This is a genomic window from Ramlibacter ginsenosidimutans (assembly GCF_016654015.1).
Taxonomy (GTDB): Bacteria; Pseudomonadota; Gammaproteobacteria; order Burkholderiales; family Burkholderiaceae_C; genus Ramlibacter; species Ramlibacter ginsenosidimutans.
Window position 1 is genome coordinate 222109 of sequence record NZ_JAEPWM010000001.1, and the last position, 882526, is coordinate 1104634.

Below are 882526 nucleotides of genomic sequence, written 5' to 3' on the forward strand. Positions count from 1 at the left end.
GGCCCGGTGGTGGAACGCCAGCAGGGAGCCTTCGCGGATGTTCTCCTTGTACGTCTTCAGGTCCGCCAGGATCTTGGGCGCATTGCGCGCGATGCACAGCGAGGTGCTGACGACCAGGAACGCGAGGATCAGCAGGAACCACCAGGCGCTGTAGACGGCGTCGAGGTGGACCGCCAGGAACAGCTGGGCCCAGAACGGACCGAACTGGTTGACGTAGTTCGGCATCGGCTCGTGCTGCTTGAGCACGGTGCCGATGACCGACGCGATGCAGATCACCGTCAGCAGGGCGATCGCGAACCGCATCGACGAGAGGAGCTCGACCAGTTCCTGGGGCCGGCGCGGCGCGCGCTCGGCGGGCGGGTCGGCGGTGATGGTGCTCATGACTTCCGGACGAAAAAAGGCGGGCGCTCTAGGAGCTGCCCGCCCGTGATTGGTGCCGCCCCGCGGCGTTTAGTTCAACAGACGACTTGATCTAGCGCAAGCCGGCGACATAGTCGGCGACGGCACGGATCTCGCGGTCGTTGAGCTTGGCCGCGATCGCGGCCATCTGCGGGCTGTTCTTGCGGATGCCGTCGCGGAAGGCGACGAGCTGGCTGGCCACATAGTCGGCGTGCTGTCCGGCCAGGCGCGGGTACTGGGAGGGGATGCCGGCGCCGTTCGGGCTGTGGCAGCCGGCGCAGGCGGGCGCCTCGCGGTTCTGGATGCCGCCGCGGTAGATCTTCTCGCCCAGCGTGACCAGTTCCTTGTCCTTGGCGAAGCCGGGCTTGGCCTGCTGCGCACCGAGGTAGGCCGCGATGTTGCGCATGTCCTGGTCGGTGAGCTGGGCGGCGAAGCCCTGCATGATCGGGTTCTGGCGCCTGCCGGCCTTGAACTCCTCGAGCTGCTTGACGATGTATTCGGGATGCTGCTGCGAGAGCTTCGGGTTGGCGGGCGTGCCGGAGTTGCCGCCCGCGCCGTGGCAGGCCACGCACACTGTGCCGAACTTCGCCTCGCCCGCGGCGGGGTCGGGCTTGATGGCAGCGGTCTTGGGTGCCTCCGCGTTCGGCGCGGCTGGCGCAGGCGTGGCCGCCTGCGGGCCAGGCGCCGGCATCGAACTCGCAGCCTGCGGGGGCGCAGCCGAGAGCCCCGATGCGCCCGCGGCAGGCATGCTGGCTGCGGGCGCAGCGGCGGATGCGGCGGGCTGTTGGGCCCAGTTCGGGAGCGCGGACGCAGCGAGCACGGCGGCCAGCAGCAGGTAGGCAGGCGTCTTTTTCACGTTTCTTTCGTTATGAGGCGCAAAACCGCCGGATTCTACAATGCCGCACTCCGCCCTCTTCCGCCCCCCAATGACCTCCCCTCCGGCCCCGCGTGGCCCCGCCTCCCCTGCCCCGTCCCCGGAGGCCGCGCAAGCGGTGGCCTGGCTGCACACGGCCAGGTTCCTCACCACCGCTCCCCGCCTGGAGCACCTGCCGCCCCTGGACGTGCCGGAAATCGCCTTCGTCGGCCGCTCCAATGCCGGCAAGTCCACCTGCATCAACATGCTCACGCAGCAGAAGCGCCTGGCCTTCGCCTCGAAGACGCCGGGCCGCACGCAGGCGATCAACCTGTTCGCGCTGGGCAAGCAGGGGGCCACCGATGCGGTGCTCGCCGACCTGCCCGGCTACGGCTATGCCGCCGTGCCCAAGGCGGACAAGATCCGCTGGCAGCAGGTGATGGCCAATTACCTGGTCACCCGCGAGAGCCTCACCGGCGTCGTGATGCTGGTGGACCCGCGCCACGGCCTCACCGAGCTCGACGACATCCTGCTGGAAGTGATCCGCCCGCGCGTCGAGGCAGGCATGAAGTTCCTCGTGCTCCTCACCAAGGCGGACAAGCTGAACCGGTCGGATGCCAACAAGGCCTTGTCCATCGCGCGACTGCAAACGGCCGGCGGCGAGGTCAAACTGTTCTCGGCCCTGAAACGCCAGGGCGTGGAGGAGACCTCGCTCCTCCTGTGGCAGTGGGCCCATCCCGACGCGACCTGAGCGCCGGCCGCGCCGCTGCCGCCGCGGCCACGGAGGTTCCCGCATGAAGATCGAGACCTGGCAGCAGCCGCTGCCGCACGGCATCAACCTCAGCTGCCGCGGCGCCGGGGACCGCGGCCGCCCCGTCCTGCTGTTCCTGCACGGCTTCCCCGAAGCCGCATTCATCTGGGACGAGGTGCTGCTGCACTTCGCGCGCCCTGAGCACGGCGGCTACCGCTGCGTGGCGCCGAACCTGCGCGGCTACGAGCAGTCCTCGCAGCCCGCGGACGTCGCGGCCTACCGGCCCAAGCACCTGGTGCAGGACATCGCGGCGCTGGCGCAGATCGAAGGCGCGCCGCTCGCCTGCCTGGTCGCGCACGACTGGGGCGGCGCGGTCGCCTGGAACTTCGCCAACCAGCTGCCGCAGCTCACGCGCAAGCTGGCCATCGTCAACTCGCCGCACCCCGGCACTTTCCTGCGCGCGCTGCAGGAGAGCCCCAAGCAGCGCGAGGCGAGCGCGTACATGAATTTCCTGGCGCGTCCGGACGCGGAGCAGCTGCTGCGCGCGGACGGCTACCGCCGGCTGCTGGGATTCTTCACGAACTGGGGCCCCGCGCCCTGGCTGACCGAGGAAGTGAAGGCGCAGTACCGCGCGATCTGGGACGCGAGCCTCACCGGCGGCCTCAACTACTACCGCGCCTCACCGCTGCGTCCGCCGCGCGAGGGCGACCCCGCGGCGGCCGCCGTCACGCTGCCGCGCGAGATGCTCACCGTGGACCTGCCCACGCTCGTCATCTGGGGCATGCAGGACGCGGCGCTGCTGCCGGAACTGGTCGAGGGCCTGGAGGAATACGTCCCGCATCTCACGCTGGAAAGGGTGCCCGAGGCGTCGCACTGGATCATCCACGAGCAGCCCCAGCGCGTGATCGCCTCGCTCGAAGCCTTCCTGCGTCAGTAGACGCCCGGCTCGCCGGGCGGGCGCGTCTTGAAGCGCTTGTGCACCCAGTAGTACTGCGACGGCATCTCGTCGATGTACTCCTGCAGCCGGCGGTTCATCAACGCGGTGTCGGCCTCCGCATCGCGTGTCGGGAAGCCGGCCCAGGCTTCCATCACGCGCACCTCGTAGCCGGTCGGCGTGAGCCGCGTGATGAGGGGCACGACCTTGGCGCGGCCAAGCCGGGCAAAGCGCGACAGCGAAGGCACGGTCGCCGCCGGCACGCCGTAGAAGGGCACGAAGATCGAATCCTGCGCACCGAAGTTCATGTCCGGCAGCAGGTACAGCACGCCTCCTTCGCGCAGCACGGAGACGATGTCGCGCACGCCTTCGGAGCGGTTCATGGGACGCGAGTCGCCGAAGCGGTAGCGGCCCTTCAGCGCCCAGGCGTCGACCACGGGATTGCTCTGGCGCGTGTAGATGCCCACGAAGCGGCGGGCCACCTGCTGCGACAAGGCGGTGACGCCGGCGTCGAGTCCGACGAAGTGGGGGCAGAACACGATGGTGCCTTCGTGCCCGGCGAGCTCGCGCACGGCGCCCGTGAGCACCAGCCGCCGCAGCAGCACGTCCGGGTCGCCGTGCCACAGCCACGCGCGATCGAGGAAGGACTGCGCCACGTGGATGAAGACCTCGCGCGCGACCTGCCGGCGCTGCGCTTCGCTCCAGTGCGGAAAGCACAGGCGCAAGTTGACGTCGACCACCGTGCGGCGCGAGCGCACCACCAGGAACAGCAACACGCCGACGGCCCACCCGAGTCCGCGGATCCAGCGCAGCGGCAGCGGCGCGAGCGCGCGCATCAGGAGAATGCCCAGGCGGCTGATCATGCGGGCGCCTCGGTGCGCGGCTGCTTGTAGCGCGCGTAGCCCCAGAGGTATTGCTGCGCGCCGGCGCGCACGAGGCGTTCCATGGCGGCGTTCACCTGCGCCGCAGCCTGCACCGGATCCTCCGCGAGCGCGCCTTCCCAGGGCTGCAGGTGCACGACATAGCCGCGGCCGCGCGGCAGGCGCTCGCCCCAGGCCAGCAGCAGCGCCGCGCCGGTCTGCTGCGCGAGCCGGGCCGGCAAGGTCATGGTGTAGGCGTCGCGTCCGAAGAACGGCGCCCACACGCCGAGGCCGCGCGGCGGCACCTGGTCCGGCAACAGGCCGACCGCCTCGCCGGCCCGCAGCGCGCGCAGCATCTGGCGCACGCCGGCCAGCGTGGTGGGGACGGCTTGCATGTTGTCCCGCGTGCGCGAGTTCGCCACCAGCTCCCGCAGCCACGCCTTGCGCGCGGGGCGGTAGAGGACCGTGATGCGGCCGAAGCGGGCCGCATACGCCTGGGCCGTCACTTCGAAGCAGCCGAGGTGGGGCGTGAGGAAGACGATGCCGCGGCCCTGGGCCCGCAGCGCCTCGATGCGCTCGGCTCCGTCCCAGTGGATGGGGGCCGGCGCGCCGAACCAGAGCCGCGGCGTCTCCGCCAGCAGCTTGCCGGCCTCGGCGACGGCGCGGCGCACCTGCGCGAAGCCGTACCCCGCCTGCCGGGCGTTGTCGAGGAAGCGGCGCCGGTAGGTCGGGGAACACACGAAGGTGAGCCAGCCCAGCCCCGCGCCGGCAAAGTGCAACAGCGGCAAGGGCCATCGGGAAAACAGTTGGAAGAGCGGTTTCACGCGGTTTAGAATTCTGGCGTCGCCGAGTTATGGAACTACTTGCAGGGCGACGTTAAAGAATTCTGCTAAAGCGTTCGCCCAAGCTCCGGCAGAAGGCAACGCGCCTTCCCAAGCCAACCAACGGAGTTTATTCAAGTGGCGAACGATTTCCTCTTCACGTCCGAATCCGTGTCCGAAGGCCACCCCGACAAGGTGGCGGACCAGATCTCCGACGCCATCCTCGACGCGATCTTTACCCAGGACCCGCGCAGCCGCGTGGCCGCCGAGACGCTGACCAACACCGGCCTCGTGGTGCTGGCCGGCGAGATCACGACCAACGCGCACGTGGACTACATCCAGGTGGCGCGCGACACGATCAAGCGCATCGGCTACGACAACACCGAATACGGCATCGACTACAAGGGTTGCGCGGTGCTGGTCGGGTACGACAAGCAGTCGAACGACATCGCCCAGGGCGTGGACCACGCCTCCGACGACCACCTGAACACCGGCGCCGGCGACCAGGGCCTGATGTTCGGCTATGCCTGCGACGAGACGCCGGTGCTGATGCCCGCGCCGATCTACTACGCGCACCGCCTGGTGGAGCGCCAGGCGCAACTGCGCAAGGACGGCCGCCTGCCCTTCCTGCGCCCCGACGCCAAGAGCCAGGTGACGATGCGCTACGTGGACGGCAAGCCCCACAGCATCGACACGGTGGTGCTGTCGACGCAGCACAGCCCCGAGCAGAGCGACGGCAAGCACATGAAGCCCTCCTTCGTCGAGGCCGTGATCGAGGAGATCATCAAGCCCGTGCTGCCGAAGGAGTGGCTGAAGGACACGCGTTACCTGATCAACCCCACGGGCCGTTTCGTCATCGGCGGGCCGCAGGGCGACTGCGGTCTGACCGGCCGCAAGATCATCGTCGACACGTATGGCGGCGCCTGCCCCCATGGCGGCGGTGCCTTCTCCGGCAAGGACCCGTCCAAGGTAGACCGCTCTGCGGCCTACGCTGCGCGCTATGTGGCGAAAAACATCGTGGCCGCCGGCCTGGCGAAGCAGTGCCAGATCCAGGTGGCGTACGCGATCGGCGTGGCCAAGCCGATGAACGTGACGGTGTACACGGAAGGCACCGGCGTCATCCCCGACGACCAGATCGCCTCGCTGGTGCACGACCACTTCGACCTGCGCCCGAAGGGAATCATCCAGATGCTCGACCTGCTGCGCCCGATCTACCAGAAGACGGCCGCGTACGGCCACTTCGGCCGCGAAGAGCCGGAGTTCACCTGGGAGCGGACTGACAAGGCCGCGGCGCTGCGGGCGGCGGCGGGTCTGAAGTAATCATCAAACCCAGCAACCGGACGCAGAGGACGCAAAGGTTTCGCAGAGGACGCAAAAGAAAACCCTAGAAGGTTTTTTCTGCGCGCTTCTGACTTTTGCGACCTCTGCATCCGGTTGTCGGCTCCCGCATTCGGGACGCAAAGGTTCGCAGAGGACGCAGAAGAAATCCCTTAAAGGTTTTTTCTGCGTCCTTCCTGCTTTTGCGGCCTCTGCGTCCGGCTGTCCGCTCCCGCCTTCGGAAGTCCGCTTTACTGCGTGCTCGCCGTCGTCTGCAGGCCGTAGTCCTGGCGCTTGAGCGCCACGTAGGTGCTGCGGTCCATTTCGTGCAGCTGGCGCGGGTAGTGTTCTGTCGCGGCGAACCACTGGTTGATGCGCTTGTCCGTGCGCTGGGCCTGGGGCAGGTCCATCGTGTTCAGGTACGCGTCGATCGCGAGGTAATAGCGCATCGCATTGCGCTCCACCGCGCCCCGCACGCCGTTCGTGGTGAAGCCGACCTTGCTCGCGCCCGCGGTGGCCATGTAGGCGTTCATGGCGAAGCGACCCATGCCGCCGAAGCCGTAGCCGTAGTTCATGTGCATGAACGTGTGGCCGTTGTCCAGCGGCACCGCTTCCACGTTGACGCGGTAGTCGTGCGTGCTGAACGGACCCTGCGCCGCGTTCAGGCGCGTGTCGAGATAGTCGTCCGACGCGGCCACCGGAGAGAACCCGAAGTCGATCCGGTACGCCTGGTCGGCGGGCTGGTCCGGCTTGCGCGCGATCAGCACGGTGAGGTGATTGCCGCTGGCCTGGCAGCCCTTGGTGTTGAAGGGCAGCAGCATGATGTCGCACCAGGCCGCGGGATCCTGCAGCGCCTCCTTCACCTTGTCATAGGGGTGGTCCAGCACCGCATACACGTCGCCTTGCAGCGTGTTGCCGTGCTCGGCCGAGTCGATCACCATCGGCCGCCCGTACGAGTTGTGCTGCAGCTGCGGCTTGAGTTCCGTGTAGCGGCTGCGCAGGCTGCCGGCGTCGGCGTGCGCGGCGACGCTGGAGAGGGCCAGCAGGCTGGCGGCGGCCACGCCCGCAAGGCGGGCCAGCATGGGTGTCCGGATCATGCGTGTTTCCTGTGGGGGTCGGCTTCCTCGGTGTGCGAAGCCTCGGTGTTGTCGGTGCTGGTGCCGGTGGTCTCGGACTCTTCTTCCAGGAAGGCCTGGACATCGAGCTGGATGCCGCCCATGAACAGCGAATGCGGCGCCACCTCGTACAGGTAGCGACCGCGCGGATTGAGCACCAGCCGCATGCGCAGGCGCGGCGACTCGATGCCTTCCCACGCGCGGATCAGGCGCGTGCGGACCAGGTTGTCCCCGCACTGCAGCGACTTCAGCTTGTGGTAGTTGGTCGAGAGGTCGACCGCATCCAGGTACCACGCCGACTGCTTGTTGCGAGCCAGCAGGTTGGCGGAGAGGTCGATCTCGAGGGTGAGCAGGTTGCCTTCCACTTCCAGGAAGAGATTGCGGCCGAGGAGTCCGCCATTCGTCTCGCCGTACTTGTACGTGAGATGCAGGTGCGAGGGCGTCTTGCGCAGTGAGTATTTCATGGGGGTTCACCCGATGGGCACAGCGTGAGGGCGAGGCCGGCGCGCCCACGTAGGACGTTCTTGCGTCTCCCTGTGGGTGCGCTCAGCCACGTGCGCACCGCAGCGCCACGACCGACGTTTCCTACACGGGATGGCGTGCTTTGGCCCACGGCGCGGTTGGCCCATCGGCCCAAGATGGCAGTTATCCCCTCGAAACAGACAAAAGGAGCAAGCAATGGCTGCTGAAGAACGCGAAGACCGCGACATGAACCGCGACCCCATCACCGACGAACCGGGCGCGCACCCGATCGGCACCGGCATCGGCGCCACCGGCGGCGCCGTGGCGGGCGCGGCGGCAGGTTCCGTCGCGGGCCCCATCGGGGCGGCCGTGGGCGGCGTCATCGGTGCGGTGGTCGGCGGACTGGCCGGCAAGGCAGCGGGCGAGGCGGTGAACCCGACCGCGGAAGAAGCCTACTGGCGCGACAACTACAGCAAGGAGCCGTACTACGAGCAGGGCCGCAGCTTCGACGACTACAGTCCCGCGTACCGCCTGGGGCTGTCCGGCCGCGAACGCTACCCGGACCAGTGGACGGGCGTCGAACCGCGCCTCGCTTCCGAATGGGAAAGCCAGCGCGGCAGCTCCAGCCTCGACTGGGACCGTGCCCGGCCGGCCTCGCAGGCCGCGTGGACGCGCGCCGACACGCAGTACCGCAACTACCAGTCGCAGGGTGCCGGCACGCAGGCGCAGGGCGGCAACTACCAATCGCAGGGCAGCAACTACCAGTCCCAGGGCAGCAGCACGGCCGCCATGGGGACGGCCGGCGCGGTGGGCGCCATGCAGCAGGCGGGCAACAACGACGGTGACCGCGGCGACGTGGCCGACGTGCTGAAGGACCTGGTGGAATGCTGCAAGGACGGCGAGTACGGCTTCCGCGAATGCGCCGACCAGGCCAAGGACCAGAGCCTGAAGTCCACGTTCCTGCAACGCGCGGACGACTGCCGCCGGGGCGCCCAGGAGCTCAACGAGTGCCTGCGCCGCTACGGCAAGGACACCGAGGACAGCGGCAGCACGATGGGGGCCATGCACCGAGGCTGGGTCTCCATCAAGTCGAAGCTCACGACCTACGACGACAAGGCGGTGCTGGAAGAGGCCGAGCGCGGCGAGGACAACGCCAAGGCGCGCTACATGAAGGCCTTGCAGAAGAACCTGCCCGACGACGTGCGCCAGGTGGTGGAGCGCCAGTACCAGGGCGTGCAGCGCAACCATGACCAGGTGAAGATGCTGCGCGACCAGTTCCGCACCGCTTCCTGAACGGAGTACAACGAGGGGCTTCTGCCCCTCGTTTCTTGCCTGGATGGCCGACCGCAACGCCCTCAAGACCTACCGCGACAAGCGCGACTTCGACGCCACGCCGGAACCGGCGGAGGGCGGCGAAGCGAACGAGCACGCGCGCAGCTTCGTGGTCCAGAAGCACTGGGCCACGCGGCTGCACTACGACTTCCGCCTCGAGCTCGAGGGCACGATGAAGAGCTGGGCCGTTCCCAAGGGCCCGAGCTACGATCCGCACGACAAGCGCATGGCGATGCCCACCGAGGACCATCCCATCGCGTACAACCGCTTCGAAGGCACCATCCCGCGCGGCAACTACGGCGCGGGCAAGGTGATCATCTGGGACAAGGGCACCTGGATCCCGCTGGAAGACCCGCACAAGGGCTACCGCGACGGCAAGCTCAAGTTCGAACTGCGCGGGCACAAGCTGCATGGGCACTGGACGCTGGTTCGCATGAAGGGGCGGGGCAAGGGCCGCGAGGACCCGTGGCTGTTGATCAAGGAACGCGACGAGTTCGCGCGGCCGGTGGGCGAATTCAGCCTGGTCGACGAGATGCCCGATTCCGTGCAGGAGCTGGCGGACCGGCCCGCGGCCGTGGCAGCGCCGGGCGCAGACGCGGACGCGGACCCGCCTGCGACGCCGTCGGCTTCGGGGCCGCCCGAGGGGTCACGGCCGTCCGCCTTGCCGCAGACGCTGCAGCCGGAGCTCGCCGTGCTGGTGGACGAGCCGCCCCAGGATCCGGAGAACTGGGTGTTCGAGATCAAGTTCGACGGCTACCGCATGCTCGCGCGCGTCGAAGCCGGTGCGATCCGCCTGCTCACCCGCAACGGCAACGACTGGACCGATCGCCTGCCCGGCCTCGCCAAGGCGCTGCACAGCATGGAGTTGCCGGACGGCTGGTACGACGGCGAGATCATCATGCCGGGCCAGGACGTGCCGGCCGACTTCCAGGCCCTGCAGGGCGCGTTCGACAGCAAGCGCACCGACCAGATCGTCTATTACCTGTTCGACCTGCCCTACTGCGCCGGGCAGGACCTGCGCGACGTGCCGCTCGTGGAACGGCGCGCCGTGCTGCAGCGCATCTGCGAGCGCAAGCCGCACCCCAATGTGCGCTTCAGCGCGGTGTTCGACGTGCAGCCGCAGCAGATGCTGGAGTCCGCCTGCCGCCTCGGCCTGGAGGGCGTGATCGCGAAGCGGCGCGACTCGGCCTATGTCGGCCGGCGTTCCAGCGACTGGATCAAGCTCAAGTGCAAGCTGCGCCAGGAGTTCGTGATCGGCGGCTGGACCGACCCGAAGGGCTCGCGCACCGGCATCGGTTCGCTGCTGCTCGGGGTGCACGCGCAGGACGGCAAACTGCGCTACGCCGGCAACGTGGGCACGGGCTTCAACGAGGAGACGCTGCGCGCGCTGCGCAAGGCGCTCGACGCGCTGCCCGCGCCGCGCAAGCCGTTCGAAGCCGGCACCGGGCTGCCCCGCGATGCGCACTGGGTCCGGCCGGAGCTGGTCTGCGAGGTGTCGTTCGGCGAGTGGACGCGCGACGGCAAGATCCGCCACTCGGTGTTCCACGGCCTGCGCAGCGACAAGCCGGCCGCCGCGGTGGGCGAAGAGCCCGTGCTGCATGCGCCGCCCCTGGACCGTCCCGCGAGCACGGGGCGCAAGTCCGCGCCGCGCAAGAAGCCAACGCCAGCACCGGCACCCGCGGCCGCGCCGACGCCAGCCGCAGCCGCCGTCGCGAGCACGCTGCCGCCGACCTTGCGCATCAGCAATCCCGATCGCGTCGTGGATCCCTCCACCGGCATCACCAAGCTGGAGCTGGTGCGCTACTACGCGCTGGTGGCTCCGGTGATGATGCCGCACCTGGAGGACCGCCCCATCGCGATGGTGCGCGCGCCCGACGGCATCGAGGGCCAGCTGTTCTTCCAGAAGCACCTCGATCGCTACAAGATGGCCGGCGTGGTGCCGCTCGATCCCGCGATCTTCCCGGGTCACCCGCCGATGGTGAAGATCGCCGGCCCGGAAGGCATTCTCTCGGCCGCGCAGATGAACGTGGTGGAGATCCACACCTGGAACGGCGTGGTGAAGCACATCGACCAGCCCGACCGCATGACCTTCGACATCGACCCGGGCGAAGGCGTGAGCTGGGCGCAGATCCAGGAGGCTGCGCAACTGGTGCGCACCATGCTCGACGAGCTGGAGCTGCCCTGCTTCCTGAAGACCAGCGGCGGCAAGGGGCTGCACCTGGTAGTGCCGCTGAAGCCCCAGCGCGACTGGGACACGGTCAAGGACTTCTCGCAGGCCGTGGTGCAGCACCTCGCGCGCACGCTGCCCGACCGCTTCGTGGCCAAGAGCGGTGGGAAGAACCGCGTGGGCCGCATCTTCATCGACTACCTGCGCAACGGCTATGGCGCCACGACGGCGTGCGCGTGGTCGGCGCGCGCCCGGCCTGGGCTCGGCATCTCGGTGCCGGTGCTGTGGGACGAGTTGCCCGCCCTGAAGAGCGGCGCGCACTGGACCGTCGCCACGGCGCACAGCCGGCTCGACCAGGGCAACGCACCCTGGGCCGACTACGAGGCGAGCCGCACCACGCTGGCGGCGGCGATGAAGAAGCTGGGCTTCGAGCCCCGCTAGCAGCGCGCACGGCGCCGCCTGCTAGGGACGCGCGCTCCAGGCGAAGCGCAGCACGATGCGCTCGCCTTCGCGCGCGATTGGCACGCCCTCGGCCGCGGCCAGGGCTTCCAGGTCTTCCCACGCAATGGCTCGGTAATTGAGCTCGGCCGGCATGTGCGGCCGGTCCGCGGGCACCGCCTGGAAGCCGAACGTGATGCGCACTGCGTCGGCCTCCGCGGCGGCCTGCAAGGTGAGCTCCCCCGGGGCCGGGCGGCTGTCGGCCAGGTGCAGCAAGGCCGCGCTGAGCAACGTGCGCATGGCGGCGCGTCGCACAGTGCCGCCCGTTTCGGGCACTTCGTTGCGCAGCGCATAGCCACGGAAGCTCAGGCTGGTCGCGAGCAGCGCACAGCACTCGCGCACCGCGTCTCCGGGCGCCACCATCGCAGCGTCGTCGGGCGCGAGCCAGCCGATCACGTCGATGCAGGACGCGAGCGCCGCCTTGGCGAAGCCGTTGATCTTGCCCGCGCTCTCCTGCACCTGCGCGAGGTTCGGCTCCGCTGCGCGCAGCCTGCGGTCCATCACTTCGTAGATCATCCCGATCGGCTGCAGGTTGACGACCAGGTGGTGGCGCATCGAAGGCGCCAGCCGGCGCAGCAGTGCATAACGCGCCGCTTCGGCGGCCGGCGGCAGGAGAGCGGGTGTGCCCATGGGCCGGTTATAGCAGTCCTGGGCGGCGCGGTGAGACCTTGGTCCGATGGAAGCGCAGGGGCGGCCCGGGGAAGCTGGCGGCCGCGCAGTGGCCGACAGCTAGTCCACGTTCACGACCAGACGGCCGCTCACCTTGCCGCCAAGCAGGTCGTCCGCGGCGCGGATGGCCCGCTCCAGCGGCACGGCTTCGGCCATCGCACCGATCACCTCCGGCGCCAGGCTGCGCGCCAGGCGCTCCCAGACCGCGGCGCGCTTCGCCGCGGGATAGGAGACACTGTCGACACCCACGAGCGTGATACCGCGCAGGATGAACGGCGCGACCGTGGCGGGGAAGTCCATGCCCTGCGCAAGACCGCAGGCGGCGACCACACCCCCGTAACGCGTGGCCGCGCAAGCATTCGCGAGGGTGTGGCTGCCGACGCTGTCCACCACGCCCGCCCAACGCTCCTTGGCAAGAGGCCGTCCGGGCTGCGAGAATTGGTCGCGCTGCAGGATTTCGCCCGCCCCGAGTTGGCGCAGACGATCGCCCTCCGGCGCGCGACCCGTGACCGCGGCCACCTTGAAACCGGCGCTGGCGAGCAGTGCCACCGCGAACCCCCCGACGCCACCGCCGGCACCCGTGACCAGCACCTCGCCCGCATCGGGCGTGACGCCGTGCGCCTCGAGGGCCATCACGCACAGCATCGCGGTGAAGCCCGCGGTCCCGATGGACATGGCTGCGCGCGCATCGAGGCCTGGCGGCAAGCGCACCAGCTTGCCGCCGTCCACGCGCGCCATCTGCGCGAGACCGCCGAAGGTCGCTTCGCCATGGCCCCAGCCGGTGAGAACGACCTGGTCGCCCGGGCGCCAGGCACCGCTCGTGCAGCTCTCGACTTCACCCGCGAAATCGATACCGGGGATCATCGGGAACTTGCGGACCACGGGCGACTTGCCGGTGATGGCGAGGCCATCCTTGTAGTTGAGGGACGACCAGCGCACGCGCACCAGCGTGTCACCTTCGGGCAATGCCGCGGTGTCGATTTCCTTGAGGGTGGCCTCGGTTCGGCCAGCGGACTGCTCCAGCCAGATTGCCTTGAACAACATTGACTCCAGTACGGTGAAAAAGGAAAGAGGGAGAAACGGATCCACTGCAGCAAGCGGCGCTCGCCGGCGGCCCGCACTCGCGGATCGCCGTGCTGCAGGATCAGGGTGACGACATTGGCGAGCACGAGCCCTGACCTGGCTGCAGCGAGTCCTCTCCCAGGTTGCGGATGTCCGCGATGCCCAGCAGCGCGAGGTTGCGCTGGATCTCTGCCTGCAGGATGTCGATGACGCGGCCCACGCCACCCTGGCCCGCGATGGTCGCGCCATAAAGCATCGGCCGGCCCAGGAAGACGATGCGGGCGCCGAGCGCCACCGCCTTGAGGACGTCCGCGCCGCGGCGAAAGCCCCCGTCGATCATCAAGGGGAAGTCGGCCGGCACCGCGGCCTTGATGGCCGGCAGGGCGAGCAGCGGCGCCATCGCGCCATCGAGCTGGCGCCCGCCATGGTTGGAGACGATCACGCCATCGAGCTTGCGGGCCGCCGCCTCCCGTGCGTCCGCGGGATGGAGGATGCCTTTGACGACCAGCCGTCCGGGCCAGCGTTCCCGCAGCCAGCTCAGGTGCTCCCAGGTCAGCAGCTCGCGGCCGCCGCGAAAGCCTTGTGCCGGCTCCTCGGTGATCGGGGGGCCGATCTCTTCGTACAGGTTGGAGAAGCGCGGCACGCCGGATGTGAGCAGCGTGCGGGCGAGGACATCGACCAGCCAGCGTGGGTGCAGCATGCCGTCCCAGGCCAGCCTGGCACTGGGACGAAACGGAATCAGGAAGCCGTTGCGAAGGTTGTTCTCGCGGTTGCCCGCCACCGGCGTATCGCTGGTCACGACCAGCACGTCGATGGCGGCGCGTTCCAGCCGCTGCAGGATGCGGCCCAGGCGAGCGGTGTCGCCCGGGAAGTAGCCCTGGTACCAGATGCCGGGCGTTTCGCGCTGCAACTGCTCCATCGGCATGGTCGACGCGCCACTCAGGATGAAGGGCAGGTCCGCCGCCCGCGCCGCGCGCGCCAGAGCCAGTTCGCACTCATGGCGGCAGATCGCCGTGACGCCCATGGGCGCGACGCCGATCGGCGACGCGTAGCGCCGGCCCCAGAGCTCCACGGACTGCGAGATGCCGGCCACGCCGCTCAGGCCGCGCGGCCGGAACATCAATGCCTCGAAAGCCTCGCGGTTCGCCCGCAGCGACACGCTGTCTTCGGCGCCGCCGGCTACGAACGCATGGACGAGGCGCGGCAGGCGGCGGCGCGCCGCCCGCTCGAAATCCGCGACGCTGAGGAATCGGTCGAGGTTGATGGTCAGGCTCCCGCTCGCGTCGCGCTCATTGGGCGGTCACGCCGGCGGTCTTGACGATCTTCGCGTAGGTGGCGATCTCGGAGCGGATGAACTGCCCGAACTCCGCGCCGCTCGTTCCCGACGCATCGAGTCCCAGGGCCATGAGCCTCTCCTTCACGTCCGGCATGGCCAGGATGTGCTGCAGCTCCTGACTGAGCTTGGCGACGATGGGAGCCGGCGTGCTGGCGGGCGCCACCAGGCCGTACCAGGTGCCGGTCTCGAACCCGGGCAGCACGGTTTCGCTCAGCGTCGGCACGTCCGGGAAGGCGGCGGAACGCTGCTTCGACGACACGGCCAGCGCCTTCAGCTTGCCGGCTTTCACGTAGGGAAGGAGGGTGACCATGTTGTCGAACTGCGCGTCGACGACGCCGCCCAGGAGGTCCGTCGTCGCCGGCGCGCTGCCCTTGTACGGCACGTGCACGATGTTCACCTTCGCTTCGCTGCTCATGTACACGCCGCCCAGGTGCTGCGCCGTGCCGGTGCCGCCGTTGCCCAGCGTCACCTTGCCCGGATTCGCCTTCGCATACGCCATGAACTCGGCGATGTTGTGGACCGGCATCTTGGGATTGACCACCAACAGCAGCGGCGCCTTCACCAGCAGTGTGAGCGGAGCGAAGTCCTTGACCGGGTCGTAGGCGAGCTTCGGATAGATGGAGGGATTGACCGCCATGAACCCCGCCGCCGCCAGCGTCAGCGTGTAGCCGTCGCCGGCCGCCCTGGCACCCGCCTCGGCGCCGATGTTGCCGCCGGCGCCGGGCTTGTTGTCGATCACCACCGGCTGGCCCCACGCTTCCGTGAGTTTCTGGCCCACGATGCGCGCCAGCGTATCGGTGGCCCCGCCCGGCGAGAACGGCACGATGATGCGCAGCGGCCGGTTCGGATAGGCCGCTTGCGCCGATGCCGGCGCGTGCGCGAACGCGGTCGCGGCGAGCACGGCGGCGAGCAGCACGGACGCCCTGCGGCGGCCCTGGCGGGCAACGGAATGGGAAGTGGTGGTCATGTCTGTCTCCTTGTTGATTTATGGGAAAGGCGTGCCTGTCAGGCCACTGCGTAGCGGTCGACGAAGTCCTGGTTGATGGTGATGCCCAGGCCCGGCCGCTCGGGGATCTCCACCATGCCGTCCTTGACCGGGAACTTTTCCTGGGCGAGTTCGTGCAGCAGCGGATTGGCGCCCAGCGAGTACTCCAGGATCCAGCCGCCGGGCGACGCAGCCGCGACGTGCATGCCGGCCGCGAAGGCGAGGGCGCCGGTCCAGAGGTGCGGCGCCAGGCGCAGGTTCCAGGCGGCGGCGATCGCGCCGATGCGCATCGCCTCGGTGATGCCGCCGCAGATGGCCAGGTCGGGCTGGAAGATGTCGGCCGCGCGCAGCTCGGCGAGGTCGCGGAAGTCGAAGCGGTTGAACTCGCTCTCGCCGGCGGCGATGGGAATGCCGGTCGCCGCGCGCACTTCCGCCATGCCGCGCTTGTCGTCGGCCGTCACCGGTTCCTCGAACCACATCAGGTTGTCGTCTTCCACCAGGCGGCAGAAGCGCTTGGCCTCGGCCACGTTGTACGTGCCGTGCGCGTCGCAGGCGAGGCCGATGTCGGGGCCGAGCGCCTTGCGCGCCGCGTGCACCCGGCGCGCGGAGTGGATGGGATCGCCGTCGATGACGCCGACGCGCATCTTCACGGACTTGAATCCGCCCCGCTCTATGTAGCCGAGCAACTGCTCGCCGATGCGGTCGGCGTCGGCCCAGCCGCCGGAGGCGTAGGCCGGCATGTGCGTCGCCTTGCGGCCGCCGAGCAGGCGCCAGACCGGGGCGTCCAGGTGCTTGCCGACCAGGTCCCACAGGGCCATGTCGATGCCGCTGATGGCGGACACGGTGACGCCGCGGCGGCCCAGGATGGGGAACACGTGCCCTTGCGACAAGGCGTAGTGCCCGCGGCAGCCGCTGTACATCAGGTCCCACAGCCGGCTGGTGTCGCGCGGATCTTCCCCGACGAGGGCCGGGCCGAGCTTCTGGTTGATCAGCGCCACCAGCCCGTGGCTGTTGCCCTCGCTCCCCACTTCCTCCTTGGCTTCACCGTAGCCGACCAGCCCGCACTCGGACTCGATGCGCACCAGCACGCAGTCGAAGGAGGCAACGCGGCCGAAATCGGAGACGTGCTGCTGCGCGTAGGGAATGGGCACGTGCAGCCAGCGCGCCTCGACGGACTTGATCTTCATGCGTTCTCCAGGGATGCAAGGCGCGCGCGCACGGCCGCGGCGGCGTCGGTGTTGACGAAATGTTCGGGCAGTTGTCCCCGCAGCAGCGCCAGGGTCTGCCGCACGGCGATCTCGCCCATGCGGCGCATGCTGTCTTCGGTGATGCCGGCCAGGTGCGTCGAGAGGATGACGTTGGGCAGCGAGAACAGCGGCGAGGATGTGGGCAGCGGCTGCTGCTCGAACACGTCGAGCGCCGCCCCGGCGAGCCGTCCGTCCTGCAATGCGGCAGCGAGCGCGGCTTCATCCACCACCGGCCCGCGCGACACGTTCACCAGGAAGGCGCTGCGCTTCATGCGCGCGAGGCGATCGGCACTGAGCAGGCCGCGCGTGCTGTCGTTGAGGGGGCACGCCAGCACGACGACATCGGAGCGTGCCAGGAGTTCGTCCAGTCCGCTGGGCGTGACGAAAGCCGGCATGGGCGCGGTGCTGCGGCGCAGGCCGAGCACGTTCATGCGCAGGCCGTCGGCGCAGATGCGCGCCACTTCCAGGCCGATGGCTCCGAGGCCGACGATGCCCACGGTGCGACCCCTCGCCTCGATGCTGTCGTCCGCCAGCGCGCGCGCGGGGCTCCAGCCCTGCGTACGCAGCGTCTTGTCGATGCGGTTCAGCCGGTGGGTCAAGGCGAGCATCTGGCCGACGACGTATTCGGCGACCGAGACGGCATTCGTCCCCGGCACGTTGGCCACCGCGATGCCCAGCTCCGATGCGGCTTCCACCGGGATCATGTCCACGCCCGCGCCATGGCGCACTACACCGCGCAGGCGGGGCGCGCCGGCCATCGCCGCGGCCGGCAGCGGGGCCCGCACGATGATGACCTCGGCCTCCGCCGCGCAGCGGATCAGCGCGTCCGCATCGGTGGCCGGCGCCACGCGCACTTCCGCGTGCGCGGCGAGCAGCGCGTGCGGCTCAGGGCGGATGGCATTGGTCAGCATCACCACGGGCCGCTTGCCATGGCCCGTCATTGCGTGGCTCCGGTGAGTTCGCGCCGGATCACCTTGCCCGACGCCGTCTTGGGCAGGTGCGGGCGGAACTCGATGCGACGCGGCACCTTGTAGGTGGACATGTTGTCCCGGCACCAGGCGATCAGCGCTTCCTCGGTCAGCGCGCCGGCAGCGCCGGCCTTCAGCACGACGAAGGCGTGGACGACCTCGCCCTTCGTCGCGTCGCTCACGCCAGCGGCGGCCACCTGTTCGACCTGCGGGTGCTTCATGAGGATCGCCTCGACGTCCTCGGGGAAGACGCTGTAGCCGGAAACCTTGATCAGCTCCTTGATGCGCCCCAGCCAGGTGAGATAACCATCCGCGTCCAGCGTGCCGATGTCGCCGGTGTGCACCCAACCGTCGCGCAATGTCTCCAGGGTCTTTTCGGGCTGCCGCCAGTAGCCGCGGAAATTCCCCGGGCTGCGCAGGAGGATCTCGCCCTGCGCACCGGGCGGCTGCTCACGGCCGCTGGCGGGGTCCACGATCCGGCAATCGACACCCGGCACGATCTTGCCGGCGGCGCCCCAGCGCACGGCGTCGCGCGGCATCATGGCGTCGAAGGTGTGCGTCTCGGTCAGGCCGTAGCCGGACTCGCTCACCTCGCAGCCGCCGCTGAACGCGGCCCAGTCGCGCGACATCTGCGGCGTCGCGCGGACGCCGAAGCTGGTCGCCGTCGTGATGCGCAGCGAGGAGAGGTCGAAGCGGCGCGCCGTCTCGAGCTTCATCGCCGCCACCAGCATGGGGGCGATGCTTTTCCAGTAGGTCACGCGGTGGCGCTCGATCGACGCCAGCGCCGAGAGCGCGTCGAACCGGTAGTGCAGCACCAGCGTGCCGCCCGAGAACAGCGGCATGTCGAAGCCGCAGAGCATCCCGGAGATGTGGTACAGCGGCGGGATAGCCAGATGCACGTCGCCGGCGGTGATGCCCATGAAGCGGACGCTGCCGGCGGTCTTGAACAGCACGTTGCCGTGGGTCAGCATCGCGCCCTTGGGCCGGCCGGTCGTCCCGGAGGTGTAGATCAGCATCGCGACGTCGTCGCTCCCGATCGCGGGCGGGGCGGGGCGCGGCAGGGCGTCGGCAGCGGCGATGCGCGCGAGGAAATCCATTTTGCCGTCGGCGATGCCGCGCGCCGTGCGCATCTCGTCGGGCACGGGGTAAGTGGGCGCGGGCGGCAGCAGGTCCTGGTAGTGCACCAGCAGCACGTCGCCGATGGGAGCCTGTGCCCGGACGGATTCGACGACCGGGGAGAGGACGTCGGCGGCAATGACCACCTTGGGTTCCAGGTCGCCGAGCTGGTAGGCCAGTTCGTGCGACTTGAAGAGGGGGCTGCAGGGGCAGGCGATCGCCCCGAGCTTCTGGATGCCGAAGTGGGCAATGATGTACTGCGGGCAGTTCTGCATGAAGAGCGCCACGCGGTCGCCCGCTTGCACGCCCATGTCCGCCAGCACCGCGGCGCAGCCGTCGATCAGCCGGGCCAGTTCGCCGTAGCCGATCTCGCGGCCGTACCAGACGATCGCCGTCTTGTCCGGCGTAGCGCGCGCGTGCGCCGCAATGACGTCGTGCAGCGGCTGCGACATCACCGGTTTCCCTTCAGGCGGGCCGCGAGCACGCGCTGCGGCTCCCCCGCGGCGTAGCACTCGGCCTGGTAGCGCGCCCCAGCGGCGCAGGCGGCGTCGAAGCCGGCCTGCGTCATCTCGCGGAAGTGCTGCTTGGTCAGGCGAAAAGCGGTCGGCGGAAGCGCGGCCAGCGCGCGCGCTATCGCTCGCGCCCGCGGCAGCACTTCGGCCTCGTCCACCAGATGCTGGATCACGCCCAACGCGTGCGCCTGCTCCGCGCCGATCAGGTCGCCACCCAGGGACAGCTCGATGTTCTTCGACAGTCCGAGGTGCAACGTCATCAGGTAGGAGCCGACGATGCTGGCGATGCCCGCCTTGACTTCAGGCTGTCCGACCTTCACGGCCGGGTGCGCCACGCGGATGTCCGCGCAGAGGGCAAGTTGCCAGCCGGCCCCAGCGGCGGCGCCGTTGATGGCCGCGACGCAGGGCTTGTCGAGATCGCGCAGGGACTGGTACATGGCGCGCTGGTCCGCCTGCCAGGCAGCCACCTCGTGGACCTGCATGGCGGCAGCTTCCCGCAGGTCCTGGCCGGCGCAGAAGCTGCGTCCCTGGCCGGTGAGCACGATCGCGCGGACGGCCCCGGACCGGTTGAGGGCCCGCAGCGCCTCGGTGAGGTCCGCGCGCAGGGCGCCGTTGACGGCATTGCTGGCTTCCGGGCGGTTCAGCGTGACGGTGGCGACATCCTCGTGGATGCTCGTGATGACGGTGGTACCCAATTCAACCCCTGGCCGGCGGCGCTATGCAGGGGGCCAGTGTAGGAAGCGGCGGCCACATCGAGAAGTGCGACACTTCGGATTTCAGATTTCCACAAATTCGAATTCCGGAGCTTCATGGACCTGCGCAAATGGCATTGCTTCTGCATGGCGGCCGACCTGGGCAGCCTCTCGCGGGCCGCGCAGGTCCTGGAACTGGCGCAGTCGGCGCTCAGCCGGCAGATCACGCTGCTGGAGGCGGAGTGCGGCGGGCCCTTGTTCCACCGCACCGGGCGGGGCGTGGTCCTGACGGAACTCGGAAGGATGGTGCAGCCGCGGGCGCGCTCGCTGCTGGAGCAATCCGCTCGCCTCGCGGACGACATCCGCGAATCGGCAGGCGTGCCCTCCGGGGTGGTGAAGCTGGGGGTGCTGCCATCGACCGCGGGCGTTCTCGTCAGCACGGTGTTCGAGCACCTGCGCGGCCGGTTTCCAGGGATCCGGCTGCACGTCACCGAGGCGTTCACGGGTCAGCTCGATGAGTACCGCAACGCCGGGCGCATCGACGTCTCGGTCGTCAACCGCTACGGTCCACTGGAGCGGCTGGAGGAGCCGCTCGGAACCTTCGACAACTACCTGGTGGGTCCGGCAGGCGACGCCGTGACGTCCCAGGAAACCATCGACTTCAAGAAGCTCAGCGGCCTGCCACTCGTGCTGCCGGGCCTGCCGAGCGGCCTGCGCGTGCGCCTGGAGCAGAACGGCCGGAAGGCCGGCATCTCCCTGAACATCGCGCTCGAGGTCGAGGCATTGAACGTGATGAAGGAAGTCGTCGCCCGCAGCAAGATCTACACGGTGCTGCCGTATTACGCCGTGGCGCAGGAGGTCCAGGGCGGCTCGCTGTCGGTCGCGCGGATCGTCAGGCCGGTGATGCCGCGCGTGATGTGCCTCGGAGTGACGTCGGCCCGGCCGCTGAGCCTCGCGGGCAAGGAGGTGGTGGCCGCAATCCGCGCCACGAGCCAGGACCTGATCGCGCAGGGGATCTGGGCGCGGTCGTGCGGCGAAGCTGCTTGAGCGTCGGGCCGCTGCCCGCAGCGGCCGGGCGCCCCCGGCATGGCCGCCCATGAACCTCTTGACTCTCCACAGCTAGCGCAGCCTCGCGAGCACCCGGTCCACCATCACACCGCTCTGGCCCAGGTAGTTGTCGGGGTCGCAGAAGCGCTCAGCGCCGCGCGGTCCACGTGCTTGCGGATCTCCGGGTGCGCGGCCAGCAACTCGATCAGCGGACGCTGCTCGGTCACGGCCTGCCGGCACAGGTCGGGCAAGCTGAGCATGGACGTCGAGCTGATGATGCAGACGGAGGCTGGCGCACGCGATGCGGGCACGCCGCCTGTGGTGCGCCTGCCTCGTGACGTGTGTCGGGCCGCAACAGGGCGGCACAAGTCGCGCCTTTCGGGGCCGCCAATCGACCGTTCACGCCGCACGCGCCCGTTTCCGTAACGCTTCGACACCCGCGCACTCGCCAGGCTCTACACCATCGCGCGTGTCTTTCACCACGAGGAACCCGATGGACAAGAAGTTGATGAACCGCGGCATTCGTCGCTGGATGCTGGCGCTGACCGGTGTCGGCGCGGCGGTGCTGCTGGCCGCCTGCGGTGGCGGGGGGAGCAGCAGCAGCGGGCCCACCCCGATGGGCGCACTGCAGATGTCGGTGACCGATGCACCTGCGTGCTATGACCACGTGATCGTCAACGTCGCCAAGCTGCGGGTGCACATGAGCGACGACACGAAGACGGGCGATGGGGACCCCGAGTGGCGCGACATCGTCCCCGCGAATGCGCCGGTGCAGATCGACCTGGTGAACCTCACCAACGGCGAGCTCAAGGACCTGGGCAACGCCAGCATCCCGGCCGGAACCTATCGGCAGATCCGGCTGGTGCTCGCCAGCACGGGCAACACCGTCACGCCGGTGGGCGGCACAGCGCAGCCCCTGACCACGCCGAGCGGCCAGGAGAGCGGCCTGAAGATCAAGGCAGACTTCAGCGTGCTCGCCGACCAGGTCAATGACGTGCTGATGGACTTCGATGCCTGCAAGTCCATCGTGCTGACGGGCAGCGGCAAGTACCTGCTCAAGCCGGTGGTGCGCCTGGGCGCGAAGCCCGCGGGTGCGATCCAGGGCTTCGTCACCGGCACGGTGACGTCCAGCACCGTGAACGGCACGACCACCACCACGACGACTGGCACGCTGCGCAGCATCAGCGTGTCCGCCCAGCAGAACGGCACCGTGGTCCGCTCCACGATCCCGGATCCGACCGGCAAGTTCCTGCTGTCCTACCTGCCGGCCGGCACGTACACGGTCGTGGTCACCGGCAGCGGCGTCACCACCTCCGGTACGCTCGACACCACGCGAGGCGCCGCCACGCGGGTGATCGACAGCGTGCCGGTGGCGGCTTCGACGGTGAGCCTGAATACGAGCACCACCTCGCTCGTGCTCAGCCCGTCGGCTATGAGTACGGTGACTGGCACCATCACCGCCACCACGAAGGGCGGCAACGACGACCTCGGCGACGATGCCAGGGTCTCGGCGATGCAGACGGTGGGCACGCGCCTGGTGGAAGTGAACGGGACGCGCCAGGACGACGACAAGCAGCAGTACAAGCTGAGCCTGCCGCTGGCCGCGCCCGAACTGCAGCTGTTCTCCGCGTCCGGGCTGCCCGCCCCGACCGCGGACAGCGCCAACGCGGCGAAGTACACCATCCGCGCGTGGGGCCCCGGCCTCGCGACCAAGGAAACCCCCACGGACCTGAGCGCCGGGCCGCAGGTGGTCAACTTCAGCTACTGACGCGCGGCTTCCCGCGCAAGAAGGGCCTGCCGGCTGGCAGGCCCTTTTTCATTGGGCGCCTGCGGTTTCCCGCCAGCGCCGGCCGGCCCGGACTACGCCTTCTTCGTCCAGGCGCTGCACCAGCCCTCGCCCGCCACCAGCTTGCCCGCGAACAGGGTGCAGGGCGCTGCCGCATCGGTGGCCTTGCCCTGGTACAGCTGGCAGCCCGAGCACTTCTGGTCGACCGAGTGCTTCGGGAACTTGGCCTTGTCGGCGCGCTTGGTGTCCTCCACGTAGCCCAGCGCCACGGCTTGCGGGTCCTTTTCGCTGACCTTGGCGGGCTGCGCGTGGGCAGCCCAGGCGCCCAGCGCGGAGCCCGCAGCCGCAACCTGGAGCATGAACACGCGACGATTTCCATTCATGGGAGTTCTCCTTGCAATCGAAGCAGGAATGCTAACGCGCGCAGGCTGCGGATCCGGGCGCATGCGGCGCGGGCACTTGCGCCGCGTCAAAGCAATGTCACTCGACGGATCATCGCGTTCGCAAGCTGCCGCGGCTGCGGACTTCAGGCGTCTTCGGCGCGGGCGGCGTGCGAGCGTCGCAACCACGTGTGTCGAGTGCAAGCACAGGTCGGCGCGCCGGTCAATCGGTGCAACGGCGCTGTTGCGGGGATGCGCGGCAGGCGCCAGGCTAGCCGTCCCCCCTTGCACAACCGCTTTCTATTTGTAAACTCGGTCAAGGCCGGGCTGCCTCCCCTCGCCCGGCGACCACCGGATCACCCATGTTCAACTGGTCCCCCCTTTTCGGCCGCAGTGCAGCCCGCCCCCACCCGCGCCGCACGGCTGCAGTGATGAAGCGGCTTCGTACGGAATACGGCGCCCTCGCCGCGAGGCACCTCCAGCAGATCGGCATCCCCCCGGACTGCGTCGACCTCGACGTGGGCATCACGTCGCACGGCGACGGACGCACCGTGTGCAACGTGAAGATCCGCGTGATCCGCTGGGACCGCAACACGGGCATCCGCCTGCTGGTCAGCCTGCCGGCGCTGGAAGCCCGGATGCGCAAGGCCGTCGCGAACAGCTCGCTCGCCAGCGCCAGTGATTTCGGCGGCATCTGGGTGCATGCCTCGTCCCAGCTGCCGGCGGTGGAGGTCGAACGCGATTCGGAGTGGGCCATCTCCGAACTGCAGGCCTTCGAGACGCAATCGGCAACGGCGGCCGACCGGCTGCGGCGCGAGATGCGCGCGCCGGCCCGGGCTGCGGCCTGAGTCCCGACACGCATCGGTTTCACTCCCTCCCCTTTGCGATCCGCCGATCCCGAGACTTGAAGATGTAAGGATGGACCCCGTCCGGCCCTGGCCGCCCACCTGAGGAGCCCCGCATGTCCGAGTTCACGCACGTCGCCGAGGTCCTTGCCCACTGGGAAGCACGGCGCCCCGACGCCCTCGCCCTGCGTTATGCCGGCGTCGACCGGAGCTGGGCGCAACTCGCGCAACGCGTGCGCCGCAACGCCGCGGCCCAGCGCGCGGCAGGCCTGCAGCCGGGAGACCGCATCGCGGTGCTGGACCTGAACCACCCTTCCTGCCTCGAGCTGACCCTCGCCTGCGCCCAGGCGGGCACCGCCAACGCCGTGGTCAACTTCCGGCTCGCGCCCGCCGAGATCGCCTACGTGATCAACGACGCGAAGGTGCGGGTCCTGTTCGTCGGGCCCGAATTCGCGGCAGCCGTCGAAGCGCTGCGCCCCACCCTTCCCACGCTCGAGCGGGTGATCCGTGTCGGCGGCCCCGACGACGAGTACGAAGGCTGGCTGGCCGCAAGCGAACCCGACCCGGCGATCTACCCCGCAGCACCGGACCATTGCTTCCTGCAGCTGTACACGTCGGGGACCACGGGCTTTCCGAAGGGCGCGATGCTCACGCACCGCGGCATGCTCGCGCATTCGCGCAACCTGGCCGCCACGCAGGACTACGGACCGGATTCGCGGGTGCAGGTCGCCATGCCCTTGTTCCACGTCGGCGGCACGAGCACGGCACTGGTGGCGCTGACCTCGGGCGCGAGTGTCTTCCTGATGCGCACACCGGACCCGGCGGCCGCGCTGGCGATGCTGGAGTCCGAGCGCATCACGCACACCTTCTACGTGCCGGCGCTGATGGCGGTCATGAACGACGTGCCCGGTGCCGGAGCACGCGACTATTCGAGCCTGCAGGCGCTTTGCTACGGCGCGTCGCCCATGCCCATGCCGGTGCTGCGCAGGGCGCTGGCGATGTTTCCCGGCGTGCTGTACCAGGTGTACGGAATGACGGAGCAGTCCGGCGCCGTGAGCCTGCTGCCGCCCGCGGACCACGCCGATCCGGCGGTCGCCCATCGCCTGCTGTCCGCCGGCAAGCCGATCACCGGCGTCGAGATCGAGATCCGCGCTCCCGCGACGGGCGAGCGCGTGCCGACCGGCCAGCCGGGCGAGCTCTGGGTGCGCAGCGAGCAACGCATGGGCGGCTACTGGGGCAAGCCGGAAGCGACCGCGGCGGCCTTCACGCCGGACGGCTGGCTGCGCTCCGGTGACGGCGGGCACATGGACGCCGACGGCTACATCTACATCACGGACCGCATCAAGGACCTGATCATCAGCGGCGGCGAGAACATCTACCCCGCCGAGATCGAGCGTGTGCTGGCCGAGCACCCCGCCATCCTGGACGTCGCCGTCATCGGGGTGCCGGACGAGCGTTGGGGCGAAGTGCCCAAGGCGGTCGTGGTCGCGCGACCGGGCGCAAGCATCGACGCACACGAGGTGGTGGCGTGGTGCCGCGAGCGCATCGCCGCGTTCAAGTGCCCCAAGACCATCGACGTGGTCGCAGCACTCCCGCGCAATCCCACGGGCAAGATCCTGAAGAAGGACTTGCGCAAGCCCTACTGGGAAGGGCGCGAGCGGCAGGTCGTGTAAGCGGAAGCTCGCACAGCCCGGTGCTGCTCGCCGGAGCAGGCATGATGGCGGCAAAGGACGTGCCGCCGAATGACCGTATCCAGCGCCATCCCCGCCTACACCCGCATCGACCAGCTGCTGCCCTACGGACAGGAGCTGGTGGCCATCCGGCGCCACCTGCACCAGCACCCCGAGCTCGCCTTCGCGGAACACGGCACCTCGGACTTCGTGGCAGGCAAGCTCCAGGAGTGGGGCTACGAAGTCACCCGCGGCATCGCCGGCACCGGCCTGGTGGGCAGCTTGCGCGTGGGACAGGGAGCGCGTCGCCTGGGGCTGCGTGCCGACATGGACGCATTGCCCATCCAGGAAGCCACCGGCGCAGCGCACGCCAGCCAGGCACCCGGCCGCATGCACGCCTGCGGGCACGACGGGCACATGACGATGCTGCTGGGTGCCGCCAAGTACCTGGCGCGGCACCGCAGCTTCTCCGGAACGCTGCACCTGGTCTTCCAGCCGGCGGAGGAGCGCGGCTTCGACAGCGGCGGCAAGGCGATGGTGGAGGCGGGCCTGTTCGAGCGCTTTCCGTGCGATGTGATCTACGCGATGCACAACCATCCTGGCCTGCCGCAGGGGCGGTTCGCGATGCGCAGCGGCCCCTTCACCGCAGCGGGTGACCGCGTCTTCGTGAAGATCGTCGGCGTCGGCGGCCATGCGGCACGCCCGCACCTGGCGAAGGATCCATTGGTGGCCGCGGCCGCCATCGTCACCGGCCTGCAGACCGTGGTGGCGCGCAACGTGGACCCGGCCGAGTCGGCCGTCGTCACGGTCGGTCGCCTGCGCTCAGGCGATGCGCTGAACGTGATCCCGGGCGAGGCCGACATCGGCATCAGCGTCCGCTCGTACTCGCCGCAGGTGCGCGCGCTGCTGAAGGAGCGCATCACCGCGCTGATCTCCGGCATCGCCGAGGCCCACGGCACGCAGGCGCAGATCGATTACATCGAGGGCTATCCCGTGGTGGTCAACGCGCCGGAAGCCGTTGCGCTCGCGGCCGAAGTGGCGAGGGACCTCGTCGGGCCCGACGCGGTGGACGTGAACTTCCCGCCCTCGATGGGCAGTGAAGACTTCGCCTACATGCTGCAACGCTGTCCTGGCGCGCTCGTGCGCATCGGCAACGGGCCGTCCGAGGGCGGACGCGGCCTGCACAACGCGCACTACGACTTCGACGATCGCAACCTGCCCTACGGTGCGGCGTTCTGGAGCCAGCTGGCGGAGCGGTTCCTGCGCGAATAGCCCGCGGCTTCAGAAGACGTCGATGCGGTGGTCCTCGCCTTCCCAGCTGCCGCTGTCCAACCAGAAGCAGGTGAAGTCGATCCGCATTCCGGCCGCCAGGCTGCTCGCCGGCAGCGCCAGCACGTGCTGGCCGAGTCCGTTTTCGGCGGTGTCGCTGTCGGTCACTCCCTGCCAGCCGTTCATGCCGTAGTGCACCCGCGCTGCGCGCGGCAGGCAAAGCCACAGCGCCTGTCCGGCGCGCATCTGCGAGATCGGAGCGCGCGGGGACCACAGCGCTTCGGCAGGCGCGGGGCGGCGCCCGCCATAACGCCGCCACAGGGCCTCGGGACGATCGAACGGACGCCCCAGGCCGCGGCTCGCGGCGAGTTTGACGAATTCCGCATGGGCCCACACGAGCGGCATCGCCGAACCGGTGGGCTTGCCCAGCGCCAGCCAGGGACGCGGTGAGGTCGGCTCGTCCCAGACCTGCTCGGGAATGAGCCCGCAGCGCCCGACCATCGAAGCCATGGCCTGCAGGTAAGGCAGTGGATCGTGTCCCGCAGCGAGCTCGTAGTGCCCCCGCTCACCGCTCAGGAGCGGCCAGGCGCGCCCGCGGCCGGCGCCGTCGAAGGGGCTGCCGTCGTCGTGTTCGCCATAACCGTCGCCGACGTAGCGATGCCATGCCGGACCGGCCGGCGTCTCCACCCGCAGCAGCGCGTCGGCCACCTTGAGCGTGTCGACCACCAGCGGATCGCCTGGGTCGCGCAAGCCCATGCGCACCAGGTGGAGGAAGTCGGTCGCCACCTGGTCCTCGGCCGGCAGGCCGGGATCCCGGATCTGGTTCTTGATGGCCAGCACCCGCTCGAGATGGCGCAGGCCGTCGGTGTCCACCGGCGGCGCGATGCGCACGTAGTAGCCGGCGACACCATGGGCGCGAGCGAGTGCCGTGTCCTGCACCGCGGTCCACTCTTCGATGCGCGAATTCCAGTCGTCGGCGATCCGCAGCGCCCAGCTGCTGGCGGGCTCGGCCAGCCACGGCGCGCCGCAGACGAACGCGGCGATGCACGTTGCGAGCGTGAATGCATTGATCCCGGCGTCCTCTTCCCAGCGGTCCTGCTGCGAGGCGGGGCCGTTGCTGGCGATGAAGGCGAGCGCGCGCTGGATCATGGCGGCCACCTCGATGCCGTCCAGCGCGTCGCGCTCGGCCAGGGCGGCGGCCAGCAGCACCGGGAACGCCGCTTCGTCGAGCTGGCAACCCTGCCAGAAGGGCTTGCCGCCCAGCCACTGGTTCTGCGACCAGTTGCCGGCGGCGAGCTGGGTGGCCACCAGGTAGCGCAGGACGTCGCGTGCTTCCGGCACCGCACCCAGCGCCAGCAGCGCGCCGGCGCTTTCGACCAGGTCGCGCGGCCACACCAGGTGGTAGCCGCCGATGTTGTCGTTGCTGTTGCCCCAGGGCACGCTCAGGCTCGCGACCATCGCGCCCACGAAGTTCTTGTCCTGGTGCACCCGCAGCACCATCGCCGAAGTCGCCAGTTGTTCGGCGAGCGCGGGCGGCAGTCCCGCCGGCTGTTGCACCTGCTGGTGCCACGCCTGCCAGGCGCCGACGTGGGCGGCCCACGCGGCATCGAAAGGTTGGCACAAGGCGGCCACCGCCAGCGTGGCGGCGGATTCGCGGCTGGCCGCCAGCCCGAGCGCGAGCGTCGCCGCACGCGGCAGCGCACCGATCAACGCCACGGTCCCCGGCCCCGCCGTGTCGAACTCCCACGTGAGCCGGCCATGGCGGTCGAAGTCCTGCCAGCCATCGCTGGCGCCGACGTAGCCGGCGCTCGCGGCGCCCCATGCATCGCACTGGCTGCGATCGACTGCGGCGAGGGCCAGCCCGAACGGGCCCTGCTCGGCCCACAACATGCGCCGGCCGCCATGCGTGCCGACCTCCGCGAGATTGTCGTACCCGGTGCCACCGAGGTGCGGCGCGAGCAGCGCGTACGGACGCAGCGTGTCATCGCCCTGCAACGACACGTCGATCAGGAGCACCTCGCGCTGCGGATCCGGCGCGATCCGCAAACGCAGTTCGAAGCGCGGGTGCGCATGGACGATCTCGATCGCCGGCACGCCCACCTGCGGCACGAGGGTGCGGTACGACTCCAGGCGCTTGACCTCGACCCAGAAGCCCTGCCCATCGGCGACGATGAAGCCGAGGTCGCGGATCTGGGGCAGGTCGATGCGTGGGGAGTAGACCTCGTTGAGGATGCCGAAGGCCGTGGTGAACCACAGGCGGCCGGCGGCTAGCGAGCAGCCGACGAGATCCTTGTCGCTGCTCGTCCAGGTGGGATGGGTTCCGGGTGCTCCGGATGCTTGCATGCAAATGGCTCCGCTGTCGTGGGCAAGCCCGAGCATCGCAGATGCGGCCACTCCGGGGGGCAGCGCCGCCGCTGCGCTGGATCACCCGCCCGCCCCACCTCTGCCCGGCGTCTCGTTCCCCTCGCGCCAGGCGCTGGCCTTCTCCGGCTCGATCGGCCGGATCTCGAAGGCCAGGCCGCATGCGAGGGTCGGGTTGTCCGCGACGATGCGGGCGGCCTCTTCGAGGCTCGCGGCCAGGACGAACCAGTAGCCGCCGATCACTTCCTTCGCTTCGGTGTACGGACCGTCCATGACGCCGTTGCGCGTGACCAGCTTCGCGTCCGGAGTCAGGCGTTGGCCCGGCTTGAAGCGGCCCTGCGCAACCAGCCGCGCGTGCCATGCATAGAACGCGTCGATCGCCGCCTGGATCTCCTGCGGCGACTTGTCGGCGTCCCACCGGCCGCGCGAGAGCAGCAGGTACTCGTTCACGAAAGAAGTCTTCGCCATCTTCGCATCGTCTCCTGGTTGCGCCTCACGCGGACTCCACGCCTGGCTGCCGGAACTGCGTCCCGCCGGTACGCAGCGCGAACCACCCCAGCACGCCCGTCCCCGCGGCGAACAGCGCGCCGACCAGGAAGGCGAGACGGTAGCCAGCGTTGAGCGCGATCGCCTGCGCGGCGCCATCGGCTTCGACCTGGGCCGTGCGTGCCGCCGCGACGCTGGCGAGCACCGCGAGTCCCAGCGCGCCTCCCATCATGAACGAGGTATTCACCACGCCCGAGGCCAGGCCCGCATCCTCCGGCGCCACGTCGTTCATCGCGGCCAGCAGCATCGGATTAAACGCGATGCCCGCACCGATGCCGAGCAGCACCATGGCGGGCAGCACGTCGACCAGGAAGTGTCCGTCCACCGGCGCCCGCGCGAAGAGCGCCAGCCCCGAGGCGGCGATCAGCAGCCCCGCCGCGAACGGGCCGCGTATGCCCCAGCGCACGACGATGCGCGCCGATGCGCCCAGCGACATGAAGGCCATGATCAGGTTGCCGGGCAGGAACGACAGGCCCACCTGCATGGGCGTGTAGCCCAGCACCAGCTGCAGGTAGAGCGCCGACATGAAGAACCAGGCGAACATGGCCGCCGCCCACAGCACGCCGGAAACGTTGGCGATGGCCAGGTTGCGATGCGCGAACAGGCCCGGCGGCATGAGCGGCTGCGCCACCCAGCGTTCGGCCGCGATGAAGAGCGCACCCAGGGCCACCGCTGCCGCGAGCAGTACGAGGGTGCGCATCGATGTCCAGCCCGCCTCGTTCGCGTTCACCACGGCGTACACCGCCACGAGCAGCGCGCTGGTGACGAGGATCGCGCCGGCGCCGTCGAGGCGGCGCGTGGCATCGCGCTGTCCCGGCGCGATCAGCGCGCGGCACAACACGGCGACGGCGATGCCGATCGGCAGGTTCACCAGGAAGATCCAGCGCCAGTTCAGCAGCGTGGTGAGCACGCCCCCGAGCAGCACGCCGACGCTGCCGCCGCCGGCGCAGACGAAGCCGTAGACGCCCATGGCGCGCGCACGCTCGCCCGCGTCGGTGAACAGGGTCATGATCAGCGACAGGCCGACGGCCGACACCACGGCGCCGCCGACGCCCTGCACGGCGCGCGCCGCGATCAATGCGAACTGCGTCGGCGCCACGCCGCAGGCGAGCGATGCGAGCGTGAACAGGGCCACGCCCGCGAGAAACATCCGCCGGTGGCCGAGCAAGTCACCGAGCCTGCCGCCCAGCAGCAGGAAGCCGCCGAACGTGAGCATGTAGGCGTTGACGACCCACACCAGCGAAGTCTCGGTGAACTTCAGGTCCGTGCGGATCGACGGCAGGGCGACGTTCACGATGGTCGTGTCCAGCACGATCATCAGCACGCCCAGGCACAGCACGTACAGCGCCCACCAGCGCCTGTGCGCGCCGTGGGCTTGGGAAGCTTCCTGCATGCTTGCCCTTCAGCCCCTGCGGGCGGCCTCGCTGCTGGCGCTGTCGATCTCGTTCCTGCTTGTCATTGCGTTCTCCTGGGGTCGCGGGCCCATCCATGTCCGGCGTGCGGGGCTGGCCGAACGGCCCGCGCTCCGGAACACGACGAAGCATGCCTTCGGAAATCGACAAGGGTGGGTCGAGGGTTTTCGCGGCCGACGGGCGGAGCGGCTCAGCGGCTGGCGATGCTCCGCTGCACGAGACCCACTGCGCGCGCGTCGATGCCATGTCCCAGGCCCGGCAGCAGGTCCAGCGTGACCTGCGCACCGTGCGCCTGCAGCGCGGCGGCCGCTTCGACGGAGAACCGCGCGGGCACGACGTTGTCGGCCTCGCCATGAATCAGGTGGAACTGCACGCCCGCCGGCGCACGCCGCACCGGCTGCGCGAACCGTCCAGCCAGCGCGATCACGCGTCCCGCCGCGAGCGGGCCCTGCACTTGCGTGGATTCCAGCGCCAGGATGGCGCCTTGCGAGAAGCCGACCAGCACGGTCTGCTCCGGCGCGATGCCGGCGGCCTGCTGCCAGTGTGCGATGGCTTGCAGGAACGAAGGCATCGCCCGCTCGATGCGCGCGGGCCGGTTCTGCTCGGTGACACCGAGCACGGAGAACCACTCGCGGCCGCTGCCCAGCGTCGACGCCTGCGGCGCGTCGACGCTGGCCACCATCGCGTCGGGACGCGCCTGCGCGATCGCCTCGCCCAGCGGCACCAGGTTCGCGGCCGACGAGCCGACGCCGTGGAACAGCAGCACCAGCAGGTTCGCGGCGGCCGGGCGCGCGACGACGATGGAAGCGTCATGCATGCGCAGGCTCCCGCACGTCCAGTGCCACGCGCTGGCCGAACATGTACGACTCCATCGCCAGCACGCCGTGGCGGATGCCGCCATCCAGCACCGTGGCCGGGGAGAGCGATCCGGCGGCGCCCGCGGCGACCAGCAGCGGCAGGAAGTGCTCGCTGGTCGGATGCGCACGCGCCGCATGCGGTGCGCGCTCCAGCGCGTGCTGCAAGCGCTCGACGTCACCGTGTTCCACCGCATCGCGGATCCAGGCGGAGAACTCGCGCGCATACGCAGCCTCGTGGTCGTCGCCCATGCGGAACTCGTACAGGTTGTGCGTGAGGCTGCCCGAGCCGATGACCAGCACGCCTTCGCGGGCGAGCGGCGCGAGCGCGCGACCCAGCTCCAGTGCACCCGAGGCATCCGTGCCGACCGGCAAGGACACCTGCACGACCGGCACGTCCGCCTCGGGGTACAGGTGCAGCAGCGGCACCCAGGCACCGTGGTCCAGGCCGCGCTGCGCGTCCAGCGACGCCGCAACGCCGGCGAGCCGCAGCACCTCCTGCACGCGAGCGGCCAGCGCCGGCGCGCCGGGCGCCGGGTAGTCGATGGCATAGAGCGCGCGCGGGAAGCCGCCGAAGTCGTGCACTGTCTCCGGGCGGGCTGCAGCCGTGACTTGCACGCCCCGCGTCATCCAGTGCGGCGACACGACCACCACGGCGGCAGGCTTGCCAATCGCCTTGCCCAGGGCGCGCAGTTGCGCGCCGGCGAGCCCCGGGTCGATTGCGAAGGTGGGAGCCCCGTGCGAGAGGAAGAGGGAGGGAAGCGTCGTCACTGTCATGTCCGGTTCTTTCGAGGAGGGCTGGACCCGCCATGCGGGCATGCACCCACTGTATTGGCGCGGGATGAAGAGATAAAGTGGGTCCGCCGGGACACATCGGCCAGGAAACCGGAACAATGGACAAGTACCAGGAGATGCGCGTCTTCGCCGCCGTGGTCGACGCGGGCAGCTTCGTCGCCGCCGCGGATGCGCTCGGGATGTCGAAGGCGGCCGTGTCGCGCTACGTTTCCGAGCTGGAGCAGCGGCTGGACGTGCGGCTGATGCATCGCACCACCCGCAGGCTGTCGCTGACGCAGGAAGGCGAGGTCTTCCTCGCGCGCTGCCGTGAGATCCTGGCCGGCATCGAGGAGTCCGAGGCCGAGATCTCCACGCGCAAGGGCACGGCCAGCGGCCTGCTGAAGGTGAGCGTGCCCGTCAGCTTCGGCATCCAGCACCTGGCGCCGCTGTGGGGCGAGTTCCTGGCGAAGCATCCGCGCGTGTCCCTGGACGTGCAGCTTGCCGATCGCGTGGTCGACCTGGTGGAGGAAGGCATCGACCTCGCCGTGCGCATCGCGCGGCTGCCCGACTCGTCGCTCGTGTCGCGCCAGCTCGCAGCGACGCGCCTCGTGCTGTGCGCTTCGCCGCAGTACCTGAAGCGCCGCGGCGTTCCCCGGCATCCTTCGGAGCTCGCCGGGCACGACATCGTGGGCTACAGCCTGCTCGCGATGGGAGACCAGTGGCACTTCACCGGGCCGGAGGGACCGGTGCAGGTAAAGGTGCGCCCGCGGCTGTGGACCAACAACGGCGACACGTGCGTGGGTGCCTGTCTGCACGGCGCCGGCATCCAGCTGCAGCCGACGTTCCTGGTAGCGCAAGCGCTGGCGGCAAAACGGCTCGTCGAGGTGCTGCCCCGCTACCGGTCGATCGAGCTGGGCATCTACGCGGTGTATCCCACGCGCAAGTTCGTCCTGCCCAAGGTGCGCGCCTTGCTCGATTTCCTGTCCGCGCAGCTGGCGGATGCACCGTGGAGCAAGCTGGCTTGAGCCGCGGTCAGCGGTACCGCTGCTCCAGCGCGTCCCACTCCGGCTTGCCCACCAGCCGCTGCCGCTCCGCGAACGGTGCGACCAGGGTCGGGTCTTCATCGACCCGCTTCGTGTCGCGCAGCACCGTGAGCACGCGGCTCATGCCCGCCAGCGCCCCTTGCAACGCCGCGTTCGCATAGAGGACGAACGCGAACCCGGACGACGCGAGTTCGTCCGCGCCGAAGATCGGCGTCTTGCCGCCGATCACCATGTTCATCAGCTGCGGCTTCGCCAGGCGCTGCGGCAGCGCACGCACTTCCTCCGGCCGCGTCACCGCTTCGACGAACAGCACATCGGCGCCGGCCTCGGCCATCTTCTGCGCGCGCTCGATCGCGGCCTCGAAGCCATGGGTGGCGCAGGCGTCGGTGCGCGCCAGGATCATCAGGTCGGCGTCACGACGCGTGTCGACCGCCGCCTTGATCTTGCTGACCGCCTCCTCGGTGGAGATCACCTCCTTGCCGCTGAAGTGGCCGCAGCGCTTGGGCGCCACCTGGTCCTCGAACTGGATGCAGTCCGCGCCCGCGCGCTCCAGGGTGCGCACCGTGTGCACGACGTTCAAGGCATTGCCGAAGCCGGTGTCGGCATCGACGATCAGGGGCAGGTCCACCGCGTCGCGGATGCGCGCGGTGTGGTCCGCGATCTCCGCGAGGCCCATGAAGCCCTGGTCCGGCATGCCGAACCACATGTTGGTGACCCCGGCGCCGGTGACGTAGATGGCCTCGAAGCCCGTGTCGGCGATGACGCGGGCCGACAGCGCGTTGAACGCGCCGGGCACGATCACGCCGCGGCGGGCTTCGGCCAGCGCGCGCAGCTGCTTGCGCGGGCTAGTCGACGGCATCACTCGTCCTTCATGCCGGTGGCCTTGACCACCTTGCCGAGGCGCGCATGTTCTTCCTCGGTGAACTTGATGAAGGAAGCGCGCGTGCCGCCGATGGGCTCGATGCCCAGGCCACGCAGCTTCTCGACCACCGCCGGGTCCTTCATCGCCTTGTCGACGGCGGCTGCCATCTTGTCCTGGATGTCCACGGGCGTTCCCGCGGGCGCGTGCACGCCGGCCCAGTGGGCGATGTTCACTTCCTTGAAGCCCTGCTCGATGGCGGTGGGCAGGCTCGGGTAAGCAGGGATGCGCCTGGTCCACGTCGTGGCCAGCGCCTTGAGCTTGCCCCCCTTGATCTGCGGCAGCACGACGATGCTCGCTTCCGAGGTCGCGTCGACCTGGTTGCCCAGCACGGCGGCCACGCCTTCGTTGCCGCTCTTGTAGGGCACGATGTCCAGCTTGGCGCCGTACTCGCTGGTGAGCATGCCCGCGACGAAGTGCGGCGTGCTGCCGACACCCGCGGTGCTCCAGTGCAGGCCCTGGCCCTTCTTCGAGGCCTCGACGAATTCCTTCAGGTCCTTGTACGGCGAATTGGCCGGCACGATGATCACCGACGGCGCCAGGCCGATCATGGCCACCGGCACGAGGTCGCTGTCCTTGTACGTCACCTTGCGGATCATGCTGTTCGACACCACGCCTGCGGAGCTGATCAGGAAGGTGTAGCCGTCCGGAGCGGCCTTCGCGACGATGTCGGTGCCGACGATGGTGCCGGCGCCCGGCTTGTTGTCCACCACGATCGGCTGGCCCAGCACCTTGGACGCGCCTTCGGCGGCCGCGCGTGCCAGCAGGTCGTTCGCGCCACCGGGACCGAAGGGGACCACGAAGTGAATGGGGCGCGACGGCCACGCATCGGCGGCATTGGCCGCGAAGGAGGCGAGGGAGAGGAGCGAGGCGGCGCAGAGGAGCGTGGTGCGGCGGGTGTAATGCATATGGGTTCGTGCGGGCCCTACGGCCTGTTGCTCAGGAGAAGAGAGTCCGGGATTTTCGCACGACGCATGTCGAAGGCTGGCGGTGAACGCCGGCCCAGCTCACGCCTTGGGCACCGCGCCCTTCTTCACCGGCGCGGCGAGGAAGTCGAAGTCGACGCCCTTGTCTGCCTGCGTCACCGTTTCCAGGAACAGCTTGCGGTAACCGCGCTCGGCACGCGGTTCGTGCACCGGCTGCTCCTGCGCACGGCGCGCGAGTTCCGCGTCGGACACGAGCAAGGCGATCTCGCGCTTGCTCACGGACAAGCGGATGCGATCGCCATTGCGCACGTGCGCCAGCGGGCCGCCAATGGCGGATTCCGGCGTCACGTGCAGCACGATCGTGCCGAACGCCGTGCCGCTCATGCGGCCATCCGAGATGCGCACCATGTCCTTCACGCCTTGCCGCGCGAGCTTGCGCGGCAGCGGGATGTAGCCGGCTTCCGGCATGCCGGGCGCGCCCTTGGGGCCGATGTTCTTCAGCACCAGGATGTCCTCCCGCTGCACGTCGAGGTCGTCGCTGTCGATGCGGTCCGCGAGGTCCTGCAGCCCCTCGAACACGACCGCCCGGCCTTCATGCTCCATCAGCTTGGGATCGGCCGCCGACTGCTTGATGATCGCGCCCCCCGGTGCGAGGTTGCCGCGCAGCACCGCGATGCCGCCTTCCCGGTAGATGGGGTTGGTGCGCGGTCGCACGACGTCCTGCTTGAACGGTGGCGCGGCGCGCTCCAGTTCCTCGCCCAGGGTGCGGCCAGTGACCGTCAAGGCATCGAGGTGCAGCAAGGGCTTGAGCTCCCGCAGCAGCGTGGCCATGCCGCCCGCCGCGTGGAAGTGCTCCATGTAGTGCTGGCCGGAGGGCTTCAGGTCCACCAGCACCGGCGTTTCGCGGCCCATGCGGTCCAGCGCCTGCAGGTCGACCTCCAGGCCCATGCGGCCCGCGATCGCCGTGATGTGCACGATGGCATTGGTCGAGCCGCCGATCGCGAGCAGCACGCGCATCGCGTTCTCGAAAGCCTTCTCTGTCAGCACCTTGTCGATCGTGAGCCGCGACCTGGCGATCTCCACGGCGACGGTGCCCGTGTGCTCCGCCACGCGCATGCGGTCCGACGTGACCGCGGGCGGCGTCGCGCCGCCCGGCACCGTCATTCCCAGCGCCTCGGCGACACACGCCATCGTGCTCGCGGTCCCCATCACCGAGCAGGTGCCCACGCTGGGCACCAGCTGGTTGTTGACGTCGTTGATTTCCTGCTCGTCGATCTCGTCGGCCCGGAACTTCGCCCAGTAGCGGCGGCAGTCGGTGCAGGCCCCGACGACTTCGCCGCGATGCGTGCCGGTGAGCATGGATCCCGTGATCAGCTGCACCGCCGGCAAGCCCGCCGACGCGGCTCCCATGAGCTGGGCCGGCACGGTCTTGTCGCAGCCGCCGATCAGCACCACCGCATCCATCGGCTGGGCCCGCAGCATCTCCTCGGTGTCCATGGACATGAGGTTGCGCAGGTACATGCTGGTGGGCGCCGCGAAACTCTCGCCGATGGAAATCGTCGGGAACTTCACCGGCAGGCCTCCGGCGAGCATGATGCCGCGCTGCACCGCCTCGATCAGCTGCGGCATGTTGCCATGGCACGGGTTGTAGCCGCTGCCGGTGTCGGCGATACCGATCACCGGCCGGTCGAGGGCGTGGTCGGTGAGTCCCGCGCCCTTGATGAACGCCTTGCGCAGGAACAGGGAGAAACCGGCATCACCGTAGTTGGTGAGGCCCTTGCGCATGCCGCTCGGATCCTTGGAGTCGCTCATTGCTTCATTCCTCGGCCTTCACGCCGGTCTCGTCGATCACTTTCGCCCACTTGGCCACTTCGGCCTTCAGCCGCACCGAAGCTTCGGCGGGCGTCTGCGGCGGCAGGGCGTACACGCCCTGGCTGAGGAATTGCTCCTTCGCCACCGGGTCCTGCATGATTTTGCCGATTTCGGCATTGAGGCGCGCCAGCACTTCGGGCGGCGTGCCCGCCGGCGCCATGACGCCGAACGTGGACACGACCTCGAAGTCCTTCCAGCCTGATTCGTTCACGGTCGGCACGTCCGGCAGCATCGAGATGCGTTGCGGGGTGGTCACCGCCAGCGCGCGCACCTTGCCTGCACGAATCTGCTGCAGAGCCGCCGGCACCGTCTCGGCGGCCATCAGCACCTGGCCGCCGACCAGGTCCATCATCGCGGGGCCGCTGCCCTTGTAGGGCACGTGGATCATGTCCGCGCCGCTTTGCAGCCGGAACATCTCCACCGCCATGCGCTGCGGCGCGCCGGCACCGGACGATGCGTACGTCAGCTTGTTCGGGTTGGCCTTGGCAAAGCTCACCAGTTGCTGGAAGCTGGTGGCGGGCACCGAGGGATGGACGATGAACACCAGCGGCACGTAGCCCACCACCTGGATGGCCGTGAGGTCCTTCTGCAGGTCGTAGCTGATCCTGCCGCGCTCCAGCCGCGCCATCGTCGAATGCGAGGTCATGGCCGCCATCAGCAGCGTGTAGCCATCGGGCCTGGACTTCGCGACCACGTCGGCGCCGATGTTGCCGCCGGCGCCACCGCGGTTGTCGACCACCACCTGCTGGCCGAGCGCCGTGGACAGGCGCTGCGCGACGATGCGCCCGATCACGTCGGTCGCGCCGCCGGGCGGATACGGCACCACCAGCCTGAGTGGCTTGTCGGGCCAGGCGGCCAACGCGGCGGCGGGCAGCAGCGCGGCAGCGCAAAGCGCGGCGAGAAGGCCGCGGCGGAACAGGGTGGGCATGCTTGTCTCCTTGTATTCTCTGGGAATGCTCCAGCTGCGAGTGTGCGCAGGACGCCACGGCGGGGGAACACGCTTGCGCTATCTTCAGACGCAAAATACTTTGCGTTCCCACCCTCCACAATCCCGCGCCATGACCGCATCCACTCCACGCATCCAGGGCGTCCTGTCGCCCGTCCTGACGCCGTTCAACGCCGACTACAGTCCCGACGCCGACCGCTTCATCCGGCATTGCCGCTGGCTGCTGGACCAGGAAGTGGGGCTCGCGATCTTCGGCACCAACTCCGAAGCCAACTCGATGTCCGTGGTGGAGAAGCGGCGCCTGTTCGACGCGCTGCTGGAAGCCGGCCTGCCGCCCTCGCGCATGATGCCGGGCACCGGGTGCTGCGCCATCTCCGATTCGATCGAGCTCACCCGGCGCGCGGTGCAAGCGGGCGTGGGCGGCGTGCTCATGCTGCCGCCCTTCTACTACAAGGGCGTGAGCGAGGAAGGCCTGTACCGCAACTTCGCGACGATCATCGATGCGGTCGCCGACGAGCGCCTGCGCATCTACCTGTACCACATTCCGCCGGTGTCGAACACGCCGATCCCGCGCGGCGTGGTCGCGCGGCTGCTGAAGTCCTATCCGGGCATCGTGGCCGGCATGAAGGACAGCGGCGGTGACTGGAACCACACCAAGGCGATGATCGAGGAGTTCGGGCCGCAGGGCTTCGACGTGTTCGCGGGCAGCGAGAACTTCCTGCTGGCCGACCTGCGCGCCGGCGGTCCCGGCTGCATCACGGCGACCGCCAACGTGAATCCGACGGCGATCATGCGCCTGTACAAGACCTGGAAGCAGGCGGATGCGGACCAGCAGCAGAAGGACCTCGACGGCACGCGCGCGGCGTTCGCGCAGTTCCCGATGATTCCCGCGATGAAGGCGGCCATCGCATGGAAGACCGGCCGCGAAGACTGGATCCACGTGCGCCCGCCGCTGGTGAACCTGGACGCGCAACAGCGCCAGGGCCTGCAGGCGGCGCTGGACAAGGTGGGGTTCACGATGCCGAACGCGGGGGCGTTGGCGTAAGGCGTGCTGGGGTTCGCTGCGCTCACCACCAGCCTACGGGGTGAGCGCGAATTTCGACGTAGGCTGGCGGTGAGCCGCAGGCGAACCCCAGCTCCTAACTCACCACCCCGATATTCCACGGCACGAACTCGTGGTCGCCGAGACCGAGGAGTTCGCTCTTGCTGCGCTCGCCCGAAGCGATCTTCAGCGTCAGCCGGAAGATCTCTTCGGCCGTTTCCGCCATCGTCCTGGTGCCGTCCAGGATCTCGCCGCAGTTGTAGTCCATGTCCTCGGTGAGCCGCGAGTACATGGGCGTGTTGGTGGCCAGCTTGATCGAGGGCACCGGCTTGGCGCCGAACATCGAGCCGCGGCCGGTCGTGAACAGGATCATGTTCGCGCCGCCGGCGATCTGGCCGGTCGCGGAGCACGGGTCGAAGCCCGGCGTGTCCATGAAGACGAAGCCGTTCTGCTTGACCGGCTCGGCGTAGCGATAGACCTCCATCAGGCCCGTGGTGCCGCCTTTCATGGAGGAGCCCAGCGACTTTTCGAAGATGTTCGCGAGGCCGCCCACCTGGTTGCCCGGGCTCACGGCGCCGTTGATCTGCACGTCGCGGCCGGGGGAGTATTCCTCCTTCCACCAGCGGATCCGGTCGATCAGCTTCTTGCCGACGGACTCGTTCACTGCACGACGTGTGAGCGTGTGCTCCACGCCATAGATCTCCGGGGTCTCCGACAGGATCGCCGTGCCGCCGTGGCGCACGAGGATGTCCATCGCTGCGCCCAGCGCAGGATTGGCGGTGATCGACGAGAACCCATCGGACCCGCCGCATTGCAGGCCCACCTTGAGGTGCTTCGCCGACACGGGCACGCGCGCCACGTCGTTGGCACGCGGCAGCATCTTCTTCACCGCCTCGACTGCGGCTTCCACGGTCTTGCGCGTGCCGCCCGACTCCTGCATCACGAAGGTCGCCAGGCGCGGGTTGGCTTCGAGCTTCTCCTGCGCGAGCAGGCCGGAGAGCTGGTTGCGCTCGCAGCCCAGCCCGATGATCAGCACGCCGGCGAAGTTGGGGTGCTTCGCGTAGCCGCCGATGGTCCGGCGCAGCAGGTCCATGGGCTCGCCGCTCATTTCCATGCCGCAGCCCAGGCCATGCGTGAGGCCGACGACGCCATCGATGTGGGGAAAGGCCGCCAGCCGCTCCTCCGTGAACCACTCCGCCACCTTGTGCACGACGGTCGCCGAGCAGTTCACGGTGGACAGGATGCCGATGTAGTTGCGCGTGCCGACCTGGCCGTCCGGGCGCACGTAGCCCATGAACGTGGCCTGCTCGCTGTCGGGAAGCACCGGGGTGGCCACGTACTCGCTTGCGTACGCGTAGTCACGATCGAACTCGCGGAAGCTCACGTTGTGCGAGTGCACGTAGGTGCCCGGTGCGATGTCCACGGCCGCGAAGCCGATGCACACGTTGTACTTCAGGATCGCCTCGCCCGCCTTGATCGCGCGCGCGGCGATCTTGTGGCCCGCGGGCACCTGGCTGCGGCTGGTGAAGCCTTCGCTGGGCACCGGCGTGCCGATGCCCACGTCCACCCGCGCCACCACGACGTTGTCGTTGGGGTGCAGGCGGATGATGGGTCCGTGCACCTTCTTGCCTGATAGTTCGATCATGCGGGCGCAATCACTCGACGGAGATGTGGGCGGCCTTGATCAGCTTGGCCATGCGGGGCACCTGCTCCTTCATCAGCTCGGAGAACTGCTGGCTGGTGCTGGCCACGATCGTGAAGCCCTGGTCCGTCACCTTGCCGGAAAGCTCCTTCGACTTCAGCGCCGCGATCGCCTCGCTCTCGAGCTTCTGCACGACGGGCGCCGGCGTGCCGGCCGGGGCGAACAGGCCGTACCAGGTCAGCACTTCGAAATCGGGCAGCTTCGCGGCTTCGGCGATGGTGGGCACATCCGGAAAGGCGGGGTGGCGCTTGAGGCCGGTCTGCGCGATGGCGCGCAGCTTGCCGGATTGCACGTAGGGCTGGATCGCGGGCACGTTGGAGAAGATGACGGGCACCTGGCCGCCGACGGCGTCGGTGAGAGCGGGCGCTTCGCCCTTGTACGGGACGTGCGTCATGTCTATGCCCAGCTCCGTCTTGAACAGCTCGCCCGCCACGTGCTGCGGACCGCCGGCGCCGGCAGAGGCGTACGAAAGTTTCCCCTTCTTCGCCAGTGCGATCAGCTCCTGCATGTTCCTGGCCGGCACGCTGGGGTGCACGGCCAGGATCATGGGCATGGAGACCAGCATGCTGATGGGGGTGAAATCCTTGACCGGGTCGAACTGCAGCTTGGGATAGATGTTGGGGGCCACCAGCATCGTCGACTGCGAGCCGAGGAAGATGGTGTAGCCGTCGGCGGCCGACCTGGCCACGTAGGTGGCGGCGATGGTGCCCGTGGCACCCGGCTTGTCGTCCACCAGGAAGGACTGGCCCGTCTGTGCTCCCATCTGGGTGCCCACCATGCGGGCGATGATGTCGGCGCCGCCGCCGGCGGCAAAGCCCACGGCGATCTTCACCGGCTTGTCCGGGTAGCCGGCCGCGCGGGCGGGCAGGATGGCGGCGGCCAGGGTGGCGGCGGTGGCGCCCAGGGCGGCGCGGCGGGTGACGGTCATCTTGTCTCCTTCGGATTGTGCGCGCGCATGATGGCGCACCCGGCGGCGTCCGGAACCAAGCGCCGCCACATTCATTCGATAATGTTCTTTTGCTCCGGATGGACACCGAGTTCCTGCAAAGCTTCGTGATGGTGATCGACTGCGGCTCGATGGCCGAGGCTGCGCGTCGCCTGGACCTCACGCCCGCTGCCGTCGCAGCGCGGGTGAAGTCGCTCGAAGAAGCGATGGGGACGGCGCTCGTGAAGCGGGCGGGCCGCACCGTCAAGGCCACGGAGTCCGGCTTGCGCATCCTCACCCACGCGCGCGCCGTGCTGCGCGACGTGCGCAACCTGCAGGCCCTGGCCAACGACGACGCGCCGCTGGGCGAATGGCGCCTGGGCGTGTCCGCCTCCTCGCTCACGGGCCTGCTGCCGCCGCTGCTGCGCGGCCTGTACCGCAAGCACCCCAAGCTGGCCGTGTACATGGAGCCGGGCAACTCGGGGACGCTGTACCAGCGCGTGACCGCCGGCATGCTCGACGCCGCCATCATCGTGGAGCCCCAGTTCACGCTGCCCAAGTCCTGTGGATGGCAGGTGCTGGTGGAGGAACCCTTGTGCCTGCTGGCGCCCCGCGCGCTGGCCGGGCGCGATCCGCTGGACCTGCTCGCGAGCGAACCCTTCCTGCGCTATGACCGCAGCATGTGGGGCGGCCGGATGGCGGACGCATGGCTGCGCGAGCACCAGATCCAGCCGCAGGAACGCATCGAGATCGACGCGCTGAATGCGATCGCCGTGTTCGTGCACCATGGTCTCGGCGTGTCGCTGATCCCGGACTGGTCCCCGCCCTGGCCCGAGGGGCTCGACGTGGTCCGGCTGCCGCTGCCCGGGACGGCACCGGTGCGGCGCATGGGGCTGCTGTGGACCGAGGGGCCGAAAGCGGCGCTCGCCCGCGCGCTGCTCGCCGAGGCCGACGCGGCAACCCGCGCACCGGCCGTCAATCCAGCTTGATGTTCCCCGCCTTGATCACCTTCGCCCACTTCGCCACTTCGGACTTCTGGAAAGCGGCGAGTTCGGCGGGTGTCATTCCGCCCGGCTCGATGCCTTGCGCCACCAGCTTGGACTTCACTTCGGGATCGTTGATCGCCTTGATCATCTCCGCCGCGAGCCGGTCCACGATGGGCTTGGGCACGCCGGCGGGCGCGAAGACCGCCTGCCACGACGAGATGTCGAAGCCCGGCAGCACTTCGGAAATCGCCGGCACGTCCGGCAGGATCGACGATCGCCTGGCGGACGTGACGCCCAGCGCGCGGATCTTGCCGCCCTGGATCTGCGGCAGCGCCGGCGCCAGGTTCTCGAAGATGATGTCCGCGCCTTGCCCCGACAGCAGCGCATTGAGCGATTCGGCACTGCTCTTGTAGGGTACGTGCACCATCTTGCCGCCCGTCATCTGCTCGAAGAAGACGCCGGACAGGTGCTGCGAGGTACCGCTGCCCGAAGACGCGTAGTTGATCGAGCCGGGCTTGTTCTTCGCCGCGGCGATCACGTCCTGCACGGTCTTGTACGGGCTGTCCGCGCGCACCACCAGCACGTTGGGCATCGAGCCGATCATGGTGATCGGCGTGAAGTTCCTGACGGGGTCGTACGGCAGCCTGGAATACAGGCTCACGTTGATGGCGTGCGAGCTGATGGTGCCGCCCTGGATGGTGTAGCCGTCCGGCGGCGCCTTGGCTGTGAAGTCCGATCCCATCCCGCCGCCCGCGCCCGGCTTGTTCTCGATGACGAAAGTGGTACCCAGCGCTGCGCCCGCCTTCGGTGTCACCAGCCGGGCCAGTACATCGGTGGTGCCGCCTGCGCCGAACGGCACGACGTAAGTGATTGGTTTGCTTGGCCACTTATCCTGGGCTTGCGCCGCGACGGCGGCGAGCAACAGCGTGGCGATGGCGAGGCGTCTTTGCATGCGAGGGTCTCCTTTGTTGTTGCGCGATGCTAACGACGCAAGCCCCCGCAGTCAGTGCTGGTTAGCCCGTGTCGCGTTGCGCACGCAACACCGGCTCAGCGCTCTTCGTACGTTGACCACACGCGCCTAGCGCGCCTTCGGCCTCGGCCGCGGAGCGCCTGCCCCGAGCGACGCACGCCGTCGCATCGCCACCCAGCTTTCCCCGGTGTAGATCACCAGCGCCAGCCAGATCAACGCAAACCCGACGAGACGCGGCCCGGCGAACGGCTCGTGGAACAACCACACGCCGAGCGCCAGCTGGATCGTCGGGCCGATGTATTGCAGGACCCCCAGCGTGGTCATCGGGATGCGCCTGGCGCCCGCGGCAAACAGCAGCAGTGGCAGCGCGGTGAGCGGACCGCCCAACGCGAGCAGTGCCAGCAGCGTCGCGTCGCCGCCGAAGGCGCTGCCGGCGTGCGCCGTCCTCCAGGCGAGCAGGCCGATCGCGAGCGGTGCGAGCAGCAAGGTCTCCAGCGCAAGCCCTTCGAGGGCGCCGAGCGGCGCGGTCTTGCGCATCAGTCCGTAGACCCCGAAAGTCCCGGCCAGGACGAGCCCGACCCACGGCAGCGAGCCGGCGACGACGGCCAGCCACACCACGCCCGCTGCCGCGATCGCGAGGGCGCACCACTGCGCGCGGCGTGGCCGCTCTCCCAGCACGGAATAACCGAGCAGCACGTTCAGCAGCGGCGTGATGAAGTAGCCCAGGCTCGCATCCACGACGCGGCCGTGGTTCACCGCCCAGACGTAGACCAGCCAGTTGCCCGACAACAGCAGCGCGCTGAACGCGAAGATGGCCAGCGTGCGCGGACGGCGTACGACGTCGCGCAGCCACGACCAGCGGCGCAGCACGGACAGCAGCACCAGCACGAAGGCCAGGGACCACAGCGAGCGATGGAGCACGATGTCCACCGCGTCGACGGCGGACAGGAGATGGAAATACAGGGGGAACAGGCCCCACATCGCGTACGCGAGGGCCGCTTGCAGTACACCGGAAGACATGCGGCGATTGTCGCTGCTGGGCGAGGTGCGCCCGGCGCCTGGAACCCTTCGTGGCGCCGCGAAGGGGCTCAGGTCGCGTAGACCTTGCCCAGGTCCGCGAACGCTTTCACCTCGATCGGGTTGCCGCTCGGGTCGCGGAAGAACATCGTCGCCTGCTCGCCGGGCTCGCCCCGGAAACGCACGCTGGGCGGGATGACGAAGTCGACCTCCTGTCCCTTCAGGCGTTCTGCCAGGGCGGTCCAGTCGTCCATCGCCATCACCAGTCCCAGATGCGGCATCGGCACCATGTGCTCGCCGACGCGCCCGGTGTTCGACACCGGAAAGGGCTCGCCGAGATGCAGCGAGATCTGGTGACCGAAGAAGTCGAAGTCGACCCAGGTCTCCGTGCTGCGGCCTTCGCGGCAGCCGAGGACCTTGCCATAGAAGGCCCGCGATGCGTCCAGGTCACGGACGTGGTAGGCCAGGTGGAAACACGTTTGCATGGTGAGATCGTAGCCGGACGCGCGCATCGGCCCGCCACTGGCCCATGCGAGACGAGCGCACGAGCTTCCTGGTGATCACAGGCACGACGTACGGCAGCTAACGACCCGACGCCGTTTTCCGTCGGAAGTGCCGGGCCCCCTCTCGAAGTAGGGGCCCGCGGGGCTTCGTCCCTGCGACGATTCCGGCCGACCACCCTGCCGCTCCGACCGCCGCAGCGCGCCCGGCGCAGGCGGACGCCCATGAACCGCGACACCTCCCCGCTCGCCAAAGCCTGCGAGCCCCTCTCCCCGCCCGACCCGGCACCGCCCGTAGCGCGAGCGACGGACCTGCCCCTGGTGCATCCGGCCTACCTGCGACTGCTGCTCGCCGCCGCGAAGGCCGAAGGCATCGATCTCACCGCGCGCCTGGCCGCCCTGGGACTCGACGCGCAGGCCCTGCAGGAACGGGAGGAACCCGTGCCCCTGGTGGCTTGGCGCCACCTCTTGCGCGACCTGCAGGGGCCTTCGCGCTACGCGGGCCTGGCCGTGCGGGTGGGCTACAAGGTACCGATGCTGGCCCACGGCCCGCTCGCCTACCTGATGGCGTGTGCTCGCGACCTGCGCCAGGCGCTCGAGGCGCTGGTGCGATTCGCGCCGCTGCGGCTGGCCGTGCTCGAGTTCCGCCTGCGCGAGCACGCCCGGGGCCTCGACCTCCGCGCCGTGCCCCGCGTGGCGCTGGGCGACTGCGAGCGCTTCACGCTCGATTTCCTGTGGGCGATGCTGTGCCGCACGCTGGAAGACCTGTGCCGCGGCGCGACTCGCGTGGTGACGCTGCACCTTCCCGGACCGCGAGCCGACGTGGCGGCGGAGTGGGCGGAACTGGGAGTCGAAGTAGGGCGTAGCACCCACGCCGCCTTCCTGCAGTTTCCGCGCAAGCTGGCCGACACCGTGCTGCCCACCGCGTCAGCCAGCGAGTACCAGCGGGCGTGGCGCGCCTGCGAGGAGGCGGAGCGCGAGCAAGGCTGGGCCAAGTCGCTCTCGGCCCAGATCGAGCAGTTGTTCCGCACCGACTCGGCCGACAGCTATCACCTCGCGTGGGTCGCGTCGCGGCTCGGCATGTCCCGCCGCACCGTCATGCGAAAGCTGGACGCCGAGGGCACGCGATTCAGCACCCTCGTCGAAGCGAGTCGGCGGCAGCGCCTGCTGCGCCGGCTCGCGGAGCGGCAGCTCACGCTCGGCGAGATCGCGATCGACCTGGGCTACGCGGACGGCTCGGCTTTCCACCGCGCAGTCCGGCGCTGGTTCGGCGTCGGGCCGCAGGCGCTGCAGCGTTCGATCGCCGCGGGCATCCCGCAGCGCAGCCTGTCGCCAAAGGACAAGACGCCGGCACCCAAGGACTAGGGCCCTGAGGACTGGCGGCCGCACGATGCACCGGGCTGCGGGCCGGTGCGCGGGGCGCGCCGACAGCATCCCCCACATGGCCGTGCCCCTGCGCCTTGCAGGAGCCGAGGCCGACCACTGATGCATTCGGAGACTCGAACCATGAAGAGATTGGCAGTTTGGATGGGTTGCATGCTGCTCGCCCTCGGCGGCTGCGGCGGCGGACACGACGCGCCCACTGCGCCCCCGCAGCAGACCCCTCAAGGGGTCAGCGACACACCCAACGCGCTGTTCCAGGTCGGGGCCGCGGTCGTCGACATTTCGCCCACGACGGCAGTGACGGTCGGCGGCTATTCCGACCCGAGCAAGCAGGCGATCACGGTGACCAACGACCCGCTGCAGGTGCGCGCTTTCGTGGTCGCCAACGGCACCAGGGCGGTCGCCTTCGCCGTCGTCGACAGCACCGGCTGGTTCGCCGACTACCAGGGTTCCGAGGCGGGCTACGGCCAGGTGGGCGCCCGCGTCGACGCGGCGACGGCGCTCGCGGCCCACGGCTTCACGGTGGACCGCTCGGGCGTGATGGTCTCGACGACCCACTCGCACGCGACGCCGACGCTGGTCGGCATCTGGGGCAGCATGACCCCCGCCAACCGCGCCTACGTGAAGACGGTGCACGACGCGGTCGTGCGGGCCGTCGACCAGGCGGCGGCGAACCTGAAGACCTCGGAGCTGTGGACCGCCAACGGCGACATCAGCTCCATCATCTGGCAGAACGGCCAGGGCACCGACCACGTGGACGGCTTCACCGTGGACGCGCGCATGCCGGTTCTGTGGGCTCGGGACCCCCAGACGGGAGCCACCAACGCGCTGTACGTGAACATCCCGAACCACCCCGACGAGTTCCGCCCGTTCAACGGCAGCACCGTGCAGGGCTTCTCGGCGGACGTGCCGGGCTATGTGCGCAAGAACATGGACGACACCGTGGGCGGCATCGCCGTGGTGGGCTCCGGCACGCTGGGACGCCAGGAATCGCCCGGCACGAACGCCGATTACGCCGAGGTGTCGTACCAGGGCGAGTACGTGGCGAATGCGCTGCGCCTCGCGATGGCGAAGGCCGCGCCCCTGAAGAGCAACACGCTGGCCAGCGCCGAGACCCTCACGACGACGATCACCGTCGGCAACTCCCCGTACAACCAGGGCCTGCTTCGCCTGATGGCGGCCAACGGCGCGTACGGTGCGATCTGCCTGGACGCGAGCGGAAATCCCTCGACGAGCTCCAGCGCCAGCTGCTCCATCCCGCGCGCACTGGCGCAGCCCTGGTGCAACGGAGCGTGCAGCGGTTCGGGCGCGACCACGCTGGGCACCTACATCACGGCGCTGCGCATCGGCCCGCTGATGTACGTGAGCAACCCGGGCGAGGCGTTCGCCGAAGTCAACGACGCGATCCGCGCCGGTGTCGTCGACGCGCAGTCCGTCAACGTGGTCGGGCTGGCGGGCGACTTCCTCGGCTACGCATGGAACCCGAGCGACTACACGGTCACGCAGTTCGGCTCCAGCGACTTCGCCAAGTACAACGTCGGCCCGGACCTCGCGCAGAAGATCGCCGATGCCGGCTACGCCAACGCGGCGACCCTGGGCTTCCAGGTGCAGTCCGCCGCCGTTCCCGTGCACGCGCCCGCAGACACCTCGGTCGCCGTGCTTCCGGGCATCCAGTTCTACCCCACGCGAATCGCGACGACTCCGGGCACCAGCATCAGCTTCTACGGCTCGACCGCGCAGCCCCAGGTCAACTACAACCAGCCGAACGACGTGCTGAGCGCACTCGCCTGGGACTTCGGCGACGGCACCGCGCCGGTCGCCTCCAACAGCCAGGATCGGCTGACGCACGCCTACGGCGCGCCCGGTACGTACAACGTGAAGGCCACTGTCACGGACAGCACGACCGGCAAGACGCGTTCCTGGAAGCAGACGCTGACGATCCTGCCGCCGCTCGCGCTGACGATCTCGGTCGCGACGGCAGCGGATCCGAACTACAACAAGCTGACCGTGAGCGCCAACGGCGGCCAGGGCACGCTGCTGGCGGCGCGCTGGACCTGCCCGGGCGGCGCCACGCCGGTCGGCCTGAGCGTCACCTGCCGCAAGGTCGTGGGCGCGTCGACGGTGAGCGTGCAGGCCTCGGACGGGGCGGGCACCACGGCCACGGGGCAGCAGGCCCTGCCCTAGTCGCGATGCGATGAAGCGGGGACGGCGCAGGCCGGCTTCGCGGACCGGCCGGTCGGGCCGGCCGTGCAATCGTTCGTCAGGCGGCCCGCGCTCTGCTCTCCCGGAGCGCGAGCGCCGCCCAGACAAACGCCACCGCAAGCACGCCGTAGAGCGCAACCACGCCCCAGAGCAGAGGACTGCCAAGTCCTCGCGCCGCGGCCCATGCAGTGACCAGCGCCCCGATGGTCTCGGACACGACATGGCCCCACACCACCGCGCGCGGGGTGCTGTCGGAAGGATGCGGATCAGCGCTGCGGGCGATCCAGCCTACCAGGTTGTAGCCAATGAGCTCCACTCCGAAAAGACGTGCAAGGAGCAAGCCGGTGTCATCCGTGTTCAGCCCGTACAGCTGCAAGAGCGGTGCGGGCGCCAGCAGGAGCCCGAGACCGAAGATCAGGCCGATGACGGCGCTGACAGTGAGCAGCACTCGAATCTTCTGGCGCATGTTTCAGGCCTGCCCGGTTAGGCGGAAGGTGGACGAGGGATGCGCATTTTAGGGCATGGATTTCCGATCCAGGCCCCCGTTCGACGCGAGTGGCGCCCGGCCGCGTCCCTTCACTTTTGCGCCGCCGGCGTATCCCCCGATCCCAGGTCCCAGTAGAGCCCGGTCATCACCTCCAGCCCTTCGCGCAGCAGCTCGGGCGGCAGGTGCTCGTTGGGCGCATGCTGCGAACAGCCCGCGTACGAATGCGGGACCCAGATGGTGCGCAGGCCGAGCAGGTCGGTGAAGATGTCATTGGGCAGCGAGCCGCCCAGGTTCGGCAGGATCGCGGGCTTCTTGCCGGTGGTGCGCGCGAGCGAAGCGACGGCCCATTGCACCCACGCGTCGTCGGGGTCGATCCGGGTGGCGTTGAAGAAGGTCTCGCGCGTCGTGGCGATCTGCACCATGCCGAAGCCGTGCCGATCCAGATGGCGACGCAGCGCCGGCAGCACCTGCTCCGGATCGACGCCGACCACGAAGCGCAGCTGGCAGCGCGCCCAGGCGCGCGGCGGGATCGCGTTCACCGGCGTGTCGGGGTTGCCGGTCTTGAACGCCAGCACTTCGAAGCTGCTCCAGCCGAACACACGCTCGGCGGGCGAGAGCCCCGGCTCGCCCCACCACGCCTCGATCTCCGGGCCGTCCGTGCCGCCATCCACTTCGCAATCGGCGAGCACGCGACGGACCGACGCGGGCAGTTCCGCCGGCACCCATTCGGGGATGCGGATCTGGCCGGTGGGCGACACGATGGATGCGATCGCGTGCGCCAGCTGGATGCCCGGATTCGAGATCAGGCCGCCCCAGTTGCCGGAGTGATGGCCACCCGCGCGCGCCTCGATCGTCAGGTCGAAGTTCATGCTGCCGCGCGAGCCGAGGAAGACCGTCGGCCGCTCGGCACGCAGGCGCGGACCGTCGGAGGCGATCAGCAGGTCGGCCTGCATCGCGTCGCGGTGCTCGGTGCACAGCTCGCGCAGACCCGGCGAGCCGGTCTCCTCGCCCATCTCGACCAGGAACTTCGCATTGAATCCCAGCTTGCCGCGCGTGGCGATCACGTGCCGCATGGCTTCCATGTTGACCGTGTGCTGCCCCTTGTTGTCGGCGATGCCGCGGCCGTACCAGCGGCCCTCGCGCTCCTTCAGCTGCCAGGGCGACAGGCCCTCCTGCCATTCGCGGTCCAGCCCGCGGATCACGTCGCCGTGGCCGTAGCCGAACACGGTGGTCGCATCGGGCGCCTCGATGCGCTCGGCCAGCAGGAACGGCGCCTTCGCGTTCGCGTGTTCGAGAATGCGGCAGGTAAACCCCATCGCCTCGAACGCAGGCCCGACCTCCTGCTCGAGGTACTGGCGCAGCACCGGGCCGCGCTCGGGGTTCTGGCTCTCGGTGGGAAGCGCCACGCGGCGCGCCAGCAGTTCGCGGAACTCACCGGTATCGAAGCTGTTGCGGGCGTGGGCGATGGCGGCGTCGCGGCTGTTCATGGCGTCCTTTGCAGGGGAGATACAAGATTGCATGCGACCTGCGCGGTCCCCGTCTCTACCAGGGCGGGCAGCTCGTGCTCGCAGGCGGCGTGGCGGCGCGGGCAGCGCGGGTGGAAGGCGCAGCCGGCGGGCGGGTGCAGCGGATCGGGAAACGCGAGGCCCAGGCCGGTGTCCGGCAGGCCCAGGCTGGGGTCGGGCGTCAGCACCGAAGACAGCAGCGCCTGCGTGTAGGGATGCTGCGGCTTGGCGAACAGCGTGCGCGTGTCGGCGAACTCCACCACGCGACCGAGGTACATGACGGCGACCTGCGTCGCGATGTGTTCCACCACCGCCAGGTTGTGGCTGATGACGACGTACGTGAGGCGGAACTCGTCGCGCAGGTCCAGCAGCAGGTTGAGGATTTGCGCCTGCACGGAAACGTCCAGCGCCGAGGTCGGCTCGTCGCACACGACGATCTCCGGCTTCATCACCAGCGCGCGCGCGATCGCCACGCGCTGCCGCTGGCCGCCGGAAAGCTGTCCCGGCGTGAGGTCCGCATACCGCCCGGGCAGGCCCACGCGTTCGAGCATCTCGAGCGCCTGCGCACGCCGTTGCGCCCGGGTGCCGATGCCGTGCACCTCCAGCGGAAAGGCGACGATCGCGCCGATGGTGCGGCGCGGATTGAGCGAGGAATACGGGTCCTGGAACACCGGCTGGATGCGCCGCGCCAGCGCCTTGCGGTCCATCGCCGCGACGTCCTGGCCCTCCAGGAAGATGCTGCCCGCCGTCGGCGGCGTCAGCCCGAGCAGCATGCGCGCGAGCGTCGACTTGCCGCAGCCGGATTCGCCGACGATGCCCAGCACGCTGCCGCGCTCCACCGCGATGTCCACTCCGTTGACGGCATGCAGCAGCTGGTGCGGGCGGAACGGCCCCGCCTTGACGCTGAACGTGCGTTGCAGCCCCTCCCCGCGCAGCAAGGCAGTCATGCGGCCACCGCCTCCAGGTCGACGATGCAGCGCCAGCGGCGTCCCGCGCCCTCGTCGCGCAACGGGATCGGCTGGCTGCACTCGGCGCGCGCATGGGGGCAACGCTCGCGGAAGGCGCAGCCGCGCAGTTCGCCCGCGAGCGAGGGCACGACGCCCGGGATGCTGCCCAGCCGGCTGCCCGGGGCGGTGCGGCCCGGCACCGGGATGCAATCGAGCAGCCCGCGCGTGTACGGGTGGCGGGGCCGCGCGAAGATCTCAGCTGCCGTGCCCTCCTCCACCACCTGGCCGGCGTACATCACGGCGACGCGATCGGCGATGCGTGCCACGACGCCGAGATCGTGCGTGATCAGCACCATGGCAATCCCGAGTTCCTTCTGCAGGTCCGCCAGCAGCCGCAGGATCTGCGCCTGGATGGTGACGTCCAGCGCCGTGCTGGGCTCGTCGGCGACCAGCAGTTCGGGCGCGCACATCAGCGCCATCGCGATCATCACGCGCTGGCGCAACCCGCCGGAGAGCTGGTGCGGATACTGCTGCAACCGGTCGCCGGCCGCGGCGATACCCACCTTCTGCAGCAGTTCGATGGCGCGCTCGCGCGCCTGCGCGCCGCTCGCGCCGCGGTGGTGCCGGTAGTGCTCCATCAGCTGCTCGCCGATCGTGTAGGCGGGATTGAGCGCGGTCATCGGCTCCTGGAACACCATGGCGAGGCGGTCGCCGCGCAGGGCATTCATGCGCTGCTCGCCGAGCTTGGTGAGGTCCTCGCCGAGGAAGCTCATGGCGCGCGCGCGCCTGTGCGTCGCGCGCGGCAACAGGCCCATGATGGCCAGCGACGTCATCGACTTGCCGCAGCCGGACTCGCCCACGATGCACAGGGTCTCGCCGCGGCGCACCTGGAACGACACGTCGCGCACCGGGTGCACCACGCCCGACGCCGTGCGGATGTCCACGTGCAGTCCCTGCACGTCGAGGACGACGGGCGACTCAGCTGCGCTCATTCGGCATGAACACCTGGTGCAGGCCGTCGCCGGCCAGGTTGATGGAGAAGATCAGCAGCGCCAGCGCGGCGCCGGGCAGCGCAATGAGCCAGAAGGAGAAGAACATGTAGGCCTTGGCTTCGGAGATCATCAGGCCCCACGAGGGCAGCGGCGGCTGCACGCCGAGGCCCAGGAACGACAGCGAAGCCTCCAGCAGGATGGCGCTGGCCGCTTCGAGCGAGGCCACCACGATCAGGTGCGGCAGCACGTTGGGCAGCACTTCGCCGAGGATGATGCGCAGCGTCGACGCCCCGGCTGCCTGCGCGGCGGCGACGTATTCGAGCGAGCGCACCTGCTGTGTCGCGCTGCGCATGACGACGGCGAAGCGGTCCCACTTCAGCAGGCCCAGCACGAGGATCACGACCCACAGCGACGTGCCGACCAGGGCCACGGTCGCCAGTGCCACCAGGATCACCGGCATCGCGAGGCGCGTCGTGACGATGAAGGACACGGCCATGTCGGTGCGCCCGCCGAAGTACCCGGCCGCGAGGCCCATGGTGGTGCCGATCACGCCGGAGAGCAACGCGACGCTCGCGCCGATCAGCAGGGAAATGCGCCCGCCATAGATCAGGCGCGAGAGATAGTCGCGCCCGAGCGGATCGGTACCGAGCAGGTGGGCCCACGTGCCGTGCGCGTACCAGACCGGCGGCACCGTGCGGTGGCCGAGGTCCTGCACGTAGGGATCGTAGGGAGCGAACATGGGCGCGAACGCCGCCAGCACGACGATCGCCAGCAGCAGGCCGCCGCCGATCATCAGCGCCTTGTTGGCGCGCAGCCGGCGCAGCGTGGTGGGCGGTGCCGGCGCGAGGACGACCTCGGGCAGTTCGGCGACGGCGGGCAAGCGGGCCGACATCACGCGACCCGGATGCGCGGATCGAGCCACGCGTTGGCGATGTCGGCCGCGAGCGTCAGCGCGACGTAGATGACGGACAGCAGCAGCACGATCACCTGCATCACCGGGAAGTCCTTGTTGCTGATGCTCTGGTACGCGAGGTAGCCCAGGCCGTCCAGCGCGAAGATGGCCTCCACGACCACCGAGCCTCCGAGCAGGAAGCCGAGCTGCACGGCGGACAGGGCCACCACGGGCACGATCGCGTTGCGCAGCGCATGCTTGAAGATCACGGTGCGTGCCGGCAGGCCCTTGGCGCGCGCAGTGCGGATGTAGTCCGCATCCAGCACCTCGATCATGCCGGCGCGGATCAGGCGCATGAACGCCGGCGCCGCGTAGTAGCCGAGCGCCAGCGCCGGCATCACGAAGTGCTGCCACGTGCCGCTGCCGGACACCGGCAGCAGGTGCCACGTGATCGAGAACAGCATGATCAGCAGCAGCGCGAAGAAGAAGTTGGGCAGCGCCTGGCCCAGCACCGCGACACCCAGGCACAGTCGGTCGATCCAGCTGTGGCGATGGAGCGCGGCGAGCACGCCGAGCGGCACCGAGATCAGAAGCGCCACGCCTATCGACGCCGCACCCAGGATCAGCGTCGTCGGCAGCTTGTCGGCGATCAGGGGCGCAACGTCGGTCTTGAAGTACACCGACGTTCCCAGCTGCCCGTGCAGCAGGTTCAGCAACCAGTCGGCGTACTGCACCGGGATCGGCCGGTCGAAGCCGTAGGTATGCCGGATCAGGGCGATGTCGGCGGCACGCGCGCCCTCTCCGGCCAGCGCCACGGCGGGATCGCCGGACACGAACACCAGCAGGTACGCGACGAACGACACCGTCAGCGCCACCAGCACGGCCAGCGCCAGGCGCCTGGCGATATAGAACAGCATCAGCCGTCCTCCCGCGTTACTTCCAGCTCATCTCCCAGAAGCGCGGCACTTCGTCCGAATAGGCCCGGAACTTCAGGTCCTTGCTCGCCACGTAGTACACGGGCAGGGTCCACAGCGGCACCGCGTAGGCCTTCTCGGCGATGATCTCCAGCGCCTTGCGGTAGTACTCGGTGCGGGCCTTGGTGTCGACCGTGTGGTCGCCCTTGTCCAGGAGCTCCTTGACCTGCGGATCGTGCGAGAGATCGTCGGCGCCGCCGCCGAAGTACACCGGCGTCGACGCGGACGCGTCGTTGACCAGGTTGGAGCCCCAGGTCCAGTGCACCAGGGCCGCCTTGTTGGCGCGCTCCTGGTCACGCATGGCGGCGTACTGCATGAAGTTCAGCTTCGCCCGGATGCCGACCGCCTGCAGGTAGTTGATGATCGCCTCGGTCTGGTCGCGCTCGCGGTAGGCGTGGATGGGGATCTCGAAGCCGTTGGGGTAGCCCGCTTCGGCCAGCAGCTTCTTCGCCAGTGCCGGATCGTACTTGTAGACCGGCACCCCCTCGTGCGTGCAGCCCACCTGCGACGGCGTGCAGATGGTGGACAGCAGCTCGCCACCGCCCACGATGTTCTTCAGGATGGACTCGCGGTCGATCGCGTGCTCGATGGCCTTGCGCACGCGCACGTCCTTCAGTTGCGGCGCCGGCGTGCCGTCGCGCGTGTTCATCTGCAGGAACACGATGCGCATGGTGTTGCCACTGACCACCTGCAGGTCGGGCACGGCCTGCAGCTTCTCGGCCTGGTCCTTCGGCACGTTCATGATCAGGTCTTCGCCGCCGGACATCACTTCGGCCATCCGCGTCTGGCCGTCGGGGATGAATCGGATGCGGACCTTGCTGATCTTCGCCGCCGGGCGCGGAGAATCCTTGAAGTAGCCGTCGAACTTCTCCAGCGTGATCGACTTGCCGGGAATGTTCTCCACCACCTTGTACGGGCCCGAGCCGACCGGCTTGGCATTCATGCCCTTGGGGCCGACTTCCTTGTAGTACTTGGCGGGGTAGATCGGCAGGGTGGTCGCCAGGTAGTCCTTGGCGGCGGGGAACGGCTCCTTGCTGATGACGCGGACCTTGTACTTGTCGACCTTCTCCACTTTCTGGATCCAGCGGACGTTCTCCTGCGTCACCGCCTTGTTGGCGGGGTCGGCCACGTAGTTCAGCGTGTAGACCACCGAGTCGGCGTCGAAGTCCTCCCCGTTCTGGAACTTGACGCCCTGGCGCAGCTCGAATTCGAGCGTGCGGTCGTCGACCTGCTTCCAGCTCTTGGCCAGCTGGCCCTTGTATTCATGGGTGACGGGATCGCGATAGAGCAGCGTGTCCCACACCGTCTGGCCCAGGATCACGCCGATGCGGACGTTGTTGTAGTAGACGTCGACGTTTTCCGGTGCCTGGTCGTAGGCCATCTCCAGCGTGTCGGTCTTCTTGCCGGCCCAGGCCGGCGCGGACGCCACGACCACTGCCGCGGCCGTTGCGGCCACCGCGAACTTGAGGACTCCCTGCATGCGCTGCTCCTGCATCACTCTCAACGAAGCGAGGAGGATACCGAAGGACACGGGCGCATCGAGAGCCTGCTAACCCTTAGACGAAAGGGATCGCGGCGCCGGCAGTACCCAGAATGGCCTCGCCGGGCGTCGAAAGTGGAGGGATCGTCCGCAGGCGTGCCCGGCCGATCGGAAACCCGGACGCAAGCAGGTTGCCGGCAAGGAAATCTGCCGGATCTCAAGCGCGGCGAGGGACCGGCATCAACCCGAGTTGCTGCAGCACCGCGAGGCGGTCGACCACGCCCCATTGCTCCGCCATGCGTGCGTCCTCGAAGCGCATGATGTGCACCTCGCGCCACTGCGCCACGCGCCCGCTTGGCGCCGCACCGGCGAACTCGCCGAGGTGCGTGCCTTGCGCCTGCAGGTGGTGGACCACGAAGTCGCCCTCCGCGACCTCGTGGAGCAGCTCGTAGCGCAGGTCCGGGAAACCGCCGCGCACGCGCGCCACGGCGTTCGCCAGGCTGGCGCGGCCGTCCGCGTCCGGCACGCCGCCGGTTTGGCCGTGGTTGACGAAATCCGGCGTCGTGAGTTCGTCCAGCAGCGCCAGCTGGCCCCCGGCGAACAGCTCGAAGCTGATGCGCCGGGCGGCTGCGCGATTGCGGTCCGCGGGCGCCGAGGGCATCTCAGTTGGGCGCGCCGCCTCCGGCGACGCCGGCGCCTTCCGGGATGTGCGCGCGCTGCTCGCGGGCGGCGGGCGCCGTCTGCTGCCAGACCAGCACGGCGAAGCACACCACGCCGAGCGCCACGACGATGGAGGCGACGGCGGCCAGGGGCTCGATCGCGCTCACGCCGCGATAGAGGAGCGCCAGCGCCACCATCATCACGAAGTGCGCCGGCACGTACAGCCAGAAATGCCAGCGGGCGAGCGTCGCCGCGGCCGCCTTGGGCCAGGCGCGGTAGAACGCCGCGAAGATGGACATCGAGACCCAGCCGAGCAGGTTGATGTGCGCGTGCACCGGGAACATGCCGTGGTCGTGCGACGCAGCCATTCCGATGCCGAATGCCACGCCGGCCAGGAACCAGATCGCCGCCAGGCGCATGAAGAGGCCGTCGATGTTCTTCATTGGGTACCTCCGACTTGCTGCGAGCGGCTTTCAGTCTAGGACGCCGTTCGCGCCTGTCGCTCCGGGACTTCCCGAGGCGCAGGGCTGCCGAGGCAGCCGCATGCGTCCAGGATTTAGAACGATGGTCTTCCTGCGGGCCCTGGGGGACCGTGACAGATCCGGGTCTTTGTGCGTTTCGTTCCTGCTTCGTTCAGGGTCCGGGTGGCATTCTCGATGCCAACGTGATCCAAGGAGCCCTCATGTCGCGCATCGTCCTGACCCGCCTCGCAGCCATCGTCGCGCTGGCCGTCATGCTGCCGTCTGCGTGGGCCGCGGTGAGCCGCGACGAAGCCGCCACGCTGGCGCAGCACATCGTCCCCGGCCGCGTGCTCGCAGTGGAGCGCGGCGTGCACGTCGACAACAGCGTCGTGTGGCGCGTGCGGGTGCTCAGCGCCACGGGCGAGCTGCGAGTGCTCGTCATCGACGCCGAGACGGGGCGGTCCCGCTAGCGCTCGCTACAGGTCCTCGCGCGGCGACTAGGCCGGACCGGGTGAACGTCGCCGCCGCTGCCCCGGGCTAACCCGCCTGCGCGCGCCGATGCGGCGTGCTAGCGTGCCCTTCCGCCCGCACCCGGAGGACCGCATGCCCGACTCTCCCGCCCACCTGGCCGACGCGCCTGCGCACCGGCTCGCCCGCCTGTTCGCTTCCGGCGAGGCCTCTCCCGTCGAAGCCTGCCGTGCAGTGCTGCAGCGCATCGAGCGGCTCAACCCCGAGTACCGGGCCTTCGTGTGCGTCGATGCGGAAGGCGCACTGGCCGCCGCGCGCGCAAGCGAGGCACGGTGGCGCGCCGGCTCCGCGCTCGGGCCGCTGGACGGCGTGCCGGTGTCCATCAAGGATCTCATCCTCACGAAAGGGCTCCCCACCCTGCGCGGCAGCTTCACGGTCGATGAGCACCAACCGTGGGACGTCGATGCGCCGGTCACGGCGCGCTTGCGCGAAGCGGGCGCCGTGATCCTCGGGAAGACGGCGACGCCGGAGTTCGGCTGCAAGGCCGAGACCAATTCGCCCCGCTCCGGCTTCACGCGCAACCCGTGGAATCCGGCGCGCACACCCGGCGGCTCTTCCGGCGGCGCGGCGACCGCCGTGGCGCTGGGCATGGGGCCCATTGCGGTGGGCACGGACGGCGCAGGCTCGGTACGCATCCCCGCCGCGTTCTGCGGCAACTTCGGCCTGAAGCCCAGCTTCGGGCGCGTGCCTGCGTATCCGCTGTCGCCCATGGGCACGGTGGCGCACATCGGCCCGCACACGATGGACGTGCGCGACGCCGCGCTGGCCATGAACGTGATGAAGCGTCCGGACGCGCGCGACTGGACCTCGCTGCCGCCCAACGACGACGACTACACCGCCACGCTCGGACAAGGCTTCGCGGGCCTGCGCGTCGCGTGGTCGCCGCGCCTGGGCTACGCGCAGGTGCACCCGGAGGTGGCGGCCGGCGTGCGGGCTGCGGTCCGTGCCATCGAGTCGGCGGGTGCGCAGGTCGAGGAAGTGGATCCGGGCTTCGCAGATCCGTTGGAGATCAGCACCGGGCTGTGGTTCGCCGGCTCCTGGATGGTGTGGAACTCGCTCACGCCCGAGCAGCAGGCGTGCACCGACCCGGACTTTCGCGCGCAGGCGGAACTGGGCAGCCGCCTCTCCGCGCTGCATGTGCAGCAGTGCCAGGCACGTCGCGTGGACCTGGGCTCGCACATGCGGCAGTTCATGGAGCGCTACGACCTGCTCGCGACCCCTTCCGTGGCCGTGCCCGCCTTCGAGATCCGTCCGCCCGGGAGCGTGCCGATGTCGCCCGAGGCGATGCTCTCGTGGACGCCGTTCAGCTATCCCTTCAACCTCACGCAGCAGCCGGCGTGCACGGTCCCGTGCGGCCTCACTGCCGACGGATTGCCGATCGGCATCCAGTTCGTCGGCCCGATGTTCCGCGACGAACTCGTGTTGCGCGCGGCTACGGCGTACGAGGCGATCCGGCCCATCCCGCGGCCGGGAACGTTGTCGGGGGGCGGCTCGGGTCGGTGATGCCGCGGGCATGAGCTCCGGCGCAGCCGCGCGATGACGACGGGCGCAGCGATTCACGATCCGTTCATGCACCGCGGCGCATGCTGCCTGCACCTCTTCAACAGGAGTGCCGCATGCAACTGCCTTCCCTCTCCCGTCCGCTGTCGGCTGCTGCCGTCGCCGCCCTTCTCCTCGGCCTCGGCTCCGCTGCACAGGCCGCCGACGTGTACTTCTCCGCCGGCGGTCCCGCCTGGTCCCCACAGGGGCCGGCCTTCGTCCAGGCGCCGCCGGTGTATGCACAGCCCGACACGGTGTATGTGCAGCCCGCGATCGTCGCGCGCGACCCGGTCTATGCCGCGCCCGCACCGGTGTACGCTGCTCCCAGCCCCTACTGGGCCGACCGCGACGCGCGCCGCGCCTACTGGGAGCACCGGCGCTGGGAGCACGAGCGCTGGGAACACCGCAGGTGGGAGCACCGCCACCACCGCGACCGGGACCGCGATGACGATTGAACGGGCCCGTTCACGACTGCGCTGATCGACCGTCTACCAGGAGCGCTAGTCGATGGCGAACACGAGCAGCGCCGCCTCGCGCCCTGCGCGTGCGGGTGCTGCCACGAACAGCCTCCCGAGCTCCGGCACCAGGAGGCCTGTTCGCGCGCCCTGCGACGTTTCCACCCGCTGCTCGATCGGGTACGGACCTGAACCGGAGACCCGGATCACGTTGACGTGGCCATCGCCACAGATGGCGTACAGCCGCTGGCCGGACGGCTCGAAGAAGAGGTCGTCGGCATCGCCGCAGATCGGCAACTGCGATTCGAGCTGGCCTGTCACGGAATCCAACACGCGAATGGTGGGTGGCCGACGGGTCGCCACGAACAGCCTGTGCCCGTTCGCGTCCAGCGCCAGCGGATAGTTCGCCGCTGCCGGTGCGACGCTCCACGTACCCAGCGTCTTTCCGGAGTCACGATCCACCACGATGACGGCGCCCGCCTCGGGCACGTTCACGTAGAGCCTGTCGCGCGCGAGCGAGAACGCTTCCGGGTGTCCCGGGAGTTCGTAGCGCCGCAGCACTGCAAGCGAACGCGTGTCGAGCACGGCGATGCCGTGGCCAAAACCAACGTACAACCGTCCGGACGCATCGTCGAGGCGCAGGTTGTCCGCATCCGGGAGACCGCGTGCGGTGGCGACGGCCGTCACGCCCTCCAGGGCCTGAACGGTGCCTGCGTCGCCGTTCGCGACATAAGCGCGGGCCAGGGCCGTCGACCATGCGGTCCCTTGCGGCTCGCGCATCCCGCGCACTTGCGCAATGCGTCGCCCTGCCGCCACGTCGACCACTTCCAGCGTGTTCGCCCCCAGCCCTGCGATGAACAGCAACTGCCGGTCCGGCGCATAGGCGAGATGGTCGATGCGCCCGGGTGTGCCGGGCAGCGCTATCGTGCCCAGCAGGTGCAGCCCGCCGGCGATGGCGCAACCCTGCAGGAGCGCCCAGCAAGCTGCGGCCGCGAGCGCCCTGGCGACCGCACCGAGAACCTGCGAGATGCTCATGGTGGAACTTTGTAGCCGTCTCTACTTTGACTTTAATATCAAAGTCGTGTCGAGTCGGCGCTCGGCTTCGACTACGACGATGGATGAGGCACTCTCGTGCCTGCGGCCTTCATGACGCGCACTTCGCGCGAGCGACCTCCCGCACCACGGAACGAGGAGAGCCGAAATGAGCGATGCGATCCCAGCGGCTGCGGCGGAGGCGCCGGCCCTGCGCTACACGCTGTGGCAGATGGTGAAGTACATGCTGGGCCTGGGCACCTGGGGCTTCGGCGGCCCGGTGGCGCTGGTGGGCTACATGTACCGCGATCTCGTGGAGAAGCGCGGCTGGATCTCGGAGAGCGACTACAAGGAAGGGCTCACGCTTGCGCAGCTGATGCCCGGCCCCATGGCGGCGCAGCTGGCGATGTATCTCGGGTTCGTGCATTTCCGGGTCCTCGGCGCCGCGCTGGTCGGGCTCGCGTTCGTCCTGCCGTCCTTCTTCATGGTCGTGGCCCTCGGTGCCCTGTACGTCACGTACGGCGGCCTCGGATGGATGCAGGCGGTCTTCTATGGCGTGGGCGCGGCGGTGATCGGGATCATCGCGATGAGCGCCTGGAAGCTGACGACGAAGAACATCGGCCGGGACAAGCTGCTGTGGGCCGTGTTCCTGGTGAACGCGGCGCTCACGATCGTGCTGCAGGCGGAGATGGTGTGGCTGGTGATCGGCGCCGGCATCCTGGTGTGGTTGTTGCGCGCGCCGCCGAAGCAGTGGCTGCGCGGCGGCACGCTGCATGCGGCAGCCGCGCCCATCGCGGCCGCGTTCGCCCTGGGCAACGCGGACTTGCACAAGCTCGCACAGATCGCCACCTACTTCGCGTACGCCGGCACCTTCGTCTTCGGCAGCGGCCTGGCCATCGTTCCCTTTCTCTATGGCGGCGTCGTCAAGGAGTACGGCTGGCTCACCGACCGGCAGTTCGTCGACGCAGTCGCCGTGGCGATGATCACGCCCGGCCCGGTCGTGATCACCACCGGCTTCATCGGCTTTCTCGTCCAGGGCTTCTGGGGCGCCGTCGCGGCCGCTGCTGCGACGTTCCTGCCGTGCTACCTGCTCACGATCCTGCCGGCGCCCTACTTCAGGAAGCACGGCAAGCGGCCGGGCCTGGTCGCCTTCATCGACGGCGCGACGGCGGCGGCCATCGGCGCCATCGCCGGCTCGGTGGTGGTGATCGGCCAGCGCTCCGTCACCGACTGGGTCACCGCGCTGCTCGCGCTCGCGACGGCTGCCATCCTCTGGCGTTTCAAGAAGGTGCAGGAGCCCGTCATCGTGCTGGCTGCGGCCCTGATCGGACTGGCCGCGTACCCGTTGATGCACGGCTGACCTGCCCAGGAGCTCCTGCCATGTACCAGCACCACGAGGCAGATCGGAAGCGGAGCAGTCATGCAGCGTCCGGCGACGTGCTCGACAAGATCCTGCCCGTCCTCTCCATCGTCACCATGGCCCTGACGGTCCCCCAGGTGTGGGCCGTGTGGGTGGAAGGGAATGTCGGCGGAGTCTCGCTGCTGTCGTGGGGTGCTTACTTCGTGGGGGCCTGCCTGTGGCTCGTCGATGGCCTGCGCAAGGGAGACAAGAGGATCTGGGTGGCGTGCATCGGCTGGGTGCTGCTCGACGGAGCAGTGTTCGTCGGCGTGCTCGTGCGGCACTGACCGCGCCGGTGCGCCCAGGCCCCAAAGCTCCATGAACCCGCGTGCTAGACTCCGCGCCGTCATTGGGGAGTAGCCGCCCTGCGCCACGCAGGGGCTCGCGTCAACACACTTGGCCGTCCGGCCATGGCGCGAGCAGCTCCGCAGCCTGGCAAGACCTTTGACCGCTACGCCTCCGGAAGGGCCGGGGATGCGTGCGGTCTTTGGTGTGTCCGGCCCGGAGAACTCAATGGAAGCCTTCCTGGTTTCAACCGGTGTCGTCGCCCTCGGGGAGATGGGCGACAAGACGCAACTCCTCGCCTTCCTGCTCGCCGCCAGGTTCAAGCGGCCGCTTCCCATCGTCCTGGGCGTCCTCACCGCGACGCTGGTGAATCACACCGCGGCGGGCGCGCTCGGCGCCTGGATCGCACGGGCGCTCGGTCCGGACATCCTGCGCTGGGTCATCAGCCTCGGCTTCCTGGCCATGGCAGGCTGGATGCTCATCCCGGACAAGGTGGATGAAGAGAGCGCCGGCGAAGGCATGGGCCGCTTCGGGGTCTTCGGTACGACGGTCATCACCTTCTTCCTGGCCGAGATGGGCGACAAGACGCAGATTGCCACGGTGGCGCTCGCCGCACGCTACGACACGCTCGTTCCAGTGGTGGCCGGCACGACGCTGGGGATGATGCTGGCCGACGTGCCCGCCGTGTTCCTTGGCGACAGGATTGCCAAGAAGGTGAACATGCGGCTGGTGCACGGCATCTCGGCGCTCATCTTCGCGGTGCTGGGCGTCCTGACGCTCCTGAACGTCGGCAAGCTGTTCTGACGCAGGCGCGGATGGTGCGCTGCGCTTCGCACCACGGGCATCGGCCTACTTCACCTGGAAGCTCATGTGGCCCGTCACCGGATGCGTATCGGAGGAGACAGCCCGCCAATCGAGCCGGTACGTGCCGGGTGGCAAGGGCTGGGTGGGCGTGATCACCATGGTCTTGCCGTCGGGTCCGGCGGTGACCTTGAAGGCCATCTTCATCGGGCTGTCCATTGCCATGCCCGGCATCTCGGTCATCACCAGCCTGGCGGCGGAGGACTCGGGCAGCAGGTGCTCCGAGAAGACCAGCTCGATCCTGGGCGGTGCAGCGACTTCCGCGTTGTCCGCGGGAGTGGACGACAGCAGTTGGGGATGCGCGAGCGCGGCCGAACTCGCCACGATCGCAAGAGCAGCCAGCAGGCCACGAAGGAGTGGGGTACTACGCATGAACTCCCTTTCGAGTGCGATCGAAGAATGAAACATGGATCAGAACCACACGCGCACGCCGGCGACCCACTTGCGTTCGGTGACGGGTTCGCCCGTCGCGCGAGCCTGGTCCGCCGTTCCGCCGAAGCGATGGTTCCAGACCACGCCCACGTACGGCGCGAATTCGCGACGGAACTCGTGGCGCAGCCGCAGGCCGAAGTTGACGTCCGAAAGCCCGGCGCCCAGCCCGCGTTCCGCATCGGCCCGCGAATACACGTTGGCTTCGAGCCGGGGCGTGAGCCGGGTGCGCTGTGTCAACGCCAGGTCGTACTTGCCGTCGAGGCGCAGCGCTGCCCCGGCGCTGCCTGCATACGCCGTGGCTTCGACGTCGAACAGGTAGGGCGCGATGCCCCGGACGCCAAGCGCGAGCCAGTTGCGCGTCGGACCGCCGCCGAAGTCGTGCCGCACGCCGGCCTGGATGTCCCAGAACGCAGCGACCGGCCTGGCCCAAAGCAGTTCGAGGCGCCCGTCCTCGGTGTGGCCACCCTGGCGGGCGCCTTCCGACTTCAGCCACAGCCGGTCGTAGTCGCGGCCCACCCAGCCCTGCAGGTCCCACGCCATGCCGCTGCCCTGGTCCGAGTGGGTGTATTCCAGCTGGTCCAGCAGCACCTGGTAGTGGATCGGGTCGTCCGACATCGCCATGCTCATGGCGTGCGCAGGCTCTTGCGCCATCAAGGGAAGGCACGCCGCCGCCGCGAGGAGCGCGCAGATGGAATAGAGAACGGTGCGCAGGCTGCTCTTCATGCGACCACCACCTCGCGGAACATGCCCGCTTCCATGTGGTACAGCAGGTGGCAGTGGAACGCCCATCGGCCGCGCGCATCGGCGGTGACGCGGAACTTGATGTACTTGCCCGGGTGCACGATCACCGTGTGCTTGCGCACGAGGAAGGAGCCGTCCTCGCCTTCGACTTCGCTCCACATGCCGTGCAGGTGGATCGGGTGGGTCATCATCGTGTCGTTGATCAGGACGAAGCGCACGCGCTCCCCATAGGCCAGGCGGATCGGCTCGGCTTGCGAATACTTCCTGCCGTCGAAGCCCCAGATGAACCGGTTCATGTTCCCGGTGAGGCGCAGCACGATGTCCCGCACGGGCGGCCGGGGATCGATGGAACCGCCCACGGTGCGCAGGTCGTTGTAGACCAGGGCCCGCCGGCCATTCCCGCGCAGGCGGGGGCCTGGATCCGACACCACCGCACCGGGCGAGATCGAACGGCTGTCCACGGAAGGGCCCGTGCCCAGCGCCGTGCCATCCATGGAGGCCGGGGCCGGCGCTGCAGGCGCACCTTGCGTGTCGTCACCGGCCTGCATGCCTTGCATCCCCTGCATGTCATCGCCGGACTGCATGCCTTGCATTCCTTCCATGCCCGACATGTTGCCCATGCCCATGTCCTCCATCGACAGCCACGTGGCGGGATCCAGCGGCGGAACGGCGGCGGTCATGCCTGCGCGAGGCGCCAGCGTCGCACGTGCGTAGCCCATGCGATCGATCGACTGCGCGAAGAGCGTGTACGCGCGGTCTTCGGGCGAGACGAGCACGTCGTACGTCTCCGCGGTCGCGATCCGCAGTTCGTCGACGGCGACGGGAGCGACCGACTGGCCGTCGGCGGCGACGACGGTCAGCTTGAGGCCGGGGATGCGCACGTCGAAGATGCTGGAGGCCGACGCATTGATGATGCGCAGCAGCTTGCGCTCGCCGGGCTTCACCACGATCGCGTGGTTCGCCGCCGGAGGCATCCCGTTGACGAGGTACGTGTAGGCCGCGCCACTGACGTCGGAGAAGTCCGTCGGGTTCATCCGCATCTGGCCCCACTCCTTGCGACGCGCCCAGGCCGCCGCGAACCCCTTGTTCGACGCGTCCCGGAAGAAGTCGCCCAGGGTCGGGACCTGCTCGTTGTAGTAGGCGCTGTCCGCCTTCAGCGTGTGCATCACGCGGTCCGGATCGTCGTCGGTCCAGTCCGAGAGCATCACCACGCTTTCGCTGTCGTGCGTGGCCGGCGGGGCGTGCTGCGGATCGATGACCAGAGCCCCCAGCAGTCCCGTCTGCTCCTGGAAGCCGCTGTGGCTGTGATACCAGTACGTCCCCGACTGGCGAACGGGGAAGCGGTACACGAAGGTTTCGCCCGGCTGGATGCCGTCGAAGCTGAATCCCGGCACGCCGTCCATGGCCGCAGGAAGCAGGATGCCGTGCCAGTGGATCGAGCTCGTGACCGGCAAGGTGTTGGTCACGCGCAGGGTGACCGTGCTGCCTTCCTTCCAGCGCAGCAGGGGCCCGGGCAAGGAACCGTTGACGGTCGTCGCCATGCGGGGCTTGCCGGTGATGTTGATCGGCGTCGCGCCGATGCGCAGGTCGAACTCGGTGCCGGTGAGCTCCGGCGGCGCGCCGGTGCGGGTGGGCAGCACCTCGGCGCCGGCCCACCGCACCGGGGCCGCCACGCCCAATGCGCCGAGCGAAAGGCCTTGCACGAAAGTGCGCCGCCGCAGTCGGGCCGCAAGGGTGTCGGCGCCATGAAGAAGTTGAGCCATGAATGGATCTCGATGCTGGCGTGGCGCGCGCGTGCCACCCATGCGAATGTGAAAAGAAACAGCGCTGTGTGCGCCCCGCTTTACTGGGGCGCCCCGCTCGGAGGCGCCGGACTCAGAGGACCCGGGGCGCGATGCTAAAGCTTGCCCCCGTGGGAAGGTCAAGTGCCCCTGGATCTCCGACCCACGCCGGCCCGCGGGCAGGCACACTCACGCTGGCCATCCGTCAGGAAGGAGCACACCTTGGAACGTGAAGTCACTGCACCGCGGAACGACAGCCACGAAGGTCTGCATCGCCCCGCCGGAGACGGCCACGCCTCAGCATCGGCCGCTGCGGAATACACCTGCCCCATGCATCCCCAGGTCCGGCAGATGGGGCCGGGCAACTGTCCCATCTGCGGCATGGCGCTCGAGCCGGTGATCGCCAGCGCCGAGGCCGGCGAAAGCCCCGAACTGCGGGACATGACGCGGCGGTTCTGGATCGGACTTGCGTTGAGCGTGCCCGTGTTCCTGCTGGAAATGGGCGGCCACCTCTTCGACATCGACCACCTCGTGGACGCGCGAACTTCCAACTGGATCCAGATGCTCCTCGGCACGCCGGTCGTGCTGTGGGCCGGCGGCCCGTTCTTCGTGCGCGGCTGGCAGTCCCTGAGGAACCGCAGCCTCAACATGTTCACCCTCATTGCGCTCGGAACCGGCGCCGCGTGGCTCTACAGCATGGTGGCAACGCTCGCGCCGGCGCTGTTCCCGCCGGAATTGCGCGCGCATGACGGCACGGTCGCCGTGTACTTCGAGGCCGCCGCGGTGATCACCGTGCTCGTGCTGCTGGGCCAGGTGCTGGAGCTGCGGGCGCGCGAGAAGACCTCGGGCGCGATCAAGGCGCTGCTGGACCTCGCACCCAGGACGGCCGTGCGCGTGAAAGCCGACGGTTCGGACGAGACCGTGCCGATCGAATCCATCCAGGTCGGGGAGGCGCTGCGCGTGCGGCCGGGGGAAAAGGTGCCGGTCGACGGTGAGGTCACGCAAGGCAAGGGCACGGTGGACGAGTCGATGGTTACCGGCGAACCCATGCCCGTGACCAAGGCACCCGGCGCCAAGGTGACCGCCGCCACTCTCAACCAGACCGGCAGCTTCGTCATGCGCGCCGAGAAGGTCGGCGCGGACACCCTGCTGTCCCAGATCGTGCACATGGTGGCGGCCGCGCAGCGCAGCCGCGCGCCGATCCAGCGGATGGCGGACCAGGTGGCTGGTTGGTTCGTGCCGGCGGTCGTGCTGGTGGCCGCCGTCACCTTCGTGGCCTGGATGGCATGGGGACCGCAGCCGGCGTTCTCGCATGCCTTGATCGCGGCCGTGGCCGTGCTGATCATCGCCTGTCCCTGCGCGCTGGGACTGGCGACTCCCATGTCCATCATGGTGGGCGTCGGACGCGGTGCGCAGCAGGGCGTGCTGATCCGCGATGCCGAAGCACTCGAGCGCATGGAGAAGGTCGACACGCTGGTCGTCGACAAGACCGGCACGCTCACCGAGGGCCGGCCGAGGGTCGTCCATGTCGAACCGGCCCCGGGCTTCGCGGCGGACGAGGTTCTGCAGAAGCTCGCGAGCGTCGAGCGCGCCAGCGAACATCCGCTGGCCATGGCCGTCGTGACCGCGGCGAAGGAACGCAAGCTGCCGCTGTCCGACGTCACCGATTTCGATTCGCCCGTGGGAAAGGGCGTGGTGGGCAAGCTCGATGGCCTGGAACTGGCCAGCGGCGCCGCGAAATTCCTGGCGGAGAGAGGGATCGATGCGTCGTCGCTGGACACCGCGGCGGAACAGCAACGCGCGCGCTCAGCCACCGTGATCTACGTGGCCATGGACGGCAGGCTCGCCGGTTTCGTGGCCATCGCCGATCCGATCAAGCAGACCACGCCCGACGCGCTGAGGCAGTTGCGCGAGGCGGGTGTGAGGATCGTCATGCTCACCGGCGACGGCAGGACGACGGCACAGGCGGTGGGCCGCGAACTGGGAATCGACGAGGTGGTCGCCGAAGTCTTCCCCGAAGACAAGGCGAGCATCGTGCAGCAGATGCGCAGGGAGGGCCGCGTGGTCGCCATGGCCGGCGACGGAGTCAACGACGCGCCGGCGCTCGCTGCCGCCGACGTCGGCATCGCGATGGGCACCGGCACCGACGTGGCGATGGAGAGCTCCGGCATCACCTTGCTGAAGGGGGACCTGCTGGGCATCGTGCGCGCGCGCAAGCTGTCGCAGGCCACGATGCGCAACATCCGGCAGAACCTGTTCCTCAGCTTCGTCTACAACGTGGCGGGGATTCCGCTCGCTGCGGGTGTGCTCTACCCGTTCTCCGGCCTGCTGCTGTCGCCGGTCGTGGCCGCCGCGGCCATGGCGCTGTCCTCGGTCAGCGTCATCACCAATGCCCTGCGCTTGCGCGCGGTCCATGTCGACTGAAAGCGCGCGCCGTGGGGGCTGCGGGCGCGCCCGCCAGCATGCGCAGGCCGCAGCTCGTGGAAGTACGGTTGCCGGGCTCAGGCCGGCCAGGGGGTGTGCCGGAATTCGTAGCGACCCACTTCGCGCGTGCCCTGGTCGTCCGTGGCGATCAGCGTCAGCCACTTGGTGTGCGCCGGTAGGGGCCGCACGCGCGCGACGCTGACCACAAACACGAGTTCGTCGTGGGCGGCATCGAACGGGACGTCCTGCACTTGCCGGCGTTCGCCGGGCGCCAGCGAGACCTCCTGCACGAGATCCAGCCGGCGGACCCCGCGCAGTGGCGCCTGCAGGCGCGCTGCGAGGACCTGGTCGTCCGGCGACACGGTGCAGTTGATGGTGCCGTTGTGCGCCAGATCGTAGAGGCGAACGCGCAGGCCCAGTGCGCGCAGGCGTTCCACGAACGCACCGCTTGCAACCGCGAAGACCAGCCCCGCGCGCAGGGCTCGCCGGACCGCTTCTCCCAGCGCCACGATCTCGTCGAACAGCACGCCACAGGCATCGCAGGCCATGAGGTGCTCGTCGATGGTTTCGCGGGTCGCCGCATCGGCCTCGCCGAGCCAGTCCTGCAGCAGCAGGTCCGGCGCGATGTGGGAACGGGCCGGGCTCATGCGCGGCTCTTTCCCGCGTCGACGCAGCGCCGCAGCTTGTCCAGCCCGCGGTGGCGGATCACCCGGACGTTTCCGGGCGACAGCCCGAGCTGCGCACCCACCGTGTCGGAAGGCTGATCTTCGTAGAAGGTGAGCACCAGGACGGAGCGTTCGCGCTCGGGCAGGCGCTCCAGGCAATCGGCCACGCGGCGTTCGTCGAGTCGCGGCGCCACATGCGCGTCGGCCTGCGGCACCGCTTCGGCATAGCGCTCCAGCAGGTCCGCGCGCCGCAGTTCCGCACGGCGCTCGTCCATGATCGTCATCCGGCAAGTGCCCAGCACGAAGGACAACACCCTTTCGGGTTCGCGCAAGGCGCCGGCACGCAGCCGCTCGATCGCGAAGGTCAGCACCTGCTGGACGAGGTCGGCTGCCGCGTGCGCGTCCCGCAAGTGCCGCAGCCCGTAGCGTCGCACACGCGGCGCAAGCAGCCGGTAGAGCTCGGCCTCGGCTTCGCAGGCGTCCGGCGCCGCGGACGCGATGCGGCGTGCGAGCTCAACCTCGGGGCCGTCGGCGCTGACCTTGGCGGAGGAATCCACACTAAAAAGCATAGCAGAAGCGGGTCGCCAAAAATTCCTGTAACGCCCGCGGGACTCGCGCCACAACCTGCCGTCACCCACCCGCCCTTCAGGAGACAACCGCATGATCACGGACGCCACCTCACGCACCAACATCCACGAGATCGCCGACGGCATCTACCGCATCAACACGCCCATCGACCTGCCGAACGGAGCCGGCTTCAGCTTCAACCAGTACCTCCTGGTCGACGACGAGCCGCTGCTGTTCCACACCGGTCCGCGCAAGCTCTTTGGCGCCGTGCGCGACGCGATGGCGGCCGTGATGCCGGTGCGCCGCCTGCGCTATGTCGGCTTCTCCCATTTCGAGGCCGACGAATGCGGCTCGCTCAACGAGTGGCTCGCCATCGCGCCCGAGGCCGTCCCGCTGTGCGGGCGCGTGGGCGCGTTGATCTCCATTACCGACGTGGCCGACCGGCCCCCACGCGTGCTCGCCGATGGCGAGCAGCTCCCCGTGGGCCGGCACACCTTGCGATGGATGGACACTCCGCAGGTGCCGCACGGCTGGGACTGCGGGCTGCTCATGGATTCGCTGACTGGCACCTTCTTCTGCGGCGACCTGTTCACCCAGCCCGGACACGGTGACCAGCCGCTGACCGAAGGCGACATCCTCGGCCCGAGCGAGGGCTTTCGACAGGCCATGGATTACTTCGCGCACGCTCCCCAGACCCCGGCGACCATCGAGCGCCTCGCGGACCTGCAACCGCGCACGCTCGCTTGCATGCATGGGAGCGCCTGGCGAGGCGACGGCGCAGCGCTGTTGCGCCAGTTGGCGCACGCGCTCGCCGGAAAGGAGTAGCGGCTGCGGCGCGCCTCGGTTCGTGCGCGCGCCTCGCGAGCACCTTCCGTGCTCCGGCAGCTCGGCGGGATTTCGGGGTTTACCCATCTTGCCGCGTCGAGCCAGCCCGACGAAGATCGCCGCTTCCCCAATCGACAGAGCGCCCTGAGAAGCGAAAGCGTTCAGCCGCAATTTCGCTCCCGGCCAGCAGTCTGAATGCTCAACGACAACAACAACGAGGTGGAAGTCCGGTCCGTTTGCGTCTCGATCGGCCGTCCCGGAACTGTTGCATTGAGCGGCCTGTCCCCTCTGGCACGACACCTTGGCTGATTCGCTCACACAGCCGCACGCGAAGATCGCGTCCGGCTCTCGCCGCTTTCCCCAGGCGGACCGGAACCGGGCCGCGCGAGGCCGAGGCTTCGCCTGGCGGCGCCTCCTTCATCGCATCTTCGTTGCGTTGATGTACTTCCTGATGCTGTGCCCGCTGATCGTGGTGGTCTGGCTCAGCTTCTTCAAGGACGCGATCCTCTACTTCCCGCCGAGCGGCTACACGCTCGCCTGGTACACGAAAGCGTGGGACAACCAGGCTTTCGCCAGCGGCTTCGTGATCAGCCTGCAGATCGCGCTGCTCGCGGCCGCGTGCGGCGTGGTGCTCGGCGTGCTCGCCACGCTGGGCATCGTGCGCCACCGCTTCCGCGGCGAGCGCGTCGTGAACACGCTGCTGCTCTCGCCGCTGCTCGTACCGGGCATCGTCGCCGGCATCGCGATCTACCTGTTCTACCTGGCCGCGGAGAACTGGCTCAACCGCGATATCGTCGGCACGTACGGCGGACTGGTCATCGCGCACGTGTGCCTGACCATTCCCTGGACCGTCCGGCTGGTCTCCGCCAACATGGTGGGCCTGGACCCGTCCATCGAGGAAGCCGCGCGCAACCTGGGCGCCAGCGGGCCGGTTGCATTCCTGCGGGTCACCCTGCCGATGTTGCGTCCCGCGATCGTGGCGGCCACGCTCTTCAGCTTCATCGTCTCCTTCGAGAACCTGGAGCTGTCGCTGTCCCTGGTCGGCCCGGGACGCACGACCCTGCCGATAGCGATCATGCAATACCTCGAATTCAACCTGGATCCCACGATCGCCGCAGTCGCGTCGGTGCAGATCCTCCTGCTGGGCATCCTGATGCTGGTGACGGATCGCTTCGTGAAACTCAGTCGCGTGGTGTAGGCACATGGCCAAGGTCTCCATCCAGGCGCTCGGAAAGCAGTTCGGCAACGCGGTGGCCGTGGCCGATTTCTCCCTGGACATCGCCGACGGCGAGCTGATCACGCTGCTCGGTCCCAGCGGTTGCGGGAAGACCACCACGCTGCGCATGGTCGCCGGCTTCGTCGAGCCGACCGCCGGCTCCATCCTGGTCGGCGACCGCGACATCACGCGCCTGCCCGCGCACCGGCGCAACACCGGCATGGTGTTCCAGCGCTACGCACTCTTTCCGCACATGACGGTGGCCGAGAACGTTTCGTTCGGCCTCGAGATGCACAAGGTGCCGGTGGGCGAGCGCGAGGGGCGCATCCGCGCAGCGCTGGACATGGTGCGCATGACGCAGTTGCGCGACCGCTATCCACGGCAGTTGTCCGGGGGACAGCAGCAGCGCATTGCGGTGGCGCGCGCCCTGGCGATCCAGCCGGACGTGTTCCTGCTCGACGAGCCGCTGTCGAACCTCGATGCCAAGCTGCGCGTGGAAGTCCGCGACGAAATCCGCAGCCTGCAGCGCCGGCTCGGGCTGACCACCATTTTCGTCACCCACGACCAGGAGGAGGCGCTCGCGGTATCCGACCGCATGGCGGTCATGCACGACGGCAAGGTGCAGCAGGTGGGCACGCCCGAGTCGCTGTACGAAAGCCCGGCGAACCTGTTCGTGGCGGACTTCCTGGGCAAGATGAATTTCTTCCCGGGACGGCTCGAGTCGACCAACCGCTTCCTCACCGACAAGGGCCACTCGCTCGTGGTGGACCGCTCGATCACCGGCGGCACGCGCGTCGGCGTGCGGCCCGAGCGCATCAGCCTGCTCGCCCAACCGGCCACGGACAATGCCCTGGCGGGGGTTGTCGAATCGACGGTGTACCTGGGCTTCCAGATCGATGCACGCGTGCGGCTGCGCACCGGCGAGTTGCTCAGTTGCCAGGTTCCGAACAGCCCCACCGCCGCGAGCGCACCAGTGGCCGTGGGCAGCGAGGTGTATGCGTGCTTCCGCCCCGCGGACTGCGTCCTCTTCACCGAGTAGCGCGATGGCAGGGAACAACGCCAACCCGAACTCCCGCGGCCAGGGCTGGGCGGCCGGCGCCGGCATGGCGTTTCCGGCTTCGATCGTCGTCCTCCTCGTCGTGGTCGTCCCCATCCTCATGCTGTTCCGCTACAGCTTCAACCGCTTCGACGCGGCGCAGATGACGGCGGCGTTCACGTTCGAGAACTACGTCAAGTTCTTCGCCGATCCGTATTACCGCCACGTGTTCTTCACCACGTTCGGCATCGCCGCACTGTGCACCGTGCTGGCGCTCGTCCTCGGTTTTCCCGTCGCCTACTTCCTCGCCCGGACCCAGAGCCGCTTCAAGAGCCTGCTGATCATCCTGCTGGTGTTTCCACTGCTCGTGGGCAACGTGGTGCGCGCCGCAGGCTGGATGGTGATCCTCGGCAACGCAGGCGTCGTGAATTCGATCCTGCGCGGCCTGCACCTCATTCACGATCCCATCCGGCTGTTGTACACGCCGAGCGCGGTCGTCGTGGGCACCACGGCCGTCGTGCTGCCCTACTTCGTCCTGAGCCTGCAAAGCGTGCTCGAAGGCATCGACTTCTCCGTCGAGGAGGCTGCCCAGAACCTGGGAGCGGGGTTCTTCACGAGTTTCCGCCGCATCGTCCTGCCGATTGCCGCTCCAGGCGTGGCGGCCGGAACGGTGCTGGTGTTCATCCTGTGCATGAACGCCTATGCCACGCCCGTGCTGCTCGGCGGCACCGGGCTCACGATGATGGCGCCGGCCCTCTACGACCAGATCACCAAGGGCTCGAACTGGCCGTTCGGTTCAGCGATCGCGCTGGTGCTCGTCTGCGCGACGCTGGTCATGGCGCTGCTGTCGAACTGGCTGATCCATCGCCGCTACATCAGGACCATGGCTTCATGAAGTCCTGCCTTTCCCCACCCGTGCTTCCCCGGAGATTCCTTCCATGACTGCCGTGTTGTTCAAGAATGGCGCCCTGCTCGACCCGCGCGAGCGCGAACTGCGCGAGGGCTATCACGTCCTGGTGGAGGACGGGCGCGTGAAGGAGGTCTCCGACCGCCCGTTGCGCAGCGAAGGCGCGCAGGTGATCGACGCCGCCGGGCTGACGATCATGCCGGGCCTCATCGACCTGCACGGGCACGTCATGGCCACGCAGTTGAACCTGCACACGCAGGGCCTGCTGCCCGATGCGCTGGTGACCATCCGGGCGCTGCCGATCATGGCGGGCATGCTGCGGCGCGGCTTCACCAGCTTGCGCGACGCCGGCGGCGCCGGGTGGGGCCTCAAGAGCGCCGTCGAGGACGGCAGCACGCCGGGTCCGCGCCTGTTCATCTCCGGGCGCGCGCTGAGCCAGACCGGCGGCCACGGCGACGGCCGCCCGCGTTCGGACTACCTGCGGCCCACGAGCCTGTGCGGCTGCTGCTTCCGCGCAGGCGACATCTCACGGGTCGTGGACGGCGTGGACGCGCTGCGCAGGGCCGTGCGCGAGGAACTGCAGATGGGTGCCGACCAGATCAAGATCATGGGCTCCGGCGGCGTGGCCTCGCCCACCGATCCCATCGGTGCGTTCGGCTACTCGGAGGACGAAATCCGCGCGGTGGTGGCCGAGGCAGCCGGTCGCCAGACCTACGTCATGGCCCACTGCTACACGGCGGAGGCGATCGAGCGCGCCGTGCGGCTCGGCGTTCGCACGATCGAACACGCGAACCTGATCGACGAGCCCGTCGCGCAACTCATGGCCGAGAAAGGGGCGTATGCGGTGCCCACCCTGGTCACGTACGAAGCGCTGGCCAACGAAGGCGCGCAGTACGGGCTGCCGCTCGAAAGCGTCGAGAAGATCGCATCGGTGCGCACGGCGGGCCTGCACGCGCTGGAAATCCTCAAGCGCGCCGGCGTGAAGATCGGTTTCGGCACCGACCTCCTCGGGCCGTCGCAGCGCCTGCAAAGCGACGAATTCCGCATCCGCTCCGAAGTGCAGTCGCCGTTCGAGGTGATCCAGAGCGCCACCCTGATCGGCGCCGAGGTCCTGAACCGGACCGGGCAGCTCGGCGAACTGGTGCCGGGCGCGCATGCCGACGTGCTGCTCGTCGACGGCAACCCGTACCGGGACCTGGGCTGCCTGCTTGGACAGGGTGAGCACATCCCGCTCGTGATGAAGGGCGGGCGCATCTACCACGACGAGACCGGAAGGAAGTAGCGCCATGGCGATGTCCAGCGACCACCCGTTCGCCCACGCCGAGGTTGGCGAAGAGTCGCGTGAACTGAACGCGGCGAAGGGCTGGCATCCGGCCGTTGCGGCAACCGGGCGCGACCGTGGCGCGGGCCCGTTCGAGCGACTGGTACTGCGCGGAGCGACGGTCATCGACGGCACCGGCGCGCCGCCCTGGGGTCCGGTCGACATCGTGGTGCAAGGCAACCGCATCACGGCGATCGTGTCCGTCGGGACTCCGCACAAGCCCATCCACCCGGACCGCCGGCCGGCCGCGGGTGACCACGAGATCGATTGCCACGGCAAATTCGTCACGCCCGGCTTCATCGACTCGCACGCGCACATCGGAACGCCGTATCACTCGATGGCCGGCACCGTGCCTCCGGCCGACTACATCTACAAGCTGTGGCTGGCGCATGGCGTGACCACGGTGCGCGAGATGGGCTCCATCAACGGGCTCGGCTGGAACCTGCAGCAGAAGGACGCGGCCGCGCGCAACGCGATCGCGGCGCCCCACATCCTGGCGTACGCCTACTTTCCCGCGGTCAACGACCGCGTGAAGACGATCCACACGCCGGAGCAGGCGCGCGAGTGGGTGCGCAAGATCAAGGCGCGCGGCGCGGACGGCATCAAGTTCTTCGGCGCGCCGCCGGCCATCATGCAGGCCGCGCTGGACGAAGCGCGCGAGCAGGGCCTGCGCTCGGGATGCCACCACGCGCAGATGGGCGTGTCGCGCGTCAACGCGCTGAAGTCGGCGACCTGGGGACTGACCAGCTCCGAGCACTACTACGGGCTGCCGGAGGCGCTGTTCGAGAACCGCGTCGTCCAGGACTATCCGGCCGACTACAACTACAACGACGAATACTTCCGCTTCTCGGTCGCCGGGCAGACCTTCATGCAGGCGGCGCAGCCCGGCAGCGCGAAGTGGCGCGAGGTGATGGACCGGTTCCTGGAGCTGGGCCACACGTTCGTGCCGACCTTCAACATCTACGACGCCAATCGCGACCTGATGCGCGCGCGCCGCGCGGACTGGCACGACGACTACACCTGGAAGGCGATCTGGAAGTACTTCCAGCCGCAGCGCGGCGGACACGGCGCGTACTGGTACCGCTGGAGCACCACCAACGAGATCGAGTGGAAGCAGAACTACCGGCTGTGGATGCAGTTCATCAACGAGTACAAGAACCTCGGCGGCCGCGTGTGCGCCGGCAGCGACTCGGGCTTCATCTTCCAGATCTACGGCTTCGGCTTCGTGCGCGAGCTGGAGTTGCTGCAGGAAGCGGGATTCCACCCGCTCGAGGTGCTGCGCGCGGCCACCTCGCAAGGCGCTGCGCTGCTCGGCATCGAGGAGGAAGCCGGCACTGTGGACGTGGGCAAGCGCGCCGACCTGCTGGTGCACGACCACAATCCGCTGGAGGACTTCAAGCTGCTGTTCGGCACCGGGGCGATGCGCCTGGACGACGAGACCGGCCAGGTGGAGTGGCGCCGCTCTCTCAAATGGACCGTCAAGGGCGGCGTCGTGTACGACGCGGAACAACTGCTGGCCGACGTGCGCGAACTGGTCAAGGCCAGTTGGGACGGGGACCCGGAGGGACCGCCGCATGCCCGTTGACCTCATCCTGCTGTCCGGCTTCCTCGGCAGCGGCAAGACCACGCTGCTGGTGGAGTTCCTGCGGCACGAGGGCGCCGGGGACACCGGCGTCATCGTCAACGAAGCGGGCGAGATCGGCGTCGACGGCGCGATCGTCGCCGAAAGCGACGTGCCGATGCTGGAACTGGCGAACGGGTGCGTCTGCTGTTCGCTGCGCAGCAGCCTCGTGCACACGGTCAGCGCCCTGCTCGATGCGCCGCGCGCCGGCGACCGGCCGCCGCTGCGTCGCATCGTGCTCGAAACGAGCGGGCTCTCGCGTCCGGGCCCGATCATCGCCTCGCTCGCCGACCCCGAACTGGCGGCGCGCGACCTGCGCGTGAGCGTCGTCAGCACCTACGACTGCGAAACCGGCCTCGCCCACACGGAGCAGTTCGAAGAGGCCGCCGCGCAACTCGCCGCGGCGCAGCGCATCGTCCTGACCAAGCTGGACCGCGTGCGGCCGGATTCGATTGCGATGCACCGCGATGCCGCGGCCGGCATCAATCCGTTCGCGGAGATCATCGCCGAGCCGGATCGAACGCGCGCCGTGGCGAGGGCTCTCGCCTGCGCCCCGCAAGCGGGCGACGCGACCGGCGCGGCGCGCTTTCCCATCGACGACAGCGTATCGGCCGCAGCGTTGCCGCATCCGCGCATCCACGTCATGAAAGGCGAGGCACGGTCCGCCATGCAGTGGCCCGAACTGGCCCTGTGGCTCGACGACCTCGCAGGCTTCTGCGGAGAGCGCCTGTTGCGGTTCAAGGCGATCGTGCACGTCACCGATTGCGCCGATCCGATCCTGATCCAGAGCGTGGGCACCACGTTCGGCGCGCCGCGGCCGCTGCGCTCGTACGGCGCGGACCGCGACGTTTTCGTGGTGATCACCCGGGACATCGATGCCGAGGAAATCAACACCCTGTGCGCAGGCGGTCCCGTGCGCCTGGTGAACCAGTTGCGCCGCCCCCCGCGCGAGCAGCCCGGGCTCCTGTCCCGGCTGGTCGCGACGCATGCTGCGTGACGCGCCGCACCTCCAAGCACATCCAACCACCACCAGGAGCAACACGATGAACAACCCCAAGCACACCACTTCCCTGAAGCGCCGCGACCTGCTCAAGATCGGCTCCGGCCTGGCTGTGGTGCCGGGCTTGCCCTTCCTTTCGCTGCCCGCGCACGCGGCGGACGACGAGGTGGTCGTCGGCACCTGGGGCGGGGATTACCAGAACCTGCTGCAGCAGTTCATCGCCCCGTCGATGACGAAGGCCGGCGTCAACGTGGTGTACGACACCGGCAATGCCGTCGCGCGCACGACCAAGCTGAAAGCCGAGCACGGATCGCGCCGCGGCTCCATGGACGTGGCGCTGCTGGGCGACCTGGACATGTACGAGGCGTTCCGCAGCGATGCGCTCGCCACGCCGGACGCCAAGCTGGTGCCGAACCTGGCCAATGTGTACGACCAGTTCCGCACGCCCTATTCCATCCCGCACATCTTCAGCGCGATGGTGATCGTCTACAACAAGGAGAAGTTCCAGACCAAGCCCGACTCCTTCCGCATCGCGCTGGAGCCGGCTTACAAGGGCCGCGTCGGCTTTTCCGACATCCTGTTCAACTTCAACACCTTGTTCGTCGGCCTCGCGGGCGGCGGGGCCGCCAACAGCTTCGAACCGGGGGAGAAGTTCCTGATGGAACTGAAGAAGAACCAGCCCAAGGTGTACCCGTCCAACGAGGCGGTGGCCGCAGCGTTCAAGTCCGGCGAGATCTGGATGGCCTGCATGTGGAAGGCCCGCGCGCTGCAGTGGCGCGACGCGGGACTGCCGGTCGAGTACGTCATCCCCAAGGAAGGCGCGATCCCGGTCACGTTCGAAGGCGCCGTGCCGAAGAACAGCCGACATCCGAAGGCAGCCTGGACGTACGCCAACGCCTTGCTGGATCCGGAGGGCCAGCGCCACTTCGCGCAGGCGATGGGCTACGCGCCGACCGTGCGTAACGCCAATCTGCCGCCCGAGCTGCAGGCCCGGGTCGGCTTCACCGACGACGAGATCAAGCGCATCCACAAGTACGACCTGAAGGTGCTGTACGAGACGAAGAACGCCTGCCTCGATTTCTGGAACAAGGAATTCAAGACCGGCCTGTAAGGCCGACGAGGCGCGGGGGCGGCTCCGGCGCGCATGGCGCGCCGGCCGACGCCCGCGGCGCGGCGCTCAGCCCGCGAGCGCCTTCATTTCGCGGAACAGGTCGGCCTTGCCTTCGAAGCCGATGCCGGGCAGGTCCGGCAGCGTGACGTAGCTGTTCTCCACCTTCACGCCATCGGGGAAGCCGCCGAAGGGCTGGAACAGGTCGGGGTACGACTCGTTGCCGCCCAGGCCCAGGCCGGCCGCGATGTTCAGCGACATCTGGTGGCCGCCGTGCGGGATGCAGCGGCTGGCGGACCAACCGTGCTCCTTGAGCATGTCGAGGGTCCGCAGGTATTCGACGAGGCCGTAGCTGAGGGCGCAGTCGAACTGCAGCCAGTCGCGGTCCGGGCGCATGCCGCCGTAGCGGATCAGGTTGCGCGCGTCCTGCATGGAGAACAGGTTCTCGCCCGTGGCCATCGGGTTCCTGTAGTAGTTGCGCAGCGTGCCCTGCAGTTCGAAGTCCAGCGGGTCGCCCGGCTCCTCGTACCAGAACAGGTCGTACTGCGACAGGGCCTTGGCGTAGGCGATTGCGGTGTCCAGGTCGAAGCGGCCGTTGGCGTCCACGCACAGCTTCTGGCCGTCCTGCAGCACCTCCATGATTGCGTCGATGCGCCGCAGGTCCTCGTCGAGCGAACCGCCGCCGATCTTCTTCTTCACCACCGTGTAGCCGCGGTCGATGTAGCTGCGCATCTCGTCCTGCAGCTTCCGGTAGTCCTGGCCCGGGTAGTAGTAGCCGCCGGCGGCGTAGACGAAGATCTTGCGATTGGGCCTGCCGTCGCCGTAGCGGTCGGCCAGCAGCTGGAACAGCGGCTTGCCTTCGATCTTGGCCACCGCGTCCCAGATGGCCATGTCCATCGTCCCGATGGCGACGGAACGCTCGCCGTGGCCGCCGGGCTTCTCGTTCTTGAACATCGTCGCCCAGATCTTGTGCGGATCCAGGTTGTCACCGGTCGCGTCGACCAGGGAGGCGGGATCGGCTTCGAGGATGCGCGGGATGAACCGCTCGCGCATCATGCTGCCCTGGCCGTAGCGGCCGTTGGAGTTGAACCCGTAGCCGATCACCGGCTTGCCGTTGCGGACCACGTCAGTGACGACGGCCACGAGGCTGAGGTTCATCTTGCTAAAGTCGATGTAGGCGTTCCGGATGGACGAGCTGATCGGAATGGTCTTCTCGCGGATTTCGACGATCTTCATGGCGTGCTGGCCTGGTGCAGGTTGGGAGGACTGAATGTTCGTCGTTTGTCCCGGCTGCGGCCAATGCTCGTTTTGGCTCCTTTGATGCGCTGCGCGAACCGACCATGAACTTCAATTTCGTCTGGCTCGAGGATTTCCTGTCCTTGGCAGCGACGGGCAACTTCTCGCGCTCTGCGGAGGACAGGCACAGCTCGCAGCCGGCCTTCAGCCGCCGCATCCGGGCCCTGGAAGAGTGGATTGGCGCTGCGCTGGTGGACCGGACGACGCAGCCTGCGCAGTTGACGGAGGTGGGCGCATGGTTCAAGGGGATCGCCGAGGAGCTGGTCGCAAGAGCAGCCCGTTTGCCTGGCGAGGCCAAGCAGGTTGCGGAGGCGAGCTCCGTCACCCTGCGCATTGCCAGCACGCACGCCCTCTCGTTCACTTTCCTGCCGCGATGGCTGCGAAGCGTCGAATCATCGCTCACGCTGGGCCCGGTCGAACTGACGTCGGACGTGCTCGCCCGCTGCGAAGCGCAGATGCAGGAAGGCAAGGTGCACTTCGTGCTGGCGCATGCGCACCCACGGATGCACGGGACTCTCGAGTCGGAGCTCTACCTCTCGACGAAGATCGGGAGTGACCAGCTGGTGCCCGTCTCCAGGCCTGGCGAAGGCCGCCAGCCGCTGCATCGCCTGGAGAAGGCCGCGGCGAAGGAGCCGGTCCCGCTGCTCGAGTACACGGATGCGTCGGGCATGGGCAGGATCGTCCGAGCTGTGCTCGGGCGGAAACTGGAGGAGATTCCGCACCAGGTCGTCTTCACCGCGCATCTCGCATCGGTGCTTCGGTCGATGGTGCTGGACGGGCGAGGCATTGCGTGGCTGCCCCGGACGCTGGTCGAGGAGGATCTCGATGCGAGGCGACTGGTGGTCGCGGCCGAGCCGCGCTGGAGCGTGGACCTGGAGATTCGCCTGTACCGGCAACAAGCGGAAGTCGGCCGCGCCGCAGAAGCATTCTGGCGGGCGGCCACGGAATCGGGCGCGGTGCCGTAAGCTGGCGGCTCGCAAGCGATGCACACGTCCCCAATCACGCGAGCACGGAAGGGCACGCCCCGGCCGGTACGGGTCGCTGCGTGCGTCGCGCTTCTCGTGTTGTCGCCCTTGCTTCCTGCGCAGGTCGAAAAGCCGGGCATCGCTTTTTCTGCGGCGGAGCCCGGCGCACCGCTGCCCGCGGGCTGGAAGAACCTGCCGGTCGTCAAGGGCAAGGCGATGACGCAATACACACTGGTCCGCGACGGCCAGACAACGGTGCTGCAGGCCGACGCCGAACATTCCGCGTCGGCGCTGATGCACGAGGGCAATATCGACCTCGCCCGCACACCGGTGGTGGCCTGGCGCTGGAAAGCGGCCGCTCCCATCAAGGGCGCCGACAACAGCGTCGCGGCCAAGGAGGACGCGCCGGCGCGGCTGGTGTTCCTGTTCGACGGGGACAAGAGCAAGCTGTCGCTGCGGGACCGCGCTGGCATGGGCCTCGCGAAGATCGCGGGCGGTGAGGACATCCCGTATGCCACGCTCATGTACATCTGGTCGACCACTGCTCCCCCGGGCAGCGTCATCCCCAACCCGCGCACGGGCCGCGTGCAGATGATCGTGGTCTCCGGCCAGCCCGGTGATTCGGGGGAATGGCAAAGCCTTCGTCGCAACATTGCGCAGGATTACGAGATGGTGTTCCACGAGAAGCCCGGGCGCATCACGGCCTGGGGCCTGCTGACCGACACCGACAACACGGGCTCCGTGGCTCGTGCGTGGTACGGAGACATACAGTTCCTGGGCGGCCCGTGAGCGCGGCTGGCTGGTTGCTCACGAAGCCACGTGAGCGGCCCGTACAGAATCCAGATCGATTAACCTTCCGACCCCGGACTTCCTGCATTCAGCGGTACAGCGAATGTGGGCAGGTCCCATGCACCGTGCACCAGGACCCATGTCGTCATCTCAAGTTCCTCCCATGCCAACCGTTTTGTTCACTGCCCGCCTGGAAAGCAATCGACTCGGCGAAGACTGCCATGGGGGGCGGTCATGAGCGGAACGACGAGCCTCCTTGCGCGCAGCGTCGCGCTGGTCGGCGCCGCGGCCGTGGCGTGGCGACGCCGGACGCAGGGAGCCGCACCGCCCCCGGCCGTGGGCGACGTTCCCCAGATACCACCTGGGCGGCCGCAGGGTGCGGTGCCCACCCTCAAGATGCCCACCGCGCGCGGCTGGGCGCATGGACAGACGCCCACGGCGGCACCGGGCTTGACGGTGAACGCATTCGCCACCGGCCTGAAGCACCCGCGCTGGATCCACGTGCTGCCCAATGGCGACGTCACCGTGGCGGAGGCGATGCAGGTGCTCCGGACCCCCAAGAGCATGTTCGACCACGCGATGGTGGCGACCATGCAGCGGGCGGCCGCCATCGGCCAGAGCGCGAACCGGATCACGCTGCTGCGCGACGCTGACGGCGACGGTGTCGCAGAGACCCGCGAGACGCTGCTGGAAGGCCTGAGCCAGCCGTTCGGCATGGTGCTGATCGCCGACACTTTCTATGTCGGCAACACCGACGGCGTGGTCGCATTTCCGTACACGACCGGCGCGACGCGGATCGATGCGCCCGGGCGCCCGCTCGCGAGCTTCAAGCCCGGCGGACACTGGACGCGCAGCCTGCTTGCCAGTCCCGACGGTCGCCGGCTCTATGCCGGCGTGGGCTCGCTTACCAACATCGCCGAACTCGGCGTCGAAATCGAGCAGGGTCGCGCCTGCATCTATGAGCTGGACCTGGAAACCGGCCGCAACCGCATCTTCGCCGAGGGCCTGCGCAACGCGGTGGGCCTGGCGTGGGAACCAGGCAGCGGCGTGCTGTGGACGGTGGTGAACGAACGCGACGGCCTGGGCGACGAAACGCCGCCGGACTACCTGACCTCGGTGCGGGAAGGCGGCTTCTATGGCTGGCCGTACTGCTACTGGGGCCAGACCGTCGACGACCGCGTGCAGCCGCAGGACGCCGCGCGGGTCGCAAGTGCGATCACGCCCGACTACGCGCTGGGCGGCCATACCGCGTCGCTGGGCCTGTGCTGGATGCCGCGCGGTACGCTGCCCGGCTTCGACGAGGATGGCATGGTGATCGGCCAGCACGGCTCGTGGAACCGCAGCACCTTGAGCGGCTACCGTGTCGTCTTCGTGCCGTTCGCGAACGGCCGCCCGACCGGACAGCCGCCACGCGACATCCTGAGCGGCTTCCTGAGTCCGGACGAACGCGAGTCCTATGGGCGCCCGGTGGGCGTCGAGATCGGACCCGACAAACGATCCCTGCTGATCGCCGACGACGTGGGTGACGTCATCTGGCGCGTCACGGGCAGCGCCGCCTGAACCCGCAGGAGCCGAGCTCCGCAGTTCCGATGCCTTGAAGCGTCACGCGCTCTTTGCGGCGAGACGGATCGGCGGCCTGTCCTGCTCGGACGAGGTGGCGGCGGCCTCGATCGGTCGCAGCTGCCCCGAGATGGTGGCCCCTTGGTGGATCTCCAGCGCCACGTATTGCACGTCGCCCTCGATGCGGGCCCGAGGCTGCAACTCCAGCGATTCGCGCGCGTGCACGGGCCCCTTGACCGTCCCGGCGATGATCACGCGGTCGGCGGTGAGACCCCCTTCGGCCACCGCACCCTCGGAGATGACCAGGAGGCTTCCTGCGGACGCCGCCTCGATCGCGCCGTACACCTCGCCGTCGACCCTCAGCCCCTCCTCGAACTTCAGGGCGCCGTCGATGCGCGTGCCCTGGGCGATCAGGGTCTTGATTTCCGCGTGGTCTTTCTTGCCGAACATGGATGCTCCTCAATCCTCAACGATGTGCAGTACAGGGAGGTGAGCATGCTGCGGAAGCGGTCGGTGCAGGGGGCGAACGTCGTGCCACTTTCGTGTCGGACGGCTGCTTGCCTGGTTGCAGGGATGGGAGGCTCGGCCGCAGCGGCGGCGGCGGCGGCGGTCATGAACTTGCTGCCGCCTCTCCCTCGGGTCCTGCGATGGGGCCCTCATCGACATGGCAGGTGCTGCGCTTCATGCAGTCGCGCAGGCCGCGCGGACGCTTGACGGCGCCGCTGCGCTCGTCGAATTCCGCCACTGCCAGGTCCAGCGCGCCGCGGCGCTCATGCTCTTCGACGGGAAGCCACGGGGCACCCAGCGCGGCCCACTGTGCGTCGGTCAGCAGCAGTTCGCCCGTCAGGAACACCTGGCGGCAGTGCTCGCCCGCGAGGAAGGACGCCTCTACCGCCTGCCCGCCATCGCCCGGACGAGACAGGCCGTGCGCCATGGTCTGGTCGAAGACGACCAGGTCGCCGGTTGCCAGTGCCAGCTGGACGCCCGCGTGGGGCATCACGAAATCCAGCTCCGATACCTCGAGCGCAAGAATCCAGAACAGGCAGCGTGACCAGTGGCGCCTGACGTCGTTGTGAAAGCCCGCCCCCCGCGTGGCCAGATAGTCGATCCGTTCGGCCACGCTGCTGCGGTACGCGGCGAGGCCCTCCCCCAGGACGCCCGTCAACTGCAACGCGGACGCTATGCCTCCGACCAGGTCGGCCACCCCGGGTGCGACGGCGGCCAGGTCCTCCGGTGTGGTGGTCGCATAGTCGATCTCCGAGAACGCCTCGGTCCTGGTCCGCGCATGGCCCTGCGCTGCCATGCGCGCGAGGGAATCGGGATCGAGAAACTCAGTGCGAATGACATGCACGCGGTCGTAAGGCGCGCGCGCGTCGAAGGCATGGCCGGGCTCTTCGCTGCGGACAGCGAACGCCGCAAAGGGGTGGGGCACACGATAGGCATTGGCGGCGACGACGCGATGGACAGCGACCGGACGCATCACCGCACGCCTCGCATGTTCACCGCACCGCCTGGGTGCTGAACCCGGCCTCGGCCCAGGCCTCCGCACTGGCTCGCGTCAGGCGAAAGCCAGGCGAGACGCGCGCTTCACCCAGCACCTCGCCCGACGCATCGGTGGCACGCAGCACGGCCGATGGGTTCTCTTCGTCCGGCTCGATGTCCAGCGTGACGCTCACGCGGCCGCGATCGCAGGAGATGTCGACCTGCCGATGGAGCGCCGCCTGCAGTTGCTGCTCGTGCCGCCGCACGAATTCGGCCGCGGTCTTCACCAGGGTGTTGAACGCGGAAGTGTCCAGGGCCTTGGGGTTCTTCTTGTCGCGGCCCATGGTCCATGGGCCGACCAGGGCCGGCTCGACCTGCCCGTCGGGTGTCATCGCAACGGCCCAGCCGTCGTCGTCCTCGTTCTTGATCACGCGGGCCGTCCAGCCGTTGTCGCGCCACACGCGCGCTTCGTGGATCACCTGGGTATCGGCGCCGATTTCCGGTTCGTTCATGCTGCGATTGTCGCGCCTTGGCGTGGCATGGCCATCGCGCGATGGCTCCACCCCATCGCAGAGAACGACGCTGCGACGACGCTTACCTTCGTGAGGTAGGTGTAGTTGCTCGTCCAAGGCGGGGTGAACCCGCTTCTGCACTCACCAGTGGAACACCGCCGAGACCATCGGCCCGCTGAAGCTCAGGTCTTTCAGGACCTGCCCGGACTTCATGTTGTAGCCGAGGTAGCGCCACGAACCGACCACGTCGCCCCACCCGAACGAACGGCCGACGCCGATCATGGCCTGGGTCGTCAGGTCTGAATTGCCAGTGCCCACATCGAGGTAGTAAGGCATGAACCAACTGCTGTTCTGGCCAAGGGCATAGCGACCCTTCACGCCGATGATCGCATCCCAATTGCGCAGGCGCGATTCGCGCGCGCCGGTGCGATCAGGCAGGGCCACCGAACCGATGTTGCCGGTCAGCGTCCAGTCGAGACTCTGCTGAATATCGAGAAGCCGCGCGCCGGCAATGACGTCCAGGACATACTCCGGCTTCGCTACAGCCCGCCACGCGCCGCCCAGCGTCCACGACCAGCCGCGGAGGTCATAGCGCGCGTCGGCAGCGACGCCGGCGGGCAAGTCGGCACCGCCCAAGGAGAGCGCCCGCGTACCGCTCTTGCTCGACCCGACATCCAGGTAGACGAGATCGGTGAACGCGCCCCACTGCCCCTTGCGCGCCTCCAGCGAGCCCATGAAAGTGAACTTCAGGTTCTCGAGGATCTTCCCGACATCGACACTCGCCGAGCTGCTGCCCGCTGGCGGCGGGAACGCAGTGGTGCCGCTTAGCGTGGGCAGGAAGAGGTTCAGGCTGCCTGTGAATTGCCAACGATCGGCGTCCTGGGCGTGGGCCGTGATCGGCAACAACATGGCCGTTGCACAAAGACCGGCCATGGCGCGACAGGTGAACGGATTCATGGTGTTCGAGCTCCTTCCGGCATGGGCCGCCTGTGATCGCCTCGAGATGTAGCTGGAAATGGCACGTCCGGATCATCCTTGGCGCCGCGTCGACCCGGTTGCGCTGGATCAACAGGTGGGCGCTGCGGCGGCGATACCGTGTCCGACACTACGCATTCCATGCCCGAGCGAGGCATTGGATATTTCCCGCACGCGATCCGCCATGGAGAATGTGATCCACGAAGTTTCGCCAACCCTGAGACTGCGGCAGTGGGCCCTTGGCAGTCTCGCCGTGCTGGCGTTGACTGGTTGCGCAAGCGTGTCGCCTGCATTCGTCAAGACCGAACGCATCGACTACGGCCAGGTAGTGGCCGAATCCTGGAAGCGCCAGACCCTTCTCAACGTGGTGCGGCTTCGATACGCCGATGCGCCGACCTTCCTCGACGTCGCTTCGATCATCAACAGCCATACCGTCGGCGGCAATGCGACCGGGAAGGCGACCTTGCCGAGCCGGACCGACCCGAACGTGCTGGAGTTCGGCGGCACGGGGAACTGGTCCAACACACCGACCGTTACCTACCAGCCCTTGATGGGCGACCGGTTCACGAAGTCGCTCCTGCAACCCGTTCCTCCAGTTGCCATCTTCCAGTTGCTTCAGGGCGGCTGGCCGGCAACGCTGGTTTTTCGCACCGTGGTCGGCTCGGTCAACGGCCTGCGCAACGTCTCCGCCGGCGCTGCCTCCGATCCTGGCTTCGACGAGCTGGGCGAAGCCCTGGCCAGAATCCAGCGTGCCGGCAACATCGGAATCAAGGTGGAGGCACGCAAGGACGCCGGCAGCGCCCGGGTCGTGATCCGGCGGGCCGAACGAGGTACTGCGTCGGACGCGGACGGTCGTCGCGTCCGGGAGTTGCTGGGGTTGGCGGAAGGCATCACGGAATTCGAGATCACCTACGGCGTGGTTCCGGACAATGCGAACGAGGTGGCGATCCTCACCCGTTCGATGATGGAAATCATGCTGCAACTCGGCTTCGGCATCGACCTGCCACCCGCGCACGCGGCGAGTGGGCGAGCGCTGGCAGGGCAGCAGCAGGCCGGCGACCAGCAAGCCAGGCCGCTCGTGCACATCCGGTCGGGGCCCGAAGAGCCCCCCGATGCCTATGCGGCGGTGCCCTACAAGGGATACTGGTACTGGATCGAAGACACGGACGTCGACAGCAAGCGCACCTTCACGTTTCTCATGATCCTGTTTTCGCTCGCCGAGACGGGCCAGGCCACGGCAGCCCCGATCGTGACGGTGCCGTCGCGCTGAACGCCGGCGCTGCGCAGCCGCGCGAACGATCAAGCACGCCCGGCGAGCGACCATCCCAGGAGGAGGAGCCCCGTCGCGGCCGTCCAGCTCCCTGCGACACGGACGACGATGCGAGCCCACGGCACGCGCAGCGAGATGACCCCTGCCGCGACGAGGGAGCTCACCACGAAGATCGCGCCGATGATGCCGACCACGCCACTGGCCTCGCGGCCCGCGGACGCGATGTCCGCGCCGTTCGAGTTGCCGTGCAGCAAACCGAGCATCGCCGCGAGGGTCGCCACCAGGTACGCTCCGAGCTTGACGTCGGTGGCTACCAGCAGGCCAAGCAACAGCAGGGGAAGCCACAGCGACGTGATGGCGTTCGGCAGGCTCGTCGGGCCGCCGAGAAAGCCCGCCATGCCGCCGGCAAACCAGGCCGCGGGCAATGCGAAGACGGTCCAGCGTGCGGCCGTGGGTCCGTTCAATCCGGCGAGCAGGGCCAGCGCGAACACCGGCAGCAGATCGTCGAGGCTGAGGAACAGATGCAGGATGCCGTCGTAGACCGGGCCCAGCCCGGTTGTCGCGAGATGCGCACTCGCCTGTGCGGGCACAAGCAGCAGTGCGGCGACGATGCAGTGCGTCAGCATGGCGCGTCGTCGCATCACCAGGCCCGCCACAGGAAAAGGAGGCCCGCCATCGCGATGCCTGCGCCGGCCGCGCTCAACGCCGTACGACCCCACTGCCAGCGATGCACGAGCCCGATCAGCACGCCGGCCGCATGCAGGCAACCGGTCGCCACGACGAATCCGACGCTATAGAGCAGGCCGCTCTCGCCGGGCGGCAGTTCGGTGCCGTGGGCGTGGCCGTGGAACACCGCGAAGACACCGACGATGGTCGCCGCCAGCCACAGCGGCGGTCGCCACCGGGTCGCCACCGATGCGCCGAGCAGCAGCCCGGAGGCAGCGACCCCGATTTCGACGCCGGGCAATGGCATGCCGACGAGACCGAGAAAGCCACCCAGCGCCATCACCAAGGGGAACGTCACGGGCAGGAGCCAGATCGCCGGCATTCCGAGCTGCGCACCCCACAGGCCGACGGCCACCATCGCCAGCACATGGTCCAGGCCGGACACCGGGTGCAGCAAGCCGGCGACAAAGCCTGCGGCCTGTCCCTGCTGCACATGCGCCAGCGCGGGCATCGCGAGCATGGCACCGGCCATCAGAACGGTCGTCCTGGCAGCGGTGGTCCTCACAGCAGCACCATGCGCTGCATCGTCCAGTACGCACCGAGCGACCCGACGACATAGCCAGGCAGCAACTGCACCCAGCGGGGCCAGACGATCTGGAGCTGGGAGAACGCGCGCTCCAGCAGCAGCACCAGGAGGACGAAAGCGAGCTGTCCGGCCTCGACGCCCACATTGAACAGCAGCAGGGCGAGCGGAATTTCGGAGTGCGGCAACCCCATCGCCGTCAGCCCGCTGGCAAAGCCGAAACCGTGCAGCAGGCCGAAGGCGAACGCCACGACCCAGGGATGGCGGATCGTGAAGCTGCTTTCGCCGCGCCACACCCGGGCGATCTCCGGACCGAGGAACAGGATCGACAGCGCGATGGCGGCGTTGAGCGGCACCAGCGGTGCACTCGCGTAGCCGAGGGTCGCTATCGCCAGCGTGATGCTGTGGGCCACCGTGAACGCGGAGATGGTCTTCACCAGCATCCAGCGCTCACGCACGATCAGCAGCAGCCCCAGGACGAACAGCAGGTGATCGACGCCGAGCAGGATGTGCTGCACGCCCAGCTGCAGGTAGGACAGCGCGCGTGAGCTGCCGCTCGTTGCCGCCCCAAGCGTGAAGGCAGGATCGGGCGGACGCAGCAGGCGGCTCTCCACCCGGCCATCCGCGTGCTGCACTCGCACGAGCACGTCGGTCATCGTGGTTTCGAGCCCCGCGATCCGGATCGTCTTGCCTGCCAGTCCACCCGGACAGCGCAGGGTGCCACGGACGACGATGGCGCCCGGCGTGAGCTGCTGCTGGTCCGGCGTCACCAGTCGGCAGCCATCGGGCACCACCGGCGCGATGCGGATTTCGACCTCGCCTCCGGTGGGCCGCTTCCACAGCAGCGCGTAGGTCGTGGCGTCGCTCTCGCGCAGCTCGAGGAATCCGGGTCGCATCTCGTGCGCAATCGCCGCGCCGGCGGCGCCGAGCGCCAACGCGCTCACCAGCATGCGGTGCCAGAAAGCGCGCAGCATCACGGACGGCCTTGGTCCGCGGCGGCGGGTGCGTGCGGCTCGATGACCACCTTGTACTTCGCCAGCAGCTGCTCGTACATCGCGTCGAGTTGCCGATTGCGCCGCTCGGCCAGCACCTCGCGCTCCACCAGCGGACGCACCGCCGCAAGTTGCGGCAGCGCCCCCTCGGTGCGCGCGCGCACCTGCACCAGGTGCAGCCCGTAGCTCGATTTCACCGGCCCCACCCAGGCGCCCGGCGCCAACGTCTCGATCCGCTGCGCAAAGCCAGGGCCGAACAGGCGATCGATGTCGCGCGTCGAAGTGAGTTCGATGTCCGAGGGCAGCATCGTCGGGTCGCCCAGCGCGTCGACCGGAGCAGCCGGGCCGATGGCGTTGAGCCGCGCCAGGATCGCGGCAGCGTCGCGCTCCGCGGCGGCGCCGCGTCGCTCGCGGCTGACAAAGACCTGGCGAAAGGCCACGCGAGGCTCGATCCGCAGGGCGTCGCCATGCGACGTGAGCCATGCCTCGAGCTCCTGGTCGGTGGGTGGCGCGGCCTGCGCGGCCTCCTCGGCCAGGAACTCGAGCTTCTGCCGCAGTCGGCGGCGGACGATCGTGTCGTCCCGGTCGAGCCCCGCGGCAACGGCCTCCCGCACCGCGATTTCCTCGCGGACCCAGTCGTCGATCAGCCCCTTGAGTTCCGTGTCGGTCGGCGGGTGTTGCCACGCCTTGGTGTAGCTGGCCGCGAGGTGCTGGATCTGTCCGCTGGTGATCGCAATGCGCGTCGAACCCGGGCCAGCCCCGCCGCCGCTCCACTGGAACCAGACAAACAGCGCCGCGCCGATCGCGACGAAGTGCAGCAGCGGTTCCCCCAGGATCGACTTCAACCGCATGGTGGCCGCCACCGAATCACGGCGTGTACCAGATCGGCGCGGTATAGGCGCGCTCCTGCAGCACCATCGCAGTTCCCGGCAGCGGCTTGATGGCGAAGCGCTTGGCATCGTAGGCGGTCCAGCGCGGCGTCGGGATCTCGATCACGCGGGCGTAGTAGAAGGCGCGCTGCTTCGCGTCGAACTGCGGATCCTTCCAGACGGTGATCAGCTCGGGGGCCCCGATGCTGTTCATCCAGGTTGCGTTCTCGACATCCACTGTGTTGCCCACGGGCGTCTTGCAGCGGCCGTCGGCGTCGATCTTGCGCCCGCCGGAAACTGCCACGTCGTAGACGCGCTCCTGCGTCTTGCCGTCCGGGCCGACCCAGCCCTTCACGATCTGGATGCGATCGAGATTGGCGCCGATGGCATCCTTCAGCGCGGCCACCAGGAAGGTGGGCGACTTGCCCTGGGGTGCATTGCTCAGGTCGCCGCCCATCGGCACGCCCTTGGCGTATCCGATCGCGGCCGGCATGCGGTTGTTCGCGTCAGCCGCTGCGTAATCCCAGCCGCCGAAGAAGCGCACGATCATGCGCGGGCCCGTCGTCGCGTAGGTCTCGCGCCGCTTCATCGCGTCGAAGATCGCTTCGCGTGTGTTCTCGGTCGCCCACACGGCGGCGAAACCCGAGGCGCTGACCTCCCAGTCCATGATCTTCACGCCGGTCTTCGGGTTGTCGACGAAGGCCTTGGTCATTCGCTCAGGACTCGGCTCCTGGGGCGCGGTCTTGCCGAAGAAGTTGTCCTCCTCCATCGCCGCCAGCCCCGTGTGCGCGTCGCTGCTGCCGATCATGCCGAACTTGTAGGGATTGGTCCCCAGTTTGGCTTCGAGAACCAGTCCGTTCTTCAGCGCCGCGCGCGCGTATTCGAACTCCAGCATGTCCTTCGTCTTGGTGGCCGTCCCATCGAGGTTGCCCTTGTCCCATAGCTCGAAATTCGCGAACTCGTCGTTGGGCGAGAGGAAGGGATGCGCCTCGCCGGTGCCCTTGGTCTGCGTCACTTCGTACAGCGGCTCCCACCTGGCGCGCGTCTGCACGTAGTCGCGATCGAGCCTCTTGCCGAAGGCTTCGACGACCGGGAACATGATCCCGTTGCTCAGGTTCCCGTTATGGGCAATGGCCAGCACTTCGCTGCCGGTCTTCTGCTCCGTGGCCGCCATCCACTTCCACAGGTCCGTCGGGTTGGGGCTGCCGAGCGGCGGCAGCGTGGTGAAGGGTTCGACCAGGCCGGCCTGGGCGCCGTTGCCGCGAAAGACGACATTGCGGTGCAGGTTGCTGGAGCCGCCCGCGGTCCACTCATAACCGATGAACGCGGTGAAGCGCCCGGGTTCGTTGTAGGTCTCCGCCGCCTTGATCGTCTGCTGCCAGGCGTTGCGGTACGACGTCGTGCCCGGCGTCGGGAAACCCTTGGGCATCTTGTTGCCGCTGAAGCTGGCGATGATGTCCATCGCCGCGTCCGCGCCCTGGCCGCCCTTGATCTGGTCGTACCACTTGCGCCCCTGGGGCGTCGCCAGCAGGTCCGGATCGCCGCCCATCAACTGCGGGAAGAAGCCCATGCCGTCGGAGTGATCGGCGACCACCAGGAAGTCCAGCGGCCGCGACAGCTTGACCGGCTGCCCGGAGTTGGAGGCGATTTCCTCGCCGCGCGCAAAACGGTATGCGTCCTTGGGCGCCAGCCGGGCACCGAAGGCTCCGGCGTCCATCGAGAACGAGGTGTGCAGGTGGGTGTCGCCGAACAGCGGCTGCGTGGGAAACGTGCGTCCCGCGTAGGGCGAATAGTTCGGCTTGGACGGGTACGCCTTCTCGAGCGTGCTCTTGTCCGCCGTGCCGATGTCGGCCTGTTCCGCAGCCAGCAACGGAAGCGCCAGGCCTGCAGCGAGTGCGATCAGGCTCCAGTTACGGAATGTCGGCTTGTGCATGGCTGCGTCCTTTGTGCTGAGCTCGGTGCTCATTCTGGAGGGCCACCTTCGCCGGCAGTTGACGCGCGTCAATCGCTAAGCCGGCCCACCCTGCTTCCGGGGGCAGGGACGCCCGCCTTCCTGAGCTTCTGCGCTGACGCGAGCATCAGGTCCGCCACATCCGGCAGCCTACGTTCGGGTTCACGTTGGAACAGAAGCCGTACTCCATTTGTGCCGCGAGCTCAACGGGGCCGCTCTCAACGTCCCGGACAAGGACTTTCGACAAGTCAGACCTTCGAGCGCACGCGCGTAGCTTTCAGGTACGCAGCCTGGAGCTCGTTGAGCACCGAGCGTGCCGGCCGGGCGGCGCCGAGGTGCAGGTGGCGCAGTTCATCCATGAATGCGTCCCACAGGGCCGGGCCGCCCTTCTCCAGGATCTCGGCGCGTACGGAGAGCTCCCGACTCGGTCGCGTATGCCGCCGTCCCCAGGCTCCCATGTGCGCGAGAAGCGGCACGAGCTGGATGGATGCCTCCGTCAGGCTGTACACGCCCTTCTGCCGGTGACTCGGGTCATCCCGCCGACTGAGCAGCCCGGCGGCCGTGAGTCGCTTCAACCGGTCGGCGAGGATGTTCGATGCGATGCCTTCCTGGCTGTTCGCCAGCAATTCGCCATAGCTGCGCCGGTTCCCGAACATCACATCGCGGATCACGATCAGGCTCCAGCGATCGCCCAGCTGTTCCAGCGTGAGATTGATCGGGCACCCGGACCGACCTGACTGTTTCACTCACCCTCCTCCGACACAGCTTGCATTGTGCAAGTGGTTTGGGCTAGAGTCAAACGAGCACTTCGCGAACATTCAAGAAGGACCGCTCATGCCGCTCGCGCTCTATGGCCATCCGTTCTCTTCGTACACGCAGAAAGCGCTGATCGCGCTCTACGAGAACGACCTCCCGTTCGAGTTCCGCTGCATCGATGCGGACCATCCGGAACATGCGCAGGAGTGGCTGCGGCGCTGGCCGATGGCCAAGTTCCCGATGCTCCTGGATGGCACCCGTGCGATCCTCGAAACCAGCATCATCATCGAGTACCTGCAGCTCACCCATCCCGGCCCGGTGCGCCTGCTGCCTGCGGATCCCATGGCCGCTCTCGACGTGCGCTTTCTCGACCGGTTCTTCGACCTGCACGTGATGTCGCCCGTGCAAAGCGCGGTGAGCGCGGTACTGACTGGCGATCCGGACCAGCGCGAATACTTCCATGCCCGCGCGCGGGAAGTTCTCGAGCGCTCCTACGCCTGGCTCGAAGCGCATCTCTCCGAGGGAAGCCAATGGGCGGCCGGCGCGCCGTTCTCGCTTGCGGACTGCGCGGCCGGGCCTGGGCTGTTCTATGCGGACTGGACACACCCGATCTCTCCGGCATTCCCACGCGTGCGCGCCTACCGGGCGCGATTGCTCGGTCGCCCCTCGTTCGCGCGGGCAGTGGAGGAAGCACGGCCCTACCGCCATCTGTTCCCCCTGGGCGCACCCGACCGCGACTGAGGTGATGCGAAGCCAGGCGCATCAATCCCCTGCTGTTTTCGCATCAATCGCTGGTGGTTTCGTTCCTACCATCCCGTCTCATGCCGGATCAGATCACGCCGCCGCGCCACTGGGGACAGGTACTCACGGCGATGGTCACGCCGTTCGACGCCCAGGGTGCCCTCGACCTCGATGCCGCGCGCACGCTTGCCCGCTGGCTGGCGGATCACGGCAGCGATGGGCTTGTCATCGCCGCCACGACTGGCGAAGCGACGGTCCTCGCCGATTCGGAGCGGCTCGACTTGATCCGCGCTGTGTCCGAGGCGGTCACGATCCCGGTGATCGCAGGCACCGGCAGCAACGACACCCAGCACAGCGTCGCACTGACACGCCAGGCGCAGGCGCTTGGGGCTGCCGGCGTGATTGCCGTGAGCCCGTACTACAGCCGCCCACCTCAAGCCGGCATCGAAGAGCACTTCCGCGCGATCGCGCGTGCAACAGCACTGCCGGTGATGCTTTATGACGTGCCGCTGCGCACGGGTCGCCGCGTTGCGAAAGACGTGTTGCTGCGCCTCTTCCGCGAAGAGGCGAACATCGTTGCCTTCAAGGATGCAACGGGTGACGCAGCCGCCTCCGCTGCCCTGCTCGCCGAGGCGGATTTCGATCTCTATTCCGGAGACGACGCATGGACGCTGCCGTTGCTCGCCGTGGGCGCCGTCGGTGTCGTGGGAACCACCACGCATTGGACCGGGCCTTTGTTCGGCTCCATGATCTCGGCCGTCATGCGGGGAGATCTCGTTGAAGCCCGCGCCATCAACGCACGACTTCAGCCTTCCTTCGCCTATGTCAACAACGAGGAATGCGTCTATCCGATGGCGATCAAGGCGCTGCTGCCGCTCCTGGGGATCGAGGCCGGTGGATGCCGCCTCCCATTACCTCGAGCGCCCGCAAACACCGCGGATCGCGCCTACGCCGTGTGCGCTGGACTCGGACTGATCTGATCGTGGACTTGCATGGCGCGTCGTGGCGGACTTCAACGGTCATGACGTCATGGCTTCAGGGCGCGGAGATCACCGTGATGGCACGCTGGGCCACGATTGCGTGCATGGCGCTGGTGGGATGCACGCCGTCCCAGAAGACGTACTGGCCGGGTCGCGCACAGCGGAACGGCGGCACGTTCGGCGTGACGCACGGATCAGTCGTGTTCGTGAAGCCGTAGCTCCCCGGGCTGGCGATCACTTCGTCGAGCAGGGCGAACAGATCCAGGACCCGCACGTCCGTGCCACCCAGGCCTTGCGCATACTGCACGACATTGGCCAGGCCGGCATCGAACGCCAGGGACAGTTGCGTGGCGGCTGCGCTTGCCGCCGGCACCTGCTGCGCGAGCATGCGCACGGACGGCGCCTTCGCGAGGTCGGGGACGTTGACCAGCAGGAACTTGCGCGCGCCGCTGGCGTAGAGCGCCGCGACGGTGTTGGCCAGGCTGGCCAAGGCGTTCTGGATGTACGGAGCGGGATTGCCCCCGAGAGCGGCGGCGACCAATGCGTCGCGCACGTCGTTGCCGCCCATTTCGATGACCACCAAGGTGTTGGCCGCAGTCTGCGGATGCGCGGCCAGATAGGCAGCCAGCTGCTCCGGCAGGTTGAAGCGGCAGGGATAGCTGACAGCCCGTGCCCCGCCGACGGCGTAGTTGCTCGCCTGCGAGGCCGGCGCCGCGCGGAGTGCCGGACGGGCGTTGCCCTGGAGTCCCAGGTGATTCGCCAGACCTTCCACCCACGTCGCGCCATCGGTGAAGTGATGGCCGCCGCGGGCATACGGGCCGTCGGGCACGACGAGATCGTCCAGCGTGTCGTACGGCGGCACGCTCAAGGGAACGCCGCAGCCCTGGTTGGCGGGATCCGAGAGGAAGACGAACGCGTTGCCCGAGTCGCTCAGGCTCGTGCCGAACGTCACCAGGCGGTCGATGCCGGCGCCAGCTACTGCGAGGCCGCATTGCAAGGCAAAGACGATGGAAACTGCGATGAGCCGCGCCAGGCGAGGCAGGATGCGCACACAAAGCATGGAATACCTCCTGCTGCAGAATCCGTTGCCGCATTGGATGCCGACGCCGCGGGTTGCGCAAGGGGCTGCGGGAGCCCATCCCGTCGCAGATACAACGATCCGTTACGAGCAGCACCACGCAGGCCGGATCGCAGATGTTCATGTAGAGGATCCGCCGCTGGCCGCCACCGGACAGCGTGATCTTGCCCGCCGTCGATGACGATCTTCGGGCCCGTGTCATTGAAGATCTTCGCGGTTTCAGAGAGCGCGTAGAGCGGCTGGGCCGCCTGGTGCGGGATGCCCTCACGTCGGCAGCGTGAAGCTGAATGTCTCGCCGCCGCCCGGGTTCGGCGTGCACCACAGGCGCCCGCCGTGCGCGTCGATGATCGAGCGGCTGATCGCCAGCCCCAGGCCCATGCCGGCGGGTTTGGTGGTGTGGAAGGCATCGAAGATGCGCTCGCGCTCCAGGGGCGGCACGCCGTGCCCGGAGTCGCACACGTCCACGCGCACCGTGCGCGAATCGTCGGCCTCGGCCTCGGCCTCGGCCTCGAACTCGACCGCGATCCGCAGGCAGCGTTGCGCCTGGGCTCTCGAGGCCATCGCGTCGAAGCCGTTCATGGCGAGGTTGAGGATCACCTGCTGCAGTTGCACCCGGTTGCCGTCCACAGGGATCGCCTCACCGCGGAAGGGTTCGATCTGCAGCCGCACCCCGCGCGTGCGCGCCTCCGGCTCCAGCATCCGGGCGACCTCGTACACCAGCGCGTGCAGGTCCACCGGCGCGCGCTGCGCTTCGCTGCGCCGCACGAACCGGCGGATGCCGACCACGAACTCGCTCACGCGGTGGGCATCGGCCACGATGCGCTGCACCGCCGCCTCCGCCTCGCCGTGGTTCGGCGGCTGCGCCGCCAGCCAGCGTGCGGTGGCGTGGCCGTTGGCAACGATCGCCGCCAGCGGCTGGTTGATCTCGTGGGCGATCGAAGCCACCAGTTCCCCCATCGCCGCCACCCGGGCGACATGCGTCAGCTGCTCGCGCGCGCCCCGCAGCGCCTCGTCGGATTGCAGCCGCTCGGTCATGTCCTGCACCAGCGCCACCAGGAACTCCACCGACCCGTCGGCGGCTCGCACGCACTGCGCCGCCATGGTGCACCAGACCAGCTGGCCGTCCTTGCGGATGAACCGCTTCTCCAGGACGTAGCCGTCCTGCTCGCCCGCGATCACCCGCCCGAACTGCACTTCGTCGGCCGCCAGGTCGTCGGGGTGCGTCAGCTCCGGCCACCGCAGGCGCATCAGCTCCTCGCGCGGGTAGCCGAAGATCCGGCACAACTCGTCGTTCACCTCGAGGCAGCCCTTGCCGGGCGAGGTCAGGGCCATCCCGATGAGCCCGAGGTCGAAGTAGCGCCGGAACCGCTCCTCGCTCGCACGCAGCGCCTCCTCGGCCCGGCTGCGTTCGACGATGTCCGCCGCGTGGCGCGCATAGAGATCGGTGAACCGCAGCTCCGTGACGCTGAAGCGGCGTGGCTGGCGGAACTGCGTGGAGATCACGCCCAACAGCTCCCCCTTGCGGCTGACCAGCGGCGTGGACTGCACGCCGCGGACGCCGGCGGTTTCGGCGATCGCGCGGTGGCGCGCGAACGGCGGGTCGGCCAGCACGTCCTCGACGATCACTCGCTCCAGCCGCCGCATCGCGCGGCCGGAGACGGTACTGTCGTCGTGCACGCGAGCGAAGTGGGTCAGGAAGGCTTGCGGCAGGTTGCGCTGGGCGACGATCACCAGGCCTCCGCTGGCCACGTCGACCTGCTGCACCACCCCGAAATCCGCGCCATGCAGCGCCATGGTGGCGTCCAGCACCTCCTCCAGCAGCGGCTGCAGGCCGTTGATGGTCAGCAGCCGCGAGGAGAACTCGTGCAGCCGCTTCATGCCCTCGGCCTCCTCGGAGGTCGCGCTCAGTGCCTGTTCACGCGCCGCGGCCTCACGCTGCATCCGCGCCAGCTCCAGGCGCGCCCTGACGCGCGCGAGCAATTCCTGTGCGGTGAAAGGCTTCACCAGCCGGTCCTCGGCGCCGTTGTCGCCGGATGCCGCGTTGCGGCGCATGGGCGCGGTGAGCTGGATCACCGGCACCCCCCGCGTGCGCGGGTCGGCGCGCAGCACGCGCGCGAACGCCGCCCCATCGAGGTCCGGCAGCAGGGCATCCACGAGCACCAGGTCGGGCACCATCGCTCGCGCCGCCGCCAGCGCCGCGGTGGCGACCGCAAAGGCCTGCACGTGGTAGTGCGTGCCGAGCAGGCGGTGCAGGTAACGCCGCATGTCGGGATCGTCGTCGGCGACCAGGATGCGCGCCGCCGCAGCCGGTGGCCGCGACGGCGCGCCGCGGGCGGCCGCGCCGCCGGCGGGGATGCGATCGGCCGGCAGGACGACGGTGAAGCTGCTCCCACGGCCTTCGCCGCTGTCCACCCGCACGGTGGCGCCCAGCAGCCGCGCGAGCTCCTGGAGCGGCGGGACCTTGCGGGCCGGCACGCCGCTGCCGGTATCGGCGACCGTGAGCTCGATCGCACGGCCCACGCGGCGCAGGCCCAGCGTGATGGCGCCGGCGGAAGTCACCTCCCTGGCATTCGACAGCAGTTGCAGCACCAGCTTTTCCCACAGCGCGGGGTCGACGTCGACCGGCTCGGCCAACGGCGGGCAATCGACGACCAGGCGGAGCTCGGCGCTTTCGATGGTGTCGCGGAACAGGCTCGCGAGTTCGGTGGTGTACGCGGACAGCGTGACGGTCTCCTTCGCCGCGTCGCCCCGGTCCTCGCCGGGCGGGGAGAAGTCCGCCAGGGTGTGCGCCAGCTCGCGCAGCCGCTCCATGCTGCGCCGCATCTGGGCGACCTCGGCGCGCGCGCCCCGCAGCGCGCGTCGCTGGTGCCCCCGCCCCGATCGCCCCGCCGCGACGGCCGGCGCAGCTGCTTTCGCGTCCACATTCCCGTTCGCGTGCGAGCGCGCGACCGAAAGCCCGGCGCAGACCCGGTCGGCCAGCTGCTGCACGAACTCCTGGTACGACGTGTCCCAGGGCTGGTAGGGCTGGAGCCCCACCACCATGAAGCCCGCGGCCTGCTGCTGCCAGGACGGCGTGTAGGAGACGAGCGCGGCCGCGGCGGGCGGGCGATCCCAGGCGCCGCGCGGCAGCTCGCCGAGGCCCGCCAGGTCGTCCAGCACCAGCGTGCCGCCGTGGCGGACGGCGGCAGCGGGCCAAGGCACGGCGTCGCTGGCCGCAATGCACTCCGGCGCGCCCGGGTGGCCTCGCGCGATGCCGCTGGTGCACGCCAGCCGCGCTTCGCCGCCGCCGTCGAACAGGTAGGCGAGGGTGAAGGGCAGGTCCCGCGCGCAGCGGCCCAGCGCCTGCTGCAGGGTCGCCGCCATGGCGTCCTCCGGCTGCGGGCTCGCCACGATCGCTGCCGTTTCCCGCAGGCAGTGCAAGCGCCTTTCCTGCAGTACGCGGGCCGTGTCGTCGACCCCGATGCACAGCAGGCCAGCGATGTGGCCGTCGTCATCCGGCAGCGGGCAATAGGACACCGTGTGATAGGTCTCCTCCAGGCGATCGCCGCGCTGCATCAGCAGCATCAGCTCGTAGTCGGAGCCGGCGTCGCCCGTGGCCAGCAACGGCGCGATCCGCTCCTGGACGGCGGGCCACACATCCGACCAGACCTCCGCCGCCGGACGGCCCAGTGCCCAGGGATGTCGTTCCGCCATCGTCATGTTGCGCCAGGCGTCGTTGTAGAGGAAGACCTGCTCCGGCCCCCAGATCAGCCACATGCCCTGGCGCGAGCCGAGCAGGATGCGCACCGCCGTGCACAGGCTGTGCGGCCATCCTTCCACCGCCCCGAGCGCAGTCGCGCCCCAGTCGAAGCTCCGCATGATGGCCGCCATCTCGCCCGCCCCGCGCAGGCACGCCGCCCGCCGCGGGACGGAGGCGGCGGCGGGGTTGGACGTCATGCGCTTTCCCGGCAGGGGACTACCAGCCTAACCGGCCCCCCCGTCGCAGCGCAAGGGGCCGGCCGCGCAAGCTGCAAGGCATCCAAGCCTACACAGTCGCGGCCTCGGCAGCTGGCGTCTCCCCGGCAGCGGTTTCCGGCACGCTTTCCTTTTCCTGCCCCCGCGGCTCGCCGATGCGCAGGGCCTTGCGCACCGCGTCGTAGCCGAGCTTCACGCGCTGACCCGCCGCCACCTCGTCCTTGAGCATCGCGCTGGCCAGCGGCGATTCGACCTCGCTGCGGATGCGACGCTTCAACATGCGGGCGCCGAACTCGGGGTCGTAGCCGACCTCCGCCAGGTGGTCTACCAGGTCGCGGTCGAACTCCAGCTGGATGTCCTGCTGCGCGGCGGTGCGCGCCACCCGTTGCAACTGCAGTTCCACGATCTGGCGGATCTGCGCGCGGCCGAGCGCATGGAAGACGACGACTTCGTCGACGCGATTGAGGAACTCGGGACGGAAGTGGCGCTTGAGCATTTCCATCAGCCGGTCCCTGAGCGTCGGGTAGTCCAGCTGTTCCTTGTCGGCGGCCGACAGGTTGCGCTGGATCACGTCGGAGCCCAGGTTGCTGGTGGCGATGATGATGGTGTTGGTGAAGTCCACCACCCGCCCGCGCCCGTCCGTCAGCCGCCCCTCGTCGAACAGCTGCAGCAGGATGTTGTGCACCTCGGCATGCGCCTTCTCGATCTCGTCGAGCAGCACCACGCAATAGGGGCGTCGCCGCACCCGCTCGGTGAGCTGGCCGCCTTCCTCGTAGCCGACGTAGCCGGGCGGCGCGCCGACCAGCCGGGCCACCGTGTGCCGCTCGGCGTACTCGCTCATGTCGATGCGCACGAGCGCGTCGTCGCTGCCGAACACGTTGGCGGCCAGCGCCTTGGCCAGCTCGGTCTTGCCGACACCCGTGGGCCCGAGGAACAGGAAGGTGGCGGTCGGCTTGCCTGCTTCCTTGAGGCCGGCGCGTGCCAGCCGCACCGCCTCGGCCACCGCGTGCACCGCCTCTTCCTGGCCGACCACGCGCTCGCGCAAGCGGTCTTCCAGCGCCAGCAGCTTCTGGCGCTCCTCGGTCGTCAGCTCGTTGACGGGGATGCCGGTGAGCGAGGCGACGATCTGCGCCACGTGTTCGGCGTTGACCTGGTGCGAACTGGTGCCGCGCTCCTTCTTCCACTTCTCGGTGGCCTCGGAGAGCTTCTTCTCCTCGGCGGCGATGCGCTCGCCGAGCTGCTTGGCCTTGTCGTACTGCTTGGCGGTGCCGGCGGCGTCCTGTTCCTGGCGCAGCCGCCGAAGATTCGCCTCGATGTCGTGCAGTTCGGGCGGCCGCGAGCTGGCCTGGATGCGCACCCGCGCCGCCGCCTGGTCGATCAGGTCGATCGCCTTGTCCGGCTGGAAGCGTCCGGTGATGTAGCGGTCCGCCAGCCGGGCCGCCGCGACGATCGCGTCGTCGCTGATCTTCACCTTGTGGTGCGCCTCGAAGCGGTCGCGCAGGCCCCGCAGGATCTCGATGGTGTCGTCGATGCCCGGCTCGGGCACCGTCACCGGCTGGAAGCGCCGCTCCAGCGCGGCATCCTTCTCGATGTACTTCTGGTATTCGTTGAGCGTGGTGGCGCCGATCAGGTGCAGCTCGCCGCGCGCCAGCGCCGGCTTGAAGGTGTTGGCGATGTCCAGCCCGCCCTCGCCGCCGCCCTGGCCGGCGCCCACGATGGTGTGCAGTTCGTCGATGAAGAGGATCATGTCGTCCTGGTTGGCGATGATCTCGTCGAGAACCGACTTGACGCGTTCCTCGAACTCGCCGCGGTACTTCGACCCGGCCACCAGGCTGTTGATGTTCAGCTCCACCAACCGCTTGTTGCGCAGTACCTCGGGCACCTGGTCCTGCACGATGCGCTGGGCCAGGCCCTCGACGATCGCCGTCTTGCCGACGCCGGGCTCGCCGATCAGCACCGGGTTGTTCTTCTTGCGCCGCGCCAGCACTTCGATCGTGGTCTCGATCTCCTTGGCGCGGCCGATCACCGGGTCCAGCTTGCCCTGGCGCGCCAGCTGGCTCAGGTCGCGCGCGTACTTGTCGAGCGTGGGCGTCTGGCTGCGCTTTTGCAGCTTGCCCTCTTCCGCACCCTGCCCCACCACCTTCACCGTCTTCTGCCGCAAGGCCTGGGCCGACAGCCCCAGCTTGCGCAGCAATTCGCCGGCGAAGCCGTCCTCTTCCTCGACCAGGCCGATCAGGATGTGTTCCGGGCCGACGTAGCTGTGCTCCAGCTCGCGCGAGGCGACGAGGGCGTGATCCAGCGCGCTCTTCGCGCGCGGCGACACGCCGACCCGCGGCGTCTCCCCTTCCTTCACCTGGTGCTCGCCCCGCGGCGCATTCTCCTGCAGGGTCTGCTTCAGGTCCGCGGCCGAGAGCTTGAATTCCTTCAGGATTTCCTGCACCACTTCGTTGTCGACCAGCGCCATCAGCAGGTGCTCGGTGTCGACCTCGTCCTTGCCGTACTCCACCGCCTTCTCGGCTGCCGCCTGCAGCCGGTCCATCGCCGCCTCGTTCAGGAAGCTGCGCAGGTCCACCGACTCGCGCGAGCGCTGGCGGCGCGGCCCGCCTCCGGCTGCCGGCCGCGCGCCGCCGCTGACGGGGACGTTGCCGCCGCCACCGCGTGCACCGCCGCCGCCCCGGTCGCCGAAGATCGAACCGCGGTCGCCGAAGAAGTCCTTGAACTCGTCGAACATGCCGCCATGGAACAGCGACTCCAGCGGCGACGAGGGCGAGCGGCCGAAGCCACCGCCCTCCATCAGCTCTGCGTAATGCTCGTCGCACAGGGCGATCTGGCGCGTGCGGCCGTTTTCACGGACGGTCAGCTGGGTGGTGGCGGGGCGCCCGCACACTTCGCATTTGGCCATGGCAGGTCTCCTGTGCGCGCTTCACGCGTATTCGAACTTCGGAAGGGCCTTCAGCTGTTCCTTGCTCGCGTTCGGCAGGACGGCCTTGGGTGCGACGTGGGCGAAGTTGCGCACCGGGATCGCGACCAGGTGCTTGCCGAGCCCGAGGAATCCGCCGACGTTCACGATCGCCGTGGACAGGGTGCCGTCCGGCGACACCACGAGATCGTCGACGGTGCCGATCTTCTGGCCCTTGTCGTTGTAGACGTCCTGGTGCAGCAGCTTGGAGGCGCGGTAGCCGGTGGCGACCAGCAGGGTCTCGGCGACCGTCACGCCCAGCGTGGCCTTGGCAGCCACCGGAACCTTCTCCGTCGCGGCCGGCGCCGAGGCGGCCTGGGCCCGGGCCGCGTTCACCGCGAAGAGGCTGGAAAGCGCGCACGCCACGCTGGAGGCGAGGAGGAATTTCGTGATCATGGTGTCATCCTTTTCGGTTTCGAAGAAAACTTCTCACTTGATTTCGAGCTTGCGGGAGGCCTTGGCGGCGCCGGCCTTTTTCGGCAGCGTCAGCGTCAGCACCCCGTTGGCAAAGCGCGCTTCGGCCCGGTCCGCGTCCACGCCGTCCGGCAGCGGCAGCACGCGCTGGAATTGGCCGAAGGCGCGTTCGAGCCGGTAGCAGCCTTTTTCATCCTGCGCCGCGTCCACCCGTTTTTCGCCGCGCAGCACCAGGAAGCCGTCTTCGACGATCACCTCCAGGTCCGGCGGCGCCAGGCCCGGCAGTTCCGCCGTGATGCGCAGGGCCTCCCCATCCTCGACCACGTCGATGCGGGGTTCGAACAACGGAGGAGCGAAGTCGCCGAACCAGCCCCCGCCGCCACCCCCTGCGGCGAGCGGGCTGCGGAACATGGGCGGCAGCAGCGCAAATGGGTCGACGGCGCGCAGCAGGCGCACGGGGTCGAAGGCGTCGGCGCCCGCCTGCTGCTGCGGCGACACGGCCGCCGCGCTGCCGGCGGGCTGCGCTCGCCCCGGGGTCCCGCCGCGCGAAAACTTGAAGGGAAGCCATTTCTGCAGATCGAATGCCATCTGAAGTCTCCTGTTGGGAAACACGGCGGAGCGGCCGTTCAGTGGCCGTTCGCGGTCGCGCGGCGCATGGGCAGCTCGCGCGAGGCGCGCCGCGTGCGCAGGCCCAGGGCGAACAGCAGCGCCCCCGAGAGCACGGCGTACACGCTGATCATCCAGACCAGTGCCAGCGCGCCGGCCGGCGGGAACGCGATTACCAGCACGCCGAACACGACCGAAACGATCCCGCCCAGCACCAGCAGCCATTCGCCGCGCACCACCTTGCGCAGGCGCACCGCCATCGCGATGTCGAGCGCGCCGGTGACGATCGCATTGGCGCCCATGACCAGCACCAGCACGAGCATCGTCACGACCGGGGCGACCAGCGCATAGATGCCGGCGACGACGCTGACGATGCCCAGCAGCAGCGGCAGCCACCACTTGCTCTCGGCCCGGCGAATCTGGAAGGCGGCCACGATCGACACGGCCCCGGCCAGCAGCGCATAGACGGCGAACATCGCCACCAGCAGCAGCAGCGTGAGGTCGGGCCAGGCGAGCGCCAGCACGCCGAACACGATCGCCACGGCGCCGCGCAGCATCAGCATCCGCGCCGAGCGGTCCATCTGCACATCCGCCGACAGCGGCGCGCTGTCGTTGGCGGAACCGTTCCTGGAAGTAGAAGCAGTGGCCATGGCTCAGAGACCGATGGTGATGCGGTTGTCGACCGTCGTGACGCCCGGCGCCTTCCACGCCGCGCGAGCGGCCTCCTCGCGCTCGGCCCAGGAGCGCACCGTGCCGCGCAGGATGACCTTGTTGCCCTCGACTTCGACCGTGATGCGTTGCGCATCGGTCTGCGCGCTGCGCACCAGGGCCTGCTCGACTTCCTTCTTGATGTCCGAGGGCTGGACCTTGGGCTTCACATCGATCAGGTTGCTGACGCCCTTGACCCCGGCCAGATTGCGCACGACGCGCTCGGCCTCGCGTTTCTTGTATTCCCAGTCGACCGTGCCCTTGAGCGTCACCCAGCCCTTGGATACGGTCACCTCGATCTTCTCCGGCACCAGTACGGCGTCCCACTCGAGCGCGCGCACGGCAGCCGCGGCGATCTCCACGTCGGCGCGCTCGCCGCTGGCGCCCAGCCGCACTTCGATGTCATTGGCGACCGCCTTGACGCCGCGCACGCGGTGCGCCGCCTCTTCCGCAGCCCAGCGCTTGGTATAGGAATCGACCCAGCCGGTCAGCGTGACGACGCCGTCCTTCACGCTCACGCCGATCTCGGGCGCCTGCACCCGCGGTTCCCACTTCAATTCGGCGATCACGTCGGCCTGGATTTCGGCATCGGTTCTGGATGCGGTGGCGATGGTCATTGGAAAGTCCCTTCTGTTCACATGCAGGCGCCCGCGTCGTCGGGGAGCCGCAGCTGAGGCGGGCGATCGCTGCAGGCTCTGGGTCCAGACTAAGGCAGCCCCCCGGGCCGGTGTTGCGTGGACCTGCGCTTCTGTGTTCCAGGATTGCGAGGGGCTGCTGCGCCGGGCTGCGCCAAATTCGCGCAGCAATCAGGAACACCGCAGGGCCACGCGCCGTTACGCTGGTTTGCACCTGCCGCCCCGAAGCGACGAGCCCGGAGAAACGCATGCCCAAAGTCCAGCCACCCAGCCCCGTGAATCCCAGCTCCGACAGCGACACGCTGGTCGACGAAGCGCTGGCCGAGAGCTTTCCCGCCAGCGATCCGCCGTCGTGGACGCTGGGGATGGAGGCGCATCACGCCGCGCCCGGGCCGCGACCCGCTCGCGCTCCGGTGCGGATCTACGGGCCGGTCGGCAACGCCGCGACCCACGCGATCCGCGAATTCCTGCACCGGTGCGAAGTGCCCTTCGAGTTCGTGCCGCTCGAGTGCGTGCCGGCCTGCGAGTTCCCCGACGGCACCCGCATGGAGAGGCCGACGATCCGCCAGATCACCGAGAAGCTCGGCTGGTTCAGGAATCCATCGCGCACCGAGTACGACCTGGCGATCTACGGCGCCGGTCCGGCCGGCCTGAGCGCGGCGGTCTACGCCGCGGCTGACGGCCTTTCCACCGTGCTGGTGGAGCGCTGGGCCCTGGGCGGCCAGGCCGGCAGCAGCTCGAGGATCGAGAACTACCTGGGCTTTCCCGAGGGCGTCAGCGGCACCGACCTGGCCGACCGCGCCCGCCGGCAGGCCGAGAAGTTCGGCGTCGAGATCCTGCTCGCGCGCGCCGGCGAGAAGGCGGAGCTGGAGCCCGGGCACGGCGTGGGCGTGCTCGAGGACGGCACGCGGATCGTCGCGCGCGCTTCCATCTGCGCAACGGGCGTGGCCTACCGCTGCCTGGGCTTGCCCGACGAAGCCAGGTTCCTGGGCGCGGGTCTCTACTACGGCGCCGGCGCCAGCGAGGCGTCGCTGACGGCCGGCGAGCACGTGTTCGTCGTCGGCGGCGGCAATTCGGCCGGCCAGGCCGCACTGCACTTCTCCAGCTACGCCCGGCAGGTCAGCATCGTGATTCGCGCCGATTCGCTGAAGGAGACCCTGTCGGCCTACCTGCTGCAGCGCATCCGGTCGGCCGCCAACATCGACGTGCTGACCCGCACCGAGGTCACGGCGCTGCACGGCGATGCAACACTGCGCGAGATCACGCTGCGCGACGGCAGTGGCCGCGAGCGCCGCGTGCCGACGCGCTGGCTGTTCGTCTGCATCGGCGGCGAGCCCCACACCCAGTGGGCGGAAGCCATCGGCATGGCCCGCGACGAGGGCGGCTATCTCGTCACCGGGCCCGACCTGCCGCGCGCCGGCCAGCGGCCGCAGGGCTGGCCCCTGGACCGCGAGCCCTACTTCCTGGAAAGCAACATCCCCGGCGTGTTCGCCGCCGGCGACGTCCGCCACAACGCGGTGCGCCGCGTGGCGTCGGCGGTGGGCGAGGGTGCGATGGCGGTGGGCTTCGTGCACCGCGTGCTCGATGGACACTGAGGCGGCCGGTCGCGGGACAGTCTCGTCACGGCGCTCCCGCTGCGCCCCCTGCCTCGACAGGCACCACGTTCAGCTCGCGCCATTCCAGCACGGCGCGATGCAGGTCGAGGTGCTTGTCGATCTCCTTGCGCAGCGCGCCCAGCAGGCGCGGCTCGGCCGCGATGCGAAGGTATTCGAAGCGGGCATCGGCGTACGCCTGCTTCAGCCGCGCCACCACCTGGCGCGCGAATCGCTCCAGTTCCTCCGCGGTCCGGGCCTGGCCGGGCACCGGCGCGGCGTGCGCATCCGCCAGTTCCTCCACCAGGCGCGGCGGCTCGCCTTGCCTGCCGGATTCCACGGGGGTTTCCAGGATGCGCGCGCGCCCGGCCTCGACGAGGACGGTCCATTCTGGGTCAGGCATGGTGTGCTTCCGGTCAAAGATCCATGCTCGCGCACACCGCCGGCCGAAGGCTGCGCTCCTTTGCCGATTCCTGCGCATGCTGCCGCCAGCGTCGCGCGTCCCGCACTCACCGCTGTCGCGCGCCATGAAGCGCAGGCGGCTGGAAGAACCAGGCGCGCGCGGCGCCTATCGTGCTGTCATGGCGAAGAAATTCGAGAGGAAGACCCCATGAGCGACTTCTCATCCATCCTCGTCCACATGGACGCGTCGCCCCGGTGCGCGGAGCGGCTAGCCCTGGCGATCAGGCTGGCCCAGGAGCACGGCGCGGCGACACTGGTGGCGCTGCTGGCCCTGCAGCCACCTGCTACGGTCACCACCGCATCCGCGAGCTGCTGCTCGGCGGCACCACGCGCAGCATCCTGAAGACGATGACGCTGCCCGTGCTGATGTCGCACTGACGCGCCTGCCACAGACAAGGAGCAAGAACCATGTCCGCAGTCATCGAAGCCGGCGAACGCGATTTCGATTCGGCCCTGGCCGGCCCCCGCCCCTTCCTGGTCGATTTCTCGGCCTCCTGGTGCGGCCCGTGCAAGGCCATGGCGCCCGCGCTGGAAGCCTTCGCGCAGCGCCGCGGCAACGAGCTTCCCGTGCTCAAGGTCGACATCGACGCGGCGCCCGGTCTCGCCAACCGCTACGGGATCCGCTCGGTGCCGACGCTGATGCTGTTCCGGGACGGCAAGCCGCTGGCCACCCAGGCCGGGATGATGAGCGAGCGCCAGCTGGCCAGCTTCGTCGAGCAGCACCTGCCGCCCAGGGAACGGACCCCCGTGGAGCAGGACCCGCGGCGGCCGCAGATCGAACTGGATTGGTGAGACAACACCCTGCTGCCACCATGAAACGCATCACCCTCCCCGGCGGCGCAGCCGTCCCCGCACTTGGCCAGGGCGCCTGGCACCTGGGCGAAGACCCGGTACAGCGCGACGAGGAAATCGCCGCCATCCGCCGCGGCATCGACCTCGGCATGACGCTGATCGACACCGCCGAGATGTATGGCGACGGCAAGTCGGAGCTGCTGGTCGGCGAGGCCATCCAGGGCCGGCGCGACCAGGTCTTCGTCGTCACCAAGGTCTACCCGCACAACGCGTCGCGGCGCGCGATGCGCACCGCCTGCGACGGCAGCCTGCAGCGCCTGCGCATCGACGTCATCGACCTGTACCTGCTGCATTGGCCGGGCGCAGTGCCGCTGGACGAGACCGTGGAGGCCTTCGAAGCGCTGCGGCAGAACGGCAAGATCCGCCATTGGGGCGTAAGCAACCTGGACCCGCAGCTGATGCGCTCGCTGCTGGCGGTGCCCGGTGGCAAGGCGGTGCAGACCGACCAGGTGCTCTACAACCTCGCCCACCGCGGCGTCGAATGGGACCTGCTGCCCCTGTTGCGCCGCCACCGCATTCCCGCGATGGCGTACTCGCCGCTGGAGCAGGGCAGGCTGCTGAGGACGCGGGCATTGACGGTGTTCGCGAAGAAGCACGGGATGACGCCGGCGCAGGTGGCCATTGCGTGGCTGCTGGCACAGGAAGACGTGATCGCCATCCCCAAGACCGGCAACCGCCAGAGGCTGGAGGAGAACGCCGGCGCGCTCGCCCACCAGCTGGCACCGGATCACCTGCGCGAACTCGACGACCTGTTCCCGCCGCCGACAGGCCCCACGCCGCTCGAGATGATCTGATTCGAAGACGTCAGCGCAGCTTCGCCGCCAGCACTTGCGGCATCTCGACATCGGGCAGGCCGTGCAGCAGCTTCAGCGCATGCGTGGCCAGGTCCGCCGGCAGGCGGCCGGTCAGGTGGCGGAAGCGCGCGGCCTGGTCCGGAAAGACCGCGAGGCTGCCGTGCCGGTCGCTGTCGACGCGCAGCGCGAACCAGGCCACGGTGCCCTCCTCGCGCTGGATCGCCGCGCCCGCGTCGCCCAGCAGTTGCCGCACGTCCAGCTCCCGCTCCCGCCTGATCTCGAACTCCAGTTGCAGGCCCAGCGTGACCGGCCCGAACAGCGCGTCGGGCGGCAGCTTCTCGGCGATCACGTCGAGATCGACAACGCGCCGCGGACCGTCGAACACCACCGGCGCCTTGTCCTTCAGCAGGTCGTGTGCCGCGCCGCCCAGGTGGGCCTGCCGTCCCGCCAGGCTGGGGAAGCAGGCGAAGGTGCCGAAGGAGGAGGCGTCGTAGCGCAGCGCCAGCCAGGCCAGCGTGCCGGACTCGAGCATCACCAGCGGCAACGCGTCGCGCAGCAGGTCGCTGGCCTGCGTGTCCTGCCCGGGCCGGGCGGCCCAGCGGGTCAGCGTCGCAATGGCAGACATGAGTCAGGCGTACTCGAACTTCGGCAAGGCCTTGAGCTGGTCCTTGTTGGCATTCGGCAGGACCGCCCTGGGCGCGAGGTGCTCGAACTGGCGCACCGGCACCGCGACGCGGTGGTCGGCCAAGCCGAGGAAGCCGCCGACGTTGATCACCGCGATCGACAGCGTGCCGTCGGGCGCGACGACCAAGTCGTCGATCTTGCCGATCTTCTCGCCCTTGTCGTTGTAGACATCCTGCTTCAGCAGCCTGGAGGCGCGGAACCCGGTGGCGACCAGCCGCTGCTCCTCGATCGTCACGCCAAGCACGGCGTGGCCCGCCACCGGCACGTGCACGACAGCCGCGGAAGCAGCGGGCGCCGCCGGCGCTGCCTTGTCGGCCTGGGCATGGGCGCCTTTCACGGAGTACAGCCCACCAATCGCGCAGAGAAGGGCCGTGCCAAGCAGGTATCTGGTGTTCATGATGTGCCCTCTGACTCCGGGTCGAATGGCTTGGGCTTTGACGGCTCAGAGACCGATCGTGATGCGGTTGTCGACCGTCGTGACGCCCGGCGCCTTCCACGCCGCGCGACCCGCCTCCTCGCGCTCGGCCCAGGAGCGCACCATGCCGCGCAGGATGACCTTGTTGCCCTCGACTTCGACCGTGATGCGTTGCGCATCGGTCTGCGCGCTGCGCACCAGGGCCTGCTCGACTTCCTTCTTGATGTCCGAGGGCTGGACCTTGGGCTTCACATCGATCAGGTTGCTGACGCCCTTGACCCCGGCCAGGTTGCGCACGACGCGCTCGGCCTCGCGTTTCTTGTATTCCCAGTCGACCGTGCCCTTGAGCGTCACCCAGCCCTTGGATACAGTCACTTCGATCTTCTCCGGCACCAGCACGGCGTCCCACTCGAGCGCGCGCACGGCAGCCGCGGCGATCTCCACGTCGTTGCGCTCGCCGCCGGCGCCCAGCCGCACTTCGATGTCATTGGCGACGGCCTTGACGCCGCGCACGCGGTGCGCCGCCTCTTCCGCAGCCCAGCGCTTGGTATAGGAATCGACCCAGCCGGTCAGCGTGACGACGCCGTCCTTCGCTATGACGCCGATCTCGGGTGCCTGCACCCGCGGCTCCCACTTCAATTCGGCGATCACGTCGGCCTGGATTTCGGCATCGGTTCTGGATGCGGTGGCGATGGTCATTGCAGATCCCTTCTGACATCAGGAAAAAGCGCCCGCGGGAGGAGGGCCGCTGCTGCGGCGGGCGATCGCGGCGGGCTCTGGTTGGAGACTAGGGCTTGGCCACGCGCCGATCTTGCGAAGACCTGCGCACCTGTGTCGGGGGCCTGCGAAAGGCCGCTGCGGCGTTGCCCGGTTCAGGCAACGCGGACGCCGGGCAACGCCGCACGGCAGGCGACGCGGAACGTGCGCGGCGTCATGCCCGCATAGCGGCCGAAGACCCCGGTGAAATGGCCTTGCGTGCGGAACCCCGACTGCTCGGCGACTTCGAGCAGCGGCAGTTCGGTGTCCTGCAGCAGCGCCTTGGCGTGGCTCACCCTCTGCATCACGATGTAGAGGTGCGGCGGCAGCCCTGTCGCATGCTTGAACATGCGGGCGAAGTGGTACTGGCTCATGTGGACTTCGGCCGCCAGGCGCTCGACGTGGAGCTCCTCCGAGATGTTGTCCCTGACGAAGGCCTGCACGCGCACGAGGCGGTGCGGCGGCAGCCCGCACCGGCCGCTGTTCGGTTCCGGCGCCGCGGCGCCGTAGTGCCGCGCCAGGTGCACGGCGAGCACGGCTCCCAGCGGCTCGAGATAGGCGGCGGCGGGCCGGCGGCCGCCACGCAGTTCGTCCAGCAGGCCGTTGGTGATCGCGCGGACGAACGGATCGAAAACGGCGAAGCGCCCCGCTGGCAAGCTCACCTCACCGAGCGCGGCGCGCACCCGATCCGCGTAGAAATGCGGCGCCAGCCGCAGCACCAGCGTGTCGCCCCGGTGCGCGCAGTGCATGCTGCAGTGCTGGCCCGGCGGGACCACCGACACCAGCGGCGCCCGCACGAACGCGCGGCGTGCGAGCCCGGCCTCGGTGCGGTAGACGATGCTGATCGCCGCGGTCTCGTCCGGCACCAGCAGCTCGATGACCTCGCGTGCGCGCTCGCTGCCGGGGAACTGCAACATCCCGCACTCCACGGCCGGGAAAGCATCAGCGGATGCGGTGCCTGGCTGGATTGCTTCCTTTAGTTCTTCGCGTGCTCCCATGGCTGGAATCTAGGCTCCGGCATCGGAATGCGCCATGCCACTTTGGTGGAACGCCCCGGGGCGACCTCGCAGCCCTGCAGGGACAGTCTCCTAGCCCGTCGGCTGCACCCGCTCCACCATGCGCACCAGCTCGGGCAGCGACTTCGCAGCCATCTTCTCCATCACGTGCCGGCGGTGCACCTTGACGGTGCCTTCGGTGATGCCGAGGGCCGCCGCCGCCTGCTTGTTGAGAAGGCCCTGCAGGATCAGCCGCATCACCTCGTGCTCCCGCGTCGACAGGGAATCGATGCGCTGGCGCAGATTGGCAAGCTCGGCACGCTCGGCGCGCGCGGCGGCGTCGCGCTCGATGGCCGCGTCGACCACTGCAAGCAGGTCCTCCTCCCGGAACGGCTTGGACAGGAATTCGACCGCGCCGGCCTTCATCGCCTGCACCGTCATTGGAATGTCGCCGTGGCTGGTCATGAAAATGATGGGTGGCGTGTCGACGCGCCCGGCCAGGCGCCGTTGCGGTCCAGCCCGCTGAGCCCCGGGAGGCGGACGTCGAGCATGAGGCAGGCCGGGAGGTCGGGCCGGCGGAACTCGAGGAAGGCCGCGGCGGAGGCGAAGGTCCGGACCTGCCAGCCGACCGAGCGCAGCAGGCTGCTGAGCGACTCGCGCAAGGATGCATCGTCGTCCACGACGAATACGATCCCGTCACCGCGTTTGCGGTTGCCGCCTTCCATGGCTCTGTTCTCCGGCGGCGAGTGTAGCCCCCGGCCCGAGCGGCGCCGGAGTTGGACAAGGTCCGCAGCAATCCGCAAGATTCGCAGGCGCCTGCGCCGCTACCCTGTTCCACGAGTGCTGCGAAGCGCAAAGGGAGAATGCATGTTCAAGGTCGACGCCACCGCTCGCGTGGAAGATGCCCCGGGGTTCCACCGCATGTTCGCGGCCGGCCGCCTGACGCTGGGGCTGTTCTTTCCCATCGAAGCCTTCCCGCGCGACCAGCCGACCATGCGCGATCAGGAACGGCTGGCGCTGCGCGCGCAGGCGCTGGACTTCGCGGCGCTGTGGTTCCGCGACGTGCCGCTGCGCGACCCGAGCTTCGGTGACGTCGGCCAGGTGTACGACCCCTGGGTGTACCTCGGGTGGATCGCCGCCCTCACGCGCGACATCGCGCTGGCGACCGGCTCCATCGTGCTGCCGCTGCGCCACCCGCTGCACGTGGCCAAGGCCGCAGCCTCGGTGGACCAGCTGTCGCGCGGGCGGCTGGTGCTGGGCGTGGCCTCGGGCGACCGTCCGGTGGAGTTCCCGGCATTCGGCGTCGACATCGAACGCCGCGCCGCCCTGTTCCGGGAAGACTTCGAGACGATCCGGCGCGTGCTCGAGACCGAGTTCCCGGTGCTGAAGACCTCACGCGGCGTCCTCACCGGCGCGGCCGACCTCGTGCCCAAGCCGGTGGGGCGGCTGCCCCTGCTGGTGACCGGAAACAGCGGGCAGCCGTTGCCGTGGATCGCCGCGCACTCGGACGGCTGGATCACCTACCCGCGCCCGATCGAACGCCAGGCCGAGACGGTAGCGCGCTGGCGCGCCCACGTAGGGGAGGCGGCACCGGGACGCTTCAAGCCGTTCGCCCAGTCTCTCTACGTCGACCTCGATGCCGACCCGCAATTGCCGCCCACGCCGATCCATCTTGGCTTCAAGTCCGGCCGGGAATTCCTGCTGCGCTTCCTGCAAACCTCGCGCGGCATCGGCGTCAACCACGTGATCCTGAACCTGAAGTACGGTGCGCGGCCTGCCGCCGAAGTGCTCGAAGAGATCGGAGTCGAAGTGCTGCCAGCGCTCGCGGCCGCAGGCAACGAAACCAGCACGGCCACCGCGGACGGCACCCTCGCCTGAGCCCTCGCGTGGAGTTTCGTGCACTTCGTGAGCTCCGGCGGCCTGGACTTCGGTCGAGTGTGAGCCCGGATATGCATTCCAGCAGTCGGAGAGAAACAAATGGCTGCTCTGCGACAAGAACGGTTCTGTGCTCACGGCACCATGTCCCCGAAAGAGGTACAGAGATGCCAGTGACGATCGAGACGAAGGAACGGGAGATTGCCTGCCAGCTCGCTCGCGCCCTGGAGCGGTATGACGAGCAAAGCGCAGAGATGGTGCGCACCTGGCTGGACATGGAGCTGTACGCGGAGGTGAGCAAGGGGGTGGATGAGATGCGGGGCTATTGCGCTTCCCTTCCCCGCCTGTCGGTCGCCTGGGTGGAATTCCTGATCGCGCATTCCGAGCTTGTCTTCTCGCTATGGCGGTCGGGTAGCCGGCCTTCCCGCAGCTGTCCGGAGCTCGAGGCTTGCGTCGGCAAGCACACGGCGGCACTAGGCCATCTGCGGCAAGGTTGCGCTCGCTTGCTCAGAGGAGGTTGACGGGCCGGCCGTTCGTGCAGCGGGTGCTGGACGGGTTGAGCATCGTCCGCACGCGCGCCGGCCTACTGCACGGGGGCCGACAAGCGGGCGAGACGCACGGCGAAACGGAACCAGAGCGGCCGCGCGCGCAGCTCGGACGCGCGCATGCGCCGCGCCCGCCCGAAATCGCGTTGGAGCATGGCGCGCACCTGCGCCGCGAGCCGCCGGTCCAGCACGGCCATCGTCAGTTCGAAGTTGAGGCGGAACGAGCGGTTGTCGAAGTTCGCCGTGCCCACGGTGCACCAGTCGTCGTCGATCAGCGTGACCTTCTGGTGCATGAAGCCGTCCTGGTAGCGGTACATCGCCACTCCGGCCTGCTCCAGCGCCTCGACATAGGACCAGCCTGACAGGCCCACCAGCGGATTGTCCGAGCGCTCCGGCAGCAGCACGCGCACGTCCACGCCGCGCAGGGCGGCGAGCTGCAGCGCCGTGACGAACTGTTCGTCGGGCACGAAGTACGGGCTCGCCACCCACAGGCGCGAGCGCGCATGGCCGATCGCGGCGATGAAGAACAGCGTGCAGGTCTCCAGTTCGTCGGCCGGGCCGCTGGGCAGGCACAGCACCGAATGGCCGCCGCCGGCCGCTTCCACCGGGTCCCATTGCAGCCGCAAGGGACGACCCGCCGCCCAGTGCCAGTCCTCGCAGAACGACACCTGCACGCACTGCACCGCCGGTCCCTCGATGCACAGGTGAGTGTCGCGCCAGGGGCCGATGCGCGGGTCGCGACCGAGATATTCGTCGCCCACGTTGAGGCCCCCGACCCAGGCGCGGCGGCCGTCGACGATCACGATCTTGCGGTGGTTGCGGAAGTTCAGGTGCAGCCGGCCGGCTCCGCGGCCGACCGCGTGGAAGGCATGCACTTCCACCCCGCCGGCGCGCAGTGCCCCGACATAGGCGCGCGGCAGGCGGAAGCTGCCGACCTCGTCGTACAGCAGGTGCACGCGCACGCCGGCCGCCGCGCGTTCGAGCAGCCGCGCCAGCAGTTCGCGCCCGATGCGGTCGTCACGCAGGATGTAGAACTGCACCAGCACGTAGTCGCGCGCGGCGGCGATGCCCGCGAAGATCGAGTCGAAGGTGGCCGCGCCGTCGACCAGCAGCGTCGCCGCGTTCCCGCCGGTGAACGGCAGTTTGGCCAGCCGCTCGAACGGCACATCGCGGGTATAGCGGGTGGCGGTGAGCAGGCGGCGGCGCCGCAACGCCGCCTGCATGCGCTGCTGCATCGCCCGGAACTCGGCCAGCGCCGCCCGCCGCGCAGCCAGATAGTCGGCGAACCGGCTCTGCCCGAACACCAGGAACAGCGGCAGAGCCAGCAGCGGGAAGGCGACCAGCGCCACCGCCCAGGCGGCGGCGCCCTGGGCGGTGCGGGCTTCCATCACCGCCCGGCCGGCGGCCAGCACACCGAACGCCTGCAACAGTGCGTACGCCGCCCCGAGGATGGCCGCTTCCGGCCCGGTCATTCGATCGCGCCGCTCTGGCGGCGACCTGGCCCGACGCGATCGTCGCGCTCGCGCAGCAACCAGTACACCAGACCCAGGACCAGCGTGGCGCTGGCCAGCGCGGCCACCATCGCGGGCTCGGTGCTGGTGATCTCGAGCACGATGAACTTGCGGCTCAGTGCCAGCAGGGCGACGAGCAGCACGGTCTTGATCTGCACGACACTGTCGCGCCGCACGGCGACCCGCACGATGGAATGCCTGAACTCGAGCGCGATCAGCACGGTCATGATGCTGCCGAACACTCCCTGGAACACCTGGTGGTCGAGGGGGTCGAGCGCGCCGGTGAGCAACAGCGGCACCAGGCGCACCAGCAGCTGGATCAAGGCCAACGTGATGAGCACGGCGATCACGAGCGACAGCAGGGAAGCGACGCCATGTTCGAAGCGCTCGTACGCCGACATCGCACCCCAGTAGCGGCGCGTTTCGCGCAACAGCCAGGGGTGGCGCGGCGATGCCATGGCGACCTCCGATGAGGGGAAAGCGCCATTGTCTCGCCGCCGCGCCGTGATCGAAGAACGGCCGCTGCGGCACCGCCGCCCTGCGCCATGGAACGCAAGCGCAGGGAAGAAAGCTGCGCGGCGGTTCCCTATCCTCCAATGGACAAGGAGTGCCCATGAAGATCCCGCCGGTGCTCCTGACCTGTTGAAAGGAAGGGCCATGCCCGCAGTGATCGAAGCAGGCGAGCGCGAGTTCGACGACGCCATCGCCGGCCGCCACCCCGTCCTGGTGGATTTTTCCGCCTCCTGGTGCGGCCCCTGCCGGGCCATGGCGCCGGCGCTGGAAGCATTCGCCGCCCACCGCACCGACGACCTGGCCGTGCTCAAGGTGGACATCGACGCGGCGCCGGCAGTCGCGTCGCGCCTGGGCATCCGCTCGGTGCCGACGCTGGTGCTGTTCCAGGACGGCAAGCCGGTCGCCGTCCAGGCCGGCATGCTGAGCGAAAAGCAACTCGGTGCGTTCGTCGACCAGAACCTGCCGGCGCGCGAGAAGCGAGTGGTGGAGCAGGACCCGAACCGGCCGCAGGTCAACCTGGACTGGTGACGCCGCGATGCCGTGACTACGCCACGACGACCGTCTTCACGTCGACGAATTCGCGGATGCCCCAGGTGGATTGCTCGCGGCCGTAGCCGGAATCCTTGACGCCGCCGAAGGGCAGGCGCGGGTCCTCCCGGACACACCCATTGACCCATGCCATGCCGCAATCGAGCAGGTCGGCGGCAATGCGTTCGCCACGCTGCACGTCCCGCGTGAGCACGCAGGCGCCGAGGCCGTAGGCGGAATCGTTGGCGGCCGCAATCGCGGCGCGTTCGTCCGCCACCGGCACGATGGCCGCGACCGGGCCGAACAGCTCCTCGTCGAAGGCCGGCATGCCGCGCCGCACGTCGGTCAGCACCGTGCTCGGGTAGAACGCCCCTGCGCCTTCGGGCAGCACGCCCCCGAGCAGCAGGCGTGCGCCGGCCGCGACGCTGGCCTGCACCTGCGCATGCAGCGCGTCGCGCAGGTCGCGGCGCGCGATCGGGCCGACGTCGGTGGCGTCCAGCAACGGGTCGCCGACCCGCGCCGCGGCCATCAGCGCGACGAAGCGCGCCTCGAAGGCGGCACGCACTTCCTCCACGACGATCATCCGCTTGGCCGCGATGCAGCTCTGGCCGCTGTTGCTCAGGCGGCCTTCCGTGCACACCCGCGCGGCAAGCTCGATGTCCGCATCGGCGAGCACCAGGTAAGGGTCGCTGCCCCCGAGTTCCAGCACCGACTTCTTCAGCTTGCCGCCGGCTGCGCGCGCGACGGCGGCGCCGGCCGGCCCGCTGCCTGTCAGGCTGACGCCGCGCACCAGCGGATGCGAGATCAGCGCTTCGACGTCCTGGCTGGCGAGCAGCAGCACCCGCAGCAGGTCGCGCGGCAGCTCGGCGCGCACGAACACGTCCTCGATGGCGAGGGCGCAGCCCGGCACGTTGGAAGCGTGCTTGACCACCACGGCATTGCCCGCCATGAGCGCCGGCACGACCATCCGGAACACCTGGTGGAACGGCCAGTTCCAGGGCTGGACGCCGAGCACCACGCCAAGCGGCCGGTACACGACGCGGCTGCGGCTCCACTCCGTGGCGACGGGCTGGTCGGCCAGCATCGCGGCTGCGTGCTCGGCGTAGTGCCTGCAGAGGGTCGCGCAGGCGCGCACCTCCTCCAGCCCGTTGCGCACCGGCTTGCCCATTTCCTCGGCCATCAGCTGCGCGTACTCGCGCTGGTTGCGCAGCAGGATGCCGGCGGCACGCTCCATCGCGGCCGCGCGGTCGGCGAAGGCGGCGCGCCGCCAGCCAAGGAAGGCTGCGTGCGCGCGCTCGACGATGCCGGGCAGCGCGGAGGCGGGTGTCAGCTCGTAGGAGGCGATGGCCCGGCCGGTGGCGGGATTGACGGATTCGATGGTCATCGGACCATCCTCGGACAATGCATGCGCCGCATGTTCTCCGCGCTTGCTGCCGATGCCCGGATCGTGCGGACCTCGCGCGCGAGCTGCCTGGCGGCGCGAGGCGCAGTCCTGCGGTCCTTGTCGGATCCCTGCGCTTCCGCGCTGGTGCCGCCGCGCGGCCACGCCGCTTCGCGTAGCCTCTCTCCCACGCCCACGACACGGAGCGAACCATGACAGTCATTGCAGGCATTCCCCGGATCGAGCGCCTCCTGCGCGAGGCCGCCGGGATCCACATCGACAAGAACGACCTGCGGCGTCACGAAGAGTTCGTCAACCGCAAGATCCACGACCTGCTGCAGCGCGGCTGCGCGATCGCCAAGGCCAACGGGCGCGACGTGGTGCAGCCGTGGGACGTGCCGCTCAGCGGCGGCCTGCAGCAATGCATGCACGAGTTCCGCGCGCTCGACCAGGCGATCGAGGTGCGGCCCATCCTCGACCGCCTGGCGAAGCTGCCGCCGCTCGAGCTCGATTTCAGCGAGGCGGTGACCGAGAGCCTGCCGGATCTCGCCGGCGGACTCACCATCGCGCTGGCGCGCAGCTTCAAGATCCTCGATCCTGGCCTCAAGAATCCCGACACGCGCGATTGGGACCGGGCGTTCGCGCTGTTCGACCTGCTGCTCTGAAGCGCTTCGGGCAACCCGCGGCGGTGTGCCGCCGTGGCCCCGGTCTTCGCTCGATGATTGTTCCCTCCGTCCTCGACATCGAAGCGTCCGGGTTCGGACGCGGCAGCTATCCCGTCGAAGTCGGCTACGTGCTGGACGACGGCAATTCGCAATGCATGCTGGTGCACCCCGCGCCGGACTGGGACCACTGGAGCCCGGCCGCCGAGCGGCTGCACCGCATCACGCGCGCGGACCTGCTGGAGCACGGCCTGCCGATCGTCGTGGTGGCGCAGGAGCTGAATCACCACCTGTGCGGCCGCACGCTCTACACCGACGCCTGGGGGCACGACTATTCCTGGCTGGCCAGGCTGTACGACGCCGCCCGGCGCGCGCCGACCTTCCGGCTGGAAAGCCTGCACTCGCTGCTGACGGAGAGCGAGAGGGCGCGCTGGTCGGCACTGAAGGCGCAGGTGGCGACCGCACTGGGACTGCCGCGCCATCGCGCCTGTGCCGACGCGCGCCTGCTGCAGGCGACATTCGGCGAGCTGCGCGCCCGCAGGCACGGCGATTGCGACCGCACCCGCTGCCGGCCGGCGCAGGCGGGCCTATAGCCGGTGCAGCGGAATCATCACTTCGCCAGCACGCCGACGATGGTCTCGTCGGCATAGCACCAGACCCAGCGCTCGCCCGGTTCGATGGATCGGATCAGCGGGTGCGCCGTCTGCCGGTAGTGCCGCGTGGCGTGGCGGTTCTTCGAGGCGTCGCAGCAGCCGACGTGGCCGCAGACCAGGCACAGCCGAAGGTGCACCCAGGGATCGCCGAGTTGCACGCACTCCTCGCACACGTTCGTGCGCGTGCCGGTCACGGCGATCTGGTCCAGGTGGCTGCAGGGGCTTGCCCCTGGGGTGACGGCACTGGAGCCCACGGTTCAGTGGTGCTTGTCGGAAGACTTGCCGTCGGCGCCGCCCTCGGCGGACTGCGTTCCCTGCTGCCCCGCGTCCGCGGCCTGGCCGCCGCTGCCGCTGCGCACCTGCACGCGGCGCGCACGCGCCTGGCCGGCGTCCTTCGGGATCGTGACAGTGAGCACCCCGTTGTCGATGGTCGCCTGCACCTTGCCGGGATCGACCGGCGCCGGCAGCCGCAGCGAGCGCTGGAACACGCCCACCGAACGCTCCAGCAGGTGGTAGTCGCGGCGATTGGTCTCGCGCTCCTGCGTCCGCTCGGCGCGGATGGTGAGCATGTCGTCCTCGACGAGCACCTCGACGTCCTCGGGCCTGGCGCCCGGCATCTCGGCGACGACCTTGAACGCCTGGTCGTCTTCACTGATGTCCATGCGCGGCGCGACGATGTTGCCGCGGCCGGCCGATGCCTCGCCCTCGGTGCCGCCGACGTTGTCGAACAGTTGCTCCATCTCGCGCCGCAGCAGCTGGAATGGGTCGCCGCGCTGGCTGCCGAACCCGAAAGGCGTCAGGTGTCCTCGTGCCATGAAATGCTCCTCGTGCCGGTGGAAAGAAGGGCCATCGTGCCCTTCGCGGCGGAGCGGCGTTTCCCCAATTCTGCGTCTCGCGCCTCAGAGCTGCGGCGTGTCCCGTCGCTGCCAACCTAGCGGGCCTGCGCCTGGACCTCCTGGCGCCCGTGCAGCTCCCGCAGGAACTGATCGACCGGCAGGTAGAACGGGTTCTCGTGCAGCAGTCCGCCCAGGATCACGACCGGGTGCGTGCGCAGCACGTCGGCGATCAGTGCGGCCGAGGTTTTCGAGAGGTCGTAGAGGCAGACCACCGTATCGCGGCCCTCCGGCACCACATCGTTCAGGCGGGCCTCGTATTCGAGGAAGGTCTGCATGCCCGGCCAGTCCGCGCCGGCCCATTCGGCATGGCCGGTGATGCGCGAGATCGACGGCTCGTCGTCGGCCGACAGGCGTTGCCGGATGGCGGTGAGCATGCGCTCGACATCGATATGGCCGTCACGCACGTAGTGGTCGTGCACCGACAGGATCTCCAGCTGGCCGCTGCGCTCGTCTGCCTCGACGTCCACGCCGCCCGCCTGCAGATGCCGCCGCAGCGCCGGGCGCTGCCCGCTCTCCACGATCTGGCAGATGCGGTCGCCGCGCCCGAGGCCGTCCTTGATGAAGGGAACCATGACGCGGTACTCCTCCTCCGCATCGCGGAAGAAGGCGCAGATGTGGCGGTGCCTGCCGAGCGTGGTGCCGGCGATTTCGATGGGCACCGGGCAGCCGCAGGCTGTGGCGGAGGCGTTCATGGCTTCTCCTGATTGCGCAAGGGCGGGGGCCGCCGCGTGCAGCCGATGATGACCACCCTATCCCCCCGCGTGCGCCCTGTCCACTCCCCGGCAGCCATGGCGCAGATTTCAGCAGGAATCGGCAACCGGAAGGGCCGGTTGCCAGCCGCGACACGCTCATCCGGAGCATCATGGGACCCTCGCCATGGCCGAACCGTCCGCCGAAATCCGCTGCCTGCAGGACTGCATCAACGGCCTGGTCGGGCTGCTGGCGCTGCCCGCCCTGTGGGAAGGCGCGGCACCGGCGTTGGTGCTGCGCACCGTGCTGGAGGTGCTGGCCCGCCTGCTGGACCTGGAGCTGGCCTACGCCCGCTGGAACGACGGCCCGTTGCCGCTGGAGCTGGCGCGCAGCGAACGCGATCCGGAGGTCACGACCCGGGCACGAGAGATCGGCGGCCGGCTGGCTCCGGCTCTGAAACAGCAATGGCCCGGGCTGGCGTACAGCGTGCCCCACCCCTTTGGCGCCGGCGATCTGCGCGTCACCCATCTCTGGCTCGGCATGGACAAGGAGAGCGGATTCCTGCTCGCAGGTTCGCGGCGACCCGGCTTCCCGACGACCACCGAGATGCTGCTGCTGCGCGTGGCGGCCAACCAGGTCGCGGCGGAGTTCCAGCGGGTCCAGTTGTCGGCGGCGCGGCAGCGCGCCGACTCCGCGGAACGGCTCAACGACGAGATACAGGCGCGCAACGCCTACCTGCACCAGGAGACCGAACGCTTCTGGGGCGACCTGGTCGGCGGCAGCAAGGCACTGGAGGCGACGCAGGCGCTGGCGGAGCGCGTGGCCCCGACCAATGCCTGCGTGCTGGTCCAGGGCGAGACCGGCACCGGCAAGGAGCTGGTCGCGCGCGCGGTGCACGAGCTGAGTCCGCGCCGGGAGCATCCCTTCGTGCGCCTCAACTGCGCGGCGATTCCGGCCAGCCTGCTGGAAGCGGAGCTGTTCGGGCACGAGAAGGGCGCCTTCACCGGCGCCGTGGCGCGGCGCATCGGCCGCTTCGAGCTGGCCGATGGCGGCACCCTGTTCCTCGACGAGGTCGGCGAGATCCCGCTGGAGCTGCAGGCGAAGCTGCTGCGGGTCATCCAGGAGCGGGAGTTCGAGCGCCTCGGCAGCAACCGCACGCTGCGAGTGGACGTACGCCTGGTGGCAGCCACCAACCGCGACCTGGAGCAGATGGTGGCGGACCGTGTTTTCCGCGACGACCTGTACTACCGGCTGAAGGTGTTCCCGATCAGGGTGCCGGCGCTTCGCGAACGGGTCGAGGACATCCCGGTGCTGGCGCGCCATTTCATGCGGCTGCATGCACGCGCCCATGAGCGGGCGGTGCGCGCGATCGCCCCGGAGGCGCTGGCCGTGCTGTGCCGCTATCCCTGGCCCGGCAACGTGCGCGAGCTGTCGCACTTCATCGAGCGCTGCGTGATCCTCTCGCGCGGCGAAACGCTGGAGATCCCGGACGGCGAACTGCGGTCGCGGGCCGTGCACGACGCCTCGGACGCCAGCCTGGAGGCGGTCGCGCGCGAACACATCCTGCGTGCGCTGGACGAGTGCAACTGGGTGCTCGGCGGTCCCGGGGGGGCGGCCGCGCGGCTCGGCATGAAGCGCACTTCCTTGCAGTACAAGATGCAGCGGCTCGGCGTCACCCGCCGCTAGGCAAATGCCGGAGGGCCGGCGCGGTCGCCGGCCCTCCGGCGGCGAGGTCCCCGGTGTGGCTGGGCCACCATTCGCAACTCCTTGATTCCAGCCGCAATCCGGACGCCGCCCGACCGGGCCTGCGCGGGCACGCCGCATGCGATGCCAGTGGCTGCTGCCGTCGTCTTGATGGCCGCAGCCACCCAAAAGGACGCCATCGCCATGCTGGAAACCACGCTCACCTGTTCACCCGGCCCGACCATTCCCAACCAGGATGCGCGCTGGCCGGCCCCCTCCATCCATGTCGCCTACCTGGGCCCTGACGACATCGGCGCGCTGCGAGTGCGCGACTCGCTCGACATCCTGGTGCCCACCGTGCAGGCTCGCCTGTTCGCCACCTTCCGCGACGACGCCGGCCGGGAGCGGACCGCGTTCGTGCGCGCTCCGCTGGTATCGGTGGTGCCGCCCGGGCTGCCGCATGCGCTGGTCGACGAGCCGGGACCCCGCACGCTGGTCCTCAGCATCGCGGCGCCGCTGTTCACCGGGCTGGCGCGGGCCGCGCTGGAAGGCGCGGAGCCGCCTGTGCTGGAACCCCACGCCGCGGCCGACCCGCTGCTGCGCGAGATCGGCAACGCCGTCGAGGACGACCTGCGGCGGCAGCGCACGCCGGGCGCCGCCTACCTGGAGTCGCTGGCCATGGTGCTGGCGGCGCACGTCGCCCGCCTCCACGCGGCGGTCGCCGGTAGACGACCCGGCATCGCCGGCGGGCTGGCGCCGCACAAGCTGCGGCGCGTGCACGAGTTCATCGCCGACCACCTGGCTGAGCCGATCCGCGTGGAGGAACTGGCACGCACGGTCCACCTCAGCCCGTTCCATTTCGCCCGCATGTTCAAACAGTCCACCGGCCGGTCGCCCCACCTGCACATCCTGATGCAGCGCGTCGAGCGGGCCAAGCATCTGCTGGCCGACAGCGACGCCGCGCTGGTGGACGTGGCCGCTGAAGCCGGCTTCCGCACCCAGGGCCACTTCACCGGCGTGTTCCACCATTACACCGGTTGGACGCCGCGGATGTTCCGGCTGAACTCGCGCGATTCGTCGCGCACCGACGGCCCCGTAGCGCCGCCCATGCATCCGCGCGTGCGGGGCCCTGAAACGATGGAATGGGGGCAACCATGACGAACATGCCCTTGCCGCTGCCAGGCAGCCGCTTCGAGCTGCGCTTCGAGTCGCTGTTCCAGCCGGGCTACGCCCTTGCCTTTCCCTGCGACAGCGAGGGCCATGTCGACGACGAGCACCTCGGCGCCAACATCCGGCACAGCTACCTGTTCGCCCGGGCCATGGTGGGGCGTGAGTACAAGTGGCCGCGCATCACGCCGTGCACCTTGACCGCCGAGGTCGGCGGGTAGCCGCGCAGCCGCGGCCCAGGCTGCCACTGAAGGGACGCGGGCAGCGCGCGTCCCCTTCGAAGGCGATCTCGCCGGGGCGTCGGTTACGCTGCGCGGTCCTCCAGCCAGCCGAGAGCTGCCGCGAGGTCGTTATAGAAAACTCGGTAGTTCGCCTCTCCTGCGTGTCCGAACGCGATGCGCGCCAGGTACGCGATCCGGGAGTTGGGGACCAGAATGGCGGTGCGCAAGGACGCTGTGCCGAGGTTGTTCTTCTTCTCGGAGTCGAGCTGCTTTTGCAGAAGCACGAGCTCCATGTCGGGCGGCTCCAGCTCCAGCGCGTCGTAAAGCACCCGGATCTGCTGCGTGTCGCGAGCGAGCTCGAGTACACGGTGCTCGCACTCTCGCAGCATCTCCGCCGTCGGCCTTCCGCGGATGCGTGCCACGATGACCGTGCCGACAGGCTCCACCCAGATCTGTTCGTTTCTCATGCCCTCATGCTACTGCGGGCACCGTGGGAGTCCCACGCTGGTCCATCTGATCGGGTCATTCCTGCAGGATGTGCACCGTCCGATGTGGAGTCTCCGAGAGGCGCGCGCCTGCGCGCCCTGCATGCATGGGGCGTCAGGCCTTCACCAGTCCCCTGCGCACTGCATAACGGGTCAGGCTCGCCACGTCCCTCAGGTCGAGCCGCTCCATGATGCGGGCGCGGTGCACATCGATCGTCTTCGGACTGAGCTTCAGCTGGAACGCGATCTCCTTGGAGGAAAGCCCGGAGGCGAGGAGGGAAAGCACTTCCTGCTGGCGATCCGTGAGACCGTCGTCCGCCAGCGCATCGACGCGATGCATCAGCAGCCGGGCGACGGCGGCATTGAAGTAGCTGCCGGTTGTCAGCATCACGCCAATGGCATGCTGCAATTCATGGGGCGCCGCGCTCTTGGTCAAGTACCCGTTGGCGCCGCTCGCCACCGCGCGCTGGACCATCTCGGCGCTGTCAAACATGGAGAGAACCAGGATCGGTAGCGAAGGATGTCGCGCACGGATCCTCGTCACTGCTTCCACGCCGTCGATCCCGGGCATGCCGATGTCGGTGACCACCAGGTCCGGCCGCACGCGCTCGAGAAGGGCAAGGAGTTCCTCACCGGAGCGTGCTTGCGCGATCACCTCGACATCCGGGAGCAATTCGATCAAGCCCTGGATGCCGGCGCGAACCAGGTCGTGATCGTCCGCCAGCACCACGCTTTTGACGGAACGCGCCATGGCCCGCGCCGGCAAGGCGGCCTGGCGCGTCGCGGGAAAAAGATTGGGTGCGATCATCCTTGTAGCTCCGTGTCTGGATCCGATCGTACGCGCGCAACCGCGGCTTCCCGGCTTGCGAAGGAATTCCGCCATCGCGCCGGCAAGGGCACGTGACAAATTGCCTCCGCGCTCACGCTGCATGCGACGCGCTGCAGCAGGTTCGCCTCACGGCAGCGTGAAGCAGAAGGCTGCTCCGCGACCCGGCTGGCCCGTTGCCCAGACGCGCCCACCGTGCCTCGCGACGATGCGTTGGACGTTTGCAAGGCCAATACCGGTGCCTGGAAATTCAGCCTGCGTATGCAGCCGCTGGAATGCGCCGAACAGCTTGTCCGCGTACTCCATGTCGAACCCTGCGCCGTTATCGGCGACGCAGAACGTGGTGGATCCATCTGCCTGGCGCTCCCCGCTGAAGCGGATCTCCGCGTCGCCGCGGTTTCCCGTGAATTTCCAGGCGTTCTCCAGCAGGTTCTGGAGCGCCATGCGCAGGAGCGTCGGGTCAGCCAGGGCGCACAATCCTGGCTGGACCTCCACGGTCACGACGCGGTCCGGGTCGCGCACACGCAAGTCGTCCAGGATGGCTTCCGCTGTCGCACTCAGGTCGACGCGCGCCGGACTAAGCGACACCTGGGACAGCCGTGCGTGCGAGAGCAGCGCCTCCACGTAATCATCGAGTTGCTGCGCGGCCTGCCGGACGCGGCTGGCGTACTGTCGGTCCTTTTCCGCAGCGGCCTGCATCCGTTGTTCCAGGACATGCGCCAGCGCACGGATGGCGGCGATCGGCGCGCGCAGGTCGTGCGCGAGCGAGTGCGCGAACGCGCGGAGTTCCGAGTTGGCCACCTCCAATTCCGCTGTTCTTTCGCGGACCTTCTCGGCCAATCCCTCGTTCAAGGCGAGGATCTCTGCCTCGTGCCTCAGGCGCTCGCTCACGTCGCGGATCGCCACGCTTGCATACGTCACGCCATCGCTGCCCCTGAAGAGCGCGCCCGAGAGTTCCGCCTGGAACCGGGTCCCGTCGCCGCGAACGAGGCTCACATGGCCTCGCGCCCTTCCTGCCGCGTCCAATTCGGCAAGCAGCTGCTGCAGCCCGGCCTCGTGCGGTGCGCTGAGCGCGCTAGTGCAGCGCTGGCAAATCTGCGCCTCCGACAGCGCGAACATCTCGCAGGCCGCTGGATTGGCGGCCAGGATCCTCCCGGATTGCCGTTCGAGCTGCAGCAGCGCGTCCAGGCTGACCTCGAAGAGCAGCCGATGGCGTTCCTCGCTGGCGCGCAGCGCGTCCTGCGCGAGCTTGCGATCGGTGATGTCCTGGAAGTACACCGCCAGGCCCTGGGCCGACGGATATGCGTGCACTTCCCCCCACACTCCGAGCGCGTCCAGGAACACCTGGAAATGCGCGGGTCCACCCCCTGAAACCGCGCGCTCGTACTCCTGGTGCAGGGGGCTGCCGGCAAACCATGGAAACAATTCCATGATCGAACGACCCAGGAGCTCACTGCGGGGCCGCTGCGCCACCCTTTCCGTCTCGTGGTTCGCGTACGTGAACCGCCAGTCGCGATCCAGCGTGTAGAAGCCGCTGGCGATGCTCTCGAAGGTCGTGACCAGCTGCTGGTTGAGTTCGTGCAGCCGGCGAGCGGCCATCTTCCTGTCCGTCACGTCCTCCACCGCGCCGATCACGCGACGACGCGGCCCCGTGACGGAAGGTTCCGGCTCGCCGATGATTTCGAGCCACCTCTCCTGGCCGTCCTGCAGCAGCAGGCGTGCCTCCATCCTGAATGCCTGGTTGTGCGCGACGCAGGCACCCACGCGTTCTCGAAGTTCGCGGCGATGCGGCTCTTCCAGGGCGGCGAAAGCCTGCTCCCAGGCGAGCGGTCCATCGCTCGCACCGCCCAGGAGCTGCGCTCCTTCGGGCGTCCATTCGACTTCCATGCCGGGGACACGCAGGGCCCACCCTCCAATGCGGGCGAGTCGCGACGCCTGCTGTAGCAGGAGTCGGGCCTGCCGCGCTTCTTCTTCCGCGCGCACCCGGCGCGTGATGTCGTGCGAAGTCCCCCTGTAGCCGCGAAATCGACCCGCCCCATCGAACACCGGGTCTCCGCTGACCGAGAAGCACGCTGCGTCAGGCCCATCGCCGATGCGGTACTCGAACTCGCGAAAGGGCAAACGCGATTCAAGCGCGGCGATGTGTTCATCCCAGGACGAGGCTAGCGGCACCGCGTGCGCAAGCTCCCACCGCGCGCGGCCCAGGGCGACGTCCAGGTCGGGGATGCGCCTCTGCTCGCCACCTTCCACGAGAGTGAAGCGGTAGTCCGCGTCCTGCTCCCAAAGCCATGAGGAGGCGCGATCCGCATGAAACGAGCCAGGGTGCGCCGTGCGCGCCTCCGATGTGGAGTCTCCGAGATCGAGGACCGTGCCGGCAACGACGGCCGGCGCGCCGCGCTCGTCCAGCGAAACCACTTCACCGTCGCCCTTCAACCTTCTGCGCGCACCACCCGGGTTCGTGAAGAAGTATTCGAAGCTGAAGGTACGCTGCCCGCCACGGAGCGCTTCCTCCAGAGCGGGCAGTCTCCCCGCATCTGCAGGATCGACGCAACGCAGCCAGGACTCGAACGTAAGCTGCGGCCCGGCTTCTCCGAAGATTCTCTCAGCCTCCGCAGAGAGTGCTATCTCCCCGGTCGACAGGTTCCAGGTCCAGCAGCCGAGCCCCGCGATCCGCAGCGCGCTTTTCAGAAAGGTGTGGGTTGTGGGATCGCCCGGCGCCTGCGGAGTGGCGTCCGGCTCAGGTGTCATGTTGTTGCGCATCATTGCCCTGATTCTGATTGCCTGGGCACCGAAGGTTTAAGTGCTTCAACGCGGCCTGCAGTTCTGGTTCTTGTGCGATGGCCGTGACGGCCATTTCCAAGGCGGGACCGTTGTTGAGGCGCCGCACTCCCGAACGAGGTCCACTTCGTCACCAACGGCAGCGAATTCGTGGACTGGGGGCGACGTCGCGTCGGCGGTTCTCAGTACGTGTTCCTGCCCGAAGCCTGCCCATGCAATGACGGCAGTGTGCCCCGCACGACCGGATGCCACGCGCCGAGCTCGTCCAGTGTGTTGATCCCGAGCAGGCCCATGTTCGTGTCGATCTCGGCCGCCAGGATCTTTGCCGCATGCGCGACGCCCGCGGCTCCTGCGATTGTCGCGGCGTAGTTGAAGGGACGGCCGACGAATACGAAGTCGGCGCCGAGTGCCAGGGCCTTGGGTACGTCCGAGCCGCGGCGGAAGCCGCTGTCCACCATCGCTCGCCCCCGTCTCGCTCCAGATCTTGAACGCTTGCGCCCCGGCGTCAACCGCCCGACCCGGTTTCGTGCACGCTTCTAAGCGCTCACCCGGGCACTCCGAACACCCACCCGACGGATTGCTTCCGCGAACGCTTGCACCAGCGGCGGCGCCCCCTCGGCCCCGCGCCGGGTGTACAAGCCCAGCGACGGCAGCGGCACCACCGGTGTGACGCTCAGGCGGCGCACGCCGCCGCGGGCCAGTTCATCCCTCGCATGTTCGAACCGCACCGCGCCCAGGAGTGCCGCGTCCATGCGCAGGACGCTGCCCACGGTCACGGAAGAAAGCACTTCGATGGCCGGCTCCGGCGGATCCAGCCCTTCATTCAGGAACGCCGTCATCAGGGCCTGACGGACCAGCGTGTCCTTGGGAGGTGCCACCCAGGAGCTCGCATGGAGATCGGCCCAGCGCAGCCGGCGGCTGCGGGCCAGCGGATGTGCGTCCGCGCAGAGCACGCACAGTTCGTCTTCCAGCAGTACCTCCGGCTTGAGCAGCGGCAGCAGGTCGCTGGTGAGCAACTCCGGGGTGATGGCGCCGAACACGCAATCCAGTTCCCCATCCAGCAGTCGCTGGATCAGCTCGCGCACGCGGCCTTCCTGGATCTGGACCCGGGTGCCCGGCAGGCGGCGGCGCAAATGCACCACCGCTTGCGGAACCGCGGCGGTGACCGACAGGGTGCCCACGCGCAAGACGCCCTTGGCGCCGGTGCGCAAGGCATCGACTTCGTCCTTGCCACGGGCCAACTCACCGAGCATCACGCGTGCCCGGTAGACCACGGCCTGTCCCAGCGCGTTGGCCGTGAGGCCTTGCGGGCTGCGCTCGAACAGGCGGGCACCGAATCCCGCCTCCGTCTCGGCCAGCATCTTGCTGAGCGCGGGCTGGCTCAGGTGCAGCCGGACGGCGGCCGCGCGCATGGTTCCGGCATCGCCCAATGCCACGAGCAGTTGCAGGTGGCGCAGGCGCAGCCGGCGCACGAGGTAATCGGTGCTTGCGTTCATGGAGCGGTTCTGTCTTTCGTGCCGCCTTGCGAGTGATCACTGTGAGTGATCGCGGCATCAGGATTATTGAATTTCCAGGAATCGCCTGGGTCCCTATCGTTCGCTCCATGTCCCCTGCTGCCTCCAACCCCACCCGCTCGCCCGCGGCGCCGCTCCAGGGCGTGCGGGTGCTCGATCTTGGCCAGTACATCGCCGGCCCCGGTGCGGCGATGGTGCTGGGCGAACTGGGCGCCGACGTCGTGAAGGTCGAGCCGCTGGCCGGCGACCAGGCGCGCCATATCGGCCGCTACGGGGAGTCGATGGTCAATGCGCACAACCGTGGCAAGCGCTCGATCGCGCTGGACCTGAAGAGCGAAGCCGGGCGGGAGATCGCGCTGCGCCTGATCGCAGACAGCGACGTGGTCATCCAGAACCTTCGGCCGGGCGTGGTGGAGAAGCTCGGAATCGGTCCTGCCGAAGTTCGGGCGAGGCACCCGCGAGTCATCTACCTTTCCATTTCTGGCTTCGGCAGCAACACCCCCTCGGCCGAGCGGCCGGGCTATGACATCGCGGCGCAGGCGGAAAGCGGATTGATGTCTGTGACCGGCGAGCCGGACGGGTTGCCGCAGAAAGTGGGGGTGCCTGTCGTCGATGCGGCGGCCGCGCACCTGGGCGCGCAGGCCGTGCTGGCGGCGCTGTACGGGCGCGAGCGCAGCGGCGTCGGCGAGACGCTGGAGGTTTCGTTGCTCGAGACGGCCTTGCACCTGCAGGGGGCGACGTGGTGCGAATACCTCGCCGGCGGGCCGGAGCCCACCCGCATCGGCAATGGCCAGCCCCACAATGCGCCGGCGGCCGACGTGGTGGCCACCCGAGACGGCCACATCGTGCTGTCCGCCTACGCCGAGGACCACTGGCGACGCTTCTGCCGTGCGATCGGCCGCGAGGCATTGGCCAGCGACCCGCGCTTTTGCAGCAACGCGCGCCGCGTGGCGCACCGATCCGAGCTGCGCGCCGTGCTGAGCGATTGCCTTTCCGCATACAGCACCGAGGAGTGCGTGGAGCTCCTCAGCCGACACCAGATCGTCGTTGGTGCCGTGCGCCGCTACCGTGACGTGCTCGCGGGCGCCGACCTGGCGGCCAGTGGCATCCTGGTGGATGCCGCGTCGCCGGACGGGCGCTCTTACCGTGCCCTGGGCCTTCCGTACCGGCTGGGAGATGCTCCGCGCGCCGCGCCGGCAGCCGCTCCGACGTGTGGCGCCGATAGCATCGCCCTCCTGAGCGAGGCTGGCTACTCCGAAGCAGACATCGCGGCGCTGCGCGACAACCGCGTGATCGCCTGAACACCATGACGACATCGAAAGCATCCATGCAGGTGAGAGGCGACGCGCCCGCCCGCGCCGCCATCGTCCACACCCTGCCGCTGTTCGAGATGATGCGCATGCGCGCTGCGACAACGGCACGGCGCCATCCGACGCTGGGCTTCGCCGCCGACGACCCCGGTTCGCGGATGCGCTGGGTGAACCAGTTCACCCACACGCACCGCCGGCTCGGCCCCGACGATCGCGAGGTGGTGAGCCCGAACAATGACACCGTGTACAGCAACGCGTGGCTGGACCTCTCGCAAGGACCGGTGCTGATCGACACCCCGGAGATGGGCGACCGGTACTGGACGCTGGGGCTGCTTGACGCCTGGACCAACCCCTTTGCCTATATCGGCCGCCGCACGACGGGCAACCGGCGCCAGCGCACGCTGGTGCACGCACCGGGCTGGCGGGGAGAGGTGCCGGCCGGGGTCTCGCAGGTGATCACCGCGCCCGGGCAGGACGTCTGGATCATCGGCCGCATCCTCGTGGACGACTCCCCCGCCGACCTGGAGCAGGTACGCGCCCTGCAGGCGCAGATCGCGGCGCGCCGGGTGGACGGCAGCGAAGCGGGCATGCGGGTGGACACGCGGCTGGACGGTCGCTCCGTCACCGTTCCGCCAGCATCGCTCTATCGCGCCATCGTGGACGAGGCACTGGCGCGCAATCCCGTTCCGCAAGGAGAGACCCTGCACTGGCCGCTCGACGCCGACGCGCTGGCGGCGGAGCTCCCGAATGTGTTCCACCTCCTGCGCGAGAAGCAGCAGCCACACGCCCTCGGCGGCGGTTGGGCGCTGGCTCTGTCAGTGCGCACGCATTGGGGCCAGGACGTCATGACGCGTGCGCGCGTGGCGCGCAACTTCATCGGTGCGCTCGGCATCGACGAGGCGATGTATCCCACGGCGGAGATGGATGCCGACGGCCAGCCCCTGCACGGATCGAACGCATACGAGCTGCGGTTTCCGCCTGGCGCGGGGCCGCGCGTAGGCGCCTTCTGGTCGCTGACCATGTACCGTCGCAGCGACTGCCTGTTCGTCGCCAACCCGATCAACCGCTACTCGATCGGCGACCGCACGCCGGGGCTGCGTCTCGAGGCCGATGGCAGCTTGGCAATCCGCCTGCAGGCGGACGACCCTGGACCAGGGTGCAATTGGCTGCCCGCTCCCGACGGGGAGCCGTTCTACGTGGTGCTTCGGCTCTATCAACCGCAGGCCGAACACCTGGAATTCCGCTATTCCTATCCGTCGCTGCGCCGCATCTGAGGCCCCGTACGCATTCCAACCAGAGCAAAAGGAGACAAGCATGAACCTCACCCGCCGCCAACTGCTTGGCGTTGCTGCCGCAGGCCTCGCACCCGTCGGCTTGCCCGCGGCCGCCCAGTCGTGGCCCAGCCGGTCCATCCGTCTTGTCTCGCCCTACAGCGCGGGCGGCTCCAACGACATCCTGACCCGTGTGCTCGGAAACTTCCTCGGCGCCAAGCTGGGACAGCCGGTCGTGGTCGAAAACAAGGCCGGTGCCGGCACGCGCATTGCCAACGACTACGTGGCGAAGGCGGCACCCGACGGGTACACGCTGCTCCACGCGGCGGCGCCGATCGCCATCGGCGAGGCGCTCTACACGAACCTGCCCTACGACGTTCACAAGAGCTTCGAGCCGATCGTCAGCACCGCCATCGCGCCGCTTTTCCTGGTCGTCAATGCCGACGCGCCGTACAAGACCGTCGCCGAATTCGTGAAGTGGGGCAAGGCGAATCCCAAGGGCTTCACCTTCGGCTCGCCCGGCGCGGGGTCGGCGCCGCACCTGACCGCCGAATTGTTCATTCGCGCAGCCGGCGCCAAGGGACTGGTCGTGCAGTTCAAGGGCGATGCGCCGGCGTACACCGAACTGCTCGCCGGTCGGATCGATGCCACGCTGACGGCCGTCTCCACGGCGGTGCCGTACGTGCAGGCGGGCAAGCTGCGCATCCTGGCAGTCGCCAACGAGAAGCGGACGCCCTTGCAGCCCGAGACGCCGACCTTCGTCGAATCGGGGCTACCCAACGTGGTGGGTTATGGCTGGTACGGCCTGATGGCACCCGCTGGTACGCCGGCCCCGATCCTCCAGCGGCTGAATGCGGAGACCAACGTCGCTCTCAACGACCCCGAGGTGCGGAAGAAGGCGGAGGCCGTCGGGCTGCAACTGCGCGGCGGGACGGCAGCGGAGTTCCGCGCCTTCCTGGACAGCGAGACAAGGAAGTGGTCGCAGATCATCAAGGCTGCAAACATCAAGCCCGAGTAGCCTCGGCCCCCACGGGCTCGAAGCCTCTTGCAGCGACACGGCGGAGTCGATACGTCGGCAGGATTGGGGGCTTGCGACCCGAAGCAGCCGCCGCCCGCCTCATCTCACCCGCGCAGCGCGTCCACCACCGCGTCGCCCATCTGCCGCGTTCCCACGCGCTCCCTCCCGGCCTGGTGGATGTCCGCGGTGCGCAGGCCCCGGGCCAGCACGGCGCGCACGGCATCTTCCACCCGGCGCGCTTCCGCCTGCAGGCCGAAGCTCTGGCGCAGCATCATGGCCACGGAAAGGATCGCGGCCAGCGGGTTCGCGATGTCCTTGCCGGCGATGTCCGGCGCGGTGCCGTGCACCGGTTCGTACAGGCCCCGCGCGCCCTGCCCGAGCGAGGCCGAGGGCAGCATGCCGATCGACCCCGTGAGCATGGCGGCCGCGTCGGAGAGGATGTCGCCGAAGATGTTGCCGGTGACGATCACGTCGAACGCCAGCGGCGCGCGCATCAACTGCATCGCCGCGGCGTCGACGAACAGGTGCGTGAGCTCCACATCCGGATAGTCGCGCCCGACACGGGTCATGACTTCGCGCCACAGCTGCCCGACCTCCAGCACGTTGGCCTTGTCGACCGAGCAGACCTTGCGCCTGCGGCTGCGCGCGGCGCGGAAGGCGACGTGGGCGATGCGCTCCACCTCGCCTTCGCTGTAGCGCATCGTGTTGAACGCGACGCGCTCGCCGGCCTCGGTCGCGAAGCCACGCGGCTCGCCGAAGTACACGTCGCCGGTCAGCTCGCGCAGGATCAGCAGGTCCAGTCCTCGCACGACCTCCGGCCTGAGCGTCGACGCGCCTATCAGCTCCTCGAACAGCAGCGCCGGACGGAAGTTGGCGAACAGGCCCAGTTCCTTGCGCAGGCGCAGCAGGCTCGCGCCCGGCCGCATCGCATAGGGGATCGCCTCGTCGCCCGGCATGCCCGCGGCCCCGAACAGGATGGCGTCGGCGTTGCGCGCGACCTCGCTGGTGCGCACCGGCAAGGGATCGCCGTCGGCGTCGATGCCTGCCTGGCCGATGAACGCCTCGACCACTTCCAGCCGGTGGGTGCGCCCCAGTACCGCGTCCAGAACCTTCACCGCCTCGGCCGTCACCTCCGGGCCGATTCCGTCGCCCGCCAGCACTGCGATCTTCATGCTTCCAGTCCTCGTTCGTATTGCTCGATGAGGGGCACCAGCCCCAGCGTGTAGCCGATCTCGTCCAGCCCCTCCAGCAGGCAGCGGCGGGCGAAGGCGTCGATGGCGAATGACTGCGGCGCCAGGCCCGGGCCCCGCACCACCTGTTCGACCAGGTCCACGCGCACATGGGCGCCCGGCTCGGCGCGCAAGGCGGCCTGCAGCTCCTGGACCCCGGCAGCGGGGATCACCACCGGCAGCAAGCCGTTCTTCAGCGCGTTGCCGAAGAAGATGTCGCCGAAGCTGGGCGCGATGACGGCGCGGATGCCGCCGTCGGCCAGCGCCCACACGGCGTGCTCGCGCGATGACCCGCAGCCGAAGTTGGGGCCGGCCACCAGGATGCGCGCCGCCGCGTAGGCCGGGTCGTTCAGCACGAACCCGGGAAGCGGACGGCCCTGCGCATCGCGCCGGACATCCAGGAACATCCATTGCCCGAAATCGTTGGCGCGTGGCTTCTGGATGAAGCGCGCGGGGATCACCTGGTCGGTGTCGATGTTGGCGGCCTCCATGGGCGCGGCACCGGCGTCGACGATGCGGAAGGCTTGCATGTCAGGCGGCTCCCAGTTCGCGGACGTCGACGAGGCAGCCGCGCACCGCCGCGGCTGCGGCCATCGCCGGGCTCATGAGATGCGTACGCGAGCCCGGGCCCTGGCGGCCTCGGAAGTTGCGGTTGGAGGTGGAGGCACAGCGCTGTCCTGCGCCGACCTGGTCGCCGTTGGTTCCCAGGCACATCGAGCAACCCGCTTCGCGCCACTGGAAGCCGGCGGTGCGGAAGATGTCGTCCAGGCCTTCCTCTTCTGCCTGCCGCTTCACGAGGCCGGAGCCCGGCACCACCCAGGCCTGCACGCCCGGCGCGACGCGGCGGCCGCGCACGACCTGCGCAGCGCTGCGCAGGTCCTCGATGCGGCCATTGGTGCACGAGCCGATGAACACATGGTCCACGGGCACGCCGGCCAGGGACTGGCCGGCCTTCAGGCCCATGTAGTCCAGCGCGCGCTCCAGCGCATCGCGCCGTTCCGCCGGCACGCTGGCCGGCGACGGCACGGCACCGGTGATGGGCGCCACGTCCTCGGGACTGTTGCCCCAGGTGACCATGGGCGCGATCGCCGATGCGTCCAGGCGGACCTCGCGGTCGAAGGCGGCCTGCGGGTCGGAAGCCAGCGAGCGCCAGCCTTGCACGGCCTGGTCCCAGGCCGCATCCTGCGGCGCATGCGGCCGGCCCCGCAACCAGGCGAAAGTGGTCTCGTCCGGCGCGATCATGCCGGCGCGAGCGCCGGCCTCGATGCTCATGTTGCAGACCGTCATGCGGCCTTCCATCGACAGCGCGCGGATCGCTTCGCCCGCGTACTCGATAGCGTGGCCAGTGGCGCCGGCCGCGCCTATGCGGCCGATGATGGCCAGGATGAGGTCCTTGGCCGTGACGCCTTGGCCCAGGCGGCCGTCCACCGTGATGCGCATCGTGCGGGGCATGCGCTGCCACAGCGTCTGCGTGGCAAGCACGTGGCCGACTTCCGAGGCGCCGATGCCGAATGCCAGCGCCCCGAGGGCGCCATGCGTGGAGGTGTGGCTGTCACCGCAGACCAGCAGCATGCCCGGCAGGGTCAGCCCCTGCTCCGGGCCGACCACGTGCACGATGCCCTGGCGCGGATCCTCCAGCCCGAAGACGCGGATTCCGGCGCGCGTGCAGTCGTCCTGCAGCGCCTGCGCCATCGCGCGCTTCTCGGGGTCCGCCACGTCGGCCAGGCGGCGCGAGTGCGTCGGCACGTAGTGGTCGGGCGTGGCGAAGGCGCGCTGCGGCGCGCGCACCGGCAGCCCGCGCTGGCGCAGCATCTCGAAGGCCGGAGCGGAGCCGTCCTGCACGAGGTGGCGGTCGACGTACAGCAGGGCCTGGCCGTCGTCGCGCACCGTGACGACGTGCCGCGACCAGATCTTCTCGAACAGGGTGGATGCGGTCATTCCAGCTTGGCGCCCGAGGCCTTCACGATGCCGTCGTAGCGCTTGGTTTCGGAGACGATGAAGTTGCCGAAGTCCTCGGGCGTGCCGCCGCCGATCTCCGCGCCGAAGTCCGCCATCCGCTTCTGGAACTCGGGCGTCTTGAGCACCGCATTCGCGTCGGCGTTGAGCTTGTCGATGATGGGCCGCGGCGTGCCCGCAGGCGCCATCAGCCCGTACCACGAAGAGGCGTAGATGCCCGGCAGGCCGACTTCGTCGAACGTCGGCACGTTGGGCAGCGCGGGATTGCGCGCCTTCGAGGCCACGGCCAGCGCGCGCATCTTGCCGCTCGCGATGAAGGGCAGGCAGGTGGTGGTGTCCAGCATCAGCGACACGTGGCCGGAAGCGAGGTCGGCTTCGGCCGGCGACGTGCCCTTGTACGGCACGTGCGTCAGTTCCACCTTGGCCACCTGCATGAACTGCACCGCGGCCAGGTGCTGCGAGGACCCGACGCCGCCTGACGCGTAATTCAGCTTGGACGGATTGGCGCGCGCGAACTCCACCAGGTCCGCCACCGTCTTGAACGGCGAACTCGCGGGGACGACCAGGATGTTCGGCACCGAGGACACGTAGATGATGGGCGCGAAGTCCTTGATGGGATCGAAGCCGAGACGGCTGTAGAGGTGCACGTTGATGGCATTCGGGCTGATCGATGCCATGAGCAGGCCGTAGCCGTCGGGCTTCATGTGCGCGGCCAGTTCCGTGCCGATGTTGCCGCCGGCGCCGCCGCGGTTGTCGATCACGAAAGGCTGGCCGAGGCGCCGGCTCAGCGGCTCGGTCAGCAGGCGCGCGGTGGTGTCCACGCCGCCGCCCGGTGGCCAGGGCACCATGAGCCGGATGGGCTGGTGCGGATAGTTGTCCTGCGCCAGCGCGGGAAGCGCCGCGGCGAGCAGCAGTGCCACCAGGCAGGCATGCAGTTTTCTCAGCATCGATTTGTCTCCTGTCGTGGTCTGACGCCACGGGGAGATCCTAGGGAGGGACGCGGCCCCGATCAACGACAATTAAGGCATGGAGGCCATGCGAAAAGCTCATGGCCTTCGTCCTGTCCTCCTGTCCATGAGCCGCCGCCTGCCCCCGCTGAACGCCGTCCGCGCTTTCGAGGCCGCGGCGCGCTGCGGCAACTTCACGCGTGCCGCGCAGGAACTATGCGTGACGCAGGGCGCGGTCAGCCGCCACGTCGGGGCACTGGAGGACTGGCTGAAGGTTCGCCTGTTCGAGAGAACCGCCCGCGGCATCGCGCTCACTCCGCAGGGACAGGTCTACTACGCGGCCGTCCGTGGAGGGCTGGAGCAAATCGAACACGGCACGCTGCAGGTCCAGCGCAGCCCCGACGAGAGGCGGCTGCGCATCAAGCTGCCGCCCACCTTCGCGATCCGGTGGCTCATGCCGCGGCTGGCGCGCTTCCATGCGAAGCACCCCGACATCGACGTGCAGATCACCACCAGCCACCAGCGCGCCGACTTCGACCGCGACGACGTGGACGTAAGCATCCATTCGGAGTCCGTGCCGCCGCAAGGCGCGGCGTGTCGCAGGCTGTTCGGCGAGACGCTGCTGCCCGTCTGCGCGCCTGGCCTGCTGGAGACGGGGCCGCGCCTGCGCGTGCCGGATGACCTGGCGCAGCATGTGCTCCTGTGCTCCATGAACCGCCCCAAGGACTGGCCTGCGTGGCTGAAGGCGGCCGGTGCGCGCGGCGTGGACGGCAACAGCGGTCTCAAGTTCGAGAACGCCGCGCTCGCCTACCAGGCCGCGGCAGACCAGTTGGGCGTGATCGTTGCCCTGCTGCCCTTCGTGCGTGACGACCTGGCCGCCGGCCGCCTCATCGAACCTTTCGGCGTGCGCGTCCGCACACCGGGGGCGTACTGGATCGCCACCCGCGCAGCCGGCACGGAGCAGCCGCAACGCGTCCAGGCTTTCGAAGAATGGATCCTGGCCGAAGCGGCCCAGGACGGCGGCGACTGAGCGGGACGGACCACCTCCTCTCCATGGCGCCGGAACCGAACGTCCAGGGAGTCCAGGTACGTCTCGTGTTGGTGCGGGGATGAGAGTGCGAGGTACCTACGGTCAGGGAAAGTCATCGATGGTGGGTCGCTGCCCGTTCGATCGCAGGTGTGGACCGCAAGCAGTCGTTCCTCGCTGAACTTCAAGGGTTCGTACGGGTTAATCGCCGCACGGTCTTCGTAGCGACCCAATCTCGCGTTGCGCTGTCCATCGACAGGAAGTGCGGCGATTGCAGGTGCGCCTGGATCGCCGCCTCGTCGTCGTACAGCTCGTAGAGATAAAAGAGCGACGGATCCGCGGCGTCGCGGCACACGTCGAACTGACGGCAGCCGGGTTCGCGCCGCGAGGCGCGGGCATTCTCGGCGATCGCCGCCTCGAAGGCTGGCACAAACGACGCATGGATGCAGAACTCGACGAGAAGGACTTGCATGGCAACCCTGTGCGGTTACGAATGGAGAAGGGCCGGCAGCCAGCCAGTCAGGGACGGAATGAAGGTAATCAGGAGCACAGTGACGATCGCTGCACCGAGCAGCTTCCACAGGTTGGGCAGGATGTCGCCCATGCTCGCGTTCGCGAGCCTGGCCGAGACGAACAGCGTCGCGCCGACGGGCGGATGGGCCAGTGCGATCGCCAGGTTCGCGGTCATGATCACGCCGAAGTGAACCATGTTGATGCCGAACGACTGCGCGAGTGGCATGAACAGCGGCGCCGACAAGAGCATCGCGGGCAGCGGCTCGATGAAGATGCCCAGCAACAGCATGGCGGCGTTGAACAGCAGGAGGAACTCCCATTGCTGGCTCGCCACCGAACGCACCCACTCGGCCATCTGCGAGGCCACCTGTTCTGCCGTCACCAGCCAGCCCATGCCGCCGGTGGCACCGATCACGAGCAGCACGACGGCGCTGGTGACGAATGCCTGGAGAATCAGCTGCGGAATGTGCCGCCAGGTGAGATCCTTGTAGTAGTAGATCGAGATGATCAAGCCGTAGACGACCGCGCACGAGGCCGACTCGCTGGGCGTGAAGAAGCCGCTCCAGACACCGCCGACGATGATCAGCGGCATCAGCAGCGCCGGACCGGAATCGAGGATGGCGAGCCGCACTTCGCGCCACGTCGCGCGTTCGTCGCCGGTGTCGCAACCCGTCCGCTTGCCGTGCCAGATGCACACCGCGACCAGCGTCACTGCCAGCACTGCCGCCGGCACCAATCCGGCCATTGACATCGAGCGCATCGACGCGCCCGAGATGAACGCGAAAACGAGGAACGGGATCGAGAGCGGCATCAGCAGGGCCAGTGTGCCCGCCACGCTCAGCAGCACGGCCGCGAAGCCGCGCGAATAGCCGCGCTCGAGCATCGCGGGGATGATCAGCGAGCCGATGGCGGCCGTGTCGGCGATCGCCGAGCCGGAAATGCCGCCGAAGATCATGCAGCTGAACACCGTGACCACACCCAGGCCGCCTGGCAGCCAGCCGAGCAACACGCGTGCCAGATGGACGATGCGACGGCCGACGCCTCCCACGGCGAGCAAGGCGCCGGCGAGAATGAACATCGGTACCGCGGTCAGTATGAAGGGCTCGACGCCGGAGATGAACGACAGGTAGACGACCTCCAGCGGGTGCTGCAGGCCGAGCACGAGGATCGTGCCCACGGTCGCCGCGAGCAAGGCGAACAGCATTGGCACGCCGAGCAGTGCGATCGCGAAGAAGGAGCCGAAGAGCACCAGGGGCAGCATCGCTCAGCTCTCCGCGGGATATCGCTCGTCGCGCGGCACGCCACGCGCGATCTGCACCAGGTCGAAGCCCAGGAAGACGGCCATCGCCGTGCTGCCCAGCGCCATGCCCATGTACTGGTAGGCCATCGGCCATTCGAGCACGGTGAGCTCGTTGCCCCAGTTACCCTGCACGAGGCGCCAGCCGTAGAACATGAGCGATCCGACGACCACGAGGCTGAAAGCCTGCAGCACGAAATCGGCCCGCAGGCGGGCGCGGGGCGACAGCTTATTGACGAATTCGGTGATGGCCATGTGGCCGCCACGCTGTGTGGCCGCCGCGCCGCCGAAGAACGAGACCCACACCATCAGGAACTCGCCCAGCTCGGTGGTCCAGGCCATGTCGCGGTCCACGACGTGCAGCAGGACGTTGCTGAACACCAGCACGACCATAACGGCGCCCATGCCGATCACCGCCCAATCGACGACGCGCCCCAGCATGCGGATCGGCAGCGGCCCGGGCATGCGCCCGGGCAGGAGCGGCACACGAGGCGTTGGCGCTGCGTGCCGCGCCTGCATGGGGGCCAGCGACTCGCTCATTACTTCACCTGTTTGCGGATCGCCTCGGCATCGGCGAGTGCCGCATCGACGTCGGCGCCGTATTTCTCGCGCGCCTTGGCGTACACGGGCTGCACCGCGGCGCGGAACGGCGCCAGCGGCGGCCGGCTGACCTTGGCGCCATGCGCCTGCATGTCGGCCAGCAGCTTTTCCTCGTTCGCCTGCACGACCTTGCGGCTGTAGGCGGCCGCGATCTGCGCGGCCTCGGTCACCGCCTTGCGGTCGGCCGGCGACAGCTTCTGCCACGTGCGCTCCGAGATCGCCAGCGGGATCGGGCTGTAGACATGCTGGGTCAGCGTGATGTAGGGGGCAACCTCGTAGAACTTGTTGGAGGCGATGGTGTCGATCGGGTTCTCCTGGCCTTGCACCACGCCCTGCTGGATCGCCAGGTACACCTCGGGCAGCGGCATGATCTGGATGTTGAACCCCATCGCCTCCAGCACCCAGCGCATCATCTCGTTCGGGAAGGTACGCAGCTTCATGCCCTTGGCGTCCGCCGGCGAGGCCAGCGGCGTCTTCGTCGTCATGTCCCGGAAGCCCGCTTCCCAGGTCGCGAGGAAGCGGAAGCCCTTGGCTGGCGCCTTGGCGAATTGCGCCTGCAGCCACTTCGACCGGTCGTAGAAGGCCTGTCCCTGGGCGAAGTTGTCGACGAGGTACGGAAGCGCCGTCACGTTCAGCGTCGGCAGGTGCGGCGCGTACGACCCCGTGCCCGACACCGTGAAGTCGATGCCTCCGAAGCCCAGTTGCTCGATGTTCTTGGGATCGTTACCGAGCTGGCTGCAGCAGAACACCTGCACCTTGTAGCGGCCCTGGGTCAGTTCCTCGACCTTCTTGGCGAACAGCTCGGCCGCCTCCTGGCGCGCGCCGTGTTGCTGGTCGGTGTGGCTGAATCTGAGCACGGTCTGCGCTGCTGCCGGGAGGGCAAACGCCACCGCGATCGCGGTCGCGGCCATGAATCGGAAGCCTCTCATCGTCATCTCCTGGTGGAAGTGTTATGCGGGTCGAAGTTCGCCAGGGCGACCCGCGCCCCGCTGGCATGGGAGTGGTAGATCGCCTCTTGCACGCGCAGGTTGGCCAGGTAGTCGGCGGCCGCGTTCTCCAGCGGCGTGCCCTCGCGCAGGTGGGCCAGCACGTGCGCTTGCAGCGCCGTGCTGGCGCCGCCGAAGACACCGCGCCCGACGCCATCGTCGTAGGCGTGTTGCCGTTCGGCCCCCTGGTGTGGTTTCCACCACAGCCGCGCGTCCCCGTCCAGGCGCATCACGCCGCGCTCGCCTTCGAGCCACATCTCGCCCATCGTGCGGCGCAGGTTCTCGGCCGGGTGTTCGTTGAGCCGGTTGCCGTCGAACAGCCCGGTGCGCTCGTCGTCGAACTCGAAGATCAGCAGGCCCGAGTCCTCGCCGGCAATCGCTGGATTCAGCCGGCGCAGCCGCGCCGTGACTGCGCGAACCTCGCCCATCAGGAAGCGGAAGGTGTCGATGAAGTGCACCGCCGTCTCGCGCACCAGGAACTGCGGCATCTGCTGGAAGTAGGGCTGGCGGTCCAGGTAGGCGTCTGGCCCCTGGCCGTCGCCCGGGCGCAGCCGGAAGGCGATGCCGTGCACCCGGCCGAAGAACCCTTGATTGATGCACCGGCGCAGCTCGCGGAACCACGGCGAAAAGCGGAAGTTCTCGTGGACCACCAGCGGCACACCGGCAGCCTCGGCCATCCGCGTCATCGCCTCGGCCTGCGCCAGGTCGACGCCGAAGGGCTTCTGGCAGATGGTGGGGATGCCGCGTTCGATCGCCGAGCGCACCGCCTGCTCCTGCGCAACCGGCGGCAGCACCACGTCGACCAGCGTCGGCCGCTCGGCGTCGAGCATCGCGGCGACGTCGCCATAGCACTTGGGAATGCCGTAGCGCCGCGCGAGTGCCTCGGCGTTCTCGAGGTGGCGGTTGGCGATGGCGCGCAGCGGCGCCCCCGCGTCGCGCCAGCCTTCAACCTGAAACTGCGCCCAGTAGCCGGCGCCGATCATGACGATGCGTTCGGTCATCTCACAGGCCATCCACCACCGCGCGGACGATGTCGGCGGTGCTGCTCTTGCCGCCGAATTCGCGCGGGCGCACGAGCTCCTTGGCAAACGCGGTGGCCAGGGCATCCTCGATGGCGCGAGCGCCGTCGCCCAGTGCGGCATCGCCATGGCGGTGCGCCAGCCAGTCGAGCATCATCGCGGCCGACAGGATGGTCGCGCTCGGATTGGCCACGCCCAGTCCGGCGATGTCCGGCGCAGTGCCGTGGGCCGGCTGGAACAGCGCATAGTCGTCGCCGATGTCGGCCGAAGGCGCCATGCCCATGCCGCCCGCCAATGCCGCGATGAGGTCGGACAGGATGTCGCCGAACATGTTCTCGGTGACCAGCACGTCGTAGGCCCACGGTTTCATGACCAGGTTCAGCGCCATCGCGTCGACATAGGCGTGTTCGGTGGGCACGTCCGGGAAGGCCTTGGCGCGCTCGTCGAACACCTGGCGCCAGAAGGCCATCGACTGAAACACATTGGCCTTGTCGACGTTGGTCACCCGGCCGGGCTTGCCCCGCGCCTTGCGCTGCTGCGCAAGCTTGAGCGCGAAGTCGCACACCCGCGCCGTGCCCTTGTGCGTGATCTTCATCGTGTCGAACGCCTCGGCCGCGTCCCCTGCGCCTTCGATGCGGCCGCGGCCACGCGCGTAGAACAGTCCCTCGGTGCTTTCGCGCACCAGCACCAGGTCGATCTGCGCGGCACGCGGGTCGGCGAGCGGGCCAGGCAGGCCGGCAAAGGTGCGGATCGGACGCACGCCGGCGTACAGGTCGAGGGCGAAGCGAAGGTCCAGTTGCGGAATGATCTCGGTGCCGTCCTTCTGCCGCACGTCTGGCAGCCCCATCGCACCGAAGAGGATCGCGTCGGCGGCGCGGCAGGCAGCCAAGGTGCTGTCGGGCAGCGAGTCACCACCATTCAGGTAGTGCTGCGCACCTGCCGGATGCTTGACACATTCGAAGCGGCGACCGATGCGCCCTTCGAGCGCGCGCAGCACGGCCAGGGTGGCATCGATCACCTCGACGCCAATGCCATCTCCGGGCAGCACGGCAATTGAATACGACGTCTTACTCATGAGGTCTCTCACATTTGGGCGAGCTTGAAGCGCTCGAAGATGGCGACGAGTTCGTGGCGTGCGCGCTCGCGATGTGCGCGCGTGACGCGAGCCGCGCCTTCGGCGTCGCCGGCAAGCAGACGCTCGACCATCTGCATGTGTTCCTTGGTCGAGTTCACCGGTTTGGGCCGCAAACGCAGCGAGAACATGCGCGCGCGGTGCGTGCGGTCCCAATAGTTCAGGACCGTGGCCCGAAGATGGCGGTTGCCAGCCAAGTCCAACAGATCCTGATGAAAGCGTTCATCGGCAACCGCCCAGGCGTCCAGATCGTCGGCCTTGAGCGCCTTGCCCATCGCCTTGGTCGCGTCGACCAGCGGCGCGAGCTCCTTGACACCCGGCTTGCGAGCGGCCAGCAATTCGGCGGCCATGCATTCCAGCGCGGTGAGGACCTGGTAGATCTCCTGCATGTCGACGCCGGAGACTGGCAGCACGCGCACGCCGTGGCGCGGGATCACCTCGAGCAAGCCCTCGTTCTGCAAGCGCATCAACGCCTCGCGTACCGGGGTGCGGCTCATGCCCAGATCCGCCGCCACCTCGTGCTCGAGCGCGTTATGACCTGGCGGCCAGACGTTATCCAGGATGCGGCGGCGGATTTGCTCGTAGGCCGACTCCACGAGCGATGTCGCGGATTGGTTCACCGGCGGCCTCATGCAAAGTTCCAATGCACAGGCGCGACGCCCTGCGCTGGCATGTCGAGCGTGGCCAGCCGGTCGCCGAGCAGACATCCAAGCACCGCACGGCGTCGATCGGGGCCGCAAAAGGCGATGCTGGAGATGTTGCGCAGACAGCGGCTCCTGATGCCATCGAGCTCGGGCCGGCCCATCGTGCCGGCTTCGAAGGCCGCTTCCACTTGCGCCAGATGCTGCGCATCGGCGTCCTCGAGCCAGACCTTTGTCGTTCCGTCAGGCGCGACGCGAATCAATCGGTTGCTCACGATGCTCACCACCCAGGCGTGGCCCTCGACGTCCAGGGCCAGGCCGTCGGGAAACGTGCCCGGGCCAAACTCCGTGACGATCTGCTTGGGCCCGAGCGAGCCGTCGGCACGCAGTGCATAGCGCGAAAGGCGACGCCCGAAAGTCTCGTTCACGTACAACCAATTGCCGCTCGGGTCGATGGCAACCTCGTTTGTGTAGCCGAGGCCATCCGCGACGATGGTCGCGCCCCGGGCATCGACGCGCACGATGAAGCCGTCATCGCAGCTGCGCCTGTAGCCGAGCGCGCGAGGGATCAGCCGCGTGCTGACGGTGATCCAGAAGCGGCCTTGGCGATCTTCGACGACGAAGTTGGTGGGCGGCAGGTCGAGACCTTCGACGCGTTGCAGCCAAGGCTCGACTTGACCGTTGCGCTGCACGCGGAACACGCCCCCGTCCTCCGCACCGAGATGCGTGACCAGGAAGCTGCCGTCGCGCAGCAGTGCCACGCCATTTGGCTTGAGCGCCAGTCCGTCGGGCGCCGCGCCGGCGTACAGCGTCTGGCTGCCGTCCGGCCGGGTGTGCGCCACGCCGCCGCGCCAGTCGGCCGTATACAGGTCGCCGCTAGCGGTCGCCAGCACGCATTCGGGCCGCACCAGCCCGCTGCCGACAAAACGCAATGCATCCAGACGCCGCGCCGGCACCCCCTCGCCGCCCGATGCGGACTCGTCCTCGATCTTTCGCGACGCGTTCATTAACGTATACGTTAGCGAATGTCTCGCTGGCCGACATCAGGGATAACCCATGACCGGCAAGACAGATCGACGCGAGATGGAGAGCGGCAGTGCGGGTGGCGCGCCGCCGCAGGTGCGCGCTGAGGCTCACGCATGCGACCGAGGGGTACCTTCGAGAGCCCGCGTCATTCAGCGGGCCGAGTCGAATCGAGCAACCCGTTGCAAGCCGTCGCTCGGCACGGGCCGCGCACGACTGCTTTTGGCCGATTCCGTTGAAACGACCTTTCGATCGGCACGTGGGCGCGGATTCTTCCCGGTGCGCCGCAACACCCGGTCAGAGCATACCGAGGACCTTCGGCACCACGAGACTGAACCAGGGCACGAACGCGACGAGTAGTAGGCCGACGATCAGCACGGCCAGGTACGGCGCCATGTGCTTCGCCGCATTCTCCATGGTCGTCTCGCAGATGGAGCACGTCACGAACATGCCCACGCCGATGGGCGGCGAAAACGCTCCGAAGCCCATCGCGATGATCATCACGATTCCGTACTGCAGCGGATCGATGCCGAAGGCGGACGTGAGCGGTAGCAGCAGCGGACCGAAGATCAGCAGGGCAGGCAAGCCTTCCAGCAGGGCCCCCATGACAATCAAGGTCACCAGCGTGGCCAGCATGAACGCCGTCGAAGAGCCGTTCATTCTCGCGAACAGGGCAGCAATCTGCTGCGGCATCTTGGCCAGCGTCAGCGACCAGGAGAAGGTGCTGGCGGTGCTGGTGATGAACAGCACCATTCCGGCCTGGGCTGCGGTGTTGACCAGCGTGTGCCACAGCGCCTTGGGCGACAGGGCACGGTAGACGACGATGGCCAGGAGCAACGCATACACCACCGCCGTCGACGACACCTCGGTGGGCGTGGCAATCCCGCTGACGATGCCGCCGATCAGGATCACCGGTGCGACCAACGCGGGGATCGCGACGACACCGGAGCGCCAGATTTCGCGCATCGTCGCTGCGTGGGTGGTACCTGCCCGGTCGCGCGAGCGCAGATAGATGAGCACCATGAGGCACGCTGCGATCACGGCGGCCGGCAGCAGGCCGGCGACGAACAGCGTACCGATCGACAAGGAGGTGACCGACGCCAGCACGAGCATGGCAATGCTGGGAGGAACCGTCTCGCCCATGATCGCGCAGGACGCCAGGACGGCGGCTGTCTCGCCGGCGTCATAGCGCTCCTTGCGCATCACGTCCTTCATCGTCGTGCCAACGGCCGCCACGTCGGCGACCTTGGATCCCGAGATGCCGGACATGATGTACATGCAGACGACGATCACCTGCAGCATGCCGCCGCGGAAGCGCCCCACCAGCGTCGTCACGAATTCGGTCATGCGCCGGCTGAGGCCCCCTTCCGTCATCACGTAGCCGGCGAGAATGAAGAACGGGATGGACAGCATCACGAAGCTGCTGATGCCTGCCTGCAGGTTGATCGGCACGACGGACAGGGGAACCATGTTGGCCGTGGACAGGTACAGCAGCGTGACCATCAGCAGCGCGAAGCCGATCGGCACCCCCAGTACCAGCTGGACGGCGAACACCGCGAACGCCGCGGGCAGCGCGTATGCGCGAGCATCGGCTCCGAGCACGTGGGCGAGACCCAGCAAGATCGCCAGGGGAATCGCGGTCGCGATTGCGCCTGTCACCACGGCGCGACGAGGAAGCAGCCCCAGCCGCTTCAGGGCGAACCAGGCCAGCAGCGCCATTCCCGCAATCATGGGCAGCGCGAACCAGATGGCGCGCAACTCCAGGTACGGCGTGCGCTCATCCCACCGGGAGAGCATCATCTGCCAAGCGAGCACGCAGCCCGCGAGCGCCATCGCGAACACCTGGCAAGTGGCGAACGCCTCCACCGCGGGATGCCACCGCCCCGGCAGCCGCTGAACGACCGCGTGGAGCGCCATGTGCTCGTTGCGCGGATAAGCGATCGCTCCGCCGATGAACGTCATCACCACGAGCGCGAGTTCGCCGACCTCCAGGCTCCAGACCAGGGACGTATTGAAGAAACTCCGCGCGATCACGTTGCCGAACATGGCAACGAGTTCGCCCGCGAGTGCGCAGACCACCACGATTTCGGCGGTCCGCTCGATCCAGTCAGTCCCGTGCGCCCGGCGATGCGAGCGGTCGACGGCGCTTTTGCGCGCCTGGACTGGCGCGGGGTGTTGGCTTGTGACGTCCATGGGGGAAGAGCCGGGCGACATGCGTCCACCCGGCATCCGGTCAGCCGCTTACTTGACCGCTTCGAGGCTGTTCAGCAGGTCGGACAGGCCCATGCCGCGCGCGAACTCGGCGATCACGGGCTGGGTGGCCTGCTTGAAGGGAGCCTTGTCGATCGCATTGAACTTCACGTGGAATTTGGACTGCATCTCGTTGTCCGCCGTCTTGTTCGCCTCGGCTTCCACCTTCCGCTCGTACACGGTCGCCTCCTGGGCGTCCTTCAGGACAACCTGCTGCAGGTCGGGCGGCAGCTTGTCGAACGACTTCTTCGACATGAAGAGCGGGCGCACGGTGAACTCGTGCTCGGTGCGGGCAATGTACGGCGCCGGCTCGTAGAACTTCATGTCACGCACCGACACGGACTCGTTTTCCATGCCGTCGACCACGCCGGATTTCATGGCGAGATAGGTTTCCATGAAGGCAATGGGCGTGGGCGAAGCACCGACCGCCTTCCACACGTTCACCTTCAACGGGCTGGAGATCAGGCGCAGGCGGAATCCCTTCATGTCCGTCATGCCCGTCACCGGTTTCTTCGTGGACAGCACGTTGCGGCTCGACCCGCCCCAGTAGCCCAGGATCTTGATGCCGGTCTTGTCTTCGATCAGCTTTGCGTACTGCTTGCCGGGCGCGCCGTCGAGCGCCTTCTGCCAATGGTCGTAATCGCGGAAGAGGAAAGGCAGCGCAAAGAAGTCCAGTTCCTTGGCAAAGGTCGAACCCGCGGAAGGATCGGCCACGGTGAAGTCCAGCGAGCCATCCTTGACGAACTGCATCGTCTGCGCTTCGCTGCCCAGGACGCCGCCGTTGAAGATGTCGACCTGGATGCGACCCTTGCTGTCTTCACTCACCTTCCTGGCGAAGAACTCCAGGCCCTTGTTCCAGGGATGATCTTCCTTGAAGTAGTGCGCGGCACGGAAGGTGAATTGGGGGGCGGCGGCGGCGGGCGCAGGCGCGGCGAACAGGACGGCGGTCGTGGCCACGGCGGCGAGCGCCAGGATGCTTCTTCGAACTTGCATTTCTTGTGTCTTCGGGTTGATGACGGGTTCAGTACCGGCGCTCAGTGCACCGCGTATTTCTCGATGATTTCCCGGTTGATCTCGACGCCGATGCCGGGCGCATCAGGGATGTCGACCATGCCGTCGCGCATGGTGATCGCGCCGTGGATCAGGTCTTGCCGGAACGGGTGCGACGACTGGTCGTATTCGAGCATCGGCTCGATCGGCTTGAGCGCAAGGGGCGAAGGCGGAATCGTGGCCAGGAACTGCAACGAGGCTGCAAGCCCGATGCCCGAAGCCCACACATGCGGGATCACAGGCATGTGCCAGGCCTGCGCCAGCGCGCTGATCTTGCGGCACTCGGTGAATCCGCCCGCCGAACACAGGTCGGGCTGCAGGATGTCCACCGCGCGGCGCGCAATCCATTCGCGGAAGCCGATCTTCGTGAACTCGTTCTCTCCGGCCGCCAGGTAGATGTTCGTGAGCGTCTTCAGCTCGCGATAGCCATCGATGTCCTCGGGCGAGATCGGCTCCTCGAACCAGTGGATGCCGGCGCCTTCGATGGCCTTGAGGATGCGCCGTGCCGAGCCGACGTTGTACGCATGGTTGGCATCGACCATCAGCTTGGGCCCGTCACCGATGCCCTCGCGCACGCCGAGGATGTAGCGAATGTCGTCCTCGACGCCGAAGCCGGTCTTGAGCTTCATTGCGGTGAAGCCCTTGGCCATGTGGCGCTTGGCTTCGGCAATCGCATCGGCGGGATAGGACTTGCCCTCGACGCGATAGAAACCTGTCGCATAGGGCTGGACCTTGGTGCGGTACGCGCCGCCCAGCAGCTTGTACACGGGCTTGCCTGCGGCCCGTCCGAGGCAATCCCACAGCGCGATGTCGACGGCGCTGATGGCATTGGGGACAGCGCCCTTCTGGCCAAACGGACGCGTGAGGTTATACATGCGCTCCCAGAGCACGTCGACGTCCTCCGGGTCCTGGCCGATCAAGTGAGGCTTGAGCGCGACCTCCACGATCGTCTGCGCGATCTCCGGCGGCTGCAGGCCATGGCACAGGGACTCGCCCCAGCCGCTGACGCCGTCATCCGTCAGCACTTCGACGATCATGGTGCTGCGCTTGGTGACCCATCCCATCGAGAAGGAGAACGGCTCCTCCAGCGGAGTGGACAGCACGTAGGTCTTGACGTCGACGATCTTCATGGGTGCAATACGGGCAGGTTTTCGGGGCTTGGCAGATTTATATTACTTATTCGCCGGACATGTCAAACCGTATTTCCACCAGCCGCCACAGCTACCTGGCGACCGAGATCGGCCACCGCATCGTCAGCGGCGTCTACGCGAGCGGCACCTTGTTGCCACCCGAGGCGCAGGTGCTGGCGGAGTTCGGGGTGAGTCGACCCGTGCTGCGCGAGGCAATCAAGCTGCTCGAATCCAAGGGCATGCTGGAGGCGCGGCAGCGCCGCGGGACGGTGATCACCGAGCGGAATCGCTGGAACCTGCTGGATCGCGACGTGCTGGGATGGATCGCCGAATCAGGCGCCGATCCGGAAATGCTGTTCCGGCTCACCGAGGTGCGCATGATCGTGGAGCCTGGCGCCTGCCTTCTCGCGGCCCAGAACACCGACAAGGACGCGTTGCGCGGGATGGAGGATGCGTGGCAGCGGATGGTCGCCCATGTCGAACATCCACAGCTTTATGTCGAGGCGGATCGGGACTTTCACCTTGCGCTGTTGATGGCCAGCGGCAACGAGTACCTGGCTGCCGTGGGGACCGCGATCTCGGCGGCACTCAAGGTGAGCGTGCAACGAACCAATCCGACGATCGAGAGCAATCAGGCATCCCTTGCCGTGCACGAGCGCATCCTTGCGGCGTTGCGGCGCGGGGACGGAGTTCGCGCCGCAAATGCGAGCCGGCGGCAACTGGAAACGGCCGTGCAATGGCTGCGTGACGAAGGACCGAAGCAGGCGCCAAGGAGGGCGGTCGATGGTGGCGCGAAGCGGACTCGCCGGTGACACGCTTCAGCACCACAAGATCTGACGCTCAATGCTGCTGCCCCGTCATGGCGCGCAATTCCTCGAGAAGCTTGATCGAAGGACCTGGCAGCATGCCGGCCCTTCGGCGGAAGGCAGTGAGCGTTCTCTTGTCGCTTGCGCCAGGGATCTCCAAAGCGTCGATGAGGCCGGCCTTTCGCTCGGCGTCATACATGGGCTCGGGCATCCAGCCAAGGAAGCCCGAGTGGCCGATCAAGCTCTTGAGCGCGGTCACGGAGCGTGTCTCGACCACGACGTTGGGCAGTGCCAGGCTGTGTCGCGCAAACACCTTCTTCATGTGCTCGAACGGCCCGGTTCCCTTCGGCAGGATGGCCCAACGCTCTTGCAGCGTATCCGCGAGCTTGAGCTTTGCCTTCTTGCGCAGCGGATGGCGGCGACCCGCGACCACGTGGCTCGTGTCCTCCCAACGGCAATCCTTGACGGCAACGATCTCGTCCGTGTCCTCGGTGTCGACACCCAGCGCCAGATCGATTTCGCGCGAGACGAGCGCATCGGCAAGGCGGTCCCAGACGCCTTCGATGACCTGGACCTGAAGATTCGGCCACTTCTTGCAGGTGCTGCCAATCGCCAATGGAAGCACCAGGCAGGCGATGCTGCCGACTGCCCCCACCCGGATGGTGCCCTTTGCCAGGCCGAGCATCGCCTTGATCTCCTCGTTCGCGTGCTCTGACTCGCGTTGCAGGAGGAGCGCGTGCGGTTGCAACGCCCTCCCGACATCCGTCAACTGCATTCCCTTCGAGTGACGCTCGAACACAGGCGCCCCCACCTCCTCCTCTAGCCTGCGAATCGTGCGACTGAGCGCCGGTTGCGTCACGTTCAAAGCCTCGGCCGCCCGCCCGAGGCTCCCCGAGGAAACGATGGCATTGAAGGCGACGAGAGACCGGAGATCGAAAGTCATGCGCAACGCTAATGACTTTCTCTCAAAAAAGCAATTCTCTGGAAGGCGATGAACTTTCAAACTCACGCCATCGAGACAAGGGCTCGGACTCATTCCGGGCGCCATATAGGAAATGCACGACATGACCGGACCTGTGCCGCGCGCCGTCATCGAGACGGCCAGGGAACCCTCCACCGTGACCGTTCGCCACGCTGTCGTCGACCTCATGCGCCGCTTCGGCATGACGTCCGTGTTCGCAAATCCAGGCTCGACCGAGCTGCCAATGTTCCGGGACTTTCCCAGCGACTTCCGCTATGTGCTGGGTTTGCAGGAGGCCACCGTGGTCGGCATGGCGGATGGCTTCGCCCAGGCGACGCACAACGCCTCATTCGTCAACCTGCATTCGGCAGCAGGCGTGGGCAATGCGATGGGCAACATCTTTACCGCGCACAAGAACCGCACGCCGATGGTCATCACCGCGGGGCAGCAGGCGCGCTCGATCCTTCCGTTCGACCCGTTCCTGTCATCCGCCCAGGCAACGGAGCTCCCCAAGCCCTACATCAAATGGAGCATCGAGCCAGCGCGCGCTCAGGACGTGCCTCAGGCCATCGCCCGCGCGTACTACATCGCGATGATGCCGCCGCGCGGCCCCGTGCTCGTGTCGGTGCCCGTTGACGACTGGGACCAGCCGGCAGAGTACGTGCCCGCGAGGATTGTCAGTACGGAACTTCGCCCGCAACCCGCCGTTCTGGCACAGATCGGCGAAGCGCTGGATGCTTGCCATCGACCGGCCATCGTCGCGGGCGCCGCAATCGATCGGGACAACGCCTGGAACGAGGTCGTGGCTCTTGCCGAGGCGCACAACGCCCGAGTGTGGGGAGCGCCGATGTCAGGCCGTTGCAGCTTCCCTGAAGATCACCGGTTGTTCGCCGGCTTCCTGCCTGCCATGCGCGAACGGATCGTCGAACTGCTCGCTGGCCATGACCTGATCCTGGCGATTGGCGCGCCCGCATTCGCCTACCACGTCGAAGGCGCAGGACCACACATCCCGATGGGTGCCACCTTGTGCCAGCTGACGGAGGACCCGGATACCGCGGCCTGGACGCCCGTCGGAATATCGGCGGTCGGCAGCATTCGCCTGGGAGTGCTCGATCTCCTCGCCCGCCCGGCGCCGAAAGCGCGGGCTGTTCCGCCGGCCAGGACCAGGGCGCGAAGGGCGGAGCCTACGCCCGTGATGTCAACCGCCTATGTCCTGCAGACCCTGGCAGGCGTGAAAGCGCCCGAGGACATCGTGGTCGAGGAAGCCCCAAGCGCGCGCCCGGTGATGCAGGCCTATCTGCCGATCACGCGCAGCGAGACCTTCTACACGATGGACAGCGGTGGACTCGGCTACGGCATGCCCGCGGCAGTGGGCGTGGCGCTCGGCAAACCGGGCAGGCGCGTCATCTGCCTGATGGGCGACGGCTCCAGCATGTATTCGATCCAAGCGCTCTGGAGTGCCGCACAACTCAAGCTGCCGATCACCTTCGTGATCCTGAACAACCGGCGCTACGCCGCGCTACAGGATTTCGCGCCCGTGTTCGGGTTCTCTGCGACCGATGTCGTGCAGGGTACCGAACTGCCCGACATCGACTTCCTGTCGCTGGCCAAGGGCATGGGGTGCGATGGCACCCTCGTCAGCAATTCCGGGGATCTGAGGGCAGCGCTCGATCGCGCCCTCGCCAGTCCGACGCCAACCGTCGTGGAGGTTCAGGTCGCCTGAACCCCACCGCGCACTCCGCGCACCCGCTTCCATCCAAACCCGAGGAGACAAACCCGATGAAGATTTCGATGTTGATCAACGGCGAGCGGACCCAGGCTCGCAATGGCGCCACCTTCGAGCGGCGCAATCCGCTCGACGGCAGCGTGGCCACTGTCGCCCCCGCGGCAACCGCGGAGGACGCCGTCGCGGCGGTCGAGGCTGCTGCGGAAGCGTTCAAGACCTGGTCGCGCACCGGCCCGAGCGAGCGTCGCATGATGCTGATGAAAGCGTCCCAGGCCCTCGAAGCAAAAGGCGAGGCATTCGCAACTGCCGTCGCGTCCGAAACGGGTGCGTCGGCGATCTGGGCGGGGTTCAACGTTCACCTCGCGGCGGGCATGCTGCTCGAGGCCGCATCGTTGACGACGCAGATCAGCGGCGAAATCATCCCCTCCGACGTGCCCGGCAGCCTCGCCATGGGGGTGCGGCAGCCTGCAGGCGTCGTTCTGGGGATCGCACCCTGGAATGCGCCCGTGATCCTGGCCGTGCGGGCCATCGCGACGCCCCTGGCATGCGGCAATACGGTGGTGCTGAAGGGCAGCGAGATCTGTCCGGCGACCCACGGCCTGATCATCGAAGCACTGCAAGAGGCCGGCCTGCCCAAGGGCGTGGTGAACTTTGTCACCAATGCGCCTGCCGACGCAGCTGCCGTGGTCGAAGCCATGATTGCGCACCCGGCTGTACGGCGCGTGAACTTCACGGGCTCCACCCACGTCGGCAAGCTCATTGCCGCTACCTGTGCGAAGTACCTGAAGCCGGTGATTCTCGAACTCGGCGGCAAGGCGCCGCTGGTCGTCCTCGACGACGCCGATGTCGATGCCGCCGTCGATGCGGCCGTATTCGGTGCGTTCGCCAATTCGGGACAGATCTGCATGTCGACAGAGCGGATCGTTGTTGATTCGGCCGTCGCAGACGAATTCGTTGCCAAATTGAGCGCACGCGCTTCGAGTCTTCCGCTCGGCGATCCGCGCCTCGGCCCGGTGGTCCTCGGCTCTGTCGTGGACATGAGCACGGCAAGACGCTGCAATGAACTGATCGATGATGCGCTCGCCAAGGGCGCGAAGCTCGTGACGGGCGCCAAGGCCACGGACACGCTGATGCCCGCGACCCTGCTCGACCACGTGACTTCGGACATGCGCATCTTCCGCGAGGAGGCTTTCGGCCCCGTGAAGGGAATCGTGCGTGTCAGTGGCGTCGAAGCGGCGGTCGCTTGTGCCAACGACAACGAGTACGGGCTCGCAGCGGCAGTCTTCGGGCGTGACGTGGCGCGCGCCATCCAGGTGGCGGGACGTATCGAATCGGGCATCTGTCACGTGAACGGGCCCACGGTGCACGACGAAGCGCAGATGCCGTTTGGCGGGGTCAAGGGCAGCGGCATTGGCCACTTCGGTGGCAAGGCCGGCGTCGATGCCTTCACCGAACTGCGATGGGTGACCGTTCAGACGACGCCGCGCCACTATCCCTTCTGAGCCGGCCTGGTTTCGTGGCGGCGGCAACTTGGATGCACGTTCCCGCCGCTCACCACACATGCGTTCTTTCCGTGCAGTGGGCGAAGGCTCCGCTGCGTCCTTCATCCTGGAACCTGGAGCTTTTCATGAACATCTTTGAATCGAGTCGCCGCGCCTTGGGCCTGGCTTTGCTCGCAGTCGCCCTGGCACCTGCGGTCGCAACGGCGCAGGACGCCAAACCCCTGGAATGGGTGGTCGGCTACGCAGCCGGAGGCGGATCGGACACCGTCGCACGCACGATCGCCGAGGAGATGAGCAAGTCTTTGAAGCGAGCCATCATCGTCAACAACAAACCGGGTGCTGCGACCAACATTGCCGCAGACTACGCGGCCAAGTCGAAGGACTACGGCAACATCATGTTGACGGCAGATTTTGCGACCCTGGCGGCCAACCCTGCGTTGTTCGCAAAGCTGCCCTACAACGCGGAGGCAGACTTTGTTCCCGTAGGCTTGCTCGCGCGCTTCCCCCTTCTGCTGGTAGTGCATCCGAGCAATCCCGCGAAGAACTTCAAGGAGTTCGCGGCCTGGGTCAAGTCGAATCCGGGTGGGGCGAACTATGCGTCCTCGGGACCGGGCAGCCCTCAACACCTGGCTGCAGAGATGCTGAAGCAGCGCACGGGCCTGCCGCTGCAACACGTCGCTTATCGCGGCGGCGCGCCGGCAGTCATCGACCTGGTCGGCGGCCAGGTGCCTTTCGCGCTGATGGACACGGCGACCGTACAGCAGTACGTGACCTCCGGAAAGTTGCGCGCCATCGGCGTGGCAAGCAAGGAACGCCTGAAAAACTTCCCGGATGTACCCACGTTGTCCGAGCAGGGCCTCACCGGCTTCGAGGCATCGGCCTGGCAAGGCCTGGTGGTTCCCAAGGGGACGTCTCCCGATACGGTGCTCGCGTTGAACAAGGCATTGCAAGCTGCGTTGTCCTCCACCGCGGTCAAGGCCCGGCTTGAGGTCCTGTCCCTGGAGCCGCTTCCTGGTACGCCGGAACAGATGGCCTCCTATGTGCGGTCCGAACGCGATCGCTGGGGAACGCTCATTCGCAAGAATCAAATCCGACTCGATTGACGGGTCCTGGCGGTCTTCCACTGGACCGCACCGGACGGCTGAGTTCGCAAGCGGGGCCTTTCGACAAGAGGCGCAGGGCTTCAGAAGCCATGCCGGCGAGGCATGGCTCCCACTCGGAAAGAGAGATCTTCCGGCAGGCGTCAATCCTTGACAGCACTGCCTCACCGCCAAGGCGCGAGGACATCAGAGCGCTGCTCCCCTGGAGACCAAAGTCATGGCCGAACGAATCCCGTCAGCGTTTGTCGCGCAATCTTTGCGAGCAAACAGCCAGCTTCAGAGTTTGCTGCGCGCGACCTGTACCCAGGGAGCACGCGCATGAACGCCCAAGCAGTTCCTTTCAAAGGGAATGCCGACATCGGTCGTTTGCTCGACGACGGAGCCTACACGACGATGCAAAAGCTCGTGGTGTTCCTGGCAGCCTTGTCCATCGTGATGGATGGCTTTGATGGGCAACTCATAGGCTTCGCGATCCCGCTGATGATCAAGGAATGGGGAATCACGCGCAGCGCTTTCGCGCCCGCCGTGGCCTCCGGCCTCATAGGCATGGGAATCGGAAGCGCCTGCGCGGGGCTGTTCGCAGACCGCTTCGGGCGTCGAATGGCGGTGATCCTTAGCGTCTTTGTCTTCGGCACGGCGACCTGCGCCATCGGCCTTGCTCCCGACGTCTTGACCGTGGCCGCACTTCGCTTCGTCGCCGGCCTGGGCATCGGTGGTGCTCTGCCGAGTTCGACCACGGTTACGGCCGAGTTCACGCCGGCACGCCGCAGGACGCTCGCAGTCACGGCGACGATCGTCTGCGTGCCGCTCGGCGGCATGCTCGCGGGCCTCTTTGCGGGGGAAATCCTGCCCGCCTTCGGCTGGCGCGGTCTGTTCTTCATCGGCGGAACTTTCCCGATTGTGCTGGCCGCCGTTCTTCTGTTCACGCTGCCGGAATCGCCCCGTTTCCTCGCACGCCATCCGCAACGCTGGGATGAGTTGGGGAAGCTGCTAGGCCGCATGGGCCGTCCGATGGCTGCCAACGTGACCTACACCGACGCTGCAGAACAGGTCGTGGAGAAGCGTGCCGGCTTTGGCGCACTCTTCTCGGAGGGTCTGGCGCGCGACACGCTAGGTACCTGGGCGGCGTTCTTCATGTGTCTCACCGCCGTCTACAGCGCCTTCAGCTGGCTGCCGACCATGCTGGCGTCCGAAGGACTGTCGATCGCGGTCGCCGGCTCGGGCTTGACCGCCTACAACCTCGGAGGGGTGATTGGCGCCTTGCTCTGTGCCGTTGCGATCACGCGCTTCGGGTCACGTTGGCCATTGGTGCTGTGCTGCGCCGGCGCAGCCGCCAGCGCGTTTGCCATGCAGGCGCTGAATGTCGGGCGCGACACGAATCTGTTGATTTTCGGATTCGGTGTACACGGCATGTTCGTGAACGCAGTGCAATCCACCATGTACGCGCTGTGTGCATTCATGTACCCGACCAGCGTCAGGGCGACCGGCACAGCCTCGGCGCTCGCCTTCGGACGGCTCGGCGCGATTCTGAGCGCCTTCGCAGGTGCAGCGGTCATCACGGCCGGTGGTGCTATGGCCTATCTCACACTACTTGGTACGGCGATGATTTTCGCGATGACCGCTCTCCTGGTCGTCAGGCGCCACATTCCGAAGCGCAACATCGTGCTGCCGCCGGGTGCCGTGGCAGCAGCCGCCCACTCATAGGCCACTTCCGCATGCACGGTTTGATCTAACAACAATGCTGCTCAACACAGAAGATTTCCGTGGCCGGGCGCGAAGGAATCTTCCGCGCTTCGTCTTCGACTACATCGAAGGAGCCGCCGACGACGGCCATTGCCTTCGTCGCAACCAGAGCGATCTGGCGGCCGTGGAGCTTACGCCGCGCGTTCTGCGCGATACCACGACCGTCGACACTTCGATCGAGGTGTTCGGCCGCAAGTGGGCGCTGCCATTCGGCATTGCCCCGACCGGCCTGAATGGCCTGGTTCGGCCGCGGGGCGACAGTCTCCTTGCCACCGCCGCTTCGCGCGGCGGCATTCCCTTTGCGCTGTCGACTGCGTCCAACATGCGTCTGGAGGACGTGCGTGCTGCCGCCCCGGAGAGCGTGCAATGGATGCAGCTCTACGTGATGCATCGTGACATGGCAGGACAGATTGTGGAGCGCGCGGCGCGCGCGAAGTATGAAGCCTTGGTGCTGACGGTCGATGTCCCGGTCAGTGGCAATCGGGAAGCGGACTTGCGAAACGGATTTCGCATCCCCTTCAAACCGACCGCAAAGCTCGCCTGGGATGTGATCACGCACCCGCGTTGGTCGATGCGCATGGTGCCGGGTGGTGCGACGGACTTCGCCAACTTGACAGCCACAGGCGGCAGCGGTGGGTCGGCGAATATGCAGGCTGCGCTCCTCGCACGCGCGATGGATCGCTCACTCGTCTGGGAAACGCTCGCGTGGTTGCGCGGGCTGTGGAAGGGCCCACTCTTGCTGAAAGGCATTCTTCACCCGGACGATGCACGACTGGCGGTTGACCACGGCGTCGACGGACTGATCGTTTCCAATCACGGCGGACGTCAGAACGACAGCTCACCTTCAGCCATTTCGGCATTGCCTCGCATCGTCGCGGCAATCAACGGCCGCATCCCGGTCTTCATGGATGGAGGAATCCGGCGCGGCGGCGACATTGCGAAAGCCCTGGCGCTCGGCGCGAAGGCGGCCTTCGTCGGTCGTCCGGCGCTCTACGGCCTGGCGGTCGGCGGCGCCGAGGGCGCCGAGGCTGTGATCAGACTGCTTGCGGCCGAACTGGTGCGCAGCATGACCTTGCTTGGCGCGACCTCGGCATCTGCTTTGCCCGGCACTCTTGAGAGAGCGAACCGCTCCCTCGCCTAGCCCTCAGGCGACCCGCTCTGCGCCGCCTCCGAGCCGATAGGCGCGCGGCGACATCTCGAACCTTTGCCGAAACGCACGACTGAAGTGGCTCAGGTCATTGAATCCGTGAGCCATCGCGATCGCCGAGATGCCCAGCGATTCTCGCGCAGGATCGCGCAGGTCGATCGCGGCGCGCTCCAGCCGCCGGCGCCAGATGTAGCGCGCAAGCGATGTGTTCTCCGCCTCGAACAGCTTGTTGATGTACCGCGGCGAAAGGTTGAGCGCGGCGCTGACCATGGTCGCGTCCAACTCGCAAGCGTCCAGGTTGCGTTCCAGGAAATCCTTGACCCGGACCAGGGCGGCCGCGCGGTACTCGGACAAAGGCAAAGGTGAACTGAGAATCGCCTCGTCGAGCGCCGATGCGAGCAACTCCGTGAAATTGCGCGCGACCCTCTCGGAAGCAACTGCGTCCATGGACGGCAGTTGCTGACTCAATCCCACCAGGTAGCCAAACAGGATCGGGCACATCTGGCCTGCTTCCGTCAGGCTGCGCGCAGTGATGCGGTGGATGCCGGCGGACCGATGGGACAGCGAACCGAACGGCAGCTTGACGGTGATGAGCTTGAACGCGTCGTCGAAGCGCAGGCTGTAGGGACGCTGTGCGTCGCATACGGCACCGTCACCCGGCTTGAGCAGCACCGATCGTCCGTCCTGCTCCGCGAGCGCCCAGCCGGAAAGAATGAAGTTGAAGATCAGGGATTCGTCGCCCGCGCGCGCGATCCCCGCAGGCAAGCGCGCGACCCGGTGCGGCGAGGCTTCAATGCGCGCAACGCTCAACTTGCTGAGGCGGGTGCCGCTGACGGACGCTTCAAAAGGGTTCTTGCCATCGGGTCGACATTCGAGGTCGACGACCGCCTTGCACACCACCTCCTGCCAGAACCCGAATTTGTCCCGTTGGGCCAGACCGGCGGTGGAAGCGTCGATGACTCGCGAGGAGGGTTCGGCTGTGAGAGGTTGCATGGCGCACGACCGCGGCGTTGGCATGCCCGTTGATGGTGCAGAGCCCGGTCAAGACAGCTCGACCCGGGGATTGCGGCTATTTTCGTCCATTCAGACGCAAAGTTGATGCCAAGAAAACCCTCGGGTGGGCGTCCGCCCAGGGGCCGTTTCAACCAAGTTTCCTGGCTGATGCAGCAAAGTTTGTCGCTGCCGGGAAGCGGACCATTGCTCTCCAGGGCCTCGTGAAGGCCTCCCTCTCACCGGAGACCAATGTGACCACTTCAACCGACTTTCAAACGACCTTGGATGCAGGCCTCGTATCCACACGGCGGGATGTCCTGCGCGGCGCCGCTGCGCTGACCGCCGTCGCGGCGCTGGGGCCCGCCAGCCGGTCCTGGGCAGCCGACAAGGACACGATCAGGATCGGCTACATCAGCCCGAGGACCGGGCCGTTCTCGCCGTTTGCCGAAGCGGACGACTTCATCCTGGAGCAGGTCCGCAAGACGCTGGCCGACGGGTTGATCGTCGGCGGCCGGAAGTACAAGGTCGAGATCCTTGCGCGGGACGACCAGAGCAGCCCGGACCGGCAATCCAACCTCGCTGCAGAACTCATCAACAAGGAGAACATTGACCTGATGCTGGCACAGGTCGCGATCGGACCGAACGCCTCCCAGCAGTGCGAGCTCAATGGCGTGCCGTGCCTTTCGACCGTCGGTCCCTGGCAAGCCTGGATGTTTCCGCTGAAAGGCGACCCCGCGAAGGGCTTCAAGAGCGTCTTTCATTTTTTCTGGGGTCTGGAAGACATCGCCGACGTGTACCTGGACATCTGGCAAGGCGTCCCCTCGAACAAGGCGATCGGGTCGGCATTCAGCAACGACGTGCCCGGCAACGCGATGGGCGACCTGAAGCTCGGCATGCCTGCAGCCTTTGCGAAGGCAGGCTACAAGATCGTCGACATCGGGCGCTTCCCGGTGGGCGCCGATGATTTTTCCTCGTACATCCAGGCGTTCAAGAAGGAGAACGTCGAGATCGTGACCGGCCTGTTCAATCCTCCCGAGTGGGCCTCGTTCGTCAAGCAGTCGGCGCAGATGGGATTCAGGCCGAAGGCGGCCACAGTGGCCAAGGCGCTGCTGTTTCCCGGGGGCGTCGCCGCTCTGGGTCCCCGTGCAGATGGCATGTCCACCGAGATCTGGTGGACCCCGGCCTACCCCTTCAAGTCAAGCCTGACAGGCCAGACTGCGAGGCAGTTTGCCGACGCCTACAAGGCCGCAACCAAGCGCGAATGGACGCAACCCATGGGCGTGGTGCACGCACTGTTCGAGACGGGCATCCAGGCTCTCAAGTCGAGTGGAGACCCCAAGGACCCCGTCAAGGTTGCCAATGCCTTGCGCGTGATGAAGCACGACACGATCATCGGCAAGCTCGACTTCACGTCCAGCGGAATCAAGAACGTCTCGAAGATGCGTGTCGTTGGCGGCCAGTGGCGCATCCTCAATGGCGCCAAGGCGGAACTCTTCATCACCAACAACAAGACGGCACCGGAAATCCCGATCCAGCGCAAGTTCGAACTGCTGTCGCTTGGCTGACGGATTCAGACATGTTGCTCGAACTGCGTGAGACCACCAAGCGCTACGGGGACATGGTGGTCATCCCCAAGCTGTCGCTGTCCGTGGAGGACGGGGAATTCATCGGCGTCATCGGCCCGAACGGGGCGGGAAAAAGCACCATGTTCGGCCTGATTTCGGGCAGCGCGCGATGCGACAGCGGCAGCGTCTTCCTGGACGGCAGGGACGTCACCACCTACGACGCGGCCGAGCGCTGCAGGGCCGGCATCGGTCGCACCTTCCAGATTCCGCAGCCTTTCGACGGCATGACGGCATACGAGAACGCGCTCGTAGCGGCAACGTTCGGCAGCGGACTGCATGGGCATGCGGCGCAGCAGGCCGCGGTCGACGCCATCCAGCGCTGCGGACTCGAGGGTGCGGCGGACAAGCTGGCAGGCACGTTGACCTTGCTACAGCGCAAACGGCTTGAACTGGCAAGAGCGATCGCCACGCGTCCGCGCTTGTTGCTGCTCGACGAAGTGGCCGGGGGGCTGACCGATGCTGAAATGCAGCAGCTTCTTCGGCTCATCGTGACGATCCACCAAGCCGGAGTGACCGTCCTGTGGATCGAACATCTCGTCCACGCGCTTGTATCCGCCGCCGATCGGCTTGTCGTCTTGGCAAGCGGTGCGGTGATTTGCGATGGCGATCCGAAGTCGGTGATGGCCGATCGCACAGTGCGTGACACCTACCTGGGTTCGGACATCGAGGAAGGGCTTGTCCATGCTGCGCACTGACCGCCTGGATGCGTACTACGGCCTATTCCAGGCGCTGTTCGGGTTGAGCTTTCAGGTTGGGCGTGGCGAAACCGTGGCTCTCATCGGCTCCAACGGCGCGGGCAAATCCACCTTGTTGCGCTCGATCGTCGGCTCCGTGCGGACCCGACGCGACGGTGTGTTTCTGGACGATCAGGCCATCGGGGGTGACTCCGAACGCACGCAACTGAATCGCGGCATCGCGCTTGTGCCCGAAGGTCGACGACTGTTCCCCAGCCTGACCGTCTTGGAGAATCTGCAGCTCGCCGCACGCAATGGCCGCTCCGGCCCGTGGTCCGTCGAGCGCCTCATGCGCGAGTTCCCGGTCATGGAGGCGTTCCAGCATCGTCCCGCAACAGCGCTGTCAGGCGGGCAGCAGCAGTTGGTTGCGCTTTCGCGCGCGCTGGTGTGCAACCCCAGGTACTTGCTATGCGACGAGATCTCGCTGGGCCTGTCGCCGGTAGCGGTCAACGAGGTCTACGACCTGCTGGGCCGGGCCCGCAACGACGGGCTCGCCGTGGTACTGGTCGAGCAAAACGTCAAGCGTGCGCTGGCGGAGTCTGATCGCTACTACTGCATTCAAAAAGGCCGCGTGGTCCTCGAGGGAGCATCCGAATCGGCCGACCAGGCGCAAGTCGCGCAAGCTTACTTCGGGGTCTGACATGGCAACACTGATTGAAACGCTGCTGGGCGGCCTGATGCTCGGCGCGCTGTATGCCCTTTTCGGGCTTGGCCTGAGTCTGAGCCTCGGCGTGATGAAGATGATCAACATCGCGCATGGTGACCTCATCGTCCTTGGCGCGTATCTGTGCTCGACGGTGATGCAACTGGCGGGCGTCGGACCTTTTGTCTCACTGGTCGCAGTGGTGCCGTTGATGTTCGTCATCGGCTATGTCCTCCAGCGGGTGCTTCTCAATCGCGTCGTCGGCAAGGGCGCGTTGACACCGCTCCTTCTTACTTTCGGACTGTCCATCGTGCTGCAGAACGTGCTGCAGGAAACGTTCACCGCCGATACCCGCAGCCTCCAGGCGGGCGATCTCTCCCTTCGGGGGTTCGACATCGTGGGGGTCTCGGTCGGACTGCTGCCGCTGGTCTCGACGCTGATCAGCGCAGCGATCTTCGCCGGCACCAGTTGGCTGATCGGCCATTCGCACCTGGGCCGCCAGGCCCGAGCAGTAGCAGACGATCCCGGCACGGCGCGCCTGGTCGGGGTCAACGACGGGAACTTCTTCGCGCTCGTCACCGGGTCCGTGCTGGCCGTAATTGCACTCGCGGCCGTGATGTACGGAATTCGCACGCCTTTCTCTCCGACATCCGGACCAGAGCGCTTGCTCTACTCGTTCGAGGCAGTCGTTCTCGGAGGGTTGGGCAATGTCTGGGGCACCTTCGTTGGCGGCCTGGTCATCGGCGTCGCCCAGCTCTTTGGCGCCAAGGTCTCCTCGGGCCTCGGCCCATTCTTTGGCCACCTCGTTTTCCTGGTGGCCCTGCTTGCGCGCCCGCAAGGCCTCCTTGGAAAGGTACAGCGATGAACACCGTCACCACGCTGCGAGCTCCCATATCCGTGCTCGGAAAGGGCAAAGGACTGGGAGTTGCTGCTGCATTGCTGTTGTGCGGGGCGCTGGCGGCCGTGCCCTGGTTCAGCAACTTCGGGACCCAGCGCCTGATGGTTGAAATCTTCACCGTGTTTTCCATCGCTCTGGCGTGGAACCTGTTGGCAGGTTACGGCGGCCTCGTCGTTGTCGGCCACCAGATGTTCGTCGGCGTGGGAGCCTATGCGCTGTTCGCGTTATCCAACAAGCTGCAGCTCAATCCTTGGATGATGCTGCCCCTGGCTGGCATCGCTACGGGCCTCTTCGGCGCGGTCAGCGCTTATCCGATGTTCCGCCTCCGCGGCGCGCACTTTGCTGTTGGCACCTGGGTTGTCGCAGAAATGCTGCGAATCCTGACATTGAACAACGAATGGCTGGGAGCCGGCGGGGGCATGCCTCTGGAAGCCCTGAGCACCTTCGACCGGTGGACGCGCAACGCAGGTGTCTACTGGGCTGCCCTGGTCGTCGGCGCCGGAACGCTCGTCGTGGCCCGCACGATCCTTCGCGGCAGGCTCGGCCTCGCGCTCATGAGCGTGCGCGACTCGGAGGCGGCCGCGGAAGCTTCGGGAGTGTCGGTCCGCAGAGCGAAGCTGATGCTTTGGATCATCGCGGGCTCGCTGACTGGATTGGCGGGCGCAGTGGCCTACATGAATACGTTGCAGGTCACACCAGATGCCACGTTTTCGTTGAACTGGTCGGCGGCAGCGATCTTCATCGCCGTGCTCGGCGGCATCGGGACGCTGGAGGGTCCGACCCTCGGCACGCTCGTCTACTTCCTGCTGCGCGAGAGCTTCGCCTCCTACGGCTCCTGGTATTTCATCGGCCTCGGTTCTCTGGCGATCGTCACGATGGTCTTCGCGCCCGGTGGCGCCCGGAGCCTGATCACGCGCAAGTGGCCGGTGGATCCGTTTGGCGTGCGACGCGACATGCCGCGCCCGTAGTCCCACACTCAACACCCCAAGGAAAGCCCATGTCTGAAACTGCCTTCAAGATCGCGGTCGTGCAGGCTGCCCCCGTTTTCATGGACGCCGCAGCCTCCACACAAAAGGCCATTCGGCTGATTTCCGAAGCAGGCGCGAAGGGAGCCAAGCTCCTGGCCTTCCCGGAAGTGTTCATTCCCGGCTACCCGTGGTGGCTTTGGCTCGGCACGCCCGCCTGGGGCATGCAGTTCGTGTCGCGCTACCACGCCAATTCCTTGCGCGCGGATGGTCCGGAACTCGCATCTATCGCCGCGGCCGCCGCCGAGGCGAATGTCAATGTGGTGATCGGCTTCTCGGAGATCGATGGCGGATCGCTCTACATCAGCCAAGCCCTGATCAGCGACAAGGGCGAGATGGCCTTCAAGCGCCGGAAGCTCAAGCCAACCCACGTTGAGCGCACCCTGTTCGGGGAAGGCGACGGTTCCGATTTCCGGGTGGTCGACACCACCGTGGGGCGTTTGGGTGCTCTCTGCTGCGCCGAACACATCCAGCCGCTATCGAAGTACGCCATGTATTCGATGCACGAGCAGGTCCATGTCGCCTCGTGGCCTTCGTTCACGCTGTACCGGGGCACAGCTTACGCGCTGGGTCACGAGGTGAATCTCTCGGCGAGCCAGATCTATGCGCTGGAAGGCGGATGCTTCGTCTTGCATGCGACTGCCATCACGGGGCAGGACATGTTCGACGTCTTGTGTGATACACCCGAGAAGGCGCTGTTGCTGAACTCCGACGGCGGCAAGCCTGGCGGAGGGTATTCCATGATTTTCGGCCCCGATGGACAACCCTTGGTCAGGCACATGCCGCAAGATCAGGAAGGAATCCTGTACGCGGACATTGATCTCTCCACCATCGCCGTCGCCAAGGCTGCCTACGATCCTTCCGGGCACTACGCCCGGGGCGACGTCGTCAGGTTGATGGTCAATCGCCATCCGCGCCGGACCAGCATCAACTTCGGAGAAGGCTCGACAGAAGGCACGCAGTGGAGTGAGGCGAAAGTCGAATAGTCGATTCGAATGACGTCGCTGGCCACGCGGGGAGGAACGGCATGCTTCCCGCGTGAAATGTATATCCTGCTTGGGGGAGAGCCGCGACAGCTCGCTGTGCTTCTTCGCAGGCGCGCCTTCTTAGACCGGCGCAGGCTGCACGGGGTATTGAGCGAACGGACCGTAGGTGGGAACTGGCGACACCACGGCGCCGGATGTGGCCGAATCCGGCCTATCAAATTGGCGCGGTAACCCACAGCTTAGTGAAAAGAGTTGTGGACAGGTCATCCCGAAGCTCCGTTAAGGGAGTGGTGATGCCGGTGCCACCGCCCCGCCGCGTTTGTGAGCACCCCGCCCACGGCGAAGCCGCACTGCGGCCGCCTCACCGCGCCGCAGTGCACGGGTGTTCTCACGGGAGTCGGAGTCCGGTGGTGGCTGTCGTAGCGTCAGGACACCACCGGCAAGGGCACCAGCAACCACCGGATCGGGGTTGGCGAGCTCGTTCATGGACACGGGACTTTCCTGCACGGCCGACTATCATGAGACTCCGGCCAGGATCCAGCCACGGACCTGCGGCAACTCTCCATGGGTCGTCGGGTGCTCGCGTTACCCTTGGCCGTAAGCTGCGCGAAAGCCGCCACCACCGCACAAGTCGGGATGGCACCACGACTTGCCGAACCGAATCGCCTTCCTGGCCGACGAGACGAAAGGTCTGATCGGAACGGCGTCTGACATCATCTTCGGGCATACCCTTCTCGGATTCTTCAAGTCATTTCTGAATCCGGAAGCGCTCGACAATTCACTTGCCTGCATGTGTGGCGAGAATATCCGCCACGTCAAGTACAAGATGGGCCTGCTAACCAGCCGCTTCGGGGCCAATCACCCGCTGAAGTGCTGCCCCACGTGTATCGGACAGGATGTCAGATCGACAGGTTGGCCGTACCGGCACTTGGCCCACCAGGCACCCGGAGTCTGGTTCTGCGCGAAGCATGGTGATCGGCTCAGATGCTCGCTGCTGAAGTCCACCGGTGTGCAGCGCTTCGACTGGGTGCTGCCGGATACGAGGTACCTTGCGACTGCCAGGGAATTTCCTGATTCCGCGCTTGCTCGGGATTTCAGCGCCTTTTGTGCTGCGCGTGTGGCGCGCAGACGCTGTAATCGAGCGACACGACGCTGATTCAGCGTGTCCACGAACATACCGGCATCAGGACATCATCGCAAGCTCGCTGGGCGCGCCGCCTGGCGCCGCAACAGAGCTTGCGTTTACGACTCTATTTTCCAGTTTGCGACTGTCTTTGCCTGTTTTCGACTTTATTTGGAAGGAACAACGCTCACGCTGCAAAGCGTGCGTCATTCGACTGTCACGCTCTTTGCAAGGTTTCGCGGCTTGTCCACGTCGGTCCCGCGCGCCAGCGCCGTGTGATACGCCAGCAGCTGCAGCGGCACGACGTGCAGCAGCGGGCTGAGCACGCCGTAGTGCTCCGGCATGCGGATCACGTGCACGCCTTCGCTGCTTTCGATGCGGCTGTCGGCGTCGGCGAGGACGTAGAGCACGCCGCCGCGCGCGCGCACTTCCTGCATGTTGGACTTGAGTTTCTCCAGCAGCGCGTCGTTCGGCGCGACGGTGACCACCGGCATCTCGCTGGTGACCAGCGCCAGCGGACCGTGCTTCAGCTCGCCGGCCGGATAGGCCTCGGCGTGGATGTAGCTGATCTCCTTGAGCTTGAGCGCGCCTTCCAGCGCGATCGGGTAGTGCATGCCGCGGCCCAGGAACAGCGCGTTCTCCTTGCCCGCGAAGTCTTCGGCCCAGGCGATGACCTGCGGCTCCAGCGCGAGCACGGCCTGCAGCGCCGTCGGCAGGTGGCGCATGTCCTTGAGGTGCTGCGCTTCCTGCGTCTCCGTGAGCTTGCCGCGGACCTGCGCGAGCGACAGCGTCAGCAGGAACAGGCCCGCGAGCTGCGTCGTGAAGGCCTTGGTCGACGCGACGCCGATCTCCACGCCGGCGCGCGTGATGTACGCGAGCTTGCATTCACGCACCATCGCTGATGTGGAGACGTTGCACACCGTCAACGTGTTCTCCATGCCCAGCGAGCGCGCGTGCTTCAGCGCCGCCAGCGTGTCTGCGGTTTCGCCGGACTGGCTGATCGTCACCACCAGCGTGCGCGGGTTGGGAACGCTCTCGCGGTAGCGGTACTCGCTCGCGATCTCCACCTGCGTCGGGATCTTCGCGATCGACTCGAGCCAGTATTTGGCCGTGCAGCCGCTGTAGTAGCTGGTGCCGCAGGCGAGGATCAGCACCGAGTCCACCTCCTTGAACACGCGGTAGGCGCCGTCGCCGAACAGCTCGGGCGTCGCGCTCTGCACGCCCTGCAGCGTGTCGGCGATCGCGCGCGGCTGCTCGAAGATTTCCTTCTGCATGTAGTGGCGGTACGGCCCGAGTTCGGCCGCGCCGCTGTGCGCCTGGACTGTCTTGACCGGCCGCGTCACCGGCTTGTGATTGCGGTCCACGATCCAGTAGCGTCCGAGCTGCAGGTCAGCCAGGTCGCCCTCTTCCAGGTACACGATCTGGTCGGTCACGCCGGCGAGCGCCATCGCATCGCTGGCGAGGAAGTTCTCCTCCTTGCCGACACCCAGCACCAGCGGCGAGCCTTCCCGCGCGCCGACCACGCGATGCGGTTCGTCCTTGCAGAACACCGCGATCGCATACGCGCCGTGCAGCTGGCGCGTGGCCGTCTTCACGGCCTCGAACAGGTCGCCTTCGTAGACGCTGTCGACCAGGTGCGCGATGACCTCGGTGTCGGTCTGGCTGGTGAAGCGGTAACCCTTGGCCTTCAGCGCGGCGCGCAGCTCGTCGTGGTTCTCGATGATTCCGTTGTGGACGAGCGCGATGCGGCCGGGGCCCGTCGGTGCCGCTTCGCCGGGCCCGTGGCTGAAGTGCGGATGCGCGTTGTGCACGGCGGGCGCGCCGTGCGTGGCCCAGCGCGTGTGGGCGATGCCGGTGCCGCCCTGGATCTTCTCGCTTTCGACCTGCGCCATCAGCTCGGCGACGCGCTCGGTGCTGCGGGCGCGCTTCAGGCCGTCGGCGTATACCGCGACGCCGCAGGAGTCATAGCCGCGGTACTCCAGGCGCTGCAAGCCCTGGACGAGGATGGGGACGATGTTGCGGGTGGAGACCGCGCCGACGATGCCGCACATGGCTGGACCTTTCAGGTGATGCGTCGACTGTAGGCAGCCCCAGATGGAATATGTTTGCTAAATCTGAGGATCCATGGAATCTTATTGCGCGGGCTCGCAGTCACGCAATAAAATTGCAGAATGCCCGCCGATATTGACCTGGATTCCACCGACTGCGCCCTGCTCACCCAGCTTCAGGACGACAGCTCGCTCAGCAACCAGGACTTGGCGGCCGCCGTCCACATCTCCCCGGCCACCTGCCTGCGCCGCGTGAAACGCCTGCGCGACGCGGGGCTGATCGAGCGCGAAGTCGCGCTGCTGAATCCGCAGCGCCTCTCTGCCGCGCTGGGAGTCGGGCTCGAGGCCGTCGTGGAGGTGTCGCTGGACCGCCAGGGCAACGAGGAGCAGGAGGCGTTCGAGGAGCGGGTGAGTGCGGACGAGGCGGTGCAGCAGTGCTACCGGGTTTCGCCGGGCCCCGACTTCGTCCTGATCGTCTATGCGCGCGACATGCAGGATTACCTCGCGCTTGCGCAGCGCCTGTTCACGAGCGACGCGAACGTGCGCAACGTGAAGGCGTTCTTCTCGGTGAAGCGCGCGAAGTTCCGCCCGCGCATCCCGCTGCCCGCGCGCGGCGAGCGGGCTACTTCTTCGCCGCCTTCTTCGGGCGCTGCCAGTTCGTGATGCTCACCTGCTTCGCGCGCGCCACCGTGAGCGCGCCGGGCTCGGTGTTCTTGTTGACGACGGAACCGGCGCCAATGGTGCCGCCCTTCGCCACCGTCACGGGCGCCACCAGCACGCAATTGCTGCCGACGTGCACGTCCGCTTCGATCACCGTGCGGTTCTTGTTGGCGCCGTCGTAGTTGGCGGTGATGCTGCCCGCGCCGTAGTTGACGCGCTCGCCGACGGTGGTGTCGCCGAGGTAGGCCAGGTGGTTGGCCTTGGCGCCGCGGGCGAGCGTCGAGTTCTTCACCTCGACGAAGTTGCCGATGTGGACCTCGGGGCCCAGCTGCGCGCCGGGCCGCAACCGGGCGAAGGGGCCGATCAAGGCGCCCTCGCCGATCTCGACGCCGGCTTCTTCGCCTTCGATGTGCGTGTAGGCCTGCAGCACGACATTGGCCGCGATCTTCGCGTTGGAGATCACGCAGTTGGGCCCGATGCGCACGTTGTCGCCGAGGCTCACTTCGCCCTGGAACACGCAGTTGACGTCGATCTCCACGTCCTGCCCGCAGGACAGGCGTCCGCGCAGGTCGAAGCGCGCCGGATCGGCGAGCCGCACGCCCTGCTCCATGAGCGCATTCGCCTGGCGCGACTGGAAGGCACGCTCCAGCGCGGCAAGCTGCAGCGGGCTGTTCACGCCATCCACCTCGACCTGCTCAGCCGCCGGCGAGGCCACGACCTCGCAGCCGTCCGCCACCGCAAACTGCACGATGTCCGTCAGGTAGTACTCGCGCTGGGCGTTGTCGTTGGAGAGCCGCGCCAGCCAGGTCTTGAGCTTGCGCTCCGGCACCGCCATGAAGCCGGTATAGACCTCGCGGATGCCGCGCTGCGCGGCGCTCGCGTCCTTGTGCTCCACGATCGCCTGCACCGCATCGCCCCGGCGCAGGATGCGGCCGTAGCCGGTCGGGTCCGCCATCTCCACGGTGAGCAGCGCCAGGCGCTCGCCGCCGCACTTGTCCACCAGCGCCTGCAGGGTTTCCGGCCGGATCAGGGGCACGTCGCCGTTGAGGATCAGGGCAATGCCGTCATCGGGCAGCACCGGGACCGCCTGCTGCACCGCGTGGCCCGTGCCCAGTTGCGGCTCCTGGCGCACGAAGTCGGGCGAGGGGCGTCCCTGCGCGGCCGCAGCGGAACGCAGCCAGCCTTCAACGTCCTCGGCGCCGTGGCCGGTGATGACGATGGTCCGGCGCGCAGCCAGCGCGTGCGCGGTGTCCATCACATGCGCGATGAGGGGCCGTCCGCCCAGCCGGTGCAGGACCTTCGCCGTCCGGCTCTTCATGCGCGTGCCCTTGCCGGCCGCCATCACCACGACATCGACTGCTGTCATTCACGTACCCTTCGCCACCATGGAGTTGCTCAACTTTCGCCGTCTCCCCGGCATTATCCTTGCGATGGCCCTGCTGCTGGGCCTGTCGGGGTGCAGTGCGATCCGACTGGGCTACCGCACGCTGCCCGAGGTCGCGTACTGGTGGCTCGACAGCTACGCCGATTTCACGCAGGCGCAGGCGCCGCACGTCCGCACAGAACTGCATCGCCTGCGCGAGTGGCACCGCCAGCAGTTGCCCGCGCTCGCGGACCTGCTCCAGCGCATCGAGCAGATGGCCCCCGGTGACATCACGCCGCAGCAGGCCTGCACGGTGGTGGCGGAAGTGCAGGAGCACCTCCACCTGGTAGCGGACGCGGCAGGGCCGGCGGCTGCAGCCATCGCGGCGACCTTGAGCCCCGGGCAGCTGCGCCACATCGAGCGCAAGTTCCGCAGCAACGACGAGCGCTTCCGCGAGGAATGGGTGGATGTCCCGCCGGCGGAGCGGCAGTCCAAGCGTTACCACCAGATGCTGGACCGGCTCGAATCCATCTACGGTTCACTGGATGCGCCCCAGCGCGCCGTGCTGCGCCAGGGCATCGCCCAATCGAACTACGACCCGGAGCGCATCCTCCGCGACCGCGAACGGCGCCAGCAGGACCTGCTGCACGTGCTCAGGAAGTTGTCGCAGGGCAGCGTGAAGCCAGAGAACGCGCCCACGCAGTTGCACGACTGGCTCGACCGCGCGCAGCACGCGCCGGATCCCGCCTACCGCGCGTGGCAGGAAGGACTGGTGCAGGAAGGCTGCCGGGTGTTCTCGGCGGTCCACCACAGCACGACGCCGGAACAGCGCGAGCACGCGATCCGGCGTCTGCGGGCCTACCAGCGCGACCTGCGCGAACTGGCCGCGGACGACCGGTGAGCGACCGTTCCGGGCTGGCCCTCATCTGGCGACTGGGGGCCGCCACCACGCTGATCGTCACCGCCTCGGCCATGGCCGGCCCGGTGCTCGCCGTGCTGCTGCAGCGCGAGGGGCACGGCACGGCCTTCGTGGGCGGCTTCGCCATGCTGCAGTTCCTGATGGTGGGCCTGCTGATCCCGGTCATGCCGCGCGTGCTGAAGCGCTGGGGCGCGGTACGCACGTACCGCACGGGCGCGTGCCTGCAACTCGTGGGCGTGCTCGGCTACGCAGTGGCGGACCACGTGGCCGTGTGGGCGCCCTCGTCGATCGTCGCCGGCTGCGGTGCGGCGGCCCTGTGGAACACGACCGAAGCCCTGCTCGCCGAAGAGGCGCCGCCCGAGATGCGCGGACGCGTCATGGGCCTGTACCAGACCGCGCTGGGCGCCGCGCTCGCGGTGGGGCCCTTCCTGCCGGGCCTGTTCCGGCTCGAGGCACGCACGGCCTTGTGGCTCGCGGTGGCGATGGTCGCGGGCTGCCTCCTGCTCGCCATCACGGCGCGGCCTCACGTGTCGCTCAGCGCGACGCGCGCGCACACCGGCACCTGGGAAGCCCTGCGGGGCGTGCCCTGGCTGGCGTGGCTTGCCTTTTGCGGCGGCGTGTTCGAGGCGGGACTGGGCGCGGTCGAGGCGGCGAACGCTTCCGCGTCCGGGCTGAGCCTGCGCGCGGCAGCGAGCGTCGCCGGCGCGATCGGCGTCGGCAGCTTCCTGCTGCAGTACCCGGCCGGGTGGGCTGCGGACCGCTTCTCGCTGCGCCGCGTATTCACGGGCGCCGCCGTCGCCTTGCTGGTGGCGAGTGCGGCCATCGGCTGGTCCGTCCATGCGCCCTGGTTGATGTGGGCGTGCGGCCTGGTGTGGGGCGGCGTGGGCGGCGCGCTGTATACGCTGGCTATGGTGCAGGTGGCGCATGCCTTCGCGGGACGCGCCACCGCCGGCGGCACGGCCGCCATGATCACGGGCTATACGTGGGGCGGCACGCTCGGGCCGCTGGCCAGCGGCTCGGTGCTGCAGTTCGGGGGCGCGCCGGGACTGGCGCTCACGCTGTCGCTACTCGCCCTGGGCGCGCTCATCGCGGCGCGCCGGGCGGTGGACTGATCAGCGCTCGCCCTTGGAGTGCGAGCGGCCTTCGCGCTCCGCCTGTTCGAGTTCGCGCGCTTCCGACTCGGAGCGCGGCTTGGACTCCTCCGCATTCTTCGCGATGTCCGCCTTCTCCATGTACTCCTTGATGTTCTTCTGGTAGTCGCGCGTCGCCGTGTAGCTGCCTTCGCCCTCCACCCCGTCCTGCTGCCCTTCAGGACGCGGCTGGAAATCGGTGTCGCCCGAACGCTGCTGCTGCGGATCGCTTTCGCGCGGGGGCTGCTGCTGCAGGTTGCGCTGCGTGGACTTGTCGTCGTTCATGGTCGTTTTCCTCGTGGATGGCCGCGCCCGGCAGGCGCAACCCGTCCAGCCTAGGAAGCCCGCACCGGCTTGCCTGTCGTCCGGCAGCAGGCGGCCCTGTCGGCGACCGCCTACGACGTACCAGCCGCTCAGTCCTGCAGGGACGCCCACATTTCCTTGTCGCGCTCGGCCGTCCACACGCGCGGGATCGCCACGCCGCGGGCTTCGTCGAACGCGCGGCTCACGTCGAAGGGCAGGCAGTGCTCGTAGATGAAGACGTGGCCGAAGATCGGATCCATGGCCTTGCGCGTGTGCTTCATCGCCGCCTTGAGATCCATGTTGGCGGCGGCCGCTTCCTTCGCGCAGCGGAACAGCGTCTCCACCCAACGCTGCGTGTAGCCGATGCCGGCGGCAACCTGCTCCTCGCCCTTCAGCGCTTCGCCGCGGCCGGGCACCAGCGCCTTCGCCTTCAGCGACTTCAGCGTCTCCAGCGTGGCCGGCCACTCGGCCAGGTGCGCATCACCGGTGTACACGCCGGCGTTGAACTCGACCAGGTCGCCGGAGAACAGGACCTTCTCCTCCTCGACCCACGCCACCGTGTCGCCGCGCGTGTGCCCGTTGCCGGGCGACCAGATCTGCACGCGCACGCCACCGAGATCGACCGTCAGGCGGCCCGGCACTTCGCCCTTGCCGGGGACGCCGCCGCCGATCACGAGCGTGGGCCAGGTGAGGCCCGGGATCTCTTCGGCATTGCGGAACAGGCGTGGGAAGCGGTCCATCTCGGACTGCATGTCCTCCTTGCCGCGCTCCGCGATCAGCTCGTAGGTGCCCTGGCTGGCGATGATCTCGGTTGCGCCTTCCTTGAAGTACGCGCTGGCGCCCAGCACGCGCACGGCGTGGTAGTGCGTCAGCAGCACGTACTTGATCGGCTTGTCGGTGATCTTGCGGATGTGGGCGATCAGGTCGCGCGCCATCGAGGGCGTCGCCGTGCAGTCGCTCACCATCACGTACTTGTCGCCGATGATCACGCCGGAATTGGGATCGCCCTCGGCGGTGTAGGCCCAGCAATGGGCGGACAGTTGTTCGAAGGTGATCTTCTTGTCGGCCAGGTCGGCCTGGCTGGCAAAGGCTTTGCTCATGGAGTCTCCTGCTGGGGGGCGTGCGGTCGGCCCTCATTCTACTTAGCGTAACGCGTTACGCATTGTTGAACGAGAGCCGCGCTCCCGGCATTCGACTCAGGCCGTGTGCGAGCAGGCGGACATGCGCCGCCCGCCGCGCGCCGCATCCCAGGCGAGCCGCGTCAGGCCTGTCGCCAGTTGCCCCGCCGCACGCAGCGCGATGGCGAACGCCATGCGCAGGTCGGCCAGCGGCTGCAGCACGCCTGCGAAGTTCAGGCGCGGACGCGCCGCCGCTTCCGCCACGGGCGCCGGATCCCACGTGAAGTAGGACGCGCCACTCGCGTTCCAGGCTTCCATCACGACGTTCTGGCCGGCCCGCACGGGCATCGCCTCGCCCACTTCCAGGATGTGGTCGCCGGCGTCGTCGGGCGTGCGACCGTGCGGCCCTTCCACCGTAGCCCACACGCGCCCGTGCGCGACACGGACGATGCCGTCGGCGGTCGGGCGCAGCGTGATGGCCCGGCCGCGCGCCAGCTTCCAACTGCCCGGCAGGGCGGACGCGGGCGCGGATGCGAGGAAAGCGGGCAGGCTGCGGCTGTTCATGATGGACTCCGGCAATGGCTTTTCGGAATGGAATGATCTGTCACGCCCGTTTGGTGGTCCAATGAAATCCCGCTACGCTATTGATTCCGCTTCCGCATCAATCGCCGCTCCGCCCATGCAGCATTCGCAAACCCATTTGCGCACCCGGCCGATCGCCGCCGGCCACCTCCGCGCCTTCGAGGCCGTCGCCCGCCACCTGAACTTCCGCGCGGCCGCGGAGGAGATGGCGCTGACGCAGTCCGCCGTGAGCCGCCAGATCCAGTCGCTGGAAGAAGAAGTGGGCGTGAGCCTGTTCCTGCGGCACACGCGCGCCGTGGAGCTCACGAGCGCCGGCGCGCAGTTGCTGATGGCCGTGTCGCAATCGCTGCCGCGCATCGACAACGCCGTGCGCCAGATCCGCCAGAGTGCGGGCCGCCGCTCGGTCGCGCTCACCACCTTCGCGTCCTTCGCCTCGATGTGGCTGATCCCGCGCCTGGAGCAGTTCCAGCGCGACAACCCGGACATCGACATCCGCATCGACGCCACCGACACGCCGCTCGACCTGGAGATCGCGGATGTCGACCTCGCCCTGCGCTACGGGCCGATGGCGACGATGCCGGCGCAGGCGGTGCGGCTGTTCGGCGAGCAGCTCACGCCGGTCGCGAGCCCCTGGCTGTTGAAGGAGCGCCCCCTCGCGCGGCCCGCCGACGTCGCCCAGTTCACGTTGATCGAAGCCGGCGACGCGCACCAGACGCACCTGGAGTGGCTGACCTGGCGGCGCTGGTTCGACGAGCACGGGCTGGCCAAGCTGCAGCCCAAGCGCTGGCTCTACTTCAACTATGCGTACCAGATGGTGCAGGCGGCGCTGGCGGGCCAGGGGGTCGTGCTGGCGCGCCTGCCCCTGGTGGCGGAGAGCCTCGCCAACGGCGACCTGATCGAGCCGCTGCCCCGCTTGCGCATGGACTCTCCCATGGCCTACTGGCTGCTGGTCGGGCCGCGCAGCGCGCAGCGGCCGGAGATCCGCGCCTTCTGCGAATGGCTGATGGGGCAAAGCCGGATCACGCGCGAGACCATCGGCGAAGTGCCGGACCCCGACACCATCGACAACATCGACTGAGCCCGGTCAGTCGCCCTCGTCCAGCGACATGGGCCAGACCACGCCCAGCTCGTTCAGGATGGCGTCGAGCGGCACGTCGTGCGGCTCGGGCTCCATGCGCGGCACGAAGCCGGCGGCGAATCCGAGGCCCGCGGTGTAGGGACGCGGCTGCAGCTGGGCCAGCGTGCGGTCGTAGAAGCCGCCGCCGTAGCCCAGCCGGTAGCCGCCGACGCCATAGCCCACGAGGGGCACGAACAGCAGCGTGGGCACGATCACCTCGGTGTCCTTCGGCTTCGGGATGCCGAACGCGTCCTCTTCCATCGGGCAGCCGGGGAACCATGCATGGAACTTCAGCGTCTGATTCACCTTGTCGACCACTGGCAGCCCGATGCGGCGGGGCTGCGGTTCGTCGAGCAGCTCGCCGTCTTCCTTCCAGCGATGCAGGGCAGGCAGCGGATCGAATTCCCCCTTGATCGGCCAGTACGCGCCAATGACCGTGTCGGAGCGTCGCACCAGCCAGATGCGCATGACCTGCTGCAGCATGTCCGCACGGCGTAGGCGGTCCGGCATGTTCAGGCGTTGAGATATGAGCCTTTGGCGCAATACCTTCTTTTCTTCCGACCTGTCCATAATTCCCCGATGAAGTTGAGAACGATTCTGGCATCCCTGGTGATCGTCCTCGCCGGATGCGTCCAGGCGCAGCCCCGTGACGACGTCATCCTCGACATGCAGAGGGCGTTCGCGGCCGGCAACCGGGCGCGTCTCACCCAGCTGCTGCCGCTTGCCCAGGGCCATGTGCTCGAACCCTGGGCCGCCTACTGGGAGCTGCGGGCGCGCCTCGATACGGCCGGCCCGTCCGAAATCCAGCAGTTCCTCGCACGGTACGCCGGAACCTATCAGGAAGACCGGCTGCGTAACGACTGGCTGCAACTACTGGGCGAACGGCGCGACTGGGACACCTTCGCGCAGGAATATCCCAAGTTCCGCATGAAGGACGACCGGGAAGTCCGCTGCTACGCCCTGCTCGTGCAGGCGCAGCGGGATGCGAGCACGATCCCCGCCGTGTCGGAGGACGTGCGCCGCAACTGGCTGGCGCAGCGCGAGGCCGACGACGGCTGCACGCTCGCGGCCGCCACGCTGCTGGACAAGCCGGGCTCGCACGTGACCTCCTCCGACGCGTGGCGCAAAGTGCGGCAGGCGGTGGAAACCGGCCGCGTCCGCGCTGCCACCGCCGCCTTGCAGATGGTCAAGCCCGATGCCCTGCCCCTGCTGGCGGAGCTCAATGCCCATCCGACCAAGTTCCTGACCAGCAAGGTGTTCGCCGCTTCGCGCATGCGCCGCGAAGTCGTGGGCCTGGCGCTGATCAAGCTGGCCACGACCGACGTGGAGAACGCGGCGAACCAGCTGGAGAGCAAATGGGGCCCGCAGATCCACCCCGAGGAGCGCGACTGGGTGTGGGGCGTGATCGGCCGGCAGGCGGCGTACCGCATGCTGCCGGCAGCCGACGGCTACTTCTCGAAGGTGCAGCATGACCGCTACCTGAGCGACGAGCTGCTGGGCTGGAAGGTGCGCGCCGCGCTGCGCGCCCCGGGCGGTCCCGACTGGCGCAACGTGCAGGAGGCGATCGGCGCCATGAGCGAGGACGCCAAGGCGGACCCCGCCTGGACCTACTGGCGGGCCCGCGCCCTGCTCGCGGCCAGCAAGCCCTCCGAAGCCCAGCGGGGCGAGGCCGAAAGGCTGCTGGACTCCATCGCTTCGCCGCGCGGCTTCTACGAACAGCTCGCGCTGGAGGAGCTCGGCCGCCCGATCACCGTGCCGCCCAAGCCGGCGCCGCTGACCGACGACGAGAAGAAGGCCGCGCGCCAGGAGCCCGGGCTCACCCGCGCCCTGTACGCGATCTCGATCGGCCTGCGCCCGGAAGGCACCCGGGAGTGGAACTACACCACCAACCTGCACCGCAGCGGCGGCTACACCGACCGCGAGCTGCTGGCTGCGGCGCAGTACGCCTGCGAGCGCGAAGTCTGGGACCGTTGCATCAACACGAGCGAGCGCACCCGGACCGAGTTCGATTTCGAACAGCGCTTCCCGATGCCGTTCCGCGACGCGGTGGTCCAGCGCGCGAAGGAAATCGATCTCGACCCGGCCTATGTGTACGGCCTGATCCGGCAGGAAAGCCGCTTCGTGACCGAGGCGCGCTCGGGCGTGGGCGCGCACGGCCTGATGCAGGTGATGCCCGCGACGGCGCGCTGGACCGCCCGCAAGCTGGGCTTGAGCGGCTTCACGGTGGACCAGCTGGGGGAGAAGGACACCAACATCGCCATCGGCACCGGCTACCTCAAGCTCGTGCTGGACGATTTCGGCGGATCCATGCCCATGGCCGCGGCGGCGTACAACGCGGGCCCGAGCCGGTCGCGCGCCTGGCGCAACGGGCCGGTGCTGGAGGGTGCGGCCTGGGCGGAGACCGTGCCGTTCCAGGAGACTCGCGATTACGTGAAGAAGGTGCTGGCCAACACCACGCTCTACGCGGCGATGCTCACCGGACAGCCGCAGTCGCTGAAGGCGCGGCTGGGCATGATCGGCCCGCGCGACGTCACGCTGCCGACGCCCAACATCGACCTGCCGTAGCGGCCCGGTCAGGCGGGTCGCGTGGCCCCATTGTGCGAACCTCGGCTTGCTGCCGCGCTGGATCGCTGGGGTTCGCGGTGCTCACCGCCAGCCTACGCAGTTCCCGGGTAAAGCGCAGACCATGGGCCACGGGTGAAGCGCAGACCGTAGGCTGGCGGTGAGCCGCAGGCGAACCCCAGCTTCCCGCGTGATGCCGGATTGCCTGGGTTCGCTGCGCGACCCTCGGCGGCTCATCAATCCCTGCCGGCTTTCGCATCAATCGCCGCCGCGAGGACCGCTAGCATGGCGGCCATCACAAGGAGGCCGTCATGCTGACGCTGTACATCGGCAACAAGAACTACTCGTCCTGGTCCATGCGCCCGTGGGTGCTCATGAAGCAGGCGGGGATCGCTTTCGAGGAACGGATGGTCCGCTTCGAGGCGCTCGAAGGCGACTCCGGATTCAAGCGCACCGTGCTCAAGGTGAACCCGGCGGGGCGCGTCCCCGTGCTGGTGGACGACGGCTTCGCCATCTGGGACACGATGGCCATCGCCGAGTACTTGGCCGAGCGCTTTCCCGAGCGGCAGTTGTGGCCCGCGGACGTGCGGGCCCGGGCACGCGCGCGCAGCGTCTGCGCCGAGATGCACTCCGGCTTCACCGCGCTGCGCACGCATTGCCCGATGAACATCGAGGCGTCGCTGCCGCAGGCAGGCGCCCTTGCCTGGCGCGACCAGCCGGGGCTGCGCGCCGACGTGCAGCGCCTCGTGGGCATGTGGACGGACCTGCTGCAGGAACACCGCGGGCCGATGCTGTTCGGCGACTTCAGCATCGCCGACGCCTTCTTCGCCCCCGTGTGCATGCGCCTGCGCACCTACCAGCTGCCGGTGCCCGGTCCCGTCACCGACTACGTGCGGCGCGTGTGCGCGCTGCCGGGGGTGAAGGCCTGGATCGACGAGGCGCTGGCCGAACAGGACTTCCTCGACTTCGAGGAGCCGTACCGCACCGGGCGCGGCTAGCACGGCGCAGCGGGGTGGGCCCGGCGCCCGCCCTTACACTGCGCCCATGCGAAGCTTCCGCGTGGGGGGTGCGGTCCGGGATGCGCTGCTGGGCCTGCCGGTCAACGACACCGACTGGGTGGTGGTGGGCGCCACGCCCGATGCCATGATCGACGCCGGCTACCTGCCGGTCGGCAAGGACTTCCCGGTGTTCCTGCATCCCGAGACGCGCGAGGAATACGCGCTCGCGCGCACCGAGCGGAAGACCGGCCGCGGCTACCACGGCTTCAGCTTCCAGGCCGCCCCGGACGTCACGCTGGAGCAGGACCTGGCCCGGCGCGACCTCACCATCAATGCGATCGCGCAGGCCGAGGACGGATCGCTGATCGATCCCTACGGCGGCCAGCAGGACCTGCGCCGCAAGCTGCTGCGCCACGTCACCGACGCCTTCCGCGAAGACCCGGTGCGCATCCTGCGGGTCGCGCGCTTCTCTGCGCGCTTCCATGACTTCAGCCTCGCGCCGGAGACGCTGGAGCTCATGCGCGCCATGGTGGCGGACGGCGAGGCGGACCACCTGGTGCCCGAGCGGGTCTGGCAGGAGCTCGCGCGCGGCCTGATGGAGGAGAGGCCTTCGCGCATGTTCGAGGTGCTGCGGGACTGCGGCGCGCTGGCGCGCATCCTGCCCGAGGTCGATCGGCTCTGGGGCGTTCCACAGCGCGCCGACTACCACCCCGAGGTGGACACCGGCGTGCACAACATGATGGTGCTCGACATGAGCGCGCGCCTGGATGCGCCGCTGGCCGTGCGCTTCGCCTGCCTCACGCACGACCTGGGCAAGGGGACCACGCCGGCCGACGTGCTGCCGCGGCACATCGGGCACGAACAGCGCAGCGCGAAGCTGCTGCAAGGCCTGTGCAACCGCCTGCGCGTGCCCAACGACTGCCGCGAGCTGGCCGACGTGGTTGCGCGAGAGCACGGCAACATCCATCGCAGCGGGGAGTTCGGCGCGGCCGCCATCGTGCGGCTGCTGGAGCGCTGCGATGCCTTCCGCAAGCCGCAACGATTTGAGCAGGTGCTGCTGGCCTGCGAGTGCGATGCGCGCGGCCGGCTGGGACTCGAGGAGCAGGCCTATCCGCAGCGCGAGCGCCTGCTTGCGGCGCTGACCGCCGCACGCGCGGTGGACACCGCCACGCTGGCCGCGCAGGCGCGCGATCAGGGCCTCTCAGGCGAGGCGATCGGCGAGCGCATCCAGCACGCCCGCGTGCAGGTCGTGCACGACCTTCAGACGAGCAGGGCCAGCGCCGCGTAGTCGCCCACGCGATCGCCGAGGCCGGCCGCGACCAGCTCGCACCCGGCCGTGAGCGCAGGCAGCTTGCCGCGCAACTGGTCCTGCAGGCGCGGCAGCAGATAGTCCTTGTTGTTGGTGAACACGCTGCCGCCCAGGCTGATGCGCTGCAGGTCCAGCATCACCGCGATGTTGTACAGCGCGCGCCCCATCACGCGGCACAGCTCGTCGACCACGGCGATCGCCGAAGCCTCGCCGGCACGCACCCGGTGCATGAGCGTGGCGGCGTCGGCGCCGAGGCGCCGCGCCACCGCGTTGCCCCCGACCAGCGCCTCGACGTCGCCGATGTTGCCGCAGCCGCACAGAGCATCGTCGTTGTCGCTGACGAACATGTGGCCGCCGTGGCCGGCGTTGCCGTTCTTGCCGCGCAGCACCTGGCCGTCCACGCACAGGCCCATCCCGACGCCCGTGCTCCAAGTGACGAAGGCGCAGTGGTCGAAGCCCTGCAGTGCACCCCAGCGGCGCTCGGCCTCCAGGGCCGACACCGCATCGTTCTCGACGCGCACGCCTTCCTTGAAGCGCTGCCGCAGCGGCGCTTCGAGCGTGGCAGTCATCCAGTCGTTCGGCAGGCCGCGCGCCGGGCCGGCGAGGCCGCCGCAGATGTTGGGACTCGCGAGTTCGACCAGCCCGGCATTCAGCACGAACGGTCCGGCGGAGGCCACGCCCGCGCGCTGCACGCGCGAAGGATCGATGCCGACGTCGGCACAGGCTTCGTCCACCATGCGGATGATCTGGCGCGCCACCGCGTCGTGGCTGCCGGTCTTGGCCGTGGGCTCGCTGCGGCTGCCCACCAGCTCGAGCCCGGCGCCGCTGTTGAGGCTGACGGCGAGCTTCGTGCCGCCGATGTCGATGCAGGCTTTCATGGATTCAGAGGTACTTCGCGATCACCGACGCAATCATGCTCAGGAGAATGGTCGAGGTCAGCGGCACGAACATCTCGCGCCCGAACAGGCGGAAGCGCAGGTCCCCCGGCAGGCGCCCGAACCCGAACTTCTGCAGCACGGGCGAGAACCAGCTGATGAAAATCAGCGCGAGGAAGATGACGAACATCCAGCGGATCATGGGTGCAGTGTAGGGCCAGGAACGGCCGCGCGGGCCTGCGGCAGCAGGGGACCCGCCGGCGCGCAGGGCACCGCCGGTTCACAGCGTGTGGGTGCGGTCGCCGAAGCGGAAGCCGATCGCGTTCCAGAAGGGCCCGCGCTGGAAGGCGATCACCTTGAACAGCTCGCCCATCTCGTGCTCCGCGACCAGGCGCTGGGCTGCGGCCTGCTGCGCGATAGGCAGCGCCGCCATGCGTTCGACGATGCCGCAATTGATGAGGAAGCGGCCCTGCGTCGCATAGCCCAGGGTCGGCAAGCCGACCTCCTGCGCCGCGACCGCGACGCCGGTGAAATCGACGTGGCTGGTGATGTCCTTCTCGCCCGGTGCGTCCAGCGGATCGGGATCGGCCAGGTGCCCGCGGTGGCACATCAGCGTGCCCATGTGGCGTTGCGGGTGGTAGTACTCCGCTTCGGGGAATCCGTAATCGAAGAAGAAGGCGGCGCCCTGCGCCAGCCGCTCGCCCAGCGTGCGCACGAAGGCCTGCGCGTGATGGTGCAGTTCGGTGAGGTAGTCGTGCGTGCCGGCGGGCTCCACCGGGGGCCGCAGGTGCGTGAGCACGTCGGACCAGGCGAGGCGGCCGTCCTGGAGCGTGACGCCGCGCTCGTGCCACAGGAGGTTCTTGCGGGCGAGCAGCTTCACCGGCATCGCGTCGAGCACCTCGTTGCCGATCACCACGCCGTCCATGGACTGGGGCAGCTCCGACACCCACTGCACCCGATCGCCGAAGGCGGCCAGCGCCTCACGCTGCCGTTCGCGCAGGGACGCCGACAACTCCACGATCGTGTAGCGCTGCACCCGGGGTCCCAGCGCCTGCAGCAGTTCCCGCGCCAACGCGCCGGAGCCGGCCCCGAACTCCCACAGCTCGGTGGTCGCGGTGCGCTGCAGGGCTTCTTCCACCTGCACCGCCAGGCACTGGCCGAACAGCGGGCTCATCTCGGGCGCCGTCACGAAATCGCTGCCCGATGCCGGCATGGTGCCGAACTTGCGCGAGGTGTTCGCGTAGTAACCCAGCCCGGGCGCGTACAGCGCCAGGGCCATGTAGCGATCGAAAGGAAGCCAGCCGCCCGCCCGGGCGACCTGCTCGGCGATGAGCTTCTGCAGCCCGGTCGTTACACTCATTGCATGGGAATTCACCAGGGCATTGTCCGCCAATGAGTGCCGCCGCAGGCCGCTGCGTGCTGGTCACCGGCGCCTCGCGCCGGCTCGGCCGCGCCATTGCCCTCGACCTGGCCCAGGCCGGCTGGCGCGTCGCCGTGCACTACCGCAGCTCCGAGCAGGAGGCGCGGCAGACGGCGGCAGAGTGCGCGCGTCACGCGCCGGCCGAGGTGTTCCAGGCCGACCTGCAGGACGAGGCGCAGGTGCGGGCGCTGGTCCCCGCCGCCGTGCGCCACTTCGGGCAACTGGATGCGGTCGTGAACAACGCCTCGCGCTTCGAGCACGACGACGCGCGCAGCTTCACCGCGGCATCGCTCGCCGCACATATCGCCTCCAACACCGCCGCGCCCGTGCTGCTCGCGCAAGGGCTGGCGCAGCACGTCGATGAGCGCAACTCGGAAGGCGCGGTCGTGAACCTGCTGGACCAGAAGCTGTGGAACCCCAATCCGGACTTCTTCAGCTACACGCTGTCGAAGGCGGCGCTGGAAGCCGCAACCACCTTGCTGGCCCAGGCGCTGGCGCCGCGCCTGCGCGTGGTGGGCGTCGCGCCCGGGCTCACCTTGACCAGCCACATGCTCTCGCAGGAACGCTTCGAGCAGTTGCACAAGCTCTCGCCCCTCGGCCGCTCGTCCACGCCGGAGGACGTCGCGCATGCCGTGCGTTTCGCACTGGAGAACCGCGCCATCACCGGCACCACCTTGCTGGTGGATGGCGGGCAGCACCTGATGAAGTTCGACCGCGACTTCTCCCTGATGCCATGAGCGTGAGCAAGACCGGCACCCGCATCCTGACGCTCGAGGGCCTGCGCTTCGACGCGAACCTCGGCATCCTCGACCACGAGAAGACCGCGCCGCAGCCGATCCGCGTCGACGCGGAACTGAACCTCGGCACCCAGCCCCTGCTGCCCAGCGACGACGACATCATGCACGTGCTGGACTACCGCAAGGTGCGCCGCATCATCATCGAGGAGTGCACCGCGGTGCATGTCAACCTGCTCGAGACGCTGATCGGCAAGCTCGCGCACCGGCTCCTGCAGTTGCCCGGCGTGCTGGGCGTGCGGGTGCGCATCGCCAAGCTGGAGATCTTCGACGACTGCGAAGTGGCCATCCGCATCGAGACCGGGCACTGGTGATCAGTGTCGCCAAGAATTCTCTTTGAAAGAGGATAGATTAGGTCTCGCTGCAAATGCGAGCCCCCAGAAATCGATGACTTAGAGCTCTTCCAGGTCTCGCATCGCGAGCTGGCGTCGCACAAAGCTCTGGGGCGTTCTGCGGGTGGCATGAACAATGAACGCTGCCGCCGCAGGCATGGGGCAACCGGGATAGGTGACGGTCAGATCCGATTCCGCCGCGACGCGACGATCCCGTCGAACTCCTGTGCCTCCAGCCCCATGGCATCCGAGAACGCTTTGCGCACGGACTCGGGCTGGCCAGCCTGGAAGATGTAGGTCCGGTAGAGTACCTTCATGCGCGGGTGCTGCATGATCTCGTCCACCGTGAATCCCTCCACCACCTGGGCACGGTCCATCATCGGCAACTGCACCTTCACGTTGCGAGCGGGGTCGCGGATGATGCCTTTCGGATCTCCCCCGGCGGCCACCTTCTCCAGCTCGTCGAAGAAGCGGCGCCGGATGGCCACGATGCCCCGGTCGCTCGCGCCCAGGTGTTCCTGCGTGCGGTCGGCAATGACGCCCTGCCCTACCCAGGCCAGGAAGTCCTGGTTCATCACGTGCGTGTCGATCCAGTTGCCGCGCTCGTCCTTCAGCGGCCCGTACCAGGTGGGGATCGAGCCCTGCACGTACGGCTCGCGGCCCTTGGGCACGCGCGTGTACTTCCAGGTCACGCTCAGCGTGTTCTCGTCGTCGATCGGCACGCGCCACTCGAAGTGCTCGCCCAGGAAGAAGCCGTTGGGCCACAGGCAGACTCGGCCGATCGTCCAGGCGTCGTCGTTCTCGCCGCTGTCCTCGCGGGTGCGGCGGTAGACGAAGCCGTACTCGAACTCGTCGAAGTCCAGCTTCAGGTGCTTGGGCCCGTGGGACAGATCGCCCGTTCGCAGCCGCCTGCCCCAGTTCTCGTGCATCCACTCGAAGTGCACGGGGTCGATGGAGTTCTCCTGGCACTGGAACCAGTTGCAGGGAACCTCGGAGATGACGACCTGGGAAAAGCCGTTGTCCCACGAGAAGGCTTCCCAGTCCGGCAACAGCGGTGCCGGCTGCGGTCCCATGTAGGTCCACAGCATCCCGCCCTTGGCCTGCACCGGGTACGACTTGATGCTGATGCGGGCCTTGGTGTCGCGCTCGGGGAAGCAGGTGTCCTCGAACGGCTGGGAGATGCACTGCCCCGTGTGGTCGAACGCCCAGCCGTGATAGTTGCAGCGCAAACCGCTCTGCTCCACCATGCCGTAGGAGAGATCGGCACGGCGGTGAGCGCAGCGCCGATCGACGAGGCCGAAGTTGCCGCCCAGGTCCTTGTACAACACCAGGTCCTCACCCATCAACCGGATCGGCTTGGTGCTGCGCGAGTCGAATTCGGAGACCCCGGCGACCGGCATCCAGTAGCGGCGCAGGAGATTGCCCATGGGAGTGCCCGGGCCCACCTGTGTCAGCAGCCGGTTCTTTTCCTCAGTCAACATACGTTGCTCCTTTTCTCGGTGCAAATCGTTTTCTTCAGGCCGGCTTCCATGCCGCGAAGCCGGCGCCGACGCCCGTTCCCGCGGGAGTGCGGAACAACGGCTGGTACTCGCTCCAGGCCAGCGGCAACCCGCCGGCGGCGCCGGCCGCCACGATCCAGTTCAGGATCTCGGAGGAGCCGGAGTTGAGGGCGCTGCGCGGAATCGAGCGCAGCGCCGCGTGGTCGCCCGAGGCGATGGCGCTCAGCACGAGGTGGTCGAGCTCCTCGTCCACCACGAAGTGGCTCAGCCCCCCCGAGCCCACCACCGCGATGCGTTGCGTTCCCGGCATGGCCTCGATGACCCGCCGCATCGCCAGCCCCAGGTCGTGGCAGCGTTCGGCGCTCGGGACGTTCGGGCCGTAGTAGGTGTTCAGCAGCACGGGAACGACCGGGATCGCGCGGCCGCGGAACAGCCGCCTGACGATGAAGCCGTACGCGTGCCCGAAGCCGGACTTGCCGCGCTCCTCCATCCGCGCGCAAGCGCCGACGTCGAAGTGCTCGTCCACCAGCCCGCGGATCAGTTCCAGCGCCAACTGCGGCGCGCACGGTAGCGTGTGCCGCGCGTCCATCATGTAGCCGCGGCCCATTTGCTGCACCCAGGCCGCGCTCTCCTCATCGCCGTACTGGTTGCTCGTGACCATCTCCTCGCCGTGGTAGATGGCGATGGCGGGCTGGTTGGCGGGCGTGAACAGCTCGCGGTGATCGTCGCCGACGATCACCACCACGTCCGGCGCCGCACGCTCCAGTTCGTCGGCGAGGCGGTCGAGCGCAGCGTGGCACGCGCGCTCCTTGGCCGAGAGGATCTCGGGCGTGATGACGTCCGCGCAGCGCGGGCCGAGTTCGGCCAGCACCTCTGCGTACGGCATGAGCCGTCCGTCCGAGAGGTTCAGCTGCGTGTTGGCGTAGTCCGCCGCGGCGCGGTGCCGCCACTGCTCCGCCGTGAGGGTCAGCAAAGGCGTGTGCGAGGCGCCGATGGCCAGGACGATCTGTGCCATCCGCCCCTCACTCGTCCTTGCGGAAGCGCGTGTACAGGCGGGTGCAGTTGCACTCGAACACGTTGCGGCGGTCCTGCTCGCTGAGGAACGACATTGCCTCGATGTCGGGCTTCAGGTCGTCGTACGCGCGGCCGGTCTTCGGGTTGATCGCGCTGCCGGTGCCCGGGTTCTCGGTGGCGAACAGCACGCGGTCGGGGCCGACCACCTTGAACAGCAGTTCGAGCGCGTCCTTGTCGTAGGTGCAGGTGTCGAAGTGCAGGCGCTTCAGCTTGTCGTCGAAGAACTCGCCGCCCTTGCGCACCGACCAGGCCCGGAATCGTCCCATGTGGTAGGGAATGGCGCCGCCGCCGTGCGGCACGATCAGTTTCAGGTTGGGGAACTTCTCGAAGACGCGCGAGTTCATCAGCGAGATGATCGAGATGCTCTCCTCATTGATGAACTTGAGCGTGTAGCTCTCGCGCGGACTGCAGCTGCCCGCCGAGTGGATCAGCGCGGGCACGTCGAGCTCGCACAGCTTCTCGTACAGCGGGTACCAGAACTCATCCCCCAGTCCCGGGGGCGGCGCGGCGTCACCCTCGGTCGGGTCGGGGTTGAGCAGGCAGCCGATGAAGCCCTGCTCCTTGACGCGGAACTCCAGTTCCTTGAAGCAGTTGACCGGGCTCTCGTCGCGGTACTGGGGCAGTCCGGCCACGGCGCGGAAGCGCTTGGGGAACATCTGCACCGTGCGGTAGATCAGGTCGTTCATGTGCTGCGTCCATAGCGCCGTCACCGCAGCGGGCTTGACCGAGTGCATCTGCATGTACGGGCGCGGCGACAGGAACTGGATGTCGGTGCCGACCTCGTCCATGATGTCCAGGATCACCTTGGCGGCGGCACGCACGGCGTCGTCCGCCAGCTTGGGCACCGCGTATGGGTTGGCCCGGTTGGCGACCAGTTCGGCCATGAACTTGTAGCTTTCCGGCGGGATGACGACGTGGGCGTGGGAGTCGATGATCATTCGGGAGTCCTGGGTGGTTGGGATGAGTTGCTGAGGAAGGGAGCTCAGAGGTCGAGGACCAGTTCGGCGCCGGCGCACCGTGACACGCACAACATGAGCCGGTCCGCCGGAGGATGGACGCGGCCCGCGTAGATCGGGTCGCGGTGGTCGGGGATGCCGGCCAGCACCCGCGTCTCGCAGGTCCCGCACAGGCCCTCGCGGCAGGAGTAGTCGACGTCGACGCCGCCCTCGAGGAGCACGTCGAGGATGCTGCGCCCGGGCGGCACGTCGAGCGTGCGCGCCGAGCGTTCGAGCCGCACCCGGAAACTTTCTTCGGGCGCCGTGGTCGCGGGTACGGCAGGCGCCGAGAACCATTCGACGTGCACGCGCCCGGGCGCGACACCGGCGGTGGCGCGCACGAAGGCCTTCAGCATCGGCGCCGGGCCGCAGCAGTAGAAATGCGCATCCGCCGGCGCGGCGCGGACGACGCCCTCGAGGTCCAGCATCGCATTGCCGGGCAGCCGGTCGAACACGATGACGACGCGCCCGCGTCCATCCTGCGCCGCCAGCGCCAGCAGTTCCTCGAGGAACGCCGCGCGCGCCGGCGTGCGCACGCAGTAATGCAGCGTCCAGGGCCGGCCCCCGGCGGCAAGGCGCCGCGCCATCGACAGCAGGGGCGTGATGCCGATGCCGCCGGCGATGAGGATCGCATGTCCCCCGCCTGCGTGCAGCGCGAAGTTGTTGCGCGGACTGCCGATGCGCAGCACGTCGCCGGCTCGGATGCGCGCGTGCAGTGCGGCCGAGCCGCCGCGGCTCGCCGGATCGCGACCGACCCCGATCACGTAGCGATGCCGCTCGGTGCAGTCGTTGGCCAGCGAGTACTGGCGCTGGAGCGCCGGCCATCCGCGGAGAGCAGGGATCTCGACGTCGATGTGGCTGCCGGGCTCGAAGGGCGGCAGCGGCGCGCCATCGTGCGCGCGCAGATCCAGGGAGAGCACGTCCTGCGCCTCGGCGCGCACCGCGTGCACGCGCACAGGCCTGAGGGCGGCGGAGGTGCTGTCGCTCATGACGTCGCTCAGAAGTTGTAGAGCTCGAGGGTGCGCTCGCCGGCGCGGACGCGGTCGATGATCCCGGCCTCCTTGGCCTCGCGCGCCTGCGAGCTGGCCACCAGCTCCGCAGCCCGGTCGCGCGGCAGGGCGACGACTCCGTCGCCGTCGCCGACGATCAGGTCGCCGGCGCGGACGGTGACCTCGTCGAACAACACGGGATGGTTGATCCAGCCCCGCGCGCCGAAGTCCTTGCCCGTGCCGCGGATGCACAGCCCGCGCGCGAAGACCGGAAAGCCGAGTTGCGCGAGCAGCGCGCCGTCGCGCACGCAGCCGTCGATAACCAGGCCACCCAGCTTGCGGGCCTGCGCGGCGGTGGACATGATCTCGCCCCAGTAGCCGTAGTCGTGGGCGCCGCCCACGTGCACCACCAGCACGTCGCCCGGCTGGGCGACGTAGAGGGCGCGGTGCAGCCACAGGTTGTCGCCCCCCGGGGACTGCACGGTGATGGCCGGGCCGCACACGCGCATCGAAGGCACGACGGGCTTGATCGCGCAGGGCAAGGCGCCGATGCGGCCGCCGGCTTCGTGCAGCGTGGCCGTCGGCAGCGTACGGGCCGCTTCCAGCGTGGCCGCGTCGGGCCGCTCGACGGCTTCGCGGATGGTGGGACCCGCCGGGGCGGGCAGCGTCGCCGCCGTCATTGGGCCGCCCTCGTTTGCAGTTGGTGGTAGCGGTGCTTCTCGCGCGCCTCGCGCAGCGTCATGCCGCCGCGCACGGATTCGCGGATCGCGTCCTCGGCGCGCTGGATCTCTTCGGCGGTGGCGAGCACCTTGTCCTCGTGCTCCTTCGGGATCACGACCACCCCGTCGGCGTCCCCTCGCAGCAGGTCGCCGGGGCAGACGCGCACGTCGCCGATGTTCACCGGCACGCCGGTCGCCTCGACCTGCACCCGGTCCTTGCCGGTACGCATCCAGTTGTCGCGGCTATAGATGGGATATCCCAGCTTCAAGCTGAGCGCCACGTCGCGGTTGATGCCGTCGATCACGGTGCCCGCAATGCCCTTGGCGTGCGCGATCTCGGTGAGGATGTCGCCCCAGACGGTGGCGTTGTCGCGCCCGCCGTTGTCCAGCACGACCACGCTCCCGGGTGCGACGTCGTCGATGTAGTCGCCCACCGTGCCGGCGGGCGAACCGGCCGGTCCGTACAGGAGGGTCCAGGCGCGGCCCGTCATGCGGAAATCGGTGGAGCGCGGCTTGATGCGGTAACACTGGCCGTTCAGGCCATGGCGGTCGAGCGCGTCGCTCAGGGTGGCGGTGTCCAGTTCGCTGGCGCGCTGGATGTTGCGGTCGGTCATTGGCAAGTTCCTTCGGTGCGCGGCGGCTCAGCGCAGCATGTGTTCGTAGTCCGCGCCCATCACCTCGCTGATGGGCCTTCCAGCCATGAGGGCGCGTGCCATGGCGGCCTCGCGCCCGCTGATGGCCTCGGCCGCATCGAGCACGCGTGCGACGTCGCCAGCCCGGATGAACGCGACACCGCTGGCATCGGCGAGCACGTAGTCGCCGGGGTGCACGGTCACATCGCCGATGCGCACTGGCTCGTTGGTGAAGGCTTCGGCGACCCGGCTGCGCGCGGTGCGCGCCGTCAGACTGCGGCAATACACCGGGAAGTCGTAGGTGCGCGCTTCGTCGATGTCGCGCACCGGGCCGTCGACCACCACGCCGGCCACCTGGCGCAGCTTGGCCCCGAGCGAAAGGATCCCGCCCCACGAGCCTGCTTCGATGCCGGTGCGCTGCTCCACGACGATCACCTCGCCGGGGCGGGCAGCCTCCACGGCGGTGGTGCCCAGGTGCCGCGGCGGACCATCGCGCGCGGGCGCCTCGGCGGCGGGCACCAGCTTGTAGGTGACCACGCGGCCGGCGATGCGCCGCGTGGTGGAACGCTGCTCGAGTCCGCTGGCCACGCCCGCGATGCCGAGCTTGTCCATTGCGTCCGAGACGGCGCAGCAGTCCAGGCGCGAGAGGCGCCGCACCGGGTCCAGATCGTCCTGCGCGGCCACGTCAGCGGTCCTGGATCACGGCGACGACCTCGATCTGCACCAGCATGCCGCCGGGCAGGTCCACCACCTGCGTGTGGCGCGCGGGCCGGTCGTGCGGGTCGGGAAAGCACTTGAGCCACTCCGCGTTGAGGGCCTCGCGCTGCCCGTTGTCCTTGACGTAGGCCGTCACGCGCACCACGTCGTCGAGCGTCGCGCCGCCGTTGGCCAGCAGCGTCCGCAGGTTCTGGAACATGTACCGCGCCTGCGAGGGGCCGTCCGGCGGCAGCGTGTCGGTGGCCGGATCCTTGCCCATGATCCCGGAGGAATAGAGGATGTTGCCGACGCGCGCGCCCATGGGGATCGGCGCGTTGCCGTGGGAGACGCCCTCGACCTCGATCGAGCGCGGCCGGGTGGGGTTGGTGGTGGTGCTCAAGGTTCGTCCTGCGTAAGGGTTGGAAGTTCGTCGGGTCAGTGCGACAGACCCAGCAACCGCTCGACGAGGGCTTCGTCGGCCAGCATGTCGCGGCTCGCGCCCTCGTGGACCACGGCGCCGTGGTCGATGACGACGCAGCGTTCCGAATGAGCCAGCGCCTGTTCGTATTTCTGTTCGACCAGCAGGATGCTCATGCGGCCGGAGCCGCGCATGCGGTCGATGGCCGCCAGCATTTCCTGCACGACCAGCGGCGCGAGGCCCTCCACGGGTTCGTCCAGCAGAAGCACCTGCGGGTTGGTCATCAGCGCGCGGCCCAGGGCCAGCATCTGCTGCTCGCCCCCGGAGAGCTGGTCTCCGTAGTTGCTGCGCCGCTCGCGAAGGCGCGGGAAGAGTCCGTACACGCGTTCGAGCGTCCACTCCCCTCCGCGGGCGACGACCAGCAGGTTCTCTTCGACGGTGAGGGAGGGGAACACCTCGCGCTCCTGCGGAACCCAGGCGATGCCGGCGCGGTTGCGCTCGTGCGCCTGCAGGCGCTCGACCGGCTTGCCGCGCAGCAGGATGCGGCCGGCGTGGTGCTGGGTCAGGCCCATGATGGTCTCCACCAGCGTGGTCTTGCCCACGCCGTTGCGGCCCATCACCACGAGTGTCTCGGATTCGCGCAGGTCCAGCGTGAGTTCGTGCAGCACGCGCGAGGCGCCGTAGCCCGCGCACACGCCCTGGAGTTGCAGCACGCAATCGGCCGCCGGCGCGCGCGCCGTGGAGGTGTCAATGTCCAAGGTAGGCCCCTTTCACGCCGTCGTGGCTCCGGATCTCCTCCGGCGTGCCGGTGGCCAGCACCGAGCCGCCGGCCAGCACCGACACGCGCTGCGCGTAGCGGAACACGATGTTCATGTCGTGTTCCACGAACAGCATGGTCGTGCCGTCGGTGAGCGTGGCCAGCTGTTCGAACAGCTCCTGGCCCTGGTGCGTGGACAAACCGGCGGCCGGTTCGTCGAGCAGCAGCACGCGGGGCCGCAGTGCGAACGCCAGCACCACCTCGAGCAGACGCTGCTTGCCGTACGGCAGTGCCTGCGTCAGGGCCGTCGCGTCGTCGGCGAGGCCGAACTTGTGCAGGAGCGCGTCCGCCTCCTCGATCTGGGGCTTGAGCGACTTGAGCGGGCGCAACGAGGGCCGCGCCACACCGTCACGCTGCGACAGGGCGATCAGTACCGACTCGAGCGGCGTGAGGCTGGCGAACAGGGTGTTGATCTGGAAAGTCCGGACGATGCCCGCCTTGACGCGGTCGCGGGCGCTGGTGCGCGTGACGTCGCGTCCGTCCAGGAACACCTTTCCGGCCGTGGGTGAGAGCAGCCCGGTCACCACGGCGACGAAGGTGCTCTTGCCCGCGCCGTTGGGGCCGATCACTGCGTGACGCTCGCCGCGCTGAAGCGCGAACTCGAGCCCGTTGAACACTTTCAGGCCGCCGAAGGCCATGGACAGCCCGCGGGTCTGCAGGACGACGTCGCTCACGAGGGTTCCCCTTGTGCGGTGACTTCGGAGCCGGAGGCCGGGGATGGCGCCGCGCCGCGCCGCGGCCGCCAGCGCGCCAGCTGGTCGCGCACGGTCGGCAGGATGCCCTTGCGGAAGAAGGAGACGATCAGCACCAGCAACAGGCCGATCCAGAAGTACCAGTAGATCGGATTCATCGCCGCCAGCTGGTCGCGCATCAGCAGGAACACGATCGCTCCGATGAAGCCGCCGTACAGCACCGCCGTGCCGCCGATCACCAGGATGACCAGCACGTCGGCCGAGCGCTGGAAGGACAGCACTTCGGGCGAGACGAACTGGGTCGTCTGCGTCAGCAGCGCCCCGGCGACGCCGGCCACAGCGGCCGAGATCGCGAAGGTCCAGGTCAGGTCGGCATCCAGAGGCGCGCCGAGCATGGTCATCCGCCGCGGCTTGTCGCGCGCGCCGAGCAGGGAGAGGCCCCAGCTGGAATTCACGAGCGCGCGCGTCAGCAGGAACAGCAGGAAAACCACGACCAGCGTATAGACGTAGGCCGTGCGGCCGAACATGTCGAAGCGGAACAGGCCGAGCACCGGTGCGATCGAGATCCCCTGCACGCCGTCGTCGCCACCCGTGAGCTCAGTGGAGCGGTGTACGAAGTCATAGAGCAGCAGGTTCAGCCCCAGGGTCACCATCAGCAGGCCCACGCCATGCAGGCCGCGCACGATGCGGCCGGTGGCCAGGCCCGCCACTCCGGCCAGCAGGCCGGCGACGAACAGGCCCGAGATGGGCTCGCTCCAGCCGTACTTGCCCAGGAAGCCCGCGGTGTACGCGCCGATCCCGAAGAAGGTTGCGTGGCCCAACGAGGGGATGCCGCGGTAGCCGAGGACGAGGTCGAGCGAGAGCGCGAACAGGCCCCACGCCAGCACTTGCCCGAACAGCGCCAGGTTGGCGCCGGGCACGAAGAACAGCACCACCCACGCCATCCAGAAGGCGACTTCCCACCCGCTCCAGCGGGAACGCGCATGGAAGTACTGCAAAGCTGCCTCACGCATGGGCGGTCTTCCTTCCAAGCAGGCCTTGCGGGCGCCAGAGCATCACGGCGATGGTGACGAGATAGATGATCGAGCCGCCCGCAGCGGGCACGTAGTACTTGGAGGCCACGTCGGCGATGCCCAGGCCCAGCGCTGCGGCGAGCGTGCCGAAGATGGTTCCCATCCCGCCGACCGACACCACGATCAGTACGTAGACCAGGTAGCGGAAGGGGAAGTTGGGATCGAGGCCCAGGAGGCTGGCGGACATGGCGCCGCCCAAGCCGGCGAGACCGCCGCCGATTGCGAAGGTGAGCGCGAAGACGACATGCGTGTTGAGCCCGCAGCCCGCCGCGGCCCGGCGGTTGTCGACGCAGGCGCGGATCATGGCGCCAAAGCGGGTGCGCTCGATTCCGAGCCAGATGGCCAGCGTGAGGGCCGCCCCGACCACCACCAGGAACAGGCGGTAGCGCTCGAGGTTCAGTCCGAGCACCACCTGCTGGCCGGTGAGCCAGGCCGGTACGCTGACCGGCTTGAACTCGGGGCCCCAGACGTACGCCACGCTGGACACCGACATGAAAACCAGACCGATGGTCAGCAGCACCTGGGTGAGGTCGTCCGTGCCGTAGAAATGGCGCAGGACCAGGCGCTCGACCGCGAGCGAGAAGATGGCGGTGGCGACGAAGGCCAGGGGCAGCGCCGCGAGGAACGGCAGGCCCCACGCACTCATCGCCGTGACCGCCACGTACCCGCCCAGCATGCAGAGGCTGACGTGCGCGAGGTTGACGAAGCGCATCATCCCCATCGTCACGGACAGGCCGACGGCCATCACGAACAGCAGGAAGCCGTACGCGATCCCGTTGAACAGGGTTGTCAGGATGATCATCGCCATCGACGCCGGGGGCGCTCTCCAGGACTAGCGGAAGGGAGGGGGCGGAACGGGGGCCGACGCGTGGCCGGCCCCGGCGGATCACTTGGGGGAAACGTCCGGCATCGTCTCGATTTCGACGTTCTGCAGTTCGCCGTCGCGGCGCTCCACCCTGCGCACGTAGACGTTCTGGACGATGTCGCCAGTGGTCTTGTCGAGCGTGAACGGGCCGCGCGGACTCTCGAACTTGCTGCCCTTGACGGTGGCCATGAACTTTTCCGCATCGAACTTCTGGCCGCGCTGCGCCTCCAGGCCGGAATACAGCACGGTGAGCGCATCCCACACCGCCACGTTGCCGAGCGAGATCCGCGGCTTCTTGCCAAAGGCCTTCTGGTAGTCGGCGACGAACTTCTTGTTCAGCGCGCTGTCGTGCACTTCGGAGTACATGCCCGTGCTGATGACGCCGAGCGCGGAATCACCGGCCGCGTCGAGCGTGCTCTCGTCCGTCACGTCGCCCGTGGTCACCAGCTTGAGCTTGCCGTTCTTCAGGCCGGCGTCGGAATAGGCCTTGAGGAAGCCCAGCGACAGCTCGCCGATCGGCATGAAGGCGAACACCGCGTCGGCGTTGGCATCCTTGATGCGCTGCATGTAGCCGGAGAACTCGGGGTTGCGCACCGGCACCTTGATGGTGGTGACGACCTGGCCGCCCAGTTCCTTGAAGGTCGTCGTGAACGTTGCCTCGGCGTCGTGGCCGGGCGCGTAGTCGGCGATCACGACGACCATCTTCTTCAGGCCGTTTTTCGCGGCCCACTGCGCCGCCGGGCGCACGGACTGCGGGATCGAATAGAAGGTCCGCGTGTAGTACGGCGACTTCTCGCCCACGATGCCCTGGGTGGCGGCGCCCATGATGATCGCGGGCACCTTGGCTTCTGTCAGCAGCGGGGCCATGGCAAGCACGTTCGGCGTGAAGTCCGGCCCGATGATGACCTGCGCCTTCTCGCGAACGATCAACTCCTGCGCCATGCGGCGGGCCACCTCGGGATTGGGGCCGGTCGTATCGCGGCGGATGAACTCCAGCTTCTTGCCGCCCGGCTCGGAGCCGTGCGTTTTCTGGAACTGCTTGATCAGGTTGTCGGCCGCCTGCCCGGCCATGCCGCTGATTCCGGAATAACTCAGCAGCACGCCGACCCGGACGGTTTCCTGGGCCATCGCCGTGGTCGCCACGGCGACGCCCAGCAGGCCAGCGGCAAGACCACGAAGTGTTCTGGATGCGTTCACGAAACTGTCTCCTGTTCGCGTGGCGCTTGGCCACGTTCTGTTGTTGGATGCGGGAACACGGGCAGGGTCGAATTCAGAAGTGAACTCTAAATTGAATTCAATCCTGAATGTTCAGGACAAACCCGAGAGCGATTGGTACTAACATCCGCGTCCAGAAACGACGTTCACCGCGGAAATCAAGGGAGAAGTGATGGAGCAGCCGGAGACGGACAGGGCGAGCGGCGCAATGAACCGTGCGCTGCAGGGGCTCAAGCGACTCATCATTGGTGGGGAGCTCATGCCGGGCGAACAGGTGCGGCAGGAGGAGATGGCCGAGCAGCTGCGCGTCAGCCGCGTGCCGCTGCGCGAGGCCATGAACGTGCTGGCCGACCAGGGCCTGCTGTTCCACCGCCCGCATCAGGGCTACTTCGTAACCAAGCGGGCGCCCAACGAGCACGCGCAGATCCGCCGCATGCTCCACCTGCTCGAGAACGAGCTGATGACGACCGTGCGGTGGCCCGATGCCGAGCGCCTGCAGGAGCTGCGCGACCTGAACGCGCAGATGCGCGAAGCCGTGCGGCAGAGCGACATCCGCACGCTCATCGACGTGAACCGCCGCTTTCACTTCCGCATCTTTTCGCTCTCGCCAAACGGGTTGATCCTGGAGGAAGTGCGGCGGCTGTGGTCGATGATCGAGCCGTCGATGTGGACCAAGTACAACCGAGCCGACGACCGGGAGAAGACGCTCGAGGAGCACGACCGGTTGATCGCCGCCATGGAGGCGCGCGATCGGAGCCGCTGCGTGAGCGAGATGGAGCGCCATCGCTATAGCGCCGAGTTCGGGCTTCCGATCGAACTGCCTGGCGTGGATGCCGACCTTGCGATGCCGGTCGATCACACGTCCGGAAACGGCTCGTGACGGCGACGAGGCAACGATAGCCTCGCAGCGGTGAAAACAGTCGCCCCTTCCTTCGCGCAGGTCGCCGGTTCGCGCGACTCGACGCCCGCGCTCTTCCTCGCATTCGCCTGCGGTTTGATCGCGGCCAACCTGTACTACGCGCAACCGCTTGCCGGCCCCCTCGCGGCGTCGCTGGGCCTGCCGCCCGGTGCCGCCGGACTGCTGGTGGCAATGACGCAGGCCGGCTACGGCACCGGACTGTTGCTCGCGGCTCCGCTCGGCGACGTGGTGGAGAACCGGCGTCTGGTGCTCGCGCTGCTCGCCGCATCCTTCTGCGGACTGTGCGGCCTCGCCTCGGCCTCCGGCCCGGCGCTGTTCCTGGCGTGCGCCTTCCTCACGGGCGTAGGCTCCGTGGCGGTGCAGGTGTTGATCCCGTACTCGGCCCACTTGGCGCCCGAACCACAGCGCGGGCGGGTCGTGGGCACCGTCATGGCAGGCATGACGCTCGGCATCATGCTCGCGCGGCCAGTTTCCAGCGCGCTGGCGGGGCTGGGCTGGGACCGCGCCGCATTCGCGCTGTCGGCCCTGGCCATGGCAGCGCTGGCCCTGGTGCTTCGCCGCGCGCTGCCGGCGCGCCAGCCGGCGGCTGCGGGCAGGTATTCCGACCTCCTGGTGAGCATGCTCCGCCTCGTGGGCCGGGAGCCGGTGCTGCGCGAACGCGCGTTGCAGCACCTGTTCATGTTCGGTTCCTTCAGCCTGTTCTGGACGACGGTACCGCTGCAGCTCGCGCAGGGCTACGGCCTTTCGCGCTCGGGCATCGCCTGGTTCGCACTGGCGGGCGTCGCGGGCGTCGTCTCGGCACCGGTGGCGGGACGCCTCGCCGACCAAGGCAAGAGCGGGCCGGCCACGGCGCTGGCGATGGCGAGTGCGCTCGTCGCCCTCCTCGTCGCGCATCTCGCGCCTGGGGGCACCACGCTTGGCCTGGGCCTGCTGGTATTCGCCGCGATCCTGCTGGACTTTGGCATCGTGGCCAATCTGTCGCTGGGCAAGCAGGCTATCTTCGCGCTCGACCCTGCCCTGCGCTCCCGCCTGAACGCGGTCTACACCGCCTTGTTCTTCACCGGGGGCGCGGCCGGCTCCTTCATCGGAAGCTGGGCACAGGCCAACGGCGGCTGGACGCTCGCGTCCCGGATCGGGATGGCCCTGCCCGCGTGTGCGCTGGCCTTGCTCGCCTGGGGGAACAGGCCGCGCTGATCACTCCCCGCCTGCGGTGGCGCCGACCCCGGCCGGGCCGCCGCTGTTCACCACAGTCATGGAAAGGGGCAGGCGCGCTGCCCCTGCTACGGATGCTGCATCCGGGCGAGCGGCAGAAACTGGCCGCATGAAACCGACATCCCGCCTCTGTCGCGCCCTGTGCCTCGCCGCCTGCCTGTCGCCCCTGCTCCTGGCCGCATGCACCGTGGACTTCACCCCCGGCGACGCCAAGCCGGCCGTCTATACGCCCTACCCGGCCCGAGCGGCGAGCAGCGGCATGCCGTGAGGGAAGCGGCCTGCTGGAAGGCGGACATCCGGAAGCGGACATCCGGAAGGCGGACAACCGGACGCAGAGGTCGCAAAGGTTACGCAGAGGTCGCAAAAGGACTTCCAATGAAGGACGGGGCGTCCATTCGACTTGGATCTCCTTCCGATCTGTATTTTTTGCGAGCTTGGCTGTTTACTTTTGCGACCTCCGCGTCCGGCTGTCCGTATCCGCTTTCAGCTCGACACGATTGGAATGACCGCCCGCGGACGCCGGATGTCGCCCGTGATGCGTTGCAGGCGCAGGCCGGTCACCTGGCGCAGGATGCCGGCCAGGATCGCCTGGTTGTAGCGGTACTCGTTCTCGCACGACTGCGCGAACGACGCATCCTGCAGGAACATGCAGCCGCCCTGGCACAACTGCACGACGGGGCAGTGCCAGCAGCACTCGCGACCCGACCAGTGCGTGGCGGTATCGAGTCGCACGTCTTCCATCTGTCCGACGTGACCGAGCTTGTGCTGCCCGCGGGCGCCGGTGGTCTGGCAGGTCATCACGTTGCCTTGCAGGTCGACGGCGAGGTGACCCGGATCGTCCATGCTGCATTTCTGGCCCAGCGCGGATGCGGGCCGCGCGCTTCGTAGCGAGCCGATGAAATCGCGCGCCTTCTGCCGGATGCTGGCGTAGCGCAGGGCCTCGCCGCTGACGAAGCCCTCGGCGATGCTCTCGTGCAAGCGCGCGTAGTCGCTCGGCGTCCAGCGCGCCGGCCCGGCCAGGGCGGTTTCGTCGTAGGCGCCCACGGCGCCTTCGGTCTCCAGCGCGAGATCGGGGTGCCCGAACCGGTCGCGCAACCACTGTGCCGTCTGCGCGATGTCGGCGTTGGCCGCCGTGAGCACCACATTGACCATGACCCGCCGCCGCGCGCCGCCGCGCCGGCGCACCAGCGCGCGGATCCAGTGGCCGCTGCGCGGCGCATCCAGCGGATCGGGCCCGCGCAGCGATTGCCCCGGTCCGTCGTGCGAGATCGCCACGTGGAGATCCCAGCGCTCGATGAACTCCAGGATCTCCTCGTCGAGCAGGCTGCCGTTGCTGATCATGCTGAAGTGCGCGTCCGGGAAGCGGGCGCGCAGCTGCGGCACGAGCACCTTCAGTTTCGCGAAATACAGCAGGGGCTCGCCACCCCAGAACTCGATGCGCCCCGGCGCACCTTGCAGCCAGGTATCCAGGGTGGCGAGGAACGCCGCGGCGTCCGCGGTGCGCGTCACCGCCGCATCCCCGACCGAGGACGCCTGGTTGCAATAGCTGCACGCGTAGTTGCAGCGCATCCCCAGCTGGATCTTCAGCGTGCCGGCCTCGCGTGACTTCCAGCCCGGAGACTGCGGCGAGACGCGCTCGACCTCGTCGTACGCCTGGGGCTCGACGTCCGCGAACAGCGGCGCGCCTTCGTCATCGAGGAGCTCGCTGCGGTGCGGGCGGTAGTGCAGGCGGACGGGCGAGCCGTCCGGGGCGACGCAGTGAAGCACGTACGCCGGGTCCGGCGCCCAGGCCATGGGCTCACGCGCCGCTGGCGGGATTCGGCTTCTTGCGGCGGCGCTGATCCGGGGGCGCGATGGCGATGCAGTCGGACGCGGTGCCCTCCAGCAGCGGGCCTTCGCCGGTCTTCAGCCAGCCGATCTCGTGCGCCTGCACGCCCCAGGTGAACGCGCGCTTGCCGCTGCGGGGCACGGGCTTCTTCGAACGATCGCTCTGCATGGTGCTGTCCTTTCAGGTGAACGGGTGGAGGAAGAAAGACGGGCCGCGGCGCCGGCCCTGCGCCGCGGCCTGGCGAAACGCGGCCAGGCCGGCCGGCTGCATGCCGTACTGGAACCAGATCGGGATGAGGCCGGTCACGACGGCGCGCACGACGCGGATCGGCGTGCGCCCCTGGTCGAGCGCCGCGCCCGCCGGCGTGAGGTCGAACGCATGCAGCTCGTGGCCCCGCGCGGCCAGCAGCGAGCACAGCGCAGGCCAGTGCTTGCAGGCACCCGTGAACGCGCCGGCCCATGCCAGCGCAGCGGCGGTGGCAGCGTAGAAATCGGAACGGCGGAAGCTGCGTGCCGCCTGGTAGTACCGGTGCACATCCGAGGGGGAACGCACCTGCGAGGCCGGCATCGCCGCCGGCCTGTGCGCACCGGCGTGGGCTGCGCGGCCTTCGGCCTCGTCCAGCGCCTTGTGGAGCGCCGCTTCGGCGCAGAAATCGGCCGCCGCCGTGATGGCGGTCAGCGGCGGGTTCATGCGCTGCAGGAACACCGAGCAGATCGGCACCCAGCCCGCGCCGATCGCCGCCACCGAAACGCGGAAGCCGGCGCTTTGGAGGTCCGCGATGCGCCGCTGCGCCGCCTCGGGCAGGCTGGTGATGGTGAGGGCAGGCGCCGACTGGCCGGAGAGCCAGTGGCGCAGGAAGGCATCGCGCTCGAGCAACTCCAGCGTGCCGCGCGCCAGCGCGCCCTCTGCATCCGGCCAGGCGGCCACGCCGGAGGTGCTCGCGTTCGCGCAGGCCTGCTGCCGTGCCCATTGCGGCAGGCTGGCGGCCGGGTGCAGGCACTCCGCCGGGAGATGGACCGCGCGCCCGCTGTCGGCGTGCACGCCCGCGCGCCAGAGATAGTCCCTTGCCGGCGAGAACGCTTGCAGGCCGAAGCCGGGCTGCGCGTACTGCCGCTGCGAGTACGCGCAGAACGCCTGCGGGTCGAGCGCGCCCGGGACATCGACCAGGGCCGCGCGCCGGCACGCCCCCAGCGTGCGCCAGCCCAGTCGCTCCCACGCTTCGGCTTCGGCCTTGCGCATCGCGAGCACCGGGTCGGCGGCGCGACCGAGCCCCGCCGTACCCGGTTGCTCGATCCACGATGCCGTGAACGCGAACGTGGGTGCCGCTTCGTGTGCACGCGGCAGCGGCGCGCGCCCGATTCGCAGCGCGGTGGCCCCCGCCGCGGCATCGAGATCGCGTGGATCCGGCGGCATGCCCAGCAGCAGCGAGGGCATCACCAGCCAGAGCGGTCGCCGGACGGCTGGCGCATCGTCCGGTGCGCGCAGCGTCTGCGCCAGTGCGGCCAGCGCCGGCCGCGCGGCCGTGTCGCCGCGCACCACCATGGCAACGCCCTGGGCCGCGGCCATCAGTTGCGCGTTCTGCAAGGCCTGTCCGGCCTCGACGTGCGCGAAGATCGTCGCGCGGTCGCCGTACTTGCGCGCGGGCACGGCGACGTCGTGCACCGGCACGACCAGCGCGGAGGCGAACTGCAGCGCGCGCGGGTCGCCGAGCAGGCGCCATGCGTCCTGCCACGCACCGGGCTGCGCTTCGAAGCTGGCGCCGCCTTCCTCGTGGAAGCGCGCTTCATGCACGCCGGCGGCGAGCGGCGGTGACTCGCCCTCCCCCGGCAATGCACGCAGCACGAACACGAACCAGCGCACGCTGTGCATGTTGCCGCCCGAGGCGATCGTGCGGTGCCATCGCACCGCATCGCCGGCCGCGCGCCGGGAGACGCCGTGCGCAGCCCACAGGATGGCCGCGAGGACAGCGGACGAAAACGGCGCGTCCGCGAAGGTGCGGACGCTCTCGCGCCCGGCCAGCAGTTGCGCCAGCGCACGGGATGCAGGCGAGTGCGCCGCATGACCGCGCCCGGGCCGCAGGCGCGCATGGGCAAGCGCGGGCAGGCGCGCCAATTCCCCGGTCGCCGTGATCGGCACGTGCAGGCCCGGCAGGTCGCCGAGTTCCGACCAGTTCGCCAGCGCCTCGCCGGCCTCGACGATCGCGCCCTCGGCGCACAGGTCCGAAAGGAAACCTTCGATGGCCACCGGCTCCCACTGGCGACCGAGCTGCGCGGCCACTTCCTTCCAGCGCAGGCGGCCGTCGCACAGTTCCAGCACGCGCGCCAGCAAACCGGCGGGTGCCGTCACGCGCAATTCGCGCCTCGGCAACTCGCACACGAGTCCGTCGCGCCGGACCAGCCAACGGCCGAAGGCCAGCGGAAATTCCGCGCTGCGGGGCACCGGTGCCGTGCGCATGGCCTCAGGCCCTGGGGGGGCCGAACAGGGTGGAGAAGATGTGCGCATAGCCGTCCGGCGGCAGCGTGGGATTGCTGTTCACCTCCAGCCACCAGACCTGGCCTTGCGCATCCAGCACGCCATCCACGGCGAACAGCACCGGCGCCGGGAAGCGCTTCTGCAATTCCTGCGCCACGGCCGCGCCGACCCGGTCGACGTCGGCACGCGCGCGCGTCGGCAGGGCATCGAGGATGCTGTCGGAGTGCGGATTGAGGCTGTCTCCCGCATAAGTGCGCCCATAACGGAAATCGAGCCACACCGCCCGCTCCGCGGCCGGCACCGCGTCGAGCGACAAGTGCTGGAACGCGAGCGCATCTTCGAGGAAGGGCTGCTCGGGCGAGCCGAGCCAATCGGCTGCAGCCGGCCCGAGACGCTCGTGCAGCAGCGCGCGGACGGACGACGTGCCATCGCCGCGCAGGCAGGGCCAGGCCTGGCGGTGCGCGAAGAAGGCTTCGCTGCCCCAGAACCATGCCTTCAGCGCGTCGCCTTCCACGAACTCCTCGGCGAACACCGGCGTGGCCGCACCCGGCCCTGCCGCAGGCGCCGGCGGCATCCGGCCGGGGGCGGAGCCGGATCGATACGGACCGGTGATCTCGTAGCCGAACGAGCCGGTCGCGGACTTCAGGATGTAGTCGCCGCGCGGCGCATCGGCCGGCCAGCGGGCGGGCACCTTGAGGCCCGCTGCCGCGGCGAAGGACTTGAACGCCAGCTTGTCGTCCGAGAGCTCGTAGCGCACGATGCCGTAGGGCAACCAGCCGATGAAGCCCATGGCGTAGTCCACGAGTTCGTGCGTGTGGAACAGGCGTCCTTCGCGGCGGGCGAGGAAACGCGGGTGGAAGCGGAAGAAGCGATTGCGGCAACGCACCTCGAGCTCGCAGTTGCGCAGGTCCAGGCTCGCCTCGGCGCCTTCGGCGTCGGCCCAGGCCTTGACCGCGCGCATGTGGTTCAGCGTGATGGCGATATACGACATGGCGGCGGGCGGCGCACGACTCCAGCGGGAACGGGCGCCGATCTTCATCCGGCGTGCTGCGGGCGTCATCGGAAAAAAGGCACGCCGTTTCTGTGCGCCCCCCGCGAATGGCGGATCGCCACCCGGTCGGGACGCGAAACCGCCGTGGTGCGAAAATGCGGCCATGAGCGCCGTCTGGATCGAGCAGGACCCCACCCCCGCGAGCAGCGATCGCCGCATCGAGCGTGAGAACCACAAGCTCGAGAAGCGGCTGTGCCGCCTCGTCGGCCAGGCGATCGGCGACTACAACATGATCGAGCAGGGCGACAAGGTGATGGTCTGCCTGTCCGGCGGCAAGGACAGCTACGCCTTGCTCGACGTCCTGCTGAAGCTGCAGCGGCGGGCGCCGGTCGATTTCGAGATCGTCGCCGTGAACCTGGACCAGAAGCAGCCGGGCTTTCCGGCGCACGTGCTGCCCGACTACCTGAAGGCGCTGGGCGTGTCCTTCCACATCGAGGAGCAGGACACCTACTCCATCGTCAAGGACAAGATCCCCGAAGGCAAGACGATGTGCAGCCTGTGCAGCCGGCTGCGCCGCGGCATCCTCTATCGGGTGGCCGACGAACTCGGCGCCACGAAGATCGCCCTGGGCCACCACCGCGACGACATGCTGCAGACGCTGTTCCTCAACATGTTCTTCGGCGGCAAGCTCAAGGGCATGCCGCCCAAGCTGGTGTCCGACGACGGCAGGCACATGGTGATCCGCCCGCTCGCCTACGTGAACGAGACGGACCTGGTGCGCTGGGCCGAGGTGCAGGCCTTTCCCATCATCCCGTGCACGCTGTGCGGCAGCCAGGAAAACCTGCAGCGCAAGCAGGTCGGCGCGATGCTGAAGGACTGGGAGCGCCGGTTCCCCGGGCGACTCGACAACATGCTGCATGCGTTACAGAACGTCGTGCCGTCCCACCTGGCGGATGCATCCTTGTACGATTTCAAGGGACTGGCCGCGCACGGGGAGCCCGATCCGCAAGGCGACCGGGCCTTCGATCCCGAGGACCTCCCCGCCGATGCCGCGCTGCCGGCCCTGCAAATCATCCGCATGTGACGGCAGGCGCAGCGCGCCTGGTTGGGAGCTTGTTCGATGCCGCGTCCGATCCGCTACCTGTTCGCCGCAGTGGCCGCCGTGCTCCTGCTCTCCGGTTGCGCGAACACCTACCTGCTGGAAAACCAGGTCCAGTCCTTCTCCCAGATCGCCACGCTGCCGGCGCAGCCCACCTACCGGTTCGAGCGCTCGCTGTCACAGCAGGCCGACCCCACCCAGCAAGCCCTGGAAGCACTGGCCGACACCGCGCTGCACGCGGCCGGCCTGCGGCGTGACGACGCCGCCCCGCACTTCGCCGTGCAGGTGGGCGCGCATACGGAGCAGGTGCTCTCGCCCTATGCCGATCCCTACTGGGGGCCGGGCGGCTGGAGCCTGGGCTTCGGCGGCCATCATGGCGCCATCGGCTTCGGCGGTCCCTGGCCGATGATGGACTCGTACTGGTTCCGCCGCGAGGTGAGCGTGCTGATCCGGGAGCTGCCTTCCAACCGGCTGGTCTACGAGACGCATGCCGTCAGCGACGGGCCGCTCCTGGACAACCGCGTCGTGCTGCCCGCCATGTTCGACGCCGCGCTGCAGGGCTTCCCGCATCCGCCGCCCGGCCCGCGCCGCGTCGACATCCAGCTGGGTGCGCGCTAGCAGTCTGCGGCGGCCTCGATTTGGGTCCCGGCCGGGCCGTCCCTACAATGAGCCGCATGGAAGCCACGCGCATCATCGCCGTACGGCACGGAGAGACGTCCTGGAACGTGGACTCCCGCATCCAGGGCCAGCTCGATGTGCAGCTCAACGACACCGGGCGGTGGCAGGCGCGCCGCGTGGGCCATGCCCTGGCGACGGAGCAGCTGGGCGCCGTCTACTCCAGTGACCTGCGCCGGGCGCACGAGACGGCGCGGGCCATCGCCGATGCCGCCGGCATCCCGGTGGTCGCCCACCCGGGCCTGCGCGAGCGGCGCTTCGGCATGTTCGAGGGCAGGACCTTCGACGAGATCCAGCGCAACTGGCCCGACCACGCGCAGAACTGGAAGAAACGCATTCCCGAATGGCAGCCGCCCGACGGCGGCGAATCGCTGCTGGAACTGCGCGAGCGCGTGCACCGTACCGTGCAGGACCTGGCGTCGCGCCACTGCGGCGAGCAGATCGCCGTGGTCGCGCACGGCGGCGTGCTCGACACCCTGTACCGCATCGCCACCGGCCAGGAAGTGAACTCGCCGCGCACCTGGCAGCTGCCCAATGGCGCGATCAACCGGTTGCTGTGGACGCCCGAGGGCTTCACGCTCGTGGGCTGGTCGGACACACAGCACCTGGAACATGCACCCTTCGACGAAAACACCTCTTTCTGAAGACCTGAAGCGGCTGGTCGGCCAGCCAGTCGCGGCGATCGATACGCCTTCGCTGGTGATCGACCTCGACGCCATGCAGCGCAACCTCAGCCGCATGGCGGAGTTCGCGCGCAAGCACGACATCCGCTGGCGTCCGCACGCCAAGATGCACAAGAGCGCCGCCATCGCGCGCCTGCAGCAGCAGGCGGGCGCCACCGGCGTGTGCGTGCAGAAGACCAGCGAGGCCGAGGCCATGGCGGCCGGCGGCGTGCTCGACATCTACATCAGCAACGAGGTGGTCGCGCCGGCGAAGCTCGCGCGCGTGGCCGACCTCGCGCACCGGCTGGCGGGCGAAGGCGGCCAGCTCGCCATCGCGGTGGACAGCGCGGAAGGGGTGCGGCGGCTGGCGGACGCCATGAACGACCGGCGCCGCGGCGGCCCCGCGGCCGTGATCGACGTGTTCGTGGAGATCGACGTCGGCCAGGGCCGCTGCGGTGTGCGTCCGGGGCGCGCGGCGGTGGAGCTCGCGCACGAGATCCGCAAGCACCCGGCCCTGCGCTTCGCCGGCCTGCAGGCCTATCACGGCAAGGCGCAACACCTGCGCTCGCCGCAGGCGCGACGCGAGGCCATCGCCACGGTGCTGCAGGACGTGCAGTTCACGCGCAAGCTGATGGAGCAGGACGGGCTGCAGGTGCCCCTCGTCACCGGGGCAGGCACCGGCACCATGCTGTACGAGGCCGCCAGCGGCGTCTACGGCGAACTGCAGGCCGGCTCCTTCCTGTTCATGGACGCGGACTACGCGGCCAACGAGCGCGACGCGGCGCAGCCGCAGTTCGAGCACGCCCTGTTCGTGAAGTCGCAGGTCATGAGCTCCGGCCTGCTGCACGCGGTGTGCGACGCGGGCCACAAGAGCCACGCCATCGACTCGGGCCTGCCGCGCGTGCTGGCGCTGGAGCCCACCGGCGAGCTGGACTACCTCAATGGCGGCGACGAGCACGGCATCCTGAAGCCCGCGGGCGGCAACCAGCGCGTGCCGCACCTCGACGACACGGTCTGGCTCATCCCCGGCCACTGCGATCCGACCGTGAACCTGCACCAGCACATGATCGGCGTCACCGGAGGATTGGAAAAAGGCCGCGTGGACAAGATCATCCGGGTCGATGCGAGGGGCGCGCTGACCTGAGCTGCGCCAGAATCGGGGCATGCAGCTGAGCCCCAGCCAGGTCATCGTCCTCGCCACGCCCGTCTTCCTGCTGTCCATAGGCATCGAGGCGGCGTGGGGCCGTTGGCGTGGCCGCAATACGTACCGCCTGAACGACGCGATCAACAGCCTCTCGCTCGGCGTGCTGAGCCAGGTGAGCGCCGTGCTGACGCGCCTGTTCCGCATCGGCATCTACACCGCGGTGTTCTCGTGGGTCTCGCTCTGGCACGCCGACGCGTTCTGGACTTCGCTGCCCGGCTGGCTGCTGGCTCTGCTGTTCTACGACTTCTGCTACTACTGGCTGCACCGTGCGGGGCACGAAGTCGCGGTGTTCTGGGCGGCCCACGTCGTGCACCACCAGAGCCAGGACTACAACCTCTCCACCGCCTTGCGCCAGACCAGTACGGGCGCGCTGCTCGGATGGATCTTCTACCTGCCCATGGCCGTCGCGGGCGTGCCGCCGCTGGTGTTCGGCGTGGTGGCGCTGGTGGACCTGCTGTACCAGTTCTGGGTGCACACCGAGCACGTGGGCAAGCTGGGCTGGTTCGACCGCTGGTTCTGTTCGCCTTCGAACCACCGCGTGCACCACGCCGTGAACGACGGCTACCTCGATCGCAACTACGGCGGCGTGCTGATCGTCTGGGACCGCCTGTTCGGCAGCTTCACCGAAGAGGGTGAGCCCTGCGTCTACGGGACGCGCGCGCCGCTGGAGAGCTGGGACCCGCTCTGGTCGAACTTCGAGGTGTACTGGGCGCTCGCCAGGGACAGCTGGCACGCGCGCTCCTGGGCCGACAAGCTGCGGGTGTGGTTCAAGCCGCCGGGTTGGCGGCCGGCCGACGTCGCGCAGCGCTTTCCCAAGCCCGCCTTTTCCATGGCAGCGGTCCGCCGCTACCACCCGCCGATGACGCCGGCGCTGGCGTGGTTCGCGTGCGTGCAGTTCGTCGTGCTGCTGGCCGCTGCACTGGTGTTCCTCTGGCAGGCGGACCAGGCGCCGGTCGCCGATCTCGCGGTGTGGCTCGCGGTGCTCGCCGCATCGCTGTGGGCGGTCGGTGCGTCCATGCAGGGACGCATGGGGATGCTCGACGTGCTGCTGGTGGAAGCCGCCGCGCTCGCCACGGCCACCTCCGTCCAGGGTTGGGTGGCGGCGCACCAGGTGTTCAAGCCGCTGGCGCTGCTGCTCGCGATCGCGGTGGTGGCCACGCGCAGCGGCTGGATGCGGCAGCAGCGCGCCTTCGACCTCAAGCTGTCGGCGGCGCTGCTGCTTTGCCTGACGGGTGATGTGCTGCTGATGCGGCCCGGGCTCTTCATCCCGGGCCTGGTCGCCTTCCTGCTCGCGCACCTGTGCTACCTGGCCTTGTTCCGTCAGGGCGTGCGGTGGTTCGCCAGCCGCACCGCGCTGGCCTGCACCCTGGGCGCGGCGGTCGCGATGTACGCGGCGCTGTTCCCCTTCCTCGGGCCCGTGCTGAAGGGCGCGGTGGCGGCGTATGCGCTGGTCATCGCGCTGATGGCGGCGCAGGCCATCGGGCGCGCGACGCTGCTGCGCGATGCGGCGTCGACGGCCGTCGCGATCGGCGCCGTGTTCTTCATGCTGAGCGACGGCCTGCTCGCCATCAACCGCTTCGCGCACCCGCTGCCGATGGCGCAGTTCTGGGTGCTCGCCACCTATTACGCCGCGCAGGTGCTGATCGTGCGCAACGCGCGCCCCGTCGGCCCGGTCGCTCTCTCCGGCTTGCGTTCCATGCCCGAGGCTGCGGCGGTGGCTTCATGACAGCGGGCCGCTCCGGGGACCCGGATCCGACGGCTGCGCTGTTGCGCGTCGCCGCCTGGCTGCAGCAGAAGGACTACGCCTTCACCACGGTCACGCCGGCGACGCATGCGCGCGTGAACGCACGGCCTGCGGCGCAGGTGGCGCGCACGCTGCGTGACGTGTTCGGCTGGAGCCGCCCCTTCGCGCCCGCGCTGCTGCCGTCCGACGTGCTCGATGTTCTGCGCGACGCGGGGCTCGTGCAGACCGCGGCCGACGGCTTGCTGCGCAGTGCCGTGCGGTTCTCCACGTTGTCCGGCCGGCTCTTCGCGCACTCGGCCTACCCGACCGAGCAGGAGGACGCCGTCTTCTTCGGGCCGGACACTTACCGGTTCGCGCAACTGATCGAAGACGAACTCGCGCGCTCGACCCTGCCGCCGCACGCGCGCATCCTGGACCTCGGTTGCGGAAGCGGCGCGGGCGGTATCGTGGCGGCGCGGGCCGTGCCGGACGTCCAGCCCGAGCTGGTGCTGTCCGACATCAATCCGCGGGCGCTGCGGTTCGCGGCCGCGAACGCCGCCCTGGCCGGCTGCGGCCAGGCGCAGCTGGTGCAAAGCGACCTGTATGCCGCGACACCGGGCACGTTCGACCTGGTGCTGGCCAATCCTCCCTACCTGAACGACGCCGCCGAACGCACGTACCGCCACGGCGGCGGCCGCTTCGGCGAGGCACTGTCCGCACGCATCGTGCGCGAGGGCCTGCCACGGCTGGCTGCAGGCGGCCGGCTGGTCCTCTACACCGGCGCCGCGATGGTGGACGGCGACGATCCGCTGCTGGCCTTGCTGCGCCCGGACCTCGAGGCTGCGGGCTGGCCGTGGCGCTATCGCGAGCTCGACCCCGACGTGTTCGGGGAGGAACTGGAGCAGCCCGCCTACGGCGACGCCGAACGCATCGCCGTGGTGGCGCTGGTCGTGCGCAGGCCGGGTCTCGCCGCAGCGGCATCGTCGTAGCCCAGCCGCGGCGTAGGAGCGCGCGCACGCAGATGCGCGGGCCGCCCCGATGGGCAGGCGGAACGTGTCACAGCACAGTGGCCGGATGCACATCGGAGAACAAGAATGGCGTCAGTTGCGGGCCCTGCCCGGCGCCGCCGACGCGAGCGCAGGCAGCGCTGATTTCCACAAGGACCTGTACCACCGGCTGGCGGACCGCGAGCCCGACGAGGGCGCCCGGCGCGAAGCCGCCGATTTCCTGCGCGCCAAGCTGATGGAACTGCAATCCGAGCCCGCGCATCTCCCGGCATCGCCCTCTGACCTGCTGGCCTGGATGGAGGAGAACACCCGCAACGTGCACGCGCGCTATGCGGCCTACCTGCAGGATCGCAAGGCCGGCGCTCCGCGCCGCTACTTCAGCAATCGCGCGCATGCGCTGTACGTGCTGCGCGGCGTCGCACCGACCAAGCTGGTCGACGGCGCATGGCTCTACGGCTTGCTGCCGCACTGGCGCAACCCCCGCCTCGCGGACCTGGTGCGCACCTACGTCGAGGAACTCGGCGAGGGCGCGGTCGACAAGAACCACGTCGTCCTCTATCGCAAGCTGCTGGCCTCCCATGCGCTGGATCCGCTCGACGACCTGGACGATGCGCTGTACGAACAGGGCCTGATCCAGCTCGCGCTGGCGTGGAATGCGCAGGCCTTCCTGCCGGAGGTGGTCGGCTTCAACCTCGGGTACGAGCAGTTGCCGCTGCACCTGTTGATCACGTCGTACGAGCTCAATGAGCTGGGGCTGGATCCCTACTACTTCACCCTGCATGTGACGGTGGACAACGCGGACACCGGCCATGCCCGCCGCGCGTGCCAGGCGGTGATGGACATGCTCCCGCGCCTGGACGATGGCGGCGCGTTCTGGCAGCGCGTGCACGCGGGGGCGAAACTCGCGAGCGCAGGACTGGGGACCAGCGACGTCATCAAAGGCTTCGACATCGGGCGCGAGGCGCTGCGCATCCTCGCGCGCAAGGCGACCACGGGCCAGGGCGCGCATTCGGAGTATTGCCGGATCGCCGGCCGCGGCATCAATGACTGGCTGGCTGCGCCGGAACAGATGCCCGGTTTTGTCACCGCGCTGGAGCAAGCCGGCTGGATCCGCTTCGGCGAGCCGGCGGAGGCGAGCCGCTTCTGGCGCCTGCTGCAAGGCGAGCGCGCCGAGATGTTCGGTGTGTCCTCCACTTACGAACTGCAGGTGCTGCACGACTGGATGCGCGGCGCCGCCAGCGCCGACGGCCGCCCGTTCACCGAAGCCGCGCCGACCGGCGGGACGCCGAAGCGCCGGGCCACGTTCCGGGCCGGCGTGCGCGGCCGCGGAGTGCCGGCGGAGGCGGCCGGCGACCCGTTGGACCCCGACCTCACCTTGCTGCGGGAGCAGATGCGCACGGCGGACGATGGCACGCGCACCGCCCTGTTGCTGCGCGCGATGTCGCCCGCGCAGCACTGGACGCCGGCAGGACTGGAAGCGACGCGGGTCTTCTGGGGCGAGCTGACGTCCCTGCCGGCACGCGTCCCGTGCGCGGCGTGACGCGCGCGATCGTCGCTCAGCCCTCGAACAGGCCGCCCTCGCGCTGCGGCGGCACGACGCCGAGGTGCCGGTACGCCGCCATCGTGGCGACGCGTCCGCGCGGGGTGCGCTGCAGGTAGCCTTGCTGGATCAGGTAGGGCTCGATCACGTCCTCGATGGTGTCGCGCTCCTCGCCGATCGAGGCGGCGACGTTGTCCAGCCCCACTGGGCCGCCGTCGAAGCGATGGATCACCGCTTCCAGCAGCTTGCGGTCCATCACGTCGAAGCCGAGCGGATCGACGTCGAGCATGGTCAGCGCCTTCTGCGCCGTCGCCTGGTCGATGCTGCCGCTGCCCTTGACCTCGGCGTAGTCGCGCACCCGGCGCAGCAGGCGGTTGGCGATGCGCGGCGTGCCGCGCGAGCGGCGCGCGATTTCCGAGGCGCCCTCCTGGTCGATCGGCGCCTTCAGCAGTCCGGCGCTGCGATGCACGATGCGCGTGAGCTCCTCCGCCGTGTAGAACTCCAGCCGCGCGACGATGCCGAAGCGGTCGCGCAGCGGATTGGTCAGCATGCCGGCACGCGTGGTCGCGCCCACCAGCGTGAAGGGCTGCAGGTCCAGCTTGATCGAGCGGGCCGCGGGGCCTTCGCCGATCATGATGTCGATCTGGTAGTCCTCCAGCGCGGGATAGAGGATTTCCTCCACCACGGGCGAGAGGCGATGGATCTCGTCGATGAACAGGACGTCGTTGCGTTCGAGGTTGGTGAGCAGCGCGGCCAGGTCCTTGGGCTTCTCCAGTACCGGGCCCGAGGTGGAGCGCAGGTTCACGCCCAGTTCGTTGGCGATGATGTGCGACAGCGTCGTCTTGCCGAGGCCGGGTGGTCCGAACAGCAGCACGTGGTCCAGCGCCTCGCCGCGCTTGCGCGCCGCGCCGATGAAGATCTCCAGCTGTTCGCGGGTCTTCGCCTGCCCGACGTATTCGGCCAGGCCCTTGGGACGCAGTGCGCGTTCGAGGGCTTCTTCCTGCGGCGAGGCGGGCGCGGCGGACACGACGCGCTTGGAAGGCGCCGGCGCGAAATCGTCGGTGGAAATGGTCATCGGGCGAGTGCCTTCAACGCCAGCTTGATGCCGTCACTCACGCCCACCTCCTTGGGCAGCGACTTCAGCGAAGCCTGCGCTTCCTTGTCGCTGTAGCCCAGGGCGACCAGCGCCTGCAGGATATCGGCCTGGGCATCATCGACGACATGGCCGGCAGGCAGGCCGAGGTCGGCGCCGACCTTGCCCTTCAACTCCAGCAGCAGCCGTTCCGCCGTCTTCTTGCCGATGCCGGGGATCTTCACCAGCCGGCTCGCGTCCTGCTGCGTGACGGCCTGGCCGATGTCGCCCACGCTCATGCCACTGAGCACCGCGAGCGCGGTGCGCGGGCCCACGCCGGAAATCTTGATCAGCTGGCGGAACGCTTCGCGCTCGCCGGGCGTGCCGAACCCGAACAGGATCTGCGCGTCCTCGCGGACCACGAAGTGCGTGAGCAGCGAGACCTTCTCGCCCAGCGCGGGCAGGTTGTAGAACGTGCTCATGGGCACGTCCACCTCGTAGCCCACGCCATGGCAGTCCACCAGGACTTGCGGCGGGTTCTTTTCGGACAACGTCCCCGTCAATCTGCCTATCATTGCGGTCCCTCTGCCGGGATTATCAGCTTGATTCTCCGCCACGCCTTCAGCCCCCTGAACAACACCCGCCTCATGCACCTGTGCGGGCCCATGGACGAACACCTGCGCACCATCGAGACGGCACTGCAGGTCCGCGTCTCGCACCGGCAGGAACATTTCCGGGTGGAAGGACCCAAGGCGAAGGCGGAACGCGCGCTGGACCTGCTGCAGGCCTTGTACGAGATCGCCGGCCGCACGATCTCGAAGGAGAAGGTGCAGCTGATGCTCGCCTCCGAAACGGCGATCGAGCAGGACGAGGACGGTGCGCTGGTGCTGCACACGCGGCGCACCGACCTGAAGGCGCGCACGCCCAACCAGAGCGTGTACCTCGACAACATCGCCGGCCACGACATCACCTTCGGCATCGGGCCAGCGGGCACGGGCAAGACCTATCTCGCCGTCGCCTGCGCGGTGGACGCGCTGGAGCGCAGCGCCGTGCAGCGCATCGTGCTGACCCGGCCTGCGGTGGAAGCGGGCGAGAAGCTCGGTTTCCTGCCCGGCGACCTCACGCAGAAGGTCGATCCCTACCTGCGTCCGCTGTACGACGCGCTCTACGACCTCATGGGGTTCGAGCGCGTCACCAAGGCCTTCGAGCGCAATGCGCTGGAGATCGCGCCGCTCGCCTTCATGCGCGGCCGCACCCTGAACAACGCCTTCGTCATCCTCGACGAGGCGCAGAACACCACGCCGGAACAGATGAAGATGTTCCTCACGCGCATCGGCTTCGGCAGCAAGTGCGTGGTCACGGGCGACGTCAGCCAGATCGACCTGCCCAAGGGCTCGCTGTCCGGACTGGTCGACGCCGAGCGGGTGCTGCGGCTCGTGAAGGGCATCGCCCACACGCGCTTCACCAGTGCGGACGTGGTGCGCCATCCGCTGGTCGCACGCATCGTGGACGCCTACGATGCGTCCCGCAAGACGCAGGCATGAGCCGCCGGGCCGCCCCAAGGCGAATCCCGCAGTCCGCAGGACGGAGGGTCGTCCAGTGAACGCGGCGCTGGAACTGTCCCTGCAGTTCGCCGCCTTCCCGGGCGCGGCCGCCCACCGGGCCGTGCTGCGTCCGGCGCGCGTGCGCCGCTGGGTGGCGATGGCGCTGGACGCACCCGCGGAGATCGCGGTGCGCGTCGTCGGCGCCGCCGAAGGCCAGGCGCTGAACCGGCAGTTCCGCGGCAAGGACTACGCGACCAACGTGCTCACCTTCGACTACGCGCGCGCGCCGGTCGTGGCGGCCGACCTGGTGCTGTGCGCGCCGGTGGTGGAGCGGGAAGCGAATGAACAGGGCAAGACCCTGGAGGCGCACTACGCGCACCTGCTGGTGCACGGCACCTTGCACGCGCAGGGCTACGACCACGAGACCGGCGAGCGCGACGCGCTGGAGATGGAAGCGCTGGAGATCCTGCTGCTGGGGGCGCTGGGGTTTTCGAATCCGTATTGAGCGGGGTGCTGGGGTTCGCTGGCGCTCACCGCCAGCCTACCGGTGGCGCTTCCGTTCTGGATTTCGTAGGCTGGCGGTGAGCGCAGCGAACCCCAGCGCTACCGCACCGTCACCGGAATCGTCACCGGCCCGTCGTTGACCAGGTGCACCTGCATGTCCGCCGCGAACTCGCCGGTCTGCACCACGGGATGCCCGGTCCGCGCCTGCTGCACGAGGTAGTCGTAGAGCCGGCGGCCCTCGTCGGGCGGCGCCGCGTTGGTGAAACTGGGACGGTTGCCGCCGCTCGTGTCGGCCGCCAGCGTGAACTGGCTGACCAGCAGCAGCCCGCCGGCGACGTCCTGCACGCTGCGGTTCATCTTGCCGGCCTCGTCGCTGAAGATGCGCAGCTTCAGCAGCTTGGCCAGCAGCTTGTCGGCCTGCACCTCCGTGTCGCCTCGCTCCGCGCAGACCAGCACCAGCAGCCCCTGCGCGATGGCGCCGACGGTACGCCCGTCGATGACGACACTGGCCTCGCGCACGCGCTGCACCACGGCCAGCATCAGATCAGGTCCTTCTCGTCGTCGAAGTGCGCTTCCACGTCGCTCGGAAGCAGCTGGATCGAGGCGCGCAGGCCGGGCACCGCGCTCATGAGCGCCTGCTCCACCGAGCCGCGCAAGGCGGCAGCGCGGCCGAGCGTCCAGTTTGCGGGCATGTGCATGTGCATGTCGACGAAGCGCCGCTGGCCCGAGCGGCGCGTGGACAAGTGGTCGAAGCGGATCGTATGGTGCTCGAACTGCTCCAGCGTCTGGTGGATCACGTCCATGACCTCGGGCTCCAGCGCACGGTCCATCAGTCCCTCGGAAGACTTCCACACCAGGTGCACGCCCTCGCGCAGGATGTTGATGGCCACCGCGATGGCGACGATCGGATCCAGCCAGAGCCAGTGTGTGAAGGCCGCGAGCGCAACCCCGGCGATGACGCCGACCGAGGTCCAGACGTCGGTGACCAGGTGGCGCGCATCGCCTTCCAGCGCCATGGACCGATGGGTGCGCGCCGACTGCAGCATCAGCCAGGCCAGGCCGCCATTGATCGCGGCGCTTGCGGCGGAGACCAGCAGGCCGACGCCCAGCTGCTCCAGCGGTTGCGGCGCCATCAGCCGCAGCACCGCCGTCCACAGGATGCCCGCGGCCGCCACCATGATCATCAGCCCCTCGAAGCCGGCGGAGAAATACTCCGCCTTGTGGTGCCCATAGGGATGGTCTTCGTCGGCCGGTCGCGCCGCGATGCTCACCATCAGCAAAGCGAAAGCGGCGCCCGCCAGGTTGACGATGGACTCCATCGCATCGGACAGCAGGCCCACCGAACCGGTGAGCCGCCAGGCGAAGAACTTGAGGGCGATGGTCAGCAGCGCGACGGCGATGGACCAGCGAAGCAGCGCGTTCGGAGGCAGGCGCTGCGCAACGGAAACCAGGGACATGCGGTGATTGTGCGGCACGCCGTGGCGCCGCCGCTTCAGTGCGGGCGCCCGGGAAAGATCATCAATGCGGGCTCGACTTGCGCGAGGGCGAAGAAGTCCCGGTCGTTGTGCAGCAGGAGCGCCCCGTGTTCCAGCGCGAGCGCCGCGATGAGGCAGTCGTTGGGCTTGCGCACGGTGAACCCTGAGGCGCGCGCGGCGCGATGGAGCTGCGCGGCGACTTCATAAGTGGAGAGTTCGCGTGGCTGCAGGATCAGGGTCGACCAGAGCACCTGCCGCATGTAATCGTATTCGGCGTCGTCGCGGATGCCCTGCAGGACCTCCTGGAAGACGATGCCGGTGGTGGCGATTTCCTCGCTCTCCTCGCGGGCTTCCACGTAGCGGGTAGCGGCCGTCGCGCGCGCGCGGTGGATGTCGATCCAGACACTCGAATCGAGCAGCAGCATCACTTCTTCTTTGACGGCTTCGCGGCTTTCGCCGGTGTGACGCGGTAGCTGGCGACGCCCTGTTCGACGCGGTACTTCCCCGCGGGCTCGCCCGGGTCTGCCTTGGGGTCGTAGTCCGGCCAGTACGTGTCGTCCGTCGCGCGCCCCCAGACCTCCCGCAAGCGCGGCCGCTTGGCCCGCGCCACCAGGTCGCGCAACGCGCGATCCACCACTTCGCGCTTGGTCCGCGCGCCAGAGACCTTCATGGCCTCCGCGACGAGCTCCTCGTCGATGTCGATGTTGGTGATCACGGGGTCATTGTACAAACGACCCACATGAATGCCACACCGCCTATCCGAGCGTCACCCGCGCGAACTTGCGCTTGCCCACCTGCACGACGTACGTGCCGGCGGCGAGCTTGAGCGCCTTGTCGCTCACGGTCGCGGAGTCCACGCGCACGCCACCGCCTTCGATCAGCCGGTTCGCCTCGCTGGTCGAAGGCGCGAGCCCCGCCTGCTTCAGCAACTGCGCGATCCCGAGCGGCGCCCCGGCGAGCGAGAGCTCGGGGATGTCGTCGGGCACGCCGCCCTTGCTGCGGTTCACGAAGTCCTGCTCCGCCGCTTCGGCGGCGGCGGCGTCGTGGAAGCGCGCCGTGATCTCCTTGGCGAGCATCACCTTCGCGTCGCGCGGGTTGCGGCCGCCCTCGGTCTCCGACTTCAGCCTGGCGATCTCCGCCGCGCTGCGGAAGCTGAGCAGCGTGTACCAGCGCCACATCAGCGTGTCCGAGATCGACATCACCTTGGCGAACATCGTGTTCGCGTCCTCGGTCACGCCGATGTAGTTGTTCTTGCTCTTGGACATCTTCTCGATGCCGTCGAGGCCCTCCAGCAAGGGCATGGTCAGGATGCACTGCGGCTCCTGGCCGTACTCCGCCTGCAGGTGGCGGCCCATGAGGAGATTGAACTTCTGGTCGGTGCCCCCGAGCTCCAGGTCCGAACGCAGCGCCACCGAGTCGTAGCCCTGCATCAGCGGATACAGGAATTCGTGGATGCTGATCGGCGTGCCCGCCTTGAAGCGCTCGTGGAAGTCGTTGCGCTCCATCATGCGGGCCACGGTGTACTTCGCCGCCAGTTGGATCATGCCGCGGGCGCCCAGCGGATCGCTCCATTCGCTGTTGTAGCGAAGCTCGGTGCGCGCCGGGTCGAGGATCTTGTCGGCCTGCGCGCGGTAGGTCTCGGCATTGCGCTTGATCTGCTCCGCCGTCAGCGGCGGCCGCGTGGTGTTGCGCCCCGACGGATCGCCGATCATGGAGGTGAAGTCGCCGATCAGGAAGATCACCTGGTGGCCGAGGTCCTGCAACTGGCGCATCTTGTTCAGCACCACGGTGTGGCCGATATGGATGTCCGGAGCGGTCGGGTCCAGGCCCAGCTTGATGCGCAACGGCACGCCCGTGGCCTCGGAACGGGCGAGCTTCTGTTCCCAGTCTTCCGCGGGAATGAGTTCCTCCGCGCCCCGCAGGCTGACGGCCATCGCTTCCCGCACACGATCGGTCACCGGGAATTTTTTTGTTACAAGCTCTTGATTCATAAGGGGATTTGCGGTCGACCTGGCAGCCCGGGCTGGCTATACTGCGGCTCGTTTTGTGGCTGTCGATTCTAGATGCGGCAGTCTTTCCTGCCCTCACGCCATCGGCGCACCACGCGTCATCGTGCAGGGCGAAACCCCGCAGGCTCGTAGGACGAGACCGGCAGGGCGACACAAGGACAGTGAGTGAAGCAAACTTGGTGGACCCTCGGGGAAGAGCTTGTGTCCCGCGCAGCCCATGCGCTCGAACACCATCCCCGCCAGGTCACCGCGCTGGTTGCAGCCCTGCTGCTCACCGGCGGTGGTGGCGCGTACGCGGTGGCCTCCTTCGCGCCCGACCCGTCCCTGCTGCCCGTGCGCGAGGTGCTCGAGAACGTGCAGCCGCTGCCGCTCGCGGAGCAGGCGGAAGCGCTGGACACGCACCGGTTCAGCCTCTATTCGAACGAACAGGTCCGCCCGAGCGACACGGCCGAATCCCTGCTGTCCCGCCTCGGGGTGAATGACGCCGGAGCCGCCGCCTTCCTGCGGCAGGACCCGCTTGCGCGTGCGCAGGTGCTCGGCGCGGCCGGCCGCTTCGTCAGCGTGGAGGCCACCGACAGCCACGACCTGCTGCGCCTGAAGGCGCGCTGGGCGGTGGACGACCGCACGTTCCAGCGCCTGGTCGTCGAGCGCCAGGCCGATGGCCATTTCAGCAGCCACGTCGAAACGGCGCCGCTGGTCGCATCGCTGCGCATCGGCAGCGGCACCGTCCGCACCACCCTCATGGCCGCCGTCGACGACGCCGGCATCCCCGAAGCGGTCACCAGCCAGCTGGTGGACATCTACTCCAGCGAGATCGACTTCCGCCGCGCGCTGCGCGCGGGCGATCGCTTCTCCGTGGTGTACGAAACCCTCGAAGCCGATGGCGAGCCGATGCGCACGGGCCGCGTGGTGTCGTCGCAGTTCACCAACGCGGGCCGCGTGCTCGAAGCGCTGTGGTACCAGCAACCCGGGCGGCCGGGCGGCTACTTCGACTTCCAGGGCCACAGCCTGGAGCACCAGTTCCTCGCCTGGCCGGTCGCCTTCACGCGCATCAGCAGCAACTTCGCGATGCGCTTCCATCCCCTGCTGCATCGCTGGATCAAGCACGAGGGGACCGACTTCGCCGCGCCCACGGGCACGCCCGTGCGCAGCGTCGGCAGCGGCCGCGTGGAATTCGCCGGCTGGCAGAACGGCTACGGCAACGTCGTCCACGTGGACCACGGCAATGGCGAGTCGAGCGTGTACGCGCACCTGAGCCGCATCGGCGTGCGCGTGCACGAAATGGTCCAGCGCGGCGAGGTGATCGGCAACGTCGGCATGACCGGCTGGGCGACGGGGCCCCACCTGCACTTCGAGTTCCGCGAGAACGGGCAGCTGCGCGATCCGGTGGAAATGGCCCACCAGAGCAAGTCGGTCGAACTCACGCCGCAGGCGCGCGCCGACTTCGACAAGCTGGCGCACACCATGCGCACGCAGCTGGCGCTCTCGGCCAGCAGCAGCCAGGTCGCCAGCCTCCGCTGATGGCGGGGCGCTAGGATGCGCCCCATGGCGGAACTCTTCATCGGCCTGATGTCGGGCACCTCGATGGACGGGGTGGACGGCGTCGTCGCCGATTTCTCTTCCGGTGTACGCGTGCTGCGCCACGCGAGCACGGGCTTCAGCGACGCCTTGCGCGCCGAGCTCATGGCGCTGAACGCGAGCGGTCCCGATGAATTGCACCGCGGCTGGCTCGCGGGCAACGCGCTGATGCGCGTCTATGCCGACGTGGTGCGCCAGTTGCTCGCCGACGCCGGCATCGTGCCCGCGGCGGTCAGCGCGATCGGGGCGCACGGCCAGACCGTGCGGCACCGCCCGCAGCAGTTCGACGGCACGGGCTACACGATCCAGCTGGCGCAGCCCGCGCTGCTGGCGGAGCTCACGGGCATCCGCGTCGTCGCCGACTTCCGCAGCCGCGACGTCGCCGCCGGCGGCCAGGGCGCACCGCTCGCGCCGTTCTTCCACCAGTCCGTGTTCGCCCAACCGGGGGAGACCGTGGGCGTGCTGAACATCGGCGGCATTTCCAACCTCACGGTGCTGCGCGCGGACGGCAGCATGCAGGGCTTCGACTGCGGGCCCGGCAACGCGCTGATGGACGCGTGGTGCGAACAGCACACGGGCCGCCCCTACGACGATAACGGCGCCTGGGCAGCCACGGGCCGCGTGCTGCCCGACCTGCTGGCCTTGCTGCTCGGTGAGCCCTACCTGTCCATGCCGCCGCCCAAGAGCACGGGCCGCGATCTCTTCAACCGCCCCTGGCTCGCCGCTCACCTGCGCGGGTTCGCCGGCGCTGCTGCGGCCGACGTGCAGGCGACGCTCACGGAATTCACCGCGCGCGCGTGCGCCGATGACGTGCACCGTCATGCGGACGCACTGCGCAAGCTGGTGGTATGCGGCGGCGGCGCTCTCAACGGCTTCCTGACGCGCCGGCTGCAGGCGCTGCTGCCCCGGACCCAGGTGGTGTCCAGCGCTGCGGAAGGACTGCCGCCGCTGCAGGTGGAAGCCGCCGCCTTCGCCTGGCTGGCGATGAAGTGCGTGCGGGGCGAAAAGCTGGCGCTGCAAAGCACGACGGGCGCCCGAGGCGCCCGCGTGTTGGGTGGGATCTACCCGGCCTAGACGGTGAAGCTGGAGCCGCAGCCGCAGGTGGTGGTCGCGTTCGGGTTCTTGATCACGAACTGCGCTCCCTGCAGGTCTTCCTTGTAGTCGATCTCGGCGCCGACCAGGTACTGGTAGCTCATCGCGTCGATCAGCAGCGAGACCCCGTTCTTGGTCATGACGGTATCGTCGTCGTTGGCGATCTCGTCGAAGGTGAAGCCGTACTGGAAGCCCGAGCAGCCGCCGCCCTGCACGAACACGCGCAGCTTCAGGTCGGGATTGCCCTCTTCCGCGATCAGGTCGGCGACCTTGGCCGCTGCGCTGTCGGTGAACAGCAGCGGGGCGGGCATCTCGGCGGACACATTTTCGGCAACAGCACTCATGATTCTTCCTCAGGTGGTTCGCGATGGTAGCGCGGCCCGGCCGGGCCGCACCGCTCAGGCGCTCTTTGCCGCCAGCTTCAGTAAGGGCTTTTCGTCCTCGCCGGCGGCGCCGCCGGCCACCAGCGGCTTCAACTGACCGGAGATGGTGGCGCCCTGGTGCATTTCCAGGGCGACGTACGAGACATCGCCCTCGATCTTGGCCTTGGGCTGCAGTTCCAGCAGTTCGCGGGCATGGACCGGGCCCCGGACGGTGCCGTTGATGATCACGTGGTCGGCCTGGATCGCGCCCTGGACGACGGAGGCCTCGGAGATCACGAGCAGGCTGCCCGCCTCCTCGAACACGGCCTGGATGTCGCCATAGACCTCGCCGTCGACCCGCAGGCCTTCGGTGAACTTCATGTTGCCTTCGATGCGCGTGCCTTGCGCGATCAGGCTCTTGATGGGGGGTTGTGCCTTCTTGCCGAACATGCGGAACTCCTCAACGAACGATCATTTTCAACGACTTGCCTACAAAGAGACATTCTGGACAGCCCGGCTGGTCGTGCCTTCGACGATGCGCGCCGAGACATTCTTGACCACCACCTCGGGCGGCAGGTCCACCATGCCCTCCAGGCGCCGGTATTGGCGGAACTGCAAGGGCTGGCCCCCACCGGGCAGCGGCATGGTCCAGGGCTTGCCGTCCTGGGTGCCGGAAAAGCTCAGTTCGAGCCGGCCGTGGAATTCGGGAGCGTTCTTCAGGGGCTGGATCACCAGCACCTGCCATTTGAGTTGCGAGCCGCCCAGCATCTCGGCCTGCAGCCCGCGGATCGCCACCGATTCGGTGCCGCTGACCGGCGTGAGCTTCTCGAAGAAGCCGAGGTTCTCGCGCAGGGTCCGGTTCTCCGCTTCCAGCAGGCGCACCTGCGTCGCCAGGCGCTCCTGCGTCGCGCGCTCGACGGTGATGGTGCTGCCGGAGGTGTTCAGGATCGACTGGATGCGGTCCCGCTCGGCCCGGATGCGGGTGAGCTCGTCGCGCAGCTGGCCGACTTCCTCCTTCGCGTGGTCGTCGACACCGGCGAGTTCCTTGCCCTTGTCGAAGGCCCACAGGCTGATCGCGCCGCAGAACCCGAGGACCACGGCGGCCATCGCCCACTGCAGCGGCCAGGGCATTGCGCTGCGAACTTTCATCCTGGGCGCGCTGATGGTCAGTCTTCGCCTGAGCAGCTTGAAACGCATGGATGAGGATGCTGCCCAAAGCGCGACAGCGCAGCAAGTCCTATGTTGTGTTGCTTCGTGTCGGATAACACGCCGCGACCGTCGTGGCGCCGGGCGCGAATCGAGGGTGCGTGCGCCAAAGAAAAAGCCCGGCGACAGCCGGGCTCCTGGAGGCGATGACCGAAACGCGGCAGGCCGGTTTCGGTGATAGCGCTCAGCGCTTGGAGAACTGCTTGCGGCGGCGAGCGGAGTGCAGGCCGACCTTCTTGCGTTCCACTTCGCGCGCGTCGCGGGTCACGAAGCCGGCTGCGGACAGCTGGGGCTTGAGGGCCGCGTCGTAGTCGATCAGGGCGCGGGTGATGCCGTGGCGCACCGCGCCGGCCTGGCCGGATTCGCCACCGCCGTGCACGTTGCACTGGATGTCGAACGCTTCGACGTTGCCGGTCAGCACCAGCGGTTGCTTGGCGATCATGATCGAGGTCTCGCGGCCGAAGAACTCCTGGATGTCCTTGCCGTTGACCGTGATCTTGCCGGAGCCCTTCTTCAGGAAAACACGGGCCACGCTGCTCTTGCGGCGGCCAGTGCCGTTGTTCCATTCACCGATCATGCTCAGATCTCCAGGGGCTTCGGTTGCTGGGCGGTATGCGGGTGCTCGGCACCACCGTACACCTTCAGCTTCTTGATCATGGCGTAGCCCAGCGGGCCCTTGGGCAGCATGCCCTTCACGGCCTTCTCCAGCGCGCGGCCGGGATGCTTGGCCTGCATTTCCTTGAAGGTCTGCTGGCGGATGCCGCCGGGGTAGCCGGTGTGCCGGTAGTAGACCTTGTCGGTCTCCTTGGCGCCGGTGACGCGCAGCTTGGCTGCGTTGATGACGACGATGAAGTCGCCGGTATCGACGTGAGGCGTGTAAATGGCCTTGTGCTTGCCGCGCAGTCGGAGGGCAGCTTCGCTGGCTACCCGGCCGAGCACCTTGTCGGTGGCGTCAATCACAAACCACTCGTGCTTCACGTCAGCGGGCTTGGCGCTGACAGTGGTGGTCATAAAGACTCTCGAGTACGGTTTGGCGGGCCCTTTTCCACGGTCGGTTTCCCTCTGGCGGGGATCTCTTAGGTGGTTGCTTGTCTTCGCCGCGGGGCCCAGGAAGCGCTGCGAAGCCCGCCATTATACGAAAAACGGCTGATGGGTCGCTGGGGTCGAAAACCGGAGACTCCAAACCCAACAACCGGACGCAGAGGACGCAGAAGTTTCGCAGAGGACGCAAAAGGAAGCCCATTCTTGAAAGGGACCCCATCCTTTAATGGAAGTCCTTTTGCGACTTCTGCGAATCCTTTGCGTCCTCTGCGTCCGGTTGTTGGGTTTGAAGGCTCGCCCTCGCCCACGGCCGCCCGAAGTACCATCGACGCATGTTCAGCTACCGCCACGGCTTCCATGCCGGCAACCATGCCGACGTCCTCAAGCACATGGTGCTGATCGCGGTCCTGCGGCACCTCACGGCGAAGCCGACGGCCATCAGCGTGGTGGACACGCATGCGGGCGCCGGGTTGTACCGCCTCGACAGCGACTTCGCCGGGACCTCCGGCGAGGCGCAGGACGGTGTCCTCAAGCTGCTCGCCAGCCCGCTCGCGGCCGAACCGCCGCCGCTGGTGGCCGATTACCTGCAGTTGCTCGCCAGCTTCAATCCGTCGGGCAAGACCCGCATCTATCCCGGCTCGCCCTTCGTGACCGAGACGCTGCTGCGGCAGGAGGCGCGCGACCGGCTCTGGCTGTTCGAGCTGCACCCGACAGACAGCAAGGCACTCGTCGGCCATGTCGACCAGCTGGAACACAAGCGCCACATCGTGATCAAGCGCGAGGACGGCTTCGAGGGCCTGCGCGCGCTGCTGCCGCCGCCGTCGCGCCGCGGCCTCGTGCTGATCGACCCCAGCTACGAGATCAAGACCGACTACCAGCGCGTCGCCGCCTGCCTGCAGGAGTCGCTGAAGAAGTTCGCGACGGGCAGCTACATGGTGTGGTATCCGGTGATCCCGCGGCCCGAGGCGCACGAACTGCCGCGCCGGCTGAAGACGCTCGCCAACCAGGCCGGCAAGCCCTGGCTGCATGCGGTGCTGAACATCGGCCAGTCCCCGGAGCGCGCGAACACCCACACGCCGGGCGAGGACGCGCCGCGTCCCGGCCTGACGGCCAGCGGCGTGTTCCTGGTGAACCCGCCGCACACGCTCAAGGCAGCCTTGCAGCAGGCGCTGCCGCCCCTGCTGGAGGTGCTCGGACGCGGCCGCGGCCAGTCGCAGCTGGTCGAGGGGTCTTAAGGCAGGCAGCCGGCGCGGATCGCGGCACGCAGCGCGAATGGCAGAGCAAGGCCGGCGCCACCAAGCTGTCACAAAGGCGCACCTCCAATCCACACCGCGGCCGGCGGCGCGGCGGGACAATCTTCTGCATGGACATCGTGGAATCGCCGCCTGCACTGGCCGACGCCCTGGGCGGGACGCCGACGCTGCGGCCGCTCGCGAACAGCAGCTTCTGCGACACCTGGGAAGCGCGCCAGGGCGGACTGCGTCTGTTCGTGAAGAGCGCGCCTCGCGCGGGCGCGGCGCAGCTGCGCGCCGAGGCGGACGGCTTGCGCGCGCTCGGCGCCGCCGGTTGCATCCGCGTGCCGGCCGTGCATGCGCTGGTGGACCTCGATGGCGGCGGAGCGGCGCTCGCGCTGGAGTGGCTGGACTTCGCCTCGCCCGACGCCGGCTTCGGTGCGCGCTTCGGCGCGGCGCTGGCGGCCCTGCACGCGCAGCCCTGCCCGCTGGAGCCCGCGAGCTTCGGCTGGCGCGGCGACAACTACCTCGGTGCCACGCCCCAGCGCAACACGCCGCTGCAGCCCGCTGGCCGTTCGGGCTGGCTCGCCTTCTTCGGCCGCTCGCGTCTCGCTGCCATGCGTGACCGGCTGCCCGCCAACGCGAGCGACCTGCGCGACGCGGTCGACGCGGTGGCCGAACGCCTGCCGGAACTGCTGGCCGAGGGCGACCCGCCGCGGCCCGCGCTGATCCACGGCGATCTCTGGCAAGGCAACTGGGACATGCTCGCGGACGGCTCGCCCGTCATCTTCGATCCCGCCGTGTCCTGCTCCGACCCGCAGGCGGAGATCGCCATGATGGAGTTGTTCGGCAGCCCGCCCGAGGGCTTTCGTGCGGCCTACGAGCAAGGCGGCGGCAGCTGGCCCACGCCGCGGCGGATGCGGCTGTACCAGCTCTACCACCTGCTGAACCACGTGGTCCTGTTCGGGGGTGGTTATGCAGCGCAGGCCCTGCGCTGCGCGCAGTCGCTGGCCTGACGCGCGCAGGGGCCGCGCGGTTTCGGGCATCATGGTGCGCATGCAAGGAGCCAAGATGGAGCACCCCGATCCCGACACCCCGGCCGCAACGGCCGAACCCCGCAACGCCTTCCTCGAGGAGAAGGCCTTCAAGTCGCGCACCGTGCTGCTGTTCGGCGCGATCAGCGACCAGTCCGCCAGCGACATCGCGCGGCGCCTCATCGCGCTCGACGCCGAGTCGGCCGCGCCCATCGACATGATCGTCAGCTCGCCTGGCGGCCACCTCGAGTCGGGCGATGCGATCCACGACATGATCCGCTTCATCGCCGCGCCGGTGCACATGATCGGCACCGGCTGGGTGGGCAGCGCCGCGACCCACCTCTACCTGTCGGTGCCGAGGGAGCGGCGTTTCTGCACGCCCAACACCCGCTTCCTGATCCACCAGCCTTCCGGCGGCGCCGGTGGCCCGGCCAGCGACATCGCGATCCACGCGCAGGAAATCATCAAGGCGCGCGAGCGCATCGCGCAGACGATCGCGCGAGAGACGGGCCGGCCGCTGGACGGCGTGCTGGAAGACATCGAGCGGGACCGCTGGCTGTCGGCCGAGGAAGCGATCGAGTACGGCCTCGTCGGCCGGATCATCCAGCACAAGAGCGACATCAAGCGCTAGTCATTCACTTCCAAAAGTCGCAAGCGACTTTTGAAGCGGCCTGATCAGTGCGAGGAAGCCCGGCGAAGCCGGTTCTTCCTCGCAAGTGGGACGGCGCTGCATGCTATTCTGCGCCGTCCACGTGCCCCGGTGGTGACGCCACATTCGGGAGCGGTGGGCGTCCAGGCGCATTGCTGGGGTTCGCTGCGCTCACCGCCAGCCTACGAATCCTGGCGATGCGCCCCCTTGTAGGCTGGCGGTGAGCCGCAGGCGAACCCCAGCTGCCTTCAACACCGCCCCAGCGCCTCGCACAGCGCCAGCGTTGCCGCCGACTGGTTCATGGTGTAGAAGTGCAGCCCCGGCGCGCCGCCGCGTTCGAGGCGCTGGCACAGGTCGCCGACGACTTCCTGGCCGAAGGCCTTGATCGACTGCGTGTCGTCGCCGAAGCTCTGCAGGCGCAGCCGGATCCAGCGCGGAATTTCGGCGCCGCTGGCGTCGGAGAAGCGCAGCAGCTGGCTGGAGTTCGTGATCGGCATGATGCCCGGCACGATCGGCACGTCCACACCGTGTTTGCGTACCTCGTCGACGAAGCGGAAATACGAGTCCGCGTTGTAGAAGTACTGCGTGATCGCCGAATCGGCGCCCGCCCGCACCTTGCGCACGAAGGCTTCCACGTCGCTCTGCGGCGTCTTCGCCTGCGGGTGCACTTCCGGGTAGCAGGCCACTTCGATGCGGAAGGCCTGGCCGGTTTCGGCGCGAATGAATTCCACGAGCTCGCTCGCGTACTGGAACTCGCCGCCGCTGCCGTAGCCGCTGGGCAGGTCGCCGCGCAGCGCGACGAGGCGCTTCACGCCCATCGCCTTCAGCTGCGCGAGCTGGTCCCGCACCCGGCTGCGCGTGGCGCCGATGCAGGAGAAATGGCTGGCCGCCTCCCGGCCTTCGCCGAGGATCTCGGCGACGGTGGCGAAGGTGCCGGCGTGCGTGGAGCCGCCGGCGCCGTACGTGACCGAGCAGAACTCGGGCTGCAGCGCATAGAGCTGCTGGCGCGCGGCGCGCAGCTTCTCGCTGCCTTCCGCCGTCTTGGGCGGGAAGAATTCAAGGCTGATCGGAAGCATCAATGGCTCCTCGGCGTTGCATGGAGGAAGAATTCGCGGTTGCCGTCGCCGCCGGCGATGGGGCTGTCGGTCCAGCCCCGCACTTGCAGGCCAAGCGCCGCGCAGGCATCGCGCAGGCGCTGCTCGACCTGCGCATGCAGCGCCGGGTCGCGCACCAGGCCGCCCTTGCCGATCTGCGCCGGCTGCAGCTCGAACTGCGGCTTGGCGAGCATCAGCAGGTGGCCGTCGGGCTTCAGCAGCGGCACCAGCGCCGGCAGCACCAGGGTCAGCGAGATGAACGACAGGTCGCCCGTCACCAGCTCGAACGGGCCGCCGACCTGCTGCGCGGTGACATCACGTGCGTTCAGCTTCTCGATGGCCGTCACGCGCGGATCGCGCCGCAAGCGCTCGTGCAGCTGGCCGTGGCCGACGTCGATGCCGGTCACGTGCGCCGCCCCGTGTTGCAGCAGGCAGTCCGTGAAGCCGCCGGTGGACTGGCCGACGTCGAGGCAGGTCCAGCCGCGCACATCGAGGCCGCTGTCCCGCAGCGCGCCTTCCAGCTTCAGGCCGCCGCGCGAGACGTAGCGCGACTCCGCCGCATCCAGCAGTTCGAGCTGCGCGGCATCCGGCAGCTCGTCGCCGTTCTTGGCGACGCGCCGCCAGGCCGCGCCGTCGAACCACTGCACGCCGGCGGCGATCAGCCGCTGCGCCTGCGAGCGGGAGGCGGCGAGGCCGCGTTCGACGAGGAGTTGGTCGGCACGCATTTGTCTTGCCCCCTCCCCGGAGGGGAGAGAGAGAAATGCATCAGTACCGGTAGGTGTCGGGCTTGTACGGCCCGTTCTTGTCCACGCCGATGTACGCCGCCTGCTCCTTCGTGAGCTCGGTCAGTTGCGCACCCAGCTTCGACAGCTGCAGGCGCGCGACCTTCTCGTCCAGGTGCTTGGGCAGCACGTACACCTTGCCCGGCTCATAGGCCTTGGGCTTGGTGAACAGCTCGATCTGCGCCAGCGTCTGGTTGGCGAACGATGAGGACATCACGTAGCTGGGATGGCCCGTGCCGCAGCCCAGGTTCACCAGCCGGCCCTTGGCCAGCAGGATGATGCGCTTGCCGTCCGGGAAGATCACGTGGTCGACCTGCGGCTTGATCTCATCCCACTGGCACTTGCTCTCGAGCGACGCGACGTCGATCTCGTTGTCGAAGTGGCCGATGTTGCAGACGATGGCCTGGTCCTTCATCTTCGCCATGTGGGCGTAGGTGATGACGTCGCGATTGCCCGTGCAGGTGACGAAGATGTCGGCCTTGTCGGCGGCGTACTCCATCGTCACCACGCGGTAGCCTTCCATGGCGGCCTGCAGCGCGTTGATGGGGTCGATCTCCGTCACCCAGACCTGTGCCGACAGGGCGCGCAGCGCCTGGGCCGAGCCCTTGCCCACGTCGCCGTAGCCCGCGACCAGGGCGACCTTGCCGGCGATCATCACGTCGGTCGCGCGCTTGATGCCGTCGACCAGCGACTCGCGGCAGCCGTACAGGTTGTCGAACTTGCTCTTGGTGACCGAGTCGTTGACGTTGATCGCGCGGAACTTCAGCAGGCCCTTGTTGGCCATGTCCTGCAGGCGGTGCACGCCGGTCGTGGTCTCTTCGGTCACGCCGATGATCTGCGCCGACTTGCGGCTGTACCAGGTCGGGTCTTCCTTCAGCTTCTTGCGGATGGCCGCGTGCAGGATGCGCTCTTCCTCGGAGGAGTGCGTGTCGATCAGCGACAGGTCCTTCTCGCAGCGCTGGCCCAGGTGCATCAGCAGCGTGGCATCGCCGCCGTCGTCCAGGATCATGTTGGGGCCTTCGCCTTCGCTGCCCTTGGGCCCGAAGTCGAAGATGCGGTGCGTGTAGTCCCAGTACTCTTCCAGCGACTCGCCCTTCTTGGCGAACACGGGCGTGCCGTTGGCGGCGATGGCCGCGGCGGCGTGGTCCTGCGTGGAGAAGATGTTGCACGAGGCCCAGCGGACCTGCGCGCCCAGCGCCTGCAGCGTCTCGATCAGCACCGCGGTCTGGATGGTCATGTGCAGCGAGCCGGTGATGCGCGCGCCCTTGAGCGGCTGCGCCTTGGCGAACTCCTGGCGGATCGCCATCAGGCCGGGCATCTCGGTCTCGGCGATGCGGATTTCCTTGCGGCCCCAGGCGGCAAGGGAAAGGTCGGTGATCGCGCTGTCGGCGCTCGCGCTGGGCTTGAGAACGGCGTTCATGGTGGCTCCGGAACGTGGAAGGTGGAACGACCCACCCTTCCGGAGCTCTCACCCGCGGAAGCGTGGGTGAGCGTCGTTGCATGGATTGCCGAGCCTCGCGTCCGTGGCGGACGCTGCAACGCTCCTCGGTTGGCCGGATTCTAGCGAAAGAACGGGATGTCGGCCGCTGCACGCCCGCCGCGGCCCCACCCGGCACCGGGGAGCCCGGCGTTCAGGTAAAACGCCACCATGCCCACCGGACTCCCCTCCCCACCCATCGAGCCCATGCTCGCGAAGATCGCCGACGCGATCCCGCAGGAGCCCGGCTTCCTGTTCGAGCCCAAGTGGGACGGCTTCCGCGCACTGGTCTTCCGCGGCGCCGAGCAGACCTACCTGCAGAGCCGCGACCTGCGCCCGCTGAACCGCTACTTCCCCGAACTGGAGAAGGCGCTGCACGAGGCGCTGCCGCGCGGCTGCGTGCTCGATGGCGAGATCGTCATCGCCAACGCCCAGGGCCTCGACTTCGACGCGCTGCAGATGCGGCTGCATCCCGCCGCCTCGCGGGTCGCCAGGCTGTCGAAGGAAACGCCGGCGAGCTTCGTCGCCTTCGACCTGCTGGGCGCCGGGGGCAAGTCCACCATGGAACTGCCGCAGGCCGAGCGGCGCGCGCGGCTGGAGCGGCTGCTGGGCAAGGCCCAGCCGCCGCTGCACCTCACGCCCGTGACGCGCGACCGCGCGCAAGCCGAGGAGTGGCTGCAGAACTTTGAAGGCGCGGGCCTCGACGGCGTGGTGGCGAAGCTGGAGTCGGCGACGTACCAGCCAGGCAAGCGCGCGATGCTCAAGATCAAGCACGTGCGCAGCGCCGATTGCGTGGTGGCCGGCTTCCGCTGGTACAAGGAGCGCGACGACGCGGTGGGCTCCCTGCTGCTGGGCCTCTACGACGAGGCCGGCATGCTGCAACACGTGGGCGTGACCTCGTCCTTCACGATGGCCATGCGCGAGGAACTGGCGAAGGAACTGGAACCGCTGCGCAAGAACGCGCTGGCGGACCATCCCTGGCGCGACTGGGGCGGCGCGCAGGTGGGCGACGCGCAGCGCATGCCGGGCGCGCAGAGCCGCTGGAGCGGCGGCAAGGACCTGAGCTGGGAGCCGCTGCGGCCCGAACGCGTGTGCGAAGTCAAGTACGACCACCTGCAGGGCGACCGCTTCCGCCATGCCGCCGTGTTCCTGCGCTGGCGGCCCGACAAGCCGCCGCAGGACTGCCGCTACGACCAGCTGGAAGTGACCACGCCGTTCGAGCTGGCCAAGGTGTTCGGGGCGGGCCGGGCCTTGTAGGACGGCGTCGGCAGATTGGGCACGAAGCGGTGCGCTGCGCACCGCGCCGGCGGCGCGCGCGCGATGATCTCAGGTTGCATTTGTGGCAATACGGAGAACAGCATGACGCTCTACCGGACGATCTTTCCCATCCCCATCGTCTGCTTCCTCGCTGCCCTGGTCAGCGACATCGGCTACGCATCCAGCGCCAACCTGCAGTACCTGCACTTTTCCGAATGGCTGATCGCCGCCGGCCTGGCCGTCGGGGCGCTCGTCGCGCTGGTGTTGCTGGTCGTCGTCGTCGCGAATTCTGCGATGCGCACACGGCCCGGCTGGATGCACCTGGTGCTGTTCTATGCGGCCCTCGCGGTCGAACTCGTGAACGCGTTGGTGCACACCATCGACGGGTGGACCGCGGTGGTGTGGAACGGGATGATGCTGTCCGTCATCGGCACGATCCTCGCGCTGGCCGCCGCAGCGACCCTGCGCGCCGCACCGCTCGCCTGGACCGGCCACCGGGAGGTGCGGGCATGAAAGCACGCGTCTTCCTCCTCGCGTCCGCCACCTGCCTGCTGCTCGCCGCTTGCGGCAGCCGGCAGGACCTCGACAAGGCAACGCAGTACGGCCCCGACCCGCAGCTGCCCGAGCCTTCGCGCGGCCTGTTGCCGCGCATGCGGGTGCCCAAGGTGATCGGCTGGGCCCAGGGCGAAACGCCGGCGGTGCCGCCAGGCTTTCGCATCGAGGCGATCGCCACCGGGCTGTCGAACCCGCGCAACGTCTACCCGCTTGCGAACGGCGACCTGCTGGTCATCGAGTCCAGGAAGACGGCGAAGGAACCGATCGAGCGTCCGAAGCGCCCGGTGATGGACTGGGTCGAAGCGCGCGCGCACGGCGGCAGCGGCGGCAACCAGCCGAGCAACCGCATCCTCCTGCTGCGCGACACCAACGGCGACGGCAAGCCGGATGCGCAGAGCGTGCTGATCGACCACCTCGACGCTCCCTTCGGCGTGGTGCTCGTCGGCGGCGCGCTCTACGTCGCCGACACCGACGCAATTCTCCGCTTCAACTTCAAGGCGGGAGACAGCGCGGTCGCCGGTCCGCCCACCAAGGTCATCGACCTGCCCGCGGGCCCGATCAACCACCACTGGACCAAGAGCCTGACGGCGAACGCCGACGGCTCGAAGCTCTATGTCGGAGTGGGATCGAACAGCAACGCCATGGAGCGCGGCGTCGAAGCGGAGACCAACCGCGCCGCGATCTGGGAAGTGGATCCGGCCACCGGCGCCTTCTCGGTGTTCGCGCACGGCCTGCGCAACCCGAACGGCCTGACGTTCTACCCGGGCAGCGACGTGCTGTGGGCCGTCGTCAACGAGCGCGACGAACTCGGCCCCAACCTCGTTCCCGACTACATGACCTCGGTGAAGCGGGGCGCGTTCTACGGCTGGCCGTACAGCTACTGGGGACAGCACGAGGACCTGCGCGTGCGGCCGCAGCAGCCGGCGCTCGTCAAGGCCGCCATCAAGCCGGACTACGGGCTGAGCTCGCACGTCGCGCCGCTGGGCCTCGCGTTCTACACCGGCACCTCGTTTCCGGCGCAGTACCGAGGCGGCGCCTTCGTGGGCGAGCACGGCAGCTGGAACCGTCCGGAGCTGAACGGCTACAAGGTCGTCTTCATCCGCTTCGAGAACGGCCGCCCGGTGGGCCAGCCGCTGGACTTCATCACCGGATTCGTGAAGGACGGCCAGGCGCGCGGGCGCCCGGTGGGCGTCGCCGTGGACCGGACCGGCGCGCTCATCGTCGCCGACGACGTCGGCAATACCGTCTGGCGAGTGACCCCTGCGAGCCCCTGACGCCGGTCTGGGCCTACGATGCGGGGATGGCTGACGTCACCCCGCTCACCACCCAGTGCTGCATCGCCGGCGGCGGCCCCGCCGGCCTGATGCTCGGCTTCCTGCTCGCCCGCGCGGGCGTGGACGTGATCGTGCTGGAGAAGCACAAGGACTTCCTGCGCGACTTCCGCGGCGACACGATCCATCCTTCCACGCTGACCATCCTGCAGGACCTGGGCCTGCTCGAGGAATTCCTGAAGCTGCCGCACGACGAGATCAGCGAGCTCAGCGGCGACGTGTACGGCACCGTGGTCACGCTTGCGGACTTCCGCCACGTGCCGGCGCCGCGGCCCTTCCTGGTGCTGGTGCCGCAATGGGACTTCCTGGACTTCATCGCCGACCACGCGCGCAGGCTGCCGCGCTTCCACCTGCTGATGGAGACCAAGGCGGAACGCGTCGTCGAGGAGAACGGCCGCATCGTCGGCGTCGAAGTGAGCCAGGGCGAGCGCCGCTTTCGCATCGCTTGCGACCTCCTCGTCGCCGCCGACGGCCGCCACACGACCATCCGCGAGAGCGCGGGGCTGCAGGTGAACGACATCGGTGCGCCGATCGACGTGCTGTGGTTCCGCGTGCCGCGCGACGCCGAGCGGCACCCGAGCCGCACGGGCGGCATCCTGCGCCCCGGCGCGATGCTGGTGATGCTCGATCGCAGCAGCTACTGGCAATGCGCTTTCGTGATCCCGAAAGGCTCCATGGACAAGCTGCAGGCCGAAGGGCTGCAGCGTTTCCGCGAACGCATCGCCGCCGTCGCCCCCTTCCTCACGCCGGAACTCCAGGCGCTCGCGAGCTGGGACGACATCAAGCTGCTGGGCGTGCAGATCACCGACCTGCCGCACTGGTCGCGCCCGGGCCTGCTGTGCATCGGCGATGCGGCGCATGCGATGTCGCCGGTGGGCGGCGTGGGCATCAACCTGGCGATCCAGGATGCCGTCGCCGCCGCCAACCTGCTGGCCGACCCGCTGCGCGAGGGTCGCCTCACCACCCACGACCTCGAGCGCGTGCAGAAGCGGCGCCGCTGGGCCGCTCGCGTGACCCAGCGTGCGCAAGTCGCCGTGCAGGACGAAGTGCTCTCGCCGGTGCTCGCGCGCCAGGATGCGCCGCAGGCGCCGCCCCTGGCCGTGCGGATGCTGCAGCGCTTTCCGCGGCTGCGCCGCCTTCCCGCGCGGCTGGTGGGCATCGGCGTGCGGCCGGAGCGCGTCGAGACCGGCCCCGCGCACGGATGATGGCCTCGCTGCTGCGCGAAGACGAAGTCGAATTCAGCGCCATGCGCGCCCAGGGACCGGGCGGGCAGAACGTCAACAAGGTGTCCAGCGCGGTGCACCTGCGCTTCGACATCCGCGCGTCCTCGCTGCCGGCGCACGTGAAGGAGAAGCTGCTCGCGCTGCCGGGCCGGCGCGTGACCAAGGACGGCGTGCTCGTGCTCAAGGCGCAGACGGCCCGCAGCCAGGACCAGAACAAGGCGCTGGCGCTGGAACGCCTGGAGGAGATCGTGGCGGAAGCCGCGCACGTGGAGACCGTGCGCAGGCCAACGAAGCCGACTTACGGCTCGAAGCAGCGGCGACTGAAGGAGAAGTCGGTGCGCGCCCAGGTGAAGGCCAATCGCGGCCGGGTCGAGGACTGAAGGCAGCCGTCCTCAGGACGGCTTGTCGGTCTTGGTTTTCGGCCGCAGGCGCGCGGGCACGTGTTCGAGATTGATGCGGACGCGGTAGGACAGCGAAGAGCTGCCCCGCATGCGATCGACCAGCACGTCGGCGGGCTCCAGGTGCGCAGCAGCCTTGGGATGCTTTGCTTTCCAGGCATCGGCGGCGGCGATGGCCTCGGCTTCCCGCTGCGTGTGCGCGATCTCGATCAGCGGCTTCTTCACCCGGCTCGCCGTCGACGGCGGCGCGCGGCGCGGCTCGTCCGCACCCTTGCGGTAGTGCGGCGGCCAGGGCGCGTCGCCCTGCCCTTCGGCCTCGTGGCGGCGCGACAGTTCCAGCAGCGGCTCCAGCGAACAGGGCTTGGCATCGATCTCCGCGTGCGGATCGCCGATGCGGGCGAAGCGCGACGGCATCGTGTGCAGCGTGAAGTCCGCAGGGTTGCACTGCGCCAGCTCGCGCCAATGCAGCGGGGCGGACACGCGCGCATCGGGCTTCGGGCGCACCGAGTAAGCCGAGGCGACGGTGCGGTCCTTCGCGTTCTGGTTGTAGTCGACGAAGACGCCCTGCCGCTCCTCCTTCCACCACTTGCTGGTGGCGAGACCCGGTGCGCGTCGTTCCACTTCGCGCGCCAGCGCCAGCGCCGCGCGCCGCACCTCGTCGAAGGTCCAGCGCGGCTGGATGCGCACCAGCACGTGCAGGCCGCGCGAGCCCGAGGTCTTGGGCCAGCCCTTCAGGCCCAGTTCGGTCAGCAGTTCGTGCACCACTCCGGCGACCTGCACGATCTGCGGCCACTCGACGCCGGGCACCGGGTCCAGGTCCACCCGAAGCTCGTCGGGATGGTCCAGGTCTTCCGCGCGCACCGGATGCGGGTGCAGCTCCAGGCAGGCGAGATTGGCCATCCAGGCCAGGTCCGCGGCGTGGCGCGGCACCACTTCCTCGGCGCTGCGTCCCGAGGGGAAACGGATCTCCGCCACCTCCAGCCAGTCCGGCCGCTTCGCCGGTGCGCGCTTCTGGAAGAAGAACTCGTCCGCGATCCCGTTCGGGTAGCGCACCAGGACGCAGGGCCGGCCGCCCGCGCCGCGCAGCGCCCCGTCCGCGACCGCCAGGTAATAGTTCACGAGGTCCAGCTTGCGCACACCCGCCTCCGGGATCAGCAGCTTGTCCGGGTGCGTCACCAGCACCTTGCGGCCGCCAATCTCCAGCGTCACCTCGTCCTTTGCCTGCGCCATGGGAACAAAGTACACCGGCGTGGGACAATACGGGGTCAGACACGGCCGTGCGTGCAGCGCGGCAGTCCTGTCATGGCGGCCATGCTCCAGCATGGCCGCGTGCTTTCCGGAGTCTTCTTTGTCCGCATCGCCCCTGGCCGCCGAAGTCCGGCGCCGCCGCACCTTCGCCATCATCTCCCACCCCGACGCGGGCAAGACCACGTTGACGGAGAAGCTGCTGCTGTTCTCCGGCGCGATCCAGATCGCCGGCGCCGTCAAGGGCCGCAAGGCCTCGCGCCACGCGACCTCGGACTGGATGGAGATCGAGAAGCAGCGCGGCATATCGGTCGCCTCGTCCGTGATGCAGATGCTGTACCGCGACCACGTCATCAACCTGCTGGACACGCCGGGCCACAAGGACTTCTCCGAAGACACCTACCGCGTGCTGACGGCGGTGGACGCGGCGCTGATGGTGATCGACGCGGCCAACGGCGTGGAAGCGCAGACGCGCCGACTGATCGAGGTCTGCCGCCAGCGCGACACGCCCATCATCACCTTCGTCAACAAGATGGACCGCGAGGTGCGCGAGCCGCTCGACATCCTCGACGAGGTCGAGCGCGAGCTGGGCATGCCTTGCGTGCCCATGACGTGGCCGGTCGGCAAGGGCAAGCTGTTCGGCGGCATCATGAACCTGCGCAAGCAGGCGATGACGGTGTTCGAGTCCGGCAGCGAGCGCCGGCCCGAGGAGTTCGACACGCTGCCGCTGGCCGACGCCGCGCAGCTGCGGCAGCGCTTCGGCGTCGAATACGACGCGGCCGCGGAAAGCATGGAGCTGGCCGCCGGCGCCTCGCCGGAATGGGACCATGCGGCCTTCCTCGCGGCAAAGCAGACGCCGGTGTTCTTCGGCTCGGCCGTCAACAATTTCGGCGTGATGGAAGTGCTGGACGCACTGGTGGACCTGGCGCCCGCGCCGCAGCCGCGCAAGAGCACGGCGACGGTGAACCGGCAGCCGGTGGAACGCATCATCGAGCCCGACGACCCGGCTTTCTCCGGCGTCGTGTTCAAGGTGCAGGCCAACATGGATCCCTCGCACCGCGACCGCATCGCCTTCGTGCGCATGGCCTCGGGCAAGTACACGCCCGGCATGAAGCTCAAGGTGCAGCGCACGGCCAAGGAGCTGCGGCCCACCTCCGTCGTCACCTTCCTGTCGCAGCGGCGCGAGGCGGTCGACGAGGCCTATGCCGGCGACATCATCGGATTCACCACGCACGGCGGCGTGCAGCTGGGCGACACCATCACCGACGGCTCCGTCAACCTGCAGTACACGGGCCTGCCCTTCTTCGCGCCGGAGCTGTTCCAGGTGGTGGTGCTGAAGAATCCGCTGCGCACCAAGCAGTTGCAGCAGGGCCTGGCGCAGCTCGGCGAAGAAGGCGCGATCCAGGTGTTCCGTCCGCACGTGGGCGGCCCCATGCTGCTCGGTGCGGTCGGCCAGCTGCAGTTCGAGGTGGTGCAGCACCGGCTGAAGACCGAGTACGACTGCGACGTGCGGCTGGAAAGCTGCCCCTACACGGGCGCCCGTTGGATCACCGCCGACACGCCGGCGGAACTGAAGGCCTTCACGGATGCCTACCCGCAGCGGCTGGCGCTCGACGCCGCCAATGCGCTCGCCTTCCTGTGCACCTCGCCGTACGACGTGCGGCTGGCGCAGGAGCGCTTCCCCAAGATCCACTTCCACCTGCTGCGCGAGCACGCGGGCCTGGCCCTGCAGAACGCCGGCTGATGCGCAGCGGCACGGCTTCGATGCAGCCGCTGGCGTCGTGGCCCGCGGCGGCGCGCGCAGGGCTGGTCGGTGTGCTGACCGACATCGACGACACGCTCACGACCGAGGGCCGCATCACCGGCGATGCCTTGCAGGCGCTCGGCGATCTCGCGCGCGCCGGACTGCACGTGATCCCGATCACGGGCCGACCGGTCGGCTGGAGCGAGCCCTTCGCGCTCGCGTGGCCCGTGGACGGCATCGTGGCGGAGAACGGCGCAGTCGCCCTCGCGCGTACGCCGCCGGCGGGCGCGCTGCGCAAGCTGTACCAGCAGGATGCGGCGGAGCGCGCCGCCAACTGCGTGCGCATGCAGCAGGTGGCGCAACGCATCCTGCGCGAGGTGCCGGGCGCCACGCTGGCGCGCGACAGCGCCGGGCGCGAGACCGACATCGCGATCGACCACTCCGAGTTCGCGCACCTGCCGCCCGAAGCCGTCGCGCAGGTCGTCGCCCTGATGCGGGCCGAAGGCATGAACGCCACCGTCAGCTCGATCCACATCAACGGCTGGTACGGCGCCCACGACAAGCTGGCGGGCGCGCGCTGGGCAGTCCGCGAACTGCTGGGCCGCGATCTCGACGCGGAGCTGGCGCGCTGGGTCTATGTCGGCGACTCGACCAACGACGTGCTGATGTTCCAGCATTTCCCGCACAGCGTGGGCGTCGCGAACATCCGTCGCTTCGAGACGCAGCTCGCGCACAAGCCCGCGTATGTCACCGGCGGCGAGCGGGGCGCGGGTTTCGCGCAGGTGGCACAGGCCATCCTCGCCGCACGGCGCTAGCTGCGTTCAGGCTGCGACCGGCTGCAGCGCAACCGGCCGCTGCTCGGTGCGGCGCGCAAGACGCTCCCAGCACGCGCGCTCGAACGCACTCATGATCCGCCCGTAGGCCGGATGCCAGCGCCAGCCCCACTCGGGGTGGAACTGGAAGCCCCAGCAGAAGCTTTCCTCGTCGTGCCAGCGGAAGGCTTCCACCAGGCCGTCGTCCGCCCTGGCCTCGGCGACGAGTCCCTCGCCCAGCCGGTTCGCGCCCTGCGAGTGCAGCGAGCTGACGGGGAAGCGTCCCATCTGCGTGATGCGCTCCAGCGCGCCGCGCGGCGTGCAGCTGACGAAGTGGCGCTCGACGTACTGCTCCTCGAGGTTCTCGTCCGGATCCTCCCAGTGCTTGTGCATGTCCGGCAGGTCGCGCAGCCACTGGTGCAGGCTGCCGCCCAGGGCGGTGTTGATGTCCTGCGAGCCGCGGCAGAAGCCGATCACGGGAATGCGCCGCGCGATGCCGAGCCGGACCAGCGCATGCGCCAGCTCGTCGCGTTCGGTGTCGTACTGGAACTCGGGGCGGGCCGGCTCCTCGCCCCAGTAGCGCGGATGGACGTTCGTGTCGGACCCGCCCAGCAGGATGCCGTCGACGTTGGCCAGCAATTCCTCGACCCGTTCGAGCGGGGCGCGCGGATAGCACATCGGCTGCAGGCCCATGTTCAGCATGGTGCGCTGGCCGCCTTCGTCCATCACGGTATAGAGCTGCGTGTGGCCCGAGGGGTTGGTGAGCAGGCGGTGGCTGGCCACCACCCAGACGGTCGGAACGCGCAAACTGCCGGTCATCGATCCTCTTCTCTCTGTTGATCGCGGTGGTCGCGGCAGGCCTGCGCAAAGGCCTCCAGCGTCCGCTCGTAAAACGGATGTTGCGCATGGCGCCACTCCGGATGCCACTGCACGCCGTACGCGAAGGCTTTCGCACCCCGCACCCGCACGCCTTCGACGAGTCCGTCCGGTGCATGCGCCTCGGCGACCAGGCCTTCGCCCAGCCGCTTCACGCCCTGGCCGTGCAGCGAGTTCACGCGTGCGCGGGTGCCGCCAGCCCACTCGGCGAAGCAGCTGCCGGGCTCCAGCAGCACGTCATGGCGTTCGGCGAACTGGAGGTCGAGCGCCGCGTCGTGCGGTTCGCGGTGATCCAGCATGCCGGACTCCGCGTGCACGGTCTGGTACAGGCTGCCTCCGAGCGCCACGTTGATTTCCTGCAAGCCGCGGCACACGCCGAACAGCGGCACCGCGGAGGCTATCGCCTGCCGCACGAGGTTCATCGTGAGCTTGTCACGGCGCGGATCGAGCAGGTCGGTCGGCAACGCGGTCGCACCGAAGTGCGTGGCGTCCACGTTCGACGGCGAGCCGGTGAGCAACACACCATCCACCAGCGGCAGCAGGCACGGTATATCGGACGCCTCCGCCATCGGGAACAGCACCGGCTGCAGCCCCAGCTCCGTGACCGCCATGGCGTATCGATCCGCGAGCACGGTGTAGCCGCCCGGATCATCGAGGTCCAGGTTGCGGTGGCAGGCGGGCAGCCACACGAGCGGCTTGTGGGGAGCGTTCGGCATGCGAAGGGTCTCGCTGCCATGGTGCCAAGCCCGCTGCGGCCGCGCTGGCCGCGCAAGCGCTTGAGCGCGTCAGACGCAGCCGACGCCGGGTTCCGTTCAGCCTCAGCCTCAGCCTCAGCCTCAGCCTCAGCCTCAGCCTCAGCCTCAGCCTCAGCCGGCGCGCGAGAGGAAGCCGTCCAGCACGTTGGCGGCGTTGACGCCCACCTCGGCGACCGCGTAGCCGCCCTCGAAGACGAACAGCGTCGGCAGCGCGCTCGCCGCGATGTCCTCGCCCACGCGCAGGTAGTCCGCGCTGCCGAGGCCGAAGCCGGAGATCGGGTCCAGCGCGAAGGTATCGACGCCCAGCGAGACGACCAGCGCGTCGGCCCCGAAGCGCGCGATCGCGTCCAGGGCAACGGCCAGCGTGTCGCGCCAGCGCGCGAAGCCAGTGCCGCGCGGCAGCGGCAGGTTGAGGTTGCAGTCCAGGCCCGCGCCGGCACCGCGTTCGTCCCCGTAGCCCAGGAAGTACGGGTACTCGGTGCGCGGATCGCCATGCACGCTGGCGAAGAACACGTCGCCGCGCTCGTAGAAGATCGTCTGCGTGCCGTTGCCGTGGTGGTAGTCGACGTCCAGCACGGCCACGCGCGCGCAGCCGCCGTCCCGCAAGGCCTGCGCAGCGAGCGCCGCGTTGTTGAGGAAGCAGTAGCCGCCGAAGAAGTCCGGGCCCGCGTGGTGTCCGGGCGGGCGCGTCAGCACGAAGGCGCTGCGCTCGCCGGCGAGCAGGGCGCGCGCTCCACCGACGGCGCACGCGGCGCCCTGCGATGCGGCCGCCCAGGTGCCCGCGGTCAGGGGCGAGCCGGCGTCGAACGAAAACAGGCCCATGCGCGCATGGAAGCTCGCCGGCAGCACGTCGCTGCGGAAGCCGCGGATCGGCCAGTACGAAGGAATGGCATCGCGCTGTGCGTTGGCCGCATCGAGCACCACCCACTCGTCCCAGGCGCCTTCCAGGAAGCGCAGGTAGCGGGGCGCGTGCACGCGTTCCAGCAGGTCGCGCGGAATTTCCGGCGGCTGCGCGATGCGGCCGAGCCCGCGTGCGCGCAGCTCCTGCAGCACATGGTCCACGCGCGCCGGCACTTCCACGCAGGGCACGAGCGCACCGCGGAACATCTCGTGGCGCCCGTGGTGCAAGGCATGGTGCTCGTTGTAGAAAACCTGCATGCGCGCATGCTAAGGCATGCCCGTACCGCCCCCGATCGCAGGAGGCGAGGCGCGCGAGCGCCCGCCGCCTTGCCTCAGGTGCGATCCAGGACCGGCTGCAGCACGCGGCCGGTGTGCGTCGCCAGCCGCACCACCTCTTCGGGCGGCGCGGCGGCGACCACCTTGCCGCCGGCGGAACCGCCGTCCGGACCCAGGTCGATGATCCAGTCGGCTTCGGCGATCACGTCGAGGTCGTGCTCGATCACGACCACGCTGTGCCCGCCATCGACCAGCCGGTGCAGCACGCGGATCAGCTTCTCCACGTCCGCCATGTGCAGGCCCACCGTGGGCTCGTCCAGCACGTAGAGCGTGTGCGGCGCCTTCTGGCCGCGGCGCGTGACGTCGTCGCGCACCTTGGACAGTTCGGTCACCAGCTTGATGCGCTGCGCCTCGCCGCCCGAGAGCGTGGGTGAAGGCTGACCCAGCGTGAGATAGCCCAGGCCGACATCGCGCAGCAGTTGCAGCGGATGGCTGATGTTGGTCATCGCAGCGAAGAACTCCACGGCCTCGTCCACCTCCATCTGCAGCACGTCGCCGATGCTCTTGCCGCGCCAGGTGACCGCCAGCGTCTCCGGATTGAAGCGGGCGCCGTGGCAGGCCTCGCAGGGCACCTTCACGTCCGGCAGGAAGCTCATGCCGATGGTGCGCACGCCCTGGCCTTCGCACGTGGGACAGCGGCCCTCGCCCGTGTTGAAGGAGAAGCGGCCCGGCCCGTAGCCACGGGCGCGTGCCTCCAGCGTGTCCGCGAACAGCTTGCGGATGGTGTCCCAGAAGCCGATGTAGGTGGCCGGGCAGGAGCGCGGCGTCTTGCCGATCGGCGTCTGGTCCACCTCCAGCACGCGGTCGATGGACTCGTAGCCCTCCAGCGACCGGCAGCCGATCCACCTGGGATGCTTGCCCGCCGCATCCGCGTCGCGGCCGGCCTTGGTCGAGCGCTGCTGCACGACCGCCTGCACGTTCGCGAGCAGCACGTCGCGCGCGAGCGTGGATTTGCCCGAGCCGGACACGCCCGTGACCACCACCAGGCGCCTGAGCGGCACGTCCACGTCCACGTCGTCGAGGTTGTGCAGGTCGGCGCCCTTCAGGCGCAGGAAGCCGCCGTTGCCGCTCTGCGCTGCCGGAGGCACCGATGCCGCCGCCAGGCGCGCCAGCAGCGACTTGACCTTCTTGCCCCGGGCCACCGGCTTGGGCGTCTCGAGGAGAGGCACCCCGGGCGGTTCGCGATCGAGCATGGGATCGACGTCGCGGCGCGGCTGCAGCGGATGCTTCATCGCGTGCAGCAGGTAGCGGCCGGTGAGCGACTCCTCGTTGGCACTGATCTCCGCCGCCGTGCCCTGCGCGATCACGCGGCCGCCGCGTTTGCCCGCGCTCGGGCCGATGTCGATGATGTGGTCGGCGCGGCGGATCGTGTCCTCGTCGTGCTCCACCACCACCAGCGTGTTGCCCTTGTCGCCCAGCTTGTGCAGCGCGTCCAGCAGGATCTGGTTGTCGCGCGCATGCAGGCCGATGGTGGGCTCGTCCAGCACGTAGCACACGCCCTGCAGGTTGGAGCCGAGCTGCGCGGCCAGCCGGATGCGCTGCGCCTCGCCGCCCGAGAGCGTCGGCGCGCCGCGGTCCAGCGTGAGGTAGTTCAGTCCCACTTCCTCCAGGAACTCCAGGCGCGACTTGATCTCCGGGATCAGGTCGCGCGCGATGCCCTGCTCGCGCGTGCTCAGCACGTCGCGCACCTGCAGGCTCTCGACCCAGCGGCGCACGTCGCGCACCGACAGCGCGGCGATGTCGGAGATCGGCGCCTTGTCGAACAGCACGGCACGCGCCTGCTTGTTCAGCCGCGTGCCGAGGCAGGAGGGACAGGTCTCGTCGGAAACGTCCTCGACCTCCGTCTCCGCGAAGGTCTGCTCGCGGCCCTTGTCGCCTTCGGCCGTGAGGATCGTGTCGTCGAAGGCCTTGCGCTGTTCGCGCGTGAGCTTCACGCCCGTGCCGACGCAATCCGGGCACCAGCCATGCTTGCTGTTGTACGAGAACAGGCGCGGGTCGAGCTCCGGATAGCTGGTGGCGCACACCGGGCAGGCGCGCAACGTGGAGAACACCTCCAGCTTGCCGATGCCCTGGTGCTTCGCCTCGCCCCGGCTGAAGGCGGTGCGCAGTTCGTCCAGCGGCGCGAGCACGTGCACCACGCCCTTGCCGTGCTCGAGGGCCAGCGTGAGCTTCTCGCGTAGGAGCGCCTCGTTCGCGGGCGTGACGTCCAGGTCGCAGATCGGCAGCTCGATCGTGTGTTCCTTGAAGCGGTCGATGCGCGGAAAGCCCGTCGTCGGCAGGAAGTTGCCGTCCACACGCAAGTGCGTGTAGCCGCGCGGGCGCGCCCAGTCCGCGAGCTCGGTGTACACGCCCTTGCGGTTCACCACCAGCGGCGCCAGCAGGCCGACGTGCTGGCCACGGTAGCGCTTCATGAGCTGCGCCACGATGCTGTCCGGCGTCTGCGGCCGCACCTCGGCGCCGTCGTTGACGCAGTGCTGGATGCCCAGCTTCACGTACAGCAGGCGCAGGAAGTGCCAGACCTCCGTGGTGGTGCCGACGGTGGACTTGCGCCCGCCGCGCGACAGCCGCTGCTCGATCGCCACCGTCGGCGGAATGCCGTACACCGCATCCACCTCGGGCCGGCCGGCCGGCTGCACGATGGAACGCGCATACGCATTGAGCGACTCGAGATAGCGACGCTGGCCCTCGTTGAACAGGATGTCGAACGCGAGCGTCGACTTGCCCGACCCCGACACGCCCGTGATCACGCTGAACTTGTTGTGCGGGATGTCGACGCTCAGGTTCTTGAGGTTGTGCTCCTTCGCGTTGACGATCTGGATCGCGTTCGGCCGAACCAATTTGGGGTCAGATTCCAATTTCGCCCGCGGTTCCGACGCCATCACGCCCAGCGTGGCGTCGTACTCGCGCAGCGCCTTCGCCGTATGCGAGCTCGGATGCTGCTTCACCTCCTCGGGCGGACCTTCGGCCACCAGCAGCCCGCCGCCGTCGCCGCCTTCCGGGCCCAGGTCGACCAGCCAGTCGGCCGCGCGGATCACGTCGAGGTTGTGCTCGATCACGATCAGCGAATGGCCTGCTTCCAGCAGCTTGCGCAGCGCGCGCATCAGCTTGGCGATGTCGTCGAAGTGCAGGCCCGTCGTCGGCTCGTCGAACAGGAACAGCGTGCCCCGCTTCGCCACGCCTTGCCGGCTGTGCGTCGCCGAGCGCGCCGCCTCGGCGAGGAAGCCCGCGAGCTTCAGCCGCTGCGACTCGCCACCCGACAGGGTCGGCACCGGCTGGCCCAGCTTCACGTATTCCAGGCCCACGTCCACGATCGGCTGCAATGCGCGGATCACGTCGCGGTCGCTCGCGAACAAGGCCGCGGCTTCGCTCACCGTGAGTTCCAGCACGTCGGCCACGTTCAGCACGCGCGGCTCCTTCTCGCCGATGGCGTGCCGCTCGATCGTGACCTCCAGGATCTCCGGGCGGTAGCGCTTGCCGTCGCAGTCCGGGCAGCGCAGGTACACGTCCGACAGGAACTGCATCTCGACGTGCTCGTAGCCCGAGCCGCCGCAGGTGGGGCAGCGGCCGTCGCCCGAGTTGAACGAGAACTTCGACCCGGTGTAGCCGCGCTGCTTCGCCAGCGGCGCGGTCGCGAAGATCTCGCGGATCGGATCCCACGCGCCGACATAGCTCACGGGATTCGAACGCGCCGTCTTGCCGATCGGCGACTGGTCCACGAACACGATGTCGCCGAGGTGGTCGGCGCCGAGCACGCGATCGTGCGCGCCCGGAGTCTCGGTCGCCCGGCCGAAGTGGCGCAGCAGCGCCGGCGCCAGGATGTCCTGCACCAGCGACGACTTGCCCGAACCCGAGACGCCGGTCACCACGACCAGCCGCTGCAACGGGAACTCCACGGACAGGTTCTGCAGGTTGTGCTCGCGCGCGCCTTCCAGCACGAGGCGCGGCGTCGAATCGGTCACCGCGCGCTTGAAGCCCATGCCGACATGCTTGCGCGCACCGAGGTAGGCGCCCGTGAGCGTGTCCGCGTGGCGCAGTTCGTCGACGGTGCCGTCGAAGACGATCTGGCCGCCCTTCTCGCCCGGGCCCGGTCCCATGTCGATGACGCGGTCGGCTGCCATCATCACCGCGGGGTCGTGTTCCACCACCACCAGCGTGTTGCCCGCGTCGCGCAGCCGCTGCATCGCCTGCGTGATGCGGCCCATGTCGCGCGGATGCAGGCCGATGCTGGGTTCGTCCAGCACGAACAGCGTGTTGACCAGCGAGGTGCCCAGCGCGGTCGTGAGGTTGATCCGCTGCACTTCGCCGCCGGACAGCGTGCGGCTCTGGCGGTCGAGCGTCAGGTAGCCGATGCCCACGTCCACCAGGTACTTCAGGCGCGTGTTGATCTCCTCGAACAGCAGCTTCAGCGCCTGCAGTTCGCCGACGCCCGCATGCGCTTCCGCCGCGGGCTCGACGCGGTCGAAGAAGCGACGCAGCCGCTCGATCGGCAGCAGCATCAGGTCGTGCACGGTGAGACCGGGCATGGCCTCGAGCTGTTCACGCGTCCACTGCACGCCGACGGGCATGAAGCGCTTCGCGGGCTCGATCACCGCGTCCGCGTCTTCCTTGCTGCCCAGGCGCCACAGCAGCGCCTCGGTCTTCAGGCGCGCGCCGCCGCAAGTCTCGCAGGGCGTGTAGCTCCGGTACTTGGACAGGAGCACCCGGATGTGCATCTTGTAGGCCTTGCTCTCCAGGTACTCGAAGAAGCGCTTCACGCCGTACCACTGGCGGTTCCAGTTGCCTTCGCGGTAGTTCGGCGCGCCGTGGATCACCCACTCCTTCTGCTCGGGGGTGAGCTTGTACCAGGGCGTGTCGCGCGGGATGCCGGCGGACTCCGCGTACTTCATCATGTCTTCCTGGGACTCGGCCCAGGCCGGCGTCTGGAAGGTCTTCACGGCGCCGGCGCGCAGCGTGAGCTTGTCGTTCGGAAAGACCAGGCCGTAGTCCACGCCGATCACGCGGCCGAAGCCGCGGCACACCTCGCACGCACCGACCGGCGAGTTGAACGAGAACATCGAGGGCATCGGGTCCGCGTAGCGGATGTCGGACTCGGGGCAGTGCAGGCCGGTGGAGAACTTCCACACGTCCTGCTCCCTCCCGCCCTGCGGGGCCACCTCCTGCTCCCTCCCCCCCTGGGGGAGGGCCGGGGTGGGGGCTGAGTCGCCTGCATAGACCGCGAGCCGGCCCGCACCGCGCTTCAACGCGACCTCGATCGCCTCGATGGCGCGCACCTTCTCCACGCCCTGGATGCGGAAGCGGTCCGCGACCACGTCGAGCACCTTGCGCGGGCCCGTCACCGTGGAGACTTCCCGTTCGGCCTGCACGCGCGTGAAGCCGCTCGCCGCGAGCCACTGCTCGATTTCTTCCGGCGTCGTGCTGGCAGGCAGTTCGACCGGGAAGGTCACCACCAGCCGCGGATCGCCTGCGCGCGTGCGCTCCATCAACTGCTCGTAGATGGTTTCGGGCGTGTCATGCCGCACCTGCAGCGCGGTCTGCCGGTCGAACAGTTGCGCGGCCCGCGCGAACAGCAGCTTGAGGTGGTCGTTCAGCTCGGTCATCGTGCCCACGGTGGAACGCGAGGAACGGACCGGGTTGGTCTGGTCGATCGCGATCGCGGGCGGCACGCCTTCGACGCGGTCGACGGCGGGCTTGTCCATGCGCTCCAGGAACTGGCGCGCATAGGCGGAGAAGGTCTCGACATAGCGCCGCTGCCCTTCGGCATAGAGCGTGTCGAACACGAGGCTGGACTTGCCCGAGCCGCTGGGGCCGGTGACGACGGTCAGCTCTCCGGTGTGCAGGTCGAGATCGAGATTCTTGAGGTTGTGCTGTCTGGCGCCGCGAATGCGGATCGAACCCTGGGACATGGAGAGAGGCCTTCCGGGAGCAAGGCGGAACATTCTACGGACGGGGTCCGATGCGCGTCGGCCAGCCGGTCCATATCCCTGTCTTACGACGGGCATCGGCGTCGTCCTACAGCCGCAGCCCCGAGGCGCAACCTATGTTGCGGGACCTTTCCCCCCACCGGTCCAGACCATGTCCGCCTGGAGCAGCTGGCTCAGCAGCCGGCCTTTCGAATGGCAGTTCCGCGCCCCACCCGCCGGCGTGGAAAACGTGCGTCACCAGTTGCTGGCTCTGCTGGACGACTGCGAGGGTTTCGAGGTCGACCGCCTGCGCTGGCGCCTGCACATGGCCGAACGCGCGCAGGAACTCTGGTTGCTGCGCGACGCGCTATTCCAGGTGGTCTCCAGCCAGCATTGCCAGTCGCTCGCCATGCAGCGCATGGAAGGCGTTGTGCCGGCGTTCCGGCAAGTGTTGCCGGCGCATCTGGTGGGGCGGGTGTAGCCTGCGCGTTTGGGTTCCCAGCTCGCTGGCGCTACGCTGGATCGCTGGGGTTCGCTTTGCTCACCGCCAGCCTACATGCCGTCGCGATGCGTGGGTGGACCCGTAGGCTGGCGGTGAGCCGCAGGCGAACCCCAGCTCGCGACTAGCTGCGCCGCGTCTGCCCCGCCGGCACGCGCGCGGCCTGATCCCACGCGTCCGTCGCGAACCACTCGCCGCCCTGCAGGTACTCGCGCAGCATCGGCAGCGCATCGAAGCCCCAGAACAACTTGCCATCCACTTCCACGGTCGGGACACCGAACAGCCCGCGCGCGATCGCTTGGTCGGTGTTGGCCTTGAGTTCGGCCTTCACTTCCTCGCCCGCCGGATCGCGCGTCGGTTGCAGTTGCGCGCGCAAGGCGTCCAGGCGCGCGGGGTCGGCCGCATCGGCGCCACCGCGCCAGGCGTGGCGGAACACCGTCTCGGCGACGTAGCGGTTCACCCGGCCATCGCTGCCGCACGCCACCGCGAGGCGCAGCAGGCCCAGCGGATTGAAGGGATGCGCCGCCGGCAGGTCCATGGGAATGCCATGCGCATGCGCGTTCCACAGCACCTGCCGGTAGGTCCAGTCGCGCTTGGGCGCGATCTCCGCCGGACCGAGCTGGCCGTGTTTCTTCAGGAAGGCGGCAAACAGCACGGGCCGGTACTCCACGGCGTAGCTAAGGCCCTCCAGCGAGCGCGGCAGCTCCTCGAAGGCGAGGTAGGCATACGGCGAGATGAAGTCCAGGTAGAAGGTGATCTGCTTCATGCGGGACCGACCCTTTCGACGAGGCAGCGCCAGACCTCGCGCTTCTCTGCGTCCGACATGCCGGACCACGCGGCGATCTCGTCCAGCGTGCGATAGCAACCCACGCACCAGCCCGTGCCCGGGTCGATGGTGCACACGCAGATGCAAGGCGAAGGCACGTAGGCGTCCGGCTCGAGTTCGGCCGCACGGTCGCGGATCAGCTGGGCCGCACCGAGACTCACGGGCGCGCGTCCCCGGCAGGCGCGACCGGCTGCTGCACGACGTCGGCCACCGGCGCACCCGTGAGCTTCTCCAGGTCCTGCGGCCGCAGCTTGAACACGCCATGCGGATGCCCGGCCGCTGCCCAGATCTCGTCGAAGCGGAACAGCTCGCGATCGATCAGCGTCACCGGCGCCTGCGCATGCGCGATGGGCGAGACGCCGCCGATGGAGAAGCCGGTGCGCGCCTTGACGAAGTCCGCATCGGCGCGGCCGGTCTTGCCGACGATCGCATCGACCTTCTTCTCGTCGACGCGGCGGTCGCCCGAGGCGATGACGAGCACGGCGGCGTCATCCGACTTGCGCCGGAAGATGATGCTCTTGGCGATCTGGCCGACCGCGATGCCGAGCGCGTCGGCCGCCTGCTGCGCGGTGCGGGCCGCGTCGTCCAGCATCACCGGCGCGTGCGGATGCCCCGCGTCCTGCAAGGCGCGGGCGACGCGCTGCACGCCCTCGGGCAAGGCACTCAGCTCGGCACCGCACATGCTTCGTTCATCCTCTTGGTCAGCAGCGCGGTGGCGGCGCGCGAATTCGGCTTGCGCTTCAGGTAGTCGCTGATGTACTTGCCGGCGTCGATCAGCTTGTCGAGATCGATGCCGGTCTCGATGCCCATGCCTTGCAGCATGTACACGACGTCTTCGGTCGCGACGTTGCCGGTCGCGCCCTTGGCATAGGGGCAGCCGCCCAGCCCGGCGATCGACGCGTCGTACTGCCAGATGCCCATTTCCAGGCAGGCCAGCGTGTTCGACAAGGCCTGCCCGTAGGTGTCGTGGAAGTGGCCGGAGACGTCATCGAGTGCGTAGTGCTTCAGCGCCGCTTCCATCGCAGCCTGCACCTTGCGCGGCGTGCCCACGCCGATGGTGTCGGCCACGCCGCAGTGCTGCACGCCGATCTGCTTCATCAGCCGCGCGACCAGTTCCACGCCATCGGGGCTCACCTCGCCCTGGTAAGGACAACCGACGGCCACCGAGATCGCGCCGCGCACGTGGATGCCCTTCGCGCGCGCCGCCTCGACCACGGGGGCGAAGCGTTCGATGCTCTCGGCGATGGAGCAGTTGATGTTGCGCTGGCTGAACGCTTCGCTCGCCGCGCCGAACACCACGATCTCGTCCGGCTTCGAAGCGAGCGAAGCCTCGAAGCCCTTCATGTTGGGCACCAGCACGGAATAGCGGACGCCGGGCTGGCGCCGGATCCCCGCCATCACCTCCGCGTTGTCGGCCATCTGCGGCACCCACTTGGGCGACACGAAGCTGGTGACCTCGATCTCCTTCAGGCCGGCGTCCTGCAGCCGGTGGACCAGCTCGATCTTCACCGCTGCCGGCACGGGCTCCTTCTCGTTCTGCAGACCGTCGCGGGGACCGACGTCGACCAGTTTGACTCGATGGGGATAGGCCATGTCTCAGTATCCTTGGTTCCGGTCAACCACGCCGGCGATGGGTTCTCCGGTTTCCAGCGCGCGGATCTTGCGCGCGATCTGGGCGATGCTCTCGTCGCGCAGCGTGCGCGCCGAGGTGTGCGGCGTCACCGTGATCTTCGGATGACGCCAGAACGGATGCCCTGCCGGCAGCGGCTCCGTGCGGAACACGTCCAGCGCCGCCCCGGCCAGGTGGCCCTCGTCGATCAGCTCGAGCAGGTCCTGCTCCACGAGGTGGGCGCCGCGCGCGACGTTGATGACGTAGCCGCCCGGCTGCAGCCGCGCCAGGTTGCGCCGATCCAGGATGTTCTCCGTCTCGGGCGTGAGCGGCAGCAGGTTGACCAGCACGCGGCAACGCGCCAGGAATTCCGGCAGTTGCGCCGCGCCCGCGTAACACTCCACCCCCGCGAACTCGTGCGGCGTGCGGCTCCAGCCGCGCACGGGGAAGTCGAAGGCCTGCAAGGACTGGATCACGCGCCGCCCCAGCACGCCCATGCCCAGCACCCCCACCGGGAAGTCGAGCCGGTTGCGCGGCTTGCGGAAGGCCCAGCGCGCCTGCGCCGCCTCGGCCTCGTACGCGTCGAATTCGCGGAAGTGGCGGATCACCGCGTGGCACACGAACTCCGCCATCTGCACCGACATGCCGGCATCGTCCAGGCGCACGAGCAGCGTGTCCGCCGGAATGCGCAGCTTCAGCAGGGCGTCGACGCCGGCGCCGATGTTGAAGATGCCGCGCAGGCGCGGCTGTTCGTCCAGCAAGGCTTGCGGCGGAGCCCAGACCACCGCGTAATCGGCCTGCGGCGCGCCCGGGCGCCAGGCCTCCACGGTGGCGGCCGGAAGCGCCCTGACGAGCCCGTCGACCCAGGGCTCGTTCTTCATGTCGGTACAACAGACGGTGATGCGCATGGGCTTATTGTGCGGGAGCCTCGCGAAGGACGCCGTCCTCCCCAAGGCGGGCCCGGCGCGAGCGGGCCTTCACGCCTACCGCTGCGGCCTCAGGCCGCGAGCCTCAGCAACTCCGCCCCTTCGGCCACCTGGTCGCCCGGGGCGAAGAGCAGTTCCTGCACCGTCCCGTCGGCGGGCGCGGCGATGGTGTGCTCCATCTTCATCGCTTCCATCACGGCCAACGCCTGCCCCTTCTTCACGGCATCGCCAGGCTTTACCGAGAAGGACACGACCTTGCCGGGCATGGGCGCGGTGAGGCGACCCCCTTCCGAGGCATCGTCGCCGGCATGCGCCAGCAGGTCGATCGACAGGATCTGCGCCGCGCCCGCCGCCGTGAACACGTGGTCGGACTCGCCGAGCGTGTACACCACCGCGCGCACCTGGCGATCGCCGAGGCGCAGCTCGATGGTGTCGCCGTCCGCGCGGAAGGAGAGCGGCTCGACGCGGCCGTTCAAGGCGAGACGCAGCGCGCCATCGTGCAAGGTGACCAGCTCCGCCTTCACGTGCTCGCCGCCGAACTCGAATTCCAGCCGGCGCGTGGCGACGCCGTGCGAGCGCCAGCCATCGCGCCGGCTGAAGGGGTCGGGGCCGGCCAGTACGCGTTCGTCGAGCAGCGTCTTCGCCACCGCGGCAGCGGCCGCGAGCTCCAGGCCGACAGGCTGCTGCTGGAACAGCACGGCGGCCTCGCGCGGGATCAGGGCCGTGTCGAGATCGGCTTGCGCGAACGAACGGCTGCGCACCACGTGGCGCAGGAACTGCACGTTGGTGGCGAGGCCCACGATGTGCGTAGCGGCCAGCGCCTCATCCAGGCGGGCCAGCGCCTCCTCGCGCGTGGCGCCGTGCACGATCAGCTTGGCGATCATGGAGTCGTACCAGGGCGAAATGGCATCGCCTTCGCGCACGCCGTCGTCGATGCGCACCGTGCCGCGCTGGAAGGCCGTGGCCGCCGGCTTGCGGTAGACGTGCAGCGTGCCGGTCGCCGGGAGGAAGTTGTTGTCGGGGTTCTCGGCGCAGATGCGCGCCTCGATCGCATGCCCGTGGATGCGGAGTTCGGACTGCTGCAGCGGCAAGGGTTCGCCCGCGGCCACACGCAGCTGCCATTCCACGAGGTCGAGCCCGGTGATCGCTTCCGTCACGGGGTGCTCCACCTGCAGCCGCGTGTTCATCTCCATGAAGAAGAAGTTCATCTCGCCGTGGCGCTGCTCCACGATGAACTCCACCGTGCCCGCGCCGACGTACTTCACGGCGCGCGCGGCGGCCACGGCGGCCTCGCCCATGCGCTTGCGCAGCGCTTCGGTCATGCCCGGCGCGGGCGCTTCCTCCAGCACCTTCTGGTGGCGGCGCTGCACCGAGCAGTCCCGCTCGAACAGGTACACGCAGTTGCCCTGCGTGTCGCCGAACACCTGGATCTCGATGTGGCGCGGGCGCGTGACGTACTTCTCGACCAGCACCGCCTCGTCGCCGAAGCTGTTGCGTGCCTCGCGCTGGCAGGACGCGAGCGCCGCCGCGAAGTCTTCCGGCCGCTCCACCGCGCGCATGCCCTTGCCGCCGCCGCCGGCACTGGCCTTGATCAGCACCGGGTAGCCGATGCGGTCGGCCTCGCGCTTCAGCAGTTCGGGGTCCTGGTTGGCGCCGTGGTAGCCGGGCACCAGCGGAACGCCGGCCTTTTCCATCAACTGCTTGGATTCGGCTTTCAGGCCCATGGCCTGGATCGCGGACGCCGGCGGCCCGATGAAGACCAGCCCCGCTTCGGCGCACGCAGCGGCGAAGGCCTCGTTCTCGCTCAGGAAGCCATAGCCGGGGTGGATCGCCTCCGCGCCGGTCGCCTTCGCCGCGTCGATGATGCGCTCCCAGCGCAGATAGCTGTCCTTGGGCGCGCTGCCGCCGATGGCCACCGCTTCGTCGCAGGCGTGGACATGCTTGGCGTCGGCGTCCGCGTCGGAGTACACGGCCACGGTCCGGATCGCCATGCGCTTCGCCGTTGCCGCGACGCGGCAAGCAATCTCCCCCCTGTTGGCAATCAGAATCTTCTTGAACATTACCCGAGCTCCCGGGGCAGTGGCCGCCCCTTGAAGAATTCACGCAGCCCGCGCACCACGACGCGCAGGAACTTGACCAGCACCCACAACAGGATCACGGCGAGCACGATGCTCACCACCAGCACGAAGCCGAACGCCACCGGATGCGTCGCGGAAAGCCACAGCAGGAACACGACGAAGCCGTCTTCCGCCAGCGAGACGGCGATGTTGGAGAAGGGCTCAGGCGAGGTGTTCACCGCCGCGCGCGTGGTCATCTTGGCGGCGTGGCTGGTCGCTGCGAGGCTGCCCCCGAGCAAGGCGCCCGCCAAGGTCATCGCGTGGTTGTCGGCGCCCAGCGCAGCGGCGGCGAGCGCTGCGCCGGCCGGGATGCGCACCAGCGTGTGCACCGCGTCCCACATCGAGTCCACGTAGGGAATCTTGTCGGCGAAGAACTCGACGAACAACATGAAGCCGCTCGCGACCAGCACCGCGGGGTGCTGCAGCACCAGCAGGCCCGGCGGCAAGTGGATCCACCCCATCCAGCCCGCGAAGCCGGTGAGGAACACCGCCGCGTAAAGCCGAAAACCGCTGGCCCAGCCGAGTGCGGTCGCCAGGGCGAGCAGCTGCGGCGTGTCGGCGAGGTGGGAGAGTGCTTCCTGCATGGTTCAGCCGTTCAGCAGCCAGTTCGGCTTGCGCTTGCCCAGGAAGGACTGCACGCCCTCCCGTCCCTCGTCGCTGGCCCGGATGTCCGCAATGCCCTCCACCGTGCGCCGCACGAGCCCCGCGGTGATCTCGTGGCCGGCGACGTCGTGCAGCAGCTTCTTGCAGGCCTTGACGGCTTCCGGGCCGGCGTTGACGAGCGCCTGCACGACCTGCACGAGCCGCGCATCGAGCTCGCCGGCCGGCACGACCTCGTGCACGAAGCCGATGCGGTGCGCCTCGGCCGCGTCGAAGCGTTCGGCAGTGAGGAACCAGCGATGCGCCGCCCGCGCCCCCATGGCGCGGATCACGTAAGGGCTGATGGTCGCCGGGATCAGCCCCAGCCTCACCTCGCTCAGGCAGAACTGCGCGGTGTCCGCCGCGAGCGCCATGTCGCACGCTGCGACCAGCCCGGTGCCGCCGGCATAGGTGTCGCCGTGCACGCGCGCGATGGTGGGCTTGGGACAGTGGTAGATCACCTCCAGCATGCGCGCCAGCTTGGACGCGTCCTCGATGTTCTCGTCGCGCGTGTACGTGGCCATGCGCTTCATCCAGTTCAGGTCGGCTCCGGCGCAGAACGCCGGGCCGTTGCCGGCCAGGACAATGCAGCGCACGTCGTCGCGTTGGCCGAGTTCGTGGAAGGCGAGCGTGAGCCGCGTGATCAGTTCGTCGTTGAAGGCATTGCGCACCTCGGGCCGGTCGAGCGTGATCGTCGCGACGGCGGAGTGCACGGACTGCTGCAGCATGGAGGGTCTCCCTTGGCTCGTGGTTTCAATATCGTTTCGCGACTTCTTCCAGCATGACCTCGGTGGCGCCGCCACCGATGGCCAGCACGCGCGCGTCGCGCCACAGGCGCTCCACCGCGGTTTCGCGGATGTAGCCCATGCCGCCGTGGAACTGCTGGCAGGACTGCAGCACCTCGTTCACCAGTTCGCCGGTCAAGGCCTTCAGCATCGAGACGTCCTGCACGATGTCGTGGCCCTGGGTCACGCGCCAGGCGCAGTGGTACATGAAGGTGCGCGCCGCCCGCGTCTTCGCGTCGAGCATGGACAGCCGTTGGCGGATCGCCTGCTGGTCCCACAGCGGACCGCCGAAGGCCTGGCGCTGCCGCACGTAGTCCAGCGTGAGCTTCAGCGCCTGCTGGCAATGGCCGACCGCCATCGCTGCCAGCGCGATGCGCTCGGTCTGGAAGTTCTTCATCACCGAGTAGAAGCCCTTGCCCTCCTCGCCCAGCAGGTGGCCGGCGGGGATGCGCACGTTGTCGAACACGAGCTCCGCGGTGTCGGAGGACAGCCAGCCGGTCTTCTTCAGCGCCCGACCGACACTGAAGCCCGGCGTACCCTTCTCCACGATGAACATCGACACCTCGCGCTTGCCCGGTCCGGTCTTCGCCGCGACGAAGTACAGGTCCGCATGGACACCGTTGGTGATGAACATCTTGGTGCCGTTCAGCACCCAGTGGTCGCCATGGCGCTTCGCGTTCGTGCGGATGCCCGCGACGTCCGAGCCCGCACCGGGCTCGGTGATCGCCACCGCGCAGATCTTCTCGCCCGCGGTCACCTGCCGCAGGTAGCGGTCCTTCTGCGCGGCGCTGCCCGCGTGATGCAGGTGCGGGCCGGCCATGTCGGTGTGGACCAGCACGGTGATGATGAAGCCGCCGAAGGTCGATTGCGACAGCGCCTCGGCGAACACCAGGTTCATCAGTGCATCGGCGCCGCCGCCGCCGTACTCGGGCTCGAACATCAGGCCCAGCAGGCCCGCCGCGCCCATGCGCCGCAGCATCTCGCGGGGCACGAAGCCCTGCTCTTCCCACGCAGCTGCATGCGGCTCGACCTCGCGCGCGAGGAAGCGCGCGACCTGGTCGCGCAGCAGTTCGTGTTCGGGGGTGTCGTAGATGCTGGTGTTCACGGGCTCAGGGTTTCCACACGACGGATCCGTTGACGGCGTACAGCTTGCAGGGGATGCCGGCATTTCGCTGGCAGGCGACCAGGGCGCGCTCGTTCGGGTCGGTCGGCATGCTCGCGTCCTTGGGACTCAGGCTCCACGCGGCCCACCAGTGGCCCTTCTCCGAGATCGCAAAGGCCTTCGGCGTGGGCCGCAGGAGCCACTCGCGGTACTCGGCGCGGCCGCGGTCGGACAGGTAGGGCAGCGCATCGACGTCTTCCACGGCGGCATAGCCGCTGGCGATGAAGCCGGGCTGCGCGCGCGCGACCACGGTGGAGGTCGTCGATACGGTAGCGGGAGCGGCGGGCACCAGCGCGGCGGAGGAGGCGCTCGTGAGCACCGGCCTGGCGGCTGCGGTCTGGGCCTCCCACACGACCTTGTCGTTCACCGCATAGAGCTGGCAAGGTTTCTTCGCCCGGCGTTCGCAAACCACCAGCGCACGCTCCTTCGGGTCGGAAGGAAGCGTCGCATCGGGCGGGCGCGTCCCCCAGATCGAGGCGTAGTGTCCTTCAGGCGAAAGCGCGAAGGCACGCGGCTGCGGCCGCTTCAGCCAGTCGCGGTAAGCCTCGCGCCCGCGTTCGCTCAGGTGCGGCACCACGTCGACTTCCTGCACCGCGGCGAAGCCGCTGGGGGCGGGCTCGTAGCCGCCTGGCGCCGTTCCGCGCGGCAGCGTGAAGGTGGACGTGCGGCCCATCACGACCCGCACCTGCTCCGGATACTCGTAGGCCGCGCCGGAAGTGTGGTCCACCATGGCCCCGATCGCACCTCCGATCAGGATGTTCCCGAACATCGCGGCCCGTACGCCGGATTCCACGGAGACGATGCCTTGGGGCAACGAAACCCGCTCGCAGCGGACCTGCATCGCGTTGTACGAGCGCACGACCGTGGTGTCTCCCGGCGCACGCACGTGCCAGTTGCCCTTGTCGTTGGTCAGGCTGCATTCAGCCCCTTCCACGGCCGCTCCATCGGCCGTGCGTACCTGCACCGCCATCTTCTGCGTGTTGCCGCCGGCCACGGAAGCGCACCCGCTCGCAAGGACTGCGACGGCCACGCCGAAGGCCAGGAACACGACTCTGCGGATCCCTCTCATGACTGCTCCTCCTTTGAAGTTTTCATTCTGGAGGAGCGCCATCACATCCGGAAGACGCCGAACTTCGGCTCGCCGATGGGCGCGTTCATGGCGGCGGACAGGCCCAGGGCCAGCACGCGCCGCGTGTCGGCCGGGTCGATCACGCCGTCGTCCCACAGCCGCGCGCTGGAGTAATAGGGATGCGACTGCCGCCCGAACTGGTCCAGGATCGGCTGCTTGAACGCGGCCTCTTCGTCCGCGCTCCATTGGCCGCCGCGCGACTCGATGCCGTCGCGCTTCACCGTCGCGAGCACGCTGGCCGCCTGCTCCGCGCCCATCACGCAGATGCGGGCGCTGGGCCACATCCACAGGAAGCGCGGCGAGTACGCCCGGCCGCACATGCCGTAGTTGCCCGCGCCGTAGCTCCCGCCGATGATCACGGTGAACTTGGGCACGCTGGCGGTCGCCACGGCGGTGACCATCTTGGCGCCGTGCCGCGCGATGCCTTCGGCTTCGTACTTGCGGCCCACCATGAAGCCGGTGATGTTCTGCAGGAACACCAGCGGCACCTTGCGCTGGCAGCACAGCTCGATGAAGTGCGCACCCTTCTGCGCCGACTCGGAGAACAGGATCCCGTTGTTGGCGACGATGCCCACCGGCATGCCCTCGATGTGCGCGAACCCGCACACCAGCGTGGCGCCGTAGCGCGCCTTGAATTCGTGGAACTCGGACGCATCGACGATGCGCGCGATGATCTCGCGCACGTCGTAGGGCTTGCGCGCGTCGGTGGGAATGATCCCGTACAGCTCCTTGCCGTCGTACTTGGGCGGCTGGGGGGCGCGCAGTTCCACCGGCGGCAGCTTGGGCTTGTGCAGCGTCGCCACGGCGCTGCGGGCGATGGCCAGCGCGTGCGCGTCGTTCATCGCGAGGTGGTCTGCCACCCCGGAGAGCCGCGTGTGCACGTCGCCGCCGCCGAGGTCCTCGGCGCTCACGACTTCGCCGGTCGCCGCCTTCACCAGCGGCGGGCCGCCCAGGAAGATCGTGCCCTGCTCCTTGACGATGATGGTCTCGTCGCTCATCGCGGGGACGTAGGCGCCGCCCGCCGTGCACGAGCCCATCACCACCGCGATCTGCGCGATGCCTTGCGCCGACAGGTTGGCCTGGTTGTAGAAGATGCGGCCGAAGTGCTCGCGGTCCGGGAACACCTCGTCCTGGTTCGGCAGGTTGGCCCCGCCCGAATCGACGAGGTAGATGCAGGGCAGCCGGTTCTGCGCGGCGATCTCCTGGGCGCGCAGGTGCTTCTTCACCGTCATCGGGTAGTAGGTGCCGCCCTTCACCGTCGCGTCGTTGCAGACGATCATGCAGTCGACGCCGCTCACGCGGCCGATGCCGGCGATCATGCCGGCGCAAGGCGCGGCCATCACGCCGTCCTTCTCCAGGTACATGCCGTGCGCAGCCAGCGGCGCGATCTCCAGGAAGGGCGTGCCGGGGTCCAGCAGCATCTGCACGCGCTCGCGCGGCGGCAGCTTGCCGCGGTCCGAATGCTTCTTGCGGGCGGCCTCGCCGCCACCCGCCGCATGCAGCGCCACCTGCGCCTCGAGGTCGTCGACCAGCGCCCGCATGGCGGCCGCATTGGACTGGAACTCGGCGGACCGGGGATTGAGTTGCGTCGAGAGAATGCTCATGCCGTCTTTTCTTCCTGCAGGCCCAGCTCGCTTTTCATCGCTTCGCGGATCCTGAATTTCTGGATCTTGCCGGTCACCGTCATCGGGAACGCTTCGACGAAGCGGATGTGGCGCGGCACCTTGTAATGCGCGATCTGGCCCTGGCAGAAGCCGCGCACCGCTTCCTCGGTGAGGGACTGGCCGGGCTTCACGATGATCCAGGCGCACAGTTCCTCGCCGTACTTGCGGTCCGGCACGCCGACCACCTGCACGTCCTGCACCTGCGGCATGCGGTAGAGGAACTCCTCGATCTCGCGCGGATAGATGTTCTCGCCGCCGCGGATCACCATGTCCTTGATGCGGCCGACGATGTTCACGTAGCCCTCGTCGTCCATGGTGGCGAGGTCGCCGGTGTGCATCCAGCCGTCGCCGTCGATGGCTTCGCGCGTCTTCTCCTCGTCGCCCCAGTAGCCGAGCATCACCGAATAGCCGCGCGTGCACAGCTCTCCGGTTGCTCCCGTCGCGACCGTGGCGCCCGTCTCGGGGTCGGCGATCCTCACCTCCAGGTGCGGCTGCACCTGGCCGACGGTGGACACGCGCTTGGCCAGCGGCGTGTCGGTGCTGCTCTGGCAGCTCACCGGGCTGGTTTCGGTCATGCCGTAGGCGATGGTGACCTGCTCCATGTGCATGTCGCTCACCACGCGCTTCATCACCTCGATCGGGCAGGGGGAGCCGGCCATGATGCCGGTGCGCAGCGTGGCCAGGTCGAACTCGCGGAAGCGCGGATGGTCCAGTTCCGCGATGAACATGGTCGGCACGCCGTGCAGTCCCGTGCAGCGCTCGGCCTGCACGGTCTCCAGCACTGACAGGGCGTCGAAGGCGTCGTTGGGGTAGACGATGGTCGCGCCGTGCGTGAAGCAGGCCAGGTTGCCCAGCACCATGCCGAAGCAGTGGTACAGGGGCACGGGCACGCACAGCCGGTCGGCCGGCGCGAGCTTCATCGCCTCGCCGATGAAGAAGCCGTTGTTCAGGATGTTGCGGTGGGTCAGGGTCGCGCCCTTGGGGAAGCCCGTGGTGCCGCTGGTGAACTGGATGTTGATCGCCTCGCCCGCCTGCAGCGTCGCGGCGATCGCGTCGATGCGCTCGTCGTCCGCACGCCCGCGGGCCATGAGTTCCGAGAAGCGCAGCAGGGGCGCCGGCTCGTCGCGATCGGCGGGCGTGTCGATCCAGACGATGTGGCGCAGGTGCGGCAGCTTCGCCGGTCCCAGCTCGCGCAGCATGCCGAGGTAGTCGCTGCTCTTGAAGCGCGGCATCGTGACCAGCGCCGTGCACGCCACCTTGTTGAGCGCGTACTCCACCTCTGCGGTGCGGTAGGCAGGATTGATGTTCACCAGGATCAGGCCGACCTGCGCGGTCGCGAGCTGCATCAGCACCCACTCGGCGTTGTTGTGCGACCAGATCCCGACGCGGTCGCCCTTGCGCAGGCCCAGTCCCAGCAAGGCACTGGCGAGCTGGCGCGCGGCGCGGTGCAACCCGGCATAGCTGTAGCGCAGTCGCTGGTGCCGGCTCACCAGGGCTTCGTGCTCGCCCTGGCGCGCGGCCATGGCGGCGAAGAAGGCAGGCAGGGTCTGTTCGAGCAACGGCGGTTCGTTGGCACCGCGTGCGTGGGCGACTCGCGGTTGGATGAGCATGGCGGACTCCTGGAGCAGGCGCAGGCCGCCAGCATAGCCCGCCGGCAGCACGCGCGCGGCTCGACAGGTTGCAAATCCTGCCAGCCTCGCCCTACACTTTCGGCCATGGACAGTCGCCCGCCGCGGACCCGCCGGCCCGCCGCTTCGCCGGCCGCCGTCACGCCGATCTCCTTTGCCCACGCGATCATCGCCGCATACCGCCGGCGTGGCCTGCGGCCGGACGCCGCCTTGCGGCTGGCACAGATCACGCCAGCGCTGGCCCGCGATCCGCGGGCGCGCATGACCGCGCGCCAGATGGAGATCCTGTCCGCCGCCGCCATGCAGGAGCTCGACGATGAAGGGCTGGCCGCGTTCAGCCGCCGCCTTCCCTGGGGCAGCTACGGGATGCTGGCGCGCGCCTCTCTGACCGCGCCGGACCTGGAGGTGGCGCTCAAGCGCTGGTGCCGCCACCACGGGCTGCTGACCGACGACGTGCGGCTCGCGCTCGCCGTCGAAGCCGGCGTGGCCGTCGTGGAGATCGAGGAAGTGCGGCCGCTGCCGCCCGAGCTGCGCGAGCTGAGCCTGGCCTTCATCCTGCGCAACATCCATGGCCTGGCCTGCTGGTACGTCGATTCGCGCATTCCCTTGCAGTCGGCTGCGTTCCCCTTCCCCGCGCCGGCGCATGCCGACGCGTATCCGCACATGTTTCCTGGAGCGCTGGCCTTCGGCGCGGCACGCGCGCAGATCCGCTTCGACGCCCGCTACCTGCGCCTGCCCTTGCGGCGCGACGAGAAGGCGCTCACGCAGATGCTGCAACGCGCGCTGTCCATCACCGTGCTGCAGTACCGCCGCGACCGCCTGCTGGTCCCGCAGGTGCGCCAGGCGATGGCCGCGCACCCGGACCGCAGCCACAGCGCCGAGGCGCTCGCGGCGCTGCTGCATGTCTCGGCCCGCACGCTGCACCGCCAGCTGAAGGAGGAAGGCGCGAGCCTGCAGCAGCTGAAGGACGAGGTGCGCCTGGAACGCGCGAAGGACCTGCTCTACCGCACCGCCCGCCCGATCAAGCAGGTCGCGGCCGCCGTGGGATTCCGCAACGAGAAGAGTTTCTCGCGCGCGTTTCGCGCGTGGACGGGCGTCTCGCCGGCCACGTTGCGCGCATCGGAGTGAAGAAGGGACCGCCTTTCGCCTGTCGCTACACTTGCGCGACAACGACGGGCACCCCTTGAAGAAGTTTTTCTACGGCTGGCGCATCTCCTTCGCCGGCGCCGCCATGCAGTTCCTGCTGTCCGCGCTGCTGGTGCAGGCGTTCGGCGCCTATGTCGCCATGCTGTCGGAGCAGAAGGGCTGGAGCAAGACCTCGCTGGCTGCCGGGGCTGCGCTGCAGTCGGTGGAAGGCGCGATCCTCGGGCCGCTGCTGGGGTGGATGGTGGACCGGCTCGGTGCGCGCAAGATGGTCCACGCGGGGGTGCTGCTGATGGCGGCCGGCTTCCTCTGCTTCGGCCAGGTGCAGACGCTTGCCGGCTTCTACGGCGCGGTGCTGGTGCTGGTCGTGGGCGGCAGCCTGTGCGGCTACTTTCCTTTCTCGGTGACCATCGTCCACTGGTTCCAGCGGCGCCGCGCGCGCGCCTTGTCGCTCATGAGCCTCGGGCTCGCGCTGGGCGGCATCGCCGCCCCGCTCGTGGGCTGGGCGATGCAGACCTTCGGCTGGCAGCACATGGCCACCGCCTCCGGCGCGATCTTCCTCGCCGGCGGGCTGGCGCTCGCGCGCATCGTGCGCCGCAATCCGGCGGAGATCGGCGAGACCATGGACGGCCTGCCGCCGGCGCCGCCGGTGCCGCACAGCGCGGACGTCGCGTTCGCGCCGGAGCCCGCATTCACGCCGGCGCAGGCCTTGCGCACGCGCGCGTTCTGGCTGCTCGGGTTCGGCCACGCGCTCGCGCTGCTGGTGGTCACCGCCGTCAACGTGCATGCCATCTCGCACATGAAGGAGGACCTGGGCTTCTCGCTCGCGCAGGCCGGCTTCGTGATCACGTTGATGACGCTGTCGCAGGCCTGCGGCGTCCTGCTCGGCGCTGCGGTGGGCGACCGCTGGAACAAGCGCCACGTCGCTGCGGGCTGCATGCTCGCGCACATGGTGGGCCTGCTGATGCTCACGTACGCCGTGCACCCGCTGATGCTGGGCGCCTTCGCGGTGCTGCACGGCATGGCCTGGGGTTTGCGCGGGCCCTTCATGCAGGCGCTGCGCGCGGACTACTTCGGCCTGCAGTCCATCGGCATGATCCTGGGCCTGTCGGCCATCCTGGTCTCGCTGGGCCAGGTCGCGGGTCCGCTGATCGCCGGCCTGTTCGCCGATGCGCGCGGCAACTACCGCGCCGGCTTCACGCTGCTGGCCCTGCTGGCCGGGTCGGGTTCCGTGCTGTTCCTGCTCGCGCGCAAGCCGGAGCCGGTGCAGCCGGCGGCGCCGTCGGCGGTCAGCCGGCCGGCGTGAGCTCCCCCTGGCCGCCGCCAGGGAACCGGAGCCGTTCAGGGTAACGGGAAGGCCCCCGCCATTCCCTGTTCGCGCCGGGGGGCGCACATTACCATCTGTGCTGTTCCTGGAACCTCGGTGTCCGCCAGCCCCCACCCGCCCACAAACGACCTGCTGCTGAAGGTCACGCCGCCGCGCGTGCCCCGCGGCGCGCTCGTGCGCTCCACGCTGGCCGGCGGGCCCGCGGCGGCGCGCGAGCATCCGGTGCTGCTGGTGCAGGCGCCGGCGGGCTTCGGCAAGACTCTGTTGCTGGCGCAATGGCGGCGCGAGCACCTCGCGCACGGCGCGGCGGTGGCGTGGCTGCTGGCGCAGCCGCAGGACGATCCCGCCCGGTTCGTGCAGGCGCTGGCCCTCGCGGTGCGCGTGGGCGCCGGGCGGCCCACCTTCGGCCATGCGCTGCTGCAGGCCGGCGGCCCGGCCGGGCTGGAAGGCGTGACCGCCTGGCTCGCTGAAGTGGCGCAGAGCGCGCTCAACCTGGTGCTGGTGGTGGACGAGGCCGATCGCCTGCCGACGGACACCCGGCACGCGCTCGCCTACCTGCTGCACAACGCCCCGCCCAACCTGCGCTGCATCGTCGCCGCGCGCACCGATTGCGAGCTGGGCGTGGACGACCTGGTCGCCTACGGCGGCTGCGTGCTGGTGGGCACGGCGCAACTGCGCTTCACGCTGGACGAGACGCTGCAACTCGCGCGCAACCGTTTCGGCGATGCCTTCGATCGCGACGCCGCGGCGCGCCTGCACGAACTCGCCGAAGGCTGGCCACTCGGATTGCAGCTCGCGCTGTCGGTGGGGGCGACCACCGGCGGCCGCACGGAACTGCCGCACATGGCGCTGCATGGCGCCGGCCTGCGGTCCCAACTGCTCGACTACCTGCTCGGCAACCTCGCGCCCACGGACCTCGACTTCCTCACGCGCATCTCGGTGGCCGACCCGCTGCACCCGGACCTGTGCAGCGCCATCGTGCCGGAGGGCGACGCGCCAGAACACCTGCGCCGGCTGCTGCGCGACACGCCGGTGTTCGTCGCCTCGGAACAGTCCGAGTGGCTGCGCCTGCACTCGCTGGCCGCCGAAGCGTTGCGCGAGCGCGTCGCCACCTTGCCCCCGGCGGAGCAGCAGGCGCTGCACGGGCGCGCCTCGGACTGGCTGGCGGAGCACGGACTGCTCGAAGCCGCGGCGCGCCACGCGCTCGCATCGGGCCAGCAGCAGAAAGCCTACGAGCTGGCCGAACGCAGCCTGTACGAGGGCCTGATGACGCGCGGCCGCCAGGGCAGCGTGCTCGACTGGCTGCAGCGGCTGCCGGCCGAGGAAATCGACCGGCGCCCGCGCCTGATGCTCGCAGCCGCCTGGTCGCTGGCGCTGAGCGAACGCAACGACGAGGCGCAGCAGTGGGTCGAGCGCATCCTGTCGCAACCGGCCGTGGACGATTCGCTGCGCTGCGAGTGCGCGCTGATCCTGGGCGGCGCCGCGGTGTTCGCGGACGACCCGGACCGCTTCGCGCTGCTGCACGACCCCTGGGCCGAGGCGCCGCCGCTGGACAACCCGCTGCTGCTGCTGATCCACGCCAACCGCACGGCGTATCGCGCGCTCCTCGATGGCGAGCCGGCACTGGCGCGGCTGCGGCAACAGCAGGCGCCGCGCGGCAACCGCGACGCGCCGCCCTACCTCTCGCGCTGGGGCGACTTCATCATCGCCCTCACCTACCTCTGGGAAGGCCAGGTGCTGCTGGCCGAGCAGTTGCTGCGGCCCGCACTCGCCGAGGCGGAGGCCGACCTGGGCCGGCGCAGCTCCTTCGCCTCCTCGCTCGCGGCCTTGCTCGCCGCCGCGGTGTGGGAGCGCGACCAGCCCGAGGAAGCCGCGGCCCTGCTCGCGTATCGCCTGGACGTGCTGGAACGCAGCGCACTCCCCGAGAGCGTGCTGCTCGGGTTCCGCACCATCGCCCGCATCGCCGCCGCCACCCAGCAGACCGAGCACCGCGCCCTGGAGCTGCTGGGCGCGATGGACGCCGTGGGCATGGCCCGCAAGCTGCCCCGCCTGCGCATCGCCAGCCTCACCGACCAGGTGCGGCTGCATGCGCGCCGCTACCGGACCGAGACCTGCCGCGAGCTGTGCCGCCAGATCGACGCGCTGATGGCGTTGCCCGAGACGCCGCGCGGCCCGCTGTGGCTGCGCAGCGTGAACGGCATGCGCCTGCTCGCGCAGGCCTACACCGCCATCGCCGCGCAGGACTGGCGCGCCGCGGTGCAGCCGCTGGCGGAAGTCGAGGCGCTGGCCCTGCGCACGCGCCAGGGCCGCGTGCGTATCGAGGCGCTGGCCCTGCGCGCCTGGGTGCTGGACCGCTGCGGCGAGAAGTCGCAGGACCTGCTGCGCGAGGCCGTCGGCCTGGCGGAGGCCGCCGGCCTGCGCCGGGTGTTCGCCGATGCGCACCCGGCGCTCGCAGATTGGCTGCGGGCGTCGCAGGCCGGCGCGGCGCGGCCCGCGGCCGAACCGCCCAAGCCGGCCGAGGCGGCGCGCACCTTGCGGCCGGCCAGCCTGCGCGCTCCTCCCAGCATGGCGCTCACGCCGAAGGAGCGCGAGGTGCTGGAACTGCTGGGGCGCAACCTGTCCAACAAGGAGATCGGCCTCGCCATGCAGGTGGGCGAGGAGACGATCAAGTGGCACATGAAGAACCTGTTCGCCAAGCTGGACGCGGGCACGCGCAAGCAGGTCGTCTCGCGCGCCCGCATCCTCGGCCTGCTGGCCGACGCCGCCGCCGGCTGATCCCTTGATCCGCGCACCCCCCCTCTGCAATGGGGGGTGCTGCAAGGCACGGCCTGCCTACCCTTCGGCATTCCTTCAAGGAGAAGCCGAGATGCTCACCCAGGAGACAGGCCGCGCCGCGGCTGCCGCCCCGCTGGCCCCCAGCTACTTGTCCCGTTCCATCCGGGTCGCACCCCTCACCTGCGCCATCGGCGCGGAACTCTCCAACGTGAACCTGGGCGTCGCCTCGCGCGACCCTGGCCTCGTCGCCGAGATCCGGGCACTACTGCTCAAGCACAAGGTCCTGTTCTTCCGCGACCAGGACATCACCCGCGCCGAACACGTCGCCTTCGCCCGCCACTTCGGCGAGCTGGAAGACCACCCGGTCGCCGGCAGCGATCCGGAGCATCCGGGGCTCGTGCGCATCTACAAGTCGCCCGACTCGCCCAACGACCGCTACGAGAACGCTTGGCACACCGACGCCACTTGGCGCGAGCAGCCGCCCTTCGGTTGCGTGCTGCGCTGCGTCGAATGCCCGCCCGTGGGCGGCGACACGATGTGGGCGAACATGGCGCTGGCCTACGAGAAGCTGCCCCAGCAGGTGAAGGACCAGATCGCCGGGCTGCGCGCGCGGCACAGCATCGAGGCCAGCTTCGGCGCCGCGATGCCGGTCGAGAAGCGCCTGGCCCTGCACGCGCAGTTCCCGGACGCCGAGCACCCGGTGGTGCGCACGCATCCCGAGACCGGCGAAAAGATCCTGTTCGTCAACGCCTTCACGACGCACTTCACCAACTTCCACACCGCGGCCAACGTGCGCTATGGCCAGGACTACTCGCATGGCGGGTCGGACCTGCTGCGCTATCTGATCTCGCAGGCATTCATCCCCGAGTACCAGGTGCGCTTCCGCTGGCAGCCGAACTCGATGGCCATGTGGGACAACCGGTCCACGCAGCACTACGCCGTCATGGACTACCCGCCCTGCCACCGAAAGATGGAGCGCGCCGGGATCGTCGGCGATCTCCCGTTCTGAATTCCATACCGACCCAGGACCCCCACCATGAACTTCCTCGACGGCTCCCTCTTCCCCGAAAACCAGGACAAGCTGGTCATCACCGCGGCGCCCTACGGCCCCGAGTGGATTCCCTCGGACTTCCCCGAGGACATCCCCGTCACCATGGACGCCCAGATCCAGAAGGCGGTCGACTGCTACAACGCCGGCGCCACCGTGCTGCACCTGCACGTGCGCGAGCTGGACGGCAAGGGCTCCAAGAAGCTGTCCAAGTTCAACGAGCTGATCGCGGGCGTGCGCAAGGCCGTGCCGGACATGATCATCCAGGTGGGCGGCTCGATCTCCTTCGCGCCCGAGAACGACGGCGCGGCGGCCAAGTGGCTGTCCGACGACACGCGCCACATGCTGGCCGAGCTCGACCCGAAGCCGGACCAGGTGACCGTGACGGTGAACACCTCGCAGATGAACGTCACCGAGCAGATGGAGTCCGAGGACATCGCCGGCACGTCGATGGCGGAGGCGGAGAACTTCCGCGCCTACTCCAACATGGTCGTGCCCTCCACACCGAGCTTCTTCGAAGAGCACGTGCGCCGCCTGACGAAGGCCGGCATCCAGAGCGCCTTCCAGTTCTACAACATCAACAGCTTCGAGACGGTCGAGCGCCTGATGCGCCGCGGCGTCTACAAGGGCCCGCTGGTGTGCAACTGGGTCGCCATCGGCGGCGGCATGGATCAGCCGACCATCTACAGCCTGGCCAACTTCCTGCGCGCCATCCCGGACGGCACCATGCTCACGGTGGAAAGCAGCATGCGCAACGTGCTGCCGATCAACATGATGGGCATCGCGATGGGCCTGCACGTGCGCTGCGGCATCGAGGACAACCTCTGGAACCAGTCGCGCACCGCGAAGATGTCCACGGTCAAGCAGATCGAGCAGCTGGTGCGCATCTCGCGCGAGTTCGGCCGCGAGATCGCCACCGGCAAGGAAGCGCGCAAGATCTGCAAGGTCGGCGTGTTCTACGAGACGGTGGAAGAGTCGCTGGCCGCCAACGGCTTCGCGCCCAACCCCAAGGGTCGCCAGCAAGGCTTCCTGCGCAAGGCGGCCTGAGCATGGCTGCGAGCGCTACCGTCCTGATCGTCCCCGGCCTGCGGGACCACGTGCCCCAGCACTGGCAGACGCTGCTCGCGGCGCAGCTGCCGCGCGTGGCGAGCGTGGCGCCCATGGGCCGCGAAGACCTGGACTGCCGCGCGCGAGTTGATGCGATCGAAGCCGCCGCGCAGCGCATCGAGGGTCCGCTGATCCTCGTCGCGCACAGCGGCGGCTGCATCATGGTGGCGCACTGGGCGCAGCAGACGAAGCGCCCCGTGCTCGGCGCGCTGCTCGCCACGCCGCCGGACTTCGAGAAACCGATGCCGGAAGGCTATCCGGCCATCGAGGCGCTGACTCTCGGCGGCTGGCTGCCCGTGCCGCGCCAGCCCCTGCCCTTCCCGAGCATCGTCGCGGTGAGCCGCAACGACCCGTTGGGCGGCTTCGTGCGGGTGTGCGCGCTGGCCTACGACTGGGGCAGCAAGGTCGTCGACATCGGCGAGGCCGGCCACCTGAATCCCGCCTCGGGCTACGGCCCGTGGCCCCTGGCACACGCCTTCATCGAGCAGCTCGCGCAGGCGGCCACCGTCCGCGCCTGAGCCGCCCCTTCCCTTTTCCAGGAGAACCGCCATGGCACGTGCCATCCATTTCCACCAGACCGGCGGACCCGAGGTCCTGCGCCTCGAACAGGTCGAGGCCGGCGAGCCGGGTCCCGGCCAGGCGCGCGTGCGCCACACCTACATCGCAGTCAACTTCATCGACATCTACTTCCGCACCGGCCGTTATCCGCTGGCCCTGCCGAACGGGCTGGGCTCGGACGCGGTGGGCGTGGTGGAGGCGGTGGGGCCCGGCGTCACCGAGGTCAAGCCCGGTGACCGCGTCGGCTACCTGCTGGGCCCGCAGGGTGCGTACTCGGACGTGCGCGTGATGCCCGCCGAAGTGCTGATCCCGCTGCCCGACGGCGTGAGCGACGCGACGGCGTCCACGCTGATGATGAAGGGCATGACGGCGCAGTACCTGTTCCGCCAGGTCTATCCGCTCAAGGGCGGCGAAACCATCCTGTACCACGCCGCCGCGGGCGGTGTCGGCCTGATCGCCTGCCAGTGGGCCAAGGCGCTCGGCGTGCGCATGATTGGCACGGTCAGCACGGACGAGAAGGCGGAGATCGCCCGGGCCGCCGGCTGCGCCGAAGTGATCGTGACCTCGCGCGAGGACATCGCCAAGCGCGTGCGCGAGCTCACCGACGGCCAAGGCGTGCCGGTGGTCTACGACTCGGTGGGCAAGGACACGCTGATGGCGTCCCTGGACAGCCTGGCCGTGCGCGGCCACTTCGTGAGCAACGGCACGAGCTCCGGCCCGGTCGTGATCGACACGACGCTTCTGGCCGTGAAGGGCTCCATCTGGATGACGCGACCGGCGATGATCCACTACGCCACCCCGCGCCCCAGGATGCTCGCGATGGCGGACGAGCTGTTCGGCCTCGTCCAGGCCGGCAAGATCCGCAGCGAGCCGAGCCGCACCTACCCGCTGTCCGAAGCGGCGCAGGCGCACGCCGCCCTCGAGTCGCGCAGCACGACCGGCGCGACCGTGCTCGTTCCCTGAACCGGCGAAGGCGAGCCATGAGCATCGAACTCACCGCGGACCAGGCGCGTCCCGTTCCGCAAGACAGCTACCTGTTCGGCCCCGGCGCCGCCTGGTTCGCCTACGCGATGACGCTGGGACTGATGGTCATGGACTACGTCGACCGCCAGGTCATCGTCTCGCTGTTCCCGCACATGAAGGCCGAATGGGGCCTGAGCGACACGCAACTGGGCGGGCTCGTGTCCATCGTGTCCGTCACGGTGGCGCTCGGTGCCCTGCCCATCGCGCTGTTTGCCGACCGGGCGAGCCGCGTGCGCAGCATCGTCGCGATGGCGCTCGTGTGGAGCATGGCCACCATCTCCTGCATGTTCACGCGCAGCTACCAGGGCTTGCTGGCCGCTCGCGGCGCGGTGGGTCTCGGCGAAGCGGGCTACGGCTCGGTGGGCGCCGCGCTGATCGCGAGCCACTTCCCGGCGCGCCTGCGCGGTGCGCTGATGGCCGGCTTCTTCGCCTCCGCATCGATCGGCTCCGTCGTCGGCGTGATGCTGGGCGGCCTGATCGCCGCGCGCTGGGGCTGGAAGTCCGCCTTCGGCCTGGTCGGCGTGCCTGGCCTGGTGCTCGCCCTGCTGTACCTGCGGGTGCGCGACTACCGCACCGTGGCGCTGACGCCGGCGCTGGACCGGGCCACGCGCAGCGTCGGCGGCGTCACCCGGCACGTCTGGCGCGCGCTCACCCGCCCGACCACGATGATGTACGTGTGCCTGGGCGCCGCGGCGCAACTGGTGGTGGTCTCGGCGCTCTGGTCCTGGTTGCCCAGCTTCCTGAACCGCGTGCACGGCATCCCCGCCGACCAGGCCGGCGTGCGCGCCGCGCTGGTCGTGCTGTGCGGCGCGGTCGGCAGCGTGGCTTGGGGCGCGCTGGTGGACCGCGCCGGCAACCGCCGCCCGCGCAACAAGCTGCTGACGATGGCGGGCCTGTGCCTGCTCTCGATGGTGGTCCTGTCCGTGCCCTTCGCGGCCCCGGCATTGGGCTTCGCGCTGTCGCCGCAGACGCAGTTCGGCCTGATCGCGGCCGGCAGCTTCGTCGTGACCTGCACCGTCGGTCCGGTGTCCGCCGTCGTGATCGACGTGATCCATCCCGGCGTGCGCGCCACCGGCTCTTCGGTGCTCGCACTGTTCCAGAACCTGTTCGGCCTGGCCGCCGGCCCGCTGGTGGCCGGCCTGCTGTCCGACGCGTTCGGGCTCACCCTCGCGCTGGCGGTCACGCCGCTGTTCTCCATCTTCGCCGCCATCGCCTTCGTGCGCGCGGCCCGCACCTACGAGTCGGACGCCGCCCGCGCCTCCGACCCTCACTGACCCCGGAGGAAACTCAAATGCTCGGTTCCATGATGCAGCAGCCGCTGCTGATCTCATCCCTGCTCACGCACGCGGAACGCCACCACGGCGAGCAGGAGGTCGTCTCGCGCCGCGTCGAGGGCGACCTGCACCGCACCACCTACAAGCACTTGGCGGCCCGCGCGCGCCGCATGGCGAACGCGCTCGAGAGGCTGGGCGTGCGCTTCGGCCAGCGCGTGGGCACGCTGGCCTGGAACGGCTACCGCCACATGGAGCTGTACTACGCGGCGTCCGGCTCGGGCGCCGTGCTGCACACGCTCAACCCGCGCCTGCATCCGGACCAGGTGGTCTGGATCGCCGACCATGCGGAAGACGAAGTGCTGTTCTTCGACCTGAGCTTCCTGCCCCTGGTCGAGGCGATCGCCGGCCGCACGAAGACCATCAAGGCCTTCATCGCGATGACCGACCGCTCGCGCATGCCCGCGAGCAGCGCCGTGCCCAACCTGCTGTGCTACGAGGACCTGCTGGAGGCCGAGTCGGACCGCTTCGAGTGGCCGGTATTCGACGAGAACACCGCCAGCTCCCTTTGCTACACCTCGGGCACCACCGGCCATCCCAAGGGCGCGCTCTACAGCCACCGCTCGACGCTGCTGCACACCTTCGCCAGCGCGCTGCCCGATGCGCTGAACTGGTCGGCGCGCGACGTGATCCTGCCGGTGGTTCCCATGTTCCACGTCAACGCCTGGGGCCTGCCCTATGCGGCGTGCATGGTGGGCGCCAAGCTGGTGTTCCCCGGCCCGTTCCTGGACGGCAAGAGCCTGCACGACCTGTTCGAGGCCGAAGGCGTCACCGTCTCCGCCGGCGTGCCCACCGTGTGGCAGGGACTGCTCGCGCACGTGGAGGCGAACAACCTGCGCTTCCGCACGATGCGCCGCACGATCATCGGCGGCTCGGCCTGCCCGCCCGCCATGGTGCAGGCGTTCCAGGACCGCTACGACGTGCAGGTGCTGCACGCCTGGGGCATGACGGAGCTGAGCCCGCTCGGCACCGTCTGCACCCTCAAGGCGCACCAGCTCGGGCTGCCGCCCGGGCAGCGCCTGGCCATCCAGGCGAAGCAGGGCCGCGCCGTCTTCGGCATCGACATGAAGATCGTGGACGACGAAGGCCGCGAGCTGCCGCACGACGGCAAGCAGTCGGGCGAGCTGCTGGTGCGCGGCCCGTGGGTGATCCGCGAGTACTTCCGCGGCGAAGGCGGCGACCCGCTGGTGAACGGCTGGTTCCCCACGGGCGACGTGGCAACCATCGACGCGGACGGTTTCATGCAGATCACCGACCGCAGCAAGGACGTGATCAAGTCCGGCGGCGAGTGGATCGGCTCGATCGACCTCGAGAACATCGCGATGGCGCACCCGTCGGTGGCGATGGCGGCGTGCATCGCCGCGCACCACCCCAAGTGGGACGAGCGGCCGCTGCTGGTGGTGGTGAAGAAGCCGGGCGCCGAACTCACGCGCAGCGATTTGATCGCGTTCTACGAGGGCAAGATCGCCAGGTGGTGGACGCCGGACGACGTGGTGTTCGTCGACGCGATTCCGCTCGGCGCGACCGGAAAGATGCAGAAGAACAAGCTGCGCGAGCAGTTCCGGGAGCACCGGTTGCCGAGCGCCTGACATGGAACTCGCCGTCCACTTCTCGCAGTCCTCGGCGCGCGCGCGCAGCCTGCTGCCCGGCATGCTGGCCTGCGCCGTCGTCGGCGCCGCGGCGGGCTTCCTGTCGGAGCACTACCGCGCGCCGGTCATGCTGTTCGCGCTGCTGCTCGGCATGTCCATGAACTTCCTGTCGGCGGACGGGCCCTGCCGCGCCGGCATCGAATTCACCGCGAAGCAGGTGCTGCGCATCGGCATCGCGCTGCTCGGACTGCGCATCACGGTGGGCCAGGTCGCCAACCTGGGCTGGGGCCCGGTCGTGCTGGTGCTCACCTGCGTGATCGTGACCATCGCCGCGGCTATGGCTGCGGCGAAGCTGATGGGCTTCAATCTCCTGTTTGGCTTGCTCAGCGGCGGCGCCACCGCGATCTGCGGCGCCTCCGCCGCGCTCGCCCTGTCCGCCGCCCTGCCCGCGCATCCGCAGAAGGACCGCGCGACGCTGTTCACCGTGATCGTCGTCTCCGCGCTGTCCACCGTGGCCATGGTGCTGTACCCGATGGTCACGCAGGCCCTGGGCTTCGCGCCGCCGACGGCGGGCAAGTTCCTGGGCGCCACCATCCACGACGTCGCCCAGGTGGTCGGCGCCGGCTACAGCATCTCGCCGGAAGCGGGCGACATCGCCACGCTGGTGAAGCTGATGCGCGTGGCCATGCTGCTGCCCGTCATCCTGTTCGCCTCGCTGCTCACGCGCCGCCTGGGCGCGGTCGAGGGCGGCGAGCGCCCGCCGCTGCTGCCCTGGTTCGCCGTCGCCTTCGCGGTGCTGGTCGCCATCAACAGCACCGGCTGGGTGCCGCACGCGGTGCAGTCCGCGGGCAACGACGTTTCGCGCTGGCTGCTGGTCGGCTCGATCGCGGGCATCGGCATGAAGAGCCACCTGAAGGAAGTCGCGACCGTCGGCATCAAGCCGGTCCTCCTGATGGTGGGCGAAACGCTGTTCCTCGCCACCCTGGCCATGGCCCTGTTGCACTGGCTGTCCTGAGATCCACAATCACCACGGAGGTTCGCCATGAACACTTCTTCCCTCTCGCGCCGCCGCCTGCTGTCCACCGCGCTGCTGGCGCTCGCCCCCGGTTTCGCCCTGGCGCAGGCATGGCCGACCCACACGATTCGCCTGGTCGTCGCCGGCCCAGCCGGCGGCAGCGCCGACCTGGCCGCGCGCATCATCGCGGACCCGCTCGCCAAGGAGCTGGGCCAGCCGGTGATCGTCGACGACAAGCCGGGCGCCGCGGGCGCGATCGCGGTGGGTGACCTGCTGCACTCGCCGCGCGACGGCCACACCCTGCTGGTCGGCGTGAACGCGCTGGTGAGCGAGATCCCGCACATCGTCAAGCTGCAGTGGGACATGTCCAAGGAGATCCGCCCGCTGGCCGAACTGGCGCGCGGCGGCCTCGTGCTGGTGGCCAATCCCTCCGTGCCCGCGAAGGACCTGAAGGAACTGGTGATGTACGCCAAGGCGCACCCCGGCATGAACGTCGCTTCGTACAGCCCCGGCACGCTGTCGCACGTGCTGGGCCTGCAGTTGAACCAGGCCGCGGGCACGCAGCTCGTGCACGTGGGCTACAAGGGCTCGACGCAGGCGCTCACCGACGTGATGGGGAACCACGTGCCGCTGATGTTCGACGGCCTCGCCACCTCGCTGCCCATGATCAAGGGCGGCAAGATCAAGGCCTACGCCGTGAGCTCGCCCAAGCGCATGCCGCAACTGCCCGACGTGCCGACCTTCCACGAGCTCGGTTACCCCCAGCTCGATGCGCTGGCCTGGCTGGGACTGTGGTCCACGCCCGACGTGCCCGCGCCCGTGCAGGCGCGCGTGCGCGAAGCGACGCTCAAGGTGCTGGCCGATCCCGCGGTCCGCGCGCGCCTGATCGACACCGGGTTCGACGCGGGACTGCCGCGCACGACCGACGACATGGTGAAGGGCCTGAAGACGGACTACGACCGCGTCGGCGGCGTGCTACAGGCCATCGGCTTCAAGCCGGAGTGACCCGGACCCACGGACGGCGCCGTCCGTCAGTCGCCTGCGGACTGCGCGGGTGGTGACAGCGATTCGACAGTTTTCGCGCTTAGGGTAGCGGGCTGCACCAACAGGAGACATCCATGCAGCGCCGCCATTTCCTGCAGGCCACGGCCGCAGGCCTCGTGATCCCCGCCGCGAGCTGGGCCGAGGACAAGTACCCGTCCAAGCCGATCACGCTGATCTGCCCCTACGCGCCGGGCGGCAACGCCGACCTGCGTTCGCGCCAGATCGGCAAGTTCATCTCGGAAGCCCTGGGCCAGCCGGTGCTGGTCGACAACAAGGCGGGCGCCGGCGGCAACATCGGTACGGCCATGGTCGCGCAGGCCAAGCCGGACGGCTACACCATCGGCATGGGCAACTTCGCGCCGCTGGCGGTGAACCCCAGCATGTTCGAGAAGCTCTCGTTCGACCCGCAGAAGGACCTGACGCCGATCTGCCTGATCGAGAAGGGCCCGCTGGTGCTGATGGTGCGCCCTGACTCGAAGTTCAAGTCGGTCAAGGACATCATCACCTTCGCCAAGGCCAACCCGGGCAAGCTGACGTTCGCGTCCGGCGGGCTGGGCGGCTCGCACCATCTCTCGGGCGAACTGTTCAAGCAGATCGCCGGCATCGACATGACGCACGTGCCCTACAAGGGCGGTTCGCTCGCCACCGTGGACCTGCTGGGCGGCCAGGTGGACATGATGTTCGAGCAGATGTACTCCGCGGCGCCCAACCTGCGCTCGAGCAAGCTGCGCGGCCTGGCCATCACCAGCAAGGTGCGTTCGCCGCTGTTCCCCGACATCCCGACGATGCAGGAAGCCGGCGTGCCGGGCTTCGAAGTGCAGAACTGGCAAGGCCTGGTCGGCCCGGCCCACCTGCCGCCCGCGATCGTCAAGCTGCTGAACGAGACCTGCAACAAGGCGCTGGCCGATCCCACCATCCGCAAGCAGATGCTGGAACAGGGCAACGAAATCGGCGGCGGCACGCCGGAGCAGTTCGCTGCGTTCGCCAAGGCGGAAGAGGCCCGCTGGGGCAAGGTCGTGAAGGCCGGCCACATCAAGCCGGAGTGACGGCGCCCGCGCGAGCGGCACGCATTCCCTGCGACGGGGGCCGATGGCGCCCCGTTTTTTCGTGGCGGCACGGAGCGCGGATTGCAGTCCGGCGTCAACTGCCCGGCCGCGACCTGAACTGCTCGAGGCGCAGCAGGAAGCCAAGCAGCAAGGCGGCAGCCAGCACGCCGGCAGCGCCCATCCCGAGCGAGAAGGCCAGCTCGCCGGACGTCGGCAGGGCGAAGTGGAGCAAGCGGCGCAGGCCGGGGATCGTGAATCCGGCCACGAGCGCTGCCGTCGCGCCGGCGGCGACGGCCCAGAACGCGGTGTAGCCCGCACCGAAGACCGACCGCCAGCCGACGCCCAGGCTGGCGTTGAGCCACACCAGTCCCAGGTTGCCCACCGTGAGCGCGATGATGGCCTGTCCCCGCGCCGAGTCGACGCTGGAAGATCGCAGCGCGATCCAGTAGGTGGCCAGGCACGCCGCCAGCAGGAGCACGCCCTGCACGGCGCCTCGCCGCAGCATGGCCCAGCCGACCAGCGCATCGTCGGAGCGGCGCGGCGGCCGCTGCATGATGCCGCGCTCCTCGGGCGCGCCCTCGAACGCGAGCGAACACACCGGGTCGATGATCATCTCGGTCAGCACCACGTGCGCCGGCAGCATGAGCGGCGGCAGGCCAGCGAGCACGGGCAGCAGCGTCACGCCCGCGATCGGCACGTGGATGGCCGTGATGTAGGTCATGACCTTGCGCAGGTTGTCGAAGATGCGGCGGCCCATGCGCACGCCCTGCACGATGTGGCCGAAGTCCTCGTCCAGCAACACGATCGCGGCGGCCTCGCGCGCGACGTCGGTTCCGCGCACGCCCATGGCGATGCCGATGTGCGCGGCCTTCAGCGCGGGCGCATCGTTGACGCCGTCTCCCGTCATCGCGACCACTTCGCCGTTATTGCGGAACTCCTGCACCAGCCGCAACTTCTGCTCCGGCATGATGCGCGCGAACACACGCACCGTGCGCAGCGCCTGCCGCAGCTGCACGTCGTCCAGCGCCGAGAGCTGCTCGCCGGTCAGAGCGCCGGCCGTGGTGACCATGCCTGCCTGCCGGGCGATCGCCAGCGCCGTCTGCACGTGGTCCCCCGTGATCATCGCCACGCCGATGCCCGCGGAGTGCGCCTGCGCCACCGCATCGGGGACGTCTGCCCGCAAGGGGTCCTGGAACGCCGCGAGACCCAGCCACTCGAACGCGTAGCCGTGCTGGTTCGCCGGCGCCTCGCCGGCCGGTGCTAGCGCACGGGCCACGCCGAGCACGCGAAAGCCCTGCGATGCAAGGGCCTCGGCCTGCCGAGTCGCCGCTTCGGCACGCGCCGGGTCGAGGTGGCACAGCTCGATCACCGCTTCGGGAGCGCCCTTCGCGGCCACGCGGCGCACGCCGTCTTCGCCCTCCCACGCATGCGACATGGCGAGCAGCTGCTGCGTGAGCGGATATTCCTCCTGCAGCAGCCATCCCGGATGGAGGTGTTCGGTGCGCGCGAGCGCGGCGTCGCCGCTGGCGAGGATCGCGCGGTCCATCGGCTCGACGCCTTCGCGGCGCGAGGCGAGCATGGCGTACTCGAGGAGGCTGTGCACCTCTTCGGGCAAGGGCTCGTCGCGACCGAGATCGACGTCCGCGACCGGCGTGACCAGGCGGCGCAGCCTCATCCGGTTCTCGGTCAGTGTCCCGGTCTTGTCCACGCACAACATCGTCGCGCCGCCGAGTGCCTCGATGACGGCGGGCCGGCGCGCGAGCACCTTCACGCGCGCGAGCCGCCAGGCACCGAGCGCCAGGAAGACGGACAAGGCCATCGGGAATTCCTCCGGCAGCATCGACATCGCGGCGGCGATGCCCGACAGCAAGCCCTGCAGCCAGCTGCCGCGTGCGAGCCCGTACCAGACCACCAGCAGGCCGCTGAGTGCGATCGCGCCGAAGCCCAGCCAGGCCACGAGCCGCTTGAGGTGCAGCTGCAAGGGTGTGGGCGACGCTGCGATGGAGGCGAGCGAGCCACCGATGGCGCCCGTACGCGTGCGGGACCCCGTTGCGAACACCTCCGCGGTGCCGTGACCGCCGACCACGAGCGTGCCGGCGAAGACGAAGGGCAGGTCCTCTCCCCCTGGAAGCGCCGACGCCGTGTCGAGCGCGCCGGCGGCGGCGACCTTGCGCACGGGCACGGATTCGCCCGTCAGCAGCGACTCGTCGACGGAGAGCTGCGTGCTCTCCCGCACGACCGCGTCCGCGGCGACACGCTCTCCTTCCCCGATGACGACGAGGTCGCCGGGGACGAGGTCGCGCGCCGCAATGCGTTGGACGCGGCCGTCGCGAATCACGCGCGCATGCGGCGCCGCGAGTGCGCGCAGCGCGTCCAGCGCTTTCTCGCTGCGCCGTTCCTGGTAGACGACCAATCCGACGGTGACTCCCGCGAAGGCCGCGAGCAGGATGCCCTCCCCGATGTCGCCGATCGCCAGGTACACGACGGCGGCCGCGACGAGCAGCACGAACATCGGTTCGGCCGCCACGCCACGCAGCGTGCGCAGCCAGCCTGATCCTTCGGCGGCCTCGATTTCGTTGGGCCCGAAACGCGCGAGGCGCTCTTCCGCTTCGCGCGTCTCCAGGCCGGGGAGCGGCAAAGCGGAGTCCATGCGCGATCTTAGGCACGTGAACGGATTGGCCGACCCTGGGCGGACGGGGCGATTGATCTCGATCAGTCCGCGCGCGATCCATCCCCGGAACGGAAGCGTAGGCTGGTGGTGAGCCGCAGGCGAACCCCAGCTCGCTGCGCTACGCTGGATCGCTGGGGTTCGCGGTGCTCACCGCCAGCCTACGAGGCCCCGTCGCGGCGGCCCGTCTTCTTCCCCGCAGGGGCCACACTGTCCATCGTCGCGGCAGGCGGCGTGCGGTGCAGGCCCGCATCAGGCGCATCGCCTGGAAGCCGGTCCGGGCGGCGGAGCGCGGCTACGAGAGCGCAGCGTATCGAGCCGCGCGTACGTTTCATGCTACCGCGGCACTTGTTTGAGCAGAGAGTTTGACTGCGCGCAGGCAAACTCTCTGCGAGTTGTGCCGCGCGACGCCGCCCGGACCGGCTTCCAGGGGAGTCGGCGCGCGCAGCCGCCGACCGATGCCCAGCGGGCCTGCACCGCACGCCGCCTGCCGCGACGGCCACCGGCCTCCGCAGCGCGCACCTCACCGAGCTCCTCTCGGGCCCCCTGTTGCCGCGGATGCCTCACACCGCCGGCGTCGCTGCGGCTGGCAGCGCCCCCTCTTCCGCGGGCACCGGCTTGCGCAGCAGCACCCAGGACAGCGCCGGGATCAGCACCACCGCCCCTATCATGTTCCACAGGAACATGAAGGCGAGCAGGATGCCCATGTCCGCCTGGAACTTGATGGGCGAGAAGGCCCACGTGACCACGCCGACGGCGAGCGTGACACCGACCAGCACCACGACGCGGCCCGTGAACTCCAGCGCGCGCTTGTAGGCCGCGGCCAGCGACAGGCCCAGGCGCTGCTGCGCGAGCTGCACCGACAGCAGGTACAGCGCGTAGTCCACGCCGATGCCCACGCCGAGGGCGATCACCGGCAGCGTAGCCACCTTCACGCCGATGCCCAGCGCCACCATCAGCGCCTCGCACAGCACGGACGTGATCACCAGCGGCACGACCGCGACCACGACCGCTCTCCAGCTGCGGAAGGTGATGAAGCACAGCAGCGTGACCGCGCCGTACACCAGCAGCAGCATCTCGTCCCAGGCCTTGCGCACCACGATGTTGGTGGCGGCCTCGATGCCGGCGCTGCCGGCGGCCAGCAGGAAGGCGCGGTCCTGCGTGGAATGCGCCTTGGCGAACTGGTCGGCCACGGCGACGACGCGGTCCAGCGTCTCGGCCCGGTGGTCGGACAGGTACGCGATCACCGGCATCACCGAGCAGTCGGTGTTGAACAGGTCGGGGTTGTTCACGCTCGCCTGCTGCGCGCCGTAGTTCAGCACGTCCTGGTTGCGCGCGATGGTGAGCCACTTGGGGCTGCCCTCGTTGCTGCCCGCCGTGATCTGGCGCACCGCATTCGTCAGGGCCACGGTGGTCTGCACGCCCGGCACCTGCTGCAGGTCCCACGCGAGGCGGTCCGCCTCGACCAGCGTTGCGTACTGCAGGCACCCTTCCCTGGGCGTCTTCACGATCACCGCGAACGTGTCGCTCGACAGGCTGTAGTGCGCCGTGATGTACGCGTTGTCGCGGTTGTAGCGCGAGTCGGCGCGCAGCTCGGGGGCGCCCGGGTCGAGGTCGCCGATCTTCAGGTGCGTGCTGGCGATGTAGCCGACGACCGTGAGCACGCCGGCGACGGCGAGTGCGGACAGGGCCCAGCGCGGACGCACGAACTGCTCGATCACGACGAACAGCTTGTGCAGCGCGCCGCCGTCCTCGGTCTGCAGGCTGCGCTGCGCCGCCTTCGGGGTCACGCCCACGTACGACAGCAGCACCGGCAGCAGGATCAGGTTCGTGAAGATCAGCACGGCGACGCCCATGGAAGCCGCAAGGGCGAGTTCACGGATCACCGGGATGTCGATCACCATCAGCACGCCGAAGCCCACGGCATCGGCCAGCAGCGCGGTGAGGCCCGCGAGGAACAGCCGGCGGAAGGTGAAGCGGGCGGCGACCAGCTTCTCGGCGCCGCGCCCGATGTCCTGCATGATGCCGTTCATCTTCTGCGCACCATGGCTCACGCCGATGGCGAACACGAGGAAGGGCACGAGGATCGAGTACGGGTCCAGCTCGAAGCCGAACAGGGCCACCAGCCCGAGCTGCCACACCACCGCGGCGAGCGAGCACGCAATCACCAGCAGCGTGCTGCGCACGCAGTGGGTGTACGCGTAGATGATGCCGGCGGCGATCAGCGCGGCCAGCACGAAGTACAGCGACACCTGCACGAGGCCGTCGATCAGGTCGCCCACCAGCTTGGCGAAGCCCGTGACATGCAGGCGCACCGGCGCCTGCTCGCCCATGGCGTCGTACCGCGCGCGGATCTGCTCGAGGGCATGCGAGAGCGCGCGGTAGTCCAGGCGCTGGCCCGCCACCGGGTCCTGGTCCAGCAGCGGCAGCACGATCATGCTGGAGCGGAAGTCCTCGCCCACGAGGTTGCCGACCAGGTTGGCGCGCGCGATGTTCGCGCGCAGCTGCGCGGTCGAAGCGGGCGAACCGTCGAAGTTGTCCGGCATCACCGGGCCGCCACGGAAACCCTCTTCGGTCACCTCGGTCCAGCGTACGCCCGGCGCCCACAGCGACTTCATCCACGCGCGGTCCACGCCGGGCGTGAGGAACAGCTCGTCGTGGATCTTCTTCAGCGCCTCCTGGTAACTCGCGTCGTAGATCGTGCCCTTGGGGTTCTCCACCACGATGCGCAGCGAATTGCCCAGGCCGCGCAGCTCGGTCCGGTTCTCCAGGTAGTTCTGGATGTAGGGGTGCCCGCGCGGGATCATCTTGTCGAAGCTCGCGTTCAGGCCCAGCCGCATGGCGGCGAGCACGGCGAACACGATCGTGAGCGCCAGGCACACCACGAGAACCACGCGCCGGTTGTTGAAGACCATCCGCTCCAGGCGCGAGCCGGAAGCGGGATCGAAGGCCGCGGCGCCCGCAGGCAACACGTCCTCCGTGGAAACGGATGAATGCATGGAGTTCTCCTGGAGGGGAGGCGTCAGGGCAGCGGCTGCGCCTGCACGCCGCGCGGGCCGGCGACCAGCACGCGACCGGAGCCGACGCCCAGCACTGCGGCGGCGGGAAAGGGTCGCTCGAGGGAAATGGGCGCGAAGGTCGCGCCCGCGTCGCTGCTGGCGAGCAGGTGCCCGGCCTGGCTGGCCAGCAGGATGCGGCCGCGGGCGTCCACGGTCGCGGCCGTGATGCCGACCTGCAGGTTCGTGGGGACGGCCTGCCAGCTCGCGCCGCCGTCCGTGCTGCGCAGCACGTTGCCGCGCAAGCCGTGCACGATCACGGCGTGCTCGTTGCCGGTCACGCCGAACAGCGTGCCCTGGTAAGGCAGCGGCACGGCCACGAAACGGCTGCCGGCGCGATCGAGCTTCAGCAGCGTGCCCTGCTCGCCCGCGATCCACACCTGGCCTGCGATGCCACGCACCGAATAGAGGTGCAGCTTCTTCGGGTTCTCGCTGGCGGCCTGCAGCGACTGCCAGTGCGTGCCGCCGTCGCCCGTCTCCAGCAGCGTGCCGAACGCGCCCACCGCGTAGCCGTGATGTTCGTCCTGGAACCAGACGTCCAGCAGCGGCACGTCGGCGGAGTCGGGGCGGCCGTCCCGCTGGCGCGCCCAGGTCTTGCCCGCATCCGCCGTGTGCAGGATGACGCCATCGTGGCCGACGGCCCAGCCCTGCGTGGGCGTGGGGAAGGCCACGGCGACCAGGTCCGAGCTCACCGGCACCTGCGCCTGCTGCCAGTTCGCGCCGCGATCGTCGGACCACAGGATGTGCCCGCGCTGGCCGACCGCGACGATGCGGTCGCCGGCGCTGGCAAGCCCGTTGAGGAGCCCGCGAGCCGCGAGCGGGCTGGCGAGGGCCGGCGAGTCGAGCACGTCGACCCAGCCCTGCACCGCGCCCGTGGCCGCCATGCCCGCCAGCGCAGTGCCGGCGGCCAAGGCCAGGAGGAACTGGCGCGCATTCATCGCGGTAGCTCCGGGTGCAGTGGCGTCAGCGGATGCCGGCGCCGGCCAGGGCGTCGGCGGTCCACTCGCGCTCGGACAGGGCCTTGACCTGGCGCATGCCACCGGTTTCGGCAATGAAGCCGGTCACGGAGTACACGCGCGAGACGAGGTCGTAGTGGCCGAACATGTCGCTGTAGGGCGCCGGCACGTCGTAGCTGGGCGTCATGTAGGCGAAGCCGGTGCGCCACAGCTGGCCGCGCGCGTCGTACTCGTCGCTCGCGATCGCCGCCCAGGAGTCCTCGTCCAGGTAGAAGGTGCGCTTGCTGTAGACATGGCGCTTGCCCTGCTTGAGCGTCGCGTCGACGACCCACACGCGGTGCAGTTCCCAGCGCACGAGGTCCGGGTTCAGGTGGTTGGGCTTGAGCAGGTCGTCCTGCCGGGAGCCGTACACCGCCTTGTAGTCGTTGTAGGGAACGAACATCTCCTTCTTGCCCGCGAGCTTGAAGTCGTAGCGGTCCATGGAACCGTTGAAGATGAAGGTGTCGTCGAAGGTCGTCGCGCCGGCCGTGCCGGGGTTGGGCGTGTCGAACGAGAGGTCGGGCGCGACCTTCACGCGGCGCTGGCCGGGCAGGTAGCTCCAGGCGTGGCGGTCCTTGGTGCCGATGTCGAGCGGGTCGACGATCAGCAGGGCCTCGCCGGCGCGGCGCGCGGGCGCCGTGTACGTGAGCTTCAGGCGCCAGTACGTCTCGGCATCCGCCTTCGCGTTGTCCCAGAAGGGATACTCCTGCACGCTCTGGCCTTCGGTGGCGAGAGCGACGTGGCCGTTCGCGTCCACGTTGAGGTTGCGGTACCTGGACTCGTACGCCGGCCCATTGAAGCGCACCAGGTGGTTCCACATCGCTTCATTGCCCGTCTTCGGGATCGGGAACGGGAAGCCGGCATGGGCACCTTCCATCGACAGGCCGTTGTTGGTCGTCCTGGCGCGGGTCGCGTTCTTCCCGGTGTTGTCGGTGACGTACTTCGGGAAGGCGACGCTGCGGTGGGTGGGGTACACGTCGATGCGGAAGCTCGGGAACTTCTGCATCAGCGCCTTCGTGCCTTCGGTGAGCTTGTCGCCGAACTGCGCCATGTTCTTTGCGTCGACCGACAGCCTGGGCTTGTCCGCCGCGAACGGGTCGGGCCGCAGGCCGTCTCCGGCCTTGAAGCCCGCGGGCGGCGTGGTCAGCCCGCCGCTGTAGGCGGGGATGCTGCCGTCCTTGTTGCCGGCCTTCTCGGCGCCGACGGGCGTGAGGGTGGTGCCCAGGGCCTGGGCTTCCTCGGGGGTGACTGCGGCGTGCGCAGCGAGCGTGCCGATCGCTGCGAGCACCGACAGGGCGATGCGATGGGGAAACTGCATGATGTTCTCCGTTAGAACGTGGTCTTGAAGGTGAGGCTGACGAAGCCCCGGTCCTTCAGGAAGGTGGTCAGGCCGTTGGTGGACGTGACGGCGGTGCCGTTGTCCTTGTAGCGACCGACGTAGTCGATGTACTTGAGGTCGAAGCGGTACTTCTGCTGCACGTCGGCCGACAGGCCGACGCTGTAGTTGCCCAGCCCCTGGTTGCCGCCGAAGGTGACGGCGGAGTTGCCGTGCAGGCCCACCGCGTAAGTGATGGGCGCGGAGAGGTCCACGCCGGGGACCACCTGGTACCAGGTCGGCGTGAAGATGACGCTGGTGCCGACGTAGTCCTTCGTCGTGCAGCCGTCCCACTTGTCCTTGCCCTTGCAGGGCGCGAAGCCCTCGGCGTTGAACAGGTTGGCGCCGCTGCGGACCTTGGACCATTCGGACCATTGCAGTTCGGCCGCCCACACGGCGGCGTCGAACACTGCCGTCCTGGCGAAGGTGCCGGTGACGTTCGCCAGCGCGTGCCAGGTGTCGCCGCGCGGACCCTTGGTGTCGCCGGAGGCGGGCAGGCCCGGAGCCGCGCCCAGCACCTGCGCGTTCAGCGGCGTGTTGCGGCGGGTGGAGATTTCCGAGCCGAAGCTGAGGCCCGCGATGTTCTTCGCGAAGCTCACGCCGTACAGGTCGATGCCGTCGGCATAGATCATGTTGTACTGGCTGGTATTGGCCGCGCCGATGCGCGTGAGCAGCACCTGCGGCAGCTTGTCGGCGAAGCGGCGGTAGTAGAAGCCCACCGTGCCGCCGTCCAGCGGCTTCGGGCTCCAGCGCGCGGACAGGCCGAACTCGCCGTGCTGCGAGGGCTCGGACGGGTCGCCGCGCAAGGCGAAGCCGGCGCCGGCGGACAGGAACTGGCGGTCCGGGCCATTGAAGACGAAGTCGACCGGGCCGAGGTAGGTGCCGCCTTCCGGATAGCGCGTCGATTCCCATTGCAGCAGGTACTGGCCGGCCACGGACAGCGTGTCGGTGAGCTGGGCCTGGCCGGAGACCTGGTTCAGCGGCCGGAACAGCTCCTTCGCCTCCACGCCCGGCGTGGCGAAGCCCTTCTGCAGGTCCAGCGAGTTCTGCGCGTACGCGATCGAGTGCATGTGGCCGCCGAGGAACAGCGACTCACCCCAGTAGAGGGAGTGGCGGCCGGCCTTGAGCTGCACCGGCACGTTGCCGACGTCGAAGCCGGTGAACGCGAACGCGTCCAGGATTTCGCCGGACGGGCCGTGGTACAGGCGCTTCACCAACGGGCTGTACTCGTGGTTCACGTAGCTGGGAATCGCGTTGAGCGGCGCGTTGGGGTTGCTCTTGCTGCTGCCGCCGTAGGCATCGTCGAACCAGCCGGCGGCGCTCAGGCGGAAGCCATGCTGCTTGCGCCACACCACGTCGAGCTCGGAGAGCAGGTCCAGGCGCTTGGCCACGGCGTCGCCCTTGTCGAAGCTGTAGTCGCCCTCGTCGGCGAGCACCGAGTTCCCGATCTTGCTGTCCCGGCTCTCGGTGCGGACGGCGAAGTTGTAGCGGACCGTGTTGTCCCAGCGCACCGCCAGGTCCGGGTTGCCGGTGTCGATCTCGAAGGCACGGGCATTGCCGAAGCAGGCCAGCAGCACGCCCGTGGCGACGGCGGTGAGGGCGGCGCCTCCGCGCGGTGCACGCGCCTGCGGCGCGGAATGGGATCGGTTCACTCTTTCTCCTCGAGGTGATTGGATTTGGAATGCCGGCGACGCAGGTCACCGATGCGGGATGCACGGGACGCATTCTTGAAAGACAAGCCTCCTGGAGCCCCCCTCTTGTTTGGGGGTGGGGGCATTCGCAACCCTAGGGTTTCACCGGAGCGCGGGCCCGGAACGCGTGCACGCGCGAGCCGCCGCTAGCGGGGTGCTATGGACAACCAACAACGAACAACCAACAACCGGACGCAGAGGACGCAAAAGTTGCGCAGAAGGCGCAGAAGAAAACCTTTGAAGTCTTCCTTGAACCTTTTGCGTCCTCTGCGAAACCTCTGCGCCCTCTGCGTCCGGTTGTTGGATTGAAAGGCTCGCCAGCCTTCAGGGCGCGGGGCGGCCCCGGTGCTGCAGCACGAACACGTTCCAGGATCCAGGCTGCAGGCGCACGCGCAACTGGCCCTCGGCCACGCGAGCCTCGCGCTGGGGGCGGGGCGCCACGGTGTCGGGCGCATCGCGCGTGTTGGCGGCCTGCATGTCGGTGTGGAACAGCTCCTGCGCCTCGACCAGTTCGCAGAGCGGCCCGAAGCCGCGCAGTTGCACGGTGAGCTCCTGCGGCTCGGCGAGGTGGCGATTGAGCGCGAAGATCGCCGTCCGCCCGCTCGCCTCGTCGTGGGTAGCGCTCGCCACCAGGTAAGGCATCTCGGGATGCATGCGACCGCTGCGCGCGGGCGACTGGATGGCCGTGCGCAACACCACGCCACGCGCGTGCCGCGCCGCCAGCGCGAACGGATGGAAGATGGTCTGTCGCCAGGCCGGCCCGCCGGGCTCGGTCCGGATCGCGCCGATGGCGTTCACCAGTTGCGCGAGGCAGGCCACCTGCACGCGGTCGGCGTTGTTCATCAGCACGCACAGGGCGCCGCCCGCAGCCAGCGCGTCCTCGAAGTTGTAGACCTCCTCGATCAGGCGCGGCGCACGCGGCCAGTCCGGCTGGTACGCATGCTCGCCGGCGCGCGCCTTGTACCAGATGTTCCATTCGTCGACGGCCAGCTTCATGCGCTTGTGCGAGTGGCGGCGCGCCGCCACCGCGTCGGCAATGGCCGCGACCTCCTTGATGTGGAGGTCCATGCGGTCGATGTTGCCCAGGAACTCCCAGGTGTCGCCGTGCGGGTTCTCGAAGTACGCGTGCACGGAAAGGAGATCGACTTCGTCGAAGCACTCCTGGAGCACCTCGTACTCCCAGCGGCCGAAGGTGGGCAGCTCGCGGTTGGACGATCCGCAGGCCGTGAGCTGCAGGTCCGGGGACACCCGGCGCATCAGGCGCGCGGTGTCGCGCGCGAGCCGGCCGTACTCGCCGGCGTCCTTCTGGCCGATCTGCCAGGGCGCATCCATCTCGTTGCCCAGGCACCAGGCACGCACGCCGTGCGGCTTCGGCTGGCCGTGCTGGCGGCGCAGTTCGGACAGCGTCGTGCCGCCCGGATGGTTGCAGTATTCGACGAGGCGGCGGGCCGCATCGGCGCCGCGCGTGCCGAGGTTCACGGCGAGCATGGGCTCGACGCCGGCGGCACGGCACCAGGCGATGAACTCGTTGGTGCCGAACGCGTTGGTCTCGGTGGAATGCCAGGCCAGGTCCAGTCGCGTGGGCCGCTGCTCGCGCGGGCCGACGCCGTCCTCCCAGTCGTAGCCGGAGAGGAAGTTGCCGCCGGGATAGCGCACGATGCTGGCGCCCAGCTCGCGCGTGAGCGCCAGCACGTCGCCGCGGAAGCCGTCCTCGTCCGCGCTCGGGTGGCCGGGCTCGTAGATGCCGGTGTACACGCAGCGCCCGAGGTGTTCGACGAAGACGCCGAACACGCGCCGGTCCAGCGGGCCGACGACGAAGTCGCGGTCGAGGACCAGGCCGGTGCGGATCACCTCACGCCCACTCCGGGCGCAGCGTGAAGCGGGCCGTCAGCGTCTCGCCCGGAGCCAGCCGCGCGCCGCCCAGGGGACCGCGCCCGTACTGCGGCAACAGGTTCAGCCAGTCGGTGCACTGGCTGACCGGTTCGGCGCAGAAATAGTCGTAGCCGCGCGGGCAGTACAGCACGAAGTAGTCCAGCGGCGGCTCGGCTTCCAGCGTGAGGGCGCGCGCCGGGCCGTGGACGTCGGCCGGCCACTCGATGCGCGCGGAGCGCTGCCAGCCGGTGAAGTTGTTGTCCAGGTCCAGCGTGGCGAGCTCGACGCCGCGATTCAACGCGTCCACCGCCGGGCTGCGCTCCAGCCGCAGCGGCATCACCTCCTCATCCGCGGTCCACATCGCCTCGCACGGACTCGCGAGGCGAGTGCCCGGATGGTGCGGGAAGTAAGGATGGTGGCCGATGCCCAGCGGCATCGCGGCGCGGTCTTCGTTGGTGACGCTCATCGTCACCTTCAGCACCCGCTCCTGCAGCACGAACTGCTGGCGCGCAGAAAAGCGCCAGGGCCAGGCCGTGTCGGCCTCGAACGCGAACGTCAACAGGGCTTGCGCCGCCTCCGCGGACTCCACCTGCCACGGCAGCAGCCACGCGACGCCATGCAGTGGATGCGGCGCGTCCTGCGCGGGATGGTTGGGCGGCACGCGGATGTTGCGGCCCTCGAATTCGGCGCGTCCATGGCGGATGCGATTGCAGAACGGCAGCAGGGGAAAGCTGCCCATGTCGAGCGGGTTCGCGTTGGCGAGTCCGGTGGCGGTGGCGGGGCGCAGCCAGTGCAGCTCGCGCGCGTTGCGCCCTTCGCGCCAGCGGCGCGTGAAGGCGGCGATCGAGCCGCCGATGCCGGGCGCAAGCACCAGTTGCAGTTCACCGGCGCGAAGCACCACCAGTTCCGTTTGCGTTGCGTTGTCGTGACTCATCCGGTCCTATGGCAAGAGGGGCCTGCATGCTGGCATCCCGAACGAACGCGGGCAAGCTCAGCACGCGCCTGCATCACCGATGCGGGAACCGTCCGACGCCTTCACGCGGTGCCTGCCTATGCAGCACAGTGCCGGAGTCGTGCAAGCAACGCACGTCGCGCGCATATGGATCGCCAGAGACGCGCGCCCTTGTGCGTAGGACGCGAACCATTTGCTCGCTTTGACGCGCACGGCAGCGTCTCGCTTGCAGAGAATGGCCCGCATGAAAGCACTCGTCGTCTTCTCCCACCTGCGCTGGAACTTCGTCTATCAACGGCCCCAACACATCCTTTCCCGATTGGCCCAGCAGTGGCCGGTGGTGTTCATCGAGGAGCCGATTCCCGGCGCCGAGGAGGACCGCATCGAGCGCATAGCCGCCGCGCCCGGCGTCGAAGTCTGGCGCCCGCACCTGCGCGGTCCGCAGCACGGCTTCCATCCCGCGCACAAGCACGTGCTGCAGCACCTGCTGGCGCGCTGCATCGCCGAGCGCGGCCTGGACGACTACTGGCTCTGGTTCTACACGCCCATGGCGGTGCCGATGGCGGACACGCTGGCGCCCGAGGGCATCATCTACGACTGCATGGACGAACTTTCGCTGTTCCGCGGCGCGCCGCCGGAACTGCTGGCGCAGGAGCGCGCGCTGTTCGCGGCCGCCGACGTGGTGTTCACCGGCGGGCGCAGCCTCTACAACGCGAAGAAGGACCGGCATCCCAACGTGCACTGCTTTCCGAGCAGCGTGGACGCGCAGCACTTCCGTAACGGCGCGGCCGACCACCCCTCCCAGCAGTCGCTGGCGCGGCCGCGGCTGGGCTACTGCGGCGTCATCGACGAGCGCATCGACCTGCAGTTGATCGCCGGCATCGCGCAGCGGCGTCCCGACTGGCAGATCGTCATGGTCGGCCCGGTGGTAAAGATCGATCCCGCCGCCTGCCCGCGCCTGCCCAACATCCACTGGCTGGGCCAGCAGGGCTACGACGACCTGCCCGCGTTCATCAACGGCTGGGACGTGTGCCTGTTGCCGTTCGCGCTGAACGAGTCCACCCGCTTCATCAGCCCGACCAAGACGCTCGAGTACATGGCCTGCGGCAAGCCCTCGGTGAGCACGGCCATCCGCGATGTCGTCGAGCCCTACGGTCACGTGGTGCCGATCCGTGCCGATGCCGAAGGCTTCGTGCAGGCCTGCGACGAGATCCTCGCGCGGTCCGAATCGGAACGGGACGAGCATCGCTTCGCCCTGGCCGCCATCCTCGCGAAGACCTCGTGGGACGCCACGGCCGCCGCCATGGGCGAACTGATCGCCCAGGCCGAGGCGGCGCGGGAAGCGCAGGAGCTGCCCGCCGTCGCCGATATCGCGACCGAACTCGCCCGCGCCACGGCCTCGTTGCCGGCGAGCGCAGCGGCGCACTGAACCACACCCTCCGGTCGGGTCGGCCGCAGGCCGATCCGGCCGACCCCCAGCAGTATCGGAGAACCCCATGGACAAGATCAGCCAAGACCTCGAGCGCGCCGCAGCCGCGGCCGTTCCCGGGCGCGCCGGCTTCGACTATTTGATCGTCGGCGCCGGCTTCGCCGGCAGCGTGCTCGCCGAACGCCTCGCGAACGTGCTGGGCAAGCGCGTGCTCATCGTCGACAAGCGCCCCCATATCGGCGGCAACGCCTACGACCGCTACGACGACGCGGGCGTGCTGGTGCACCCCTACGGGCCGCACATCTTCCACACCAATTCCGAAGACATCTTCGACTACCTCTCGCAGTTCACGCAGTGGCGTCAATACCAGCACCGCGTGCTGGCCAGCGTGGACGGCCAGCTCGTGCCGATGCCGATCAACCTGGACACCATCAACAAGCTCTATGGCCTGAACCTCACGTCCTTCGAGGTGGAGAAGTTCTTCGAATCGGTCGCGGAGAAGAAGGAGGAGATCAAGACCTCCGAGGACGTGGTGGTCAGCAAGGTCGGGCGCGAGCTCTACAACAAGTTCTTCCGCGGCTACACGCGCAAGCAGTGGGGGCTGGACCCGAGCGAGCTCGATGCGAGCGTCACCGCGCGCGTGCCCACGCGCACCAACCGCGACGACCGCTACTTCGCCGACAAGTTCCAGGCCATGCCGCTGCAGGGCTACACGCGCATGTTCGAGCGCATGCTGGCGCACCCCAACATCAAGGTGCTGCTGAACTGCGATTACCGCGACATCGTGGACGTGGTGCCGTGGAAGCACATGGTCTACTCGGGACCGGTCGATGCCTTCTTCGACTACAAGTACGGCAAGCTGCCCTATCGCAGCCTGCGCTTCGAGCACGTGAACGTGCCGAAGGAACAGTTCCAGCAGGTCGGCACCGTGAACTACCCGAACGACTACGGCTACACCCGCATCAGCGAGTTCAAGCACATCACGGGGCAGGAGCACCCGACCACCTCGGTCGTCTACGAGTACCCCTGCGCCGAAGGCGATCCCTACTACCCGGTACCGCGGCCCGAGAACGCGGAGCTGTACCGGAGGTACGAAGCCGAGGCCGATGCCACGCCCAACGTGACCTTCGTCGGCCGGCTGGCGACCTACCGCTACTACAACATGGACCAGGTGGTCGGCCAGGCGCTCGCCGCGTTCAAGCGGCTGCAGGCGGCCCACGCGGCGGCCGAGCGCACCATCGACGACGCCACGGCGCTCGCAGCGTCCGTGGCGGCCTGATGCGGGTCGAACTCTGGGCGGGACCGGAATGCACGCTCAACCGGGTCGGTGACCGGTTCAAGGACCAGTTGCCGGCAAGCGGCTTCGCCCACCGCATCGACGACCTCGACCGGCTCGCGGAGCTCGGGATCCGCCGCATGCGGTTCCCGATCGTGTGGGAGCGCACGGAGACGGAACGCGGCTGCTACGCCTGGGACTGGAGCGACCAGCGCGTCGCGCGGCTGCGCGAACTGGGCGTCGACCCGATCGCAGGTCTCGTGCACCACGGCAGCGGCCCGGCGTGGACGAATTTGCTGGACCCGGCCTTTCCCGAGCTGCTGGCCGAATATGCAGCGCGCGTGGCCGAGCGCTATCCCGGCATCACGATGTGGACGCCGGTCAACGAGCCGCTCACCACGGCGCGCTTCAGCGGCCTGTACGGCCTGTGGTATCCGCACCAGCGCGACGACGCGAGCTTCGTGCGTGCCCTGCTCAACGAGCTGCGCGGCACGCAGCTCGCGATGCGCGCCATCCGCAAGGTGATCCCCGGCGCGCAACTGGTCCAGACCGAAGACCTGGGCTTCATCAGCGCCTCGCCCTCGCTGCAGTACCAGGCCGATTTCGAGAACCTGCGGCGCTGGCTCGGCTTCGACCTGCTCACGGGCAACGTGGGGCCCGACCATGGCCTGTGGGACTACCTGCGCAGCGCGGGGGCGAGCGAAGAGGAGTTGCTGTCGTTCCAGCTGGACCCCTGCCCGCCCGACATCGTCGGCATCAACAGCTACGTGACCAGCGAGCGCTATCTCGATGCACGCGTGGACCTCTACCAGCCGCGCGACCTGGGCGGCAACGGGCGCGAACGCTACGCCGACGTCGAGGCCGTGCGCGTCTGCGGCAACTTCATCGGCGGCTTCGAGGCCCGGCTGCGCGAGACCTCCGAACGCTACGGCCTGCCCGTCGCCATCACGGAGGTCCATCTCGGGTGCACGCGCGAAGAGCAGTTGCGCTGGCTGCACCAGGCCTGGCGGGCGGCCGAAACCCTGCGCATCGAAGGCCACGACATCCGCGCGGTGACGTGCTGGGCCGCGTTCGGCACTTTCGACTGGAACAGCCTGGTGACGCGCGACGACGGCCACTACGAGCCGGGGCTGTGGGACGTGCGCTCCGACCCGCCGCGCGCAACCGCCGTCGCCACGCTGGCGCGCGAGCTCGCCCACGGGCAGGCGCCTTCGCATCCCGCACTGGACGCGCCCGGCTGGTGGCAACGCGAGCAGCGCCTGGCGTATCCGCCGCAAGGCGAGGTCGAAGCGCTCGCCGTGCGCGGGCGCACGCTGTTGATCACGGGCGCGACCGGCACGCTCGGCCAGGCGTTCGCGCGCGTGTGCGCGCAGCGGGGCCTGCCGTACCGGCTGCTGCGCCGCACCGACATGGACGTCGCCGACCCGGCGTCGGTCAACGCCGCCATCGAGCGCTGGCAACCCTGGGCCATCGTCAACACCGCCGGCTTCGTGCGCGTGGACGATGCGGAGGACGACGCGCGCCAGTGGCGCGAGAACGTGAGCGGCCCGCAGGTGCTGGCGCAGGCCTGCGCCCGGCAGGGGGTGAAGCTCCTGAACTTCTCGACCGACCTGGTGTTCGACGGTGCCAAGGGCGTGCCCTACGTGGAGAGCGACCGGCCGCAGCCGCTGAATGCCTACGGGCGCGCCAAGCACGAGGCCGAGCGGCGCGTGCTCGCCTTCGCGCGCGACGCGCTGGTCGTGCGCACGGCGGCCTTCTTCGGCCCCTGGGACGCGCACAACTTCGTGACGCTCACGCTGCAGGCCCTGCAGCGCGGCGAAGCCTGGAAGGCGGCGTCGGACCAGTGGGTCTCGCCGACCTACGTGCCGCACCTGTGCCACGCCGCGCTGGACCTGCTGGTCGACGGCGAGAGCGGCGTGTGGCACCTCGCCAACCGCGGCTCGGTGAGCTGGTCCGAACTCGCGTGCATGGCGGCCGAGGCCGCCGGCCTCGATCGCGCGCTCGTGCGGCCGGTGGCGGGCGCGCTGCTCGGCCAGCGGGCGCCGCGGCCTCGCTACTCCGCCCTGGACAGCGAGATCGGCCGCCTGATGCCTACGCTGGACGACGGCATGGAACGCTACTTCCAGGACGCCGCGAAAGCAGCGCCGGCGCAGCCGCAGGTCGAACTCACCTTGCCATGAGCCGCCGGGCCGCTCCCAAGGCGAAATTCGCCGCGCGTAGCGCGGAGGGTTTCTGATGAGCGTGTCGCCCTTGCCCTGCGTCCTCGTCGCCGGAGGCGCGGGCTACATCGGCTCGCACATGGCGCGCATGCTGCTGGAGAGCGGCTTCCATGCGGTGGTGGTCGACAACCTGACGACCGGCCACGAGCAGGCCCTGTGCGAGACCACCTTCCGCCAGGGCGACATCGGCGACCGCGCCTTCATGCGCGAGGTGCTGCGCGAGTTCGAGCCGCAATGTGTCATGCACTTCGCGGCCGCGAGCCTGGTCGGCGAGTCCGTGGCCGAGCCCGCGAAATACTGGCGCAACAACTTCGTGCAGACGCTGAACCTGCTGGACGCGATGCTCGAATGCGGCGTGCGCCAGTTCATCTTCTCGTCCACCGCCGCGGTGTACGGCAACCCCGTCGAAGTTCCGATCACCGAGCAGCATCCGCAGTTGCCGATCAACCCGTACGGCAACAGCAAGCTGGCGGTGGAAAGGGCGCTGCAGGACTACGACCGCGCCTACGGGCTGCGCTCGATCACGCTGCGCTACTTCAATGCCGCGGGCGCGCACCCGGACGGCACGCTCGGCGAGCGGCACGAGCCCGAGACGCACCTGATCCCGCTGGTGCTGCAGGTCGCCTCGGGGCGCAGGCCGGAGATCGCGCGCTTCGGGTCGGACTTCCCGACGCGCGACGGATCCTGCATTCGCGACTACATCCACGTGCAGGACCTGTGCACGGCCCACCTGCTGGCCTTGCGCAAGCTCGCCGACGGTGCGCCCACGAATGTCTACAACCTCGGCAACGGCAACGGGCACTCGGTGAACGAGGTGATCGCCGCCGCACGCGAGGTGACCGGCCACCCTATCCCCGTGCGCGATGCGCCCCGGCGCCCGGGCGACCCGCCGGTGCTGGTCGCCGATGCGCGCCGCGCGCGCGACGAACTCGCCTGGGTGCCCGCGTACCCGGACATAGCCACCATCATCGCGCACGCGTGGCTGTGGGAGCAGAAGCTGGCGGGGCAGCGACGTTGATCGCGCCCGCGTGGCCGCGCGAAGTCGGACGCAAGCGATGCTCGCCGCAGTCATGCGCCTGCATGGCACCGCCTGCTCCGCCTACGTGGCAGGCCAGCGCGCACTGTCGTAATACGACGGCAGCATTCGTTGCCTCCACACTGCCGGAGTCGAGGCGGCTTTTCAACAATTCCACATGATCAAGACACTTGCCATTCTCCTCACCCTCGCTTCGCTGGGCGCCTGCTCGTCGATGTACGGCAGCGGCTACGGCTCCACTCCCAACAGCGGTGCGACCAAGAACAGCACGGATGCGAACCACTCCAGCAATCCGGCGGCCGTGAGCCCCGGCGGCGGTTCGTCCGGCGGCGCGCGCTGAAAGCACGCGGGCCGCGCCCTGCGGCCCGGCCAGGATGGGGCAGTGCCCTGTCCTGGCTTGAATGAGAGGGCGCCGGCCGCTCAGGCGGCCGGCACCAACTGCCGGCCCTTGTGCCCCGCCCCGTTGTAGTTCTCCAGCACGGATTCGGTGACCTGCCGAAGCGCATCCGCACGGCATAACGCCACGCACGCGCCGCCGAACCCCGCACCGGTGAGGCGCGCACCGAACACACCCTCTTCCGCCTGCAGCCAGCGAACGAGCAGGTCCAGCTCCGGCGTCGAGACTTCGTAGTCGTCGCGCAGGCTCGCATGCGAAGCGTTCATGAGCTGGCCGAACTCCACCGGGTCCTTGCAGTCCGCGGCCTGCAGCACGCGCGCGTTCTCGGTGAACACGTGGCGGGCCCGGCGCCGCAGCAGCGGATCGGACAGCGCCTCGATCTGCGCCAGGCTCTGCACGTCGCGCAGCGAGGCGACGCCGAGCGCACGCGCCGCGGCTTCGCATTCGCTGCGCCGCTGGTTGTAGCCGCTGCCGGCCAGCGTGCGGGCCACGCCCGAGTCCAGCACCAGCACCGCACTGCCGGCCGGCAAGGGCACGTCGCGCCGCTCCAGCGAGCGCGTGTCGATCAGCAGCGCGCGGTCGGTGGCCGCCAGGCTGGACGCCATCTGGTCCATGATGCCGCAGCGCACGTGCGCGTACTCGATCTCGGCGCGCTGCGCGAGCTGCGCCACCAACACGTCGTCGAAGGGCAGGTCCAGCAGTTGGCGCAGGCAGCGCAGCGTGGCCACTTCCAGGGCGGCGCTGGACGACAGGCCCACGCCCATGGGCACGTCGGAGTGCACTTCGATGTCGAGCCCCGGGATATCGGCCCGCTGCGCGCGCGCGAGCGCGAGGCAGCCGTACACGTAGGTCGCGAAGTGTTCGGTGGGCGGCTCGTCGAAGCTGAAGCGCACCGTCTCGTCCAGCTCCGCGGCGTGCAGGGAGAAGGCGGTGCTGCCGTTGCGGCGCATCGTCACCCGCGTGCGCTGCGCGATGGCCACCGGCAGCACGAAGCCGTCGTTGTAGTCGGTGTGTTCGCCCAGCAGGTTCACGCGGCCGGGGGCGCCCGCCACCGCTTCGATCTCGGCGTCGGCCATCAGAACTTCACCTCCACCTGCTGCAGCTCGCGCGCCTTGTCTTCGGGCAGCGCATCCATGGCGAAGAAGCCGGCCGCGAGTTCGGTGCCGGCGAGGTACTTGAGGCGATCGCGCGTGCGGTACGGCGGCCAGATCTGCGCGTGCAGGTGCGACTCGGGGTGCGGCTTGCCGTCGGTGGGCGCCTGGTACCAGGCCATGAGGTAGGGGAACGGCCGCTGCCACAGCGCGTCGTATTTCATCAGCACCGTCTTCAGGGCCTTGGCCAGGTCCGCACGCACGACGGGCGCGAGCTGCGCGAAGCCCGGCACCGGCACGATGGGCGCGATCCACACCTCGTAGGGGTAGCGCGCACACACCGGCACGAACGCCACCGCATGCGGTCCCTCGTACAGCATGCGCGCGCCGTCGCGGCGCTCGGCGGCGATGTGATCCTCCAACAGGCCGCGGCCGCGCTTCGCGTAGTGCTCCGCCATCATGCGCTGCTGCCGCTCGGGCACCGGCGGCACGACCGGATAGGCATAGATCTGGCCGTGCGGATGGTGCAGGGTCACGCCCACTTCGGCGCCGCGGTTCTCGAACGGCAGCACGTACTGGATCACCTCCTCGCCGCCGATGCGGTGCGTGCGGTCGCCCCACACCTGCAGCAGCAGCTCGATGTGGTCCAGCGGCAGCGCACCCAGCGACGCCGTGCGGTCCTGCGTGAACACCACCACCTCGCAGCGGCCTTCGGCCGAGGCCGTCGGCACGATCAGCTCCGGCGGCTCGGCGACGAAGCCGCCCAGCGAAGGAAAGCGGTTCTCGAACACCGCGATGTCCCAAGGCCCCGCCGGCACCTCGGTGGGATTGGCCGGATCCGTCGTCGGCGCGAGCGGGTTGTATTCCGGCGGCGGCAGGAAGGTACGGTCCTGCCGGTGCGCGGCATAGGTGACCCATTCGCCGCGCAGCGGATGCCAGCGCAGGTGCGCGCCGCCGGTGAGCGGATCGGGAAAGGGACTGGGCGCACGCAGGTCCTGCGGCAGCGGCCCGCGCGCGTACAGCGTCATCGGCCGGCCGTCCGGCTTGGTGAGCTCCAGCGTGTGCATCACACGCCCCCGGGGATGTAGGTGCGCGAGCGCGAGGTCACCTTGCGCACGCGCTCCAGCGGGATCTTGGGCGTGCGGTCCGCGTACAGCAGGCCGTTGGCTTCCTGGAAGGTGTCGGCGAACTGCGTGTAGCAGAAGCCGGAGAACAGCGCCGTGTTCACGATGGTGTCCATCAACGCCTCGTACACCTGCGCGAAGGTCTCCGCGTCCGCGATCTCGGTGTAGCCCCAGATCTTCTTCACGCCGGCCTCGCTCCGCCCCTGGAAGGCGATGCCGCCGAATTCGCTCAGCATGATGGGCTGGCCCTGGTGCGGGTAGCCGTCCAGCGTGAGCACGCGCCCGCCCGGGCGGCGCCGGTCGAACAGTTTCTCCGGCTCCACCTCGGGGCCGTAGCGCTGCCGGATGTGCTCCAGGTTGGAGTCGTAGTCGTGGATGCCGATGATGTCGGTGGCGGAGGACTCCCAGCCGTCGTTGCCGATCACCGCGCGCGTCTGGTCCAGCGTCTTGGTGAGGTGGTACAGCGCCTCCACCGCGTGCCGGTGGGCCTGCACCGAGGGCAGCTCCGGCACGCCCCACGACTCGTTGAAGGGCACCCACACGATGATGCAGGGGTGGCTGTAGTCGCGGTCGATCGCCTCCGTCCACTCGCGTATCGTGCGCTGGATCGCTCCACGCGTGAACCGGTAGGCGGAAGGCATTTCCTCCCACACCAGCAGGCCCAGCTTGTCCGCCCAGTACAGGTAGCGCGGGTCCTCGATCTTCTGGTGCTTGCGCACGCCGTTGAAGCCCATCGCCTTGGCCAGTTCCACGTCGCGCTTGAGGGCCTCGTCGCTCGGCGCGGCCAGCAAGGTCTCCGGCCAGTAGCCCTGGTCCAGCACCATGCGCAGGACGTAGGGACGGCCATTGAGCATGAACCGGTCGCGCAGCACGTTGGCCGAGCGCAGCGCGGTATACGAAGCCACCTCGTCCACCATCTCGCCCTTGATCCACAGGCGCAGCTTCGCCTCCAGCAGGGTCGGCCGCTCGGGGCTCCACAGCAGCTCGTTGCGGAAGTCGTCGATGCCCGGATCGGACAGCACGACATAGCGGTCGACCTCGCCGTCGACGACGCGGTAGCGGTCCTTGGCGAGCAGGCGATCGCCATGCCGCAGCTCCAGCTCGAGCGAGGCGTCGTCGCCGGTGTCGCCGAAGATCCGCGCCTCCAGCCCGATCTGGAAGCCTTCCAGGCGCGGGGTCCAGCGGATCTTCGCGATGTGCACGGGATTCACGCGCTCCAGCCACACCGTCTGCCAGATGCCGGTGGTGCGCGGATACCAGATCGAGTGCGGCTCCAGCTGCCAGTCCTGCTTGCCGCGTGGCTTGGTCAGGTCGTGCGGGTCGTCCTCGGCGCGGACCGTGAGCACCTGCTGGCCGTCGGCGTTCAGCATCTCGGTGATGTCGGCGCTGAAGGGCGTGTGGCCCCCTTCATGCGTGACCGCCAGCTGGCCGTTGATCCACACGCGTGCGGAGTAGTCGACTGCGCCGAAATGCAGGATCACCCGGCTGCGGCCGGGCTTGCAGGTGAAATCGCGCTGGTACCAGCAGGACTTGTGGAAGCCGCGGTCGCCGATGCCGCTGGCACTGGACTCGGGTGGATAGGGAACGACGATTTCCAGGGGCCAGTCCTTGACGTCGGCCGGGCAGCCGAGGCAGTCGTGTTCGTCGAAGCGGAAGCGCCACCTGCCGTTGAGCGAGGTCCAGTCGGAACGCTGGAGTTGGGGACGGGGGTAGCCATGGTGGGGACCGGTCAAGGATGTGTTCTCCGATAAAAATACGCGCAGCGAAAAGCTTTGCGCGCGCAGCGCCCGCGGCCTGTCGGACAAGCGCTTGAATCGGCACGCGGCCGCGGGCACACTGGCAAGCATGGGGCCAGTCCACGCACACGAGCATAACGACGATCATCATGATCCCGACCACAGCGAGCTCGACGCCACGGAGTTGCGGGTGCGCGCGTTGCAGACCGTGCTGGCACAGAAGGGCTACATCGACCCGGCCGCGCTCGACGAGATCGTCGAGACCTACGAGCAGCGCATCGGCCCGCGCAACGGCGCCCGGGTGGTGGCAAAGGCCTGGAGCGACCCGGAGTTCCGCGCCTGGCTGCTGCGCGACGCCACCGCCGCGATCGCCTCGCTGGGCTACACCGGCCGGCAGGGCGAGCACATGGTCGCGGTAGAGAACACGCCGCAGGTCCACAACATGGTCGTGTGTACGCTCTGCAGTTGCTATCCCTGGCCGGTGCTCGGGCTGCCGCCGGTCTGGTACAAGAGCGCGCCCTACCGCTCGCGCGCGGTGCGCGATCCGCACGGCGTGCTGGCGGATTTCGGCGTCGCCCTGCCGCCCGGCCGCGAGATCCGCGTGTGGGATTCGACGGCGGAGGTGCGCTATCTGGTGCTGCCCGAGCGGCCCACGGGCACCGAGGGCTGGGACGAGGAACGCCTGGCCGCGCTCGTCACCCGCGACAGCATGATCGGCACCGGACTGGCGAGGCAGCCATGAGCCGCCGGGCCGCTCCCAAGGCGAATCCCGCAGCGCGTCGCGCGGAGGGACTTGGAATACGCCGCCGGGCCGCTCCCAAGGCGAATTCCGGAGCGCGCAGCGCGGAGGATCGTCGATGACCTACGTGACGCACGCCGACCTGGGCGGCCAGCCGGGCCACGGCCCCGTGCAGCCCGAGGACGAGAGCATCCGGTTCCACGCGGACTGGGAGCGCAGGGCACTCGCCGTGGTGCTGGCCATGGGCGCCACCGGCAGCTGGAACATCGACATGAGCCGCGCCGCCCGCGAGACGCTGCCCGACTACGAGCGCCTCAGCTATTACCAGATCTGGCTGGCGGCGCTGGAGCAGCTGATGGTGCAACGCGGCCAGCTCGCCGGGGATGAGATCGCCGCCGGCCGTATGCTGCATGCGCCGGCGCCGGTCGCGCGCGTACTGCACGGGCAGGACGTGCCCCGCGTGCTGGCGCAGGGCTCCCCCACGCAGCGCAGCGCCGGCCCCGCCCCGCGCTTCGGCGTCGGCGAGCGCGTGCGCACGCGGGAGCACGCGGTGCCGCACCACACGCGCCTGCCGGCGTATGCGCGCGGCAAGGTCGGCACGGTGGAACGCGTGCACGGCAACCACGTCTTCGCCGACACGCATGCGCAGGGACTTGGCGAACAGCCGCAGCCGCTCTACACCGTCGTCTTCGATGGCCGGGAATTGTGGGGAGCCGAGGCCGCAACTGGCCTGCGGGTCTCCATCGATGCGTGGGAGCCGTATCTCGCGGCGGCCTGAGCCGGAGGACGCATGACGCCCTGCACTCGCGCCCCGGAGCGCTTCCTAGTCGCAAGCCAGCAGGGCGCGCAGCCGCTCCGCTTCCAGGCGCATGATCTGTACGCTGCGCTGGAGGGCCTCCAAGGCAGGGTCGGCGGCGTCCGAACCCGCGAGCGGCACTTCCTTAGCATGGCGCGCGAGCGCCTCGTCGAGTCTGGCCAAGGCCTTGCGCATCTCTTCGCGCGAAGGAATGTCGCTTTGTCCGGATTCGTACATAAGCCCGGCACTATAGTTCACGCCGGTTCCCGCGCAAGTTGCATCGCTTGTAAAAGATGAACGGAATGCAGAGCCTGGAATCCGACCAGCGCGCCAACCGCCTGCTGGCATGCCTGGAGCCCGCAACGCGCGCGGCGGTAGCGCCGCGGCTGGAGCACGTCCCCCTGGTGCTGAGGCAGAACCTGTACGAGGAAGACGGGCCGATGACGGATGTGTGGTTCCCGGCCGCCGGCGTGCTGTCCATGCTTGCCGCCACCTCGGCGGCGCAGACCCGCATCGAAGTGGCAACGATCGGGCCGGACGGCATGCTGGGCGTGCCGCTGCTGCTGGGCGGGCGGCGCAGTCCGGGCGTCGTGTTCGCGCAGGTCGAGGGCCATGGCTGGCGCATGGGCGCGGACGATTTCCTGGACGCCGTGCGCAACTACGCCGACTTCGCCGGCGTCATGCAGCGCTACGCATGCGCGCTACTGGTGCAGGTGTCGCAAGGCACCGCCTGCAACCGCGCCCACGACGTCGCGCAGCGCTGTGCCCGCTGGCTGCTGCAGACCCATGACCGCGTCGCCGGCGACACGCTGGAGCTCACGCAGGAATTCCTGGCGGAGATGCTCGGCGAGCGCCGGGCGACCGTGAACCAGGCGGCCACGGCGCTGCAGCAGCGCGGCCTGATCCGCTACAGCCGCGGTCGCATCACCGTCACGGACCGGCCAGGGCTGGAAGCAGCGGCCTGCGGCTGCTACCGTTTCATCCGCGACCAGACGGCACAGCTGCTGCCGCTGCCGCCCGCAAGCCATTCGGACGGCGCGTAGCGCCGGCCACCCTCATGAACCCCATCCCCGACCTTCCCGGACTGCCCCGCGACGCCGAGGGACCGGTTTTCGGCGCGCCCTGGCAGGCGCAGGCCTTCGCCATGGCGGTGGCCTTGCATGCGCGCGGCCTGTTCACCTGGCGCGAGTGGGCGCAGGCGCTGGCGCAGGTGATTCGCGCCGCGCCTGCGCAGGATGGCGAGGACGCGGGCGAAGCATACTGGCGCCAGTGGCTGCTGGCACTCGAGACGCTGGTCGGCGCGAAGGGGGCGAGCTCGGCAGACGAACTGCAGCGCTACCAGCAGGCCTGGGACCACGCGGCCGAGCGCACGCCGCACGGGCGGGCCATCGAATTGCGCCCCGAGGATTTCCCGCCCGCGCAGCAGCCGTAAGCAGCCTGCTAGTTCGCCAGGTAGCCGCTGCAGATCCCGCGCAGCTCCCGGATCAACTGCTCGTGCTGCGCATGCAGTGCGATCACGCGGCCGTCGCTGCGGCGGGGTGAGCGCGATTCCCACAAGGCCTGCGTCAACTCCACGCGGCTGATCAGCAGGTCGCTCCAGCTGCGCACCAGCCGCGGCAGGGCCTGCGCGTGCATCTGCATGCGGTCGAAGTGATCGGAGAGCTCGCGATAGAGCGCCGGGTCCCAATGCCGTTCGAGCAGCACGTCCAGGCCCGCCGAGTACCGGGCCAGTTCATCGGAGAGCTGCCCGGCCACGGCGAGCTGCTCGGGGGAATGCGACGGTAACAAGAACGCGCTCCGGCTTCTTTTCGAAACCGGACTCTACCGTGAGTTGACGTACGCGCGAAGCGGAGAAAGTGCCCCACTATCCGCCTCGGGCAATCGCGGCCCGCACCGCGGGCCTCAATCGAGCGCGAAGGCCTCGCGCAAGGCGGCACAGAAGGCGGCGCTGCCGCTGACGGTCAGCGAGAGCGTGATGCGCGGCGCGTCCGCCTCGCCCGCGTGCAGCTCGAGCTGCGCGGCGCCGGGTGAATAGCGCACCTCCAGCGGGGTCGAGACTTCGCGCACGCCCTGCAGGGCGTAGTCCCATTCGCCACCGTCCTCCAGCGGCGCGGCCGGACCGAAGCGGCGCTCGGCCCAGTCGAGCACGCGTTGGACCTCGGCCTGCAGCGCGGGCCACTGCGCCGGCGCAGCCGCGGCCATGGCGTCGAAGCTGCCGCCGCCGTGCGCATCGCCGCTGAACTCGAAGTCGAGCCAGGAGAGTTCCATGGCGCCATCATAGGTGCCGGTTACAGCAGGCGACAGTGGCGCTCGCCCGCCGCGGAATGCTGCTACGTTGGGCGATGCGTCGCGTGCAGGCGCGAAGCCAGGGAGACCTTGCCATGGACACCAACGTGCTGCTCACCATCGCCATCCTCGTGCTGCTCGCGGTGATCGCCGCGGCCTTGCTGATGCGGCGCAAGCGCTCGCAGCGGCTCGCGCAGCGCTTCGGCCCGGAGTACGACCGCACGGTGGAGAGCACGGGCAGCCGCTCGCGCGCGGAGGCCGAACTGGCGGCGCGGGAAAAGCGCCGGGAGAAACTCGAGATCCAGCCGCTCGAGGCAGCCGAGGCCCAGCGCTTCCGCATGGAGTGGGACCGCGTGCAGGCGCGCTTCGTCGACAACCCGCGCTCCGCCGTGTCCGAGGCGGACCTGCTGGTGCGCGACGTGATGATGCGCCGCGGCTACCCGATGGGCGACTTCGACGCGCGCGCCGCCGACCTCTCGGTGGACCACCCGCGGGTCGTCGAGCATTACCGCGCCGCGCACGCCATCGCGCTGCGCGACGCGCAGGGCGAAGCGGACACCGAGGGCCTGCGCCAGGCGTTCGTGCACTACCGCGTGCTGTTCGATGAACTGCTCCAGCCTGCGCCGGCAGCGGCGCCCGCGCGCCGCACTGCGGCCGACGATCCGCCCGCGGAGAAGCTCCGCGGTGGGCTGCTGCCGCCCGAGCGCGCGATGGCCAAGGAGGAGCCGTCCGTGCGCGAGCGCGAGCGGCACAAGGAGAAGTAGGCGGGCTAGCGCCTGATCGACACGCTGCCGTCCAGGCGCGCCGAGATCAGCTCCAGCAAGCGCTCGATGTCCACCGGCTTGACCAGGTGCTGGTCGAAGCCCGCTGCGCGCGCTCGCTCCTGGTCCTGCGGCTGGCCCCAGCCGGTCAGGGCGATCAGCGTGCGCGCGCCGCCGCCGGCCTGCTCGCGGATCTGCCGGCAAGCCTCGTAGCCGTTGGTGCCGGGCATGCCGATGTCCAGCACCACCAGCTCGGGATCGAAGGCAGGCACCGCCGCGACCGCGGCGTCGCCGTCGTGCACGCGATGCACGCTGTGGCCCAGCGACTCCAGCAGCATGGCCAGGGTCTCGGCGGCATCGACGTTGTCGTCGGCCACCAGGATGCGCAGCGTCCCCGCAGCTTCCCGGCGCGGGCTCGCGTTGTCCGCCGGCGCCCGCGGCTCGGCCGGCGCCTGCGCCAGCGGCAGGCGCACCGTGAACACGCTGCCCTGGCCCTGGCCTTCGCTGCTGGCGGTCACGATGCCGCCGTGCAGTTCCACCAGCTTGCGCGTGAGCGACAGCCCGATGCCCAGGCCGCCGCGCGCGCGCGACAGCGCCGGCTCTTCCTGCGAGAACATCTCGAACACCTGCTCCAGCCGGCGCGGCGAGATGCCGATGCCGTTGTCGCGGATCGAAACCAGCACCGTCCCGTCCTCGCTCACCACCCGCAACTCCAGCTGGCCACCGGGATCGGTGTACTTCGCCGCGTTGCTCAGGAGGTTGATGAACGCCTGCGCCAGGCGCGCGCGGTCGCCGTGCACCGTGAGTTTCGTGGCCGGCTGCAGCACCGTGAGCTTGTGGCCGGCGCCATCGATCTGCGGCTGCACCGTCTCCAGCGCGTCGCCCAGCACCTGGTCGAGCGTGAGCAGCTCGCGCCGCAGCTCGATGCGGCCCTGGCCGATGCGGCTGACGTCCATCAGCTCCTCGATCAGCCGCCCCATCAGGCTCACCTGCCGGTCGATCAGCTCCGAGGCCCACTGCACGTCGGTGGTGCCGGGCCCGCGCAGCTTGAGGAAGTGCACGGCGTTGCGCACGGGCGCCAGCGGGTTGCGCAATTCGTGGGCCAGCGTGGCGAGGAATTCGTCCTTGCGCCGGCTGGCCTCCAGCAACCGCGACTCGCTCTCGCGCAAGGCCGCCGTGCGCTCGGTGACGCGCTGGTCCAGCGAGGCGTTCAGCTCCGACAGCCGCTCCTCGGCGCGCCGGCGCTCGGCGACCTCCTCCAGCAGCTGGCGGTTGGCCTGCGCCAGCTCGCGCTCCTTGCGGTGCAGTTCCGCGAACACCGAGACCTTGGAGCGCAGCACGGCCGGATTCACCGGCTTCTGCAGGTAGTCGACCGCCCCCGTGCCGTAGCCCTCCAGGATGTGCCGGTCCTCGTGGAAGTAGGCGGTGAGGAAGACGATCGGGATGCGCGCCGTCTTGCGGCGCTGCTTCACCATCTGTGCCACCTCGAAGCCGCTCATGCCGGGCATCTGCACGTCCAGCACCAGCAGGGCGAACTCCTCGTTGACCAGGCGCAGCAAGGCTTCGTCGCCCGAGGTGGCACGGACCAGGCGGTAGCCCGGGTCGTCCAGGATGGACTCCAGCACCGCGAGGTTCCTCGGCTCGTCGTCGACGAGCAGGATGTTGACCGGTTCGGGCGGGTTCATGCCGGCCTCACCGGAACAGCCAGACGCGCATCAGCGACAGCAACTGGTCGGTGTTGACCGGCTTGGAGATGTAGTCGCTCGCGCCGGCCTGCAGGCACTTCTCGCGGTCGCCCTTCATCGCCTTCGCGGTAAGCGCCAGGATCGGCAGGGTACGGAACGCGCCGTGCTTGCGGATCTCGCGCATGGTTTCGTAGCCATCCATCTCCGGCATCATGATGTCCATCAGCACCATCTCGAAGTCCGGCGACTCCTTCAGGATCTCGATCGCCTGCCGCCCGTTGGTGGCGCTGACCACGTCCACCTCGTGGTTCTCCAGCAGCGAGGTGAGCGCGAAGATGTTGCGCACGTCGTCGTCGACCACCAGCACCTTGCGCCGGCGCAGCACCTCGGACGAGTTGTGCAGGCGGTCCAGCATGGCCTGCTTTTCAGCAGGCAGCTGCGTGACGACGCGATGCAGGAACAGGGCGGTCTCGTCCAGCAGGCGCTCCGGCGACTGGACGTCCTTCAGCACGATGCTCTTGGCCATGCTGTGCAGGCGGTCCTGCTCGGCATCCGTGAGGTCCTTGCCGGTGAAGACCACCACCGGCACGGTGGCCAGCTGCGGCTCGGCCCGCATGGTCTCCAGCAGCTCGAAGCCGGTCATGTCCGGCAGCCGCAGGTCCAGCACCACGCAGTCGAACGCCTGCTTGCGCATGGCCGTGAGCGCTGCGTCGCCGCTGCCCGCGGTGGCGATGTCGATATCGTCGTAGCCCAGGAGCTCCACCACGGCGTCGCGCTCGACGTCGTTGTCCTCCACCACCAGCAGGCGCCGGGTGCGGGGTTGCGTGAAGTCCTTCAGGCGATCGAACGCGGCCTCGAGCCCGGTCGTGGTGGGCTCCTTCAGCAGGTAGTTGAAGGCGCCGTGCGACAGGCCGTGCTGCCGCTCCTCTTCCATCGTGACGATCTGCACCGGGATGTGCCGCAGCGCCGGATCCAGCTTCAGCTGGTTCAGCACCGTCCAGCCCAGCATGTCGGGCAGGAAGATGTCCAGCGAAATCGCCGCCGGCAGGTACTGCCGCGCGAGGGACAGGCCCATCGCGCCCTTGTTCGCGACCAGCCCCTTGAAGCCCTTGTCGCGTGCCATGCCGAGCAGGATGCGCGCGTAGTGCGGATCGTCCTCGATGACCAGCAGTACCGGGTCGCCCGGCTGGATCGATTCGCGGTCGTCCGGCACGTGCTCCTCGCGCGCGACCGGCAGCGTGATCACCGTGTTCTCCGGCATCGTCGCCTTGCGCGCGCCGGCGGCGGCCGGCTCGGCGCCCGCGTAGTGCAGCGGCAGGTACAGCGTGAAGGTGCTGCCCTGGCCCGGGACGGACTGCAGCTTGATCTCGCCGCCCAGCAGCAAGGCGAGTTCGCGCGAGATCGCCAGGCCCAGGCCCGTGCCGCCGTACTTGCGCGAGGTGCCCGCGTCGGCCTGCTGGAACGCCTCGAAGATCAGGCGCTGCTTGTCCGGCGGCACGCCGATGCCCGTGTCTTCCACCGCGAAGGCGATCACGTGCGCCGACTGCGACAGCACCGGGTGGTCCGGGCTCCAGCCCGCCGTCGCCTGGCCCACGCGGACTTCCACGTGACCGTGGCCCGTGAACTTCACCGCGTTGGACAGCAGGTTCTTCAGGATCTGCTGCAGGCGCTTGGGATCGCTCTCCATGGTGCGCGGCAGGTCGTCCGCGAACTTGAGGTGCAGCGGCAGGTTCTTCTGCTCGGCGACGTGGCGGAAGTTGCGGTCCAGGCTCTCGCGCAGGCCCTGGAACGGAATCTCCTCGATGTCCACCGTGACCGTGCCCGACTCGATCTTGGACAGGTCCAGGATGTCGTTGATCAGGTTCAGCAGGTCGGAGCCCGAGGAGTTGATGTTGCGGGAGAACTCCACCTGCTTGGTCGTGAGGTTGCCGGCGGAGTTCTCCGCCATCTGCTGCGACAGGATCAGGATGGAGTTGAGCGGCGTGCGCAGCTCGTGCGACATGTTCGCCAGGAACTCGGACTTGTACTTGGAGGTGAGCGCCAGTTCGGACGCCTTCTCCTCCAGCGCGCGGCGGGCCTGTTCCACTTCCGCGTTCTTGCGCTCCACTTCCGCGTTCTGCTCGGCGAGCAGCCGCGCCTTGTTCTGCAGTTCCTCGTTGGTCTGCTGCAGTTCGGTCTGGCGGGCCTGCAGTTCCACCGTGAGCTGCTGCGACTGCTTGAGCAGGCCCTCGGTGCGCATGGTCGCCTCGATGGTGTTGAACACCGCGCCCAGGCCGAGGGCGAGCTGGTCGAGGAAGTTCAGGTTGACGCCGGTGAAAGGCTGCAGCGACGCGAGCTCGATCACGGCCTTGGTCTGGTTCTCGTACGGCACCGGCAGCACCAGCACGCTGACCGTCGACGCCTCGCCCAGGCTGGAGGCGATTCGCACGTAGTCGGCGGGCACGTCGGTGAGCAGCATGCGGCGCTTCTGCAGCGCGCATTCGCCGACCAGGCCCTCGCCCACGCGCACGGTGTCGGCCACCTGCACCTCCCCCGTGCCGGCGTAGGTCGCCAGCACGACGAGCTCGTTGTTGTCGCCCAGGTTGTTGTGGTAGATGCTGCCCTGGTGCGCATTCACCAGCGGCGCGAGCTCCGACAGCAGCAGCTTGCCCACGGTGTTCAGGTCGCGCTGGCCCTGCAGCATGCCGGTGAAGCGCGCCAGGTTGGTCTTCAGCCAGTCCTGCTCGCGGTTGGATTCCGTGGTCTCCCGCAGGTTGGAGATCATGGTGTTGATGTTGTCCTTGAGCTCGGACACTTCGCCCTTGGCGTCGACCTGGATCGAGCGCGTGAGGTCGCCCTTGGTCACGGCCGTCGCCACTTCCGCGATGGCGCGCACCTGCGTCGTGAGGTTGGCCGCCAGCAGGTTCACGTTGCCGGTCAGGTCCTTCCAGGTGCCGGCCGCGCCCGGCACGTTGGCCTGGCCGCCCAGGCGCCCGTCCACGCCCACCTCGCGTGCGACGTTGGTCACCTGGTCGGCGAAGGTCGCGAGCGTGTCGGTCATGCCGTTGATGGTGTCGGCCAGCGCCGCCACTTCGCCCTTGGCCTGCACGGTGAGCCGCTGCGTGAGGTTGCCGTTGGCCACCGCCGTCACCACCTTCACGATGCCGCGCACCTGCTCGGTGAGGTTGGACGCCATGAAGTTCACGTTGTCCGTGAGGTCCTTCCAGGTGCCGCCCACGCCGCTCACCTGCGCCTGGCCGCCCAGCTTGCCCTCGGTGCCCACTTCGCGCGCCACGCGCGTCACTTCGTTGGCGAAGGAGTTGAGCTGGTCGACCATCGTGTTGATGGTGTTCTTCAACTCCAGGATCTCGCCCTTCACGTCCACCGTGATCTTGCGGTTCAGGTCGCCGCGCGCCACGGCCGTCGTCACCTCGGCGATGTTGCGCACCTGCGAGGTGAGGTTGGCGCCCATCGTGTTCACCGAGTCGGTCAGGTCCTTCCAGGTGCCGGCCACGCCAGGCACCACGGCCTGCACGCCCAGTCGCCCTTCCGTGCCCACCTCGCGCGCCACCCGCGTCACTTCCGACGCGAAGGAACGCAGCTGCTCCACCATCGTGTTGATGGTTTCCTTCAGCTGCAGGATCTCGCCGCGCACGTCCACGGTGATCTTCTTGGAGAGGTCACCGTTGGCCACGGCGATCGTCACCTCGGCGATGTTGCGCACCTGGTTCGTGAGGTTGGACGCCATCGAGTTGACGTTGTCGGTCAGGTCCTTCCAGGTGCCGGCCACGCCGGGCACCTGCGCCTGGCCGCCGAGCTTGCCTTCGGATCCCACCTCGCGCGCCACGCGCGTCACTTCGGAGGCGAAGGCCGAGAGCTGGTCGACCATCGTGTTGATGGTTTCCTTCAGCTGCAGGATCTCGCCCTTCACGTCCACGGTGATCTTGCGGCCCAGGTCGCCGCGGGCGATGGCGGTCGCCACGTCGGCGATGTTGCGCACCTGGCCCGTCAGGTTGTTGGCCATGGAGTTGACGTTGTCCGTCAAATCCTTCCACGTGCCGGCCACCCCGGGCACCTGCGCCTGGCCGCCGAGCTTGCCCTCGGTGCCCACTTCGCGCGCGACCCGCGACACTTCCGCGGCGAACGCGTTGAGCTGGTCCACCATCGTGTTGATGGTTTCCTTCAGCTCCAGGATTTCGCCGCGCACGTCCACGGTGATCTTCTTGGACAGGTCGCCGTTGGCCACCGCGATCGTCACTTCCGCGATGTTGCGCACCTGGTCGGTCAGGTTGGACGCCATCGAGTTGACGTTGTCCGTCAAGTCCTTCCAGGTGCCGGCCACGCCACCCACGGCGGCTTGGCCCCCGAGCTTGCCCTCGGTGCCCACTTCGCGCGCGACGCGCGACACCTCGCCGGCGAACGAGTTCAGCTGGTCGACCATGGTGTTGATGGTCTGCTTGAGCTGCAGGATCTCGCCGCGCACGTCCACGGTGATCTTCTTGGACAGGTCGCCGCGCGCGATGGCGGTCGCCACGTCGGCGATGTTGCGCACCTGCGCCGTCAGGTTGGACGCCATGAAGTTCACGGAGTCGGTCAAGTCCTTCCACGTGCCCGCCACGCCCGGCACCTGCGCCTGGCCGCCCAGCTTGCCTTCGGTGCCCACCTCGCGCGCCACCCGCGTCACTTCCGATGCGAAGGCGTTGAGCTGGTCCACCATCGTGTTGATGGTGTTCTTCAGCTCCAGGATTTCGCCCTTCACCTCCACCGTGATCTTGCGCGAGAGGTCGCCCCGGGCCACGGCCGTCGTCACTTCCGCGATGTTGCGCACCTGACCGGTCAGGTTGTTCGCCATCGAGTTGACGTTGTCGGTCAGGTCCTTCCAGGTGCCGGCCACGCCGCGCACCTGCGCCTGGCCGCCCAGCTTGCCTTCCGTGCCCACCTCGCGCGCGACGCGCGTCACTTCGGACGCGAAGCCATTGAGCTGGTCCACCATGGTGTTCAAGGTGTTCTTCAGCTCCAGGATCTCGCCCTTCACGTCCACCGTGATCTTCTTCGAGAGGTCGCCGTTGGCCACCGCCGTCGCCACGTCCGCGATGTTGCGGACCTGCGCGGTGAGGTTGTTGGCCATGAAGTTCACGTTGTCGGTGAGGTCCTTCCAGGTCCCCGCCACGCCCGGCACCTGCGCCTGGCCACCGAGCTTGCCTTCGGTGCCCACCTCGCGCGCCACGCGCGACACCTCGCCGGCAAAGCCGTTCAGCTGGTCGACCATCGTGTTGATGGTGTTCTTCAGCTCCAGGATTTCGCCGCGCACGTCCACGGTGATCTTCTTGGACAGGTCGCCCCGCGCCACCGCCGTCGTCACCTCCGCGATGTTGCGCACCTGGTCGGTCAGGTTGGACGCCATCGAGTTGACGTTGTCGGTCAGGTCCTTCCACGTGCCGGCGACGCCGGGCACCTGCGCCTGGCCGCCGAGCTTGCCTTCCGTGCCCACCTCGCGCGCGACGCGCGACACTTCCGACGCGAAGGCATTGAGCTGGTCCACCATGGTGTTGATGGTGTTCTTCAGCTCCAGCACCTCGCCGCGCACGTCCACCGTGATCTTCTTGGACAGGTCGCCGTTGGCCACCGCGGTCGTCACTTCGGCGATGTTGCGCACCTGGCCCGTGAGGTTGGACGCCATGAAGTTCACGTTGTCCGTGAGGTCCTTCCACGTACCCGCCACGCCCGGCACCTGCGCCTGGCCACCCAGCTTGCCTTCCGTGCCCACTTCGCGCGCGACGCGCGTCACCTCCGACGCGAAGCCATTGAGCTGGTCCACCATCGTGTTGATGGTTTCCTTCAGCTGCAGGATCTCGCCCTTGACCTCCACGGTGATCTTGCGCGAGAGGTCGCCGCGCGCGATGGCCGTCGCCACGCCCGCGATGTTGCGCACCTGGCCCGTGAGGTTGGAGGCCATGGAGTTCACGGAGTCGGTCAGGTCCTTCCACGTGCCGGCGATGCCCGGCACCTGCGCCTGGCCGCCCAGCTTTCCTTCCGTGCCCACCTCGCGCGCGACGCGGGTCACCTCGGAGGCGAAGCCGTTCAACTGGTCCACCATCGTGTTGATGGTTTCCTTCAGCTCCAGGATCTCGCCCTTCACGTCCACCGTGATCTTGCGCGAGAGGTCGCCGCGCGCCACCGCCGTCGTCACCGTCGCGATGTTGCGCACCTGCGAGGTGAGGTTGTTGGCCATGGAGTTGACCGAGTCGGTCAGGTCCTTCCACGTGCCGGCCACGCCGGGCACCACGGCCTGGCCGCCCAGCCGGCCGTCGGTGCCGACTTCACGCGCGACGCGCGTCACTTCGGAGGCGAACGAGCGCAGCTGGTCCACCATGGTGTTGGTGGCTTCCTTCAGCTGCAGGATCTCGCCGCGCACGTCCACGGTGATCTTCTTGGACAGGTCTCCGTTGGCCACCGCGATCGTCACGTCCGCGATGTTGCGCACCTGCGCCGTGAGGTTGCCCGCCATCTGGTTGACGGAGTCGGTCAGGTCCTTCCACACACCCGACACGCCCTTCACCTTGGCCTGGCCGCCCAGCTTGCCCTCGGTGCCCACTTCGCGCGCGACCCGCGTCACTTCGGACGTGAAGACCGAGAGCTGGTCGATCATCGTGTTCACCAGCTTGGCGGAGCGCAGGAACTCGCCCATCAGCGGGCGACCGTCCACCTGGAGTTCCATCGGCTGGCCGAGATCGCCCTTCGCGACCGCGCCGATGGTGCGGGCGATGTCCGTCGTCGGCCGCACGAGGTCGTCGATCAGGGTGTTGAATGAGTCGACCTGCTCCGCCCAGGCGCCGATCGCACCCGGCGCGGAGATGCGCTGCGTGAGCCGGCCTTCCTTGCCCACGGTGTTGGACAGGCGCGCTGCCTCGGTGGTGATGCGGTCCGCGTTGGCGATGCTGTGGTTGAACGCTTCGGCGATGCGCGCATCGACGCCGGACCAGTCGTTGGGCAGGCGCGCGCTGAAGTCGCCGCCCGCGAAGGCCATCAGCGCCGCGAGCACCTGGCGCGAACGCGCGTCGCCGCCTTCGGAGTCGGCGGCTCTCGCGGTCTCGGGGAGCTTGGCCCGCGAAGGCTTCGCGAGGACGCTGCCCGGTTGCGATGTCCGGGTGCGGGCACCGGGTTTGCTGCCCTTCTTCTTGACTGCGGTGGGCGTGACGGCCTGGTCCATGTCTCTCTCTCCGGTTCGACATGCTCCCACCCGCGGGCAGCGCATTCCACTCCGGCCCGCAGCGGCGGTGCCCTGCGGAAACGGTGCGGCGCGCTGCGCGGTGCTAATGGAGCGTTGACAACACCCAGCACAAAACGGCGAACGTTCAGCTCTGGATGCCGGCTAGTGTCGGGGTGTTTTTCCGAATGCGTCGTAGGACATGGCCGACACACCGCGACGAGCGTGCGGATGCGGAAAGATGACACGGTGGAACTCGCCTCCGCGCGCGGAGACGACCCCAGCTCATGCAGCCGCGGGCGAGCCGCGGCCTCGGTTGCAGCCCTTGCAGGGCTGGCGGCGACGCTCAGGACTGGCTGGTGCTCTTGCTGCCCTGGTGCGACACACGGTGCAGCGCCGCGCCGGCGCGATGCAGCATGCTGCGCGTTGCAGCGCCCATCTTGTGCAAGGCGCCCCGGATGTCGGAGCCCACCTGGTGCGTGGTCGCTCCAGAATTCGTAGCGGTTGCGTCGTGCGCAGAGCCGGCGTGGACGGAGCCGGCGCAGCCCAGCGCCAGTGCGAGCGCGATGGCGGAAATCCTGTTCATGCCTCTGTCCTCTCGGTGATCGGGATGTCCCTGTTGGAGCGCGCAGCCCGGCGGAGTGTTGTCGGACAACGACGCATGCTCACGTGCAACGAACGAGGCGAGCGGCCGTGGCGGCGGCAGACGGGCCCGGCCGCCAGGACGGCGCCCTCCCTGCGGAACACGGAGTGCCAAAAGAAAAGGCCGGCAGCAGTGCCGCCGGCCTTGCACAGCGATCCCAGATCAGTTGCGGTCCGCGCGGGCGCCGCGCTTGCCGGCGGAGCTGCCGCTCGTGTCGGTCGTCGCGTTGTTGTCCGACATCGTGCCCGAGCCACTGGTGCCCGAGTTCATCGAGCTGCTGCTGCCGGAATTCGTGGAGCTGCTGCCCGGGGTCGTCGAGCTGTTGAGGTTCGCGTCACTGCCCGCGCCCAGCGTGCCGGTGTTCGAACCGGCCGAAGTGGAACCCGTCATCTTGGACGACGGGGTCGCGCCGGTCGCTTTGCCGGAGGTGCTGCCAGTGGTCGAGCTGCTCGTGCCCGCGTTCATCCCCGTGCTGCTGTTCGTGCCGGGGCCCGAAGCACCAGCGGTCGTGCCGCCGGTGCCTTGCGCCATCGCGACGCCGCCGAGCGCCAGGGCCGCGGCCGCAACGAGGGTGGAGAGGGTGTACTTGGTGGCTTTCATCTGGTTCCTTCCTGGATCGATTACTGGGTGGCGGCTGCTCGCCGCACGGAGAGCAAGTTAGGCATGCGAGCGCGGCGGCGGAGTGGGTCGAATCGCGCGAACCCCTGTCCGACAGCCTGAGACACGGGCGTAGGACGAGGCTGCCGGCACCGCATCTGTATGTCCTTCCAGATGAGGCTGCGGGCAAGCACAGGCGCGGCTGCGACGGCTGTGTCAGCGCGTTCCGACGGCTGTGCCATGTAGGACAGCCGTGCGCCGGCTGGCTTATGCTCCGGACCGATGGAACTGGATTTCCGGATCGAACAGAAAGACGCGTTCGCCGTGGTGCGCGTCGAAGGCGAGCCTTCGCTCGGCCAGTTCCAGTCCTTCATCCAGCTGATGGCGGTGGAGACCTCCGGCTGGAACGTCAAGCGCGTGCTGTTCGACCTGCGCGGCGTCCGCTCCCTCACCACGTTCACCGAGCACTACAGCGTCGGCGAAGAAGCCGCACGCCAGTTGCGGCACCTGCATCGCATCGCCTCGGTGGTGCCGGCGGACCGGATCACGCGTGCGAGCGAAAAGACGGCGCAGGCCTCCGGGCTGAACCTGCGCGTGTTCACCGACGAGGGTCCGCGGTCGAGTGGCTGCTCGCGTGAGCGGGCCGCTCGGGAGTTCGTCGCCGGAAGAAAGTAAGTCCCCGGCGCGGGGCGCAGGGGACTTGGCCGGCGAGCAGGCGCGCACGGCGCCTGCCCCGTTCACTCGCAGCTGAAGCTGTCCGCCGATTCGATGCTGCCCGTTCCCTTGTAGCGCGCGACCTTGGGCCACGGGCACAGAGGACGCGTGCGATCCGCGGCCCAGGTGGAAGGCACGTCGGTGTTGACGCCGCCCGGGTTGCCGGCGCCCCGCGCCTTGGCCACCACCGCTTCGGGAGCCTGGCCCTTCTCGACCCAGTTCACCAGCGGGGTGAGCATGTCGAACTGGTCGGTCGCCGGGCCGCCGGAGCAGTGGTTCATGCCGGGCACCAGGTACAGCCGCGCATAGGAGGCGGTGGTGCCGGTGTTCGTGGCGAGCGCCCGGTACCAGTTCGTCGTGTCGTCGCTGGAGAAGATCGGGTCGCTGGTGCCGTGGTAGACCATGATCTTGGCGCCGCGGCCCTGCAGCGCGGAGAGGTCCCTCGGATGGGGCGGCGTCATGAAGGACATGGCGCTTTCCGTGTACGTGCCATTGGTCGCCTGGATCCTGGCCAGGATCGTGTCGATGTTGGCGCTGGCGGCGAACGCCGGGCCACTGAAGGTGGCCGGATCTTCAGGCGGCACTTCCCAGATGAAGCCCACGGCGCTCGAGTCGAGGATGCCTGGGACGGTGAACTTCCAGAACGACCAGCCCGCAGTGCCCAGGCCCGCGTCGTACGGCCAGCTCGAATAGAAGCGCGTGCCGTCGCTGGACTGCGCGCCCGCGAACAGGTTCGCGATCTTCCCCTTCTGGTCCGCGGTGAGGCAGGTGCCGTCCCGTGCGCCGGTGCAGGTGGGCACGTCGCGATTGAGGTCGAAGGCGCCCTGGCACGCGGCCGTATCGTTCACGATGCCGTCGGCGGAGCCGTCAAGCGCGTCGCACCTGGCGAGCACCGCCTTGGAGACCATCTGGCGCTCCGCGGTCGTGAAGCCCGTGGAAGGGTCGCCGGGCGTGCTGGCGAGCGACAGGTAGGTCTGGTAGCCCTTGATGTTCGCCGTCGCTGCAAGCGGCAGGCGGAAGCCCGGGTCGCCCGCGAGGAAGCCGTCGTACTGGTCGGCGAGGCGCGACGCGGCGACCATGGTGTGGCGTCCGCCATTGGAGCAACCGCCGAAGTACGACCGGTCCGGAGCCTTGCCGTAGGTGGTCTGGATCAACGCCTTGGCCATCGGCGTGAGCTTGGCCTCGGCCTGGTAGCCGTAGTCCAGGCGCGCCTGCGGGTCGATGCCGAAGGTGGCGCTGCCACCGCTGTGGCCCGCGTCCGAGCTGATCACGGCGAAGCCCATGTTGAGGGCGCTCGTCGTCGCGCCGCCGCCCCCGACCGGGCCCGTGGCCGTCACGACGCTGCCGTCGGTGCCGCCGTTGCCCTGGTAGAAGAAGCGCCCGTTCCAGGCGAGCGGCAGGCGCATTTCGAAGCCGATGGCGTAGGCCTTGCCGTCGACCGGGCTGGTGCGCGGATACATGCTGCCCTTCACGAGGCAGTGCGCCGGGGCGGGGTTGCCGCCGACCGAGACGCCGCCCGCTGCGACGGTGGTCGCACTCGCGATGCTCGTGTCGTGGTAGCTGAAGCGGGCCAGGTCACTGCAGTTGCCGTTGAACGCAGCACCGACGGCGCCGCTCAACTGCGGCAGGTTGGCGTCTCCGTTCCCACCGCCGCCGCAAGCGGCCAGGGTGGCGGCGAGCATGGCGGGCCATGCGAGTTTCGTCTTCATGGGTCTCCCCCGGGGTGCGGCGGCGCCGCGTTGACCGTTAAGGTACTTAACCAATCTCTCCATGGAGATTCGGACTTTCCCTAGACACCGCACAGCCACACGCGCGCCAACAGATGTGGTAGCTAAACCAGTTGGCAGCTCGGCAGGCTTGGGCACAATGCCCGCATGAGCAACCGACGCAGCCCGCGGCTCGACCTCACGCCGGCCGGGCGGATGGAAGAGGCGCGCCTGCAGAAGGTGCTGGGCTACCAGCTGGCGCAGGCGACCATCGTGACCGACGCGATCTTCAGGGAGCAGGTGGGCAAGCCGCTCAACCTGCGGCCGGTGGAGTACACGGTGCTGACGCTGATCGCGGAGAACCCGGGCGGATCGCTGGTGCGGCTCGCGCGCGCCCTGTGCGTGACGCCGCCCAACATCTCCACGATGGTGGACCGGCTGGAAGCCAAGGGCCTGATCGCGCGGGAGTCGAGCGAGGAAGACCGGCGCGCCCACGTGCTGCACGTCACCAGCAAGGGCGCGGACCTCGTGCGCAAGGCCACGCAGAAGATCGTGGCGGCGGAAAGCCAGGCGCTGCCGCTCTCCGCCGGCGAACAGGCGATCCTCGCCGAGCTGCTGCACAAGGTGGCGCTCGCGCGCAGCAAGGTGCTGGGCGGCTGAGCCGGCGCGCCGCGGCCTGCGCCGCTATACTTGCCCTTCGCTCCGGGGTGCGGGCGGCATGGGCCGCCCGCTGAGATGGCCAGCACCAAACCCGTGAACTTGAACCGGTTCGTACCGGCGTAAGGAGAGCCATGCAGCACCCTCCCCTCCCCGTTCCCAAGGACCCGAAGCGATGACCATTGCCATCGCCGGCGCGGGCCTGCTCGGGCGCCTGCTCGCCTTCCAGCTGGCGCGCGCGGGCCACACCGTCCACGTCTTCGATCCCGCCGCCCACGCCGAGGCGCGCGGCGCCGCCGGCTGGACGGCCGCCGGCATGCTGAGCCCGGTGGCGGAACTCGAATGCGCCGACGAGAACGTGTTCCGCCTCGGTCTGCGCACGATGGCGCTGTGGCCGCAGCTCATCGCGCAGCTCGACGTGCCGGTGGAATGCGCGTTCGACGGCAGCCTGCTGCTGGCGCACCGCGGCGACGAGGGCTCGGCGAAGCGGGTGATCGACCTGCTCGCGGCAAAGGCCGGCGGCATCGATGCGAGCGCCAGCCTCGCGCCGCAGTTGCTTGCAGCGGAGCGACTGCGGCAACTCGAGCCCTCGGTGCGCGGCCCCGCCCACGCGTGGCTGCTGCCGCACGAAGGGCGGATCCACACGGTGCAGGCGATGCAGGCGCTGGCCGCATCGGCGCCGCGCGTGCAGTGGCACTGGAACAGCAGCGTCGAGTCCGCCGCGCCGGGCGTCGTGCGCGTGCAGGGCGCGGAGCAGCGCTTCACGCATGTCTTCGACGTGCGCGGCACCGGCGCGCGGCCGCAACTGCCCGTGCGGGGCGTGCGCGGCGAGATCTTCTGGTTGCAGGCGCCCGGGCTGGCGCTGCACCGACCCTTGCGCCTGCTGCATCCGCGCTACCGCGTGTACCTCGTGCCGCGCGCACCCGACCTCGTCGTGGTCGGCGCGAGCGAGATCGAGAGCGAGGACCGCTCGCCCGTGTCCGTGCGCAGCACGGTCGAACTGCTCGCGGCCGCGCACAGCGTGATCCCCGAACTGGCGGAGGCGCGCATCGTGCACAGCGAATCCAACCTGCGCCCGGCCCTGCCCGACAACCTGCCGCGGCTGGAGACCCAGCCCGGACTGACACGCATCAACGGCCTCTTCCGCCACGGCTGGCTCATCGCGCCGGCGCTGGTGGAACAGGCCCTCCAGGAGATGGAAACAAGATGAGCCTCAGCATCAAGGTCAACGGAGAGCCGCGCAGCGTGCCGGACACCGCCACCCTGGCGGACCTGGTGAACGCGCTCGGCGAGGCGCCGCAGGCGCTCGCGACGGCCGTCAACGGCGACTTCGTGCCACGCAACGCGCGCGACGGCGTGCGGCTGCGCGAAGGCGACGAAGTGTTCACCTTCCAGCCGATCACGGGAGGCTGAGCATGGGCCTGCGCATCGGCGACATCGAACTCACCAGCCGCTTCTTCCTCGGCACGGCCGGCTATCCGTCGCCGCAGGTGCTGCAGGAAGCGATCGCCGCGTCCGGCACGCAGGTGGTGACCGTCGGACTCAAGCGCCAGCTCGCCGCCGGCGGCGCGCCCGGCGATTTCTACGCGATGATCCGCGCGAGCGGCGCACGCCTGCTGCCCAACACCGCGGGCTGCCGCACGGCACGCGAAGCGGTCACGCTGGCGCGCATGGCGCGCGAACTGTTCGACACCCGCTGGCTCAAGCTGGAAGTCGTGGGCGACGACTACACGCTGCAGCCGGACCCGTTCGAACTGGTGGACGCCGCGCGCACGCTGGTGCAGGACGGCTTCGAAGTCTTTCCCTACTGCACCGACGACCTCGTCACCTGCCAGCGGCTGCTCGACGTGGGCTGCCGCATCCTCATGCCCTGGGGCGCGCCCATCGGATCGGGCCAGGGCCTGCTCAACCCGACGGCGCTGCGCACCCTGCGCGCGCGCCTGCCCGACGCGCTGCTGGTGGTGGATGCGGGCATCGGCTCGCCGCAACACGCGGTGCATGCGATGGAGCTGGGCTTCGATGCGGTGCTGGTGAACTCCGCCGTGTCGCAGTCGCACGATCCGGTCAAGATGGCGCGCGCCTTCCGGCTCGCCGTGGAGTCGGGGCGGCTCGCGTACGAGGCCGGCATCATGGCGCGCCAGGAGATGGCGGTGCCAAGCACGCCGGTGACCGGCCAGCCCTTCGTCCTTTGAACGATGAAGATCGCCACCTTCAACGTCAATGGCGTGAAGGGGCGGCTGCCGCGGCTGCTCGAGTGGCTGGAGGAGACGGCACCCGATGTCGTCTGCCTGCAGGAGATCAAGACCGGCGACCCGGCCGGCCCGGCTCAGGCACTGGCGCAGGCGGGTTACCGCGGCGTGTGGCATCCGCAGCGCTCGCATCATGGCGTCGCCGTGCTCGCGCGCGGCGAGCCGCCGCGCGAAATCGGGCGCACCCTGCCCGGTGATCCCGCGGACCTCGCGTCGCGCTGGCTCGAATGCGAGGTGCAGGGCCTGCACGTGGTCTCGGTCTACCTGCCCAACGGCAACCCGGTGCCCAGCCCGAACTTCGACTACAAGCTGCGCTGGATGGACCGGCTGGTCGCGCACGGCGAAGCCCTGCTGGCCACGCGTCGCCCCGTCGTGCTCGCCGGCGACTTCAACGTGGTGCCGACCAACAGCGACATCTACAACGCGGGCAGCTGGCGCTTCGACGCCGTGCTGCAGCCGGAAACCCGCGAGAAGTACGAGCGCCTGCTGGCGCAGGGCTGGGTGGACGCCATGCGCCACCTGCACCCGAAGCAGCGCATCTACACGTTCTGGGTGAACGCGGCGGCCTTCCAGCGCAACGCCGGTTTCCGCATGGATTTCCTGCTGCTGAGCCCGGATCTCGTGCCCCGGCTGCGCGCCACCGGCGTCGACGCGGAACATCGCGGGCGGGACAAGCCCAGCGACCACGCGCCGGCGTGGATCACGCTGGATTGGCCTTGAGCTGCGCCTCGGTCGCGTCACGCGCGGTGGCGAGCACGCCGGTGACCTGCCCGGCCGCGTCCTTCACCAGCGCGAAGCTGAAGTCCACGTAGAGCTTGCGCCCGTCCTTCGGCTGGGCGCGCGTGCGCATCACGCGGCCGGCGACGCGCAATGCGCCCGACGCGATCGCGCGTGCGAAGCCCGCGTCGTGCGCGGCCCGGAAGCGCTCCGGCACGATGAGATTCAGGTCGGCGCCGAGGACCTCCGCCGCGGCGTAACCGAACAGGCGCTCCGCCGCCGGATTCCAGAAGCGGATGCGGCCTTGCACGTCCGCGAGCACGAGGGCTTCCGGCAGGGCCTGCAAAACGCCGTGCAGCAGGTCGGGGGACAGGGGCATCGGCGAACTCATGCGGTCTCGATTCCGTGGTGAGGGGCTGAACGGAAGCCCAGGCCGGTTGTCGTCCGACAAGGGGGCGGGAGGGAGGCGGTTAGCATGGATCAGCAGAAGACGAAGAGACCGGCAACATCATGGATGAAGAGATCGCGGCGCTCAGGAAGGAAGTGGAGCACCTGATCGCAATGCACACGGCTTCGTACGTGACCCTCACGTCGCTCGTGGCCACCCACCCGCAGCCGGAGCAGTTCCAGTTGCACCTGATCACCGCGCTGGAAGGCGTGCTCGGGTCGGAACGCCTTGGCCGCTGGACCGAGGACCAGAAGCAGATCGTGCGGCGCGTGGTGGAGACCTTCCAGAACGTGCGGCCGGCGCCGCCCATCGATCCCCTGAAGCAGGCGCTCGGCGACCGGGACCCCCGGCAGCATCCCTGACGGTTGGATCGCGTCGGCCGCGCGCGGCTCACGGCAGGAACAGCTCCTGCAGGTTCGAGAGGAAGTCGAAGCCGTGCTCCGTCGGCCGCACGCGGGCGAAGTCGCGCGTGACCAGGCCCTTGGCCTCGGCGTCGCGCAGCGGCTTCTCGATGGTGCTGAGCGGCAGGCCCGTGCGGTCCACGAAGTCCTGCAGCGCGAATCCTTCCTTCAGCCGCAGCGCGTTCAGCATGTACTCGAATGGCAGGTCGCCGCGCGCGACTTCCTCTTCCTGCGCGATCGCGTGGCCTGCCAGCGCGTTCTCCATGTAGAGCCGCGGTTCGCGATTGCGCACCTGCCGCACGATGCGATGCGGGAACGACAGTTTCCCGTGCGCCCCGGCGCCGATCCCCAGGTAGTCGCCGAACTGCCAGTAATTCCAGTTGTGCCAGCAGCGGTGGCCAGGCTTGGCATACGCCGACACCTCGTAGCGCTCCAGGCCCGTCGCTGCTGTCATCTCCGTGATGCGATCGAGCATCGCGTAGGCCAGGTCTTCCGGCGGGATCACCGGCGGGAACTTGGCGAACAGGGTGTTCGGTTCGATGGTGAGGTGGTAGATCGACAGGTGCGGCGGCTGCAAGGCCAGCGCCTGCGTGACGTCCTCTTCCAGCTGCGCCAGCGTCTGCCCCGGCAGCGCATACATCAGGTCGAGGTTGAAGGTCTCGAAATTCTCGGCCGCCTCCTCGACGGCAGCGATGGCCTGGCGGCTGTCGTGCACGCGGCCGATCGCCTTCAGGTGCGCATCGTTGAAGCTCTGCACGCCGACCGACAGGCGCGTCACGCCGGCAGCGCGGAACGCCTTGAAGCGGTCCTTCTCGAAGGTGCCGGGATTCGCTTCCAGCGTGATCTCCGCCTCGGGTACCAGCTTCACGCGCGCGCGGATGTCCGACAGCAGCCGGTCGATGCCTGCCGGCGAGAACAGGCTGGGCGTGCCGCCGCCGATGAAGATGCTGTGCACTTCACGCCCCCAGACGAGGGGAAGCGCCGATTCGAGGTCGGCCCGGAGGGCATCGAGGTACTGCTGCTCGGGCAGCTCGCCCCCCTTCATTTCGTGCGAGTTGAAGTCGCAGTAAGGGCACTTGCGCAGGCACCACGGCAGGTGCACGTAGAGCGACAGCGGCGGCAAGGCCGGCAGCTGCAGCGTGCCGGGCCGCAGGAAGTGCGTGACGTCGTTGGCCATGGCGACTACAACCAGCGTTCGCGAATGAGCTGCACCATCTGCTGCGCCGCCTTGCCGCGATGGCTGTTCGCGTTCTTCACCTCGGGGGGCAGTTCGGCGAACGTCCGGCCGAAGGCGGGAATGAACATGACCGGATCGAAGCCGAAGCCATGCGCGCCGCGCGGCTCGCGCGTGATCTCGCCCACCGCCCGGCCGACCGCGATCAGCGGTTCGGGATCCTCGGGCGTGCGCACGGCGACCAGCGTGCTCACGAGCGCGGCGCGGCGCTGCGCGATGTCGCGCATCTGCTCGAGCAGCGCCTTCACGTTGTGCTCGTCGCCCTTCGGATAGCCGAACTGCGTCGCGTAATAGGCCGTGTCCACGCCGGGCAGGCCGCCGAACGCGTCCACGCACAAGCCCGCGTCGTCGGCGATCGCGGGCAGCCCGGTGTGCTGCGCCGCGTTGCGCGCCTTCGCCAGCGCGTTCTCCACGAAGGTGCGATGCGGCTCGTCGGCGTCGGGCACGCCCAGCTCGCCCTGGCGCACCAGCGCGATGCCCAGTGGCGCGAACATCGCCTGCAACTCGGCGAGCTTGCCCGGGTTGTTGGAAGCGAGGACGACGCGATCGATCACGCGCCCAGGGCCTTCTGCTGCAGGGACACGAGTTCGGCGATGCCCTTTTCGGCCAGGCGCAGGAGTTCGTCCATCTCCTTGCGCGTGAAGGGCACGCCCTCGGCGGTGCCCTGCACTTCGACATAGTGGCCCGCGCCCGTCATCACGACGTTCATGTCGGTGTCGCACGCCACGTCCTCGACGTATTCGAGGTCCAGCAGCTCCGTGCCTTCGACGATGCCCACCGACACCGCCGCCACCGGCCCGAGCACGGGGGAAGCGCTGAGCTTGCCGCTCGCGATCAGCGTGTTCACTGCGTCCTGCGCCGCCACGAAGGCGCCGGTGATGGCCGCCGTGCGCGTGCCGCCGTCGGCCTGCAGCACGTCGCAGTCGAGCGTGATGGTGCGCTCGCCGAGCTTCTTCAGGTCGAACACGGCGCGCAGGCTGCGGCCGATCAGGCGCTGGATCTCCTGCGTGCGCCCGCTCTGCTTGCCACGCGCCGCTTCCCGGTCGCCGCGCGTGTGCGTGGCGCGCGGCAGCATGCCGTACTCCGCCGTCACCCAGCCCTCGCCGCTGCCGCGCTTGTGCGGCGGCACCTTCTCTTCGACCGACGCCGTGCACAGCACGCGCGTGTTCCCGAACTCGATCAGCACCGAACCCTCGGCGTGGATGGTGAAGCCACGCGTGATGCGCACGGGTCGAAGCTGGTCGGCGGCGCGGCCGTTGGGTCGCTGGAAAGTCGTCATCCGCGGGATTGTGCCCCGGGGCGCACGCCGGGACTGCCGTGGGGGTGTTCAGAGGGGAGGCGGTGGATCGGAAACGTAGGCTGGTGGTGAGCCGCAGGCGAACCCCAGCTCGCTGCGCTGCGCCGGATCGCTGGGGTTCGCGGTGCTCACCGCCAGCCTACGAGGGCCCGTCGGTCCACGAGGGCCCGCAAGTCTTTCCCCGCAGGGGCCCAAATGTTCGACGTCGCGGCAGGCGGCGTGCGGTGCAGGCCTCCGAAGAGCGCACCTCTTCGTGCTCCCCGGAGATCGGCAAAGAACCTTGTGCGACTTCTGCGTCCGGCTGGCCGCCTTCGGCCGTCCGCCTTGAGACCCCTAAGCCTTCTTCGCCGCAGACCGCTTGATCGCCTCGTTGATCTCGGCGATCGAGCGCTCGATGGCGGCGTCGTCCAGGTCGTCCACCAGCGTGTCGAGCACGCCGGCCTGGATCGTGGAGGCGAACACGCCGTCGCTGATGGAGTCGGTGGAGATGCCGCGCGTGGACTCGAAGGTGTCCGGCGTCTCCCATTCCATCGCGATCACCGTCACGTTGTCGGACTGCTCGCCGCCGTTGCGCAGCGCGCTTTCGACCAGGTCGGGCACGGCCTCGGAGACCGACTTGATGCTCAGCTCGCGCACGATCTCGTTGTCGTCCAGGCTGCCCCACAGGCCGTCGGAACACAGCAGGATCTTGTCGCCCTGCTGCATCTGCACCGGCCCGGTCACGTCGAACACGGGCTTGGTCGGCGAGCCGAGGCAGGTGAACAGGATGTTGCGGTTGATCCGGTCCATGCGGATCACGCCGGCGCTCTGCTGCTCGAGGTACGAGTGGTCGCGCGTGCGCGTGAGCATCTCGCCCTCGCGCACGACGTACAGGCGCGAGTCGCCGCAGTGCACCCAGGATGCATGGCCGTTCTGCACGATCGCCGCGACCAGCGTGGTGCGGGGCGTGTCCAGCATGCCTTTCTCGCTGGCGTAGCGGATGATCTGGTGGTGGGCCGCCATGAGCGAGACCGACAGGAACTCGGCGACGTCCTTGACGACCGGGCGCGCTTCCTTCTGGTACAGCGCGGAGATGGTCTGCAGCGCCAGCTGCGCGGCGACCTCGCCTTCCGGGTGGCCGCCCATGCCGTCGGCCAGCAGGAACAGGCCCGACTCGCGCGTGTAGCAATAGCCCATGCGGTCTTCGTTCTTCTCGCGGCCGCCCTTGCGGCTGATCTGGAAGACCGAGAACTTCATGCGCAGCCCCGCTGCGCCGGCGCGGTGCCAGGCCGGAAGCGCGCGCCAGCTGGCGGCAGTAGCCCGCGGCTCACTTGAGCTTCGCCCCGATGCCGCTGCGCTTCATGGACTTGCGCGTGTCGCTCACCATGTTGTCGAACTGCAGGCGCATCTTCTCGCCCACGGACAGCTTGGTGTAGCGGCGTTCGCCCTCGCGGCTGAGTTCCTTCTGCAGCGCGAACACGGATTGCGGGCGGGACAGCGGGTCGAGCGACATGCACCATTCCACCACCTCGATCAGGTTGTCGGAATACACACCGCGCAGCCGCGAGAGCGCAAGCGACAGGCGGTCCTTTTCGAGTCGTTGCGGCGCATCGTTCGGGGGATAACCCTGCATGCACGCGTAGATGCAGGCGCCGATGGCATAGATGTCCGTCCATGGGCCCATCGAGGAATCCCGGCGGTACATCTCGGGGGCGGCGAAGCCCGGCGTGTACATGGGGCGGATGAAGTTGCCCTCCTTGGACAGCACTTCCCGCGCGGCGCCGAAGTCGATCATCACGGCGCGGTTGTCGTCCGTGATGAAGATGTTGGCAGGCTTGATGTCGAGGTGCAACATCTTGTGCTGGTGCACGATGCGCAAGCCCCGCAGGATCTCGTCGAACAGCGACCGGATGGTCGACTCGCGGAAGACTTTCTGCTTCTTCAGTTCGCGGGCGGTGATGATGAAGTCCTGGAGCGTCGCGCCCTCCAGGTAGTTCATCACCATGTACACGGTCTCGTTCTCGCGGAAGAAGTTCAGCACGCTCACCACCGAGGAGTGGGAGATCTGCGCGAGCGAACGGCCTTCTTCGAAGAAGCTTTTCAGGCCCAGGCGGTACAGCGACAGCTTTTCCGGGGCCACCTGCGGCAGGAGCTCGCCGGGCGGGCGCGTGGCAAGCGAGGAAGGCAGGTATTCCTTGACGGCGACCTGCTGGCCCTCGTTATCGACTGCGAGATAGACGACGCCAAAGCCCCCGGCGGACAGCTTGCGCACCACACGGTAGCCACCGATGACGGTATCCGGCGGCAAAGGGGCCGGTTTGAGCTTTGACATAATTTGAAGATGATTGGGGTGCGCGGCGACCCCGAGATCCCCGAAACCCCCTCGACTTCAACGACACTCCTCTGCATGGCAGTTTACAGCATGACCGGTTACGCCTCGGCGCAACTGAGCCCCGGGACGACATCGGCAGGTGCTGAAGGCGGCAAAGCCGCAACAGGTACACGCCTCGGACTGGAAATCCGGTCCGTCAACAGCCGGTTCCTGGACCTCTCCTTCCGCCTTGGCGAGGAATTGCGCTCCCACGAGCCGGCGCTGCGCGAGCTGATCACCGCCCGCATCAAGCGCGGGAAGGTGGAAGTCCGCGCCGCCGTGGAAGGCGCGGCCGGCGAGCTCGCCCGCGAGCCCACCATGGCCACCTTGCAGCGCCTGTCGGCGCTGCAGGACACGGTGAAGACCTGGCTGCCCGCGGCCGCCGACCTGAGCGTGGCGGAGATCCTGCGGCTCGCCTCCGCCGAGGGCAACACCGGCACGGACTGGGGCGAGGGCCTGCTGCAGACCGCGACCCGGGCGGTCGCGGACCTGCTGGCCGCTCGCGAACGCGAAGGCGCGCGGCTCGCGACGATGCTGCTCGGACACCTCGGGCAACTGCGCACGCTGGCCGAACAGGCGAAACCCATGGTGCCGCAGCTGGTGGAGCAGCAGCGCCAGAAGTTCCTGGAGCGCTGGAAGGAAGCCATGGCCCTCGGCGAAGGATCGGCCACGCCGGAAGCGGCGCAGGACCGCGCGCTGACCGAGGCCACCGCCTTCGCCATCCGCATCGACGTGGCCGAGGAGCTCACGCGGCTGGCGGCGCACCTCGACGAGATCGAACGCCTGATCAAGAAAGGCGGCGAGGTCGGCAAGCGCCTGGACTTCCTGATCCAGGAACTGCACCGCGAGGCCAACACCCTGGGCTCCAAGTCGGCGGCGCTGGAGCTGACCCGCGTCTCCGTGGACATGAAGGTCCTGATCGAGCAGATGCGCGAGCAGGTCCAGAACCTCGAGTGAGCGCGGCCGGCGCGGCGCCCGGGCTGCGGGCGCGGCCCGCGTAGAATCCTGCATGGACTACCCCGGCAACCTGTTCGTCGTCGCAGCGCCCAGTGGCGCCGGCAAATCCAGCCTGGTCAAGGCCTTGCTGGAGCTCGATTCCCACGTCCAGCCCTCCGTTTCGCACACCACCCGGCCGCCGCGCGGCCAGGAAAAGCATGGGCGCGAATACTTCTTCGTCTCCGAACCGGAGTTCGACCAGATGGTGCTGGCCGACGCGTTCGTGGAGTGGGCGCACGTGCATGGCCGCCGCTACGGCACGTCCAAGAAGGCCATCGAGGACCGCATCGCGCACGGGGCGGACGTGATCCTGGAGATCGACTGGCAGGGCGCGTTGCAGATCAAGCGCATCTTCACCAACGCCGTGATGATCTTCATCCTGCCCCCGAGCTGGGACGAGCTGCGCTCGCGGCTGGAGCGCCGGGGCGAGGATGCGCCGGAGGTGATCGAAACCCGACTCCGCAACGCGGCTGCTGAAATGTCCCAGTGCAAGGAATTCGACTTCGTTATAATCAACGAGTTATTTGAGCGCGCGCTTTTCGACCTGAAAGCGATCGTGCATTCCCAGCGGCTGAAGTACGTGTCCCAGAAGCGCCTGCGCGCGGACACCTTCAAGGCCCTCGGGATCTAGCCCCCTACCGGAGAGACCATGGCCCGCATCACCGTCGAAGACTGCCTCGAAAAGATCCCCAACCGCTTCCAGCTGGTGCTGGCCGCGACGTATCGCGCCCGCATGCTGAGCCAGGGCCACGCGCCCAAGATCGAGAGCAAGAACAAGCCCGGCGTCACCGCCCTGCGCGAAATCGCCGAAGGCAAGATCGGGCTGGAAATGCTGAAGAAGGTCCCGGGCTGAGGCTCGCCGGATCCGCGAAAAGCACCCTGCGGGGTGCTTTTTTTTTGCTTCCACCGGCGCTGCGGCCGATCGGGCAAGCGAACGCAAAGTGCGCAGGGATTTCGCAGAGGACGCAGAGAAAACCGAAGAAGGATGTTCCTCTGCGTCCTCTGCGTGACCTTTGCGTCCTCTGCGTTCTCCTGACTGATAGCCCGCAAGCGCATAACCGGCCACGCCAGTGACCGCAAAATCGGCGGAGCAGGCCCCTTCCATCTATCATGGGGCCATGAGTGCGGTGCTCCCCTCCGTCTCCGGCAGTGGCAAGCGACCCAGCAGTCCGGTCTTGCCCAGCCCCGCCGCGGCCAATGCGGCGGCGGCCAGCTTTGCCGCGCTGACGGCGCGCCTCGATTACCTGGAGCCGGGCGACGTCGACCTGGTGCGCAAGGCCTATCGCTTCGCCGACGAAGCGCACCTGGGCCAGATGCGGGCGAGCGGCGAGCCCTACATCACCCATCCCATCGCCGTGGCGGCGCAGTGCGCCGAGTGGAAGCTCGATGCGCAGGCGCTGATGGCCGCGCTGCTGCACGACGCCATCGAGGATTGCGGCGTCACCAAGCCGCAGCTGATCGAGCGTTTCGGCGCCGCGGTGGCCGAACTGGTGGACGGCCTCACCAAGCTGGACAAGCTGCAGTTCAACACGCGCGAGGAAAACCAGGCCGAGAGCTTCCGCAAGATGCTGCTGGCCATGGCGCGAGACGTGCGCGTCATCCTCGTGAAGCTCGCCGACCGCACGCACAACATGCGCACGCTGGAAGACGTGCCGCGCGAGAAGTGGCACCGCATCGCCAGCGAGACCCTGGACATCTACGCGCCCATCGCGCACCGCCTGGGCCTGAACAACACCTACCGCGAGCTGCAGGAGCTGTCGTTCAAGTACCTGAAGCCCTGGCGCTACGCCGTGCTGGCCAAGGCGGTCGCGAAGGCGCGCAGCCGCCGGCGCGACCTGATCCAGAAGGTGCAGCGCGACGTGGAGAACGCCTTCGACGCCGCGGCGCTCAAGGTGCGCCTCGCCGGCCGCGAGAAGACGCTCTACTCCATCTACAAGAAGATGGACGAGAAGCACCTGTCCTTCGCGCAGGTCACCGACATCTACGGCTTCCGGATCGTCGTGCCGACGGTGACCGACTGCTACACCGCGATGGGCCTGCTGCACCAGCTGTACAAGCCGGTGCCGGGCAAGTTCAAGGACCACATCGCCATCCCCAAGATCAACGGCTACCAGTCGCTGCACACGACGCTGGTCGGGCCGTCCGGCGTGAACGTGGAGTTCCAGCTGCGCACCGAGGCCATGCACCTGGTCGCCGAGTCGGGGGTGGCCGCGCACTGGCTGTACAAGGCGAGCGCGCCGCAGGAAGAAAGCACCGAGCGGCTGGGCACCAAGTGGCTGCAGTCGCTGCTGGACATCCAGAACGAGACGCGCGACGCCGCGGAGTTCTGGGACCACGTCAAGATCGACCTGTTCCCGGATGCGGTCTACGTCTTCACGCCCAAGAGCCAGATCCTGGCGCTGCCGCGTGGCGCGACGGTGGTCGATTTCGCCTATGCGATCCACTCGGACGTCGGCGACCGCACCGTGGCGGCACGCATCAATGGCGCGCAGGTGCCGCTGCGCAGCGAGCTGAAGAACGGAGACGTGGTCGAAGTGGTGACGGCTCCCGTGTCGACGCCGAACCCCGCCTGGCTGGGCTTCGTGCGCACGGGCCGCGCCCGCTCCAAGATCCGGCACCACCTGAAGACACTCGCGCAGGCCGAGTCGCAGCAGCTGGGCGAGAAGCTGCTGGCCCAGGCGCTGCGTGCCGAGGGCATGGACACGCTGCCGCCGGACGACGAGCACTACCACCAGTTGTGGGAGAAGCTGCTGCGCTTCACCGGCAACAAGAGCCGCGCCGAACTGCTGACGGACCTGGGGCTGGGCAAGCGCATCGCCGGCATCGTAGGCAAGCGCCTGATGACGCTACTGTCTGAGATGGGGCAGAAGCCCGACGCGCTGCTGATCAGCCGCGAACGCTTCACCGCCCACGAGAATCTCTCCCAGGGCGGACTCACGCTGGACGGCAGCGAGAACGCTTCGGTGCAGTTCGCGAGCTGCTGCCGGCCCGTGCCGGGCGATCCGATCGTCGGCTACCTCGGCCGCGGCGAAGGCCTGGTCGTGCACACCGCCGACTGCAGCGTGGCCAAGCGCCTGCAGCACAAGGACGCCGAGCGCTTCATCGGCGTCGAATGGGCGGAGGAGCCGGTGCGCTCGTTCGAGACCGGCGTGCTGGTGACGGTGGCCAACGGCAAGGGCGCGCTGGCGCGCGTGGCCGCGTCGCTCGCGAACGCCGAGGCCGACATCACGCACGTGGACATGGACGACGAACGCGCGCAGGACGCCACCGATCTGCGCTTCGTCGTCTCGGTGCGCGACCGCACCCACCTGGAATCGGTGCTGCGCAACCTGCGCCGCACGCCCAGCGTGATGGGCGCCGTGCGGATCCGGCCGGGGGCCTGAGCGCGTTCGCGGGTTGCTGGGGTTCGCCTTCGGCTCACCGCCAGCCTACGAATGCAAACAGCGTCCCGCAGGTTGGCGGGTCCCGTAGGCTGGCGGTGAGCGCAGCGAACCCCAGCTCGCCTTCGGCGTACCGCCGCTCACGATCGAGTCCGTGTCTTGTAGGCTGGCGGTGAGCGCAGCGAACCCCAGCTCCCTCACCCCGCCGGATACGCCACCTTCAGGATCTCCACCTCCTTCGTCCCCGCGGGCGTCACGAGCTTCACCACGTCGCCCTCGCGCGCCTTCAGCAGCGCGCGGGCGATCGGCGAGATCCAGCTCACCTGGCCGTGCGCGCTGTCCGCTTCGTCGATGCCCAGGATGGTGACGGTGCGCTCCACGCCCGTGTCCTCCTCCGCGTAGGTGACGGTGGCGCCGAAGAAGACCTGGTCGTGGCCGTGGTGCAGCGAAGGGTCCGTGACCTCCGCGATCTCGAGCCGCTTGGTGAGGAAGCGGATGCGGCGGTCGATCTCGCGCAGACGCTTCTTGCCGTAGATGTAGTCGCCGTTCTCCGAGCGGTCGCCGTTGCTGGCCGCCCAGTGCACGATCTCCACGACCTTGGGACGCTCGTCGTCGATCAACTGCAGCAGCTCCGCCCGCAGCCGCGCGTATCCCTGCGGCGTGATGTAGTTCTTGCCGCCGGGCGGCAGCGGCGGCAGTCCACCGCCGTCCTCGTCGTCGTCGCTGTCGGTCTCGCGCGTGAACGCCTTGCTCATGCGACCAAGCATAGCGAGTGCGCGGGCGCCGCGGGAGTGCCGGCGCGGGCCGCAGCGCGGCGGGAAGAAGCCGAACCATCCGCACTGGATCACAGATTCCGCACTCCTTATCCACCGACGACGCCGGGGTCCCCGTCAGCCGGCGCTTCCTAGAATGCCGCACACCGTCCTCGCACCGGCGCGCCGGCCACCGTTGAACGCTCCATCCTTCCCACAGCGGGCCCTGGCCCCGCTGGCCGCCAGCTGGTCGCTGCGCCCGATGGTGGCGGTGCTGCCCTTCATGACCAGCGGCAGCGGCCCCGGCCTGGAGCAGCTGGGCAAGGAGCTCACCGAGCGGCTGCGCGAGAGCCTGGCGGCCGATCCCGCCATGCAGTCCATCCTCGTCCGCTCCGACGTCCTCGCCAAGGCGCCGCCGCACGCGCTGGAGCTGATCTGCCGCGAGCTGCGGGTCGGGCACCTCATCCTCGGGAAGTGCCACGGCACCGGCGACGAACCTTCGGTGTACGTGGAGCTGACCGACACGCGCCAGTGGCACGTCTGCTGGGCCGAGTTCTATCGTGGTGCCGCGCGCACGCTGGCCGCGGGCGACGGTGCGTCGCTGAGCGCCATCGTGGGCGAGCTCCGCGTGGCGCTGCTGGAGCACTCGCACCACCACTGAGCGCCAGCCCACGCGAGCAGCGGCGTGCGGGCTCGGCCGCATTCGAAACCAGCGGTGCACCCGGGCACCGACTTCTCACGGTGGCCGCGCGACCGGCCGCCGTCCGCCGGGCAGCGTCGACGGCGTCCTACGTCAACAGTGACCGGCGCCCGCCGATACTGGACCGGCCATGCCATTCCAGCCGGTCCACCGTTTGCGGGGCGCGAGATGAAGGACGCCGAAGCGCTCCTGCCCACGCCCGCGGACCCGCGCGAGGCCGCCGAATCGGTCGGGCTGGTCTACGTGAGCGATGAAGACCGCGGCATCCGGCGCGAGCGCAAGGGCGACGCCTTCGTGTACTTCAAGGCCAATGGCGATCCGGTCACCGACGACGCGACGCTGGAGCGCATCCGCAAGCTCGCCATCCCGCCGGCCTACCAGGACGTGTGGATCTGCCCCAAGGCCAACGGGCACCTGCAGGCCACGGGCCGCGACGCGCGCGGCCGCAAGCAGTACCGCTACCACCCGCAGTTCCGCGAGCTGCGCGAAAGCACCAAGTACGAGCACATGATGGAGTTCGCGCAGGCGCTGCCCGCGGTGCGCGCGAAGCTGGCCGAGCACATGGCCCTGCGCGGCCTGCCGCGCGAGAAGGTGCTGGCCACGGTCGTCCACCTGCTGGAGACCACGCTGATCCGCGTGGGCAACGACGACTACGCCAAGGAGAACAAGAGCTACGGCCTCACCACCCTGCGCAACCCGCACGTGAAGGTGGAAGGTTCGGAGCTGCGTTTCCAGTTCAAGGGCAAGAGCGGCAAGATGTGGCGGCTGCAGGTGAAGGACCGGCGCATCGCGAAGATCGTCCGCGCCTGCCAGGACCTTCCGGGCCAGCGCCTGTTCCAGTACACCGACGAGGACGGCGAGGTGCGCGAGGTCACGTCGGCGGACGTCAACGCGTACCTGCGCGAGATCACGGGCCGCGACATCACGGCCAAGGACTTCCGCACCTGGGCCGGCACGGTGATGGCGGCGCTCGCGCTGCAGGAGTTCGAGGCCTTCGACACGAAAGCCACGCAGAAGAAGAACCTGAAGGACGCGATCGAGCGCGTCGCCTCTCGGCTGGGCAACACGCCCACGATCTGCCGCAAGTGCTACATCCACCCCGAGGTGCTCAATGCCTACGTCGAAGGCGATCTCGTGCTGGAGATCAAGGAGCAGGTCGAAGAGGAACTGCGCGACCAGCTCTCGCAGCTGCGTCCGGAAGAGGCTGCCGTGCTGGCGATGCTGCAGGCGCGGCTGAAGCGCACGCTGGAGGGGTCGCTGAAGGAGAGCCTGGCGAGGGTGCAGGGGACAGAGAAGAGGAAGAAGAAAAGGGTCGCTGCGCGCAAGGCGACGGCGTGAGCTGGCTCCTTGCAGCTGGCAGTGTGGAGCGCCCCCACCCCGCCCTCCCCCCGAGGGGGAGGGGGCAAATCGGGGAGGGGCGCCGCGAGGCGCTCAGCGCCGGCCGGTGCGCACCTTCACCAGGATGCGCAGGACCTCCGCGACGCTCCAGGCCTGCGCGATGCAGCCTCGCGGCGTGAACGGCGCTTCGGCGTCGAAGATCTCGCTGATCGAGCCGATGCACGCCTCGCTCAGGTGCGCCGCGAAGCCCTCCAGCAGCTGCTCGATGCCGCGGTTGTCGTCCGGATGCACCTTCAGCCACGCATCGGCGAACGGACCGGCGAGCCAGCCCCACACCGTGCCCTGGTGGTAGGCGGCGTCGCGCGCGCGCAGGTCGCCGTCGTAGTTGGGCTTGTAGTCGGGATCGCCCGGTGCCAGCGAGCGCAGGCCCACCGGCGTCACGAGCTTGCGCTGCACCACGTCCAGCACCGGGTGCCAGCGCTCCGGGTCCAGCACCGGATGCGGCAGCGAGATCGAGAACACCTGGTTCGGACGGATCGCGGGGTCATTGCCCTTCTCCCCGTCGACCACGTCGAACAGGCAGCCCGTCTCGGGATTCCAGAAGCGCTGGTTGAAGCTGTCGTACGTGCGCCGCGCGTGCTGCGCCATCTCATTGGCGCGCGGCTCGTCACCCTCCTCGCGCAACCAGCGCTCCATCAGCCGCAGCGCGTTGTAGAACAGCGCATTCAGCTCCACGGCCTTGCCGCGCCGCGGCGTCACGACCCAGCCGTCCACCTTCGCGTCCATCCAGGTGAGCTGGTAGCCCTCGGCGCCCTGCGTGAGCAGGCCGTCGCGCGGATCGACGCGGATGTTGAAGCGCGTGCCGCGCAGGTGGTGCGCGACGATGTCCAGGAAGATGGGAAGCGCGTGGCGCAGCGTCAGCCGGTCACCAGAGGCCTGCAGGTAGCGGTCCATCGCGTGGAAGAACCACAGCGTCGCGTCGGCGGTGTGGTACAGGCCTTCGTTCTGCCCCTCCGGGAACATGTTGGGGATGAGCCCGTCCTTCACGTAGTGCAGGAAGGTGCGCAGGATGTAGCCCGCCTCCGCCTGGCGCCCGGTCGTGAGCGTGAGGCCTTCGAGGCTGATCATGGTGTCGCGGCCCCAGTCGGTGAACCAGTGGTAGCCGGCGATCACCGTGCGCGCCTGGTCGCCTTCGGCCTGCGCCCGCGCGGCATCGGCCTGGCGGCTGAAGGGCGCGATGATGAACTGGTCGGCGGCGAGCACCAGTTCGGCGGCGCGGCCCTGGCGGGCATGCGGATCGGCCTGCTCGATCAGCCGCTCCCGCCTCGCCTGCTCCGCTTCCCGCGCCTGCTGCGGCGTGAGCGCGTGCACGGTGTCCCAGCTCTCGGTCGACGCTATGAGCGTGCAATCCTCGCCCGGCGACAGCAGCGCACGGAAGCGACCCGGCGTCCACATGCGGCCGCGCGCCGCATAGCCGCGCGCGGCTTCCAGGCGGTAGAAGAATTCCTCGAAGTTGCCGCCCTCCAGCACCAGGTCGCCATCGCGCCCGATCATGGTCATGCGCAAGGGCGGCAGTTGCGGATGCCCCTCGGACTGCACTTCGATGCAGCGCCCGCGCGTGAGGATGCGCGAGTGCTCCGAGTAATGTTCGTCCACCGGCGCGTCGTGGCCGCGGAAGTGCAGGCGCGGCCGCAGGATCAGCCGCACGCCGGCACCGCCGCTGGCGAGCCGGTAGTTCACGTGCACGGTGTTCTGCCCGTAGGGCAGCAGCAAGCGCTTCTCCACCACGACGTCGCCGACGCGGTAAGTCCACACGGGCAGACCCATCTCGAGACGGAACTCGACGAGCGCATCGGGCAACTCGAAGGGCTGCTCCGGCCGCTCCTCGCCGGCGAGGCGAACGAGGCGTCGGTCCGGCAGGCGCAGCCACTCGCCGAGGTTGCCCAGCATCAGCGTGCGGCCCACCGGCGTTGGTAGCGCGGCGATGAGCAGGCCATGGTAGCGGCGCGTCGCGACGCCCGCGACCGAGCCCGACGCGTAGCCGCCCAATCCATTGGTGACCAGCCATTCGCGCGTGAGCAGGCGTTCCGGATGGTCGTGCACGGTTTGCCAGGGGATCGTGTTCAGGATGGCACTAGCCAACGGGTTTCTCCATCTTCTTCGGTGCGAGCACGGCCAGCGCGTGCGCGGGCAGGCGCCAGATGTGCTCGCCATCGGGTTCGCCGCTGCCGCAGCCGCCGTAGCGCGGGTCTTCGCTGTGCCACAGCAGCGACCAGCGGGTCCCGGCGGGCGGTGCGATCAGCGGCTCGGACATGGGATGGAGTGGCAGCGTGGCCCCGAGGTTCACCACGATCAGGCGATCGTCCCCGTTCTGGTCGAGGAAGCGCAGCAGGAAGGCCTCGGGCCCGAGCACCGCGCCATGCATGTTGTGGCGGTCCGCACGGGAGAACACCGGGTCCTCGCGGCGCAGGCGCAGCAGGTCCCGATGCATGTGCACGACCGGCGCGTGCCGCTCGTGTTCCGCGTGGTCCAGCTTGCATTGCAGGAAGGTCTGTTCGTCCGCCGGCGATGCGAGCAGCTTGCCACCGTCCGCGCTCGCGAGGTTGGGAAACTGCTGGAGGAACTCGTGCCGTCCCTTGCGGATCAGTGCGTCGAGCTCTTCGCCGTGCGCTGCAAAGTAGAGAAAGGGCGCACTCGCCGCGAACTCCTGTCCCTGGAACAGCAGCGGCGTGCACGGGGTCAGCAGCGTCAGCGCCGTCAGCGCGCGATAGCGCCCCGGCGAGGTCAGCTGGTGCAGGCGTTGCCCGCGCGCGCTGTTCGCCACCTGGTCGTGGTTCTGCAGGAACTGGATGAACGCGGTGGCCGGCAGGTCCAGCGCAGGGTGGCCGCGCCGCTGCTTCTGCCACGCGTAGTACTGGCCCTGGTACAGGAAGCCCCACTTCAGCGACGAGATCAGCTCCTGCGGCGTGCCGCGCGTCTCGGTGTAGTAGGCCTCGCAGGCGCCCGTCGCCGCGACGACGGCACTGTGGTGGAAGTCATCGTTCCACAATGCGTCCAGCCCCAGGCCGCCCTGCTCCACCGGCCGCGCAAGCTCTGCGTGCTGCGGCTCGTTCTCGCCGGCCAGGTAGATGCTGCGCGCACCCGCGGCGGCCCGCGCGCGCTGCGCGATCTCCGCGATGATGTGCTTCGGGCTGGCATCGAAGATGCACTGCGTCGCGTCGAGCCGCAGGCCGTCGAAGTGGTACTCGGCGATCCAGCAGGCCGCGTTGCACGCGAAGAACTCGCGTACGGGCCCGCTGTTCTCGCCGTCGAAGTTGATCGCCTCGCCCCACTCGTTGGCGTGTTTCTGGCTCGTGTAGTCGCGCGAGAAGTGCGCCAGCGAGTTGCCTCTGGGCCCGAAGTGGTTGTAGACCACGTCCAGGATCACGCCGAGCCCGAGCGCATGCGCGCGATCGATGAAGTGCCGCAAGGCATCCGGCTCGCCGTACAGCCGCGTGGGAGCGAACAGGTTCACGCCGTCGTAGCCCCAGCCGAAAGGCCCGTTGAACTCGTTGACCGGCATCAGCTCCAGGACGGTGATGCCGAGCTCCTTCAGGAAGGGCAGCTGCGCCTCGGCGGCGGCGTAGGTGCCCTCGCGCGTGAAGGTGCCGATGTGCATCTCGTAGAGCACCTGGCCGTGCGCAGTGACGCCGCGCCAGTCCTGGTCGGTCCAGCGGAAGGCAGCGGGATCCACCACCACCGACGGGCCGTCCGGTCCCTCCGGTTGCCAGCGCGAGGCCGGATCGGCATACGCCTCGCCGCCGTCGAGCCGGAAACGATAACGCGCACCCGCCCTGGCACCGGCCACGAGGCCCGAGAAGTAGCCCCCGCCTTCGCTGCGCAGACGCGCTTCCGCCAGGCCGGGCGTGTCGAACACCACGGCGACCTCCCGCGCGGCGGGAGCCCAGACCCGGAAATGCGTGCCGGCCTCGCCTTGTGGCTCGGCGCCGATGGGGAGCCGCCTGCTCGTGTTGTTGATGGGTTCTTTCTGCATCGGATCGCCTTCGCATTCTCCGATGCGGCATCGCGGCCGTGCGCGGCTGGCACGTCCGTTCGCAGCGAGAACGCATGCAGGACAGGTCGGGCAAGACCGAACGCGGGAAAGCACGCGGGCGCGCAAGCACGCTGGCGGGGCATCATCCCCGGATACAGACGACCCACAGGAGACCCGCTCGATGTCCATGCCCTCCCTGCGCCGCCGCACCCTGCTGGGCGCGGCGTCCGCCCTTGCCGCACCCTTCGCCTTCGCGCAGGGGCTGCCCAGCCATCCCGTTCGCCTCATGGTCGGCTATGCGGCCGGCGGCGGCGTGGACGCGATGGCGCGCATGCTGTCGGTGCGCCTGCCGACACCGCTCGGGCAGCAGGTCATCGTCGAGAACCGCGCCGGCGCCTCGGGCATGATCGCGGCCGACAACGTCGCGCGCGCCGCGCCCGACGGCAGCACGCTGCTGATGGGAGAGAGCGGCATGCTCATCACCGCGCAGCTGCAGCCGCGCGCCGGCTTCGATCCGCTGAAGTCGTTCGCGCCGGTGTCGGGCACCTTCATCGCGCCGCTGATGATCATCGCCAACAACGACCTGCCCGCGCGCGACCCACGCGAGCTGATCGCGCTGCTCAAGGCGAACCCGGGCAAGTACGCATACGCGACCTCCGGGGTCGGCACAGTGCACCACCTCGGCTTCGAGATGCTGAAGGCGCGCACCGGCATCTACATCGTGCACATCCCTTATCGCGGCGCGTCGCAGATCATCCCCGACGTGATCAGCGGCCAGGTGCCCATCGCGGTGGTGAGCGCGGCGGCGGGACTGGCGCAGGCGCGCGGCGGCAAGGTGCGCGCGATCGCCCTCATGAACACGGCGCGCCTGCCCGGCGCCGAGAACGTGCAGCCCATGGCGAACGCGCTGCCCGGTTTCGACGTGGCGCCGCGGCTGATGCTGCTGGCGCCGGCCGGCACGCCGCCGGCGGTGATCGACAAGCTCGACGAAGCGGTGCGCACGGTGATGGCGAGCCCGGAGCTCGCGCAGGCCGCTGCGCCGCAGGGCGCGATCCTCGCCTACCTGCCGCCCGCGCAGCTGGCGACCACGCTGGCTGCCGAGACCGCGGAATGGGGACGCCTGATCAAGGCGCAGAAGATCGGGCTGGGCTGAGCGCCCGGTCCGCTTGCGCGGCCAGGCTCACGCCGCGCGGCTCGCCGCTGATGTTGCGCAGCGAGGTGAAGAGGAAGGTGCCCTGGTGCAGCTGTTCGCCGGAGAACCACTGGCAATAGGCCGTGTCACCGCCCACCGAGCGCACCACCATCGGCGATCCGCCGCTCGCAAGGCGGACCACGTCGCCTGCCTGGATCGTCTCTGCCCGCACCTTGCTCACTTCGCTTGCCACTGCCCATTATTGGAGAGCAGGCGGGACCGCGACCCGGACGGGCGCCGACTCGGTGCGTAGGAGAAGGTCGATGGGAGGCGAGTGCGCTTGCGCTGTCAAGCACAAGAAGTGCTGCGGCGCGCGGGGAGCCGTCGCCGGCGCGGATCACAGCCGCTTGATCTGCAGCTTGCGGAACTTCACCGTGCCGCCCGCGTACTGCAGGCCGATGACGCCGTCGACCTCGCGCGCCTCGTCGGTCTCCGCCGTCTTGACGCCGTTGACCCTCACTTCCATGTGGCGGCCGCGTGCGATAACGTCCATGGTGTTCCACTGGCCGCCCGTATGCGGCACCGGCACGGGCGCCTTCGCCAGCCACACGATCGCGCCGGTCGCATAGCTCGGGTCCGGGCGCTTTTCGAAGATGTTCGCTTCGTGGCAGGTGCGGTCGGTCATCGGCCGCACGTCGGAGCAGCGCACGTAGATGCCCGAGTTGGCGTCGTCGCTGACCCAGAACTCCGCGCGCACCTGGAAATCGCGGTAGGTGTTCTTCGTCGCGAGATAGTACGTCGGTTCGTTGCCCGGGCGCCGGTCGGCCACGATGGCATCGCCTTCCGCGCGCCAGTTCGCGCCGCCGATGTTGGTGAAGTTCTCCATGCCGCGGCCGCCGTCAATCAGCGTGTCCCATCCCGTCATTCCCTGGATCGTCGAGCACCCCGCGACGGCGACGACGGCGGTGAATGCGAGGGTGGCTTTGGTGATCATGCGCATGGAATCCCCTGGGTGGTAAAGAACGCATTGGACGGGGCGCAGGCGCAGCCCGTCAATCCGTTCAATCCGGGGATGCGCCGGCGCCAGTCGATCTGCTTCACGAAGCGGTCCAGCCGCGGGCGGGCGACCGCGCCGGTCAGGCCTCGACCAGGACCACAGGCGCCTCGCCCGCCCGCAGCAGGTCGAGCGCCGCAGCCGCCGCCCGGCTCAGGTCGATGATGCGATCCGCGGCGTGAGGCCCTCGATCGTTGATGCGCACCACCACCTCAAGGCCGTTCTGCAGGTTGATCACGCGCACGCGCGTGCCGAACGGCAGGGTGCGGTGCGCAGCGGTGAGCGCGTTCATGTCGAAGCGCTCGCCGCTGGCGGTGCGCTTGCCGTGGAAGCGGGGGCCGTACCACGAGGCGGTACCCCGCGCGAGTTCGGTCCCGGAGGGTCGCGGGGCGGGCGCGGCATCGGGGGTCACGCGACGGCGATCCGGGGTCGTCGAACAACCGGCGAGGGCTCCCACCGCGACCAGCCCGCAAGCGGCCAGCAGATCGCGCCGGCGCCCGGCGAGCGGCGCCGGGCGGTCATCGACACGAGAGGCAAGCGATGCGTTCACCCGGCCAGTGTAGGCAGCAGCGGGCGCAGCGCGATCGGGGAGACGCGCCTTCCGTCCACCGGGAGCCGTCGCCTGGCGGGCGGGGCCGCAGTCCTCCCTTCACCTCACCCGCGTCGGATCCCCGCTCGTCCCGTCCCACAACCCGGACAACGGCCCCTGCCGGATGTCCTGCGCCAGCACGCCATCGAGCCACAGGCGATGCGACGGGAAGCGGCTGCCGGTCAGCGTGAGGCCGGTCACGGCCGGCGTTCCACTGCTGCAATCCACGATGCCGTCGATCTGGTGCCAGATGTACACGGAGTCCCGCATGCACGGGATCTGCACGCCGAGCTCCGCGCCGCGGGGCGGCCGGCCCTTCACGCCCCAGCGGAAGGCGACGTGCGACGGGTCGATCCGGCGCGTGACGAACGGCTGGTCCACGATCAGTGGCGGCGCCTGCAGGCACAGGCCGGTGCTCGGGATGCATTCCTTGCCGGAGTCGGTGTCGATCGCGCCGGCCAGGGTCACCGCCATCACCTCGGTCCCGCGGCACTGCGCATTGATCTGCCCGCGCGAGAAGAGGCGATAGCCCTTGCCCTCGGGCGGCGGCGCCGTGAACGGGCGGTCGTCCCTCGGGTCCTCGCTGAAGGCGGCATCGGTCGCCGCGGCGAGCGCGCGCAACGCGACGTCCGACGCGTCGGGCGAGAGCCAGTCGATGACCGCGCCGCCGATCGGGCTGATGATCTTCGCGACGGTGCTCACCGTCGAATCGAGCTGGCAGCGCAGCGAGCCGTAACGCGATCCGATCGGCCCGATGAAGCTCTTGGCGACCACGCGGAACACGCGCGTGGCCACGGGCAGGGGCTGCGGTTGCGGCGCCGCCTGCGGGCAGATGGTCACGCGGCGGTTGGCGACGTAGTCGCCGCCGGCGATCTGGTCCGATTCGCCCCGGCTCGCCGGCACGATGGCGATGCGGGCCGAGACTCCCGGCTGCAACCGATCGAGCAGGGCGCGCAGTTCACCGCTGACGCGGCTCGCACGCTGCATCCCGAGCACGAAGTTGTACGCGTCGGCGCCTTCCTGGCTGGCGTAGCCGGTCACCAGCACGGCGCGCGTGCCCTGCCGCAGGATGTCCGCGGCCAGGGCGGCGAGTTGCGAGTGGTGCGTCGCTGTCAGCGTGGACTCGCCCTGCGCGAATCCGGACAGCGTGGCGCAGGGGCCGGAGCCGGGCGGCCCGCCGGCCGCGGCCTGCCCTCCTCCACCCGGCGACGATGACGGCTGCGAAGCGCCGCCGCGCTGCTCCAGCGCATCGCGCAATGCGGCCAGCGTGCGCGGACCGGCGACGCCATCCGGCGTCAGCCCGTGCTGCTGCTGGAACGCGCGCACTGCATTGCGCGTCTGCGGCCCGGCATCGCCGTCCACCACGAGGTGCGTGCCCAGCACATGGTTGAGCGCATCCTGCAGCCAGCGCACGTCGGTGGCGCTGTCTTCCGCGAGCGCGTGCAGCAGGTCCTCGGAGTCGGCCGGAGACTCGGCGATGGCATGGCGCCGCCGCAGCAGCAAGGTGCCGGGCAGGACCAGGCCACGCGCATCGGCGATGCGGCGCGCCCAGCGGTCGGCGAGCCGTCGCACGCGCGGCTGCAGCTCGACGACCTGCACGTAGAGCCCGTCGCGCGGGCTGTCATCGCCCGGCGCCTGCCAGCCCCACGAGCCGAGTTCGCCGGCCCGGCAGACGATGGGCGAACCCACGACGGCCACGTGCCCGAAGTCCTGCCCGGGCGCGACGCGCAGCAGCAGGTCGCCGGGCAGCACGCGCAGCGCCTGCACGCTCGCGCCGGGCGCCGCGACCGGCACGAGGTAGCGCGCGAAGCGATCGCGCAAGTGGCGCCGGCCGGGGGCGGCCTCAGGATGCACGAACGCCTGGAACAGGGTCGTGGCCGAAGGCACGCCATCGAGCTCGGGCAGCGTGCGCGCGAGCAGGTCGCCAAGCCAGTGCGGCGTGCCCGGCGCGCCGCTCTCGCGCGCCTCGTCCAGCGAGGCCTCGGCCGCAGCCAGCAGTCCCAGGCCGGGCGGCGGCACTGCGATCGCCTCGCCCGCCGGGGTGGAGGACGGAGAGATGTCGACCGGTCCCGCGACGAGCACCGGCGCGTCGAACAGCCCCGACGACACTGCCGCGAGCGGCGGCAGCGGCTGGTCGCCCGGCGGCACCAGCGGTGCGGCCGGCGCGGCGGCGGGCGTCGCGGGCGCAGGCGCAGGCGCTGCCGCAGCCGGCGCCGGTGCGGGTACAGCCGGTGCGGGCGCGGGCGTGCCTGCAAGCGGCACGGAGAACGCGAAGGGCGAGCCGCTGCCGCCGATGGGCATGGCCAGCGAAGGCGCGCCCCCTCCGATCGGGATCTGGAACTGGAAGGGCAGCGGCGCCGCGCGCGAGCGGCGGTCGCGCCGCGAGTCGTCGCCCGAGAAGGACGTCGCTTCCGCAGGCGCGTCCTCGGCGTGCTCCGGCGCGGCCGCTTCCGCGGCCTCGGCGCGCGCCGCCTCCGCGCGCTCGGGCGCCGCCTGCGCGAGCCACTCGCGCGCGGCCCCCTGGAACGCCTCGCGCGCCACGCGCTCCAGGGTTTCGAGCGTCGGTTGCTGCTCGCGCGCGCGCGCATCCGCGCACTCGCAACTCGGCGCCGCTTCGTCCGTCGGGGACTCGGGGATGGGGGCAGCAGGCTTGGGCATGGCATCGCTCCTGGTGTCTGGATTCAGGGAATCGACACGCCGCGTCGCCTCCACGGCGGCGGCGATGTCGAGATGGCCGGCGCCGAGGCGCCAGGCCGAAACCGGATCGGATGGCGGCAGCACGGGCCGCGTGGACGCGAGCAGCAGGCGCCGCGTCTCGGCGATCGCGAGCGGGCGCGGCGCGGCGGCGAACATCAGGGCCACGGCGCCGGCCACGTGGGGCGCCGCCATGCTGGTGCCGGACATGCGCACGAGCAACGGCTCGTCGCCGCCCCGCAGCGACGCCGAACGGCACGAGAGCACCGCCTTGCCGGGCGCCACGAGATCGGGCTTGCCGCGGCCGTCGCGCGTCGGGCCGCCGCTGGAAAAGCGCGCGAGCGGTCCGCCGCGCGCGTGCGCGTCCACGGCACCGACGGCGATGGTGCGCCGCCCGTTGCAGATCGTGCCGAGCGTGCAGCATGGCGTGTCGTCCGGTCCTGCGAACACCGCCTGCAGCGCACCGGGACCCGGGCCGCGCTCGATCCACGCATGCCAGCGGCCGTCCACCGCGTCCTCGGCCGCGAGCCGCAGTTCCCAGCGACCCGCCGGCGCGTCCTCGTCGAGGTACAGCGCCACCTCGTGGTCGCCGTTGTTCGGATCGAAGCGGCGGTGGTACAGGCGCCCCACGGGGCGCCCGCGATAGTGCACCACCGTCTGCCGGCCCGGCACCGCGTACGCGGGTTCGACGCCCTCGGGCCCGCGCACCTCGATGGCGAGCAGGTCCGGCCCCGGATACCAGAGGTCGACCTCGTGCGGCGGATGCCCTTCGACCACCCGCAGTTCCAGCACCGTGCTGCCTCCCGGGCGCAGCAGGCCCGAAGCGTGGATGTGCCGCCCGAAATAGTTGCCGGTGCTCTGCACGATGGCGCGCGCCGGGGCGGCCTGCAGGAAAGCATCCATCGCCTGCTCGGTGAGCGTCTCGCCGTCGTGCTCGCCGGCCTGCCGGCCGAGGCTCGCATTCACCACCAGCGGCAGCGGCGGCCCGGGGCGGCCGAGGTCGGCGGCCGTCGCGGCGATGAAGTCCAGCGCCTCGAGCAGCGCCGCCGAATCCCCGAGGCCCGAGCCGGCCGGTTGCCGCCCCGTCGAGAGGTCGACGAACACCAGGGTCGCGTCCGGCGCCACCCCTGCGGGACCGCCCGCGAGCCCGCTGCCGGCGGAGATCCCCAGCGTGTGCGAGCCGTGGCTGCCGCCGGAAGGACGCGCGCGCCCCGGGTGGTAGCCCAGTGCGGCATACGGGTCGGCGGTGCGCAGCGCGCGGTCGATGTCGGCGGCGGTGTGGATGCGCCCGTAGCCGTAGGGATTGGGGCGCCGCGGATCGGGCGTGCCCGCCTGGTCCCACAGCGCGGCGAAGCGCGTGCGTCCGTCGGCGCGGCGGAAGTCGGGATGCGCGATGTCCGCACCCCAGTCGATATGGGCGACGACCACGCCCTGCCCCGTTTCGGACAGGCCTGGCGGCCGGCGCAGGTCGCTGGCGCGCAGCTCCAGGTCCATGGCTGCCGCTTCGTCCATCTCCACGTCCGCGAACGGTTCCGGCTCCGGCTCCGGCTGCACTGAGTGCGTCGCCTTCATGCTGTATACGGCCGGGTCGCCCCGCACCAGCAGGATGTCGCTGCGCAGCAGCCTGCAGGTGGCGATGGCCCCGAAGCGCGAGACGATGCGCACGCCGGGCGGCACCGGCCGGTCGGCCGCGAGGCGCAGCACCACCGCGACCTCGTCATCGGGCGCGCCCTCGGCCAGCAGTTCGAACAGCGCGGGATCCATGGAGGTCGCCGGTGTGCCGGCGTCGTCTCAGGTCGGTTCCTCGGGGTGCTGCACCACGATCGTCACCTTGCCGTCGCTCGCGTGCTGGCCCGGCTTCGGGTTCTGCGTGACGATCGTGTCGATCGGCTGCTGCGAGCCGGTGTCGACGTTCAGCCGTGTGGCTTCGAGGCCCGCCTGCTTCAGCAGCTGAATCGCCTGATCGACGACGAGCCCCTGCACTGCAGGCACGCTCGGCGCCACCTGGACCAACAGTTCCACGGTGCTCTTCTCCTCGACGTAACTGTTGGCCTCGGGTGTCTGGGTGTAGACCACGTCCAGCGTGGAGGAGCGGTGATTGCGATCCGGCACGACCTCGGCCACCAGGTTCGCGTCCTCGATCGCCTGCCTGGCGAACTCGACCGGCATGCCCTGCACGGGGGGCACGCGCACGAACGTGGTCCGCGCCGACCCCGAGTTGCCGGCAGGGAGGCTGCCGGCGGAGGAGCCCGTGCCCGTCGACGCCGACGCGCCGTTCTGCGTCATCAGCACCGGCACCAGCAGTCCCGGCAGCCCGGGCATGATGGCCGCGAGCGCCGCGCCCGCGGCGAGCTTGTCCCTCGGCACCTTGCGTTGCTGCATCAGCACCGCAGCCAGGGCGCCCTGCATCACGTTGATGCTCATGGCGTTCTCCTCACGGGGTGGCCTTGCCGAGAGCGCCCGACAGCGCGAGCAGCGCGATCAGGCCCATGCCGTTGCCGCCCAGGCCGCCGAACAGGCCGCTGCTGCTGCTGCTGCCCTGCACCGCGGGCGTGGTGGTGGTCTCCGGCGAGGCGCTCACGTCGTTGCCCAGGAGCAGCATGGGCGCCAGCGCCACCAGGCTGTTGCCCGGCGCGAGCAACGACAGCAGCGGCAGCGTGGCACTGACCTCGCGCGTGCTTTGCAGGTCGCGGCGCACGGCCGTGATCTCGCTGCGGCGGCGGTCGATCTCGCGGCGCAGTCCCGCGTCGATGCGCTGCTGGTCCGAGGCCAGCGTGCGGGTGCGGCTGTCCACCTGGGTGATGGCCTTGCCGTTGGTGGCCAGCGCCGCGTTGAAGCGCTCGATGACCTCCTTCAGCTGCTGCTGCGTCACCGGGCTGCCCGACACCGCCGCCGGCATCGGCGGGCGGTAGGAGCTCCCGCGCGAGGTGGGCACTTTCGGCATCGGCCGGCTGCCGGGCCTCGGGCGGGCGGCCTCGTCGTAGGCGGCTTCGTCGTATCCGGCTTCGTCGTATGCGGCTTCGTAGTCTGCTTCGGCTGTGAACATGGTGGATGCCTGCCTTTCGGGGTGGAAGATGGAAAGCGGGGTCTCAGGCCGCGCCGGCCCGCGGCCCCTCGGTGCTGGCCGGCGGTGTGGCGCGCGCGGGCTCCCGCGGCTGCAGCCGTTCCAGCACCGGCCGCACGTACTGCGCGAAGGCGGCGGGCTCCGGCCGCCGCGATGCGGGCCGGCCGAGGCCGCCGCAGCGCGGACACCAGGCGTCCTCGCCGAAGCACAGGTGGCACGCGCCGAGCGCGGCGGCGAGCGCATCGTTGCGCCGGCGCAGGCGCTCGAGTTCGGCGGCCTGCTGCGCATGGCCGCGGACGAGCACGTCGAGATCGGCCTGCAGTTGTTCCTCGCGCGCGGAGGCCGCGGGCGCGGGTTCCACGTCGACGCACGGCGCGGGCGCGGGCCGCGGCTGCATGAACTGCAGCAGCACGGCGAGCGCCGGGTTGTCCCCGGCCTGCGCGGTGAGTTGCGCCTTCAGGGCCGCGAGGGGATCCGCCGCGTCGGCGGTGCGGTTCGAGTCATCCATACACGGGCTCCATGCGCCAGTCCACGGCTTCGTAGTCCGAGGCCTCCGGCTCCCAGGCCTCGTCCGCCCAGGCTTCGTCGTTCCAGGCCTCGGTCGCTTCTCCATCCCAGCCGGCCTCCCCGATGCCGGCCAGCATGTCCTGCGTGAGCAGCGCTCGCCAGTCTGCGGGCAGCGGCTCCCCGCCGAACGCCGGGCGCGGCGGGCGTGCGGTCGCCACCGTGGCCTGCAGGCGTTCCAGCTGCGCGCGATTGAGCAGGTCCCACACGCGGGCGGCGCGGTCGCCGTCCTCGCTGGGGTCGCCCACCCACTCGCCGTTCGCGCCAGCCATGTAGCCCAGGTCGGCCCCGGCCACGTTGCCCCACGCGGCCGCTTCCGCGACCGCCTGCTGCGCCAGGTGGTTCACCATGCCCGCGATCGCCGCCGTCGGCACCTGCGTGCCGTTGCTGCCGACCGGCACGGAGGTGCGGCCGGCCTGGCCCATCTGCATCGCGATCAACGCCTGTTGCACCTCGGGTCGGCCGAGGGCGCTGGCGAGCTGGCCGGCGGCGCCCAGGCCGCGTTGCGCCGTCATGGGTCCGTGTCCCAGGCCGCTGATCGTGGAACCCACCTGGTTCCCCAGCTGCCCCATGGGCGTGAACTGGCTCGCGAACTGCGTGCCGGTGTTCAGCACGTTGCCGATGTCCCTGGCGGTGCCGCTGCCGTAGCTGCTCAGCGCCGTGCCGGTGCCGCCCACCAGCGCGCCGCCGATGATGCCCGGCAGGCCCAGCGAGGATCCGGCCATCGCGCCGCGCGCCACGCCGCCGGCGACGTTGGCGATCGCCGGGGCCGCGGTCCGCAAGGCGCGGCCGATGTCGTCGAAGAAGCCTTCGAGCAGGGCGTCGTAGTAGGCCGCCGCCCCCGGGCCGAGGCGCTGGTCCACCCAGGACTCGATCACTTCGGCGTCGGCCTCGGCCCAGCGCGGGGCGAGGCACTGCCGCAGGTAGAGGTAGTCGCGCGATGCGGTCGCAGGATCGTTCATGGTCACCTCGTGGCGGAACGGTGCGGCAGCCGCTCAGGGCTGCGCGGGCTGGCTGGCGAGCAGCTGGTCGATGTAGGGCTGGATGAAGGCGGCGATCGCCGCGGCGTCGCGGAAGTACGCGCGGCGCCCGCTTTCCACGTGCTCGATCGATCCGCGCCATTCGAAGGGCGGCGTGCGCGCCCGGTTCGGCTCGCACCAGACGCGCACGATGAACGCATCCGTCTGGTCTTGAAGCAGGGGCATGCGGATTTTCCGTTGGCAGGGCTGCAATCCATGCGATGCAGTCTGCATCGCGGGCATCACCGCGGCATCACCGGCGCGTCATGCGCGCATCACGTGCGCATCACCGTGCCGTCACCGGCGCGCCGGCCCCGGCGGCCGCGACTCGGCGCGGGCGAGGTCGTCGTCGGCCGCCGCGATGTGCCGCCGCGCGCTGGCCAGCAGTTCCGGCAGCGCGGCGCCGGTCGCGGACGGCGCGGCGGCCTCCGGGGCGCGGCGCGGGACGGCGTCGTCAACGATCTGCTGGTAGAGCGCCTGCGTTTCCGGCATGGGCACGATCGCGAGCTGCCGGCGCAGGATGGAGCGGCAGCGCTCGTACTGGCGCAGCGCGAGCGCGCGCTGGCCGGCGCGCAGGTACAGGCGCATGAGCTCGCGGTGCACGTCTTCGCGCACGTCGTCGATCTCCAGGATGCCGAGGGCCCAGCGGATGCCTTCGGCGAAGTCGCCGCTGTGCTCGCAGACCTCCACGAGCCGCCACAGCGCATTGAGCTGGTGGCGCCGCAGCTTCTCGCGCTCGCGCAGGGCCCAGTCCTCGTCCACGCCCGTCAGCAGGTCGCCCGTGTACAGCGCCACGCCGCGGCGCAGGCGCTCGGTGGCCGCCGCGTCCATGCGGTCCTGCGGGAGCGCAAGCACGGGCAGCACGTGCTGCAGGAAGGCCTCCGTGTCGACGGCCAGGCGCGGATCGGCGCGCAGGCCGACGTGGCCGTCGCGCTCCTTGAAGATGAGGCTGCCCGCGGCACACGGCGGTGCGTCGAGCGCGCTGCGCAGACGCCACAGGGCGCTGTTGACCGTGCCGGGCCGCGCCGGCTCGTCGCCCGCGTCGCGCAGCGCGTGCGAGAGCTCCGAGCGGCTGCGCGGGGCGCCGCGTGCCAGTGCGAGGAAGGCCAGCAGGTTGCGCGACTGCGCGCACAGGTGCACGGGCTTGACGACCTCGCCGTCCAGCACCAGCTGCAGCGAGGCCGCGCCGAACAGCGAGAGACTGAGGGTGCATTCGTTCTGCATGGAGACCTCCTCCCCCGTCGCACTATTGCGCTGCACACGCAAGAACGAGTAAGAAAGTCTGCGAGGGACGATGACCGCGGGACCGCGCATTGAGGGTGTTTTGATTAGGCGCCTTGCCTAGGCGCGCAGCGGCGCCGAGCCCGACCTGTGGCATCCCCGCTCGGCAGGGGCAGCGGGCCCGGCGCTCAGGTAACAGGTGGATGCACGGGGCGGCGCACAGTGGGTTACAACACAGCGGGACTCAAGGATGAGCCAGGCCCTGCCCTGCGCTTGCACGTATTGCTTGCACGTATTCAGACTTCCCTGGCCTCGCGCCAGGAGCGACAGCCATGACCCATGCCTTCCTGGTCGGAAACATCACGGTAAAGAACCCGCAGAAGTGGGCGGACTACACCAGGCAAGTGCCGGGCACCCTGGCACCCTGGGGCGCCGAACTCGTCTTCCGCGGCAAGCAGGTCGCCGCATTTGCCGGCGGGAGTCCGCACGCCGACATCGTGGTGATCCGGTTCCCCCACGTCGCGGCAGTCAACGGCTGGTTTGCGTCGGCCGCCTACCAGGCGCTCATCCCGCTACGCCAACAGGCCGCGGAGGTGGTGCTTCTTTGCTACGAAGGGTAGCCCTCGTCACCCTTCGCCCAGGAACGCCCCGATCTCCCGCTTCAACTGCTCGTTGCACTCCGCCGGCGGCCCGCTCGCGCTCGCGTGGCCGTCATGCCCGGCGAGCTCCACGAAGCGGCAACGCGGAATGACTCCGGCCAGCTGACTGGCCGCAAAGGGCGGGTTGTACAGGTCCTCCGCGGGCGCCAGTACCAGCGTGCGCGCGCGTATCGATCGCAGCGCCCGCACCGTGTCGCCGCCGAATCCCGGTGTGCCGCCGACGTCGTGCGCGTCGTACGCGAAGGACTGCCAGCACCAGTCGAACGGGTCCGGTCCATGCTGGCCGAGGTCCGTGGCCAGCTGCTCCATCGTGGCCAGCAGCGCGGCGTGGTCCGGGATCTCCTCCACCGCGCGCGGCGTGCGCGGCATCACCAGCTTGGTGAGCGGCGCCCACAGGCGCATGGCCTCGGCGCGCGCCCGCGGCCGCGAGCACCCGGCGTCCTCGAACAGCGCACGCCGGGCGAGTTCGTTCACCAGCTGCGACCAGCGCGCCGTGCGCGCCATCGGCGTCATGGCGACGACGCTGCGCATGCGGTCCGGATGGCTCACGGCCCATTGCAGCGCCTGCATGCCGCCCATGGACGCACCGACCACCGCGGCCAGCCGCTCCACGGCCAGGTGCGCCAGCAGCCGCCGCTGCGATTCCACCATGTCGCGGATGGTGAAGCGGGGAAACCGGCTGCCCGCCTGCAGCACGCTGTTCGACGGCGAGGACGACAGGCCGTTGCCGAGCGCATCGACCACGAGCACGCAATGGCGGTCGGTATCGAGCGGCGCGCCCGGCCCGATCAGGAAATCGAGCCGGTGATGCGTGCTGCCGATCGCGGTCAGCGCCAGGATCACGCCTTCGCGCTGTCGCGCCGGCTCCCCGTGCATCACATACGACACGAACGCATCGCGCAGCACCTCGCCGGATTCGAGCGGCAGGTCGCCGATGTCGCAGCGCAGGTGCGGCCGGGCTATCCAGCCTGGCGCCAGGGGAGGATGGGCTGCCACCGGCTCACTCCATCACGATGACGTGACGGATGCCTTCGCCGCGACGCATCGCGTCGAAGCCGTCGTTGATGCCCTCCAGCGGCGCACGCGTCGAGATCAGCCCATCCAGGTCCAGCTTGCCGGCGAGATAGAGCTGCGCGAGCCACGGGAAATCGCGCCGCGGCCGCGCCCCGCCGTAGCTCGAACGCGTGATGCGCTTCTCCCCCATCAGCGACCCGAAGCGCAGTGCCACCTTCCGGTTCACCTCGGTCTTGCCGAGGATCACGCACTGCGCGCCGGGCCGCGTGACCTCCAGCGCGAGTTGCAGCGACGCCTCCGATCCGGCTGCTTCGAAGACGTAGTCCGCGCCGCGGCCGGACGTCAGGTCCTTCACCTGCGCGATCGTCGTGTCATCGGCAGGCACCGTGTGCGTCGCACCGAAGCGGCGCGCCAGTTCCAGCCTTGCGGGGTCGCGGTCGACGGCCACCAGCGTCCCCGCCTGTTGCAGCAGCGCGCCCTGGATCGCGTTGAGCCCCACCGCGCCGCAGCCGACGACGACCACATTGGAGCCGGCTTCCACCTTGGCCAGGCGGCAGGCCGCGCCGACACCGGTCATCACGCCGCAGCCGATCAGGCAGGCGCGGTCGAACGGCATTTCGCGCGGGACGGCGATCGCGCCGGACTCCGGCACCACCGAATATTCGGCGTGCGAGGACACCACGGAGAAGTGATGCAGCTTGGCGCCGTTCCAGGTCAGGCGCGATGCGCCATCCAGCAGGTGCCCCGCGGGCTGGTGGCGCGTGAAGGGCTCGCACAGGATCGGCAGGTCGCGTTCGCAATAGAAGCAGTGGCCGCAGTGCGGGTTCCACGAAGCGACCACGTGGTCGCCCGGGCGCACCTGCGTCACGGCGCTGCCCACCTCCTCCACGATGCCGGCGCCCTCGTGCCCCAGCACGATCGGAAGCGGGTAAGGCAGGCTGCCCTGGATCACTTCCAGGTCGGTGTGGCACAGGCCGCTCGCGCGATTGCGGATCAGGACGTCCGTGGGGGCGAGCCGCTCCAGCTTCACGCGTGCGATCACCAGCGGCCGCTGGCCGGCTTCGAGCACCGCTGCACGGAACTCCATTCAGGGCCCCATCAGCCGCGTGGGCAGCCAGGTGACGAGAGGGGGAAACACGCTGATCAGCGCCAGCACGGCGAACATGGCCACCATGAACGGCCAGCCCTCGCGCACGAAGGTCTCGATCTTCACCCGCAGGATGGAGCAGGTCGTGAACATCATCGTACCCACCGGCGGCGTGATGCCGCCCAGCGTCAGGTTCACCACCATCACCAGCCCGAAATGCAGCGGGTCGATGCCCAGCCTGGTGACCGCGGGCACCAGGATCGGCGTGAGCAGGATCAGGGCGGCGGTGCCTTCGATCAGCATGCCCACGACGATGAGACCCAGGTTGATCAGGAGCAGCAGCAGCCACGGCTGCCTGGTCAGGTGCACCAGCGCTTCGGCCGCGCGCACCGGGATGCGCTGCCACGACATGTAGAAGCCGAACGCGCTGGCCGCGCAGATGATGATCATGATGGCGGACGTGGCCAGCACGGTCTCCAGGATGATCTTCGGCGCGGCCTCCCATTTCAGCTCGCGGTGCCAGAGGGCGCCGACCAGCGTCGCGTACACCACCGTCATCGCGCCGGCCTCGGTCGGCGTGAACACGCCTTCGCGGATGCCGAACAGGATGAAGGCGACGATGGACAGCGCGCCGGTGGCCTGCACGGTCGCGCGCCCGAGCTCCGGCAGGCTGGCGCGCTGCGCGCGCAGCGGCTTGTACCCGCGGCGCCGGGACACCAGGTGCACCGCCACCATGAGGGACGCGCACAGCAGCAGGCCGGGGATCACGCCGCCGATGAACAGGCGGCCCACCGACACGTCGGCCAGGTAGCCGTAGATGATCAGGCCGATGCCGGGCGGGATGATCGGCGTGATCACCGAGGCGCAGGCGGTGATCGCCGCGGCGAAGCCGGCCGAATAGCCGCGCCGCACCATCTCCGGCCCCAGCATCTTGGCCTGCATGGCGGCGTCCGCGTTGGCCGAGGCCGACAAGCCTCCCATCAGCGTGGCGAGCACCACGTTGGCCTGCGCGATGCCGCCCATCATGTGGCCCACCAGCGCATCGGCCAGGTTCAGCAGGCGGCGCGTGATGCCGGCGTGGTTCATGATCGAGCCGGCGCACACGAAGAACGGCACCGCCAGCAGCGGGAACGAATCGGTGGCCTGCACGAACTTCTGCACGAACATGCGCAGCGGCAGGCCGTCGGCCATGATGAAGAACGACAGCGCCCCGATGGCGATGGCCAGCGCGATCGGGATGTCGATCGCGAACAGGCCGAACATCAGGAAGGCGGGCAGCAGTTCGATCACAGTTCGGCTCCCGCAGGCGCGGCCATCGTGAGCCAGGCCGCGCTGTGGCCTCGCCAGCGGCGCCAGGCGGCGCGCGCGAAGCGCACCAGCATGCACAGGCTGCCGACCACCACCGACGAATAGGTGACGGTGCGCGGCAGGCGCAGCACCGACGTCGGGTCGCCCCAGGCGTCGATCGAGAACTGCACCGACAGCACCAGCAGCGTCGCGAGGAAGGCAAGCACGAGCGCGTCCGCCGCGAGCATCAGCCCGCGCCGCAGCGGCCCGGGCAGGCGAACCACGAGCATGTCGATGGCGATGTGCGAGCCGTACTTCACGCCGGCGGCCGCGCCGACGAACACGAGCCACGCGAAGCCGATGCCGGCCACCTCGCCGCTCCAGGTCGCGGGCTGCTCGGTGATGTAGCGGGTGACGACGCCCCAGCAGGTGGCGAAGATGACGACCAACAGGGCAGCGCCCGCGATCGCCTCCTCGACGTAGTCCAGCGGCGCCAGTCGGTTGCGAGCGGCTGCCATGGCGTCAATGCAGCGTCGACAGCACGGTCTCGCGCAGGCCGGGCGTCCACTTGGGGAACGCCTTGTAGACGCTCGCGGTTGCCTTCTGGAAGGCGGGGATGTCGACGTCGTCGACGACGGTGACGCCGGCCGCCTTGAACTTGGCGAGGTAGTCCTGCTGGCTGGCGAGTGTCAGGCGCGTCATCTCCTTGCCGGCGCGGTCACCCTCTTCCACCAGGATCTGCTGCACGTCCTTCGGCAACTTGTTGAAGAAGCCGGCGTTGATCGGCCACATCACGAAAGCCGTGAAGTGCCCGGTGAGCGAGATGTACTTGCGCGTCTCCTGCAGCTTGGAGCCCCACAGCGAGCCGAGCGGCGCCTCCGCGGCCTGCACCACGTTCTGCTGCAGCGCATTGTACACCTCGGACCAATTCACCGTGGTGGGCCGCGCGCCCATCGCCTTGAAGGTCTCGATCCACATCGTGTTGGGCGGCACGCGCACCGTCATGCCCGCCATGTCGGCCGGCTCGCGCACCGGCTTGTTGGCGAGCAGGTGCCGCTGGCCGAAGTAGCCGTTGGCCATGATCAGCTTGAAGCCGGCGGCGTCCAGCTTCTTCTCGATGCCCTTGAACCAGGGGGAGGCGAGGATCTTCTCGTAGTCGTCGGGCTTCTGCACCAGGTACGGCCCGTTCAGCACGCCCACGTCCGGAACGAAGTCCGACAGGTAGCCGGCGTCGGTGATGTTCATGACGTTCGCGCCCTGGCGGATCATCTCGTTGACGTCCTTGCCGGAGCCGAGCTGTTCGGCGGGGTACACGGTGATCTGCACCTTGCCGTGCGTGCGCGCGGCCACGTTGCGGGCGAAGAATTCGGCCGCCTGGTGCGCCGGTTCGCTCGCCGACAGCGAGTGGGCGAAGCGGATCTTGATCTCCTGCGCGGCCGCATTGACGGCAAGCAGGCCGGAGAGAACCAGGGCGAGTGCGGCAGGCAAACGTTTCATGCTGTCTCCTTGGGTTGGCCGCCCTGCGGGCCGGCGGACGTTCGGTCGGGATTGAGTTTTCCGCGCGCCTGCGCGCCGGCGTAGAGGATGCGCAGTTGGCGGTCGATGACCTCGTTGTGGCGGGCGATGGCCTCGGCGTCGCGGTCGGCGCGCGGCGACTGCTCCGGCTCGAAGTGGCCGTGCGTGTCGCGCCCGCGCACCAGCAGCGCGCTGTCGCGGATGGGGGACAGCTGCCGCACGTGCGTGGGGATGTAGCGGATCGCGTAGCCGATGCGGGGCTGGTCGGAGCGGTTCGGCTCCGAGCCGTGGAACAGCAGCACGTGGTGCAGCGACATTTCGCCGGGCTGCAGTTCGACGTCGACCACCTGCGCGGGATCGATGCGCACCGCGATCTCCTGGCCGCGCGACAGCATGTTGGTGTCGTCGAAGCGGTCCTCGTGCCGCACCTGCTCGCGGTGCGTGCCCGGCACCACCTGCATGCAGCCCGATCGCGTCGTGCTGGGGGTGAGCGCCACCCACGCGGTCACCACGTCGTGCGAGGACAGGCCCCAGTAGGTGGCGTCCTGGTGCCAGCTCACGTAGGCGGCGTCGCCCGCGGGCTTGGTGAAGAACTGGCTGCTCCAGCACAGGAGGTCCGGACCGAGCAAGGATTCCACCGCGTCCAGGATCGCAGGATGGCGCACGACGGCGTCGAGCCACGTGTACAGCAGGTGCGGCTTCTGGTTGCCGCGCCCCTTGATCGCCCCGGCGTTGGCCAGGTAGCGGGCCCGGACGTCGGCCAGCTGGTCCTCGTCGAGCGCCCGCAGCGGATGCAGGATGCCGCGTTCGCGGAAGGAAGCGACTTGCGCGGGTGATAAGGCGGACACCGGGGTTGCCTCCTTCCCCGGCCAGCATGCTGGCCGGATAATGTTCATTGATGAAAATCAGTTTCCCATACGAAAAAAATGACCTCGCGCGGACTTTCACCTAGCACCAAACGGTTAACCGCGGAAAAGTCCGTGGTGGAGCCGCTCTACACGGCGCCCGCCCTGGAAAAGGGGCTGGACATCCTGGAGCTGCTCGCCGGCGAGGCCGAAGGGCTCGCGCAGGGCGTCATCGCGCAGCGGCTCGGGCGGTCCGCGCCGGAGTTGTTTCGCATGCTCACCGTGCTGCAGCGCCGCGGTTACCTGCAGCGACGGGGCGACGGCACCTACCAGCTCTCGCTGCGCCTGTTCGAGCTGTCGCACCGGCATCCGCCGCTCAACCGCCTGCTGCAGGTCGCGGTGCCCGCGATGGAGGAACTCGCCGAGGCCACGCGCCAGTCCTGCCACCTCGTCGTGCACCACGACCAGCGCATCGTGGTCGTGGCGCAGGTCGACAGCCCCGAGCCCATGGGCTTTCGCGTGCGCCTCGGCACGCACTATCCCATGCGCATGGACCGCGCCTCGCCGCGCGTGCTGACCGCGTTCCAGCCGCGGCCCGTGCAGGACCTGCTGGTCGAAGAACTGATCGCCAACAGTGACCAGCGCCTGACGGCCAGCCGCGTGCGCGCGGAGCTCGCGCGCGTGGTGCAGCGCGGCCTGTATGCCGCGCCCAGCAACACCGCTGCCGGCGTCACCGACCTGTGCGCCCCGGTCTTCGACCAGCAAGAGGGTGCGCTGGCGGCACTGACCGTGCCCTTCCTGGCGCAGAAATACGTGGGCGTGACCGTGGAGCAGGCATCGCAGGCGCTGCTGCAGACGGTGGGGCGGATCTCCCTGCAGCTCGGTGCGGGTGCGGCGCGGGCGGAGCAGCCGCAGCAGCCAACTCCGCGCGCAGCGCCGCGCAAGCGCGCAGCGGCCTCGGAGCGCTGATCAGGGATTCCTTGAGCTTCAGGAAAAGAGCTTCATGCTCCTGGACTTCGATTTACGCCTGCAGAGCAGCGGTCTTTCCCGTCCCGTTTGCCCCGAGCAGGAAGGTCATCGGCTCAAAGGACACGATCGTCGGCTCGGGACCGAACGACTGGAATTGCAGATGCTCGGTTGAGTGAGCTTCACGCCTTCTCCTCAGAACCTGGGATCCCGGGCGCCCGCGCCAAGCCGGGTGCCCCGAAGGCCTCCGCCAAGAAAAACGGGCTAGACGACGAAGCGTCTAACCCGTTGATCTAGAACCGAAATTCTGGTGCGGCTGGCAGGATTCGAACCCACGACCCCTTGGTTCGTAGCCAAGTACTCTATCCAACTGAGCTACAGCCGCGAAGCCTCGAATTATAGCAGCACTCCGCCGGCCCTTCAGGACTGCCCGTCCTTGCGGGTGCCGGCGCTCGTCTCCTCGCCCGGCTTGTGGCGGGCGAGGTGTTCGCGCTGCAACTTCATGCGCGCGAAGGCGCTCTCGGCGCCTTCGCCGGAGCCGCCCTTGGCCTGCTCCTGCGCTCCCTTGTTCTCGTCGCCCGATCCGGGATCCTGGGCGTTGACCGACTGCATGCTTTTCGCACTCCTGTTGCTGCAACGGGCAAAGCGCAACCCGCGGCGCGGACTGTAGCAAGCGAGCATTGGCAAAGCCGTGACAAATGGCTGCGGCGTTGCAGCCGCGCCGCAGCGCCCCTCAGACTGCGTTGGCCTCGCGCAGCCGCGCAATGGCCTCCGTGCCGCGCCCCAGTTCGCGCAGGATGGCGTCAGTGTGCTCGCCCACCGCGGGAATGGGGTCCATGCGGTAGTCGAACGCGCTCTGCACGCCCGGCGGCAACAGGGCCTGCAACGGCCCGGCCGGCGATGCGACCTGCGCCATGCGGCCGCGCGCGCGCAGTTGCGGATGGGCCCAGACATCGGCGACGGTGTTCACGTGCGCATTCGCGATCTGCGCCTCCTCGAGCCGCGCGATCACCTGCTCCGCATCCAGCCGCGCGAAGGCTTCCAGGATGATGGCTTGCAGCTCGCCGCGGTGCGCATTGCGCTGGCTGTTGCTGTCGAAGCGCGGGTCGCTTGCCAGCGCGGGCTGCAGCAGCACCTTGTCGCAGAACGCCTTCCACTCGCGCTCGTTCTGCAGGCCCAGCATCACGGTCTTGCCGTCGCCGGCGGCGAAGGGACCATAGGGGTAGATGGTCGCGTGCGAGGCGCCGCTGCGGGGCGGCGGCTCGGCGCCCTCGTACGCGTAATAGAGCGGGAATCCCATCCACTCGCCCAGCGCCTCCAGCATCGAGACGTCGACGTGCGAGCCTTCGCCCGTCTTCTGCCGTTGCAGCAAGGCGGCGAGCACGCCCGTGTACGCATACATGCCGGCCGCGATGTCGGCGATGGAGATGCCCGCTTTCACCGGCTGCTCCGGCGTTCCGGTGACGGAGAGGAAGCCGGCCTCGCTCTGGATCAGCAAGTCGTAGGCCTTCTTGTCCCGATACGGACCGTCGTTGCCGTAACCCGAGATGTCGCACACCACCAGCCGCGGGTGCTTCGCGTGCAAGGCGTCGTAGCCGAGGCCCATGCGCTCCGCGGCGCCGGGCGCGAGGTTCTGCACCAGCACGTCGGCGCGGGCCAGCAGGTCGCTCAGGACTTGCAAGGCCTCCGGTTGCTTGAGGTCCAGCGTGAGGCTTTCCTTGGACCGGTTCACCCACACGAAGTGCGACGCGAGCCCCTGGGCGCGCGTGTCGTAGGCGCGCGCGAAGTCACCGCTGCCCGGCCGCTCCACCTTGATCACGCGGGCGCCGAGGTCGGCGAGCTGGCGCGTGCAGAAGGGCGCGGCGATCGCGTGTTCCAGCGACACGACGGTGACGCCATCGAGTGGCCGCGGAGATGACCCCCCGGGCGCTGCGCGCCGGCCCCCCAAGGGGGCGCGGCCGTCTTGAGGCGGCTCGGCGACGGCCATCAGAAACTCCTCGGCAGGCCGAGCAGGTGCTCGGCGACATAGGAATAGATCAGGTTGGTCGAGATCGGCGCCACCTGGTACAGGCGCGTCTCGCGGAACTTGCGCTCCACGTCGTATTCGTGCGCAAAGCCGAAGCCCCCGTGCGTCTGCAGGCAGGTGTTGGCCGCTTCCCACGAAGCCTTGGCCGCCAGGTACTTGGCCATGTTCGCCTCGGCCCCGCAGGGCTGCTTGGCATCGAACAGCGAACACGCCTTGAAGCGCATCAGGTTGGCCGCCTCGGTCTCGATGTAGGCGTCGGCGATGGGAAAGGCGATGCCCTGGTTCTGCCCGATGGGCCGGTTGAACACGACGCGCTCGCTCGCATAGCGCCGCGCCTTGTCCACGAACCAGTACGCGTCGCCGATGCACTCCGCCGCGATCAGCGTGCGCTCGGCGTTCAGGCCGTCGAGGATGTAGCGGAAGCCCTGCCCTTCCTCGCCGATCAGGTTCTCCGCCGGGATCTCCAGGCCGTCGAAGAACACCTCGTTGGTCTCGTGGTTCACCATGTTGCGGATAGGCCGCACCGTCATGCCGCGCCCGATCGCATGGTGCAGGTCCACCAGGAAGATGCTCATGCCCTCGCTTTTCTTCTTCACTTGCGCGAGCGGCGTCGTGCGCGCCAGCAGGATCATCAGGTCGGAGTGCTGGATGCGCGAGATCCACACCTTCTGCCCGTGCACGACGTAGCGGTCGCCCTTCTTCACGGCGGTGGTCTTGAGCTGCGTCGTGTCGGTGCCCGTGCTGGGCTCGGTGACAGCCATCGTCTGCAGGCGCAACGCCCCGCTCGCGATGCGCGGCAGGTACTGCTGCTTCTGCTGCGCGGAGCCGTGGCGCAGCAGCGTGCCCATGTTGTACATCTGGCCATGGCAGGCGCCGGCATTGCCGCCCGACAGGTTGATTTCCTCCATCACCACCGAGGCCTCCGCGAGCCCCAGCCCCGAGCCGCCGTACTCGGCCGGGATCATCGCAGCGAGCCAGCCCGCCTGCGTGAGCGCATCGACGAAGGCCGCAGGATAGCCGCGTTCGCCGTCCACCTGCTGCCAGTACGCCGAGTCGAAGCGGCCGCACAGGTCGCGCAGCGCTTCGCGCATCTCCTGGTACGCATCGGGCGTGGGGATCTGCGTCTTCATGCGAACCGCGCCTCCGCCTGCATGGTGAGCCAGCCTTCGTGGTCCTGCGCCCAGAGCTGGGCACCCTTGCCATCGGCGGACGGTCGGCCGCTCACGCGGAAGGGATGCAGGTCGAAGGTCGGGCGCACGGCCTTGAAACTGAAGCTCGCCAGGCGCGCGTCGGGACGCTCGCGGCGCGCGAGATCGACCAGCAGCGTTGCGATCAGTGGCCCGTGCACGATGAGGCCCGGATAGCCTTCGACTTTCGTCACGTAGCGCCGGTCGTAGTGGATGCGGTGGCCGTTGAACGTGAGCGCGGAATAGCGGAACAGCAGCACGTCGTCGGGCACGATCTCGCGCGACCATGTCGCCTGCGCGGGCGCGGCCTGCGGCGGCGGCACCGGGTCACCGGGGCGCGGCGCCGGCCGGTAGACGATGTCGTGCTCCTCGGTGAGCGCCAGCCCTTGTGCGTTGCGCAGCTCGTGGCGCACCAGCACGAAAAGCAGGTCGCCGCTGCGCCCCGACTTGTGCGTGACCGAAACGATTTTCGACGTGCGCTCCACCGCCTCGCCTACGCGCAGCGGCGCCAGCCACTGCAGCCGCCCGCCGGCCCACATGCGGCGCGGCAGCGGCACCGGCGGCAGGAAACCGCCGCGCTTCGGATGGCCGTCCGGACCCAGCTCGCTTTGCCGCGCACTGGGCAGGAAGTACAGCCAGTGCCACAGGGGCGGCAGTTCCGTACCCCGCACCGGCTCGGGATCGTCGCGATCGAGCGTGGCCGAGAGGTTGCGCACCGGCGCGGCCGTGATCTCGTCGTGCAAGGTCTCGCTGCGGCCCTGCCAGTCCTGCAGCTGGGCGAGGAGTTCGGGAGTGAGGGTGGATGCGGCGTCCATGGCGCGATTAAACCAGCCCCGGCGGCGGGCTGCGGCCGGGGTCCTTATGATGAGCGGATGGCTGCTCGCTGGTACTTCGGCTGGAACATCGTCGCTGCGGCGGCCTTGCTCACCCTCCTCTCCTCGGGCCTGCGCCTGAGCTTCGGTCCCTTCTTCCTGCCGGTCGCGCACGACCTCGGCTTCAGCCGCAGCCTGCTGGCGAGCATCGTCGCCGTCGGCATGCTGGCCTACGGTCTCGCGATGCCCGTGGCCGGCCATCTGATCGCGCGCTTCGGCACGCGCTTCGTGCTGTTGACCGGCAATGCGACCGTCGTGGCCGCCGTGCTCTGGACCGTCCGCACCGAATCGCCGCTCGCCTTCCTGTGCTCCTTCGGCCTGCTGTTGTCCGTGGGCCTGGCCTTCACCAGTCCGGTGGCGCTCACGCCCGTCATCAGCCACTGGTTCACGAGGCGGCGCGGCATGGCCCTGTTCTTCCTATCGACCGGCTCGATGGCGGGCATGGCCTTGATGACGCCGGTGCTCACGATGGCCATCGCCCACTTCGGCTGGCGCGCCACCCTGCTCGGCTACGCGACGGTGTTCACGCTGGTGACACTGCCAGCCGCGCTGTTCGTCGTGCACGACGCGGCCCCGGAGCACACCGACCTGAATGCCGAGGAGTTCGCGGCGCAGCGCGCGCGCTCCGGGGCGCAGCCGCAGAGCCTCACCTTGCGCCAGGCGATGGGCACCGTGCCCTTCTGGAAGATCTTCTTCGGCCTGTTCGCGTGCGGCTTCAGCATGAACCTGCTGGGCACGCACGGCGTGCCCATGCTGATGGACCATGGCTTCGACCCGTTCACGAGCTCCATGGGCATCGGCCTGATCGGCTTCGTCGCGATCGCGGGCACGCTGATGCTCGGACGCCTGGCCGACCGGCTGCCGCGCCGCCACATCCTCGCGACCATCTATTTCGTGCGCGGTCTCGGCTTCTTCGCGCTGGTGCTGGTGGGCACGCACTGGGAGCTGTATCTCGCCTCCGCGATCGGCGGACTCGTGTGGGCGGGCAGCATCGCCCTGTCCTCCGCCATCCTGGCCGACATCTACGGCGTCCGCCTGGTCGGCGTGCTGTACGGCATGGCCTACCTGGGCCACCAGGTGGGCGGGACCATCAGCTCGTGGCTGGGCGGCTGGGGCTACGAGCACTTCGGCACGCACTGGGTGGCGTTCGGCGCGGCGGGCCTGCTGCTGGTGGCCGCGGGCGTGGTGGCGTTGCAGCTCCCGCGCAGGGGCTTCACGCTGATGGCGCCGGCCGCGGTCGCGGCCTGAGCGCTACCACTCGCCGCCGACCGCCTTCACGAGGAACACGCTGACCAGCATGCGCTGGCCGAGCAGCTGTGCGACCTGGCGCTGGCCATTGAGCAAGGCCTGCTGCGCCGTGATCACTTCGAGGTAGCTTGCAGCGCCGCCCTCGTAGCGGTCATTGGCGAGCTGCAGCACGCGCTCGGCACTGCGCTCCGCTTGCCGCGCCTGCGCCACCGCGCGATCCAGGGCGACACTGCCATTGAGGCCGTCCTGCACTTCCTGCAGCGCGGTAAGCACGGTGCGCCGGTAGTTCGCCACGGCCAGTTGGTAGCCCGCCTGCGCGATCGCGACGTTCGCATCGGTGCGTCCCGCGTCGAACAGCGGCTGCGTGACCGCGAGTCCCAGCGACCACACCAGGCTCGGCGCGTCGAACACCGTGGAGAGCAGGCGCGAGTCGATGCCGCCCACCGTGCTGAGCATGAGGCTGGGATAGTAGGCGGCGCGCGCCACGCCGATTTGCGCATTGGCTGCGGCCATCGCGCGTTCGGCCGATGCGACGTCGGGCCGGCGCTGCAGCACCTCGGAAGGGATGGCCACGGGCACTGCCGGCGGTGTCCGCGGCCGCGCCTCGGGCGCCACGGTGAACGCCGGCGCGGGGCGTCCGGTGAGCGCGGCCAGTGCCGTCTCGAACTGCGAGCGCTGCCGGCGCAGCACTTCCACCTGCGTCATCGTCTGGTCCAGCAGCGCCTGCTGCTGCGCGACGTCGAGGCCCGAGGTCGCGCCGAGTTCGTGCCGTGCCGTGGCCAGGTCCATCGCGCGGCGTTGCAGGGCGATCGACTGGTCCAGCACGTCCAGCTCGATGTCGGTCTCGCGCAGGTTGAAGTACGCGTTGGCCACGTCCGTGGTGAGCACGAGCCGCGCGTTCTGGAAATCCGCCACGGACTGCTCGGCGCCGGCGCGCGCCGCCTCCACCGCGCTGCGGATGCGCGCCCACAGGTCCGCCTCGTACGACACGCCCAGCGTCAGCGCGAACTCGTTCTGCACCGTCTGGAAGTTGGACGAGCTGTAGTTGGTAAGCGGCCGGTTGGCCGAGATCTGCTGGCGCAAGCCGCGCGCGCCCGCCGACACCTGCGGGAACAGGCCCGCGTTCTGCACGTCGACGGCGGAGCGCGCCTGCGCCAGGCGCGCGGCGGCGGCAGCGAGCGTCGGGCTCTCCTGCAGGGCCTGCGCTTCCAGCGCATCGAGCTGCGGGTCGCCGAACAGCTGCCACCAGGCGCCGCGCACGGCCGCATCGTCGGGGCGCGCCGGCCGCCAGCCCTCGGCCGGCTTCCAGTCGGCCGGCACCTCCACCTGCGGCGGCTGGTAGGCAGGCGGCGCGGCGCAGGCCACGAGCGCGGCCGCCAGGGACGCGATGCAAGCACGCCGCCAGCTCACGGCGCGCCCTTGTTGCCGGTCACGGGTTTCGCATCCGCCACCACCTGCACCTTGTCGCCGGCGGCGATCGAGTCCGGGGGGTTGAGCACCAGGCGCTCGTTGCCGGCCAGGCCTTGCAGCACCTCGACGGAGTCGCCGTAGTTGCGACCCAGGTGCACCGGCGCCAGCCGCACGGTGCCGCTGTCGTCCACGCGGGCGACCAGCACACCTTCGCCGCGGAACAGGAGCGCATTCGCGGGAACGGTGAGCACGCCGCTGGGCGCCGCCGCGAGTTCGACGTTGACGAAGGCGCCGGGCAGCAGCGCGCCGTCGTGATTGGGCAGCAGCACCTCCACCTGCATCGTGCGCGTGGCGGTGTCGATCGCGCCCGCGGTGCGCGCCACCTGCGCCGGGAAGCTGCGCCCGCGCATCTCGGCCAGCGTCACCACGGCCGGCTGGCCCTGGTGCACCAGTTGCGCGTAGGCCTGCGGCACGTTGATGTACACGCGCAAGGGATCGGTCTGCGACAGCAGGAACAGCGGCTTGTTGCTGTCGATCAGGTCGCCGATGTCCACGTTGCGCTTGGTGATCACGCCGGAGAAGGGCGCGAGCACGCGCTTGAAGGATTCCACCTGGCGCAGGCGCTCGACGTTCGCATCGGCGCCGGCGAGATTCGCACGCGCCTGCACATAGGCGCTGCGGCGCTCCTCCAGCTCCTGCTGCGATACGGCATCGCGCTTGCGCAACGCCTCCCAGCGTTCCACCGTCGTGCGCGCCAGCTCCAGGCTGGCGGCCGTCTGGTTGCGGGCGGCCACGGCCTGCGAGAGTTGCTGGTCCAGCTCCGGCGTGTCGATCTCCGCGAGCAGCTCGCCTTCCTTCACGCGGCTGCCGATGTCCTTGGTCCAGCGCCGCAGGTAGCCGCCGGCGCGCGCGGAGACCGGCGCCTGCACGAAGCCCTGCAGCGTGCCGGGCAGGCTGAGCGAATGGGTCGCGCCGCCCGCGTGCACGGTGGTGACGCGCACGTACTGCTCGGCGCTTTCCTGCGAATGCTGCTCCAGCGTCTTCGCATTGCTCATGCGGCTGACGATGGTGCGGCCCGCGCCCAGCGCCAGCAGCACCAGCACGGCGATGGTCGCGCGGTGCGTCCAGCGCCGCACCTGCGCGCGCTGCGCGTCGTCGGTGGAGGAAACCTGGGAATCTTGCGTCATGGGGATCAGCTTTCCTGCGGCAGGACCGGTGCGGCCTGCGAGGGCGGCGCACGCCGGGCGGCACGCCGTGCGAGCCGTTCGTGCACACCCGCATAGAGCACGGGGACGAACAGCAGCGTGGACACCGTGGCGAACAGCAGGCCACCGATCACGGCGCGACCGAGGGGCGCATTCTGCTCCCCGCCTTCGCCCAGGCCGAGGGCCATGGGAATCATGCCGATGATCATCGCCAGCGCGGTCATCAGCACCGGCCGCATGCGGGTGGCGCCGGAGGACTGCGCGGCGTGCAGCGGCGTGAAGCCCTCCTCGCGCTGCTGCCGCGCGAACGCGACCACCAGGATCGAGTTGGCCGTGGCAACGCCCATGGTCATGATGGCGCCGGTGAGCGCCGGCACGCTCAAGGTCGTGCCGGTGATGAACAGCATCCAGGCGATGCCGGCCAGCGCCGCGGGCAGCGCCGCCACGATGATCGCCGCGTCGATCCAGGACTGGAAGTTGACCACCACCAGAAGATAGACGAGCACGATCGCCATGGCGAGCCCCAGGCCGAGGCCGGCGAAGGAACTCTGCATGGTCTGCACCTGTCCGCGCAGCACCACCTGGTTGCCGCGCTTGAGGTGCGGCCGCTCGGCATCGACCAGCTTGGCCACCCGGTCGGCCACGCTCGCCAGGTCCGTGCCCTGCACGCTGACGAAGAGGTCCAGGGCCGGAGCGATGTTGTAGCGCGAGACCACGGGCAACTGCCGCGCGGGCTGCGCCTCCACCAGGTTGCCCAGCAGCTGCGGCGGCTGGCCGCTGTTGGCCGCGCCGACCGGCAGGTTAAGCAGCGAACCCATGGAGTCGACCGCGTACTGCGGGCTCTGCACGACGATGTTGTAGACCACGCCGTTCTGCGGGTTGAGCCAGAAGGCCGGCGCGGTCTGCGAACTGCCGGACAGCGCGATCAGCACGTTCTGCCCGACGTTGCTCGCGGACAGCCCCACCTGCTGCAGCCGCGTGCGGTCCATCTGCAGGTCCAGCACCGGGCCGTCCAGGCGCTGGTGCACGTGCGCATCCACGGCGCCGGGAATCTGGCGGATCTTCTTGACCAGGGCGGCGGCGAGCAGCGCATTGCCCTGCAGGTCGTTGCCGGTGAACTGCACGTCGATCGCGGCGGGCAGGCCGAAGTTGAGGATCTGCGTGACGATGTCGGCCGGCTGGAAGAAGAACTCGATGCCGGGGAAGCGCCGCGGCAGTTCCGAGCGCAGCAGCGACACCCAGTGCGCGGTGGGCTGGTGGCCCTCCTTCAGCGACAGCAGGATCTCGCCATCGAGCGAGCCGATGGTGCCGGCATTGCTGTACGAAAGGTTGATGCCGCTGTTCGGGATGCCCAGGTTATCGAGCACGGTCTGCAGTTCGCCGGGCGGAATCATCTGCCGGATCACCTGCTCCACCTGGTCCGCGATGCGCGCGGTCTCCTCGATGCGCGTACCGGTGGGCGCGCGCATGTGCAGCCGGATCTGGCCCGCATCGACGCTGGGGAAGAAGTCGCGCCCGAGCAGCGGCACCAGCAGCAGCGACGCGAGGCAGAAGGCGAGGAAGACGCCGCCGAACACGCCCTTGCGCGCCAGCAGTCCCGCCAGCAGCACTGCGTACGCGCGGCGCAGCCGTTCGAACTGGCGGTCGAAGGCCAGGTACACGCGCTGCAGCGGGCCGGGCGCAGCGTCGCGGTCGTGGCCGCCCAGCATGAGCATCACCAGCGTGGGCACCAGGCTGCGCGACAGGAAGTACGACGCGATCATCGCGAACACCACCGCTTCGGCCAGCGGCACGAACAGGAAGCGCGCGACACCCGAGAGGAAGAACATCGGCACGAACACGATGCAGATGCACAGCGTCGAGACGAACGCCGGCGTGCCGATCTCGCCCGCGCCGACCTCGATCGCCGCGAGCAGGGGCTTGCCCTCGTGCAGGTGGCGCTCGATGTTCTCGATGGTCACGATCGCCTGGTCCACCAGGATGCCGACCGAGAGCGCCAGCCCGCCCAGCGTCATGATGTTCAGCGTCTCGCCCAGCGCGAACAGCGCCAGGATCGACGCGAGGATCGACAGCGGAATGGTGAGCGCGATGATCAGGGTGCTGCGCCAGTTGCCCAGGAACAGCAGCACCATGGCGGCTGTGAGCAATGCAGCGATCGCCGCCTCGGCGACGACGCCATGGATCGCTGCCGTGACGAACAGCGACTGGTCGAACAGCGTGGCGATCTTCACGTCGGGCGGCAGCTGCTGCGCGGCGACCGGCAGCATGGCCTTGAGGTCGCTCACGATGTCCAGCGTGGAGGCGCCGCCGTTCTTCAGGATGGACAGCAGCACGCCGCGCTTGCCGTCCTGGCGCACCACGTTGGTCTGCGGCTGGAAGCCGTCGCGCACGGTCGCCACATCGTGCAGGTAGGTGGTGGTGCCGCCGCTGGTGCGCACCGGCAGCTCGCCGAGGCCGGCGATGGCTTCCGGCGAGCCGTTCATGCGCACCGTGTATTCGGTCTCGCCGAGCTTGGCCGTCCCCGAGGGCAGGATCAGGTTCTGGGTGTTGATGGCGTTGACCACGTCGGCCGGCGCCAGCCCGCGCGCCTGCAGGGCCTGGGTGTCCAGGTCCACCGAAATCACCTTGATCTTGCCGCCGTACGGGAAGGGAATGGCGACGCCGGGAATGGTGACGAGCCGCGGGCGCAGCGTGTTGATCGCGAGGTCGAACACGGACTGCTCGGGCAGCGTGCCGCTGGAAAGCGCCAGTTGCACGACCGGAATGCTGGAGGCCGAGTACTTGATCACCAGCGGCGGCGTGATGCCGGGCGGCAGCGAGCGCACCTGCGTCTGCACTGCGGCGACCGTCTGCGCGATCGCCGTCTGGATGTTGGCGGTCGGCTGGAAGAAGGCCTTGATCACCGTGATGCCGGGCAGCGAGGTCGACTCGATGTGCTCGATGTCGCTGACCGTCGTGGTCAGGCCGCGCTCGCTGGACGCGGCGATGCGCTGGCCCATCTCCTGGGCGGGCAGGCCGTTGTAGTTCCAGATGATGGAGATCACCGGGATGTTGATCTCCGGGAAGATGTCCGTGGCCATGTTGCGCAACGCCAGCGGCGTGGCCAGCACGATCAGCATGGCCATCACGATGAACGTGTAGGGGCGGCGAAGCGCCAGCGAGACGAGCGACATCAGCGAGGGACCTTCGGGAGACGCGGGATGATAAGCCGAGGGTGGGGCGGGCATACCCGGGTTCGTCCTATCGGAACTGGCAGGTCTCGATGATCCTGGCGCGTGTATAACGAACCGGGCCAGTGACGAGCCCCCAGGAGACAACACAAGCATGGCGAACCACAACGTCAACACGCACAGCAGCGCCCACTATTTGCTGGAAGGCCTGGTCGACCTGGGCATCGACTACATCTTCTCCAACTTCGGCACCGACCACGTCTCCATCATCGAGGAGATGGCACGCTGGCGCCGGCAGGGCCGCAAGCTGCCCGAGGTGGTGTTGTGCCCGCACGAGAACGTCGCGATCCACATGGCGGCGGGCTATGCCGCCATGACGGGGCGGGGCCAGGCCGTGATGGTGCACGTGGACGCCGGCACGGCCAACGCCGCCATGGGCATGCACAACATGTTCCGCTCTCGCCTGCCGGTGCTGCTCATGGCGGGCAAGGCGCCGTACACGCTGCGCGGCGAGCTGGAAGGCTCGCGCGACAACTACGTGCACTTCGTGCAGGACCCCTTCGACATCGGCAGCCTGGTGCGGCCGTACGTGAAGTGGGAGTACTCGCTGCCCAGCGGCCTGATCGCCAGGGAAGTGCTGCGGCGTGGCCAGGCCATGATGCAGAGCGATCCCCCGGGCCCGGTGTACCTGACGCTGCCGCGCGAGGTGCTCGCCCAGAGGTGGCCGGCCGAAGGTGTGCAGGCCTTTCCCGCCGAACGTTATGGCCCCGTCACGGCGGGCGGCGTCGATCCAGCGCGCCTGCAACCGCTGGTGGATCGCCTGCTCGCCGCGCGCGCGCCCATGGTCGTCAGCTCCTACCTCGGGCGCAAGGCCGAGGCCGTGCACGCCTTGCGCGACCTGGCCGAGCTCTGCGGCGTCCGCGTGTATGAGTTCCAGCCGACCCACATGAACATCCCGCGCGAGTCGCCCTGCTTCGGCGGCTTCGACCCGGGCGCCGGGCTGAAGGACTGCGACCTGGGCCTGCTGCTGGACGTGGACGTGCCCTGGCTGCCGCGCTTCACGCGCGAGAACCCCGCCACCTGGTGGGCGCATGTCGACGTCGATCCGCTGAAGCAGGACTTTCCGATGTGGGGCTTCGCGACCGACCTGCGCCTGCAGGCCGACGCGGGCACCGTGCTGCGCCAGCTGGCCGCGATGGTGCGTGAGCAGGCCGATGAGAGCTTCCATGCGCGCGTGTCCGAACGCATCGCCGGCTGGGCCAAGGTGAACGAGGCGCGGCGGCACTCCGTGGCCCAGGCGGGCGCGCAAGCCGGTCGACCGGGCGCCCTCAGCCCCGCGGCCGTCTGTGCCGCGCTCGGCCGCGCCCTGCGTGCCGAGGACGTCGTCGTCAACGAGGCGATCCGCAATTCGCCGGGCGTCCTCAACCAGATCCCGCGCAGCCTGCCGCTCACCCTGCTCGGTTGCAGCGGCGGGGGGCTGGGCTATAGCGGCGGCATGGCCCTGGGCGTCAAGCTCGCGCGGCCCCAGTCGCGCGTCGTGCAGGTGGTCGGCGACGGCGGATTCCACTTCGGCACGCCGTCTTCGGTGTACGCGGTGGCGCAGCGCTATGCGGCGCCCATCCTGACGGTCGTCCTGGACAACGGCGGTTGGCAGGCGGTCAAGGAAGCCGTGCTGCGGGTCTATCCCGACGGGGAAGCCGCGGGCGCCGACGAATTCCAGGCGCGCCTGCAGGGCGAGCACCGGCACTTCGAGCAGGTGTGCCAGGCCTTCGGCGGTTACGGCGAAGCCGTGAGCGAGCCGCAGCAACTGGAAGGCGCCATCGCGCGCTGCCTGGCGGCGGTGGATCGCGGCCAGGCGGCCGTGCTCAATGTGAGCGTGGGGCTGCAATGATCCGCGGCCGGCTGCAGCGCGCGCCGGAGACATTCAACAAAGGAGACCAAGCAATGAACCCTTTCTCACGCCGTCGCGCACTGGCCGCGGCCTCCCTGGCAGGGCTGGCCGCGCTGGGCCTGCTGGATGCGGCACACGCCACCGACGCGCCCACGTTCCCGTCGCGGCCCATCACCATCGTCGTGGGCTACTCGCCCGGCGGCGCCAACGACGTGCTGGCCCGCATCTATGCCGACAAACTCGGCGCCGAACTGGGACAACCCGTGATCGTGGAGAACCGCCCCGGCGTGGCCGCGATCATCGGTTCGCAGTACGTGGCGAATGCCAAGCCGGACGGCTACACGCTGCTGATGGGAGCCAGCGGGCCCATGGTCTTCAACCACGCGCTCTATCGCAAGCTGCCGTACAAGCAGGGCGACTTCGCGCCCATTTCCCTGGTCGGCACCTTTCCGCTCGTGCTACTGACCCAGGCGTCCAATCCCGCGAAGAACCTCGCGGAACTGGTGGACGCATCGAAGAAGCAGCCGGACAAGTCCAACTACGGCGCGTCCGCCGCTTCGTTCCAGCTGATCACGGAACTGTTCAACGGCCAGACCGGCGCGCGCTTCGCCCATGTCCCCTACAAGGGCAGCAACGACTCGATCCTGGCCGTGATGAGCGGCGACGTGACCATGACGCTGGTCGACGCGGGCCCCGCCACCACCGCGCTGCAGGGCTCGCGCGTCAAGGCGCTGGCCGTCACCTCGGGCGAGCGACTGAAGTCGCTGCCGCAGGTGCCGACGATGAAGGAACTGGGCATCGACCTGTCCGTCACGCTGTGGAGCGGCCTGCTCGCGCCGGCGGCCACGCCCCAGCCGGTCATCGACCGGCTGAACCAGGCCATCGTCCGGGTGGGTGAGATGCCGGAGGTCAAGGCGCGCATCACGGCGCTGTCCATCGATCCCGTGACCAGCTCACCGCAGGCTTTCGCGCAGCGGATCGCCTCCGAGATCAAGTTCTGGAGCCAGGTCGCGCGCGAAAAGAACATCTACGCCGACTGAGCGGGCATCGAAGGAGAACGCACATGAATGCCGTATCGGGCCCGCGGCCGCCGCAAGTCGAACTGAGCTTCGGGAAGGACGGCCTGCGTTGGCCGGAGCCCCCGCGTTTCGCCAGCAAGGAGTCCGAACGCGAGCACGGCAAGGTGCGGCTGGCGGTAGCCTTCCGGATCTTCGCAATGCACGGCTTCGACGCCGGCATCGCGGGCCACATTTCCTATCGCGACCCGGCGCGGCCCGATCACTTCTGGGTCAACCCGCTGGGCGTGCACTTCAGCCGCATCAAGGTCTCCGACCTGGTGCTGGTGGACCATGCGGGAAGGATCGTGGAGGGCAAGCATCCGATCAACGCCGCCGCCTACGCCATCCATTCCCGCATCCATGCGGCCCGCCCCGATGTCGTCGCAGCCGCGCACTCGCATTCGCTCTTCTGCACGACGTATGCGTCGTTCGGCAAACTGCTGCCGGCGGTCACGCAGGAAGCCTGTGCCTTCTACCAGGACCACGCCTTGTTCGACGGCTACAACGGCATCGCCGCGGACATCTCCGAAGGCGACATGATCGCGCAGGCGCTGGGATCGTCGAAGGCCGTCATCTGCCGCAATCACGGTGTCTTCACGGTCGGCCAGACCATCGAGGAGGCGGTCGCGTGGTACCTGCGGATGGAGCGAGCCTGCGAGCAGGTCCTCCTGGCCAGGGCCGCGGGCTCGCCGGTGGAGATCGATGCGGAGACGGCCGCCTTGACGCGCAAGCAGGTCGGCTCCCCCCGGGCGGGCTGGAACGGACTGCAGCCGCTGGTGGAGAAAGTGCTGGCCGAGCAGCCCGAGCTGAAGGAATAGCGCGCGCGGCAGCCGCTCAGGCCGCGAGCCCCCGCGCGTGGTGCTCCACGTGATCGGCGATGAAGCTCTGGATGAAGAAGTAGCCGTGGTCGTAGCCCGCGTGCCGGCGCAGCTCCAGCGGCTGGCCCGCGGCGGCGCACGCCTGCTCGAGGCGCTCGGGACGCAACTGAGTAGCGAGGAACGGGTCCTCCTCGCCCTGGTCGACCAGCAGCGGCGGCGCCTTGGCTCCGCCCTCGATCAGCTTCACGGCGTCGTGCGCCGCCCACGCAGCGCGGTCCTCTCCCAGGTAGCCGCGCAGCGCCTTCTGGCCCCACGGCACTTCGGTCGGCGCGGCGATGGGCGCGAACGCGGAGACGGTACGGAAGCGCCCCGGATGGCGCAGCGCCAGCGTCAGCGCGCCGTGGCCGCCCATGGAGTGGCCGAGCACGCCGATCCGATCGGTGCGCAACGGGAAATGGCGTTGCAGCAGCGCCGGCAACTCCTCCATCAGCCAGCTCTCCATGCGCCAGTGCTGCGCATACGGCTCCCGCGTCGCGTCCAGGTAGAAGCCCGCACCGGTGCCGAAGTCCCAGTCGGCATCGGCCTCGGCGATGCCCGTGTTGCGCGGGCTCGTGTCGGGGGTGACCAGCACGAGGCCGTGCCGGGCCGCATGCTGCTGCGCGCCCGCCTTGATCGCGAAGGTCTGCTCGTTGCAGGTCAGGCCCGCCAGGCACAGCAGCACCGGCTGCGGGCCTTCGCGCGCCTGCGGCGGCAGGTAGACGCCGAAGCGCATGGGCAGGCCCGCGGCTTCGGACGCGTGCTCGTAGAAGCCCTGCACGCCGTCGAAGCAGCGGTGCTCCTCCAGGGTGGTGAGCTCCGCCATGTCAGTACACCACGACCGAGCGGATCGACTCGCCGGCCCGCATCAGCTCGAAGCCCTTGTTGATGTCCTGAAGCGGCAGGCGGTGCGTGATGAGGTCGTCGATGTTGATCTTGTGCTCCATGTACCAGTCGACGATCTTCGGGACGTCGGTGCGGCCGCGCGCGCCGCCGAAGGCCGAGCCCTTCCACACGCGCCCGGTCACCAGCTGGAAGGGCCGCGTCGCGATCTCCTTGCCGGCCTCGGCGACGCCGATGATCACGCTCTGGCCCCAGCCCTTGTGGCAGCACTCCAGCGCCTGCCGCATCGTCGTGGTGTTGCCGATGCACTCGAAGCTGTAGTCGGCCCCGCCGTCGGTGAGTTGCACGATGGCATCCACGATGTTCTCGTGCTCCTTCGGGTTCAGGAAATGCGTCATGCCGAACCGGCGCGCCATCGCTTCGCGCTTCGGGTTCAGGTCGACGCCGACGATCTTGCCGGCGCCCGCCATTTTCGCGCCCTGGATCACGTTCAGGCCGATGCCGCCGAGGCCGAACACCACGACGTTGGCCCCGGGCTCGACCTTCGCCGTCCAGATCACCGCGCCGATGCCGGTGGTGACGCCGCAACCGATGTAGCAGACGGTGTCGAAGGGCGCGTCGCTGCGGATCTTCGCCATCGCGATCTCGGGCGCGACGATGTAGTTGCTGAAGGTCGACGTGCCCATGTAGTGCAGGATGGGCTGGCCCTTCAGCGAGAAGCGCGAGGTGCCGTCGGGCATCAGCCCGCGGCCTTGCGTGAGCCGGATCGCCTGGCACAGGTTGGTCTTGCGCGACAGGCAGAACTTGCACTGCCGGCACTCGGGCGTGTAGAGCGGGATGACGTGGTCGCCGGGCTTGAGCGAGCTCACGCCGGGTCCCACGTCCACCACGATGCCCGCACCTTCGTGGCCCAGCACCGCGGGGAAGAGCCCTTCGGGATCGGCGCCGGACAGCGTGTATTCGTCGGTATGGCAGATGCCCGTGGCCTTGATCTCCACCAGCACCTCGCCGGCGCGGGGACCCTCCAGGTCCAGTTCCTCGATGGTCAGCGGCTGGCCTGCCTGCCAGGCCACTGCGGCGCGGGTCTTCATGGGGATGCTCCGTTGCTTTGGGTGAGCGCGAAGCTTCGCAGCTTTCAGGCGTGCGCGGGGGCCGTGCGGATGGCCGAGGTGCGAACCGCAGCCGACCCGGTGCCCCGGAGATGGCCAGGCAGGTCGCCCCCTGGTTGATCACGCGATTAACAAGCGGCCGATTCGCCATCGGGACAAGCGAGCTTGCCAGCCGGGCGCCAGCCTGCTCACATGGTGGGCCACGCCAGTCATCCCGGTGCACGCGAAACCGGTGGCAGCACGCTGAATGCCTGCGACAGGTTCCACGTGGGCGCGGACCGCGCGTTTGCCCTAGTACGCGGACCGTGACTCAGCAAGGACCATTCGCCGGTCCCGCAAGGGGTGTTGAGGCGGCTGCTCGCGGCACGCAGCCCCCAACGAGCCGATGGCGATGCCATCCGGCACTGATGCCGCGTCGTGCCGACCGATCCTTCTGGAGACGAACATGCGCAAGACCGATCTTTCAGCGCCGGCCGAACGGCCCGCCACCGATGCCGACCCCAGCGTGCCGCTGCGCCGCCGCACGATCGTGCGCGCCGCGGCCGGCGCCGGGCTGCTGCAGGTCGCCTCGCCCTTCATCATCACGGCGCGCGCCGCCGACACGGTCAAGATCGGCCTGGACAACCCGCTCACCGGCACTTACGCCGCGGTGGGCAAGAACGAGTTGATCGGCTGCGAACTCGCGCTGGAACAGATCAACGCCAAGGGCGGCATCCTGGGCCGCAAGGCCGAACTGCTGGTGGAGGACTCCACCAGCGGCGACGCCGGCACCGCGGTGCAGAAGGCGCGCAAGCTGATCGACCGCGACAAGGTCAACTTCCTCCTGGGCAACGTCAACTCGGCCCTGGCCCTGGCGATGGCGCAGGTGAGCAACGAGAAGGGCGTGCTGCACGTCGTGCCCGGCGGCCACACGGATGCCGTCACCGGCGCCAGCTGCCACTGGAACGTCTTCCGCGTGTGCAACACCACGCAGATGGAAGCCAACGCGGTGACGCCGGCGCTGATCAAGGACGCCGGCAAGAAGTGGTACTACATCACTCCCGACTACGCCTTCGGCCACACGCTGCAGGCGGGCCTGGAGAAGGCATGCGCGAAGCACGGTGGAACCAAGGTGGGTGGCGACCTGACCCCGCTGGGGACCACCGACTTCTCCTCCTACCTGATCAAGGCCCAGTCCGCCAATCCCGACGTGATCGTGTTCCTCACGCAGGGCGACGACATGATCAATGCGCTGAAGCAGGCCGTGCAGTTCGGCCTGGACAAGCGCTTCCACCTCGCCGGCGGCCAGCAGGAGCTGGAAGCGCTCGAGGGCCTGCCGCCGGAGGCGCGCATCGGCACCTGGGTGTTCGAGTGGTACTGGAACCAGCCGAACGTGCCGCACGTCAAGGAATTCGTCGAGGCGATCAAGAAGAAGAGCGGCCGCGTGCCCACCGCGCGCACCTGGTTCGGCTACGCATCGACCTGGACCTGCGCGCTCGCAGCGAACAACGCCAAGTCGCTGGAGGCCGTCAAGATGGCCAAGGCCTTGCAGGACTTCCATCTGCCGCCGGAAGTGGCGCTGATGCCCGACGGCGCGTTCTTCCGCGCCGGCCAGAACCAGCTGATCCCGAACCTCTACGTCGGCCAGGCGCAGGCGAAGGGCAGCGCTCCGGACGACCTGTTCAAGGTGACCACCGTGGTCAAGGGCGTCGAGGCCGCGGGGCCGCTGGAGGAATCCGGCTGCAAGATGACGTGGCCGACCTGACCGCGGCATGGCGCAGCTCCTGCTGTTCAACGTCTTCAACGGGCTGATCGTCGGGGCGTTCTACGCCCTGATGGCGCTCGGCCTGTCGCTGATCCTCAACCTGAGCGGCGTCATCAACTTCGCGCACGGCGGCTTCCTGGCCATCGGTGCGTACCTCGCGTACACGATGATGCCGGTCCTGGGCTTCTGGGGCGGACTGCTGGTTGCGCCCCTGCTCACCGCCCTGATCGGCATCCTCGTCGAACGCGTGCTGATCCGGCGGCTGTACGGGCGCGACCCGCTCTACAGCCTCTTGCTCACGTTCGGGCTGGCCTACGTGCTGGAGGACGGCACGCGCTACATCTGGGGCGCGCAGAGCCTGCCCTATCCCATCCCCGGCTGGCTCACCACGCCGCTGTCGGCGCAGTACTTCTTCCTCACCGGCTACCGCCTGTTCATGGTGGCGCTGGTGGCGGTGGCGGTCGGCGCGCTGTTCCTGATCCTGGGCCGCACGCGCCTGGGCATCCGCATCCGCGCCGGCACGTCCGACCTCGAGACCGTCTCGGCGCTGGGCGTGAACGTGAGCATCCTGCGCAACCTGAACTTCGGCCTGGGCATCTACCTTGCCGGGCTCGCGGGCGTGCTGGCCGCCGGCATGCTGGGACTGCAGCCCACCATTGGCACGTCCCTGATCATGCCCAGCTTCGTGGCGATCATCGTGGGCGGCCTCGGCAGCCTGCCCGGCACCTTGCTCGGCGGCCTGCTGATCGGCGTGGCCTCGGGCATCACCACCGTGTATTTCCCCTCGGCGACGGAGGCCGTCATGTACGTGATGATGGGACTGGTGCTGCTGGTTCGTCCGCGCGGCCTGCTCGGCGAAGAAGGGCGCGTGCAGTGAAGGCGCTCTTCGACCGGCGCTTCGCGACGCCCCTGGTGTGGCTGGTCCTGCTGACGATGCCGTTGTGGATGGACGCGATCGGCGGCTACACCGAGCTCGCGACCCGCGTGGTGGTGCTGGGACTGGCGGCGATGGCGCTGAACTTCCTCCTGGGCTTCACCGGCGTGCTCTCCTTCGGGCAGGCGGCGTACTTCGGCCTCGGCTCCTACGGCGCCGCGATGACGATCAAGTTCATCGCGCCCAGCACGCCGCTCGCCATCGTGATCGGCGTGCTGGTGGGCACGGCCGCGGCAGCCGTGATCGGGGGCCTGATCAAGGGCCTGCGCGGCACCTACTTCGCGATGGTCACCATCGCCTTCGGCCAGGTCTTCTACTTCATCGCCTTCCGCTGGAACGCGGTGACCGGCGGCGACGACGGCCTCACCGGTTGGCAGCGGCAGCCGCTGCACCTGGGCTTCACGACACTGGACATCCTGCACGACGACCGCGCGTTCTACTACCTGGTACTCGCGCTGTTCGGGCTGGCGGTCGGCGTCATGGCCCTGCTGCTGCGCTCGCCCCTGGGGCGCACGCTGATCGCCATCCGCGAGAACGAACGCCGCGCGCGCTTCCTCGGCGTGCCGGTGGAGCGCCACATCTGGCTGTCGTTCGTGCTGTCGGGGGCCTTCTGCGCCCTGGCCGGCGCGCTCTACGCGCTGCTGTCCAACTTCACCGACCCGCGCTCGCTGCACTGGACGCTGTCGGGCAACTTCGTGATCATGGCCGTCCTGGGGGGCATGCGCTCGTTCTGGGGGCCCTTGGTCGGCGCGGCGGTGTTCGTGGTGCTGCAGGACTATCTCTCCAGCCACACGCAGAACTGGATGTCCTTCATCGGCTTGTTCTTCGTGCTGGTGGTGCTGTTCTTCCCGCGCGGGGTGCTGGGCATCCTGCGCCGGAGGCTGGCCCAGTGAGCATCCTTGAAGTCCGCGGCGTCACGCGCAACTTCGGCAGCCTGGTCGCGGTGCGGGACGTCTCCATGACCGTGGAGCCCGGCGAACTGCGCGCCGTCATCGGCCCCAACGGCGCCGGCAAGACCACCTTCTTCAACCTGATCAGCGGCTTCTTCCCGCCCTCGTCCGGCACCATCGTGTTCGACGGCCAGGACGTGACCAGATGGTCGGCGGAACGGCGCGTGGTCCACGGCATGGCCCGCACATTCCAGATCACCGAGATCTTCCCCGAGCTGACCGTGCGCGAGAACCTGCGCGTGCCGGTCGAAGTTGCGGCGGGGTTGCGCCTGCGGCCCTGGCTGGGCCGCGCGGCGGACGTGCGCCTCGGCGAACGCGTGGACCAACTGCTGAAGATGGGCGGGCTCGACCAGAAGGCGGACCGACTGGTCGGCGAGCTGTCGCACGGCGACCAGCGCGCCACCGAGATCATGATGTCGATCGCGCTGCGCCCGCGCCTGCTGCTGCTGGACGAGCCCACCGCCGGCATGGGCGACCAGGAGACCTACGACATCTGCCGCCTGATCCGCCGCCTGCACCGCAACGAAAAACTCAGCATCGTGCTGATCGAACACGACATGCGCGTGATCTTCAACCTGGCCGATCGCATCATGGTGCTCGCCGAAGGCGCCGTGCTGGCCGAGGGCACGCCCGACGAGATCGCGCGCGACGAGCGCGTGCAGGCCGCGTACCTGGGGAGCGCCGCATGAACGTGCTCGAAGCGGAGGGGCTGCATACCTTCTACGGCAAGAGCCACATCCTGCACGGGATCGGGCTGACCGTGGGCGAAGGCGAGATCGTGACGCTGCTCGGACGCAACGGCGCCGGCAAGACGACGACGATGCGCACGCTCATGGGCCTGACGCCGGCGCGCTCCGGCAGCATCCGCATGCTGGGGCGGGACACGACAGGCTGGCCGCCGTACCGCGTGGCCGCGCTCGGCGTGGGCTTCGTGCCGGAAGGCCGGCGGGTGTTCGCCAACCTCACCGTCGAAGAGAACCTGCGCGTGCCGCTGGAGCGCAGCGGCCCGTTCACCGTCGATCGTGTGTACCAGTTGTTCCCGCGCCTGCAGGAGCGCCGCACGAGCCGCGGCCGGCAGCTGTCCGGCGGCGAACAGGAAATGCTCTCCATCGCTCGCGCGCTGCTGCTCAACCCGAAACTGCTGATGCTGGACGAGCCCTCGCAAGGCCTGGCCCCGCTGATCGTCAGGCAGGTGTTCGAGACGGTGGTGGCCATGCGCAAGGAGGGCATCTCGATCCTGCTCGTGGAGCAGAACGTGCGCGCCGCGGTGGAGATCGCCGACCGCGCGTACGTGCTGGAGGACGGGCACGTCGCCTACGAAGGCCGCGCCGCCGAGTTCGCGCAGGACGAAGAGCGCGTGCGCGCACTGGCCGGTGCGAGCGCCGAGAAGTGGGAGATCGACTCGGCCTGAGTCGGGCGCGAGGAAGTGTCCTCCTCTCGGACGACACCACCGCCACGGCCCGGCGCTAGCCTTCTGCGGTGGAACGAACCTCGCCCATTTCCCTGCGGCTGAACCACTTCGCCGACCTCTCGGTGCAGGTTGCCGCGCCGACCGAAGTCGGCATCACGCCGGCGGGCCGCCGCCGCATGATCGCCATCACGGGTGGCGAGGCGAGCGGGCATGGCTGGAGCGCGCGCGTGCTGCCGGGCGGCGCCGACTACCAGCTGATCGTGAGCGACACGCGCGCCGAACTCGAGGCGCATTACCTGCTGGAAACGGATGGCGGCGATCGCATCTACGTGCGCAACCACGCCATCCGCGTCGCCGCTGCGGAAGTGACGGGGGCCATCGCGCGCGGCGAGCCCGTCGATCCGGCGCAGGTCTACTTCCGCTGCGTCCCGACGCTGCAGACGGCCTCGCGCGCGCTGCACTGGATCAACGACCGGCTGTTCGCGGGCGCCGGCGAGCGCCGGCCCGATCGCGTGGTGATGAGCTTCTACGCGATGGACTGAAGCGCGGGATCAGGACGCGCCGAGCACGCGCGCGAAAAGCTCGTTGCGGAAGTGGATGCCCAGGCGGTCGAACGCGCGGTTGCGATAGGTCTTGACCGTGGTGAGCCCCAGGCCCAGGTCCGCGGCAATGCCGTCGTGGGTCATGCCCTGGAGCAGGCGCACGCAGACGTCGACCTCCCGCGCGGTGAGCTCGCCATTGAGCTCCAGCAGCCGTTCGCGCATGCGGCCCGCCGGCATCGATGCAGCGAGCGGCTCCTGCGCGAGCACAGGCGAGCCCGCCGTTCGAGGCGCGCTGTCCGCTGCGCACAGGGCGATGTGCTTGCGCGCCAGCGCGAGCACCGGCACCGCGACGCAGGCGAAGGATGCGATCTGCGCATCGGTGAACGCCGGCTGGTGCGCGTGCCGGTAGAAGTTGACCGCGAACAGCGCGTCGTCCTCGCTGTCCACGATGGACACGCGCTCCATCATGCCGTGCGGTTCATAGACGCGCGCTCGGTGCTCGTCCGGGATTTCCTGCGCCGTGACGTGGCACAGCCGTGGCGCGTGCTCCGCCACCGGCTGCGATCGATCGAAGCTGCGATCCTGCAGGTAAGGACCGGACAGGTAGGCCCACCAGCACTCGCGCGTGCGATCGGGAATGCCGCGGCTGGCGGAGAGATACAGGGAGGGGCGGCAGCGGCGACCGGTGCGGTACACGGACCACGAGGCCGCGGGCATCCACTCCTGCACATGGTCGAGCACGGCTGCATCGAACCCCGGCTCGCCGACGGCCCCGATCATCCGCCCGAGCGCTTCACCGAACGCAGAACCTTCTCTGGCCTGCGCCTCCCATTGCCTCATCGATGGTCTCCTGATCCCTGTCGTCTTCGCGGAGGACACGTGCTGCGCGCCGCGCACCTACGCTGGCGAGCCAGGGGCATCTCGTCCCATGCTAGCAGCGATAGGAGACAACACAGTGAGGACCAGCACCTACTTCCGTGCCTCGGGGACCGCGCTTGCGGTGGCCCTGCTCAGCGCCTGTGGCGGCGGCAGCTCCGCGGACCCGGCCCACCTCGACGCCACGGCCGCCGCGGCGCGTTGCGCCGACCTTGCGGGCGGCGCGGGACTCGCGGACACGACGCTCACGCCGCAGTACGTGCCCGCGGGCACACGGCGGGCAGGCGGCGCCGCGACCGGTGATTTCCTCGGTGGCTATTGCGTGGTCACGGGCGCGATGAACCCGCGCACCGGGGTCGACGGACATCACTACCAGATCGGCTTCCAGCTGAGCTTGCCGGACGATTGGAACGGCCGCTTCCTGTATGTCGGCGGCGGCGGCAACGACGGCACGCTGCGCGACACCACGGCGGCCCTCGGCGGCGGCCTCACCTCGCCGGTCGCACAAGGCTATGCAGTGGTCTCCACGGACGCGGGCCACCAGACCACGTTGGCGGCGGACTTCGGCGGCGACCCGCAGGCGCGCATCGACCACGCCTACAACGCGCACGACAAGGCGGCTGTCGCGGCCAAGACCATCATCGCCAGGCGCTACCAGAAGTCCGCCGCGAAGTCCTACTTCCAGGGCTGCTCCGGCGGCGGACGCCAAGGCATGATGTTCTCGCAGCGCTTCCCGGACTACTTCGACGGCATCGTCGCCATGGCGCCGGCGCAGCGCGTCTCCAGCGGCGCGACGGTGGCCGCGATGTGGAACAACATCCAGTTCACCAATGCGGCGCCGCTCGATGGCAACGGCAAACCGATCCTCTCGCAGGCGCTCAGCAGCGCGGACCTGCAGCTCGTGGCGACCGCCGTCACCAACGCCTGCGACGCCGCCGACGGTGCGGCGGACGGCATGGTGAACAACTTCAAGGCCTGCACCTTCAATCCGGCGGTGCTGCAGTGCTCCGGCGCGAAGACCGCGACCTGCCTGACCTCGACGCAAGTCACCGCGCTGCAGAACGTGTTCGGCGGCCCGCACAACTCCTCGGGCCAGGCGCTCTATCCCGGCCAGCCCTGGGATCCGGGCATCGCCAGCGCCGGCTGGCGCGCATGGACCCTGGGCACGTCGACCACGGCGACACCGAACTCCCTGTACAACCTGCTGATGTCCGACGCACTGCGCAACGAGTTCTTCACGCCGCCGGACCCGGGCTTCGACATCCTGAAGTTCAACTTCGACACCGACCCGCAGCGGATGGAAGCCTTCAGCCAGGTGTACGACACCTACCGCGACACGAAGCTGTCGGCATTCCAGGCGCACGGCGGCAAGCTGCTGTTCGTGCACGGCCTCGCCGACCCCATCTTCTCGCCGCTGGACACGCGCGACTACTACGAGAAGCTGGCGGCCAGCAACGGCGGCATCGCGGCCACGCAGTCCTTTGCCCGTGCCTTCTTCGTCCCCGGCATGAACCACTGCTCCGGCGGCCCGGCGACGGATTCGTTCGATGCGCTGCAGGCCGTGGTGGACTGGGTGGAGAAGGGCCAGGCGCCCGACTCGATCAAGGCGACCGCGCTTGCGACCAGCGCGTACTTCCCGAACCGCACGCGGCCGCTGTGCCCCTACCCGAAGTTCGCGAAGTACAAGGGCACGGGCAGCCTGGAGGATGCGGCGAACTTCACGTGCGAGAGTAGTTGACGCGCGGGGGGAACCGTAGGCTGGTGGTGAGCCGCAGGCGAACCCCAGCTTGCTGCGCTACGCCGGATCGCCGGGGTTCGCGGTGCTCACCCGCAGCCTACGAAGGGCCTGGCAGGGTGCGCAGCAGCGCGTAGACCGCATCGTGCGGCGCCTGGCGGCCGACCGGTTGTCTCGGGCCGAACAGCGCCGCATCGTCCAGTGCGAGCTCGGGCCGTTCGCGCTCCTCGATCCAGTCGTACACCACCGTGCGTGCGGCGACGCGCCATTCGCCGTCGCGGCGTTCGAAGCGGTCCACGTAGCGCCCGCACAGGAAGGTCGTCCGGGTCGGCGCGTCCGGCGCAGCCTGCAGCGCGAGGAAGCTGCTCTCCACCGCGGCGACCGCGCCTTGCAGCTCGATCAGCACGTTGCTCACCTGGTGGACGCGCCGGCCGCCACGCCGCAGCTTCGCCAATGCCTGGGCTATGAATCCCGTTGCGCTGCCGTTGTAGGCACCGTGGCAGTCGGCGGCGTCGTCCCAGTAGCAGGAACGCAAGGCTGCTTCATCGGCGCGGTCGATGCCGCGGCAGTAGCGATGGAGGCATTCGCGGATCGCCTCGCGATCCAGCAGCTCCTGCAGGTTCATGCCGCGCGCCGGAACAGCTGGACGATGTTGCCCTCCGGGTCGCGCAGCGACAGCACCGCGCCGTGCGCTCCCATGTCGCGCGTTCCGAGCACCTGGCCGCCGGCGGCGACGATGCGCTCCTGCGCGCCTTCGAAATCATCGACCTCGAACACCGGAACCGCGCCGCTGGCCGCCGGCTTCGCTTCGTCCAGCGAAGCGAGCGCCACGCCCGCGGCGTACTGGATCCAGCGTTCGCCGTCGCGGAACTTCACCTTCAGGCCCAGGGCCGATTCGTAGAAGGCATTCAGCTCGCCGGGCTTGCGCGCGACGAGGTAGACGTTCTGGAGTCGTTGGATGTCCATGGCGTTCAGGCGTTGATCTGCGTCTGCGAGGCGCCGCCGTCCAGGCACAGCACGTCCGCATTGAGGAAGCGCGCACCGTCGCCGGCGAGGAAGCAGATCGCATCGGCGATGTCCTCCACCGTGCCCAGCCGACCCAGTGGCGTGCGGGCGATGCGCTTGGCGTCGAGGTCTGCATTGCGGTGCTTCGCCGTCCCTTCCGTGGGGACGGCCCCAGGCGCCACCGCATTGACGCGGATGTTGCGCGCGCCGAGGTCGGCGGCGGCGGCGCGGGTCATGCCGAGCACGCCGGCCTTGATGCCGCTGTACACCACGGACCGTTGCGGGCTCTTGATGGCCGCGATGGAGGCCACGTTGATGATGGAGCCGCCGCGCTCCGGATCCATCGCTTCGGCCGCCGCCTGCATGCCCCAGATCACGGACTTGAACCCGATCTCCACCATGCGGTCCACGACCTCGGGCGTGATCTCCGCCAGCGGCTGGTAGCGCACCCAGGCGGCGTTGTTGACCAGGATGTCCAGGCGGCCGGCGTCGCGGGCGAAGCGCAGCACCGCCTCGCGCATGCCCTCGCGCGTCGACACGTCCTGCGGCAGCGGAATGGCGTTGCCGCCGGCGGCGCGGATCTCGGCCACCGCGTCGTCCACGAATTCCTGCTTCAGGTCGTTGATGCCGACCGTGGCACCCAGCCGTGCCATGGCGAGCGCGGTGGCGCGGCCGATGCCGTGGCCGGCGCCGCTGATGAAGGCCGTGCGGCCCGCGAGGGAGGGATTCATGTCTGCTCCTGGTTGGCCGGCACCAGCAGCGCGTCCAGCGCGAAGGCACCCTGTCCCGCGTCGAGCACGACGAGGGGATTGATGTCGATCTCGGCAACGGCGTCGGCATGCGCGGCAGCAAAGCGCGAGAGGCTCGCTACCGCTTTCGCGGCCGCGGCCACGTCCGCCTTGTTGCGCCCGCGCGCGCCATCGAGCAGCGGAAAGGCCTTGAGCGAGCGCAGCATCTGCAGCGCCTGCGCCTCGTCCACCGGCGCGACCTGCAGCGCGACGTCGCGCAGCACTTCCGCGAAGATGCCGCCCAGGCCCACCATCACCACCGGCCCGAACATGGGGTCGGTCTTGGTGCCCAGGATCAGCTCGGTGCCGGCCGGCGCCATCTGCGCAACCAGCACGCCGTCGATGCGGGCGCCAGGCGCGTTCTGCCGCACGCGCGCCAGCAGCGTCTCGTAGTCGTCGCGCAACTGCGCTTCCGAGCGCACCCCGACCACGACACCGCCGACTTCGGTCTTGTGCGCGATGTCGGGCGAGACGATCTTCAGCACGAGCGGAAAGCCGATGGCGCGCGCAGCGGCCAGCGCCTCGACGGGCGTGGTGGCGACGACTTCCTGCAGCACGGGCAGGCCGGCGTCGGACAGGGCTCGCTTGGCCGTGGCTTCGGTGGAGAAGACGTCGGGCGAGAGTGGCTGTGCGTGCCCCCACCCCAGCCCTCCCCCGGTGGGGGAGGGAGATGAAGAGCCGAAGCTTCCCTCGGTGGGCGAGGTAGAGGCGGAGCCGAAGCGCACGAGAGAGGCGAGCGTCGCGCAGGCCGCGTCGATGCCTTCCACCGTGGGGATCCCCAGTGCGTTCAATTGCCCGCGCACGTCCTGCGGCGCGCGGCAGCACAGGAAGATCAGGCGCGAAGGATGCTCTCGACGTACCTGTTCGAGCGCGGCGAGGAACACGTCGCGCAGGCGCGGCACATGGAAGGCATTGGCCGATTGCAGCAGCACGGCATCGCACGCCGGATCCGCAGCGACCGCCGACAGCACCTCGGCCAGGATCTCCGGGCGCGTCGACACCTGCGCGGTCATGTCCACCGGGTTCGAGGGCGCCGCGAAGGGCACCACCGACAGGATGCGCTGCTGCGTGTCCTGCGCCAGCTTGGGCAGTGCGAGTCCCTGCGCGGTCGCCGCATCCGCCAGCAGGATCCCGAAGCCGCCGGACGCGGTGAGCACGGCGACCTTGTTGCCGCGCGGCGCGCGTTCGACCCCGACGATCGAGATCGCGTGCCCCACTTCGAGCAGCTGCTCGATGCTGGGAACGCGCAGCGCGCCGCCGTTGCGCAGCACGACGTCGAACACCGCGTCCGACGCGGCGAGAGCGCCCGTGTGCGACGCTGCGGCAGCGCTGCCGGCTTCGGACACGCCGACCTTCAGCACGACCAGCGGCTTGCGGGCCTCGCGCGCAAGCCGCATGGCCTCGACGAGCTTGGCGCCGTCGCGGCAGGTCTCCATGCAGCACAGGATCACCTGCGTGCCGGGATCGCGCACCAGCGCTGCGATGCCGTCGGCAACGTCCACGTCGCACTCGTTGCCGGTGGTGAGCAGGCGGCTGATGCCGATGCCGCGCTCCGCTGCGAGGCGCAGGGTGTAGCTGCCCAGGTTGCCGCTTTGCGAGACGATGCCGACCGGTCCCGCGGGCGGGAAGGAGCTTTCCAGTGCCACGGAGAAGGTCGCGATGGCCTTCTCCGGCACGCCGACTGCGCCGAGGCAGTTGGGACCGACCACGCGCATGCCGGTGGACCGGGCGACGCGTCCGATCTCGCCTTGCAGGCGGCTGCCCTCCTCGCCGAGCTCGGAGAAGCCGGCGGAGAGGATCACGGCCGCCTTCACGCCACGCGCGGCGCAATCCCGCACGGCGTCCAGCACGCCATCCGGCGGCACCGCAATGACCGCGAGCTCGGGCGCCTGCGGCAGGTCCGCGACCTTCGCGTACGCCGGCAGCGACTGCACCGTGCCGGCCTTGCGGTTGATGGGGTAGATCGCCCCCGCGTACCCGTACTTGCGCAGGAACTGCAGCGGCCGGCCGCCGATCTTCGTCACGTCCTCCGAAGCACCGAAGATCGCGATCGAGGCCGGCGCGAACAGGGCGTCGAGGCCGCTCCCGACTTCCATGGCGGCCATGCTCAGCGCCCCTTGTAGACTGGCTTGCGCTTTTCCAGGAAGGCCTTGCGCGCTTCCTGCGCGTCCTCGGTCTTGGCCAGCGCCATGGTGAAGTTCTGCTCGAAGCGGTAGCCGTCGCGCTGGGGCATCAGGTCCATCATGTTGGCCGCCTGCTTGGCATAGGCGATGGCCAGCGGCGCCTTGGACGCGATCTCGCGCGCGATCTCCATCGCGGCGGGCAGCAACTGCTCGTGGGGCACCACCTCGTCCAGCACGCCGCGCCGGTACAGTTCCGCCGCCGGCACGCGCATGCCGGTGAAGAACATGCGGCGCGTGAAGGAGCGGCCGAAGAACGTGCGCAGCATCGACACGCCGCCGGCCAGGCCGACGTTGATCTCGGGCATCGCGAAGGTCGCGTCCTCCGAGGCCAGGAAGATGTCGCACGAGGCCATGAGGCCGAAGCCGGCGCCGAGCGCGGGCCCGTTGACGGCGGCGATCACGGGCTTGGCGCACTCGCGGATCGCGTTGCCGGTTTCGCGCGTCCAGCGGTTGTGCGCGAGGAAGTCGCCGGGCTTGTCGGGATCGGGGCGGTCCTTCAGGTCGGCGCCCGAGCAGAAGTACTTGCCCGTGCCGGTGAGGATGGCGATGCGGATGTCGCTGCGTTCGGAGATCTCGTCGAAGACTTCGATCAGGCGCTGCCGCGTGGCGCGGTCGAGCGCGTTGACGGGCGGCTTGTCGAGGCGGACGACCGCGATGGATTCGGAAACTTCGAGGCTGAGGCTCATTGCGCACTCCCGGCGAGGATGGATGGGGGTTGGGAACGGTCGGCCGCGGCGTCGTGCGCCAGCAGGCGCGCCGCGTGCTCCAGGCGGTCGCCGTAGTGGAATTCGGCGGCGAGCAGGCGCTGCGCCAGGCGCGTCGCCAGCACTTCTTCGCTCATGCCCATGCCGCCGTGCATCTGGATCGCCGCCTCGGCACACCAGCGTGCGCTCTCGGCGAGGGACACCTTGGCCAGCCGCAGCGTGCGGCGCAGGTCGGGCGCGCCCGCTTGCTGTTCCTCGAAGCAGTGCAGCAGCAGGCCCTTCGCACCGAGGTACTTCACGTACATCTCGGCCACGCGGTGGCGCAGCACCTGGAAGGAGGACAGCGCCACGCCGAACTGCTTGCGCTCCTTCAGGTGCAGGATGGTCTGCTGGATGAGCGCCGCGAGCGCGGCGACCGTGTCGGTGGCGGTGAGCAGCAGCGCGGCGTCATCCGCGGCGAGCAGCGCAGCGCGCGCAGGGGCGCCGCGGGCGATGCATGCGCCTTCCGGCACGCTCACCTGCGCGAGCCGGAAATCGGCGCCGCGGCCGCCGTCCATGGTGCGCCAGGTCGCCTGCGGCGCGCCTATGCGCTCGGCGTCGACGAGAAACAGTGCAACGTCGTCGTCGATGAGCGCCGGAACCAGGTAGTGCGTGGCGGGCAGCGATGCGTCGACGCCCTGCACCACGCCATCGAGCTCGTAGCCGATGTCGAGGTGCCGCGCCCGCACGCCGGTGTGCTCCAGCGAGGACGACAAGGCCGTCAGCGGCGCCATCTGCACGCTGCCTTCGGCCACGGCCTCCAGCCAGCGCTGCGCCGTTTCCGGCGCGGCGGCCTGCAGCAACAGCGGCACGACAGCGCAGGTTTCCACGAGCGGCAGGTGCACGCCGTGGCTCGCGACGCCTTCGACGATCGACGCGAGATCGGCGAGCGAGCCACCCACGCCGCCGAAGGCTTCCAGCACGAGGGTGGCGGTCCAGCCCAGCTCGCGCAGCGGGTCGCCCGTGACTTCCAGCAGGTGGTCCTGCGCGTAGCGGCTCGCCGCGTCGAGCAGCATGCCGGGGAACAGGGGAGTGAACGAGAGGGACATGGCTCAGGCGGCTCCCAGGAGTTCGTTGGCGATCACGTTGCGCTGCACTTCTGCCGTGCCGCCGGCGATGGTGCGGGAGCGGGTGAACATGTAGTTCTGGATCCAGGTCGCGGACGGGACGTCCTCCCCCGCATCGGCGAGGAACCGGTGGGCGGCCTGCGGACCGACCGCGTCCAGGGCGATCGTCGTCAGCCGCTGCGCGCATTCGCCGCAGATCATCTTGATCACGGAGGGCTGCACGCCGAGCGGCCGCTGTTGGATGAGGTCGTCGGTGGCGTGAGCCATCAGCACGCGCGCGCCCTTCACGTCGGCTTCGCACTGCAAGAGCTTGTGGCGCAGCGTGGAGAAATCGCGGCGGCCGGCGGCGGCCTGCGCCGCATCGTCGACGACGCGCGTGACCTGCCGGCGCAGCAGCTCGAGGCGCGCGACATTGGCCGGCGGCAGGCGCTCGCGTTCCAGCAGGTACTTGGCGCAGGTCCAGCCCTTGCCTTCCTCGCCCAGCAGGTTGTCGGCACGCACCCGCACCTCGTCGAAGAACACTTCGTTGAGGTGGTGCCAGCCGTCGATGCTGCGGATCGGCCGCACGGTCACGCCCCTTGCGTCCATGGGCACCAGCAGCAGCGAGATGCCGTCCTGCTTCTTCGCCTCCTTCGAGGTGCGCACCAGCATGTAGATCATGTTGGCTTCGTGCGCATGCGAGGTCCAGATCTTCTGGCCATTGATCACGTACTCGTCGCCGTCGCGGCGGGCACTGGTCTGCAGCGACGCGAGGTCCGAGCCGGAGCCGGGCTCGGAATAGCCCTGGCAGTACCAGTCGGAGCCATCCAGGATGCGCGGCAGGAAACGCGCCTTCTGTTCCGGCGTGCCGAACCTGATGATCACCGGGCCGATGTGGCCCAGGCCGTGGTGGTAGAGCGGCGGGCAGTCGTTCTGCGCCATCACCTCTTCGAAGACCAGGCGCTGCTTGATGTCCCAGCCGGTGCCGCCCGCCTCCCTGGGCCATCCGGGCGCGCCCCAGCCCCTGGCGTTCAGGATCTTCTGCCAGGCCTGGTATTCGCGCTTGGTCACCTTCTGGCCGGCCGCCACCACGGCGCGGATCTCCGGCGGGCAGGACTTGCGCGCGAACTCTTCCAGCTCGCGCCGGAAGGCGGCGTAGTCGATGGACATCTTGTCTCCTCGGATCTCTTGGATGTCAGGCGCGGCGCAGCTGCGTGATCAGCGCGTCGAGCGCACGGGCCGCCGCATCGCCATCGCGGCGGCGCAGGGCGTGGGCAATTTCGCGCCGCAGCGGGAACAGGTCGGGGCGCGGCCGCACCGGCAGCACGTGGGTCATGCGCTCGCGCAGCACCGTGGACATGGTCTGCGCCATGAGGTTCAGCGCTTCGTTGTGGCCGGCCGCGGCGATGGCCGCGAAGAAGCCGCTCGCCGATGCGATGCGATCGGCCAGCGGCGCGTCGTCCGGATGCTGCTCGATCGCCGCCACCGCCGCGTCCACGGCCTGCAACTCGGCGTCGCTCGCCCGCTGCGCCCCCAGGCGCAGCAGCGTGCCGTACAGGGTGCGGTAGGCTTCGTCGATGTCCGCGTCTCCCAGCTTGCCCTGCACCACCAGCTTGCGCAGCGACTCGGCGAGCATCATGTACGCGCCCTTGTAGAACACCAGCGCCTGGTCGCCGCAGCCGCCGCCCATGTGGCGGACTTCGCCGATGAACACCGTGTGGTCGCCGGCCGCGTGGCAGGCGTACACGCTGCACTCGAAGCTCGCCAGGCAATCGTCGATCACCGGCAGCCCCATCGCACCTGCGTGCCACGCGACCCCTTCGAACTTGTCCTCGATCCTGCTGGAGGCAAAGCGCGAGGACAGCGTGTCCTGCCGTTCCGACAGGATGTTGATCGCGAAGCTTTCCGCGGCCGTGAAGGCACCGAGCAGCCGGCTCGCGTTGCGCAGGCTGAAGAGCACCAGCGGCGGCTGAAGCGACACCGAGCTGAACGAGTTGCACGTGAGCCCCGCCGGCCGCCCCTCGGCGTCGCGTGTCGTGATCACGGCCACGCCGGTCGGGAAGCAGCCGAGCAGCTGGCGCAGTTGCGTGGGTTCGATGGCCGGGCGGGCCAGTTCGGCGGCGGCGCTCATGACGGCGTCTCGTGGCCTGTGTTTCAGGCGGGGGCGAGTTCGCGCGGCGCGTCGGCCACGTGCGGGGGATCGTTGGCGATCTCCTGCTGCACCGTCGGAATGATCACCTTGCCCCACAGCTCCAGCTGGCGCAGCATGGTCGCCTGGTCGAAGTCGCCCATCTGCGTCTGGAAGCAGTAGTGCACGGGCTTGAGCGTGCGGATCTCCCGGACCACGCGCTCGATCACCGTGTCCACCGAGCCCACCGGCAGCAGCGCGCGCGACTCCTCGAGCGTGGGTTCGCCTTCGACGATGGCTTCCTCCACCTGGTAGTCGTCCGCGATCTGCGCGGTGCGGCGCTTGAGGCTCATCGCGATGCGGCGCTGGTAGCGCGAGCAATCGAGGTAGCGGTCCACTTCCGCCTTGTTGTCGCTGGCGTAGGCGGCGCGCAGCAGGCCCACCTGCACCTTGGCCGGGTCCTTGCCTTCCTGCAGGGCGACCTTGTCGATCAGCGCGCGGGTCTGCTGCAGCTTCTCCAGCCCGCCGTCGCCGCCGGAGACGAACACGTGGTGGCCCGAACGCACGGCGCGCGTGACGAAGGTGGGGTCCACGCTGGTGATCCAGAGCGGCGGCATCGGCTTCTGCACGGCACGCTGGCTGATCGCGCTGGTCGGCTGGCGGTAGAACTCGCCCTCGTAGCTGAACTTCGGCTGCTTCAGCCCCAGCTCCAGCATGTCCAGCATCTCCAGCGTGCGCTGCTTCGCCTCGCCCAGGGAGACCCCGAAGCGCTCGAACTCGAACTGCTGGTAGCCGGAGCCGATGCCGACGTTCAGCCGGCCGTCGGACAGTTGGTCCACCATCGCCACGTCGGCGATCAGCCGCGCGGGGGTGTAGAGCGGAGCGACGACAATGCCGGTGCCCAGCCGGATCCTGCGGGTGACGGCGGCGCAGTGCGCGATCATCGTCAGGGGCGACGAGCACAGGCCGTAGTTGCTGAAATGGTGCTCCGCGTACCAGGCAGCACCGAAGCCCAGTTCGTCGGCCAGCCGCGTCTGCTCCACCGCGTCCTTCAGGATCTGGTACGAGGTCTTATGCTTGTTCCGCTGCTGCATCAGAATGAAGATTCCGAAATCCATGGCCCTGGCTCCTGGTTGGCTGGTTTTGACGTGGGTCAATACTAGGAACGACTGGCCTGCGCGGATCGCCAGGGCGCGCACAGCTTCTTTGCGCGTTCCGAAATGAAGGCCCTCGATTCCCTCCGGATCTTCGTGATCACGCAGCGCAAGGGCAGCCTGTCGGCCGCCGGGCGCAGCCTCAGCCTCTCGCCTGCGACGATCTCCCGCCGCATCAGCGCGCTGGAGGAGGAACTGGGCGTGCAACTCGTGGACCGCACCAGCCGCAACCTGAAGATGACCGAGGCGGGCCAGGCCTTCCTCGGCCGTGCCGAGGCGGTGCTGGAGGCGATGGCGGAGGCGGAAGAGGCAGCCCGCAGTTCGCGCGAGCGGCCCGAAGGGCGGCTGCGCATCCATTCGCGCACACAGATCGGCCAGCGCGTCATCGCTCCGCTGCTGCCGAAGTTCTGGGAACGCTACCCCGACATCCGCGTGGAGATGGAGCTTTCCGAACACCCGGTGAACCTGGTGGAGCAGGACTTCGACGTCGACATCCGCACGGGCGAGTCGAACGACTCCGGCTTCATCATCAAGCGCCTGCTGTCCAGCGACGAGGTGCTGGTGGCGAGCCCGGGCTTCGCGAAGACGCATACGCGCCTGAAGCACCCGAAGGACCTGCCGCAGATGCCTTGCCTGACGTATCGGCGCGAGCACGAGGCCACCACCTGGAAGTACATCGCCGAGGACGGCGATCAGCGGGAACTGGCGATCGAGGGCGTGCTGAGCGCCAACAACGGCGAGGTGCTGCGCCTGGCGGCGATCGGCGGCATGGGCATCGCCTTGCTGTCGGAGCCCGCCGTGCGCGCGGACCTGCAGTCCGGCACGCTCGTGCGGCTGCTGCCGGAGTACCGGTTTGCGGTGCGCCAGTTCTCCAACGGCATCTTCGCCGTGTTCCGGCAGAGCCGCACGCTGCCCCTGAAGGTGCGTGCCTTCGTCGACTTCACCACCGAGGCGCTGCGCGAGCCCGGCACCTGAAGCGCGGACTCACCGGTCCTTGAAGCGGTGGATGGGGACGCCGGGCGCTGGCAGGCCGTCAACGGCGAAGACGCCGCCGTCCCCGGGCCGTGTGCCGGTGAGCCGGTGGCTGTGCCAAATCGAAGTCACATAAGCGGTCGTGCGCCCCGGTCCGCCGAAGCAGAGGCTGGTCGGGTAGCTCGCAGGCAAGTCCAGCATGCGCTCCAGCGTGCCGTCCGGGGCGAAGCGCGCGACGCGGCCGATGCGGACCAGCACCGACCAGATGAAGCCCTCCGCGTCAACCGCGGCGCCATCGGGCCCCGAATCGAAGCTCGCCGTGCGCGCGAACACGCGCTTGTTGGACAGCGGCCCGTCGGGAACATAGTCATAGGCCCACAGCGTGCGGTCCAGGCTGTCGGCGACATACAGCGTGCGGCCGTCCGGACTGAAGCAGGGGCCGTTCGCAAAAGCGATGTCATCGGCGATGCGCTCGACGTGCCGATCGGGCCGCAGGCGGTACAGGCCACCGCGGACCGGCACGCCCGGCTGCCAGCCCGTCTGCATCGTGCCCGCGAGGAAATTGCCGGCCGGGTCGCACTTGCCATCGTTGAAGCGCAGGTCCGCGTCCATCGCGATGGTGGCCCAGGCCTCCAGCTGGCGGGTGGCGAAGTCGTAGCGGGCGAACGAGTCCTTCAGTGCGACGATCACCGCGCCGCTCGCGCAAAGCGCGATCGAGCCCACCGGCGCCGGCAGCTGGTGCCGCTCGAGCACGCCGCTGTCGGGCCACAGGCGCCAGAGCGTGCCGGCAAGGGAGTCGATCCAGCAAAGCGCCTGGGCCTGCTCGTCCCAGCATGGGCTTTCGCCCAGCTGGTCCTTCGTTTCGCCGATCCGCCGGATGTGCATGGCTGCAGTGTGGCGGCGCGCCGGCCCGTGTGCTGCAAACCAGCTTTGCACGTCGTGCCGCGCGCAGGTCCCGCAGCGATCCTAGATTCCTCCAATGAGCCCCCGCAACATCTCACCCCCTCCCCTGCAGGGCATCCGCGTCGTCGAACTCGGCAACTACATCGCCGGACCCGGCACGGCCATGGCCCTCGCGGACCTGGGCGCCGAGGTCGTGAAGATCGAATCGATGGAGGGCGATGCAGCCCGCAGCACCGGGCCGTTCGGCCTGGCCATGCTGCGGGCGTACAACCGCGGCAAGAAATCCATCGCGCTGGACCTGCGGCAGCCGCGCGGGCTCGAGGTCGCGCGCCGGCTGGTCGCTCGCGCCGATGTGCTCGTGCAGAACCTGCGCCCTGGCGCCCTCGACGCGCTGGGCTTGGGCGCCGACGCGCTGCGCGAGCAACACCCCGGCCTCGTCCACGTGTCGATCGCAGGCTTCCCCGCCGGCTCGCCCTCGCAGCACCGTCCCGGCTACGACATCGCGGCCCAGGCGGAAAGCGGACTGATGTGGGTCACCGGCGAGCCTCAGGGCCTGCCGCAGAAGGTCGGCGCCACCATCGTCGATGCGGCGACTGTGCAGGTGGCCGCGCAGGCCGTGCTTGCCGCACTGTTCCGGCGCGTGCGCACCGGCGTGGGCGAGACGATTCGCGTGTCCCTGCTGGACGTGGCGCTGAACCTGCAACTGGCGAACTGGAACGACTACCTCGTTCGTGGTGTCGAGCCGGCCCGCACGGGCGACGGCCAGCCGCTCGCCGCGCCGGCCGCGGACCTGTTCCGCACCCGTGATGGCCTGGTGGTCGTGTCCGCATACGTGCAGGCGCATTGGGTGCGCCTGTGCGAATCGCTGGGATGCCCCGAGCTCGCGGACGATGCGCGGTTCGCCACCAACGAGCGCCGGGTCGCGAACCGGCCCGGGATGAAGGCGGCCATCGGCGCGCACATCGAGCGGCTCGGCACGCGCGAGTGCGTGGACCTGCTCACGCGCAACGGCATCGTCGTGGCCGTGGTGCGCAGCTACGCGGACGCAGCCGCGAGCGAGGACTTCCGCGCGAGCAGCATGCTCGTCGAGGCGGCGCCGAACGAGGGCAGCCCGGGCTATGCCAGCTTCGGGCTCCCGTACCAGATGGTGGATACGCCGCGCACCGCCACGCTGGCGGCGCCGGCCCTGGGCACTCACACGGAGGAGGTCCTGCGGGACGCGCAATTCACGAGCGAGGACATCGCCGCATTGCGAGCGGCGGGCGTGGTGAAGACCGCCGTGCCGATGGAAGCCGCGCCCCGGGGCAAACGCTAGTCCCCCAGTGCAAGAACCACAAAGCTGCTTTTCACATGCTGCAGATCCCGCGAACCGGGTGCGATCTAGACTGCCCCCGAGAAGCGCGCCCCCTGCGCGCGGCCAACGCCCCATGAGAGGCAAAGGAGACAAGGTGAACATTCGTCGATTCGTGGCCGGGGCCTGCCTCGGCGTCACTGCCCTGCTGGCCGTCGTGGGCGGCGCCCAGGCCCAACAGGACATCACGCGCATCATCGTGCCGTTCCCGGCGGGTGGCGGCACCGACGTGTACGTGCGCCTGCTTGCGAGCGAGCTGCCCAGGCACGGCATGCAGGTGATCGTGGAAAACAAGCCCGGTGCCAGCGGCATCGTCGCCGCCGAGTACGTCGCCCACGCCAAACCGGATGGACGCACCGTGCTGCTGTCCTCGCTCGGGATCCTGGCCAACAACATCGCGCTGTACGACAAGCTGCCGTACGACCCGCAGAAGGACTTCGCCCCCGTCACCCAGATCGCGTACCAGCCCGCGATCATCGTCGGCCGGCCCGACCTGCCGTATCACAACATCAAGGAGATGGTGGAGTACGCGAAGAAGAATCCCGGCAAGATCAACCGCGGCTCACCCGGCGCGACCATCCTGACCGCCCTCGCGCCCTTGAGCTTCGAGCAGAAGGAAGGCTTCCGCACGACGCATATCCCCTTCAACGGTGACTCCCCAGCGCTGCTCGCGGTGCTGAGCGGCACGATCGACATCGACGGCACGTCGATCACCGGACCGCTGCCCTACATCCGCAGCGGCAAGATGCGCGTGCTGGGCGTGATGGACACCAAGCGCCTGCCCCAGGTGCCGGATGCGCCGACGTTCAAGGAGCAGGGATACGACGTGCAGGCGCAGCTGTGGTATTCGCTCTCGGTCCCCGCGGGCACGCCGCGCGCGGCGATCGATCGATTGAACAAGGCCGTCAACGAAGTGCTCGTCGACCCGCAGTTCGTGGAGAAGGCGCGGGCGATCGGCATGGAGCCCCGCGGCAGCACGCCGGAGCAGCTCGCGCAGTTCATCAAGGCGGAATCCGACCGGTGGCTTCCCATCCTGGAAGCGCTGAACCTGCCGAAGCAGCACTGAGGCCGCAGGCTGCGCGGCATACGCGCAGCCGCCCATTGCGATGGGCGTGCGGGTGCCGTACCGGTCCTTTCTCACATATCTCCCAATCGGCATTCCTCAATTGGGGCATGGCCTTCCCATCCAGCCCTCAGTAGCCTCCCCGGCTGAACACTCTGTTGCGGTTAGCAGAGGTTTTTAACCGGAGGATGAATGCATTTTTCTCGCAAATCCTGGGGCGCGCTCGTGGCGGGCAGCGTCCTGTTGATCGCAGGTTGTGGCGGCGGAGGAGGCTCCGGCACCACGCCAGCACCAGCGGCAGCGCAGCTGGTGGGCACGGCTGCCGTGGGCTCGGCACTCGGCAACGCTCCCGTGACCATCACCAATGCGGCCGGGAATTCACCGTGCCAGGAATCGTCCATCACGACGACGCCCCTGGGCAGCTATACCTGCACCCTGAAGTCCGGCGAGACCGCTCCGTTCTTCGTGGTGGTGACCGATCCGACCGGGAATACCCCACCGCTGGTGAGCATCTCCACGAGCACGCCCAAGGCCGGCGCCACGCTCACCGTGAATGCCACGCCGCTGACCACGGCCATCGTCGCGCAGCTCGGCGGCGGCGATGCGTTGTCCGTCGTGAAGGGCAGGACCGTCGACGCCAGCCAGCTGGCCGCGATCACGGCCAACGTGGTGCAGCAGCTTTCGCAGGTGCTCGCCGCCATCGGCGCGCCGGCGAACTACGATCCCTTCAGCACCAGCATCACGGCCGCCACGGCTGGCAACACCGGCAACACCGCCGACATGGTGCTGGACGTCGTGAAGGTCGTCTCCGACCCCGCGACCGGCCAGCTTGCGCTGTCCACCGTCGACAACCCGACTCCCGTGCTGCTGGCAACTGCGACCAGCGCGGGTGGCACGGTGAGCGCGCCCGACCCTGCCGTTTCGACGCTCTCGCAAGGGACGCAGATCGCTGCCCGCGCCTTCACCGATTGCTTCGCGTTACCGACCGCCCAGCGTGTGCTGCACACGACCGCACGTGCGCAGAGCGACGGCGGGCCGGAGGTGGACCAGGTCGGGGCCGCTTGCGAAAACCTCGCTGCCGATACGAGCAACGCCGCGGGCGTCGACTACCTGCACAACGGCTACTACGCCGGGCAGCACTTCTACAACCTGCTCACCGCAGACCGCATGACCGGCGCGACCTTCAGCGTGCCGGAGATCGTCGCGTTCTATCCGAAGTCGACCACGGCCACCGCGCCGTCGCCGGCTGCGTATGACCGCGCGGTACTGAACATCCGCTACGTGGACTCCGCAGGCAATCCCGGCAACGTGATCACGATGGCTGCGAAGCTGCCGGGCACGTCGTCGGCGACCCGCTCGACCGAGTGGTGGCTCGTGGGCAACCAGCAGCCGGTGGACGCTTCGGTGCAAATGGTCGTGCGCCGCATCGAACAGATGAACCCGGCCAACACGACCAAGTTCAGCAACTTCGTGACCGGCTTCCTGCTGAACGTGAACAACAAGGGGCCGGGCAGCATCGACTCGACGCAGGGCGCGATGTCGATGGCCCGCATCTCGGGGCCTGGCCTGCCGGGCAACGGCGCCGCCGGCACGGGCCTGGTGTTCGCGGTCTCCACGAACCCCGACCTTCCGGCCCTGGACCTGTTCAACAAGACGGGTAGCCTGACCACGGGCACCTTGTGCGGCAACGGCTCGACGTCCAACTGCCCGCTCGTGTGGATCGGCCGCACCAAGGGCCTGACCGGCACGGATGCCACCACGCTGGCGACCAACCCGAACGCCATGCTGTGGGCGCAGCCCGCGGACGGCTTCGACGTGAGCAAGTTCGTCAAGGGGGCGCAGTACAAGCTGGAACTGTTCTACGGCACGAGCACGTCGCCGAAATACACCATGACCAAGACCTTGCTGACCGACTTCGTCGCGCCGACGTCGCTGGTGAACCTGCCGTGGAACACCCTGGGCCCAAAGTCCCTGGCGGCGCTGGATCCCAACGGCAGCCTCGCGGGTGCGCAGACCTCGCTGCCGCTGGACTGGGTGCAGAACCCGTCCGCGCAGCAGGTGACCAACGTCGCCGCCGTCTTCGATGCCTTCGGCAGCTATGGCCCGAGCCAGCCGGTGGACCCCGGCGCGACCTCGACGGTACTGAACGCCACGGTGCCCGCGTTCACCTTGACCAACCCGCCTAGCCGGACGTTGAAGTTCAACTACCGCATGACGGACGGAAGCATCAAGTCCACGGTCTACCAGTACAACTGACCGACCTAAGGACTGTCCTGGCCCCGCGTGGTTCGCCGCGCGGGGCTTTTTCTTTGCACGCAGGGGATTGGTCGGGCTTGCGTGATGTCTGCTTAAGGCGTATGTTGAAGGAGTCCGACCCTCTCCTGGCTTCTCCAGTGCCTCTAGCCAGGAGCTGAAAAGCAGGTCATCTGTATGCGCACCCGATCCGAGGTGCGTCATGCAACCCGAGACCCCGAAATTCAGTCGATGGCTGGCTGCCGAAAAGGAAGCCCACCTGGCCGAGCGCGAACTGCACGAAGCAATGCTGCAGTTCGCCGGTGACCGTGGCGGTGCTCCCTCGGCGCATGCAGTGTTGTCGGTGCGCGCGAAACGCGCACGCGCGCACGCGCTGTTTGACGATGCGATGCAGGAATTGAAATCGCTGGCCGAATCACTCCACTTCGGTCATCGTTCCTCTGCGGGCACACCTGGCGAGACCACGTCCACACTGCCGGACGCAGCTTCCCACCAACCCTCGGCACGACCCGAGGCAAGACCCAGCCAATAGCAGACTCGCTCGCGTGTATTGGATCGGTGCGCGGGCGGGAACGGCAGCCCGACTTCATCTGTTCCTGCAACTACGGTAGTCATCGTCGGACGAGTGACGGGCGTCCTGGATCGGCCCGAGCGCCTCGAACACGATAATTCAGGCAGTCCACTTTTTTCGCCCGGCACAGGGCCGCCAAGGTATCGTTGGCCGGGCCCCCTTCACCTCCCATGATCGTCCGCGACCGCCCGCATGGCGCGCAGTTGTTCTTCACGCTGCGCGGCTCCGTCCTGCCCCGTATCGCGAGCGAGTTGGCAACCTGTACGGCCTTCTCGCTCCTGGTCACGTTCACCCAAGGCTTCCTCTACCACTGGAAGATCACTCTGACCACTGTGCCGTTCTCGCTGATCGGCTTGGCGCTTGCGATCTTTCTCGGCTTCCGCAACAGCGCCGCGTATGACCGCTACTGGGAAGCGCGCAAGCTGTGGGGCGACCTGGTCCACCGCTCGCGCAGCTTCGCCCGCCAGGTGCAGACGCTGCTGGCTTTCGAAGAGCCCGTCGGTCCCGACCAGCGCGACGACCCGCGCCGGCTCCTGATGTTGCGCACCGTTGCCTTCGCTCTGGCGCTGAGACACCAACTGCGCGGCACGGATGGGAGCGTTGACATGGGACGCTTGCTGCCGGCCGACGAAGGCGCCGCCCTGGCGGCCTCGTCGCGGCCGACGGAATTTCTGCTGCGCCGCATGGCCCTGGATCTACGGGGGTTCGTGCGGGACGGCAAGCTGCACCCCGCGCTGGCGGCCAACACCGATCAGTCGCTCTCGGCCATGGCGGCTGTCGCGGCCGGCTGCGAGCGCATCAAGCAGACACCCATCCCGTTCGCCTACACGCTGCTGCTGCACCGCACTGCCTGGCTCTATTGCTTCCTGCTGCCCTTCGGCCTGGTGGATACAGTGGGCTTCATGACGCCGTTCGTGGTCGCGATCGTCGCTTACACCTTCTTCGGCCTGGACGCGCTTGGCGACGAAATAGAGGAGCCTTTCGGGTTGGCGGACAACCACCTACCTCTCGATGCGCTTTGCCGTGAGATCGAGGTCAGCGTTCTGGATACGCTCGGTGTACGGGAATTGCCCGCCCGGCTCGTGCCGGTAGGTTCGCGGCTGACTTGAGGTGGGAGGCCGACAGCTTCCACCAGCCTGCGCTCAGTCCACCTTCCCACTGCGCTTGATAGCGGCCTGGATTTGGCCGCTCTTGTAGCTACCGATCCTTGTCCTTGCTGGTAGGCCGTGCTGGACTTGAACCAGCGACCAAGGGATTATGAGTCCCCTGCTCTGACCAACTGAGCTAACGGCCCGCCTCGGGGCATTGTAGGCGGGCCGCTTCGGCGGCTCCGTGTCAGGTCTTCGTGCCGCTGAAGATCACGCTCTGCTTGGTGGCCGCGTTGCGGGCCGCCGCGTAGAGCCGGCCGTTGTCCTGGCGGATGTAGGCGATGCCGGTGAAGCTCAGGTTGGGGATCGCGCAGGGCGCCGGGCCGAAGGCGATGGTGAGGTCGTAGCCGTTGATGTCGGTGCGCGGCGTCGCGGTGCCCGTGATCGCGCAGCCGTTGATGCTGCTGCTGACCGCCCCCGTCGCCGTGACCGTGAAGACGGCCGGGCGCACGCCAAGGGCAAAGCCGGCGTTGCCGTTGTACGCGCCGGCGAGCGGGGCCAGTGTCGCCCCGCCCAGGCTCTTGGTGAAGTCGAAGCGGGTCTGGAAGGACAGCGCGTTGCCGGTGCTGGTGGGCGTGAACGCGCCTTCGAACTTGTCGTACGGATGCAGGGACGCCGCCACGGCGCCCGGCTTCATGCCCGCGCCTTCGACGTTGAAGTCCAGGGCGTCGGACGACGTGAAGTCGCGCGACGAAATCGACGCGGTGCCTTGCACCACGCCACCCACGGTGCTGGCGTCGCCGACCGCCGAATACATCAGGTAGTAGCCGCCATCCGCGAGGACCACCGCCGTCAGGTCGCGGTTGCTGGTGGAGGTGCCCACCCAGCCACCGGTGGACGGGCCGGAGTCATCCCCGCCGCCGCAACCCGCGAGCAGGGCCGCCACGGTGAAGGCGGCAGCGGCGGTGATCAGTTTCGTTCTAGCAAGCATGTGAGTGTTGTTGGTGTGGGATACACATTCAGTGTCCGTGGCGCCCCCCGGCCCGTCAAGCAAGTTGGCGATGGGCGCGCGCGCAAGGCGTCCGATCGCGGACGCCGGCGCGAAAACCGTGGTTTATTTGTTATGACTGAGCGCGTTGCTCACCAGGCGGGACGTGATGTCCACGATCTGGATCATGCGGTCGTAGGCCATGCGCGTGGGGCCGATCACGCCCAGGGTGCCCACCACCTGGCCGTCCACCTCGTAAGGGGCGCTGACCACCGACAGCTCCTCGAAGGGCACGATCTGGCTTTCGCCGCCGATGAAGATGCGCACGCCCTCGGCCTGGCTGGAGACGTCCAGCAGCCGCATCAGCTGCGTCTTCTGCTCGAACAGCTCGAAGGCGCGCCGCAGGTGCGTCATGTCGCTGGAGAAGTCGCTCACGGCCAGCAGGTTGCGCTCGCCGGAGATCACGACCTCGTCTTCTTCCTTCATGGCCTCGGAGCTCGCCTCCACCGCCGTCTGCATGAGGGTGACGATCTCGCCGCGCAGCTGCTCCACCTCGCCCTTCAGCCGCTCGCGGACTTCCTCGATGGTCAGGCCGGAGTAGTGGGCATTGAGGTAGTTGGCGGCCTCGGCCAGCTGCGCCTGGCTGTAGTCGGCAGCCGTGTGCACCACCCGGTTCTGCACGTCGCCCTCGGGGGACACGATGATGATGAGGAAGCGGCGGTCCGCCAGCCGCAGGAACTCGATGTGCCGGAACACGGAGCTGCGCCGGGGCGAGACCACCACGCCCACGAACTGCGAGAGGTTCGAGAGCATATGGGCCGCGTTGGCGATCACGCGCTGCGGCTGGTCCGGCGGCAGCGAAGGCGTGGCGAACTCGTCGCGCCGCGCCGTGAGCATCGTGTCCACGAACAGCCGGTAGCCGCGCGCCGTGGGGATGCGGCCCGCCGAGGTGTGCGGGCTCGCGACCAACCCGAGTTCCTCGAGGTCGGACATGACGTTGCGGATGGTGGCCGGCGAAAGCTCCAGGCCGGAGGCCCGCGACAGGGTGCGCGAGCCGACCGGCTGCCCCTCGGCGATATAGCGCTCGATCAGGGCTTTGAGCAACACCTTGGCGCGGTCGTCGAGCTTCATGGGACTTTCCGCTGGGATTTTAGTGATCTTGCCCCGGGATGGCAGCCAGCGGGACGGGGAATTCCAGTGCGTCGGGCCCAAGCCACAGGCGATACATTCCGGGCATGGCTTCCGACGCGAGCGTGCGGTTCTTCGATGCGCAGTTCCAGCGGCAGGTGCGCGAGGGCGGCCTGCGCCTGAACCCGCTCGACGCGAGCCCCGCGGCCATCCAGCACCTGAGCCAGGCGGCGCAGGCCGCGGCCCTTGCACTCCGCTGGTGCCTGTTCGCGGCCGGCGAGCTGCAGCGGCACTTCGCCGGCCGGGAGATTCTGCCTGGGGCAAAGGAGGACTTCCCCGCGCCCGCGGGCCGCGTCAAGCGTTTCGCCACAGTCGTCGCGAGGAAGCTCGCATCGCCTCCTTCCGGCGAGACCGCTGTGATGTAATTTGGCGATGAAATCCATCTTCCGGCAGGTCGCCGTGATCGGCAAGTACCACGCTGCCGTCGCACCGGCCGTGGCGGCCGCCACGCGGACCGCGCTGGAAGAAATCTCGCAGTTCCTCGCTTCGCAGGGCTGCCAGGTGGTGCTTGAACGCGATACCGCCGCCGTCATCGGCCTCACCAGCCTGCCCACGGCGGACGTCGCGGCGATCGGCACGCAGTGCGACCTGGGCCTGGTGGTGGGCGGCGACGGCACGATGCTGGGCATCGGCCGGCAGCTCGCGCGCCACGGCGTGCCCCTGATCGGCATCAACCAGGGGCGGCTGGGTTTCATCACCGACATTCCCCTCGACCAGTACCGCGCCGTGCTGCCGCCCATGTTGGCCGGGGAGTACGAGGAGGACCAGCGCACGCTGATGCACGCGCGGGTGGTCCGCGACGGGCAGGTGGTGCTCGAAGCGCTGGCCATGAACGATGTGGTGGTGAACCGCGGCGCGACCTCCGGCATGGTGGAACTGCGGGTGGAGGTCGACGGCCATTTCGTGGCCAGCCAGCGGGCTGACGGTTTGATCGTCGCCTCGCCCACGGGTTCCACCGCGTACGCGCTGTCGGCGGGCGGGCCGCTGCTGCACCCGTCCAACGAGAGCTGGGTGCTGGTGCCGATCGCGCCGCACACGCTGTCCAACCGGCCGATCGTGCTGCCCAACCAGGGCGAAGTCACCATCGAGCTGGTGGCCGGGCGGGATGCCAGCGCGAATTTCGACATGCAGTCGCTCGCCTCGTTGCTGCACGGCGACCGCATCAGCGTCCGGCGTTCGCAGCACAAGGTACGATTCCTCCATCCCCGGGGCTGGTCCTACTTCGACACCCTGCGCATGAAACTGCACTGGAACGAAGGCGGTTCCTGAGCCATGAGCCTCAAACGCATTGCCCTGCGTGACTTCGTGATCGTCCGCGAGCTGGAGCTCGATCTGGGCGACGGCTTCTCCGTGCTCACCGGCGAGACCGGCGCGGGCAAGTCCATCCTGATCGACGCCGTGCAGCTGGCGCTGGGCGCGCGCGCCGAAGCGTCCGTGGTGCGCGAAGGCGCCGCCCGCGCGGAGATCAGCGCCGAATTCGACCAGCCGCCGCAGCTCGCGCCTTGGTTGCAGGAAGCCGGCTTCGACGCGGGCGACTCCCTGCTGCTGCGCCGGACGATCGACAGCCAGGGCAAGAGCCGCGCCTGGATCAATGGAAGCGCCGCCACCGCCGCCCAGCTGCGCGAAGCCGGCGAGCTGCTGGTGGACATCCACGGCCAGCATGCGTGGCAAAGCCTCACGCGTCCCGCTTCGGTGCGCGCCTTGCTCGACGGCTACGCTGGCGTGAGCACCGAGCGGCTCCAGCAGCTGTGGCACGGCTGGCGCGCCGCGCAGAAGCTGCTGGCCGATGCGCGCAGCGCGCAGGACTCGCTGCAGCGCGAACGCGAACGCCTGGCCTGGCAGATCGGCGAAGTCGACAAGCTCGCGCCGGGCGCGGACGAGTGGGACGAGCTGAACGCCGCGCACACGCGCCTGTCGCACGCGCAAGCCCTGCTCGATGCGGCCGAAGGTGCGCAGCAACTGCTCGATGGCGACGAAGGTGGCGCGCGGCGCCCGCTCGCCCAGGCGCTGGACACCTTGCGCGGCCAGGAGCACCTCGAGCCGCAGTTCCGCGAGATCGCCGATGTGCTGGCGTCCAGCCTCGCGCAGCTGGAAGACGCCGCGCATTCGCTGCAGGCCTATCTGCGCAAGACCGATCTCGATCCCGATCGCCTCGCCGAACTCGACGAGCGCATGGGCAGCTGGATGTCGCTCGCGCGCCGCTACAAGCGCCAGCCGCAGGAACTGCCGGCGCTGCTCGCCGGCTGGAAAGAGGAGCTCGCCCGCCTCGATGCGGCGGCCGACCTCGCGGCCCTGGAAGCCGCGGAGAAGAAGGAACACGACGCTTTCCTGAAGGCGGCGCGCGCGGTCTCCGCCGCCCGCACCAAGGCGGCGCCGCAGCTCGCGAAGGCCGTCACCCTGGCGATGCAAGGCCTGGGCATGCAGGGCGGCCGCTTCGAAGTGGCGCTGGAGCAGGCGCAGTCGCCCGCGGCTCACGGGCTGGAGGAAGTCGCCTTCCTGGTCGCCGGCCACGCGGGCAGCACGCCGCGGCCGGTGGGCAAGGTCGCCTCGGGCGGCGAACTCTCGCGCATCGCGCTGGCGATCGCCGTCACCACGAGCCGGCTCGGCGAAGCGCAGACGCTGATCTTCGACGAGGTGGACTCCGGCGTCGGCGGTGCGGTGGCCGAGACGGTGGGCCGGCTGATGAAGCAGCTCGGGCGCGACCGCCAGGTGCTGGCCGTCACGCACCTGCCGCAGGTGGCTGCCTGCGCCGACCACCACCTGGTCGTGGCGAAGAAGGCCGAGAAGTCGGGCGTGGCCAGCAGCGTCGCGCCGGTGTCCGGCGAGAAGCGCGTGGCCGAAGTTGCGCGCATGCTCGGGGGCGAACGCCTGTCCGGCACCACCCTCGCGCATGCAAAGGAAATGCTGGGCGACGGGGCCGCCGCGGCGGGGAGCTGAGGCCGCCATGTCGCTCGAACTCGTCCTCATCACCGGCATGGCGGGCTCGGGCAAGTCGGTGGCGCTGCGGGCGCTGGAAGACGCCGGCTACTTCTGCGTGGACAACCTGCCGCCCGAGCTGCTGCTGCAGTTCGTGCAGCTGGAAGAGAGCCATGCGCGGCGGCGCGTCGCCATCGCCATGGACGTGCGCAGCGCCAACGCCTTGCCCCAGGTGCCCGAGCAGCTGGACGAGCTCGTGCAGCGGGGCATCGCCGTGCGGCCGCTGTTCCTCGACGCGACGACCGACACGCTCGTGCGCCGCTTCTCGGAGACGCGCCGCCGCCATCCGCTGTCGCGCCCGGACGTCGACGGCGACGAACACCGCGCGCTGGTCGAAGCCATCGAGCTGGAGCGGGAAATGCTGGCCGAGCTGCGCCAGCGAGCGCACGTGGTCGACACCAGCGTGCTGCGCGCGGCACAGTTGCAGGAGTACGTGAAGTCGCTGCTGGCCGCGCCGCTCGCGCAGCTGACGCTGGTGTTCCAGTCCTTCTCGTACAAGCGCGGCATCCCGGTGGACGCCGATTACGTGTTCGACGTGCGCATGCTGCCCAACCCGCACTACGAGCCCGAGCTGCGCGACCTGACGGGCATGGACCTGCCGGTGATCGAGTACCTGCGCCAGCACGAGGAAGTCGAGGACATGTTCGCGGACATCAGCGCATTCCTCGACCACTGGCTGCCCGCACTGGCGCGCAACCACCGCAGCTACGTCACGGTGGCGATCGGCTGCACCGGCGGCCAGCACCGCTCGGTCTACCTGGTCGAGCGCCTGGCGGCGGCCTTCGGCGAAAACTGGACGACGCTCACGCGGCACCGTGAAGTGGGTGGGCGAGGTTAGGACCTGCGGCTGAGGCTAGGACCTGCGGCTGATCGAAGACGTTGAACGCAGAGTGCGCAGAGGTTACGCAGAGGACGCAGAAGGACATCCACTTTCTTGATGGTCTTCTCTGCGTCCTCTGCGTTCTCCTGCCAGATAGCGAGCTAGCGCCTAAACCCGCTCCAGGAACCTGCGCACCGGCGCAGGCAAACCCAGCGCGGGCCACTCGCTCGCGGAGAACCATTTGCCCTCGCCCGCGCCCCAGTCGCTCGTGACCACCGCCTGCACAGGATGCAGGTGCAGGTCCTTGTGCGTGAGCACGTGCACGAAGGGTTCGATCTCGCGCAGGCGCCGGCGCGCCGTCGGGGGCAGCGCGTCTTCCAGCGCATCGCGGCTCGCGAACACGGGCAGGCAGTAAAGCCCCGCCCACACGCCGGGCGTCGGCCGTTTCTGCAGCCACACCGAGCCGTCGCCCGCCTGCGCATGCAGCAGCCAGAGCGACTCCGCGCTGCGTTTGAGCTTGCGCGTCTTCACGGGGAACGCCTCGGGCCGGCCCTGCCGGGCCGCGGCGCAATCCGGCTGCGCCGGGCAGATCAGGCAGCTCGGGTTGCGCGGCAGGCACACCGTCGCGCCGAGGTCCATCACGCCTTGCGTGTAGCGCGGCATGTTCTCGTGCAGTTCGTGCGTGGGCAGCAGTTCGCGCGCGTGCTCCCACAGCCTGCGCTCGTTGGCTGCCAGCGCGAGGTCGTCGTCGAAACCCAGCACGCGCGTGAGCACGCGCTTGACGTTGCCGTCCAGGATGGCGGCGCGTTCACCGAAGCAGAACGAGGAGATCGCCGCCGCCGTCGAAGGGCCGATTCCCGGGAGCGTCGCCAGCACGGCCGCCGTGCGCGGGAACGCGCCGCCATGCAGGGCCACGACGTCCTGCGCGCAGCGGTGCAGGTTGCGCGCGCGGCTGTAGTAGCCCAGGCCGCTCCACAGCGCGAGCACGTCGTCCAGGGGCGCCGCGGCGAGCGCCTGCACGTCGGGGAAGCGTTGCAGGAAGCGCTCGTAGTAGCCCAGGACGGCCGCCACCTGCGTCTGCTGCAGCATGATTTCCGACAGCCACACGCGATAAGGATCGCGCGTGTTCTGCCACGGCAGCGCGTTGCGGCCATGCGTGCGCTGCCAGCGCACCACGCGTTCGGAGAAACCGGCCAGGGCAGGAGCAGGACGGGAAGCTGGCGCTGCGCGCCCGGTGGCCTTGGTGCGGCCGGTCGGCCGCGCGGTCACCGGATCGCCTCCGTGCTGCGCACTGCGGTGTTCGCCCTTGGGGCGGCCCGGCGGGCTCACGCGGTCTTCAGCTCGGGCTCGGCCGCCTCCTGGGCGTCCCGGTTCGACATCGGCGTGCTGGTGAGGTGCGCGGTGAGCTCGGCGAGCTTGGCATCGAGTTCGTCCAGCGCCGCTTCCTGCGAGCGGATTTCGGCGATGCGGTCGTCCAGCCCTGTCGCGGCCTGCCGGATGCGGTCGATCGCTTCGAGCCGGCGGCCGAAGTTGCGGCGGCGCTCGCGCAGCTGCGCATCGAGCTGCGCCGCCGCGGACTTGTTCCACAGCTCCACTTCGCCCAGCGCCGACTCGTAGATCACGCGCAGGCGCGTGGCCAGTGCGCGCACCAGGCGGTCCGCGAACTCGGGCTGCGCCAGCTTGAGCGCATTGCTCACGCCCAGGTACTGGTTGTGGCTGCGCTCCACCAGGTCGAGGTCACGCTCGTAGCGCGCCAGGTCCGGCTCGCGCGGCGCCTGCAGCGAGAAGCCGTATTCGGCATTGAGCTGCCGGAAGGTGCCCGTGAGCATGGTCTGGATCTCGCCGCTGACCTTCTCGGCCTGGCGCAGGCCCTCGCGCAGGCGGTCGAAGGTGCGGGCGTAGGCCTTGCGTACACCGAGCTTCAGGCCTGGCGTGCGCAGGGCGCTCGTGAGCTCCGCCATCTCGGTCTTGAGCGTGCTCGTTCCCAGCAGGCCGAAGACGTCGCGCAGCAGCTTGAGGTGCACGGAGCGCACGGCGTGGATCTTGGCGCCGCTCGCGTCGAACTCCGCCTGCTCCTGCTCGATGCGCGCACGCATGTGCTTGATGACGGACGTGTTCTTGCCGCGCAGCCCCTTGAGTTCCACCATCTGCTCGGCGAGGTCGCGCCGGCGGATGCCCAGCACCCGCGTGGCTTCGGTACGCAGCTCGGAGATGTTGCTCGCCACCGAGGCGCGCAGGATCTTCTGGCGCTGGTCCAGCACCCCGTGCGCGAGCGCCTGCTCCAGCGCCGGCAGGTTGCTCGCGCGCAGCAGTTCGATGTTGCTGTTGACCTTCGCGACCAGGCCCTTCTGGCCGGACACCGGGATCACCTGCTGCTCCTGCAGCCCCAGGATTTCGGCGGTCGTGCGGCGCTGGCGCTCGATCTGCGCCTGCACCTGCGCCGGCGTGGACAGCGCGTCCCACATCGTGTCGATCTTGTTCAACACCACCAGGCGCGAATCGGCGTGGGTGTCTTCGGCGATCAGGTGCTCGCGCCAGATGGCGAGGTCCGACTTGGTGACACCGGTGTCGGCGGCCAGGATGAACACCACCGCATGGGCCTGCGGGATCAGGTTGACCGTCAGCTCGGGTTCGGCGCCGATCGCGTTGAGGCCCGGGGTGTCCAGGATCACGAGCCCCTGCTTGAGCAGCGGGTGCGCGATGTTGATCAGGGCATGGCGCCAGTTCGGAACTTCGACCAGGCCGTCGGCGCCGGGGATCGGGTTGTCCTCCGGCGACTCCTCGTGCCAGAAGCCCAGGGCCCTGGCCTCGGCGATCGTGACGCGGCGCACCTCGGAGACCTTCTCGAAGGCCTGCGCGAGCTGCGCGGGATCGTTCACGTCCAGGTCCACCCGGTGCCACTTCTCCGGCACCATGCGCCATTCCATCAGCGGCTGCGTCTGCAGGCGCGTCTCGATCGGCAGCAGCCGCAGGCAGGGCGGCACTTCGGGGTCGTAGCCCAGCTCGGTCGGGCACATCGTCGTGCGCCCGGCGCTCGCCGGCATGATGCGGCGCTTGTAGCCCGCAAAGAAGATCGCGTTGATCAGCTCCGACTTGCCGCGCGAGAACTCGGCGACGAAGGCGACCATCACCTTGTCGGAGCGCATCTGGCCCTCGAGGCGACGCAGGCGCTCTTCGACCGCGCTATCGAGGATGTCGTGGTCCTTCAGCCATTCGCCCAGCAGCTTCAGGCGCAGGGCGAACTCACGCCGCCATACGCCGTGCTGGTCGAATTGCTCATTGAAAGAAGTACCCACGGAGCCCCCAACTGTGCAAATCACTATAGCATCCGACCCTTTTTTGCCTCAGGACTTCTGGCACACCGGGCAGAAATACGTTGCGCGCGCGCCCTGCCGGATCGTCCGGATGGGGGAGCCGCAGACGCGGCACGGCTCGCCGGCCCGGTCGTAGACCATGGCTTCCAGCTGGAAGTAGCCCGATTCGCCGTGGGCGTTGGAAAAGTCACGCAAGGTGCTGCCTCCCTTGGCCACCGCTTTCGCAAGTACTTCACGGATGGCGGCCTGCAGGCGCGCCGCGCGCGGCCGGCTGATGCGGTTGGCAGCCAGCGTGGGGCGGATGCCCGCGAGGAACAGCGCCTCGGAAGCGTAGATGTTGCCGACGCCCACCACCAGGTCGCCCGCGAGCAGCACCTGCTTGATCGGCGCCTTGCGCTTCTTCAGCCCCGCGTGGAAGGCATCCAGGTCGAACTGGCTGGTGAGCGGCTCCACGCCCAGGGCGCCCAGCAGCTTCTGCGCCGCGGGCGCGTCTTCGCTCTCCGCGTAGACGACCGCACCGAAACGGCGCGGGTCGTTCAGGCGCAGCACGCCGCGGCTCGTGACCAGGTCGAAGTGGTCGTGCACCTGTGCAGCGGGCACCTCCGCGTCGAAACGCAGGCTGCCGGACATGCCCAGGTGCAGCAGGAGCAGGCCCCGGTCCAGGTCCACCAGCAGGTACTTGCCGCGCCGGCGCACGCCACGCACGGTGCGACCGATCAGCGCCTCCGGGGCCACGCCCATCGGCCAGCGCAGGGGCTTGCCCACGCGCACCGCTTCGATGCGCGCACCCGCGATCCGTTCGGCAAAACTGAGGCGAGTGACCTCGACTTCGGGTAGTTCGGGCATGGACTGGGTTGGCCGCTGGAGGACTCCCGTGCACGAGCGACCCGCGGCACGGAGCTTCATGGGCGCCGGGGACGATTCCCATGCCGCGACCCTGGTGCAGCGCGGCGCCGGCCTGGGTTCAGGATCGCGGATTATGATGGTTCGATGATGCGATTCCGCCCGGCGGCCCTGGCCGCCGCCCTCTTCGCCGCCTGCGCCAGCATGGCGCCGGCCCTCGCTCAAACCACCGGCACCGACACCGGCACGACGGTCGCCGCGGCCCCCGCGAACAGCGGACTCGATGCGGAACTCTTCTACGAGCTGCTGCTGGGCGAACTGAATTCCCGCGGCGCCGACCCCGGCGTCGGCTTCGCGCTGATCCTCGATGCGGCCCGCAAGACCAACGACCCGGCGCTGTACCAGCGCGCCGTGGAACTCGCCTTCGAAGCGCGCAGCGGCGACGCCGCGCTGCAGGCGGCCCGGGCGTGGAAGCAGGCCTTTCCGCAGTCGCGCGAGGCGAACCGCTACGTGCTGCAGATCCTGGTCGCACTCAACAAGCTGCCGGAGAGCGTCGAGCCGCTGCGCACCGAGCTGGCCTTGACCGACCCCGGCGACCGCCCGGCCGTGATCGCCGCGATCGCCCGCGCCTATGCGCGCGCCGCCGACAAGAAGGAAGCCGCGGCCACGCTGCAGAAGGGCCTCGCCGATTACCTGGGCAAGCCCGACACCGGCGCTGCAGCATGGAGCGCCGTGGGCCGCCTGCGGCTCGCTGCCGGAGACACCGCGGGCGCGCTCGATGCCGCACGGCGCGGCCAGGCGGCGAACCCCAAGGCCGAAGGCCCGGTCCTGCTGGCGCTGGAGATCATGGACCCCAAGGTGCCCGAGGCGGAAGCGCTGGTGCGCAACTACCTGCAGGGCCAGCCGCTGCCGGAGCTGCGCCTGTCCTATGCGCGCGCGTTGCTCGATGCACAGCGCTCGAGCGAAGCATTGCAGCAGCTGGAGGTGGTGACGCGCGAGCGTCCCGACTTCCCCGAGGCGTGGCTCGCGCAGGGCTCCCTGCAGGTGCAGGACAACCAGCTCGACGCCGCGGAAGCGTCGCTGAAGAAATACCTGGCGCTCGTGCAGTCGCAGGGCGCCAGTGAGGAACGCAGCCGCGGGATCGCGCAGGCCTACCTGGCGCTGGCGCAGGTCGAGGAGAAGCGGGGCCACTATGCGCAGGCCAATGCCTGGCTGGACCGCATCGACAGCGCGCAGGACCTGCTGCAGGCGCAGAGCCGGCGCGCGTCCATCCTCGCGCGGCAGGGGAAGATCGACGAAGCGCTCAAGCTGATCCGCGCCGTGCCCGAGCGTTCGCCCGCGGACGCGCGGCTCAAGGGACTGGCCGAAGTGCAGCTGCTGCGGGACAACAAGCAGTACCAGGCCGCCTATGACGTGCTCGGGCAGATGGTCGCGAAGGATCCCGCCGATCCCGACCTGCTGTACGACCAGGCGATGCTGGCCGAGAAGATGGGCCACTTCGACGACATGGAGAAACTGCTGCGCGAGCTGATGGTGAAGAAGCCCGACTACCAGCACGCGTACAACGCGCTGGGCTACTCGCTGGCCGAGCGCAACGTGCGGCTGCCCGAGGCCAAGCAGCTGATCGAGAAGGCGCTGCAGTTCTCGCCGGGCGATCCCTTCATCAGCGACAGCCTGGCGTGGGTCGAGTACCGCATGGGCAACAAGGCCGACGCGCTGCGCATCCTGCAGGCGGCGTACAAGGAGCGGCCCGATCCCGAGATCGCGGCCCACCTGGGCGAAGTGCTGTGGAGCCTGGGCCAGCGCGACCAGGCGCAGGCCGTGTGGCGCGAAGGCCTGCTGCAAAGCCCCGACAACGAAACCTTGCAGGAGACGCTCAAGCGCCTGCAGGTGAAGCCATGAGCCCGCCGGGCCGCCCCAAGGGCGAATACCGCAGTGCGCAGCACGAAGGTGCCTCAGTGACCCGCCGGGCCGCCCCAAGGCGAATCCCGCAGTCCGCAGGACGGAGGGTAATCCCGTGACTGCGCGTGCGCTGGCGCGATGGGGCGCGACGGCGGCTTGCGCCCTGCTGCTGGCCGCGTGCGCGACGCCACCCACCGTCGCCCCTGCCGGCGTCCAGCAGTGGAACGGGCGGCTCGCGCTGAACGTGGAGGGCGAGGCCAGTCGCTCCTTCTCCGCGGGCTTCGAACTCAAGGGCGCGCCCGAGCAAGGGGAGCTGACCCTGTTCAATCCGCTGGGCGGCACGCTCGCCGTGCTGGATTGGGCGCCGGGCACCGCCACGCTGCGGGCCGAGGGCAAGACCCGCGCGTTCGGCTCGCTGGATGAACTCGCGCAGCAAGCCACCGGTGCGCCGCTGCCCGTGGCCTCGCTGTTCGACTGGCTGCAGGGCAAGGCCACGGCCGTCGCCGGCTGGCAGGCCGACGTGAGCCAGGTCCGCGAGGGCCGGCTGCACGCGCGCCGCACGGACCCCCCACCGCTGGCCGACCTGCGCCTGGTGTTCGAACGTTAAACGATGCGTTCGCTGCACGACATCCCCGCGCCCGCCAAGCTCAACCTCTTCCTGCACATCACCGGCCGGCGCGCGGACGGCTACCACTTGCTGCAGTCGGTGTTCATGCTGCTGGACTGGCATGACACGCTGCATTTCGAACGCCGCCCGGGCGGCCGACTCTCGCGCGAGGACCTGGGCGCCGCCCTGCCCGCCGACGACCTGGTGCTGCGTGCCGCGCGCGCGCTGCAGCAGGCGACCGGTACGCGCGACGGAGCCCACATCCAGGTCGACAAGCGCTTGCCCGCCGAGGCCGGCATGGGCGGCGGCTCTTCGGATGCCGCGAGCTGCCTGCTTGCCCTCAACCGGTTGTGGCAGCTCGGGCTGGCCCTGCCGCAACTGGAGCGCATCGGGCTCACGCTCGGCGCCGACGTGCCCTTCTTCCTGCGCGGGCGCAACGCCTGGGTCGAAGGCGTGGGCGAGCGCATCACGCCGGTGGAGCTTCCGGCAGGACGCTTCGCGGTGGTCAAGCCGCCCCGCGGCCTGGCCACCCGGGACATCTTCAACCACCCCGGCCTGAAACGGGACAGCGACAGTGCTACAATCTCGGGCTTTGCTGCAGACCCCTGGGGTTTCGGTCACAACGACCTGGAACCCGTGGCCCGGCAGCTTTGCCCCGAAGTGGGCGAGGCGTGTCAATGGCTGGGTTCGCAGGGCTTGCAGGCCCGCATGACGGGCTCGGGCAGCGCGGTCTTCGCGCTGCTGTCGCCGGGACAGTCCCTGGGGCAGGCTCCGGCGCACTGGGCTGGTTCTGGCTGGGTGGTGCGGGAGTGCAGCAAGATGGAGGTCCATCCCCTGGTGGGTTGGGCAGCCAGCGACGATTCGGTTTGAGGCTGTTCGCAGCGTCAGACCCGTGTAGGGGAGTCGCCAAGTTGGTTAAGGCACTGGATTTTGATTCCAGCATGCGAGGGTTCGAGTCCTTCCTCCCCTGCCAAACCGTTTCGTTTGTCGTTGCGGGACAGATCACGCCGAAGCTGCTCTGTCCCCGACCGATCAGGAAGATCACGTCCTTTCCTCATGCAGGCTGCTCCCACCCCTGACTTCATGGTTTTCACCGGCAATGCCAACCCGGCATTGGCGGCAGAGATCGCGCACCACCTGGGCATCTCGCTCGGCGCGGCCTCGGTCAGCCGTTTCTCCGACGGCGAGGTGACCGTGGAGATCAACACCAACGTGCGGGCGCGGGACGTGTTCGTGGTGCAGTCGACCTGCGCCCCGACCAACGAGAACCTGATGGAGCTGCTGATCATGGTCGATGCGCTCAAGCGCGCCTCGGCCGAACGGATCACGGCGGTCATCCCCTACTTCGGCTACGCCCGCCAGGACCGCCGCCCGCGCTCGACGCGCGTGCCGATCTCGGCCAAGGTGGTGGCCAACCTGCTGGAAACGGTGGGCGTGCAGCGCGTGCTGACCATGGACCTGCACGCGGACCAGATCCAGGGCTTCTTCGACATCCCGGTCGACAACATCTATGCGTCGCCGGTGCTGCTGGGCGACCTGCGCCAGAAGAACTACGACAACCTGATCGTGGTATCGCCCGACGTCGGCGGCGTCGTGCGCGCACGCGCGCTCGCCAAGCAGCTGAACACCGACCTTGCGATCATCGACAAGCGCCGCCCGAAGGCGAACGTCTCGGAAGTCATGCACGTGATCGGCGACATCGACGGCCGCAACTGCGTGATCATGGACGACATGATCGACACGGCCGGCACGCTGGTGAAGGCGGCCGAGGTGCTGAAGGAGCGCGGCGCAAAGCACGTCTATGCGTACTGCACGCACCCGATCTTCTCGGGTCCCGCCATCGACCGGCTGTCCAAGGGCGGCGCCCTGGACGAGGTGGTGGTGACCAATACGATCCCGCTGTCGGATGCGGCACGCGCCTGCGCCAAGATCCGCCAGCTGTCCGTCGGCCCCCTGATCGCTGAAACCATCCAGCGCATCGCCAAGGGCGAGTCGGTGATGAGTCTGTTCTCGGACCAGGTCAACCTGTTCTGAGACCTTCACTTTGAAAAGTCGCTGCGCGACTTTTCAAAGTGGCCTGATCAGTGCGGACAGGCCCGGCAAAGCCGGATCCTGCCCGCAAGTGAAATCGCGCTGCATGTTATTGCGCGCGACTTGGAGGACGGCCGAAGGCCGTCCATTTTGTAATGGGATCGCGCTGGTCGCGGTGCATCCCTGATTGGAGAATGTTCATGAAATTCGTCGCTTTCGAGCGCAAGGCGGAAGGTACGGGTGCGAGCCGCCGTCTCCGCAATATCGGCAAGACCCCCGGCATCGTCTATGGCGGCTCCGGCCAGCCGCAACTGATCGAGCTCGATCACAACGCGCTGTGGCACGCCCTGAAGAAGGAAGCCTTCCACTCGTCCATCCTGGACATGGAGCTCGCCGGCAACACCGCCAAGGTGCTGCTGCGTGACGTGCAGTACCACCCGTACCGCCAGCAGGTGCAGCACATCGACTTCCAGCGGGTCGAGGCCAACACCCGCCTGCACATGAAGGTGCCGGTGCACTACAAGAACGCCGAGGAATCGGAAGCCGTGAAGCTGGAGCACTGCCTGGTGAACCCGGTCGTGACCGAACTGGACATCTCCTGCCTGCCGGCCGACCTGCCCGAGTTCATCGAGATCGACCTGTCCGGCCTGAAGAAGGGCACGTCGCTGCACCTGAACGACATCACGCTGCCCAAGGGCGTGAAGGCCGTCACGCACGGCAAGCCGAACCCGGTGCTGGTCTCCGTCGTGGTCGCCGCCGCTGAAGAATCCGCCGCGGACGCCGCTGCGGGCGCCGAAACCGCTGCTGCCGCACCGGCGGCCGACGCCAAGGCCGCGCCCGCTGCCAAGGGTGGCAAGGAAGCCGCTGCCAAGCCGGCAGCCAAGGCCCCCGCTGCCAAGAAGTAAGCATCGCCTTCCCTGCGCGAGCGGGGACGTCGACGGAAAGCCCGCGCAAGCGGGCTTTTTCGCATCCGGCCCGCGACAATAGTTCCATCGCCGCGCCGCGCAGCGCGGCCTAACCTGAGAGCCGTGAACCATGATCAAGCTGTTCGTCGGGCTGGGCAACCCCGGACCCGAGTACGAAGCCACCCGCCACAACGCCGGTTTCTGGTGGGTGGACGAGCTTGCGCGCGACCTGAAGGTGAACCTGGTGCACGACCGCGGCTACCACGGGCTGGTCGCCCGCGCCAACGTGCATGGCCACACGGTGTGGTTGCTGGAGCCGCAGACCTTCATGAACGTGTCGGGCAAGTCGGTGGCGGCGCTGGCGCGCTTCTACAAGATCGCGCCGGAGGAGATCCTCGTGGTGCACGACGAACTGGACGTGGTCCCCGGCCAGGCCAAGCTCAAGTTCGGCGGCAGCCACGCGGGCCACAACGGGCTGCGCGACATCCACGCGCAACTGGGCACGGGCGACTACTGGCGGCTGCGCATCGGCATCGGCCACCCCGGCGTGAAGTCCGAGGTGGTGAACTGGGTGCTGAAGAAGCCCTCGCCCGAGCAGCGCACCGCCATCGAGGAATGCGTGACACGCACGCTCAAGGCGGTGCCCGCGATGCTCGCCGGCGAAATGGACAAGGCCACGCTGATCGTCCACACGCACAAGGCGCCCCGGCCCAAGCCACCGCGGCCCGAGCCCGACCCCACCTGAACTCCGCGAGGAGGAGACGATGCCCCTGAAGACACCCCTCCTCCTGGTCCTGGCCCTCGCCGGCGCCGCGGCGTCCGCGCAGACCGTCTACCGCTGCGGCAACAGCTACGGCACCAAGCCCTGTTCGGGCGGCGCCACGCTGGACGTCAGCGATCCGCAGCGGCCCGCCGATGCGGCCCCCGCGCGAACCAGGCCCGCCAGGAAGACTGGAAGCGCGCCGAGGCCATGGAGAAAGCACGCCTGGCGCAGGAGAAGAACGCGCCCAAGGCCCTCGTGATCGGCCCGCAGGAGCCGCCGGCCAAACCCGAGCCCAAGAAGCACGCCAAGACGGACAAGAAGCACAAGAAAGGCGAGCCGCAGGACCCGGACGTGTTCACCGCGAAGGCTCCGGCCGCGAAGAAGTAGCCGGTAGGCAGCCTCGGATCGATCGAAGAATTGAACGCAGAGGACGCAGAGATAGCGCAGAGGACGCAGAAAAAACCTTCTTAGTCTTCTCTGCGTCCTCTGCGTAACCTTTGCGTCCTCTGCGTTCTCCTGACCGATCGGCCCCTCGACAAGAGCCCGGCCCCTCGACAGGAATCCGGCCCCTCAGCCCTTGGCTTCGCCCGTGAGCCGCCGGTACTTCTGCCACAGCGTCTCGCGGTCTTCGACGCGCGCGGGGTTCACCGGGATGCACGCCACCGGGCACACCTGCACGCACTGGGGCTCGTCGAAGTGGCCCACGCACTCGGTGCATTTGTCGGGGTAGATCTGGTAGATCTCCGGGCCCAGGAAGATCGCCTCGTTCGGGCACTCCGGCTCGCACACGTCGCAGTTGATGCACTCGTCGGTAATCATCAATGCCATGTTGTTCGGAGCTCCTGGTACGGTTCTGGCATTATCCCGCGCGCATGTCCCTGTTCCTGTTCAAGCGCCTGATCACCCTGGTTGCGACGCTGTTAGGCACCTCGATCGTGGTCTTCCTGGTGCTGGAGATCCTCCCCGGCAACGCGGCGCAGATCATCATGGGGCCCGACGCTTCGCCGGAGGCCGTGGTGGCGCTCGCGCACAAGCTGGGCCTGGATCGGCCCGCCGCCACGCGCTACTGGGAATGGATCACGGGCCTCCTTCACGGCGACCTCGGGCTGAGCTACGCGTACAGCACGCCGGTCAGCGAGCTCGTGTCGGAACGGCTGGCGCTCACCGTCCCGCTGGCCCTCATGGCGATGGCCTTGACCACCGTGATCGCCCTGGTCGCGGGCATCTACGCCGCCTCCCGGCACAACAAGGCCGGGGACGTCGGCGTGATCGGCCTGACGCAGGTGGGCATCGCCATCCCCAACTTCTGGTTCGCCATCCTGCTGATCCTGCTGTTCTCGGTAAAGCTCAAGTGGTTCTCGGCCGGCGGCTTTCCCGGCTGGGATGAAGGCATCGTGGCCGGCCTGCGCGCCCTGCTGCTGCCGGCCTTGTCGCTGGCCGTCGTGCAGTCGGCGATCCTCACGCGCATCACGCGGTCCTCGGTGCTGGACGTGCTGCGCGAGGACTTCGTGCGCACGGCGCGGGCCAAGGGGCTGTCGCGCCGCGCGACGCTCTGGAAGCACGTGCTGCGCAACGCGCTCATTCCCGTCATCACGGTGATGGGCCTGCAGTTCGCCGAGCTGCTGGCCGGCACCATCGTCGTGGAAAGCGTGTTCTACCTGCCGGGCCTGGGCCGCCTGATCTTCCAGTCCATCTCCAACCGCGACCTGATCGTGGTGCGCAACTGCGTGATGCTGCTGGCGGCGATGGTGGTGATCGTGAACTTCGTCGTGGACGTGCTCTATGCCGCGATCGACCCGCGCGTGAAGGCGAGCGATATATGAGCGCAGTTCTCGACACCGCCCCGCTCGCCCCGCTGCAGGCCCACGGCTTCTGGCGGCGCGCCCGCCGCAACCCGAGCTTCATGGTCGGTCTGGTCCTGAGCGTGCTGCTGGTGTTGGCGGCGGGCCTGTCCTTCGTGTGGACGCCCTTCAACCCGTACGAAGTGGACATGGCGCTGAAGCTGCGCGCGCCCGATGCGCAGCACTGGCTGGGCACCGATCCCTATGGACGCGACGTCGTGTCGCAGCTGCTGGTGGGCGCGCGCGCCTCGATCGTGGTCGGCGTGGTCGCCGTGGGCATCGGACTGGTGATCGGGACGGCCTTCGGCCTGCTCGCCTCCGCGCGCCGGGGCTGGGTGGAGGAGCTGATCATGCGGGTGTCGGACTTCGCGTTCGCCTTCCCCGCCATCCTCTCCGCGATCATGATGACGGCCGTGTTCGGCCCGGGCATGGTCAACGCGATCATCGCGATCGGGATCTACAACATCCCGACGTTCGCCCGCATCACGCGCGCCTCGGCCAACGCGGTGTGGGGCCGCGAGTACGTGCTGGCCGCGCGCGCCTGCGGCAAGGGCCGCGTGAGCATCACGCTGGAGCACGTGCTGCCCAACATCCTGTCGGTGCTGATCGTGCAGGCGACCATCCGCTTCGCCATCGCCATCCTCGCCGAGGCGGCCCTGTCCTACCTGGGCCTGGGCACGCAACCGCCGCAGCCCTCCTGGGGGCGGATGCTGAGCGAGGCGCAGACCCTGATGTTCCAGGCGCCGCTGCTCGCGGTCTTCCCGGGCGTCGCCATCGCGCTCGCGGTGATGGGCCTCAACCTCCTCGGCGACGGGCTGCGCGACCTGTTCGATCCGCGCCTCGCGCGCAAGCGCTGACCGCCATGCCCCTGCTCGAAGTCCGCGACCTGTCCGTGCAACTGCAGACGCAGCGCGGCCCCGCGCTCGCAGTGCGCAACGTGGGCTTCACATTGGAGCGCGGCGAGACGCTGGGCATCGTCGGCGAGTCGGGCTGCGGCAAGTCGCTCACGGTCATGGCGCTGATGGGACTGCTGCCCGAGGGTGCGCGCGTCACGGGCAGCATCGCGTTCGAGGGCAAGGAGCTGGTCGGCCTGCCCGAGCGCGACCTGCAGGCGCTGCGCGGCGACCGCATGGCCATGGTGTTCCAGGAACCGATGACGGCCTTGAACCCCGTGCACACCGTCGGCGACCAGGTGGCGGAGCCGCTGCGGCTGCATCGTGGCGTGTCGCGCGCCGAGGCGCGCAAGCAGGCGATCGCGCTGCTGGACCGCGTCGGCATTCCCGATGCGGCGCGGCGCGCGGACGCGTACCCGCACCAGTTCTCCGGTGGGCAGCGGCAACGCATCACCATCGCGATGGCGCTCGCCTGCGGGCCGGACCTGCTGGTGGCCGACGAACCGACGACGGCGCTGGACGTCACGATCCAGCGGCAGATCCTGGACCTCGTGCGCGAGCTGGTCGCCGAGCGCGGCATGGCGCTGGTGCTGATCTCGCACGACCTGGGCGTGATCGCGCAGAGCGTGCGGCGCATGCTCGTGATGTATGGCGGCAGCGTGGTCGAAAGCGGTGCGACCGCATCGGTGTTCGCGCATCCCGTGCATCCCTACACGCTCGGACTGTTCGCCGCGCGGCCGGGGCTGCGCACGGCCAAGGGCCAGCGGCTCGCGACGATTCCGGGGACCGTCCCGGAACTGGTGGACCTGCCGGCGGGGTGTCCGTTCGCGGGACGCTGCGGCTTCACGGTTCCGGAGTGCCACGTCACGGTGCCGCCACCGTACCAGGTGGACCCCGGGCATGTCGCGCGCTGCATCCGGCTGGAGGCGGTGGAAGCCACGAAGGCGGCCGGCGCCGCTGCCCTGACCGCCACCCTCGCGCACGGGGAGAGGGAGGAACAGCCGTGACGCGCGTGGATGTCCTCACCCCCACCCTCTCCCAAGGAGCGAGGGAGGAACAGCCGCTGCTGCAAGTCGAGAACCTCGTCAAGGACTACACCTTGCCGCGCGAGTCGCTGTTCGCGCCGCCGGGCCAGGTGCATGCATTGCGCGGCGTGAGCTTCCGCATCGCGCCCGGCCGCAGCCTGGGCATCGTCGGCGAGTCGGGCTCCGGCAAGTCCACGCTCGCGCGCCTGGTGATGGCGCTGGACCAGCCCACGTCCGGCAGCGTGCGCCTGCTGGGGCGCGACCTGCATGCCTTGCCGCGCGAGGAACTGCGGCGCGCCCGGCGCGATTTCCAGATGGTGTTCCAGGACCCGTACGGCTCGCTCGACCCGCGCCAGAGCATCGAGCGCATCGTGTGCGAGCCGCTCAGCGCGCAAGGCACGCCGCGCGACGAGCAGCGGCAGCGCGCGCGCGAAGCCGTGCAGGCCGTGGGCCTGCGCAGCAACGACCTGGGCAAGTATCCGCATGAATTCTCTGGCGGCCAGCGCCAGCGCATCGCGATCGCGCGGGCGCTGGTCACGCGGCCGCGCCTGATCGTCGCGGACGAACCGGTCAGCGCGCTCGACGTCTCCGTGCAGGCGCAGGTGCTCAACCTGATGCAGGACCTGCAGGCGGAGTTCGGCGTCACCTACATGCTGATCAGCCATGACCTGGCCGTCGTGCAGCACCTGTGCGACGAGGTCGCCGTGCTGTTCCAGGGCCGCATCGTGGAGCAGGGAGCGCCGGAGCGCCTGTTCGCGCATCCGGAACACGAGTACACGCGCACCCTGGTGGACGCCGTGCCGCGCGCGGAGCCGCCGCCGCTGCAGGCCTCCCGCTGACGCCCCCAGTGATCCCCTCTTGCCTCGCGCGCGCAATGTCGGGGATGATCATCGCTCGGCCGCACCGGCCGCCACCAACAACGACCTCCCTGGAGTTGCACCCATGATGAAACGCCGCAGTGTCCTGACCCACTCCGCCTCGCTCGCCGCCCTGGCCACCCTGCCCGCGGGCGTGCTCGCCCAGGGGCGCAAGGACGGCATCGTGCTGGGCATGGCCCTGGAGCCGAGCCCCGGCCTCGACCCCACCGGCGGCGCCGCGTCCTCCATCGCGGAGGTCACGCAGTACAACATCTACGAGACGCTCACCAAGATCCATCCCGATGGCTCGGTCACGCCGCTGCTGGCGGAGAGCTGGGAGGTCTCGCCCGACCTCACCACCTACACCTTCAAGCTGCGCAAGGGCGTCAAGTTCCAGAACGGCGAGCCCTTCAACGCGCAGGCCGTGAAGTTCTCGTTCGACCGCGCCGGCGCCGAGAAGAGCACCAACAAGGACAAGCGCACCTTCGCGGCGCTCACCACGCGCGCCGTCGACGAGCACACGGTGGTGGTCCTGACCAAGGAGATCGACCCCGACTTCCCCTTCCTGATGGGACAGGCGACTGCCGTGATCGTGGAGCCGAAGAGCGCCGACACCAACATGACCAAGCCGGTGGGCACCGGTCCGTACATGCTGGAGAACTGGGTGAAGGGCTCCTCGATCTCGCTGAAGAAGTGGGACGGCTACCGCAACGCGTCCGCGATCAAGCTGCAGCGCGCCAGCTTCCGCTTCATCGCGGACCCGGCGGCGCAGGTCGCGGCGATGCTGGCCGGCGACATCGACGCGTTCCCGCGCATCACGCCGCGCAGCGTGGAGCAGTTCAAGGGCAACCCGAAGTTCCAGGTCGTGGTGTCGGGCTCGCGCGCCAAGACCATCATGGCGATCAACGACAAGAAGAAGCCCTTCGACGACGTGCGCGTGCGCCGCGCCATCAACATGGCGATCGACCGCAAGGCCGTGATCCAGGGCGCGGGCGACGGCTACGGCGTGCCGATCGGCAGCTACTACCCGCCGAGCGCACCGGGCTACATCGACCTCACATCCGTCGATGCGTACAACCCGGACAAGGCGCGCGCGCTGCTGAAGGAAGCCGGAGTCAGCAACCTGGACGTCACCATCACGCTGCCGCCGCCGCCGTACGCGCGGCAAGGCGGCGAAGTGATCGCCTCGGAGCTCTCCAAGGTCGGCATCAACGCGAAGCTGCAGAACGTGGAATGGGCGCAGTGGCTCTCCAACGTGTACGGCGCGAAGAACTACGACCTGACCATCATCTCGCACGTCGAGCCGTTCGACCTGGGCAACTTCGCCAAGCCGGACTACTACTGGAACTACCACTCGCCGAAGTTCGACGAGCTGTACACCAAGTACAAGTCCACCGGCAACGCCAAGGACCGCATGAAGCTGCTGGCCGACATCCAGCGCCTGATCGCCGAGGACGCGCCGATGGCCTTCCTGTACCAGCCGCAGTGGGTGACCGTGGCGAACAAGAACGTGCGCGGCCTCTGGAAGGACATGCCGATCTTCGCGAACGACCTCTCCTCCATGGCCTGGGCCTGAGGTCACAGGAGCAGTACCGATGCCGGAGGCCTTGCACGAACTCTCCGCCCCAGCCCTCGTCGAGCTGTATCGCCGGCGCGAAGTCTCGCCCGTCGACGTCGCACGCAGCGTGCTGGGACACGTGGAGCGCTGGGAACACCACTTGCACGCCCTGTTCCTGCTGCGGCCGGAGCAGGTGCTCGAGCAGGCGCGCGCGAGCGAGGCGCGCTGGCTGAAGGGCCAGCCGCTCGGCCCCATCGACGGCGTGCCGGTCACGCTGAAGGACAACATCGCCACGCGCGGCGACCCGACGCCGCTGGGCACCGCGGCCACCGAGCTGGTGCCGGCCACGGCCGACGCGCCCCCGGCCGCGCGCATGCGCGAGAGCGGCGGCGTGCTGCTCGCGAAGACCACCATGCCCGACTACGGCATGCTGTCCTCGGGCCTCTCCAGCTATCACGCGCTCGCACGCAATCCCTGGGACCGCAGCAGGACGCCGGGCGGCTCCAGCTCGGGCGCGGGTGCCGCCGCGGCAGCCGGCTACGGACCGCTGCACGTCGGCACCGACATCGGCGGCTCGCTGCGGCTGCCGGCGGGCTGGTGCGGCATCTTCACGCTCAAGCCGAGCCTGGGGCGCATCCCGATCGATCCGCCCTACACGGGCCGCGCCGCGGGCCCGATGACGCGCACCGTCGCCGACTCGGCCCTCTTCATGGAGGTGCTCTCGCGCCCCGACGATCGCGACAGCATGAGCCTGCCGCCGCAGCAGATCGCGTGGTCGACCTTCGAGTGCGGTCCCGAGCGCCTGCGCGGCCTGCGCATCGGCCTGCTGCTCGAAGCGGGCTGCGGGCTGGCCGTCGAACCCGAGGTCCGGGCGGCCGTCGAGCACGCAGCGCGCCTGTTCGAGCGGGCGGGCGCGGTCGTCGCGCCGATGAAGCCGTTCATGACGCAAGGCATGCTCGATGGCATGGACTACTTCTGGCGCATGCGCTCGCACGTGGACATGCGCGCGCTGCCGGCGGAGGTGAAGGCGCGCGTGCTGCCCTACATCCAGAAGTGGGCCGATTCGGCCGCGGGCCTGACCGGCGAGGCGACCTTCCGGGCCTCGCACCAGTTCCACCTCACGCGCGTCGCTGCGGTCAACGCGTGCCGCGCCTTCGACTACGTGATCTCGCCGGTCTCGCCGGTGCCCGCCTTCCCGGCCGAACTGCCCTCGCCGACCAACGATCCGCTGCGGCCGCTGGAGCACATCGGCTTCACGGTGCCGTTCAACATGTCGGAGCAGCCGGCCGCATCGATCAACTGCGGCTACACGAGTACCGGCCTGCCGATCGGCCTGCAGATCGCCGGCAAGCGCTTCGACGACCTCGGCGTGCTGCAGGTATCGCGCGCCTTCGAGCAGATCCGCGAGGCGCAGCGGCCCTGGCCGCAGCCGCCCTCGGAAGCCATGGCGCATGTCGACTGATGCGCTCGGCAACAACATCACGCTGCGCGAGCGTGCCAGCCTCGCCGCGCTGAACGACTTCGTCGAAGGCTTCATCGCGAGCGAGGCACGCGCCGCCAACATCCTGCAGGCGCAGCAGGATCCGAGCCCGCTGGTGCAGGCGTACTGCGCCGCGCTGCACATGTTCGCCGAGTCCGCCGACGCAGCGGCAAATGCGCGGCCCTTCCTGCAGCGCGCGCAGGCGGCCGCTGCCGAGGCCGACGAGCGCGAGCGCCGCTTCATCGCCGCCGTCGCCGCGTGGGTGGACGGCGACCTGCCGCGCGCCATCGCGCTGCACGAGGAGCAGGCGCTGGCCTGTCCGCGCGACCTCGTATCCCTGAAACTGGGGCAGTACCACCTGTTCAACCGCGGCGACTCGCCCGGCATGCTGCGCATCGCCCTGCGCGCAGCGCCCGCCGCCGCGGACGTGCCCTACTTCCACGGCATGCTCGCCTTCGCCTGGGAACAGTGCCACTTCCTCGATCAGGCCGAGGCGAGTGCACGGCAGGCGATCGCCATGCGCCGCAAGGAGCCGTGGGCGCACCATGCGCTCGCGCACGTGCTGCTCACGCAGGGGCGGCTGCGCGAGGGCCATGCGTTCCTGCAGGAGGTGAGCGCGACGTGGACCGGCCTCAACTCCTTCATGGTCACGCACAACTGGTGGCACCAGGCCTTGTTCGCGCTGGACCTCGATCGGCCCGAAGAGGTCCTGGCGATCTACGACGGTCACGTCTGGGGCGAGGTGAAGGCCTACAGCCAGGACCAGGTCAACGCCGTGTCGCTGCTCGCGCGGCTGGAGCTCGCAGGCGTCGACGTGGGCGATCGCTGGGAGGACGTGGGCGCGCATCTCGCGCAGCGAGCGCATGACCATGTGCTGCCTTTCCTCGACCTGCATTACCTGTACGGCCTGGCGCGCTCGGGCCACACCGAGCAGGCGCGCGGCTGGCTAGCGAGCATCGAAACCCACGCCGTGCAGTGCACCGGAGCGCAAGCGCTCGTGTGGCAGCGCGTGTGCGTGCCCGCGGCCCGCGGCCTGCTGGCCCACGCGTGCGGCGACTGGAAGACGACGGTGGAGGCGCTGGGTCACGCCCTGCCGCGGATGGTGGAGGTCGGCGGCAGCCATGCGCAGCGCGACCTGTTCTCGCAGATGCACCTGGACGCCCTGGTGAAAGCCGGCCATCTCGCCGGTGCGCAGAACCTGCTGCAGCCGCAGTTGCGCGCGCAACCCGAATCGATGCGGTTGCGGCGGCAGGCCGCCGCCCTCTACACCGCCCTGGACTTGCCGTCCTCGCTCACGAACTTGCGCTGATCGTAGACGGGCTGCGGCGGCAGGTCGGCCAGGTGCCGGGTGTCGGCCCAGGTGATGATCTCCATCGCACCGTCGCGCACGCGGATGCGGTTGAGCCCCGCGTTAGGGATCTCGCTTTGCCGAGGCCCGCTCAGGCCCAGCGAACGCGCGGTGCGATAGATCATGTCCAGCACGCCGCCGTGCGTGACCACCACGACGGTCTGCTGCGGGTGGGCGGCGACGAGGCGCTGCAGGAATGCCATCACCCGCGCATGGAAGGCACGCGTGGACTCGCCGTCGGGCATGGCGAAGTCCTCGTCGAAGCGCAGCCAGCCGGCCCACGCCTGCGGGTGCTCGCGCTGGATGTCTTCCACGCGCATGCCGTCGACGCGCCCGAAAGCCTGCTCGCGCAGCCCGGCGTCGGTGACATAGGGAATGGCGAGTCCGCCGGAGATCGGCGCCGCAGTCTGGCAGGCCCGCAGCAGGTCGCTCACGACCACTGCATCGGCCGGCTCGCCGGCGAGACGGTCGGCCAGGCGCCGCGCCTGCGCATGCCCGACCGCGTTGAGGCTCACGTCGACCTGTCCCTGGAAGCGCAGCTCCCGGTTCATGTCCGTCTCCCCGTGGCGGATCAGCACCAGCTCGGTCATGAATTGATTATCCGGGCCGTGCCCGTTGCCGGATGCGACCTGGCGCAAGCACCGTGCACTATTGCATCCGGCGGGCTGGCACGTGACGTGTTGCGGGTTTTGCAGCAACGCGGCGGCGTTGGCGCCGTGACGAAGTAGGCAGGTGAACGCAGAGTGCGCAGAGGTTACGCAGAGAACGCAGAGAAGACCTTCAATGAATTCTTTTTGCGTCCTCTGCGTTCCTCCTACCCGTTCTCAACCCTGCTCTCGACCGAGGCTGCGGACCTTTTCCACCAGCCGCTGCTGCACGCTGGGCGAGACGAACTGGTGGACCTCGCCGCCCAGCACGGCGATCTCGCGCACGAAGGTGCTGCTGATGAACTGGTACTTGTCGCTGGGCGTGAGGAACACCGTTTCGACTTCCGGCATCAGGTGCCGGTTCATGCCGGCAAGCTGGAATTCGTAGTCGAAGTCGGTGACCGCGCGCACGCCGCGCACCATGGCCTTGCCGCCGCGCGCCACGACGAAGTCGCGCACCAGCCCGCTGAAGCCCTCCACGGTCACCTGCGGGTAGGCGGCGAGCGCTTCGCGCGCCATGTCGATGCGCTCCTGCATGGTGAAGAGCGACTTCTTGTGGTGGCCGGCAGCCACCGCGACGATCAGGCGGTCGAACAGCTGGCAAGCGCGGCGGACCACGTCCTCGTGGCCGAGGGTCATGGGATCGAAGGTGCCGGGATAGACGGCGATGACGTTGGTGGCCATGGAGCTCTCCTCATCGCCTGGAATGGCAGGCCGGTGGCTGCGCGCGATTATGCAACCGGTCGCAACAGGTGCCCGTGGACGGCACCCGCGCGCATGTGCCGGTGCAATTCGAACCCGTGCCGCGCCAGCATCTCCTCACTCCAGGCGTTCGGCGCCTCCAGGTAGACGAAGCCCTCGGGCGCGAGCGCGGGCCGCGCCGCAGCGAGCGCCTTGTCGAACAGGCCGGCGTCGAAGGGCGGGTCCAGGAAGACGAGGTCCATGCTCGCGGGCGCCAGCCCGGCGAGCACCGTGAGCGCGTTGCCCCGCTGCACGCGCACGGTGTCGGCGTCCAGCTTCTTCACGATGGCGCGCAGCTGGTCGACCAGCACTCCCTCGGCCTCGACGAGCAGCACGTCGGCCGCGCCGCGCGAGGCGGCTTCGAGGCCGAGCGCGCCCGTGCCCGCGAACGCATCCACGCAGCGCCAGCCGGCGAGGTCCTGCCCCAGCCAGTTGAACAGCGTTTCGCGCACGCGGTCGGGCGTCGGCCGCAGGCCGGGCCGGTCGGCGACCGGCAGCGGCGTGCGCTTCCACGCGCCCCCGATGATGCGGACCTGGTGCGGAAGGCTGCGGCGTGCAGGCGGTGCGGTGCGAGGCATGCGGCGAGCTTAACTCTGCATGCCGTGACGATGGGCAGCGTGCCCCTGCAGGGAAGACCGACGGGGCACGCGTAGGCTGGCGGTGAGCACCGCGAACCCCAGCCAGCCGGCGCAGCGCAGGATGCTGGGGTTCGCCTGCGGCTCACCACCAGCCTACTGTGAACAGGGTGTGATTCCCCGGAAATCGCTGAAGAACAAAAAAAAGGGGTGCGGCCCTGGGCCGCACCCCACACTCTCTCTCCCTGTGAACTCTCTGCTTGCGTGCCTTCGCGTGACAGCGCAAGACCATTGTTCAGGCAGGGAGCCCGCAAACCAAGCCCGACCCCTGTCAACCTTGACAGGGGCCACTCCAAAAGGAGGAAGCTACTGTGGGTTCGCGGCGACTGCGCCAACCACGACGGTCACCATGCGGTCCGGCTGCAGCTTGCGCTCGAACGCCGCCTTGATCTCGGGGGCCGTGACTTTCTCGACCTGCTTCGTCCAGGTGTCCAGGTAATCCAGCGGCAAGTCGTACCAGGCGATATTGGCCAGGTTGCCCAGGAGCTTGCGGTTGCTGTCGATCAGCAGCGCGAAGCCGCCGACCAGGAAATCCTTGGCCGCCTTGAGCTCCGCCGGCGTCGGCCCTTCAGCCACGAAGCGCCGCAACACGTCGCGAGAGACCTGCACGGCTTCCTTTGCCTGGTCCGGCCGCGTCTGCAGCCCGATCTGGAAGGCGCCCGCGTTCATGCCCGGTGAGAAAGCGCTGTAGACGCCGTAGCTCAGCCCGCGCTTCTGGCGCACCTCTTCGGTCAGCCGCGACGCAAAGCCGCCGCCGCCCAGGATGTAGTTGCCCACCAGCAGCGGGAAGTAATCCGGGTCCGCGCGCCTGTAGCCGGGCTGGCCGATCAGGACCTGCGCCTGCGCGGCCTGGAACGGGATGTCGCGCTCCGCTGCTTCCGCAAGAGGTGCGACCTGCGGCACGACGGGCAGGGCCTCGCAATGCCCCGCCGGCAGGCGCGACAGCAGCGTCGTCGCGATCTCGTCGGCCTGGGCGCGGTTCACGGCACCGACCACGCTCACCTTCGCGCGGCACGGCTGCACCACGCGATAGAAGTCGCGCATGTCCTGCACGCTGATCTGCGAGAGCGTCTCCTCGGTCGCCTCGTAGCCATAGGGATGCGTGCCGAACACCGCCTTGTTGAAGGCGCGCGCGGCGACGGTGCCGGGGCGCGTGTTGGCCTCGCGGATCGCCGCCACCCAGCGCTGGCGCTCGCGTTGCCACACGTTCTCCGGGAACGAGGGCTCGCCGAGCTGGCGCGCGGCGAGTTGCAGCGCCTTGGGCAGCAGGTCGGGATAGGTCAGCGAACGCAGGCTGAAGCTCATCCGGTCGCGGCCGGAGCCCGCTTCGAAGCCGGCGCCGAGGTCGGCCCAGGCGTCGCTCAGCTGGTTCTCGTCCAGCGCGGGCTCCCCGTGGCCGGCAGCGATGCCCTTGGAGGTCATGCTGGCCGTTGCGCTCGACAGGCCGGCCTTCTCCGCCGGGTCGCGCCGGTCGCCGGCGTCGAAGTCGATTTCGACGTCCACGATCGGCAGGCTCGGGCTTTCGATCAGCCACACCTGCGCGCCGCTCGCCTGCTGCCATTTCTGGATCGGCAAGGCGGCCCAGGCGGGCAGTGCGCAAGCCAGGGTGAGGACCGAGGCGGCGAGGAATTTCGTCGTGCTCTGCATGTTGGCTTGTTCTTTCAGTCGGCGCGCAGGGGCACGGAGGGTTGGCGCGGCTTGCGATTGGGGTCCAGCGGCAGGGGCCGCAGGATGCCGACGGTGAGTTGGTCGTCGCCGAAGTAGCGGGCAGCGACCGACTTCACCTGGTCGGCCGTCACTTCGCGCAGCCGCGCGATAAGGCGTTCGTCGGCATCGACGGGCATGCCCACCACCCATTCGCTACCCAGTTCCTGGGCCTGGCTCATCACCGAGTCGCGCTTGTAGATCTCGCCGGCGATCCAGCGGGTCTTCACGCGCTGCAGCTCCGCTTGCGTCACGCCTTCGCGCGCGACCCGCGCGACCTGCTCGCGCAGCGCCGCTTCCACCTGCTCGGGCGTCTTGCCGGCGGCGGGTACGCCGGAGAGCGTGAACAGCTGCGGGCCGCGGCCCCACAGGCCGTTGCCCGCGTCGACGTTGTCGGCAACGCGATCGGGCCCTTGCGTGAGCGCGCGGTCCAGGCGCGCGCCTTCGTAGCCATCGAGCACTGCTGCGAGCACGGTGAGCGCCAGCGCATCGTCGTTGGCCGGCGTGTGCTCGAACGAATGCAGCTGCGGCACCTTGAAGGCGAGCGTCACGTACGACTGGTCGGCGGGCGCCTTCCACTCCAGCCGGCGCGTGCCCTTCTGCACCGGATCTTCGCGCAGCCTGCGCGCGGGCACCGGGCTCGCGGGGATGCTGCCGTAGTACTTGTCGACCAGCTTGCGCACCTGCGCCGGATCGACGTCACCGGCGATCACCACCGCTGCGTTCGCAGGCACGTACCAGCGCTTGTAGAAATCGCGCACGTCCTGTGCATTGAGCGCGTCGAGGTCGTTCATCCAGCCCACGACGGGATGGTGGTAGGGCGACTCCTCGTACACCATGGCATTGAGCTGCTCGTAGAGTTGCGCGCGCGGATTGTCGTCGGTGCGCATGCGGCGCTCCTCCTTCACGACCTCGATCTCCTTCTTGAACTCCGCGTCCGGCCACTGGTTGTGCGCGAAGCGGTCCGCCCCCAGCCGGATCACGTCCTCGAGCCGGTTGGCCGGAATCTGCTGGTGGTAGCCGGTGGTATCGCGGTTGGTGAAGGCGTTCTCGCGGCCGCCGAGCGCAGCGACCTGGCGGGAGAACTCGCCCGGGCCGGTGGTGGGCGTGCCCTTGAACATCATGTGTTCCAGGGCGTGGGCGACGCCCGTCTTGCCCTGCACTTCGTCCATGGAGCCGGCCCGCACCCACAGCATGTGCACCGCCGTCGGTGCACGGTGGTCCGGCTTCACGATGACGGTCATCCCGTTGGCCAAGTGGTACTCCAGGGCCTGCGCCTCGGCGGGCACGGGGCCGGAGATCTGGGCCGAGGCCGGAGGGATGAGGAGGAGGGGAAGGGAGGCCGCCAGGGCCAGCAGCGCAGGGCGCAGGATCGGTTTCATAGAATCCTCTGATTGTAGAAACCCCCTCATGTTCAGCTTCTTTCGGAAAAAGCCGCCGGCCACGCCGGCTCCGGCGCCCGCCAGCACCCCCGCGCCGCCGCCTGTGGCGGCACCCGTGGCCGCGCCGGTGGCGCCTCCTCCGCGTGCGACCAGCACGCCGGCGGCGGGCGGCGGACTGATCGGCAGCGCCCTGGTCGCGCCGCTGGAGATCCCGGTCCCAGCGGAAGTGCCGGTCGAGCGGCAGAGCTGGATGCAGAAGCTGAGCGCCGGACTGCGCAAGACGGGCTCCAGCATCTCCCAGGTCTTCACCGGTGCGCAGATCGACGACGCGCTCTACGAGGAGCTGGAATCGGCGCTGCTGCTGGCCGACACGGGCGTCGCCGCGACCCAGTACCTGCTCGACGAGGTGAAGCGCAAGGTCGCATCCAGCGGCGCCACGCGGCCCGTGCAGGCCAAGAACATCCTGGTGGATGCGCTCACCCAGCTGCTGCGGCCGCTGGAGAAGCCGCTCACCATCGGCGAGCACGTGCCCACCGTGATCATGGTCGCCGGGGTCAATGGCGCCGGCAAGACGACCTCCATCGGCAAGCTCACCAAGCACCTGGCCGACGACGGCGAAACGGTGCTGCTCGCCGCGGCCGACACCTTCCGCGCGGCCGCGAAGGAGCAGCTCGCTGTCTGGGCCGACCGCAACAAGGTGGAGATCGTGAGCCAGGAAGGCGGCGATCCCGCGGCGGTGAGCTTCGACGCGGTGAGCGCGGGCAAGGCCCGCAAGAAGGACGTGGTGATCGTGGACACGGCGGGCCGCCTGCCCACGCAGCTGCACCTGATGGAGGAACTGCGCAAGATCCGGCGCGTGGTGAACAAGGCGGACGCGAGCGCACCGCACGAGGTGCTGCTGGTGATCGACGGCAACACGGGCCAGAACGCGCTGGCGCAGGTCAAGGCATTCGACGCCGCCCTGCAGCTCACCGGCCTGATCGTGACCAAGCTCGATGGCACTGCCAAGGGCGGCGTGCTCGCGGCCATCGCGCAGGAGAAGCCGGTGCCGGTCTATTTCATCGGCGTCGGCGAGAAGCTCGAGGACCTGGAGACCTTCAGCGCGCGCGAGTTCGCGCTGGCGCTGCTGTCGTAGGGGCGAAGCTGGGGTTCGCTGGCGCTCACCGCCAGCCTACATCCAGCGCGTTCGTGCGGTGACGCGGTGCCGCGCTCGTGCGTTCCTGTAGGCTGGCGGTGAGGCCGCAGGCCGAACCCCAGCATCACACCGGATCCGGCTCCCCGCCGGCCGCCGGCGCCCTCACCTCGGCCCGCACCCACGCCAGGTACTCCGCGCTCGCCCGCATCGACGTGCACAGGAACTGCGGCACCTCGTACGGGTGCTTCTCCAGGAACAGCTCGCCCAGCGCCGCCTCGCAGGCCGGCAGCGTCTTGATCGTGAGCCGCACCTCCGCGTCCTCGCAGTCCTTGCCCTGCCAGCGGTAGAAAGACGTCAGGCCCTCTTCCACCTGCACGCACGCGGCGAGCCGCCGCTCCAGGATCGCCCGGGCGAGGCGCTCGGCGTCGGCCCGCGAGCCGACGGTCGTCGTGATGGCCAGAATGTCGCGATCTTGACGGTCTTCCATGGGCGCGCCCTCCCAGAATGGGAGTATTGTCCGCCCAGGAGCACCGCATGCCCACGATGACCGGTTCCGCCACGTCGCCCCTGCGCAAGGTGGACTCGCTGCTCGCGCATTACGAGGAAAGCCACCGCGACCCGCGCAACGAGCGAATCCACTTCGTGGCCATTCCGCTGATCATGCTGAGCCTGCTGGGCCTGCTGCATGCCATCCACCCGTGGCTGCCGTATGCGCTGGTCCTCGCCAGCCTCGTTTACTACGCGCGGCTCTCGGCGGTGTTCCTGGTGACCATGGCGGCGCTCTCCGCGCTGGCTCTGGCGCTGGTCCAGGCGATGGGAGAGTACGTGCTCACCATCTCGGCAACCCTGTTCGTGGGCGCCTGGATTGCCCAGTTCATCGGTCACCGGTACGAAGGAAAGAAGCCCAGCTTCTTCGAGGACTTGCAATACCTGTGGGTCGGACCCATCTTTGTCGTGAGCAAGCTGTTCCTTAAGCTCGGGATCCGCTGGTAGCGGTCGCGTTCCGGGGCAGCGTCCCTGGCAGGCTCCGACTACGGCCAGTTGGCCTGCCTGCCTACGGAACCCTTCCCTTAGCACTCTGTCTAACGGAGTGCTAATATTTTTACAAGAGAAGGAGATTTCCGGTATGTCCTCAACTGTTGGAACCTCGGGCACCACGGCGCTGGCGGTGACCAGCCCCTGGGCTGTCGTTCCGTCGCTGGGCAACCTGGACGCATACATCTCGGCGGTTAACCGGTTGCCGATGCTGACTGCGGAGGAAGAATACGAGTACGCGAAGAAATTCCGGGAGCACGATGACCTGGAAGCCGCGGGCAAGCTGGTGCTGTCGCACCTGCGCCTGGTGGTATCCGTTTCGCGGAAGTACCTGGGCTACGGCCTGCCCCACGGCGACCTGATCCAGGAAGGCAACATCGGCCTGATGAAGGCCGTGAAGCGCTTCGACCCCGAGCAGGGTGTCCGGCTGGTCAGCTACGCACTGCACTGGATCCGCGCGGAGATCCACGAGTACATTCTCAAGAACTGGCGCATGGTCAAGGTCGCCACGACCAAGGCGCAGCGCAAGCTGTTCTTCAACCTGCGCTCCATGAAGCAGAGCTTCAAGGACGACGCGGATGCGGAGACGCACCGCGACACCCTGACCGAGGCGCAGATCGACGTCATGGCGCGCGAGCTGAACGTCAAGCGCGAGGAAGTGATGGAGATGGAGACCCGCATGTCCGGCGGCGACGTGGTCCTGGACCCGGGCCCGGCCGATGACGGCGAGGAGTCGTACGGTCCCATCGCCTACCTCGCAGACGCGACGCACGAGCCGACCGCGGAACTCGAGAGCCGCGAGCGCGACGCGATGGCCAGCGAAGGCATCGCCGATGCGCTGGAGCAGCTCGACCCGCGCAGCCGCCGCATCGTGGAAGAGCGCTGGCTGAAGGTGAACGACGACGGCTCCGGCGGCATGACGCTGCACGAGCTCGCGTCCGAGTACGGCGTGTCCGCGGAACGCATCCGCCAGATCGAAGTGGCGGCCATGAAGAAGATGAGGAAAGCGCTCGCGTCGTACGCCTGATCCCTGAGCGCATTCCTGAAGAAGCCCGGCCTGCCGGGCTTTTTTTGTTGTATCGGCGCCCTGCGCGACGGAATTCACGCCAGCGGCAGTGGCAGGTCAACCGTGGGCCTGCAACAATTCCCTGCATGAGCAGGAGTGCACTGGGCGTCTTGTGCGCCATTCTGTTGTGGTGCGCCTCCTGCTGGAGCGCAACCAGCGCTTCCGCGCCGACGGACTTCGTCCCTCCCGCGCAACCGCGCACGCTCGCGCTCGGGGGCGACGCCCCGTGGGCCTCGCTGAACGGCAACGCGGTCTACTGGTTCGATCGGACCGGCGCCGCGACCATCGCGACGGTCGAGGCTGGCAGTTCCACCCTGCCCTGGAAGGTCCGGGTGCGCGATCGGCACGATCGCCTACATGGCGGCGCGCTGTGGCTCGCGTTCGACGCCACCGCGCCCGCCGCCGAACACTGGTACCTGGAAGTCGGCGCGTCCTTCTACGACCGGGTGCAGATGTACTACCGCGACCGCAACGGCAACTGGGTCGTGCAGGAGTCGGGGACGATCCATTCCGTGTCCGACTGGGCCGTGCCTGGGCGGCTGCCGACCTTCGCGCTCGCCATCGGCGATCCGCGGCCGGTGCGCTACTGGCTGCGCGTGGAGGACGACCGGGCGGAGTTCTCCGCGCCGACCATCCTGCTGCGGGAGGAGGCGCTGCAGACCAGCCGCGAGAGGGAGCAGTTCCTGTTCGGCGCCTACTTCGGCCTGTTCGCGCTGGTCACGATCGCGGCGCTGGGCAACGGACTGGTGTACCGCGACCGCGGCTTCCTCGCTTTCTCGCTCTACACCTTGCTGCTGGGCGGCGGCCAACTCGCGCGTGCAGGCATTGCAGCACAGCACCTGTGGCCCAACGGCCCGGTGCTGAACGGGTTGGCGCTCGCCCTGTGGCCCGGCGCGGCCACGGCCGCAGCGCTCTGGTTCGTGAAGGTGATCACCGAGCCCGTGCGCCTGTCCCGGGCGCTGGACCTGGGCGTCTGGGCCCTCATCGCCGCCGTGCTCGCGGCCGTGGCGCTGGACATCGTGATCGGCACTCGCACCAGCATGACCCTGGTGCTGGGGCTCACCGCACTGTCGCTGCTGGCCATCACCAGCATGATCGCGTGGGGCTGGATCGACGGACATGACGCGGAGATGCGGCTGATCGCCATCGGCTTCGTCCCCGTGCTCGTCATGGCGCTGTTTCCGCTGGCGCGCGTCCTCGGCCTGGTGCCGAGCAGCACCTTGACGCGCTACGGCCTGTTCTTCGCGTCGGTCGTCGAAGTGCCCATCCTCTTCTACGCCATGCACCGCCGGCTGATGGCCCGGCGCGAGGCGGAACTGCGCGCCGGCGCGCTGTCGCGCACCGACCCGCTCACGGGCCTGCCGCACCGCCAGGGCCTGGTGGAACGCCTCAACTCGAGCCTCGCGCACGCGCGCGGGCAGAAGCAATCCTGCGCGCTGCTCGGCGTGCGCATCTCGAACCTCGAGGCCGTCGCGGAGGAGTTCGGCAAGGACGCGGCCGACAAGGCGCTGGTCGTGGCGGCCTCGCACCTGCGCCGCACGAGCGTGGACTTCGACATGGCCGCACGCGTCGGCGAGCGCGAGTTCGCGGTGCTGATGGAGGCCCCGGTGCTGCCCGAAGCGGTGAGCTCGCGGGCGCAGCAGGTGGTGGCCAGCGGCTTGCGCCAGGTCGAGGCGCTGCCGCAGGCACTCACGCTCAAGTTCCACGTGACCGCGGCGATCGTCCCCGTGCCGCAGCTCGATGCCGAGGCCACGCTGCAATGGGTCATGGACGGACTCGACCAGATGACGCAGGACGCGAAGAAGCTGATCCGCAACCTGAACTTCTGAGACGCCCGCGGCAGCGTCCGATGCGTCAGGAGGCCAGGCTGCGCTGCGCCCGCTTCAGGATGTACTGCGTGGCCGGCGCCGGGCGCCCGCGGCCCCAGCGCGTGCATACATCAACCACCCATTCCGGCTGCGTCTTCGCCGCGTCGTTGAGCCAGTTCGCCACCGAGTTCTGCACGTAGCGGCTGTCGTCCGCGCGCAGCGGCTCGAGCAGCGGCAAGCCGCGCCAGGGCTCGCGCTTGAGCGTCTCGATCTGCGCGCACCAGACGCCGCGCGGGCGCGTCGCTTCGCTGGCGAACCGGCGGATGTTGGCGTCCGGGTGCGTCGCCCACGGCTGCAGCAGGCGCACGGCCTCGTCCACGTCGCCGGCGATCTCGTCGCGCACGGCCATCCACGCGAGCTCGCGCACGCCGAAGTGCGGGTCGGCCGCGAAGCGCCACGCGCTCGCGAGCTTCTGCGCCAGCGGCAGGCTGCTGAAGGAAATCCACTGCGCCGCCCAGCAGCGCGCAACGTCGCTCGGGTGGCTGGCCAGCGCGTGTGCCACCGCATCGCGATCCGCACGCGGCGCGGCGAGGTCGTAGAGCGCGCGGGCGACATGCGCATGGCGCTTGACCGGGGGGAACGCGGACAGCATCGCCAGCGTGTCCTGCAGGCGTTCGCTCTGCGGGTCCAATCCGATGTCGCGCGCGACGCAGCGGGTGAGCACGCCCAGGTCGAGGGCCAGGAACTCGTTGAGGTTGACGGTGGGAATCCGGCCCGTGTTCAGGGCCTGCAGCACCTCGGGCGGGATCAGGGCGATGCGCGCTGCGCCCTTGCGTCCGAGCAGGTGCTGGACCACCTCAGAAGCTGTGAATGAATTGATCGCGCCCACGACGGCGAGCCTCAGGGCGCAGGCGTAGGCGCGGCCCGCCGTCCAGGCTGGCCTGGACACGGGCGCAACGCCCGCATGCGCCCTGAGGCGTGCTGGCCCGAAGGGCGAGCCTGGCCGCGAGCGTCGATGAACCCCCTGTCGTCGAGAAGGCTCGCGTGGGTGTGAGCAATTCGTTCACAGCTTCTCAGGCCTGTTGCAGCAGGAGCTTCAGGTCGTCGGCCAAGGCCTGCGCGCCGCTGCCGTAGCGGCTGTACAGGCGCAGGCGGCCCTGCGGGTCGTAGATGTAGCAGGCCGCCGTGTGCTCCATGAAGTAGCTGCCCGGCTCCTTGCCGTCCACCCGCTTGTAGTACACCTTGAAGTCGCGCGCGGTCGCCTCCGTCTGCGCCGCGCTGCCGCGCAGCGCCACCATGTCGGGACCGAAGTTCGCGACGTAGGCCTTCAGCAGCTCGGGCTTGTCGCGCTCCGGATCGACCGTGATGAACACGCCCTCGACCTTGCTGCCCAGGGGGCCGAGCAGCCTCTTCGCCTCCGCGATCTCGGTCAGCGTGGTCGGGCACACATCGGGGCACTGCGTGTAGCCGAAGAACACGACCACCGCCTTGCCCGGGAAGTCCTTCAGGCTGCGCATGCGGCCGTCGGTGTCCGGCAGCGAGAAATCCTTCGCGTAGTCCGCGCCGGTGATGTCCACCGCCTTGAACTGCGGCTTGCCCTGGGGCGCGCAGGCCGCCAGGGCGGCGCTGGCGAGTGTGAGGAGGACGGTGCGTCGCTGCATGTCAGGTGATGAGGTAGTGATCGACGAGCAGCGCGGCGAACAGCACGCTCAGGTGGATCAGCGAGAACCGGAAGGTCTTGCGCGCGAGTGCATCGGAGTACGAGCGCCACAGCCGGAAGCCGTGCCAGGCGAACCCGGCGCTCAGGACGACCGCGGCGGCCAGGTAGATCCAGGAGCTCATGCCGTAGGCGAAGGGCATCAGGCAGGCTGCGAACAGCACGATCGTGTACAGCAGGATCTGCAGGCGCGTGAACTCGTTGCCGTGCGTCACCGGCAGCATCGGCAGTCCCGACTTGCGATAGTCCTCCACGCGGTACAGCGCCAGCGCCCAGAAGTGCGGCGGCGTCCACAGGAAGATGATCAGGAACAGGATCAGCGCCTCGGGCCCGACGTCCCCGCGCAGCGCGGCCCAGCCCAGCACCGGCGGCATGGCGCCGGACGCGCCGCCGATGACGATGTTCTGCGGCGTCAGCGGCTTGAGGATGACGGTGTAGATCACCGCGTAGCCGATGAAGGTGCCCAGCGTCAGCCACATCGTGAGCGGGTTCACCCACACGTAGAGCAGCCACGAGCCCAGCGCGCACAGCGCCGCCGAGAACAGCAGCGTCTGCCAGTCGCTCAGCTCGCCCTTGGCGGTCGGGCGCCACGCGGTGCGCCGCATCTTCGCGTCGATGCCCTTCTCCACCAGGCAGTTGAAGGCTGCGGCGGCGCCGGCCACCAGCCAGATGCCGAAGCAGGCGATCACGGCGATGCGCACATCGTCCCAGCTCGGGATGCCGGGCACGGCGAGCACCATGCCGATCAGCGCGCAGAACACGATCAGCTGGATGACGCGCGGCTTCATGAGCGCGTAGAACTGGCGCACGACGTTCATGTTCAGCGCGCCACCCTGCGCAGCGTGCGCGGCAGGGTTCGGTTTCGCGGCGGTGCGGCGGTTCACTGCGCGACCCTCCGCACTTCGTGCGCATGCATCGCCGGCTGTGGCTGCACGGCCGCGGCGCGGCTCTCGCGCAGCGCCCAGGTGAGCGCGACCACGAGCGCCGCCGCGCCGCCGGTGTGAGAGACCGCGGCCACGAGGGGCCAGTCCAGCACCACGTTCGACAGGCCGGTCGCGAACTGCCACAGCGCCAGTGCCGCGACGATGCGGCTCGTCGCGTGCAGCGCCGTGCCGCGCAGGCGCCAGGCCAGCACGCCCAGCACGACGAACAACGCATAAGCCACCAGCCGGTGCGTGTAGTGGATGGCCGTCAGCGCGGGGAAGGCGATCAGGTCGCCCGCGCCCGTGTGGCCCAGCCCCCGCCACAGCTCGAAGCCTTGCGAAAAGTACATCGTCGGCCACCAGCTGCCCTGGCATTGCGGGAAGGTGCTGCACGCGAGCACCGCATAGTTGGTGCTGACCCAGCCGCCCAGCGCGACCTGCAGCCAGAGCAGCGCATATGCGCCCACCAGCCACCGGCGCGCTGGCGCGGGAATTTCCGCCGGCCCGGCGCCGCGCTGCGCCTGCCGGTAGGCCACCGCCTGCATCGCGAGCAGCGCCAGCAGCACGAGGCCGCCCAGCAGGTGCATCGTGACGATTGCCGGGAACAGCTTCATCGTGACGGTGAGCGCACCGAAGGCGCCCTGCAGGCAGATCCATGCCAGCGTCAGCGCGGGCCAGCGCGGTTGCACGGGCACGCCCCGCTTGCGCTGCAGCCACGTCGCGAGCGTGAGCGTGGCGATCAGCACGCCCACGCCGGTCGCCAGGTAACGGTGGACCATCTCGACCCAGGCCTTGCCCTGCGTCACGGGCCCGTTGGGCATGCGCGTCTCCTCCGTGCGGATCTCATGGACGGCGCCGACCGGACTCGCGTTGCCGTAACAGCCCGGCCAGTCGGGGCAGCCCAGGCCGGAATCGGTGAGGCGCGTGAAGGCGCCGAACAGCACGAGGTCGAAGGTGAGGAACAGCGTCAGGACCGTGAGCGCGCCGAGCCGCTGGCCGGTGGCGGCCTGCTGGTGCCGCAGCCAGATCCAGGCGAGCGGGCCCGATGCGACCGCGATGCCCAGCAGCGCGACGCGCAGCGCGGGCGCGAGGTCATACAGCGAAGCGTGGTCCATCGCTTCAGGAACCCGGGCGCCCGGGCTGGTCCCAGCCGGCGGACGCCCGCATCAGGCGCTCGAGGTCCTTGCGGATCTTAGCGGCGGATGCCACGTCGTCACCCCGCGGGAAGCGCATCATCCAGTGGCCCATGGGGTCCACCATGTAGAGGTGATTCGCGAGCTGGCCGCCGTGCGGGGGCGCCAGCCATTGCGCGAGCTGCGCCGGGTCCACGCGCAGCACGATGGCGTCATGCAGCGCCGCCTTCAGCTGCGGGCGCACCGGCGCATCGTCGGTCACGAGCCAGACCCAGTCGATGCGGTCCTTGTCCTTGCCCAGGCCTTCGCGCAACTGGCGCTGCAGGTACAGGTGGCGTTCGCACTGCGCGTCGCAGGCGCCACCCGCCACGCTCACCAGCAGCCACTGGCCTTCCAGCGAAGGCAGTGCCACCGACTTGCCGTCGAGGGTGGTCCCGCGGATCGAAGGAATCGGACGCTGCGGCTCGATCAGCTCGCCGTAGCTGTTGTGGGCGGCAGGCCGCAGCACGTAGTACGCGAGGTAGGACGCGACCACGGGTGCAGCGCACATCACCGCGACCAGCAGCATCTTCCAGCGCCCGGTGCGCGTGCGCTGCTCGTCGGCCACGGCGGCCTCCTGCGGCAGCGGCAGCGAATACACCGTGAGCCCGAGGGGCTGGTCAAGCACGCCGGACTTGGCGGCGGGGGACGACGAGTTGGAACCAGACATAGAGGATGGCGATGAGCCCGGCCATGGCCCACCACTGGAAGGCGTAGCCGTAATTTCTCTCGGCGCCGCTGCCGGCCTCGGGCCATTGCCGCAGCAGCCCCTCGGAGGGCGCGCCGGTCTGCTGCACCGACAGCGCCAGCAAGGGTAGCCCCGTTTCCAGCCGGAACGCGCCCAGGTCCAGATTCTGCCGGATCGGGCCCGTCTCTTCCGTGGTGAAGGCGTATAGCTTGGCGGGGGGCGGGGCCAAGAGGCCGTGCACCTCCACCGTGCCGGTGGGGGTCTGGATGGCGGGCAGGCTGGTGCGCGCCTCGAAGTTGCGCTGCACCCACCCGCGCTGCACCAGCACGACGGCCTGGCTGCCGGCGATGCGCAGCGGCGTCACCACGTAGAAGCCGGGGACCGCGTTCATCTGGCGGTTGTCGAGGTAGATCGTGCGATCCGGCAGCCATTCGCCGGTGAGGACCACCGGCCGGTTCACCAGCCGCGTATCGCCGCCGGGCACCGCCAGCAGTTCCCTGGCGCCGACCGTGGCGGAATGCGCCTGCGCTTCGATCGCCTGGCGCACCGCGGTGCGCTGGTGGCCGCGCTCCCACTGCCAGAAGCCCAGGCTGGCGGTGAGCAGGATGCCTGCGAGCGCGGCGATGGCGATCAGGAGACGCTTGGACACGGCGTCTTTCGGGCGCAGATAATGGGCGACATGAAGTATTTCGTCATCCTGGCTTTCCTCGCGATCATCGCCAGCCTGGGCTCGGCGCTCTTCTTCATGATGCGCGACGGCCAGGACGGCCGGCCCAAGACCAACAACATGGCCCGCGCGCTGGCGTTCCGCGTCGGCTTCTCGGTCCTGCTGTTCGTGTGCATCCTGGTGGCCTGGAAACTGGGATACATCCAGCCGACGGGAATTCCGCTGAGGTAACAAAAAACAAGGGCCGCGCGAGCGGCCCTTCTGTTCGCCGGGGCCGCTGGAGCGGCCACGACGGTGACCGGCTCAGAGCCAGTACACCAGCGTGTACAGGAACAGCCAGACCACGTCCACGAAGTGCCAGTACCAGGCCGCGCCTTCGAAGCCGAAGTGGCGCTCGGGCGTGAAGTGGCCGCGCATCAGGCGGATGGTGATGAAGAACAGCATCAGCATGCCGACGATCACGTGGAAGCCGTGGAAGCCGGTCAGCATGAAGAAGGTCGAGCCGTAGGCGCCCGAGCTGAGCTTCAGGTTCAGCTCGTGGTAGGCGTGGAAGTACTCGTAGCCCTGCACGCAGACGAAGCTGAAGCCCAGCAGCACCGTCGCCCACATCCACAGCACGGTCATGCCGCGGTGGTTGGCGCGCAGCGCGTGGTGGGCGATGGTCAGGGTGACGCCCGACGACAGCAGCAGGGCGGTGTTGATCGTCGGCAGCCAGAACGGCGTCATCGTCTGGAAGGGCTCGATGATGTTCGCCGGCGAAGCGGTGGCGCCGGGCGCGATGCTCGGCCACACCGCCTTGAAGCCGGGCCACAGCACGGCGTTGTCGACGCTGCCCAGCGCGGGGACCGAATGCGAGCGCATCCACCACAGCGCGGTGAAGAACGCGCCGAAGAACATCACCTCCGAGAAGATGAACCAGCTCATGCTCCAGCGGAAGGAGATGTCGATCTTGCGGCCGTACAGGCCGCCTTCGCTCTCGCGGATCGAGTCGCGGAACCACTGGAACAGCACCCAGAACAGCCACAGGAAGCCGAACAGGACGAGCGCGCGACCCCACGTCACGCCGTTGATCCAGTTGGCCGCGCCAAAGATGATGGCCAGCAGGCCGAAGGCCGCGAACGCCGGGTGGCGTGACGGCTGGGGCACGTAGTAGTTGGGCGTCCCCTGTGCGCTCGAGCTCATTTGCACTCCTATACCTATACCTAGTTCTGCACGACCCAGTGGACCACGGCGATCAGTCCTGCCACGAACAGCGCGACGACGACCAGCGCCACCGCGATGATGTGGAAGGGATTGGCCTTGCCCAGGTCCTCCTCGTATTCGCTCTTCTTGCGGATGCCGATGAACGACCACAGCACGGTTTTCACCGTACGGAGGTTCAAGCAGCCTCCCCCAGGCTAGTCCGCTTCGCGGCCTTCGCCTCCCCCCTCCGCAAGCGGAGGGGGCTCGCGCCTTCGGGCGGCCGGGCGGCGCGGCTCATCCGACCGTCCCCTTCCCCACCGGCGCCGCAGCCTGCGGCGCGGCCGGCGTCTTGCTGCCCACCTCGAAGAAGGTGTACGACAGCGTGATCGTCGTCACGTCCTTCGGCAGCTTGGGATCGATCACGAACACCACCGGCCACTGCTTCTTCTCGCCCGGCGCGAGCGTGTACTGGTTGAAGCAGAAGCACTCGATCTTGTTAAAGTGCGCGGCCGCCTGGCGCGGCGCATAGCTCGGGATCGCCTGCGCCGACATCGTGCGGTCCTGCACGTTCTGGAACTCGTACATCACCGTCGTCAGTTCGCCGGGATGCACCTTCAGCTGGTTCGTCGCGGGCTTAAACGTCCAGGGCCCGTGCGCGTTCGCATCGAACTCCACGGTGATGCTGCGGCTCGTGTCCACCTGGCTGTTGCCGCGGGCCGTGGAGCCGCCCGGCACTTCCTTCTCGCCGAGCGCGAGGATGTTGATGCCGGTGATTTCGCAGATGTGCCGGTACAGCGGAATCATCGCGTAGCCGAAGCTGAACATGCCGGCCGCCACGACGGCCAGCTTGAGCAGCATCTTGCGGTTGTGCGATGCGCGCGCCACGGCTTCAGTGTCCCAGCCAGACCATCTTGGCGATGAAGCCGAGGAAGAACACGGCGGCGATCGACGCCAGGATCAGCGCCAGCCGCAGGTTCTTCCGCTTCTGTTCGTCGTTCGCCACGGACAGGCTCCGTTCCACTCAGTGGCCCGGCTGCACGCGCGCGTCCAGGATGCGCGTCGCGGTCGGGTCCAGCCGCGGGGGCACTTCGAAGGTATGGAAGGGCGCCGGCGACGGCACTTCCCATTCCAGGCCTTCGGCGCCCTTGCCGTCGGCATCGTTCCAGGGACGCTGGGCAGCGGGCTCACCCCGGCCGCGCAGCATCGGCAGCACCACCCAGAAGAAGAAGTACACCTGCGACAGGCCGAACCAGAAGGCGCCGATCGAAGCGACCGCGTTGAAGTCCGCGAACTGCATCGGATAGTCGGCATAGCGGCGGGGCATGCCGGCCAGCCCGAGGAAGTGCATCGGGAAGAAGGCCACGTTGAACGAGATCAGCGAGCTCCAGAAATGGATCTTGCCGCGCGTCTCGTTGTACATCACGCCGGTCCACTTGGGCGACCAGTAGTAGAAGCCGGCGAACATCGCGAACAGCGAGCCGGCCACCAGCACGTAGTGGAAGTGCGCCACCACGTAATACGTGTCCTGCAGCAGCAGGTCGATCGGCGCCATCGCCAGGATCAGTCCGGTGAAGCCACCGATCGTGAACACGAAGATGAAGCCCACGGCGAACAGCATCGGCGTCTCGAAGGTCATCGAGCCCTGCCACATCGTCGCGATCCAGTTGAAGATCTTCACGGCCGTCGGCACCGCGATCAGCATGGTCGCGTACATGAAGAACAGCTGGCCCGTGACCGGCATGCCGGTGGTGAACATGTGGTGCGCCCACACGATGAAGGACAGGATGGCGATGGAGCTGGTCGCGTACACCATGGAGGCGTAGCCGAACAGGCGCTTGCGCGCGAAGGCGGGCACGACCTGGCTGACGATGCCGAAGGCCGGCAGGATCATGATGTAGACCTCGGGGTGGCCGAAGAACCAGAAGATGTGCTGGTACATCACCGGGTCGCCGCCGCCGGCGGGGTTGAAGAAGGTCGTGCCGAAGTGGCGGTCGGTCAGCGTCATCGTGATGGCGCCGGCCAGCACGGGCATCACGGCGATCAGCAGGTAGGCGGTGATCAGCCAGGTCCAGCAGAACATCGGCATCTTCATCAGCGTCATGCCGGGGGCGCGCATGTTGAGGATGGTCACGATGATGTTGATCGAGCCCATGATCGAGCTCGCGCCCATGATGTGCATCGCGAAGATGCCGGCGTCCATCGACGGGCCCATCTGCAGCGTCAGCGGCGCATAGAGCGTCCAGCCCGCGGCGGGGGCGCCGCCCGGCATGAAGAAGGAGCCCACCAGCATCAGCGCGGCCGGGATCAGCAGCCAAAAGCTGAAGTTGTTCATGCGCGCGAACGCCATGTCCGGCGCGCCGATCTGCAGCGGCACCATCCAGTTCGCGAAGCCCACGAAGGCCGGCATGATCGCGCCGAACACCATGATCAGGCCGTGCATGGTGGTGAGCTGGTTGAACAGCTCGGGGTTGAACAGCTGCAGGCCCGGCTCGAACAGCTCGGCGCGGATGCCCATGGCCAGCAGGCCGCCGATCATGAGCATCGTGAAGGAGAACAGCAGGTACAGCGTGCCGATGTCCTTGTGGTTGGTCGCGTAGACCCAGCGCCGCCAGCCCGTGGGGGCGTGGTCGTGGTGGTCATCACCGTGGCCGTGCGAACCAGAATGGTCGCCTGCGGCTCCGTGGCCGTGGGGGTCGAGAACTGCGCTCATGGATGGTTACCTCTATTCCTCTGCCCGATGATCACTTGCCGCGCTGCGCCAGCACTTCCGCGGGCTGCACGATCTGGCCGGTGTGGTTGCTCCAGTGGTTCTTCGTGAAGCTGATGACGGCGGCGATGTCGGTGTCGCTCAGGGTGCCCTTCCACGACGGCATCGCGTTGCGGCCGTTGAGGACGACGTGGATCTGCTTGGTCTTGTCCGGATCGTTGACGATAGGCGAGCCGTCCAGCGGCAGGATCGGGCCGGCGCCCTTGCCGTTCGGCTGGTGGCAGGCCTGGCAGTTGGCCGTGTAGACCTTCTCGCCGCGCGCCTCGAGGTCAGGCAGCGTCCAGACCTTGGACGGGTCATCCGCCTTGGCGGCCATGATCTTCTTCTGGTCGGCGGTCCACTTGGTGAAGTCGTCCTGGCTCACGACCTTCACGTGGATGGGCATGTACGCGTGCTCCTTGCCGCACAGCTCGTAGCACTGGCCGTAGAAGTCGCCCACCTTCTCGCTGCGGAACCAGGTGTCGCGCACGAAGCCGGGGATCGCGTCCTGCTTCACGCCGAAGGCCGGCACGCCCCAGGAGTGGATCACGTCGTTGGCCGTCGTGATGATGCGGATCTTCTTGTTGACCGGCACCACCAGCGGGTTGTCGACTTCCAGCAGGTAGTTGTTCGGGACGTCGGGGCCGCGGGCGCCCTCGTTGGAAATCTCGCGGTGCGCCGGCAGCAGCGTCGACACGAAGCTCACGCCTTGCGGGTCGCCGTTGAGGTAGTCATAGCCCCACTTCCACTGGTAGCCGGTGGCCTTGATGGTGAGGTCGGCGTTGGACGTGTCCTTGGAAGCGACCAGCACCTTGGTGGCGGGCAGCGCCATGCCGATCACGATGAGGAAGGGGATGATGGTCCAGATCACTTCCACCGTCACCGACTCGTGGAAGTTGGCCGGCTTGTGGCCCACGGACTTGCGGTGCTTCCAGATGGAATAGAACATCACCGAGAACACGGCGATGAAGATCACGAGGCAGGTGACCAGCATGAACCAGTGCAGCCAGGACTGCTCCGCCGCGATGCGGGTGGCTGCCGAGGTGAGGTTCAGCTGCCGGACGCCGGGGCCGCCGGGCAGGTCCTGCACGGCGTGGGCCGTGCCGGCCAGTGCGCCCGCCAACGAAAGCAGCGCCGCGATCTTCGAAAAACTCTTCATCGTTTTCAGCCTCAAGCCTTCTATAAACCTGTCCCGCGCCGGCTCCACGGCGCTCACGCCTCGCGCAGCGCGCGGCGGAGTTCCCGCGCCAGCAGCGGCCGCAGTTCCGGCCGCACGTAGCGCCCCACGCTCACCCTCCGGCCCTGCCCCGAGACCTCGATCAGCGATCGGTCGTCTCCCGCCGGCTCCACGCGCACCCAGTCGCGATGGAATTCGGCCCGCTCCAGGCGCCCGCCGTTCTCCAGTTCCACCACCAGCCGCCGCCCGGAGAGCAGGATGTGCTCACGGTCGGCCGCATGCCGCGCGTACGCCAGGAAGGCAATCCCCACGGCCGCGAGCTCGAGCCAGGCGAACGGGAGGACCAGCACTGCCCCGTGCAGCCAGAACACGCTGCCGATTCCCAGGGTCACCACGCACAGCGAGGCATACAGCCAGCCCAACTGGGCCGGCGTCACCGAGCAGTTGCGCCCCAGGAACCAGTGAATGGCCTGGCCCTGGACGGTGGCGAAGCGGAATACGAAGTCCGACACGGGCGACGCACGTAAATCAACCGCGGATTGTAGCGGCCCCAGCCGTGCCACTTTCCGGGGCTTGGACCCTTGACGTTGCGCAAGCGAACCTGCGGGCGGCACTGGCCGCACCTATTTCCGGCCGCCGCGCAGCATGCTGCGCATGTCGGCGACGGAAACGGCGGTCTGTTCGCCCACCTTGGCCCGCGGCGTCGGCTTGAGCGCGTGCCCGTACACGATCTCGAAGCTGAGGGCCAGCTGGCCATCGGGCCCGGTGCGCAGATGCGTGTCCAGAGCTCGCAGCAGCGTCTCTTTCCAGCCCGCCCCGCGCAGGGCCGGGAAGCGCGCCGGATGCAGGTTCGCGCCGAGTTCGCGCAGTTCGGCGAGCAGACGCTCGGGCGTGGCGAACGAGAGGGCGATCCGCTCCATGTCCATGACGGGCTCCGCGAAGCCGGTGTGCACGAGCATGTCGCCCCAGTCGTGCATGTCCGTGAACTCGTGCGTCGGGGGCGGCCAGCCCAGTTCGGCGTACAGGGTGCGCAGCTCGCGCACGGTGTCCGGCCCGAGGCAGGAAAACATCAGGAAGCCGTCGACCGCCAGGCTCTGGTGCCACTGCTGCATGAGCGCCTGCGGGTCGGCAACCATGTGCAGGTGCATGTTGGACCAGAGCATCTGCACGCCGCCTTCGGGCAGCGGTCCGAAGTCCGGCTGGTCGCCCCGGGTGAGGCGCTTCCACCACGAACCCGCGAGGCACTCCTGGGCGACGGCTTCGAGGCGTGGCTGCGGTTCGACCACGTGCACGCGCGCTTGCGGATACCGGCGCACGATGCGCGCATGCGCCGCGAGCCCGCCGCGCACGGCCTCCCAGTCCGCCCAATCAGGGGGAGCGCGCTTGATCCACTCCAGCCGCTCCTCCATGCGCCGGCCCACTTCCTCGTGCAGCCACGGCGACGCCGCCGGCGCGGCCTGCGCCCAGCGGGCAGCAGCGACGGGATCGATGGTGGGCGGACGTTCAGAGGCCATGGGCAGGGCTGCGAAGTATATTGTTGAGGATGGCCGACGCCTGGCTTGCGCGCTGGATGAACGATCTTCCGAGCCGATGCGCGGTGTGCGGCGCATGGCCCGCGCGCCCGGTCTGCGAGCGCTGCGTGCAGCACTTCGGCCAGCCGCGCCACCGGTGCCGCTCGTGCGCCCTGCCCCTGCCGGACGGCGTCGATGTGTGCGGCGCCTGCGTGCGCGAGCCGCCGCCACTGGATGCCTGCTACGCAGCCGTGTCGTATTCCTACCCGTGGTCGACCTTGCTCGCCCGCTTCAAGTTCAGCGGCGAGCCGGGCTGGGCCCGGGTGCTGGCCGAGCGCATGCAGGCCGTGCCGGGCGTGCGCGAGGAGATCGCCCGCGCCGATTGGGTGCTGCCCCTGCCGCTGGCGCCGGGCCGGCTCGCCGAACGCGGATTCAACCAGGCGCTGCTGCTGGCGCGCGCCCTCGCCCGCGCGAAGGCCGATTCCGGATTGCTGCTGCGCCTGCGCGAGACCGGCTCGCAGACCGCACTCGACCGCAAGCAGCGCCGCGCGAACGTGCGGGATGCGTTCGGCGTCGAGCCGTTGCGCGCCGACGCCTTGCGTGGGAAGGCCGTGCTGCTGGTCGACGACGTCATGACCAGTGGAGCGTCGCTGCATGCGGCCGCCGAGGTCGTGCGGTACGCCGGCGCGCACCGGGTGGCCGCGGTCGTGCTCGCCCGCACGGAACAGGACTTCGCGTAGCGCGCAGCGAGAATGCCGGGATGTTCCACATCGTCCTGGTCCACCCGGAGATTCCGCCCAACACCGGCAACGTCATCCGGCTGGCCGCCAACACGGGCTGCGCGCTGCACCTGATCGAGCCGCTGGGCTTCTCGATGGAGGACAGGCAGTTGCGCCGGGCCGGGCTGGACTACCACGAGTACGCGCAAGTGCAGCGCCACGCCGACTGGGACGCCTTCCTGCGCAATGCGGCGCCGGCGCGCGAGCGCCTGTTCGCGCTCAGCACGCGAGGCGCGCGCTCCGTGCATGAGGTCGCGTTCGCACCCGGCGACTGGCTGGTGTTCGGATCCGAGACGAGTGGGCTGCCGACGCCACTGCTGGAGAGCTTCGCCGCCGAACAGCGCTTGCGCCTGCCGATGCGCGCCGGCCAGCGCAGCCTCAACCTCTCCAACGCGGTCGCGGTCACCGTGTTCGAAGCCTGGCGCCAGCAGAACTTCGCCGGCGCCGGCTCGTGAGCACGGACAGCCAGCGACACACGCAAACTTTGGTTGCACCCCGCTCAGTTTGAAAGGCCGGGCAGAGTCCTGCATCTGCGTCTAACCGGCCCGCGAGGGCAGGCCAGGCAACCCAGACTCCTTTCCTTAGCCCGCTTCGTGCGGGCTTCTTTTTGGGATCTTCGCGGGTTCGGGGAGTGTTCTTGGTGCGTTCCCTGGCCAGACGGGGCACAGTGTTGCGGCCAGCCCGTAGGCTGGTGGTGAGCCGCAGGCGAACCCCAGCTCGCTGCGCTACGCTGGAACGCTGGGGTTCGCGGTGCTCACCGCCAGCCTACGAGTACGGAAGGGCCGGGAGTCGTCCCCGCAGGGGCCCGACTGCTCATCGTCGCGGCAGGCGGCGTGCGGTGCAGGCCCGCATCAGGGGCATCGCCTGGAAGCCGGTCCGGGCGGCGGAGCGCGGCTCGAGAGCGCAGCGTCGAGCCGCGCGTACGTTTCATGCTGACGCGGCACTTGTCCGAGCAGAGAGTTTGACCGCGCGCGGGCAAACTCTCTGCGAGTTGTGCCGCGCGACGCCGCCCGGACCGGCTTCCAGGGGAGTCGGCGCGCGCAGCCGCCGACCGATGCCCAGCGGGCCTGCACCGCACGCCGCCTGCCGCGACGCCCCCGCACTCCGGAGAGTCAACGAGTTCGTGCCCTCGCGCATCGGCAAGCACCAATTTCCTCGCGCGTGGCGCGCACCCGTAACCGGATACAGCGCCTCAGGCGTAGCGGCGGGTGAGCGATTCGGCGATGCACACCGGCTTGTCGCTGCCTTCCCGTTCCACGGTGACGCTCCAGGTCATCTGGTAGCCGTTGTCGGGGATGGGCTCGCAGGCGAGCAGGCTCATGCGCGCCCGCAAGCGGCTGCCCACCGGCACCGGCGCCGTGAAGCGGACCCGGTTCAGGCCGTAGTTCACGCCCATGCGGGTATCGAGCACTTCCAGCGCGGATTCGAAGAACTTCGGCAGCAGCGACAGGGTGAGGAAGCCGTGCGCGATTGGTGCGCCGAACGGGCCTCGCTGCGCGCGCTCGACATCGACATGGATCCACTGGTGGTCCCCGGTCGCTTCGGCGAACAGGTTCACCTGCTGCTGCGTGACGGTGATCCAGTCGCTGACCGCGACCTCCTGGCCCACAAGCGCCGCCAGGTCCGCGAGTTTCTCGAAGGTTCTCATGCCGCGCAATGTAGCGCGGCGGGCGCTGCGCCGGCGTCGCTCAGTGGACTACCCTCCACGCTGCGCGTTGTGGGATTCGCCTTGGCAGCGGCGCGACGGCTCAGGCGTCCAGCCAGCGCTGGATGCCCTGCCACTGCTCCAGGTCGCGCTCGACCTTCGTGGGCGCGAGGTCCGACAGCGTCAGTCCGCGCGCGGCCAGGTACACGTAGTTCTGCGTGGGACGCAGGAAGCCCAGCACCGGCAGGCCGAGCGCGTGCGTGAACTCCTGGAGCTTGTCCGCGGCGATGGTGCGCTGGTCCACGCGCGTGCCGACGATGCCCACCTGCATGCGGCCGGCCTTGCGGTGCTGGGCCAGTTCGTCCAGGAAGGCGCGGGTCGCGTACATGTCGAAGATGCTGGGCGACAGCGGCACCACCACCTTGTCGGCGGTGCGCAGGACTTCTTCCATCCACTTGCCGTGCAGGCCGGCCGGGGTGTCCAGCACGACGTGCGTCGTGCCCTTGGGCGGCTTGGCGATCTGGCCCTTGCTCAGCTCCCAGCTTGCGATGGGCCGCGCCTCCGCGGGGCGCAGCCGCAGCCACAGCAGCGAGGACTGCTGGCGGTCCGCATCGCCCAGCATGACCTGGTGGCCCTGGCTGGCGAAATAGCCAGCGATGTTGGTGGCGACCGTCGTCTTGCCCACCCCGCCCTTCGGATTCGCAACCACCACGACCGGCATGTCGGTGCTCCTGTGCGCGGCACTCGCCGCCCTGGCCTATTGTTACAGGCCACGGATGAGTCGGCAAACCGGACGTGCAGGGGCCGTGCCGCCGGCCCCCGGAGCGGCACTCGCTCAGCCGACGCGCTTCTTCAGGGTCTGGATGGACACGAGCAGGTCGCCGACGAACTTGGCGGTCGCTTCGTCGGTGAGGTTGCCTGCGGCATCGAACTTGCCGGCGCAGTTGGAGATGAACACCTCCGGCTTGTTGACGGTGAAGGCATTCATGAACACCAGCACCTTGCGCAGGTCGTATTGGACGCGGGCCGTGCCCACCGGGCCCGGGCTCGCGCCCATGATGCCGACCACCTTGCCGTCGAAGGGCGGCTCCGGCGGACGGGACATCCAGTCGAGCGTGTTCTTCAGCACGCCGGGGATCGAGAAGTTGTATTCCGGCGTGACCAGCAGCACCGCATCCGCAGCACGGATCTGCGCCTTCAGCGCCGCGACCTCGGGCGGCTCGCCAGCGGCGCGCACGTCATCGTTGTACAGGGGGATGCGGCTGATGTCCGCGATCTCGATGGTCATGCCCTGCGGCGCCAGTTTCTGCGCCGCCCGCAAGGCCATGGAGTTGTAGGAGCCCTTGCGCAGGCTGCCGGAGATGCCGAGAACTTTCATGTCGATCTTCTGGGTGGTCTTGGAAGGAGGGGCATCATCGCCGATCAGCGCTCCAGCGCTGCACCGGCGAGCCAGCGTTCGCCGCGCCGGTACAACTCCTGCACGACGGGCCCCTTCAGCATCGGCATGTCCATCTTGACCCGGTAGCCGATGCGCGTCTGGATGTAGGCGAGGTGGCGATAGCCCTCGGGCATGCTCGCGAGCAACTGGTCATCGAGCTTCAGCTGCGCGCTCGGGTCCACCGGATCGAGGCGGTCCTTCTCGTAGATCGGCTGGCGGTGCAGCACCTTCCACGCGCCTTCGTGCCGGGTGACGAAGTCGTAGAAGCGGCCGGTGCACACCACGTCGCACAGCACGGGGCCGTCCACGCCTTCCACCATGCCGCGCTGCGAGATGGTCATCTTGGTCTGCGCGATGGCGCGGTCGCCGCGCACCTCGATGGCGGAGCCGCCCAGGAAGTGCAGGATGCTCACGCCCTTGTCCCAGCCCTCCTGCGTGACGCGGATGAAATCGCGAAACGGGCCCTGGAACCAGGTCGCCATCATCACGCCGTCGGGATGCCACACGGTGGCGAAGCGCTCCCAGTCGCCGGCATCGCGCCACACGGCCCAGCGTTCCACCAGCTCGCGGATCAGGAGCTTGTCCTTCAGTTCGTTGTCCATGCGTGTCCTCGCTTCGACGGAACTCTAACCGCGGGCCAGGTGGGCAGGAATCCGGGCCGGGGCAAATGAGTTTTCCGCGCGCTGCAAGACTAGTGCGTCTCCAGCCCGAGGTACGCCTTGCGGATCTCGGGCCGGTCCATCAGCTCGCTCGCGAGCCCTTCGGCCACGATGCGCCCCTCTTCCATCACATAGGCGCGGCGGGCGATCTCCATCGCCATGACCACGTTCTGTTCGACCAGCAGCACGGAGGTTCCGCCTGCGTTGATGTCGCGGATGGCCTGGAACATGGCCAGCACCACTGCGGGCGCGAGCCCCAGCGACGGTTCGTCCAGCAGCAGCAGGCGCGGCAGGCTCATGAGCGCGCGGCCGATCGCCACCATCTGCTGCTGGCCGCCGGACAGCGCGCCCGCCGGTGCGTCCAGCTTCTGCTCCAGGGCCGGAAAGAGCGCGAGCACCCGCTGCAGCGACGCGGCGCGGCTGCGGCGCGCACGCGGCAGGTAGCTGCCCAGCTCCAGGTTGTCGCGCACGCTCATCCCGGTGAACAGCCGTCGCCCCTCCGGCACGATGGCCACTCCGGCGGCGCAGAAGCGATGGCCCGGCAGGCGCGTGATGTCCTCGCCGGCCAGGCGCAACTGCCCGGCCCGTGCGCGGTGCATGCCGGCGATGACGTTGATCAGCGTGCTCTTGCCCGCGCCATTGGGCCCGACCACGCACACCAGCTCGCCGTCGCCGACCGTGAGCGAGATGTCCCACAGCGCCGGCGCCGCGCCATAGGCCGCCTGCAGTTGCGCGACTTCAAGCATGGGCCGCCTTGCCCAGGTAGGCGCTCACGACCTGCGCATCGCGCATCACCTCGTTGGCCTGGCCCTGCGCGATCAGCTTGCCGTGGTGCAGGACGACGATGCGGTCGGTGAGCGCCATCACGGCGCGCATGACGTGTTCGACGAACACGATGGTGGCGCCCTGGTCGCGGATGCGGCGGATCAGCTCGATGGCTTCCTCGATCTCGCCGGGCGTGAGGCCCGAGAGCACTTCGTCCAGCAACACGAGGCGCGGCCGCGCAGCCAGCGCCCGCGCGAGCTCCAGGAACTTGCGCTGGTGCAGGTTCAGGTCTTCGGGCAGCGCCTGCGCGCGCGCCTGCAGGCCGGTGAACTCCAGCCACTTCCACGCTTCGCGCTGCGCCGCCTTCTCGTCCAGGCGGGCGCAGCCGAACATCGCCACCAGGGACACGTTCTGCAGCACCGTCATGTGCGCGAACGGCCGCGGGATCTGGTAGGTGCGCGCGATGCCCGCGTGCGCCATGCGGTGCGCCGGCACGCCCGTGAGGTCCTGGCCGTCGAACACGATGCGCCCCGCGCTCAGCGGGTAATGCCCGCTCACCACGTTGATGAAGGTGGACTTGCCCGAGCCGTTCGGCCCCAGCAGGCCCAGGATCTCGCCTTGCCGCACCTGCACGTCCACGCCATCGAGCGCCTGCACGCCGCTGAAGGCTTTCGAGAGCCCGCGCACTTCCAGCAGCGGCGCGGCGGTCGGATGCGGTCGCACGGCAGCGATGGCCGGCGCGTGCGGTGCGGGTTGCGCCGGCGCGGCCGCGGCTGCAGCGCGCGCACGCGCGGCCCGCCGCTTCAGGTACTGCCCCAGGATGCCTTCGGGCAGGAACAGGATCACCAGCACGAGGATCACGCCCACTGCCGCGCGGCCGGCGATGGCATGGTCGCCCGCGGTGAAGAAGTACAGCAGCCCGGTGATCGCCGTGGCGCCGATCGCGGGGCCGAGCCAGTGGCGCGTGCCGCCCAGCACGCTCATGAGCACCACGGTCAGCGGCACGGTGATGTTGAAGGTCTCGCCCGAGGTGACGTAGGAGACGAACAGCGCCTGGATGCCGCCGGCCAGTCCCGCGAGCGCGCAGGACAGCGCGAAGGCGGCGAGCTTGTAGCGGAAGGTCGGCACGCCCATGACCTCGGCCACGTCCTCGTCGTCGTGGATGGCAAACAGTCCCGTGCCGAGACGGGACACCTGCACCCGCCAGGCGACCAGCAGGCTTGCCACCGCGACGCCCAGCATCATGAGGAACAGGGAGGACGACGGCGAGGGGCCGAGCTGCGGCACCGCCACCGAGTTCAGGTAGATGCCGGGGCCGCCGTCGATGGGCGTGTTGAGGATGATGGTCGCGACGACGAAGGTGACCGCCAGCGTGAGCAGCGCGAACAGTTCGCCGCGCACCGCCTTCACGCGGAACACCACGAAGCCGATGGCCAGCCCCAGCAAGGCGGGCACCAGTGCGGCGAACGGCAGCGTGGCGAGCAAGGGCCAGTCCAGCTTGCCTGCGAGCACCGCCGTCGTGTACATGCCGACGCCGTAGAACGCGCCGTGCCCGAAGGAGAAGTAGCCCGAGTAGCCGGACAGGATGTTCCACGAGACCGCCAGCACGATCCAGTGGCACACCAGGTACAGGATGGATTCGTAGAACGCGGGAACGTGCAGCCAGGGCACGAGGGCCAGCAGCACGCCCGCGCCGACGATGGACAGCACGCTGCGGTTCATCGCCTCAGGCCCTTTCCGGCCGGAACAGCAGCATCAGGATCAGCAGCGAGAAGGACACGATGGGCGCCCACGAAGGCGACGCCACCGCCATCGTGATGGCCTCGCTCACGCCGATGACCACACCCGCCGCGAGCGGACCCAGCGGGCTGCCCAGGCCACCCAGCATCACCGCCGCGAACACCACGCCGACCCAGGCGAAGATCTGCGACGGTGTCAGCGTGAAGGTGAGCGCCAGGCACACGCCGGCCACGCCGGCGAGCGCCGCGCAGCCGCCCGCCAGCACGAGCCCGAGGCGCTGCGCGTCGATGCCGAAGGCCGATGCGATCGGCCCGTCCTCCGCCATCGCACGCATCGCCTTGCCGAGATCCGTGTAGCGCATCGCGGCCCACACCGCGAGCGCGATCGACAGCGAGAGCACGAAGGTCAGCAGCTCCGGGATCGGCACGTACAGCGGGCCCACGGTGAACTTCAGGTCGTTGTAGTGCGATTCGAGTCGCCGGTAGTCCGCGGTCCAGATGCCCTGGATCGCACTCTCGATGACCACGGTGATGCCGAAGGTGACCAGCAGCGAATTGAACGGCGTGATGGCGAAGCGCGAGAGCACCCACTGCATTCCCACGCCCACCGCGAAAAACAGCGGCGGCACGATGACGAGCGCCAGCAGCGGGTCCACGTGCCAGCTGGCCGCCATCTGGTAACTGAGGTAGCCGGCCAGGAACACCAGGCCGAAGTGCGCCAGGTTGATCTGCCGCAGCAGCCCCCAGGTAAGGCCCAGCCCGAGGCCGATCAGCCCGTACAGCGCACCAATGAAGATGCCGGACAGGATGGATTGCAGCAGCAGGTGCCAGCTGGGCAGGGTCATCGCGCGGCGGCGTCAGGGCATCTGCAGGGTGGCCCCCGGCGCCGCGAAGGACGTGGGCCACACCACCTTCCAGGTGCCGCCCTGCACCTGCTTGATCTTCATCAGGTCGTCGCCGTAGTTGCCCGGGCCGTCGAAACGCAGGCGCCCCTCGATCGTGTCGACCTTGTTCTTGCGCAGCCAGTCGGCGATCTTCCGGTCGTCCAGGCTGTTGGTCGCGCGCACGCCCGCCTCGAGGATCTGCCAGGCCGTGTACGAGGCCGCGGCCTGCACCTCCACGTGCGTGTCGGGCAGGTTGGCCGCGGCGGCGCGCTCGTTGAAGACCCGCACGAAGTTGGCGGCGACGCCGGAGTTGGTGAAGGGCGGATGCTCCTCGAAGATGGTGAGGGCGAGCGCCTTGTCGCCGTCGGCGCTCTTGGTCATCGGCCCCGGCGCCGGATAGATGTGGAAGTGCAGCGGCGGCGTGTAGTCGATCTTCTTCATCGCGTCGAGCAGCTGGTTGCCTTCGAGGCCGATGTCGCCGATCCACACCAGGTCCGCATTGGCGTCCTTCACGCGGGCGGCAATGGGACCGAAGTCGCGGTTGCCGAATTCCCACTCGAGATACAGCACCTCCTTCAGGCCGCGCTGCTTCGCCACCTCCCGGCCGCCCACGGACATGAAGTGCACCGAGGGGAACTTGCTCGTGACGATGGCGATGGTCTTGGGCGGCTTGCGCGACTGGGCGAGCATGTCGAACAAGGTGTTGGGCACGGTCTTCTCGGGCGTCGGCCCCAGCGCCCAGGCCGGGAACTGCATGTCGTACTTGGCCAGCGAGGGAATGCCGAACGTGTGGTGCACCAGCACCTTGTTGTAGCGCTGCGCGACCCCCATCGCGGAGAGGATCGCGCCGGTCGCATACGGCCCCATCAGCAGGTCGACCTTGTCGCTCGTGACCAGCTGCTCGTACAGCGTGCGGGCGACGTCCGGCTTGGACTGGTCGTCCTTGACGATCCACTGCACGGGCCGCCCCAGCAGGCCACCCCGCTGGTTCAACTGCTCGACGTAGATCTCGCCCACCAGCTTGTGCGTGAGCGCCGTGGCCGACAGCGGGCCGGTGAGCGCGAGCGTGCTGCCGATGCGGATCGGCTGGCCAGCTGGCGCCTGCGCCAGCACGGGGGCGGCCAGCGAGGCGCCGGCGGCGGCGAGGATGCGACGGCGAGAGAAGGTCATGTCAGGTCTCCTGGTTCTAGGTGGGACTGCATCAACGCGATCGCGGGGGCTGCGGCGCGCGGCTTCCAGCCGCGCGCCAGTTCCTCGTTGTGTTCGCCGAGCAGCGGCGGCGCCGTCACTTCCAGCGGCCGCTCGCCGTCGAAGGACACCGGCGAGCGCACGGTGCGGAAGGTGCCGACCACGGGGTGCTCCGTCTCGACGAACAGCTGCAGGTGCTTCGCCTGGGGATCGTCCGGAACTTCCTCGGTCGTGTACATAGGGGAATGCGGCACGTCCCTGGCCTCCAGCCGGCGACACCATTCGGCACGCTCCTGCCCGAGGAAGATGGGACGCAGCACCTCGATCAGCTCCTCCTGGTGGTCGATGCGGCCTTGCCGGCTGGCGAAGCGCGGGTCCCGGAAGATGTCGGGACGCTCCATCGCGTCGGCCAGGCCCTGCCAGAACTTCTCGGGCGAGGACATGTGCAGCGCGATCCACAGGCCGTCCCGGCACTCCAGCACATACGACTGCGAGACGCTCGGCCGGCTGAACGGACCCATCACCTCATTCGCCGAGAACAGGTGCTGGAACGCATCGAGGTTGAAGTGCGTCATGGCCTCGAACATCGACAGTTCCACTTTGCGCGCCGTGCCCCGCTTCTCGCGCTCGTAGAGCGCACCGAGGATGCCGTACGCGGCGTAGAAGCCCGTGACGAGGTCGGCGATCGCGGGACCGGTGACGCGCGGGTTGCCGGGGTTCACCAGCAGGCCCAGGAAGCCCGACGCTGCCTGCGCCACGCTGTCGTAGGCCGGCCGCTGCGCCGCCGGGCCGGTGGCGCCGAAGCCGCTGATGGCGCAGTAGATCAGGCGCGGGTTCAGCGCGTGCAGGCGGTCGAAGCCGGCGCCGATCTGCTCCGCGAACGCGGGACGGAAGTTCTGGATGTAGACGTCGGCGTCCTTCACCAGCGCATCGAACTTCGCCAGGTCGGCCGGCTGCTTCGTGTTCAGCGTGACGCTGCGCTTGTTGCGGTTGACGGTCTGGTAGTGCGGCGAGTACAGGCCGCCCTTGAACGCGCGAAAGGGATCTCCCGTTCCCGGCAGTTCCACCTTCACCACGTCGGCGCCCAGGTCCGCCAGCAGCATGGACGCGGCGGGGCCGGTGATGAAGGTGCCGTGCTCCAGCACGCGGACGCCGTCCAGGACCTTGATCACGCCTTTTGCTCCGGCTGGGCGCCCGTGTACTCGAACTCGCGCGTGGCCTGGTAGGACAGTGCGAAGCCGATCGGGTCGTTCAGTTCCTCGGTGAGGTGCGCGATGAGGCTCGCGGTGCGCGCGAGCATCGGCACGCCTTTCAGCGCGGCGACCGGGAAGCCCACGCCCAGCAGCACCGCGGGGATCGCGCCGGACACGTTCAGCTTGAGGTCCTTGCCGACCACCTCGGGGATGACCTGCTCCACCACCTTGGCGATCTCGACGAAGCGCTGGCCGCCGCCCGCCTTGCGGGAGACGGCGAAGAGCGCGTCGACGCGCGGATCGCGCCGCTTGTGTTCGGGATGGCCGTAGCCGGCGATGGCCTGCTTGCGTTCGCGGCGCGCTGCGACGACGGCGCGTGCGGCCGCGGCGATGTCACCGTCGCGCCGCTGCGCTTCCTCGTCGATCTCCACGTACAGCCGGCCCGCGGTTTCCGATGCGCCCAGGATCACCGAGCCCGATCCCAGGATGCCCGCGGCGACGGCGCCCTGCATCGCGTCGGGGGCCGCGGCGAGCGTCATGCGCGCGGCCTGCACGCTGGGCACGAGCCCGTGCTCCGCGATCGCGACCAGCGTCGCGTTGAGCACCGCGCTGGCCGCCGCATCCGGCCGCTGGCCAGTGAGCAGCAGGAAGAAGTAGTCGCCGAAATTGACCTGCCCGATCAGGTCGCGGGCGAGGTCGTTGCCCCGCACGACGATGGTGTCCTCGTTGGACGTGCAGATGCCCGAGCGGGGCAGCGTGGCCTTGCCGATCTTCAATTCAGTCTCCCGGTTGCTGGGGGATGCTGGGGTTCGCTGCGCTCACCGCCAGCCTACGAGGGTCAGCGGACTTGGCGGAGTGCGTACGCTGGCGGTGAGCGAAAGCGAACCCCAGCGCGTTGCCAAGCTCACCCCGCCTTCGGCACCAGGCGGAAGTCGTACTTCGCGGTGTAGAAAGGCTTGTCCATCGTGCGCCCGTCCGGCGCCTTGCCGGGCGGGTGCTTGGGAAAGTCCACCACCAGGCTGTTGCGCACGCCGAAGACTGCGTCCGAGTCGAGGTAAGGGCTGTCCTTGACGAAGATGTGCGTCACGAGCTTCTGGTGGCCCGGCGCCTCCAGCATCATGTGCATGTGCCCGGGCCGGTTCAGGTGCCGCCCCATCTTGTCCAGCATGCGGCCGACGGGCCCGTCGCCCGGCACCGGGTAGTAGGTCGGCTTGATGGACCAGAAGCGGTAATTGCCTTCCTTGTCCGTGCGGAACTGCGCCCGCAGGCTCATCTCGTGGCCCTTCTGCATGTCGTACAGGCCGCCCTCGTCGCCGGACCATACGTCCAGCACGCAGTCGGCCACCGCTTTTCCGAAGGTGTCCGTCACGCGCCCGTGGTACAGCGTGGGCTCGCCGAAGCCTTCGCCGATGTCGGCGCCCAGCTCCTTCTTCGGCGCGCCGGGCCAGAAGAACGGACCTTGCACGGTCGCTTCGGTCGGTCTCTCGCCCGGCCGGTCCGCCAGCGCCCGGGCGCCGCGAGCCTGGTCCAGCGCGACCACCAGCATCGAGATGCCGAGCGTGTCCGACAGCAGGATGAACTCCTGGCGCTTCTCGTCGCACTTCTTCCCGGTCTCGGTGAGGAACTGGATGCCGGCCATCCACTCTTCGGGCGTGAGGTCCACCTCGCGCATGAAGGCGTGGGCGTGCTTCACGAGTGCGCTCATGACCTGCTTGAAGCGCGCGTCCTTGCACTCGCCCATGCGTTCGATCACGGCCTGCGCGAAATCGGTGACTTCCAGTTGCGCCATGCTTGCTCCTTGGTGACGGGCGCAGTCTAGGAGCCGTCCGGCCGGGTTGGAAAGTGATGAATTTCCACGGTTATGATCGATGCCATCGATCGCAATCCGGGCGGACCCTATGGAACTGCGCCACCTGCGCTACTTCGACGCCGTCGCCGAAACGCTGAACTTCACGCGGGCCGCCGAACGACTGCACGTCACGCAGTCCACGCTGTCGCACCAGATCAAGCAGCTGGAAGAGGAACTGGGTGCGGCGCTGTTCGACCGCGGCGGCAAGCATGTACGGATGACCGAGGCGGGCGAGATCCTGCGCAGCCACATGACGCCCGCGCTGGAGCAGATCGACCTCGGCCTGCAGGCCTTGCGCACGCCCGCCGTGGCGATCACGGGCAGCATCCGCCTGGGCACCACGCCCAGCTTCAACACGCGCATGGTCCCGCAGTGCGTGGCGACGCTACTCAACCAGTATCCCGGCATGGCCGTCACCGTGGAGGAACTCGCGGCGGGGCAGATCCTCAAGCGGCTGCGCTCGGGCCACCTGGACATCGCGGTGTCGTACCCGCCCGGCGACGGCGGCGACCTCTGGTTCGAGCCCCTCTACAACGAGGAGCTGCGCCTGGTGGTCGGCATCCACCATCCGCTGGCGAAGCGCCGCCGCGTGCGCATGGTGGAACTGCACGGCGTGCGCATGGCGCTGCTGCATCCGCAGTTCCTCACGCGCAAGCTGCTCGACGACTGCTTCCACCAGGCCGGCGCGAAGCCCATCGTGGTGGCGCAGATGAATTCCGTCGCGCCCATGATCGCGCTGATCCGGCAGACCGATCTCGCCGGGATCATCACCGAGACGGCGGTGGCGCCGTCGGCGGACCTGCGCGTGATCCCGCTGGAAGACCCGACCCCGATCCGCACGCCCGGCCTGCTGTGGCCGAAGGGCGCGACGCGTTCGCCGGTGCTGAAGCACTTCGCCGAGATCATCCGCCGCGCGGCGGGGACCGGCGCCTGAACGGCCCGCGCCGGGCCGTCCGCACCATGTCCTTTCGCGAAGCCGAACTCGCCGCCCTCGCCGCGCGCATGGGCGAACAGCTGCTGCGGCAGCGGCTCGCGCGCGAACGCGACGCCCACCTCGCACCCGCGCTTCCGGTGGGCGAGGTGCTGGCCGCGCACCACCTGCGCGGCTCCGGCCGCGCCATCCACCTGGTCCTCACGCTGTGCGGGCTGCGCGGCGTCGGCCGGCGCAACGCGCATGCGATCGAGCTGCGCCAGCATGCGCTGAAGCTGCCGCGGCTACCCGCTGCCTTCGAAGGATTCACGCTGCTGCACCTGAGCGACCTGCACATCGACGCGGGCGAGCGCTACCTGCAGGCCCTCGTGGAACGCGTGCAGGGCGTCTCCTGCGACGCCTGCGTGCTCACGGGCGACTTCCGCTTCGGCACGCGCGGATCCTCGGCCCCGGCCATCGCCGCCCTCGCCCGCCTGCTGCCCGCGCTGCCCGCGACCACCTTCGCGGTGCTGGGCAACCACGACGACCTCGCCCTGGGACTCGGCCTCGAAGCGCTGGGCGTACGGGTCCTGATGAACGAGGCCGAGGCGCTGCAGCGCGGCGGAGAAAGCATGCACATCGCCGGCATCGACGACGCGCACTACTTCCGCACGCACGACCTCGCGCGCGCCCGGGCGGGCGTGCCGCCCGATGGCTGCGCCCTGCTGCTGTCGCACACGCCGCAGCCGTATCGCGAGGCGGCGGCGCACGGTTTCGCGGGCATGCTGTGCGGCCACACGCACGGCGGCCAGATCTGCCTGCCGGGAGGCATTCCCCTGCTGACGGAGGCCCGGGCGCCACGCCGGCTCGCGCGCGGCAGCTGGCGCTTCGGCACGATGGCCGGCTACACGTCGGTGGGTTGCGGTTGCTCGATCGTGGACGCGCGCTTCTTCTGCCCGCCCGAGGTCACTGTGCACACGCTGCAGCGGGCCTGAGCGGCCACACGCGCCAAGCCTCAGCCGTGAGCCGCGGTGCGCGCGGCGCAGTCGTTGAAATGCCGCACCAGTTCCAGGAAGGCACCGCGCGTGTGCACCACGCCGTCCAGCACCACCACCGCGTTGGCGCGCTGGAGGGCGCGATTGCGGAAGCGGCGCAGGGCCGAGGGGAACTCCGACGGCGCCACTCGCTCGGACGCGACCACCTCGCCATACGGCGTGGCCAGGCTGATGGTGCGCGTGCCGGGCGCGTCGGGTTCGTCGTGCTGCAGGTCCATGCACGCACTTTGCTCCGCTCGCGCGCCACGCAGGGTAGGACCGGCCGGGAATTCTTGCAGGACACCTGCCTACGCCCGGTCGGGCTGGGTCACTGGCTGAGTTTCACCTGTAGGTCACGGCCACCTGCGCGGTCGCGGCAAGGGATCCGCCCGCATGCGTCGGCCGCCCGAGGCCGCCAGGCCGCCCCGCGTCGCGTGCTTGAGCCGCAGCCCCATCAGGCCGTGTCGCGGCCCTGTTTTTCGAGGCTGGCGGATTTCTTCAGGCCGCGCACGTTCATGGCCGCGAGGATCAGTTGCAGCGTGATGAGTGCATAGGCCTGCGTGTGCCAGCCCCAGGCCACCCACAGGGCGTTGCTGGCCATGAAGACCCAGAAGCCGATCTTGCGCCGGTCGGCGTGCGCGGACGCGACCAGCCACGCGGCGAGCACGCTGGCCACCATGGCGGGCCACTGAAGGAGGTCGAGGAGGTTGTCCATGCGGCGCTCAGTGGACCAGGCCCATGGCGCGCGTGATCTTCTCGCCCGAAGCGCACAGCCGGGCCAAGTCCGCCGACAGGTCGCCGGCCAGCAGCCGGCCCGCGCGCTTGCGCCAGCGACCGGCCACCATGACGCTGTCGATGTTGGCCAGCGAGGTCTGGAACACGACGCTGCTCACCGCGTCGTGCACCGGCTGCATGTTGAGGTCGCTGGCGCGGATGACGACCAGGTCGGCCTGCTTGCCCGGCGCCAGCGTGCCGATGCGATCGAGCTGCTGCAGCATGCGCGCGCCCTCCACCGTCACCCAGGACAGCGCTTCGCGCGCGGTGATCGTGGAGGTCGGCGGGATCGTGCCGTGCGTCTCGCGGTAAGCGACGTTGTCCAGGCTGCGCTGCATGCCGAGCGCGACCCGCGCCTGCGTGAGCATGTCGCCCGAGAGGACGCTCTCGAGGTCGACGCCGAGCGAAGGCGCACGGCCGAAGCGCCGCAGCCGGCCGGTGATCGGATGGCCGTGGCCTTGCGACATCTCGCTCTCCGCTGCCGCGGAAAAACTCATGCCGAGTTCGCAGAAGCGTTGCAGCTGCCCGTCCGAAAGCGCGTGGCCATGCACGATGTTGATGTTGGGTCCGAGCAGGCCCGCGGCCTCCAGCCGCTCCCAGCCGTCCGGCGTGCGGGCCACGCCGCCGCCCTGGTGCAGCGAGGCGATCAGTCCCAGCTCGCGCGCCATCCGGAAGTCCTGCATCGCGACCTCCAGCGTGGCGTAGTGCGGCCCGAGCACCGCGGCCTGGATCGACAGCAGCGACTGCCCCTGATGCGCCTTCAGCAGGCGCTCGATCTCCGCGCGCGGATGCGGCACCTCCCAGAACGGAACCTGCCCCGGCTTGGGATCGGGCTTGGGCGTGCCGTGGAAGAAGGCCGCGCGAATGCCGGTGGACAGCAGGCCCTCGATCGCCGCGTCGTTGTGCGCAGGCGTGGGATTGTTGTGGCACCAGTCGGCCAGCGTGGTCGTGCCGCAATTGAGCTGGTTCAACGCGCCCATGCGCGTGGCGATGAACAGGTCGTCCGGCTGGAAGGCCGTGGCAAGCCCCGCATGCATCTTCTGGAAGTACTCCAGCAGCGTCCAGTTCGCGGCCACGCCGCGCAGCGCCGTCTGCCAGGTGTGCATGTGCGCATTGACCAGGCCGGGGATGACGATGCAGCCGCTGGCGTCGACCACATCGGCGTCGCCGGCTTCGATGCGGGGCGCGATCGCAGCGATGCGCTCGCCCTGGACCAGCAGGTCGCCTTGCGGCAGCTCGCCTTGCTGGTCCATCGTGACGATGGTCGCGCCGCGCAGGAGGGTGTTGGGCATGGAATCTCCAGGATCGGGCCAGGCGCACTGCGCACCCGGCACCGCTTCATTCGCTGACGGTGTAGTCCACCTGGTGGCGATGCGTGCGCATGGCGCCGAGTTCCTGCTTCACGCGCAGGTGCTCGGGATGGGTGGCGTAGGCATCGAGCGCCGCCTGGGAACTGAAGTCGCTGACCAGCACCACGTCGCACGCATAGTCCACGCCGCTGCTGTCCACCCCGATCTCCAGGTGCAGCAGGCCGGGAATGCGACCGCGCAGGCCGAGGAAACTCGCCTTGAGCTGCTCGATGTTGGCCAGCTTCTCGTCGCGGGTCGCCCCGCGCACGTTCCACATGACGACGTGGCGGATCAAGCCGCGGCCTCCATCTTGCGCGGCAGCACGAAGTCGTACTCGACGAGGTAGCTGCCGTCCGGCTGCTTCACCCAGTCGGCGATCAGCGACTGGCGCACGCCGAACACGGCATCGGAGTCCAGGTACGGGTCGCCATTGCGGAACACGTGGGTGATCAGCCGCTCGTAGCCCGGCGCCGTGATCATGAAATGCAGGTGCGCCGGCCGCCAGGGATGGCGTTTGGTCGCGCGCAGCATCTCGCCGACCGGGCCGTCATCCGGGATCGGGTAGGCCTCCGCGAGGATGGAGCGGAAGTGGTACTGCCCCTTGCCGTTGGCGTGCAGCACGCCGCGCGCCTGGTGCGCATCCAGCCCCTCGCGCTGCACGTCGTACTTGCCTTCGGCGTCCGCCTGCCACACCTGGATCTCGGCGCCGGGAACCGGCTCGCCGTCCAGCCCGCGCACCGTTCCGCGCACCAGGCAGGGAACGCCAGGCGCGCCGTTGGCGACGTCCTCGCCGAGGTCGAAGCTGGGCGCGTCTTCCACGAAGAAGGGACCGAACACGGTGGCTTCGGTGCAGCCGGCGGGCTTGTCGTTGTTCATCGCCACGGTGAGCATCGACAGGCCCAGCGTATCGGACAGCAGGATGAACTCCTGGCGCTGGTCGTCCGTGATGTGGCCCACTCGCGTGAGGAAATCGATGCCGCGGAACCATTCCGCCTCGGTGAGCTTCACCTCGCGCGCGAAGGCGTGCAGGTGCTGCACCAGGCTGGTCATGATCTCCTTCAGGCGCGGGTCCGGCGTGTCGGCGAATCGCGCGATGACGGCCTGGGTGATGTTGTCCTGGGTGAGGTTGCGCATGGGAGTCTCCTGGCGCGACTCTAGGGCCCGGCCATAATTTGCGAAAGCGCCGCGCGGCAAATGAGTTTTCCGCGGCGCGCAAGAAACAGGAGGCGACGCCTTGGACCGCTGGACGGAGATGGCCTTGTTCGTGCAGGTGGCCGAGACCGGCAGCCTCAGCCGCGCGGCCGAGGAGCTGGGCCTGTCCAACGCGGCGGCCAGCCGGCACCTGTCCGCGCTGGAGGAGCGCCTGGGAGCCCGCCTGGTGGAGCGCAACACGCGGCGCCTGTACCTCACCGAGCCGGGGCAGGAGTTCCTGCGACGCAGCAAGTCCATCCTCGCCGAGCTGCAGGAAGCGGAGTCCGCCGTCAATGCGTCCACGGTGAATCCGACGGGAACGCTGCGCGTCACCGCCTCGCTGTCGTTTTCCATGCAGCACATCGCGCCGCTGCTGCCGGAGTACACCCGCCGCTATCCCAACGTGACCGTGCAGGTGGAGGCTGCCAACCGCTACCTCGACCTGATCGACAACAACATCGACGTGGCGATCCGCACGCGCGAGTTCGAGCCCGATTCCAACATCACGATCCGGCGCCTCGCCGAAACGCGCCGCATCCTGGCCGCGTCGCCCGGCTACCTCTCGCGCGCCGGAACGCCGCGCGACCTGAAGGAGCTCGCGAAGCACGCGCTGCTGGTCTACACGTACGCCAACAATCCGCACGAGCTGCGCTTCACGCGCGACGGCGAGACCAGCACCGTCTCGATCAAGGGCGTGCTGGAGTCCAACGATGGCCAGGTGCTGCGCGCCGCTGCGCTGGAAGGCCTGGGCATCCTCGTGCAGCCCACCTACATCCTCTACGACGACATCGTGGCCGGCCGGCTGGTGCCGGTGCTGGATGCGTGGGACCTGCCGCGCCTGACCGTCAACCTCGCCTACCCCAGCCGCAAGCACCTCACCGCCAAGGTGCGGACCTTCATCGATTTCATGGCCGAACACTTCGACCGCATGGAGTACGAACGCAAGTGGACGACACGCTTCGGGTTCTGAACACGGACGTCCTGGTCGCCGGCGGCGGCCCGTGCGGCCTGATGCTCGCCAACGAGCTGGGGCGGCGCGGCATCCGCACGCTGCTGGTCGATGCGAAGCCCTCCACGGCCTTCAACCCGCAGGCCAATGCGACGCAGGCGCGCACGATGGAGCACTTCCGGCGCCTGGGCTTCGCCGACGAAGTGCGTGCGCTCGGGCTGCCGCCGGACCATCCCACCGACATCGCCTACTTCACCCGCTACACGGGCCATGAACTCGCGCGGCTGTCTCTGCCGACGGCGGCGCAGGCCGTGCGCGACGTGAAGAAGCTGGGCGGCTCCTGGAGCGCGGCCGAACTGCCGCACCGCGTCTCGCAGAAGTTCGTGGAGCAGGTGCTGCGCCGCCATGCCGAGACGCATGCCACGAACGACATCCGCTACGGCTGCGAACTGCTGGACTTCGAAGACGCTGGCGGGCACGTCGAGGCGCGCATCCGTGCCATCGACGGCGGCGCGCCGCAGCGCGTCAGGGCGCGCTTCCTGGTCGGCGCGGACGGGCCGCGCAGCCTCGTGCGCAGCCGCCTGGGGCTCGCGTGGAGCGGCGCGACCGGGGTGCGGCGCGACTTCATGGGCGGCCTCATGTTTGCCGTGTACCTGCGCGCACCGGCCTTCTACGACGTGCTGCCGCATGCGCGCGCCTGGATGTACGTCTCGGTGAACGCGCAGCGCCGCGCCTTCATGGCGTCGGTGGACGGCCGCTCGGAGTTCGCCTTCCACGCCGCCCTGCACGAGGGCGAGAACGCGCAAGCGTGGACCGAGGCCGATGCGCGCCGGGTGTTCGCGCAGGCGCTCGGCCGCGAGATCCCGATCGAGATCCTGTCCTGTGGCACGTGGACGGCCGGGCACTCGCTCGTCGCCGGCGCGTTCCAGCGCGGCCGCGTGTTCCTCGCCGGCGACGCAGCGCACCTGTTCACGCCCACCGGCGGCCTCGGCTACAACACGGCTGTCGAGGATGCGGTGAACCTGGCGTGGAAGCTTGGGCAGGTCCTGCGCGGCACCAGCCCGATGAGCCTCCTCGACAGCTACGAGCTGGAACGCAAGCCCCTGGCCTTGCGCAACACCGCTTATGCGCGGCGCTTCGCGGATTCGGTGGGCTTGTACCCGGCGCTGCCGGTGCTGGAAGAGGAGAGCCCGGACGGCATCGCGGCGCGCGCCGCCGCGTCGGCGCACCTGCAGCAGCATGTGCGGCTGGAGTTCAACATTCCCGGCGTGACCTTCGGCGGCCGCTATGACGGCTCGCCCCTGGTCGTTGACGATGGCACGCGGCCGCCGCCCGACACGCCGAACGACTACGTGCCCACGGCGTGCCCGGGCGGGCGGCCGCCCCATGCCTGGCTGGAGGATGGCCGCTCGCTGTTCGACAGCTTCCACGACGAATGGACCCTGCTCGCGCTGGGTCCCGCCGCCGTGGATGCGCAGCCCTTCACGGATGCAGCAAGGGCGCTGGGGCTGGACCTGCGCGTCGTGCGGCATCCGTCGGCCTCATTGCGCGCGCTCTACGAAGCGCCGCTCGCGCTGGTCCGTCCCGACCAGGTCGTTGCCTGGCGCGGTGACGATGCGGCCGCGGCCGGCGACGTGCTGCGCCAGGCGAGCGGCCACGCAGTCTTGCGTTGAGCCGCGCCGCCGGCGAGGTCGGCTCAACCGTGGTGCAGCAGACGGGCGAGCGCGAGGAAGGCCGGCAAGGTGATCGGGTCGTTGGCCGCGCTGGCCGCGACGGGGTGCGACGCGAAGCGCGCGACGACCAGGTCCGCCTTCGGAGCGACATAGAGGCGTTGCCCGTGGATGCCGCGCGCCTCGAAGGCATCGAGCGCGTTGTGCGACACCCACCACATGCTGCGATACGAGTAGCCCGCCAGCAGCGTGTAGCCGGCCTGCGCGAACTTCGCGGGATCGCTGCCGCGCCGGATGTCGGCGACGACGGCTTCCGGCAGGAGCTGGCGGCGCTGCCACGCGCCGCCACGCAGCATCAATTCACCGAAGCGCGCGAGGTCGCGCAGGCTGGCGCTCAGGCCTCCGCCTCCCATGGGCACGCAGATCGGGTCCACCGAGAGATAGCCGTCCTCCTCGCACCCGAGCGGCGACCAAAGCCGCTCGCTGAGCATCTGCGCCAGGGACACACCGGTCACCCGCTTCATGATCCACGCCATCAGCTCGGTGTTCACGGTCTTGTACGCGAACGCTTCGCCATGCCGGCCTTCGGGCTGCAGTGTCTGCAGGTACTCGTAGAAATTCCCCGCCCCGCTGTAGCCCGCGGGCCGCGGCCGCACGCCGCCGGCGCGCGCATAGTCCCAGATCTGCGCCTGGGGATCCGCATAGAGCTCGGAATACGCGACGCCGATCTGCATGTCGAGCAACTGGCGCAAGGTCGCGTCCTCGTAGGCCGTGCCCTTCATCTCCGGCAGCCAGTGCGGCACGCGCTGGCTCTCGTCGAGCACGCCTTCGTGCACGAGCGTCGCGCACAGCGTGGCCGCGTACGACTTGGTGATGGAGAAGCAGGCGTGCGGCAGGTGCGGCTGCAGCGCGCCGAAATAGCGTTCGTACACGCGCCGGCCCCGGTGCAGCACCACGATGCCGTCCGTGTACGTGTCGTGCAGCGACTCGTCCCAGCGCCGCTCGCGCCCCTGCAGGTCGGTGAACGCCAGGCCGTCGATGGCGGCGTCGTGCGCGCCCGTCGGCGTGCCCAGGTCGCTGGCGGGACCCGGTCCCCGCCACACGTTCACCGTCGGAACCAGCTCGCGCATGTGCGATAGGCTCCAGCGCATCTGCGGAAACGCGAGGAAGCTTTCGTCGGCGAAGCGCACCTGGCGTTCGCTCGGCGGCGGCGCTCCTTCCATCCAGCCGTGGCGCCGGGGGTCGGAGGAGCGGCCGTCGGGATAGTCGATGCCGTCGAAGCGGAGGGTGCCGGAGTCCATGGCCGCAGCGTACGGGCGCGCTGTCCGCGCCGACACAGGGAAACCCCATTCCGCCGGCCGCCGCCCCTCGTACGCGTCCTGCAGCAGCTGGCGGATCGCGGCACGCTCCAGCGGCCGCGGGTTCGGGTACTGGTTCTGCAGCGCGATGTCGCAGGCGCGGTCCAGGTCGGCGGCGTGCATGCCGATATCGCGCAAGGCGACGGGCGCGCCGTTGTCCCGCGCCAGGTCGTACACGGCCTGCGGCGCGCTGCGCGCGTCCAGCGCCCGGGCGATGCGGCGCATCGCATCGGTCGCGGCCTGCGCGTTGTAGGCCAGCGCATGCGGCAGCACGATCGTGTGCGTCTCGGCATGCGGCAGGTTGAAGCTGCCCCCGAGCGTGTGGCACAGCTTGTGGTGCAGGGCCATGCCCACGTTGCCCAGCACGGTGCCGCACAGCCACGCGCCATAGAGTGCGTCGCTGCGCGCTTGCAGGTCCCTGGCGTTCGCGCGGATGCCAGGCAGCGCGCGCCCGAGGGCGCGGATGCCCTCTTCGGCCATCAGGTCCATCACCGGGTTGCCATCGACCGCGTAGAGGCCTTCGGCCGCGTGCGCGATGGCATTGATGCCGCTGGTGACGCTCAGGCCGACGGGCAGCGTGAGCGTCAGCTCGGGGTCGTAGATCACGGCGCGCGGCAGCACGCGCGCGTCGCGGCCGGTCTTCTTGAGGCCGGCCTCGGTGATGCCGTAGATCGGGGTCATCTCGCTGCCGGCGTAGGTGGTCGGAATGGCGAGGATGGGCAGGCCCGAGTCCAGTGCGATCGCCTTGCCGAGCCCGGTGGTGGAGCCGCCGCCCACCGCGACCGCGCAATCCGCGCCGAGTCGCCGCGCGACTTCGCGCGCCTCGCGTGCGGTCTCGATCGGCACATGCATGACCGCGCGATCGAAGATGCCCGCGGCCTTGTCGCCCAGCAGGCCTGCGACGTGTTCCGCGCTGGCGCGCTGCTCCGGCGTCGAGAGCACGAGGGCACGCTTCGCGCCGAGCGCGTCGATTTCCGCGCCGAGCCGGTCGAGCGCGCCGGGACCGAACACCACGCGCGCCGGCTGTCCGTTGTAGACGAAGCTTCGCATCTCAGCTCTCCAGTCCTGCCGCCCGAGCTGCGGCCTTGATGATCGCCGCGTAGTCCTCGCCGCCCCAGCCCTGCGCGACGGCCGCTTGCAAGGCCTGCTGGGTCGCCGCCGTCTGCGGCAGCGGCACATGCGAGTCGGCAGCGGCTTGCAGGATGAGGCCCACGTCCTTGAGCATCTGCTCCACCGTGAAGGTCGGCGTGAAGTCGTGCTGCGCGAGCTGCACAGACTTCGCCTTCAGGATAGGCGAGCCGACCGCGCTGGCGCCCAGCACGCGGAACATGTCCTGCCAGGCCAGGCCGCCCTTGCGCCCCAGTGCCAGGGCTTCGGCGAGCATCGCGCTGGTCTGCACGATCATCAGGTTCACGACCAGCTTCATGAGGCGCGCCTGCTCGCCTTCCCCCAGCCAGAACTGCTGCGGGCCCAGCAGGCGCAGCAGCGGCAGCAGTTCCTCGTAGGTGGCGAGCGGCCCCGAGGCCATGAGGGTGAGCTGTGCCGCTTCGGCCATGTGGTTGTTGCCCGAGACGGTCGCGCGCAGGTAGCGCACACCCGCCGCCGTACAGAGCTGCGCCGCCTGCGCCGAGGCGTGCAGCGACACCGTGCTGGTGTCGACCCACGCCGCGCCGCGCTGGGCCACGTCCGCGACCTGCGCCGCAACGGCAAGCAAGGCATCGTCGTGCGGCAGCGAGGAGAGGATCACCTGGGCCGCCGCGAGCCCCGCGTCGGCGTCCACCACTTCGAGTTGCGCCGCGCGCGCGAGCTGCAGGCGGGCGGGGTCCGGATCCGACACGCTCAGTGCATGGCCGCCCGCGCGCAGGTGGCGGGCCATCGGCAGGCCCATCTTGCCGGCGCCGGCGACGTGCACGCGCATGTCACTGCACCTTCAGCTTCGCGTTCTTCGCGATGATCGCGGCCGCGTCCATCTCGGTCTTGATGTAGGCGTTGAAGGCAGCCGGCTCCATGGTGAAGGGGTCGGCTCCCAGGCTGGCCAGGCGCGTCTTCACCTCGGGCGAGTTCACCGCCTTCACGGCCTCGTCGTGCAGGCGTTTCACGATGGCCGGCGGCGTCGCGGAGGGAACGATCATGCCCACCCACAGCGTGTAGTCGGAGTTGGGCACGCCGGCTTCCAACGTCGTTGGCACGTCGGGGAGCGCCGGCGAGCGCTGTGCCGTGCTCACGGCCAGCGCCACCAGCTTGCCGTCCTTCACCATCGGCAGCGCCGAAGCCATGGGGGCGAAGAAGAAGTCGTCGCGCCCGCCGATCACGTCGGTCAGCGCTTCGGGCGTGCCCTTGAACGGCACGTGCTGGGCGTCGATGCCGGCGCCCAGCTTGAACTTCTCCGCGTTCATGTGCGTGGCGCTGCCGGTGCCCGCCGACGCGTAGTTCAGCGAACCCGGCTTCGCCTTGGCGGCGGCGACGAGATCCGCGACGGTGTGCCAGCCGCGCGTGGGCGACACGACCAGCACGTTGGGCACGGACGCGAGCGGCGTCACGCCGCTCAGGTCGCGCACGGTGTCGTAGCTCAGGTTCGAATAGATTGCCGGATTGAGCACGTGGCCCGAAGAGTGGATCAGGACGGTGTAGCCGTCAGGCTCGGCCTTCGCGACCTGCGCCGCACCGATGGTGCCGCCCGCGCCCGGCTTGTTCTCGACGACGATGGGCTGGCCCAGGCTGCGGCTCATCGCGTCGCCGACCGTGCGCGCCACGATGTCGGTGACGCTGCCGGCGGTGAAGGGCACGATCATCCGGATCGGCTTGGTCGGCCACGCGTTCTGCGCCAGGGCGCTGGCCGCGAGCACGGTGGCGGCGAGCACGGTGAGGATTCGCTTCATGTCTTGTCTCCTTGGAACCATTGGGAACAGATGCGAAAGGGAAAGCGTCAGGACGCGAGGCCGTCGTCCACCTGCACGTTCTCTGGCTTCAGCTCCAGGCCCGCATCGCGCGCGGTCTCCTGCAGCAGCACGGCGAAGTCGATGTGATCGTGGCCGCGCCCGACGAGGCGCGCGACCGACTCGCGCGTCGCCGCGGCGGCAGGCATGGCGACGCCGTACGCCTTCGCGGCGCCCATGCCCAGGTCCATGTCCTTCAGCAGCAGCTTGGGCGTGAAGGTGACCTGGTCGAACGTGAGGTTCGTGAGCATCGGGCTCTTGTAGCGGGTGTACATCGAGCCGAGCACCGAGTCGTTGATGCTCTCCAGGAACACGTGGCGGGGGATGCCCGCCTTCTCGGCCAGCACGGTGATCTCGCACAGGTTCTGGATCACCACGCCGAACATGGTGTTGTGCGCGATCTTCCACACGCGCGCCAGCTCGCCCTCGCCCACCCACATCGCCTTGCGGCCCATCGCGGCGAGGTAGGGCTGCGCCTTCTCGTACAGCGCCTTCGGCCCGGAGGCGACGATCAGCAGCTTGCCGGCCTTGGCGACCTTGGCATTGCCCGACACCGGCGCGCAGAGATAGGCGACGCCCATGGCCTCGAGCTGCGTGCGGATCTCCGCCGAGCCTTCCTGCGAGATCGAGGAGCTGTCGACGACGACCTGCGGCTTCTTCTCACCGGTGACGAGTCCGCCGGCGCCGAACAGGACCTCCTTGAGGTCGTCGGTGGTGGAGACCATGGTGAACACGACCTCGCAGCCGGCGAGGTCGGTCTTGTCGCGCACGATCTCGGCGCCGTACTCGGCGAGCGGCTCGGCCTTGCTGCGCGTGCGGTTCCACACGCTGGCGCCGTAGCCCGCCTTCAGCAGCCGCTTCACCATGGCCTCGCCCATGCGCCCGAGGCCTATCCAACCCACTTGCTTTGCCATTCCCGCCATCCTTGTCGAAGATCTGGCGGCAGTGTCTGGCGCGCGCGCGCCACTGGCAAGCGGGCCGGCGGAATTCAGTTTTCCGGGGGGCGAAAGAGGCGGGCGCGGTGCCAGAGCGGGCAGGTGAACGCAGAGGACGCAAAGGTTACGCAGAGGACGCAAAAGGACACCCACTCAGGGTTTTCTCTGCGTCCTCTGCGTAACCTTTGCGCACTCTGCGTTCCTCTTGCTCGTTAGGCCACTTGGGCGGCCCCCGGCAGCGTCAGACCCGCTCGAGGATCACCGCGATGCCCTGGCCCACGCCGATGCACATGGTGCACAGCGCGTAGCGGCCGCCGCTGCGGTGCAGCTGGTTGACCGCCGTCGTGGCCAGGCGCGCGCCGGAGGCGCCGAGGGGGTGGCCCAGGGCGATGGCGCCGCCGTTCGGGTTGACCCGAGGGTCGTCGTCCTGCAGGCCCAGGGTGCGCAGCACCGCGAGGCCTTGCGCCGCGAACGCCTCGTTGAGTTCGATCACGTCAATCTGGTCGAGCTTGATGCCGGTCAGGGCCAGCACCTTCTGCGTTGCGGGCGCCGGGCCGATGCCCATGATGCGCGGTGCGACGCCCGCGGTGGCCATGCCGACGATGCGTGCGCGCGGCGTGAGGCCATTGCGCGCCGCCGTGCCTTCGTCGGCGATCAGCATCGCGCAGGCGCCGTCGTTCACGCCGCTCGCATTGCCGGCCGTGACCGTGCCGTCCGGCCGCACCACGCCCTTGAGCTTCGCGAGCGCTTCCAGCGAGGTCTCGCGCGGATGTTCATCCTTGTCCACGACGATCGCGTCGCCCTTCTTCTGCGGAATCGTGACCGGCACGATCTCGCCCGCGAAGAACCCCGACTTCTGCGCCGCCACTGCCTTCAGCTGCGAAGCGAGCGCCATGCGGTCCTGCGCCGCGCGCTCGATCTTGTACTCGGTCGCGACGTTCTCCGCCGTCTCGGGCATGGAGTCGACGCCGTACTTCTCCTTCATCAGCTTGTTGATGAAGCGCCAGCCGATCGTCGTGTCGTAGACGGCGTTGTTGCGCGAGAACGCCGACTCCGCCTTGGGCATCACGAAGGGCGCACGGCTCATGCTCTCGACGCCGCCGGCGATCATCAGGCTCGCTTCGCCCGACTTGATGGCGCGCGCCGCAGTGCCCACCGCATCCAGTCCGGAGCCGCACAGCCGGTTGATGGTCGCACCAGGCACCTCGATGGGCAGTCCGGCCAGCAGCGACACCATGCGCGCGACGTTGCGGTTGTCTTCGCCGGCCTGGTTGACGCAGCCGTAGAGCACGTCGGTGACGCTGGCCCAGTCCACCTTGGCATTGCGCTCCATGAGCGCCCGGATCGGGACCACGCCGAGGTCGTCGGTGCGCACGGAGGACAGGGCGCCGCCGTAGCGGCCGAAGGGTGTGCGAACGGCGTCGCAGATGAAGGCTTGCTTGGTCATGGTGTTCTCTCTCTCCGCATTCAGGCCGCGCGCAGGGGCAGGCCGACGAGTCGTTCCAGTTCCGCGTGCGACAGGCCCTCGACCGCGTCGATGAGCTTCAGGCCTTGCGGCGTGCATTCGAAGGTGGCGAGATCAGTGTAGACGCGCTTCACGCAGCCCACGCCTGTGAGCGGATAGGTGCAGCGCTCCACCAGCTTGCTGGCCCCCTGCTTGGTGAGCAGGTCCATCATCACCCAGGTCTGCTTCGCCCCGATGGCGAGGTCCATGGCGCCTCCCACGGCGGGGATCGCGTCCTTCTCGCCGGTGTGCCAGTTGGCCAGGTCGCCGGTGGCGGAGACCTGGAACGCGCCCAGCACGCAGATGTCGAGATGGCCGCCGCGCATCATCGCGAAGCTGTCGGCGTGATGGAAGTAGGCGCCGCCCGGCAGCAGCGTCACGGGCTGCTTGCCGGCGTTGATCAGGTCGTAGTCCTCGTCGCCTGCCGCCGGCGCCGGCCCCATGCCGAGGATGCCGTTCTCGCTGTGCAGGACGATCTCTATGCCGGGCGGCAGGTGGTTGGCCACCGCGGTCGGCATGCCGATGCCGAGGTTGACGATGGCGCCGTCGAACATGTCGCGGGCGACACGTTGTGCCAGTTGGTCCTTGGTGCGTCGGGTGAAGGCCATGTCGTGCTCCTCACGCCGCTTTCTTGAAGCCGCCGGCCTGCGTGGCCACCCGCGGGATCATCACGACCTGGCTGACGAAGATTCCCGGCGTGACGACCGCCTCCGGGTCCAGCTCGCCGAGCTCGGCGATGTCGTAGACGGTCGCGACGGTGCGCTGCGCCGCCATCGCCATCACCGGGCCGAAGTTGCGCGCCGCCTTGCGGAAGATGAGGTTGCCCCAGCGGTCGCCGCGCTCCGCCTTGATCAGCGCGAGGTCGCCGCGGATCGGGTACTCCAGCACGTAGGGCTTGCCGTCGATGACGCGGATCTCCTTGCCTTCGGCCAGCGGCGTGCCGTACGAAGTCGGGCAGAAGAACGCGCCGATGCCGGCACCGGCGGCGCGCATGCGTTCGGCCAGGTTGCCCTGCGGCACGAGCTCGAGTTCCAGCTTGCCGCTGCGGTACAGCGCGTCGAACACATGGCTGTCCACCTGGCGCGGGAAGCTGCAGATGATCTTGCGCACGCGCCCCGCCTTGAGCAGGGCGGCGAGCCCGGTGTCGCCGTTGCCTGCGTTGTTGTTGACGACGGTGAGATCCCTGGCGCCCTGCTCCAGCAGGCCCGCGATCAGTTCGTTCGGGATCCCCGAGGTGCCGAAGCCGCCGATGAGGACGGTCGCGCCGTCGCGCGTGCCGGCCAGCGCATCGGCGATGGAGGCCGCGATCTTGTTGATCATGGTGGGTCCTTGCTGCAGAAGGCGGGGCGGCCTTGATTGTTCGGATTGTGTTGTTCGAATTGCGAACAAGTGTTCGTATAATGAATTCTACATGAGCCCTGCGCCGCGAACACAAGACCCTGCCGCCGACCTGCGTCCCGGCGATGCCTACGTGCAGTCCTTCGCGCGCGGGCTCGAAGTCATCCGCTCGTTCAGCGCCGCCGCGCCGCGCCAGACCCTTTCGGAGGTGGCGGCGCGCACCGGCCTCACCCGCGCGGGCGCGCGCCGCATCCTGCTCACGCTGCAGACCCTGGGTTATGTGGCGAGCGACGGCAAGCTGTTCGCGCTGACGCCGCGCATCCTGGACCTCGGCTTCGCCTATCTCTCCTCGATGCCGATGTGGAACGTGGCCGAGCCGATCATGGAAGCGCTGGTCGAGGAGGTGAAGGAGTCCTGTTCCGCGGGCGTGCTCGAAGGCACGGACATCGTCTATGTGCTGCGCGTGTCCACGCGCAAGATCATGCGCAACAGCCTGGGCGTGGGCTCGCGGCTGCCGGCGTGGTGCACGTCGCTGGGCCGCATGCTGATGGCGGGCTTGAGCGACGAGGAGGTGATGGCCTTGCTGCGGGCCAGCGCCATCGAGGAGCGCACGCGCCACACGCTCACCGACGTCGACGCGATCCTCGCCAAGGTGCAGCAGGCCCGCCGCCAGGGCTGGTGCATGATCAACCAGGAACTCGAGGAAGGGCTGCTGTCCATCGCCGCGCCCGTGGTGAACCGCGCCGGCCGCACGATCGCGGCGCTGAACATCAGCGGGCAGGTGAACCGCACACCGCCGCGGCAGATGCAGGAAACGATGCTCCCGGCCTTGCGCGCCGCCGCGCAGGAAGTCTCACGGCGGCTCGCAGCCGCCTGACGCTTCAGTGCAGTTCGCGCTGGCGTGTCTCCACGCCGAAGCGGCCGATCAGGCCGAGGGCCACCACCGTCGTTCCCGCCGTCACCACCGCGGCCGCGCCGAGCGCCGGCACCAGGCCGAGCAGCGTCAGCCCCTGCGCCAGCGGTCCGCCCAGCTTCGAACACGCGGCGATCCAGCCGACCGCGCGCGCCCGGGTCGCGGCCGGATAGCTCTCGGCGGCATACGGCAGCAGCATCGCGAGGAGCGCGTTGCTGCCGATCACCAGCAGCGTGGTGCTCGCGAGCCACGCCGGCGCGCCGGCTCCGCTGCGCTCCACCATCAGCAGGCCCGCGAGGCCGGCCGCGGCGAGCGCGAGCGCGCCCAGCAGTGCGCCCTTGCTGGTCCAGTGCCCATACAGCCAAGCGGCCAGCAGCACCGTGGGCACGGTGAGGAAGGCCGAAGCGGCGAGCAGCGTGCTGGCCCAGCCCAGGCTGTGTCCCTGCGACACCAGGTGCGCCGGCAGCCAGAGCAGCACGCCGAACTGGATCAGCCCGGAGGCGAGGCCGCCGACGCTGAGCGCGCCGGTCAGGGGTAACGCCACACCCGGGAGGTCGGCGGCAGGCCGCCGCGCTTCACCTTCTTCCCGCAGCACGCTGCCGAAGCGCGCCAGCGTGGCCCGAGCCTCCTCGCGCCGGCCGATGCGCAGCAGGAAGCGCGGCGACTCGGGAATGAAGACGCTCAGCGCGATCAGCAGGAGGCCGGTCGGCAGGTTCAGGAACCACAGCGCGCGCCAGCTGAACACAGGCTCGATCCATGCGGCGGCCAGGCTCGCCACCAGGTAGCCGCCGCTGGCGCCGAGGCCGCCCACGAGGACCAGCACCCAGCCGCGCTGCCTGGAGGGCATGGTCTCCGCCAGCAGCGCGTAGGTGACGGGCAGCATGCCGCCGGCGGCCGCACCCATGAGGAAGCACATGCCGATGTTCCACGCGAGCGAGGGCATCGCCCCGCAGATGGACGTGCCGACGAAGAACACCGAGGACAGCAGGATCGAGGCGCGCCGGCCGAACACGTCGGCGAGCACGCCCCAGGCGATGGACCCGAGCACCGTGCCGCACAGCGCAGCGAACGGCAGCCAGGCGACGGTCAGCGCGTCAAGTTCATATTCGCGCCGCAGGCCCGGCAGCACGAAGCCGAGGCTCGCCGGCTTCATCACGTCGATGACGAGGGCGGCCGTGAGGACGCCCATCAGGCGCCAGTGCGCGCGGCCGAGGGGCGCGTCCTCCGGCGGCGCGACGTCCACGCGCGGCCCCCGCAGGTGGCCGGCGGGCAGCAGGCCCCAGGCGGCAAGCACCGAGCCGCCGAGGATGGCCGCCATGCCCCACAGCATGCCGGCGTCCATGGGCATGTCCGCGAGGCGGAAGCCGTCGAAGCGGCCCATCCAGTACATGGGCAGGTGCAGCAGCACGCCCGCCGTGACGGCGACGCAGCCGATGACGAAGGCAGCGAGGTGGCGCCGGTCGCGCAGCGCGGGCACCGCCCCCATCACGCCAGCTCGCGCAGCCGGCCTTCCTGCCGCTGAACGAGGAAGCGAATATCGGCAACATCCTGCGCCGACAGCTTCGGCCCCGGCTTGCGCACGAAGTCGGAGGCGATCACGCCGCGCTGCTTGAACAGGAACTTGCGCACGGCGAGGCCCACGCCGGCCTGCTGTTCGTACCTGGCGAGCGGCAGGTAGGCGTCGAACAGGTCGTGCGCGCGCGCACGCTCGCCCCGCGCATGCGCAGACACCACGTCCACCATCATCTCGGGATAGGCGAAGCCCGTCATCGCGCCGTCGGCCCCGCGCGTGAGCTCCTCCGGCAGGAACAGGCCGCCGCCATTGCCGCACAGGATCGAGAAACGCTTGACCTCGCCCTTGTCGCTCGCCGCGCGGTAGGCGCTCAGCTTGGCGAGACCCGGCCAGTCCTCGTGCTTCAGCATCACGCAGGTCGGCGAGTTCTTCAGGATGCGCAGGATGACGGAGGCGGTCATCTGCACGCCGGTGGAGACGGGATGGTCCTGCAGCACCCACGGGACCTGCGCGCCCAGGGTCTCGTCCACCATCTGGAAGTACGAGACGATCTGGTCGTCGGTGCGCAGCGTGGGCGGCGGAGCCACCATGACGCCGGAGGCGCCGAGGTCCATCACCGAGTCGGTGAGCTCCTTCATCGGCGCGAAGCCCGCGGCCGACGCGCCCACCACCACGGGCACGCGTCCCTGCACGCGCGCCAGCACGCGCTGCACGTAGCTGCGCGACTCCGCCATCGTGAGCTTGGTGGCTTCGCCCATGATGCCCAGCACAGTGAGGCCGGTGACGCCCTTCTCGAGCAGGAAGTCCACCATGCGGTCGGTGCTGGCGAGGTCCAGCGCGCCGGTGTCGGTGAACGGGGTGACGGTGATGAGGTAGACGCCCTTGGCGGACGCGTCGAGTTGGTTCACGGTGTGGGCCCTGCTTTTTCGATTCCCGGCATTCTGGCACTGCGACGCGCCATGCGAAGAAAGCCTGCATCGCGCCGCGACATGGCGGAGCATTCGAGGGGACTCGCCGACGAGCCGGGCGCGTCCATCCGCTTGCAGCCGAGCGACCGCCGCCGCAGCGGTCCGCGTGCTACGCTGGCCGCATGTTCAATCCCTCCCAGGAAGACGTGCGCCGCTTCTTCTGCGGCGTGCACGAGAAGGCGCGCCAGGGGCAGGTGCTCGACACGCTGGAGACGCTCGCGCATGAATGGCTGAAGGAGCACCCGGAGTACGACGCGGACCTGGCGGATGCCGAAGCTGCCGTGGCGCGCGTGTACGACGGCTCGGCTGGCGCGACCAATCCCTTCCTGCACCTGTCCATGCACCTGTCGATCAGCGAGCAATGCTCGATCGACCAGCCGCGCGGCATCCGCCAGGCCGTCGAACTGCTCGCCGTGCGGCGCAATTCGCTGCATGAGGCCCACCACGAGGCCATGGAGTGCCTGGGCCAGATGCTGTGGGAAAGCCAGCGTGCGGGACGCCCGCCCGATGGCGACGCCTACGTGGAGTGCGTGCAGCGACGCGCGACGCGCTAGAGGGCGGCGGCCGGGAGGCCGCCCTGCAATTGCGCGGCGGCATGCAGCTCGGCCTGCAGCTTCGGCAGGAACTCGCGGGCGAACGAACGCAGGGCCGGATCGGCCGCGCCGGATGCGGCCTCCTTCCGGAGCAGGTCGACCAGCCTTCCCTGCAGCACGGCCTCCTCCTGCAGCCAGCGCCGGTCGAAGGCCTCGCCGGCCAGCGGACGCAGCGCGGCGATCGCCTTGGCATCCTCCTCGTCCGGCTCGCGGGGCAGCGGCACTTGCGTGTAGAGCGAGAGCAGCGACAGCCGGCGCTCGACCAGCTTGTCCTGCAGCACCAGCGTGGTCGCCAGCTCGCGCACGTCGGCCTGCGCGGCATGCTTCTGGGCGAGCGCTCCCACGGCGATCACGGCCTGGTCAGCGGCGGCGGCGCGGCGCATGAACTGCCAGTCGGCCACCGAGGCACGCTGGTGTCCGTGGTGATGCGCGTGCGCGCCCGCTTGCGCGAGGGTCGCCGAGCAGAGCAGCCAGGATGCGATCAACAGGAGCCTGGCCACTTGAACATCCTTCCTGCGTGTACCGGTTGCCATGGGACTCACGCCTGGACAGGAATGTTCCGTCCGTTCAGCTGATGGCGAGCCGGTCGCGCAGCATCAGCACCAGGTCGGTCTTGGCCACGAAGCCCTGCAGCACACCGGCTTCGTTTAGCACCGGCAGGCGCTCGCCCGGATGCGCTTCGAACACTTCCAGCACCTCCCACAAGGGCATGTCCTGCTTCAGCCGGGGATAGTCGGGCTGCAGCAGCGCGGGCGGCCAGGCCGCGGCGGGATCGTGCGGCGCCTTGAGCAGCACGGCGAGATCGTGCATCGCGATGGCGCCGAGAAAGTGCCCTTGCCCATCGACGACGTAGACGTGGCGCCAGCGGCTCTCCAGCAGCCGCGCCTCCACCTTGGCGATGCTGTCGCCGGGCTGCACGCTGGGCGTCTGCGCATGCAGCAACTCGCGCGCGGTGACCAGGCGCGGATCGGTCGCCGCCTTGGCGCGTTGCGATGACGCGTAGATCGACTCGGGCCGCAGCAGCTTGGACAACGAGAAGGCCAGCACGCACGCGAGCATCAGCGGCGCGACGACCGAGTAGGTCCCGGTCATCTCGAAGATCATCAGCACCGACGTCAGCGGCGCGTGCGAGCTCGCGGCCAGGAAGGCGCCCATGCCGATCGCGGCGCCCAGCGGCACCGGCAGCGGGTGCGCGAACACGGCCTGGGTCGCAAGCGAGAACAGCGCACCGCTCACCGCGCCCATGAACAGCGTCGGCGTGAAGATGCCGCCGACCGCGCCCGAGCCCGTGGTCGCCGCGACGGCGGCGAGCTTGAGCACCAGCACGAGGAGCAAGGCCTGCCAGGCCCACGACCCCTGCAGCACGCCATTGACGACGCTGAAGCCGTTGCCCCAGACCTGCGGCGCCTGCAGCGACAGCACGCCCACGACCAGGCCACCCGCGGCCAGCTTGAGCGGCAGGCTGCCGTGCCAGCGGGCGAACGCCTTCTTGGCGCCGTCGAGCGCGGCCAGGTAGAGCGGCGCGGCCAGGCCGGCCAGCAGGCCCAGCACGGCGCACAGCAGGAACACCGGTGCATCGGGCGCGGCGACGGCGGGCATCTGGTAGAGCGCAGCCGAGCCGACCAGGGCCAGCACGGTGACGTGGGCCGTCACCGAGGCGATCAGCAGCGCGCCCAGCGTTTCGGTCGCGAGCGACTGCAGCACGATTTCGGCGATGAACAGCGCACCCGCGATCGGCGTGCCGTAGGCAGTGGTCAGGCCCGCGGCGGCGCCACACGCGACGAGCAGGCGCCGGCGCGGCACGGGCATCTGCCGCCAGCGCGCAAGCAGCGAGCCCGTGAGCGCCGCCAGTTGCACCATGGGGCCCTCGCGACCGATGGCACCGCCGCTCACGACGCTGCAGGCAGATGACAGTGCGCGCAGCAGCGAACTGCCCGCGTGCAGTTCGCCCCGGCCCAGCACCACGGCCTCCATGTAGTCACCGTGCGGGGCACTCTTCGCAAAGCGCTGCGACAGCAGCAGCACGAGCCCCGCCAGCAGGCCGCCGATGCACGGGACCAGCAGCCGCTCCCACCAGAGCAGGCGGGACGCCGCCTCGACCAGCCCACTGACGGGGCCGTACAGCAGGTGCTCGGTCAGCGTCAGTGCGGCCCGGAAACCCAGGGTCGCGAGCGCGCCGGTCACGCCCACGCAGGCGGCCCACGCCAGCGTGCGCTGCCACTCGGTGGGACGCAGCCGCTCCAGCAGCAGGATCGCGGTTTCGACGGGCTTGTGCATGGACTGCGCGTGGCTCTCCAATGAAAAAGCGGCCGGGCCGGCCGCTTCACAGGTGCGCGGCCCGCTGCGCGCGGGTCCGGTTCAGTGCTTGTGGAAGCGCGACTCCGGCACGGTCTGCAGTTCGCTGTCCAGGGACCCGACATAACTGGCCAGCGCCTTCAGCTCCGGGTTGGAGAACTGCTTGGCGATCGCGCCCATCACGCCGTTGTTGCGGCCCACGTCGGGGTTGTCGGTGGTCTTGTACGCCTTCAGCGCGACGAACAGGTAGTCCGGGTACTGGCCCGAGATCTTGGGATAGCTCGGGTCGATCGGCTTGGAGAGATTGGACCCGTGGCACGAGAAGCAGGCGGCCTTCTGGACGAGGCCGGCGACTTGCGTGTCGGGCTCCTGGTCCGGCTTGTCGCCCAGCTTGTCGCGGCTGTCGGCGCCGAGGTGCTCGTAGTAGTTGGAGATGTCGGCGATGTCCTGGTCGCTCAGGCTCGCCGCGATGCCGCGCATGGTCGGATGCTTGCGGTCACCGCTCTTGTACGCGTTCAGTGCCGCAGCGATGTACTTGGCGTTCTGGCCGGCGATCTTGGGGACACGGTAGACCTCCGGGAAGGTGCCCTTGTAGCCGACGATGCCGTGGCAGCCGAAGCACATCGCGGTCTTGGCCTCCAGCGACTTGGGGCTCGCCGGCGCGACCGGCGCCGCCGCTGCGGCAGGAGCCGCTGCAGCCGCCGGTGCCGCGCTGGCCGCGGGGGCCGCCTGCGCCTGCGCGAGGCTGGTCGCACAAGCGACAGAGAGGGCGAAAAGCGTGATCAACAACTTGTTCATTTTGCGAGCACAATCTGCCGAAGGTCAGTTTCTTTCGATCAACCGGCGATTATAGGGGGCGCACCCCAGCCGCCTTTTTCTCCTTCCATCCCATGAAGTTCCAAGGCTCCCAGAACTACGTCGCGACCCAGGACCTGATGCTCGCGGTGAACGCGGCGATCACCCTCAAGCGCCCGCTGCTGGTGAAGGGGGAGCCGGGCACGGGCAAGACGATGCTGGCCGAGGAAGTGGCGCAGGCGCTGGACATGCCGCTGCTGCAGTGGCACATCAAGTCGACCACGAAGGCCCAGCAGGGGCTGTACGAGTACGACGCCGTGAGCCGGCTGCGCGACTCGCAGCTGGGCGACCAGCGCGTGAAGGACATCCACAACTACATCGTCAAGGGCGTGCTGTGGCAGGCGTTCACCGCCGACGCGCCGGTGGCGCTGCTGATCGACGAAATCGACAAGGCCGACATCGAGTTCCCCAACGACCTGCTGCGCGAGATCGACCGCATGGAGTTCTACGTCTACGAGACGCGCGAGCTGGTCCGGGCGAAGCACCGCCCGCTGGTGTTCATCACCTCGAACAACGAGAAGGAACTGCCGGACGCCTTCCTGCGCCGCTGCTTCTTCCACTACATCAAGTTCCCGGATGCGGACACGATGAAGCAGATCGTGGACGTGCACTTCCCCGGCCTGAAGAAGGAACTGCTGGGCGCCGCGCTGAAGACCTTCTACGACGTGCGCAACCTGCCCGGGCTGAAGAAGAAGCCCAGCACCTCCGAGCTGCTGGACTGGCTCAAGCTGCTGGTGGCCGAGGACATCCCGGTCGAGGCCCTGCAAAGCAGGGACGACAAGGTGGCCGTGCCGCCCCTGGTGGGCGCCTTGCTGAAGAACGAACAGGACGTGACCCTGTTCGAGAAACTCGTGTTCATGCAGCGGCACAACCGCTAGGGTTCCATGCGCGCGTCCCGGCTCCTGCGCACCACCGGCTCCGCCTTGATGCTCGCCGCGGCGGCGGCGCGTGCCGAGGCACCCGCGCCTTCCTCGCCGCCCGGACCGGACCTGCGCAGCTTGTGCGAGACGATCTCGATGAACCCGGCGGACGGCAAGGAGCTGGCGCGCCGGTCCGAGTGCGTGCTCTCGGGCGTCCTGCCCAGCACCGACCGCATTGGGGAAGCGCGCATGCTGGCGAAGGCCGCACTCGCAGCCGGCGAGCCTTCGGGGGGCCTGATGCTGTATCTCGTGTTCCAGGCCGATCCCCGCAACCAGTTCGTGCGCGCAGGGCAACCCGATCTGCAGGCGTACCGGCGGCTGGCCGCGCGCAGCTTGCAGCAACGGCAGGAGCAGGTCGAAGCAATCGAGGGGCTGGGCTTCGCGGCCGGCCGCAACCACGCGGCGGCGGGCGTGCTGCTGGCCACCTATTTCCACGGCACGGTCGCGCCCCGCAACGTGCAGCGCACGGGTGCGATCACCGCGCTGCTGCTGCGCAACGGCGAGCGCACACCCTCCGTGGAGCGGTTCGCGCACGAGGCGGATGCCATCGTGCGGGTCGGCGCCGGCACGCAGGCTTCGGTGCGTGGCTTCATGGAGACCTACCGGCAAGCCGTCGACGTGGTGCGCAGCGCGTATGCGTCCCAAGCCGGCGCGGGCCGGGCCTGCGACGCGCCGCAACTGACATCGGTGAGCGCCGGCGCGATCCAGGGCGCGCAGTACCTGCCCCTGCAGGGCAACATGGTGCGGGACAGCTACCTGGTGCAGGGCGACTGGACGGAGTCCTGGACCTTCCAGGCCTGCGACCAGGAGATTCCTGTGAAGGTCGGCTTCGCCGCCGACGGCTGGGGCGGCACCACCTCCAGCGTCCATATTGACAAGGGTGATTGAGGACGAGGCATGAGAACGCCGGAACCCGTGACGCTCACCGGCGGCAGCGTCCGCCTGGAGCCGCTGCGCACCGAACACGTCGCGCCGCTGGAAGCGGCCGCCCGCGACGGCGAACTGTGGAACCTGCGCGTGACCTCGGTCCCCGCGCCGGGCGAAACCGCCGCCTATGTCGCCGCCGGACTGAAGGGGCAGGCCGATGGCCACATGCTGCCCTTCGTCGTCGTCGACACGGCCTCGGGCCGCGTGATCGGCAGCACCCGCTATCACGACATCGTGCCGGCCGTGGAGCGGCTGGAGATCGGATACACCTGGTATGGCCGGAGCTGGCAGCGCACGCACGTCAACACCACGTGCAAGCTGCTGCTGATGCAGCACGCATTCGAGACGCTGGGCGCGCAGCTGGTGGGCTGGCGCACCGACAACTACAACTTCGCCTCGCAGCGCGCGATCGAGCGGCTGGGCGCGCGCCGGGACGGCGTGCTGCGCCACCACGCACTGCGGCGTGACGGCACGGTGCGCGACACCGTCATGTTCAGCCTGGCCGCAGGCGAATGGCCCGAGGTCAAGGCGCACCTGCAGTACCAGCTCGCGCGCCCGCGCGGACAATAGGAAAGCGCCATGCTGATCGATTTCTTCTACACGCTGCGCAGCGCCAAGCTGCCGGTATCGGTCAAGGAATACCTGACGCTGCTCGAAGCGCTGCAGCAAGGCGTGGTCGGCCCGCAGAGCGACGGCGCCTGCAGCCTCGACGACTTCTACTATCTCGCCCGCACCGCGCTGGTGAAGGACGAGAAGCACTACGACAAGTTCGACCGCGCCTTCGCCGCCTACTTCAAGGGCGTGGAAATGCTGGCGGATTTCAGCAAGGACGTGCCGCTCGAGTGGCTGCGCAAGAACCTGGAGCTCGAACTCTCGCCGGAGGAAAAGGCGAAGATCGAGAAGATGGGGTGGGACGAGCTCATGGAGACGCTCAAGAAGCGCTTCGAGGAGCAGAAGGAGCGGCACGAAGGCGGCAGCAAGATGATCGGCACCGGCGGCACGTCGCCCTTCGGCGCCTACGGCTTCAACCCGCAGGGCATCCGCATCGGCCAGGACAAGAGCCGCAACAAGAGCGCCGTCAAGGTGTGGGACCAGCGCGCCTACAAGGACTACGACGACAGCCAGGAACTGGGCACGCGCAACATCAAGATCGCGCTGCGGCGGCTGCGCAAGTTCGCGCGCGAGGGCGCCGAGGAGGAACTGGACCTGGACGACACCATCAAGTCCACCGCCGCGAATGCGGGTTACCTGGACATCAAGATGGTGCCGGAGCGGCACAACAACGTGAAGGTGCTGCTGCTGATGGACGTGGGCGGCACGATGGACGAACACATCCACCGCGTCGAGGAGATGTTCTCCGCGGCGAAGGCGGAGTTCAAGCACCTGGAGTTCTACTACTTCCACAACTGCGTCTACGACTTCATGTGGAAGAACAACCGGCGCCGCTTCAGCGAGAAGTTCGCGACCTGGGACATCATCCGCAAGTACAACAAGGACTACAAGCTGGTGTTCGTGGGCGACGCGACGATGAGCCCCTACGAGATCCTGCAGCCGGGCGGCAGCGTCGAATACAACAACGAGGAAGCCGGCGCCGAGTGGCTGCAACGCCTGACGAACGCCTTTCCCAAGTTCGCCTGGATCAATCCCGAGCCGCAAGGCGTGTGGCAGTACCGCCAGAGCATCGCCGTCATCCAGCAGTTGATGAACCAGCGCATGTACCCGCTGACGATCAAGGGCCTCGAAGAGGCCATGCGGCTGCTGTCGAAGTAATCCTTTCGGGTTCGTTCGCGCCGAGAGGAGGAGCGGCGCTTGGTGCCGGAATCGCCCATGCGGGCCTTGGTGCGACGCCCCGGCCGCGCAGCCCGCCGCCCGTCCGATGTCCGACGCCGCCCGTAGCGGGCGCCCTACAGGTGCGAGAAATTTTCTTGCCTACCTTGGGTGGCTCGTCGCAGCATTCGTCCGAGTCCATCCATGTCTACCCCCTTCGCGCCCCGCCGCCCCGTCTTCGACGCCGCTGCGCCTTGCCGCGAAGGCCGCGACAGCGAGCTCGCGCGCCGCACGACTGCCCTCGTGCTGTGCCCCCGCTCCGAAGCCGCGCCAGGTGGCTGGCTGTTGCTCCTCGCGGCCAGTTGCACGTACGTCGCCGTGCGCGCGCTCGAACTCACTTCGGCCTTCTGACCGGGCTGGCACCGCGCCCTACAATGGCGCACTCGCCGCCGTAGTTCAATGGATAGAACGAGCGCCTCCTAAGCGCTAGATACAGGTTCGATTCCTGTCGGGGGCGCCAGTGCGCACGCTGCGTCCGCATCAGGCGCAAGCACGCCGTCCGGCTGCACGCCACCCCATCTCGAACCTATTTGGCGGCCGCCATGGCCGGCATGTTCCCTGCGGCAACTCCGTGATCGGCGGGCCGTGCCCCGCTTCTGCGTTCTCCGCGCCATCCAGGACCCTCGGTGGCTACGTGTCCGCACCTCACGAATCCGACTCATTCCCTAAGCCGCGCCAAGCACGGGTCGTACGCACTTTGCGACATAGTTTCAACCTTTGTAGCACTTTGCCGCCTTTTGTACGATGGACCGCGGACAGTGCCTCGTTTAAAAAAGCCCGTCGGTAACAGTTGTCACGCAGTCATGACGGTTCTAACAATATGAACGAACGTATTCCGGAGTGGTCCAGGCAGTTGTTCGCCGCGGCGATCAACGACGGCCGCTACGGCAACACATGGGCCGCGCTGGCCGAGCATCTCCACGCGTGCAGGGTACAACTGCTGCGGGATATCTCGATCGACGACACCACCGCGGGTGGAGTCCAGCCATTCGACGCGGACGTGCGCCACCCGGTGCTCGCCCACACGCTGTCGGCGGGCGGCGCTCGCCATGGCCTGTGCGCATGCATCCGCCCTGCGGACCACGGAGCGGACGTCCTGGTCGTGCTGCGCACGGACAGTCCGTTCACGGAGGAGGAGCGTTCCTCGATCGAGATGCTGACGGCGCACATCCACGCCGCGCTGGATCTGCGGGACCAACTCGCGTCCACGTTGCCGACGGCTGCCAGCGTCGCCCTGTTGACCAAGCTGCTTCCCGTTCCTTGCCTGCTCACGGACGACGCGGGCCGCTGCATCGAGCGCAACGAGGCATTCGACCAGGTACTACCGACCCTGGCCGGATCGCTGCGCGCAGGCCGCGTCGTGTTCCAGGATTCGTTCCTCCAGGATTCCTGGACTCAGGCGCTCCAGGAAGGCCGAGCGACCGCGATTGCGCAGTCGCTGCTGGCGACGACACGCAATGGCACACGGTGGAAGATGCACCTCGTGCCCTTCGCCTGCGTCGGGTCGCTGGCCGATCGCACGCCGCGCCACCTCACCTTCGCCCTGTTTGAGCGATTTGCCGCTCCGCCGACGCAAACGCTGACCGTGCCTTCATCGCGGCCCCTGACCAAGGCGGAACTCGAGGTGCTGGCAAGCCTGCTGCTCGGACAGACCGCCAAGGTGATCGCCCGCACGCGCGGGGCGTCCGTGAACACCGTGCGCAGCCAGATCACGGCAATCCTGGCGAAGACGGGTCAGCACACGCAGAAGGAACTGATCGCGTCCTTCAGCGCAAGCGCATTCGAGTCGCTGGTCTCGAGATACGAACCGGGCGATTCGCAATGAAACGCGACAAGCGCTTGCAGTCGAGACGCAGCGCGTCATGCACTTGCATGTGCGCCCGCGCGACCGTGGCGCGACCGGCACGGGGAGAGCGCTGATGCACATGATGCGCGCGCACTATCCCGCCGGATTTCGCGTGCAGCCCGCGAGGCACGCCGACCATCGGGTGGCGACTGTGCTCGCTGGCACGCTGTACGTCGGTTTCGGTGAGCGGTTCGAGGAGAACCGGCTGGTCGCCGTCCCCAAGGGCGCTACGTGGACCATCCCCGCACGCCAGCCGTACTACCTGTGGGCCAAGGAAGGCGCCGTCCTGCTGCAGGTGATGGGCAACGACTGAATCGGCTGCGCGACGCGCACCCTGTCGGCCTCGCACCGATGCTTCCTTGGATTCCTTGGAGCTATTGGCAAGCCCGACCCGCTGACTCAAACTGACGCGGCCCCACACTAGGAAGGCCGCCCCATGCCGATCGCTCTTTTTCGCCCGCTCCTCCTCGCTTGGGTGCTCGCCTTTGCGGGTGTGGCGCAGGCCGCCACCATGACGGCTCCGGTCGACGCCGCGGGAAATTTCGTGGTTACGGATACGACCGGCCCCCACACGCCGGTGAGCTACAGCTTCAACATCATCCCCACGACGTATCCGAACCCGACGGTCTATTTCGACCTGAACGCGTTTGCCCAATCGCCTGCCGTCATCAAGACCCAGATCGCGGCCGCGTACTCCACGAGCGCCTCGCTGCTGGCGACGGCAAGTACCTGCGACCACTTCCCCTGTGCAGGAGCGAAGGCGACATCGACGAAGTTGACGCTCACGAACGTCTCCCCGTTCGACTACCTGGCGGTCCACTTCGGTGCCAACGAGCTGTTCTTCCACTGGGCGACTCCGATCACGTCCGTGGTGTTGACGGCGATCTGCGACGATTTCCCTGCCGGCCTGAGCAACTATCGCAGCTACCTCAGCCTCACCACGCCCGTGACCGGCGCCCTCGCGCTGTTCCTCGGCGCGCTGGGATTCCTGGGACTGCGCCGCAAGGTGGTGCAGCCCAGGAGCGCTGGGCGGATGGCCGCCTGACGGTCCAAGCGCTTGCAGGCCGGGCGCGGCGCGCTCGTGCGTTTGCAGGTGCACCGGCGCACTCGCGGCGCGACAACCTCGGAGCGCTGATGCACATGATGCGCGCGCACGATCCGGCGGAATGTCGCATGCAGCCTGCGCAGCACTCAGACGACCGAGTGGGCACCGTCCTCGCCGGCACGCTGTACGTTTCGGCCAGCGGTTGGGGGAGCACCGGCTCGTCGCACGCCCAATAGCGGCACGTAGACCATCTCCGCAGCCCGCCCCGGCACCTGTGGGTCAAGGAAGGCGCCTCCTGCTGCAGGTGATTCGCCATCATTGAATCGCTGCGCGACGCGCGGCTTGTCGGGATCGCAGCGATGCGTCCTTGGATTCCTTGGAGCTATTGGCAAGCCCGACCCGCTGACCCAAACTGATTTGGCCCCACACCAGAAAGGCTGATATGTCACTTCCTCTTTTTCGTCCCATTCTCCTTGCATCGGTGCTCGCCCTCGCGGGGGCGGCGCAGGCCGCCACCATGACGGCACCGGTCGACGCGTCGGGAAATTTCACCGTCACGGATACGACCGGCCCCGGCACGCCCAGGACCTATAGTTTTAGGATTGACCCCACGACGGCGCCGACCCCGTCGATCTATTACGACAACAGCGTGCCCGACCAGTCCGTTGCCGACATCAAGATCGACATCGCGGCCGCGTACTCCACCACCGCTGCGAGGCTGTCCACCGCCAGTACCTGCGACAGCTTCAACTGTCCGGGAGCGACTGCGTCGTCGACCCAGCTGACGCTCAGGAGCGTCTCTCCGTTCGACTACCTGGCGGTCAACTTCGGCGCCAACGAACTGTTCTTCCACTGGGCGAGTCCGATTCAGAACGCGGTGTTGACGGCGGTGAACGGCTTCCCTGAGGGCCTGACCAACTACCGCAGCTACCTCACCACGCCCGTACCCGGCGCCCTCGCGCTGTTCCTGGGCGCGCTGGGTTTCCTGGGCCTGCGCCGCAAGGTGGTGCAGCCGCGGGGCGCCGAGCCCATGGCTGCTTAAGTACTCACGCAGGCAATGCCAAAAATGCCGTGCGCGAAAGCGCACGGCATTTTTCTTTCTTGCAGCTTGCAGCGTTCGGCAAGGACATACGCCAGACGGAGGATGCTGCATGCTGCAAATGCGTGATGACTCCGGATGCAGATCGCACAAACAATCACCTCCCCTTCGCGCTATTGCCGTCACTTGGCGATGCTGCGACACCTGGATGCGGCGAGGCTGGAAATGTCGGAACTCACACTGCAACAAAACATCGCTTGGAACGAACACAAGGCGGGCTCCCTCCTGTCGCTGCTGCAGGGCGCGCTCGCGCCGCGCAACCAGCTGGGATGGTCTCGCTGGCTGCAGGGGGAGATCCAGCTGTTCCTGCGGCACGACGTGCTGATCGCCGCCTGGGGCGACTTCCGCTCCGGCGCGCTGGCGTACGACGTAATCACGCGCAGCCCCACGCTGGGCCCCTGCGCCTGGGCGACGCACGAGATCGAGCCCATGATGCTCAAGCTATTCGCCAGGTGGGTTGACGCGCAGCAGGAACCCGTGGTGATGGATGCGGAACGCCTTTCCAGCGACACGGGCCACTCGCTTCCCTTCTGCCGCTCGGCGCTCGTTCACGGCGTGCAGGACCGTCGCAGCCACTACGACTGCATCTATCTCTTCCTCGGTCCCGAGGAACTGGCCAGCCCCTTTTCGCAGCAGGTGTGCCGCATGGTGCTTCCCTTCATCGACCTCGGTTTCCGGCAGCTGCCGGATCGTGGCCAGAAACGCGCGAAGCACGAACTCTCGGGGACCGGCTTCGGCAACAGCAGCTTTGCCGAATGCCTGGCGGCCGAGCGGCCCGGTTCGTCGAGTTCGGGCGACTCGCGTTTCGGCGACAGCGGCTGGCCCGAGCCAGCGGCCGGCGAGCGGGGCAGCCCCCTCAGCGCGCGCGAACTGGAGATCATGCAGTGGGTCCGCATGGGCAAGACCAACGCGGAGATCGCGATCATCCTGAGCCTCAGCACGTTCACGGTGAAGAACCACATGCGCCGGATCTACCGGAAGCTGGACGTGCTCAATCGTGCGCAGGCCGTCGGCAGCCTGGAAGCCATGCAGCCCGGTCCCCGGTCCGCCGCACGCTGAGACCGCACCGCCGCGCGAACGCGGTCTCGCCACAGGAGGGCCAGAGATGAATGCCATGACGCGGATCTTTTCGGCGTTGCTGCTTGCTGCCGCTGCATGGGCGCTGGTCGCATGCTCCACGCCCGAGGACAAGGTGGAGCGCTACACGGGACGCGGCCAGTCGCTGCTGAAGGAGGGCGACCCGATCAAGGCGCGACTCGAATTCCAGAATGCTCTGCAGATCAATCCATCGGCCGTCCCCGCGCTCGTCGGGCTGGCCACCGTGGCAGAGCGCACGCACGACTGGCCCGGCGCGTACCAGCTGTTCACGAAGGTCGTGGAGTTGCAGCCTTCGAACTTCGAGGCGATCGTCAAGGTCGGCCGGCTGCAGCTCGCATCCGGACAGTTGGACAAGGCACTGGAAAGCGCGCAGGCCGCGTCCTCCCTGCAGCCGGACAATGCCGACGTGCTGGGATTGCGCGCCGCAGTGTTCCTGAAACTGGGCGAAGCCGACAAGGCGGTCGCACTCGCGAACCAGGCGCTCGCGAGGGACCCGCGCCACGTCGACTCGCTGGTGGTGCTGGCGTCGGAGCGCCTGCATGCCCGTGACGCGGACGGAGCCGTCGCGTTCCTCGACAAGGCGCTCGCGTCGGACGAGCGCAATGTGTCGCTGCAGATGCTGAAGGTGCAGTCGCTCGAAAGCCTCGATCGCCTCGATGCGGCGGAAGCCGTGCTGCACAAGCTGGTCGCGATGTTCCCCAAGGAGACCGGGTACCGCGATCTCCTGGCGAGCTTCTACGTGAAGCACAAGAAGCCGGTGCAGGCCGAATCGGAATACCGCGCCCTGGTGGCCGCTAATCCGAAATCGAACGCACCGAAGCTGCAGTTGGTGCGGTTCCTTGACAGCTCGCAGGGGGCCGAAGCGGCGGCCGCGGAACTTGAGAAGTTCTCGCACGCGGAGCCGAGCTCGTCCGAACTGAAGCTCGAGCTGGCAAGCGTGCGGCAGCAACAGAAGAACGACGCCGCGGCCATCGCGCTCTGGAACGAAGTCATCGCCGCAGCGGGCGACACTGATCCGGCGGGCCTCCGCGCGCGCGGAGCCCTCGCGTCCTACCAGCTCGCGCACAAGGACAGCAAGAGCGCCAAGGTTCTGATCGAGCAGATGCTGGCAAAGGACGCGCGGGACCAGCAAGCGCTCTATCTGCGGGCGGGCATCGCGATGGACGAACGCAGGCTAGACGATGCGGTGGTCGACCTGCGCGGCATCCTGCGCGACGCGCCGGACTCCGCCGGAGCGCTGCTGCTGCTGGCACGCACGTATGACCTGCAGGGCGCGCGCGACCTGGCAATGCAGTACTACTCGGATGCCGCCCAGAGGGGGCGCTTCGCCCCAGCCTATGGCATGCCATACGCAGAACAGCTCGTTGGCGCCGGCCGGGGTCGGCAGGCCGATGGCGTGCTGCACGAGGTGCTGCGGGCCGCTCCTGCGCACGTGCCGGCGCTCAGGATGCTGGCGGAGATCCACCTGCGGGCCGGTGACTTGGCGGCAGCACAGGCGGTCGCCAACGAACTCGCCAGGATCGAAGACGCGCAAGGCACCGCCATGCGCGTGCAGGGCGCCGTGCAACTCGCGCGCGGGGACGTGAGTGGCGGCATCGCCTCGGCCCGGCGCGCCTACGAGCTCACGCCCGGCGAGCCGCAGGCCATGGCCTCGGTGGTGCGCAGTTACCTCGCCGCCGGCAAGCCCAAGGAGGCCCTCGCCTTTCTGCAGGCAGTGCAGGCAGCGGCACCCACCAACCAGCCTGCGCGCGTGATGCTCGGACAGCTGCTCGCGCGGATGGGCAATGTGCCGGCTGCGGTCGAGGCGCTCGAGGCAGCGATCCGGATCGAGCCGAAACAGGCTGCACCCTATCAGGCTCTGATCGCCGTTCACCTGGCCAACCACCATCCCGACGAAGCGCTGGCGGTGTCGTCGCGCGGGCTGCAATCGCTGCCCGGGGACTTCGGCCTGCGCCTCGCACGCGCGAGCACGCTTGAGGCGCTGGGCAAGATGGAGGACGCGATCTCGATCTACGAGGCCCTGCTCACCGAGCAGCCGAACGCGGTGATCGTCGCGAACAACCTCGCGTCCTTGTTGGCCGACAACCGCAAGGATCCGGCCAGCCTGCGCCGCGCCTACGACATCGCGCAGCGCTTCCGTGGCAGCGATCTCCCGCTCGTGAAGGATACGGTGGGCTGGACGATGCACGTGGCCGGCAAGCACAAGGAGGCCGCAGACCTGCTGAAGTCCGCCTCCACGCAGTTGCCCGACCTCGCCATCGTGCAATACCACTACGGCATGAACCTGCTCTCCCTGAACAACGTGCCGGCCGCGCGGAAGGCGCTGCAGCGCTCCCTCGATCTCGCCGCCAAGACGCCTTTCGCGCAGGCCGAAGATGCGCGCAAGGCCTTGCAGAACCTGTAGGCACGCATGTACGAGTCGTATTACGGGCTGCGGGAGAAGCCGTTCTCGATCCAGCCCGATCCCGAGTTCCTGTTCATGAGCAAGCGGCACCGGCTGGCATTCACGATGCTGGAATACGGGATCCAGAACCGCGTCGGTTTCTCGGTGATCTGCGGCGAGATCGGCTGCGGCAAGACGACATTGGTCCGCAAGCTGCTGGACGCCCTGGACGACAGCGTCAATGTCGGACTCGTCTACAACACGCACGCCGACATTGCGGACCTCCTGGAGTGGATCATGCTGGCGTTCGGCCAGCCCTACGCCGGGATGACGCAGGTGGAGCGCTACGACCGCTTCCAGCAGTTCCTGCTCGCGGAGTACGCGGCGCGCCGGCGCGTCGTCCTGATCGTGGACGAAGCGCAGAACCTGCACACCGGCGCGCTCGAGTCGCTGCGCATGCTGTCGAACATCAACGCCGACAAGGACCAGCTGCTCCAGGTGATCCTGGTCGGACAGCCCCAGCTACGCGATCTGCTGAATCGGCCGGAACTGCACCAGTTCACCCAGCGCGTCGGCGCGGACTTCTTCATTCCCCCACTCGGGGCGCGCGAAGTGCACCAGTACGTGGAACACCGGTTGAAGGTCGCGGGCCGCGACCAGGAGCTGTTCCAGGAAGACGCGCTGGGCCGGATCGCCGCAGCGTCGCGGGGCGTGCCGCGCAGCATCAACATCCTCTGCGATACGGCCCTGGTCTACGGGTTCTCCGCCGAGGCGCAGCGCATCGATGCCGCGCTCGTGGAGGAAGTGCTGCAGGACCGGCGGGAATACGGCATCCTGCAGGCGCAGGACTGAACGCGATTCAGTAGTAGCCCTGCGCCACCCTATCGGCGCTGGCCTTGTTCACCACGACGCCGAGCAGGTTGAAGCGCGAGAGATGGCGCTGGGCCTCCTCGATCTCGCGCTTAGTGCTGGTGCCGCTGCCCACCACCAGCAGCACGCAGTCGACGCGCGGCAGCACGGCGATCGCGTCGTCCACTGCCGCCACAGGGGGAAGGTCGATCACGATGATGCGTTCGGCGTACTCGCCGCGCAGCGTGGCAAGAATGCGCCCGACGCGATCCGAGGCCAGCATCTCGGCAGCGCCCGCCACCTTGCGTTGGGTGGGCAGCACCAGGAAACGTGGGAGGCCCGCGTGCACGATCGCGCTGTGCAGGTCCGCCTCTCCCGCCAGCACTTCGTTCAGCGAGACGCCGTGCGGCAGGCCGAGGTACGAAGCGACCTGCGGCCGGCGAAGGTCGAAGTCGACCAGGAGCGCGGTCCTGGACGGATGGTGCGCGATGCTGAGGGCCAGGTTGATTGCCACCACGGATTTGCCGGACTGCATGGATGGCGACGTCACGGCGATCGTGCGCCATCCGTTTTCCTCCATCTTCTGCAGCACCTGTGTGCGTAGCAGGTCGAAGGCGCGGCGCAGCGGATTCGCCTGCTCCAGGGTGACGATGCGGTGCCGCTCCAGATGCGCCGGGTCGAGCGGCAGCAGGTCCACGGGCGCGCCGAGGTCGGCCGCGCTCGTCGCCGGGTGGCCACGCGCACGGAGCGGGTCGTCTCCCGCGGCAGCCAAAGACGAGGGCTGGGCCTGGGCGCCGGCCTGCTGGCGCGCCCGTTCGATGGCAAGCTTGATGCGTTCCATATCTTTTCAACCCAGGCGGGTGAGGGCCTTCATGAATACCAGGTCCAGCGGCAGCACGAGGAAATGGACCAACACCAGCGCGATCCCGGCAGCGAGCACGCCACCTCCTGCAACCGCAAGCACGATCTTCCTGCGCTGCGCGCGTTCGGCTGCCACCGGGATGATCGGAATGGTGACCAGCGGACGCAGGCCCGTGATCGCACTGATCTGCCCGACACCGCGAACGACGCCGTGCATGGACTCCATCAGGCCGACCGCACCGGCCGGCACGCCCAGCGCCAGGAGGAAGCTCAGTGCCAGCATCTTCTTGCGGTCCGGCTTCACCGGCTTGTCGGGCAAGGCCGGCGGCTCGAGCACGGCGAAGCGCTCCGCCTTCTGGTCGTCTTCGAGGTTCTCGGCAACCTGCGCAGTCATCTGCTTGGCACGGATCTCCTCGTACTTGCGCTGCGCGCTCTGGTAGTCGCGGGTGAGCCCCGCCAGGTCCTTTTCCACCTGGGGCGATTTCACCAGCGCCACGTCCATCTGGCCTAGTTGCGCCCGCAGGCTGCTCCGCTGCGCGGCCAGCACCTTCAGTCGCTGGCGCAGCGTCGCGGCGCGCGCATCGATCCGGGCCACTGCGGGGTCGGCAGACGCACCCGGCTTCGGCGCGGACGCGGCGCCACGGGCGTTGTCGACAGCCTCCTGCTCCAGCTTCGAGAGCCGGCGGCGTGCGGCCTTGACGTCGGGATGGCTCTCCGTGTACGTCGCGCTCAGGCGCGCGACTTCGGCCCGCGCCTTCTGCAGTTCCCCCGCGTTTGCGGCAGTGTCCGTGCCGGCCCAGGAACGCTCGGCTTCGAGGCTGCGCAATTCGTCTTCGGCCGCGGCCTGGTCGCGCTCCACCTGGCGCAGGTCCGACTCCACGCGCTGCATGGCAGCCATGCCGAGCGCCACGTTTTCCGGCAGGGCGGCCCCGTGCTCCTGCTTGTACTTGGCAATGGCCGCCTCCATGCCGTCCAGTTCCTTCTTCAGCTTGTCCGCTTCCTGGGTGAGGAACTCGGTGGTCTGCGAGGCCCGCTGCGTGCGCACCTTCACGTTCTCCGCCAGGAACAGCGTCACCAGGTCGTTCGCCACCGATTGCGCAACCTCCGCGCGCCGGTGCTCGAAGGAGAGCCTGAACGCGATGGTGGCCGGCCCGGCGCGGTCGGGGCGCAGGCTCGCATTCACCAGCTCCACCCCGATGCTCTTGCGCATGTAATCGATCTGGTCCGAGGGGGTGAGAGTGGACGCCGCGTCGGCGAACAGGTTGTACTTGCGGATAATCCGCAGCAGGTTCTCGCGCGTCATCACCCGCTGCTTGATGACCTCGATGCGCTCGTCCGCGTAGGAGGTTACTGTCGCCTGCACGAGGTCGGTGGGAATCTGCTGCGACTCGATCAGGATCAGCCCCGAAGACAGGTACGTGGGCGGCAGCAGCAGCGAGATTGCGACGCCGACGGCGAGCGTGACGGCGAAGCTGCCGACGATCAGCCAGGCGCGCCGCCTCAGGATCGTCAGGTAATCGGCAAGCGTCAGTTGGTAGTCGTCCATCACGGCCTCAGAGATCAGATGCGCTGTAGGTCAGGACCAGCGCGATCCTGTTGCTGCGGGCCGTGCCCTCGAGGCCCTGCTGCCGGTTGACCGAGCCACGGACCGACACCTGCCACCCCGGCGTCCATTGGTGCACCCACGCGACGCTCGCGAAGGTGTTCGTGCTCTCCGGGTCGGACTGCAGGCTGTAGGCCGCCTGGAGGTTCAGCGAGCTGCGCGGTCCCAGCTCGTAGCGCAGGTGTGCCCGGCCTTCACGGCTTTCCACGAGGCCGCCGACGGTGTAGTTCACACTGGGCGTACGGGCCAGGTCGATGCCGCCCGACCAGCGTTGGGCGGTGTACTCCGCGCTCAGCCGTCCTTGCCAGCCATCCTTGGAGGGGTGGTTGAAATGCATGGGCCCAGCACTCGCGTCGAGGCGCAGCGCCTCACTCAGCGACTGCGTAATGCCCAGAAGCGCGCCGGCGGCCATGCTGCTCGTGCGCCCGGAGCCGGCTTGAGCTGCATCTGTCCTGGGTTCGGGGCGGTAGTACTGCCCGTTCACCGCGGCATACCAGCTGCGGCGTTCGTCCTGCTGCCACGTAAACCGCGCCGCGCCCACGGTCAGCCGGGAGTCCGGCGTTTGCACGTCGGTGTACTGGTCCCACTCCTGGTTCAGATCCACGCCGGCCCTGCTGCGAGCGCTCAGCTCGCGGGTCCAGCTGCCTGCGATGGAGTACAAGGTGCGCGCGCCATCGACACCGACCGGCACGTGCTCTCGCACGTCGACGGCACGAAGCGCACGCCGGTCCACCAGGAGAGCCAGCTGCGCCGTGTCCACTGCATCGGCGTGTTTCCAGACGCCGCGCAGTCGCGGGTCCACGCGGTCCTTCGCCACGTCCGTATTGCTGCTCTTCTCCACCGTGAGCCCTGCCTCCAGGTCGAATTCCTCGTTGCCATAGACATAGCCGGTGGTCAGGTTGGGGAGGACTCGGAACCAGGTCGTGCCTCGGGGGTCGGTCACGCTCATGTTCGGGTTGGAGTCCCGTTCAATTTCCGTCTGCACGTTCAGCGAGTACAGCGTCCGCGACTGGGCTAGGGCTGCGGTCGCCCCCGCCGCGCCTGCGACCACCAGGAAGCCGCGCGCGATCCGCCCCGCCACCGCTGCCCCCACCTCAAGGCACCATGACGGTGTCGCCGGCCCGCATGACTACGTTGGACTCCAGCGCCTGCCCTTTCAGCAGTTCGCTGTAACGCACACGCAGGGTCTGCTGGCGCGCGTCTCCTGGAGCCTTCCGCAGGACGACAATCGAATCGGCGTCGGCGAAGCGGTCGAGGCCGCCGGCCTGGCTGAGGACCTGCAGCACCGTGGTGTCCGTGCTGGTCAGCGCAATGGGGCCCGGCTTGAGAACCTTGCCGAGCACATAGACGCTGTTGCCCTCGGTGGCGGTGACTACCACGCTCACCACCGCGTCCGGAATGTAGGTCTTGAGGCCTTCGCGGATGCGCCTTTCCACTTCCACGCTGGACGCACCGGCGACCTGGATGCGGCCCACGAGGGGGAAACTGATGCTGCCGTCGGGGAGGACCCGCACTTCACGATTAAGCGTTTCCTCCTTCCACACGGAGACCTGCAGGCGGTCGCCGGGGCGCAGGGCGTAGCCGTCAGCTGCGGCTTGGGCGCAGGCGGCGCACGCCGCGAAGACGCAAAGGAGGAACAACACGCAGCGATGAATCATGACAGCCTCTCGATTTCACCCGACGCTTACAGCTTGCGCCGGCTCGAAATCCCCAGGAACGCCAGCAGCGCCGAGCCGAACAGCCACATGGCTCCCGGCAGCGGCACATCTGTGATCCGGGAAGGCACTGCGTGCTGGTCGGAAAGGGTTCCCACCTGCAGCACGTACTCGCCTGCGCTGAGCAGGTAGGTGTGCAAGGGTGACCCGGTTTTCAGGGCCCGCTCCGCGGCGGGCACGTGGTCGGGAACCGAGGGCAGAACGATCGCCGAGGCCGCCTGGACGACCGCTTGCTGCACGTCCGCAGGGGCGCCGTGGGGGGCAGGCGCGGCCTGCGGCTCGTGCCGCAGCGGAACGGGCGCTGCGTGCACGAACCCTGCCGAAGCCAGGGTAGCAGCAACAGCCAACGCCACCAGGCGCGCCTTCATCATCACGACGACTCCAAGGATTTACGAAACCGGACCTCAGGTTACGGACCCGACCACGCGCTCACAATGGTCCGTTGGTGCCAACCTGCGCAAAGGTGTGCCGTCAGTACGCGTTCGCCCCCGTGAGCGCGCGGGTGGTCCGCACCAGGATCGAGAGGTCCAGCCAGAGCGACCAGTTGTTGATGTACTCGATGTCGCTCTCCACGCGCAGCAGCATCTTGTCGATCTCGCGCGTTTCGCCGCGGTGACCGCGCACCTGCGCCAGCCCCGTGATGCCCGGTTTGATGTTGTGGCGAGCAAAGTAGTGGGCGATGTGCTGCCCGTACTCCACGTCGTGCTGCACTGCATGCGGCCGCGGCCCCACGAGCGACATCTGGCCGGCAATCACGTTGAAGATCTGCGGCAGTTCATCCAGGCTGGTACGCCGCAGGAAGGCACCCACCCGCGTGATACGCGGGTCGCCCTGCCGAGCCTGCGCCACCACCCCATGGTCATCGTGCACGTACATGCTTCGGAACTTCCAGATGTGGAAGCGCTTGCCGCCCCAGCCAAGGCGCGCCTGCCGGAAAAACACCGGCCCAGGGCTGTCCATGCGGATCGCGACGGCGATCGCGACCATCAGCGGCGCCAGGACCACGAGCAACAGAACCGACAGGCCCACATCCTCGATCGCCTTGAGCATGCGTGACGTCCCGATCAGCGGCGTTTCGGACAGGGTCAGCACCGGCAAGCCGGCGATCTCGCTGACGGTGTGGTTCACGAGGCGCAGCGAGAAGATATCGGGCACCCAGTGCACCGCGACATGCCGGTCGAGCAGCCGGAAGTACAGGCTCTCGACGATCTCCGAGGCATTCAGCGGAATCGCGAAGTAGACCGTGCGCACGTTGTGCGTGTCGATCAGTTGCATCAACTGCTCGAGGCGGCCGAGGCATGGGGCCGACTTGCCGAAGTTGGGCCGCTGCGCGTCGTTCGCCGCCCCGTCCTCCTGCTCCAGCCGCACGAGGCCCACCACCTCCTGCCCAAGCCACTCGTTGGCATCGATGCGCTGATTCAGGAACAAAGCAAGCCGGCCCGTCCCGACGATGAGCACCTTGTTCGGCTCCGCCGCGTGCCGGGACACTTCCCGCGACAGCATGCGCATCAGCAGGTGCAGCAGCACCTGGTACACATAGCCATAGAGGAACAGCTGCCCGAGCAGCAGGCGCGAAAAGCTCTCCGCCTGCTTCGTGACGAAGCCCAGGGCGATCAGGACGACAAAGGTCAGTGACCACGCCTGCAGCAGGTCGAGCGCCTTGCGCGTGAAGTTCGCGTTTCTGCGGTAGATGCCGAACACGTCGTACATCAGGCCGAGCGTGCAAAGCAGCAGGAAGACGAACACCGTGTACCGCGCCGTCAGCGCGCCGATGTGGCGCGAGATCAGCATGTAGCACAGGCCGACGACGACGAGCCCGTCGAGCACCGCCTGCAGGTCGGCGATGCTGCTGCGGCGACGGATGACGGCGGAGCGCGCGAGGATCTGCTGGTCCATGTCAGTCCGGCACGAAAGGCCCGAGCTTCGGCGCCGCGGCGCGCACGAAGCGCTGGAGGCGTGCATCGGCCGCGCGCGTGTCCTCGTTGGGCGCCACCTCGGTCATCACGCGGACCAGCGCGCCGTCGGTGCGGTTGCGCAGCACCGCGTCGACGAGCAGGTGCCATTTCACCGCGTACTCGTTGGCGAGCCGCTCCCCGCGTTCCTGGAACCAGTAGTAGACGAGCGCGCGTTCGCGGCCGCGGTCGACCTGGACGCGCACCGCCGTGAGTTCGGTATCGTCGCCGGCAGGGACCTGCACATTCCGCAGGTCCGAGATCACCCAGCCCCCGCCGGGGATGCAAACTTGCGGCGAGTGCGGAGAGACGCCCTTGCGCTGCGACGCGTAGTACGCCACGTAGAAATTGACGCTCTCGCTCGCCGGCCCGACGTAGTCCGCCAGCACGTAGTCCTCCAGTCCGAGCGCGCGTTCCACGTCGACCGGCATCGACGCTTCGCGCGCGCTCCAGCCTTCCAGTTCGCTGGGGAACAGGCGCAGCGAGGTGCGCGCGGGCCGAATCTCGTCACGGACGTCCAGCGAGTGCACCGCGATGAAGGCCAGCAGCAGGAGCAGCACCGCTGCACTCAGTACGCCTGCGGCGCGGGCCGGGCCAGCGCCCGAAGGCGGGACGGGCTGCACCTGCGGAAATTGCTGCACCTCGAACAGGCTGCGTCGCCGGGTGAACCGCTCGATGGCCATGATCTCCAGGGTGAGCACGACCTGGCAGGCGATGAAGATGATCCAGCCTTCGAAATAGTGCAGGAAGCCGTTGGCCATCCCGCTGCCCCACTGATCCACGAGCACACCGGTCACCGCAATGCGAATGCTGTTCGTGAACACGGTGATCGGAATGGTGGACAGCATCAGCAGCACGCGCCAGCGCAGCGCGGCCGGATACATGTAGGCCATGAGGAATCCCACGCTTAGCAGCGGGTAGAGATAGCGCAGGCCGCTGCATGCCTCGATGACCTGGAGCTTGAAGCTTCCCAGGTCGATCACGTTGCCTTCCAGGTAGACCGAGTAATTGAAGGCCCGCAGCATCGCGACGCCCAGGTTGGACGAAACCAGCTGAAGCCGCCACGTGAGCTGCGACTCCACCAGGTAAGGCATCGGAACCGAGAACAGCAGCACCGCGATGGGAAGCAGCGTGATGCGCAGCATCGAGCTGCCGCCGTAGCAGAGGACCAGGCCTGCCAGCGACAGCAGGAACGCGAGCTGGATCAACAGCATGAGGGCGGTCAGCTCGCCGAGCAGCAGCGACGCGGCTGCAAGGGCCAAGACAGCGATGCCCCACCGCGACGGCTCCCCGCGGCTTTGCACCAGCGCCTCTCGGCGACTCCAGAGCAGCCACAGCGAAATCAGCGGGATGAAGTACCCATGGCTGTATTCCTCCTGCCGATGCCACCGCAGCGCCAGCTCCGCGAGGCCGCCAAAACAGGCAAGGAAGGCCGCGACGATGCCGAGGGCCAGGAGGGCTTCGTCGAGCCCCGGGCGGTGCGCAAGGGTGCGCCCGGAATCGGTGGACGCTCTCCCGGGGAGCGAGGCGTTCTCGGAGAGAACCGGGATCGGGGGAGTGGCTGCCAAGGTACGTCAGGCCCTGCGAATCGGTCGCACGGGTTTGTGATAACGCGGATGCGCCAGACCATACGCACCGCCGGCAGCAGGCACAACGGCACGAAGGAACCAACGCAGGGCGTCAGCGCTGCCGGCCCGTCCGGACCCACTCCGTCTGCCTCCGCACGACGAAGCCGGCGTAGAGCGGAAGCTTCTTCATCACGTACAGCGGCGACGACAGCAGTTCGGGCCAGCGCACCCAGCTGCGGCCGACGCGCCACCAGGCGAGCAGCACCGCCGCCGCGAAAGCGAGGACGGTGCCGAATCCGAGGAGGACCAGGAGGACCGGTCCCCCGGTGGCGAGCACCCATGCGCTAGCAAGACACGACACCAGCACGAGCAGCGCCAGGAATGCCAGCGGCGGCACGCAGAGGTCCAGGGCGAGCGCGATGGCTCCGGCATTGCCGCTGCGGCAGCCCCGCAGCAGCAAGGGGAGTGCCTCGGACACGATCATCGCGAGGTGCCCGTGCTCCCAGCGCTTGCGTTGGGAGCGCTGCGCCGCGCCGTCCTGCGGGAACCAGCTGTCGACACGCGCTTCCCGGCAAAAGATCGCTGCTCGTCCGGCGGCGGCGAGCTTCACACCGAGTTGCAGGTCCTCGGTGAGGTGGCTGCTTCCGAGCTCCACGTTGCCGATGCAGTCCCAGGGAAACGCCATACCTGTGCCCATGAGTTGGCAGGGCAGGCCCAGTCGATGCAATCCGAGCGGCCGCAGCTGGTTCTTCAAGGCCCAGGCGAACGACGCCATCCGCAGCGACAGCCTGCTACCCGGGTGAGCGGAGAGAAGGTCCAGGGCCTGAACGGGCCGGCCGGTCGCCGCCGCGCGGGCGGCCAGCAGGTCCAGCGCGCCGGAAGCCGGAATGCAATCGGCATCCAGCATCACGAGCACCGGGGGCGGCGCGCTGTGCAGGTGCCGGACGCCGAACGCGAGCGCGTACCCTTTCCCGCGCAGCGAGGCATCGTGACGTTCGATGACTTCCGCCCCGGCGGCGCGCGCCTCGGCGGCCGTGGTGTCCGAACAGTTGTCTGCGACCACCAGCAGCCGCGCACTTGCGGGCAACTGCGCGCGCACGGCCGCGATGGTCGTCTGGATCGTCCCTGCCTCGTCATGCGCGGGCACGAGCACCACGTACGGCGGCACGTCCTCCACTGCACGAGACTCGTGCCTTGCGCCAGAACCCGCGACCACCTCGACCAGCAGGACGAGCACGAGAAGCGCCACCGCGACGATGAAGGCGGCCGCGATGGAAAGAAGCACCATGCTCATGGCAACACTCCAAAATGTTGCGCCAGCTTGCGGGCGCCCCCATCCGCCGAATGGCGCTGCAGCACTCGTTCGCGCGCGCTGAGTCCCATTTTTTCCAGCCGCCGCGGGTCCGCCAGCAGCAGTTCGGTGCACGCCCGTGCCAGTGCGGAGCAATCGCCCGCCGGCACGAGCCAGCCTTCCTGGCCCGGCCGCACGAGCTCCGGAATCCCGGCGATCAGCGTGGAAATGACCGGCCTCGCAAGCGCCATCGCTTCCATGATCACCACGGGCAGGCCTTCCGCGAAACTGGCCAGCACCAGGCCGCGGGATTGCAGCAGCAGCGATCGGACCTCATCGCCGCTCACCCAGCCCGTGATGCGCACGCGGTCGCCCAACCCGTACGCATCAATCAGGTCTTGCAACTCGCCGCGCATTTCGCCGTCCCCGGCGAGCACCAGCTCGAAGTCGAGACCCCGCGCTGCCATGTCGCGCGCGGCGGCCAGCAGCAGCGCCTGCCCCTTCTGCTCGCAAAGGCGACCCACGCACACCAGCATGCGCGAGTCGTTCGAGACGACCGGACCGGGTTCGGCAAAGCGCTGCTCGATGCCGCAGCGCACGACCTTGACCTTCGGCCATTGCGCATGCGGTACCCAACGGAAAAGCTGGCTGCGGCCGAAAGAGCTCACGGCTGCAACGAAAGCAGCGCGTTCGATCTTCTCGCTAAGGTGCAGCCCGGCGGGCGCGTCGAACTCCTCGGGCCCGTGCACGGTGAACGAAAACGGCGGGCCGCCCAACTCCGCGCACAGCATGGCGACTTCCGCGGGATTGGTGCCGAAGTGCGCATGCACGTGGGCAACGCCCTCGCGAAGCAGCAGTTCGCGCATCAGGCACGCCTGGGCGAGGTACGCCAGGTGCACTGGGGCAGGGCGCGGAGACATGCGAGCCATGCGCACCGCAAGCTGCGCGGCCCTCAGGAATCGGCCCGGCGAGGCCAGCATGGCGCGAGCCGACGCGGCGAGCAGCGGCCCCAGGCCGTCGCGCAGCAGGTACTGCGTTTTCCTGCGCTCCTCGTGGTCCGCCTCGTCCACGATCGTGTCGCTCCAGCCGCGCGAGGCGATCCGCAACACGGCCACGCCCATCGCTTCGAGCGCGAGGATCTCGCGCCGGATGAAGCTGTGGCTTACCTTCGGGTACTGGTTGACCAGGTAGGCGACGCGCATCTACTTGTACTCAATGAGGCGCACCGGTCCGTGCGCCATCGTGCGGCCGATGAAGCGCATGGCACCCAGGAACTCGGGGAACCGACCGAGCACCAGATAGAACGCGCGAGTGAAACCGCCCTGCCCCCTCGACAGGCGAAGGATCTGTGCCGGGTACACCGCCAGCAGCAACAGCCAGGCGGGAGCAACGGCGAGGGCAAGGAGCAGCACCGACAGGGGGAACAGTCCGCCGTAGAACAGGGCGCGCAGCACTTCGCGCACCCAGTGCCGCTCGCTTGAGCCGCCGTGCAGCCAAGCGCCCTCCGCGAACGCGTAGCCGCTGCGCGTCGTGCGCCGCCACCACTGCGAAAAGCGCGTCATCGCGGCGTCGTGCAGGACCATCTCCGCACCCAGGCGATGCACCCGCCAGCCGGCGCGCCGCAGCCGCACGCACAGCTCCGGCTCCTCGCCAGCGATCAGAGTCTCGCGAAAGCCGCCGACCGCCTGGAACGCGGCGACGCGAAGCATTGCATTCCCGCCGCAGGCCTTGGCCTCGCCGACGGGCGTGTCCCATTCCAGGTCGCACAAGCGATTGAAGACGGACCGCTGCGGCTCGCGCTCCCGCACGCGGCCACAAACCACCGCATGCGCGGGATGGGCTCCGAGGAAAGCCACGGCCTGCCGCAGCCAACCCGAGTTCAGTTCGCAGTCGCCGTCCAGGAACTGCACGAACTCGGTCGCGGGCGCGCGAGCGAGCAGGGCCGTCATGCCGGCGTTGCGCGCGCGCGCAGCGGTGAACGGCAGCGCCTGGTCGAGAGTCACTACGGCAGCCCCGCAGCGCGCAGCGAACTCCTGGGACCCGTCCGTTGAACCGGAGTCCACGTACACGACCTCGCACGCCTGGAAGGGAATGGCCGCGAGGCAGGCCTTGAGCCTGGCCCCTTCGTTGCGGCCGATCACCACGATGCCGATGCGCTGTGCCATTGCCTTCCTACCGGCTCGGCCTCGTGCCGAACTTCGTGAGGGCCGCGAGGCTCCAGGCGACCTCGGTGGACCGGCTGAGCGCCCGGTTCTGGATCAACACGTCGCAGGAGAAGTAACGCCGCAGGATCTCCAAAGGGCGAGCGGTGGACGCGTTGTCCACTACAAGCAGGCGCAGCGCCACTCGGCCGGCCGCCGACGGCTGCAGCGTGTCGCGCAAGCGCCGAAGCAGGTGGGCTGAGTTGAAGCCCACAAGGAGAACATCGACCGGCTTCGACCCGACGGCCTGCAGCTGCCGCGTACGCATTTCAGTCATGGCATCGCATCACTACTCGCAACGACCCCAGGTTGGATCACGTCAGGCCTGTGGGACTTCCCTGGCGATCTGCCACCGGGGTGGGCAGGCGCGATGCGAGTCTGGCGCAGGACAGCACGCCTCGAAATGGCACCATGGGGCTAACGTGGAAGGGCGCGAGTCGCTGCGTGCACCGAGCGATCCCGCGCGATGGGCTCCTACGAGCTAACAGGCGGTCTATGCGCACGCCGACGCTGTCAATAGGATCGCTGCACTTCTCATTCGTCTTAACGGGGGTGCACTTGTCCGGCCGATTCGCTCTGGGTCATGCCCTCATCAACCGCGAAAGCTTTGAAGACATTGCGCAGCAGGTCGTGAAGCTGGCGCTGCGCCCGAGTCCCGCACTGGTTGTCACGCCGAACGCGGACCACGTCGTGAGGCTGGAGCGGAACAGCGAGCTTCGGGAGGCCTACGCCAAAGCCGCTCTGGTAACGCCGGACGGAATGCCGGTCGTGTGGGCTTCCCGTTGGCTCGGCTCGCCCGTGAAGGAACGCGTCACCGGGTCCGACCTGATGCCCAGGCTGTGCGAGCTCGCCGCCGAGAGCGGCCAGAAGGTGTTCTTGCTGGGGGGCGCGGAAGGCGTTGCGGACCGCGCAGCGGCCAATCTGGTCCTGAGCTATCCGGGACTTACGGTCGCAGGCACGCTGTGCCCACCGCCGGGGTTCGAGCGCGATGCCGCCCGCAACGCGGACATCGTGCGCACCATCCGCGAGAGCGGCGCCGACCTCGTCTTCGTCTGCCTCGGCTCCCCGAAGCAGGATGTTTGGGCCAGCAAGCACCTGTCGCAGTTCGAGAAGGGCGTGTTCCTCGGCGTGGGCGCCGCGATCGACTTCTGCGCGGGCACCATGAAGCGCGCACCGGCCTGGATGCAGCGCTCGGGGTTCGAATGGCTGTACCGGGTCGTGCAGGAGCCCCGCAGAATGATCGGGCGCTATACGAAGGACTTGTACTTCTTCGTGCTGGTGCTGCGTGAGCTCTGGCGGCAGGGCGTGCGCGAGGCCCAGGTCGACGCGGCGATCAATGGGTCGGACGAATCGCAGGTGCTCTGAGCTTGCCCTTTCCTCACCCGGAAAGCCTTGAGCCGACCGTGCGTGGGCGTCGCATGGAATTCCGCGCCGCGACCACGAGGCACGCCCGCCTGCATGCAGCGCTCAGGGCGGAATAGCTGAACAGGCAGCAGTCAAGCCGAGGGCGAAATCCGTAGGGGCGCGACGGTGCGGTCCGCCTGTTCCACCGACGCGCTCACGACGCGCGCATAGGCGACCAGGATTCCTGCCAAGCACCAATAGACCCAGGGGATGACGAAGATGCTGCTCGCCGTGGCGATCGTGACCAGGACGGCGAGCTGGGCTGCAGCAAGTGCACGCCCGAAGTCTGCTGCGTCGCGCCGCTGCGCGAGCATCGACAGCTTGCACGCGCGCATTGCACAGAACCAGACGCAGAGCATGAATCCGCCAAAGCACATCAGTCCGAGGAGGCCGCTGCGAAGCGCGACCAGCACATACGTATTGACAATGTCGACGATGCCCTGCCCTTGGACCATTCCCATGGCGGCCAGTCGCTCCTTGTAGTCGCCAGACCCGAGGAGCGGGTGTGCCCAGATCAGCTGCGAGGAATTCTCGATCAGCCGCTCCCGATATTCGATGTTGGCTACCTCCACGTGGCCGAAAAAAGGGATCAACCCCAGGAGCAGATTGCCGTTCGGAAGGAACGGCAGGACCACAAGCGCCAACCCGCCACCCACTACCAGCAGCAACATGTTCTTCACCGCCCGCCGCCCGAGGGCCAAGTACAGGACGAGTCCCACTGTCGCTCCAATCCAGGGACCGCGGGAGAGCGGGCTGATCAGCCCGACGCCCAGCAGCATGAGCAGAGCCTTAGGTTTCCAGCCAGCGCCAAGGCGGCCTCGCATTGGCAGGTACAACAGCAGGCAGATGGCCAGGACGTAGCCAAGCGCGATGGCATGCCCAGTGCTTGCCATGGCGCGCAGCAAGCCGCCGCGGCCGAGGTACAGGAGCGAGTCGGTAGACCCCCAACCCTGCGCGAGTGCGGAATACAGCAACCAGTGGCGCGCTGCCTCGAAGCAGCCGATCGCCGCCAGCAGCAGGCCTGCCCAAACCAGCGCGGCCGCCGCGTCGCGGAGCTCTCCAAAGTCCTGGAGAGCTCGGCTGAAGACGTAGTACGGCAGCACGACATCCACCATGACGTAGAAGGCGCTTCTGAGCGCCGCAGTCACTGACGGCTCTCTCCCTGCAAGCAGGAGTTGCACCAACACATAGGCTCCCAAGAGCAAATCGGCCGCGCGCGGCCATCCGCCCGACGGCATTCTTCGCTCGCGGAGCAACCGAACAAAAGCCGGCAGCAGTAGCACCAGCACCATCAGCCGCGGCAGGTTCAGGCCGAAGAGAACGTTGACAAGCCCCATGCCGGGGATTTCGGTCTCCACCGGGGGCACCACGAAAAGGAGCGTCAGGAATAAGCCAGGCAGGTTGCGTTCCCTTCGGCCGGCCCAGAGCAGCAGTCCGCAGGCCACCAGCGCAAACGCCCAAAAACTTTTCAGTGCGAACGCAGCCACGGTCATTGCAAACCACAGGTTGCGGCGCAGCACGAGGGCTCCCGGCAGCGTCTCCGATCGGAGCGGCCAGGCGAGCGCCTGGACCGTGAAGCCGATCAGCAGGAGGACGAACAGCGTTCGCAGATTGTCAGACATTCATTGCACGGTGAAGGATTGTCTATGGCGCGATGGAACTATCGAAGCGCAACAAACCGGCGCGACCCTGCACTCAGAATACCGGCACCAAAGACGCGACATGCACTCCACTGCCCATGCTACCGGATCGCCACCGCTCTCGAGTGCATCGGCGACGCAGCAACCCACCCTTCTGAAGACTGCCATCGTCGCGGGAATCTGGACGCTGGCGGGCCACGGGTCGAGCCAGATCCTGCGCCTCGCCGGCAACCTGCTGCTCACTCGCCTGCTCGCTCCCGAATTCTTCGGCGTCATGTCGATCGCCATGGTCATCACCGTCGGCGTGGGGATGTTCTCCGACCTGGGATTGCGGCAGGTCCTCGTGCGCAGCAACCAGGCGGACGACCCCGTTTTCGTGAATACCGTTTGGACGCTTCAGGTACTCCAAGCGCTCGCGATGTCGGGTGTCCTCGTCGTCTTCGCAGCCTGCATTGCGTGGGCGCAACACCGAGGTCTGGTTCCCACGGGGAGCACCTATGCGAGCACGGACCTTCCCGCGGTCGTGATCGGACTGTCCCTCTCCGTGATCCTCGGCGGCTTCGAGTCCACCAGGCTCGCGACAGCGGAAAAGGAGTTGCGCTTGCGGCCAGTGGTAACCATCGAGTTGGCGAGCCAGGCAGCGGGCCTGCTTGCGATGGCGGCAGCCGCACTGGTGCATCCCAGCATCTACGTTCTTTTGCTGGGAGGGATCGTGAGCAACGGGGTCAGGGTTGCCGCGAGCCACCGAATTCCTTGCGGGGTGTCGAACCGGTTCGCCTTTTCGCATCGCGTCGCCCGTCAGGTTTGCCACGTCAGCGTCTGGATCCTCGTCTCCTCCGGCCTGACATTTCTTTCGGGCAATCTCGACAAGGTGGTGCTCGCAGGGCTGCTCGGCGCAGCGTCCATGGGACACTTCGCCATAGCCGCCTTGCTCGTCAACGCCATCTTCGACCTAGTCGCCAAAGTGTCGGGAAAAGTCGCGTTCCCGGCCATCACGAAGGCGTACGAGCGCAACCGCGCGGGGCTGGCGCGTTCGTACCAGCGCGCCCGTCTTCCGATCGACTGTTTTTGCCTGCTCGCAGGAGCCTTCCTATTCTGGTTCGGCCCGGACGTGGTGCGCCTTATGTACGATGCCAGGTACAGCGATGCCGGGTGGATGCTGGGCATCCTCTCCGTCACGCTCCTCGGCGCACGCTACTCGGTGGTCTCCTATGTGTACCTGCTGCTGGGGCGCACTTCCCTGATGGCCGCGGAGCAGGCGATCAGGCTCGTCGCGGTGCTCGTGGGCATTGCGATTGGCTACGCGCTCGCCGGGACCCGGGGAGCCATCTGGGGCGCGGCGCTGGGCCAATTGTCGGGCCCTCTCGCCGGACTGCTTCTGTTCCAGCGCCGCCTCGGCATCGTTTCCATTCAACGCGAGCTTGCGGCGATTGGACTCTTCGTAGCCGCACTCAGTTTATTCGGACTGATAAAACTGACCATGCATTGAGGATCGCAACAGCATCCTCTTCAATCAGCTGATGATAAAGTCGGTGGCGGCGTGATTTCAGATCGGCTCCGTCCCACCCTGATCGAAGCGCGTTGGCAAACAAGGGGCGGCTCAGACTTGTTCTTCGTTGCCGTGCAGCGATCCCGGCCACGGCCACCAGCACCACCCAAGTCGGCCGCGAGCCGCAAGAGGCGCACATCAACGCGCATGCGAGCCGAACTTGTGCCGAAGGCGCAGCATCGGCCTTTCTACCCAGTGGTACGACCCCGCGGCGAGCAACAGCGAGAGGGCAGCTGCGGCAGGGATGAGCGCGCGCCGTTCAACCATCTCACCGAGGAGCACGAGGACGGTGAGGTGCCAAAGATAAAGGGAATAGCTGATCTTTCCGATGTACCGTAGGTGCTGCAAGGACAAGATGCGCCGCAGCCACTGCGCGTGCTGGCCATGCAGGATCGCATTCACGATGAGCAGCAGCCCGCCGCCCTGCACAGAATACCTAAGCGTCTGCCTGAACAGTTCGTCCCGAACGACGAGCGACGCAAGCACGAGACACACCCCGACTGCCATTCCAGGCACTGACGCAAAGCGACGGCAAGCATCCGCCGTCCGCGCATTCACAAGTAAAAGTGCGAGCACCACGCCGTACATGATGCTGTCGATGCGCATCTCCGTCGCGACATATATGTACTGGCTCGAAATAGCGAAGCACGTGCTGCCGATCACCCTGAAGGCAAGCGGCAAGGTAATCAGGGCCGCAGCGGCGAGAAGGAGATGTCGCCGCGTGGCGACTAGGACACCAAGAAGCACCCCCGGAAACAGTAGATAGAAGTGCTCCTCCACCGCGAGCGACCACAACGGCATGGGATAAGCAGACGGTCCCTCGATCGCCTCAAAATAGTTGAACACATAGAGTGCCGCAGCTGCCATGGCCCGCGGCTCTATCACGCCTTTCTGGATTGCCACCCAGATCACGACCACTGCGAGGTAGCAATAGAGAGCGGGCCCCAGACGTAGGAAGCGACGGATGTAGAACGAGCGGAGGTCGATGGAGCCCGTCGCCTGGAATTCCCGCAGGAGCAGCGTCGTGATTAGGTACCCGCTGATGAAGAAGAAAACTGTGACGCCGAACCCTCCGGGAATACCCGGGGTGAAATAGTGCGACGCGAAGACAATCAGGATTGCGATGGCCCTGAGCCCATCCAACTCAGGCACATAGTCCTGCGCGGCGACTACCCCGGCGCGCGGCGATGCATTTGGCGCGGCCCATGTAAGAAGCGTTGGCGGCATTGGAAAGCGAGGACAGCAAAGAGCAGCGACGCATCTCGTGTGAACTGCCGCGCTCCCCCGAATCTGAACACGACGGGCAACGCGAGGCGATGGTCCATTGGTGCCATGGACAATGGCTTGCCACGGCGGGCACGGTATACGGACAAGGCCACCTCTGCTCGGCATCTTGAAGTCGCTATCGCACTCGAGCGGCGGTGCTTCCGAGCCGAGGTCTGGGCGTGGGCTGAGCGTCGGCCCAACCGGCTCTGGCGAGCGAGTCACGCAGCGTTAGCCGGTATGCAGCGTACTAGGTCCAACAGGGTGACCAAGTCTTGGCATCGAGAACATCAGCGAAAGGACCAGCCGGCGTTCCAAGAAAACGCAACCAGTATTTCGGAGCGCACGCGGAGTTTGGGCGTTCCCCCCGTGACGACTGATCGACGCAAGAACATGATGGTCGGCACAGGCCATAAATGGGGGCATCGCCTAAAACTCTCTTACACATTTGTTTGACGAAAGGAGCCTGAACTGGTCCCGAGTGGCCGAACGTCAGAAATTCCCCTGCCTAAGATGACTTGCCTTCACTTAGACCGCAAGCTCGCGGTCCACGAAACAGATGGACAGGACATCTTCGGACAATGGGTGCAGCGGTGCGTGCGAATACAACCATTTGCGAAAGCTGGGCGTGATCAGCTTCGTATTGAGCCTGGGCCTCGCGCTCAGTGGGTGCGGAGGTGGAGGGACGAGCAGTTCCGCCGTTGCGGCGGGGCAGAAGCAGACCGCAGCCGTCGGAGGATCGCCCAGCACGAGCACCACCACTAGTCCGAGCACATCGGTAGCGCGCGCCAACCTGGTCCCGCTCGGCGTCAACATTGAAGGGCTGGCCGATTACGCGCGTCTGCAGCCCTTCGTCGACATGATGAAGACGGCCCGGGTGTGGGGAAGCGCGGCAGCCCCGTGGGACGGCGCCGTAGCCACCGATGCCCAGGGTTGGCCGACGACCGACGCCGGCATCGTGGTGTCCATGGTCACGCAGGACGCGGGAGATGACCAGACCACCTACAAGTACTTGACACCGGGAACGTACAAGCTCCGATTCACAGGCACGGCCTCGGTCGCCTCCGTGGGTTCCCCGGGGACGGCGGTCGCCAACTACGTATATGACCGGGCGACGAACCGTTCCGCGGCCGATGTCGTGATCGGGTCGAATGCGACGCAACTCATGCTCACGTTCACAGGCACCTCAGGCGGGGTGCGCGACGTTTCCCTGCGGCGACCCGGCTATCCGGAAAACCAGACCTTCACGAACGAATTCATCCAAGCCCTCGCCCCCTTCGGCGTGGTGCGCCTGATGGACTTTCTGGCAACGAATGGCAATCCGGTGCAGACCTGGGGCGAGCGCACCACGCCTGCCTCGGGCAACCAGACTGGCCCGAAAGGCGCGGCATACGAGTATGCGATCGCCATGGCCAACGAGCTTGGCAAGGACATCTGGATCACGATCCCGTTCGGTGCGGATGACGGCTTCGTTCGCCAGCTGGCTACGCTGCTGAACACGAACCTGGCACCCGGTCGCGTGGTCTACGTCGAATACAGCAACGAGCTGTGGAACTTCTTCTTTTCCCAGGCCGGGCAGAACACCGACGCCGCCGTGACCGAGGCGCTTGCCGGAGACACGACGCTGACGGGAGGAACGCAATGCACGCAGGCCCTCTTTGATCTCTCCTCCGGCACCTGCAACAAATGGTGGGCCGGGTTCTTCCGGGTCGGCAAGCGCGTAGTGCGCATCGCGCAAATCTTCTCCGAGGTGATGGGCTCGGCGGCCCTGAACAACAGGGTGCGCGTGGTCTACGCCACCCAGTTCGCCAACCCCAACATCGCCGAACAGGTGCTGAAGAACATCGCCACCTACCGCGCCAAGCCCTCCTCCGTGATCTACGGCGTAGCGACGGCACCTTACTTCCAGCTGCCCGACGCGCTCGCCTCCGCAACCGACGCGACCAAAGACCAGATTCTCGGCGCGCTGCAAACGGCGCTAATGACCGACATCGAACCCAGTTTCGCATTGGGAACTTACGACCACGGGGTAATAGTGAAGGGCAAACCCTACTCCGGTATTGACTACTCGGGCGCGACGCACAAGGCGCTGGCCGACTACTACGGGATCAAGAGCCTGTCGTACGAGGGCGGCCCGGACTTGCGCCAGTACAGCGAGAACGCAGCCACCAAGATTGCAGCCAACCGCGACGCTCAAATGGGCGCCATGCTCAAGAGCGAGCTCTCTCAGTGGTACGGCTGCGGCAACGACCTCTACATGCACTACTCGCTGGTCTCGGGATGGGCGGGATCGGGCTACTGGGGCCTGAGCAACAATCCCACCGACCTGAGCGGCGCCAAATACACGGCGGTCCAGGACATCGCGAACTCTGTGCGTTCAGCCTTCACCACGTGCCAGTAAGACGCTCCCGGACTATGCGCCGGCGGCGCCGATGACCGGCTGTTTGCGCGAGCACGCACGGGCACGCATGTCCTCATCAACCGCATGCGTGCTCCAGCGCCCAACTCACCGTCGCCGGGCGCCCCCAACAGACCCTCAATACAGGAACTGATTGGACATAAACTGGTGATGAGCACCGATCGGCAGTTCGGCCCGCTGCCGCACACGCTGCCGCGCGTCGTGGTCCAGCACGTGGCACGCATACATGTGCCTGTACCACGGCGCTGACGATGCGCGCCGGGACCCGGGCAGGCTGCGGTCCACATCGATCTTGCGCAGATCGTGTTCCATATTGAATTCTTCGATGGCGGCCAGTTCTCCGGCCCACCTGTTGGCAAAGAAGAAAGTCACGTCATCGAAGTACATGCTCACCGCCGGCAGGTAAGCCTGCGACGGTCCCTTCAGGCACCGAAGGGCCGACTTCGTGGCCGTGTAAATATCGACGTCGACGGACACAAAGCCCAAGGGTGCATCGGCGGTCAAGGCGTCGGTGAAAGCACCGACGGTGTCCGCGATATCGCCCCAGACGATGTCCGCGCGGCCAGCAATCTTGCGCATGAGGGCGTCTCGATCCTCCATGGCAAAGTCGCCGCCGCGCCAGAGCTCTGGGTGGTCCCGGTATCCGATCAGCTCCGGCAGGCCTGCTCCAGTGTCGAATCCGAAGACGCGGAATTCCACGCCCGTCTCGCCTTCGATGAGTTCAGCCAATTCAATCATGTTCAGCAGACCGTGCCCGCTCGCCACGCCGAACTCCACGACCGTCACAGACTGCTTCCCGAAGTACTTCGCGACATCCGCGGCACGGAGCATGCCGTAAGCGTAGTTTGGCCTCGCCACCACCCCGTGGCGCTCTCGCATTCGCAAATCGCCCGACTTGGCGACCCAGCGTTCCTCGCCCAGCAGTCGCTTGCCTATCCTGCTGCGGATTCGGGTGAGGAGTGTGTTGTGAGGCTGCATGTTCATACTTGGTGAGCAAAGCTTAGGTGTGCTGCCGCAGAAACCCGCGGGAGCGATGGAGGACCTTGTTCCCGAGCCGGAACAAGAAAGGGGGCGTCACGTCTTCAAGGGTCTCGGCCAGGCGCACGCGCCAGTCCGAGGCATCTCGGGAACCTGGGCGGGCTTTGAAGTGCGTGGTGTGCTGCCGCTTCGAGGCGTCCCAGGTAGCCGTGTAGTAGTAGAGCGCCATCGAATAGCGCGCCTTATTTTCAGGGTGACGCACGGTGTTGGGATTGCCGTGGAAGCTGTCACCGGTGGTGTTGAATACGACGCATCGATTGAAGACGGGATCGAACTGCGCGACGCGTGCCGTCATGTCCGTATTCCAGATTTCGAACTGGCCGCCGAATTCCGGCCGCCAGTCCGGATTCAGGTAGATCAGCAGGTTCAAGCGCCGCTCGAGATTCAGCTTCTTCAGGTAGTTGAAGTCCGCATGTATGTCCAGGTGCCCGCCGGAGCGGACCTCGTGGATGCCCCCGCCCAAATAGTACGGGTCGCCCATGAGCCCGTCGATTCCTGTCATGTTCTCGAGGAAAGTCAGAAAGGGGCGCGAGTTCAGCAACCAGAACAGGTTGCGCGTGCGTTCCGGCAGGGCCGTCGGCGCATACGATCGCTTAAAACGCTCTTGGCTTCTTTCGAAGCTGCTTTCGGGCTCGGGCAGCGCTCCAAGGTCCGCCAGCACGCCTTCCAGCAAGGACTCCGGCAGGAAATCATCAATTTTTATATATGGGAACGGTTCGGCGGCGCAGTAGGCCTCCCGAACCGATCGCCCGAGGCTCACCATACGCGACGCATCCACTGACAACGTGGGCGACACCGGAATGAAAGCTGGGCGCATACAGGACTCCTCTTCCGCGAATCTAGCCCAGTGGTCCTGTTCGAGCACTAGCTCCAGAGAGCCAACTTGGCCGCAGTCCATCTGGCGAGACGCTCCATGCGTCCTGGTGCGTCCCCGACTCGGAAGCTTGCACTGGGAGGCGGTCAGCGGCGCTGGGAGCCGTGCGGTAAAGATCTGCTTACCGCAGCCGGCTGCGAGGGCCCTCATCCGGGAAGGAAATAGGCTTGGCTAGCGTCTCTCGATTCGCGCGTCGCTCGAAGTCTCCGGGCAATACGGGCAAAATCCTCTTGACCGCCGGGCCTAACGACAGATTCGGTAATCGCCAGGCACGCGGCGTGCGGCCTCAGCTACCGCCCGGTACTTGGCTGTAGTCAGGTCCTGCGCGTTGTTCGTGAGTCCCCAGTATCCGAATCGACCGTAGCCGCCGGTCAGATTGAAGTACATGAAGAGGCCGTTGCCACATCCGTACCACTGAGCAAGCATTTCGCCGAGTTCCTCTCCCATGCGGTGATCCAAATTGGCAGCGAATTTTGCCGGCAAGCTCACGTTCTCTTGGCGCATGTCCGGCCCCGCTTCATAGGCAAGGCTGCGGATTCCATAGTAGTCGGCAAGCGCCTTTAGTGAGGGGTTCTCATGATTGCCGCCCCGGTATGCAGCGCCCTTTACGAACTTACCCCATCGCATCGTTCCAGGGGCGAAGTATGGGAGTACTTGTGCTTCCAATGAGTGCTGCAACGACGCATGAATGTTGTCCACGTTCAGGTGGGGCGAGCGCGCGAGTTGCTCGTCGAGCGCGAAGTAGGGGGCGCCAGCCACCCCATAGATGAAGTCAGCGGGCCTGCCGCGGAACTTCGCGATGTTCCTGAGGACCTGCTCCGCAATGGCGGGGTTGGCGAACTGCGTGGCGTATACGACGCGCACACGCTTGTTCAGTGCGCCCGGCCCGAACACTTCGGAAAAGATCCTCGCGATGCGGACCGTCCGCTTGCCAACGCGGAACAAGCCGGCCCACCATTTGTTGCAGTCTCCAGAGGTGGTATTGAAGAGGGCCCGCGTGCATTGCGTGCCTGCCGTCAGCGGCGTATCTCCGGCGATCGCTTCCGCCATCGCTGCCTCGATATTGAGCCCGCTTTGGGAGAACGCGTAGTTCCAAAGCTCATTGCTGTATTCGACGTAAACCACGCGCCCAGGGGCCAAACTCGTGTTGAGCAAGGTGGCTAGCTGGCGCACGAAGTCATCATCTGCGCCGAACGGGATGTTGATCCAGATGTCCTTCCCCAATTCGTTGGCGATCTGGATGGCGTATTCGTACGCGCCCCCCTTTTCATCGGCTTGGCTTGCCGCAGATGGCGTTGTGCGTTCGCTCCACTGATGCACCGGGTTGCCGTTGGTTCGCAGGAAGTCCATGAACCGCAGCGTGCCGAACGGCGCAACCGCCGCACGGAAATCGGCGCTGAAGGTCTGCCCCGGAGGACTGTCGGCCGGCAGCAGTTGGACGTCGCGGATTCCCCCGTTGGTACCCTCGAACGAGAGCATCAGTCGATCGGCGTTCTCCCCTACCACCACCTCCGCTGTCGATCGGTTGGTACGGGGATCGTGGGCGACATTCCGCACGACCACCCCTGCAGAGCCAACGGACCGCACCGTCGCGCGGCCGGTGAAGAGGAGACGGAACACTCCCTTCGCAAGATGCCGGTGCTGCGGCAGCGGGTCACCCGGATCCCCCGAGACCACCCGGACGACCACGCCGGCATCCTCCGTCGGCCATCCTAGCGCGTCGGTGTGCACGTCGTGAATCCACGGCGCCGTCGGCGAGCCCCAGCGGCGGGAGTTCTTCATCAGGTCAACGAAAGGCGAAAGCCGCGACCAGTCGTTGATCCCTTCGAGATTCACACCGAGCTCCACTGTTCGCGCTGCGGGGCTTTGCACCGCGGCCACCGGGGCGGCGTCAGAAGCGAACGTCACCGCGAGAAATGCGATGGAGCCGCCTACGCGCAGCGTAGCGCGAAGCCGCGTTCGAAGCATTTCGACGGAGCACCCTGCCCTCCGCAGCGCCAGGTCGACGAGGCGCGCCCGGGCGCTGGGGAGCTCTCGTGACAGGCGAATTCTTCCTGAACCGCCATGGTCGTTCGGCGTGTGCGGAAACGTACCGGACTGAGTCTTCATTGGCGTTCCTATGTGGTTCCGAACCCAAAGTAGATCTATGCAGTCGTAGTGTCCATCACGCAGGGCAGGCTCAATGGAGCTATTGGAGCTCGGGCGCGGCACCGGCACGCCAGAAACTGCCTGGCCAGAAACCATAAAGTGTCTGTGCCCTGGATCCGGACCGACAGCCATGCTGCTGCCGGTTTGTAGCTCTTTGGCGCCATCGCGCCAGTCGCATTCTGGAGCTATCTTCCCTCTTCTTCGCACAGGGAGAGCGGCTTGCGTTCGGCTTTCTGGAACCTATTCGAGAGAATCTATGTGATCAATCTCGAATCGCGTCCTGACCGGCGCAAAGAAATTGATGAGCAACTGCGCCGGGTGGGCCTTGGCCTCTACCAGCCCCCAGTGGAACTGTTCCGAGCCGTGCGTCCGGACGGCGCCGGCGCTTTCGAAACCATTGGTGCACGAGGATGTTTCCTTAGCCACCTCGGCGTCATCCAGGATGCTATCCAGAACAGACTGGAGTCCTTCCTGATCCTGGAAGACGATGTCGATTTTTCGGATGATTTTGAGCAGCGCTCGAATGCGCTCGCGGAGGCTCTTCGCTCAGTCCCATGGTCGCTGTTCTATGGCGGATACCGACTCGATCGAAAAGTTGTCGGCTCCGGGTGCTTAAGGCTGAATCCGGACCAAGGGGTCGAAACGTCGCATTTTGTAGGTTTGAAGGGCAGCAAAGTCGCCCGAGCCCTTCTCGTCTACATGCAAGCGCAACTTGGCAGACCTGCCGGTGACCCACTGGGCGGCCCGATGCATGTAGATGGCACCTACTCATGGTTTCGCAGGGACAATCCCGAGCTCGTCACCCTCCTGTCAGTTCCAGAAATTTCTCACCAGAGGTCCTCGCACTCCGACATCTACGAGCGCTCGGGACTGGATGGTTTCTTGCACACAACCCGACTCTTTCGCGCAGCAAGAAAGTTGAGGAATCGTCTTGCCTAAAGCCGCACCTGCGGACGCAACCTGATGGCACGATTGCGCGCCCTATATGTCTACGCTGGGACAGCGTTCAGTGAACCGCCGTGGATCACTGGTCACCGTCTCACCTGCAACGCTTTCGACTGGACGAGCGCACCGATTCCGACCGCCTCTTCATTGGGGCGAGTGTGGTCTTCGCTGGTGGTGCCAGATCTCAATGCGTACGACCTCATCGTGTCCAGCGAGTATTTCATCGGGTTTGGAATCAACCTGCGCCTTCGCCTTTCGGGAGCAAACACGCCACACATCGTGTGGGGGATGAACCAAAGTCGCAGAGCACTCGACATGCAGGCGACGAAGGGGGTTGTCTCCTGGGTGTTCAATCGCAGCACCCGAATCATCGTCCATTCCCGCCACGAGTCCCTGCTGTTTTCCTCGTTGCACAACATCGCCGAGGACAAGTTCCGTTTCGTGCACTGGGGGTTCGACTTGCCGCAGATTCGTCCCAGCAAGTTTTCGGACACCGAGAGACGACCTTATGTGTGTCTGATCGGACGGAACAATCGCGATGTAGCCACCTTCTGCGCCGGCCTTCAGGGCACAGGAATCCGGGGAATCGTAATCACCTCTGGGCTGCCGGACGCGGAGCTGGACGATTTCTCTCAATTTTCGAACATCGAAGTGCACCAGGACCTGACGATGAACGAGTGCCTCGACTGTATGCGCGGCGCTCTCGCCAATGTTGTGCTCGTGAGCGACAACGCGCGCGGCGCCGGTCACATCACGATGGTGGCGGCAATGCTGATGGGGAAGCCTCAAATCATCAGCATTGCCCCGGTGGTGGATGACTATTACCGAAAGGGAGAAACTGCGCTTGGCGTGAGCGTCGGTTCCGTTCACGATTTTCGAAGCGCAGTCCTGCGCCTAGGTGAAGATCCAGCATTGGCGCGCGACTTGGGGCAACGCGGGCGTCAATTTGGCCTGGAGCACTGCACCAATGATGCAGTCGCTACGCGGTTCATTGAGGTCGCTGCCGAGCTGATGGCGTTGCCTGCCTCGGCAGGCTCAACACCTGCTTTATCTGATAGCCCTTGGTCGAAACAATCAGCGGTCGAACGCTGAAGTAGCGCGAGGGGAGCAGGCATGGAAGCGCACGTGGCTTGCTGACACTCGCACGAATTCGCGTGTGCACAGTCAATTGGGAGCACTGGCTGGTTTGAGAACCTGCCGCAGCATGGCTCAAGCTGCGACACGACCCTTCGCACTACGAAACGAGTAAAAGAACAAGCCTCTCAGGAAAGTGTTGACTGGGCGTTCAAAGCAAACGAACGACACGAGAGACACGGCAATGAGTAGAACGAAGTAAGACAGAAAACCCGACACGGGGCCTAGCCTCAGCGGTGCCGCGACGAAGGCGGTGGATAGCAGGTAGACGGGGAACTGCAATATGTACAGGGAGAAGCTGCACTCGCCAAGCAAGACGAGCGGTCTTGAGCTGAGCATGCGGGAAACAGTGGGCGTTGCCGACGCAACGGCAACTATGAGCAGGAGGAAGATGGGCGCGAGCAGACTCGAACCGTACGCGAACTGGACGTTTACGTAGGAGGAGATCGCTGCTTCATTGTTGGTGATCGCGAGCACGAGAGCGGAGGCACAACCGATAGCCAGGATCGAAGTGAAGTCGCTACCGAGCACCCGGCGTCGCTCCAACACGATCTGGGACCCCGCAAGACCGAGCATGAAACTGCAATAGTGCGAAATGGGCAGGTAGTAGACAAGGCCATGGGACAGGGAAGTCCAGCCTTTGTAGTCACCCAACTCCAGAACCGTCGTGAGGGCTACCTGCGTTATCAGCCAGAGCATCAGCGCACTCAGCATGAGAATCTTCGGAGAGATCGATACTTTCCTGATCTGAAGCACCAGGAGCGGGAAAGTAAGATAGAAAAATGCCTCGACCGACAACGACCAACCGGGAGCGTTGATCGTCAAGGCATGCCGCGGCGACCAAGCTTGCAGCAACGTCAGGTTCAAGAGCAGCGACTCGTATTCGACGGGCTCCCCTCGCCATCGACTTGTCGCCACCATAAAGGCGATGGCTATCCAGTAGACCGGCAGTATTCGAGCGGCTCTGGACCACCAGTAGAGTGTCTTGTCAACATTCTTGTTGAACGTAGACACGCCCATCACGAACCCAGACAGGACGAAGAAGAACGTGACCATTTCTGGTCCTGCGACTAGGAAGCCGGATAGGCCAAGTGGCGCGCGTCCAAAATGAAACAGCACCACGACAGCCGCGGCAATGAACCTCAGAAACGTGAGAGCTTCGAAACGCATTAGTGGTGTACCTGCGGATGGCCAGGTGGTTCATGTGGCTGTCGCCCGCCAACTCTCATATGCCCCTCTGCTCCTCGCCTGCCGCCAGAATCATGTACGACCAGCAAGCAGATCACATAGAGTGGCATACACTGCGCCGCGCGGCCCCGATGGAGCTGTTGGACCCCATGCTTTGCACACCCTGACTTGCCCGCCGCGTCCGACTGTCGTGCCCGTCCGAAGCGAGCCCGTTCGGTCTGTGGGCTGATTGTGTGTCGCTGGCTCGGAACCGCCATTGATCCGTCCGGCTCATTTCAGTTGGATGTCGCCGCTGATCCGGGCGGTGAAGTGTTTTCCCGGCCGCACTGGTCCCCTCACACAATCAACAACCGCCCCGCCACGCTCAACATCCGCGCCCGCATCACATTCGCGGCATAGAGCGCAACCGAGAGTGCCGCCTCCGGCTCGCGCACAGTGAGCGCCTCGAAGCTTCCCCGCGTCAGCCGCCAGATCGTGGATGGCTCGATGGCTTCGACGGATGCGGTGCGCACCTCAGAAGGCGCGAAGAAGCCACCCTCGCCCACGATCGATCCGGGCGCGATGACGGCCAGCTGCAAACGCCGTTGCTTGTCCGTGCAGTACACCCGCAGCAACCCCGACTCGAGGAACAACAGGCTGCCGTCGTTCTCGCCTTCACGAATCAGGTCCGTCCGTGCTGTGGTCGATTCCAGCATCAACTCGCTCGAAAGAAGCTCCCAGGTCTCGGCCGTGAGCCGGGTGGAGTCGTAGCCGCGGTTGCGGCGGCACGCTGCCGCGATTGCGGAGGTGTCGCGGTGCAGGTTCTGGTGCTGGGTGTGCAACATCGTGGGGGCGGTTGTCTCATCCGCTGCGCTGGAGACTAAAGTCGCAGCCCCTCGCTGACTAGGGCCCGTTGGTGCCAGCGGGTCGCGGGCACACGAGCAACGGACGGGGCTCGCTGGTGCCGAAGGCCGGCCGCAAGTCCTCGCTGCGCAAAGTCTCTCCCCGAGAGGCCGCTAGTGGCTTCAACGCACAGGAGACCGAACGGCAGCCGCAAGAAGACGGCCGGTCGCGAGAGTGAACAGGTACCGAAAAGCATGCAAAGTTATCGCTCTCAAAGCGTGTTTTAGGTAACTACTCGTATATTGGCTGGTTGGTGGAAAGCACAATGAACAACCAGTTTCGCAAGGGCGATGTCGTGCGCGCATTCGTGGAGGACCAGCACCGCGATCTAGTGATCGACGAAATTGCTTCGAACGGCGAGCTTGCGCAGTGCTACTGGATGAAGGGACGCAGCAAGAAGTTCGTGATGGTCTTTCTTGGCGCAGTGCAGAAACTGCAAGACGGCCACATGCCTGCACGGGAACATGAATAGCAGCGCGGTGCAGCGAGCAGCGGGTCATGCGGCCGCCGGCATGTCGAGTCTGTTCCTCAGGCGGACGCGCTATCGGTACGCCATCGAGCAGGAACTGGTCGCGCTCGCATCCCTCGTGCTTGCGGTGACGGACAGCACGAAGTGCATCCTGGCCAGAGTGCCCGAAGGTGCAGAGCGCCAGCAGTTGCTGCTCGCATGCGAACAGCTCGCGCAGGCTGCAGGTGGCGTCGTGGATCCGCGCAGCAGGATCCAGCACCTGTCGGAGTCCGGCGTCGAGGACGCGCTTCACGCATTCGTTGCGCACCAGGAGCGGTCCGCGTGCGTGCGATCCGCGGCGCTGGCAGCGGCCGTCAAGCGCGAACCTTCGTCGCGCTCCATGCGAAAGTCGAGCCGCAGTCCGGCCGCGGCAGCCGTGCGCTCGTTCCCCATGCCGAGCCGCGAAAGTGCCAGCACATGGATGCTCACGATGCCGGCTCGCGCGCGCTGGCGGAGCGCCCTCCGCTTCGGCTGCTCGCCGGTCTCGCTCTGGCGCTCTATCGGCAGGGCGCTGGAAGGGCGCCTGCGCGCAGGCGGCAGCGGAGCGTAAGGCTATCCTCGCTGCCCTGCCCGATCCCCTCGTCCGCCAGTCCCGACTGCTTAGCCCTCGACCGCGACGGAAGTCGCCCGGCGCCGGTGCGCCGAGGATCTTGTGCCCGTGAGGCTCACGAGCAGCTCGCGCAGTTCGGCAGAGGCCGCAGCTTCATGCAGCGCCGGCGAGACCTTCAGCAGCACACCCCGGAACTCGCTCACATCGGCAAGCCACAGCGCCGAGACGGCCTGGCGGATCTTCTTGTCCAGGAGCGGCAGGCCGAGGAGCACGCGCAGGACCGCGTTGCGTTCCCACGCTTCGATGCACACCGTCGCCACGAACACGTCCTTGCGGCCGCGCCTTTTCTCCACCTGGATGTCGACGGTGGCACAGGACGCATCCACGCCCCAGCGATGCAGATGGTGCTCGACGAGCCTCTGGTATTCGGCCTCCAGGCCGCCCGATGCATGCCCCAGCGCCTGGTAGTCGGTCTGGTAATCGGTCTGGTACTCCGGGGTCGCGACGGCGCGGTGCCTGCCAAACCTGCGCCCGATCCACTGCCATGCGTTCTTGTAATTGCTGCGCATGGGCGAATCGTTGCACGACCGACGCGCGCCGCCAACGGCTGGGCTGTGGTTACATGCAGTAACCGTGACGAATGCCGCAGCCGCGAACGGATGGCGCGGCGCAAACGCACGCGCGCTGACCACAATGCGCCCATCGCATCCGACAGGAACCCTGGATGATCATGCATGAGAGTCTCGAGCGCTTCGCGCAGTGGATCGCGGCAGCCACTGCCGCGGCAGTGGGCGCGTTCTGGATCCTGCGCACGCAGCGCCGGCGCAGGCAGCGGCAGGAACACGTCGGGCGCCTGGCCGAGGAGATCGTCCAGGTGGCGCAATCCATCGAGGTGGACCTGCTCTCGCTGCCGCGGACGACCGAATCCGCGGACCTGGCGCGGCTTGCTGCCGACTGCCGCGTGCGCGCCACGAGCATCGGCAGCAGCCGCTGTCGCACGGCGCAGGCGCTGAACCACGCGGTCGGCCAGTTGCACGAGGACCATCGCCGGGTGGTCGACCTGCGCTGGGAGCTCGACGCCGTGATGGCCGAGCGGCGCACCGGCAAGCCCGCGCCGCGCTCTTGCAAGTTCGCTACCGGCTCCAAGCCGACGCGGTCACGCTGGGCCACCACGGGCCTGCACACGCGCCCCTCCACGCTCGGCTGAACCTGCGCGCTCGCGCGCTGACCTTGCGCATTTCGCTGGTGGCGGCCTGCGCAGTTCGCCTCACCCGGTGGCGCGGGGATTGCTTTGATTTTGCGCCGCACCATTGCGAAGGATTACAGGTTTGCGGGCGGATTTGCACCGCTGCGTCTTCACAGTGTCACGAAGGTCTCCTAGCATGGACCCCGGAGACCGCGACACGCGATGCAGAAGGAGACCCGCCCCATGACCGCTGCTGATTACCGCATCGAAAGCACGCAACCGATTGCCGGGCGCTTCTGGCCGGCGCAGGGCTCGCGGCAGTTCGCGGTCAGCGATCGCGCGCTGGCGGTCAGCATCGCGGCGAAAAGCTTCAGTGGCAGCAGCGAAATCCGCGTTGTGCACGTTCCCACCGGCGAAGTCGTTTTCCGCAAGCCGGCCGACCGGCCGATGGCGAGCGACGAGCCCTGACCCGCCGGCCGCTTACGCGCGCTCCCGCAATCGGGCGACAACTTCGCGCAGGTCGTGCGCCCACGCGCGGCGGTCGCGGCCCTGCGCGGTTTCCGGTTCGCCGAAACGCACATGCGCCTCGAAGGGCGGACCCGCCAGGGTGCGCCACACCGAGGCGAGCAGCGTGTCGTCGCCCAGGTAGAGCGGCCCCGGACAGTCCTGTCCCGTCCGCCGATCGACGAAGCGCAGCGCCACCGGCTGCACCGGCACCTCCGCGGAGATCGCGGCCTGGATCAGGTTGCCGTGGAAGGGCAGCAGGTCCTCCCCATCGCCCGTGGTGCCCTCCGGAAACACCGCCACGATCTCGCCGGCCCGCAGGCTCTCCGCCATGTGGTGCACCACGCGCATCGCGTCGCGCCGCTTCTCGCGCTCGATGTACAGCGTGCCCGCGCCGGTCGCCAGTGCGCCGATCAGGGGCCAGTGCTTCACGTCGGACTTGGACACGAAGCGGCAGTGACGCGCCGCATGCAGCACCAGGATGTCGAGCCACGACAGGTGGTTGGACACCAGCAGCAGGGGACCTTCCGCCGGCGGGCAGCCCTCCACCCGCAACGGAACACCCAGGATGCGCAGCATCTGCCCGGCCCAGGCCTGCACCGTCGCTTCGCGCTGTGCCGGCGAGCAGCGCGGGAAGCGGAAGGTGACCGTGATCCATCCGCCCGCCGCATGCGCGAGCGCGCGCGCCAGCTTGCCGACGGCGCCCAGGGCCTTCACCCCTGCGGAGTGGCGTCGTACGCCAGCTGGCCGCCGACGATCGTATAGCGCACCGCGCCCGGAAGCTCGTGGCCCGAGAACGGCGTGTTGCGTCCCTGGCTGCGCAGCCGATCCGGGCTGACCGTCCAGTGCGACTGCAGGTCGAAGATGCACAGGTCGGCGATGCCGCCTTCGACGAGCTGGCCGGCGCTGGCCTGCAAGGTGCCGAGCGCCGGGCCCAGCACGCGCGCGGGTTCGCTCGTGAGCACGGCGAGCGCGCGCGGCAGCCCCACGCCGTCTTCCTGGCCCCACTTGAGCGCCAGTCCCAGCAGCAGCTCGAGCCCGGTGGCGCCCGGCTCGGCCTCCGCGAAGGGCAGTGTCTTCGCATCCTCGTCCACCGGCGTGTGGTCCGAGACCAGCGCGTCGATCGTGCCGTCGGCGAGCCCCTCACGCAGGGCGGTGCGGTCCCGCTGCTGGCGCAGCGGCGGCGACAGGCGCATGCGGCTGTCGAAGTAGCCGATGTCCACGTCGGTGAGGTGCAGCGAATTGATGCTCACGTCGCAGGTGACCGGCAGCCCCTCCTGCTTGGCCTGGCGCACCAGCGCGACGCCCGCCGCACTGCTGATGCGGCACAAGTGCACGCGCGCACCCGAGCCGCGCACGAGTTCGAAGATGGTGTGCAGCGCGATCGTCTCCGCGGCGACGGGCACGCCCGAGAGTCCGAGCCGGGTGGCGAGCGCACCGCTGGCGGCCACGCCCTTGCCCAGGTGGTATTCCTGCGGCCGCAGCCACACGGTGTAGCCGAAGGTCGATGCGTACTGCAGCGCGCGCTGCAACACCTGCGTGTTCTGCAGCGGCACCTCGGCCTGGCTGAAGCCGACGCAACCCGACTCGGTGAGCTCCGCCATCTCGGTAAGCACCTCGCCGGCGAGACCGCGTGTGAGCGCGCCGAGCGGGAACACGCGCGCCTGGTGCAGCTTTTCGGCGCGGAACTTGAGCATGTCCACCAGGCCGGGCTCGTCGAGCACCGGGTCGGTGTCCGGCGGGCACACCACGCTCGTCACGCCGCCGGCGACGGCCGCGGCCATTTCGCTTTCCAGCATGCCCTCGTGCTCGTGCCCCGGTTCGCGCAGGCGCACGGCGAGGTCCACCAGGCCGGGCGCGACGATGCAGCCGCGCGCATCGAGCACGCGGTTGGCGCTGAAGCCCTCGGGAATCTGGCGCACGCCGATGATGCGTCCCGCTGCGATCGCGACGTCGCCGATCTCGTCGAAGTTGCGGGCCGGGTCGATGACGCGCCCGTTGCGGATCAGGATCTTCATCAGGAAATCTCCCGCGTGTTGGCGGCGACGATTCCCATCACGGCCATGCGCACCGCGATGCCGAAGGTCACCTGCGGCAGGATCACGCTCTGCTTGCCGTCGACGACGGCGGAGTCGATCTCCACGCCGCGGTTGATCGGGCCGGGATGCATCACGATGGCGTCGGGCTTCGCCAGCGTCAGGCGTTCCGGCGTGAGGCCGTAGCGCTTGAAGAATTCCTGCGAGGACGGCAGGAGCGCGCCGCTCATGCGCTCGTTCTGCAGGCGCAGCATGATGATGACGTCGCAGCCGCGGATGCCCTCCTCCAGCGAGTGGAACACCCGCACGCCCATCTCGCGCATGTCGCCCGGAACCAGCGTCTGCGGGCCGACGACGCGCACCTCGGCGCAGCCGAGCGTGGTGAGCGCGTGGATGTCGGAGCGCGCGACACGGGAGTGCAGCACGTCGCCGACGATCGCCACCGTGAGGTTGGCGAAGTCCTTCTTGTAGTGCCGGATGGTGTACATGTCCAGCAGGCCCTGCGTGGGATGCGAGTGCCTGCCGTCGCCGGCGTTGATCACGTGCACGTGCGGCGCGACGTGCTGCGCGATCAGGTACGGCGCGCCCGACTCGCTGTGCCGCACGACGAAGATGTCGGCCGCCATCGCCGAGAGATTGGCGATCGTGTCCAGCAGCGACTCGCCTTTGGCGGTGGACGAACGCGCGATGTCCAGGTTGATGACGTCGGCCGACAGCCGCGTCGCCGCGATCTCGAAGGTGGTGCGCGTGCGCGTGCTGTTCTCGAAGAACAGGTTGAACACGCTCTTGCCGCGCAGCATCGGGACCTTCTTCACTTCGCGGTCGCTGACGCTGACGAAGTTGGACGCGGTGTCGAGGATGTGCGTGATGATCTCGCGCGGCAGCCCTTCGATGGAGAGCAGGTGGATCAGCTCGCCGTGGCCGTTCAGTTGGGGGTTTCTCTTGTGCAGCATGGATGTCGTTCTCAGCTGGCCTGCTCGAGCTCGAAGGTGAACAGGCCGCTCGCGTCGCGGGCGAGAGCCAGCGACCGGTCGGGCGGCAGGCTCACGCGGGCGGCAGCGTAGTCGGCCTGGATCGGCAGCTCGCGGCCGCCGCGGTCCACCAGGACCGCCAGCGCCACGGAGGCGGGCCGCCCGTAGTCGAACAGCTCGTTCAGCACCGCGCGGATGGTGCGGCCGGTGTACAGGACGTCGTCGAGCACCAGGATGTGGGCGCCGTTGACGTCGAAGTCGAACTGCGTCTGCGCCGTGGCCGACAGCCCGCGCCGCGTGTAGTCGTCCCGGTGCATCGCCGACGAGAGCACGCCGGGCCGGCCGGGCAGCGCCAGGTCCTTCTGCAGGCGCTCGGCCAGCCACGCGCCGCCCGAAGTGACACCGGCGAGGCGCGTATCGGGACGACGCAACTGCTGCACGCCGCGCAACAGGTCGCGGTACAAGGCTTCGGCGTCGAGCGTCAGCGCGCCGCTGGTGGTAGCGGGTTTCAAGGCAGGCTCCTCAGGAACTGTTCCAGGATGACGCAGGCCGCGCCGGCGTCGGCATCGCGGGCGCCGGCGGCCAGCGCTTCGGTGGTGCTGTAGCGCTCGTCCACCTCGTACACCGGCTTGCCGCAGCGCCCGCGCAGCTGCCGGGCGAACTTGCGCGCACGCGCCGTATTGTCGTGGCTGGCGCCGTCCGGATGGAACGGCACGCCGACCACCAGCGCATCGGGCTGCCATTCCCGCACCCGCGCCTCGGCTTGCGCCAGCCGCGCATCGCTGCCTTCGGCGCGGATGGTGGGTTGCGGGGTGGCGGTGCGCAGCATGCGGTTGCCCACCGCCACGCCGGTGCGCTTGTGGCCGAAATCGAAAGCGAGAAAGGTCTGGAACTGCGGCGGAACGTCGGGTACCGGGCCGGCACTCATGCGTGGCCTGCTCCCGGCGACAGCATCCAGGATTGCAGTCCCAGCAGCGACAAGGCCTTGTCGTAACGCTGCTCGATCGGCGTGTCGAAGATGACGCTGGTGTCGGCGCTCACCGTGAGCCAGCTGTTTTCGGCAAGCTCGGACTCCAGCTGCCCCTCGCCCCAGGCGGAATAACCCAGGGTGACCAGCAGCTTGCGCGGGCCCGCGCCGGTGGCGATGGCCTCCAGGACGTCCTTGGAGGTGGTCATCTCCAGTCCGCCGGGGATGGTCATGGTCGACGCGTACACCGATTCGCCCGCGTCGGCGCCCTCTGCGTGTACGGCCTCGTGCAGCACGAAGCCGCGCTCGGTCTGCACCGGGCCGCCCTGCAGCACCGGCGTGGCCGCGAGCTCGTCGCGCCCGAGCGGCAGGTCCACCTTCTCGAACAGGTTGCGCAGGTTGATGTCGGTGGGCTTGTTGATCACCAGGCCCAATGCGCCGCGCGAGCTGTGCTCGCACAGGTAGACGACCGAGCGCGCGAACGACGCGTCCTGCAGCCCCGGCATGGCGATCAGGAAGTGATGCGTCAGGTTCATGGAATCGGCTTCGTTCGCCATGAGGTAGATTTTAAGTGGATGGACACACCGTACGCCCGCGCCCTGCTGTGGTACCGCCGCGACCTGCGGGCGAATGACCATGCTGCCCTGTCGCAGGCCCTTCGCAGCGCCGCCGCGGTCCACTGCGCCTTCGTGTTCGACCGCGCCATCCTCGATGAGTTGCCTCGGCAGGACAGGCGGCTGGAATTCATCCGGGAGTCCGCCGCCGCGCTCGACGCCGACCTGCGCTCGCTCGGCGGCCCGGGCTGCGGGCTCATCACGCTGCACGCCAGCGCGGCCGAGGCGCTCCCGGCGCTGGCCCGCCGGCTGGGCGTGCAGGCGGTGTTCGCCAACCACGACGACGAGCCGGCGGCGCTCGCGCGCGACCAGCTCGTGCGCGAGCGCCTCGCCGCGGACGGCATCGCCTTCCACACCTCTAAGGACACGGTCGTGTTCGAGCGCGGGGAGGTGCTCACGCAGGCCGGGGCGCCCTACTCCGTCTTCACGCCCTACAGCCGCGCCTGGCTGGCCAAGGTGGACGAGGCCGACCTGCGCCCGCACCCGGTCCGCGAGTTCGCTGCGCGCCTGGCGCCCCGGCCCGAGGGGTTCGCCACCGACGTGCCGGCGCTGGCGCAGCTCGGGTTCGAGCCGACCAACCTGCGGTCCCTGAAGCTTCCCACCGGCAGCGCCGGCGCCGCCGAACTGCTGCGCTCCTTCGCGCAGCGCATGGACCGCTACGAGGAGCTGCGCGACCTGCCCTCGGTGAAGGGACCCAGCTACCTGGGCGTGCATCTGCGCTTCGGCAGGGTCTCCATCCGCGAACTGGTGCGCGCCGCCCGCGCCCACGACAGCCCGGGTGCCGCGACCTGGCTAAAGGAACTGGTCTGGCGCGAGTTCTACTTCCAGGTGCTGGCGAACTTCCCGCAGGTGGGCCGGGGCGAGAGTTTCCGTCCTGCCTACGACCGCATTGCGTGGGAGCAAGGGCCGCAGGCGCAAGCGCACTTCGCCGCATGGTGCGAAGGACGCACCGGCTACCCGCTGGTGGATGCGGCCATGGCGCAGATCAACCAGACCGGCTACATGCACAACCGCCTGCGCATGGTGACGGCGAGCTTCCTGTGCAAGGACCTGGGCCTGGACTGGCGCTGGGGCGAGCGCTACTTCGCGGAAAAGCTCAACGACTACGAGCTCGCGTCCAACAACGGCGGCTGGCAATGGGCCAGTTCCTCGGGCTGCGACGCGCAGCCGTACTTCCGCATCTTCCACCCCGTGACGCAGGGCGAGCGGTTCGACCCCGATGGCAAGTTCGTGCTGCGCTACCTGCCGCAACTTGCAGGCTTGCCGGAGAAGGTGCTGCACGCGCCGTGGAAGGCGCGGCCGGTGGACCTTGCCGCTGCGGGCATCACGCTGGGCAAGGACTATCCGCTGCCCATCGTCGACCACGCGCAGGCGCGGGAGCAGACGCTGCGGCGCTATTCCGTCGTCAAGGAGCGGGATTCGTAGGCTGGCGGTGAGCCGCAGGCGAACCCCAGCGATGCAGGGAGCGCCGCAAGCTGGGGTTCGCTTCGCTCACCGGCCAGCCTACGAAGGAGAACCCACCCGCGTACCGAGCAGAACACCGGCGTACCAAGCAGAAACCACCAGCCCACCAAACAGAAACGCGCCCCCGGGGGCGCGTTTCTCGTCCTCCAGCCGGCGTTACGCCGCGACCGCCTGGGTGCAGTAATGCTTCACCAGGCTCAGCAGCTCTTCTTCCGAGTAGGGCTTGCCCAGGTAGTGGTTCACGCCCAGCTCCTTGGCGTGCTCGCGGTGCTTCTCGGCGATGCGCGAGGTGATCATCACGATCGGCAGGTGCGCCAGGCGCGCATCGGCGCGGATGTTGCGCGCGAGGTCGAAGCCGTCCATGCGCGGCATCTCGATGTCCGACAACACCACCGACGGCAGTTCCTCGGCCAGTTTTTCGAGCGCCTGCAGGCCATCGGCGGCGAGCGCCACGCGGTAGCCTTCGCGCACCAGCAGGCGCTGCGTGACGCGCCGCACGGTGATCGAATCGTCCACCACCAGCACCAGCGGCACCGCCGGCGCCACCGGTGCGGCCGGCGTGGCGGGCGTCACGACGCGCACGGCGCCTTCGCCCAGCACGTCGGGGCTCGCATGATCGGCGCTCAGCGCCCGGGCCTGCTCGCCGTACACCTGCGCCAGCGCCACCGGGTTGTAGATCAGCACGACGGCACCGGAGGCCAGCACGGTCATGCCGGCAAGGCCGGGCAGGCGCGACATCTGCGGGCCGAGGTTCTTCACCACGACTTCCTGGTTGCCCAGCACTTCGTCCACGTGCACCGCGATGCGTTGCGCGGCCGAGCGGAAGATCACCACCGGCAAGGTCTTGCCCTGCGGCTCTGTGCTGCGCGCCGACGACTGCAGCAGCGCGCCCGACCAGAAGAAGGGCAGCTGCTCGCCGGCGAACTCGAAGCTGGCGCTGTTGTAGGCCTGCTGGACTTCCTTCAGGCTGCCGCGGCGCACCAGCTCCACCAGGTTGGCCGGCACGCCGATCGACAGCTTGCCGGTGCGGATCATCACCACCTGCGTCACCGCGGTGGTCAGCGGCAGCACCAGCTTGAAGCTCGTGCCGCGCCCCCTCTGCGTGGCCGTCTCGATGCGGCCGCCGAGCGCGTTCACTTCGGCGCGCACCACGTCCATGCCGATGCCGCGACCGGCGAGCTCCGTCACCTGCTGCGCCGTGGAAAAGCCGGGCAGGAAGATCAGGTTGGCCGCGTCGGCGTCGGAGAGCTGCTGGTTCGGCTGGATCAGGCCGTTCTCGATCGCCTTCTGCCGGATGCGCGCGACGTCGAGGCCGGCGCCGTCGTCCTGGAATTCGACCGAGACGTCGTTGCCCTCCTGGCGCACCTGGATGACGATGTTGCCGGTGGCGTCCTTGCCGGCCGCGGCGCGCGCCTGCGGCGTCTCGACGCCGTGGGCCACGCAGTTGCGCAGCAGGTGTTCGAACGCAGGCGTCATCCGATCGAGGACGCCACGGTCCATCTCGATCGTGCCGCCCAGGATGTCCAGCTTCACCTGCTTGCCGCTTTCCTTGGCGGCCAGGCGTACCACGCGGTACAGGCGGTCCGAGATGCCCTCGAACTCCACCATGCGGGTGCGCAGCAGGTCGCGCTGCAGTTCACGGGTCTGGCGCGCCTGGGCGATCAGGTCGTCTTCGGTCGCTTCCACGACGCGGTGGATGCTCCGCTGCACCGTGGCCACGTCGTTCACCGATTCGGCCATCAGCCGCGTGAGCTCCTGGACGCGGGTGAACCGGTCGAACTCCAGCGGGTCGAAGCCGGCGGCGGTGTCCTTGGCCTGCGCCATGCGCGACTGCATCTGCGACTCGGCCTGCACTTCGATCTCGCGCAGCTGGGCGCGCAGGCGGTCGAGGTTGCCCGTGAGGTCGCCCAGCGATCCGCGCAGCTGCTTGAGCTCCGACTCCAGGCGCGAGCGGGTGATCATCACCTCGCCGGCCTGCGTGACCAGGCGATCGAGCAGCTGCGAGCGCACGCGCACGGCCTGGTTCGCAGCCTGCCGCGCGGGCGCGAGTGCGGTCGTCACCGGCATCGCGATCGCAATCGCGGTGCGCGACGGCGGCATCGCGGCTGCGGGCGCGGGTGCGGGTGCGGGCCCATTGGCTGCAGCCGCAGCCGGCGCGGCTTGCTCTGGCGGTGCCGGGCGCGGCACTTCCGCCGACTTCACGCCAGCGACCGGCGCCGGCGCCGGCACCGCAGCGGGCGCGGCCGCCGGCGGCTCGGCCGGCGCGAAGCCGCCAGTGGCCTTCAGGGTGTCGAAGCGGCCCTGCATGGCATCGAACCGCTGCAGCAGCGCTTCGATGTCCGCCGGCGCGATGTTTTCGTGGCCGAGGTATTCGACCTCGGACTCCATGCGGTGCGCGAGCTCGCCCAGCTGCAAGGCGCCGGCGAGGCGGGCGCTGCCCTTGAGCGTGTGCAGCACGCGCAGCACCAGGTCGCGCGGCTCGCGCTGCTCGGGGCGCGCGGCCCAGGCGCGCAAGGCGCCGCCCAACTGCGGCATCAGTTCCGCGGCCTCCTCCTCGAAGATCGGGAACAGGTCGGGATCGATTGCATCGACGACGTCGAGTTCTTCCTCGGTGTCGACCGCCACCAGCGGTGCGCGCTGCGCCACGCTGGCCGTGAGTGCCGCGGGCTGCGCAATCGGCCCGTGCGCCACGGGCGGCCGCACGGGCGCGGCCGGTGCAGCGACCTTCGCGGGCTCGGCGGCCGGCTGGTACTCGAAATCGTCCGCCGGGGGAAATTCGCTCGCCAGCTCCGAGCGCGGCTCGCCTTCGGCGTGCTTGAGCGCCTGCAGCTCCGCCAGCAGGCGCGGCTCGGGCTGCTTCAGGAAGCCGGCGGCGAACTGGTGCAGCAGGCGGCGCACTTCTTCCGCCGCCTCGGTGAAGGTCCGCGCATGCGCCGGCGTGCCGTTCGCCAGGGTCTGGGTGTGCTGCAGTGCGCCTTCCATGGCGCGGGCGATCTCCGAGAGCGCCTGGAAGCCGACGGTGGCGGAACTGCCTGCGAGCGCGTGTGCCCACCCCACCGTGGAGTCGGCGACGCGCTCGTCCATCTGCAGCGCCCACTCGCTGATTTCGGTGGCGAGCCGGCGCGACCACTCGTCCGCCTCATTGAGATAGACGTTGTACAGCGGGATGCCGATGCGCAGCGTCCCGATCACCTTCACCTGTTCTTCGCGTGTCGCTTCGGGTTCGGGTTCGGGCTCCAGCCCGGGAGCGACGCGGACCGAGTCGATCGCAGGAAACTCCGTCTCCAGCCCCGCGGGCGTGGTGAAGCGGAAGTCGTCCAGCGGCGACATCGGCACGTCCGCCGACGGTATCGCGTTGGCGGCAGGCGTGGACGGACCGGCAACGGCGGACAGGCTGGCGAAATCGATCCCGGCGATCTCGTCCGGCGCTTGTTCCGGCAGCGCCGCGGGCGGCGCTTCATCCAGGCCCATGGGCGGCAGGACGGCCGTGGCGATCAGCTCCTGGCTCGCCTGCGGTTCCGAGGCAGCGGCACGCGGGGCATGCGCCACAGGCTCTTCCTTGCCCAGGATCGCCGTCGCGGCGAAGTCCGCCGCGAACTCCGGCGGCAGTTCGTCGGCCGACAGTTCGGCGACCTCGGTGGCGCGCGGCGATCCGGCCGCAGGCTCCAGGTCCGGCAGTTCGATGCTGAACATCCCGTCATCAACCGGCGCAGGCGCTTCGGCTGCGGGTGCCAGCTCCATCGTGAAGCCGAGATCCGGCAGGTCGGCCGCAGCCGGCCCGGAGTCGTTCGCCGCGGGCTCGCTCGCCTGCTCTTCGAACGGCGGCAACTCGAGCGCCGGCTCCTGCCCCGTGACCGCAGCGCCCGCGTCCGGCGTCTCGATGGGCAGCAGCTTGCCCTCGGTGCGCATCGCATCGGCTGCAACGCGGAAGTCGGACGCCTTCCAGCCGGAGTCGCTGTTCGCGGCGATGTCCTCGACCCAGCGCCCGAAGGCCGTCAGCGCCTCGGTGGAGAGGACGCGCAGCGCGTCGGTCGCGGGCTTCTGGTCGGCCAGCCACGTGTTGAGCACCTGCTCCAGCGCCCACGCGGCTTCGCCGAGCTCGTTGAGGCCCACCATGCGCGAGCTGCCCTTGAGCGTATGGAACGCGCGGCGCAGCGTCGTGAGCTCACCCACGTTCTTCGGCTCTTCGGCCAGCACCCGCAGCGCGGCCAGTCCGTTGACGACGACCTCGCGTGCTTCTTCCAGGAAGATCTGGCGCAGTTCCTCGTCACCCTCATCGTCGCCCGTCGTCGGGGCTGCGGCAGGCGCGGACGAGAGCTGGGCGGCCGCCGGCGCGCTCGCAGGCGCCGCAGCTGCAACGCCGGCCGAGGCGGGCGCGAAGTCGAGGGGCGGCAACTCCAGCGCCGTGGCGGGTGCGGCGGGTGCGGCGGTTGCAGCGGGCGCGGACGGCTCGGCCCGCGGCGCAGCCCGCGCCGGCATCGCCGGCACTTCGGCGCGTCCCATCAGAGGGCGCAGCTCGCCCGTGCGGTCGTCCCACACGAACAGCTTCTTCACCAGCGAAGGCTGGTAATTCAGCATGTCGATCAGGAAGCCCAGCGCACCCAGGTTGTTGCCAAGGCGGTCGAAGGTGCCGGCGCTGCGCGCCTGCTCCTCGTCCACTTCCGTGACGATGATGTTCTCGACCGCTTCGCGCATGCGCAGCACGGCTTGCGCGGCCTGGTCCAGGCCCAGCACCGAGAGCACGCCCCGCATCTGCGAGAGGAAGGCGGGTGCGTCGCGCAGCGGCCCCTTGTCGGCGGGATTGCGGAAGAACTGGTCCAGCAGCTTTTCCAGTTCGCCCATGGTGCCGCGCAATTCGCCGACCACGCTGCCCATGGTCTGCCTGTCGCTCACGCGCCGGTACAGGTCCTCGACCCAGGACTCCAGCGGCTCGGGCGCGCCGCCCCGTGCGACCTTGTCCAGCCGCTCGGCCAGGCGCGCGGTGCGCTCGGACAGTCTCTGGTCGCTGGGGTCGATGTCCTGGAAGGCCGCCTCCAGGTAAAGCACCGCGGTGGCGACTTCCATCGCGAGTTCCGCGCTCGGCGGCTTGCCGCTCTTCATCACGCCATCCACCGCGCCGGACATGGCGTGCGCCAGCGGTTGCGCGGCCGGATAGAGCTTCACGAGCGTGTCGCACAAGGAGTGGAACTGTTCGCCGACGCCCTTGACCTTGTGCGCCTCGCCGCCGGACAGCGCGGACCAGTTTTCCTTGGAGACGCCGATGCGCTTGCGCAGCTGCGTCAGCAGCATGGGATCGAAGCGGCCGAACGGGCTGCTCGCGTAGTCCGCCGGCGTGGACTGCTCGAGCCCGAGGCCGTGGCGCACCGCCGCGAGCGTCGCGCTTGCGGGGCCTTGCGGCGGCACCGCCTGCGCGCAGAAGAACGCGAGGTCCTGCGCCAGCCGGTCCGACACGCTGGTGTCGCCCTTGGCGAGCGATGCGTACTGCAGCAGCACGCGGGAGGCGCCGCGCTTGACGTACACGTCGGGCGGCAGCAGTCCCAGTGCGATCGCCTCGAAGTAGCCGGCGGCCACCTTCCAGAAGACCTTGGCCTGCTTCGCTTCCTGGGAAGCCGCGAGCGCCAGGCTGATGTCGGCGAGTTCGCGGCCGGCGGCGGGGTCGGCGGCCTTGACGATGCGCAGCACCGCCTGGTCCATGCGCGCGCGCACGGACGGGTCGTACTGCAGGGACTCGGCGGGCGCCGGCACCGGGAAGTCGTTCCAGCGCCAGTCGTAGGTCCACAGGTCGGTGGGGTGCGCGGCGGCGCCACACAGGTCCTGCACGTCCTTGTACTGCAGGAACAGCGACAGCGGCGACACCTTCTTGCCGCCCAGCAGCGCCTCGAGGTACTCGGTCAGCGCGAAGCCCGCGCGCTCCACCTTGGCGGCCGCAGCTTCGGTGCACAGCTCGGGGCGCTCGATGAACTTCTGCGCCGCGCCTTCCATGACGCGCAGGATCCGCGCCGGCGCGCCCAGCCCCACCATCTCCAGGGCACCGACGGCCTGGTGCATGTGCTGCCGCGCGATGCGCAGGTGGCCGTTGTCGACGTTGGTGAGGTCCTCGCCGCGCGCCTGCGCGGCATCGCGCACGAAGCGGCGCAGCGCCGACGAGGCGGACTCGAGCGACTTGCGCAGTTCGTCCAGCACCCAGGCCAGGGGGCCCAGGTCGTTGTTCGCCAGATCGATTTCTTGGGCTGCTTGCATGTGTCTAGGGGCTAGGGTCTAGGGGCTAGGGTCTAGGGGGCGGGGGTCTGGCTGGCTTTTCCCTAGCCCCTAGCCCCTAGCACCTAGTCCCTTGCAACTCACGCAATCTTGAATCGAGACACCGACTGACGCAGTTCTTCCGCCATCCGCGTCAGTTCCCGCACCTGCTGGGCCGTCGAGCGAGTGCCTTCTCCGGTCTGCTCCGTCACGGCGAAGATGTGCTGGATGTTGCCGGCCACGACGTTGGCCGATTCGGCTTCGCGCGACGCGGAGGTCGAGATCTGCTCGATCAGCTCGGCGAGATGGCGCGACACCTGGTCGATTTCCGTCAGCGCGGTACCGGCGTTGTCGGACAGCTTCGCCCCTTCCACCACGCCCTGCGTGGAGCGCTCCATGGCGGCCACCGCGTCCTGCGTGTCGGTCTGAATGGCCTTCACGAGCGCCGAGATCTGGCGCGTCGCGTCGGCCGAGCGTTCGGCCAGCCGCTGCACTTCCTCGGCCACCACCGAGAAGCCGCGTCCCGCTTCACCGGCCGACGCGGCCTGGATGGCGGCGTTCAGGGCCAGCACGTTGGTCTGTTCGGTAATGTCGGAAATCAGTTCGGTGATTTCGCCGATCTCCTGAGACGACTCGCCGAGTCGCTTGATCCGCTTGGACGTTTCCTGGATCTGGTCGCGGATGGCGTTCATGCCGCCGATGGCGTTCTGCACCGCGCTGAGTCCCGACTCGGCGGCCTTCAGCGACTGGCGCGCGACCTGGGCGGATTCCTGCGCCTGACCGGCCACCGTGTTGATGCGCCCGGCCATGTCCAGCACCGACTGGCCGGTTTCGCGGATCTCGCGCAGCTGCTCGGTCGAAGCCGCCAGCAGTTCGGTGGAGGTCGACTCCACCTGCGCCGTCGTCTGCGCCACCTTCGTGGCCGTGTTCTGCACCGCGCCCACCAGCTGGCGCAGTTCTTCCACCGTGTAGTTCACGGAGTCGGCGATCGCGCCCGTGATGTCCTCGGTCACCGTCGCTTCCTGCGTCAGGTCGCCTTCGGCCACCGACTGCAGTTCGTTCATCAGGCGAAGAATGGCCGCCTGGTTGGCGTCGTTCACGCGCTTGGCTTCCTGCTCCTGGCGCTCGGCTTCGTGGCGCATCGTTTCCGCGCGTTCCTGCCGGTTGCGCGAGTCCTGCAGCTGCACGTAGGCGAGGCCGATCGCGCAGCCGATGGCGAACAGCGAGGAGATCGCCAGGGCCAGCAACGCGCCGGCGCCGAGGCCGGTCTGCGCAGACAGGCTGCCCTGCACGTCTTCGAGCGCGCGGCGCAGCGGCTCGGAGTCCGCGATGATCGAAGCCTGCGCTTCCCGCGCGGACACCAGGCCCTGCAGGTTGCCCAGGATGGCGCCGGCCTGCGTGCGGGTCTGCTCGTACAGCTTCAGCAGCGCGTCCAGGCGTTCACGGACCTGTTCGTCCTTGGAGCCGGCCAGCCGCAGTTCGGGGCTGCCATCGCGCAGGCCCTGGGCGATTTCCCGGAACGAGTTCAGGTCCTTGCCCAGCAGGAACACGGCCTCGGGCGACACGCCTTCCATGGTCAGGAATTCGTTCGCCGACTTGCCGATCCGCTGCGTCAGCATCACCAGCTGGCCCGCCGCGGAGATCTCCGCCGCGCTCGCGTTCTGCTGCAGCTTCAGCGAGGACACCGTCTCCGCGATCTCCAGCAGGTCGGAGGACTGCCGGTTGATCGTGCGCAGCGCAGTGCCCACCTGCGTCAGGATCTTCTGCTGCGCCAGCACCGTGTTCGCGTTCTTCTCGGCGCGCTGCATCAGCGGCACGATCTTGTCGATTTGCGGCTGCAGGTCCTGCGAGACCGGCGCCAGGCGCAGGTTGGGGTCGCCGTTCTTCAGGCCGCGCACCGTCTGCGCCAGCACCTGCGCCGACTCCTTCACGTCGGGGAAGGCCTGCGGACTGCCGATCAGCGCCTGCGACACCGACTTGGCAAGGCGCTGCGACTGCATCAGCGAGCTGCCGGTGCCGGCCACCTGCTGGGCGACCTTGTCGGCCTGGTTCACCGCGTAGATCGCGACGGAGCCCAGCACCACGAGCGAGAGGGACAGCAGCGTGAACAGGATGCGCTGGTGGGTGGCCGTGGTGCGGCGGCCCAGTACCGGGACCGAAATCAGTTCCGCCGGATCGACCTGCTCGGAGATCGACTCCTCCTCGCCCAGCGTGGTCGAGTCGTCCTGCGAGCTGCCGGCCTCGATGGTGGCGGTGGTCGCGTCGGGCGCGCCGAGGCTCAGTTCCTGCGTGACGGACGGGTCGGCCGAATCTTGCGCTCTCTTGCCGAACAGGTGCTTCAGGGAAAAAACGACAGACATGGTGTGCCTTCGGGAAGGTCTAAGCGCTGATGCTCAGGAATTGGGGTTCTTGCGAGAGCGCCTGCAGGTTGATCTCCTGCCAGTACGCACCGTTGGCATCGGTGTAGCCGCTGCCGAAGAACGCCGGCGAGCCCTCGGGTGCGTCGTTGGACGAGACGAAGGCGTCGGTGTTGCGCAGGCCGGCGAGCCGGTCGACCAGCAAGGCGCAGTTCACGTCGAGCAGCGCATTGAGCGCGACGAGCCGGGACTCGGCGCGCAGCGCGTCCGAACGCAGCTGCGGCGCCTGGCCGGTAACGTAGCTGGCGAGGTCGACCACGCCGAAGAGGCCGCCCCGCAGGTTCGCGACACCCAGGAACCAGGCCTGCGTGTAGGGCACCTGCTGCGCGGAGGTGAACGGGAAGATCTCGCCCGACTGGCTCAGCGGGAAGAGGTACTTGCTGCCCGCGGCTTCGACCGCGAGCCAGCCCGCCTGCACGCCCTCGGTGCGGGCGGCTTGCAGGCGGCTGGCCAGCCGGCTTTGCAGCTCGCGGAGGGCTTCGCGGTTGGCCATGGAGGCTTGCTGCGGGGTGCCGCTGTCAGCCCAGGGCCTTGATCTTGGCCATGAGCTCGGCGGCGTCCACCGGTTTGGTGATGTAGTCGCGCGCGCCCTGGCGCATGCCCCACACCCGGTCGGTTTCCTGGTTCTTGCTCGTGCACATGATGATGGGCACGTCGGCGAACTGCGGATCGCGCGTGATGGCGCGCGTGAGCTGGAAGCCGTTCTGGCCGGGCATCACCACGTCCATGAGGATCAGGTCGGGCTTCTCTTCGCCGAGGCGGCGGAAGGCGTCTTCGGCGCTCTCGGCCGTCTTCACGGCGAACCCGTTCTTCTGCAGCAGGTCGGTCATGAACATCAGCTCGGTCTTGGAATCGTCCACAACGAGCACTTTGCGGATGGCCATCGCATCTCTCCTTCTTATTTGGCGGCGCCGAACTGCTGCACGGTCTGCAGCAGCTGGTCTTTCGTGAAAGGTTTGGTGAGGTAGTCCTGCGAGCCGACCATGCGGCCGCGGGCCTTGTCGAACACGCCGTCCTTGGAGGACAGCATCACGACGGGAACGGAGGAGAACTTGGCGTTGCGCTTGATGATCGCGCAGGTCTGGTAGCCGTCGAGCCGCGGCATGAGGATGTCGCAGAAGATCAGGTGGGGCTCGTAGTCGTTGACCTTCGACAGGGCGTCGAAGCCGTCTTCGGCCAGCATCACCTCGTGGCCGCCCTGCTTCAGGAAGATCTCCGCACTGCGCCGGATGGTGTTGCTGTCATCGATCACCAACACCTTCAATCCAGTGGTGCTCACGTGAAGCCTCTCCTCACTTGTTACTGCTCGAGGTGCGGCATCCCCTGTGGGGCGTCCCAGCGCCGCTTCTCGTGGTTTTTTAGATCTGGACCATCTCGAAGTCTTCCTTGCGCGCCCCGCACTCGGGACAGGTCCAGTTCATCGGCACCTGCTCCCACGGAGTTCCGGGGGCGATGCCATGTTCTGGCGAACCTGCGGCTTCATCGTAGATCCACCCGCAAATCAGGCACATCCAGGTCTTGGTCGTCGTCTCGGTCACAGCTTAAAGGGCCTTCGTCTAGAATGCAACGATTGTATCTAGGCCCTTTGCCTACCTCTCACGCAGAGGCCTCGCGTTGAAGATCACGGGCCCATGACGAATTCCACACCCATCCAGACGAAGCCCTCCGAACCGGAGAGCGAGGACGACGGTCCTGCCTGCGTGATGGTGTTCAACGCAAGCGATCCGAGCGGTGCCGGCGGACTCGCCGCCGACATCACCGCGATCGCATCCGTGGGCGCGCATCCGCTGCCCGTGGTGACCGGTGCGTACGTGCGCGACACCGGCGAGATCTTCGATCATTTCGCCTTCGACGAAGAGGCCGTCGCAGAGCAGGCGCGCACGATTCTCGAGGACGTGCCGGTGCAGGTGATCAAGGTCGGATTCGCGGGCAGCCCCGAGGCCTTGAGCACCATCGCGGAGATCGCGGCGGACTATCCGGACGTGCCCGTCGTGTCGTACATGCCGGCACTTTCCTGGTGGGACGAAGGCCCGACGGATCTCTACGAAGATGCCTTCCGCGAGCTCATGTTGCCGCAGACCACCGTGTTGGTAGGAAACCACAGCACGCTGTGGCGCTGGCTGTTGCCTGAGTGGAACAACGACCGCAGTCCATCCGCGCGCGACCTCGCCAAGGCGGCCGCCGACATGGGCGTGCCGTACACGCTGGTCACCGGCGTGCCGCTGCCCGACCAGTTCGTCGAGAACGTGCTCGCCACCCCGCAGGCCGTGCTCGCGAGCGAGAAGTTCGAGCGCTTCGACGCGGTCTTCTCCGGCGCGGGCGACACGCTCTCGGCGGCGCTGGCCGCGCTCGTCGCCGGCGGCGCCGACCTCGCGGCGGCCGCGGTCGAAGCCCTCGCCTACCTGGATCGCTGCCTCGACGGCGGCTTCCGGCCCGGCATGGGCAACGTGGTGCCGGACCGGATGTTCTGGGCGCAGCCCGGCGCCGGCGAGGGCGAAGACGACGAACCGGGCGGCGGCCAAGGCTTCGACCTGCCCGCTCACGACACCAAGCATTGAGCGCGGCGCGGCGCGCGCGCGACCGGACCCGTCCCATGGCCACTGACAAGAACGCAGAACTCTTCGAGCGCGCCCGCGCGCTGATCCCCGGCGGCGTCAACTCGCCCGTGCGCGCCTTCCGCGCGGTGGGCGGCACGCCGCGCTTCATCGAACGCGCGCAGGGCGCGTACTTCTGGGACGCCGACGGCCAGCGCTACATCGACTACATCGGGTCCTGGGGTCCGATGATCCTGGGCCACGGGCATCCGCGCGTGGTCGAGGCCGTGCAGCAGGCGGTGCGGGACGGCTTCTCCTTCGGCGCGCCGACCGAACGCGAGATCGAACTGGCCGAGGAAATCGCGCGGCACCTGCCGTCCGTGGAAATGGTGCGCCTCGTGAGCTCGGGCACCGAAGCGGCCATGAGCGCGATCCGGCTCGCGCGCGGCGCCACCGGGCGCAACCGCATCATCAAGTTCGAGGGCTGCTACCACGGCCACGCCGACGCGCTGCTGGTGAAGGCCGGCTCCGGCCTGGCCACCTTCGGCCATCCCACAAGCGCAGGCGTGCCGGCCGAAGTCGTGCAGCACACCCTGGTCCTCGAATACAACAACATCGCGCAGCTGGAGGAAGCCTTCGCGACGCACGGCGCCGACCTCGCGTGCGTGATCATCGAGGCGATCGCCGGCAACATGAACTTCGTGCGCGCCAGCGTGCCCTTCATGCAGCGCTGCCGCGAGTTGTGCACGCAGCACGGTGCGCTGCTCGTGTTCGACGAGGTGATGACGGGCTTCCGCGTCGGGCTCACCGGCGCGCAAGGCGTGTACGCGCGGGCCCTCCCCGGCTTCGCGCCGGACATGACCGTGCTGGGCAAGGTGATCGGCGGCGGCATGCCGCTGGCGGCCTTCGGCGGTCCGCGCACGCTGATGGAAAAGCTCGCCCCGCTCGGCCCCGTGTACCAGGCCGGTACGCTCTCGGGCAACCCGGTCGCCACCGCCTGCGGCCTGGCCACCTTGCGGGAGATCGCGCAGCCGGGCTTCTACGAGGCCTTGGGGCAGAAGACCCGCGCGCTGGTGGACGGCTTGCAGGCTGCGGCGGCGGAATCGGGCGTGGCCTTCTCGGGCGATTGCGAAGGCGGCATGTTCGGCTTCTTCCTGCTGCCGCAGCTTCCGCACAACTACGCGCAGGTGATGCGCAGCGACGCCGCCCGCTTCGGCAAGCTGTTCCACGGCCTGCTCGATCGCGGCGTGTACATCGCTCCGGCCCTGTACGAAGCCGGCTTCGTGAGCTCGGCGCACAGCGACGACGACATCGCCCGGACGGTGCAGGCCGCGCGCGAGGTGTTCCGCACGCTCGCCTGAGGCGCGGGACGCTTCAGCCGGCGGCCGCGACCTTCCAGATCTTCTTGCGGTTCAGGAACAGCGGGATCGCGCCGATCGCGATGCCGCCCATGCCCACCAGGTTCGTCACCCAGTCGAACGTGGGAATGCTGTAGAGCGCGATGAAGAACATGAACAGGCCGCTCGCGGCGGGCCACAGCACGCGCGTCAGCGCCGGCAGCACGCCGTCGCCCAGGCTGCGCCGGAAAAACCAGGCGCAGGCCAGGCCGGTGAGCCCGAGGTAGAAGCAGATCTGGAAGCCGATCGCCGTGATCGAGTCCTGCAGGATGACGTTGATGGTGGGCAGGTACGAGGACACGAACAGCAGCACCAGCCCCGCGACCCAGATGAAGAAGATCGCGATGTGCGGCGTCTGCCAGCGCGGGTGCAGGCGCGAGTAGCGGTGGTGCAGCGCGCCTGCTCGGCCCTTGGCGAACAGCGTGCGCGTGAACTGCAGCATCTGCGTCTCCACCGTGCCTACCGTGCTGAGCAGCACCGCCACGATCGCGATGTAGCCCCAGGTCTTGCCGAGAACCTTCTCGGCGATCGCGAAGATGATGTTGGTGTTGTAGTGCTGGATCTCGGCCTCGGTGAGCCCCAGCAAGGTGATCACGATGAACACCAGGAAGAACACCATCAGGAACACCATGGACCAGAAGGCCGCCCGCCCCGGCGTGCGGCTCGGGTCGCGCGTCTCCTCGCTCAGGTTCATGGTCACGTCCCAGCCGTAATAGAAGAAGATCGCCACCAGCGCGCCGGAGGCGAAGCCCGCCGGCGTGAAGGCGAACGGCGAGAACCAGTGCCACGAGAACGGGTGCACGGGCGCGTGCGGGAAGGTGACGAAGGCCATGACGATGATCACCAGCAGGATCACGCCCTCGACGAGGGTCATCGCCACCTGCACGTAGCTGGTGAGCTTGATGCCCTTGACCACCACCGCACTGACGAAGGTCAGCCAGGCCGCGGCGATCAAGGTGACGTAGTGCACGTCGTTCATCAGGTCGGGGCGCACGATCAGCAGCGTGGCGTTGGCGGCCGGGATCATCGCGGACACCATGAACACGCAGCACAGCACCAGCAGGGCCCAGCCGGCAAGGAAGCCGAGCGCCGGTCCGAACACGTGCGTCACCCAGGCGAAGGAGGTGCCCGCGTTGGCCATCGCCCGATTCAGGTGGATGAACGCGAACGCGATGCCGAACATGATCAGCCCGCACGCCAGGATGCTGGCGGGCGAGAGCGTGCCGGCCGTGCCGATGATGGTGGAGGTGGTGATCTCGATGCTGTAGGCGGGCGCGGTGCCCGCGATGCCCATGATCACCGACTCCACGATCCCCAGCGAGTTTGCGTTCAGCGAATCGGCCATGTCGGCACGGTCTCCGGCGTGAGCGCCAGGCAGGACCATCCCGCCGCAGCCTCGGCGCCGTTTATAGGGCAAGCCGCCGCGCCCCGCAAAGGGGACGGGCGAATCAGTGGCGGAAGTGCCGAACGCCGGTGAACACCATCGCCACGCCGCGTTCGTTGGCAGCGTCTATGACTTCCTGGTCGCGCATGGAGCCGCCAGGCTGGATCACGCAGGTCGCCCCGGCATCCACCACCACGTCGAGGCCGTCGCGGAAGGGGAAGAAGGCGTCGCTCGCCACCACCGTCCCCTTCATCTCCAGCTTCGCGTTCTGCGCCTTGATCGCGGCGATGCGCGCGGAGTCGACGCGGCTCATCTGGCCCGCGCCCACGCCGATGGTCATGCCATCGCGGCAAAACACGATCGCGTTGGACTTGACGTACTTGGCCACCTTCCACGCGAACAGCAGGTCCTGCAGTTCCTGCGGGCTGGGCTGGCGGGTCGTGACCACCTTCAGCTCTGCTAGCGTCACTTCGCGGTTGTCGGCGGTCTGCATCAGCAGGCCCGAGCCCACGCGCTTGATGTCCATGAGGTTGCGGCCCTGCTCCCAGGCCGTAGTGCCGCCGGGAGGCAGCGCGATCCGGAGCAGGCGCACATTGGGGCGTTCCTTGAAGAGGGCGAGCGCCTCGGGCGTGAAGTCGGGCGCCATCAGCACCTCGACGAACTGGCCGCGCACCTTCTGGGCCGCCGCGCCATCGACGGTGCGGTTGAAGGCGATGATGCCGCCGAAGGCCGACGTCGGGTCGGTCTGGAAGGCCTTGGCATAGGCCTCCAGCGGGTCCTTGCCGACGGCGACGCCGCAAGGATTGGCGTGCTTCACGATCACGCAGGCCGGTGTGTCGAAGCCCTTGACGCACTCCCAGGCCGCATCCGCATCGGCGATGTTGTTGTACGAGAGTTCCTTGCCCTGCAGCTGCTGCGCGGCCACCAGCGAGCCCGGCGCCGGATGCAGGTCCCGGTAGAACGCGGCCTGCTGGTGCGGGTTCTCGCCGTAGCGCAGGTCCTGCAGCTTCACGAAGCGGCCGTTCGCCTGCGCCGGGAACGGCGAGCGCGTGCCGTCCGGCTGCAGCGAGGAAAGGTAGTCGCTGATCGCCGCGTCGTAGTTGCTGATGCGGTTGAAGGCAGCGACCGCCAGCATGAACCGGGTCGAGCGCGAGACTCCGCCGGAGGCCTTCAGCTCCGCGATCACCTGCGCGTATTGCGACGCGTCGGTGAGCACCGCGACGTCCTGCCAGTTCTTGGCGCCGCTGCGCACCATGGCCGGGCCGCCGATGTCGATGTTCTCGATGGCGTCTTCCAGCGTGCAGCCCGGCTTCGCGACGGTCTGCTCGAAGGGATAGAGGTTCACCACCAGGATGTCGATCGGCGTGATCGCATGCCGGTGCAGTGCCGCCACGTGGTCCGGGTGGTCACGCCGGCCCAGCAGGCCGCCATGCACCTTCGGATGCAGCGTCTTCACGCGCCCGTCCAGCATCTCCGGGAAGCCGGTGAGCTCGGCGACTTCCGTGACGGGCAGCCCCTGTTCGGCCAGCAGTTTCGCCGTGCCGCCGGTGGAGATCAGGCGAACGCCCAGGTCGTGCAGCGCGCGAGCGAGTTCGGCGATGCCGGTCTTGTCGGAGACGGAGAGGAGTGCGTTCATGGTGTGGGGCGCTGCGCGCTGCGGCCCTGCCGCTGCGCGTGCCGGCGCCGGTTCATTTCAGGAGCTTGTGCTCGATCAGTTTCTTGCGCAGCGTATTGCGGTTCAAGCCCAGCCACTCGGCGGCGCGGGACTGGTTGTTGTCGGCCTTGGACATCACCACTTCCAGCAGCGGCTTTTCCACGACCTTCACCAGCATCTCGTACATCCCGTCGGGCTCGGTTCCGCGCAGGTCGCGGAAGTAGCTCTCCAGGCTCGCACGGACGCACTCCTCGATCTGTTTCTTACTCATTGACGTTCTCGGCGAGTTCCTCCGTCCTCGCGTCCGCCGCCGCCGGCAGGCGGTCCATGCGGGACGCGAGCCCCTCGAAGAAACGGTCCACGGCGGCCAGCTGCGTCCTGCTGTCCTCGACCGTATTCATTTCGGCGCGGAACGCCTCGCCGCCCGGAAGCGTGCGGACGTACCAGCCGATGTGCTTGCGCGCGCTGCGAACGCCGGTGAATTCCCCGTACAGCGCGTAGTGATCCTCCAGGTGCGAAAGCAGCGCCCGCTGCACTTCCACCACCAGCGGCGGCGCCAGTTCGGTGCCGGCCTGCAGGAAGTGCACGATCTCGCGGAAGATCCACGGCCGTCCCTGCGCCGCCCGGCCCACCATGACGGCGTCGGCACCCGTGCGCTCGAGGACCTCGCGCGCCTTGCGCGGCGAGGTGACGTCGCCATTGGCGACGACGGGAATGCGCACGCTCGCCTTGACCGCGGCGATGGTCTCGTATTCCGCCTCGCCCCGGTAGCCCTGCTCGCGCGTGCGGCCATGCACGGTCAGCATCTGCACGCCGGCGGACTCGAAGGCGCGGGCGAGCGCGACCGCATTGCGGTGTTCCGCCGACCAGCCCGTCCTCATCTTGAGCGTGACCGGCACGCCGTGCGGCGTGCACGCAGCGACGACGGCCTGTGCGATGGCGAGCGCCAGCGGCTCGTCCTGCATCAGCGCCGAGCCTGCCCACTTGTTGCAGACCTTCTTGGCCGGGCAGCCCATGTTGATGTCGATGATCTGCGCGCCGCGCGCAACGTTGTAGGCGGCGGCCTCGGCCATCATCTCCGCGTCGGTGCCCGCGATCTGCACGGCGACCGGCCCGGGCTCGCCCTCGTGGTTGGCGCGGCGCGAGGTCTTCAGGCTGTTCCACAGGTCCTTGCGCGAGGTCACCATCTCGCTGACCGCGTAGCCGGCACCGAATGCGCGACACAGCTGGCGGAACGGCCGGTCCGTCACACCCGCCATCGGCGCTGCGAACACGTTGTTCGCGAGGGTGTAGGGGCCGATCTGCATGGGTGGGAAGTGCCGAAAAAAGAGGCACGATTGTAGGCCCGGCGCGTTTCAGGCACTGAAATGAAACGCTTGCGATTCGTCAAGCCGACGACCGGGAGGGCTCCGATAAGATCCGCCCGACATGCCCATCTGGATGGAATCACTGTTCGCGCTGCTCGCGCTGCCGGAGTACGGGCTCAGCACCTTGTTCGTCGCGGCGTTCGTGTCGGCGACGCTGCTGCCCGTCGGCTCGGAGCCCGCGCTCGTGGGGCTGCTGGTGCTGAACCCGCAGCTGTATTGGCCCGCCATCCTGGTCGCGACGCTGGGCAACACGCTCGGCGGGATGCTCGATTGGTGGATGGGCTACGGCGCCCACCAGGTTGCCGACAAGTACGCGCACTCGCGCGTGCACCTGCGGGCGCTGGCGTTCCTGGAGCGGCTCGGGCCCAAGGCCTGCGCGCTGGGCTGGTTGCCCATCGTCGGCGACCCGCTGTGCGCCGTCGCCGGCTGGCTGCGCATGCCGTTCTGGCCCTGCACCGGCTACATGCTGCTCGGCAAGTTCCTGCGTTACCTGATCATGACGCCGGTGCTGCTGGGGCTGCTGCCGCACTGAACCGCATCCTCCGCGGCCTCGGTCGCGGCGAACACCACCGCGAAGGTCAGCGACAGCAGGAGTGCGTAGAGCAGCAGTTCGTAGCAGCGCACGGCGCGTGCGCGCAGGCGCAGCCACAGGCTTTGGATGTCGGTCATCGGCCCCTCCGGAGAGCGCGCATCATCGCCCCACCGGCCGCCCGCGTGCAGTGACATGTGCACCTTGCGGCGCTCGCCACAAGGTGCGCACGGCGACGACCCGCTGCCGGGCCGCGCCGCGCGTGGATCACTGGACGCTGACCAGCGGGCGCTTCTCCTGCGTCCAGAGCGACATCGAGCCGTCGTACAGGCGCGTCTTGTGGTTGCCCATGATTTCGGACATCACGAACCACGCGCCCGAAGCGAGGTGGCCGGTGTTGCAGTAGCTGATCGAAGGCGCGTCGGGGTCGATGCCGTTGGCGCGCATTAGCGCGTCATAGACCTTGGGCGGATGGAAATACAGCGCGCCGTTGGCCGCCCGCGTGAGCAGCTCGGGCGCGAGGTTCTTCGCGCCGGCCACGTGGCCGAAGGCGGCCACCGTCGGCGCCTTGGAGGTCCCGAAGTACTGCGGCAGCCCGCGTGCATCGACAAGCTGCATGGACTGCTTCTCGGACGCTTCGGCCACCTGGTCCGAGTTTGCGAGGTACTCCGGACGATCCGGGCCGGCCTTCCACGTGCCGGTCACCTTCCCGGGCGCGGCGGTGGTCACCTCGTGGCCCTCCGCCAGCCAGCCGGCGACGCCGCCGTCGAGCATGGCCACGCGGTCCTCTCCGCGCAGCTTGAAGGTCCAGTACAGGCGCAGCGCCTCGTCGATGTCCGCGATCTGCTGGCCCATGGGCACCAGCACGATCGGCTTGTCGGCCGCGATGCCGGCGGCCTGCATGCGCGCCTGGAAGTCCGCGCCTTCGGGCGACAGGAACTTCACCTTGCGCCCGTCCAGCACGCGCTCGGTGCGCACCTCCTTGAAATCGACCAGCCGCGCGCCGGGCAGGTGGCCGCCGACGTCCACGAGGCTCTTCTTGCCGGTCTTCGCGTCCGTTTCGTACACGGGCTCCTTGCCGAAAGAGGCGAAGTCGGATCGCACCTCGACGACTTGCACCTCAGCGCGGTGGTCGACGAGCCAGGCGGCGTTGACCACCGGGCCGGGTAGTTCGACCGCGAAGGCGGGCGACAGGCCGGCGGCCAGGGCGAGCCACGCCAGCGGTTTGCGGATGAAATCAGTGAGACGGGACATGGTCGTTTTCCTCGGGTGAAATGCGAAGCGCCTGCATGCGCCCCAGGCGATCGGGCAGGGACACGGCGCGCTGGCTGGTGATGTGCAGCGAGCGGTCCTGGAGGGCGGCGCCGCGGCCGCCGACGCGGCGGTCGCGCTCGTGCAGCAGTTGAATGATCTCGGCATCGTACAGGCGCACCATCGCCGTCAACCAGCGCGCCACCGGCGCCAGCCGTCCGTGCGCGCGCAGCGAGAAGCCGGCGATCAGCGCCTCCATGCGCGGAGCATCGCGCCACGCCTCGCCGGTGACCCACTGGTTGGTGGTGAAGAGGCGCAGCGGCAGCCCCCGCGCGTCGAGCGAAATGCCGACGAGGTGCGAGATGGCGTCCGGCTGCCCCGGCGTCGGGACGAACAGGTGGAAGTGCCCGTGCTCGCCCTCGGCGCGTTCGCCGGCGGGATGCGCGTGGTAGTAGAAGCGGGCGCCGCTGGCGGCATCGACATGGTCCTCGCGCGGATGGTGCGACCACTCGACGAAGCGCTGGGCGCCAGCGAGCGCTGCCGCGGCCAGACTGCGGCCGCGGCTCGCGTAGTGCCACTGCACCGCGATCACCTCGTCCGCCGCCTGGGCCCGAGCATCCATCAGCTTGCCTCGCCCGACTTCGGCTTGCGCTTGGCCCCGCAGGGATTCGCGGGTCCGCAGGGATTGGCCGCCCGCTTCTTCGTCGCGGCGCCGCAGGGGTACGCGGCTTTCTCCGCCTTCCCGGCAGCGCAGGGATTGGACGGCGCGCTCGCCGGTGTCTTGGCGGCCTCGGCGGCGACCGCCACGGGAGCGGCGCCCACGCCGGCGATGGCGACGAGCAGGGCGGACAGGCAGACGGTGGAGGAGCGGCGTGAACGGGTCATGGGGAGGTCATCGAAAGGGAAGAAGAGGAAGCGCCGGCTGCGGAGGTCGCTTGGGCGCCGGCCACGGCCTGTTCGGCGGTAACCGGGCCGGCGCCGCGGCGCTCGAAGCGCGCGGCCAGCCAGAACACGAACACCGCGGCGGCCACCATCGCTGCATCGACTACCCAGGGCGACACGTGCAGCAGGGCCGGCAGCGTGTCTGCCGACGCGAGCTCGCCGGAGGTCGTCCACGCTTCGAGGGCGCCGAAACCGCCCGCGAACACACCGGTGCCGAGCAGCAGGCCGATGAAGAACACGACGGCGTCGATACGGCCGGACACGAGGCCGACCACGGAGGTGCCGGGGCAGTAGCCGCCGATGGCGAAGCCGGCGCCCACGAGCGCTCCTCCGATGGCGGCTGCACCCAGGAACGCTGCCGGCACGTACAACTGGGCGGCTGCGACGACGCCGGTGGCGGTCAGCGCCGTCAGGCCCACGGCCGCGACCACGATGGCGGTGAACATCACCTTGAAGACCGACCAGTCGGTCAGGCGGAATTGCGCCGTCAGCTTGCAGGGACTGCCGAAGCCGGCGTTCTCCAGCACGTAGCCGAAGAGCGCGCCGCACAGCAGGCCGCTGGCGATGTCGGGAAGCGCGAACATCACTGGACTCCCTTGACGATGCGGCTGGTCAGCAGGCCGACTGCGAAGAAGGCGCCGAGAAACACGAAAGCGGCGAGTCCCAGCGTGGCCGCGCCGGACAGGCCGAGGCCGCTGGTGCAGCCGGCGGACACCCGCGCGCCGAAGCCGGATGCCGCACCGCCGACCAGCGCCCACATCAGGCGCTTGGTCGTGCCGACGCTGCGCGCGCCATCGAGCTGGACGCGGAAGCGGCCGGCGCGCCAGGCCGCGAACAGCCCGCCGGCGGCAACGCCGATCACCTGCCACGTGATCCAGGATGCCAGGGGCGACCCGTCTTCGAACAGCGGGCCGAGATAGGCATTGGAGCGGGCAGCGCCGCCGCCGAGGACGGCGGTGAGCCGGGTGGTGAATCCCGTGGCGCCGAGGCCGTGGCCCGTGAGCAGGAAGGTGAGGAGCAGCACGAGGCCGAGGAGCACGCCCGCGATCCAGGGCGACCAGAACGGCTTGATGGCGTGGTGAACGGAAGCGGATGGCACCGGCATGGAGAACTCCCGGGATGAGCCGGCTTTATATCCTCAATTACGGATTCAATATAGTATAGTTTCCGATAGGGTCCAAATCGCATCGCCTTCCGGCGTCACGGACGCACGCGCACGCTGGCGCCGCCCTATGCGGACGCGTGACGATGGAACGGTGAGCGGGGGGAACGCCGCGCGCCAGGGCCGCGGCGGGACTCAGACGTTGAACAGGAAGTTCATGACGTCGCCATCCTTGACGACGTACTCCTTGCCTTCGCTGCGCATCTTGCCGGCATCCTTGGCGCCCTGCTCGCCCTTGCAGGCGATGAAGTCGTCGAAGGCGATGGTCTGTGCGCGGATGAAGCCGCGCTCGAAGTCCGTGTGGATCACACCGGCCGCCTGCGGCGCCGTCGCGCCGATGGGCACGGTCCAGGCACGCACTTCCTTCACGCCCGCGGTGAAGTAGGTCTGCAGGCCCAGCAGCTTGAACGCCGCGCGGATCAGCCGGTTCAGCCCCGGCTCGTCCTGCCCGATCTCCGCCAGGAACATCTTCTTGTCTTCCTCGGGCATGTCGGCGATCTCGGACTCGATCTTGGCGCAGATCGCCACCACGGGCGCATTCTGCGTGGCCGCATACGCGCGCAGCCGGTCCAGGTGCGGGTTGTTCTCGAAGCCGGTCTCGTCCACGTTGCCGACGAACATTGCCGGCTTGGCGGTGATCAGGAACAGCGGCTTGAGCAAGGCCTTCTCGTCGTCGCTGAGCGTGAGCGTGCGCACCGGCCGCCCTTCGTTCAGTGCAGCCTGCACCTTGGGCAGCAGCTGCACCATCTTCGCCGCTTCCTTGTCGTTGCCCGACTTCGCCGCCTTGCTGTACCGGGCGAGCGTCTTGTCCACGGTACCCAGGTCCGCGAGGCACAGCTCGGTCTGGATCACCTCGATGTCGGAGACCGGGTCCACGCGGCCGGCCACGTGGATCACGTTGGCGTCCTCGAAGCAGCGCACCACGTTCACGACCGCGTCGGTTTCGCGGATGTGCGCGAGGAACTGGTTGCCCAGGCCCTCGCCCTTGCTCGCGCCCGCCACCAGGCCGGCGATGTCGACGAACTCGACGATGGCAGGCACGATCCTCTCGGGCTCGACGATGGCGGCGAGCTGCGCCAGCCGCGGGTCGGGCAGTTCGACCACGCCGACGTTCGGTTCGATGGTGCAGAAAGGATAGTTCTCGGCGGCGATGCCCGCCTTGGTCAAGGCGTTGAACAAGGTGGACTTGCCGACGTTCGGCAGACCCACGATCCCGCACTTCAAACTCATGTCAGTCCCCGTGAACGAAGCCCGAAAGTGTATGCGATGGGGCTTGTCCCGGCCGTTCGCGGGCTGCTGCGCGCTGCTGTGGTTCGCGGCGACCCGGGTGGATGCGAGCCTGCCGCAGGTGCGTCAGTCGAAGCGGTAGTTCGCGCGCACGGCTTGCCCGACGCGCAGCGTCGCTTCGATGCCGGCCACCATGATCGCGTTCATGCCGAAACTCACCCGGCCGCCCACCACATCGTTGCGGCGGTAGCCCTGCAAGGTGTCGGTCACGACGGGATCGATCGCGGCCGTGGCCGGGTCGATGTTGGGGATCGGGCAGCGCGGGCACGGTTTCACGGGGCGCAGTTGCACCTCGCCTTCGTCCGTCCCGATGCGGATCAGGTCCAGACTGTCCTCGTCATGCGCTTCCAGGCCGTCCAGCACGAGGTTGGGCCGGAAGCGTTCGATCCCCACCGGCGCGTGCCCGGCGGCGGCGAGCTTCGCGTTCAGCTGGTCCAGCGAAGCCGTGCCCACCACCAGCAGGGGAAAGCCGTCGCTGAACTGGTTGAGCGCCTCGGCGCCCTGCGTCCACTTCGCATTCGACAGCCTTCGATGGTCCGGGTCGAAGCGCACCAGCCGCAGCTTGCGCCCGAGGAAATCGGTGAACCACTGGGCCGCGATGTCGCCCATGTCGAACGCCGGGACCTCGTCGTCCCAGAGGCGCACGCGCACCGGCGCCTCGACAGTGTCGATCGCGAGGTGCAGCGCCAGCATCCCGGGCGCGCGCAGCACCACCTCGTGCAGCTTGAGCTGGGGCTTCACCAGCGCCATGCGCGGCAGTTGGCGCTGCGTGACGAATGCGCCCTGCTCGTCCACCAGCATCCAGGCGCGGTCCAGGTCGAGGCCGGTCTCGAGCAGCGGGGCCTCGCGAACTTCCACGCCGGCGCAGGACTTCACCGGATAGACGAACAGGCGGGCGAGACGGGCGGTGACATCGGCAGGGGCACTCATGGGCGGGGATTGTGCCCGGCTCCTACAATCACCCGATGGCCGCTCCGTACGACGTATGTATCCGCGGTGCGGGCATCGTCGGCCGCACCCTCGCCCTGCTGCTCGCCCGCGATCGCCTGCGCGTGGCGCTGGTGGAAGTTCCGCCGCCGCCTTCCGCGGGTCAGGGCGACGTCCGCGCCTATGCCCTGAACGCGGCCTCACGCGAACTGCTGCTGCGCTTGCGTGCCTGGCCCGACGAAGCCCACGCGACGCCCGTCACCGGCATGGACGTGCGCGGGGATGACGGCGGCCGCGTGCGCTTCTCCGCTGCCGACGAAGGCGCGGCGGCGCTGGCCTGGATCGTCGACGTGGAGCCCCTGCTCGCGCGGCTGGCCGAAGCGGTGCGCTTCCAGCCGCAAGTCGACGTCGTGCAGGCGCCTGCACCGGCGGCCTTGACCGTGGTCTGTGAAGGCCGCGCCAGCACCACCCGGGCGGAGTTCGGCGTGGCTTACCAGGTCACGACCTATCCGCAGCGCGCCCTGGCCGCACGCGTCAGTTGTGAAAAAGCGCATGGCGGTGTCGCGCGCCAGTGGTTCTCCGACGGCAACGTGCTGGGCTTGCTGCCCCTGGGCGGCCCGGACGGGAACTCGATGGCGCTGGTGTGGTCCCTCCAGGAGCCGCGCGCGGACGAGCTGCTCGCGGCAACGCCCCAGGAATTCGAAACGCGGCTGCTGGCCGCCTGCGGCGCCGAGCTGGGACGCATGAGCCTGGCGAGCGAGCGCATGGCGTGGCCGCTGCAGCGCGCGCAGGCCGAGCGCTGGTGCGGGCCCGGCTGGGCGCTGGCCGGCGATGCCGCGCACAGCGTGCACCCGTTGGCCGGCCAAGGCCTGAACCTGGGCCTGGCGGACGCCGAAGTGCTGGCGCGCGTGCTGCACGAGCGCGAATACTGGCGCGGGCTGGGCGATGAGAAGCTGCTGCGCCGCTACGAGCGTGCGCGCAAGATGGACGTGCTGGCCATGGCCTGGACGACCGACGGGCTGCAGCAGTTGTTCGCGCAGCCCGCGGAGCCCTGGGCCTGGATGCGCAACTGGGGCATGCGCGGCTTCGACCGCAGCGGGCCCGTGAAACGCTGGGTGGTGCGGCAGGCCATGGGCCGGGCGCGACAGCTCTTGAGAACGGAATGAAGATGAACGCGAACGCGATCCGCACCGGGCTGGCGGCAGCCCTGCTGGCAGTCGCCCTCGGGGCCGCCGCCGCCGAGAAGGACCTGGCCCCGACGGTGGCGAACGCCGCCCGCGCGGTGCCCCCGGCCGTGGAAAACGCGCTGCGCAAGAACCTGCCCGAGCGCATGCCGAACCTGCCGCGCATCGACGAGGTCAGCCGTACGCCCGTGCCCGGCCTGTACGAAGTCCGCGTTGGCACCGACCTGTTCTACTCGGATGCCGAGGGCAACTTCATCATCAACGGCGAGATGATGGACACGCGCGGCCGCCGCAACCTCACCGAGGAGCGGATGGACAAGATCCTGGCGATCGACTTCAGCCAGATGCCCGTGAAGGATGCCTTCACCATCGTGCGCGGCAACGGCAAGCGCAAGCTCGCGGTGTTCGAGGACCCGAACTGCGGCTACTGCCGCCGCTTCGAAGCCGACCTGCAGAAGATCGACAACGTCACCGTCTACCTGTACCTCTATCCGATCCTCGGGCCGGACTCGATCGAGAAGTCCAAGGCCATCTGGTGCGGCAAGGACAAGGGCCGCATCTGGCAGGACTGGATGGTGCGCGGCGTGCCGATCCCGCGCCACGACGCCGACTGCGACGTGAGCGCGCTGGCGCGCAACACCGAGTTCGGCAAGACCCACAAGATCACGGGCACGCCGACGCTGATCTTCGCCGATGGCTCACGCGTTCCCGGCGCCATCGGTGCGGCCGCCGTCGAGAAGCTGCTCGTGAACGGCGGGAAGTGACCGCAGCGCGTCCAGGCGGCCCGCACTACCGGGTCGAGGCAGCCGATCCGGCCGCCCATCTGTTCCATGTCACCCTGACGGTGCCCCAGCCCCAGGCGGGGCAACGCCTGTCCTTGCCCGCGTGGATTCCCGGCAGCTACCTGGTGCGCGAGTTCGCGCGCCACCTGCAGCGCCTCGCCGCGCGCCAGGACGGGCGGCCAGTGACGGTGCAGCAGCTCGACAAGGCGACCTGGCAGGTCGATTGCGTGCCCTCCAGTCCGCTGGTGCTGACCTACGAGGTCTACGCCTTCGACAACTCGGTGCGCACCGCGTGGCTGGATTCCGAGCGCGGCTTCTTCAACGGCACGAGCCTGTGCCTGCGCGTGCATGGGCAAGCGCAGGAGCCGCACGAACTGGAGCTGGTGCCGCCGCGGGCGTATCCGCATTGGGAAGCGGCCACCGGGCTGGAGCCGCTGAAGACCGGCAAGCGCGGCTTCGGCACCTACCTCGCGCACGACTACGACGAGCTGGTGGACTGCCCGGTGGAACTGGGCGCCTTCTTCAGCGCGGAGTTCCGCGCCGGCGGCGTGCCGCACCGGCTGGTGATCTCCGGCGCCACCGAGGCGCTGGACACGGACCGGCTGGTCGCCGACATGCAGAAGATCTGCGAGACGGAAATCCGGTTCTGGCACGAACGCCGCCGGCCGCCGTTCAAGAGCTTCCTGTTCATGCTCAATGCGGTGGACGACGGCTACGGCGGGCTCGAGCACCGCAACTCCACCGCCCTGATCTGCTCGCGCCGCGACCTGCCGCGCAAGGGCGACGGGCGCATGGGCGAAGGCTACGTGACGCTGCTGGGCCTGATCAGCCACGAGTACTTCCACACCTGGAACGTGAAGCGCCTGCGGCCGGCGGAGTTCGCGCACTACGACTACCGGCAGGAGAACTACAGCAACCTGCTCTGGTTCTTCGAGGGCTTCACCAGCTACTACGACGACCTGCTGCTGCGGCGCGCGGGCCTGATCGACGATGCCACCTACCTGAAGCTGCTGACGAAGACCTGCAACCAGGTCCTGCAGACGCCGGGGCGCGAACTGCAGTCCGTCGCGCAGGCCAGCTTCGACGCCTGGGTGAAGTACTACCGCCAGGACGAGAACACCGCCAACGCCACCGTCAGCTACTACACCAAGGGCGCGCTGGTGGCCCTGTGCTTCGACCTGACGCTGCGCCAGGAAGGACACGCGAGTCTCGACGACGTGATGCGCGCGCTGTGGCAACGGTGCAAGGCCGGGCCGATGGCCGAAGCGGACTTCACCGGCGTGCTGAAGGAACTCGGCGGCCGCGCGTTCACGCGCGAGCTGGCGCACTGGGTGCACGGCACCCGCGAGCTGCCGCTGAAGGAACTGCTGGAGCAGCACGGCATCAGCGTGATGGAGGAGCCCGCGCAACTGCAGCAGCGCCTGGGCGTGCGCGTGAGCGAGACGGCGCAGGGCGTCATGCTGAAGAACGTGCTGCGCGGCGGCAGCGCCGAGCAGGCGGGGTTCGCCGCCAACGATGAATGGGTCGGCGTGGAAGTCGCCGGCCAGGGCTGGCGCCTGGGCAAGCTCGATGACCTGATGCTCTACGCCGGCACCCATCGCAAGGTCACCGCGATCGTCTCGCGCGACCGGCGCCTGCTGCGGCTCGAGCTCACGATCCCCAGCGCCGTCACCACCTGGCGCCTGGTCCTGCGCGACCCGACGAGGGCGCAGACGTGGTTCGGTCCCCAAGGCTGAAGCTCGCGCTGCTCGCGCTGGCGGTGATCGCCGGCCACCTCGCGGGCCTGGCCTGGTTCTCGCTGCAGGCCGACCAGGCCTCGGCATTGCGCCTGATGGTGCCGCCCATGTACACGCGCATGCTGCAGCCCGCAGCGCCGCCACCAGTGGTCGCGGCGCCTCCGCATGCCGCTCCCTCGAAGCGCGTCACGGCGCTGCGACCGCGACCACCGGCCTCGTCGCCCGAGGAGCGGGCAGCCGAGGCGCGCGCGCGCCGCGAGGCCCGCGAGCAGGCGGAAGCGCGCGCCGTGGCCGAGGCCCACGCCCGCGCATTGGCGCAAGCCGAAGCGCTGGCCGAGGCGCTCAGGAAGCAGGAGGAAAAGGAGCGACTCGCCCAGCAGGCGCAGCCGGCTGCATCGGCGGCCTCCGCCGCATCCTCCTCCGCGTCGGCCCCCGCGGCGGAAGTCGCTCAAACCCCCGCGTCCGCCGCGAGCGCTGCCGCCACCGACACGGCGGCGCTCGATCGCTGGCCGGTGGACACGCGGCTGAACTATGCGCTCACCGGCCAGTACCGCGGGCCCTTGTACGGCGATGCGCGCGTGCAGTGGCAGCGCGAAGGCGACCGCTACCAGGTGCGGCTCGAGGCGCGCATCGACATGTTCGGCACCCAGGTCCTCACCAGCCAGGGGCAGGTGACGGCCGACGGCCTCGAGCCGCACGCCTACGAGGAAACGCGCCCCGGCAAGCGCCGATTCGCGCGCATCGGCGAGCACGCGGTCGAACTGGGCAACGGCAAGACCGTCGCGAAGCCGCCGGGCGTGCAGGACACGGCCAGCCAGTTCGTGGAGCTGACGCAGCGCTTCGCCACCGGCCGCGAGCCACTCGTCGTCGGCCACGCGGTCTCGCTATGGCTTGCGCGCCCCGGCGGCGTGGACCTGTGGGAGTACGAGATCGTGGGACGCGAGCTGCTCAGCACCCCGAAGTTCGGCACGCTGGAGACCTACCACCTGAAGCCGCGGCCGATCACCAGTCCGCGCGGCAACATCAACGTGGAGATGTGGTTCGCGCCCAGCCTGCAGTACCTGCCGGTGCGCATCAAGCTCACCATGGGGCCGGACACCTGGCTCGATCTGGTGATCGACCATATCGAGCAGCGTTAGTCACTACGGGCTATTGGCCGAGGTCAGGAGGGACAGAAGAATGGGCTCCCTGGAGACCTCCGGTCAGTGGGCCGCGGGTCGCCGTCGCCACATCGAGTGCCGACGGATCATCGTGACAGTCCATAAAAGCAGTTCGAATGAGTCGCCAACCCCTTTTCCCGATGACGCGCGATCTTGAATGCTCGATCAAGGGTGCGGCTTCGGCTGGAGAACGCCTCGTCGATCAATACGCATCGGCGGAGCCCTTCCCGCACATAGTGATGGACGACTTCCCGGATCCTTCGCTGCTCGAGCGCGGGGCGGCGAAATTGCACGCGTGATCGTCGGACCGCGACTCATGGGTCAAAGCGGACCTGCGGACCGGAGAAAAGCATCGTCCATGCGCCTGGTCGTCGTCACGGTGAACTACTGCTGCGCTGACGCCATTCTCGAGCGCCTGGAAGAATCTGCGCGCCAGATTGCCGCATGTGACGGCGAATGGTGGATCGTCGATAACCACTCACCCGACAACTCCGCCGAGCGCATCAGCCGCGCGCTCGCCCGGTATGACAACGTCCACCTGATGCGTGCGGAGGAGAACGGGGGCTTTGGTTTCGGCAACAACCAGGTCATCCATCGCGTTGTCCTGGGGCAGATCAACGCGGACTACCTTTACTTCCTGAACCCCGATGCGAGTCCGCTGCCCGGCTCGATCGAACAGATGACTGCTTATCTCGACGAACACCCGGAGGTGGGAATCGTCGGTTCGGGACTCCTCGATGACAAGGGAAACCACACGGACTCGATGTTCCGCTTCCCCTCGTTCTGGAGCGAAGTGGAATCTTCGCTTGTGCTGGGCCCCGTCTCGAGGCTGCTCAGTCGCCATCGTCAGTCGCTCGGCGCACTCGATCGACCGGGACCGGTCGACTGGGTAGCGGGAACCTCTTTCATGGTGCGGGCCGAAGTATTCCGGGCGGTCGGCGGTTTCGACGAGGAGTTCTTCTTGTACTGGGAAGAGGTGGAACTGTGCCATCGGGTGAAGAAGGCCGGATTTGCCGTGCACGCCTTGCCGAGTGCCAAGGTCGCTCACGTCGGCGGAGTTTCGACCGGCATGCACCGACCCGAGCGCCGGATCCCGTCATACTGGCATCGATCTCGCAATCTCTATTTCCGCAAGACCCGGAGCGGCGGCCCCCTGCTCTTGCTCAATCTCGTGACCTCGGCTTGCATATTGGCCAGGCGGGCGAAGGACCTGGTGCGCGGCCGGCCGGCCGAACACCCGCATTTTTTGAGAGACCACCTCAAGCATGCCTTCCAACCCCGCCGCCGATAGCCGCCCCTGCGGAAGTGACGAGGATTGCCTGGTGTATGCGCGCCCTCACTTTAGGCGAGAGGGTGCCAATCTCCATTTCTTCCTGTCCAGCCGCATCTACCGTCGATTGAACGAGGCGGAGGCTGCCATTTGGGACGCGCTTGGCGCCGGGCCGGCGACGATCGGTGAATTGCACGATCGGGCGGCGGTCAAGGAGATCGCCGAGGACGGGCTCGTTGAAATTGTCGCCCCCGTCGCCGCCAACGACCGGCGGCGAATCCTGGTCGTCGAGCCGCATTGCGACGATGCAGCCCTATCGATCGGCGCGACCATGTGGAAATTGCGGGAGCAGGTCGAGTTCCACCTCCTGACGATGGCGAGCCGCAGCAACTACAGCACGGCTTTCCAAATGCATCGCGATTATTTCAACCGCTCCCGAATCACGGAGATGCGCACCGCCGAGGGCGAGCTATTCATGGCCCACCTTGGTGGAACCTATCATTGCGCCGGCCTCGCCGAGGCGACACTGCGATACAAGGACAGCGATTGGGACCTCGACTTCTTCAACGCTCATGAAGTCGCCGCAGCCATCTCGAACAACCGACGTGCGCCCTCACGAGTCCTGCAGGAATGGACTGCTACGCTGCGCGAGTTCTTGCAGGATCGCTCGTTTGCCGAAATCTGGCTCCCGCTGGGAGCGGGCACGCATTCCGATCATGACCTTGCGCGCGCTGCCGGACTCCGTGTTGTCATGGATCAGCCAGCTGCAACTGTACGGTTGTACGAAGACGTGCCCTACGGCGTCCATTATCAGGAGCACACCACGCGCATCCTGAAGCTCCTGGACACGCACGGAGCTAGCCTCTCGCCGTGTCCGGAGGACGTGACTGACGAATTTCCGACCAAGCTCTCCCTGCTCAAGATCTTCGCGTCCCAGTTCAAGCTTGGTGCGATCCAGCCAGGGGTTGAGAGAGCGTCCGCCGCGGACGGCGGCAGGAAGGTGGAGCGCCTATGGACACTCGACGCTCTCCCCAGCGAGCTCCCGGAAGACCAGCTCTGGATAGGCGCCCCCGACGTCCAGAAGGCGGCTACTTCGCTGCAGACTTTTCGCACAGGCGCCAGCTCAGAAACGCGCGTGGCGATTTTTGCCATCAATGCATCCGGTCGCTGGGCTGACGACCTTGTCTTGGTCACGGACCTGTTCCCCCGCGCGAAGTTCGTCGTCTACGCCGGACCACGCGTCTTTGCCGAATTCGAAGAAGTCGCGAATCCGGCCGTGGATCTCAACCGGCTGGACGGGCACCCCGCCTCCTGGCTGAAAGCAGCTTTGCGCGAGGTGGGGACTGGGCACCGAATCGTCATTGCCGGCGAGGCCGGGTCTAAGGTGAAGGCGCTGAAGGCCTTTTGGCAAATTGGCCGAACATTGACGGTGCCGGCAATGGACAACCTGTTCCAGGCGCTGGCGAGTAGCTGATCGCTGCTATTCGACAATCGAGAGCGGCGTCCGTCGCGACGGCGGGAAACCGCATCCTCGGCGAGGCGCGCGCGATCTGGGAGCCAGACAACGCCTGCAGGGGGAGTTCGCGATCCAGGTCGCGTCCGATCGGCGCCGCCGAGGCCCCGCCGGGGCTGACCTGCACCCTTCCTTCCTACCAGTTGATGGTTAGCGAGGTCCGTCACCCGGGAGAATTGCATGACGACATTGGCCTGTGGCTGCCGGCCCGGCGCCTGAACCAGGCACGCTTCGTATGGACGAGTGACGGTGCTCCGAGTGTCGGCCTCACGCGCCAGCAGTTCGACACGCTGGTGCTCGGACTGCCGCGGCAGCGCATTGGCGAAGCCGGCGTGATCTCGCTGCAGTAGCGCAATTGTATCTGCCGATGCCCTGGTGCAGCGCGGATGGCAGCATGTCCCTCCGTGAGCACCGCATACAACATCGACGGCCTCGACGCGCATCAGCTGCGCGAACTGGTGGCGCGTCCGCGCGCCCACGTGCTGCACAAACAGACGCTGATTGACACGCTCACGCACGGGAACGCGGTCCTCAAGCGCCTGAAGTTCGCGGCCCATCCCGAGCGCTTCACAACGCGGAGCAGCGCAGCCTGCTCAAAGAAGTGCTCGAGGGCGACCTGCAAGCTGTATCGGAGGAGATCGAGCGCGTCGCTGCACAGGACAAGCCTGCGGGCGAGACGAACAAGCCGAAAGGGCCAGCCTCTGCCCGGTGTGGACTTGGTGATCGACCACATCGCGCAGCGCTAGCCGCGGGCACTCCCGCACCGGGCCGCTACAGCTTGCGTTGGTCCACCACCCGCCTGGCCTTCCCCATGCTGCGCTCGATGCCGCCGACGGGCCGCAACTCAATGCGCGCGCTCGTGCCGATGTAGACCTTGATCTCGTAGGCGAGCCGCTCGGCCGCCGAACGCACGTCCGCGTGCTCGTGGTCCAGGCCCGCGCCCGCTTCGACGGCGACGGTGAGCTCGTCCAGCGGGCCCTCGCGCGTGAGGATGCACTGGTAGTGCGGGGCCAGCACGGGCTGCCTGAGGATCAGCTCCTCGATCTGCGTGGGGAACACGTTCACGCCGCGCACGATCATCATGTCGTCGCTGCGGCCGGTGATCTTCTCCATGCGGCGCATCGTGCGTGCGGTGCCCGGCAGCAGGCGCGTCAGGTCGCGCGTGCGGTAGCGGATGACGGGCAGCGCCTCCTTCGTCAGGCTGGTGAAGACCAGCTCGCCCAGCTCGCCGTCGGCGACGGGCGCGCCGGTCTCCGGGTCGACGATCTCGGGATAGAAGTGGTCCTCCCAGATCGTCGGGCCGTCCTTGGTCTCGATGCACTCGTTGGCAACGCCGGGGCCCATCACCTCCGAGAGCCCGTAGATGTCCACGGCGTCCAGGCCCAGGCGCTGCTCGATCTTCTGGCGCATGTCGTTGGTCCACGGCTCGGCGCCGAAGATGCCCAGGCGCAGGCTGCACTCGCGCGGGTCCATGCCCTGCCGTTCCATCTCATCGGCGATGGCCAGCATGTAGCTGGGGGTGACCATGATGATGTCGGGCCGGAAGTCGGTGATCAGCTGCACCTGGCGTTCGGTCTGGCCGCCGCCGAAGGGGACCACCGTCAGGCCCAGCTTCTCGGCGCCGTAGTGGGCGCCGAGGCCGCCGGTGAAAAGGCCGTAGCCGTAGCTCACGTGCACCATGTCGCCGGGACGCGCCCCCGCCGCCCGGATGCTGCGCGCCATCACCGCGGACCAGGTCTCGATGTCGTTGCGGGTGTAGCCCACTACGGTGGGCTTGCCCGTGGTGCCGCTGGACGCATGGATGCGCACGCACTGCTCGCGCGGCACCGCCAGCATGCCGAACGGGTAGGCCTCGCGCAGGTCGTGTTTGGTGGTGAAGGGAAACTTCGCCAGGTCGGCGAGGCTGCTGCAGTCGTCGGGATGCACGCCGGCAGCGTCGAACTTGCGCCGGTAGACCGGCGAATTCGCATAAGCGTGGTTCAGCGTCTGCTGCAGGCGCTTGAACTGCAGCGCCCGCAGTTCGTCGACGCTCGCGTTCTCGATAGCCTCCAACGGAAAGCGGTTCATGGCTCCTCCGGAATCACCGTGCCCTGGATGCTCGCGCTCTTGCCGCGGAAGACCGCCACCACCTCGCCACGCTGGTTGGTCACCTTCATGTCGTAGATCCCGTGGCGGCCCTGCAGGACCTGCTCGACCCCCTCGCAGGTGAGCACGTCGCCCAGGTGCCCGGGCTTCAGGAACTCGATGCTGGCGCCCGCCGCCACCGTCACCTTGTTGTGGCTGTTGCAGGCGTAGGCGAACGTGGAGTCCGCCAGCGTGAAGATCAGGCCGCCATGGCAGATCTTGTGGCCGTTGAGCATCGGCGCGCGCACCGTCATGCGCATGACGGCACGACCGGGCTCGCAGGAGAGCAGCTCGATCTGCATGAAGTCGCGCACCGCCGGGTCGTCGGCGTACATGGCCTCGCCCACCGCAGTGGCGAGCGCTTGGGGAGATCGCTTGCTCATTCGCCGGTGAATTGCGCTGGGCGCTTTTCGCGGAACGCCATCACGCCTTCGATGTAGTCGTGGGTCTTGCCCAGGCCAGACTGGGTGTCGCGTTCGAGGTTCAACTGCTGCTCCAGCTCGTTCGTCGCTGCCGCACGCAGCAGCTTGCGCGTCTGCACGAGCGCGGTGGTCGGCATCGTCGCGAGCCGGTCGGCGAGCTGCAGCGCGGCCTGCACGCAATCCTGGCCTTCGGCGGCGACGTCCCAGATCATTCCCCACTCCTTCGCATCGCTGGCGCTCACCTTGTCGCCCAGCATCGCGCAGCCCATGGCGCGGGCCAGGCCCAGCTTCTTGACCAGGAACCAGGAACCGCCCGCGTCGGGGATGAGCCCGATCTTGCTGAAGGCCTGGATGAAACTTGCCCCCGGTGCCGCGATGGCAAGGTCGCAGGCCATCGCGAACGATGCGCCGGCGCCCGCGGCCACGCCGTTCACTGCAGCGATGGTGGGAACGCGCACGTCCATCAGCTTGCGGATGGAGGGATTGAAGGCCTGGTCGATCACCGGGCCCGGGTCCGCGCGCTTCACCAGGTCGGGACCGGGCTCGAAGTCGAATTCGGCGAGATCGGCGCCGGCGCAGAAACCGCGCCCCGCACCCGTCAGCACGGCGGCGCGGACGGCCTTGTCCGCGTTGATGCGGTCGAGTGCGGCCCACAGGTCGCGGTGCATCTGGCGCGTGAAGCTGTTGAGGGCCTGCGGCCGGTTCAGCGTGACGACGGCCACGCTGCCCCGCGCCTCGTACAGCACGGTGGCTTCGCTCATGGTGGTTCTCCTTGGCGCCGAATCTAGCACCCGCGGCGCACGCGACCGGAGCATGGTTTCCCTTGGGTATAGTGGGCGCTCCGCAGGAGAACGGCATGGCCTACGAATTCATCGAAGTGCGCACGGAAGCGGGCAAGGTTGGCGTGATCACGCTCAACCGGCCCAAGCAACTCAACGCCCTCAGCAACGGCCTGATGGACGAGCTCGGACAGGCCCTCAAGGCCTTCGACGCCGACGAGGCGATCGGCTGCATGATCCTCACCGGCAGCGAGAAGGCCTTCGCCGCGGGCGCCGACATCGGCGCCATGGCGAGCTATACCTTCGCGGACGTCTACAAGGGCGACTACATCACGCGCAACTGGGAAACGATCCGCTCGATCCGCAAGCCCGTGATCGCGGCCGTGAGCGGCTTCGCGCTGGGCGGCGGCTGCGAGCTGGCGATGATGTGCGACTTCATCATCGCCGCCGACAACGCGAAGTTCGGCCAGCCCGAGATCAAGCTGGGCATCATTCCCGGCGCCGGCGGCACGCAGCGCCTGCCGCGCGCGGTGGGCAAGGCCAAGGCCATGGACATGGCGCTCACGGGCCGGATGATGGATGCGACCGAAGCGGAACGCGCGGGACTCGTGAGCCGGGTCGTGCCTTTCGCCAAGCTGATGGAAGAGACGCTCGGCGCTGCCCTGCAGATCTGCGAGTACTCGCAAGTCGCCGTACTCGCCGCCAAGGAATCGGTGAACCGCTCCTTCGAGAGCGGGCTGGCCGACGGCGTCATGTTCGAGCGGCGCATGTTCCACGCCCTCTTCGCGACCGAGGACCAGAAGGAAGGCATGGATGCGTTCGTGAACAAGCGCAAGGCGCAGTTCAAGCATCGCTGAAACCGGACCGCCGGATTTTCTCCTTATAATGGAGAGCTCAGGCGCTTTAGCTCAGCCGGTTAGAGCGACGGAATCATAATCCGCAGGTCCGGGGTTCGAATCCCTGAAGCGCCACCAGACTCCGAAACCCCCGTGGATCGACTATTCCCGGGGGTTTCTTCATGCCGGCCCGGCTCAGCCTGCGACCGGCTTGTCCGGCACGACCGCGATCACCTCGAGCTGCAGCAGCATGCCGCCGCGCAGGTCGTGCACGAGCGTGTGGCGCGCGGGCCGGTCGTGCGGATCGGGGATGCACTTCAGCCATTCCACGTTGATGGCCTCGCGCACGGATTCGTCCTTGACGAACACGGTGACGCGGCCCACGTCCTCCAGCGTCGCGCCGCCGTTGGCAAGCAAGGTGCGCAGGTTCTGGAAGGCGACGCGCCCCTGCTCCGCCCCATCCGCCGGCAGCTCGCCCGTAGCCGGATCCTTGCCGGCGATGCCGGAGGAGAAGATCATGTTCCCCACGCGCGCACCCATGGGGATGGGCACCTTGCCGTGGGTGACGCCGGGAACTTCGAGCGAGCGGGGGTCTGCGTGCGTTCATGACCATTGCGCAGATCATGGAGAGCCCGCGCCGCCGCGCGCACCTCACCAGCTTCCCCTTGCAGGCCGGCCAGCCGGACTGCGTGCGCAAGATGCAGTCCGAAGTGATGGGCGTGGAGATCGGCGAGTTCCAGGGGCTGGCGCCGCAGTTCGAGGTCCGCCCCAGGACGGCAGAACGCCCCGGCTAAAATGCACGCTCCCGGCTGCATTGCTTCCGGGATGCAACGCTTTCGTTGACACCCAAGGCACTGTCCCGCACAGTGCCTTCGTCTTTCCACAGCCTCTGGATCTACACCATGAACCGCTGGATGCGATTCCTCCTTTCCGCCCTGCTCGCTGCCGTTGCCGTTTCGGCTGCCGCGCAGGCCGTCATGCGCGATGCGCCGCGCGACGTCAAACCGGGCCTCCTCGCCGTGAGCGCGACGCCGCCCGTGATCACCGTGGACGGCAAGCCCGACCGCTTCGCGCCCGGCGCGCGCATCCACGACCGCAACAACATGCTGGTGCTGACCGGCGCGGTCGCGGGCCAGAGCCTCTACACGGTGTACCGGCGCGACAGCTCGGGCCTCGTGCACGACGTCTGGGTCCTCAACGAGGAGGAGTACGCCAAGATCGGCGGCGTGCGCACCGGCGACCCGGACGGCTACAAGCGGCTCAACGACCTGCTGGATGCGATCTGGGCGTCGCGCTGGCTGCTGCTGAAGTGAGGCCGGCCATGAAGAAGGTGTACATCAAGACCTTCGGCTGCCAGATGAACGAGTACGACTCGGACAAGATGGCGGACGTGATGAACGCGGCCGAAGGCTACGAGCCCACGCAGGATCCCGAACAGGCGGACCTGATCCTCTTCAACACCTGCTCGGTCCGCGAGAAGGCGCAGGAAAAGGTGTTCTCCGACCTCGGCCGCGTGAAGCACCTGAAGCAAAAGGGCGTGCTGATCGGCGTGGGCGGTTGCGTCGCAAGCCAGGAAGGCGCGGCCATCATCGAGCGCGCGCCCTACGTGGACGTGGTGTTCGGCCCGCAGACCCTGCACCGCCTGCCGGAACTGCTGGCGCAGCGCGAGAAGCAGCAGCGCCCGCAGGTGGACATCAGCTTCCCCGAGATCGAGAAGTTCGACCACCTGCCGCCCGCGCGCGTGGAAGGCGCCTCGGCCTTCGTGTCGATCATGGAAGGTTGCTCGAAGTACTGCAGCTACTGCGTGGTGCCGTACACGCGCGGCGAGGAAGTGTCGCGACCCTTCGACGACGTGCTCACCGAAGTCGCCGGCCTCGCCGACCAGGGCGTGAAGGAAGTGACGCTGCTCGGTCAGAACGTGAACGCCTATCGCGGGAAGATGGGCGACACCGGGGAGATCGCCGACTTCGCGCTGCTGATCGAGTACGTGGCGGAGATCCCCGGGATAGCCCGCATCCGCTACACGACGAGCCACCCCAACGAATTCACGCAGCGGCTGGTCGACGTGTACGCCAAGGTGCCGCAGCTCGTGAGCCACCTGCACCTGCCGGTGCAGCATGGCAGCGACCGCATCCTGATGGCGATGAAACGCGGCTACACCGCCATGGAGTACAAGAGCACGATCCGCAAGCTACGTGCGGTGCGTCCTCAGATCTCGCTGTCGACCGACTTCATCGTCGGCTTCCCCGGCGAGACGGAGGAAGACTTCGGCAAGATGATGAAGCTGGTGGAAGACGTAGGCTACGACGCGAGCTTCTCGTTCATCTTCAGCCCGCGTCCCGGCACGCCCGCCGCGCAACTGCACGACGACACGCCGCACGCGGTCAAGCTCAAGCGCCTGCAGCATCTGCAGGCCGTGCTGGAAGAGAACGTGCAGCGCATCAGCGCGAGCCGCGTCGGCACCGTGCAGCGCATCCTCGTGGAAGGCCCTTCGCGCAAGGACCCCAACGAGCTGATGGGGCGCACGGAGTGCAACCGCATCGTCAATTTCGCGGGGCCGCAGCGCCTCGTGGGCCAGATGGTCGACGTGACGATCACGCAGGCGCTGCCGCACTCGCTGCGCGCGGAGGCCATAGTGAACGAGCGGGTGGCGGTTTAGCCGTCACTGAAGGCCGGGCACTCAGGGCTGATCAGGCAAGGAGTCGTCGACTGATGGGGCTCGAGTGCCATTCCGGTGGGTGGCACGCTGGATCCACGCTCATGCATCTCCCGTTCCTGCCGCCTGATGATGCGCGCGGGAATGCCGACGGCCGTGCAGTCAGCTGGAACATCTTCGAGAACCACGGCCATGGCCCCAATCCGTGCGCCGTCGCCCACGTGCACCTTGCCGAGGACCTTGGCGCCGGCACCGATATATACGCGGTTCCCGATCACCGGATACTCCCCGGCGCCGATCATGCCCAGGGTGACCTGCTGCATGATCATGCAATCGTCTCCTACTCGCGCGTTTTCGTGGAAGACCAGCCCGTTGGGATGAGGCAGCCGCACGTTTGCGCCGAGTCGCGCCCGTGGATCGATGTCCGAAGCGGTCATCACGCTCCAGAACAGATGCCGGGCACGCGCGTACTTGCGAAGCAGCACGTGCACCAGCCCGGGGCGGCCCGCATGGCGCTGGTAATCGCGGATGCTTTTGAGAAGTGCCCGGGCAAACATGGTCAGGTCGCCTGGAACCGGACGATCGTGGGTTGGGCGCCCGGAGCGGCGATCTCCGCCGCCAGCTGCTCCAGCATCTCGTTGCGCTTGCGGTACATGCCACGCTTCTTGCTTTGGACTTCCTCGAGCGCGCGAAGCGAGAGGGTCGGCGGCAACTCGAAATGGGAGGGCGCGATCCGGATGCCGCCGCGGTCGCACCAGATTTCGTCGTAGTTCACGTGCATCTCCTCGCCAGCGTGAGCCCCGAAATAGGCGTGCCGGAAGAAACGGTGGCTTTCGGCGACTGCGTAGATGCGGCTGACCCCGATCCGCTGGAAGAACATGCGCGCGACGTCGAGAAGCAGGTCGCGGGGACGCATGCCATGGAAATCCTTCGTCAGGACCTTGTATTGATCCAGCGCTCCTTCCGTGCTGCGGCCCTGGAGTCCGCCGATGAACGCGCAGCGATCCTGGCCGTCGCTGAACAGGGAGAACGCCAGCGAGTAGCTTCTGTGATCGCCCACGAACAGGTTCAGCGCCAGATGCCCTTCCCTCGCGAGCCACTTGGGCTGGTCCAGGATCAAACGTACGTCTGCGCTATAGCCACGCAAGTTCAGCACTTCCAGCTTGTCTTCGACACAGGCGCGAATCGGGGGTCCAATCGACTCGACGAGGTCGAAGTGTGAAACGATGCGCCGGACCCGCTCCCTGGCGTTCCATGCGGAACACTGGTAAGGCCACAGCAGGACGCCTGCGGTTTCGGGTCGCTGTTCGAGGTGCTCGTGCAGCGCAGAGCCGAGCCGCGCGCTGACAAAAGGCCGCAGCACGTCACCGTCCAGGCAGGCGCGAGCGGCGAACCTGGCCCTCAACTTCCAGCTAGGATCGAGCGCGCGCGCCACTCGCATCCGCCATCCCAATCCCGACAGTAGCCTCATCGGTCCATCATTCGCGGTTCCCACACAGGCCGCAATGGCCCGAGAGAACCAATGGTGCGCGCTGCATCGCCCGGCGCGGCGAGTGGAAACGCTGGCGCATTCGGGATGTGACGATCACGCAGGCGCTGCCGCACTCGCGTGCGCGCGGAGGTGGTGACGCGGGACGATCGCCTGGCGGCCTAGCGGCTGCCGGGCGCCTGTGTTCACGCCGTCACGGCCAGCAGCTCACCGTACTGCTCGCGCAGCCGGTGCTTGAGCATTTTCCCGGTGGCGCCGAGCGGGATGGCGTCTACGAACACCACGTCGTCGGGGATCCACCACTTCGCGACCTTGCCTTCGTAGAAGCGCAGCAGTTCGTCGCCCGTGAGCTGCGCGCCGGGCTTGCGGACCACCACCAGCAGCGGGCGCTCGTCCCAGCGCGGATGGCGCGCCGCGATGCAGGCCGCCATCGCCACCCCGGGATGTGCCACCGCGATCTTCTCCAGGTCGATCGACCAGATCCACTCGCCTCCGGACTTGATCACGTCCTTGCTGCGGTCCATGATCTGGATGAAGCCGCCGGCATCGATGGTCGCCACATCCCCGGTGGGGAACCAGCCGTCCACCAGCGGACGGGCCTCGCCGCGGAAGTAGTCCTGCACGACCCAAGCGCCAGTCTTTTTATCCGGGTCTTATTGACTGATTATTTTTACCCGGGTATATTTCGCCGATGGCACTGGATCCAACCCACACCTACACCGTCTTCGCGGGCGCACGCCGCCTTGCATCGGGGCCGCCGGAGGAGGTCGCGGCAGCGGCGCGCGTGCGCGGCGGCGACCAGTCCCTGCTGGTGTTCGACGATGTCACGGGAAGCCAGGTGGAGCTGGACCTGCGCGGCAGCGAGGAGCAGGTGCGTGCGCGCTATCGCGCCGCGCCGCAGCCACCCGAAGCCCGCGGGCGCGGCAGGCCGCGGCTTGGCGTGGTCGCGCGCGAGGTCACGCTGCTGCCCGATCAGTGGGAATGGCTCGCTGCGCAGCCCGGGGGCGCTTCCGTCGTGCTCCGCAAGCTGGTGCAGGAAGCGCGCCGGGCCGGCTCGGGGCGGGACCGCATGCGTCGCGCGCAGGAGCGCTGCTACAAGGTGATGGTCGCGCTGGCGGGTGACCGTCCCGGTTTCGAGGAAGCGGCGCGCTCCCTCTTCCGCGCCGACATGGAGACATTTCGCCAGCTGGCCGAGCGATGGCCAGCCGACATCCGCGAGCACCTCCTGCGACTCGCGGACCCCGATGACGCTGCAAGCACCAGGAGCCCCGAATGAACACAGCACCCCCATCCGGGGCCGCCGAGCGGCGCAGGCTCGCTCGCGAGGCACGCGATGCGTTTCCGCCCATGGGCGTCTATGCCGTGCGTGACCACGGCACCGGGCTGGTCCGCGTGGGCGCCAGCCGGGATGTGCACGCACGCCTGAGGCGACTGCAGTTCGAGCTGCGGCTGGGCGGATGCCCCGACAAGGAGCTGCAGGCCGCATGGCGGCAGGACCCCGCGCGCCTCTCGTTCGAAGTGCTGGATCTGGTGCGGCAGCGCAGCGACCCGGCGTTCGACTACGCCGAGGAACTGCGGGTGCTGGAGCAATTGCACCGACATGAGTTGTGCGCAGGAGCTGCGCCATGAGCCTCGCCGCATTGCAGGTGTGCCTCGACCGCGAACACGCCCGTGCCGCGGCGGCGTTCCGCCTCGACGACGAGCTCGGCACGCATCACGGCATCGCATGGCTCGATTTCGTCCTGCTCGACGCACTGCAGTCTGCCGACGCAGCCATGCCCGACACGGAACTCGCCGCGCGCCTGGGCCTGCTGCGCTCGCACCTGCTGATGCGCGTGCGGCCCCTGCAGAAACTCGGGCTCGTCACCTGCCGGTCGGACGGGGAGCATTCGCGCAGCATCGCCCTGTCCGTCGCCGGACGCAGGCTCGCCAACGAGGCGCGGGACACCGCCGCGCACGTGTGCGAACAGGTGTGATGCCAGGACGCGAGCGAGCTGATGGGCCGCACAGGATGCGCGGCAAGGTTCCGCCCCCTCTCCCCCTCGGGGGAGAGGGATGGGGTGAGGGGGTTCCTGAAACGGGCCTGCCTTTCTGAGCGCAGGGCGCTCAGAAAGGCATCTTCGGCATGCCGCCCTTGCCGCCCATGCGGCGCATCAGCTTCATCATGGCGCCGCCCTTCATCTTCTTCATCATCGTCTGCATCTGCTCGAACTCGTTGAGCAGGCGGTTGACTTCCTGCACGTGCACCCCGGCCCCGGCGGCGATGCGGCGCTTGCGGGTCGCCTTGATGATCTCCGGCTTGCGGCGCTCCTGCGGCGTCATCGAGCAGATGATGCCTTCCTTGCGGCGCACGTCGCGCTCGGCCTTGTCCATGTCGACCTGACCCGCCTTGGCCTGCACCTGCGCGGGCATCTTGTCCATCAGCGTGGAGAGGCCGCCCATCTGCTTCATCTGCCGCAGCTGCATCAGGAAGTCCTCCAGGTCGAAGCCTGCGCCGCTCTTCACCTTGGCGGCCAGCTTCTGCGCGGCATCGATGTCGACGCCGGCCTGCACCTGCTCCACCAAGGCGACGATGTCGCCCATGCCCAGGATGCGGCCGGCGTGGCGCTCGGCGTCGAACACCTCCAGCCCGTCGATCTTCTCGCTGGTGCCCGCGAACTTGATCGGCGCGCCGGTGATCTGGCGCACGGACAGCGCCGCGCCGCCGCGCGAGTCGCCATCGAGCTTGGTGAGGATGATGCCCGTGAGCGGCAGCGCCTCCTTGAAGGCCTTCGCGGTGTTGACCGCGTCCTGGCCCTGCATGGCGTCGACGACGAACAGCGTCTCCACCGGTTTGATCGCGGCGTGCAGTTCGCGGATCTCCCGCATCATGGCCTCGTCGATCGCCAGCCGGCCCGCGGTGTCCACCAGCAGCACGTCGAAGTACTGCTTGCGCGCGTAGTCCAGCGCGGCACGCGCGATGTCCACGGGCTGCTGGTCCGGCGTGCTGGGGAACCACTCGGCGCCCGCCTGCTTCGTCACCGTCTTGAGCTGCTCGATGGCGGCAGGACGATACACGTCCCCCGAGACCGTCAGTACCTTCTTCTTGCGCTTCTCGATCAGGTGCTTGGCCAGCTTGGCGGTGGTGGTGGTCTTGCCCGCGCCCTGCAGGCCAGCCATGAGGATCACCGCCGGCGGTTGCGCCGCGAGGTTGATGTCGCTGACGCCCTCGCCCATGGTCGCGACCAGCTCGCGGTGCACGATCCCCACCAGCGCCTGGCCGGGGTTGAGGGATCCCACGACCTCCTGGCCCAGGGCCTTTTCCTTGACGCGGGCGATGAAGTCGCGCACCACGGGCAGCGCGACGTCCGCCTCCAGCAGGGCCATGCGCACTTCGCGCAGCATCTCCTGCACGTTGTCTTCGGTGATGCGGGCCTGGCCGCGCATCTGCTTCACGAGGCGGGAAAGTTTGTCGCTGAGGGCGGAGGTGGCCATGGGAGGTGGGAAGTGGGGGTGGCGCGACAGGCCCGGAACCGCGCGAGGGGGTGCGCGAGGGCCAGGGGCTAAACTCGAACCATGATTTTATCCAGTGCGTCCCCTGCGGGTGTGGCGCTCTCCCTGGCCGCCGCGGCCGCCTATGCAGTCCCGGCCGCCGGCGCGTCGCGGCTGAGCGAGGCGGCGGCACGCAGGGCGCTGCAGGCCGCGTGGCTGCTGCACGCGGTGGTGCTGGTCCTCGGCTTCCTCGGCCAGCCCCTCTTCGGCTTTGCGCAGGCGGTGTCGATCACTGCCTGGCTGGTGCTCACGGTCTATGCGGTGGAGCGCCAGCTGTTCCCGCAGCTGCGCGCACGGTGGGCGCTGTGCGGCTTCGGCAGCGCCGCCGTGCTGCTGGCGCTGGCCTTTCCCGGTGTGCCGCTGAACGTGAGGGAGTCGCCGTGGCTGCCGCTGCACCTCGCGCTCGGGGTGGCCAGCTACGGCCTCTTCGCCGCGGCCGCCGTGCACGCGTGGATCCTCCAGCGCGTCGAGCGCAGCATCCGACAGGGCGCCGAGCCCCAGGCCGGCGTGCCGCTGCTGACCCTGGAGCGCCTCACCTTCCGCTTCGCCACCGCCGGTTTCGTGCTGCTCACGGCGACGCTGGTGGCGGGCATCTTCTTCTCCGAGGCCTTGTACGGCCGCGCCTGGCGCTGGGACCACAAGACCGTGTTCTCGGTGCTGTCCTGGATCGTCTTCGCGACGTTGCTGCTGGGCCGGCAGCGCTTCGGACTGCGCGGGCGCCGCGCGGTCAACGTCATCTACATCGGCTCCGTGCTGCTGCTGCTCGCCTACGTCGGCTCGCGCTTCGTGCTGGAAGTCGTGCTCGGGCGCACGCCATGAAGTACCTGGTCCTCTTCGCCGTCCTCTACATCGCCTACCTGGTCTGGCGCAACAACCGCATCGCGGACGGCTCCGCCTCGCGCCGCACGCCGCCCGCACCACCGGCGCCGCAGCAGATGGTGAGTTGCGCCGTGTGCGGCCTGCACCTGCCCCAGCCCGATGCGGTGCGCGGCGCCGATGGCCGCTTCTTCTGCGGCCAGGAGCACCGCCGCCTCGCCGGCGGCTGAAAGCCTGTCCATGGCGACACCCAGCCGCCCGAACTCCTCCTGGAGCCATTCGACCTGGACCTGGGACACTCCGGTGCTGCTGCCCCCGGCGCCGGGCACCTCGCCCTTCCACCGGCTGTGGCTGGGGTTCATGGTGGCCCGCATCGGCGTTGCGGTGATTCTGCTGGTGCTGCTCGGGGGCCTGATGGCCATCGGCATCGCGCCGCTGGACTGGTGGCAGCTCGCGCTGTGCGCGGCCTACCTCGCCGCCTCCGTGGCCGTGCGCGTGTTCACGCGCCCCGCCGCGCCGGGTCGCAGCTTCGACCCGCAGTGGGTGTCGACGATCGGGATCGACCTGATCGCGTTTTCCACGCTGCACTTCCTGCAGGCGGCAGGCCTCAACTTCTCGCCGCTGTTCGCGCTGCCGGTGCTCACGGCCTCCGTGCTCGGCTCGACCCTGCTCGCGCTCGGCACGGCCGCCGGCGTAACGTTGCTGCTGCTGGCCGACGGCTGGCTGCAGTCCCTGGAATTCGCCGACCACACCGCACGCCTTTTGCAGGCGGGGCTGGCCGGCGGCGGCTACTTCGTCGTGGCCTTGCTGGCCAACCAGCTGGCCATCCGGCTCGCGCGCGAGGAGCAGGCGGCCCGCCAGGGCCTGTCGGCCGCGCGCACGCAGGCGTACGTCAACGAACTGGTGATCGACACGCTCTCCGACGGCCTGCTGGTGGTGGGCATGGACTGGCGCATCCACGCGGCGAACCCCGCCGCGCGCGCCCTGCTCGGATGGCAGGCGCGGGAAGCCCCGGCCTCGCTCGCGCTGGTGTCGCGCCCCGGCTGGAAGCCGCTGGCGGCGCTGGCGCAGCGCACCTTCGACAGCGGCGACACGCTCAGCGCGGAGATCGCGCTGGACCTCGGGCCGGCCGAACGCCTGCACCTGCGGGTGCGCACGCGGCTGACCCCGCCGCACGACCCGTACAGCCAGACGCTCTGCGTGATGTTCCTGCAGGACCTGCGGGAAGCGGAGGCGCAGTTGCGCACCGAGAAGCTGGCCGCGATGGGACGCATGTCGGCCGCGGTCGCGCACGAGATCCGCAATCCGCTCGCCGCCATCGCGCAGGCCAACGGCCTGCTGGCCGAGGAGCTCGGCGAGCCGGGACAGCAGCAACTGGCAGCGCTGGTGGGCAAGAACGTGCACCGCCTGACGCAGATCGTGGAAGAAATCCTGAACCTCGCACGGCTGGAGACGCCCACCACGGACTGGCTGGAGCTGGACCAGGTGGTGCAGTTGCTCGCCGGCGAGTGGATGCGCCACACCGGCGCAAGCGAGCGCGTGCAGTTGCTCCCCGGGTCGAGCGGCGCATGGGCGGCCTTCGATGGCGAGCACCTGCGCCGCATCCTCGTGAACCTCCTGGACAACGCGCTGCGCTATGCGTCGCGCGCCCGCGGCGCGATCGTGGCGGCAACGGACCTGCAACTGGGCCAGGCACGCATGCAGGTCTGGAGCGACGGCGCACCGCTCGACCCCGGCGTGCAGCGCCACCTGTTCGAGCCGTTCTTCTCCTCCGAGAGCCGGTCCAGCGGACTGGGCCTGTACATCTGCCGCGAGTTGTGCGACCGCCACGGTGCGCTCATGACTTATGCGCGCACCACCGCGCCGGATGGCAGCGGGCGCGAGGGAAATTGCTTCAGCGTGACATTCCGCACGCGCACAAGTCAGGTGCCAGGACCCGTGCCCTTGGGCACAATACGCGCCTGATGGCTGCCGTCGTTTCCCCTGCCCACGTCCTGGTCGTCGACGACGAACCGGACCTGCGCACGCTGTATGAACTCACGCTGCTGCGCGAGGGTTATCGCGTCGACGCCGCCGGCACGCTCGCCGAGGCCTGCGGGCTGCTGGACCAGCAACGCTTCGACGCGGTGATCACGGACATGCGCCTGCCGGACGGCCTGGGGATGGACCTGCTGCAGCGGATGATCGCGCAGCAGCGCCCCGAGCGCTGCGTGGTGATGACGGCCTACGGCTCCGCCGAGAACGCGGTGGAGGCGCTCAAGGCCGGCGCCTTCGACTACCTCACCAAGCCCGTGGACCTGAAGCAGTTCCGCACCGTCGTCGCCTCCGCCATCCGCGAAGGCGGCGCACCCGAGCAGCGCGTGGCGCGGCCCGCTGCCGCCGCCGGCGAACGCACCGGCAGCCAGGCGGCGCTGGCGCGGCTGGTGGGCGAGTCCGCGCCCATGCGCCTGGTGAAGGAACGCATCGCGAAGGTGGCCCGCAGCATGGCGCCCGTACTGGTGCGCGGCGAGTCCGGCACCGGCAAGGAACTGGCGGCGCGCGCGATCCATGCATGCAGCCATCGCGCGGACGGCCCGTTCGTGGCGGTGAACTGCAGTGCGATTCCCGAGACGCTGCTGGAAGCGGAGTTCTTCGGCGCGAAGAAGGGCTCGTACACCGGCGCCACCGCAGACCGAGAAGGCTATTTCCAGGCGGCGCGCGGCGGCACGCTGTTCCTCGACGAGATCGGCGACCTGCCGCTGCCCATGCAGTCCAAGCTGCTGCGCGCGATCCAGGAGCGCCAGGTCCGCGCGCTGGGTTCCACGCAGGAAGACGCCGTGGACGTGCGCATCGTCAGCGCCACGCACAAGGACCTGGCCAGCGAAGTGCAGACTAACCGCTTTCGCCAGGACCTGTTCTACCGCCTCAACGTGATCGAGATCCTGGTGCCGCCGCTGCGCGAGCGGCGCGAGGACCTGCCCGCGCTGTGCGAAGCGCTGCTGGCGCGCATCGCGCACGAGACCGGCATGACCGCGCCGCAGCTGTCGCCGCACGTGCTGGAGCAGTTGCAGGCGCATCCGCTGCCGGGCAACGTGCGCGAACTCGAGAACCTGCTGCATCGCGCACTGGCGCTGTCCGACGGGACGCAGTTGCAGGTGGACTTCGCGCCGTCCGCGACGACCGCCCCGACCTCCGAGCCGCGCCCTGCGCCAGTGGTGGCGCCTGCTGCTGCCAACGCCACCACGCCGGCTGCGCCCATGGCGGCTGCGCCCACGGTCCCGCGCGACCTGCAGGCCTACCTGGACCAGCAGGAGCGCGAGATCCTCGTGAAGGCGCTGCGCGAAACCAACTTCAACCGCACGGCCGCGGCGCAGCGCCTGGGCTTGAGCCTGCGGCAGATCCGCTACCGCATCGCGCGGCTCGCGATCGCGACGCCCGGCGACGAAGAACCGGATGACCGCAGCGCCACCGCCTGAACCGGCTGGCGATCCGCTCTGGCAGGACGGCTGGTACCGCTTCGCGCATCGCATCGCCTCGCCCAACTTCGGCCCGCGGCCCGCCGGCGCGCTGGTCGACCTGGTCGTCGTGCACTCCATCAGCCTGCCGCCCGGCGTGTACGGCGGCGACGAGGTGCGGCAACTTTTCACGAACACGCTGGATTGGGACGCGCACCCGTACTTCCAGCAGATCCGCGGGATGCAGGTCTCGGCGCACTTCTTCATCCGGCGCGACGGCGCGCTGCTGCAGTTCGTCAGCTGCGACCAGCGCGCGTGGCATGCAGGCCGTTCCAGCTACCGGGGGCGCGACAACTGCAACGACGATTCCGTGGGCATCGAGCTCGAAGGCCTGGAGGGCGAGACCTTCGAGGACGCGCAGTACGAGCAGCTGGCCGTCGTGTGCGCGGCGCTCGCGCAGCGCTACCCGATCCAGCACGTCGCGGGCCACGAGCACATCGCGCCGGCGCGCAAGAAGGACCCGGGCCCCGGCTTCGACTGGGCATCGCTGCAGCGCGAACTCGGGTGGTCGCGCGCGTGCTTTCCCACCGCGTAGGCTCCTGGCAACGCATCCGTCGCGAACCAGTTCACGCCTTGCGCGCCGCGTTGCGCGTGCAATCCCGCACCACAGGCGTTCCACAGCCTTGTCCACAGGTGATGCACCGGTTTCCTAGCGTCAACCACTACATCTAGTGCTTGAAAGCCCGGGAGACACTAGATATAGTGCCTCGCACGAGTGGGTGACGCTACACTTCGCACCCCTCAAAGAACAACTGCAGCAAGAGGAACACGCATGCAACCTGCCCTGGGCCCCTCCACCATCCCGCACGCCGGCGCCGCCGGTACCGCTCCCCTGGCCGCCGCCGGCCAGCCTGCCGCCTCCGCATTGGCGCATTACCAGATCATCCGCCGCAACGGCGCGGTGGTCCCGTTCGAACCGAGCAAGATCGGCGTGGCGATGATGAAGGCCTTCCTGGCCGTGCACGGCACGCAGGGCGCGGCCTCGGCGAGCGTGCGCGAGACGGTGGACGTGCTCACGCAGCAGGTCGTGCGCGCGCTGGTGCGTTCGCGTCCGGGCGGCGGCACCTTCCACATCGAGGACATCCAGGACGCGGCCGAACTGGGCCTCATGCGCGGCGGCCACCACGAGGTCGCGCGCGCCTATGTGCTCTACCGCGAGCGCCGCGCACAGGAGCGCGCCAAGCAGGCCCAGGAGCAGGCGCCCGTCGCGCCGCAGTTCCACGTGCTGGACCACGGCCAGCGCGTGCCGCTGGACACCGAAGGCCTGCGCGCGCTGATCGTCGCTTCCTGCGCCGGGCTGGGCGCCGACGTCAAGCCGGAGCCGATCTACGCCGAGACGCAGCGCAACCTGTACGACGGCGTGCCGCTCGACGAGGTCTACAAGGCGTCGATCCTGGCCGCCCGCACGCTGATCGAGAAGGAGCCGGACTACACCTTTGTCACGGCCCGCCTGCTGCTGCACACGATCTTCAAGGAAGCGCTCGGCCGCGAAGTGGCGCCGGCCGAGCGCGCCGAGGCCTACGCCGACAGCTTCCCCGCCTTCATCAAGAAGGGCGTGGACAACGACCTGCTGGACGAGCGCCTGCTGCAGTACGACCTGAAGAAGCTGGGCGCCGCGCTCAAGGCCGACCGCGACCTCAAATTCGACTACCTGGGCCTGCAGACCCTGTACGACCGCTACTTCCTGCACGTGCGCAAGACGCGCATCGAGCTGCCGCAGTCCTTCTTCATGCGCGTGGCCATGGGCCTCGCGCTCAACGAGATCGACCGCGAAGCGCGCGCCATCGAGTTCTACGAGGTCCTCTCCAGCTTCGACTTCATGTCCTCGACGCCGACGCTGTTCAACAGCGGCTCGCTGCGTTCGCAGTTGTCCTCCTGCTACCTCACGACGGTGCCGGACGACCTGGACGGCATCTACGAGTCGATCAAGGAAAACGCGCTGCTGTCCAAGTTCGCCGGCGGCCTGGGCAACGACTGGACCCGCGTGCGCGCGCTCGGCTCGCACATCAAGGGCACCAACGGCGAGTCGCAGGGCGTGGTCCCGTTCCTGAAGGTCGTCAACGACACGGCCGTGGCCGTGAACCAGGGCGGCAAGCGCAAGGGCGCCGTCTGCGCCTACCTGGAATCCTGGCACCTGGACGTCGAGGAATTCCTGGAGCTACGCAAGAACACCGGCGACGACCGCCGCCGCACGCACGACATGAACACGGCGAACTGGATTCCCGACCTGTTCATGCGCCGCGTGATGGAAAAGGGCGACTGGACGCTGTTCTCGCCCTCTTCCGTGCCCGACCTGCACGACAAGTTCGGCGCCGAGTTCGAGCGCGCCTACGTCGCCTATGAAGAGAAGGCCAAGCGCGGCGAGATCAAGCCGAGCAAGACCATCCCCGCCAACGACCTGTGGCGCAAGATGCTCTCGATGCTGTTCGAGACCGGCCATCCCTGGATCACCTTCAAGGACGCCTGCAACGTGCGCTCGCCGCAGCAGCACGCCGGCGTCGTGCACTCGTCCAACCTGTGCACCGAGATCACGCTGAACACCAGCGACTCCGAGACGGCCGTCTGCAACCTGGGTTCGGTGAACCTGCTGCAGCACCTGAAGGACGGCAAGGTCGACCAGGAGAAGCTCAGGAAGACCATCGCCACCGCGATGCGCATGCTCGACAACGTGATCGACATCAACTACTACGCGGTGAAGAAGGCGCGCGACTCCAACATGCGCCACCGGCCCGTCGGCCTGGGCGTGATGGGCTTCCAGGACGCGCTGTACGAGCTGCGCATCCCCTACGCGTCCAAGGAGGCGATCGAGTTCGCCGACGAGTCCATGGAGGCGGTCTGCTACTACGCCTACTGGGCCTCGACCGAGCTGGCCCGCGAGCGCGGCCGCTATTCCAGCTACAAGGGTTCGCTGTGGGACCAGGGCGTGCTGCCGCTGGACACGCTCAAGCTGCTGGCCGACGCGCGCGGCGAGCAGTACGTGGACGTCGACCGCTCGGCCACCCTGGACTGGGATACGCTGCGCAAGAAGATCGCCGCGGACGGCATGCGCAACAGCAACTGCGTGGCCATCGCGCCGACCGCGACCATCTCCAACATCATCGGCGTGGACGCCTCGATCGAGCCCTGCTTCGGCAACCTGTCGGTCAAGTCGAACCTGTCCGGCGAGTTCACCGTCATCAACCACTACCTGGTGCGTGACCTGAAGCGCCTGGGCCTGTGGGACGACGTGATGGTCATGGACCTGAAGCACTTCGACGGCTCGCTGCGTCCGATCGACCGCGTGCCGCAGGAGATCAAGGCCCTGTACGCGACCGCCTTCGAAGTCGAGCCGGTGTGGCTGGTGGAAGCCGCCGCCCGCCGCCAGAAGTGGATCGACCAGGCGCAGTCGCTGAACATCTACATGGCCGGCGCATCCGGCAAGAAGCTGGACGAGACCTACAAGCTCGCCTGGCTGCGCGGACTGAAGACCACCTATTACCTGCGCACCACCAGCGCGACGCAGGCGGAGAAGTCGACCGTGCAGAGCGGCCGCCTGAATGCGGTGAGCAACGGGAATGCGGGAAGCGGCATGCACGCCGGCGCGACGCACACCGGCGAAGGCGCGATGAGCGCGATGGAAGCGGCAGCGGCCGCAGCGCGCGCGCAGATCGAAGCGGCCACCGCGCCGACGGCGACGCCCGCGACCGACATCAAGTTCTGCGGCGTCGACGATCCGACCTGCGAGGCCTGTCAGTGATCCGCGCAGCGCGCGCGATCACATCGAAATGAAAGAGGTATCGGCGTTCTCCGACAGAACGCCGATGCAATCAAGCAACAAAATGCGACCCGGATGTGAACGGACACTTTGATTCACGCATCCGGGCTCGCATAATCCGAGCACTGGAACACCTATGTTGACCTGGGACGACGAAGTCACGCCCACACCGTCAAAGCCCGTGAGCAGCGGTTTAGCCACCAACCGCGAGGCGATGCATTCACCGCTCGCGCACGCCGTTCCGACTCCTCAGCCCGCCTTGCGCACGCTCGATGACGGCGCGACGATCGCGCCCGCCGCGATCGCGCCCATCGCGACGCAGCCGCGCGCCGACGCGCAGGCCACCAGCACGCGCCGCGTGCAGGCCGCCGACAAGCGCATCATCAACGGCCAGACCGACGTCAACCAGCTCGTCCCCTTCAAGTACAAGTGGGCCTGGGAGAAGTACCTGGCGACCTGCGCCAACCACTGGATGCCGCAGGAAATCAACATGAACCGCGACATCGCCCTGTGGAAGGACCCGAACGGTCTGACCGAGGACGAGCGCCGCGTCATCAAGCGCAACCTCGGCTTCTTCGTGACGGCCGACTCGCTGGCCGCGAACAACATCACCCTGGGCACCTACCGTCACATCACGGCGCCCGAGTGCCGCCAGTTCCTGCTGCGCCAGGCTTTCGAGGAAGCGATCCACACCCACGCCTACCAGTACATCGTGGAGTCGCTGGGCCTGGACGAGAGCGAGATCTTCAACGCCTACCATGAGGTGCAGTCGATCCGGGACAAGGACGAGTTCCTGATCCCCTTCATCGACGCGATCATGGATCCCAACTTCCACACCGGCACACCGGAAGCCGACCAGCGCCTGCTCAAGAGCCTGATCGTCTTCGCCTGCCTGATGGAAGGCCTGTTCTTCTATGTCGGCTTCACCCAGATCCTGGCGCTGGGCCGGCAGAACAAGATGACCGGCGCCGCCGAGCAGTACCAGTACATCCTCCGCGACGAGTCGATGCACTGCAACTTCGGCATCGACCTCATCAACACCATCAAGCTCGAGAACCCGCACCTGTGGACCGCCGACTTCAAGTCGGAGATCAAGGGCCTGTTCCAGAAAGCTGTCGAACTCGAGTACCGCTACGCCGAGGACACGATGCCTCGCGGCGTGCTGGGACTCAATGCCTCCATGTTCAAGGGCTACCTGCGCTACATCGCGAATCGCCGCGCCACGCAGATCGGCCTGGAAGCGCTTTTCCCGAACGAGGAAAATCCCTTCCCGTGGATGAGCGAAATGATTGACCTGAAGAAAGAGCGTAATTTCTTTGAGACCCGCGTGATCGAATACCAGACGGGTGGAGCTCTTTCCTGGGACTGAGTCGGCAACTGCAAGGTAGTTTGGGTTAACCGCCCGCACGCACCACCGCACGAAGAGGCGGGGGCGTGGCGGGCGCAGGTGTTCGTGCGGCTGGGCAATGGCCCAACCACACGGATCGCTTCGCGCCACCAACAATGCGCGGAGTGCTCTTTGGTTGATGTTGTGTCAACTTGAACAGGAGATAGAAATGGCAACTGCGAAGAAATCGGCCGCCAAGAAGGCCCCGGCCAAGAAGGCTGCGAAGAAGACCACCGCGCGCAAGACGACCGCGAAGCGCCCGGCCGCCAAGAAGGCTGCCGCCAAGCGCCCGGCCGCCAAGAAGGCTGCCGCGAAGCGTCCGGCTGCGAAGAAGGCGGCTGCGAAGCGCCCGGCGGCGAAGAAGGCCGCTGCGAAGCGTCCGGCTGCGAAGAAGGCGGCGAAGAAGACCACGGCCAAGAAGTCGGCCGCGAAGAAGACCACCGCCAAGCGCGCGACTGCGAAGAAGTCGACCGCGAAGAAGGCGGCGAAGAAGTCCTCCGGCGCGAAGAAGGCTGCGAAAGCGCCTGCTGCGAAAGCGCCTGCTGCCAAGAAGGCTTCCAAGCCTGCTGCGAAGTCGAACGGCGGAACGTCCGCCCCGGCTGCTGCGGCTCCCGCGGCTCAGACCACTCTGAACCCGCAGGCCGCCTGGCCTTTTCCGACCGCTGCGAAGCCTTGAGGCAGCGCACGGGCGAAACGCCTCGCGTTTCGCCCGTGGATGCCTCGTCCGCTCCAGGGTACCCGCGGCTTGCCGCGGGTTTTTTCTTTTCACTTGGAAAAGTCGCACGCGACTTTTCCAAGTGGCCTGATCAGTGCGACGAGGACCGGCGGAGCCGGATCCTCGTCGCAGGGGAGACCGCGCTGCATGTTATTCCGCGCGGTCTGCGGGCCCCTGCGGGGGAGGGGGACTCGGTAAGCTGTCGTCATGAGTGACGCACAGGGGTCGTTGTTCGGCGCAGATGCGCAGCCCGAACTGCCGGCGGGCATGCGCTACCAGGCGGAGTTCCTCTCGCGGAAAGAAGAGGGATCGCTCGTCGCGATCATCGACCGGCTGCCGCTCGCCCACATGAAATACCAGCAGTACACCGCCCGGCGGCGGGTCGTGAGCTATGGCGGGCAGTACGACTTCAGCGCGCAGCGGCTGGACGAGGCCGAGCCGCTGCCCGCATGGCTCGATGCGCTGCGCGAACGCGCCGGGGCGTGGGCGGGCATCGCGCCGGAGCACTTCACGCAGGCGCTCGTAGCCGAATACGCGCCCGGCACGCCGCTGGGGTGGCATCGCGACGTGCCGGACTTCGAGGACGTGATCGGCGTCTCCCTCCTCAACGAGGCCGTGCTGCGCTTCCGGCCGTATCCGCCGGAGCGGGGCACGCGCGCCGACGTGCTGAAACTCGTCGCCGCGCCCCGTTCGATCTACCTGCTGCACGGTCCGTCCCGCTGGGAGTGGCAGCACAGCGTCTCGCCGACGAAGCAGCTGCGCTACTCCATCACCTTGCGCACCGCGTCGGCGCGCATCGGGAAGGCCGCGCGCCGGGGCTGACGGAGGCGCGCCAAAAGAATAAAGCGCCCTCGCGGGGCGCTTCCAAGGTTCCTTCGCTTCCGAGGAGCTGGGATCCCCGGGGCAGCGGCCCCGGGAAATTCGATGGCCCTACGGCCGGCCGACGGAGTACGCCAGCCAGCGGCCGACACTCGTCTCCACGTTGGTGGTGAGCGTCAGGCCGGTGCCGGTGACGTTCATCTGGTAAGCCGCCGAGAAGTTCGTGCCGGGCTCCCGCGTGCGCAAGCCCGGGATGGGCTTGTTGAGGTCCTGCGTGTCGATGCGACCGTCGCTCTGGCGTTGCCGCTGCACCGTGTTGGCCGTCGCATCCACCGCGATGTTGGTGATCTCGTTGGAGGTGACCGGGTCGGTCGAACGCGTGCCGGTCGGCGAGGTGTACATGATGAGCGTCTCGGAGTACTTGCTGGCCGAGCCCACTTGCGGCAGCGTCCATGGCTTGAGCTTGGTGAGCACGAAGCTGGATTGCTCCACCGTCGCATCCGTGGAGCCGGATGAGTTCGTGGTTCCGAACATGGCCAGCGCCCCGGTGGGGGCCTGGTAGGCATAGACGTTGGCCACGGGTGCCGGGCCGTTGCCACTGAGCACGTCGAAGCCACCGTCCGTGCGCTCGGCCACGGTCATCCCGGAGCTCTCCGGCTTGCACGCCCAGCCGGCGGCCGGGTCGTAGTCGCAGCTGGACGCCGTCCGGTCCGACGCGAACGTCAACTGGCCGCGATAGGTCTGCACGCCGTCGCCGGGGTAGTAGCCCGACTGCAGCGAATCCCAGGTGCCTGCGACCTCGGAATACGAGTGCGCCTGCACCGGGAAGATGATGCCGGTGGCCCCCGGGGTCACCGTGGGCGCGACGTACCGCGAGCGGTAGATGCCGACGCCACCGGGGCCGAAGGCGACCACCCATTCGCCGGTCTGCCCGTTCAGCGCCAGGGTGGCCGTGAACGCGCAGGGGTTGGTGCCGTCCTGCACCAGGGCCATCTGGTTCACCCCATCACCCGCGCCGAAGGTCTTGGCTGCGAAGTTGATCGGGCGCAGCGTCATGCGGCCGTGGTAGTCGATCGCGCGATAGTTGCCGCTCAGCACGTAAGGGCAGCCAGGCAATCCGCCACCGTCCACCGCGGCCATTGCGTCGCTCAGGCCCGTGGAGGAGTTGCTCGCGGCGGCGCTCGCCACCTGCGTGACCAGCAGCGGCAGCGCGTCGACCGTCACCTTCTGTGCCAGCGCGTCCAGGGCTTTGTCGTAGGCGTTCCCCGCAGTGCCGCCCGAGGCGGCAACGAGGTCACCCCGCAGGGGATCGATGGCTCCGAGGTCGACACCGGCGCTCTTCAGCGCGGCAACGATGGCAGTGGCCGCCGCGGAGAGCTTGTCCTGGGTGAGCGTTCCCGCCGAGGAGCCGCTGAAGTTCGCAAAGTAGTTCGCCGGCAGCGTTGCGGCGAACTGCGCGATCACGAGCTCCGTCAGGGGCGTCACGTTCGCTTTCGCGGTGGTGACCGCGGTGGCCGAGTCCGTGCTTCCGGCCTGCACCGCGGAGTGCAGCACGATGGATGCCGTGTCGCCACTGCCCGTCACCTGCACCACGCAAGGCAAGCTGCCGTGCGCGATGTTCACGGTGTAGGCACCGGTGCCCGAGGTGGTGGCCGTTCCGCTGCCGGTCGCGCACTTCACCTCCACGGAGGCGCTGGCAAGCGCCGTGCCGATCGCCGCGGTCCCCGCCACCTGCAGGCTCGGGTCGGGCGAACTGCTGCCGCCACCGCCTCCGCAACTCGCCAACAGGACGCTCGCGCCGATGGCGACGACCGTTCTTGCCACTTTCAATGTCATTTGTCTCTCCGATCTGGAACTTGTGCGGACCGCGAGGCCGTCGTTGTTCGGCGTAAGGAACTGCAACGCCGCGGCGCGAGCATTCCGGAGAGACGTGCCGTGGGCCATTCCTCGATTGGGGAAAGTGTTGTTCCCTACTCCATTTGGGTGAGGACTGCGAGTGACGCGCACGCGCGCGTATAGACTCCGCCCGCGGTAAACAAAAAGCATTGCAGCGAATGGACCTGTCCGAGCAGTCGTTTCTCCACTTCATCGACCTGATCTACAGCGCCGCCGAACACCCGCAGCGATGGCGCCGGTTCTACGAGGAACTGACGGTGGCGGCGGGGGTGCGCTCCATCCACATGCTGGGCGTGGACAAGCGGCTGGGCACACTCGCCTACAGCGAGGGCGCGAACCTCCCCGTCGAAGGCGAGCTGGCCTACATGCACCACTACCGGCTGATCGACCCGAGGCTGCCGATGATGGACAGCCTGCAGGAGGGTGAGTGGCTGCATTGCCCGCAGCGGCTGGGCGACGAGGTCGTGGCCACGCACCCCCTTTACCAGGAGTTCCTGCTCCCCTACGACCGCCGCTACAACTCCATGTGCAAGCTGGTGGACCTGCCCGAGGCCACCGTGATCTTCTCGCTCCTGAGCGGCGAGGCCGAAGGGCCGCTCCAGCCGCAGGCGCTGGCCTTCGTCGATCGGCTGCTGCCCCACCTGCAGCGCGCGTGCCGCATGGGCGTGCGCAATTTCGTCTATTCGACGCAGGCGCTCGTGGGCCACATGCTGGTGGACAAGCTGCGCCAGCCGGTGATCCTGATGTCACCCGGCGGCGAGGTAATGCACACCAACCAGGCGGCGCAGGAGCTGCTGCGGTCCACGCGCCTGGTGCAGGTGAACGCCGGCCGGCTGGAGCTGCCGCAGCCGCAGCTGCGTGAGTTGCTGCGCCAGTGCGAAGAGATGGAGCAGGTGCTGAAAGCCACGCCGTCCGAGGAGCAGCACGCGACCGCGGGCCAGGGCCAGTTCCGCTCCCTGCTGATCACCGAGCCGGACGGCGGCGAGTCGCTCTACGCCTTCCACACCCTGCTGTCTCCCCAGCGGGAAATGGGCAGCTTCGGACTGCGGCCGGTGGCGATGCTGATCTTCTACCACCCGGCCTCGGCCCCCTCGATCGACGCCAGCCTGCTCTATGCGGTGTTCGGGCTGACGCCGGCGGAATGCCGCATCGCCACCTTGTTGGCCGAAGGCCTCTCGCTCAAGCAGATCGCCCAGGCGCAGGGAACGCAGCACGACACGGTGCGCAAGCAACTGCGGTCCATCTACCAGAAGACCTCGACCAACCGGCAGCCGGAGCTGATCCGGCTGCTGCTGCACCTGCCGCACAACGCCATGCAGTAGCGCAGGGCAAGGTGCGCGCGGCCTACTTCTGGTCGGCGGCCAGCTGCATGCGCCGCCGCAGGCGTGCCGCTTCTTCGGTGGCGCCGGCCTTCTCCGCGCGCATCGCCTGCGCCCCGAGCCAGGCCATCACGCTGCGCCGCCAGCCTTGCGCGGAGGCCGTGTCCACTGCGACCTGCAGGACCTCGGGATCGGCCTTCTCCGTGCGCAGCAACACGCCGGCTGCGATGACGCGCTGCAGCGGATCCTTGATCCCTTTCAATGCGGCCGCACCACCCTGCCCGCTTGCGATGCCGCGGTACGCTTCGGGCAGCAGCTTTGCCTGCTCCGGCGCGGTCGTGCCCGCCAGGAAATCGGCGTAGGCGCGATCCGTATCCGGCGCGTCGACGCGCAGCGGCTCGAAGCCGGTGCAGGGCGAGAAGTCCAGGCTCGCCACCTGCACGGCGCAGCGCGTGAGTTCCGCGCGCGCCACCAGGCCCGGCTGCGCGGTGCTCGCGACCTGCCTGCGGAAACGCGCGAACTCGGTGGCGGCGACCCGGTCGTCGCCCTGGAGATACGCGCGCTCGAAGCGGTCCTGCGCGCCGTCCGCGTTCACCAGCCAGTCGGGCTGGCGCGGCTTGCTGCCGCAGCCGCCGAGCAGCATCACCGCGAGCACCAGTCCAGCGGCCAACGACCGCTTCGGGGTTGAGGCATTCATGGCAGCTCGATCTTCCGTTCCTTGGCGAACGGCCACTTGCGATTGAGGTCGTTGATCAGGTCCTCGATCTTGCGCAGGTTGTCCTCCACCTCGCCGCGCAGGCTGCCGAGGTCCTGGGTCGCCTTGTTCACGTTGCCCACGGCGCCCTGCGCCTCCGTCAGCACCGAATCGACGCGCTGCAGGCTGCCGCGCGCGTCCGTGAGCAGGCCCTGCAACTGGCGCACGCTGGCCTGCGCATCGTTGGCAATCCCGTCGGGACCGAACACGCGGGTGTCCGCATGGCTCACCAGGCGGTCGCCGTTGCCGGCCAGGCGCTGGATCTCCGCCATCGCCGCATTCGCACGGTCCACCGCGGCGACCAGCTTGCGGGCGTCCTCCTCGTTGCCGAAGATGGCGTGCAGCGCGCCCGAGCGGCTTTGCAGCTTCTGCGTGAACACCTGCAGGTTGGCCATGGAGTGGTTCAGGTCCGAGTTCTGGGCCGTGAGCTGGTTCAGGTTGTCCAGCACGTCCTTGGTGGCCCCGATCACGCGGCCGACTTCCTCGTTGAAGTCACCGCGCAACACGGGGCGCTCGGCGCCGTCGGGCAGCGGCGGGTCGGTGAGGATGCCGCTGTAGGCGCGCAGCTGGGTGGCGCCGATGATGGGCTTGATGAGCGTGAAGACGCTCGACGTGCGCAGCCACTTGGCTTCCTTCTGCAGCACGTCGATCCGGATCTTCACGTTTCCCGTCTCGCCCAGCGACACGCCCTTGACGGTGCCGATGGGGAAACCGGAGAAGGTCAGGTCCATGCCCGCGACCACGCCTTCGGCGTTGTCGGTGACCAGCACCAGTTGCTGCTTGGGATCGAAGACGCCGCGCGCGCGCAGCAGGAACAGCGCCGCCCCCACGATCAGGGCGACGGTGAAGGCCAGCAGCATGATGGCCTTCAGCTCGAGGTTGCGCACCGGCACGTGCTTGGCCGCGGGCTCCGACTTCTGTACGGGCGTTTCGGGCTGCGGCGGCGCAGTCGGGGAAGGTGCTGGCGAGCTCTTGGGGTCGTCGGCCATGGTCAGATGTAGTTGCCCACCAGGGAAAGCGCCTCGAGGATCAGCAGCACGCCGAACATGCGCACCAGCCCCTGCAGCGCGGCGCTTTCGCGCGAGCCATCATCCTCGATGTTGTTGAGGCCGGAGGCCATGGGGATCACGGACACCGCGATCGCGAAGAACAGGGTCTTCAGCGCGAAGATGAACGTGAACAGCGGATCGAACACGCGGCCCGCCATGTGTTCGTAGGCGGCCGTCCCCGCGGACGTGAAGCCGTAGACGGCGAAGTAGGCCAGCACGCCGGCGACCACGCAACTGAGCGCCGCCAGCGTGATGCAGCCGAAGATGCCGGCCAGCATCCGCGGCAGCACTTCCACCGCGATCGGGTCCAGGCGCTGTCGGCGCAGCGTGCGGAAGTGGCCGATGCGCCGCATCTCCACCAGCGCCGCGCCGCTGGGGATGGTCGTGCGCAAGGCGACGAACAGCGCCGCGGTGAGCGGGATGAGTTCCACCACGAGCACGCGCACCACCATCTCCAGCGCGTACTGGGACAGCCCGTAGCTGGCCGCCGTCACGATCACGATCCGTGTGATGATCACGGTGAACAGCGAGATGAGCACGGTGAACCAGCCCAGGATGGGCGCCGTGTCCACGTACATGTGGCGCGCCAGGTTGTGGCGGGTCTGCGGGCCGTAGCTGCGCGGCGAAAAAGCGCGCACGACCATGACGGCACCGAAGAAGGTGATCCGCGCCCAGGCTGCCGCCCAGCGCACCGGCGCGAGGCTGGTGTGGCTGACGGTCCGGTACCAGGTCGACCAATGCGTCATGGGGCGATGGTAAAGGCACGGCTGGGCCAGGGTCGTCAGCCGCGGCCTACAGTCGGGCCCCGGGGCTCGCGGCCCCTCGAAGAAAGGAAGTGGCATGAGCGGATTCGATTGCGACCTGTTCGTCATCGGCGCGGGCAGCGGCGGCGTGCGAGCCGCCCGCATGGCGGCGCAACGCGGCGCGCGCGTGGTGGTGGCGGAGGCTGCGGCTCTGGGAGGCACCTGCGTCAACGTGGGCTGCGTTCCCAAGAAGCTGTACTCGGAGGCGGCGCAATTCGCCGACGACTTCCGCGATGCCGCCGGCTTCGGCTGGGACGTCGGCGCCGCGACGCTGGACTGGGCCCGCCTGCGCCGCAACCGGGCGAAGGAGATCTCGCGCCTGAACGGCATCTACGAACAGCTGCTGGTCGGCGCCGGCGTGCAGGTGCTTCGAGGCTGGGGGACGCTGTGCGACGCGCACACGGTGCAGGTCGCGACAAACGAAGGTGCGCAGCGCTTCCGTGCGCGGCACATCCTGATCGCCACCGGGGGCACTCCCTCGGTCCCGCACTTCCCCGGACGGGAGCATGTGCTCACCTCCGATCAGATGTTCGACATCGAACCGTTCCCGAAGCGGCTGGTCGTGGTGGGTGGCGGCTACATCGCCTGCGAGTTCGCCTCGATCTTCCAGGGCCTGGGCGCGCAGGTGCGGCTGCTGTACCGGGGCGAGCAGGTGCTGCGCGGCTTCGATGACGATGTGCGTGCCTTCCTGGCGCAGGAACTGGTCAAGCACGGCGTCGACTTGCGCCTGCGCACCGATGTGGAGGCGATCGAGCGCCGGCCGGACGGGCTGGCCGTGACGCTGACGAACGCGGAGGTGCTGGAGGCGGACGCCGTGCTGTACGCGACCGGCCGCGTCCCGAACGTCGCCGGACTGGGCCTGGAGTCCGCGGGACTGGCGCTCTCGCCGCACGGTGCCATCCCGGTCGACGACGACTATCGCACCGCCGCTCCGCACATCCTCGCGATCGGCGACGTCACCGCGCGCCTGCAGCTCACGCCGGTGGCGCTGGCCGAAGCGATGGTGGTCGTGGACCAGTTGTTCGGCGAAGGCCGGCGCCGCATGGACTACGAGTTCGTGCCGACGGCGGTGTTCACGCATCCCTCGATCGGCACCGTGGGCCTCACGGAAGCGCAGGCGCGCGAGCGATTCGGGGCCGTGCGCATCTTCCGCAGCGAGTTCCGCGCGCTCAAGCACACTCTCAGCGGCAACGCCGAGCGGACGCTGATGAAGCTGGTCGTGGATGCGGCGAGCGATCGCGTGGTCGGCCTGCACATGGTCGGCCCGGATGCGGGCGAAACGGTCCAGGGCTTCGCTGTTGCCATGCGGGCCGGCGCCACCAAGGCGCTCTTCGACAGCACGATCGGCATCCATCCGACGGCCGCGGAAGAGTTCGTGACCATGCGCGAACCGGTGGCCTGAAGACGGCGCTACAGGGCGTCCCGAGCCGCGTGACAACTTCACGCAGGGGGCGCGGGACGTCAGAACGGGCCTACAGCTTTACACGCCGGGCAAGTGCATTTGGCACGGGTTAGCGGTTCAATACCGCATGATCGCACCGCAGAGACATGCCGGCACGCTGGGCTGCCGCCGGCTCGGCAAAGGACTGGCAGCCTTGGCCCTCGCCTGGTCCGGCGGCGTGCTGGCCCAGGACGTCGTGCAGGTGCCTGCGGCGCACCTGCAGCACGCGGAAGGCTCGGTCGCGTACGCCCCGCAGGGCGACAAGGAATGGCATGACGTGCAGCCGCGCCGGCTGCTCAAGCGCGGCGACCGGCTCTGGACCGACCGCGGCTCGCGCGCCGAGGTGCAGGCGGGGGGGCATGCGCTGCGACTCGACGGCGAAACGCAGCTGATCCTCGAGAACGTCGGCGATGCGGCCACCCAGCTGAGTCTCACCCAGGGCGCCGTGATCGCGACCGTGACACACGTCAATCCCGGCGACAGCTTCGAGATCGGCACGCCCAACCTCGCATTCCGCGCCCGCCAGCCGGGCGACTACCGCATCGACGTCGACCTGAAGCAGGCCATCACGCGCATCACCGTGCATTCCGGGTCGGCCGTCGTGTATGGCGAGAAGGGCGAGGCCCTGGAAGTGAAGAGCGGCCAGCGGGTCGCCTTCCGCAACCGCAATCTCTCGCGCCTCTCCCAACCGGCGTTCGCCGCGACCGACGATTTCGATCGCTGGGCCGGCGCCCGCCGCCGCGGCGAGCCCACCGTCAGCATGCCCAACCTCGCGCAGAACACGGCGCCGGCCACCCCGGCCCCGGCTTTCGTGAATCGCGGCAAGGACATCGTGATCACGGGACCGGCATCGAGCCTGCCCGGCGCGAAGCAGGCCGCACCCGTGGCCGCCGCCGCCGTGACCGCAGCGCCGCCGCAGGTGGCCAAGGCCCAGCCCCTCGCCAACGCGCAGGTCGGGCCCGGCGTGGCCGCAGCTGCGGCCTTGCGGGTGACGGCTCCCGCCATGGCGCCGGCGCCCACGGCGAAGGAACTGGAAGCGCGCACCCGGATGGAAGCGGAGGCGCGCGCGAAGGTCGAAGCGGAACTGCGCGCCAGGATCGAAGCCGAAGCGCGTACGAAGGCGGAAGCCGACATTCGCGCCAAGGCAGAAGCGGATGCACGCGCGAAGCTGCAAGCCGAAGCACGTGCCAAGGCCGAAGCCGACCTGCGTGCGCAGGCGCAGGCCGATGCGCGCGCCAAGCTCGAAGCCGAGGCCCGCGCGCGCGCCGATGCGGATGCGAAAGCGAAGGCGCAAGCGCGGGCCCAGGCCGACGCGCAGGAGCGGCAGCGCATCGCGCAGCAGCAGCACACCGAAAACGAGCGCCGGGCCGCCGCGGCCCGCGCCGAAACCGAACGCCGGGCCGCCGCGGAAGCCGCGCGCGCCGAGAGCGACCGGCGGGCGGCGGTGGATGCACGCCGCGAAGCGGAGCGCCATGCGGCGGCCGAAGCGAAGCGCGTGCAAGCCGAACGCCGCGCGGCGTCCGATGCACGCCGCGACGCGGAGCGCCGTGCGGCCGCGGAGGCGAAGCGTGCGGAGGACCGCCGGGTCGCCGCCGCCGATGCCAAACGCGCCGAAGAGCGCCGCCGTGCCGCCCAGGCCCGGCAGGCGGAAGAAGCCCGCGAGGCCGCCCAGGCGAAGCGCGAACTGGAAGCGCGGCGCGAGGCCGCCCGCAAGGCAGAGGAAGAGCGCCGCGTGGCCCAGGCCAGGCGCGCGGCGGAAGAGAAGCGGGAACTCGCCGCCCGCAAGGCCGAGGCGCAGCACATCGCCGAGGCCCGCAAGCTGCAGCTCGCACGGCTGCAGGAGCAGGCCCGGCGCGACGAGCAGACCGCGCTGGCGCGGCACGAGCAGGCGAAGCGCGCGGACGATCTGCACAGGGAAGACCAGGCCCGCCGGGAAGAACAAGCCCGCCGCGAGGAGCAGGCCCGTCGGGACGACGATCTGCGCAGGCAGCGGGCGTTGGCGGATCAGATGCGGCGTGACCAGGATCGCCGCGACGATGAAGTCTGGGTGCGGCAGCAGCAGCCGGTGCCACTGCCGGTGCGGCCGGCGCCGATGGGCGTGCCGGCCCGCAGGGTCAGTTGACGCGACGCGTGTAGGTGCGGGTCACGGCCGCCGGCTTGTCTTCTTCCGGCGGCAGGTAGATCGTGGTGCGATCGATCTTGGCGTCGAAGGCGGCGATCTCGGCGCTGGCGCAGCGGATCACCGCGCGGTCCAGCGGATGGCAGGTGCGTTGGCTCAGTTTGGTGAGTTCCTCGGAGCTGTCGATGTAGGCCCGGACCTCGGCGGGATCCACCATCAGGGCAAAAGGATTTGCGGCCAACGCTTGCGTCATTTTCTTGAACTCCTGGATTGATTTGCGCCTTCTGCGGCGTCGTTCTGGATGACGCAGACTGTGGGCTACGGGCTCAAGAACACGGGTCGGAGGAGTGCGTTACACCCTGTAGGACTGTGGCGCACCGCCGGCCGGTGTGCGGGACGGCCGAGCCGCAGTTGCACAATAGGCGCATGCCGTTCATGCCGCCCTTCATCGCCCCCACCTTCCACACGGATCCGGAAAGCGCCCTGGAGCAGGTGCGCGCGATCTATGGACAGCAAATCCATCACCTGCGCGAAGCCATGCAGCGCTTCGTCGCCGGCGAAGCGATGCCGGGCCGCGTGCGGGGCTGCTATCCGTACGTTCGCATCCACACCGACAGCGTGGTGCCGCAGGCGGCACTGGAGAACTCGGGGCTGTCTTACGGCTTCGTGGCGAGCGCCGGCCGCTACGAGACCACGCTGACGCGCCCCGACCTGTACGCGAGCTACTACCTCCAGCAGTTCCGCCTGCTGTTGCAAAACCACGGCGTGCCGCTGGAAGTCGGCGTGAGCAACGAGCCGATGCCGATCCACTTCTCCTTCGCGGAGCACGACCACATCGAGGGCAACCTGCCCGCTACGCGCCGCATGCTGATGCGCGACCTGTTCGACCTGCCGGACCTCTCCACGATGGACGACGGCATCGCGAACGGCACGATCCGCTTCGAGCCGGGCCAGCCGCTGCCGCTCGCGCTGTTCACCGCGTCGCGCGTCGACTACTCGCTGCACCGCATGCGCCACTACACCGGCAGCGCGCCCGACTGGTTCCAGAACTTCGTGCTGTTCACGAACTACCAGTTCTACATCGACGAGTTCGTGAAGCTCGGGCACGAGGAGATGAACCGCCCGGACAGCGAGTACATCGCCTTCGTCGAACCGGGCAACGTGGTGACGCGCCGGGTCGGCCTGCCGCGCGACCCGCTGGACAGCTATGGCGCGCCGCCGCCGCGGCTGCCGCAGATGCCCGCGTACCACCTGATCCGCCAGGGCCACGGCGGCATCACGATGGTGAACATCGGCGTGGGTCCTTCCAACGCGAAGAACATCACCGACCACGTCGCCGTCCTGCGCCCGCATGCCTGGCTGATGCTCGGACACTGCGCGGGCTTGCGCAACAGCCAGCAGCTGGGCGACTACGTGCTGGCCCACGGCTACGTGCGCGAGGACCACGTGCTGGACGAGGAACTGCCCCTGTGGGTGCCGATTCCCGCACTCGCCGAGATCCAGGTGGCGCTGGAGCAGGCGGTGGCGGACGTCACGCGCTGCCAGGGCGCGGACCTCAAGCGCATCATGCGCACGGGGACAGTGGCGAGCACCGACAACCGCAACTGGGAGCTGCTGCCGGGCAACGAGCCGCAGCGGCGCTTCTCGCAGAGCCGCGCGGTCGCCCTCGACATGGAAAGCGCGGCGATCGCCGCCAACGGCTTCCGCTTCCGCGTGCCTTACGGCACCCTGCTGTGCGTGAGCGACAAGCCGCTGCACGGCGAGATCAAGCTGCCCGGCATGGCCAACCAGTTCTACCGCGAGCGCGTCGACCAGCACCTGCGCATCGGCATGCGCGCCATCGAGATCCTGCGCTCGCAGGGACCGCAGCGGCTGCACAGCCGCAAGCTGCGCAGCTTCGACGAGGTGGCATTCCAGTAATTCACTCTGAAAAGTCGCGAGCGACTTTTCAGAGTGGCCTGATCAGTGTGGCGAGGACCGGCGAAGCCGGATTCTCGCCACAGGTGAGACCGCGCTGCATGTTATTCCGCGCGGTCCGGGTGCCGCTGCGCGGATGTGAACTGCAGCGCTCTACAGCGCGGCTTCGGACTCGATCAGCGTCGCCATGGCTTCGCCCAACCGCACGGCGCGCGTGGGCGCCCAGTCGGGCGTGAAGGTCAGCACGTTCTTCGGAAACAGCAGGACGACCGTCGAGCCGAGCAGGAAGCGTCCCATCTCCGCGCCCTTGGCCAGCACGATGTCGCTGCCCTCGTACTCCCAGCTGCGCGGCTCGCGCGTGCGCGGTGGGTTGACGACGCCGTGCCAGACCGTCGCCATGCTGCCGACGATGGTGGCGCCCACCAGGACCATCACCATCGGTCCATGCGCGCACTCGAACTCGCACACCACGCGCTCGTTGCGCGCGAACAGGCCGGGCACGTGGCGCGCCGTCAGCGGGTTCACCGAGAACAGGTCGCCCGGGATGTAGACCATGCGCTTGAGCCGCCCCTCGCAAGGCATGTGGATGCGGTGGTAGTCGCGCGGGGCGAGGTACAGCGTCGCGAAGTGGCCGTCGTCGAAGCTCTGGGCCAGCGCGGCATCGCCACCGACGAGCGCGCGCGTCGAATAACTGTGGCCCTTGGCCTGGAAGATCTGGTCGTTCCGGATGGGGCCGAACTGGCTGATCGCCGCATCCACCGGGCACACGAACGGCGCCGGCGCGATCGCCCGCGCGCCGTCGCGCAAGGCGCGCGTGAAGAAATCGTTGAAGGTCGCGTAGCTCTCGATGCGCGGGTCCGCGGCCTCGGTCATGTCCACCTGATAGTGCGCCACGAACCTGCGGATGATGGCGTGCGTCAAGCTGCCCATCCGGGTGCCGGCGACCCAGCCCGCGAACGCCGTCAGCAACTTCTTGGGCAGCAGGTATTGCTGCGTGATGGCGAGCGGTGGAAACAAGCGAGGTCCTTGGGGCAAAGCGAAAATTCTACGGCCGCCTTGCGGCACGCGCGGGCAGCGCCGGGCTGCGACACAATAGCCGCGCCATGACCGAGCTGCTCCTCGACGTTCGCGAGCTCACCAAGCGCTACGGCGGCACGGCCGTGGTGGACGGGCTCTCGTTCCAGATCGCCGCCGGGGAATGCCTCGGCGTGATCGGCCCGAACGGGGCGGGCAAGACCACGACGCTGCGCATGTGCCTCGGCCTCACCGAGCCGGATGCGGGCACCATCCACGCCCTGGGCCTCGAGATGCCGCGCGATGCGCTGGCCATCAAGGCGCAGCTGGGCGTGGTGAGCCAGTTCGACTCGCTCGACCCCGACTTCAGCTGCGCCGAGAACCTGATGGTGTACGGCCGCTACTTCGGCCTGCCGGCGCAGCGCATCCGCGAACGCATCCCGCAGCTGCTGGAGTTCGCCGCACTGTCGCACAAGGCCGACGCCACGCCCGCCGAACTCTCGGGCGGCATGCGCCGCCGGCTCTCGCTGGCCCGGGCGCTGGTCAACGACCCCCGCCTGCTGATGCTGGACGAGCCGACCACGGGACTCGATCCGCAGGCGCGCCACCTCATGTGGGAGCGGCTGCAGGTGCTGATGCAGCAGGGCAAGTCCATCCTGCTGACCACGCACTTCATGGACGAGGCCGAGCGCCTGTGCGACCGGCTGCTGGTGCTGGACCACGGACGCAAGATCGCCGAAGGCCGGCCGCGCGACCTGATCGCGCAGTACCTGGAGCCCGACGTGGTGGAGGCCTACGGCAACGGCGCGCTGGCGCTCGCGGACTCGCCGCTGAAGGCCCTGGCGGCGCGCACCGAGGTCAGCGGGGAAACCGTCTTCTTCTACACGCAGGACGCGCGGCCGCTGCTGGAGCGGCTGAACAGCGAGCACGGCAAGCTGCGCACCCTGCACAGGCCTTCGAATCTCGAAGACCTGTTCCTGAAACTCACGGGCCGGCAGATCCGGGAAGAAGGATGACCCACCCCCGAAGCGGCCTGCGGCCGCCTCCCCCTCAAGGGGGCGCCCCCAGCGGCCCGGCAAAGCCGGTTCCGCGGCGGCGCGCGAAAGCGACTGGTAGGAATCTCCATGCATCTTGAACGTTCCCCCTGGCGCGCGCCGACGCTCTCGCTGCGCTGGTGGCCCGTGTTCCGGCGCAACCTGCTGGTGTGGCGCAAGCTCGCGCTGCCCAGCCTGATCGGCAACATCGCCGAGCCCCTGATCTGGCTGGTGGCGTTCGGCTACGGCATGGGCGCGCTGGTCGGGCGCGTGCGCATGGAAGGCGGCGAGGTGCCCTACATCCTGTTCCTCGCAAGCGGCTCGATCTGCATGAGCGCGATGAACGCCGCCAGCTTCGAGGCGCTCTACTCCGCCTTCTCGCGCATGCACGTGCAGAAGACCTGGGACGGCATCCTGAACGCACCGGTGAGCCTGGACGACATCGTCATGGCGGAGATGCTGTGGGCCGCCTACAAGGCGATCTTCACGGTCACGGCCATCCTGTTCGTGATGCTGGGGCTGGGCATCTCGCACAGCCCCAAGCTGGTCGTGGCCTGGTTCGTGCTGGCGGGCGCCGGCATCACCTTCTCCTGCATTGCCCTGATCTTCAACGCGCTGGCAAAGGGCTACGATTTCTTCACCTACTACTTCACCCTGTTCCTCACCCCGATGATGTTCCTCTCCGGCGTGTTCTTTCCGCGCGAGCAGTTGCCGGGCGTGGTGCGCACCATCTCCGGCTGGCTGCCGCTGACCAACGCGGTGGAACTGGTGCGGCCAATGTTCATGGACCGCTGGCCGGCGGACCCGCTGCCGCACTTGTTTGCGCTCGCGGCCTATGCCATCGCGGCGTTCTGGGCGGCGCTGGCCCTGACGCGGCGGCGCTTCGCCGGCTAAGACCATGGCAGCGGGCGCGCACATCCCCAAGGAGCTGCTGGCGATGATGGCCCGCGGCGTATCAGTGATCGTGGGCTCGCGCGATGCCCAGCTGCGCCCGAGCATCATGCGCGCGGTCGGCAGCCGCATCGAGTCGGACGGGCAGCAGGTCACCGTGTACCTCGCACGGCGCCAGTCGCGCCAGCTGCTGGAGGACCTCGCCGCGAGCGGGCAGATCGCCGCCGTGTTCAGCGAGCCATCGACGCACCGCAGCGTGCAGCTCAAGGCCTCGCGCGTGGAGATGCGGCCGGCGACGGCCGAAGACGAGCCCGTGCTCGCGGCCTATCTGCGCCCGATGGAAGCCGAGATCGCCAGCGTCGGCTTCCCTGCGCACGTGGCGCGCACGATGCTCGCGCACCAGCTGGAGGACGTGGTGGCCGTGCGCTTCACGCCCGAACAGGCCTTCGAGCAGACGCCGGGCCCGCGCGCCGGAGCCGCACTGGGAGGCCAGGAGTGAACGGGCCCTCGCTGCAGGAGATCCGCGCCTGCTTCGAGGGCGCGATCCCGGCCATGGTCGCCACCTGCGGCGCCGACGGCGTGCCCAACGTCGCCTACATCTCCCAGGTCTTCTACGCCGACGAGGGACACGTCGCGCTGTCCTTCCAGTTCTTCAACAAGACGCGCAAGAACATCCTGGCCAATCCGCGCGCGACCGCGCTGGTGCTGCATCCGGGCACGGTGCAGTTCTTCCGCCTGCACATCCGCTACCTGCGCACCGAGACCGAGGGGCCGCTGTTCGAAGGCATGCGCGCGCAGCTGGCCGGCATCGCCTCGCATACCGGCATGCAGGACGTGTTCCGCCTGCTCGGCTCCGACGTCTATGCGGTGGAGCAGGTTGAGGCGCTGGAGGGCGAGCACCTGCCCGCGGGGCCGCCGCGCGCCAGCCCCCTGGGCGCGGTGCGGCGCGCCAGCGAACGGCTCGCCCGCTGCACCAGCCTGGACGAGGCGCTGAACGCCGTGCTCTCCGGCTTGAGCGACCATCTCGGCGTGCGGCATGGCATGGTGCTGATGCTCGATGCGGCGACCCAGCGGCTCTACACCGTCGCGAGCTGCGGCTATCCCACCTCGGGTGTCGGCTCGGAAATCGGCATGGGCCAGGGCGTGATCGGCATGGCGGCGCGCGAGCGCACGCCGGTGCGCATCGGCCACGTCACGAGCGCAGCGCTGTACACGCAGGCGATGCGCAGCAGCCTCGACGAGAACGTGCCGGACTTCCAGCCCGTCGCCGAGATCCCCTACCCCGGCCTCGCGCAGCCGCACAGCCAGCTGGCCGTGCCCGTGCAGAGCGGCGGCCGCCTGCTGGGCGTGCTGTTCGTCGAGGGCACGCAGGACCTGCAGTTCAGCTACGAAGACGAAGACGCGTTGGTCGCCATCGCCGGCCAGCTCGGCGCCACCATCGAGCTGCTGCAAGCCGCGACGGAGACGGGCGAAGCCACGGACGGCGCGCCCGCTCCCGTGCCCGTTGAGGCCGCCGCCCGCCTGGCGCCCCTGCCCGTGCGTCACTACCGCGCGAACGACAGCATCTTCTTCGGCGAGACCTACGTGATCAAGGGCGTGGCCGGCGCGATCCTCTGGAAGCTGCTGCGCGACCACCAGCAGCTCGGTCGCACGGACTTCACGAACCGCGAGCTGCGGCTGGACGCCTCGCTGAAGCTGCCCGACATCACCGACAACCTCGAGGCCCGCCTGCTCCTGCTGCAACGGCGCCTGGCCGAACAGGGCGACGCCGTGCGCATGGAGAAGACCGGACGTGGCCGCTTCCGGCTGGTGGTGCGGCGCGCGGTCGAGCTCGTCGAGTGCTGACGCCTGCGCGTCACCACGCGGGCTCGGCGGGCAGTTCCAGCGCCTGCGCGAGCTTGTCCCATTCACGCGCCGAGAGGTGCGGCCGCACCAGGTCCAGCACGGCCGCGAAAGCGGGCGGCGGCGCCTTCGCGCGCAAGTCGGCCAGCATCAGGGCGCGCTCCGGCGCGTTCATGAAGGGCACCATCCAGCGCGCCGCCTGCATCATCTCGTCGGGCGGCATCGAGCCGACCAGCGCGTCGTGCACCGCGGCGAGCTCCGCGTCGGTGTAGCGCGCCCACAGCACGGCGTTGTGCGCCGTCTCTTCCACGTGCATGTGCTGGAAGTTGCCGGCAATGAACAGCGCGAGCTCGCAGTACAGGGTCTGCGCCGCGGCCGAGCGACCCGCTGCGGGCGCCAGCTGCAATTGCGCCACATGGCGCGAGAGCTCGGCGATGTGCTCCTCGTGCTCCTCGTGCTCGTGGGCGATGCGTTCGCTGCCGCCGGGGGCGCGCGCCTCGATGGCCGGATGGACGTAGGCGTTCTCGTGGCTCAGGTGCGAGCCGCAGAAGCCGAGCAGCTGCAGCACACGCTCCGTCACCTGCGTGACTTCGGCCTCGTCGCCCGGATCCATGCGGCCGAGCGCCAGCAAGGTGTCGGCCATCATCGCGCGCAGGGCCTTGTGGATGCCCGAATACAGGTCGAAGCGCAGCGCCTCGGCCGCCGCCACCTGTTCCAGTTCCTTGGATGTGATCTTCATCGTCTTCTTTCGCTGGGAAAAACGGCGGGGATTCGCCGCGGAAAGAAGCTTAGGAACGCGTCGCGCGGCGCGTTCTGAAGAATCGCTTAAGAAAACCCTCAGCAAACCTTAAGCGGCCATTCCCTCGCGCTGCACCTCGAGTGCCTCCTGCGCCCGGCCGGCGTCTTCCTTGACCAGGTCCGCCGCCTTCTCGGCGATCATGATCACCGGCGCGTTGGTGTTGCCGCCGACGATGCGCGGCATGATGGATGCGTCCACCACGCGCAGCCCGGCGATGCCGTGCACGCGCAATCGCGCATCCACCACGTCCAGCGCGCCGCTGCCCATGCGGCAGGTGCCCACCGGGTGGTAGATGGTGTCGGCGTTGTTGCGGATGAAGGCCTCGATGGACGCCTCGTCGCGCGCGGCGGCCGAGTTCGGCAGTTCGCGCCCGCGCAGGCCGGCCAGCGCCGGTTGCTCCAGGATCGTGCGCATCACCTGGAAGCCGCGCACAAGGCGGCGCACGTCGTCCGGGTCGGCGAGGAAGTTGGGATCGATGCGCGGCGCCGCCAGCGGGTCGGCGCTGCGCAGGCGCACGCTGCCGCGGCTGCGCGGGCGCAGCAGGCACACGTGGCAGGAGTAGCCGTGTCCGAGCACGGTCTTGCGGCCGTGGTCGACCAGCTTGCCCACCACGAAGTGCAGCTGCAGGTCGGGGATGGCTTCGTCCGGCGTGCTGCGGATGAACCCGCCCGCTTCCGCGAAGTTGGTGGTGAGCATGCCGCTGCGATGCCTGCGCCACTCGACGATGCCTCGCACGACCCTGGCCAGCGCGGTGAGCGAGAGGCCGAACAGGTCCTTCAGGTGCGGCGCGTCCACCACCTGGATCACGTCGGGGTGGTCGTGCAGGTGGGCGCCGACGCCGGGCAGGTCGTGCACGACGGGGATGCCGAGCTCGCGCAGGTGCGCCGCCGGACCGATGCCGGAGAGCATCAGCAATTGCGGCGACAGCAGCGCGCCGCCGCAGACCAGCACCTCCCGCTGCGCCCGGATCTCGCGCGCAACCCCATCCTGCAGGTAGGCGACGCCCACCGCGCGCCGGCCCTCCAGCAGGATGCGGGTGGCCTGCGCCCCGGTGATCACCTGCAGGTTGGGCCGGTGCCGGTTCGGCGCGAGATAGGCCTTCGCCGCGCTGAAGCGCTCGCCGTTGCGATGCGTGACCTGGTAGAGACCCACGCCTTCCTGCGTGGGCCCGTTGAAGTCGCGATTCTCCGGATAGCCGGCCTGGCGCGCTGCCTCCACGAAGACGGAGGCAAAGCGGTTGGGACTGCGCAAGTCCATCACGTTCAACGGACCATCGGCGCCGTGGAACGCGTCCGCGCCTCGCTCGTTGTGCTCGGACTTGCGGAAGTAGGGCAGCACCTCGGCAAAGGACCAGCCCGGGTTGCCTTCGGCCGCCCAGCCGTCGTAGTCGCTGGCGTGGCCGCGTGCGTAGATCATCGCGTTGACCGAACTCGATCCGCCCAGCACCTTGCCGCGGGGCTGGTAGCCGCGCCGCCCGTTCAGGCCGGGCTGCGGCTCGGTCGCGAACTTCCAGTTCGCGTTACCCGTCTTGGCAAGGAGCGCGAGCCCGGCAGGGCAATGGATCAGCACGCTGGTGTCGGGCGGGCCCGCCTCGAGCAGCGCGACCTGCACGCCCGGGTCCTCGCTCAGGCGCGCCGCCAGCACGCAACCGGCGGAACCGCCGCCGACCACCACATAGTCCACCGTCCGGGTTCCGCTCATGTTTTCTCCTCGTGTCCGCGCTGCGGCGCGGCCGGCTGGCCAGGCGCCCCGATGGACTGCTTTAATGCGGCCCATGGACCACACCGCACCGCCCGCCGAAGGAACCATCACCACCGAACGCCGCGGCGCCCTGCTGCTGGTGGGCATCGACCGGCCCGCCAAGCGCAACGGCTTCACGCCGCGCATGTTCCGCGAACTGGCCGAAGCGTACACCTTGCTGGACGACGATCCGCAGCTGCGCGTCGGCGTGCTGTTCGCCCATGGCGACCATTTCACGGCCGGCCTCGACCTGCCGACGATCGCGCCGGCGATGCAGAAGGGCGAGAAGCTGTGGCCGCAGGATGCGGTGGAGCCCCTGAACCTGGGCTCGCCCGGCTACCGGCGCCGCACGAAACCCATGGTTGTCGCCGTGCAGGGAATCACCTTCACGCTCGGCATCGAGCTGATGCTGGCCGCCGACATCGTGGTCGCGGCGGACGACTGCCGCTTCTCGCAACTGGAGGTCAAGCGCGGGATCATGGCCACAGGCGGTGCGACGCTGCGCATGGCCGAACGCGCGGGACTGGGCAACGCGTTGCTGCATCTGCTGACGGGCGACGAGTTCGGCGCCGCCGAGGCCCTGCGCCTGAACTTCGTGCAGAAGGTCGTGCCGCGCGGCCAGCAGCTGGAGGAAGCGATCCGCATCGCCGAGACCATCGCGGCGCAGGCGCCGCTGGCGGTGGTCGCCACGCGCCTGAATGCGCTGAAGGCGGTGGAGCGCGGCCCATTGGAGGCGACGGCGGAGTTCGTCGCCGTGCAGCAGCGGCTCGCGCGCAGCGAGGACGCCGCCGAAGGCGTGCGCTCCTTCGTCGAGAAGCGCGCAGCCCATTTCAGCGGGCGCTGATACCCCGGTCCGCGGCAGGGCCGGCGGCATTCAATTGCGCACAATTGAATTGGAGGCTACATTTCTTCCCATGCGAGCGACGAAGATCCCTGCCGACCAGGCCCTGCTGCTGGACAACCAGGTCTGCTTCGCCCTGTATTCGGCGTCGCTCGCGATGACCAAGCTGTACAAGCCGCTGCTCGACGAACTGGGGCTGACTTATCCGCAGTACCTCGTCATGCTGGTGCTCTGGGAAAGCGACGGCCTCACGGTGTCCGAGCTGGGGCAGCGCCTCTCCCTCGATTCGGGCACCCTCACGCCCCTGCTCAAGCGCCTAGAGGCCGCCGGCCTGGTGAACCGCCTGCGCGCGGTGCAGGACGAGCGCCGCGTCCACATCCACCTCACCGCTGCCGGTCGCAAGCTGAAGGCGCGCGCGGCCAAGGTGCCGGGCTGCGTGCTCGCGGCCAGCCAGTGTTCCCTTTCCGAGCTGCTGCAGCTCACCACCCAGATCCGCAAGCTGCGCGAGCGGCTGGCGGCCTGATCCCCTCGTTCACCCCTAGCAACCAAGGAAGCTCCATGCCCACCTCCCTCGACAAAGTCCTCTACACCGCCAAGACTCACGCCGTGGGCGGCCGCGAAGGCACGGCCCGCTCCGACGACGGCCGCGTCGAAGTCAAGCTGTCGTCCCCCGGCGGTCCCGGCCAGGGCACCAACCCCGAGCAGCTGTTCGGCATCGGCTACTCCGCCTGCTTCCTCGGTGCGATGAAGGCAGTCGCGCCCAAGGTCGGCGTCAGCGTGCCGGCCGACACGGCGGTCGATGCGGAAGTGGACCTCGGCCCGACCTCGCTCGGCTACGGCATCGCCGTGCGCCTGAAGATCACCGTGCCTGGCCTCGAACGCGCCAAGGCGGAACAACTGGTGGCCGAAGCGCACAAGGTCTGCCCCTACTCCAACGCCACCCGCAACAACATCGCGGTGGACATCACGGTCCAGTAAGCACATGCGGCGACAATGCCGCATGCAGACCGACGCCCGTCATCCCTACGAGACCCTCACGCCGGACGTCGTCCTCGACGCGCTGGCGTCGGTTGGCCTCTACGGCGACGGGCGTTTGCTTGGCCTGAGCTCCTACGAGAACCGCGTGTACCAGGTGCACCTGGACGACCCGGTCGAGGGCACGGCGGTCGTGGTGGCGAAGTTCTACCGGCCGGACCGCTGGAGCGACGCACAGATCCTGGAGGAGCACGCCTTCTCGCGGGAGCTGGAAGCAGCCGAAGTGCCGGCAGTGGGCCCGCTGCTGCTGGACGGCCGCAGCTTGCACCATCACGCCGGGTTCGCGTTCAGCGTCTCGCCGCGCCGGGGCGGCCGCGCGCCGGAGCTCGACAACGGCGAAGTGCTGGAGTGGATCGGCCGCTATCTCGCGCGCCTGCACATCGTCGGCGCAGCCAAGCCCTTTGCCGTGCGTCCCGCGCTGGATGTGGCGAGCTTTGGCGAAGAGCCGCGCGACTGGCTGCTCGCGCACGACGGCATCCCGCTGGACGTGCAGGGCGACTGGCAGCGCGCCTGCGAACAGGCCTTGCGCCAGATCCGTTCCGCCTTTGCCGACGCGCAGGCCGCGGGCGTGCGCCACCTGCGCCTGCACGGCGACTGCCATCCCGGCAACATCCTGTGGACGCCGGACGCCGGTCCGCACTTCGTGGACCTCGACGACGCGCGCACCGGCCCCGCCGTGCAGGACTTGTGGATGCTGCTCTCGGGCGATCGCACGCAGCGGCAGCGCCAGCTGGGCGGCCTGCTCGACGGCTATGAACAGATGCGCGAGTTCGATCGCGAGGAACTGGCGCTCATCGAGCCGCTGCGCACGCTGCGGCTGATCCATTACAGCGCCTGGCTGGCGCGGCGCTGGGACGACCCGGCCTTTCCCATCGCCTTCCCGTGGTTCGGCAGCTCCGACTACTGGCGCGGCCAGGTGCAGATGCTGGAAGAGCAGATGGAAGCGATGGAGGAGCCGCCCCTGGTCGCATGAGCCCGCCGGGCCGCCCCAGGGGCGAATACCGCAGTGCGCAGCACGAAGGTACTCCAGTCACGACGGGGCGGCTGGCGGCGATCAGCCGCGCAGCGGGTTCTCGATGACCCCGATGCCGCCGATCTCGATCTTCACCACGTCGCCGGACTTCAGGTACTTCGGCGGCTTGTAGCCGATGCCCACGCCGGCGGGCGTGCCCGTGGCGATCAGGTCGCCGGGGTACAGCGTGATGCCGGCGGAGATGCACTCGATCAGCGTCGGGATGTCGAAGATGAAATCCTTGGTGTTGGCGTCCTGCCGCAGCTCGCCGTTCACCCAGCACTTCACGTCCGTGTTCTGGCCGTCCATTTCGTCGGCCGAGACGAGCCACGGTCCCATCGGGCAGAAGGTGTCGAAGGACTTGCCCAGCAGCCACTGCGAGTGCCGGCCCTGCCAGTCGCGCGCGGTCACGTCGTTGATGATCGTGTAGCCCCACACGTGCTTCATGGCGTCGGCCTTGCGGATGCCCTTGCCGCCCTGGCCGATCACGATGGTGAGTTCCGCTTCGTAGTCGATCGCGGTGGACACCTCGGGCGAGAACAGGATGGGATCGCTCGGCCCCGTCACCGACTCCGGCACCTTCGAGAAGATGATCGGCGCGGCCGGGATGTCGCCGCCGGACTTCGCGCTGGAGTCGAAGCCGCTGCCGGCGAACTCCTTCGCGTGCGCGTGGTAGTTCTTGCCCACGCAGAAGATGTTGCGGCGGGGACGCGGGATGGGCGCCAGCAGTTGCACCTGCTGCAGCGACACGGGCTGGCCCGTGGGCGGCAGCGCGCGGCCGGCGGCCTGCGCCTCCACGAGGGGCAGCGCGCCCAGGGCGGCCTGCTCGGCGGAGACCTGGAAGGGTTCGACCTGGCGGCCGTCGGCGGACACCCGGCCGACACCGGGGTGGCCCTGGTAAAGATACGCGGCAATCTTCATAGTACAAACTCTCTCTCGCGGACTTCCTGCCGCAGATAGCATGCTAACAAAACACCTCCAGGAGTTTTCCCGATGATGCGCCGACTTTTCGTGGCCGCGGGCCTTCTTGCCGCGGCCGGCCTTGCCGTTGCGCAGGCGGCCTACCCCAGCAAGACCATCACCATGGTCGTGCCGTTCCCGCCCGGCGGCCTCGCCGACACGGTGGGCCGTCCCGTCGCCGACGCGATGAGCCGCAACCTCGGCCAGCCGGTGGTGGCGGAGAACAAGGGCGGCGCCGGCGGCGGCATCGGCATGGCCTACGTCGCCAAGGCCCCGCCCGACGGCTACACCATCCTGATGGCGCTCTCCTCGTACAGCGTCCTGCCCGACGCCGACGCACTGCTGGGCCGCCAGCCGATGTATTCGTACGCATCCTTGCGCCCCGTCGCGCGCTTCACCGCCGACCCCACCGTGCTGGCCGTGCGCGCCGACGCGCCGTGGAAGACCGTGAAGGACTTCGTCGAAGACGCGCGCAAGCGTCCCGGCGCCATCAACTTCGGCTCTTCGGGCAACTACGGGACCATGCACGTTCCGATGGAAATCCTCAAGCAGGTCGCCGACGTGCGCATGACCCACATCCCCTACACCGGCGCCGGCCCGGCGGTGGTGGCACTGCTGGGCGGCCAGGTCGATGCGGTCGCCACCGGACCCGCGACCGTGCTGCAACTGGTCAAGGCCGGCAAGGTGCGCGTGCTCGCCCACTGGGGCACGACGCGGCTGGAGACGCTGCCGGACGTGCCGTCGCTCAAGCAGTCCGGCTATGACGCCGAGTACGCCCAATGGTCGGGCCTGTTCGTGCCGGCCGGCACGCCCGACGCCGTCGTGCAGCGCCTGCGCACCGCCGCACGCGCGGCCGCCAACGACCCGAAGGTGAAGGAGGCCATCCTGGCGGCCGGCAGCCCGGTGCTCTACATGGACGCGCCGGAGTTCGAGACCTACGTGAAGAACGACGTCCAGCGCATGCACGGCGTCGTGCAGAAGATCGGCAAGGTCCAGTAACCGGGAGACTCTCCATGAAGCGTTCACACGTCCTGCGCTGCCTCGCTGCCTGCGCCTGTGCCGCCGGCCTGTTGCAGGCCCTGCCCGCGGCGGCCCAGAGCTGGCCCACGCGGCCGGTGCGGATCATCGTGCCCTTCGCGGCCGGCGGTCCGGCGGACGTGTTCGCCCGCTACATCGCGCAGCGCCTGCAGGAGCCGCTCGGCCAGCCCTTCGTGGTGGAGGACCGGCCGGGCGCCGGCGCCGTCATCGGCACCGACCTGGTCGCCAAGTCGCCGGCCGACGGGTACACGCTGCTGCTGATGTCGAACACGCACACGGTCAACGAGACGCTGCTGTCCAACAAGCCCTACGACCTCGAGCGTGACTTCGTGGCGATCGCGCCGATCAACTACTCGGACCTGGTGCTGGTGGCCAAGCCCGCACTGCCGGCGAACAACGTGCGCGAGCTGATCCAGCTGGCGAAGCAGCATCCGGGCCAGCTGAACTACGCCTCCTCGGGGACGGGCACGCCGTACCACATGGCAGGCGAGCTGTTCAAGAGCATGTCGGACACCAAGATCGTCCACATCCCGTACAAGGGCAGCTCCGGCGCCCGCACCGACGTGCTGGGCGGCCAGGTCGACCTGATGTTCGACGCGGTCACCACCATGGCGGAGAGCGTGAAGGCCGGCAAGGTGAAGGCCATCGCCACCACCGGCAAGAAGCGCTCCACGGTGCTGCCCGACGTGCCCACCGTCGACGAGTCCGGCGTGCCCGGCTACGAAGCGACGATCTGGCTGGGACTGCTGGCGCCCAAGGGCACGCCGCCCGCCATCGTGAACCGGCTGAACGAGGCGATCAGCAAGATCGTGAGCCAGCCCGACGTGCAGCAGGCGTGGGCCAAGCAGGGCGCCGTCGCGATGGTGATGAACCCGCAGGCGTTCGACAAGTACGTGCGCGAGGACGTGCAGAAGTGGGCCAAGGTGATCCACACCGCCCACATCAAGGCCGACTGATGCCCAAGACACTGAACATCCTCAGCGGCGGTGCCGCGCAGGGCCTGGTGAGTCGCCTGCAGGCCGCCTTCGAGCAGCAGCACGACTGCAGGCTGCAAGGCAGCTTCGGCGCCGTCGGCGCCATGCGCGACAAGCTGCTGGGCGGCGCGCCCTGCGACCTGCTGATCCTCACCCAGGCCCTCGTCGACGAGCTCGGGCGACAAGGCCGTGCCGATGCAGCCAGCGCGCGACCGCTGGGACGGGTCAAGACCGGCGTCGCGCTCAAACAGCAGCACGCCCCGGTGTCCGTGCAGACGCCGCAGCAGTTGCAGGCGCTGCTCGCCGCCGCGCCGGAAATCTATTTCCCCGATCCGGCGAAGGCCACGGCGGGCATCCATTTCATGAAGGTGCTGCAGGCCCTCGGCCTGGCGCAGGACACCTCGCGCCACCGCACCTATCCGAATGGCGCCGCGGCGATGGCCGCACTCGCGCAGTCGACGCAGGCCGAGGCCGTCGGCTGCACGCAGGTCACGGAGATCCTCAATACCCCGGGTGTGCAGGTCACCGGCGTGCTGCCGGCGCCGCACGAGCTCGTCACGACCTACACGGCCGTCGTGGCCTCCGGTGCGCAGGAGCCCGAGCTCGCCGCCGCGCTGATCGCGACGCTGACCTCCGCCGACGCGGCCGACCTGCGCGCGCGCTGCGGCTTCGACTGAAGCCAGGGCCGCGCAGGCGCGCGGCCCCGGCACGCGCTCAGGCCAGCAGCGCGTTCACGCGCTTCACGTAGGCCGCCGGGTCCTCCGGCATGCCGCCCTCGGCGAGCAGCGCCTGGTCGAACAGGATCTGCGCCAGGTCGTGGAAGTGCGGCGAGCCATCGAGCTTGCGCACCAGCGGGTGGGAGGCGTTCACTTCGAGCACTGGCTTCACGTCGGGCGCCTTCTGGCCGGCCTGCTTCAACAGCCGCGCCAGCTGCAGGCTCATGCCGCCTTCGGTGACCACGAGACAGGCCGGTGAATCGACCAGCCGCGTCGTGACGCGCACGTCCTGCGCCTTGTCCTTGAGCGCCTCCTTCAGCTTGGCGAGCACCGGCTTGAAGGACTCGGCAGCTTCCTCCGCGGCCTTCTTCTCGGACTCGTCCTGCAGCTTGCCCAGGTCCACCTGGCCCTTGGCCACCGACTGCAGCGGCGTGCCTTCGAACTCCTGCAGGAAGGACAGCGCCCATTCGTCCACGCGGTCCGTCATGTACAGCACTTCGATGCCCTTCTTGCGGAAGATCTCCAGCTGCGGGCTGTGGGCGGCAGCGGCCTGCGTGTCGCCGGTGATGTAGTAGATGGCGTCCTGCCCCTCCTTCATGCGCGCCTTGTAGTCGGCCAGCGACACGCTGGCGGCATCGCTCTGCGTGGAGGCGAAGCGCAGCAGCTTGGCGATGCGCTCGCGGTTGCCCGCGTCCTCGCCCAGGCCTTCCTTCAGCACCGCGCCGAACTCGGCCCAGAACTTCGCGAACTTGACCTTGTCCTCCGCGCTCGCGCCCTCTTCCTGCTCGGACTTCGCGAGGTCCTCGATCATGGACAGCACGCGGCGCGTGTTGCCTTCGCGGATCGCCTTCACGTCGCGGCTTTCCTGCAGCAGCTCGCGGCTGACGTTCAGCGGCAGGTCGGCCGAATCGATCACGCCCTTCACGAAGCGCAGGTAGGACGGCAGCAGCGCCTCGGCCTCGTCCATGATGAACACGCGCTTGACGTACAGCTTCACGCCTGCGGCCTTCTCGCGGTTCCACAGGTCGAAGGGCGCGTGCGCGGGGATGAACAGCAACTGCGTGTACTCGGTGCTGCCCTCGACGCGGTTGTGCGTCCAGGCGAGCGGGTCCTCGTAGTCGTGGCTGATCGACTTGTAGAACTCCTTGTACTGCTCCGGCGTGATGTCCTTCTTGGGCCGCGACCACAGCGCGGTGGCCTGGTTGACGGTCTCCCATTCGTCCGACAGCACGTGCTCGCCGGGCTTGCCGTCCTCGCCCTCCTTCCACTCCTCCTTGCGCATCAGGATCGGGAGCTGGATGTGGTCGGAGTACTTCGAGATGATGGACTTCAACTTCCAGGTGGAGAGGTAATCGAGGGCGTCGTCGCGCAGGTGCAGCGTCACGGACGTGCCGCGCTGCGGCCGCGTGATCGTCTCCACCTCGAAGTCGCCGGCGCCGCCGCTCACCCAGCGCACGCCCTCTTCGGGCGGCAGGCCGGCACGGCGGGATTCGACCGTGATGCGGTCCGCGACGATGAAACCGGAATAGAAGCCCACCCCGAACTGGCCGATCAGCTGCGCGTCGGCCTTCTGGTCACCGGACAGGCGCGACATGAATTCGCGCGTGCCGCTCTTGGCAATGGTGCCCAGGTTGTCGATGGCCTCCTGCGCCGACAGGCCGATGCCGTTGTCGGCGATGGTCAGCGTGCGTGCCTCCTTGTCGAAGCTCACGCGCACCTCCAGGTTGGGCGCGTCCTCGTAGAGCTCGGGATGATGCAGGGCCTCGAAGCGCAGCTTGTCGCAGGCGTCCGAGGCGTTGGAGATCAGCTCCCGCAGGAAGATCTCCTTGTTGGAATACAGCGAGTGGGTGACGAGGTGCAGCAGCTGTGCCACCTCGGCCTGGAAAGAGAGGGTTTGTTTCTGGCTCATGGCGTGTTGTCCGGATGCAGCGTTCTCGAGCTAGGGCCGCCCGTGAACTTTTCAAGGAAGGCGATGCTACTGCACGCTCCTCGTGAAGTTTTTGACGTTTCCCGCAGAGTTGCAGCGGCCGCCCCGCTTCGAAGGGCGCAACCGCTGGTTACAGTGGCACTCCATGAGGATCGAGCTTCCAATCCCGTCCTGGGCCGACACCGTGCAGCGCGCCGAAGAAGACGCGCATACGCTGACCATCCCGGTCCCTTCCACCAGCGGGTGGATGCCGCTCGCCAGCGAGGACCCTGCAGGCAACGGCCCGTGGCACGCCGAGATCGGCACGGAAGAACAGCGGGTGCTCACGCTGACCCTCTGAGGGTTCCGGCGCTCCAGAAGGAAAAGGGCTGCTTGCGCAGCCCTTCTTGCTTTCCGTGGCCCGTAGGGCGCCCTGTCCTGCGCGCGCCCCTCAGTGCGTGGGTCGGGCACCGACCGGCGCCGTGTCGGCGCTCGGCGGCGGCGGCAGCTCATTGGCCAACCCCGGCCGCGCCCGCGGCGGCCGCGTCGCCAGGTGCTCCAGCAGCAGCGGCACCACGAAGTCCTGGTTGCCCGGCCGCGAGAACGTGTGGTCGGCCTGGGGCACGTACACCATGCGGAAGTTCGGGTGCGCGCGCATGCGGCTGCCGCTGGGGCCGAAGTGGAACTCCATGTAGTCGCGAGCGTCGTCGGCATCCGAGACGACCATCAGCACGTCGGTGCCGCGGCGGCACAGCCGCTTCATCTTGCCGTGCAGGCTTTCCGCGCGCGCGCTGGCGCCCGGCACAAGGCGCCGCAGCCGCGCCTTCGCCAGTGCGAGAAAGCGGCCCCCGACCAGCCGCACGTCGAGCTGCCCGCGCAGGAGGCGCAGCCAGGTTTCGGGCCGCAGCAGCGCGCGCCGGTACCAGTCGGTGGACTTGGCGTATTGCTGCATCGAGTCCTGCCAGGCGTCGTCCGCGTGGCCCGGGGTCCACTCCAGCAGGCGCGAGTTCATCAGCACCACGCCGTGTACGCGCGGGTCGGCCAGCGCCGACTGGAAGGACAGGTAGGAACCCGAGCAGATGCCCATGAGGATGAACTCGCGGCAGCCCCGCGCGGCCAAGGCGTCGATCGCAGCGCGCACGTCGGCCACCGAGTCCGCGTCATAGAGATTGGCCCAGGGCTTGCCGGGCTGCGGCGCGCTGTCTCCGATGCCGCCGACGTCCAGCCGCAGCACGCGGTAGCCCGCGGCGACCATCGCGCGCGCCGCCGTCACGTAGAACCGGTGCGGTCCCACGCGGTGGTTGCCGCCGACGTTGAGCAAGACGATGCCGATGTCGGACCGGCGCGCATCGGCCGGCGCCGCCGCCGGCTCCGCGAACATCCCGCACAGGCTGCGATCGGGCCCGAGCAGCCAGGTTTCCTCGCGCACCGCGCCCATCAGCCTCGCAGGGCGCACCGCATCGGGCACTGCCGCATCGCGCGGCAATCGCCGCGCCGCCGCCGGCAGCTCACGCAACCAGGCCTGCAGGCTCGCGAGCGTGGCGGAATCGAGCGCGCCGGTTCGCGGCTCCCCCACCATGGCGGCGTAACCCGGCCAGTGCTCGATGCGCACGTTGCAACCCACCTGCCGCAGTGCGCGCGGCAACGGCCCTTCGGCGGGAAGGTCGTCGCGGGTGACGACCAGCGCGACGGGCGCGGGCCGTGCCGCGGGCCGCGTCGCATCGAGTGACTCCAGGTCCTGCAGCGTCTCGGCCGTGTACGCATGGCCGAACGCCAGCAGCTCGCCGTTGCCCACTTCGCTGCCGCTGGCGCGCAGTTCGCGCGTCCAGGCCTTGCCGGTCGCGCAGGGCGCCCACAGCACCAGTCCGTCCACGCCACCCAGGCGCGCGGCAGCCGTGACGGCAAGCGTGCCACCCAGGCGCAGCCCGAACAGCGCGACCCCGGCAGCGCCGCTGCGCTGGCGGGCCTGCTGCACGGCGGCTTCGATGCTCGCGAGCCAGCCCGCAAGCTGCCCCGGGTCGCGCTCGTCCCCTGCGGAATCGCCCGTCCCGCGGTAGTCGAAGCGCAGGACGGGGAAGCCCGCGCCGGCCAGCGAGCGGGCGAGCTGCACGTAGGTCGGATAGCTGCAGATCGCCTCGTAGCCTGCCGGGGGACACAGCACGACGGCGAGCCCTCGGGCCGGCGCGGCGGGCGGGTGGTACCAGCCGACGCACCAGCCGCCCGCGGCGTCGAACACGATCGGCTGCGCAGCGGGCGCGGGCGCGGGCGCGGGTGCGGGTGCGGGCGCGGGTGCGGGTGCGGGCGCGATGGCGGCCTTGGTTGCGGTTGCGGTTGCGGTTGCGGTTGCGGTTGCGGTTGCGGTCATCGTGCGCCCTCCAGCATGGCATCGCCCAGTGCATTCGTCGCGAGAACCCGTCCTGCCAGCGGCGCGCCGGGCCGGTGCCGGTGCAGGTCCAGCTCGCGCTGGCCGCCGGGAGGCAGGTGGAAATGCGAGTCCTGTGCAGTCCAGCCAGGCACTTCCACCTGCACGTCCACGGCGATATCGCGCGCGCTGACCACGACCCGGGCGACATCGCCCCCGACGCGCAGCACTTGTCCCGTCAATCCGATCTCCGGTCGCGGCCGGGCCAGCAATGCGGCCAGCCCGGCGGGGAAGCTCACCGCTTCCGCGAGCGATCGTCCGTCCGGCGTGCACAACGTGCCAAAGAGCGCATCGCACGGCGCCGGACCGAAGCGGTACGCATGATTGAGGTCGATGAACTGGCCCAGCACGTCGACACAGGAGAGCGTGAGCCCGCCGCGTGCCGGCACTTCGACCTCCTGCTCGCCCTGCGCGATGCGAACGGCGGGGTCGCGCCACGCCTGGATCTGCAGCCGCGCGCGCACGGGGGACGCGCCATCGTTGACGACGTGCACGGCAACGCCGTTGCCGCCTTCGTCGGTGAACGAGAGGGCCAGCGGTTGCCAGGCGCGCCGCAGCGCATGCCAGCCGGACTTGGGCAATCCCTGGTCGTCCAGCACGCCCCAGCCCGCGCCGGCCCACAGGTCACGCAGGAACAGGAGCAGCGCGCCGCCACAGGCAGAACCCGGCCGGCGCCACTCGCCGAACGCGGCCTCCATGGCCTGCGCGACGGCGAGCCGCCCCAGAGCCAGGTAGCGCTCGTGGTCGGAGTGGCGCAGCCGCGCGGGATCGACTGCGAAGAGACGCTGCACATAGTGGTCGCGCACGTCGTCGAAGTCCCAGCCCGCGCCCAGGTCGCGCGGCGAGCGCTGCTTCCACGCCGGGTGGTGCGCGCGCGTCGCCAGTCCGCCGGGCAGGCGCGACAAGGTGTCCGGCGAGGGCACGCCCGCGAACGCCAGGCATTCGGTGGCGAAGCGCAGCCCGCTGTGCCGCGCGTCCTCCAGCGGCCGCTCGTAGGCGCCCACGCCGTAATAGGAAGTGGTGCCGCAACTGGCGATATGCGGAAAGGCGCCGCCGTGTGCGCTGGACGGCCAGTAAGGCACCTGCGGCGCCTGCGCCGCGCACAGTTCGCGCAGGTCGACGTGGAAGAAGCGCGGCTGCCAGAGCTCGCGCGGAGCGCCCCACATCGCGGCCTGCTGCTCCACCTCGCTGTTGCCGCACAGGACGGCCAGGCAGGGATGGCTGCCAAGCCGCCGCAGCTGCTCGCGCGCCTCCGCCAGCGCATCCGCTGCGAACGCCTCGTCCTGCAGCGGGTAGTCCATGCTCGCGAACATGAAGTCCTGCCACACCAGCAGGCCGATCTCGTCGCAGGCCGCGTAGAACGCATCCTCTTCGTACACCGTGGTGCCGGCCAGCCGCAGCATGTTGAGGCCGCCGTCGCGGGTCTGCGTGAGCGCCGCGTGCAGGGCCTCGGGCGTGGCGCGCAGGCTCACGGGATCGAGCGGCGTCCATCCGGCACCGCGGCAGAACACGAGTTCCCCGTTCACGCGCACGGCGAAGCCGTCGTTCCCTGTATCGATCTCGATGCGGCGAAAGCCCGTGCGCCCCAGGGCGACACGGCGCAAGCGGCCGCTGCGTTCCTGCCATGCGAGCGCGACGTCGTAGAGCGCCGGCTCGCCATGCGTGTGCGGCCACCACAGCGCTGGCGCGTCGATCACGAGCTCCGCGGTCCAGGAACCGTCGCGCGCGATGGCGACCGCCGTGCGCCATTCGCGGCCCTCGCGCGCCACCACCAGCTCGGCCGATTCGATGTCCCCGCAGGATGCGCGGGGCGCCTCGACGTCGAGGCGCACGCGGCCCTGGCGATCGTGCAGCGTGGCTTGCAGGCGCGACGTGGGCGCATCGCGCTCCTCGGCCAGCCACACGTCACGCCACGGACCCACCGGCGGCGCCGGCGGCGACCAGCCGGGTGTGCGACCGAGCAAGGTCGTGCGCAGCCATCGCAGTTGCTGGTTGGGCAGCATGGGGGTGCGCCAGCGCGGACGTGGCCGGCGCAGCGCGAGCTCGGGGGCGAGCGCGGCGCAGTGGATCCGCAATTCAGCGGGCCCGTCGTGCCAGCGGCCTGCGAGCGGCACGCGATGCGAGCGGTACATGTTCCGACTCGCGAACAGGGGCTCGCCATCCAGCGTGACGGTCGCGAGGGTGGCCAGTCCATCGAACACCAGCAGGGGCGCCTGCAGGTGCTCCGGGCGGGCGATGCGTGCCGAGAACCACCAGTCCGATGCATCGAAGTCCAGCGCCGGCCCGTCCAGCGACCAACGCCCGGCATCGCGCAAGGCGGCGGCAGCGGTTTGCGCGCGAGCGCTGGCGATCCACTCGGAGGAGCCCTCCCCCGGCGCGGGTGCACCCGGCTCCGTGCGCGCGACGCGCCAGGCCGTCACTTGCATGCGCTCGGCGCCGGGTGCCACGCGAGTCCTCAGGCGGCGCCGAGCTCGCCGAGCGCGTGTTCGATGGAGTGGATGGTCCGGAACACATTGCGATTGAGCATGTGGTCCGGGAACTCCACATCGAACTCGCCCTCGAGCGCGAGCATCACGTTGACGCTCGCGTGGGAAGTCATCCCCGATTGGTACAGGTCCGCATCAGGCGACAGCTGGTCGGCATCGACACCAAGCCGGCCGTGGTCGCGGAGGACGCGGCGGATGGAGGTTTCGGCATGTTGCAGTGTTGTCATGACGTGAATTCTTCGTCACGACCGCTGTGCTACGTGTCAGACAGGACCGCAACCACAGCAGCAGCGTAATCGCCGTCATGGCTCAAGCAGACGAGCAGGCGGGTGCCTCCTCGTGACGCCAGCGCGGTCGCAGCCTTGCCGTGCAGTGCCATGGAACAGCTGCCGTCTTCCTGCCGGGCAACTTCGATCTCGCGCCAGTCCACCCCGGTATTGCCGAGCGAAAGCGCCTTGATGGTGGCCTCCTTGGCCGCGAAGCGTGCGGCCAGCCGCTCCGCGCGCAGGCCCGGCGCACTGCGCGCGTACGCGGCTTCTGCCGGCGTGAACAGGCGATCCTCGAAGCGTTCGCCGAAGTTGCTCAGCGACTCTTCCATGCGAGGGATGTGCACGACGTCGAGCCCCAACGCAAGAACGTTTCCACCCGATCCGGCCAGTCCGGCCGAAACCGCGCTGATGAGCTTGTCTGTGTGCAATTTACCCTCGGTTCACCCCACGGCAACTTACCGCAGTGCTATGGTTCCGCGACAAGTTTACGGTCCTGGAGGCACATGCAAGACATGAATTCCTCGCCTGCAACAGGCTTTGCGCAGCTCCTCGCTGCCGTGCGAAAGGTCACCCAGGACGTCGCCGCCGCGCACGCCGACGACGTCGACGCGAAGGCGCGCTTTCCCATCGAAACGCTGGCCGGCCTGCGCGAGTACGGCGTGCTGTCCGCTGCTGTGCCACGCGAGCTCGGCGGTGCGGGCTGCAACCTGCAGGAGCTCTCGCAGTTGTGCGCCACGCTCGCGCAATCGTGCGGGTCCAGCGCCATGGTGCTGGCCATGCACTACATCCAGCTGGCCTGCATCGCGCGCCACGGGATGGACAGCGAATGGTGGCGCACCTACCTGCGCGACCTGGTGCGACGACAGGACCTGCTGGCGTCCATGACCTCGGAAGTTGGTACGTTCGGTGACACACGGTCCAGCGTCTGTGCTGTACGGCGCAGCGACGGCCGCTTCCGGCTCGACAAGGACGCCACCACGGGCTCGTACTGCGCCCATGCGGACGCCATTCTCGTCACCTGCCGGCGCGACGAGGACGCCGCACGCAGCGACCAATTGCTCGTGCTGGTGAAGCGCGAGGACGCGAAACTCACCCAGACCTCCACCTGGGACACCATGGGCATGCGGGGCACCTGCAGCCCGGGATTCAAGCTCGAGTCCGCCGGCGACGAGGCGCAGATCCTGCCGGCACCCTTCGCCGACATCTCGGCGCAGACCATGGTGCCCTACTCGCACGTGCTGTGGTCGTCGCTGTGGTGGGGCATCGCCGCTGGCGCGCTGAACAAGGCCGCCAACTTCGTGCGCGGACAGGCGCGCCAGAACCCGGGCACGACGCCACCTGCGGCCACGCGGCTGGCCGAGGCCTCGGTGCAATTGCACGGCATCAAGCAGAACTGGCTTGCGGCCGCGCGCGACTTCGATGCGCTGGGCGACAGCCCCGCCGCGCGCGAGGAGCTGCTGGGCATGGGCTGGGCGCTGCGCCTGAACGAGCTGAAGATCGCCTGCTCCGAAGCGTCGCCGGAGATCGTGCAGCGCGCGCTCAAGATCGTCGGCATCCTGGGCTACAAGAACGACAGCCCCTTCGCGCTCGGCCGCCCCTTGCGCGACGCGCTGTCGGGGGCGCTGATGATTTCCAACGACCGCATCGCGGCGAAGAACGCCTCGATGCTGCTGGTGCACAAGGAGATCGCTTGATGGACGCACGCACTTACGACGTCGACGGCTTCACCGAGGCGCTGGTGGAACACGGGCTGATGGTGCCCACGGGGATCCGCGGGGCGTGGGGACGGGGCCCGGTGTTCGAGGACATCCTGCGCCGCTTCGACGACCTCGTCACGCGCACGGCCGCACCGGACCGTGCGCAGGAGCTGATGTTCCCGCCGATCCTGGCGCGCGCCATGATCGAGAAGCTCGGCTACATGGACAACTTCCCGCAGCTGGCGGGCTCCGTGCACAGCTTCATGGGAACCGACAAGCAGGCGCTGGAGCTGTCGGCGAAGGTCCATGCCGGCGAGCGCTGGGAGGACATGCTCGCGCCCACCGACGTGATGCTCACGCCGGCGGCGTGCTATCCCGTGTATCCCACCTTCCAGGGGCTGCTGCCCGAGGGCGGCAAGCTCGTCACCGTGATGAACTGGGTGTTCCGCCACGAGCCGTCCGACGAGCCGACGCGCCTGCAGCACTTCCGCATGCGCGAGTACATCCGGGTGGGCCGGCCCGACGAGGTCGTGCAGTGGCGCGATGCCTGGCTGCAACGGGGGCTGGCGCTGCTCGAAGGGCTGGGGCTGCCGGTGCAGAGCGACGTGGCTTCCGATCCGTTCTTCGGCCGCGCCGGCAGGATGATGGCCGCCGGCCAGGTCGAACAGAAACTGAAGTTCGAGATCCTGTGCCCCGTGATCTCGCGCGAGAAGCCCACGGCGATCTGTTCGTTCAACTGGCACCAGGACCACTTCAGCTCGGTCTTCCGCATCCGCAGCGCCGACGGCGGCACGGCCCACACGGCCTGCCTCGGCTTCGGGCTCGAGCGCGTCACCCTGGCGCTGATCAAGCAGCACGGCTACGACCCCGCCGACTGGCCGCAGGCGGTGCGTTCGCAGCTCTGGCAGTGAGGGAGAGCCCAGCGCCATGAGCCTCTCCATGCTGGCGGGACTCACGCCCGAAAGCTATCGCCGGCATGCCCTGCATGGCGAGGACGCGGCGTGGCCCGAGAAGAACTGCTACGCCGACCTGTGGATCGGCTTCCTGCACACGCTGGGACTCGAGCCGCTCGCGATGCTGCCGTTCACGGTGGCGGTGGACTTCGAGGGCGACCAGTGGACCTTCTTCAAGCCGCCGCTGGAAGACCTGCGCGCGCTGTACGGCGTCGACGTGCAGGAACTCACCGTGTGGCGGCCGCTGCTGGAGCACGCCCAGGAGCACCTCGCCGCCGGCAAGCTGATCTGCACCGAGTCCGATGCGTTCTGGCTGCCCGACACGGCGGGCACCGATTACCGCCGCGCGCATGCCAAGACGACCATCCTGATGGCGCAGCTCGACGTGCAACGCGAGCGCCTGGGCTACTTCCACAACGCGGGCTACCACGAGCTCTCGGGCGAGGACTTCCGCCAGACCTTCCGGCTGGATGCACCGGACCCGGCTACCGCGATGCTGCCGCTGTTCGCGGAGCTGGTGCACATCGATCGCGTCGTGCGTCGCGACAGCGAGGAACTGCGCGAGCTGTCATTCGCCTTGCTGCGCCGTCACCACGCCTGGCGTCCCAGGAGCAATCCGTTCTCCCGGTTCGCGGCGCGGCTCGCACAGGACCTGCCCGCGATGCGTGCGCATGGGGTGGAGCACTACCACCGGTGGGCTTTTGCTTCCGTGCGGCAGGCGGGCGCGGCCTTCGAATTGCTGGGCGCCCACCTGCGCTGGCTCGCCGCGGACGGGGACCCGCAGCTGGCGCAGGCGGCCGCCTCGTTCGAGTCGATCGCGCAGGCCAACAAGACGCTGATCCTCAAGGGCGCGCGTGCGGTCGCCACCGGCAAGCCGCTCCAGGCCGACGAACTGCTGCAAGGCATGGCCGGCGACTGGGAGCAGGGAATGGGGCTGCTGGGGCGCTTGCTGCCGCAGGACTGAGCTCCCCAGACGAAGAAGGCACCCGGCCCGGTGTTGCCACCGGAGCGGGTGCCTGCTGGCGTCTGCTTGCTTCTTCAGGACCAGCGGAGGCGGGCGATCAGAAGCTCATTTCGCCCGAGGGGATCTTCCCCAGGCGCAGCGCCTGCACGGCCTCGGCGCGCACGGCCTGCACCGTCACGGACGACTTCGGCGCAGCGATCACGCGCGAGCCGTTCGGCTCCTGGCTGCGCGTGGTGGGCACGGTCGCCGCTTCGGCCATCACTTCGGCGCGCGTGCGGCTGCCGGCGGCCTGGATCGCGAACTGGGACGACAGCGGCGCATCGTCGGCGCGGGCGATGCTGGAAAAGGCGGAAGCGAGCGCGGCGAGGGTGGTAGCGGCAAACAGGAACTTGGCATTCATGGCGAGACCTCTTCATGAGTCGATGGAGACGATGGATCGGTGGGTGCGGGACTCTCCATCCCTTCCCGCTCTCACCGTGTCTCCACTGTAGGTGTCGCCCTTTAGCGCTGGCTTAGCGGTTTCTTAGGTGGGCGTGAGCGCCGCGGCAGAGAGCGCTTCCACCCGAGCGATGAGCCCGCTGCGGTCCTCGCGATTGCGCAGCGTGAGCCGCAGGCCGGAGCGCTCCGCGGCCGCCCGCGCGATGGACAGGCCCAGGCCGCTGCCGTTGCTGCCGTTGCCCGGCACGCGGAAGAAGCGGTCGAACACGCGCGGCAGCAGCTCCTGAGGGATGCCGGGGCCCGTGTCCACCACTTCGACCGCGACGCAGTTCGGCTCGCGCACCAGCCGCACGTCCACCACGCCGCCTTCGGGCGTGTAGCGCAACGCGTTCTCGATCAGGTTGTCCAGCAGGCTGCGCAGGTCGCCGGCATTGCAGGTCAGCGGGATCGGCGCATTGCCCGCTTCGGGACTCACGAGCCCCAGGTCGATGTTGCGCTGGTCCGCCAGCCCGATCAGCGTGTTCACGCTCTCGCGCAGCTGCGTGCGCAGGTCCACGATCGCCGGACCGTCGGCGCCGGCGCTTTCCTGGCGCGACAGGCGCAGCAACTGGTCGACCAGGCGCTGCGCCCGGCGCACGCCGGACTCGAGATGCGCGAAGCGCGCCTCGGCCGCCTTGCAGGTCATGTCGCTGCGCATGTTCTCCACCTGCAGGCCGATCGCGGCGATCGGCGTGCGCAGTTCATGCGCGGCGTCCTGCACGAAGCGCCGCTGCGTCGCGAAGGCGTCGCGCAGCCGGCGCAGCAGGCTGTTGAACGAGGTCACCAGCGGCACGATCTCCTGCGGCACGTTGGCCAGCGAGAGCTCGGCGATGTTGTGTTCGTCCTGCTGCGCGGCCTGCTGGCCGATGTCCTGCAGCGCGCGCGACATCGACCGGGCCACGCCCCACAGCGCGAACATGGCCAGCGGCACCATCAGCAGGAAAGGCGCGATGGCCGCGCCGGCGCGCTCGGCGCTCAGCTTGACGCGGAAGTCCTCGCTTTGCAGCACCTGCACCGTGTGCCCGCCCGGCTTGCTGGAAGGCAGCGTGTACACGCGCCAGGGATGGTCCTGCCGCTCGACGTCATGGAAGCCGGTGCCTTCCTGCAGCGGCAGCGTCGTCTCGGGAAACGAAGTGACCTGCAGCGAGCCGTCGGCCCCGAAGGTCTGGACCACGTACGAGCCCCACTGGAACACGCGCTCGGCGTTCAGCTGCGGCGGCTGCGGCATCTCGTTGTTCACCAGGGCGTCCGCGAGCTGCACCATCTGGTCGTCGAGGAACATCCCCACCATGTTGCGGTAGGACCACCAGGAGACCGCCGCCGAGCCCACGCCCACCAGCAGGAACATCGGGACCAGCCAGAGCATCAGCGCCCTGCGCATCGAGCACATCGGCCCGCTGGGAAAGACATGCCACTTCATGCTGCGCCCTCCATGCCGCCGGTGACCCGCCAGCCCAGGCCGCGTACGTTGCGGATCGCATCGGGTCCGAGCTTGCGGCGCATGCCGTGGATCAGGACGTCGACGGCGTTGCTGGTCACTTCCTCGCCCCAGCCGTAGATGCGGTTTTCCAGTTGCTCGCGCGACAGGATGGCGCCGGGCCGCTCCAGCAGCGCGTGCAGCAGCGCGAACTCGCGCGCGGAGAGCTGCGAACGCTCGCCCTGCACCAGCACCTCGCGGGTGGTGAGATCCAGCTGCATGGCCGTATTGCCGATCACCGAATGCGCGCTGCCGTCGCGGCGCCGGATCACCGCGCGCATGCGGGCGAGCAGTTCGCGCATCTCGTAGGGCTTCAGCAGGTAATCGTCGGCGCCCAGGTCCAGGCCATGCACGCGGTCGTCCACGCCGTCGCGCGCGGTGAGCACGAGCACCGGCGTCGTGTCGCCGCGGCTGCGCGCGTGGCGCAGGACCTCGACTCCATCGCGCTTGGGCAGGCCCAGGTCCAGCAGCACGCAGGCGTAGTCGCCGTCGTCCCAGGCGCTTTGCGCGAGCAGGCCGTCCTTCACCCAATCGACGGACCAGCCCTGGCCTTGCAGCGCCTCGCGCAGGCTGTGGCCGATCATCTCGTCGTCTTCGACCAGCAGGACTCTCATTGGGGCCCTCCTTGCCGGGGGGCGGAACGTAGCACGCAAGACATGGCATCTCTCCGGATCGGGACTCAAGCGTAGGTCTATTTTGTTAGCAGGCCATTAGCGACCACGCCCCGGAGGTGCTGCGAAAGCGCTACGCCAGCGCCCTTCCCGCCCGTCGCAGCCCGACGGCCGCCCGTCCCCGGATGGACAGCAAGGCGCCGGCAAGTGTGACAAACACGCCACTTCTCGCCCCTCACCCCTTCGCAAGTCTTTGATTTCCCTGACGCGGGAGGTTGCGATCGTTCGCGAGCCGCTTACAGTTGAGCCGTTGTTAGGTAAATCACGTAACCCTCTATTGAGGAGATCCCGTAAAGGAGTCGTTGAGATGAAAGTATTCAAGCTGATCCGTATCGCCGGCATCGCCGCCACCGCCCTGGCGTTGGCCTCTGGCGCTTCCGCCCAGACGCTGTTGAATAGCGCCAACGTCTCCGTCAGCGTGAACCTGACGAGCCAGTGCAAGCTGTCAGCCGCCGCTCCGACCTTGGCGGTGGACTTCGGCACCTATACCGCGTTCGGGGCCGCGACGACACCCAACCCGTCGATGACCTTCGACGTGTTGTGCACGCGCGGGTTCGGCGCGTCCCCCACCATCACCTGGGATGCCAACGCGGGCGCAGGCGTAATTTCCGGCCTGGCGTACTCGCTGAGCCTGGCAAACAGCGCTACTGTGCCAGGCACCGCCGCCACGGCGACGGTTGGCGCGACCCCGGCCACGCTCACGTTCAAATTGAGCGGCACCATGGCGTCCGGCCAAGCCGGTGACAATGCTGGGGCAGGCGCCCAGACCGCTACGCGCACGGTCACGCTCGCGTTCTGATCGCCCCGCCTCGGCTGGCTGTACCAAGGCATGAGGATGGCAGTGAGATCGATTGCACAGGGACTGATTCTGGCCTGCGCCGCGACGCTTGCAGTGGCTGGTGCCGCCGCCGCGAATTCGCTCTCGGCGGATGTGCAGGTGAAGGTCAACCTGGTGACCTCCTCGGGTGCGTGCGGGGCGACCGCCGGCGATCCGGCCGTGCAGGTCACGTGCCAGCTGCGCGGAGGTCCGCTCGTTCCCGCTGCTGGCGCCGTGCCGTACCAGCGCGTGAGCTCGGACAGCTTAGGCAGCCTCGGTGTTGCGAAGGAACGTCTCCCCGTCTACAGCTTCGGGACGAACATCAGCAGCTGGCGCATTGTTCAGCTCGATAATGACAGGTACCTGGAGCTGACCATCGCGTGGTGACATGACCCGAACATCGACAAGCAGGCGCGTTCTCTTTCTTCTCGCCGCCTGCGTCGCGGCGGCAACCGCCCACCCGGCGCTGGCCGGGTCCTTCTCCGTGAGTCCGGTGCGCATCTTCATGGAGGCGCGCGAGCGGGCCACGGGCGTCACGATCATCAACGAGGGCGACACGGACCTGGTGATGCAGGCCGAGCTCTTCGAGTGGAAACAGAAGCCCGACGGAACCGACGATCTCTTGCCCACCCAGGACCTGGTGCTCGCACCACCCATCCTGAAGCTGGGCAGGGGCGCACGCCAGACGGTGCGGTTGGCCAACCTGCGGCCGCCGGTGCCGGGCGAGCAACTGACCTATCGGCTCATCGTGCGCGAGGTGCCGGAAGCGCTGGCACCCAAGGACGGAGTGAAGATCCAGGTGGCGCTGGCCTTCTCGCTCCCGATCTTCATCACGCCGCCCGGGGCCAAACGCGAAATGGCCTGCACCGCCACCCGCACCAGCCCCACCGCCCTGCGGGCAAGCTGCGAAAACAAGGGGCACGCATACGCACAGCCGGCGAGCATCACGCTCTCCACCCCCTCCGGCAACACGCTGCTGACTTCCGAGATCAGGGGCGGCTACATCCTGCCCGGCGTGTCGCGCAACTTCGATCTGTCGAGCGATGGCTCGCGCATCCCGGGCGGACCTCTCAAGCTCCAGGTAACGCAGGATGACGGCTCGAAGCAGGTCTTCGATGTCCGGCTGCCGGAGTAAGCGCCGGTTCCAGGTCCGCACAATCCTGTGGTCGGCCATGCTGGCGTGCAGTGTCCTCCACGCCGCGCCATTGGCCGCCCAGAACCGCCAGCCGGAAACGGGCGAGCGCGTGCTGCCGGTGGAAGTCACCGTGAACGGCGGTGCCGGCGGCATCTGGCCGATCGTCGTGCGCGACGGCGTGCTGTACGCGCCAGCGGAAGCGTTCACGAACTGGCGCCTGCTCGTAAGGCCGGAGACACCCAGCATCGACTACCGGGGTTTTGCCTACGTCCCCATCGGCGCTGTCACCGGGGTCGAGAGCAAGCTTGATGTGGACAAGGCGACGCTCCAGCTCACCGTTCCTGGCGAAGCATTCATCTCGACACGCCTGTCGCGCGAATTGAGTCCAGTGCTTCCGCGAACACCCGTGGTGCCGGCAGTGTTCGTCAACTACGACCTGAATTACAGCCGGACTGGCGGGCCGGTGCCCACCGACGGCGTCGGCCTGATCGGTGAAGCCGGCACGAGCGGCAGATGGGGCGTGCTCACCCAGACCTTCGTCGCGCCCAATCTCGTGGGACAGAGTTCGCAAGGACTCACGCGTCTCGAGACCACGTTCCGTCGAGACTTTCCCGACCAGGGCTACACGTTGATCGGCGGCGACAGCATGCTGCGCACCGGGCTGCTCGGACGCAACGCTTACTTCGGCGGCGTCCAGTTCGGAACGAACTTCAGCCTGGCGCCGTATATCAACCGCCAACCCGTGCCGTTGATTGCCGGGCAGACCAGTACCCCGTCGACCGTGCAGTTGTACGTCAACGACGTTCTGCGGCAGACGAACAACGTTCCGGCCGGCCCGTTCGCGGTCGACAACATGCCCACCCTCACCGGCAATGGCGAAGTGACCGTGCGAGTGCGCGACATCCTCGGCCGCGAGACCGTCATCACCCAGCCGTTCGTCGTGACCTCGGACCTACTTGCTCCGGGCGTCAACGACTGGAGCGTCGAGGCGGGCAAGCTGCGCCGTAACCTCGGGAGCGCGAGCTGGGATTACGGTGATCCGTTCGTGTCCGGTTTGCTGCGTCGCGGCCTCACCAACACCACCACCGCGGAGGGACGCATTGAAGTCGCGAAGGGACGAAGCGGCCTGGGACTCGCCGGCGTGCAGGCCGTCGGTTCTGACGTGCTCGTGCGCGCAGGCGCGATGGCGAGCCAGAACGACCGGCTGGGAAACGGCTCGCGCTGGCTGCTCGGGCTCGAGCGATTGGCGTACAGCGGCAACATGTCGCTCATGGTGGAGGGGAACAGCCGCGCTTTCCGCAGCCTCGGCGAAGAAGACACCGACCCGCCTGTGAACCTGCAGGTGGCGGCCCAGGGGAGTTGGTCGTTCCCGTGGGGTCGCGTGGGCGTGGCGCTCGCCTACCAGAAGCCGTTCATCGCCGACCCCGTGACGACGGCTTCCCTCAACTACAGCATCCCTCTGCCAGCCCAGTCGCAATTGAGCGTGTACTACACGCGCGCGATGACACGCAACGATGCGTACACCATGGGCGCGCTCCTGACCGTGCCACTGGACCGCACGACCAACACCGCCACTTCCGTGCAGCGCCAGGGCGGACGCAACGAGTTCTATACGAGCGCGACGCACACGCCGGACGGACCCTTCGGGGTGGGCTGGCGCACGCTCGTTGCCAAGCAAGGACAGGAGCGGGCTGAGGCCGGAGTGAACTGGCTGACGCCGTACGGCCTGTTCACTGCCGAAGGTTCGGTCCGCCCGCACGAAACCGACGTGCGGCTCGGCGCGGTCGGTGGCGCCGTGTGGACCGAAGGACAGGTGTTCGCGGTGCCGCGGTTCGACAACAGCGCCGCGCTGGTGTCCGTCCCGGGCCAGCCGCGGGTGGGCGTGGGCCTTGGCGCCCAGGCAACGCAGCGCACCGACGGGAACGGCATGAGCCTTCTGGGCGGGCTGACAGCGTACGAGGCGAACCACGTCCGACTGAACGCGAACGACCTGCCACTGTCCGCCGAAGTCGATTCGCTGGAGCAAGAGATCGTGCCGCCGTACCGGTCGGTGGCCAAGGTGGAATTCGCCGTTCGCGGCGGCAAGGCGGCTCTCATGACCATCACTTTCGACGACGGCCAGCCGGCGCCACCTGGTGCCACCGTGACCCTCGAGGGGGAAAGCCAGGAAGCCATGGTCGCACGGCATGGCGAGGCCTACGTCAGCGGACTCAAGGACACGAACCGGCTGCGGCTGCACTGGCAAGGGCACGAATGCGCGCTCACCCTGCAGTTGCCGGCCGACGCGCCCGATATTTCCCGGGTCGGTCCGCTGCGCTGCACGGGAGTACCGCGATGAGCAAGATCCTGCACCGCCTCCTGCTCGGCGCGGCCGCGCTGCTCTGTAGCATGCCCGGCTGGAGCGCCATCACCTGCTCCACCGCAGTCAATCCATCGAGCGTCAACCTGATCTACAACAACACCTCGGTCTCGGCTCAGGGCACGGTGGACATCACCTGCATGCGCGATCCCAGCGTCGACCCGAGCCATCAAACCTTCTGGATCGGAATGACCCAGACCCCCGCGGGACGGAATGCGCCACTCGATGTGGATGCAACCAAGACGATCAACTATGTCGTTTACCACTCCACCACGACGCGCGGAGTGTGGACGGAGGCCGGCAGCGCCGCTGCCGGCAGCACCGCGAATGGGGCAATCGTCGACAAGCAGAACTTCCACGCCGGCAGCACGCTGAGCCTGTCGTACACCTTCACGCTGAACATCCCCGCAGGACAGGCACCCAAGCCCGCCGGCGTCTACCTCGACACTGTACCGATCACGGTGCGCGACACGGACGGTGCCGGCGCGATCCTCTCCACCGCGTCGTTCAACGTGTACATCAGCATTCCGCGCAGCTGCCGCTTCAGCACACCTCCCAGCGGTATCAACGTGAATTACACGGCGTTCTCGCCGACTGCGGTCACGGGCAGCAGTTCCTTCGCCATCACGTGCACGCAAGGCACCACCTACACGATCGCGCTGGACCAGGCGCGCAGCGTCGTGCCGACCGTGGGCCTCGCGTACGGGCTCTCGCTCACCGCCAGCGGCATCAACACCGGCACCGCACTCGCGCAGCCGTACAGCGTGAATATCAGCGTCGATGCGAAGCAGCCAGGCTCCTGCAACGTGTCCACTTGCAGCGGCACCGACACGCGGACCTTGACCGTTTCGTACTGAGCTGCGCGGCGAAGCACGCGCAGTCATGCAGCGGAAGGGATCCGTCGGTCGTTCCAACCGTCACCTGCTCACCGCCAGCTGCGCGCCCGGCGCTTGCACGGCCGGGCTGCGCGCGGGACGCGCTTCCACCTCGATGCGTGCCACGAACTCGGGCCGACGTTCCGCCGGCTCGAGGCTGCGCGGCCACTCGCGCGAACCCGGATCGAGCACCAGCGCCTGCACCATGCGCACGCCGGCCACCGTAAGTGGCTCGCCATCGACACGGCGCTCGTAGATCACCTGAATGAGGACCATCGCGTGCTGCTGGGCGGCCAGCAGCAAGGGCCTGCCCTGCGCGAGCTCATCGAGGACTTCGGGCGCGGCGAGGCCGAAGGACCGGCGCCATGGCGGAAGTGGCCGGGAAGAGATCACCACCGCGCGCCCCTGCGCGTCGTTCCAGCCACGGTTCAGGAGAGCAGCCACGGCCTGCATGCTTGCCCGCTCGTTCGCAGCAAGCCCGAACGCGGTGCGTACCACCTCGTCCTGCGGCACGTCCAGACCGTAGCGCCTCAGGATCATCGCGATGCTGGCAGCCCAGCACCAGCTGCTGGCGTGTTGCGCCTGGAACATCACGGCCATCTCCGCCGTGCGCAGCCCAGTCACGCAGCGGACCACGCCCGCCTCAGCGGCGGGAGCGCAGATCGTCCTCGCACCAGCGGGAAGAGCGCGAAACGGGGCAAGGCTGGTCAGCAAGACCAGTGCGGGAACGATCCGCGGAACAGCCCAGTGCGCCATGATCCTCTCCTCGTCGGAGTCCCGGGCGGGAACGGAACGCGGAGCATGCGCTTGTGAGAATGACGAGGCAATGCCCGAAGGGCAGGTGTTCCCCTCTTCAGATGAGGCCCACGGGGACCACCCGCCGAGCGGACGCGCGGAGAGCGCCGGGTGGCCCCGCCGCGCAGATCAGCGCCGCCTCAGACCGCTCCCGGCGGCATCGCCGCCGCGTCGTCGATATCCACCGGCACCTCGCCGAACGCGTTCGGCCCCGTCCCTGGCTGCGCCATCCAGTAGACGATCAGGAGAAAGCCGACCACCGGGATCAGCCCGACCAACTGCCACCAGCCGCTCTTGTTCACGTCGTGCAGGCGGCGGGTGCCGGCGGCCAGCCCGGGGATGAGCAGGCCGAGGTTGAGCAGCATGTTGAGCAGGTGCAGGTGCAGGATGCCGAGGATCGCCGACACCACGAACCACGCCAGCATGAAGTACCAGAACTCCGCGCGGCCGGCGCGCCCGCTGAAGTCCGCATACTTGTCGCGCACGCACCGCATCACGGCTTGCTGGACGGCTTGCTTGAACTCCATGGGACCTCCCTCGAGTAGAGCGTGCCCATGATACGAAGCGCGGCGTGGAACGCAAGAGAGCGAGCGGCGCTCAGAGGCTGGCGTTCCAGTCGGCGTCCTCCCGCACCAGGGCGCGCAGGTGGAGCAAGGCCTGCTTGTGGATCTGCGAGATGCGGCCCTTGCTCAGGCTCAGCGTCTCGGCGATGTGGTCGAACGGCACGTCCTGCAGGTAATGGCTGCGAATCACCGTCCGTTCGTGCGCCGGCAGGCCGTCCACAGCATGCAGCAGGCGGTCGCGCAGCTGCCGCATCGCCACGCTGCGGTAGAACGGTTCGACGCAGCCGTCGGCGCTCTCGACCATCCCGGTGCCTTCGAGCAACCAGCACAACGCCAGGCCGATGCCGACCTCGGAGACGAAGCGCAGCAGGTGCTCCGGGTCCTGCGCTGCACCGGGCACCCTGCCCTGCGCGGCCATCGCCTTGACTTCCTGCAGCCGCTCGCTGCGCAGCCGCTGGCGCGCCGCGATCTGTTGCTGCTTTTCCGTCATTCGCTCGAGCCCGTCGAGGATGGCGCCATGCATCCGGCGGGCGGCGAAGGTCCTGAACTGGACCCCGCGCGCCGGATCGAACCGGTCCAGCGCCTCTACGAGACCGATCGAGGCCAGCTGCAGGTAGTCGCCGAACTCGACCTCGTCGTGGTACCTCCGGCCGAAGTAGACGCCGGCCAAAATCTTCGCGTACGGCAGGTGCATCTCGAGCAAGCGGGCCCGCGCGTCCGCATCCCCTGCGGCCCGCAAGCGCTGCCACAAGCCAGCTTCCGCTTCGGCGGGGTCGCGCCGGGGCTCCATGGGTTCAATGGAAGGAGCCCACGAGCGCCTTCAGCACCAGCGCCCAGCCGTCCACGAGCACGAACACGAGGATCTTCAGCGGCAAGGCGATGGTGGTGGGCGGCAACACGAGAATGCCGGCCACGGCATCGCCCTTCACGAACTTCGACGCACCGTCCATGGCCCCGTAGAAGCCTGCTTCCTTCTCTAGCGTCTTGCGCCGCCGCTGCGCCTCCGCCTGGTCGATGAAGCCCATGTTCAGGTCGGCATCGATGCTCATTTGCTGGCCCGGCATGCTGTCCAGGGTGAAGCGCGCGGCGACCTCGGAGACGCGTTGCGCGCCGCTCGTGACGACCACGAACTGCACGATGATCAGGATGAGGAACACGATCAGCCCGACGACGACGTTGCCGCCGACGACGTAGGAACCGATCGCGGCGATGACGCGCCCGGCGTCGCCCTCGGCCAGGATCAGGCGCGTCGCCGCCACGTTGAGCGCCAGGCGGAACAGGGTGGCCACCAGCAGGAGCGACGGGAAGGTGGAGAACTCCACCGGGCGCGCCATGTAGAAGGTGAGCAGCAGGACGAGCAGGGCGAAGCTGAAGTTCGCCAGGATCAGGAAGTCCAGCAGGCCGCGCGGGATCGGCACGAACAGCACCATCAGCACGCTGAGGACGGCGAGCACCATCGCCACGTCGGTGTTGCGGCCCAGGAGCGAACGCAGCGCCTTCATCGACGCGCTCCATTTACGGTCGCGCGCTGCTGCCGCATCGCGAGGACCCAGACGATGATCCGCGCCACTTCCGCATGGAAGCTCTCCGGCAGCAAGTCGTCCAGGCCCGCTTCGCGGAAGAGCCGGCGGGTGAGCGGCGGGTTCTGCACGACCACGATGCCGTGGCGCGCCGCGATCGCGCGCATGGCGGCGGCGAGCTGGCCCGCGCCTTTGGCCACGACCCGCGGGGCTTCCATCTTGCCGTGGACGTACTGCAGTGCGACGGCGAAGTGCGTCGGGTTGGTCAGCACCACGTCGGCGTTGCGCGTGTTGCGCAGCGACCGGCTGCGCTGCATCAGGTCCCGGCGCAGCTCGCGCATCCGGCTGCGGATGCGCGGGTCGCCTTCACGCTGGCGGAATTCGTCCTTCAGCTCGCGGCGGCTCATGCGCATCTTGCGGCTGAACTCGCGCCGCGTGAACAGCATGTCGACGATCGCGACCAGGGCCAGCGCCGCGGCCATCTTCCAGCCCAGGCTCACGAGGTCGGACAGGGCAGTCTGCAGGAAGCTCGCGGGCGGCAGCGCCGTGAGCACGGCAAACTGCGTGCGCAACGCGGCGAGCGCCAGCCCCCCGGCGAGCCCCAGGACGAGCAGCTTCGCGCAGGCCCGGAATCCGTCGAACAAGGTGCGCAGCGAGAACACCCGACGCAAGCCGGTGGCCGGGTTGAGCCGCTGGAAGTCCACGTGCAGGGCACTCGGCGAGAACACCATGCCGGTCTGCGCGACCGAGGCGACCAGCGCAGCCAGGGGGAGCCCGATGAAAAGGGGCGCGAGGATGCCGGCTGCGCCGCGCGCCAGTTGGCCTGCCAGCGTTCCGATGCCATGGCCGCTCGCATCGACCGCCGCCACCTGCACCAGTGCCGCATGGAACAGCCGCAGCAGCGCGGCGGCGGACGCTTCGCCCTGCCACGCCAGCCACGCCACCCCGCTCGCGAACACGGTCGCGGCCACCGCATCGAGGCTGCGCGGTGTCTGCGCCTGTTCGCGCGCCTTCTGCAGCTTGAAGGGCGTCGCGGCTTCGCTGCGGTCGATGTCGGCTTCGGCCATCAGCGCAGCCCTTGCGCAAACCACGCGCTCCAGGCCTGGTAGATGGCCTGATACAGCCGACGCGCCGGCGCTCCGAAGCCCGCTGCCCACACGGACAAAGCCAGCAGCCCCAGCGTGATCTTGAGCGGCAGCCCCACCATGAAGATGTTCATCTGCGGCAGGTTGCGCGACACGACGGCCAGCACGAAGTCCAGCAGCAACAATCCCAGCACGACGGGCGACGCCAGTGCGAAACCGAGCGTAAACAGGCCCGCACCCTGCCGGACCATGGGCTCCGCCGCACCGCCCAGAACCCAGTCGCCACCCACCGGGAAGCGCTCGACGCTGAACGCGATGCCGCGCAGCAGCGCGTGGTGACCGTCCACCAGGAAGAAGAACAGGACGGCGAGCAGGCCGAACAGCGCCGAGACGATCGGGATGCGCGCGCGCGTGAGCGGATCGAACACCTGCGCGAGGCCGAAGCCGACCTGCACGTCGACCAGCCGGCCTGCAAGCGAGAAGCCCGCGAACGCGAGCAGCACGCCCAGACCCAGCGTGGCGCCGATCGCCGCCTCGCGCAGCAGCGCGCCGAACAGGCTGCCGGTGTCCTGCAGCAGCACGCTCGTGCGGGCTGCGAAGGGGAGTGCCAGCGCGCAGGACAGCGCGACGACCAGCAGCACCCGCACCAGCACCGGGACGTTCACGGCGTACAGCACGGGCGTGAGCAGCAGGACCGCCGCGATGCGCGCCGCCAGCAGCAGCACCGCCGTGATCCACGACATGCCCAGGAGCGAGACGATCTGCTGCATAGCTCCCGCCTCAGAACATCGCGGGAATGCGCGTCCACAGCGCGATCGTGAACCCGCAGAGCGTGCGCAGCATCCAGGGACCGAAAGCGACCATTGCGACCCCGGCCGCGACCAGTTTCGGCACGAAGCTGATCGACGCCTCCTGGATCGAGGTCACCACCTGCAGCACGCTGACCACGAGCCCCACCAGGACGGTGATGCCGAGGATGGGCAGGCACACCAGCAATCCGGTCCAGAACAGGTCGGCGGTGAGTTTCAGGGCCAGGTCGCTGTGCACGGGGTCCTCCTTGGAGTGGCCGACTTTGCGCGCCATGGCCCACGCTGTTTAGTGCGGCAAGTCACAGACGCCGGCCGACTTCGGACCTCCTTCGAATGCAGGCGGCACGGCTTGCGCGGTGCGCGCGATTCATCGCATCGCCGCGCCGGCAACGTCGCTGGCCGCTCCCCGAGCTTCGAGGGGGCCGCGCCGGGGTATGAGCGGCAGGATTGGGAGTACCACTGGCAAGCGCCGTTGCTCCTGCGCCAAGCTGAACGAAGACTCACATTCGTTCAGCTTGCGTTCACACAGCAGCCTTTAAGCTTCCCACCACAACGACCCAGGAGGTTCTCGCAATGAAACGTTTCGCCCTTCTCGCGCTGGCCGCCGCGGCGGCCATCACTGCCCAGGCCCAGCCCTATGGCCGCCCGGGCTATGCCGTGGCCGCGCCCGCGCAGCCCGTCGCCGTCGAGTCGCCCACCTTCGTGGACCGCGCCCGTGTCGAGAGCGTGCAGCCGCAGTACGAAGTGGTCCAGGCGCCGCGCCAGGAGTGCACCAGCCAGCTGGTGCAGGACGCGCCGCAGCCGGTGGCAAGCAACAACGGGGTGGCCGGTGCCGTGATCGGCGGCGTGGCCGGCGGCATCCTGGGCCACCAGGTGGGCCGCGGCAACGGCAACACGGCTGCCACGGCTGCCGGTGCCATCGTCGGCGCCATCGCTGGCAACAGCATCCAGAACAGCAACCAGCAGCAGCAATACGTGCAGGCGCCCCCGCGGGAGGTGCAGAACTGCCGTACGGTGATGGACCAGCAGCAGCACCTGGTCGGCTACCGCGTCACCTACGAGTACCGCGGCAACCAGTACACCACCGTGATGCACGAACAACCGGGCAACAGCCTGCCGGTGCGCGTGTCCGTCACGCCGCTGGAAGAGCGCGAGTACCATCGCCGCTGATTCGTCCCACCTGCCTGTCCGGAAGCCCGCCGTGAACCTCCTCCGCACCCTGCTCTGCGCCACGCTGCTCGCCGCCTGCGGCCTGCCTGCCTGGGCAGCGGTGGGGCGCGACGAGGCCGCGGCCGTGGCCCAGCGCGAGACCGGCGGCCGCGTGCTCGCGGTCGAACGGTCGGATGCCGGCGGGCGAGCGGTGTGGCGCGTGAAGGTGGTCACGCCGAGCGGCGAGGTGCGGGTGGTGCTGGTGGACGCCACGACCGGCCAGACGCGCTGAGGCGGGCCCAACGGCCATGCGCCTGCTGCTGATCGAGGACGACGCCGCACTGCGCCTGCCGCTGGCGCGCCAGCTCGAGGCCGACGGCTACCGCGTCGACCAGGCGCGCGACGGCGAGGAAGGCCTCTTCCTCGCGCAGGAATATCCGGTGGATCTCGCCATCGTCGACCTGGGCCTGCCCAAGCTCAATGGCCTCACCATCGTGCAGCGCCTGCGCGCCTCGGGCAGCACCATGCCGCTGCTGATCCTCACGGCGCGCAACAGCTGGCAGGACAAGGTCAGCGGGCTGGAAGCCGGTGCCGACGACTACCTCACCAAGCCGTTCGAATATCCCGAACTGGCGGCCCGCGTGAAGGCTCTGCTGCGGCGCTCGCTCAAGGCCGCGAGCGACACGCTCACGGTCGGTCCCGTGGCCATCGACTTCGGCGCGCAGGCCGTGCGCCTCCAAGGCGAGCCGCTGGAGCTCACCGCCTACGAATACCGCCTGCTCGAATACCTGGTGCGCGAACGCGCGCGCGTGGTGACCAAGTCCGAGCTCGCCGACTATCTCTATCCCCATGGCGAGGACCGCGACAGCAACGTCGTGGAAGTCCTGATCGGACGCCTGCGCCGCAAGCTGGATCCCGAAGGAACGCTGGCACCCATCGAAACGGTGCGCGGACGCGGCTACCGTTTCGCGCTGGAATGAGGCCCGGCTACTCGATCCGGGCCAGGCTGATGCTGGGCGCCGCGCTGGTGCTGCTGGCCTTCCTCGCCGGCGCCGGCGTCGCCGTGCAGCGCGCGCACAGGGAGAGCGTGCGCGACAATTACTTCAGCCGCCTGCAAGGCACGGTCTACCTGCTGCTGGCACGCGCCGAACTCGACGACAACGGCCAACTGGTCATGCCGGCGGCCTTTGCCGAGCCGCGGCTGTCGCTGCCGCAATCGGGCCTGTACGCCAGCATCTACAACGTCGGGCGCAACGAGCAATGGCGCTCGCCTTCCACGGTGGGCGTGAACCCGCCGTTCCGGCGCGAGGGCGTGAACACCGGCGAGTGGCTCGATGAGACGCTGGACGGCGGCGGCCACGGCTGGCTGGCGGTGAGTTACCGCGTGAACTGGGCGGCCGGCAAGGGCTCCAGTCCGCTGGTGCTGTCGGTGCTGGAGGACCGCACGGAGTTCGACCACGAAGTGGCCGTGTTCACGCGCACGCTGTGGGAGTGGCTGGGTGGCGCGGCGCTCCTCCTGCTGGCCGCCCAACTGCTCCTGCTGCGCTGGGGACTGGCACCGCTCGCGGGCGTGGCCGCGGAGATCGGGCGCATCGAATCCGGCGCGCAGGAGCGCATCGAGGGCCGCTATCCGAAGGAGATCGCGCCTCTCACGGACAACCTGAACACGCTGATCCAGCAGGAGCGGGTGCGGCAGGGCCGCTACAAGGAGGCCTTGAGCTTCCTCGCGCACAGCCTGAAGACGCCGCTCGCGGTGCTGCGCAACGCACTCAACGAGCCCGCGCAGCTGCCGGACGCGGTGCGCGAGCAGGTGGCGCGGATGGACGACATCGTGCAGCACCAGCTGGGTCGCGCCCGCGCCGGCGGCGCCACCCGGTTCGCCGCGCCCGTGCTGCTGGCCCCCGTGCTCGATCGCGTGCGCAACGCGCTGGTCAAGGTGTACGCGGACAAGGGACTCGCCATCGACACCGAATGCACCCCGGACCTGAGCTGGCGCATCGACGAGGGCGACCTGTTCGAGATCATCGGCAACCTGATGGACAACGCGTCCAAGTGGGCGAAGCAGCGCGTGGTGGTGCGGGCGTGGCGCGAGGAGGGGCGGCTGCGGCTGCGCGTCGAGGACGACGGCCCCGGCTTCAGCGACACCGCCTCGGTGCTGCAGATCCACGTGCGCGGGGACGAGCGCGTGCCCGGGCACGGCGTCGGGCTCGCGGTCGTGAACGACCTGGTGGCCAGCCACCATGGCGAGCTGAAGCTCGGTCGGGGCGCCTGGGGCGGCGCCCTGGTGGACATCGTGCTGCCGGCCCCATGAGCGTGCGCATGCGGGACCTGGACGACCTGTTCGCCGCCCTGGAGCGCTCGCGCTTCCGCATGCGCTTCCGGCTCGGCCCGCGTGAGCAGGCGTACCTGGCGTCGCGCGGCATCGAAACGGTGCTCTCGCACGCAGCGGACTTCGTGGCCGCGCGGCTCGCTCCCGCGCAGCCGCCCAACGACGGCCGCCAGACGCCCATGCGGGGTCACCCGGTGTTCATCGCGCAGCACGCCACCGCGACCTGTTGCCGCGGCTGCCTGGCCAAGTGGCATGGCATCCCGTCGGGGCGCCCGCTGGAGCCGGCGGAACAGGCCCATGTGGTGGCTGCCATCGGCCGCTGGCTCAGGGTCCGGGGCGACGCCGGCGCCGGCCTCGAGGATCGTTCGCCCTCTTGACGGGCCAGCCCGGCCGTCGAGAATGGCGGACAGGGAACCAGCGCGCAGCCCGCCTTTGCAGAGCGGGCGCCCGCTTTGCTGTCGGAGCGTGTGATGTTCAAGTGGTTGAAGCGCAGCGCGCCACCTGCCAAGGGGGCGCAGGGCGCGTCCTCTTCCCAGTCCGGGCGGTCGCCGGCGCGTTCAGCGTCGGCCAAACGCGCGGGCGGCAGCGCCGAGCCTGTCGCGCCCGCACCACTGCCCGAAGTCGTCGCCGAAGGGAATTCGCAGGACGACTGGAGCGTGTGGGAAGACTCCATGACCGCCCTGGACAGCCAGTTGCAGGGGCTGGTGCCGACCGACCGCGTCTACGTGCGCGACACGCGGCCCAGCCAGCTCACCGAGCTCGATCCCTTCTCCAGCGTCGGCCGCAAGCGCGACCTCTGAGTCTTCGGCTGCGGCCGCCGACTCTCGCCCGGTTCCTGGCACTCCGCGCAACGCGCAGCCGCTGCAAAACCGGCTAAGGTTCCTCCATGGAACCCGCCCAGACCCAGGCCTTGCGCCACCTGCTGCTGCAACAGGACGTCGCCGCCCTCGGCACGCTGCACGGCGGCGAGCCCTTCGTGTCGATGGTGCCCTATGCCCTGCTGCCCGATGGCCGCTGCGTGGTGCACGTGAGCCGGCTCGCCACGCACACGCGCGACATGGAGCAGCATCCCGGCGTCAGCCTGATGGTGCTGGGTGCGCGCGCGCCGGACGCGCCGGCACAGGCGCAACCGAGAGCCACCTTGCAAGGCGAAGCGCGCCCCTGCGCCCCCGAAGCACCCGACCACGCCGCTGCACGGGCCGCCTACCTCGCACGCTTTCCCGAAAGCGAGATGATGTTCGGCTTCTCGGATTTCTCCCTCTTCGTCATCGCGGTGCGGTCCGTGCGCTTCGTGGCCGGCTTCGCGCAGGCGGGTTCGCTCACCGCCGACGCGTACGCGTCGCTCATGGCGTCCGCCGGCCCGCAGGCGTGACCACGAAAGGCCGGCCCGGCACGGCCGGAAAAAAGCCCCGCGGGTGCGGGGCTGGAAGGAGATCTGAAGTCCAGCCCCCCAGAACCGAAGGGCGGCTCCAGTCTACGCATTTGTGCAAATGCTGCTACCGAAATCCCTCGCGGGCGCAGTGTCAAGCGCGTTCAGCGGCGCGTCCTGTTCTTCTGCCAGATGGCCGCAAGGATCAGGCCGTAGGCGATGAGCCGCACGAGGTAGAACAGCGGCTCCTGCTCGTCGGCATGCTCCAGCAGCGCGAGCGCCACGCGGTTCATCGCCTCCAGCCAGAAGGAGGCCGCGAACAGCAGGAAGAAGCGGTCGTGCGTCTGGCGCCAGAAGCGGAAGAAGAACAGGCCGGCCACCACGAAGCCGGCGGCGATCGCGCCCATGAGCATCTGCGCCACGCTAGTTGTCCTCCCAGATCAGCCCGAACAGCAACAGGATGACGGCCAGCAGTGCGGCCGTGAGCCGCCCCAGCGTCAGGTCGCGCTGGAGGAACACGATCTTGTCGAGCACCAGCAGCACGTTGTTGACTGTCAGCAGCAGGAAGCACAGCGCGCTCCAGAACAGCAGCCGCGAGCCGGTGGCGCGGTAGCTGCGCCAGAGCAGGACCAGGCACGTCAGGCTGGTCAGCGCGCACAGCGTGTAGATCGCCTGGGCCATCAGTTCCCACCCTTCTTCCAGCGGAAGGCATCGGCGAACTGGTGGGCGCGCTTGTCCAGCCGCGAGTGGATCAGGTCGGTGACGCCGACCAGGTTGTGCGCGTAGGTTTCCGCCAGGGCGTCGATCCTGGCGGCAAGCCCTTCGGCCGAGGGCGCATAGGTGCAGGTGCCGTCGTCCCGGCGGCTGGTGACGCCCGCCTGGTGCATGGATTGCAGAAGCTCCTGCGCCTGCCCTTCGCCGATGTAGAGGCGCCCCGCGAGATGGTGCGAATCCCAGGCGCGCCCGGACTCGGCGCGCAGCAGCAGCAGCGCCTCCAGGTACGGCACCGAAGGAATGCTGGTCAGGATGAAGCGGCGGACCTCGTCGGGGACCGGGGAGTGGCTCATGCGATCGGTCGGACTACGCGCACAGGCGCGGCTCGCAAATCGATGGGTACAAATACAAGCGCGGACTATACACGCTGGCCGCGGCGGCGGTGCTCAACGGCGCGCGAACGGAGGCTGGTCGAAGTGCGCAACGCGCGTCGCGCGGCCGGCCAGGCAGACCTCGCGGAACTGGTACAGGACGGCCGCGGTCGGGGAGGCGATCCAGCTGTGTCCGACCGGCATGCGCAGGATCGGACGGCCTGGTACCTCGGGCGCATCCAGCAGCGGTGCGTCCGCTCGCATGAACTCGCGCAGCGGAATGCGATGGATGCTCGCCACTTCGGCCGGGTGCGGCCGCAGGTGCGCCGCTTCGCCCGCCCAGAGCACCACCGGCGTGATGACGAACCCGGACCGCGTCGCGTAGTCGTCGAGGGTGCCGAGCAGTGCATCCGGCGCGAGCGCCAGCCCGATCTCTTCGCGCAGCTCGCGCAAGGCGGCCATTTCGGGCGTCTCCCCCTCATCGATGCCGCCGCCCGGCAGCGCCCACTGGCCGGCGTGCTTGTTCAGGCCGGCGGCGCGGCGCGTGAGGATCAGCGCCGGTGCATCGCTCCACGCGTCGGGTGCGGGGATGCCGGCGAGCGCCGCACCCGTGCCCTCCTCCGCGATCACCACGGCCACGGCGGCATGCCGGTGGGTGCCGACGGCCAGCCGGTGCACCGGGAAGGAAGCGAGGCGATCGCGGATTTGCGTGCGCAGTGCGGGATCGAGCATCGGTCAGGCCTGCATCCCGAACCCCGCCATGTCGCCGCGCAAGAGGATCACTCCGGCTGCCCGCCCCCGCCCAGGCGGCGCAGCAGTCCCGCAGTGGACGCGTCGAGGCCCTGCGTGTCGCCCGATGCGAAGCGCTTCGCGATGTCTCCGGCCAGCACCTTGCCCAGTTCGACGCCCCACTGGTCGAAGCTGTCGATGCCCCACACCGCGCCGCTCGTGAACACGCGGTGCTCGTACAGCGCGATCAAGGCCCCCAAAGAGGCGGGCGTGAGTGCATCCAGCACGAAGAAGGTGCTGGGCCGGTTGCCCTGGAAGTGGCGGTGGCCGCCCGGATCGTCCTTGCCTTGCATCAGCGCCTGCGCCTGCGCGAGCGCATTGGCCAGCAGCAGTTCGTGGTGGCCGGGCAGTTCGTGCGCCGGTTCGCGCACCGCGATGAACTCCACCGGGATCCGGTCCGTGCCCTGGTGCAGCATCTGGAAATACGCGTGCTGGCCGTTGGTTCCCGGCTCGCCCCAGACCACCGGCGAGGTGCCGAAGCTCACCGGCCGCCCCTGCGCATCCACGCTCTTGCCGTTGCTCTCCATCTCGAGCTGCTGCAGGTAGGCCGGCAGCCGGCGCAAGGCACTGTGGTACGGCGCGACGCTGCGGCTGCCGAACCGGTGGAAGTCGCGATACCAGATATCGAGCAGCCCAAGGCGCACGGGCAGGTTGCGCTCCAGCGGCTCGGTGCGGAAGTGCCGGTCCATGGCGTGCGCACCGGCCAGCAGCTCGCGGAAGCCCTGCGCGCCGATGGCGATGGCGACGGGCAGGCCGATGGCGGACCACAGCGAGTAGCGTCCGCCCACCCAGTCCCAGAAGCCGAAGGTGGTGGCGATGCCGAACTGGCGTGCCGCTTGCACGTTCGTGGTGAGCGCGGCGAAGTGGCGCGCGACGTCCTGGCCGCCATGCTGCTCGAACCAGGCGCGCGCCGAACGCGCGTTGGTCATGGTCTCCAGCGTGGTGAAGGTCTTGGAGGCGACGAGGAACAGCGTGGACGCGGGGCGGACGCGGCGCAGCACGGCGTCGAGCTCGTGGGCGTCCACGTTGGAGACGAAGTGGAAGCGCTTGCCTTCGCTGCAGAAGGCTTCCAGCGCCGCGACGACCATCTGCGGCCCGAGGTCGGAGCCGCCGATCCCGATGTTCACGACATCGGTGATCGCCGCATCGGCGCGCACGCGCTCGGCGAAGGCGAGCATCGCATCGAGTGTCTCGTGCACGGCGACCGAGTCCGCATCGGCGGCGTCGCGCGGCGCCCGCAGCAGCCAGTGCTTGACCGCGCGGTCCTCGGTGTTGTTGATGCGCTCGCCGGCAAACATCGCGTCCCGATACCCCTCGAGCTGCGTCTCGCGCGCCAGCGCCAGCAGGTCCCGCTCGGTGGGCGCGTCGATCAGATTCTTCGACAGGTCGGCGAAGACCTGTGGCGCCGTCTGGCTGAAGTGCGCAAAGCGCTGCGCATCGTGCGCGAAGGCCTGGCGCAAGTCGAACGACACACCGCTCGAGCGGAAGCGCTCCTGCAGTTCCCGCCAGGCTGCCGTCTCGTCACAGCGCGGGCGCTTCATGCCTGCATCAGCTTTTCGAGCTTCACCGCATCCGCGCCGAACGCGCGGATCCCCTCGGAGAGCTTCTCCGTCGCCATCGCATCCTCGTTCAGCGCCCAGCGGAACTGGCGCTCGTCGTACTGGATGCGCTGGATGTCCGCGGACTTCGCCTGCGCCGGGTCGAGCGCCCGCTGCACGGGCGCTTCGGACTTGCGCAGTTCGGCCATCAGCTCGGGGCTGATCGTCAGCAGGTCGCAGCCGGCCAGCGCGAGGATCTGGCCCGTGTTGCGGAAGCTCGCACCCATCACCTCGGTCGGGATGCCGAAGTGCTTGTAGTACTGGTAGATCTGGCGCACGGACTGCACGCCGGGATCGTTCGCCCCGGAGCTGGCCTGCTCGTTCCAGGACGCGCCTGCGCTCTTCTTGTACCAGTCGTAGATGCGCCCCACGAACGGCGAGATCAGTTGCACGCCCGCTTCCGCGCAGGCCACGGCCTGGCAGAACGAGAACAGCAGCGTCAGGTTGGTGCGGATGCCACGCTGCTGCAACTTGCGCGCGGCCTGGATGCCCTCCCAGGTGGAGGCCACCTTGATCAGCACGCGGTCCACCGGCACGCCCTCGGCTTCGTAGAGCTCGATCAGGCGAACGCCGCGGCTGAAGCTCGCTTCCGTGTCGAAGCTCAGGCGCGCATCGACTTCCGTCGACACGCGACCGGGGATCAGCTGGAGGATCTCGGTGCCGAAGCGCACGATCAACCGATCCATCACCTCGTCGATCGGACGGCCGCGGAAGCGCTGCACGGTCTGCTGCAGCAGGTGCGCGTAGTCGGGCTTCTGCACTGCCTTCAGGATGAGCGAGGGATTGGTGGTCGCGTCCTGCGGGTGGTAGTGCGCCAGCTGGTTGAAATCGCCGGTGTCCGCCACCACCGTCGTGTATTGCTTGAGGGCATCCAGTTGATTCATGCCCCGATTATCGGCTCCATGCCGCGCGCAGGGGCACTCGCGGTGCACGCCGCTTCGCGCCTTTCTCGCCGTAACCTAGTTACTCAGCATGGCTGACGCGCGGTCGGCAAACGCGGGCCAGCGGCGCTGAAACTAAGTTACATTGCCCTTTCCCTTTCGACCCCAGGAACCATGAGCTTCGACCTCGTCCTCTTCGGCGGCACCGGTGACCTCGCATGGCGCAAGCTGATGCCTGCGCTGTTCCAGGCCTTTCGCCACGGCACGCTGCCGCCGGACGGCCGCATCATCGGCATCGCCCGCGATGACCTGAGCGACGCGCAATACCGGGAACTGATCCGGTCGCGCTTCCACGACGTGGAGCTCGCCAAGCGGCCCTCGCCCGAGGAGTTCGACCGCTTCGCCGAACTGCTGCACTTCCTGCGGCTCGACCTCTCCCATCCCGAGGATTTCCGGCGTCTCGCCGACACGCTGCGCGAGCGCCATGCGGACACCGTGGTGATGTACCTTGCCACTGCGCCCGACCTGTTCCTGCGCGTGGTGGAACAGCTCGCCGGCGCCGGGCTCAACACGCCCAACACGCGCATCGTCCTGGAAAAGCCGCTGGGGCATGACCTCGCGTCCAACCGCCAGATCAACGATGCGGTGCGCGCGGTGCTGAGCGAGCGCCAGATCTTCCGCATCGACCATTACCTGGGCAAGCCGGCGGTGCAGAACCTGTTCGCCATGCGCTTCGGCAATGCCTTGTTCGAGCCGGTGTGGCGGCGCGAGCACATCTCCAACATCCAGATCACCATCGCGGAGGACCTGGGCGCGGAGAAGCGCGGCGCCTTCTACGACAAGACCGGCGCCCTGCGGGACATGGTGCAGAACCATGCGCTGCAGCTGCTGTGCGCGCTGGCGATGGAGCCGCCGATCAACGCGCACGCCGATGCGATCCGCGACGAGAAGCTGAAGGTGCTGCGCTCGCTGTCGCCCTGGACGCCGGTCTCGCTGGACCAGCATGTCGTGCGCGGACAGTACACGGCCGGCATGGTGCACGGCCACCCGGCCAGGGCCTATCGCGAGGAGCCCGGCGTCTCGCCCGAGAGCAACACCGAGACCTTCGTCGCGCTGCGCACCGATATCCAGAACTGGCGCTGGGCCGGCGTGCCCTTCTACATCCGCACGGGCAAGCGCCTGGCTTCGCGCGAAGCGCAGATCGTCGTCAACTTCCGCGAGACGCCGCACGCCATCTTCCACGCGCCGCCGGGCAGCTGCAACCGGCTGGTGATCAACCTGCAGCCGCGCGATGGCCTGCAGCTGCACCTGCTGGCGCTTGGCCAGGAGAACCGGCGCAATGGCCAGGTGCTCACGCCCGTGCACCTGGACCTGGACTTCGACAAGCGCTTCGGCTCCGAGCGCGTGGGTGCCTACGAGCGCCTGTTGCTGGACGTGATCGCCGGCCGCCTGAACCTGTTCGTGCGCAGCGACGAACAGGAGGCTGCCTGGCGCTGGGTCGAGCCCATCATGGAGCACTGGGCGAACGACGAGCGCGGACCGCGCCCCTACGCGGCGGGCACCTGGGGGCCCAGCGCTTCCAGCGCCATGATCGCGCGCGACGGCTTCTGCTGGCCCGAGGAGTGCTGATGGCCCGCCTTGCCTTCCTTTCCGCGGGGCACGCATGCTAGACCGCATCAAGGCCTCGATGCCGTCGCTGGCGCCGGCGGAGCAGCGCGTCGCCCGGCTGGTGCTGGGCGATCCGCGCGCCTTCGCCAACCTGCCGGTCACCGAGCTGGCCGACCGCGCGCACGTCAGCAAGCCCACGGTGGTCCGCTTCTGCCGCAGCATGGGCTACGACGGGCTGTCCGACTTCAAGCTCAAGCTCGCCGGCACGGTGAGCGAAGGCGTGCCCTTCATCCATCGCAGCGTGGATCCGGACGACAAGACCGCCGACGTGCTGGTGAAGGTGATCGACAACGCCGTCGCAGCCTTCCTGAAGTACCGCAACGACGCATCCACCTTCGCGATCGAGCGCGCCGCCGAAGCGCTCGCGTCGACCTACAAGACCGGGCGGCGCATCGAGTTCTACGGCGCCGGCAACTCCGGCGTCGTCGCACTCGATGCCCAGCACAAGTTCTTCCGCCTGGGCGTGAACACCATCTCGTACAGCGACGGTCACATGCAGGTGATGAGCGCAACGCTGCTCGGTCCAGGCGACTGCGTCGTCGTGGTATCGAATTCGGGCCGCACGCGCGACCTCATGGACGCCTGCGACATCGCGAAGCGCAATGGCGCGACGACGATCGTCATCACGGCCACGGGCTCGCCGCTCGCAACGGCCGGGCACATCCACCTCGCGGCCGACCACCCGGAAGGCTACGACCGCTACAGCCCGATGGTCTCGCGGCTGTTGCACCTCATGATCATCGACGTGCTCGCCACCACCGTGGCGCTGCGCATCGGCGGCGGCCGGCTGCAGCCGCTGTTGCGCGAGATGAAGAACAACCTGCGGACCAAGCGTTACGCCTGAACGGCGCTGCGCCGGGCCGGCGTGCTAGATGCGTCCCTCTTCCACCGCGTGGCAGGCGACGCGCACGCCCCGGATTTCCAGCAGGGCCGGCCGCTCGGCGCGGCACCGCTCGTTGGCGTGGGGGCAGCGCGGATTGAACGTGCAGCCGCTCGGCGGATTCAGCGGGTTGGGCACCTCGCCCTGCACCGGCGTGCGCGCGCGGCCCGTGTCGTGCATCTTCGGGATCGCATCCAGCAGCATGCGCGTGTATGGGTGCTGCGGCTGCCCGAACAGCTGGTGCTTGCCCGCGAGCTCCACGATGCGCCCGAGGTACATCACGCCGACCTGGTCGCTCACGTGCCGCACGACGGCGAGGTTGTGCGAGATGAACAGGTAGGTGAGACCGCGCTGGCGCTGCAGGTCTTTCATGATGTTCAGGACCTGGGCCTGCACGCTGACGTCCAGGGCCGAGGTCGGCTCGTCGCACACCAGGAATTCCGGATGCGTGGCGAGCGCGCGCGCGATGGAGATGCGCTGGCGCTGGCCGCCCGAGAACTGGTGCGGGTACTTCGCCATGTCCTGCGCGCTCAGGCCGACGGACTGCAGCAATTCGGCCACGCGCTGCTTGCGATCCGAGGCCGCGGCGATGAGCCCGTGCTCCTGCAGCGGCTCGGCAACGATGTCCTCCACGATCCAGCGCGGGTTCAGGCTCGCGTACGGGTCCTGGAAGATCATCTGGATGCGCCGGCGCAGCTGCTGCCGCTCGCGCGACTGGTAGGCCGCGTGGGCGTCCTGCCCGTCGAACACGAAGCTGCCGCGCGTGGGCTCGTACAAGCCCACCAGCAGCCGCGCGACCGTGCTCTTGCCGCAGCCCGATTCGCCGACCAGCGCCAGCGTCTCGCCCTTGCGGATCTCGAAGCTCACGCCGTCGACCGCATGCAGCAGCACGCGCGGCTTGCGCTCCAGGACGCGGTTGAGCCAGGGCGGGGAGACGTCGAAGGTCTTGGCCAGATCGATGGCCTGGACGAGAGGCTGCGCGCTGGGATCGCCCCTCACCCCTGCCCTCTCCCCGGCGGGAAGAGGGAGTGAAGAGGAGCCCTCGCCCGGGCGTGAAGAGAAGGGGGAGTTCGCTCCGTCTCCCGCCTGCGGGAGAGGGTTGGGGTGAGGGCTGCCCGCGATCGTGTTCATCCCGGCAGCTCCCCGTTGGCGTCGTGCAGCCAGCAGGCTGCGCGCGTGGCGCCCGCATTCAGCAGGTCCGGCCGTTCGCGCGTGCAGCGCGCGAAGGCACGCGGGCAGCGCGGGTTGTAGGCGCACCCGGGCGGGATCGCGTTCAGGCGCGGCATGGCCCCGTCGATCTGGTTCAGGCGCTCTCGGTCGATCTGCATGTCGGGAATCGAGGCCATCAGGCCCGAGGTGTAGGGATGCGCCGGGGTGTTGATCACCTCGTGCACCGGGCCGATCTCCGCGATGCGGCCCGCGTACATCACCGCCACGCGGTCGCAGGTCTCGGCGATCACGCCCATGTCGTGCGTGATGAGCATGACGGCCGCGCCGCGGTCGCGGCAGATGCGCTTGAGCAGCTGGATGATCTGCGCCTGGATGGACACGTCGAGCGCCGTGGTCGGCTCGTCCGCGACGATCAGCTTGGGCTCGGCCGCCAGCGCCAGCGCGATCACCACGCGCTGCCGCATGCCGCCGGAGAACTGGTGCGGATAGTGGTCGATCCGCTGCGCGGCCCCCGGAATGCCGGTGTCCTCCAGCAGGCCGATGGCGCGGCGGCGCGCTTCGGCCGCATCCACGGGCAGGTGCGCCTGGATCGTCTCGACGAGCTGGCGGCCGATGGTGTACAGCGGGTTGAGCGACGTGAGCGGGTCCTGGAAGATCGCGCCGATCTTGCGACCGCGGATGTGCCGCATCTGCTCGTACGCGAGGTTGTCGATGCGGCGGCCCTCCAGCAGCACCTGGCCCGAAGCGATGCGCCCGGGCGGCTCCAGCAGGCCGATGATGGACGCGCCGGTGAGCGACTTGCCCGCGCCGGACTCGCCGACCACGCCCAGCACTTCGCCGGGCGCGATCTCGAAGGAGATGTCGTCGAGCGCGCGCAGCGTGCCGCGGCGCGAAGGGAATTCGACGACGAGGTTCTGGACCTGGAGCAGGCTCACCGCAGTCTCGGATTGAGCGCGTCGCGAAGCCAGTCGCCCAGCAGGTTCACGGACAGCGCGATCAGGATCAGCATGACCCCGGGGAACACCGCGATCCACCACTCGCCCGACATCAGGAAGTCGTTGCCGTTGCGGATCAGGGTGCCGAGCGAAGGTTGGGTGGGCGGCACGCCCACGCCGAGGTAGGACAGCGTGGCCTCGGTGATGATGGCGGTGGCGACCTGGATGGTCGCGAGCACGAGCACCGGGCCCATCACGTTGGGCAGCACGTGCTTGCGCATGATGCGCAGCATGGGCACGCCGGTCACGCGCGCCGCCTGCACGTATTCCCGGTTGCGCTCCACCATCGTGGAGCCGCGCACCGTGCGCGCGTACTGCACCCAGAACGTGAGCGTGATCGCCAGGATCAGCACGCCGAAGGCGACTGTGTTCGGCGCGTTGGGGAACAGCGCGCGCCCGACACCGGAGATCAGCAGCGCGATCAGGATGGCGGGGAAGCTGAGCATCACGTCGCACAGGCGCATGAGGAAGGCGTCGACCCAGCCGCCGACATAACCGGCCAGCAGTCCGAGCGCCACGCCGATCACCACGGACAGCAGCACCGACACGACGCCCACCACCAGCGACACACGCGCGCCGTACATCAGCACGGAGAGGATGTCGCGGCCCTGGTCGTCGGTGCCCAGCAGGTACTTGCTGCTGCCGCGCGGGAGCCACGCCGGCGGCAGTTGCGCGTCACCGAGCTCCAGCGTGGCGATGTCGAACGGGTTGTGCGGCGCCAGCCACTGCGCGAACACCGCGCAGAAGATGCACACGAACGCGATCACCGCCGCCGCGATAGCGACGGGCGAGGTGCGGAAGCTGTAGCCGACATCGCTGTCGGCCCAGCGCTTCAAGGCTGCTTTCATGGCGGGAACTCAGGCAGGCGACGCGGGCCGCGGGAAGCGCCGGCTGGCGGTGCCGCCCGCGGCGGTGGAGCGGATCACTTCTTGATGCTGATCCACTTGAAGGGCATGTAGTTGTCCGCCCGCTGCGTGATGTCGACCTTCTTGCTGATACCCCAGGCCAGCGCCTGCTGGTGCAGCGGCAGGTGGCCGATGTCGTCCTGGTGGATCTTCATGGCTTCCTTGATCATCGCGTCGCGCTTGGCCTGGTCGGTCTCGGACTGGATCTGCTTGGTCAGCTTGGTCTGCGCCGGGTTGCAATACGCGCCCAGGTTGAACTGGCCGGCGCCGGAATCGTCGGGGCAAGCCATCAGCGAGTTCAGCGCGTCATGCGCGTCGTAGGTGGAAGGCGTCCAGCCCAGCATGTAGAAGCTCGTGTCCCGGCGCAGCACCTTGGGGAAGTAGGTGCCCTTGGTCTCGGCGGCCAGGTTGATCTTCACGCCCACGCGCGCCAGGTTGGCGGCCACGGCCTGGCAGATCCGCGCGTCGTTCACGTAGCGATCGTTCGGGCAGTTCATGGTCACCTCGAAGCCGTTCGGGTAGCCCGCTTCGGCCAGCAGCTTCTTGGACGCCTCGGGGTCGTACGGCAGGCGCTTGTTCATCGCCGGGTCGAAGCCGTGCACGCCGGGGCCGATCATCAGCGCGGTCGGCTTGGAGGCGCCGCGCATCACGTTCTTCTGGATGCCGTCGATGTCGATGGCCTGGTAGAAGGCCTGGCGCACGCGCTTGTCCTTGAAGGGGTTCCTGCCCTTCACGTTGGAGTACAGCAGCTCGTCGCGCTTCTGGTCCATGCCCAGGAAGATGGTGCGCAGCTCGGGGCCGACCAGCACCCTGGCGTTGGACGAGGCGTTGATGCGTTCGATGTCCTGCACGGGCACCGGCTCCATCACGTCGACCTCGCCGGAGAGCAGCGCCGCGACGCGGGTGGCGTCGTTGCCGATCGGGGTGAAGATCACCTCCTGCACGTTGCCGTCGATGGTGCCCCAGTAGTTGCCGTTGCGCACGAAGGTCGTGCGCACGTTGGGCTGGCGCTCGCGCAGGCGGAACGGGCCCGTGCCGTTGGCGCGGAAGGACGCGGCGTTCTCGATGCCCTTGCGGCGGTCGACCGGGCGGGTCGCCTGGTTCTCCTCGCACCACTTCTTGCTCAGGATGTAGGTAGTGGTGAGCTGGCTCGGCAGGATGGGGAAGGGCGACTTGGTCTCGATCTCGACCACGTGGTCGTTGATCTTGCGCACTTCCTTGATGTCGTTGACGTTGGCCTTCATGTCCGAGCCTTCGCCGCCGGCGCGCTGGAACGAGAACACCACGTCGTCGGCGGTGAACGGCTTGCCGTCGTGGAACTGCACGCCCTTGCGCAGCTCGAAGCGCCACACCGTGGGCGAGGTCTGCTTCCACGAGGTGGCCAGCGCGGGCGCCAGGCTCAGGTCCTTGTTGCGGCCGACCAGGGGTTCGTACACGTTTCCGTCGACGGACAGCTGCAGCGACTCGTTCAGCGAGTGCGGGTCCATGGACAGCGCGTCGCCCTGGTTGGCGATGCGGACCGTCTGCGCTTGCGCGGCGGCTGCCGCGACAGCGAAGGTCGCGACCGCGATGAGTCGGGTCTTCAGTTGCATGTCGGAAACTCCTTGTGGTTGTTGCCCAGGGTGAGAAAGCGAGGCGGGATCAGCCGGCGGCCAGCGGCAGTCCCTGCTCCACCAGGCTGGCATGCAGCGCCGAGCCGAGCGGGAGGATGTCGTCGTTGAAGTCGTAGCGGGTCATGTGCAGCATGCAGCTGCCTTCGCCGCCCTGGCCGATCCGCAGGTAGGCGCCCGGCTTGACCTGCAGCATGAACGAGAAGTCCTCGGCGCCCATGCTGGGGTCCATGTTGCGCACGACGTTGTCCGGCCCGACCAGGGACTCCGCGACGTTCGCGGCAAATTCTGTTTCGCGCGGCGTGTTGATGGTCGCCGGGTAGATGCGCTCGTAATGCACGGTGGCGCTGGCGCCGAAGCCGAGGGCCACGGCAGCGCACAGCTCGTGCAGCCGCTTCTCGACCAGGTCCTGGACGTCGGCGCTGAAGGTGCGCACGGTGCCGACCAGGGTCGCCTTGCCGGGGATGACGCTCATCGCGTGCAGGTCGCCGGCCTCCATCGCACAGAGGCTGATCACGGCCCCGTCGACCGCCCGCACGTTGCGCGAGACGATGCTCTGCACCGCGGTGATGATGTGCGCCGCGACCACGACGGGATCGACTGCGAGATACGGATGCGCACCATGGCCGCCCTTGCCGGTGATCTCGATGGTGACGCGATCGGCCGCGGCCATCATGGCGTGCTGGCGGATGCCGAAGCAGCCGGGCTTGAGCCCCGGCCAGTTGTGCATCGCGTAGACCGACTCGACAGGAAAGCGCTGGAACAGGCCGTCCTCGATCATGGCCTTGGCACCGGCGAAGCCTTCTTCGCCGGGCTGGAAGATCAGGACGGCGGTGCCATCGAAATTGCGCGTCTCGGCGAGATAGCGTGCGGCGCCCACCAGCATCGCCACGTGCCCGTCATGGCCGCAGCCGTGCATCATGCCGTTGCGGGTGGACTTCCAGGGGAACTCGTTGTGCTCGGTCATGGTGAGCGCGTCCATGTCCGCGCGCAGGCCGATCATGCGGCGCGAGGTATTCGCGCGGCCGCGGATCACGCCGACCACTCCGGTGCGGCCGATGCCGGCGTGCACTTCGTCGACGCCGCACAGCCGCAGCGCCTCCTGCACGCGCCCCGCGGTGTAGACCTCCTCGAATCCCAGCTCCGGGTGGGCGTGCAGGTCGCGCCGGAAGGCAGTGAGCTCGGGGTGGAATTGCGCGATCTGCGCGAACGCGCGCGCGTGCGCGAGCCGCGGGTTGGCGGCGGGTGCAAGCATCAGTGTCCTCCCGCGGAAGAGACGCGCAGGCGCGGGTCCACCACGAAGTAAAGCAGGTCCACCACCAGGTTGATCACGACGAAGATCAGCGCGATCAGGCACAGGTAGGCCGCCATCACCGGGATGTCCGCGAAGGTCACGGCCTGGATGAACAGCAGCCCCATGCCGGGCCACTGGAACACGGTCTCGGTGATGATCGCGAACGCGATGAGCCCGCCGAGCTGCAGGCCGGTGATGGTCATCACGGGCACCAGCGTGTTCTTCAGGGCATGGCCGAAATGGATCGCCCGGTTCGACAGGCCACGCGCGCGGGCGAACTTGATGTAGTCGGTGCGCAGCACCTCCAGCATCTCCGCGCGCACGAGCCGCATGACCAGCGTGAGCTGGAAGATCGCGAGCGTGAGCGCCGGCAACACCAGGTGGTGCCAGCCGTCGCGCGTGAGCAGGCCGGTGCTCCACCAGCCGATCTGCACGGTCTCGCCGCGTCCGAAACTGGGGAACCAGCCGAGCGTCACCGAGAACACCAGGATCAGCAGGATCCCGATCAGGAACGTGGGCAGCGACACGCCGAGCAGCGAGAGCGTCATGAACACCTGGCTCGTGAACGTTCCGCGGCGCAGCGCGGCGTAGACGCCCATCGGCACGCCGAGCACGAGCGCGAGCACGGCCGCGACGAGCGACAGCTCGAAGGTCGCGGGGAAGCGTTCGCCGATCAGGCGCGACACCTTGGCACCCTGGCGCAGGCTGAGGCCGAACTCGCCCTGCACCGCATTCACCAGGAAATGCCAGAACTGCACGAAGAAAGGCTGGTCCAGCCCCAGCGAGGAGCGCAGCTCGCGGATCTGCGCGGGCTTCGCGTCCTGCCCGAGAAGGAACACGACGGGGTCACCCACGTACTGGAACAACAGGAAGGCGATGTATGCGACCACCACCATGACCACGATGGCCTGGAGCAGGCGGCGCACGATGAAGGCAAACATTCGTTCAAACGCGCTTGAGGGGCTGTGGATGCTAGCAGAGCAATCCGTGTGCCCGCACGGGGGGTTTCCTTGACGCAGCCACTGCGGCACCGGCGCGCGCGACGCGAAGCATGCGGACGAGCGCAATGCTGCGAGCGCCGAGGTCGCGCTGCATGCATGCGAAGAGTCGCCAGCCGCACACGGGCCGAAAAAAAGCCGCCCGAAGGCGGCTTTTCAAGTTTCTTGTTTCCTGCAGCGGCCTTGCGGCCGCTTCGAAAATCAGAAGCTGTGGCGAATGCCCAGGTCGAAGCCGGTGCTCGAGGCGTTGGCCACGCCATTGATGCCCTGCGGCAGCGACTGGGAGATCGGCAGCGCGGCGCCGTCCTTGTTCTTCAGGTGAGCGTACGTGGCGTACAGGGCCGTGCGCTTGGACAGGTTGTGCACGTAGCCGAGGGCCCACTGGTCAGCCTTGGGCTCGTTCGCGCCGGTGTTGTCCAGCTTGGAGGCGCCGTAGGAGATGCGCACTTCGCCGGCGCCGACGGGGATCAGGCCGCCGATCAGCCAGGACTTCAGGTCGGGTTCGGTACCACCGCCGACGTCCACCTTGGTGTTGTCATACATGGCGAGGAGCTTGGCCATGCCGAAGTCCCACTGGCCACCGATGTTCCAGGTCTTGACGCCGGGCGTGCCGACAGCAGCCGGGTTGCCGGCCTTGACCTTGCCGACAGCGACAGCGACGTTGAACGGGCCAGCGGCGTAGCCGAGGCGGCCGCCCCAGTACTCACCGAAGTTGTCCTGGGTGCGCTCGTCGAACGCGTAGCTGGCCTGGCCGTAGAAGCCGCCCAGGTTCGCGGGCAGGAAGTACTGCACCATGTTGTCCGAACGGACAGCGTCCACGGCGACGGACGCGCCAGGCGTGCCACCAGCGGCGGCGACGGCGGCGCCGGTCTTGGCCTTCAGGGTGATGTTGGTGCCCACGCCGTTCGTGCCGAACGGATCGAACACGGTCAGGTTCCAGAAGGTCGGGACATAGTCACGGCCCAGGCGCAGTTCACCGAAGTTGCCCGACAGGCTGACGGTGGAACGACGCTGCCAGGTCTGACCGGCGGCGTTGCCGTTGTCAGGAGCCAGCGAACCTTCCAGCCAGAAGGAAGCAGCCAGGCCGCCACCCAGGTCTTCCGTGCCACGGAAGCCAAGGCGCGCGCTGTTGTAGCCGGAGTTGGTCAGCACGTTCAGGTGGCTGCCGCCATTCACGCTGTAGTGCGCGTAGTTGACGTCGACGATACCGAACAGGGTGACCGACGACTGGGCGGAAGCCACACCAGCGGCAGCCAGCGCGGCCAGCGCAATCAGGGACTTTTTCATGCAAGTTTCTCCAAGGTTAAACATAGGGCTCCGGTGCGTATGGGTCTTCGATTGCAGGCACGCTCGCGTTCCCACCGGATCCCCGGGCCAACCTCCTTTTGGGAAGTTGTTGCTATTCCACCAGAGCGCCTCGGCGTGGGCAAAGTATTTAGCCCGTAAAGACGCGTTTCGTTGCGACGGGCCAACATGACTGCCAAAGCTGAGTGGAACCGGCGCAACAGAGATTCGTTTCATTTCGCATACCAAAAAGCGCAACGTGCACATCCCACGGCGATGCGCGCGCGCCCCGAGCGCGATAGGGGCTCGTAAACTCAGGCGATGGACCGCTTCCTCGGCGCCTGCGACCAGGCGCTTCGCACCCTCTTTGCCAAGCCGCGCGGCACGCGTGCGTGTCCGGTGGTTCCAGCGGAGGCGACGCACCTCGGGGCGCAGGAGCGCAGCCACGCGGCCGCCCTCATGCGCGTGAACCACGTGGGTGAAATCTGCGCGCAGGCGCTCTACACGGCGCAGGCGCTGGCGACGCGCGACGATGCACTGCGCGCTTCCATGGAACGCGCCGCGCGCGAAGAGACGGACCACCTCGCGTGGACGCAGGCGCGGCTGGACGAACTCGGCGCGCGGCCTTCCGTGTTGAACCCGCTCTGGTATGCGGGCGCTTTCGCGATCGGACTGGTCGCCGGACGCCTGGGCGATCGCGTGAGCCTGGGTTTCATCGTCGAGACCGAGCGGCAGGTGGAAGCGCACCTGCAGGGGCATCTCGATCGCCTGCCCGCGGGGGACCACGCGTCGCGCGCCATCGTCGCGCAGATGAAGGCCGATGAAGCCGCGCACGCGGACCAGGCGCAGGCGGCCGGCGCGGTGAACCTGCCGGCACCCGTCAAGGCCGCCATGCGTGCCGCGGCCAAGGTGATGACCACCACGGCGCACTACATCTGAACCGGGCCTCTCAGGCTGCGTCCTGGCCCGCCCGGTCGTCTTCGATCAGATCGAAGCTGGTCGTCATCTCCGCCGTCTTGGCGAGCATCGCACTCGCCGAGCAGTACTTCTCGTGGCTCATGGCGATGGCGCGCTCCACGGCGGGCGCCTGCAGCTTGCGGCCGCGGACGGTGAAGTGCATGTGGATCTTCGTGAACACCTTCGGGTCGCTCGTCGCGCGTTCCGCCGTAAGCTGCACGGAGCAGCCCCGGACGTCGTGGCGGCCCCGCTTCAGGATCAGCACCACGTCGTAGGCGGTGCACCCGCCGGTGCCCGCGAGCACCGTCTCCATCGGCCGGGGCGCCAGGTTGCGGCCGCCGTTTTCCGGGCGCGCTTCATCGGGCGCACCGTCCATGGCAAGCACGTGGCCACTGCCGGTCTCCGCCACGAATCCCATCCCCGATCGCGTGCCGGCAGCACCGGTCCACGTCACTGTGCATTCCATCTTTCGTCCTCGTTCTGTCACCACCCTGACGTCGCGTGCCACGAATGCGACACCACCGCGGGCAGGGCTTGTGCAATGCAGCAAAGAGCCCGCTATACTGCCCTCACAGCATAGCGATTCCGCTACGCACCCACCGGTAGCCGCACCTCGCGCGGGCCGGCCGCACCAGTTGTCTCCTCCACCCTCCTTTGGTGGATTTAGCCTCCGGCTCGCAAGAACCGGAGGCTTTTTTCTTACTTCGGAGCCGCCACGGCGGCGCTCCTTATGATTGCCGGGTCATGAAAAAACACCTGCAGCCGGAGGACTACCTCAAGAAGATCCTCACGGCGCGCGTCTACGACGTGGCGGTCGAGTCCGCGCTCGAGCCTGCCCGCAACCTCAGCCGTCGCCTGCACAACAAGGTGCTCCTCAAGCGCGAGGACCAGCAGCCGGTCTTCAGCTTCAAGCTGCGCGGCGCCTACAACAAGATGGCGCACCTCACGCCCGAGCAGCTGCAGCGCGGCGTGATCTGCGCCTCGGCCGGCAACCACGCGCAGGGCGTGGCGCTGGCCGCGCACAAGATGGGCGCGCGGGCGGTGATCGTGATGCCGATCACCACGCCGCAGGTGAAGGTCGAAGCGGTGAAGGCGCTCGGCGGCGAGGTCGTGCTGCACGGCGACAGCTATTCCGATGCCGCGGAACACGCCAACGCCTTGTGCGAGCGCGACCAGCTCACCTTCGTGCATCCCTTCGATGATCCGGACGTGATCGCCGGCCAGGGCACGATCGCCATGGAGATCCTGCGCCAGCACCAGGGCCCGCTCGACGCCGTTTTCGTCGCCATCGGCGGCGGCGGCCTGATCTCCGGCGTGGCCAGCTACATCAAGTCGGTGCGACCCGAGGTGAAGGTGATCGGGGTGCAGATGAGCGATTCGGACGCCATGGCGCGCTCGGTCGCCGCCAGGAAGCGCGTGACGCTGGGCGACGTGGGCCTGTTTTCGGACGGAACGGCGGTGAAGCTGGTCGGCGAGGAGACCTTCCGCATCGCCAGCCAGCTGGTCGACGAGTTCATGCTGGTCGACACCGACGCCGTCTGCGCCGCGATCAAGGACGTCTTCGTCGACACGCGCAGCATCGTGGAGCCGGCGGGTGCGCTGGCGGTCGCCGCGATCAAGCAGTACGTGGCCGAACACCGCACGCGCGGCGAGACCTATGCGGCCATCCTGTGCGGCGCGAACATGAATTTCGACCGCCTGCGCTTCGTCGCCGAGCGCGCCGAGGTCGGCGAGGAACGGGAGGCCCTGTTCGCCGTGACGATCCCCGAGGAACGCGGCAGCTTCCGGCGCTTCTGCGAGTTGATAGGCACGCTGCCCGGCGGCCCGCGCAACGTCACCGAGTTCAACTACCGCATCAGCGACGCGCAGCAGGCCCACGTGTTCGTCGGCCTCACCACGCACGGCAAGGGCGAGTCGGCGCGCATCGCGGCCAACTTCACGCGGCACGGCTTCGAGGCGCTGGACCTCACGCACGACGAGCTCGCCAAGGAGCACATCCGCCACATGGTCGGCGGGCCGTCGCCGCTGGCCGGCGACGAGCGCCTGCTGCGCTTCATCTTTCCGGAGCGGCCCGGCGCGCTGATGAAATTCCTCTCGAACATGCGGCCCAACTGGAACATCTCGCTGTTCCACTACCGCAACCAGGGCGCGGACTACGGTCGCATCCTGGTCGGCCTGCAGGTGCCCAAGAGCGAAGACAAGGCCTTCCAGGCCTTCCTCGACGCGCTCGGCTATCCCTGCGTGGAAGAGACCGGGAACCCCGTGTACCGGCTGTTCCTGCGCGCCCCTGGCGCGTCCGCCGGCTAACCGCCCCGAGCGCGCGGCGAGAGCACGGGCGCCGTGCCGGGCGGGACGGTGGGCGCGTTGGAGGCCGCAGGCGTGGGCTCGCTGGCTGGCGCGGCGAGGGACGGAGCGGCCGGTGCTTCAGCCGGCGGGGCGAAGACTGGAGCGGCCGGCGCGGAGAACGCCGGGGCCGCGGGCGCGGACCCGGTCGCGGTCGTGCCGGCCTGCACGGACTCCATCTTCAGCGCCGGCACTTGCAGCACCACCAGCGGTTCGTTGCGCCCCGGCGCGCCCAGCTCGGCCTCGCGGCCGTGGACGGCCTGCAGCACGATGCCTTCTTCCAGCGTGGCGCCGACGCGATAGGACCGCGCCGGCTTGCCGTCGACGGAGATCACGGCCGCACCGCGGCCCGAGTGCGCGCCGGCCGCGACGCCTAGCAGCTGGAAGCGGCTGGCGAGGCTGGGCGCCGTCATCGGCGCGCCGGTGGCGGCCGGTGTGCCGCCGAGCAAGCGCGCGAGCGCGGCCGGGTCCACCGCCGCGACCTGGCGCGCGGGCGACGGCGGCACCGTGACGGCGTAAGGGTTGCCGCTGAGCTTGAGACCCCACGCCACGGCGCTGGCCCCGGCGAGCGCCCAGAGCGCGAAGCTCGCGCCACGCACGGTCCAGGCAGCCGGAATGGAAGTCAACATGGGGCGATTATCATGGAACCGATGCGATCGATCCCCTCCTCCCGCCGCCGAGCGCGCGGCTTCACGCTCATCGAACTGATGGTGGTGCTGGTCATCATCGGTGTGCTCGCGGCCCTCATCGTCCCCAACGTGCTGGAACGCGCGGAAGACGCGCGGGTCACCGCCGCCCGCACCGACGTCAACAACCTGATGCAGGCGCTCAAGCTGTACAAGCTCGACAACCAGCGCTACCCCACGAGCGAACAGGGCCTGCAGTCGCTGGTGACCAAGCCGACCGCCCCGCCCACCCCGCCCAACTGGAAACCTTACCTGGACAAGCTGCCCACGGATCCCTGGGGCCACCCCTATCAGTACCTCAACCCCGGCGTGAAGGGCGAGGTCGATGTGATGTCCTTCGGCGCCGACGGCCAGTCGGGTGGCGAGGGCAAGAATGCGGACATCGGCTCCTGGCAATAAGCGCCGCCGCGGCCTGCGCGCCGCCGGCTTCACGCTGATCGAGCTGCTGGTCGTGGTCGCGATCATCGCGATCGCCTCGGCCGGCGTGGCCTTCGCCCTGCGCGACGGCAGCAGCGCTTCGCTGGACCGCGAGGCGCAACGCCTGAGCGCGCTGCTCGAATCGGCGCGGGCCCGCTCGCGCCTGAGCGGGCAACCGGTGCGCTGGGTCGCCGACGAACACGGCTTCCATTTCGAAGGCCTGCCCCGCGAAGCGCTGCCGCACGAATGGCTGCAGGACGACACGCAGGTGGTCGGCGGGCGCGTGCTGGTGCTGGGCCCCGATCCCGTGATCGGGCCGCAGTCCGTGGTGCTGGCCAGCGCAGACCACCCCGACCACGCCGTGCGCGTCGCCACCGACGGCCTGCGTCCCTTCGCCGTCAGCACGGAGCAGCCATGAGCCCGCCGGGCCGTCCCAAGGGCGAATACCGCAGTGCGCAGCACGAAGGTACTGCAATGAGACCGGTGCGCACTCCCCGCCGGCGCAGCCGCGGCTTCACCCTCGTGGAGGTGCTGGTCGCCCTGGGCATCGTCGCGATCGCGCTCGTTGCCGGCCTCAAGGCGAGTGCCGCGCTCACCAGCAACGCGCAGCGGCAGTCGGACGTGCTGCTCGCCCACATGTGCGCGGAAAACGAACTGGTGCGCATCAAGCTCTCGCGGCAGCTGCCTTCCGTGGGCGACAGCGACCAGGCCTGCGAGGAGGCCGGACAGGCGTTCCTCGTGCGCCTGAAGGTCTCGCCGACGCCGAACCCCAACTTCCGCCGCGTCGACGCGCAGGTCTTCGCAGGCCCTTATTCCGTCCTGCGTCTGTCCACGGTGATGGGGCGCTACTGATGATGCGGCGCGCACGCGGCTTCACGCTGGTCGAACTGCTGGTCGCCCTGTTCGTCCTGGCCTTGCTCGCGGCTCTCAGCTGGCGCGGGCTGGACGGCATGATGAAGGCGCGCCAGCAGACCGAAGCCCACTCCGACCAGGTGCTGGCCTTGCAGACGGGGCTGGCTCAATGGACCGCCGACCTCGATGCGATCACCACGTTTCCGCCCACACCCGGGCTGCAGTGGAACGGCCGCGTGCTGCGCCTGACCCGCCACAGCAGCATGGCTGCGGGCGACGGCATTCGCGTCGTCGGCTGGGCGCTGCGCGACGGGCAGTGGCGCCGCTGGGAATCCAACCCGATCACCACCCGCGGCGAGCTGGATGGCGCGTGGGCCGAGGCCGACCGATGGGCGCAGGCCCCGAGCGACGCGATGCGCCAGCACGAAGTGGCGATCACGCCGCTGGCGGACTGGCAGGTCTTCTACTTCCGCGAGAACGCCTGGACCAATCCGCAGTCGACCGATGCGGGCAGCTCCGGTGCACTCGCCGGCACCGGCATGGACAGCAGCACCACGGCGGCGGTCGTGTCGAAGACGACTGCCGCCACGCCATCGGCCGGCACCCTGCCCGACGGCGTTCGCCTGATCCTGCAGATCCCGCCGGGACAGGCCTTGTCGGGACAACTGCTGCGCGACTGGATGCGCCCGACGCTCACGCCATGAAGCTGCATCGACGCCAAGCCGGGGCCGCGCTGCTCGTGGCCATGCTCACGGTCACGCTGGTGGCGAGCTTCGCCGCAGCCGCGCTGTGGCGCCAGTGGCGCAGCGTGGAAATCGAGACCGCGGACCGCAGCCGCGTGCAGGCGGGCTGGATCCTCACCGGCGCGCTCGACTGGGCCCGGCTGATCCTGCGCGAGGACTTCAACTCGGACCGCACCGACTACCTGTCGGAGCCCTGGGCGGTGCCGCTGAAGGAAGCACGCCTGTCCACCTTCCTCGCCGCCGACCAGAACAACACGATGGACGCGGCGGCCAGCGACGCGGATGACGTGTTCCTGTCGGGCGAAATCACCGACCAGCAGGCCAAGCTCAACCTCGCGTGCCTGGTCCAGGCCGGCTCGATCAACCAGGCCTGGATGCTGACCTTCGGCCGGCTGTTCGACGTGCTCGGGCTGCCGCAGACGGAGCTCGCGAAGCTGGCCGAGAACCTGCGCTTTGCCGCCGACATCAGCGTCGACAACCGCAACGCCTCGCTCGCGCCCTTGATGCCGCAGCGCATCGAGCAGCTCGCCTGGCTGGGCGTGCCCAAGGACGTGATCGTGGCGCTTGCGCCCTACGTGACCATCCTGCCTTCGGCCTCCACGCGGGTGAACCTGAACACCGCGCCGGCCGAAGTGATCTACGCGGTGGGCCGCGACCTCAGCCTGGCCGATGCGAAGACGCTGGTGACCGCGCGCGAGCAGCAACACTTCCGCGCGATCACCGACCCGGCGAAGATCGTGCAGGCCGCCAGGTTCGACGCCACCGGGGCGTCGGTCGACACGAACTACTTCGAGGTGCGCGGCCGGCTGCGCATGGATGGCGACGTCGTGGTCGAGGAGCGCTCGCTGGTCCAGCGCAACGGCCGCTCCGTGCTCACCCTGCAGCGCGAGCGCACGGCCTTCCAGGGCCTGCCTGCCGCTGCGAACACGAATCCCCCTTGATCGCCGCCCGCCCACCGCAACGCCCACCCGCACCTACAATCCGCCGCAGTCCATGAGTACGCTTGTCGTTTCACTGCCTGCTGGCCCGGTCACCGGTGCGACCGAATGGGGTTTCGCCCTGACCGAGGACGGCCGCACGCCGGCCGACCACGGTCGCGCTCCCGCCGCCCTGCTGCCCGTCCCGCGCGGCGCGGGCGCGGAGATCGTGGCCTTGCTGCCGGTGGAGGCCGTGTCCTGGCATCGCGTCGAGCTGCCCAAGGGCCTGGCGCCCGGCACGCCGCGACTGCGCGCCGCCCTCGAAGGCCTGCTGGAAGAGCAGTTGCTGGACGACCCTGATGCCGTGCATCTCGCGCTGGAGCCCGGCGCGCGCGGCGGCGCGCCGGCCTGGGTCGCGGCTTGCGACCGTGCGTGGTTGCGCCAGGCCCTGCAAGCACTGGAAGGCGCGGGCCGCACGGTGACGCGCATCGTGCCCGAGTTCGCACCGGAAGGTCCGCTGGCCTTCTCCGCCATCGGCGAACCGGAGCACGCCACGCTCGTGGCCAGCAGCGACGAAGGCGTGCTCGCCCTGCCCCTGGCCGCGAGCGCCCTGTCCTTGCTGCCCGCCGCGCCCGAAGACACGCCGCGCTTCACGGAGCCGGCCGTGGCGGCGCTTGCGGAACAAGTGATCCCGCGTCCGTGGACCCTGCAGCAGGCAGCGCAGCGCTGGGTGCTGTCCGCGCGCACCCGCTGGGACCTGGCGCAATTCGATTTCGCCAGCTCGTCGCGCGCCCGGGCGATGAAGAAGCTCGCCACCGGCTGGACCGAAGTGCTGCGCAGCCCGGCCTGGCGGCCGGCGCGCTGGGGCGCCGTGCTGCTGGTGCTGGTCAATGTCGTGGGCGTGAACGCACTCGCGTGGAAGGAGCGCGCGAGCCTCGACAGCCAGCGCGAGACGGTGAGCCGGACGCTGCGTGACACCTTCCCGCAGGTGCGCGTGGTCGTCGATGCGCCGGTGCAGATGGAACGCGAAGTCGCGACGCTGCGCCAGCAGACGGGGGCGGCCTCCCCGCGCGACCTCGATGCGTTGCTGGGCGCGCTCGCCGTCGCCGTGCCGCCGGGCCGCGCACCCACCGGGCTGGAATACAGCAGCGGGCAATTACGCGCCTCCGGCCTGTCCTTGACGGCCGACGAACTGCGCAACGTCTCCACGCAGTTGCACGCACTTGGCTACAGCGCGAGCGCCGACGGGCCCGTGCTGCTGGTGGCCGCGGAGGACGCGCGATGAACCGGCAGGCCGCCTTCGCGTGGTGGAACGGCCTCGCGCCGCGCGAGCGGGCGCTCGTGGCGGGCGCCACCGGGCTCGTGCTGCTCGCGCTGCTCTGGTGGGTTGCGCTGGGCCCGGCGATCTCCACCCTGCGTGCCGCAGACGCGCAGCACCGGGCGCTGGACGCACAGGTCGCGCACATGCAGCGCCTGCAGGCGCAGGCCAAGGCCATGCAGTCGCTGCCTCGCCAGAACCCGGACGAGGCCATGCGGCAACTGGAAGCGGCGGTTCGCCAGCAGCTCGGCGCGAATGCGCGCTACAGCAACGTCGGCGACCGCGTGACCGTCACGCTGGCCAACGTGCCGGCCGGTGCGCTGGCGCAGTGGCTCGCACAGGTGCGCACCAACGCGCGCGCGATTCCCGGCGAAGCCCACCTCACGCGCAACGCGGGAGGCGGCTGGGACGGCAGCGTCGTGCTCGCGCTGCCCGCACGCTGATCCGCGCGGTGGTGGCCCGCGTCCCGCGCCTCTCCCGCCGCACCGCCCGTGCAGGCCCCTGGGCCTGGTCCGCGGCCGGCGCCGCGCTGGGCATCCTGTTCGCGCTGATCGTGTTCGCGCCGGCGCGCTGGCTTGCCGGTGGCATCGCGCAGCTCACGCACGGCGAAGTGCTGCTGGCCGACCCGCGCGGCACGGTCTGGGGCGGCTCGGGCCGCCTCGTGCTCAGCGGTGGCCGCGGCAGCACGGATGCGGCCGCACTGCCCGGACCCATCTCCTGGTCCATGCGGCCCCGGTGGGACGGCGTCGCGGCGCGCGTGCAGGCGGACTGCTGCACGACCCAGCCCCTGTCGGTGCGCGCGCAGTGGCGGCTGGCCGGCTTGCGCGTGCAGGTCGGCGACGGCGCATCGCACTGGCCCGCCGCTGTCCTTTCGGGCCTCGGCACGCCCTGGAACACATTGCAACTGGACGGTGAAGTCGCCCTCTCCACGCGAGGCCTTTCAGTAGAATGGGTCGAAGGCCGGCCCCGCATCGAAGGGCGCGCCGAGTTGGTGGCGCAACGCGTCGCGTCCCGCCTGTCTACCCTGAGACCCATGGGCAGTTATCGCATCACCTTGCAAGGCGGCACGCAGGCAAGCCTGCGGCTGGAAACGCTGGAGGGCAGCCTCCGGCTGGCGGGCTCCGGCGAGTGGGTCGGCGGACGCCTGCGCTTCCAGGGGGAAGCGACGGCCGTGCCGGGCAGCGAAGCCGCCCTGGCCAATCTCCTGAACATCATCGGTCGCCGCAGCGGCGACCGCTCGCTCATCTCCATCGGCTGAGACCGGGACCCCTAGCGCATGAATTACCGTTTCGCCGCCGCCTCGCTCGCCCTCGCCGTGCTCCTGGGCACGGTGCCGGTGCTCACGCAGGCGCAGCGCGCCAGCGAGCCGATCACGCTCAATTTCGTGAACGCCGACATCGATGCCGTGGCCCGCACCATGGCCGCGATCACCGGCCGCAACATCGTCGTCGACCCGCGCGTCAAGGGCACCATCACGCTGTCGACCGACCGGCCCGTGCCGCCGGCCACCGCGTTCAACCAGTTCGTGGCCACGTTGCGCCTGTCCGGGTTCGCCGTCGTCGATGCCGGCGGCCTGCTGAAGGTCGTGCCCGAGGCCGAAGCCAAGCTGCAAAGCGGCGCTGTCTCCGTCGACAGCACCATGGCCGGCGGCAACCAGATCGTCACGCAGATCTTCCGCCTGAACTTCGAGCACGCGGCCAACCTCGTGCCTATCCTGCGGCCGCTGATCAGCCCGAACAACACCATCAACGTGAACCCGGGCAACAACTCCCTGGTGATCACCGACTACGCCGACAACCTGCGGCGCATCGCCCGCATCATCGCCGCGCTCGACGTGGCGAACGCCACCGACGTCCAGGTGATCAACCTGCAGCACGCGGTAGCCATGGACCTCGCGCCTATCGTGCAGCGGCTGGTCGACGCGTCCGGCCCCGGCGGGACGCCCGGCGCGCCGGGGCAGGCCGGCGCCGGCCAGACGGACACCGCGTTCCGCACGACCGTGATCGCGGAGCCCCGCAGCAATTCGCTGCTGGTGCGCGCCGCCAATCCGGCGCGCCTGAACCTGGTGCGCTCCATCGTCGAACGCCTGGACATCGCCGAGATGGGCGAGGCTGCGGGCAACGTGCACGTGGTGTACCTGCGCAATGCCGACGCGACCAAGCTCGCCATCGTGCTGCGCGCGGCGCTCACCAGCCTGAGCTCGAATCCCGCCAATGCCGGGGCCACCGTGGCGGGCGGCAGTCCGGCCGCGGGCACGCCGCAGGTGACCAGCAACATCAGCAGCGCCGGCAGCACGGGGATGAGCAGTGCCGCCAACGTGCCCGTCGCGCCTTCGGCCCAGCCCACCACCGGCGGCCAGATCCAGGCCGATCCCGCCACCAACTCCCTGATCATCACCGCGGCCGAACCGCAGTACCGGCAGCTGCGCGCCGTGATCGACCAGCTCGACGGCCGCCGCGCCCAGGTGCTGGTGGAAAGCCTGATCGTGGAAGTGAACCAGGACAAGGCCGCCGAATTCGGCGTGCAGTGGCAGACGCTCCTGAACAGCGTCACCGACCCGCTGGTCGGCGTGCTGGGCTCGAACTTCACCATAGGCGGGACCAACATCATCGGCCTGGCCACCGGCGCGACCAACACCACCAATCCCGTGACGCCGTCCCCGGGCCTGAACTTCGGCCTGGTGCGCAACATCAACGGCAAGCACGTGCTGAGCGCGCTGGCGCGCTTCTTCGACAGCACCGGCGACGGCAACGTGCTGTCGACGCCGACGCTGCTCACGCTGGACAACGAGGAAGCCAAGATCGTCATCGGCCAGAACGTGCCCTTCATCACGGGCCAGTTCACCAACACGGGCACCTCCAACAGCTCGGTGAACCCGTTCCAGACCATCGAGCGCAAGGACGTGGGCATCACGCTGCGGGTGAAGCCGCAGATCAACGACAACGGCACGGTGCGCCTGACCATCTACCAGGAAGCGTCCTCCGTCCAGGCCGGCACCGAGAACAACCTGAACGGCCCGACGACGAACACGCGCGTGATCGAGTCCAACGTGCTGGTGAACGACGGCGCCGTGGTGGTGCTGGGCGGCCTGCTGCAGGACCAGTACTCGGGCAACCAGCAGAAGGTGCCCGGCCTCGGCGACCTGCCGGGACTCGGCGCGCTGTTCAAGACCGAGACCCGCTCGCGCAACAAGACCAACCTGATGGTGTTCCTGCGGCCGGTGATCGTGCGCGACACGACCGACAGCGACGCCCTTTCGATCGACCGCTACAACCTGATGCGGGCCAAGCAGCAGAACACGCAGCCGGCGCCCAGCGCCTTGCTGAACTACGTCGATACCGCGCCGATCGCTCCGGAGATCGCCGCACCGCCGCCCGGCAATCCCAAGTTCAACTCGCCCTTCATCCCGGCGCCCGCGACCACGGCGCCGAGCGTGCGCTAGCCGCGATGCGCTACCCATTGCCTTACGCGTTCGCGCGGACGCAGCAACTGCTGCTGGAGGACGATGGCGAGCAGCTGGTGCTCTGGCATGCCGGCGCACCCGCCGCGGCCTGGAGCGAAGTGCTGCGCAAGTACCCGGTGCGCAGCCTGCAGCAACTGGACGCCCCGGCGCTGGCGCAGCGCATCTCCGCCGCCTACGCACAGGGCGAGTCGAGCGCAGCCACGGTGGTCAGCGAAGTGCAGAACGACGCCGACCTCACGCGCATGATGCAGGAACTGCCCGCGGTGGAAGACCTGCTGGAGGCGAGCGACGACGCCCCCATCATCCGCATGCTCAATGCGCTGCTCACGCAGGCGGCGCGCGACGGAGCCAGCGACATCCACATCGAGCCCTACGAGCGGCACTCCAGCGTGCGCTTCCGCGTGGACGGCGCGCTGCGCGAGGTGGTGCAACCCAACCGCGCGCTGCATGCCGCGCTCATCTCGCGCCTGAAGATCATGGCGGAGCTGGACATCTCCGAGAAGCGCCTGCCGCAGGACGGCCGCATCTCGTTGCGCATCGGCACGCGCGCGGTGGACGTGCGCGTGTCCACCCTGCCCAGCGCGCACGGCGAGCGGGCCGTGCTGCGCCTGCTGGACAAGAGCGAGAGCCGCATCAGCCTGGAGTCCGTGGGCATGACCGGCACGACGCTGGAGCGCTTCCTCACGCTGATCGGCCAGCCGCACGGGATCATCCTGGTGACGGGCCCGACCGGCTCGGGCAAGACCACCACCTTGTATGCGGCGCTCAGCCGGCTCGATGCCGGGACCAGCAACATCATGACGGTGGAGGACCCGATCGAGTACGAGCTGCCCGGCATCGGGCAGACGCAGGTCAACCCCAAGATCGACCTCGACTTCGCCAAGGCCCTGCGGGCGATCCTGCGCCAGGACCCCGACGTGATCATGATCGGCGAGATCCGCGACTACGAGACCGCGCAGATCGCCATCCAGGCCTCGCTCACCGGCCACCTCGTGCTCGCGACGCTGCACACCAACGACGCCGCGAGCGCGGTCACGCGCCTCACCGACATGGGCGTCGAGCCTTTCCTGCTCAGCTCCTCGGTGCTCGGCGTGCTGGCCCAGCGCCTCGTGCGCAAGCTGTGCGCGTACTGCAAGGAAGAAGGCCAGGGTGTGGCGCGCGGCTGCGAACACTGCGGCTACACGGGCTACCAGGGCCGCACCGGCATCTTCGAGCTGATGCTGGCCGACGAACGCATCCGCGGCCTGATCCACAACCGCGCCTCCGAGGCCGAGATCCGCGAAGCGGCTCTCGCGCACGGCATGCGCCTGATGCGCGACGACGGCGACCGGCTGGTGCGCGAAGGCATCACCTCCCGCGAGGAAGTGCTGCGCGTCACGCGCGACTAGGCGCGGGGCGTCTTCGGTCGCTTGCCGGACAGGCCGCCCGATCGCTGGGGTTCGCTTTGCTCACCGCCAGCCTACGAAATCCGGTCAGCGGGGTGGAGGCCGGGCGCGCAGGCTGGCGGTGAGCCGCAGGCGAACCCCAGCGGCATCCAGAACGAATGGAAACGCTCTCGGGCCGCCGCCCCGGAACTCTGGCGCCGCGTTCGCATCAGCCATCCAGTCAGTAGCGCGGTTTCCGCGTGCGCGGGACTGCCGGCTCCATGAGCTGACTGAGCTATTGCGCGGACTGGAACTTGGGACTGACAGTGGGGGACCTAGGCCCTGCTTCCCATTCACCTAATTGCCTACTCGACTGTAGTGGCCCAATACGACGGTCGAGCAGGAGAACAATCATCGGGATGCCGTCTCAAACGGGGCGGCCAGCGTTAGCGAACATGAAGTGCATCGACGAAGGAAGACACAGCGAGGCGTCCCGCGTGGTGAGCCGGCGCCTGCTGTGGTCGCACTACGGAAGGCCGACCGCCTGGTTGCTCCTCCTCGTGGGCGCGTGCACGCTCGTCGTCATCAAGTCGGCTGAAGTGCGCCAGGAGTTCTCGTGTGGCGAGGCGCGCGACGCGCACGCCGTTCCGGCGCCGCATCGCGACGTCGGTCCGGAAGAATTCCAGCGGCGCGCGGGCGATCTTCCGCGCAGAAGCTGCTAACGGGTCGCGCCTAAACGCGCTCCAGCGCCCGCTCCGGCTCGTGCCGCGGCTCGGGCTCCCGCACCGGCGCCTGCGGTCCGCGCTCCTCCTCGATCGGCGGCACCTGGGGCGCTTGCGGCGACTGTGGCTGTTGCTGCTGTTGCTGCATGCGCGGGGCGCGCGCCTGGGCTTGCTGCTGTTGCTGCGCCTGCAGCCGGGCGCTCGCCGCCAGCGGCCGGAACTTCGCCTTGAACATCACCATGGCGCGCTCCTTCAATCCGGTTGCTGGACGAAGTCGGTGTGGCCGCCCACGCCCGGCTGCGGATGCTCGTTCGTGCCGGACTGGTTCGGCACCAGTTCGCGCGGGTCGTCGTCCGCCTTCGGCTTGGGTTGGGGAATGGTCCCGCGCTCCGGCTGGGGATGTGCGAGCCCGTGGTCGATGGGGGTGCGGTCTTCAGGCATGGCAGCGATCCTTCCTTGCCTGAATGGTGCGCCGGGGCCCTGGCGCGAGCGCTAGGCGCGCAGCCCCGCCGGGCCTAGTCCGGCCTCGCGGGCCGCTGTCAGCTCCTGACTACAGCCGCTCAGCAGTCGAGAAGATCGGCCAGGTGCAGCAAGTCGCGGCTGTGCAGGTCGTTGCCAGCTTGCGGCGCAACGTCCTTCGGATGCGCGGGGCCGAACTCCAGCGGACGTACCACGTACGCGGTGCGCAGCCCGCAGGCACGCGCGGCGGCGAGGTCATCGTGGTGGGCGGCGACCAGCATCACGCGATCGGGCGGCACGTCGAACACGCGCGCGACACCCAGGTAGGTCGCGGGATCGGGCTTGTAGGCCCGGAACACTTCCGCCGACAGCACGCAATCCCAGGGCAGTCCGGCCCGCTTCGCCATGCGCGTGAGCAGGCCCAGGTTGCCGTTCGAGAGCGTGCACAGGAGGTACTTGCGTTTCAGCCGCTGCAGGCCGGCGACGGCGTCGGGCCACGGATCGAGCCGGTGCCAGACGCGATTGAGCTCGCGCCGCTCCTCCTCGCCCAGCCGCTCCAGGCCGAACTGCGGCAGGATCGCGTCGAGGATCATGCGGTGCAGGTCGTCGATGAGGGTCCAGCCCAGTTCGCCGGACATCACGCGCACCATCGCCGGCTTGTAGCCCGCGCGCCAGGCGAGCGCGAAGGCGTCGCCGTCCACCTGCGGGTAGCGGCGTCCCAGCTCCCGCACGATGCTGCCGTGCCAGTCGACCACGGTGCCGAAGATATCGAAGGCCAGCACCTCCACCGCGGGAACAATTGGGGCCTGCGCGTCGTTCATGCATTGAGTGTAGGCTGGGCACGCGCGCCCGGCGCGCAGGGGGTCGGATGAACGCAAGCGCGGAAACCAGGGCACGCTGGCTCTTTGCCGGCGTCCTGCTGCTGGTCGCCCTGGGGCTGGCCGGCTGGCTCGTGGCCGACAGGGTTCGCTATCGCACCTACGAGCTGCGCACGACGGACGCGGTGTCCGGGCTCATTCCGGGTGCACCGGTGGAATTCCACGGCGTCGAAGTGGGGAAGGTCCGTTCGGTGGAGCTGCTGCAACCGCGGCTCGTGCGCGTGCTGGTGCAGGTGGGCCGCAACGTGCCGGTGTCCTCGGCGACGGTTGCGACCATCACCGGCCGCGGACTGGCGACGCGCGGCTTCACCGGCTACGTGGTCGTGAGCCTCGAAGACAGCGGCAGCGCGGGGCAGCCGCTCGCGCGCGCACCGGACAGCGACTATCCCCTGCTCGCGTCGGCGCCTGCCAGCAACGTGAACCTGGACACCACGATGCACGCCCTGAACGAGACGGTGCAGTCGGTCACCGGGCTGCTGCAGTCCACCCTGGACCCGCCCACCGTCGCGGCCATGAAGGAATCGCTGGCCAGCCTGGAGAAGGTGACCCGGACGCTGTCGGCCAACAACGACCGGCTGCAAGCCATCATCGCCAACACCGAGCGCGCGAGCCAGCAGGTGCAGCCGCTGCTGCAGTCGAGCAACGAGGCAGCGCGCACGCTCCAGGGCGAGCTGCTGCCGCGGCTGCAGGACAGCGTGGTGCGCATCGACCGGCTCGCCGCCAGCAGCGAGCAGGCGAGCATGCGCATCGAGCCGCTGCTGCTCGCCAGCCAGGACACCGTCCGGGTGCTGCAGACGCAGATCCTGCCGCAGGCGCAGCACACGCTCACGCGCCTGGACCAGCTCTCGACGTCGCTGGGAGAGACCGCCGGTCGCGTGCGCCGCAATCCCGCGCTGCTGGTGCGCGGCGGCGCGCCCGAAGCGCCGGGGCCGGGCGAAAGCCCATGAGCCCGCCGGGCCGCCCCAAGGGCGAATACCGTAGTGCGCAGCACGAAGGTATCCAGTGACGGCGCGCTGGCCGCATGCACTCGCCCTCCTCTGCCTGCTGCTGGCCGGCTGCGCCATCCCGCCGGCGGAGCCCCTGCGCACCAATGCGCTGCTGGACCAGGTGCCCGCCGACGTGCCGCATCGCACGCGCTCGGGCCGCACCCTGATCGTCTTCCCCGCGGAGGCGCGCGCTGCGCTCGACACCCAGCAGATGGCGTACACGCGGGCGCCGCACGAGCTCGCCTACTTCGCGCGCAACCAGTGGGCCGAGACGCCGCCGCAGATGCTGGCGCCGCTGCTGGTGCGCACCATGGAAGCGACCGGCGCCTTCACGGCCGTCGTCGCGCCGCCGCACGCCACCGAGGCGGCGATCGGGGTGCGCACGGAGATCCTCGACCTGGTGCAGGACTTCGCTCCGCAACCGCCCGTGCTGCGCCTGGCCCTGCGCGTGCGCGTCGAGGACGAGGCGACGGGGCGCGTGCTCGGCACGCGTGAGATCGCCGTGCAGGAAGCGATGCGCGAGGCCACGCCCGCAGCCGGCGTGCAGGCGGCGAACACGGCGATGGCGCAAGCCTTGCGCGAGCTCGCAGCGTTCGTGCTCGCGCAGCTGCCCTGAGGGTACTCACGGCACTCAGGGCACTCAGGGCACTCAGGGCACTCAGGGCACTCAGGGCAGCATGCGCTGCAGCGTGTCGTCGCGCAGGCCGAAGTGGTGGCGCAAGGCCGCCGCCGCGTGGAGCACCAGGAACAACAGCAGCAGCCACGCCAGCCAGCGGTGCACTTCGATGAGCACCTGGAACAGCCACTCGTTCAGGCCGATCAGGTCCGGCATGTTGAAGAACGAGAAGAAGGGCACCGGGTAGCCGCCCGCGGAGGACATCAGCCAGCCCGTCACCGGCAGCGCGAACATCAGCGCGTAGAACATCAGGTGCACGAAGCGGGCGGCCACCTGCTGCCAGTCCGGCAAGCCGTCCACCAGCCGCGGCAGCGCACTGCGCAGCCGCCACGCGAACCGCAACAGCAGCAACAGCAGCGCGAGCATGCCCAGGGCCTTGTGCACCAGGATCAGCGTGATCTTCTCGGTGTCGAAGCCGGCATCCGGCAAGCTCACCATGTAGAAGCCCAGGGCGAGCAGGCCCACGATCAGTGCCCCCATCGCCCAATGCAGGACGATGGCGACCATCCCGTAGCGCTGTTCGGAATTGGACCAGGGCTTCATGGCCGGCATGCGTTCGGCACAGTGTAGGCGCCGCGCGCGCAAGGCGCTCGCGACCCTTGCCGCAACCGGCTACAGTGCCGGGTCCACCGCCTCCACCCACATGATGCCGCCGCTGACGAAAAGCCTCCTCATCGCCAACGTGGTGGTGTTCCTGCTGCAGCAGGCACTCGGCGACTCGTTCACTGCGTTGCTGGCCCTCTGGCCGCTGGGCAGCGGCGAGTTCATGCCCTGGCAGCTGGTGACCTATGCCTTCGCGCACGCCAGCCTCACGCACATCGGGTTCAACATGTACGGGCTCTGGATGTTCGGCTCCGAGCTCGAGCGCGTGTGGGGCCCGCGCCGGCTCGCGGTGTTCTATTTCGCGAGCGTGCTCACTGCCGCCATCGCGCAGCTCGCTGTCTCCGCGCTCCTGGGCAGCGACGCGCCGACGCTCGGCGCTTCCGGCGGCCTGTTCGGCCTGCTGGTCGGCTTCGCGATGCTGTTCCCGCAACGGCGCATCGTGCTGCTGATCCCGCCGATCCCGATGCCGGCCTGGGTCTTCGTCACGCTGTACGGCGCGATCGAGCTCACGCTGGGCGTCACCGGCACCCAGGCGGGCGTGGCCCACTTCGCGCACCTGGGCGGGCTGCTGGGCGGCTGGCTGGTCATTCGCTACTGGCGCGGACAGCCGCCGTTCGGCAGCGGCCGCTGAGGCGCGGGCTTCCGCCGCGCTTGACTCAGGTCAAACGCGGGCGGCGCACGCTCCACAGAATCCTTCCCACCCCTTCGAAGGATTCATGCATGTTGTGGCAAGCCCTCGCGTCGGTGCGGGACTTCGCGCGCCTCTACGAGATCGCGTCGGTCCTGGTGCGCTATGGCTTCGGCGACATGGTGCGGCGCCTGGGCCTCGCGGACTTGCTGGAGCGGGCCGGCCGCGCGCTGCACTGGGACGATGCCGACGAGTACGCGCACCTGTCGCCGCCCGCGCGCGTGCGCCGCGCGCTGGAGGAGCTGGGTCCCACCTTCGTGAAGCTCGGCCAGGTGCTCGCCACGCGCGTCGACCTGTTCGAGCCGGAGTGGATCGCCGAATTCAGCCGGCTGCAGGACGAAGCGCGGCCCGTGCCCTGGGACGCGATGCGCGCGCAACTGGAAGAGGATCTCGGCGGCGCGCCCGAGGAGGTGTTCGCCGAGTTCGATCACGAGCCGGTCGCTGCGGCCTCGCTCGCCCAGGTGTACCGGGCGCGGCTGCCGGACGGCCGTGCGGTGGTGGTGAAGGTGCGCCGGCCGGGCATCCGCCCGGTGATCGAGGCGGACCTCCGCCTGCTGCTGCGGCTGGCCGACCTGCTGGAAAACGAAAGCCCCGCGCTGCGGGCGCTGCAGCCGAGGCAGATCGTGCGCGAGTTCACGCAGTCGCTGCAGCGGGAGCTCGACTTCGCGACCGAGGCGCGCAACGCGAAGCGCATGGCGCGCAATTTCGCCGGCTACACCGATGACGATGCGCCCCGGCCTGCAGACCTTCCGCCGGCCGGGGCTGCCAGCCTGCCCGTGATCGTCATCCCGGAGATGGTCTGGGAATGCGAGCGCGCGTGCGTGCAGGAGCAGATCGAGGGCATCCCCGGCAGCAAGCTCGCGCAAGTGGATGCGGCCGGACTCGATCGCGCGCTGCTGGCGCGGCGCGGCGCGCGCGCCGTCCTGAAGATGATCCTGCATGACGGCTTCTTCCACGCGGACCCGCACCCGGGCAACGTGTTCTACCTGCCCGGCAACCGCATCGCCTTCATCGACTTCGGCATGGTGGGGCGCCTCACCGAGCAGCGCCGCGAGCAGTTGCTGTCCCTGCTGCTGGGACTGGTGAAGCAGCAGCCGACGGCCGTCGCCGACGTGCTCACCGAATGGGCCGGCGACGGCGTCGTCGACATGGACCACCTGCTTGGCGAGGTGGAGGTGTTCGCGGACCAGTACCGCGGCATTCCACTCGGCCAGCTGCGGCTCGGCGCGATGCTGGACGAAGGCATCGGCATCCTGCGCCAGCATCACCTGCGCCTGCCCGCGGACCTGAGCCTGCTGGTCAAGGCCTTCATCACGCTGGAAGGCATGGGCCGCGAGCTCGATCCCGCCTTCGAGATGGCCGCACAGGCGCTGCCCATCCTGGAGCGCGCCATGCGCGAGCGCTACGCGCCGCGGCGCGTGCTGGAACGCAGCTGGCGCTCGCTGGCGGCAATGACCTCGCTGCTCTCGGGCCTCCCGCAGGACCTGTCGCGGCTGCTGCGCGCGGCGCGGCGCGGCCGGCTGGAGGTCCACATCGAGGTGCTGCACCTCAAGGAGTTCGGCAACCAGCTCGATCGCGCCGCCAGCCGGCTGGTGATCGGCATCGTGGTGGCGGCGCTGATCGTCGGCTCGTCGATCGTCATGACCGTGCCCGGCGGACCGAGCCTGCTGGGCCTGCCGGTGTTCGGCCTCCTGGGCTTCGTGGGCGCGGTGGCCGGCAGCGTCTGGCTCATGTTCTCCATGGGTTCGCGCAAGCGCTCCGGACGCGACTTCGAGGATTAGCGCGCGCCCCCGGCGCCCCGGGGCGCTTGATGCACGTCAACGCCCTGCCGACCCCAGCGGCTATCGTCAATCAACTCCCTTCACGAGAGGCCCGCCATGAAGCCGCACTGGATCCTGATCGCCAACTCCGCCCGCGCTCGCCTGCTCCAGCAGGAGCACCCGGCGCAGGCGCCGTCCCTGCTGAAGACCTTCGAGCACCCGGCAAGCCGGTTGCGCAGCAGCGAGCTGGGCGACGACGAGGCCGGGCGCGAACGCAGCGACCGCGGACCCCGGGCGACGGTGTTCGAGCCGCGCCTCGATCCCCATCGCAAGGAGCACCTGCACTTCGCCCGCGAACTGGCTGCGGCGCTGGAGGACGGGGCGGTGCGCGGCGAGTGCGCGTCGATCTCGGTGTTCGCCGCCAGCCCCTTCCTCGGCGAGCTGAAGCAGGAGTTCGGCGCCGAGACGCAGCGCCTGCTCGAGTCCACGCACGATGTCGACCTGACGCACGTCGAGACCCCGAACCTCGATAGACGCCTGCGCGAGCAGGGTTGAACGCGCTGCCGGCTCCCTCCGAGCTGCCACCCGAGTGGTGGCGCCTGCCCGCGGAGGCACTGTGCTCCGCGTTGCGGACGTCGCCGCAAGGCCTGGGCGAGGACGACGCCCACGCTCGCCTCGAAGCGCATGGGCCCAACCGCCTGCAAGGCGCCGCGCCACGCCGGCTGCTGGTCGAGATCGCACGCCGCCTGGGCAGCCCGCTGGTGCTGGTGCTGATCGTGGCCGGCGCGGCCTCGCTCGCCACGGGCGAAGGCATGAGCGCCTGGATCATCGGCAGCATCGTGGTCCTCAGCATCGTGATCGACCGCATCCAGGAGCAACGGGCGGAATCGGCGGCGGCGCGGCTCGCATCGCAGGTGGCGTTGACGGCGCGCGTGCTGCGCGACGGGCAGGAGCGGTCGGTGCCGGTCGAACGGATCGTTCCCGGCGACATCGTGCGGCTCGCCGCCGGGGCGCAGGTGCCGGCGGATGGCGTGCTGCTGCGCGCGTCGGACCTGTTCGTGCAGCAGGCGGCGCTCACGGGCGAGTCGTTCCCGGTCGAGAAGAAGCCCGCCGCCGGCGCGGCGGCCAGCATCGAAGACGCGCCGTGGGTGGTGTTCATGGGCAGCAGCGTCATCTCCGGCAACGCCGTGATGCTCGCGTGCCGCACCGGCCCGTCGGCCGAGATCGGACAGATCGCGCATCTCGTCGCAGCGGACCGGGGCGAGCTCGCCATGGAGCACGACCTGCGGCGCTTCGGCAACTTCATCCTGCGCGTGGCCGTGTTCCTCGTGCTGTTCGTCGTGGTGGTCGGCGGCTTCCTGCACCGGCCCTGGCTGGAGACGCTGCTGTTCGCGCTCGCGCTCGCCGTGGGCATCACGCCGGAGCTGTTGCCCATGGTGGTCACGGTGAGCCTCGCGCGCGGGGCGCAGCGGCTCGCGCGCGAACAGGTCATCGTCAAGCGCATGGCCGCGATCCACAACCTCGGCTCGATGGACGTGCTGTGCACGGACAAGACGGGCACGCTGACCGAGGCGCGGATCGCGCTGACGCGCCAGGTGGACGTGTCCGGCCAGGACAGCGCTGGCGTGCTGGAGAACGTGTTCCTGAACAGCCATTTCGAAAGCGGTCTGCGCACGCCGCTGGAGGATGCCGTGCTCGCGCACGGCGGCGTGGACGTTAGCGCTTGGCGCAAGCTCGACGAAGTGCCGTTCGACTTCGAACGGCGTCGCGTGTCCGTCCTGGTCGAGGGGCCCGCCGGCCGGCGACTGAGCGTCAAGGGCGCAGCGAGGGACGTGCTCGCGCTGTGCGAGCAGTTCGAGCAGGAGGGACGCGCGCAGCCGTGGACCCCACAGGTGCGCGCGCAGGCGCAGGCCACGCTGCAGCAACTGGAGTCCGGCGGCCTGCGGGTGCTGGGGGTCGCGTGGAAGCCGGTGCCCGACTCGGTGGTGAACGCAGGCATCGCCGACGAGGCGGGACTCGTGTTCTCCGGCTTCGCTGCCTTCGTCGATCCGCCCAAGGCGGATGCCGCTGCCGCCCTGCGCGACCTGCACGCGAAGGGCGTGCAGGTGAAGGTCGTCACCGGCGACAGCGAACTGGTGGCCCGCCACGTCTGGGAGGCCCTGGGGATGCCGGTCAAGGGCATCCTGCTGGGATCCGAGATCGCGACCATGGACGACCGCGCGCTTGCCTGGCGCGTGCAGCGGGCCAACCTGTTCTGCCGCGTGGACCCGGTGCAGAAGAACCGCATCATCCGGGCGTTGCGGGCGCGCGGCCATGTGGTCGGCTACCTGGGTGACGGCATCAACGATGCGCCCGCCTTGCACAGCGCGGACGTCGGCATCTCCGTGGACACCGCGGCCGATGCGGCCCGTGCGGCCGCCGACCTCATCCTGCTGCGGCCCAGCCTTGCGGTCCTGAGCGCGGCGGTGTCGGAAGGCCGGCGCACCTTCGCCAACACGCGCAAGTACATCCTGCTGGGCACCAGTTCCAGCTTCGGCAACATGGCGAGCATGGCGGCGGCGGCCGTCCTGCTGCCCTTCCTGCCGATGCTGCCGGTGCAGATCCTGCTGAACAACCTGCTGTACGACCTGGTGTCGACCACGCTGCCGCTCGATCGCGTCGAAGCGCGCGAGGTCGCGCGGCCGCAGCACTGGGACATGGAGCTGGTGCGACGCTTCATGCTCGTGATCGGCCCCGTCAGCTCGCTGTTCGACCTGCTCACGTTCTGGGTGCTGCTGCAAGGGCTTGCCGCGACGCCGGCGCAGTTCCAGTCCGGCTGGTTCATCGAGTCGCTGGCGACGCAGGTGCTGGCGGTGTTCGTGATCCGCACCCACGGACCGGCACTGGGCTCGCGGCCGCATCCCGCGCTGGCATGGACGGCGCTGGCCGTGCTCGCCTTCGCCGCCGTGCTGCCGCTCACGCCGCTGGGCGCCTGGTTCGGCCTGCTCGTCCTGCCCTGGGGCTTCTATGCGGCCATGGCCGGCATGACGGTCGCCTATCTCGTGCTGCTGGAGGCCGTCAAGCGCCGCTTCCACGCGCACGCGCAGCGCCGCCGCGCCACGACGGCGGTCCTGCGGCGCGCTTGACGCGCGTCAAGCCCCGGCGCGTGCCCGCGCCTACGCTGGAGGTATCGCCATTTGGAGGCCCCGCCATGAAAACGTCCCTGCGCCAGATCCTCGTGCATCTCGATGCCACAGCCCCTGCCGTGCCGCGCCTGACCGCCGCGCGCCGCATCGCGCAGCAGCAAGGCGCCAGCCTCGCCGCGCTGTACGCGGTGACGCCGATGCTGGTCCAGCTGCCGTACGCCCCCGAGGCGGGGCCCACGGTCGCGGCGGCGCTGCTCGCGATCGAGGAGGAGCGCCGCACCCGCGTGCTGAAGGCCTTCGACGCGGAGATGACCTTGCCCGGCCCGATGGCCACGTGGACCCAGACCGACGACCTGCCCACCGTGGGCGCCGTCGCGCAGCAGGCCTTCTACGCCGACCTGCTGGTGCTCGGGCAGCACGATCCCGCCGACGCGGCCGCGCACTGCGTGCCGCCGGACTTCGTCGAGAGCGTCGTCATCGCGAGCGGCCGTCCGGCCGTGGTGCTGCCCTCCATCGGCTGGACCCGCCCTATCGGTGAAAACATCGCGATCGCGTGGAAGGAGACGCCGGAATCGGCGCGCGCCCTGCAGGCGGCGATGCCCTTCCTGCAGCGCGCCGGCCGCGTGCACGTGCTGTCCTGGAGCGAGGAAGAAGCGCCGCGCCTCGGCGGCAAGGGGCTGGACCTGCAAGGCTACCTGCGCGTGCACGGTGTGGAGGCCGTGTTCCACCACGGCGGCAAGGCGCGCGAGGAACTGGGCGAGATCCTGCTGTCGCGCGTGTTCGACCTCGGCTGCGACCTGCTGGTCATGGGCTGCTACGGACACGGGCGCGCGCGCGAGTGGGTCCTCGGCGGCGTGAGCCGCACCCTGCTCTCCTCGATGACGCTGCCGGTGCTGATGGCGCACTGAGCGGGAACGGGAACGGGAGCGGACAACCGAACGCAAAGGGCGCAAAGGTCTCGCAAAGGGGATTCATTCAAGGTTGAATGCATTCCGCGGGTTCGCGCGTTGTGCGTTTACCAGGACGCACTGCTCGCACGACGCGAATACCTTCATCGGCTGTCCTTTTGCGTCCTTTGCGAAACCTTTGCGCCCTCTGCGTTCTGGTTGTCCGCTTCCCTGCCCGCTTTCCTGCCCGCTTCGTCGTCCGCCTGCACGATCCGCCCGTCCACCACCTGGATGATGCGATCGCAGCGGCTGGCCAGTTGCGGGTTGTGCGTGACGAACAGGATCGCCGTGCCGTGCTCGCGGTTCACGCGGCGCAGCAGGTCGAACACGAGGTCGGCGCTGTGCGTGTCGAGATTGCCGGTGGGTTCGTCGGCCAGCAGCAGGATGGGATCCATCGCCAGCGCGCGCGCGACCGCCACGCGCTGCTGCTGGCCGCCGGACAGGCGCGTTGCCAGCGAGTCCCGCCAGGGCGTCAGGCCCACGCTGTCGATCAGCGCTGCGGCGCGTTGCGCGATCTCCTCGCTGCCGAATTCCTGCGCGCCGAGCATCGGCATCATCACGTTCTCGACCGCGCTGAAGGCGCCGATCAGGTGGTGGTACTGGAAGACGAATCCGACGGCGTGCCCGCGCAGGCGCGTGAGCTCGTGATCGGCCAGCACGGTGGTCTCCTGGCCGCCGATCGCCAGCGTGCCCGAGGTGGGCCGATCCAGCAGGCCCACGATGTTCAGCAGCGTGCTCTTGCCCGAGCCCGAGGGGCCCATCACCGCGCAGAACTCGCCGCGCAGCAAGGTCAGGTCGATGCCATGCAGCACCTCGGTTTCGTTCGGCTCGCCCACGTTGAAGGACTTCCGGATCCCGGTGAGCTGGACGACGGGCGTGCCGGCGTCGATGGGTAAGGGCGTGCGCTCGGGCATGTCGGTTCAGCCGCGGATCGCGACGCCAGGATCCAGCCGCGCCGCGCGCAACGCGGGTGCGTAGGCGGCCGCCAACCCGGTCAGTCCGGCGAGGACCAGCGCCGCGGCGAACATCTTCGGGTCGAGCACCAGCGGGAACAAGGGCGTGCCGTCCGGATTGCGTGCGACCTGCTGCCAGATCACCAGGGAGGCCGCGCCGACAAGGCAGCCGACGACCGCCCCGCCGATGGCCAGCAGGCCGCCCTGCAACAGGAACACGCGCAGGATCTGCCCGCGCGAGATACCCATCGCGCGCAGGATGCCGATCTCGCGCGACTTCTGCACGACGGAGACCACCAGCACGCTGGCGATGCCCAGCGCAACCGACAAGGCCACGAAGAACCGGATCGCCGTGTTGGCCGTCGTCTGCGCCTTCACGGCGGTGAAGAACTGCTCGTTGGTGTGGATCCAGCTGTCCGCCTCGACGCCCGTGCGCGCGCTGATGCGCTGAGCCACGTCCTCGGCGGTGTACACGTCGCGCACGGTGACGTCCAGGATCGTGACGCCGCCCGGCAGCCCCAGCAGGCTTTGCGCGGTGCGCAAGGCGACGTAGGCATTGCGCAGGTTCGCGCCCTTGTTGCCGAGATCGAAGATGCCGGCGATGGTGAGCACGATGTCGCCCCCGGTCGCGGACGTGATGCGCAGCTTGTCGCCGACCACCACGCCGAGGTCGCTGGCCAGCTCGGTGCCGATGAGGATGTCCGTCGACGCGATCTGTGCGGTGCCCGCCACGATCTTCTCCGGGAGCGTCACGATGCGGTAGTACTGCTGCGGCTCCATGCCGACCAGGCTGATCGCCCGGCTCGCGTCTCCGCGCACGGCCAGTGCCGACCCCGTCAGGCCCGCCGACACGTCGACCACTTCCGGCAGGGAGCGCACCACCTCCGCCACGCTCTGCCACTGGTCGATGCCCTTGAGCCGCTGCATCGGCGCCTGCACGATGCTGCCGACGATCGCGCCGCCACTTCCGGCGTGCGGGCCGCTCCCCTGCCGCAGCGGGCGCGCGACCTCCTTCGGCGGAACCAGCTGGATGTGCGGCTGCCCGGTGAGCACGCGCCGCACGAAATTGGCCTGCAGCCCGGAGAGCAGGGCCGACATGAAGATGATGACGCCCACCCCCACGGCCACGCCGGTCAGGATGAACAGGGTTTGCATGCGTCCCTCGCGCAGGAAGCGCACGGCAACGATCCACTCGAAGGGCAGCCAGCGGGGAAAGCTGCGCACCGGCGCGGCACCCGGCGCGGGCACGGCGATGGCCATGGCTTTAGCCACCCGCTGCGGTGACGGGACGCACGCGCGCGCCGTCCGCCAGCGTCGTCACGTTGGCCGCCGTCGCGGGCACCACCTGGTCGCCCGGACGCACGCCTTGCAGGACCTCGCACCAGCCTTTGCTGCGCAGGCCGAGCTGCACCGGGCGGCGGTGGACCCGGCCGTCCTCCACCTTCAGCACCCACGGAGCGGCCGTGTCGGCGTCGCGCACGGCTTCGGTCGGCAACAGGATGGCGGCGGGCTTGCGTGCCACCTCGATGTCCACCGATACCGTCATGTCCTGCTTCAGGTAACGCGGCGATTGCGGGACGGCGAGCTTCACCTCGACGGAGCCGCGCTGGGCGTCGATGCCGGGATTGATGTAGACGAGTTGCGCGGCGAAGCGCTGCTCGGGATACGCATCCGCCGAGGCGAGCGCCGGCTGGCCCTCGTGCAGCAGCTTCAGGTTCTTCTCGTCGATCTGCACCACCAGCTGGCTCGCGCCCGTGGGCGACAGCACCATCAGCACCTTGCCCGGCTGCACCACGTGCCCCGGTTCCACGTCGCGCGCGATCAGCGTGCCCGCAACCGGCGCCTGCACGACGGCGTAGCGCAGCCGGGCATGCGCCGCGTCGGCTGCGGCACGTGCCATGGCGAGCGCGGCTTCCGCGCCTGCGGCGTTGCTGCCGCCTCGCCGCGCGCTGGCGAGTTGCTGCTGCGCCGTGCGCAACTGCGCCAGCGCGACCTGCTCCGCGCGCCGCGAGTCGTCCAGCGCGGCCTGGCCGATGAACTCCTTCGCGAACAGGTCCTCGTTGCGGCGCACGGTTGCATGCGCCACGTCGTAGTTCGCCTGCGCCTGCCGCACGGCCTGCTCGGCACCGGGCTCGTCCACTTCGCGCACCTGCCGCAGGTGGGCTTCGGCCTGGCGCACGGCAAGCTCCGCCTGATCCGCGGCCGCGCGCAGTTCGGCCGCTTCCAGCCGGATCAGGACGGTGGCCGCAGCGACCGTCTGCCCTTCGTCGACCGGCACGGATTCCACGGTGCCGGTGACCTGCACGCCGATGTCGACGCGATGCGGTGCCTCCACGTGTCCACTCGCGACCACGGTTTGCACGAAGTCACGCTGCGCCGCGGTTTGCACCGCGACGCGCGGCCCGAACAGCAGGCGTGGCCCGGCCGCGGCGGCCAGCACCGCCAGCGCCGCGATCGCCGTGATCGCACCCGCATGCGAGCGCAGCTGCCGCAGGGCGGACCGGATCGATTCGCCTCGCATCACGCAGACATCTCCATGCACCAAATCTACGTGGCGGCTGCTCGCGTCAGTTGACGTTCATCAACGGCGCCGGATTGCGCAAGGGTCCCGTCGAGGCAGCGCCATCCACGCGCACCCCGGCCTTGCGTTCGCATAGCCGATTCGAAGATCGACCCTTGCGCGAGGTCAAGCACAGTGCGGGCGCCGCCGCCTAAGGTTCTCCACGGCCGCCGCGTCGGGGGAGATACACATGTGGGATGCCATCGTGATCGGATCGGGCATTGGAGGGCTGGGCGCCGCCGCCGCACTCGCGCGCAAGGGCAGGCGCGTGCTGGTGCTGGAGCAGCACACCGTCGCGGGCGGCTTGACGCAGACCTTCCGGCGCGGCGACTGGCACTTCGCGCCCGGCGTGCACTACATCGGCGGAGTCTCGCCGCAGCCCGGCCCGGCGGGCCGCTTCGGCCGCCTGCTGGCCTGGCTCACGCACGACGCGCTGCGCTTCACGCTGTGCGCGAATCCGTACGACATCGTGCGCCTGCCCGGCTTCGAGTTCGGTATCCCCCATCCCGAGAGCGCGTACCGCGCCGCGCTGCTGGCGCGCTTTCCGCAGCAGGCTGCCGCGATCGACGGCTGGTTCGCAGCGTGCAAGGCAGCGCGCAGCGCAGCCTTCGGCGTGTTCGCGCAGCATGCGGCCCCTGCGTGGGTGGCTTGGCTGATGCGCCAGTGGCATGGTGGCGAAGCCGGGGACTGGGCACGCCGGACGCTCGCGCAGGAACTCGCGCGCGTGCAGGATCCGCAGCTGCGCGCCGTCCTCGGTGCGCGCTGGGCCGACTACGGCGCGCCACCCGCGCAGGCGCCGTTCCTCGAGCACGCGCTGGTGACTGGCGCGTATGACGCCGGCGCGTGGTATCCGGTGGGCGGCCCGGGCCGTTTCGCCGCGGCCCTGGTGCCTGTGATCGAGGCCGCCGGAGGCGAGGTGCGGCTCGACTGCGATGTCCGGCAGATCCACGCGGCGCAGGGCCACGTCCGCGGCGTCGAGTTCACCCACGGGCAGCGCCGGCTGCGCGAAGATGCGGAGCACGTCGTTTCCGCGATGGGCGTGGCGAACACCGTGGCCTGCCTGCCGCCCACCGAAGCCGCGGATTGGCAGGAGACGGTGCGCGGCCTGGCGCCGGGCCTTTCCTGCATCGCGTTGTACCTCGGCTTCGACGGCGACATCGCCGCGGCCGGCGCCAGCAGCGCCAACCAGTGGATCTACGAAAGCGACGACATCGGCTGCGTCTGGAAGCACCCGCAGCGCGAGGACGCCCCCGGGCTCTTCGTGTCCTTCCCGTCCCTGAAGGACCCCGTCGGCGCCGGCAAGCCCACGGCCGAACTGGTGGTCGCCGCGGACGCCGCGCCGTTCGCGCCCTGGTTCGGCCCGTCCGCTGCGCCGCGGCCCGGAGGCTACGGCGAGTTCAAGGCAGCCATCGAGCGACGGCTGCTGGCACAGTTCGGGCGGCACTTCCCCGCGCTGCAGCCGCTGCTGCGTTATCACGAACTCGCCACGCCGGTCACGCAGCAGCGCTACGTGCGCTCGCCGCAAGGCGCGATGTACGGCATCGAGATGAGTGCGGAACGGTTCACGACGCCGGCGTTGCGCGTGCGCACGCCGTTGGCAGGATTGCTGCTGGCCGGCCAGGACGTCACCAGTCCGGGCGTGGAAGGCGCATTCATGGGCGGAATGCTCGCGGCTGCGGCGCTGGAGCCGTCCTTGTGGCCCCTGCTGCAGTCCGCGTGAGCGGGCAGGACCGCGGCTAGTGCGGCAACGCGTGGCCGGCGCCGCCCTGGCGGCGGCCGAGGCGGCTGCGCACGGCACGCAGCAAGCGGCCGGCCAGGTGGCGCTCGGACTCCCGTTCGCGCGCGAGCGCCGTCTCCAGCGCGTTGAAGGCCAGGCGCAGCGCCGCCAGCGGGTCCTCGGCGCGCGCATGCGTTTCCAGCTGGTCGCCGCCGGAGACGCTCGCGCGCACATCGGCGCAGAAGTGGTCGGGCTGGGCTGCGCCCGGCAGCGCCTCGACCCTCACCCGCCACGCCTGCGCGGCGGGGCAGGCGGACTCCAGCGCCCGCAGTCGCCGGCGGGCGGCGGCTTCCGCTGCCCGCGTCACGGGCAGTCCACGGAACTCGAATTCCACGGGTTGGTTGGGCATGTCGCTCTCCACTCGTTGCTGCGCCTACGATGCAGCAAGGTGCGGTTGCGGCGCTTGATCCACCTCAATCGGCTCCGCGCAACGCGCGCGCGACGGCGGCGCGCGCGAGGGCGGCGCGCGTGAGCGCGCGTCAGTCGCGGTCGCTGCGCAACAGGAGCGCCAGCAGCAGTCCCAGCCCGACACCGGCGCCCACCAGTTCCCAGCGATGCTCGCGCCCCCAGGCAATTGCCGTTTCGGCGGCGCGACCGGAGCGGGCGCGCACCGCCTCTTCCAGTGAGGCCAGTTCCCGGCGCGCAATCTTCAGCCGCTGCTCCAGGTTCCGTCGCGTGTCGTCCCAGCCGTCGCCGGCGTCCCGCGCGGCATGCTTGAGCAGCGCCTCCACGTCGGCGGCCAGTGCACGGATGTCCTGCATCAGGCGATCCTCGCCTTCCTTCAGGTGCTGGGTGAAATCGTTCATGGCATCTCCATCGCTCGTCGATGCGAGCAGTCTGGTGCAGCGGCGGCCAGCCCAGTTGACTTCGCTCAAGATCCGTCGCAGGCACCGCCTATTTCGCGGCGCTCCTCGGCCTCCAGGGGCTGCGCCGCAGCGGCCAGGCGGTCGAGCACCTGTTCGTCCGCCTCGGAAGCATCATGCTTGCGCGCGCGCAGGCGCGCACGCAACACCTCCAGCGGCGCCTCGCAGGCGAGGATGGTGAAGGGCACGCCCAGTTCACGCGCCAGCATCCGCGCCGCCGCGCGCTCGTCGCGCCGCAGGAAGGCCGCGTCGAGCACGACCGGAAAGCCGGCCTGCAGCGCCGGGCGCGCCAGCGCCAGCAGGCGCTCGTAGGTGCGGCGCGTGGCATCCTGCGTGTACGCATCGACGCCATGGGCGCGCGTGTCCGCCAGCGCGTCGAGCCCGAAGGTGCGCTTGCGCTCCACGTCCGAGCGGACGCGCACGGCGCCGCAGCGCTCCAGCAATGCCTGCGAGGCAAAGGTCTTGCCCGAGCCGGGCAGTCCGGTCGTGACGAACAGGCGCGGATTCGCCGCGCGGACCCAATCGAGCGCAGCCCGCGCGTAGCGCTGTGCGTCGTCGCTGCCAGCGGCGCGCAGGTGTTCGACCTGCGCCCGCACCAGCGCGCGACCCACCAGCTGGAAGCGCAGCAGCGCGACGCCCTCGTACTCGCCGGCGCGTTCGAGCCAGGCGTTGAAGAAGCGCCAACCCAGGTCGGCACGCCCGCGGGCCGCAAAGTCCATCAGCGCGAACGCCGCATCGTCGACCGGGTCCACGGCGCGCAGCGCGGGGTCGAATTCGATGCAGTCGAAGGCGGCAACCTCGCCGTCGACGAGCACGACGTTCGCGAGATGCAGGTCCCCATGCCCGTCCCGGACGCGCCCCTGCGCGAGCCGCGCAAGCCAGGTGCCACGCAGAGCCTGCCACTGCGTTGCTAGCCAGCGCGCCAGCGCGTCGACCTGCCCTGCGTCGAACAGGGGCTGCGCGCCCGCGAGTGCCGCCTGCGCCCGGCGCAGCGGCAGGCTGCCGTCCGGGTCGAGGCTGGCGGCCACGGGTTCCGCCTGGGCATGGAAATCGGCCAGGATGCGTGCGAACCGGTCCACGGCGGCGGCCGGGAGGGTCCCGGCCTGCAGCTGCTCGCTGAACAGCGCGCCGGCAGGAAAGCGTTTCATGCGGACCGCGTAATCCAGCACGGGACCCGCGCCGTCCAGCGTCGGCGCGTCGCTCGTGCCTGTCACGCACGACACGCCCAGGTACAGGCCCGGCGCGAGCCGCCGGTTCAGGCGCACTTCCTCTTCGCAAAAATGCTGGCGGCGCGCCAGTATCGAGTAGTCCACGAAGGGCAGGCGCACCGGCTTCTTCAGCTTGTACGCCAGCCCGCCGGCCAGCAGGATCCACGAGATGTGGGTCTCGACGATCTCGGCGCCCAGCGAGCGCGCGAGGCTCAGGACCAGCGGTGGCGAGCGTTCGGACATGGCGCATTCTTCGCGGCGGCTGCGCGCGGCGGGCTTGACCGCAGTCAAGCATGCCTGCGCCCAGGATGGTTTTTCGACGCCTTAGCCGCGCGAGGGTCGTGCTGCTATCCTTCCCGCACGCATGGCGATGTCCCTTGCCCAGGAAAGCCCTCGTGCCGCACGCCGCGACCCGACCTTGTCGGGGTTTGTGGTGGCCGCAGTGGGCGCTGCCGTGTTCGTCGCCGGCATCTACTGGGTCTCGGCGCAGCAGACCCGGGCGCAGGAGTGGATCGGCCATACGCACGAAGTGCTGGGCGCCATCGCCACGACGCGGGCCGACCTGCTGGAGATCCAGAACGGCGTGCGGGGATTCGCGATCACCGGCCGCGCCGAAGACCTGCAGCCTTACGAAGAAGCGCGCACCGCCATCCGGAGCGACCTGCGCCGCCTGCAGGATCTGACCGCCGACAATGCCGTGCAGCAGGCCCATGTCGCCGAACTCCAGTCCGCGCTGGAGCCGCGGCTGGCTTCCGCCGCGGCGATCGTGACGGCCCGACGCACCCGCGGCCCCGAGGCCGCCCTGGCGCTGGTGGACGCGGGCGAGCCCACCCGCCAGACCGCAGGCCTGCGCGACGTGCTTCATGCCATGGCCGTCGAAGAGTCGCGGCTGCTGTCCGCGCGCCTCGCGCAACACGACAACCGCATCGTTGCCTTCTGGGGCACCATCGCCGCGCTGCTGGCCGCCTTGCTGGCGACGCTGTCCATCTTCTACCGGCAGCAGCGTCGGCGCGAACTTGCCGAACGCGGACTGCTGGAGAGCGAGCGGCGCTTCCACCTCATGGCGGACAGCGTCACCGACTACGCGATCTACATGCTGGACGCCGCAGGGCGCGTGCAGAGCTGGAACCCTGGCGCGCAGAGGATCAAGGGCTACACGCCGGACGAGATCGTGGGCCAGCACTTCGCCTGCTTCTATCCCCCGGAGGACCGCAGCGCCGGCAAGCCCGCGCACGCACTCGAGATCGCCACGGCCGAGGGCCGCTTCACCGAAGAGGCCTGGCGCTTGCGCAAGGACGGCAGCCGCTTCTGGGCGAGCGTGACGATGACGCCCCTGAAGGACGCACAGGGCCGCATCACGGGATACGCGAAGATCACGCGCGACCTCACCGAACGCATGGAGGCCGAACGGGCGCAGCACGCGCGCGAGCTTTCGATGCGACTGATCGCCGCGCAGGAGGAAGAGCGCCGCCACATCGCGCGCGAACTGCACGACGAGACCGGCCAATCGCTCACGCTCATCCGCATGAACCTGAGCGAGCTTGCGCGCCAGCCGGGTGGCGGAGACAGGATCGTGACCGACTCGATCCGGCTGGTGGAGGCCGCCATGGCGCACATCCGCAGCCTGTCGCTGCGGCTGCGCCCGCCGATGCTGGACGACCTCGGCCTGTCCGAGGCGCTGGAGTGGATGCTCGAGCAGCAGGCGCGCGCCGCCGGCTGGACCACCGCGCTGGAAGCCCCGGAGTTCGAGGAGCGGCTGCCGCAGGACATCGAGACCGCCTGCTTCCGGATTGCGCAGGAGGCGCTGACCAACGCGACGCGCTACAGCGGCGCGACCGAAGTCCGCGTGAAGGTGCGGCTGGAACCCGGGCAGTTGCTGCTGGAAGTGCGAGACAACGGCCGCGGCTTCGACCTGGCCCGTTACCGCTCGCCCGAGGAGCGGACGCGGCACTTCGGCCTGGTCTCGATGACGGAACGCGCCGCGCTGGTGGGAGGCGAGCTCAGCATCGAAACGGCACCGGGGCAAGGCACCAGCATCTGCGCGCGCTTTCCGCTGCCGGACGGTGAAGCCGCCGCGCTGTCGCCGGACTACGCGCGCGCCGGGTAACAGCCTGCCTGGCCCGCTGGCGGCCGCGCCTCAGTCCTTGCAATAGAGCCGGAAGAGGACCTTCAGGATTTCCTTCAGGTTCGGGTCGCTCACCCGGTAGTAGATGTTCTTGCCTTCGCGCCGCGTCTCCACCACGCCCTGGGCGCGCAAGACCCCGAGTTGCTGGGACAGGGTCGGCTGGTGGATGTCGAGCTCCGCCTCGAGCTCGCCCACGCACATCTCGCCGCGCGAGAGTTCGCACAGCAGCAGCAGGCGCTCCGGATTGGCCAGGAGCTTGAGCGCGCCCACGGCCTCGGCAGCGGCGGCGCGCAGGCGCTGGGGATCCATCTGGACCTGGGTCATGGCCCATGGTATCGCAAGAAGTAGATTGTCTGGCAGCGGGGCCAGCCCCGGCGAGCGCGCGGCTGTGCAGTGGGTCCGGTGCGCGGAGCCTCAGGGCACCATGACGGCCGCGCCGCGGATGCTGCCCGCGCGCAGCGCCCGCACGGCGTCGTTCGCCTGGGCCAGTGGGAAGGCCTGGACCTCGGTGCGGACCGGGACGCGTGCGATCAGCGTGAAGAAGCCCTCGCCGTCGGCCCGCGTGAGGTTCGCGACCGAACGCACTTGCCGCTCACCCCACAGCAGCTCGTAGGCGAACGCGGGAATGTCGCTCATGTGGATGCCGCCGCACACCACCACGCCGCCCTTGCGCGTGAGCGCCAGCGCCGCCGGCACCAGCGGTCCGGCCGGCGCGAAGAGGAGCGACGCGTCGAGCCGCTCCGGCGGCGACTCGTCGCTGCCGCCGGCCCACGTAGCGCCCAGGCTGCGGGCGAAGGCCTGCGCCTCCACGTCGCCCGGACGCGTGAAGGCGAAGACCTGCTGGCCCTGCGCCACGGCGAGCTGGCAGACGATGTGGGCCGCGGCGCCGAAGCCCCAGAGACCCACGCGCTGTGCGTCCGCCCCTCCGGCCAGGCGCCAGGTGCGATAACCGATCAGGCCGGCGCACAGCAGCGGCGCCGCATGCAGGTCGTCGTAAGCGGCGGGCAGCGCGAAGCAGAAGCGTTCGTCCGCGACCGCGTACTCGGCATACCCGCCGTCGCGGTCGTAGCCCGTGAACTGCGGCTCGTCGCACAGGTTCTCGTGCGCGGTGCGGCAGAACCCGCAGTGGCCGCAGGCCCGGCCGAGCCAGGGGACGCCGACGCGTTGGCCGATGCCGAACCGGCCGCTGCCCGCACCGAGCCCCACCACTTCGCCCACCACCTCGTGCCCGGGGACCACGTTCTCGCGGTGTACCGGCAGCTCGCCATCGAGGATGTGCAGGTCGGTGCGGCAGACGCCGCAACTGCGCACCTTCAGCAGCACCTCGCCGGCGCCGGGCACCGGCACGGGCTTGCGCACGGCGCGCAGCGTGTGCGAGGCCGCATCGACCTCCATCGCGAGCATGTCGGACGGCAGCATGCGTGCATGGTAAGGACCCACTCTGGCACGCGCTTGACGTGGCGCAACGCCCAGGCCGGCCCCATGCGCAAGGATGAGCCATGCCCGTGCCCGTTCCGTCCGCCCAAGCCCCCGAGCCGCAGCCCGCCGCGCTCGACCTGCCGCTGAAAGGCACGATCGCGCGCTGGTCGCATGGCGTCTCGCCGGCCTCCATCGCCATGGCGCAGGCCGACTGGCTGACGCACTTGCTCGTGTCGCCGTCCAAGCAGGCCGAACTCGCCTCGAGCGCGCTGCAGAAGTCGCTGCAATGGAGCCAGTTCGCCTCGCAGGTCTGGAGCGGCCGCTGCGCGCCGTGCGCCGAGCCGCTGCCGGGCGACAAGCGCTTCAGCAAGCGCGAGTGGCAGCTGCCGCCGTTCGCGACGCTCGCGCAGGCCTTCCTGCTGACCGAACAATGGTGGTCCGAAGCGACCCACGGCGTGCGCGGCGTCTCGCGTCACCACGAGGAGGTCGCGGCGTTCGGCGTGCGGCAATTGCTGGACATGCTGTCGCCCTCGAACCTCCCCATGCTCAATCCGGAAGTGATCCGCGCGACCGTCACCCAGAGTGGCGCGAACCTCGCCACCGGGCTGGCCAACCTGTGGCGCGATGCGGTGGCGGTCGCGGCGGACGAGCGGCCGCGTGGTGTGGAGGCGTTCCGGCCGGGCGAAGGGGTGGCGCTCACGCCGGGGCGGGTCGTGCACAGCAACCACCTGGCCGAGTTGATCCGCTACGAGCCGGCCACGCCACGCGTGCACAAGGAGCCGCTGCTGATCGTGCCCTCGTGGATCATGAAGTTCTACATCCTGGACCTCACGCCGGACGACTCGCTCGTGCGCTACCTCGTGGGCCAGGGGCACACGGTGTACATGGTGTCGTGGCGCAACCCGGGCAGCGAAGATCGCGACCTCGGCCTGGACGACTACCTGGAGCTCGGCGTGCTGGACGCGTTGCGCGCCATCCAGGCATTGCATCCACGCACGCGCGTGCACGCGGCCGGCTACTGCCTCGGCGGGACCCTGCTCGCGATGGCGGCGGCGCTGCTGGGCCGGCGCCACGACAACGTCCTCAAGAGCGTGACCCTGCTGGCCGCCGAAGTCGACTTCGAGCAGCCGGGCGAGCTGGGCCTGTTCATCGACGAGAGCCAGATCGCACTGCTGGAAGACGCGATGGCCGAGCGCGGCTACCTCGACGGCCGGCAGATGGCCGGTGCGTTCCAGATGATCGACTCCAAGGACCTGGTCTGGTCCAAGCTCGTGCACGAGTACCTGATGGGCGCCCGCACGCCCGTCACGCCGATGCGCGCGTGGAACGCGGACGCCACCCGCCTGCCGGCCCGCATGCACAGCCAGTACCTGCGCCGCCTGTACCTGGAGAACGAACTGGCCGAGGACGCGTACACGGCACTGGGCGAGCGGGTGAGCCTGCGCGACATCCGCGTGCCGGTCTTCGTCGTCGCCACCGAGCGCGACCACGTGTCGCCGTGGCAGTCCGTGTACAAGGTGCTGCGCCTCGTGCATGCGCACACCGACTTCGTCCTCGTCTCGGGCGGCCACAACGTCGGCATCGTCAGCCCGCCCGCAGGGCCGCTCGCGTATGCGGAGGCGAGCTATCGCCACACACACCACGCCGCCGATGCCGCGCCGCCCGATCCGCAGGAATGGCTGGCGCGCGCCCCGGCTGCACAACACGGTTCGTGGTGGACCTGCTGGCACGGCTGGCTGGTGCAGCACTCGCAGGGCATGGCGACGGCCAGGCCGGTGCCCAAGGTGCGCATCGAAGGCCAGCTCATCCCCGCGCCGGGAAGCTACGTCCTGCAGCGGTGAACCGCCTGCGTTGACCTGCCGCAAGCGGCGCGTCGCGCAGCGCGCCTAACCTGATGACTGCATCGGCCGCGCCGGCCGGGAGAGCTGCATGAGCGTCCGCAATCTCGATCACCTGTTCGCACCCCGTTCCATCGCCGTCATCGGCGTGTCCAGCCACGCAGGCAGCCTGGGCGCGATGGTGCTGCGCAATGTGCGCGACGCCGGCTTCCGCGGGTCGATCTGGGCTGTGAACCGCCATTCCGGCGAAGTCGACGGCATTCCGCTGCTGGCGGGCGTGGCGGAGCTGCCCGCGGCGCCGGACCTCGCCGTGCTCTGCACGCCGGCGGAGTCGGTGCCCGAGCTGATCGCGGCACTCGCGGCCAAGGGCACCAAGGCTGCCATCGTGCTCTCGGCGCGCCTGCACGATGCGGCGCCGGAAGGCGGCACGCTGCAGGACGCGATGTTGCAGGCGGCCCGCCCGCACCTGCTGCGCGTCCTGGGACCGAACTGCCTCGGCGCCCTGGTGCCCGAGCACGGGCTGAACGCCAGCTTCGCGCCCGGCAACGCCACGCCCGGCGGCATCGCGTTCGCGACGCAGTCGGGCGCACTCGCGACCGCGATGCTGGACTGGGCCAACGCGCATGGCATCGGCTTCTCGCACTTCATCTCCCTGGGCGACAGCGCGGACGTCGATGCCGGGGACGTGCTGGACTACCTCGCGAGTGACGGGCACACGCGCGCGATCCTGCTGTACCTCGAATCCGTGCAGCACGCGCGCAAGTTCATGTCGGCCGCGCGCGCCGCGGCCCGCAACAAGCCGGTGATCGTCGTGAAGGCCGGGCGCGCACCGGAAGGCGCCCGCGCCGCGGCTTCGCACACGGGCGCGCTCGCCGGCTCCGACCTCGTGTTCGACGCCGCGGTGCGCCGCGCGGGCATGCTGCGCGTCGATACGCTGGAAGCCCTGTTCGACGCGGCGGCGACGCTGGCACGACCGGTCGCCTGGCGCGGCGAACGGCTGGCCGTGGTCACCAACGGCGGCGGCGCCGGCGTGCTGGCAGCGGATGCACTCTCGCTTGCGGGTGGAACGCTCGCGCAGCTCTCGCCTGCGACGCTTGCCGCGCTCGACCAGGTGCTGCCCGCCGGCTGGTCGCACGGCAACCCCGTGGACCTGATCGGCGACGCGCCCGTGCAGCGCTACACACAGGCGCTGCGCATCCTGCTCGACGCAGCCGAAGTGGACGGCGTGCTGTTCCTGCATGCGCCCACGGCCATCGTGCCGGCGCGCGACATTGCCGAGGCCTGCGTGCCCCTGCTGCGCGGCGCGCCCAAGACCGTGCTCAGCGGCTGGCTGGGCGGCCGCACCGTGGAACCCGCGCGCGCCCTGTTCCGCGACGCGCAGCTGGCCTGCTACGAAACGCCGGAACAGGCCGTCGCCGGATGGATGCAACTGGTGCACTACCACCGCAACCAGGAAGCGCTGCTGCAGTTGCCCGACGCGCATCCGCCGGAAGTGAAGGTCGATGCCGACGCGGCCGCCGCCATCCTGCGGGACGCGGCGCGCTCCGGGCGCGACTGGCTCGACGAGGCGGAGGCGAAGGCCGTGCTGGAGGCGTACGGCATCGCGACCGTGGCTACGCGCCGGGTGCGCGACGTCGAGGAAGCGCTCGATGCGGCGCAGGAGATCGGCTATCCCGTCGCACTGAAGGTCGTGTCGGCGCAGATCCAGCACAAGTCCGACGTCGGTGGCGTGGTGCTGGACCTCGCCTCCGGCGAGGACCTGCGCCGGGCCATGGTGCGCATGCGCCAGCGGCTGGACCGCGCCGTGCCGAATGCGCACATCGCGGGCTTCACGGTGCAGAAGATGATCCAGCGTCCGGGCGCGCGCGAACTGATCGTGGGCATCGCCGACGACAACGTCTTCGGGCCGGTGCTGATGTTCGGCCAGGGCGGCACGGCGGTGGAGCTCCTGCAGGACCGCAGCCTCGAACTGCCACCACTCAACGCGGCGCTTGCACGCGGCATGGTCGCGCGCACGCGCATCGGCAGGCTGCTCGGAGGCTACCGCGGGCAAGCGGGCGTGGACGAACCGGCGCTGGTGGACGCGTTACTGCGCGTGTCGCAGCTGGCGTGCGACCTGTGCGAGTTGGCCGAACTGGACATCAACCCGCTGCTGGCCGATGCGCACGGCGTGCTGGCGCTCGATGCGCGCATCCGCCTGCGCGCGCCCGGCACGACGCCCGGCAGCCGCCTTGCACTGCGGCCGTATCCATCCTCGCTGGAAGCGGAAATCGCGGTGGACGGCACGCCCTTGCGCGTGCGCCCGATCCGGCCCGAAGACGGCGCGGCACTGGCGACCTTCTACGCCCAGGCGCCGGCGGGCGACCTGCGCCTGCGCTTCTTCCTCGCGCGCCGCGAAGTGCCGCGCAGCGAACTGGCGCGCTTCTGCCAGATCGACTACGAGCGCGAGATGGCGTTCGTCGCGATGGCGGGCGACCGCATCGCCGGCGAGGCGCGCGCGATCTGCGATCCGGACAACCTGCAGGCGGAATTCGCGATCCAGGTCGCGTCCGACTGGCAGCGGCGCGGACTCGGCAGGCAGCTGATGGACAAGCTGCTGGCCTACCTGCGCGCGCGGGGCACGCGCGAAGTGTTCGGGATCTGCCTGCAGGAGAACGCCGGCATGGTGAGGCTGGCCCGCAGCCGAGGATTCGAAGTGACGGCCGGCGACGAAGGCACGATGCGCATGCGGCTGGTGCTGCGGCAGGAGGCCGCGCCTGCGCCGGATGAGGCGGCCTCCAAGTTGTCGGCGACCTGACCGTCGCGCCGTGCGGCGCGGCGCCACCCGCACGCCGCAGCCGATCTGGACCAGAATGGCCGCACCACTGCAGGAGGGCAGCATGCGTCCCGTCCCCATCGGAGCCCAGGGCTCCTACTCGTTGCTCGTCGCGCCCGAACACCTCGCCAGCCAGTTCAAGGACCCGATGCTGCCGCCGGTGCTCTCCACGCCCGTGATGATCATGGCCATGGAAAACGCAGCACTCGCCGCGCTCAAGCCCTACCTCGCGCCCGGAGAAACCGCCGTGGGCAGCCACGTGGACGTGCGCCACCTCGCGGCCACGCCGGTCGGCCGACGGATCACGGCGCACGCGGAGGTGACGGGCGTCGAGGGCCGGCGGATCACGTTCACGGTCCGCGCGACCGATGGCGACGAGGAGATCGGCGCGGGCACGCACGAACGCGCGCTGATCGACCTGCAGAGGTTTGCCGCGCAGCTCGCGCAGAAGGTGAGCGGGTACGCCAAGCCTTAGCGTGCGACGGCGAGGATCCGGTTCGATCTTCGCAGGCGCCGGCATCGCGCGCCGAACAGGTGCGCTTACGCCGGCGCAGCGGAAGGAGACTGCGCGCCGGGTGCCGCCGCCGGCGATGCCGCCGGCTCTTGCGACTGCACCGGCAAGCCCGCCGCGACCCACGCGGAGAAGCCGCCCGTGAGCACCTGCGCCGCCAGGCCGCGCTTGCGCAGCCGGGCTGCCATGCGCGCGGCCGACACGTCGTTCGGGCAGTCGCAATACGCGACCAGGTGGGCGTTGTCCGGCAGGTCGTCCAGCGCCTCGAGCAACTCGCGGTCGGATTCGCTGTGGCGCGCGCCCGGGATGCGCGCCTTCGCGAGCGCCGACCCTCGCACGTCGACCACGACCACGGGTTCCCCGCGCGCCATCCGCTCGGCGAGCTCCTCCACCTTCATGCGCGGCGCGCGCAGCGCGGCGAAGGTGACGAGGAAGCGGCGCATTCCGAGCCAGCCGACGTAGGTAGCGGCGAGGATGAGCAGCAGGGGAACGGCCTGGCTCCCGAGATCGCGCAGCGCGCCGGTGATCGCCGCAACCTGGTCTTGCAGCAGCAAGCCGGCAGCGAGGCTCGCGCCCACCCACAGGAGCGAGCCGACGAGATTGAGGCCCGCGAAGCTGCCGACCCGCATGCCGAGCGCCCCCGCGAGCGGCGGCGCCAGTCCGCCCACGCCCGGCACGAAGCGGGCGAACAGCACCGCCACCGTGCCGTACCGAAGGAACGTGAGGCGGCTCTTGCGGATGCACGTGTCCGCCGACAGCGAGATGCGGCACAGCAGCGCCAGGACGTCGATGCCGAAGCGGCGGCCCGCGGCGAACCAGACGCCGTCGGCCAGCGTGGTCGCGAGCGTCGCCGCCGCGAGCACCGCGAACACATAGGGCGCGTCCTGCGCACCGCGCGCGCCGGCGAGCAGGAGAAAAGGGATCACGGGGATCGGCACGCCCATGCGCTTGGCGAAGACGATCAGGAAGATCGCCAGCACGCCATGGGCGGGGAACAGCTGAAGAAGGGTGTCGATGGACATGATGTCGCCGAGGCTGGTCGGCGACACGCATGATGCGCGTGGAGATGGAGGCGCGCAGTTGACGTGGGTCAGGTGCCTGCGGCCGGTGGGGGAATGCGTGCGGCTGACCTGGGCCGGCATCCCTCCCTTGCTCGGCTGAACGCGAAGGCAGCAGTGTGCTGTGCATCGCGGGCAGGGAGGGCCCGGCAGGAGTGACAGGCCCTCCCACGAACAGGGGAGGACAGCGTCGGTTGTCAGCCATGAAGGCACTGACTTATTGCAAAGCACGGATGCACCCCCGAGAATGGCCCCCCGTTCGGTCAGTGCAGGGGGATCGATGCCCACTCGCAGCAATCGCGGCACGACAAGCCCGTCGCCTGACCCTGCCTCGAGTGCGCGGCGATGAACCATGCGTCCGCCCTCGGCGACATGCTCGGCCAGGCACCAACCGTGTCGTCCGCACGTGCGGCGCTGGCCATCCTGCGGCAGCTGACGCACGACGGCGATGTCCCTGCCGCACGTACGCTCGCTGCGCTGCTGGCACGGAAACTCGGTCATCCTGGTGCGGTGCCGGCGATCGAGGGCCTCGTGTCCCTGGACGGCGTTCTCCAGCAACAAGGCATCCCGGCGCTCCTGCGCGTCTATCTTCTTGCGCTGCTGCCGCGCGAGTTGATGTTCCAGGCGAACAAGGCTGCGGACATCGCGACCCCTCTTCCCGACGAGGTCGAATACGCGCACTTCCAGCGGCTCGTACGGCGCGGCGACGTGCTGGAACACGAAGCGTTGAAGGCGTACTGCGTGAACGCCCTCGCTGCATCGATGAAGATGTCGACTGTTCTCTCCCCTGCCCACGTGCAAGGAGGCTGGATGCGGGCCCTGGATGGCATCCACTCGGAATGCAAGGTGGTTGCGGGGACGAACGCCAATACGAAGTTCGAGATCGGCCGCGACCTGATCCTGGGGATCACGGCCGGCGGATTCGGCCATGCCGTGCTCCATGAAATGGGGCACCACCTCGTCGAGATCACGCTCGCCGCCCGGGGTGTCGCGGAGTCCGAAGACCAGGGTGCCGCCCTCTGCGCGAACGACCTGGCTTCACTGGCGAATGTCGTCCCGGATGCCATCCGAAACGCGCTCTCGGGAACGAAGCAGCGCGACGTGCGGCTGAGCCGGAACATCAGCCTGTTCGTCACCGTCGTGCAAGCCCGGCACGGGAGCTACATGCACTGGTCGCTCACGAGGACGGGCGCGCCGATCGAATTACGCACGGCGGTGCTGTGGGCGGCGCTGCTCCTGGAGCTTCTCGGTGTCGGTACTGCCGAGACCGCGGTCGCCTTCTCGCCGCGCGGTGTGTTCCATTTCGGCTTCGTGCGAAAGATCAAGGCGGACTCCATCGTGTGGCCGCACCAGCCGCACGACATCGAGCGCCGGCTTGCCGGCGTCTCAACCGTCGCCAGCGCTTGGCTCGAGGAGCTCACTGGCGCGGCGAAGATCGGACCGGACGGAGCGTGGATTCCAGTCGCCCTGGGGTTGCAGGAGCCAGGCATGCGCGTCTATGCCGCGGCACCAGAGGCACTGCACGACCTGCAAGCCTGCGAGGCCCTCCGGTCCCAAGCGCCTCCGGCAACCCTCCTGGAAGAACAAGCCCACGCGCTGATGGGCGTCGCCGTGCGCTGCGCCTATCCGCCCCTCATCAAGCCGCTGCTCGATCGCGGCGTCCGGCCGGAAGATTCCCTGGGCGGCTTGGGCTCGAGCATGGCAGTGGCCGGCCCGCCCGGGCCTGCGGACAAGAGGTATCTGGGGCCCACGGCCGCGAACACCTTGACGACATTGCGCTGGCTGCATGACCAAGGGGTCGATCTCGACGCTGCACTGGACGAAACGGGAACCACCCTCCTCCTCGATGCCGTGCGGCAAGAGAGCGCCGCAGTTCCGGTGCTGCTCTCCCTGGGGGCAGACGGGAACCGTGCCGACTCCGACGGCAATACTGCGTTGCACGCTTGCGCCGGCAGCAGCTGGCACGGTCTGGCCGGGCTCGTCCTTGAGGCGGGCGCCGATCACGATAGGCGCAACGCGCAGGGGCAGACGGCGCTGGCGCTGGCTGCCGCGCTGGACGACGCAGACGCAGTAGACGCATTGCTGCAAGCTGGTGCGAATGCCGATGCACGCGACGCGGCGGGGGCCACGCCGCTGATGTCGGCCAGGAGCGGCAATGTGGTGCGACGGCTCGTCGCTTCCGGAGCCGACCCGGATGCCACCGACCACGCCGGCCGAACGCCCTTGATCGCTGCAGCCGAAGCCGCGTGCGCGGAAGTCGTCCGCACGTTGATCCAGGTGGGCGCGGATCCGGAGCGCTCCGACGACCTGGGTTCGACGGCCCTGCATCACGCTGCGTGGCGCTCCGGCGAACCTGCAAGCGACTGCCTCGTTGCCCTGCTGGACGCCGGCTGCGACGCCGATGAGGAAAGCGGGAATGGAGCGACGGCTGTCATGGTTGCCGCGCATGCCGGAAACGTCGACGGCGTCCGGGTGTTGCTGTCCCGAGGCGCAAATGTCGACGCCCGCGACGCCGACGGCAACACGCCCCTGCTCTTTGCGCTGGATCCTTCGGTGCAGCTGTCGCGCGACCCGTCGCGCAGCGCACGAAGCGAAGAAGTGGTTCGCGCCCTGGTCGAAGCCGGTGCCGACGTCAATGGCCAGAACCACGACGGGCAAGCTCCGCTGCATCTCGCTGCGCGCGCTTTCACTTCCAGCCTGGCACGCACGCTGCTGAAGCTGGGAGCCTCACCCGATCCGAGATCGCGCGACGGACAAACACCTCTCATGGACGCAGCGGCCCAGGGCCACCACGACATGGTGGCGGCGCTCGTCGAAGCCGGGGCCGACGTCAACGCCAGGGATGGCCGGGGGAACACTCCTTTGCATTTCGCAGTCGGCTACGCGCCGTCGCCGGATCGTGCAGCAGAGGCGATCAAGCGACTGAAAGCGCGAGGGGCACGCCCATGAGCACCCAGGAAGCCGAAGCCCGCATTGCAAGAGCGATCGAGGCGAAGGCCGCGGTCCTGGATCTCCGCGGGCTCGGCCTGAAAGCGCTGCCGCCGCTTCCAGAGGGCCTTGGCGGGCTGCGGTCCATCGAGCTCGGGAGCAACCGGCTCACGTCCCTGCCGGACGAGCTGTTCATGTTGCGCGCGCTGCGGCGGATCGGCCTGGGCAACAACCGGATCGCGACGCTGCCCGCGAGCGTCGCGCAACTGCAGGAACTGCTGTCCCTGGATCTTTCCGAGAACCGGCTGGAGGGCTTGCCCGATTCCATCGCATCGCTCGCGCGGCTCGTCGAAGTTTCCCTGTACGCGAACCGGCTGTCGGAATTGCCGGCCGGGGTCTTCGCGCTGCAGCACCTGGAACGGCTGGACCTCGCGCGAAACCGGCTCTCCGCCTTGCCCTCCCTGGCGCGTGTCCGCCGGAGCCGCCTGAGAGCGCTGGATGCGAGCAACAATCAACTGAGCCGGATTCCGGAGGGGATGCATAGCCTGCGCTCGCTGCGCGTGCTGAGCCTCGGCGGCAACAGGCTCGCGTCGATTGAAGGGCTGGAAGGCCTGTTGCTGCTCGAGGAACTCGACGTCTCGAACAACGCGCTGGTCTCCGTGGCGCCGACCTTGCGCGGGCTGCCGCGGCTGAAGCGCCTCGACACCTCCGGCAATCCCATCGCAGAAGACGAGCGCGAGGCCATCGCGCGGTACGCGGCGCTCCGCGAAGATGCGAGCGCCGCAATCGGGCAGCGGATCAGCGGCGGCGAATCGGGCGAGTCCGACGCGCGCTACTTCGACCAGGCGCCTTTCGAGTTCAACGCCGACCTGGCGGTCGATCCTGCGCGCGCGCCCGATCTCGTGGACCTGTACTACAAGAAATCGGGCGGGCAGGACATGTCGCTGCGACTGCCGGACGGAAGTTCGCTGGACCTGGACCGTGCCAGTCGCACCCGCGCCCTGGATTTCACCCGCAGTGCCGCGGCGAGCGAGAAGCCGGTGCGCTTGCAGATCGGGCAAGCGCGCGGGCGCGAGCAGATGGAGGCCAAGCGTGCCTTCGTCGTCGCCGCGCTCGGCCGACTGCATGGCGTGCAACTCGTCGAGCCCAACGTCGAAGTGGAACTCCCCCACGCCGGCGTCCCCGCTCGTGACTTGTTGCTGCAGTGGTCGGACCAGGATGCCACGCCCGGACCGCTGCAGCGAAAGGTGGCCATGGGCTTCTCCGCATTCTTCACGCCGGAAACAGCACTCTCCGAAGTCGAGCCGCTGGCGTGCGACTCCGACGTGTGGCTGTGGTGCACGGTCTCCGCCGGCGAACTGATCCCTGGTGCGATCGGTGGCGGCCAGGCGCTCGCGCCCGGCATCGTGGACCACGCCGAACTCGAGATCGCGGTGTTCACGAACCCCGATGGCTTCCAGGTGGAGTCGCGTACGGGCACGTTGCGGCTGGCGGGGCCAACGTGCGTCGTGCTGCGCCATGCCGACGTTCCGGCGAACGCGGAGACGCCCGTCCTCGACAGCCGCCTGTTCTTCCGGACCATCACGCCGAACCGGCCGGGCGTCGCCCAGCTTCGCGTCCACTTGTACCATCGCGGCCTGCTCGTGCAGGCCATCAACGTGCTGGCTTGCATCGGGGAACGGAGCGGCGCTCCGGATCGTCCCGCAATCACTGCGCAGGTCGACTACGCGTTGAGCAACGCACTCGAGGAGCGGCAGTTGCTCGCGCTCGGCGAGCACACGCTGAGCATCTTCGCGAACGAATCGCCCGGCGCCATGGCGGGATTCCGGTTCTTCGGCGCGGACGGGGAGATCGTTGGGAGCGCGACTGTCGAAGCTTCCAGGATCACGACGCTGCTGGAAACCGCGCGCCAGGAGTTGCGCCTCGCGTCCTGGGGCAGCACGGAGGCTTACCAGGAGGCGCGCGACATCTATCGCTACGAGCCCGCCGCACCCAGGCCAGACCTGAAAGAGGACCTGGTGAGGCTCGCGAAGTGCGGCTTCAACCTTTGGGACGCGCTCGCCAAGAGCTTCGCCCGCGACGGTGACGTGCGTGCCCTGCAACAGGCAATGCGATGCCCGGGCGTCGTGCAGCTGGGCATGAAGGAATCGTCTGCGCAAGTGCTGCCGCTCGCGATCCTCTACGACCGGCCCATCGAGCCGGCCTTGAAGAATCCCGATGCCTTCGAGCTGTGCGGTGCGTTCTGGGAGCGTCCCGATTGCCTCGAAGGCCGCTGCCCGAATCACGGCAACTTGCGCGTCGTCTGTCCGTCCGGATTCTGGGGTTTCCGTCATTCCATCGGCGTGCCGGTGGGCCCGGCCAACGTCGAGGCGGCAGGGGGCGTTGGTGCCGCCAAGGTGCGGCTGTTCGCATCCGCCTATGCGGGCACATTCCCGCTGCGGGACAGCCACCTGCTGGAGCTCGAGACGCTGGTCGGCGCGGACTTCTTCGAGAAGTCGCTGACGTACCAGGAAACGGTCACGCGCATGCAACAGGGCGGCTTCCAGCTCCTTTATCTCTACTGCCACGGCGGCATGGACGGAGCCATCCCCTATGTGCTGATAGGCAGGGACGACGAAGACCCCAACCAGATCGTCCGCGCGACCCTGCGATCCAGCGGCATCGAATGGGCGGCCCCGCGCACGCTCGTCTTCATCAATGGCTGCCGGACCACCGCACTCGAACCCGAGCAGGCGATCGACCTGGTGAACGGGTTCGTCGAGACCGCGCACGCGTCGGGCGTCATCGGCACCGAGGTCACCGTCTTCGAGCCCCTTGCGACGAAGATGGCCGAGGCGTTCATCGCACGGCTGGTCGCGGGCGCCGACGTCGGCACGGCCCTGCGCGATGCGCGGCGCGCGTTGCTGCGCGGCGACCGGCCCAATCCGCTCGGGCTGGTCTACATCCCCTTCGCCCTGGCGACGCTGAAGCTGGAAGGCCTTCCGGCATCCACACCGCCTGCAACTTCGTGAGGTCATCATGGGAATCTGCATCGACTCGTCCACCAAGTTCCTGAAGAAGCTCGGCTACAACGTCGTTCGCCTGCCGCGGGAAGGCATCGCACCGCTGCAGTTGATCGGCGTGCAGAACGGCGATGCGCAACAACTTGGTAGCCTCGATCAGCTGGTCGCGCCGGATGCAACCCGCCGTGAGTTGCCGGCCATCCGGCCGAACGAGAAAGCTGGAGCGGTGAACAGCCAGCGATCGAGCGACTTGTCGGCCGCCTTGGGGCTCAACATCCTCGGAGCCATCATCGGCAGCATGGGTGGCAACCTGGGCGTCCAGAGCCAGTACAAGTTCGCCAAGACGATCGCCTTCGAGTATGCCGACGTGACCGGGGATGCGGTGGCGCCTCTCGAAATCGGGCAGTACCTTCGCGACGCAGTCATCGATGTCGACAACAAGATCATCCAGCAGTACGTGCTCGGGAACGGACGGCTGTACCTGATCACGCGCACCCTGAAGGCAACGAAGTTCCGGGTCGAGGCGAAGGACGCCAAGGGTGGGTCGGTGGCTGTGCAGGTGCCCGAGATCCAGAAGACGATTGGCGGGAAGGTCGAAGTCAAGGCCGACGTGGCTGGATCGAGCGCCGTGACCTACGAGGGCAAGGTGCCTCTCGTCTTCGGATTCCAATGCCTGGACGTCGGCGTGCGGGACGGCGTGCTCTCGCTGGAGAACACCGCCGCAGGCTCGGTGGCGATGGCGGCGGGCGGGAAGGAGCCCGAGAGCGTCATCCTGGACGAGCAGGGACTGCTGAATCTCGGGTAGCGCGAAACGGAGACGATCGCGCTCAGGAAGGCGCGGGTATTCGGTCGCTTTTCATGGCACGACCCGAAGAGGCCACTCAAGTTACCTTGCTACCTGAGCTCTTCAATTGCGGCTGTGTACGGGCCGCAATCTCGCGCCAACTGGCCAATTTGTGTGTAACCCGTTCGATCACGCGCGGCCATTCGTCGTTCTCAAAACCTCCGCCGACATACTGAACGGCCTCGGCGGGAACCGCGTCGAGTGGATTGATCCCGTAGTGTATGTGGCAGTACCTTGCGTAGTGTCTTTTCTGCTTCGACTCCACGAGCCCGCTCACCATCTTGCAAGCCTTCTGCACTTCGTCCGCGGGTTGACCCGACCTGACCATGCCAAGGATGAATTCTCTTGCGATGTCCATCGCCCACTTCGCTTGCATTGGACCGTTACCACCCCGCTTGCTGGGGATGCTGGTCAGATTGCCCAATCGACTCTCCAGGCAGTGAAGAGGATGAAGAATGGCAAGCTTCACGTCGTCCATGAGAGTAACCTGCACTGCGAGCTTCCGAATCGCGTGCTCGTCCGGGCCGACAATGGTCTTCATGAAGTCCATCATCAATATCCGCTCCTCTTGCCTCTGAATGAATGCAAGAGCGGAACTGGGCGTTGGGTCTGTGACGTCGGGAATCTGCAAGTCGCTTGCGATTGGACCCAACGATTCAATGAGCCACTTCGCATCGTCCTTCGAGCCGAGCCAATCGGTGTCCTCGGTGAGAGCGACACCGGTGGGTGGGGGAACCTTCAGAAGGACGCCCCAAACCTCAAGAGCCTGTCCTCCCACTAGGATCAGGCGCTCAGGATTTGCGAATAGAGGCTTGCTGACGAACTTGACGTCGTCGTAAGTGAAGGCGGAAATGCCTCGCTCTTTGACTATCTCGATGAGTCGGCCCATGGAGCCGTTCATCCTACCCGCTCATGCCATCAGAGCTTCGGCCAGACGATAGATTTGGCTTCCATTCCCACCGGCAAGATGCCGAACTCGACACGAGCGTCAGCTACGCATTCGGCGCGGCCAGACGCCGACACTCGGCGAACAGCAGATTTGAAGGCTGCGTGACGGCTAGGCGCAGGCACTCGGTCCTGTGCGTGCTTCAACGCTTTCTGCGATCTACTTTTCATGGGGCTTTCTCGCGCGCACAGAATCAACTGACAAGAAAGCAGTCTGTGCCATTTAAGTGTCCGCGACATGCTGCAGGCCTGTCAACGAAGACCCTAGACGTTCTTGATGCAGTCCAGATCTTACAGAGGCAGATTCGCAGTTTGGTCAGCTCATACTCACTTCCCGTATGGGCATACGGAGCCGCAGGATTCGCGATAACGGTGCCCGGCCGGCTCCGACGCGCCCCCAGTGCCCACGGTCATAAGCAGAAAGCCGCTCGTCAGCTGCCGACGTGCCCTCGTCTGCGTTGGACACCGTCATTCAAACGCATTGCATCTGAATTGTAGAAATCGTCGCAGCTTTGTAGAAACGCCCCAGAACCCTGATCGGGCGCTGGGGCGCATGGATGCTGGTGGCCTGGGGCGGAATCGAACCACCGACACGCGGATTTTCAATCCGCTGCTCTACCAACTGAGCTACCGGGCCGTGAGAGGGCAGATTATAGCAGCGAGGAAGAGGCCCTCTTCCCGAGTGCGCACTGCTGCATGACGGGCATCAGTGCGCGCGCGTGCCCCCACCCCAGCCCTCCCCCGGAGGGGGAGGGAGCAAGACAAGGTCAGGCCGCGTTGCGCTCGCGCTTGCCGCGCGAGAGGTCCACGCCCAGTTGCTTGAGCTTGCGATAGAGGTGCGTGCGTTCCAGGCCGGTCTTCTCCGCGACGCGCGTCATCGAGCCGCCTTCCTTGGCCAGGTGGAACTCGAAGTAGCACTTCTCGAACTCGTCGCGCGCGTCGCGCAGCGGCTTGTCCAGTTCGAAGACCTGCCGGGCCTGCGGCCCCATCTCCACCACCGGCGGGATGGTCTGGCCACCGGTCATGGCCGATTCCACCGTCAGCTCCGGCTGGGGCATCGGCACCACGCCCGCCATGCCGGGCTTGCGCAGGGGCACGGCCGCAGCGGGTTGTCCGGAGTTGCGTGCGAGACCCGCTTCCACTGCCTTCAGCAGTTTCTGCATGGTGATCGGCTTCTCCAGGAAGGACTGCGCGCCGATCTTCGTGGCCTCGACGGCCGTCTCGATCGTCGCGTGCCCGCTCATCATGATCACGGGCATCGTGAGCAGTCCCGTCGTGGACCACTCCTTCAGCAGCGTCACGCCGTCCGTGTCGGGCATCCAGATGTCGAGCAACACCAGGTCCGGCCGCATTCGCTGCCGCGCCGCGCGTGCCTGCGCTGCGTTTTCCGCGAGTTCGACGGTGTGCCCTTCGTCGTTCAGGATTTCGGACAACAGATCCCGGATGCCGAGTTCGTCGTCCACCACCAGTATGTTTGCCATCGCCCTCTCTGCTTCGGACCCGCCTCAGTGAAAGGTCCTGTTGTTAACTCGCAACTCCAAATGATAACGACACTTGGGCCCCCTGGATCACTCCCTCAGCCATTCGATTCTTCAAGTCGATACGCGCCGCATGCTCGTCTGCGATTTTTTTCACGACGGCCAGTCCGAGCCCCGTCCCTTTCGCCTTGGTGGTCACGTAGGGCTCGAACGCGCGCTTGAGGATGTGGTCGGGGAAGCCCGTCCCGTTGTCTAAGACCAGCAGGCGCACGCGCTTGGATGCTTCGCTCCATTGCGTGCGGATCACCACCTCGGGATGGGGCCGCCCTTCCGTGGCGTCCTGCGCGTTCTGCAGCAGGTTGTGGATCACCTGGCGCAGCTGCTGAGGGTCGCCCAGGATGCGCGGGCAGGCCGGGTCGAGCTCCACTCGCACCGGCACCTGCGCAGCTCCGCGCGTGGCGTCGCCTTCCCGGACGTAGAGGTGCAGCACGTCGTGGACCAGCTCGTTCAGGTCCACCGGCTTGAGCTCCGCCGCGGGCAGGCGCGCGTAGTCGCGGAACTCGTTGACCAGCCGCTTCATCGAGTCGACCTGGTCCACGATGGTGTGCACGGACTTGGCCAGCAGCGCGCGCTCGGCGTCGGGCAGCTTGTCGGCCAGCTTCATCTCCAGGCGTTCGGCCGACAGCTGGATCGGCGTCAACGGGTTCTTGATCTCGTGGGCGAGCCGGCGCGCGACTTCGCCCCAGGCCTGCGCCCGCTGCGCCGACACGATCTCGGAGATGTCGTCCAGCACCAGCAGGCGGGCGCCGCCGGGCATCTGGGCGCCGCGGACCACCAGCGTCACCAGGTTGGCATGGGTATCCGGGGCGCGCGTGGTGTTCAGTTCGAAGGACTGCTGCCAGTGGTCGACGATCTGCGTCTCGGTTTCGAACTCGTCGAAGCGCTGCTGCACCGCCGTGCCGAAGGTTTCCAGGCCCGGCAACAGCGCGAGGCGCTTGCCCTGCAGCGTCTCCAGCGGAATGCGCAGGATGCGCGAGGCTCCCGGGTTGGAGGCCTGGATGTGGCCGTCCGGGTCGAGCACGATCACGCCCGCGGTGAGGTTGTCCAGGATGGTCTGCAGGTTGGCGCGCGCCGCGCTCACCTGCTCCATGCTCAGTTCCACCGCGGCGCGGGCATCGGCGAGCTGCTGCGTCATGTCGGCGAACGAGCGCGTGAGGCCACCGAGTTCGTCCTTGCCCTGCAGCGCCGCCTTCGGCGAGAGGTCGCCGGCGGCGACCTCGCTCACGCCGGCGGCCAGCAGCAGCAGCGGGCGCGCGAGCTGGTTGCCCAGGATGATGGCCAGCAACACGGCACCGAACACGGCCAGGAACAGGCTCAGCGTCAGCGTGCCGATGTACATCCGCCGCAGGCCCTCCCGCGCCAGCGCACGCTCCTGGTACTCGCGGTAGGCCTCCTGCACCGCCAGGGCGTTGGCCACCAGCGCGGGCGGGATGCCGACGGTGGCCTGCAGGTAGCGCGATTCGGCAAGCAGGCCCAGGCTCGGTTGCGGCACCGGCACGATGGCCTTGATGCGGGCGCTGTTGCTGGTGGCGGGGTCGTCGAGGCCCTCCACCACCGTGAACATCCGCTGTGCTCGCACGGTGCGCAACTGCTGCGGCGTCGGCCGGTCCGGGTTCAGCTGGAAGCGCGACTGGCCGGCGCTGGCGATCATCTGGCCGGAACCGCTCCACAACACGACGTCGCTCGCCCCGAGTTGCTCGCGGATGCGCTCCAGAGTGAGGCCGGCCGACGCATCCGGCGTCTCGGCCAGCCGCTCCGCCGCGCTGCGCGACTTGCCGGCGAGGTCGGCCGCCAGCGTGTCCAGCGTGCTGCGTCCGAGGTTCAGGCCGGCGTCCAGCGCGCCCTCGACCTTGACGTCGAACCAGCTCTCGATGGAGCGCGAGACGAACTGGTAGGACACGACGTAGATCAGCACGCCGGGCACCAGGCCCACCAGCGTGAAGATCGCGGCCAGCTTCACCAGCAGGCGGCTGCCGAACTTGCCGCGCCGCAAGCGCGAGGCGAGCCGCACGAACACCCACAGGATCACCGCCAGCAGCACCGCGGCCACGACCATGTTCAGCACGAACAGGCGGCCGTAGTTGCGTTCGTAGAACTGGCGGTTGTTGGTGGCCTGCGTGAGCAGGAACATCAGCACGATGCCGATGCCGGCCGCCACCGTGATGCCGACGGCGATCGCCCAGCGCCAGGCCTTCGAGCTTTCGATCAGCTTGCGCTGCGGCGCTGCGAGCGGGCGGGACGGGTTCACCGGGGGTGGTCGAAGACGAGTCTCTGGTTGCGTACTGCGAGGATGATCCACTCCGCTTCGCCGACGGCGCCGATCTGGAACGGACGGGGCAGTTGCGACACGTCCAGGCGGAAGCGGAAGTCGATGTTATGCGTTGCGTCGGGGTCCACCTCGGAAGAATCGGCGATGCGCCAGCGCGAGATGCGCTGCACCGCTGCGAGCGCCTCCTCCTGGGTGTCGAACATCTGCCCGAGGACGATGCCGGAGTTGCCGATCGGCGTCGGCGAGACCTGCAGGCGCCAGCGCCGCGTCAGCGGCTGGTAGGCCAGGCGCATGTGGCGGGTGGCGAAGGCCACGCGCTTGTCGTACCAGTACCAGCGGTCGCGGTAGATCGCCGCCTCGGCGACGAAGTACATCGGGATGCCCTTGGCCAGCGCGTCCTGGACCACCTCGGGCAGGTCGAAGTGCACCGTCGCGCTCAGCAGGATGCCTTCGTCGGTGCGTTCGACGTACAGCTGCGTCACTTCCGCCGGGTTGACCTGCGACCACGCCGGCGTGACGGCGCCGAACAGGAACAGCAGGCAGGCGAACAGGCAGGACCAACCGGTCCGCTCAATCATCCTGGCGGGCCGGTGCATCCAGTGCACTCTTTTGCAGCACCGCATAGAAGAAGCCGTCGTGGTCACTCAGTGAATTGTCCGGGAGGGGCCCCTCCTGCCCGCCATTGCGGGGCCACAAATGGCCAGGGGCGGCCCGCAAAAGGGCCGTGTTGTTGTGCGCAAGAAACGCTGCGACCTGCGTTTCGCCTTCGGCACGGAAGACGGAGCAGGTGCAGTACACGAGGCGGCCGCCCGGTTTCAACAGGGGCCAGAGCGCAGTGAGCAGGCGCTTCTGCTCGGCGGCGAGCTGGGCGATGTCGCTTTCGCGGCGCAGCCAGCGCACGTCCGGGTGCCGGCGGACGATGCCCGAGGCGGTGCAGGGCGCGTCGAGCAGGATGGCGTCGAAGGGCTGTTCATCCCACCAGTATCCGGGCTCGCCCGCGTCGGCGGTGCGGACCTCGGCATGGAGGCCCAGGCGCTGCAGGTTCTGGTGGATGCGCTCGCAGCGCACCGGGTCGACGTCCAGCGCGAGCACCGAAGCGCCGGGCGCAAGTTCGCACAGGTGCGCCGTCTTGCCGCCGGGCGCGGCGCAGGCGTCCAGGATGCGCGCGTGCGGCGGCAGCCCGGGCACCACCAGCTCCGCGGCCAGCTGCGCGCCGGCATCCTGGACCGACCAGAGCCCCTCGCTGAAGCCCGGGATCGCCTGCACCGGGTGCGGGCGGTCGAGGATCAGTCCGTGCGCGCCGACCGGCTCGGAGGCGATGTGGGCGGCAGCCAGCAGGTCGCGCAGCGGCTGGCGCGAGATGCGGTGCGTGTTCACGCGCAGCGTCATCGGCGCCGGCGTGTTGTTGGCCTCCAGGATCTGCTCCCAGTCACGCGGCCAGTCCTGCTGCGTGCGCGCGATCCACCAGCGCGGGTGGTTCCAGTGCGCCACCGGCTCGGTGTCGGTGGCGGCGACCAGTTCGTCGCGCTCGCGCAGGAAGCGGCGCAGGCAGGCGTTGATGAAGCCCTGCTGGGCGCGTGTCTGCGGCGAGCGCTTGGCGGCCTCGACCGCCTGGTCCACCAGCGTGAACGGCGGGTATGGCGCATCTTCCTCGCGCCACGCGAGCGCGAGCGCCGTGCATAGCAGCGCATCGGCCGCCGGCGGCGGACCGCGCGTGGCCAGCCGGCGCCGCAAGGCTTCGGCGCGACCGAGCTGGCGCAGCACGTGGAAGGACAGCGCCTGCGCCGCGGGACGCAGCTCCGTCGGCACTTGCGCGAGTGCGGGCGTGGCGGACTCCCCTCGCCGCACCGCTGCCAGGACCCCAGCGGCAGCCTGGAGCTGCCGCCAGAGCGGAAGAGCCGGGGCATTCATGCCGTCGATTGTGTCACCCCAGGGTGTCCGACCAGATGTTGCGGGCCCAGTCCCAGGCAGGGCGCGCCTCGTCGTGATTGGCCTCGGCGCTGACGCCGCCTGCACCCGGCACGGGCAGGAAGGTCTTCTGCCCCGCGTCGTAGGCGTGCACGCTCGCCACGTGCGCCACGGTCCGGTCGTCGATGTAGCTGTAGCAGGTGTTGGTGAGCATGGGCGCGGGGTTCGGCTCCCATCCGGACAGCCGCGCGACGATCGCCGCGGCGGCGACCTTGGCCTGGCTGTTGGCCATGTGGCCGCTCTTGGGCATCAGCGGCGCGATCTGGAGCGCGTCGCCCAGCACGTACACGTCGCGCGCCGCCGTCGATTCGAAGGTGAGGAAGTCCACGCCGCACCAGCGCCGGTCGGCGACGTTGCGCAAGCCGGCCTGCGCCGCGATCGCTCCTGCGCGCATGGGCGGCAGCACGTTGAGCACGTCGGCCTGCACATCGTCCTGCACTTCCAGGTGCAGGACGCCCGCGCGGCCGTCCACGCCCACGACCTTGTTCTGCGGCCGGTAGTCGACCATGCCGGGGTACTGCTCGGCCCAGGCTTTGCGGAAGATCGGCCCCTTGGAGGTGATGTCGGGGTTGGCGTCGAGCACCAGCACCTTGCTGCGCGGCTTGGCCTGCCGGAAGTACCACGCGACCTGGCACGCGCGTTCGTATGGCGCGGGCGGGCAGCGGTACGGCTGCTCGGGAATCGTGATCGCGAAGACGCCGCCGTCGCGCATGGCTTCGAGCTGGCGGCGCAGCGCGAGCGTCTCGGGGCCGGCCTTCCACGCCTGCAGCACCTGCCCGGCCGCGTGCGCCGCGCGCAGCCCTTCGACCTCGTCGAACTGCAGTTCCACGCCGGGTGACACCACCAGCATGTCGTAGGCGATGGTCGCGCCGCCGCCCAGCGTCACGGTCTTGCGCTGCGTGTCCACCGCTTGCGCCACATCGCGCAACACGCGCACGCCCAGCCGCTCCAGGCCCGTGTAGCTGCGGGTGATCTCCGCGAGCTTGCGGCTGCCGCCGATGACGAGGTTGGACACGGGGCAGGAGACGAAGGCCGCATCGGGCTCGATCAGCACGACACCGATGCGGTGCTGCGAAAAGAGCCGCAGGTAGCGGGCCGCCGTGGCGCCGCCGAAGCCGCCGCCGATGACCACCACCTGCGCCTTCGCCGGAATGCGGGCGCTGGCGGCGCCGGTGCATGCGAGCACGCCCAGTGCCGCGGAAGACTGGAGCAGGTCGCGGCGCTTCATCGCGCCCTCACTTCGCTTGCGCGGCGAAGTAGCTGGCCAGCTCCGCGAGCTGCGCGTGGCTGTAGCCCTTGGCGATCTGCTGCATCACCGTCGCCGGCCGGCTGCCATCGCGAAAGGCGTGCAGCCGCTGCAGCAGCAGCTGCCGGGACTTGCCGGCGAGCGCAGGCAAGTGCGTGCCGGGCATGGGATGCCCGTCGGTGCCGTGGCAGGCCGCGCAGTTGGCCGCGAGCGCCCGTGCATACAGCGCCTGCGGCGCGTCCTGCGCCGCGGCCAGGCGCACGATCGCCAGCAGGGCCAGGCAGCAGGCCGTCTTCACGGGCCGGCTCAGGAGCGCGCGCGCAGCCCGCGCGCGGGCTGGAATCCGAACAGCCATGCCAGCACCGTCGCCGGGAACTGCGCGATGGCCTCGTTGTAGCGGGCCACCGCCTGGTTGAACTGCTCGGCGGCGGCCAGCGCCATGCGCATCAGTTGCTGCCGCTCGCTGCTGAAATCGTCCGGCAGGCGGGGACCGGCGAGGTCGTGGGCATCGTCGCGCTCGGCGCGGTCCCAGGCCATGCTGAGGACTTCCTGCGCGGCGCCGAGCGCCGCGATGCGCTCGGGGTCGAGCGGCTTGGCCTTGGCCGATGCGAGCGTCGCCGCCATCTGCGCGGCCGCGCCCTGCAAGCCGCCCCAGAACGCGCTGCCGCCGGTGAACTGCGACTGCGTCTGCTCTTCTTCCGGCGGGACCACCGCGTGCACGAGCCGCACCTGCTTGGTGAGCTCGGACTCCAGCGCTGCGAACGCCGCGTTGGCGTCGGAGCGCAGCCGCACCAGCCGGTTGTAGCCGCCCACGCCCCAGAACACGGCGACGGCGGCGGTGATCCACGGAACCCAGGTCGACGTCTGCACGGGCCTCCTTGCCGCAACACGGAGGGCGCGGCCAGCGAGCCGGCGCGCCCATGAAAAAGGGCGCCACCCCCGCGAAGGGATGGCGCCCGCAGTGTATCGCCGGCCGGGTTATTCGGCGGCGGCGGTGCCTTCGCTCGTCTCGGAAGGCGCGCCTTCCGTCACTGCGGCCAGTTCGGCCGCCTCGGCGTCGGCGATGGCGCGGCGCTCGGCGTCGTCCATCTCGTCCTTCGCCTTGCGCGCCTTGTGGTACGCCATGCCGGTGCCCGCCGGGATCAGGCGGCCGACGATGACGTTTTCCTTCAGGCCACGCAGCTCGTCGCGCTTGCCCATGATGGCCGCTTCGGTCAGCACGCGCGTCGTTTCCTGGAAGGAAGCGGCGGAGATGAACGAGTCGGTCGACAGGGACGCCTTCGTGATACCGAGCAGCAGGTTGCTGTAGGTCGCCGGGACCTTGCCTTCGCTGCGCAGGCGGTCGTTGGTGTCCAGGATCTCGGAACGCTCGACCTGCTCGCCGCCGATGTAGTCGGACTCGCCCGGGTTCTCGACGACCACGCGACGCAGCATCTGGCGAACGATCACCTCGATGTGCTTGTCGTTGATCTTCACGCCCTGGAGGCGATAGACGTCCTGCACTTCATCGACGATGTAGCGCGCGAGTTCTTCCATGCCCAGCAGGCGCAGGATGTCCTGCGGATCGGCCGGGCCGTCCACCACGGATTCGCCCTTGTTGACCACTTGGCCTTCGTGCACCAGGATGTTCTTCTCCTTGGGCACCAGCTCCTCGTGCACGCCGCCTTCCGGATCGGTGATCTGCAGGCGGATCTTGCCCTTGGTCTCCTTGCCGAACGACACCGTGCCGGTCATCTCGGCGAGCACGCCCTTGTCCTTGGGCGAACGCGCTTCGAACAGTTCGGCCACGCGCGGCAGGCCGCCCGTGATGTCGCGGGTCTTCTGCCCTTCGACCGGGATGCGGGCCAGCACTTCGCCGGGACCCACGTCCTGGCCGTCGCGTACCTGCACCAGCGAACCGACCTGGAAGGCGATCGTCACCGAGTGGTCGGTGCCGGGGATCTTCACCTCGTTGCCGGAGCCGTCGACCAGCTTCACCTGCGGGCGCACCACCTTGGCGGAGCCGCGGCGCTTCGGGTCGATCACCACCAGCGTGGACAGGCCGGTGACCTCGTCCACCTGCTTGGCGACCGTCAAGCCCTCTTCCACGTTCTCGAACTTCACCTTGCCGGCGAATTCCGTGATGATGGGTCGGGTCAGCGGGTCCCAGTTCGCCAGGATCGAGCCGGCCTTGACCTGCTGGTCGGCCTTGACCGTCAGCGTGGCGCCGTACGGCACCTTGTGGCGCTCGCGCTCGCGGCCGTGCTCGTCGTGGATCACGATTTCGCCCGAACGCGAGATGACGACCAGTTCGCCCTTGCTGTTGGTCACGTAGCGCATCGTGGTGTTGAAGCCCACCGAACCGGCCGACTTGGCTTCCACGCTGGAGGCCACGGCCGCACGCGACGCCGCGCCACCGATGTGGAACGTGCGCATCGTCAGCTGCGTGCCCGGCTCGCCGATGGACTGCGCGGCGATCACGCCGACCGCTTCGCCCACGTTCACCATGCCACCGCGGCCCAGATCGCGGCCGTAGCAGCGTGCGCACAGGCCGAAGCGCGTGGCGCAGTTCAACGCGGTGCGGACCTTGACTTCGTCCACGCCCGCCGCTTCGAGCTCGTCGATCGCGTCTTCGTCCAGCATGACACCGGCCGCCACGATGGTCGCGCGCGTCTCGGGGTGCTGCACGTCCTCGGCGGCCACGCGGCCCAGGATCCGGTCGCGCAGCGACTCGATGACTTCACCGCCCTCGACGATGGCGCGCATCAGCGAGCCTTCGGAGGTGCCGCAATCGTCCTCGGTCACCACCAGGTCCTGCGTCACGTCGACCAGGCGGCGCGTCAGGTAGCCGGAGTTCGCGGTCTTCAGCGCCGTGTCCGCGAGGCCCTTGCGGGCGCCGTGGGTGGAGATGAAGTACTGCAGCACGTTCAGGCCTTCGCGGAAGTTGGCCGTGATGGGCGTCTCGATGATCGAGCCGTCCGGCTTGGCCATCAGGCCCCGCATGCCCGCCAGCTGGCGGATCTGCGCGGCGGAACCGCGGGCGCCCGAGTCGGCCATCATGTAGATGGAGTTGAACGACTCCTGGTCCACCTGGTTGCCGTGGCGGTCGGTGACCTTCTCCTTGGCGAGCTGGGCCATCATGACCTTCGACACTTCGTCGCCGGCCTTGCCCCAGATGTCGACCACCTTGTTGTAGCGCTCGCCGGCGGTGACGAGACCCGAGACGTACTGCTGCTCGATCTCCTTCACTTCCTTCTCGGAGCGCTCGATGATCGCCTTCTTCTCCGGCGGCACCAGCATGTCGTCCACCGCGATGGAGATGCCGGCCTTGGTCGCCAGGCGGAAGCCGTTCTGCAGCAGCTTGTCGGCGAAGACCACGGTCTCCTTCAGGCCGCACTTGCGGAAGGAGATGTTGATCAGCTTGCTGATCTCCTTCTTCTTCAGCGCCTTGTTCAGCACGCTGAAGGGCAGGCCCTTGGGCAGGATCTCCGACAGCAGCGCGCGGCCGGCCGTGGTGTCGAACAGGCGCGTGTGCGGCACGAACTCGCCGCTGTCCTTGTCCTTCTCCCACTCCACCAGGCGCACGGAGATCTTCGCGGTCAGTTCGACCACGCCCGCCTCCAGGCCGCGCAGCACTTCCGCGACGTCGGCGAAGACCATGCCTTCGCCCTTGCCGTTGGTGCGCTCACGCGTCGTGTAGTACAGGCCCAGCACCACGTCTTGCGACGGGACGATGGAAGGTTCGCCGTTGGCGGGGAACAGCACGTTGTTGGAGGCCAGCATCAGCGTGCGGGCTTCCATCTGCGCTTCCACCGACAGCGGCACGTGCACGGCCATCTGGTCGCCGTCGAAGTCGGCGTTGAACGCCGCGCAGACGAGCGGGTGCAGCTGGATCGCCTTGCCCTCGATCAGGATCGGCTCGAAGGCCTGGATGCCCAGGCGGTGCAGCGTGGGAGCCCGGTTCAGCATGACCGGGTGCTCCTTGATGACCTCTTCGAGGATGTCCCACACGACAGGCGTGCCGGCTTCGACTTCCTTCTTCGCCGCCTTGATGGTGGTGGCGATGCCCATGGCTTCCAGGCGCGAGAAGATGAAGGGCTTGAACAGTTCCAGCGCCATCAGCTTCGGCAGGCCGCACTGGTGCAGCTTGAGCGTCGGGCCGACGGTGATCACGGAACGGCCCGAGTAGTCGACGCGCTTGCCCAGCAGGTTCTGGCGGAAGCGGCCGCTCTTGCCCTTGATCATGTCGGCCAGCGACTTCAGCGCGCGCTTGTTCGCGCCCGTCATGGCCTTGCCACGGCGGCCGTTGTCCAGGAGCGAGTCCACCGCTTCCTGCAGCATGCGCTTCTCGTTGCGCGCGATGATTTCCGGCGCCTTCAGCTCCAGCAGGCGCTTCAAGCGCGAGTTGCGGTTGATAACGCGGCGATAGAGGTCGTTCAGGTCGGAGGTCGCGAAGCGGCCGCCATCCAGCGGCACCAGCGGACGCAGGTCCGGCGGCAGCACGGGCAGCACTTCCATGACCATCCAGCCCGGCTTCATGCCGGACTTCTTGAAGGCCTCGAGCACCTTCAGGCGCTTGGCGTTCTTCTTGACCTTGACTTCGGAGCCGGTCAGGTCGCCGCGCAGCTTCTCGATCTCGATGTCGAGGTCGATGCCTTCCAGCAGGTCCTTGATGCCTTCGGCGCCCATCTTGGCGATGAACTCGTCACCGTATTCCTTGCGCTTCGCGTCGTAGTCGTCCTCGGACATGATGCCGAACTTCTTCAGCGGGGTCATGCCGGGGTCGGTGATCACGTAGGCTTCGAAGTACAGCACGCGCTCGATGTCGCGCAGCGTCATGTCCAGCACGAGGCCGAGACGCGAGGGCAGCGACTTCAGGAACCAGATGTGCGCGCAGGGCGCGGCCAGGTCGATGTGGCCCATGCGCTCGCGGCGCACCTTGGTCTGGGTCACTTCGACGCCGCACTTCTCGCAGATCACGCCGCGGTGCTTCAGGCGCTTGTACTTGCCGCACAGGCACTCGTAGTCCTTGATCGGCCCGAAGATCTTGGCGCAGAACAGGCCGTCACGCTCCGGCTTGAAGGTGCGGTAGTTGATCGTCTCCGGCTTCTTCACTTCGCCGAAGGACCAGGAACGGATCTTTTCGGGCGACGCGATGCCGATGCGGATGGCATCGAAATGCTCGTCCGGCGTGAACTGCTTGAACAGGTCGAGTAGCGATTTCATTAACTCTGTCCTTCCTGATTAAGACCGCTCGAGCTCGATGTCGATGCCCAGCGATCTGATTTCCTTCACCAGCACGTTGAACGACTCCGGCATGCCGGCATCGATCGCGTGCTCGCCCTTGACGATGGACTCGTACACCTTGGTGCGGCCCTGCACGTCGTCGGACTTGACGGTGAGCATTTCCTGCAGCGTGTAGGCAGCGCCGTAGGCTTCGAGCGCCCAGACTTCCATCTCGCCGAAACGCTGGCCGCCGAACTGCGCCTTGCCGCCCAGCGGCTGCTGCGTGACCAGGCTGTAGGGGCCGGTCGAGCGCGCGTGCATCTTGTCGTCCACCAGGTGGTGCAGCTTGAGCACGTGCATGTAGCCCACGGTCACCGGCCGCTCGAAGCGGTCGCCCGACCGGCCGTCGCACAGCCAGGCCTGCGTGCGCGTGGCCGTGAGGCCCTTGCGCTTGGCCACGTCCTCGGGGAAGGCCATCTGCAGCATGGTGCGGATTTCCTCTTCCGAGGCGCCGTCGAACACCGGCGTCGCGAAGGGCACGCCCTTGGCCAGCTGGCCCGCCATCTCGAGGATGTCCTCGTCCGGCAGTTCGTTCAGCGCTTCCTTCTTGCCGGACTTGTTGTACAGCTGGTCCAGGAACTGGCGCACTTCCGCCACCGCGGACTCGTGCTGCAGCAGGTCGCCGATGCGCTGGCCGATGCCCTTGCCGGCCCAGCCCAGGTGCACTTCCAGCACCTGGCCCACGTTCATGCGCGAAGGCACGCCCAGGGGGTTGAGCACGATGTCGCACGGCGTGCCGTCGGCCATGTAGGGCATGTCTTCGACCGGAACGATCTTGGACACGACACCCTTGTTGCCGTGGCGGCCGGCCATCTTGTCGCCCGGTTGCAGGCGGCGCTTGACGGCCAGGTAGACCTTGACCATCTTCAGCACGCCCGCCGGCAGCTCGTCGCCCTGCGTGAGCTTCTTGCGCTTCTCTTCGAACGCGAGGTCGAAGCTGTGGCGCGTCTGCTCCAGCGAGTTCTTGATCGACTCGAGCTGCGAGGCGACGTCGTCTTCGGCCGGGCGGATGTCGAACCAGTGGAACTTCTCGACGGAGTCGAGATAGCCCTTGTCGATCTTCGCGCCCTTCTGCAGCTTCTGCGGGCCGCCGTTGGCTTCGCGGCCGGTCAGCAGCTTGGCGATCCGGTCGAAGGCGTCGGCTTCCACGATGCGCAGCTGGTCGTTCAGGTCCAGGCGGAAGCGCTTGAGCTCGTCGTCGATGATCTGCTGGGCGCGCTTGTCGCGCTGGATGCCTTCGCGGGTGAACACCTGCACGTCGATGACCGTGCCTTGCGAGCCCTGGTCCACGCGCAGCGAGGTGTCCTTCACGTCGGAAGCCTTCTCGCCGAAGATCGCGCGCAGCAGCTTCTCTTCCGGCGTCAGCGTGGTCTCGCCCTTGGGCGTGACCTTGCCCACCAGCACGTCGCCGGGTTGCACTTCGGCGCCGACGTAGATGATGCCGGACTCGTCCAGGCGATTGAGCTGCTGCTCGGACAGGTTCGGGATGTCGCGGGTGATTTCCTCGGGGCCCAGCTTGGTGTCGCGCGCCATCACCACCAGTTCCTCGATGTGGATCGAGGTGTAGCGGTCGTCGGCAACGACGCGTTCGCTGATCAGGATCGAGTCCTCGAAGTTGTAGCCGTTCCAGGGCATGAACGCGACCAGCATGTTCTGGCCGAGCGCGAGCTCGCCCAGGTCGGTCGAGGCGCCGTCGGCGATCACGTCACCCTTGGCGATCTTGTCGCCGCGCGCCACGATCGGACGCTGGTGGATGTTCGTGTTCTGGTTGGAACGCTGGTACTTGATCAGGTTGTAGATGTCCACGCCGACTTCACCGGCCTGGGCTTCCGCGTCGTTCACGCGCACCACGATGCGGGTGGCATCGACGTAGTCGACGACACCGCCGCGGGTGGCGGTCACCACCGTGCCGGAGTCGACCGCGGACACGCGCTCGATGCCGGTGCCCACGAAGGCCTTCTCCGGACGCAGCACCGGCACCGCCTGGCGCTGCATGTTGGCGCCCATCAGCGCGCGGTTCGCGTCGTCGTGCTCCAGGAACGGCACCAGCGAGGCGGCCACCGACACGATCTGCGCCGGGGACACGTCCATGTACTGGATGCGGTCGGCGCCGACCAGGATCGATTCGCCCTTCTCGCGCGCGGACACCAGGTCGCCGGTAAGGCGGCCTTCGGCGTCCAGCGTGGCGTTGGCCTGGGCGATGACGTACTTGCCTTCCTCGATGGCGGACAGGTAATCGATCTCCATCGTCACCTTGCCGTCGCGCACGCGGCGGTACGGCGTCTCGATGAAGCCGTACTCGTTCAGGCGCGCGTACAGCGCCAGCGAGTTGATCAGGCCGATGTTCGGGCCTTCCGGCGTCTCGATCGGGCACACGCGGCCGTAGTGCGTGACGTGCACGTCGCGCACTTCGAAGCCGGCGCGCTCGCGCGTCAGGCCGCCCGGGCCGAGGGCCGAGACGCGGCGCTTGTGCGTGATCTCGGACAGCGGGTTGGTCTGGTCCATGAACTGCGACAGCTGCGACGCACCGAAGAACTCCTTCAGGGCCGCGGAAATCGGCTTGGAGTTGATCAGGTCGTGCGGCATCAGCGGCTCTTGCTCCGCCTGGCCGAGGCGTTCCTTCACGGCCTTCTCGATGCGGGCGAGGCCGGTGCGGTACTGGTTCTCGGCGAGTTCGCCGACGCAGCGCACGCGGCGGTTGCCCAGGTGGTCGATATCGTCGACTTCACCGCGGCCGTTGCGCAGGTCCACCAGGATCTTGACCACGGACAGGATGTCGTCGTTGGTCAGGACCATCGGGCCCGTGCTCTCGTCGCGGCCGACCTTGGCGTTGAACTTCATGCGGCCCACGCGCGACAGGTCGTACGTGTCCGGGTTGTAGAACAGGCGCTGGAACAGGGCCTGCACCGCGTCCTCGGTCGGCGGCTCGCCGGGGCGCATCATGCGGTAGATGGCGACGCGGGCGGCGAACTCGTCCACCGTCTCGTCGACGCGCAGCGTCTGGCTGATGTAGGGGCCCTGGTCCAGTTCGTTCGTGTAGATCGCCTGGATTTCCTGGATGCCGGCGGCGCGCAGCTTCTTCAGCAGCGCTTCGGTCAGCTCGTCGTTCGCCTTCGCGATGATCTCGCCCGTGTCGGGGTCGATGGTGTTGCGCGCGACCACGCGGCCCACGAGGAAGTCCTCGGGCACCGAGATGTGCGTCGTGCCGGACTGCTCCAGCTCGCGCGTGTGGCGGGCCGTGACGCGCTTGTCCTTGGCCACGACGACCTTGCCGGACTTGTCGGTGATGTCGAAGCGGGCGACTTCACCGCGCAGGCGCTCGGGCACGAACTCGAGCTGCGCGCCGGTGTCCATCAGGCGGAAGTTGTCGTTGACGAAGAAGTTCGCCAGGATGGTTTCCGGCGTCAGGCCGATGGCCTTCAGCAGGATGGTGACCGGCATCTTGCGGCGGCGGTCGACGCGGAAATACAGCACGTCCTTCGGGTCGAACTCGAAGTCGAGCCACGAACCGCGGTAGGGAATGATGCGCGCGGAGAACAGCAGCTTGCCCGAGCTGTGCGTCTTGCCCTTGTCGTGTTCGAAGAACACGCCGGGGGAGCGATGCAGCTGGGACACGATCACGCGCTCGGTGCCGTTGATGATGAACGAGCCCTTGTCGGTCATCAGGGGCACCTCGCCCATGTAGACCTCCTGCTCCTTCACTTCCTTCACGACCTTGGATTGCGGCGTGGAGGATTCGCGGTCATAGATGATCAGCTGCACCTTGGCGCGCACCGCCGAGGCGTAGGTGAGGCCGCGCGTCTGGCACTCCCGCACGTCGAACGCGGGCTTGGCCAGGTTGTATTCGATGAACTTCATCTCCACGAACCCGTTGTGCGACACGATCGGGAACGCGGCGTCGAACGCAGCCTGCAGGCCCTCGATGGTGCGCTTCTGTGGCGCCATGTCGGCTTGGAGGAAGGCGGTGTACGCATCCTTCTGCATCTGCAGCAGGTAGGGCACTTCGAGCACGCTGTCGCGTTTGCCGAAGCTCTTGCGGATGCGCTTGCGTTCGGTATATGAGTAGGCCATGAAATCTCCGGGCTAGAGAATCGGTACGATTCGGCAACTGTCGCGCCCCCGGGCGGGAGGGCAGTTCTTGGCGGGTTGGCCACTACCAACCTTGGCGGACGGCACCGCATTGCACGGCGCCCGAACCAAGCAGTCTTCTGCAGTCGGATCAGAAAACACTAGGAAAACTCCCCTCGCTGGGCCAGCTTTCCTGGTGGTCTCTGGAACGGCAAAGGCTGGAGGCCCTTTCGGGCACTCCAGCCTCGGCGACCAGGGGCGAATTACTTGAGTTCGACCTTGGCGCCGGCGTCTTCCAGCTTCTTCTTCGCGGCTTCGGCGTCGGCCTTGTTCATGCCTTCCTTGACGGGCTTCGGGGCGCCGTCGACGAGGTCCTTGGCTTCCTTCAGGCCCAGGCCCGTGATTTCACGGACGGCCTTGATGACGCCGACCTTCTGCGCGCCGGCTTCCATCAGCTGCACGGTGAACTCGGTCTTCTCTTCCACCGCAGCGGCGGCGGGGCCCGCGCCACCAGCGGCGGGGGCGGCCATCGCGGCGGCGGAGACGCCGAACTTCTCTTCGATGGCCTTGACCAGGTCGTTGAGTTCCATGACGGACATGCTGTCCAGCGCCGTCAGAAAGTCGTCTTTGTTGAATGCCATTTTGAATGTTCCTGAATAAGTTGGTGATCCGTAGGGTCGCTCTGCCTTAGGCGGCAACAGCACCTTGGGTGCTTCTTGCCACCGCTTACGCGGTGGCGGCAGCGGCCCCTTCTTCCTTCTTCTTCGCCAGAGCGCCCAGCACCACCGCGGTGCGGGAGATGGGCGACATCAGCAGGCCGCAAAGCTGCGCCAGCAGCACTTCCTTCGGGGGAATGCTGGCCAGCTGCTTCACGCCGTTGACGTCCAGGGCCTTGCCCGCGAACGCGCCGCCGCGAATGACCAGCTTGTCGTTGGTCTTCGCGAAGTCGGCCACCACCTTGGCGGCGGCCACAGCGTCCACGGAGAAGCCGTAGATCAGCGGACCGGTCATCTGGTCACCGATCACTTCGAACTGGCTGCCCTGCACGGCGCGGCGGGCCAGGGTGTTCTTCAGAACACTCAGGTCCACGCCAGCGCCGCGCGCGGCGACGCGCAGCTTCGTCATGTCGGCGACCGTGATGCCGCGGTATTCCGCCATCACCAGCGTTTGAGCTTTAGCGGCGAGCGCGGTCACCTCTTCGACGACCGCTTGCTTCTCACTGCGATTCAGACTCAAGGTCTACTCCTTCAATTGCGCTTGGGGTTGCCCCGTTGCGCGCCCTTGTTCAGCGACCAACCGTCTTCAGAAATCTCTCAATTCCATCTGTAGTCGGGCCGCCATCTGCGCTGGCTGCAAGCGGAGGAGGCCTCCGCTTGCCGGATTAAGGGCATCGCTGCCCGCCAGCGGTCTTGGATGGCCCATCGGTTCCCCGATGGCCCACCACATCGGCAAGCTCCCGTTTCCGGCAGCCCGCCAATCCTTCGGAGGTGCCGCACTCCTGGTGCGGCGCCTCGTGTTCCTTACTGCTGCGCGCCTTGCGCGGTCACCGTCTGGGTATCGACGCGAACGCCGAGGCCCATCGTGGAGGACACCGCCACCTTGCGCAGGTACACGCCCTTGCTCGACGCCGGCTTGGCCTTGTTCAGCGCATCGATCAGCGCCACCAGGTTGCCATGCAACTTGTCGGCCTCGAACGAACGGCGGCCGATGGTGGCGTGGATGATGCCGGCCTTGTCGGCACGGAACTGCACCTGGCCCGCCTTGGCGTTCTTCACCGCGGTGGCCACGTCGGGCGTCACGGTGCCGACCTTCGGGTTCGGCATCAGGCCGCGCGGGCCGAGGATCTGGCCCAGCGTACCGACCACGCGCATCGCGTCCGGCGCGGCGATCACCACGTCGAAGGGCATGTCGCCGGCCTTCACGCGGGCAGCCAGGTCGTCCATGCCGACCACGTCGGCGCCGGCGGCCTTGGCTTCTTCGGCCTTGGCGCCCTGGGCGAACACGGCGACGCGCTTGGTCTTGCCGGTGCCGTTGGGCATCACGACCGCGCCGCGAACGACCTGGTCGGACTTCTTCGGGTCGATGCCCAGCTGCACGGCCACGTCGATGGATTCATCGAACTTGGCGGTGGCGGCTTCCTTGACCATGCCCAGGGCATCGGCCAGCGGGTACAGCTTCGTGCTGTCGACCTTGCCCTCGAGGGCCTTCTGCTTCTTCGTGAGCTTTGCCATGATCAGAGGCCCTCCACCGTGATGCCCATGGAGCGGGCGGAACCGGCCAGCGTGCGGATGGCGGCATCCACGTTGGCAGCGTTCATGTCCTTCAGCTTGGTCTTGGCGATCTCTTCCAGCTGCGCGCGGGTGATCTTGCCGACCTTGTCCTTGTTCGGGACCTTGGAGCCCTTGTCGATCTTCACGGCCTTCTTGATCAGGACGGTCGCGGGCGGCGTCTTGATGATGAAGGTGAAGCTCTTGTCCGCGAACGCGGTGATCACCACCGGCAGCGGCAGGCCGGGCTCGACGCCCTGGGTCTGGGCGTTGAACGCCTTGCAGAACTCCATGATGTTCAGGCCGCGCTGGCCGAGCGCGGGGCCGATCGGAGGCGACGGGTTCGCCTTGCCGGCCGGGACTTGCAGCTTGATGAAGCCGACAATCTTCTTTGCCATGACTTGCTTTCCTTGCGGGTGCTAGCGCCTTGCGGCTCCCCGGGGTTGAGGCTCTTTGCTGGGGTTCGCTTCGCTCACCGCCAGCCTACGAATCGCGCCGAGCCGGACTGCGCGATCCGATCAGGGAGGACAGACCACCGCCCGGCGATCGATCCGTCCGTCGAAAACGTCAGGTCTTCTCGACCTGGCTGAATTCCAGTTCCACCGGCGTGGCACGACCGAAGATGGTCACCGACACGCGCACCTTGCTCTTCTCGTAGTTGACTTCCTCGACGGTGCCGTTGAAGTCGGTGAACGGGCCGTCCTTGACGCGCACGTACTCGCCCACGATGAATTCGACCTTGTGGCGCGGCTTTTCCACGCCCTCTTCCATCTGGCCCATGATCTTGGCGACTTCCTCGTCGCTGATCGGGGCCGGACGGTTCTTCGCGCCGCCCACGAAACCGGTCACCTTGTTGGTGTGCTTCACCAGGTGCCAGGTGTCGTCGTTCATGACCATCTGCACCAGCACGTAGCCGGGGTAGAAGCGGCGCTCGGAGGTGCGCTTCTGGCCGTTCTTGATCTCGACCACTTCCTCGGTGGGCACCAGGATGTCGCCGAACATGTGCTGCATGCCCGCGCGGTTGATGCGCTCCTTGATGTTGCGCTCCACTGCCTTCTCCATGCCGGAGTAGGCGTGGACCACGTACCACCTCAGGTCGGGGTTGGCGGCCTTGGCGGCAACGCCGGGGATCTCCGGCTTCTGGCCTTCTGCGGCGGCGTTCTCGATTTCGCTCATTACTTCTTCCACCCCAGGATCAGGTCGTAAAACACCCATTCGAGGGTCTTGTCGGTCACCCACAGGAAGAGCGCCATCACGATCACGAAGCCGAACACGTAGGCGGTCATCTGGATGGCCTCCTTGCGCGAGGGCCACACGACCTTCTTGACTTCCTTGACCGAGTCGCGGCCGAAGGCCACGAACTGCTTGCCGGCATCCGATGTGAAGAACACGGCGACGGCGGCCACGAGGCCCACCACCAGGACGCCCCATTGGGCCACCTGCCCCTGCCTGCCCAGGAGGTAGAAGCCCGCAAGCGCGGCGATCACCAGCGCAATGGCGGCGCCCACCTTTGCCTTGTCGGCGCCGGTGGAGACGGTTTCAACTTGGGTCGTGGCCATGGGAACGGGCTGCTTCCTGCTAAAAAACGAGGTGTCCTTCAAGACACTGAAGCCCGTCACTGGGGACGGGCTTGGTTCGGAGTGCCACTCAGGTGGCAGGGGCAGTAGGAATCGAACCTACAACCTTCGGTTTTGGAGACCGACGCTCTGCCAATTGAGCTATACCCCTCCGGAATCCAGAATTGGCGGGGAACCCGGCATTATGCCAAATCCCTTAACCCATGTCGAGGACAGAGCCATCGCTTGCGCTGCTGGCCCGCCCCCGAGGCACGGGACTCACTCCATGATCTTGGCAACGACGCCGGCGCCGACGGTCTTGCCGCCTTCACGGATGGCGAAGCGCAGGCCTTCTTCCATGGCGATCGGGGCGATCAGCTTGACCGTGATCGTCACGTTGTCGCCAGGCATGACCATTTCCTTGTCCTTCGGCAACTCGATCGCGCCGGTCACGTCCGTCGTGCGGAAGTAGAACTGCGGGCGATAGTTGTTGAAGAACGGCGTGTGGCGGCCGCCTTCGTCCTTGCTCAGCACGTACACCTCGGCGGTGAAGTGCGTGTGCGGCTTGATGGAGCCGGGCTTGCACAGCACCTGGCCGCGCTCGACTTCTTCGCGCTTGGTGCCGCGCAGCAGGATACCGACGTTGTCGCCCGCCTGGCCCTGGTCCAGCAGCTTGCGGAACATCTCCACGCCCGTGCAGGTGGTCTTGAGCGTCGGCTTCAGGCCCACGATCTCGATTTCCTCGCCGACCTTGACCACGCCACGCTCCACGCGGCCGGTCACCACGGTGCCACGGCCGGAGATGGAGAACACGTCTTCCACCGGCATCAGGAACGCACCGTCCACCGCGCGCTCGGGCGTCGGGATGTAGGTGTCCAGCGCATCGGCCAGCTTCATGATGGCCTGCTCGCCCAGCTCGCCCTTGTCGCCTTCGAGCGCCAGCTTGGCCGACCCCTTGATGATCGGGGTGTCGTCGCCGGGGAAGTCGTACTTGCTCAGCAGCTCGCGCACTTCCATCTCGACCAGTTCCAGCAGCTCGGCGTCATCGACCATGTCGCACTTGTTCAGGAACACGATGATGTAGGGCACGCCCACCTGGCGGGCCAGCAGGATGTGCTCGCGCGTCTGGGGCATCGGGCCGTCGGCGGCGGACACCACCAGCACCGCGCCGTCCATCTGGGCGGCGCCGGTGATCATGTTCTTCACGTAGTCGGCGTGGCCGGGGCAGTCGACGTGTGCGTAGTGGCGGTTGGCCGTCTCGTACTCGACGTGCGCGGTGTTGATCGTGATGCCGCGGGCCTTCTCTTCGGGCGCTGCGTCGATCTGGTCGTAGGCCTTCGCCTCGCCGCCGAACTTCTTGGACAGCACGGTGGTGATCGCCGCCGTCAGGGTCGTCTTGCCATGGTCCACGTGGCCGATGGTGCCCACGTTGACGTGCGGCTTGGTCCGCTCGAACTTACCTTTTGCCATTTTTTTCGACTCCGAAAAAAGTAACGATCACTGCGCTGGACGCGGCGCTAACAGCAACGCGCCGCGCGTGTCTGGTGCCCTTGGCGGGAATCGGACCCGCGACCTCTCCCTTACCAAGGGAGTGCTCTACCACTGAGCCACAAGGGCGAAATCTTGTCGCCAGTACCGAAATCGATGGGTTGGTGGAGCGGGAGACGGGAATCGAACCCGCGTCATTAGCTTGGAAGGCTAAGGTTCTACCATTGAACTACTCCCGCGTCGGGAATCATTCCAACGGCATCTCAGCACGTCTGACGCAGGCGCCCTTTGCTGCCACTAACTCATCTTTCCGACACATTCGCCGAGCCTCTCGAAATTTTCGATCAGCCTGGTGGAGGAGGTTGGATTCGAACCAACGTAGGCGTAAGCCAACAGATTTACAGTCTGCCCCCTTTAGCCACTCGGGCACCCCTCCGGCGAGGAACCGCAGACTATAGCACGATCCGGACAGGCGGCCGGCGCGCCGTCCCACCCGAAACGCATGAAGCGGCAGGCCCCGGCGCCCTGCGCAACGGCTGACCCACTTCTGACGCCGCCGCACGACTGTCACGCGCTCCCGCACGAATGTTGCTACCGTGCCTGCATGCGCATGTTGAACTTGGCCCTGCAGGGCGGCGGCTCCCACGGCGCCTTCACCTGGGGCGTGCTCGACGCCCTGCTCGAAGACGGCCGCGTGGGATTCGAAGGACTCAGCGGCACCAGCGCGGGGGCGGTGAACGCCGTCGCCCTGGCGAGCGGCTGGATCCGGGGCTTGGCCACCGGCCGCGACCCGCGGGAGGCGGCGCGAGAGAAGCTGGCCGGCATCTGGTACCGCGTGAGCGCGATGGGCAGCCTCGGAACCCTGCAGCAGCAGTTCATGCGCATGCTCTGGGGCGGGCTGCCGCCGGAACTGTCGCCCGGCAACATCATCGGCAACGCCTGGCGGGGACTGCTGTCGCCCTACCAGAGCAATCCGCTGGACATCAACCCGCTGCGCACGATGCTGGGGGAGGAAATCGATTTCCCCGCCATCGCCGCGCAGCGCGAGATCAAGGTCTTTGTCTCCGCCACGCACGTGAACACCGGCAAGGCCGTGATCTTCACCGGCCCCCAGCTCGACGCCAGCGCGGTCCTCGCATCGGCCTGCCTGCCGATGCTGTTCCATGCGGTGGAGATCGGCGGCGAGGCTTACTGGGACGGCGGCTACTCGGTGAACCCGGCGCTCTCGCCCCTGATCCAGCAGTGCAGCGCCGCCGACCTGCTGCTGGTGCAGATCAACCCGCTCGCGCGCGAACAGACGCCGAAGACCTCGGCGGACATCCTGGACCGCATCAACGAGCTCACCTTCAATGCGAGCCTGCTCACGCAAATGCGTGCGATCGACTTCGTCAACCAGCTGCTGGCGGAAGGCGCCGTGTCCCATCCGCACTGCAAGAGGGTCCGCATGCACCGGGTCGAAGGAGGAGCGGCGCTGGACGACCTCCCGGCCTCCAGCCGCGGCTCGGCCGACGGCGTGATGATCAACCAGCTGTTCGACGCCGGACGCAGCGCCGGGAGGCAGTGGCTGGGCCGGCACTTCGAGGCGATCGGCGTGCGCAGCACGGTGGACATCCGCCGCGACTACCTGGATGACACGCGCGCGGCGCCGCCCTATCCGCCGCTGCCTGCGCCGCGCTCGCTGGGGCGCGCCTTGCGTCCGTGGCTGGCCCGCCTGCTGCGGCTGTCGCGCAGCTAGGTTCTTGCTCCGTCTTGCCAGTACCGGGCAGACAGCACAAGGGACTCATCCAGCGATGTCCATGGCGCGCAGCCCAGGGCCCGCGCGCGCGTGATGCCCGGCACGTAGCGGTTGCGAACCGATGGTTCCGCCTCGGCGTTCTGCAGCACTGCCACCCGCTTGCCAGGCGCCAGGACGTCGCGCACCCGAAGCGCAAGCTCCTTGATGCTCAGGCCTTCATCACTGCCGACGTTGTAGGACTCACCCGCGCGGCCGTTGACGAGCATGTACAGCAACCAGACTGCCAGGTCTGCGCCGTACAAGTAAGACCTCATCGGTGATCCGTCTCCCTGCACGTTGATCTGCTCGCCGTACAACGCATCGCGAATGAAGTTGCCGATGGCGAAGTGCGCGTCAAGAGGCAGTCCGGGTCCGCAGAAGGCGAAGCACCGGGCAACCAGGAACTCGATGCCCGTCTCCCGTTGCAGCATGGCTCCCATCAATTCCATGACGCGCTTGCCCTCCCCATAGGCGCTGCTTGGCAGCAACGGGTTGCATGCCGCCTGGGAGTCGTCGGGCTGATGGGTCAGGTGGGGTGGCTGCGCCCCGTAGACCGCACCCGAGCTGACCAGCAACGCGCGACGCACGCCACATGAGCGGGCCAGCTGCAGCACGCGACGGGTGCCGAGAACGATGTCGTCGAACATGTTCACGGGGTCGGCATGGGCCGCCATCGACGTCTCGGTGGCAGCGTGCAGGAGCAGATCGAACTTTCGCTCGGGAAGAGCGAAGTCCCTGACGTTGCCAGTCACGAAGTCCAGCCAGGGCTGGGCGCGAAACTGCGGATGCCGCGAAAGAAACTTGTCCGGGTCGCGCGACAACACGCAGGCCTGCACCGGAACCCCTTCATCGTTCAACGCTCGCAGCGCACTCAGCAGCCAGAGGCCGAAGAACCCTGTGCCGCCGGTGATGAAAAGGCGTTGTCCAGCGAGGCCTTGCAGGTCGAGGCGGTGCAGAACGGCTGCGATGCTGGCGTCGAGAATGGCGATTTGCGGGGGGCGAAGCGTGCTCAAGCGCTCCTCCTTCAGCCGCGCGGAAGGTAACGCCCGACGCGGGCCAGCACTTCATCCGGCAATTTGGGGAGCATGTCGTACAGCGGACTTGATTGCAGCGAGCCGTCGGCCGACAGCACGGTGGACACCGCAGGCCAATTCGGCTGGTTCGGATCGACGCGAACCATCCATGCCTCCGGCCCCGTGCGCTGGTCCAGCAACTTGCGCAGCGCCTCTTCCTCTGCTTCTTCTTCGCTCAGAAACCGGCACGGGATGTCATACGCAGCGAACAGCTTCTCCCAATGGGGGAAGCCCAGCCCGGTCTCCGGGTCGCAGCCCAGGTAGGCCCCGTTGAAGAACTTCTTCTGCGTGGCACGGATCGACGCATAGCCCTGGTTCTCGAGCAGGAAAATCTTGATGGGCAGCGAAAAGCGGTTGATGATCGCCAGTTCCTGCAGGTTCTGGGAGAACCCGCCTTCCCCCTCGGTCATCACGACCCGCCGGGAAGGGTCGGCAAACGCCGCACCGATGGCGGTCGCCAGACCGTATCCCATGCTGGCGTGGGCGGCACTGGTGGTAGCCAGCTGCCCAGGGGCCACTTCATAGTTCTGCAGCGAGCCGGTGAAGGTGCCTCCGCTCGAACAGAGGGCCAGCACGTCCGCTGCCCGCGTCGCTCGCGACAGGTTCTTCAGGAACCGGAATGAATTGATGTAGCCCGGTCCGCTCGTATTGGCCGGCTCCAGGGTAGGCACCAGGGACCTGACCTCCCGCACGTACTTGCCCCAGCCCTCTTCATCCTTCCACTGCATCCCGGGAAGCAATGCAGCGAGCGCGGCGTCGGGAGACGCGAGGACCTTGCCGTGTGCAGGCGGGCCGATGCGGTCCAGCTCGGCCTGGGAGGGGAAGATCTGCACCAGTCGCGCCTTGGGTGCATACGCGCCGTAGTTGAAGCCCGTCTGCTGAAGATCGAGCTGCGCACCGAAAGCAAGGATGACATCTGCCTGCGCCAGCACCAGATTCGCGGCCCGCTGGCCGCCCCATGTCCCGGGTCGTCCGGCGAAAACCGGCGAAGCCGTGGGCACGCGGTCGATGGCGCTCGTGGTGGTGGCGACGGGCAGGCCCAGGCGCTCGAACACCGGCAAGGCATTCCAGGCCGCCTCCCTGCTCACCAACCCGCCGAGCAGCACCAAGGGGCGCCTCGCTCCACTGAGCAGCTCTCTGATGCCGGCGATGTCCTCTTCGCGGGGCGAAATCGTCGTGCTGGAAGCCGCCGGGCCTGGTGCTTCGCGCAGCGCATCGGGGTCGACCGCGGCGCCCTGGACGTCAAGACAGACCTCGATGACGACCGGCCCGGGGTGCGGACCTTCGGCCAGGCGAACCAGCGACTGGAAATGCGCGCGCGGGACCGGCGCCTGCAAGCACTCGCTGCGCACGGAAATCGGCGCGCAGATGGCACTTCCATCCACTTCCTGGACGCCGCGCTGCCGCTGCGGATACGTCAGCAGGTCGGTCGACTTCACTTGGCCGGCCACCACCAGCAGTTCCCGATGTTCGACATGGCAACCAGCCACGGCGGTGACGATGTTGGTCAGCCCCGGCCCCGTCGTCACCAGCGCAAAGGCGCGCCGGCCCCCGCTGGCGCACTGGTTGAAGTGCTCGGCGCAGATACCGGCCGTGACCTCATGGACAACGGGAATGCATTCGAACCGGTTCCGGAAGCCATCCAGCAGGTGCATGATGCCGCCGCCCGCCACGAAGAAGCAGTGCGTATAGCCGAGCTCGACCAGCCATTCCCCGAGCAGATTCGAGTATTTCACAGCGCGTCGCCCATCCTTGCCAGCAACTGGTTGACGTCGCGAATGGAATCGATCCACATGCGCTCGCCATGCAGCATGACGCAGCTCATCTTGTCGTGGTTGATCAGCCAGAAGAAGAAGTCGTATTCGAGGCTGGGCGACGGTGCTGCCGCCTGCGACCGGAACTCCTGGACGAGCGCCCGCAGTTGATCCACACGGCCCCACAGGTCCCCGCCGAACACATGAAGCGGATTCGCGGGAACGGGGCTCGTGTAGTTCGAGATGCCCTTGATCCTGTTGTTGTAGATGTCGACGATGAGGCGGGGGAACCGGCTGGTCAGCGCGGCGGCGCTGATGTGCACCGACGAACCCGACTCCAGCGCCCCCAGCGCAGGCTCGGAGAATTCATCGAAGGAGAAGATGTCCGGGTAACCGAACTGGACCAGCGCCCTGCGGTCGGCGGCTTCGTCCAGCGCCCGTGAGAACTTCTCGAACGTATTCGCGCGCGGACCGCAAGCGCGGATGTGGATCGGCACGGGGTAGGACAGTCCGTTCAGCGCGGCCTGGATCGCTGCCTCCTGGCCATCGTCGCACAGCAGGATCACGCTGGCGGGCATCGACGACGCGCGATGCTGCTTCAGGTACAGCAGGAAATGCACGAGCAGGCTGCGGCCTTCGCGAATCTTCATCAACGGCTTGGGTCGTCCCTCGCCGTCATAGGCGGGTCCGCCGCAGAAGAGGAAAAGCGGGATGTTCATGCTGCGTCGGCCTTCAGGCTGCCATTGTCGAAATTGCGCAAGACCATGCCCTGTTGCACCTGCAGGACTTGCGCCGCACGTTCGAGAAAGCTCGCTTGCGAGCCGGCCACGAGGGTGATGGAACCCCCATGGATGCTGTATTTGACCGGGATCTGCCTGGACGCCAGAACCGGCAGGAATGCGACGGCATCCCAGAGACGGATGCCATGGCCGATGAACGCCATGTGCCGGCCGCACAGCAGTTGATAGAGCCCGGCGCAGGCGGAGCCATACCGGTACATCCCGGCCGAGCTGGCGTCGATCAGGTCCAGCAATTCCCCGCGAGCCTTGCGCGCGGATGCATCCTGCTTGGGCGGGTAGGCGTAGTAGACGGTCCCATGCTCGCTCGCGGCAACCAGAGGCAAAGGCTTGGCGTAGAGGCTTTGCGCCTCTTCCAGGACGATGTACTGGTCGTGTTCGGGAAGCACGACGACAGCCCCGTCGAGGCGGCCATTGCGCAGGTGTGCCGCCATGTAGCCGTAGTTCGGCATTCCCAGCGCGTGGTTGTTCGAGCCGTCCAGGGGATCGACGATCAGCCATTCGCCATCCGAGAGCGCGCCCCTCTCCAGGCCTTCATGCCTGCCCTCTTCGGACAGCAGCCTGCATCCGGGGAGCCGCTCGGCGACGAACTGTTGCGAGATAGCATGCAGCTTCATGTCCAGTTCCGTGACCACATCGCGAAGCTGGTTGTCCTTGACCTTCTGGACCATGCGCGTCTCCTGGGATCCGCTCGTGCTGAACGCACGGCAGACGCGGGCGGCGAGATTGAGTAGCTTCATACGATTTCCCTGCGGAGAAAGCCGACCGCTTCGGAATAGTGGCTGGCAACGAATTCGGACTCGATGCTCTGCCCGTCCAGCCCAAGGTGGTACTTGAGGAAGGCCGGGACGCCGAATGCCTCGAGTTCGGAGAGCTGGACGTAGTCCCTGTCCTTGGTGTCGGCGTAGCACAGCGCCGCGGCGATGCCGGCCATCAGGTAGGTCGCGTTGACGCCCGTGGACAGCAACAGCCTCAAGGCCCCCATCAGCCGCCCGGACGGATGGAGTTTGCGCAGCGGCTCGCGGGCCACGCGCGACACGGGGTCGAACAGCAGACGGTTGGAGAACCGGCGCACTTCCTTGATGGCATAGGACTCGATGAAGTGGTGGTCGTACGGCGTTACCATCTTGAGCGCGCACAGCAATTCATCGATCACGCCGTCGATGGCGCGCCGGATCGCCGGCTTGGCCAGGGCTTCGTGCAGGTAGGTGCAGCCAGCCATGTGCCCCAGGTAAGCCGCTATGCAATGCGGCGTGTTGTGGATGTAGAGCTTGGCATCCCACTCCTGGTTCAGGCGCTCCACCGGCAGCCAGTGGACAGCCGGCAGCAGCTGCTCCAGCGCGGGATCCAGCTTGGGCGGACGCTGGAGATACATCACGCCGTTTTCGGTGTGGAGGGCGTGCGGGTCGCGCGCAAGGTTGTCCGGCGACGCCGTCGAGGAGGTGATAACGTCGGGCACGCCAAAGTAGACCGCCTCGAGTCCATACGCCTGCTTGATCCAGTCCACCGTGATCGGATCGTTCTCGAGGCTGAAGATCGGGCAGCGCAGCTTCTCGATGCCCGATGGCAAGCGCGTTGCGTTGCGGGGCCCGACCGAAACGAATGCGATGTCGTATTGCAGCGGCTGCAGCTGTTCGAAATTCGTGGCGATGCGCCGGGGCCGGACCCATTTCTCCAGCAGCTTCTCACCATCGCTCATGAACGAATGGAAGCCGCCGCGCGCGGCGATGCCGTTCACCAGGTCGGGCGACGCGTCCAGGATGTCCAGTTCAAACCCATCGAGAAGCCAGGGGACGAAGCCCCGGCCGATTGCGCCGCCTCCAACAATGAGGGCTCGAGCCATGTAAACGTTTCCTTGCAGTTGAGGATTCCTCCGCCAGGGCAGGGACGCAAGCCTGACGGACGAGAAGCGGCGCTGCCTCGAGCACCGGCAGCCCGTCGAGCGCGGCGGGCAAGAGCCGACCACGGGATGGAGCGATGCTGGCCGCCGGGTGCCTGGGTCGATGCGCCGCATCGCCTTGAGAGCGCCTCGATTCTAGCGACTGGAAGAGCTGGACCCCACCCACACAGGCGCTGGTGGCCCATCGCGCGATCATCCAAGCTGTCTCTGCACACGAAGACTAGAACACGCCCGGGATGCCCCGCTCGGCCAGCCAGTCGCGCGCCTGCCGGAAGCATCCGCTGCCGAGGAAGGGCACCGGCGGCCGCCCCGCGGACAAGGGCGACGGGTGATTCGTCTGCAGCAACAGGATCTCGCGCCCGTACTGCGCGGCGTGCGCGCGGATCAGGTCCGCCTTGGCCTGCGCGTGCGCACCCCACAGCAGGTAGACGCAGGGCGAGGCGGTGGCAGCGACCAGCGCCAGCAGGCGATCAGTGAGCACCTCCCAGCCCTTCTTCGCGTGGCTGGTGGGCTCGCCCTGCTCCACCGTCAGCACTGCGTTGAGCAGCAGCACGCCGGACCGCGCCCAAGGCATCAGCGAGCCCGATTCGGGCCGTGTGCCCAGCTCCTTGAAGATGTTGCGCAGCGACGGCGGATGCTTCACGCCGTCGGCTACCGAGAAGGCGAGGCCTTCCGCCTGGCCTGGCCCGTGATACGGGTCCTGCCCCAGGACCACGGCGTGCACGGACGCCAGCGGCGTGAGTTCCAGCGCGCGCAGCGGATGCGGCGGATAGATCACCGCGCCGGCGTCGAGCCGGGCGCGCAGGAAGGCGCTGAGCCTGCGTCCGTCCTCGCTCGCCAGGAAGTCCTCGACGACGGGGCGCCAGCCTTCGGCCAGCGGCCAGCCCTCGGGCACCCACTCCAGCAGCTGGCGCCGCCTGGCGCCGGGCTCCAAATCGGCCCAGGGCAGGTCCGCTTGGGATCGCCCGGCCATCTCAGTGGAACAGCGCGGCGAGCGCGGCGCCCGGGTCGTCCGCGCGCATGAAGGCTTCGCCCACCAGGAAGGCATGCACGCCCGCTGCGCGCATGCGCTGCACGTCCTCGCGGGTGAGGATGCCCGACTCGGTGACCAGCAGCCGGTCCGCCGGCACGTCCTTCAACATGCCCAGCGTGTTGTCCAGGCTCACCTCGAAGGTGCGCAGGTCGCGGTTGTTGATGCCCACGAGCCGCGTCTTGAGCTTCAGCGCGCGCTGCAGCTCCTGCGCGTCGTGCACCTCAACCAGCACCGCCATGTCGAGGCTGTGCGCGATCGCTTCCAGCTGCGCCATCTGCGCGTCGTCCAGGCACGCGGCGATCAGCAGGATGCAGTCGGCGCCCAGCACGCGCGACTCGTACACCTGGTACGGGTCGACGATGAAATCCTTGCGCAGCACCGGCAGGTCGCAGGACGCGCGCGCCTGCTTCAGGAAGTCCGGCTCGCCCTGGAAGAAGTGACGGTCCGTCAGCACCGACAGGCAGGCCGCTCCGTGCTCCGCGTAACTCTGCGCGATGTCCGCCGGGATGAAGTCGGCGCGCAGCACACCCTTGCTGGGGCTCGCCTTCTTCACCTCCGCGATCACCGCCGCCTGGCCTGCGGCGATCTTGGCGCGCAGGGCGCCTTCGAAGTCGCGCGTGAGCACGCGGCTGAACGCGTCTTCGCGCATCGCCTCCAGCGAGCGCTTCTTCTTTGCCGCCGCGACTTCCTCGCGCTTGACGGCGACGATCTGGTCCAGGATGTTGCTCATGTCAGCCCGCCAGGCGCTTGGACACGCGCACCAGTTCGTCCAGCTTCGCCCGGGCGGCACCGGACTCGAGCACCTGCCGCGAGCGCGCGATGCCCTCGCGGATGTCGGCGACCACATTGGCCGCATAGAGCGCGGCGCCAGCGTTGAAGACCACGATGTCGCGGGCGGCGCCCGGCTGGTTGTCCAGCACCTGGCGCATCAGCGCGAGCGACTCCTGCGGCGTGTCGACCTTGAACGAGCGATTGCTCGCCATCGGCATGCCGAAGTCCTCGGGGTGGATCTCGTACTCGCGGATCTCGCCGTTCTTGAGCTCGCCCACGAGCGTCGCGGCGCCCAGGCTCACTTCGTCCATGCCGTCGCGCCCGTACACGACCAGCGCGTGCTCGGCGCCCAGGCGCTGCAGCGCGCGCACCTGGATGCCCACCAGGTCCGGGTGGAACACGCCCATCAGGATGTTGGGTGCGCTCGCCGGATTGGTCAGCGGCCCGAGGATGTTGAAGATGGTGCGCACGCCCATCTCCTTGCGCACCGGCGCGACGTTCTTCATCGCCGGATGGTGGTTCGGCGCGAACATGAAGCCGATGCCTGTCTCCGCGATGCACTTCGCGATGGCGTCGGGCGAGAGATTCAGGCTGACGCCCAGCGTCTCCATCACGTCGGCGCTGCCGCTCTTGCTGGAGACGCTGCGGCCGCCGTGCTTGCTCACCTTCGCGCCGGCAGCCGCCGCCACGAACATCGAGCAGGTCGAGATGTTGAAGGTGTGCGAGCCGTCGCCGCCCGTGCCCACGATGTCCACCAGGTGCGTCTTGTCGGCGACGTTCACCTTGGTGGAGAACTCGCGCATCACCTGCGCGGCGGCCGTGATCTCGCCGATGGTTTCCTTCTTCACGCGCAGGCCGGTCACGATGGCGGCCGTCATCACCGGCGAGAGCTCGCCGCTCATGATCAGCCGCATGATCTTGAGCATCTCGTCGTGGAAGATCTCGCGGTGCTCGATCGTGCGCTGCAGCGCTTCCTGGGGGGTGATCATGGATGGCTCCTCGGCGGTTCTAGCGGGAAGGATTGTCGGACAAGGCGAGGCGCAGTCCGAACGCGACGAACATCGCGCCGGCGGCGCGGTCCAGCCAGTGCATGCCGCCCTGCACGGCGCGGTGGCGGGCCATCCAGGCTGCGGCCAGTGCCCAGCCGGCGTTGACGGCGACGCTGTCGATATTGAACAAGGTGCCCAGCAGCACGAAGGCGAAAGCCTTGTGCTCGGTGTCCGGCGCGATGAACTGCGGCACGAAGGCCAGGAAGAAGATGGCGACCTTGGGGTTGAGCGCATTGGTCAGGAAGCCGCCGCGGAAGACCGCCCACAGGCTCGAACGTCCATCCGTTGCTTCGGAGCCTGAGTCGTCACGAGAACCGTAGGCTGGTGGTGAGCCTTCAGGCGAACCCCAGCTTGCCGCCCCCGCCCGCGTGCCCAGCAACTTCACCCCCACCCACAACAGGTACGCCGCCCCCGCCCATTTCAGCACCGCGAACGCGGTCGCCGACGCCGCCAGCAGCGCGCTCACGCCCGCGGCCGCAGCGGCGATGTGCACGAAGCAACCCGCGTTGATCCCCAGCGCGGCGACGACGCCCGTGCGCGCGCCGTGGCGCAGCGCATTGCTCACGATATAGAGGACGTCGGGGCCGGGCGTGAGATTGAGCAGCAGGCCCGCCGCGATGAACAGGAGCAGGTGTTGCGTGTCCGGCATCGCCGCTCCTTCAGGCGCGGAACCACTCGCGAATGACGCGAACCGCCCGGTCGACGCCGGCCGCGTCCACGTCCAGGTGCGTGACGAAGCGCAGGCGGTAGAGCCCCGTGGCCAGGATGCCCTGCTGCGCCAGATGCTGGATGAAGCCGGCGGAGCGTTCGCGCGCGGGCCCCGCCAGGTCCACGAACAGGATGTTGGTGTCGGGGGCTTCGCACTGCACGCCCGGAATGTCGCACAGGCCCTCGGCCAGGCGGCGCGCCAGCGCGTGGTCTTCGGCCAGGCGGTCCACGTGGTGGTCCAGCGCATAGCTGCACGCCGCGGCGAGCAGGCCCGACTGCCGCATGCCGCCGCCCGCCATCTTGCGAATGCGGCGGGCGCGGGCGATCAGTTCCTTCGAGCCGCACAAGGCGGAGCCGACCGGGGCGCCGAGCCCCTTGCTGAAGCAAACGGAAACGCTGTCGAACAGGCCCGCGATGCGGCGCGCTTCCGTGCGCGCGTCACTGCCGTTCGCCTTGGCCTGCGCCACCGCGGCGTTGAAGAGACGGGCGCCGTCGAGATGCGTGGCCAGCCCCTTCGCGCGCGCGAGCGCCGTGGCCTGCTGCAGGTAGGCCAGCGGCAGCACCTTGCCGCCCAGGGTGTTCTCCAGCGCGAGCAGCCGCGTGCGCGCGAAGTGCGCATCGTCCGGCTTGATCGCGGCCTCGATGTCGGCGAGCGCGAGCGAACCATCGGGCTGGTGCTCGAGCGGCTGCGGCTGCACGCTGCCGAACACGGCGGCGCCGCCGCCTTCCCAGCGATAGCAGTGCTGCATCTGGCCCACGATGTACTCGTCGCCGCGCTGGCAGTGCGCGAGCACGCCGCACAGGTTGCTCTGCGTGCCGGTCGGCACGAACAGCGCCGCGTCGAAGCCCAGCATGCCTGCGATCTTCTCCTGCAGCGCATTGACGCTCGGATCGTCCGCGAACACGTCGTCGCCGAGCGGCGCCTCCATCATGGCAGCCTTCATGGCCGCGGTCGGTTGCGTGACGGTATCGCTGCGGAGATCGACAGTGTTCATGCGCGCTGCTCCAGGAAGTTCTTCAGCATCGCGTGGCCGTGCTCGGTAAGGATCGATTCCGGATGGAACTGGACGCCTTGCACGGGCAAGGTCTTGTGGCGCACGCCCATGATCTCGCCGTCGTCCGTCCACGCGGTGACCTTCAGGTCGGCCGGACAGGTCTCGCGCTCGATCGCGAGCGAGTGGTAGCGGTTCACCGTGAAGTGTTCGGGGAGCCCCGCGAACACGCCCTCACGCGTCGTCGTGATCTCGCTGGTCTTGCCGTGCATCAGCTGTTGTGCGCGAATGATCTTCCCGCCGAACGCCGCGCCGATGGACTGGTGTCCGAGGCACACGCCGAGAATGGGCAGCTTGCCGGCGAAATGGCGGATGGCTTCGACCGAGATGCCGGCTTCGGCGGGCGAGCACGGCCCCGGGGAGATGACGAGGCGATCGGGCTTCTTCGCCTCGATGTCGCCGATGGTGATCTCGTCATTGCGGTAAACCTCGACGTCCGCACCCAACTCGCCGAAGTACTGCACCAGGTTGAAGGTGAAGCTGTCGTAGTTGTCGACCATGAGGAGTTTCATGCTCGTTCGCTCCCGGAAGTTCGCTGCATCACCAGCAACAAGAACGCAGAGTGCGCAAAGGTTACGCAGAGGACGCAGAGGAAGAAGATGGTGTTCATAGCCTGTTCACCAGCCGGCTGACGTTCTTCGAGACAGGGAACTCATGGAAGTTGATCAACAGACCGAGCTTCAGGCCTGTCAGTCGCAGATAAGAGAGCATCTGGGCGCGGTGAACCTCCGTGGTGGTCTCGATCGCCTTGATTTCAACGATCACGGAACCCTCCACGATGAAATCAGCCCGGTAGGCGACGCCCAGGGTTTTGCCCTTGTACTGCCCGCTGATCGGCACCTCCTGCGCAAAGTGCAAGTTGCGCTCGGAGAACTCGATCGCCAGAGCGGCGCAGTAAGCGCTTTCGAGCAAACCCGTGCCGAGCACGCGCTGTACCTCGACGGCCGCGCCGATGATTTCGCGAGAAAAATCATTCTCTTCCACGGCTGTTCCTCTGCGTCCTCTGCGTAGCCTTTGCGTCCTCTGCCTTCTTCTTGCCGGATACAGTCACGCCGTTCATTCCAGCCCCTCCTCGACGAGCTCGCTCGCCCGCATCAGCGCACGCGCCTTCGCTTCGGTTTCCTTCCATTCCAGTTCCGGCACCGAGTCGGCGACCACGCCGGCGGCTGCCTGCACGTAGAGCGTCTGGTCCTTGATGATGCCCGTGCGGATGGCGATCGCCACGTCCATGTCGCCGGCGTAACTCAGGTAGCCGCAGGCGCCGCCATAGATGCCGCGCTTGACGGGCTCGAGTTGGTCGATCAGCTCCATTGCATGCACCTTCGGCGCGCCGGTGAGCGTGCCCGCGGGGAAGGTCGCCTTCAGCACGTCCATGCTGGTCATGCCGTCCTTGAGCAGGCCTTCCACGTTGCTCACGATGTGCATCACGTGGCTGTAGCGCTCCACCGCGAACGCTTCGGTGACCTTCACGGAGCCGGTCTTCGCAATGCGCCCGATGTCGTTGCGCGCCAGGTCGATCAGCATCACGTGCTCGGCCCGCTCCTTGGCGTCGTTCACCAGTTCGTGCTCCACCGCCTTGTCCACCTCGGGCGTCGCGCCGCGCGGGCGGGTGCCGGCGAGCGGGCGGATGGTCACCTTCTGGCCTTCCGGCGTCTGCTCCTGGCGCACCAGGATCTCCGGCGAGGCGCCGACCACGTGGAAGTCGCGGCCGTCCTCGGTCGCGCCGGTGAAGTTGTAGAAATACATGTACGGGCTGGGGTTCAGCGAACGCAGCGCGCGGTACAGCGACAGCGGCGACTCGGTGTAGCGCTTCTTGATGCGCTGGCCCACCTGCACCTGCATGAAGTCACCCGCCTCGATCAGCTCCTTGGCGCGCTCCACCGCCTTCAGGTAATCGGCCTTCGCGAACTCGCGTTCCGCCGGGAAGGTCTCGGTCTGCTTGACCACCGGCGCGCTCACCGAGTACTTCAACTGCTCCTTCAGCTCGCGCAGGCGCCGCTTGCCGTTCGCGTAGGCCTCGGACTTGCCCGGATCCACGTACACGATCAGGTACAGCTTGCCCGAGAGGTTGTCGATGACGGCCAGGTCCTCGCATTGCAGCAGCAGGATGTCGGGCGTGCCGAGCGTGTCGGGCGGGCAGCTGTGCTCCAGCTTCTTCTCGATGTAGCGCACCGTGTCGTAGCCGAAGTAGCCGGCCAGTCCGCCGCAGAAGCGCGGCAGCCCCGGGCGCAGCGCCACCTTGAAGCGCTTCTGGTAGTCGGCCACGAAGTCCAGCGGGTTGCCCCTGGCCGTCTCCACGACCTGGCCATCGGTGACCACTTCCGTGCGCGCGTCGGCGCCGAAGCCGCTCGCGCGCAGGAAGGTGCGCGCAGGCAGGCCGATGAAGCTGTAGCGCCCGAAGCGCTCGCCGCCCACCACGGATTCGAGCAGGAAGCTGAGCTTGCCGCCGCCCTTGGCGTGCGCCAGCTTCAGGTACAGGGACAACGGGGTCTCGAGGTCCGCGAACGCCTCGGCGATGAGGGGAATGCGGTTGTGGCCCTGCAACGCAAGGCTCTTGAATTCGAGTTCGGTGATCAAGGGTGAGCCTCCACAAGCTCGGCGGCGTCGCGCGCCGCGGGATCCGGGACATGCCTCCGGGAGCCGGAGGCGCGGGGCACGGGCTGCCCCGTGCGGTCAGTGTCGCACTTGAACAGGCTTGCGCCAGGGCCAGGCTCCCCGGTCGCTGCAACCTGCAATCATGGTGCGGTGGATGAACATGGGGCCAGTGTAGCAAAGGCCGGCGCTGCGCAGGCCCACCGGGGGCTGCGCGGCGCGGCACCGTCCGGTCGCCGCTACGAACGGCGCGCGGGAGCGGAGACGAAGAGGTTCAGGCCCAGGGCTTCGGATAGGAAGCGCGTGACCAGTTGCCCGCGCACGCTGTTGCCCGCCGCGTCCAGGGGCGGCGACCACGTCGCGACCGCGCCCTTGCCGGGCGAGACCGTGACGATGCCGCCGCTCACGCCGCTCTTGCCCGGCAGGCCCACGTCGAACAACCAGGACCCCGAGCGCTCGTACAGCCCCGCGGTAGCCATCACGGCCAGCACGCGCCGGCAGGTGTCCGGCGCGATCACCTGCTCGCCGGTCGCCGGGTTGACGCCGCCGCCGGCGAGCGTGGCGCCCATGACCGCCAGGTCGCGCGCGGTCACCAGCAGCGAACACTGGCGCGTGTAGACGTCGATCGCCTCGTCGGGGTCGCAGTAGACGCGGCCGTAGCCGCGCAGCAGGTGGGCGAGCCCCGCGTTGCGCTGGTTGTGGTCCGCTTCGGAGCGGTACACGCGCTCGTCCATCGTGAGCGTGCGTCCCGCGAAGCGGGAAAGGCCGTCGCGCACGCGCTGCCAGCGCTCCTCGGCGTTCGCGCCGCCGACCAGGCTGGTGGTCGCGATGGCGCCGGAGTTCACCATCGGGTTGGTGGTGCGGTCGGCCCGCAGTTCCACCGCCATGATGGAGTTGAAGGGCAGCCCGGTCGCATCCACGCCCAGGCGGCGCGCTGCCTCCTCGGCGCCGAGTGCATCGCACACCAGCGCGAAGACGAAGGGCTTGGACACGCTCTGGATCGAGAACGTCCCGTCCGCGTCGCCCAGCGCGAACGCATCGCCCTGCGTGTTCGCCACGCAGATGCCGAAGGCCGCGGGGTCCGCTTCGGCGAGCACGGGGATGTAGTCGGCGACGGTGCCGCTGCGCTCCTCGCGGAAGCGTGCGTAGGCGGTCTCGATGATCGCGCGGACATCGTCACGCGAGGGCAGCGAGCCGGTGGAGACGAAGCCGGGGGCGCCGGGCGGGGCGGGCTTGCTCATGGGGTCCTTCCTCGCTCAGGCGAGCGCCTTGCCCACGACCTCGCCGGTTTCGCGCGACAGGCCGGGATGCGCGGCGATGGTTTGCAGCGCCGCGCGCATCAGCTCCCGGCGTGCCGGCTCGTACCGCTTGTAGCGCTCCAGGTTGCGCACCATGCGCGAAGCGACCTGCGGGTTGATCGGGTCGAGGGCGAGGGCGAGCTCCACCATCAGCGCGTAGCCGGAGCCGTCCGCCGCATGGAAGTTCACCTGGTTGACGCCGAAGCTGCCCACCAGCGCATACACCTTGTTGGGGTTCTTCAGCGTGAAGGCCGGATGCCGGCTCAGCTCGCGCACGCGGGCGACGGTGCCGGGCAGCCGCGACAGCGCTTCGGTCGACAGCCACTTGTCCACCACCAGCGGCTCGTCCTTCCACTTGGCGTAGAAGCCGTCGAGCGCCGGGCGGCGCTCGGGGCAGTCGCAGCTCGCCAGCGCGGCGAGTGCCGCCATCGCGTCGGTCATGTTGGTCGCGCCCGCGAGTTGCGCGACGCACAGGCTGCGGGTCTCCGCTTCGCCCAGGTCCATCAGGAAGGCGAGGCACAGGTTGCGCAGCGCCCGCCGGCCGCTGGACTCCGCATCGGGGCTGTACGGGCCCGGCGTGGCGAAGAGGTCGTACGCGCTGCGGAACGCGCCGTGCAATCGCTCGGCGAGGAAGCGGCGCATTGCGAAGCGCACCTCGTGCACGGCTTGCGGATCGATTTCCTCCAGCCGCTCGGCGATGATGATCTCGGCCGGCAGCGTCAAGGCTTCGGCCGCGAACGCCGGATCCTTCTGCGCGTCGGCCAGCACGCGGCCGAAGGCCTCGGCCAGGTAGTCCGGGAACTGCACGGGCCGGCCCGCCCGCCGGTCGGCGACGCCGCGCAACAGCAAGTCCATCGCCAGGCGCTGGCCCGCTTCCCAGCGGTTGAACGCATCGCTGTCGTAGCCGAGGAGCAGCTGCAGCGCCTGGTCGTCGTACGGATACCCGATGATGACCGGCGCGGAGAAGTTGCGTCCCAGCGAAGGCACCGGGGGCACCGGCACATCGATGAAGCGGAACACCTCCGTTTCCTGGCGCAGAGACAGCACGGCGCTGCCGCCGCGTCCGGTCTTCTCGCCCTCGAGACGCAGGGGCAGCTCGCGTCCGTCCGGCGTGAGCAGGCCCACCGTCAAGGGCATGTGCATGGGCTTCTTGGTGGGCTGTCCTGGGGTGGGAGGACAGCTTTGCGTGACCGTCAGCACGTAGGTCTGGCTCGTTTCGTCGTACTGGTCCCGCACGCTCAGGCGCGCGGTGCCGGACTGCTCGTACCAGAGCCGGAACTGCGACAGATCCTCGCCGCTTGCTTCCTCCACGGCCGCCACCAGCGCGTCGGTCGTCACCGCCTGCCCATCGTGCTCGCGGAAGTACAGGTCCATCGCCTGGCGGAACTTCGCAGGGCCGACCAGCGTGTGCATCATGCGCACCAGCTCCGCGCCCTTCTGGTAGACCGTGGAGGTGTAGAAGTTGCTCACCTGCTGGTACGCGCTGGGGCGCACCGGGTGCGCCATCGGCCCGGCGTCCTCGGGGAACTGGCCCGTGCGCAGGTTGCGCACGGCCTGGATCCGCGCCACGGCCCGCGAATAGCGGTCGCCCGCGTACTGCTGCTCGCGGAACACCGTCAGGCCTTCCTTCAGCGCCAGCTGGAACCAGTCGCGGCAGGTCACGCGGTTGCCGGTCCAGTTGTGGAAGTACTCGTGCGCGACGGTGCGGTCGATGAAGTTGAAGTCCCAGTCCGTGGAGATGTCCGACCGCGCGAGCACAAGCTTCGTGTTGAAGATGTTCAGGCCCTTGTTCTCCATCGCCCCCGCGTTGAAGTCGCCGACGGCCACGATGTTGTATTCGTCCAGGTCCACTTCCAGCCCGTAGGTGTCCTCGTCCCACTTCATGGCGTGCTTGAGGGACTCCAGCGCGAACACGCCCTGGTCCAGCTTGCCGGGCTCGACGAAGAACTGCAGCAGCACGTTGCGGCCCGAGCGCGTGCGGAAGCTGTCCTGGCTGCGGTCGAGGCGCGCGGCGACGACGGCGAACAGGTACGACGGCTTCGGAAACGGGTCGACCCAGCGCGCCCAGTGGCGGGCACCGCCCTCCTCCCCCTGCGCGACGCAGTTGCCGTTGGCCAGCAGCACCGGGTAGCGCTCGCGGTCGGCATGCAGGGTGACGGTGTACCGCGCCATCACATCGGGGCGGTCGAGGAAGGGCGTGATGCGCCGGAAGCCCTCCGCCTCGCACAGGCTGAAGAAGCCGGTGCTGGAGGTGTAGATCCCCATCAGCTTGGTGTTCTGCCGCGGGTGGATGCGGCTGACCGTGTCGAGACGGAAGCTCGCGGGCACGTCCTGCACGGTCAGGTAGCGCCCATCGGCCTGCCAGCGCTCCGGCGGCAGCAGCTTGCCGTCGATGGCGACGGATTCGACACTGACCTCGTCGAGGTCCAGCACCAGCGAGGAGGACGACGCGCCGTCCGGATTGCGCTGCACGGACAGGGTGGCGGCGACGCGCGCCTCGTCTTCCGACTGCAGGTCGATGTCGAGCACCACCTCCGGGATCAGGAAGGCGGGACGCCGGTAGTCCGCGAGACGGACCGTGGTGGCGGCGGCATTCATGGAACGTTCCTGGGAGTCGGGAAGAAGATCAGAGCCGCGCTTCGGCGCGGGACTGGAAGACCACCATCTGCACGAACTGCAGCTTGGCCACCGCGGGCTTGGACATCACGAAGGGATAGAAATCGGGCTGCCCCATGCTGCGTGCCAGCTCGTTGCAGACCACCATGATTTCGGTCCAGCCGTTGAGGAGCTCCAGGAAGCGCGAGGCATTGGGATCGTCCGGCGCGTACAGCGCGTCGCGGCCGAACGGAACGATGTCCGCCTCGATGTCCTCGGCGTCCAGCCCGAAGCCCATCGCCGTCGCCAGGCTGTCGACCACGTGCATGTAATGCGCCCAGCTCTCGGCCCAATCCTCCCAGGGATGCATCGTGGCGTAGGAGCTGATGTACGACCTGGCCCAGTCCGCCGGCGGCCCTTGCTCGTAATTGCGCTTCAGCGCCTCGGCGTAGCTGGCGCGCTCATCGCCGAACAGCTGCCGGAAGGGCTCCAGCCACTTGGTGTTCCAGATCAGGCGGTCCCAGTAGTAGTGGCCGACCTCGTGCCGGAAGTGACCCAGCAGCGTGCGATACGGCTCGCGCATGGCGTGGCGCATCTTTTCGCGCTTGGCGTCGTCCGCCTCCTCCACGTTCAGCGTGATGAGCCCGTTCGCGTGGCCCGTCATCACCTGCGGCCCCCCGGGCGGCGAGCGCAGGAAGTCGAACATGAGGCCTTGCTCCGGATCCTCCTGCACCTTCGAGCGCACCGGCAGCCCGAGCGCCAGCAGCTGCGACACCAGCCGGCGCTTGGCAATTTCGATGGCCGACCAGTAGCGTGCGTTGTCCGCGTCGTCGAGACTCGGAATCGTCCGGTTCAGCCGGCAGGCGATGCAGTGCTCGGCCGGGTTGGCGGCGTACATCATCCAGTTGCAGGCCGCCGGCGAATTGCGGTTGGCGCAGAACTTCAGGACATCGCTGCGTCCGGGGGCCAGCCAGGTGCCGGGGCGCGGGCCCGGTTGCAGCGCGACGAGCCGACCGTCGTCCGGCAGGTAACCCAGCTGCGCATCGCAAGTGAGGCACTTGGTATTACGGAAGAACAGCTGCGCCCCGCAACGACACTTGTACGAACGCGACAGGCGTTTCGCCCGGGCGCGGGTGTCGGCGCGCTGCGCCTCGAGCTCGTTGCCCAGGCTCTGGAGGAGGTCTTGCATCGTCGGCTTCCCAATGGAGGACCTCGTGTTATAGGCCTCCTGTACGCGCTGCCCACTGGCCCAAAGGGCAATGTCCCGCGCACCGTTTCCCCCCAGGCTGGATGTCGCCCGTGCGACTGACGGCCCGCCGCCACCTGCCACAACAATGCGGGCCCTCGTAACAAAACGTAGAGGCACCCATGCGCATTTCCCGATTGGCCGGCCTGCTCGTCGCCACCTGCCTGTTGCTGCCCCTGCTGGCGCGGGCCGATGTCACCCTGGCGGGGGTGAAGTACGAGGACACCACCGACCTGCGCGGCGCCAGGCTCACGCTCAACGGCGCGGGGATCCGCTACAAGGGCCCGTTCAAGGTGTACACCGCAGCCCTGTACCTGCAGAAGAAGGCGGGCACGCCCGAAGACGTCCTGGCCTTGCCGGGCGCCAAGCGCATGTCCGTGGTGATGCTGCGCGACATCGACGCCTCGGAACTCGGCAGGCTGTTCATCCGCGGCGTGGAGGACAACATGGACCGCGGCGCCATGGCCAAGCTGATTCCCGGACTCATGCGCATGAGCCAGATCTTCACCGACCACAAGAACCTGAAGGCCGGCGACCAGTTCACGCTGGACTGGGTCCCGGGCGCGGGCACGGTGGTCAGCGTGCGCGGCGTGCAGCAGGGCGAGCCCTTCAAGGAGCCCGAGTTCTTCAGTGCGCTGATGCGCATCTGGCTGGGCCCCGTGCCCGCCGACTGGAAGCTGAAGGACAGCCTGCTCGGCAAGCCGGCCTGATCAGCGCCGCGGCAGCAAGGCGCCGAGCTCGGCCAGCGAGTCCACGAACGCGTCGGCGTCGACCGCGCGCACCGGCTCGCCATGGTTGTACCCGTAGGTGACCAGCACCACCGGACAGTGCGCCGCACGGGCAGCCGCGGCGTCGTTGCGCGAATCGCCGACCACCAGCGTCGCAGCAGGCGCGGTGGACAGGGCCTCGCAGGTCTTGAGCAGCGGCAGCGGGTCCGGTTTCTTGCGTTCGAAGGCGTCGCCACCGAACACGCAGTCGAAGGCGTGGGCCAGCCCCTTCTGGCGCAGCAAGGCGCGGGCGAACTCGCCGGGTTTGTTCGTGAGGCAGGCCAGGCGCAGGCCGGCGGCCTGCAGCGCCCGCAGGCCTTCTTCGACCCCGGGATAAACGCGCGCCCAGCGGCCGTTCAACTCGCGGTAGGCGGACTGGTACGCGTCCCATCCCTGCGGATAGAGCGACGCGGGCGCGCCCAGGTGCGCGAGGGTGGCCTGAATCAGGTGTTCCGAGCCCTTGCCGATGAAGCGCCCGACCGTCTGCGCGTCGACCGCGGGCAGGTCCAGGACGTCCAGCATCGCGTTCAGGGCGGCCGTAAAGTCGCCCAGCGTGTCGACCAGGGTTCCGTCCAGGTCGATGATGGCGGCGTGCAAGGGGGCGCGGAAAGCAAGAGGCATGGGTCGAGGATAGCGGCCGGCGCACCGCCATGAAAAAAGCCAGGGCATGCCCTGGCTTTGTCGCGAGAAGGACAGCTCAGCGGCCGCGCCGGCTGCTGCTGCCTTCGAAGTTGCCGTTGTCGCGCTCGGGCTGCACACGCATCCAGTCCAGGCACGGGCTGCGCACGGTCGGGCGCGCGGAGGGCGTGGTCTCGATCGTGGCAGGGCGCACGAAGCCGACCACCTCGCGCTGGCGCTCCGGGTCCTTGGAAGCGAAGCCGCGGCCGAAGCTCCACGGTTCCGGCTTGCTGATCTTCAGGGGCATGCTGCTGACTCCTGCGGGCATGGCCGGGGTGGCCAAGCAACGCATTGGGCCTCGCCCCATCGGAGTGCGCAGTCAGACCATCCGACATCCCCGTGTAGGGACCGTCCTACGCGCAGGCGTCGTCCCCTCCCGCGTTCAGCCAGCGGCCTGCTCGACGAAACCGCGCGACCAGTGCCTGTGCTTCCCGATCGCGCCGATGAAGTCCTGCGCCATCTGAAGCCGGGTGGTCGGCTCGTTGGTGCCGATGATCACACCGGCGGGCGCCGGGGCGTCCGCGCTGGCGATGCCGGACTGCCGCAGCAGCTCCACCGACTCGCCGATCAGGCACAGCGGCTTGCAATGCCGGTAGGCCTCCAGCACGAACTGCATCGCCTCGCGGTTGCTGGCCAGCGCCTGCGCGCTCGCCGCCCCGCCGGGCACCAGCACCGCATCGAACATCACCGAGGGCATGGACTGGAAGGTGTGATCCACCGGCACTTGCTGGCCGGAGGAAGACGCCACCGTGCCCAGCGCGGGTGCCACCACCTTGGTGATGGCACCCGCGTCCTGCAGCGCCTGCTGGATCACCTTGTAGGCGCCGAGCTCCGCGCCGGCCGCGAGCACCACGGCGATCTTGCGGGTCTGGATGCCGCCGCCATTGCCTTCCATGCCGAGCGATGGCGCCGACTCCAGCGCCGGCTTGCCCTGCGGTTCGCGATAACCGGCCTGGCCCGCGGCCGCGCGCGGATCCGGCGGGCCGATGCCCAGCGGCTCCGCGACCTTGCGGGCGAGCCGCATGTCCACGTGCGCGAGGTTGTCGACCACGCGCTGGCGCACCGCGGGCGTGTCCACCCGCGACAGCTCGTACTGGAACGCGGAGACGATGTGCTCCTTCTCCCAGCTGCCCTGGCTGTTCCAGAACAGGGTGGCCTGCCCGAAATGGTCGTCGAAACTGGGGCTGCGCCGGCGGATGTGCACGCCTTCCAGCGGCACCTCGGCGCTCTGGAAGCCCTGCTCGCCGCCGTCCACGCGAAACTCCGAGCCATTGGCCAGGGTGTTGGGCTCGTACGCGACGCGCCCTCGCGGGATGCCGATGCGGCTGCGGCCGTCGCGCTGGAAGTTGTGGACCGGGCAGACGCCGCGGTTGATCGGCAACTCGCCGTGATTGGGGCCGCCGAGGCGTCCGAGCTGCGCGTCGCTGTACGAGAAGAGTCGCCCTTGCAGCAGCGGGTCGTTGCTGAAATCGATGCCCGGCACCACGTGCCCCGGGTGGAACGCGACCTGCTCCGTCTCCGCGAAGAAGTTTTCCGGATTGCGATTGAGCACCAGCCGGCCGACCACGAGCACCGGCACCTGCTCCTCGGGCAGCAGCTTGGTCGCGTCCAGCAGGTCGATCCCGAGCTTCTCCGCGCGCGCCTCCTCGACCAGCTGCAGCCCCAGTTCCCACTCGGGGAAGTCGCCGCGCTCGATGGCATCCCAGAGGTCGCGCCGCAGGAAGTCCGGGTCGCGGCCCGCGATGCGCGCCGCCTCGTCGGGACACAGGGCGTGCTTGCCCAGCTTGGGACGCCAGTGGAACTTCACGAAGTGCGACACGCCGCGCGCATTCACGAAGCGGAAGGTGTGCACGCCGAAGCCTTCCATCATCCGGTAGCTGCGCGGCAGGGCGCGGTCGGACATCAGCCACATCAGCGCGTGCGAGCTCTCGGGCATCAGCGAGACGAAATCCCAGAAGCTGTCGTGCGCGCTGGACGCCTGCGGCATGCCGTTGTGCGGCTCCGGCTTCATGGCGTGCACCAGGTCGGGCAGCTTCATCGCGTCCTGCACGAAGAACACGGGCAGGTTGCTCCCGACCAGGTCGTACGTGCCTTCGCGCGTATAGAACTTGACGGCGAAGCCGCGCACGTCGCGCACCGTGTCGGCGGACCCCTGCGCACCCATCATGTTGGAGAAGCGCACGAACACCGGCGTGCGGCCGCCGACCTCTTGCAGGAAATCGGCACGCGTGTATTCGACGAGGGGCCGCGTCAGCTCGAAGTAACCGTGGGCGCCTGCGCCGCGCGCGAAGATCACGCGTTCGGGGATGCGCTCATGGTCGAAGTGGGAGAGCTTTTCGCGCAGCAGGAAGTCCTGCAGCAGCGTGGGGCCGCGCAGGCCCGCCTTCAGCGAGTTGTGGTTGTCGGGCAGCAGCACCCCGTCGTCGGTGGTGAGCTGCGCTTCCGGTCCCTGCGTGAAAGACTCGAGCTGCTTCTGGCGCTGCGCAACCGCATCGCCGGCCTTGGACTTGCGCGAGCCGTCCGAGCGGGAAGAGGCCATCGATCACTCCTGTTGTTGTTGGACCCGTTGCGAGACGGGAGACTGCGGCGCGATCGCGCCCTCGCGCAGGTCAGCCCCGGTCCAGGTCGAGGACCGCCTCCAGCGAGCGGGTCAGCAGCGCGACGGCAAGCACGCCGACGCCGGTGGCCACGAGCCACGTCAGCCATGCGGGTACATCAGTTGCGATCTCCATCCGCTGCTCCCTTGGGTCTTGTTTGTGCGGTTCCGCATTGGACCAAGCCTCATCTGCGCGGCCCGTAGCCCTTCAGCGGGCGAGTTTGTGCGGGGAAGCCGCCTGCTGGGGTAGGACGACTCCGACGACCGCATGAGCGATCGGCTGGCTGCTGCGGTGCCGTCCTACCGTCGCGCCGCAGTGGCAGGCGCACGATGCCTTTCGACCAGGAGAACAGCGTGAGCCAGACCCCGAGGAAAGAAGAACGCCACGACGAAGCACTCCCGCCTTCGCGCGGCAGCACCGTCAGCGCGCAGGGCGAGACCCAGTCGCCGAAGGCGCGCGAGCCCTTCGAGCACGATGAGTCAGCGGACTCGCAGGCGGCGGACAGCGCCAGCAACCGCGAGATGGGAAAGATCGCGCACGACGCGCAGGTCTCGGGCGAACAGGACACCAGCCGCGCCCAGGAAAGCGATGCGACCTACCACCGCCTGCAGCAGGAGAGCGCACCCGCGCCGCAGGACAAGGTCAACCAGAACCAGGGCGGCGATGTGGCCGGGCGCGGGCGCGGAACCGCGCCTCGTCGCTAGCCCCGCAGCTGCTTGCGCATCCCGTCGATGACGGCGCGGTAATCGGGCTTGCCGAAGATCGCGCTGCCCGCCACGAACGTGTCGGCGCCGGCCGAAGCCACGCGGGCGATGTTGTCGGCCTTGATGCCGCCGTCGACTTCCAGGCGGATGTCGCGCCCGCTCGCATCGATGCGCTTGCGCGCCAGTTCGATCTTGCGCAGCGCCGAATCGATGAAGCTCTGGCCGCCGAAGCCCGGGTTCACGCTCATGACCAGCACCAGGTCGATGTCGTCCAGCACCCAGTCCAGCACATCGAGCGGCGCGGCGGGGTTGAAGGTGAGCCCCGCCTTGCAGCCCGCCGCCTTGATCGCCTGCACGCTGCGGTGCACGTGGGCGGACGCATCGGGGTGGAAGCTGATGTAGTCGGCGCCGGCGTCGGCGAACGCCTGCGCGAGTGCATCGACCGGCTGCACCATCAGGTGCACGTCGATCGGCACCGGCGTGCCGTCCGCCCGCTTCGCGTGGGGCTTGAGCGCCGCGCACACCATCGGCCCGAAGGTGAGGTTCGGCACGTAATGGTTGTCCATCACGTCGAAGTGGATCCAGTCGGCCCCGGCGGCGATCACGTTGCGGACCTCCTCGCCCAGCCGGGCGAAATCGGCGGAGAGGATGGACGGGGCGATGCGGAAGGTGCGCTGGCTCATGGCGCAATTGTCGCAAACAGTCCGGGGACGGGCGCGCCGGGGTAGCATTGCGCATGCGCCACGCCTTCCAGGTCCAGGTGCTCCCGCAGTTCCTGCCCGAGCAGTCCTCGCCGGCCCAGGGGCTCTGGAGCTTCGCCTACACCATCACCATCCGCAACACCGGCGAGGTGCCCGCGCAGCTCATCTCGCGGCACTGGATCATCACCAACGAACTCGGCGAGATCGAGGAGGTGAAGGGGCTGGGGGTGGTCGGCCAGCAGCCGCTGCTGCGTCCCGGCGAATCCTTCGAGTACACCAGCGGCTGCCGGCTGCGCACCGCGAGCGGCACCATGCGCGGCAGCTATTTCTGCGTCGCCGAGGACGGCGAGCGCTTCGAGGTCGAGATCCCCGAGTTCGTGCTGGACGACGGCAACCGCCGCGTCCTGCACTGAGCGTCCGCGCCTGCGCATGGACGAGGTCATGGCCATCTGGGCCGAGTGGGTGAAGCCGTCCGCCGGCCTGCCCACCGTCCAGTGGTCGCTGCTGCTCGCGCTCGCGGCCGCGGCGGGGCATCTGCTGCAACGCTACAGCGGCCTGCCCAAGGTCGTCGGCTATTCCCTCGTCGGCACGCTCGCGGGACTGGCGGGCTTCTCGGGTGCGGCCTGGCCCCTGCAGGGCGTGGCCTTGTTCCTGTTGCAGCTCGGCGTGTCGGTCGTGCTGTTCGAGTCGGGCGGCCGGATCGCGCTGCGCTGGTTCCGGCACAACCCCATGGTGCTGCTGCAAAGCCTGCTCGAGTCGGTGCTGACGGCGCTGGCCGTGTACTACGTGCTGCGCTGGCTGGACGTGCGCGCCAACGTCGCCGAGGGGCTGGGCCTGATCGCGATGGCCGGTTCGCCGGCGGTGCTCAGCCGCGTGGTCATGGACACGCGCGCGGCGGGACCCGTGACCGAGCGGGCGCTCGTGCTCTCCACCCTCAGCACGTTCTACGCCCTCACCCTGGTGAGCGCGCGCGCCGGGACGCTGCACAGCGAACAGACGACCGTGTTCGGCAGCCTTTATCCGGTGATGGTCGTGCTGGGCGTCTCCTTCGTCGTCGGTGCGCTGCTCGCGCTGTCCCTGCGTTCGGCGTTGCGCTTCATGAGCCCGACCAGCGAGAACACGTCCATCGTGCTGGTGACGCTGATCGCGGCGGCAACCGCGCTGGCCGCGCACTTCGGCGGCTCGGCGCCGCTGGCCGCGCTGATCGGCGGGCTCATGCTCAAGCAGCTTTATGCGCGCCCCTGGGCCTGGACGCGGCAGCTCGGGGCGGCGGCGACCCTGCTCACGATGCTCATGTTCGTGCTCGTGTCCGTCGTGGCAGCCAAGGCCGAATGGAATCCCTCGGTGGTGGGACTGGTCGGCGCGCTGGTGCTCACGCGCGCCGTGAGCAAGACCGTGGGCGTGGAGCTGGCCAATCCCGGCAGCGGCACCAGCTGGCGGCAGGCGTTCTGGGTGGCCTGCGCGATGTCGCCGATGTCGGCCATCGCGCTGCTGCTGGTCTCGGAGTTCGTGAGTTCGGCCAGCTCGCTGGGGCCGCGCATCGCCAGCATCGCCCTGCCGGCGATCCTGATGATGGAAATCCTGGGCGCGATGATCACCACGTTCGCGATCTACCGCGCCGGCGAGAGCGCCCGGCCGCTGGAGCGGCGCGACAGCCTCGCGAGCGGAGACGCGCGTGGATAGCCGCATCGAGCCGCAGCTGCATTCCACCATCCCGCCGGTCGAGGCGCCGACGCTGGAGCGGTTCCGCGAATCGGCCGCGCTCTCGCTCGGCGTGGAACTGGAGCTGCAGCTGGTCAACACCCACGACTACGACCTCGCGCCCTACTCGGACGAAATGCTGCGCCTGATGGCGAAGATCCCGCTGCCGGGCTCCGTCGTCCCGGAGATGACCTCCAGCATGATCGAGGTCTCGACCGGCGTCTGCCATTCCTGCAGCGAGGTCCTCGGCGAGCTCGCCCAGATGCGCGACGCGCTGGTGCGCTGCGCCGACCGGCTCAATATCGCCTGTGTCGGCGGCGGCACCCACCCGTTCCAGATGTGGCACGAGCAGCGCATCTACGACCGGCCGCGCTTTCGCCAGCTCTCGGAGCTCTACGGCTACCTCTCCAAGCAGTTCACCATCTTCGGCCAGCACGTGCACGTGGGTTGTCCGGGCCCCGACGAGGCCCTGCTCATGCTGCACCGGATGTCCCGCTACATCCCGCACTTCATCGCGCTGTCTGCGAGCTCGCCGTTCGTGCAGGGGCAGGACACGCAGTTCGATTCGGCCCGGCTCAATTCCGTGTTCGCCTTTCCGATGTCGGGCCGGGCGCCGTTCACGCTGCGCTGGGAGGAGTTCGCCCGCTTCTTTGCCAAGACCACGCGCACCGGCGTCGTGAAGAGCATGAAGGACTTCTACTGGGACATCCGGCCGAAGCCCGAATACGGGACCATCGAGATCCGCGTGTTCGACACGCCGCTCACCATCGAGCGCGCGGCGGCGCTGGCCGGTTTCGTGCAGTCGCTGGGCGCGTGGTTCCTGCACGAGCAGCCTTTCGCGCCCCAGGAAGACGACTACATGGTCTACACCTACAACCGCTTCCAGGCCTGCCGCTTCGGCCTGGAAGCGGTGTACGTCGAGCCCGAAACCGGCACGCACCTGCCGCTGCGCGAACACATCCTGCAGACCCTGGAGCGGGTGGAACCGCACGCACGCGACGTCGGCGCGAGCGCGGCCCTCGACCTGCTGCGCCAGAGCGCCGACATGGGCGTGAACGATGCGCGCTGGCTGCGCGAGACGCAGTCGCGCGAACGCCTGCTGGCCGAAACCGTGCGCCAGGCGGCCGACCGGTTCCGCGGTCCGCGCGCGCGCGGGTAAGCTCGCCCCGACCATGGGCGAATTCGACCTCATCGCGCGCTACTTCACCCGGCCGGCGCGGCGCAACCCGCTGGGCGTGGGCGACGACTGCGCGCTGCTGCAGCCCGCGCCCGGCATGCAGCTAGCCGTGTCCACGGACCTCCTGGTCGAAGGGCGCCACTTCCTGCCGACGGTGGATCCACGCTCGCTCGGCCACAAGTCGCTCGCCGTGAACCTGAGCGACCTCGCTGCCTGCGCGGCCCAGCCGCTCGCCTTCACGCTGGCGCTGGCGCTGCCGCGCGTGGACGAAGCCTGGCTCGCGGCTTTTTCCGAAGGCCTGTTCGCGCTCGCCGATGCGCACGACTGCGAACTGGTCGGCGGCGACACGACTGCCGGACCACTCACCATCGGCATCACCGTGTTCGGCGAAGTGCCCGCCGGGCAGGCGCTGCTGCGCTCGGGCGCGCGCGCGGGCGACGCGTTGTGGGTGAGCGGCACGCTGGGCGATGCGCGGCTCGCGCTGGAAGCCCTGCGCGGGACCATCGCGCTGCCGCCGGACGTGCTGGCGGTGGCGCGCGACCGCCTGGACCGGCCCACGCCGCGGGTCGAACTGGGGCTCGCCTTGCGCGGCATCGCCTCGTCCGCGATCGACATCAGCGATGGCCTGCTGGGCGACGTCGCTCACGTGCTGGAGCGTTCCGGCGTCGGTGCGATCGTCGATGCCGAATGCGCGCCGCAGTTGCTGGCTGCACTGCGCACCGGCCTGCAATTGCCGATCGAGCGCGTGCAGGAATGCGTGTTCGCCGGCGGTGACGATTACGAGCTGGCCTTCACCGCGGCGCCCGGGCGCACCGCCGAAGTGCTCGCCGCCGCGCAGCAGGCCCGGGGGCCGGTGACGCGCATCGGCACGATCACCGCCGAGCCCGGACTGCGCGTGCGCGACGCCCAGGGGCGCACGCTGGCGCAGGAGTTCGCCGGCTTCGATCATTTCCGCGCATGAGCCCGCGGGCGCGCGCCTTCGCATGAAGCGCCGGCTCGTGCTCCTGCTGCTGGCGATCGCCCCGGCGCTGCACGCCGCCAGCTTCCACGCGACGGTCACCTACGTCACGGACGGCGACACGCTCTGGGTCCGCCCCGATGGCGGTGGCCGCACCATCGAGCTGCGCCTGCTGGATGTCGATGCGCCGGAGAGCTGCCAGCCGTTCGGTGCGCAGGCGACGCAGGCCTTGCGGGCGCGCGTGCTCCATGCGGCCGTGCGGGTGCGCACCCGCGGCAGCGACAGCTACGGCCGGCAGCTCGCGCACGTCGAGCACCGCCGCGAGGACGTGGGCCGCTGGCTGGTCGCCAATGGCTACGCCTGGGCCATGCGCTTCCATGGCCGCCCGGGCAAGCATGGCGCGCTCGAAGAGCAGGCGCGGCGGGAGCGCAAGGGCTTGTGGGCGAGTCCCGGCGCGCTGGAGCCGCGCCTCTTCCGCCAGCGCTTCGGCTCCTGCCCGGCCGCTCGCTAACATCGGCTCCATGGAAGTGCCCCTGCCCGTATCCGCCGAGTCGCCGCGCCAACCGACCGTGCGCTTCATGCTGGCGCATCCCGCGCACGTGCTGGCCCTCGGCTTCGGCAGCGGGCTCGCGCCTTGGGCGCCCGGGACCTGGGGCACGCTGTGGGCGTGGCTGATGTTCCTGGTGCTGTACCACTGGCTGGCGCCGGCGCAGCTGGCGGCCGTCATCGCGCTGTCGCTCGCGGTGGGCTGGTGGGCTTGCACGGTCACGGCGCGCAACCTGCGCATCGCCGATCCGTCGGCGGTGGTGTGGGACGAGATCGCCGCCTTCTGGATCGTGCTGTGGCTTCTGCTGCCGGCGGGCTGGATCGCGCAGTTCGCCGCCTTCGCCCTGTTCCGGTTCTTCGACGCCGTCAAGCCCGGGCCGGTGGGCTGGGCCGACACGGCGTTCAAGGGCGGCGGCTGGCGTGGGGGTTTCGGCATCCTCGTCGACGACCTGGTCGCGGCCTTCTGTACGCTGCTGGTGCTGGCCGCCTGGAGGACCTGGACATGAACGAAGACACGCTGCGCCTGTGCACCGAACTTGCCACCCGGCTGGTGGCGACGGGCCGCATGCTCGCCACGGCCGAAAGCTGCACGGGCGGCCTCATTGCGGCGGCCTGCACCGATCTCAGCGGCTCGAGCAACTGGTTCGAACGCGGCTTCGTCACGTATTCCAATGCGGCGAAGAGCGAGTTGCTGGGCGTGGACCCGGCACTCATCGAGCAGCACGGTGCGGTGAGCGAAGTGGTCGCCCGCGCCATGGCGTTCGGCGCCATCCGCCATTCGCACGCGCAGGTGAGCGTCGCCGTCACCGGCGTCGCAGGACCCACGGGCGGCTCCGCGGAGAAGCCGGTGGGCACGGTCTGGTTCGGCTTCCAGGTCGATGGCCAGCTCACCAGCGAGACGCGCCGCTTCGACGGCGATCGCACGGCCGTGCGCGACGCCACGGTGCGGCACGCGCTCACACGCCTGCTGGCACTGGTCGCGTGAGCGGGCAGGCCCTGCCCGCGGGGCACTTCATTCCCGAGGAACAGCCCGCGGCGGTGGCCGATGCGTTGCGCGCTTTCTTCGGTTGACCAGGCGCGGCAGCAGGAAGGTCCGGCGCAGGCTCTCCGTGGCGGACGCCGCCGTCGACTTCATGTCGTGACCCAGGCTGGCCAGTTCCTGGTCGAGCTCCTCGATCCGGTCGCTCCAGCGGCCGGTCTGCATCTGGTCCATCGCCAGCACCATGCGCAGCGCCAGCAGGTTGCGCACCAGGCGGGCATCGCGGTCTTCTGGGCTGGTGGGTTCGTTCACGGCGTCGCTCTCTTGTTGGTACGTAGCATTCCACGTGCCTGGAGCGTGGCCTGTCGGACCCGTGCTGCTGACGCACAGATACCGGCTGACACAGCATGTAGTACTCAGCCCCATGGCTGGGCCATCCGACCGCTTCCCCGGCAGTGGAGGCAGGACAGGTAGAGCAGGCCGGGCGAAGGCTCGAGCGCAGGTTCGTATCGGAACCAGCCGCCGGAGCCCAGGCACTCGTTGCAGGGCGCAAGCGCCGCGGTGCTCACAGGGGCGCCGTCCCCAGTGGCAGGGGCTGGCGCATCGGGCAGGCGAAGGTCGGACATGGCGTGGCTGTGGTGTTCGTTGGAGCGCAGAAGTTAGCGGCACCGGCCGAGCAGGACGTCGGTACCCGCGGTCGCCGCGCGTAGGAAGATGCGCTGACCTGGCGCTGGCGTCGGCTCAGGCCGGCAGGCAGGTCATCGCCAGCACCTGCAGGCCGGCCAGGCGCTTCTTCATGCGCAGCACCTCGCGGTCCTTGCTGAGCAGCGTGCAGCGGTGCGCGACGGCGAGGTCGATGAACTTCTGGTCGTCCGGATCGCCGCAGGTGACGGGCGCCTTGGCGGGTGCGTCGACCAGCACCGCGTGACGGTCGAAGTCGGCGAGCACGGGGTCGGCGGCGCCGCGGTGGAAGCGGACCCGCGCCGCGATCTTGGGATAGTCGAGCACGCGCGCGAGCTCTTCGCGCATCGCGGCGGTGGCCACCCAGCGCAGGGCGCCCGCTGCGAGCCCGCGGTCGATCGGCTGCACCCGCGGGTCGCGGAAGACCAGCAGGTCCAGCACGATGTTGGTGTCAAGAACCAGCTGCATCGCTGCGCGCGCCCCGCGGCTCGCGGGCCGAGCCAGCAACCATGTCGAAGCGGAACAGGCGGCACTCGATCGCGCCGTTCCACATCGGCACCCTGCGGGTTTCCTTCAGCCGCATGCGGCCGGGCAGCTTGGCATCCGGCGACAGCACCCACGCGGTCCAGCCCGCGTAGTGGCGCTTCCAGTGCGTGGCGAGCTGCGCGAAGAAGTCGCCGGCCTGCTCCATCTGCGCCTGCTCGCGGCCGCCCCGGCCGCGGCCCGCGATGCCCGCGGCCTCGATGCGCTCGCCGTAAGGCGGGTTCAGCAGCATCACGCCGGGCGCATCGCCGGGCGGCATGCGCTGCAGCGCGTCGCCGCCACGGAACTGCACGGCATCGGCGACGCCCGCGCGTTCCGCGTTGCGCTGCGCGAAGTCGACCATGCGGAAGGCCACGTCGCTGCCGAAGATCGCTGCCGTGGGTGCGTGGCGCGCCGCCTGCGCCTCGGCCTTCAGCGCCTGCCATTCGGCGGGCGCGTGCAGCTTCAGCCGCTCGAAGCCGAAGCGGCGCAGCAGCCCGGGCGCGATGTTGCAGGCGACCTGCGCGGCCTCGATCGCGATGGTGCCGCTGCCGCAGCACGGGTCGTACAGCGGCGTGCGCGCGTCCCAGCCGCTGGCCGCGATCATCGCGGCGGCCAGCGTCTCCTTCAGCGGCGCCTCGCCCTTGTCTTCGCGCCAGCCGCGCTTGAACAGCGGCTCGCCCGAGGTGTCCATGTAGATCGTCACGGTGTCCGCGCCGAGGTGCGCAAAGATGCGAACCACCGGGCGCTGGGTGTCGACGTCCGGCCGGGCGCCGCCCCGATCGCGGAAGCGGTCGGCCACCGCGTCCTTGATCCGCAACGCAGCGAAGTTCAGGCTCTTGAGCGGGCTGGCGTGCGCGGTGATCTCGATCTTGAAGCTGTCGCGCGTGGAGAACCACTGCTCCCACGCGATCGCCGATGCGGCGTCGTAGAGATCCTGCTCGGCGCGGTAGGGCTGGTGCGCAAGCTGCACCAGCACGCGCACGGCGAGCCGGCTTTGCAGGTTGAGCTTCATCACCTCGGGCCAGCCGGCGAGCAGTTGCACGCCGCCACGCGCGGTGCGCACGTCACGCGCCGCATCGCCGCACACGCGCGTCACTTCCTCGGCCAGCCAGGCTTCGACGCCGCCGGCACAAGGCAGGAACAAATGGAATTGCATCATCAGCAAACCTCCCCCAGGCTTGTCCGCTGCGCGACCTTCGCCTCCCCCCTCCGCAAGCGGAGGGGGCGAGCGCCTTCGGGCGGCCGTGCGGCGCTCATAGCGCCTTGCGCAGGTTGGCGGGCGCGATCCGCAGCGCCTCGCGGTACTTCGCCACCGTGCGGCGCGCGCATTCGATCCCCTGCTCCTTGAGCAGCTCGGAGATCTGGCTGTCCGACAGCGGCTTGTTCGCATTCTCGGCGGCGACGAACTGGCGGATCAGTGCGCGCACCGCGGTGCTGGAGGCGTTGCCGCCGGTCTCCGTGCCGAGCGCGGAGCCGAAGAAGTACTTCAGCTCGAAGGTGCCGAAGGGCGTGGCCATGTACTTGGCCGTCGTCACGCGCGAGATGGTGGACTCGTGCAGCCCCAGCTCGTCGGCGATCTCGCGCAACACCAGCGGGCGCATCGCCAGCTCGCCGTGGATGAAGAAGTTGCGCTGCCGCTCCACGATGGCGGACGACACGCGCAGGATGGTGTCGAAGCGCTGCTGGATGTTCTTGATGAACCAGCGCGCCTCCTGCAGGCGCTGCTGCAGCGCCTGGTGCCCTTCGCCACGGTGCGCCTTCAGCGCGCCCGCATAGACGTCGTGCACGCGCAGGCGTGGCATCACGTCGGGATTGAGTTGCACGCGGAAGTTCATGCGCGGCCCGCGGCCCACCTGCGTGACGATCACGTCCGGCACGACGATGTTGCGCTCCACGTCGATGAAGCGCCGACCCGGCTTCGGTTCCAGGCGGGTGATCAGCGCGATCGCGGACTTGACCTCCGCGTCGCTGCCGCCGCATAACTGCGCGAGCCGGCGCACGTCGCGCTTGGCGAGCAGGTCGATCGGTTGCTGGCACACCTTGATGGCGATGGGGCACACCGCGTTGCCCGGGCTCGTGTCCTGCATCGCCCGCAGCTGCAGCATCAGGCACTCGGCCAGGTTGCGCGCACCGACGCCGGGCGGGTCGAGGCTCTGCAGCAGGCGCAGGGCGACCGTGAAGCGGTGCTGCAACTCTTCCTGCTGTTCCAGGTCGTCGGGCGCGAGACCGCGGGCGAGCTCCTCCAGCGAGTCCTCAAGGTAGCCGTCGTCGTTGAGCGATTCGATCAGGAAGCGCAGCGCCATCCGGTCCGTTTCGGACAGGCGCAGCGACAGCGCCTGCCGGTGCAGCCAGGAGGGGAGCGACTCGCTGCCGCGCGCGAGGTCGGTGGCGTCGACTTCCTCGTCGCCGGTGTCGCGGCGCGCGGCCGGCGCATCGCCGCCCCACTCGCCGTCGTCGGCCACGGTCTCGGTGGTGCCATCGCCCTCCCAGCTCGGCGCCTCTTCCGGCTCGCCTTCGGGCTCGCTCGCGGGCGTGCTGCTCGTCGCCTCGGCGGCAGGCGCAGGCTCGTACGCGGATTCGGATTCGCCGTCGTCCTGCGCGCGCGCATCGGAGGTCGCGATGCCGAACTCCTCTGGCGCATCGTCGCCCTGCACCTCCAGGAACGGGTTTTCGTCCAGCATCTGCTGGATCTCCTGGCCCAGTTCGAGCGTGGACAACTGCAGCAGGCGGATCGACTGCTGCAGCTGCGGCGTGAGCGCCAGGTGCTGGGAGACCCGGAGCGAGAGCCCCTGTTTCATACGTCCTGCCCGGGGGTCCGCATCACATCCTGAAGTGCTCGCCGAGGTAGACCCGGCGCACGTCGGCGTTGTTCACGATTTCGGCGGGCGTGCCCTGCGCCAGCACGCTGCCCTCGCTGATGATGTAGGCGTGGTCGCAGATGCCCAGCGTCTCGCGCACGTTGTGGTCGGTGATCAGCACACCGATGCCGCGCGACTTGAGGAAGCCGATGATGCGCTGGATCTCGATCACGGCGATGGGGTCGATGCCGGCGAAGGGCTCGTCCAGCAGGATGAATTGCGGCTGGGTCGCCAGCGCGCGCGCGATCTCCACCCGGCGCCGCTCGCCGCCGGACAGTGCCAGCGCCGGGGAGTCGCGCAGGTGGTCCACCCGCAGGTCCTGCAGCAGGCGCGTCAGGCGCCGCTCGATCTCCGCGCCCGGGAGCTGCCGGCCGCTCTCGTCCCGCTGCAGCTCCAGCACGGCGCGCACGTTGTCCTGCACGTTCAGCTTGCGGAAGATCGACGCTTCCTGCGGCAGGTAGGACAGGCCGAGGCGCGAGCGGCGATGGATCGGCATGTGCTCCACGGCCTGGCCGGCGATGGAGATCTCGCCGCCGTCGGCGCGCACCAGGCCGACGATCATGTAGAAGGACGTCGTCTTGCCGGCGCCGTTGGGCCCGAGCAGGCCCACGACCTCGCCCTTGCCGACGCTGACCGAGACGTCCTGCACCACCTTGCGCCCGCCATAGGACTTCCGCAGGTGCCGCGCCTCCAGGCGGCTGGCGACCGCTGCCGCGGGCGCGGCGTGCACTGTCTCGGCATCCCCCATCAACGAACCTCCTGCTGCCCCAGCGTGGTCGACGGACGCAAGCGCGCCGGCGGCGTCGCCGAAGCGGCCGGGCGCGGTGCCGATGCGGCCGCCGCGGCGCCGGAGGCGGCGGTGCCGGAAGCGGCGGCGGCGCCGGAAGCCGCCTGGCGGGGTGCCAGCGTCGCCTTCACCCGCCCGCCGGGATTCGACGGCGTGGCCGCGGCGACGCCGCCGTCCACCGTGAACTGGTCGTTGGAGTTGTCGTAGGTGATGACCGAGCCGCTGGTCTCGTCATTGACGGTCGCACCGCGCAGGCGCCGCATCTCCGCGCGCCCGATGAACTTCACGCGGTCGGCCTTGCCGTCGTAATCGATGGAGTCGCCCTCGCCCTCGATGAATTCGTCGACGCCTTCGCGCTTCTGGCGAAAGAAGGCGCGCTTGCCGGGCTCCGCCGTCACCACGCCGTACTGGTAGCCCTCGGGGTCCTGGTGCACGGTCATCTTGCCGCCGCGGATCACGATGGTTCCCTTGGTCACCACGACCTTGCCGGTGAACACGCTGGTCTGCTGCAGGTCGTCGTAGCGCAGCGAGTCGGCCTCGACGTTCATCGGCTTGTCGCGATCGGCCTTCTCGGCGAAGACAGGGGCGGCCGCCAGGGCCAGTGCCAGCGCGAGGAGCGAGGGGATGTTCTTCATATCGGCACGAATCTTGCTGCGATTGTACCGGGGATCGCATTGCACGCGGCGATGCACGGGTCTCTTTGCATGCGATCGAGCGAATGCGACGCAGCTCAAGCCGGCGCCCTCGGCTGCGCCCTGCCCCCGGCCTATGGCCTCGGGAACGAACGTCGCCCCCCGCCGGGGCGACGCCTGCGACTCACTTGCGGGTGCGCGCCTGTGCGACCAGGTAGTCCACCACCATCAGCGCGCGCTCCATGCTGCCGGCCATGGTGCCGTCCGTGTAGTAGCGGCCCGCCACGCCGATGGCGGGCACGCCGTCGACCTGGTAGTCGTCCTGCAACTGCTTCGCCTTGCGCGCCTTGGTGGCCACGCCGAACGAGTTGTACATCGCCTGGAACTTCGCGCGGTCGAGGCCATTGCGCTCGGCGAAATCGAGGATGCGGTCCTCGCGGTCGGTGGGCAGGTGCTGCTGGTGGATCGCGGCGAACACCTTGTCGTGCAGTTCGTCGACCTTGCCCATCGCTTCCAGCGTGTAGTAGAGGCGCTGCTGCGGCACGAAGTCGTCGCGGAACGCGACGGGCACGCGGCGGAAGGACACGTCCGGCGGCAGCTTCTTGAGCCAGGTATTGAGCAGGGGCTCGAAGGCATTGCAGTGGGGGCAGCTGTACCAGAAGAACTCGACCACCTCGATCTTGCCCGCGGGCGCTTCCACCGGCGCCCTGCCGTCCAGGGTGTGGAAGTCCTTGCCGTCCTCCGGCTTGCCCTGGGCCAGCCCCAGCTGCGGCCAGGCCAGCGCGGAGGCACCCACCAGGGCGGCCGCGCTGCCCGCGAACTCGCGACGATTCATTGCTGTTTTCTCCTTGAAGAGGCTCTGAGCGGCGGCCCCGGCGATGGTTCCGCCGCCGGGCGCTGCGCCGCTACCGCTGGACGCGCACCAGCGCGGTGTCGAAACCGCCGGAGTCCAGCTTGTCCTTCTGCCGGTCCGCGTCGTCCTTGCTGTTGAACGGACCCACGCGCACGCGGTACACCTGCCGGCCCGATTGCTCGCGCTCGGAGACCTTGGCCTCGATGCCCATGAGGGACAGCTTGGCGCGCTGCGCTTCGGCGTCCTCCGGCGTGCGGAAGGCGCCGGCCTGCACGAAATAGATGAAGGGGTCGGTGCCGCCACCGCTCTTGGCGGCGGCCAGTTCGCCCAGCGGATCGGCCGGCGCAGGCCGGCCCGCCACTGCAGGCGCCTCGGGCTGCTTGTCCTTGCCGGCGCTCGCGCCCTGGGCCGGCTGCGCCGACTCGGGCGCCTTCGCGAACGGTGCCGTGGGCGCCGCCGCGGCGCTGGCCGGGATGCCGGGCGCAGGCGGCAGCGGCTTGGCGGGATTCTTCCCGTACAGCGGTGCGTTCGGATCCCAGTTCTGGTTCTTGCGCGATTCGGCGGCGTCCTGTTCCGCCGACCGGCTCGCGCCCTTGTTCAGGAAGGGCACGGGCACCTTCGTGACGTAGACGGCCACCGCGAGGGCCGCCGCCAGGCCCAGAACGATGCCGATGATGATCCCGACGAGGGTGTTGCCGCGTTGCTTTGGTTTCATGCTCACATCTTGGCCGGGGCACTCACGCCCAGCACAGCCAGTCCATTGTGCAACACCTGCGCGACCGCAGCCACGAGCGCGAGCCGCGCTTGTTTCAGCTTGTCGTCGTCCACCAGGATGCGCTCCGCGTCGTAGTAACTGTGATACGCCGCCGCCAGCTCGCGCAGGTAGAACGAGACGTCGTGCGGGGCGAAATCCGTCGCCGCCGCAGTGAGCATCTCCGGGTAGCGCGCCAGCTGCAGCATGAGATTCAACGCAGCCGGATGCTCCAGCGACGACAGGTCCGCGCCGGCCAGGCTGCGCGGGTCGCCGCCCCAGGCCGCGAGCACCGAGCAGATGCGCGCGTGCGCATACTGGACGTAGTACACGGGGTTGTCGTTGTTCTGCGCCAGGGCGAGGTCGACGTCGAACACGTATTCCGTGTCGGGCTTTCGCGACAGCAGGAAGAAGCGCACCGCGTCCTTGCTGGTCCATTCGATCAGGTCGCGCAGCGTCACGTAGCTGCCGGCGCGCTTGGAGATCTTCACCTCCTGGCCACCGCGCATCACGCGGACCATCGTGTGCAGCACGTAGTCGGGATAGCCCTCGGGAATGCCGACGCCCGCCGCCTGCAGTCCCGCGCGCACCCGCGCGATCGTGCCGTGGTGGTCCGTGCCCTGGATATTCACGACCTTGGTGAAGCCGCGCTCCCACTTGGTGATGTGGTACGCGACGTCCGGCACGAAGTAGGTGTAGCTGCCGTCGCCCTTGCGCATCACGCGGTCCTTGTCGTCCCCGTACTCGGTGGACTTCAGCCACAAGGCGCCTTCGTGCTCGTAGGTCTTGCCCGCGTCGCGCAGCCGCTGCACCACCGCGTCGACCTTGCCGCTGGTGTAGAGGCTCGACTCGAGGTAGTACTGGTCGAATCGGACCGCGAACGCCTGCAGGTCCAGGTCCTGCTCGTGGCGCAGGTATGCGACTGCGAACAGGCGGATGCCGTCGAGGTCGTCGGGATCGCCGCTGGCCGTGAACTCGCGGTCGTCCGACTTCACCGTCTTGCGCGCGAGGAAGTCGTTGGCGATCTCCTGGATGTAGTCGCCGTTGTAGGCCGCCTCGGGCCACTGCGGGTCGCCGGGCTTGAAGCCCTTGGCGCGCAACTGCACCGAGGTGGCCAGCGTCTGGATCTGCACGCCGGCGTCGTTGTAATAGAACTCGCGATGGACGTTCCAGCCCTGCGTGGCGTACAGGTTGCAGATCGCGTCACCCAGCGCCGCCTGGCGCCCGTGGCCCACGTGCAGGGGCCCCGTGGGATTGGCGGACACGAATTCGACCAGCACGCGGCGTCCGTGCAGCGGCTGCTGGCCGAAGCCGGCGCCTAAGGCGAGCACCTCGCGCACGACCTCCTGCTTGGCTGCCTGCTTCAGGCGGATGTTGAGGAAGCCGGGGCCCGCGATGTCCACCGCGTCGACCCAGCGCTGGAACGCGGGGGTGGCCAGCAGGCCGTCACGCAGCGTTTCGGCCAGCTGGCGGGGGTTGCGCTTCAGCGGCTTGGCGAGCTGCATCGCCGCGGTGCAGGCGAGGTCGCCGTGCGCCGCGACCTTGGGCAGCTCGAACGTCGCCTTCGCGCCCGCGCCCGGGGACAGCTGGTCCAGCCCGGCCGCCAGCGCGGCGAGCAAGTCTTGTTTGGCTTGGAGCATTGGGCCGATTCTAGAAGCTGGGGTGGCGAGGCACCCGCGAGACGCGGAATGTCCGCCAGAAGCTGTGAATGAATGGATCGCGCCCGCGACGGGGTGCCTGTGTCCCGACGGGCGTCAGGACGGCTCGCGCGGGTGCGAGCCATTCGTTCACAGCTTCTCAGCCCTTCGCGCCGAAGCCCCGCGCCAGGAACACGGCGGCGAGCGGGATCAAGGGAATGATGTGCGCCTGGAGCATCACCAGCTTGCGCGCGCGCCGCACTTCGTCCGCGGTCGGCAGCGAGCCGTCCGCGCGCAAGGCCTTGCGCCAGCGCAGGAAGCGCAGGGTGGGCGCGATGGAGATCAGGGCCACGACCACGAAGGCGGCGATCTTCAGGTGCAGCAGCCAGTTGTGCACGTACCAGCCACTGCCCTTCACGCCCAGGAAGATGCGCAGCAGCCCGGTCACCAGCACGGCGGCGGCCGAGATGCCGTAGATGCGATCCACCTTCACCAGGCGCTCGACCACCGTGGCGTTCATCCACTCGGGCCGGCACAGCGCGGCCTCGCTGCTGATGAACACCACCAGCGCGAGGATGGCGGAGATGTGGAGATACGCGAGGATGGATTCGAGGACCATGGTCAGGAGGGTGAACCGCGCCAGAACTGCGGCTGGGCGTAATGGTGCTTGAGGAAGTCGATCCACAGCCGCACCCGCAGGGGCAGGTGCTTGCGCTGCGGAAAGACGGCGTAGATGCCGTTCGGTGGCGCCGCGAACTCGGCCAGCACTTCCACCAGCCGGCCTTCGCTGATCTCGTGCTCCACCTCCCAGGTGCTGCGCCAGGCGATGCCCCAGCCCTGCAGGCACCAGTCGTGCAGCACCTGCCCGTCCGAGCAGTCCAGGGGTCCCGCCGGCCGGAAGTGCGTGAGCCCGCCTTCGCCGCCCGCCTCCGGCAACAGGAAGGCCCAGCCCCGCGTCTGCGAGGCATCGCTGGACAGCGTGAGGCAGTCGAACTTCGCCAGGTCGTCGGGATGCTGCGGCGTGCCGTGGCGCTTCAGGTAGCCGGGCGTGGCCACGCACAGGCGGCGGTTGTCGGCCAGGCGCACCGCGACCAGCGACGAATCCGGAAAGTCGCCGACGCGCACCGCGCAGTCGAAGCCTTCCCCGGGGACGTCGACCACGCGGTCGCTGAGATTGAGGGAGATGGTCACGTCCTGGTGCAGTTCGCGAAAGCGCGGCACCAGCGGTGCGACGTGGCGGCGGCCGAAGCCGGCCGGCGCGGTGATGCGCAGGTGGCCGCTGGCCTTGACGCCGCCGGCGCTGACGCTGGCCTCCGCGTTAGCGAAGTCGGCCAGCAGGCGCTGGCAATCCTCCAGGAAGGCGCTGCCTTCGTGCGTGAGGCTGATGCGCCGCGTGGTGCGCACCAGCAGCTTCACGCCCAGCCGCTCCTCGAGTGCATCGATGCGCCGGCCCATGATCGCGGGAGCGACGCCCTCTGCCCGCGCCGCGGCGGTGAGGCTGCCCTTGGTGGCGACCGAGACGAAGGATTCCAGCTGCTTGAGCTTGTCCATGCGGCGCCGATTATGCGCGCCGGGGTCAGCAATCCAACACATTCGGGCGGCGATTGCGCCGCGCGCGTTCAGCCGGGGGCGGCCAGCTGCGCGATCTGCTCTTGCGAGTAGCCCAGCTCGCGCAGCAGCGCGGGCCCGTGCTCGTTCAAGGCGGGCGGCTGCAGGCGTACGGCCGGACGGTGGCCGTCGAGTGTCAGCGGCAGCAAGGGCACCTTCGTCTCGCGGCCGTCCTGCAGCTGCAGCGGCGCGAGCCCGCCCGTGGCGTTCAGGTGCGGGTCGTCGAACAACTGCTCCGGTTGCGTGATCGGCGCGAACGGCAAGCCGTTCCGCTCGAACACCGCCGCGAGCTCCGCCGCGCTGTGGCGTGCCAGCCGCTCGCGCAGCAGCGGAATGAGCCAGTCGCGCACCTGCACGCGATCGTTGTTGCTCTGCAGGCGCGCATCGGCCAGCAGGTCCGCGAAACCGAAGGCGTCGCAGAACACCTTCCACTGGCTGTCGCTTACCGCCGCCAGGAAGATCTGTTCGCCGTCCTTGACCGTGAACACGTCGTAGACGCCCCAGGCCGAGATGCGTCCCGGCATGGGCGCGGCCGGCTGGCCGGTGACGGCGAACTGCATCATGTGCTGTGCGACCAGGAACACGTTGTTCTCGAACAGGGCGCTCTGCACTTCCTGGCCCCGCCCGGTCTTCTCCCGTTGCGCCAGCGCCGCCATCGCGCCGATGGCGCCGAACATGCCGCCCATGATGTCGTTCACGCTGCTGCCCGCGCGCAGCGGGTCACCGGGGCGGCCCGTCATGTAGGCGAGGCCGCCCATCATCTGCACGACTTCGTCGAGTGCGGTGCGGTGGTCGTAGGGCCCCGGGAGGAAGCCTTTGTGGCTCACCGAAATCACGCGCGGGTTGAGGCGGGAGATGGTTGCGTGGTCCAGGCCCAGCTTCTTCATCGTGCCGGGCCGGAAGTTCTCGCTGACCACATCCGCCGTACCGACCAGGCGCAGCGCCGCTTCGCGTCCGGCCGGCGTCTGCAGGTCGAGCACGATGCTCTTCTTGTTGCGGTTGAACAGCGGGAAGAAACCGGCGCCCGAGCCGAGCAGCCGACGCGTGTTGTCGCCACCGGGCGGCTCCACCTTGATGACTTCCGCGCCGAGGTCACCCAGCACGAGCCCGCAGGTGGGGCCCATGACCATGTGGGTGAACTCGACGACGCGGATGCCGGCGTAAGGGAGGGACTCCGGGGGTTTGTTGTCAGCAGGCTCGCGCATGGCCGGATTGTGCTGCAGGGCCTCCGCGCAGGGGCACGTGGACCGCACGGAACAACATGCAGCGCCGTCTCGCTGGTGAAGAAGACTCCGGCTTTGCCGGTCCTCTCCACACCGATCAGGCCACCGTGAAAAGTCGCTTGCGACTCTTCGCGGTGAATGACTCACTCCGGCCTGAAGCCGGAGGCCTTGATCGGCGCTTCCCAGCGCTTGAGGTGTGCAGCCTGCGTGACCGCCAGCTCCGAGGACGGCGCGTACGCGGGCACCAGGCCGTAGCCGTAGATCTTTTCCTGGATCGCGGGATCCTTCAGCGCCTCGGCCACCGCGCGGTCGATGCGCGCGACCACGTCGGGCTGCATGCCCGCCGGGCCGTACAGGCCGAAGAACGCTTCCGCCTCCATGTCGATCCCCTGCTCCTTCAGCGTGGGCACGTCGGGCAGCGACTTCGAACGGTGCGCGCCCGTGACGGCCAGGATGCGCACCTTGCCGGCCCGGTGGTGCTCGATGGTCTCGGACGCCGTGTCCACCATCAGCGGGATCTGGCCGCCGATCAGGTCCTGCGCCGCCGGCGCGCCGCCCTTGTAGGCGACGTGCGTAAGCGGCACGCCCGCCGCCTGCGACAGCATCAGGCCCGCGAAGTGCGGCACGGTGCCGGCGCCGGAGGTCGCGTAGTTGGCCTTGCTCGGGTTCTCCTTCATCCAGGCGAGCACGGTCTTCAGGTCGCCCTTGGGCGCGCCCGGACCGACGGTGACGGCGAAGTCGAAGGTCACGACGCGCGCAACCGGCGTGAAGTCCTTGATCGGGTCGTAAGGCAGGTTGTTGTACAGCCAGGGCGCGATCACGAGCGCCCCGCTCGGCGACAGCACCAGCGTCTGGCCATCGGGCGCGGCGCGCTTCAGTTCGCCGAGCACCAGCCGGCCGGCGGCGCCCGGCTTGTTGTCGACGATGACGTTCTGTCCGAGGGAAGCACTCATCTTCTCGGTCATGAGCCGCGCGATGACGTCGGCGGAGCCGCCTGGCGCGAACCCGACCAGGATGCGCGTCGTGCGGTTCTGCGCGAACACCGCGGGGGCGGCGAGGGTGGCGCCGGCAAGGGCGGCGAACTGGCGGCGTTTCATCGGATGTCTCCTGCGATCGTCATCATTTAACATGTTAAACAGTAGCCGAGCGGGCGCGCGGCGGCCATCCGGTCGCACCCTGAGGCCACACACAAGGAGACCAGGCTTGACCGTCATCGACATCCACACGCACATGTTCACCCGCAAGTGGCTGGAGCTGCTGCAGGAAAAGAGCGGCATCTACAACGTGCAGACCCGACCCGACGGGCAGCGCGAGATCTTCCGCGGCAACACGCCGGTGGTGCTGCCGCAGAAGGGCCACTTCGACTGGGAGCTGCGCATCGCGCACATGGACCAGGCGAAGATCGACGTGTCCGTCGTGTCGCTGACCTGTCCCAACGTGTACTGGGGCGGCGAGGACATCAGCGTGCAGGCCGCGCGCGAGGCGAACGACAACGTCGCCGACGCGCAGTCGCGCTATCCCGACCGCATCCGCTGGTTCGCCTCGCTGCCCTGGGAGTACCCGCAACGCGCGCTGGAGGAACTCGAACGCAGCTGCACCAAGGGCGCGGTGGGCGTGATGGTGCTGGCCAACGTGGCCGGCAAGAGCCTCACCGACCCGATGTTCGCGCCGGTCTGGAAGGCGATCGACGACCGCAAGCTGCCGGTGCTGGTGCATCCCACCGACCCGCCCGGCGTCGACTCCATGGACATGACCAAGTTCGACCTCAGCTGGTCGGTCGGCTTCATGTTCGACACCACGCTGGCGATCACGCGCATGATCTTCGAGGGCTTCTTCGACCAGTACCCGAACCTGAAGATCATCGCCTCCCACGGCGGCGGCACCCTGCCCTACCTGGTCGGCCGCTTCGAGAAGGGCGACGAGGTCGAACTGCCGCAGCGCCGCCAGATGAAGCGCAAGCCCACCGACTACCTGCGCCATATCTATTACGACAGCATCACCTACGACCTGCGGCCGCTGCAGTACCTGATCTCCATCGTCGGCCACGAGCACGTGATGTTCGGCACCGACTGGCCGCACTGGGTGCACGACACCAAGGGCGCGTTCGCGAACACGGCGGCACTGCCGGAAGCGCAGATGCACGCGATCCGCTCTCGCAATGCGGAACGCATTTTCGCGTTCTGAGCCGGATTAGCGAACATCAAGTCACGGATTCCTCACCTTCCCCGGCATTAATGTCGGGCAAGGTTCGGAATAGAGTACCGCCATGGACCATCCCAAGGCGGTGCTGTTCGATGCGTATGGCACGCTGTTCGACGTGTACAGCGTCGGCCTGCTCGCGGAACAACTGTTCCCGGGGCACGGCCAGGCGCTGTCCGTGCTCTGGCGCGACAAGCAGATCGAGTACACGCGGCTCGTCACCACCAGCAACGACGGCGCGCACTACCGGCCCTTCTGGGAGCTGACCCGCGCCGGCCTGCGCTACGCCTGCAAGCGGCTTGGGCTCGACCTCACGGCCGAACGCGAGCAGCAGCTGATGAACCAGTACCGGCACCTCTCCGCGTTCCCGGAGAACCGCGAGGTGCTGCAGGCGCTGAAAGCTCGGCGCATCACGACGGGCATCCTGTCCAACGGCGACCCCGAGATGCTGGGCATCGCGGTGCGCAGCGCCGGCCTGGACGGGCTGCTCGATCACGTGATCAGCGTGGACAGCGTGCGCAAGTACAAGACGCATCCCGAGGCCTACCGCCTCGGCACGCAGGCCGTGGGGCGCGACGCGCGCCACATCCTGTTCGTCAGCTGCAACGCCTGGGACGCGCTCGCCGCGACCTGGTACGGCTACCGCACGCTGTGGGTCAACCGCTACCAGCTTCCCTTCGAGGAACTGGACACGCAGCCCACCCGCACCGGCAGCACCTTGCGCGACGTGCTCGCCTTTTTCGAATCCTGATTCCCGGAGAACACAATGACCGACAAGACCACGATCCACGGACTGCAGGTGGACAGCGCGCTGAAGCGCTTCATCGACGAACAGGTGCTGCCCACCGTGGGCGTCGCGCAGGACCGGTTCTGGCAAGGCTTCGACCAGATCGTGAAGGACCTCTCGCCCAAGAACCAGGCGCTGCTCGCCGAGCGCGATCGCCTGCAGTCCGAGCTGGATGCCTGGCACAAGAAGAACCCCGGCCCGATCCGCGACATGGCGGCGTACCGCGGCTTCCTGGAGAAGATCGGCTACCTCGTGCCGCATCCCAGGGGCGCGAAGGCGACGACCACCAACGTGGACGCCGAGCTCGCCCTGCAGGCCGGCCCCCAGCTCGTGGTCCCGATCCTGAACGCGCGCTATGCGCTCAATGCCGCCAACGCCCGCTGGGGCTCGCTGTACGACGCGCTGTACGGGACCGACGTGATCCCGGAAGACGGCGGCGCCGACAAGGGCCCGGGCTACAACGAAGTGCGCGGTGCCAAGGTGATCGCTCGCGCGCGCCAGGTGCTGGACCAGGCCGTGCCGCTCGCCAGCGGCTCGCATGCCGATGCCACCGCGTACAAGGTGGAAGGCGGCCAGCTGAAGGTTGAACTGAAGGGCGGCAAGTCGTCGGGACTGAAGGACCCGGCCAAGTTCGTCGGCTACCAGGGCGACGCGAACGCGCCGTCCTCCGTGCTCCTGAAGAACAACGGCCTGCACCTCGACATCGTGATCGACCGCAAGAGCGCGATCGGCCAGACCGATGCGGCGGGCGTGGCCGACGTCGTCGTGGAAGCTGCGCTGTCCACCATCCTGGACCTGGAAGACTCGATCGCCGCGGTGGATGCCGAGGACAAGCTGCTCGCCTATCGCAACTGGCTGGGCATCCTGCAGGGCACCCTCACCGAGCAGGTGCACAAGGGCGGCAAGAGCTTCACGCGCGGCCTGAACAAGGACCGCATCTACAAGAACACGCGCGGCGACGGCGAGGTGCGCCTGCACGGCCGCTCGCTGCTGTTCCTGCGCAACGTGGGCCACCTGATGACCAACCCGGCGATCCTGTGGGACGGCGGCAAGGAAATCTACGAAGGCATCATGGACGCGGTGATCACCACCGCGATCGCGATGGTCGATCTCCAGAAGGGCAAGGGCGAGAAAGCAGGAGGCGACACGGGCGTCGCGGGCATCCGCAACTCGCGCACCGGCTCCATCTACATCGTCAAGCCCAAGATGCACGGGCCGGCCGAAGTGGTGTTCGCCTCGGAGCTGTTCGGTCGCGTGGAGAAGCTGCTGGGCCTGCCGGAGAACACGGTCAAGCTGGGCATCATGGACGAGGAGCGCCGCACCAGCGTCAACCTGCAGGCCTGCATCGCCGCGGCGCCGGCGCGCGTGGCCTTCATCAACACCGGCTTTCTGGACCGCACCGGCGACGAGATGCACACCGCGATGTACGCGGGACCGATGATCCGCAAGAGCGACATGAAGTCCACCGCCTGGATCCAGGCCTACGAGAAGAACAACGTGCTGGTGGGCCTGGCGTGCGGGCTGCGCGGGCGCGCGCAGATCGGCAAGGGCATGTGGGCGATGCCGGACCTGATGGCCGCGATGCTCGACCAGAAGATCGCGCACCCGCGCGCCGGCGCCAATACCGCGTGGGTGCCCTCGCCCACGGCGGCCACGCTGCACGCGCTGCACTACCACCAGGTGGACGTGTTCGCGGTGCAGCAGGAGCTGGAGAAGATTGACGCGGATGCGGAGCGCGAGCAGCTCCTGACCGGCCTGCTCACCGTGCCGGTTGCGCCCGAGGCGAAGTGGAGCGCGCAGGAGCGCCAGCAGGAGATCGAGAACAACGCGCAAGGCATCCTGGGCTACGTGGTGCGGTGGGTCGACCAGGGCGTCGGCTGCTCCAAGGTGCCCGACATCCACAACGTCGGCCTGATGGAAGACCGCGCGACCTTGCGCATCTCCAGCCAGCACATCTGCAACTGGCTGCTGCACGGCGTGGTCACCGAGCAGCAGGTGCGCGACACCTTCCAGCGCATGGCGGCGGTGGTCGACAAGCAGAACGCCAACGATCCGTTCTACAAGCCGATGGCGGGCAACTGGGACACGTCGTATGCGTATCGCGCGGCGCTGGACCTGGTGTTCAAGGGCAAGGAGCAACCCAGCGGCTACACCGAGCCGCTGCTGCATGCCTGGCGGCTCAAGGTGAAGGCCGCCGCGAAGTAAAGCGGACTGCGCCGGCCGGCGCAGTCCTCGCCGGGGGTCGCGCGGAGCTCGGGCCAGGCGTGATTCACGCCACCGGGCGGCCGACCCGGGCGCTACACTGCGGACGTGACGCCAGTCTCCGCCAACCTCGACGCGACCCGCTGCCCGCTGTGCGGGCAGGCGAACCGCTGCGCGATGGAGATCGAGCGCGAGACCGGCGTGCGGCAAGGCCCCTGCTGGTGCATGCAGGTCGACTTCGACGCCGACCTGCTCGCGCGCATTCCCGAGCCTGCGCGCGACCGCTCCTGCGTCTGCGCGACCTGCGCGCGCGGCGAGCCCGCCGCGTGAGCGGCGGCAGCAGCATCGCCGACCTGAGCGCGCGCCACGGCGAGCGCTACCGCTGGCTCCTCATGATGTCCGTCATGGTCGGCACCATGGCGTCGCTGATGTCGGCCACCGTGGTGAACGTGGCGATCCCCGGCATGAGCCGCGACTTCGCGCTGAACCAGGAGCGCGCGCAATGGGTCTCTTCCGGCTTCATGGTCGCCATGACGGTGTCGATGCTCACCACTCCGTGGCTGCTGGCGCGCTTCGGCTACCGCCGCACCTACGACGGCACCATGCTCCTGCTGCTCGCCGGCGGCCTGGTGGGCGGGATCTCGCCTTCGTTCCCGCTCGTGCTCGCTTCGCGCGTGGCCGAAGGGCTGGCGGCGGGCGTCGTGCAGCCCATTCCGGCCATCATCATGATGCGGGCCTTCCCTCCATCGGAACAGGGGCGCGCGAGCGGCATGTTCGGCATGGGCGTGGTGCTCGCACCGGCGCTGGGGCCCAGCATCGGCGGCGTGCTGGTGGACCTGTTCGGCTGGCGCTCCATCTTCTTCATGGTGATCCCGTTCTGCCTCGCGTCCATCTGGCTGGCGCACCGCTACATCCCGACGAGCGCGCCCGGCGGTGCTGCCGCGGGCCGGCACGCGCCGCCGCTGGACTGGCGCGGGCTGGTGCTCGGCAGCGTCGGCACGCTGGCCTTGCTGAACGGCCTGCTGCAGATCCGCGGCGCCGGAGCGGCCAGTGCGCTGGGGCTGCTGCTCGCGTCGGCGCTGGCCTTCGCGGCGCTGGCGGTGTGGCTGCGGCGCGCCAAGGCGCGCGGGCAGGAGGCATTGCTGGACCCGGCGGTGTTCCGACACCGGCTCTACACCATCGGCACGGTGGTCGCGTTCATCTACGGCATCGCGCTCTACGGGTCGACGTACCTGCTGCCGGTGTTCATGCAGGTCGCGCTGGAACTGCCGGCCTCGCACGTCGGGACCATCCTGCTTCCTTCCGGCATCGTGCTGGCGATCACGATCGGCATCGCGGGCCGACTGACGCGCCGCATCCCCACGCACCTGATGGTGAGCGGCGGCCTGGCGCTGCTGGCCGCCTCCTTTGCGCTGATGCCGACCGTGGGGCTGAGTGCGCCGCTCACGCTGCTCGTGGCCTGGGCCATCCTCGGCCGCGTCGGCCTCGGCTTCGTGCTGCCTTCGCTCAACGTGGGCGCGATGCGGCCGCTGGACAAGGGCGAGATCCCGCAAGGCGCGAGCCTCATCAATTTCCTGCGCATGCTCGGCGGCGCCGCCGGGGTGAGCCTCTGCGCCATCGTGCTGGAGTGGCGGCTGGCGGTCCACGCCGTCACCCTCTCGGGCCCCACCAGCGCCGCACGGCTCGCGGCCTTCGAGGAATCCTTCCTCATGCTCGCCGGCGTCTGCTGCGTGGCCACCGTGTGCGCCTGGCAGCTCAAGGGTCCGCCGCTAGGCGACTTGCCTGCGTCGAAAGCCTAGGCAGTTCGCAGGCTGGCGCGGCCGGCGGCGAGCCTCGTAGGCTGGCGCGGCCAGCGGCCGCGGAAGGTGAGCGTAGCGAACCCCAGCGGGGCCCCTGCGCACTTTGCTGGGGTTCGCTTGCGCTCACCGCCAGCCTACAGGGACCTGGCGCCCACGCATGCACCCGAACTTTTCAGGTCACAATGATTTTATGTGCCAGCTGCTGGGAATGAACTGCAACACGCCGACGGACGTGACGTTCAGCTTCGCGGGCTTCGCGCAGCGCGGCGGCCGCACCGACCATCACGCCGATGGCTGGGGCATCGCATTCTTCGAGGGCAAGGGGCTGCGGCACTTCGTCGATCACCAGCCCGCGTCCGAATCGCCCGTCGCCGAGCTGATCCGCCGCTACCCGATCAAGAGCCGCAACGTGATCGCGCACATCCGCAAGGCGACGCAGGGCGAGGTCGCGCTGCAGAACTGCCATCCCTTCGTGCGCGAGCTGTGGGGCCGCTACTGGGTGTTCGCGCACAACGGCGACCTGCAGGGCTTCGAGCCGCGCCTGCACGCGAACTTCCGCCCGGTCGGCAACACGGATAGCGAGCGCGCCTTCTGCTGGCTGCTGCAGGAGCTGTGGAAGTCGCACGCGGGCACGCCCAGCGTGGCGGAGCTGACGCTGACGCTGCGCGAGCTCACGCCTCGCATCGCACAGCACGGCCGCTTCAATTTCCTGCTGTCCAACGGCGACGCGCTGTGGGCGCACTGCTCCACCCACCTCTGGTACGTGGAGCGGCGCCACCCGTTCGCGCATGCGCAACTCGCGGACGAGGACCTGAGCGTCGACTTCGCGCAGCACACGACCCCGCAGGACCGCGTGGCCGTGGTCGTCACGGCGCCCCTGACCGTCAACGAGCAGTGGACGGCGTTCCAGCCCGGCGAGCTGAAGGTCTTCGTGGACGGGCAGGCGGTAGCGGACGCCGCGCCGGGCTAGAAGACCGAGCGGTCGCGATCGAGCTGTTCTTCCAGCGCGTCGATGAACATCGCCGGCACGTCGAAGCCGGTCTGCTGCGTGATCTCCTGGAAGCAGGTCGGACTGGTGACGTTGATCTCGGTGAGGCAGTCGCCGATGACGTCCAGCCCGATCAGCAGCAAGCCGCGCTCCGACAGGAGCGGGCCGATGGTTTCGGCGATCTCGCGGTCGCGCTCGGAGATCGGCTGCGCGACGCCCTTGCCGCCCGCGGCCAGGTTGCCGCGGATTTCGCTGCCCTGCGGAATGCGCGCCAGGCAGAAGGGCACCACCTTGCCGCCGATCACGAGCACGCGCTTGTCGCCGTCGGTGATCTCGGGCACGAAGCGCTGCACCATGATCGTGGTCGTGCCGTGCTGATTCAGCGTCTCGACGATGGAGCCGAGGTTCAGCCCCTCGGGGCCGACGCGGAAGATGCCCATGCCGCCCATCCCGTCCAGCGGCTTGAGGATGATGTCGCCGTGCTCCTCATGGAAGCGGCGCACCTCGTCCGGCGAGCGCGTCACCAGCGTGGGGCTGACGAACTGCGGAAACTCCATGATGGCCAGCTTCTCGGGATGGTCGCGCAGCGAGGCGGGCCGGTTGAACACCTTCGCGCCTTCGCGTTGCGCCTGCTCCAGCAGGTGGGTGGCGTAGAAGTACTCGGAATCGAAGGGCGGGTCCTTGCGCATCAGGACGGCGTCGAAGCCACGCAGCGGCTTCAGCTCGGTGCGCTGGACCTGGAACCACTCCTCGTCGGCCCCCGTGAGCACGATCTCCCGGACCTGCGCGTGCACGAGGTCACCGGAGCGCCAGCTCAGGTCGCTGGGTTCGCAGGCGGCGATGCGGTGGCCGCGGCGCTGCGCCTCCCGCATCATGGAAAAGGTCGTGTCCTTGTAGACCTTGAAGACCTCGAGCGGGTCGGCGACGAAGAGGATGTTCATTGACCGCAACTGTTGCACAAAACGCGGCGGACCGCCCCGGGCCGGCGGGCTCGCCCCGCAGCGGCGGTGGTCGCCCCGCGCTGCAGCCGTCGCCGGCGTTCAGGCCAGTACTTGCTGCGCCACGCCGTCCAGCCAGGCGGCCGTCGCCTCGCCTTGCGTCACGGGCAGCATGTGGCCGCCGGCCACGACCGTGAGCTGCAGTTGGGGCAGGCGCGCCTTCAGCGCCTCGCCCTGCGCGCGCCAGTCGAGAACCTGGTCGCCCTCGCCGTACAGCATGGCCACCGGCAGGCGAAGCTCGCCGTAGCGCGCCTGCTGCGCGGGCAGGTCGTCCTCCACGGCGAGCAGGTCCGCCGCAGCGCCGAGATAGGCGGCAGGGCGCAGACCCAGCAGGGCGCCGCCGCGCAGCGGAAAGTCCGCCGGCGCGGCTTCCGGCGCGAAGATGAAGGCGAGCGTCCGGCGGCTCGCGAGCATCCCCAGCGGCACCGCAAACACATGCGCGAAGAAGCGCCGCCAGCCCGGCGAGCGGATCGCGAGCGCGCGAAACGGCGGCGGCACCGTATCGATGTGATGAGTCAGCGGTGCGATGAGCGCCAGGCCCGCGATGCAGTCCGGATCCTGCAGGGCCACGCCGAGCGCGATGGCACCCCCGAGCGAATGTCCCACCAGCAAGGGCGGCCGCGGCAGGCGCAGGGCGCGGATGAAGCCCGCGACCAGCCGCGCCTGCGCGGCGAGGGCCGCGTTGCCCTCGTCCTTGCGCGGCGACAGGCCGGAGCCCGGCCGGTCGAGCAGCAGCAGCCGGTAGCGCTGCGCGAGTTGCGCGAGCGGCAGGTACTCGAAGTTCTTCATCTGCCCGCCGAGTCCGTGGACCAGCACGATGGCCGGCCCTTCGCCGAGCGAGCGGTAGTGGATGCGTTCGCCATCCACTTCCAGCCACTGCGCCGGCGGAAAGGCTTGTTGCACCCGCCGCGCGACCCAGGCGCTGAACAACGCGAGCAGGCCCGTGAGCACGACGAGCACCAGGAGCAAAGCGAGGAGCCAGCGCATGGTCAGCGGACCGCCTCGCCGGCGCGCCCGAAGCGCAGTGCGCCGTCGCGCAAGGGCGAGAACTTCAGGGCGATCAGGTCGCGCACGTAGTTCTGGTGGATTCGCCACGGCTTGCGGCTGCCCTGGCGCGGCAACTCGCCGGCCGCCCGCGCGATATAGCCGGACTGCAGGTCCAGTGCGGGACGGGTCGCCCCGGCGTCGCCCTCCTGCACGGGCATGCACACGTCGAGGTCGTGGTCGCGCATGTAGTTCAGCACGCGGCACACCTGGCGCGCGATCAGCTCCGCCTTCAAGGTCCACGAGGCGTTGGTGTAGCCCATGGCGAGCGCGAAGTTGGGAACGCCCGCGAGCATCATGCCCTTGTACGAGAGCGCATCGGCTACCTGCACGGGCCGGCCGTCGACGGTCAGCCGGGCGCCGCCGAACAGCTGCAGCTTGAGACCGGTCGCGGTGACGACGATGTCCGCCGGCAGTTCCTCGCCGGAAGCGAGCCGGACGCCCGTGGCCGTGAAGCGCTCGATCCGGTCGGTGGCGACGGACGCGCGGCCCTCGCGCAGGGCGGCGAAGAAGTCGGCGTCCGGCGCGATGCACAGGCGCTGGTCCCAGGGGTCGTAATTCGGCTGCAGGTGCTTGCGGTCCACGCCGCTGCTGCGGTGGGCCTGCTCCACCAGCCAGCGTCCCAGCTTCTCGGGCCGGCGGCGGGCGAACTGGAACAGCGCCGTGGACAGCAGGATGTTCTTCCAGCGGATCAGCCGGTACGCGAGCTTGCGCGGCAGCCAGCGTTGCAGCCCGCGCCCCAGCTTGTCGCGCCCGGGCAGCGCCAGGATGTAGCTGGGCGAGCGCTGCAGCATCGTCACGTGCGCGGCCTGCCTGGCGAGCGAAGGGATCAAGGTGATGGCGGTCGCGCCACTGCCGATCACCACCACCCGCTTGCCCGTGACGTCGAGGTCCTCGGGCCATTGCTGCGGATGGACGATGCGGCCCGCGAACGCCTCTCGCCCCGGGAACTCCGGCTCGTGGCCGCGTGCGTAGTCGTAGTAGCCGCTGCAGAAGAACAGGAAGCGGCAGTGCAAGGTGCGCGGCGTCCCTGCGGCATCGACGTGCACCGTCCAGCGCGCGCTGGCGGCGTTCCAGTCGGCGCCGGTCACCCGGTGGCGGAAGCGGATCTGCCCGAGCACGCCTTCCGCGCGCGCCGTGTCGCGGATGTACTCGCGGATGGACGCGCCGTCGGCGATGGCGGCGTCGCTGGTCCACGGCCGGAAGGTGTAGCCGAGCGTGAACATGTCGGAGTCCGAGCGGACGCCGGGATAGCGGAACAGGTCCCAGGTGCCGCCGAGCGCATCGCGCCCCTCCAGCAGGACGAAGCTGCGCCCGGGACAGAGCGAGCGCAGGTAATGGGCCGCGGAGATGCCCGAGAGCCCCGCGCCCACGATCACCACGTCCAAGGATTCAGCGTCCATGGCGGTGCTTCAGCGGCCCGCGGCCATGCGGCGCCAGCGGCGCACCAGCAGCGGCTGGTAGCCGGCGCCGAGCACGCGCTGCATCACGTCGAGCGCGCGCGCATCCGGCCCGACCAGCACGCGCCTCTCATTGCGCCGCACGCCTTGCAGGATGCGCTGCGCCGCCTGGTCTGGCGTCGTGACCTGCAGCATCTGGTCCGAGCGCTCGCGCAGGGCCTCGGCGCCCAGGCCCGTGCTGCGCAGCCAGGCCGGGTCGATACGCATGGAGCGCGCGATGCGCGTCGCGATGCCGCCCGGATGCACGCACGTGGCGCTCACCGGCGCGCCCGCCAGTTCCAGCTCCATGCGCAGCGCTTCGGTGTAGCCGCGGACGGCGAACTTCGTTGCGTTGTAGGCCGCCTGCGTGGGCAGGGCGACCATGCCGGCAATGCTCGAGATGTTCACGATGTGTCCGTCGCCGCTGGCTTGCAGGTGCGGCAGGAAAGCCTGGGTGCCGTGCACCACGCCCCAGAAGTTGATCCCCATGATCCACTGGAAATCTTCGATGCGCACGGTCGCCGCTCCTGCCGCCAACGCGACACCGGCGTTGTTCACGATCAGGTTCACCTGGCCATGCGCGTTGCGGCACTCGTCAGCCCAGGCAAAGACGGCCTCGCGCTGGCTGACGTCCAGGCTGGCCGTGGTGCACGGCGCATGGACGGCCACGACCTGCTGCGCGGTGAGGGCGAGTCCCGCTGCATCGATGTCGCTCAGCGCGAGCCGGGCGCCGGCGCGCGCCAGCGCGAGGGCGAGCGCGCGCCCGATGCCGGAGCCGGCGCCCGTGATGGCCGCGACCTTGCCCTGGAAGTCCCTCATGCGCGCCTCCTGGTGTGGCGGCGCAGGGTACTAGATTTCCACCTTGCTGCCCAGTTCCACCACCGAGTTGCTCGGCAGGTTCAGGAACTCCGCGGCGGCGCCCGCGTTGTGGTGCATCTGCGCGAACAGCTTTTCGCGCCACCCCGCCATGCCGCCGCCGATGGTCGGCACCACGACATCGCGCGACAGGAAGTAGCTGGTCGTCATGGGCTCGAGCTCGCAGCCGCGGGCGCGGATCAGCTCCAGCGCGCGCGGCAGGTCCTGGTCGTTCTTGAAGCCGTAGTGCAGCACGACCTGCCAGCAGTCGTGCCCGAGCGACTCGATCTCGGCCCGCTTGTCCAGGCCGATCCACGGCACCTCGTGGCTGCGCACCGTGACGAACAGGTTGTGTTCGTGCAGCACCTTGTTGTGCTTCAGGTTGTGCAGCATCGCGTTGGGCACGGTGCCGGGCTGGGCGGTGAGGAACACCGCGGTGCCGGGCACGCGCACCGGCGGCTGCTGGAACACCGACTCCAGGAAGCTGCGCAGGTCCAGCGAATCGTGCTGCAGCTTCTCGTTGAGGATCGCGCGGCCCCGCTTCCACGTGATCATCAGGGTGAAGATGCAACAGCCGATCATCAGCGGGAACCAGCCGCCTTCCAGCAGCTTGAGCAGGTTGGAAGCGAAGAAGGCGAGGTCCACGACGAAGAAGCAGCCGGTGGCCGCGATGCACAGCGCCAGCGGATAGCCCCAGCCGTAGCGGATCACGAAGAAGGTCAGGGTCGTGGTGATCAGCATGTCCAGCGTCACCGCGATGCCATACGCCGCGGCGAGGTTGCTGGAGGAGCGGAACATCACGACGGCGACGACGATGGCCACGAACAGCCCCCAGTTCACGGCCGGCACGTAGATCTGCCCGGTGTCGCGCACGCTGGTGTGCTGCACGTTCAGGCGCGGCAGGTAGCCGAGCTGCACCACCTGCTTGGTCACGCTGAAGGCGCCCGTGATCAGCGCCTGCGAGGCGATGACGGTCGCCATGGTCGCGAGGATCACGAGCGGCAGCAGCGCCCAGTCCGGGGCCATCATGTAGAAAGGGTTCTTGACCGCCTCCGGCCGCGCGATCAGCAGCGCGCCCTGCCCGAAGTAGTTGAGCGTCAGCGCCGGCATGACGGCGCCGAACCAGGCCAGCCGGATCGGCTTCTTGCCGAAGTGGCCGAGGTCGGCGTAGAGCGCCTCCGCGCCGGTCACGCACAGCACCACCGCGCCCAGGATGATGAACGTGGTGCCCGGCTGCAGCCACATGAAGCGCAGCGCGTAGTACGGCGAGAGCGCCTTCAGGATCTCGGGGTGCCGCACGATGTGCGAGATGCCCAGCACGGCGATCGAGAAGAACCAGACCAGCGTCACCGGTCCGAAGAAGCGCCCGATGCCGCCGGTGCCGCGCTTCTGCACGATGAACAGCCCCAGGAGGACGGCGAGCGTCAGCGGTATGACGGCCTGGCCGAAAGTGGGCGACACCACGTCCAGGCCTTCGACGGCGGAGAGCACGGAGATCGCCGGCGTGATCACCCCGTCGCCGTAGAACATCGAGGTGCCGAAGATGCCGATGCCCAGCAAGGCCTGGCGCAGCCTGGGCTTGTCCTTCACTGCCTGCGACGCGAGCGCGAGCATCGCGATGAGGCCGCCTTCGCCATTGTTGTCCGCCCGCAGGACGAGCACGACGTACTTGATCGAGACGATCACCGTCAGCGTCCAGAAGAAGATCGACAGCACGCCGTACACGTTGTCCGGCGTGAACGGCACGTGTCCGCCGGCGAACACTTCCTTGACGGCGTAGAGGACGCTGGTGCCGATGTCACCATAGACGACACCGATGGCGCCGAGGGTCAGCGCCGCGAGCGGGGATTTCGAGTTCTGCACGACCAGCCCCATCCCGGCACAGGGCTGGCCGGCGGGGTCTTGAACTTGGGGACCGCTATTGTGCGCCCGCCTCGCCCGGCGTGCGGCGCAGATGTTGCACCGCAACAACCGCGACGCGGGCTTCAGTCGTAGCTCACCGCCTCGGGGTCCGTGGCTTCCAGCTCGTAGCTCGCGGCCACCATGGCCAGCCGGCCGATCACCCCGTACATGTAGAACCGGTTCGGGGCGCTCGCGCCCGGCTTCTGTCCGGGCTGGGGTAAGCGCGTACTCTCGGCGAAAGCCAGTGGCACGAAGCTCGCACCCGGCGCGTTGAGGTTCTCATCGGTGCCGCGCTCGGCATGCACGCGGTAGAAGCCGCCGACCACGTAGCGGTCCATGAGGTACACCACCGGCTCGGCGACAGCCTCGTTGATGCGCTCCGCCGTCAGCACGCCCTCCTGGATGATCACGTCGGTGATCGCCTGCCCGGTCTTCACCACCGGCGGCTTGTTCTTCGGTCGGTCGCGGATCACGTCGAGGTCCTTGACCTCGCGCACGGTCATGATGCCCATGCCGGAGGTCCCGTTGTCGGCCTTCACGACTACGAAGGGCTTCTCGTTGATCCCGTATTCCTTGTACTTCTTGCGGATCTTCGAGAGCAACGCGTCGACGTTGCTGCGCAGGCACTCCATGCCTTCCTGCTTGAAGAAATCGAGCTCGCCACAGCGGTTGAACAGCGGGTTCACCAGCCACGGGTCGATGCCCAGCATCTTGCCGAAGCGCTTCGCCACCTCTTCATAGCTCTGGAAGTGGCGGCTCTTGCGCCGCACCGACCAGCCCGCGTGCAGCGGGGGCAGCAGGTACTGCTCGTGCAGGTCCTCCAGGATGCCGGGAGGACCGGCCGTGAGGTCGTTGTTCAGCAGGATGGTGCAGGGGTCGAAGTTCTTCAGTCCCAGCCGGCGCTTGCTGCGCACCACCGGCTCCAGCGTCACCGTGTCGCCGCCGGGCAGTTCGACGGTGGTCGGACGCTTGATCTCCGGATCGATGGAGCCGACCTTCACGTTCAGGCCGGCCATGCGGAAGATCCGCTGCAGCTGCGCGATGTTGCTCAGGTAGAAGGTGTTCCTCGTGTTCTCCGGGATCACCAGCAGGTTCTTCGCCTCGGGGCAGATCTTCTCGATCGCCGCCATCGCCGCCTGCACCGCGAGCGGCAGCATCTCCTGCGTCAGGTTGTTCCAGCCGCCGGGATACAGGTTGGTGTCGACCGGCGCCAGCTTGAAGCCGGCGTTGCGGATGTCCACCGAGCAGTAGAACGGCGGCGTGTGCTCCATCCACTCGAGGCGGAACCAGCGCTCCACCGCCGGCATCGACTCCAGGATGCGCTGCTCGAGCTCGTTGATCGGGCCCGTGAGGGCCGTGATGAGGTGCGGAACCATCTGTTGTTCTACTTTGTCGGTTGGGCGTGCTGGCGGCAGGCGCCGCAGACGCTTCGAGGCTGGGTCATTCCCGCACTTCGCCGTTGCCCAGCACGATCCACTTGAGGGACGTGAGTCCTTCGAGCCCCACGGGGCCGCGCGCATGGAACTTGTCGGTGCTGATGCCGATTTCCGCCCCGAGGCCGTACTCGAAGCCGTCGGCGAAGCGGGTGCTGGCATTGACCATCACGCTGGCCGAGTCCACCTCGCGCAGGAAGCGCTGCGCATGCATGTGGTCGCGCGTGACGATGGCGTCAGTATGGTGCGAGGAATAGCGGTTGATGTGCGCGATGGCCTCGTCGACGCCCTCGACCACCTTCACGCTGATGATCGGCGCGAGATATTCCTCGGACCAGTCCTGTTCGGTGGCGTCCTTCAGGTCGGCGCCGCGCACCTGCTGCAGGATCGCCTTGGCCTCCGCGTCGCAGCGCATCTCCACGCCCTTGGCCGTGAAGATCGCGCCGATCTCCGGCAGGAACGCCTTGGCCACGCCGCGTGCGACCAGCAGGCCTTCGCTCGCGTTGCAGGGGCTGTATTTCTGGGTCTTGGCGTTGTCGGTGATCTTCACCGCCATCTCGACATCGCAGGGATCGTCGACGTAGGTGTGGCAATTGCCGTCGAGGTGCTTGATCACCGGCACCTTGGCTTCGCGCGAGATCCGCTCGATCAGGCCCTTGCCGCCGCGCGGAATGATCACGTCGACGTATTCGGGCATGGCGATCAGCCGGCCGACGGCCTCGCGGTCGGTCGTCTGCACCAGTTGGACAGCTTCGGGCGGCAGCTCCGCTGCCACCAGCGCCTGCTGCACCAGCCGGGCAAGCGCCTTGTTGGACTCGATGGCCTCCGAGCCACCGCGCAGGATGCAGGCGTTGCCGCTCTTGATCGACAGGCTCGCCGCCTCGATCGTGACGTTCGGCCGGCTCTCGAAGATCATGCCGAACACGCCGAGCGGCACGCGCATCTGGCCCACGCGGATGCCGCTGGGCTGCTGCTTCATGCCGATGACCTCGCCGATGATGTCCGGCATCGCCGCGAGCTGCTCGCAGCCGACGGCCAGCACCTCCAGGATTTTCGGCGTGAGCTTCAGGCGATCGACCATGGGTGCGGCCAGGCCGGCCGCCGTGGCGCGCGCTGTGTCCTTCGCGTTTTCCGCCTGCAGCGCGTCCCCGTTCTCGCGCAGCAGCGTGGCCAGGGCGCGCAGCGCTCGGCTCTTCTGCGCCGCGGTGGCCGCGGCCATGCGAGCGGACGCCGCCCGGGCCTGCAGGCCCAGGCTGGAGAGATGCTCGGCAATGTTGACGGCGTTCATGCGTGGATTATCCCCGGGGGCACTCGACTGTGAAAAAAACCGGGATTCAGCGCTGTGCGGGCTGGGCAGCGCACTCCAGGCACAGGCCCATGGCCAGCCGGTGCAGCGCCTGCCAACCCTCGGTGGGCCAGCCCGGCGCCTTCAGCCCCTTCACGATCCCGTCCACTACATGGGCACCATGCAGCAGGTTTTCCAGTGCCGTCGTCGACAGGCGTGGCAGCACCCGCTCAAAGAGCTTTTCCTTCACGCCCCACACGCGCTGCTCGCGCAAGGCCATCGGCAGCGGCCGGCCCGCGGCCATCGCATCCTTCACGCGCTTGAGCGCGCGGATGTCCTCGGCCAGCGTGTAGTGCACCAGCACCTCGGCCTCGCCTTCTGCCTGCAGGCCGTCCAGCATGCGCTGCACGCGAGCGACCTGGCCGCCGAGGACCGCCTCGGACAGCTTGAACACGTCGTAGCGGGCCACGTTCAGCACCGCGCTCTCCACCTGCTCGAAACGCAACTCGCCGGCCGGGTACAGCAGCGCGAGTTTCTGGATCTCCTGGTGCGCCGCGAGCAGGTTGCCTTCCACGCGGTCCGCGAAGAACTGCAGCGTGCGCTGGCCTTCTTCCCCGGCCAGCACGCGCTGGTCGTTGCGGGCGAGGCGCTGCGCGATCCATTGCGGCAGCGCGTTGCGTTCGACCGGCTGCACCTCGATGGCGACGCCGGCGTTTTCGAGCGCGGCAAACCAGGCGGACTTCTTCGTCTGGAAATCCAGCCGCGGCAACAGGACCAGGGTCAGCGTGCTGTCGTTGCCCGCCGCGCCGTCGGCCACCTGCTGCAAGGCGGCGCTGCCGTCCTTGCCCGGCTTGCCCGAGGGAACACGGATCTCGACGATCTGCTTGTCGGCAAACAGGCTGAGCGAGCCCCCGGCCGCCAGCACCGCGCTCCAGTCGAAGTGCGCGCCGGCCACGGTGTGCACCGTGCGCTCGGTATAGCCCTGGGACCGGGCCGCCGCGCGGATCGCGTCGGCGGCTTCCTGCACCAGCAGCGGCTCGTCGCCGTGCAGCGTATAGAGCGGGCGCAGCCCGCGCTGCAGGTGGGTGGCGAGCTGGGCCGGGGCGAGCTGCATGGCCAGAGTTTAGCGGGGCGGGTGGCTGCCCACGGAACCTCGCTGCCCGCGTCTTGTAGGCTGGCGGTGAGCGAAGCGAACCCCAGCGATGCGACGCGACCGATTGCTGGGGTTCGCTTCGCTCACCGCCCCGCGGCCTGCTGCCGCGGCCAGCCTACGGGGATGACTCCGCCCCTCAGGCGAGGCCCAGTTCCCCACGCTTCTCCAGCGCCACCTGCCGGAAGATTTCGACCGCGCGGTCCATCAACTCCCGCGTGATCGTCAGCGGCGGGGCGAAGCGGATCACCGTATCGTGCGTCTCCTTGGACAGCACGCCATGCGCCGCAAGCCGCTCGACGAGGTCGCGCGCGCTGGTGCAGGACGGCTCGATGTCCACGCCGATCCACAGGCCGCGGCCGCGCACCTCGCGGATCAGCGGTTTCACCTGCTCCTGCACTTCGCGCAGGCGGCCGAACAGGTACTCGCCCTTGGCCGCGCACTGGTCCACCAGTCCTTCTTCCTCCAGCACCTTCAGCCCCTCCAGCGCCACCGCGGCCGCGAGCGCGTTGCCTCCGAAGGTCGAGCCATGGCTGTTGGGAACGAAGACCTGCATCACCCTGTCGTCGGCGCAGAAGGCGCTCACCGGCAACAGGCCGGCGCCCAGCGCCTTGCCGAGGATCAGCCCGTCGGGGCGGATGCCTTCGTGCTGGAAGGCGAACCAGCGGCCGGTGCGCCCCAGCCCCGCCTGCACCTCGTCGTCGATCAGGAGCACGTTGTTCGCCGTGCACCAGGCGCGCAGTTCCTGGAAGAAGCCGGGCGGCGGCACGATGATGCCGGCCTCGCCCTGGATCGGTTCGATCAGCACGGCGCAGGTGTTCGCGGTCGCCGCCGCCTTCAGGCTGTCCATGTCCCCGTAGTCGAAGTGCTGGAAGCCGCCATCGAAAGGCGCGAAGCCCATCCGGTAGTCCGGCTCGCTGGAGAAGCCGATGATGGTGGTGGTGCGGCCGTGGAAGTTGCCGCGCGCCACCAGGATGCGCTGCTGGCCGTCGGGGATGCCCTTGACGCGATGGCCCCAGCGACGCGCGCACTTGATCGCCGTCTCCACCGCTTCCGCGCCGGTGTTCATGGGCAGCGCGCGCTCGAAACCGGTCACCTCGCTCAGCTTCTCGAGCAGCGGACCCAGCGTGGTGCCGTAGTAGGCGCGGGACATGACGGCGACCTTGCGCATCTGCCGCTCGGCGGCGGCCACGATGCGGGGATGCAGGTGGCCGTGGCTGACCGACGAGTACGCGCTCATCATGTCGATGTACTCGCGCCCTTCGACGTCCCAGACGAGGCAGTCCTTCGCATGGTCCACCACGACGGGAACCGGCGCGTAGTTGCGCGCGCCGTAGCGGGCCTCCTTCGCGATGAAGCTCTGCGCGGCAGGGGTTCCGGTGGCATCCATGGCACGACTCCCAGTGTTCCCAAGATGGGCGTTGGACGGCCTTCCCGCAAGGGCGGCGGCGCAACAATGGAAGAAAGGCTCCCACCACCGGACCGACGGAGCTGTAGGAGCCGTCGCACGGCGTGTGCAGGCGCGGCGACGCGGGCTGGCTGCGCAGTTTCCGACAGCGCCCCCGGGGCGGCTCTCAGACGATGCGCAGGGCGGCGAGCCGCCGCATGAGCTGCTGCACCATGTCGCGCTGCATGTCGCGGTACAGCAGGCCTTCCTCGGCCTCCTTGGCGAGCACGGCGCTCTCGTTGAAGGTGATGTCGCGGTGCTGTTCCAGCTCGGTGTCCGGAATCAGCTCCGTGCCGCGCGCGTTGCGCACGCGGAAGTGCACCCGGCTGCGCAGCTGGAACTCGGTCACCTGGCCGGTCGAATTGAGGCCCACCACCACCTTCTCGCGCTGTTCCTGCAGCAGCTCGAACACGACCTCGCCCGGCGGGGCGGCCGGCGCGGACGCGGCGCCGACTGCGGCGGCCGCGGCCGGGCTGCCCGGTGCTACCACCTGGACCTTCCCGTCGGCCTGCAGCTGGCGCCGCAGCTCCGCGGCGAGCGGCGAGCTGTCCGGCGCGTTGATGACGATGGACGAGAAGGCGAAATCGGGCGCCTTGCGCAGCTCGAAGCCGCAGCCGGCGAGCAGGAGGGCCGCACCCAGCGGCAGGAGGTCGCGTCGCCGCATGCTCAGACCACCACGTTGACGAGCCGGCCCGGCACGACGATCACCTTCTTCGGCGCGGCGCCGCCGGCGAACTTGGTGAAGCCCTCGCTGGCGAGCGCGATCTTCTCGATCTCCGCCTTGCCCGCCGCGGCCGGCACGAGGATCGAGCCGCGCAGCTTGCCGTTGACCTGCAGCATCAGCTCGATCTCATCCTGCTTCAGGGCGCTCTCGTCGACCTGCGGCCAGGGCGCATCCAGCAGTTCGCCGAACGCTTCGCGATAGCCGAGCGCGTTCCACAGCGCCTGCGTGATGTGCGGCGTCGCGGGATAGAGCGCGCGCAGCAGGATGCCGAAGCCTTCGCGCTGCGCGGCCTCGCCGCCCGGCTCGCCTGCGCCCTTGAAGTCCTCCAGCGCGTTGAGCATCTTCATCGCACCGGAGACGACGGTGTTGTACTGCATGCGCTGGTAGTCGTAGTCCACCTGCTTGAGCACCGTGTGCAGCTCGCGGCGCAGCGCCTGCGGCTGCTTGCCGTAGCTCGCGGCCTTGGACTGCCCGCCGGCGCCGAGCTTCACGCCGAAGTTCCACACGCGCCGCAGGAACCGGTAGCTGCCCTCGAGCGCCGCGTCGTTCCATTCCAGCGTCGCTTCCGGCGGCGCGGTGAACATCGTGTACAGCCGCGCCGTATCGGCGCCGTAGCGCTCGATCAGCTCCTGCGGGTCCACGCCGTTGTTCTTGGACTTGGACATGGTGGTCCAGCCCTCGTACGTCACCGGCTGGCCGTCGGACTTCGCCGTCGCGGAGATCACCTTCGCGTGCTCGTCGCGCGCGATGTCCAGCTCGTGCGCCCAGAAGTACTGTTTGCCCGTGTTGGTGCGCGAGAAGGCTTCGTTGAGCACCATGCCCTGCGTCAGCAGCCTGGTGAAGGGCTCGGCGATCTTCACCAGCCCCAGGTCGCGCATGACCTTGGTCCAGAAGCGTGCGTACAGCAGGTGCAGGATGGCGTGCTCGATGCCGCCGATGTACTGGTCCATCGGCATCCAGTACTCCGTGCCCTCGCCGACCATCGCCTGCTCGTTCTTCGGGTCGCAGTAGCGCATGAAATACCAGGACGAGTCCACGAAGGTGTCCATCGTGTCGGTCTCGCGGCGCGCGTCCTTGCCGCACACCGGGCACTTGCAGGCGAGGAAGTCCTCGCGCTTGTTCAGCGGGTTGCCGCTGCCGTCGGGCACGCAGTCCTGCGGCAGCACGACAGGCAGGTCCTTCTCGGGCACCGGAACGGCGCCGTGCACGTCGCAGTGGATGATGGGGATGGGCGTGCCCCAGTAGCGCTGGCGGCTCACGCCCCAGTCACGCAGCCGCCACGTCGTCTTCTTCTCGCCGAGGCCCTTCACCTGCAGGTGGTGCGCGACCGCGTTCACCGCCTCCTGGTAGCGGAAGCCGCTGAAGATGTCGGAGTTGATGGTGATGCCGTTTTCCTTGTCGGCATACCAGTCGTGCCAGTGCTTGTAGTCGTATTCCTTGCCGTCCACGTGCACCACCTGCACGATCGGCAGGCCGTACTTCAGCGCGAACGCGAAGTCGCGCTCGTCGTGGCCGGGGACGCCCATCACCGCGCCGTCGCCGTAGCCCATGAGCACGTAGTTGCCCACCCAGACGTCCACGCTCTCGCCCGAGAGGGGATGCGTCACCTTCAGGCCGGTGGGCATGCCCTCCTTGTCGCGCAGCGCGAGTTCGGCCTCGGTGGTGCCGCCCTTCTTGCAGTCCTCGATGAATTGCGCGAGCTTCGGGTTGGTCTTCGCCGCGTGCTGCGCGAGCGGATGCTCGGGCGCCACCGCGCAGAAGGTCACGCCCATGATGGTGTCGGCGCGCGTCGTGAACACGTACAGGCGGCCGTCGCCGATCAAGCGACCGTCGTCGCCGCGGATCTGGTGCGGGAACGCGAAGCGCACGCCTTCGCTGCGGCCGATCCAGTTCTCCTGCATCAGCTTCACGCGCTCGGGCCAGCCCGCCAGGTCCTCCTGCACGTACTGCAGCAGCTCCTGCGCGTAGTCGGTGATCTTCAGGTAGTAGCCCGGGATCTCGCGCTTCTCCACCACCGCGCCGGTGCGCCAGCCCTTGCCGTCGATCACCTGCTCGTTGGCGAGCACCGTCTGGTCCACCGGGTCCCAGTTCACCACCTGGGTCTTGCGGTAGGCGATGCCCTTCTCCAGCATCTTCAGGAACAGCCACTGGTTCCACTTGTAGTAGCTGGGATCGCAGGTGGCGATCTCGCGCGACCAGTCGATCGCCAGGCCCATGGCCTGCATCTGGCCCTTCATGTACGCGATGTTCTCGTACGTCCACTTCGCCGGCGGCACCTTGTTCTTCAACGCCGCGTTCTCTGCCGGCAGGCCGAAGGCGTCCCAGCCCATGGGCATCAGCACGTTGTAGCCCTTCATGCGCAAGTGCCGCGTCAACATGTCGTTGATCGTGTAGTTGCGCACGTGCCCCATGTGCAGCTTGCCCGAGGGATAGGGGAGCATGGAGCACGCATAGAACTTCTTCTTGCGCGCATCCTCCGTCACGCGATAGACATCGCGCGCCGTCCACTCGGCCTGGGCGGCCTTTTCCACCGCCAGGTGGTCGTACTTGTCTTCCATGATTTGGCTGATTGTAGGGAGTGGCGAGGAGGGACTACCTCGCCGGCTCCGCCACGAACCCGATGCGCGAGAGCCCCGCCTGGTGCACGAGGCCCATGACTTCCACGACCTTGCCGTAGGGAACGCCCTGGTCGGCGCGCAGCTGGATCTCGGTGTCCGGGTTCTGCTTCGCCGCCGCGGCGAGCCGGGCCGCGAATTGGGCGGGCTGGACCGGCCGGTCGTCCAGGAAGACCTGGCCGGCCTTGTCCACGACCACGCTCAGGAAGCGCGGCGCGTCGCCGCCCTGCGTGCCAACCGCCCTCGGCAGGTCGAGCCGGATCGAGCTGGCGAGCAGCGGCGCGGTGATGATGAAGATCACCACCAGCACGAGCATCACGTCCACCAGCGGCGTCACGTTGATCTCGCTCATCGGCGGATCGCCCTGCGCGCGCTCCAGGCGGCCGAAGGCCATGGCTACTCTTCGCGGGGCATCGGCGCCCCCTGGGTGAGCAGTTCGCGCAGGTCGAAGGCGAAGCCTTCCAGGTCCGCCTCGATCCGGCCGATGACGCGGCCGAAGATGTTGTAGCCGAGGACGGCGGGGATCGCGACCGCCAGGCCCGCGGCGGTCATGATCAGCGCCTCGCCCACCGGGCCGGACACCTTGTCGATGCTGATCTGGCCGGCGTTCGCGATGCCGGTCAGCGCGTGGTAGATGCCCCAGACCGTCCCGAGCAGTCCGACGAAGGGGGCGGTCGAGCCCACGGTCGCCAGCAGCACCTGGCCGAACTGCAGCTTCCCCAGCACCGCGTGCAGTGCATTGCGCAGCACGCGCGTGAGCTGCTGCGCCTTGTCGCCAGCGGCCGCGAGCGAGCCGGGGGACTGTTCCGCCGTTGCCAGCACCAGGGGCAGCACCAGCGCATCGCGATCGAAGGCCGAGACCTTCTGGCGCGCATCGGCGACCGAGCGCGCCTGCCAGAACGCCGCCGTGCTGCGGGCCACGTCATGGCGCGCACGCCGCAACATCCAGGCCTTCCACAGGATCACCACCCAGCTGGACACCGACATCACCAGCAGCAGGATGGCCACGCCCTGCGTCAGCGCGTCGCCATGGCGGAACAGGTCGAGTAAGTTCATGCGGCGCCGCCCGCCGCGGCCCCGCGCCGCTGCGCCAGCCGGGCAGCTGCGACGCGGCGGCGGGACGCGGCCATCAGCGAAGGCCGAGGACGTCGAACATGTCGAACAGGCCGCGCTCCTGCCCGCCCAGGAAACGCACGGCACGCAGGCTGCCCTGGGCGTAGGTGGAGCGGCTGGCCGCCTTGTGCGTGATCTCGATGCGTTCGCCGGTGCCGGCGAACAGCACGGTGTGGTCGCCGACGATGTCGCCGCCGCGGATCGCGGAGAAGCCGATGGTGGACGGCTTGCGCTCCCCCGTGTGGCCATGGCGCTCGTACACGGCGGTGTCCTTCAGCGACTGGCCCAGCGCCTGGGCGATCACCTCGCCCATCTTCAGCGCCGTCCCCGAGGGCGCATCCACCTTGTGGCGGTGGTGCGCCTCGATGATCTCGATGTCGTAGCCCTCGGCCAGCGCCCTGGCGGCCATCTCCACCAGCTTCATCGTCACGTTCACGCCCACGCTCATGTTGGGCGCCATGACGATCGCGATGTCGCGGGCCGCGTCGGCGATCTGGTCCTTCTGCGCGTCGGTGAATCCGGTGGTGCCGATGACCATCTTCACGCCGCGTTCGCGGCACGCCTGCACATGCGCAAGCGTGCCCTCGGGGCGGGTGAAGTCGATCAGCACCTGCGCGTGCGCCAGGCCGGTGGCGATGTCGGCCGTCACCGGGACGCCGCTCGCGTGGCCGAGGAAGGCCGCCGCGTCGTTGCCGATGGCGAGGCTGGACGCGACGTCGAGCGCGCCCGCGAGCCGGCAATCGTCCGAGGCCCGGATCGCCTCGATCAGCATGTGGCCCATGCGGCCCGAGGCGCCGGCGACGGCGACCTGGTGTTGCGTGCTGCCGGCGGGCGGCGGCTGCACCGCCCCGGTCACCGCGACGTTCTTCAGCGCCTGCGTACCCTTCATGCGACCTCAGCGGCTGGGAGATTCCAGCGGGGGATAGTTCACCGGCGCGGCGGGCGCCGGCGCCGGTGCCGCCGGAGTTGCCGCCGGCTCGTTGTGGTTCTTGGCCTGGAAGCTGCGCAGCTCTTCGTCCGTCGCTTCGAGGCGCGGCACCTTGCCCAGACGCTTGTGCGTGTCGAGCGTGGAGACGAACTCCGATTCGCTCGGCATGGGATCGCCTTCGACGCGATCCATCATGTCATTGCGGAAGTACACCGTGAGGTGACGCTTCTGCGGCTCGACGCCCTGGCGCTTCAGCGTGAACACGTAGTCCCAGCGATCGGAGTGGAACAGGCTGGTCACGAGCGGCGTGCCCAGCACGTTGCGCACCTGGTCGCGGCTCATGCCCTTCTGCAGCGCGTCGACCTGCTCCTTCGACACGAAGTTGCCCTGCACGACGGAAACCTTGTATGGGGTGATCGCGTTGAGCAGGCCGTTGCCACCCGCCGTGCTGCAGCCCGAGAGGACGACGATGGCCGCGGCGGCCACCAGGGCGGAGCGCATGGGGCGCAGGGGCATGGCGGGCATGGAAAGGCTGTCGGAGGGGGCAGGCGATATGATCGCGGCATTGTAGCGGCAGCACCATGGCCAATATCGACGAACTCAAGAGCACGGGCCTGAAGGCGACGCTGCCGCGCCTGAAGATCCTGGACGTGTTCCATCGCGGAACGCAGCGCCACATGACGGCGGAAGACGTGTTCCGCGTGCTGCTCGAGGAACGCTCGGACATCGGCCTGGCCACCGTGTACCGCGTGCTCACGCAATTCGAGCAGGCCGGCATCCTGAGCCGCAGCCACTTCGAAAGCGGCAAGGCCGTCTACGAACTCAACGAAGGCACGCACCACGACCACCTGGTATGCCTCGACTGCGGGCGCGTGGAGGAGTTCTACGACCCCGAGATCGAACGCAAGCAGCACGAAGTGGCCAAACTGAAGGGCTTCGAAATCGCCGATCACGCGCTGTCGCTCTACGCGCACTGCACCAAGGTCAACTGCCCGAACAAGCCGGTGCGGTAGCGGGCATTCAAACCCAACAACCGGACGCAGAGGACGCAAAGGTTTCGCAGAGGACGCAAAAGGAATTCCCTTTTCAAAAAGGTTTTCTTCTGCGTCCTCTGCGTAACTTCTGCGCCTTCTGCGTCCGGTTGTTGGGTTTGGAAGGCCTCTCGCCCTCAGCTGCCCTTTTCCATCGCGCGGCGGTGCCGCTCGACGAATTCCTGGTAGGTGTCGACTCCGCGCAGTTGGAGGATGGTGTTGCGCACGGCGGCTTCGACCAGCACGGCCATGTTGCGGCCGGCGACGACGGGGATCACGGCCTTGCGCACCGGCACGCCCAGCACGTCCTGCGTGAGCGGCTCGTAGGGCAGCCGCTCGTACTCGCGCTCCATGGTCTCGCGCCGCACCAGGTGCACGATCAGGCGCAGCCGCATCTTCCGCCGCACCGCGGTCTCGCCGAAGATGGCGCGGATATCGAGCAGGCCGATGCCGCGCACTTCCAGCAGGTTCTGCAGCAGCTCCGGGCAGCGGCCCTCGATGGTCGTCTGGTTCACACGGTAAAGATCGACCGCGTCGTCCGCAACGAGGCCGTTGCCGCGCGTGATCAGCTCCAGGCCCAGCTCGCTCTTGCCCAGCCCCGACTCGCCGGTGATCAGCACGCCGAGCCCCAGGATGTCCATGAACACGCCGTGCATGGACGTGCGCTCGGCGAAGTGCTTCGAGAGATACGCACGCAGCACGTCGATGACGAACGCCGACGGCTCGGGCGTGGAGAACATCGGGATCTGCGCCCGCTCGCACATGGACAGCAAGGCCTCGGGCGCGGCCTGGCCGTCGGTGAGCACGAGCACGGGCGGCTCCAGCGTCACGATGCGCGAGATGCGCCGGGCGCAGTCCTCCTGCGTGGCGTTGGTGAGGTAGGCCACCTCACGCTCGCCCAGGATCTGCACGCGATACGGGTGGATGTAGTTGAGGTACCCGACGAGGTCGGCGCCCGAACGGGCCTTGCGCACGGCGACTTCGTCGAACCGCCGCTCGGAGGCGCCGAGGCCCGCGACCCATTCCCACTTGAGCTGCCCGCGGTGGTCTTCGAACAGGACGTCGGCGCTGACGACGGTGGGTTTCAAGCGCTTTGGGCCCTCACTGGGGCTGGGCGGATTGCCAGCCGGCGATCACCTGGTGCAGCTGCCTGGCGTCGGTGCTGGAACGCATCTTGTCGCGCAGCGGCGCGTCGCTCAGGAGCTCGGCGATCTCGGACAGGATTTCCAGGTGCTTCTGCGTCGCGGCCTCCGGGACCAGCAGGAAGATCAGCAGGTTGACCGGTTGCTCGTCCGGGGCGTCGAAGCCGATGGGCGTCGCGAGCTGGAACAGCGCCGCCATCGGCGCCTTCAGGCCCTTGATGCGTCCGTGGGGAATGGCAACCCCGTGCCCGAGCCCGGTGGAGCCGAGGCGCTCGCGCGCGAACAGGCTGTCCGTGACCAGGGCGCGCGACAGGCCATGGAGGTTTTCGAACAGCAGCCCGGCTTCCTCGAAAGCCCGCTTCTTGCTCGTGGCGTCGACGCCGACCAGGACTTGGGCGGGCGGCAGGATGGACGCGAGGCGGTTCATGATGGGTGGGCGGATTATGCACGCGCGATGGTGCACTGCTCCCAAACGGCCGACCCGCGCTTCCCGACGACATGCCGGAAGCGGAAGCGGGCCCGGCGACGGGCCCGGCGTCCGGCTTTACATCACGCGTTTGGGTGCGTCGCAGTGATGGTCCTGCATGCGCGTCTTGTGCCGGCCGACCTGGCGGTCGAGCTTGTCGACGAGTTCGTCGAGCGCGGCGTAGAGATCCTGGTGCGCGCTTTCGGCAAACATGTCGCCGCCCTTCACATGGATGCGGCATTCGGCGCGCTGCCTTCGTTCCTTCTCCTTCTGCTTCTCCACGGTGAGCAAGACCTTGATGTCCACGACCTGATCGAAATGACGGGTGATGCGATCGAGCTTGGTGGTCACGTACGTTCTGAGAGCGGGGGTAACTTCGAGATGGTGACCGCTGATCGTCAGGTTCATGGAGCCTCCTGTGACTTGGGTTGGACACGGCGCCGTTGCGGCGCGGGGGGAAGGAACTGCGCTAACTCTCTGCGACCCACTATGCCCCCCGCCCCCTCAAAAGTCCATTGATTTCCCTCAGGCTCAGGCGCGATTCCAGGGTGAGATCGAGCGCTGGCAAGCGCTCGCGCGGACACCGGCGCGCAAGCCACACGACGAGCGGCCGCACCAAAGCGAACGGCCCTCGCAAGGGCCGTTGGCAAGCACGAACAGCGGCCGTGCGGCCGCCTCGCTCAGAGGGTCAGGATGCGATCAACGCAGGCGCCAGAGCGCCGCCGCGTCGAGATGGTTCCACGTGCCCGCTGCCTTGGGGTGCGCCTGCGCGCCGGGGCGCTCGAGGTTGGCGTGCTCCACGCGATCGGCCTGCGGCTTGTCGCGGGGCGTGTCGGCGTAGCGGTGATTGGACTTGGGTTCCTTGAACATGACTGTCTCCTGCGCCTACGGTTAGCTGCCGGTGGCGCTGCTTTGGGGCCGCTTGGGATCCTGCGAGCTGGTGCTGCGCTCGCCGTGGCGACTGATGAACGGCCAGGCGTGCCCGCTGCGTGCCGGACGCACGGCCAGGGGGCTGTCCTTGCCTTCTGCCGAGGCGGGCTGCCAGTTGGGGCGGCGGGCGTTCGGGTCGGTCGCTAGCTGGATCATCTGGGCTCCTTGCTGTCTGCCGGACCGGAGTCCGGGGCGATGGAGCCAATGTAGGGTGGGCGGTTGAGCCCTGCTGTCGGACGTTCTGGCCCAGCTGTGTAGGATTTGTCCTGCGGATGAGGCTCGACCATGGGCGTCGTACTGGCTGCCTGTCCAGCGCTGCCCGGGCGCACTTCCTGGGCGCGGCATAATCGGCGCCTCCAAACGGCCAAGGACGCTCCCGGAAACTCGCTCCAGGCGAACCGGGCGATCGCCGCACGATACTCCGGAGGCCCCGCCAGCCGGCAGCTCCCGATGCCCGTGCCGCGGTGCGTTGGAAGCACCACCCGCCGCACCACAGAACACCACGCACGGGACGGAGCCATGCTCAACATCTTCACGCTCGCCAACGGCCGATTGTTCCAGGAGGAGATCGAGTCGCTGGAAGAACTCTCGCGCTTCCAGCCGGTGTGGGTCGACCTGGAGGCGCCCACGCTGGAGGAGAAGCGCTGGGTCAAGCAGTACTACGGGCTGTCCATCCCGGAAGACGTGATGGACGAGGACATCGAGGAGTCCGCGCGTTTCTACGAAGAGGACAACGGTGAACTGCACATCCGCAGCGACTTCCTGATCGCCAACGAGGAGGAGCCGCGCACGGTGCGCGTGGCCTTCATCCTCAACCTGATGAACAGCACGCTCAAGAGCCACGGCGTGCTGTTTTCGATCCACGACGAGGACGTGCCCGTGTTCCGGCTGCTGCGCCTGCGCGCGCGGCGCGCGCCCGGCCTGATCGCCGATGCCAAGGAAGTGCTGCTCAAGCTGTTCGACGCCGATGCGGAATACTCCGCCGACACCCTCGAAGGCATCTACGACGCGCTCGAGGAGGTCAGCAAGAAGGTGCTCGCCGGCAAGGTGACCGACACGCTGGCGCGCGAGGCACTGGAAGCCATCGCGCGGCAGGAAGACCTGAACGGCCGCATCCGCCGCAACGTGATGGACACCCGGCGGGCCGTGAGCTTCATGATGCGCAGCCGCATGCTCACCGCGGAGCAGTTCGAGGAGGCGCGGCAGATCCTGCGCGACATCGAATCGCTGGACAACCACACGGCCTTCCTGTTCGACAAGATCAACTTCCTGATGGATGCCACGGTCGGCTTCATCAACATCAACCAGAACAAGATCATCAAGATCTTCTCGGTCGCAAGCGTGGCGCTGCTGCCGCCGACGCTGGTCGCCAGCATCTACGGCATGAACCTGCACTTCCCCGAGCTGGAGTGGCTGGGCCCGGTCTTCAGTTATCCCTACGTGGTGGTGCTGATGATCCTGAGCGCGGCAGCGCCCATGTGGTACTTCGGCCGCCGGGGCTGGCTGAGCTGAACTCGCACCCGGCGTAAGATCCGCGCCGTGCTGCTTGCCTCCGTCCGCCGACTGCTGGCCTCCCGCCGCTGCGCGTGGGTGCTGGCCTGCGCGCTGTGCCTGCCGGTCGCGCAGTGGGCAAGCACGGTCCACGTGCTGCAGCACCTGCAGTCGATCGCGGCGGCACAGGACGAGAAGCCGACGCTCGCGAACGCAGCCTGCGACCTGTGCCTGGTGGCCGCAGCGATCGGCAGCGGCCCTCCCGCGGCGACGCCGCACGTGCAGGCGCTCGTCTCGCTGCCGCACGCGAACCCCGGCTGCCCGGCGTTCGCGACGCGTGTCGCGCCTCCTCCCCGCCACTACGCCAGCCGCGCCCCGCCTCTCCTGCACGCGTGACATGCCGGTGCCGCACGGGTCGTGCGGCCTTCGTCGTTTCGTGCAAGGAGACCCACGATGGATCACGTAGTCCGCCGGGCAGGATGGATCCTGTGCCTGGCTGCGGGCAGCGCCGTGGCGCAAACCGCTTCACCCCCAACCCATCCCAATCCCGACACGCAGGCCCTGCGCCGCGAGATCGCCGCCATGCGCGCCGAGTACGAGGCGCGCATCCAGGCGCTGGAGAAGCGCGTGCAGGCCGCCGAGGCGGCGGCAGCAGCTTCGCCTCCGAATGCCACCGCAGCGGCACCCGCAGCGACGGCGCCCGCCGCCACGACAGCGACTGCTGCACCCACGGGCGGCGGCAGCGCGGCGGGCGGCGGCTTCCAGCCGGCCCTCTCGCTCATCCTGTCCGGCGCTTACTACAACAGCTCGCAGGACCCCGCCACCTATCGCATCCGCGGCTTCTCGCTGCCGCCCGACGCCGCGATCGGTCCGGGCGTGCGCGGCTTCAGCCTCGCCGAGTCCGAGCTGGGGCTCGCCGCCAACATCGACCCCTGGTTCCGCGGCGCGGCCAACCTCTCGTTCGCACCGGACAACACGGTGTCGGTGGAGGAGGCGTATGTCGAGACGACATCGCTCGGCCACGGGCTCAACCTGCGGGCCGGCCGCTTCTTCTCGAACATCGGCTACCTCAATCCGCAACATGCCCATGCCTGGGACTTCGCCGATGCGCCGCTCGCCTACCAGGCGATGCTGGGCACCCAATTCGACGATGACGGCGTGCGGCTCACATGGCTCGCGCCGACCGAGCAGTTCATCGAGCTGAGCGCCGAGGCCGGACGCGGCCGCAGCTATCCGGGCAGCGACACGTCGCACAATGCTCCGGGCATGTACACGCTCGCCGCGCACAATGCTCCGGGCATGTACACGCTCGCCGCGCACACCGGCGGCGACATCGGCGACAGCAGCAGTTGGCGCGCAGGCCTCTCGTACCTGCATGCGCATGCGGGCGACCAGGAACTCCTCGCGTTCGACCCCGCCGGCAAGGAGATCCGCAACCGCTTCGCCGGCAGCACGGGCGTCTGGATCGCCGACGCTGTCTGGAAATGGGCGCCCAACGGCAATGCGACCCGGACCAACTTCAAGCTGCAAGGCGAATACCTGCAAAGCCGGCGCGACGGCAGCATGGTGGTCGACACGGCCGGCGCGGCCTCGCCGGGCGACTACCGGGCAACGCAGTCGGGCTGGTACCTGCAAGGTGTCTACCAGTTCATGCCGCACTGGCGATTCGGGCTGCGCACCGAGCGGCTGTCGCCAGGCACACCGGACTACGGCAGCAACAGCGGGCTGGTCGCGCAGGACAGCGGCTCGCCCAGCAAGAACACGTTGATGCTGGACTGGAGTCCCAGCGAGTTCTCGCGCTGGCGTTTCCAACTGGCGCAGGACCGCGCGCGCGCGGGAGCAGCGGACACGCAGTGGCTCATTCAATACCAGATGAGCCTGGGCGCCCATGGCGCGCACAGCTATTGAGCAAGGAAACGCAATGAAGATCACCCGTCCCCCCATCCTCGCTGCCGCGGCGCTCGCGCTGGCCGCGCTCACGGCACCCGCCCACGCGGCGCTGAAAGTCTTCGCCTGCGAACCCGAGTGGGCCGCCCTCACCCAGGAGCTGGGGGGCAAGCTCGTGGACGTGAGTTCGGCGACCACCGCCTTGCAGGACCCGCACCAGATCCAGGCGCGCCCCAGCCTGATCGCGCGCATGCGCGCCGCCGACCTCGTCGTGTGCACCGGCGCCGAGCTGGAGGTCGGCTGGCTGCCCGTGCTGCTGCAGCAGTCCGGCAACGACAAGGTGCAGCCAGGCCAGCCCGGCAACTTCGCGGCGGCCGATTTCGTGCGCAAGCTGGAAGTGCCCACCAGCGTCGACCGCTCGCAAGGCGACGTGCACGCGGCCGGCAACCCGCACATCCAGACCGATCCGCGCAACATGGCCGCCATCGCGCCCAAGCTCGCAGCGCGACTGGAGCAGCTCGATCCCTCGCATGCCGCGCAGTACGCCCAGCAGTCCGCGGCGTTCGAGCAGAAATGGCAGCAGGCGCTCGCGCGCTGGACCACGCAGGCGGCGCCGCTGCGCGGCGTGCCCGTCGTCTCGCAGCACAAGGCGTTCGCGTACCTCTATGACTGGCTGGGGCTCAAGGAGGTCGCGGTGCTCGAGCCGAAGCCGGGCGTGGAGCCCAGCGCGGCCCACCTGCAGTCCGTGCTCGCGACGCTCAAGGCCACGCCGGCGCGCATGGTCGTGTACTCGGCCTATCTCGATCCCAAGCCTTCCGAGTGGCTCTCCAGCAATGCCGGCATCCCCGCAGTGAAGCTCGCCTTCACCGTGGGTGGCACCGACGCGGCCAAGGACCTGTTCGGACTCTACGACGACACGGTCGCCCGCCTGCTCGCCGCGGCGCACGCCAAATGAACTGGGGCGCCATCGACCTCGGCATCCTCGGGCCTGGGCTCGTCGCCGGCCTGCTCGTGCTCGCCAGCCACGTGCCGCTGGGCATGCAGGTGCTCGACCGCGGCATCGTGTTCATCGACCTGGCGATCGCGCAGATCGCCGGCCTGGGCGTGATCGCCGCGGACTCGCTGAGACTGCCCGAGCACGGGCTCGCCGTGCAGGGCGCCGCGCTGGTCGCAGCGTTGCTGGGCGCGGGCCTCCTCACCTGGACCGAACGCCGCCTGCCCGAACAGCAGGAAGCACTGATCGGCGTGCTGTTCGTGCTCGCGGCCTCGGTCGGCCTGCTCCTGCTGGCCAGCAATCCGCACGGCGGCGAGCACCTGAAGGACCTGCTCGTGGGGCAGATCCTGTGGGTCGGCACCCCGCAACTCCTGGCGCTGGCGGCGGTGACGGCGTTCCTGCTGCTCGCGCTGGCGCTCGGCTGGGTGCGGCGCCTGCGCTTCGGCTTCTACGCTGCGTTCGCGCTCGCGGTGACGGCGTCGGTGCAGTTGGTGGGCGTGTACCTGGTGTTCACCAGCCTGATCGTGCCGGCGCTCGCGACGCTGCGCAGCTCCGGCCGGACGCGGCTCGTGCTGGGCTATGTGATCGGTGCCGTGGGCTACGCCATCGGCCTCGCGCTGTCCGCCGTGCTGGACCTGCCCTCCGGTCCGACCGTGGTCTGCACGCTCGCCGCCGTCGCAGCCCTGGCGCCCCTGCTGCAGCGCCGGGCAAGCTGAGGCATCATCCGGCCGGAAAGGACTGCCGCACTCCGCCGGCAGGGGAGTGCGATGAGGAACCGTTCGCGAGGCCTGCTTGCGGTGGCCGCCTGGTGTGCCTGTGCCGGCGCGCGCGCAGCCGGGGGCCATTTTTCCGTCGACGATGCGAGCCTGCTGGAACCGGGCCACTGCGAGGAGGAGACCTGGGCGAGCCACTACGACGGCGGCGCCCAGCTGCTCCACGCCGGCGTCAACTGCCGCGTGGGCCCCATTGAAATCGACGGCGCCGGCGAGCACGCACGCGGCGACGGCCGCTCCGCGACGGCCTGGAACCTCGAGGTCAAATGGGCCCACGAGCTGGACGAGCAGTGGAGCGTCGGCGCCGACCTGCAGCCGATCTGGATCACGCAGCAGCATCCGAACTATGCGGGCACGCGCTTCTATGCGATCGCCACCTGGCATCCCCTGAAGAGCCTCGCGGTGAATGCCAACCTGGGCCGGGACTTCGGGAACGGCACGCGGGACCTGCCGCGCGGCGGCGTGTCGCTGGAGTGGCAGGCCAGCGAGCCCTGGACGCTCATCGTGGAGCGCTACCTGGAAAACGAAACGCACTTCGTGCGCGCCGGCGCCCACTGGAGCCCGAACGGGCGCTGGAGCGTGGACCTGAGCCGCGCCCAGCGCCTCGCGGGGCCCAACGCCTCCTACTGGACGCTCGGCATCACGCTGCCCCTCGCGGGCGATTAGCAGTTCGCGCGCAGGAACGCCGCGACGATCGCGGCGGAGTGGCGGCTCGCCACCTCGTCGATGAAGGTGAGGAAGTCGCCGTGCGCCGCGTCGTCGGCGCGGTCGGACACGGTGCGCACGGCGGCGAACGGCACGCGATAGTCGTGGCACACCTGCGCAAAGGCGGCGCCCTCCATCTCCACCGCCAGGGCCTCGGGCAGCGCCAGGGTCAGGACCTGGCTCTCCGCCGCGCTCGAGACGAAGCGATCGCCGCTGACCACGAGACCGCGGTGCACGTGCGTGCCGTGCAAGGCGGTGCGCACGGCTGCGACGAGTTGCTCCGTGAGCGCAGCATCGGTGCGGAAGCGATCGGTCTCGTACAACGGCACCTCGTAGCGCGGAAAGATCGGCGAGGCGTCGAGGTCATGCTGCAGGAACGCATCGGCGACCACGACATCCCCGCGGTTCACGCCCGGCGCGAGGCCGCCGGCCACGCCGGTAAACACGATGCGGTCGACGTGGAAGCGTTCGATCAGTGCAGTGGCGGTGGTCGCTGCGGCCACCTTGCCGATGCGCGAGAGCACGGCCACGACCTCCTGCCCGTGCAGGTGCCCGACCCAGAACTCTCGCCCACCCGCCACCTGCTTGTGCTCGTCCGGCAGCAACGCCAGCACCGCGGCGAGCTCCTCGTGCATGGCGGAAACGATGGCAGTGCGCATGATGGCCGCATTGTGTCTTGGACCCGGAAATCGCAACAGTCCGCAGAACCCGCGCAAGGAATCCTTTTTTTACTTGGATGTCCTTTTGCGACCTCTGCGAAACCTTTGCGCCCTCTGCGTCCGGATGCTGGGTTTGCTGCCAATCCCTCCGCTACTGCTTGATGTCGACCCCGTAGAAGTTGTGCCGCCCGAACGGCGACAGCTTGAAGTCCACCACTTCCTTGCGCACGGGCTTGAGCTGCACCGCATGCGCGATGGTGAACCACGGCGCCTGCTCCTTGAAGATCACCTGCGCCTTCTTGTACAGCGCGTCGCGTTCGGCCGGCTTGGTGACCTGCTTGGCTTTCTGGATCAGGTCCTCGAACTGCGGGTTGCAGAACTTGGCGACGTTCGAGCCATTGGTCTTCGCGGACTCGCAACCGAGCAGCACGGCGAGGAAGTTGTCCGGGTCGCCGTTGTCGCCGGTCCAGCCCAGCATGCCCATCTGGTGCTCGCCGTTCTGCATGCGCTTGCGGTACTCGCCCCACTCGAAGCTCTTGATCTCCGCCTTCACGCCCACCTTGGCCAGGTCGGCCTGCATCAGTTCGGCGATGCGCTTGGCGTTCGGGTTGTAGGGACGCTGCACGGGCATCGCCCACAGGTCGGTGCTGAAGCCGCTCGGATAGCCGGCCTGCGCCAGCAGCTTCTTCGCCGCTTCGGGATCGTAGGGATCGTCCTTGATCGCATCGTTGTACGCGGACATCGAGGGCGGCAGCGGGTTCTTGGCGGCGACGCCGGAGCCCAGGTACACGCCGTCGATGATGGCCTTCTTGTTGATCGCCATGTTGACGGCCTTGCGCACGCGCACGTCATCGAAGGGCTTCTTCGTCACGTTGTACGCGAGATACCCGATGTTCAGGCCGGGCTGCTCCAGCACGACGACGTTCGGGTCCTTGCGCATCGTCTCCAGGTCCGCCGGGTTCGGGTACGGCATGACGTGGCACTCGCCCTTCTGCAGCTTGGCCCAGCGCACGGACGCGTCCGGCGTGATCGCGTACACGAGATCGTCGATCTTGGCCTTGCCGCCCCAGTATTGCGCGAACGCCTTGTAGCGGATCACCGCGTCCTTCTGGTACTGCAGCAGGTACCACGGGCCGGTGCCGATCGGCTCCTGGTCCACCTTCTCGGGCGTGCCGGCCTTGAGCATGGCGATGGCGTACTCCTTGGACTGCACCGCCGCATAAGGCATGGCGAGATCGGCGAGGAAAGGCGCCTCGGGCTTGTTGAGGGTGATGCGCACCGTGTAGTCATCGAGCTTGTCCACGCTCTTGAGCAGCTTGGGCATGCCCATGTCGTTGAAGTACGAGTGGTTGCTGCTCGTGACCTTGAAGTAGGGATCGCTCTCCTTCCACTGCCGGTCGAACATGAAGAGCACGTCGTCGGCGTTGAAGTCGCGCGAAGGCTTGAATGCACGCTGGTTGTGCCACTTCACGCCGTGCCGCAGGTGGAAGGTGTAGATCAGGCCGTCGGGGGAGATCTCCCACTTCTCGGCGAGCCCTGGGACGATTTTCGTGCCGCCGCGCTCGAACTCCACGATGCGGTTGTAGATCGGCTCGTTGCCGTCGAACGAGGTGCCGGTCGTGTTGATGCCCGGATAGAAGTTCTCGGGACTGCCTTCCGAGCAGAACACCAGCGTCTTGGCGTGGACGCCGGTGGCGGCCGCGAGGGCCAGCGCCGTGACGGCGAGATGCGTGCGGATCGTGATGCGCTTCATGGCGACACTCCTTCAAGGGAACCGGCGCGGCCGGCAAGTTGGGCATTATCGGCAAGCGACTCCTCGGGGAAACCCTTGCGCAGGAAGTCGTCGGCGAAATGGCAGGCGACCAGGCGCTCGTCGAGGGCACGCGGCAGCGGCCGCTCGCGCCGGCAGAGGTCCTGCGCGTACGGGCAGCGCGTGGAGAACACGCAGCCGGCGGGCGGATGCAGCGGCGAGGGCAGCTCGCCTTGCAGCACGATGCGGGGCCGCCCGCGTGCTGCCAACCCCGGCGTGGACGCGAGCAGCGCGTGCGTGTACGGATGCAGGGGCTGCGCGTAGATCTTCGCCTTGGGCCCCTGCTCCATCACGTGCCCCAGGTACATCACCAGCACGTCGTGCGCGATGTGGCGCACCACGGCGAGGTCGTGCGAGATGAACAGGTAGGCCAGCCGGAACTCCTGCTGCAGGTCCGCCAGCAGGTTGAGCACCTGGGCCTGGATGGAGACGTCCAGCGCCGACACGGGCTCGTCCGCCACCACCAGCTTGGGCCCGGCCATGAGCGCACGGGCGATCGCGATGCGCTGGCGCTGGCCGCCGGAGAACATGTGCGGATAGCGGTTGGCGAACTCCGGCCGCAATCCGACTTGGGCCAGCATGGCGCGGGCGCGCTCCGCCCGTTCGGCCGGCTTCATGTCCGTGTTGATCGCAAGCGGCGCTTCCAGCACCGCGCCGATCTTCTTGCGCGGGTTCAGCGAACCATAGGGATTCTGGAAGACCATCTGCACCGCCCGCCGCAGGCGCTTGCGCTCCGAAGCCGGCGTCTGCACGGCGTCCGTTCCATCGAGCACGAGCGAGCCCTGCGTCGGCGGCTCGATCAGCGCCACCATGCGCGCGAGGGTGGACTTGCCGCAGCCCGATTCACCGACCACGGCCAGGGTGCGTCCCTCCTCCAGCGTGAACGACACGCCGCCGACCGCCTGCAGCTGCGCCGGCGCGCGGAACATGCTGCGGCGCACCGGATAGGTCTTGCGCAAGTCCTTCGCCTCGACCACGACGGCGCTCATTCCACGGCCTCCGTACGCAGCGGCAGGTCGTGCGCGATGCGTTGCTCTCGCGTCGGATCGCCCAGCGGGTAATGGCAGCGCACCTGGCCTCCTTGCCAGTCGCGCAGCGGCGGCCGCACGGCCTGCGAATGCGCAGTGGCATAGGCGCAGCGCGGCGCGAACAGGCAGCCCGCGGGCCGGTCGAACACACCCGGCACCACGCCGGGAATGGTGGCGAGCCGGTGGCCGGCCTCGCCCTGCTCCGGCAGCGCCGCCAGCAGCGCCTCGGTGTAGGGGTGCTGCGGAGCGGCGAACAAACGATCCACCTGCTGCTGCTCCATCACCTGCCCGGCGTACATCACCGCGACCCGCTGCGCCATCTCGCTCACCACGCCCATGTTGTGCGTGATGAGGACGAGCGCCATGCCGCGCTCCTGCTGCAAGGTCCGCAGGAGGTCGAGGATCTGCGCCTGGATGGTGACGTCCAGCGCCGTGGTGGGCTCGTCGGCGATCAGCAGCCGCGGATTGCAGGAGATCGCCATCGCGATCATCACGCGCTGGTTCATGCCGCCGGAGAGCTGGTGGGGGTAGTCGTCCATGCGCGACGCGGCCGCGGGGATGCCGACCTGTTCCAGCAACTCGATCGCATGCCGGCGCGCGCTCTTGTGGTCCAGGGGCGAATGCTGGCGCAGCGTCTCGACCAGCTGGTACCCAATGGTGAAGCAGGGGTTCAGGCTGGTCGTGGGCTCCTGGAAGATCATGGCCAGGTCCTTCCCGACCAGCCGCCGCCGCTCGCGGTCGCTGATGCCCAGCAGGTCGTGCCCGGCGAAGCGCAGCGTCTTCGCACGCACGCGGCCGGGATAGGCGACCAGCCCCATCAAGGCCATCATCGCCACGCTCTTCCCCGACCCCGACTCGCCCACGATGCCCAGCACCTCCCCCTGCTCCAACGCGAGGCTCACCCCATCGACCGCATGCATCACGCTGCCCTGCGTGGGAAAGTCGACGCGGAGGTCTTCGATTTCGAGGAGGGGCATGGGGGCTTCTAAAAATCAACAACCGGACGCAGAGGACGCAGAAGTTGCGCAGAAGGCGCAAAAGGAAACCCGAACACAGTCTTGGAATTCATTCTCATTGGTATTCCTTTTGCGTCCTCTGCGAAACCTTTGCGCCCTCTGCGTCCGGGTGTTGGGTTTACCTTCTCACCGCTTCAACTTCGGATCCAGCGCATCCCGCAATCCATCCCCCAGCAAGTTGAACGCGAGGACGGCGACGAGGATCATCAGGCCGGGGAAGGTCACGACCCACCAGGCGCGCAGGACGAATTCGCGCGCGTCGGCGAGCATCGTTCCCCATTCGGGCGCGGGCGGCTGCGCGCCCAGGCCCAGGAAGCCGAGCGCGGCTGCATCGAGGATGGCGGTCGAGACGCCCAGCGATGCCTGCACGATCAGCGGCGCGGCGCAGTTCGGCAGCACTTCGCTGAACATCAGCCGCAACGTGCCGGCGCCGCTCACGCGCGCCGCGGTGACATAGTCTTTCGACACTTCGGAAATCACCGCCGCCCGCGTGATCCGCACGTAATGCGGCAGCACCACGATCGCGACCGCCAGCATCGCGTTCACCAGGCCGGGGCCCAGGATGGCGACGATCACGATGGCCAGCAGCAGGCTGGGCAGCGTGAGGATGATGTCCATCAGCCGCATGATGGTGATCTCCGCGATGCCGCGCGCGAAGCCGGCCACGAGCCCCAGCGCAATCCCGACGACCACCGAGATCAGCACCACCGCGACGCCGATGGACAGCGACAGCCGCGCGCCCCAGATCAGGCGCGAGAGGATGTCCCGGCCGATCGCATCGGTGCCCAGCGGGTGCCGCCACGCGCCGCCCGCCTGCCACGCCGGCGGCTTGAGGAAGGCCGCGGGATTGGTGAGGTCCGGTGCGTGCGGCGCCACCCACGGCGCGAACAGCGCCAGCAGCAGCAGCACCACGACGACGCCCAGGCCCATCACCGCGCCGCGATTGGCGGAGAACGCGATCCAGAATTCGCGCCAGGGGCCCGGCGGCACGGCGGCAGGCGCGAGGGCGGACGGCACCGTGCTCATCTCAATGCCCCTGCAGCCGGATGCGCGGATTGATCAGGCCGTAGGTGAGGTCGACCAGCAGGTTGACCGCCATCACCACGACGCCCAGCAGCAGCATCCCGCCCTGCAGCACGGGGTAGTCGCGGCGATTGATCGCTTCGATCAGCCACTTGCCGACACCGGGCCAGGAGAAGATGGTCTCGGTGAGGATGGCGCCGGTGAACAGCACGCCCACCTGCAAGCCGATCACCGTGACGACGGGGATGAGCGCATTGCGCAGCGCATGCACGCCGATCACGCGCAGCGGCGGCAGGCCCTTGGCGCGGGCCGTGCGGATGTAGTCCTCGCCCAGGACTTCCAGCATCGCCGAGCGCGTCATGCGCGCCACCACCGCGAGCGGGTTGGTGCCCAGCACGATGGTGGGCAGGATCAGGTGCTCCATGGCCGAGACGAACGCGCCCTTGTCGTCGGAGAGCAGCGAGTCGATCAGCAGGAAGCCCGTCCTCGGCTCGATGAAATACTCCACCGCGAGCCGGCCCGACACGGGCGTGAGGCCCAGCTGCACCGAGAACAGCAGGATCAGCAGCAGGCCCCACCAGAAGATCGGCATGGAGTAGCCGGTGAGCGAGGTCGCCATCACGCCGTGATCGAACACCGAGTTGCGCTTCACCGCGGCAATGATGCCGGCCGGAATGCCCAGCACCAGCGCAAAGAGGATGGCGCACACGGCCAGCTCGATGGTCGCAGGGAAGAGCGTCGCGAACTCGCGGATCACCGGCTCCTGCGTGATGAGGGACTTGCCCAGGTCGCCGTGCAGCACGCGCGTGATGTAGATGCCGTACTGCACCAGCACGGGCCGGTCGAAGCCGTATTCGTGGAGCAGTTGCGCATGCCGCACCGGATCGATCCCGCGCTCGCCGGCCAGGGTCTCGATCGGATCGCCGGGCACCAGCCGGATCAGGAAGAACGCCAGCAGCGTCATCCCGAAGAAGGTCGGGATGACCAGCGACAGGCGGGTCAGGAGGAAACGCAGCATGGCGAGCCGATTGTGCGCGGGCCCGGCAGGATGTGACTACCGGGGATGCACCCGGTGCGCCGATGCACGGAGTCAAAAACCCAACAACCGGACGCAGAGGGCGCAAAGGTTTCGCAGAGGACGCAAAAGGAATCCCCTTTAAAAGGTTTTCTTCTGCGTCCTCTGCGTCACTTCTGCGCCCTCTGCGTCCGGATGTTGGGTGTAAAAGCCCCTTCCTACTTCCGGTCCCGCAACTCCCGCCGCAAGATCTTGCCGACCGGCGTTTTCGGCAGGTCGGTGCGGAACTCGATGCTGCGCGGCTGCTTGTAGCCCGTGAGGTTGGCGCGGCAGAACTCCTTGACCTTTTCCTCGGTGAGCGCCGGGTCGCGCTTGACGATCACCAGCTTCACGGCCTCGCCGGTCTTTTCGTCGGGGATGCCGACCACCGCGCACTCGGCCACGCCCGGCAGTTGCATCACCACGTCCTCGACCTCGTTGGGGTACACGTTGAAGCCGGAGACCAGCACCATGTCCTTCTTGCGGTCGACGATCCGGAAGTAGCCGCGCGCGTCCACCACGCCGATGTCGCCGCTCTTGAAGAAGCCGTCGGGCGTCATGACCTTCGCGGTCTCGTCGGGCCGCTGCCAGTAGCCCGCCATGACCTGCGGGCCCTTGATGGCGATCTCGCCGGGCTGGCCTTGCGGCACCTCGATGCCGTTGTCGTCCAGGCACTTCATGAAGGTCGAGGGCAGCGGCACGCCGATGGTGCCGGTGAACTCGGTGCTGGTCACCGGGTTGCAGCTCACCGAAGGCGAGGTCTCCGACAGGCCGTAGCCTTCGCAGATCGGGCAGCCGGTCTTCTCCAGCCACAGCTTGGCAACCGCACCCTGCACTGCCATCCCGCCGCCGACCGAGACCTTCAGGTGCGACCAGTCCACCTTGTCGAAGTCGGGGTGGTGCGCGAGGCCGTTGAACAGCGTGTTCACCGCCGGGAAGCTGTGGAACTTGTACTTCGAGAGCTCCTTCAGCACCGCCGGCAGGTCGCGCGGATTGGGGATCAGCAGGATCTTGCCGCCGGTGCGCAGGCTCAGCATCATGCCGACCGTGAAGGCGAAGATGTGATACAGCGGCAGCGCGCAGACCGTGGTGGACTGCTCGCCGGCGGGCACCTTGTCCATCACCGGCTTGTTCCAGGCTTCGGACTGCAGCACGTTGGCGATCACGTTGCGGTGCAGGAGCACCGCGCCCTTGGACACGCCCGTGGTGCCGCCGGTGTACTGCAGCACCGCGACGTCGTCGGGCTTGAGGTCCGGCTTGCGCAGCGTGCCACGCGTGCCGCGGTCCACCGCCTCGTTGAAGCGCACGGCGCCGGGCAGGTTGTACGCCGGCACCATCTTCTTCACCCGGCGCACCACGTAGTTCACCAGCGCGCCCTTGAGGCCGCCCAGCAGGTCGCCCATGCTCGCGAGCACCACGTGCTGCACCGGCGTGTGCGCGATGCACTGCTGCAAGGTGTTGGCGAAGTTCTCGATGATGACGATCGCCTTGGCCCCCGAGTCCTTGAGCTGGTGCTCCAGCTCGCGCGGCGTGTACAGCGGGTTGACGTTCACCACCACGAAGCCGGCGCGCAGGATCGCCGCGACGGCCACCGGGTACTGCGGCACGTTGGGCATCATGATCGCCACGCGATCGCCCTTCACCAGCCCCAGGCCCTGGAAGTACGCCGCCAGGGCCCGGCTGAGCGAGTCGATCTCGCCGAAGCTGAACTCCTTGCCCATGAACGCGTACGCGGGCCGCGCGGCGTAGCGGGTGAAGCTCTCTTCCATGAGCTGCACCAGCGACAGGTACTGCGATGCGTCGATGTCGGCCGGCACCCCTTGCGGGTAGGCGCCGAGCCAGGGGCGGCTGTCCATGCCGGTCTCCTGCGTCATGCCCTCAGCGCCGCCAGTACCTCGTCCAGCATCTTCTTGGCGTCACCGAACAGCATGCGGTTGTTGTCCTTGTAGAACAGCGGATTGTCCACGCCGGCATAGCCGGAGGCCATGCTGCGCTTCATCACGATGGAGGTCTTGGCCTTCCACACTTCCAGCACCGGCATGCCGGCGATCGGGCTGGTCGGGTCTTCCTGCGCGGCCGGATTCACGATGTCATTGGCGCCGATCACCATGGCGACGTCCGTGTCCGGGAAGTCCTGGTTGATCTCGTCCATCTCCATCACGATGTCGTAGGGCACCTTGGCCTCGGCGAGCAGCACGTTCATGTGGCCCGGCATGCGGCCGGCGACCGGGTGGATGCCGAAGCGCACATTGACACCCTTCTCGCGCAGCAGCTTGGTGATCTCGAACACGGTGTGCTGCGCTTGCGCCACCGCCATGCCGTAGCCGGGGACGATGATGACGTTCTTCGATTCGCGCAGCAGCTCCGCCGTCTCGACCGCGCTGATGGGAGTCACCTCGCCCACCGGGTCCGCCGCGTCGCCCTTGGCCGCGGGCGTGCCGCCGCCACCGCCGAAACCGCCGGCGATCACGCTGACGAAGTTGCGGTTCATCGCGCGGCACATGATGTACGAGAGGATGGCGCCGGAAGAACCCACCAGCGCGCCCACCACGATCAGCAGGTCGTTGCTCAGCATGAAGCCGGTCGCGGCCGCGGCCCAGCCCGAGTAGCTATTGAGCATGGAGACCACCACCGGCATGTCGGCGCCGCCGATGGCCATCACCATGTGCACCCCGAACAGCAGCGCGACGACGGTCATCACGAGCAGCGGCCCCATGCCCGCCTGGATGGTCTCGGCATGCAGGAAGGCGCGGCCGAACCAGATCACGATCAGCAGGCCGGCCAGGTTCAGCCAGTGGCGCGCCGGCAGCAGCAGGGGCTTGCCGCCGATCTTGCCGGAGAGCTTGCCGAACGCGATCACCGATCCGGAGAAGGTGATGGCGCCGATCAGGATGCCGATGTAGATCTCCATCTCGTGGATGGATTTCTCGGCGCCCTCGAACGCGACGGAGCTGTCGACGTAGCTGGCGAAGCCGACCAGGCAGGCGGCGAGGCCCACCAGGCTGTGCATCAGCGCGACCAGCTCCGGCATCTGCGTCATCTGCACCTTCCTGGCAGCGAGCAGGCCGATGGTGGCGCCGACGACCAGGGCCGCGATGATCCACGGGTAGCCGGCCGGCGTCACGCGCGGCCCGAACACAGTGGCCAGCACGGCCAGCGCCATGCCGATGATGCCGAAGAGGTTGCCGCGGCGGGCGGTCTCCGGATTGGAGAGGCCGCCGAGGCTCAGGATGAAGAGGATGGTGGAACCGATGTAGGAAACGGTGGCGAGGCTTGCGTTCATGGCGATGCCTCCTTCTTATTTGCGGAACATCGCCAGCATGCGACGCGTGACCGCGAAGCCGCCGAACATGTTGACGGCCGTGAGCGCGAGCGCGAACACGGCGAGGCCCAGGATCAGCTGGCTGGGCCGGTCGGCCCCGGCGCCACTGAGCGGCGGCGCGACCTGGATCAGCGCGCCGATGGCGATGATCGACGAGATCGCATTGGTCACGCTCATGAGGGGCGTGTGCAGAGAAGGCGTCACGTTCCAGATCACCATGTAGCCGATGAAGCACGCCAGCACGAACACCACGAAGTGCGACAGGAAGGTCGCGGGCGCGTACAGCCCGACCAGCAGGAACAGCAGCGCGCCGACGCCGAACACGATGGCCAGCGACTTGGCCGCCATCGGTTCGCTGGCGCCGTGGCCGTGGCCCTTGGGCGCGGCCACCGGCGCGGCGGACTTGGGCTTGGCCGCCGCTGCCGGAATCTTGGGCGGCGGGGGCGGCCAGGTGATGTTGCCGTCCTTGATCACGGTGAGCCCGCGGATGGCGTCGTCGTCCATGTTGACGTCGATGCGGCCGTTCTTGGCCTTGCACAGCTCTTCGGCCAGGCGCAGCAGGTTGTTCGAATAGAGGGTCGACGACTGCTTGGCCAGGCGGCTGACCAGGTCGGTGTAGCCGACGATGGTGACGCCGTGCTTCACCACGGCCTGGCCGGGCTCGGTCAGTTCGCAGTTGCCGCCCTGCTCGGCGGCCATGTCGACGATCACGCTGCCGGGCTTCATGCTGCGCACCATCTCCGCGGTGATCAGCTTCGGCGCCGGCTTGCCCGGAATCAGTGCGGTCGTGATGATGATGTCCGCGTCCTTGGCCTCGCGCGCATACATCTCGCGCTGTGCCTGCTGGAAGCCTTCGCTCATCACCTTGGCGTAGCCGCCGCCGCCCGAGCCTTCTTCCTCGTAGTCGACCTTGACGAATTCGCCGCCCAGGGACACGACCTGGTCGGCCACTTCGGCGCGCGTGTCGTTGGCGCGCACGATCGCGCCGAGATTCGCGGCAGTGCCGATCGCAGCCAGGCCGGCGACGCCGGCACCGGCGATGAAGACGCGTGCCGGCGGGATCTTGCCCGCGGCAGTCACCTGGCCATTGAAGAAGCGGCCGAAGGCGTTGGCCGCCTCGATCACCGCGCGATAGCCGCTGACACCCGCCATGGAGGTCAGCGCGTCCATCTTCTGCGCCCGAGAGAGCTGGCGCGGCAGCGAGTCGATCGCCAGCACGGTGACGCCGCGTCCGGCCAGCTGCTGCATCAGCTCGGGGTTCTGCGCCGGCCAGATGAAGCCGATCAGCGTCGCGCCCCGGCGCAGCATGCCCACTTCCTGCGGCGTCGGCGGGCGCACCTTGAACACGATGTCGGCGCGCGACCAGAGCTGCGCCGCGTCGGTCACCACCTGGGCGCCGGCTTCGCGATACGTGTCGTCGGCGAAGTTGGCCGCAGCGCCGGCGCCACTTTCAACCGCGACCGCGAATCCGAGCTTGACGAGCTTGACGACCGCTTCGGGGACGGTGGCAACGCGCTTCTCGCCCGGCGCCGTTTCCTTGGGAACGCCGATCAGCAGGGGCGCCGCGGCGGGTTGCGTTGCGAGCGCAACGGGGGATTCACCCACCGACGGCGCGGCAGTAGCAGCGGTTTGCATGAACTCTTCTCCTCGATTGGGGGAGCTGTTGATTTTCTGGAGCTGAACCCAAGCTTACATGAAGGCTTGTCGAGCTCCGCGACCACTCTAAGGCCTGTTCGCGCGGGAAGCGCTTGACCGCGGGCAAGCCTGGCCGATGCCGCCTACCATGTGTTCTTCCCAGGCGACGCCGGACTCCGTCCAGCCGCCGCCCACGCCTCACCCATGTCCCTGCCCACCGTCTTCGCGCTCTCCGCGGCGCTGCACCTTTATATCGCCCTGCGCCTGGTGACCGCACTCCCCGTCGCGGGGGGCATCGCGCTGGCGCTGGTCCTGCTCGCCTCGGCGGCGCTGGTCCCCTCGGGGCTGCTTGCGCGCCGGCTGCTGCGCCCGCCCGCGGCGGACCGGCTCACCTGGGTGGGCATGCTGTTCATGGGTCTCTTCTCTTCCCTGCTGGTGCTCACGGTGCTGCGCGACCTCGTGCTGCTTGCAGCCCACCTCGCCGGCGTGGCGAGTCCCGCCCTGGCCGAGGACACGGCGGCGGCCGCGCCCTTGCTCGCGCTCGCGCTCAGCGCCGTCGGCTTCGTCAATGCGCGCCGCCCGGCCCGCGTGCGACGCGTGACGGTGCCGCTGGCGGACCTGCCGGACGCGCTCGCGGGCTTTCGAATCGTCCAGATCAGCGACATCCACGTGGGACCGACGATCAAGCACGAGTACCTGCAAGCCATCGTGGACCGCGTGAACGCGCTGGATGCGGACGTGGTCGCAATCACCGGCGACCTGGTCGACGGCTCGGTCGCCGAGCTGCGCGCGCACGTCGCGCCGCTGGCCCTGCTGCGGGCGCGACATGGCGTGTACTTCGTAACGGGCAATCACGAGTACTACTCCGGCGTGCATGGCTGGGTCGATGAACTCCAGCGCCTGGGCATCCGCGTGCTGCACAACGAGCACGTCGTGCTGCGCCACGAGGGCGCGCACCTGGTGCTGGCCGGCGTGACCGATTACACCGGACACCACTTCGACGAGGCGCATCGCAGCGATCCGGCCGCCGCACTCGCGGGCGCTCCCGACGGTGCGCCGCGCGTGCTGCTCGCGCACCAGCCACGTAGCGCACCTGCGGCGCAGGCGGCGGGCTTCGACCTGCAGCTCTCGGGGCACACGCACGGCGGGCAGTTCCTGCCCTGGACCTTCTTCGTTCCGCTGCAACAGCCTTACACGGCCGGGCTGCACCAGCTCGGCCGTTTGAGCATCTATGTCAGCCGTGGCACCGGTTACTGGGGTCCGCCGAAGCGGATTGGTGCACCATCTGAAATTGCCGAGTTGCTTCTGGCGGCGTCAGCCTGACTCCTACAGGCCGGCGGCGCGTTGTCCGACGTGGCTGAGCTTCGTGGCTACCCAACACTGACCTCATGGCACGCGCAGCTTTCCTCCCCTTCCCCCTCGCCGGCGCCGGCGCTTCCAACGTCATCTACCTCGGCGCGGCGCAGTGCCGCCGTAAATTCGAACTGTTCTACCCCGATGGCTTCGAGGACGAGACCTACCTCGTCGCCGAGCGCTCTCACAAGGAGCGCGCCCATCTCGAATGGGAAGCCGAACTGGCGCCCGCAGCCTTTCGCAAGCTGCTGGCGCGCGGCGAGTTCCGCGCGATCGCCGATGCGGCGGTTCGCATCGAGGCGCGCTCCAACCTGCTGTTCTCGTTCGACCGCATGGCCCTGCGCGATGCGGTGAAGTCGCCGGCGGGCGCGCGCCTGTTCGCCACCGAGCTCTACGCCTTCCTCTATGGCCACGGCTCGCCGCAGCGGCGCTTCAGCGACTGGCTCGAGGCGCTGGCCGACTTGCCGCAGCGCAAAAGCAAGGTGCTGACCTGGCCGGTGGCGACCGTGTTCGGCTTCATCGCGCGGCCGGACCGGCACCTGTTCTGCAAGCCGCGCTCCACGCGCAAGGCGGCGCAGCTGTATGGCTATGCACTGTCCTATCACCCCACGCCGTCCTGGGCCCGCTACCAGGACTTGCTGACCTTCGCGGCGGTGGTGCGGCGCGACCTGGACCGCAAGCCCGGCTTCCAGGCGCGCGACATGATCGACCTGCAGTCGTTCATCTGGGTGCAGGGCGCGCCGGAGTACGAGGCCTGAGCGGCGACGCTCAGCGCGCGCGACCGGCTCCGGCCGCCGCACGCGCGCAGCGCCAGCCTTCTTCGGCCAGCGGCAGCACGTTCAGCAGCAGCACCGCGCAGCCGAGGCCCACAAGGTAGCTCGCAGGCCAGGGCTCGGCCTTGAGCGCCAGCGCGAAGTCGGGCGCACCCGCCTCGAACAAGCCGGCCACCCGGTCCCAGCCGATGACGGCAACGAGTGCCAGCAGCAGCAGCGGCAGGATCTCCATGAAGCTGTGCACCATCTGCTCGCCGGGCTGCACCTCGCGCAAGGGCGTCGTGTAGCGCAGCTCGATCCACGTCGTGACCTCGTGCGCCAGGAAGCACGCGAACACCAGCAGCAGCACCGCCGCGTCGATCTCGAGCAGCGCGACCGCCAGCAAGGCTGCGCCGCCTTCGGCGAGCAGCACCCAGTGGAAGACGTTCTCCGGCCAGCCGCTGGTGTGCGCGATGTCCGTGCGGCGATGGCACCACCAGTCGGCGACGCCGGCGAGGACCCACAGCGGAATCACCACAACCATCAGCAACCAGCGGGCGGCATCCTCGACAGGCATCAATCCTCCGGTTGGCTCATGGCGCGAACTGCTCCATGCCCACGATCCCGATCTTCACCAGCCCTTCGCGTTGCGCGCTGGTGAGCGCCGCGGCCACGGCCTCGTACTTCGCGCGGCGATCCGGCCGAACATGGATCTCGGGCGGGTTCGCCTCGTGCGCGGCTTCGCGCAGCTTGGCTTCCAGCGCGGCGCGGTCGGCCAGCGGCTCGCCGTTCCACAGGAAGCGGCCGGCCGCATCGATGTCCAGCTGCGCCACCACGGGCGGTACGGGCGGCGGCGGCGAGTGGCGGCCCGGCATCTCCAGGCCGACGGCCTGCAGCTGGATGGGAATGGTGATGATCAACATCACCAGCAACACCAGCAGCACGTCCACCAGCGGCGTGGTGTTGATGTCGGCGATCGGTTCGGGATCGGCCTCGGTGCCGGCGCGGATGTGCATGGCTTCAGCGCGCCGGCGGTTCGGTGAGGAAGCCCACGCGGGCGATGCCGGCCTGCTGCGCCGCCAGCACGACGCGTCCGACGGCGTCGTACTCCGCGCGCGCGTCGCCACGGATGTGCAGCTCGGGCTGCGGCTGCATCGCCGCGATCTTCACCAGCAGCGTGCGCAGGCTCTCCGCATCCGGCAGGCGGGTGTCGAACCAGTAGATCGCGCCCTGCGCATCGACGGTGACGATCACGTCCTCCTGCTGCGGGTCGCGACGCGGGTTTTCCTCGCGCGGCAGGTTCACCGCGATGGAGCTGTTCACGACCGGGATGGTGATGAGGAAGATGATCAGCAGCACCAGCATCACGTCCACCAGCGGCGTGGTGTTGATGCTGGCGATCAGCGCATCCTCGCCGTCCTGCGGGTCGGCAAAGCGGATCGCCATCAGGCGCCCTGGCTGCCGGTGGCCAGCAGCACGGTATGCAGGTCCGAGCCGAAGGCGCGCACCGTGTCCATCGCCACCTTGTTGCGGCGGACCAGCCAGTTGTAGCCGAGCACCGCCGGCACCGCGACCGCCAGCCCGATGGCCGTCATGATCAGCGCCTCGCCCACCGGCCCGGCGACCTTGTCGATGGAAGCCTGGCCCGAAGCACCGATGCGCACCAGCGCGTTGTAGATGCCCCAGACCGTGCCGAACAGGCCGACGAAGGGCGCCGTGGAGCCCACCGTGGCGAGCACGGCCAGCCCTTCCTGCGTGCGGCTGTGCACCGTGCCGACGGCGCGTTCGATGCTTTGCGCCACCCAGGTGTTGAGATCCACTTTCCCGAGCAGGCCATCGTGCTTGCGCGTGGCGGCTATCGCCGACTCCGCGATGAAGCGGTACGGGCTGCCCGGCTGCAAGGCCTTGGCCCCTTGCTGCACGGTGTCGGCCTTCCAGAAGCTGGCGTTGGCGGCGCGGCCGTGGCCTCCCATGCGCGACTGCGCGAGTAGCTTGGAGAACAGCACGTACCAGCTGGCCAGCGACATCAGCACCAGCAGCACGATGGTCGCGCGCGACACGATGTCGCCCTGGGCCCAGAGCGCGGCGAACCCGTAGGGATTCGCCGGCGCGGGCGGCGCCTGGATCACCGGCAGTGCGGACTGCGCCGCGGCGCTTCCCGCGGCGAGGAGGGCGAGGACGGGGAACGACGCGGCAGCGGGTCGGTGCATGGATGGGGCGGGGCCTGCGAGGCCCTCATTCTGCTGAAGAACAAGATAATGCGCCATGGACCAACGATGGCGACCGAGCGTCACCGTCGCCGCCGTGATCGAGCGGGACGGGCGCTTCCTGATGATCGAGGAAGAAACTTCCGAGGGCTTGCGCATCAACAATCCCGCGGGCCACCTGGATCCGGGCGAGACGCCGGCCGAGGGCTGCGCGCGCGAGGCGCTGGAGGAAACCGCCTGGCACTTCCGGCCGACGCAGCTGCTCGGCGTCTACATCTCCCGCTTCCAGCGCGCCACCACGGGCGAGGACATCACCTACCTGCGCTTCGCCTTCACTGGCGAACTCGGCGCCGAGGAGAAGGGACGGCCGCTGGACCACGGCATCGTCCGCACGCTCTGGATGACGCCCGAGGAACTGCGCGCGACCGCCGCGCGCCACCGCAGCCCGCTGGTGCTGCGCTGCCTGGAGGATTACCTGGCCGGCGTGCGCTACCCGCTGGAGGCGATCCACTCGGACCCGAGCATCCGCGGGCCGGGCTGGGAGCGGGACAGCGAGGGCGGCGACGGCGAAGGGCGCTGAATCCGGCGCTCATGGCCGGGCGAGGTTGTGCAGCGGCTCACCCGCGCGCCAGCGGCGCAGGTTGTCCACGAACATGCGCCGCACGCGGGCCGCATTGCCGTCGGAAATCCCGGCGCTGTGCGGGGTGACGATCACGTTGGCCAGCGTCCACAGCGGCGAGTCGGCCGGCAGCGGCTCCTGCGCGAACACGTCGAGGAAGGCGCCGGCCAGCCGGCCCGAGCGCAGCGCTTCGACCAGCGCAGGCTGGTCCACGATCTCGCCGCGCGACACGTTCACGAGCTGCGCATGCGCAGGCAGCAGCGCCAGCGCCTGCGCGTCGACCATGCCCTCGGTCTGCGCGGTCAGCGGACAGGCCAGCACCAGCCAGTCGGCGCCGGGCAGCGTCGCGCGCCAGCGGCTGGCCGGCACGGTGAGGACGTCCGCCCCGGCGGACTGCGCCTGCTGACGCACCACCGTCACGCGCAGGCCGAGCGCCAGCAGCATGCGCCCGAGGTGCTGGCCGATCGGCCCCCAGCCCACGATGACGACGTGCTGCCCCTCCAGGTCGCGCGGCAGCGTGTCGCCCATCAGCGAGGCCCAGCGGCGCTGCTGCTGCGCCTGCAGGAGCTGCGGCAGCCGCCGCGCGAGCGCCAGCAGTCCGGCAAGCGCGGTGTGCGCGACCACCAGCGCGTTCGCACCCGAGGACGTGGTCACCTGCACGCCGCGCGCGAGCAGCTGCTGGTAGATCGCGCGATCCGCTCCTGCCGAGTGCACGTGCGTCCACTGCAGCGCGGGCGAACCGGCGAGCGCGGCATAGAAGCGCGCCGTCTCCGGCAGGATGGTGTGCTTGGTCGAGAGTCCCGTGACGTCGCGCGACACGAAGGCGAGGTCCGCGTCGCCCTCGTCCGGCATGCAGAGCGTGTGCGGGATGCCGGTGAGAACGCGCGCGATGTCCTCGCGCAGCTCGCGGGCGGCCTGCACGGACAGCAGGATGCGCAGCGGTCCCGCGCGGCCGGGGCTCACTCGGCGGTCGCCTTCGATTCGCGCACGATCGCCTTCCACTTGTCGTGCTCCTTCTGCACGAACGCGGCGAACTGTTTCGGCGACCCGCCCACCGGGTCGGCGCCCTCGCGCACCATCTGCGCCTCGAGCGCCGGCAGGGCCTCGTTCACCGCCTTGTTCAGTTCCGCGATCACCGCCTCGGGTGTACCGCGCGGCGCGAAGAAGCCGAACCACGAGCCCGCCTCGAAGCCGGGGAAGCCCCGCTCCGCCACCGTCGGCACGTCGGGCAGCGAACGCGAACGCTTCGCGCTGCTCACGGCCAGCGCGCGCAGGGTGCCCGCGCGGATCTGCTGGATCACCCAGGGGATGGTGGCAAACATGAACTGGACGCGGCCGGCCAGCAAGTCCTTGAGCGCATCGGCGCCCTTGTACGGCACGTGCGTCGTCTCGGCGCCGCTGCGCTGGCTGAGCATGAAGCCCGACAGGTGCGAGGAGGTGCCTATGCCCGTGGAGCTGTAATTGAGCTTGCCGGGGTTCGCCCTTGCGTACGCGACCAGTTCCTCCAGGGTGTTGGCGGGCACCGAGGGATGGACCACCAGCACGTTGGGCACGTCCGCGATCTGCACGACCGGCACGAGGTCCGCCAGCGGATCGATGTTGAGTTTCTTGTACAGCGAAGGATTGACGGCGATCGGCCCGACCGAATCGACGATGAAGGTGTAGCCGTCCGGCGCCGCGTGGGCTGCGAGCTCGGTGCCGAGGTTGCCGCCGGCGCCGGGCTTGTTGTCCACGACGAATGCCTGCTGGTAGCGCTCGGAGAGCTTCTGGCTCACCGCCCGGGCGAGGATGTCCGTCGTGCCGCCGGCCGTGAACGCGACCAGCACGCGCACGGGCCGGTTCGGCCAGTCGCCGGCCTGCGCGGCGGCGAACGGCGCGCTGGCGGCGGCTGCCAGGGCGACGAGCACGTCGCGGCGGGTCGGTACCACGGGATACTTCATGCGTTCCCCCTCGGTTCGTGTTGCCGCGCCAGCGGGCTAGTCGCGGTAGCCCGGATCGAGCCGGTCCAGCTTGCGCAGCAGCGCCGGCCACTCCATCAGGCCATACGGCCTGCGCGTTCCGGGTTGGTAGTTGTTCCAGGTTTCTTCCAGCACGTCCGGCGGCACCGGCCGCAGCTTCGTGTTGCAGGACATGGCGCCGATCTGCGAGCGGCAGGCCAGCTCGAGCCGGTGCGTCCAGTTGAAGCATTCGCCTGCGGTCCGGCCGACGACCAGCGCCCCGTGGTTGCGCAGGATGACCGCCTCCCCCTGCCCGAGGTCCGCGATCAGCGACGCCTTCTCGGAGTCGTCGAGCACCACGCCCTGGTACTCGTGGTAGCCGATCTTCAGGAAGCGCATCGCGGTCTGCGTGATCGGCAGCAGTCCGCAGTCCAGCGCCGACACCGCCATCGACGCCCAGCTGTGCGTGTGGATGATGCAGCCCACTTCGGGCCGCGCCTGGTGGATCGCGCTGTGGATCACGTAGCCGGCGCGGTTGACGCCGTAGTTCAGCGCGCCGAAGTCCGGCCGGGACAGGATGTTGCCCTCGATATCCACCTTGATCAGGCAGGAGGCCGTGATCTCCTCGTACATCATCCCGTAGGGGTTGATCAGGAAGGCGCCCTCCTCGTCCGGCACCCGCATCGAAATGTGGTTCGCCATCATGTCGGACATGCCGTAGAGATCCACCAGCCGGTAGCACGCCGCGAGATCCACCCGCGCCTGCCACTCGGCGTCGGAACAGCGGCCCTTCATCGACGGGATCTCCAGCACGCCGGGTCGTTTCATGGCTCCTCCTTGCCTTGCGTCCATGTTCGTTCAGTCGGCGCCCAGCTGCAAGCGGCCGGGCAGGCGCTTCTCGATCGCGTACTTCCAGAGCGCGGCGCTGCGGAACACGCCGTGCGCGAACTTGCCGTAAGGCAGGGTGAGGAACAAGGCCATCACCACGCCGAGGTGCACGGCGAGCAGCGCGCCCATCGCCGCGGTGTCGCGCAGCACGAGCAGCGCCAGCCCGGTCGCGCTGGTGAGCAGCAGCAGCGCGATGAAGGCGCGGTCCATGGGCCGCTGTCCCGCATCGCCCTGCAGCGGATGGCGCCGCATCCCGAGCCAGAACAGGCCGGCGGGCCCCACCAGCAGGCCGAGCCCGCCCACCGTGCCGAGCACCACGGGCAGGCTGGTGAGGGCGTACGGCGCTTCCCATCCGAAGACGTAGTGGTAGAGCGTGGCCACGCAGGTGGCGGCGAAGCACAGGAGGAAGCCGTAGAAGGTGAGATGGTGCAGGCGCCGGCGCGCCAGCGAGTAGCGGTCGTCCTCGTTGGTGCAGCCGTCGCCGTGACCGCCTTCGAGGTAGGTGAGCGCAGCGACGTCGTGGGCGGCCTGCGCTGCCGCAGGCGCACGCGCCGCAGCCAGCAGCGGTTCCTGCCCGGGCGGCAGGTCCCGCGCCGGCGACACCTCGCGCCAGAAGCGACGCGCGCCCAGCGCGAGCGCCAGCACGGCGAACAGGAACACCACGCCGAACAGCGTGGCCAGGAACGCGTGCGGGAAGATCGCGTAGAAGTTGCCTGCGAGCGGCTGCGTCCAGGCCGGGCCGGCCATGCGCATCGCCAGCACGAGGAAGAGCGCCAGCGCAGCGGCGAGCGCGAGCGCCACGGCCAGGCCGTTGCGCCGGTACAGCGCGCCGAAGGCCGCCGGCCACGCGTAGTGCTGGTAGGTTTCCCCGCGCACCTTCGCCATTGCCTGCGGAAAGGCAACCGCGAATTCATGTGGCGGCGCGTACTGGCAGGCGTGCAGGCAGGCGCCGCAGTTGTGGCAGAGGTTGGCCAGGTAGTGCACGTCGGCCCGGCCGAACTCCAGGCGGCGCGTCATCGCGGGGAACACCGCGCAGAAGCCCTCGCAGTAGCGGCAGGCGTTGCAGATCTGCAGTTGACGGGCAGCTTCAGCCTCGTTGGCGCTGAGCGGCAGCGCACCGTTGGCGAGTGCGACCGCGTCGCGGGTGAGCGCTTCAAGCTGCTGCATGCCGCACCTCCCGCAGTCCGGCCGCGGCGGCGGCGCTGGTGCCGGCGATCCGCCCGAAGGCCGTGCCGATGCTCATGCCGACGCCGGCCGTGTAGCCCTTGCCCAGCACGTTGCCGGCCATCATCTCGCCCGCGACGAACAGGTTGTCGCTGGGCTGGCCGCCGAAGTGCACGGCGGCATGTTCGTTCGTTTTCAATCCGAGATAGGTGAAGGTGATGCCGGGACGCAGCGCATAGCCGAGGAAGGGCGGCGTGGCTATGGGCCGCGCCCAGTGCGACTTCATCGGCGCAAGCCCCTCGGTGTGGCAGTCGTCCAGCACCGTGTGGTCGAAGTGGCCGACGCGGCAGGCCGCGTTGAAGTCGGCCAGCGTCTTCAGGAACGCGGCCTCGGGCAGTCCCATGGCACGGGCGAGTTCCGGCAGGCTGTCGGCGCGCACGCCGGGGAACACGGGCGGCATGAAGCGGCCGACCGCCTTGCTGTCGATAATGCAGTAGCCGATCTGCCCGGGCTGCAGGGCGACGAGCCGGCCCCAGATCGCGTAGCGCTTGGGCCAGAAGTCCTCGCCCTCGTCGTAGAAGCGCACGCCGTCGCGATTGACCATCACGCCGAGCGAGACCGCGTCCACGCGCGTGACGATGCCGCCGTCGTACAGCGGCGCACGGGCGTCGATGGCGACGCAGTGCGACTGCGACGGGTCGCCGATGATGTCGGCGCCCTGCCCCATCATGAACTTCAGCAGCGTGCCCTGGTTGAAGCGGGTGCCGCGGATCAGGAAGTTGTCGGCCGGCCACTCGCCGCGCTCGTTCTGCCCCCAGGCCTCGCGCATCCACTCGCGATTCGACTCGAAGCCGCCGCAGGCGAGCACGCAGGCCTTCGCCTCGATCCGTTCATTGCCGACGTACGCCGCGAGGAAGCGGCCGTCGCGCAGCTCGAGGCGATCCACCGGCGCGTCGTAGCGCACCTGCACGCCGAGGGTCTCCGCGCTGCGGTAGTACGCGTTGACCAGCGCCTTGCCGCCGCCCATGAAGAAGGCATTGGTGCGCGACAGGTGCAACGTGCCGGCCAGCGAGGGCTGGAAGCGCACGCCGTGCCGGCGCATCCACGGCCGGCAGGTGGAGGAGGCGCGGATCGTGAGCCGGGCGAGCTTCTCGTCGGTCGCGCCGCCGGTGACCTTGAGCAGGTCCTGCCAGAACTCCTCCTCCGGGTACGCGTCCAGCAGGACGTCCTGCGGCGCGTCATGCATGCAGCGCAGGTTGCGGGTGTGCTGCGAATTGCCGCCGCGCCATTCGCGCGGGGCGGACTCCAGCAGGAGCACGCTCGCGCCGGCCTCGCGGGCCATCAGCGCAGCGCACAGGGCGGCGTTGCCGCCGCCGATCACGAGCACATCGATCATGGGCCGCGACTCTAGGGCCTGCGCGCGGGTACGGGAAGCCTGCCGCGCTCACGGGGGTATCACGAATCGTGATGGGCCAGCCGCGCCCCGCCCCACTGCCCCGCCTCCACAAGCTCGCGCACGCAGGCGGCCAGCGCCACCCGCACCGCCAGCGCCGCGGGCGAGAGCTCGTCGTCCGAGAGGCTGCACAGCGAGTTCAGGCGCACGGCCTGGGCGTCGGCGATCTCGGCGAGCTGGAAGCGCTCCTGCGCATCGGCGAAGCGCCCCAGCGCCGCCCAGGGCTGGATGGTCGCGCCTAGGCCCGCGGCCACCGCGTCCATCAGCATGGTGAGCGAATCGATCTCGGTCGTCACGGCGGGCTTGAGCCGCGCGCGCCCGAACGCCGCGTCGAGCGTGCTGCGCAAGCCGTGGCCCGCGCTGGGCAGGATCAGCCGCATGCCCTTCAGCTCCCGCAGCCGCACGCGCGGCGGCAGCGCCTGCCCATGCCGGCGCGACTGGATCACGAACAGCTTCTCGCGCAGCAGCGGCGTCACGCTCCAGCGGCGCGCCGGGTGCGTGTCGAACAGCACGGCGAGATCGAGTTGGCGCGCGTTCAGCATCGTGGAGAGATGGCCGGAGAGGCTCTCCACCATGTGCAGCCGCACGTCGGGGTAGCGCTCTCCCACCGCGCGCATCAGCGGCAGGCCGAGCACGGAGGCGGTGGTCGGCGCCAGGCCCACGCTGACGCTGCCGGACAGGCGCGCCTGCTGCGCCGCGCGGCTCGCCTCGTCGGCGTGGCGCAGGGCGAGCTGCGCCTCGCGGAAGAAGGCGAGGCCGGCCTCGGTAGGGGCCACGCCCTTGGCGCTGCGTTGCAGGAGCCGGGTGGACAACTCGCTCTCCAGGCGGCTGATCTGCTGGCTGAGGCCCGACTGCACGACGCCCAGGTCGAGGGCGGCACGGCTCATCGAGCCGAGCTCCACGACGCGCGCGAAGTAGCGCAACTGCCTCAGTTCCATGCGACTAGGGTAACCGCGCCCCGCCGCCGGGGTCTCAGCGCAGCGCCGCTGCGCCCGCCTTCGCGCCGACCTCGTCCTGCGAACCGGTGCCACCGGAACAGCCGATCGCACCGACCAGGCGCCCGCCCTCCACCAGCGGGATGCCGCCGCGCGCGGCGATGACGTCGTCGAGCGTGAGGAGATAGTTGAACCCGCCCTGCACGCCGGCTTCCAAGGCCTTGGTCTCGCGGCGGTACGTGGCCGCCACGCGCGCCTTGTGTTCCGCGATCGCGATGGAGGCGAGCTGCGCGCCGTCCATCCGCTTGAGGGCGACCAGGTTCGCCCCCGAATCGACCACGGTGCAGACCAGCTTCCAGTCGTGGCGGTGCGCCTCGGCCAGCGCCGCGTTGATCAGGGCGTCCGCGCGCTCGAGGCCGATGGGAGCGCCGTAGGGAACGTCGAACGGAATCTTCTCGGGAATCGCGTCGAGCGGATTGGCCGGTTGCTGCGCGCTGGCGGTACTGCAGGCCAGGAACAAGGCGAGGGCGGCCGCGGCCGCGACGGGGGTCTGTCTCATGCACTTCTCCGTGGTGACTGGTGGGCGCCGCCGGTCCGGTGACCGGCGCACTGTAGGGGGACGGCAGCGCCCGGTCATCCGGGTAAGTGATAGGCGCGATCGCGGGACTATTTGGCGCAGTTGCCCGAGAGCGCCCGGCCGATCACGACCGGCGCCTGCAGCAGGCCGCCGGCCCGGGGCTCTTGCGCGGGGGCGTGCAGGCAGTCGTCGCGTCCCGCCCCCTCGACGCCTTGTTCGAACGGATCCTTGCGTTCGCGCCGCAACTGCTCGTTCGCCATGTCGGCGAGGCTGCGGCGCTGCGTGTTCCAGGGGCCGGGCACGATCGCGCGCGGCGACGGCGGCAGGATCACGGGTGCGGGCGGCAAGGCCGGACGCGGTGCGGGCGGCGCCACGCCAGGCGGACCCCAGCCGGGCGCAGCGGCCGGTCCGGGCGTTCCGTTCCCCGGCTGCGCCGCGGCGGGTCCGGCCGGCGCAGCGGACGCGGGTCCGGGCACTGCCGGTCCCGGGCTGCTCACGGTCGCAGGCGGCGCCGGTGCGACCGGCGCAGTCGCTGCGGCCGGTGGCGCGGGAACGGGTGCAGGCGGGGCGGGCACCGGCGCAGGAGCAGGAGGTGCCGGCACGGGAGCCGGTGCGGGCGGCGCAGGGGCGGGTGCGGGCTCCGGCGCCGGTGCGGGAACTGGAGCGGGCGCGGGCACCGGGGCAGGTGCGGGCACAGGTGCGGGGGCGGGCACAGGTGCGGGTGCGGGCTCGGGTACGGGCGCAGGCTCGGGCGCCGGAAGGGGCGCCGGCGCAGGCACCGGGACCGGCGCGGGTGCGGGTGCAGGCACAGGGATGGGCACAGGCACGGGAGCTGGCGCCGGAACGGACTCGGGCACGGGCTCGGGCGGCGCGGGCGCGGCGACCTCCGGCGCTGGCGCCGGCGCAGTCACCTCGGGAACGGGCGCAGGCTCCGGCTCGACCTTCGGCGGCTTCACAGCGGTTTCGGTGCGCACGCGCGGCGCCGGCGCGGCCTCCGGGGTGGAACGCGGCGTCTCGCGGCGCTGGGGCTGCCGCTTCGGCTGGTGCAACTGCAAGCTGTCCGGAAGCGTGTCCGTCGCCTGCAGGGGAACGCTGGACTCCGGCCGCATGGTGAAGACGGAGAGCGGGTCTCCCGCGCTGCGCGGGTTGGCGGGCAAGGTGATCGCACGGCTGGGCGCAGGCGCGACCGGAGCCGGCGGGCTGGCGGGCCGCAGCGCCTGGACCACGACGTAGCGCACGGCCTGCTGCACCGGCGCGTACTGCAGCAGCAGCCACAGCAGCGCGATGTGCAGCAAGCCGCTGGCTGCGATGCCGCCGGGCGAGATGCGGTCCCGCGGCAGGCGCACGGAGTTGGGCTTGGACAGCATGAGGGCAAGGGTCCGCTGGGATAATCGCATACATGGGTCGCAAACCACGCGTCGTCGTCGGTCTGAGCGGAGGCGTGGACTCCGCGGTCAGCGCGTGGCTGCTCAAGAAGCACGGCTACGAGGTCGTCGGCCTGTTCATGAAGAACTGGGAAGACGACGACGACAGCGAGTACTGCTCCTCCAACGTGGATTTCGTCGACGCCGCGGCCGTGGCCGACGTGATCGGCATCGAGATCGAGCACGTCAACTTCGCGGCCGAATACAAGGACCGCGTCTTCGCGGAGTTCCTGCGCGAATACCAGGCCGGCCGCACGCCGAACCCGGACGTGCTGTGCAACGCGGAGATCAAGTTCAAGGCCTTCCTGGACCACGCGATGCGCCTGGGCGCCGAGAAGATCGCCACCGGCCACTACGCGCGCGTGCGCGAGCGTGACCTCGGCGGCAATCTCGTGCGCTACGAGCTGCTGAAGGGACTCGACGACAGCAAGGACCAGAGCTACTTCCTGCATCGCCTGAACCAGGCGCAGCTCGCGAAGACGCTGTTCCCCGTCGGCGAGCTGCGCAAGACGGTGGTGCGCCAGCTCGCCGAGCAGATCGGGCTGCCGAACGCGAAGAAGAAGGATTCGACGGGCATCTGCTTCATCGGCGAACGGCCCTTCCGCGAGTTCCTGAACCGCTACATCAGCAAGGAGCCCGGCCCGATCAAGGACGAACGCGGCCGCGTCATCGGCCAGCACCAGGGGCTGTCCTTCTATACGCTGGGGCAGCGGCAGGGGCTGGGCATCGGCGGCGTGAAGGAGAAGGGCGCACAACGCGGCGGCGGCGAGCACGCGCCCTGGTTCGTGGCGCGCAAGGACGTGGCGAAGAACACCTTGTGGGTGGTGCAAGGCCACGAACATCCGTGGCTGCTGTCCGACGCCTTGCAGGCCGACGACGTGAGCTGGATCGCCGGCGAGGCTCCGGTTGCCGGCGACTATGCGGCCAAGACGCGCTACCGCCAGGCGGACGCGCCCTGCACGCTCTCGCACCGCAACGCGGGCTTCCGCCTCGCCTTCAGCGACCCGCAGTGGGCCGTTACGCCGGGGCAGTCCGCAGTGCTCTACGACGGCGACGTCTGCCTGGGAGGCGGGGTGATCGCTGCGGCAGAGGCGGTGCCTGCGCCGGCGAAGGCTCCGGCCTGAGCTGCCGGCAGGCGGACCGGCCCGCCTGCCATCGGACCTTCGTCCAATCAGCACCGGCGCGCGGGCCGCCGACACTGCGCCTCATGTCCCCTCCCCGTCGACTCCTCGCCGCGCTGGCGGCCGTTCTGCTGGCCGGCTGCGCGCCCGTCGTGCCGCACCTGACGCCCTCGCCCGCCGTCATCAAGGACCCGCGCATCGACTTCGAGCGCCACCTGCAGCCGGCGCTGAAGACGACGCAGCTGCCGGTCTTCTTCGCCACCACCCGGCAAGCGACCGATGGCCCGGAGCACTTCGGCAACGATCAGGCCGACGGCGTGACCCTCGGCATCGCCACCGTGCGCCTGGGCGAGCCGGGCTGGACCTGGCCGGAGCTGGTCGCCTCGGACCTCGCGAGCACCGTCGACGAGCCCCGTCCCGGCGCCGTCGAACTGGTGCAGTCGCTGGGGCAGGCGGGGCGCGACGACGCGCTCACCGAGGCCGATCGCGAATTCATCGCCAGCATCGACGCGCAGATCGCACGCTCGCCGAACCGCTCCGTGGTGCTGTACGTGCACGGCTACCGCGTCACCTTCGACGAGGTCGCGGTGCAGATGGGATCGTTCGCGCACTACCTGGGCCAGGGCGCCACGGTGACCTTCCAGTGGCCGACGGATACCAAGTTCTGGAACTACGTCAGCGATTGTCCGCAGGCCCGCCGGTCCATCCCGCAGATCGCGCGCATGGTCGCCCTGCTGTCCCGCACCCAGGCGCGGCAGGTGAACCTGCTCGCCTACAGCTGCGGCTCGCCCCTGCTCGCCTCCGCGCTGGCACAGCTGCGCGAGCAGCATGCCGACATGGACGCCGCCGCGTTGCAGCAGCGCTTCCGCATCGGCAACGTCATCTTCGCCGCGTCGGACGTGGACCTGAAGACCTTCGCACGCGAGCACGTCAAGCCCGCGCTGGACCTGTCGCAGCAGGTCATCGTGTATTTCTCGCGCGCCGACCGGGCGCTCGGGTTCTCATCCCTGATCGCCGGCGCCTCGCGCCTGGGCGACCCGGACCTGAAGGACCTGGAGGAACTGAGCCCCGAGGAGCTGGCGGTGATGGCCGAGAACCCGCACTTCCAGGCCGTCGACGTCACGGACGTGCGCGGCGCGCACGAGATGGGCGGCATGAAAGGGCACGGCTACTGGTACGCCAACGAAGTGATCTCCACCGACGTGATGCTGTCGCTGCGCTACCCCATCCCGCCGCAGCAGCGCTGCCTGAAGAACAAGGTCGGCACGCGCGTGTGGAGCATCCCGGAGGACTACGTGGACTGCGTGGCGACCCGGCTGCTGCAGGTGTATCCGCAGTTGCGGCGCTAGCAATCCGCGCGGCTGGCAGGCGGGACCGCGTCGCGGAGCCCCACTTCCACCATCGCATCCGCGGGCAAGCCCGCGATCCAGGGCAGCAGCAGTTCCACCACCGTGGGACGCTGGAAATGCGCCGGCTTGGTCTCCGGGTGCGGGTAGTACCAGAGCCCCTCGTGCACAGTGCCCGCGTGGCGCAGCGCGATGAGCGTGAGCAGGAAGCGTTCCTCCAGTTCGCCGAACCAGCGCAGGCGGACGTCGAAGGCGGGGCTGGGCGGAGGCGGCGTGTGCGGCGCCAGATCCACGTTCAGGGTGCCCGCAAAATACGGCGACAGGTCCACGCCTTGCGCGCGGAAGAAAGGCGCTTGCAGCGCGATCGTGCCCGCGGGGTACGGGCTGTCCTTCGCGCGGCCGCTCGCCACGCCGTAGCCGGCGATGCGCCGACCGGGCAGCCAGTGCCAGCGCGCTGCGTCGATGTCCATGGGCGCAATCTAACGGGTTCCGCCCGCCACGGACTCACTCCTCCGAACGATACATGCCGCCAGCACGCGGCGGGCGCTCGTGTTCGCGACGCGCCCGTCAACCTGTCTCTGCCTGCGGCTCGTGCAGCTCGATTGCCACGAGCAGGAACTCGTGGGCGGCGGCAATCAATGCTGGTCGAGACGCACGGCAGCGACGACGACCCTGCCGCGCACGTAGCGCTGCAAGCGCCACGCGTTCATCACATCGATCGCGAGATCGAAGCTGGCGAGGTTCAGTTCGTACAGGCTGTGCAGGTCGAAGGCCGAGTCTTCCTGCAACGCCTGCAGCAGCTTGCGCAAGACGGCCGATTCGGTCGCTGTCGGGTTGCTGGCGATGAAGGCCTCTGCAGCGTTGATGGCATCCACTGAAACTCTCCGGAAGTTGGAGGCTGCGTTCTAGCAGTCTCGCGTGCATGGCGACCGACATCGCAGGTCGCGTCGGCTCAGGCGCTCGTCACGATGACGACGGGCAGTCGAACTGCGAGCCGACCGCTACTCTGGCGAGCGAAGCAGCATGGCCAGGGCGGTGCCGAGGCCGGCGCCCACGAGTTCCGCTGCGATGAACGCTGCCGCACTGGCGGGCGCGATGCCCGCGAAGCTGTCGCTGAACATGCGTCCGATGACGGCCGCAGGATTGGCGAACGAAGTGCTGGAGGTGAACCAGTAGGCCGCACCGATGTAGGCCGCGACCAGGAAGCTCCCGCGGCCGGCCGGCGCCTGCAGGACCACGAACAGCAAGCCCGCCGTAGCGACCACTTCCCCCAGCCAGGGGCCCCAGCCGGAACGCACCTTGCTGCTGAACTCGATCACGCTCAGGTCGAACATGGCATTCGCCAGCCACGCCCCGGCGACACCTCCCAGCACCTGCGCGACGATGTACAGCAGGATGCCGCGCCGCCCGCCCTCGGGCCGGAAGAGCCCGCGGGCGGCCAGCACCAGTGTGACAGCCGGATTGAAATGCGCGCCGCTGACGCTCCACAGCGTCTCGATCAGCACCAGCAGCGCGAACACCGTCGCCAAGGTGTTGGCAAGCAGCGCAAGGCCCGAATTTCCGCCGCTCAGGCGCTCCGCCATGATGCCGGAGCCGATCACGGCGCAGAGCAGCATGGCGGTCCCCACGAACTCCGCGAGCACGGCGGCGCGCAGCCGATGCTTCATCGCGCAGCGAGCTCGCGGGCAGTCTTCTCGATGGAGAGCGGCGTCAGCGCCTCCTGCGGCAACATCAGGAAGAGATCGAGTCGCTGGCGCATCGCCTGGAGCGTGCGCCGGAACGCTGCCAGCTTCTCCTCGGTCGTGCCCTGCACTTCGGAAGGGTCCGGGTAAGCCCAGTGCGCCGTGGCAGGGTGCCCGGGCCAATACGGGCAGACCTCCCCGGCAGCGTTGTCGCAGACGGTGATGACGAGGTCCATCTGCGGCGCATCCAGACCTGCGAAGACGTCCCAGCTCTTGCTGCGCAGGCCGTCGGCCGGCACGCCGGCCTCCCGCAGCACCTGCAGCGCGAGCGGATTCGGCTGCTGGCTCTCGCGCGGGCTGCTGCCTGCGGAGAACGCCCGGAAGCGCCCCGCGCCGAGGTGATTGAGCAGCGCCTCCGCCAGGATGCTGCGCGCGGAGTTGTGCGTGCAGAGGAACAGGACGTTCAGCGGCTTCGCGGCCATCCCCGTTCCTTCAGCAGCACGCCTTGCCGTCGTCCTTCGTGCTGCGCCGGCTTCTTCAGCAGTCGCACGCCGCTGGGGGCGTGATGCACCCGGCACCTTGGCAGCAAGAACTTCCGCCTCAGAACGGGATGTCGTCGTCCATGTCGTCGAAGCCCGACGCCGGCTTCGCAGCACCGCCACCGCCACCCGAGCGCTGCGCGGCCGCCGGAGCGGGCGCCCGGCTGGGTGCGGCGGCGCGCCGCGGCGCACTGTCGTAGCCGCCGTCGTCACCACCGGGCGAGCCCATGCCTTCGCGCTTGCCGAGCATCTGCATGGTGTCGGCGCGGATCTCGGTGGCGTACTTCTCGACGCCGTCCTTGTCCGTGTACTTGCGCGTGCGGATGCTGCCTTCGATGTACACCTGCGAGCCCTTGCGCAGGTACTCGCCGGCGATTTCGGCCAGACGGTCGTTGAAGACGACACGGTGCCACTCGGTGGCTTCCTTCATCTCGCCGGACTGCTTGTCCTTCCAGCGGTCGGTGGTGGCGATGGTGACGTTGCACACGCGCCCGCCACTGGGGAAGGTGCGCACTTCCGGGTCCTTGCCGAGGTTGCCGACGATGATGACCTTGTTGACGGATGCCATGGTGCTGTTCCTCTGGGTTTGGGTCGATTATGTCGCCTCGGCTTCGTCGGCGAGAACCTCCTCGGCCGAATGCCGTGCCTGCGGCGCGCGCATGGGCCAGGCAGCCACCAGCCAGACCAGCATCAGCCCGGCGCAGGCTCCGAACAGCCCCGACAATCCAACGCTCTTGGCCAGCCAGCCGCCGACCGCCCCGCCGGTGAATGATCCCAGCGATTGCAGTGTGTTGTACACACCGAGCGCAGCACCGCGCGCATGCACCGGTGCCAGCCGGGAGGCCAGGCTGGGTTGCGTGGCTTCCAGCGTGTTGAAGCCGCAGAAAAAGAGGAACAGCAGCACCGCCAGCAGCGGCAGGCCCGGACGCAGCGCCGCTTCGGCAAACCCGAGCTGCACCAGCAGCAGCAGGCCGACGGCCGACAGGAACACCGCGCGCAGGTAGCCGCGCCGCTCCAGCGGGAACAGCGCACCGCCCATGACGACGAAGGACGCCAGCACCGCCGGCAGGTAGATCCACCAGTGGTGCGCCTTGGCCAGGCCGGCGTCCACCAGCAGGGCGGGGATCGCGAACCATATCGCGGTCTGCGTCGCGTGCAGCGCGAAGACGCCGATGTCCAGCCGCAGCAGCGGCCCGTCCTTCAGGACATCCGAGAGCCGCCCGCGCGCGACGTGCGCCGGGTGCTCGGGGGCCTTCGGCGTCCACCACAGCACCATCGCGATGCACAGCAGCGCCAGCAGCCCGGTCACGACGAACAGCCCGTGCAGTCCGATGCGCGCATCGAGCAGGGGCGCGGCGACCAGCGAGATGGCGAAGGTCAGGCCGATGCTGGCGCCCACCAGCGCCATCGACTTGGTGCGCACCGTGTCGCGGGTGAGGTCGGCCAGCAAGGCGGTGACGGCGGCGGAAACGGCGCCCGCCCCCTGCACGGCGCGGCCGGCGATCAGCCAGGACAGGCTTGGCGCCCAGGCGGCCAGGAAGCTGCCGGCGGCGAACACCAGCAGCCCGCCGACGATGACCGGCTTGCGGCCCCAGTGGTCGGAGGCAATGCCGTAGGCGATCTGCAGCAGGCCTTGCGTGAGGCCGTAGATGCCCATGCCGAGCCCGACCAGGGTCGGGTCGGTCCCGCCGGGATAGTGCGCCGCCTCCAGCGCGAACACGGGCAGTACCAGGAAGAAGCCCAGCATGCGGGCCGCGTAGATCATCGCCAGCGACACGCTGGCGCGCCGCTCGAGCGGGGTCATGCGGGCGGCGGAGGATTTGGAGGGGGCAGTCACGTACGGGTCGTCCGCGCCACCGGGCGCAAAACCCCGCATTTTCAGGCATGCCGGGACCCGCTGCCCGGAACCGGTGATCGCACTGCCGCGCGCGGATCGTCCACGAAGCCGATCTGGACCGCATCCCAGCGGCCCGGCGCGCGTAGCTGTGCGGGCACGCTGCACGTGGCCGGCCTTCCCCGTATCATCGAGAGTTCCCCTGGACACGCGCCCACCTTGAACGACAGCACCGACGGCAAGTACCTGCACGAGGCCCTGGGCCAGCGGATCAGCATCCGCGGGGCGCGGACGCACAACCTCAAGAACATCGATCTCGACCTGCCGCGCTACCGGCTGGTGGTGATCACGGGCCTGTCCGGCTCGGGCAAGTCCTCGCTCGCCTTCGACACGCTGTATGCGGAAGGCCAGCGGCGCTACGTCGAGAGCCTGTCGGCATACGCGCGCCAGTTCCTGCAGCTGATGGACAAGCCCGACGTGGACGTGATCGAGGGCCTCTCGCCCGCGATCGCCATCGAGCAGAAGGCCACCAGCCACAATCCGCGCTCCACCGTCGGCACGGTGACCGAGATCCACGACTACCTGCGCCTGCTGTTCGCGCGCGCCGGCACGCCCTACTGCCCCATCCACGACATCCCGCTGCAGGCCCAGACCGTCTCGCAGATGGTGGACGCCGTACTCGCGCTGCCCGAGGACACGCGGCTGATGGTGCTGGCGCCGGTGGCACGCGAGCGCAAGGGCGAGTTCACCGAGCTGTTCGCGGAGATGCAGGGCCAGGGCTACGTGCGCTTCCGCGTTGCCGGCGAGCTGTACGAATACGAGAACCTGCCCAAGCTGAAGAAGGCCGAGAAGCACGACATCGACGTGGTGGTCGATCGGCTGAAGGTGCGCCCCGACGTGCAGCAGCGGCTGGCCGAAAGTTTCGAGGCCGCGCTGCGCCTGGCCGACGGGCGCGCGGTTGCGGTGGAGATGGAGAGCGGCCGCGAGCACGTGTTCAACGCCAAGTTCGCCTGCCCCATCTGCCACTACTCCATCGCCGAACTGGAGCCGCGGCTGTTCTCGTTCAACTCGCCGGTGGGCGCGTGCCCGCGCTGCGACGGCATCGGGACGATGGAGTTCTTCGACCCGCAGCGCGTGGTCGCCTTTCCCGAGCTCTCCATCGCGGGCGGCGCGATCAAGGGCTGGGACCGGCGCAACCCCTACTACTTCTCGCTGGTCGAGAGCCTGGCGCGGCACTACAAGTTCAGCGTGGACGCGCCCTTCCAGGAGCTGGCGCCGCACATCCGCAAGGCGGTGCTGTACGGCTCCGGCGAGGAGGAGATCCGCTTCAACTACGCGCTGGAGTCGGGGCCGTCGGCCGGCCGGCGCGTGAGCAAGAAGCATCCCTGGGAAGGCATCATCCCCAGCATGGAGCGACGCTACCGCGAGACCGATTCGGCGGCGGTGCGCGAGGAGCTCGCCCGTTACCGCAGCCTGCAGCCCTGCCCCGAATGCGACGGCACGCGCCTGCGCAGCGAGGCGCGCCACGTGCGCCTGGGCGAAGCGCCCCACTACCGCGCGATCTTCGAGATCGGGCACATGACGCTGCGCGAGTGCCAGCAGTGGTTCGAGGACCTCGAACTGCACGGCGCCAAGGCGGAGATCGCGGACAAGGTGGTGCGCGAGATCGGCAACCGCCTGCGCTTCCTGAACGACGTGGGCCTGACCTACCTGAGCCTCGACCGCAGCGCCGAGACGCTCTCCGGCGGCGAGGCGCAGCGCATCCGGCTCGCGTCGCAGATCGGCTCCGGGCTTACCGGCGTGATGTACGTGCTGGACGAGCCGAGCATCGGACTGCACCAGCGCGACAACGACCGCCTGATCGGCACCTTGCAGCACCTGCGCGACCTGGGCAACAGCGTGCTGGTGGTGGAACACGACGAGGACATGATCCGCGCCGCCGACTACGTGGTGGACATGGGCCCGGGCGCCGGCATCCACGGCGGCGAGGTGGTGGCGCAGGGCACGCCGGCCGAAGTGCTGGCCGATCCGCGCTCCCTGACCGGCCAGTACCTGTCGGGCGCGCTGAAGATCCCGGTGCCGGGCAAGCGCAACCGGCTGGGCGAGCAGGTCGACCCGCAGGTGATCCGGATCGTCGGCGCCTCGGGCAACAACCTCAAGAACGTCAGCGTGGACATCCCCGTGGGCCTGCTCACCTGCGTCACCGGCGTATCCGGATCCGGCAAGTCCACCCTCGTGAACGACACGCTCTATGCGGCGGTGGCGCGCGAGCTCTATCGCGCGCACGAGGAGCCCGCGCCGCACGAGTCGATCGAGGGCATCGAGCACTTCGACAAGGTGATCAACGTCGACCAGTCGCCCATCGGCCGGACGCCGCGCAGCAACCCCGCCACCTACACGGGCCTGTTCACGCCCATCCGCGACCTGATGGCGGAAACGGCGACGGCCAAGGAACGCGGCTACGGCCCGGGCCGCTTCTCCTTCAACGTGGCGGGTGGCCGCTGCGAGGCGTGCCAGGGCGACGGGGTGGTGAAGGTGGAGATGCACTTCCTGCCCGACGTGTACGTGCCCTGCGACGTCTGCCGCGGCCAGCGCTACAACCGCGAGACCCTGGAAGTGCAGTGGAAGGGCCGCAACATCGCGCAGATCCTCGACATGACGGTGGAGGACGCCTACGAGTTCCTGAAGCCGGTGCCCGCGATCGCGCGCAAGCTGCACACGCTGATCGAGGTCGGCCTCTCGTACATCAAGCTCGGCCAGTCGGCGACCACGCTGTCGGGCGGCGAAGCCCAGCGGGTGAAGCTCGCGCTCGAACTCTCCAAGCGCGACACCGGCCGCACGCTCTACATCCTGGACGAGCCCACCACGGGGCTGCACTTCGCGGACATCGACCTGCTGCTGAAGGTGCTGCACCAGTTGCGCGACGCCGGCAACACCATCGTCGTCATCGAGCACAACCTCGACGTAATCAAGACAGCGGACTGGGTCATCGACATGGGGCCCGAAGGCGGCGACGGCGGCGGTACCGTGGTGGTGGCCGGCACGCCCGAGGAGGTCGCGGCGCACCCGCAGAGCCACACGGGGCATTACCTGAAGCGCTTCCTCGCCTGATTCGCACCGGCCGGACCTGCCCTCGCCTACAAGCCCGGCGGCGCGCGCGCCCTAGGATGCTCCGAACACAACAGAAACCGGGAGCACTGCCATGTCCATCATCACCATGATCATCGTCGGCTTCATCGTGGGCCTGCTCGCCCGCGCGCTGAAGCCGGGCAACGATCGCATGGGCATCATCATGACTACCATCGTCGGCATCGTCGGCTCCCTGCTCGCCGGCTGGGTCGGACAGGCGATGGGCTGGTACCGGCCGGGCCAGCCCGCCGGCTGGATCGCCTCGATCCTCGGCGCGATCGTGCTGCTGGTGATCGTCGCGATGGTCCGCCGTCCGCGGTATTACCGGTAAGCGTCCCGCATTGCCGGGGTTCGCTGGCGCTCACCGCCAGCCTACGAAGTCGCGGCGAACGGGGGCGTTCGTAGGCTGGTGGTGAACGAAGTGAACCCCAGCGTTCAGCCCTTCGCGGCCTCGAGAAGGTCGCGCGTGCGCAGCGCTTCCCTTCGCGCCGCGTCTGCGAAATCCGCCCCCGACGACGCATACAGGATCGCGCGCGACGAGTTGACGACGATCGGCGCATCCGGGCGCCAGCCCGCCTTCACCGTCGCCGCCGCATCGCCGCCTTGCGCGCCGACGCCGGGGATCAGCAGGGGCAGCGTCGGCGCGAGCGTCCGCACGCGCTCGATCTCCGCCGGATAGGTCGCTCCGACGACCAGTCCCAGCTGCCCGTTGAGGTTCCACGGGCCCTGCGCGAGCTGCGCGATGTGCTCGTACAGGAGCGGCTGTCCGGGCACGGACGCGAGCCGCTGGCTCTGCAAGTCGTCGCCGCCCGGATTCGACGTGCGACACAACAGGAATGCGCCCTTTCCGGAGTACTTCAGGTAAGGCTGCACCGAGTCGAAGCCCATGAAGGGCGACAGCGTCACTGCGTCCGCATCGTAGCGCTCGAAGGCCTCCTTCGCGTACTGCTCCGCGGTGGAGCCGATGTCGCCGCGCTTCGCATCCAGGATCACGGGAACGTGCGGAAAACTGGAGCGGATGTGCCGCACGAGCTGTTCGAGCTGCAGCTCCGCGCGATGGGCCGCGAAGTAGGCGATCTGCGGCTTGAAGGCGATCGCCAGGTCACCGGTCGCATCGACGATGCGGGCGCAGAAATCGAAGATCCGCTGCGCATCCCCCTTCAGCTGCGCGGGGAAGCGCGTAGGCTCGGGGTCCAGGCCCACGCAGAGCATGGACCGGTTGCGGCCCTGGGCGCCCTGCAGCATCTCGAGGAAGGTCATGGCACGATTCTAGGTTCCGGCCGATCCAGTCTGTACATGGACAAAATCGGACGCCGTCGCGCGACTGCCTTGTTTCACGCAGGCAGACTGTAGGACGCGACCGGATTCGCAGCTGCGGGCCGAACCTTCCTGCCTGCGCTTTTCCATAATCGGATAACGCATGACTCCGACACTCGCAAGCGAACGCGGCGACGCCGTCGAACAGCGGCTGCAGCTGCTGATCGAGGCCGTCACCGACTACGGCATCTTCATGCTGGACCCCGAAGGACACATCATGTCCTGGAACACGGGCGCCCAGAAGCTGAAGGGCTGGCGGCGCGAGGAAATCCTCGGCCAGCATTTCTCCGTGTTCTATCCGCGCGAGGCGGTGGACCGCGGCTGGCCCGACGAGGAGCTGAGGCTCGCGAAGGCGCGCGGCCGCTTCGAGGACGAGGGCTGGCGCCTGCGCAAGGACGGCACGCGCTTCTGGGCCAACGTGGTGATCACCGCGCTGTACGGCCCGATGGGCGAGCTCACGGGCTTCGCGAAGATCACGCGCGACCTGACCGAGCGCCGCATGCACGAGGAGCAGCTGCGCGAGAGCGAGGAGCGCTTCCGGCTGCTGGTGGACAGCGTGCGCGACTACGCCATCTTCATGCTCGACCCGCAGGGCATCGTCCAGAGCTGGAACGCGGGTGCCCAGGCCATCAAGGGCTACGAGGCCGCGGAGGTCATCGGCCGCCACTTCAGCATCTTCTATACGCCGGAGGACCAGGCCTCGCAGAAAGCGGAGCGGGAACTGGAAGCCGCGCGCACGCAGGGTCGCGTCGAGGACGAAGGCTGGCGCGTGCGCAAGGACGGTTCGCTGTTCTGGGCGAACGTGGTGGTGAGCGCGATCCACGGCCCGGACGGCGAACTGCGCGGCTACGCGAAGGTCACGCGCGACATGAGCGAGCGGCGGCGCCTGGGTGAACTGGAGAGTTCCAGCCGCCGCATGAACGAGTTCCTGGCGATGCTGGCCCACGAGCTGCGCAACCCGCTGGCGCCGATCCGCAACGCCGTGACCGTCATGCAGCTGGAGACGGTCGCCAGCCCGGTGCTGCGCAACGCCCGCGACGTGATCGACCGGCAGCTCACGCACGTGACGCGCCTGGTCGACGACCTGCTGGACGTGGGTCGCCTCACCACCGGCAAGATCAGGCTGCGCAAGGAGCTGGTGCGCGTGTCCGACGTCGTTGCGCGCAGCGTGGAAACGGCACGGCCCGTGATCGCGGCCCGCCACCACACGCTCACGATCGAACAGCCGGACCAGCCGGTGTACGTGAACGGCGACGCCACCCGGCTCTCGCAGGTGCTGCAGAACCTGCTGCTCAACGCCGCGAAGTACACGCCCGACGGCGGCCGCATCCGCCTGCGCGTCTCGGCCCCGGACGGCTTCGCCTACGTGGAGGTGAGCGACAACGGCCGCGGTCTCGCGCCCGAACACATCCAGAGCATCTTCGACCTGTTCGTGCAGACCGAGGGCGGCACCTCCGCGGCCGCGGAGAGCGGCCTGGGCATCGGCCTCACCCTGGCGCGCTCGCTCACCGAGATGCATGGCGGATCCATCGAGGCCCGCAGTCCCGGCCTGGGCCAGGGCAGCACCTTCACCGTGCGCCTGCCGATCGCGATCCACGACGGGGCCGAAGGGCCGGGCGAGCAGCGCGGGGACGACGTGTCGGGCGGACTGCGCGTGCTGGTGATCGACGACAACCGCGATTCCGCCGACAGCGCGCGGGACGTGCTGCGCCTGCTCGGCAACCAGGTGGAAGCGGCGTACCAGGGCGAGGCCGGCATCGCCGTGGCCGCACGGCTGAAGCCGCAGATGGTGCTGCTGGACCTCGCGATGCCCGGCATGGACGGATTCGAGGTGCGGCGCCGGCTGTGCGCCGACGGTTGCGAATCGACCTACCTGGTGGCGATGACCGGCTTCGGCAACGAGGACGACAAGCGCCGCACGCAGGACGCGGGCTTCGATGCCCACCTGACCAAGCCGGTGGAACTGGACGCACTGGTCAGGCTGCTCAACGAGGCGCGTGAACGCGCCGGCAAGCCGCCGACGCGCTCCGGCGTGTAGCGGCAGCGCGCGCGCTGCAACGCGCGTTCAGGTGACGGTGCTGTGCCGCTGCACGCGGTCCGACACGCGCTGGCGCAAGCGCAGGCGCGCCGCGTCCGTGAGCATGCGTCCTGCCCACCGGAACACGTTGAATTCGTGCACCGTGCTGCGCAGCGCCGCCATGCGCTCGCGTTGTTCCGCGGCCGGCATGGTGAGGGCCTGGTGCAGGGCGTCGGCCGTTTCTTCCACGTGGTAGGGATTCACCACCAGCGCCTCGGGCATTTCGCGCGCGGCGCCGGCGAAGCGGCTGAGGATCAGCACGCCACGCTCGTCGTCGCGCGCCGCCACGAACTCCTTGCACACGAGGTTCATGCCGTCGTGCAGGCTGGTGACCATGCAGACGTCGGCGGCGCGGTACAGGCGCGTCACCTGGTCGTGGTCGTGGTGCTGGGCGAGCAGGTGGATCACCGGCTGGCCCGGCCGTGCGAAGCGCAGGTTGATGCGTTCGGCGGCGCGCTCGATGCGCTCGCGGAAGGACCGGTACTCCTCGAGCGCGCCGCGCGAAGGGGCGGCCACCTGCACGAAGGTGAAGCGCTCGCGCCACTCCGGATGCTTCTCCAGCAGGCGCTCCACCGCGTTCAGGCGCTCCAGGATGCCCTTGGTGTAGTCGAAGCGGTCGATGCCGACCGCCACGCGGTGGCTGTTGGGAATGCCGAGCCGCTCGAACACCTGCGCCCGGCATTCGCCCGGCGACGGCCATTCGCGCGCTTCCTCCGGCGACGGCCACTCGATCGAGATCGGGTAGCTCTCCACCAGCGTCTGCGCGCCGCCGAAGCTGATGGTCGAGTGCTCGTGCTCGATGCGCGCTTCCAGGTAGCGGTCCACGGTCTCGATGAAGTTCTTGCAGTGGAAGCGCGTGTGGAAGCCCAGGATCGTGCTGCCCAGCATCCCCTCCAGGATCTCGCTGCGCCACGGGCAGATGCCGAACGACTCCGGGTTGGGCCAGGGGATGTGCCAGAAGGTCAGGATGGTCGCGCGCGGCAGCTTGCGCCGCACCATGGCCGGCAGCAAGGCGAAGTGGTAGTCCTGCACCAGCACCACGGGATCGTCGCTGCGCGCCTCGGCCACGACCGCATCGGCGAACAGCTGGTTGACGCGCCGGTAGTGCTCCCAGTCCTGCTCGCGGAACACCGGGCGCACGTGCGCCACGTGGCACAGCGGCCAGAGCCCCTCGTTGGCGAAGCCGTAGTAGTAGCCCTGCTCCTGCTCCTCGGTGAGCCACAGGCGGCGCAGCTGGTACTCGTTCTCGCCTGGCGGCAGGGCCACGTGGTCGTGGCGGTCCACCGCGTCGCGGTCGCCGCTGCCGCTGCCATGCGCGATCCAGGTGCCCGAGCACGCACGCATGACCGGCTCCACGGCGGTCACCAGTCCACTGGCGGGGCGGCGCACGACGAGGCTGCCGTCCGGCTGCTTCTCGTGCATGTAGGGCTCGCGGTTCGACACCACGATGACCTGGTCGCCGCGCAACTGCGTGCGCAGCAGCGACTGCAGGCGCTCGGCGCTCCAGCCCTCGTCGGAGCGCGGCATGCGGCGGTATTCGTCTTCGAGGTCGCGCAGGCGTTCACGCAGGTCCGCGGCGAGTGGCGCGAGCTCCGGCACCGGCGGCAGCATCGGGCGCAACAGCCCTTCCCCGCGCAGCAGTGCCTGCGCGCCCGAGACCCAGCCGCGCCAGCTCAACTGCGCAACGACCACGGTGACCAGTGCGATCGCCCCGCCGAGGGCGGCGATGAGGATGATGAGGTACTTGCGCGTGTCCTGGCTGCGCCGCTCGATGAAGCTCAGGTCGTGCATCAGCACCAGGTCGCCCACCGGGCCGGCCTCGCTCACGATCGGGTGGTAGCTCACGTGCACGGGACCGCCCTCGATCTCCATGGCCGCCTCCTGGCGCGATGCGATCTCCCTGGCCTCCTCGCAGCCGAGGTCCTTGGGATAGCGCGCCGTGCGCCGCACGACCTGCCCGCTGGTGGAGCACCAGCCGATGGCGACCAGGCGCTCGTCCTGCACGGCGCGGTCGAAGATGGCCTGCAGCTTGCGGCCGCGCGTCTCCGAGTCCGTGAGCGAGTCCGACAGGGCCGTCGCGACCAGGTTGCCGCGCATGTCGAGGTCCCGCGCGAACCAGCGCAGCGTCAGCTTGTCCATGATCGGAACGGCCAGGTACGCGGTCCCCACCAGGATGATCACCAGCGGGACGAGGAAGCGCAGCTGCAGTCGGAATGTTTTCAATGTCGGGCAAGCTCAGGAGGCGTGATGCATTTTGACAAATACTTTACGGCAGAGTTCCCCGGCGCGAGAGGGAGCCCGCGCGCATGCATGTTCCGCCCGAACCGCTTTCGAGGCGTTGATCCGGCCGGCGCAGTCCGCCCGGCCCGTGCAGGACGGACCGGCTGCGCCCTTCAGTCGTCGCTGCCCATCAGGATCCGCGCGGCCCGGTCGTCCACACCCAGCTCCTGGATCAGGATGGCGAGGTCGCGGTCGAGGCGGCCGAGCGTGCGTGCGTCCAGCCGGGCCAGCGCCTCGGGCAGCACGCCCGAGAACGGCCCGGGCGCCTTCGCCAGCACCTTGACGCCCTTGGCGGTCACGCGCAGCTGGACGGCGCGGCGGTCCTCGCCACCACGCTGGGCGACGGCCAGGCCCTTTTCCAGCAGGGGCCGCAGCAGGTTGCTGGCGGTCGACTGGTGAATGTCCATCGCGCGCGCCAGCTCGCCGACGCCGATGTCGGGATGCTCCTGGATGACGCTGAGGGCCCAGAGCTGGGCCCCGGACACCCCGGCCTTGGTCTCCACCGCGCGGAAGTGGCTCTTCACCGCGTTGAAGACCATGCGGAAGCGCCGCAGCACGCGCACGGCCGGCTCGGTCGCCTCCGCGCTGGCCGCCCTGGTTGTTCGTGGTTTGGTGTTAGTTGTTCCAGTCCCCATCCCGCCATCTTAGGGGCTCGGCTGGGGAGGCACCTCGGGGCGTCGGGCAGTCCAGCCTGCGGCTTGCGTTCAGCGGCGGGCGAGCGCCTGCCGGTACAGGCCTTCCACGCGCGGAATGTTTTCCTTCAGGCGGCGCATGCGGTCCGGGCCCGACGGGTGGGTGGACAGGAAGGCCATGCCGCCGCCCGCGCCCGCAGCGCGGTCCATCTTCTCCCACAGCGACACCGCCGCCTCGGGGTTGAAGCCGGCGCGGGCGCCCAGCTCCAGGCCGACCAGGTCCGCTTCCGTCTCGTCGTCGCGGCTGTACTTCAGCGAGAGCAGCTGGGTGCCGATGTCGGCGGCCACGTTGCCGAGCTGCCCGAGGCCGAACAGCTGCGCCCCGAGCGACAGCAGCGCGCCCGTGCCCTGTGTCTTGGCGATGCGCTCGCGCGCGTGCTCGCGCAAGGCGTGGGCCATCTCGTGTCCCAGCACCATCGCAAGCTCGTCGTCCGTGACCTGCAGCTGCTGCAGCAAGCCGGTGAAGACGGCGATCTTGCCGCCCGGCATGCAGAACGCGTTCACCTGCTTGCTGCCGATCAGGTTCACTTCCCAGTGCCACTGGCGCGCCCGTTCGTTCCAGCGCGGCGCATCGACGATCAGGCGGCCGGCGATGGCGCGCAGCCGCTGCAGTTGCGGATTGTTGTCCGGCGCCAGCGCATTCTTGGACCGCGCCTGCTCCAGCAGCTCGCCGTATTGCTGCGTCGCGGCCTGCTCCAGCTCCTCCGCGGGCACCAGGCTGCGCATGCTCGAAGGCGGACCGACATTCACCTGGGCGAATACTGGCGCGGCGACGAGGCTGCTGGCCGTGAGCAGGAACGCACGCCGCGAGCCGCATCGGGGTGGAGGGACAGCACGAATCCTGCGCATGGGCGAATAATACGGACGAATCAAGGCCAAGATGTCAGACCCAGCCGCAACGACCACCGAGAGTCCGCCTGCATCACCCGCCGCGCCGCCGCGGCGCAAGCGCTCCGCGCTGGAGGTCCTGAAGGAGCTGCGCCAGCCCAAGGTCGCCGTGATGCTGGCGCTGGGTTTTTCCTCCGGCCTTCCGTTCCTGCTCACCGCCAACACGTTCGGCTACTGGCTGCGCGACGAAGGCACCAGCCTCAAGGCCATCGGCTTCATCTCCTGGGTGGGTTTCGCCTACGCCTTCAAGGTCTACTGGTCGCCGCTGGTGGACCGCGTGGACGTGCCCCTGCTCGGGCGGCTGGGACGCCGCCGCGGCTGGATGCTCTTGTGCCAGATCCTGGTCGCGCTGGGCCTGCTCGGCATGGCGCTGGTCGGTGTCTCCGGGGGACTGGCGGCGATCGGCGCCTTCGCCCTGCTTACCGCCTTCGCCTCCGCGACCCAGGACATCGCCATCGATGCGTGGCGCATCGAGGCGGCGTCGGACGCGGAGGAGGTCGGGCTGATGACCTCGGCGGCGCAACTGGGCTATCGCATCGCGCTGCTGGTCACCGATGCGGCCATCATCGCCGCGGCGGCGCGCGTGGGCTGGTCCCTGTCGTACGTGGCGATGGCGGTGCTGATGGCGATCGGCATCGCCGCGAGCTTCTTCGCCACCGAGCCGGCACGCGCGGACGCGGTGCTCCACGCGAAGCCGCCGCTGTGGACCCGGCGCGGGCTGGTCGATGCGCTGCTCGGGCCGTTCATCGACTTCTTCCGCAAGCACCGGGCCACCGGCCTGCTGATCCTGCTGGCCGTCGCGCTCTACCGGCTGCCCGACTTCGTGATGGGGCCGATGTACAACCCCTACTACCACGACCTCGGCATCAGCAAGGACACCGTGGCCCTGGTGCGGGGATCCTTCGGCCTGGTCACCACCTTCCTGGGACTGGCGGCGGCCGGCCTGTGCTCCGTGCGCATCGGCATGCTGCCCACCCTGCTGGTCGGCCTGGTGCTCGAGGCCTTCGGCACGTCGGCATTCGCCCTGCTCGCGTTCCACGCGGACGCGACGACGTTCGCCGCGGTGATGTCGCTCGACTCTTTCGCGCAGGCTTTTGCCGGCGTCGCGCTCGTCACGTACATGTCCAGCCTGACGACGCTGGGCTACACCGCGACGCAGTACGCGATGCTTTCGTCCACCTACGCGGTGCTGGGCAAGCTGCTCAAGGGCTTTTCGGGCGTGACGGTGGATGCACTGACGCCGGGCTACGGCCTGCTGGGGGCCTATGCGACCGCGTTCGTCGGAACGGGCCTCACCGCCATCCCGCCCTTCCTGCTGTTCCTGCTGCTGTGGCGCTTGCAGCGGCGCGGGAGCAGGCAGGCCAGGTAAGGCGTAGCGGCGCAGCGAGCGCTCGCATGACGCGCAGTCCGCCGTCGCTGGCGGGGCGGGGAATGGAGATTGCTGTTTACCTAACTTTACGGCACCTTCAAGCGCATGCGATGGGGCCGCCCGACCATGCAGTTGTGCGGTCCCCGTGACCGGTCCCACTACCATTTCCCTCCATGCAGCAACTCCTGATGATCGAAGACGACACCCGCCTCGCCAACATGGTGGGCGAGTACCTGGAGCGATCCGGCTTCGGCGTCACCCATGCCGCCGATGCCAAGGCCGGCCTGCACCTGCTGGAAGACCCGCCCGCCGGCACCACGCCGGACCTGGTCGTCCTCGACCTGATGCTGCCGGACCTCGACGGCCTGGAGGTGTGCCGCCGCGTGCGCGCCCTGCCGGGAGACAGCGGCAAGGTGCCGGTGCTGATGCTCACCGCCAAGGGCGATCCCATGGACCGCATCGTCGGCCTGGAGCTCGGCGCCGACGACTACCTGCCCAAGCCCTTCGAGCCGCGCGAACTGCTCGCCCGCATCCGGGCGATCCTGCGTCGCCGCAGCGACGGCACCCCGCCGCCGGCCAAGTCCATGCGCTTCGGCTCGCTGGAGATCGACCGCGACGCCCGCACCGTCTCGGTGGCCGGCAAGCCGGCGGAGCTGACGTCCTACCAGTTCGACCTGCTGGTCGTGCTGGCCGAACGCGCCGGCCGCGTGCTCACCCGCGACCAGATCATGGAAGCGGTGCGCGGCCGCGAGCTGGAGGCGTTCGACCGTTCCATCGACGTGCACATGGGGCGCATCCGCGCCGCCATCGAAGCCGACCCCAAGGTCCCGAAGCGCATCCTCACCGTCCGCGGCGTGGGCTACGTGTTCGCCAAGCAGCAGGACTGACCAGCAGGAAAAGCCTTTCGCCGATGACCTCCTGGAACGCGCGCTGGCGCTTCCCCCTGTACCTGCGCATCTGGCTCGCCGTCGTGGTGGCGGTCGGCCTGCTCACGGTCGCCTTCGGCTGGCTCATGCGCAAGAGCTGGGAGCAGCAGCAGCCTCCCGCGCGCGAAGTCGTCATCCGCAACGACCGCGACGAGATCGTCGGCCAGAGCATGGTCCGGCCCAACCGCGTCCCCGGCCAGGGCGTCGAGTTCGATGTGCGGATGAACGATGGCCGCACGCTGACCGTGCAGCTGCCGCCGCGTCCGCGTCCACCCGGCGGCGAAGCCCGCATCTGGCCTCCGCGCGGCCAGATGGGCTTCTTCTGGCTGCTGGCCATCGTGGCCGTCGCCGTCGCCGTCGGCAGCTACCCGGTGGTGCGCCGGCTCACGATGCGGCTGGAAGGCCTGCGCCGCGGGGTCGAGCGCTGGGGCGAAGGCGACCTCAGCACGCGCCTGCCGGTGCAAGGGCACGACGAGGTCGCCTTCCTCGCCCTGCGCTTCAACCATGCGGCCGAGCGCGTCGAGAACCTGCTCAAGGCCAACAAGTCCCTGCTGGCCAATGCCTCGCACGAGCTGCGCTCGCCGCTGGCCCGCATCCGCATGGGGCTGGAGCTGATGGACCCGGAGCCATCGCCGCGCTCGCGCGACGAGATCACGCGCAACATCGGCGAGCTGGACCAGCTGATCGACGAGATCCTGCTGGCGAGCCGGCTCGATGCGCGCGAGGCGGACATCGGCACGATCGAAGCGGTGGACCTCACGGGGCTGGTCGCCGAGGAAAGCGCCCGCACCGGCGCCGAACTGGACGAAGCCGAGACAGCCCGCGCCGTGGTCGTTCCGGGCGTGCCCAAGCTGCTGCGGCGCGCGGTGCGCAACCTGCTGGAGAACGGGCGCCGCTACAGCAACGGGCCCGTGACCGTGAACCTGCGCCGCGATGGCGACCAGGCGATCGTGCGCGTCTGCGACCGCGGCCCGGGCGTGCCCGAGCCGGAGCGCGAGCGGATCTTCGAGCCGTTCTACCGGTTGCGCGGCGCGTACGAGCGCGAGGGCGGCGTCGGCCTGGGGCTGGCGCTGGTGCGCTCGATCGCCCAGCGGCATCGCGGCTCTGCGCGCTGCGAGGCGAACCCCGGCGGCGGCGCCTGCTTCGTCCTGACCCTCCCCTGCGGGGAGATGTAACCCACCGTAAAAATGGCCGAATGGCTCTCGCCAAGTGAGGGAAAAATCACGAAGATGTGATTCATCAGGCCGACCCGCCCAACGGTCCTCTCCCTCAGCCGAATGGCGGATGGAGCACCGAAGCGCGGTGGTCTAGAGTCCAGATCACTGTCACGCATCGCCGGACATACGGGATTCAAGTCTCCCAACGACGTCCTTCCAAGGACTTGATACAGCCACCGCAAGGTGGCTGTTTTTTTGGTCGCGCGGCCAGAGCAGGCTCCTAGAGCAGCGCTCGCACGCGAGCGGCGTCCAGGTCCTGCAGGCAGCGGAAATGCCCGAGCGGACATTCGCGCTGGAAGCACGGCGAGCAGTCCAGCGGCGGCTGGTAGTCCGGATCCTGCTTGAGCCAGAGCACCTGCGCACGTGCATTCAAGGGCGGCGTGTGCAGCGGACTGGACGAGCCGAACAGCGCGATCTGCGGCACGCCGAAGGCGGCTGCCACGTGCATCAGCCCCGAGTCGTTGCTCACGACGTGGCCGGCGCCCGCGATGAGGCCGAACGCTTCGGCCAGGCTCGTCTGGCCCGCCAGGTTGCGCACCTGGCCCGGGGCCTGGGCCCGGATGACTTCGCACTCCGCCGCCTCCTTGGCCGACCCCAGCAGCACCACGGCGCGATCGAGCTGCGCGGCCAGCGCGCCAAAGTGCGGCCAGCGCTTCGCGGGCCCGTACTCCGCGCCGGGCGCCATCACGACGTAGGCGCCGCGTGCGAGCCCGTGCCGCTGCAGCACCTCGCCGACCTGCGCATCCGGCAGGGCCAGCGCCGGGCGGTCCGATTCCACGCCGGGCTCGCCGCTCAGCGCGGAATAGAAAGCCACCATGGGCGGCTTGTCCTTGGGATTCTTCAGCCGGTGCGTGAGCAGGCCCACGCGCGCTTCGCCGAGATACCCGACGCGGCGCGGGATCGCCGCGAGCAGGGGCAGCAGCGCGCTCTTGAGCGAGTTGGGCAGCACATAGGCGTTCTCGAACTGCCCGCGCAATTGCCGGCCCAGCGTGCGGCGCTCGCGCAGCTGCAGGCCGCCATGGCGAAAGGGCAGCTCGATGACCGCATCCACCTGCGGCATCGCGCGGTACACCGGGGCCACCCAGGGCAGCGCCGCGACCGTGAGCCGCTCGCCGCGCGCGCGCAGGCGGCGCAGCAGCGGCTCGGTCATGACCGCGTCACCGATCCATTGCGGAGCGATGACGAGGCTGCGCGACTCAGTGGCCGGAGCCGACGTGTTCGCCTTCACGCAGCTTGTACACGGTGCCGCAGTACGGGCACTTCGCCGAGCCGCTGCTCGCGATGTCCAGGTACACGCGCGGATGGCTGTTCCACAGCTTCATGTCCGCCTTGGGGCTAGGGCAGAAGATGCCGCCGTTGGCGTTCAGGTCCTTCGCGCCCAGCTCCACCACCACTTCCTTGCGGGTCGTCGTGCTCATGTCAGACACGGGTGAGCCACTCGGCGTACTTGGGATTGCGGCCATTGACGATGTCGAAGAAGGCGTTCTGGATCTTCTCGGTCACGGGACCGCGGCGGCCGATGCCGATCTGGACGCGATCGAGTTCGCGGATCGGCGTGACTTCGGCGGCGGTGCCGGTGAAGAAGCACTCGTCGGCGATGTAGATCTCGTCGCGCGTGATGCGCTTCTGCACGACCTCGATGCCGAGGTCCTTGCAGATGCGCATGGTGGTGTTGCGGGTGATGCCGTTCAGCGCGCCCGCGGACAGGTCGGGCGTGTAGACCACGCCGTCCTTCACCACGAACACGTTCTCGCCGGCGCCTTCGGAGACGAAGCCGGAGCTATCGAGCAGCAGCGCCTCGTCGTAGCCGTCGTCCAGCGCTTCCATGTTCGCGAGGATGGAGTTGCTGTAGTTGCTGACCGCCTTGGCCTGCGTCATCGTGATGTTGACGTGGTGCCGCGTGTAGCTGGAGGTCTTCACGCGGATGCCGCGCTGCATGCCTTCCTCGCCGAGGTAGGCGCCCCACGGCCAGGCGGCGACCATCAGGTGGATCTGGTTGCCCTTGGGGCTGACGCCCAGCTTCTGCGAGCCGATCCACGCCAGCGGGCGGATGTAGCAGCTCTCCAGCTTGTTGGCGCGCACGACCTGCTTCTGCGCCTCGTTCACCTGCTCCTTGGAGAAGGGAATCTGCATGCGCAGGATCTTGGCGCTGTTGAACAGGCGGTCGGTGTGTTCCTGCAGGCGGAAGATGGCCGTGCCGTTGACGGTGTTGTAGGCGCGGACGCCCTCGAACACGCCGCAGCCGTAGTGCAGGGTGTGTGTGAGGACGTGGATCTTGGCGTCGCGCCAGTCGACCAGCTCGCCGTCCATCCAGATCTTGCCGTCTCGGTCGGCCATGGAGGGTGCTACCGGGCTCATGGTGTTGTCCTTGGTGATGGGATCGCTGAACCGGCCATTTTACGGTGCGGGGCTATCCCCGGTCCCGGCCTCGGCCGGACGGGCCAGCTCCCACTGCACCAGCTTGCCCTCCAGGAACTCGCAGCGCACCGACGAGCCGGTGCTGTCCGTCCAGCGAAAGACCTCCGGCTGCCGCTGCGGCTCGCCCAGCGACTCGCCCAGGGCGCGGGTCATGGCGATGACATGCAGCAGGTTCACGCCCGGCTTCAGCTTCGCGTTCAGCATGACCGCGCTGTCGCAGTAGCCCACCGGACGATCGGCCGCGCGCTGCAGCACCCGCATCACGCGGGTGAAGTACAGCAACATCCACATCACGATGCCGCCGACCGCCAGCGCCACGCCAGCCCAGCCCCAGCCGCGCCAACCCGCGGCGACGAGCAGCACGCCCAGCACGGGCCACAGGATCTTCTGCAATTTCATGGGCGCGCATTGTCGCGCGGCCTCACAGCAGCCCGCGCACCACTTCCAGCGCTTCCTCGATCCGTTCGACCGGATGGATCGCCAGGCCTTCCAGCTCGCGCGGGAGCCGGCCGCCCTTGGGCGCGTTGGCCTTGGGCACGATCGCGATGGAGAAGCCCAGCTTGGCCGCCTCGCGCAGGCGCTCCTGGCCGCGCGGGGCGGGCCGCACCTCGCCGGCGAGGCCGACCTCGCCGAAGGCGATGAAGCCCTTGGGCAGCGCCCGCCCGCGCAGCGACGAGGCGATGGCGAGCATCACCGCCAGGTCCGCCGCCGGCTCGCTGATGCGCACCCCGCCCACGGCATTGACGAACACGTCCTGGTCCATGCAGGCGACACCGGCATGGCGATGCAATACCGCGAGCAGCATGGCCAGCCGGTCGCGATCGAGGCCCACGGACAGGCGCCGCGGGCTGGGACCGCCGCTGTCCACCAGCGCCTGGATCTCCACCAGCATGGGCCGGGTGCCTTCCAGTGTCACCAGCACGCAGCTGCCCGGCACCGGCTCGCTGTGTTGCGACAGGAAGATCGCGCTGGGATTCGTCACGCCCTTCAGGCCCTTCTCGGTCATCGCGAACACGCCGATCTCGTTGACCGCGCCGAAGCGGTTCTTGATGGCGCGCACCAGCCGGAAGCTGGAGTGCGTGTCGCCCTCGAAATAGAGCACCGTGTCCACCATGTGCTCCAGCACGCGCGGCCCGGCGAGCGCGCCTTCCTTGGTGACGTGGCCCACCAGCACGATCGTCGTGCCGCCCGACTTGGCGGCGCGCGTGAGGTGCGCCGCACATTCGCGCACCTGCGCGACCGAGCCCGGTGCGGACGTGAGCTGGTCGGAGTAGACGGTCTGGATGGAATCGATCACCGCGACCGCGGGCTGCTGCGCCGCGATGGTGGCCTGGATCTTCTCCAGCTGGATCTCGGCGAGCACCTTCACCTGCGAGCGCTCCAGCCCGAGCCGGCGCGAGCGCAGCGCCACCTGCGCCCCGCTCTCCTCGCCCGTCACATAGAGCGTCGGCACGCCACCGCGCTGCAGGCCGTCGAGCGCCTGCAGCAGCAGCGTGGACTTGCCGATGCCCGGGTCGCCGCCGATCAGCACGACGCCGCCTTCGACGATGCCGCCGCCGAGCACGCGGTCGAGCTCGTCGATACCGGTCGGCGTGCGCGGCACCTCGGCGGCCTCGATGTCGGCCAGCACGGCCACCTCGGACGCGGGCGCCAGCGAGGCGAAGCGATTGCGCGTCGCCGCCGCCGGCTCGGCCACGCCCTCGATCAAGGTGTTCCACGCCCCGCAGTTCGGGCACTTGCCCTGCCACTTGGGCGTGCTGCCGCCGCACTCGGTACAGGTATAGACCGTCTTGTCCTTCGCCATGGCCCGAGTGTAGGATGGACCCGATGAGCCCTCCTCCCAGCTTCCCCGAGTTCGAGGCCGCCGAGCGCGCCCGCGGCTGCAGCGAAGTCATCGCGCGGTCCTGGGAGCCGAACCAGGTGGTGGGCGAACACACGCATCCCTTCCACGCCCGCGCGCTCATCGTCGAGGGCGAGATGTGGCTCACGCGCGCGAGCGGCACCGAGCACCTGCGCGTCGGCGACCGCTTCGATCTCGCCCCGGGCACACCGCACTCCGAACGCTACGGCCCGCAAGGCGCGACCTACTGGGTCGCGCGCACCAACCCCTCCTGACTCGGCCGTGGCCGGCCCGGGGGAACCCGGTTGACGAAGCGCGCGGATTGTTTAACATGTTAAATATCCGCCATGTCCCCCTCCCCCGCCCGACCCGCCCTCGCCGTGGCGCCCACCGCCTTCACGCACCGGAACCTGCCGCGGCTGCTGCTGCAGGCACGCGAGTCGCTGATGGCCCGCACCCGCCCCGGCCTGCGCGAGCACGGCCTGTCGGACCAGCAGTGGCGCGTGCTGCGCGTGCTGGGCGAGCACGGCACGATGGAGACGGGACGCGTCGCGCGCGAGGCCTACATCCTGGGTCCCAGCCTGACGGGGGTGCTCGCACGCATGGAGCGCGACGGCCTGGTCCGGCGTGAACGCGACCCCGCCGACCAGAGGCGCACGGTGGTGGAAGCCACCGCCAAGGGCCGGCGGATGGTCGAACGCCTCTCGCACAGCGCGGAGGCGCACTACCAGTGGCTGGAGCAGTCGCTGGGCAAGCAGAAACTGGCGCAGCTGTACCGGCTGCTGGACGAACTGATCGCACTGGAGCAGCCATGAGCCTGGTGAAGCGAGGCACGGTGTACGGCACGCTGATGAATTTCCGCGGCGAGCTCGACGCGCTGGCCGGCAAGATGAACGAGGCGCCGTACAACGCGCCACCGAAGGCGCCGGTGCTGTACGTGAAACCCGCGAACACCTGGACCGAGAACGGCGGCAGCATCGCCATTCCCGCCGGGGCGCAGGAGGTGGCGATCGGCGCGAGCGTCGCCATGGTGATGAAGTCCGCGCGCGAGATCGCCGGCTTCGTGCTGATGAACGACGTCACGCTGCCGCACGACAGCTTCTACCGGCCGCCGGTGAAATTCAATTGCCGCGACGGCTTCCTCGGCATCGGCGACCGCATACGCGCGCGCAACGAGGCCGGCGATCCCGCCGTGTTCAAGCTGGAAGTGCGCATCAACGGCGAGTTGAAGCAGACGGTGCGCTTCTCGCAGCTCGTGCGTACAGCGGAGCAGTTGCTGGCCGACGTGAGCGAGTTCATGACGCTGGGCGAAGGCGACATGCTCATGCTGGGCTGCGACGTGGAGCGGCCGCGCGTGCGGGCCGGCGATCGCGTGGAGATCAAGATGCCCGCGCTCGGCACGCTGACCAACACCTTCGTCGCGGAGGCCGCATGAAGCACGCTCGCGTCCAGGTCGACGGCATGGTGGTGAACGCCACCGAACGGGACGGGCAGGTCGTGCTGGAAGATGGCCGGCGCCTCTGGCAGGACCAGGTCACCTGGCTGCCTCCGCTCGCTCCGGTGGAGCGGCCGCGCACCATCCTTGCGCTGGGCCTCAATTACGCAGACCACGCGAAGGAGCTGGCTTTCAAGGAGCCGCCCAAGGAGCCGCTCGCGTTCCTCAAGGGCGAGCGCGCCCTCAACGGCCACCGGCAGACCACCCGGCGGCCCGCGGACGTGCAGTTCATGCACTACGAATGCGAACTCGCGGTCGTGATCGGCCGGAAGGCGAAGAAGGTCCGCCGCGAGGACGCGTACGGCTTCATCGCGGGCTACACGGTGGCCAACGACTATGCGATCCGCGACTACCTCGAGAACTGGTACCGGCCGAACCTGCGCGTGAAGAACCGCGACGGCGCCACACCGCTCGGTCCGTGGCTGGTGGACACCGCGGACATCCCGGACCCGATGGCCCTGGCGCTGAAGACCACGGTCAACGGCAAGCTCACGCAGGAAGGCAGCACGAAGGACATGATCTTCGACGTGCCTTTCCTCATCGAGTACTTCTCCAGCTTCATGACGCTCAGCCCCGGCGACGTGATCCTGACCGGCACGCCGGACGGCGTGGTGGACTGCCGCCCGGGCGACGTGGTCGTGACCGAGATCGAGGGCATCGGCGCCCTCATGAACACGATTGCCTGACATGCGCATCGACCATCTCATCGCTGGCCGGTCCGTAGCCGGCCGCGACTACTTCACGACCGTGAATCCCGCCACGCAGGAAGTGCTGGCGGAAGTCGCCTCCGGCGGCGAAGCGGAAGTGCATGCCGCCGTCGCCGCAGCGAAGGAAGCCTTCCCGAAATGGGCCGGCCTGCCCGCGCCCGACCGGGCGAAGCTCGTTCGCAGGCTCGGCGAGCTGATTGCGAAGAACGTGCCCGAGCTCGCGCAGGCCGAGACCAACGACACCGGCCAGGTGATCGCGCAGACCGGCAAGCAGCTGGTGCCGCGCGCGGCCGACAACTTCTCGTACTTCGCCGAAATGTGCGTGCGCGTGGACGGCCACACCTATCCGACGCCGACGCACCTGAACTACACGCTGTTTCATCCGGTCGGCGTCTGCGCGCTGATCTCGCCGTGGAACGTCCCGTTCATGACGGCGACCTGGAAGACGGCGCCCTGCCTCGCCTTCGGCAACACCGCGGTGCTGAAGATGAGCGAGCTGTCGCCGCTGACCGCCGCGCGCCTGGGCGAACTGGCGCTGGAAGCGGGTATTCCGGCTGGCGTTCTGAACATCGTGCACGGTTACGGCAAGGAAGCCGGCGAGCCGCTGGTGCGCCACCCCGACGTGCGCGCGATCTCCTTCACCGGGTCCACGGCGACGGGCAACCGCATCGTGAAGGAAGCGGGGCTGAAGAAGTTCTCGATGGAACTGGGCGGCAAGTCGCCCTTCGTGGTCTTCGAGGACGCGGACTTCGAGCGGGCGCTCGACGCCGCCGTGTTCATGATCTTCTCCAATAACGGCGAGCGCTGCACCGCAGGTTCACGCATCCTGGTGCACAAGGCGATCTACGCGAAGTTCGTCGACCGCTTCGTCGCGCGGGCGAAGAAGATCGCGGTCGGCGATCCGCTCGACGAGAAGACCATCATCGGCCCGATGATCTCGCAGGGGCACCTGGCCAAGGTGCGCAGCTACATCGAGCTGGGCCGCAAGGAGGGCGCGAGCCTGCTGTGCGGCGGAGTCGACGCGCCGCTGGTGTCCGATCGCGTGAAGAAGGGCAACTACGTGGCGCCGACCGTGTTCGCCGACGTCGACAACCGCATGAAGATCGCGCAGGACGAGATCTTCGGCCCGGTCGCCTGCATCATCCCGTTCGCCGACGAGGCCGAGGCCATCCGGCTCGCCAACGACATCCAGTACGGCCTGTCGTCCTATGTCTGGACCGAGAACATCGGCAAGGCGCACCGCGTCGCGGCGGCGATCGAGGCCGGCATGTGCTTCGTCAATTCGCAGAACGTGCGCGACCTGCGCCAGCCCTTCGGGGGCACCAAGGCCTCGGGCACCGGCCGCGAGGGCGGGACCTGGAGCTACGAAGTGTTCCTGGAGCCGAAGAACGTGGCGGTGTCGCTGGGCGGGCACCACATTCCGCACTGGGGGGTGGCGTGAACGCCACCCCCCAAGGGGGCTACTGGGCTCCCCCCACCCCGACCCTCCCCTCGAGGGGAGGGCCAAACACACAGGAGCTCCGGCATGGGTAAGCTCGCGTTGGCCGCCAAGATCACGCACGTGCCGTCGATGTACCTGAGCGAGCTGCCGGGTCCGCGCCATGGCACGCGCCAGGACGCAATCGACGGGCACGTGGAGATCGGCCGCCGCTGCCGCGAGCTGGGCGTGGACACCATCGTGGTGTTCGACACGCACTGGTTGGTCAATGCGAACTACCACGTCAACTGCGGAGCGCACTTCAAGGGCCTGTACACCAGCAACGAGCTGCCGCACTTCATCAGCAACATGGCCTACGAGTTCCCGGGCAACCCGGAACTGGGCAAGCTGCTGGCGGAGGTCTGCAACGACTGGGGCGTGGAGACGCTCGCGCACGACCGCACGACCCTCGCGCCCGAGTACGGGACGCTGGTGCCCATGCGCTACATGAACGCCGACCAGCACTTCAAGGTCATCTCGGTGTCGGCCCTGTGCCAGGCGCATTACCTGAACGACAGCGCACGACTGGGCTGGGCGATGCGGCGGGCGGTGGAAGACCACTACGACGGCACCGTGGCTTTCTTCGCCAGCGGCTCGCTGTCGCACCGGTTCGCGCAGAACGGCCTGGCGCCGGAGTTCGGTTTCAGGATCTGGAGCCCCTTCCTGGAGCAGCTCGATCGCGAAGTGATCCGGATCTGGCAACAAGGCGACTGGAAGACCTTCTGCGGCATGCTGCCCGAATACGCGGCCAAGGGGCACGGTGAAGGCTTCATGCACGACACCGCGATGCTGCTCGGCGCACTGGGCTGGTCCGAATACACGGGCCGGGCGGAAGTGATCACGCCTTACTTCGGCGCGTCCGGCACCGGACAGATCAATGCGGTGTTCCCGGTCACGCCGGTGCGCGGCGACGAGATCCCGAAGGCGCAGGCGTCCTCGGCCGAGGGCTATACCAACATCGGCCAGCGGCTGTAGCAATTGGAATCGGACCCCCAATGCCTCACTGCGTCATCCTCTACACACCCAACATCGAGAGCAGGACCGACGTGTCGGCGCTCTGCCGCAAGCTCGCGGACAGCATGCTCACGGTGCTCGACGAGGCCGGCAAGCAGGTGTTCCCCACCGGCGGGACGCGCGTGCTCGCGTATCCGGCCGCGCACTACGCCGTGGCCGACGGCAAGGGCGATTACGCGTTCATGTACGTGAACGTGCGCATGGGTGCGGGACGCAGCGCGGCGGTGCAGAAGAAAGCGGGCGACCAGTTGACCGAGGTCGTGAAGCAGCACTTCGCGCCGATCTTCGAACAGGAACTCATCGGCATCACCGTGCAGATCGACGAAAGCCCCGGCCAGGTGTACGACGCCAAGCACAGCACGCTGCATCCGCTGTTCAACAAATGACTTTCTCCCCCGACACCATCCAGCAGCTCGCGCGCGAGCTGCACGAGAGCGAGCGCAGCCGACGGCAGGTGGAGCATTTCTCGAAGCGCCATCCCGGCATGACCATCGCCGACGGGTACGCGATCTCGCGCGCGTGGGTCGCGATGAAGATCGCCGAGGGCCGGCAGGTGCGCGGGCACAAGATCGGCCTGACTTCGCGCGCGATGCAGCAGTCCAGCCAGATCGACGAGCCGGACTACGGCACGCTGCTGGACGACATGTTCTTCGCGCCGGGCGACTTGCCGACCGAGCGCTTCATCGCGCCGCGGGTGGAGGTGGAACTGGCCTTCATCCTCAAGCGCAGGCTGCAGGGCCCGCAGGTGAGCGTCGAGGACGTGCTGGAAGCCACCGACTACGTGCAGCCGGCCATCGAGATCATCGACGCGCGCATCGAACAGTTCGACCGCCACACCAAGGCCATGCGCAAGGTGTACGACACGATCAGCGACAACGCGGCGAACGCCGGCATCGTGCTCGGCGGCCGCAAGGTGCGCCCGAACGAGGTGGACCTGCCCTGGGTGGGCGCCGTGCTGCGCCAGAACGGCGTGGTCGAGGAGACCGGGCTCGCTGCGGGCGTGCAGGGACACCCCGCCATCGGCATCGCCTGGCTCGCGCAGAAACTCGCTCCCTGGGGCGAATCCCTGGAAGCCGGCGAGGTCGTGCTCGCCGGTTCCTTCACCCGGCCCGTGGCCGCCAAGCGCGGCGACGTCTTCGATGCCGATTACGGGCCGCTCGGCCGCTTCACCTTCCGCTTCGCCTGAGGAGACTCCATGCAGACACCGATCAACCCCTTCAAGAAGGCCATGGCCGAGAAGCGCACGCAGTACGGCCTGTGGGTCAGCCTGCTGGGCCCGCTCAACACCGAAATCTGCGCCGCCGCCGGCTTCGACTGGCTGCTGCTGGACGCGGAGCACACGCCCAACGACCTGATGAACCTGCTGCAGCAGTCGCAGATCATCGCGGGCTACCCCGGCGTGCACGCGATCGCCCGCGTGCCCATGGGCCACGGCTTCGTCGGCCAGGCGCTGCTCAAGCAATACCTCGACCTCGGCATCCAGACCGTGCTGGTGCCCATGGTGGACACGCCGGAGCAGGCGCGCGAACTGGTGCGCTGCATGCGCTATCCGCCCGCAGGCATCCGCGGCATGGCCGCGACGCGCGCCTCCGGCTGGGGCCGCAACGCCAACTACGCGAAGGAAGCGAACCGCGAGATCTGCCTGCTGGTGCAGGCCGAAACGCGCGAAGGCATCCGCAACCTCGATGCGATCGCCGCCGTCGACGGGGTGGACGGCGTGTTCATCGGCCCCTCGGACCTGTCGGCCGCCTACGGGCATGTGGGCGATCCGTGGCATCCGGAGATGCAGGAGATCATCGCCGACGCGTTCCGCCGCATCCATGCGGCGGGCAAGGCGGTGGGCATCCTCACGCTGGACGAAAAGCTGGCGCGCCAGCACGTGGAGATGGGCGCGAACTTCATCGCCGTCGGCACCGACAGCAGCCTGATGGTCAAGGCCACCAGCGGCCTGGCTGCGGCCTTCAAGGGCGCGCCGGCCGTGGCCGCCAAGCCCCAGAACTACTAGGAGCACTCCATGAACGCCGTACTGCAACCCCGTGCGCCGGACATGCACCCCGACGAGTGGGCCGCTCGCGTCCAGCTCGCCGCCGCCTACCGCATCTTCGACATGCTCGGCTGGACCGAGATGATCTACAACCACATCACCGTGCGGCTGCCCGACAGCGTCACGCACGGCGAGAAGCAGTTCCTGATCAATCCCTTCGGGCTGCACTACTCGGAGGTCACGGCCAGCAACCTGCTGAAGATCGACGTGCAGGGCAACAAGCTGGATGCGCACAACCCCTGGCCTGTGAACCCCGCCGGCTTCACCATTCACGCGGCGATCCACGACAGGATTCCCGGCGCGCACTGCGTGATGCACACGCACACCACCAACGGCGTCGCCGTCGCCTGTACGCAGGGCGGCCTGGCCCAGAACAACTTCTATTCGGCGCAGCTGCACGACATGGTGGCCTACCATGACTTCGAGGGCATCACCATCCACGCCGACGAGGCGCCGCGCCTGCTCGCGAGCCTGGGCAACAAGCCGCTGATGATCCTGCGCAACCACGGCCTGCTGGCGGCCGGTCCGACGGTGCCGCTGACCTTCGTGCGCCTGTGGACCCTGCAGCGCGCCTGCGACATCCAGATCGCGCAGGCCGCCCTCGGTCCGGCCATCAAGCTGACCGAAGCCGTCGCGAAGCGGACCACCGAGGACTCGTTCCAGTACGATCAGCGCTTCGGCGCCGGCCAGGACGTGTTCGATGCGATGACGCGGCTCATGGAGCAGCGCAGCGGGACGCACTACAAGTCATGAGGGTCTGCATCTACGGCGCCGGCGCCATCGGGGGCTGGATCGGCGTGAAGCTCGCGCGAGCTGATTGCGAGGTGAGCGTGGTCGCCCGCGGCGCGACGCTCGCGTCTTTGCAGCAGCACGGACTGCGCCTGCAGGAAGGCAGCGAGACGCTCGCCGCGAGCGTCAAGGCGAGCGCGGCTCCGGCGGAGCTCGGCGTCCAGGATCTCGTGGTCGTCGCGGTGAAGGCGCCGGCGATGGCGGAGGTGGCCAAGGCGATCCGGCCGCTGCTCGGTCCGGACACGATGGTGCTGACGGCCATGAACGGCGTGCCGTGGTGGTTCTTCCAGGGCTTTGGCGGCAACTACCAGGGCACGCGCCTGAAAGCGGTGGACCCGGACGGTGCGATCGCCGAGGCCGTGCCGGCGAAGCACATCATCGGCTGCGTCGTGCACGCGAGCTGCGCGCTGAAGGAGCCGGGCTTCGTGCAGCACCACTTCGGCAACAAGCTGATCATCGGCGAACCCTCCGGGGCGAAGTCGCAGCGCGTGCTGCAACTCGCCTCGCTGCTGGAGCGGGCGGGCTTCGAGGCGGTCGTCTCCGAGCAGGTCCAGAAGGACGCCTGGTACAAGTTGTGGGGCAACATGACCGTCAACCCCGTGAGCGCGATGACGGGCGCCACGACGGACCTGATCCTCAACGACGACCTGGTGCGCGCCTTCATCTCCTCGGTGATGCTGGAAGCCCGCGAGATCGGTGCGCGCGTCGGCATTCCGATCGAGCAGAAGCCGGAGGACCGCCACCAGATCACGCGCAAGCTGGGCGCCTTCAAGACCTCCATGCTGCAGGACGTGGAAGCGGGCAAGCCGGTCGAGATCGACGCGCTGGTCACGGTGGTGCGGGAGATGGGCGAAATGACCGGCGTGCCCACGCCCTTCACCGACGCCTTGCTCGGACTGTCGCGCCTGCACGCCCGCGTGCACGGCCTGTACTGAGATGGCGGCGATCCCCGCCCCGGCGCGCGCCCTCAGCGGCGCCGCCTTCGGCACGCTGCTGCTGATCGCGCTCATGATGGGCGCGAACCACGTCGCCGCCCGCATCGCCTTCAACAACGGCGTGGACGTGGCAACGGCCGTCGTGTTCCGCAGCACGATCACGACCTTCGTGGTGGTCGCGCTGCTCGCCTCGCAGGGTGTGCGCGTGCGCTTCAGCGCGCGACACAGGAAGATGCTGCCGGCCATCGGCCTGCTGGTCGGCGTGCAAAGCCTGTGCCTCTACTCCGCCGTGGCGCGCCTGCCGGTGGCGCTGGCCCTGCTCGCCTTCAACACCTACCCGATCTGGACGGCTTTCTGGTCCGCCGTCGTGTACCGCAAGCACGCCGAGAAGGCCACCCTGGTCGCGATGCCCGTGATCCTGGTCGGCCTGGCGCTGGCACTCGACGTCTTCGGCGCCGCGTCCGGCCTCGGCGCCTCGGGCCAGTGGGCGCAGATCGGAGCGGGCGTGGCCTTCGCCCTCGCCGCTGCTGCCACCTTCGGACTGGCCTTGGTGCTCACGCAGCACGAGGCTGGCGACGTGGACGGCCGCGTGCGCACCGCCAGCACCATGGCCATCGCCGCGCTGGTCGCCCTGACCACGGTCACGCTGCAAGGCGGCTTCCACCTGCCCACCGCGCCCGCGGGTTGGGGGGGCCTCGCGGCGCTCACCTTCCTGTACGGCACCGCGTTCACCATCATGTTCACCGTGCTGCCGCGGCTGGGCGTCGTGGGCAACTCCGCCATCATGAACGTGGAGCCGGTGTTCGCGCTGGTGCTGGCCTGGCTGATCCTCGGCCAGTCCATCGCTCCCATCCAGGTCGCCGGCGCGCTGCTGGTGGTCGGAACCGTGATGGCGCTGGGGCTGCGGAAGAAGTGAGGGTCGCGGCCTTCGCGTCCTCGTAGGGTGGGGTGACGCAGTCTTCGCAGGCTGGGGGTGACGCAGGAACCCCAGCGGTGCGCGCGACGCTGGGGTTCGCTGTCGCTCACCACCAGCCTACGCATGCAGCCCGTACCTAGTCGACGACCACCGGCACCCGCTGCGCGAGCGCGCACATCAGCTCGTAGCCGAGCGTGCCCGCGCTGGCCGCCACTTCGTCGATGGACAGCACCGCGCCGTTGGCGGCCCGGCCCCACATCGTGACCTCGCTGCCGAAGCCCGCGTGCGGCACGGGCGTGAGGTCGACCGCGATCATGTCCATGCTGACGCGGCCGACCAGCCGGGTGCGCACGCCGTCCACCAGCACCGGGGTGCCGGTGGAGCAGTGGCGCGGATAGCCATCCGCATAACCGCACGCCACGACGCCGATGCGCAGCGGCGCATCGGCCGTGAAGCTGGAGCCGTAGCCGACCGTGTCGCCGGGCAGGAGCTGCTGCACCGCCAGCACGCGCGTGGCCAGCGTCATGGTGGGCTGCAGCCCCCAGTGCGCGATGTCGTGCCCGGGGTAATCGGGCGCGCTGCCGTAAACCGCGATGCCGGGGCGGATCCAGTCGCTGCGCACGGCCGGCTCGTCGGAATGGCGCAACGCCGCGGCGCTGTTGGCCAGCGAGCGTTCGCCGCTCAGGTCGCGCGTCGTCTCCACGAAGACGCGCAGCTGGTGGAGGATCCCGCGCGGGCCGTCCGCATCGCTGAAGTGCGTCATCAGCGAGATCTCCTCCACCTGCGGGAGCGCATCCAGCCGCGCCCAGGCCGCGCGATAGCGCTGGGGCGCGAAGCCGAGCCGGTTCATGCCGGAGTTCATCTTGAGGAACACGCGGTGCGGCACCTGCGTCTTGTGGGCGGCCAGCCACTCGATCTGCTCGTCGCAGTGCACGACGTGCCACAGGCCCAGGCGCGAGCACAGCTCCAGGTCGCGCGCCTCGAAGGCGCCTTCCAGCAGCAGGATGGGGCCGCGCCAGCCGAGTGCGCGCACGCGCTCGGCTTCCTGCAGGTCCAGCAGGGCGAAGCCGTCCGCCGCGCGCAGGGCGTCGTAGACGCGCTCGATGCCGTGGCCGTAGGCGTTGGCCTTGACCACCGCCCAGACTTTCGCATCGGGCGCGGCGGACCGCATGCGCGCCAGGTTGTGGCGCAGCGCTTCGGCATGGATGGTGGCAAGGATGGGACGCGGCATGACGGGCTCCGGGCCGTCATTCTGTCATTACCCACCGTGATATAACCCCGTGTCGCTTGGAGACAGCAGAGCAATGAAGGGCCCGCATGCCGGGCCCCGCCCCAATTCGCACGGATGAAGCGCGGTTTCTACACCATCATGGCGGCGCAGTTCTTCTCGTCGCTCGCGGACAACGCGCTGTTCATCGCCGCGGTCGAACTGCTCAAGACCTCCCATGCCCCCACCTGGCAGGCTGCGGCATTGGTGCCGATGTTCGCCCTGTTCTATGTCGTGCTCGCGCCCTTCGTGGGCGCCTTTGCCGACGCGCGCCCGAAGGGGCAGGTCATGTTCTTCAGCAACGCGATCAAGGTGGTCGGCTGCCTGCTGATGCTGTTCGGCATGCACCCGCTGTTCGCGTTCGCGATCGTGGGCTTGGGCGCCGCCGCGTATTCGCCGGCGAAGTACGGCATCCTGACCGAGTTGCTGCCGCCGTCGCAGCTGGTGAAGGCCAACGGCTGGATCGAGGGCCTCACCATCGCCTCCATCATCCTCGGCATCCTGATGGGCGGCCAGCTGGTCGGGCGCGCGCTGTCCTCCCGCCTGCTGTCGTTCGACCTGCCGGTCATCGACACCGGCATCGAGACGCCGACGGAGGCGGCGATCGCGGTGCTGATCGCCGTGTACTGCATCGCCGCCTGGTTCAACACGCGCATCCCGCACACGGGCGTGGAGATGCGGCCGATCCCGCGCAACGCGCTGGAGCTGGTGCCGGACTTCTGGAGCTGCAACGGCCGCCTGTGGCATGACCGGCTGGGCCAGATCTCGCTGGCGACCACCACGCTGTTCTGGGGCGTGAGCGGCAACCTGCGCTACATCATCCTCGCCTGGAGCGCGGCGGCGCTGGGCTACAGCACCACGCAGGCGTCCTCGCTCAGCGGCGTGGTGGCCATCGGCACGGCGGCCGGCGCGATCGCGGCGTCGATGCGCGTGCGGCTGGACCGGGCGACCAGCGTGATGCCCCTGGGCATCGCCATGGGCGTTCTCGTGGTCGCGATGAACTTCATCCACAACGCCTGGATCGCAGCACCGTTCCTGATCCTGCTCGGCGGCCTCGGCGGTTACCTGGTGGTGCCCATGAACGCCCTGCTGCAGCACCGCGGGCACAACCTGATGGGCGCAGGCCGCTCCATCGCCGTGCAGAACTTCAACGAGCAGGCCTGCATCCTCGGCCTCGGCGCCTTCTACAGCCTGTCGGCCGGCATGGGCCTCACCGCCTTTGGCGCCATCACCGCCTTCGGCTTGGTGGTCGCCGGCGTGATGTGGCTGATCAAGCGGTGGCACAGCCGCAACTGCGTGCTCCACAAGGACGAAGTGGACCACCTGCTGGAGATCGCGCGGCACGATAACGTGCATGGCTGATGTCCGCGGCAGCGGCAGGCTGGCGCCGGTGGCGGCGCTGGTGCTCAACGCCTTCGTCTGGGGCTGTTCCTGGTGGCCGTTCCGCGCGCTGCAGGACCAGGGCCTGCACGCGCTCTGGTCCACCGCGCTGATCTACCTGGTGGCCTTCACCGGCTTCGTGGTGCTGCAGCCGGCCGCCTTGCCCGAGTTGCTGCGCACGCCCGGCTTGTGGCTGCTCGCGCTGGCCGCGGGCATGACCAACGTCGGCTTCAACTGGGCGGTCAGCATCGGCGACGTCGTGCGGGTGGTCCTGTTGTTCTACCTGATGCCGGCATGGGCCGTGCTGCTCGCCTGGGCGATCCTGGGCGAACGCCCGTCCGCCGCCGGCATGGGCCGGCTGCTGCTCGCGCTGGCGGGCGTGGCCACCGTGCTCGACACCTCCGGCACCGGCCTGCCCTGGCCGCGCGCGCTGCCCGAGTGGCTGGCGCTGGGCGGCGGCTTCAGCTTCGCGCTCACGAACGTGCTGCTGCGCCGCCTGAACTTCGTGACGGCGGGTTCGCGCGTGCTGGCGATGTTCGGAGGCGGCATGGTGCTGGCCGGCAGCGTGGCCTACGCGGGCGTACTGCGGGGCACGATCGCCATGATGCCGATGCTGAGCGGAACCGGCTGGTTGCTGGCGCTGCTGCTGGCCGCGGGCTTTCTTGCAGCCAATCTGGCCTTGCAGTTCGGCGCGTCGCGCCTGCCTTCGCACACCACGGCGCTGGTGATGCTGTCCGAGGTGGTGTTCGCCAGCCTGTCGTCCGTGGCGCTGGGCGCCGCGGACCTCACGCCCCGCACGCTGGCCGGCGGCGCGCTGATCCTCGCGGCCGCCGCCTGGTCGGCATGGCCTCGCGCCCGCGAGCGCGGCGGCGCACAATAGGCCGCATGGCCACTGTCTACGACTTCGAGGCACAGCAGATCGGCGGCGCCCTGGTGCCGCTGGCGCAGTTCCGCGGCAAGCCCCTGCTGATCGTCAACACCGCGAGCGCCTGCGGCTTCACGCCCCAGTTCGCGGGGCTCGAGGAGCTGCACCGGCGCTACGCCGCGCAGGGACTGGTGGTCCTCGGCTTTCCCTGCAACCAGTTCGGCCACCAGGATCCCGGCAGCAACGAGGAGATCGCGAGCTTCTGCCAGGTGAACTACGGCGTGAGCTTCCCCATGATGCAGAAGGTCGACGTCAACGGCGGCGAGGCGCATCCGCTGTATCGCTGGCTCACGGCCGAAGCACCTGGCCTGCTCGGGTCGAAGGCGATCAAGTGGAACTTCACCAAGTTCCTGGTCGGCAAGGACGGCCGCGTCCTCAAGCGCTACGCACCGCAGGACGCGCCGCAGAAGCTGGCCAGGGACATCGAGGCCGCGCTCGCCGCCTGAGCGCACCAGCGGGAATCAGGCCGGCGCCAGCGCCGCGTCCAGCACTTCGATCCAGTGGCGCACGGGCAGTTGGGTGCCGCCTTGCAGGTGCTGGATGCAGCCGATGTTGGCCGAGAGGATCGCCTGCGGCTCCAGCACGTCCAGGTGCCCCAGCTTGCGATCGCGCAGCGTGTGCGCGATGTCCGGATGCAGCACGGAGTAGGTGCCCGCGGAGCCGCAGCACAGGTGCGATTCGTTGATCGCCACGCGCACGGTGAAACCGAGCGCCGCCAGGCCCTGCTCCACGCCGCCGCGCAGCTTCTGCCCGTGCTGCAGCGTGCAAGGCGCGTGGTAGGCGAACACGCCCGCCTGCGGCCGCACCTTGTCCTTCAGCACCGGCACGAGGTCCGGCAGCAGCTCGCTCAGGTCGCGCGTGAGCGCGGAGATGCGCGCGGCCTTGGCGGCATACGCGGGATCGTGCTGCAGGTGGTGCCCGTACTCGCGCACGGTGACGCCGCAGCCGGAGGCGTTCATCACGATCGCCTCGACCTCGCCGCGCTCCACGAAGGGCCACCAGGCGTCGATGTTGCGGCGCATCTGCGCGCGCCCGCCGTCCTGGTCGTTCAGGTGGAACTTGAGCGCGCCGCAGCAGCCCGCTTCGGCAGCGACCACCGTCTGGATGCCGGCGGCATCGAGCACGCGCGCCGTAGCGGTGTTGATGTTGGGCATCATGGCCGGCTGCACGCAGCCGGCCAGCATCAGCACCTTGCGCGCGTGCGTCGCGCTCGGCCGGCGGCCCGCCTCCTGCCTGGGTGGCACCTTCTCGCGCAGCCGCGCGGGCAGCAGGCCGCGCACGGCCTGGCCGAGCCGCATCGCCGGCTTGAACAGCGGCGAGCTGAGGCCGTCGCCCAGCGCCATGCGCAGCGCGCGTGAGGGCACGCCGCGCGGCACCTTGCGATCCACGATGGCGCGGCCGATGTCCACCAGCCGGCCGTAGTCCACGCCGCTCGGGCAGGTGCTCTCGCAATTGCGGCAGGTGAGGCAGCGGTCCAGGTGCAGCTGCGTCTTGCGCGTGGGCTGCTCGCCTTCGAGCACCTGCTTCATCAGGTAGATGCGGCCGCGCGGACCATCGAGCTCGTCGCCCAGCACCTGGTAGGTGGGGCAGGTCGCGGTGCAGAACCCGCAATGCACGCACTTGCGCAGGATGGCTTCCGCCTCCTCGCCTTCGGGCGTGCCCTGGAATTCGGGGGAGAGATGGGTCTGCATCAGAAGTGCGGGTAGAGGCGGCCGCGGTTGAAGACGGCCGCGGGATCGAATTGCTGCTTCAGTCGTTCGTGGATGGCGGCGAGCGCCGGCGCCAGCGGCGTCATGCGGCCGCTCGCATCGGTGCGCGCCGTGCGGAACAAGGTGGCGTGTCCGCCCGCACGCAGCGCGGTCTCGCGAATGCGGCCCGCGTCGGCGGCAGCCGCGTGCACCCAGCGCTGGGCGCCATGCCATTCGACCAGCGGCACGGCCGGCAGTTCCAGCACCGGGGCGGTCTGCGGAACGGACAGGCGCCAGAGATCCTGGCCGGCCGCGGCGGTGAACCAGGGCAGGCGCTGTTCGCGCAGCCGGTCCCATTCGGGCGCCGCACCGGCGTTGTCCAGGCGCTCGCCACCGAGGCTGCGGCACGCGGCATCGACGGCCGCGCGCGCGCCGCGCAGGCGCAGGTACAGCGTGCCCTGGCCCTCTTCCTCCAGCCAGCAGCTGGCGTTCAGGGGCAAGGGCTGGCCGCCCCAGGTGTTGAGGCGCGCGAGTGCTTCCTCCTGCGGCAGGCGCAGGCGCAGCGTGGCCTCGGCGGGCGCGACCGGCAGCACCTTCAGGCTCACCTCCGTGATGAGCCCCAGCGTGCCCATCGCGCCGACCATGAGGCGCGACACGTCGTAGCCCGCCACGTTCTTCATCACCTGGCCACCGAAGACGAGCGCTTCGCCGCGGCCGTTCACCAGCTGCAGGCCCAGCACGTAGTCGCGCACGCTGCCCACGCTCGCACGCGCGGGGCCGGAGAGGCCGCTGGCGACCATGCCGCCCACGGTGGCGCCGGCGCCGAAGTGCGGCGGCTCGAACGGCAGGCACTGCCCGCGTTCGGCCAGCGCGGCTTCGAGTGCGGCGAGCGAGGTTCCCGCGCGGACCGTGACCACCAGCTCGCTCGGCTCGTAGCTCACGATGCCGTCGAGGTCCTGCGTCGAAAGCAGTTCGCCTTCCAGCCGCTCGCCGTAGAAGTCCTTGGTGCCGCCGCCCCGGATGCGCAGGGGCGTGCCTGCTGCCGAGGCGGCGCGGATGCGGTCCGCGAGCGATGAGAGGGCGTCCATGGTCGCGCATGTTACGGCCACGCGGGCCCCCACCCGCCCGGGCCACTGGAAATCACGCTCTCAGTCGATGAAGAAATTGGTGGGAAGGCCGGCGACGTCCACGCGCGCGGACAGCACGCAGCCGGAGTGCGGATACGCGGCGAGTTCTTCGGCCGGCCGCCCCTCGCGCGCCGTGGTGAGGTACAAGGTGCGCCCGTCCGGGCCGCCGAAGCAGGGCATGGTGGGACAGCGTGCCGGCAGCTCGAATTCCGCGGCGATGGCGCCATCGGGCGCGAGGCGCAGCAGCCGCCCGCCTTCGTACATCGCCACCCAGTAGTGGCCTTCGACATCCACGGCGGCGCCGTCGGGCCGGCCGCCATAGCCTGGCTGGCCCGGGCTCCAGCCCGGAGGCTTGCCGGGGAACTGGCGGAAGATGCGGTGCCTGCGCATGGCGTTGCCCTGCGGCTCCCAGTCCCATGCCTGGATCAAGGCGCGTGCGGTGTCGGTCCAGTACACGGTGTGCCGGTCCGGCGACCAGGCCAGGCCGTTGGCGTTGGTGGCGTTGGTCGCCTTGAGTTGCACCAGCGGCTTGCCCCGCTCCGGGTTGTCGGGTCGGCAGTCGAGCGAATACAGATCGGCCTTCCTCGCGTCCTTGGGCTCGTAGTAGGTGCCGGCCCAGAAGCGGCCCAGCGGATCGGCCTTGCCATCGTTGAAGCGTGTGGTCGCGCCGTGCTGGAAGCGCACGATGGGCGCGAGCGGGCCGCGCCAGCTGCGAGCGCGGTAGATGCCGTCGCGCAGGGCGAGCACCAGGCCTCCCCTCGCCGCCGGCGCGATGCAGCCGGGCGACTGCGGCAGGGGCCACGTGTCCTGGGCGCCGCTCGCCGGATGCCACCGGCGCACGCGCTGGCCTGGGATGTCGACCCAGTACAGCGTCTGCTCGCCCGGATGCCAGAACGGGGATTCGCCCAGCGCATCCGGTTCGGCGACGGCGAGCTCCCACTTCATGCGGCGGGCTCCGGGGCGATCCGCACCTGCGCGACCAGCGACGCACCGGGTGGCAGCAAGGCCAGGCCCAGGTCCTGCGCGGGCGCGCCACTCGCATAGCAATGGACGGCGTTCGGCACGTGGCTCGCAGGAATGAGCACGAGGTGCTGCGGCTCGCTCGCGACCACCAGGTGCGTGAGCCCCGTGTGCAGGCGCACACGCAGCAGCGCGTCGTCCACGGTCACGCCGCCGTCCCAACCGTCGTAGCTGCGGTCCGCTCCGACGGCGGCGACCGCGGTCTGCAGTCCGGAGACGCCGGTGCGCCGCACAGGCAGCCGGTCGGCATCCATGTCCCAGCGCCCGCTGGCGCGCAAGGCGAGGCGGGCGCCGGGGCGCTGGTCGAACAGCAGCCGCCACCCCAGTCCCAGGGGAGCGGGTCGACCGGACTGGTTGGTGACCGCCAGCGTCATCTCCAGCGCGTCGGGCGCGAGCCGCAGCGTCTGCGAGCAGTCGAAGGCGAACGGCCAGCTGGCGTCGGCGCGGTGTTCGAAGGCGAGCATCGCGGTCGAGGCATCCGACTCCAGGACCTCCCACGGTCGCTGCCAGCCGAGCCCGTGGATCGCCGCTGGCGCATCGCCCGGGTGATGCACTTGCGGCTGCAAGGTGCCCTCCCAGACGACGGCCGCCTGTCCCACGCGATTGGAGAACGGCACCAGGGGATGGCACGCGGCCTCGCGCGCCGAGCCCAGCCGGGCGCCGGGCGTCGAGGCCAGCACGGGCACGTCGCGCCACCACAAGCCCGCGAGCGCTCCACCCCGTTCGGGAACGAGTTCGCAGCGCAGCGCTCCCGCGCGCAGTTCGATCATGGACGGGTCTCCTCGGCCTGTGCGCCCATTGTGCATGGGTCGGGCACGGGCCGGGTACCGGCGGTGGACGCGCTGCCCGGTGCTCGTCCGGGCCCCCTGCATGACCGGTTGCGCTACCGGCACGTCGCGGCGAGGAAAAAAAAGGCCCGCCGAGGCGGGCCAACATCCAAAGGAGATCTTGCTTGTCCGGCGGCGCGCGGCGTGCCTGGCGCGCGCGCCGCTCGCCGAGGCTCAGCGGTTGTACGCGGTCTCGCCGTGGCTGCTGATGTCCAGGCCTTCGCGCTCTTCTTCTTCCGTCACGCGCAGGCCGATCAGCAGGTCGACGATCTTGTAGGCGATGAAGGCGACCACGCCGGACCACACCACCGTGGTCAGCACGCCCTGGAACTGGATCCAGACCTGGCTGGCGATCGAGTAGTCGGGGCTCGTCTTGTTGGCCACGTAGTCGTAGATGCCGACGCCGCCGAGCGAGGGCGATGCGAAGACGCCGGTCAGCAGCGCGCCCAGGATGCCGCCCACGCCGTGCACGCCGAACACGTCCAGCGCGTCGTCCGCGCCCAGCAGGCGCTTGAGGCCGTTGACGCCCCACAGGCAGACCAGCCCGGCCAGCAGGCCGATGACGATCGAACCCATCACGCCGACGAAGCCGCACGCCGGAGTGATCGCGACCAGGCCGGCGACGGCGCCCGAAGCGGCGCCCAGCATGGAGGCCTTGCCTTTGGACAGCGCCTCGCCGCTGATCCAGGCGAGCGTGGCGGCAGCGGTGGCCATCATCGTGTTGGCGAACGCGAGTGCGGCGCCGCCGTTGGCTTCCAGGTTGGAGCCGGCGTTGAAGCCGAACCAGCCCACCCACAGCAGGGCAGCGCCGACCATCGTGAGCGTCAGGCTGTGCGGCGCGAGCGATTCCTTGCCGAAGCCGATGCGCTTGCCCACCAGGTACGCGCCCACCAGGCCGGCGACACCGGCGTTGATGTGCACCACGGTGCCGCCCGCGAAGTCGAGCGCGCCCTTGGCCCACAGCCAGCCGCCGGCGGCGGTGACGGTCTCGAGCGACTTGGCATCGGTGATCGCATCCGGGCCGTCCCAGTACCACACCATGTGCGCGATCGGCAGGTAGGAGAACGTGAACCAGATCGCGCAGAACAGCAGCACGGCGGAGAACTTGATGCGCTCCGCGAAGGCGCCCACGATCAGCGTGCAGGTGATCGCGGCGAAGGTCGCCTGGAACGCCATGTACGTCAGTTCGGGGATCACCACGCCCTTGCTGAAGGTCGCCGCCGTGGAGTCAGCCGTGATCCCCGAGAGGAAGATCTTGCTGAAGCCGCCGAAGAACGGATTGCCTCCCGTGAACGCGACGCTGTAGCCGTAGATGGCCCACAGGATGTAGATCATGCAGGTGACGACGAACACCTGCATCAGCACCGACAGCATGTTCTTGCTGCGGACCAGGCCGCCGTAGAACAGCGCCAGGCCGGGCACCGTCATCATCAGCACCAGCAGCGTCGAGACGGTCATCCAGGCGGTGTCGCCCTTGTTGGGGACCGGCGCAGGCGCGGCGGAAGCAGGAGCCGCCGCCGCAGTGGCGGCCACCGGCGCCGCGGTCGCAGCGGCAGCGGGGGCAGCGGGGGCAGCAGTTGCAGGCGCCGCGGGCGCCGCTTGGGTTGTGGTGGTCGTGGCTGCCGGCGCGGCGGGCGCCTGGGCGACAGCGGCGGCGCTGCCGATCAGGAGTCCCAGGCCGACGGCGAGGGAAGCGAGAAATGTCCTCATGTCTTGGCTCTCTTGATTGAAGTGAAATGCTTAGAGCGCTTCCTTGCCGGTCTCGCCGGTGCGGATGCGGACGACTTGCTCCAGGTCGTACACGAAGATCTTCCCGTCGCCGATCTTGCCGGTGCGCGCCGCGGCCTCGACGGCCTCGATCACGCGCTCTACCAGGTCGTCGGACACCGCCGCCTCGATCTTCACCTTCGGCAGGAAGTCCACGACGTATTCGGCGCCGCGGTACAGCTCGGTATGGCCCTTCTGCCGGCCGAAGCCTTTCACCTCGGTCACGGTGATGCCCTGCACGCCGATGCCCGAGAGGGCCTCGCGCACTTCGTCGAGCTTGAAGGGTTTGATGATGGCGGTGACGAGTTTCATGCTTGCTCCTTGGGGCGGCTCAGAACGAGTACTTCACGCCCAGCACCGCGGTGGCCTTGCCCAGGTTCTTGCCGGCCCCGACGTAGTTGCTGGTGTTGGTGTCGACGTAGGCGAGCGAGGCGCTGAAGCCGTTGCCGAAGTCCTTGCCCAGGCCCAGCGACCAGTCGGTGTAGGAGGACGAGGAGTTGTTCTCCACGTTCTGGCGGCCGATGTGCGGGTTGAAGGTCAGGCCCCACCACGGCAGCTCGAACGCTGCGCTCAGGTCCACGTAGTAGCTGTTCTTGCTGTCGGCGAAACCGAACAGGTTGGTCACCGCATGCGAGTACTTGAGCGTTGCGGGACCCCAGGTGCCGGCCACGTAGATCTCGGTGGTGAACGGGCTGGGGGAGATGTCCGCGTTGGGATAGAGGTAGCGCAGCACGCCGACGTCGAAGCCGATCGGGCCGCCGGTGAACTTGTAGCCGCCGTAGATGTCGACCTCGGCGTCCGAACTGCCGCCGGCGTCCTTGACCCACTGGATGGTGGAGGCCCAGGTGCCGACATAGAAGCCGGTCTTGTGCGCGAAGTCGATGCCGCCCTGCAGGGCCGGCCGCCCGCGGCTCTGGGAGATCCCGCGGTAGCGATAGTCCGTGACCGCGCCGATGTTGTAGGCCAGCGTGTAGTCCGGCTCGGGCGCCTTCGGGGCTTCGGCCTGCGCCATCGCGACGCCCGATGCCGCAAGGCTGGACAGCAGAACGACGAGTTTCAGTTTCTTCACGAGATGCTCCGTGCGTTTGTTGGAAAAGGAGGCTGCCGGCTTGATTAGCAGGAGCCGTGCCATCCCTCATCCGGAGGGGAGCGGCCGTCCTCCACCCTCGCCGGCGTGCGTTGTGGAGGCCAGCGCCTGGTGCAGCGGCCGCGATCTGCACCAGCCGGGTGCGAACTTCCTCATTCGTTCCGCACCAGGGTCATTCATGCACTGGAACCGGGAGGACGCGATCCATGAGCCTTTGTTTGGTGCAAAGCCGCGCCTTGCTCGGTCTCGATGCGCCGGCGGTGACCGTCGAGGTGCACCTGGCGAACGGCTTGCCCAACTTCATGCTGGTCGGGCTCGCGGACACGGAAGTGAAGGAGGCGCGGGAGCGCGTGCGCTCGGCCTTGCTGAACGCGGGCCTGGACTTCCCCCATAACAAGAGGATCACCGTGAACCTGGCGCCGGCGGACCTGCCCAAGGACGGCGGCCGCTTCGACCTGCCAATCGCGCTGGGCATCCTGGCGGCCAGCGGCCAGATCGACGCGGCGCGGCTGGCCGGCCACGAGTTCGCGGGCGAACTGTCGCTGTCCGGCGAACTGCGGCCGGTGCGCGGCGCACTGGCCGTCGCCCTGGCGCTGCATGCGAGCGATGCGCAAGCGCAGCTCGTGCTGCCGCCTGGCAGCGCGGAAGAAGCGGCGCTGGTGCCCGGTGCGCGCGTGCTGCGGGCGCGGCACCTGCTCGCCGTCGTGCGGCACTTCCAGCCGCCCAGCGACGACGCAGCGGATGGCGAGGGCTGCGAGCCCGTGGTCGCCGCCACGCCGCCCGCTGCCACCAGCCAGCATCCGGACCTCGCCGACGTCAAGGGACAGGCCGCGGCGCGGCGCGCGCTCGAAATTGCCGCGGCCGGCGGCCACAGCCTGCTGCTCATCGGGCCGCCGGGTGCCGGCAAGTCGATGCTGGCGCAGCGGCTCGCGGGCCTGCTGCCGCCCATGAGCGTGAGCGAAGCGCTGGAGAGCGCCGCGGTGGCGAGCCTCGCGGGCCGCTTCGCCCTGGAACACTGGTCGCGCCGGCCGACCTGCGCGCCGCACCACTCCGCCAGCGCCGTGGCGCTGGTCGGTGGCGGCTCGCCGCCGCGTCCGGGCGAGATCTCGCTGGCGCACCACGGCGTGCTGTTCCTCGACGAGCTGCCCGAATTCCCGCGAAGTGCGCTCGAAGCCTTGCGCGAGCCGCTGGAAAGCGGACGCATCACCATCGCGCGGGCGGCGCGCCGCAGCGAATTCCCCGCGCGTTTCCAGCTGGTCGCCGCGATGAACCCGTGCCCGTGCGGCTGGCTCGGCTCCGCGCGCGCGTGCCGGTGCTCGCCCGACGTGGTGGCGCGCTACCAGGGACGCCTGAGCGGACCCCTGCTCGATCGCATCGACATGACAGTGGAAGTGCCCGCCATGGCGGCGGCCGAACTGCTCGACGCACCGGCGGGCGAAACGAGCGCCGCCGTGCAGGCGCGCTGTGCGGCCGCCCGCGAGCGCGCGCTGCAACGCCAGGGCAAGGCCAACCAGGCCCTGCACGGCGAGGAAATCGCCAGCCACGTCGCGCTGGCGCCGGCGGCCGGCGAGTTCCTGCGGCTGGCCGCGCAGCGCCTGGACTGGAGCGCGCGCGCCACCCATCGCACGCTCAAGGTGGCGCGCACCATCGCGGACCTCGCGGCATCAGCGTCGGTCGCGGTGGTGCACGTCGCCGAGGCGGTGCAGTACCGGCGGGCACTGCCGGGACTGCATTGAATCCGGCGGCGCCCTGGGGGCCGGCGCGACGCCCACCCCTGCGAGAATGCCGGCCATGCGAACCACGCCTGGCCTGGCATGAGCGCGCCCGCGGGCCATGACCGCCGGCTCGTGCTCTGGCTCTCGCTGGCCCAGCTGATCACCTGGGGCAGCGTCTTCTACACCTTCGCGCTGCTGCTCGCGCCGGTCGAACAGGAGCTGGGCCTCACGCGCGCGCAGTCGTCGCTCGCCTTCAGCCTGGCGCTGCTCGCCGAGGGACTGTGCGCCTACCCGGTCGGCCGCTGGATCGACCGCGGGCACGAGCGCGTGGTGATGACGGGCGGCTCATTGGTGATCGCCGCCGGACTCGCGTGGCATGCGCGAATCCATTCGGCCGCCGGCTTCCTCGCCGCCTGGGCGCTGCTCGGAGCGGGGCTGGCCGCGACGCTCTACACGCCGGTGTTCGCGGTCGTCACGCGGCGCTTCCCGCAGGACTTCCGGCGCGCCATCATCACCATGACCTTCCTCGGCGGCCTCGCGAGCAGCGTGTTCATCCCGCTGTCGGCCTGGCTGATCGCGCGCTTCGGCTGGCGCGAGGCCTTGTGGATCCTGGCCGCCGTGCACCTGCTGGTGTGCGCACCGCTGCATGCCATCTGCCTGCGCGATGCACCGGCCGCGGCGGCGCCACATTCGCACGGCGGGCACTCCCCGCGCCTGCTCCTGCGCAGTGCGCCCTTCCTCCTGATCGGCGTGTTCGTCGTCGGGATGATGGCGATCACCGCGGCCATTCCGCCGCACCTGATCAGCCTGCTGCGCGAGAGCGGCCTGTCCGAAGCCTGGGTGATCGCGATCCCGGCCTCCATCGGCGTGATGCAGGTGCTGGGACGCTTGCTGCTGTACTTCTTCGAGCACCGCTTCGACCTGCACGTGGCGAACCGGATCATCCCGGTGCTGATCCCGCTGGCGCTCGCCGCGCTGATCGCCGGCGCCGCGCATCCGGCTGCTGGCCTGCTGTTCGTGCTGCTCTATGGCGTAGGCAACGGCATGCTGACCATCGTGAAGGGCACGGCCATCGCGCAGTACGTGAACCGCGAACACGTCGCGTCGCTCAATGGCGCGCTGGGTGTGCCGCAAGCGGTGTCGCGCGCGCTCGCGCCGCTGCTGCTGGGTGTGCTGTGGTCCCAGCAAGCGGGGTACCGCTGGGGATTGCTGGTGCTGCTGGTCGTGGGTGTGGCGAGTGCGCTGTGCCTGGCGCTGGCACAGAAGCGCTCGCTGCTGCCGCACTGAAACCGGCTGCTGGCGGCTTCATGAAGCCGCAGCAGCCGCGGGCCGCCTCAGATGGCGGCGAGGCCCTTGCCGTGGAGCTTCACGACGGAGCCGGTCTTCCAGCCGGGCGCGGCTTCCTGCTCGAAGATGCGCGTGCTGCCGTCCTTCATTTCGACCTTGGTCACCCACACGGTCTTGGAAGTCACGTGCTTCTGCACCTCGTTGCCGGCGTAGCCGCCGGCGGCCGCACCGGCGACGGTGGCGAGCGTCTTGCCGTTGCCGCCGCCGACCTGGTGGCCGAGCAGGCCGCCGACGACCGCGCCGCCGACGATGCCGACCGCGCCGCCTTCACCCTTGCGCTTTTCCTGGTGCACGCTGGTGACGTGCCCGCAGTCTTCGCAGGCGGCGAGCTTCTTGGCGATGCCCGGCGGCAGGCCGTGCGGGTGCTGGGCGAGCGCGCCGCTGGCGGCGATGGCGAACAGGGTGGCGATGGCGAGTTTCTTCATGGCTTTTCTCCTTGCCCGCATTCAACGGCCAACCGGCACGACCGGTTCACGGCAAGCCCAGCCATTCGTGGAAAGCTTCACAAATTGGGTGCAAGCAAACGTTGCAGCTCGCGCACCTCGGCACCCCGGCGTTGCGCGAGATCCACGAGCTGGTCCTCGCCGATGCGACCGACGCTGAAGTAGCGGCTGTCCGGATGGCTCAGATAGAAGCCACTCACGCTCGCCGCCGGCGTCATGGCCATGCTCTCGGTGATGCCCATGCCGATGTCCTCGGGCTGCAGCAGCGCGAACAGGTCGCGCTTGACGCTGTGGTCGGGACACGCCGGATAACCGGGCGCGGGGCGGATGCCGCGGTACTTCTCGGCGATGAGTTCCTCGTTGGTCCACGCCTCGTCCGGCGCGTAGCCCCACAGGTCCTTGCGCACGCGCTGGTGCAGCGCTTCGGCGAGCGCCTCCGCGAGCCGGTCCGCCAGGGCCTTGAGCATGATGGCCGAATAGTCGTCGTGGTCGGCCAGGAAGTACTGCTCCTTCTTGTCCACGCCGATACCCGCCGTGACGGCGAAGGCGCCCACGTAGTCGGCCGCCACGCCCTTGGGCGCCACGAAGTCCGACAGGCAGCGGCTGGGACGCTGCACACCCTCGATGATCTCCTTCTCCGCCTGCTGGCGCAGTCCGTACCAGGTCAGCACAGTCTGCGTGCGGCTTTCGTCCGCATAGAGCTCGATGTCGTCGTCGCGGACCGTGTTCGCGGGCCAGAAGCCCATCACCGCGTTGGCGGTGATCCAGCGTCCCTCGATCAGGCGCTTGAGCATGCGCTGGCCGTCGGAGAACACGCGCACCGCCTCCGCCCCCACCACTTCATCCTTCAGGATGTCCGGGAAGCGGCCGGCCAGGTCCCAGGTCTGAAAGAACGGCCCCCAGTCGATGTAGCGCGCCAGCTCGGCAAGATCGTAGTTCTTGAACACGCGGCGGCCGATGAACTTCGGCTTGGGCGGCGTGTAGTGCGCCCAGTCCTCCGGCGTCTTGTTGGCGCGCGCCTTGGCCAGCGGCCACAGCGGCACCTGCTTGCGGTTGGCGTGCTGGTGGCGCACCTTCTCGTAGTCCGCATTGACTTCCGCGATGTAGCGCGCTGCCTGCTCCGACAGCAGGCCCGACGCCACGCTCACGCTGCGCGACGCGTCGGGCACGTAGACCACCGGCCCTTCGTAATGGGGCGCGATCTTCACGGCCGTGTGCACGCGGCTGGTGGTCGCGCCGCCGATCAGCAAGGGGATCTTCTTCACGCGGAAGTAGTCGTCCTTCTGCATCTCGCTGGCGACGTACTGCATCTCCTCCAGCGAGGGCGTGATGAGGCCGGACAGGCCGACGATGTCCGCGCCTTCGACCTTCGCCCGCGCGAGGATCTCGTGGCAGGGCACCATCACACCCATGTTCACGACTTCGAAGTTGTTGCATTGCAGGACCACCGTCACGATGTTCTTGCCGATGTCGTGCACGTCGCCCTTCACCGTGGCGATGACGATCTTGCCCTTGGCCCGCACGTCCTCGCCGGCCGCTTCCTGCTGCTTCTTCTCTTCCTCGATGTAGGGAATGAGGTGGGCCACGGCCTGCTTCATCACGCGTGCGGACTTCACCACCTGCGGCAGGAACATCTTGCCGGCGCCGAACAGGTCGCCCACGATGTTCATGCCGTCCATGAGCGGGCCCTCGATGACGTGCAGCGGGCGCCCGCCCCTGGCGAGCACCTTCTGGTACATCTCCTCGGTGTCGGCCACGATGTGGTCGGTGAGGCCGTGCACCAGCGCATGCGCCAGGCGCTGCTCCAGCGGCAGCTGGCGCCATTCGTTCTTCTTGCCTTCGTCCTTGGCCGCGCCCTTGGCCTGTTCGGCGATCTCCACCAGGCGCTCGCCGGCGTCGGGCCGGCGGTTCAGCACCACGTCCTCCACCCGTTCGCGCAGCTCCGGCTCGAGCTCGTCGTACACGCCCACCATCCCGGCGTTGACGATGCCCATGTCCATGCCGGCGCGGATCGCGTGGTACAGGAACACCGTGTGGATCGCCTCGCGCACCGGGTCGTTGCCGCGGAAGGAGAAGCTCACGTTGGAGACACCGCCGGAGACCTTCGCGCCCGGCAGGTTCGCCTTGATCCACTGCGTCGCCTCGATGAAATCGACGGCGTAATTGTTGTGCTCCTCGATGCCCGTCGCGATCGCGAAGATGTTCGGGTCGAAGATGATGTCCTCGGGCGGGAAGTCGAGTTCGTCGACGAGGATGCGGTAGGCGCGCTGGCAGATGTCGATCTTGCGCTGGTAGGTGTCGGCCTGGCCCTGCTCGTCGAAGGCCATCACCACGGCGGCCGCTCCATAGCGGCGCACGAGAGTCGCCTGCCGCTTGAACTCGGCCTCGCCTTCCTTCATCGAGATCGAGTTGACGATGCCCTTGCCCTGGATGCAGCGCAGGCCCGCCTCGATCACCTCCCACTTGGACGAGTCGATCATCACCGGCACGCGCGCGATGTCGGGCTCGCTGGCGATCAGGTTGAGGAAGCGCACCATGGCGGCCTTGCTGTCCAGCATGGCCTCGTCCATGTTGATGTCGATGACCTGGGCGCCGTTCTCGACCTGCTGCCGCGCCACCGCGAGCGCCTGCTCGAACTGGCCGGCCAGGATGAGGCGCGCGAAGGCCTTGGAGCCGGTGACATTGGTGCGTTCGCCGATGTTGACGAACAGGCTGCCGGGGCCGATGGAGACGGGCTCCAGGCCGGCCAGCTTCATGGGGGAAACGGAGGGCTGCTCCTGCATTCACTCACCTCTTGGTTGGTTCCAGGGTGAGCGCGGTTGGATCATCTCAAGCCTGACGGCGGGAAGCGGGTTGCGGGGCCAACACGCTCCCAAGGCCGCTGCAGCGCTCCTTGAGCAGGACGGATTTTAATCGTTCGCACGCGGCGCGGTGGAAAGCACCCTCGCCGCGTGGGCCCGTCGGCTCGTCAGGCCGCTTCGGGATAGAACGGCGCGCGCTGCAGGCTGCGCGTGGGCAGCGGCTCGACCTGCTGGCGGATGGCCGCGATGTGCTCCGGCGTCGTGCCGCAGCAGCCACCGACGATGTTCACCAGCCCTTCGGCAGCGAATTCGTGCAGCAGGCGCGAGGTGTCTTCCGGCGTCTCGTCGAAGCCGGTCTCGCTCATCGGGTTCGGCAGGCCGGCGTTGGGGTAGCAGCTGATGAAAGTGTCGGCCGCGACCCGGCTGAGCTCCTGGATGTAGGGGCGCATCAATGCCGCGCCGAGCGCGCAGTTCAGGCCCACGGCGAGCGGGCGCGCGTGGCGCACGCTGTACCAGAAGGCCGTGACGGTCTGGCCGCTCAGGATGCGGCCGGAGGCGTCCGTCACGGTGCCGCTGATGATCACCGGCAGCCGCTCGCCCGTCTCGGCGAAGACTTCGTCGATCGCGAACAGCGCCGCCTTGGCGTTGAGCGTGTCGAAGATGGTCTCGACCAAGAGCAGGTCCACGCCGCCCTCGATCAACGCGACGACCTGCTCGTGGTAGGCCGCGCGCAGCTGCTCGAAGTCGACGTTGCGCGCGCCGGGATCGTTCACGTCGGGGCTGATGCTGGCCGTGCGCGGCGTGGGGCCGAGCGCGCCGGCGACGAAGCGCGGCTTGTCGGGCGTGGAGAATTTGTCGGCGGCTGCGCGCGCCAGTTGCGCGGCGGCGAGGTTCATCTCGCGCGCGAGATGGGCCAGGCCGTAGTCCTCCTGCGCGATCGCGCTGGCGCCGAAGGTGTTGGTCTCGATCAGGTCCGCGCCGGCGGCGAGGTAGCCCTCGTGGATGTCACGCACCACGTCCGGCCGGGTCAGCACCAGCAGGTCGCTGTTGTTCTTCAGGTCCTTGGGGTGGTCCTTCAGCCGTTCGCCGCGGAAGTCGACCTCGGACAGCTTGAAGCGCTGGATCATGGTGCCCATCGCGCCGTCCAGGACGAGGATGCGCTGCGCGAGCAGGCCGGGCAGGGCCTGGCCCCGGGTATAGATCACAGGTTTCATGGTCGGCTGATTTTAGGAACAAAGCGTTGGACAGGTGCCGTACGGGACAATCGGCCCCTTGAGCAACGCCCTCTCCCTCCTCAAAGACGTCTTCGGCTACGACGCCTTCCGTGGCGCCCAGGCCGAGATCATCGCGCACGTCATCGCCGGCGGAGACGCGCTGGTCCTCATGCCCACCGGTGGCGGCAAGTCGCTGTGCTACCAGATCCCCGCGCTGGCCCGCCAGCAGGACGGGCACGGCACGGCCATCGTCGTGTCCCCGCTGATCGCGCTGATGCACGACCAGGTCGGCGCGCTGGAAGAAGCGGGCGTGAAGGCCGCCTTCCTCAATTCGACGCTGGACGCCGAACAGGCCGCGGACGTCGAGCGGCGTCTGTTGCGCGGCGAGCTCACGCTGCTGTACGCGGCGCCGGAGCGCGTGACGACGCCGCGCTTCCTGGGCCTGCTCGATACGCTGCACCGCGAGGGCAAGCTCAGCCTGTTCGCGATCGACGAGGCGCATTGCGTCAGCCAGTGGGGCCACGACTTCCGGCCCGAGTACCGCGCGCTGGCGCTGCTGCATGCGCGCTTTGCCGGCGTGCCGCGCGTCGCACTCACGGCGACGGCGGACGCGCTCACGCGCGAGGACATCGTGCAGCACCTGCAACTGGAGCGCGCGCGCCAGTTCGTCAGCAGCTTCGACCGGCCCAACATCCGTTATGCGATCGTCGAGAAGAAGGATCCCACGCTGCAGCTGCTGCGCTTCATCGAGCGCGAACACGCGGGCGAGGCCGGCATCGTCTACTGCCAGTCGCGCAAGCGCGTGGAGGAAATCGCGGAGCTGCTGTGCAAGCAGGGTGTCGACGCCCTGCCCTACCACGCCGGCCTCGATGCGCAGGTGCGGCAGCGCCACCAGGACCGCTTCCTGCGCGACGACGGCGTGGTGATGACGGCGACCATCGCCTTCGGCATGGGCATCGACAAGCCCGACGTGCGCTTCGTCGCGCACATCGACCTGCCCAAGAACATCGAAGGCTATTACCAGGAGACCGGCCGCGGCGGCCGCGACGGCCTGCCGGCCGATGCCTGGATGGCCTACGGCCTGGGCGACGTGGTGAACCAGCGCCGCATGATCGACGAGAGCCCCGCGCCGGAGGAATTCAAGCAGGCGCTGCGCGGCAAGCTCGATGCGCTGCTGGCGCTGGCGGAAGCGACCGACTGCCGGCGCGTGCGCCTGCTCGCGTATTTCGGCGAAGCGTCCGAGCCTTGCGGCAACTGCGACAACTGCATCAGCCCGCCTGCAGTCTGGGACGGCACGGAAGCCGCGCGCATGCTGCTGTCCACCATCTACCGCGTGCAGCAGGCCAATGGCCTGCACTTCGGTGCCGGGCACCTGATGGACATCCTGCGCGGCAAGGACACCGAGAAGGTGCGCCAGTTCGGCCACCAGCAGCTGTCCACCTTCGGCATCGGTGCGCAGTATTCCGAGCAGCAGTTGCGCGGCGTGCTGCGGCAGCTGATCGCGACCGGGGCGCTGGCCGTGGACGCCTCATCGTTCAACACGCTGCACCTCACGGCCGGCTCGCGCGCCGTGCTCAAGGGCGAGCGCCAGGTGCTGCTGCGCGAATCGGTGAGCCAGCCCGCCGGACGCACCCGGCGCGAGCGCGGCAGCAAGGCCACGCCCGCCGTGGCCGCTGCGCTGGACGGCCAGGCGCAGGAGCGCTTTGCGGCGCTGAAGGCCTGGCGCTCCGACGTCGCCAAGGCGCACAACCTGCCCGCGTACATCATCTTTCCGGACGCGACACTGGCGGCGATCGCCGCGCTGGCACCCGCCTCGCTGGCCGACCTGCGCGGCATCAGCGGCATCGGCGAGAAGAAGCTGGAGAGCTACGGGCCGCAGGTACTGGACGTGCTGCAGGCGCTGGCCTGAGAGAGGAGTCGAACAATTCCCGATCCCGTTCGAAACCGGCCCAGCCTGCGTGACGGCAGCACATGCACCGCCTCCGCGTCGGGCTCGATGGCAGGCCTACCCTGATCGCTTCGCACCAGCGGAATGCGCCTTCGGGTTGGATCGACCGCGCCGACAACGATGGGATCGCAGCCAGGACAGGACGCGCGCTACCCGGTCGTGCACGTTCACGCGCGTCGCCTCGATATCCGGCGAATGACTTTCCTGCAGCCAGTAGATCTTCGCTGCCCGATTCATCTGGCGGTGAGGAACGGATGGACCGGAGGTCCCGAGGCAGTATGCGCAGGCTGCCAAGGGACGTTCGTCGGCGAGGTACCTTCGCAGGTCTTCCCGCAGGTTCGGATTACCTGCGACCTGGACGGCATCGCCTGGATTCTCGTGGAACTCGATCCCAAGCATCCGCAGTCGCTCCCCGGTCACCGCGGCGATGGGGCATTTGTAGAACTTGCCGTAACGCAGGATGTGACAGGACCATTCACCCTTTTCCTTGCAGTCGCGATAAATGGAAGCGACGAGCTGGTCATCCTTGATGCGCTCATTGAGCAGCGTCTGGCGAAACTGTCCGATGTACGTGATTTCCAGCTGGACTCCGTATCGCTTCGCCGAGGCGGCGCAGTCCTCGTCGCTGAGCCTTCTCGTGACGCCGGGATATGCAGAAACCCGAATCTCGTCGAGGAGCTCCCACACGCCCGGCTGCATCCGATGCAGCAGGACCCCATTGGTGAACATGACGATCCGGTCTGCAACGCCAATGCGCTTTGCTTCCGCAATGATTCGGGCCAGCTCGGGGTGAAGAAGCGGCTCACCACCCACGAGGCGCAATTCGCCCGAGTGAAAAGCCTGGCCAAGGGCCTCGAAGTCCGCAATGAACGCGTCCACTGACAGGAATTCTTCCGCGAGGAGCGGGGAGGCGTGGTTGCAGCCATAGCACGACAGGTTGCAGTGCTCCGTCAAGTTCACTTCAACACTGGGGCGCCAGACTTTCGGCGGCCGGGCAGCCACCGCAGGGAATCCGTGATCCGCATGATGCGCCATCGTCAAGCTCCAGCTTCACGACTTGGAGTGCACCTGCCTGGCGACCGGCGGACCACATCAAAGCCCCACTACCGAACGGCACTCGATTTCCGCGTAGTGGCGAGACAAGTTCTAGGCGAGATCCGGGTGTACGACTGTACGAGATTGAAACAAACCCACGAAAGCTGGGCCGGCAGCGGCCTGTGGGGCGACAGACCTTTGCCGGTCAGGCCATCAGCGCGGCGGAACACCTGGCTCAACAGTTCCGTCAACGACTGTGCCATGCAGGCCCGGTCCGACGCTCAAGGGGCAAGCGCCAACAATGCGTCTCCGCCTGGCTGACGCACATCAGGTGAAGCCGATGCTGCGCGCCTCGCGCACTTCCGGCTTGATGCGGTGCTCCGCTTCCAGCTGCTCGAGGAACTCCTCGGGCGAGAGCTGCGCCGCCAGGATCTCCACCTGGCGCTTGACCGCGGCGAAGTCGCCGGGGCACAGGTGTTCCAGCTTCGCCAGTCGCGCACGCGCCTCCGCGCCCAGTTGCGCCGCCTCGCCCGCGAGCGCCTCGGTCACGAACATGCGCTCGCGCTGCGGCAGCGTCAGCGGGCGGAACCGGATCTTGAAGGCGAAGCGGCGCAAGGCCGCCTGGTCGATGCGGTCCATCAGGTTGGTCGTGCAGATGAAGATGCCGGCAAAGCGTTCCATCCCCTGCAGCATCTCGTTCACCTCGGTGACTTCGTAGGTGCGTTGCGCGCCGCGGCGGTCCTGCAGGAAGCTGTCCGCCTCGTCGAGGAGCAGCACCGCCTTTTCCGCCTCGGCCTCGCGGAACATGGCCGCCATGTTCTGCTCGGTCTCGCCGACGAACTTGCTCATGAGGTCGCTCGCCTGCTTCACCAGCAGCGGCTGGTCCAGGTTGCGGGCGATGTGTTCGGCGAGCGCCGTCTTGCCCGTGCCCGGCGGACCGTAGAAGCACAGCGTGCCGTGGCCGCGCGCCTTCAGCGCCTCCACGATGCGCGGCACCTCGAAGCGCGACTCCACGTTCAGCATCTCGAGGTCGTAGGTGGTCACGCTGGGACGCACGGCGCCATCGCTGCTGCGGGTGCCCAGCGCGCGGTCCGCGTTGCGCAGCTGCCGCTCGATCAGGTCCTCGGCCCGGGCGCCCTCCGCAGCGGCCAGGCTGGCGAAGCGCGCGGCCGTGCGGATCTGCGCGGGCGTCAGGCCCTTGCGCTCGGTGAGCTTGGCGACGAACCCGGGCGAGACGTCGACGCCTTCCAGCGTCTTGCGCACCAGCCCTTCGCGCGCGCCGGGCGGTGGCGACTTCAGCTCCAGGTGATAGGCGAAGCGGCGCCGGAATGCGGGATCGATCTGCTCGATGCGGTTGGTCACCCAGATCGTCGGCACCGGGTTCGACTCGAGGATCTGGTTGACCCAGGCCTTGCCGCTCACGCTGCCCGAGCCCGGTGCCACGACCTGCTCGGCGCGCGCCATCATCTGCGCGGCTTCGCTGGAGATGGGCGGGAACACGTCCTCGACTTCGTCGAACAGCAGCGCCGCCTGCGCGCTGCCCTTGAGAAAGACCTGCGCGATCTGCAGCGAGCGGTACCGGTCGCGCCCGGACAGCGAGTTGCCGTCGCGGTCCGCATATTCGACCTCGAACAGTTCCAGGCCCGCGGCTTGCGCGACCACCTTCGCCAGCTCCGTCTTGCCGGTGCCGGGCGGCCCGTACAGGAGCACGTTCACGCCCGGCTCCTTGCGATCCACGGCGTTTCGCAACAAGGCCTGCAGCACGCCCGTGTCCTCGGCGACGAAGGCGAAGTCCTCCGGCACCAGGGTGCTCTTGGCGGACGGGCGCGTGAACACCGCCATCAGCTCGTTCTGGTCGCGGTATTCGCGCATCAGCACGGGCGGCAGCTTCTCGCTCACCTTCATCAGGTCGGCGAGGTCCGTGATGTTGTGCTCGGAGATCAGGTTCTCGACCAGCCCGATGCGTTCCAGGCGCGAGCCGGCGCGCAAGGCTTCGCCCACCTCCGCGGCACTGACGCCGGCGACTTCGGCGATCGCCGCATAGGCCTCCGGCGCATTGCTCACCTTGAATTCGACCAGCAGGCTGCGCAGGTCCCGCTGGTAGCGCGCGAGCGTTCCGTACAGCAGCAGCGCCCGCTCTGCCTTGTTCAACTGCAGCAGGCTGGCGAGCGCGTCGATGTTCTTTTCGACCAGCGTCGAGTGCTTCTTCAGCGCGTGCGTCAGCCACTCGCCCGTGACGGCCAGCACCGACAGCAGGTCCTTGGGCTGGTCCTTCGCATATTCGTCCAAATAGAAGAACAACGTCCCTTCTTCGTAGGGCCCGCGCCACACTCCATGCCGGTCGAGGAACTCGCGTGCGGTGAGCTGTTCGTGGCCGCGCCAGAACTCGTTGTCCTTGCAGCGGCGGCCCAGGAACTCGCGCAGGCGATCCAGCGACGGCGCGGGCCAGGCCAGGTGGCGGCCCGCCAGCGAGAGCAGGCCGTTCAAGTCGCGGCGCACGTTGAACTTGGCGCCCTGCTTCGCCGCGAGCGTCAACACGAAGTGCGAGCACATCAGGTCCAGCACCGGCGCATCCTTGAGGCCCGGCGAGGGAAGTACTTGCGAGTCGAGCGAACGCTTGGCCAATCGGGCTCCAGGGGACAGTGGCGCCTTACGATAGCGCCACATCATGCTACATGGGAAGCCGCCGCGCCGTGACCCTCCCCATCCCGGCACAATCGGGCGATGATCGGCCTGCCCGAGATCCGCCAAGCCGCCGCCCGCCTGTCCGGCCAGGTGCTGCAGACGCCCTGCCTGGCGTCCCACATGCTCTCGCAGCTGGCCGGCTGCGAGATTTACCTGAAGTTCGAGAACCTGCAGTTCACGGCCTCGTTCAAGGAACGAGGCGCCTGCAACAAGCTGGTGCAACTCAGCCAGGAAGAGAAGGACCGGGGCGTGATCGCCATGAGCGCCGGCAATCACGCGCAGGGCGTGGCCTACCACGCGCAGCGGCTTGGTGTCCGGGCCGTCATCGTGATGCCCCGCTTCACGCCGATGGTGAAGGTGGAGCGCACGCGAAGTTTCGGGGCGGAGGTGGTCCTGCACGGTGACACGCTCGAGGAATCCCGCGCCCATGCCGAGGCCCTGGCGCAGGAGCGGCACCTGACGTTCGTGCATCCCTACGACGACGAGGCGATCGTCGCCGGCCAGGGGACCGTCGCGCTCGAGATGCTGGAAGCGGTGCCGCAACTCGACACGCTGGTCGTGGCCATCGGCGGCGGCGGACTGATAGCCGGCATCGCGGTGGCGGCGAAGGCCCTGAAGCCGGGCATCCGCGTGGTGGGGGTGCAGACGGTCCGCTTTCCCAACATGTACAACGCGATCAAGCACCAGGCGCTGCCGCAGGGAGGCTCGACCATTGCGGAAGGCATCGCGGTCGGCAGGCCGGGCAAGATCACGCAGCAGCTGGTCGAACGCTTCGTGGACGACATCGTGCTCGTCGACGAGGGTGACGTCGAGCAGGCCATCGTCATGCTGCTGGACATCGAGAAGACGCTGGTCGAAGGCGCGGGCGCGGCGCCCCTCGCGGCCGTCATGAAGGAGCCGGAGCGCTTTGCCGGTCGCAAGGTCGGGCTGGTGCTGGGCGGAGGGAACATCGATCCCATGCTGCTCGCCGCGATCATCCAGCGCGGGATGGTGCGCGCCGGCCGGCTCGCCCGCCTGATGGTCTGTGCCCGCGACGTGCCCGGATCGCTTGCCAGGATCACGGCGGTCGTCAGCGAGGCCGGGGCGAACATCGACGAAGTGCACCACCAGCGCGCCTTCACGGTGCTGGCCGCGCAGAACGTGGAAATCGAACTGGTCGTGCAGACGCGCGGCCGCGCGCACGTGCAGTCCGTGCTCGAGGCGCTGCGCGCCGCCGGCTTCGAAGCGGAGGAGCAATGATGGACACGCAGGCCTTGCAGGCCGCCCTGCCCGAGTACTTCGCGCCGTGGGTGCAGGAACTCGGCTTGCGCGTGGACGGGTCGACGGAGGACGGTGTCACGCTGCGCCTGCCGCAGGACGCGCGGCTCTCGCGGGCGGGCGGCATGCTGTGCGGGCAGGCCATGATGGCGGCAGCCGACACCGCCATGGTGCTGGCGCTGATCCGGCACTTCGGCGCGTTCCGGCCTTGCACCACCGTGCAGATGAACACCAGTTTCCTCAAGCCGCTGTCCGGCCAGGACGCGCTGGTGCAGGCCAGGGTGATCCGCGCCGGCAAGAGCCTGGCCTTCGGCGAGATCGACATCCGCGGTGCAGACGACGGCAAGAGCGCCTGCCGTTGCACCACGACCTACGCCCTGCTCTGAGGCCCGTCCGGACGGGACGCTAGAATCGCGGCATCCCGAAGACGTAGAGGAACTTATGGTCAGCCCCAACGAGCCCGCCCAGC

General features: G+C 68.8%; 846 protein-coding genes, 10 tRNA genes, 4 pseudogenes and 4 riboswitches (2 of these 864 running past the window's edge). Of the genes and pseudogenes, 356 read left to right on the forward strand and 504 right to left on the reverse strand.

The window, feature by feature from the left end; genetic code table 11:
• Nucleotides 1–381: the start of a cytochrome c biogenesis protein ResB gene (locus tag JJB11_RS01150; RefSeq protein WP_201166070.1), read on the reverse strand. It extends 1731 nt beyond the left edge of the window; the window shows 381 of its 2112 coding nt (coding positions 1–381); it begins with the start codon at nucleotides 379–381; the stop codon falls past the left edge of the window.
• 91 nt (nucleotides 382–472) lie between these two features.
• On the reverse strand, nucleotides 473–1090 hold the full coding sequence (locus JJB11_RS01155) for a c-type cytochrome (RefSeq protein WP_377370801.1): 618 nt from the start codon (nucleotides 1088–1090) through the stop codon (nucleotides 473–475).
• 235 nt (nucleotides 1091–1325) lie between these two features.
• On the opposite strand from JJB11_RS01155, the gene yihA reads away from it, so the two are divergent.
• Together yihA and JJB11_RS01165 are read left to right on the forward strand one after the other, a co-directional pair.
• Entirely contained in the window at nucleotides 1326–2003 is a 678-nt protein-coding gene (gene yihA / locus JJB11_RS01160) for a ribosome biogenesis GTP-binding protein YihA/YsxC (RefSeq protein ID WP_201166071.1), read from the forward strand.
• 43 nt (nucleotides 2004–2046) lie between these two features.
• A complete protein-coding gene (locus JJB11_RS01165; protein ID WP_201166072.1) occupies nucleotides 2047–2940 on the forward strand; it encodes an alpha/beta fold hydrolase in 894 nt (297 codons plus the stop codon).
• On the opposite strand, the gene JJB11_RS01170 is transcribed toward JJB11_RS01165, so the two are convergent.
• Together JJB11_RS01170 and JJB11_RS01175 are read right to left on the reverse strand one after the other, a co-directional pair.
• Entirely contained in the window at nucleotides 2934–3800 is an 867-nt protein-coding gene (locus tag JJB11_RS01170; protein ID WP_201166073.1) for an LpxL/LpxP family acyltransferase, read from the reverse strand. The two genes, JJB11_RS01165 and JJB11_RS01170, sit on opposite strands and share 7 nt — an antisense overlap.
• A complete protein-coding gene (locus JJB11_RS01175) occupies nucleotides 3797–4621 on the reverse strand; it encodes a lysophospholipid acyltransferase family protein (protein WP_201166074.1) in 825 nt (274 codons plus the stop codon). Before JJB11_RS01175 ends, JJB11_RS01170 begins: the two co-directional genes overlap by 4 nt.
• A 135-nt stretch (nucleotides 4622–4756) precedes the next feature.
• Between JJB11_RS01175 and metK the strand changes: the two genes are divergently transcribed.
• Nucleotides 4757–5938: a methionine adenosyltransferase gene (gene metK / locus JJB11_RS01180; RefSeq protein ID WP_201166075.1), complete on the forward strand. Its 1182-nt coding sequence runs from the start codon at nucleotides 4757–4759 to the stop codon at nucleotides 5936–5938.
• 248 nt (nucleotides 5939–6186) lie between these two features.
• On the opposite strand, the gene JJB11_RS01185 is transcribed toward metK, so the two are convergent.
• Both JJB11_RS01185 and JJB11_RS01190 read right to left on the reverse strand, forming a co-directional pair.
• Nucleotides 6187–7032: a hypothetical protein gene (locus JJB11_RS01185; RefSeq protein WP_201166076.1), complete on the reverse strand. Its 846-nt coding sequence runs from the start codon at nucleotides 7030–7032 to the stop codon at nucleotides 6187–6189.
• The gene (locus JJB11_RS01190) at nucleotides 7029–7514 is read right to left on the reverse strand and encodes a hypothetical protein (RefSeq protein WP_201166077.1); all 486 of its coding nucleotides are present in this window, start codon (nucleotides 7512–7514) and stop codon (nucleotides 7029–7031) included. The genes JJB11_RS01185 and JJB11_RS01190 overlap by 4 nt, the downstream gene beginning before the upstream one ends.
• Before the next feature lie 214 nt (nucleotides 7515–7728).
• Here JJB11_RS01190 and JJB11_RS01195 point away from each other — a divergent pair, with 214 nt between their 5' ends.
• Nucleotides 7729–8805, forward strand: a complete 1077-nt coding sequence (locus JJB11_RS01195; protein ID WP_201166078.1) for a ferritin-like domain-containing protein — start codon at nucleotides 7729–7731, stop codon at nucleotides 8803–8805.
• Between the two features lie 43 nt (nucleotides 8806–8848).
• Complete coding sequence (gene ligD, locus JJB11_RS01200; protein WP_201166079.1) at nucleotides 8849–11452, forward strand: DNA ligase D; 2604 nt, start codon at nucleotides 8849–8851, stop codon at nucleotides 11450–11452.
• A gap of 21 nt (nucleotides 11453–11473) precedes the next feature.
• Here ligD (JJB11_RS01200) and JJB11_RS01205 read toward each other — a convergent pair whose 3' ends face one another.
• The 8 genes from JJB11_RS01205 to JJB11_RS01240 all read right to left on the reverse strand — a co-directional run bounded on the left by JJB11_RS01205 (nucleotide 11474) and on the right by JJB11_RS01240 (nucleotide 20099).
• A complete protein-coding gene (locus JJB11_RS01205) occupies nucleotides 11474–12139 on the reverse strand; it encodes a hypothetical protein (protein WP_201166080.1) in 666 nt (221 codons plus the stop codon).
• A 99-nt stretch (nucleotides 12140–12238) separates the two neighbouring features.
• Entirely contained in the window at nucleotides 12239–13219 is a 981-nt protein-coding gene (gene acuI, locus JJB11_RS01210) for an acrylyl-CoA reductase (NADPH) (protein ID WP_201166979.1), read from the reverse strand.
• Between the two features lie 103 nt (nucleotides 13220–13322).
• The gene (locus tag JJB11_RS01215) at nucleotides 13323–14510 is read right to left on the reverse strand and encodes an alpha-hydroxy acid oxidase (protein ID WP_201964630.1); all 1188 of its coding nucleotides are present in this window, start codon (nucleotides 14508–14510) and stop codon (nucleotides 13323–13325) included.
• Nucleotides 14511–14529: 19 nt separating this feature from the next.
• Nucleotides 14530–15543: a tripartite tricarboxylate transporter substrate binding protein gene (locus tag JJB11_RS01220; RefSeq protein ID WP_201166081.1), complete on the reverse strand. Its 1014-nt coding sequence runs from the start codon at nucleotides 15541–15543 to the stop codon at nucleotides 14530–14532.
• A 38-nt stretch (nucleotides 15544–15581) separates the two neighbouring features.
• Nucleotides 15582–16748 (reverse strand): mandelate racemase/muconate lactonizing enzyme family protein, encoded by a 1167-nt coding sequence (locus JJB11_RS01225; protein WP_201166082.1) that lies wholly within the window; start codon nucleotides 16746–16748, stop codon nucleotides 15582–15584.
• On the reverse strand, nucleotides 16745–17749 hold the full coding sequence (locus JJB11_RS01230) for an NAD(P)-dependent oxidoreductase (RefSeq protein ID WP_201166083.1): 1005 nt from the start codon (nucleotides 17747–17749) through the stop codon (nucleotides 16745–16747). The genes JJB11_RS01225 and JJB11_RS01230 overlap by 4 nt, the downstream gene beginning before the upstream one ends.
• A complete protein-coding gene (locus JJB11_RS01235; protein WP_201166084.1) occupies nucleotides 17746–19344 on the reverse strand; it encodes an AMP-binding protein in 1599 nt (532 codons plus the stop codon). Before JJB11_RS01235 ends, JJB11_RS01230 begins: the two co-directional genes overlap by 4 nt.
• Nucleotides 19344–20099 carry an enoyl-CoA hydratase/isomerase family protein gene (locus JJB11_RS01240; protein WP_201166085.1) on the reverse strand — a complete coding sequence of 252 codons (756 nt, stop codon included), beginning with the start codon at nucleotides 20097–20099 and terminating at the stop codon, nucleotides 19344–19346. The genes JJB11_RS01235 and JJB11_RS01240 overlap by 1 nt, the downstream gene beginning before the upstream one ends.
• Before the next feature lie 114 nt (nucleotides 20100–20213).
• Between JJB11_RS01240 and JJB11_RS01245 the strand changes: the two genes are divergently transcribed.
• On the forward strand, nucleotides 20214–21143 hold the full coding sequence (locus JJB11_RS01245; protein ID WP_201166086.1) for a LysR family transcriptional regulator: 930 nt from the start codon (nucleotides 20214–20216) through the stop codon (nucleotides 21141–21143).
• A gap of 104 nt (nucleotides 21144–21247) precedes the next feature.
• On the opposite strand, the gene JJB11_RS01250 is transcribed toward JJB11_RS01245, so the two are convergent.
• Entirely contained in the window at nucleotides 21248–21403 is a 156-nt protein-coding gene (locus JJB11_RS01250; protein ID WP_201166087.1) for a lyase family protein, read from the reverse strand.
• Between the two features lie 233 nt (nucleotides 21404–21636).
• On the opposite strand from JJB11_RS01250, the gene JJB11_RS01255 reads away from it, so the two are divergent.
• Nucleotides 21637–22911: a DUF4382 domain-containing protein gene (locus tag JJB11_RS01255; RefSeq protein ID WP_201166088.1), complete on the forward strand. Its 1275-nt coding sequence runs from the start codon at nucleotides 21637–21639 to the stop codon at nucleotides 22909–22911.
• 92 nt (nucleotides 22912–23003) lie between these two features.
• Here the strand turns inward: JJB11_RS01255 and JJB11_RS01260 are convergent, their stop codons facing one another.
• A complete protein-coding gene (locus JJB11_RS01260) occupies nucleotides 23004–23312 on the reverse strand; it encodes a high-potential iron-sulfur protein (protein WP_201166089.1) in 309 nt (102 codons plus the stop codon).
• Between the two features lie 428 nt (nucleotides 23313–23740).
• On the opposite strand from JJB11_RS01260, the gene JJB11_RS01265 reads away from it, so the two are divergent.
• The 3 genes from JJB11_RS01265 to JJB11_RS01275 all read left to right on the forward strand — a co-directional run bounded on the left by JJB11_RS01265 (nucleotide 23741) and on the right by JJB11_RS01275 (nucleotide 27096).
• Nucleotides 23741–24157, forward strand: a complete 417-nt coding sequence (locus tag JJB11_RS01265; protein ID WP_201166090.1) for a hypothetical protein — start codon at nucleotides 23741–23743, stop codon at nucleotides 24155–24157.
• 113 nt (nucleotides 24158–24270) lie between these two features.
• Nucleotides 24271–25827, forward strand: coding sequence for a long-chain-fatty-acid--CoA ligase (locus JJB11_RS01270; RefSeq protein WP_201166091.1), 1557 nt, complete (start codon nucleotides 24271–24273; stop codon nucleotides 25825–25827).
• Between the two features lie 69 nt (nucleotides 25828–25896).
• Complete coding sequence (locus tag JJB11_RS01275; protein ID WP_201166092.1) at nucleotides 25897–27096, forward strand: M20 aminoacylase family protein; 1200 nt, start codon at nucleotides 25897–25899, stop codon at nucleotides 27094–27096.
• A gap of 9 nt (nucleotides 27097–27105) precedes the next feature.
• Here JJB11_RS01275 and JJB11_RS01280 read toward each other — a convergent pair whose 3' ends face one another.
• From JJB11_RS01280 to JJB11_RS01300, 5 genes are all read right to left on the reverse strand, one after another.
• Nucleotides 27106–29436: a glycoside hydrolase family 15 protein gene (locus tag JJB11_RS01280; RefSeq protein ID WP_201166093.1), complete on the reverse strand. Its 2331-nt coding sequence runs from the start codon at nucleotides 29434–29436 to the stop codon at nucleotides 27106–27108.
• A gap of 81 nt (nucleotides 29437–29517) precedes the next feature.
• Nucleotides 29518–29922 (reverse strand): YciI family protein, encoded by a 405-nt coding sequence (locus JJB11_RS01285; protein ID WP_201964535.1) that lies wholly within the window; start codon nucleotides 29920–29922, stop codon nucleotides 29518–29520.
• A gap of 25 nt (nucleotides 29923–29947) precedes the next feature.
• Nucleotides 29948–31393, reverse strand: a complete 1446-nt coding sequence (locus JJB11_RS01290; RefSeq protein WP_201166094.1) for an MFS transporter — start codon at nucleotides 31391–31393, stop codon at nucleotides 29948–29950.
• Between the two features lie 209 nt (nucleotides 31394–31602).
• Nucleotides 31603–32229 carry an esterase gene (ypfH, locus tag JJB11_RS01295; RefSeq protein ID WP_201166095.1) on the reverse strand — a complete coding sequence of 209 codons (627 nt, stop codon included), beginning with the start codon at nucleotides 32227–32229 and terminating at the stop codon, nucleotides 31603–31605.
• Nucleotides 32222–33043 carry a DODA-type extradiol aromatic ring-opening family dioxygenase gene (locus tag JJB11_RS01300; protein ID WP_201166096.1) on the reverse strand — a complete coding sequence of 274 codons (822 nt, stop codon included), beginning with the start codon at nucleotides 33041–33043 and terminating at the stop codon, nucleotides 32222–32224. Before JJB11_RS01300 ends, ypfH begins: the two co-directional genes overlap by 8 nt.
• A 116-nt stretch (nucleotides 33044–33159) precedes the next feature.
• Between JJB11_RS01300 and JJB11_RS01305 the strand changes: the two genes are divergently transcribed.
• Nucleotides 33160–34065 carry a LysR family transcriptional regulator gene (locus JJB11_RS01305; RefSeq protein ID WP_201166097.1) on the forward strand — a complete coding sequence of 302 codons (906 nt, stop codon included), beginning with the start codon at nucleotides 33160–33162 and terminating at the stop codon, nucleotides 34063–34065.
• A gap of 7 nt (nucleotides 34066–34072) precedes the next feature.
• Here JJB11_RS01305 and JJB11_RS01310 read toward each other — a convergent pair whose 3' ends face one another.
• From JJB11_RS01310 to JJB11_RS01325, 4 genes are all read right to left on the reverse strand, one after another.
• Nucleotides 34073–34942: an isocitrate lyase/PEP mutase family protein gene (locus tag JJB11_RS01310; protein WP_201166098.1), complete on the reverse strand. Its 870-nt coding sequence runs from the start codon at nucleotides 34940–34942 to the stop codon at nucleotides 34073–34075.
• Complete coding sequence (locus JJB11_RS01315; protein WP_201166099.1) at nucleotides 34942–35910, reverse strand: tripartite tricarboxylate transporter substrate binding protein; 969 nt, start codon at nucleotides 35908–35910, stop codon at nucleotides 34942–34944. The genes JJB11_RS01310 and JJB11_RS01315 overlap by 1 nt, the downstream gene beginning before the upstream one ends.
• Nucleotides 35911–36009: 99 nt before the next feature.
• Nucleotides 36010–37740, reverse strand: coding sequence for an IlvD/Edd family dehydratase (locus JJB11_RS01320; RefSeq protein WP_201166100.1), 1731 nt, complete (start codon nucleotides 37738–37740; stop codon nucleotides 36010–36012).
• Nucleotides 37741–37744: 4 nt separating this feature from the next.
• Nucleotides 37745–38728 carry a tripartite tricarboxylate transporter substrate binding protein gene (locus JJB11_RS01325; protein WP_201166101.1) on the reverse strand — a complete coding sequence of 328 codons (984 nt, stop codon included), beginning with the start codon at nucleotides 38726–38728 and terminating at the stop codon, nucleotides 37745–37747.
• Between the two features lie 130 nt (nucleotides 38729–38858).
• Here JJB11_RS01325 and JJB11_RS01330 point away from each other — a divergent pair, with 130 nt between their 5' ends.
• Nucleotides 38859–39791: a dihydrodipicolinate synthase family protein gene (locus JJB11_RS01330; RefSeq protein WP_201166102.1), complete on the forward strand. Its 933-nt coding sequence runs from the start codon at nucleotides 38859–38861 to the stop codon at nucleotides 39789–39791.
• Nucleotides 39792–39885: 94 nt separating this feature from the next.
• Here the strand turns inward: JJB11_RS01330 and JJB11_RS01335 are convergent, their stop codons facing one another.
• Both JJB11_RS01335 and JJB11_RS01340 read right to left on the reverse strand, forming a co-directional pair.
• Nucleotides 39886–41433 (reverse strand): UxaA family hydrolase, encoded by a 1548-nt coding sequence (locus JJB11_RS01335; protein ID WP_201166103.1) that lies wholly within the window; start codon nucleotides 41431–41433, stop codon nucleotides 39886–39888.
• A 10-nt stretch (nucleotides 41434–41443) separates the two neighbouring features.
• Entirely contained in the window at nucleotides 41444–42418 is a 975-nt protein-coding gene (locus tag JJB11_RS01340) for a tripartite tricarboxylate transporter substrate binding protein (protein WP_201166104.1), read from the reverse strand.
• A gap of 98 nt (nucleotides 42419–42516) precedes the next feature.
• Between JJB11_RS01340 and JJB11_RS01345 the strand changes: the two genes are divergently transcribed.
• On the forward strand, nucleotides 42517–43404 hold the full coding sequence (locus JJB11_RS01345) for a LysR substrate-binding domain-containing protein (RefSeq protein ID WP_201166105.1): 888 nt from the start codon (nucleotides 42517–42519) through the stop codon (nucleotides 43402–43404).
• On the opposite strand, the gene JJB11_RS01350 is transcribed toward JJB11_RS01345, so the two are convergent.
• From JJB11_RS01350 to JJB11_RS01360, 3 genes are all read right to left on the reverse strand, one after another.
• A complete protein-coding gene (locus tag JJB11_RS01350; RefSeq protein WP_201166106.1) occupies nucleotides 43391–44353 on the reverse strand; it encodes a Bug family tripartite tricarboxylate transporter substrate binding protein in 963 nt (320 codons plus the stop codon). The two genes, JJB11_RS01345 and JJB11_RS01350, sit on opposite strands and share 14 nt — an antisense overlap.
• Nucleotides 44354–44479: 126 nt before the next feature.
• A complete protein-coding gene (gene rarD, locus JJB11_RS01355) occupies nucleotides 44480–45391 on the reverse strand; it encodes an EamA family transporter RarD (protein WP_201166107.1) in 912 nt (303 codons plus the stop codon).
• Nucleotides 45392–45459: 68 nt separating this feature from the next.
• Entirely contained in the window at nucleotides 45460–45873 is a 414-nt protein-coding gene (locus JJB11_RS01360) for a VOC family protein (RefSeq protein WP_201166108.1), read from the reverse strand.
• A gap of 240 nt (nucleotides 45874–46113) precedes the next feature.
• Here JJB11_RS01360 and JJB11_RS01365 point away from each other — a divergent pair, with 240 nt between their 5' ends.
• Both JJB11_RS01365 and JJB11_RS01370 read left to right on the forward strand, forming a co-directional pair.
• Nucleotides 46114–47253 carry an AraC family transcriptional regulator gene (locus JJB11_RS01365; RefSeq protein WP_201166109.1) on the forward strand — a complete coding sequence of 380 codons (1140 nt, stop codon included), beginning with the start codon at nucleotides 46114–46116 and terminating at the stop codon, nucleotides 47251–47253.
• Between the two features lie 171 nt (nucleotides 47254–47424).
• A complete protein-coding gene (locus tag JJB11_RS01370; protein ID WP_201166110.1) occupies nucleotides 47425–49455 on the forward strand; it encodes a PKD domain-containing protein in 2031 nt (676 codons plus the stop codon).
• A gap of 76 nt (nucleotides 49456–49531) precedes the next feature.
• Here the strand turns inward: JJB11_RS01370 and JJB11_RS01375 are convergent, their stop codons facing one another.
• The 9 genes from JJB11_RS01375 to JJB11_RS01415 form a co-directional block, all read right to left on the reverse strand.
• On the reverse strand, nucleotides 49532–49939 hold the full coding sequence (locus JJB11_RS01375) for a hypothetical protein (RefSeq protein ID WP_201166111.1): 408 nt from the start codon (nucleotides 49937–49939) through the stop codon (nucleotides 49532–49534).
• 110 nt (nucleotides 49940–50049) lie between these two features.
• Nucleotides 50050–51447, reverse strand: a complete 1398-nt coding sequence (locus JJB11_RS01380) for a M20 family metallopeptidase (protein ID WP_201166112.1) — start codon at nucleotides 51445–51447, stop codon at nucleotides 50050–50052.
• Complete coding sequence (locus tag JJB11_RS01385; protein ID WP_201166113.1) at nucleotides 51444–52412, reverse strand: ABC transporter ATP-binding protein; 969 nt, start codon at nucleotides 52410–52412, stop codon at nucleotides 51444–51446. Before JJB11_RS01385 ends, JJB11_RS01380 begins: the two co-directional genes overlap by 4 nt.
• Entirely contained in the window at nucleotides 52409–53404 is a 996-nt protein-coding gene (locus JJB11_RS01390) for an ABC transporter ATP-binding protein (RefSeq protein WP_201166114.1), read from the reverse strand. The genes JJB11_RS01385 and JJB11_RS01390 overlap by 4 nt, the downstream gene beginning before the upstream one ends.
• Nucleotides 53391–54296, reverse strand: a complete 906-nt coding sequence (locus tag JJB11_RS01395; protein ID WP_201166115.1) for an ABC transporter permease — start codon at nucleotides 54294–54296, stop codon at nucleotides 53391–53393. Before JJB11_RS01395 ends, JJB11_RS01390 begins: the two co-directional genes overlap by 14 nt.
• Nucleotides 54296–55213 carry an ABC transporter permease gene (locus JJB11_RS01400; RefSeq protein ID WP_201166116.1) on the reverse strand — a complete coding sequence of 306 codons (918 nt, stop codon included), beginning with the start codon at nucleotides 55211–55213 and terminating at the stop codon, nucleotides 54296–54298. The genes JJB11_RS01395 and JJB11_RS01400 overlap by 1 nt, the downstream gene beginning before the upstream one ends.
• Before the next feature lie 16 nt (nucleotides 55214–55229).
• Nucleotides 55230–56750, reverse strand: a complete 1521-nt coding sequence (locus JJB11_RS01405; protein WP_201964536.1) for an ABC transporter substrate-binding protein — start codon at nucleotides 56748–56750, stop codon at nucleotides 55230–55232.
• 217 nt (nucleotides 56751–56967) lie between these two features.
• Nucleotides 56968–57411, reverse strand: a complete 444-nt coding sequence (locus JJB11_RS01410; RefSeq protein WP_201166117.1) for an ester cyclase — start codon at nucleotides 57409–57411, stop codon at nucleotides 56968–56970.
• Nucleotide 57412: 1 nt separating this feature from the next.
• Nucleotides 57413–57853 carry a hypothetical protein gene (locus tag JJB11_RS01415; RefSeq protein ID WP_201166118.1) on the reverse strand — a complete coding sequence of 147 codons (441 nt, stop codon included), beginning with the start codon at nucleotides 57851–57853 and terminating at the stop codon, nucleotides 57413–57415.
• A 239-nt stretch (nucleotides 57854–58092) separates the two neighbouring features.
• On the opposite strand from JJB11_RS01415, the gene JJB11_RS01420 reads away from it, so the two are divergent.
• From JJB11_RS01420 to JJB11_RS01430, 3 genes are all read left to right on the forward strand, one after another.
• On the forward strand, nucleotides 58093–58341 hold the full coding sequence (locus tag JJB11_RS01420; RefSeq protein WP_201166119.1) for a PepSY domain-containing protein: 249 nt from the start codon (nucleotides 58093–58095) through the stop codon (nucleotides 58339–58341).
• A gap of 133 nt (nucleotides 58342–58474) precedes the next feature.
• On the forward strand, nucleotides 58475–59902 hold the full coding sequence (locus JJB11_RS01425) for an amidase (protein ID WP_201166120.1): 1428 nt from the start codon (nucleotides 58475–58477) through the stop codon (nucleotides 59900–59902).
• 113 nt (nucleotides 59903–60015) lie between these two features.
• Nucleotides 60016–60393, forward strand: a complete 378-nt coding sequence (locus tag JJB11_RS01430; protein ID WP_201964537.1) for a hypothetical protein — start codon at nucleotides 60016–60018, stop codon at nucleotides 60391–60393.
• Between the two features lie 45 nt (nucleotides 60394–60438).
• On the opposite strand, the gene JJB11_RS01435 is transcribed toward JJB11_RS01430, so the two are convergent.
• The gene (locus JJB11_RS01435) at nucleotides 60439–61428 is read right to left on the reverse strand and encodes a YncE family protein (protein ID WP_201166121.1); all 990 of its coding nucleotides are present in this window, start codon (nucleotides 61426–61428) and stop codon (nucleotides 60439–60441) included.
• Between the two features lie 166 nt (nucleotides 61429–61594).
• On the opposite strand from JJB11_RS01435, the gene JJB11_RS01440 reads away from it, so the two are divergent.
• From JJB11_RS01440 to JJB11_RS01450, 3 genes are all read left to right on the forward strand, one after another.
• Nucleotides 61595–62785, forward strand: coding sequence for a chromate transporter (locus JJB11_RS01440; protein ID WP_201166122.1), 1191 nt, complete (start codon nucleotides 61595–61597; stop codon nucleotides 62783–62785).
• 20 nt (nucleotides 62786–62805) lie between these two features.
• Entirely contained in the window at nucleotides 62806–63111 is a 306-nt protein-coding gene (locus JJB11_RS01445; protein WP_201166123.1) for a PQ-loop repeat-containing protein, read from the forward strand.
• Nucleotides 63112–63163: 52 nt separating this feature from the next.
• Nucleotides 63164–63332: riboswitch (yybP-ykoY riboswitch) on the forward strand.
• A gap of 5 nt (nucleotides 63333–63337) precedes the next feature.
• Complete coding sequence (locus JJB11_RS01450; RefSeq protein WP_201166124.1) at nucleotides 63338–63913, forward strand: TMEM165/GDT1 family protein; 576 nt, start codon at nucleotides 63338–63340, stop codon at nucleotides 63911–63913.
• 45 nt (nucleotides 63914–63958) lie between these two features.
• On the opposite strand, the gene copC is transcribed toward JJB11_RS01450, so the two are convergent.
• From copC to JJB11_RS01465, 3 genes are read right to left on the reverse strand one after another with little or no spacing between them, the layout of a single operon-like run.
• A complete protein-coding gene (gene copC, locus JJB11_RS01455) occupies nucleotides 63959–64342 on the reverse strand; it encodes a copper homeostasis periplasmic binding protein CopC (RefSeq protein WP_201166125.1) in 384 nt (127 codons plus the stop codon).
• A 39-nt stretch (nucleotides 64343–64381) separates the two neighbouring features.
• The gene (locus JJB11_RS01460) at nucleotides 64382–65125 is read right to left on the reverse strand and encodes a copper resistance protein B (protein ID WP_201166126.1); all 744 of its coding nucleotides are present in this window, start codon (nucleotides 65123–65125) and stop codon (nucleotides 64382–64384) included.
• Complete coding sequence (locus JJB11_RS01465; protein WP_201166127.1) at nucleotides 65122–66906, reverse strand: copper resistance system multicopper oxidase; 1785 nt, start codon at nucleotides 66904–66906, stop codon at nucleotides 65122–65124. The genes JJB11_RS01460 and JJB11_RS01465 overlap by 4 nt, the downstream gene beginning before the upstream one ends.
• A gap of 348 nt (nucleotides 66907–67254) precedes the next feature.
• Between JJB11_RS01465 and JJB11_RS01470 the strand changes: the two genes are divergently transcribed.
• Nucleotides 67255–69348, forward strand: a complete 2094-nt coding sequence (locus JJB11_RS01470) for a copper-transporting P-type ATPase (protein ID WP_201166128.1) — start codon at nucleotides 67255–67257, stop codon at nucleotides 69346–69348.
• A gap of 77 nt (nucleotides 69349–69425) precedes the next feature.
• Here JJB11_RS01470 and JJB11_RS01475 read toward each other — a convergent pair whose 3' ends face one another.
• The gene (locus JJB11_RS01475; protein WP_201166129.1) at nucleotides 69426–69995 is read right to left on the reverse strand and encodes a hypothetical protein; all 570 of its coding nucleotides are present in this window, start codon (nucleotides 69993–69995) and stop codon (nucleotides 69426–69428) included.
• Complete coding sequence (locus JJB11_RS01480) at nucleotides 69992–70675, reverse strand: RNA polymerase sigma factor (RefSeq protein ID WP_242528830.1); 684 nt, start codon at nucleotides 70673–70675, stop codon at nucleotides 69992–69994. Before JJB11_RS01480 ends, JJB11_RS01475 begins: the two co-directional genes overlap by 4 nt.
• Between JJB11_RS01480 and JJB11_RS01485 the strand changes: the two genes are divergently transcribed.
• The 8 genes from JJB11_RS01485 to JJB11_RS01520 all read left to right on the forward strand — a co-directional run bounded on the left by JJB11_RS01485 (nucleotide 70674) and on the right by JJB11_RS01520 (nucleotide 79617).
• Entirely contained in the window at nucleotides 70674–71405 is a 732-nt protein-coding gene (locus JJB11_RS01485; protein WP_201166131.1) for an oxygen-binding di-iron domain-containing protein, read from the forward strand. The genes JJB11_RS01480 and JJB11_RS01485 overlap by 2 nt on opposite strands.
• Before the next feature lie 439 nt (nucleotides 71406–71844).
• Nucleotides 71845–72603, forward strand: coding sequence for an ABC transporter permease (locus JJB11_RS01490; RefSeq protein ID WP_201166132.1), 759 nt, complete (start codon nucleotides 71845–71847; stop codon nucleotides 72601–72603).
• A 4-nt stretch (nucleotides 72604–72607) separates the two neighbouring features.
• On the forward strand, nucleotides 72608–73660 hold the full coding sequence (locus JJB11_RS01495; protein ID WP_201166133.1) for an ABC transporter ATP-binding protein: 1053 nt from the start codon (nucleotides 72608–72610) through the stop codon (nucleotides 73658–73660).
• Between the two features lie 4 nt (nucleotides 73661–73664).
• Nucleotides 73665–74552: an ABC transporter permease gene (locus JJB11_RS01500; RefSeq protein WP_201166134.1), complete on the forward strand. Its 888-nt coding sequence runs from the start codon at nucleotides 73665–73667 to the stop codon at nucleotides 74550–74552.
• 43 nt (nucleotides 74553–74595) lie between these two features.
• Complete coding sequence (locus JJB11_RS01505) at nucleotides 74596–75846, forward strand: metal-dependent hydrolase family protein (protein WP_201166135.1); 1251 nt, start codon at nucleotides 74596–74598, stop codon at nucleotides 75844–75846.
• Nucleotides 75847–75856: 10 nt separating this feature from the next.
• Nucleotides 75857–77470, forward strand: a complete 1614-nt coding sequence (locus JJB11_RS01510) for an amidohydrolase family protein (RefSeq protein ID WP_201166985.1) — start codon at nucleotides 75857–75859, stop codon at nucleotides 77468–77470.
• Nucleotides 77460–78503: a CobW family GTP-binding protein gene (locus JJB11_RS01515; protein WP_201166136.1), complete on the forward strand. Its 1044-nt coding sequence runs from the start codon at nucleotides 77460–77462 to the stop codon at nucleotides 78501–78503. Before JJB11_RS01510 ends, JJB11_RS01515 begins: the two co-directional genes overlap by 11 nt.
• Nucleotides 78504–78549: 46 nt before the next feature.
• Complete coding sequence (locus JJB11_RS01520) at nucleotides 78550–79617, forward strand: ABC transporter substrate-binding protein (protein WP_201166137.1); 1068 nt, start codon at nucleotides 78550–78552, stop codon at nucleotides 79615–79617.
• Between the two features lie 66 nt (nucleotides 79618–79683).
• On the opposite strand, the gene JJB11_RS01525 is transcribed toward JJB11_RS01520, so the two are convergent.
• Nucleotides 79684–80850, reverse strand: coding sequence for a mandelate racemase/muconate lactonizing enzyme family protein (locus JJB11_RS01525; RefSeq protein ID WP_201166138.1), 1167 nt, complete (start codon nucleotides 80848–80850; stop codon nucleotides 79684–79686).
• Between the two features lie 14 nt (nucleotides 80851–80864).
• Between JJB11_RS01525 and JJB11_RS01530 the strand changes: the two genes are divergently transcribed.
• The 3 genes from JJB11_RS01530 (at nucleotide 80865) to JJB11_RS01540 (ending at nucleotide 84224) form a co-directional block, all read left to right on the forward strand.
• Nucleotides 80865–81875: a LysR substrate-binding domain-containing protein gene (locus tag JJB11_RS01530; protein WP_201964538.1), complete on the forward strand. Its 1011-nt coding sequence runs from the start codon at nucleotides 80865–80867 to the stop codon at nucleotides 81873–81875.
• An 18-nt stretch (nucleotides 81876–81893) separates the two neighbouring features.
• On the forward strand, nucleotides 81894–82664 hold the full coding sequence (locus JJB11_RS01535; protein WP_201166139.1) for a DUF3047 domain-containing protein: 771 nt from the start codon (nucleotides 81894–81896) through the stop codon (nucleotides 82662–82664).
• 234 nt (nucleotides 82665–82898) lie between these two features.
• On the forward strand, nucleotides 82899–84224 hold the full coding sequence (locus tag JJB11_RS01540; RefSeq protein WP_201166140.1) for a PQQ-dependent sugar dehydrogenase: 1326 nt from the start codon (nucleotides 82899–82901) through the stop codon (nucleotides 84222–84224).
• Nucleotides 84225–84266: 42 nt separating this feature from the next.
• On the opposite strand, the gene JJB11_RS01545 is transcribed toward JJB11_RS01540, so the two are convergent.
• The 4 genes from JJB11_RS01545 to JJB11_RS01560 all read right to left on the reverse strand — a co-directional run bounded on the left by JJB11_RS01545 (nucleotide 84267) and on the right by JJB11_RS01560 (nucleotide 87175).
• A complete protein-coding gene (locus JJB11_RS01545; protein WP_201166141.1) occupies nucleotides 84267–84674 on the reverse strand; it encodes a bactofilin family protein in 408 nt (135 codons plus the stop codon).
• Nucleotides 84675–84834: 160 nt separating this feature from the next.
• The gene (locus JJB11_RS01550) at nucleotides 84835–85704 is read right to left on the reverse strand and encodes a hypothetical protein (protein WP_201166142.1); all 870 of its coding nucleotides are present in this window, start codon (nucleotides 85702–85704) and stop codon (nucleotides 84835–84837) included.
• Between the two features lie 19 nt (nucleotides 85705–85723).
• Nucleotides 85724–86218 carry a hypothetical protein gene (locus JJB11_RS01555; protein ID WP_201166143.1) on the reverse strand — a complete coding sequence of 165 codons (495 nt, stop codon included), beginning with the start codon at nucleotides 86216–86218 and terminating at the stop codon, nucleotides 85724–85726.
• A gap of 141 nt (nucleotides 86219–86359) precedes the next feature.
• Nucleotides 86360–87175, reverse strand: coding sequence for a hypothetical protein (locus JJB11_RS01560; protein ID WP_201166144.1), 816 nt, complete (start codon nucleotides 87173–87175; stop codon nucleotides 86360–86362).
• A 202-nt stretch (nucleotides 87176–87377) separates the two neighbouring features.
• Here JJB11_RS01560 and JJB11_RS01565 point away from each other — a divergent pair, with 202 nt between their 5' ends.
• Nucleotides 87378–88463 carry a hypothetical protein gene (locus tag JJB11_RS01565; RefSeq protein ID WP_201166145.1) on the forward strand — a complete coding sequence of 362 codons (1086 nt, stop codon included), beginning with the start codon at nucleotides 87378–87380 and terminating at the stop codon, nucleotides 88461–88463.
• A 29-nt stretch (nucleotides 88464–88492) separates the two neighbouring features.
• On the opposite strand, the gene JJB11_RS01570 is transcribed toward JJB11_RS01565, so the two are convergent.
• The 6 genes from JJB11_RS01570 to JJB11_RS01595 form a co-directional block, all read right to left on the reverse strand.
• Nucleotides 88493–89089 (reverse strand): HupE/UreJ family protein, encoded by a 597-nt coding sequence (locus JJB11_RS01570; protein WP_201166146.1) that lies wholly within the window; start codon nucleotides 89087–89089, stop codon nucleotides 88493–88495.
• A 14-nt stretch (nucleotides 89090–89103) separates the two neighbouring features.
• Complete coding sequence (locus tag JJB11_RS01575) at nucleotides 89104–89661, reverse strand: HupE/UreJ family protein (RefSeq protein WP_201166147.1); 558 nt, start codon at nucleotides 89659–89661, stop codon at nucleotides 89104–89106.
• A gap of 29 nt (nucleotides 89662–89690) precedes the next feature.
• Nucleotides 89691–90686, reverse strand: a complete 996-nt coding sequence (locus JJB11_RS01580) for a HupE/UreJ family protein (protein ID WP_242528831.1) — start codon at nucleotides 90684–90686, stop codon at nucleotides 89691–89693.
• On the reverse strand, nucleotides 90686–91549 hold the full coding sequence (locus JJB11_RS01585; RefSeq protein WP_201166149.1) for a peptidyl-prolyl cis-trans isomerase: 864 nt from the start codon (nucleotides 91547–91549) through the stop codon (nucleotides 90686–90688). The genes JJB11_RS01580 and JJB11_RS01585 overlap by 1 nt, the downstream gene beginning before the upstream one ends.
• Nucleotides 91550–91571: 22 nt before the next feature.
• Nucleotides 91572–93506 (reverse strand): DUF3604 domain-containing protein, encoded by a 1935-nt coding sequence (locus tag JJB11_RS01590; protein WP_201166150.1) that lies wholly within the window; start codon nucleotides 93504–93506, stop codon nucleotides 91572–91574.
• Between the two features lie 266 nt (nucleotides 93507–93772).
• Nucleotides 93773–94270 carry a winged helix-turn-helix transcriptional regulator gene (locus tag JJB11_RS01595; protein WP_201166151.1) on the reverse strand — a complete coding sequence of 166 codons (498 nt, stop codon included), beginning with the start codon at nucleotides 94268–94270 and terminating at the stop codon, nucleotides 93773–93775.
• 88 nt (nucleotides 94271–94358) lie between these two features.
• Between JJB11_RS01595 and JJB11_RS01600 the strand changes: the two genes are divergently transcribed.
• Together JJB11_RS01600 and dapA are read left to right on the forward strand one after the other, a co-directional pair.
• Entirely contained in the window at nucleotides 94359–95021 is a 663-nt protein-coding gene (locus JJB11_RS01600) for a glutathione S-transferase family protein (RefSeq protein ID WP_201166152.1), read from the forward strand.
• An 80-nt stretch (nucleotides 95022–95101) separates the two neighbouring features.
• Entirely contained in the window at nucleotides 95102–96001 is a 900-nt protein-coding gene (dapA, locus tag JJB11_RS01605) for a 4-hydroxy-tetrahydrodipicolinate synthase (protein ID WP_201166153.1), read from the forward strand.
• Between the two features lie 55 nt (nucleotides 96002–96056).
• Here the strand turns inward: dapA and JJB11_RS01610 are convergent, their stop codons facing one another.
• Entirely contained in the window at nucleotides 96057–97061 is a 1005-nt protein-coding gene (locus JJB11_RS01610) for an SGNH/GDSL hydrolase family protein (protein ID WP_201166154.1), read from the reverse strand.
• On the opposite strand from JJB11_RS01610, the gene JJB11_RS01615 reads away from it, so the two are divergent.
• Nucleotides 97060–97260 (forward strand): hypothetical protein, encoded by a 201-nt coding sequence (locus JJB11_RS01615; protein ID WP_201166155.1) that lies wholly within the window; start codon nucleotides 97060–97062, stop codon nucleotides 97258–97260. The two genes, JJB11_RS01610 and JJB11_RS01615, sit on opposite strands and share 2 nt — an antisense overlap.
• An 83-nt stretch (nucleotides 97261–97343) precedes the next feature.
• Here the strand turns inward: JJB11_RS01615 and JJB11_RS01620 are convergent, their stop codons facing one another.
• The 6 genes from JJB11_RS01620 to JJB11_RS01645 all read right to left on the reverse strand — a co-directional run bounded on the left by JJB11_RS01620 (nucleotide 97344) and on the right by JJB11_RS01645 (nucleotide 106337).
• Nucleotides 97344–101015 (reverse strand): ATP-binding protein, encoded by a 3672-nt coding sequence (locus JJB11_RS01620; RefSeq protein ID WP_201166156.1) that lies wholly within the window; start codon nucleotides 101013–101015, stop codon nucleotides 97344–97346.
• An 88-nt stretch (nucleotides 101016–101103) separates the two neighbouring features.
• Entirely contained in the window at nucleotides 101104–103935 is a 2832-nt protein-coding gene (locus tag JJB11_RS01625) for an ATP-dependent Clp protease ATP-binding subunit (RefSeq protein ID WP_201166157.1), read from the reverse strand.
• Nucleotides 103936–103956: 21 nt separating this feature from the next.
• Nucleotides 103957–104388 carry a PRC-barrel domain-containing protein gene (locus JJB11_RS01630; protein ID WP_201166158.1) on the reverse strand — a complete coding sequence of 144 codons (432 nt, stop codon included), beginning with the start codon at nucleotides 104386–104388 and terminating at the stop codon, nucleotides 103957–103959.
• 33 nt (nucleotides 104389–104421) lie between these two features.
• Nucleotides 104422–104994, reverse strand: coding sequence for an Hsp20/alpha crystallin family protein (locus JJB11_RS01635; RefSeq protein WP_201166159.1), 573 nt, complete (start codon nucleotides 104992–104994; stop codon nucleotides 104422–104424).
• A 38-nt stretch (nucleotides 104995–105032) separates the two neighbouring features.
• The gene (locus JJB11_RS01640; RefSeq protein WP_201964541.1) at nucleotides 105033–105662 is read right to left on the reverse strand and encodes an HdeD family acid-resistance protein; all 630 of its coding nucleotides are present in this window, start codon (nucleotides 105660–105662) and stop codon (nucleotides 105033–105035) included.
• 3 nt (nucleotides 105663–105665) lie between these two features.
• Complete coding sequence (locus tag JJB11_RS01645) at nucleotides 105666–106337, reverse strand: BON domain-containing protein (RefSeq protein ID WP_201166160.1); 672 nt, start codon at nucleotides 106335–106337, stop codon at nucleotides 105666–105668.
• Between the two features lie 266 nt (nucleotides 106338–106603).
• On the opposite strand from JJB11_RS01645, the gene JJB11_RS01650 reads away from it, so the two are divergent.
• The gene (locus JJB11_RS01650) at nucleotides 106604–107950 is read left to right on the forward strand and encodes an NAD(P)/FAD-dependent oxidoreductase (protein ID WP_242528814.1); all 1347 of its coding nucleotides are present in this window, start codon (nucleotides 106604–106606) and stop codon (nucleotides 107948–107950) included.
• Nucleotides 107951–107975: 25 nt separating this feature from the next.
• On the opposite strand, the gene JJB11_RS01655 is transcribed toward JJB11_RS01650, so the two are convergent.
• Nucleotides 107976–108350, reverse strand: a complete 375-nt coding sequence (locus JJB11_RS01655; protein WP_201166161.1) for a host attachment protein — start codon at nucleotides 108348–108350, stop codon at nucleotides 107976–107978.
• Between the two features lie 341 nt (nucleotides 108351–108691).
• On the opposite strand from JJB11_RS01655, the pseudogene JJB11_RS26720 reads away from it, so the two are divergent.
• The 3 genes and pseudogenes from JJB11_RS26720 to JJB11_RS01670 form a co-directional block, all read left to right on the forward strand.
• Nucleotides 108692–108787: pseudogene (locus tag JJB11_RS26720) on the forward strand (universal stress protein); the annotation flags it as partial.
• Nucleotides 108788–108817: 30 nt separating this feature from the next.
• Nucleotides 108818–109201 (forward strand): thioredoxin, encoded by a 384-nt coding sequence (trxA, locus tag JJB11_RS01665; RefSeq protein WP_201166163.1) that lies wholly within the window; start codon nucleotides 108818–108820, stop codon nucleotides 109199–109201.
• Between the two features lie 20 nt (nucleotides 109202–109221).
• Nucleotides 109222–110055, forward strand: a complete 834-nt coding sequence (locus JJB11_RS01670) for an aldo/keto reductase (RefSeq protein WP_201166164.1) — start codon at nucleotides 109222–109224, stop codon at nucleotides 110053–110055.
• Between the two features lie 10 nt (nucleotides 110056–110065).
• Here the strand turns inward: JJB11_RS01670 and JJB11_RS01675 are convergent, their stop codons facing one another.
• From JJB11_RS01675 to JJB11_RS26495, 6 genes are all read right to left on the reverse strand, one after another.
• Nucleotides 110066–110680 carry a hypothetical protein gene (locus JJB11_RS01675; protein WP_201166165.1) on the reverse strand — a complete coding sequence of 205 codons (615 nt, stop codon included), beginning with the start codon at nucleotides 110678–110680 and terminating at the stop codon, nucleotides 110066–110068.
• A gap of 3 nt (nucleotides 110681–110683) precedes the next feature.
• Nucleotides 110684–111136 carry a PRC-barrel domain-containing protein gene (locus JJB11_RS01680; RefSeq protein ID WP_201166166.1) on the reverse strand — a complete coding sequence of 151 codons (453 nt, stop codon included), beginning with the start codon at nucleotides 111134–111136 and terminating at the stop codon, nucleotides 110684–110686.
• A 45-nt stretch (nucleotides 111137–111181) separates the two neighbouring features.
• Nucleotides 111182–111853: a BON domain-containing protein gene (locus tag JJB11_RS01685; protein WP_201166167.1), complete on the reverse strand. Its 672-nt coding sequence runs from the start codon at nucleotides 111851–111853 to the stop codon at nucleotides 111182–111184.
• Nucleotides 111854–112026: 173 nt separating this feature from the next.
• Nucleotides 112027–112827: a helix-turn-helix transcriptional regulator gene (locus JJB11_RS01690; protein ID WP_201166168.1), complete on the reverse strand. Its 801-nt coding sequence runs from the start codon at nucleotides 112825–112827 to the stop codon at nucleotides 112027–112029.
• Nucleotides 112828–112998: 171 nt separating this feature from the next.
• A complete protein-coding gene (locus tag JJB11_RS26490; RefSeq protein ID WP_201964632.1) occupies nucleotides 112999–113370 on the reverse strand; it encodes a LuxR C-terminal-related transcriptional regulator in 372 nt (123 codons plus the stop codon).
• On the reverse strand, nucleotides 113367–113630 hold the full coding sequence (locus JJB11_RS26495) for a response regulator (RefSeq protein ID WP_201964542.1): 264 nt from the start codon (nucleotides 113628–113630) through the stop codon (nucleotides 113367–113369). Before JJB11_RS26495 ends, JJB11_RS26490 begins: the two co-directional genes overlap by 4 nt.
• Nucleotides 113631–113772: 142 nt before the next feature.
• Between JJB11_RS26495 and JJB11_RS01700 the strand changes: the two genes are divergently transcribed.
• Nucleotides 113773–114783 carry an LLM class oxidoreductase gene (locus JJB11_RS01700; protein WP_201166169.1) on the forward strand — a complete coding sequence of 337 codons (1011 nt, stop codon included), beginning with the start codon at nucleotides 113773–113775 and terminating at the stop codon, nucleotides 114781–114783.
• A gap of 164 nt (nucleotides 114784–114947) precedes the next feature.
• A complete protein-coding gene (locus tag JJB11_RS01705) occupies nucleotides 114948–115301 on the forward strand; it encodes a hypothetical protein (protein ID WP_201166170.1) in 354 nt (117 codons plus the stop codon).
• 62 nt (nucleotides 115302–115363) lie between these two features.
• Here JJB11_RS01705 and cls read toward each other — a convergent pair whose 3' ends face one another.
• A complete protein-coding gene (gene cls / locus JJB11_RS01710) occupies nucleotides 115364–116797 on the reverse strand; it encodes a cardiolipin synthase (RefSeq protein WP_201166171.1) in 1434 nt (477 codons plus the stop codon).
• Complete coding sequence (locus JJB11_RS01715) at nucleotides 116794–117294, reverse strand: phosphate-starvation-inducible PsiE family protein (RefSeq protein WP_201166172.1); 501 nt, start codon at nucleotides 117292–117294, stop codon at nucleotides 116794–116796. Before JJB11_RS01715 ends, cls begins: the two co-directional genes overlap by 4 nt.
• Before the next feature lie 199 nt (nucleotides 117295–117493).
• Between JJB11_RS01715 and trxA (JJB11_RS01720) the strand changes: the two genes are divergently transcribed.
• Nucleotides 117494–117877 carry a thioredoxin gene (gene trxA, locus JJB11_RS01720; protein WP_201166173.1) on the forward strand — a complete coding sequence of 128 codons (384 nt, stop codon included), beginning with the start codon at nucleotides 117494–117496 and terminating at the stop codon, nucleotides 117875–117877.
• Between the two features lie 16 nt (nucleotides 117878–117893).
• Here the strand turns inward: trxA (JJB11_RS01720) and JJB11_RS01725 are convergent, their stop codons facing one another.
• Complete coding sequence (locus JJB11_RS01725) at nucleotides 117894–119261, reverse strand: NAD-dependent succinate-semialdehyde dehydrogenase (RefSeq protein ID WP_201166174.1); 1368 nt, start codon at nucleotides 119259–119261, stop codon at nucleotides 117894–117896.
• A 209-nt stretch (nucleotides 119262–119470) separates the two neighbouring features.
• On the opposite strand from JJB11_RS01725, the gene JJB11_RS01730 reads away from it, so the two are divergent.
• Both JJB11_RS01730 and JJB11_RS01735 read left to right on the forward strand, forming a co-directional pair.
• The gene (locus JJB11_RS01730; protein ID WP_201166175.1) at nucleotides 119471–119923 is read left to right on the forward strand and encodes a DUF1931 family protein; all 453 of its coding nucleotides are present in this window, start codon (nucleotides 119471–119473) and stop codon (nucleotides 119921–119923) included.
• Nucleotides 119924–119976: 53 nt separating this feature from the next.
• The gene (locus JJB11_RS01735) at nucleotides 119977–120513 is read left to right on the forward strand and encodes a 3'-5' exonuclease (protein ID WP_201166176.1); all 537 of its coding nucleotides are present in this window, start codon (nucleotides 119977–119979) and stop codon (nucleotides 120511–120513) included.
• 17 nt (nucleotides 120514–120530) lie between these two features.
• Here the strand turns inward: JJB11_RS01735 and JJB11_RS01740 are convergent, their stop codons facing one another.
• From JJB11_RS01740 to JJB11_RS01750, 3 genes are all read right to left on the reverse strand, one after another.
• Nucleotides 120531–120827, reverse strand: coding sequence for a UBP-type zinc finger domain-containing protein (locus JJB11_RS01740; RefSeq protein WP_201166177.1), 297 nt, complete (start codon nucleotides 120825–120827; stop codon nucleotides 120531–120533).
• A 3-nt stretch (nucleotides 120828–120830) separates the two neighbouring features.
• Nucleotides 120831–121388, reverse strand: coding sequence for an Hsp20/alpha crystallin family protein (locus JJB11_RS01745; protein WP_201166178.1), 558 nt, complete (start codon nucleotides 121386–121388; stop codon nucleotides 120831–120833).
• 116 nt (nucleotides 121389–121504) lie between these two features.
• Nucleotides 121505–122161 carry an MEDS domain-containing protein gene (locus tag JJB11_RS01750; RefSeq protein WP_201166179.1) on the reverse strand — a complete coding sequence of 219 codons (657 nt, stop codon included), beginning with the start codon at nucleotides 122159–122161 and terminating at the stop codon, nucleotides 121505–121507.
• 184 nt (nucleotides 122162–122345) lie between these two features.
• Here JJB11_RS01750 and JJB11_RS01755 point away from each other — a divergent pair, with 184 nt between their 5' ends.
• The 3 genes from JJB11_RS01755 to JJB11_RS01765 all read left to right on the forward strand — a co-directional run bounded on the left by JJB11_RS01755 (nucleotide 122346) and on the right by JJB11_RS01765 (nucleotide 125230).
• Nucleotides 122346–123845 carry a sigma-54 interaction domain-containing protein gene (locus JJB11_RS01755; protein ID WP_201166180.1) on the forward strand — a complete coding sequence of 500 codons (1500 nt, stop codon included), beginning with the start codon at nucleotides 122346–122348 and terminating at the stop codon, nucleotides 123843–123845.
• A gap of 168 nt (nucleotides 123846–124013) precedes the next feature.
• Nucleotides 124014–125000, forward strand: coding sequence for a helix-turn-helix domain-containing protein (locus tag JJB11_RS01760; RefSeq protein WP_201166181.1), 987 nt, complete (start codon nucleotides 124014–124016; stop codon nucleotides 124998–125000).
• Entirely contained in the window at nucleotides 124997–125230 is a 234-nt protein-coding gene (locus JJB11_RS01765; protein ID WP_201166182.1) for a hypothetical protein, read from the forward strand. The genes JJB11_RS01760 and JJB11_RS01765 overlap by 4 nt, the downstream gene beginning before the upstream one ends.
• Nucleotides 125231–125313: 83 nt before the next feature.
• On the opposite strand, the gene JJB11_RS01770 is transcribed toward JJB11_RS01765, so the two are convergent.
• The 5 genes and pseudogenes from JJB11_RS01770 to JJB11_RS01790 all read right to left on the reverse strand — a co-directional run bounded on the left by JJB11_RS01770 (nucleotide 125314) and on the right by JJB11_RS01790 (nucleotide 130815).
• Complete coding sequence (locus JJB11_RS01770) at nucleotides 125314–125697, reverse strand: STAS/SEC14 domain-containing protein (RefSeq protein WP_201166183.1); 384 nt, start codon at nucleotides 125695–125697, stop codon at nucleotides 125314–125316.
• A gap of 133 nt (nucleotides 125698–125830) precedes the next feature.
• The gene (locus JJB11_RS01775; protein ID WP_201166184.1) at nucleotides 125831–126523 is read right to left on the reverse strand and encodes a response regulator transcription factor; all 693 of its coding nucleotides are present in this window, start codon (nucleotides 126521–126523) and stop codon (nucleotides 125831–125833) included.
• Nucleotides 126524–126670: 147 nt separating this feature from the next.
• The gene (locus JJB11_RS01780) at nucleotides 126671–129304 is read right to left on the reverse strand and encodes a PAS domain S-box protein (RefSeq protein ID WP_201166185.1); all 2634 of its coding nucleotides are present in this window, start codon (nucleotides 129302–129304) and stop codon (nucleotides 126671–126673) included.
• Nucleotides 129305–129501: 197 nt separating this feature from the next.
• Nucleotides 129502–129777 (reverse strand): annotated as a pseudogene (locus JJB11_RS01785) (alpha-hydroxy-acid oxidizing protein); the annotation flags it as partial.
• 78 nt (nucleotides 129778–129855) lie between these two features.
• Nucleotides 129856–130815, reverse strand: a complete 960-nt coding sequence (locus JJB11_RS01790; RefSeq protein ID WP_201166187.1) for a LysR family transcriptional regulator — start codon at nucleotides 130813–130815, stop codon at nucleotides 129856–129858.
• 107 nt (nucleotides 130816–130922) lie between these two features.
• On the opposite strand from JJB11_RS01790, the gene JJB11_RS01795 reads away from it, so the two are divergent.
• The 3 genes from JJB11_RS01795 to JJB11_RS01805 are packed head-to-tail and all read left to right on the forward strand — an operon-like array spanning nucleotide 130923 to nucleotide 134432.
• On the forward strand, nucleotides 130923–132134 hold the full coding sequence (locus tag JJB11_RS01795; protein WP_201166188.1) for a CaiB/BaiF CoA transferase family protein: 1212 nt from the start codon (nucleotides 130923–130925) through the stop codon (nucleotides 132132–132134).
• Between the two features lie 26 nt (nucleotides 132135–132160).
• A complete protein-coding gene (locus JJB11_RS01800) occupies nucleotides 132161–133417 on the forward strand; it encodes a DUF1254 domain-containing protein (protein WP_201166189.1) in 1257 nt (418 codons plus the stop codon).
• A 40-nt stretch (nucleotides 133418–133457) separates the two neighbouring features.
• The gene (locus tag JJB11_RS01805; protein WP_201166190.1) at nucleotides 133458–134432 is read left to right on the forward strand and encodes a Bug family tripartite tricarboxylate transporter substrate binding protein; all 975 of its coding nucleotides are present in this window, start codon (nucleotides 133458–133460) and stop codon (nucleotides 134430–134432) included.
• 104 nt (nucleotides 134433–134536) lie between these two features.
• Here JJB11_RS01805 and leuB read toward each other — a convergent pair whose 3' ends face one another.
• Genes leuB through JJB11_RS01825 form a run of 4 tightly spaced genes read right to left on the reverse strand, consistent with a single transcriptional unit; the run spans nucleotide 134537 to nucleotide 138564 of the window.
• Nucleotides 134537–135604: a 3-isopropylmalate dehydrogenase gene (gene leuB / locus JJB11_RS01810; protein ID WP_201166191.1), complete on the reverse strand. Its 1068-nt coding sequence runs from the start codon at nucleotides 135602–135604 to the stop codon at nucleotides 134537–134539.
• The gene (leuD, locus tag JJB11_RS01815; protein WP_201166192.1) at nucleotides 135601–136191 is read right to left on the reverse strand and encodes a 3-isopropylmalate dehydratase small subunit; all 591 of its coding nucleotides are present in this window, start codon (nucleotides 136189–136191) and stop codon (nucleotides 135601–135603) included. Before leuD ends, leuB begins: the two co-directional genes overlap by 4 nt.
• A 1-nt stretch (nucleotide 136192) precedes the next feature.
• Nucleotides 136193–137599 (reverse strand): 3-isopropylmalate dehydratase large subunit, encoded by a 1407-nt coding sequence (gene leuC / locus JJB11_RS01820; protein ID WP_201166193.1) that lies wholly within the window; start codon nucleotides 137597–137599, stop codon nucleotides 136193–136195.
• Complete coding sequence (locus tag JJB11_RS01825; protein ID WP_201166194.1) at nucleotides 137596–138564, reverse strand: Bug family tripartite tricarboxylate transporter substrate binding protein; 969 nt, start codon at nucleotides 138562–138564, stop codon at nucleotides 137596–137598. Before JJB11_RS01825 ends, leuC begins: the two co-directional genes overlap by 4 nt.
• A gap of 127 nt (nucleotides 138565–138691) precedes the next feature.
• On the opposite strand from JJB11_RS01825, the gene gcvA reads away from it, so the two are divergent.
• Nucleotides 138692–139594, forward strand: a complete 903-nt coding sequence (gcvA, locus tag JJB11_RS01830; protein WP_201166195.1) for a transcriptional regulator GcvA — start codon at nucleotides 138692–138694, stop codon at nucleotides 139592–139594.
• A gap of 181 nt (nucleotides 139595–139775) precedes the next feature.
• Here gcvA and JJB11_RS01835 read toward each other — a convergent pair whose 3' ends face one another.
• The 11 genes from JJB11_RS01835 to JJB11_RS01885 form a co-directional block, all read right to left on the reverse strand.
• Complete coding sequence (locus tag JJB11_RS01835) at nucleotides 139776–140063, reverse strand: putative quinol monooxygenase (protein ID WP_201166196.1); 288 nt, start codon at nucleotides 140061–140063, stop codon at nucleotides 139776–139778.
• A gap of 15 nt (nucleotides 140064–140078) precedes the next feature.
• The gene (locus tag JJB11_RS01840; protein ID WP_201166197.1) at nucleotides 140079–141365 is read right to left on the reverse strand and encodes a TRAP transporter large permease; all 1287 of its coding nucleotides are present in this window, start codon (nucleotides 141363–141365) and stop codon (nucleotides 140079–140081) included.
• Between the two features lie 3 nt (nucleotides 141366–141368).
• Nucleotides 141369–141941 (reverse strand): TRAP transporter small permease, encoded by a 573-nt coding sequence (locus JJB11_RS01845; RefSeq protein WP_201166198.1) that lies wholly within the window; start codon nucleotides 141939–141941, stop codon nucleotides 141369–141371.
• Nucleotides 141941–142930, reverse strand: a complete 990-nt coding sequence (locus tag JJB11_RS01850; protein WP_201964543.1) for a TRAP transporter substrate-binding protein — start codon at nucleotides 142928–142930, stop codon at nucleotides 141941–141943. The genes JJB11_RS01845 and JJB11_RS01850 overlap by 1 nt, the downstream gene beginning before the upstream one ends.
• 2 nt (nucleotides 142931–142932) lie before the next feature.
• Nucleotides 142933–143988 (reverse strand): Gfo/Idh/MocA family protein, encoded by a 1056-nt coding sequence (locus JJB11_RS01855; protein WP_201166200.1) that lies wholly within the window; start codon nucleotides 143986–143988, stop codon nucleotides 142933–142935.
• A gap of 1 nt (nucleotide 143989) precedes the next feature.
• Nucleotides 143990–145081: an isocitrate/isopropylmalate dehydrogenase family protein gene (locus JJB11_RS01860; RefSeq protein WP_201166201.1), complete on the reverse strand. Its 1092-nt coding sequence runs from the start codon at nucleotides 145079–145081 to the stop codon at nucleotides 143990–143992.
• Nucleotides 145082–145089: 8 nt separating this feature from the next.
• Complete coding sequence (locus JJB11_RS01865; protein WP_201964544.1) at nucleotides 145090–145758, reverse strand: FCD domain-containing protein; 669 nt, start codon at nucleotides 145756–145758, stop codon at nucleotides 145090–145092.
• Between the two features lie 8 nt (nucleotides 145759–145766).
• Entirely contained in the window at nucleotides 145767–146786 is a 1020-nt protein-coding gene (locus JJB11_RS01870; protein ID WP_201166203.1) for an SMP-30/gluconolactonase/LRE family protein, read from the reverse strand.
• A 313-nt stretch (nucleotides 146787–147099) separates the two neighbouring features.
• Complete coding sequence (locus tag JJB11_RS01875) at nucleotides 147100–148995, reverse strand: TRAP transporter large permease (protein WP_201166204.1); 1896 nt, start codon at nucleotides 148993–148995, stop codon at nucleotides 147100–147102.
• Nucleotides 148996–149043: 48 nt separating this feature from the next.
• Nucleotides 149044–150045: a TRAP transporter substrate-binding protein gene (locus JJB11_RS01880; RefSeq protein ID WP_201166205.1), complete on the reverse strand. Its 1002-nt coding sequence runs from the start codon at nucleotides 150043–150045 to the stop codon at nucleotides 149044–149046.
• A gap of 41 nt (nucleotides 150046–150086) precedes the next feature.
• Nucleotides 150087–151232 carry a mandelate racemase/muconate lactonizing enzyme family protein gene (locus tag JJB11_RS01885; RefSeq protein ID WP_201166206.1) on the reverse strand — a complete coding sequence of 382 codons (1146 nt, stop codon included), beginning with the start codon at nucleotides 151230–151232 and terminating at the stop codon, nucleotides 150087–150089.
• Nucleotides 151233–151234: 2 nt separating this feature from the next.
• Here JJB11_RS01885 and JJB11_RS01890 point away from each other — a divergent pair, with 2 nt between their 5' ends.
• Nucleotides 151235–152044, forward strand: coding sequence for an FCD domain-containing protein (locus JJB11_RS01890; RefSeq protein ID WP_201166207.1), 810 nt, complete (start codon nucleotides 151235–151237; stop codon nucleotides 152042–152044).
• A 28-nt stretch (nucleotides 152045–152072) separates the two neighbouring features.
• Here the strand turns inward: JJB11_RS01890 and JJB11_RS01895 are convergent, their stop codons facing one another.
• The gene (locus tag JJB11_RS01895; protein WP_201166208.1) at nucleotides 152073–152981 is read right to left on the reverse strand and encodes a LysR family transcriptional regulator; all 909 of its coding nucleotides are present in this window, start codon (nucleotides 152979–152981) and stop codon (nucleotides 152073–152075) included.
• A 121-nt stretch (nucleotides 152982–153102) separates the two neighbouring features.
• Between JJB11_RS01895 and mdlC the strand changes: the two genes are divergently transcribed.
• The 5 genes from mdlC to JJB11_RS01920 all read left to right on the forward strand — a co-directional run bounded on the left by mdlC (nucleotide 153103) and on the right by JJB11_RS01920 (nucleotide 160211).
• Nucleotides 153103–154722, forward strand: coding sequence for a benzoylformate decarboxylase (gene mdlC / locus JJB11_RS01900; protein WP_201166993.1), 1620 nt, complete (start codon nucleotides 153103–153105; stop codon nucleotides 154720–154722).
• Nucleotides 154723–154778: 56 nt separating this feature from the next.
• Nucleotides 154779–156227 carry an aldehyde dehydrogenase gene (locus JJB11_RS01905; protein WP_201166209.1) on the forward strand — a complete coding sequence of 483 codons (1449 nt, stop codon included), beginning with the start codon at nucleotides 154779–154781 and terminating at the stop codon, nucleotides 156225–156227.
• Between the two features lie 125 nt (nucleotides 156228–156352).
• Nucleotides 156353–157330 carry a Bug family tripartite tricarboxylate transporter substrate binding protein gene (locus JJB11_RS01910; protein ID WP_201166210.1) on the forward strand — a complete coding sequence of 326 codons (978 nt, stop codon included), beginning with the start codon at nucleotides 156353–156355 and terminating at the stop codon, nucleotides 157328–157330.
• Between the two features lie 315 nt (nucleotides 157331–157645).
• Nucleotides 157646–159031: an MFS transporter gene (locus tag JJB11_RS01915; protein ID WP_201166211.1), complete on the forward strand. Its 1386-nt coding sequence runs from the start codon at nucleotides 157646–157648 to the stop codon at nucleotides 159029–159031.
• Nucleotides 159032–159065: 34 nt separating this feature from the next.
• A complete protein-coding gene (locus JJB11_RS01920; RefSeq protein WP_201166212.1) occupies nucleotides 159066–160211 on the forward strand; it encodes an alpha-hydroxy acid oxidase in 1146 nt (381 codons plus the stop codon).
• A 3-nt stretch (nucleotides 160212–160214) separates the two neighbouring features.
• On the opposite strand, the gene JJB11_RS01925 is transcribed toward JJB11_RS01920, so the two are convergent.
• Nucleotides 160215–161210 carry an AraC-like ligand-binding domain-containing protein gene (locus tag JJB11_RS01925; RefSeq protein ID WP_201166213.1) on the reverse strand — a complete coding sequence of 332 codons (996 nt, stop codon included), beginning with the start codon at nucleotides 161208–161210 and terminating at the stop codon, nucleotides 160215–160217.
• A gap of 32 nt (nucleotides 161211–161242) precedes the next feature.
• Between JJB11_RS01925 and JJB11_RS01930 the strand changes: the two genes are divergently transcribed.
• The 7 genes from JJB11_RS01930 (at nucleotide 161243) to JJB11_RS01960 (ending at nucleotide 168277) form a co-directional block, all read left to right on the forward strand.
• Nucleotides 161243–162775 (forward strand): ABC transporter substrate-binding protein, encoded by a 1533-nt coding sequence (locus JJB11_RS01930; protein ID WP_201964546.1) that lies wholly within the window; start codon nucleotides 161243–161245, stop codon nucleotides 162773–162775.
• Nucleotides 162776–162786: 11 nt separating this feature from the next.
• Nucleotides 162787–163530, forward strand: a complete 744-nt coding sequence (locus JJB11_RS01935) for an ABC transporter ATP-binding protein (RefSeq protein WP_201166214.1) — start codon at nucleotides 162787–162789, stop codon at nucleotides 163528–163530.
• On the forward strand, nucleotides 163517–164209 hold the full coding sequence (locus JJB11_RS01940) for an ABC transporter ATP-binding protein (RefSeq protein ID WP_201166215.1): 693 nt from the start codon (nucleotides 163517–163519) through the stop codon (nucleotides 164207–164209). Before JJB11_RS01935 ends, JJB11_RS01940 begins: the two co-directional genes overlap by 14 nt.
• A gap of 1 nt (nucleotide 164210) precedes the next feature.
• Complete coding sequence (locus tag JJB11_RS01945; RefSeq protein ID WP_201166216.1) at nucleotides 164211–165077, forward strand: branched-chain amino acid ABC transporter permease; 867 nt, start codon at nucleotides 164211–164213, stop codon at nucleotides 165075–165077.
• Nucleotides 165074–166078 (forward strand): branched-chain amino acid ABC transporter permease, encoded by a 1005-nt coding sequence (locus JJB11_RS01950; RefSeq protein ID WP_201166217.1) that lies wholly within the window; start codon nucleotides 165074–165076, stop codon nucleotides 166076–166078. The genes JJB11_RS01945 and JJB11_RS01950 overlap by 4 nt, the downstream gene beginning before the upstream one ends.
• Before the next feature lie 29 nt (nucleotides 166079–166107).
• The gene (locus tag JJB11_RS01955; protein ID WP_201166218.1) at nucleotides 166108–167121 is read left to right on the forward strand and encodes a nitrilase; all 1014 of its coding nucleotides are present in this window, start codon (nucleotides 166108–166110) and stop codon (nucleotides 167119–167121) included.
• 649 nt (nucleotides 167122–167770) lie between these two features.
• On the forward strand, nucleotides 167771–168277 hold the full coding sequence (locus JJB11_RS01960) for a TniQ family protein (RefSeq protein ID WP_201166219.1): 507 nt from the start codon (nucleotides 167771–167773) through the stop codon (nucleotides 168275–168277).
• Nucleotides 168278–168450: 173 nt separating this feature from the next.
• Here the strand turns inward: JJB11_RS01960 and glmS are convergent, their stop codons facing one another.
• Nucleotides 168451–170295 carry a glutamine--fructose-6-phosphate transaminase (isomerizing) gene (gene glmS / locus JJB11_RS01965; protein ID WP_201166220.1) on the reverse strand — a complete coding sequence of 615 codons (1845 nt, stop codon included), beginning with the start codon at nucleotides 170293–170295 and terminating at the stop codon, nucleotides 168451–168453.
• Between the two features lie 120 nt (nucleotides 170296–170415).
• On the opposite strand from glmS, the gene JJB11_RS01970 reads away from it, so the two are divergent.
• On the forward strand, nucleotides 170416–170955 hold the full coding sequence (locus JJB11_RS01970) for an Lrp/AsnC family transcriptional regulator (RefSeq protein ID WP_201166221.1): 540 nt from the start codon (nucleotides 170416–170418) through the stop codon (nucleotides 170953–170955).
• Here the strand turns inward: JJB11_RS01970 and glmU are convergent.
• The gene (glmU, locus tag JJB11_RS01975) at nucleotides 170915–172318 is read right to left on the reverse strand and encodes a bifunctional UDP-N-acetylglucosamine diphosphorylase/glucosamine-1-phosphate N-acetyltransferase GlmU (protein WP_201166222.1); all 1404 of its coding nucleotides are present in this window, start codon (nucleotides 172316–172318) and stop codon (nucleotides 170915–170917) included. The genes JJB11_RS01970 and glmU overlap by 41 nt on opposite strands.
• A gap of 64 nt (nucleotides 172319–172382) precedes the next feature.
• Between glmU and JJB11_RS01980 the strand changes: the two genes are divergently transcribed.
• Entirely contained in the window at nucleotides 172383–173216 is an 834-nt protein-coding gene (locus JJB11_RS01980) for a DUF6279 family lipoprotein (RefSeq protein ID WP_201166223.1), read from the forward strand.
• Entirely contained in the window at nucleotides 173213–174346 is a 1134-nt protein-coding gene (locus JJB11_RS01985; protein WP_201166224.1) for an MFS transporter, read from the forward strand. The genes JJB11_RS01980 and JJB11_RS01985 overlap by 4 nt, the downstream gene beginning before the upstream one ends.
• Here JJB11_RS01985 and JJB11_RS01990 read toward each other — a convergent pair whose 3' ends face one another.
• The 3 genes from JJB11_RS01990 to JJB11_RS02000 all read right to left on the reverse strand — a co-directional run bounded on the left by JJB11_RS01990 (nucleotide 174347) and on the right by JJB11_RS02000 (nucleotide 176349).
• Entirely contained in the window at nucleotides 174347–174649 is a 303-nt protein-coding gene (locus JJB11_RS01990) for a hypothetical protein (protein WP_201166225.1), read from the reverse strand.
• 128 nt (nucleotides 174650–174777) lie between these two features.
• Nucleotides 174778–175767 carry an MBL fold metallo-hydrolase gene (locus JJB11_RS01995; protein WP_201166226.1) on the reverse strand — a complete coding sequence of 330 codons (990 nt, stop codon included), beginning with the start codon at nucleotides 175765–175767 and terminating at the stop codon, nucleotides 174778–174780.
• A 96-nt stretch (nucleotides 175768–175863) separates the two neighbouring features.
• Nucleotides 175864–176349, reverse strand: a complete 486-nt coding sequence (locus JJB11_RS02000) for a DUF2917 domain-containing protein (RefSeq protein WP_201166227.1) — start codon at nucleotides 176347–176349, stop codon at nucleotides 175864–175866.
• 115 nt (nucleotides 176350–176464) lie between these two features.
• Between JJB11_RS02000 and JJB11_RS02005 the strand changes: the two genes are divergently transcribed.
• Nucleotides 176465–177445, forward strand: a complete 981-nt coding sequence (locus JJB11_RS02005) for a LysR substrate-binding domain-containing protein (protein WP_201166228.1) — start codon at nucleotides 176465–176467, stop codon at nucleotides 177443–177445.
• Nucleotides 177446–177451: 6 nt separating this feature from the next.
• On the opposite strand, the gene JJB11_RS02010 is transcribed toward JJB11_RS02005, so the two are convergent.
• Nucleotides 177452–178054 carry a 5-formyltetrahydrofolate cyclo-ligase gene (locus JJB11_RS02010; protein WP_201166229.1) on the reverse strand — a complete coding sequence of 201 codons (603 nt, stop codon included), beginning with the start codon at nucleotides 178052–178054 and terminating at the stop codon, nucleotides 177452–177454.
• 9 nt (nucleotides 178055–178063) lie between these two features.
• Between JJB11_RS02010 and JJB11_RS02015 the strand changes: the two genes are divergently transcribed.
• The 3 genes from JJB11_RS02015 to JJB11_RS02025 all read left to right on the forward strand — a co-directional run bounded on the left by JJB11_RS02015 (nucleotide 178064) and on the right by JJB11_RS02025 (nucleotide 182332).
• Nucleotides 178064–180049, forward strand: a complete 1986-nt coding sequence (locus JJB11_RS02015; RefSeq protein WP_201166230.1) for a lytic transglycosylase domain-containing protein — start codon at nucleotides 178064–178066, stop codon at nucleotides 180047–180049.
• A 308-nt stretch (nucleotides 180050–180357) separates the two neighbouring features.
• Entirely contained in the window at nucleotides 180358–181044 is a 687-nt protein-coding gene (locus JJB11_RS02020) for a glutathione S-transferase family protein (RefSeq protein WP_201166231.1), read from the forward strand.
• A 46-nt stretch (nucleotides 181045–181090) separates the two neighbouring features.
• Nucleotides 181091–182332: a multifunctional CCA addition/repair protein gene (locus tag JJB11_RS02025; protein WP_201166232.1), complete on the forward strand. Its 1242-nt coding sequence runs from the start codon at nucleotides 181091–181093 to the stop codon at nucleotides 182330–182332.
• Here the strand turns inward: JJB11_RS02025 and JJB11_RS02030 are convergent.
• The 3 genes from JJB11_RS02030 to JJB11_RS02040 all read right to left on the reverse strand — a co-directional run bounded on the left by JJB11_RS02030 (nucleotide 182305) and on the right by JJB11_RS02040 (nucleotide 184588).
• A complete protein-coding gene (locus JJB11_RS02030; RefSeq protein WP_201166233.1) occupies nucleotides 182305–183231 on the reverse strand; it encodes an ROK family protein in 927 nt (308 codons plus the stop codon). The two genes, JJB11_RS02025 and JJB11_RS02030, sit on opposite strands and share 28 nt — an antisense overlap.
• Nucleotides 183232–183235: 4 nt before the next feature.
• Complete coding sequence (locus tag JJB11_RS02035) at nucleotides 183236–183430, reverse strand: DUF2905 domain-containing protein (RefSeq protein WP_201166234.1); 195 nt, start codon at nucleotides 183428–183430, stop codon at nucleotides 183236–183238.
• A gap of 78 nt (nucleotides 183431–183508) precedes the next feature.
• Nucleotides 183509–184588, reverse strand: coding sequence for a class I SAM-dependent methyltransferase (locus tag JJB11_RS02040; RefSeq protein ID WP_201166996.1), 1080 nt, complete (start codon nucleotides 184586–184588; stop codon nucleotides 183509–183511).
• A 32-nt stretch (nucleotides 184589–184620) separates the two neighbouring features.
• Here JJB11_RS02040 and JJB11_RS02045 point away from each other — a divergent pair, with 32 nt between their 5' ends.
• Together JJB11_RS02045 and JJB11_RS02050 are read left to right on the forward strand one after the other, a co-directional pair.
• Complete coding sequence (locus JJB11_RS02045; RefSeq protein ID WP_201166235.1) at nucleotides 184621–185385, forward strand: SDR family oxidoreductase; 765 nt, start codon at nucleotides 184621–184623, stop codon at nucleotides 185383–185385.
• Nucleotides 185382–185756, forward strand: coding sequence for a dihydroneopterin aldolase (locus JJB11_RS02050; protein WP_201166236.1), 375 nt, complete (start codon nucleotides 185382–185384; stop codon nucleotides 185754–185756). Before JJB11_RS02045 ends, JJB11_RS02050 begins: the two co-directional genes overlap by 4 nt.
• 200 nt (nucleotides 185757–185956) lie before the next feature.
• On the opposite strand, the gene JJB11_RS02055 is transcribed toward JJB11_RS02050, so the two are convergent.
• The 13 genes from JJB11_RS02055 to JJB11_RS02115 form a co-directional block, all read right to left on the reverse strand.
• Nucleotides 185957–187255: an aromatic ring-hydroxylating oxygenase subunit alpha gene (locus JJB11_RS02055; protein ID WP_201166237.1), complete on the reverse strand. Its 1299-nt coding sequence runs from the start codon at nucleotides 187253–187255 to the stop codon at nucleotides 185957–185959.
• 34 nt (nucleotides 187256–187289) lie between these two features.
• A complete protein-coding gene (locus tag JJB11_RS02060; protein WP_201166238.1) occupies nucleotides 187290–188288 on the reverse strand; it encodes a DODA-type extradiol aromatic ring-opening family dioxygenase in 999 nt (332 codons plus the stop codon).
• Nucleotides 188289–188295: 7 nt separating this feature from the next.
• Nucleotides 188296–189285 carry an amidohydrolase family protein gene (locus JJB11_RS02065; protein ID WP_201166239.1) on the reverse strand — a complete coding sequence of 330 codons (990 nt, stop codon included), beginning with the start codon at nucleotides 189283–189285 and terminating at the stop codon, nucleotides 188296–188298.
• 44 nt (nucleotides 189286–189329) lie between these two features.
• Entirely contained in the window at nucleotides 189330–190331 is a 1002-nt protein-coding gene (locus JJB11_RS02070; protein ID WP_201166240.1) for a PDR/VanB family oxidoreductase, read from the reverse strand.
• Between the two features lie 8 nt (nucleotides 190332–190339).
• Entirely contained in the window at nucleotides 190340–191011 is a 672-nt protein-coding gene (locus JJB11_RS02075; protein WP_201166241.1) for an RraA family protein, read from the reverse strand.
• Nucleotides 191008–191664 (reverse strand): RraA family protein, encoded by a 657-nt coding sequence (locus JJB11_RS02080; RefSeq protein WP_201166242.1) that lies wholly within the window; start codon nucleotides 191662–191664, stop codon nucleotides 191008–191010. Before JJB11_RS02080 ends, JJB11_RS02075 begins: the two co-directional genes overlap by 4 nt.
• Before the next feature lie 27 nt (nucleotides 191665–191691).
• Nucleotides 191692–192366, reverse strand: coding sequence for an RraA family protein (locus JJB11_RS02085; RefSeq protein WP_201166243.1), 675 nt, complete (start codon nucleotides 192364–192366; stop codon nucleotides 191692–191694).
• Between the two features lies 1 nt (nucleotide 192367).
• Nucleotides 192368–192778, reverse strand: coding sequence for a RidA family protein (locus JJB11_RS02090; RefSeq protein ID WP_201964549.1), 411 nt, complete (start codon nucleotides 192776–192778; stop codon nucleotides 192368–192370).
• Nucleotides 192779–192813: 35 nt separating this feature from the next.
• Complete coding sequence (locus tag JJB11_RS02095; protein WP_201964550.1) at nucleotides 192814–193554, reverse strand: ABC transporter ATP-binding protein; 741 nt, start codon at nucleotides 193552–193554, stop codon at nucleotides 192814–192816.
• On the reverse strand, nucleotides 193544–194287 hold the full coding sequence (locus JJB11_RS02100; RefSeq protein ID WP_201166244.1) for an ATP-binding cassette domain-containing protein: 744 nt from the start codon (nucleotides 194285–194287) through the stop codon (nucleotides 193544–193546). The genes JJB11_RS02095 and JJB11_RS02100 overlap by 11 nt, the downstream gene beginning before the upstream one ends.
• On the reverse strand, nucleotides 194284–195318 hold the full coding sequence (locus JJB11_RS02105; protein WP_201166245.1) for a branched-chain amino acid ABC transporter permease: 1035 nt from the start codon (nucleotides 195316–195318) through the stop codon (nucleotides 194284–194286). The genes JJB11_RS02100 and JJB11_RS02105 overlap by 4 nt, the downstream gene beginning before the upstream one ends.
• Nucleotides 195311–196180 (reverse strand): branched-chain amino acid ABC transporter permease, encoded by an 870-nt coding sequence (locus JJB11_RS02110; protein ID WP_201166246.1) that lies wholly within the window; start codon nucleotides 196178–196180, stop codon nucleotides 195311–195313. Before JJB11_RS02110 ends, JJB11_RS02105 begins: the two co-directional genes overlap by 8 nt.
• Nucleotides 196181–196264: 84 nt before the next feature.
• Nucleotides 196265–197440 carry an ABC transporter substrate-binding protein gene (locus JJB11_RS02115; protein WP_201166247.1) on the reverse strand — a complete coding sequence of 392 codons (1176 nt, stop codon included), beginning with the start codon at nucleotides 197438–197440 and terminating at the stop codon, nucleotides 196265–196267.
• A 190-nt stretch (nucleotides 197441–197630) separates the two neighbouring features.
• Between JJB11_RS02115 and JJB11_RS02120 the strand changes: the two genes are divergently transcribed.
• From JJB11_RS02120 to JJB11_RS02130, 3 genes are all read left to right on the forward strand, one after another.
• Nucleotides 197631–198338, forward strand: a complete 708-nt coding sequence (locus JJB11_RS02120; protein WP_201166248.1) for a GntR family transcriptional regulator — start codon at nucleotides 197631–197633, stop codon at nucleotides 198336–198338.
• 30 nt (nucleotides 198339–198368) lie between these two features.
• On the forward strand, nucleotides 198369–199571 hold the full coding sequence (locus JJB11_RS02125; protein WP_201166249.1) for an MFS transporter: 1203 nt from the start codon (nucleotides 198369–198371) through the stop codon (nucleotides 199569–199571).
• Between the two features lie 127 nt (nucleotides 199572–199698).
• Entirely contained in the window at nucleotides 199699–199857 is a 159-nt protein-coding gene (locus JJB11_RS02130) for a hypothetical protein (protein WP_201166250.1), read from the forward strand.
• Nucleotides 199858–200072: 215 nt separating this feature from the next.
• Here the strand turns inward: JJB11_RS02130 and JJB11_RS02135 are convergent, their stop codons facing one another.
• Genes JJB11_RS02135 through JJB11_RS02150 form a run of 4 tightly spaced genes read right to left on the reverse strand, consistent with a single transcriptional unit; the run spans nucleotide 200073 to nucleotide 204949 of the window.
• On the reverse strand, nucleotides 200073–201383 hold the full coding sequence (locus JJB11_RS02135) for a radical SAM/SPASM domain-containing protein (RefSeq protein ID WP_201166251.1): 1311 nt from the start codon (nucleotides 201381–201383) through the stop codon (nucleotides 200073–200075).
• Nucleotides 201384–201387: 4 nt separating this feature from the next.
• Nucleotides 201388–201585 carry a hypothetical protein gene (locus JJB11_RS02140; RefSeq protein ID WP_201166252.1) on the reverse strand — a complete coding sequence of 66 codons (198 nt, stop codon included), beginning with the start codon at nucleotides 201583–201585 and terminating at the stop codon, nucleotides 201388–201390.
• A 12-nt stretch (nucleotides 201586–201597) separates the two neighbouring features.
• Complete coding sequence (locus tag JJB11_RS02145) at nucleotides 201598–203871, reverse strand: YcaO-like family protein (protein WP_201166253.1); 2274 nt, start codon at nucleotides 203869–203871, stop codon at nucleotides 201598–201600.
• Nucleotides 203872–203875: 4 nt separating this feature from the next.
• Nucleotides 203876–204949: a hypothetical protein gene (locus JJB11_RS02150; RefSeq protein ID WP_201166254.1), complete on the reverse strand. Its 1074-nt coding sequence runs from the start codon at nucleotides 204947–204949 to the stop codon at nucleotides 203876–203878.
• 94 nt (nucleotides 204950–205043) lie between these two features.
• Between JJB11_RS02150 and ttcA the strand changes: the two genes are divergently transcribed.
• The 7 genes from ttcA to JJB11_RS02185 all read left to right on the forward strand — a co-directional run bounded on the left by ttcA (nucleotide 205044) and on the right by JJB11_RS02185 (nucleotide 212790).
• The gene (ttcA, locus tag JJB11_RS02155) at nucleotides 205044–205964 is read left to right on the forward strand and encodes a tRNA 2-thiocytidine(32) synthetase TtcA (RefSeq protein ID WP_201166255.1); all 921 of its coding nucleotides are present in this window, start codon (nucleotides 205044–205046) and stop codon (nucleotides 205962–205964) included.
• A gap of 36 nt (nucleotides 205965–206000) precedes the next feature.
• Complete coding sequence (locus JJB11_RS02160; protein ID WP_201166256.1) at nucleotides 206001–206597, forward strand: DUF4136 domain-containing protein; 597 nt, start codon at nucleotides 206001–206003, stop codon at nucleotides 206595–206597.
• Between the two features lie 56 nt (nucleotides 206598–206653).
• A complete protein-coding gene (locus JJB11_RS02165) occupies nucleotides 206654–207298 on the forward strand; it encodes a histidine phosphatase family protein (protein ID WP_201166257.1) in 645 nt (214 codons plus the stop codon).
• Nucleotides 207267–208460: a DSD1 family PLP-dependent enzyme gene (locus tag JJB11_RS02170; RefSeq protein ID WP_201166258.1), complete on the forward strand. Its 1194-nt coding sequence runs from the start codon at nucleotides 207267–207269 to the stop codon at nucleotides 208458–208460. Before JJB11_RS02165 ends, JJB11_RS02170 begins: the two co-directional genes overlap by 32 nt.
• Nucleotides 208461–208479: 19 nt before the next feature.
• On the forward strand, nucleotides 208480–210246 hold the full coding sequence (locus JJB11_RS02175) for a lysoplasmalogenase family protein (RefSeq protein ID WP_201166259.1): 1767 nt from the start codon (nucleotides 208480–208482) through the stop codon (nucleotides 210244–210246).
• On the forward strand, nucleotides 210243–211232 hold the full coding sequence (locus JJB11_RS02180) for a N5-glutamine methyltransferase family protein (protein ID WP_201166260.1): 990 nt from the start codon (nucleotides 210243–210245) through the stop codon (nucleotides 211230–211232). Before JJB11_RS02175 ends, JJB11_RS02180 begins: the two co-directional genes overlap by 4 nt.
• Before the next feature lie 85 nt (nucleotides 211233–211317).
• Nucleotides 211318–212790, forward strand: a complete 1473-nt coding sequence (locus tag JJB11_RS02185; protein WP_201166261.1) for an iron-containing redox enzyme family protein — start codon at nucleotides 211318–211320, stop codon at nucleotides 212788–212790.
• A gap of 16 nt (nucleotides 212791–212806) precedes the next feature.
• On the opposite strand, the gene ruvB is transcribed toward JJB11_RS02185, so the two are convergent.
• Both ruvB and ruvA read right to left on the reverse strand, forming a co-directional pair.
• Nucleotides 212807–213865 (reverse strand): Holliday junction branch migration DNA helicase RuvB, encoded by a 1059-nt coding sequence (ruvB, locus tag JJB11_RS02190; protein WP_201166262.1) that lies wholly within the window; start codon nucleotides 213863–213865, stop codon nucleotides 212807–212809.
• A complete protein-coding gene (gene ruvA / locus JJB11_RS02195) occupies nucleotides 213862–214437 on the reverse strand; it encodes a Holliday junction branch migration protein RuvA (RefSeq protein ID WP_201166263.1) in 576 nt (191 codons plus the stop codon). The genes ruvB and ruvA overlap by 4 nt, the downstream gene beginning before the upstream one ends.
• Nucleotides 214438–214464: 27 nt before the next feature.
• On the opposite strand from ruvA, the gene JJB11_RS02200 reads away from it, so the two are divergent.
• Nucleotides 214465–215406, forward strand: coding sequence for a PhoH family protein (locus JJB11_RS02200; protein ID WP_201166264.1), 942 nt, complete (start codon nucleotides 214465–214467; stop codon nucleotides 215404–215406).
• Between the two features lie 55 nt (nucleotides 215407–215461).
• Nucleotides 215462–215911 (forward strand): rRNA maturation RNase YbeY, encoded by a 450-nt coding sequence (gene ybeY / locus JJB11_RS02205; protein WP_340643127.1) that lies wholly within the window; start codon nucleotides 215462–215464, stop codon nucleotides 215909–215911.
• Nucleotides 215912–216009: 98 nt separating this feature from the next.
• On the opposite strand, the gene dtd is transcribed toward ybeY, so the two are convergent.
• The 5 genes from dtd to tyrS are packed head-to-tail and all read right to left on the reverse strand — an operon-like array spanning nucleotide 216010 to nucleotide 219376.
• Nucleotides 216010–216450: a D-aminoacyl-tRNA deacylase gene (gene dtd, locus JJB11_RS02210; RefSeq protein WP_201166266.1), complete on the reverse strand. Its 441-nt coding sequence runs from the start codon at nucleotides 216448–216450 to the stop codon at nucleotides 216010–216012.
• Nucleotides 216450–217367, reverse strand: coding sequence for a cation diffusion facilitator family transporter (locus tag JJB11_RS02215; RefSeq protein WP_201166267.1), 918 nt, complete (start codon nucleotides 217365–217367; stop codon nucleotides 216450–216452). The genes dtd and JJB11_RS02215 overlap by 1 nt, the downstream gene beginning before the upstream one ends.
• A gap of 35 nt (nucleotides 217368–217402) precedes the next feature.
• Nucleotides 217403–217810, reverse strand: a complete 408-nt coding sequence (gene vapC / locus JJB11_RS02220) for a type II toxin-antitoxin system VapC family toxin (protein WP_201166268.1) — start codon at nucleotides 217808–217810, stop codon at nucleotides 217403–217405.
• Nucleotides 217810–218100, reverse strand: a complete 291-nt coding sequence (locus tag JJB11_RS02225; protein WP_201166269.1) for a type II toxin-antitoxin system VapB family antitoxin — start codon at nucleotides 218098–218100, stop codon at nucleotides 217810–217812. Before JJB11_RS02225 ends, vapC begins: the two co-directional genes overlap by 1 nt.
• 40 nt (nucleotides 218101–218140) lie before the next feature.
• A complete protein-coding gene (gene tyrS, locus JJB11_RS02230) occupies nucleotides 218141–219376 on the reverse strand; it encodes a tyrosine--tRNA ligase (RefSeq protein WP_201166270.1) in 1236 nt (411 codons plus the stop codon).
• Between the two features lie 219 nt (nucleotides 219377–219595).
• Here tyrS and JJB11_RS02235 point away from each other — a divergent pair, with 219 nt between their 5' ends.
• Together JJB11_RS02235 and JJB11_RS02240 are read left to right on the forward strand one after the other, a co-directional pair.
• A complete protein-coding gene (locus JJB11_RS02235; protein ID WP_340643128.1) occupies nucleotides 219596–220915 on the forward strand; it encodes a M23 family metallopeptidase in 1320 nt (439 codons plus the stop codon).
• Nucleotides 220916–220939: 24 nt separating this feature from the next.
• Entirely contained in the window at nucleotides 220940–222046 is a 1107-nt protein-coding gene (locus JJB11_RS02240; RefSeq protein WP_201166272.1) for an anhydro-N-acetylmuramic acid kinase, read from the forward strand.
• Here the strand turns inward: JJB11_RS02240 and erpA are convergent.
• The 5 genes from erpA to rplM form a co-directional block, all read right to left on the reverse strand.
• A complete protein-coding gene (erpA, locus tag JJB11_RS02245; protein ID WP_201166273.1) occupies nucleotides 222043–222408 on the reverse strand; it encodes an iron-sulfur cluster insertion protein ErpA in 366 nt (121 codons plus the stop codon). The genes JJB11_RS02240 and erpA overlap by 4 nt on opposite strands.
• 54 nt (nucleotides 222409–222462) lie before the next feature.
• Nucleotides 222463–222876: a bactofilin family protein gene (locus JJB11_RS02250; RefSeq protein ID WP_201166274.1), complete on the reverse strand. Its 414-nt coding sequence runs from the start codon at nucleotides 222874–222876 to the stop codon at nucleotides 222463–222465.
• 39 nt (nucleotides 222877–222915) lie between these two features.
• A complete protein-coding gene (locus JJB11_RS02255; RefSeq protein WP_201166275.1) occupies nucleotides 222916–223623 on the reverse strand; it encodes a DUF6776 family protein in 708 nt (235 codons plus the stop codon).
• Nucleotides 223624–223816: 193 nt separating this feature from the next.
• Nucleotides 223817–224209, reverse strand: a complete 393-nt coding sequence (gene rpsI, locus JJB11_RS02260; protein WP_201166276.1) for a 30S ribosomal protein S9 — start codon at nucleotides 224207–224209, stop codon at nucleotides 223817–223819.
• A gap of 2 nt (nucleotides 224210–224211) precedes the next feature.
• On the reverse strand, nucleotides 224212–224643 hold the full coding sequence (gene rplM, locus JJB11_RS02265) for a 50S ribosomal protein L13 (RefSeq protein ID WP_193675049.1): 432 nt from the start codon (nucleotides 224641–224643) through the stop codon (nucleotides 224212–224214).
• Between the two features lie 362 nt (nucleotides 224644–225005).
• Here rplM and JJB11_RS02270 point away from each other — a divergent pair, with 362 nt between their 5' ends.
• The 3 genes from JJB11_RS02270 (at nucleotide 225006) to JJB11_RS02280 (ending at nucleotide 227570) form a co-directional block, all read left to right on the forward strand.
• Nucleotides 225006–225908 (forward strand): 23S rRNA (adenine(2030)-N(6))-methyltransferase RlmJ, encoded by a 903-nt coding sequence (locus JJB11_RS02270; RefSeq protein ID WP_201166277.1) that lies wholly within the window; start codon nucleotides 225006–225008, stop codon nucleotides 225906–225908.
• Nucleotides 225909–226036: 128 nt separating this feature from the next.
• Nucleotides 226037–226921: a fructosamine kinase family protein gene (locus JJB11_RS02275; RefSeq protein ID WP_201166278.1), complete on the forward strand. Its 885-nt coding sequence runs from the start codon at nucleotides 226037–226039 to the stop codon at nucleotides 226919–226921.
• Nucleotides 226922–226976: 55 nt separating this feature from the next.
• The gene (locus JJB11_RS02280) at nucleotides 226977–227570 is read left to right on the forward strand and encodes an ATP-dependent Clp protease proteolytic subunit (protein ID WP_201167003.1); all 594 of its coding nucleotides are present in this window, start codon (nucleotides 226977–226979) and stop codon (nucleotides 227568–227570) included.
• A 266-nt stretch (nucleotides 227571–227836) separates the two neighbouring features.
• On the opposite strand, the gene metF is transcribed toward JJB11_RS02280, so the two are convergent.
• Genes metF through ahcY form a run of 3 tightly spaced genes read right to left on the reverse strand, consistent with a single transcriptional unit; the run spans nucleotide 227837 to nucleotide 230884 of the window.
• Nucleotides 227837–228667 (reverse strand): methylenetetrahydrofolate reductase [NAD(P)H], encoded by an 831-nt coding sequence (metF, locus tag JJB11_RS02285; protein ID WP_242528815.1) that lies wholly within the window; start codon nucleotides 228665–228667, stop codon nucleotides 227837–227839.
• A complete protein-coding gene (locus JJB11_RS02290; RefSeq protein ID WP_201166280.1) occupies nucleotides 228664–229407 on the reverse strand; it encodes a TlyA family RNA methyltransferase in 744 nt (247 codons plus the stop codon). Before JJB11_RS02290 ends, metF begins: the two co-directional genes overlap by 4 nt.
• A gap of 40 nt (nucleotides 229408–229447) precedes the next feature.
• The gene (gene ahcY / locus JJB11_RS02295) at nucleotides 229448–230884 is read right to left on the reverse strand and encodes an adenosylhomocysteinase (protein ID WP_201166281.1); all 1437 of its coding nucleotides are present in this window, start codon (nucleotides 230882–230884) and stop codon (nucleotides 229448–229450) included.
• Nucleotides 230885–230945: 61 nt separating this feature from the next.
• Nucleotides 230946–231017: riboswitch (S-adenosyl-L-homocysteine riboswitch) on the reverse strand.
• 95 nt (nucleotides 231018–231112) lie between these two features.
• Between ahcY and JJB11_RS02300 the strand changes: the two genes are divergently transcribed.
• From JJB11_RS02300 to arfB, 5 genes are all read left to right on the forward strand, one after another.
• The gene (locus JJB11_RS02300) at nucleotides 231113–232198 is read left to right on the forward strand and encodes an ATP-dependent DNA ligase (RefSeq protein ID WP_201166282.1); all 1086 of its coding nucleotides are present in this window, start codon (nucleotides 231113–231115) and stop codon (nucleotides 232196–232198) included.
• A gap of 102 nt (nucleotides 232199–232300) precedes the next feature.
• The gene (locus tag JJB11_RS02305) at nucleotides 232301–232711 is read left to right on the forward strand and encodes a DUF2231 domain-containing protein (protein ID WP_201166283.1); all 411 of its coding nucleotides are present in this window, start codon (nucleotides 232301–232303) and stop codon (nucleotides 232709–232711) included.
• Entirely contained in the window at nucleotides 232708–234027 is a 1320-nt protein-coding gene (locus JJB11_RS02310) for a PQQ-dependent sugar dehydrogenase (RefSeq protein ID WP_201166284.1), read from the forward strand. Before JJB11_RS02305 ends, JJB11_RS02310 begins: the two co-directional genes overlap by 4 nt.
• A 26-nt stretch (nucleotides 234028–234053) precedes the next feature.
• Nucleotides 234054–235289: an FAD-dependent oxidoreductase gene (locus tag JJB11_RS02315; protein WP_201166285.1), complete on the forward strand. Its 1236-nt coding sequence runs from the start codon at nucleotides 234054–234056 to the stop codon at nucleotides 235287–235289.
• Nucleotides 235286–235687, forward strand: a complete 402-nt coding sequence (gene arfB, locus JJB11_RS02320; RefSeq protein ID WP_201964554.1) for an alternative ribosome rescue aminoacyl-tRNA hydrolase ArfB — start codon at nucleotides 235286–235288, stop codon at nucleotides 235685–235687. Before JJB11_RS02315 ends, arfB begins: the two co-directional genes overlap by 4 nt.
• Nucleotides 235688–235699: 12 nt before the next feature.
• Here arfB and ligD (JJB11_RS02325) read toward each other — a convergent pair whose 3' ends face one another.
• On the reverse strand, nucleotides 235700–236935 hold the full coding sequence (gene ligD / locus JJB11_RS02325) for a non-homologous end-joining DNA ligase (RefSeq protein WP_201166286.1): 1236 nt from the start codon (nucleotides 236933–236935) through the stop codon (nucleotides 235700–235702).
• A gap of 118 nt (nucleotides 236936–237053) precedes the next feature.
• Between ligD (JJB11_RS02325) and JJB11_RS02330 the strand changes: the two genes are divergently transcribed.
• On the forward strand, nucleotides 237054–238694 hold the full coding sequence (locus tag JJB11_RS02330; RefSeq protein WP_377370765.1) for a peptide chain release factor 3: 1641 nt from the start codon (nucleotides 237054–237056) through the stop codon (nucleotides 238692–238694).
• A gap of 20 nt (nucleotides 238695–238714) precedes the next feature.
• Nucleotides 238715–239509 carry an HAD family hydrolase gene (locus JJB11_RS02335; RefSeq protein ID WP_201167008.1) on the forward strand — a complete coding sequence of 265 codons (795 nt, stop codon included), beginning with the start codon at nucleotides 238715–238717 and terminating at the stop codon, nucleotides 239507–239509.
• Between the two features lie 6 nt (nucleotides 239510–239515).
• Here the strand turns inward: JJB11_RS02335 and JJB11_RS02340 are convergent, their stop codons facing one another.
• From JJB11_RS02340 to uvrA (JJB11_RS02355), 4 genes are all read right to left on the reverse strand, one after another.
• A complete protein-coding gene (locus JJB11_RS02340) occupies nucleotides 239516–240325 on the reverse strand; it encodes a gamma-glutamyl-gamma-aminobutyrate hydrolase family protein (protein WP_201166288.1) in 810 nt (269 codons plus the stop codon).
• Entirely contained in the window at nucleotides 240322–241098 is a 777-nt protein-coding gene (locus JJB11_RS02345) for a gamma-glutamyl-gamma-aminobutyrate hydrolase family protein (protein ID WP_201166289.1), read from the reverse strand. Before JJB11_RS02345 ends, JJB11_RS02340 begins: the two co-directional genes overlap by 4 nt.
• Nucleotides 241099–241248: 150 nt before the next feature.
• A complete protein-coding gene (locus tag JJB11_RS02350) occupies nucleotides 241249–242295 on the reverse strand; it encodes a histone deacetylase family protein (protein ID WP_201166290.1) in 1047 nt (348 codons plus the stop codon).
• A gap of 74 nt (nucleotides 242296–242369) precedes the next feature.
• On the reverse strand, nucleotides 242370–248276 hold the full coding sequence (gene uvrA / locus JJB11_RS02355) for an excinuclease ABC subunit UvrA (RefSeq protein WP_201166291.1): 5907 nt from the start codon (nucleotides 248274–248276) through the stop codon (nucleotides 242370–242372).
• A 169-nt stretch (nucleotides 248277–248445) separates the two neighbouring features.
• On the opposite strand from uvrA (JJB11_RS02355), the gene JJB11_RS02360 reads away from it, so the two are divergent.
• Entirely contained in the window at nucleotides 248446–248754 is a 309-nt protein-coding gene (locus JJB11_RS02360) for a hypothetical protein (protein ID WP_201166292.1), read from the forward strand.
• A gap of 142 nt (nucleotides 248755–248896) precedes the next feature.
• On the opposite strand, the gene JJB11_RS02365 is transcribed toward JJB11_RS02360, so the two are convergent.
• The 12 genes from JJB11_RS02365 to JJB11_RS02420 form a co-directional block, all read right to left on the reverse strand.
• A complete protein-coding gene (locus JJB11_RS02365) occupies nucleotides 248897–249538 on the reverse strand; it encodes a 2-hydroxychromene-2-carboxylate isomerase (RefSeq protein ID WP_201166293.1) in 642 nt (213 codons plus the stop codon).
• Nucleotides 249535–249759, reverse strand: coding sequence for a DUF1289 domain-containing protein (locus tag JJB11_RS02370; protein ID WP_201964556.1), 225 nt, complete (start codon nucleotides 249757–249759; stop codon nucleotides 249535–249537). Before JJB11_RS02370 ends, JJB11_RS02365 begins: the two co-directional genes overlap by 4 nt.
• Nucleotides 249756–250280, reverse strand: a complete 525-nt coding sequence (locus tag JJB11_RS02375) for a YbaK/EbsC family protein (protein ID WP_201166294.1) — start codon at nucleotides 250278–250280, stop codon at nucleotides 249756–249758. The genes JJB11_RS02370 and JJB11_RS02375 overlap by 4 nt, the downstream gene beginning before the upstream one ends.
• A complete protein-coding gene (locus JJB11_RS02380) occupies nucleotides 250262–251191 on the reverse strand; it encodes a hydroxymethylglutaryl-CoA lyase (protein WP_201166295.1) in 930 nt (309 codons plus the stop codon). Before JJB11_RS02380 ends, JJB11_RS02375 begins: the two co-directional genes overlap by 19 nt.
• 3 nt (nucleotides 251192–251194) lie before the next feature.
• Nucleotides 251195–252115: a 2-hydroxyacid dehydrogenase gene (locus tag JJB11_RS02385; RefSeq protein ID WP_201166296.1), complete on the reverse strand. Its 921-nt coding sequence runs from the start codon at nucleotides 252113–252115 to the stop codon at nucleotides 251195–251197.
• A gap of 89 nt (nucleotides 252116–252204) precedes the next feature.
• Nucleotides 252205–254193, reverse strand: a complete 1989-nt coding sequence (locus JJB11_RS02390; protein ID WP_201166297.1) for an acetyl/propionyl/methylcrotonyl-CoA carboxylase subunit alpha — start codon at nucleotides 254191–254193, stop codon at nucleotides 252205–252207.
• Nucleotides 254193–254834, reverse strand: coding sequence for a DUF4126 domain-containing protein (locus JJB11_RS02395; RefSeq protein ID WP_201166298.1), 642 nt, complete (start codon nucleotides 254832–254834; stop codon nucleotides 254193–254195). The genes JJB11_RS02390 and JJB11_RS02395 overlap by 1 nt, the downstream gene beginning before the upstream one ends.
• Before the next feature lie 3 nt (nucleotides 254835–254837).
• Nucleotides 254838–255617 (reverse strand): enoyl-CoA hydratase/isomerase family protein, encoded by a 780-nt coding sequence (locus JJB11_RS02400; protein ID WP_201166299.1) that lies wholly within the window; start codon nucleotides 255615–255617, stop codon nucleotides 254838–254840.
• 25 nt (nucleotides 255618–255642) lie between these two features.
• Entirely contained in the window at nucleotides 255643–256779 is a 1137-nt protein-coding gene (locus JJB11_RS02405) for an acyl-CoA dehydrogenase family protein (protein ID WP_201964557.1), read from the reverse strand.
• Between the two features lie 4 nt (nucleotides 256780–256783).
• Nucleotides 256784–257905: a hypothetical protein gene (locus JJB11_RS02410; protein ID WP_201166301.1), complete on the reverse strand. Its 1122-nt coding sequence runs from the start codon at nucleotides 257903–257905 to the stop codon at nucleotides 256784–256786.
• A 41-nt stretch (nucleotides 257906–257946) separates the two neighbouring features.
• Nucleotides 257947–259569 carry a carboxyl transferase domain-containing protein gene (locus JJB11_RS02415; RefSeq protein ID WP_201166302.1) on the reverse strand — a complete coding sequence of 541 codons (1623 nt, stop codon included), beginning with the start codon at nucleotides 259567–259569 and terminating at the stop codon, nucleotides 257947–257949.
• On the reverse strand, nucleotides 259566–261239 hold the full coding sequence (locus JJB11_RS02420) for an AMP-binding protein (protein WP_201166303.1): 1674 nt from the start codon (nucleotides 261237–261239) through the stop codon (nucleotides 259566–259568). The genes JJB11_RS02415 and JJB11_RS02420 overlap by 4 nt, the downstream gene beginning before the upstream one ends.
• 105 nt (nucleotides 261240–261344) lie before the next feature.
• On the opposite strand from JJB11_RS02420, the gene JJB11_RS02425 reads away from it, so the two are divergent.
• The 12 genes from JJB11_RS02425 (at nucleotide 261345) to JJB11_RS02480 (ending at nucleotide 276263) form a co-directional block, all read left to right on the forward strand.
• Nucleotides 261345–262385, forward strand: a complete 1041-nt coding sequence (locus tag JJB11_RS02425; protein WP_201166304.1) for an AraC family transcriptional regulator — start codon at nucleotides 261345–261347, stop codon at nucleotides 262383–262385.
• Nucleotides 262386–262440: 55 nt separating this feature from the next.
• A complete protein-coding gene (locus JJB11_RS02430; RefSeq protein ID WP_201166305.1) occupies nucleotides 262441–263706 on the forward strand; it encodes an MFS transporter in 1266 nt (421 codons plus the stop codon).
• A 117-nt stretch (nucleotides 263707–263823) separates the two neighbouring features.
• Nucleotides 263824–266502 carry a winged helix-turn-helix domain-containing protein gene (locus JJB11_RS02435; RefSeq protein WP_201166306.1) on the forward strand — a complete coding sequence of 893 codons (2679 nt, stop codon included), beginning with the start codon at nucleotides 263824–263826 and terminating at the stop codon, nucleotides 266500–266502.
• Between the two features lie 160 nt (nucleotides 266503–266662).
• On the forward strand, nucleotides 266663–267511 hold the full coding sequence (locus tag JJB11_RS02440; protein ID WP_201167012.1) for a TauD/TfdA family dioxygenase: 849 nt from the start codon (nucleotides 266663–266665) through the stop codon (nucleotides 267509–267511).
• A 27-nt stretch (nucleotides 267512–267538) separates the two neighbouring features.
• Nucleotides 267539–268597 carry a beta-keto acid cleavage family enzyme gene (locus JJB11_RS02445; RefSeq protein ID WP_201166307.1) on the forward strand — a complete coding sequence of 353 codons (1059 nt, stop codon included), beginning with the start codon at nucleotides 267539–267541 and terminating at the stop codon, nucleotides 268595–268597.
• Between the two features lie 2 nt (nucleotides 268598–268599).
• Nucleotides 268600–269175, forward strand: a complete 576-nt coding sequence (locus JJB11_RS02450; protein ID WP_201166308.1) for an RBBP9/YdeN family alpha/beta hydrolase — start codon at nucleotides 268600–268602, stop codon at nucleotides 269173–269175.
• Nucleotides 269176–269206: 31 nt separating this feature from the next.
• A complete protein-coding gene (locus tag JJB11_RS02455) occupies nucleotides 269207–270178 on the forward strand; it encodes a quinone oxidoreductase family protein (RefSeq protein ID WP_201166309.1) in 972 nt (323 codons plus the stop codon).
• A 17-nt stretch (nucleotides 270179–270195) separates the two neighbouring features.
• Nucleotides 270196–271512 carry an MFS transporter gene (locus JJB11_RS02460; RefSeq protein WP_201166310.1) on the forward strand — a complete coding sequence of 439 codons (1317 nt, stop codon included), beginning with the start codon at nucleotides 270196–270198 and terminating at the stop codon, nucleotides 271510–271512.
• 17 nt (nucleotides 271513–271529) lie between these two features.
• The gene (locus JJB11_RS02465) at nucleotides 271530–273158 is read left to right on the forward strand and encodes a 3-(methylthio)propionyl-CoA ligase (RefSeq protein ID WP_201166311.1); all 1629 of its coding nucleotides are present in this window, start codon (nucleotides 271530–271532) and stop codon (nucleotides 273156–273158) included.
• 1 nt (nucleotide 273159) lies between these two features.
• On the forward strand, nucleotides 273160–274173 hold the full coding sequence (locus JJB11_RS02470; protein ID WP_201166312.1) for a YeiH family protein: 1014 nt from the start codon (nucleotides 273160–273162) through the stop codon (nucleotides 274171–274173).
• Between the two features lie 27 nt (nucleotides 274174–274200).
• On the forward strand, nucleotides 274201–275178 hold the full coding sequence (locus JJB11_RS02475; protein WP_201166313.1) for a Bug family tripartite tricarboxylate transporter substrate binding protein: 978 nt from the start codon (nucleotides 274201–274203) through the stop codon (nucleotides 275176–275178).
• A 113-nt stretch (nucleotides 275179–275291) separates the two neighbouring features.
• Nucleotides 275292–276263: a Bug family tripartite tricarboxylate transporter substrate binding protein gene (locus tag JJB11_RS02480; protein WP_201166314.1), complete on the forward strand. Its 972-nt coding sequence runs from the start codon at nucleotides 275292–275294 to the stop codon at nucleotides 276261–276263.
• A 94-nt stretch (nucleotides 276264–276357) separates the two neighbouring features.
• Here JJB11_RS02480 and JJB11_RS02485 read toward each other — a convergent pair whose 3' ends face one another.
• The 7 genes from JJB11_RS02485 to JJB11_RS02515 all read right to left on the reverse strand — a co-directional run bounded on the left by JJB11_RS02485 (nucleotide 276358) and on the right by JJB11_RS02515 (nucleotide 288854).
• Complete coding sequence (locus JJB11_RS02485) at nucleotides 276358–278913, reverse strand: cation-translocating P-type ATPase (protein ID WP_201166315.1); 2556 nt, start codon at nucleotides 278911–278913, stop codon at nucleotides 276358–276360.
• Nucleotides 278914–279494: 581 nt separating this feature from the next.
• The gene (locus JJB11_RS02490; protein ID WP_201166316.1) at nucleotides 279495–281930 is read right to left on the reverse strand and encodes an efflux RND transporter permease subunit; all 2436 of its coding nucleotides are present in this window, start codon (nucleotides 281928–281930) and stop codon (nucleotides 279495–279497) included.
• A 23-nt stretch (nucleotides 281931–281953) separates the two neighbouring features.
• On the reverse strand, nucleotides 281954–282925 hold the full coding sequence (locus JJB11_RS02495) for a WD40/YVTN/BNR-like repeat-containing protein (protein ID WP_201166317.1): 972 nt from the start codon (nucleotides 282923–282925) through the stop codon (nucleotides 281954–281956).
• Nucleotides 282926–282950: 25 nt separating this feature from the next.
• A complete protein-coding gene (locus JJB11_RS02500; protein WP_201166318.1) occupies nucleotides 282951–284300 on the reverse strand; it encodes a DUF1329 domain-containing protein in 1350 nt (449 codons plus the stop codon).
• An 11-nt stretch (nucleotides 284301–284311) separates the two neighbouring features.
• Complete coding sequence (locus tag JJB11_RS02505; RefSeq protein WP_201166319.1) at nucleotides 284312–286009, reverse strand: DUF1302 family protein; 1698 nt, start codon at nucleotides 286007–286009, stop codon at nucleotides 284312–284314.
• Between the two features lie 363 nt (nucleotides 286010–286372).
• On the reverse strand, nucleotides 286373–287899 hold the full coding sequence (gene arfA / locus JJB11_RS02510) for an arabinosylfuranosidase ArfA (protein ID WP_201166320.1): 1527 nt from the start codon (nucleotides 287897–287899) through the stop codon (nucleotides 286373–286375).
• Between the two features lies 1 nt (nucleotide 287900).
• Nucleotides 287901–288854 (reverse strand): aldose 1-epimerase, encoded by a 954-nt coding sequence (locus JJB11_RS02515; RefSeq protein WP_201166321.1) that lies wholly within the window; start codon nucleotides 288852–288854, stop codon nucleotides 287901–287903.
• Between the two features lie 262 nt (nucleotides 288855–289116).
• Between JJB11_RS02515 and JJB11_RS02520 the strand changes: the two genes are divergently transcribed.
• From JJB11_RS02520 to JJB11_RS02540, 5 genes are all read left to right on the forward strand, one after another.
• Nucleotides 289117–290301 carry a glycosyltransferase family 1 protein gene (locus JJB11_RS02520; RefSeq protein WP_201166322.1) on the forward strand — a complete coding sequence of 395 codons (1185 nt, stop codon included), beginning with the start codon at nucleotides 289117–289119 and terminating at the stop codon, nucleotides 290299–290301.
• 67 nt (nucleotides 290302–290368) lie between these two features.
• Nucleotides 290369–291580 (forward strand): UDP-galactopyranose mutase, encoded by a 1212-nt coding sequence (gene glf, locus JJB11_RS02525; RefSeq protein ID WP_201166323.1) that lies wholly within the window; start codon nucleotides 290369–290371, stop codon nucleotides 291578–291580.
• Nucleotides 291580–293757 carry a sugar nucleotide-binding protein gene (locus JJB11_RS02530; protein WP_201166324.1) on the forward strand — a complete coding sequence of 726 codons (2178 nt, stop codon included), beginning with the start codon at nucleotides 291580–291582 and terminating at the stop codon, nucleotides 293755–293757. The genes glf and JJB11_RS02530 overlap by 1 nt, the downstream gene beginning before the upstream one ends.
• Before the next feature lie 55 nt (nucleotides 293758–293812).
• Nucleotides 293813–294814, forward strand: a complete 1002-nt coding sequence (gene galE / locus JJB11_RS02535) for a UDP-glucose 4-epimerase GalE (protein WP_201166325.1) — start codon at nucleotides 293813–293815, stop codon at nucleotides 294812–294814.
• Between the two features lie 175 nt (nucleotides 294815–294989).
• A complete protein-coding gene (locus JJB11_RS02540; protein ID WP_201166326.1) occupies nucleotides 294990–295172 on the forward strand; it encodes a hypothetical protein in 183 nt (60 codons plus the stop codon).
• Between the two features lie 80 nt (nucleotides 295173–295252).
• Here JJB11_RS02540 and galK read toward each other — a convergent pair whose 3' ends face one another.
• The 3 genes from galK to JJB11_RS02555 are packed head-to-tail and all read right to left on the reverse strand — an operon-like array spanning nucleotide 295253 to nucleotide 299177.
• A complete protein-coding gene (gene galK / locus JJB11_RS02545) occupies nucleotides 295253–296305 on the reverse strand; it encodes a galactokinase (protein ID WP_201166327.1) in 1053 nt (350 codons plus the stop codon).
• A complete protein-coding gene (gene galT, locus JJB11_RS02550) occupies nucleotides 296305–297387 on the reverse strand; it encodes a galactose-1-phosphate uridylyltransferase (protein WP_201166328.1) in 1083 nt (360 codons plus the stop codon). The genes galK and galT overlap by 1 nt, the downstream gene beginning before the upstream one ends.
• Nucleotides 297387–299177 (reverse strand): glycoside hydrolase family 2 protein, encoded by a 1791-nt coding sequence (locus tag JJB11_RS02555; RefSeq protein ID WP_201964559.1) that lies wholly within the window; start codon nucleotides 299175–299177, stop codon nucleotides 297387–297389. Before JJB11_RS02555 ends, galT begins: the two co-directional genes overlap by 1 nt.
• Before the next feature lie 112 nt (nucleotides 299178–299289).
• Between JJB11_RS02555 and nthA the strand changes: the two genes are divergently transcribed.
• Nucleotides 299290–299922 carry a nitrile hydratase subunit alpha gene (gene nthA / locus JJB11_RS02560; RefSeq protein WP_201166330.1) on the forward strand — a complete coding sequence of 211 codons (633 nt, stop codon included), beginning with the start codon at nucleotides 299290–299292 and terminating at the stop codon, nucleotides 299920–299922.
• Nucleotides 299923–300037: 115 nt separating this feature from the next.
• The gene (gene nthB / locus JJB11_RS02565; protein ID WP_201166331.1) at nucleotides 300038–300697 is read left to right on the forward strand and encodes a nitrile hydratase subunit beta; all 660 of its coding nucleotides are present in this window, start codon (nucleotides 300038–300040) and stop codon (nucleotides 300695–300697) included.
• A 45-nt stretch (nucleotides 300698–300742) separates the two neighbouring features.
• Here the strand turns inward: nthB and JJB11_RS02570 are convergent, their stop codons facing one another.
• On the reverse strand, nucleotides 300743–300952 hold the full coding sequence (locus JJB11_RS02570; protein ID WP_201166332.1) for a hypothetical protein: 210 nt from the start codon (nucleotides 300950–300952) through the stop codon (nucleotides 300743–300745).
• A gap of 65 nt (nucleotides 300953–301017) precedes the next feature.
• Here JJB11_RS02570 and JJB11_RS02575 point away from each other — a divergent pair, with 65 nt between their 5' ends.
• Nucleotides 301018–301758, forward strand: coding sequence for a Crp/Fnr family transcriptional regulator (locus tag JJB11_RS02575; RefSeq protein WP_201166333.1), 741 nt, complete (start codon nucleotides 301018–301020; stop codon nucleotides 301756–301758).
• 14 nt (nucleotides 301759–301772) lie between these two features.
• A complete protein-coding gene (locus tag JJB11_RS02580) occupies nucleotides 301773–302147 on the forward strand; it encodes a nitrile hydratase accessory protein (protein WP_201166334.1) in 375 nt (124 codons plus the stop codon).
• 8 nt (nucleotides 302148–302155) lie between these two features.
• Here the strand turns inward: JJB11_RS02580 and JJB11_RS02585 are convergent, their stop codons facing one another.
• Nucleotides 302156–302503 carry a hypothetical protein gene (locus JJB11_RS02585; protein WP_201166335.1) on the reverse strand — a complete coding sequence of 116 codons (348 nt, stop codon included), beginning with the start codon at nucleotides 302501–302503 and terminating at the stop codon, nucleotides 302156–302158.
• A 114-nt stretch (nucleotides 302504–302617) separates the two neighbouring features.
• Nucleotides 302618–302983 carry a hypothetical protein gene (locus tag JJB11_RS02590; RefSeq protein WP_201166336.1) on the reverse strand — a complete coding sequence of 122 codons (366 nt, stop codon included), beginning with the start codon at nucleotides 302981–302983 and terminating at the stop codon, nucleotides 302618–302620.
• 113 nt (nucleotides 302984–303096) lie between these two features.
• Here JJB11_RS02590 and JJB11_RS02595 point away from each other — a divergent pair, with 113 nt between their 5' ends.
• Nucleotides 303097–303765 (forward strand): hypothetical protein, encoded by a 669-nt coding sequence (locus tag JJB11_RS02595; RefSeq protein WP_201166337.1) that lies wholly within the window; start codon nucleotides 303097–303099, stop codon nucleotides 303763–303765.
• A 5-nt stretch (nucleotides 303766–303770) separates the two neighbouring features.
• Here the strand turns inward: JJB11_RS02595 and JJB11_RS02600 are convergent, their stop codons facing one another.
• The 4 genes from JJB11_RS02600 to JJB11_RS02615 form a co-directional block, all read right to left on the reverse strand.
• Nucleotides 303771–305447, reverse strand: a complete 1677-nt coding sequence (locus tag JJB11_RS02600; RefSeq protein ID WP_201166338.1) for a response regulator — start codon at nucleotides 305445–305447, stop codon at nucleotides 303771–303773.
• Nucleotides 305448–305454: 7 nt separating this feature from the next.
• Nucleotides 305455–312636 (reverse strand): HAMP domain-containing protein, encoded by a 7182-nt coding sequence (locus JJB11_RS02605; protein WP_201166339.1) that lies wholly within the window; start codon nucleotides 312634–312636, stop codon nucleotides 305455–305457.
• 343 nt (nucleotides 312637–312979) lie between these two features.
• Entirely contained in the window at nucleotides 312980–313219 is a 240-nt protein-coding gene (locus JJB11_RS02610) for a hypothetical protein (protein ID WP_201166340.1), read from the reverse strand.
• A gap of 219 nt (nucleotides 313220–313438) precedes the next feature.
• Nucleotides 313439–313876: a hypothetical protein gene (locus JJB11_RS02615; RefSeq protein WP_201166341.1), complete on the reverse strand. Its 438-nt coding sequence runs from the start codon at nucleotides 313874–313876 to the stop codon at nucleotides 313439–313441.
• Between the two features lie 279 nt (nucleotides 313877–314155).
• Between JJB11_RS02615 and JJB11_RS02620 the strand changes: the two genes are divergently transcribed.
• Nucleotides 314156–314548 (forward strand): hypothetical protein, encoded by a 393-nt coding sequence (locus JJB11_RS02620; protein ID WP_201166342.1) that lies wholly within the window; start codon nucleotides 314156–314158, stop codon nucleotides 314546–314548.
• 62 nt (nucleotides 314549–314610) lie between these two features.
• Here JJB11_RS02620 and JJB11_RS02625 read toward each other — a convergent pair whose 3' ends face one another.
• Nucleotides 314611–316296, reverse strand: a complete 1686-nt coding sequence (locus JJB11_RS02625; RefSeq protein WP_201166343.1) for a tannase/feruloyl esterase family alpha/beta hydrolase — start codon at nucleotides 316294–316296, stop codon at nucleotides 314611–314613.
• Nucleotides 316297–316461: 165 nt separating this feature from the next.
• Between JJB11_RS02625 and JJB11_RS02630 the strand changes: the two genes are divergently transcribed.
• From JJB11_RS02630 to xth, 5 genes are all read left to right on the forward strand, one after another.
• Nucleotides 316462–316953: a MarR family winged helix-turn-helix transcriptional regulator gene (locus tag JJB11_RS02630; RefSeq protein ID WP_201166344.1), complete on the forward strand. Its 492-nt coding sequence runs from the start codon at nucleotides 316462–316464 to the stop codon at nucleotides 316951–316953.
• A gap of 33 nt (nucleotides 316954–316986) precedes the next feature.
• Nucleotides 316987–317096, forward strand: a riboswitch (TPP riboswitch).
• Nucleotides 317097–317125: 29 nt separating this feature from the next.
• On the forward strand, nucleotides 317126–318160 hold the full coding sequence (locus JJB11_RS02635) for an FAD-dependent oxidoreductase (RefSeq protein WP_201166345.1): 1035 nt from the start codon (nucleotides 317126–317128) through the stop codon (nucleotides 318158–318160).
• Complete coding sequence (gene thiS, locus JJB11_RS02640) at nucleotides 318157–318363, forward strand: sulfur carrier protein ThiS (RefSeq protein WP_201166346.1); 207 nt, start codon at nucleotides 318157–318159, stop codon at nucleotides 318361–318363. Before JJB11_RS02635 ends, thiS begins: the two co-directional genes overlap by 4 nt.
• 2 nt (nucleotides 318364–318365) lie before the next feature.
• Nucleotides 318366–319142, forward strand: a complete 777-nt coding sequence (locus JJB11_RS02645; protein WP_201166347.1) for a thiazole synthase — start codon at nucleotides 318366–318368, stop codon at nucleotides 319140–319142.
• Between the two features lie 3 nt (nucleotides 319143–319145).
• On the forward strand, nucleotides 319146–319919 hold the full coding sequence (gene xth / locus JJB11_RS02650) for an exodeoxyribonuclease III (RefSeq protein WP_201166348.1): 774 nt from the start codon (nucleotides 319146–319148) through the stop codon (nucleotides 319917–319919).
• On the opposite strand, the gene JJB11_RS02655 is transcribed toward xth, so the two are convergent.
• On the reverse strand, nucleotides 319900–320295 hold the full coding sequence (locus JJB11_RS02655) for a PAS domain S-box protein (protein ID WP_201166349.1): 396 nt from the start codon (nucleotides 320293–320295) through the stop codon (nucleotides 319900–319902). The genes xth and JJB11_RS02655 overlap by 20 nt on opposite strands.
• Before the next feature lie 131 nt (nucleotides 320296–320426).
• Here JJB11_RS02655 and JJB11_RS02660 point away from each other — a divergent pair, with 131 nt between their 5' ends.
• On the forward strand, nucleotides 320427–320726 hold the full coding sequence (locus JJB11_RS02660; protein ID WP_201166350.1) for a hypothetical protein: 300 nt from the start codon (nucleotides 320427–320429) through the stop codon (nucleotides 320724–320726).
• 28 nt (nucleotides 320727–320754) lie between these two features.
• On the opposite strand, the gene hemW is transcribed toward JJB11_RS02660, so the two are convergent.
• From hemW to JJB11_RS02685, 5 genes are all read right to left on the reverse strand, one after another.
• Entirely contained in the window at nucleotides 320755–321942 is a 1188-nt protein-coding gene (gene hemW / locus JJB11_RS02665; RefSeq protein ID WP_201166351.1) for a radical SAM family heme chaperone HemW, read from the reverse strand.
• 5 nt (nucleotides 321943–321947) lie between these two features.
• Nucleotides 321948–322493, reverse strand: coding sequence for a non-canonical purine NTP pyrophosphatase (locus tag JJB11_RS02670; protein WP_242528842.1), 546 nt, complete (start codon nucleotides 322491–322493; stop codon nucleotides 321948–321950).
• A gap of 56 nt (nucleotides 322494–322549) precedes the next feature.
• Nucleotides 322550–323278 carry a ribonuclease PH gene (rph, locus tag JJB11_RS02675; protein WP_201166353.1) on the reverse strand — a complete coding sequence of 243 codons (729 nt, stop codon included), beginning with the start codon at nucleotides 323276–323278 and terminating at the stop codon, nucleotides 322550–322552.
• A 351-nt stretch (nucleotides 323279–323629) separates the two neighbouring features.
• Nucleotides 323630–324532: a PP2C family protein-serine/threonine phosphatase gene (locus JJB11_RS02680; RefSeq protein ID WP_201166354.1), complete on the reverse strand. Its 903-nt coding sequence runs from the start codon at nucleotides 324530–324532 to the stop codon at nucleotides 323630–323632.
• Between the two features lie 70 nt (nucleotides 324533–324602).
• Complete coding sequence (locus JJB11_RS02685; RefSeq protein ID WP_201166355.1) at nucleotides 324603–325607, reverse strand: serine/threonine protein kinase; 1005 nt, start codon at nucleotides 325605–325607, stop codon at nucleotides 324603–324605.
• A 75-nt stretch (nucleotides 325608–325682) separates the two neighbouring features.
• Between JJB11_RS02685 and JJB11_RS02690 the strand changes: the two genes are divergently transcribed.
• The 4 genes from JJB11_RS02690 (at nucleotide 325683) to JJB11_RS02705 (ending at nucleotide 330025) form a co-directional block, all read left to right on the forward strand.
• Nucleotides 325683–326603: a YicC/YloC family endoribonuclease gene (locus JJB11_RS02690; protein WP_201166356.1), complete on the forward strand. Its 921-nt coding sequence runs from the start codon at nucleotides 325683–325685 to the stop codon at nucleotides 326601–326603.
• A gap of 52 nt (nucleotides 326604–326655) precedes the next feature.
• Nucleotides 326656–327273, forward strand: coding sequence for a guanylate kinase (gene gmk / locus JJB11_RS02695; RefSeq protein ID WP_201166357.1), 618 nt, complete (start codon nucleotides 326656–326658; stop codon nucleotides 327271–327273).
• A gap of 18 nt (nucleotides 327274–327291) precedes the next feature.
• Nucleotides 327292–327495, forward strand: a complete 204-nt coding sequence (gene rpoZ / locus JJB11_RS02700) for a DNA-directed RNA polymerase subunit omega (protein ID WP_077592946.1) — start codon at nucleotides 327292–327294, stop codon at nucleotides 327493–327495.
• 265 nt (nucleotides 327496–327760) lie between these two features.
• Nucleotides 327761–330025: a RelA/SpoT family protein gene (locus tag JJB11_RS02705; protein WP_201166358.1), complete on the forward strand. Its 2265-nt coding sequence runs from the start codon at nucleotides 327761–327763 to the stop codon at nucleotides 330023–330025.
• Between the two features lie 194 nt (nucleotides 330026–330219).
• Here the strand turns inward: JJB11_RS02705 and greB are convergent, their stop codons facing one another.
• Nucleotides 330220–330777, reverse strand: a complete 558-nt coding sequence (gene greB, locus JJB11_RS02710) for a transcription elongation factor GreB (RefSeq protein WP_201166359.1) — start codon at nucleotides 330775–330777, stop codon at nucleotides 330220–330222.
• 154 nt (nucleotides 330778–330931) lie between these two features.
• Between greB and JJB11_RS02715 the strand changes: the two genes are divergently transcribed.
• Nucleotides 330932–331435, forward strand: a complete 504-nt coding sequence (locus tag JJB11_RS02715; protein WP_201166360.1) for a hypothetical protein — start codon at nucleotides 330932–330934, stop codon at nucleotides 331433–331435.
• 207 nt (nucleotides 331436–331642) lie between these two features.
• Nucleotides 331643–332812 carry a DNA topoisomerase IB gene (locus JJB11_RS02720; RefSeq protein WP_201166361.1) on the forward strand — a complete coding sequence of 390 codons (1170 nt, stop codon included), beginning with the start codon at nucleotides 331643–331645 and terminating at the stop codon, nucleotides 332810–332812.
• Between the two features lie 93 nt (nucleotides 332813–332905).
• Here JJB11_RS02720 and JJB11_RS02725 read toward each other — a convergent pair whose 3' ends face one another.
• Both JJB11_RS02725 and treZ read right to left on the reverse strand, forming a co-directional pair.
• Nucleotides 332906–334954, reverse strand: coding sequence for an amylo-alpha-1,6-glucosidase (locus JJB11_RS02725; protein WP_201166362.1), 2049 nt, complete (start codon nucleotides 334952–334954; stop codon nucleotides 332906–332908).
• On the reverse strand, nucleotides 334947–336845 hold the full coding sequence (gene treZ / locus JJB11_RS02730; RefSeq protein WP_201166363.1) for a malto-oligosyltrehalose trehalohydrolase: 1899 nt from the start codon (nucleotides 336843–336845) through the stop codon (nucleotides 334947–334949). Before treZ ends, JJB11_RS02725 begins: the two co-directional genes overlap by 8 nt.
• A 181-nt stretch (nucleotides 336846–337026) precedes the next feature.
• Here treZ and JJB11_RS02735 point away from each other — a divergent pair, with 181 nt between their 5' ends.
• Nucleotides 337027–337998 carry a tripartite tricarboxylate transporter substrate binding protein gene (locus tag JJB11_RS02735; RefSeq protein WP_201166364.1) on the forward strand — a complete coding sequence of 324 codons (972 nt, stop codon included), beginning with the start codon at nucleotides 337027–337029 and terminating at the stop codon, nucleotides 337996–337998.
• Here JJB11_RS02735 and JJB11_RS02740 read toward each other — a convergent pair.
• The 10 genes from JJB11_RS02740 to JJB11_RS02785 form a co-directional block, all read right to left on the reverse strand.
• Complete coding sequence (locus JJB11_RS02740) at nucleotides 337970–338230, reverse strand: DUF2158 domain-containing protein (protein ID WP_201166365.1); 261 nt, start codon at nucleotides 338228–338230, stop codon at nucleotides 337970–337972. The genes JJB11_RS02735 and JJB11_RS02740 overlap by 29 nt on opposite strands.
• 144 nt (nucleotides 338231–338374) lie before the next feature.
• Nucleotides 338375–338971 carry a 3-keto-disaccharide hydrolase gene (locus tag JJB11_RS02745; RefSeq protein ID WP_201964560.1) on the reverse strand — a complete coding sequence of 199 codons (597 nt, stop codon included), beginning with the start codon at nucleotides 338969–338971 and terminating at the stop codon, nucleotides 338375–338377.
• 142 nt (nucleotides 338972–339113) lie between these two features.
• Nucleotides 339114–339581, reverse strand: coding sequence for a septal ring lytic transglycosylase RlpA family protein (locus JJB11_RS26645; protein WP_377370790.1), 468 nt, complete (start codon nucleotides 339579–339581; stop codon nucleotides 339114–339116).
• A gap of 99 nt (nucleotides 339582–339680) precedes the next feature.
• Nucleotides 339681–344078 carry a S8 family serine peptidase gene (locus JJB11_RS02755; RefSeq protein ID WP_201166367.1) on the reverse strand — a complete coding sequence of 1466 codons (4398 nt, stop codon included), beginning with the start codon at nucleotides 344076–344078 and terminating at the stop codon, nucleotides 339681–339683.
• A 27-nt stretch (nucleotides 344079–344105) separates the two neighbouring features.
• Entirely contained in the window at nucleotides 344106–344738 is a 633-nt protein-coding gene (locus JJB11_RS02760) for a PASTA domain-containing protein (RefSeq protein ID WP_201166368.1), read from the reverse strand.
• Nucleotides 344739–344748: 10 nt separating this feature from the next.
• Entirely contained in the window at nucleotides 344749–345360 is a 612-nt protein-coding gene (locus tag JJB11_RS02765) for a hypothetical protein (RefSeq protein WP_201166369.1), read from the reverse strand.
• 43 nt (nucleotides 345361–345403) lie between these two features.
• On the reverse strand, nucleotides 345404–345886 hold the full coding sequence (locus JJB11_RS02770) for a hypothetical protein (protein ID WP_201166370.1): 483 nt from the start codon (nucleotides 345884–345886) through the stop codon (nucleotides 345404–345406).
• Nucleotides 345879–346904, reverse strand: a complete 1026-nt coding sequence (locus JJB11_RS02775; RefSeq protein WP_201166371.1) for a hypothetical protein — start codon at nucleotides 346902–346904, stop codon at nucleotides 345879–345881. Before JJB11_RS02775 ends, JJB11_RS02770 begins: the two co-directional genes overlap by 8 nt.
• Nucleotides 346905–346937: 33 nt before the next feature.
• The gene (locus JJB11_RS02780; RefSeq protein ID WP_201166372.1) at nucleotides 346938–347147 is read right to left on the reverse strand and encodes a hypothetical protein; all 210 of its coding nucleotides are present in this window, start codon (nucleotides 347145–347147) and stop codon (nucleotides 346938–346940) included.
• 111 nt (nucleotides 347148–347258) lie between these two features.
• The gene (locus tag JJB11_RS02785) at nucleotides 347259–348185 is read right to left on the reverse strand and encodes an AfsR/SARP family transcriptional regulator (RefSeq protein WP_201166373.1); all 927 of its coding nucleotides are present in this window, start codon (nucleotides 348183–348185) and stop codon (nucleotides 347259–347261) included.
• Nucleotides 348186–348514: 329 nt separating this feature from the next.
• Here JJB11_RS02785 and JJB11_RS02790 point away from each other — a divergent pair, with 329 nt between their 5' ends.
• Nucleotides 348515–348802 (forward strand): DUF1330 domain-containing protein, encoded by a 288-nt coding sequence (locus tag JJB11_RS02790; protein ID WP_201166374.1) that lies wholly within the window; start codon nucleotides 348515–348517, stop codon nucleotides 348800–348802.
• A gap of 6 nt (nucleotides 348803–348808) precedes the next feature.
• On the opposite strand, the gene JJB11_RS02795 is transcribed toward JJB11_RS02790, so the two are convergent.
• Genes JJB11_RS02795 through JJB11_RS02820 form a run of 6 tightly spaced genes read right to left on the reverse strand, consistent with a single transcriptional unit; the run spans nucleotide 348809 to nucleotide 354592 of the window.
• On the reverse strand, nucleotides 348809–349837 hold the full coding sequence (locus JJB11_RS02795; protein ID WP_201166375.1) for an alpha/beta fold hydrolase: 1029 nt from the start codon (nucleotides 349835–349837) through the stop codon (nucleotides 348809–348811).
• 4 nt (nucleotides 349838–349841) lie between these two features.
• Nucleotides 349842–350942 (reverse strand): Zn-dependent alcohol dehydrogenase, encoded by a 1101-nt coding sequence (locus JJB11_RS02800; protein ID WP_201166376.1) that lies wholly within the window; start codon nucleotides 350940–350942, stop codon nucleotides 349842–349844.
• The gene (locus JJB11_RS02805; protein WP_201166377.1) at nucleotides 350943–352232 is read right to left on the reverse strand and encodes a TRAP transporter large permease subunit; all 1290 of its coding nucleotides are present in this window, start codon (nucleotides 352230–352232) and stop codon (nucleotides 350943–350945) included.
• A complete protein-coding gene (locus tag JJB11_RS02810) occupies nucleotides 352229–352747 on the reverse strand; it encodes a TRAP transporter small permease (RefSeq protein WP_201166378.1) in 519 nt (172 codons plus the stop codon). Before JJB11_RS02810 ends, JJB11_RS02805 begins: the two co-directional genes overlap by 4 nt.
• A gap of 4 nt (nucleotides 352748–352751) precedes the next feature.
• On the reverse strand, nucleotides 352752–353726 hold the full coding sequence (locus JJB11_RS02815) for a C4-dicarboxylate TRAP transporter substrate-binding protein (protein ID WP_201166379.1): 975 nt from the start codon (nucleotides 353724–353726) through the stop codon (nucleotides 352752–352754).
• Nucleotides 353723–354592, reverse strand: a complete 870-nt coding sequence (locus JJB11_RS02820; protein WP_201964561.1) for a phytanoyl-CoA dioxygenase family protein — start codon at nucleotides 354590–354592, stop codon at nucleotides 353723–353725. Before JJB11_RS02820 ends, JJB11_RS02815 begins: the two co-directional genes overlap by 4 nt.
• Before the next feature lie 132 nt (nucleotides 354593–354724).
• Between JJB11_RS02820 and JJB11_RS02825 the strand changes: the two genes are divergently transcribed.
• Both JJB11_RS02825 and JJB11_RS02830 read left to right on the forward strand, forming a co-directional pair.
• A complete protein-coding gene (locus JJB11_RS02825; protein ID WP_201166381.1) occupies nucleotides 354725–355558 on the forward strand; it encodes an IclR family transcriptional regulator domain-containing protein in 834 nt (277 codons plus the stop codon).
• A gap of 34 nt (nucleotides 355559–355592) precedes the next feature.
• Complete coding sequence (locus tag JJB11_RS02830) at nucleotides 355593–355730, forward strand: hypothetical protein (RefSeq protein WP_201166382.1); 138 nt, start codon at nucleotides 355593–355595, stop codon at nucleotides 355728–355730.
• A gap of 133 nt (nucleotides 355731–355863) precedes the next feature.
• Here the strand turns inward: JJB11_RS02830 and JJB11_RS02835 are convergent.
• From JJB11_RS02835 to JJB11_RS02855, 5 genes are all read right to left on the reverse strand, one after another.
• Nucleotides 355864–355940: transfer RNA gene (locus tag JJB11_RS02835), tRNA-Arg, on the reverse strand.
• A gap of 35 nt (nucleotides 355941–355975) precedes the next feature.
• On the reverse strand, nucleotides 355976–356167 hold the full coding sequence (locus tag JJB11_RS02840; RefSeq protein ID WP_201166383.1) for a hypothetical protein: 192 nt from the start codon (nucleotides 356165–356167) through the stop codon (nucleotides 355976–355978).
• A gap of 121 nt (nucleotides 356168–356288) precedes the next feature.
• Nucleotides 356289–357542, reverse strand: a complete 1254-nt coding sequence (locus tag JJB11_RS02845; RefSeq protein WP_201166384.1) for a CaiB/BaiF CoA transferase family protein — start codon at nucleotides 357540–357542, stop codon at nucleotides 356289–356291.
• Entirely contained in the window at nucleotides 357542–358711 is a 1170-nt protein-coding gene (locus JJB11_RS02850; protein WP_201166385.1) for an acyl-CoA dehydrogenase family protein, read from the reverse strand. The genes JJB11_RS02845 and JJB11_RS02850 overlap by 1 nt, the downstream gene beginning before the upstream one ends.
• On the reverse strand, nucleotides 358708–359583 hold the full coding sequence (locus tag JJB11_RS02855; protein ID WP_201166386.1) for an HTD2 family dehydratase: 876 nt from the start codon (nucleotides 359581–359583) through the stop codon (nucleotides 358708–358710). The genes JJB11_RS02850 and JJB11_RS02855 overlap by 4 nt, the downstream gene beginning before the upstream one ends.
• Before the next feature lie 57 nt (nucleotides 359584–359640).
• On the opposite strand from JJB11_RS02855, the gene JJB11_RS02860 reads away from it, so the two are divergent.
• Entirely contained in the window at nucleotides 359641–360888 is a 1248-nt protein-coding gene (locus JJB11_RS02860) for an MFS transporter (protein WP_201166387.1), read from the forward strand.
• Between the two features lie 3 nt (nucleotides 360889–360891).
• Here JJB11_RS02860 and JJB11_RS02865 read toward each other — a convergent pair whose 3' ends face one another.
• The 3 genes from JJB11_RS02865 to JJB11_RS02875 are packed head-to-tail and all read right to left on the reverse strand — an operon-like array spanning nucleotide 360892 to nucleotide 366676.
• On the reverse strand, nucleotides 360892–362298 hold the full coding sequence (locus tag JJB11_RS02865) for an efflux transporter outer membrane subunit (RefSeq protein ID WP_201166388.1): 1407 nt from the start codon (nucleotides 362296–362298) through the stop codon (nucleotides 360892–360894).
• Nucleotides 362295–363485, reverse strand: a complete 1191-nt coding sequence (locus JJB11_RS02870; protein ID WP_201166389.1) for an efflux RND transporter periplasmic adaptor subunit — start codon at nucleotides 363483–363485, stop codon at nucleotides 362295–362297. Before JJB11_RS02870 ends, JJB11_RS02865 begins: the two co-directional genes overlap by 4 nt.
• A gap of 5 nt (nucleotides 363486–363490) precedes the next feature.
• Nucleotides 363491–366676 (reverse strand): efflux RND transporter permease subunit, encoded by a 3186-nt coding sequence (locus JJB11_RS02875; RefSeq protein ID WP_201166390.1) that lies wholly within the window; start codon nucleotides 366674–366676, stop codon nucleotides 363491–363493.
• A gap of 151 nt (nucleotides 366677–366827) precedes the next feature.
• Between JJB11_RS02875 and JJB11_RS02880 the strand changes: the two genes are divergently transcribed.
• The 3 genes from JJB11_RS02880 to JJB11_RS02890 are packed head-to-tail and all read left to right on the forward strand — an operon-like array spanning nucleotide 366828 to nucleotide 370440.
• Nucleotides 366828–368564 carry a thiamine pyrophosphate-requiring protein gene (locus JJB11_RS02880; RefSeq protein WP_201166391.1) on the forward strand — a complete coding sequence of 579 codons (1737 nt, stop codon included), beginning with the start codon at nucleotides 366828–366830 and terminating at the stop codon, nucleotides 368562–368564.
• Between the two features lie 53 nt (nucleotides 368565–368617).
• A complete protein-coding gene (locus tag JJB11_RS02885) occupies nucleotides 368618–369604 on the forward strand; it encodes a Bug family tripartite tricarboxylate transporter substrate binding protein (RefSeq protein WP_201166392.1) in 987 nt (328 codons plus the stop codon).
• Nucleotides 369605–369627: 23 nt separating this feature from the next.
• Nucleotides 369628–370440, forward strand: coding sequence for a class II aldolase/adducin family protein (locus JJB11_RS02890; protein WP_201166393.1), 813 nt, complete (start codon nucleotides 369628–369630; stop codon nucleotides 370438–370440).
• A gap of 16 nt (nucleotides 370441–370456) precedes the next feature.
• On the opposite strand, the gene fghA is transcribed toward JJB11_RS02890, so the two are convergent.
• The gene (gene fghA / locus JJB11_RS02895) at nucleotides 370457–371302 is read right to left on the reverse strand and encodes an S-formylglutathione hydrolase (protein ID WP_201166394.1); all 846 of its coding nucleotides are present in this window, start codon (nucleotides 371300–371302) and stop codon (nucleotides 370457–370459) included.
• A gap of 1 nt (nucleotide 371303) precedes the next feature.
• On the reverse strand, nucleotides 371304–372410 hold the full coding sequence (locus JJB11_RS02900; RefSeq protein WP_201166395.1) for an S-(hydroxymethyl)glutathione dehydrogenase/class III alcohol dehydrogenase: 1107 nt from the start codon (nucleotides 372408–372410) through the stop codon (nucleotides 371304–371306).
• A gap of 463 nt (nucleotides 372411–372873) precedes the next feature.
• Here JJB11_RS02900 and JJB11_RS02905 point away from each other — a divergent pair, with 463 nt between their 5' ends.
• The 6 genes from JJB11_RS02905 to JJB11_RS02930 all read left to right on the forward strand — a co-directional run bounded on the left by JJB11_RS02905 (nucleotide 372874) and on the right by JJB11_RS02930 (nucleotide 378009).
• Complete coding sequence (locus JJB11_RS02905) at nucleotides 372874–374172, forward strand: ABC transporter substrate-binding protein (protein ID WP_201166396.1); 1299 nt, start codon at nucleotides 372874–372876, stop codon at nucleotides 374170–374172.
• Nucleotides 374173–374179: 7 nt separating this feature from the next.
• A complete protein-coding gene (locus tag JJB11_RS02910) occupies nucleotides 374180–375049 on the forward strand; it encodes a branched-chain amino acid ABC transporter permease (RefSeq protein WP_201166397.1) in 870 nt (289 codons plus the stop codon).
• 56 nt (nucleotides 375050–375105) lie between these two features.
• Nucleotides 375106–375999: a branched-chain amino acid ABC transporter permease gene (locus tag JJB11_RS02915; protein ID WP_201167016.1), complete on the forward strand. Its 894-nt coding sequence runs from the start codon at nucleotides 375106–375108 to the stop codon at nucleotides 375997–375999.
• A complete protein-coding gene (locus JJB11_RS02920) occupies nucleotides 375996–376745 on the forward strand; it encodes an ATP-binding cassette domain-containing protein (RefSeq protein ID WP_201166398.1) in 750 nt (249 codons plus the stop codon). The genes JJB11_RS02915 and JJB11_RS02920 overlap by 4 nt, the downstream gene beginning before the upstream one ends.
• Nucleotides 376742–377467 (forward strand): ABC transporter ATP-binding protein, encoded by a 726-nt coding sequence (locus JJB11_RS02925; protein ID WP_201166399.1) that lies wholly within the window; start codon nucleotides 376742–376744, stop codon nucleotides 377465–377467. Before JJB11_RS02920 ends, JJB11_RS02925 begins: the two co-directional genes overlap by 4 nt.
• A gap of 68 nt (nucleotides 377468–377535) precedes the next feature.
• Nucleotides 377536–378009, forward strand: a complete 474-nt coding sequence (locus JJB11_RS02930) for a DUF3237 family protein (RefSeq protein WP_201166400.1) — start codon at nucleotides 377536–377538, stop codon at nucleotides 378007–378009.
• Between the two features lie 9 nt (nucleotides 378010–378018).
• Here JJB11_RS02930 and JJB11_RS02935 read toward each other — a convergent pair whose 3' ends face one another.
• Complete coding sequence (locus JJB11_RS02935; protein ID WP_201166401.1) at nucleotides 378019–378789, reverse strand: helix-turn-helix transcriptional regulator; 771 nt, start codon at nucleotides 378787–378789, stop codon at nucleotides 378019–378021.
• Nucleotides 378790–378964: 175 nt separating this feature from the next.
• On the opposite strand from JJB11_RS02935, the gene JJB11_RS02940 reads away from it, so the two are divergent.
• On the forward strand, nucleotides 378965–380623 hold the full coding sequence (locus tag JJB11_RS02940; RefSeq protein WP_201964564.1) for a tannase/feruloyl esterase family alpha/beta hydrolase: 1659 nt from the start codon (nucleotides 378965–378967) through the stop codon (nucleotides 380621–380623).
• Nucleotides 380624–380720: 97 nt separating this feature from the next.
• Here the strand turns inward: JJB11_RS02940 and JJB11_RS02945 are convergent, their stop codons facing one another.
• The 9 genes from JJB11_RS02945 to JJB11_RS02985 are packed head-to-tail and all read right to left on the reverse strand — an operon-like array spanning nucleotide 380721 to nucleotide 389631.
• The gene (locus JJB11_RS02945) at nucleotides 380721–381245 is read right to left on the reverse strand and encodes a nuclear transport factor 2 family protein (protein ID WP_201166403.1); all 525 of its coding nucleotides are present in this window, start codon (nucleotides 381243–381245) and stop codon (nucleotides 380721–380723) included.
• Complete coding sequence (locus JJB11_RS02950; protein WP_201166404.1) at nucleotides 381242–381586, reverse strand: VOC family protein; 345 nt, start codon at nucleotides 381584–381586, stop codon at nucleotides 381242–381244. The genes JJB11_RS02945 and JJB11_RS02950 overlap by 4 nt, the downstream gene beginning before the upstream one ends.
• 5 nt (nucleotides 381587–381591) lie before the next feature.
• The gene (locus JJB11_RS02955) at nucleotides 381592–382356 is read right to left on the reverse strand and encodes an SDR family NAD(P)-dependent oxidoreductase (protein WP_201166405.1); all 765 of its coding nucleotides are present in this window, start codon (nucleotides 382354–382356) and stop codon (nucleotides 381592–381594) included.
• Nucleotides 382353–384518 (reverse strand): acetate--CoA ligase family protein, encoded by a 2166-nt coding sequence (locus JJB11_RS02960; protein ID WP_201166406.1) that lies wholly within the window; start codon nucleotides 384516–384518, stop codon nucleotides 382353–382355. Before JJB11_RS02960 ends, JJB11_RS02955 begins: the two co-directional genes overlap by 4 nt.
• A gap of 2 nt (nucleotides 384519–384520) precedes the next feature.
• Complete coding sequence (locus JJB11_RS02965) at nucleotides 384521–385282, reverse strand: enoyl-CoA hydratase/isomerase family protein (RefSeq protein ID WP_201166407.1); 762 nt, start codon at nucleotides 385280–385282, stop codon at nucleotides 384521–384523.
• The gene (locus JJB11_RS02970; protein WP_201166408.1) at nucleotides 385279–386388 is read right to left on the reverse strand and encodes an acyl-CoA dehydrogenase family protein; all 1110 of its coding nucleotides are present in this window, start codon (nucleotides 386386–386388) and stop codon (nucleotides 385279–385281) included. The genes JJB11_RS02965 and JJB11_RS02970 overlap by 4 nt, the downstream gene beginning before the upstream one ends.
• 3 nt (nucleotides 386389–386391) lie before the next feature.
• On the reverse strand, nucleotides 386392–387555 hold the full coding sequence (locus JJB11_RS02975; RefSeq protein ID WP_201166409.1) for an acyl-CoA dehydrogenase family protein: 1164 nt from the start codon (nucleotides 387553–387555) through the stop codon (nucleotides 386392–386394).
• Between the two features lie 25 nt (nucleotides 387556–387580).
• Nucleotides 387581–388516, reverse strand: a complete 936-nt coding sequence (locus JJB11_RS02980) for a flavin reductase (RefSeq protein ID WP_201166410.1) — start codon at nucleotides 388514–388516, stop codon at nucleotides 387581–387583.
• A gap of 23 nt (nucleotides 388517–388539) precedes the next feature.
• Nucleotides 388540–389631, reverse strand: coding sequence for an LLM class flavin-dependent oxidoreductase (locus JJB11_RS02985; protein ID WP_201166411.1), 1092 nt, complete (start codon nucleotides 389629–389631; stop codon nucleotides 388540–388542).
• 102 nt (nucleotides 389632–389733) lie between these two features.
• Here JJB11_RS02985 and JJB11_RS02990 point away from each other — a divergent pair, with 102 nt between their 5' ends.
• Nucleotides 389734–390642 carry a LysR family transcriptional regulator gene (locus tag JJB11_RS02990; protein WP_201166412.1) on the forward strand — a complete coding sequence of 303 codons (909 nt, stop codon included), beginning with the start codon at nucleotides 389734–389736 and terminating at the stop codon, nucleotides 390640–390642.
• A gap of 9 nt (nucleotides 390643–390651) precedes the next feature.
• Here JJB11_RS02990 and JJB11_RS02995 read toward each other — a convergent pair whose 3' ends face one another.
• Nucleotides 390652–391524 (reverse strand): SMP-30/gluconolactonase/LRE family protein, encoded by an 873-nt coding sequence (locus tag JJB11_RS02995; RefSeq protein ID WP_201166413.1) that lies wholly within the window; start codon nucleotides 391522–391524, stop codon nucleotides 390652–390654.
• 94 nt (nucleotides 391525–391618) lie between these two features.
• On the opposite strand from JJB11_RS02995, the gene JJB11_RS03000 reads away from it, so the two are divergent.
• The 5 genes from JJB11_RS03000 to JJB11_RS03020 all read left to right on the forward strand — a co-directional run bounded on the left by JJB11_RS03000 (nucleotide 391619) and on the right by JJB11_RS03020 (nucleotide 397889).
• Nucleotides 391619–392857, forward strand: coding sequence for a CaiB/BaiF CoA transferase family protein (locus tag JJB11_RS03000; protein ID WP_201166414.1), 1239 nt, complete (start codon nucleotides 391619–391621; stop codon nucleotides 392855–392857).
• A 133-nt stretch (nucleotides 392858–392990) separates the two neighbouring features.
• A complete protein-coding gene (locus JJB11_RS03005) occupies nucleotides 392991–393959 on the forward strand; it encodes a tripartite tricarboxylate transporter substrate-binding protein (RefSeq protein ID WP_201964566.1) in 969 nt (322 codons plus the stop codon).
• Between the two features lie 189 nt (nucleotides 393960–394148).
• Complete coding sequence (locus JJB11_RS03010) at nucleotides 394149–396212, forward strand: hypothetical protein (protein ID WP_201166416.1); 2064 nt, start codon at nucleotides 394149–394151, stop codon at nucleotides 396210–396212.
• A 199-nt stretch (nucleotides 396213–396411) separates the two neighbouring features.
• Complete coding sequence (locus JJB11_RS03015; protein WP_201166417.1) at nucleotides 396412–396741, forward strand: hypothetical protein; 330 nt, start codon at nucleotides 396412–396414, stop codon at nucleotides 396739–396741.
• A 209-nt stretch (nucleotides 396742–396950) separates the two neighbouring features.
• A complete protein-coding gene (locus tag JJB11_RS03020) occupies nucleotides 396951–397889 on the forward strand; it encodes a bestrophin family protein (protein ID WP_201166418.1) in 939 nt (312 codons plus the stop codon).
• Between the two features lie 108 nt (nucleotides 397890–397997).
• Here the strand turns inward: JJB11_RS03020 and JJB11_RS03025 are convergent.
• From JJB11_RS03025 to hrcA, 3 genes are all read right to left on the reverse strand, one after another.
• Nucleotides 397998–398074 (reverse strand) — tRNA-Ile (locus JJB11_RS03025).
• Nucleotides 398075–398115: 41 nt separating this feature from the next.
• Nucleotides 398116–398859 carry a hypothetical protein gene (locus tag JJB11_RS03030; RefSeq protein ID WP_201166419.1) on the reverse strand — a complete coding sequence of 248 codons (744 nt, stop codon included), beginning with the start codon at nucleotides 398857–398859 and terminating at the stop codon, nucleotides 398116–398118.
• A gap of 123 nt (nucleotides 398860–398982) precedes the next feature.
• Nucleotides 398983–399987, reverse strand: coding sequence for a heat-inducible transcriptional repressor HrcA (gene hrcA / locus JJB11_RS03035; RefSeq protein ID WP_201166420.1), 1005 nt, complete (start codon nucleotides 399985–399987; stop codon nucleotides 398983–398985).
• 104 nt (nucleotides 399988–400091) lie between these two features.
• On the opposite strand from hrcA, the gene JJB11_RS03040 reads away from it, so the two are divergent.
• The 4 genes from JJB11_RS03040 to rapZ are packed head-to-tail and all read left to right on the forward strand — an operon-like array spanning nucleotide 400092 to nucleotide 403858.
• Entirely contained in the window at nucleotides 400092–400409 is a 318-nt protein-coding gene (locus JJB11_RS03040) for a hypothetical protein (protein ID WP_201166421.1), read from the forward strand.
• A gap of 7 nt (nucleotides 400410–400416) precedes the next feature.
• Nucleotides 400417–401313, forward strand: a complete 897-nt coding sequence (locus tag JJB11_RS03045; protein ID WP_201166422.1) for an NAD kinase — start codon at nucleotides 400417–400419, stop codon at nucleotides 401311–401313.
• A 3-nt stretch (nucleotides 401314–401316) separates the two neighbouring features.
• A complete protein-coding gene (gene recN / locus JJB11_RS03050; RefSeq protein ID WP_201166423.1) occupies nucleotides 401317–402981 on the forward strand; it encodes a DNA repair protein RecN in 1665 nt (554 codons plus the stop codon).
• A gap of 7 nt (nucleotides 402982–402988) precedes the next feature.
• Nucleotides 402989–403858: an RNase adapter RapZ gene (gene rapZ, locus JJB11_RS03055; RefSeq protein WP_201166424.1), complete on the forward strand. Its 870-nt coding sequence runs from the start codon at nucleotides 402989–402991 to the stop codon at nucleotides 403856–403858.
• 150 nt (nucleotides 403859–404008) lie between these two features.
• Here rapZ and mutY read toward each other — a convergent pair whose 3' ends face one another.
• The 3 genes from mutY to mutM form a co-directional block, all read right to left on the reverse strand.
• The gene (gene mutY, locus JJB11_RS03060) at nucleotides 404009–405037 is read right to left on the reverse strand and encodes an A/G-specific adenine glycosylase (RefSeq protein WP_207189910.1); all 1029 of its coding nucleotides are present in this window, start codon (nucleotides 405035–405037) and stop codon (nucleotides 404009–404011) included.
• Between the two features lie 128 nt (nucleotides 405038–405165).
• Nucleotides 405166–407136: a dynamin family protein gene (locus tag JJB11_RS03065; RefSeq protein WP_201166425.1), complete on the reverse strand. Its 1971-nt coding sequence runs from the start codon at nucleotides 407134–407136 to the stop codon at nucleotides 405166–405168.
• 48 nt (nucleotides 407137–407184) lie between these two features.
• Nucleotides 407185–408000, reverse strand: a complete 816-nt coding sequence (mutM, locus tag JJB11_RS03070) for a bifunctional DNA-formamidopyrimidine glycosylase/DNA-(apurinic or apyrimidinic site) lyase (RefSeq protein ID WP_201166426.1) — start codon at nucleotides 407998–408000, stop codon at nucleotides 407185–407187.
• Between the two features lie 144 nt (nucleotides 408001–408144).
• Here mutM and JJB11_RS03075 point away from each other — a divergent pair, with 144 nt between their 5' ends.
• The 8 genes from JJB11_RS03075 to JJB11_RS03110 all read left to right on the forward strand — a co-directional run bounded on the left by JJB11_RS03075 (nucleotide 408145) and on the right by JJB11_RS03110 (nucleotide 414592).
• On the forward strand, nucleotides 408145–409899 hold the full coding sequence (locus JJB11_RS03075) for a tetratricopeptide repeat protein (protein WP_201166427.1): 1755 nt from the start codon (nucleotides 408145–408147) through the stop codon (nucleotides 409897–409899).
• A 115-nt stretch (nucleotides 409900–410014) separates the two neighbouring features.
• A complete protein-coding gene (locus tag JJB11_RS03080) occupies nucleotides 410015–410506 on the forward strand; it encodes a lipoprotein insertase outer membrane protein LolB (protein ID WP_201166428.1) in 492 nt (163 codons plus the stop codon).
• 3 nt (nucleotides 410507–410509) lie between these two features.
• Nucleotides 410510–411376, forward strand: coding sequence for a 4-(cytidine 5'-diphospho)-2-C-methyl-D-erythritol kinase (gene ispE, locus JJB11_RS03085; RefSeq protein ID WP_201166429.1), 867 nt, complete (start codon nucleotides 410510–410512; stop codon nucleotides 411374–411376).
• Between the two features lie 26 nt (nucleotides 411377–411402).
• Nucleotides 411403–411479 (forward strand) — tRNA-Gln (locus JJB11_RS03090).
• Between the two features lie 83 nt (nucleotides 411480–411562).
• Nucleotides 411563–412540 (forward strand): ribose-phosphate pyrophosphokinase, encoded by a 978-nt coding sequence (locus JJB11_RS03095; protein ID WP_201166430.1) that lies wholly within the window; start codon nucleotides 411563–411565, stop codon nucleotides 412538–412540.
• Between the two features lie 197 nt (nucleotides 412541–412737).
• Nucleotides 412738–413442 (forward strand): 50S ribosomal protein L25/general stress protein Ctc, encoded by a 705-nt coding sequence (locus JJB11_RS03100; RefSeq protein WP_201166431.1) that lies wholly within the window; start codon nucleotides 412738–412740, stop codon nucleotides 413440–413442.
• Between the two features lie 130 nt (nucleotides 413443–413572).
• Nucleotides 413573–414187, forward strand: coding sequence for an aminoacyl-tRNA hydrolase (gene pth / locus JJB11_RS03105; protein WP_201166432.1), 615 nt, complete (start codon nucleotides 413573–413575; stop codon nucleotides 414185–414187).
• A gap of 225 nt (nucleotides 414188–414412) precedes the next feature.
• Nucleotides 414413–414592 (forward strand): hypothetical protein, encoded by a 180-nt coding sequence (locus tag JJB11_RS03110; RefSeq protein ID WP_201166433.1) that lies wholly within the window; start codon nucleotides 414413–414415, stop codon nucleotides 414590–414592.
• Nucleotides 414593–414775: 183 nt separating this feature from the next.
• Here JJB11_RS03110 and JJB11_RS03115 read toward each other — a convergent pair whose 3' ends face one another.
• Nucleotides 414776–415033: a YfhL family 4Fe-4S dicluster ferredoxin gene (locus tag JJB11_RS03115; protein ID WP_201166434.1), complete on the reverse strand. Its 258-nt coding sequence runs from the start codon at nucleotides 415031–415033 to the stop codon at nucleotides 414776–414778.
• 44 nt (nucleotides 415034–415077) lie between these two features.
• Here JJB11_RS03115 and JJB11_RS03120 point away from each other — a divergent pair, with 44 nt between their 5' ends.
• The 7 genes from JJB11_RS03120 to JJB11_RS03150 all read left to right on the forward strand — a co-directional run bounded on the left by JJB11_RS03120 (nucleotide 415078) and on the right by JJB11_RS03150 (nucleotide 423168).
• A complete protein-coding gene (locus tag JJB11_RS03120) occupies nucleotides 415078–416028 on the forward strand; it encodes an ABC transporter permease (RefSeq protein WP_201166435.1) in 951 nt (316 codons plus the stop codon).
• The gene (locus JJB11_RS03125) at nucleotides 416025–416903 is read left to right on the forward strand and encodes an ABC transporter permease (RefSeq protein ID WP_201166436.1); all 879 of its coding nucleotides are present in this window, start codon (nucleotides 416025–416027) and stop codon (nucleotides 416901–416903) included. The genes JJB11_RS03120 and JJB11_RS03125 overlap by 4 nt, the downstream gene beginning before the upstream one ends.
• Before the next feature lie 5 nt (nucleotides 416904–416908).
• The gene (locus JJB11_RS03130) at nucleotides 416909–417946 is read left to right on the forward strand and encodes an ABC transporter ATP-binding protein (protein WP_201166437.1); all 1038 of its coding nucleotides are present in this window, start codon (nucleotides 416909–416911) and stop codon (nucleotides 417944–417946) included.
• Nucleotides 417943–418803, forward strand: coding sequence for an ATP-binding cassette domain-containing protein (locus JJB11_RS03135; protein ID WP_201964569.1), 861 nt, complete (start codon nucleotides 417943–417945; stop codon nucleotides 418801–418803). Before JJB11_RS03130 ends, JJB11_RS03135 begins: the two co-directional genes overlap by 4 nt.
• A 103-nt stretch (nucleotides 418804–418906) precedes the next feature.
• Nucleotides 418907–420397 carry an ABC transporter substrate-binding protein gene (locus tag JJB11_RS03140; protein ID WP_201166438.1) on the forward strand — a complete coding sequence of 497 codons (1491 nt, stop codon included), beginning with the start codon at nucleotides 418907–418909 and terminating at the stop codon, nucleotides 420395–420397.
• Nucleotides 420398–420416: 19 nt separating this feature from the next.
• On the forward strand, nucleotides 420417–421841 hold the full coding sequence (locus tag JJB11_RS03145; RefSeq protein ID WP_201166439.1) for an amidase: 1425 nt from the start codon (nucleotides 420417–420419) through the stop codon (nucleotides 421839–421841).
• Nucleotides 421831–423168: a tetratricopeptide repeat protein gene (locus JJB11_RS03150; RefSeq protein ID WP_201166440.1), complete on the forward strand. Its 1338-nt coding sequence runs from the start codon at nucleotides 421831–421833 to the stop codon at nucleotides 423166–423168. Before JJB11_RS03145 ends, JJB11_RS03150 begins: the two co-directional genes overlap by 11 nt.
• Here JJB11_RS03150 and JJB11_RS03155 read toward each other — a convergent pair.
• The 5 genes from JJB11_RS03155 to JJB11_RS03175 all read right to left on the reverse strand — a co-directional run bounded on the left by JJB11_RS03155 (nucleotide 423123) and on the right by JJB11_RS03175 (nucleotide 428316).
• Entirely contained in the window at nucleotides 423123–423797 is a 675-nt protein-coding gene (locus JJB11_RS03155) for a histidine phosphatase family protein (RefSeq protein WP_201166441.1), read from the reverse strand. The two genes, JJB11_RS03150 and JJB11_RS03155, sit on opposite strands and share 46 nt — an antisense overlap.
• A gap of 234 nt (nucleotides 423798–424031) precedes the next feature.
• Nucleotides 424032–424538 carry a pantetheine-phosphate adenylyltransferase gene (gene coaD / locus JJB11_RS03160; RefSeq protein ID WP_201166442.1) on the reverse strand — a complete coding sequence of 169 codons (507 nt, stop codon included), beginning with the start codon at nucleotides 424536–424538 and terminating at the stop codon, nucleotides 424032–424034.
• Between the two features lie 47 nt (nucleotides 424539–424585).
• Nucleotides 424586–425173, reverse strand: coding sequence for a 16S rRNA (guanine(966)-N(2))-methyltransferase RsmD (rsmD, locus tag JJB11_RS03165; protein ID WP_201166443.1), 588 nt, complete (start codon nucleotides 425171–425173; stop codon nucleotides 424586–424588).
• A gap of 363 nt (nucleotides 425174–425536) precedes the next feature.
• Entirely contained in the window at nucleotides 425537–426877 is a 1341-nt protein-coding gene (locus tag JJB11_RS03170; RefSeq protein ID WP_201166444.1) for a M16 family metallopeptidase, read from the reverse strand.
• 14 nt (nucleotides 426878–426891) lie between these two features.
• A complete protein-coding gene (locus JJB11_RS03175) occupies nucleotides 426892–428316 on the reverse strand; it encodes a M16 family metallopeptidase (protein WP_201166445.1) in 1425 nt (474 codons plus the stop codon).
• 28 nt (nucleotides 428317–428344) lie between these two features.
• Between JJB11_RS03175 and ftsY the strand changes: the two genes are divergently transcribed.
• Nucleotides 428345–429451 (forward strand): signal recognition particle-docking protein FtsY, encoded by a 1107-nt coding sequence (gene ftsY, locus JJB11_RS03180; RefSeq protein WP_201166446.1) that lies wholly within the window; start codon nucleotides 428345–428347, stop codon nucleotides 429449–429451.
• 124 nt (nucleotides 429452–429575) lie between these two features.
• On the opposite strand, the gene cutA is transcribed toward ftsY, so the two are convergent.
• Complete coding sequence (gene cutA, locus JJB11_RS03185; RefSeq protein ID WP_201166447.1) at nucleotides 429576–429938, reverse strand: divalent-cation tolerance protein CutA; 363 nt, start codon at nucleotides 429936–429938, stop codon at nucleotides 429576–429578.
• Nucleotides 429939–429994: 56 nt separating this feature from the next.
• On the opposite strand from cutA, the gene JJB11_RS03190 reads away from it, so the two are divergent.
• The 3 genes from JJB11_RS03190 to JJB11_RS03200 all read left to right on the forward strand — a co-directional run bounded on the left by JJB11_RS03190 (nucleotide 429995) and on the right by JJB11_RS03200 (nucleotide 433381).
• Nucleotides 429995–430444, forward strand: coding sequence for an Mpo1 family 2-hydroxy fatty acid dioxygenase (locus JJB11_RS03190; RefSeq protein ID WP_201167022.1), 450 nt, complete (start codon nucleotides 429995–429997; stop codon nucleotides 430442–430444).
• 133 nt (nucleotides 430445–430577) lie between these two features.
• Nucleotides 430578–431513 carry an RNA polymerase sigma factor RpoH gene (gene rpoH / locus JJB11_RS03195; RefSeq protein WP_201166448.1) on the forward strand — a complete coding sequence of 312 codons (936 nt, stop codon included), beginning with the start codon at nucleotides 430578–430580 and terminating at the stop codon, nucleotides 431511–431513.
• 125 nt (nucleotides 431514–431638) lie between these two features.
• The gene (locus JJB11_RS03200; protein WP_201166449.1) at nucleotides 431639–433381 is read left to right on the forward strand and encodes a sensor domain-containing diguanylate cyclase; all 1743 of its coding nucleotides are present in this window, start codon (nucleotides 431639–431641) and stop codon (nucleotides 433379–433381) included.
• Between the two features lie 25 nt (nucleotides 433382–433406).
• Here JJB11_RS03200 and JJB11_RS03205 read toward each other — a convergent pair whose 3' ends face one another.
• The 6 genes from JJB11_RS03205 to JJB11_RS03230 all read right to left on the reverse strand — a co-directional run bounded on the left by JJB11_RS03205 (nucleotide 433407) and on the right by JJB11_RS03230 (nucleotide 438509).
• Entirely contained in the window at nucleotides 433407–434309 is a 903-nt protein-coding gene (locus tag JJB11_RS03205) for a DNA alkylation repair protein (protein ID WP_201964571.1), read from the reverse strand.
• A gap of 124 nt (nucleotides 434310–434433) precedes the next feature.
• A complete protein-coding gene (locus tag JJB11_RS03210; protein ID WP_201166450.1) occupies nucleotides 434434–435021 on the reverse strand; it encodes an SCO family protein in 588 nt (195 codons plus the stop codon).
• Between the two features lies 1 nt (nucleotide 435022).
• Nucleotides 435023–435895, reverse strand: a complete 873-nt coding sequence (cyoE, locus tag JJB11_RS03215; RefSeq protein WP_201167026.1) for a heme o synthase — start codon at nucleotides 435893–435895, stop codon at nucleotides 435023–435025.
• A gap of 62 nt (nucleotides 435896–435957) precedes the next feature.
• A complete protein-coding gene (locus JJB11_RS03220) occupies nucleotides 435958–437115 on the reverse strand; it encodes a COX15/CtaA family protein (RefSeq protein ID WP_201166451.1) in 1158 nt (385 codons plus the stop codon).
• Between the two features lie 4 nt (nucleotides 437116–437119).
• A complete protein-coding gene (locus tag JJB11_RS03225) occupies nucleotides 437120–437842 on the reverse strand; it encodes an SCO family protein (RefSeq protein ID WP_201166452.1) in 723 nt (240 codons plus the stop codon).
• Entirely contained in the window at nucleotides 437793–438509 is a 717-nt protein-coding gene (locus JJB11_RS03230) for an SURF1 family cytochrome oxidase biogenesis protein (protein ID WP_201964574.1), read from the reverse strand. Before JJB11_RS03230 ends, JJB11_RS03225 begins: the two co-directional genes overlap by 50 nt.
• A 30-nt stretch (nucleotides 438510–438539) precedes the next feature.
• Between JJB11_RS03230 and JJB11_RS03235 the strand changes: the two genes are divergently transcribed.
• Nucleotides 438540–438758 (forward strand): twin transmembrane helix small protein, encoded by a 219-nt coding sequence (locus JJB11_RS03235; protein WP_201167027.1) that lies wholly within the window; start codon nucleotides 438540–438542, stop codon nucleotides 438756–438758.
• A 72-nt stretch (nucleotides 438759–438830) separates the two neighbouring features.
• Here the strand turns inward: JJB11_RS03235 and JJB11_RS03240 are convergent, their stop codons facing one another.
• The 8 genes from JJB11_RS03240 to JJB11_RS03270 all read right to left on the reverse strand — a co-directional run bounded on the left by JJB11_RS03240 (nucleotide 438831) and on the right by JJB11_RS03270 (nucleotide 445146).
• Nucleotides 438831–439709, reverse strand: a complete 879-nt coding sequence (locus JJB11_RS03240) for a cytochrome c oxidase subunit 3 (protein WP_201166453.1) — start codon at nucleotides 439707–439709, stop codon at nucleotides 438831–438833.
• A 20-nt stretch (nucleotides 439710–439729) separates the two neighbouring features.
• On the reverse strand, nucleotides 439730–439909 hold the full coding sequence (locus JJB11_RS03245; RefSeq protein ID WP_201166454.1) for a DUF2970 domain-containing protein: 180 nt from the start codon (nucleotides 439907–439909) through the stop codon (nucleotides 439730–439732).
• Between the two features lie 94 nt (nucleotides 439910–440003).
• Entirely contained in the window at nucleotides 440004–440594 is a 591-nt protein-coding gene (locus tag JJB11_RS03250; RefSeq protein WP_201166455.1) for a cytochrome c oxidase assembly protein, read from the reverse strand.
• Between the two features lie 4 nt (nucleotides 440595–440598).
• Nucleotides 440599–440712 carry a cytochrome oxidase small assembly protein gene (locus JJB11_RS25895; RefSeq protein WP_340643129.1) on the reverse strand — a complete coding sequence of 38 codons (114 nt, stop codon included), beginning with the start codon at nucleotides 440710–440712 and terminating at the stop codon, nucleotides 440599–440601.
• Between the two features lie 18 nt (nucleotides 440713–440730).
• The gene (gene ctaD, locus JJB11_RS03255) at nucleotides 440731–442419 is read right to left on the reverse strand and encodes a cytochrome c oxidase subunit I (protein WP_201166456.1); all 1689 of its coding nucleotides are present in this window, start codon (nucleotides 442417–442419) and stop codon (nucleotides 440731–440733) included.
• A 31-nt stretch (nucleotides 442420–442450) separates the two neighbouring features.
• Nucleotides 442451–443614: a cytochrome c oxidase subunit II gene (gene coxB / locus JJB11_RS03260; protein ID WP_201166457.1), complete on the reverse strand. Its 1164-nt coding sequence runs from the start codon at nucleotides 443612–443614 to the stop codon at nucleotides 442451–442453.
• A gap of 53 nt (nucleotides 443615–443667) precedes the next feature.
• The gene (locus JJB11_RS03265; protein WP_201166458.1) at nucleotides 443668–444144 is read right to left on the reverse strand and encodes a DUF2244 domain-containing protein; all 477 of its coding nucleotides are present in this window, start codon (nucleotides 444142–444144) and stop codon (nucleotides 443668–443670) included.
• Nucleotides 444145–444255: 111 nt separating this feature from the next.
• Nucleotides 444256–445146 (reverse strand): class I SAM-dependent methyltransferase, encoded by an 891-nt coding sequence (locus JJB11_RS03270; RefSeq protein WP_201166459.1) that lies wholly within the window; start codon nucleotides 445144–445146, stop codon nucleotides 444256–444258.
• Nucleotides 445147–445175: 29 nt separating this feature from the next.
• Here JJB11_RS03270 and JJB11_RS03275 point away from each other — a divergent pair, with 29 nt between their 5' ends.
• Complete coding sequence (locus tag JJB11_RS03275) at nucleotides 445176–445883, forward strand: ComF family protein (protein ID WP_201166460.1); 708 nt, start codon at nucleotides 445176–445178, stop codon at nucleotides 445881–445883.
• Between the two features lie 20 nt (nucleotides 445884–445903).
• The gene (gene trmL / locus JJB11_RS03280) at nucleotides 445904–446377 is read left to right on the forward strand and encodes a tRNA (uridine(34)/cytosine(34)/5-carboxymethylaminomethyluridine(34)-2'-O)-methyltransferase TrmL (RefSeq protein ID WP_201166461.1); all 474 of its coding nucleotides are present in this window, start codon (nucleotides 445904–445906) and stop codon (nucleotides 446375–446377) included.
• A gap of 737 nt (nucleotides 446378–447114) precedes the next feature.
• Here the strand turns inward: trmL and JJB11_RS03285 are convergent.
• The 11 genes from JJB11_RS03285 to JJB11_RS03335 form a co-directional block, all read right to left on the reverse strand.
• On the reverse strand, nucleotides 447115–447570 hold the full coding sequence (locus JJB11_RS03285) for a MaoC family dehydratase (protein ID WP_201166462.1): 456 nt from the start codon (nucleotides 447568–447570) through the stop codon (nucleotides 447115–447117).
• Between the two features lie 100 nt (nucleotides 447571–447670).
• Nucleotides 447671–448288 (reverse strand): ParA family protein, encoded by a 618-nt coding sequence (locus JJB11_RS03290; RefSeq protein WP_201166463.1) that lies wholly within the window; start codon nucleotides 448286–448288, stop codon nucleotides 447671–447673.
• A 114-nt stretch (nucleotides 448289–448402) separates the two neighbouring features.
• Nucleotides 448403–448945 (reverse strand): NADPH-dependent FMN reductase, encoded by a 543-nt coding sequence (locus JJB11_RS03295; RefSeq protein ID WP_201166464.1) that lies wholly within the window; start codon nucleotides 448943–448945, stop codon nucleotides 448403–448405.
• Nucleotides 448946–448989: 44 nt separating this feature from the next.
• Nucleotides 448990–449607 (reverse strand): nuclear transport factor 2 family protein, encoded by a 618-nt coding sequence (locus tag JJB11_RS03300; protein ID WP_201166465.1) that lies wholly within the window; start codon nucleotides 449605–449607, stop codon nucleotides 448990–448992.
• An 89-nt stretch (nucleotides 449608–449696) separates the two neighbouring features.
• The gene (locus tag JJB11_RS03305) at nucleotides 449697–450410 is read right to left on the reverse strand and encodes an ABC transporter ATP-binding protein (RefSeq protein ID WP_201166466.1); all 714 of its coding nucleotides are present in this window, start codon (nucleotides 450408–450410) and stop codon (nucleotides 449697–449699) included.
• Nucleotides 450403–452151, reverse strand: coding sequence for a branched-chain amino acid ABC transporter ATP-binding protein/permease (locus JJB11_RS03310; RefSeq protein WP_201166467.1), 1749 nt, complete (start codon nucleotides 452149–452151; stop codon nucleotides 450403–450405). Before JJB11_RS03310 ends, JJB11_RS03305 begins: the two co-directional genes overlap by 8 nt.
• Before the next feature lie 4 nt (nucleotides 452152–452155).
• Nucleotides 452156–453013, reverse strand: a complete 858-nt coding sequence (locus JJB11_RS03315) for a branched-chain amino acid ABC transporter permease (protein ID WP_201964575.1) — start codon at nucleotides 453011–453013, stop codon at nucleotides 452156–452158.
• A gap of 12 nt (nucleotides 453014–453025) precedes the next feature.
• A complete protein-coding gene (locus JJB11_RS03320) occupies nucleotides 453026–454222 on the reverse strand; it encodes an amino acid ABC transporter substrate-binding protein (RefSeq protein ID WP_201166468.1) in 1197 nt (398 codons plus the stop codon).
• Nucleotides 454219–455412, reverse strand: coding sequence for a CoA transferase (locus tag JJB11_RS03325; RefSeq protein WP_201166469.1), 1194 nt, complete (start codon nucleotides 455410–455412; stop codon nucleotides 454219–454221). Before JJB11_RS03325 ends, JJB11_RS03320 begins: the two co-directional genes overlap by 4 nt.
• Entirely contained in the window at nucleotides 455409–456209 is an 801-nt protein-coding gene (locus JJB11_RS03330; RefSeq protein ID WP_201166470.1) for a citryl-CoA lyase, read from the reverse strand. Before JJB11_RS03330 ends, JJB11_RS03325 begins: the two co-directional genes overlap by 4 nt.
• Before the next feature lie 128 nt (nucleotides 456210–456337).
• Entirely contained in the window at nucleotides 456338–457222 is an 885-nt protein-coding gene (locus JJB11_RS03335) for a dioxygenase family protein (protein WP_201166471.1), read from the reverse strand.
• A 79-nt stretch (nucleotides 457223–457301) separates the two neighbouring features.
• On the opposite strand from JJB11_RS03335, the gene JJB11_RS03340 reads away from it, so the two are divergent.
• Nucleotides 457302–458216: a LysR substrate-binding domain-containing protein gene (locus tag JJB11_RS03340; protein WP_201964576.1), complete on the forward strand. Its 915-nt coding sequence runs from the start codon at nucleotides 457302–457304 to the stop codon at nucleotides 458214–458216.
• A gap of 26 nt (nucleotides 458217–458242) precedes the next feature.
• Nucleotides 458243–459187, forward strand: a complete 945-nt coding sequence (locus tag JJB11_RS03345; protein WP_201166472.1) for a metallophosphoesterase — start codon at nucleotides 458243–458245, stop codon at nucleotides 459185–459187.
• 20 nt (nucleotides 459188–459207) lie between these two features.
• On the opposite strand, the gene JJB11_RS03350 is transcribed toward JJB11_RS03345, so the two are convergent.
• From JJB11_RS03350 to JJB11_RS03370, 5 genes are all read right to left on the reverse strand, one after another.
• The gene (locus tag JJB11_RS03350) at nucleotides 459208–459465 is read right to left on the reverse strand and encodes a hypothetical protein (RefSeq protein WP_201166473.1); all 258 of its coding nucleotides are present in this window, start codon (nucleotides 459463–459465) and stop codon (nucleotides 459208–459210) included.
• 215 nt (nucleotides 459466–459680) lie between these two features.
• Nucleotides 459681–459941 carry a hypothetical protein gene (locus JJB11_RS03355; RefSeq protein ID WP_201166474.1) on the reverse strand — a complete coding sequence of 87 codons (261 nt, stop codon included), beginning with the start codon at nucleotides 459939–459941 and terminating at the stop codon, nucleotides 459681–459683.
• Nucleotides 459942–459948: 7 nt separating this feature from the next.
• Nucleotides 459949–461292 (reverse strand): amidohydrolase family protein, encoded by a 1344-nt coding sequence (locus JJB11_RS03360; RefSeq protein ID WP_201166475.1) that lies wholly within the window; start codon nucleotides 461290–461292, stop codon nucleotides 459949–459951.
• Nucleotides 461293–461338: 46 nt separating this feature from the next.
• Entirely contained in the window at nucleotides 461339–461644 is a 306-nt protein-coding gene (locus JJB11_RS03365; RefSeq protein WP_201964577.1) for a Dabb family protein, read from the reverse strand.
• Complete coding sequence (locus JJB11_RS03370; protein WP_201166476.1) at nucleotides 461641–462483, reverse strand: intradiol ring-cleavage dioxygenase; 843 nt, start codon at nucleotides 462481–462483, stop codon at nucleotides 461641–461643. The genes JJB11_RS03365 and JJB11_RS03370 overlap by 4 nt, the downstream gene beginning before the upstream one ends.
• A 100-nt stretch (nucleotides 462484–462583) precedes the next feature.
• Here JJB11_RS03370 and JJB11_RS03375 point away from each other — a divergent pair, with 100 nt between their 5' ends.
• Nucleotides 462584–463510: a LysR family transcriptional regulator gene (locus JJB11_RS03375; RefSeq protein WP_201166477.1), complete on the forward strand. Its 927-nt coding sequence runs from the start codon at nucleotides 462584–462586 to the stop codon at nucleotides 463508–463510.
• Nucleotides 463486–465162, forward strand: a complete 1677-nt coding sequence (locus tag JJB11_RS03380) for an FAD-dependent monooxygenase (RefSeq protein ID WP_201166478.1) — start codon at nucleotides 463486–463488, stop codon at nucleotides 465160–465162. Before JJB11_RS03375 ends, JJB11_RS03380 begins: the two co-directional genes overlap by 25 nt.
• 23 nt (nucleotides 465163–465185) lie before the next feature.
• Here JJB11_RS03380 and JJB11_RS03385 read toward each other — a convergent pair whose 3' ends face one another.
• The 8 genes and pseudogenes from JJB11_RS03385 to JJB11_RS03420 form a co-directional block, all read right to left on the reverse strand.
• A complete protein-coding gene (locus tag JJB11_RS03385; protein WP_201167033.1) occupies nucleotides 465186–466460 on the reverse strand; it encodes a serine hydrolase in 1275 nt (424 codons plus the stop codon).
• A 54-nt stretch (nucleotides 466461–466514) separates the two neighbouring features.
• Nucleotides 466515–467567, reverse strand: a pseudogene (locus JJB11_RS03390) (maleylacetate reductase); the annotation flags it as partial.
• A 1-nt stretch (nucleotide 467568) separates the two neighbouring features.
• A complete protein-coding gene (locus JJB11_RS03395) occupies nucleotides 467569–468435 on the reverse strand; it encodes an NAD(P)-dependent oxidoreductase (protein WP_201166479.1) in 867 nt (288 codons plus the stop codon).
• A gap of 1 nt (nucleotide 468436) precedes the next feature.
• Nucleotides 468437–469396 carry a Bug family tripartite tricarboxylate transporter substrate binding protein gene (locus tag JJB11_RS03400; RefSeq protein ID WP_201166480.1) on the reverse strand — a complete coding sequence of 320 codons (960 nt, stop codon included), beginning with the start codon at nucleotides 469394–469396 and terminating at the stop codon, nucleotides 468437–468439.
• Nucleotides 469397–469443: 47 nt separating this feature from the next.
• Complete coding sequence (locus tag JJB11_RS03405) at nucleotides 469444–470367, reverse strand: NAD(P)-dependent oxidoreductase (protein WP_201166481.1); 924 nt, start codon at nucleotides 470365–470367, stop codon at nucleotides 469444–469446.
• Nucleotides 470368–470629: 262 nt separating this feature from the next.
• The gene (pcaF, locus tag JJB11_RS03410) at nucleotides 470630–471835 is read right to left on the reverse strand and encodes a 3-oxoadipyl-CoA thiolase (RefSeq protein WP_201166482.1); all 1206 of its coding nucleotides are present in this window, start codon (nucleotides 471833–471835) and stop codon (nucleotides 470630–470632) included.
• Between the two features lie 20 nt (nucleotides 471836–471855).
• Nucleotides 471856–472500 carry a 3-oxoacid CoA-transferase subunit B gene (locus JJB11_RS03415; protein WP_201166483.1) on the reverse strand — a complete coding sequence of 215 codons (645 nt, stop codon included), beginning with the start codon at nucleotides 472498–472500 and terminating at the stop codon, nucleotides 471856–471858.
• Between the two features lie 10 nt (nucleotides 472501–472510).
• Nucleotides 472511–473212, reverse strand: coding sequence for a 3-oxoacid CoA-transferase subunit A (locus tag JJB11_RS03420; RefSeq protein WP_201166484.1), 702 nt, complete (start codon nucleotides 473210–473212; stop codon nucleotides 472511–472513).
• 91 nt (nucleotides 473213–473303) lie between these two features.
• On the opposite strand from JJB11_RS03420, the gene JJB11_RS03425 reads away from it, so the two are divergent.
• Entirely contained in the window at nucleotides 473304–474107 is an 804-nt protein-coding gene (locus JJB11_RS03425) for an IclR family transcriptional regulator domain-containing protein (RefSeq protein WP_201166485.1), read from the forward strand.
• Between the two features lie 4 nt (nucleotides 474108–474111).
• Here the strand turns inward: JJB11_RS03425 and JJB11_RS03430 are convergent, their stop codons facing one another.
• Together JJB11_RS03430 and JJB11_RS03435 are read right to left on the reverse strand one after the other, a co-directional pair.
• A complete protein-coding gene (locus JJB11_RS03430) occupies nucleotides 474112–475629 on the reverse strand; it encodes an MFS transporter (RefSeq protein WP_201166486.1) in 1518 nt (505 codons plus the stop codon).
• Nucleotides 475629–476564 carry a dihydrodipicolinate synthase family protein gene (locus tag JJB11_RS03435; RefSeq protein WP_201964579.1) on the reverse strand — a complete coding sequence of 312 codons (936 nt, stop codon included), beginning with the start codon at nucleotides 476562–476564 and terminating at the stop codon, nucleotides 475629–475631. The genes JJB11_RS03430 and JJB11_RS03435 overlap by 1 nt, the downstream gene beginning before the upstream one ends.
• Nucleotides 476565–476746: 182 nt before the next feature.
• On the opposite strand from JJB11_RS03435, the gene JJB11_RS03440 reads away from it, so the two are divergent.
• On the forward strand, nucleotides 476747–477178 hold the full coding sequence (locus JJB11_RS03440; protein ID WP_201166488.1) for a DUF1841 family protein: 432 nt from the start codon (nucleotides 476747–476749) through the stop codon (nucleotides 477176–477178).
• On the opposite strand, the gene JJB11_RS03445 is transcribed toward JJB11_RS03440, so the two are convergent.
• The 3 genes from JJB11_RS03445 to JJB11_RS03455 all read right to left on the reverse strand — a co-directional run bounded on the left by JJB11_RS03445 (nucleotide 477175) and on the right by JJB11_RS03455 (nucleotide 480310).
• Entirely contained in the window at nucleotides 477175–477717 is a 543-nt protein-coding gene (locus tag JJB11_RS03445; RefSeq protein WP_201166489.1) for a DUF4142 domain-containing protein, read from the reverse strand. The genes JJB11_RS03440 and JJB11_RS03445 overlap by 4 nt on opposite strands.
• 67 nt (nucleotides 477718–477784) lie before the next feature.
• Entirely contained in the window at nucleotides 477785–479494 is a 1710-nt protein-coding gene (locus JJB11_RS03450) for a ClcB-like voltage-gated chloride channel protein (RefSeq protein ID WP_201166490.1), read from the reverse strand.
• An 81-nt stretch (nucleotides 479495–479575) separates the two neighbouring features.
• Nucleotides 479576–480310 (reverse strand): c-type cytochrome, encoded by a 735-nt coding sequence (locus JJB11_RS03455; protein WP_201166491.1) that lies wholly within the window; start codon nucleotides 480308–480310, stop codon nucleotides 479576–479578.
• Between the two features lie 92 nt (nucleotides 480311–480402).
• Here JJB11_RS03455 and JJB11_RS03460 point away from each other — a divergent pair, with 92 nt between their 5' ends.
• The 13 genes from JJB11_RS03460 to JJB11_RS03520 all read left to right on the forward strand — a co-directional run bounded on the left by JJB11_RS03460 (nucleotide 480403) and on the right by JJB11_RS03520 (nucleotide 492364).
• Entirely contained in the window at nucleotides 480403–481245 is an 843-nt protein-coding gene (locus JJB11_RS03460) for an AAA family ATPase (protein ID WP_201166492.1), read from the forward strand.
• A 6-nt stretch (nucleotides 481246–481251) separates the two neighbouring features.
• Nucleotides 481252–482175 carry a hypothetical protein gene (locus JJB11_RS03465; RefSeq protein ID WP_201166493.1) on the forward strand — a complete coding sequence of 308 codons (924 nt, stop codon included), beginning with the start codon at nucleotides 481252–481254 and terminating at the stop codon, nucleotides 482173–482175.
• A 9-nt stretch (nucleotides 482176–482184) separates the two neighbouring features.
• Complete coding sequence (locus JJB11_RS03470; protein WP_201166494.1) at nucleotides 482185–482784, forward strand: GNAT family N-acetyltransferase; 600 nt, start codon at nucleotides 482185–482187, stop codon at nucleotides 482782–482784.
• 9 nt (nucleotides 482785–482793) lie between these two features.
• Complete coding sequence (locus tag JJB11_RS03475; RefSeq protein WP_201166495.1) at nucleotides 482794–483984, forward strand: vWA domain-containing protein; 1191 nt, start codon at nucleotides 482794–482796, stop codon at nucleotides 483982–483984.
• Between the two features lie 201 nt (nucleotides 483985–484185).
• Nucleotides 484186–484392 carry a hypothetical protein gene (locus tag JJB11_RS03480; RefSeq protein ID WP_201166496.1) on the forward strand — a complete coding sequence of 69 codons (207 nt, stop codon included), beginning with the start codon at nucleotides 484186–484188 and terminating at the stop codon, nucleotides 484390–484392.
• Nucleotides 484393–484426: 34 nt separating this feature from the next.
• Nucleotides 484427–484501, forward strand: a tRNA-Arg gene (locus JJB11_RS03485).
• 393 nt (nucleotides 484502–484894) lie between these two features.
• Entirely contained in the window at nucleotides 484895–485866 is a 972-nt protein-coding gene (locus JJB11_RS03490; RefSeq protein WP_201166497.1) for a helix-turn-helix transcriptional regulator, read from the forward strand.
• 94 nt (nucleotides 485867–485960) lie between these two features.
• Nucleotides 485961–486200 carry a cupin domain-containing protein gene (locus tag JJB11_RS03495; protein ID WP_201166498.1) on the forward strand — a complete coding sequence of 80 codons (240 nt, stop codon included), beginning with the start codon at nucleotides 485961–485963 and terminating at the stop codon, nucleotides 486198–486200.
• 123 nt (nucleotides 486201–486323) lie between these two features.
• Nucleotides 486324–486932 carry a hypothetical protein gene (locus JJB11_RS03500; RefSeq protein WP_201166499.1) on the forward strand — a complete coding sequence of 203 codons (609 nt, stop codon included), beginning with the start codon at nucleotides 486324–486326 and terminating at the stop codon, nucleotides 486930–486932.
• A gap of 442 nt (nucleotides 486933–487374) precedes the next feature.
• The gene (locus JJB11_RS03505; RefSeq protein WP_201166500.1) at nucleotides 487375–487974 is read left to right on the forward strand and encodes a PEP-CTERM sorting domain-containing protein; all 600 of its coding nucleotides are present in this window, start codon (nucleotides 487375–487377) and stop codon (nucleotides 487972–487974) included.
• Between the two features lie 222 nt (nucleotides 487975–488196).
• A complete protein-coding gene (locus tag JJB11_RS03510; RefSeq protein WP_201964580.1) occupies nucleotides 488197–489090 on the forward strand; it encodes a LuxR C-terminal-related transcriptional regulator in 894 nt (297 codons plus the stop codon).
• Nucleotides 489091–489136: 46 nt separating this feature from the next.
• Nucleotides 489137–491533: a tetratricopeptide repeat protein gene (locus JJB11_RS03515; protein ID WP_201166501.1), complete on the forward strand. Its 2397-nt coding sequence runs from the start codon at nucleotides 489137–489139 to the stop codon at nucleotides 491531–491533.
• 6 nt (nucleotides 491534–491539) lie between these two features.
• The gene (locus JJB11_RS03520; RefSeq protein WP_201166502.1) at nucleotides 491540–492364 is read left to right on the forward strand and encodes an ExeA family protein; all 825 of its coding nucleotides are present in this window, start codon (nucleotides 491540–491542) and stop codon (nucleotides 492362–492364) included.
• Nucleotides 492365–492371: 7 nt separating this feature from the next.
• On the opposite strand, the gene JJB11_RS03525 is transcribed toward JJB11_RS03520, so the two are convergent.
• The 11 genes from JJB11_RS03525 to JJB11_RS03575 all read right to left on the reverse strand — a co-directional run bounded on the left by JJB11_RS03525 (nucleotide 492372) and on the right by JJB11_RS03575 (nucleotide 503829).
• Nucleotides 492372–493202, reverse strand: a complete 831-nt coding sequence (locus tag JJB11_RS03525; protein ID WP_201166503.1) for a CpsD/CapB family tyrosine-protein kinase — start codon at nucleotides 493200–493202, stop codon at nucleotides 492372–492374.
• Nucleotides 493203–493208: 6 nt separating this feature from the next.
• Complete coding sequence (locus tag JJB11_RS03530) at nucleotides 493209–494768, reverse strand: GumC family protein (RefSeq protein ID WP_201166504.1); 1560 nt, start codon at nucleotides 494766–494768, stop codon at nucleotides 493209–493211.
• A gap of 7 nt (nucleotides 494769–494775) precedes the next feature.
• Nucleotides 494776–495906: a hypothetical protein gene (locus JJB11_RS03535; protein WP_201166505.1), complete on the reverse strand. Its 1131-nt coding sequence runs from the start codon at nucleotides 495904–495906 to the stop codon at nucleotides 494776–494778.
• A 13-nt stretch (nucleotides 495907–495919) separates the two neighbouring features.
• A complete protein-coding gene (locus JJB11_RS03540; RefSeq protein WP_201166506.1) occupies nucleotides 495920–496483 on the reverse strand; it encodes a polysaccharide biosynthesis/export family protein in 564 nt (187 codons plus the stop codon).
• A gap of 26 nt (nucleotides 496484–496509) precedes the next feature.
• Nucleotides 496510–496911, reverse strand: a complete 402-nt coding sequence (locus tag JJB11_RS03545; protein ID WP_201166507.1) for a PEP-CTERM sorting domain-containing protein — start codon at nucleotides 496909–496911, stop codon at nucleotides 496510–496512.
• Between the two features lie 100 nt (nucleotides 496912–497011).
• A complete protein-coding gene (locus tag JJB11_RS03550) occupies nucleotides 497012–498436 on the reverse strand; it encodes an undecaprenyl-phosphate glucose phosphotransferase (RefSeq protein ID WP_201166508.1) in 1425 nt (474 codons plus the stop codon).
• A gap of 1 nt (nucleotide 498437) precedes the next feature.
• Nucleotides 498438–500060 (reverse strand): VPLPA-CTERM-specific exosortase XrtD, encoded by a 1623-nt coding sequence (gene xrtD / locus JJB11_RS03555; RefSeq protein ID WP_201166509.1) that lies wholly within the window; start codon nucleotides 500058–500060, stop codon nucleotides 498438–498440.
• 112 nt (nucleotides 500061–500172) lie between these two features.
• The gene (locus JJB11_RS03560; RefSeq protein ID WP_201166510.1) at nucleotides 500173–501354 is read right to left on the reverse strand and encodes a glycosyltransferase family 2 protein; all 1182 of its coding nucleotides are present in this window, start codon (nucleotides 501352–501354) and stop codon (nucleotides 500173–500175) included.
• Nucleotides 501351–502553, reverse strand: a complete 1203-nt coding sequence (locus JJB11_RS03565; RefSeq protein ID WP_201166511.1) for a glycosyltransferase — start codon at nucleotides 502551–502553, stop codon at nucleotides 501351–501353. Before JJB11_RS03565 ends, JJB11_RS03560 begins: the two co-directional genes overlap by 4 nt.
• Nucleotides 502554–503516, reverse strand: a complete 963-nt coding sequence (locus JJB11_RS03570) for a glycosyltransferase family 2 protein (RefSeq protein ID WP_201166512.1) — start codon at nucleotides 503514–503516, stop codon at nucleotides 502554–502556.
• A 7-nt stretch (nucleotides 503517–503523) separates the two neighbouring features.
• On the reverse strand, nucleotides 503524–503829 hold the full coding sequence (locus JJB11_RS03575) for a glycosyltransferase family protein (RefSeq protein ID WP_201166513.1): 306 nt from the start codon (nucleotides 503827–503829) through the stop codon (nucleotides 503524–503526).
• A 218-nt stretch (nucleotides 503830–504047) separates the two neighbouring features.
• Here JJB11_RS03575 and JJB11_RS03580 point away from each other — a divergent pair, with 218 nt between their 5' ends.
• Complete coding sequence (locus JJB11_RS03580; protein ID WP_201166514.1) at nucleotides 504048–504917, forward strand: WecB/TagA/CpsF family glycosyltransferase; 870 nt, start codon at nucleotides 504048–504050, stop codon at nucleotides 504915–504917.
• A gap of 131 nt (nucleotides 504918–505048) precedes the next feature.
• On the opposite strand, the gene JJB11_RS03585 is transcribed toward JJB11_RS03580, so the two are convergent.
• Nucleotides 505049–506578: an O-antigen ligase family protein gene (locus tag JJB11_RS03585; RefSeq protein ID WP_201166515.1), complete on the reverse strand. Its 1530-nt coding sequence runs from the start codon at nucleotides 506576–506578 to the stop codon at nucleotides 505049–505051.
• Between the two features lie 100 nt (nucleotides 506579–506678).
• On the opposite strand from JJB11_RS03585, the gene JJB11_RS03590 reads away from it, so the two are divergent.
• A complete protein-coding gene (locus tag JJB11_RS03590) occupies nucleotides 506679–508085 on the forward strand; it encodes an oligosaccharide flippase family protein (protein ID WP_201166516.1) in 1407 nt (468 codons plus the stop codon).
• Nucleotides 508086–508283: 198 nt separating this feature from the next.
• Here the strand turns inward: JJB11_RS03590 and JJB11_RS03595 are convergent, their stop codons facing one another.
• The gene (locus tag JJB11_RS03595; RefSeq protein ID WP_201166517.1) at nucleotides 508284–509372 is read right to left on the reverse strand and encodes an acyltransferase family protein; all 1089 of its coding nucleotides are present in this window, start codon (nucleotides 509370–509372) and stop codon (nucleotides 508284–508286) included.
• Between the two features lie 664 nt (nucleotides 509373–510036).
• Here JJB11_RS03595 and JJB11_RS03600 point away from each other — a divergent pair.
• Nucleotides 510037–511809 carry a hypothetical protein gene (locus JJB11_RS03600; protein ID WP_201166518.1) on the forward strand — a complete coding sequence of 591 codons (1773 nt, stop codon included), beginning with the start codon at nucleotides 510037–510039 and terminating at the stop codon, nucleotides 511807–511809.
• Nucleotides 511810–511944: 135 nt separating this feature from the next.
• On the opposite strand, the gene JJB11_RS03605 is transcribed toward JJB11_RS03600, so the two are convergent.
• The 3 genes from JJB11_RS03605 to JJB11_RS03615 all read right to left on the reverse strand — a co-directional run bounded on the left by JJB11_RS03605 (nucleotide 511945) and on the right by JJB11_RS03615 (nucleotide 515848).
• On the reverse strand, nucleotides 511945–512805 hold the full coding sequence (locus JJB11_RS03605; protein WP_201166519.1) for a hypothetical protein: 861 nt from the start codon (nucleotides 512803–512805) through the stop codon (nucleotides 511945–511947).
• Between the two features lie 22 nt (nucleotides 512806–512827).
• On the reverse strand, nucleotides 512828–513682 hold the full coding sequence (locus tag JJB11_RS03610) for a 2OG-Fe(II) oxygenase (protein WP_201166520.1): 855 nt from the start codon (nucleotides 513680–513682) through the stop codon (nucleotides 512828–512830).
• Between the two features lie 300 nt (nucleotides 513683–513982).
• Nucleotides 513983–515848: a hypothetical protein gene (locus JJB11_RS03615; RefSeq protein ID WP_201166521.1), complete on the reverse strand. Its 1866-nt coding sequence runs from the start codon at nucleotides 515846–515848 to the stop codon at nucleotides 513983–513985.
• A 297-nt stretch (nucleotides 515849–516145) separates the two neighbouring features.
• On the opposite strand from JJB11_RS03615, the gene JJB11_RS03620 reads away from it, so the two are divergent.
• The gene (locus JJB11_RS03620) at nucleotides 516146–516826 is read left to right on the forward strand and encodes a glycosyltransferase family 25 protein (protein ID WP_207189882.1); all 681 of its coding nucleotides are present in this window, start codon (nucleotides 516146–516148) and stop codon (nucleotides 516824–516826) included.
• Between the two features lie 24 nt (nucleotides 516827–516850).
• Nucleotides 516851–517924, forward strand: coding sequence for a glycosyltransferase family protein (locus tag JJB11_RS03625; RefSeq protein ID WP_201166523.1), 1074 nt, complete (start codon nucleotides 516851–516853; stop codon nucleotides 517922–517924).
• Nucleotides 517925–518041: 117 nt separating this feature from the next.
• Here the strand turns inward: JJB11_RS03625 and JJB11_RS03630 are convergent, their stop codons facing one another.
• Nucleotides 518042–519136, reverse strand: coding sequence for an acyltransferase family protein (locus JJB11_RS03630; protein ID WP_201166524.1), 1095 nt, complete (start codon nucleotides 519134–519136; stop codon nucleotides 518042–518044).
• 353 nt (nucleotides 519137–519489) lie between these two features.
• Nucleotides 519490–519978 carry a Crp/Fnr family transcriptional regulator gene (locus JJB11_RS03635; RefSeq protein WP_201166525.1) on the reverse strand — a complete coding sequence of 163 codons (489 nt, stop codon included), beginning with the start codon at nucleotides 519976–519978 and terminating at the stop codon, nucleotides 519490–519492.
• A gap of 323 nt (nucleotides 519979–520301) precedes the next feature.
• Here JJB11_RS03635 and JJB11_RS03640 point away from each other — a divergent pair, with 323 nt between their 5' ends.
• Both JJB11_RS03640 and JJB11_RS03645 read left to right on the forward strand, forming a co-directional pair.
• Nucleotides 520302–520508, forward strand: coding sequence for a hypothetical protein (locus JJB11_RS03640; RefSeq protein WP_201166526.1), 207 nt, complete (start codon nucleotides 520302–520304; stop codon nucleotides 520506–520508).
• Nucleotides 520501–521094 carry a hypothetical protein gene (locus JJB11_RS03645; RefSeq protein WP_201166527.1) on the forward strand — a complete coding sequence of 198 codons (594 nt, stop codon included), beginning with the start codon at nucleotides 520501–520503 and terminating at the stop codon, nucleotides 521092–521094. Before JJB11_RS03640 ends, JJB11_RS03645 begins: the two co-directional genes overlap by 8 nt.
• Nucleotides 521095–521144: 50 nt before the next feature.
• Here the strand turns inward: JJB11_RS03645 and JJB11_RS03650 are convergent, their stop codons facing one another.
• Nucleotides 521145–521663, reverse strand: coding sequence for a hypothetical protein (locus tag JJB11_RS03650; RefSeq protein WP_201166528.1), 519 nt, complete (start codon nucleotides 521661–521663; stop codon nucleotides 521145–521147).
• Nucleotides 521664–521824: 161 nt separating this feature from the next.
• On the opposite strand from JJB11_RS03650, the gene JJB11_RS03655 reads away from it, so the two are divergent.
• A complete protein-coding gene (locus JJB11_RS03655; protein WP_201166529.1) occupies nucleotides 521825–522301 on the forward strand; it encodes a hypothetical protein in 477 nt (158 codons plus the stop codon).
• Between the two features lie 201 nt (nucleotides 522302–522502).
• On the forward strand, nucleotides 522503–522748 hold the full coding sequence (locus tag JJB11_RS03660) for a hypothetical protein (protein ID WP_201166530.1): 246 nt from the start codon (nucleotides 522503–522505) through the stop codon (nucleotides 522746–522748).
• Nucleotides 522749–522760: 12 nt separating this feature from the next.
• On the opposite strand, the gene JJB11_RS03665 is transcribed toward JJB11_RS03660, so the two are convergent.
• From JJB11_RS03665 to JJB11_RS03690, 6 genes are read right to left on the reverse strand one after another with little or no spacing between them, the layout of a single operon-like run.
• Nucleotides 522761–523501: a 1-acyl-sn-glycerol-3-phosphate acyltransferase gene (locus tag JJB11_RS03665; protein ID WP_201166531.1), complete on the reverse strand. Its 741-nt coding sequence runs from the start codon at nucleotides 523499–523501 to the stop codon at nucleotides 522761–522763.
• On the reverse strand, nucleotides 523498–524802 hold the full coding sequence (locus JJB11_RS03670) for a dihydroorotase (RefSeq protein ID WP_201166532.1): 1305 nt from the start codon (nucleotides 524800–524802) through the stop codon (nucleotides 523498–523500). The genes JJB11_RS03665 and JJB11_RS03670 overlap by 4 nt, the downstream gene beginning before the upstream one ends.
• The gene (locus JJB11_RS03675) at nucleotides 524802–525773 is read right to left on the reverse strand and encodes an aspartate carbamoyltransferase catalytic subunit (RefSeq protein WP_201166533.1); all 972 of its coding nucleotides are present in this window, start codon (nucleotides 525771–525773) and stop codon (nucleotides 524802–524804) included. Before JJB11_RS03675 ends, JJB11_RS03670 begins: the two co-directional genes overlap by 1 nt.
• A gap of 11 nt (nucleotides 525774–525784) precedes the next feature.
• Nucleotides 525785–526303, reverse strand: coding sequence for a bifunctional pyr operon transcriptional regulator/uracil phosphoribosyltransferase PyrR (gene pyrR / locus JJB11_RS03680; protein ID WP_201166534.1), 519 nt, complete (start codon nucleotides 526301–526303; stop codon nucleotides 525785–525787).
• Complete coding sequence (gene ruvX / locus JJB11_RS03685; protein ID WP_201166535.1) at nucleotides 526300–526719, reverse strand: Holliday junction resolvase RuvX; 420 nt, start codon at nucleotides 526717–526719, stop codon at nucleotides 526300–526302. The genes pyrR and ruvX overlap by 4 nt, the downstream gene beginning before the upstream one ends.
• On the reverse strand, nucleotides 526716–527315 hold the full coding sequence (locus JJB11_RS03690) for a YqgE/AlgH family protein (RefSeq protein ID WP_201166536.1): 600 nt from the start codon (nucleotides 527313–527315) through the stop codon (nucleotides 526716–526718). The genes ruvX and JJB11_RS03690 overlap by 4 nt, the downstream gene beginning before the upstream one ends.
• 18 nt (nucleotides 527316–527333) lie before the next feature.
• On the opposite strand from JJB11_RS03690, the gene JJB11_RS03695 reads away from it, so the two are divergent.
• On the forward strand, nucleotides 527334–528797 hold the full coding sequence (locus JJB11_RS03695) for a cryptochrome/photolyase family protein (protein WP_201166537.1): 1464 nt from the start codon (nucleotides 527334–527336) through the stop codon (nucleotides 528795–528797).
• A gap of 195 nt (nucleotides 528798–528992) precedes the next feature.
• Here the strand turns inward: JJB11_RS03695 and JJB11_RS03700 are convergent, their stop codons facing one another.
• The 6 genes from JJB11_RS03700 to JJB11_RS03725 all read right to left on the reverse strand — a co-directional run bounded on the left by JJB11_RS03700 (nucleotide 528993) and on the right by JJB11_RS03725 (nucleotide 539001).
• Nucleotides 528993–535076, reverse strand: coding sequence for a hybrid sensor histidine kinase/response regulator (locus JJB11_RS03700; protein WP_201166538.1), 6084 nt, complete (start codon nucleotides 535074–535076; stop codon nucleotides 528993–528995).
• A 98-nt stretch (nucleotides 535077–535174) separates the two neighbouring features.
• Nucleotides 535175–537433 carry a methyl-accepting chemotaxis protein gene (locus tag JJB11_RS03705; RefSeq protein ID WP_201166539.1) on the reverse strand — a complete coding sequence of 753 codons (2259 nt, stop codon included), beginning with the start codon at nucleotides 537431–537433 and terminating at the stop codon, nucleotides 535175–535177.
• Nucleotides 537434–537452: 19 nt separating this feature from the next.
• A complete protein-coding gene (locus tag JJB11_RS03710) occupies nucleotides 537453–537983 on the reverse strand; it encodes a chemotaxis protein CheW (RefSeq protein WP_201166540.1) in 531 nt (176 codons plus the stop codon).
• 25 nt (nucleotides 537984–538008) lie between these two features.
• Entirely contained in the window at nucleotides 538009–538374 is a 366-nt protein-coding gene (locus tag JJB11_RS03715; RefSeq protein ID WP_201166541.1) for a response regulator transcription factor, read from the reverse strand.
• A gap of 14 nt (nucleotides 538375–538388) precedes the next feature.
• Nucleotides 538389–538769 carry a response regulator gene (locus JJB11_RS03720; protein WP_201166542.1) on the reverse strand — a complete coding sequence of 127 codons (381 nt, stop codon included), beginning with the start codon at nucleotides 538767–538769 and terminating at the stop codon, nucleotides 538389–538391.
• Nucleotides 538770–538848: 79 nt separating this feature from the next.
• A complete protein-coding gene (locus tag JJB11_RS03725) occupies nucleotides 538849–539001 on the reverse strand; it encodes a rubredoxin (RefSeq protein WP_201167035.1) in 153 nt (50 codons plus the stop codon).
• 120 nt (nucleotides 539002–539121) lie between these two features.
• On the opposite strand from JJB11_RS03725, the gene thiD reads away from it, so the two are divergent.
• A complete protein-coding gene (thiD, locus tag JJB11_RS03730; RefSeq protein WP_201166543.1) occupies nucleotides 539122–540048 on the forward strand; it encodes a bifunctional hydroxymethylpyrimidine kinase/phosphomethylpyrimidine kinase in 927 nt (308 codons plus the stop codon).
• Nucleotides 540049–540083: 35 nt separating this feature from the next.
• A complete protein-coding gene (gene hemL / locus JJB11_RS03735) occupies nucleotides 540084–541385 on the forward strand; it encodes a glutamate-1-semialdehyde 2,1-aminomutase (protein WP_201166544.1) in 1302 nt (433 codons plus the stop codon).
• A 13-nt stretch (nucleotides 541386–541398) separates the two neighbouring features.
• Here the strand turns inward: hemL and JJB11_RS03740 are convergent, their stop codons facing one another.
• The 4 genes from JJB11_RS03740 to dusB all read right to left on the reverse strand — a co-directional run bounded on the left by JJB11_RS03740 (nucleotide 541399) and on the right by dusB (nucleotide 545766).
• The gene (locus tag JJB11_RS03740; RefSeq protein ID WP_201166545.1) at nucleotides 541399–542766 is read right to left on the reverse strand and encodes an APC family permease; all 1368 of its coding nucleotides are present in this window, start codon (nucleotides 542764–542766) and stop codon (nucleotides 541399–541401) included.
• A 103-nt stretch (nucleotides 542767–542869) separates the two neighbouring features.
• On the reverse strand, nucleotides 542870–544441 hold the full coding sequence (gene purH / locus JJB11_RS03745) for a bifunctional phosphoribosylaminoimidazolecarboxamide formyltransferase/IMP cyclohydrolase (RefSeq protein ID WP_201166546.1): 1572 nt from the start codon (nucleotides 544439–544441) through the stop codon (nucleotides 542870–542872).
• 52 nt (nucleotides 544442–544493) lie between these two features.
• Complete coding sequence (locus tag JJB11_RS03750; RefSeq protein WP_201166547.1) at nucleotides 544494–544730, reverse strand: Fis family transcriptional regulator; 237 nt, start codon at nucleotides 544728–544730, stop codon at nucleotides 544494–544496.
• Nucleotides 544723–545766, reverse strand: a complete 1044-nt coding sequence (gene dusB / locus JJB11_RS03755; RefSeq protein WP_201166548.1) for a tRNA dihydrouridine synthase DusB — start codon at nucleotides 545764–545766, stop codon at nucleotides 544723–544725. Before dusB ends, JJB11_RS03750 begins: the two co-directional genes overlap by 8 nt.
• 121 nt (nucleotides 545767–545887) lie before the next feature.
• Between dusB and JJB11_RS03760 the strand changes: the two genes are divergently transcribed.
• The gene (locus JJB11_RS03760) at nucleotides 545888–546358 is read left to right on the forward strand and encodes a YqaA family protein (protein ID WP_201166549.1); all 471 of its coding nucleotides are present in this window, start codon (nucleotides 545888–545890) and stop codon (nucleotides 546356–546358) included.
• Here JJB11_RS03760 and JJB11_RS03765 read toward each other — a convergent pair.
• The 8 genes from JJB11_RS03765 to JJB11_RS03800 all read right to left on the reverse strand — a co-directional run bounded on the left by JJB11_RS03765 (nucleotide 546313) and on the right by JJB11_RS03800 (nucleotide 551927).
• The gene (locus JJB11_RS03765) at nucleotides 546313–546495 is read right to left on the reverse strand and encodes a hypothetical protein (RefSeq protein ID WP_201166550.1); all 183 of its coding nucleotides are present in this window, start codon (nucleotides 546493–546495) and stop codon (nucleotides 546313–546315) included. The two genes, JJB11_RS03760 and JJB11_RS03765, sit on opposite strands and share 46 nt — an antisense overlap.
• Before the next feature lie 127 nt (nucleotides 546496–546622).
• Entirely contained in the window at nucleotides 546623–547609 is a 987-nt protein-coding gene (locus JJB11_RS03770; RefSeq protein WP_201166551.1) for a sulfurtransferase, read from the reverse strand.
• The gene (locus JJB11_RS03775; RefSeq protein WP_201166552.1) at nucleotides 547593–548228 is read right to left on the reverse strand and encodes a DUF6969 family protein; all 636 of its coding nucleotides are present in this window, start codon (nucleotides 548226–548228) and stop codon (nucleotides 547593–547595) included. The genes JJB11_RS03770 and JJB11_RS03775 overlap by 17 nt, the downstream gene beginning before the upstream one ends.
• The gene (locus JJB11_RS03780) at nucleotides 548228–548491 is read right to left on the reverse strand and encodes a hypothetical protein (protein WP_201166553.1); all 264 of its coding nucleotides are present in this window, start codon (nucleotides 548489–548491) and stop codon (nucleotides 548228–548230) included. Before JJB11_RS03780 ends, JJB11_RS03775 begins: the two co-directional genes overlap by 1 nt.
• Nucleotides 548488–549132 carry a YeeE/YedE thiosulfate transporter family protein gene (locus tag JJB11_RS03785; protein WP_201166554.1) on the reverse strand — a complete coding sequence of 215 codons (645 nt, stop codon included), beginning with the start codon at nucleotides 549130–549132 and terminating at the stop codon, nucleotides 548488–548490. Before JJB11_RS03785 ends, JJB11_RS03780 begins: the two co-directional genes overlap by 4 nt.
• Nucleotides 549132–549653, reverse strand: a complete 522-nt coding sequence (locus tag JJB11_RS03790) for a YeeE/YedE thiosulfate transporter family protein (protein ID WP_201166555.1) — start codon at nucleotides 549651–549653, stop codon at nucleotides 549132–549134. The genes JJB11_RS03785 and JJB11_RS03790 overlap by 1 nt, the downstream gene beginning before the upstream one ends.
• A gap of 192 nt (nucleotides 549654–549845) precedes the next feature.
• Entirely contained in the window at nucleotides 549846–550940 is a 1095-nt protein-coding gene (gene ychF / locus JJB11_RS03795; protein WP_201166556.1) for a redox-regulated ATPase YchF, read from the reverse strand.
• Between the two features lie 123 nt (nucleotides 550941–551063).
• On the reverse strand, nucleotides 551064–551927 hold the full coding sequence (locus tag JJB11_RS03800; protein ID WP_201166557.1) for an MOSC domain-containing protein: 864 nt from the start codon (nucleotides 551925–551927) through the stop codon (nucleotides 551064–551066).
• 35 nt (nucleotides 551928–551962) lie between these two features.
• On the opposite strand from JJB11_RS03800, the gene JJB11_RS03805 reads away from it, so the two are divergent.
• The 9 genes from JJB11_RS03805 (at nucleotide 551963) to JJB11_RS03845 (ending at nucleotide 560315) form a co-directional block, all read left to right on the forward strand.
• Nucleotides 551963–553090, forward strand: a complete 1128-nt coding sequence (locus tag JJB11_RS03805) for an FAD-dependent monooxygenase (RefSeq protein ID WP_201166558.1) — start codon at nucleotides 551963–551965, stop codon at nucleotides 553088–553090.
• Nucleotides 553087–553872 (forward strand): DsbC family protein, encoded by a 786-nt coding sequence (locus JJB11_RS03810; RefSeq protein ID WP_201964581.1) that lies wholly within the window; start codon nucleotides 553087–553089, stop codon nucleotides 553870–553872. The genes JJB11_RS03805 and JJB11_RS03810 overlap by 4 nt, the downstream gene beginning before the upstream one ends.
• Nucleotides 553869–555626: a M61 family metallopeptidase gene (locus JJB11_RS03815; protein WP_201166559.1), complete on the forward strand. Its 1758-nt coding sequence runs from the start codon at nucleotides 553869–553871 to the stop codon at nucleotides 555624–555626. The genes JJB11_RS03810 and JJB11_RS03815 overlap by 4 nt, the downstream gene beginning before the upstream one ends.
• Nucleotides 555605–556765, forward strand: a complete 1161-nt coding sequence (locus tag JJB11_RS03820; RefSeq protein WP_201166560.1) for a DUF3108 domain-containing protein — start codon at nucleotides 555605–555607, stop codon at nucleotides 556763–556765. Before JJB11_RS03815 ends, JJB11_RS03820 begins: the two co-directional genes overlap by 22 nt.
• A 137-nt stretch (nucleotides 556766–556902) precedes the next feature.
• The gene (locus JJB11_RS03825) at nucleotides 556903–557085 is read left to right on the forward strand and encodes a hypothetical protein (protein WP_201166561.1); all 183 of its coding nucleotides are present in this window, start codon (nucleotides 556903–556905) and stop codon (nucleotides 557083–557085) included.
• Nucleotides 557086–557144: 59 nt separating this feature from the next.
• The gene (locus tag JJB11_RS03830) at nucleotides 557145–558077 is read left to right on the forward strand and encodes a glycosyltransferase family 2 protein (RefSeq protein WP_201166562.1); all 933 of its coding nucleotides are present in this window, start codon (nucleotides 557145–557147) and stop codon (nucleotides 558075–558077) included.
• Entirely contained in the window at nucleotides 558052–559530 is a 1479-nt protein-coding gene (locus tag JJB11_RS03835; RefSeq protein ID WP_201166563.1) for a PIG-L deacetylase family protein, read from the forward strand. Before JJB11_RS03830 ends, JJB11_RS03835 begins: the two co-directional genes overlap by 26 nt.
• Before the next feature lie 215 nt (nucleotides 559531–559745).
• On the forward strand, nucleotides 559746–559919 hold the full coding sequence (gene tnpB / locus JJB11_RS03840; RefSeq protein WP_201166564.1) for an IS66 family insertion sequence element accessory protein TnpB: 174 nt from the start codon (nucleotides 559746–559748) through the stop codon (nucleotides 559917–559919).
• Between the two features lie 54 nt (nucleotides 559920–559973).
• Nucleotides 559974–560315, forward strand: a complete 342-nt coding sequence (locus tag JJB11_RS03845; RefSeq protein ID WP_201166565.1) for a hypothetical protein — start codon at nucleotides 559974–559976, stop codon at nucleotides 560313–560315.
• A gap of 25 nt (nucleotides 560316–560340) precedes the next feature.
• On the opposite strand, the gene paaK is transcribed toward JJB11_RS03845, so the two are convergent.
• Genes paaK through JJB11_RS03860 form a run of 3 tightly spaced genes read right to left on the reverse strand, consistent with a single transcriptional unit; the run spans nucleotide 560341 to nucleotide 562876 of the window.
• The gene (gene paaK / locus JJB11_RS03850) at nucleotides 560341–561636 is read right to left on the reverse strand and encodes a phenylacetate--CoA ligase PaaK (RefSeq protein ID WP_201166566.1); all 1296 of its coding nucleotides are present in this window, start codon (nucleotides 561634–561636) and stop codon (nucleotides 560341–560343) included.
• On the reverse strand, nucleotides 561633–562076 hold the full coding sequence (gene paaI / locus JJB11_RS03855; protein WP_201166567.1) for a hydroxyphenylacetyl-CoA thioesterase PaaI: 444 nt from the start codon (nucleotides 562074–562076) through the stop codon (nucleotides 561633–561635). Before paaI ends, paaK begins: the two co-directional genes overlap by 4 nt.
• Nucleotides 562073–562876, reverse strand: coding sequence for an enoyl-CoA hydratase-related protein (locus JJB11_RS03860; protein ID WP_201166568.1), 804 nt, complete (start codon nucleotides 562874–562876; stop codon nucleotides 562073–562075). The genes paaI and JJB11_RS03860 overlap by 4 nt, the downstream gene beginning before the upstream one ends.
• Nucleotides 562877–562971: 95 nt before the next feature.
• Between JJB11_RS03860 and JJB11_RS03865 the strand changes: the two genes are divergently transcribed.
• On the forward strand, nucleotides 562972–563751 hold the full coding sequence (locus JJB11_RS03865; protein WP_201166569.1) for an enoyl-CoA hydratase: 780 nt from the start codon (nucleotides 562972–562974) through the stop codon (nucleotides 563749–563751).
• A gap of 40 nt (nucleotides 563752–563791) precedes the next feature.
• A tRNA-Met gene (locus tag JJB11_RS03870) sits at nucleotides 563792–563868 on the forward strand.
• A 57-nt stretch (nucleotides 563869–563925) separates the two neighbouring features.
• Here JJB11_RS03870 and JJB11_RS03875 read toward each other — a convergent pair.
• Nucleotides 563926–564282 carry a Rid family hydrolase gene (locus tag JJB11_RS03875; RefSeq protein WP_201964582.1) on the reverse strand — a complete coding sequence of 119 codons (357 nt, stop codon included), beginning with the start codon at nucleotides 564280–564282 and terminating at the stop codon, nucleotides 563926–563928.
• A gap of 53 nt (nucleotides 564283–564335) precedes the next feature.
• On the opposite strand from JJB11_RS03875, the gene JJB11_RS03880 reads away from it, so the two are divergent.
• The 3 genes from JJB11_RS03880 to miaB all read left to right on the forward strand — a co-directional run bounded on the left by JJB11_RS03880 (nucleotide 564336) and on the right by miaB (nucleotide 566389).
• Nucleotides 564336–564524, forward strand: a complete 189-nt coding sequence (locus JJB11_RS03880; protein ID WP_201166570.1) for a hypothetical protein — start codon at nucleotides 564336–564338, stop codon at nucleotides 564522–564524.
• A gap of 108 nt (nucleotides 564525–564632) precedes the next feature.
• Nucleotides 564633–565043, forward strand: coding sequence for a hypothetical protein (locus JJB11_RS03885; protein ID WP_201166571.1), 411 nt, complete (start codon nucleotides 564633–564635; stop codon nucleotides 565041–565043).
• A gap of 8 nt (nucleotides 565044–565051) precedes the next feature.
• Nucleotides 565052–566389 carry a tRNA (N6-isopentenyl adenosine(37)-C2)-methylthiotransferase MiaB gene (gene miaB, locus JJB11_RS03890; RefSeq protein ID WP_201166572.1) on the forward strand — a complete coding sequence of 446 codons (1338 nt, stop codon included), beginning with the start codon at nucleotides 565052–565054 and terminating at the stop codon, nucleotides 566387–566389.
• Here miaB and JJB11_RS03895 read toward each other — a convergent pair.
• The 3 genes and pseudogenes from JJB11_RS03895 to JJB11_RS03905 form a co-directional block, all read right to left on the reverse strand.
• Complete coding sequence (locus tag JJB11_RS03895) at nucleotides 566386–566943, reverse strand: serine O-acetyltransferase (protein WP_201166573.1); 558 nt, start codon at nucleotides 566941–566943, stop codon at nucleotides 566386–566388. The genes miaB and JJB11_RS03895 overlap by 4 nt on opposite strands.
• 2 nt (nucleotides 566944–566945) lie before the next feature.
• Nucleotides 566946–567857 (reverse strand): VirK/YbjX family protein, encoded by a 912-nt coding sequence (locus tag JJB11_RS03900; protein WP_201166574.1) that lies wholly within the window; start codon nucleotides 567855–567857, stop codon nucleotides 566946–566948.
• A 203-nt stretch (nucleotides 567858–568060) separates the two neighbouring features.
• Nucleotides 568061–568510 (reverse strand): annotated as a pseudogene (locus JJB11_RS03905) (AMP-binding enzyme); the annotation flags it as partial.
• Between the two features lie 56 nt (nucleotides 568511–568566).
• Between JJB11_RS03905 and JJB11_RS03910 the strand changes: the two are divergent.
• Genes JJB11_RS03910 through JJB11_RS03920 form a run of 3 tightly spaced genes read left to right on the forward strand, consistent with a single transcriptional unit; the run spans nucleotide 568567 to nucleotide 569851 of the window.
• A complete protein-coding gene (locus JJB11_RS03910; RefSeq protein WP_201166576.1) occupies nucleotides 568567–569151 on the forward strand; it encodes a DUF2239 family protein in 585 nt (194 codons plus the stop codon).
• A complete protein-coding gene (locus tag JJB11_RS03915; RefSeq protein ID WP_201166577.1) occupies nucleotides 569148–569504 on the forward strand; it encodes a GIY-YIG nuclease family protein in 357 nt (118 codons plus the stop codon). The genes JJB11_RS03910 and JJB11_RS03915 overlap by 4 nt, the downstream gene beginning before the upstream one ends.
• Nucleotides 569501–569851, forward strand: coding sequence for an Lrp/AsnC family transcriptional regulator (locus tag JJB11_RS03920; protein ID WP_201166578.1), 351 nt, complete (start codon nucleotides 569501–569503; stop codon nucleotides 569849–569851). Before JJB11_RS03915 ends, JJB11_RS03920 begins: the two co-directional genes overlap by 4 nt.
• Nucleotides 569852–569981: 130 nt before the next feature.
• Here JJB11_RS03920 and ffh read toward each other — a convergent pair whose 3' ends face one another.
• The gene (ffh, locus tag JJB11_RS03925; RefSeq protein ID WP_201166579.1) at nucleotides 569982–571349 is read right to left on the reverse strand and encodes a signal recognition particle protein; all 1368 of its coding nucleotides are present in this window, start codon (nucleotides 571347–571349) and stop codon (nucleotides 569982–569984) included.
• A gap of 81 nt (nucleotides 571350–571430) precedes the next feature.
• Here ffh and JJB11_RS03930 point away from each other — a divergent pair, with 81 nt between their 5' ends.
• The 9 genes from JJB11_RS03930 (at nucleotide 571431) to JJB11_RS03970 (ending at nucleotide 582394) form a co-directional block, all read left to right on the forward strand.
• Complete coding sequence (locus JJB11_RS03930) at nucleotides 571431–572225, forward strand: cytochrome C assembly family protein (RefSeq protein ID WP_201166580.1); 795 nt, start codon at nucleotides 571431–571433, stop codon at nucleotides 572223–572225.
• A complete protein-coding gene (locus tag JJB11_RS03935; protein ID WP_201166581.1) occupies nucleotides 572222–572452 on the forward strand; it encodes a PP0621 family protein in 231 nt (76 codons plus the stop codon). The genes JJB11_RS03930 and JJB11_RS03935 overlap by 4 nt, the downstream gene beginning before the upstream one ends.
• Nucleotides 572453–572462: 10 nt before the next feature.
• The gene (locus tag JJB11_RS03940; RefSeq protein ID WP_201166582.1) at nucleotides 572463–574187 is read left to right on the forward strand and encodes a sensor histidine kinase; all 1725 of its coding nucleotides are present in this window, start codon (nucleotides 572463–572465) and stop codon (nucleotides 574185–574187) included.
• Entirely contained in the window at nucleotides 574187–575677 is a 1491-nt protein-coding gene (locus tag JJB11_RS03945; protein WP_201166583.1) for a sigma-54-dependent transcriptional regulator, read from the forward strand. Before JJB11_RS03940 ends, JJB11_RS03945 begins: the two co-directional genes overlap by 1 nt.
• The gene (gene ampD / locus JJB11_RS03950; RefSeq protein ID WP_201166584.1) at nucleotides 575655–576251 is read left to right on the forward strand and encodes a 1,6-anhydro-N-acetylmuramyl-L-alanine amidase AmpD; all 597 of its coding nucleotides are present in this window, start codon (nucleotides 575655–575657) and stop codon (nucleotides 576249–576251) included. The genes JJB11_RS03945 and ampD overlap by 23 nt, the downstream gene beginning before the upstream one ends.
• Nucleotides 576252–576488: 237 nt before the next feature.
• Nucleotides 576489–579452 (forward strand): ribonucleoside-diphosphate reductase subunit alpha, encoded by a 2964-nt coding sequence (locus JJB11_RS03955; RefSeq protein WP_201166585.1) that lies wholly within the window; start codon nucleotides 576489–576491, stop codon nucleotides 579450–579452.
• Between the two features lie 154 nt (nucleotides 579453–579606).
• Complete coding sequence (locus JJB11_RS03960; RefSeq protein WP_201166586.1) at nucleotides 579607–580839, forward strand: ribonucleotide-diphosphate reductase subunit beta; 1233 nt, start codon at nucleotides 579607–579609, stop codon at nucleotides 580837–580839.
• 187 nt (nucleotides 580840–581026) lie between these two features.
• On the forward strand, nucleotides 581027–581533 hold the full coding sequence (locus JJB11_RS03965) for a histone H1-like DNA-binding protein (RefSeq protein ID WP_201167038.1): 507 nt from the start codon (nucleotides 581027–581029) through the stop codon (nucleotides 581531–581533).
• A 246-nt stretch (nucleotides 581534–581779) separates the two neighbouring features.
• Entirely contained in the window at nucleotides 581780–582394 is a 615-nt protein-coding gene (locus JJB11_RS03970) for an alpha-ketoglutarate-dependent dioxygenase AlkB (protein ID WP_201166587.1), read from the forward strand.
• A 108-nt stretch (nucleotides 582395–582502) separates the two neighbouring features.
• On the opposite strand, the gene JJB11_RS03975 is transcribed toward JJB11_RS03970, so the two are convergent.
• Nucleotides 582503–584227 (reverse strand): hypothetical protein, encoded by a 1725-nt coding sequence (locus tag JJB11_RS03975; protein ID WP_201166588.1) that lies wholly within the window; start codon nucleotides 584225–584227, stop codon nucleotides 582503–582505.
• A gap of 218 nt (nucleotides 584228–584445) precedes the next feature.
• On the opposite strand from JJB11_RS03975, the gene JJB11_RS03980 reads away from it, so the two are divergent.
• Nucleotides 584446–585609, forward strand: coding sequence for a helix-turn-helix transcriptional regulator (locus JJB11_RS03980; protein WP_201166589.1), 1164 nt, complete (start codon nucleotides 584446–584448; stop codon nucleotides 585607–585609).
• 22 nt (nucleotides 585610–585631) lie between these two features.
• Here the strand turns inward: JJB11_RS03980 and JJB11_RS03985 are convergent, their stop codons facing one another.
• From JJB11_RS03985 to JJB11_RS03995, 3 genes are read right to left on the reverse strand one after another with little or no spacing between them, the layout of a single operon-like run.
• The gene (locus tag JJB11_RS03985; protein WP_201166590.1) at nucleotides 585632–586303 is read right to left on the reverse strand and encodes a hypothetical protein; all 672 of its coding nucleotides are present in this window, start codon (nucleotides 586301–586303) and stop codon (nucleotides 585632–585634) included.
• On the reverse strand, nucleotides 586300–587349 hold the full coding sequence (locus JJB11_RS03990) for an MlaD family protein (RefSeq protein WP_201166591.1): 1050 nt from the start codon (nucleotides 587347–587349) through the stop codon (nucleotides 586300–586302). The genes JJB11_RS03985 and JJB11_RS03990 overlap by 4 nt, the downstream gene beginning before the upstream one ends.
• A 2-nt stretch (nucleotides 587350–587351) precedes the next feature.
• The gene (locus JJB11_RS03995) at nucleotides 587352–588155 is read right to left on the reverse strand and encodes an MlaE family ABC transporter permease (protein ID WP_201166592.1); all 804 of its coding nucleotides are present in this window, start codon (nucleotides 588153–588155) and stop codon (nucleotides 587352–587354) included.
• A gap of 94 nt (nucleotides 588156–588249) precedes the next feature.
• Here JJB11_RS03995 and gorA point away from each other — a divergent pair, with 94 nt between their 5' ends.
• Both gorA and JJB11_RS04005 read left to right on the forward strand, forming a co-directional pair.
• Nucleotides 588250–589614: a glutathione-disulfide reductase gene (gorA, locus tag JJB11_RS04000; RefSeq protein WP_201166593.1), complete on the forward strand. Its 1365-nt coding sequence runs from the start codon at nucleotides 588250–588252 to the stop codon at nucleotides 589612–589614.
• A gap of 127 nt (nucleotides 589615–589741) precedes the next feature.
• Nucleotides 589742–591775, forward strand: a complete 2034-nt coding sequence (locus tag JJB11_RS04005) for a FecR family protein (protein WP_201166594.1) — start codon at nucleotides 589742–589744, stop codon at nucleotides 591773–591775.
• Here JJB11_RS04005 and JJB11_RS04010 read toward each other — a convergent pair.
• Nucleotides 591768–592025, reverse strand: a complete 258-nt coding sequence (locus JJB11_RS04010; RefSeq protein ID WP_201166595.1) for a hypothetical protein — start codon at nucleotides 592023–592025, stop codon at nucleotides 591768–591770. The genes JJB11_RS04005 and JJB11_RS04010 overlap by 8 nt on opposite strands.
• Before the next feature lie 173 nt (nucleotides 592026–592198).
• On the opposite strand from JJB11_RS04010, the gene JJB11_RS04015 reads away from it, so the two are divergent.
• Nucleotides 592199–593692 (forward strand): AMP nucleosidase, encoded by a 1494-nt coding sequence (locus JJB11_RS04015; RefSeq protein WP_201166596.1) that lies wholly within the window; start codon nucleotides 592199–592201, stop codon nucleotides 593690–593692.
• Between the two features lie 150 nt (nucleotides 593693–593842).
• Here JJB11_RS04015 and asd read toward each other — a convergent pair whose 3' ends face one another.
• The gene (gene asd, locus JJB11_RS04020; protein WP_201964584.1) at nucleotides 593843–594706 is read right to left on the reverse strand and encodes an archaetidylserine decarboxylase; all 864 of its coding nucleotides are present in this window, start codon (nucleotides 594704–594706) and stop codon (nucleotides 593843–593845) included.
• Nucleotides 594707–594792: 86 nt separating this feature from the next.
• Here asd and JJB11_RS04025 point away from each other — a divergent pair, with 86 nt between their 5' ends.
• The 4 genes from JJB11_RS04025 to JJB11_RS04040 all read left to right on the forward strand — a co-directional run bounded on the left by JJB11_RS04025 (nucleotide 594793) and on the right by JJB11_RS04040 (nucleotide 598473).
• Entirely contained in the window at nucleotides 594793–595719 is a 927-nt protein-coding gene (locus JJB11_RS04025) for an ATP-binding cassette domain-containing protein (RefSeq protein ID WP_201166597.1), read from the forward strand.
• A 108-nt stretch (nucleotides 595720–595827) separates the two neighbouring features.
• Nucleotides 595828–596631, forward strand: a complete 804-nt coding sequence (locus tag JJB11_RS04030) for an ABC transporter permease (RefSeq protein WP_201166598.1) — start codon at nucleotides 595828–595830, stop codon at nucleotides 596629–596631.
• Nucleotides 596632–596635: 4 nt separating this feature from the next.
• Entirely contained in the window at nucleotides 596636–597127 is a 492-nt protein-coding gene (locus JJB11_RS04035) for a hypothetical protein (protein WP_201166599.1), read from the forward strand.
• Entirely contained in the window at nucleotides 597124–598473 is a 1350-nt protein-coding gene (locus JJB11_RS04040) for a GAF domain-containing protein (RefSeq protein WP_201166600.1), read from the forward strand. The genes JJB11_RS04035 and JJB11_RS04040 overlap by 4 nt, the downstream gene beginning before the upstream one ends.
• A 10-nt stretch (nucleotides 598474–598483) precedes the next feature.
• Here JJB11_RS04040 and JJB11_RS04045 read toward each other — a convergent pair whose 3' ends face one another.
• Complete coding sequence (locus tag JJB11_RS04045) at nucleotides 598484–599209, reverse strand: hemerythrin domain-containing protein (protein ID WP_201166601.1); 726 nt, start codon at nucleotides 599207–599209, stop codon at nucleotides 598484–598486.
• Between the two features lie 108 nt (nucleotides 599210–599317).
• Complete coding sequence (locus JJB11_RS04050) at nucleotides 599318–600970, reverse strand: GMC family oxidoreductase (protein WP_201166602.1); 1653 nt, start codon at nucleotides 600968–600970, stop codon at nucleotides 599318–599320.
• Between the two features lie 73 nt (nucleotides 600971–601043).
• On the opposite strand from JJB11_RS04050, the gene JJB11_RS04055 reads away from it, so the two are divergent.
• The 4 genes from JJB11_RS04055 (at nucleotide 601044) to JJB11_RS04070 (ending at nucleotide 603858) form a co-directional block, all read left to right on the forward strand.
• On the forward strand, nucleotides 601044–601853 hold the full coding sequence (locus JJB11_RS04055; protein WP_201166603.1) for a crotonase/enoyl-CoA hydratase family protein: 810 nt from the start codon (nucleotides 601044–601046) through the stop codon (nucleotides 601851–601853).
• 70 nt (nucleotides 601854–601923) lie between these two features.
• Nucleotides 601924–602373, forward strand: a complete 450-nt coding sequence (locus JJB11_RS04060; protein ID WP_201166604.1) for a MarR family winged helix-turn-helix transcriptional regulator — start codon at nucleotides 601924–601926, stop codon at nucleotides 602371–602373.
• A gap of 35 nt (nucleotides 602374–602408) precedes the next feature.
• Nucleotides 602409–602828, forward strand: coding sequence for an organic hydroperoxide resistance protein (locus JJB11_RS04065; protein WP_201166605.1), 420 nt, complete (start codon nucleotides 602409–602411; stop codon nucleotides 602826–602828).
• A 22-nt stretch (nucleotides 602829–602850) separates the two neighbouring features.
• The gene (locus JJB11_RS04070; protein ID WP_201166606.1) at nucleotides 602851–603858 is read left to right on the forward strand and encodes a serine/threonine protein kinase; all 1008 of its coding nucleotides are present in this window, start codon (nucleotides 602851–602853) and stop codon (nucleotides 603856–603858) included.
• An 81-nt stretch (nucleotides 603859–603939) separates the two neighbouring features.
• Here JJB11_RS04070 and JJB11_RS04075 read toward each other — a convergent pair whose 3' ends face one another.
• Nucleotides 603940–604818 carry a fumarylacetoacetate hydrolase family protein gene (locus JJB11_RS04075; protein WP_201166607.1) on the reverse strand — a complete coding sequence of 293 codons (879 nt, stop codon included), beginning with the start codon at nucleotides 604816–604818 and terminating at the stop codon, nucleotides 603940–603942.
• A 75-nt stretch (nucleotides 604819–604893) separates the two neighbouring features.
• On the opposite strand from JJB11_RS04075, the gene JJB11_RS04080 reads away from it, so the two are divergent.
• From JJB11_RS04080 to JJB11_RS04090, 3 genes are read left to right on the forward strand one after another with little or no spacing between them, the layout of a single operon-like run.
• The gene (locus JJB11_RS04080) at nucleotides 604894–605856 is read left to right on the forward strand and encodes a tripartite tricarboxylate transporter substrate binding protein (RefSeq protein WP_377371926.1); all 963 of its coding nucleotides are present in this window, start codon (nucleotides 604894–604896) and stop codon (nucleotides 605854–605856) included.
• 14 nt (nucleotides 605857–605870) lie between these two features.
• A complete protein-coding gene (locus tag JJB11_RS04085; protein WP_201166609.1) occupies nucleotides 605871–606851 on the forward strand; it encodes a tripartite tricarboxylate transporter substrate binding protein in 981 nt (326 codons plus the stop codon).
• The gene (locus tag JJB11_RS04090; RefSeq protein ID WP_201166610.1) at nucleotides 606851–607546 is read left to right on the forward strand and encodes a molybdate ABC transporter substrate-binding protein; all 696 of its coding nucleotides are present in this window, start codon (nucleotides 606851–606853) and stop codon (nucleotides 607544–607546) included. Before JJB11_RS04085 ends, JJB11_RS04090 begins: the two co-directional genes overlap by 1 nt.
• Nucleotides 607547–607583: 37 nt before the next feature.
• On the opposite strand, the gene htpG is transcribed toward JJB11_RS04090, so the two are convergent.
• Nucleotides 607584–609494 (reverse strand): molecular chaperone HtpG, encoded by a 1911-nt coding sequence (gene htpG / locus JJB11_RS04095; protein ID WP_201166611.1) that lies wholly within the window; start codon nucleotides 609492–609494, stop codon nucleotides 607584–607586.
• Nucleotides 609495–609657: 163 nt separating this feature from the next.
• Between htpG and JJB11_RS04100 the strand changes: the two genes are divergently transcribed.
• Nucleotides 609658–609852 carry a hypothetical protein gene (locus JJB11_RS04100; RefSeq protein ID WP_201166612.1) on the forward strand — a complete coding sequence of 65 codons (195 nt, stop codon included), beginning with the start codon at nucleotides 609658–609660 and terminating at the stop codon, nucleotides 609850–609852.
• Nucleotides 609853–609942: 90 nt separating this feature from the next.
• Here JJB11_RS04100 and JJB11_RS04105 read toward each other — a convergent pair whose 3' ends face one another.
• The 4 genes from JJB11_RS04105 to acpS are packed head-to-tail and all read right to left on the reverse strand — an operon-like array spanning nucleotide 609943 to nucleotide 615096.
• Nucleotides 609943–611856, reverse strand: a complete 1914-nt coding sequence (locus JJB11_RS04105) for an alpha/beta fold hydrolase (protein WP_201166613.1) — start codon at nucleotides 611854–611856, stop codon at nucleotides 609943–609945.
• A complete protein-coding gene (locus JJB11_RS04110) occupies nucleotides 611853–614360 on the reverse strand; it encodes a glycosyl hydrolase 2 galactose-binding domain-containing protein (RefSeq protein WP_207189883.1) in 2508 nt (835 codons plus the stop codon). The genes JJB11_RS04105 and JJB11_RS04110 overlap by 4 nt, the downstream gene beginning before the upstream one ends.
• A gap of 8 nt (nucleotides 614361–614368) precedes the next feature.
• Nucleotides 614369–614626 (reverse strand): acyl carrier protein, encoded by a 258-nt coding sequence (locus JJB11_RS04115; RefSeq protein ID WP_201166615.1) that lies wholly within the window; start codon nucleotides 614624–614626, stop codon nucleotides 614369–614371.
• Between the two features lie 29 nt (nucleotides 614627–614655).
• Nucleotides 614656–615096 carry a holo-ACP synthase gene (gene acpS / locus JJB11_RS04120; RefSeq protein WP_201166616.1) on the reverse strand — a complete coding sequence of 147 codons (441 nt, stop codon included), beginning with the start codon at nucleotides 615094–615096 and terminating at the stop codon, nucleotides 614656–614658.
• An 84-nt stretch (nucleotides 615097–615180) separates the two neighbouring features.
• Here acpS and JJB11_RS04125 point away from each other — a divergent pair, with 84 nt between their 5' ends.
• Genes JJB11_RS04125 through JJB11_RS04135 form a run of 3 tightly spaced genes read left to right on the forward strand, consistent with a single transcriptional unit; the run spans nucleotide 615181 to nucleotide 618282 of the window.
• Nucleotides 615181–616362 carry an acyl-CoA dehydrogenase family protein gene (locus JJB11_RS04125; protein WP_242528854.1) on the forward strand — a complete coding sequence of 394 codons (1182 nt, stop codon included), beginning with the start codon at nucleotides 615181–615183 and terminating at the stop codon, nucleotides 616360–616362.
• Nucleotides 616362–617276, forward strand: a complete 915-nt coding sequence (locus JJB11_RS04130; protein ID WP_201166618.1) for an amino acid--[acyl-carrier-protein] ligase — start codon at nucleotides 616362–616364, stop codon at nucleotides 617274–617276. The genes JJB11_RS04125 and JJB11_RS04130 overlap by 1 nt, the downstream gene beginning before the upstream one ends.
• Nucleotides 617277–617292: 16 nt before the next feature.
• Nucleotides 617293–618282 (forward strand): DUF1839 family protein, encoded by a 990-nt coding sequence (locus tag JJB11_RS04135; protein ID WP_201166619.1) that lies wholly within the window; start codon nucleotides 617293–617295, stop codon nucleotides 618280–618282.
• 97 nt (nucleotides 618283–618379) lie between these two features.
• Here the strand turns inward: JJB11_RS04135 and JJB11_RS04140 are convergent, their stop codons facing one another.
• The 3 genes from JJB11_RS04140 to JJB11_RS04150 all read right to left on the reverse strand — a co-directional run bounded on the left by JJB11_RS04140 (nucleotide 618380) and on the right by JJB11_RS04150 (nucleotide 620850).
• The gene (locus JJB11_RS04140; protein ID WP_201166620.1) at nucleotides 618380–618682 is read right to left on the reverse strand and encodes a DUF4148 domain-containing protein; all 303 of its coding nucleotides are present in this window, start codon (nucleotides 618680–618682) and stop codon (nucleotides 618380–618382) included.
• A gap of 123 nt (nucleotides 618683–618805) precedes the next feature.
• A complete protein-coding gene (locus JJB11_RS04145; protein ID WP_201166621.1) occupies nucleotides 618806–620179 on the reverse strand; it encodes an ATP-binding protein in 1374 nt (457 codons plus the stop codon).
• Nucleotides 620176–620850 (reverse strand): response regulator, encoded by a 675-nt coding sequence (locus JJB11_RS04150; protein ID WP_201166622.1) that lies wholly within the window; start codon nucleotides 620848–620850, stop codon nucleotides 620176–620178. Before JJB11_RS04150 ends, JJB11_RS04145 begins: the two co-directional genes overlap by 4 nt.
• A gap of 364 nt (nucleotides 620851–621214) precedes the next feature.
• On the opposite strand from JJB11_RS04150, the gene JJB11_RS04155 reads away from it, so the two are divergent.
• The 5 genes from JJB11_RS04155 to JJB11_RS04175 are packed head-to-tail and all read left to right on the forward strand — an operon-like array spanning nucleotide 621215 to nucleotide 626075.
• Nucleotides 621215–621706, forward strand: a complete 492-nt coding sequence (locus tag JJB11_RS04155; protein ID WP_201166623.1) for a hypothetical protein — start codon at nucleotides 621215–621217, stop codon at nucleotides 621704–621706.
• 36 nt (nucleotides 621707–621742) lie between these two features.
• Nucleotides 621743–622111, forward strand: a complete 369-nt coding sequence (locus tag JJB11_RS04160; RefSeq protein ID WP_201166624.1) for a hypothetical protein — start codon at nucleotides 621743–621745, stop codon at nucleotides 622109–622111.
• A 1-nt stretch (nucleotide 622112) separates the two neighbouring features.
• Nucleotides 622113–622859, forward strand: a complete 747-nt coding sequence (locus JJB11_RS04165; RefSeq protein WP_201166625.1) for a fimbrial biogenesis chaperone — start codon at nucleotides 622113–622115, stop codon at nucleotides 622857–622859.
• Nucleotides 622860–622896: 37 nt separating this feature from the next.
• A complete protein-coding gene (locus JJB11_RS04170) occupies nucleotides 622897–625197 on the forward strand; it encodes a fimbria/pilus outer membrane usher protein (RefSeq protein WP_201166626.1) in 2301 nt (766 codons plus the stop codon).
• Nucleotides 625194–626075, forward strand: coding sequence for a spore coat protein U domain-containing protein (locus JJB11_RS04175; RefSeq protein ID WP_201166627.1), 882 nt, complete (start codon nucleotides 625194–625196; stop codon nucleotides 626073–626075). The genes JJB11_RS04170 and JJB11_RS04175 overlap by 4 nt, the downstream gene beginning before the upstream one ends.
• A 60-nt stretch (nucleotides 626076–626135) precedes the next feature.
• Here JJB11_RS04175 and JJB11_RS04180 read toward each other — a convergent pair whose 3' ends face one another.
• The 7 genes from JJB11_RS04180 to JJB11_RS04210 form a co-directional block, all read right to left on the reverse strand.
• Nucleotides 626136–626684 carry a cysteine peptidase family C39 domain-containing protein gene (locus JJB11_RS04180; RefSeq protein ID WP_201166628.1) on the reverse strand — a complete coding sequence of 183 codons (549 nt, stop codon included), beginning with the start codon at nucleotides 626682–626684 and terminating at the stop codon, nucleotides 626136–626138.
• A 344-nt stretch (nucleotides 626685–627028) separates the two neighbouring features.
• On the reverse strand, nucleotides 627029–627415 hold the full coding sequence (locus tag JJB11_RS04185; RefSeq protein ID WP_201166629.1) for a DUF805 domain-containing protein: 387 nt from the start codon (nucleotides 627413–627415) through the stop codon (nucleotides 627029–627031).
• Nucleotides 627416–627485: 70 nt separating this feature from the next.
• A complete protein-coding gene (locus JJB11_RS04190; protein WP_201166630.1) occupies nucleotides 627486–628241 on the reverse strand; it encodes a sigma-70 family RNA polymerase sigma factor in 756 nt (251 codons plus the stop codon).
• Nucleotides 628242–628245: 4 nt separating this feature from the next.
• Nucleotides 628246–628953 (reverse strand): FHIPEP family type III secretion protein, encoded by a 708-nt coding sequence (locus JJB11_RS04195; RefSeq protein ID WP_201166631.1) that lies wholly within the window; start codon nucleotides 628951–628953, stop codon nucleotides 628246–628248.
• Nucleotides 628950–630038: an EscU/YscU/HrcU family type III secretion system export apparatus switch protein gene (locus JJB11_RS04200; RefSeq protein ID WP_201166632.1), complete on the reverse strand. Its 1089-nt coding sequence runs from the start codon at nucleotides 630036–630038 to the stop codon at nucleotides 628950–628952. The genes JJB11_RS04195 and JJB11_RS04200 overlap by 4 nt, the downstream gene beginning before the upstream one ends.
• On the reverse strand, nucleotides 630038–630826 hold the full coding sequence (fliR, locus tag JJB11_RS04205) for a flagellar biosynthetic protein FliR (protein ID WP_201166633.1): 789 nt from the start codon (nucleotides 630824–630826) through the stop codon (nucleotides 630038–630040). The genes JJB11_RS04200 and fliR overlap by 1 nt, the downstream gene beginning before the upstream one ends.
• 10 nt (nucleotides 630827–630836) lie before the next feature.
• Nucleotides 630837–631139, reverse strand: a complete 303-nt coding sequence (locus JJB11_RS04210) for a flagellar biosynthetic protein FliQ (protein WP_201166634.1) — start codon at nucleotides 631137–631139, stop codon at nucleotides 630837–630839.
• Between the two features lie 299 nt (nucleotides 631140–631438).
• On the opposite strand from JJB11_RS04210, the gene JJB11_RS04215 reads away from it, so the two are divergent.
• The 7 genes from JJB11_RS04215 (at nucleotide 631439) to JJB11_RS04245 (ending at nucleotide 635715) form a co-directional block, all read left to right on the forward strand.
• A complete protein-coding gene (locus JJB11_RS04215; protein ID WP_201166635.1) occupies nucleotides 631439–632035 on the forward strand; it encodes a glycine zipper 2TM domain-containing protein in 597 nt (198 codons plus the stop codon).
• A gap of 31 nt (nucleotides 632036–632066) precedes the next feature.
• Nucleotides 632067–632306, forward strand: coding sequence for a PepSY domain-containing protein (locus tag JJB11_RS04220; protein ID WP_201166636.1), 240 nt, complete (start codon nucleotides 632067–632069; stop codon nucleotides 632304–632306).
• 16 nt (nucleotides 632307–632322) lie between these two features.
• On the forward strand, nucleotides 632323–632994 hold the full coding sequence (locus tag JJB11_RS04225) for a response regulator transcription factor (RefSeq protein WP_201166637.1): 672 nt from the start codon (nucleotides 632323–632325) through the stop codon (nucleotides 632992–632994).
• On the forward strand, nucleotides 632991–634325 hold the full coding sequence (locus JJB11_RS04230; protein ID WP_201166638.1) for an ATP-binding protein: 1335 nt from the start codon (nucleotides 632991–632993) through the stop codon (nucleotides 634323–634325). Before JJB11_RS04225 ends, JJB11_RS04230 begins: the two co-directional genes overlap by 4 nt.
• Nucleotides 634322–634720, forward strand: coding sequence for a DUF4186 domain-containing protein (locus tag JJB11_RS04235; RefSeq protein WP_201964586.1), 399 nt, complete (start codon nucleotides 634322–634324; stop codon nucleotides 634718–634720). Before JJB11_RS04230 ends, JJB11_RS04235 begins: the two co-directional genes overlap by 4 nt.
• 93 nt (nucleotides 634721–634813) lie before the next feature.
• On the forward strand, nucleotides 634814–635143 hold the full coding sequence (locus JJB11_RS04240) for a hypothetical protein (protein ID WP_201166639.1): 330 nt from the start codon (nucleotides 634814–634816) through the stop codon (nucleotides 635141–635143).
• A gap of 86 nt (nucleotides 635144–635229) precedes the next feature.
• On the forward strand, nucleotides 635230–635715 hold the full coding sequence (locus JJB11_RS04245) for a pyridoxamine 5'-phosphate oxidase family protein (RefSeq protein ID WP_201166640.1): 486 nt from the start codon (nucleotides 635230–635232) through the stop codon (nucleotides 635713–635715).
• A 161-nt stretch (nucleotides 635716–635876) separates the two neighbouring features.
• Here the strand turns inward: JJB11_RS04245 and JJB11_RS04250 are convergent, their stop codons facing one another.
• From JJB11_RS04250 to tal, 6 genes are all read right to left on the reverse strand, one after another.
• Nucleotides 635877–636125 (reverse strand): DUF5985 family protein, encoded by a 249-nt coding sequence (locus JJB11_RS04250; RefSeq protein WP_207189924.1) that lies wholly within the window; start codon nucleotides 636123–636125, stop codon nucleotides 635877–635879.
• A gap of 10 nt (nucleotides 636126–636135) precedes the next feature.
• Nucleotides 636136–636393, reverse strand: coding sequence for a DUF5985 family protein (locus JJB11_RS04255; protein ID WP_201166642.1), 258 nt, complete (start codon nucleotides 636391–636393; stop codon nucleotides 636136–636138).
• The gene (locus JJB11_RS04260; RefSeq protein ID WP_201166643.1) at nucleotides 636393–636779 is read right to left on the reverse strand and encodes a hypothetical protein; all 387 of its coding nucleotides are present in this window, start codon (nucleotides 636777–636779) and stop codon (nucleotides 636393–636395) included. The genes JJB11_RS04255 and JJB11_RS04260 overlap by 1 nt, the downstream gene beginning before the upstream one ends.
• Before the next feature lie 93 nt (nucleotides 636780–636872).
• A complete protein-coding gene (locus JJB11_RS04265; RefSeq protein ID WP_201166644.1) occupies nucleotides 636873–637529 on the reverse strand; it encodes an NUDIX hydrolase in 657 nt (218 codons plus the stop codon).
• A gap of 47 nt (nucleotides 637530–637576) precedes the next feature.
• Nucleotides 637577–639127, reverse strand: coding sequence for a glucose-6-phosphate isomerase (gene pgi, locus JJB11_RS04270; protein WP_201166645.1), 1551 nt, complete (start codon nucleotides 639125–639127; stop codon nucleotides 637577–637579).
• Nucleotides 639124–640068, reverse strand: a complete 945-nt coding sequence (gene tal / locus JJB11_RS04275) for a transaldolase (protein ID WP_201166646.1) — start codon at nucleotides 640066–640068, stop codon at nucleotides 639124–639126. Before tal ends, pgi begins: the two co-directional genes overlap by 4 nt.
• A gap of 171 nt (nucleotides 640069–640239) precedes the next feature.
• On the opposite strand from tal, the gene zwf reads away from it, so the two are divergent.
• Both zwf and JJB11_RS04285 read left to right on the forward strand, forming a co-directional pair.
• Entirely contained in the window at nucleotides 640240–641694 is a 1455-nt protein-coding gene (gene zwf, locus JJB11_RS04280; protein WP_201166647.1) for a glucose-6-phosphate dehydrogenase, read from the forward strand.
• Between the two features lie 34 nt (nucleotides 641695–641728).
• Nucleotides 641729–642577 (forward strand): MurR/RpiR family transcriptional regulator, encoded by an 849-nt coding sequence (locus JJB11_RS04285; protein ID WP_201166648.1) that lies wholly within the window; start codon nucleotides 641729–641731, stop codon nucleotides 642575–642577.
• A gap of 24 nt (nucleotides 642578–642601) precedes the next feature.
• Here JJB11_RS04285 and JJB11_RS04290 read toward each other — a convergent pair whose 3' ends face one another.
• From JJB11_RS04290 to JJB11_RS04320, 7 genes are all read right to left on the reverse strand, one after another.
• Entirely contained in the window at nucleotides 642602–643612 is a 1011-nt protein-coding gene (locus tag JJB11_RS04290; RefSeq protein ID WP_201964587.1) for a dipeptide ABC transporter ATP-binding protein, read from the reverse strand.
• Between the two features lie 128 nt (nucleotides 643613–643740).
• A complete protein-coding gene (locus JJB11_RS04295; RefSeq protein ID WP_201166650.1) occupies nucleotides 643741–644718 on the reverse strand; it encodes an oligopeptide/dipeptide ABC transporter ATP-binding protein in 978 nt (325 codons plus the stop codon).
• Complete coding sequence (locus tag JJB11_RS04300; protein ID WP_201166651.1) at nucleotides 644715–645626, reverse strand: ABC transporter permease; 912 nt, start codon at nucleotides 645624–645626, stop codon at nucleotides 644715–644717. Before JJB11_RS04300 ends, JJB11_RS04295 begins: the two co-directional genes overlap by 4 nt.
• 74 nt (nucleotides 645627–645700) lie before the next feature.
• The gene (locus JJB11_RS04305) at nucleotides 645701–647275 is read right to left on the reverse strand and encodes an ABC transporter substrate-binding protein (RefSeq protein ID WP_201166652.1); all 1575 of its coding nucleotides are present in this window, start codon (nucleotides 647273–647275) and stop codon (nucleotides 645701–645703) included.
• Nucleotides 647276–647324: 49 nt separating this feature from the next.
• Complete coding sequence (locus tag JJB11_RS04310) at nucleotides 647325–648548, reverse strand: M20 aminoacylase family protein (protein ID WP_201166653.1); 1224 nt, start codon at nucleotides 648546–648548, stop codon at nucleotides 647325–647327.
• Nucleotides 648548–649528, reverse strand: coding sequence for an ABC transporter permease (locus JJB11_RS04315; RefSeq protein WP_201166654.1), 981 nt, complete (start codon nucleotides 649526–649528; stop codon nucleotides 648548–648550). The genes JJB11_RS04310 and JJB11_RS04315 overlap by 1 nt, the downstream gene beginning before the upstream one ends.
• A gap of 258 nt (nucleotides 649529–649786) precedes the next feature.
• Nucleotides 649787–650872, reverse strand: a complete 1086-nt coding sequence (locus JJB11_RS04320; RefSeq protein WP_201166655.1) for a porin — start codon at nucleotides 650870–650872, stop codon at nucleotides 649787–649789.
• Between the two features lie 318 nt (nucleotides 650873–651190).
• Here JJB11_RS04320 and coq7 point away from each other — a divergent pair, with 318 nt between their 5' ends.
• Nucleotides 651191–651808: a 2-polyprenyl-3-methyl-6-methoxy-1,4-benzoquinone monooxygenase gene (gene coq7 / locus JJB11_RS04325; RefSeq protein ID WP_201166656.1), complete on the forward strand. Its 618-nt coding sequence runs from the start codon at nucleotides 651191–651193 to the stop codon at nucleotides 651806–651808.
• 10 nt (nucleotides 651809–651818) lie between these two features.
• Here coq7 and JJB11_RS04330 read toward each other — a convergent pair whose 3' ends face one another.
• Complete coding sequence (locus JJB11_RS04330; protein ID WP_201166657.1) at nucleotides 651819–652292, reverse strand: OsmC family protein; 474 nt, start codon at nucleotides 652290–652292, stop codon at nucleotides 651819–651821.
• 278 nt (nucleotides 652293–652570) lie between these two features.
• Here JJB11_RS04330 and ilvA point away from each other — a divergent pair, with 278 nt between their 5' ends.
• On the forward strand, nucleotides 652571–654133 hold the full coding sequence (gene ilvA / locus JJB11_RS04335) for a threonine ammonia-lyase, biosynthetic (RefSeq protein ID WP_201166658.1): 1563 nt from the start codon (nucleotides 652571–652573) through the stop codon (nucleotides 654131–654133).
• Here the strand turns inward: ilvA and JJB11_RS25900 are convergent.
• Entirely contained in the window at nucleotides 654130–654798 is a 669-nt protein-coding gene (locus JJB11_RS25900; RefSeq protein WP_201166659.1) for a type II secretion system protein N, read from the reverse strand. The genes ilvA and JJB11_RS25900 overlap by 4 nt on opposite strands.
• A 21-nt stretch (nucleotides 654799–654819) precedes the next feature.
• On the opposite strand from JJB11_RS25900, the gene gspG reads away from it, so the two are divergent.
• The 11 genes from gspG (at nucleotide 654820) to JJB11_RS04395 (ending at nucleotide 664651) form a co-directional block, all read left to right on the forward strand.
• A complete protein-coding gene (gene gspG, locus JJB11_RS04345) occupies nucleotides 654820–655254 on the forward strand; it encodes a type II secretion system major pseudopilin GspG (protein WP_201166660.1) in 435 nt (144 codons plus the stop codon).
• Entirely contained in the window at nucleotides 655229–655690 is a 462-nt protein-coding gene (locus JJB11_RS04350; RefSeq protein ID WP_201166661.1) for a pilus assembly FimT family protein, read from the forward strand. Before gspG ends, JJB11_RS04350 begins: the two co-directional genes overlap by 26 nt.
• 56 nt (nucleotides 655691–655746) lie before the next feature.
• Nucleotides 655747–656124, forward strand: a complete 378-nt coding sequence (gene gspI, locus JJB11_RS04355; protein WP_201167042.1) for a type II secretion system minor pseudopilin GspI — start codon at nucleotides 655747–655749, stop codon at nucleotides 656122–656124.
• Nucleotides 656124–656828 (forward strand): prepilin-type N-terminal cleavage/methylation domain-containing protein, encoded by a 705-nt coding sequence (locus JJB11_RS04360; RefSeq protein ID WP_201964589.1) that lies wholly within the window; start codon nucleotides 656124–656126, stop codon nucleotides 656826–656828. Before gspI ends, JJB11_RS04360 begins: the two co-directional genes overlap by 1 nt.
• Nucleotides 656825–657808: a type II secretion system minor pseudopilin GspK gene (gene gspK, locus JJB11_RS04365; RefSeq protein WP_201166662.1), complete on the forward strand. Its 984-nt coding sequence runs from the start codon at nucleotides 656825–656827 to the stop codon at nucleotides 657806–657808. The genes JJB11_RS04360 and gspK overlap by 4 nt, the downstream gene beginning before the upstream one ends.
• 52 nt (nucleotides 657809–657860) lie before the next feature.
• Nucleotides 657861–659069, forward strand: a complete 1209-nt coding sequence (gene gspL, locus JJB11_RS04370) for a type II secretion system protein GspL (protein WP_201166663.1) — start codon at nucleotides 657861–657863, stop codon at nucleotides 659067–659069.
• Nucleotides 659066–659545 carry a type II secretion system protein GspM gene (gspM, locus tag JJB11_RS04375; protein ID WP_201166664.1) on the forward strand — a complete coding sequence of 160 codons (480 nt, stop codon included), beginning with the start codon at nucleotides 659066–659068 and terminating at the stop codon, nucleotides 659543–659545. Before gspL ends, gspM begins: the two co-directional genes overlap by 4 nt.
• Nucleotides 659546–659556: 11 nt before the next feature.
• A complete protein-coding gene (gene gspN / locus JJB11_RS04380) occupies nucleotides 659557–660360 on the forward strand; it encodes a type II secretion system protein N (protein ID WP_201166665.1) in 804 nt (267 codons plus the stop codon).
• An 18-nt stretch (nucleotides 660361–660378) separates the two neighbouring features.
• Entirely contained in the window at nucleotides 660379–662544 is a 2166-nt protein-coding gene (gene gspD, locus JJB11_RS04385; RefSeq protein ID WP_201166666.1) for a type II secretion system secretin GspD, read from the forward strand.
• 5 nt (nucleotides 662545–662549) lie between these two features.
• Nucleotides 662550–663953 (forward strand): type II secretion system ATPase GspE, encoded by a 1404-nt coding sequence (gene gspE / locus JJB11_RS04390; protein WP_201166667.1) that lies wholly within the window; start codon nucleotides 662550–662552, stop codon nucleotides 663951–663953.
• 431 nt (nucleotides 663954–664384) lie between these two features.
• Nucleotides 664385–664651, forward strand: coding sequence for a hypothetical protein (locus JJB11_RS04395; protein WP_201166668.1), 267 nt, complete (start codon nucleotides 664385–664387; stop codon nucleotides 664649–664651).
• 10 nt (nucleotides 664652–664661) lie between these two features.
• Here JJB11_RS04395 and JJB11_RS04400 read toward each other — a convergent pair whose 3' ends face one another.
• From JJB11_RS04400 to JJB11_RS04410, 3 genes are all read right to left on the reverse strand, one after another.
• Nucleotides 664662–664892, reverse strand: a complete 231-nt coding sequence (locus JJB11_RS04400; RefSeq protein WP_201166669.1) for a hypothetical protein — start codon at nucleotides 664890–664892, stop codon at nucleotides 664662–664664.
• A gap of 11 nt (nucleotides 664893–664903) precedes the next feature.
• The gene (locus JJB11_RS04405) at nucleotides 664904–665092 is read right to left on the reverse strand and encodes a hypothetical protein (RefSeq protein ID WP_201166670.1); all 189 of its coding nucleotides are present in this window, start codon (nucleotides 665090–665092) and stop codon (nucleotides 664904–664906) included.
• 119 nt (nucleotides 665093–665211) lie between these two features.
• Nucleotides 665212–665931, reverse strand: a complete 720-nt coding sequence (locus JJB11_RS04410) for a haloacid dehalogenase type II (RefSeq protein WP_201166671.1) — start codon at nucleotides 665929–665931, stop codon at nucleotides 665212–665214.
• 47 nt (nucleotides 665932–665978) lie between these two features.
• Between JJB11_RS04410 and JJB11_RS04415 the strand changes: the two genes are divergently transcribed.
• On the forward strand, nucleotides 665979–666935 hold the full coding sequence (locus JJB11_RS04415) for an MlaD family protein (RefSeq protein WP_201166672.1): 957 nt from the start codon (nucleotides 665979–665981) through the stop codon (nucleotides 666933–666935).
• Between the two features lie 55 nt (nucleotides 666936–666990).
• Complete coding sequence (locus tag JJB11_RS04420) at nucleotides 666991–667590, forward strand: ABC-type transport auxiliary lipoprotein family protein (RefSeq protein ID WP_201166673.1); 600 nt, start codon at nucleotides 666991–666993, stop codon at nucleotides 667588–667590.
• Between the two features lie 51 nt (nucleotides 667591–667641).
• On the opposite strand, the gene JJB11_RS04425 is transcribed toward JJB11_RS04420, so the two are convergent.
• Nucleotides 667642–668193, reverse strand: coding sequence for a cytochrome b (locus JJB11_RS04425; RefSeq protein ID WP_201166674.1), 552 nt, complete (start codon nucleotides 668191–668193; stop codon nucleotides 667642–667644).
• Between the two features lie 7 nt (nucleotides 668194–668200).
• Between JJB11_RS04425 and JJB11_RS04430 the strand changes: the two genes are divergently transcribed.
• From JJB11_RS04430 to JJB11_RS04450, 5 genes are all read left to right on the forward strand, one after another.
• A complete protein-coding gene (locus JJB11_RS04430; protein WP_201964590.1) occupies nucleotides 668201–668884 on the forward strand; it encodes a rhomboid family intramembrane serine protease in 684 nt (227 codons plus the stop codon).
• Between the two features lie 89 nt (nucleotides 668885–668973).
• Entirely contained in the window at nucleotides 668974–670722 is a 1749-nt protein-coding gene (locus tag JJB11_RS04435) for an ABC1 kinase family protein (RefSeq protein WP_201166675.1), read from the forward strand.
• Between the two features lie 96 nt (nucleotides 670723–670818).
• Entirely contained in the window at nucleotides 670819–671256 is a 438-nt protein-coding gene (locus JJB11_RS04440) for a host attachment protein (RefSeq protein ID WP_201166676.1), read from the forward strand.
• Nucleotides 671253–673826 carry a magnesium-translocating P-type ATPase gene (gene mgtA, locus JJB11_RS04445; protein ID WP_201964591.1) on the forward strand — a complete coding sequence of 858 codons (2574 nt, stop codon included), beginning with the start codon at nucleotides 671253–671255 and terminating at the stop codon, nucleotides 673824–673826. The genes JJB11_RS04440 and mgtA overlap by 4 nt, the downstream gene beginning before the upstream one ends.
• Nucleotides 673827–673891: 65 nt before the next feature.
• A complete protein-coding gene (locus JJB11_RS04450) occupies nucleotides 673892–674734 on the forward strand; it encodes a universal stress protein (protein WP_201166677.1) in 843 nt (280 codons plus the stop codon).
• A 143-nt stretch (nucleotides 674735–674877) separates the two neighbouring features.
• Here JJB11_RS04450 and JJB11_RS04455 read toward each other — a convergent pair whose 3' ends face one another.
• Genes JJB11_RS04455 through JJB11_RS04465 form a run of 3 tightly spaced genes read right to left on the reverse strand, consistent with a single transcriptional unit; the run spans nucleotide 674878 to nucleotide 678247 of the window.
• Nucleotides 674878–675687: an ABC transporter ATP-binding protein gene (locus JJB11_RS04455; RefSeq protein WP_201166678.1), complete on the reverse strand. Its 810-nt coding sequence runs from the start codon at nucleotides 675685–675687 to the stop codon at nucleotides 674878–674880.
• Between the two features lie 6 nt (nucleotides 675688–675693).
• Nucleotides 675694–676986 carry an ABC transporter permease gene (locus JJB11_RS04460; RefSeq protein ID WP_201166679.1) on the reverse strand — a complete coding sequence of 431 codons (1293 nt, stop codon included), beginning with the start codon at nucleotides 676984–676986 and terminating at the stop codon, nucleotides 675694–675696.
• 4 nt (nucleotides 676987–676990) lie between these two features.
• Nucleotides 676991–678247 carry an efflux RND transporter periplasmic adaptor subunit gene (locus JJB11_RS04465; protein WP_201167049.1) on the reverse strand — a complete coding sequence of 419 codons (1257 nt, stop codon included), beginning with the start codon at nucleotides 678245–678247 and terminating at the stop codon, nucleotides 676991–676993.
• A gap of 229 nt (nucleotides 678248–678476) precedes the next feature.
• Here JJB11_RS04465 and JJB11_RS04470 point away from each other — a divergent pair, with 229 nt between their 5' ends.
• The gene (locus JJB11_RS04470) at nucleotides 678477–680006 is read left to right on the forward strand and encodes a phytoene desaturase family protein (protein ID WP_201166680.1); all 1530 of its coding nucleotides are present in this window, start codon (nucleotides 678477–678479) and stop codon (nucleotides 680004–680006) included.
• Nucleotides 680007–680022: 16 nt separating this feature from the next.
• Here JJB11_RS04470 and JJB11_RS04475 read toward each other — a convergent pair whose 3' ends face one another.
• From JJB11_RS04475 to JJB11_RS04485, 3 genes are all read right to left on the reverse strand, one after another.
• Nucleotides 680023–680412 carry an HPF/RaiA family ribosome-associated protein gene (locus tag JJB11_RS04475; protein ID WP_201166681.1) on the reverse strand — a complete coding sequence of 130 codons (390 nt, stop codon included), beginning with the start codon at nucleotides 680410–680412 and terminating at the stop codon, nucleotides 680023–680025.
• Between the two features lie 130 nt (nucleotides 680413–680542).
• Nucleotides 680543–680869, reverse strand: coding sequence for a DUF883 family protein (locus JJB11_RS04480; RefSeq protein ID WP_201166682.1), 327 nt, complete (start codon nucleotides 680867–680869; stop codon nucleotides 680543–680545).
• Nucleotides 680870–680934: 65 nt separating this feature from the next.
• Entirely contained in the window at nucleotides 680935–682377 is a 1443-nt protein-coding gene (locus tag JJB11_RS04485; RefSeq protein WP_201166683.1) for a bifunctional aminoglycoside phosphotransferase/ATP-binding protein, read from the reverse strand.
• A gap of 121 nt (nucleotides 682378–682498) precedes the next feature.
• Between JJB11_RS04485 and JJB11_RS04490 the strand changes: the two genes are divergently transcribed.
• A complete protein-coding gene (locus JJB11_RS04490) occupies nucleotides 682499–684241 on the forward strand; it encodes a CHASE3 domain-containing protein (protein ID WP_201166684.1) in 1743 nt (580 codons plus the stop codon).
• Nucleotides 684242–684271: 30 nt separating this feature from the next.
• Here JJB11_RS04490 and JJB11_RS04495 read toward each other — a convergent pair whose 3' ends face one another.
• Nucleotides 684272–684583: an ArsR/SmtB family transcription factor gene (locus JJB11_RS04495; RefSeq protein WP_201166685.1), complete on the reverse strand. Its 312-nt coding sequence runs from the start codon at nucleotides 684581–684583 to the stop codon at nucleotides 684272–684274.
• Between the two features lie 90 nt (nucleotides 684584–684673).
• Nucleotides 684674–685663, reverse strand: coding sequence for a zinc-dependent alcohol dehydrogenase family protein (locus JJB11_RS04500; RefSeq protein WP_201167052.1), 990 nt, complete (start codon nucleotides 685661–685663; stop codon nucleotides 684674–684676).
• 95 nt (nucleotides 685664–685758) lie between these two features.
• Between JJB11_RS04500 and JJB11_RS04505 the strand changes: the two genes are divergently transcribed.
• The 3 genes from JJB11_RS04505 to JJB11_RS04515 all read left to right on the forward strand — a co-directional run bounded on the left by JJB11_RS04505 (nucleotide 685759) and on the right by JJB11_RS04515 (nucleotide 690806).
• Nucleotides 685759–687519: a PHA/PHB synthase family protein gene (locus tag JJB11_RS04505; RefSeq protein ID WP_201166686.1), complete on the forward strand. Its 1761-nt coding sequence runs from the start codon at nucleotides 685759–685761 to the stop codon at nucleotides 687517–687519.
• Between the two features lie 88 nt (nucleotides 687520–687607).
• Nucleotides 687608–690313, forward strand: coding sequence for a bifunctional acetate--CoA ligase family protein/GNAT family N-acetyltransferase (locus JJB11_RS04510; protein WP_201166687.1), 2706 nt, complete (start codon nucleotides 687608–687610; stop codon nucleotides 690311–690313).
• Between the two features lie 82 nt (nucleotides 690314–690395).
• Nucleotides 690396–690806 carry a thioesterase family protein gene (locus JJB11_RS04515; protein WP_201166688.1) on the forward strand — a complete coding sequence of 137 codons (411 nt, stop codon included), beginning with the start codon at nucleotides 690396–690398 and terminating at the stop codon, nucleotides 690804–690806.
• Between the two features lie 65 nt (nucleotides 690807–690871).
• Here JJB11_RS04515 and JJB11_RS04520 read toward each other — a convergent pair whose 3' ends face one another.
• The gene (locus JJB11_RS04520) at nucleotides 690872–691864 is read right to left on the reverse strand and encodes a rhodanese-like domain-containing protein (protein WP_201166689.1); all 993 of its coding nucleotides are present in this window, start codon (nucleotides 691862–691864) and stop codon (nucleotides 690872–690874) included.
• Nucleotides 691865–692245: 381 nt separating this feature from the next.
• Between JJB11_RS04520 and JJB11_RS04525 the strand changes: the two genes are divergently transcribed.
• The 3 genes from JJB11_RS04525 to JJB11_RS04535 are packed head-to-tail and all read left to right on the forward strand — an operon-like array spanning nucleotide 692246 to nucleotide 698635.
• Nucleotides 692246–694849, forward strand: coding sequence for an ankyrin repeat domain-containing protein (locus JJB11_RS04525; RefSeq protein ID WP_201166690.1), 2604 nt, complete (start codon nucleotides 692246–692248; stop codon nucleotides 694847–694849).
• Complete coding sequence (locus tag JJB11_RS04530) at nucleotides 694846–697839, forward strand: leucine-rich repeat domain-containing protein (protein ID WP_201166691.1); 2994 nt, start codon at nucleotides 694846–694848, stop codon at nucleotides 697837–697839. The genes JJB11_RS04525 and JJB11_RS04530 overlap by 4 nt, the downstream gene beginning before the upstream one ends.
• Before the next feature lie 7 nt (nucleotides 697840–697846).
• Nucleotides 697847–698635: a gasdermin gene (locus JJB11_RS04535; RefSeq protein ID WP_201166692.1), complete on the forward strand. Its 789-nt coding sequence runs from the start codon at nucleotides 697847–697849 to the stop codon at nucleotides 698633–698635.
• 76 nt (nucleotides 698636–698711) lie between these two features.
• Here JJB11_RS04535 and JJB11_RS04540 read toward each other — a convergent pair whose 3' ends face one another.
• From JJB11_RS04540 to JJB11_RS04645, 22 genes are all read right to left on the reverse strand, one after another.
• Entirely contained in the window at nucleotides 698712–699575 is an 864-nt protein-coding gene (locus tag JJB11_RS04540) for a hypothetical protein (RefSeq protein ID WP_201166693.1), read from the reverse strand.
• A gap of 605 nt (nucleotides 699576–700180) precedes the next feature.
• A tRNA-Phe gene (locus tag JJB11_RS04545) sits at nucleotides 700181–700256 on the reverse strand.
• Between the two features lie 130 nt (nucleotides 700257–700386).
• A complete protein-coding gene (locus JJB11_RS04550) occupies nucleotides 700387–701100 on the reverse strand; it encodes a response regulator (RefSeq protein ID WP_201166694.1) in 714 nt (237 codons plus the stop codon).
• A 43-nt stretch (nucleotides 701101–701143) separates the two neighbouring features.
• On the reverse strand, nucleotides 701144–703405 hold the full coding sequence (locus tag JJB11_RS04555) for an ATP-binding protein (RefSeq protein WP_201964594.1): 2262 nt from the start codon (nucleotides 703403–703405) through the stop codon (nucleotides 701144–701146).
• Nucleotides 703402–704004: a DUF4390 domain-containing protein gene (locus JJB11_RS04560; RefSeq protein ID WP_201166695.1), complete on the reverse strand. Its 603-nt coding sequence runs from the start codon at nucleotides 704002–704004 to the stop codon at nucleotides 703402–703404. Before JJB11_RS04560 ends, JJB11_RS04555 begins: the two co-directional genes overlap by 4 nt.
• Nucleotides 703997–705337 (reverse strand): 16S rRNA (cytosine(967)-C(5))-methyltransferase RsmB, encoded by a 1341-nt coding sequence (gene rsmB / locus JJB11_RS04565; protein WP_201166696.1) that lies wholly within the window; start codon nucleotides 705335–705337, stop codon nucleotides 703997–703999. Before rsmB ends, JJB11_RS04560 begins: the two co-directional genes overlap by 8 nt.
• Nucleotides 705338–705350: 13 nt before the next feature.
• Complete coding sequence (locus tag JJB11_RS04570; protein WP_201166697.1) at nucleotides 705351–706622, reverse strand: NAD(P)/FAD-dependent oxidoreductase; 1272 nt, start codon at nucleotides 706620–706622, stop codon at nucleotides 705351–705353.
• Between the two features lie 7 nt (nucleotides 706623–706629).
• Nucleotides 706630–706938 carry a c-type cytochrome gene (locus tag JJB11_RS04575; protein ID WP_201964595.1) on the reverse strand — a complete coding sequence of 103 codons (309 nt, stop codon included), beginning with the start codon at nucleotides 706936–706938 and terminating at the stop codon, nucleotides 706630–706632.
• 8 nt (nucleotides 706939–706946) lie between these two features.
• Nucleotides 706947–707510, reverse strand: a complete 564-nt coding sequence (locus JJB11_RS04580) for a LemA family protein (protein WP_201166698.1) — start codon at nucleotides 707508–707510, stop codon at nucleotides 706947–706949.
• Between the two features lie 108 nt (nucleotides 707511–707618).
• Nucleotides 707619–711845 carry a DNA-directed RNA polymerase subunit beta' gene (rpoC, locus tag JJB11_RS04585; RefSeq protein ID WP_201166699.1) on the reverse strand — a complete coding sequence of 1409 codons (4227 nt, stop codon included), beginning with the start codon at nucleotides 711843–711845 and terminating at the stop codon, nucleotides 707619–707621.
• A gap of 18 nt (nucleotides 711846–711863) precedes the next feature.
• On the reverse strand, nucleotides 711864–715976 hold the full coding sequence (rpoB, locus tag JJB11_RS04590; protein WP_201166700.1) for a DNA-directed RNA polymerase subunit beta: 4113 nt from the start codon (nucleotides 715974–715976) through the stop codon (nucleotides 711864–711866).
• Between the two features lie 260 nt (nucleotides 715977–716236).
• Complete coding sequence (rplL, locus tag JJB11_RS04595) at nucleotides 716237–716614, reverse strand: 50S ribosomal protein L7/L12 (protein ID WP_201166701.1); 378 nt, start codon at nucleotides 716612–716614, stop codon at nucleotides 716237–716239.
• 85 nt (nucleotides 716615–716699) lie between these two features.
• The gene (gene rplJ / locus JJB11_RS04600; protein ID WP_201166702.1) at nucleotides 716700–717209 is read right to left on the reverse strand and encodes a 50S ribosomal protein L10; all 510 of its coding nucleotides are present in this window, start codon (nucleotides 717207–717209) and stop codon (nucleotides 716700–716702) included.
• 284 nt (nucleotides 717210–717493) lie between these two features.
• Complete coding sequence (rplA, locus tag JJB11_RS04605; RefSeq protein ID WP_201166703.1) at nucleotides 717494–718204, reverse strand: 50S ribosomal protein L1; 711 nt, start codon at nucleotides 718202–718204, stop codon at nucleotides 717494–717496.
• A gap of 2 nt (nucleotides 718205–718206) precedes the next feature.
• Nucleotides 718207–718638: a 50S ribosomal protein L11 gene (rplK, locus tag JJB11_RS04610; protein ID WP_201166704.1), complete on the reverse strand. Its 432-nt coding sequence runs from the start codon at nucleotides 718636–718638 to the stop codon at nucleotides 718207–718209.
• A 169-nt stretch (nucleotides 718639–718807) separates the two neighbouring features.
• Complete coding sequence (gene nusG, locus JJB11_RS04615; RefSeq protein ID WP_201166705.1) at nucleotides 718808–719416, reverse strand: transcription termination/antitermination protein NusG; 609 nt, start codon at nucleotides 719414–719416, stop codon at nucleotides 718808–718810.
• Nucleotides 719416–719799 carry a preprotein translocase subunit SecE gene (gene secE, locus JJB11_RS04620; RefSeq protein ID WP_201166706.1) on the reverse strand — a complete coding sequence of 128 codons (384 nt, stop codon included), beginning with the start codon at nucleotides 719797–719799 and terminating at the stop codon, nucleotides 719416–719418. Before secE ends, nusG begins: the two co-directional genes overlap by 1 nt.
• Before the next feature lie 93 nt (nucleotides 719800–719892).
• Nucleotides 719893–719968: transfer RNA gene (locus tag JJB11_RS04625), tRNA-Trp, on the reverse strand.
• 107 nt (nucleotides 719969–720075) lie between these two features.
• Nucleotides 720076–721266, reverse strand: coding sequence for an elongation factor Tu (tuf, locus tag JJB11_RS04630; RefSeq protein WP_201166707.1), 1191 nt, complete (start codon nucleotides 721264–721266; stop codon nucleotides 720076–720078).
• Nucleotides 721267–721338: 72 nt separating this feature from the next.
• Nucleotides 721339–721413 (reverse strand) — tRNA-Thr (locus JJB11_RS04635).
• 36 nt (nucleotides 721414–721449) lie between these two features.
• Nucleotides 721450–721523: transfer RNA gene (locus JJB11_RS04640), tRNA-Gly, on the reverse strand.
• 111 nt (nucleotides 721524–721634) lie between these two features.
• A tRNA-Tyr gene (locus JJB11_RS04645) sits at nucleotides 721635–721720 on the reverse strand.
• Nucleotides 721721–721894: 174 nt separating this feature from the next.
• On the opposite strand from JJB11_RS04645, the gene JJB11_RS04650 reads away from it, so the two are divergent.
• On the forward strand, nucleotides 721895–723019 hold the full coding sequence (locus JJB11_RS04650) for a patatin-like phospholipase family protein (RefSeq protein WP_340643130.1): 1125 nt from the start codon (nucleotides 721895–721897) through the stop codon (nucleotides 723017–723019).
• On the opposite strand, the gene JJB11_RS04655 is transcribed toward JJB11_RS04650, so the two are convergent.
• The 16 genes from JJB11_RS04655 to JJB11_RS04730 form a co-directional block, all read right to left on the reverse strand.
• Complete coding sequence (locus JJB11_RS04655; RefSeq protein ID WP_201166709.1) at nucleotides 723016–724071, reverse strand: NAD-dependent epimerase/dehydratase family protein; 1056 nt, start codon at nucleotides 724069–724071, stop codon at nucleotides 723016–723018. The genes JJB11_RS04650 and JJB11_RS04655 overlap by 4 nt on opposite strands.
• Before the next feature lie 11 nt (nucleotides 724072–724082).
• Nucleotides 724083–725867 carry a thiamine pyrophosphate-dependent enzyme gene (locus tag JJB11_RS04660; RefSeq protein WP_201166710.1) on the reverse strand — a complete coding sequence of 595 codons (1785 nt, stop codon included), beginning with the start codon at nucleotides 725865–725867 and terminating at the stop codon, nucleotides 724083–724085.
• The gene (locus JJB11_RS04665; RefSeq protein ID WP_201166711.1) at nucleotides 725864–726604 is read right to left on the reverse strand and encodes a hypothetical protein; all 741 of its coding nucleotides are present in this window, start codon (nucleotides 726602–726604) and stop codon (nucleotides 725864–725866) included. Before JJB11_RS04665 ends, JJB11_RS04660 begins: the two co-directional genes overlap by 4 nt.
• Entirely contained in the window at nucleotides 726601–727353 is a 753-nt protein-coding gene (locus JJB11_RS04670) for an inositol monophosphatase family protein (RefSeq protein ID WP_201166712.1), read from the reverse strand. Before JJB11_RS04670 ends, JJB11_RS04665 begins: the two co-directional genes overlap by 4 nt.
• Nucleotides 727354–727418: 65 nt before the next feature.
• Nucleotides 727419–728420, reverse strand: a complete 1002-nt coding sequence (locus JJB11_RS26510; RefSeq protein WP_207189884.1) for a mannitol dehydrogenase family protein — start codon at nucleotides 728418–728420, stop codon at nucleotides 727419–727421.
• Nucleotides 728421–728802: 382 nt separating this feature from the next.
• Nucleotides 728803–729555: a uracil-DNA glycosylase gene (locus JJB11_RS04680; protein WP_201166714.1), complete on the reverse strand. Its 753-nt coding sequence runs from the start codon at nucleotides 729553–729555 to the stop codon at nucleotides 728803–728805.
• 1 nt (nucleotide 729556) lies between these two features.
• The gene (trpC, locus tag JJB11_RS04685) at nucleotides 729557–730345 is read right to left on the reverse strand and encodes an indole-3-glycerol phosphate synthase TrpC (RefSeq protein WP_201166715.1); all 789 of its coding nucleotides are present in this window, start codon (nucleotides 730343–730345) and stop codon (nucleotides 729557–729559) included.
• Nucleotide 730346: 1 nt separating this feature from the next.
• Complete coding sequence (gene trpD / locus JJB11_RS04690; RefSeq protein ID WP_201166716.1) at nucleotides 730347–731375, reverse strand: anthranilate phosphoribosyltransferase; 1029 nt, start codon at nucleotides 731373–731375, stop codon at nucleotides 730347–730349.
• Between the two features lie 19 nt (nucleotides 731376–731394).
• Nucleotides 731395–732084, reverse strand: a complete 690-nt coding sequence (locus JJB11_RS04695) for a LysE family translocator (RefSeq protein ID WP_201166717.1) — start codon at nucleotides 732082–732084, stop codon at nucleotides 731395–731397.
• Nucleotides 732085–732094: 10 nt separating this feature from the next.
• Nucleotides 732095–733138: a low-specificity L-threonine aldolase gene (gene ltaE / locus JJB11_RS04700; protein WP_201166718.1), complete on the reverse strand. Its 1044-nt coding sequence runs from the start codon at nucleotides 733136–733138 to the stop codon at nucleotides 732095–732097.
• The gene (locus JJB11_RS04705; protein ID WP_201166719.1) at nucleotides 733135–733707 is read right to left on the reverse strand and encodes an anthranilate synthase component II; all 573 of its coding nucleotides are present in this window, start codon (nucleotides 733705–733707) and stop codon (nucleotides 733135–733137) included. Before JJB11_RS04705 ends, ltaE begins: the two co-directional genes overlap by 4 nt.
• 94 nt (nucleotides 733708–733801) lie before the next feature.
• Nucleotides 733802–734179, reverse strand: coding sequence for a GxxExxY protein (locus JJB11_RS04710; protein ID WP_201166720.1), 378 nt, complete (start codon nucleotides 734177–734179; stop codon nucleotides 733802–733804).
• Between the two features lie 72 nt (nucleotides 734180–734251).
• Entirely contained in the window at nucleotides 734252–735772 is a 1521-nt protein-coding gene (gene trpE, locus JJB11_RS04715) for an anthranilate synthase component I (protein ID WP_201166721.1), read from the reverse strand.
• 254 nt (nucleotides 735773–736026) lie between these two features.
• Nucleotides 736027–737028, reverse strand: coding sequence for a glutaminase A (gene glsA, locus JJB11_RS04720; RefSeq protein ID WP_201166722.1), 1002 nt, complete (start codon nucleotides 737026–737028; stop codon nucleotides 736027–736029).
• A gap of 15 nt (nucleotides 737029–737043) precedes the next feature.
• Nucleotides 737044–739683 carry an aminopeptidase N gene (gene pepN / locus JJB11_RS04725; RefSeq protein WP_201166723.1) on the reverse strand — a complete coding sequence of 880 codons (2640 nt, stop codon included), beginning with the start codon at nucleotides 739681–739683 and terminating at the stop codon, nucleotides 737044–737046.
• 28 nt (nucleotides 739684–739711) lie between these two features.
• A complete protein-coding gene (locus tag JJB11_RS04730) occupies nucleotides 739712–740869 on the reverse strand; it encodes a zinc-binding metallopeptidase family protein (RefSeq protein WP_201166724.1) in 1158 nt (385 codons plus the stop codon).
• Nucleotides 740870–741048: 179 nt separating this feature from the next.
• On the opposite strand from JJB11_RS04730, the gene JJB11_RS04735 reads away from it, so the two are divergent.
• Nucleotides 741049–741636 (forward strand): chalcone isomerase family protein, encoded by a 588-nt coding sequence (locus JJB11_RS04735; RefSeq protein WP_201166725.1) that lies wholly within the window; start codon nucleotides 741049–741051, stop codon nucleotides 741634–741636.
• Here the strand turns inward: JJB11_RS04735 and JJB11_RS04740 are convergent, their stop codons facing one another.
• The 4 genes from JJB11_RS04740 to JJB11_RS26310 all read right to left on the reverse strand — a co-directional run bounded on the left by JJB11_RS04740 (nucleotide 741637) and on the right by JJB11_RS26310 (nucleotide 745103).
• Entirely contained in the window at nucleotides 741637–742314 is a 678-nt protein-coding gene (locus JJB11_RS04740) for a phosphoglycolate phosphatase (protein ID WP_201166726.1), read from the reverse strand.
• Between the two features lie 76 nt (nucleotides 742315–742390).
• Nucleotides 742391–742618 carry a hypothetical protein gene (locus JJB11_RS04745; protein WP_201166727.1) on the reverse strand — a complete coding sequence of 76 codons (228 nt, stop codon included), beginning with the start codon at nucleotides 742616–742618 and terminating at the stop codon, nucleotides 742391–742393.
• 135 nt (nucleotides 742619–742753) lie between these two features.
• Complete coding sequence (locus tag JJB11_RS04750; protein ID WP_201166728.1) at nucleotides 742754–744910, reverse strand: catalase; 2157 nt, start codon at nucleotides 744908–744910, stop codon at nucleotides 742754–742756.
• A 70-nt stretch (nucleotides 744911–744980) separates the two neighbouring features.
• The gene (locus tag JJB11_RS26310) at nucleotides 744981–745103 is read right to left on the reverse strand and encodes a hypothetical protein (RefSeq protein WP_277988758.1); all 123 of its coding nucleotides are present in this window, start codon (nucleotides 745101–745103) and stop codon (nucleotides 744981–744983) included.
• Between the two features lie 218 nt (nucleotides 745104–745321).
• On the opposite strand from JJB11_RS26310, the gene JJB11_RS04755 reads away from it, so the two are divergent.
• Nucleotides 745322–745672, forward strand: coding sequence for a hypothetical protein (locus tag JJB11_RS04755; RefSeq protein ID WP_201166729.1), 351 nt, complete (start codon nucleotides 745322–745324; stop codon nucleotides 745670–745672).
• Here the strand turns inward: JJB11_RS04755 and rpe are convergent.
• The gene (rpe, locus tag JJB11_RS04760; RefSeq protein ID WP_201166730.1) at nucleotides 745669–746355 is read right to left on the reverse strand and encodes a ribulose-phosphate 3-epimerase; all 687 of its coding nucleotides are present in this window, start codon (nucleotides 746353–746355) and stop codon (nucleotides 745669–745671) included. The two genes, JJB11_RS04755 and rpe, sit on opposite strands and share 4 nt — an antisense overlap.
• Before the next feature lie 53 nt (nucleotides 746356–746408).
• On the opposite strand from rpe, the gene apaG reads away from it, so the two are divergent.
• Genes apaG through JJB11_RS04795 form a run of 7 tightly spaced genes read left to right on the forward strand, consistent with a single transcriptional unit; the run spans nucleotide 746409 to nucleotide 751740 of the window.
• Complete coding sequence (apaG, locus tag JJB11_RS04765) at nucleotides 746409–746786, forward strand: Co2+/Mg2+ efflux protein ApaG (protein ID WP_201166731.1); 378 nt, start codon at nucleotides 746409–746411, stop codon at nucleotides 746784–746786.
• Between the two features lie 16 nt (nucleotides 746787–746802).
• The gene (locus tag JJB11_RS04770) at nucleotides 746803–748056 is read left to right on the forward strand and encodes a cation:proton antiporter (RefSeq protein ID WP_201166732.1); all 1254 of its coding nucleotides are present in this window, start codon (nucleotides 746803–746805) and stop codon (nucleotides 748054–748056) included.
• A complete protein-coding gene (locus JJB11_RS04775; protein WP_201964596.1) occupies nucleotides 748049–749233 on the forward strand; it encodes a YbdK family carboxylate-amine ligase in 1185 nt (394 codons plus the stop codon). The genes JJB11_RS04770 and JJB11_RS04775 overlap by 8 nt, the downstream gene beginning before the upstream one ends.
• A 13-nt stretch (nucleotides 749234–749246) precedes the next feature.
• Nucleotides 749247–750212, forward strand: a complete 966-nt coding sequence (thiL, locus tag JJB11_RS04780) for a thiamine-phosphate kinase (protein WP_201166733.1) — start codon at nucleotides 749247–749249, stop codon at nucleotides 750210–750212.
• A 22-nt stretch (nucleotides 750213–750234) separates the two neighbouring features.
• Complete coding sequence (locus JJB11_RS04785) at nucleotides 750235–750720, forward strand: thermonuclease family protein (RefSeq protein WP_201166734.1); 486 nt, start codon at nucleotides 750235–750237, stop codon at nucleotides 750718–750720.
• Nucleotides 750721–750730: 10 nt separating this feature from the next.
• Nucleotides 750731–751261, forward strand: coding sequence for a phosphatidylglycerophosphatase A family protein (locus JJB11_RS04790; RefSeq protein WP_201166735.1), 531 nt, complete (start codon nucleotides 750731–750733; stop codon nucleotides 751259–751261).
• The gene (locus JJB11_RS04795) at nucleotides 751258–751740 is read left to right on the forward strand and encodes a CinA family protein (protein WP_201166736.1); all 483 of its coding nucleotides are present in this window, start codon (nucleotides 751258–751260) and stop codon (nucleotides 751738–751740) included. The genes JJB11_RS04790 and JJB11_RS04795 overlap by 4 nt, the downstream gene beginning before the upstream one ends.
• 27 nt (nucleotides 751741–751767) lie before the next feature.
• On the opposite strand, the gene JJB11_RS26515 is transcribed toward JJB11_RS04795, so the two are convergent.
• The 13 genes from JJB11_RS26515 to JJB11_RS04860 all read right to left on the reverse strand — a co-directional run bounded on the left by JJB11_RS26515 (nucleotide 751768) and on the right by JJB11_RS04860 (nucleotide 764386).
• Nucleotides 751768–752046, reverse strand: coding sequence for a hypothetical protein (locus JJB11_RS26515; RefSeq protein ID WP_201166737.1), 279 nt, complete (start codon nucleotides 752044–752046; stop codon nucleotides 751768–751770).
• A gap of 429 nt (nucleotides 752047–752475) precedes the next feature.
• The gene (locus tag JJB11_RS04805) at nucleotides 752476–752883 is read right to left on the reverse strand and encodes a PIN domain-containing protein (protein WP_201166738.1); all 408 of its coding nucleotides are present in this window, start codon (nucleotides 752881–752883) and stop codon (nucleotides 752476–752478) included.
• Complete coding sequence (locus JJB11_RS04810) at nucleotides 752867–754099, reverse strand: THUMP domain-containing class I SAM-dependent RNA methyltransferase (protein WP_201166739.1); 1233 nt, start codon at nucleotides 754097–754099, stop codon at nucleotides 752867–752869. Before JJB11_RS04810 ends, JJB11_RS04805 begins: the two co-directional genes overlap by 17 nt.
• Nucleotides 754100–754193: 94 nt before the next feature.
• Nucleotides 754194–755738, reverse strand: coding sequence for an RNA polymerase factor sigma-54 (locus JJB11_RS04815; RefSeq protein WP_201166740.1), 1545 nt, complete (start codon nucleotides 755736–755738; stop codon nucleotides 754194–754196).
• Between the two features lie 22 nt (nucleotides 755739–755760).
• On the reverse strand, nucleotides 755761–756546 hold the full coding sequence (lptB, locus tag JJB11_RS04820; protein WP_201166741.1) for an LPS export ABC transporter ATP-binding protein: 786 nt from the start codon (nucleotides 756544–756546) through the stop codon (nucleotides 755761–755763).
• Nucleotides 756546–757220 carry a lipopolysaccharide transport periplasmic protein LptA gene (gene lptA / locus JJB11_RS04825; protein ID WP_201166742.1) on the reverse strand — a complete coding sequence of 225 codons (675 nt, stop codon included), beginning with the start codon at nucleotides 757218–757220 and terminating at the stop codon, nucleotides 756546–756548. Before lptA ends, lptB begins: the two co-directional genes overlap by 1 nt.
• 181 nt (nucleotides 757221–757401) lie before the next feature.
• The gene (locus JJB11_RS04830) at nucleotides 757402–758052 is read right to left on the reverse strand and encodes a thiol:disulfide interchange protein DsbA/DsbL (protein ID WP_201166743.1); all 651 of its coding nucleotides are present in this window, start codon (nucleotides 758050–758052) and stop codon (nucleotides 757402–757404) included.
• Between the two features lie 70 nt (nucleotides 758053–758122).
• The gene (locus JJB11_RS04835) at nucleotides 758123–758785 is read right to left on the reverse strand and encodes an SPOR domain-containing protein (RefSeq protein WP_201166744.1); all 663 of its coding nucleotides are present in this window, start codon (nucleotides 758783–758785) and stop codon (nucleotides 758123–758125) included.
• Nucleotides 758786–758787: 2 nt separating this feature from the next.
• Nucleotides 758788–760461: an arginine--tRNA ligase gene (argS, locus tag JJB11_RS04840; protein ID WP_201166745.1), complete on the reverse strand. Its 1674-nt coding sequence runs from the start codon at nucleotides 760459–760461 to the stop codon at nucleotides 758788–758790.
• Nucleotides 760462–760618: 157 nt separating this feature from the next.
• Nucleotides 760619–761077, reverse strand: coding sequence for a DUF2214 family protein (locus tag JJB11_RS04845; protein WP_201166746.1), 459 nt, complete (start codon nucleotides 761075–761077; stop codon nucleotides 760619–760621).
• A 2-nt stretch (nucleotides 761078–761079) separates the two neighbouring features.
• Nucleotides 761080–762009, reverse strand: coding sequence for a LysR family transcriptional regulator (locus JJB11_RS04850; protein WP_201166747.1), 930 nt, complete (start codon nucleotides 762007–762009; stop codon nucleotides 761080–761082).
• Between the two features lie 68 nt (nucleotides 762010–762077).
• Entirely contained in the window at nucleotides 762078–763271 is a 1194-nt protein-coding gene (locus JJB11_RS04855; protein ID WP_201166748.1) for a CaiB/BaiF CoA transferase family protein, read from the reverse strand.
• 161 nt (nucleotides 763272–763432) lie between these two features.
• Nucleotides 763433–764386 carry a Bug family tripartite tricarboxylate transporter substrate binding protein gene (locus JJB11_RS04860; protein ID WP_201166749.1) on the reverse strand — a complete coding sequence of 318 codons (954 nt, stop codon included), beginning with the start codon at nucleotides 764384–764386 and terminating at the stop codon, nucleotides 763433–763435.
• A gap of 106 nt (nucleotides 764387–764492) precedes the next feature.
• Between JJB11_RS04860 and JJB11_RS04865 the strand changes: the two genes are divergently transcribed.
• The 6 genes from JJB11_RS04865 to JJB11_RS04890 all read left to right on the forward strand — a co-directional run bounded on the left by JJB11_RS04865 (nucleotide 764493) and on the right by JJB11_RS04890 (nucleotide 771246).
• Complete coding sequence (locus JJB11_RS04865) at nucleotides 764493–765473, forward strand: amidohydrolase family protein (RefSeq protein WP_201166750.1); 981 nt, start codon at nucleotides 764493–764495, stop codon at nucleotides 765471–765473.
• An 82-nt stretch (nucleotides 765474–765555) separates the two neighbouring features.
• Complete coding sequence (locus JJB11_RS04870) at nucleotides 765556–766239, forward strand: haloacid dehalogenase type II (RefSeq protein ID WP_201166751.1); 684 nt, start codon at nucleotides 765556–765558, stop codon at nucleotides 766237–766239.
• 15 nt (nucleotides 766240–766254) lie between these two features.
• Complete coding sequence (locus tag JJB11_RS04875) at nucleotides 766255–768480, forward strand: malate synthase G (RefSeq protein WP_201166752.1); 2226 nt, start codon at nucleotides 766255–766257, stop codon at nucleotides 768478–768480.
• Between the two features lie 105 nt (nucleotides 768481–768585).
• Entirely contained in the window at nucleotides 768586–768807 is a 222-nt protein-coding gene (locus tag JJB11_RS04880) for a cysteine-rich CWC family protein (RefSeq protein ID WP_201166753.1), read from the forward strand.
• A gap of 62 nt (nucleotides 768808–768869) precedes the next feature.
• Nucleotides 768870–770276 (forward strand): DHA2 family efflux MFS transporter permease subunit, encoded by a 1407-nt coding sequence (locus JJB11_RS04885; protein ID WP_201167063.1) that lies wholly within the window; start codon nucleotides 768870–768872, stop codon nucleotides 770274–770276.
• A gap of 190 nt (nucleotides 770277–770466) precedes the next feature.
• Nucleotides 770467–771246, forward strand: a complete 780-nt coding sequence (locus JJB11_RS04890; protein ID WP_201166754.1) for a class II glutamine amidotransferase — start codon at nucleotides 770467–770469, stop codon at nucleotides 771244–771246.
• Here the strand turns inward: JJB11_RS04890 and gshB are convergent.
• The 15 genes from gshB to JJB11_RS04965 form a co-directional block, all read right to left on the reverse strand.
• A complete protein-coding gene (gene gshB, locus JJB11_RS04895) occupies nucleotides 771243–772205 on the reverse strand; it encodes a glutathione synthase (RefSeq protein ID WP_201166755.1) in 963 nt (320 codons plus the stop codon). The two genes, JJB11_RS04890 and gshB, sit on opposite strands and share 4 nt — an antisense overlap.
• A gap of 99 nt (nucleotides 772206–772304) precedes the next feature.
• Nucleotides 772305–773249: an alpha/beta fold hydrolase gene (locus JJB11_RS04900; RefSeq protein WP_201166756.1), complete on the reverse strand. Its 945-nt coding sequence runs from the start codon at nucleotides 773247–773249 to the stop codon at nucleotides 772305–772307.
• 2 nt (nucleotides 773250–773251) lie between these two features.
• Entirely contained in the window at nucleotides 773252–774709 is a 1458-nt protein-coding gene (locus tag JJB11_RS04905; protein WP_201166757.1) for a flavin-containing monooxygenase, read from the reverse strand.
• A gap of 9 nt (nucleotides 774710–774718) precedes the next feature.
• The gene (locus JJB11_RS04910; RefSeq protein WP_201166758.1) at nucleotides 774719–775564 is read right to left on the reverse strand and encodes an SDR family NAD(P)-dependent oxidoreductase; all 846 of its coding nucleotides are present in this window, start codon (nucleotides 775562–775564) and stop codon (nucleotides 774719–774721) included.
• A 30-nt stretch (nucleotides 775565–775594) separates the two neighbouring features.
• Nucleotides 775595–777463, reverse strand: coding sequence for a KUP/HAK/KT family potassium transporter (locus JJB11_RS04915; RefSeq protein ID WP_201166759.1), 1869 nt, complete (start codon nucleotides 777461–777463; stop codon nucleotides 775595–775597).
• Nucleotides 777464–777585: 122 nt separating this feature from the next.
• Nucleotides 777586–778878 (reverse strand): glutamate--cysteine ligase, encoded by a 1293-nt coding sequence (gene gshA / locus JJB11_RS04920; RefSeq protein ID WP_201166760.1) that lies wholly within the window; start codon nucleotides 778876–778878, stop codon nucleotides 777586–777588.
• A 64-nt stretch (nucleotides 778879–778942) separates the two neighbouring features.
• Nucleotides 778943–780223, reverse strand: a complete 1281-nt coding sequence (locus JJB11_RS04925) for a glutamate-5-semialdehyde dehydrogenase (protein WP_201166761.1) — start codon at nucleotides 780221–780223, stop codon at nucleotides 778943–778945.
• A 46-nt stretch (nucleotides 780224–780269) separates the two neighbouring features.
• Nucleotides 780270–781334 (reverse strand): DNA polymerase III subunit delta, encoded by a 1065-nt coding sequence (gene holA / locus JJB11_RS04930; protein WP_201166762.1) that lies wholly within the window; start codon nucleotides 781332–781334, stop codon nucleotides 780270–780272.
• A 175-nt stretch (nucleotides 781335–781509) separates the two neighbouring features.
• Nucleotides 781510–782760, reverse strand: a complete 1251-nt coding sequence (gene rocD, locus JJB11_RS04935; protein WP_201166763.1) for an ornithine--oxo-acid transaminase — start codon at nucleotides 782758–782760, stop codon at nucleotides 781510–781512.
• Nucleotides 782761–782944: 184 nt separating this feature from the next.
• Entirely contained in the window at nucleotides 782945–783481 is a 537-nt protein-coding gene (locus tag JJB11_RS04940) for an LPS-assembly lipoprotein LptE (protein ID WP_201166764.1), read from the reverse strand.
• 2 nt (nucleotides 783482–783483) lie between these two features.
• Nucleotides 783484–786099 carry a leucine--tRNA ligase gene (gene leuS, locus JJB11_RS04945; RefSeq protein ID WP_201166765.1) on the reverse strand — a complete coding sequence of 872 codons (2616 nt, stop codon included), beginning with the start codon at nucleotides 786097–786099 and terminating at the stop codon, nucleotides 783484–783486.
• 34 nt (nucleotides 786100–786133) lie between these two features.
• A complete protein-coding gene (locus tag JJB11_RS04950) occupies nucleotides 786134–786550 on the reverse strand; it encodes an ExbD/TolR family protein (RefSeq protein ID WP_201166766.1) in 417 nt (138 codons plus the stop codon).
• A gap of 2 nt (nucleotides 786551–786552) precedes the next feature.
• Nucleotides 786553–787212 (reverse strand): MotA/TolQ/ExbB proton channel family protein, encoded by a 660-nt coding sequence (locus tag JJB11_RS04955; RefSeq protein ID WP_201166767.1) that lies wholly within the window; start codon nucleotides 787210–787212, stop codon nucleotides 786553–786555.
• Nucleotides 787213–787285: 73 nt separating this feature from the next.
• Entirely contained in the window at nucleotides 787286–788158 is an 873-nt protein-coding gene (gene dapB, locus JJB11_RS04960; protein WP_201166768.1) for a 4-hydroxy-tetrahydrodipicolinate reductase, read from the reverse strand.
• 6 nt (nucleotides 788159–788164) lie between these two features.
• Nucleotides 788165–788722 carry an outer membrane protein assembly factor BamE gene (locus JJB11_RS04965; RefSeq protein WP_377371983.1) on the reverse strand — a complete coding sequence of 186 codons (558 nt, stop codon included), beginning with the start codon at nucleotides 788720–788722 and terminating at the stop codon, nucleotides 788165–788167.
• Between the two features lie 56 nt (nucleotides 788723–788778).
• On the opposite strand from JJB11_RS04965, the gene fur reads away from it, so the two are divergent.
• Complete coding sequence (fur, locus tag JJB11_RS04970) at nucleotides 788779–789210, forward strand: ferric iron uptake transcriptional regulator (protein WP_201166770.1); 432 nt, start codon at nucleotides 788779–788781, stop codon at nucleotides 789208–789210.
• Nucleotides 789211–789365: 155 nt separating this feature from the next.
• Here fur and hprK read toward each other — a convergent pair whose 3' ends face one another.
• The 5 genes from hprK to JJB11_RS04995 all read right to left on the reverse strand — a co-directional run bounded on the left by hprK (nucleotide 789366) and on the right by JJB11_RS04995 (nucleotide 791922).
• Complete coding sequence (gene hprK, locus JJB11_RS04975) at nucleotides 789366–790316, reverse strand: HPr(Ser) kinase/phosphatase (RefSeq protein WP_201166771.1); 951 nt, start codon at nucleotides 790314–790316, stop codon at nucleotides 789366–789368.
• A 13-nt stretch (nucleotides 790317–790329) separates the two neighbouring features.
• Nucleotides 790330–790797: a PTS sugar transporter subunit IIA gene (locus JJB11_RS04980; RefSeq protein ID WP_201166772.1), complete on the reverse strand. Its 468-nt coding sequence runs from the start codon at nucleotides 790795–790797 to the stop codon at nucleotides 790330–790332.
• A 117-nt stretch (nucleotides 790798–790914) separates the two neighbouring features.
• Nucleotides 790915–791244, reverse strand: a complete 330-nt coding sequence (hpf, locus tag JJB11_RS04985; protein WP_201166773.1) for a ribosome hibernation-promoting factor, HPF/YfiA family — start codon at nucleotides 791242–791244, stop codon at nucleotides 790915–790917.
• Nucleotides 791245–791535: 291 nt separating this feature from the next.
• The gene (locus JJB11_RS04990) at nucleotides 791536–791706 is read right to left on the reverse strand and encodes a hypothetical protein (RefSeq protein ID WP_201166774.1); all 171 of its coding nucleotides are present in this window, start codon (nucleotides 791704–791706) and stop codon (nucleotides 791536–791538) included.
• Between the two features lie 21 nt (nucleotides 791707–791727).
• Nucleotides 791728–791922 (reverse strand): hypothetical protein, encoded by a 195-nt coding sequence (locus tag JJB11_RS04995; RefSeq protein WP_201166775.1) that lies wholly within the window; start codon nucleotides 791920–791922, stop codon nucleotides 791728–791730.
• A gap of 363 nt (nucleotides 791923–792285) precedes the next feature.
• On the opposite strand from JJB11_RS04995, the gene JJB11_RS05000 reads away from it, so the two are divergent.
• From JJB11_RS05000 to JJB11_RS05025, 6 genes are read left to right on the forward strand one after another with little or no spacing between them, the layout of a single operon-like run.
• On the forward strand, nucleotides 792286–793278 hold the full coding sequence (locus tag JJB11_RS05000) for a magnesium and cobalt transport protein CorA (protein ID WP_201166776.1): 993 nt from the start codon (nucleotides 792286–792288) through the stop codon (nucleotides 793276–793278).
• A 27-nt stretch (nucleotides 793279–793305) separates the two neighbouring features.
• Nucleotides 793306–793653 carry a hypothetical protein gene (locus JJB11_RS05005; RefSeq protein WP_201166777.1) on the forward strand — a complete coding sequence of 116 codons (348 nt, stop codon included), beginning with the start codon at nucleotides 793306–793308 and terminating at the stop codon, nucleotides 793651–793653.
• A gap of 57 nt (nucleotides 793654–793710) precedes the next feature.
• On the forward strand, nucleotides 793711–795165 hold the full coding sequence (locus JJB11_RS05010) for a hypothetical protein (RefSeq protein WP_201166778.1): 1455 nt from the start codon (nucleotides 793711–793713) through the stop codon (nucleotides 795163–795165).
• A gap of 13 nt (nucleotides 795166–795178) precedes the next feature.
• Nucleotides 795179–796099, forward strand: a complete 921-nt coding sequence (locus tag JJB11_RS05015; protein ID WP_201166779.1) for a metal ABC transporter substrate-binding protein — start codon at nucleotides 795179–795181, stop codon at nucleotides 796097–796099.
• A complete protein-coding gene (locus tag JJB11_RS05020; RefSeq protein WP_201166780.1) occupies nucleotides 796096–796854 on the forward strand; it encodes a metal ABC transporter permease in 759 nt (252 codons plus the stop codon). Before JJB11_RS05015 ends, JJB11_RS05020 begins: the two co-directional genes overlap by 4 nt.
• A gap of 51 nt (nucleotides 796855–796905) precedes the next feature.
• Nucleotides 796906–797577, forward strand: coding sequence for a hypothetical protein (locus JJB11_RS05025; RefSeq protein ID WP_201166781.1), 672 nt, complete (start codon nucleotides 796906–796908; stop codon nucleotides 797575–797577).
• Here JJB11_RS05025 and JJB11_RS05030 read toward each other — a convergent pair.
• From JJB11_RS05030 to JJB11_RS05070, 9 genes are all read right to left on the reverse strand, one after another.
• A complete protein-coding gene (locus JJB11_RS05030; protein WP_201166782.1) occupies nucleotides 797574–798275 on the reverse strand; it encodes a 5'-methylthioadenosine/adenosylhomocysteine nucleosidase in 702 nt (233 codons plus the stop codon). The two genes, JJB11_RS05025 and JJB11_RS05030, sit on opposite strands and share 4 nt — an antisense overlap.
• Nucleotides 798276–798426: 151 nt before the next feature.
• Entirely contained in the window at nucleotides 798427–800028 is a 1602-nt protein-coding gene (locus JJB11_RS05035; protein WP_201166783.1) for an ABC transporter substrate-binding protein, read from the reverse strand.
• Nucleotides 800025–801074 carry a dipeptide ABC transporter ATP-binding protein gene (locus JJB11_RS05040; protein ID WP_201166784.1) on the reverse strand — a complete coding sequence of 350 codons (1050 nt, stop codon included), beginning with the start codon at nucleotides 801072–801074 and terminating at the stop codon, nucleotides 800025–800027. Before JJB11_RS05040 ends, JJB11_RS05035 begins: the two co-directional genes overlap by 4 nt.
• Nucleotides 801071–802090 (reverse strand): ABC transporter ATP-binding protein, encoded by a 1020-nt coding sequence (locus JJB11_RS05045; protein ID WP_201166785.1) that lies wholly within the window; start codon nucleotides 802088–802090, stop codon nucleotides 801071–801073. Before JJB11_RS05045 ends, JJB11_RS05040 begins: the two co-directional genes overlap by 4 nt.
• Before the next feature lie 165 nt (nucleotides 802091–802255).
• Nucleotides 802256–803155, reverse strand: coding sequence for an ABC transporter permease subunit (locus JJB11_RS05050; RefSeq protein ID WP_201166786.1), 900 nt, complete (start codon nucleotides 803153–803155; stop codon nucleotides 802256–802258).
• Nucleotide 803156: 1 nt separating this feature from the next.
• Nucleotides 803157–804170, reverse strand: coding sequence for an ABC transporter permease subunit (locus JJB11_RS05055; RefSeq protein ID WP_201166787.1), 1014 nt, complete (start codon nucleotides 804168–804170; stop codon nucleotides 803157–803159).
• 215 nt (nucleotides 804171–804385) lie between these two features.
• Complete coding sequence (locus JJB11_RS05060; RefSeq protein WP_201166788.1) at nucleotides 804386–806062, reverse strand: long-chain-fatty-acid--CoA ligase; 1677 nt, start codon at nucleotides 806060–806062, stop codon at nucleotides 804386–804388.
• 14 nt (nucleotides 806063–806076) lie between these two features.
• The gene (gene pntB, locus JJB11_RS05065; protein ID WP_201166789.1) at nucleotides 806077–807489 is read right to left on the reverse strand and encodes a Re/Si-specific NAD(P)(+) transhydrogenase subunit beta; all 1413 of its coding nucleotides are present in this window, start codon (nucleotides 807487–807489) and stop codon (nucleotides 806077–806079) included.
• 15 nt (nucleotides 807490–807504) lie between these two features.
• Complete coding sequence (locus tag JJB11_RS05070) at nucleotides 807505–809163, reverse strand: Re/Si-specific NAD(P)(+) transhydrogenase subunit alpha (RefSeq protein WP_201166790.1); 1659 nt, start codon at nucleotides 809161–809163, stop codon at nucleotides 807505–807507.
• A 204-nt stretch (nucleotides 809164–809367) separates the two neighbouring features.
• Here JJB11_RS05070 and JJB11_RS05075 point away from each other — a divergent pair, with 204 nt between their 5' ends.
• Nucleotides 809368–810486 (forward strand): metallophosphoesterase, encoded by a 1119-nt coding sequence (locus JJB11_RS05075; protein ID WP_201166791.1) that lies wholly within the window; start codon nucleotides 809368–809370, stop codon nucleotides 810484–810486.
• Between the two features lie 65 nt (nucleotides 810487–810551).
• The gene (locus JJB11_RS05080; RefSeq protein ID WP_201166792.1) at nucleotides 810552–811274 is read left to right on the forward strand and encodes a hypothetical protein; all 723 of its coding nucleotides are present in this window, start codon (nucleotides 810552–810554) and stop codon (nucleotides 811272–811274) included.
• A 10-nt stretch (nucleotides 811275–811284) separates the two neighbouring features.
• Here JJB11_RS05080 and JJB11_RS05085 read toward each other — a convergent pair whose 3' ends face one another.
• Genes JJB11_RS05085 through JJB11_RS05100 form a run of 4 tightly spaced genes read right to left on the reverse strand, consistent with a single transcriptional unit; the run spans nucleotide 811285 to nucleotide 813478 of the window.
• Nucleotides 811285–811845 (reverse strand): diguanylate cyclase, encoded by a 561-nt coding sequence (locus tag JJB11_RS05085; protein WP_201166793.1) that lies wholly within the window; start codon nucleotides 811843–811845, stop codon nucleotides 811285–811287.
• Between the two features lie 16 nt (nucleotides 811846–811861).
• Entirely contained in the window at nucleotides 811862–812284 is a 423-nt protein-coding gene (locus JJB11_RS05090) for an ExbD/TolR family protein (protein WP_201166794.1), read from the reverse strand.
• Nucleotides 812285–812288: 4 nt separating this feature from the next.
• Nucleotides 812289–812714 (reverse strand): ExbD/TolR family protein, encoded by a 426-nt coding sequence (locus JJB11_RS05095; RefSeq protein WP_201166795.1) that lies wholly within the window; start codon nucleotides 812712–812714, stop codon nucleotides 812289–812291.
• A complete protein-coding gene (locus tag JJB11_RS05100; RefSeq protein WP_201964600.1) occupies nucleotides 812714–813478 on the reverse strand; it encodes a MotA/TolQ/ExbB proton channel family protein in 765 nt (254 codons plus the stop codon). Before JJB11_RS05100 ends, JJB11_RS05095 begins: the two co-directional genes overlap by 1 nt.
• Nucleotides 813479–813533: 55 nt before the next feature.
• Between JJB11_RS05100 and JJB11_RS05105 the strand changes: the two genes are divergently transcribed.
• Complete coding sequence (locus JJB11_RS05105; protein ID WP_201166797.1) at nucleotides 813534–814055, forward strand: NUDIX hydrolase; 522 nt, start codon at nucleotides 813534–813536, stop codon at nucleotides 814053–814055.
• A gap of 9 nt (nucleotides 814056–814064) precedes the next feature.
• On the opposite strand, the gene JJB11_RS05110 is transcribed toward JJB11_RS05105, so the two are convergent.
• The 8 genes from JJB11_RS05110 to JJB11_RS05145 all read right to left on the reverse strand — a co-directional run bounded on the left by JJB11_RS05110 (nucleotide 814065) and on the right by JJB11_RS05145 (nucleotide 822415).
• Entirely contained in the window at nucleotides 814065–815057 is a 993-nt protein-coding gene (locus JJB11_RS05110; protein WP_201964601.1) for an NAD(P)-dependent oxidoreductase, read from the reverse strand.
• Complete coding sequence (locus JJB11_RS05115; protein WP_201166798.1) at nucleotides 815054–816034, reverse strand: Bug family tripartite tricarboxylate transporter substrate binding protein; 981 nt, start codon at nucleotides 816032–816034, stop codon at nucleotides 815054–815056. The genes JJB11_RS05110 and JJB11_RS05115 overlap by 4 nt, the downstream gene beginning before the upstream one ends.
• A 36-nt stretch (nucleotides 816035–816070) precedes the next feature.
• Nucleotides 816071–816859 (reverse strand): class II aldolase/adducin family protein, encoded by a 789-nt coding sequence (locus JJB11_RS05120; RefSeq protein ID WP_201166799.1) that lies wholly within the window; start codon nucleotides 816857–816859, stop codon nucleotides 816071–816073.
• 30 nt (nucleotides 816860–816889) lie between these two features.
• Nucleotides 816890–818086, reverse strand: coding sequence for a tricarballylate utilization 4Fe-4S protein TcuB (gene tcuB / locus JJB11_RS05125; RefSeq protein WP_201166800.1), 1197 nt, complete (start codon nucleotides 818084–818086; stop codon nucleotides 816890–816892).
• The gene (gene tcuA / locus JJB11_RS05130; protein WP_201166801.1) at nucleotides 818073–819479 is read right to left on the reverse strand and encodes an FAD-dependent tricarballylate dehydrogenase TcuA; all 1407 of its coding nucleotides are present in this window, start codon (nucleotides 819477–819479) and stop codon (nucleotides 818073–818075) included. Before tcuA ends, tcuB begins: the two co-directional genes overlap by 14 nt.
• A 59-nt stretch (nucleotides 819480–819538) precedes the next feature.
• The gene (locus JJB11_RS05135) at nucleotides 819539–820474 is read right to left on the reverse strand and encodes a LysR family transcriptional regulator (protein ID WP_201166802.1); all 936 of its coding nucleotides are present in this window, start codon (nucleotides 820472–820474) and stop codon (nucleotides 819539–819541) included.
• Nucleotides 820475–820508: 34 nt separating this feature from the next.
• Nucleotides 820509–821030 carry a GlcG/HbpS family heme-binding protein gene (locus JJB11_RS05140; RefSeq protein WP_201166803.1) on the reverse strand — a complete coding sequence of 174 codons (522 nt, stop codon included), beginning with the start codon at nucleotides 821028–821030 and terminating at the stop codon, nucleotides 820509–820511.
• Between the two features lie 107 nt (nucleotides 821031–821137).
• Entirely contained in the window at nucleotides 821138–822415 is a 1278-nt protein-coding gene (locus JJB11_RS05145) for a hypothetical protein (protein WP_201166804.1), read from the reverse strand.
• A gap of 32 nt (nucleotides 822416–822447) precedes the next feature.
• Between JJB11_RS05145 and mnmA the strand changes: the two genes are divergently transcribed.
• Both mnmA and JJB11_RS05155 read left to right on the forward strand, forming a co-directional pair.
• On the forward strand, nucleotides 822448–823596 hold the full coding sequence (gene mnmA, locus JJB11_RS05150) for a tRNA 2-thiouridine(34) synthase MnmA (RefSeq protein ID WP_201166805.1): 1149 nt from the start codon (nucleotides 822448–822450) through the stop codon (nucleotides 823594–823596).
• Nucleotides 823597–823679: 83 nt separating this feature from the next.
• On the forward strand, nucleotides 823680–824942 hold the full coding sequence (locus tag JJB11_RS05155) for an alpha/beta hydrolase (protein ID WP_201166806.1): 1263 nt from the start codon (nucleotides 823680–823682) through the stop codon (nucleotides 824940–824942).
• On the opposite strand, the gene JJB11_RS05160 is transcribed toward JJB11_RS05155, so the two are convergent.
• From JJB11_RS05160 to JJB11_RS05185, 6 genes are all read right to left on the reverse strand, one after another.
• Nucleotides 824939–825409: a hypothetical protein gene (locus tag JJB11_RS05160; RefSeq protein WP_201166807.1), complete on the reverse strand. Its 471-nt coding sequence runs from the start codon at nucleotides 825407–825409 to the stop codon at nucleotides 824939–824941. The two genes, JJB11_RS05155 and JJB11_RS05160, sit on opposite strands and share 4 nt — an antisense overlap.
• A 165-nt stretch (nucleotides 825410–825574) precedes the next feature.
• A complete protein-coding gene (locus tag JJB11_RS05165) occupies nucleotides 825575–825814 on the reverse strand; it encodes a hypothetical protein (RefSeq protein ID WP_201166808.1) in 240 nt (79 codons plus the stop codon).
• Nucleotides 825815–825940: 126 nt separating this feature from the next.
• Nucleotides 825941–826606 (reverse strand): aquaporin, encoded by a 666-nt coding sequence (locus JJB11_RS05170; RefSeq protein WP_201166809.1) that lies wholly within the window; start codon nucleotides 826604–826606, stop codon nucleotides 825941–825943.
• On the reverse strand, nucleotides 826603–827103 hold the full coding sequence (locus tag JJB11_RS05175) for an arsenate reductase ArsC (protein ID WP_201166810.1): 501 nt from the start codon (nucleotides 827101–827103) through the stop codon (nucleotides 826603–826605). Before JJB11_RS05175 ends, JJB11_RS05170 begins: the two co-directional genes overlap by 4 nt.
• Nucleotides 827104–827221: 118 nt before the next feature.
• Complete coding sequence (gene ssb, locus JJB11_RS05180; protein WP_201166811.1) at nucleotides 827222–827728, reverse strand: single-stranded DNA-binding protein; 507 nt, start codon at nucleotides 827726–827728, stop codon at nucleotides 827222–827224.
• A gap of 27 nt (nucleotides 827729–827755) precedes the next feature.
• Nucleotides 827756–828964, reverse strand: a complete 1209-nt coding sequence (locus JJB11_RS05185; RefSeq protein WP_201166812.1) for an MFS transporter — start codon at nucleotides 828962–828964, stop codon at nucleotides 827756–827758.
• Nucleotides 828965–829213: 249 nt separating this feature from the next.
• On the opposite strand from JJB11_RS05185, the gene uvrA (JJB11_RS05190) reads away from it, so the two are divergent.
• Together uvrA (JJB11_RS05190) and JJB11_RS05195 are read left to right on the forward strand one after the other, a co-directional pair.
• A complete protein-coding gene (uvrA, locus tag JJB11_RS05190) occupies nucleotides 829214–832105 on the forward strand; it encodes an excinuclease ABC subunit UvrA (protein ID WP_207189885.1) in 2892 nt (963 codons plus the stop codon).
• A 91-nt stretch (nucleotides 832106–832196) separates the two neighbouring features.
• A complete protein-coding gene (locus JJB11_RS05195; RefSeq protein WP_201166813.1) occupies nucleotides 832197–832454 on the forward strand; it encodes a GlsB/YeaQ/YmgE family stress response membrane protein in 258 nt (85 codons plus the stop codon).
• 104 nt (nucleotides 832455–832558) lie between these two features.
• Here the strand turns inward: JJB11_RS05195 and pyrF are convergent, their stop codons facing one another.
• On the reverse strand, nucleotides 832559–833383 hold the full coding sequence (gene pyrF, locus JJB11_RS05200; protein WP_201166814.1) for an orotidine-5'-phosphate decarboxylase: 825 nt from the start codon (nucleotides 833381–833383) through the stop codon (nucleotides 832559–832561).
• 160 nt (nucleotides 833384–833543) lie between these two features.
• Between pyrF and JJB11_RS05205 the strand changes: the two genes are divergently transcribed.
• Nucleotides 833544–835478: a PAS domain-containing hybrid sensor histidine kinase/response regulator gene (locus JJB11_RS05205; protein ID WP_201166815.1), complete on the forward strand. Its 1935-nt coding sequence runs from the start codon at nucleotides 833544–833546 to the stop codon at nucleotides 835476–835478.
• A 27-nt stretch (nucleotides 835479–835505) separates the two neighbouring features.
• Here JJB11_RS05205 and JJB11_RS05210 read toward each other — a convergent pair whose 3' ends face one another.
• The 3 genes from JJB11_RS05210 to JJB11_RS05220 form a co-directional block, all read right to left on the reverse strand.
• On the reverse strand, nucleotides 835506–837740 hold the full coding sequence (locus JJB11_RS05210; RefSeq protein ID WP_201964602.1) for an alpha,alpha-trehalose-phosphate synthase (UDP-forming): 2235 nt from the start codon (nucleotides 837738–837740) through the stop codon (nucleotides 835506–835508).
• 170 nt (nucleotides 837741–837910) lie between these two features.
• Entirely contained in the window at nucleotides 837911–838360 is a 450-nt protein-coding gene (locus JJB11_RS05215; RefSeq protein ID WP_201964603.1) for a MarR family transcriptional regulator, read from the reverse strand.
• A 141-nt stretch (nucleotides 838361–838501) separates the two neighbouring features.
• Nucleotides 838502–839338, reverse strand: coding sequence for a M48 family metallopeptidase (locus tag JJB11_RS05220; protein WP_201166817.1), 837 nt, complete (start codon nucleotides 839336–839338; stop codon nucleotides 838502–838504).
• A gap of 31 nt (nucleotides 839339–839369) precedes the next feature.
• Here JJB11_RS05220 and JJB11_RS05225 point away from each other — a divergent pair, with 31 nt between their 5' ends.
• The 3 genes from JJB11_RS05225 (at nucleotide 839370) to JJB11_RS05235 (ending at nucleotide 842847) form a co-directional block, all read left to right on the forward strand.
• Nucleotides 839370–840746 carry an AmpG family muropeptide MFS transporter gene (locus JJB11_RS05225; RefSeq protein ID WP_201166818.1) on the forward strand — a complete coding sequence of 459 codons (1377 nt, stop codon included), beginning with the start codon at nucleotides 839370–839372 and terminating at the stop codon, nucleotides 840744–840746.
• A 173-nt stretch (nucleotides 840747–840919) separates the two neighbouring features.
• Entirely contained in the window at nucleotides 840920–841633 is a 714-nt protein-coding gene (locus JJB11_RS05230; protein ID WP_242528817.1) for a response regulator, read from the forward strand.
• Between the two features lie 23 nt (nucleotides 841634–841656).
• Nucleotides 841657–842847, forward strand: a complete 1191-nt coding sequence (locus tag JJB11_RS05235) for a sensor histidine kinase (protein ID WP_201166819.1) — start codon at nucleotides 841657–841659, stop codon at nucleotides 842845–842847.
• Between the two features lie 262 nt (nucleotides 842848–843109).
• Here the strand turns inward: JJB11_RS05235 and waaF are convergent, their stop codons facing one another.
• Genes waaF through radA form a run of 5 tightly spaced genes read right to left on the reverse strand, consistent with a single transcriptional unit; the run spans nucleotide 843110 to nucleotide 847111 of the window.
• Complete coding sequence (gene waaF, locus JJB11_RS05240) at nucleotides 843110–844069, reverse strand: lipopolysaccharide heptosyltransferase II (RefSeq protein ID WP_340643134.1); 960 nt, start codon at nucleotides 844067–844069, stop codon at nucleotides 843110–843112.
• 16 nt (nucleotides 844070–844085) lie between these two features.
• Nucleotides 844086–844307, reverse strand: coding sequence for a zinc-finger domain-containing protein (locus tag JJB11_RS05245; RefSeq protein WP_201166821.1), 222 nt, complete (start codon nucleotides 844305–844307; stop codon nucleotides 844086–844088).
• A gap of 1 nt (nucleotide 844308) precedes the next feature.
• Nucleotides 844309–845247: a branched-chain amino acid transaminase gene (locus tag JJB11_RS05250; RefSeq protein ID WP_201166822.1), complete on the reverse strand. Its 939-nt coding sequence runs from the start codon at nucleotides 845245–845247 to the stop codon at nucleotides 844309–844311.
• Nucleotides 845248–845286: 39 nt separating this feature from the next.
• The gene (locus tag JJB11_RS05255; protein WP_201166823.1) at nucleotides 845287–845706 is read right to left on the reverse strand and encodes a glycerate kinase; all 420 of its coding nucleotides are present in this window, start codon (nucleotides 845704–845706) and stop codon (nucleotides 845287–845289) included.
• A 22-nt stretch (nucleotides 845707–845728) separates the two neighbouring features.
• A complete protein-coding gene (gene radA / locus JJB11_RS05260) occupies nucleotides 845729–847111 on the reverse strand; it encodes a DNA repair protein RadA (RefSeq protein ID WP_201166824.1) in 1383 nt (460 codons plus the stop codon).
• Between the two features lie 23 nt (nucleotides 847112–847134).
• On the opposite strand from radA, the gene JJB11_RS05265 reads away from it, so the two are divergent.
• From JJB11_RS05265 to JJB11_RS05320, 12 genes are all read left to right on the forward strand, one after another.
• Nucleotides 847135–847422 (forward strand): cupin domain-containing protein, encoded by a 288-nt coding sequence (locus tag JJB11_RS05265; RefSeq protein ID WP_201964605.1) that lies wholly within the window; start codon nucleotides 847135–847137, stop codon nucleotides 847420–847422.
• A 72-nt stretch (nucleotides 847423–847494) separates the two neighbouring features.
• Entirely contained in the window at nucleotides 847495–847962 is a 468-nt protein-coding gene (gene hpaR, locus JJB11_RS05270) for a homoprotocatechuate degradation operon regulator HpaR (protein ID WP_201166826.1), read from the forward strand.
• Nucleotides 847959–848582: a fumarylacetoacetate hydrolase family protein gene (locus JJB11_RS05275; RefSeq protein WP_201166827.1), complete on the forward strand. Its 624-nt coding sequence runs from the start codon at nucleotides 847959–847961 to the stop codon at nucleotides 848580–848582. Before hpaR ends, JJB11_RS05275 begins: the two co-directional genes overlap by 4 nt.
• Nucleotides 848579–849328 carry a fumarylacetoacetate hydrolase family protein gene (locus tag JJB11_RS05280; RefSeq protein WP_201166828.1) on the forward strand — a complete coding sequence of 250 codons (750 nt, stop codon included), beginning with the start codon at nucleotides 848579–848581 and terminating at the stop codon, nucleotides 849326–849328. The genes JJB11_RS05275 and JJB11_RS05280 overlap by 4 nt, the downstream gene beginning before the upstream one ends.
• 1 nt (nucleotide 849329) lies before the next feature.
• Nucleotides 849330–850790, forward strand: coding sequence for a 5-carboxymethyl-2-hydroxymuconate semialdehyde dehydrogenase (gene hpaE / locus JJB11_RS05285; RefSeq protein WP_201166829.1), 1461 nt, complete (start codon nucleotides 849330–849332; stop codon nucleotides 850788–850790).
• Between the two features lie 84 nt (nucleotides 850791–850874).
• Nucleotides 850875–851801: a 3,4-dihydroxyphenylacetate 2,3-dioxygenase gene (hpaD, locus tag JJB11_RS05290; RefSeq protein ID WP_201166830.1), complete on the forward strand. Its 927-nt coding sequence runs from the start codon at nucleotides 850875–850877 to the stop codon at nucleotides 851799–851801.
• A 20-nt stretch (nucleotides 851802–851821) separates the two neighbouring features.
• The gene (locus tag JJB11_RS05295) at nucleotides 851822–852226 is read left to right on the forward strand and encodes a 5-carboxymethyl-2-hydroxymuconate Delta-isomerase (protein ID WP_201166831.1); all 405 of its coding nucleotides are present in this window, start codon (nucleotides 851822–851824) and stop codon (nucleotides 852224–852226) included.
• Nucleotides 852223–853026, forward strand: a complete 804-nt coding sequence (gene hpaH / locus JJB11_RS05300; RefSeq protein WP_201166832.1) for a 2-oxo-hept-4-ene-1,7-dioate hydratase — start codon at nucleotides 852223–852225, stop codon at nucleotides 853024–853026. Before JJB11_RS05295 ends, hpaH begins: the two co-directional genes overlap by 4 nt.
• A 9-nt stretch (nucleotides 853027–853035) precedes the next feature.
• A complete protein-coding gene (locus JJB11_RS05305; RefSeq protein ID WP_201166833.1) occupies nucleotides 853036–853845 on the forward strand; it encodes an HpcH/HpaI aldolase family protein in 810 nt (269 codons plus the stop codon).
• Between the two features lie 9 nt (nucleotides 853846–853854).
• Entirely contained in the window at nucleotides 853855–854637 is a 783-nt protein-coding gene (locus JJB11_RS05310) for a class II aldolase/adducin family protein (protein ID WP_201166834.1), read from the forward strand.
• A complete protein-coding gene (locus JJB11_RS05315; protein WP_201166835.1) occupies nucleotides 854634–855608 on the forward strand; it encodes a 2-dehydropantoate 2-reductase in 975 nt (324 codons plus the stop codon). Before JJB11_RS05310 ends, JJB11_RS05315 begins: the two co-directional genes overlap by 4 nt.
• Nucleotide 855609: 1 nt before the next feature.
• Complete coding sequence (locus JJB11_RS05320; RefSeq protein WP_201166836.1) at nucleotides 855610–856524, forward strand: DMT family transporter; 915 nt, start codon at nucleotides 855610–855612, stop codon at nucleotides 856522–856524.
• 136 nt (nucleotides 856525–856660) lie between these two features.
• Here the strand turns inward: JJB11_RS05320 and alr are convergent, their stop codons facing one another.
• Entirely contained in the window at nucleotides 856661–857755 is a 1095-nt protein-coding gene (gene alr / locus JJB11_RS05325) for an alanine racemase (RefSeq protein WP_201166837.1), read from the reverse strand.
• A gap of 114 nt (nucleotides 857756–857869) precedes the next feature.
• Here alr and lplT point away from each other — a divergent pair, with 114 nt between their 5' ends.
• From lplT to JJB11_RS05340, 3 genes are read left to right on the forward strand one after another with little or no spacing between them, the layout of a single operon-like run.
• Nucleotides 857870–859153: a lysophospholipid transporter LplT gene (gene lplT, locus JJB11_RS05330; RefSeq protein WP_201166838.1), complete on the forward strand. Its 1284-nt coding sequence runs from the start codon at nucleotides 857870–857872 to the stop codon at nucleotides 859151–859153.
• Nucleotides 859146–860051 carry a DMT family transporter gene (locus JJB11_RS05335; protein WP_201166839.1) on the forward strand — a complete coding sequence of 302 codons (906 nt, stop codon included), beginning with the start codon at nucleotides 859146–859148 and terminating at the stop codon, nucleotides 860049–860051. The genes lplT and JJB11_RS05335 overlap by 8 nt, the downstream gene beginning before the upstream one ends.
• Nucleotides 860052–860056: 5 nt before the next feature.
• A complete protein-coding gene (locus JJB11_RS05340; RefSeq protein ID WP_201166840.1) occupies nucleotides 860057–860542 on the forward strand; it encodes a glutathione peroxidase in 486 nt (161 codons plus the stop codon).
• Nucleotides 860543–860557: 15 nt separating this feature from the next.
• Here the strand turns inward: JJB11_RS05340 and glcF are convergent, their stop codons facing one another.
• The 7 genes from glcF to JJB11_RS05375 all read right to left on the reverse strand — a co-directional run bounded on the left by glcF (nucleotide 860558) and on the right by JJB11_RS05375 (nucleotide 867594).
• On the reverse strand, nucleotides 860558–861787 hold the full coding sequence (glcF, locus tag JJB11_RS05345) for a glycolate oxidase subunit GlcF (protein WP_201166841.1): 1230 nt from the start codon (nucleotides 861785–861787) through the stop codon (nucleotides 860558–860560).
• A complete protein-coding gene (gene glcE / locus JJB11_RS05350; protein WP_201166842.1) occupies nucleotides 861787–862872 on the reverse strand; it encodes a glycolate oxidase subunit GlcE in 1086 nt (361 codons plus the stop codon). Before glcE ends, glcF begins: the two co-directional genes overlap by 1 nt.
• A gap of 60 nt (nucleotides 862873–862932) precedes the next feature.
• On the reverse strand, nucleotides 862933–863856 hold the full coding sequence (locus JJB11_RS05355) for an SMP-30/gluconolactonase/LRE family protein (RefSeq protein ID WP_201166843.1): 924 nt from the start codon (nucleotides 863854–863856) through the stop codon (nucleotides 862933–862935).
• Nucleotides 863853–864701 carry an aldose epimerase family protein gene (locus JJB11_RS05360; RefSeq protein ID WP_201166844.1) on the reverse strand — a complete coding sequence of 283 codons (849 nt, stop codon included), beginning with the start codon at nucleotides 864699–864701 and terminating at the stop codon, nucleotides 863853–863855. The genes JJB11_RS05355 and JJB11_RS05360 overlap by 4 nt, the downstream gene beginning before the upstream one ends.
• Before the next feature lie 231 nt (nucleotides 864702–864932).
• The gene (locus JJB11_RS05365; protein WP_201166845.1) at nucleotides 864933–866468 is read right to left on the reverse strand and encodes an ammonium transporter; all 1536 of its coding nucleotides are present in this window, start codon (nucleotides 866466–866468) and stop codon (nucleotides 864933–864935) included.
• A 30-nt stretch (nucleotides 866469–866498) separates the two neighbouring features.
• Entirely contained in the window at nucleotides 866499–866837 is a 339-nt protein-coding gene (gene glnK, locus JJB11_RS05370; RefSeq protein ID WP_201166846.1) for a P-II family nitrogen regulator, read from the reverse strand.
• A gap of 19 nt (nucleotides 866838–866856) precedes the next feature.
• Nucleotides 866857–867594, reverse strand: a complete 738-nt coding sequence (locus tag JJB11_RS05375; protein WP_201964606.1) for a TorF family putative porin — start codon at nucleotides 867592–867594, stop codon at nucleotides 866857–866859.
• A gap of 224 nt (nucleotides 867595–867818) precedes the next feature.
• Between JJB11_RS05375 and JJB11_RS05380 the strand changes: the two genes are divergently transcribed.
• Together JJB11_RS05380 and JJB11_RS05385 are read left to right on the forward strand one after the other, a co-directional pair.
• Nucleotides 867819–869348: a YifB family Mg chelatase-like AAA ATPase gene (locus JJB11_RS05380; protein ID WP_201166848.1), complete on the forward strand. Its 1530-nt coding sequence runs from the start codon at nucleotides 867819–867821 to the stop codon at nucleotides 869346–869348.
• A gap of 78 nt (nucleotides 869349–869426) precedes the next feature.
• Nucleotides 869427–870614: an MFS transporter gene (locus tag JJB11_RS05385; RefSeq protein WP_201166849.1), complete on the forward strand. Its 1188-nt coding sequence runs from the start codon at nucleotides 869427–869429 to the stop codon at nucleotides 870612–870614.
• 47 nt (nucleotides 870615–870661) lie between these two features.
• Here JJB11_RS05385 and JJB11_RS05390 read toward each other — a convergent pair whose 3' ends face one another.
• The 3 genes from JJB11_RS05390 to JJB11_RS05400 form a co-directional block, all read right to left on the reverse strand.
• Nucleotides 870662–871099 (reverse strand): glycine zipper 2TM domain-containing protein, encoded by a 438-nt coding sequence (locus JJB11_RS05390; protein WP_201964607.1) that lies wholly within the window; start codon nucleotides 871097–871099, stop codon nucleotides 870662–870664.
• 77 nt (nucleotides 871100–871176) lie between these two features.
• Nucleotides 871177–873900 (reverse strand): methionine synthase, encoded by a 2724-nt coding sequence (gene metH, locus JJB11_RS05395; RefSeq protein WP_201166851.1) that lies wholly within the window; start codon nucleotides 873898–873900, stop codon nucleotides 871177–871179.
• A gap of 21 nt (nucleotides 873901–873921) precedes the next feature.
• A riboswitch (S-adenosyl-L-homocysteine riboswitch) is annotated at nucleotides 873922–874018 on the reverse strand.
• Nucleotides 874019–874085: 67 nt separating this feature from the next.
• On the reverse strand, nucleotides 874086–875132 hold the full coding sequence (locus JJB11_RS05400) for a homocysteine S-methyltransferase family protein (protein ID WP_201166852.1): 1047 nt from the start codon (nucleotides 875130–875132) through the stop codon (nucleotides 874086–874088).
• A gap of 49 nt (nucleotides 875133–875181) precedes the next feature.
• Between JJB11_RS05400 and recQ the strand changes: the two genes are divergently transcribed.
• Entirely contained in the window at nucleotides 875182–877041 is a 1860-nt protein-coding gene (gene recQ, locus JJB11_RS05405; RefSeq protein WP_377371698.1) for a DNA helicase RecQ, read from the forward strand.
• Between the two features lie 96 nt (nucleotides 877042–877137).
• On the opposite strand, the gene JJB11_RS05410 is transcribed toward recQ, so the two are convergent.
• Complete coding sequence (locus tag JJB11_RS05410; protein WP_201166854.1) at nucleotides 877138–878115, reverse strand: radical SAM protein; 978 nt, start codon at nucleotides 878113–878115, stop codon at nucleotides 877138–877140.
• A 327-nt stretch (nucleotides 878116–878442) separates the two neighbouring features.
• Nucleotides 878443–880740, reverse strand: a complete 2298-nt coding sequence (locus JJB11_RS05415) for an ATP-binding protein (RefSeq protein ID WP_201964608.1) — start codon at nucleotides 880738–880740, stop codon at nucleotides 878443–878445.
• A 99-nt stretch (nucleotides 880741–880839) separates the two neighbouring features.
• On the opposite strand from JJB11_RS05415, the gene JJB11_RS05420 reads away from it, so the two are divergent.
• The 3 genes in view from JJB11_RS05420 to JJB11_RS05430 are tightly spaced (at most 55 nt apart) and all read left to right on the forward strand, a layout consistent with a single transcriptional unit that may run on beyond the window.
• The gene (locus tag JJB11_RS05420; RefSeq protein ID WP_201166856.1) at nucleotides 880840–882039 is read left to right on the forward strand and encodes a threonine ammonia-lyase; all 1200 of its coding nucleotides are present in this window, start codon (nucleotides 880840–880842) and stop codon (nucleotides 882037–882039) included.
• Nucleotides 882039–882443 carry a PaaI family thioesterase gene (locus JJB11_RS05425; protein WP_201167076.1) on the forward strand — a complete coding sequence of 135 codons (405 nt, stop codon included), beginning with the start codon at nucleotides 882039–882041 and terminating at the stop codon, nucleotides 882441–882443. Before JJB11_RS05420 ends, JJB11_RS05425 begins: the two co-directional genes overlap by 1 nt.
• A gap of 55 nt (nucleotides 882444–882498) precedes the next feature.
• Nucleotides 882499–882526, forward strand: the 5' end (the start) of a protein-coding gene (locus JJB11_RS05430; protein ID WP_201166857.1) for a hypothetical protein. Its footprint extends 125 nt past the window's final position; the window shows 28 of its 153 coding nt (coding positions 1–28); its start codon is at nucleotides 882499–882501; the stop codon falls past the right edge of the window.

What these genes read in the sequence shown, in the direction of transcription:
- JJB11_RS01155 (WP_377370801.1), bottom strand. Translation starts at nt 1,090, where the DNA reads ATGCCGGCGCCTGGCCCGCAGGCGGCCACGCCTGCGCCAGCCGCGCCG.
- yihA (WP_201166071.1), top strand. Translation starts at nt 1,326, where the DNA reads ATGACCTCCCCTCCGGCCCCGCGTGGCCCCGCCTCCCCTGCCCCGTCC.
- JJB11_RS01165 (WP_201166072.1), top strand. Translation starts at nt 2,047, where the DNA reads ATGAAGATCGAGACCTGGCAGCAGCCGCTGCCGCACGGCATCAACCTC.
- JJB11_RS01170 (WP_201166073.1), bottom strand. Translation starts at nt 3,800, where the DNA reads ATGATCAGCCGCCTGGGCATTCTCCTGATGCGCGCGCTCGCGCCGCTG.
- JJB11_RS01185 (WP_201166076.1), bottom strand. Translation starts at nt 7,032, where the DNA reads ATGATCCGGACACCCATGCTGGCCCGCCTTGCGGGCGTGGCCGCCGCC.
- JJB11_RS01190 (WP_201166077.1), bottom strand. Translation starts at nt 7,514, where the DNA reads ATGAAATACTCACTGCGCAAGACGCCCTCGCACCTGCATCTCACGTAC.
- JJB11_RS01195 (WP_201166078.1), top strand. Translation starts at nt 7,729, where the DNA reads ATGGCTGCTGAAGAACGCGAAGACCGCGACATGAACCGCGACCCCATC.
- ligD (WP_201166079.1), top strand. Translation starts at nt 8,849, where the DNA reads ATGGCCGACCGCAACGCCCTCAAGACCTACCGCGACAAGCGCGACTTC.
- JJB11_RS01205 (WP_201166080.1), bottom strand. Translation starts at nt 12,139, where the DNA reads ATGGGCACACCCGCTCTCCTGCCGCCGGCCGCCGAAGCGGCGCGTTAT.
- JJB11_RS01220 (WP_201166081.1), bottom strand. Translation starts at nt 15,543, where the DNA reads ATGACCACCACTTCCCATTCCGTTGCCCGCCAGGGCCGCCGCAGGGCG.
- JJB11_RS01225 (WP_201166082.1), bottom strand. Translation starts at nt 16,748, where the DNA reads ATGAAGATCAAGTCCGTCGAGGCGCGCTGGCTGCACGTGCCCATTCCC.
- JJB11_RS01230 (WP_201166083.1), bottom strand. Translation starts at nt 17,749, where the DNA reads ATGACGGGCCATGGCAAGCGGCCCGTGGTGATGCTGACCAATGCCATC.
- JJB11_RS01235 (WP_201166084.1), bottom strand. Translation starts at nt 19,344, where the DNA reads ATGTCGCAGCCGCTGCACGACGTCATTGCGGCGCACGCGCGCGCTACG.
- JJB11_RS01245 (WP_201166086.1), top strand. Translation starts at nt 20,214, where the DNA reads ATGGACCTGCGCAAATGGCATTGCTTCTGCATGGCGGCCGACCTGGGC.
- JJB11_RS01250 (WP_201166087.1), bottom strand. Translation starts at nt 21,403, where the DNA reads ATGCTCAGCTTGCCCGACCTGTGCCGGCAGGCCGTGACCGAGCAGCGT.
- JJB11_RS01255 (WP_201166088.1), top strand. Translation starts at nt 21,637, where the DNA reads ATGGACAAGAAGTTGATGAACCGCGGCATTCGTCGCTGGATGCTGGCG.
- JJB11_RS01260 (WP_201166089.1), bottom strand. Translation starts at nt 23,312, where the DNA reads ATGAATGGAAATCGTCGCGTGTTCATGCTCCAGGTTGCGGCTGCGGGC.
- JJB11_RS01265 (WP_201166090.1), top strand. Translation starts at nt 23,741, where the DNA reads ATGAAGCGGCTTCGTACGGAATACGGCGCCCTCGCCGCGAGGCACCTC.
- JJB11_RS01270 (WP_201166091.1), top strand. Translation starts at nt 24,271, where the DNA reads ATGTCCGAGTTCACGCACGTCGCCGAGGTCCTTGCCCACTGGGAAGCA.
- JJB11_RS01275 (WP_201166092.1), top strand. Translation starts at nt 25,897, where the DNA reads ATGACCGTATCCAGCGCCATCCCCGCCTACACCCGCATCGACCAGCTG.
- JJB11_RS01280 (WP_201166093.1), bottom strand. Translation starts at nt 29,436, where the DNA reads ATGCAAGCATCCGGAGCACCCGGAACCCATCCCACCTGGACGAGCAGC.
- JJB11_RS01285 (WP_201964535.1), bottom strand. Translation starts at nt 29,922, where the DNA reads ATGGCGAAGACTTCTTTCGTGAACGAGTACCTGCTGCTCTCGCGCGGC.
- JJB11_RS01290 (WP_201166094.1), bottom strand. Translation starts at nt 31,393, where the DNA reads ATGCAGGAAGCTTCCCAAGCCCACGGCGCGCACAGGCGCTGGTGGGCG.
- ypfH (WP_201166095.1), bottom strand. Translation starts at nt 32,229, where the DNA reads ATGCATGACGCTTCCATCGTCGTCGCGCGCCCGGCCGCCGCGAACCTG.
- JJB11_RS01300 (WP_201166096.1), bottom strand. Translation starts at nt 33,043, where the DNA reads ATGACAGTGACGACGCTTCCCTCCCTCTTCCTCTCGCACGGGGCTCCC.
- JJB11_RS01305 (WP_201166097.1), top strand. Translation starts at nt 33,160, where the DNA reads ATGGACAAGTACCAGGAGATGCGCGTCTTCGCCGCCGTGGTCGACGCG.
- JJB11_RS01310 (WP_201166098.1), bottom strand. Translation starts at nt 34,942, where the DNA reads ATGCCGTCGACTAGCCCGCGCAAGCAGCTGCGCGCGCTGGCCGAAGCC.
- JJB11_RS01315 (WP_201166099.1), bottom strand. Translation starts at nt 35,910, where the DNA reads ATGCATTACACCCGCCGCACCACGCTCCTCTGCGCCGCCTCGCTCCTC.
- JJB11_RS01320 (WP_201166100.1), bottom strand. Translation starts at nt 37,740, where the DNA reads ATGAGCGACTCCAAGGATCCGAGCGGCATGCGCAAGGGCCTCACCAAC.
- JJB11_RS01325 (WP_201166101.1), bottom strand. Translation starts at nt 38,728, where the DNA reads ATGCCCACCCTGTTCCGCCGCGGCCTTCTCGCCGCGCTTTGCGCTGCC.
- JJB11_RS01330 (WP_201166102.1), top strand. Translation starts at nt 38,859, where the DNA reads ATGACCGCATCCACTCCACGCATCCAGGGCGTCCTGTCGCCCGTCCTG.
- JJB11_RS01335 (WP_201166103.1), bottom strand. Translation starts at nt 41,433, where the DNA reads ATGATCGAACTATCAGGCAAGAAGGTGCACGGACCCATCATCCGCCTG.
- JJB11_RS01340 (WP_201166104.1), bottom strand. Translation starts at nt 42,418, where the DNA reads ATGACCGTCACCCGCCGCGCCGCCCTGGGCGCCACCGCCGCCACCCTG.
- JJB11_RS01345 (WP_201166105.1), top strand. Translation starts at nt 42,517, where the DNA reads ATGGACACCGAGTTCCTGCAAAGCTTCGTGATGGTGATCGACTGCGGC.
- JJB11_RS01350 (WP_201166106.1), bottom strand. Translation starts at nt 44,353, where the DNA reads ATGCAAAGACGCCTCGCCATCGCCACGCTGTTGCTCGCCGCCGTCGCG.
- rarD (WP_201166107.1), bottom strand. Translation starts at nt 45,391, where the DNA reads ATGTCTTCCGGTGTACTGCAAGCGGCCCTCGCGTACGCGATGTGGGGC.
- JJB11_RS01360 (WP_201166108.1), bottom strand. Translation starts at nt 45,873, where the DNA reads ATGCAAACGTGTTTCCACCTGGCCTACCACGTCCGTGACCTGGACGCA.
- JJB11_RS01365 (WP_201166109.1), top strand. Translation starts at nt 46,114, where the DNA reads ATGAACCGCGACACCTCCCCGCTCGCCAAAGCCTGCGAGCCCCTCTCC.
- JJB11_RS01370 (WP_201166110.1), top strand. Translation starts at nt 47,425, where the DNA reads ATGCTGCTCGCCCTCGGCGGCTGCGGCGGCGGACACGACGCGCCCACT.
- JJB11_RS01375 (WP_201166111.1), bottom strand. Translation starts at nt 49,939, where the DNA reads ATGCGCCAGAAGATTCGAGTGCTGCTCACTGTCAGCGCCGTCATCGGC.
- JJB11_RS01380 (WP_201166112.1), bottom strand. Translation starts at nt 51,447, where the DNA reads ATGAACAGCCGCGACGCCGCCATCGCCCACGCCCGCAACAGCTTCGAT.
- JJB11_RS01385 (WP_201166113.1), bottom strand. Translation starts at nt 52,412, where the DNA reads ATGACTGCCTTGCTGCGCGGGGAGGGGCTGCAACGCACGTTCAGCGTC.
- JJB11_RS01390 (WP_201166114.1), bottom strand. Translation starts at nt 53,404, where the DNA reads ATGAGCGCAGCTGAGTCGCCCGTCGTCCTCGACGTGCAGGGACTGCAC.
- JJB11_RS01395 (WP_201166115.1), bottom strand. Translation starts at nt 54,296, where the DNA reads ATGTCGGCCCGCTTGCCCGCCGTCGCCGAACTGCCCGAGGTCGTCCTC.
- JJB11_RS01400 (WP_201166116.1), bottom strand. Translation starts at nt 55,213, where the DNA reads ATGCTGTTCTATATCGCCAGGCGCCTGGCGCTGGCCGTGCTGGTGGCG.
- JJB11_RS01405 (WP_201964536.1), bottom strand. Translation starts at nt 56,750, where the DNA reads ATGCAGGGAGTCCTCAAGTTCGCGGTGGCCGCAACGGCCGCGGCAGTG.
- JJB11_RS01410 (WP_201166117.1), bottom strand. Translation starts at nt 57,411, where the DNA reads ATGCCCTCGGCGCCCGCGGACCGCAATCGCGCAGCCGCCCGGCGCATC.
- JJB11_RS01415 (WP_201166118.1), bottom strand. Translation starts at nt 57,853, where the DNA reads ATGAAGAACATCGACGGCCTCTTCATGCGCCTGGCGGCGATCTGGTTC.
- JJB11_RS01420 (WP_201166119.1), top strand. Translation starts at nt 58,093, where the DNA reads ATGTCGCGCATCGTCCTGACCCGCCTCGCAGCCATCGTCGCGCTGGCC.
- JJB11_RS01425 (WP_201166120.1), top strand. Translation starts at nt 58,475, where the DNA reads ATGCCCGACTCTCCCGCCCACCTGGCCGACGCGCCTGCGCACCGGCTC.
- JJB11_RS01430 (WP_201964537.1), top strand. Translation starts at nt 60,016, where the DNA reads ATGCAACTGCCTTCCCTCTCCCGTCCGCTGTCGGCTGCTGCCGTCGCC.
- JJB11_RS01435 (WP_201166121.1), bottom strand. Translation starts at nt 61,428, where the DNA reads ATGAGCATCTCGCAGGTTCTCGGTGCGGTCGCCAGGGCGCTCGCGGCC.
- JJB11_RS01440 (WP_201166122.1), top strand. Translation starts at nt 61,595, where the DNA reads ATGAGCGATGCGATCCCAGCGGCTGCGGCGGAGGCGCCGGCCCTGCGC.
- JJB11_RS01445 (WP_201166123.1), top strand. Translation starts at nt 62,806, where the DNA reads ATGTACCAGCACCACGAGGCAGATCGGAAGCGGAGCAGTCATGCAGCG.
- JJB11_RS01450 (WP_201166124.1), top strand. Translation starts at nt 63,338, where the DNA reads ATGGAAGCCTTCCTGGTTTCAACCGGTGTCGTCGCCCTCGGGGAGATG.
- copC (WP_201166125.1), bottom strand. Translation starts at nt 64,342, where the DNA reads ATGCGTAGTACCCCACTCCTTCGTGGCCTGCTGGCTGCTCTTGCGATC.
- JJB11_RS01460 (WP_201166126.1), bottom strand. Translation starts at nt 65,125, where the DNA reads ATGAAGAGCAGCCTGCGCACCGTTCTCTATTCCATCTGCGCGCTCCTC.
- JJB11_RS01465 (WP_201166127.1), bottom strand. Translation starts at nt 66,906, where the DNA reads ATGGCTCAACTTCTTCATGGCGCCGACACCCTTGCGGCCCGACTGCGG.
- JJB11_RS01470 (WP_201166128.1), top strand. Translation starts at nt 67,255, where the DNA reads ATGCATCCCCAGGTCCGGCAGATGGGGCCGGGCAACTGTCCCATCTGC.
- JJB11_RS01475 (WP_201166129.1), bottom strand. Translation starts at nt 69,995, where the DNA reads ATGAGCCCGGCCCGTTCCCACATCGCGCCGGACCTGCTGCTGCAGGAC.
- JJB11_RS01485 (WP_201166131.1), top strand. Translation starts at nt 70,674, where the DNA reads ATGATCACGGACGCCACCTCACGCACCAACATCCACGAGATCGCCGAC.
- JJB11_RS01480 (WP_242528830.1), bottom strand. Translation starts at nt 70,675, where the DNA reads ATGCGGTTGTCTCCTGAAGGGCGGGTGGGTGACGGCAGGTTGTGGCGC.
- JJB11_RS01490 (WP_201166132.1), top strand. Translation starts at nt 71,845, where the DNA reads ATGTACTTCCTGATGCTGTGCCCGCTGATCGTGGTGGTCTGGCTCAGC.
- JJB11_RS01495 (WP_201166133.1), top strand. Translation starts at nt 72,608, where the DNA reads ATGGCCAAGGTCTCCATCCAGGCGCTCGGAAAGCAGTTCGGCAACGCG.
- JJB11_RS01500 (WP_201166134.1), top strand. Translation starts at nt 73,665, where the DNA reads ATGGCAGGGAACAACGCCAACCCGAACTCCCGCGGCCAGGGCTGGGCG.
- JJB11_RS01505 (WP_201166135.1), top strand. Translation starts at nt 74,596, where the DNA reads ATGACTGCCGTGTTGTTCAAGAATGGCGCCCTGCTCGACCCGCGCGAG.
- JJB11_RS01510 (WP_201166985.1), top strand. Translation starts at nt 75,857, where the DNA reads ATGTCCAGCGACCACCCGTTCGCCCACGCCGAGGTTGGCGAAGAGTCG.
- JJB11_RS01515 (WP_201166136.1), top strand. Translation starts at nt 77,460, where the DNA reads ATGCCCGTTGACCTCATCCTGCTGTCCGGCTTCCTCGGCAGCGGCAAG.
- JJB11_RS01520 (WP_201166137.1), top strand. Translation starts at nt 78,550, where the DNA reads ATGAACAACCCCAAGCACACCACTTCCCTGAAGCGCCGCGACCTGCTC.
- JJB11_RS01525 (WP_201166138.1), bottom strand. Translation starts at nt 80,850, where the DNA reads ATGAAGATCGTCGAAATCCGCGAGAAGACCATTCCGATCAGCTCGTCC.
- JJB11_RS01535 (WP_201166139.1), top strand. Translation starts at nt 81,894, where the DNA reads ATGCACACGTCCCCAATCACGCGAGCACGGAAGGGCACGCCCCGGCCG.
- JJB11_RS01540 (WP_201166140.1), top strand. Translation starts at nt 82,899, where the DNA reads ATGAGCGGAACGACGAGCCTCCTTGCGCGCAGCGTCGCGCTGGTCGGC.
- JJB11_RS01545 (WP_201166141.1), bottom strand. Translation starts at nt 84,674, where the DNA reads ATGTTCGGCAAGAAAGACCACGCGGAAATCAAGACCCTGATCGCCCAG.
- JJB11_RS01550 (WP_201166142.1), bottom strand. Translation starts at nt 85,704, where the DNA reads ATGCGTCCGGTCGCTGTCCATCGCGTCGTCGCCGCCAATGCCTATCGT.
- JJB11_RS01555 (WP_201166143.1), bottom strand. Translation starts at nt 86,218, where the DNA reads ATGAACGAACCGGAAATCGGCGCCGATACCCAGGTGATCCACGAAGCG.
- JJB11_RS01560 (WP_201166144.1), bottom strand. Translation starts at nt 87,175, where the DNA reads ATGAATCCGTTCACCTGTCGCGCCATGGCCGGTCTTTGTGCAACGGCC.
- JJB11_RS01565 (WP_201166145.1), top strand. Translation starts at nt 87,378, where the DNA reads ATGGAGAATGTGATCCACGAAGTTTCGCCAACCCTGAGACTGCGGCAG.
- JJB11_RS01570 (WP_201166146.1), bottom strand. Translation starts at nt 89,089, where the DNA reads ATGCTGACGCACTGCATCGTCGCCGCACTGCTGCTTGTGCCCGCACAG.
- JJB11_RS01575 (WP_201166147.1), bottom strand. Translation starts at nt 89,661, where the DNA reads ATGGCCGGTGCCATGCTCGCGATGCCCGCGCTGGCGCATGTGCAGCAG.
- JJB11_RS01580 (WP_242528831.1), bottom strand. Translation starts at nt 90,686, where the DNA reads ATGCTGCGCGCTTTCTGGCACCGCATGCTGGTGAGCGCGTTGGCGCTC.
- JJB11_RS01590 (WP_201166150.1), bottom strand. Translation starts at nt 93,506, where the DNA reads ATGCACAAGCCGACATTCCGTAACTGGAGCCTGATCGCACTCGCTGCA.
- JJB11_RS01600 (WP_201166152.1), top strand. Translation starts at nt 94,359, where the DNA reads ATGCCGCTCGCGCTCTATGGCCATCCGTTCTCTTCGTACACGCAGAAA.
- dapA (WP_201166153.1), top strand. Translation starts at nt 95,102, where the DNA reads ATGCCGGATCAGATCACGCCGCCGCGCCACTGGGGACAGGTACTCACG.
- JJB11_RS01615 (WP_201166155.1), top strand. Translation starts at nt 97,060, where the DNA reads ATGGAATACCTCCTGCTGCAGAATCCGTTGCCGCATTGGATGCCGACG.
- JJB11_RS01610 (WP_201166154.1), bottom strand. Translation starts at nt 97,061, where the DNA reads ATGCTTTGTGTGCGCATCCTGCCTCGCCTGGCGCGGCTCATCGCAGTT.
- JJB11_RS01620 (WP_201166156.1), bottom strand. Translation starts at nt 101,015, where the DNA reads ATGACGTCCAACCCCGCCGCCGCCTCCGTCCCGCGGCGGGCGGCGTGC.
- JJB11_RS01625 (WP_201166157.1), bottom strand. Translation starts at nt 103,935, where the DNA reads ATGGCCAAATGCGAAGTGTGCGGGCGCCCCGCCACCACCCAGCTGACC.
- JJB11_RS01630 (WP_201166158.1), bottom strand. Translation starts at nt 104,388, where the DNA reads ATGATCACGAAATTCCTCCTCGCCTCCAGCGTGGCGTGCGCGCTTTCC.
- JJB11_RS01635 (WP_201166159.1), bottom strand. Translation starts at nt 104,994, where the DNA reads ATGGCATTCGATCTGCAGAAATGGCTTCCCTTCAAGTTTTCGCGCGGC.
- JJB11_RS01640 (WP_201964541.1), bottom strand. Translation starts at nt 105,662, where the DNA reads ATGGCCACTGCTTCTACTTCCAGGAACGGTTCCGCCAACGACAGCGCG.
- JJB11_RS01645 (WP_201166160.1), bottom strand. Translation starts at nt 106,337, where the DNA reads ATGACCATCGCCACCGCATCCAGAACCGATGCCGAAATCCAGGCCGAC.
- JJB11_RS01650 (WP_242528814.1), top strand. Translation starts at nt 106,604, where the DNA reads ATGCCCAAAGTCCAGCCACCCAGCCCCGTGAATCCCAGCTCCGACAGC.
- JJB11_RS01655 (WP_201166161.1), bottom strand. Translation starts at nt 108,350, where the DNA reads ATGCCTGACCCAGAATGGACCGTCCTCGTCGAGGCCGGGCGCGCGCGC.
- trxA (WP_201166163.1), top strand. Translation starts at nt 108,818, where the DNA reads ATGTCCGCAGTCATCGAAGCCGGCGAACGCGATTTCGATTCGGCCCTG.
- JJB11_RS01670 (WP_201166164.1), top strand. Translation starts at nt 109,222, where the DNA reads ATGAAACGCATCACCCTCCCCGGCGGCGCAGCCGTCCCCGCACTTGGC.
- JJB11_RS01675 (WP_201166165.1), bottom strand. Translation starts at nt 110,680, where the DNA reads ATGTCTGCCATTGCGACGCTGACCCGCTGGGCCGCCCGGCCCGGGCAG.
- JJB11_RS01680 (WP_201166166.1), bottom strand. Translation starts at nt 111,136, where the DNA reads ATGAACACCAGATACCTGCTTGGCACGGCCCTTCTCTGCGCGATTGGT.
- JJB11_RS01685 (WP_201166167.1), bottom strand. Translation starts at nt 111,853, where the DNA reads ATGACCATCGCCACCGCATCCAGAACCGATGCCGAAATCCAGGCCGAC.
- JJB11_RS01690 (WP_201166168.1), bottom strand. Translation starts at nt 112,827, where the DNA reads ATGTTGCAGTTCCCCGGCAGCGAGCGCGCACGCGAGGTCATCGAGCTG.
- JJB11_RS26490 (WP_201964632.1), bottom strand. Translation starts at nt 113,370, where the DNA reads ATGACCAGCCACGGCGACATTCCAATGACGGTGCAGGCGATGAAGGCC.
- JJB11_RS26495 (WP_201964542.1), bottom strand. Translation starts at nt 113,630, where the DNA reads ATGGAAGGCGGCAACCGCAAACGCGGTGACGGGATCGTATTCGTCGTG.
- JJB11_RS01700 (WP_201166169.1), top strand. Translation starts at nt 113,773, where the DNA reads ATGTTCAAGGTCGACGCCACCGCTCGCGTGGAAGATGCCCCGGGGTTC.
- JJB11_RS01705 (WP_201166170.1), top strand. Translation starts at nt 114,948, where the DNA reads ATGCCAGTGACGATCGAGACGAAGGAACGGGAGATTGCCTGCCAGCTC.
- cls (WP_201166171.1), bottom strand. Translation starts at nt 116,797, where the DNA reads ATGACCGGGCCGGAAGCGGCCATCCTCGGGGCGGCGTACGCACTGTTG.
- JJB11_RS01715 (WP_201166172.1), bottom strand. Translation starts at nt 117,294, where the DNA reads ATGGCATCGCCGCGCCACCCCTGGCTGTTGCGCGAAACGCGCCGCTAC.
- trxA (WP_201166173.1), top strand. Translation starts at nt 117,494, where the DNA reads ATGCCCGCAGTGATCGAAGCAGGCGAGCGCGAGTTCGACGACGCCATC.
- JJB11_RS01725 (WP_201166174.1), bottom strand. Translation starts at nt 119,261, where the DNA reads ATGACCATCGAATCCGTCAATCCCGCCACCGGCCGGGCCATCGCCTCC.
- JJB11_RS01730 (WP_201166175.1), top strand. Translation starts at nt 119,471, where the DNA reads ATGACAGTCATTGCAGGCATTCCCCGGATCGAGCGCCTCCTGCGCGAG.
- JJB11_RS01735 (WP_201166176.1), top strand. Translation starts at nt 119,977, where the DNA reads ATGATTGTTCCCTCCGTCCTCGACATCGAAGCGTCCGGGTTCGGACGC.
- JJB11_RS01745 (WP_201166178.1), bottom strand. Translation starts at nt 121,388, where the DNA reads ATGGCACGAGGACACCTGACGCCTTTCGGGTTCGGCAGCCAGCGCGGC.
- JJB11_RS01750 (WP_201166179.1), bottom strand. Translation starts at nt 122,161, where the DNA reads ATGAACGCCTCCGCCACAGCCTGCGGCTGCCCGGTGCCCATCGAAATC.
- JJB11_RS01755 (WP_201166180.1), top strand. Translation starts at nt 122,346, where the DNA reads ATGGCCGAACCGTCCGCCGAAATCCGCTGCCTGCAGGACTGCATCAAC.
- JJB11_RS01760 (WP_201166181.1), top strand. Translation starts at nt 124,014, where the DNA reads ATGGCCGCAGCCACCCAAAAGGACGCCATCGCCATGCTGGAAACCACG.
- JJB11_RS01765 (WP_201166182.1), top strand. Translation starts at nt 124,997, where the DNA reads ATGACGAACATGCCCTTGCCGCTGCCAGGCAGCCGCTTCGAGCTGCGC.
- JJB11_RS01770 (WP_201166183.1), bottom strand. Translation starts at nt 125,697, where the DNA reads ATGAGAAACGAACAGATCTGGGTGGAGCCTGTCGGCACGGTCATCGTG.
- JJB11_RS01775 (WP_201166184.1), bottom strand. Translation starts at nt 126,523, where the DNA reads ATGATCGCACCCAATCTTTTTCCCGCGACGCGCCAGGCCGCCTTGCCG.
- JJB11_RS01780 (WP_201166185.1), bottom strand. Translation starts at nt 129,304, where the DNA reads ATGATGCGCAACAACATGACACCTGAGCCGGACGCCACTCCGCAGGCG.
- JJB11_RS01790 (WP_201166187.1), bottom strand. Translation starts at nt 130,815, where the DNA reads ATGAACGCAAGCACCGATTACCTCGTGCGCCGGCTGCGCCTGCGCCAC.
- JJB11_RS01795 (WP_201166188.1), top strand. Translation starts at nt 130,923, where the DNA reads ATGTCCCCTGCTGCCTCCAACCCCACCCGCTCGCCCGCGGCGCCGCTC.
- JJB11_RS01800 (WP_201166189.1), top strand. Translation starts at nt 132,161, where the DNA reads ATGCAGGTGAGAGGCGACGCGCCCGCCCGCGCCGCCATCGTCCACACC.
- JJB11_RS01805 (WP_201166190.1), top strand. Translation starts at nt 133,458, where the DNA reads ATGAACCTCACCCGCCGCCAACTGCTTGGCGTTGCTGCCGCAGGCCTC.
- leuB (WP_201166191.1), bottom strand. Translation starts at nt 135,604, where the DNA reads ATGAAGATCGCAGTGCTGGCGGGCGACGGAATCGGCCCGGAGGTGACG.
- leuD (WP_201166192.1), bottom strand. Translation starts at nt 136,191, where the DNA reads ATGCAAGCCTTCCGCATCGTCGACGCCGGTGCCGCGCCCATGGAGGCC.
- leuC (WP_201166193.1), bottom strand. Translation starts at nt 137,599, where the DNA reads ATGACCGCATCCACCCTGTTCGAGAAGATCTGGTCGCGGCACGTCGTC.
- JJB11_RS01825 (WP_201166194.1), bottom strand. Translation starts at nt 138,564, where the DNA reads ATGCTGAGAAAACTGCATGCCTGCCTGGTGGCACTGCTGCTCGCCGCG.
- gcvA (WP_201166195.1), top strand. Translation starts at nt 138,692, where the DNA reads ATGAGCCGCCGCCTGCCCCCGCTGAACGCCGTCCGCGCTTTCGAGGCC.
- JJB11_RS01835 (WP_201166196.1), bottom strand. Translation starts at nt 140,063, where the DNA reads ATGCAAGTCCTTCTCGTCGAGTTCTGCATCCATGCGTCGTTTGTGCCA.
- JJB11_RS01840 (WP_201166197.1), bottom strand. Translation starts at nt 141,365, where the DNA reads ATGCTGCCCCTGGTGCTCTTCGGCTCCTTCTTCGCGATCGCACTGCTC.
- JJB11_RS01845 (WP_201166198.1), bottom strand. Translation starts at nt 141,941, where the DNA reads ATGAGCGAGTCGCTGGCCCCCATGCAGGCGCGGCACGCAGCGCCAACG.
- JJB11_RS01850 (WP_201964543.1), bottom strand. Translation starts at nt 142,930, where the DNA reads ATGAGAGGCTTCCGATTCATGGCCGCGACCGCGATCGCGGTGGCGTTT.
- JJB11_RS01855 (WP_201166200.1), bottom strand. Translation starts at nt 143,988, where the DNA reads ATGACCGAACGCATCGTCATGATCGGCGCCGGCTACTGGGCGCAGTTT.
- JJB11_RS01860 (WP_201166201.1), bottom strand. Translation starts at nt 145,081, where the DNA reads ATGAGTAAGACGTCGTATTCAATTGCCGTGCTGCCCGGAGATGGCATT.
- JJB11_RS01870 (WP_201166203.1), bottom strand. Translation starts at nt 146,786, where the DNA reads ATGAACGCGTCGCGAAAGATCGAGGACGAGTCCGCATCGGGCGGCGAG.
- JJB11_RS01875 (WP_201166204.1), bottom strand. Translation starts at nt 148,995, where the DNA reads ATGGACGTCACAAGCCAACACCCCGCGCCAGTCCAGGCGCGCAAAAGC.
- JJB11_RS01880 (WP_201166205.1), bottom strand. Translation starts at nt 150,045, where the DNA reads ATGCAAGTTCGAAGAAGCATCCTGGCGCTCGCCGCCGTGGCCACGACC.
- JJB11_RS01885 (WP_201166206.1), bottom strand. Translation starts at nt 151,232, where the DNA reads ATGAAGATCGTCGACGTCAAGACCTACGTGCTGTCCACTCCGCTGGAG.
- JJB11_RS01895 (WP_201166208.1), bottom strand. Translation starts at nt 152,981, where the DNA reads ATGACTTTCGATCTCCGGTCTCTCGTCGCCTTCAATGCCATCGTTTCC.
- mdlC (WP_201166993.1), top strand. Translation starts at nt 153,103, where the DNA reads ATGACCGGACCTGTGCCGCGCGCCGTCATCGAGACGGCCAGGGAACCC.
- JJB11_RS01905 (WP_201166209.1), top strand. Translation starts at nt 154,779, where the DNA reads ATGAAGATTTCGATGTTGATCAACGGCGAGCGGACCCAGGCTCGCAAT.
- JJB11_RS01910 (WP_201166210.1), top strand. Translation starts at nt 156,353, where the DNA reads ATGAACATCTTTGAATCGAGTCGCCGCGCCTTGGGCCTGGCTTTGCTC.
- JJB11_RS01915 (WP_201166211.1), top strand. Translation starts at nt 157,646, where the DNA reads ATGAACGCCCAAGCAGTTCCTTTCAAAGGGAATGCCGACATCGGTCGT.
- JJB11_RS01920 (WP_201166212.1), top strand. Translation starts at nt 159,066, where the DNA reads ATGCTGCTCAACACAGAAGATTTCCGTGGCCGGGCGCGAAGGAATCTT.
- JJB11_RS01925 (WP_201166213.1), bottom strand. Translation starts at nt 161,210, where the DNA reads ATGCAACCTCTCACAGCCGAACCCTCCTCGCGAGTCATCGACGCTTCC.
- JJB11_RS01930 (WP_201964546.1), top strand. Translation starts at nt 161,243, where the DNA reads ATGGTGCAGAGCCCGGTCAAGACAGCTCGACCCGGGGATTGCGGCTAT.
- JJB11_RS01935 (WP_201166214.1), top strand. Translation starts at nt 162,787, where the DNA reads ATGTTGCTCGAACTGCGTGAGACCACCAAGCGCTACGGGGACATGGTG.
- JJB11_RS01940 (WP_201166215.1), top strand. Translation starts at nt 163,517, where the DNA reads ATGCTGCGCACTGACCGCCTGGATGCGTACTACGGCCTATTCCAGGCG.
- JJB11_RS01945 (WP_201166216.1), top strand. Translation starts at nt 164,211, where the DNA reads ATGGCAACACTGATTGAAACGCTGCTGGGCGGCCTGATGCTCGGCGCG.
- JJB11_RS01950 (WP_201166217.1), top strand. Translation starts at nt 165,074, where the DNA reads ATGAACACCGTCACCACGCTGCGAGCTCCCATATCCGTGCTCGGAAAG.
- JJB11_RS01955 (WP_201166218.1), top strand. Translation starts at nt 166,108, where the DNA reads ATGTCTGAAACTGCCTTCAAGATCGCGGTCGTGCAGGCTGCCCCCGTT.
- glmS (WP_201166220.1), bottom strand. Translation starts at nt 170,295, where the DNA reads ATGTGCGGCATCGTCGGCGCGGTCTCCACCCGCAACATCGTCCCCATC.
- JJB11_RS01970 (WP_201166221.1), top strand. Translation starts at nt 170,416, where the DNA reads ATGCCCGCCGATATTGACCTGGATTCCACCGACTGCGCCCTGCTCACC.
- glmU (WP_201166222.1), bottom strand. Translation starts at nt 172,318, where the DNA reads ATGACAGCAGTCGATGTCGTGGTGATGGCGGCCGGCAAGGGCACGCGC.
- JJB11_RS01980 (WP_201166223.1), top strand. Translation starts at nt 172,383, where the DNA reads ATGGCCCTGCTGCTGGGCCTGTCGGGGTGCAGTGCGATCCGACTGGGC.
- JJB11_RS01990 (WP_201166225.1), bottom strand. Translation starts at nt 174,649, where the DNA reads ATGAACGACGACAAGTCCACGCAGCGCAACCTGCAGCAGCAGCCCCCG.
- JJB11_RS01995 (WP_201166226.1), bottom strand. Translation starts at nt 175,767, where the DNA reads ATGAGCAAAGCCTTTGCCAGCCAGGCCGACCTGGCCGACAAGAAGATC.
- JJB11_RS02000 (WP_201166227.1), bottom strand. Translation starts at nt 176,349, where the DNA reads ATGAACAGCCGCAGCCTGCCCGCTTTCCTCGCATCCGCGCCCGCGTCC.
- JJB11_RS02005 (WP_201166228.1), top strand. Translation starts at nt 176,465, where the DNA reads ATGCAGCATTCGCAAACCCATTTGCGCACCCGGCCGATCGCCGCCGGC.
- JJB11_RS02010 (WP_201166229.1), bottom strand. Translation starts at nt 178,054, where the DNA reads ATGGACAGGTCGGAAGAAAAGAAGGTATTGCGCCAAAGGCTCATATCT.
- JJB11_RS02015 (WP_201166230.1), top strand. Translation starts at nt 178,064, where the DNA reads ATGAAGTTGAGAACGATTCTGGCATCCCTGGTGATCGTCCTCGCCGGA.
- JJB11_RS02020 (WP_201166231.1), top strand. Translation starts at nt 180,358, where the DNA reads ATGCTGACGCTGTACATCGGCAACAAGAACTACTCGTCCTGGTCCATG.
- JJB11_RS02025 (WP_201166232.1), top strand. Translation starts at nt 181,091, where the DNA reads ATGCGAAGCTTCCGCGTGGGGGGTGCGGTCCGGGATGCGCTGCTGGGC.
- JJB11_RS02030 (WP_201166233.1), bottom strand. Translation starts at nt 183,231, where the DNA reads ATGAAAGCCTGCATCGACATCGGCGGCACGAAGCTCGCCGTCAGCCTC.
- JJB11_RS02035 (WP_201166234.1), bottom strand. Translation starts at nt 183,430, where the DNA reads ATGATCCGCTGGATGTTCGTCATCTTCCTCGCGCTGATTTTCATCAGC.
- JJB11_RS02040 (WP_201166996.1), bottom strand. Translation starts at nt 184,588, where the DNA reads ATGAGTGTAACGACCGGGCTGCAGAAGCTCATCGCCGAGCAGGTCGCC.
- JJB11_RS02045 (WP_201166235.1), top strand. Translation starts at nt 184,621, where the DNA reads ATGAGTGCCGCCGCAGGCCGCTGCGTGCTGGTCACCGGCGCCTCGCGC.
- JJB11_RS02050 (WP_201166236.1), top strand. Translation starts at nt 185,382, where the DNA reads ATGAGCGTGAGCAAGACCGGCACCCGCATCCTGACGCTCGAGGGCCTG.
- JJB11_RS02055 (WP_201166237.1), bottom strand. Translation starts at nt 187,255, where the DNA reads ATGTTGACTGAGGAAAAGAACCGGCTGCTGACACAGGTGGGCCCGGGC.
- JJB11_RS02060 (WP_201166238.1), bottom strand. Translation starts at nt 188,288, where the DNA reads ATGGCACAGATCGTCCTGGCCATCGGCGCCTCGCACACGCCTTTGCTG.
- JJB11_RS02065 (WP_201166239.1), bottom strand. Translation starts at nt 189,285, where the DNA reads ATGATCATCGACTCCCACGCCCACGTCGTCATCCCGCCGGAAAGCTAC.
- JJB11_RS02070 (WP_201166240.1), bottom strand. Translation starts at nt 190,331, where the DNA reads ATGAGCGACAGCACCTCCGCCGCCCTCAGGCCTGTGCGCGTGCACGCG.
- JJB11_RS02075 (WP_201166241.1), bottom strand. Translation starts at nt 191,011, where the DNA reads ATGACGGCGGCGACGCTGCCCGCCCCGGCGGGTCCCACCATCCGCGAA.
- JJB11_RS02080 (WP_201166242.1), bottom strand. Translation starts at nt 191,664, where the DNA reads ATGACCGACCGCAACATCCAGCGCGCCAGCGAACTGGACACCGCCACC.
- JJB11_RS02105 (WP_201166245.1), bottom strand. Translation starts at nt 195,318, where the DNA reads ATGCGTGAGGCAGCTTTGCAGTACTTCCATGCGCGTTCCCGCTGGAGC.
- JJB11_RS02110 (WP_201166246.1), bottom strand. Translation starts at nt 196,180, where the DNA reads ATGATCATCCTGACAACCCTGTTCAACGGGATCGCGTACGGCTTCCTG.
- JJB11_RS02120 (WP_201166248.1), top strand. Translation starts at nt 197,631, where the DNA reads ATGGAGCAGCCGGAGACGGACAGGGCGAGCGGCGCAATGAACCGTGCG.
- JJB11_RS02130 (WP_201166250.1), top strand. Translation starts at nt 199,699, where the DNA reads ATGAAACCGACATCCCGCCTCTGTCGCGCCCTGTGCCTCGCCGCCTGC.
- JJB11_RS02135 (WP_201166251.1), bottom strand. Translation starts at nt 201,383, where the DNA reads ATGGCCTGGGCGCCGGACCCGGCGTACGTGCTTCACTGCGTCGCCCCG.
- JJB11_RS02140 (WP_201166252.1), bottom strand. Translation starts at nt 201,585, where the DNA reads ATGCAGAGCGATCGTTCGAAGAAGCCCGTGCCCCGCAGCGGCAAGCGC.
- JJB11_RS02145 (WP_201166253.1), bottom strand. Translation starts at nt 203,871, where the DNA reads ATGCGCACGGCACCGGTGCCCCGCAGCGCGGAATTTCCGCTGGCCTTC.
- JJB11_RS02150 (WP_201166254.1), bottom strand. Translation starts at nt 204,949, where the DNA reads ATGACGCCCGCAGCACGCCGGATGAAGATCGGCGCCCGTTCCCGCTGG.
- ttcA (WP_201166255.1), top strand. Translation starts at nt 205,044, where the DNA reads ATGAGCGCCGTCTGGATCGAGCAGGACCCCACCCCCGCGAGCAGCGAT.
- JJB11_RS02160 (WP_201166256.1), top strand. Translation starts at nt 206,001, where the DNA reads ATGCCGCGTCCGATCCGCTACCTGTTCGCCGCAGTGGCCGCCGTGCTC.
- JJB11_RS02165 (WP_201166257.1), top strand. Translation starts at nt 206,654, where the DNA reads ATGGAAGCCACGCGCATCATCGCCGTACGGCACGGAGAGACGTCCTGG.
- JJB11_RS02170 (WP_201166258.1), top strand. Translation starts at nt 207,267, where the DNA reads ATGCACCCTTCGACGAAAACACCTCTTTCTGAAGACCTGAAGCGGCTG.
- JJB11_RS02175 (WP_201166259.1), top strand. Translation starts at nt 208,480, where the DNA reads ATGCAGCTGAGCCCCAGCCAGGTCATCGTCCTCGCCACGCCCGTCTTC.
- JJB11_RS02180 (WP_201166260.1), top strand. Translation starts at nt 210,243, where the DNA reads ATGACAGCGGGCCGCTCCGGGGACCCGGATCCGACGGCTGCGCTGTTG.
- JJB11_RS02185 (WP_201166261.1), top strand. Translation starts at nt 211,318, where the DNA reads ATGCACATCGGAGAACAAGAATGGCGTCAGTTGCGGGCCCTGCCCGGC.
- ruvB (WP_201166262.1), bottom strand. Translation starts at nt 213,865, where the DNA reads ATGACCATTTCCACCGACGATTTCGCGCCGGCGCCTTCCAAGCGCGTC.
- ruvA (WP_201166263.1), bottom strand. Translation starts at nt 214,437, where the DNA reads ATGATAGGCAGATTGACGGGGACGTTGTCCGAAAAGAACCCGCCGCAA.
- dtd (WP_201166266.1), bottom strand. Translation starts at nt 216,450, where the DNA reads ATGCTGGCCGTGGTGCAGCGCGTGCGCGAGGCCAGTGTCGTCATCGAC.
- JJB11_RS02215 (WP_201166267.1), bottom strand. Translation starts at nt 217,367, where the DNA reads ATGTCCCTGGTTTCCGTTGCGCAGCGCCTGCCTCCGAACGCGCTGCTT.
- vapC (WP_201166268.1), bottom strand. Translation starts at nt 217,810, where the DNA reads ATGCTGCTGCTCGATTCGAGTGTCTGGATCGACATCCACCGCGCGCGC.
- tyrS (WP_201166270.1), bottom strand. Translation starts at nt 219,376, where the DNA reads ATGAATCAAGAGCTTGTAACAAAAAAATTCCCGGTGACCGATCGTGTG.
- JJB11_RS02240 (WP_201166272.1), top strand. Translation starts at nt 220,940, where the DNA reads ATGGCGGAACTCTTCATCGGCCTGATGTCGGGCACCTCGATGGACGGG.
- erpA (WP_201166273.1), bottom strand. Translation starts at nt 222,408, where the DNA reads ATGAGTGCTGTTGCCGAAAATGTGTCCGCCGAGATGCCCGCCCCGCTG.
- JJB11_RS02250 (WP_201166274.1), bottom strand. Translation starts at nt 222,876, where the DNA reads ATGTTCGGCAAGAAGGCACAACCCCCCATCAAGAGCCTGATCGCGCAA.
- JJB11_RS02255 (WP_201166275.1), bottom strand. Translation starts at nt 223,623, where the DNA reads ATGCGTTTCAAGCTGCTCAGGCGAAGACTGACCATCAGCGCGCCCAGG.
- rpsI (WP_201166276.1), bottom strand. Translation starts at nt 224,209, where the DNA reads ATGATCGGTGAATGGAACAACGGCACTGGCCGCCGCAAGAGCAGCGTG.
- rplM (WP_193675049.1), bottom strand. Translation starts at nt 224,643, where the DNA reads ATGACCACCACTGTCAGCGCCAAGCCCGCTGACGTGAAGCACGAGTGG.
- JJB11_RS02270 (WP_201166277.1), top strand. Translation starts at nt 225,006, where the DNA reads ATGTTCAGCTACCGCCACGGCTTCCATGCCGGCAACCATGCCGACGTC.
- JJB11_RS02275 (WP_201166278.1), top strand. Translation starts at nt 226,037, where the DNA reads ATGGACATCGTGGAATCGCCGCCTGCACTGGCCGACGCCCTGGGCGGG.
- JJB11_RS02280 (WP_201167003.1), top strand. Translation starts at nt 226,977, where the DNA reads ATGGAGCACCCCGATCCCGACACCCCGGCCGCAACGGCCGAACCCCGC.
- JJB11_RS02290 (WP_201166280.1), bottom strand. Translation starts at nt 229,407, where the DNA reads ATGCGTGCCGACCAACTCCTCGTCGAACGCGGCCTCGCCGCCTCCCGC.
- ahcY (WP_201166281.1), bottom strand. Translation starts at nt 230,884, where the DNA reads ATGAACGCCGTTCTCAAGCCCAGCGCGAGCGCCGACAGCGCGATCACC.
- JJB11_RS02300 (WP_201166282.1), top strand. Translation starts at nt 231,113, where the DNA reads ATGCCCACCGGACTCCCCTCCCCACCCATCGAGCCCATGCTCGCGAAG.
- JJB11_RS02305 (WP_201166283.1), top strand. Translation starts at nt 232,301, where the DNA reads ATGACGCTCTACCGGACGATCTTTCCCATCCCCATCGTCTGCTTCCTC.
- JJB11_RS02310 (WP_201166284.1), top strand. Translation starts at nt 232,708, where the DNA reads ATGAAAGCACGCGTCTTCCTCCTCGCGTCCGCCACCTGCCTGCTGCTC.
- JJB11_RS02315 (WP_201166285.1), top strand. Translation starts at nt 234,054, where the DNA reads ATGGCTGACGTCACCCCGCTCACCACCCAGTGCTGCATCGCCGGCGGC.
- arfB (WP_201964554.1), top strand. Translation starts at nt 235,286, where the DNA reads ATGATGGCCTCGCTGCTGCGCGAAGACGAAGTCGAATTCAGCGCCATG.
- ligD (WP_201166286.1), bottom strand. Translation starts at nt 236,935, where the DNA reads ATGGCGCAGGCAAAGGACGAGGTGACGCTGGAGATTGGCGGCCGCAAG.
- JJB11_RS02335 (WP_201167008.1), top strand. Translation starts at nt 238,715, where the DNA reads ATGCAGCCGCTGGCGTCGTGGCCCGCGGCGGCGCGCGCAGGGCTGGTC.
- JJB11_RS02340 (WP_201166288.1), bottom strand. Translation starts at nt 240,325, where the DNA reads ATGACCGGCAGTTTGCGCGTTCCGACCGTCTGGGTGGTGGCCAGCCAC.
- JJB11_RS02345 (WP_201166289.1), bottom strand. Translation starts at nt 241,098, where the DNA reads ATGCCGAACGCTCCCCACAAGCCGCTCGTGTGGCTGCCCGCCTGCCAC.
- JJB11_RS02350 (WP_201166290.1), bottom strand. Translation starts at nt 242,295, where the DNA reads ATGCAGGTTTTCTACAACGAGCACCATGCCTTGCACCACGGGCGCCAC.
- uvrA (WP_201166291.1), bottom strand. Translation starts at nt 248,276, where the DNA reads ATGTCCCAGGGTTCGATCCGCATTCGCGGCGCCAGACAGCACAACCTC.
- JJB11_RS02360 (WP_201166292.1), top strand. Translation starts at nt 248,446, where the DNA reads ATGTCCGCCTGGAGCAGCTGGCTCAGCAGCCGGCCTTTCGAATGGCAG.
- JJB11_RS02365 (WP_201166293.1), bottom strand. Translation starts at nt 249,538, where the DNA reads ATGAAGCAGATCACCTTCTACCTGGACTTCATCTCGCCGTATGCCTAC.
- JJB11_RS02375 (WP_201166294.1), bottom strand. Translation starts at nt 250,280, where the DNA reads ATGTGCGGTGCCGAGCTGAGTGCCTTGCCCGAGGGCGTGCAGCGCGTC.
- JJB11_RS02380 (WP_201166295.1), bottom strand. Translation starts at nt 251,191, where the DNA reads ATGGCCTATCCCCATCGAGTCAAACTGGTCGACGTCGGTCCCCGCGAC.
- JJB11_RS02385 (WP_201166296.1), bottom strand. Translation starts at nt 252,115, where the DNA reads ATGCGCATCACCGTCTGTTGTACCGACATGAAGAACGAGCCCTGGGTC.
- JJB11_RS02390 (WP_201166297.1), bottom strand. Translation starts at nt 254,193, where the DNA reads ATGTTCAAGAAGATTCTGATTGCCAACAGGGGGGAGATTGCTTGCCGC.
- JJB11_RS02395 (WP_201166298.1), bottom strand. Translation starts at nt 254,834, where the DNA reads ATGCAGGAAGCACTCTCCCACCTCGCCGACACGCCGCAGCTGCTCGCC.
- JJB11_RS02400 (WP_201166299.1), bottom strand. Translation starts at nt 255,617, where the DNA reads ATGCTGCAGCAGTCCGTGCACTCCGCCGTCGCGACGATCACGCTCGAC.
- JJB11_RS02410 (WP_201166301.1), bottom strand. Translation starts at nt 257,905, where the DNA reads ATGAGAGGGATCCGCAGAGTCGTGTTCCTGGCCTTCGGCGTGGCCGTC.
- JJB11_RS02415 (WP_201166302.1), bottom strand. Translation starts at nt 259,569, where the DNA reads ATGAGCATTCTCTCGACGCAACTCAATCCCCGGTCCGCCGAGTTCCAG.
- JJB11_RS02420 (WP_201166303.1), bottom strand. Translation starts at nt 261,239, where the DNA reads ATGCTCATCCAACCGCGAGTCGCCCACGCACGCGGTGCCAACGAACCG.
- JJB11_RS02425 (WP_201166304.1), top strand. Translation starts at nt 261,345, where the DNA reads ATGGACAGTCGCCCGCCGCGGACCCGCCGGCCCGCCGCTTCGCCGGCC.
- JJB11_RS02445 (WP_201166307.1), top strand. Translation starts at nt 267,539, where the DNA reads ATGAACTTCCTCGACGGCTCCCTCTTCCCCGAAAACCAGGACAAGCTG.
- JJB11_RS02450 (WP_201166308.1), top strand. Translation starts at nt 268,600, where the DNA reads ATGGCTGCGAGCGCTACCGTCCTGATCGTCCCCGGCCTGCGGGACCAC.
- JJB11_RS02455 (WP_201166309.1), top strand. Translation starts at nt 269,207, where the DNA reads ATGGCACGTGCCATCCATTTCCACCAGACCGGCGGACCCGAGGTCCTG.
- JJB11_RS02460 (WP_201166310.1), top strand. Translation starts at nt 270,196, where the DNA reads ATGAGCATCGAACTCACCGCGGACCAGGCGCGTCCCGTTCCGCAAGAC.
- JJB11_RS02465 (WP_201166311.1), top strand. Translation starts at nt 271,530, where the DNA reads ATGCTCGGTTCCATGATGCAGCAGCCGCTGCTGATCTCATCCCTGCTC.
- JJB11_RS02470 (WP_201166312.1), top strand. Translation starts at nt 273,160, where the DNA reads ATGGAACTCGCCGTCCACTTCTCGCAGTCCTCGGCGCGCGCGCGCAGC.
- JJB11_RS02475 (WP_201166313.1), top strand. Translation starts at nt 274,201, where the DNA reads ATGAACACTTCTTCCCTCTCGCGCCGCCGCCTGCTGTCCACCGCGCTG.
- JJB11_RS02480 (WP_201166314.1), top strand. Translation starts at nt 275,292, where the DNA reads ATGCAGCGCCGCCATTTCCTGCAGGCCACGGCCGCAGGCCTCGTGATC.
- JJB11_RS02485 (WP_201166315.1), bottom strand. Translation starts at nt 278,913, where the DNA reads ATGGACTCCGCTTTGCCGCTCCCCGGCCTGGAGACGCGCGAAGCGGAA.
- JJB11_RS02490 (WP_201166316.1), bottom strand. Translation starts at nt 281,930, where the DNA reads ATGCATTCATCCGTTTCCACGGAGGACGTGTTGCCTGCGGGCGCCGCG.
- JJB11_RS02495 (WP_201166317.1), bottom strand. Translation starts at nt 282,925, where the DNA reads ATGAATGCGCGCCAGTTCCTCCTGGCCTTGGCCGCCGGCACTGCGCTG.
- JJB11_RS02500 (WP_201166318.1), bottom strand. Translation starts at nt 284,300, where the DNA reads ATGCAGTTTCCCCATCGCATCGCCCTGTCGGTGCTCGCAGCGATCGGC.
- JJB11_RS02515 (WP_201166321.1), bottom strand. Translation starts at nt 288,854, where the DNA reads ATGAGTCACGACAACGCAACGCAAACGGAACTGGTGGTGCTTCGCGCC.
- JJB11_RS02520 (WP_201166322.1), top strand. Translation starts at nt 289,117, where the DNA reads ATGAAAGCACTCGTCGTCTTCTCCCACCTGCGCTGGAACTTCGTCTAT.
- glf (WP_201166323.1), top strand. Translation starts at nt 290,369, where the DNA reads ATGGACAAGATCAGCCAAGACCTCGAGCGCGCCGCAGCCGCGGCCGTT.
- JJB11_RS02530 (WP_201166324.1), top strand. Translation starts at nt 291,580, where the DNA reads ATGCGGGTCGAACTCTGGGCGGGACCGGAATGCACGCTCAACCGGGTC.
- galE (WP_201166325.1), top strand. Translation starts at nt 293,813, where the DNA reads ATGAGCGTGTCGCCCTTGCCCTGCGTCCTCGTCGCCGGAGGCGCGGGC.
- JJB11_RS02540 (WP_201166326.1), top strand. Translation starts at nt 294,990, where the DNA reads ATGATCAAGACACTTGCCATTCTCCTCACCCTCGCTTCGCTGGGCGCC.
- galK (WP_201166327.1), bottom strand. Translation starts at nt 296,305, where the DNA reads ATGGCCGACGCCGAGATCGAAGCGGTGGCGGGCGCCCCCGGCCGCGTG.
- galT (WP_201166328.1), bottom strand. Translation starts at nt 297,387, where the DNA reads ATGCACACGCTGGAGCTCACCAAGCCGGACGGCCGGCCGATGACGCTG.
- nthA (WP_201166330.1), top strand. Translation starts at nt 299,290, where the DNA reads ATGGGGCCAGTCCACGCACACGAGCATAACGACGATCATCATGATCCC.
- nthB (WP_201166331.1), top strand. Translation starts at nt 300,038, where the DNA reads ATGACCTACGTGACGCACGCCGACCTGGGCGGCCAGCCGGGCCACGGC.
- JJB11_RS02570 (WP_201166332.1), bottom strand. Translation starts at nt 300,952, where the DNA reads ATGTACGAATCCGGACAAAGCGACATTCCTTCGCGCGAAGAGATGCGC.
- JJB11_RS02575 (WP_201166333.1), top strand. Translation starts at nt 301,018, where the DNA reads ATGCAGAGCCTGGAATCCGACCAGCGCGCCAACCGCCTGCTGGCATGC.
- JJB11_RS02580 (WP_201166334.1), top strand. Translation starts at nt 301,773, where the DNA reads ATGAACCCCATCCCCGACCTTCCCGGACTGCCCCGCGACGCCGAGGGA.
- JJB11_RS02590 (WP_201166336.1), bottom strand. Translation starts at nt 302,983, where the DNA reads ATGGAACTCTCCTGGCTCGACTTCGAGTTCAGCGGCGATGCGCACGGC.
- JJB11_RS02595 (WP_201166337.1), top strand. Translation starts at nt 303,097, where the DNA reads ATGGACACCAACGTGCTGCTCACCATCGCCATCCTCGTGCTGCTCGCG.
- JJB11_RS02600 (WP_201166338.1), bottom strand. Translation starts at nt 305,447, where the DNA reads ATGAACCCGCCCGAACCGGTCAACATCCTGCTCGTCGACGACGAGCCG.
- JJB11_RS02605 (WP_201166339.1), bottom strand. Translation starts at nt 312,636, where the DNA reads ATGGACCAGGCCGTCACGCCCACCGCAGTCAAGAAGAAGGGCAGCAAA.
- JJB11_RS02610 (WP_201166340.1), bottom strand. Translation starts at nt 313,219, where the DNA reads ATGAACAGGATTTCCGCCATCGCGCTCGCACTGGCGCTGGGCTGCGCC.
- JJB11_RS02615 (WP_201166341.1), bottom strand. Translation starts at nt 313,876, where the DNA reads ATGAAAGCCACCAAGTACACCCTCTCCACCCTCGTTGCGGCCGCGGCC.
- JJB11_RS02620 (WP_201166342.1), top strand. Translation starts at nt 314,156, where the DNA reads ATGGAACTGGATTTCCGGATCGAACAGAAAGACGCGTTCGCCGTGGTG.
- JJB11_RS02625 (WP_201166343.1), bottom strand. Translation starts at nt 316,296, where the DNA reads ATGAAGACGAAACTCGCATGGCCCGCCATGCTCGCCGCCACCCTGGCC.
- JJB11_RS02630 (WP_201166344.1), top strand. Translation starts at nt 316,462, where the DNA reads ATGAGCAACCGACGCAGCCCGCGGCTCGACCTCACGCCGGCCGGGCGG.
- JJB11_RS02635 (WP_201166345.1), top strand. Translation starts at nt 317,126, where the DNA reads ATGACCATTGCCATCGCCGGCGCGGGCCTGCTCGGGCGCCTGCTCGCC.
- thiS (WP_201166346.1), top strand. Translation starts at nt 318,157, where the DNA reads ATGAGCCTCAGCATCAAGGTCAACGGAGAGCCGCGCAGCGTGCCGGAC.
- JJB11_RS02645 (WP_201166347.1), top strand. Translation starts at nt 318,366, where the DNA reads ATGGGCCTGCGCATCGGCGACATCGAACTCACCAGCCGCTTCTTCCTC.
- xth (WP_201166348.1), top strand. Translation starts at nt 319,146, where the DNA reads ATGAAGATCGCCACCTTCAACGTCAATGGCGTGAAGGGGCGGCTGCCG.
- JJB11_RS02655 (WP_201166349.1), bottom strand. Translation starts at nt 320,295, where the DNA reads ATGCCCCTGTCCCCCGACCTGCTGCACGGCGTTTTGCAGGCCCTGCCG.
- JJB11_RS02660 (WP_201166350.1), top strand. Translation starts at nt 320,427, where the DNA reads ATGGATGAAGAGATCGCGGCGCTCAGGAAGGAAGTGGAGCACCTGATC.
- hemW (WP_201166351.1), bottom strand. Translation starts at nt 321,942, where the DNA reads ATGGCCAACGACGTCACGCACTTCCTGCGGCCCGGCACGCTGCAGCTG.
- JJB11_RS02670 (WP_242528842.1), bottom strand. Translation starts at nt 322,493, where the DNA reads ATGTTCGCGCCACTGGGCATCGCGCTGGTGCGCCAGGGCGAGCTGGGC.
- rph (WP_201166353.1), bottom strand. Translation starts at nt 323,278, where the DNA reads ATGACGACTTTCCAGCGACCCAACGGCCGCGCCGCCGACCAGCTTCGA.
- JJB11_RS02680 (WP_201166354.1), bottom strand. Translation starts at nt 324,532, where the DNA reads ATGAAGTTCTCGGTCTTCCAGATCAGCCGCAAGGGCGGCCGCGAGAAG.
- JJB11_RS02685 (WP_201166355.1), bottom strand. Translation starts at nt 325,607, where the DNA reads ATGTCAAAGCTCAAACCGGCCCCTTTGCCGCCGGATACCGTCATCGGT.
- JJB11_RS02690 (WP_201166356.1), top strand. Translation starts at nt 325,683, where the DNA reads ATGGCAGTTTACAGCATGACCGGTTACGCCTCGGCGCAACTGAGCCCC.
- gmk (WP_201166357.1), top strand. Translation starts at nt 326,656, where the DNA reads ATGGACTACCCCGGCAACCTGTTCGTCGTCGCAGCGCCCAGTGGCGCC.
- rpoZ (WP_077592946.1), top strand. Translation starts at nt 327,292, where the DNA reads ATGGCCCGCATCACCGTCGAAGACTGCCTCGAAAAGATCCCCAACCGC.
- JJB11_RS02705 (WP_201166358.1), top strand. Translation starts at nt 327,761, where the DNA reads ATGAGTGCGGTGCTCCCCTCCGTCTCCGGCAGTGGCAAGCGACCCAGC.
- greB (WP_201166359.1), bottom strand. Translation starts at nt 330,777, where the DNA reads ATGAGCAAGGCGTTCACGCGCGAGACCGACAGCGACGACGACGAGGAC.
- JJB11_RS02715 (WP_201166360.1), top strand. Translation starts at nt 330,932, where the DNA reads ATGCCGCACACCGTCCTCGCACCGGCGCGCCGGCCACCGTTGAACGCT.
- JJB11_RS02720 (WP_201166361.1), top strand. Translation starts at nt 331,643, where the DNA reads ATGAAGGACGCCGAAGCGCTCCTGCCCACGCCCGCGGACCCGCGCGAG.
- treZ (WP_201166363.1), bottom strand. Translation starts at nt 336,845, where the DNA reads ATGCAGAAAGAACCCATCAACAACACGAGCAGGCGGCTCCCCATCGGC.
- JJB11_RS02735 (WP_201166364.1), top strand. Translation starts at nt 337,027, where the DNA reads ATGTCCATGCCCTCCCTGCGCCGCCGCACCCTGCTGGGCGCGGCGTCC.
- JJB11_RS02745 (WP_201964560.1), bottom strand. Translation starts at nt 338,971, where the DNA reads ATGATCACCAAAGCCACCCTCGCATTCACCGCCGTCGTCGCCGTCGCG.
- JJB11_RS02755 (WP_201166367.1), bottom strand. Translation starts at nt 344,078, where the DNA reads ATGGATCCCGCGCTGTTCGAACTGCTGGCCGAGGGCGCGCCCGATGAC.
- JJB11_RS02760 (WP_201166368.1), bottom strand. Translation starts at nt 344,738, where the DNA reads ATGAGCATCAACGTGATGCAGGGCGCCCTGGCTGCGGTGCTGATGCAG.
- JJB11_RS02765 (WP_201166369.1), bottom strand. Translation starts at nt 345,360, where the DNA reads ATGTTCACAGCCGAAGCAGACTACGAAGCCGCATACGACGAAGCCGGA.
- JJB11_RS02770 (WP_201166370.1), bottom strand. Translation starts at nt 345,886, where the DNA reads ATGGATGACTCGAACCGCACCGCCGACGCGGCGGATCCCCTCGCGGCC.
- JJB11_RS02775 (WP_201166371.1), bottom strand. Translation starts at nt 346,904, where the DNA reads ATGAACGATCCTGCGACCGCATCGCGCGACTACCTCTACCTGCGGCAG.
- JJB11_RS02780 (WP_201166372.1), bottom strand. Translation starts at nt 347,147, where the DNA reads ATGCCCCTGCTTCAAGACCAGACGGATGCGTTCATCGTGCGCGTCTGG.
- JJB11_RS02785 (WP_201166373.1), bottom strand. Translation starts at nt 348,185, where the DNA reads ATGCAGAACGAATGCACCCTCAGTCTCTCGCTGTTCGGCGCGGCCTCG.
- JJB11_RS02790 (WP_201166374.1), top strand. Translation starts at nt 348,515, where the DNA reads ATGACCCATGCCTTCCTGGTCGGAAACATCACGGTAAAGAACCCGCAG.
- JJB11_RS02800 (WP_201166376.1), bottom strand. Translation starts at nt 350,942, where the DNA reads ATGGAGTTCCGTGCAGCGGTGCTCGAAGCCGGCCAGCGGCCGCTGGTG.
- JJB11_RS02810 (WP_201166378.1), bottom strand. Translation starts at nt 352,747, where the DNA reads ATGGCAGCCGCTCGCAACCGACTGGCGCCGCTGGACTACGTCGAGGAG.
- JJB11_RS02815 (WP_201166379.1), bottom strand. Translation starts at nt 353,726, where the DNA reads ATGAAACGTTTGCCTGCCGCACTCGCCCTGGTTCTCTCCGGCCTGCTT.
- JJB11_RS02830 (WP_201166382.1), top strand. Translation starts at nt 355,593, where the DNA reads ATGCTCCTGGACTTCGATTTACGCCTGCAGAGCAGCGGTCTTTCCCGT.
- JJB11_RS02840 (WP_201166383.1), bottom strand. Translation starts at nt 356,167, where the DNA reads ATGCAGTCGGTCAACGCCCAGGATCCCGGATCGGGCGACGAGAACAAG.
- JJB11_RS02845 (WP_201166384.1), bottom strand. Translation starts at nt 357,542, where the DNA reads ATGGCCGTCGCCGAGCCGCCTCAAGACGGCCGCGCCCCCTTGGGGGGC.
- JJB11_RS02850 (WP_201166385.1), bottom strand. Translation starts at nt 358,711, where the DNA reads ATGAAGACGCAGATCCCCACGCCCGATGCGTACCAGGAGATGCGCGAA.
- JJB11_RS02855 (WP_201166386.1), bottom strand. Translation starts at nt 359,583, where the DNA reads ATGGACGCCGCATCCACCCTCACTCCCGAACTCCTCGCCCAGCTGCAG.
- JJB11_RS02860 (WP_201166387.1), top strand. Translation starts at nt 359,641, where the DNA reads ATGGCTGCTCGCTGGTACTTCGGCTGGAACATCGTCGCTGCGGCGGCC.
- JJB11_RS02870 (WP_201166389.1), bottom strand. Translation starts at nt 363,485, where the DNA reads ATGACGCAAGATTCCCAGGTTTCCTCCACCGACGACGCGCAGCGCGCG.
- JJB11_RS02875 (WP_201166390.1), bottom strand. Translation starts at nt 366,676, where the DNA reads ATGTCGCTCGTCTCGCTGGCGCTTCGCCGCCCCTACACGTTCATCGTG.
- JJB11_RS02880 (WP_201166391.1), top strand. Translation starts at nt 366,828, where the DNA reads ATGGCGAACCACAACGTCAACACGCACAGCAGCGCCCACTATTTGCTG.
- JJB11_RS02885 (WP_201166392.1), top strand. Translation starts at nt 368,618, where the DNA reads ATGAACCCTTTCTCACGCCGTCGCGCACTGGCCGCGGCCTCCCTGGCA.
- JJB11_RS02890 (WP_201166393.1), top strand. Translation starts at nt 369,628, where the DNA reads ATGAATGCCGTATCGGGCCCGCGGCCGCCGCAAGTCGAACTGAGCTTC.
- fghA (WP_201166394.1), bottom strand. Translation starts at nt 371,302, where the DNA reads ATGGCGGAGCTCACCACCCTGGAGGAGCACCGCTGCTTCGACGGCGTG.
- JJB11_RS02900 (WP_201166395.1), bottom strand. Translation starts at nt 372,410, where the DNA reads ATGAAGACCCGCGCCGCAGTGGCCTGGCAGGCAGGCCAGCCGCTGACC.
- JJB11_RS02905 (WP_201166396.1), top strand. Translation starts at nt 372,874, where the DNA reads ATGCGCAAGACCGATCTTTCAGCGCCGGCCGAACGGCCCGCCACCGAT.
- JJB11_RS02910 (WP_201166397.1), top strand. Translation starts at nt 374,180, where the DNA reads ATGGCGCAGCTCCTGCTGTTCAACGTCTTCAACGGGCTGATCGTCGGG.
- JJB11_RS02915 (WP_201167016.1), top strand. Translation starts at nt 375,106, where the DNA reads ATGCCGTTGTGGATGGACGCGATCGGCGGCTACACCGAGCTCGCGACC.
- JJB11_RS02925 (WP_201166399.1), top strand. Translation starts at nt 376,742, where the DNA reads ATGAACGTGCTCGAAGCGGAGGGGCTGCATACCTTCTACGGCAAGAGC.
- JJB11_RS02935 (WP_201166401.1), bottom strand. Translation starts at nt 378,789, where the DNA reads ATGATCGGGGCCGTCGGCGAGCCGGGGTTCGATGCAGCCGTGCTCGAC.
- JJB11_RS02945 (WP_201166403.1), bottom strand. Translation starts at nt 381,245, where the DNA reads ATGAACCTGCAGGAGCTGCTGGATCGCGAGGCGATCCGCGAATGCCTC.
- JJB11_RS02950 (WP_201166404.1), bottom strand. Translation starts at nt 381,586, where the DNA reads ATGGACATCCAACGACTCCAGAACGTCTACCTCGTCGCGCGCAAGCCC.
- JJB11_RS02955 (WP_201166405.1), bottom strand. Translation starts at nt 382,356, where the DNA reads ATGAATCCCTCCCTCGCGGGCCGCACGGCCTTCATCAGCGGCGCCGGC.
- JJB11_RS02960 (WP_201166406.1), bottom strand. Translation starts at nt 384,518, where the DNA reads ATGGCCGCCATGGAAGTCGGGAGCGGCCTCGACGCCCTGTTCGCGCCG.
- JJB11_RS02965 (WP_201166407.1), bottom strand. Translation starts at nt 385,282, where the DNA reads ATGAGCCTCAGCCTCGAAGTTTCCGAATCCATCGCGGTCGTCCGCCTC.
- JJB11_RS02970 (WP_201166408.1), bottom strand. Translation starts at nt 386,388, where the DNA reads ATGTCCCTCTCGTTCACTCCCCTGTTCCCCGGCATGCTGCTCGACGCG.
- JJB11_RS02975 (WP_201166409.1), bottom strand. Translation starts at nt 387,555, where the DNA reads ATGTCCATCGACTACGCCGCCTTCCGGCGCGAGCTGGAAGAGTTCGCG.
- JJB11_RS02980 (WP_201166410.1), bottom strand. Translation starts at nt 388,516, where the DNA reads ATGAGCGCCGCCGCCGAACTGGCCCGCCCGGCCATCGAACCCACGCAA.
- JJB11_RS02985 (WP_201166411.1), bottom strand. Translation starts at nt 389,631, where the DNA reads ATGGATTTCGGAATCTTCATTCTGATGCAGCAGCGGAACAAGCATAAG.
- JJB11_RS02990 (WP_201166412.1), top strand. Translation starts at nt 389,734, where the DNA reads ATGAAGGCCCTCGATTCCCTCCGGATCTTCGTGATCACGCAGCGCAAG.
- JJB11_RS02995 (WP_201166413.1), bottom strand. Translation starts at nt 391,524, where the DNA reads ATGCACATCCGGCGGATCGGCGAAACGAAGGACCAGCTGGGCGAAAGC.
- JJB11_RS03000 (WP_201166414.1), top strand. Translation starts at nt 391,619, where the DNA reads ATGAGCCCCCGCAACATCTCACCCCCTCCCCTGCAGGGCATCCGCGTC.
- JJB11_RS03010 (WP_201166416.1), top strand. Translation starts at nt 394,149, where the DNA reads ATGCATTTTTCTCGCAAATCCTGGGGCGCGCTCGTGGCGGGCAGCGTC.
- JJB11_RS03015 (WP_201166417.1), top strand. Translation starts at nt 396,412, where the DNA reads ATGCAACCCGAGACCCCGAAATTCAGTCGATGGCTGGCTGCCGAAAAG.
- JJB11_RS03020 (WP_201166418.1), top strand. Translation starts at nt 396,951, where the DNA reads ATGATCGTCCGCGACCGCCCGCATGGCGCGCAGTTGTTCTTCACGCTG.
- JJB11_RS03030 (WP_201166419.1), bottom strand. Translation starts at nt 398,859, where the DNA reads ATGCTTGCTAGAACGAAACTGATCACCGCCGCTGCCGCCTTCACCGTG.
- hrcA (WP_201166420.1), bottom strand. Translation starts at nt 399,987, where the DNA reads ATGAAGCTCGACGACCGCGCCAAGGTGTTGCTCAAAGCCCTGATCGAG.
- JJB11_RS03040 (WP_201166421.1), top strand. Translation starts at nt 400,092, where the DNA reads ATGGCTTCCGACGCGAGCGTGCGGTTCTTCGATGCGCAGTTCCAGCGG.
- JJB11_RS03045 (WP_201166422.1), top strand. Translation starts at nt 400,417, where the DNA reads ATGAAATCCATCTTCCGGCAGGTCGCCGTGATCGGCAAGTACCACGCT.
- recN (WP_201166423.1), top strand. Translation starts at nt 401,317, where the DNA reads ATGAGCCTCAAACGCATTGCCCTGCGTGACTTCGTGATCGTCCGCGAG.
- rapZ (WP_201166424.1), top strand. Translation starts at nt 402,989, where the DNA reads ATGTCGCTCGAACTCGTCCTCATCACCGGCATGGCGGGCTCGGGCAAG.
- mutM (WP_201166426.1), bottom strand. Translation starts at nt 408,000, where the DNA reads ATGCCCGAACTACCCGAAGTCGAGGTCACTCGCCTCAGTTTTGCCGAA.
- JJB11_RS03075 (WP_201166427.1), top strand. Translation starts at nt 408,145, where the DNA reads ATGATGCGATTCCGCCCGGCGGCCCTGGCCGCCGCCCTCTTCGCCGCC.
- ispE (WP_201166429.1), top strand. Translation starts at nt 410,510, where the DNA reads ATGCGTTCGCTGCACGACATCCCCGCGCCCGCCAAGCTCAACCTCTTC.
- JJB11_RS03095 (WP_201166430.1), top strand. Translation starts at nt 411,563, where the DNA reads ATGCAGGCTGCTCCCACCCCTGACTTCATGGTTTTCACCGGCAATGCC.
- JJB11_RS03100 (WP_201166431.1), top strand. Translation starts at nt 412,738, where the DNA reads ATGAAATTCGTCGCTTTCGAGCGCAAGGCGGAAGGTACGGGTGCGAGC.
- pth (WP_201166432.1), top strand. Translation starts at nt 413,573, where the DNA reads ATGATCAAGCTGTTCGTCGGGCTGGGCAACCCCGGACCCGAGTACGAA.
- JJB11_RS03110 (WP_201166433.1), top strand. Translation starts at nt 414,413, where the DNA reads ATGGAGAAAGCACGCCTGGCGCAGGAGAAGAACGCGCCCAAGGCCCTC.
- JJB11_RS03115 (WP_201166434.1), bottom strand. Translation starts at nt 415,033, where the DNA reads ATGGCATTGATGATTACCGACGAGTGCATCAACTGCGACGTGTGCGAG.
- JJB11_RS03120 (WP_201166435.1), top strand. Translation starts at nt 415,078, where the DNA reads ATGTCCCTGTTCCTGTTCAAGCGCCTGATCACCCTGGTTGCGACGCTG.
- JJB11_RS03125 (WP_201166436.1), top strand. Translation starts at nt 416,025, where the DNA reads ATGAGCGCAGTTCTCGACACCGCCCCGCTCGCCCCGCTGCAGGCCCAC.
- JJB11_RS03130 (WP_201166437.1), top strand. Translation starts at nt 416,909, where the DNA reads ATGCCCCTGCTCGAAGTCCGCGACCTGTCCGTGCAACTGCAGACGCAG.
- JJB11_RS03140 (WP_201166438.1), top strand. Translation starts at nt 418,907, where the DNA reads ATGATGAAACGCCGCAGTGTCCTGACCCACTCCGCCTCGCTCGCCGCC.
- JJB11_RS03145 (WP_201166439.1), top strand. Translation starts at nt 420,417, where the DNA reads ATGCCGGAGGCCTTGCACGAACTCTCCGCCCCAGCCCTCGTCGAGCTG.
- JJB11_RS03150 (WP_201166440.1), top strand. Translation starts at nt 421,831, where the DNA reads ATGTCGACTGATGCGCTCGGCAACAACATCACGCTGCGCGAGCGTGCC.
- JJB11_RS03155 (WP_201166441.1), bottom strand. Translation starts at nt 423,797, where the DNA reads ATGACCGAGCTGGTGCTGATCCGCCACGGGGAGACGGACATGAACCGG.
- coaD (WP_201166442.1), bottom strand. Translation starts at nt 424,538, where the DNA reads ATGGCCACCAACGTCATCGCCGTCTATCCCGGCACCTTCGATCCCATG.
- rsmD (WP_201166443.1), bottom strand. Translation starts at nt 425,173, where the DNA reads ATGCCTCGCACCGCACCGCCTGCACGCCGCAGCCTTCCGCACCAGGTC.
- JJB11_RS03170 (WP_201166444.1), bottom strand. Translation starts at nt 426,877, where the DNA reads ATGCAGAGCACGACGAAATTCCTCGCCGCCTCGGTCCTCACCCTGGCT.
- JJB11_RS03175 (WP_201166445.1), bottom strand. Translation starts at nt 428,316, where the DNA reads ATGAAACCGATCCTGCGCCCTGCGCTGCTGGCCCTGGCGGCCTCCCTT.
- ftsY (WP_201166446.1), top strand. Translation starts at nt 428,345, where the DNA reads ATGTTCAGCTTCTTTCGGAAAAAGCCGCCGGCCACGCCGGCTCCGGCG.
- cutA (WP_201166447.1), bottom strand. Translation starts at nt 429,938, where the DNA reads ATGGAAGACCGTCAAGATCGCGACATTCTGGCCATCACGACGACCGTC.
- JJB11_RS03190 (WP_201167022.1), top strand. Translation starts at nt 429,995, where the DNA reads ATGACCGGTTCCGCCACGTCGCCCCTGCGCAAGGTGGACTCGCTGCTC.
- rpoH (WP_201166448.1), top strand. Translation starts at nt 430,578, where the DNA reads ATGTCCTCAACTGTTGGAACCTCGGGCACCACGGCGCTGGCGGTGACC.
- JJB11_RS03200 (WP_201166449.1), top strand. Translation starts at nt 431,639, where the DNA reads ATGAGCAGGAGTGCACTGGGCGTCTTGTGCGCCATTCTGTTGTGGTGC.
- JJB11_RS03210 (WP_201166450.1), bottom strand. Translation starts at nt 435,021, where the DNA reads ATGCAGCGACGCACCGTCCTCCTCACACTCGCCAGCGCCGCCCTGGCG.
- cyoE (WP_201167026.1), bottom strand. Translation starts at nt 435,895, where the DNA reads ATGAACGTCGTGCGCCAGTTCTACGCGCTCATGAAGCCGCGCGTCATC.
- JJB11_RS03220 (WP_201166451.1), bottom strand. Translation starts at nt 437,115, where the DNA reads ATGGACCACGCTTCGCTGTATGACCTCGCGCCCGCGCTGCGCGTCGCG.
- JJB11_RS03225 (WP_201166452.1), bottom strand. Translation starts at nt 437,842, where the DNA reads ATGTCTGGTTCCAACTCGTCGTCCCCCGCCGCCAAGTCCGGCGTGCTT.
- JJB11_RS03235 (WP_201167027.1), top strand. Translation starts at nt 438,540, where the DNA reads ATGAAGTATTTCGTCATCCTGGCTTTCCTCGCGATCATCGCCAGCCTG.
- JJB11_RS03240 (WP_201166453.1), bottom strand. Translation starts at nt 439,709, where the DNA reads ATGAGCTCGAGCGCACAGGGGACGCCCAACTACTACGTGCCCCAGCCG.
- ctaD (WP_201166456.1), bottom strand. Translation starts at nt 442,419, where the DNA reads ATGAGCGCAGTTCTCGACCCCCACGGCCACGGAGCCGCAGGCGACCAT.
- coxB (WP_201166457.1), bottom strand. Translation starts at nt 443,614, where the DNA reads ATGAAGAGTTTTTCGAAGATCGCGGCGCTGCTTTCGTTGGCGGGCGCA.
- JJB11_RS03270 (WP_201166459.1), bottom strand. Translation starts at nt 445,146, where the DNA reads ATGGCCTCTGAACGTCCGCCCACCATCGATCCCGTCGCTGCTGCCCGC.
- JJB11_RS03275 (WP_201166460.1), top strand. Translation starts at nt 445,176, where the DNA reads ATGGCCGACGCCTGGCTTGCGCGCTGGATGAACGATCTTCCGAGCCGA.
- trmL (WP_201166461.1), top strand. Translation starts at nt 445,904, where the DNA reads ATGTTCCACATCGTCCTGGTCCACCCGGAGATTCCGCCCAACACCGGC.
- JJB11_RS03285 (WP_201166462.1), bottom strand. Translation starts at nt 447,570, where the DNA reads ATGAGAACCTTCGAGAAACTCGCGGACCTGGCGGCGCTTGTGGGCCAG.
- JJB11_RS03290 (WP_201166463.1), bottom strand. Translation starts at nt 448,288, where the DNA reads ATGCCGGTCGTGGTGGTTGCGAATCCGAAGGGCGGGGTGGGCAAGACG.
- JJB11_RS03295 (WP_201166464.1), bottom strand. Translation starts at nt 448,945, where the DNA reads ATGAAAGTTCTCGGCATCTCCGGCAGCCTGCGCAAGGGCTCCTACAAC.
- JJB11_RS03300 (WP_201166465.1), bottom strand. Translation starts at nt 449,607, where the DNA reads ATGGACAACGAACTGAAGGACAAGCTCCTGATCCGCGAGCTGGTGGAA.
- JJB11_RS03305 (WP_201166466.1), bottom strand. Translation starts at nt 450,410, where the DNA reads ATGCTTGAAGTCGCGCAACTGCAGGCGGCCTATGGCGCGGCGCCGGCG.
- JJB11_RS03310 (WP_201166467.1), bottom strand. Translation starts at nt 452,151, where the DNA reads ATGAACCGCAGCGTGCTGTCCATCGTCGGCGCGGGCGTGCTGCTGGCC.
- JJB11_RS03315 (WP_201964575.1), bottom strand. Translation starts at nt 453,013, where the DNA reads ATGACCCTGCCCAGCTGGCACCTGCTGCTGCAATCCATCCTGTCCGGC.
- JJB11_RS03320 (WP_201166468.1), bottom strand. Translation starts at nt 454,222, where the DNA reads ATGACCTTCTCTCGCCGTCGCATCCTCGCCGCCGCCGGCGCCTCGCTG.
- JJB11_RS03335 (WP_201166471.1), bottom strand. Translation starts at nt 457,222, where the DNA reads ATGGCGCAACTGGAAGTCACCGATTTCGCGCAGGCCGTGATCGAACGC.
- JJB11_RS03340 (WP_201964576.1), top strand. Translation starts at nt 457,302, where the DNA reads ATGCCATCGATCGCAATCCGGGCGGACCCTATGGAACTGCGCCACCTG.
- JJB11_RS03345 (WP_201166472.1), top strand. Translation starts at nt 458,243, where the DNA reads ATGTCCTTTCGCGAAGCCGAACTCGCCGCCCTCGCCGCGCGCATGGGC.
- JJB11_RS03350 (WP_201166473.1), bottom strand. Translation starts at nt 459,465, where the DNA reads ATGGACCTGCAGCACGACGAACCCGACGCGCCCGGCACGCGCACCATC.
- JJB11_RS03355 (WP_201166474.1), bottom strand. Translation starts at nt 459,941, where the DNA reads ATGGACAACCTCCTCGACCTCCTTCAGTGGCCCGCCATGGTGGCCAGC.
- JJB11_RS03360 (WP_201166475.1), bottom strand. Translation starts at nt 461,292, where the DNA reads ATGCCCAACACCCTCCTGCGCGGCGCGACCATCGTCACGATGGACCAG.
- JJB11_RS03370 (WP_201166476.1), bottom strand. Translation starts at nt 462,483, where the DNA reads ATGCGCAACCTCACCCAGGACAACATCACCCAGGCCGTCATCGCGCGA.
- JJB11_RS03385 (WP_201167033.1), bottom strand. Translation starts at nt 466,460, where the DNA reads ATGGACTCCGGCACCCTCCGCTTCGACGGCATCGACTATCCCGACGGC.
- JJB11_RS03395 (WP_201166479.1), bottom strand. Translation starts at nt 468,435, where the DNA reads ATGCGCGTGCACGTCGCCGGCGCCGGCAAGATGGGCCTGCCGATGGCC.
- JJB11_RS03400 (WP_201166480.1), bottom strand. Translation starts at nt 469,396, where the DNA reads ATGAAGCGAATCCTCACCGTGCTCGCCGCCACCGTGCTCGCGGCCAGC.
- JJB11_RS03405 (WP_201166481.1), bottom strand. Translation starts at nt 470,367, where the DNA reads ATGGCAAAGCAAGTGGGTTGGATAGGCCTCGGGCGCATGGGCGAGGCC.
- pcaF (WP_201166482.1), bottom strand. Translation starts at nt 471,835, where the DNA reads ATGACCAAGCAAGCCTTCATCTGCGACGCCGTTCGCACACCCTTCGGC.
- JJB11_RS03415 (WP_201166483.1), bottom strand. Translation starts at nt 472,500, where the DNA reads ATGGCCTTCACCCGACGCACCAAGGACCAACTGGCACAACGTGTCGCC.
- JJB11_RS03420 (WP_201166484.1), bottom strand. Translation starts at nt 473,212, where the DNA reads ATGATCAACAAGATCGCGGCCTCCATCGCCGATGCGCTGGCCGGCACG.
- JJB11_RS03425 (WP_201166485.1), top strand. Translation starts at nt 473,304, where the DNA reads ATGAGCCCTGCGCCGCGAACACAAGACCCTGCCGCCGACCTGCGTCCC.
- JJB11_RS03430 (WP_201166486.1), bottom strand. Translation starts at nt 475,629, where the DNA reads ATGGGGGCGGTGCCCGCGCTGCGCGACCGGCGCCACCTCGCTGCCTTC.
- JJB11_RS03440 (WP_201166488.1), top strand. Translation starts at nt 476,747, where the DNA reads ATGTTCAATCCCTCCCAGGAAGACGTGCGCCGCTTCTTCTGCGGCGTG.
- JJB11_RS03450 (WP_201166490.1), bottom strand. Translation starts at nt 479,494, where the DNA reads ATGCACAAGCCCGTCGAAACCGCGATCCTGCTGCTGGAGCGGCTGCGT.
- JJB11_RS03455 (WP_201166491.1), bottom strand. Translation starts at nt 480,310, where the DNA reads ATGAACAAGTTGTTGATCACGCTTTTCGCCCTCTCTGTCGCTTGTGCG.
- JJB11_RS03460 (WP_201166492.1), top strand. Translation starts at nt 480,403, where the DNA reads ATGAAGTTCCAAGGCTCCCAGAACTACGTCGCGACCCAGGACCTGATG.
- JJB11_RS03465 (WP_201166493.1), top strand. Translation starts at nt 481,252, where the DNA reads ATGCGCGCGTCCCGGCTCCTGCGCACCACCGGCTCCGCCTTGATGCTC.
- JJB11_RS03470 (WP_201166494.1), top strand. Translation starts at nt 482,185, where the DNA reads ATGAGAACGCCGGAACCCGTGACGCTCACCGGCGGCAGCGTCCGCCTG.
- JJB11_RS03475 (WP_201166495.1), top strand. Translation starts at nt 482,794, where the DNA reads ATGCTGATCGATTTCTTCTACACGCTGCGCAGCGCCAAGCTGCCGGTA.
- JJB11_RS03480 (WP_201166496.1), top strand. Translation starts at nt 484,186, where the DNA reads ATGTCTACCCCCTTCGCGCCCCGCCGCCCCGTCTTCGACGCCGCTGCG.
- JJB11_RS03495 (WP_201166498.1), top strand. Translation starts at nt 485,961, where the DNA reads ATGCACATGATGCGCGCGCACTATCCCGCCGGATTTCGCGTGCAGCCC.
- JJB11_RS03500 (WP_201166499.1), top strand. Translation starts at nt 486,324, where the DNA reads ATGCCGATCGCTCTTTTTCGCCCGCTCCTCCTCGCTTGGGTGCTCGCC.
- JJB11_RS03505 (WP_201166500.1), top strand. Translation starts at nt 487,375, where the DNA reads ATGTCACTTCCTCTTTTTCGTCCCATTCTCCTTGCATCGGTGCTCGCC.
- JJB11_RS03510 (WP_201964580.1), top strand. Translation starts at nt 488,197, where the DNA reads ATGTCGGAACTCACACTGCAACAAAACATCGCTTGGAACGAACACAAG.
- JJB11_RS03515 (WP_201166501.1), top strand. Translation starts at nt 489,137, where the DNA reads ATGAATGCCATGACGCGGATCTTTTCGGCGTTGCTGCTTGCTGCCGCT.
- JJB11_RS03520 (WP_201166502.1), top strand. Translation starts at nt 491,540, where the DNA reads ATGTACGAGTCGTATTACGGGCTGCGGGAGAAGCCGTTCTCGATCCAG.
- JJB11_RS03525 (WP_201166503.1), bottom strand. Translation starts at nt 493,202, where the DNA reads ATGGAACGCATCAAGCTTGCCATCGAACGGGCGCGCCAGCAGGCCGGC.
- JJB11_RS03530 (WP_201166504.1), bottom strand. Translation starts at nt 494,768, where the DNA reads ATGGACGACTACCAACTGACGCTTGCCGATTACCTGACGATCCTGAGG.
- JJB11_RS03540 (WP_201166506.1), bottom strand. Translation starts at nt 496,483, where the DNA reads ATGATTCATCGCTGCGTGTTGTTCCTCCTTTGCGTCTTCGCGGCGTGC.
- JJB11_RS03545 (WP_201166507.1), bottom strand. Translation starts at nt 496,911, where the DNA reads ATGATGAAGGCGCGCCTGGTGGCGTTGGCTGTTGCTGCTACCCTGGCT.
- JJB11_RS03550 (WP_201166508.1), bottom strand. Translation starts at nt 498,436, where the DNA reads ATGGACCAGCAGATCCTCGCGCGCTCCGCCGTCATCCGTCGCCGCAGC.
- JJB11_RS03560 (WP_201166510.1), bottom strand. Translation starts at nt 501,354, where the DNA reads ATGAGCATGGTGCTTCTTTCCATCGCGGCCGCCTTCATCGTCGCGGTG.
- JJB11_RS03565 (WP_201166511.1), bottom strand. Translation starts at nt 502,553, where the DNA reads ATGCGCGTCGCCTACCTGGTCAACCAGTACCCGAAGGTAAGCCACAGC.
- JJB11_RS03570 (WP_201166512.1), bottom strand. Translation starts at nt 503,516, where the DNA reads ATGGCACAGCGCATCGGCATCGTGGTGATCGGCCGCAACGAAGGGGCC.
- JJB11_RS03575 (WP_201166513.1), bottom strand. Translation starts at nt 503,829, where the DNA reads ATGACTGAAATGCGTACGCGGCAGCTGCAGGCCGTCGGGTCGAAGCCG.
- JJB11_RS03580 (WP_201166514.1), top strand. Translation starts at nt 504,048, where the DNA reads ATGCGCACGCCGACGCTGTCAATAGGATCGCTGCACTTCTCATTCGTC.
- JJB11_RS03585 (WP_201166515.1), bottom strand. Translation starts at nt 506,578, where the DNA reads ATGTCTGACAATCTGCGAACGCTGTTCGTCCTCCTGCTGATCGGCTTC.
- JJB11_RS03590 (WP_201166516.1), top strand. Translation starts at nt 506,679, where the DNA reads ATGCACTCCACTGCCCATGCTACCGGATCGCCACCGCTCTCGAGTGCA.
- JJB11_RS03595 (WP_201166517.1), bottom strand. Translation starts at nt 509,372, where the DNA reads ATGCCGCCAACGCTTCTTACATGGGCCGCGCCAAATGCATCGCCGCGC.
- JJB11_RS03605 (WP_201166519.1), bottom strand. Translation starts at nt 512,805, where the DNA reads ATGCAGCCTCACAACACACTCCTCACCCGAATCCGCAGCAGGATAGGC.
- JJB11_RS03610 (WP_201166520.1), bottom strand. Translation starts at nt 513,682, where the DNA reads ATGCGCCCAGCTTTCATTCCGGTGTCGCCCACGTTGTCAGTGGATGCG.
- JJB11_RS03615 (WP_201166521.1), bottom strand. Translation starts at nt 515,848, where the DNA reads ATGAAGACTCAGTCCGGTACGTTTCCGCACACGCCGAACGACCATGGC.
- JJB11_RS03625 (WP_201166523.1), top strand. Translation starts at nt 516,851, where the DNA reads ATGGCACGATTGCGCGCCCTATATGTCTACGCTGGGACAGCGTTCAGT.
- JJB11_RS03630 (WP_201166524.1), bottom strand. Translation starts at nt 519,136, where the DNA reads ATGCGTTTCGAAGCTCTCACGTTTCTGAGGTTCATTGCCGCGGCTGTC.
- JJB11_RS03635 (WP_201166525.1), bottom strand. Translation starts at nt 519,978, where the DNA reads ATGTTGCACACCCAGCACCAGAACCTGCACCGCGACACCTCCGCAATC.
- JJB11_RS03640 (WP_201166526.1), top strand. Translation starts at nt 520,302, where the DNA reads ATGAACAACCAGTTTCGCAAGGGCGATGTCGTGCGCGCATTCGTGGAG.
- JJB11_RS03645 (WP_201166527.1), top strand. Translation starts at nt 520,501, where the DNA reads ATGAATAGCAGCGCGGTGCAGCGAGCAGCGGGTCATGCGGCCGCCGGC.
- JJB11_RS03650 (WP_201166528.1), bottom strand. Translation starts at nt 521,663, where the DNA reads ATGCGCAGCAATTACAAGAACGCATGGCAGTGGATCGGGCGCAGGTTT.
- JJB11_RS03655 (WP_201166529.1), top strand. Translation starts at nt 521,825, where the DNA reads ATGCATGAGAGTCTCGAGCGCTTCGCGCAGTGGATCGCGGCAGCCACT.
- JJB11_RS03660 (WP_201166530.1), top strand. Translation starts at nt 522,503, where the DNA reads ATGCAGAAGGAGACCCGCCCCATGACCGCTGCTGATTACCGCATCGAA.
- JJB11_RS03670 (WP_201166532.1), bottom strand. Translation starts at nt 524,802, where the DNA reads ATGAAGATCCTGATCCGCAACGGGCGCGTCATCGACCCGGCCCGCAAC.
- JJB11_RS03675 (WP_201166533.1), bottom strand. Translation starts at nt 525,773, where the DNA reads ATGCTGCACAAGAGAAACCCCCAACTGAACGGCCACGGCGAGCTGATC.
- ruvX (WP_201166535.1), bottom strand. Translation starts at nt 526,719, where the DNA reads ATGAGTGCCGGCCCGGTACCCGACGTTCCGCCGCAGTTCCAGACCTTT.
- JJB11_RS03690 (WP_201166536.1), bottom strand. Translation starts at nt 527,315, where the DNA reads ATGGCGAACGAAGCCGATTCCATGAACCTGACGCATCACTTCCTGATC.
- JJB11_RS03695 (WP_201166537.1), top strand. Translation starts at nt 527,334, where the DNA reads ATGGACACACCGTACGCCCGCGCCCTGCTGTGGTACCGCCGCGACCTG.
- JJB11_RS03700 (WP_201166538.1), bottom strand. Translation starts at nt 535,076, where the DNA reads ATGCAAGCAGCCCAAGAAATCGATCTGGCGAACAACGACCTGGGCCCC.
- JJB11_RS03705 (WP_201166539.1), bottom strand. Translation starts at nt 537,433, where the DNA reads ATGTCTGTCGTTTTTTCCCTGAAGCACCTGTTCGGCAAGAGAGCGCAA.
- JJB11_RS03710 (WP_201166540.1), bottom strand. Translation starts at nt 537,983, where the DNA reads ATGGCCAACCGCGAAGCCCTCCGCGAGCTGCAAAGCCGGCTGGCCAGC.
- JJB11_RS03715 (WP_201166541.1), bottom strand. Translation starts at nt 538,374, where the DNA reads ATGGCCATCCGCAAAGTGCTCGTTGTGGACGATTCCAAGACCGAGCTG.
- JJB11_RS03725 (WP_201167035.1), bottom strand. Translation starts at nt 539,001, where the DNA reads ATGTGCCTGATTTGCGGGTGGATCTACGATGAAGCCGCAGGTTCGCCA.
- thiD (WP_201166543.1), top strand. Translation starts at nt 539,122, where the DNA reads ATGACGAATTCCACACCCATCCAGACGAAGCCCTCCGAACCGGAGAGC.
- hemL (WP_201166544.1), top strand. Translation starts at nt 540,084, where the DNA reads ATGGCCACTGACAAGAACGCAGAACTCTTCGAGCGCGCCCGCGCGCTG.
- JJB11_RS03740 (WP_201166545.1), bottom strand. Translation starts at nt 542,766, where the DNA reads ATGGCCGATTCGCTGAACGCAAACTCGCTGGGGATCGTGGAGTCGGTG.
- purH (WP_201166546.1), bottom strand. Translation starts at nt 544,441, where the DNA reads ATGAACGCACTCCTCTCCGTCTCCGACAAGACCGGCATCGCCGAACTC.
- JJB11_RS03750 (WP_201166547.1), bottom strand. Translation starts at nt 544,730, where the DNA reads ATGAGTAAGAAACAGATCGAGGAGTGCGTCCGTGCGAGCCTGGAGAGC.
- dusB (WP_201166548.1), bottom strand. Translation starts at nt 545,766, where the DNA reads ATGCAGATCGGCCCCTACACCCTCGCGAACAACGTGTTCGCAGCGCCG.
- JJB11_RS03760 (WP_201166549.1), top strand. Translation starts at nt 545,888, where the DNA reads ATGCCCATCTGGATGGAATCACTGTTCGCGCTGCTCGCGCTGCCGGAG.
- JJB11_RS03765 (WP_201166550.1), bottom strand. Translation starts at nt 546,495, where the DNA reads ATGACCGACATCCAAAGCCTGTGGCTGCGCCTGCGCGCACGCGCCGTG.
- JJB11_RS03770 (WP_201166551.1), bottom strand. Translation starts at nt 547,609, where the DNA reads ATGTCCCGTCTCACTGATTTCATCCGCAAACCGCTGGCGTGGCTCGCC.
- JJB11_RS03775 (WP_201166552.1), bottom strand. Translation starts at nt 548,228, where the DNA reads ATGGATGCTCGGGCCCAGGCGGCGGACGAGGTGATCGCGGTGCAGTGG.
- JJB11_RS03780 (WP_201166553.1), bottom strand. Translation starts at nt 548,491, where the DNA reads ATGACCCGTTCACGCCGCTCCTCCACCGTCTGCCTGTCCGCCCTGCTC.
- JJB11_RS03785 (WP_201166554.1), bottom strand. Translation starts at nt 549,132, where the DNA reads ATGTTCGCGCTTCCCGACATCGCCAGCGGCCTGCTGTGCGGCGCGCTC.
- JJB11_RS03790 (WP_201166555.1), bottom strand. Translation starts at nt 549,653, where the DNA reads ATGCCGGTGCCATCCGCTTCCGTTCACCACGCCATCAAGCCGTTCTGG.
- ychF (WP_201166556.1), bottom strand. Translation starts at nt 550,940, where the DNA reads ATGAGTTTGAAGTGCGGGATCGTGGGTCTGCCGAACGTCGGCAAGTCC.
- JJB11_RS03800 (WP_201166557.1), bottom strand. Translation starts at nt 551,927, where the DNA reads ATGAGTGCCCCTGCCGATGTCACCGCCCGTCTCGCCCGCCTGTTCGTC.
- JJB11_RS03805 (WP_201166558.1), top strand. Translation starts at nt 551,963, where the DNA reads ATGGCCGCTCCGTACGACGTATGTATCCGCGGTGCGGGCATCGTCGGC.
- JJB11_RS03810 (WP_201964581.1), top strand. Translation starts at nt 553,087, where the DNA reads ATGAAGATGAACGCGAACGCGATCCGCACCGGGCTGGCGGCAGCCCTG.
- JJB11_RS03825 (WP_201166561.1), top strand. Translation starts at nt 556,903, where the DNA reads ATGAGTCGCCAACCCCTTTTCCCGATGACGCGCGATCTTGAATGCTCG.
- JJB11_RS03830 (WP_201166562.1), top strand. Translation starts at nt 557,145, where the DNA reads ATGCGCCTGGTCGTCGTCACGGTGAACTACTGCTGCGCTGACGCCATT.
- JJB11_RS03835 (WP_201166563.1), top strand. Translation starts at nt 558,052, where the DNA reads ATGCCTTCCAACCCCGCCGCCGATAGCCGCCCCTGCGGAAGTGACGAG.
- paaK (WP_201166566.1), bottom strand. Translation starts at nt 561,636, where the DNA reads ATGAACCGCTTTCCGTTGGAGGCTATCGAGAACGCGAGCGTCGACGAA.
- paaI (WP_201166567.1), bottom strand. Translation starts at nt 562,076, where the DNA reads ATGAGCAAGCGATCTCCCCAAGCGCTCGCCACTGCGGTGGGCGAGGCC.
- JJB11_RS03860 (WP_201166568.1), bottom strand. Translation starts at nt 562,876, where the DNA reads ATGAGCGAAGCCACCGTGCTGTACGAGGCGCGGGGCAGCGTGGCCGTC.
- JJB11_RS03865 (WP_201166569.1), top strand. Translation starts at nt 562,972, where the DNA reads ATGGCCTACGAATTCATCGAAGTGCGCACGGAAGCGGGCAAGGTTGGC.
- JJB11_RS03880 (WP_201166570.1), top strand. Translation starts at nt 564,336, where the DNA reads ATGACCATTGCGCAGATCATGGAGAGCCCGCGCCGCCGCGCGCACCTC.
- JJB11_RS03885 (WP_201166571.1), top strand. Translation starts at nt 564,633, where the DNA reads ATGAACCGCTGGATGCGATTCCTCCTTTCCGCCCTGCTCGCTGCCGTT.
- miaB (WP_201166572.1), top strand. Translation starts at nt 565,052, where the DNA reads ATGAAGAAGGTGTACATCAAGACCTTCGGCTGCCAGATGAACGAGTAC.
- JJB11_RS03895 (WP_201166573.1), bottom strand. Translation starts at nt 566,943, where the DNA reads ATGTTTGCCCGGGCACTTCTCAAAAGCATCCGCGATTACCAGCGCCAT.
- JJB11_RS03900 (WP_201166574.1), bottom strand. Translation starts at nt 567,857, where the DNA reads ATGAGGCTACTGTCGGGATTGGGATGGCGGATGCGAGTGGCGCGCGCG.
- JJB11_RS03910 (WP_201166576.1), top strand. Translation starts at nt 568,567, where the DNA reads ATGGCACTGGATCCAACCCACACCTACACCGTCTTCGCGGGCGCACGC.
- JJB11_RS03915 (WP_201166577.1), top strand. Translation starts at nt 569,148, where the DNA reads ATGAACACAGCACCCCCATCCGGGGCCGCCGAGCGGCGCAGGCTCGCT.
- JJB11_RS03920 (WP_201166578.1), top strand. Translation starts at nt 569,501, where the DNA reads ATGAGCCTCGCCGCATTGCAGGTGTGCCTCGACCGCGAACACGCCCGT.
- ffh (WP_201166579.1), bottom strand. Translation starts at nt 571,349, where the DNA reads ATGGCCACCTCCGCCCTCAGCGACAAACTTTCCCGCCTCGTGAAGCAG.
- JJB11_RS03930 (WP_201166580.1), top strand. Translation starts at nt 571,431, where the DNA reads ATGATTTTATCCAGTGCGTCCCCTGCGGGTGTGGCGCTCTCCCTGGCC.
- JJB11_RS03935 (WP_201166581.1), top strand. Translation starts at nt 572,222, where the DNA reads ATGAAGTACCTGGTCCTCTTCGCCGTCCTCTACATCGCCTACCTGGTC.
- JJB11_RS03940 (WP_201166582.1), top strand. Translation starts at nt 572,463, where the DNA reads ATGGCGACACCCAGCCGCCCGAACTCCTCCTGGAGCCATTCGACCTGG.
- JJB11_RS03945 (WP_201166583.1), top strand. Translation starts at nt 574,187, where the DNA reads ATGGCTGCCGTCGTTTCCCCTGCCCACGTCCTGGTCGTCGACGACGAA.
- ampD (WP_201166584.1), top strand. Translation starts at nt 575,655, where the DNA reads ATGACCGCAGCGCCACCGCCTGAACCGGCTGGCGATCCGCTCTGGCAG.
- JJB11_RS03955 (WP_201166585.1), top strand. Translation starts at nt 576,489, where the DNA reads ATGCAACCTGCCCTGGGCCCCTCCACCATCCCGCACGCCGGCGCCGCC.
- JJB11_RS03960 (WP_201166586.1), top strand. Translation starts at nt 579,607, where the DNA reads ATGTTGACCTGGGACGACGAAGTCACGCCCACACCGTCAAAGCCCGTG.
- JJB11_RS03965 (WP_201167038.1), top strand. Translation starts at nt 581,027, where the DNA reads ATGGCAACTGCGAAGAAATCGGCCGCCAAGAAGGCCCCGGCCAAGAAG.
- JJB11_RS03970 (WP_201166587.1), top strand. Translation starts at nt 581,780, where the DNA reads ATGAGTGACGCACAGGGGTCGTTGTTCGGCGCAGATGCGCAGCCCGAA.
- JJB11_RS03975 (WP_201166588.1), bottom strand. Translation starts at nt 584,227, where the DNA reads ATGACATTGAAAGTGGCAAGAACGGTCGTCGCCATCGGCGCGAGCGTC.
- JJB11_RS03980 (WP_201166589.1), top strand. Translation starts at nt 584,446, where the DNA reads ATGGACCTGTCCGAGCAGTCGTTTCTCCACTTCATCGACCTGATCTAC.
- JJB11_RS03985 (WP_201166590.1), bottom strand. Translation starts at nt 586,303, where the DNA reads ATGAATGCCTCAACCCCGAAGCGGTCGTTGGCCGCTGGACTGGTGCTC.
- JJB11_RS03990 (WP_201166591.1), bottom strand. Translation starts at nt 587,349, where the DNA reads ATGGCCGACGACCCCAAGAGCTCGCCAGCACCTTCCCCGACTGCGCCG.
- JJB11_RS03995 (WP_201166592.1), bottom strand. Translation starts at nt 588,155, where the DNA reads ATGACGCATTGGTCGACCTGGTACCGGACCGTCAGCCACACCAGCCTC.
- gorA (WP_201166593.1), top strand. Translation starts at nt 588,250, where the DNA reads ATGAGCGGATTCGATTGCGACCTGTTCGTCATCGGCGCGGGCAGCGGC.
- JJB11_RS04005 (WP_201166594.1), top strand. Translation starts at nt 589,742, where the DNA reads ATGATCGCACCGCAGAGACATGCCGGCACGCTGGGCTGCCGCCGGCTC.
- JJB11_RS04010 (WP_201166595.1), bottom strand. Translation starts at nt 592,025, where the DNA reads ATGACGCAAGCGTTGGCCGCAAATCCTTTTGCCCTGATGGTGGATCCC.
- JJB11_RS04015 (WP_201166596.1), top strand. Translation starts at nt 592,199, where the DNA reads ATGCCGTTCATGCCGCCCTTCATCGCCCCCACCTTCCACACGGATCCG.
- JJB11_RS04025 (WP_201166597.1), top strand. Translation starts at nt 594,793, where the DNA reads ATGACCGAGCTGCTCCTCGACGTTCGCGAGCTCACCAAGCGCTACGGC.
- JJB11_RS04030 (WP_201166598.1), top strand. Translation starts at nt 595,828, where the DNA reads ATGCATCTTGAACGTTCCCCCTGGCGCGCGCCGACGCTCTCGCTGCGC.
- JJB11_RS04035 (WP_201166599.1), top strand. Translation starts at nt 596,636, where the DNA reads ATGGCAGCGGGCGCGCACATCCCCAAGGAGCTGCTGGCGATGATGGCC.
- JJB11_RS04045 (WP_201166601.1), bottom strand. Translation starts at nt 599,209, where the DNA reads ATGAAGATCACATCCAAGGAACTGGAACAGGTGGCGGCGGCCGAGGCG.
- JJB11_RS04050 (WP_201166602.1), bottom strand. Translation starts at nt 600,970, where the DNA reads ATGAGCGGAACCCGGACGGTGGACTATGTGGTGGTCGGCGGCGGTTCC.
- JJB11_RS04055 (WP_201166603.1), top strand. Translation starts at nt 601,044, where the DNA reads ATGGACCACACCGCACCGCCCGCCGAAGGAACCATCACCACCGAACGC.
- JJB11_RS04060 (WP_201166604.1), top strand. Translation starts at nt 601,924, where the DNA reads ATGCGAGCGACGAAGATCCCTGCCGACCAGGCCCTGCTGCTGGACAAC.
- JJB11_RS04065 (WP_201166605.1), top strand. Translation starts at nt 602,409, where the DNA reads ATGCCCACCTCCCTCGACAAAGTCCTCTACACCGCCAAGACTCACGCC.
- JJB11_RS04070 (WP_201166606.1), top strand. Translation starts at nt 602,851, where the DNA reads ATGCAGACCGACGCCCGTCATCCCTACGAGACCCTCACGCCGGACGTC.
- JJB11_RS04075 (WP_201166607.1), bottom strand. Translation starts at nt 604,818, where the DNA reads ATGAAGATTGCCGCGTATCTTTACCAGGGCCACCCCGGTGTCGGCCGG.
- JJB11_RS04080 (WP_377371926.1), top strand. Translation starts at nt 604,894, where the DNA reads ATGCGCCGACTTTTCGTGGCCGCGGGCCTTCTTGCCGCGGCCGGCCTT.
- JJB11_RS04085 (WP_201166609.1), top strand. Translation starts at nt 605,871, where the DNA reads ATGAAGCGTTCACACGTCCTGCGCTGCCTCGCTGCCTGCGCCTGTGCC.
- JJB11_RS04090 (WP_201166610.1), top strand. Translation starts at nt 606,851, where the DNA reads ATGCCCAAGACACTGAACATCCTCAGCGGCGGTGCCGCGCAGGGCCTG.
- htpG (WP_201166611.1), bottom strand. Translation starts at nt 609,494, where the DNA reads ATGAGCCAGAAACAAACCCTCTCTTTCCAGGCCGAGGTGGCACAGCTG.
- JJB11_RS04100 (WP_201166612.1), top strand. Translation starts at nt 609,658, where the DNA reads ATGAGGATCGAGCTTCCAATCCCGTCCTGGGCCGACACCGTGCAGCGC.
- JJB11_RS04105 (WP_201166613.1), bottom strand. Translation starts at nt 611,856, where the DNA reads ATGACCGCAACCGCAACCGCAACCGCAACCGCAACCGCAACCGCAACC.
- JJB11_RS04115 (WP_201166615.1), bottom strand. Translation starts at nt 614,626, where the DNA reads ATGACAACACTGCAACATGCCGAAACCTCCATCCGCCGCGTCCTCCGC.
- JJB11_RS04125 (WP_242528854.1), top strand. Translation starts at nt 615,181, where the DNA reads ATGAATTCCTCGCCTGCAACAGGCTTTGCGCAGCTCCTCGCTGCCGTG.
- JJB11_RS04130 (WP_201166618.1), top strand. Translation starts at nt 616,362, where the DNA reads ATGGACGCACGCACTTACGACGTCGACGGCTTCACCGAGGCGCTGGTG.
- JJB11_RS04135 (WP_201166619.1), top strand. Translation starts at nt 617,293, where the DNA reads ATGAGCCTCTCCATGCTGGCGGGACTCACGCCCGAAAGCTATCGCCGG.
- JJB11_RS04140 (WP_201166620.1), bottom strand. Translation starts at nt 618,682, where the DNA reads ATGAATGCCAAGTTCCTGTTTGCCGCTACCACCCTCGCCGCGCTCGCT.
- JJB11_RS04145 (WP_201166621.1), bottom strand. Translation starts at nt 620,179, where the DNA reads ATGAAGTGGCATGTCTTTCCCAGCGGGCCGATGTGCTCGATGCGCAGG.
- JJB11_RS04150 (WP_201166622.1), bottom strand. Translation starts at nt 620,850, where the DNA reads ATGAGAGTCCTGCTGGTCGAAGACGACGAGATGATCGGCCACAGCCTG.
- JJB11_RS04155 (WP_201166623.1), top strand. Translation starts at nt 621,215, where the DNA reads ATGAAAGTATTCAAGCTGATCCGTATCGCCGGCATCGCCGCCACCGCC.
- JJB11_RS04160 (WP_201166624.1), top strand. Translation starts at nt 621,743, where the DNA reads ATGGCAGTGAGATCGATTGCACAGGGACTGATTCTGGCCTGCGCCGCG.
- JJB11_RS04165 (WP_201166625.1), top strand. Translation starts at nt 622,113, where the DNA reads ATGACCCGAACATCGACAAGCAGGCGCGTTCTCTTTCTTCTCGCCGCC.
- JJB11_RS04170 (WP_201166626.1), top strand. Translation starts at nt 622,897, where the DNA reads ATGCTGGCGTGCAGTGTCCTCCACGCCGCGCCATTGGCCGCCCAGAAC.
- JJB11_RS04175 (WP_201166627.1), top strand. Translation starts at nt 625,194, where the DNA reads ATGAGCAAGATCCTGCACCGCCTCCTGCTCGGCGCGGCCGCGCTGCTC.
- JJB11_RS04180 (WP_201166628.1), bottom strand. Translation starts at nt 626,684, where the DNA reads ATGTTCCAGGCGCAACACGCCAGCAGCTGGTGCTGGGCTGCCAGCATC.
- JJB11_RS04185 (WP_201166629.1), bottom strand. Translation starts at nt 627,415, where the DNA reads ATGGAGTTCAAGCAAGCCGTCCAGCAAGCCGTGATGCGGTGCGTGCGC.
- JJB11_RS04190 (WP_201166630.1), bottom strand. Translation starts at nt 628,241, where the DNA reads ATGGAGCCCCGGCGCGACCCCGCCGAAGCGGAAGCTGGCTTGTGGCAG.
- JJB11_RS04195 (WP_201166631.1), bottom strand. Translation starts at nt 628,953, where the DNA reads ATGAAGGCGCTGCGTTCGCTCCTGGGCCGCAACACCGACGTGGCGATG.
- JJB11_RS04200 (WP_201166632.1), bottom strand. Translation starts at nt 630,038, where the DNA reads ATGGCCGAAGCCGACATCGACCGCAGCGAAGCCGCGACGCCCTTCAAG.
- fliR (WP_201166633.1), bottom strand. Translation starts at nt 630,826, where the DNA reads ATGCAGCAGATCGTCTCGCTCCTGGGCATGTCGTGGATCACGGCGGTG.
- JJB11_RS04210 (WP_201166634.1), bottom strand. Translation starts at nt 631,139, where the DNA reads ATGGCGCGCAAAGTCGGCCACTCCAAGGAGGACCCCGTGCACAGCGAC.
- JJB11_RS04215 (WP_201166635.1), top strand. Translation starts at nt 631,439, where the DNA reads ATGAAACGTTTCGCCCTTCTCGCGCTGGCCGCCGCGGCGGCCATCACT.
- JJB11_RS04225 (WP_201166637.1), top strand. Translation starts at nt 632,323, where the DNA reads ATGCGCCTGCTGCTGATCGAGGACGACGCCGCACTGCGCCTGCCGCTG.
- JJB11_RS04230 (WP_201166638.1), top strand. Translation starts at nt 632,991, where the DNA reads ATGAGGCCCGGCTACTCGATCCGGGCCAGGCTGATGCTGGGCGCCGCG.
- JJB11_RS04235 (WP_201964586.1), top strand. Translation starts at nt 634,322, where the DNA reads ATGAGCGTGCGCATGCGGGACCTGGACGACCTGTTCGCCGCCCTGGAG.
- JJB11_RS04240 (WP_201166639.1), top strand. Translation starts at nt 634,814, where the DNA reads ATGTTCAAGTGGTTGAAGCGCAGCGCGCCACCTGCCAAGGGGGCGCAG.
- JJB11_RS04245 (WP_201166640.1), top strand. Translation starts at nt 635,230, where the DNA reads ATGGAACCCGCCCAGACCCAGGCCTTGCGCCACCTGCTGCTGCAACAG.
- JJB11_RS04250 (WP_207189924.1), bottom strand. Translation starts at nt 636,125, where the DNA reads ATGCTCATGGGCGCGATCGCCGCCGGCTTCGTGGTGGCCGGCCTGTTC.
- JJB11_RS04255 (WP_201166642.1), bottom strand. Translation starts at nt 636,393, where the DNA reads ATGGCCCAGGCGATCTACACGCTGTGCGCGCTGACCAGCCTGACGTGC.
- JJB11_RS04260 (WP_201166643.1), bottom strand. Translation starts at nt 636,779, where the DNA reads ATGAGCCACTCCCCGGTCCCCGACGAGGTCCGCCGCTTCATCCTGACC.
- JJB11_RS04265 (WP_201166644.1), bottom strand. Translation starts at nt 637,529, where the DNA reads ATGCTCGATCCCGCACTGCGCACGCAAATCCGCGATCGCCTCGCTTCC.
- pgi (WP_201166645.1), bottom strand. Translation starts at nt 639,127, where the DNA reads ATGAAGCGCCCGCGCTGTGACGAGACGGCAGCCTGGCGGGAACTGCAG.
- tal (WP_201166646.1), bottom strand. Translation starts at nt 640,068, where the DNA reads ATGAATCAACTGGATGCCCTCAAGCAATACACGACGGTGGTGGCGGAC.
- zwf (WP_201166647.1), top strand. Translation starts at nt 640,240, where the DNA reads ATGAGCTTCGACCTCGTCCTCTTCGGCGGCACCGGTGACCTCGCATGG.
- JJB11_RS04285 (WP_201166648.1), top strand. Translation starts at nt 641,729, where the DNA reads ATGCTAGACCGCATCAAGGCCTCGATGCCGTCGCTGGCGCCGGCGGAG.
- JJB11_RS04300 (WP_201166651.1), bottom strand. Translation starts at nt 645,626, where the DNA reads ATGAAAGCAGCCTTGAAGCGCTGGGCCGACAGCGATGTCGGCTACAGC.
- JJB11_RS04305 (WP_201166652.1), bottom strand. Translation starts at nt 647,275, where the DNA reads ATGCAACTGAAGACCCGACTCATCGCGGTCGCGACCTTCGCTGTCGCG.
- JJB11_RS04310 (WP_201166653.1), bottom strand. Translation starts at nt 648,548, where the DNA reads ATGCTTGCACCCGCCGCCAACCCGCGGCTCGCGCACGCGCGCGCGTTC.
- JJB11_RS04315 (WP_201166654.1), bottom strand. Translation starts at nt 649,528, where the DNA reads ATGTTTGCCTTCATCGTGCGCCGCCTGCTCCAGGCCATCGTGGTCATG.
- JJB11_RS04320 (WP_201166655.1), bottom strand. Translation starts at nt 650,872, where the DNA reads ATGAAAAAGTCCCTGATTGCGCTGGCCGCGCTGGCTGCCGCTGGTGTG.
- coq7 (WP_201166656.1), top strand. Translation starts at nt 651,191, where the DNA reads ATGGACCGCTTCCTCGGCGCCTGCGACCAGGCGCTTCGCACCCTCTTT.
- JJB11_RS04330 (WP_201166657.1), bottom strand. Translation starts at nt 652,292, where the DNA reads ATGGAATGCACAGTGACGTGGACCGGTGCTGCCGGCACGCGATCGGGG.
- ilvA (WP_201166658.1), top strand. Translation starts at nt 652,571, where the DNA reads ATGAAAAAACACCTGCAGCCGGAGGACTACCTCAAGAAGATCCTCACG.
- JJB11_RS25900 (WP_201166659.1), bottom strand. Translation starts at nt 654,798, where the DNA reads ATGTTGACTTCCATTCCGGCTGCCTGGACCGTGCGTGGCGCGAGCTTC.
- gspG (WP_201166660.1), top strand. Translation starts at nt 654,820, where the DNA reads ATGCGATCGATCCCCTCCTCCCGCCGCCGAGCGCGCGGCTTCACGCTC.
- JJB11_RS04350 (WP_201166661.1), top strand. Translation starts at nt 655,229, where the DNA reads ATGCGGACATCGGCTCCTGGCAATAAGCGCCGCCGCGGCCTGCGCGCC.
- gspI (WP_201167042.1), top strand. Translation starts at nt 655,747, where the DNA reads ATGAGACCGGTGCGCACTCCCCGCCGGCGCAGCCGCGGCTTCACCCTC.
- JJB11_RS04360 (WP_201964589.1), top strand. Translation starts at nt 656,124, where the DNA reads ATGATGCGGCGCGCACGCGGCTTCACGCTGGTCGAACTGCTGGTCGCC.
- gspK (WP_201166662.1), top strand. Translation starts at nt 656,825, where the DNA reads ATGAAGCTGCATCGACGCCAAGCCGGGGCCGCGCTGCTCGTGGCCATG.
- gspL (WP_201166663.1), top strand. Translation starts at nt 657,861, where the DNA reads ATGAGTACGCTTGTCGTTTCACTGCCTGCTGGCCCGGTCACCGGTGCG.
- gspM (WP_201166664.1), top strand. Translation starts at nt 659,066, where the DNA reads ATGAACCGGCAGGCCGCCTTCGCGTGGTGGAACGGCCTCGCGCCGCGC.
- gspD (WP_201166666.1), top strand. Translation starts at nt 660,379, where the DNA reads ATGAATTACCGTTTCGCCGCCGCCTCGCTCGCCCTCGCCGTGCTCCTG.
- gspE (WP_201166667.1), top strand. Translation starts at nt 662,550, where the DNA reads ATGCGCTACCCATTGCCTTACGCGTTCGCGCGGACGCAGCAACTGCTG.
- JJB11_RS04395 (WP_201166668.1), top strand. Translation starts at nt 664,385, where the DNA reads ATGAAGTGCATCGACGAAGGAAGACACAGCGAGGCGTCCCGCGTGGTG.
- JJB11_RS04400 (WP_201166669.1), bottom strand. Translation starts at nt 664,892, where the DNA reads ATGGTGATGTTCAAGGCGAAGTTCCGGCCGCTGGCGGCGAGCGCCCGG.
- JJB11_RS04405 (WP_201166670.1), bottom strand. Translation starts at nt 665,092, where the DNA reads ATGCCTGAAGACCGCACCCCCATCGACCACGGGCTCGCACATCCCCAG.
- JJB11_RS04410 (WP_201166671.1), bottom strand. Translation starts at nt 665,931, where the DNA reads ATGAACGACGCGCAGGCCCCAATTGTTCCCGCGGTGGAGGTGCTGGCC.
- JJB11_RS04415 (WP_201166672.1), top strand. Translation starts at nt 665,979, where the DNA reads ATGAACGCAAGCGCGGAAACCAGGGCACGCTGGCTCTTTGCCGGCGTC.
- JJB11_RS04425 (WP_201166674.1), bottom strand. Translation starts at nt 668,193, where the DNA reads ATGAAGCCCTGGTCCAATTCCGAACAGCGCTACGGGATGGTCGCCATC.
- JJB11_RS04430 (WP_201964590.1), top strand. Translation starts at nt 668,201, where the DNA reads ATGCGTTCGGCACAGTGTAGGCGCCGCGCGCGCAAGGCGCTCGCGACC.
- JJB11_RS04435 (WP_201166675.1), top strand. Translation starts at nt 668,974, where the DNA reads ATGTTGTGGCAAGCCCTCGCGTCGGTGCGGGACTTCGCGCGCCTCTAC.
- JJB11_RS04440 (WP_201166676.1), top strand. Translation starts at nt 670,819, where the DNA reads ATGAAGCCGCACTGGATCCTGATCGCCAACTCCGCCCGCGCTCGCCTG.
- JJB11_RS04450 (WP_201166677.1), top strand. Translation starts at nt 673,892, where the DNA reads ATGAAAACGTCCCTGCGCCAGATCCTCGTGCATCTCGATGCCACAGCC.
- JJB11_RS04455 (WP_201166678.1), bottom strand. Translation starts at nt 675,687, where the DNA reads ATGCCCGAGCGCACGCCCTTACCCATCGACGCCGGCACGCCCGTCGTC.
- JJB11_RS04460 (WP_201166679.1), bottom strand. Translation starts at nt 676,986, where the DNA reads ATGGCCATCGCCGTGCCCGCGCCGGGTGCCGCGCCGGTGCGCAGCTTT.
- JJB11_RS04465 (WP_201167049.1), bottom strand. Translation starts at nt 678,247, where the DNA reads ATGCGAGGCGAATCGATCCGGTCCGCCCTGCGGCAGCTGCGCTCGCAT.
- JJB11_RS04470 (WP_201166680.1), top strand. Translation starts at nt 678,477, where the DNA reads ATGTGGGATGCCATCGTGATCGGATCGGGCATTGGAGGGCTGGGCGCC.
- JJB11_RS04475 (WP_201166681.1), bottom strand. Translation starts at nt 680,412, where the DNA reads ATGCCCAACCAACCCGTGGAATTCGAGTTCCGTGGACTGCCCGTGACG.
- JJB11_RS04480 (WP_201166682.1), bottom strand. Translation starts at nt 680,869, where the DNA reads ATGAACGATTTCACCCAGCACCTGAAGGAAGGCGAGGATCGCCTGATG.
- JJB11_RS04485 (WP_201166683.1), bottom strand. Translation starts at nt 682,377, where the DNA reads ATGTCCGAACGCTCGCCACCGCTGGTCCTGAGCCTCGCGCGCTCGCTG.
- JJB11_RS04490 (WP_201166684.1), top strand. Translation starts at nt 682,499, where the DNA reads ATGGCGATGTCCCTTGCCCAGGAAAGCCCTCGTGCCGCACGCCGCGAC.
- JJB11_RS04495 (WP_201166685.1), bottom strand. Translation starts at nt 684,583, where the DNA reads ATGACCCAGGTCCAGATGGATCCCCAGCGCCTGCGCGCCGCCGCTGCC.
- JJB11_RS04500 (WP_201167052.1), bottom strand. Translation starts at nt 685,663, where the DNA reads ATGCTCGCGATGGAGGTCGATGCGGCCTCGCACACGCTGCGCGCCGTG.
- JJB11_RS04505 (WP_201166686.1), top strand. Translation starts at nt 685,759, where the DNA reads ATGCCCGTGCCCGTTCCGTCCGCCCAAGCCCCCGAGCCGCAGCCCGCC.
- JJB11_RS04510 (WP_201166687.1), top strand. Translation starts at nt 687,608, where the DNA reads ATGAGCGTCCGCAATCTCGATCACCTGTTCGCACCCCGTTCCATCGCC.
- JJB11_RS04515 (WP_201166688.1), top strand. Translation starts at nt 690,396, where the DNA reads ATGCGTCCCGTCCCCATCGGAGCCCAGGGCTCCTACTCGTTGCTCGTC.
- JJB11_RS04520 (WP_201166689.1), bottom strand. Translation starts at nt 691,864, where the DNA reads ATGTCCATCGACACCCTTCTTCAGCTGTTCCCCGCCCATGGCGTGCTG.
- JJB11_RS04525 (WP_201166690.1), top strand. Translation starts at nt 692,246, where the DNA reads ATGAACCATGCGTCCGCCCTCGGCGACATGCTCGGCCAGGCACCAACC.
- JJB11_RS04530 (WP_201166691.1), top strand. Translation starts at nt 694,846, where the DNA reads ATGAGCACCCAGGAAGCCGAAGCCCGCATTGCAAGAGCGATCGAGGCG.
- JJB11_RS04535 (WP_201166692.1), top strand. Translation starts at nt 697,847, where the DNA reads ATGGGAATCTGCATCGACTCGTCCACCAAGTTCCTGAAGAAGCTCGGC.
- JJB11_RS04540 (WP_201166693.1), bottom strand. Translation starts at nt 699,575, where the DNA reads ATGAACGGCTCCATGGGCCGACTCATCGAGATAGTCAAAGAGCGAGGC.
- JJB11_RS04550 (WP_201166694.1), bottom strand. Translation starts at nt 701,100, where the DNA reads ATGGCAAACATACTGGTGGTGGACGACGAACTCGGCATCCGGGATCTG.
- JJB11_RS04560 (WP_201166695.1), bottom strand. Translation starts at nt 704,004, where the DNA reads ATGATTGAGCGGACCGGTTGGTCCTGCCTGTTCGCCTGCCTGCTGTTC.
- rsmB (WP_201166696.1), bottom strand. Translation starts at nt 705,337, where the DNA reads ATGAATGCCCCGGCTCTTCCGCTCTGGCGGCAGCTCCAGGCTGCCGCT.
- JJB11_RS04570 (WP_201166697.1), bottom strand. Translation starts at nt 706,622, where the DNA reads ATGAAGCGCCGCGACCTGCTCCAGTCTTCCGCGGCACTGGGCGTGCTC.
- rpoC (WP_201166699.1), bottom strand. Translation starts at nt 711,845, where the DNA reads ATGAAATCGCTACTCGACCTGTTCAAGCAGTTCACGCCGGACGAGCAT.
- rpoB (WP_201166700.1), bottom strand. Translation starts at nt 715,976, where the DNA reads ATGGCCTACTCATATACCGAACGCAAGCGCATCCGCAAGAGCTTCGGC.
- rplL (WP_201166701.1), bottom strand. Translation starts at nt 716,614, where the DNA reads ATGGCATTCAACAAAGACGACTTTCTGACGGCGCTGGACAGCATGTCC.
- rplA (WP_201166703.1), bottom strand. Translation starts at nt 718,204, where the DNA reads ATGGCAAAGCTCACGAAGAAGCAGAAGGCCCTCGAGGGCAAGGTCGAC.
- rplK (WP_201166704.1), bottom strand. Translation starts at nt 718,638, where the DNA reads ATGGCAAAGAAGATTGTCGGCTTCATCAAGCTGCAAGTCCCGGCCGGC.
- nusG (WP_201166705.1), bottom strand. Translation starts at nt 719,416, where the DNA reads ATGAGCGAAATCGAGAACGCCGCCGCAGAAGGCCAGAAGCCGGAGATC.
- secE (WP_201166706.1), bottom strand. Translation starts at nt 719,799, where the DNA reads ATGGCCACGACCCAAGTTGAAACCGTCTCCACCGGCGCCGACAAGGCA.
- tuf (WP_201166707.1), bottom strand. Translation starts at nt 721,266, where the DNA reads ATGGCAAAAGGTAAGTTCGAGCGGACCAAGCCGCACGTCAACGTGGGC.
- JJB11_RS04650 (WP_340643130.1), top strand. Translation starts at nt 721,895, where the DNA reads ATGTTGAACTTGGCCCTGCAGGGCGGCGGCTCCCACGGCGCCTTCACC.
- JJB11_RS04665 (WP_201166711.1), bottom strand. Translation starts at nt 726,604, where the DNA reads ATGAACATCCCGCTTTTCCTCTTCTGCGGCGGACCCGCCTATGACGGC.
- JJB11_RS04670 (WP_201166712.1), bottom strand. Translation starts at nt 727,353, where the DNA reads ATGGTCCAGAAGGTCAAGGACAACCAGCTTCGCGATGTGGTCACGGAA.
- JJB11_RS04680 (WP_201166714.1), bottom strand. Translation starts at nt 729,555, where the DNA reads ATGGCCGGGCGATCCCAAGCGGACCTGCCCTGGGCCGATTTGGAGCCC.
- trpC (WP_201166715.1), bottom strand. Translation starts at nt 730,345, where the DNA reads ATGAGCAACATCCTGGACCAGATCGTCGCCGTCAAGCGCGAGGAAGTC.
- trpD (WP_201166716.1), bottom strand. Translation starts at nt 731,375, where the DNA reads ATGATCACCCCCCAGGAAGCGCTGCAGCGCACGATCGAGCACCGCGAG.
- JJB11_RS04695 (WP_201166717.1), bottom strand. Translation starts at nt 732,084, where the DNA reads ATGCCGGACACGCAACACCTGCTCCTGTTCATCGCGGCGGGCCTGCTG.
- ltaE (WP_201166718.1), bottom strand. Translation starts at nt 733,138, where the DNA reads ATGAACACTGTCGATCTCCGCAGCGATACCGTCACGCAACCGACCGCG.
- JJB11_RS04705 (WP_201166719.1), bottom strand. Translation starts at nt 733,707, where the DNA reads ATGAAACTCCTCATGGTCGACAACTACGACAGCTTCACCTTCAACCTG.
- glsA (WP_201166722.1), bottom strand. Translation starts at nt 737,028, where the DNA reads ATGAGCAAGCCCGCCCCGCCCGGCGCCCCCGGCTTCGTCTCCACCGGC.
- pepN (WP_201166723.1), bottom strand. Translation starts at nt 739,683, where the DNA reads ATGAATGCCGCCGCCACCACGGTCCGTCTCGCGGACTACCGGCGTCCC.
- JJB11_RS04730 (WP_201166724.1), bottom strand. Translation starts at nt 740,869, where the DNA reads ATGCAAGACCTCCTCCAGAGCCTGGGCAACGAGCTCGAGGCGCAGCGC.
- JJB11_RS04735 (WP_201166725.1), top strand. Translation starts at nt 741,049, where the DNA reads ATGCGCATTTCCCGATTGGCCGGCCTGCTCGTCGCCACCTGCCTGTTG.
- JJB11_RS04740 (WP_201166726.1), bottom strand. Translation starts at nt 742,314, where the DNA reads ATGCCTCTTGCTTTCCGCGCCCCCTTGCACGCCGCCATCATCGACCTG.
- JJB11_RS04745 (WP_201166727.1), bottom strand. Translation starts at nt 742,618, where the DNA reads ATGCCCCTGAAGATCAGCAAGCCGGAACCGTGGAGCTTCGGCCGCGGC.
- JJB11_RS04750 (WP_201166728.1), bottom strand. Translation starts at nt 744,910, where the DNA reads ATGGCCTCTTCCCGCTCGGACGGCTCGCGCAAGTCCAAGGCCGGCGAT.
- JJB11_RS26310 (WP_277988758.1), bottom strand. Translation starts at nt 745,103, where the DNA reads ATGGAGATCGCAACTGATGTACCCGCATGGCTGACGTGGCTCGTGGCC.
- rpe (WP_201166730.1), bottom strand. Translation starts at nt 746,355, where the DNA reads ATGAGCCAGCGCACCTTCCGCATCGCCCCGTCCATCCTCTCCGCCGAT.
- apaG (WP_201166731.1), top strand. Translation starts at nt 746,409, where the DNA reads ATGCGCCACGCCTTCCAGGTCCAGGTGCTCCCGCAGTTCCTGCCCGAG.
- JJB11_RS04770 (WP_201166732.1), top strand. Translation starts at nt 746,803, where the DNA reads ATGGACGAGGTCATGGCCATCTGGGCCGAGTGGGTGAAGCCGTCCGCC.
- thiL (WP_201166733.1), top strand. Translation starts at nt 749,247, where the DNA reads ATGGGCGAATTCGACCTCATCGCGCGCTACTTCACCCGGCCGGCGCGG.
- JJB11_RS04785 (WP_201166734.1), top strand. Translation starts at nt 750,235, where the DNA reads ATGAAGCGCCGGCTCGTGCTCCTGCTGCTGGCGATCGCCCCGGCGCTG.
- JJB11_RS04790 (WP_201166735.1), top strand. Translation starts at nt 750,731, where the DNA reads ATGGAAGTGCCCCTGCCCGTATCCGCCGAGTCGCCGCGCCAACCGACC.
- JJB11_RS04795 (WP_201166736.1), top strand. Translation starts at nt 751,258, where the DNA reads ATGAACGAAGACACGCTGCGCCTGTGCACCGAACTTGCCACCCGGCTG.
- JJB11_RS04805 (WP_201166738.1), bottom strand. Translation starts at nt 752,883, where the DNA reads ATGCAGCTGGTTCTTGACACCAACATCGTGCTGGACCTGCTGGTCTTC.
- JJB11_RS04810 (WP_201166739.1), bottom strand. Translation starts at nt 754,099, where the DNA reads ATGATGCAATTCCATTTGTTCCTGCCTTGTGCCGGCGGCGTCGAAGCC.
- JJB11_RS04815 (WP_201166740.1), bottom strand. Translation starts at nt 755,738, where the DNA reads ATGAAACAGGGGCTCTCGCTCCGGGTCTCCCAGCACCTGGCGCTCACG.
- lptB (WP_201166741.1), bottom strand. Translation starts at nt 756,546, where the DNA reads ATGGGGGATGCCGAGACAGTGCACGCCGCGCCCGCGGCAGCGGTCGCC.
- lptA (WP_201166742.1), bottom strand. Translation starts at nt 757,220, where the DNA reads ATGAAGAACATCCCCTCGCTCCTCGCGCTGGCACTGGCCCTGGCGGCC.
- JJB11_RS04830 (WP_201166743.1), bottom strand. Translation starts at nt 758,052, where the DNA reads ATGAATCGTCGCGAGTTCGCGGGCAGCGCGGCCGCCCTGGTGGGTGCC.
- JJB11_RS04835 (WP_201166744.1), bottom strand. Translation starts at nt 758,785, where the DNA reads ATGAAACCAAAGCAACGCGGCAACACCCTCGTCGGGATCATCATCGGC.
- argS (WP_201166745.1), bottom strand. Translation starts at nt 760,461, where the DNA reads ATGCTCCAAGCCAAACAAGACTTGCTCGCCGCGCTGGCGGCCGGGCTG.
- JJB11_RS04845 (WP_201166746.1), bottom strand. Translation starts at nt 761,077, where the DNA reads ATGGTCCTCGAATCCATCCTCGCGTATCTCCACATCTCCGCCATCCTC.
- JJB11_RS04850 (WP_201166747.1), bottom strand. Translation starts at nt 762,009, where the DNA reads ATGGACAAGCTCAAGCAGCTGGAATCCTTCGTCTCGGTCGCCACCAAG.
- JJB11_RS04855 (WP_201166748.1), bottom strand. Translation starts at nt 763,271, where the DNA reads ATGCGCGAGCCTGCTGACAACAAACCCCCGGAGTCCCTCCCTTACGCC.
- JJB11_RS04860 (WP_201166749.1), bottom strand. Translation starts at nt 764,386, where the DNA reads ATGAAACGCCGCCAGTTCGCCGCCCTTGCCGGCGCCACCCTCGCCGCC.
- JJB11_RS04870 (WP_201166751.1), top strand. Translation starts at nt 765,556, where the DNA reads ATGGACCATCCCAAGGCGGTGCTGTTCGATGCGTATGGCACGCTGTTC.
- JJB11_RS04875 (WP_201166752.1), top strand. Translation starts at nt 766,255, where the DNA reads ATGACCGACAAGACCACGATCCACGGACTGCAGGTGGACAGCGCGCTG.
- JJB11_RS04885 (WP_201167063.1), top strand. Translation starts at nt 768,870, where the DNA reads ATGATGTCCGTCATGGTCGGCACCATGGCGTCGCTGATGTCGGCCACC.
- JJB11_RS04890 (WP_201166754.1), top strand. Translation starts at nt 770,467, where the DNA reads ATGTGCCAGCTGCTGGGAATGAACTGCAACACGCCGACGGACGTGACG.
- gshB (WP_201166755.1), bottom strand. Translation starts at nt 772,205, where the DNA reads ATGAACATCCTCTTCGTCGCCGACCCGCTCGAGGTCTTCAAGGTCTAC.
- JJB11_RS04900 (WP_201166756.1), bottom strand. Translation starts at nt 773,249, where the DNA reads ATGCGCTGGCTCCTCGCTTTGCTCCTGGTGCTCGTCGTGCTCACGGGC.
- JJB11_RS04905 (WP_201166757.1), bottom strand. Translation starts at nt 774,709, where the DNA reads ATGGACGCTGAATCCTTGGACGTGGTGATCGTGGGCGCGGGGCTCTCG.
- JJB11_RS04910 (WP_201166758.1), bottom strand. Translation starts at nt 775,564, where the DNA reads ATGAGGGACTTCCAGGGCAAGGTCGCGGCCATCACGGGCGCCGGCTCC.
- gshA (WP_201166760.1), bottom strand. Translation starts at nt 778,878, where the DNA reads ATGGTTCCGCACCTCATCACGGCCCTCACGGGCCCGATCAACGAGCTC.
- JJB11_RS04925 (WP_201166761.1), bottom strand. Translation starts at nt 780,223, where the DNA reads ATGAACGCCGTCAACATTGCCGAGCATCTCTCCAGCCTGGGCCTGCAG.
- holA (WP_201166762.1), bottom strand. Translation starts at nt 781,334, where the DNA reads ATGCAGCTCGCCCCGGCCCAGCTCGCCACCCACCTGCAGCGCGGGCTG.
- rocD (WP_201166763.1), bottom strand. Translation starts at nt 782,760, where the DNA reads ATGGATGCCACCGGAACCCCTGCCGCGCAGAGCTTCATCGCGAAGGAG.
- JJB11_RS04940 (WP_201166764.1), bottom strand. Translation starts at nt 783,481, where the DNA reads ATGCGGCGACGCGACCTCCTGCCGCTGGGTGCGGCCCTCCTGCTCGCC.
- leuS (WP_201166765.1), bottom strand. Translation starts at nt 786,099, where the DNA reads ATGGAAGACAAGTACGACCACCTGGCGGTGGAAAAGGCCGCCCAGGCC.
- JJB11_RS04950 (WP_201166766.1), bottom strand. Translation starts at nt 786,550, where the DNA reads ATGGCCTTCGGCCGCCTGGAGCGCGCGCAGGGCGATCCGCCGATGAGC.
- JJB11_RS04955 (WP_201166767.1), bottom strand. Translation starts at nt 787,212, where the DNA reads ATGAACTTACTCGACCTGTTCCGCCATGGCGACGCGCTGACGCAGGGC.
- dapB (WP_201166768.1), bottom strand. Translation starts at nt 788,158, where the DNA reads ATGAAGGGTACGCAGGCGCTGAAGAACGTCGCGGTGACCGGGGCGGTG.
- JJB11_RS04965 (WP_377371983.1), bottom strand. Translation starts at nt 788,722, where the DNA reads ATGCCCGCCATGCCCCTGCGCCCCATGCGCTCCGCCCTGGTGGCCGCC.
- fur (WP_201166770.1), top strand. Translation starts at nt 788,779, where the DNA reads ATGGCCAATATCGACGAACTCAAGAGCACGGGCCTGAAGGCGACGCTG.
- JJB11_RS04980 (WP_201166772.1), bottom strand. Translation starts at nt 790,797, where the DNA reads ATGAACCGCCTCGCGTCCATCCTGCCGCCCGCCCAAGTCCTGGTCGGC.
- hpf (WP_201166773.1), bottom strand. Translation starts at nt 791,244, where the DNA reads ATGAACCTGACGATCAGCGGTCACCATCTCGAAGTTACCCCCGCTCTC.
- JJB11_RS04990 (WP_201166774.1), bottom strand. Translation starts at nt 791,706, where the DNA reads ATGTTCAAGGAACCCAAGTCCAATCACCGCTACGCCGACACGCCCCGC.
- JJB11_RS04995 (WP_201166775.1), bottom strand. Translation starts at nt 791,922, where the DNA reads ATGATCCAGCTAGCGACCGACCCGAACGCCCGCCGCCCCAACTGGCAG.
- JJB11_RS05000 (WP_201166776.1), top strand. Translation starts at nt 792,286, where the DNA reads ATGCTCAACATCTTCACGCTCGCCAACGGCCGATTGTTCCAGGAGGAG.
- JJB11_RS05010 (WP_201166778.1), top strand. Translation starts at nt 793,711, where the DNA reads ATGGATCACGTAGTCCGCCGGGCAGGATGGATCCTGTGCCTGGCTGCG.
- JJB11_RS05015 (WP_201166779.1), top strand. Translation starts at nt 795,179, where the DNA reads ATGAAGATCACCCGTCCCCCCATCCTCGCTGCCGCGGCGCTCGCGCTG.
- JJB11_RS05020 (WP_201166780.1), top strand. Translation starts at nt 796,096, where the DNA reads ATGAACTGGGGCGCCATCGACCTCGGCATCCTCGGGCCTGGGCTCGTC.
- JJB11_RS05025 (WP_201166781.1), top strand. Translation starts at nt 796,906, where the DNA reads ATGAGGAACCGTTCGCGAGGCCTGCTTGCGGTGGCCGCCTGGTGTGCC.
- JJB11_RS05030 (WP_201166782.1), bottom strand. Translation starts at nt 798,275, where the DNA reads ATGCGCACTGCCATCGTTTCCGCCATGCACGAGGAGCTCGCCGCGGTG.
- JJB11_RS05035 (WP_201166783.1), bottom strand. Translation starts at nt 800,028, where the DNA reads ATGAAGCGCATCACGATCCGCACGCATCTCGCCGTCACGGCGCTGGCC.
- JJB11_RS05040 (WP_201166784.1), bottom strand. Translation starts at nt 801,074, where the DNA reads ATGAGCGCCGTCGTGGTCGAGGCGAAGGACTTGCGCAAGACCTATCCG.
- JJB11_RS05045 (WP_201166785.1), bottom strand. Translation starts at nt 802,090, where the DNA reads ATGCCCCTCCTCGAAATCGAAGACCTCCGCGTCGACTTTCCCACGCAG.
- JJB11_RS05050 (WP_201166786.1), bottom strand. Translation starts at nt 803,155, where the DNA reads ATGAGCACGGTGCCGTCCGCCCTCGCGCCTGCCGCCGTGCCGCCGGGC.
- JJB11_RS05055 (WP_201166787.1), bottom strand. Translation starts at nt 804,170, where the DNA reads ATGCTGCGTTTCCTCCTGACCCGCCTGTCGCTGGTCATCCCGACCTTC.
- JJB11_RS05060 (WP_201166788.1), bottom strand. Translation starts at nt 806,062, where the DNA reads ATGGACAGCCGCCCCTGGCTCGGCGCCTACCCGCAAGGGGTGCCGGCC.
- pntB (WP_201166789.1), bottom strand. Translation starts at nt 807,489, where the DNA reads ATGAACGCAAGCCTCGCCACCGTTTCCTACATCGGTTCCACCATCCTC.
- JJB11_RS05070 (WP_201166790.1), bottom strand. Translation starts at nt 809,163, where the DNA reads ATGCAAACCGCTGCTACTGCCGCGCCGTCGGTGGGTGAATCCCCCGTT.
- JJB11_RS05075 (WP_201166791.1), top strand. Translation starts at nt 809,368, where the DNA reads ATGTCCCTGCCCACCGTCTTCGCGCTCTCCGCGGCGCTGCACCTTTAT.
- JJB11_RS05080 (WP_201166792.1), top strand. Translation starts at nt 810,552, where the DNA reads ATGGCACGCGCAGCTTTCCTCCCCTTCCCCCTCGCCGGCGCCGGCGCT.
- JJB11_RS05085 (WP_201166793.1), bottom strand. Translation starts at nt 811,845, where the DNA reads ATGCCTGTCGAGGATGCCGCCCGCTGGTTGCTGATGGTTGTGGTGATT.
- JJB11_RS05090 (WP_201166794.1), bottom strand. Translation starts at nt 812,284, where the DNA reads ATGCACATCCGCGCCGGCACCGAGGCCGATCCCGAACCGATCGCCGAC.
- JJB11_RS05095 (WP_201166795.1), bottom strand. Translation starts at nt 812,714, where the DNA reads ATGGCGATCCGCTTTGCCGACCCGCAGGACGGCGAGGATGCGCTGATC.
- JJB11_RS05100 (WP_201964600.1), bottom strand. Translation starts at nt 813,478, where the DNA reads ATGCACCGACCCGCTGCCGCGTCGTTCCCCGTCCTCGCCCTCCTCGCC.
- JJB11_RS05105 (WP_201166797.1), top strand. Translation starts at nt 813,534, where the DNA reads ATGGACCAACGATGGCGACCGAGCGTCACCGTCGCCGCCGTGATCGAG.
- JJB11_RS05115 (WP_201166798.1), bottom strand. Translation starts at nt 816,034, where the DNA reads ATGAAGTATCCCGTGGTACCGACCCGCCGCGACGTGCTCGTCGCCCTG.
- JJB11_RS05120 (WP_201166799.1), bottom strand. Translation starts at nt 816,859, where the DNA reads ATGAAACGACCCGGCGTGCTGGAGATCCCGTCGATGAAGGGCCGCTGT.
- tcuB (WP_201166800.1), bottom strand. Translation starts at nt 818,086, where the DNA reads ATGCAGCAGCTTGAAGCGCTCACCCGCGACGCGGTCGCACTCGCCAAC.
- tcuA (WP_201166801.1), bottom strand. Translation starts at nt 819,479, where the DNA reads ATGATCGATGTGCTCGTGATCGGCGGCGGCAACGCCGCCCTGTGCGCT.
- JJB11_RS05135 (WP_201166802.1), bottom strand. Translation starts at nt 820,474, where the DNA reads ATGGAACTGAGGCAGTTGCGCTACTTCGCGCGCGTCGTGGAGCTCGGC.
- JJB11_RS05140 (WP_201166803.1), bottom strand. Translation starts at nt 821,030, where the DNA reads ATGAGACAGACCCCCGTCGCGGCCGCGGCCGCCCTCGCCTTGTTCCTG.
- JJB11_RS05145 (WP_201166804.1), bottom strand. Translation starts at nt 822,415, where the DNA reads ATGCTGTCCAAGCCCAACTCCGTGCGCCTGCCGCGGGACCGCATCTCG.
- mnmA (WP_201166805.1), top strand. Translation starts at nt 822,448, where the DNA reads ATGGGTCGCAAACCACGCGTCGTCGTCGGTCTGAGCGGAGGCGTGGAC.
- JJB11_RS05155 (WP_201166806.1), top strand. Translation starts at nt 823,680, where the DNA reads ATGTCCCCTCCCCGTCGACTCCTCGCCGCGCTGGCGGCCGTTCTGCTG.
- JJB11_RS05160 (WP_201166807.1), bottom strand. Translation starts at nt 825,409, where the DNA reads ATGGACATCGACGCAGCGCGCTGGCACTGGCTGCCCGGTCGGCGCATC.
- JJB11_RS05170 (WP_201166809.1), bottom strand. Translation starts at nt 826,606, where the DNA reads ATGAAGCATCGGCTGCGCGCCGCCGTGCTCGCGGAGTTCGTGGGGACC.
- JJB11_RS05175 (WP_201166810.1), bottom strand. Translation starts at nt 827,103, where the DNA reads ATGGCCGCGAAGCCGCTGAACGTCCTGTTCCTCTGCACGCACAACTCC.
- ssb (WP_201166811.1), bottom strand. Translation starts at nt 827,728, where the DNA reads ATGGCATCCGTCAACAAGGTCATCATCGTCGGCAACCTCGGCAAGGAC.
- JJB11_RS05185 (WP_201166812.1), bottom strand. Translation starts at nt 828,964, where the DNA reads ATGACCCCGCTCGAGCGGCGCGCCAGCGTGTCGCTGGCGATGATCTAC.
- JJB11_RS05195 (WP_201166813.1), top strand. Translation starts at nt 832,197, where the DNA reads ATGTCCATCATCACCATGATCATCGTCGGCTTCATCGTGGGCCTGCTC.
- pyrF (WP_201166814.1), bottom strand. Translation starts at nt 833,383, where the DNA reads ATGACCTTCCTCGAGATGCTGCAGGGCGCCCAGGGCCGCAACCGGTCC.
- JJB11_RS05205 (WP_201166815.1), top strand. Translation starts at nt 833,544, where the DNA reads ATGACTCCGACACTCGCAAGCGAACGCGGCGACGCCGTCGAACAGCGG.
- JJB11_RS05220 (WP_201166817.1), bottom strand. Translation starts at nt 839,338, where the DNA reads ATGCGCAGGATTCGTGCTGTCCCTCCACCCCGATGCGGCTCGCGGCGT.
- JJB11_RS05225 (WP_201166818.1), top strand. Translation starts at nt 839,370, where the DNA reads ATGTCAGACCCAGCCGCAACGACCACCGAGAGTCCGCCTGCATCACCC.
- JJB11_RS05230 (WP_242528817.1), top strand. Translation starts at nt 840,920, where the DNA reads ATGCAGCAACTCCTGATGATCGAAGACGACACCCGCCTCGCCAACATG.
- JJB11_RS05235 (WP_201166819.1), top strand. Translation starts at nt 841,657, where the DNA reads ATGACCTCCTGGAACGCGCGCTGGCGCTTCCCCCTGTACCTGCGCATC.
- JJB11_RS05245 (WP_201166821.1), bottom strand. Translation starts at nt 844,307, where the DNA reads ATGAGCACGACGACCCGCAAGGAAGTGGTGGTGGAGCTGGGCGCGAAG.
- JJB11_RS05250 (WP_201166822.1), bottom strand. Translation starts at nt 845,247, where the DNA reads ATGAGCCCGGTAGCACCCTCCATGGCCGACCGAGACGGCAAGATCTGG.
- JJB11_RS05255 (WP_201166823.1), bottom strand. Translation starts at nt 845,706, where the DNA reads ATGAAATTGCAGAAGATCCTGTGGCCCGTGCTGGGCGTGCTGCTCGTC.
- radA (WP_201166824.1), bottom strand. Translation starts at nt 847,111, where the DNA reads ATGGCGAAGGACAAGACGGTCTATACCTGTACCGAGTGCGGCGGCAGC.
- JJB11_RS05265 (WP_201964605.1), top strand. Translation starts at nt 847,135, where the DNA reads ATGAGCCCTCCTCCCAGCTTCCCCGAGTTCGAGGCCGCCGAGCGCGCC.
- hpaR (WP_201166826.1), top strand. Translation starts at nt 847,495, where the DNA reads ATGTCCCCCTCCCCCGCCCGACCCGCCCTCGCCGTGGCGCCCACCGCC.
- JJB11_RS05275 (WP_201166827.1), top strand. Translation starts at nt 847,959, where the DNA reads ATGAGCCTGGTGAAGCGAGGCACGGTGTACGGCACGCTGATGAATTTC.
- JJB11_RS05280 (WP_201166828.1), top strand. Translation starts at nt 848,579, where the DNA reads ATGAAGCACGCTCGCGTCCAGGTCGACGGCATGGTGGTGAACGCCACC.
- hpaE (WP_201166829.1), top strand. Translation starts at nt 849,330, where the DNA reads ATGCGCATCGACCATCTCATCGCTGGCCGGTCCGTAGCCGGCCGCGAC.
- hpaD (WP_201166830.1), top strand. Translation starts at nt 850,875, where the DNA reads ATGGGTAAGCTCGCGTTGGCCGCCAAGATCACGCACGTGCCGTCGATG.
- JJB11_RS05295 (WP_201166831.1), top strand. Translation starts at nt 851,822, where the DNA reads ATGCCTCACTGCGTCATCCTCTACACACCCAACATCGAGAGCAGGACC.
- hpaH (WP_201166832.1), top strand. Translation starts at nt 852,223, where the DNA reads ATGACTTTCTCCCCCGACACCATCCAGCAGCTCGCGCGCGAGCTGCAC.
- JJB11_RS05305 (WP_201166833.1), top strand. Translation starts at nt 853,036, where the DNA reads ATGCAGACACCGATCAACCCCTTCAAGAAGGCCATGGCCGAGAAGCGC.
- JJB11_RS05310 (WP_201166834.1), top strand. Translation starts at nt 853,855, where the DNA reads ATGAACGCCGTACTGCAACCCCGTGCGCCGGACATGCACCCCGACGAG.
- JJB11_RS05315 (WP_201166835.1), top strand. Translation starts at nt 854,634, where the DNA reads ATGAGGGTCTGCATCTACGGCGCCGGCGCCATCGGGGGCTGGATCGGC.
- JJB11_RS05320 (WP_201166836.1), top strand. Translation starts at nt 855,610, where the DNA reads ATGGCGGCGATCCCCGCCCCGGCGCGCGCCCTCAGCGGCGCCGCCTTC.
- alr (WP_201166837.1), bottom strand. Translation starts at nt 857,755, where the DNA reads ATGCCGCGTCCCATCCTTGCCACCATCCATGCCGAAGCGCTGCGCCAC.
- lplT (WP_201166838.1), top strand. Translation starts at nt 857,870, where the DNA reads ATGAAGCGCGGTTTCTACACCATCATGGCGGCGCAGTTCTTCTCGTCG.
- JJB11_RS05335 (WP_201166839.1), top strand. Translation starts at nt 859,146, where the DNA reads ATGGCTGATGTCCGCGGCAGCGGCAGGCTGGCGCCGGTGGCGGCGCTG.
- JJB11_RS05340 (WP_201166840.1), top strand. Translation starts at nt 860,057, where the DNA reads ATGGCCACTGTCTACGACTTCGAGGCACAGCAGATCGGCGGCGCCCTG.
- glcF (WP_201166841.1), bottom strand. Translation starts at nt 861,787, where the DNA reads ATGCAGACCCATCTCTCCCCCGAATTCCAGGGCACGCCCGAAGGCGAG.
- glcE (WP_201166842.1), bottom strand. Translation starts at nt 862,872, where the DNA reads ATGGACGCCCTCTCATCGCTCGCGGACCGCATCCGCGCCGCCTCGGCA.
- JJB11_RS05355 (WP_201166843.1), bottom strand. Translation starts at nt 863,856, where the DNA reads ATGAAGTGGGAGCTCGCCGTCGCCGAACCGGATGCGCTGGGCGAATCC.
- JJB11_RS05360 (WP_201166844.1), bottom strand. Translation starts at nt 864,701, where the DNA reads ATGATCGAACTGCGCGCGGGAGCGCTGCGCTGCGAACTCGTTCCCGAA.
- JJB11_RS05365 (WP_201166845.1), bottom strand. Translation starts at nt 866,468, where the DNA reads ATGAGGACATTTCTCGCTTCCCTCGCCGTCGGCCTGGGACTCCTGATC.
- glnK (WP_201166846.1), bottom strand. Translation starts at nt 866,837, where the DNA reads ATGAAACTCGTCACCGCCATCATCAAACCCTTCAAGCTCGACGAAGTG.
- JJB11_RS05380 (WP_201166848.1), top strand. Translation starts at nt 867,819, where the DNA reads ATGAGCCTTTGTTTGGTGCAAAGCCGCGCCTTGCTCGGTCTCGATGCG.
- JJB11_RS05385 (WP_201166849.1), top strand. Translation starts at nt 869,427, where the DNA reads ATGAGCGCGCCCGCGGGCCATGACCGCCGGCTCGTGCTCTGGCTCTCG.
- JJB11_RS05390 (WP_201964607.1), bottom strand. Translation starts at nt 871,099, where the DNA reads ATGAAGAAACTCGCCATCGCCACCCTGTTCGCCATCGCCGCCAGCGGC.
- metH (WP_201166851.1), bottom strand. Translation starts at nt 873,900, where the DNA reads ATGCAGGAGCAGCCCTCCGTTTCCCCCATGAAGCTGGCCGGCCTGGAG.
- JJB11_RS05400 (WP_201166852.1), bottom strand. Translation starts at nt 875,132, where the DNA reads ATGAAACCTGTGATCTATACCCGGGGCCAGGCCCTGCCCGGCCTGCTC.
- JJB11_RS05410 (WP_201166854.1), bottom strand. Translation starts at nt 878,115, where the DNA reads ATGGCGCATCATGCGGATCACGGATTCCCTGCGGTGGCTGCCCGGCCG.
- JJB11_RS05420 (WP_201166856.1), top strand. Translation starts at nt 880,840, where the DNA reads ATGATCGGCCTGCCCGAGATCCGCCAAGCCGCCGCCCGCCTGTCCGGC.
- JJB11_RS05425 (WP_201167076.1), top strand. Translation starts at nt 882,039, where the DNA reads ATGGACACGCAGGCCTTGCAGGCCGCCCTGCCCGAGTACTTCGCGCCG.